The sequence below is a fragment of the Streptomyces sp. NBC_00271 genome (assembly GCF_036178845.1).
Taxonomy (GTDB): domain Bacteria; phylum Actinomycetota; class Actinomycetes; order Streptomycetales; family Streptomycetaceae; genus Streptomyces.
This window is the reverse complement of record NZ_CP108070.1, coordinates 3,897,172-4,819,917: the sequence shown is the minus strand read 5'-3', so window position 1 is coordinate 4,819,917 and position 922,746 is coordinate 3,897,172. Positions and strand designations below refer to the sequence as shown.

Here is a 922,746-nt window from a genome sequence, read left to right as displayed (position 1 = left end):
TCGCCCCGGCTGGACAACCAGATCTCCGTGCACGCGGGCGTCACCGCGCTGGTCTCCGCCGCCACCGCCGCCCAGCCGCCCGCCCACATTCCGGTGCTCGCCGCCTTCGACCACGAGGAGGTCGGCAGCGGCTCCCAGTCGGGCGCCCAGGGCCCCCTGCTGGAGCGGGTGCTCGGCCGGTCCGTCGCCGCGCGCGGCGGCAGCGCCGAGGACTTCAACCGGGCCCTCGCCGGCGCCTTCTGCGTCTCCGCCGACATGTCGCACGCCGTGCACCCCAACTACGCCGAACGCCACGACCCGGACCACCACCCCCTCCCCAACGGCGGCCCCGTCGTCAAGGTCAACGTCAACCAGCGGTACGCCACCGACGGCACCGGAGTAGCCGCCTTCGCCGCGGCCTGCGAGCGCGCCGAGGTGCCCTGGCAGCCGTTCGTCTCCCACAACGCCATGCCGTGCGGCACCTCGATCGGCCCGATCACCGCGGCCCGGCTGGGAGTCGCCACCGTCGACGTGGGCGTGCCGGGGCTGTCGATGCACTCCGCGCGGGAGCTGTGCGGGGCGCAGGACCCCGGCCTGCTGGCCCGGGTCCTGACCGAGTTCGTCACCACGGGCTGAGCCCCGGCCCCTTTGTATCCGGAACCGAGACTCGGGAGCGATGCCAGCAGTGGAAGAGACCCACCTCGTCTGTCTGCCCTTCGCCGGGGCGGGCGCGTCCTTCTTCAAGCCGTGGCAGGACCGGGCACCGGCGGGCCTGCGCGTCCTGCCGGTGCAACTCCCCGGCCGCGAGGAGCGGTTCGTGGAGGAGCCCCACACGGACGCGGTACGGGCGGCCGCCGAGGCGCACACCCAGGTGACCCGGCAGCTCCCGGAGGGCGCGCGGGTGGCGGTGTTCGGGCACAGCCTCGGCGCGGTGCTCGGCTTCGAGCTGGCACACCTGCTGGAGGCCGACCCCGGCGTCCGCCTCGATGCCCTCGTCGTCAGCGGGGCGCCGGGCCCGTGGAGCGGCCGCGCGGACCGGGCGAGCGGCCTGCCCGACGCGGAGTTCCTGGCCCGGGTGCGCACCTTCGCGGGGTACGCGCACCCGGCCCTGGAGCACCCGGAGATGCGTGAGCTGCTGCTCCCGCTGCTGCGGGCCGACGTACGGATGCACGAGACGTACCGGCCCGCCTCCGACCGCCCGCTCGGCGCCCCGGTCCTCGCCCTGCGCGGCCGCGACGACGAGCTGGTGAGCGCGGCCGAGGCCGCCGAGTGGTCCCGCGCCACCACCGGAAAGCTCACCACGGCGGAACCGGACGGCGGCCACATGTACCTGACGGAGAACCCGGGCGCCCTCCTGCGCCTGATCGGGGCCGAACTCCGCGCCGGGCGCGCGCGGTGAGCCGGGTGGATGGTTGGGGCCGGTGAGCCCGGTGAGCCCGGGCGGTCCGCGGCTCTCGGGCAAGGTCGCCCTCGTCACCGGGGCGGCCCGCGGCATCGGCCGGGCGACCGCCGTCGCGTTCGCCCGCGAGGGCGCCGATCTGATGCTCGTGGATATCGCGGCGGACCTGCCGGGTGTGCCGTATCCGCTGGGCTCCGAGAGCCAGTTGGCGCACACGGCGGAGCTCTGCCGGGAGACGGGCGCCGCCGTCCGTACGGCCCGGGTCGACGTACGGGACCTGGCCGCGGTGGAGACGGCGGTGAAGGAGACGACGGCCCGCTTCGGACGGCTCGACGTCCTCGTCAACAACGCCGGGATCGCCGCCCCCTCCGGCCGGGCCGCCCACGAGATCGAGGAGCACGAGTGGCAGCTGATGCTGGACGTGGACCTCTCCGGGGCCTGGCGCACGATCCGCGCGGCGGGCGCCCTGATGACCGCGCGGGGCGCCGGCTCGATCATCAACATCGCCTCCACGGCCGGTCTGGTCGGCTACCGCCACTTCGCCGGGTACGTCGCCGCCAAGCACGGCCTGATCGGCCTGACCAAGGCGGTCGCCCTCGACTACGCGCCCCGCCGGGTCCGCGTCAACGCCATCTGCCCCGGCTCGGTCCGCGACGACCCCCGTGTGGAGGGCCGGATGCTCGCCGAGATCGCCCGCGCCCTGGACGTGCCGGTCGCCGAGCACGAGCAGACCTTCGTCCAGGCCCAGCCCATGAACGCCCTCGTCGAACCGGACGACGTCGCCACCGCCGCCCTCTGGCTCGCCTCCGACGAGTCCCGCCAGGTGACCGGCACCGTCCTCACGGTCGACGGAGGCTTCTCGGCTCGCTAGCCCCACGGATGGAGACCGAACGTGACGTGTCACGCCCTCGCCGCGCGCCTTCCCGGCGCCGTCGATCCCGGGCCCCTCCTCGACGCGGCCGTACGCGGCTGGTGGCCCGAACTGCTTGAGCGGTGGCCGGTTTTGTGGAGTGAGTCCGTGCCCGCGCGGTTCGCCGCACACCGGCTGCGGAGCGAACTCCATCGGCCGCTCGACCCATCGGGCCCGGCGTTCCGCGCGGTCCTGCTGCGGTACGAGGACGGGGGTGCCCATCTGGTGCTGGTGGCCGACCACGCGGTGCTGACCCCGGCCGCGCTCCAGGACATCGCGCACGTCCTGCTCGGTCACCGTCCCGCCGCCGAAGTGACCGTTCCGCTCGGCGGCCACGAGCCGCCGAGCGGCCCGCATGGGCCCCGTGTCGACTGGGCGACGGGCGAGGAGGGGGCCGGTGACCGGACGGGCGTGGTCACCGTCCCGGTACCGGCCGGGGCCCCTGCCGCGGCCCTGGTCCTCGCCCGCTACGAGCATCGCGACCCGGGGGACGGACTACCCGCGTACGCCACGGTCCTCGACGAGGTGGGCCCGGTGGACCCCACCTTCAGTCACCGACTCCCGTTCCAGTCGGCCCCCTTCCCTCTCACCCTCGTCCCGCGCGGGAACACGGTCGAGCTGCACCACCAGCTCCGGCACATCGACGAAGCCTCCGCCCGGGCCTTCGCCCGCCACCTCACCCACGCGCACGGTCAGCTGGGCCACCGCCCCCTCGCGGAGATCGAACTGATCCCCCGCGAAGAGGCGGAGCGCCTGCTCCCGCCGCCCGCCGGCATACTCCGGTCCGCTGCTGCCTCCCGTATCGACACCGCCTTCGACGCCCGCGCCGATCGCCACCCCGACGCCCCCGCCCTCACCCACGACGGCACCACGACGACGTACGGGGCACTGCGCGAACGCGCCGAGCGGCTGGCCGCGGGACTGCGCGCCGCCGGGGTCCGCCCCGGTGACCGGGTCGGTGTCCGGCTGGAGCGGGGCGCCGACCTGGTGGCGACGATGCTCGCGGTGCTGAAGGCGGGCGCGGCGTACGTGCCGATGGATCCGGCGCACCCCGAGGAGCGCCTCGACCGTACGGCGCGCGACGCGGGCGTACGGCTGGTCGTCCGGGACACCGCGCCCTACCTGGGCGCCGCGCGGACCGACCGGCCGCGCAACCTCACCCCGCGGGACCTCTCCCCGGAGGATCCCGCCTACGTCATCCACACCTCCGGTTCGACCGGCCGCCCCAAGGGGGTCGTCGTCCCCCACGCCAATGTCCTCGCCCTCCTCGACGCCACCCGCGAGGACTTCGCCCTCACCGCCGCCGACACCTGGACGTTCTTCCACTCCGCCGCCTTCGACTTCTCGGTGTGGGAGATCTGGGGCGCCCTGCTGACCGGCGCCCGGCTGGTGGTCGTGGACCACTGGGTGGCGCGCTCGCCGGAGGACTTCCACGCGCTGCTCGTACGGGAGTCGGTGACCGTCCTCAGCCAGACCCCGTCGGCCTTCGGGCAGTTGCGGGCGGTGGACCGCGGCGCGAAGGAAGGGCTGTCGGTGCGGCTGGTGGTGCTGGGCGGGGAGGCGCTGGACACGCGGCCGCTGCTCGGCTGGTTCGACCGCCACCCGGAGGACCGCTGCCGCCTGGTGAACATGTACGGGATCACGGAGACCACCGTCCACGTCACCGCGGCGACCGTCACCCGGCGTGAGGCCCTGGCCGCCTCCCGCTCGGTGGGCCGCCCGCTGCCCGGCTGGTCGGTGTCGGTGCGCGACGAGCGGGGGCGCCCGCTGCCGACGGGCGCGGCGGGGGAGATCTGGGTGGGCGGGGCCGGACTCGCCCTCGGATACCTGGGGCGGCCCGAGCTGACGGCCGAGCGGTTCGTGAACGATCCGTACGGCCCCGGCCGGTGGTACCGCAGCGGTGACCTGGGGCGGCTGCGCGCCGACGGTTCACTGGAGCACCTGGGGCGGATCGACAGCCAGGTGAAGGTGCGCGGGTACCGGATCGAGCCGGACGAGATCCGGGCGGTGCTGCTGGAGGACCCGGTGGTCACGGCGGCGGCGGTGGTGCTGAGCGGGGACGCCTTCGAGGACGCGGCGGGGGTGCGGATCGACGCGTATGTCGTGGCCGACGGGGACACCGGCGACGTACGCCGGCGGGCCGCGCGGCTGCTGCCCGACCACATGCTGCCGACGACCGTCACCCGCGTCCCCGCGCTGCCGCTGACCCCGAACGGCAAGCTGGACCGCGACCGTCTGCCGGCGCCGGGGAAGCCGGTATCGGTGCCCGCGCCCACCGGAGACCTCGTGACGGCCCTCACCGGGGTGTGGGAGGAGATCCTCGGTGTTCCCGTCGGCCCGGACGACAACTTCTTCGAGCTCGGTGGGAACTCGCTCTACGCGATCCGTGTCGGCACCGCGCTGCGTGAGCGCGGGCTGCCCGCGCCTTCCATGCGGCTGCTCTACACGCATCCGACGGTCCACGCCCTGTCACTGGCCATGGCAGACGAATGAAGGCCCCTCACCATGGTGAAGGGCCTTCTCATGTGCGCCGCCAGGGACTCGAACCCCGGACCCGCTGATTAAGAGTCAGCTGCTCTAACCAACTGAGCTAGCGGCGCATGACTCTCGCCTCCCGCTTCCGCGGTCGGCGACAAAAGAAATACTACCTGGTCCGGACGGGTGCTTCCGACCACCCAGGGCCTGATCCAAAAGAGTGGGTCCTAGGGCCTGTCCGGCGGACAGGCCCTAGATGGCCAGGGAGAGCAGGACGGGGGTGGCGCCGCGGTTGAGGGTGTCCGCGGCGCGGCGCAGGCGGTGGGCGTGTTCGACCGGGAGGGAGAGGGCGAGGCAGCCGACCGAGGAGCCCGCGGTGATGGGGACGGCCGCGCAGACCGTGCCGATCGCGTACTCCTGGAGGTCGAGCACCGGCACCGTGGCGGGCTGGGCGTCGAGCCGGGACAGCAGCAGCCGCTCGTTGGTGATGGTCCGCGAGGTGAGGCGGGCCATCTTGTGGCGGGAGAGATGGTCGCGCCGGGCGTTCAGGTCGAGCTGGCCGAGGAGGCTCTTGCCGACCGCGCTGGCGTGGGCCGAGGAGCGGAAGTCCACCCATTCGTTGACCGCGGGGGTCGCGGGACCCTCGGCGCACTGGGTGACGTGCACCTCGCCGTCGATGTAGCGGCTGATGTAGATCGCGGCGCCGACCGAGTCGCGCAGCCGGTCGATGGTCTGCTGGAGTTTCTCGCGCAGCGCCTGGTCGCGGCCGTGGGCGGAGCCCAGCCGGCCGAGGGCGGCACCGGCGACGTACGCGCCGTCAACGACCTGCTCGACGTACCCCTCCCGGCGCAGCATCCGCAGCAGCGCGGTCAGGCGCTCCGTGCCGAGGCCCGTCTGGCGGGCCAGCTCGACGTCGGTGACGCCGCCGGAGTGCCGGGCCACCGTCTCCAGGACGCGCAGGGCGTCCTGGGCCGAGTGGTACGGCGCGGTCGGCTCGTTCATCAGCGCCACGGTTTCCCCCTGCGCTTTTTGGGCCATCGATCCGGACAGCTGAGCTTCTCCACGATAACTGTCAAACGCTTGGTGGGGAGGGGCTGTTGGCGAGAAAGTCGGTGCGCTCCGGTTCGCTCAGCAGGAGTGCGACACTCTGGCATATGCCAAGGTCATGGCTCAGCGGGCATGCCACGTGGTCCGGACCTCGCACCTTGTCGCGTTCACTTTTTGTAGTCAAAGGATCGCGCTGAGGAATTCCCGGGTCCTTTCGTGCTCCGGATCGGTGAAGATCCGGTCGGGCGAACCGGACTCGATGACATGGCCGGAATCGAACATCAGCACCTGGTCCGAGATGTCGCGGGCGAAATTCATCTCATGGGTCACACAGAGCATCGTGATGTCGGTGGTGTGGGCGATGTCACGGAGGACGTCGAGGACGCCCGTGACCAGCTCGGGGTCGAGCGCGGACGTCACCTCGTCCAGAAGCAGCACCTGGGGCCGCATCGCCAGCGCCCGGGCGATCGCCACCCGCTGCTGCTGTCCGCCGGACAACTGACTCGGGTAGGCGTCGCACTTGTCCGCGAGGCCCACCATCTCCAGCAGCTCCCGGGCCCGCGCCTCGGCCTCGTCCCCGGACAGCCCGAGGACGGTGACCGGCGCCTCGGTGATGTTGCGGAGCACCTTCATGTTCGGGAAGAGGTTGAACTGCTGGAAGACCATCCCGATCTTCTTGCGGACCTCCCGGATCTGCTTCTCGGGGGCCGGGTGGAGCCGCTCACCGGCGACCGTGATCGTGCCCTCGTCGGGCTTGGCCAGGGTCATCAGCAGCCGCAGGATGGTCGTCTTGCCGGAGCCGGACGGGCCGATCAGCGTGACGTGCTTGCCGGAGTCGACACGGAAGTCGAGGCCGTCGAGGACGGTGTTGTCCCCGAAGCGCTTGGTGACCTTGTCGAAACGGATCAGCTCGCCGCCGTCCACCGGCGGATTGGCCGTGTGGTCGGCCTTTTCCGCAGGGGCCGTGTCTGCAGGGGTTGTGGACGTGTCGAGGGGGGTGTCAGCGGACAAGACGTCGCTCCAGGGCTCGCAGAAGGAGGGAAGCCGGATAGGAAATGAGGATGAAGGCCACGCCGATGACCGTGAGCGGCTCGGTGAACTGGAAGTGCTCCTGCGAGTACAGCCGCGCCTCACCGAGCATCTCCAGCACGGTGATCGCCATCAGCATCGGGGTGTCCTTGAGCATCGAGATGACGTAGTTGCCGAGCGCGGGCACCACCCGGCGGATCGCCTGCGGCAGGATCACCGCGGTCCAGGTGCGCCGCAGCGGCAGGTTGAGCGCCGTGGCCGCTTCCCACTGGCCGGCCGGCACGCCCTCGATGCCGGCCCGGTAGACCTGCATCGTGTACGTCGAGTAGTGCAGCCCGATCGCGACGACACCGGTGGTCAGCGCGGAGAACGTGATGTTCCACTCGGGCAGCACGTAGAAGAGGAAGAACAGCTGCACCAGCAGCGGGGTGTTGCGGATGAACTCCGTGACGACCCCGACCGGCCAGCGCACCCAGCGGGTCGGCGTGCGCATCAGCAGCGCCCACACCAGACCCAGGGCGAAGGAGATCACCGAGCCGAGCGCCAGCGCCTGCAGGGTGACCAGCAGTCCGTCCCAGAAGTGCGGCATGAAGTCGCGCACCGCGCCCCAGTCCCAGTTCATGCGGCACCTCCCGTGGCACCGACGCCGGTGGCTTCCGCGCGCCGCGGTGTGGTCCTGGCGGGCCGGGGCGCCTTGCCGATCCCTGCCTTCAGCCGCCGCTCCAGTGCCCGCATCAGCCGGGTGATCACGAAGGCGATCGCGAAGTAGATCAGCAGGACGTACGCGTAGATCTCCGCGCTCTGCTGGAGCGCGAGCCGCACGAGGTTGCCGCTGAACGTCAGATCACCCATGCCCATGATCGACACCAGGGCCGTGCCCTTGAGCAGTTCGACCAGCAGGTTGCAGAAGGAGGGGATCATCTCGGGCACCGCCTGCGGCAGCAGGATCAGCCGCATCCGCTGCCAGGGCGTGAAGCTGAGCGCGATGCCGCCCTCGCGCTGGGCGGGGTCGACGGCGTTCAGGGCGCCGCGCACGATCTCACTGCCGTACGCCCCATAGGTCAGGCCCAGCGCCAGCGTGCCCGCCCACATCGGGACGAGCTGCCAGCCGAAGGCGAGCGGCAGCACGAAGTACACCCAGAAGATCATGATCAGGGCGGAGGTGCCGCGGAACACCTCGGTGTAGAGGCCCGCGAGGAAGCGGACGATCCACCGCCGCGAGGTGCGCGCGACACCGACGGCGAACGAGACGGCCCCGGCCACCAGCGAGCTGAGGAACAGCAACTGGACGGTGACCCAGACACCTTTGAGTACGAGTTCCCACAGTCCCGAGGTCATCCGCGGCAGAGCTCCTTCGCGGTCATGTCGGTCATCTCGGCCCGGGTGAACCCGAAGGGCCGCAGAATGCGGAACAACTCCCCGCTGGCCTTCAGCTTCTTCAGTTCCACGTTGAAGGCGTCGCGCAGCCGCGTCTCGGCGGAACGGAACGCAAAGCCGCCGCCGTCGACGTGCGGCTTGCCTTTGACCAGGGGTGTGAACGGCTTCGTGCTCTCCGCCTTGCGGGACTTCCTGGCCACCTCGCGCGTGGTCAGCGCGGTCCCGGCGAAGACGTCGACACGGCCCGCCTCGACCGCGTTCAGCCCGGCCACCTGATCGGGCACGATCAGGATGTCGCTCTCCTTGACCCCGGCCTCGACGGCGTGCTGGATCTCGGCGTATCCGGTGCCGGTCGCGAACTTGGCCTTCTTCGTCACGACGTCCTTGTAGTCGTGCAGGCCCAACGGATTGCCCTTGCGCACGACGAAGCCGTCCAGCATCTGGTAGTCCGGGTCGGCGAAGACGACCTGCTGACAGCGTTCCGGGTTGATGTACATCCCCGCGGACACGACGTCGAACTGCTGCGAGTTGAGCCCGGGAATGAGCGAGCCGAACTCGGTCGGCACGGGTTGCACCCGGTCGACGCCCAGCCGCCTGAAGATCACCTTGGCGAGTTCGGGTGCCTCGCCGGTCAGTTCACCGTTCTTGTCGATGTAGCCGAACGGGATCTCACCGGCTATGCCCAGCCGTACGACGCCCTGCGCCTTGAGCCGGTCGAGGAGATCACCGCCGTTGTCGGACGCGGTGGCGACCCGGGTGCAGCCGGCGGCGCCCAGCACGCCGACGGCGCCGAGCGCGGAGACACCCGTGAGCAGCGACCGCCGACTCGGACTTCGTTTCTCCGCGTCGGTCCCGTCCGTCCCGTCATTCCCGTCATTCCTGAGTGGTGGGGCCATGGCCGCGCGGCTACCCGAGAGCATGCGAAGTATTCGGATCGATTTCGGCCCCGTGCGACGTCGGGTGACGCTGAGGCGCCCTTGACTCCGGGGAGACCATGGAATGCATGGCTGATCGATTCATCGAGGTCTCGCTGGTCAAGCGCGAAATCCACTGCACCGCGAAGCTGCTCGACGACCGGGCGCCGGTCACCTGCGCGACGGTGTGGGACGCGCTTCCCCTGGGGGGCGACGTCTACCACGCGAAGTACGCACGCAATGAGATCTACGCCCTTTTCCCGCCTTTCGCGAAATCGGAGCCACCGCTGGAAAATCCGACAGTCACCCCCATTCCCGGAGACCTCTGCTATTTCGCCTTCGCGGGCACGGAACTGGGTACGAAGGCCTACGGCTACGACACCGACGTACGCCCCGGCACCACCGTCGTCGACCTCGCCCTCTTCTACGAACGCAACAACCTGCTGCTCAACGGGGACGTGGGCTGGGTCCCGGGCATCGTCTGGGGCCAGGTGACCGAGGGCCTGGAGGCGATGGCCGAGGCCTGCAACGACCTCTGGCGCTCGGGCGCCCAGGGGGAGACGCTCAGCTTCCGTAGGGCGTAGGGCTCGTGGGGCACATGCGGCATGTGGGGCGCCGGGCCGTCCCTAGAACCCCGGCGGCGGAGCCACCCCCGCGGTGCCCGTCTCGTAGAGGGCGTGTGCCGTGCGCAGGACGAGGTCGTCGCGGTGGCGGGCGGCGACGATCTGCAGGCCGACCGGGAGGCCGTCGCCGTCCGTGCCGACCGGGACGCTCGCGGCGGGCTGCTGGGTCATGTTGAAGGGGTACGTGAACGGGGTCCACCCCGTCCAGCGGCGGTGCCCGGAGCCCGGCGGCACCTCCACCCCCGCCGCGAACGCCGTCAGCGGCAGGGTCGGCGTCACCAGCACGTCGTACGACTCGTGGAAGCGTCCCATCCGCCGCCCGAGCTCCATCCGGACGTCCACCGCGGCCAGGTAGTCCAGCGCGCTGAACCGGGCGCCCCGCGCGCAGATCTCCCGCAGCCCCGGGTCCAGCGACTCCCGCTGCCGCGGCCCGAGCCGCTGGGCCACCCGGGCCGCACCGCCGAACCACAGGACGTGGAAGGCCTCCACCGGGTCGGTGAGATCGGGGTCGGCCTCGGTGACGTACGCGCCGAGCCCCGCGAGCCGCTCCACCGCCCGCCGCACCGCCGCCGCGACGGCCGGCTGGACCGCGACCTGACCGCCGAGGGACGGCGAGTACGCGACCCGCAGCCCCCGCACCCCACCCCCAAGGGCCTCCACGAAGGACCCGTCCACCGGCCCGAGCGCCGACCAGTCACGGGCGTCCGGTCCGCTGATCACGTCCATCATCAGCGCCGCGTCGGCCGCGTCCCGTGTCATCGGCCCCACGTGCGAGAGCGTCCCGAACGCGCTCGCGGGGTACAGCGGCACCCTCCCGTACGTCGGCTTCAGACCGAAGATCCCGCAGAACGCGGCCGGGATGCGCACACTGCCGCCCCCGTCCGTGCCCAGCGCCAGCGGCCCCGCCCCGAGCGCGACGGCCGCCGCGCTGCCGCCACTGGAGCCGCCCGCCGTGCGCGTGACGTCGTACGGATTGCGGGTGACCCCCGACAGCGGCGAATCCGTGACGCCCTTCCAGCCGAACTCGGGTGTCGTCGTCTTCCCGAGGAACACCGCCCCGTGCTCGCGCAGCCGGGCGACGGACGGCGCGTCCTCGTCCCAACGTCCCTGGGGATCAACGGTCTTGGAGCCGCGCAGGGTCGGTCCGCCGCGCAGCAGCAGGATGTCCTTGACGCAGACCGGTACCCCGTCAAGGAGCCCGACGGGCTCACCCCGCCGCCAGCGGTCCGCGGACTCGGTCGCCCGCGCGAGGGCCGCGTCCGTCTCGAGACGTACGAACGCGTTCACGGCCGGCTGGATCTCCACGGCCCTGCGCAACGCCGCTCGCGTGGCGTCCACGGGGCTGAACTCGCCCTTGCGGTAGCCGTCGAGGAGTTGTACCGCGGTCAGCTCGACGAGTTCCGACATCGGCCCCTCCAGAGGAAGTCTCAGTGCCCCGGTACGTATCCGCGCTTCTTGTCGACCACGTTCGGCAGCGTTCTGCCCGCCTCCCAGCGCTCGTACATCTCCACGAACTGCGCCCCGAGTTCGTCCCGCCAGCCGACCGTGTCCCCGCTCATGTGCGGCGACACGATCAGCCCGGGAACATCCCACAGCGGGCTGTCCGGGCCGAGCGGCTCGTCCCGGAAGACATCGAGGGCCGCGCCCGCGATCCACCGCTTCGACAGCGCCTCGGCGAGCGCGTCCTCGACGACCAACTGCCCCCGGCCGACGTTGATGAAGCGCGCCGAGGGCTGCATCATCCCGAAGCGCCGCGCGTCGAACATGCCGTACGTGGCCTCGGTGAGCGGCGCCGCCGACACCACCCAGTCGGCGCGCGCCATCAGCCGGTCGAGCTCCTCGGGCCCGTGGATCCCGGTGCGCGCGGTACGCCCCACCAGGGCCGTCGTCACCTCGAGCGCCTTGAGCGTCTTGACGATCGTCCGCCCGATCGGCCCGGAACCGACCACACACGCGCGTGTGCCCGCCACCCGCTGCGACTCCCGATGCCGCCACTCCCGCCGCCGCTGAAGCTCCCACGTCCTCGGCAGGTCCTTGGCCATCGCGAGGACCAGCGCGGCGACGTACTCGGCGATCGGCCGGTCGAAGATCCCGCGCGCGTTGGTCACCACCGTGTCGGACGCGGCGAGTTCGGGGCACATGAGGTGGTCGACGCCCGCGCTCGCCGTGTGCACCCAGCGCGGCCGGGGCCCCTCGCCGGGCCAGGCGCGGCGCACCGCGTGCGAGGTGAAGTCCCAGACCAGCAGCACGTCCGCGCGCGGGAGCCGCTCGGCCAGCGTCGACTCGTCGGCGTGCTCGATCCGCACCCGGCCGGTGAGTCTGCCGAGGCGGGGGAGCGGCTCGGCGTCCAGGACGAGGAGGGTGGTGCGCGATCCGGCACCGGACCCGGAGGCCGGGGCCGACGCGGATACGGGGCGGGGCGGGCGAGGGAAACCGTTTCGCAATGCGAGTCCGCTTTCCTGAGAGTTCCGAGGAGTCCTGGGAGTCTTGGGAGTCCTGAGAGTCCTGAGGGTTCCGAAGAGTCCCGAAGGGTTTCGGAGCCTTCCTGAGTTCCTGAGTTCTTGAGTTTCTGAGTTCCTGAGTTCTTGAGAGGACGAACCTGCGGGGTGGGCGGGGGCGGCCGGAGTCGTCTGAGATGCGCGGATTGACCACGCTCGCACCCGAACCTACCTTCGTCAACACGGACGTACACACGGTCCGTTGCCCCTTCGTCTCCCTTCGTGAGGCCGGTGCTGCCATGGACGTCTCCTTTCTCGGCGGCCCCCGCCCCCAGCGCGGGATCGGTGTCGTCGCCCCCTTCGACTTCGCCCTCGATCGCGAGCTGTGGCGCTGGGTCCCCGACGACGTCTCCCTGCATCTGACCCGCACCCCGTTCGTGCCGGTCGAGGTGAGCCTGGACCTGGCCCGCCTGGTCTCCGAGCACGAGACGCTCGGCGACGCGGTCCGCGCGCTGAACGCGGTCGCGCCCGAGGTCGTGGCGTACGCGTGCACCTCCGGCAGTTTCGTGGACGGGGTCGCGGGCGAGCGGGCGATGTGTGAGGCGATGACACGGGCGGGGGAGGTGGCGTCGCTGACCACCTCCGGCGCACTGCTGGAGGCGCTCACCGAGCTGGCCGCCCACCGCATCACTCTCGTCACCCCCTACACGGTCTCGGTGACCCAGTCCCTGGAGGAGTACCTCGCCGAGGCGGGCGTCCAGGTCACCGGGCGCGCCTTCATGGGTCTGACCAGGCACATCTGGAAAGTTCCGTACCGTGATGTGGTCGACATGGCCCGCCGCGCGGTGCGGGGGGAAGGGGCCGACGCCCTCTTCATCAGCTGCACCAACCTGCCGACGTACGACGTCATCCCCCAGCTGGAGGCGGAACTGCGCATACCGGTGATCTCGGCCAACCAGGTGACGATGTGGGCGGCACTGCGTCACCTGGGTACCCGGGCGGTGGGCCCCTATCAGCGGCTGATCGATCAGTCCGCCCGCGGGGGACCCGTACTGCCGGAAGAACAGGAAGGTTGGGCATGACCGCACTCGGATTCCTCTACCCGGGCCACTCGGCCGAGGACGACTACCCGCGCATCGAACAGCTCCTGGGCAGCGACGTCCGCCTCCAGCTGGTCCACACGGACATCGGGGAGGACGCCCACCGGGTCGACGCGTTGCGCGAGATGGGCTCGGCGGTCCGGCTCTCGGCGGGCGTCGAGGAGCTGCGGCTGTCCGGCGCGGAGGCCGTGGTCTGGGCGTGCACCAGCGGCAGCTTCGTGTACGGCTGGGAGGGCGCCCACGAGCAAGTACGCGCCCTGGCCCGGGCGGCCGGGCTGCCCGCCTCCTCCACGTCCTTCGCGTTCGCGCACGCCGTCCGGGAGGTCGGGGCTCGGAGGGTCGCGATCGCGGCGACCTATCCGCAGGACGTGGCGGACCTCTTCGCCGCGTTCCTTCGGGAGGCGGGGGTGGAGGTCGTGTCGAGCAGGGCCTCCGGGATCATCACGGCGACGGAGGTCGGGACCTGGGGCGAGGCGGAGGTCCTCGAGCTCGCCCGGGCCGGCGACCACGCTGACGCGGACGCCGTCCTGCTCCCCGACACGGCCCTCCACACGGCGGCGCACCTTTCGGCCCTGGAGAAGGACCTCTCCAAGCCGGTCCTCACCGCCAACCAGGTCACGGTCTGGGAGGCCCTACGCCTCGCCGACCGCAAGGTGAACGCCCCCACCCTCGGCACCCTCTTCACAAAGGAGCCCATCATCCAGGCGTGACGCGGCCCGGCCCGTGCACCTCGCCCGCGGCCGGGCGGGGCTGCGCGGAGGTCTTTCGTCCGCGGGCCGGTGGGGGCTGGTCGCGCAGTTCCTCGCGCCCCTGGGTCGGGGCCGCGCCCCGGGTCCGAGCCTGTGCGGAGGGTTTTCGTCTGCGGGCCGGTGGGGGTTGGCCGCGCAGTTCCCCGCGCCCCTAAAGACCCCGGTCGCCCGGCGTTCGAGGCTCGCCCCCACCCACCCTGGCCCGTATCACTCAGCCCGTCCGGCGTTTGAGGATGCCTCACCCACCCACCGGGTCTCCCCACCCACCCCGGCCCGCTTCTTTCAGCCCGTCCGGCGTTTGAGGACGAGCCCTTTGGGCGATGCGGGGGTTCGGGGGCGGAGCCCCTGGGATGGGACGGGTAGGGGCGGCGGGGGCGAGGAACCCTCGGGTGCCGGGAATAAACGGGGACTGTCTCCTGTTGGCGCCGTGAGGACAGCAACACGTACGCAACAGGAGGCACCCCGGTGGACGACACGGACGAGATCCGAGGCACCGCGCAAGGCACCGCGCCCGTACCCCTCTCCGTACTGGACCTGGTCACCGTAGGCGCCGGCCGCACCGCGACCGACGCCCTGCGCACCAGCGTCGCCATCTCCCGCCTCGCAGAGTCCCGCGGCTTCCACCGCTACTGGGTCGCCGAACACCACTCCATGCCGGGCGTGGCCTCCTCCTCACCCGCGGTGATCCTCGCCCACCTCGCCGCCCACACGACCCGCATCCGCCTGGGCTCGGGCGGCGTCATGCTCCCGAACCACGCCCCCCTGGTGATCGCGGAGCAGTTCGGCACGCTGGAAGCCATGGCCCCGGGCCGAGTGGACCTGGGCCTGGGCCGTGCCCCCGGCACGGACGGCGCAACCGCCGCCGCCCTCCGCCGCACCGAGCGCCTCCACGAGGGCGCCGACGACTTCCCCGAGCAGCTCGCGGAGCTGACCCGCTTCCTGGACGACGACTTCCCGGCCGGTCACCCCTACGCCCGCATCCACGCGGTCCCGGGCCCCGTCCAGTCGACCTCCCCGGGCGGCGTACAGTCCCCGCACCGCCCCCCGATCTGGCTCCTCGGCTCCTCCGGTTTCAGCGCCCGCCTGGCCGGCGTCCTCGGCCTCCCCTTCGCCTTCGCGCACCACTTCTCGGCCCAGAACACGATCCCGGCGCTGGACCTCTACCGCGAGTCCTTCCGGCCGAGCGCCGTGCTGGACGCCCCCTACGCCCTGATCGGCGTCTCCGCCCTCGCCACGGACGACGAGAAGGAGGCCCGCCGCCAGGTGAGGGCCGCGGCCCTGAACATGGTCCGGCTGCGCACCGGCCGCCCGGGTCTCGTCCCGACCCCCGAGGAGGCGGAGGCGTACGACTTCAGCCCGATGGAACGTGAGTTCGTCGACTCCTGGAACGCCAACGTCATCCACGGCACCGCGGACGAGGTCCGCGCCGGCCTCGACGACCTCCAGAAGCGCACCGGCGCCGACGAGCTGATGCTCACGGGCAACGCCCACGGCGGCGACGTACGCCTGCGCTCGTACGAACTGATCGCGGACGCGTACGGGCTGCCGAACGCGGACTAACGCCCCTTCGCCGTCAGGAACTTGCCGTCAGGAGCTCGCGGTCAGGAGTTCGCGGTCAAGAGGGCGGAGATACGATCCGGCGCCACCGGGCGGGAGTACAGCCAGCCCTGCCCGGTGTCGCAGCCGATCCCGCGCAGCCGGGTGGCCTGGGAGGCGGTCTCCACGCACTCGGCGGTGACCGTCAGGCCGAGCCGGTGCGCGAGTTGGATGAGGGCCTCGACGATGACCTCGTCCGCGGGGTTGGGGTGGGCGCCGCCGACACCGCCGTCGGGCCCCTCGTACTGGAAGCCGCGCACGAAGGACCCGTCCAGCTTCAGGACGGAGACCGGCAGGCGGCTGAGGTAGGCGAGGTTGGAGTACCCGGTGCCGAAGTCGTCGATGGCGATGCGGACGCCCATGTCGCTGAGGGCCTGAAGGGCCTGGAGTGGCCGCCCCGCCGAGCCCATCACCGCCGACTCCGTCAGCTCCAACTGGAGCAGATGCGGGGCGAGACCCGTCTCCGCGAGGATCTCCGCCACGTCCGCGACCAGGTCGGAGTCCCACACCTGCCGTACGGCGACGTTGACGCTGACGAAGATCGGCACCGCGTCGGGACGGTCCAGCTGCCAGCGGCGGGCCTGGCGGCAGGCCGTGGCCAGTACCCAACGGCCGAGCTGCACGATCGAACCGTCTTCCTCGGCCAATCCGATGAACCGATTCGGCGTCAGTGTGCCGAACTGCGGATGGTTCCAGCGGACCAGCGCCTCGACCCCGCGCACCCCGCCGTCCGCCATGCCCACCAAGGGCTGGTACTCCAGGGCGAATTCGTTCCGGTCGATCGCCGCCCGGAGGGTGGAGGAGAGCGCCTGACGGGTCATCCGGTGGGCGTTGCGCTCCGGGTCGAACAGCGTCCAGCGGCCCTTGCCGTCCGCCTTCGCCCAGTACAACGTGGTGTCCGCGGCCTGCATCAGATGGGTCGCGCTCGTCCCGGCGGCGCGCCGCTCGACGACCCCGATCGACGCGGAGACCGACAGCCGCTGCCCGGAGAGGTCGAAGGGCGCCTGCAGTGACTTCAGGACGGACTCGGCGAGGTCGGCCAACTGGTCCGTCCCGGTCGAGTCCTCGACCAGCAGCGCGAACTCGTCGCCGCCCAGCCGGGCGACCAGGGGAGTGGCCCCTCGGGCGTAACCCGCCTCGTCGGCGCAGCGCGTCAGCCGTTCGGCGACGGCCGCGAGCAGCCGGTCGCCGACCCGGTGGCCGAGGGTGTCGTTGACCGCCTTGAACCCGTCCAGGTCCAGGTAGCAGAGCCCGATCCGGCCGGTGCCGCCCTCCTCGTACGCCTCCGCCTCCAGGGCGGAGGAGAGCCGCTCGAAGAACAGCGTGCGGTTGGGCAGCCGGGTCACCGGGTCGTGCATCTGCAAGTGCCGCAGCCGCGCCTGGAGTTCACGGCGGGCGCTGATGTCCGCGATGGACAGCAGTACCGCCTCCTCCTGCGCGGGCAGCGGAGCGACCGTCACCTGCACCCAGAGCGAGTGCCCGTCGGGGTGCTTGATGCGGCGGGTGCAGCGCAGCCGGGCCTGTCGGCCACGCAGCACCTCGCGGTACGCGTGCCAGGTGCGGGCGTCGGAGGCCAGATCCACCAGATCGGCCGCGATCCGCCCGACGAGCGCGCCCGATCCGGTGCCGAGCAGCGCGTCGAGCGACTCGTTGGCGGTGACGACCAGACCCTCGCGGTCGACCACGGCCATCGGAAGGGGCGCGGCGCCGAAGGCCGCACGGAACGCGCCGGGAGACGTCGAGGTCCCGGCGGTCGGGATGAGCGCCACGCCGGGGACGGACTCGGAAACGCCAGGCATGGACTCGGGCGTGTCGCAGATGGACCCGGGCGTGTCGAGGGGGGACTCAGGCGTGTCGTGGGTGTCGAGGGGTGTTTCCGCCGGGGCGTACGTGCCGGGAGAGGCCCCGGCGCAAGGGGATGCGTCGGGGGGTGAAACGGCGGGGACGGATGCGCTGGGAGGCACCCCGGCGTACGTACGAGGAGACGTACGCGGAGATGTGTCGATGTGACGCTCTGTGACGGCCGACCGGATGAGATCTGCCGCGGGCGTCGGCCCTTCGGACGTTCCGCTCACCGCTCGCTCCCGCAGTGCACTCGTTCTTCGTATGGGTCTCTCGGGTGGTCGGCCGGTGCTGGACGGCCGAACAAGCCGTGTCCGTGCAGGAAAGTGTGCCGATCATAGAGGCTGGTTCCGGAGCCTTCCAGCCACAGTCCAGTGTCCCGGAACAACCACCGGTTCTGACAGATCGTTTCTGCCTGCATCTGGACCGGTTCCTGCGCCTGGCGATCGCATGTGACGTTCTGTGAGTGTTCGGGGTGTCGTTCGGGGTTGCGGCTGCTCATGGCCCCTCACTCTTCTGGTGCAGGCAAACAGGGCGAAATATCACTAAGTAACCCAGGCTGGGTGCGGTGTCCCGAAAACCGCATCCGGAGGTCGACGTGCCGCGTCAGCGCCCCCCGAGGGGTCTCGCCCGAGAGGCTCGGCGGCGTCGAACCCGTGACGTTTCGCGGGTTCCTGACGTCCTGACGGTTCTCGGCGTGCAGCGGGTCCTCGCTCGTCCGGGCACGCTGGGGGTCTCCGTCGGTCAGGGCGCGCAGCGCTGGCGCAGCACCGCGGCCGTGTTCACCTCCATGACGGCGCTGGCCGCGACCTCCCTGATCACGGGCCCCGCGCTCGCCGAACCCCTCTTCTCCCCCTGTGCCCTGAGGCGGACCGAGGCCCACCACTCGGAGGGCCTGGACACCTGGAACGCCGACTATCCGCGCCCCACCCGCCCCCTCGACGCGGTGCTCGTCTATCTGTCCTTCCCGGACTCCCGGCCCCACACCACGCCCGCCGAACTGGCCGCCGACTACTTCCCGGCCACCAGCCAGTTCTTCGAGCGCGCCTCGTACGGCAGGTTCACGCTGCGCCCGCATCCGCAGCGCGACTGGATCCGGATGCCGCACGCCTCCACCTCGTACGCCATAAAGCGCGACTGGAACGCCGCGCGGCGCGGCGCCTATCTGCGTGACGCGGTCGCCGCGGCCGACCGGCGGGTCGACTTCTCCCGCTACGACATCGTCTATTTCGTGGCCGACCCGGACGCGCCGGGTGTCGACTCCGACGCGACGAAGGTCGTCAACCTCGACACCCCCATCGAAGCCGACGGCAAGGACATCCGCCGCGTCGTCACGGTCTTCGAGAAGCACCCGCCGGACCGCCTCGTCCTCGCCCACGAGACGGGGCACGTCTTCGACCTGCCCGACCTCTACCATCGCCCCACCGACGGCAAGGGCGACTGGGACACCTATGTCGGAGACTGGGACCTCATGGGCAGCCAGTTCGGCCTTGCCCCCGATCTGTTCGGCTGGCACAAGTGGAAACTGGGCTGGCTGGAAACACGCCAGGTGGCCTGTCTGCGGGAGCACGGGACCACGAGGCTGACGTTGGAGCCGCTGGGGTCGGGTCCGGTGACGGGCGGCGCGGGGACGGCGGCATCGGGAGCGCCGGTTTCCGTCGCGAGCGCCGGCGCCCAGGCCGGTCCGGCACCGGCTCTGGGCTCCGGGGGGTCGACCTCGGACTCGGCGGGCTCCGCCTCAGGGTTCGGGGGGTCGATTCCCGGTCCCGGGACGCCCGGCTCGGGCTCCGTCTCCGGGGGGTCCGCCCCGGGCTCCCGGGCGCGGACCTCGGCCCTGCCTGCCCAGGCTCTGTCGGCCTCGGCCCCGTCCCTGTCGGCCTCGCGGGCGGTCCTTCCCACCTCGGCCCCAGGGTCGCGCATCTTCGGTTCCGGTCGCGGTACGAAGTTGGCGGTGGTCCGTACGGGTCCCGACAGCGCGCTGGCCTTCGAGGCGCGCACCTCGACGGGCAACGACGGTGCCACCTGTACCCAGGGCGTCCTGATCTACCGCATCCGCAGCGAGACCGACTCCGGCGGCGGCCCGGTCGAGGTCGTCGACGCCCACCCGCACTCCGAGTCCTGCTGGGGTGAATCGGTGTACCCGCCCCTGGCGGACGCGCCGGTCGGACTCGGGGAGAGTTTCACGGTCCCCGGCGAGAAGGCGCGTGTCGAGGTCGAGGACCGGACGGCGTCCGGGGCGTGGACGGTGAAGATCACGACAGGCTGAGCCCTTCGCCCGCGTGGGGCCGGACACGCAAGAAGCCCCTCGCTTTCGCGAGGGGCTTCTCACCGTCTGTGCGCCGCCAGGGACTCGAACCCCGGACCCGCTGATTAAGAGTCAGCTGCTCTAACCAACTGAGCTAGCGGCGCCTGCTGACGTCGTAGACCTTAGCATCCTGATCGGCGGGAGGAAAAATCGATATCCGCACCGCGGCGGAGGCGGCCGTGCGGGCCGCCCGGACGGCCGCCCACACCAGGATCTCGGGCCCCGGAAGCCACGGATGCCGGGTGTCGGGGGCCACCAGCCAGCGGGACGTGAGGTGGGCGACGGGGCTCAGGGCGGGCACGGTCACGGCGTCGCCGGCCCCGTGGCAGAGCAGCGGAGGAAGGGCGTCGACGCGCCCGGATCCCCCCGACTCGCCCGCCTCCCACGCCAGGAGCGACGGCAGGCGCTGTGCGGTGCCCGGCGCGCTGAACAGCAGCGTCCGCCCGCGGTGCACGGCCACCGGGCCCGAGCCCGGCCCCTCGTCCCACAGCCGGTCGAGCATCCGCCGGCCGAAGATCGCGGGCACGTTGACGATGTCGAAGGCGGTGCCGCAGGGCAGGACGACCGGGGCGGTCGGGCGTTCCTCCCAGAGGGTGAGGGTGCTGCGCGGATACGTTCCTGCCGAGGCGAGCCAGGCGGCTCCGTCCGGGGTGACGCCGCAGACGTCGAACCGGTCGGGCAACGGGGCGGCGGAGCTTGCCGGATTCCGTGTGCTGCTCATGGCTATGAGATCTACCGTCGGTAAGCATCCGCCCCCCGAGAGTTGCGAAAACCCGGGACAGAACGCCGGGGGAGGAGTACCTTGCCCCCGCGGCATATGCCAGGCCCTTAGGCCTTCAGGGGCGCGCGGAGCTGCGCGACCGGCCCAGGCGGCGGGGGCGAGAGAACCCCGCGGCTACACCGAAACGACCGGCTCACGCATGGTCGCCCACCCCATGCCCAAGCCCCCGCCCATCCCCTTCGGCCCCTCGCAACAGATCCCGCCCGAACTCGATCATCTTCTTCGCATAGTCCTCGGTCCACTCGGCCCGCTCGGCGATCGAAGCCGGCGTAAGCCGATCGAACCGCCGAGGATCGGCCAGCTGCGCGGCGGCGATCGCCTGGAACTCGAGCGCCCGATCGGCCGCGGCGCGAAACGCGAGCGTCAGCTCCGTGGCCCGCGCCAGCAGCGCCCGAGGATCGTCGATCGACTCGAGATCGAAGAAGTGCTCCGGATCACCGGCCGCCTCCGCGGGCTCGAAGAGCAGGGGCGCGGGGCGTAGCCGCGGTTCGTTCCGACGCGGCGTGGGCTCCGCCATGTCTTCTCCTCCTCGTACGGTTCAGGGGCCCGCTTCGTGGGTGGGCCAACGTCCATTCTCCCCCGTCCGCGCAAGTAGGCCCGCGTGCGCGGACCCGTACAACCGTGCCATCCGCACCCACGGCCGCCCCCTATGGATCCGCTGTGGATCCATGGGTGGATCTACGGTCGCCACAGCACCCGATGCTCCGCCACATGCGACAGCACCGAGGTGCCGTAAGGGCGGTCAGGGACGCCAGGTCACCCGGTGCTCGGACCAGTGGTCCCATGTGGACATCATCGCCTCCCAGCCGTCCGGAAACTTCACCGTGACCCCCAGCTGCACGGGCTCCGTCGACGGATGGTCGTCCAGCAGTTCCGTCACGCCCGCCCGGCACACCACGATGCACGCGTGCCGATGCCGCGAGGCGAGGACGCACAGCCGCCCCGTCTCCAAGTGGAACGCGGTCGCGTCGGGCCGCCCGGACAGCGGATGCAGCACCACGGTGACGTCGAACTCCCGCCCCTGAAGCCGATTCGCCGTGTCGACGGTGACGTCCGTGACCCCGAGGTCGGCGAGCGCCGCCCGTACGGCCGCCGCCTGGTCCCGGTGCGCCGTGCCGACGGCGATCCGGTCGGCGGTCAGCGGCAGCGGTTCGTCCGCCCGCTCCGAGGTGGCCGCACCGCCCCGGTCCAGCAGCCGTCGTACGACCTGGGCCACCGCCCGTACCGCCTCCGGGTCCGTACGCGGCGTGTGCCGGGCGGGCAGCTCCAGCAGCCCCCAACCGGCCTCCGCCGCCTCGTCGATGACCCGGTCGGGACCCGAACCGTCCGACGCCACAGCGAACTTCAGCCGCCGGTCACCATGGCCGGTGCCGCTGCGGAACGGCGTGTACGGGTAGAACGCGTCCGAGACGAGCGGCGCCGCGGAGGCAGGCAGCCGCCAGGACACCGGGAGGCGGTGCTGCGGCAGTTCGGGGTTGTGGGCCAGCAGTGTCGTCACCGCGGACGCCGACGGGTCGTACGACAGCCCCGCCCACTGCTCGGAGCCGACGATCGCGAACGGGTCCAACTGCCCGGGGTCGCCCACGAACAGCGCCCGCTCGAAGAGCCCCGCCACGGCCAGCAGCGCGTCCGACCGCATCTGGTAGGCCTCGTCGACGATCGCGTGCCGCCACGGCTCGACCCCCTTGACGTGGGCCCACTTGGCGGCGGTCGAGACGACCACGTCCAGGCCGGCCAGATCGCCGGCCTTGGTGGACTTGCGCACGTTCGGCAGGTCGTCCAGAGCCTTGTCGTAGGGGTCGGGATCGCTGCTGTGCAAGCGCCCCACCGGCAGCTCCCCGTTCTTCTCGGCGAGCCGCAGCACCAAGTCGTCGACCTGGGCGTTGGTCTGCGCGATGACCATCAACGGGCGCCCCGCTGAGGCGAGTTCGAGCGCCGCGCGGACGACGAGGGTGGATTTCCCGGCACCCGGGGGCGAGTCGACCACGACACCGCGGTGCGTGCCGTGCAGGGTGTCGTCCAGGATCGCGTCGGTGGCGCGGCCGGCCGCGGCTGCGGGATCGAAGACCGTGGTCACAGGACGTCCTCCTCCGTCACCGGGTCCGGCTGCGGTACCGCGTCGGGTTCGCCCGGCGGTCCGCCGTGCGTCCACGGGGTGTCCTCCGGGTCGGGCAGCTTCGCGCCGCCCCGCTGCTCGTGCTCGAAGAGCGTGAAGCAGAGGAGGTCCCCCTTCTCCGGCACGGACCCGGTCTCGGGTTCCTTGCCGCGCCCCATCTTGTCGACGATCCGCAGGACCACGAGACCGTCGCCCTCCGACGACTCCTCGTACCCGACGAACTCGGCCGCCTGCGGCTTCCCGCCCAGCGACCGGTACACCTTCGTCCGCTCCCCGAGGTGCGGCCGGTCCTCCGTGCGCACGGTCACCAGGGGGCGGGGGCTCGGCCTCTTGCTCTCGCTGTACGCCATGACGACGTCCGTGACCTCACCCGCGAAGGCCTCCCCGACCAGCCGCCGCCCGGCCATGACCAGCGGATCGTCGAGGGCTTCCTGCGCGTCCAGGCGGGCCTGTTCACGCTCGCGCGTGGCCAGCTTGTTCGCCGCGGTGACCGCGTCGTCACGGCGTGGCTGCGGGGGCTCGCCCGCGGTGATCCGGTCGCGGTGGCCGGTGAACGACCAGCGGTCGCGGGTCCACCGGTCGGCCGCGTGGGTGCCCTCGGGGAGCGTCCGCAGCAGGTCGAGGCCGCGCCACACCGCGTCCCAGGTGGGCCGGGTGACCTGCTCGACGAGGGCGCGGATCTCCCGCTCGGCGGCGGTGAGTTCACCGAGCCGGTCGTCCGCCTCCAAGCCGTCCTCGGCGGCGGCCAGGGCGGTCCGCGCGCGGTCGTAGCGCTCGATGGCGGGAGCGAGCAGTTTGTTGTCGAAGGCGGGGTCGGTGGCCGGGCCCGCGGGCGGGCACACGAGCTGCCCCCCGTCATCCCGCCGCAACTCGGCCCGCAGCGCGGCCGCCGCGCCCGACGCACCCTCCGGGGGGTCGATCCAGGCGAGCAGCGCCCCCAGGTGCTGGTCCTCCAGGCTGCTCTGGCCGGTCGCCCAGTGCCGGGACAGCACGTCGGTGAGGGCGAGCAGCAGGGCGGAGCCGGGCACCCGGGCCCGCTCCGCGAAGTGCGTCAGCCACCGCCCGAGCAACGGCACCCGGGGCGGCGCCGGATGGGGTGCCTCCGGCTCCTGCTCCGCGGTGCGCCGAAACCGCGTGGAGCGGCCGAGGAGCCGTACGAACTCCACGCCCGCGCGGCTCGGCACGATCAGCTGAGGGGCGTCCGCGCACAGTTCGACCTCGACCTTGACGCGCTTGCCGGTCTCGGGATCGGTCTCGCTGCGCTCGGCCGCCTCGACGTCGTCGGCGTAGGCGTCCACGTACGGCAGTACGACATCGGCCAGCTCCGCGAGGAACGCGAACCGCAGGTCGCGGTCCCGGGGTTGCGGCACGACCAGCAGGCGGGGCGCGTCCCGGTCCGTGCCCACCAGCGCCCCGAGCGGGGCCCCGGCCTCACCGGCGGTGGTCAGCGGTACGAACACCAGGGGCCGCTCGGTCAGGTGCCGGTGCCGCACGGTGGCGAGGGGCTGGGCCCGCCCGCTCTCGACGGCCTCCAGCCGGGCGAGGGTGGCGATCAGCGACAAGGGGCCACCTCCGGGAGGACTTCGCCGGCCGGCTCCGGCCGGCCGGTGGGAGGCGTCGCGCGCCCCCGCAGGGCCTCCGACCGCAGGGCCGCGGCCCTGCGCAGGGCCACGACCGCCGGGTCGTCGGGGTCCCCGGCCGCGCCGTGGGCCGCCGCCAGGACCTCACCGATCGTCGTCAGCCCGCCCAGTTCGGAGCGGAGCGACCGCCCCAGGGCCGTCACCACGCCTTCGGCGCGGGAGCGGTCGCGGCAGTGGAAGGCGAGCTCGCAGGCGGCCAGGCACTCGGGGGCGTACGTCGCGGGGACGGACTCGACGGCGGCCGTCAGATCGGCGGCCGGGAGGTCGGGGGCGAAGCAGGTGCCCTCGGGGAGGGCGTCCGCGATGTCCTCGACGCGTGTGAGGCGGGCCAGCTGGCGGCGGGTGACCGCGCGCTGCTTGCGGATGTCGACGGCGGACGCGGTGGGCAGGTTGGAGAAGTCCTTGGGGCAGACCAGCAGGACCCGGTGGCGAACGTCGGGGACGGTGCCGCCGTCCTGGGCACCACCCCCCTGCGGCCCCGCGCCGAGGCGCGCGGCCACCTCCTCCAGGGCGAGCACGTAGACCGCGGACTGGCGGGCGGCGGCGCCCACCTTCGCCGGGTCCGCGGAGCCGTCCAGCATCGGGAAGGACTTGATCTCGACGACCGTCCAGCTCCCGTCGGGGTGGACGACGACGGCGTCCGGCTCCAGGAAGGCGGGGGAGCCCGCGACGTCGAGGGCGAGCATGGGGTGGTCGAGCAGGGTCCAGACGGCGGCCGTGGTGGCCTCGCGCAGGGCGAGCGCCGTACGGGCCGCGCGCCCCTCGGGGCCGACCGCGCTCAGGTCGGGGACGACACCGGCCGCGGGCGGCTCGGCGCCCGGGTCCAGCTTCTCGTGCACCAGCCGCAGCAGCTCCGCGCCGCCGTCGGCCTTGACCCGCGCCTCGAACGCGTTCCCCCGCATGAAGGCGAACTGGGACTGGCCGAAGGCGGACGGCGAGCCCAGCGCGTCCGCCAGCTTCGCCTTGTCGACGCCCGCGCCGTCCAGCAGGGCGCGCCGATCACACCCTGGGTTCGCGGCGAGCGCCGCGAGGGCCCGCGCGTCCAGCGCCTTGGGCGGTACGGCGGAACCGCGCAGCTCAGCGAGCTGCTGCCGCAGCACCTTCCCCGGCATCCTTGGGGGAGGCACCCGGCTCGGCCTCGGGCCCGGTTCGGGACTCGCGCTGTCGGGGAATTCGCTCACCCGTGGAAGTCTGGCATCCGCCACTGACAATTGAGGAACGTGCGCCGCGCGAGGCGCCCGCGACCCACGGGATGCGGGCACTGAACAGCCCCCGCACACGGTCCGCGAGCCGCATCACGTACGGGGTCAGCAGCAGCCCGATCCCCATCACCGCGGCGCCCGCCGCCGCGTCGAGGAAGTAGTGATTGGCGGTGCCCATCACGACGATCGTGGTCAGCAGCGGATAGGCGATGCCCGCGAGCCGGACGACGGGGGTGCGGCCGTAGCGCCACAGCATCACTCCGCACCACAGCGACCAGCCCACGTGCAGGCTGGGCATCGCCGCGTACTGGTTGGTCATGCCGCCGAGGCCGCGCGGCGCGCTCGCCTCGCCGCCCCACCAGCCGTACGAGCTGTACTGGGCCATCGTGTCGACGAAGCCGTGACCCGCGGAGAGCAGCCGGGGCGGGCAGGTCGGCATCAGCGTGAAGCCGATCAGCCCGATCAGCGTGGATGTCATCAGCCAGGTCCGGGCGGCGCGGTAGCGCACGGCCCGGGAGCGGAAGAGCCAGATCAGGATCGCGGGCGTCACCAGGTAGTGCAGCGACGCGTACCAGAAGTCGGCGGGGACGCCGAGCCAGGCCTCGCGGGTGAACAGCCGGTTCAGCGGGTGCTCGGCGTTGAGGTGGAGGGCCTTCTCGACGCGCAGGATCTCCAGGCCGTGACCGACGGCGTCGTCGGTGTCGCCCCGGGCGAGCAGCCGGCCCGCCGAGTACGACGCGTACACCATCACGAGCAGCGGGAGCTCGGTCCACCAGCGCAGCCGGGTGTGCGATGCGGCGGTGCGCAGTTCGGTCCACCGGCGGAGCCGGGCGCGCGGTGCCGCCTCGGTTCGCCGTGCATCGGTCTGCGGCATCCGATCGCCTTCCCCATCTGCTTGCGTGACCTGTGGTTGTTGCCTACGTGACCAGCCGATTGCGCTCCGGTGACGCGGCCATCCGATTTTACGGTGTATGTGAACGGCTTAAGGAGGCGCCCCCCGGTCGTCAAAGACGCAGAGATCGCCCGACGGGTTGCCCGACGCGGGGGTGAGACATGATGGAACGACCCATCTCTCAGGTCCGCGTCACCTCCTCGTCCCGTACGTGCTGCACGCGCACCGGAAAGGCTTCTCTTCATGGCACCGCGCATCCTGCTGGCCCGGCACGGTCAGACGGAGTGGTCACTGTCCGGCAAGCACACCGGCAGGACCGACATCCCGCTCCTGGAAGAGGGCCGCCGCGGCGCCAAGGTGCTGGGGGAGCGACTGCACCGGGCGCCCTTCGACGGGCTCTCGGGGGTCGAGGTGCGCACCAGCCCGCTGGCGCGCGCGCGTGAGACGTGCGAACTGGCCGGCTTCGGTGAGCGTGCCACCACCTGGGACACGCTCATGGAGTGGGACTACGGCGCGTACGAGGGCATGACCCCGGCCGAGATCCAGGCGGTGCGCCCGGGCTGGTTCATCTGGCGCGACGGCGTCCCCGAGGGGGAGAGCCTGGAGCAGGTCACCGCGCGCGCGGACGAGGTCGTCGCCTGGGCTCGCGCGCAGGACCGGGATGTGCTGGTCTTCGCGCACGGGCACATCCTGCGCTCGATCGGCGCCCGCTGGCTCGGCCTCCCGCTCGACTTCGCGGCCCGTATCCGCCTCAACCCGACCTCGCTGTCGGTGCTCGGCTGGGCCTACGGAGAGCCCGCGATCGAGGCGTGGAACGACTGCGGGCACCTGACCGGGTAAGCACCGGCCTGCGGCCGGGATCATGTGATGCGCGGCAGACTCGCGTGGCGCTCGAGGAACGCCGACACACCCGACGCCCGGCGGTGCGGCAGCAGTACGCGCGCGGTGCCCGCCAGCATGGTCTGGATGCGCGACGACTGCACCTCGCCCAGCAGGTCGAGGACGCGCAGGCCCGCGAGGGCGGCCTCGTCGGGGCGGCCGCCGCGCGCGAGGTCGTCGGCGAGCTCGGCCGTGTAGAGGGCGATGTTGCGGGTGAAGTGCGGGTCCTGGAGGTGCGCGGCGCGCCGGGCGTGCCGGGCCGCGCGGGTCCAGTCGCCCAGCGTCGACCAGCACTGCGCCTCCAGACCCTCCAGTTCGGCCTCTCCGTAGAAGGTCATCCACTCGGGATCGGTCTCCGAGGGGCCGCGTTCGAAGAGCGTCTGCGCGCGGACGAGTGCCTGCTCGCACCCCGGTCGGTCGGCGAGTCCGGCCCAGCCGCCCGCCTCGCGCAGTGCGAGCAGGGAGAGCAGCCGCGGGGAGCCGAGGGGGCGTGCCGCGCGCTGCGCCGCCTGCGCCGCGCGCACCGCCTCGCGCGGGCGCCCCGCGTCGCGTGCCAGGAACGCCGTATTGCAGAAGGCGTGCGCCTCGAGGGCCGGGTCGCCGGACATCCGGGCGGTCGCCAGCGCCTCGGCGTAGTGCGAGCGCGCGTCCTCGAAGCGCCCGGAGTCGTGTGCCAACCAGCCCACCGAGATCGCCAGTTCGCCCGCCCCCGCGTACAGCCGGTCGGCGGTGGTCTGCCGGGTGGTGCCCGCGTCGAGCAGTTCGTAGGCCGTCCGCAGCGGCGCCGCGGCCCGCCGGTAGAGGCCGTCGGCCCCGTGCCGGTCGTCGAGCAGCCGGATCCGGCGGACGGCCTCTTCGAGGGCGCCCGCCTCGGACGTCCCCACCCGGTGGACCCGACGGTCCGCGGCCGCGGCCGGAGCGCCGAAGGTGATCCCGAAGGGGCCCAGTGAGGCCGCCGCCACGGTGGCGGTGCCTCCAGTCATGAATGCGCGACGCTGCACGTCGCTCTCCTCGTGGTTCTCGTGCGTGCCATACGGGTCCTGCGTGTCATACGTCTCGTACGTCTCCTCCGTCTCACCGGTGGTGTACGCCGGGCTTGTGGTGTGGGGAGGGGGCGCCTCGTCCGTGTCGCGCGCCCCTCGGCCGCGTACGGATGAACGGGGCGAGAAGCCCAGGTCGGTCAGCGTGCGGCCGGGGAACATGTGCAAGAACACCCGTTCGTACGCGTAGTTGGGGCAGCGGATCTCGCCTGCCTCGACCCGCCCGATGTAGCGCGCGTCACAGCTGACCCGCTCCTCGATCTCGCGCGCGGCCCTCCGTACCGCCGCGGCGAACTCGCCCGGCGAGCGCTGTCCGCGCAGCCGCCGGAAGGCGAGATTCGGCCGTGGTGGCCGGGGGGACTGGGACGAGGTCACCGCTGACGACGCCATGGCCGGGCCCTCTCTTGCGAACCGTCGAACCATGCCGGACGCAAGGCGAGTTTGTCCGTGTTGCGGCGTGTGTCGCCCTGTCCCGGCGGAGCAAGAACGTACCTGCTGTGACGGTGTCACCACGCTGGGTTTGGCTACAAAACGGATATCTCATGCACGATCTGCCATGAACTGCCATCCTTTGCGGCTGAGTTATGCCGTAGCCGTTGACGTTCTGACGCGTTGAACCCGGTGGACCGGGAGCACACCCGAACTCCCGACCCACTCGTGCAGGAGGAGGGGTTCCGTGTTGGAGGCCGGGATGGAGAGCACCGAGTTTCGTACGCCGCTGTCGACCGCCGAGCACCGGCCGTCCCCCGAGTGCGACGCCCCACCGGAGCCGGTCGCCGACTGCGACCTCGTGACCGTTCCGGCGCGCCAGGGGCTGGAGGCGGTCGACATCCTGCGCCGCGGCTCCTGCGACTCCGTCGGGCCCGTCCTGCTCGACGACGGCTGCGACACCCTCGGCTTCCTGGTGCCGCCCGGCACCGCGGACGCCTGGGACATGCCGGGCAGCACCTGCACCCAGACCAACGGCCGCGGCCTCAGCCTGGTGGCACCCGAGTCCCCGGTCGAGGGCTCGGACTGGCTGCTGCCGCCCGGCGACGCGGACCTCGCGACCGACCCGGCCGTGCTGCGGGCGGCGCTGGGCGAGGCGGCGCGGCTGATCGAGGCCGCGGACAACTGCAGCTGACCCCGGAAACACCGGGCGGTGCCCCCACGGGTTGCCGCTGCGCCGACCTCCCTGTACGCCCTGATAATGGCAGGATGGGAAGGTCGAGGAACAAGCGGTCCGACGACGCGCGGGGCGCGGCGCGTGACGCGTCGCGCGGTTCGCGCCGCGGGCAGGCGTCCGCCGACGCCGTCGTCGAGACGGTCGAGGGCGGCCTCGCCGAGCTGATACCCGACCGGGACCGCCCGCGCGCCTGGACCCTCCTCATCGACGGCGCCCCCCAGTCCCACGTCGACCTCGACGACCCCGCCCATCTGAGCTTCGAGTACCAGCGCCGCCTCGGCCATGTCATCGACCTCGTGGCCCCGCCCGGCAAGCCCGTGCACGCCGTCCACCTCGGCGGCGGCGCCTTCACCCTCGCCCGCTACACCGCCGCGACCCGCCCCCGCTCCACCCAGCAGGTCGTCGAACGCGACGGGGCGCTCGTCCAACTGGTCCGCCGCGAACTCCCCCTGGACCCGAACGCCCGCATCCGGGTGCGCTCCCTGGATGCCCGCGAGGGCCTCGCCAAGGTCCCCGACGGCTGGGCGGACCTGGTGATAGCGGACGTGTTCAGCGGCGCCCGCACCCCCGCGCACCTCACCTCGGTCGAGTTCCTCACCGACGTCCGCAGAACCGTCAAACCCGGTGGCCTGTACGCCGCCAACCTCGCCGACGGCCCCCCGCTGGCCCACCTGCGCGGCCAGATCGCCACCGCCGCGACCGTCTTCCCCGAGCTCGCCCTCATCGCCGACCCCACGGTCCTGCGCGGCAAACGCTTCGGCAACGCCGTCCTCGTGGCCTCCGGCCACCCCCTGCCCCTGGCCGAACTCACCCGCCGCGCCGCCTCGGACCCCCACCCGGCGAGACTCGAACACGGCAAACAACTCACCGACTTCACCGGGGGAGCGCTACCGGTGCTGGACGCGGCGGCGGTGGCATCCCCGGCCCCGCCGGCTTCTGTGTTCCGGTGAGTATGACGCGCCCCAAAGGGGCGCGGGGCTGTGAACATATGCGGCTCCGCCGCGTGGGCGCGACCAGCCACGGATCACCCGCACCCGACTCGCAAAGCCCGCGCAGCTAATACGTACCGATCTCCACCCGCGGCGGCCCGTCGTGCCACGTACAGAACACCGACACCCGATCCGCCCCCGAAGTGAACTCCACCCGAATCCACGACTCCGTCTTCCACACCTGCATCGACCACCCCGAACCCGGCGTCGCCGAGACGAGCGTCGCGGAGGTCGTGCCGAGATCGAAGACGGCCCGCCCCCCGTCGGTGTCGTAACTCTTGACCCGCCCCACCGGTCCGGAGGCGCTCGGACTCGGGTCGGCGGAGGGCGATGTCGAGGGCACCGGCGTCGCGCTCGGCCGCGGACTCGCCGTCGGCTTCGAGGCGGAGGGGCTCGGACTCGCCGACGGCCGACTCGTCGTCGAGGCAAGCGCCTTGGCCTCCTGCGTCGTCTTCCCGCCCACCATGATGGGCAGCGCGCGCGGCGGATCGTACGCCGTCCCCGTCATGACCGTGTGGACACCCCACCACGACAGCGTGACCGCCGCGCCCGTGGCGAGCGACCAAGCCAGTACGTGTACGAATCCTCTGAGCATCGCCAGTCATACTGCCTCACGCGCCCCATGGGTGTCTCCCGTGTCTCGGGACAGGGTGGCGGCCCGAGTTGTCCACAGGCACCGGACCGGCATCGCACAGATGGCGTACGGTGCGGCGCATGGCAAGTGTGCTCGTGGTCGAGGACGACCAGTTCGTACGCAGCGCTCTCATCCGGCATCTGACCGAAGCCGCGCACACGGTGCGCAGTGTCGGCACCGCCCTCGAGGCGCTGCGCGAGGTTGCCCATTTCTCCTTCGACGTCGTCATCCTGGACCTCGGCCTGCCCGATCTGGACGGGGCCGAGGCGCTGAAGATGCTGCGCGGAATCACCGACGTCCCGGTGATCATCGCCACCGCGCGGGACGACGAGACGGAGATCGTCCGCCTGCTGAACGACGGGGCGGACGACTATCTGACCAAGCCGTTCTCGGTCGAGCACCTGTCCGCGCGGATGGCCGCCGTCCTGCGCCGCTCGCGGTCGACGGGCGATACGCCCGCGTCGCCGGTCATCCGGGTCGGCGGCCTGTCCATCGACCCGCTGCGCCGCCAGGCCGAGCTGGACGGCGCCCGACTGGACCTCACCCGGCGCGAGTTCGACCTGCTCGCGTTTCTCGCCGGGCGGCCCGGTGTCGTCGTCGCGCGCAAGGAACTGCTCGCCGAGGTGTGGCAGCAGTCGTACGGGGACGACCAGACCATAGACGTCCATCTGTCGTGGCTGCGCCGGAAACTGGGCGAGACGGCGGCGAGGCCGCGCTATCTGCACACGCTCCGCGGGGTTGGCGTGAAGCTGGAACCACCGAGTTTGGAGCCGCCGCGATGAGGTGGGCACTGGTCAAGGTGTGCGTGGCGGTGACCACGATGGTCGTGGTGGCCTTCGCGGTCCCCTTGGGGCTCGTCATCAAGGAGATGGCCAGGGACCGCGCCTTCTCGAACGCCGAGCGGCAGGCCGCGGCCATCGCGCCCGCGCTGTCCATCACCACCGACCGGGACCAGTTGGAGCGGGTCGTCGCCTCCGCCGGCTCGGACGACGGGATGGCCGTGCACATACCGGCGAGCGACGGCGCCAAGGCGGTCGACATCGGACGGCAGCGCGCCGCCGCCAAGGACATCGCGACCACACGCAGCATCGGCCGGGCCTCCACCACCGAGGTCCCCGGCGGCTCCACCCTGCTCCAGCCCACCGCGCTGAGCTCCGGCGAGATCGCGGTCGTCGAGGTCTACGTCCCCGAGTCCGAGGTCAGCAACGGGGTCGGCACCGCCTGGGCGGTGCTCGCCGCGGTCGGGGTCGCGCTCATCATCGGCTCGGTCGCGGTCGCCGACCGGCTGGGGGTACGCATGGTGCAGCCGGCGCAGCGGCTCGTCGAGAGCGCGCACGAGCTGGGGGAGGGGAAGCTCGGCGCGAGGGTGCCCGAGGAGGGGCCGAACGAACTGCGGCTGGCGGCGGTGGCGTTCAACTCGATGGCGGATCAGGTCGTGCAACTCCTGGCGAACGAGCGGGAGTTGGCCGCTGATCTCTCGCACCGCCTGCGCACCCCGCTGACCGTGCTGCGGCTCAACACGGCCTCGCTCGGTGACGGGCCGGCCGCCGAGCAGACGCGGGCGGCGGTGGCGCAGTTGGAGCGGGAGGTCGACACGATCATCCGGACGGCCCGGGAGGCCAAGCCGCAGACGGCGGCGACCGTCATCGGCGCCGGGTGCGACGCGTCCGAGGTCGTCCGCGAGCGGATGGACTTCTGGTCGGCGCTCGCCGAGGACGAGGGGCGCAAGGTGCGGGTCGCGGGAGCGGACCGTCCCGTACGGATACCCGTCGCCCGGGCCGACCTCGTCGCCGCGCTCGACGCACTCCTCGGGAACGTGTTCCGGCACACCCCCGAGGGCACGGCCTTCGCGGTCGACGTGCACAACAGCGAGGACGCGGTGATCGTGCTGGTGTCGGACGCGGGCCCGGGCATCGTGGACCCGGAGGCGGCGATGGCGCGCGGGAAGGGTTCCGGGAGTGACGGTTCGACCGGCCTCGGCCTGGACATCGTGCGCCGGCTCGCGGAGTCGACGGGCGGGGACGTGCGGATCGGTTCGTCGGTGCTGGGAGGCACCGAGGTGCGCATATGGATCCAGCTGGACGGGCGGGCTCCGGTGCGGCGCGGGCACAGGGGGTCCGTGCGGCGTCGCAGGCGGGGCGTGGGCGCGAGCCGGGTGTGAGGCGAATTGGTCTCTACCTTTAACCGTCCCCGATGCCTTCCTTAAGCGCACCATAAGATCGCCAACGACTGTCCCGATCAGGAGTTTTGCCCGGTTTCGGATCGCTAGCGTGCTGCCGCACCCCCACCCCCCGTGAACGGCGAAGGCAGGCACCCGCGATGAGCACTACGCACCGACGCAAGGTCAGTGGCAGGAACAAGGCGATAGGCGGGATCGTCGCCGCGGCCGTGGTCGGTGGTGGCGCCTTCCTGTTCTCCGGGACCGCGCTGGCGGCCGGCGTCGGTGCCGCGTACACCAAGACCAGTGACTGGTCGACGGGGTACACCGCGCAGTACGTCATCACCAACGACACCGGCCAGGCGAAGGGGGACTGGACGCTGGAGTTCGACCTGCCGTCGGGTGCCGGACTCAGCTCGCTGTGGAACGGAACGTCGACGGTGAGCGGACAGCACGTCACCGTCAAGCCGCCGTCCTGGGACAAGGACGGGCTGGCGGCCGGCGAGTCGGTCACCGTCGGCTTCGTCGTGAACGGCACCGCGGACCCGAAGGGCTGTGTCATCGACGGCGCCAAGTGCTCCGTGGACGACGGCGCGACGCCGGAGCCGAGCGGCCGCCCGACCCAGTCACCGACCCCGACCCCGACCGCCAGCCGGCCCCCCACGTCGACCCCGACCCCTACGTCTACGCCCACCCCCACCCCCACCCCCACTCCCTCCGCCTCGCAGACCACCGGCAGTGGCACGACGACCGGCGCGGGCTTCGCGCCGTACGTCGACACCTCCCTCTACCCGGCCTTCGACCTGGTCGGCAGCGCCACGGCCACCGGCGTGAAGGACTACAACCTGGCCTTCATCACCGACGGCGGCGGCTGTACGCCGAAGTGGGGCGGGGTGACCGACCTCGCCAGTGACGGCGTGGCGTCGCAGATCGGCGCGCTGCGGGCGAAGGGCGGCGACGTCCGGGTGTCCTTCGGCGGCGCCTCGGGCTCGGAGCTGGCCACGACCTGCTCGTCGGCGGACGCGCTGGCGGCGGCGTACGGGAAGGCCGTGGACGCGTACAACCTGACCAAGGTCGACTTCGACGTCGAGGGTGGCGCGCTGCCGAACACGACCGCGAACACGAACCGGGCGAAGGCGATCGCGAAGCTCCAGCAGCAGCACCCGAACCTGGACGTGTCCTTCACCCTCCCGGTCATGCCCGAGGGCCTGACCCAGGACGGCGTGAACCTGGTCTCCGACGCCAAGTCGAACGGCGTGAGGATCTCCGCGGTCAACATCATGGCGATGGACTACGGCCCCTCGTACAACGGTGACATGGGCACCTACGCCGAGCAGGCCGCCACCGCCACCCAGGCCCAGGTGAAGAGTGTCCTCGGGCTGTCGGACAGCGCGGCGTGGAAGGCCGTCGCCGTCACCCCGATGATCGGGGTCAACGACGTCGCCGCCGAGACCTTCAAGGTCGACGACGCGACCCAACTGGTCGACTTCGCCAAGTCGAAGGGCCTCGGCTGGCTCTCCATGTGGTCCGCCACCCGCGACAAGCAGTGCCCGGGCGGTGCGAAGAACTCCGCCGACGCGACCTGCAGCTCGATCGTGCAGGACGCGGGCGCGTTCTCGAAGGCGTTCGGCGCGTACAAGTAGCCGCCCCCGCCAGGGGGTTACCTGTCGCGGCGGAACAGGGCCGTCCAGAGGAAGGGCTCGCCGAAGAGCCCGGACTCGGGCGGCTCGTCGCGCATGCGGCGCAGTTCGACCTCGGTCAGGTCGGAGAAGACCCAGCGCAGGGACTCCGGTGTGTAGGCGAGTCCGCCGTGCAGTGCGGACTGCTGATAGAAGGCCTCGTCGGGGAGTTCGGAACCCATCGCACCGGCGGCGAAGCAGGTGAGGGAGAGATGGCCTCCCGGGGCGAGGACGCGGTCGAGCAGGGCGAGGTAGCTGACGCGGCGGTGCGGCGGCAGATGGTGGAAGCAGCCCGAGTCGTGGACGAGGTCGTACGGGCCGCCCCAGTCGGGGTCGGTGAGCGCGAACGCGTCACCGCAGTGGAAGCGGATCTCGGCCCCGGCCTCGCGCGCACGCTCCTGCGCCCAGGCGATGGCCGTCGGGGAGAGGTCGACCGCGTCCACCTGGAAGCCCGCGGCGGCCAGTTGAAGGGCGTTGCGCCCCGGCCCGCAGCCCAGATCGAGGGCGCGGCCCGGGGCGATCAGGTTCTCGTCGAGGTATCCGACCAGGTTCTCGTCCGGTTTCGCGACGAAGAACGGTACGGGCTTGGAGCGGTCGGCGTAGAAGCCGTCCCACCAGCCGGCGCCACCCACCGTCCACCGATCGGCCCCCGGCGCGAACAGTCCGTCCAGCAGCTTCAGCACATCGTCGACGGTGCGTATGTTCCGGTCCATACGGTCCCCTTCCAGGATGGGGGGAACGGTAGGCCAGAAGGCCACGAAAGGCCAGGTCAGGGCGGCTTCCCGGAGAGGTGTGAAGGGGCTTTGCGGGGCCCGGGACGGGAGACCGCGCCCACCCCGTCGGAGGTGCGCCGCTCGGTCGCCCAGGCCCCCTTCGACAGGCGCGCCGGGGGCATTCCCGAAGGCGCCGAGGCCGCTTTCTGCCGGGCCGACCGGCGGAGCCCGTCGTCGTTCAGGATGTGGTGGGCAGTGGCTGTAGTGCCCCCAGTATCCAGGGCACGTTCTCCTTCTTCGTCACGATGAGTATCGGGGAGTCGCCGTCCCGGCACTCCACCACCAACGTGTCGGTGCCGTAGTCGCCGCCGTGCGGATCCGTCCAGTACGGCGGGCGTACTCGCTGGGGGACCACGGTGGCGGGTACGGTCCGGCGGGCGAACTTGCCGGTCGGGTCCGGGGTCGTCACCAGCAGACCGGGACCGGCCACCAGATAGCCACCCCCGCCGTAGGGCTTGTCGCCGCCTTCGCCCAGGACGCCACCCTGGAAGCACTGCTCCGTCTCCGGGACCTTCGGCGTCACCACGACGGTGTCGTCACCGCTCCTGTGCCGTTGCAGCAGCAGCAGGTAGGCCCCGGCGCATCCGACCAGGACGAGGACCGCGGCCGACGCGGCGACCAGCAGCGGGGCCCCGACCCCGTCGACGGCCAGGGGTGCCACGACACCGGCGCAGACGAGGACGAGCAGGCCCGTCGCGGCGGGCGTGATCTGCCAGGGGTAGCTCCGGGGAGAGACGGCGGACACCCGCGACCACCAGAACACGCTCAGGACGATCCCCACGCCGAAGAGGCCGAGACCAAGACCCCCGGCGTAGAAGAGCCGATAGATGTGGCGGGGGTCGGCCTGCGTGTAGCGGCGCTCGGCGGGGAAGTCGACGTACCGGATCTTCCCCCGCCACTGGGTGACCTGGAGCCGCACCCCGGACCAGGCTTTCGGGGACTTCGGACCGGAACCGCTGATCCGCGTGCGGTCGCTCCCGCCGTCGGCCTCGGTGACGTAGAGCCAGTACGACGCCGACCTGTTGCCCGTCACCACTTCGGTGTGGTCGATCCGCGCGCTCACGGTACGCAGACAGTCCTCGGGACCCGTCGAGTCCGTCTTCTCGGGACAGGCGACCGCGGCCCTGAAGTCCCGTTCCTCGTGCCGGGCCCCGAGCATGGGCCCCAGCAGCAGCCACACCCCGATCAGCACCAGGCAACAGCCGAACACGACGGGCGGCACAACCCCCGCGCGGCGCCCGCGTGCTGTCGGATCGTCGGGTCTCGGGGACGGCGGGGTGTCCTGAACTGGCGTCACCGTCCCATTCTGCTCAACCGCGTCGGGGGCGCGGCACCCCCCAGGTGCCGCGCCCCCTCCCCCGCTTCCCCCGGGACAAAGGAACCGAATGACCTACTCGGCGCCGGCCGACGCCGCCGGCGGCAGCGAACCCGTCCGCGCCACCTCCCCGTACCAGTGCGCGCTGGACTTGGGCGTACGGGCCAGGGTCGCGTAGTCGACGTACACCGCCCCGAAACGCTTGTCGTAGCCGTACGCCCACTCGAAGTTGTCCATCAGGGACCAGAGGTAGTAGCCCCGCACGTCCGCGCCGTCGGCGATCGCGCCGCGCACCGCCGCCAGATGGCCGTGCAGATACGCGATGCGCTCGGGGTCGTGGACGCGGCCCTCCGGGTCCGGCTTGTCGTCGTAGGCCGCGCCGTTCTCCGTGATGTACAGCGGCAGCCCCGGGGCCTCCCGCGAGTAGCGCATGATCAGGTCGTGCAGGCCGGTCGGGTCGATCGTCCAGCCCATCTCCGTACGCTCACCGGGGGTCTGGTGGAACGCGACACCGTCCGCACCCGGCCACGGCGAGTACGCACTCGCCCCGTGCCCGTCCGCGCGCGGCCCGTCCGCCGACTTCTCCGCCGCCGACACCAGCGCCGGGGTGTAGTAGTTCAGACCGAGCGCATCGAGCGGCTGCTTGATCACCGCGAGGTCGCCGTCCAGGACGTACGACCAGTCCGTGATCGAGGAGGTCTCCGCGAACAGGCCCTCCGGGTAGGCGCCGTGCAGCATCGGGCCGTGGAAGACGCCGTTGGCCAGGTTGTCGATGCGCCGGACCGCCGCCAGGTCCGCCGGGGACGAGGAAAGGGGCCTGACCACCGACGAGTTCAGGCTGACCGCGACCGTGTTGCGGGCCGGCATCGCGGACCTCAGCGCGGTGGTGCCCAGGCCGTGCGCCAGGTTCAGGTGGTGGGCGGCCCTGAGCGAGGCCGCCGCGTCCGTACGGCCCGGCGCGTGCACACCCGAGCCGTAGCCCAGGAACGCGCTGCACCACGGCTCGTTCAGGGTGATCCACTGCTCCACACGGTCGCCCAACGCCTCGCCCACGATCTGCGCGTACTCGGCGAAACGAAACGCCGTGTCGCGCTCCGGCCAGCCGCCCGCGTCCTCCAGCTCCTGCGGGAGGTCCCAGTGGTAGAGCGTGACGGCCGGCTTGATGCCGTGCGAGAGCAGCTCGTCGACGAGGTTGCGGTAGAAGTCCAGGCCGCGCTGGACCGCGGGACCGCGGCCCGTCGGCTGCACCCGGGACCAGGAGACCGAGAAGCGGTACGCGGACAGGCCCAGCTCCGCCATCAGCGCCACGTCGTCTCGGTAGCGGTGGTAGTGGTCGACAGCGATGTCACCGGTCTCACCACCGGCGGTCTTGCCGGGCGTGTGGCTGAAGGTGTCCCAGATGGAGGGCGTACGGCCGTCCTCCCGTACCGCACCCTCGATCTGGTACGCGGAGGTCGCCGCGCCCCAGAGGAAGGCGGGGGGAAAGGTCACGGGCGATGCGGACTCAGGCATGGAAGCGCTCCCATAGGAGGTCGTGGAGACCGACAGTAAGAAGAAGAGGGGGAGGGGCGAGGAGGAGAGAAGAGGGGGAGGAGGGGCCGGGGCGGCTCTGGCCCGGCTCCCCTTCTCCCACCGACGAACGAGGTCAGCCCTTGACGGCGCCCTGCATGATGCCGCCGACGATCTGCTTGCCGAACAGGGCGAAGACGAAGAGCAGCGGCAGCGTGCCGAGCAGCGCGCCCGCCATGATCAGGGACTGGTCGGGAGTGAAACCGCGGCCGAGTCCCGCGACCGCGACCTGCACGGTCGGGTTGCCGGTCTGGGTGAGCACCAGGAACGGCCACAGGAAGTCGTTCCACGTCTGCACGAACACGAGCATGCCGAGCACCGCCATGGCGGGCCGGGCGGCCGGGAACACCACGTGCCAGATCACCCGCCAGCTGCTCGCGCCGTCGACACGGGCCGCCTCGATCAGCTCGTCCGGCAGCGCCTGGATCAGGTACTGCCGCATGAAGAACACCCCGAACGCGCTCACCAGCGACGGGAAGATCACCGCCTGGAGCTGGTCCGTCCAGTCGAGCTTGGCGACCATCATGTAGAGCGGGATCACGCTGAGCTGCGGCGGCACCATCATCGTGCCGACGACGATCAGCATCAGGGCGCCCCGGCCCTTGAAGCGCAGCTTGGCGAAGGCGAACCCGGCGAGCGTCGACAGGAAGACGACGGTCACCGCGGAAACACCCGCCACGAACGTGGTGTTGACGAAGGCCTCGCCCAGGTTGGCCTCCGTCCAGGCGACGTCGAGATTGTGGAAGAGGTTCGAGCCGAACCAGAACGGCGGCGGGGACTGCGCCAGCCGGTTGGTGTCGCGGGAGGCGGCGATCGCGGTCCACACCAGCGGGCCCAGCGAGCCGATCGTGAACAGCGCGAGGATGACGTACGCGAGGGGCCCCGCGTGCATCTGCCCGCCCGCGCGCGCCGACTTGGGGCGCCGCAGACGCTTCGGCGGTTCGGGTACCGCGTCCGCCGGGGGTTTCGTCAGGGTCGTCGTCACGGCCGGTTCTCCTTAACTACTGGCGCGCAGCCGGCGCGAGATGACGTAATTGACGATCCCGATCACGATGAGGATCAGGAACATCGTCCAGGCGATCGCGGAGGCGCGGCCCAGGTGCTGGTTCACCCAGCCCTGCTCGTAGAGGTACAGGCCGAGCGTCTGGAACTGGTGCTCGGCGCCGCCGGAGGCACCCTTGTTGGCGTCGAACAGCAGCGGCTCGCCGAAGACCTGGCTCGCGCCGATGGTCGAGACGACGACGGTGAACAGGATCGTCGGCCGCAGCGACGGCAGGGTCACGTGGAAGAACTGCTGCCAGCGGTTGGCCCCGTCGAGGGCCGCCGACTCGTACAGGTCGTGCGGGATCGCCTGCATCGCCGCCAGGTAGATCAGCGCGTTGTAGCCGGTCCAGCGCCAGATGACGATCGTCGAGACGGCGATCTGCGAGGGCCACTTGTCGTTCTGCCAGTCGATCCTGTCGAAACCGATGGCGTGCAGCGCCCAGTTGATCATGCCGTAGTCGCGGCCGAACAGCAGCACGAACACGAGCGAGGCGGAGGCGATCGACGTCGCGTACGGCGCGAGCATCATGACCCGGTAGAAGATCGAGCCGCGCAGCCTGTAGTTGAGGATGTGGGCGAGGCCCATCGCCATCAGCAGCTGCGGGACGGTCGAGATGATCCCGATGGTCAGGGTGTTCTTCGCCGCGTTCCAGAAGAAGTCGTCGTCGAAGATACGGGTGTAGTTGCGCAGGCCCGCCCACTGCATGTCGGTGGGCGCCGTCAGCTCCACCGTGTGCAGCGAGGCCCAGCCCGTGTAGATCAGCGGGAACAGGCCGAACGCGAGGAACAGCAGGAAGAACGGGGAGACGAACGCGTACGGGCTCCACCGTATGTCCCGCTGCCAGCGGCGGGACAGCCGATTGCGGCGCCGCTGTTCCTTCTCGTCGGGTACGGCGGCGGGCGGACGGCCCGGGGCCGCGCCCCCCTCCTTGGTGGGGGGCGCGGCGGTGTCGTGCCGGGTGGCCATACCGGTCACTTCTCCAGGTTGTTGTCGATGGTCTTGGTGGCCGTCTTCCAGGCCTCCGCGGCCGACTTGCCCTTCGTGACGAGGATGACGCCGTTGTCGGTCAGACCCTGCTGGATGATCTGGTCCTTCGGGCCGATCACCTGGGTCGGGATGGCCTTGGCGGCCTCGGCGAAGACCGTGCCGATCGGGGTGTCACCGGTCATCGTGTTCTTCGCACCGGTCACCTGCGGCAGGCTGTAGGCACCGGGTGCGCTCGGGAAGCTGCCCTGCACGTTGAACAGCTTGGCCTGCTGGGCGGGCGCGGTCAGCCAGGTGACCAGCTTCTCGGCCTCCGTGACGTGCTTGCCGCTCTTGGGCACGGTCAGGAAGGTGCCGCCCCAGTTGCCGGACTTGGGCGCGGCGGCCACGTCCCACTTGCCCGCGGCGTCCGGCTTCGACTTGCCCTTGAGGTAGCCGAGCATCCACGGCGGGCAGGCGACCGCGGCGAACTTGCTGTTGGCGATCGTCGTGTCCCAGGCCGGCTGGAACTGCGTCTGGGCGCCGACCAGCCCCTCCGAGGCGGCCTTCGCGGTCAGGTCGAAGGCGCTCTTGATGGCCGGGTTCGTCTTGTAGATGACCTTGCCGGAGGAGTCGTAGAACTTCTCCTGTTCACTGCTGATGACCGCGTTGAGCAGACCACCGGGGGAGTCCATGAAGGTGGTGCCGCTGGGCGCCTTCTTCTTGTACGTCTCGCCGGCGGCGACGAGCTTGTTCCAGTCACCCGCCCACAGCTGCCCGACCTTGTCGCGGTCGGTGGGCAGGCCGGCCTGCTGGAAGAGGTCCTTGCGGTAGCAGATCGCCATCGGGCCGATGTCGGTGCCGAGTCCGATCGTCTGGCCGTCCTGGGTCGTGGCCTGCTGCCACTTCCAGTCCAGCCAGTTGGTCTTGCTCACGCCCGAGACCTTGGACAGGTCGACGAGCTTGCTCGCCTGGGTCCCCACGACCTCGGCGATGTTGCCGACTTCGACGGCCTGGACGTCCTGCAGGCCGCTGTTGGTGGTGAGGTGGTTGACGAGCGCCGGGTAGTAGTTCTCGTTGCGCTCGACGACGTTCTCGGCGATCTTGATGTTCGGGTTGAGCTTCTCGTACTCGGTGTAGAGACCGGCCTCCTTGAATCCCTGAGTGCCGAAGAGACCCAAGGTGATCGTGGTCTTGCCCTTGCCTCCGCCCGTGTCACTGCTGCTCCCACCGCTGCTTCCACCACTGTCGTCGGCGCAGCCGGCCAGCAGCCCTGTGGTCAGCGCGGCGACGGCCGCGAGGGCCCCCAGACTGCGGGACCGACGGGTGATCGTGCGCATTGCGTCCTCCTGTTGCCTGACGTGCCGACCCCCCGGCCAACTGCACTGTTGGGCCCGTTTTTTCTCGCTGCGGCTCGGGCGGGGAACGTGCGGGATGTGTATGTGTCAGGTACCGTGGGAGCGCTCCCACAGGTGATGTGTTGAAGAGTCGTCGGTTCGCGCGGGGGTGTCAAGGGAGTCGACGCGGAGAGATGCGTTCAGTTATCGGCCTGTTAGCTAACTCCGGGGGGCGGGCGGGAGAGGCATCGCGGACGGTTGAAGTGGCTCGTGTCAGTGGGGTGTTGGCCCCGGCGGGACGGTGGGTCGACGGTCTCTGGCCGGGATGGACGGAACCTCGTCCACGTACGGGTTGCCGAGGTCCGGGTGATGAACGGGACTGTTAGATTCCAGGCCAGTCGCGGAGCACGCGACGTCGACGGGAGGCGGACCATGGCAAGCCACGGAGCGCGGGGCCGGGGAGGCGGCCGGCCGACCTTGGAAGAGGTGGCGGCACGCGCGGGCGTGGGCCGCGGCACGGTGTCCCGGGTCATCAACGGCTCCCCGCGGGTCAGCGACGCGACCCGCGCGGCCGTCGAGGCGGCGGTCGCCGAACTCGGCTACGTCCCGAACACGGCGGCACGCGCCCTCGCCGCCAACCGCACCGACGCGATCGCCCTCGTCGTTCCCGAGCCGGAGACCCGCTTCTTCGCGGAACCGTACTTCTCGGACATGCTGCGCGGCGTCGGCGCGGAGCTCTCCGACACCGAGATGCAGCTGCTGCTGATCTTCGCGGGCAGCGACCGGGAGCGGCAGCGCCTCGCCCAGTACCTGGCCGCGCACCGCGTCGACGGCGTACTCCTCGTCTCCGTCCACGCCGACGACCCGCTGCCCGACCTCCTCTCCCAGCTGGAGATCCCGGCCGTGATCAGCGGTCGCCGCTCGGCGGACGAGACCCTGCCGTCCGTGGACTCCGACAACTACGGCGGCGGCCGCATGGCCGTCGAGCACCTGATCGCCCAAGGACGCCGGAGGATCGTCCATCTGGCGGGGCGCCTCGACGTCTTCGGCGCCCAGCGCCGTGTCGACGGCTACCGCGAGGGGTTGCGCGCAGCCGGACGCGAGGCGGAGGACCGGCTGATCATTCCGGGCGACTTCACCGAGGAGGGCGGCCGGCGCGCGATGACCGAGCTGCTGGCCCGCTGCCCGGACCTGGACGCGGTGTTCGCGGGCTCGGACGTGATGGCGGCGGGCGCCCGCCAGGTCCTGCGCGAGCTGGGCCGCCGCATACCTGACGACGTCGCCCTCGTCGGCTACGACGACTCCGCCATCGCCCGCCACATGGACCCGCCCCTGACGAGCGTGCGCCAGCCGATCGAGGAGATGGGCCGCGCCATGATCGACCTGCTGCTCGGGGAGATCGCCGACCGCCGCCCCGCGGTTTCGCGCGGTCTGGAGAAGCGGCAGGTCGTGCTGCCGTCCGAACTGGTGGTGCGGGCCTCGTCCTGACGCGCGGAAAGGCTTCGATAGGGCAATCTGATCGGTATGGTCCTCCACCCTTTGCTCGGAGTCGATGAAGTGCCCGCCATGGAGCCCTACCTGGCCAGGGTGGGGGAGGTGTTCCAAGCGTTCCCGGAACAGGACTCGGGGTGCGTGTCGTACGGTGTCCGGCTGCTCGACGGGGCGCGCTGGTTCGTGAAGGAGGCGGTGACCGACCACGGCCGGCACTCGCTCGAACGGGCCTGGTCCTTCCACCGGGCCGTACGGCACCGCGCGATCGTCCCGCAGGTCCACCGCATCGCCGTGGGGCGCGGCGGCGCGGCGGTGGTGATGCCCTGGCGGGAGGGCGAGGTGCTGTACCCGGCCATGGTGGGCGGACCGCGCGACCGTACGGGCCCTGGCAGCCCGATGGCCCGCTTCCGCGCCCTGCCGATCTCCAGCGTCCTCGCCGCCTTCGACCGCGTCCTCGACGCCCATCTCGCGGTGGAGGTCGCCGGGCATGTCGCGGTCGACTTCTACGACGGCGCGCTGCTGTACGACTTCGGGGGCGACGTCGTCCACCTGGTCGACCTCGACGAGTACCGGCCGGGCCCGTTCGTGGTCGAGGAGGAACGCCTGCCGGGTTCGCGCCGGTTCATGGCCCCCGAGGAGTTCGTGTGCGGGGCCGTGATCGACACCCGTACGACGGTCTTCACCCTGGGCCGCACCGCCAGGCTCCTGCTGGACGCGGGCGACGAGGAACGCGCCTGGCGGGGGACCCCGGCCCAGCAGGCGGTGATCGTCCGGGCGACCCGGTCCGACCCCGAGGAACGCTTCGAGGACGTCCACCGGTTCGCCGACGCGTGGCGGGCCGCCAATCGCCCGCACGGGGGCTGAGGTCACCGCCGTAGCGGCAGCTCCCACCGGACTTCGCCGTCCTGGTACCGGTCGGTCGGGCCCAGCCCGGCGGCCGCGGCGACGGCCGCGGAGGCCCGGTGGTCGGGGTGGACGTGCGCGACGACCGTACGGACGCCGGGCTCCTCGCCCAACCGGCCGACCAGCCCCCGCGCCGCCTCCCCGGCGAACCCCCGTCCCTGCCAGGGCGTGCCCACCACCCAGGCGATCTCCGCGACCTCCCCGGTGACCGTCGCCTGGACCGTACCGACGAGACACCCCTCCTCGCGCAGCCGCAGTACCCAGTTGCACCAGACGACGGCCGGGTCGGGGGAGCCCGCGACGAGGCGTTCATAGCGTGAACGCAAGGCCTCGGGAGTGGCGGGTGCGCCGCCGATGAACGTGTGCAGCGCCGGGTCGGACAGCACCTCGGCCATTTCCCCGGCGTGTTCGACACGCAGGGGAAGGAGATCGAGACGGGCGGTGCGCAGGGTGTGGGCGGGGAGGTGGGGTGGGGGCATTGGGTGAGCCTAGAGGGCGCGCCGGGCAGGCGCGGACCCGGCTGTACGGCCGCACGGCTCGCCGTACGACTGAGGCCCGGTCCGCTTGCGCGGACCGGGCCTCAGTCGATCAGGGTGAGTGACGGGACTTGAACCCGCGACATCCTGGACCACAACCAGGTGCTCTACCAGCTGAGCTACACCCACCACGACCGGTCTTGGTTTCCCTGACCGGCCGAGAAAAAGTGTACAGGGTCCGAAGGGGTGCTCGCGCCAGGCTTTCTCCGGGGTCCCTCGGGGCCCCGGACACCCGTCATTCGGCGGGCAGCACGTGCTTCGCCGCGATGGCGCGGGCGGTGTCCGAGTCGGGGCCGGGCTGCGGGACGAAGATCGCCTCGCGGTAGTAGCGGAGCTCCGCGATGGATTCGCGGATGTCGGCGAGGGCGCGATGGTTGCCGTTCTTCTCCGGGCTGTTGAAGTAGGCCCGGGGGTACCAGCGGCGGGCCAGCTCCTTCACCGAGGAGACGTCCACGATGCGGTAGTGGAGATAGTCCTCGAGGGCCGGCATGTCGCGCGACAGGAAGCCCCGGTCCGTGCCGACCGAGTTTCCGCACAGCGGGGCCTTACCCGGCTCCTTGACGTGCTCACGTACGTAGGCGAGGACCTGTGCCTCGGCGTCGGCCAGGGTCGTGCCCTCGGCCAGCTCGTCGAGGAGGCCGGAGGCCGTGTGCATCTGGCGCACCACGTCCGGCATCGTCTCCAGCGCCCGCTCCGGCGGGCGGATCACGATGTCCACCCCTTCGCCGAGCACGTTCAGTTCCGAGTCGGTGACCAGCGCGGCCACCTCGATGAGTGCGTCCTCCGACAGCGAGAGCCCGGTCATCTCGCAGTCGATCCACACCATGCGATCGTTCATGGCCCTAACCCTACGGCGCGCTCAGGCGCACGGGCAGATCCGGGACGGCGGTGACCTGCGTGGTGGCCTGGGACGGGGGCGGCCCGGGACCCTCGTCGGGTCCCGGGCCGCCCCGTCTCGCGTCATCGCCTCAGGGCGCGCTGCGCTGCCCCGGCAGGCGCCCGGCCGCGTACAGCTCGGTGCCCGTCTTGCCCGGCTCCGTCGACAGGGACGTCGACGGGCCCAGGGCGGTGGCGGCCGCCGTGCGGCGGGTCTGCAGCGGCACCGGGCTCTCCTGGTTCAGGACGGGCGACGGCCCGGCCTGGCCCGCGGAGCCGTCCACGTCCGACGGCCGTTCCGACTGCGGCCTGCGCGCGCGGTACGCCGCCCGGTACGCGGCCGGGGACGAGCCGAGCTGGCGCCGGAAGTGGCCCCGCAGCGCGACCGGCGAACGGAAGCCGCAGCGTCCGGCGACCTCGTCGACCGAGTAGTCGGAGGTCTCCAGCAGCCGCTGCGCCTGCAGTACGCGCTGAGTGATCAGCCACTGCAGGGGAGCGCTCCCCGTGAGCGAGCGGAACCGCCGGTCGAAGGTGCGGCGGCTCATGTACGCGCGTGCCGCCAGCGTCTCGACGTCGAACTGCTCGTGGAGGTGCTCCAGCGCCCAGGCGACGACCTCCGCGAGGGGGTCGGCGCCGATCTCCTCTGGTAAAGATCGATCGAGATAGCGCTCCTGACCGCCGCTCCGGCGCGGGGGCACGACAAGACGGCGGGCCAGCGCGCCGGCCGCCTCGTTGCCGTGGTCCGTCCGCACGATGTGGAGACAGAGATCGATTCCGGCCGCCGTACCCGCGGAGGTCAGTACGTCTCCGTCGTCCACGAAGAGTTCTCGCGGGTCGACGTGGACCGACGGGTAGCGCTTGGCCAGCGTCGGTGCGTACATCCAGTGGGTCGTCGCCGGTCGGCCGTCCAGCAGTCCGGCGGCGGCCAGCACGAAGGCGCCGGTGCACAGTCCGACTATGCGGGCTCCCTCCTCGTGCGCCCGGCGCAGCGCGTCGAGCGCTTCCTCCGGTGGCGGCGAGGTGATCGAACGCCAGGCCGGCACCACGACGGTGCCCGCCCGCGAGATCGCCTCCAGGCCATGCGGCGCGGTGAGTTCCAGGCCCCCTGTGGTCCGCAGCGGGCCTTCTTCGCCGCCGCACACCAGAAGTCGGTAGCGCGGCACGCCGGCGTCCTGGCGGTCAATCCCGAACACCGACAGCGGTATGGAACTCTCGAAGATGGGGCCGCCGCTGAACAGCAGCACCGCGACGATCTCCTTGCGGCGTCGCCCGGAAAGTTTCCGGGCCGCGGCTTCCGGCGCGGCAGTGGAGTCGTGGCTCATACTGCTAAGCCCCCCTCGGTGGTCGCGGCTCCTCGGTTGTGTCGCTCCTGCACGTTTCCCCTCGGTCCTGCACGAGTCCCCCGCCGTAAGACAGTCAAGATCGAATCTACTGTGTCCCGTGGCGCCAAGGTGACCAGTTCGGCAGTCGGCAGAATGTCGACATGGCAACTTGGCGTGAAGCATTCGATCACGAAGCGTTGCACTCGTGGGCCGTGCAGGGAAGTGCGCCTCGTGTCAGTGGCCAATCCCCATAGGGTGCGCGCGCCCTCCGGAGGGCTTTCGGTGCAGGTGGAACGCGGGTTGGGGGGTCGTTCGAGCAAGGGATGCGCGGGTGACCGAAGTTGGCTGAAAAGAAGCGGGGGCGTGCGCGCAAACCGGTCAGTCAACCGGCTTCATTCCCTCGCCGTGACGCCCGCCCCTGTGCGCCCCCGAGCCGCTGCTGCCCCGCAAGCCGTTCACCATGTGCGAGTCGGCCAAATCCTGCGTGCCGCGGTGCCGTGCGGGGCGCTCGAGCGGGACGCCGCCGCGAGGGGCGTCGGGCTGTGTGTCCTGGTCGCGCGTGTCCCGGCCCCGGGCGTCCCGGACGCGGGTGTCCGGATCCTGTGCGCCCCGGTTCCAGCCGCTCGGGTCCCACGTGATCAGGCTCTGCGGGACACGGTCCCAGGTGATCAGGTTCTCCGGGGGCCCGTCTCGTTCGGCCAGGTTGCCCGGGGGCCGGTCCCGTGCGGTCGGGTTCGCTGTGGCGTGGGCCTGTGCGCCGGGATCGCGTCCGTCCGGATCCTGGCCGTCCGGGTTCCGTGTGTCCTGGTTCCGGTCGTCCGGATTCCGTGTGTCCGGGTTCCGCGTGTCCCGGTCCCGTGCGTCCCGGTTCTGTGTGTCCCAGTCCCGTCCGTTCCGGTCCCCTCCGTTCCGGTCGCTCGCGTTCCGGTCCCGTGCTGCGTGGCTCTGGTCGCTCCGGGCCCCGGTGTCGGGGCTCCGTGCACCGGGGGTGGTCCCCTCGGCGCGGGCCGTCTCGCGGTGGGCCCCGCCACCGCCGTCCCGCGGGCCGCCTCCGCCTCCCCTCCCCGCACCGCCCGCTCTTCGGTGGCCCCCGGGCCCCCCGTCGCCGCGATCCCGGGTGCGGGGGTCTCCTTCCCCGCGGGGCGCCTCGGTGCGACCCCGGCGGCGACGCCCGGGGCGACCGTGGTGGTGGTGCGGGGCGCCGCCGTGGGGGCGGGTCCTGCTGTGCCGGGCCCGGGGCGGGGCCGGCACATCCGCACGGAGGCGGGCCGCGACGCGCTCGGACTGGCGCAGCAGGACCAGGCAGGCACCGGTCACGGCCGCCAGGCCCAGCGCCGCACCGGCCGCGCCGGCGAGGGAGGTGCCGAACCCGACGAGGACGACGGGGACCAGGACGCAGCTGAAGGCCGCCCACCGCACCACCTCGCTCGCCGTGTCCGGCCCGGGCGACGTGGCGGGCGTCGGGGAGGAGGGGTCGGACGCGGTCTCTGGTCCTGGCACGGTCTGCTCCCTGGTTCCCTGGTGCTCCAGTGCTCTCCATGACGGTGGCTCATCGGTTCAACGCGTGTTCGACCCGCCGGTCACCTACGAAAGGCCTCGAGCCTGGGTGAACCCTGTGCAAACCGCCTGTACGGGGCAGCAACCATTGCGTTAAGGGCGCCTCTCATGCATGCTCCGGGGAACGCCGCGCAGTGCGCGCGAGATCTGGGCAGAGGAGGCGTGCCGCCGTACCCTTGGGGGTATGGGGTTGGGAAGATGATTCCCGGACACAGCTCTGCTGCACGATGTCGTCCCCACCACGAGGATCTAAACGCCGAGATACCCATGGCCGGTCACGAATTCTTCGATCCCGCGAACCGCAAGCGCCCGCTCGCCGATCCCACGGCGGCCGAGCCCCTGGCGGCGGAAGAACCCCGCCAGTCCTGCGATCCCGCCTTCAAGCACGGCGTCGTCGTCGGTTTCGACGGCTCGACGTCCAGCGAGCGCGCCCTCGCCTACGCGATCGGCATGGCCCACCGCTCCGGCTCGGGCCTGATCATCGTGCATGTCGCGAACCGGCTGCCCACCACGGTGTGGGCGGGCTGTGAACCACCGGTCTTCGTCGACGTGCCCGACCATCGCACCGAGGTGCTCGGCCTCGAACTCGCGTGCGCCGAGTATCTGGCCGAGGTGCCCTGGATCCTCGTCGAGCGCGGCGGTGACATCTGTCACGAACTCGAAGAGGTCGGGCGGGAGTACGAGGCGGACGCGATCGTCGTCGGCTCCACGCACGGCATCGTCGGGCGCATCTTCGGCTCGGTGGCCGGACGGCTCGCGAAGCGTGCGCAGCGCCCGGTGATCGTCATCCCCTGACGCATCCTCCGACACTCCCCTGACCCGCCGTCAACTCCCTTTGACGGGTGCCTGAAACGGCATGAATCTACTCGCGCGTAGAGGTGGTTTGTGCCCTTGTGAAGGGTACATACCGGCCACCGGACCAACCGCACGGCCGGTACCACGCAGCACAACTGCACATGCATGAAGGGAGCCCGCCGTGGACAAAGACGTCTCCGCGGGAAGCATCACCTCGACTCTCGGCCACCTCGCGCTCGGCCTCACCCTGTTGCTCTTCGGCCTCGGTAACACCCAAGTGATCGACGGCGTGACCGCGGCCGACTCCGTCTCCCTCGCCACCTATGTCGGTGGCATCGCGCTCTTCGTAGCCGGGCTGTTCGCCTTCCGCGACCATGACGCCTTCACCGGTACGGCCTTCACGGCGCTCGGCGCGTTCTGGTTCACCTGGGGCGTCACGGCCGGCACGCAGATGTCCGCCAACGCGACCGGTCTCTTCCTGCTCCTGTTCGCGCTCGTCGCGCTCAGTCTGACCGCCGGCGCGAGCGGCGCGCCCCTTCTCACCCGAGGAACGTACGCGCTGCTCTTCGTCGCCCTTCTCCTGCTGGCCGTCGGGCAGTTCGGCGACAGCGGAGGTCTGGGGAAGGTCGGCGGCTGGTTCGCCGTCGCGGGTGGCGCGCTCGCCTGGTACGGGGCCACGGCGGCCATGGCTCACTGGCCCACCGCACTGCCCGGACGCGCCGCCGGCCGGGGGGTGACGGCCACCGGCTGATGTCGGCGCGGGCCGGGGCATGGGCGGCCCCGGCCCCCTGAAGGAACGGGTCCCTGTGCGCTGGTGGCGTGGCACAGGGACCCGTTCTCTTGGGTGTTTGGCTGCGGGTGGTGGGGGTTGCTCGCGCAGTTCCCCGCGCCCCTTACGGGGCGCTCTACTCCACCGTCACCGACTTGGCGAGGTTGCGGGGCTTGTCGATGTCGCGGCCCAGGGCCAACGCCGTGTGGTAGGCGAGGAGTTGGAGCGGGATGCCCATGAGGATCGGGTCCAGCTCGTCCTCGTTCTTCGGGACGACGATCGTCTGGTCGGCCTTCTCCTGCTCCTGGTGCGCCACCGCGAGGATCCGGCCGCTGCGGGCCTTGATCTCCTCCAGGGCGGCGCGGTTCTTCTCCAGGAGGTCGTCGTCGGGGACGATCGCGACCGTGGGCAGCGCGGGCTCGATGAGCGCCAGCGGGCCGTGCTTGAGCTCGGAGGCCGGGTAGGCCTCGGCGTGGATGTACGAGACCTCCTTGAGCTTCAGGGAGGCCTCACGGGCCACCGGGTAGCCCCGGACGCGACCGATGAAGAGCATCGAGCGGGCCTCGGCGTACTCCTCGGCCAGCTTCTTGATCTTGTCCTCCTGCTCCAGGATCTCGGAGATCTGCGCGGGCAGCCGGCGCAGGCCCTCGATGATCCGCTTGCCGTCGCGGACCGACAGGTCGCGGGTACGGCCGAGGTGCAGGGCGAGCAGCGCGAAGGCGACGGTCGTGTTGGTGAAGCACTTCGTCGAGACGACGCAGACCTCGGGGCCCGCGTGGACGTACATGCCGCCGTCCGCCTCGCGGGCGATCGCCGAGCCGACGACGTTGACCACACCGAGCACCCGCGCGCCCTTGCGCTTCAACTCCTGCACGGCGGCCAGTACGTCGTACGTCTCACCGGACTGGGACACGGCCACGTACAGGGTGTCGGGGTCGACGACCGCGTTGCGGTAACGGAACTCGGAGGCCGGCTCGGCGTCCGCGGGGATGCGGGCGAGCTCCTCGATCATCTGGGCGCCGATCATGCCCGCGTGGTACGAGGTGCCGCAGCCGAGGATCTTCACGCGGCGGATCTGGCGCGCCTCACGGGCGTCCAGGTTCAGGCCACCGAGGTGCACGGTGGAGAACCGGTCGTCGATGCGGCCGCGCAGCACCCGGTCCACGGCCTCGGCCTGCTCGTGGATCTCCTTGTGCATGTACGTGTCGTGGCCGCCCATGTCGTACGAGGCCGCCTCCCACTCCACGGTGGTCGGCTCGGCCGTCGTACGGGTGCCCTCGGTGGTGTACGTGCGGAAGTCGTCGGCCTTGAGGGTGGCCATCTCGCCGTCGTCCAGGGTCACTATCTGGCGGGTGTGGGTGACCAGGGCGGCGATGTCCGAGGCGACGAACATCTCCTTCTCGCCGATGCCGAGGACGACCGGGGAACCGTTGCGGGCCACCACGATGCGGTCGGGGAAGTCGGCGTGCAGAACCGCGATGCCGTACGTGCCCTCGATCACCCGGAGTGCGTCGCGGACCTTGTCCTCGAGCTTCTCGGCCTGGGAGCGGGCGATCAGGTGGGTGAGGACCTCGGTGTCGGTCTCCGAGAGGAACTCGACACCGTCCGCCTCGAGCTTCTTGCGCAGGTCGGAGGCGTTGTCGATGATGCCGTTGTGGACGACCGCGACCTTGTTGTCGGCGGACATGTGGGGGTGCGCGTTCACGTCGGAGGGGGCGCCGTGCGTGGCCCAGCGGGTGTGGGCGATGCCGGTGGTGCCCTTGAAGCGTGCGGGGACCTTGGCCTCCAGGTCACGGACCCGGCCCTTGGACTTGACCATCTTCAGACCGGTCGACTTCGGCGTCGTGACGACGATGCCCGCCGAGTCGTAGCCCCGGTACTCCAGGCGCTGGAGGCCTTCGAGCAGCAGCGGTGCCACGTCACGCCTGCCGATGTATCCGACGATTCCGCACATATATATGTATTCCTCAGCCGTAGACAATGCGGCGCAGCTGCCTGAGCGTGAGCTCCGGCGGTGCGACCGCGCGGTACTTCAGGTCCGCCTCGATCCGTTCGAAGATCGTCGCGTTGACCAGGCCCTGGGCCTGGAGCTCGCGGTGGCGGCGACGGACGTAGTCCTCGGTCGTCTCGTCGAAGTAGGCGAGCACGTCCTGGACCACCCGCAGTGCCTCGCCCCGGTTCAGGGGGGTGGAGCGCGTCAGGTGATCAACAAGTTCGTCGTGCACCCGTTGATCCTGAGGTACCAGGAGCCGATTCGCAAGAATCCTGCCCGATATCGGGCAAGTGGCTGTTGAAGGTCTTATGGGGGGCTGTTAGCAAGCTGTCCATCCTGCGTCTTGTGCCGCGTCGATTGCCGGGAGCAACTTCTGTGGCCATGGACACTCCACGCATGGGCGTACCGGAGAAGCTCGCCGAGCGCATGACCATGGCAGAGCAGCACGAGTATCTCCGCGCCAAGTTCTCCCGGCGCAACATGATCAGAGGCGGGGCCGTGACCCTCGGCGCCGTCGCGGGAGGCGCCTTCGTGCCCGGCGCCGTCGCACAGGCCGCTTCCCCGACGCAGGCCACCTCCTCCTCGACCGAGAAGGTCGACGGCGCCCTCGTCGCCCCCTTCGGCCGTCACCTCGCCTTCGGCAATGACCCCCGTACGGAGATCACGGTCTCCTGGCAGGTTCCGGCCGCGGTGAAGAAGCCGTTCATCCGCATCGGCGCCCACCCCTGGGACCTCTCCCGCAAGATCGAGGCCGAGGTCCGCACCCTCTACACCCCGGCGGGCGTCGGCGCGAGCGGCGACCACACGCAGTACTACCTGCACGCCAAGCTCACCCACCTGCGCCCCGGCAAGACGTACTACTACGGCGTCGGCCACGCGGGCTTCGACCCCTGCGCGCCCCACCTGCTGGGCACGCTCGGCACCTTCACCACCGCGCCCTCGCACGCCGAGCCGTTCACCTTCACGGCCTTCGGCGACGAGGGTGTCGGTTACCACGGCCTCGCCAACGACGCCCTGCTGCTCGGCCAGAACCCGTCCTTCCACCTGCACGCCGGTGACATCGCGTACGCGGACCCGGCCGGCGCGGGCAAGAAGGAGGACACCGGCTTCGACTCGCGCATCTGGGACCAGTTCCTCGCCCAGACCGAGACGGTCGCCAAGCAGGTCCCGTGGATGCCCGCGTACGGCAACCACGACATGGAGGCCTGGTACTCACCCAACGGCTACGGCGGCGAAGAGGCCCGCTGGACGCTTCCGGACAACGGGCCCGACAAGAAGAACCTGCCCGGCGTCTACTCCTTCGTCTACGGCAACACGGCGATCATCTCGCTGGACGCCAACGACATCTCCTTTGAGATCCCGGCGAACCTGGGCATCTCCGGAGGAACGCAGACGAAGTGGCTCGAGGGCCAGCTCAAGAAGTTCCGGGCGTCCAAGGACGTCGACTTCATCGTGATCTTCTTCCACCACTGCGCGTACTGCACCTCCACGGCGCACGCCTCGGAGGGGGGCGTGCGACAGGAGTGGGTGCCGCTGTTCGAGAAGTACACGGTGGACCTGGTCATCAACGGCCACAACCACCAGTACGAGCGCACGGACGTCATCAAGGGCAACGCGGTCACCAAGAAGCTGCCGATCGGCGGCACGGCGTACCCGGAGACCGACGGTGTCGTGTACGTGACGGCGGGCGCGGCGGGGCGCAGCCTGTACGCGTTCACCGCCCCGGAGTCGTACGAGGGTCACGAGAACGAGGTCGACTCCGTCGCCTCCTTCATCAACCTCAAGGACGGCAAGCAGAACGAGACGGTCGCCTGGTCCCGGGTGCGCTACCTCAACTACTCGTTCCTTCGGGTGGATGTCACGCCCGCGCACAAGGGGCGGCTGGCCACGTTGACGGTGCGGGGCATTGCCGAGACGGGTGCGGAGGTCGACCACTTCACGGTGGCCCGTCGAGCTCGTTAGGTGCGGGTGAGTGGGGGCTGGTCGCGCCCACGCGGCGGAGCCGCACATGTCACAGCCCCGCGCCCCTAAAGGCACGTGGTCGTACGCCTGGAAGGCGAGGTGTGACGACCTGGGCGGTCCTCAAGCAGCGTTTCTACATGCGCTTGAGGACCGCTTGCTTGGCCAGGGCGAACTCCTCGTCCGTCAGGACGCCGGACTTGTGGAGGTCGCCCAGTTCGCGCAGGCGGCGGAGCAGGGCGTCGTGGTCGTCCTCCGGGGCGATCGCGGTCGGCTGCTCCGTCGCCTGCGCGGCTTCCGGGGAGGCCGTGGGATGCGGGAGCCGGGCCTGTACCGCCGCCGCGACCAGGGCCATCAGCGGGTCCTTCTTGAAGCCCCACAGTTCGACGGAGTTGGGGTCGTACTTCGGTGGGGCCTTGGTCTCCGCGCCGCGGACGGTGAAGCGCAGGTAGCCGTTCTCCAGGCCGACCGCGGGGTGCCACTCGACGGTGGTGAGGTCGGTGAGGGCGAGCGAGCGGGCTCCGGCGGCGGACTTGGAGTCCTCGGTCTTCCAGTTCCACTCCAGGCGCACGCGCTCGCCGTCGAAGCTCGCGGTGCCGTCGCCGGCGGAGACGGACAGCGGCACGGAGGGGCCCGGGAGCAGATAGCTGTCGACCGGGTCGGCCGGCACCTGGTCCAGGAGCAGCGCGTCCCGGACCTCGTCCACGACGTACTCGGCGACGCCGTAGCGGTCGGACTCCACGGTGAGCTGGTAGGGGTCGTTCGGCTCGGCGAGCCTGCCGCCGGTCGCCTGGAGCAGCGGGTCGGCGCCGTCGCGCAGCCGGAGCCGCAACCGGCCGCTCTTCTTGCCCTGTTCGAAGGAAATCCCCGCCAACGCTCCCAGCGGGACAGTCAGTTCACCCAAGGTTCTGCGGAGCAGGCTCACGTTCTTGTCGCGCCCCGGAGTCAGCCGCAGCGCGTCGCCGTCGAAGGTCCACGTCCCGTCCTTCTGGATGATTTCCGCCATGAGGGGGATTGTTTCACCGGGTCTGCGGAAGAGTGGTCTACACCCATTCGCAATTCGTTTGCAGGGTCCTTCGAAGGGAGCGCATGTGAGACAGCACAGAACGCCCCGTCTTCTCGGTACGCTGCTGCTCGTGGCGGCCGCCGGTATCTCAGTCGCCGGTGCCGCACACTCCGAGTCGGGCCGCACCGCGACCCCGCTCGGGCAGGTGGTGCCGGCCCCCGCCTCGGTCCACGCGGGCGGATCCCCGTATCGCATCACCGACGGCACCCGTATCCGGGTCGAGGACTCGCCTCAGGCCCGCCAGGTCGGCGCTTATCTGGCCGACGTCCTGCGTCCCTCCACCGGGTACCGACTGCCCGTCACCACGCAGGGCACGGGCGGTATCCGGCTGCGGATCGCGGCGGGGTCCACGGGCGCCGAGGGCTATCGCCTGGACAGCGGGCAGAGCGGCGTCACCATCACGGCCGCCGCACCCGCCGGGCTCTTCCACGGCGTCCAGACGCTGCGCCAACTGCTGCCCGCCTCCGTCGAGAAGAACTCCGTGCAGCGCGGCCCCTGGCTCGTCGCGGGCGGCACCATCAAGGACAGCCCGCGCTACGGCTACCGCGGCGCGATGCTCGACGTCTCCCGGCACTTCTTCGGCGTCGCGCAAGTCAAGCGGTACATCGACGAGTTGGCCCTCTACAAGGTCAACAAACTGCATCTGCACCTGAGTGACGACCAGGGCTGGCGCATCGCGATCGACTCCTGGCCGCGGCTGGCCACGTACGGAGGGTCCACGCAGGTCGGCGGCGGGCACGGGGGTTACTACACCAAGGCCGACTACAAGGAGATCGTGCGGTACGCGTCCTCCCGCTATCTGGAGGTCGTCCCGGAGATCGACATGCCGGGTCACACCAACGCCGCGCTCGCCTCGTACGCCCAGCTGAACTGCAACGGGACCGCGCCCCCGCTCTACACCGGCACCGAGGTCGGGTTCAGCTCGCTGTGCGTGGCGAAGCCGGTGACGTACGACTTCGTGGACGACGTCGTGCGGGAGCTGGCGGCGCTCACGCCGGGCAAGTACCTCCACATCGGCGGGGACGAGGCCCACTCCACCAGCCACGCCGACTACGTCACCTTCATGGACAAGGTGCAGCCGGTCGTCGCCAAGTACGGGAAGACGGTGGTCGGCTGGCACCAGCTGACCGGGGCGCACCCGGTGAAGGGCGCGATCGCGCAGTACTGGGGGCTCGACGACACCAGTGCCACGGAGAAGGCGCAGGTCGCCGAGGCCGCGCGGAACGGGACGGGGCTCGTGCTGTCGCCCGCCGACCGGGTCTACCTCGACATGAAGTACACCGCCGACACCCCGCTCGGGCAGGACTGGGCGGGCCTGGTGGAGGTGAAACGGTCCTACGACTGGGATCCGGGCGCCTACCTTCCGGGAGCGCCGGCTTCGGCGATCCGGGGCGTCGAGGCGCCGCTGTGGACGGAGACCATCGTCACGGGGGCCGACATCGACTACATGACCTTCCCGCGGCTGCCCGGCGCGGCCGAGCTCGGCTGGTCGGCCGCGTCGACGCACGACTGGGACACCTACAAGGTGCGGCTCGCGGCGCAGGGGCCGCGCTGGGAGGCCCTGGGCATCGGCTACTACCGCTCGCCCCAGGTGCCCTGGCCCACGGCGTAAGCGGCGTTGACGGGAAAGATGGGGCTCAGGAGGACCGTACTCCTGAGCCCCACCGGTTTCAGAGGCCCGCGATCGGGTTCTTCAGGCTGCCGACCAGCTGGAGTGCGCCGGACGGATCGGCCAGGTCCACCATCTGCTTGTTGTTGCGCAGCTGGAGCCGGTTCAGGCAGGACAGCGCGAACTCGGGCGCGAACATGTCGTACTGCCGGAACTTGTCGGCGAGTTCGGGCGCCGACTTCTGGTACTCGCGTACGGACTCGGCGACCGTCCGCCAGAAGTCGTCCTCGTCGAGGATGCCCTCGTCGGCCAGGTCGGCCGCCAGGAAGCGGAAGAAGCAGTCGAAGACGTCCGTGAAGATGGACAGGAGTTTTTTGTCCTCGGGGACCTCGACGCGGATCCGCTCGACCACGGGCGGCAGCACCGCCTGCGGGTCCATGACGGCGATCTCCTCGGCGATGTCCTTGTAGATCGCGCGCTGCACGACGCCGTCCTTGAGGACGAGGATGACGTTCTCGCCATGCGGCATGTAGACCAGGTCGTAGGCGTAGAAGCTGTGCAGGAGGGGCGTGAAGTAGGCGCGCAGATAGCGGCGCAGCCACTCCACGGGGGACAGCCCGGACCGCTCGATCAGCGCGCCCGCGAAGGAGGCGCCCGTGTGGTCGACATGGACGAGGGAGGCCATGGTGGCCAGGCTCTCGCCCTCCTGGAGCGAGGGGACCGGGGTCTCCCGCCACAGGGCCGCGAGCATTTTGCGGTACGGGGAGTAGCGGTCGGTGGCGGCCTCGTACTCCAGGTGGCGGTAGCCGACGGCGGCGCGCTCGCGGATGACCGACAGGCCGGTGGACTTGAGCACCGGGTCGTTCTCGACGAGCTGGGCCAGCCAGTCGTTGATCGCCGGGGTCGCCTCCATGTAGGCGGCGGACAGACCGCGCATGAAGCCCATGTTGAGGACGCTCAGCGCCGTCTTCACGTAGTGCTTCTTGGGGCTGGTGGTGTTGAAGAAGGTCCGGATGGACTGCTGGGCCAGGTACTCGTCGTCGCCCTCGCCGAGGCAGACCAGGTGGCGCTGGGCGACCTCGGCCGCGAAGGTCACCGAGAGCTTGTTCCACCACTGCCAGGGGTGGACGGGGATGAGGAGGTAGTCCTCGGGGTCGAGACCCTGTTCGGTGAGGGTGGCGGCGAACCGCTCGACCGTCCTGGCGCCCAGCTCCTCGCGCACGAAGGACTCGTACTCGATGCCCACACCCGCGGTGAAGGCTGCCCGGGAGCGGTGCGCGGCCAGCCACACCAGCCGGATCGGGCTCGCGCTCTCGGGCGCGTACGAGAGGTACTCGTGCACGCCGAAGCCGAGCCGCCCGTTGTTGGCGACGAAGCAGGGGTGGCCCTCGGTCATGCCGGTCTCGATCTCCTGGAAGGAGGCCTTCGCGAGCTCGGCGGACGGGATCTGCGGCTTGGTGAGTTTGAAACAGGTGCCCGAGAGGGTGGAGGAGATCTCCTCCAGGTAGACCGGCAGCACCTCGTCGCTCAGGCCCAGTGACGTCTTCAGCTCGATGAAGAAGTCGAGTGCGGCGAGCGGCAGTTCGGCCCCGTCGCGGTGGCGGGTGATCGACTCGGGGTCGACCTGCCAGTGGTCGAGGGAGCGGCGGGTGGCGGTGAAGCGGTAGCGGGTCAGACCGTCGTCGCTGCGGACGACGTACCCGCCGTCTCCGTCTGGCTCCGGCGTGATGAGGCGCTCGTGCGCGAACTCGGCGAGGGCCTTGCGGACGAGAAGGCGGCTCGCGCGCTCCCAGCGCTCGGGGGAGAGGTGGGCCACGGCGTCGGCGAGGCTCATACGGTCACCCCCGCCGTCCGCTCGAACCGCTCCCGGGTGCAGAAGCTCAGCAACGCCCTTTTCTCCGGCTTCTCTATCTCGCGCTCGGGCACGAACCCGACGGCTTCGTTCAGCGCGTGCACGGCCGTGTTGCGCACGTCGGGCTCGACGACGACCCGCGCGGTCGTCGGGTCGGCGAACAGGTGCTCCATCACCGCGGTGATCACCGCGCGGGTGAACCCGTGCACCGGCGTCTCGGCCGGCGCGACCAGGAAGTGCATGCCGACATCTCCGGGCGCGGGCTCGTACAGACCGACCAGCTCCACGTGCGCCGGGTCGTACCGCTCCATCAGGAACACGGGTTCGCCGTCCAGCGACCCCAGGAACGCGTCGTGGTACTCGCTGGCCGCGATGGCCATGTACTCGCGCTCCACGTCGTGCAGCTTCGCCTCCTGCATCATCCAGAAGGCGGCCTTGGGATGCGTCACCCAGCCGTGCAGCAGCTCGGCGTCCTCGATGGGGTCGAGGGGGCGGATGGCGAAGGTGCCCACGTCGGTGGTCGTGCCGGTACGGCTCGTGGTGCTCATACGCTGAACTCCTGGAACGCGATCGTCTTCTCGACCGGGTAGTACTCGGTGCCGAGCAGCTCACGGATGATGGACGCGTTGCGGTACGGGCCCATGCCCAGGTCGGGGCTGGTGATGCTGTGGGTGTGGACGCCCGCGTTCTGGAGGAAGACGCCGCGGCCGGTGGTGTCGATGGCGTAGTTGCGGGCCACGTCGAAGTTGCCGCGGGTGTCGTAGCGCAGCCGGCCCTGGACCGGCTTCAGGAACGCGGGCTCGGCGTACTTGTAGCCGGTGGCCAGGATCAGGCCCTCGGAGCTCAGCTCGTAGTCCTTGCCCTGCTCCTCCTGGCGCAGGCCCAGGGTGTACGTGCCGTTCTCGTGAGCGGCTGTGTTCAGGGAGGAGTTGGTGAGCAGCCGCGTCGGGACGGGACCGCCGAGGTTCTTCTGGTAGAGCAGGTCGAAGATCGCGTCGATCAGCTCGCCGTCGATGCCCTTGAACAGGCCCTTCTGCTCCGTCTGGAGGCGGTAGCGCGTCGGCTCGGGCAGCGCGTGGAAGTAGTCGATGTACTCCGGGGAGGTCATCTCCAGCGTGAGTTTGGTGTACTCGAGCGGGAAGAAGCGCGGAGAGCGCGTGACCCAGTTCAGCCGGTAGCCGTGGACGTCGATCTCGCTGAGCAGGTCGTAGTAGATCTCGGCGGCGGACTGGCCGCTGCCGACGAGCGTGATCGACTTCTTCGCCTGGAGCTCCCGCTTGTGCTGGAGATAGCGGGAGTTGTGGATGAGGTCGCCGCCGAGGTCCGCGCAGGCCTCGGGGATGTACGGGGGTGTTCCGGTGCCCAGGACCAGGTGGCGGGCGCGGAACACCTCGCCGGCCGTCGTCCGTACGTGGTACAGATCGCCCTCGTACGTCACTTCCTCGACCGTCGTGCTGAAGCGGACGCTGCTCAGTTTCGAGGCGGCCCAGCGGCAGTAGTCGTCGTACTCGACCCGGAGCGGGTAGAAGTTCTCGCGGATGTAGAAGGAGTACAGCCGCCCGGACTCCTTGAGGTAGTTGAGGAAGGAGTACGGGGAGGTCGGGTCGGCGAGGGTCACCAGGTCCGACATGAACGGGGTCTGGAGGTGCGCGCCCTCCAGGAACATCCCGGAGTGCCACTCGAAGTCCGGCTTGGACTCCAGGAAGACGCCGTCCAGATCGGCGATCGGCTCGGTGAGGCAGGCGAGGCCGAGGTTGAAGGGCCCGAGCCCGATCCCCACGAAGTCGTGAGTCTTTCCAGTGGCTTCGACGGATTCAGGAAGCGCGGTCAAGGGACTCTCCCAGGTACTGCTCGGCGTGGCCGGCGATCAGATCGAGCACGGCGGCGATGTCGTCGACCGTGGTCTCGGGGTTGAGCAGGGTGAACTTCAGGTAGTGGCGGCCGCCGACCTTGGTGCCCGCGACGACGGCGTCACCGGAGGCGAACAGGGCCTTGCGGGCGTAGAGGTTGGCGCGGTCGATCTCGGCCGGGTCGGTGACGGCGGCCGGGATGAAGCGGAAGACGAGGGTGGACAAAGACGGCTCGACCACCACGTCGTAGCGGGGGTCGGCCACGAGCAGCTTCCAGCCCTCCTGGGCCAGTTCGCAGACCTCGTCGAAGAGTTCGCCGATGCCGTCGGCGCCCATCACGCGCAGCGTCATCCACAGCTTGAGGGCGTCGAAGCGGCGGGTGGTCTGGAGGGACTTGTCGACCTGGTTGGGGATGCGCTCCTGGACCATGCGGCGCGGGTTCAGGTACTCCGCGTGGTAGGTGGCGTGGCGCAGGGTGGCGGGGTCGCGGACCAGCACGGCGGACGAACTCACGGGCTGGAAGAAGGACTTGTGGTAGTCGACGGTGACGGAGTCGGCGCGCTCGATGCCCTCGAGGCGGTCCCGGTTCTTGAGGGAGGCGAGCAGTCCGCAGCCGTAGGCCGCGTCCACGTGCATCCAGGCGCCGAACCGGGAGCACAGCTCCGCGATCTCGGGCAGCGGGTCGATGGAGCCGAAGTCGGTGGTGCCGGCGGTGGCGACGACGGCCATCGGGATCAGGCCGTCGCGCTCGCAGCGCTCCAGCTCGTGGGCGAGGGCGAGCGTCTGCATGCGCTTGTCGTGGTCGACGGGGATCGTGACGACGGCGTCCGCGCCGAGGCCGAGGAGTTTGGCCGACTTCTTGACGCTGAAGTGGCTGACCTCGGAGGCGAAGATGCGGAGTCTGGCGGCGTTGTCGCCCGGTCCGCTCCCTGGCTTGGCCTCCTCGCGGGCCAGCAGCAGGGCCTGGAGGTTGGACTGGCTGCCGCCGCTGGTGAACACGCCGTCGGCGGCCGGGCCGAGGCCGATGCGCTCGTTGGTCCAGTCGATGAGCCGGCGCTCGATGAGGGTGCCGCCGGCCGACTGGTCCCAGGTGTCCAGGGAGGAGTTGACGGCGGACAGGACGGCCTCGCCGAGCACGGCGGGTATGACCACCGGGCAGTTGAGGTGCGCGAGGTAGCGCGGGTGGTGGAAGTAGATCGCGTCCCGGAGGTAGACCTCTTCGAGCTCGTCGAGGACGGCGCTGGTGTCGTGCAGCGGGCGGTCCAGGTCGATCTGCTCGATACGGGGAGCGAGGGCGTCGACCGTGACACCCGTGAACGGTCGGTCGGTGGTGGCGAGTTTGGCCGCCACCCGCTCGATTCCTTCGGTCACGGAGCGGCGGTACCGCTCCGCGGTCGTGTCATTGAGCAGGTGCGAGCGCATGTGGGGGTCCTCCGTGCGGGAGAGTCCGAGCGGGACGGGTGGGGCGAGGGCTGGGCCGGGACGAAAGAGGGGCGGGGCCGGCTCGACTTAGGTTAGCCTAACCTAAGTCGATCTGCGACCCCGCCCCACCTGTGCCTTTTCGTGAACGGTCACTCCTGCTCGCGCAGTTGCTCCTCGGTCAGCCCGCGCCGCCAGTAGCCGACGAAGGTGACCCGCCTGCGGTCGATGCCACGCTCGCGCACGAGATGGCGGCGCATCTCCTTCACGCACCCGGACTCGCCCGCGATCCAGGCGTACGGGCTCTCGGTGGCGGGAAGCCGGGCGGCCCGTACCGCGTCGACGGCCATGGGGGCCCCGTCGTCGCGCACGAGCCAGGTGATCTCCGCCTCGGCGGTGACCAGCAGGTCCTGGACGTCCTCGGCGTGCTGGACCTCCAGCCAGGCGCGGACGCGGGTGCCGGCGGGCAGGGACTCGAGGATCGCGGAGGCGGCGGGCAGCGCGGTCTCGTCCGCCCACAGGACGACCAGGTCGGTGTCGGCGGGCGGGCGGAAGCGGATCGCCCGGTTGTCCTCGACCGCCGGGCCGAGCAGTACGACGCGGTCGCCGGCCCCCGCACGGGAGGCCCACTGGGACGCCGGCCCCGCGGGGACCTCGGCGTCCGGCTCCACGCCGTGCAGGACGAAGTCGATGTCGATCTCGCTCGCACGGCCCCGGGCGTTCCGGCGCAGCGCCCGCAGCGTGTACGAGCGCATCACCGCCCGTACGTCGTCGGGGAGTTCGCGCCACCCCTGCCACCAGCCGTCGCCCAGCTCGTAGGGGACGGCCGGCTCGGTCTGGCCGGGGTGCGGCAGGAAGAGGGAGAGGCTCTGGTCCCGGCCGTGGGAGGCGAAGCCCGCCAGGTCGGCCCCGGCGAAGGTGATCCGGACCAGTGACGGGCCGAGCCGCCTCGTCCGTACGACCTGGAGGGAGAAGAAACGGAACGGGGCGGCTACGGCCGTCGTCATGGGTGCTCCTGAGTCATCGTCAGGTGATCACGGCAGGGGGTGTCAGGCGACCTTCTTGGCCTCCTCGATCGCCTCGGCGAGGTTGTCGAGAAGCGGGGTGCACTTGTCGTACGACACGATCGGCTCGGGGGAGCGGGCGATGACCTGGCCGGCCTTGACCGCGGGCAGCTTCTTCCAGGTGGCCTCGGTGATGTCGGCCGGCTGGATGGTCGCGCTGCGGTCGTCCATGACGATGATGTCCGCCGGGTACTTGTCGACGTTCTCCCAGCTCAGGTTCTCGAACCAGCCGCCGCTGGCCTTCAGGGCCTTGGCGGAGGGCTCGACGATGTTCACGCCGAGCGCCTTGAAGTACTCCAGGTCGATGGAGAGGTTCGAGCCGGAGACGTAGAAGATGTCCTGGCTCGCGGAACCGGCGAGCACCTTGATCTCGGGGCGGGCCTTGGCCGCGGTGCGCAGCCGCTCCGCGGCCGTCTCGAACTTCTTCTTGGCCTCGGCGATCTTGGCGGACTTCTCGTCGGCGCCCAGCGACACGGCGAGCGCGACCATGCGCTCCAACGACGCGGGCATCTGGCGGTCGTAGACGGAGACACCGACGCTCGGGGCGAGCTTGAGGATCTTCGCCTTGGACTCCTCGGGGACGTACCAGAGGGTGCCCGCGGAGTCGAACATGGTGGAGATCAGCACGTCGGGCGCGAGGGCCGCGTACTTCTCGATGTTGAACTGGCCCCACTCGTTGCCGAGGACGGTCAGCTTGCTGACGTCCATGTCGCCGGCCTGGACGTCGGCCTTGCCGTCCTTGGTCGTGGTCGGGCCGAAGACGCCCTTGACCTCGATGCCGTAGTCGTAGAGGGCGGCGGCGACACCGGTGAAGGCGACGATGTTCCCCGGGATCTTGTCCAGCTTCACCGTCGTGCCGCGGTCGTCCTTGAAGGTCCAGGGACCGGACTTGGCGGCGGCCTTCGTCGACTCCGAGCCACCGCTTTTGCCGTCGTCGTCGCCACAGGCGGCGAGGACGGCACCGAGACCGAGGGCGCCGCCGGCGGCGAGGATGCCGCGTCGGGTGAGGTGGGTGGCACGGGCGTTGGACATGTGTGTGGCTGCTTTCGGCACGGGGCGGTAGCGCCCGCCGGACGAGTTCGAAGGTAGGTTAGCCTAACCTCATCACTTGTCCAGGGGGCGGGTGCCCTCCGCCCGGACCTGTGGGCTGCCGGTATGTCGATCGGGCGGTCAGGCCTTTCCCTTGGACACCACCCACGTGCCGTGCACCCGGTTGCCGACGGTCTCGTAGCCGGGTTCTTGGCGACGTAGGGGAAGGGGTGGACGGGGCGGGTGTCGGTGGTGCTCCCGCCGCATCGTTCGTCACGAACTACGCTCCCACTTCAAGCGGTTGGTGCTATCTTCACTAGCACCATGCTGTTGAGGCTGAACACCGCGGACAGTAGCCCCCTGCACGAGCAGGTGGCCGGCGCGATCCGGCGCGCCATCGCCGAGGGCGAGTGCGGGCCGGGAGACCGCCTTCCCCCGGCACGGGAGCTTTCCCAGGCCCTGGATGTGAACGTCAACACGGTTCTACGGGGCCTTCGGGCGCTGCGCGACGAAGGGGTGTTGGAGTTCCGGCGGGGTCGGGGTGTGACGGTGGCCGACGGGGCGGACCAGCGCTCCGTTCTGCTGCACCGCGTACGCGACCTGGTGGCCGACGCGGCGCACCTCGGCTACAGCAAGAACGACCTCGTCGACATGATCAGGGGGATCTCGTGAGCGAGCAGGGGCGCAAGAGCGGAGCGGTGTGGGGCGCCGTCGGCTGGGGCGTCGGCGTTCTGGTCCTTTTGGTGGCGCTGCCGTTGGCCGCGAGCGGTCGGCTCCCGGACCGACTGGCGACCCACTGGGAAGCCGGCTCGGACAGGCCCGACGACTCCATGCCGCTCTGGGCCGCGGCCCTCTTCCCCGCGCTGATCTGGGGTGTGCTGGCGTTCGTCGTCGTGCTGACGCCGCGCCGGGCAGGGGCCGGTCGCGGCGTACCAGGGTGGGCGGCCGCGGGCCTCGGCTTCGGCGGTGTGACACTGCTCGGCGGGCAGGCATCGGTCGTACGGGCGAATCTGGACCGCGCGGACTGGCACGACGCGGGATCGGTGACGAGCGGGATCGTGGGCACGCTCGTGGTGGCGGCCGCAGCGGGCGCGGCCGGTCTGCTGGCCGCGCGCCGGGCGCCGGACGAACCCCGGCCCACGGCGGACGGCCCGACCCTGGACATTCCCGCCGGACAGCGGGTCGTATGGCTCGCCCGCACGTCGAACTCCTGGCTCCATGCGCTCGCCGCCCTGACCGGGCTGCTCGCGATCACCGTCGTCGTGTCGGCGCTCGCGGGTCTGACGGACCTTCCGTTCCTGCTGGCGGCCGCGCCGTTCGCCTTCGCGTCCCTTCTGGTCCTCGGCTGCTCCTCGGTGCGGGCGCGCGTCAGCGAGCGAGGTCTGGACGTCGCCTTCGGTCCCTTCGGCTGGCCGACACGACACTGGGCCGCCGAGGACATCGAGTCGGCACGCGTCGAGAACCGCACGCCCGCCCAGGTCGGCGGATGGGGCTACCGGCTGAGCGGGCGGGGAACCACCGTGATGCTGCGCGGTGGCGAGTGCCTGGTCATCCACCCTTCAAGGGGCAGGGAATTCGCCGTGAGTGTGGACGACGCCGAACGCGGAGCCGCCCTCCTGAACTCCCTGAGTGCCCGGCACGCAAGGTGAGGAACAGGTCCTGGCCGGCGCTTCCCCCGCATCGGCCAGGACCCAGCCACCAGGAACTACCCGTCCAGCTCAGCCCGTCAGCCCCAGCTCCCTCGCGATCAGCATCCGCTGTACCTCGCTCGTGCCCTCGCCGATCTCCAGGATCTTGGAGTCGCGCCACATGCGGGCCACCGGGTACTCGTTCATGAAGCCGTAGCCGCCGTGGACCTGGGTGGCGTCGCGGGCGTTGTCGACGGCGATGGTGGAGGAGTAGAGCTTGGCGACCGCCGCCTCCTTCTTGAAGGGCTCGCCCGCGACGAGGCGGGACGCGGCGTCGCGCCAGCCGACGCGGGCCATGTGGGCCTTCATCTCCATGTCGGCGATCTTGAACTGGATGGCCTGGTTCGCGCCGATCGGGCGTCCGAACGCGTGCCGCTCCTTGGCGTACTTCACCGACTCGTCGACGCAGCCCTGCGCGAGGCCCGTCGCCAGAGCCGCGATGGCGATACGGCCCTCGTCCAGGATGCGCAGGAACTGGGCGTAGCCGCGGCCCTCCTCGCCGAGCAGGTTCGCGGCCGGGACACGGACGTCGGCGAAGGACAGCTCACGGGTGTCGGAGGCGTTCCAGCCGACCTTCGAGTACGGGGCGGCGACCGTGAAACCGGGGGTGCCGGACGGGACGATGATCGCGGAGATCAGCGGCTTGCCGTCGGGCTTGCGTCCGGTGACGGCGGTGACCGTGACCAGGCCCGTGATGTCCGTGCCGGAGTTGGTGATGAAGCACTTGCTGCCGTTGATGACCCATTCGTTCGTGTCCGGGTCGAGACGGGCTGTCGTGCGGGTCGCGCCGGCGTCCGAGCCGCCGTCCGGCTCCGTCAGGCCGAAGGCGCCGAGGATCTCGCCGGAGCAGAGACGGGGAAGCCACTCCCGCTTCTGGGCCTCCGTGCCGAAGAGGTGGATCGGCATCGCGCCGAGCGAGACGCCCGCCTCCAGGGTGATGGCCACGGAGGAGTCCACCCGGGCGAGCTCCTCCAGGGCGATCCCGAGGGCGAGATAGTCGCCGCCCATGCCGCCGTACTCCTCGGGGAAGGGCAGTCCGAACAGGCCCATGCGGCCCATCTCCCGCACGATCTCGTACGGGAACTCGTGCCGCTCGTAGAAGTCGCCGATCTTCGGTGCCACGACGTCGTGCGCGAACTCCTCGACCGTACGGCGGAGTTCTTCGAGTTCGGGGGAGAGCCGGTGGTCCAGGGACATGGGGATCATTCCTTGTGGGAGAGGGCTTTGACCGTGCGGGACGGGCTGGGTCGGCCCAGTCGCTCGGCCATCCACACGCTGGTGGCGGTGAGGCGGGCGAGGTCGACACCGGTGTCGATGCCGAGGCCCTGGAGCATCCATACGAGGTCTTCGGTGGCGAGGTTGCCGGTGGCGGACTTGGCGTAGGGGCAGCCGCCGAGGCCGCCCGCGGAGGCGTCGACGGTGGTGACGCCGTGCTGGAGGGCCGCCAGGGTGTTGGCGAGCGCCTGGCCGTAGGTGTCGTGGAAGTGCACACCGAGCACGCTGGTCGGCACGCCCTCCTCGTTCAGCTCGGCGAGGAGGTTCTGCACGTGACCCGGTGTCGCCACGCCGATCGTGTCGCCGAGGCTCAGTTCGTCGCAGCCCATGTCCATCAGGGCCTTGCAGACGCGTACGACCTGATGGATGGGTACGGGCCCCTCCCAGGGGTCGCCGAAACACATCGAGATATAGCTGCGGACGTGCACCTTGTCCGCCTTGGCCCGGGACACCACCGGCTCGAACATGGCCAGGGACTCGTCGACGGTCCGGTTGAGATTCGCCTTCGCGAAGGACTCCGTCGCGCTGGCGAAGAGTGCGACATGGCGGGCGCCGAGGGCCAGCGCCCGGTCCAGACCCCGTTCGTTGGGCACGAGGACCGGGAGGTGCACCCCCGAGGACCTGCCCAGGTCGCTCACGAGCGGGAACAGCTGCTCCGCGTCCGCCAGTTGGGGCACCCACTTGGGGTGGACGAAGCTGGTGGCCTCGATGGTGGTCAGGCCCGAGTCCGCGAGGCGCCGGACGAACTCGGCCTTCACCTCCGTCGGCACGGTCGCCTTCTCGTTCTGCAGCCCGTCGCGCGCGCCGACCTCGTAGATCCGCACCCGGGCGGGCAGGTCCGGGGCCGCCACGGCCATGGGGAGGCCCAGTTCGGGGGTACTCATGTCGTCTCCTCGTACGGTGTCGTCTCCTCGTACGGCGTGATCACGGCCAGCACCTGGTCCATGGCGACCGTGGTGCCCGGCGTGACGTCCAGCTCGCTGACGGTCCCGGCGTGCGGGGCGGAGATGACGTGCTCCATCTTCATCGCCTCGACCACCAACAGGCTCTGTCCCGCGGTCACTTCGTCGCCCACGGCCACCTTCACGACGGTCACCGTGCCGGGCATGGGCGCGGTGAGCGAGTCCACCCCCGCGTGCGCGGCGCCGGTGAGGGAGGCGGCCACGGGGTCGTGGTCGCGCACGTGCCAGGCGTCACCCTCGCGGCCGAGCCAGGTGCCGTCCGGCAGGGCGGCGAAGGTGTGGGTGACGCCGTCGAGCCGGAAGGTGAACCGGGACGCGGTGGGCCCGCCGACGGGCACGGGAAGGGTTCCCCGGAGGGGCCGCTCCTCGCCGTCGAGCAGCAGCTCGACGCCGCCGTCCGCCGCGCGGCGCACGCGGACGGTCACCGGATCGTGCCCCGGCAGCCGCAGGTGGTGAGCCGTCCAGGCAGGCTCGCCGCCCAGGCGCCAGCCGTCCGGCACGGAGAACGGATCGACCCAGCCGGTGGCTTCGGAGGCCCCGAAGGCCACCGGGGCCCCGGAAGCCCGGGGGCCGAGGGCCGCCTGGCGCAGCAGCGCCGCCGACGCGTACACCTCCGCCGGGACCGGCCGCGCGGCGAGTTCGTCCGCCTCCCGCTCCACCAGCCCCGTGTCCAAGTCCCCCGCCACCACGGCCGGATGGGCCAGCAGCCGGCGCAGGAACCCGGCGTTGGTCTGCACGCCGAGCGTGACCGTCTCCGCGAGGGCGGCGCGCAGCTTCCGCAGCGCGGTCGCGCGGTCGGGCCCGTACGCGATGACCTTGGACAGCATCGGGTCGTAGAGCGAACCGATCTCCGTGCCCTCGCTCAGCCCCGAGTCGGTGCGCACTCCGTCGCCCTGCGGCTCGTGCAGGGCGAGCACCGTGCCGCCGGACGGCAGGAAGCCGCGCGCGGGGTCCTCGGCGCAGATGCGTGCCTCCACCGCGTGCCCGGTGAGGGTGATGTCCTGCTGCCCGTACGGCAGTCGCTCGCCGGCGGCGACCCGCAGCTGCCACTCCACCAGGTCGAGCCCCGTGACCAGCTCGGTGACCGGGTGCTCCACCTGGAGGCGGGTGTTCATCTCCATGAAGTAGTACGACGACGGGTCGGAGCCGGGAACGATGAACTCGACTGTGCCCGCGCCCTCGTACCCGCAGGAGCGGGCCGCCTGGACGGCCGCCTCGCCCATCGCGGCGCGGGTGCCGTCGTCGAGGAGCACGCTCGGCGCCTCTTCGATGATCTTCTGGTGGCGGCGCTGGAGGGAGCACTCGCGCTCGCCCAGGTGGACCACGTTCCCGTGGCCGTCCGCCAGGACCTGGATCTCGATGTGCCGGGGGCGGTCGACCCAGCGCTCGACGAGGAGGGTGTCGTCGCCGAAGGAGGCGCGGGCCTCGCGGCGGGCGGCGGCGATCTCCTCGCCCAGCGCCGACGCGTCCCGCACCAGCCGCATGCCCTTGCCGCCACCGCCCGCCGACGGCTTGAGCAGCACGGGCATGCCGATCTCCCGTGCGGCCTCGGCCAGCTGAGCGTCCGTGAGGCCGCTGCCGGACGAGCCGGGAACGACCGGGACCCCGGCCGCCTTCACCGTCTCCTTGGCGCGGATCTTGTCGCCCATCAGCGCGATCGCGTCCGCGGGCGGGCCGATGAAGACGAGTCCGGCCTCGGCGCACGCGCGCGCGAACGAGGCGTTCTCGGCGAGGAAGCCGTACCCGGGGTGCACCGCCTGGGCCCCGGTGCGAGCGGCGGCTTCGAGGAGCCGCTCCACCGACAGATAGCTCTCGGAGGCCGGCGCCGGACCGATCCGTACCGCCGTGTCCGCCTCACGCACATGCCGGGCGTCGGCGTCCGCGTCGGAGAAGACGGCGACCGAGCGGACGCCGAGCGCGCGCAGGGTGCGGATGACGCGTACGGCGATCTCGCCCCGGTTGGCCACAAGGACTGTGTCGAACATCTCGGGCACCCTCATCACATCCGGAAGACGCCGAACTGGGGGTCACCCAGTGGCGCGTTGGCGCAGGCGGTCAGTGCGAGCCCCAGCACCTGCCGGGTCTCCAGCGGGTCGATGACGCCGTCGTCCCAGAGACGGGCCGTCGCGTAGTAGGCGCTGCCCTGCCGCTCGTACTGGGCGCGGATCGGGGCCTTGAAGGCGTCCTCGTCCTCGACGGGCCAGGAGTCCCCACGCGCCTCCAGCTGGTCGCGCTTGACGGTCGCGAGGACGGACGCGGCCTGTTCGCCGCCCATCACGGAGATCTTGGCGCCGGGCCACATCCACAGGAAGCGCGGTGAGTACGCCCGGCCGCACATCGAGTAGTTGCCCGCGCCGTACGAACCGCCGATCACCACGGTCAGCTTGGGCACGCGGGTGCAGGCGACGGCCGTGACCATCTTGGCGCCGTGCTTGGCGATGCCACCGGCCTCGTACTGACGCCCCACCATGAAGCCCGAGATGTTCTGCAGGAACACCAGGGGGATGCCGCGCTGGTCGCACAGCTCGATGAAGTGGGCGCCCTTCTGGGCGGACTCGGAGAACAGGATGCCGTTGTTGGCGACGATCCCGACCGGGTGTCCGTGGATGCGCGCGAAGCCCGTGACCAGGGTCTGCCCGAACTCCGCCTTGAACTCGGCGAAGCGCGAACCGTCCACCACGCGCGCGATGACCTCGCGTACGTCGTAGGGGGTGCGGGAGTCGACGGGCACCGCGCCGTAGAGCCCGTACGGATCCACCTTGGGCTCGACGGACTGCTCGACCGCCCAGGGGAGGGGCCCGCGCGCGGGGAGCGTGGCCGCGATGTTCCGTACGATCCGCAGCGCGTGCGCGTCGTCCTCCGCGAGGTGGTCGGTGACGCCCGACACACGCGCGTGGACCTCGCCGCCGCCCAGCTCCTCGGCGGTGACGACCTCACCGGTGGCGGCCTTCACCAGTGGGGGCCCGCCGAGGAAGATCGTGCCCTGATTGCGCACGATCACGGCCTCGTCGCTCATCGCCGGCACATACGCGCCGCCGGCCGTGCACGACCCGAGGACGGCGGCGATCTGCGGGATCCCCGCCCCCGACATCCGCGCCTGGTTGTAGAAGATCCGCCCGAAGTGCTCGCGGTCCGGGAAGACCTCGTCCTGCATGGGCAGGAAGGCGCCTCCGGAGTCGACGAGATAGACACAGGGGAGGCGGTTCTCGAGCGCCACCTCCTGTGCCCGCAGGTGCTTCTTCACGGTCATCGGGTAGTACGTGCCGCCCTTGACGGTGGCGTCATTGGCGACGATCACGCACTCGCGGCCGCTGACCCTGCCGATCCCGGCGATCACCCCGGCGGCCGGGGCCTGCCCGTCGTACATCCCGTGGGCGGCCAGCGGGGCCAGCTCCAGGAAGGGCGAGCCCGGGTCGAGGAGCGTGTCCACGCGCTCGCGCGGGAGCAGCTTCCCGCGCGCGGTGTGGCGCTCCCGGGCCCGCTCACCGCCCCCGAGGCGTGCCTCGGCGAGCTTGGCGCGCAGCTCCTCGCCGAGGGCGCGATGGGCCGCCTCGTTGGCCCGCCAGGCCTCCGACGCGGGATCTGCCGCGCTCGTCAGCTCCGGTGCTTCGTGCATGTCCCGCGGTCCCCTCACCAGTGGTCCACCAGTTAATGAGCGTTAACGCATGTCGTCCAGGTTAACGACCGCTAACCGCCCTGTCTAGAATTGCTTCCATGGCCACGAGAACCGACGCCCCCACCCGACGCGAGCAGATCCTCCGGGAGGCTGCCCGGCTCTTCGCCGAGCGCGGCTTCCACGGCGTCGGGGTGGACGAGATAGGAGCGGCGGTCGGCATCAGCGGCCCCGGTCTGTACCGGCACTTCGCGGGCAAGGACGCGATGCTCGCCGAGCTGCTGGTGGGGATCAGCGGGCAGCTGCTCACCGGCGGCAAGCGTCGGGTGGCGGAGGCCGACGGGGGTGCGGAGGCGGTCCTCGACTCGCTCGTCGAGGGTCACATCGACTTCGCGCTCGACGACCGTCCCCTGATCACCCTGCACGACCGCGAGCTGGACCGCCTGCGGGACAGCGACCGCAAGCTCGTACGACAGTTGCAGCGGCAGTACGTCGAGCTGTGGGTGGAGGTCGTGCGCGAGGTGTATCCGGCCCTCACCGAACCCACCGCCCGCTCGGCGGTGCACTCGGTCTTCGGCCTCCTGAACTCGACACCCCACCTCGGCCGGCCGGGGGCGCTGCCGGGGCGCGGCGTGACGGCGGCCCTGCTGCACCGGATGGCGCGGGGCGCCTTCGCGGCGGCGGCGGCCGGAGACACCGTTCTTTGATACGGGCTTTTGTGCCTACGGGCTTTTGTGCGAGCGGCGGCTCTGTCCCCTGCGCCATGATGGCGGCCATGAACGGACACATGGCCATGAGCGAACAGGCTTCCGACTGGGTGACCCTCTTCCGCTTCGAGAACGTCCCCGGCTGCCCGCGGCCGGGGCGGCTGATGGCGGTTTGACTGCGTGACCGGGGCATCGACTGGGACCCCTTCACCGGGCGGGACGTAGGGATCGACCTCATGTGCGGGGTCCGGTCGGACGGTCACTGGCACGGCACGGTCGTCGTCCGCGTGCGCGCCGACACCCTGCGCCGACTGGGCCTCCATCCCGATCAGCCGACCTCGGCACCGGCCGACCCGATGCCGCCCAAGTGGTGGGGTCCATGGGTACGTTGATCCCTCATGAGTGACGACGAGGACTACCTGGAGAAGAGTCCGGCAGCCGCGCGGATGGGCAAGGCCGCCGAGTACCTGGTCGCGGCCTCGGCGATCCTCGCCACGGGCGGTGAGCTGAACGTCTCCACCTCGCTGGTGGACGACGAGGGGGTGGACCTCGTCTTCCACCGGCGCGGGAGCTCGGCGACCCTGGCGGTGCAGGTGAAGGCCAGGATGTCCACCGGGTCGCAGGTTCGCCAGGGCAAGCTGATGGTCTTCGTGCGTGCTCAGACCTTCCAGCCGCGGGCCGACCTGGACATGCTGTTCGTCGCCGTGGATGTCGAGCGGGGCACGATCATGACCGCCTGGCTGATACCGAGCGGCACGTTCGGCGAGATGGTCGCCGAGCCCAACAGCAGGGGGCGCTTCCGGTTCTCGGCGTCGATGAAGCCGGACTCCAACGACCGCTGGACTCCGTTCCGGCTGACCGCCGCGGAACTCCCGCAGCGCGTTCTCGCCCGGCTGGCGGAGCTGGAGCGGGCGTGACGAGCGTCATGGGGGCGGGCGGCCGATGACTCTGGACGGTCGTCGTGACCGACGGGTAACCTGACATCTGAGCAAGCGCTTAGATTTGGGACCGCAACCATCAATTGAGGAACCCAGACGGCGCGCAACCAGGTACGCGAGAGCGGCGCCGGCTTAGGCGCAAGGAAGGTGGCGGCGGTGCGCCGTACGGTGTTCAACGAGGACCACGAGGCGTTCCGGGAGACCCTGCGGGCCTTCATAGAGGCCGAGGTCGTTCCCGTCTACGACGAGTGGTTCGCCGCGGGCCAGGCGCCGCGCGACTTCTACTACAAGCTCGCCGAGCTCGGCGTCTTCGGCATCCGCGTGGACGAGGAGCACGGCGGCGCGGGCATCGACTCGTACAAGTTCGAGGCCGTCCTGTACGAGGAGACCGCCCGCGCGGGTGTCTCCTTCGGCGGCTCCGGTGTGCACGTGCTGCTCGGCCTGCCCTACATCAAGCTGCTCGCCACCGACGAGCAGAAGAAGCGCTTCCTGCCGAAGTTCGTCTCCGGCGAGGAGATGTGGGCCATCGCGATGACCGAGCCGGGCACCGGCTCCGACCTCGCGGGCATGAAGACCACCGCCAAGCTCTCCGAGGACGGTACGCACTACGTCCTCAACGGCGCCAAGACCTTCATCACGGGTGGCGTGCACGCCGACCGCATGATCGTCTGCGCTCGCACCTCCGCGCCCACCAAGGAGGACCGCCGTCACGGCATCTCCCTCTTCGTGGTGGACACCAAGGCCGAGGGCTACTCGGTGGGCCGCAAGCTCGACAAGCTCGGCCTGAAGACCTCGGACACCGCCGAGCTGGCGTTCGTCGACGTGAAGGTCCCGGTCGAGGACCTCCTCGGCGAAGAGAACAAGGGCTTCTACTACCTCGGCCACAACCTCGCCTCCGAGCGTTGGGGCATCGCCTTCGGCGCGTACGCGCAGGCCAAGGCCGCCGTCCGGTTCGCCAAGCAGTACGTGCAGGAGCGGGTCGTCTTCGGCCAGCCCGTCGCCGCCTTCCAGAACACCAAGTTCGAACTGGCCGCCTGCCAGGCCGAGGTGGACGCGGCCGAGGCCGTCGTCGACCGGGCCACCGAGGCCCTGGACGCCGGTGAGCTGACCCCCGCCGAGGCGGCCAGCGCCAAGCTGTTCGCCACCGAGGTCGCGCACCGCGTCATCGACCGCTGCCTCCAGCTGCACGGCGGCTACGGCTTCATGAACGAGTACCCGATCGCCCGCCTGTACGCGGACAACCGCGTCAACCGTATCTACGGCGGCACCAGCGAGATCATGAAGTCGATCATCGCGAAGGACATGGGCCTTTAGGGCCCGCGAAGATCACCGGAAACAAGCGCACGATACAACTGACGCATGAGTCAGGCACTTGAGTCCCTGCTCGATCTGCTCGACCTGGAGCGGATCGAGCAGGACATCTTCCGCGGCCAGTCCCGCTCCGCCGTCGTCCCGCGCGTCTTCGGCGGGCAGGTGGCGGCGCAGGCACTGGTGGCCGCCGGGCGCACGGTCCCCGAGGACCGGCACGCGCACTCCCTGCACGCGTACTTCCTGCGTCCGGGGGACCCCGGCGCGCCCATCGTGTACACGGTGGACCGCATCCGCGACGGGCGCTCCTTCACCACCCGCCGCGTCGTCGCCATCCAGCACGGGCAGCCGATCTTCCACCTCTCCGCGTCCTTCCAGACGTACGAGGAGGGCATGGAGCACCAGGCCGCGATGCCGCCCGCGCCCGACCCGGAGACGCTGCCCACGGCCGCCGAACTGCTGCCGCTGTACGCCGATGTCATCAAGGACCCGTTCGTCGTCGAACGGCTCCTCGAAGCGCGCGAGTCCGTCGACCTGCGCTATGTCGACGCGCCTCCGTACGGCACGGTCGGCGAGATACGCGAACCGCACTCCCAGGTGTGGTTCCGCACCAACGGCAAACTGGCCGACGATCCCCTCCTCCATGTCGTCCTCGCCACCTACGTCTCCGACATGACGCTCCTCGACTCGATCCTGCTCGCGCACGGGCGCGGCGGCTGGGTGACCGGGGACGTCGTCGGGGCCTCGCTGGACCACGCGATGTGGTTCCACCGCCCCTTCCGTGCCGACGAATGGCTGCTGTACGACCAGGAGTCGCCGTCCGCCTCCGGAGGGCGCGGCCTCGGCCAGGCCCGCATCTACACCCAGGACGGACGGCTCGCCATCTCGGTGATCCAGGAGGGCGTGGTCCGCATCCCCCGGTAGGACCGGGCCTGCCCGGTGAGACTGACGGCGGGCCGACCCGGTAAGACTGGGGCATGGCCATGACTGGAGCGGGAGCCGGACAGCAGGACGACGACGGCGGCGGCGAGAGCACCTTCACGGTGATCGTCGCCGCCCTCGCCAATCTCGGGATCGCGGTGGCCAAGGCGGTCGCGGGCGTCATCAGCGGATCGAGCGCGATGCTGTCCGAGGCCGCGCACTCGGTGGCCGACACGGTCACCGAGCTGCTGCTGCTCACCGCGCTGAAGCGCAGCGAGAAACCGGCCGACGAGGACCACCCGCTCGGCTACGGACCCGAGCGCTACATCTGGGCGATGCTCGCCGCCGTCGCCACCTTCGTCGGCGGCGCGGTGTTCTCCCTCTACGACGGCATCCACACCCTCGTCGCGGGCGAGGAGCTGGGCGACCCCCTCGTCTCGTACATCGTGCTCGCGGTCGCCTTCCTGCTGGAGAGCTACTCCTTGCGCACCGGCGTACGCCAGGCGCGCGGGGAGGCGGAGCGTGTGGGGGCGCCCTTCAAGCGCTACCTCCGGCACACCCCGGACACCGCCGTGAAGGCCGTGGTCCTGGAGGACTCGGCTGCCCTGATCGGCCTCGTCCTCGCGGCGGGCGGCCTGCTCGGCGGACAGCTCACCGGCTCCGGCGTCTGGGACGGCATCGCGTCCGTCTGCATCGGTCTCCTCCTGCTGTACGTCGCCTGGGTCCTCGGCCGCTCCAACGCCGAGCTGCTGATCGGCCGCCCCCTCCCCAAGCCGATGCGGGAGCGGATCCGGGCCGAACTGCTCGCCGTGGAGCACGTCGAGGCCGTACTGGAGCTCACGACCCTCGTACAGGGGCCGCGCGAGGCGCTGGTCGCGGCCAAGGTCGACTTCAGGGACGTCTCGACCGCCGCCCAGATCGAATGGGCCTGCGAACAGGCGGAGGCCCGACTGCGAGAGGCGTTCCCCGTGGTGAGCCGGGTGTACCTCGACCCGACACCGGGCTACGCCCAACGCCGCCACGAGGGCCTGAACCCTTGGCCGTGACGGTGCCCCGGGGCGCTCAGTCGCGGCGGATCAATTCCGGGTTCACGCGGCGGCCGATCAGCGGGAGCGTGCCGAGCGCGGCCACCGCCACCGCGCCCACGGCAACGAGAGCGAGCGGCGCGAGGCCGGCACCGTCCCAGAACACCGCACCGCCGCCGGTGACGAGATAGCTGGACTCGGCGAGCTTGCCCGCCACGAGCGCCAGGGCCAGGCCGATGCCCAGCGGCAGCACGACCTGGGCACACTGCACGGCCCGCAGGGTTCTCGCGCGGGCCCCGATCAGGGAGAGCGCGGTGATGTGCGCGCGGCGCTCCACGGCCCGGTCCGTCACGGAGACCAGGAACGCAGCGATGCCGATGACCAGGCCCATGACCATGCCGAGTGCCAGCAGCGTCTCGATGACGGCGATCTGCTGCAGCCCGTCGATGTTGACGCCGATCGGGTTGACGTCGGCGGTCGGCGCCACGGCTCCGATGCCGTCCAGCACGCGGCGGACGGTGTCGGGCTGCGAGCCGCTGGTCAGCACGTACTGCGCCGAGGCCGGGCGTGCGTCGGCCGGCAGCGCGGACGGCGGGACGAGGACGGCGGCACCTCCGACCGCCGAGGGGTCGTACGCGCGATAGGCGATCGCGGCGGACGGCAGGGTGATCGACAAGGTCTTCTGCCGGCCACCCTGCTGGAAGCGGTAGGGGAAGGCGACCCCGGCGCGCACGCCCGGGTCCGCGGCCGTGTCGGGATCGGTGAGCCGCAGCACCCGTCCGTCCACACAGCCCTCTGAGTGCCGTACCAGCTCCTTCAGTTGGGCGCAGGTGGCGACAAGGGCGGTCGCCCGTGACTGGACGGCGGAGCCGGAGTAGCGCGGGTCGGTCCAGGAGTCCATCGTCAGCGCGTGCGCGCGGACACCCGGCACCGAGGCGAGGTCGTGTCGCTGGCGGTCGGTGAGGCCGGACAGCGCGATCGAGTAGTCCTGCGCTGGGCTGTCCGGCCGGGTGACCTGGTTCTCCTCGATCAGGATGCCCTGGGCGAGGGAGGCGGCGTACACGAGCAGGACGAGGCCGGTGACGACCCGCATGGTGCTGCCGGGCTCCACCTCGTTGCGGCGCATCGCCAAGTTCAGGGTCAGGGAGCGGGTCCGGTCGGCGAGGCCCCGGGCGAGGGCGTACGTGAGGAGCGGCAGGGTCAGTACGAGGCCGGCGCCGGTCAGCAGGACGCCCGCCGGGACGAGCAGCGCGGAGGGGCCGTCGCTGGAGGCAGGGTGAGCGGTAAGGCCGGTCACGCAGTAGCCGCTGACGATGCCCAGGCCGGTGACGAGCAGCAGGCCGCCCCACTTCGACGGGGGGCGCGGGACGGCGGTGCGGCGTGCGGCCAGCGGGTTGGCGGCCGCGGTGCGCGCGCTCGCCCGGCCGACGAACCAGGCGAGTGCCGGGCAGCCGAGCAGACAGATGGCGATCGTGGACGCGGACAGGGCGCCGTCCGCCGGGTACCACTTCAGGTCGGGCAGCCCGGTCCTGGACATCACCTGGTTGAGGACCCAGTACTCGCCGAGCCCGAGCAGCGCGCCGAACAGGGCCGCCACGACGGTCTCCGCGGCGTTCACACGCTGGGTGCCCTTGGCACTCAGGCCCAGCAGCCGCAGGGCGGCGAGACGCCGGGTGCGGCTGGCGGCGGAGAGCCGGGCGCAGACGGAGAGGAAGACGCCCAGGGGGAGCAGGACCAGGGTGGCGAGGGCGAAGCGGAGGATGGTGAGGGTGGAGGGGTCGACGGCCGGGGTCGGCGCGTAGCCGAGGTCGAAGCCGGTCAACGCCCTGCCCTTGTGGGCCAGTTCGGCGCGGGTGGTGCCGACGTACGCGTACAGCTCGTCGGGGTCGGTGAGGCCCGCGCCGCCGATGAGGCCTTTCTCGGTGCCCGGGAGCAGACCTTTGAGGGCAGGTTCGGCATGCAGCAGGTCGTGGACGCGGGGGGAGACGAACACCTCGCCGGGGGCGGGGAGCCGGGGCAGCCCGGGAGGAGCCTCTGCCGCCGTGTCCTTCCCGGTGCCGGGAGCGACGAAGATGCGGGTGAACGCCTTGGAGCCGTGCGGGTCCGAGCGTTCCAGGACGAGGGGCGCGCTCGTCGTGCGGGCTGCGGAGGTCCGCAGGGCCCGGGCGGCGGCGCGTCCGTCGTGGGCGTCGAGGATCGCCGGGATGGTGAGGACCAGGGCCAGGCAGCACACGCCGAGGGAGCCGCCGGTCGCCATCAGCAGAAAACGTACGCGGTTGCCGCGACCGGCGCCGAGCAGCAGCCGCAGTCCGAGCAGGAACTCCCTCACGCGGCGCTCCGGGGGGTGAGGACGCCGTCGGACATCGTGTAGTGGCTGTCGGCCTGCGCCGCGACCGCGGGGTCGTGCGTCACCAGGACGACCGCGGTGCCCTGGGAGCGGGCCAGGTCGAGGAACTCCTTGAGGACGGCGGAGGCGTTGGCGCTGTCCAGGGAGCCGGTCGGCTCGTCGGCGAAGACGACGGCGGGGCGGTGGACCAGGGCCCGCGCGACGGCGACGCGCTGGCTCTGGCCGCCGGAGACCTGCGAGGGGCGGCGGCCGCGCAGCTCGCCGAGCCCGAGCCGTTCGAGGACGGCGCCCGCGGCGGCGAGGGCGGGCTGCTTGCGCTGGCCGGCGAGGCGAAGCGGCAGGGCGGTGTTCTCCTCGATGGTCAGCTCCGGCAGCAACTCGCCGTACTGGAAGACGAATCCGAAGCGTTCGCGGCGCAGCGCGCTGATCTCTTCGTCGCCGAGGTCACCGAGCGACCGTCCTTCGAAACGCACCTGCCCGCGCTGGGCGGGAAGCACCCCGGCCAGGCAGTACAGAAGCGAGGACTTGCCGGAACCGCTCTGTCCGGTGACGGCGGCGACCTCGCCGGGGGCGACGGAGAAGTGGGCGTCCCGGACGGCGAGCTGATTGCCGTAGGAGAGGTCGACTCCCGTGGCGGAGAGGATCGCTGACGTACTGAGGATCTCTGACGTACTGATGGCTTCCCCCAAGAAGCGATCGGGCCCAGGTGTGCAACCTGGGCCCGGGTCAAGCGAGTTCGCTACCTGGCCCGGCAGTGCCTGGTCTACCTGGCCAGTGCCGGGTCTACCGGCTGTAGTGCTTGGTCACGGAGCAGTTGTCCGGGTGCAGGGAGCCCCGGTCCCGGCACACGCGTATGTACGCGTCCTGCGTGTACAGCTCGTCACCGCTCCAGTTGACGTAGTCGAGCGGAACGGACTTCTTCTGGGTGCCGTTGTAGCGGTTCCAGTCGTAGCCCTCGATGCGCACCTGCATGTAGACGTTGTGGCCGTCGCCGTTATCGGCGTCCTTGAGGTTGCCCTTCCACTCGAAGCCACCGTGCTTCGTGCCCGAGGGCCAGAAGGTGTACTGGCCGGAGTTGAACTCCGCGCCACCGGTGGTGAGCCTGGGGATGGTGTGCCACGAGGCGGCGATCGCGGATCCTGCCCCCATGGCGAAAAGGCCCGCTGCGAGGGCGCCTACTGCCAGCTTCCGCACTGTGTTCTCCCGTTTTTGTGTTCTGTTGTGAGCCCTGGCTGGTCAGGTCAGGGGCCTGGTGGCCCGGGTGGTCATGCCAAGGCCGCGGCGAAACGTAGCAACGGTGAACCGGCGGATGTGGGTGGGGAGTTGGTGTTCTGTCACCTCTGTGGCGGTTTGGGGTGCGGGGTATTTGCGATGATCTTGCTGTCGCTTGGCGGTCGTTTGCCGATTTATTGCCGCTTATTTGACCTGGGCATGATCTCCGCGTGCTCGGAGTGGCTCAGGCCAGACCGGCGGAAGTCAGCAGATACGCCGTCAGCGGGTCGTAGAAGCGAGGGCTTGTGACGTGGTCGTCGAGGGGGACCGTCACCTGGAGCGTGCCCTCGGACTCGGCGAGGAAGAGGGCCGGGTCGTTGCAGTCGGCGTAGCCGACGGAGTCGATGCCGAGCTGGCCCGCGCAGCCGGCCCAGCCGTGGTCCGCGACGACCAGGTCGGGCAGGGGCTGGCCCGCACCCTCCAGGCCCTTGAGGATCGCACGCATCGGCTCGCCCGAGTGGGTGTGCCACAGCGTGGCCCCGTGCTCCAGCACCGCCACGTCCGCGAACTGCATGACGTACCCCTCGTCCGTCTGCAGCCCGTCCGGAATGACGACGATCTCGCAGCCGGCGCCGCGCAACGCGGCGGCGGTGGCACGGTGCACGTCGAGCAGACCGCCGGGGTGGCCGGTCGCGAACAGCACCCGCTGCTCACCGTCCGCCGCCTTGCGCAGCCGCGCCGCCATCCGGTCCAGGGCGTCGATGGTCAGCTCGGGGTCGATGGTGTCCTGGCCGTAGCGGTACTCCGGGTCGTCGTTCACACCGCACCGCTCCGCCATCACGGCGAGCACGTCCTGCTCGTCGGTCCAGCGGTCGCCGAGTTCCAGGCCGAGCCAGAAGTTGCGGTCGCCGTTGGCGAGCTTGCGGTAGTGGGAGAGGTTGTTCTCGCGGGGCGTGGCGACGTCGCCCGCGATACGGGTCTTCACGAGGTGGTCGACGAGCTCGGCGCGGCTGGGGGTCCCGGATATCGGCATGCCACCCATTGTGCCGGGGCGCTCCGCTGGGAGGGTGGTTGTCCTGAACCGTGGGATGTGGGTCACTCGGCGTGAGATCGAGAGGCCAGGGTTGGGGGCGCCTTCGGGGTTCTCAGCTTTCCCTCAGTGCGAACCACAACTCCATCCGTACGTCCGCGTCGTCGAGGTCCGCCTCCAGCAACGTCGCACACCGTGCGGTGCGTTGGCGGACGGTGTTGCGGTGGACGGAGAGGGCGACGGCCGTGCGGTCCCAACTGCCGTGCAGGGAGAGCCAGGTGCGGAGGGTCTCGGTGAGGGCGGGGGTGGCGGCGATGGGGGCGAGGAGGGTGCGCGCGTGGGCCGCGGCGTCGGCCGGGGGCACGAGATCCGCCAGGGCGGGGCGCTCGCCGTGGCGGACGAGGGGCGTGCGGGTCGCCCGGGCGCGGGCCAGGGCGCGGGCCGCCTGCCCGTCGGCGGACGCCCACTCGTGCGGGCCGACCGCCGCGCTGACCCCGCAGATCCAGCCCTGCTGCGCGGTCGGCTCGCGGTCGCCGGGGACGAGGACGCGTACGACGCTCCCACCGGTGTCGATGAGCGCGGAGCCCAGTGCCGCCCCCAGCGCGGACGCGGCGACGGCGTCCGGCGCCGGGCCGTCCGCCACGGGGCGGGCGTGCACGACGGTCCACCGGTCCCCGCCGAGCAGCGGGGCCACCTCCTCGGGCGCGGCGCCCAGCAGGAGTCGTACGAGCGCCGCCGAGCGCGCCGAGCCGCTCCCGCTCTGCTGCTCCCCGGTGAGGAGGGAGAGCAGGACGGCCGCGACGGAGGCGATGGTGTGGTCCCCGGGGTCCCGGCGCGGCGCCGCGACTCCGAGGACGAAGCCCCGCCCGCCGCCCAGGGCGTACGCGGCCAGGTGGGTGCCGCCCACGGTGTCGGTCGCGGAGGAGGGGGTGGGAGTGGGGGCGAGGGGCGGAATGGGGCCCTGGGGGACCGCGGGCGGGGTTGCGCCGGGGCGTACGACGGCGGCCAGGGTGCCGAGTGCGGCCACGGGGCCGTCCTCGGGTGTTCTTCCCGCGCGGGCCAGCTCCGCGCCCTCCGGGCCGTACAGCACCGCCCAGCCGCCCACCCGCTGGGCCAGCTGCCGCAGCACCGCCGCCACCGGGTCCGGGCGCGCGGCGGCCGCCGCCAGACTCTGCTGGGCCTCCGTGACCCGCCGCAGTTCCGCCAGCCGGGCCTGCGCCATCAGCTGCCACACCGCGCGGGCCACGCCCGAGAAGGTGGTCTGGGGCGGGACCTCCAGCAGGGGCAGGTCGTAGGTGTCGCAGGCCGCGACCAGGGCGCGCGGGACCGTGTCGTGCACCGGCGCCAGGCCGAAGCCGAGCGCCGCGCCGCCCGCCGCCACGATCCGGGAGACGTAGTCGTCGAAGTAGGTGCCCGAGCCCGCCGCCTCCGGGATGTGCACCCCGGCGGTCAGCAGCAGCTCACCGCCCAGCAGATACGGGTACGGGTCCGCCATCTCCGACGTGTGCGCCCAGTGGATCACCGTGTCCGGGTCGACGGGGCCCGCGATGTGGCGCAGACCGAGGTCCTCCCGGGCCAGGAGGGCGGACAGCGGGACCGGTGGGGTGGGTGGAACGGGTTGGACGGGTTGGACGGGCGGGACTGGTGTGGCGGGTGTGGTGGATGCGGCGGATGTGTCCGGCACGGTGGACGTTCCCTCCATCCGGATCGGCTGCGATGGATGAAACGTACACTTCAGAGTCATCTTCCGGCCACCTAAGGTCAGTGCCGTCGGCAGCGGCGGGTACGGGCGTATGTCCCCGCGATCAGCTGCCGGACTCACGGCCGGGTATCGCTCGCCCGGCCCGCGTCCCCACGTCCATCTGCACGACACGCCACCGATGAGTGCGCGAAGGAGGGCCCCTTATGGCCGTCGACTACACAGTGATCGTCGTCTATCTGGCCGGCATGCTGGCCATGGGCTGGTGGGGCATGCGCCGCGCCAAGTCGAAGAGTGAGTTCCTGGTGGCCGGACGGCGCCTGGGCCCCGCGATGTACTCCGGGACCATGGCCGCGATCGTCCTCGGCGGCGCGTCCACCATCGGCGGCGTCGGGCTCGGATACCAGTACGGGCTCTCCGGCGCCTGGATGGTGTTCACCATCGGCCTCGGACTCCTCGCCCTCTCCGTCTTCTTCTCCGCCCGCATCGCCCGCCTGAAGGTCTACACCGTCTCCGAGATGCTCGACCTCCGCTACGGCGGCCGGGCCGGTGTCATCTCCGGTGTCGTCATGTGGGCGTACACCCTGATGCTCGCGGTCACCTCGACCATCGCGTACGCCACCATCTTCGACGTCCTCTTCGACATGAACCGGACGCTCGCGATCATCATCGGCGGCTCGATCGTCGTCGCGTACTCCACGCTCGGCGGCATGTGGTCGATCACCCTCACCGACATGGTGCAGTTCGTCGTGAAGACCGTCGGCGTGCTGCTGCTCCTGCTCCCCATCGCGGTGGTCAAGGCCGGTGGGTTCAGCGAGATGAAGGCCAAGCTGCCCACGGAGTACTTCGACCCGCTGGGCATCGGCGGCGAGACGATCTTCACCTACGTGCTGATCTACACCTTCGGCATGCTCATCGGCCAGGACATCTGGCAGCGCGTGTTCACCGCCCGCAGCGACACGACCGCCAAGTGGGGCGGCACCGTCGCCGGCACCTACTGCCTGGTGTACGCCCTCGCCGGCGCCGTCATCGGCACGGCCGCCAAGGTGCTCTACCCGACCCTGCCCAGCGCCGACACCGCCTTCGCGACCATCGTCAAGGACGAGCTTCCGGTCGGCGTTCGGGGCCTGGTGCTCGCCGCCGCCCTCGCCGCCGTGATGTCCACGTCCTCCGGCGCCCTCATCGCCTGCGCCACCGTCGCCAACAACGACATCTGGGCCAAGCTGCGCGGGGCCGTACGGCCCCGGGGGGACGACCACGACGAGGTCAAGGGGAACCGGGTCTTCATTCTCGTCATGGGCATCGCCGTGATCTGTACCGCCATCGCGCTCAACAACGTCGTCGAGGCGCTGACCGTCGCGTACAACCTGCTCGTCGGCGGTCTGCTCGTCCCGATCCTCGGCGGACTGCTGTGGAAGCGCGGGACCGTGCACGGCGCGCTCGCCTCCGTCGTCGTTGGCGGGCTCGCGGTCGTCGGCCTGATGGCGACGTACGGCATCCTTGCGAACGAGCCCGTCTACTACGGGCTGCTGTCCTCGCTGGCCGCGTACGTGATCGTCTCCCTGGCCACACCCGCGACCGACCCGGCGGTCCTGGCCGCCTGGCGCGAGCGGCTGGCCGGGCGCGGCGCGGATGCCGAGGCCGAGGCCGAGCCGACGGCCGTGGTCGCCTAGCCGCCGTACCGCACCCCAGCCCCCGAAGAGTTTCGGCCCGGCCGCCGCACGGCGACCGGGCCGGGCGGCCCCCGGTCGGCGGGGTCCGCGACACTGGAAGACGCATCACCCGTACCCACGCATTACTCACCACTCGCACCACGCATCACCCGTACCACCTGGAGGAGTCCGACGATGAGCAGCACCGAGTTCCCGGCAGCAGGCGGCAGTGAGCCACGCGGCCCCGTCGACTCGTCCCGCGTCCCGCGGTACGCGGGCCCCGCGACCTTCGCCCGGCTGCCGCGCCTCGACGAGGTCGGCCGCGCCGACGTCGCCGTGGTCGGCGTGCCCTTCGACTCCGGGGTCTCCTACCGGCCCGGCGCCCGCTTCGGCGGCAACGCCATCCGCGAGGCCTCCCGCCTGCTGCGCCCGTACAACCCGGCGCAGGACGCCTCCCCCTTCGCCCTCGCCCAGGTCGCCGACGCCGGTGACATCGCGGCGAACCCGTTCAACATCAACGAGGCCGTGGAGACGGTCGAGGCCGCGGCCGACGAGCTGCTCGGCACGGGCGCCCGCCTGATGACGCTGGGCGGCGACCACACCATCGCCCTCCCGCTCCTGCGCTCCGTCGCCAAGAAGCACGGCCCGGTGGCCCTGCTCCACTTCGACGCGCACCTCGACACCTGGGACACCTACTTCGGCGCCGAGTACACGCACGGCACCCCGTTCCGCCGGGCGGTGGAGGAGGGGATCCTGGACACGGAGGCCCTCTCCCACGTCGGCACCCGCGGCCCGCTGTACGGCAAGCAGGACCTCACCGACGACGAGAAGATGGGCTTCGGCATCGTCACCTCGGCGGACATCTACCGCCGCGGCGCCGACGAGGTCGCCGACCAGCTGCGCCAGCGCATCGGTGACCGTCCGCTGTACATCTCCATCGACATCGACTGCCTCGACCCGGCGCACGCCCCCGGCACGGGCACGCCGGAGGCCGGCGGCATGACCTCCCGCGAGCTGCTGGAGATCCTGCGCGGACTGTCCTCCTGCAACCTGGTCTCCGCGGACGTGGTCGAGGTCGCGCCCGCGTACGACCACGCCGAGATCACGGCGGTGGCCGCGTCCCACACGGCGTACGAACTGACGACGATCATGTCCCGCCAGATCGCGGCGGCCAGGGCTCAGGAGGCCGGGAACAAGTGACTCACGACCACGACCTGGTGCTCCGTCCGTCGGCGGCGCAGACGGAGGCCGCGCTGAATCCGCCCCCCGGCCGCAACGGCGGAGACCTGGTCGTGGAGACCCTCTCCGGTCTCGGTGCCACGACCGTCTTCGGCCTGCCCGGCCAGCACGCGCTCGGCATGTTCGACGCCTTGCGCCGGTCCTCGTTGCGGTACATCGGGCTGCGGGTGGAGAACAACGCGGGGTTCGCGGCCGACGCGTACGGCCGCATCACGGGTGAGGCCGCGCCGCTGCTGCTCTCCACCGGCCCGGGTGCGCTGACCTCCCTGGCCGCGCTCCAGGAGGCCGCCGCGGCCTCCGCCCCGGTCCTAGCCATCAGCAGCCAGATCCCCACCGCGGGACTGGGCGGCGGACGCCACGGCTATCTGCACGAACTCCCCGACCAGTCGGCGTCGTTCAGGGGTGTCGTCAAGTCCGTCCACACGGTCCGTACGCAGTCGCAGATCCCCTCCGCGATCGCGGCGGCCTGGGAGTCGGCGCTGACCGTCCCGCACGGCCCGGTCTGGGTGGAGATCCCGCAGGACATCCTCCTCGCCGAGACCCACCTGCCGCAGGTCACGGCGATGGACGCGACCCCGGAGGACGTCGTCCCGCGCCCCGAACTGACGGCGCTGGCGGCGCACTTGCTGTCCTCGGCGGCCCGCCCCGCGATCATCGCGGGCGGCGGGGTCGTACGGTCGGACGCGTCCGGCAAGCTGAGGTCGCTGGCGGAAAAGCTGAACGCGCCGGTCGTCACCACCTTCGGCGGCAAGGGCGCCTTCCCCTGGACCCACCCGCTCTCGCTCCAGTCCTGGCTGGAGGACCGGCACACCACGGACTTCCTGGAGGACGCGGACGTCCTGCTGGTCGTCGGCTCCGGCCTCGGCGAACTGTCCTCGAACTACCACACGTTCAAGCCCCGCGGCCGGGTCGTCCAGATCGAGGCCGACCTCGGCAAGCTGGAGTCCAACCACCCGGCGATCGGCATCCACGCGGACGCCAGGCTCGCGCTCTCCGCGCTCCTGGAGACCGTCGAGGACCGCCCCGACCCGACGGCGGCGGACCGCGTCCGCACGCTGCTCGACCGGGTGGGGGAGCGCATCGCCGCCCAGGAACTCACCCTGGAACAGGAGGTGCTGGCGTCTGTGCGCCGGGCCCTCCCGGCCACCTCCCCGTCCTTCTGGGACATGACCATCCTGGCGTACTGGGCGTGGTCCGCCTTCGACCCGCGCGGAAAGAACACCATGCACTCCGCCCAGGGCGCGGGCGGCCTCGGCTACGGCTTCCCGGCGGCCCTCGGCGCGGCGGCGGCCGATCCCACCCGCCCGGTCCTCGCGGTCTCCGGCGACGGCGGCGCGTTGTATTCGATCGCCGAACTCGCCACGGCGAGGCAGTACGACCTGAACGTCACCTGGCTGATCGTCGACGACGGCGGCTACGGCATCCTGCGCGAGTACATGACCGACGCCTTCGGCCAGGCCACGGCCACGGAGCTGACCCGCCCCGACTACGTGGCGCTGGCCGAGTCCTTCGGCGTCCCGGGGGTCCGTACGACCCCCGAGACACTGGAGGAGGACCTGGCGAAGGCCCTCACAAGCCCCGGCCCGTCCGTGCTGCTGCTCCCGGCGGTGCTGCGGATGTTCGAGCCGACGCATCTCGGGAGCTGACGGCACGGTCGACCGGCTACGGCCCGGTGGCCCGGGCCGTAGCCGGTCGACCGCCGGCGCGTCCGTCTACCAGATCGCGTCGACCCACTCCGGGTGGTCGATGAACGGGTTGCGGTTGTGCTGGTAGCTGTCGTAGATGACCTGGTTGCGCTTCTCCTCGAAGGCGCTCGGCGGGTCCTCGTCGCTCCACTCCTTGAGCACGGAGAGCTTGCCGATATATGGGTTGCTTCCGTTGTTCACCTTCTCGTTGGGCTCGAGGTCGGCGAAGCCGTCGCCGCCGTCGTAGCGCACCGCCATGTAGAGGATCATGCGGGCCACGTCGCCCTTGTCCGCGTCACGCGGCTCGAACGAGTCGGAGTCGGTGAGGCTGCCGCCCCCGCCGCTGACCGTGCTGCCGCCGTTGTCGAAGTCCTTGTTGCCACGGATGCTGTTGACCTGGACGTCCGCGGGACGCAGGTGGTGCAGGTCCGTGCCGGGACCGGTCACCTCGCCGAAGTCGCCGTGGGACTTGGCCCACGTGTGCTCGCGGTTCCAGTCGCCGACGTCTCCGCCGTTGAGGGACTTGGCGCGCGAGACGCCGCTGTACAGCAGGATCACGTTGTTGCTGTTGTTCGGGTCCTGGTCGGTGACCATGAGCGCGTTCCAGACCGCGGAGTACGAGATCTTGGTCTGGCTGCTGATGATCGTGTGCAGCGAGGACTTCAGGCTGCTGCCGGTCTTGCCGACCGCGTTCTTGTAGTACGTGCTGTCGTACGCGGTCGTCGTGGCACTCGCGGGAGTGGCGGTCATCGTCGGCAGGGTGAGGCCTACCAGGACGGCTGAGGTGGTCAGCGCCAGCGTCTTCCAGCGGCGTATGTGCGTGGCGGGCATGGTGGGGGCGTCCGTTCTACGCGGGTTGATTGAGCGGGCAACCGGAGCGGCATGGACATGCGTTTCAGGGAATGAACGGAGCGTGTCGGTTGGGTGACGGAAACCGGCAAGTGGCTTGTTGTGCGCGCGATCTGACACGCCGGAAGGCCCCCGCTCATGGGTCGCATGGGCAGGGGCCTTTCGGCGCTTGAGGACCGGTCAGTTCACGTCGGACGGGTCCAGACGGTAGAGCGTCGAGGCCGACTGGGCCGACTGGCCGTTCTCCGACTCGGAGCCCGTGGCCGAACTCGACTCGGACGACGAGGTCTTGCTGTAGGCGCTCTCCTTCACCGCGGTGGCGTTCTTCTGCACCCAGGCGGTGACCGCGGAACTGGTGCTGTTGTTGCCGCCCATTCCGCCGCCCATGCCCGAGCCGCCGACCTGGATGTAGTGAAGCTCGCCCTTCTTCACCAGCTCCTTGAGCCTGGCGACCGTCATGCCCTTGTCGGTGCCGGTGAAGCCGTACATGGAGATGACGGGCTTGTGGGTGCTCAGGATCAGCTGTCCGGCGCTCTGCGAATTGGATACCGCGAGCAGCCACTTGGCGCCGTCCTGGTGCTTCTCCAGGTACGAGATCAGCTCGCTGCTGGTCTCGCCGCCCATGCCGCCACCGCCGCCGAAACCGCCGCGCTGACCGCCCGTGCCGCCCGGGGCCGTACCGTTCTCGCCACCGCCCTGGCCGCCCGGGAACTCGCCGTTCTGGCCGCCCGTGCCGCCGCCGGGGAAACCGCCGTTCTCGCCGCCCTGCGGGGCGCCGCCGGGCAGTTCGGCGGTTCCACCGCCGCCGGGCGCCTGGCCGCCCTCCTGGCCGGCCGCCTGGCCGCCCTGCTGGGTGCCGCCGGGCATCTCGCCGCCGCCCGGACCCCCCGCGTTGCCGCCGGGGCCACCCCGTCCGCCGCCGAAGCCGCCTTGGCCGGTGGACGGTCCGGCGGTCGGATTGGTGCCGCCCATGCCGCCGCCCGCGCCGCCTGCACTGGCCGGGACGGCGAACGAGTACGCCGCCGGGCCCGCGAGAGCCGCGACGACCGCCGCCGCCAGGGACGCGGCCAGCAGCCGTACGCGGTTGCCGGAGCGGAGGACGAACAGGCCGACGACGGCCAGCGCCATGACCACCGCGATGGCCGGCCACAGCCAGGTGTTCCAGTCGGTGGCCCGGCGCAACAGCACGACCGCCCAGATGCCGGTGACCGCGAGCCCGGCGGGCAGCACCCAGGACCAGCGGACGTCACCGCCGCGGAAGGCACGGAACAGCATGACGCCGCCGCCACCGCACAGGGCCGCGATGCCAGGGGCGACCGCGGTCGTGTAGTACGGGTGCATGGTGCCTTCGGCCGTGGCGAACGTCAGGTAGTGCAGCAGCAGCCAGCCGCCCCACAGCACCAGCGCCGCACGGGTCGGGTCGATGCGCGGGGCGCGCCCGCACAGCACGAGGCCGCCGGCGAGGGCGATGCCCGCGAAGGGGATCAGCCAGGAGATCTGGCCGCCCAGGATGTCGTTGAACAGCCGGCCGAGGCCCGCGGAACCGGAGAAGCCGCCGCCACCTCCTCCGCCACCGCCGTTGCCCTCGCCGCCGAGGACGCGGCCCAAGCCGTTGTAGCCGAAGATCAGGTTCCAGGCGGTGCCGTCCGTCGAACCGCCGATGTAGGGACGGTCGTCGGCGGGCACCAGCGAGACGGCCGTCGCCCACCAGAAGCTGGACACGGCCAGGGCCACGGCGGCCAGCAGCAGGTTGCGGATCCGCTTCGCCCAGCCGAGGTGCGACGCGTACAGATAGACCGCGAAGACGGCGGGCAGCGCGATGTAGCCCTGGAGCATCTTCGTGTTGAAGGCGAGCCCGAAGCAGACCGCCGAGCCGAGCAGCGGCAGCAGCCTGCCGTCGCGGGTCGCGCGCAGTCCGAGGGCCGCGCCCGACACCATCAGGAGGAGGAGCAGGGTGTCGGGGTTGTTGTCGCGGTTGATGGCGACGGTGATCGGGGTGAGCGCGAGCACGAGCGCGGCGAGCGCGGCGGCGGCGTGGCCGAACACCCGCTTCACGGAGGAGTGCAGGATCCAGATCGTGCCGAGGGCGGCCACGATCATCGGCAGCATCATCTGCCAGGTGCCGAAGCCGAAGATCCGGCACGACAGGCCCATGACCATGAGTGCGAGCGGCGGCTTGTCGACGGTCAGGAAGTTGCCCGCGTCGAGCGAGCCGAAGAACCACGCCTTCCAGCTCTGGGTTCCGCTGTAGATCGCGGAACTGTAGAAGCTGTTGAGGCCGGAGCCGGACAGGTTCCAGGAGTACAGCACCGTGGCCAGCGCCATGATCGCGATCAGGGCGGGGAGGGACCAGCGGGGCGCTTTCTCCGGCGGGCCGGACTGTGTCTCCGGTGGTCCGGACCGCGCGGAAGGCGGCGAGTCGGTGTCGGCCGCGAGGGGCGCGGAGGCGTGGGGATGCGGATCGGTGGCAGACGTCACCACTGCACCGTGCCGGGGCGTGATGGGTGCGCACTGTGGTCTGCCTGGGGGTCAGCTGTGGATCCGAACGAAGCTCACCCTGGTGGTCATGAAGATCAACAAGGGGACGGGTGGACACAAGGGGGCATGGGTGCTGTTCACTCTCAAGGCGTCCTGGTGCCTGTCGTCCGACTCCGTGCGGAACCCTGACCCCTGACCCCTGACGTCGTCGTGAACCTGGAGCGTTCGCCGTGCCCTCTGTGGAACAGCAGTTCTCGGGATTCCTGCTGCTTCTCGATCGTTTCCAGAAGCAGCTGGCCGAGTTCATGCTCGGCGCCTACCTGGCGTGCGACTTCGGCAGCGATCCCGGAGACGACGGCGATTCGGCACTCAGCCCGCAGGTACGGCTCGACGTCGTGGACGGCTCACCGCAGGTGACGCTCGACCATGCCATCACCTGGATGGACCTGACCCGCGACCAGGAGCTGAACGAATACCGTCTCGCAGTGACCCTCACCTTCACCGGGGTGGGGATCGCGGTGGAGGCGTTCGTCCGGCTCGACCTGGAGCGGGACATGGGCGAGTGGCCGGCCGGGGTCCACACCCCGTACCGGCAGCATGCCGACGGCCTCGGCCTCGACGAGGCGCTCGCCTTCGTCGAGGCCCGGGTCGAGGAGATGTGCCGCCGCTACGACGACGTGGCCAGGCTGGGCCTCACCTCACGGGAAGACAACTCCGAAGGGACCGTCCAGTGAAGCCCACGCTCGTCCTGCTCGTGCCGGGCTCGGAGCATCGAGAGTTCATGGCGGTGATCAGAGCACTGGGAGTGGTGAATCGTCCCGATCCGCAGTTCGACTTCCTTGAGCTTGAAGGTGAGAATTACCAATTCTCGTTCTCGGGGTGTGTGATCGAGGATTTTTCCCCGGAAGAGCTCGAAGAAGCTTCCCAGGTGGCGCCGGATCCGTTCGCGATCCTCATGGCATACGAGGATGCCAAGTCGGCGAAGGCTCTCCTGGGGAGGCTGATTCGCAACCGGACCGGGGTTGTCGACACCAACTACGGAGAGTTGATCGAGTTCTCTGAATTTGCGCGCCGCATGGACAGCGAGCCGGAGTGGGACTGGCGGTTCGGCGAATGACGCCCCCCAACGCCCCGGACCGGCTTACTCGCTTTGTGGAGCGCCTGGGCGCGATGGTCGGCGCGGAGCCGGACATCCAGGAGGTCCCGCCTCGCGAGCCTGGCGACGGCGAGGTGTTCGCCCTCGTCTTCGCGGACGTCCCGGAGCCCGGCTTCGTCACCGGGTTCACCTACGGGCTGTCACCGTGGCAGCGGGCGAACGGGCAGCCACCTGCCCGTGAACTCTGCATCACGATGCGTTCGGGCGATCAGGCATGGGCGAGGGTTCCTGCCCTCGCCGTTGCCGCCTTGCGCGGCTTCTGCCCGTTCTCGCCAGGCGGGGTGATCGGCTACATGAAGCCGTACGTGGCAGGTTCGGGCCTGAGCAGCCTGGTCCTGGCCGGCCCCGCGCCCGCCCTCGCGCTCCCCGAAGCGATCGACCTCGCGGACTCCGGCGCGACCCCGGAGGATCTGGTGCGGATCGTCGGGGCCTACCCGATTCACGCCTCGGAGCGGGAAGCCATCCGCTCCCGGGGCCCCGCAACGGTGTGGGACTCGAGATGGGACCCGTATGACCCCGGCCGTCCAGCGGTGGTCTGACACCGCGGGATCCGTCGTCCGAACAGACCACCGGCCGGGGCTTCGGCCCCGACCGGTTGCTCAGGCCGGGAACCTTCCGCGCTTGACCGCCGCGACGAACGACGACCAGTCCGCGGCCGAGAAGACCAGCGCGGGGCCGTGCGGGACCTTGGAGTCACGCACGGGGATGCCGGAGGGGTGGTGGTCCAGTACCTCGACGCAGCTGTTGGCTTCGGTTCCGCTGTAGGACGACTTGCGCCAACCGCTCAGTATGTCTGCGCGCGAGATGGTGTGCTCAGTCATGGTGCCCATAATCCTTCGCTGTCGCCCTCAACAGGGCAAGTGACTCTTGCAGCGGCAACGCGTCGCTCAGTGCGAGATGGTAGGCGCCCTGGAGTCGTTCGACGATGGCGGGGGAGTCGTGAACCTTGCCGAACTGCAGGCCTTCGGAATAGGCCACCGGAGGCTGGTCCTCGAACCACATCAACGTCAGCATGCTGTTCAGGATCTGGTACGCGCCCACGGTGTACGGAATCACATGTGTGCGTACACGCTTGGTCTCGGTCAGGCGGACGATGTGCATGAGCTGCTCCGCCATGACCTGCGGGCCACCGACCGGGCGTCGCAGGACTGCCTCGTCCAGTAGCGCCCACACTACGGGCACCACAGGGTCGGTGAGGATCCTTGAGCGCTCAAGCCGTGTGACAACGGCCCTGTCACATTCCTCTTCACTCGCAGGGGGGTATCCGACGCTCAGAAGGGAACGCGCGTACCTTTCCGTCTGCAGGATGCCAGGCACGAAGGTGGGCGCGAACTCACGGATCACCGTCGCCTGTTGTTCGAGATACCGGGCTGCCTCGAAGTAGTCCTCTACTGCCACGTTCTCCTGTGGCAGGAAACTACTCAACACATTCCCCGTGTTCAGAGCCCTGTCCAGCCGTCGCGCATCCTCCCGGGAGGGAATCCGGCGCCCCGCCTCGATGTGCGCGATGTGCGAACGGGTCATGACCGCCGCGTCGGCCAGCTGCTGTTGTGTCAGCCCCGCCGTCTCGCGCTGCTGCTTCAGCCAGTCACCGTACGTGCTGGTCATGGCCAACTCCCTTGTGACAAATGCCTGGTCACATCCCACCCCCTGGCGAGCCTAGCCCGACCCGTCTCACTCTGTAAGTGGACCGCTACGCAAAGCGATGTCCCTGCGCCTGAACCCAACGGAGTTGACGACATGAGTCACCGAGTCGCCCGCCTCTTCGAGCCGCTGTTGCGGCTGCTGTTCCCCGGCTCGGGGCGCCGCCGTCGCGCGGCCACCGTCACCGCTCCGGCGTACCGAGGTCCCACCCTCTTGTACGCCCCTGGTCGGACGACCCGCCGCGTTGGTTCTCGACCTCTGCGCGGCGAGGACCACGAGATCGTCCGCCCCTACCTCGTCGCCCATGAGCGGAGCGAGGAGGCGCGAAGGCAGCGGGCCCGGCGGCGCGCCCTGTGGCTGGCCGTGCACGGCGTCGACATCGGGCCGCGGCTCATCCACGGTGTGGAGGTGGCCCCGTGATCACCGGCGGGACGAAATCGGTGCGGCTGCTCCCGTGGTCCGGCGAGGGCGGCAAGCCCTGCTATCTCGTCGGCGACGGGACCGGCTACCTCTCCCGGGTCGCCGACGCCATCGAGGGCGTGCAGCTGGGGATGTCCGCCGCACTCCTCGACCATGCGGCCGACATGCTCGACGACCACAAGGTCACTGCCGCCCAACTCCGCTTCCTGGCAGCCCGCATGGCCGAGGCGCTGCGTGACGTACACCGCATCGCGGAGAGCAGGGGAGCCCGCCTTCCCCTGCCGGCCCCTGACGGCCCTGAAGGCCCTGACGGCCCTGAGGGCGAGGGCGAGGATGTGGGCGAGGATCTACGGGACCGGTGCCCACCGTCGGGTTTCGGGCTCGGATGAGGCGGCGCGCAGCCCGCCGCCCGTCACTCACCGGAATCCTCCAGATGCCCTCTGCCACCAGATCTCGAACTTCCCCACCTCGCACTTCCCTCCTGGGAACACGCGTACAACTTTCGGCTACCTGAACGAGTCATGAGAGGCGAGTGCGCCACAGGCGCGCTCGTATTGGTCGAAGGGGATGGGGAACCTCCATGACTCACCGGATATCCCGGCGTGCCCGTGTGCTCGCGGCGAGCCTCGGCGCCGGGGTGATCGTGCCGTTCGCGGCCGCCGCCGCGCCGGCCGCCGCCGCGGCACCGCAGGTCAGCTGTACGTCGAGCAAGGCGGGCCTGGCCGTCAAATTGCAGAAGGACATCACCACGGCGCTCAGAGGCCGCGCCGGCACCGTCGCCGTCGGTCTCTACGACCGTACGGCGAAGACCACCTGCACCCTGCGGAGCAGCACGGCGTACGACTCCGCCAGCGTCGTCAAGGCCACCGTGCTGGCCACGCTGCTGTGGGACGCCAAGAAGCACAACCGGTATCTGACCAGCCGCGAGCAGACCCTCGCCACGGCCATGATCACCAAGTCGGACAACAACGCCACCAGCACGCTGTGGAAGCAGCTCGGTGTGACCAAGGTGAAAGGTTTCCTCGCCGCCGCCGGGATGACCCAGACCAAGCCGGGTGCCAACAACTACTGGGGTCTCACCCAGATCACCGTCCGGGACGAGCAGAAGCTGCTCGCGCTGCTCACCGCCAAGAACTCCGTGCTGAGCGACAACGCCCGCGCCTACGAGCTGAAGTTGATGGGCAAGGTCATCTCCTCGCAGCGCTGGGGCACCCCGGCCGGAGCGCCCTCCTCGGTCGCCGTGCACGTCAAGAACGGCTGGCTGTCGCGTGCCACGCACGGCTGGCGCGTGCACAGCATCGGCACCTTCAACGGCGCGGGCCACGACTACATGATCACCGTGCTGACGCAGGACAACAGCACCATGCAGTACGGCGTCAACACCATCCAGGCCGTCGCCAAGGCCATCCACAAGGACCTGGTGCCGACCACCTCCACGACCAGCGCGAGCGTGCTGCGCTACGTGCCCACGGCCAACCCCCAGGAAGCGATCCCGGCGGTGCCGTCCGCGGGCTGACGCTTCACGAGGCGGTCTCCCGCGCGTCACCCGGCCGTCCTACCGTGACCGGCATGCGCATGAGATCCGTACTCGCCACCGTCACCGCCGGCCTGGCGGCGGCCACCTGTGTGACCGCCGCCGCTCCGGCCGACGCCCGCAGCGGCACAGCCCCGGGCGTCCACGCCTGTTCGCCCGCCGTCTCGATCACGAGCTACTCCGACGCGCTCGACAAGACGACGTACGACGGCACCTTCGTCGGCAACCTCTCCGCGCTCGCAGTCGACCGCGGCGGCCGGATAGCCGCGCTCTCCGACCGGTCCTCGCTCTTCACCCTGGACCGCGAGACGCTGAAGCCGACGAGCGTCGTGAACCTCGTCGACGAGAAGGGCGCCGCGCTCGACTCCGAGGGCCTGGCCGTGGACTACGACGGCACCCGTCTCGTCACCTCCGAGACCGAGCCCTCCGTACGCCGCTACGAGCGCGACGGCACCCTCGTCGGAAGCCTCCCCGTACCGGACGCGCTCAAGGTCGCTCCCGCGGGCCGCGCCACCTCCAACCTGACCTTCGAAGGGCTCACGCTCCTTCCCGGCGGCCACACCCTGCTCGCCGCCATGGAGGGGTCACTGAGCGGTGACACCGCCGGCATCGTGCGCTTCCAGACCTGGGAGCGAACGCGGCACGACTTCCGGCTCTCCGCCCAGTACGGCTACCGCACCGACACCGGCCTCGGCGTCTCCGAGGCGCAGGCCACCCCCGACGGCCGCCTCCTCGTCCTGGAGCGCGGCTTCACCGCGGGCGTCGGCAACACCGTCCGCCTCTACCTCGCCGACCTCCGCCACGCCACGGACACCCGCCGTGTCGACACCCTGACCGGCCAGGACGGCGTGCGGCTCGCCCGCAAGACACTCCTCGCCGACCTCGTGAACTGTCCTTCACTGGGCGCCCAGGCCAAGCAGCCCCAGCCCAACCCCCTCCTCGACAACATCGAGGGCCTGACGAACACCGGCCGCACCCCGGACGGCCGTCTCCAGCTCCTCCTGGTCAGCGACGACAACCAGAACGCCGTCCAGACCACCCGCCTGTACTCCCTGAGCGCCCGCCTGCCACACACGGTGAACGGCTGATTATTGCGGAGGGATGAAATCCGCTTGTTTCAGCGTTGGTGTCTTCCGGTGGAGTGAGATCTACGGAAGGCACCGGCGTGGCATTCGAGCAAGGGGACAAGGGCGGCTGGGCGCAGCGGCTCGCCGGGTACGCGTGGCGGTACCCGAAGTACGTCTTGCTCGCGCTCGGCTCCTCGCTCGGAGGCATGGCGGTCCTGGCGGTCGTCCCGCTGATCACCAAGGTGATCATCGATGACGTCATCGGGAACCACAGCAGGCCCATGGCGCCCTGGGCGGGCGGGCTCATAGGCGCCGCCGTCCTCGTCTACGTCTTCACCTACATCCGCCGCTACTACGGCGGCCGCCTCGCCCTCGACGTCCAGCACGACCTGCGGACCGAGATGTACGGGACGATCACCCGGCTCGACGGACGACGCCAGGACGAGCTGTCCACCGGCCAGGTCGTCGGCCGCGCCACCAGCGACCTCCAGCTGATCCAGGGCCTGCTCTTCATGCTCCCGATGACCATCGGGAACGTGCTGCTCTTCCTGATCTCCCTCGGGATCATGGCCTCGCTCTCCCTGCCCCTCACCCTGGTCGCGCTCGCCGTCGCCCCCGCTCTCTGGGTCGTCGCCAAGCGCAGCCGCTCCAAGCTGCACCCCGCCACCTGGTACGCGCAGGCGCAGGCCGCCGCCGTGGCGGGTGTGGTCGACGGCGCCGTCAGCGGCGTACGCGTGGTGAAGGGCTTCGGGCAGGAGGAGCAGGAGACCGGGAAGCTCCGGGACGTCGGGCGGCGGCTCTTCGCGGGGCGGCTGCGGACCATCCGGCTCAACGCCAAGTACACCCCGGCCCTCCAGGCCGTGCCCGCCCTCGGCCAGGTCGCGATGCTGGCGCTGGGCGGCTGGCTCGCCGTACGGGGACAGATCACGCTCGGCACCTTCGTCGCGTTCTCCTCGTACCTCTCCCAGCTCGTGGGACCCGTACGGATGCTCGCCGTGGTCCTCACCGTCGGGCAGCAGGCCCGCGCGGGCGCCGAGCGTGTCCTCGAGCTCATCGACACCGAGCCGTCGATCAAGGACGGCACCAAGACCCTCCCGGCCGACGCGCCCGCGACCGTCGAGTTCGACGACGTGTCCTTCGCCTACGAAGACGGGCGACCGGTGCTCGACGGGCTGAGCTTCGAGATCCGTCCCGGCGAGACCCTCGCCGTGGTCGGCTCCTCCGGTTCCGGCAAGTCGACGGTCTCGCTCCTGATGCCCCGCTTCTACGACGTGACGCACGGCGCCGTCCTCATCGGCGGGCACGATGTCCGCGAGCTGACGCAGGAGTCGCTGCGCGCCGCGATCGGCCTGGTCCCCGAGGACTCCTTCCTCTTCTCCGACACCGTGCGCGCCAACATCGCCTACGGCCGCCCGGACGCCACTCAGGAGGAGATCGAGACCGCGGCCCGCGCCGCCCAGGCGGACCGTTTCATCAACGAGCTGCCCGAGGGCTACGACACCAAGGTGGGCGAGCACGGCCTCACCCTCTCCGGCGGCCAGCGCCAGCGCGTCGCCCTCGCCCGCGCCATCCTCACCGACCCCCGCCTGCTCGTCCTGGACGACGCCACCTCCGCCGTGGACGCCCGCGTCGAGCACGAGATCCACGAGGCCCTCAAGGGGGTCATGGAGGGGCGTACCACCCTCCTCATCGCCCACCGCCGCTCCACCCTCAACCTCGCCGACCGCATCGCCGTCCTCGACGGCGGCCGCCTCGCCGAGATCGGCACCCACGAGGAACTCCAGCAGCGCTCCCCGCTGTATCGCCGGCTCCTGACCGACCCGGACGAGCTGGGCGGCGTCTCGCCCGGCCACGCCCAGCCCGCCGTGCCCCAGGAGGACACCTCCGTACGGGACGAGCTGGACGCCGAGTTCGACGCCGAGCGCGGGGTCACTCCCCATCTGTGGACCGGTGACCGGGAGCCCAAGGACAACGCCCTGTCCGGCATGCCCGCCACGCCGGAACTCCTCACCCTGGTCGAGGCGCTGCCCCCGGCCACCGACACCCCCGGCATCGACGAGGCGCGTGCGGTCAGGTCCGAGGAGTCCTACGGGCTGCGCAGGCTGCTGCGCGGCTTCGGTCTCCCGCTGCTCGTCAGCCTGGGTCTCGTGGCCGTGGACGCGGGCATGAGCCTGCTGCTGCCGGTATTGATCCGGCACGGCATCGACCAGGGCGTCACCCGGATGGCGATCGGCGCGGTGTGGGCCGCCGCCGCGCTGGCGCTGGTCACCGTGCTCGTCCAGTGGTCCGCGCAGATCGGCGAGACCCGGATGACGGGCCGGACCGGCGAGCGGGTCCTCTACTCCCTCCGCCTGAAGATCTTCGCGCAGCTCCAGCGCCTCGGGCTCGACTACTACGAGCGGGAGCTGACCGGCCGGATCATGACCCGGATGACGACGGACGTCGACGCGCTGTCGACGTTCCTCCAGACGGGCCTGGTCACCGCCTTCGTCTCGGTCGTCACCTTCTTCGGCATCATGGGCGCGCTGCTGGTGATCGACGTACAGCTCGCGCTGGTCGTCTTCGTCACCCTTCCGCCGCTGGTCATCGGCACGTTCTTCTTCCGCCGGGCGAGCGTGAAGGCGTACGAACTGGCCCGCGAGCGGGTGTCGGCGGTCAACGCCGACCTCCAGGAGTCGGTCTCCGGACTGCTGATCCTGCAGGCGTTCCGGCGCGAGCGCTCGGGCAGGCAGCGGTTCGCGGAGGGCAGCGACAGCTACCGCCAGGCGCGCATCCGCGGCCAGTGGCTGATATCGATCTACTTCCCCTTCGTGCAGCTGCTGTCGTCGGTCGCGTCGGCGGCCGTGCTGATCGTGGGCGCGCACCGGGTGGACGCCGGCACCCTCACGACGGGCGCGCTGGTCGCCTACCTCCTCTACATCGACCTGTTCTTCGCGCCCGTGCAGCAGCTCTCGCAGGTCTTCGACGGCTACCAGCAGGCCACGGTCTCGCTGGGCCGCATCCAGGAACTGCTCCAGGAGCCGACCTCGACGAAGGCCGCCGACGAACCGCTGGAGGTCCCCTCCCTGCGGGGCGACATCGCTTTCGAGGACGTCGACTTCGCTTACGGCGATGACGAGGAGGCGCTCAGCGCCGTCTCGCTGAGCATCCCGGCCGGACAGACCGTCGCCTTCGTCGGCGAGACCGGCGCGGGCAAGTCCACGCTGGTGAAGCTGGTCGCCCGGTTCTACGACCCGACGGGCGGGCGGGTGACGGTCGACGGCACGGATCTGCGCTCGCTCGACCTGACCTCGTACCGGCACCGTCTCGGCGTCGTCCCCCAGGAGGCCTACCTCTTCCAGGGGACCGTCCGGGACGCCATCGCCTACGGGCGTCCCGACGCGACCGACGCCGAGGTGGAGGCCGCGGCCCGCGCGGTCGGCGCCCACGACATGATCGCCACGCTCGACGGCGGCTACCTCCACGAGGTCGCCGAGCGCGGTCGCAACCTCTCCGCCGGTCAGCGTCAGCTGATGGCGCTGGCCCGCGCCGAACTCGTGGACCCGGACGTGCTGCTCCTCGACGAGGCGACGGCGGCGCTGGACCTGGCGACGGAGGCCCTGGTCAACCAGGCCACCGACCGCCTCGCCGGCCGCCGTACGACCCTCGTCGTCGCCCACCGTCTGACGACGGCCGCCCGCGCCGACCGGGTCGTGGTCATGGACCACGGCCGCGTCGCCGAGGACGGCACCCACGACGAACTCCTCCTGCGAGGCGGCCACTACGCGGAGTTGTGGAGGACGTTCGTCGGGGCCCCGGAGGAGGAAGAGCCGGTTCCCTCATCGGCCTGAGTTTTCAGCTCTTCGCCTTGATGTCGGAGATCTTCTTCGTGGCCAGGTCCGACTGCACGGTCAGATAGGTGTACGTGGGGTGCTGGGCGGAGCCCCAGGTGAGGCGCACCGTCGACCAGGTGTGGCCCGCGCCGCTGTCTCCCGCCGTCACCTTCCACGCCCGCGGCACGTCCTGCGCGCGCAGCACTCCGTCGGCGTGCTCGCGGCTCTCCCACTTCGCCAGGCGGGTGCGGAAGTCCTTGGTCAGGTAGAAGGTGCGCAGCTGGGATCCGAGGTGACCGCTTCCCTCGTCGGTGACCGCGTCGATGTAGGCGCCGTAGAAGTCGGCCACCCGGTCGTAGGCGGGACCGTTGGCGCCGCTGCGGGCGGGTGGGGGAGCGCTGGAGCCGGCGAACGCGGGCATGGAGGCACCCGCCGTGGCGAGGAGCGCCGCGGCGACGAGCGCGCCGACGGCCGTACGGGAACGTGACGTGCGGGACATGGATGAGTACCTTTCGTTCGGTTTTCCGACCAGTTGGACACCGAACAAAGGGGTGTGGTTGCCCCAAACACGGAAGAAAACCTCGCTCGGGTGAAGGCAACCATCCGATGTACGTCCTGCGTCCGTACACCAGTACGCTGAATGGCCGGGGGAGGACGACAGTGGACCGTGGTGGTGCGATACGCCGGCGCTTGGCGCTGGGCCTTGCGGTGTTGACCGCGGCAGGGCTGATGGCGTTGATGAGTCCGGGCAGCGCGCAGGCGGCCGACTCGTACTGCTCGGGGCGCAAGGTCAGAACGCTCAGCTTCTCGACCGGCTCCGTCCAGATCTACAAGCGCGACGGCTATGTCTGCGCGATGACCGTCCCGAAGAATCAGCAGTCCCGCAAACGGACGATGTCCGTCAGCGTGCAGGCGCGCGGCAGCCGACCCGTGGTCGACCGGGGCAGCTTCTCGCACCACGCGGGCCCGGTGACCGTCCACGCGGGCCACCGCTGCATCCGCGTCAAGGGCTCGGTCGGCTCGGGTTCGGTGAGCTCGAGCTGGATCCTCTGCTGAACCGGCCGAAGCACCGCCTTCCCATAGGGTTTTCCCCATCTCCCCTGGTGCGCCTGTGAGTTGCTCCGATAGCTTCCAGCGCACATCCGTTTCACAGGGGAGTGTGCATGCGCAAGGCGCTCAGATGGCTGCTGGCGCTCACGGTGCTCATAGGCACGTTGAGCACGGCCGGGGCGGCCACCGCCGCCCAGCCGGAGACGGCACCAGGCACCACAAGCACGGACACCGACATCAAGGACAGGCTGCTCGCGATACCGGGCATGAGCCTGATCGAGGAGAAGCCGTACACCGGCTACCGCTTCTTCGTTCTGAACTACACCCAGCCGATCGACCACCGGCACCCGTCCAAGGGCACGTTCCAGCAGCGGATCACCGTGTTGCACAAGGACGTCTCCCGCCCGACGGTCTTCTACACCGGCGGCTACAACGTCTCCACGAACCCGGGCCGCCGTGAGCCCACCCAGATCGTGGACGGCAACCAGGTCTCGATGGAGTACCGCTTCTTCACCCCGTCCCGGCCCGATCCGGCCGACTGGTCGAAGCTCGACATCTGGCAGGCGGCCAGCGACCAGCACCGCATCTTCGAGGCCCTCAAGCCGATCTACCGCCAGAAGTGGCTCTCCACGGGCGGCTCGAAGGGCGGCATGACCGCCACGTACTACGAGCGCTTCTACCCGCGTGACATGGATGGCGTCGTCGCCTACGTCGCCCCCAACGACGTGGTGAACGACGAGGACTCGGCCTACGACCGCTTCTTCAGGAACGTCGGCACCAAGGAGTGCCGCGACAAGCTGAACGCCGTGCAGCGCGAGGCGCTGGTGCGGCGCGCACCGCTGGAGAAGAAGTACGAGGCGTACGCCGCCGACAACGGCTACACCTTCACCACCATCGGAAGCCTCGACAAGGCGTACGAGGCGGTCGTGCTCGACTACGTGTGGGGCTTCTGGCAGTACAGCCTGCTCTCGGACTGCGCCTCGATCCCGGCCGACGCCGCCCACGCCACCGATGACGCGATCTGGGACTCCGTCGACACCATCTCCGGCTTCTCGGCCTACACCGACCAGGGCCTGAACACGTACACGCCGTACTACTACCAGGCGGGTACGCAGCTCGGCGCGCCCACGATCCACTTCCCGGCCATCGAGAAGAAGTACATCCGCTACGGCTACCAGCCGCCGCGGAACTTCGTGCCGCGCTCGATCCCGATGAGGTTCCAGCCTTGGGCCATGGCGGACGTGGACTCCTGGGTCCGCCACCACGCCGACCACATGCTCTTCGTCTACGGCCAGAACGACCCCTGGGGCGCGGAGCGCTTCCGGCTCGGCAAGGGCGCGCGTGACTCGTACGTCTTCACCGCTCCCGGCCTGAACCACGGTGCCAACGTCGCAGGCCTCGTCCCCGACGAGAAGGCCCTCGCGACGGCCCGCATCCTGGAGTGGGCGGGTGTCGCCTCGGCGACGGTCCAGGAGAACCCGTCGGCGGCCAGGCCCCTCGCGAAGTTCGACGCGAAGCTGGACCAGCGCGACATCGAGCGCGAGCCCGCGCTGCGACCGTAACCCGGTTCACCGGCCGCGACCCGGTTCACCGGCTGCGTCCGCCCCTCGGCTACACGGGGCGGGCGCAGCCCACCGGTCTGCTGCCGCCCAGCTGGACGTAGAGGGCCGTGGACGTCGGGCACTTGGCGCGGTCGACGACCGCCGACGTCACCTTGTAGTCCGGGGGCTTCTTGCCCTTGCCGTCGCACGCGGTCTCCCGCACCTGCCCGTCACCGGAGCTGTAGACGCAGTCGCCGACGATGGTGCGGGGCCCGCCGCCTCCGCCCGGATCGCCGGGGTGCGGGGCCTCCAGCTTGCGCATGCAGGCGTAACCCTGGGGCACGACCCCGTCGCCGTTCTCGTCGGAGGCGGGCCGGGTCTCGCTGATGTGCAGCACGAAGTCCGTGGTCGCGGGGCACAGCGGCCCGTCGGCCACCTTGCCGTCGTAACGGGCGATCACCCGCGCGGCGGCCCGTTCGCTGCTGCAGGCCACCTCGGTGAAGCTGGTCGTCCCGAAGGAACTGCACTCGTCGACCGCGAGGAACACCGCCCCGTAGCCCGAGGGCTGCGTCGACGTCGTCCCCGCGCCGGGCTCGGCGCTCCCCGAGTCCGACCAGCGGTCGCACCCCGCGAGCGCGGCGAGGACCAGCAGCAGCGCGCACACCCCCCCGACGCAACGCCGACCCGACGAGCTGGCTCGCATGGCTTCCCCCCGATACCCCCGCCCAGCGTGACCCGTCGCGACGGGCACACGCCAGACATCCGGGGTGCTTTGCGCCCTTTGGGGGTGGTGCGCCGGGTGTGCGGCGTAGGGCCTGTACGCCAATCCCCACCCGGGGCGATACGTCGGCCCATACCGGACCTAGTACGTCAATCCGTACCCGATCGGATACAGCGCCTTCGTCGGGTCGTCCGCCCGCTGCACCTCCACCGGCAGCTTCCCGCGGGGCCTCGCGCTGCCCGCGATCACTCGGGCGGCGGCGCGCAGCTCGACGTCCGTCCAGGAGTAGGTCGCCAAGTAGGCGTGCACGTCGGGGAGTTGAGCCACGTCGTACGGGTTGCGGATCGCGATCGCGACCACCGGGACGCCGGTGGCGACGAGTCGCTCGACGAGGGTCTTCTGCGACCCGGTCGCCGTCACGTTGTACGTGCCGACGACGACCGCGTCCACACCCCCGGCCGCCGCCACCGCGTTGTCGATGGTCGCCGCGGAGGGCGCCGTTCCGGTGGACAGTGCCGTCGCCGTGAAACCGAGCTCGGTGAGGGCGGCCGCGAGGACGGTCGTGGGCGGTCCGTCGGTACCGGACGGCGAGGCGGGATCGGCGCCGACGACGAGGACGCGCGGGGTGCTCCGGCGTGAGAGCGGGAGCAGGCGCTCCTTGTTGACCAGCAGTGTCGTCGTGCGCTCGGCGATACGGTCGGCCGCCCTGCGGTGCGCGGCGGTGCCGACGGTGTGGTCGACGCCGGAGTCGCTGACGTACGGGTTCTCCAGCAGGCCCAGTTTGGCCTTGAGGCGCAGGACGCGCAGGACGGACTCGTCGAGGCGGGCCTCGGTGAGCTCGCCGCCGTGCACGGCGTTCAGGACCGCGTTCCAGGCCACGTGGATGGACGGCGGGTTGAGGAGCTGGTCGACACCGGCCTTGAGCGCCAGTACGGGGACGCGGTCGTCGCCGTACTTCGTCCGGACGCCCTCCATGCCGAGCGAGTCGGTCACCACGAGCCCGTCGTAGCCGAGTTCCTCGCGCAGGATGCCGGTGAGGATCGGGTGGGAGAGCGTCGCGGGGTCCCCGGACGGGTCGAGGGCCGGGACCATGATGTGGGCGGTCATGACCGAGTCGATGCCGGCGCGGACGGCGGCGCGGAAGGGCACGGCGTCGAGGGACGACCACAGTTCGCGGCTGTGCGTGATGACGGGGAAGCCGAAGTGGCTGTCGACGGCGGTGTCCCCGTGCCCCGGGAAGTGCTTCGCCGTGGCCGCGACGCCGGCGCTCTGATAGCCCTTCACCTCGGCCGTCACCAGCCCGGCCACGGCGTCCGGATCGGCGCCGAAGGAACGTACGCCGATGACCGGGTTGGCCGGGTTGACGTTCACGTCGGCGACCGGCGAGTAGTCCTGTCGGATGCCGAGGGCGCGCAGTTCGGCGCCGCCGAGGCGCCCCACCGTACGGGCGTCCTCCCGCGAGCCGCCCGCGCCCAGCGCCATCGCGCCCGGGAACAGCGTCGCGGGCTTGCCCACCCGGGCCACCGCTCCGTACTCCTGGTCGGTGGAGATGAGGACGGGCAGCCCGCGCGGCTGGTCGAGGGAGACCTTCTGGATGCCGTTCGAGAGGGCGGCGATCTGGTGCGGGTCACGGGTGTTGTGCGCCCAGGTGAAGTAGATGATCCCGCCGACGCGGTACCTGGCGATCAGCTCGGCGGCCGTCCTGACGCCGAGCTCCTCGAGGTTGGTGTCGATGTCGGCCTGGTCGGGCGCGGTGGCCGAGTGCCCGTACACCCGCATCACGAAGAGCTGGCCGACCTTCTCCTCCAGCGTCATACGGGAGACGACCGCTCGGAGTGACGATTCGTCAGGGCGGTCCGCGGCGTCCTCGGCCGCCCGGACGGGGGTGGTGCTCAGGGCCAGGGCCGCGGTGGACCCGGCGGTGGCGGCGAGAACGGTACGTCTGGTTGGCCTGGAAGACCTCGATGGCCGCACGTGCGCTCCTCCCTCGTGAAGGAAACTTCCGAGGGGCCACGAATATCCGGGAAGTTTCTTCCAGTCAAGGGTGTGCACAGTATCCCGGTGAGGGGCCGTCACCGGCGCAGTTGGAGGGGGGCGCGCCGGTGACGGCGTGCTGCCGGCCGCAGGCGGCGGAGAGGGTGGTCAGCGTTCGCAGCCAGCAGCGAGGCCGACACCGCTCTGCGGAGACTCATCCGGCAGTATGCGGATTGGACGAACCGGTGCGGGTCGGGGTTCCCCGGTTTCCGCCGGTTCGGGGAATTGGTGCCGGTGGGGCGAATGGGTGGGACGGTTCGACACCGGGCTCGCGCAGACAGGTCCATTTGGCGGACGTTCCCGCGCCTGAGCGGTTCGGGGAGCCAGCATGAGGACATGGCCGTCGTCGACATCCCCGGTTCCAAGTCCATCACCGCGCGTGCGCTCTTCCTCGCGGCGGCGGCCGACGGGGTCACGACCCTCGTACGGCCGCTCCGGTCGGACGACACGGAAGGTTTCACGGAGGGCCTGACCCGGCTCGGCTACCGCGTCGGCCGCACCCCGCACGCCTGGCAGATCGACGGCCGCCCCCAGGGCCCGGCGGCCACCGACGCCGACGTGTACTGCCGCGACGGCGCGACCACCGCCCGCTTCCTGCCGACCCTCGCCGCCGCCGGACACGGCACCTACCGCTTCGACGCCTCCCCGCAGATGCGCCGCCGCCCGCTGCTCCCGCTCACCCGCGCCCTGCGCGACCTCGGCGTCGACCTGCGGCACGACGAGGCGGAGGGCCACCATCCGCTGCGGATCGCGGCGGCCGGCGTGGAGGGCGGTGACGTGACGCTCGACGCGGGCCAGTCTTCCCAGTACCTGACCGCCCTCCTGCTGCTCGGCCCGCTGACCCGCAAGGGCCTGCGCATCACCGTCACGGACCTGGTCTCGGCGCCGTACGTGGAGATCACGCTCGCGATGATGCGGACGTTCGGCGCGTCCGTGCGCCGGGAGGGCGAGGTGTTCGTGGTCTCGCCCGGCGGCTACCGCGCCACCACCTACGCCATCGAGCCCGACGCCTCCACCGCGAGCTACTTCTTCGCCGCGGCCGCCCTGACCGGCCGCGAGGTGACGGTCCCCGGCCTGGGTACCGGCGCGCTCCAGGGCGACCTGGGCTTCGTCGACGTACTGCGGCGGATGGGGGCGCGGGTGGAAGTCGGCTCCGGCGGGACGACGGTCGCGGGCACCGGCGAACTGCGCGGCCTCACGGTCAACATGCGGGACATCTCCGACACCATGCCGACGCTGGCCGCGATCGCGCCCTTCGCCTCGGGCCCGGTCCGCATCGAGGATGTCGCCAACACACGCGTGAAGGAGTGCGACCGCCTGGACGCCTGCGCGGAGAACCTCCGGCGGCTGGGCGTGCGGGTGGAGACCGGGGCCGACTGGATCGAGATCCACCCCGGTCCGCAGCTCGTGCCGGGCGCGGACATCAAGACGTACGGTGACCACCGCATCGTCATGTCCTTCGCGGTGGCCGGACTCCGCGCGCCGGGCGGCGTCTCGTTCGACGACCCCGGCTGCGTACGGAAGACGTTCCCCGCCTTCCACGAGACCTTCGCCGCCTGGGCTGGCCCGCTGGGGTGATCAGCGGGGTGATCAGTGGGGGATGCCGTCGATCAGTTCGCGGGCGCCCTGGCGCAGCAGGGCGACGGCGACCGACGTGCCGAGCGTCGCGGCGTCGAGGCGGCCCGCCCACTCGTGGGCGTTCAGTACGGTCTTGCCGTCCGGGGTGAACACGCAGGCACGCAGGGACAGCTCGCCACTGCGGTGGGCCTTCGCGAAACCGGCGATCGGGGAGTTGCAGTGGCCCTGGAGGACGTGCAGGAACATCCGCTCCGCCGTGGCCTCGCGGTGCGTGTTCGGGTCGCCGAGGTCGCTGATCGTCTCGATCACGTCGGTGTCGCCCTCACGGCACTGGAGGGCCAGGATGCCCGCCCCGATCGGCGGCATCATCGTCTCGGGCGACAGGATCTCCGTGATCACGTCCGCCCGGCCGATCCGCTCCAGCCCCGACACCGCCAGCAGCAGCGCGTCCGCCTCGCCCGCCGCCAGCTTCTCCAGCCGCCGGTTGGCGTTCCCCCGGAACGGCACGCATTCCACGTGCGGGTGCGAGGCGGCCAGCTGAGCGCTCCGCCGTACCGACGAGGTGCCGATCCGCGTCCCCTGCGGCAGCTCGTCCAGGGTGAGCCCGTCCGGGTGCACGAGAGCGTCCCGGATGTCGTCCCGTGCCAGGAACGCGGCGAACATCGTCCCCGCCGGGAGGGGACGGTCCGCGGGGATGTCCTTCACGCAGTGCACCGCGAGATCGGCCTCACCGGCCAGCAGCGCCGCGTCGACCTCCTTGGTGAACGCGCCCTTCCCCTCGACCTTGGCCAGGTCGCCCATCCACTTGTCACCGGTCGTCTTCACGGGCACGACCTCGGTACGGATGTGCGGATGGAGCGCGCCCAACTCGGCACGGACGCGCTCCACTTGGGCCAGGGCCATGGGTGAGTCGCGGGAGACGATACGGATCAGTTCCGGTGCCGACATGCGCTCCACGATAGCCCGTCGGCAAGCGGCGGCGAGCCGTTGGACGCCCGCCCGGGCGGGTGCGCGTGTCGCCGGAACCGGCCCTAGGCGGAGTCGTTCAGCAGGCGTCCGAGGTGCTCCTGACCCGGTCCCAGCAGCTCAGGAAGCGGCGCGGCCTCCTCGTACCACCGCTTCTCGTACTCCCAGCACAGCCAGCCGTCCCAGCCCTCCCGGGAGAGGAGTTCCACACAGTCGGCGAGCGGCAGGACGCCCGCGCCGAGGGGGAGCGGGGTGGTGTCCTCGGCGGAGGCGATGTCCTTGACCTGGAGGTAGCCGAGGTAGGTGCACAGGGCCGCGTACGTCTCCGCCGGCTCCTCGCCGCCGAGCCAGGTGTGCATGACGTCCCACAGCGAGCCCACGTGGTGGTGGCCGACCAGGCCCAGGATCCTGATCGCGTCCGCGCCGGTGCGGTGCGAGTCATGGGTCTCCAGCAGGATCCGTACGCCCAGGTCGGCGGCGTACTCCGCGGCCGTGCCGAGCCGCCGAGCCGCCGTCGCGTCCGCCTCCTCGACGCTCTGCTCGGAACTCGCGCCGGGGAAGACGCGTACGAACGGGGCGCCGAGGTCGTGGGCGAGGTCGAGGAGCTCCTTGATCTCGGCGACGACGGTGTCGTCGTCGCCCGGCGCCGCCACCCGCGGGTAGCCCGCGACGCCCAGGATCTCGATGCCGCCCGTCTTGAACGCGGCGACCACCTCGGCCCGCTCGGCCGCCCCGATCCCGGGGTGCACCGGCTCCTCGGGATGCGCGCGCAGCTCCACCCCGTGGTAGCCGTGCGCGGCGGCGAGTCGTACGACGTCGGGGATGGGGAGCCCGGGTACGCCGAGCGTGGAGAAGGCCAGCTTCATGTGCATGGACCCTACTCGCGTACCGATGTCGACCGTTGTCGGTCAAAAGGAGAGTCGAAAGGAAAATCGGTGGTGGGTGGTTCAGGAGGTCCTTTTCACAAACACTACGACGTGCCCCTTGTGTCGCTAAGATGCCGAAATCGCTGGCGTACGGGGGGGCAGCATGCGACTTGATATCGAAGTGCTCGAAGACGACGGAAGACAGCTTCGCGCATTGCGGCGCTGGCTGATGCGGGATCCGGACACGGCGGGGGCGAGCCTTTCCCTGCGGGACCGTCAGGAACGACCGGGCAAGATGGGCGACGGCCTGGAACTGATCAACGTGGTGCTCAGCAACGCCGTGGGCCTCGGCGGACTGCTCCTCGCCGTCGCCAACTGGCGTCAGTCGCGTGGGAACGGGCCCGAGGTACGGGTGGAGCACCGCGGTGTCACCGTGATCGTGAGCGGAGCCGACCCGCGGCACATCGAGCAGTTGGTGCGACAGCTGTCCGGGCCGGACTCCGGGGCCGGTGACGACGTACCGGACCATGGTCTGCTCGACCGACCCCGGACATGACCGAAACCACGACCGAAACCACGACCGAAACCACGACCGGGATCACGACCGGGATCACGACTGAGACATGACCGAACTCTCGAATCCGGCCCGCAGTCGGGCCCTGCTGATCGGTGCCCACTCCTTCACCGACCCGGATCTCGAACCGCTGCCCGCGGTCGCGCGCAACCTCGACCGGCTCGCCGAACTGTTGCGTGACCGGAGCGTGTGGGGCCTGGACGCCGGTCACCTGTCCGTGCTCGCGGAACCCGACCGGGACCAGGCGCTCGGCGAGGCCGGTCGCCTGGCCGACGAGGCCGAGGACACCCTGCTCGTCTACTACGCGGGGCACGGCTTCGTGCACGACCTGTCGAACGAGCTGTATCTCGCGCTGCCCCGCACCGACCCACGCCGCCTCTACACCGCCCTGCGCTATCAGGACATCCGTGAACTGCTCCTGGGCCCCCAGGTCCGGGCCCGCCGCAAGGTCGTGATCCTCGACTGCTGCTGGAGCGGCCTCGCCCTGCACGGCGCGATGTCGGCCACGGGACTCGGCGGGCTGTCGGACATCGGCGGCACGTTCGTGCTGACCGCGACCTCGGAGACCCGGACGGCGCTCGCACCGCCGGGGGAGACGTACACGGCGTTCACCGGCGAGCTGATCGGTGCCCTCGAAAAGGGGGTTCCGGAAGCGCCGCCGCTGCTGACCATGACGACGCTGTACCGCCACCTGTACGACGCCCTCGTCGCGAAGGGGCGCCCGACACCGCAGCAGCGCAACGGCAACACGGCGGGGGCGATCGCCGTCGCCCGCAACCGCCATCGGCCGCCCGTGCCGGGGCCGGGGCCGGAGGATGCGGTGACGTCGGCGACCGAGGAAGCGTCGGTCGATCCCCCGCCTGTCGATTCGCCTTCGGCGGAGGAGCCGCCGGCCGAGAAGCCGCCGGCCGAGAAGCCGTCGGACGAGGAGCCGTCGGACGAGGACTCGTCGGCCCGGGGGCCGCGGGTTCGGTTACCGGGCCGTCGGCGCCGGCGGACCGTCGTCATGGCATCCGCCCTGGTCGTCGCGGCACTGGGCTCGCTCCCGGCGGCGTTGAACCTCATCGGCGGAGACGGATCCGACGCCGACGCCGACGCGAAGGCCAAGGGCAACCTGACGGTCACGATCGGCGTGAGCGCTCCCCTGAGTGGCGACTTCGCCAGTCTCGGCCGGGGCATCAGGGACTCGGCCGATCTGGCGGTCAAGAAGGCCAACGCCGACAACGTCGCCCCCGGCGTCACCTTCAAGGTCAGGGCTCTGGACGACAAGGGCGACCCTGCCTCGGGACGTCGGAACGCCACCGAGCTCGTCGCCGACCGCAGCGTCGTGGGAGTGGTGGGACCCCTGAACACCAGCGTGGCCCAAGCGATGCAGAAGACGTTCCACGACGCCCACCTGACCCAGATCTCGCCGTCGAACTCCGATCCGGCACTCACCTTGGGGGACGGCTGGCAGCAGGGCACGTTCGCCAGGCCGTACAACACCTACTTCCGTACGGTGGCCAATGACACGGCGCAGGCGCCCGCCGCCGCCAGGTACCTGTACGTGAAGTCCAAGCGCCGCAAGGCGTTCGTCATCGACGACAAGCAGACCTACGGCGCCTCACTGGTCCAGTCGTTCAAAAAGGCGTTCGGTGAGGAGGGTGGAGCCATCGTGGGGGAGAGCCACGTGGACGCCGGCCGGCGCGACTTCTCGACGCAGGTCTCACAGGCCGTGAACGCGGGCGCGGACGTCGTGTACTACGGAGGTTTGTACGACGCGGCGGGTCCGCTGAGCAAGCAGCTCCACGCCGCGAGTTCCGGCGTCCTGCTCGCGGGAGGGGACGGCATCTTCTCGGACACCTACGCGACCGTGGCCGGCGACGGCGCCGACGGAGACATCTGCACCATGGGCGGCGCCGTTCCCGACTCACTCCCCTCGGCCGAGACCTTCATCAAGGACTACAAGGCGGCGGGCTACAACTCTTCGTACAGCTCGTACGGCGGATATTCCTACGACGCGACCTCGGCACTGATCCAGGCCTTCAAATCCCTCCATGTCGACCCCTCCGACACCGTGCCATCGGCGAAACGCGAGAGCCTGCGGGCGGCGGTCCAGAACGTCGACTTCGACGGAGTGATGGGAAAGGTCCGATTCGACGCCAACGGCGACGCCGTGTCCCAGACGGTGACCGTCTACCGGCTCAGCGGCGGCGCCTGGAAGGCGGTGCAAGCGTGACCGGTCACTCGTGAGCGCCGTGCAGATCCAACCGCCAGTCCTGGCCCAACAGGTCCGCTCCGAACGAGCGGTGCGGTTTCTCGGCGACGAGGACGAAACCGTGGCGCTGGTAGATGCGACGGGCGGCGGAGAGCACGTCGTTGGTCCACAGGACCAGGTCCCGGTAGCCACCGTCCCGCGCGAAGTCGACGACGGCCTCGACCAGCCGGTCGCCGATGCGCAGCCTGCGCGCGTCGGGCTCGACGAGGAGGAGGCGCAGGCGGGCGGTCCCGGGCGCGTCGTCGCGTACGCACATCACGCAGCCCACCGGTCGGCCGTCCAGTTCGGCGATCCACACCCGCTCCAGGTGCGGATCGTGGTCCTCGGCGAAGTCCGCCACGATCCGGGCGACCAGGCCCTCGTAGTCGGCGTTCCAGCCGTACTCGGCGGCGTACAGCGCGGCGTTGCGCTGCACGATCCAGCCGAGGTCGCCGGGCCCGGGGTCGCGCAGGACGACGTCCTCGCGGCGGGGTGGGCGCCCGGAGGAGAGCAGCGTGCGCACGGTCAGCATCGCCTCGGCGAGCCGGGGGCGGTCGTCGGCCGGCACGGTCGCCAGCAGCGCCCCCACCGATTCCCGTGAGCGCTCGTCCAGCAGGGCCGCTGTCTGCCTGCCCTGTGCCGTGAGCGTGATGCGGCGCCGCCGCGGATCCCGCGCCGAGGGCGTCCGCTCGATCAGGCCGTCCTGCTCGAACTTGTTCAGGATGCGGCTCAGGTAACCGGCGTCCAGGGACAGTTCGCCGCGGAGGTCGGCTGCGTCGGTGCGGGGGGAGTGGGCGAGCTCGTACAGCACACGGGACTCGGTGAGGGTGTAGGGGGCGTAGAGGTGGCGGCCGTAGTCGAGGGCCCCGATGACGTTCGTGTAGAAGCGGTTGAAGGAGCGGATGTCCTGGACGGTCATGATCACTCAACCCCGGATGGTCGGCGCTGGTTGTTCGGGTCCGGCTCAGCGGCCTTGGCTGCTCGGACCTGATAGTGGTTGCTCGGACCTGATAGTTGACTCAGTCAGAGGTATGTGTCGAGCCTACGGCCTCGGCCAAGCGGGGGCAACGGTCGGGTAACTCCCCGGCAACCCCGCTCATGACTTGACCAACCCCTTTCCGCACGTTGGCCACGAGTTCATCGCACGCCTCTGCCAACCCTCGGTCGCCCCTAGGAGAGTGAAGCGGCGGGCCCGCCCCCGTGCGGGCCGTCGTTCGACTCCGGAGAGCTGGCGAAGTCTCAAGAAGGGGCAACAATGGCCGAGTTGACACGTCGTAGACTCCTGGGTTCGGCCGCGGGCGCGCTGGGCGGCGCCGCGGCACTCTCCCTCCTCCCGCCGAGCGTCCAGAAGGCCGTCGCGGCCGGGCCGCCGAAGCACGGCTCGCTCCGCGACATCGAGCACGTCGTCATGCTGATGCAGGAGAACCGGTCCTTCGACCACTACTTCGGCACCCTGTCCGGCGTCCGCGGCTTCGCCGACCCGCACGCGCTGAAGCTCGACACCGGGCGGTCGGTGTTCTACCAGCCCGACGCCGTGAACCCGAAGGGCTATCTGCTCCCCTTCCACCTCGACACCCACACGTCCAGCGCCCAGGCGATCCCGTCCACCAGCCACGCGTGGGCGGTGCAGCACGACGCGTGGAACGGCGGGAAGATGGACCGCTGGCTGCCGGCGCACCGCAAGGCGGACGGGATCAACGGGCCGTACGTGATGGGCTACTACACGCGTGAGGACATCCCGTTCCAGTTCGCGCTGGCGGAGACCTTCACGATCTGCGACCACTACTTCTGCTCGGTGTTCGGGCCGACCTGGCCCAACCGGCTGTACTGGATGACCGGCACGATCGACCCCGGCGGCACGCGGGGCGGCCCGGTCCTCGTGAACAAGGCGCCGACGCCGTACCGGTGGACGACGTACGCGGAGCGGCTGCAGGCGGCCGGGGTCAGCTGGAAGGTGTACCAGCAGGACGACGACTACGGCTGCAACATGCTGGAGCAGTTCGCGAGCTTCCGCGCGGCGGCGCCGGGGTCCGACCTGTACGAGCGTGGGGTACGCCCGCAGCCGGAGGGCACGTTCGAGGACGACGCGCGCAACGACCGGCTGCCGGCCGTGTCGTGGATCATGCCGACGAGCTTCCAGTCCGAGCACCCGGACTACCTGCCCGCCGCGGGCGCCGATTTCGTCGCGTCGAAGATCGAGGCGATCGCCTCCAACCCGAAGGTGTGGCGGAAGACCGCGTTCATCCTGAACTACGACGAGAACGACGGCCTGTTCGACCACGTACCGCCGCCGACGCCTCCGGCGGGTACGCCGGACGAGTTCGTCCAGGGACTGCCGATCGGAGGCGGCTTCCGAGTCCCCGCGATCATCGTCTCGCCATGGACGGTAGGGGGTTGGGTGGCCTCGGAGGCCTTCGACCACACCTCGGCGCTGCAGTTCCTCGAGCGCTTCACGGGGGTCGAGGAGCCCAACGTCAGTGACTGGCGGCGGTCGACGTTCGGTGACTTCACGTCGGCGTTCCGCTTCTCGCAGGGGCGTCCGCGTCCGCCGCGGCTGCCGGACGACACGGCGGAGCAGCTGGAGAAGGCGAAGGAGGAGGTCGCGACCCTTCCGAAGCCGACGCTTCCCGGTGCCGACCAGTCGTTCCCCCGACAGGAGAAGGGCCACCGCCCGCACGTGTGATCGCGGGCCCCGGTGGGTGGGTCGGGGCCGTGCCGGTACGTCGAGCCCGTCGCCGCCGGATCAGACGTGGACCGGGCAAGCGACCCGCTGCTCGATCCGAACGTAAGCGACGCGCTTGCGACGCACCGCCACGCCCCCTCCCGTGCGCCCCCGGCTGCGGGTGAGTAGGGGGTGGGGGGCAGGGGCGCAGCCCCGCCCCCCACCAGGGGCGCGGGGAACTGCGCGCCCAGCCCCCACTCACCCGCACCCGAAGAACCCGCCCCGGGGGTCTGGGGGCGGAGCCCCCAGGTAGGAATGGGACGGGTAGGGGCGGCGGGGGCGAAAACCCCACGTTCAGACCCGCGGCACCCCCGTGGACCCCCGCACCATCAACTCCCCCCGCACCGTCGCGATCCCACCCGGCGGCGGCTCCTCACGCCCCATCGCGATACGCCCGGCCCGGGCCCCCGCCTCCGACAGCGGCAACCGCACCGTCGTGAGCGCGGGGACGGCATCGATACTGAAGGGAAGGTCGTCGAAGCCGACGACGGACACGTCGTCGGGGATACGCAGTCCCGCCTCCCGCAGCGCGGCACACGCACCGAGGGCGACGGTGTCGTTGGCGGCGACGACAGCCGTCAACGACGGGTCACGGCGCAGGAGTTCGAGGGTCGCCTCGTACCCGGCGCGACGGTCGTAGCGCCCGTGCACCGTGCGGCGCGGATCGTCCTCGATGTCGTGCGCGGCGAGCGCGGCGCGGTGCCCCTCGAGGCGGTGCCGGGTCGTCGTCCGCTCCTCAGGGCCCGCGATGTAGCCGAGCCTGCGGTGGCCGAGCCCGATCAGATGCTCGGTGAGCTGCTGTCCGCCGCCCCGGTTGTCGAAGGTGAGCGCGATCGCCTCGGGGGCGTCGGGCGCGGGCGGCCGTCCGCACAGGACCACCTGGGTCCCCGCGTCCCCGAGCTTGCGCAGCTTCGCCGCGACCGCCGCCGCGTGCGGCGCGTCCTCGACGGCGCCGCCCGTCAGGACGACCGCGGCGGCGCGCTGGCGCTGAAGGAGCGTGAGGTAGGTCAGCTCACGCTCCGGGGAGCCGCCGGTGTTGCACACGACCCCGAGCCGTTCGCCGCCCGCACGTCCACCGGGCCCGCCGATCTCCGACTGGATCGCGGCCGCCATGATTCCGAAGAAGGGGTCGGCGATGTCGTTCACCAGGATGCCGACCAGGTCGGAGGTGGCGGCGGCCAGCGAACTCGCGGGCCCGTTCAGTACGTAGTCCAGGTCGTCCACCGCGCGCAGCACCCGCTCGCGCGTGGACGCCGCGACGGGATAGTTCCCGTTCAGCACCCGGGACACGGTCGCGGGCGAGACCTGCGCACGCGCCGCCACGTCCGCCAGGGTCACGGTCATCTCGTCGTCCTCCGGTCACGCATCTCGTAGCACCTCATCGTGCTTCTCGTGCTCGCTGTGCTCTTTGGCCTGCCGTACCCGTCGTGCTCGTCGTACCTGTCGTGCTCGTATTGCGCGTATTGCTCGTAGTGCTCCATCCGACCGTGCCACGCCCCCTACGTCCAGCCGTCCGGACGGTCGAACATCTCGTCGTCCGTATGGTCTTGTCCAATCGGCTCGACAGAGGCTAACTTCTTCTTGTGTAGAAAGCGCTTGCTGTCACGTTCACCAGTGGGGCGTACGCGGCGCGGAACCCGCGTACGAAGGGAATCACGTGACACGCAAGACGGTGCGAATCGCCCTGAACGGCGTGACGGGGCGCATGGGCTACCGCCAGCACCTCGTCCGCTCGATTCTCGCCCTGCGCGACCAGGGCGGCCTCGACCTCGGCGACGGCACGGTGCTGTGGCCCGAGCCGGTCCTCCTCGGCCGTCGCGAGCACGCGCTGAAGGCGCTCGCCGAGCAGCACGGCCTGGAGCACTGGTCGACGGACGTGGACGAGGTCCTCGCCGACCCGACCGTGGAGATCTACTTCGACGCCCAGGTGACCTCCGCCCGGGAGGAGGCCATCAAGAAGGCCATCGCGGCGGGCAAGCACATCTACACCGAGAAGCCCACCGCCACCGGCCTCGACGGCGCCCTGGAGCTGGCCCGCCTCGCCCACGAGAAGGGCATCAAGCACGGGGTCGTGCAGGACAAGCTCTTCCTCCCGGGGCTGCTGAAACTCAAGCGGCTCATCGACGGGGGCTTCTTCGGGCGGATCCTGTCCATCCGCGGGGAGTTCGGGTACTGGGTCTTCGAGGGCGACTGGCAGAGCGCCCAGCGGCCCTCCTGGAACTATCGCGCGGAGGACGGCGGCGGCATCGTCGTCGACATGTTCCCGCACTGGGAGTACGTGCTCCACGAGCTGTTCGGCCGGGTCACCTCCGTCCAGGCGCTCACCGCCACCCACATCCCGCAGCGCTGGGACGAGCAGGACAAGCCGTACGACGCCACGGCCGACGACGCCGCGTACGGCGTCTTCGAACTGGAGGGCGGCGCCATCGCCCAGATCAACTCCTCCTGGGCGGTGCGCGTCAACCGCGACGAGCTGGTCGAGTTCCAGGTCGACGGGACGGAGGGGTCGGCCGTCGCCGGGCTGCGCAACTGCCGCGTCCAGCACCGCTCGGCGACCCCCAAGCCGGTCTGGAACCCGGACATCCCGGCCACCTACTCCTTCCGCGACCAGTGGCAGGAGATCCCCGACAACGCCGAGTTCGACAACGGTTTCAAGGCGCAGTGGGAGCTGTTCCTGCGGCATGTGTACGCCGACGCGCCCTATCACTGGGACCTCCTCGCCGGCGCCCGCGGCGTCCAGCTCGCCGAACTGGGGCTGAAGTCCTCGGCCGAGGGCCGCCGTCTCGACGTACCGGAGATCTCGCTGTGACCCTTCGGCTGCCCGACACGAACGGCGCGTTGAGGGCCTATGAGCCGCGTGCCGTCCCGCTCGCCCTCACCACCGGCGCGCCCTTCACCTCCCGTACGGTCTTCTCGGCCGCGCACGTCGTCGCCGACCCGTTCGCGGACGTCTCGCCCGACTCGGCCGCCGCCGTCGACTGGGACGCCACCCTCGCCTTCCGCCGCCATCTGTGGTCCCACGGGCTCGGCGTCGCCGAGGCGATGGACACCGCGCAGCGCGGGATGGGCCTGGACTGGGCGGGCGCGGCCGAACTCATCCGCCGGTCCGCGGCGGAGGCGAAGGCGGTCGGGGGCCGTATCGCGTGCGGTGTCGGTACCGATCAGCTCGCCGGTCCGGCATCCCTGGAAGAGGTGCGGACGGCGTACGAGGAGCAGCTCGCCCTCGTCGAGGAGTCGGGGGCGCAGGCCATCCTCATGGCCTCCCGGGCGCTGGCGGCGACCGCGAAGGGGCCCGAGGACTACCTGGAGGTCTACGGGCATCTGCTCCGCCAGGCGGCCGAGCCCGTGATCCTGCACTGGCTCGGCCCCATGTTCGACCCCGCCCTGGAGGGCTACTGGGGATCGGGCGACCTGGACGCGGCCACGGACGTGTTCCTGGAGGTCATCGCCGCCCACCCGGACAAGGTCGACGGCATCAAGGTCTCCCTCCTCGACGCCCAGCGCGAGGTCGCCCTGCGCCGCCGCCTGCCGCAGGGCGTCCGCTGCTACACGGGTGACGACTTCAACTACCCCGAGCTGATCGCGGGCGACGAGCAGGGCTTCAGCCACGCACTGCTCGGCATCTTCGATCCGCTGGGTCCGCTCGCGGCGGAGGCGGTGCGGGTGCTCGACACGGGCGACGCGAAGGGCTTTCGCGAACTCCTCGACCCCACCGTCGAGCTCTCCCGCCACCTCTTCCAGCCCCCGACCCGGTTCTACAAGACGGGCGTCGTCCTGCTGGCGTGGCTGGCCGGGCACCAGGAACACTTCACCATGGTCGGCGGGCTGCAGTCGGCCCGCTCGCTGCCGCACTTCGCGCGGGCGTACGAGCTGGCGGACACCCTGGGCCTGTTCCCGAACCCGGAGCTCGCCGAGACCCGGATGAAGACTCTGCTGGCCCTGTACGGAGTGACCTCATGACCGGCCTCGCCCGTTTCTCCATCAACCAGATGACGGTCAAGCAGCTGTCGATGCCCGAACTGGTCGAGTCCTGCCTCGAGCTGGGGATCCCGGGCGTCGGACTCTGGCGTGAACCCGTCCAGTCGTACGGCCTCGACGCCACCGCCAAACTCGTCCGCGACGCCGGTCTGGCGGTCACCACGCTCTGCCGTGGCGGCTTCTTCACGGCGATCGACCCGCGGGAGCGGGCCCGCGCCCTGGACGACAACCGCGCGGCCGTCGACGAGGCCGCGACCCTCGGCACCGACACCCTGGTCCTGGTCTCCGGGGGGCTGCCGGCCGGTTCGAAGGACCTGCACGGCGCGCGGGAGCGGATCGTTGACGCGCTGGGGGAGCTGGGCCCGTACGCCGCCGAGCGGGGCGTACGCCTGGCCATCGAGCCCCTCCACCCGATGTACGCCGCCGACCGCTGCGTCGTCTCCACCCTCGCCCAGGCCCTGGACCTCGCGGAACGCTTCCCCGCGGACCAGGTGGGCGTCACCGTCGACACGTACCACATCTGGTGGGACGACACCGCCCCCGCCCAGATCGCCCGCGCGGGCGCGGCGGGCCGCATCCACACCTTCCAACTCGCCGACTGGACCACCCCGCTGCCCGAGGGCGTCCTCAACGGTCGTGGCCAGATCGGCGACGGTTCGATCGACATGCGGGAGTGGCGCTCGTACGTCGAGGCGGCGGGCTACTCCGGCCCCATCGAGGTCGAACTGTTCAACGACGAGCTGTGGGCGCGAGACGGGCGCGAGGTGCTGGCGGAGACGGCGGCGCGATTCGTGGAGCACGCGGGGTAGCCCGTCGGCGGCCGCTGTCACCTCTTGGTCACTTCTTGCGTGCCGCCCGCTTGCTGAGGACCGTCAGTACGACCGGGACGAGCATCTCGATGACACGGGTGACCGTGGCCGCCGGGATGCCCGTCTTCTTGGCGACGGCGTTCGCGACCGGCTTGCTCACCTTGGCCAGCACCCCGGCCATCAGACCGCCGGTGGCGAACCCGCCCAGGGTGGACACGCCCTGGAGCGGGGCCTCCTCCTCGGGCGCCGCCGCGGCCTCCTCCTGTACGGGGCCGGCGAGTGCCGAGACCGTGGTTCCGACCACCTCCTGGGCGCCCGCCGTGTCGGTCCCCAGCAGCCCCGCGATCTCTTGGAGCCTGTCGTCGCCCAGTTCACCGAGCACGTCGTCCTCGAAGGAGGAAGCGGATTCACTCATGCCGGAAAGCATCCCGAAAGAATCTCGGAAGGCCGTGCAACCCTTCCCCCACCCCGCGTGTCGTACTTGGCATCAGGACTTCTGGAGGGGGATCTGGGGGGATCGCGGGGGTTCTGATGTTGGAGGGGAAATCCGAGGGGCCTGGTCGACGGACCGGGCCCCTCGAAGCATGTTGGGCACCGGGCCGAACCTGTCGCACACCGGGCTAGAAGAACACCCCGCACCGCAGCAGCACGTTCGCGTACGGCCGTGCCTCTCCCGTGCGGACGATCAGCTTCGCGCCCGCCGACAGTGACTTCAGTTCCTCGTGGGGGACCGTCGACAGGGTGGGGAAACGGGCGTCCAGCAGGGCCGTCGCCTCCGGGTTCGTCCCGCGGACCTCGTGCGCGGCCGTGGCGCCCTCCACCACGAGTTCCTCCAGCAGTCCGTCGAGCACCTCGGCGAAGGACGGCACCCCGGCCCGGAAGGCCAGGTCCACGACGCGCGGACCGGCGGGGATGGGCATCCCGGCATCGCAGACGAGCACCCCGTCCCCGTGGCCCAGCTCGGCCAGCGCGCCCGAGAGATGGCGGTTCAGGATTCCGGCCTTCTTCACAGCGACGCGACCTCCTCCGCCGTCGGGAAGGACTCCTGCGCGCCGGCGCGGGTGACCGCCACGGCACCGACGCGGGCGGCGTACGCGGCCGCCTCGGCGAGCGGCTCGTCGAGCCCGAGCCGCCACGCCAGCGCCGCCGTGAACGCGTCCCCCGCGCCCGTCGTGTCCACCGTCTCCACCTTCACCGACGGCACCCGCGCGGCGCCCTCGGCGGAGGCCACCAGCGCGCCCCGCGCGCCCAGCGTGATCACCACCGAGCGCGGGCCGAGGGCGAGCAGGGCGGACGCCCAGTCCTCCGGGGAGTCCCCGAGATCCGTGCCGACGATCACCCGCGCCTCGTGCTCGTTCACGATCAGCGGATCGCAGGCCGCGAGCACCTCGGCGGGCAGCGCGCGCGGCGGCGACGGGTTCAGTACGAAACGGCTGCCGGGAGCGAGATTCCGTACGACCTCCACGACCGTCTCCAACGGGATCTCCAGCTGCGCCGAGACCACACGGGAGGCCGCCAGGAGGTTTCCGGCGGACCGTACGTCCTCGGGCGTGAGGCGGCCGTTGGCACCGGGCGAGACCACGATGCTGTTGTCCCCGGAGGGATCCACCGTGATGAGCGCGACCCCGGTCGGCGCCCCGCCGACGAGCACGCCCGCCGTGTCGACCCCGGCCGCCCGCTGCGAGTCGAGCAGCAGCCGCCCGTGCGCGTCGTCGCCGACCCGGGCCAGCAGCGCCGTACGGGCTCCGAGGCGGCCGGCGGCGACCGCCTGGTTGGCGCCCTTGCCGCCCGGGTGGACGACGAGGTCGGAGCCGAGCACCGTCTCGCCGGCCGCGGGCCGCCGCTCGACGCCGATCACCAGGTCGGCGTTGGCCGAACCCACGACCAGCAGGTCGTAGTCGTACATGAACTTTCTCCCTATGAAGGTGAGTCGAAGCAACAGGGCGAGCCGCCCGGCGGCGCGCGGAGGTCGTCCGCGTCGCGCTGCCCGGGCGGCCCGCTCAGGTCATCCGCCGAAGCCGGCCACATTCTCCTTGGTGACCACCTTCACCGGCACCATCACCGTCTTCTCGACCTTCTTGCCCTCGGCGGCGTTCAGCGCGTTCTCCACCGCGATCCGGCCGAGCTCCTTCGGCTGCTGGGCCACGGACGCGTACATCGTGCCGTCCTTGACCGCCTTCAGGCCGTCCGGTTCGCCGTCGAAGCCGATGACCGAGACCGACGTGCCGGCCTTGGAGCCGAGCGCCTTGACCGCGCCGAGCGCCATCTCGTCGTTCTCGGCGAAGACGCCCTGGATGTCGGGGTGCGCCTGAAGCAGGTTCGTCATCACGTCGAGGCCCTTGGTGCGGTCGAAGTCCGCGGGCTGCCGGGCGACGACCTCGATGCCCGGGTAGGCCTTCAGACCCTCGGCGAAGCCCGCGCCGCGCTCACGGCTCGCGGACGTTCCGGCCAGGCCCTGCAGGATCACGATCTTGCCCTTGCCGCCCAGCTTCTCGGCCATCGCCTTGGCGCCGAGCTTGCCGCCCGCGATGTTGTCGGAGGCGACCAGCGCGGCCGTGTCGGCCTTGTTCACGCCCCGGTCCACGCCGACGACGGGGATGCCGGCCTTGTTCGCGGAGCGGACCGCCGGGCCCGCCGCGTCCGAGTCCACCGGGTTGACGATGATCGAACCGAGGCCCGAGCTGGTGAAGTTCTGCAACTGGTTGGCCTGCTGGGAGGCGTCGTTCTGCGCGTCCGTGACCGTCAGGTCCACGCCGAGCTTCTTCGCCTCCTGCTGGGCACCCGACTTGATCTGCACGAAGAAGGGGTTGTTCAGGGTGGAGAGGGACAGGCCCACCTTCTTCGTCGCCGACGAGGAGGAGCCGTTGTGCAGGAAGGACATCGCACCGACGATCGCCGCCGCGACCACGGCCGCGATGATGTACGTCGCCGCCTGCTTGCCCCTGCCGCCCGGCGCACCCGTCCCGGCGGCCACCGGAGTCGCCCCGGCCTTGCGCCGCAGCGTGTCCAACAGCACCGCCAGCGCGATCACGACACCGATGACGACCTGCTGCCAGAAGGCGGAGACGGAGAGCAGGTTCAGACCGTTGCGGAGCACCGCGAGGATCAGGGCGCCGATCAGCGTGCCGGACGCCTTGCCGGTGCCGCCCGCCAAGGAGGCGCCGCCGATGACGACCGCGGCGATCGCGTCCAGCTCGTAGCCCTGCGCGGCCTGCGGCTGCGCGGAGGAGAGCCGGGAGGCGAGCACGATGCCCGCGGCGGCAGCGAAGAGACCCGACAGGGCGTAGATCGCGAGCTTCTGCCTCTTCACCCGCAGACCCGAGAGGCGCGCGGCCTCCTCGTTGCCGCCGATCGCGTACATGGAGCGGCCGATGTAGGTACGGCCCAGGATCAGAGCGGTGATCAGACCCATGACGACCATCACCAGGACGGGGACCGGCAGCCAGCCGCCGAGGGTGTCACCGAGGTGTGAGACCGATTCGGGGAAGGCGATCGGCGAGCCCTGCGAGATCACCAGGGACAGACCGCGGCCCACCGACAGCATCGCGAGCGTCGCGATGAACGGCGGCAGCTTCCCGTAGGAGATCAGGACGCCGTTGACCAGGCCGCACGCCATGCCGGTCGCGACCGCGAGGATCACTGCTATCCAGACCGGGACGCCCTCCGATGTCGCCATCCAGGCGAGGACGGTGGCGGACAGCGCGGCGACCGAGCCGACCGACAGGTCGATGCCCGCCGAGACGATCACGAAGGTCACACCGAAGGCGAGGATGGCCGTCACGGCCGCCTGGACGCCGATGTTGAGCAGGTTGTCCGTCGTCAGGAAGTCGCCGGACAGCGCCGACATCGCGATGACGAGGGCGATGAGCGCGGTGAGCGCCCCGTTGTCGAGCAGAAGGCGGCGGACCGCCGAGGCGCCACTCGCGCCCGTAGTGCTCTTGAGCGTGTCAGTGGCCACGGGAGCCCTCCACAGCGGTAACAGAGTTGGTGGTCGGTGTGCTGACGGCGAGTGCCATCACGGAGTCCTGGGTCGCCTCGTCGGCGGACAGCTCGCCCGCGATCCGGCCCTGGGCCATCACCAGCACCCGGTCGCTCATGCCGAGCACCTCGGGCAGATCGCTGGAGATCATCAGGACGGCCGCGCCGGCGGCCGTCAGTTCGTTGACGAGCTGGTAGATCTCGACCTTGGCGCCGACGTCGATGCCACGGGTCGGCTCGTCGAGGATCAGTACCTTGGTGTCGGCCAGCAGCCACTTGCCGATGACGACCTTCTGCTGGTTGCCGCCGGAGAGCGTGCGCACCTGCTGGCCGAGACCGGCCATCCGGACGCCGAGCTGCTCGGCGATCCGCGCGGCGGCCGCCCGCTGGCCCTTGAGGTCGACGAGCCCGCCATGGGTCGCCGCCCGCATGGTGACCAGGCCGAGGTTCTCCTCGACGGAGGCGTCCAGGAGCAGCCCCTGGCCCTTGCGGTCCTCGGGGATGAGCCCGATCCCGGCCGCCATCGCCGCGTTCACGTCGTGCCGCCGCAGCGCGGAACCGGCGACCTTGACGGCCCCCTTGTCGTACGGATCGGCCCCGAAGACCGCTCGTACGACCTCCGTGCGCCCGGCCCCCACGAGCCCCGCGATCCCGACGACCTCACCGGCCCGCACCTCGAAACTCACGTCGTGGAAGACCCCGTCACGGGTCAGCCCCTCGACGGTCAGCAGGGTGGCTCCGGAGCCGTCGTCACCAGTGGCCCGCACGCGTGGATACTGCTGCTCGATCGACCGCCCCACCATGAGCCGTACGAGCTCGTCCTCGGTGGTGGAGGCCGGGACCTGCCCGACACTCTTGCCATCCCGGATGACGGTGACCCGGTCCCCCAGGGCGGCGATCTCCTCCAGGTGGTGCGTGATGAAGACGATGCCGACACCGTCCTCGCGCAGTCGGCGCACGATGGAGAAGAGTTTTTCGACCTCTTCGGAGGTGAGCACCGCGGTCGGCTCGTCCATGATCAGCACGCGGGCGTTCAGGCTCAGCGCCTTCGCGATCTCGACCATCTGGAGACGTGCGATACCGAGTTCACGCACCCGCGCGCGCGGGGAGACGCTGACACCCACCCGCTCCAGCAGTTCGGCGGCCTCGGCCTCCATCGTCTTCCGGTCGATCAGCCCGTAGCGGCGCGGCTGCCGCCCCAGGAAGATGTTCTCGGCGACCGTCAGATCGGGAACGAGGTTGAACTCCTGGTAGATGGTCGCGATCCCGAGGCGCTCGGAGTCCTGCGCGCCGTGGATGCGCACCTCCTCGCCGTCGACGAGGACACGCCCGGAGTCGGGCTGGTAGGCGCCCGAGAGCATCTTGATGAGCGTGCTCTTGCCGGCACCGTTCTCGCCGAGCAGCACATGCACCTCGCCGCGGCGCAGATCGAAGTCGACGCTGTCGAGCGCGACCACGCCGGGGAAGGTCTTTCGGATGCCCTCGATGCGCAGCAACTCTTCCTGGTTGCTCACGACTTGCTCCTGTTCGTTACGGGGGAGTGCGGGGTGGGGGCCGGTTCGCCGCACGAGCGGCGGACGACGAGACGGGCGGCGAGGGTGACCGACTGCGGGGGTCGCCCCTCGATCCGGTCGACGAGCGCGCGTACGGCGGCCCGCCCCAGCTCGCCGGTCGGCTGGGCCACCGCGGTGATCGGCGGATCGGTGTGCACGAACCACGGGATGTCGTCGAACGCCGCGAGCGCGATGTCCTCGGGAACCCGCAGCCCGCGCGCGCGGACCGCGTCCAGCGCGCCGAGCGCCATCAGGTTGTCGGCGGCGAAGACGACCTCGGGCGGCTCGGGCAGGTCGAGGAAGCCCTCGGTGACCCGCCGTCCGCTCTCGGCCTGGAAGTCGCCCTGGCCTATGTAGGCGTCCGGCAGGGGCAGCCCGTGCTCGGCCATGGCCTCCCGGAAGGCCTCGACGCGCTCGCTGCCGGTGGTGGTCGCCGCGGGCCCCGCGATGATCGCGAGCCGGCGGTGTCCGAGCCCGTGCAGATGCGCCACGAGATCCCGGACCGCCGTCCGGCCGTCGGCCCGTACGACGGGTACGTCCACGCCCGGGATCCAGCGGTCCACGAAGACCATCGGCGTCCCCGCACGCGCGGCGTCCAGCATTCCGGGGGAGCCGCCGTCGGCGGGGGAGACGAGCAGTCCGTCGATCCGCCGGTCCAGCAGGGTCCGTACGTGGTGGTCCTGGAGGTCCGGCCGTTCGTCGGCGTTGCCGATGATCACGCTGTAGCCGAGGGCGCGGGCCTCCTCCTCGACGGAGCGGGCCAGCTCGGTGAAGTACGGGTTGAGTACGTCGCTGATGACCAGGCCGAGGGTGCGGGTCTGGTCGGTGCGCAGAGAGCGGGCGACGGCGTTCGGGCGGTAGCCCAGGGTTTGTACGGCGGCCAGCACGCGGGTGCGTGCGTCTTCGCTGACCGACGGATGATCGTTCAGGACGCGCGAGACCGTGGCGACGGATACGCCGGCCTCGGCGGCAACGTCCTTGATGCTCGCCATCGCCGCTCCACCTCCTCGTGGAATCGATTACACGAAGGATTGGAATCGATTACACGAGCATTAATCAAGACCTCAACCACATGCCGAGACCGGATCGTGATGAATCGCGCTCGAATGAGCGGGGTGAGGTGAGGGCGGGGGAGGGGGGGTGGGGTGGGGGAGGGGGTGGAGCGGGGTGGGGCAGGGGGGTGGGGCAGGGGTGGAGCACCCGCCCCTTGCGGATCGCGGGTGCTCCTGTGGGGCTACTTCAGCCAGTCGGTGTAGTGCGTGGGGGCGATGCGGGCGCCCGTCTTGGTGGTGAGGACGTCGCCGTGGGCCGCGGCGAACATGCCGGCGGTGTCGTCGACGGTCACCGAGCGTTCGTCACCCTTGAAGTCGAGGGTGATCCGACCCAGTTCGTCCAGCGGATAGGTGTCGGGTCCGCCGACCTCGAGGGTGCCGCCCAGGGGCGATCCGGCCGCGACCTCGGCGACGGTCGCCGCGACGTCCGCCGCGGCGATCGGCTGGATGGGGGTGCGGGGCAGGCGGACGGTGTCGCCCTCGGTGGTCCAGGACATGACGGCGTCGACGAACTCCATGAACTGGGTGGCCCGGACGATGGAGTACGGGACGGGGCCGGCCTTGAGGATGTCTTCCTGGAGGGTCTTGGCGCGGTAGTAGTCGAGCTCCGGCACCTGGTCGGTGCCGACGATGGACAGGATGACGAAGTGTCCGACGCCCGCCCGCTGGGCCGCGGCCAGGAGGTGGTCCATCGAGGTCCGGAAGAACGCGGCGGAGGCGTCGTCGAAGGTGGGGGAGTTGGTCAGGTTGACGACCACGTCGGCGCCGGCCAGCGCCGCGTCCACGCCCTGACCGGTGAGGACGTCGACCCCGGTGGACAGCGAGTGCGGCACCGCCTCGTGTCCGGCCGCGTTCAGGTCCCGCACGACCTGTGACCCGATCAGCCCGGTCCCGCCGATGACTGCGAACTTCATGAGACGCCCTGCCCTTCAGCCGTTGACACTCGTCGATCATTGTCCGTTATGAACCTTATGTAACTGTGGGGCGCTGCTGTGTCGTGCTGACTTCGGTGGAAGAACCGGCGCCGGGCTCGTCCAGTCGGTCCAGGGCGAGGCGGGTGGCGCACTGGCCGGCATCAGTGGCCGGCTGAACGGCACCGAGGTGCAGCTCCGCCCGCCGCCGTCCGCTGCTCTCCGCCGCTGTCCGCAGCGGCGCCCCGGCTGTCAGTCGGCACGGGTACCTTCGGATCATGTCCAATCAGGCGGAGAACCGGCAGGTGCAACTGGCGGTTGTCGAGGGCGTGCTCGAGCGGATCACATACGCCAACGAGGAGAACGGGTACACGGTCGCGAGGGTGGACACCGGCCGCGGCGCCGGCGATCTGCTCACCGTCGTGGGCGCGCTCCTCGGCGCCCAGGTGGGCGAGTCGCTCCGGATGGAGGGCCGGTGGGGCTCCCACCCGCAGTACGGCAAGCAGTTCACGGTGGAGAACTACACGACCGTCCTGCCCGCCACCGTCCAGGGCATCCGCCGCTACCTCGGCTCCGGCCTGGTCAAGGGCATCGGCCCGATCTTCGCCGACCGCATCACCCGGCACTTCGGGCTGGACACGCTCCAGATCATCGAGGAGGAGCCGAAGCGCCTCATCGAGGTCCCCGGCCTCGGCCCCAAGCGCACCAAGAAGATCGCCGACGCCTGGGAGGAGCAGAAGGCGATCAAGGAGGTCATGCTTTTCCTCCAGACCGTCGAGGTGTCGACGTCGATCGCGGTGCGCATCTACAAGAAGTACGGCGACGCGTCGATCTCGGTCGTCAAGAACCAGCCCTACCGCCTGGCCGCCGACGTCTGGGGCATCGGCTTCCTCACCGCGGACAAGATCGCCCAGTCCGTCGGCATCCCGCACGACAGCCCCGAGCGCGTCAAGGCGGGCCTCCAGTACGCCCTGTCGCAGTCCGCCGACCAGGGCCACTGCTTCCTCCCCGAGGAGCAGCTGATCGCCGACGCGGTGAAGCTGCTCCAGGTGGACACGGGCCTGGTCATCGAATGCCTGGCGGAACTGGCGGAGCCGACCGAGGACGACGACGAGCCCGGTGGCGTACGGGAGCCGGGCGTCGTACGCGAGAAGGTCCCCGGTCCCGACGGCGGCCCGGACACGGTCACGGCCGTCTATCTGGTCCCCTTCCACCGCGCCGAACTCTCCCTCTCGGCCCAGCTGTTGCGCCTCCTGCGCACCACCGAGGACCGGATGCCCGGTTTCCACGACGTGGCCTGGGACAAGGCACTGACCTGGCTGAAGGGGCGTACGGGCGTGGAGTTGGCACCCGGGCAGGAGGAGGCCGTCCGGCTGGCGCTCACCAAGAAGGTCGCGGTGCTCACCGGGGGCCCCGGCTGCGGCAAGTCGTTCACGGTCCGCTCGATCGTGGAGCTGGCGCGCGCCAGGCGGGCGAAGGTGGTGCTCGCGGCGCCGACGGGCCGTGCCGCCAAGCGACTCGCCGAGCTGACCGGAGCGGACGCCTCCACCGTGCACCGGCTGCTGGAGCTCAAGCCGGGCGGGGACGCGGCGTACGACAAGGACCGGCCGCTGGACGCCGACCTGGTGGTCGTGGACGAGGCCTCCATGCTCGACCTCCTGCTCGCCAACAAGCTGGTCAAGGCGGTGCCGCCGGGCGCCCACCTGCTGTTCGTCGGGGACGTCGACCAACTCCCCAGCGTCGGCGCCGGCGAGGTCCTGCGCGACCTGCTCGTCGACCGCAGCCCCATCCCCTCCGTCCGTCTGACCCAGGTCTTCCGCCAGGCCCAGCAGTCCGGAGTGGTGACGAACGCGCACCGGATCAACTCCGGGCAGCACCCCGTCACCGACGGCATGAAGGACTTCTTCCTCTTCGTCGAGGACGAGACCGAGGAGGCAGGGCGGCTCACCGTGGATGTGGCGGCACGGCGGATTCCCGCCAAGTTCGGGCTCGACCCGCGCCGGGACATCCAGGTGCTGGCGCCCATGCACCGGGGCCCGGCGGGCGCGGGCACCCTCAACGGCCTGTTGCAGCAGGCGATCACGCCGGGCCGCCCCGACCTCCCCGAAAAGCGCTTCGGTGGCCGGGTCTTCCGGGTCGGCGACAAGGTGACCCAAATCCGCAACAACTACGAAAAAGGGGAGAACGGCGTCTTCAATGGCACCGTGGGCGTGGTCACTTCGCTCGACTCCGAGGAGCAGCGTCTGACGGTGCTGACGGACGAGGACGAGGAGGTTCCCTACGACTTCGACGAACTCGACGAGTTGGCCCACGCGTACGCGGTGACGATCCACCGCTCCCAGGGCAGTGAGTACCCCGCGGTGGTGATTCCGGTCACCACCGGCGCGTGGATGATGCTCCAGCGCAATCTGCTCTACACGGCGGTCACCCGGGCCAAGAAGCTCGTCGTCCTGGTCGGCTCCCGCAAGGCGATCGGCCAGGCGGTCCGCACGGTGTCGGCAGGCCGCCGCCACACATCCCTCGACCACCGCCTCACCACGTGAGGGCCCCGGGCCACCGCGAGGGGCAGCGCCCCTTCAGGGGCGCGGGGAACGGCGCGACCGGCCCCCACCCACCCGCAGTCGAATGAGGCTCCCCACGGGGTCCGGGGCGGAGCCCCGGGAGATGGGAATGGGTAGGGGCGGCGGGGGCGAGAGACCCTGCGCGGCACCGCTGAACGGCCACTGAGCGACCACGCCGCCCCACCCCCGCCCCAGGCATCACGAAAAATGATCGATCAAACGAGTCGCAAAGGTCACACAGCACTTCCGGAACCAGGGCGAAGGGGGGCAGGATGAGCAGGTTGGCGGCACTGAGTGCCGCCGATAGGCCCAATGGTCGACCCCGAGTGCACTCTCCAGGGCCAAATGGGGGATGGTAGAGACAGTCAGGGCACCTCGAAGAAGAGGCACAACGTCGGTGAGGGATGACGTGAGCGACAACTCTGTAGTACTGCGGTACGGCGATGGCGAGTACACCTACCCGGTGATCGACAGCACCGTCGGCGACAAGGGCTTCGACATCGGGAAGCTCCGCGCCCAGACCGGGCTGGTGACGCTGGACAGCGGGTACGGCAACACCGCCGCGTATAAATCCGCGATCACCTACCTCGACGGTGAGCAGGGCATCCTCCGGTACCGCGGCTACCCGATCGAGCAGCTGGCCGAGCGCTCCACCTTCCTTGAGGTGGCCTCTCTGCTGATCAACGGTGAGCTGCCGAACGTGGACGAGCTCTCCACCTTCAAGAACGAGATCACGCAGCACACCCTGCTGCACGAGGACGTCAAGCGCTTCTTCCAGGGCTTCCCGCGCGACGCCCACCCGATGGCGATGCTGTCGTCGGTGGTCAGTGCCCTGTCGACGTTCTACCAGGACAGCCACAACCCGTTCGACGAGAAGCAGCGTCACCTTTCGACGATCCGCCTTCTCGCCAAGCTTCCGACGATCGCGGCGTACGCCTACAAGAAGTCGATCGGTCACCCCTTCGTCTACCCGCGCAACGACCTCGGGTACGTCGAGAACTTCCTGCGCATGACCTTCTCGGTCCCCGCGCAGGACTACGAGCTCGACCCGGTCGTCGTCGCCGCGCTCGACAAGCTGCTCATCCTGCACGCCGACCACGAGCAGAACTGTTCGACCTCCACCGTGCGTCTGGTGGGCTCGTCGCAGGCGAACATGTTCGCGTCGATCTCCGCGGGCATCAGCGCGCTGTGGGGCCCCCTGCACGGTGGCGCCAACCAGTCCGTGCTGGAGATGCTGGAGGGCATCCAGGCCTCCGGCGGCGACGTCGACTCCTTCATCCGCAAGGTGAAGAACAAGGAGGACGGCGTCCGTCTGATGGGCTTCGGCCACCGCGTCTACAAGAACTTCGACCCCCGGGCGAAGATCATCAAGGCGGCGGCCCACGATGTCCTCTCGGCGCTCGGCAAGTCCGACGAGCTGCTGGACATCGCGCTCAAGCTGGAGGAGCACGCGCTCTCCGACGACTACTTCGTCTCGCGCAGCCTCTACCCGAACGTGGACTTCTACACCGGTCTGATCTACCGCGCCATGGGCTTCCCGACCGAGATGTTCACGGTCCTGTTCGCCCTCGGCCGCCTCCCGGGCTGGATCGCCCAGTGGCACGAGATGATCAAGGAGCCCGGCTCCCGCATCGGCCGCCCGCGCCAGATCTACACGGGCGAGGTCCTGCGCGACTTCGTCCCGGTCGAGGCCCGCTAGGCCCAGGTCACTCGCAAGAAAAACGGAAAGCGCCCTGCTACCGGTCCCCCCACGGGCCGGCAGTCAGGGCGCTTTCCTTGTCCCGGTGCGGATTCCCCCCACGGGATCCGGCCGGGCGTCTGTGGGACAGCGCCTGAATCGCTACGAGCGTGCTGACGCGTTGCTCCCGGCCGGCCGGGCTGACCGGACCGGCCGGGAGCAAAACGAGCAAAACTCTCTGTACTACTGCGGTGCTTATGTACTGCTGGGGTGCGGTCTGCCGGGACCCGTACCGACGGGAGGGCCGCTCAAAGCTCCCCGCTGCACGTGCCCCGGCAACGCAGTTCCGGGAACGTCCCCCAAGACATCCCCAGATGTCAGAGACGCCCCCCAAGACGTCTCCGGCATCGCCAACTTAGACTCACGAACCCCTTCGATGGTTACGTTCGCATCACTGTGATCTGCGTCTCTTGCGTATGTCCTGAAGATGCGCAAGAGACTGATATGGCAATTCGAGACCCAAGCGTAAGGAAGATGCGCGAGCCTTGTGAAGAGCTTATGTGAGGCTCCCGTTGGACTCTAGGGGGACTCCTACTCCGTCGTCATGAGAATGTCCTGAGTCGAAGGCTGTTCGTCACCACGAACACCGACGAGAAGGCCATCGCGGCCCCCGCGATCATCGGGTTGAGGAGTCCGGCCGCGGCGAGCGGCAGCGCCGCCACGTTGTATCCGAACGCCCACACCAGGTTCCCCTTGATCGTGGACAGGGTCTTGCGTGACAGCCGGATCGCGTCCGCCGCCACCCGCAGATCCCCCCGGACCAGCGTCAGGTCGCTCGCCTCGATCGCCGCGTCCGTGCCCGTCCCCATCGCGAGGCCGAGGTCGGCGGTGGCGAGGGCCGCCGCGTCGTTCACCCCGTCGCCGACCATCGCCACGGTCCGCCCCTCGCTCTGGAGGCGCTTGACGACGGCGACCTTGTCCTCGGGCAACACCTCGGCGATCACATCCCCGGGGTCGATGCCGACGGCATGCGCCACGGACCGGGCGACCGCCCGGTTGTCCCCGGTGAGCAGGACCGGTGTGAGCCCCAGGCCGCGCAGTGCGCGCACCGCCTCGGCGCTGGTCTCCTTGATCGCGTCGGCGACGGTGACGACACCGAGTGCCACCCCGTCCCGGGTGACCACGACGGCCGTACGTCCCTCCGTCTGCGCCTCGGCCTTGGCGCGGGCCAGCGCCTCCGGGAGCTCGCCTTCGTGGAGCCGTCCCACCTGGACGTCGTGACCTTCCACGCGCCCGCGTACGCCGAGCCCGGGGACGTTCTCGAAGTGCTCCACCGGAGGAAGGGCGCCAGTCCGCTCCTGGGCGCCCGCGGCGATCGCCCGGGCCACCGGATGCTCGGAGGCGTGCTCCAGGGCGCCTGCGAGCCGCAGGAGCTCCTTCTCGTCGGTGTCGGCGACGACGTACACCTCCCGCAGTGTCATCCGTCCCGTCGTCACCGTGCCGGTCTTGTCCAGGACGACCGTGTCGACGCGGCGCGTGGACTCCAGGACCTCGGGGCCCTTGATGAGGATGCCGAGTTGGGCGCCGCGGCCCGTGCCGACCATCAGGGCGGTCGGGGTCGCGAGGCCGAGGGCGCAGGGGCAGGCGATGATCAGCACCGCGACGGCCGCGGTGAAGGCGGCGACCGTGTCGCCGGTGACACCGAGCCACACCCCGAAGGTGCCGAGCGCGATCGCCAGCACCACCGGCACGAAGATCCCGGAGATCCGGTCGGCGAGGCGCTGCACCTCGGCCTTGCCGTTCTGCGCGTCCTCGACGAGTCGGGCCATCCGTGCGAGTTGGGTGTCGGCGCCGACCCGGGTCGCCTCGACGACGAGCCGTCCGCCGGCGTTCACGGTCGCGCCGGTGACGCCGGAACCCACCGTCACGTCCACCGGCACCGACTCGCCCGTCAGCATGGCGGCGTCGACGGCGGAGGAACCCTCCACCACCGTCCCGTCGGTGGCGATCTTCTCGCCGGGCCGTACGACGAAGCGGTCGCCCGTCGCCATCCGCGCGACCGGGATACGGACCTCACGGCCGTCCCGCAGCACCGCGACGTCCTTGGCACCCAGCTCCATCAGCGCCCGCAGCGCGGCTCCGGCCTGCCGCTTGGAGCGGGCCTCCAGATAGCGGCCCAGCAGGATGAACGCGACGACACCCGCGGCGACCTCCAGATAGATCGTCGACGACCCCTCCGTACGCGAGACGGTGAGGTCGAAGCCGTGCCGCATGCCCGGCATGCCCGCGTGCCCCCAGAACAGCGCCCACAGGGACCAGCCGAACGCTGCGAGCGTGCCGACGGAGACGAGGGTGTCCATGGTGGCCGCGCCGTGCCGCGCGTTGGTGAACGCGGCCCGGTGGAAGGGCAGCGCGCCCCAGACCACGACGGGTGCGGCGAGGGTCAGCGAGAGCCACTGCCAGTTGTCGAACTGCAGCGCCGGGACCATCGACATCAGGACGACGGGGAGGGCGAGCAGGGCCGACATGACGAGCCGTTGGCGCAGGGAGGCGAGTTCGGGGTCCTCGTCGGCGCCGGCGGCGTCGGTGGCCCGTTCCGGCGTTTCGAGGCGCGGCGGCGGGGGTTCCTCTGCCGTGTATCCCGTCTTCACGACGGTGGCGACGAGGTCGGCGACCTGTACCCCCACCGGGTACGAGACCTTCGCCTTCTCCGTCGCGAAGTTGACCGTGGCGGTGACGCCGTCCATGCGGTTGAGCTTCTTCTCGACGCGGGCCGCGCAGGAGGCGCAGGTCATTCCGCCGATGGTGAGCTCCACCTCCGACGGCGCGGCTGTCGCGGTGGCCGGGGTGGTCTGGGCCGTCTCGGCTATGGCCGGCTCGGGTGCTGCGGTGGTCATGGTCGGGCTCCAGGGAATGAGCCGGGCCGTACGGAGCCAGTATCAGCTGGTCGGTACGGCCCGGTGTGGAGAGCTGCGTGAAGTGCTGGGTGGTGCGGGGCGAACGGGTGGTACGGGTGATGGGCGTGATACGGGGAACTGGAAGGCGCGGGGGAGCGACTGCTGAGTGCGAGGCCGGTGACTCAGGCCTTGCCGGCGAGCTCGAAGCCCGCCTCGTCGACGGCGGCGCGCACGGCCTCCTCGTCGAGCGGCGCCGCGGAGACCACGGTCACCTCGCCGGTGGCGGCGACGGCCTTCACCGAGGTGACCCCGGGGATCTCGGAGATCTCGCCGGAGACGGAGCCCTCACAGTGCCCGCAGCTCATTCCGCTCACCTGGTAGACGGTCGTGACAGAACCCGGGATGTCGGTCTGCGTCGTCATGGCGTACTCCTCGTCGAGGCGTGTGGGGTTCGGGTGACTTGCTCAGGTGACCAACACTATACCCCTAGGGGGTATTTCTCCAAGCAAAGTCGCGGCGCGTCAGCGAACGCACCCAGCCGACCCCCGCGAGCGCCACGATGATCAGGCCACCCACCGAGAACAGCGTGAAGAGATGTTTCTGCTCGTCGGTGGGCCCCTGCAGATACCCCAGCCCGAACAGCGTCCGGTCGAGCCCCGTCGTGGTCAGCCGCGCGACCAGCCAGAGCGCGATGCCATGTGTCGAGTCCCACAGGGCGTGCAGCAGCGAAACGCCGACGTAGGTGCCCACCACCGGGCCGGCGTACTGGAAGCGCCCGTGTGGGTGGCGGTACGTGAGCAGCACCGCTCCCGTGATCGCCGTCCACAGGCCGTGCCCGAAGGGGGTGAGAACCCCGCGCAGGATCTCCGTCTCCAGCAGTGCGCGCAGATCCAGTCCCTTGAGGGAGACGGCGGCGTGGAACGCGTACCCCGCGCTCTCCAGCGCCGCGAAGCCGAAGCCGACGCTCGCGCCGAGCACGAGGCCGGCCCGCAGTCCCCGGAGCCGGGGGTGGCGGCGCAGGACGAACGTCAGCGCGGTCAGCTTCGCCGCCTCCTCGACCAGTCCGACGCCGACGCACCTCGACAGCGAGGGGTGGAGCAGGTGGTTCTCCATCACCGACGTGCCCAGCACCCCGAGGGTCCCGCCGGTCAGGAGGCAGCCGAGGATCACCTGGACGCCGAGGTCGCGGCCGTGGCGCTCGTACGCCCAGAGCGTGAAGACGACGGGCACCAGGAAACTGCCGAGCAGGATCAGGGTGGGCAGCAGCGTGCTGTTCCTCGTCGTGTACGTGACGATCGCAGTCAGCGTCCAGAGCGCGAGCCCGCCGCCCAGACAGCGTCGCCACAGTCCGGTGCGGATCTGGGGGTACGACGGCGGGGGCTGCTGGGGTCCGGGAATGCGGGCCCGGGGCGCGCCGGGCGGCTGATTCTGGGTCACGGCTTGCCCCTTGGGCTCGGTCTGATTTATCCGAACCTTATGGCACATGTCCGCTATGTCGCAGTATGGGGTACTCCGCCGCGACCGGGGCGCGAGCGGCCGCGCTCGACGGCCGGGTCGCCGTGTGTGGTCAGGGGGTTGGGGCCGTGAACTCCGCGGGCTCGCCGGTGAGGTTCGCCGGGGTGAGTGTCCTGTCGCGGATCAGCGGCTCCAGGTAGCGGAGCAGGACGTCCTTCAACTCTCGGATGTACGCCTCGCGCTCGGCTCCCTGGTTCGAGAGGACCAGCTCCAGGCCGGCCTTGTAGATGCCCAGGCACACGTGCGCGACGCGCGTGACCTCGGTGGTGGGCGCGTTGGGCATGAGGGAGGAGAGGAGCCCCTCTATCCGCGAGATCAGGGTCGCGTGCAGGGCGTCGTGCTCCTCGGCGATCCGGCCCGGGATGTCGGGGCCGTGCATCAGTGCGAAGAACACGGGGTGATCGCAGTTGAAGGCGATGAACCGGTCGACCGCGGCGCCCACGGCCTCCTCCAGTGGGGTCGTGGGGTCGACCGGGGCCAGTGCCTCGCCGTACGTGTCGCGCATCTCGTGCATGAGCCGGTCGCCCAGCTCGATCGCGATGGCCTCTTTGTTCGGGAAGAACTGGTACAGCGTGCCCGGTGAGACGCCCGCCTCACGGGCGATGGCGTTGGTGCTGGCGGCGGTGTAGCCCGTGGTGCAGAAGACGGAGGCGGCGGCCTCCAGCAGCTGGGCGATCCTGCGCTCGCCGCGGGCCTGCCGTCGGCGGGGCCGCTCGTCGGCGGTCTGTCTGTCGACGGTTTGCGCGTCGGCGGTCCGCTGCGTCTCGGGCTTGTCGGGCACGAGTTATCCCCAGCTCTCCGAACGTGATTGACAAACACGAGCGGTCGCTCGCATTCTAGTGAAACGCGAGCGATCTCTCGTGTTTGCCATTCTATGGCAATGGTCGACCCCTGCCACCTGCGCACACGACCGGATGGTTGGACGGACGCCGCCGCGCGGACAAGGGGTCACGGTGAAGGGGACACCGCACGATGACCGAAGTCAACAGCGCGGATGACGGCCACGGGAGCGGCGCGGGGCGCGGGAGGGGCGCGAGCGTCGACGCGAGCGCGGGCGACGAGCCGCAGGTGGGCGGAGGCCCGCCGGAGAGCGGAAGTCCGCCGGGGAAGAGCGGTCCGCGGGCGGGTGGCGGCCGAGGGGTGAGTAACGGCCGAGGAGTGAGTGACGGTCGACGGGTGGGCGGTGGCCCGCGAACCGGTCGCGGTGTCCGGGTCGGTGGCTGGACCCGGTTCGTGACCGCGCGCCCCCGGCTCTCCCTGTTCGTCGCGCTGCTGCTCACCGCGCTCGCCGTGGTCGCCGGCAGTGGGGTCGCCGACCGGCTGGGCAGCGGCGGCTGGCAGGACCCGACCGCCGAGTCGACGTACGCGACCAAGGCGCTGGAGCGGGAGTTCCCCGCCTCGCAGCCCAATCTGCTGCTCCTGGTCGACTCGGGGCGTGCCACGGTCGATGCTCCCTCGGTCGCGGCCGAGGCGAAGCGGCTCGCGGCACGGCTCGCCGGCGAGCGGGGCGTCACGGGGGTCGGTTCGTACTGGTCGTCGGGCGCACCGGCGCTGAAGGCGAAGGACGGCCACGAGGCGCTGATCGCCGCGCGGATCACGGGCGACGAGAAGACGACGAGCGAGACCCTGGACCGCCTGGCGCCCTCCTACCGAGGGAAGCACGGGCCCATCGAGGTCAGGGTCGGCGGCCCGGTCGCGGTGCAGCACGAGATGCAGACGACCATCCGCGAGGACCTGACCCGGGCCGAGATGATCGCCCTGCCGGTGACCCTCGTGCTGCTGGTGATGGTCTTCGGCAGCGCGATCGCGGCCCTGCTGCCGCTCGGCGTGGGCATCGTCGCGATCCTGGGCACGAACGCGGTACTGCGCGGCCTCACCGAGTTCACCGACGTCTCGGTCTTCGCGATGAACCTCACCACGGCCCTGGGACTCGGCCTCGCCATCGACTACGCCCTGTTCATCGTCCGCAGATTCCGCGAGGAACTGGCCAAGGGCGCGGCGCCTTCCCCGAGCTCTCCCGCGCGTTCGAGCAGGGAAGACGCCATTGCGGCCATCGCCACGACCCTGCGCACCGCGGGCCGCACGGTCCTGTTCTCCTCCCTCACGGTCGCCGTCTCCCTGGCCGCGATGCTGCTCTTCCCGCAGTACTTCCTGCGCTCCTTCGCCTACGCGGGCATCGCCGTGGTGCTGCTGGCCGCGGCTGCCGCCCTGGTCCTGCTCCCGGCGGCGCTGGTGCTGCTCGGCCACCGGGTGAACGCGCTGGATCTGCGCCGCCTGTTCCGGCGCGGACGGCCGCCGGCGAGCGCGGACGGGGCCGCCTGGGGACGCATGGCCTCCCTCGTCATGCGCAGGGCGCCGGTCTTCGCCGTCGCCACCACCGTCGGGCTGATCGTGCTCGGACTGCCCTTCCTGGGCGTGAAGTTCGGCACCGCGGACGACCGCCAGCTGCCCTCGGGCGCCGAGTCCCACGTCGTCCAGCAGCACATACGGGACGGCTTCCCGGGCAGCCCCGGTGGTGCCCTGGAGGTGCTCGCGGAGGGCCGGGCGACCGAGGCCCAGTACACGGCCTACAAGGACCGGATCGCCGCGCTGCCCGAGGTGCTGCGGGTGGACGGACCCCTGGCGCAGGGCGACTCGGCCTACTTCACGGTGCTGCCGAAGGGTGAGGCCGTCGGCGACGGAGCCCAGCGGCTGGTGCGCGAACTGCGAGCGACACAGGCCCCGTTCGACACGTCGGTGACCGGCACCGCGGCGGTCCTGGTCGACTCCAAGCACGCGATAGCCGACCGGCTCCCCTGGGCGGCGGCCTTCATAGCGATCGTCACCCTGCTCCTGGTCTTCCTCCTCACCGGCAGCGTGCTGATCCCGATCCAGGCGGTGCTGCTCAACGCGCTCAGCCTGACGGCGATGTTCGGCGCAGTGGTCTGGGTCTTCCAGGACGGCCATCTGTCGGGCCTGCTCGGCTTCACCAGCCCGGGATCGATAGAGACGACGCTCCCCGTCCTCATGTTCTGCGTCGCCTTCGGCCTCTCCATGGACTACGGAGTCTTCCTGCTCTCCCGAATAAAGGAGGAGTACGACCACACGGGCGACCACCGGGAGGCGGTCCGCTTCGGCCTCCAGCGCACCGGCGGACTCATCACCGCGGCCGCGGTCATCCTCGCCGTGGTGATGGTCGCGATCGGCACCTCACGTGTGACCAACACCAAGATGCTCGGCCTGGGCATCGCGCTCGCCGTGCTGATGGACGCGATGGTCGTCCGCAGCCTGCTGGTCCCGGCGGTCATGCGCCTCACGGGCCGCGCGACCTGGTGGGCACCGGGGCCGCTGCGGCGCTTCCACGACCGGTTCGGACTGAGCGAGGGCGAGGCGGAGCGGGACGGCACCCGACAGGCGGACGACCGGGAGCACGACAGGGACGACGATCGGGAGGACACCAAGGAGGACGACCGGGAGCGGGACAAGGTCGAGGCGCGCGGATAGCGTTCGCCCCGCAAGGGTGATCTTCGGGCGGAGGGGCGAGACGGATGCGGGCAGTGGTGTTCGAGCGGTACGAGGAGCCGGCCGAGGTGCGCGAGGTGGCGGACCCGGTGCCCGCGGAGCACGGGGTGGTGGTGCGGGTCGAGGCCACCGGGCTGTGCCGCAGCGACTGGCACGGCTGGATGGGGCACGACCCGGACATCACACTGCCGCATGTGCCGGGCCACGAACTCGCGGGGACCGTCGAGGCGGTCGGTGCGCGGGTGACCGGCTGGCGCCCCGGCGACCGGGTCACCGTCCCGTTCGTCTGCGCCTGCGGGACGTGTCCCTCCTGCGCGGCGGGTGACCAGCAGGTGTGCGAGCGGCAGACCCAGCCGGGCTTCACCCACTGGGGTTCCTTCGCCCAGTACGTGGCACTCGACCACGCCGAGGTGAACCTGGTGGCGGTGCCGGACGAGCTGTCCTTCGCTACGGCGGCGTCGCTGGGCTGCCGGTTCGCCACGGCGTTCCGCGCGGTGGTCGCGCAGGGCCGGGTGGCGGCGGGGGAGTGGGTCGCGGTGCACGGCTGCGGAGGCGTGGGACTGTCGGCGGTGATGATCGCGGTGGCGGCCGGGGCGCGGGTTGTGGCCGTGGACCTCTCACCCCAGGCCCTGGACCTGGCACGGAAGTTCGGCGCGGTGGAGGTCGTGGACGCCTCGCGGGTCGGGGACACGGCGGCGGCGGTCCGGGAGTTGACCGGCGGCGGTGCCCATCTCTCCCTCGACGCGCTCGGCTCCCCGGTCACCTGCGCGGCCTCGGTGAACGGTCTGCGCCGCCGGGGGCGCCACGTGCAGGTCGGTCTGCTGCCCGAGGACCCCGCGGTTCCGATGGCCCGGGTGATCGGCCTCGAACTCGAACTCCTGGGCAGCCACGGCATGCAGGCACACGCCTACCCCCGCATGCTCGAACTGGTCCGCGCCGGGGTGCTCCGCCCCGACCTCCTGGTCACCTCCACCATCCCGCTGGACGCGGTCCCTGCGGCCCTGGCGGCGATGGGGACGGCGCCGGGGGCGGGGGTGACGGTCATCGAGCCGTGGAGCTGAACCCGGACAGGGGCGGTGCCCCGCACCCGGGCGAGGGGCGGGGCACGGCGCGTGGGCACAGCGCGTGGGCACCGTGAGTGGGTGTGGCGAGCGGGGCGGGGCCCGTGGTCAGTCTCTTCGACCGCGGTTTCCGGGGCGGGAGGCGACCCAGGCGCGGACGGTGTCCGCGTACCAGTAGGGCTTCCCGCTCTCCACGTGGTCGGGCGGCGGCAGCAGTCCGTGCTTGCGGTACGACCGCACGGTGTCCGGCTGCACCTTGATGTGCGCCGCGATCTCCTTGTACGACCAGAGCCTACGGTCGGTCATGAGTGGCACCTCCCTGCGCGCGTCGCGGCGGCGGCCGGGGGGTGGCCGTCGGGGGAGCCGGGCGCTGCGCTGGCGATCACAAAGCCTGCGCTCGTTGAACGACACAGAGTGACCCCAGGGCAGGGCCTGTTGGCCAGGTGTGACGCAAGAACCGCGTACGCGCGACATGTGTGACAGGGCGGTGGTTTTTGTGACACGCGTGACGCATTTCGCGCCGAGGGGACCGTCGAGACGTATGCGCGACGGGGGCCGGTGGCAGGCCGGGTACGTCGTGCGTACGTGAGCGGTGGGCCGGACCCACTCCAGGTCCGGCCCACCAGCTCCCCGCATCCCCCTCGGAGGCCGTCCGCATCCCCCCGTCGGATCAGCCGCCGGAAGTTCATCCTGCAATCAACGGAGCCCACCGGTCTTGGAAAAAATCGCACCCCGGTCACTTTGATCGCTCCGGTCGGGGGAGAGCACCAGGCTGGTCGCCTCCCCGGCCATCCGGTCGGCCCCCGGCGGACCGGGCCGTGGAACCGGCTGAGCTCCGCGGGCCGCCGTGAACTCCCGCGGTGTGCATCCCGTCATCGCCCGGAACTCGCCGCTGAGGTGGGCCTGGTCGTAGAACCCGCAGGTCGCCGCCGTCTCCGCCTGTGAGCGTCCCGCGGCGAGCAGCCGGCGGGCCCGTTCCAGGCGCAGCACCCGGGCCGCCGCCTTGGGGCCGAGCCCGATCTGCTCCCGGAAACGATTCTCCAACTGCCGTACGCTCCAGCCGACGTCCTCGGCGAGCCGGGCCACCGGCATCGCACCCCAGGTCCGTTGCAGCTGCGCCCACGCCCGCACCACCCGTGCCGAACCGGGCGTCCCCGCCGAGCGCCAGCGCACGAGGACGTCGTCCAGCAGTTCGAAGCGTTCCGGCCATCCCGGCAACGCGGCCAGCGCGGCGGAGAGTTCACCGACGCTCCGCAGCCGACGCCCGCCCGGGCCCGCGTCCCGCGAGCCCAGTCCATGCGGGAGCTCGTCGGGATCCAGGGTCTGGTCGGCGAGTTCGTACTGCGGTGTGCCGAAGAGTGTGAACGCGGCCCAGGGGGCGAGCAGCACCTCGATGCCCGCCAGCCGTCCGTCGTGTTCGCCGACGGCCGCGGTGGTGGCCGGTCCCGAGAACACCGACCTGAGGGTGACGGGGGGACGGCCCACGCGTGAGATGCGCAGGGGCTGTTCGAAGCCCAGCAACAGGGTCGCCGCGCCGATCGGCGCCTCCAGCCTGCGGCGCGGCCGGTCGAGCGCGAGCCGGATCCCGCGGTAGCTGATCACCCCGGGCCGCAGTCGTGGATGCGGCCGTGCGAGGGCTGTCTCCCAGACACCGCCGGGACCGTGCCCCGCCCGCGAGACGATTCGTGTCACCATCGGCCCTCCCGCCGCCGCCCGCACCCGGGGAACACCCATGGTGCAACGCGGCACGACGACGCCGGAAGGCCCGCCGAGCCCCGGGCACTCGACGGGCCCCACGGGCCCCCGCGGAGGGTCAGGCTCCGCGGGACACTATGAAGCGGTCATGGTGAAGCGGTCATGTTGAAGCGGTCATGGTGAAGCGGTCGCGGTGAAGCGGTCACGCTCCGCAGGACCTCAGGAACGCCCGGGTGCGCTGGGCGATCGGCAGCGGCTTGTCCGGCGGGCACGGGTACATGTCCTGCTCGACGATGGCGAAGAGTTCGACGTCGAGCTTCTGGGCGGCGGCGAGGACGGGCTCGAGCGCCGGTACGCCGGACGGCGGCTCGCACATCACGCCCTTGGCCACCGCGGGCCCGAACGGGACCTCGTCCGCCCGCACTTCGGCCAGGACCAGCGGATCCACCTGCTTGAGGTGGAGGTAGCCGATGCGCTCCCCGTAGGTCTCGATGAGCTTGACGCTGTCGCCGCCGCAGTACGCGTAGTGGCCGGTGTCCAGGCACAGCGACACCAGGGAGGAGTCGGTCGCGTCGAGGAAACGGGTGACGTTCTCCTCGCTGTCGATGTGCGTGTCCGCGTGCGGGTGGACGACGATCTTCAGCCCGTAGCGCTCCCGCACCTCGTGGGCGAGCCGCTCGGTCTGAGCGGTCAGATTGCGCCACTGCGTCGGCGTCAGCGCGCTGTCCTCCAGCACCTCGCCCGTCTTGTCGTCCCGCCAGAACGCCGGGATGACGACGAGGTGCTCGGCGCCCATCGCCTGGGTGAGCGCGGCGATGTCCGAGACGTGCGCCCAGGTGGCGTCCCACACCTCGGGACCCCGGTGCAGCCCGGTGAAGACGGTGCCGGCCGACACGGTGAGCCCGCGCCGCGCGGTCTCCTCCTTGAGCACCGCCGGATCCGTGGGCAGATATCCGTAGGGGCCCAGCTCGATCCACTCGTACCCGGACTGGGAGACCTCGTCGAGGAAGCGCTGCCAGGGGATCTGCTGAGGGTCGTCGGGGAACCAGACGCCCCAGGAGTCCGGAGCCGAACCGATCCGGATGCGGGACAGTGAGGACTGAGGTGATGCCTGCGGTGACAACGACGTCATGGGCGTCAGCTTCGGGCGGCACGAGGGAGGTGTCAAGGCCTGGTCCGAATGTCCGGACAAACTGTTGACAGGGCTCCCCGCGCGGCGCTAGACCTTGGGGGAGCCGAAGCGAAGGGAACTCGATGGCGTACGACCTGATCACCATGGGGCGGATCGGTGTGGACCTCTACCCGTTGCAGACGGGGGTCCCGCTGGCGCAGGTGACGTCCTTCGGGAAGTTCCTGGGCGGCTCGGCGACGAACGTCGCGGTGGCCGCGTCCCGGCTCGGACGGCGTACGGCGGTGATCACGCGCACCGGTGACGACCCCTTCGGCGCGTACCTCCACGAGGCACTGCGCGGCTTCGGCGTGGACGACCGCTGGGTCACCCCGGTCACCGGGCTGCCCACCCCGGTGACGTTCTGCGAGATCTTCCCGCCCGACGACTTCCCGCTGTACTTCTACCGGCAGCCCAAGGCCCCGGACCTGGAGATCGACGCGCATGACCTCGACCTGGACGCCGTCCGTGAGGCGCGCATCTTCTGGGTGACCGGGACCGGCCTGAGCGAGGAGCCCAGCCGGACGGCGACGCTCGCCGCGCTCGCCCACCGCGCCAAGTCCGCCACGACGGTCTTCGACCTCGATTGGCGGCCCATGTTCTGGAAGGACCCTGAGTCCGCCCGCCCGTTCTACGCCGAGGCCCTGCGCCACACCACCGTCGCCGTCGGCAACCTCGACGAGGTCGAGATCGCCACCGGCGTCCGCGAACCGCACGCGGCGGCCGCGGCCCTCCTCGAGGCGGGCGTCGAACTCGCCGTCGTCAAACAGGGCCCCAAGGGCGTCCTCGCCGTCCACCGCGACGGCACGTCGGCCGAGGTCCCGCCGCTCCCGGTGACGGTCCTCAACGGCCTCGGCGCCGGTGACGCGTTCGGCGGTTCCCTCTGTCACGGCCTGCTCGCCGGCTGGGACCTGGAGCGGATCATGCGGCACGCCAACGCGGCCGGTGCCATCGTCGCCTCCCGGCTGGAGTGCTCCTCCGCGATGCCGACCCCCGAAGAGGTCGAGGACGCGCTCACGGCGGGAGCGGTCCGATGAGGGCGGGACGCGTGGGACACGAGGGGGGAGACCCCGTCCTGCCCCCGGCTCCCTCTCCGCTGCCCCGAACCGTCGACGCGGCGGAGCTCGTCCGGCTCCGCGCCCACCGCCCCGAAGCCGTCGCCGAGGCCGCCGCGCGCCGCCCCCGCCGCCCCCTCGTGGGCGACAACGGGCGGTTGATGATCATCGCCGCGGACCATCCGGCCCGCGGGGCGCTCGCCGTCGGCGACCGCAAGTTCGCCATGGCGAACCGCGCGGACCTGCTGGAACGGCTCTGCCTCGCGCTCTCCCGCCCCGGCGTCGACGGCGTCCTCGCGACCGCCGACATCCTCGACGACCTGCTGCTCCTGGGCGCCCTCGACCACAAGGTGGTCCTCGGCTCGATGAACCGCGGCGGCCTCCAGGGCGCCTCGTACGAGCTGGACGACCGTTTCACCGGCCACCGTCCGCAGGACATCGAACGGCTCGGCTTCGACGCGGGCAAGCTGCTGCTGCGCATCGACTACGACGATCCGGGCTCGCTCAACACCCTCGAGTCCACCGCCCGCGCGATCGACGAGATGGCGGAGCGCCACCTCCCGATCTTCGTCGAGCCGTTCCTCAGCCGCCGCACTCCCGGGGGCAGGCTGGTCAACGACCTGAGCGCCGAGGCCGTCATCAAGTCCATCGCCATCGCCAGTGGTCTGGGCGGCAGTTCGGCGTACACCTGGCTGAAGGTCCCCGTCACCGACAACCCGGACGACATGGCCCGGGTCATGGAGACCTCCACCCTGCCCGCCGTACTGCTCGGCGGGGATGTCGGCGAGGACCAGGAGAGCGCGTACGAGAAGTGGCGCGGCGCGCTCCAACTGCCCACCGTGCAGGGCCTGGTCGTCGGCCGCTCGCTGCTCTACCCGGCCGACGGGGACGTGACCGCCGCGGTGGACACCGCCGTAGGACTGCTGTGAGGACCCGATGACGGACGCCAGGACGCACTCGACGACGGACGTGCCCCGGAGCGACGGTTTGTACGTGCCCAAGGGCGCCACCGCCGGCGGGCTGTACGCCGTCGACATCGACCCCAAGTACGCCGGCTGGACCCACAGCAGCCTGCGCGTGGTCGACCTCGGCCCGGGCGGCACCCACACCTTCACCACCGGTGACAGCGAGTGGATCGTGCTTCCGCTGGGCGGCGCCTGTACGGTGCGCACAGAGGACGAAGAGTTCCAAATCCTGGGCAGGGAAAGCGTGTTCGCGGGGGTCTCCGACTTCGCGTACGTGCCCCGTGACGCCCGGGCCCAGATCGCCTCCGGCGCGGGAGGCCGCTTCGCCCTGGCAGGAGCGAAGTGCGAGCGCCGACTCCCCGCCCGCTACGGCCCCGCGCCGGAGGTCCCCGTCGAAGACCGAGGCAGTGGCGACTGCGCACGTCAGGTGCGCAATTTCGCCTCCGCCGACGCCTTCGAGTGCGACAAGCTCATCGCCGTCGAGGTCATCACCCCCGGCGGCAACTGGTCCTCGTATCCACCGCACAAGCACGACGAGCACCGGCCCGGTGTCGAGTCGCAGCTGGAGGAGATCTACTACTTCGAGATCGACGGCCCGAACGGATTCGGCTATCAGCGCGTATTCCCTTCGCGCGAGGGCGGATCCGACGTCCTCGCCGAGGTCCGCACCGGCGATGCCGTCCTCGTCCCCGACGGATGGCACGGCCCCTCCATCGCGCAGCCCGGCCACACCATGTACTACCTGAACGTGATGGCCGGACCGGGCGAGGAGAGGGAGTGGCGGATCTGCTTCCACCCGGGACATCTAGAGAGCACAGAGGGATACCGATGACCTCAACGACGAGGCTGACGGTCGCACAGGCGCTGGTGCGCTTCCTGGCAGCCCAGTACACGGAGCGGGACGGCGAGCGGCGGCGGCTGATCGGCGCCACCTGGGGCATTTTCGGTCACGGCAACGTCGCCGGACTCGGCCAGGCGCTGATCGAGTACGCCGACGAGATGCCCTACCACCAGGGCCGTAACGAGCAGTCGATGGTGCACGCGGCGGTCGGCTTCGCACGCCAGTCCAACCGGCTGTCGGCGCACGCCGTGACCACCTCCATCGGACCGGGCGCCACCAATCTCGTCACCGGCGCCGCGCTCGCGACGATCAACCACCTCCCGGTGCTCCTGCTGCCCGGCGACATCTTCGCGACCCGCCCCGCCGACCCGGTCCTCCAGCAGCTCGAAGTCCCCTACGCGGGCGATGTGTCGGTCAACGACTGTCTGCGCCCGGTGTCGAAGTACTTCGACCGCGTCACCCGGCCCGAGGCGCTGATCCCCGCCGCCCTGCAGGCCATGCGCGTGCTCACCGACCCGGTCGAGACCGGCGCCGTCACGCTCGCGCTGCCGCAGGACGTGCAGGCGGAGGCGTACGACTGGCCGGAGGAGTTCTTCCAGGAGCGGACCTGGACCGTGCGTCGTCCGGCGGCCGACGCCTCCGAGCTGGCCGCCGCCGTCACGGCGATCCGCGAGGCCCGGCGCCCGCTGATCGTCGCGGGCGGCGGGGTCCACCACAGCCGCGCCGAGGACGTGCTCGCCGAACTCGCCGCCACCACCCGCATCCCCGTCGCCTCCACACAGGCGGGCAAGGGATCACTGAAGTGGGACCACCCGCAGGACGTCGGCGGTGTCGGACACACCGGCACGGCGACCGCGAACGAGCTCGCCCGCACCGCCGACCTGGTGATCGGCGTCGGCACCCGCTACACCGACTTCACCACCGCCTCCGGCACCCTCTTCACCGCCTCGAACGTCCGCTTCCTGAACCTCAACATCGCGCCGTACGACGGTCACAAGCTGTCGGGGATCCCGCTGATCGCGGACGCGCGGGCCGGCCTCGAAGCCCTCACCGAGGCGCTGCTGCTGCACGGACACCGCGTGGAGCCCGCGTACGTCACCGAGTACACGGACGACAAGGAGCGCTGGGAGTACCGCGTCGACGCGGCGTACGAGGCCGAGGACATCGACATCCGGCCCACCCAGCCGCAGGTCCTCGGCGTCCTCGACGAACTCGTCACCGAGGACGACATCCTGATCAACGCGGCCGGCTCGCTCCCCGGTGACCTGCACAAACTGTGGCGGGCCCGGTCGCGCGACCAGTACCACGTCGAGTACGGCTACTCGTGCATGGGCTACGAGATCCCGGCCGCGATCGGCGTCCGGATGGCGGCCCCCGACCGGCCCGTGTGGGCGCTGGTCGGCGACGGCACCTACCTGATGATGCCGACCGAGATCGTCACCGCCGTGCAGGAGGGCGTCGCGATCAAGGTCCTCATACTCCAGAACCACGGGTACGCCTCCATCGGCGGCCTCTCCGAGTCCGTGGGCGCCGAGCGGTACGGCACCGCCTACCGCTACCGCTCCGAGGACCGTACGTACACGGGGGCGCCGCTGCCCGTCGATCTCGCCGCCAACGCGGCCAGCCTCGGTATGCGGGTGCTGCGCGCGAAGACCGTCCGTGACCTGCGGGCGGCCCTGGCCGAGGCGCGCGCCGCGGACACTCCCACATGTGTCTACGTGGAGACCGAAACGGCAGACACAGTGTCGGGCGCGCCCCCGGCCCAAGCCTGGTGGGATGTACCTGTGGCCGAGACCGCGACCCGATCGTCGGCGGTCAAGGCACGTGAGGAGTACGACCGGCACGTCGCCGCCCGACGCCGCCATCTGTGAAGGAGTTTTTGGCCATGACGAAGACCGTCAACCACTGGATCGGTGGCAAGACTGTCGAGGGTGCGTCGGGTACGTACGGGCCGGTCACCGACCCGGCGACCGGCGCCGTGACCACACAGGTCGCCTTCGCGACCGTCGACGAGGTGGACGCCGCGGTCGCCGCGGCCAAGGACGCGTACGCGACCTGGGGCCAGTCCTCGCTGGCCAAGCGGTCCACGATCCTCTTCAAGTTCCGGGCGCTGCTCGACGAGAACCGGGACGCGATCGCCGAGCTGATCACCGCCGAGCACGGCAAGGTGCACTCGGACGCGCTCGGCGAGGTGGCGCGCGGTCTGGAGATCGTCGACCTGGCGTGCGGGATCACCGTGCAGCTCAAGGGCGAGCTGTCGACCGAGGTGGCCTCCAAGGTCGACGTGGCGTCGATCCGGCAGCCGCTGGGCGTCGTCGCGGGCATCACGCCGTTCAACTTCCCGGCCATGGTGCCGATGTGGATGTTCCCGATCGCCATCGCGTGCGGCAACACCTTCGTGCTGAAGCCGTCCGAGAAGGACCCGTCGGCCGCCATGAAGGTCGCCGAGCTGCTCGCCGAGGCCGGTCTGCCCGACGGTGTCTTCAACGTCGTCCACGGTGACAAGGTGGCGGTCGACCGCCTCCTGGAGCACCCGGACGTCAAGGCGGTGTCCTTCGTCGGCTCGACCCCGATCGCCCGCTACATCCACACCACGGCCTCCGCGAACGGCAAGCGCGTGCAGGCCCTGGGCGGCGCCAAGAACCACATGCTGGTCCTCCCGGACGCCGACCTGGACGCGGCCGCGGACGCCGCCGTGTCGGCCGCCTACGGCTCCGCCGGCGAGCGCTGCATGGCGATCTCCGCCGTCGTCGCGGTCGGCTCGGTCGGCGACGCGCTGGTGGAGAAGATCCGCGAGCGCGCCGAGAAGATCAAGATCGGCCCCGGCAACGACCCGACCTCCGAGATGGGTCCGCTGATCACGGCCGTGCACCGCGACAAGGTGGCGTCCTACGTCAAGGGCGCGGCGGCGCAGGGCTCCGAGGTCGTCCTCGACGGCACCGGGTACACGGTCGAGGGGTACGAGGACGGCCACTGGATCGGCCTCTCGCTGCTCGACAGGGTGCCGGTGACCTCGGACGCGTACAAGGACGAGATCTTCGGCCCGGTGCTGTGCGTGCTGCGCGTGGACACCTACGAGGAGGGTGTCGCCCTCATCAACGCGTCGCCCTTCGGCAACGGCACCGCGATCTTCACCCGGGACGGCGGCGCCGCCCGCCGCTTCCAGCTGGAGGTCGAGGCGGGCATGGTCGGCGTGAACGTGCCGATCCCGGTGCCCGTCGGCTACCACTCCTTCGGCGGCTGGAAGGACTCCCTCTTCGGGGACCACCACATCTACGGCAACGACGGCACGCACTTCTACACCCGCGGCAAGGTCGTCACCACCCGCTGGCCCGACCCGGCCGACGCCCCGACAGGCGTGGACCTGGGCTTCCCGCGCAACCACTGAGTGACCCCCTGGTGCCCCGCCCTCCGTCTCGGGGGGCGGGGCACCGCCATGCTCGGCTCCCGTGTTCGCCGGGCATCCCGGAGTGCGGACCAATCCTGGTGAATTTCGAGGCCTCGACTGCGGTTCTCGTCATGAGGTGATGAAACGGATAGCTGAGGTGTTTTGCTGTCGCGGCCTGCGAAAGCAAGGTCACACTCCGATATGTCTTGATGATTGCAACACGTAGGCGTCAGGGCCTGGGAAAGTGATGTGACGTGCGTCGCTTTGGCAGTGCGGATTCCGTAGGTAAACGGCCATTGACGCAACGGTTTCCGTCAAGGTTCCATCAACGTCGGGAGCGGACGACGAGATGAACGACGCGAGCCGCCGGAGGCGATAGCGCTCCCGACCGAATCACCTGACGCACGAGCCGTCTTCTGACGCATAAGTCGATCGGAACCGCTTCATGACCGACACGCTTCGCCCTGTCGAGCAGGCCCTGCCGGACGCCGCCCCCACGGCCTCCGGGAGCCCCCAAAAGCTCAAGCGTTCCATCGGCATCGTCGGCGGCACCTTGCTGACGCTCTCGTGCGTGACGCCCGCCTCCACGCTCTTCGTGGTCGTGCCCGACCTGTTCTCGTCCCTCGGCACGGCGACCGCGCTCACCATCGCGATCGGCTCGCTGCTCTGTATCGCCGTGGCGTTCTGCTACTCGGAGCTGGGCACCCTCATCCCCAGCGCGGGCGGCGAGTACGCCATGGTGTCGACGATGGCCGGACGACTCGCGGGCTGGCTGGTCTTCGTGCTCTCCCTCCTCGTCGTGATGATCGTGCCGCCGGTGATCGCGATGGGCACCGCGGACTACCTGGCGCCGATCGTGCACCTCAACCCGTCGATGGCGGGCGCGGGCGTGATGCTCCTGGCCACCCTCGCGGGCCTGCTCGACCTGAGGGCCAACGCCTGGATCACCGGCGTCTTCCTCGTCCTTGAGGTCATCGCGGCGGCCGTCGTGGCGGTGCTGGGCTTCACGCACAGCCGGCGCGGCGTGGACAGCCTCACCTCGATGCAGGTGGCGGGCTCCGGCGGCCACACGGACACCGTGACGGCCATGCTGGTGGTCTCGGGGCTCGCGATCGCCCTCTTCATCACCCAGGGCTTCTCGACCGCGGTCTACCTCTCCGAGGAACTGGAGAACCCTCGCCGCAACGTCGCCCGTACGGTCCTGGCCACCCTCGCCATCTCGACCGTGATCATCCTGGTCCCGGTCGTCGCGATCACCATGGGCGCCTCGGACCTGTCCACCCTCACCGGCGGCGACATCAGCAGCATGGTCACGGCATGGTCCAACTCCGCCGTCGGCACCTTCGTCAGCCTCTGCGTCGCCCTCGCGATCATCAACGCGGGCATCGTCATGGTCATCCAGAACTCCCGGGTGCTGTTCGCCTCCGCCCGTGACAAGGCCTGGCCCGAGCCGGTCAACCAGAGCCTCTCGCGCCTCGGCCGCTTCGGCTCCCCGTGGGTCGCCACCCTCCTGGTGGGCGTCCCCGGTGCCCTCCTCTGCTTCGTCAACCTGGACACCCTGTACGGCGTCACGGGCGTCTCGGTGACGGCCATGTACCTGCTCGTCGCGGTCGCCGCCCTGCTCGCCCGGCGCGGCCAGCACCGCCACACCCCGGCCTGGCGCATGCCGCTGTGGCCCGCGATGCCGGTGCTCCTCATCGCGGTCCTCGCCTACATCCTGAGCCAGCAGGAGATGACGTACCTGCTGTGGACCGGCGGCATCACAGCCGTCGCCACTCTCTACTGGGCCTTCTACCTCCGCCCGCGCCGCGAGACCCGCTGGCTGGTGTCGATCCCGGAGGACGTCCAGGCCTGAGCCCTCCGGGGTGCACGCGAAGCCCCACGTCACCACCGCGCTCGTGAAGATGCCCGAGAGGGCTCGTACCACGGGCGCGGTATGCGGGAGGGGCCTCGTACGCCCGGAGGAGGGGTGCGGGTTCAGACCGGTGGCTGCCTTCGTTGTCGGTGGCGGCCCGTACCGTTGACACATGGATCTTCGACTGCCCCGACTGCGCGGGCCCGCACGGCGAGGACGCCGACGGTGGTTCGCCGCCGCGGCCGCCGTCGTCGTGCTCGCCGGCGCCGGTACGTGGACCGCTGTCGCCTCGGACGACGGGCCGGCCCTCCACCGCACCGACCGTGTGATGACCACGGGCGCCGGGGTCGACATCGACACGTCGTTCTTCACCGCGGGCTCCGGACGCCGCCCCGCCGTGCTCCTCGGGCACGGCTTCGGCGGCAGCAAGGACGACATGCGGCGGGAGGCGGAGCAACTGGCCCGCGACGGGTACGCGGTGATGACCTGGTCGGCGCGCGGCTTCGGCCGTTCCACCGGCAAGATCGGGCTGAACGATCCCAAGGGCGAGGTCGCCGACGTCTCCAAGCTCATCGACTGGCTGGCCAAGCGGCCCGAGGTCCGGCTCGACAAGAGCGGCGACCCGCGCGTGGGAGTCGCCGGAGGCTCGTACGGCGGAGCGATCTCCCTGCTGGCCGCCGGGTACGACAAGAGGGTCGACGCGATCGCCCCCTCGATCACGTACTGGAACCTGGCGGACGCCCTCTTCCCGAACGACGTGTTCAAGAAGCTCTGGGCCGGCATATTCATCAACTCCGGCGGCGGCTGCGACCGCTTCGAGGCGCAGCTGTGCGCGATGTACAACCGGGTGGCGGAGTCGGGGAAGCCGGACACCCAGGCGCGCGCCCTGCTGGAGCAACGCTCACCGTCCGCCGTCGGCGACCGCATCAAGGTGCCCACACTCATCCTGCAGGGCCAGACCGACTCCCTTTTCCCGCTCGGCCAGGCCGACGCGATGGCCAAGGCGATCCGGGCCAATGGCGCGCCCGTGGACGTCGACTGGATCGCCGGCGGGCACGACGGCGGCGACCCGGAGACGAGCCGTGTCGAGGCCCGTGTCGGCTCCTGGTTCGACCGCTATCTGAAGGACGACAAGAACACCGACACCGGTCCCGCCTTCCGCATCACCCGCACCGGCGGCATCGACTCCACCGACGGCGCCGCGCAGCTGCGGGGCGCGAGCGCGGACGTCTACCCCGGCCTGGAGAGCGGCGAGCACGCCATCGCGCTGAGCGAGGACCGACGCGAGCAGACCTTCCAGAACCCCGCGGGCGCGAGCCCGCCCGCGATCTCCGCCCTCCCCGGACTCGGCGGCACCGGCGGCCTGTCCCAGCTGTCCGCGCTCGGGCTCGGGGTGTCCCTCGACTTCCCGGGCCAGTACGCGCGGTTCGACTCCGCGGCGCTCCGCGGCGACCTGCGGATCACCGGGTCGCCGACCGTGACCGTCCACGTCCGGTCGAGCACCGACGACGCGGTCCTCTTCGGGAAGGTGTACGACGTCGGGCCGGGCGCCGGCCAGCCGGTACTGCCCTCGCAGCTGGTGGCGCCCGTGCGGGTGACCGGCGCCAAGGCGGGCAAGGACGTCACGATCGTGCTGCCCGCGATCGACCACGAGGTCCAGAAGGGCCACCGGCTGCGCCTGGTCCTCGCCTCGACGGACCTCGGCTACGCCTCACCTGCGGCCCCGGCGACGTACACCGTCTCCCTGAAGAGCGACCTGCACGTGCCCACCGCGCCCGGTGTGAAGACCGCCGCCGCCGCGCTGCCCTCCTGGGTGGGGTGGCTGCCCCTGGCCGGCGCGCTCGCCGCCGCCGCGCTCCTGCTGACCGGCCGTCGTCGTACGGCTCCGGTCGCGCCCGACCCCGAGCTCGCCGAAGTCCCGCTCCAGATCACCGACCTGAGCAAGCGGTACGCGAAGTCGGCGGACCGGTACGCGGTACGGGACCTGTCGTTCCGCGTGGAGAAGGGCCAGGTCCTGGGCCTGCTGGGGCCGAACGGCGCGGGCAAGACGACCACGCTGCGCATGCTGATGGGCCTCATCAAGCCCGACGGCGGCGAGATCCGCGTCTTCGGGCACGCGATCCGGCCCGGCGCCCCGGTGCTCTCCCGGGTCGGGGCGTTCGTCGAGGGCGCGGGCTTCCTGCCGCACCTCTCGGGCCGCGAGAACCTTGAGCTGTACTGGCGGGCGACGGGCCGTCCGGCCGAGGACGCCCACATGGAGGAGGCGCTGGAGATCGCGGGCCTGGGCGACGCGCTTGCCCGCGCGGTCCGCACCTACTCCCAGGGCATGCGCCAGCGCCTGGCCATCGCCCAGGCGATGCTGGGCCTCCCGGACCTCCTCATCCTCGACGAACCGACCAACGGTCTGGACCCGCCCCAGATCCGCGAGATGCGCGAGGTCATGATCCGCTACGCCGCCGCGGGCCGCACGGTCATCGTCTCCAGTCACCTGCTGGCCGAGGTCGAGCAGTCCTGCACCGACCTGGTGGTCATGGACCGCGGCCGGCTGATCCAGGCCGGCCCGGTGAGCGAGATCGTCGGCTCCGGCGACACCCTCCTCGTCGGTACGGGCGCGCCCGTGGAGGGGCCGGTCGTCGAGAAGATCGGCGCGCTGCCCGGCGTGGCCTCGGCCGTCGCCGCCGAGGGCGGGCTGCTGGTCCGCCTCGACGAGGACGGCAGCGCCGAACGCCTGCTCGTGGAACTCGTACGACTGGAAGTCCCCGTGCGGTCGGTGGGCCCCCACCGCCGGCTGGAGGACGCGTTCCTCACCCTGATCGGAGGTGCCGCATGAGCACGCTCGTCGAGCGGGCCGAGACGGCGGACGGCTACCGGGCGCGGCACACGCTGCCGCTCCGGGTCGAGCTGCTGCGGCAGTTGAAGCGGCGCCGCACGCTCGTCATGGGCGCGATCCTCGCGGTGCTGCCCTTCGTGCTCGTCGTCGCGTTCGCGATCGGCGGTGACCCGGGCTCGCGCAACGGGCAGGTCACCCTGATGGACACGGCGACCGCGTCGGGCGCCAACTTCGCCGCGGTGAACCTCTTCGTCTCCGCGGGATTCCTGCTGGTCATCCCCGTCGCGCTGTTCTGCGGGGACACGATCGCCTCCGAGGCGAGCTGGTCCTCGCTGCGCTATCTGCTCGCGGCCCCCGTGCCGCGGGCCCGGCTGCTGTGGTCCAAGCTCACCGTCGCGCTCGGCCTCAGCCTCGCCGCGATGGTGCTGCTGCCGATCGTCGCCCTCGCGGTGGGCACGGCGGCGTACGGCTGGGGGCCGCTGGAGATCCCCACCGGCGGCGCGCTCTCCGCGGGCACCGCGGCCCAGCGGCTCCTCGTGGTCATCGCGTACGTCTTCGTGTCCCAACTGGTCACGGCGGGGCTCGCGTTCTGGCTGTCCACCAAGACGGACGCACCCCTGGGCGCGGTCGGCGGCGCGGTCGGCCTGACGATCGTGGGGAACGTCCTGGACGCGGTCACCGCCCTCGGCCACTGGCGCGACTTCCTGCCCGCGCACTGGCAGTTCGCCTGGGCCGACGCCATACAGCCCAACCCGGAGTGGGGCGGCATGATCCAGGGCACCGCGATTTCGATAACGTACGCCCTCGTCCTGTTCGCCCTGGCCTTCCGGGGTTTCCGGCGCAAGGACATCGTGTCGTAGATCTCCGGAGCGTCACCTACCGGTCTCGACGACCGCCCTTCGTGGCCGCTTCGAGATCCATCCGCAACGCTCCGTAGCGCACATCCGGGCCCCCTCGGGCGTCACAGTCACAGACGTCGGCCCAACGACGTCGGCAGACAGTCGGCGAACAGGCGACTCACCGAGGGGGCACGGATGACACTGACGGGGAACGACGAACACACAGTGCGACCGCGGCGGCAGCCGAGGACAGGGCGACCGCGGCGACTGGCCGCCACCCTGATCGGCCTCACGCTCGCCGGCGGTCTGCTCCTCACCGGCTGCGGTGCGAGCGACAACGACGGATCCTCGACGGACGGTTCGAACAAGTCCGGCGGACGCGGGTTCCCGCAGCCCGCCCCGAACCGGACCTCCGGGACCTCCCAGGGCGAGCAGAAGGACACGCCGACGGGTGACGCGAGCCGCGAGTTCGCGCCGTCCCCCGACTACCTCTCCACCTTCGCCCTCGACGTCGACACCGCCTCCTACGGCTACGCCCGCCGCGCCCTTGCCGACGGCCGGCTGCCCGAGGCGTCGACGGTCCGCCCCGAGGAGTTCGTCAACAGCTTCCGGCAGGACTACCGGCGTCCCGACGGCAACGGCTTCTCGGTCACCGTCGACGGCGCCCGCACCCGGGAGAAGGACTGGTCGCTGGTCCGCGTCGGCCTCGCCACCCGCGACGCCGCCCAGAGCGGCAAGCGCCCGCCCGCCGCCCTCACCTTCGTCATCGACATATCCGGCTCCATGGGCGAGCCCGGCCGACTCGACCTCGCCCAGGACGCCCTCGGCGTGATGACGGACCGGCTGCGCGACGACGACTCGGTGGCCGTGGTCACCTTCAGCGACGAGGCCCGGACCGTGCTCCCGATGACCCGTGTCGGCCACCACCGCGACCGTATCTACGACGCGATCAGGGGACTGGAACCGACGGAGTCGACCAACCTCGGCGCGGGCGTGCGCACCGGGTACGCCACGGCCGTCAAGGGACTGCGCGAGGGCGCCACCAACCGCGTCGTGCTGATCTCCGACGCCCTCGCCAACACCGGCGAGACCGACGCGGACGCCATCCTCGAGAACATCTCCACCGCCCGCCGCGAACACGGCATCACCCTCTTCGGCGTCGGCGTGGGCAGCGAGTACGGCGACGCCCTCATGGAGCGCCTCGCCGACAAGGGCGACGGCCACACGACGTACGTCTCGACCATCGAGGAGGCCCGCAAGGTCTTCTGCGAGCAGCTCCCGCAGAACGTCGACCTCACGGCCCGCGACGCCAAGGCACAGGTCGCCTTCGACCCGCAGACCGTCAAGCAGTTCCGGCTCATCGGATACGACGACCGCCAGGTCGCCGACGAGGACTTCCGCAACGACCGCGTGGACGGCGGCGAGATCGGCCCCGGCCACACGGTCACCGCCCTCTACGCGGTCCGCACCAGGCCCGGCGCCTCCGGCCACCTCGCCACCGCGAGCGTCCGCTGGCTCGACCCCGACACCCGCGCCCCGCACGAGGAGTCCGGCCAACTGGAGACCGGCTCCCTCGACGAGGACCTGTGGACCTCCTCCACCCGCCTCCAGGTCGACGCCGTCGCCGCGTACTTCGCCGACGACCTGCGCACGGGCGACGACAAGGCGAACCCGCTCCCCGGCGCCCTCCCGCTGGGCGAACTCGCCGACCGCGCCCACCGGGTGGCCTCCGCCGCGGAGGACAAGGCGGTGGACGACCTGGCGGCCGCGGTGGAGCGGGCGAGCGGACTCATGGGATAGCGGCGGCGGTAAGGACTTGGCGACCGTACGCGGCGTAGTGAGCGGCGAAGGGTGGTTCGCCGAGTACGCCAAGAGGGCCACCGGGCACGCGAAGAGCGGGCCGCCGGGCACGCGAAGAGCGGGCCGCCGGGCACGCGAAGAGCGGGCCGCCGAGGTGCTCGGCGGCCCGCTCTCGCGGTGCTGGGATCAGCTGTTGTTCGTGCCGTTGCCCGACAGGACCGGGATGTCGTCCAGGATGTGCGACAGCGGTTCGTCGCCCTTGGCCTGGGTGGAGTTCTCGACACACTGCTGGTTCTGCGGGGACGACAGGACCGGGACGTCCTGGACGGCGATCGGGACGACGCCGACGAGCGAGCCCACGTTGGCCTTGGCCGGCAGGCCGACGCAGGGCTTGTTCAGCGAGCCCTGGATGAGCGCCATCTGCGGGCTCATGCTGCCGTAGGTCGCCGAGTTGCCGAACGACTGCGTGGCGCCGTAGCCGCTGACGGAGGTCGTGCCACCGTCGTCGCCGATCGCCAGAGCCTGGGGGGCGGCCGCGGCCGAGATACCGGCGACAGAAGCGGCGATAGCCGCGGTTGCCCACAGCTTCTTCATGTTCATTCCCTTCGAAAAGCGGACTCCTGTTGGGGAGCTGCATGATCATCAACTGGGCAGACCGCCCAAGGGTTGCGGGTAGTGCCCCATTTGGCCCAGCATGCGGGGCGTTCGGCCCGTCACCCGATATGCCAGTGGGCCTCTTCGACACGTGACTCGTGACGTGAATCGGCAAGTGAATGGTCACGTAAAGAAGGTGGGTCGGCGGGCCGCCGAGAGTTCTGCGGCCCGCCGACGGAAAGTGCTACTTGTTGCCGACACCGTTGCCGGACAGGACCGGGATCTGGTCCAGGACGTGCGACAGCGGTTCGTCGCCCTTGGCCTGGGTGGAGTTCTCGACGCACTGCTGGTTCTGCGGGGCAGACAGGACCGGGACGTCCTGGACGGCGATCGGGACGACGCCGACGAGCGAGCCCGCGTTGGCCTTCGCGGGCAGGCCGACGCAGGGCTTGTTCAGCGAGCCCTGGATGAGCCCCAGCTGCGGGCTCATGTTCCCCGTGGTCGCCGAGTTGCCGAACGACTGGGTGGCACCGACGCCGCTGACGGACGTCGTCCCACCGTCATTCCCGATCGCCAGCGCCTGCGGCGCGGCAGCAGCGGAAGCGCCGACGGCGCAAACGGTGACCGCGGCGGCGGTCATAACCTTCTTGATCACTGGCTGGATCCATTCTGAAGAAACCCCGTCCATCGGAGCGATGTGGTTCAACCGCCGCGGACGCCCGTGGTTGCTCCCATTCACCCTGATGGCCCAATGCGGCCGATCGGGTGAATCACCGAAACCAGTCCAGGATCGCCGGGTTGATGCGAGAGCAGGAATATATGTCTCTGCGCGGAAAGGAACGGCGCATGTTCAAGAAGGCGGTGGCCGCGGCGGTCGCAGCTTCCGTCGCCCGTGTGTCGGCGCGAACCGTTCCTTCCCGCATGGGTGTTCGTGTGCACCTCGGTGCCGATTCGAGCACAGGGCGATTCGAGTGAATTCCCAAGCGGCGCACTTTCTTTAGTTTCTTCGGACGGTCCTCCCTCGTTTACGGACTGCAGGTCGTGGTGCGAGCCGCTCAAGGTGTGCTCGCTCGGTTTCGGCCGTCATAGGGCCATGACCGCAGAGAAGGGAAATTACGTGAAGCACAAGAAGAGCGCTGTTGTTGTCGCCGGCGCGATCATGGCCCTGGGCATGGGCGCCCCGGCCTTCGCGGACGCCGGTGCCGAGGGTTCCGCCGTCGGCTCGCCGGGTGTCCTCTCGGGCAATGTGATTCAGGTCCCCATTCACGTCCCCGTCAACGTGTGCGGCAACACGGTCGACGTCATCGCCCTGCTGAACCCCGCGTTCGGCAACAGCTGCGCCAACGGCTGACGCGACAACACCAGCCTTCCCGGCTGTGTCATGGTCGGCCTTGGGTCGCTCTTTCGGCACCAAGGCCGGCTTTCCTCACTTCTTTCAAGCAGGAAGACAACGAGATTGCGACAGAACCTGAGTAGGGGAATGGTCGTGGCCGCGGCCGCGACGAGCATCCTGTCCCTGTACGGCACCCCCGTGTTCGCGGACTCGCACGCGGACGCCAGCGCTATGGACTCACCCGGCGTCGCGTCGGGCAACAGCGTTCAGGTTCCGGTGCACGTGCCGGTGAACGCCTGCGGCAACACCGTCAACGTGATCGGCGCGCTCAACCCGACCTTCGGGAACTCCTGCACCAACGGCTCGGGTTCGCAGGGCGGCTCGTCCGGCTCCACGGCGTCCGGCAGGACCCAGGGCTCGCCCGGCGTCCTGTCGGGCAACCATGCCCAGGCCCCGGTGGACGTTCCGGTGAACGCGTGCGGCAACACGGTCGACGTCGTCGCCCTGCTGAACCCGGCGTTCGGCAACAGGTGCGGGAACGGGCCTGGGGGCAACGTCAACACCCCGCCGGTGACCCCTCCGACCGTTCCGCCGGTGACACCTCCCAGCACGCCTCCGACCGTTCCGCCGGTGACGCCTCCGACGGTCCCGCCGGTGACACCTCCGACGGTCCCGCCGGTGACGCCTCCGACCGTTCCGCCGGTAACGCCTCCGACGGTCCCGCCGGTGACGCCTCCGACCGTTCCGCCGGTAACGCCTCCGACGGTCCCGCCGGTGACGCCCGTCACTCCCCCGCTGACCGTCCGGCAGCCGGTCCTGCCCGATTCTCCCTCCGAGAATCCGCCCACGCTGGCGCACACCGGCAGTGAGAGCGTGCTCGGGGCCTCGGCCGCCGGCGCCGCGCTGCTGATCGGCGGAGCCGTCCTGTACCGACGAGGTCGAGTCGCCTCCCGCCGGTAGTACGACGCTCTGGGTGCCGGACGCTTCGCCGCGCCCGGCACCCAATTGTGCTGTTCCCTTTGTCCTTCCGCTCCTTGGCACCGGCGCCTGGACGCGCATGGCCGCGTCCCGCCCGTGCCGGTCCGCGGGTGCTGGGGTCTCGGTCGGTCTCCAGGTGGCCCGGTGCAGTGCGCCAGTTCTTGCGCGGGGTCCAACTCCCGATGGATGGCCGAGGTCTGATTTCAGGTCGGTATTCCGAGCCTGATTCCGGCATCCCCCTTGGCAAGGAGCTGCGGGAGGTTTTCGGCGCCAGCCACTCACTGCGTTTGTCGGTTAAATCTCATGAATGTTTCGGAATGGTGGAGTTCGGTGACGGTGAGATCACTCCTTTGGAGCCGCAACTCGTGCGTGTCCTGCGCGTTGATTCCAGCACCGGGCATCTCGCCCGGACGTTGTGACGATTCCAAGGAGCACTTCTCCATGTCGCGTATCGCGAAGGGCCTGGCCCTGACCACCGTTGCCGCCGCTGCCATGGCGGGCACCGCCGGCATCGCTGCCGCCGACAGCGGCGCAACCGGCTCGGCGGCCCAATCCCCTGGCGTCCTGTCGGGCAACGTCCTGCAGGTGCCCATCCACGTTCCGGTCAACGCCTGCGGGAACACCGTGAACGTCATCGGTCTGCTGAACCCCGCGTTCGGCAACACCTGCGCCAACGGCTGACGTCAGCGCCAACCCTTTTGCCGGCCGCCTTCCCCAACGGGAGGGCGGCCGGCCCGCGTTGTCCCGATGCTCCTGGCACAGGTGACGTCGTGGGGCCGACAGCGGCGGCAACCTCGCCCCGGTCATTGACCTGCCGGGTCAGACGCTCGGGTGGGGTGCGGGAAACGTCTGCACAGGGTTTCCTTCGTGTCCGGGCCTCGTTAGTCAGTCCGGAAAAAGCGGAAATTCCCTCCGGTGGCACCTGTCACCGAAGAAAGGAACACGATGAAGTCCCTGAATGCTGCCGCTGTCGTTGCCGGGTCCATGGTCATCGCTGGTGCCGCCGCACCGGCCTTTGCCGTCGAGGCCTCCGACCTCACGCCCACCAGTCTCAACGGCGCGCTGGAGACCATCGGCAGCCCGCGCTCGCTCAGCCTGAAGGACGTGCAGCCCCTGCAGCATCAGTCGAACGCGCTCGACACCGAGAACAAGAGTTCGGTGCTCAACACCGTGAGCGGCACGACGAAGGCGCTCAACGCGGCCGGCGGCCCCGCGCGGCTCCTCGGCGGACTTCCCCTCCGGAGCTGATCGGTTCCCTCCGGAGCCAGTCGGTTCAGGGAAATGGATTCCCTTCATCGCGTGTCTTCCCGAAAGGCCTGCGGACTCATCCCTAGGCTGAAGAAAGTCACCAAGGAAGGACGGACGATGAACCTTGCCAAGAAGGCCGCTCTCATTTTCGCCACCGTCGGAATGGCCGCGGGTGCCGCCGCGGGCAGCGCCGTCGCCGATGCCGGCGCACAGGGCGCGGCGGCCAATTCTCCCGGTGTCGCCTCCGGCAACGTCATTCAGGTCCCCGTGGACATTCCGGTGAACGCCTGTGGCCTCAGCGTCAACGTCATCGGCGCGTTGAACCCGGCGTTTGGGAACGTGTGCGACAACAAGTGACGTCGCGCCCCCTCGATTGACGTCGCACGCGGACTGAAAGGGCTGATTCCGTACCCGCGGAGTCGGCCCTTCGCGTTGTTCGAGGAGCGTCCCCCATTCGTGTGGTCGCCCGTCGACCATCGGCCGTTCGGGTGAGAAATCGACCGGGCCCGTTCGGGTGCGTCGATAAGGTTCCGCGGTGACCTCAACCTCAAGCCAAGCGCGCCCTTTCCGGGCCGTCGATCTCGGCACGCTCGCCGTCATTGCCTTCAGCGGTGAAGTGCCCGACGGCGACATGCCCTATCTCCTCGCCTACTCCCTGGGGGACGGTGAAGGCGGCCCGGAGGCCGCCACGGCTGCCATCGAGCAGTTGCTGCGGAACAATGGTCTGCCCGTCGGCGACTCGCTCCTCGACGGGACCCGGCAGCCGAACCTGCCGCTCACCCTCCTTGTCGAGGCGGGCCAGGCCGTCGTCTCGATGCCGTACCTCAACGCTCAGTGCGTCGTGCCGCCCGAGTGGCTCGCTGCGGTCGGTGAACGGGGCTACGCCTACTTTCTGTTCGCCACCCGCGCCTGGCCCGAGGCCGAGCCCGGCAAGCCCGTCGAGCCGGAGAGCCTGGCAGCCTTCGCGGGTAACGAGGAGATCCTGCTCAGCGCGGCTCACGTACTCCTGCCCGCGCACAGTTTGCGCGGCTGATGACACGGACCGCGGGCGGCGCCGCGAGGGTGCGGACCGCGGGGGGCAGCCGCGCGTTCGCCCTGTTGCTGGTGATCACCGGCGCGGCCGGTCTGCTCGCCGCGTGGGTCATCACGATCGACAAGTTCAAGCTGCTGGAGAATCCGAACTTCGTGCCGGGGTGCAGCCTGAACCCGGTCGTCTCCTGCGGCAACATCATGAAGAGCAAGCAGGCCGCGGCCTTCGGGTTCCCCAACCCGATGCTCGGCCTGGTGGCGTACGGCATCGTGATCTGCGTCGGGATGAGCCTGCTCGCGCGGGCCACCTACCCGCGCTGGTACTGGCTGACCTTCAACGCCGGCACCCTCTTCGGTGTCGGATTCTGCACCTGGCTGCAGTTCCAGTCGCTGTACCGCATCAACGCGCTGTGCCTGTGGTGCTGTCTGGCCTGGGTCGCCACGATCATCATGTTCTGGTACGTGACGTCGTTCAACGTACGGCACGCATTTCTGCCCGCGCCCGACGGGTTGCGGGGATTCCTCGGAGAATTCACCTGGGTCCTGCCGGTCGTGCACATCGGGATCATCGGGATGCTGATCCTGACCCGCTGGTGGAATTTCTGGACGAGCTGACTATTGGGTCCGTCTGGGGAATCTTGAACTGAAGGCATTCTCAGGATCGTTACCCGGTATGGACGCAGATCCACCGAATCATGAAAGGGACCGTACCTGAGATGAAGTCGACCACTCGAGGAACTCTTGCCGCCGTCGTCACCGGCGTCGCGGCAGCGATGGGTGCCGCCGCCGTGACCCCGGCCGTCGCGGCCGAAAAGGTTCCCGTTCCGGTACCTCTGGACGGCGTGGGGCGCGCCCTCAACCTGCAGACGCCCAAGATCGCCGGGGAGCTTCCGGTGCCGACGCCGGGTGGACCCGAGGGACCGCGGTACGTCGAGGGCCGACTGCTCCCCGACCAGGCGGTGCCGCGACTGCCGGTCGGCGCCGGACTGCCCGGGGCGGGTTTGCACACGCCTCTTCCGAACATCGTCGGGCACGGCTTCGAACACCTCGGGGCGGACGCGCCCGCCGCCGATCTGACCACGTTGACGCCCGGGCTGGCCGTGGACACCCCGCTCAGCGCACCCAACCCCGACCACTACGGTCTGCCGGACCTGAAGCTCCCTCAGGCCGCCGTCCTCGGACCACTGCTGAAGACGGTGCCCGGGGCGAACGTCGGCATGGGAGAGGGCGCTTAGTACTCCGGTTGGCCCGTTGATGGCGCCGGATCGTGGCGCAGTCGCCGTAGTGCTCGGAGGCCGGGAAGGCCGGTCACACGGCAAAGGGCGACAGCGTGACAGCAGCGAGGCTGCTGTGGGGGAGGAGCGATGTCGAAGATAGTGGCGCGCCGTTGAGGGCGCTCACATCCGCGCTGCCGATCGCCTGGGTGATCGCTGATGCGGCCCAGGAGCATGGTGAGGCCCGGCGCGGTGGTCGGGTTCTCCAAGGTCGGCGGGGTTGCGGCGGTCAGGGGGTTGCCGGTCAGCCGACGGGCTCGCGACCTCCACGTCGTCCGCCACCGGCGACCTCGGTCGCTACGCCCTGATAGTCGTCGAGCACGACACGGCGAAGCGGTATGTCAGGTTCCTCCCTCACTCCCCGGCTCGACCGGCCCCTGCCCGAGCGGCGTTTCGAGGCCCCCGGACGGCCTCGGAGGAAGCAGCTGCTCGGGAAGCCGCGACGGCCGTTCGCCCGCCATGGCAGTATCTGGGCTCCATGAGTGCGTCCCCAGAGGTACGGAGCCTGCGCGCGGCGGTGTTCGCCGTGCTGTGCGTGCTGCTGGCCGCCGGGGGGCACGGGCTCGCCACCGGTCAGGCGCCGCCCCTGTGGGCGGACGGCGCCGGGCTCCTCGCCGTCTTCTCGGCCGGCTGGCTGCTGGGCGGACGCGAACGCTCGCTCGTCGGGATCGGCGGCGGGATGCTGGCCGCCCAGGCCGGGCTGCACCTCGCCTTCGAGGCGGCCGGCCCGCGGATGGCGATGGACATGCACGGCGCGCACATGGTGAACCCAGCAGGGCACGCCATGACACCGCACGCCACCGCCGCCCACGTGGTGGCCGCCCTCCTCGCGACCTGGTGGCTGCGGCGCGGTGAAGCCGCGTTCTGGTCCCTGCTGCGGCGGGCCGCGGTGCTCGTACCGGGGCTCGCCGCCTGGTGGCGGGTGCGCGCGGGGTGGTCCGCCGTACCGACCCGGCCGGCCGTCGTACGCCGGACCGCGCGGGAACCCCGGCCGCTTCGGCAACTGCTGCTGCGCCACGCGGTCTCCCGTCGGGGACCACCGGCAGGGCTTGCGTACACGCCCTGACCGCAACCCCACCAGTACGGAGTTCCCCTGATGTCCCCGATTCGCACCACCCTGCGCCGCGCCGGCGTTGTCGCCGCCCTCACCACCGCCGGTGTCCTGGCCGCCGCGGGCGCCGCCTTCGCGCATGTGACGGTCCACCCCGAGACCTACGCCAAGGGAGCCACGGACGGTGTTCTCACCTTCCGCGTCCCCAACGAGGAGGACACCGCGAGCACCACGAAGGTCCAGGTCTTCCTGCCGACGGATCACCCGGTCCTCGGCGTGCTCGTCACCCCTCAGGAGGGCTGGACGGCGCAGGTGACGACCACGAAGCTCAAGACCCCCGTCAAGACCGACGACGGCACCATCACCGAGGCCGTCTCGGAGATCACCTGGACCGGCGGCCGGATCCGGCACGGCCAGTACCAGGACTTCAACGTCGCTTTCGGCCAGCTGCCCGACGACACCGACCAGTTGAGCTTCAAGACCCTGCAGACCTACTCGGACGGCAACGTCGTCCGCTGGATCGAGGAGGAGCAGAAGGGCGGGGAAGAGCCGGAGAACCCGGCGCCGGTGCTCACCCTGACCACCGAGGACGCGGAGACGGGTTCCGACGGGACCTCGGACGCGGCGTCGGGCTCCGCCTCGTCCTCGTCGTCGAGCTCGGCGCCGGCCGTCGCGGCCGACTCGACGTCGAGCAGTGACTCCACGGCCCGTGGCCTGGGCATCGCCGGACTGGTCGTGGGCGTCCTGGGCCTGGCCGCGGCCGGCTACGCCCTCGCGCGCGGCCGGGGTGCCCGCTCCGAGTAGGCGAGGCCTCTCGGTTGCCGTCCCGCCGACCTCGTCCTCCGTCGGCGGGACGGCCCCCCACCAGCTCGCTCGTGAACACCGCGCGTCCGACGCGAGTTGAGCCCGCGCATGAGTGGGGGGTGAGAAATTTCCGTACCCTCCCATGAAGCCTGTTGCCCGGATGCGAGGATGAGCCCGCCATGACTGCTGGGTGGTGTTCTCGCACGGTACGGGCCGCGGTGTTCGCGGTCGTCTGTGTGCTGCTCGCCGCCCTGGGGCACGTGATGATGTCCGGCGGCACGGTGCCCTGGTGGGCGTTGGGCGCCTCGGGCGCGGTGGTCGGCGGCGCGGGCTGGTGTCTGGCCGGCCGGGAACGCGGACTGCCCCTGATCGTGTCCGCGGTGGTCGCGGCGCAGGCGGTACTCCACTCGGTGTTCTCGCTCGCGCAGTCGTCGGGCTCCCTGGGAGTGTGGGGCGCGGCGGCCTCGGTCTTCACCGGCCACGACATGAACTCCATGCCCACGGGTCCCATGTCCATGAGTTCTATGTCCCCGAACTCCGTGCCCATGGACTCGACACGCATGGACGCCATGGACATGGGCGCCATGGATCACCTGGGTCACGCGGCGGACGGCACGTCGTCCTCGCTCGGCATGCTCGCCGCCCACCTGCTGGCCGCCCTGCTCTGCGGCCTCTGGCTCGCGCACGGAGAGCGCGCCGTCTTCCGTGTCCTGCGGGCCCTCGCCGGCCTGTTGGCGGCCCCGCTGCGGCTGCCGCTCGCGCTGCCCGCGCCGGTGAGCCGCCCGCGTCCGCGCGTCCGCCGCGACCGCTCCGCCCGCGCGCCGCGCCGGCTCCTTCTCGTCCACGCGATCACTTCTCGGGGTCCGCCCGCCGGGACCGCTGTCGTCTGAAGACAGCCGGTTCCCCGAGGCCGCCCCTGTGCGCCCCGGGCCTCGGCCGTACGCCCTCGTGCGGCCGGTTTCGCTCACCGGACCCTCGGGCCGCCCTCGCGCGCCCGGTCCGGATCCCGGATGACCCGAGAAGGACACCAGGTGACCACTCCTGCCCTGCCCACCTCACGTGACGCGTCGCTGACGGCCTGGGCGCTGGCCGCCCGCGCCGGTGACCCCGACGCCGTCGACCAGTTCGTGCGCGCCCTGCACCGCGACGTACGCCGTTACGTCACCTATCTGGGCGCGGACCCGCAGACCGCCGACGACCTGGCCCAGGACACCTTCCTGCGCGCCCTCGGCAGCCTGCACCGTTTCGAGGGCCGCTCCTCGGCCCGTACCTGGCTGCTGGCCATCGCGCGCCGGGCCGTGATCGACAGCTTCCGTACCGCGGCGGCCCGGCCCCGACTGGCCGACTCCGACGACTGGCAGCTCGCCGCCGAACGCGCCCAGCCGTGCGGCCTGCCGGGCTTCGACGACGGCATCGCACTCGACGAACTGCTGGCCGAACTGCCCGAGGAGCGTCGCGAGGCCTTCGTGCTGACCCAGCTCCTCGGACTGCCGTACGCGGAGGCGGCCCTGGTCAGCGACTGCCCCATAGGTACGGTCCGCTCACGTGTGGCCCGTGCCCGCAGCGCCCTGATCGCCTCGTTGTCCGACGCCGAACGCTGTGGACTGCCCGAGCGGCGCGAGCTGGTCGGCGCGATGGCCTGACGGGCGCGGCCGGAAAGGGACGCGGCCCCGGTCGCCTGAGGGCGGGCCGGGGCCGCGGCTCACGGAGTCACCGTGCTGCGGTCACTCACTGTTGAGTTGCCAAGGTGCGGTGTCGCAAGGCTCAGTTCTGCGCCGGTGCCTTCTTCTTGCGGAGGAGGAATACTGCCGTGCCGCCGATCATGACCAGGGCGACGGCGATGCCCGCGATGATCGGGGTCGCGCCGGAGCCGCCGGTCTCGGCGAGGTTGGTGCCGCCGGTGGAGTCGGCGCTCGCCAGGGCCGGGCTCGGCTCACCGACGGTCTGGGTCGTGATGTCGCTCGCGCTGCCCTGTGTCTTGCAGTCGAGCATGCCGGTGAAGTGCTTCTCGAAACCGTTCGGACCCGTCAGCGTGAAGTCGTACGCCTGGTCCTCCTGCAGCGGGACCGTCACCGTCAGGGACTTGCCCGCGGCGACGGTGTGCTCGGCCCCCATCAGCTCGAAGGTGAACGGAGCGTCGCCCGTGACGGTCGCCGTGACGTCCACGCCGCCCTTGGCGCAGTTCGTCGTGGCGGACAGCGCCGGTATCGCGCCCTCCTTGGCCCAGTTCGCGGTCGCCGTCGCCGAGACCGTCGACTCGCTGGAGCCCGCGAGGATCTGTGTCTGGCTGCGGGTCCCCGAGGCGAAGGCCCGGCCGACCGGCACGGTCGTCGACGCCTGCACGGTCAGCGCCGCCGAGCCGTCCGTGGCGTCCTTCGGCACGTCGAAGTAGAGCCGGCTGCCGTCCGCCGCCGATGTGATCGCCTTGCCGTCCTTGCCGACGACCTTCACCCCACTGGCGGCGGCGTCCGCGGGCGGCGTCACCGTCACGCTGTCCGCGTCGGTGTGCACCGTGATCGGGCCGAGCCGCTCGCCGGCGTGACCGGAGACCGCGGGCGGGTCGAGGGTCAGCGAGGCCTTGGGCTCCGCCACGTTCCGCGCGTTCTTCTGCAGGTAGTCGGCGAGCTTCTCCGCCTGAGGGTCCAACGCGTCCACGTCGGCGCCGTCCGAGTACCGCCAGATGGCCACCTGGGTGCCGGCCGCCGCGTCCTGCTCGGTGAGTCCGTACGCACCGGCCATGTCGGCCAGCGCCGCGAGGTCGTTCACCTGTGGGTAGGAGTGCTGCAGGATCCAGCGGATCTTGCCGGCGTCCTTGTTGCCGTTCAGCGAGGTGCCGCTCCAGGAGGTCTCCTGGTACTGGGCGTCCCGCTGGGTCGGGTTGTGGAGGTCGATGCAGTACGTCTGCAGCATGCCGCCGCCGTCGACGGACATCTCGAACAGACCGGCGGACACCTGCTGGTCCACGCCGTGGTCGTGGACCACCGCGGCCCCGTACGTCTTCAGACCGCCGATGGTCGCGGTCGCGCCGCCCTGACTCTGCGGGGCATCGTCGGCGGCGGCCGCACCGGCGGTGGCCAGCGCCCCCGCGGCGACGAGCCCCGACACCAACGTCGCGGCGGCGAGGCGAGCGGCCCCTCGCCTGCGCGCGGACCACGCAGAGAACGAAGAAAACACAGAATTCCCCTTCGAGCAGGACCCGTTGACATGGGGGGACGGTCCCGCCAGCAGAATCAGAAGCCCCGTGAGCTATGCCCGGCATCCTAAGGACGTGGGCGCACCGCGCTTCCCGGTCCTGCCGTCGGATAACCGATCCGAATCGGAATCGTTATCGGTCGGCGAGCCTGTGAGCTGCGCTTATCGACAAATCAATGGGGACTGTCCGGTGCGGATTTGTCGATAAGCCGCAGTTCGGTCAGGTCGGCCGGCCAGGGCGATTCCGTACCTGACGTCAGGTCACCCCGGCGGGTTCCGGCTGCTGTTGGGAGACGTCCAGGGAACGACTCTCCGGCTCCGTCTCCCAGTTGGGCTCGGGCCGGGGGGACGCGGTCGTGTCCCCTTCCTTGTTCGGGCGGCGGAAGGCCGAGGTGCCGCGGGAGAGGTCGTGGCCGATGGCCACCGCGTCGATGTCCGCCGACGTCCAGCTCTGTCCTTCGCGTACCTCGGTACGCACCTTCAACCTGCCCTGCACGATGACGGGATCGCCCACCGACAGCGATGCCCCCACGTTGGTGGCGAGCGCGCGGTTCGCCCACACGGTGAAGAAATTGGTGTGCCCGTCCGTCCAGGCGCTCTTCTCGCGGTCCCAGTACCGCGCCGTCACCGCCAGGCGGAACCTCGCCGACGCGCCGTTCGCCAACTCTCGGTACACCGGCTGCGTCGCCACGTTCCCCACCGCGCACACCATCGTCTCGTTCATGCCCGACCCCTCTCCGTACGAATGCGTCTGTCGCGGCTTTCGCGTGCTCTGCGTTCACACGCTCTGCGTTCGCATGCGCTGCGATCGCCGCGAGTTCAGACTGCCTTCGTCGGGCCGGGCCCGCTGAGCCCTGTGTGCTACCGGCCGGTTGTGGACAACCGCGTCACCCGAAGGGGTGGAGGCACTTCAGCCCGTGGAGTTCTTCCTCGTCATCCGACCGGCGCAGACGCCCCCGTGACCCGCCCGTACTGCTCCCGTACCTCCCGATACCGCAGCAACTCCGCCGCCACCGGATCGAGTACCCGCGCCCTCCCGCACCCGGCGGCGGCCTCGCGCAGTCGCCGTTCCGCTTCTAGCCCGTACCGCCTGGCGGGTCCGCGCGCCGCCATCCTGCTGCCCCACTCGACGACCGGACCGCCGATGATGCCCGCCAACATCAGCAGCACCGGCAACCCGAGGTTCGGCGCCGTGAACCCGATGATCTGCGCCAGCAGCCACAGCCCGCCGATGATCTGAAGCATCGTCATCGAGACCTGCGCGAGCACGGCGGCGGGCCACCAGCCGGGCCGCGGTGGCCGCCCCACCGGAGTCGTGGCGCGCGTCGCCATCTCGTCCAGCGCCTCCGACAGCCCCTGCGCACCGCGCACGGCCGCCTCGCGCACCGCCTGCGCCCAGGGCGCGGGCAGCCCGCGGGCCGCCCGGTCCGCCACCGTACGCACCGCCTGTTCGACGCGCTGCCGGGCCGTGGCTTCCTCGTCCGCGGGTGCCCGTAGCGACAGCCGGCCCGTCATCGAGTCCCCCCCGCCCTGGACCCAGCGCCACAGCCGCAGCCAGGGGGTGCCGCACGCGCGGTTGGCGTTGCGGCGCCACGCGCGCTCGGCCGCCTGGCCGGCCGCCGTGGCGCCCACCGCGTCCGCGAGCCGGTCCGCGAACTCGTCGCGCGCCTCCTCGCTGAGCCCCGTGCGCCGCCCGGTCGAGTAGACGGGGCGCAGTCGCGCGGCGGCCGCGTCGAGATCGGCCGAAATTCGACGGGCGGCGGCGCCCCGCTCGGCCAGGAACTGGCCGAGCGACTCGCGCAGTTCGCCGATGCCGTCCCCGGTGAGCGCGGACAGCGCCATCACGGTGGCGCCCGGTTCGCCGTACTCGCCCAGTGCGATCCCGTCCTCGTCGAGCAGCCGGCGCAGATCGTCGAGGACCTGGTCGGCGGCCTCGCCGGGCAGCCGGTCCACCTGGTTGAGGACCACGAAGGTGACCTCCCCGTGGCCCGCCATGGGCCGCAGATATCGCTCGTGGAGCATGGCGTCCGCGTACTTCTCGGGGTCGACGACCCAGATGACCGCGTCGACGAGCGCCAGGATGCGGTCCACCTGCTCGCGGTGCTGGACGGCCGCGGAGTCGTGGTCGGGCAGGTCGACCAGGACGAGGCCACGCAGTTGCGCCTCCGCCTCCGGGCTCTGCAGTGGACGTCTGCGCAGTCGTCCCGGGATGCCGAGCCGGTCGATGAGGGTCGCCGCGCCGTCGCTCCAGCTGCACGCGATGGGCGCGGCGGTGGTGGGCCTGCGCACGCCCGTCTCCGAAATGGCCACCCCGGCGAGCGCGTTGAAGAGCTGCGACTTGCCGCTGCCGGTGGCCCCGGCGATGGCGACGACGGTGTGCTCACCGGACAGCTTGCGGCGCGCCGCCGCCTCGTCGAGGACCCGGCTCGCCTCGGCGAGCGTCCCGCTGTCCAGCCGGGTGCGCGACAACCCCACCAGCTCGCGGAGCGCGTCAAGGCGCGACTTCAGGGGTCCGTCGTACGCGAGCGGGGTCGGCGGGGCCTGTACGGCGGTCCTGGTCTCCAGGACCAGGGACGGGGCGAGTGCCTCCTGTCCGGGGGCCGTCTCGGACACGCGGCGGGCGATCAGCCCGTCGTCCCAGGCGGTCTCCGACTCGGCACGGGTACCGACATCGTCGTCCTTCACGCGTGTGTGCCCGGAGTCGTCCCGCACGCGTGTGTGCGCGCCGCCACGCGGGGCATCGAAGGTGACCTCCTGGGCCCTGTCGGTGTCCTCCGTCTCCGTCTCCGATTGTGTCTCCGCTTCTGTCTCCGCTTTTGTCTGCGTTTTTCTCTGTGCGTCCGCCTCGGCTTCCACCTCCGGCTTCGCCTTCGCCACGGACTCCATGGGAGCCTCCCCGGCGGCGGGCTCGCCGTCCGCGGCTTCCGTGGCGAAGGCCGCCGGGGAGTCGGTCTCGGAACGCAAGCCTTCAGGGCGGCCGTTTTCGGAACTTCCCTGGTCGGACGCGCCCCCGTGGTCGGACGCGTCGTGACCGGACATTCCGTGATCGGGCGTGCCGTCTTCGGGGGAATCGTCTCCGGTGTGGTCGGCGTGATCCGTGTGGTCTGTGACGGCAGTCACCGCGGTCACCTCTCCTTCTGCAGTACGGACAGCGCGGCGATGAGTTCGGCCTGGGGCTCTGGCTGCACGTCGAGGGCGTCGAGCGGGGCGAGACGGCGCTCGCGCTCGGTGTGCAGGGCCCTGTCGAGGTACTCGGCAAGGAGGCGCCCGCCCCTCTCGCGCAGCCGCAGGGCGCCGTGCGCGCCGAGCCGCTCGGCGAGCCCCTCGCCCGCGTTGCGTGCCCGGTGGCCGCCCAGGAGCGCGGTGGCCACCAGTGCAGCGACGACCTCGGCGTCCGGTGCCACGCTCTTGTCGAGGCGGCCGACCTCGTCCTCGGCGTACTCCTCCAGGACCCGCCGCCAACGTCGTACGGACATCCCGATCCGGTGCTCGGCGCTCTCCAGCGTCGGATCACGGCCCGTCAGCCCAGGGGCATCCGAAGCTGGTTCGCGCCGCCAGGCGTCGTCCACGCGCTCGTCGGCGGCCGTGACGGCGCACAGCAGGAGTGCGGCCAGGCTCTCGACGAGCGAGTCGAGCAGTTCACCCGCGGTGCAGTCGAGCGGGTAGGCGCGCCACCGCTTGAGCGCGTCCCCGGAGAGCACGGCACCGGTTTGCAGACGCCCCTTCACGCGCGCGTGCTCGCTGTCGTACGCCCCGTCGACGGCGGCGGTGAGCCGCAGCGCGGCAGCGTACTGCGCGGCGGCCGCACCGGCGAGCTCAGGCATCCGGGCCTTGAGCGAGTCGAGGAGTCCTTGGGCCGTACGGGCCATCGCCGCGTGCCGGGCTCCGGGATCCTGCGTCTGGTGGACGAGCCACGTGCGCAGCGGCGCGACGGCCGTGGCGGGCAGCAGGCCGCCGCCCCACGCGGACTCGGGCAGTTCCGGCACGGTGAAGCGGGGCACCTCGCCGAGCCCCGCCTTGGTGAGCAGGGCGCCGTACTGCCGCGACACCTCGGACACCACCTGGTGGGGCACCCGGTCGAGAACGGTCACCAGGGTCGCCCTGTGCTCCTTGGCGGTACGCAGCAGATGCCACGGCACGGCGTCGGCGTACCGCGCGGCCGTGGTCACCATGACCCAGATGTCGGCAGCGCAGATCAGCTCGGCGGCGAGTACGCGGTTGTCGGAGACCAGGGAGTCGATGTCGGGCGCGTCGAGCAGGGCGAGGCCCCGGGGGAGGGTGTCGGCGGTTTCGATACGCAGCACCCGTTCCCCGCGCTCCATGAGGGCCTGGAGGTCGTCACCGGGTTCCTGGTGGGGCACCCACGCACGCGTGAGGTCGGGCAGCACCCGCATTCCACTGAACCAGTGATGGTCCTCCGGATGGCACACCAGTACCGGCGTCCGGGTCGTCGGCCGCAAGACGCCGGCCTCGCTGACCCGGCGTCCGACGAGGGAGTTGACGAGAGTGGACTTCCCCGCTCCCGTCGACCCGCCGATCACGGCGAGAAGTGGTGCTTCGGGTTCCCTCAACCGGGGCACCAAATAGTCGTCTAGTTGTGCGAGCAGTTCGTCGCGGTTGGCACGCGCGCGTGGAGCCCCCGCCAGGGGCAGCGGGAAGCGTGCGGCGGCGACACGGTCGCGCAGGGCGGAAAGTGCGTCGAGCAGCTGAGGCCGTACGTCCAAGGTCACCACATGCGAAGAATGCCCAATTTTGGAGTCTTTCTGAAGCATATGACTATGTCTGCGCGCCGACAGGACACACGGGGCGGAAGGGACGACTGGGGCGCAGGCATAACGAGTGCACAACACCCGATGCGCGAGACGCCAAAAGCGGTGCACGATTCGTACCTGCCTGCGATTATCAGGACCGCTTCACTGAACCTCCACATTGAGCCACGGAGGCGAAGCGCCAGGGACAGGGACCCGGGAGCCCTATCCTTGTCCCCGGCAAGGTCACGGATCGGCCCACACCCGGGCACCACGAAACCGGCCACCACACCTGGCCCCCGTAGCTCAGTGGATAGAGCAGGCGCCTTCTAAGCGCTTGGCCGCAGGTTCGAGTCCTGCCGGGGGCGCCACTGAGAGCCCTCCCATCGGGAGGGCTTTTTTGCTGGTCAGGACGGGTGTCACTTGACACGGCGAAGCCCCGAACACCCCCCCGACGATCAAGGGGAGGTTCCGGGGCTGTCCGGCTGTCACCGGGTTTTCGCGGGTGGCCGTGTCGAATACGTGTCGAAGTTCTCGGCGAGAAGCCTCAGTCTGCGTCGGGCAACTCGGGGAGATCCCCCGCGGCCTCCAGGCGCCGTTTCAGGTCAGGCAGCTGCCCCTCGACGCACCGGGCGTAGGTGGCCAGCAGCACCGGCACGCTGTTCCCGGCCCATTCGGCCACCTGGGCGGGCGGGATCCCGTCGTTGAGCCACTTCGTGAGGCGCGTGTGCCGGTTGTCGTACACCCGCCTCCCCGTGGGCGACTCGAAGACGTGCGGGGGCAAGACGGCCATACGCGCACTGCGCCACGCTCGGCGGATGACCGAACCCGCGAGAATGCCGCCCGTCTCCCCCTGGAACAACAGATCCCCCGGCTTGAGCTGTTCGTCCTCGATGTGCTGCCGCAGGATGCGCGTCAGGGCGGGATGCCCCGGCGCGGCGCGCGTCTCGCCCTCGGCACGGCCCTTCAGGTCGCGTTCCTCGTGAATCTCTCCGGTGTCGGTCCACTGCTTGCCGACCTCCGGGGTCGCCGTGTGGATCAGCAGTTCACACCATTGGTCCCCATCGTCGGGGCCGGGAAGCGTCACGTCTTCCACTCGGATGGCTACGGCTTCCTCCGGTCGCAGACCGCAGTAGTACAGCGCGGCGAAGAACGCGTGCAGCCGCATTCCTCCACGGGGCCGGCGCCGGATCCAGTCGAGGAGTGCCGCCGCTTGGTCCGCATTCATCAAGGATCCCTTGTCCACGGCGTTGCTGGTCTTGGTGACGGCCGTTGACTCCTTCCCCTTGGGGAGGGGGTTGGTCCGCAGGACGCGCCGCCGGATCGCATGCTTCATGACGACGTTGAGGATCCGGCGGTGGCGCTTCCTGGACCAGGCCGCCGCCTGCTTACCGTCGAGGCGCGTGTCGACGGCTCGCAGGACCCCATCGACCCTCTCTGCCTCCTCCCAGGCCGAGACCGGCAGAGAGTTGCGCTCCACCCACCTGAGGATGGTCACCACGTCTCGCGGGGCGTCCACACGGCGGGTCGAGTTGAACGCCCATTCGCGCAGTGCGGTCCGCACGGCCACCGGGGCGAACTGGGTCGGCTGGACGCGCAGCAGTGCGATGGTGGCCGCCGTCAGGGTCTTGGCCGTGTTCTTACGGCTGTTGCCGCCGAGCTCCGGCCAACGGGCGTCTACGTACTGGACGGCGAACGTGTACCAGCTCATCGAAGCCGACTTGGAGCGGTGGGACACCGGCAGCCCAGTGGCAATAACGAAGGCCTCGCCCTTCCCCGTTGCCCGGATGAGTTCGGAGCGGAAGCCCTCAGCAAGCGCGACGGTGCCGAAGGGTTCACGCCAGCGTTTGCCCGCGACCACCCAACGCACCGTGTACGTGGTCTTCCGGGCGCCCTTGTACGTGAGGATCTTGTAGACCTTCACGTCGTACGTGGTCTCCATCAGGCGGCGTCCTCACGGTCGTCGAGCCAGTGATCGAGATCGCTCCGCCGGATCCTGAGGTCGCCGTTCGGGAGTTTGATGCAACGCGGCGCACGCCTCTTCGCCCGCCAGTCGTAGAAGGTCGAGCGCGAGACGCTCAGCTCCTCGCAGACCTCCGCGAGAGTGAGCATGTTGCGCGAACGGGTGGCGGTGATCACGCTGCGGCTCCTTCCATGGCCAGCTGGTCGCGTAGGGCTTCGCGGGCGGTTTCGCGGTTGTGTTGGAGGTCGCGGGCGATGGTGGCGGCGAGGGCGGACTCGCCGGGGGTGTGGCCGTGTCCGGCGTACTGCCAGTCGGCGAGAACGAGGACGGTGTCCGGCTCGCGGTCGTCCATGCCGAGGGCTTGGCGTTCCTGGGCGGCGCGGAAGTCGGCGCGGGCCTGGCGGAGTTCGCCGAGGGTGGTGGAGTAGCGGCGGGACTTGGAGGAGAAGTGGCCGCGGAAGCCGAGCATGTGCGCCCAGGCCCGCAGGCGCCGGTCCGGGTAGAGCGGATCGAGGAGCTTGCATGCCTCGATGAGGCGGCGGGTGTGGTCGGGGACTTGGTGGCGGTCGAGTTCGGAGAGTTCGCCGATGCGGCGGTCGAGGGTGCCGGTGTTTTCGGCTGCTTTGGTGGCGTACTTGGCGACGTAGGAGGCGACGGCCTGTTCGGTGATGTCGGAGCCGTCACCGAAGGCCTTGACGGTGCGGACGTCGAGCTGGGTGCCCCAGCGGAAGGTGCGGGCGGGCTGGTCGGCGGCGGCCGGGACGGAGACCGAGGTGTAGGAGTGCGCGGCGGCGGCGCGGATGGCGTCGGTGAGGAGGCCGACGCTGGCCCAGGACGGGGGCGGGGTATCGGGTCCTTCGGGGCCGTCGAGGCGGATGACGGCGTGGAAGTGGAGGGCGCCGCGCTTCTGGAACTCGGCGACCTTGCCGTAGGAGAGCCGGGCCGACTCCTTCAGCTCCCGTTGCGTGAGGCCTGCGCGGGCGGCGATCTCGCGGCGGAGGCGGTTGGTGAAGCGCTGCCACAGGTCGCCCGCGTGGTTGTTGAAGAGGACGGCGCCCGCGTAGTCGTACGTCTCCGGATCAAGCGCCGTACCGAGGGCCGGATCATCGGGGGCGTGGTGGGTGCCGCAGCGGCAGACGCCTCGGTCGGGCCGGTTGTGGACGGGGCCGAAGGACGGTGCGGTGAGGGTGGCGAAGACGCGGGGGTGATCGCGGACCGTGGACGGGATGTCGCGGCGGTCATCGCCCGCCAGGCCCGCGCGGATGAGGTGGTAGGTGTCGCCCGCGTAGGTGAAGGCGCAGGAGGGGCAGCGGGAGGCGCGACGGTTGCCGCAGGCGAGACGGAGGCGTCCGCCGGGCTCGGACTCGCCAGGGACCACGCCCGCTCCACGGTGTGTGGGTCGACGGCGGACGGGATGGGAGCGGGGGTGAGTGGCGGCTGAGGAAAAGCGGGCGGGTGCGGCTTTACGCACAAGACGAGCCGGGCCACCGTCTTCAATGCCCTCGACGAGAACGGGCTGAGATTCGACCCTCCTGGTCAGAGTCAGCGGGCCCACCCGTTCCACTGACGACGGCGGGCTTGGGCCGTCACCGATTGGCGTACAGCGCCTCCAGCTCCCCCGAGAGTGCGGCACGTACGTTGCGGGTGGCCTCGTCGACGAGCACTTCGGGTTCGTCATTGAGCAGCGCCGTCATCGTCTTGTCGGCCACCTCGGAAGCAAGGATCTTCGGGGAGTCGATATCCGCCGCCAAGTCGGTGTCCACATAGCCGGCATGCACGCCGACCACCAGCGTGCCCTGCTCCCGCAGCGCCAGTCGGAAGGCATTCGTCAGCGACCACTGAGCGGACTTGGATGCCGCGTAGCTCGGAAACTGCCTGTTGGCCACCCATGACGCCACGGACAGCATATTGACCAGCGCTCCGCCGCCATTGGCGGCCAGTACGGGCGCGAACGCACGCGAGACAGCCCAGGTGCCGAAGTAGTTGACCTCCATCTCGCGCCTGGCACCGTCGAATGCCCCCTCGAGAAGGGACGGGCCACCAGTGACCCCGGCGTTGTTGATGACGATGCTGACATCATCGGCGGCACGTGCTGCTGCAGCGACCTGCTCCTCGTCGGTGACGTCCAGTCGCAGCGAAACAAGCCCAGGGCCCCGGATGGTCTCCGGTTCCCGGACACCGGCGTAGACCTTGGCGGCGCCGTGAGCGAGCAGTGCCTGGGCGAAGGCCGACCCGATGCCACGGTTGGCTCCGGTGACAAGGGCTACCGAACCCTTGATGTCCATGATCACCCTCCTTGCCTGCGGATGCGGAGGACTCCTTTCTTCTGACGCTAGGCCCCGGACGGCGGCTGGTCCACCCGCAACCTGACTGCACCTGTGTCGGTGCCTTTGCACACTCGATGGCGGACCCGGCTGATCGGACCTCAGGGACGAAGAGGCTCTGTGCCTGCCGCGTGCCCGATCCAACGGGATGCGGCGGGGACCCACGGGGAACGACGGCCACACCGGCGCTCCGGCCCAGGTCAGATGCCTCCCAGGTCAGCCCACGTCCGTGTCACTCGTCTTCCAAGCTGGTGCTCTGCGGCACCGTCAGACACGGATGATTCCGCCGTTGACGGTGTGGATGGCGCGGGCGAGTAATCCGCGGGGCACGGCGGCCATGTGGGTTCGTGACCGGTTGGAAGAGCTGTTCACCGATGAGCACTTCGCCGACTGGTATCCGGTTTATGGGCGGCGGGGGTTGTCGCCGGCTCGGCTGGCGATGGTGTCGGTGCTGCAGTACGCGGAGAACCTCACTGACCGGCAGGCCGCCGAGGCGGTCCGCTGCCGGTTGGACTGGAAGTACTGTCTGGCCTTGAGCTGGATGATTCAGGCTTTGACTATTCCGTGCTCAGCGAATTCGGGACCGCATGGTCCAAGGTGATCTGGCGGATCGGCTGCTGGCCGTGATGGTCGACCACCTGGTGGCTGCGGGCCTGGTCAAGCGGCGTGGTGCGGTGCGCACGGATTCCTCGGCGAGGGCGTGGATGTCGTCGGGGCCGCAGGTCCAGATGATGACCAGCGTGGATGGACTTCTCGGCACGCTCGGTCCGATCCAAGATTCACGAGGCCAACGCGGATCAATCGACGATGGGATCGGCGTACGGTGCGCCGAAATAGGGGAACTCATCGAGGATGTTGGTCCTAGCAACAGTCACGCCGTTGTCGATAGGAGCGTTGGTCTGGAGCGAGAGCATCACGTTCATCACGTTGTCCGTCATAGCGCGACCGTTGAAGCCTGCGAAACCGAACGAGGCCGCCGAACCGAGGACATAAGGCAAAGTTGTCGGGAACAGGCGCTCCACCACACGCTGTGCGTAGGCGGCCGGGTCGTCGGTCGAGCCCGCCAACTGGATGATGCGCGGGAGGGCGTCCGCGACGATCTGAGAGAAACGCGGTACGTCCGCAGAGGGAAGGGACCGGTTGTAGTCGTCCTTCATCGCAGGATCCGTGATGAACATATGTGTCATCATCGGCAGGCCCCACCGGGACACTTGCACCTCGGGCGCGTGTCCGCACAGCGACACCGTGACCCACGCGCGCACCGTCGCGGCCGGGTCGCCGATCGACTGCGTGGGCACCTCAATCACGATGGCCGTGACGTTGCGGTCTTGGAAGTAGTTCGCGCCGTCGCGAAACGAGTCCGGTGCGAATTTCCCCGCGGCAAGTGCTTCTTGGAACGCGACCGTACCTGTCCGGTTCGCAGCGAACAGATCCGGGGCCAGGCCAGCGAAGATCCGCACACCCGAGTCGCCCGCGACAATCCGGCCGGTAGTGCCCGAAGCGATGGCCTCGCCCTCCGTGCCTTCTGCGGCATCCCTCCCGGTGGCCCGACGCACCTCGAGAGTTTGTACGTGCCGGCCTTCGGGCTCCGCGCCTTCGGTATGCCCAACCTCACCGAAGCGAATCTTGAACGTCACTTCCTCGTGAGCGTCATCGTTCACATCGAAACGGAACGCGTACAGACCCTCCTCGTGGAAGGTATCCGGCGCCTTGGTTCCTGCGTTCGGGTTTACCGTCATCGCCATGACCGTGGTACCCGACTGACCGCGGAAAAGATAGAAGTCAAGGATGTTGAGCCGCGGGTCTTCCCTGGCAATTGCGGTGTCGAAATGATGAGACATTAGTTAAAGGTGGCCTTTCATCTATTTCGCCTCAAGCGTGTTGCACCCGTAGTCCACGACAGAATATTGACAGGCCTGCGGACTATCGGCACGCCGACCCGTCGGACTGGCGCCCTCACTCGCAAGATGGGATACCGATCCTCGCTGAAGAGAGCCTTCGATACCGTTCGAACGAGTGTGACCGCTCTCCGTTGGGGACTTGATGGTGCCAAGCAGAGGGAGTACCTCATAAGAGGTGCTGCGTGGGATAGGTGCACAACACGTTAATTCTCCTGTCAGTTTGAAAAAGTCCGTGATCCGAAAATAGCAATCCAGTGGCTGTACGCGCCGATGCCTGTGTGGCGGTTCGGCGGTTTCCAGCCCCGTTGCCCAGTGCATCAGGGAGCTTGGTCGGCGTACGGCGTGGTTCAGCGCAAAGAGAGGGAAGCCAAGGCGAAGAAGCGCAAGATACGCAAGAAGCGCTAGCCCAGGCTGACATCCACAGGTGACATCAACGACGCCGGACGCCAGCGCACTTGCATCCCCGGACGTGGACTACGCCACCGTAGAACGCTGCGGCCGGACCGAGCCCTGATCGAACTTACAAGGCGGATGTCGGCGGTTCGAAGTCGTCCGCGGCCACCAACCCGAGGGCACGGCAAAGGCCCAGGTCGACCGGTGTGAATCCGGAAGGCTGGGCCTTCAGACCTCAACGACCCTCCGGCTGAGAGTTCGGCGCGAAGAGGTCGTGGGCTACAGGCCGTCGCGCTCGATCAGCGAGCCGTCGGGTCCTAGCGCGTAGAAGCGCGGCGGCCCCATGGTTTCCGTGATCCTTTTCAACTTCGCTTCTTCCTCGGCAGGGTCAGGCCCGTGAGGTTCCCGCACCCGAAATCCGTGGAGGTCGATGCCGTATGCGTCGATGTCGTCGGGTTCGGGGCGGCCCTCCTGGACGAAGCCGCAGAGTGCGCGCAGGGCGTCTTCGCCCAGGTCCAGAGGGTGGAAAGGCAGCGGGTACGGCTCTTCGTCCTCGTCGGGCCAGGGGGCGATGTCCGCGGGGCGGTCGCCGGCCCAGTAGGGCAGCTCGAAGGGGAGCGGTTCGCCGATGTTCTCGATGATGCCGCTGTCCGGCGACAGACTCAGGGAGCGGACCAGGTGCCCGTCCTCCCACACTGCGAACGCGAGCCAGTCGACGACACTGTGCATGGCATGTAGGACGAGCCGTCGGCCGACGCTTGCCGCGACGAGGTGCTCGGGAAGCTGGGACGGGAAGTCGATCATTACCCGTTGGTCGCAGACGATCTCCACGCCCGGTCGGCTGGCGGCGTACGCCGTGTCTTTCGGGGGATACACGCCGCCTCCCAGTGACGAGCCTGAGAGCTGTTCGATCTCCCAGCCCGGGTAAAGGCGCCGCATCATCTCGGACGTCCGCGACAGGTCTGCCGCCTTCACCTGTCGCAGCAGGCCCGGCACCTCGCCGTCGGCATAGATGAGCAGTCCCGTTTTGGCTCCCATGGCCCCTCCCCGATGAGTCGCGCTCGATGGTCGTCGCACCATAGCCACCGGTACTGACATCGCCAGGAAGGTCTGCCCGAGTGCCGCGCTGGGCCGTCCCTGGGCCGTGCGAGGCCGACCGAAGGTGACAGGGGACGCCCACGGGTGACCGCCCCCACCCCGCTCTGGCCTGGGCTGGCGGAGTTGATCTGCGGCACTGGAAGGGTTATGCCGAAGCCCGAAGAACTGGCATTTGTCAAGGCCGACGGTTGGAGCTGACACCAATGCCCGACACCAACAGCAGCGGTCAGCCGGGTGTGGCAGCGGACTGCGGATCGAGGCACGCGGCGGGTGGACCGAACTCGGAGACACCGCGTGATCGACCTGATAGGGATGAGGGCAGATCTCGAAATCTGCTTCCAGCGTCAGCGCTCCTGGGGTGAGCCGTGAGCCACTTGGAGGATCGCGCTAGCATCCCGCATGCCCATTCCGTGGAGATCCAGCGTGGACGTATTCGCGCGCATTTTGAGACAGCGTGCAGTCGAGCCCGAGTCTGTACGCGACGTCGACGCCGCCTGGGATGCCTTCGGTGAGTTCCTCCAGGTCGAGGTCGAAGGGATCGAGTGTCTTGAGAACGATGGTGACGGCTTCATCGTCGAATGGGGCAGGTGGGGCTGGAACGACGACCAGCCTTCGATGTCCTTTGGGCGACTGCTTGCGGTCACCGGTGCCGATGACCGTGATGCCCCCGAGCGGCAGCCGGAGTACTGGAAAGTCGAGCTGCAGCTCGTCTTCGGCGAGGACCCGGCATGGGCAGCGCTCGACAGCCTCGGGCATCAGGACACCGGGTTCGACTACGACGAGATCGGCATGCCCAGGACTGTCGCGCTGGGAGAGATGCGCCGGTTCATCGAGTCTTACCCCCAGCTGGCGGCCATGTGGCGAGCCGAGCCCATTCGCAGCAACCTGACCCTGGAGCAAGCGGGCTAGCTGCCGAGCCCGGTACAGCACGGAAGTACAGCAACCCCAGCAACCACCACCGGTCCAATCCTCTTCGCTAATTTAGGTCAGAATCTGACCTCTACGGCCCCTAGCGTCCTCCTTGCCCGGCGGAACACGAACCACGGAAGGCAGCGACCATGAGCGAGACCGTGACTGTCAACGAACTGGCGACCCACGACCCGGCCGATGAGCCGACCGCCACCGGCGAGCGCGCCGACTGGCTGGAGGTGCTGGCCGCGCATCGGCGCTTCCTGCGTTTCACCACCCGCGACCTCACCGACGAGCAGGCCGGGAGCCGGACCACCGCCAGCCAGCTGTGCCTGGGCGGCCTGATCAAGCATGTCGCTGCGGTCGAGCGGACCTGGGTGCAGTTCATCCTGGACGGCCCGTCGGCGATGCCCGACTTCACCAACATGACCGAGGCCGACTGGGCCCGGCGGGCCGACGATTTCCGGATGTTGCCCGGCGAGACGCTGGCCGGCGTGCTCGCCGACTACGCTGAGGTGGCCCGTCGGACCGACGAGTTGGTCGTCACCCTGCCCGACCTGGACGCCACGCAACCGCTGCCGAAGGCCCCGTGGTCCGAGTCGGGTGCGCGATGGTCGGCCCGCCGGGTGCTGATGCACATCGTCGCCGAGACCGCCCAGCACGCCGGCCACGCCGACATCATCCGCGAGTCCCTGGACGGCGCCAAGACCATGGGTTAGCGCCAGCGGCGCGGTAGGTCGTGTCGCCCCCACACAGTCGGGGGCGATGCGACCTTGGCCCCGCAAACGCCTTACCCCGTGATCCGCGGGTCAAGGGCGTCGGGCGAGGCAGCTGACATCTACGCCTGACATCAACGGGCGCGAACGTCGGCGTATCAGTGCAGTTGAGGGCGTACTCGCCAACGTCGGCACGAAGCCACTATGCAGGCCGAGAAGAGCTGCCGGATCGAACTTACAAGGCGGCACTCCAGTAAGGTGCGCGCATGCCGCCCTCTCCTGACGGCCGAGCGCCCACGCAGGTTGCTTCAGGACGAAGAAGTCTCGTCACCAAGGAGCGGTGGGAGGGGGGCGGTGCGCTGGCGCGACTGGAGTCCCGAGGCGAACCCGGGGACTTTTCAATTCCCGCCCCCCTTGGCCGCCATGCCCGTCAACGGGGACATCGAATCGGCCCATCGCCAGAAGCTAACATCCACCACTGACAACGTCTTGGCGTCGGCCAGCGCCACCCGCCCAGTCGTGCCAGAACCGTGCCACAATCGTGCCAGATGCAGGAGTCAGCCACGGTCAACGAGGGTGCCTTACGGTTGAACTGACGATCGCCTCACGAGGTATCGAAGTCGCAGGTCAGTCGCAGGATTCCCCAGCCTCTCTCCTAAAGCGGGTGTCGCAGGTTCGAATCCTGCCGGGGGCACCAGGGCAAAGGCCCCGGACCGATCATGGTCCGGGGCCTTTGGCTGCACCAATTAACGGCAGTGGCCGGTACAGGCTCACAACCCCACGTTTGGCGGTAGTACCCACGTGAACCTCGGTGGGTCCAAATGGCCAACTGGCGCATTGGTCGTCGATTACGTCAGTAACAGGCAACAGCGTGGCCCGCGCCGCTCGGCTGTATCAGCAGTTCGCGCTATAGCGGATGCACCCGGCTGGCGGGGCATGATCGTGATCCCACTGCTGCTGCACGTGCCCGAGCACCCCGGCGGCCAGGAGAGCCACCAGCAGGTGCGCGATCACCGTCCCGGGGGCACGGAAGAGTCCCGCGAGAACTGCCAGAATAAGTACGGTGACCAGCAGCACCCGCACCCTGCCCATGTACGCGAGGCTGGCCGTGTCGACTTGCGCTTGGTTGCCCTGCGCCGCCCATACCTCCATGCCGAGACCAAGCACCGAGTCCACCACCAGCCACGCGGTCTCCACCAGGAACAGCGGGATCGCGAGAGCAAGGTCCGGGCCCAGGGGTGTTCGGCGCGACCAGGGGCGTCGGCGTTCCGGCGCTAAAGCGGTCTTCGTCATGGCTGCATGGTGCCGAGACCGGTGGTGATGCGCATGAGTACGCGTACTCACCTCTCTTGCGGGGCGGAGGCCAGGCAGGTGCAGTGCCGGGAAGGCTCCCGGCCCGACGTCGGCCGGCGGGCAATGCTGACCGAGGAGGACGCACCCCGGGCCCTGTCGAATGCGTGTCGAGGTATGACCAACGGGGCGTCGCGGTGGGGGAGCGGTGCAGGTCAGAGGGAGTGCTCGGGGCGACGTACCGGGCGCCTTCTAAGCGCTTGGCCGCAGGTTCGAGTCCTGCCGGGGGCGCCACTGAGAGCCCTCCCATCGGGAGGGCTTTTTTGCTGGTCAGGGCAGGTTCTGCTCGACACGGCGAAGCCCCGAACACCCTCTCCGGATGATCAAGGGAAGGCGGCTCGGGGAGGTCCCTCGCGGCTTCGAGGCGTCGTTTCAGGTCAGGCGGCTGCCCCTCGACGCATCGGGCGTAGGTGGCCGGCAGCACCGGCACGCTGTTCCCGGCTCATTCGGCCACCTGGGTGGGCGGGATCCCGGCGTTGAGCCATTTGGTCACGGTTGTCGTACACCCGCTTCCCCGTGGGCGATTCGAAGACGTGCGGGGGCAGGACGGCCCGGCACACGCTGCACCATGCCTGACGGATGACCGAACGTCCGAGTCGGCAAGGCTGATCGCTGAGCCTCAGCCCGTCGTCGTCTCTTCCTTCGAAGGTGCGCGGCGAGGTGTCGCACCGTCCAAATGGACCGCCACGCTGGTGTAGAAGCGGTTCACCGCGTCGTCGACGCTGCGGATGAAGCCTGACTCGGCGTTCCCGCGGCTGCTTCCCATGCTCTTGAGGAGAGAGAGTCGGAAGCCGACGATCTGGGTGGCGGTCTCTTTGGGCAGCATGTCGGCCGGCTCGGGGCGGAGACGTTCCAGCGTTCCCCGTGGGCCACCCGTTTCCCCTTCGACGAGGGTTTCGATGTGAAGATCCGCCGGTGCCTCGGCCAGGCGCCGGACGAGTCGCTTCGCCCACGTCAGGGGGTAGCCCTGCTCGGGCGCCGGGATCTCGATGGACGTGCGGAGCTTGCCCGTACGCAGGTCTGCGCTGATCGCCAGGACGCCGGGCGTTCCCTCGATGCGCAGTTCCGATTGGAGTGTCCCGTCGAGACAGAGCTGATCTGCGAGGCGGGCACGGAGTGCTTTCGGATCGGTTCCGCGCTTGGCGCGGTGGACAGGCAGTACTTTCTGCCCCAGTTCGCCGCCCAGCCGTAGGCAGACCTGGCGGATGAGGCGCTCCCAGCTCTCGACGACCTCCAGCGCGCGCGGGTCTCCCTGGCACAGGGTTTCGTCGTCGATCCCGTTGCGTACCGGTACCCAGGCCGGTCCCATGTTCTGGAAGCCGTGGCAGCCGGAGTTCTCGTGCTGCAAGTAATGCAGCAGTTCCTGGAGGAGCCAGGCGTGCGCCGCATTGCCGACACCCTCGTGCCTGATCAACATCTGTGCTTGATGGGCGACTTCCGCCCATGACAGGTGCCAAAGGGCAACTTTGTGTTTGCGCCTCCCGTCGATCTTGACCTCGACGAGCGGGCTGCCCTCCAACGCAACGTCGTTCGACAGGGTGATCACGGCCTCGTAGCCACGGCGCGCGGCGATGTCCATGTACGCCTGTACCTGATCGGCCTTGAGCGCACTGCCGTTGGTCTTCGTCTCGACGAGTGCCGTCCACAACTTGCCGGCCCGTTCGACTCGGATCACTCCATCGGGGCGTCGCGGGGTGTCGCCGTGCGGCAGGGTGACCTCGGTGAAGGTCTCCATCCGACCGGCCGGCGCTCCGAACGCGGCGGTGAGTCTCCTGCCGAATTCAGGCACCTGGGCCATCACGGACAGGAGTACCGAGGTCGCACGCGTTTCACGCTCCCGGTCGCTCTTGAGCGCCGACGCGGGGAAGAGCCTTGCGTCTTTCCACGACTCGTTCTCCGCCAGCGTCTTCTTGGCCGCCTTGGGCAGAGTGACCTTCTTCTTGGCCGTACGAGGCCGCGCGGCCGACTTCCTCGGCTGGGCCTCGTCTTCAGGTTGACGGGGGGAGGGGACCGCCCTCAGCGTCTCTTGCCGCTTCGGTTCGTCGGCCCGCACCGTTGCCGTCGCGTCCGTCTGATTGTCGCCGGCGGCCCCGTCCAGCATCTCCTCGGCCGTCGCGTCGTCGTCGATGTCGACCCCGAAGTCCGTGGCCAGACCGGCGAGGCCCGCATCGTAGCCCTGGCCGACGGCGCGGAACTTCCACTCTTCCGCACGCCTGTACAACTCGCCGAAGATGATCGCGCTCACCGAATCGGCGTCGTCGATGGCGAAGCGGAGGAGTTCCTCACCTCCGCCGTCCGCCAACGCCAGCTTCACGCCTTCCAGTTCGCCGAAGCGAGCGCCTTCGTAACGGCTGGCAGCCAGGACGATGCGATCGACTTCGCAGGACACCGCGGTCAGGTCGAAGCTGATCCGGTCCTCGTTGCCGTCCGCCGTCGGTGTCTTGCCCAGAAGCTGCACGCTCCCGTCTGCGGCCACCGGGTTGTTGTAGAAGTAGAAGTCGGCGTCGCTGCGGACCTTGCCGTTCGCGTCCAGCAACAGGACGGACACGTCGGCATCCCCTTCGCCGGACGAGCTCCCCCAGCCCAGGCTGACGATCACCGAATCGATGTTCTCGCTCAAAGCCGCGAGAGATACATTCGACCCCTTGATCATTTCACGCATAAACCCCCCCAAACGGTGCAACTTGGGCGTGCTCGCGCCGCCACCCCGGCTGCCTGATGTTCGGCGTTATGTGGTGATCGGTGCGCAGGCGACTGTAGTGCCCACAAAGCATGTCTGTAGGAGTCGTGCGGAATCCGTGCGGGATTCGTGGAAAGATCCTTAGGCTGTCCACCCCGGTCAGCCTCAAGGCACGGATCGTCGGCCAAGACGTCGCCGCCGGCATCGTCGCGGTCCCTGCCGGGCATGGCCCCATCCTGGGAGCCGAGTTCATCGTCGCAGCCGGTGACCTGGGCACCTACGCCGGCGCAGGCCGCCTCGCCTTCGCCGCGTCTTCTACCTGTCCGCCAAGACCGGCATCATCCGCGAAGGCCCCAATCGCGACCACTACTTGAAGAAGCAGGCCGGGGGCTGCAAGCACGTCCAGGCCGTCATCGCCCTTGCTCGTCGACGCGTCGATGTTCGCTGGGCCTTCCTGGGAGGCAACCGGCGACACAGACACACTCCAGCAGTTCCTCAAGGACAACGGGGGCCACGGAGTGGAAGCCGTGTTCGTGCCCTGCTCGCCGAGGCCGTCGACAGCGACACCTGGCAGCACCAACGACCCAGCAGAAGCCCTTGACTCGTTCATCGAGACTCCACCAATCTCAACTGCCGAGGGTCACAGAGGCATCCAGTCGAAACGCCTGGGCAGCGTCGGGGCTCGACCCCACCACGTCCGTCGTCATGATGTAGCGCGCCCCAGTTCCTTTGGGTGTGATGGGCTCCCGGATGCGGCTGAGCGGTACCCACAAGACCTCGCCATCAGCAAGGCCCCCTACCAGCTTGATCCTCACCTGGATCGTGCTGGGGTCCATCAGGGGAGTCGCTTGTGGTGTCGTGGCCGCAGCGCCGGAGTGGCGCGAAAGCTGGGTGACAGGCTTTCGCGTCGAGCTACCGCACGCACTGAGTGCGACGAGTGCCGCGATGCAGACCTAGACCTGACGTGCATACATGGCCGAACTGTCTCAGCGCCGAGAGGCCCGTCCCAGGCCCTTGATGGTCTCGTGACAAGGCGAAGCTGTGCCGCTCTCGTGCCAACGGGCGGGGACTCGCACCATGTCATCATCGGGCGATGCTGACTGAGGAGGACGCGCGCCGACTGGTGCTTGCCGAGATCGAAGGCATACGGGGCTGCATCGAGTACGACCTTCGGATCTTGCGCGTAGAGGCCTTGCCGTTCGGGTGGATCTTCTACTGGGGAGCCGCCGGTGATGGACAGAGCGGACAGCGCCCTCGGTTGGGAGGCAACGCTCCTTTCTTGGTGGATCGTGAAAACGAGCGGTTGATCCGAACTGCCACCAGCGTCCCCGTGGCCCGTCAGATCGCCGACTACGACGCGAGGCTCACGCCCGGAACACGGCAGCGAAGCAAGCTGCACAGCAGCGCAGTTCCGCAACCGCAGCGGCTGCCCCTGTCCGCTGCCGTCCCTCCGGGGCCTCGAAGCGACCGGGATGACCGTCGCCGGCAGAATTGGCTGGCGACGGATCAGAACGTGCCCGAGCCCCCACCGTGTCTGATCGCCCGGTAACTGACGGGGAACCACGGTGATCGACGGGTAGCGCCCATGAGAACGCCCCCCGACCGATTTGCCTGGCCAGGGGCCGTTCATCTGCGGTGGGTGTGGGATTTGAACCCACGGTGACATCGCTGCCACGACGGTTTCAAGGCCGTCGCAGCATGACGGCGGCCCAATCTGCGTTCAACTGGATCGATGCCATAGCCGACCCAATTTTTGGGCGGGTTGGCCCAGAGTAGTGCCGAGCCTGTGGGACTGCTGCAAGTGGTGATCGTGTACGAGCGGCCCTCGGCGAACAGGGTGGTCTGTCACGCCCGCTGCATGAGTGTGGGGCGGAGCGTCTTCCCCGGCGATTCGGTGCTCCCGGTGAACAGCCCACCGGATGACCGGACTTCCCCGGCCAGGGTGGTCCGGATGCACCGACCGCCGAACGGGGAGTTCACCGAACTGACCCCCGGCTGGAGCGCCGCCGTCGATCTCGGGGGAACGGACCTGTCCCGGGTGCAGCTCGGTGCGAACCTTCGAGTGGTCCAGTCGACGGCCGGCACGGATCAGGAACAGCCGGGCTGAGCGCCGTCTTCGGCGGCAGCCGACCGGAACCCGCGCCGTGGTGATCGACCCGACACCAAGCAGCTCCAGGAGCTTGGTACCAGTCGGCGTACGAGGCCGTTCGCGAGTCTTCCGGCCTGGGTGCGCAATGTAAGTAGCACCTGCCATTACGATCCCGCTGGAATGCCCATCTGTGACCCATGCGTCGAGGGGCGCTCGTGCCACTGTCGTGCCGGAACGGGCGGTCAAGCACGGTCAACGACGGTTCTCCGCGGTCACGGTTTGCTGTTGACCAGGGCCGCCACTACGGCCACACCGACCTGGGCGTCATGCAACGCTGATCAGCAGCGGTTCCGTGCGAAGAGCCCGAATGTGGTGGCGGGAGCGAATCGTTCCCCCAGCGCCTGCAGTACTCCTGACTGCGTCGACCAGTAACGTTGCAGCTCCACATCGTGAAACGCCGGTGCCAGGAGTCCCTGTAGGGCCACCTCGTCCACTCCCTGGCGGACGACGTGGTACTCCGACATATCCGCCTCGTTCATCTCGTCGTAGATGCCGCGCAGGCGGCGCACCCTGGTGGCCAGGCCACGGCGCAGCTCGCCCTGGCCGAGCCTCCAAAGAAGATAAGCACCGTGATCCAAATTCATGGAAAGTCCCGACCTGCGCGGGTACCACAAGGGGTCCTGAATGCTGAAGAAAACACCGCCGGGACTAATGCGCTGAATGAGATGTTCGACGGCGCCCAGGTAGTCAGGGATGTGGTGAAGTACAGAGATGCACACCACGGCGTCGAGTGGCTCCGGGCGGAAGATTTCCTTTCCTTCAATGTCATGAATGACGGTGACGTTCGGATTGTTCCGGAAACGGTGCCGAAGAACCGCCGCGCTGGGGGCGCTCATCTCCGTCACCTCGACCTTCGCCCCGGCCGCGACCAGATGGTCGGTGAAGGTTCCATGTCCGGCGCCGACCTCGAGGACCCGGCACTGGCCATTCCGTTCGATGACCTTACCCACCAGGTCGTGCACCCCCGAGATCACTCGCTCACGGATGTGGTGATGCCGGATATGCGGAGAACCTTTCACATAATCATGACCATCGCCGTGGGCGCGTTCTTGAAGATGTCCAATTGTGGGCCAAGTCAAGGTTTTTGTCATGCGAGGACACTATTCCGGAGGCTGTCTTCACGGCCGGATCCACGGAGATCGGGAGGTGTGATTCACGCATCCGGCCGTAAGTATTCCGCACCAACCCTTTGAGGAATCTCCCGCAGTCTTTGGGGGATCTTCACGATCGCCGGCTCGGCCTGGCATGGCTTGTTGCCGTGAGCACGGCACGGCCGGCCGATGCCGGTGGCAGGCCGTCGGCTCTACGCCTCGCCCCCGCGGCCGGTCAACAGCCGCGCCCAGTACGCGGCGGTGAGGGCTACGAATCGGGTGTTGCCCACCGCGTAGCGCAGGAACATGCGGCGCGGCTCCTGGACCAGCCGGTGGAACCATTCAAGGCCGGCGCGCCGCATCCATCGCGGCGCCCTGCTGCGCAGTCCCGCCACCACGTCGAAGGATCCGCCGACACCGACCACCAGGGCACAGCCCAGGTCCTTCTGCCGGCGGGCGAGGAAGTACTCCTTGCGTGGACTCGGCACGGCGAGGAACAGGATGTCCGGGCGGGTCGCACGGACGGCCGCCACCACCCGCGCCTCCTCGCTCTCGTCCCAGTAGCCGTCCCGGTGTCCGACGACCTCGACGCCCTGCCCGGCGGCGATGCGCGCGGTCTCCTCGACCACCTTCGCCTCAGCACCCAGGAGGTACACGCGGTATGCGTTGCGCGCGGCGCTGCGCCACAGCGCCAGCATGAAGTCGATGCCCGCCACGCGCTCGGGCAGGGGGCTTCCGAGGAGGCGGCCGGCCCACACGACCGACTGCCCGTCCGGGTTGACGAGCGAGCACGAGCGGATGATGCGCGCCAGTTCCGGGTCGTCGTGCGCCTGGACGATCTTGGCGGCGTTCAGCACGACGTGCTGGTGGGGGCCGCCGTCCGCGATCAGCGCCTCGGCGGCCGCCACCGACTCCTCCAGGGTGAGCGGGTGGACGGGCAGCCCGCACACCGTCACGGGCGGGCGGGGGCCCGCCGGCCTTGTCGACCCGTCGTATTCCAGCAGTTCGGGTGTGGACACGCTGTCTCTCCGTTCGCCCCCCATACCACCACTCAGAAATTCGTGTCCCGCCAGATCCGTGAGAACGCTTCCCTGACCGTGTCCGGATCGTAGAGCGGGCGGAGTGCTTCCCAGGCCTTCTGTTGCCGATGCCGGACACCGTCGATGTCGGTCATGCACAGCGTCAGGAAATCGGTGACCGATTCGACAGCGCTGTCGATCTGCTCCACACAACCCCGGCTGAACAGTTCCGCGCTGCCGGGCGACCAAGTCGCGGCCACGGCGCAGCCCACCTGAAGGCCTTCGAGCAGCACGAAGGGAAGTCCCTCTGCCCATCGGGCGGGCAGGACGAAGACATCGACTCCGGACCAGAATGAATGAACCTTGTCCGGTGCCAGCACTCCGAGGTCCTCGTCCACGCACGACATGTGATGAGGTGGCACGTCACTGCGCATTCCCGCGATCGAGAACTCCACTGGGGCGCCTGTTCGTTTCAATCCGGCCACCGCATCGCAGAGGATGTCGAAACCTTTACTCCCGTGCATCGTCCCCAACCAGCCGACGCGCAAGGGTCCCCCGGAATCCGATTGACGGGGCGAGGTGACGCCCGTGGGCGCGGGATTTCTCATCACATGCACGGATGCGACTCGGCAGCCAGACGCTCTGATATCTTCCGCCACGTTCTCACTGAGTACCAGCCAATGACTGCCCCCAAGCGCCTTTCTCAGAAACGCGTTCGAGCGCAGTCGCGCGGGAAGCTGAGATCCGTGGAGATGCATGACCGGGGCGCAGTGGAATGCCCTGGCGAGCAGGGTAATGATGGTGTCGCGCAGGAGCGGCAGACCCCACTGGGAGATCGGGAGATAGATCGCGCTCGGTGACATCACCGTCAGCACACGGGCACAACGCACAACGGCGGCCACCGTCGCGGCCGCCCCGGCCGACCAGGTCGCCTTGAACTTCATGGATCCGGCGCGGTCCGCGGAAAGCGAGACGACCGCCACGACCGGGCAGCACGACTCCACGGCCGGTGTGAAGAATTCCGCGGCTCGCCCCATTCCACCCAGGCTCGCACTGTGCCTCAAAACCAGGACCCTCGGCCATGAAGTCGTGGAAGGACTTCTCTTGCGGATCGGGAACACTGCCCTTCTCCTGTGCATCAACAATGGCGCCTGCGGTGAAAAGCGGAGTTTCGGAATGATGACGCTCGCCCTCTGACCCTCGTGGTCATCCTGGCCGGAGGGCGGTTCTTCGGTAAAGGCCTCTCCATGAGATCACCCGTCCAATTAGGAGTCCAGGACGACACGGAGCTGCTGCACTGTCCATTTGTTCATAAAAATTACCGACCGAATCCGCTGGGGAATCGTGATCGCGATCCGCCGAGTTGGGACTGCCTGCGTGGTAGGACAGAGCGGGACGACGGAAGGAGATGTCATGGGCACGTTGTTGGGTGTGGACTCCGCACTGCTCGGGCTTTTGTTTTCTGCCGCCTGTGTCGGCGCCCTACTCCTCGTTTCCGTATTTCGGAGGGTGGCGGTCTGGTTGCTGTGGGGGGCAGCTCTGGCGCCTTTGTTCCTGTTCGGTAGGGACTATGCAACGGTGGGTCTCGATCCGGTCTACCTTCTGGATGTCCTGGTCGTACTCGCACTCCTTGCCGGTTCTCCGGTCTGGGCTTCACGAGCCCTTTCGGAGTCTCGCCTGCGCGGATACCGCATGTGTGCCATTCTGCTGGCCGTCGCCGCGGCCCAGGCGGTAGTCCGTGGTGTGTCACAGGGATATCCGGGCGCAATGAAAGGTTGCATCCTGGGGCTGTATCCCCTTTTCGCCTGGGCCGCCGCGGCATGGTTCCTCACACAGCCCGTCGACGAGTTCCTCCGGAGGAGATGGCTCCTGTACCTGCCGACCACGGGCGCGCTCCTGATGGTGGTACTGGGCCGGTCGGTCACGCCCGCCGCCGTGGGGCTGTACCTGGCGATCGCCGCAGCCTTCGGCATGGTCCTGCGCAAGAGAGGGGACAGCCGGCTGCTGCTGTGGACGCTGATCGGGTCCGCCTGCCTCACGGCGGCAGCCGACAAGCGCGGACCGCTGCTTGCGGTGGGTGCGGCGCTTGCCGCCACCACGCTGGCCAGCCGGGCGTGTCGCCGTAGAACGGTCCAATGGCCCGCGTTGACCTGGAGCTTCCTCATCATGGGGCTGGTGGCTGTGATCAGCGTGTCGGTGGTGTACCGGCAGCCTTCGGACCTGCCGGTCGTCGGTGGGCTGGTAAACCGGATGCAGGCAAGTGAGAACGATGCCGACAGCGAGGCGGCCAACAATGTGGAACTGCGCTACGTCATGTGGCGCACGGCACTTGATGTCGCACGGTCCGAGCCCCTCCTCGGCGCCGGAGCGGGCCGCCCGATCGAGGTCGTGTTCCAGGGTGCGGAGCTCGACAAGGCCGCGTCGGGCCCCCACAACTCCTTCGTCGGGTACATCTATTACCTGGGCTGGCTGGCGGGCACCGCATTCGCGCTGCTGATCGTGGCGACGTTGTGGCGCACGTGGCGGGCGCGCTCCCATCCTGTCGCGTCAGCCTGGTTCGGGGCGACGGTCGGTGTCTGCTGCATCGCCTTCACGAATGTCGCCTTCGAGACCACGTACATCGGTCTGCCGTCGTGGCTGGTCGTGGCGTGTGCCTTCGCCCTCGTCGGCGTTCCGCGTACCGCGGTGCCGGCCGGGGACACCGGCTCGGCGCCCCTCACACGGCAGAGTAGCCCGGACATCGCCCTTGCTCCGGCGCTCTCCGGTACCGGGCCGTCGGTCGCCACCGCCCGTCGGTCCTGGCGCCGGCGACCGGTGCTCGCCCCGGCGGCCGACCCGCCTCTGCCGCGCCCGGAGGTCTGTCCGCTCGGCCGTTGAGGAGTATTCGATGCACGCAACGCAAACCCAGGGCCTGAGGTCCGCCGGTCCGCCCGGGGCGCCGTCGAACACACTGGGACTCGGCTCGCCCCGCGAAGGCTTCTCTTTGGGGGCCCGCGTCGGGCGAGGGGGCCGGATCTGCCCCTCCCGTCCGGTCGTTCGTCCTCGTCCTCGTCCTCGTCCTCGTCCTCGGCTACGGAGCACTGCGCCACGTATGCGACGTCCGGCGGGCGCAGCGTGAGGTCCACGCCGGTCGCCCGGGACCGCGGTCGCGGGTGCGCATGGGCTCGGCGGCGCGTCAGGTCCCAGAGTCCGGACGGCCCATGACGCGGAGGGGGACGAAGGGCATCCCTGCGTCGCGAGTCCCGGCGTCGCTCCGCGGAGAGGCCTCGCTGGCCTTTCTCGGAGTGGTGGGCGGAGCGGTCACCGCGCTTCTGGGCTCACTTCTGGTGGCGCGGCTGCTCGCGCCGACCGAGCGGGGCCACTACGCGTCCATCGTGGTGTTCCTGACCCTTGCCTTGACGTGTCTCGAGATGGGCGGTGAGGTGGGGGTCCTCAGAGGCCTTGGGGAGACGCGGAAGGAAGGGACGTCGTTCTCCGCCGGATATCTCGCCTGGACGCTCCTGGCCTCCGCGTCGGTGGCCGCCGCCGCCCGAGCGGTGGGCGATTGGACGCCCCCTTGGTTGCAGCCGTTGTGGCTTCTTGCGCCCTGTGCCACCGCCGCCGTCTACGGGGGACTGGTGTTCAGGCTGACGACCGGGATGCTGGTGAGCAGCGGTCGGCTCCGTCGGTTGATCGTGACACGGACCCTTGGGAACTGCGGACCGGTCCTCGGCTGCCTGCTCTGCGTGCCCCTCGGGTTCACCTCGGCCCTGGAGGTGGCCACTGTGTCGTTCGTGGCACAGGCGGTGCTGAACTCCGTTCTCCTGTTCCGTCTCGAGCAGGCCAGGGGATCGCTGCTTCACCTCGCCCGGCATGGACGGGACAGGGCGGCGTGGCGCCGGAGCATGGCTCTCATCTGGTGCCAGGGCAACGTGGATCTCCATGTCCTCAACGGGTCCACGTACGTCCTGCAGCGTTCCGACCAGATGGGGCTCTCCGTGGTGGGGGCGGACAGGACCCTCGGGATCTACGCCATCGCCACCAATGTCTCGGAGGTCGTCAGCTACCTCCCCGCGGCCCTCTTTCCTCTCGTTTCGCGGGGGCGGCCGGGCCATCCGGTCGACTTGCGGAGGATTTTGCTGCTGCTCGCCCTTTGTGTCGGGGCCTGCACCCCGTTGGCCTACTTCGCGCTGCCCCTTGTCTACGGTGAGGCCTATCGGGCGGCTCAGCCCGCGATTCTCCTCCTGGTGCCGGCCACCGGTGTGCTGGCGGTGGGGCGGCTCTTCCAGGGGGTCGAGCTCCGTGACACCGGACGGCGCAGAACCTTGGCGGTGATTGCCGTAGCAGCCGCGGCGTTCGAGTTCACCGCCGTGTTCCTGTGCGGCGGGGCGGGGCCGGTTGCCGCCGCCCTCGCCTGCGCGGTGGGTTACACCGTCTTCACCGTGTGGATCATCTTGTCCCGCACGACGAGGCGGTCGCCGGCAGCACGGCCCGGCGTGGACGCCGTGCCGGTGCAGGGCGGTGCGTCGGCCCGGGACACCGCCGACGGTTGACGGGACCGAGCGCGGTGCCCCCCGCCGCCGACGACGGCGACCGGGACTCTCAGGGTCGGGGGCGGGCCAGGGACTCGACGAAGGGAGCATCTGGCCGACAGGCGGCGAAGTTGTACCCCCGGGTGGGATCGATCTTGAGCGCGGCGATCTCGCGGATCTCCAGGGGGCGGCGCCTGCCGGGTGACATGACCACCATGCCCATGTCCATCAGATGGCGGCTGACCTTGCAGGTGGGGTCCTGGCCGTGGTCCTCGAACAGGAAGACGACGTCTCGTTCGGAGAGGGTCTTCCTCGCGCCCTCGACGGCGGGGATCTCGGCGCCTTCCACGTCCAGCTTGACCACCACGGGTCCCGTCAGCCCCGCACAGTGTCGTTCTACGAGCGTGTCGAGGGTCAGTGATGCGACGTCGAAGGACCGCCAGCCGTTGCGGCCGATGTCGCCGTCCCTTTCACACACGGACGCCGCCGCATGGCACAGATGGTGGCCGACGATCGAGAGCGAGACATCGTCGTGACCCCACAGAGCCGCGTGGACGAGCGCGACGCCCCCGCCGTTCAGGGCGATGTTGTCCGTCAGCCGGTGGAAGGTCTCCGGGCTCGCTTCCACCGCCACGACGCGCCGGGCCCGATGGCGCGTCAGCACCGACCAGAAGCCGATGTTGGCGCCACAGTCCAGGAAGATCGCCTCGGATGTGAGCACCCTGTCGAGCATGTCCCCGATCTCCGGTTCATAGACGAAACCGGGATCCAGCAGCTTCGTCCAGTAGCCGTCGTCGAGGTGCACGTGCAGCCGTGATTCCTCGCCGATCCGGATGGTGACCCGGTTGTTCGTGTCGAAGTACTTCGACAGCATCCAGGTCAGGCGCTGGACACCCCGATGGCGGACTGGTCTGGCGGCTCGAGCGAGCAACTCCACGGCGACTGCCTGGAGATGGGGCCCGACGCCCCCGCGCACCGTGACCCTGCGGGACCTCTTGCGGTGCGCACGGTATTCCGTCACATTGCCTGCGTGGTTTTCGCGGTTTCCCACCTCGGTGCGACTCATAGGCGCAACGTATCCATGGGCAGGATCACGGTTACCGAAGTTGGCGGGCGGATAAAATCGATTCACGCATTCGGCGGAGTGGGAACGTGTGGAACAGCGGCCGATCGGTGACATGTCGGTCTTTCACATACCCCGGAGAGAAACCGTTCTGACACGATGACGAGCTGGATCGCCCACCGAAAGGAATTCCTTCAGGTGTTCTCCGCCGTCTGCGTCGTCGGCCTCGGCTACATCGGCCTTCCCACCGCTGCCGCCCTTGCCACCCATGGCATCGATGTCGTCGGTGTCGACGTCAACCCCGCCACCGTCGAACTCATCAACGCCGGCCGTGCCCCCTTCGTCGAACCGGATCTGGCGGTGGCCGTCAGCGGGGCTGTGGCCATGGGCCGACTGCGGGCGACCGGCGCGCCCGAGCCCGCCGATGCCTTCATCATCGCCGTCCCCACGCCGCTCCAGGAGGACCGTACGGCGGACCTGTCGTACGTGCGCGACGCGGTGGCGTCGGTGGCGACGGTGCTCAAGGCGGGTGACCTCGTCATCCTCGAGTCGACCTCACCGCCCGGCACCACCGTGGAGCTGTCCCGGTGGCTGGGCAAGCACCGCCCCGACCTGACCTTCCCCCACGAAGCGGGCGACGCGCCCGACGTACGGGTCGCCCACTGCCCGGAACGTGTCCTGCCGGGCCGGACGATGATCGAGATCGTGACCAACGACCGGGTCGTCGGAGGTGTGGGCGAGGGCTGCGCCGAGCGGGCGCGCACGCTCTACGAGGTGTTCGCCAAGGGGGAGTGCCTGCTCACCGACGCCACGACGGCGGAGATGGCCAAGCTCAGCGAGAACGCCTTCCGGGACGTCAACATCGCTTTCGCCAACGAACTGTCCATGGTCTGCGACCACGTCGGCATCGACGCGGGCGACGTCATCGCCCTGGCCAACCGTCACCCGCGGGTCGACATCCTGCGCCCGGGACCGGGTGTCGGCGGGCACTGCATCGCCATTGATCCCTGGTTCATCGTCGGCACCGCGCCCCGGCAGTCGCGTCTCATCCGGCTCGCCCGCGAGGTCAACGACGAGCGGCCCGACTATGTGCTCGGCGAGGTCGTCCGGACGGCCGGCCGGTTCAAGGACCCGGTGATCGCCTGCCTCGGTCTGGCCTTCAAGGCGAACATCGACGACCTCCGGGAGAGCCCCGCCCTGCACATCGTCACCCAACTGGCCGAGCGTCAGCTCGGCCGGCTGCTGGTCGCGGAGCCGCACATCAGGGAACTGCCGGACTCACTGGCGCACACGGGCGTGGCCGAACTCGTCGACGTCACCACCGCGGTCAGGGACGCCGATGTCGTCGTACTGCTCGTGGACCACGACGCCTTCCGCGGCGTCAAACGGACCGCACTGCGCGGCAAGGCCGTCTTCGACACCCGCGGCATCTGGAGCTGACGCGAAGTCACCTGCGGAGTCCGGCGCGTCGCCGAACTCCGCAGGGCGCCCGCACAGGCCCATCCAGTGCCCGATCGCCCGTACGGTCCGGTCCGCGGCGTGCCCGTCGCCGTACGGGTTCACCGCCTTCGCCATGGCCGCGTACGTCGCACGGTCGTGCAGCAGCAGGCGTACCTGCTTCACGATGTGCTCGCGGTCGGTTCCCACCAGGCGGCTCGTCCCGGCCCGCAGGGCCTCCGGGCGCTCCGTGGTGTCCCGTATGACCAGCACGGGCTTGCCGAGACCCGGCCCCTCCTCCTGGATGCCTCCGCTGTCGGTCAGGATGATGTGCGCACGGTTCATCAGCCGGGCGAACGCCCCGTAGGCCAGCGGTTCCGTCAGGCGGATGCTGCCGATGTGGGCGACCTGGGGCAGGATCGCCGCCCGTACGACCGGATTGGGGTGCAGCGGGAGCACGATGAGGAGGTCGGGCTCGGCACGCGCCAGATCGGCGAGGGCACTGCCGATGGACTCCATTCCGCCTCCCCACGACTCCCGGCGATGGGCCGTCACCAGCAGGACCCGGCGGGCGGTGTCGTCGAGGTCGGCCAGGGCCGGGTCCCCGTAGTGCGCCTGGCGCCCGACCGCCCAGAGCAGGGCGTCGATGACCGTGTTTCCGGTGACCACGACGGACGACGGGGGGACGCCGTCCCGCAGCAGGTTGTCCCGCGCGTGAGGGGTGGGCGCCAGATGCAGGGATGCCAGCTGGGTCGCGAGCCGGCGGTTGATCTCCTCGGGGAACGGCGAGTACCGGTCGCCGGTGCGCAGTCCCGCCTCCAGGTGGACCACCGGGACCTGGCTGTAGAAGGCGGCGAGGGCCCCGGCGAACGCGGTCGTGGTGTCCCCCTGGACCAGCACCGCCTCCGGGCGCTCGCGCCGTAGCAGCGGACACAGCCCGTCGAGGACACGCACGGTGATGTCGGCGAGGGACTGGCGCTCGCTGAGGATGTCGAGATCGTGGTCGGCTCGGATGCCGAACAACGAGTGGACCTGGTCGAGCAGTCCACGGTGCTGGGCGGTCACCGTCACCGTCGGCCGGAATATCGGGGACCGGTCGAGTGCCTCGATGACCGGGGCCATTTTGATGGCCTCCGGTCTCGTTCCGTAGACGACCATCAGTCGCTTCACCCGAATTCTCCTTCCGGGCGGGCACCGGACCGCTGCCGGGGTGGCACCCACCGGTGGCCGTAGTTCCCCGGAGCGAAAGAAGGGCTCGCCGGGCACCAGGGAATCGGCATTCCGCGACAACGCCCATCATGCCGGTGGCATGTTCACCCGGCCGTATGGAGATGTTCGTCCGTCTGGTCCGTTCCGCGGGAGAAGCGCATGTGCCGCTGATGTGCCCTCCCTACAGTGCGCTGGGCCGCGATCCCTCCCGTAAAGGCAGGAAATGAAAACAGTCCTCCTGTCCCCGCGCACCGGCGCCATCACGGTCGGAGAAATTCCCGCCCCCGAAGCAGCCGCCGGTGTGGTGGTGATCCGCAACGACTGGTCGCTCATCAGCGCGGGTACGGAACGGGCCACTGTCTCGACCGGCGCGCAGAGCCTGCTCGGCAAGGCGCGGCACCGGCCCGACCAGGTGGCGCAGGTGCTCGACAGCGTGAAGCGAACGGGCCTCGTCGAGACCTACCGGACGGTCCAGGACCGCCTGGACCGTCCGGTGCAGCTCGGGTACTCCTGCGCGGGCACGGTCCTGCGGACGGGCGAGGGGGTCGACGACATCCGCCCCGGGATGCGGGTGGCTGCCGCCGGAGCCCGCTACGCGTCGCACGCGGAGATCGTCGCCGTGCCCCGCAACCTTGTCGTCCCTGTGCCGGACGGCGTGGACACCCAATGGGCCGCCTTCGCCACGGTCGGCGCGATCGCACTTCAGGGCATCCACCAGGCCGAGGTGGTGTCGGGCTCACGGATCGCCGTCATCGGCCTCGGCCTGGTCGGCCAGATCACGCTCCAACTGCTGCGCGCCTACGGATACGACGGGGTGGGCATCGATCCCGACCCCGCCATGGTGGCGCTCGCCGAGTCGGCGGGCCTTGTGGCCTTCCCGCGGGAGGCGGTCGGCCTGCCCGGCGCCGTCTCCCGGCACTGGGCAGGCGCCGACGCGGACGCGGTGCTCATCACCGCCGCCACGTCCAGCTCCGACCCCGTCGAGTTCGCCGGCCTCCTCGCCCGTGACCGCGCCACCGTGGTGGTCGTCGGTGACGTCAACGTCGCACCGCCACGGTCGTCCTACTACCACAAGGAATTGACGATCCGTTATGCGCGGTCCTACGGCCCCGGCCGGTACGACGCCCGCTTCGAAGAGGACGGGCATCCGTACCCGGAGGGCTATGTCCCATGGACGGAACGGCGCAACCTCGCCGAGGTGCTGCGGCTCCTGGCGGCGGGCGCGGTGGACTTCGCCCGGCTCAAGCCGCGGGTCTTCGCCGTCGAGGACGCGGCCGGCGCGTACGAGGCGCTGAAGCCGTCGACCGCCGGACGCAGCGTCGCCCTGCTGCTGCGCTACTCCGCGACCGCGCAGCTCCCGTCCCGGCCGGCTTCGGAGGCGGGCTCCCGCACCTGGACCGCCCCCCGCGGCACCTTGCGGCTCGCGGCGATCGGCGCGGGCAACTTCGCCACGCGGATGCTCTTCCCCGAGCTGGAACGGGAACCCGGCGTCGCGTTCTCGTGGGTCGCCGGCGGACGGGGGCTGTCCGCCGCGCACCAGGGCCGACGGTGGGGTTTTCGTACCGTGGCCGAGAGCGTCGACACCGGCCTCGCCTCGGGCGACGCGGACTGCGTGATGGTGCTCAGCCGCCATGACAGCCACGGCCGGTATGCGGCGCGGGTGCTGCGCGGGGGTGCCGCCCTGTACTGCGAGAAGCCGCTGGGCCTGACGGAGACGGAGTTGGAGGAGGTCGCGGACGCCTGGCTGATCTCCGGCGCCCCGGCGATGGCGGGGTTCAACCGGCGGTTCGCCCCCTCGGTGCGGGACCTTCGCGCCGCGCTCCCCGCGGGCGCGCCCCTCCAGGTCGTCCACCGGGTGTTCGCGGGCCGGCTCCCGGCCGACCACTGGTACTTCGACCCCGGGCAGGGTGGCCGGCTGCTCGGCGAGGTGTGCCACTTCATCGACACCGCGGGCTTCCTGGTCCCCGGCAGGCCGGTCGGTGTACGGGCGGTCGGCGTGGATACGCGGGACCCCGCCGCCGCGCAGAGCCTCACCCTGCAGATCACCTACGACGACGGGTCGGCTGCCTCCATCGTGTACGGGGGGCTGACGCCGCCCGGCGCGCCCAAGGAACTCCTGGAAGTGGCCACCGACCGGGTGGCGGCCAGAATCGACGACTTCCGTTCGCTCACCGTGTGGAAGGGGGGCAGGGCGGTCACGACGAAGTACCGGGGCGGCCCGAAGGGACACGCGGCCGAGATGCACTCCCTCGTCCGCCTCGTCCGGGGCGAGCCCCTCGGCGCGGAGACCGCTGCCGCCGCCGACTTCGCCTCGGCGCTGTGGAGTTCCCTCGTCGCCTGCCGTGCGGTCCGCTCGCTCACGGAGGACGGCGTCGTGGGGACCGCCCCCCGCACACCGGCTCTGGCCAGGGCGCTGGGGTGTCCGCCGCCCGGTCCAGGCGCTGCGGGCGCCGTGCCGAAACCGGGTGGGCAGGCCGCGTACCCGGCCGGTGGTTCTTCCTCGACCACGGCGGCGCGCTGATGTGCGGTTTCGTCGTCCTGCTGAACCACACCGCGCGCCATCTGCCGCCGTCGCACGGGGACCCGTGCGGGGCGCTCGCGCACCGCGGCCCCGACGCGAGCGGACACCTGGACCTCCGCGGTGGCAATTGGCATGCGGCGCTGCACTTCCGCCGCCTGGCCGTCGTGGACCTCGATCCGAGGAGCGACCAGCCCTTCGGATCCCCGAAGCGGGGCGTGATGGTCTACAACGGCGAGATCTACAACGCCTTGTACCTGCGCGAGGTGCTGCGGAAGCGGCAGGTGACGTTCACGACCGAGGGCGACACCGAGGTCCTCTACGAACTGCTGCTGCAGCCGGACGCACCGCGGCTGCTCGACCAGGTGGACGGCATGTTCGCCTTCGCCCTCCTCCTGCCCGACGGCGAGCTTCGCTACGGGCGCGACCGGCTGGGCATCAAACCGCTGTACGCGGCGGTGGACGCGGCGGGCCGCACGGTCGCGCTCGCCAGCGAGATCGAACCGCTGCGGGCAGCCGGGCTGACCGGCGACGCCGACCCCGTCGCGGTGGCGCAGGGCGCCATGTTTCTGTGGACGCCGCCGCCGCGGACCGGCTGGCAGCGCGTTCGTGCCGTACCGGCCGGGACGGCGCTGTCCCGGCGCGCTCCCGGCTATGACGCGGCGTCACCCTGGTGGTGGGCCGGTGCCGCGATGCCCACCGAGGACATCGGTGCCGCGGTCCGGGCGTCGGTCGCCCGGCAGGTGCGCGCGGACGTGACGGTGGGGCTGTTGCTGAGCGGAGGGCTCGACAGCACCTGGCTGGGCGTGGAGATGAGCAGGCAGGGCTTTGCCGGACCCGCCTTCGCCGCCAGAGTGCGCACCACGGCGCCGACCGCGGAGCCGTTCGAGGACGACGCCCCCTACGCCGCCCGGGTCGCCCGATGGCTGGGCCTGCCGCTGACGTGGGTCGACCTGGACGTCGACGTACTGCGCCGGATCCCGGAGCTGGTCAGCGCCATGGAGCTCCCATTCGGGGACCCGGCCGCCATCACCCTCATGCAGCTCTCCCGCGCCGCCTGCGGGGAGGCGACCGTGCTGCTGTCGGGGCTCGGCGTCGAGGAACTCTTCCTCGGCTACGAGCGCTACCAGGCCGTGCTGCTGCTGCAACGGCTTCCCGCGTGGGCGCGCCCCGCCCTCGGCGCCACCACCGTGGTTCCCGGACCCCGGCGCTACCGGGGCCGTGCCGACAAGTTCGGGCGGCTGCTCCAGCTCGGCCCCCGCGACTGGTCGTGGGCGACTCAGGCGTACTACTCGGGGCGGGAGTGGGCGGCGCTGTCGCCGTTCGTCGACCTGGAGGCGGTCACCGAGCGGCATCGCGAGGTGGCGGGCGGCGTGTTGGACGCGGGCGGGACGCCCCTCGCGGCGCTGGCGGAGTGCGACCGGCGACTGTTCCTGCCTGGGCTGAACCTGCTGTACGGCGACCGCGCGTCGATGCGGGCGAGCGTCGAGCTGCGGGTGCCGTTCCTGGGGGAGCCGGTGGTGGCCGCCGCCCTCGGCGCCGTCGCGGAGGATCAGCTGCGGCTCGGCGACGGCAAGGCGCGCTTCCGCGCGGCGGCGGTGGCGTCCGGTGTGCCGGAGTTCGTCGCCAGGCGCTCCAAGACGGGGTTCGGGGCGCCGGTGCGGTCGCTGCTGCGCGCGCACGGTGACCGTCTGTGGGCCGAGGTACGGCGCTCCCCGCTGTTCGACGACGTCTTCGACCGGCGGACCGCCGACCGGCTCGTCGCCGAACACGTCCGGGGCCGGCGGGACCGGGGGCTCGCCGTGTTCGGGCTGTTCTGCGCGGCCGTGTGGTGGGAGCGAAACGCGACGGGAGGGGCGGGAGGCGCGGGGCGGACCGCGGACGTCCTGTCGGGCTACGAGGCGGCCGTCGTCGGCTGAGCGGCCGGGGTGGCGGGGTGTCGGCCGCCCGGCAGGACGGCGTGGAGGGCGGTCAGGGCGTCCAGCAGGGGAGCGGCGCTCCACCGGGGCGACTCCCACAGGGACCTGTTCCGCGGGGAGCCGCCGGCCCGTGTGTCCGCGCCGAGACCGGGGTAGCGGTCCACGACGGCGGCCAGCACGGCCCGGGGGAAGTCGGTCCGGACGAAACCGTGATGGGCCGCCCACGCCGCCATCCGTACCGCCGTCGCGTCGTTGTTCGGGTCCCGTCTGCTCCGGCCGTCCGCGAAGTAGCGGGGCAGGGGGCCGTCGAACAGGTGCCGCAGGTAGTGGTCCACTCCCCGTTCGAGGGGGCGCCGGACGTCAACGTCGAGCAGCGTTCCCGCCTGTTCGAGGCGCAGCAGCACGTACCCCGTGTGGAAGCCGTCCACCCAGCCCAGCCGCGGGCCCCGCCCGTAGGGCCATGAGCCGTCGGGGCGCTGAGCGTTCAGGCTCACCTCGACGGCACCGCGGGCGGCATCGACCAGGCGGTCCGCCAGTTCGCCGGGCAGCGTCCCGATGCATGCCAGGCGGCCGGCGAGCGCGGCACCCATGAGGTTGGCGTTGTGGACGAGGACGTCACTGGCGGGTGTGTAGGTGAAGAACGTGCCGTTGTGCAGGTGTTCCAGGAGCCCCTGAGCGAGGGTGCGCACCGACTCGTCGCCGAGCGTCCCGGTGTCCAGACAGCCGTCCGCGCAGAAGGTGGTGGCCACGAGGTTCGGGAGGGAGGCGGGGTAGTACGCCCAGCGGGTCTGCACATCGAACTCGTAACGCCACAGCCCGGCGTAGCGCCCGGACAACTGCTCGGCGGCCGCCGACCGGCCCAGTCGCAGGGCGCGCCTGCGCCACACGGGGGAGGCCGAGAGCCTGGCGCAGGCACCGGCCGCGGTTCCGGCGGCCGTCGCGGTGCGCAGCGGGTGAATGCCCAGGACAGGACGCAGGTCGATCCGGCTGCGTTTGACGGTCTGCAGGAGCACCTGCCGAAGCACAGGGTGCACGGCCAGCCGTCCCAGCGGGCCGGTCAGCCCGTCGTACGGGTCCGGACCCGCCCAGTCGCGGGCGTCGGCCCACCGGAAGAGCCGGTCCGCCAGGGCCAGTACGTCCATGGCCTCCAGCGGCGAGCCGAGGTGGTCCCCCGGGGCGTGGTGGTCAGGTCCGAAGCGGTCCCGGGGTGAGTGGTCGGTGGGGGATCCGGGCGGCATGAGCCCTCCAGGGGGATCGCCGGTGCTGGTGCCGGTGCTGGTGGATGCGGTGGACATCAGGGGATGTCGTCGGTGCTGTCGGGCGTGGTGGCGGGGTCGGGCGGTTGCTCAGTAGGCGCCCCTGCCCGCCACGACAGCGCCCACGGTCCGGCACAGCACCTCGAGGTCCCCCGACGGGGACCAGTTGTCCACGTACCTGAGGTCCAGGGCGACCGTCTCGTCCCAGGAGAGGTCCGAGCGGCCGCTGACCTGCCACAGACCGGTGAGTCCCGGCTTGACGGCCAGCCGGCGCCGCTCCACCTCGTCGTAACCGGCGGCCTCGTCGGGCAGCGGCGGTCGCGGACCGACCAGGGACATGTGTCCCCGCACCACGTTGAACAGCTGGGGCAGTTCGTCCAGGGAGGAGCGGCGCAGCACCCGGCCGACGCGGGTGATCCGCGGATCACGGCGGATCTTGAACATGCGGCCGTCCTGCTCGTTGGTCCCGGTCAGCTGATGCCTCAGCCGCTCCGCGTCGACGACCATGGTGCGGAACTTGGCCATGGTGAACGGTTTTCCGCCGCGTCCGACGCGCGTCTGCCGGTGCACGGCGGGGCCCGGGGAGTCCATCCGTACGGCGAGGGCCACCGCCGCGAACACCGGGGCGAGCAGCACGATCAGCAGCGCCGCGCCCAGCCGGTCCGTCACCGACTTGAGCAGCGTCGCAACCCCCCGCCTCAGGGGCGGGGCCACGGCCAGCATGGTGAGCCCGGCCACGGAGAGAACGCCCACCCGGCGCCCGGCGACCTCGGTCAGACCCGGTACGACCACGAGCGGGCACTCCTCGCCGTGCAGGGCCCACGACAGCCTCCGCAGGCGCGTTCCGTTCATGTACGGCCCCGGCACGACGAGGACCACGTCCGCGTGGAGCCGCCGGGCCGCATCCAGTACCGGGGCGGAGTCGGCCGACGGGCGAGGCGGTGCCTGCCGGCCGATACGGGTGGCGACCGGGGCCAGTGTGTGCGGGTCCTCGTCGCCGATCGGGCACACCCCGACGACGACGAACTCGTGGTCGGTCCGCTTCGCGAGGTGGCTCACCAGACCGTCGACAGCGTTGGCCTCCCCGATCACCAGGGCCCTGCGGACGGCCCGGCCGTCGCGGCGCCGGGCGACCAGATGACGGTGGATCAGATTCCGTACGGCGGCGCTCGTCGGGGCGCAGGGCACCAGGGCGGCCAGCGCAAGGAGGAACGGGGACTCCTCGCCCGTCGCAGCCCGTACCACCGCGAGCAGTCCGATCAGCACCAGCCAGTCCTGCACCGCGGGGCCGATGTTGTCGCACTCACCGAGACGGCGCTCGCCGTAGCGGTCCCGTGCGCCGCGCACGAGCAGCCATGCCGCGGCCGCCACCATCGCGTAGGCCGCGGCCTGCCTGCCGCCGGTCAGCGCGAAGGCCAGATACACCGGCACGGCGGCGCAGGTCACGTCGCCGATGACGGCGGCCGGCGCGTACCAGACGGGCTTGCCGACGCGGCGGCCGGTCGGCGGCTGCTCCCGGATGACCCGTGTCTGCGCAGGTCTTGCCACTGGTACGTGGGGCATCGTCTCCCCGAACAGCCACATTCGCCCTCCAAGCGCATCAAAAAAGGACTATCCGAGTGTGAACGGCTGCCCGGTGAACGGCGGGGTGCGACGCTGGGCCGCGGGCAACTCTCACCCGATGAGCAGAGCCGCATGCCTCGTGCATATGCAGACGGCTCGGGCCGGGAGGCGAGGGGGCCCAGGAGGGTAATGACAAGGTGTGCGGGGCGGCCCGTCCATCAGGCCGGGGCCAGCGCGACACGGAACATTCTGGGCCAGAACTTCCCGGTGATCAGGAACTGCCGGGTGCCGGGGACCGCCGCGATACCGTTCAGCGCGGCCCCCGGGACGAGTTCGTCGTCGCGCAGCAGGCCCGAGGCGTCGATGCTCGCTGTCACCGCTCCGGTGACGGGATCGATGCGCACGATCCGGTCGGTGAAGAGCACGTTCGCATACACGGCGGCACCGACGCACTCCAACTCGTTCAGCTCCGTCAGCGGCCGGCCTGCTTCGGTCACGGCGACCTCGCCCGTCTTCGCGAGCGACCTGGGGTCACGGAACGTCAGCCGTGACGATCCGTCGCTGGTCACCAGCCGGTGCCGGGCTCGCTCGAGGCACACGCCCCAGCCGTCGTCCTGGTACGGGACGCGACGCAGTTCCTTGAGTGTCCTGGCGTCGCGCTCGATGGCGGTCCGGTTCCGCCAGGTGAGCTGCCACAGGGTTCGGCCGAGCACGGTGATGCCCTCGCCGAACAAGGGCGCGGGGAGTGCCGTGCGGACCGCGGGCTTCTTGCCCAAAGGCCCTGCCCGTACCGAGGACCGGCCGGAGATGCCGGTGCCTTCGTAGAGCGTGTCGCCGGCCATCTCGAGTCCCTGGGTGAACGCCTGCGGGTCGTGCGGAAAGGTCTTGAGCACCTTGACCCGCAGGTGCTCGACCCGGTGCGCGGCGACCCGCCGCCCACCCGCGGCCCCGCCCGCCGGATCGTCCGGGGCGCGCTCTCCCGTGGCGCACGACGCGAGCAGCAGCACGCCCAGGAGCACCGCCCCGGTGCGGCGCGAGCGCTCAGACACGGCAGGCACCGCCCGGTTTCAGGGTGGCTCGCAGGGGCGTCACCAGGGACTGCCGCAGAAGGACCGGGGCGCGGTCCGCGTGCGGCTCCAGCAGGTGCAGCACCAGCGTGCGGCTGGAGTGGGCGGGCAGCTCCAGGTCCAGCGTGTACACGGAGTGGCCGCGTTCGACGCCGGGCGCGAGCTGTGCCGGGCGGCCGTCCAGGGTGGCGCCGGTCAGGGCGGCGCCGACGCCCGCGTAGTACGACACCAGGAGCCGGTTGTCACCCGGCCGGGTGCGGTAGGGCGGGGAGTCCTCCCGCAGGGTGACGTAACCGGGCAGCCCGGAGACGGGGGCCCGGTTGGTCAGGGTCACGGTCGCGGTGACCGGGCGCTCGCCGTGGGAGCAGCCGTTCGCTTCCCAGACCAGGCTCCGGTCGAGGTAGTAGTCCAGTTTGGAGCCGGCCGCGTTGTTCACCACCAGCCCCGCGAAGGGGCCGGGAGTCTCCGGGAGCGCGCCCGAGTAGGAGCGCGGCTCGATGAGACGTTGCTCCGCCGCATGCGCGCTCCACACCTTCAGCCGTCCGTCCCGCTGGGCGTCGTTCAGGGCGACGAGCAGAGCGGGCAGCCGGCGCATGTCGCCGGTCACGGAGATCAGGGGCCCGGCGGCGGCGCGGGCCGCCTCGACGAAGAACGCCTTGCGCCGAGCGACGTCGTCGTACATCGCGTAGCTGGCCCGTTCGGTGAGGTCCACGACGTTGTCGGCGGTGAGCTCGGTGCCGCCCGCCATGCGGGCCGGGCCGGTGACGCGCAGCAGACGGCTCAGCGTGGCGGGGTCGACGGCGAACACGCCGTCCACGCGCTCGCCGGTGTGTTCGTGCCACGCCGAGGCCCAGATGCGGGCCGCGTAGGGGAAGTGCGGGCTCATGTTGGAGTTGGCCCACACGCGGGTGGGCTCGCTGCCCTGGTAGCGGGCCGTGAAGTCGGCTCCCAGGTCGAGGTCCGTCTTCGCCGTGGCCATCTCGGTGTTGTTGCCGAAGCGTTCGAAGGACAGATGGCCCCGGTCGGCCGACAGCACGGCGAAAGCCCCCGGAACGCCCCCGGTACCGCGCGCCTCGGCGATGTTCTGGAACGCGAGGAAATAACGCCGTTCCCCTTGAGTGCCGAGCAGGGGCGGCAGGACGCGGGCCGCCAGGGAGGCGTCGGTCATCACCGGGCCGAGGCGGTCGACCTGCTGCGCGAGCCCGGCCCGGGCCCGGTCGGCCGCCGGCAACCAGGTGGACCGGGGCAGCTCGTGCACGTCGGCCTGCACCTCGGCCGCGGCCCGGGCGGCCCGGACGACTTCCGGCGCGTGCTTCTGCAAGGTCATGAGGGCCTCGGACATCCCGTCACCGCGGCTGTCCGGCGTGGCCGGTGGCAGGGCTCGCATCAGCGGGGACAGCACATCGCCGGTCAGTCGGTCGGCCGCGTGGGCGGCCCCGCGCACGGTCCTGACCGGGCCGCCGAGGAAGGGGAGCGCGGCTGCGGGGTACCAGGCGGGGCCGGTGGTGAGGCGATGCGCCCGAGCGGCGTGGGCGGCCGCGGAACGCAGCTCCCGTTCCCGCTCCTGGGCGGAGGTGGGCACGGCACCGGAGGCGGCACCGGGCACGGGTGCCACCGACTGCCGCAGCGCGTCGAGGTCCCGCTCGGCCGCGATCAACTCCGAACGGGCGAGCAGTCCGGTGACACCGATCCAGACGGCGCCGGCCAGGGGGAGCGCCGCGGCGGCAAGCAGGGTGTTCCTGAGGACGCGCCGGCGGCCCGATGCCCCCTCGCGGGAGCGGTCGGGCCTGCGCATGCGGAAGGCGTCTCGGCCGGGGCCGGGACGCCTTGGTTCCGCCGTGCCGATGTCCTGCTCCGTCATGAACTGCGGCGACGGCGCACGGCCAGCATCGTGCCCCCGCCCGCCGCGATCAGCCCCGCCGCGGTGCCGCCCAGTGCCAGGGCCTTTTCGCTGCCTGTTTCCGCGAGGTTCGCACGGTGATGGGGGTTCCCCGAGCCGCCGGGTTGACTGCCGGGCAGACCGAGCTTGCCCGGCAGGTTGATGCCGACGGAAAGCGTCAGATTGGGGTGGCGGGCGGTCAGTTTGAACGTGTGGCCGCCCAGCACGGTGCGACTGGGGATGGTCACCTTGCCTGTGACGACTCCTGTCCTGGTCGCCCTGTACCTGCCCAGGACGACTTCCTTCGAGAACAGCGACGCGGTGACCAGCTGCCTGGCGGCGAAGCCGGTGCCGACGAAGGTCAGTGCACCTCCGGCGGGCAGCGTGGTGCGGCTGAGGGTGAGGCTCGGGGGCGGTGGCGGGTACTGCGCATGGGCGGTCTGCGCCCCTACCAGCGGTGCCGCGACGAGCACGGCAGCGGATCCTGCCGATGCCAGAGCAACCCGCCATCTGGGCGATGCCGTCATCTTCTTCACTCTCCTCGACTTCAGTCCGGGCCAAGCCGCAGCGTCGGCCGTGAGCAAGATCTGGGTACCAACATCTAGATACATGGAATAAATGGGATATACAGTCGCCGACTGGCCTGATGCAGGGCAGAAGCCACCGGATGGTGGAGTGCTCGCTTCCCGATCGGCCCACGTTCGGCGGGCCGACACAGGGGTGGCTCCCCCTGTTGGCGCGCGCGAGTCCCTATCGTCGGATGCGTACATAGGGAACAGAGCGTTCTATTTCGGGCGGTTCCCTCGGTCCCATGAGGGGTGCAGCTTGGATCTCCACGGATTCCTGAAGGCTCTTGCCAGTCGCTGGCCGACCGTCGTGGTCTGTCTTCTTCTCGCGACCGGGGCGGCGCTCGCCGCGACGAGCTTGAGCACACCCGTCTACGAGGCGAGGACCCAGCTCTTCGTCGCCACCCGCACCGGCGACGACACCGCCCAGATGAACCAGGGGCAGAGCTTCTCGCAGGCGCGCGTTCAGTCGTACGCCGCGATCGTGACCACCCGTCAGGTGACCCGGCCCGTGGTGCAGGAGCTGCGACTGCGCACCACGCCGGAGGAACTGGCGTCGCGGATCACCGCCGTCGCCCCGCTCAACACCGTGCTCATCGACATCACCGTCCGGGACACCGAGCCCAAGCGTGCGGCGCGCATCGCCAACGCCGTGGCGCAGCGGTTCAGCGCGGTCGTCGAACGACTGGAGGCGCCCAAGCGCGCGCCCGGCTCGGAGCGGTCAGGACAGAGCCCCCGTACGGGCGACGGCACCTCGCCCGTCTCCCTGGGCGTCACCCAGGAAGCCGTCGCCCCCGTCGGCCCGGTCTCGCCCCGCCCGCTGCTGAACCTGGCCGCAGGAGTGCTCGGCGGCCTGCTGCTCGGTGCCGGACTCGTCGCCCTGCGCGAGACCCTCGACACCACGCTCAAGACCGGCGAGGCGCTGGGCGAGTTCACCGCGCTGCCGGGCCTCGGCACCATCCCGTACGACAGGAACGTCCCCAAGCAACCGCTCGTCAGCGCCGACGGGCACTCCCAGCGTGCCGAGGCCTTCCGCAAGCTGCGTACCAACCTGCAGTTCTCGCAGGTCGACGAGCCGCCCCGGATCATCGCGGTGACAAGTTCGGTGCCTGGTGAGGGCAAGACCAACACCGCGGTGAACCTCGCCCTCTCGCTCGCCGAGGCAGGTCTCTCCACCTGCCTCGTGGACGGCGACCTGCGCCGACCGTGCGTGGCCTCGACCTTCGGTCTCGTCCAGGACGCCGGTCTGACCACCGTGCTCATCGGACAGGCCCGTATCGAGGACGTGATGCAGCAGGCCGGCGGTCGGCTCTCGGTTCTCGCCAGCGGTGCCGTACCGCCGAATCCCACGGAGCTGCTCGCCTCGGCGCGCATGGGAGAGGTACTGCGCGAACTGGCGGACACCTACGAGGTCGTGATCGTCGACACCGCGCCGCTGCTGCCGGTCGCCGACACTCTCGGACTCGCCTCCTTCGCCCAGGGCGCACTGCTCGTCGTGCGCGCCGCGAAGACCAGCCGGGAACAGGTCCGCACCGCCGCGGAATCGCTGGACCGCGTGAGTGTCCGCATCCTCGGCACCGTCTTCAACATGGCTCTGGCGCCTCGGGGCAGTCGCTACGGCACCTACGGGTCGTACGGCGAGCTGCCCGCTCCTCGTGTGGCGGACCCCCGGAAGGAGGCCGCCGCGGCGGCACGTCTCGCGGGCGAGAAATGACCCAGGTCCTGTTCGTCTGCACGGGCAACGTGCACCGCTCGGTGCTCGCCGAACGGCTGCTGGCCGCGAGGCTTCCGCCCGGTTCGGCCGTCCGGTCGAAGAGCGCCGGAACGCAGGCCCGGCCCTGGTCCGGCATGGAGGCCTCCACCAGGTCGGTGCTGGAGGAACTGGGCGGTGACGGCTCCGACTTCGTGGCCCGCCCGCTCAGCGCACAGCTCGTCGCGGAAGCAGCGCTGGTCCTCGGGCTCGCGCACGAACACCGGGAGGCCGCCGTACGGCTCGTGCCGACGGCGCTGCGGCGCTGCTTCACCCTGAAGGAGTTCGTACGTCTCGCTGTGGGGGGAGTCGACACGGTGCGGGGCGGGGAAGGTGCGGCGACCACGCGTGGCGACGTATCGGATGGGCAGGTCCCGCCGGTCGTGGGCGGTTTCGACGTCGTGGTCGCGGCCGCCGCCGGCCGTCGGGGTGCCGTCGCCCCGGTCCCGGCGGCCGAGGACGACATCTCGGACCCGTGGGGGAGGCCCCACTCCGTGCTGTACGAGTGCGCCCGCGAGATCGACGGGACGGTGAGCACGCTCGCCCGGTTGCTGAGCGGCGGAGCGAGCCTCTGAGCGAAGAAGCGTGAACCGGGAAACAGCGGGCTCGAAGTGTCGTCGATCGGCCTCGGCCGCATGGGGCCGTCACGCGCGTAGATAGGCCAGGACCGCCAGCACCCTGCGATGGGTCGCGTCGGCCGGAGGGAGGTCCAACTTGGCGAGGATGCTGCCGATGTGTTTGCCCACGGCCGCCTCGGACACCACCAGTTCGCGGGCGATCGCGCCGTTCGACCTGCCCTCCGCGATCAGCGCCAGGACCTCATGCTCACGCGGGGTGAGCCGCTCCAGCGGGTCGCGGCGGCGGCGCAGCAGTTGGCGTACGACTTCGGGGTCGACGACCGTGCCGCCGTCCGCGACCTCGCACAGGGCGTCCACGAACTCCTCGACCTGCCCCACCCGGTCCTTCAGCAGATAGCCGATCCCCGATCCGTCGCCGGTGTCCAGCAGTTCCGAGGCGTACGTCCGCTGCACGTACTGGCTGAGCACCAGGACCGGCAGCGTGGGCCGCTTCTCGCGCAGTCGCACCGCCGCGTGCAGCCCCTCGTCCTCGAACGCGGGGGGCATGCGTACGTCCGTCACGACGATGTCGGGTGTGTGCTCCTCGACCGCGGCGACCAGAGCCGTGGCGTCCCCGACGGCCGCGACCACCTCGTGGCCGCAGCGGGTGAGCAGGCCGACGAGGCCCTCCCGCAGCAACACGCTGTCCTCGGCCAGAACTACGCGGAGGGATCGGTCCGTTCGCAAGGAAACTCCACACGCAACAGGGTCGGTCCGCCCCGCGGACTGGACAGGGAGAGTCTGCCATCCAGCACCGACACCCGGTCCGCGAGTCCGGTCAGCCCGCTGCCGGCCTCGGCGTCCGCGCCCCCACGGCCGTCGTCGCGCACCTGAAGGAACAGGCGCCCGTCGCGGTGTTCCCCGCTCACCGCCGCGCGGCTCGCCCCGCTGTGCCTGGCGACGTTGGCGAGGGCTTCGCAGACCACGAAGTACGCGGCGGCCTCGACCGCCCGGGGCAGCCGGCCGGGCAGTTCCAGGCCGTCGATGTCGACCGGGACCGTGGAGCGGTCCGCGGCGTCCGCGACCGCTGCCTGGAGGCCGTAGTCCGTGAGGACCTTGGGGTGGATGCCGTGGATGAGTTCGCGCAACTCCGCGAGTGCCCTGCCCGCCTCCTCGTGGGCCGTGGCGAGCTGGTCGGCGAGGGGCCCGGGCGGTGCGTCCAGACGGGCCAGGCCGAGCGTCATCGTCAGGGCCACCAGGCGCTGTTGAGCCCCGTCGTGCAGATCGCGCTCGATGCGCCGCCGCTCCGCCTCGAAGGCGTCCACCAACCGGACGCGTGAACGGGCCAGTTCCGCGACCTTCGCCCCCAGGTCGCCCTCGCGCGGCGCGATCAGCACACGCGTCAGTTCCGCCCGTGCGCCGGCCGTGACCCCCAGGACGTAGGCACCGAGCGCCAGGAGGACGAGCCCCAGCACGGCTGTGCCGAAGGCCGTCGGCCAGGTGGTGACCGTCCACTGCTTGAGCACCTTGGTCTCCCGGCCGTCGCCGGCCGTGGCCATCAGCAGCGGGGTCGTGGCCATGGACAGCGGGGCGAGCAGGGCGACCGTGATCGCAAGGGCGTCGACCGGCCACAGCAGCCCCGCGAAGAGCAGCGCGTACCCCAACTCCCGCCAGGTCACCGGCTCTCTCAGCCGCGTCGTCAGCCAGGACCGCAGACCTCCCGCCTCGGGCACCCGATGCCGGTCGGGGGCCGGGTCCCGGTCGATCAGACGCAGCCTGTGCCGCTCCACCCAGGTCACCGGGATACCGGAGAGTGCCGCCAGGAGCAGCAGCGGAAGCCCCACCAGCACGAGGGCGAGGACGCTGCCCGCGGCCACCGTGATCACGATTCCCACGAGGGTGGCAGCGCCGGTCAGGACGCCGGTGAGCAGGTATCCGGCCGAACGCCACGGCCACGACGACAGCAGGAAGTCCGACCGGGGCATGGCCTGCCAGACGTTCCGGGGGCGCGGAGGCGGAGGGTTCGCCGGACGGGGGTGCGCGGGCTGACGGTTCATGGACTGACGGTTCATGGGCCGGGGGTGCATGGGCGTCACCGTAGAAGGGCCGCCCCGGGCGGTGCCATCGGGGCAGGAGGCGGACCGGGGGTATGCCTGGCCCTACCCCAAGTCTCGTTTCCGCCACACTGCGCCGCGGTGCCCCCACCCGGTTTCGTGAAGCCATGAACATCGACGCGATCCGGTTGCACTCCGTCAGCAGGCGGTACGGGGCGGGCGACGGCGTGGTGACGGCACTCGACGAGGTCTCGCTCGCCCTCCCCAGGGGAACCTTCACCGCCGTCATGGGCCCTTCCGGCTCGGGCAAGTCGACCCTGCTGCAGTGCGCGGCCGGCCTTGACCGCCCCACGTCGGGTTCGGTCACCGTGGGCGGGACCGATCTGACGAAGCTGAGCGAGACCAGGCTGACCCTCTTGCGACGAGAACGCATCGGGTTCGTCTTCCAGGCGTTCAACCTGCTGCCTGCCCTGACCGCCGAGCAGAACGTGGCGCTGCCCCTGCGGCTCGCGGGCCGCCGCCCCGCCAGGGCCCGGGTGCGCGAGGTGCTCGAACAGGTCGGCCTGGGCGACCGGGCGCGGCACCGGCCGGCGGAGCTGTCCGGCGGTCAGCAGCAACGCGTCGCCCTGGCCCGCGCCCTGATCACCCGCCCCGAGGTGCTCTTCGGCGACGAGCCGACCGGCGCCCTCGACTCGCGGACCGGCCGAGAGGTAATGAGCCTGCTGCGCGCCATGGTCGACGACGAACGCCGGACGATCGTCATGGTCACCCACGACCCGGTGGCCGCCGCGTACGCCGACCGCGTGGTCTTCCTCGTCGACGGACGGGTCGACGGCGAGGTGGCCGGTGCCGGCGCCGAGGACATCGCCGCGCGCATGACCAAGCTGGAGGCCGCGCCGTGCTGAGCGTCGCCCTGCGCACCCTGCGCGCCCGCTGGGTCGTCTTCGTCGGCAGCTTCGTCGCGCTCGCGCTGGGCGTCGCGCTCATCGCGGTGATGGGCCTGTCCCTCGCCTCGTCGCTGAACGCGCCCGACGGGAAACCCGAGCGGTTCGCCGCCGCGCCGGTCGTGGTCAAAGGGGCCGACACCCTGCGCGTGCCCACCTCGATCGGCGTCCGGGTGCACCGGCTCGCCCAGCCGCGTGCGGTGCCCGCCGGGGCCGTCGCGCAGCTGAAGAAGCTCGGCACCGTCGTCGAGGACCGGTCGTTCGCCGTACGGGCCCGGGGCGGCCCCGGCGACCTGGTGGGCCACCCCTGGTCCACCGCCGCGTTCGCCCCGTACGAGATCGACGCGGGACGCGCGCCCCGGGCGGCCGACGAGGGTGGTCGTCAGCGGCGACTGGGCGAAGCCGGGGGAGCGCGTACGGACCGATCGCGGCACGGTACGGGTGGTCGGCACCGTACGGGTGGCCGGTACCGGACGGGGTGGCGCCACCGGGCGGACCGGCGCCACCGATCGGGTCGGCGCCACCGGACAAGTCGGCGGCGCAGTCGCCCGACACGGCTTCGAGAACGCCGTCTTCTACGTCGACGAGCGCGCCGCCGCACTGTCGCCCCGCAGTGTCCAGCTCGTCGTGGACGCCGACGCGGTGGCCGTGCGTGAGGCGGTGCGCGGCAGCACGGGTGTCCAGGTTCTCACCGGCGACGCGCGCCGCTACGCCGACGCGGACCCGGACCGGGACGGCGAGGCGCTCACCGCGATGAACGCCCTGTTCGGCACCGCCGGCGGTGTCACCGGGTTCGTGTCGGTCTTCGTGGTGGCCTCGACCTTCGCCTTCGCGGTCGCTCAGCGGCGCCGGGAGTTCGGGCTGCTGCGCACGGCCGGGGCGACCCCGGGACAGATCCGCCGGATGGTCCTCGCCGAGGCCCTGGTGGTGGGCGTGCTCGCCTCGGCCACGGGATGCGTGCTGGGCGCGTACGGTGCCCCACGGCTGGCCGCACGGATGGTCGACGGGGGGCTCGCGCCGGGCTGGTTCACCATCGGCGACGCCACCTGGCCGTACCACCTGGCCTTCTGGACGGGCCCGTGCGTCGCGCTGTGCGGTGTGGTGGCCGCCTCCTGGCGGGCGGGCCGCACGGCCCCCGTCCAGGCGCTGGGCGAGGCCTCGGTGGACACCGGGGCGATGACCCGGGGCCGACGGCTGTCCGGCCTGGCCCTGCTGGCGACCGCCGCCGTGACCCTGGTCCTGGCCCTGGTCGGCGACCCGGGCGAACTGCTGCACCGGAAGACCTATGTGAGCCGGCCGATGCTGCTGATCACCGCCTTCGCCCTGCTCGCGCCGGTCGTGATGCGCCCGCTGACCCGGCTGATCGCCTGGCTCCCGGCCCAACTCCCCGGCGCCGGCGGCATGCTGGTCCGGGAGAACGCCGCCGCCGGGGTGCGCCGCACCGCCGCGATCGCGGCGCCGGTCCTGGTCACCGTCGCCCTGGCCGGCTCGCTGCTGGGCGCGACCGCGACCCTGAACGAGGCGAAGGCCGACGAGACGCGCCGGCAGACGGCCGCCGACTTCGTCGTCACACCGGCGAGCGGCGCGGGCTTCGACGCGGCCACCTTGCGCGGGCTGCGCGAGGTGTCCGGCGCGGAGGTGTCCGCGACCGCGTCGAGCGCCGTCTATGTGCTGGAGGACGGCGTGTCACTGGCCAAGTCCGAGGCGCGCGCGGCGGATCCCGGACCGCTCGCCGCCACCACCCGGCTGCCGGTCGAGGCCGGCAGGACGAGCGACCTCGACGACGACTCCATCATCGTCAACCGGGAGTGGCAGCGTCATACGGTGGGGCAGCGGGTGCGGGTGTGGCTCGGCGACGGCACGAGGAAGTCGCTGCGGATCGCCGCGGTGATGACCACCGGCACCGGTGACAACGGCGTGTACGTCACTCCGCGCAACGCCCCGGGCGCGACCGTCGACCGGGTCGACGTCGCCCTCGCCGCCGGTGCGGACGCGCACGCCGTGGTTGCCGCACTGCGTGCGGCGGTGCACAGCTCGGGCGGGCAGGTCCTCACCAAGGACCAGTGGGTACGCGGGAGTCGTCCCGGGACGAACCGGACGACCCGGCTCGGCCTCCTGCTGGTCCTGGGCATCGCCCTCCTCTACACCGGCATCTCCCTGGCCGACACCATGGTCATGGCGACCTCCGACCGGGTGCGCGACCTGGCCGTGCTGCGTCTGGCCGGAGCCACCCGGTGGCAGGTGCTCCGGCTGGTGGGCGCCGAGGCGCTGACGGTCGTCACGGTCGGAGGGGTACTGGGACTCCTCGTCACGGGGCTCAACCTGCTGGGCATGTGGAGCGCCCTGGCTCTGCTGTCGGCCCCGACCACGGTCGAGATCCCCTGGACGGCCGCCGGTGCGGTCCTCGGCGCCTGCGCGGTGACGGCCGTCGTCTGGTCCGTCATCCCCGCCGCACTCGCGCTGCGGCGCCGGGCGGTGGAACTGGCGGGTGTCCGGGAGTGACGCCCGGTGCCCTCCCCATATCGCTACGCGGAGGGCCGCGCGGTGGTCGCGGCGATGGTTTCCAGCGAGCTGATGAGCAGGTCCCACAGGCGCTCGGTGTGCAGCTTCGTCGCCACGGAGGTGTTCGCCGGGCCGGAGCGGCCGCGGAAGTCGGTGACCGTCATGCCGTAGGTCGCCGTGCCCCGCAGCTCGACCTCGACATGGGCCGGCGTGACCTCCATCAGGCTCGGGTCGATGGCCCGGCCGACCGCGCACGCGTCGTGGATGGTGGCCATCGCGCCGTGCACCTTGCCGACGTTGGCGTTGTAGTGGTCGAGGAGGTCGACGACGAACCGGGACACTGGGGTGCCCAACGCCCCGATGCGGGAAAGCAGTTCAGGCGTGGCGGCGGCCTGTGCCGTCAGATCGAGGCCGACCATGGTCAGGGGCCAGCCCGCCGAGAAGACGATCGCGGCCGCCTCGGGGTCGGCGTGGATGTTGAACTCGGCCGCCGGTGTGATGTTGCCGCGGGTGTACGACCCGCCCATCAGGACGACCTCCTTGACCAGTTCGGCGATACGGGGCTCCCGGCGCAGTGCCAGCGCGATGTTGGTCAGGGGTGCGGTGGGGACGAGGGTGATCTCACCGGGGTGGGCGAGGACCGTCTCGATGATCAGATCGACGGCGTGCCGGGGGTCGGTCTCCATGGACGGAGGGATGAAGGCGGGGCCGTCCATTCCGGTGTCCCCGTGGATCTCGGCGGCGAGGGTCTGGTCCCGGACGAGGGGACCGCCGGCACCGGCCGCGACCGGTACGCCGCGCAGGCCCGCCAGGGTGCACACCTGCCGGGCGTTCAGGGTGACCTTCTCGATGGTCTGGTTGCCCGCGACGGTCGTGAGGGCGACGATCTCGACGTCGGGGTTCCCGGCGGCGAGCAGGATGGCGATGGCGTCGTCGAGCCCGGGGTCGCAGTCGATGATGATCTTCTTGGGCATGGGCGTCCTTCGGCGTGGGACGGGGATGCGGACCGGATCACTGAGAACAGCATGCGCCAGGCCCACCCTGCCCTGGCCGGCCACATGCCATCCCTGTCGGCCCCACCCCGCCCCTGTCGCGAAGGTTCACCTCAGCCGATGCGAGGTGGCTCACCTCAGCGGATGCGAGGTCCTTCCCGACGCCTCGTCGATCTCGTCGTGCGCCTTGGTCAACAGCTTCATCGCCAGTTCGTTGAGCGCCCGCGCGCCCGCGACCTCCTCGCCGACTCTCGGCTGGTTGGAGTCGGAGGGGTGGCGGCTGGCGTACCCGTGAGCGCGTACCTCGTTCCCGTCGGGGAGCCGGAGGAGAGCGGCGGCGCGGGTGCGGTGGTCGTCCTCCTCGAACTCGATCTCGACGTGCCAGCCGACAGCGGTCCGTGCCTGCGCGGCGGCCGGTTGCGACTGTGTCATCTGTGTCATTGCGATCACCTCCGAGGCGGGCCCCGGTCCCTGGTACGGGCCTCGGCCCCTACTACCAGAGTGTGCTTCTTCCCCCGACTCCGCACGGGATGACGCCCGATGGCGACAAGAAGTGACCGAACGACTACGAACCGCCCGTCAAGGGCGCGGTAGAACAATCAGGAGTCATCGCCTCTGGCGCTTCGCCGGTAAGGGCGGATGATCGCGAGCGTCGCGAAAATCAGGAGGACCAGAGCCGCCGATGCCCCGATGAGTCTCCAGTGCAGCGGGATTCCTTGATCAGGATGTGAAAGGACTGCCGCGGCCATGCCCGGCCCCTTCGGGAAGGTGATTCGAGCTCCGTGCGTCACCTCCAACAACCCGCTTTTCAACGTGAGGGAGACGTTCCACGGGCCGTCCGCGACCTGATCGGTCACGATGACGTCCACCGACGCGGACTGGCCGGGCGCCAAGCTCTTTCCGGAGTCGACCGGGTAGGGCCCGGCGCTGATGTTTCCGGACACCTGGGACATCTTCAGGGCGCCGGTGAGGTCCAGAGCGCGGCCACCGGTGTTGTGGACCTTGGCGTGTACGACGGCGCGCCCACTGGCATCACGCTCGGCCGTCATGTCGTCCACCGTGGATCGGGCACGCGGCGGATTGTTGCCGCCCACTGAGAGGTAGAGTCGGATTCCGGTGCGGCTGACCAAGGTGATGCCACTGCCCAGGTCGCGACCGCTGACCTGCGCCCATACGACGCCGTATCGTTCGCCGGGGGCGGCATCCTTCGGAATGGCGATGGTCACGGTGTCACGGGCTCTGGAGTGAGCGGGGATGTCCAGGCTCAGTCGACTGGGCTTGATCCAGGTGGTGAGCTCGTTACCGGTGCTTCCGGCGGCGCCGACGAAGGCACCCCGGCGGATATCGGCGGCGCCGGGGTAGACCGCGACATGCAAGGCGTCGGCCGACTTGTTCGACACCTCGATGCGCCGCTTCACGGTGACACCGGGTTTCAGGCTGTCGACGATGTACTGCCTTGCCCGTGGGTCTTTGACGAGGTCGGCGGGGACATCGACGAGCCGAATACCCACGGCGTCCGGGGGGTTCGGTCGCTGTACCGGATCCGATACGAGGGATGTGGCCGAAGCGGTGCCGGTGGCCACGGCAAGCGCCGTGGCCAATAGCACCGCAAGGGAAAAGAACCTGGGCACAGGGCTTTACGGTTTCCTTTTTTGCGATGAGGACGTACGAGGTCTCAGGCCACGGAGTGGGTGATCGTCGAGCTGTACGTTCCCGCCAGCGCGTTCGCGGGAACGGTGAGATGGATCGTCGGGTTCCAGGTGGCCGAGTTGATGCCGCTCACGCCGGTGGCCACCTGCACGGGGCCAGGGGGATAGAGCGGGTTCAAGTCGCTCGCGGTGACAGTGGCGGTGCCGCTGACCGAGGCCGACGGTGTGGTGTAACTGCTGGAGCCGGGAGCGGAGACGGAGATGTTCTGGGGGCCGCTGAAGTCGACCGCGCTTGCCGTGGCGGTCCAGCCCGCGGTACCGCCTCGGCCGTCTGTCACCGTGACGTTGCCCAGCAGGCTGGAGACCTGTTGCGGACTGCCGCTGACGGCGACGGTGCCGAGATTCACGGGCCCTGTCGGGACACTGATGTCGAGCGTCCCTGACGAGACCTGGACGGTGACCGGCGTATCCGCCGCCGAAGCCGGCATCGGGGATGCCAGTACTGCCACCACCGCTCCGGCGATCAAGGGGCTGATGGCGCTACGAATTCTCATGGGTGCGACCTCGCTTGGCGACCGGAGGGGATTGGGGTGGCACGGCAGGGGCCGATGCGCAATCGCACGCTAAGGGGAACATGATCAAGAAACGCACGGACTCCATTGCGTGGAGGGTCGATCCACTCGGACGGCGGAGTTTGCGGGGCGGCTGACGCGGCTGTGACCGCGATCACCACCAAGGACAGTCCCGACACCTGTCGCCGCCATCAACGCCCGCCCCATCGGACGGTCAACCGGGGCCAACACCGGTTCGCCGCAGTCGAGATGTGCCGTCGAGCCGGGGACTCTCCGGACCTGGAACGACCTGCGCGCTTTCGCCACCCCGCGCCGCCAGGCTCACAGGGTCCCCGGGTCGTGCGAGGTGGCTCGACAGTGACCGGTGACGACAACCAGTGACAGGACAGCTACCGAGGCGGTCGGTGAACGCCCAGGTCACGGGCCCCCGGCCGAACGGGTTTCCCCCCAGGGGTGGCGGTCAGGCAAGATGGGGTGTTACTTGCCGAACGAGGGCATGAAACAGCCCCTCACCAGCGGGTTTCCCGTCGATGAGGGGCCGTGTCAGGCGGCTTGGGCCGTCATGTGCCGAAGGCGCTGCGCGTAACGCCACAGCTGTCATTGGCCCTCTGGCGCGGCCAGGTCCAGGGCGCTCCTTGCTGAGGACAGGAACACTTTGATCGCTTCCTCCGCCTGGTCGCGAAATTCTCCCAACTGGCCCATATCTGTGGGGAACTCTTCGACCGGCCAGGCAAAGTGGAGTGCGTCGCGCAACTGGCTGGCTGGGGCAACCATCGACTCGGGCCCTTCCAGGAGCACTCGCGTGAGAAGCGGTTCGAGATCCTCAATGCGGCTCAAGGCTGAGCCTGCTAGGGCCTCCGGTGTGGCGAAATCGCCGATCTCGATAGCGGCCATCGAGTCGTTTGCCATCCGCAGCATGTCGGTCGCCAGCGCCAGGAGCGCTGCGTACGCCTGTACTCGGGGCTCCCGACGCTGTTGCAACTGCTCACTGTGTAGCTGCAGCCTTACCTGAGTCAGTTGTGCTTCGGCCTGTACGCGGGCTTGCTGCTCCGCCTTCCGCCCAGAGATGTACGCCGAGGCGGTTGCTCCCAGGCTGCCGACCGCAGCGCCGAGCACACCACCGAGAAGCCCTGCTAGTCCCGCGTCCATGGGGAGAGTCTGGCCGATCTTGGCGCCCGCTGTCCCTAGTCGTGGTCAGGCTGCTTGGGAATTTTCATGGTGATGGCCCGCTGCCTTGTACATGGCACTGATGGCTTTCCGGGTCCGGGTCTCGCTGCTCGGCATCAGGTGCGTGTACACGCGGAGCGTGAATCCCGGGTCGCTGTGACCGAGGTACAAGCTCAGCGCCTTGATGTTCTCCCCGGCGTCCAGGAGCACCGAGGCGTAGAAGTGCCGCAGGGCGTGCATGCCGTGCTCGCGGGCCGCCGCGTACCGCTGACCTTTCTCGGGAGCCGGGATGATTCCGGCGGACGCCAGCGCAGGTTTCCACGATTGATCGTTGAACCCGTTGCTCCACAGCGCAGCGCCGACACCGCTCGTGAAGACGAGCCGATGTGTGACCTTCGGCCCGGTCGGCGTCACCCAGGGCAAGGTCACTTCAACCGGCGGGAAACGCTCCATGTGCTCGGCCAATGCCGCCGACACCTCAGGGTCCAGCGGCACGTCACGGAGTTTGCCGCGCTTGGGCGGCGCGAAGACCAGCGACCCGCGGACCTTCTTGACCTGCTGCCGCACGTAGAGCCAGCCGAGATCACCGAGGTTGTCGACCGCCAGACCGAAGATCACTGAGCCCGTAAGCCACTAGTCCGACTCGTTGATATATGGGCGTGTTACCCCCGAACATGCCGAGTGATCCAGTGTGTGCAGTTCAAGCTCGCATCGGATGTAGGAGACATCCGAAACGCTTGAACAAGGAGCACACATGAGTCCTGACCACAGGACACCTACGCCGTCCGGGCCCCTACTGCGAGGCAAGCGCAGGAAGATTGGCGGGCTTGCCACAACCGCGCTGCTGGTGGCGATCGGACTGGTCACCCCCGCCGCGGCCATCGCACACACCGTGACTGGCCACGCGTCCGCCGACGGTAGGTGCGAGAAGCCTGGCATGGGAGCGCTGGACAAGTGTAGGGGGCCGAGGCCGCCGAAGCCGACCCCGACGCCGCCCCCGCCGCCAACGGGCTGCAACGACATCGACTCAGCAGTTCAAGGGATGACCAAGTACGTCTCGGTGGTTTGTAGCGGGCAGGTGCGGGTCCTGTCCGTCAATGAGGCTGGTCCGAATCCGCCGACCCCTGTTGCTAACGGAAGCGGCGTCTTCTGGCAGCTGGTGGGAGGCCCGACCAACGTATTCGACGCCACGCTGTCGGTATTCGATGATCGCCTCCTGGTCACCGAGCTGACTTCAACAGGAGAGGTGTGGCAGGGGGCGTGCACTTCAACGCTGCCGCTGACGGTGCCGTGCACCTTCACGCAGATGCCCACGCCACCGAACACGTAACGAACCTGCTCGCGGCGATCGTGCGGTCTGTCGGAAGCATGCGGCGGTCCGCTCACTACCGTGGCAACACCGGCCGGCTGGGCGACACCGTGCCCCTGGCGTGCCCGTTAGAGAGGCACGCCAGGGCGCCACGGGGAACACCGGAAACAGCTCGAGGTCGCTGCCCAGCCGCTTGAGTGACAGCCGAGGGCGGGCGCGACCTACGTCACGTCGGCGACGGGTGGGCAGTCTCCTGGGCCGTCCCTGGGCCGTCCGAGGTCGCTCGACAGTGACCGGTGACGACAACCAGTGACAGGACAGCTACCGAGGCGGTCGGTGAAAGGCCAGGTCACGGCCCCCCGGCCGAACGGGTTTCCCCCCAGGGGTGGCGGTCAGGCAAGATGGGGTGTATCTGCCCACTGCCGATTTCAAGCGTCCGGACGGTTTCTCTTGGCTGAGTTCATTTACACCATGCGCAAGACGCGCAAGGCGCACGGCGACAAGGTGATTCTCGACGACGTCACCTTGAGCTTCCTGCCGGGTGCGAAGATCGGTGTGGTCGGTCCGAACGGTGCTGGTAAGTCCACCGTTCTCAAGATCATGGCGGGGCTCGAGCAGCCCTCCAACGGTGACGCGTTCCTGTCGCCCGGGTACAGCGTCGGGATGCTGCTGCAGGAGCCCCCGCTCGACGAGTCCAAGACCGTTCTGGAGAACGTCCAGGACGGCGCCGCCGAGATCATGGGCAAGCTCAAGCGCTTCAACGAGGTCGCCGAGCTCATGGCGACCGACTACTCGGACGCGCTCATGGAGGAGATGGGCAAGCTCCAGGACGACCTGGACCACGCCAACGCGTGGGACCTGGACGCCCAGCTGGAGCAGGCCATGGACGCCCTGGGCTGCCCGCCCGGCGACTGGCCGGTCACCAACCTCTCCGGTGGTGAGAAGCGCCGCGTCGCGCTGTGCAAGCTGCTGATCGAGGCGCCCGACCTGCTGCTCCTCGACGAGCCCACCAACCACCTGGACGCCGAGTCCGTGCAGTGGCTGGAGCAGCACCTCGCGAAGTACGCGGGCACCGTCGTCGCCGTCACCCACGACCGGTACTTCCTCGACAACGTCGCCGAGTGGATCCTCGAGCTCGACCGTGGTCGCGCGCACCCCTACGAGGGCAACTACTCCACGTACCTCGACAAGAAGGCCTCCCGCCTCAAGGTCGAGGGCCAGAAGGACGCCAAGCGGGCGAAGCGGCTCAAGGAAGAGCTCGAGTGGGTGCGGTCCAACGCCAAGGGGCGTCAGGCCAAGTCCAAGGCGCGTCTGTCCCGCTACGAAGAGATGGCGGCCGAGGCCGACAAGATGCGGAAGCTGGACTTCGAGGAGATCCAGATTCCGCCGGGCCCGCGTCTGGGCTCCATCGTCGTCGAGGTCAACAACCTCTCCAAGGCCTTCGGGGAGAAGGTCCTCATCGACGACCTCTCCTTCACGCTGCCGCGTAACGGGATCGTCGGCGTCATCGGCCCGAACGGCGCCGGCAAGACCACGCTCTTCAAGATGATCCAGGGTCTGGAGACCCCGGACTCCGGCACGATCAAGGTCGGCGAGACCGTCAAGATCAGTTACGTCGACCAGAGCCGCGAGAACATCGACCCGAAGAAGTCGCTGTGGGCCGTCGTCTCGGACGAGCTGGACTACATCAATGTGGGCCAGGTCGAGATGCCGTCGCGCGCGTACGTCTCCGCCTTCGGCTTCAAGGGCCCCGACCAGCAGAAGCCGGCCGGTGTCCTGTCCGGCGGTGAGCGCAACCGGCTGAACCTCGCCCTCACCCTCAAGCAGGGCGGCAACCTGCTGCTCCTCGACGAGCCGACCAACGACCTCGACGTCGAGACGCTGTCCTCGCTCGAGAACGCGCTGCTGGAGTTCCCGGGTGCGGCCGTGGTCGTCTCCCACGACCGCTGGTTCCTTGACCGGGTCGCGACGCACATCCTCGCCTACGAGGGTGACTCGAAGTGGTTCTGGTTCGAGGGCAACTTCGAGTCGTACGAGAAGAACAAGATCGAGCGCCTCGGTGCGGACGCCGCCCGCCCGCACCGTGCCACCTACAAGAAGCTGACCCGGGGCTGATCGATCTTGCGGCACCTCTACCGCTGCCCGCTGCGCTGGGCGGACATGGACGCGTACGGCCACGTCAACAACGCGGTCTTCCTCCGCTACCTGGAGGAAGCACGTATCGACTTCCTGACCCGCCCGGACAAGCAGTTCAAGCAGGGGTCCGTGGTGGCGCGCCACGAGATCGACTACAAGCGGCAGCTCGTCCACCGGCGCGAGCCGGTGGACATCGAGCTGTGGATCACCCAGATAAGGGCCGCGTCGTTCACGATCACGTACGAGGTCAAGGACGCGGACCAGCTCTACGTCCGGGCCGCGACCGTGGTCGTGCCGTTCGACTTCGAGGCCCAGCGCCCGCGCCGCCTCACCGCCGAGGAGCGCGAGTTCCTGGCGGAGTACCGGGACGACCAGACTGAGGAGGCCGTCGCGGCATGACCGTGACCGCCCTGCACCTCACCGACGAAGGGGAGGCGGCGGACCTCGCCGCCTTCCTCGCCCGGCTGATCCACTACGACCGCGCCGCCGCCGTACGCCTCCAGGTGTCCGGCACCGCGCTCGCGGTCTTCGGCCGGCCGCCGTCGTTCGAGGTCCTCGCGATCCGTACGGCGCGGCTCGCCAAGCCGTACGAGAACGGTCTCGACGTCACCCTCGACGTGACTGTCTCCGCCGGTGAACTCCTGGAGTCCATCGACGAGTCGGCGGCCACCGTCAGCGTTCCCGGGGCCGTCACCGGGCCGCCGTGGGCCGGGGTCCTCCCGCCCCGCGGAGGCTGGCAGCCGGAGCCGGGACTGCCCGGGCCGGACGCCGTACGCGCGATGGTCGCCACCGCGGTCGCCGAATTCCGGTCCCGTACGCAGGAGTTGGCGACCGAGGCCCGTACGCGCGCCGAACTCGACCGCATAGGACGGGAGATCTGGTCCCGGCCGATCGGTGACACCGGCCTTCAGGTACGGGCCGTGCACGCGGCGCAGTCGCTCGGGTTCCTGCTGCCGGTGCGTCAGACCGACCCGGGCGAGAGCCCGTTGAGGCTGTACTCGTCCGGGGCGTGGCTGCGGCTGCGGACGCCCTACGGATCGATCGCCGTCCGCAGGGCGGGACTCGGGGCACTGGACGTCAGCGTCCGCTGATCCCCCCGGGGGGCGCTGTCAGCCGGCCGTGTTGATCATCGAAGCCGCCGCGTACGTCAGGTAGTTCCAGAGCGTGTGCTCGTGCTCCTCGGAGAGGCCGAGTTCGTCCACGGCCACCCGCATGTGCGCCAGCCAGGCATCGTGTGCCGCCTGGTCGACGGCGAACGGGGCGTGCCGCATCCGCAGCCGGGGGTGACCGCGGTTGTCGCTGTACGTCGTCGGGCCGCCCCAGTACTGGATCAGGAACAGCGTGAAGCGTTCCTCGGCCGGGCCCAGGTCCTCCTCGGGGTACATGGCTCGCAGCAGCGGGTCTTCGGCCACTCCCTCGTAGAAACGATGCACGAGGCGCCGGAAGGTCTCCTCGCCGCCGACCTGCTCGTAGAAGGTCTGCTCCTGAAGCGTGCCGCGCCGAATCTCTTTCACCTCACCATCGTCTCAGACCGGGTGACCGAGGACGCAAGGCTTAGGACCAGTGGCCCAGCGCCCCCCGGCGTCCCCGGCGTCCCCGGCGGCCCGGCGGCCCAGCGGGAGTGACACTCGCCTCGCGGCCCGTCCCGCCGCACAGTGGAGGTATGGGCGCGCACGCTCTCGACCACGACCACGATCACGACCACGACCTCGACAACCTCGCCACCCTGGCGCGGGCCGCCCTGGTGCGCGAGATCGACCGGAGCGGGGCCTGGGCCGCCGACCCGGTGTGGCGGGCGGCGTTCGAGGAGGTCCCGCGCCACCTCTTCGTGCCGTACTACTACGTCGGTGCCGTGGGCGGCTTCGAGCGGGTGTGGGGCGAGGACCCCGACCCGCGCAGCCGGGAGCACTGGGTGCGCGGCGCCTACGCGGACGCCCCGCTGGCCACCCGGGTGCGCGACGGCGAGCTGGTCTCCTCCAGCAGCCAGCCGTCGCTGATGGCGATGATGCTGACCGCGCTGGAGGTACGGGAGGGGGACGCCGTCCTCGAGATCGGCGCCGGCACCGGCTACAACGCGGCGCTGCTCGCCCACCGTCTCGGCGACCGCCTGGTGACCACGGTCGACCTCGATCCGGAGATCACCGAGTCCGCGCGCCGGCATCTGGCCACCGCCGGGTACCACCCGACCGTCGTCACCGCGGACGGCGCCCGCGGGGTCCCCGAGCGCGCCCCCTTCGACCGGATCATCGCCACCTGCACGCTGACCTCGATCCCGCGGCCGTGGCTCGCCCAGTGCCGTCCCGGCGCCCGCATCCTGGCGCCGCTGGCCACCGGCCTGATCGCGCTGAGCGTCCGGGACGCCGGGCATGCCGAGGGGCGCTTCCTGCACACGCCGGCCTACTTCGTGCCCCTGCGCGGCGAGAGCCGACCCGAGGAGCCGGAGCCGCAGGACCTGCGCGAGCTGCCGCACCGGGCCCGCGGCGACGAGCTGTTCCGGTTCCTGCTGACCCTGGCAGGGAGCGGCCTCGACCCGCACGAGGCGTACGAGCTGTGGGAGCGCGAGTGTCGGCCCGTGCGCGAGCGGTACGGGGTCACGGTCGACGGCGCGGACGCCTGGGCATGGCTGGACGACCCCGAGGGGCCGTACGCCTGGCCGCTGCCGTGACTCCTGCCGTGACTCGTGCCGCGATTCCTGTCGCGGCCTCCGCCGTCAGCCGCGCCTGATGGTGATCGTCGTCCAGGCGCCGACGTGCACCCGGTCGCCGTCCTGGAGCGGGACCGGCACGAAGGGCTGGATGGGCTCCTCGCCGCCGTTGACCGTGGTGCCGTTGGTCGAGTTCTGGTCGACGACCGCCCAGCTGCCGTCCGGCTGCTGGACCAGGACGGCGTGCTGGTGCGAGACGCCCGGGTCCTCCGGGGGCACCGAGAGGTCGATGTCGGGGGTGTCGCCGGTGGAGTGGCGACGGCGGCCGATCGTCATCTGGTTGCCGGTGAGCGGGCGCTGCTGCTCCGGTGAGTACGCGGGCAGGTTCAGGCCCGCGGCCTCGGGGCCGGAGCGCTGCATCATCGCCATGAAGTACTCGCGGTCGGGACCGATCGTCGCGCTCCAGGACAGCGGCTGGCGCTGCTGCTGGTAGTCGGGACCGGGGCCGGGCGGGGCCTGGGTCGCGCCGGGCTGCGGATAGCCGTAGCCGCCGCCCTGACCCATACCGGGACCGGGACCACCGGGACCACCGGGGCGTCCGCCGGGACCACCCGGTCCGCCGGGCGAATTGCCCGACGGCGGGGAGATCACCCAGTCGTCGTCACCGCCGCCGAAGGACGGGCCCCCGGACTGCGGACCGCCGGGCCCGGGCGGGCCCTGCTGCGGGAACGTGGGAGCGGCCGGCTGCTGGGTGAAGGCCTGCGGCGCGCCGGGGCCACCGGGACCGCCGGGCGTGGGCCCGGGCGGCGGCGGAACCGGACGGGACGGGTCCGCACCGAAGCCGCCGGGACCGGGACCAGGACCACCGAAGCCACCGGGACCACCGGGACCAGTACCAGGACCGCCGGGACCGCCCGGACGGGACGGGTCGCCGCGGAAGCCCGACGGATCCTGCCCGTAGGGCGGAATCGGTTCCGCGGGGCGGTTCATCTGCGAGGGCCGCGAGCCCTGGTAGTCGAACGGGTCGTGACCGGGACCGGTCGCGGGGCGGCCGGGACTGCCAGGCTGCCCCTGCGGGGGCTGCTGGAAGCGCAGCGCCGGATTGGGCATTCCGGGCGCGGGGGACTGCGGACGCGGCGCCGCCGGGGTGTACGAGGTCGCCGTGTTCGTCAGGAAGTTCCACCGGCACTCCTCGCAGAACGGCGCACCGCCCTCACGGGGCGTACGGCACTGCGGGCAGAGCTCCGGCTCGGGATTCGGCACGGCGGACTGGTGCGGTCGCCCACCGGGGGCGCCGGGTCCACCCGGGCCCCCGGGACCGGACGGCGGGGGCGAGCCGGGCGGCGGATAGCCGTAACCGGCGGCGGGCGGCGGCGGTGGAGGGGGCGGAGGCACGGCACCGGCCATGCGGTGACCGCAGACCTCGCACCAGTCGTCGGAACCCGACTGGTGTCCGTTCGGGCAGGTCGGCATGTCGGCGCTTCCCCCTCTCCTTTTCCGGCCGTTATGACCGGGTTTCTCCAGCTCCCAGCGGGAGCCGGGCTCGCTACTTCTTTACACGAACAGTCTTTGTGGACCGTGTCTCAAGGGTCATTTCGTCGGCCTCTTCGACCCTTGCCTTCAATCGCACAGTACCTGCCGCGGCGTCGACCACGTCCACCACCTTCGCAAGCAGTTTCGCAGTATCGGCGTTGCCCGACGCGCTCGCGAGCTGAACGGCCCGGCCCAGCTTGGCCGTTGCCCCGTCGACATCTCCTGATTTGCGAAGATCCAGACCCTGCTGGATGACTTGCGCCAGTTCCGCCTGACCTGTGTAGTGCGCGACCTGGGAGTTGATCCTCGTCGAGGCCACCATGTCGTCGGTCCACACCGCCTTGACGAGCCCCTGGGCGCCGAGGTTGTGCACGCCCCCGTCGCCCTGCGGCACGACGAGCGAGACCCGGGCGGCCAGCATCTCCTGGCCCACTCCGGCCGAGGGGACCTCGACGCACACGTGGTAGTCGCGGGACTCGTCGCCCCAGGACCCGGTGGGGTAGTCGCCGGCGCGCGGGCCCGCCTCGGTGCGGCGGTCGGTCAGCTCCTCGACCGTGGGGGCCACTTGCTTGACGAACTTGATCTCGGTGCCGACCGGCGTCCACAGGCGCAGCGCGACGTCCGCGACCTCCTTGCCCATGGCCGTCTCCATCATCTGCGTGAAGTCGGCGGACAGGGCGGCCGGGTCCGCGACGATGTCGGCCGTGCCGAGCAGGGCCGAGGCGATCCCGGTGACTTCCTTGACCTCCCAGTCCGTACCCACTCCACGCGCGTCACAGGTGAAACGTCCGGCACAGGAGTCGAGGGCGGCCTTGAGGTCCTGCGGCGACTCGTGTTCGTTGCGGCCGTCGGTGAGCAGGATGCCGTGCCGGATCGACACCTCGGCCGAGGACAGCAGTCGGTCGGCGAGGCGCAGCCAGGTGCCGATCGCCGTACCGCCGCCCGCGCTCAGCCTGCGCAGCGCCTCCTTGGCCTGGCCGCGGGTCGCCGCGTCGGCCACCGCGAGGCGACCGCCCGCGGGGTAGACCTCCTTGGCGACGTGCGTGCCGCCGATCACCGCGAAGTGCACGCCGTCGCGCAGGGTGTCGATCGCGGCGGCCGTGGCCTCACGGGCGTTGCGCATCTTGGTCGGCGGGTAGTCCATCGAGCCGGAACAGTCGACCATGATCGCCACGGCGGCGTCCGGGCCCTGGCCCGCCGCGTACTGGTGGGGCGCGCCGACCGCGCTCCCGACGGTGCCGCCGCCGGTGGCGCTCACCGTGACGATCGCGTTGACCTCGCGGCCGCCCTCGGGCAGGTACTCGTTCTGGTACACGTCGACCGAGAACTGCGGCACGTTCGACTTCGAGAAATTGGCCATGCCTTCTTTGTCCCCCTCAAGACCTCCGGTAGTTGGCGGAGGCGATGACTGTATGCGGACCGGTCCCCTCCGGTCCGAAGCCGTCCCCGTAGGCACGGATTGCGCCTTTTCGCGGCCTCAGGCCGATCCTGCCCCCTGTGGCGGGGCCGGGAACGGCACGACGGCCACTGTTACGTTGTCGTGGCCCCCGCCGTCCAGGGCGTGACCCACCAGGACCTGGGCGCTGTGCAGGGGCCTTTCGGCGGCGTCCAGCGGCACGACCTCGGCCATCTCCTCGGCCGCCTCCGCGTAGTTCCACAGTCCGTCGGTGCACACCACCACCACACCCGGCCGGTCCGGCTTGAAGGAAGCGGTGTGCGGCTCCAGTTCGTACGCGTCCGCGCCGAGCCAGCCCGTGATGGCGTGGGCGCGCTCGTCGGCGTACGCCTGTGCCTCGCTCATCAGGCCCGCGGCGACCATCTGCGCGGCCCAGGAGTCGTCCTCGGTGAGCCGGGCGGGGGGTGAACTCCGGTCGACGGGGACCCAGTAGGCGCGGCTGTCGCCGACCCAGCCGACGATCAGCAGGGCGGGGGTGACGACGGCGCCGACGAGGGTGCAGGCGGGCGCGTTCTGGTGCGGGGCGTGCTCCTCGTGCGCGGGGGGCGCCTCGGCCAGCGAGTTGACGGCCTCGGCGGCCGCGAGGATCGCCTCGTGCATGGCCTGCTGCGGGTGGGTGCCGAGCGGCAGCGCCGCCAGCAGCGCCTCGCCCGCCGCCCGGGACGCGGCGAGCGAGGCCTCGTCGGGGCGGGTCGCCGAGGAGACCCCGTCGCAGACGATCGCGACGACCGCGGGGGAGCCGTCCGGCAGCGCGGTCGAGGAGATCGCGAACGCGTCCTCGTTGCGGTGGTGGCGCAGGCCCCGGTCGCTGACCGCGGCCACCGCACCCAACTCCTGCTCCATGTGGTCCCGTTCGCGCGGCTGGGCGTGCCCGCAGTTCTCGCAGTAGCCGTCGCTGTCCACATGGCCCGAGCGGCAGGCGACGCACAGTTTGGTGCCCGCGGGGGGCGTGACGGGTGCGCCGAGGTCGGCGGTCCGTGGATCGACGACGGGCCCGGCGGGGGCTTCGGCCGGCGGGGCGAGCGGGTACTCGTCGGGCTCCGGGGGCCGGTCGAACCGTACGCCCGAAGGCTGCCCACCCGAACGCTGCACGCCCGAGGGGTGGTCGCCCGGCTGCTGGGCCGCCGCGGACTCCGTGTCCGGGTGGGGGAGCTCGGAGCCGCCCGAGTCCGTGCCCCGGATGTCGGTCGCCCGGTGCACCGGCGCGGGCGTGTCGGAGCTCGCCGGCTCCGGCGCGAGGGGCCAGTCCAGGGACGCGGCGGTCTCGGAGGGGCGTGTCGACGAGCCGTTCATGGCGATCGTGGGGTGGTCCTGGGGCGGTGCGGGCACCGCCGACAGGTCGTACCCGCACGCACCGCAGAAACGGTCACCCGCCTCCAGGGGCTCCTCGCAACTGGGGCACCGCGAAAGGGCCGTCGGCTGGGGCATCTGGGACATCAATCACACCCACGTCCGGGGGCGGTAACGGTTGGCACGTTCCACCAGGTCGATCCTCTCCTCGCCGCCCCGCGCGAGGCGGGCCAGCGTGCGGTACGAACGCTCCAGTGCGAAACGCAGACCGCGCTCGTCCACCTCACTGCCGAGCAGCACCGGTCCGCCGCCGGAGTGCTGGGCGGAACTCCGGCTACCGGAGAGTACCCAGTCCAGGGCGCAGCCTAGGACCTCCGTCGACAACTGCTCGCGTCGCACCGCGTCCAGACCGTATCCGTCAAGGGCCTCGACCTGTCCGGCCGCCGCTGTCAGATCGTCCAGGAACGCCGCTGCCGCCGCCTCCTCGGCCAGCCGCTGCCGCAGCCGCGCCCGCACCGCCGCGACCCGCGCCGCCGTGTAGTGGATCGACGACTCCGGTACGGACTCCAGCGTGCGTACGGAGCCGCGGCGGTCGCCCGCCGCGAGCTGCACGCGGGCCAGGCCGAACGCCGAGCTGACATAGCTGGGGTCGGTCGTCCACACCAGGCGGTAGTACTCGCCCGCGTTGTCCAGCTGCCCGAGCACCTCCGCGCACAGGCCGAGGGCCAGCTTCGGCGCGGGCTCGCCCGGGAAGGCGTCGTAGATCGCGTCGAAGGACAGCGCCGCGGTCTCGTGCTCCCCGGTCGCCAGGGCCGCGACGCCCCGGTACCAGACCACCCGCCAGTCGTCGGGGTGGTCCGCCTCCAGCGCCTCCAGTGCCCTGCCCGCACTGGCCAGTTCACCCATCTCCAGCCGGGCCCGCAGCTCGCGCAGGCGCAGCTCCAAAGAGCCGGTGGGCGCCGCGTGCAGCGCGGTGATCAGCTCCGCGGGAGCCGAGGCCATCAGGCCCGCGAGGAAACCGGCGTTGGGGTCCCCCGGGTCGACCAGGGGGACCGGCAGCGCGAGCGCGGTCGCCGCGGCGTTCAGCGGCTTGACCAGAGCGGCCGGGACCGGAGCGGGAGCCAGGGGGAGCGGCGGGGTCCCGTTCACCCCCGCTCCGTTGCTGCCGGGGGGCGGCGCGGGCGCGCGCTTTCTCCCCCGCGGGGGCACCTCGCGTGCCCCCAGCCGTGACACGTCCCCGTCCAGCTGTCCGAACAACTCCGTGTCCGTGACCTTCAGTTCCGGCCCGAACAGGGTGGACAGGGCCGGGCGCGCCCGCCCCGTCTGGAGGGACACGACCTCCCTGAGCACACCCGTCAGCTGCTCCGCCATCTCCTGCGCGGACGCGAACCGGCGCGCCGGATCAGGGTCGGTGGCGCGCACCAGGAGCCGGTAGAAGGACTCGTACGTCCGGAAGACCTCGATGTTGTCCGGGTCCGGCAGGGAGTCCACGAAGACGTTCGTGTACCCCTGGAAGTCGAAGGTCAGCACGGCCAGGGTGCGGGCGACCGTGTAGAGGTCACTCGCCACCGAGGGACCGACCTCGGCCACCTCCGGCGCCTGGTAGCCCACCGTGCCGTAGATGGCCGACTCGTCGTCGTCCATCCTGCGCACCGCGCCCATGTCGATCAGCTTGAGCTGGTCCTCGGTCTGGATCGCGTTGTCGACCTTGAAGTCGCAGTAGAGCAGATTGCGGCTGTGCAGATGGCCGAGCGCCTCCAGGGCCTCGATGCCGTACGCGCAGGCCTGCTCCACCGGCAGCGGATCGCGCTTGCCGTCCGCCGTACGACGGTCGTTGGCGATCTCCTTCAGCGACTTGCCGCCGACGTACTCCATGACGATGTACCCGTCCAGCGAACCCGTCCGCTGGTCCAGGTGCTCCACGAAGTTGTAGATCCGCACGATGTTGGCGTGCTCGATCTCCGCGAGGAAGCGCCGCTCGGAGATCGCCGCCGCCATCGCGTCCTGGTCGCCGGTGTCGAGCAGGCCCTTGAGGACCACCCAACGGTCGGAGACCGCGCGGTCGACGGCGAGGTAGACCCAGCCGAGCCCGCCGTGCGCGAGACAGCCCACCACCTCGTACTGGCCGTGCACGATGTCGCCCGTGTGCAGCTTCGGCACGAACGAGTACGGGTGACCGCACTTGGTGCAGAACCCCTCGGTGCGCCCCACCCGCTCACCGCGCGAACGGCCCACCGGCGCCCCGCAGTCGGAGCGCGAGCAGAACCGCTTCCGCTCGGGCACCTCCGGGTTCTCCAGCACCATCGCGCGCGGGTCGGGCCGCGGTACGTCCGGCACCTGCACCAGCCCGACGCCGAGCCGTCCGCGGCCACTGGAGGCGGCGGTCGAGCCCGAGCTGCGCACCGACACCGAGCGGGCGCTCGCGTTGCCGGACAGCGAGCGCGACAGGCGTCCGGAGACCGAGCGCCGCGACTGGGAGGAGCGCGAGGACGTACGGGAACTGGAGCTGCGCGAACTCGCCCGCGAACTGCTGCCGGAGCCGCGCGAGCCCTTGCCGCCCGCGGTGAGTCCGGTCGGGGGTGAGCCCACCGTGCCGTTCGCCGAGACGACGGGTGCCAGACCGCACGTGTCGCAGTACAGCTCGCCGCCGCCCACGTCCTCGTACGACCCCGGGCAACTGGGCCGCTGGCACTTCTGCTGCTCACTCACACTGCATCACCTTTAGTGTTCATGCGTGCGGCCCCCTACGGTCGGTGGGCCCGCCCTGTTCGGGCACCCGCGGGCTGAGCAGATCGACGGCGGCCCGCTGATAGCGCAGCACCGCCTCCTCCGCCACCCGCAGATCGCAGGGCGCGCTCCACAGCATGCGTCGGGCCGCGTCGTAGCGCTCGATGAGGAACGGGTCCTCCGCGAGGCCGTGCCGGGCCACCTTCGCCTTGTACGCGTCGAGGCGGCCGCGCAGCTCCGCGCGGACCGCGAGCGGCTGGGTGACCGCGGTCAACGACTCGCGGGCGCGCAGCAGCTCGTCCTCGGCCTTCTCCTCCAGCGCCTCCAGGAGGGGCGACAGACGGTGCCACTGGGCGTGTCTGCGGTACTCCGCGGCCGTCGCCAACTGCTCCTGCAGCACCGTCGGCGGCCCGCTGACGGCCGGCACCTCGGACGCGGCGATCTTCGCCAGTACCTCACCGCGGGCGCTCCTCGCCTCCGCGAGCGTGCGGTCGGCGCGACTGAGCACGTCCCGCAGCCGCACGAGGCGGGTCTCCGCGTCCTGGCGGACGGTGAGCACCGCGTCGATCTCCCGGCGCACGTCCTCCAGCGCGCGCGCCTCGCGGTCGTACGTCGTCGTGTCGGGACGTCCGCCGCCGGGCGCCGAACTGCCCTTCGCGGGCGCCCAGAAGGCCAGCGGGTCGGAGACGACCTGTTGACGCAGGGTGCTCAGCGTCCGGGTGATCCGCTCCAGGTCGTCGCCCGCCGGGTGCTCGCCGGGGCGTACGCCCACGGAGTGCGCGAGCTGGCGGGTGCGCTGGAGCTCCGCGGCCAGTAAATCGATCCGGGCGGGCAGCGCGGACCAGACGGCGTCCGCCGCGACGACCATGTCGAGCGAGGACGCGTACAGCTCGTTCATCCGCTCCACCAGTTCGACCAGCGAGAACCGCTCGCTGAGCCTGCCGGTGCCGGCGAGCGTCGGCGCGTTCGCCGCGGCGGTGGCCGAGCCGGCCACCGTGATGCCCGCGCCGCGCAGCAGCTCGGTCAGGTCGACCAGGTCCTCACGGCTCGACCAGCGGCGCCGGGAACGGATGTCGCGGGCGGAGCGCAGCGCGTCCGTGTACGCGTCGAAGTACGCCCACAGCAGCGTGATCGACGCGTCCGCGGTCGACCAGCGCTCCTTGGTCGTGCCCGTGAGCTCGGCGCCTTCGAGGAGTCTGCGGCCCGCGTGGTCCTGCAGGGCGAGGAGCGAGGTCTCGATGGCCTCGTGCTCCGCGCCGAGCCGCGCCAGCGCACGGTCCACCTCGTCCCGGTCCATCACCGGCTCGGGGGGTCCCGTGACGCCCATCGATCACCTCTCGCTCTCGGTCGTGCCCGTCGCTTGCGTTCCCGCCGGCCGCGTCGTCCGCGCCGGCGTCACCCGGTTTCCGTTACTTGTAGTGCGCCGTCGGCGGAGTCGCCGACGGGGAGTCCGCCTTCAGGGTCGCGGACAGCCACTTGGTGTACGAGGCCTGCCAGCCGCCGCTCTTGCGGTAGTCCACGAGCACCTGGTTGACCCGGCGTACCAGATCGTCGGCGCCCAACTTCATCGCCACGCCGTAGTAGTCGTCGGTGAAGGTCTTGCCCTTCAGTTCGACCGTCGGGTCCTGCGCCGCCTGGCTGGCGGCGAGCGCGCCGTCGGTCACCACGGCGTCGACCTGACCCAGCTGCAGCCGCACCAGGCAGTCGAGTTGGTTGGGCACGGTGGTGGTGATGTCGGCGGAGGAGGTGAGCGTGCCCGCCTTCTTGTCGGCCGACAGCTTGTCGTACGCCGTCGAGCCCGCCGCCGAGCAGATCCGCTTGCCCGCCAGCGTGTTGTCGTACCCCTTGATGCCCGAGGTCTTGGGGGCCAGGACCTGCTGCCCGGTCAGGAAGTAGGGGGCCGAGAAGGCCACGTCCTTGAGGCGGGAGCAGGTGATCGTCATGGTGCGCACCACCATGTCGACCTGACCGGACTTGATCGCGGGGATGCGCTGGTTGGTGGGGATGGCGTGGAAACGGACCGCGTTCGGGTCGCCGAGGATCTCCCTCGCGATCTCGTGCGCGAGATCGATGTCGAAGCCTTCCAGGTCGCTGCTCTTCGCCGTGTTGTTCGGATCGCGGTAGCCCCAGCGGTAGCTGTTCTGGTCGACACCGACCGACAGATAGCCGCGCTGCTTGATGGCCGTGATCGTCTTGCCGCTGTCGTCGGAGGACGGGGAGGGGCTCTGGTCCTGCGGGTCGGTGCACGTGTCGGCCCTGGCCTGGATGCCCTGGCCCACGCCCTGGCCGCCGGTGCCCGTGCTGCCGTCCCCGCGTGCGCTGCTCAGCGGCAGCAACAGGGCGAAGACCGCGGTGACGACCAGGGCGAGGGCCATCGCACCCACGCCGCCCCAGCCCCTCAGGCTCGCCCTCAGACGTCGTGCGGTCATCGCCATGCCCCCTTTCACCGCTCCCCCTCTCACCGGTACTCCGAAAGCCTGCGCCCGATGCCCAGCAGGGCGCCCGCCGCGGCCAGCACCGCGAGGACGGCCGCGCCCGCGGGGAGCCCGCTCATCGCGTCCCGGCCGTTGCCTGCCGCCTGCTTGAACTCACTCTCCTCGTGCGTCAGCGCCGCCGCGAGGTTGGTGTCCACGCCGTCGAAGCACTCACCGGTCGGCTTGTCGGCCGCCGAACCGATCACCTTGTTCAAAGCGCCCTGGTAGTCGCCCGAGTCGTCGGCCGTGCGGGCCTCCTGGTGGCGGGACTTCCAGACCTTCATGTTGGCCGTCGCGGCCTCGACGGGCTTCTTGCCCGCCGTGTCGTCGGCGATGCCCTCGGCCAGCGCCAGGCCCTTGGTGAGGGTCTTCATGTCCTGCTGGAAGTCGTAGTCGTAGAGGTCCATGACCTCCGTCGTGGACACCTGCTTGGTCTCCGCGCCCCGGCTGACCAGCGTGAGGTTCTCGTTGCCCCGCGCCTTCAGGGAGGCGATCCGGGCGTCGTGCAGCACGTTCAGTGAGCGGACCCCGTGGTCGTACGAGGAGCTCAGCCCGGCCCGGGCCACGCTGTGCCCGACCACCAGCCAGAGCAGCACCACCGCGGAGGCGGCCGTGGCGGCGACCAGTCCCTGGTTCAACACCCGGTTCGTACGGCGGTAATGGCGTCGCTGGGCCCAGAAGAGCCCGCCGAGCGCGAGGACGCCGAGACCGATCGCGGCCCACGGGTAGGGCTTCGCGTCGGCGTAGTCGGCGCTCAGCCGGGCGTTCTCCCGCTTGTAGAGCTCCTCGGCCGCGGGGAGCATCTGCTGCTGCATCTTCTCGTTCGCGTACCGCAGATACGCGCCGCCGAGCGGATAGCCCTGCCGGTTGTTGGCGCGGGCCCGCTCGATGAGGCCCTTGTACTCCGGCAGCAGCTTGTTGAGCTTGGCGATCGTGTCCGTGGACGGGGACCCCGGATCGGAGTTGGCGGCGGCGGTGATGAGCCCCTGCGCGGCCGTCCGGATGTCCTTCTCGTACCGGTCGCGGGTGTCCGCGCTCTCCTGGCCGCCCGCGAGGAAGCCGCTGGAGGCCGCGGTGTTGGCGTCCGCGAGTGAACGGTAGATGTCCGCGGCGCCGGCGCTCAGCGGCTGGCTGCTGTGCAGCACGTCGTCCGCCGCGCTCGAACGCTCCGTCATCTGCCAGGCGGTGACCGTGCCGAACGCGACGACCAGGAGGGCGAGGACGGCGCCGATGAGGCGCAGCCGGCCCGGTTCCGTCGTCGCCGCGGTGCGCAGGCGGTCCACGCCCTCGGCCCAGGCGGTGCGGCGTGCGGGGGCGGTGTCGGGCGTGGCGGGTCTGCCCGGTGGTGAGGGGGGCCCGGACCGCGGCGCCGTCGCCGGCGCGCCGTACTGGGCCGCTGTCGCGCCGGACTGCGGCGGGACGGCAGGCATCGTGGGCGTGGCCGACTGCCCCGGTGGCGCCGTGCCCTTCGGCGGCTGTGTCACTTGACCTCCCCCATGGTCATCCGTCGGTCACCTCCCCGCGTACGCGGGAGCACGAAGAGAGGTGCACGGCCGCAAGTATCGCCGCCGGGACTGACATCCGCACAGGCCTTGACTCGATCTTGTTCGGATTCCAGCCCACCCTTCGTACAACGGTGGCCCGTTCGGACGGCAGCGCGACCGCGGCGCTCCGCGCCACCCCCTTGACCATGAATACGCGGCCAGTGTGTGTTCGGTTCCCTTTCGAATGTGCCGGTATTGGGGTGTGTGCGAAGGGGAGCTTTCCGGGTGCGGGTGAGTGGGGGCTGGTCGCGCAGTTCCCCGCGCCCCTAAAAGCCGGGCCTGGGGCTCAGCCCCGGCCCCCCAGCGGCGCGGGGAACTGCGCGAACGGCCCGCACCGGCCCGCAGCCGGCGAACCCACCCGGGGGTCTGGGGGCGGAGCCCCCAGTGGGGTCGAAGGGGCGGAGCCCCTGGGGATGGGACGGGTAGGGGCGGCGGGGGCGGAGGAAGGGTTGCGCGAGCCTCCGTGCAGGCGGACGGGGCTGCTCAACCCCCCTCGTAAAAGGCCCGTACGCGGGTGTGGGACTCGGTGGGGGCGTGGACGTGGTCCAGGCCCAGGAGGGCGGCGCCCAGCACGGGGCGGGACGAGATCACCTGGGGGACCGCCTTGGGGGCCTGGGCCGACAGGAGTTCGCGGATCCGGTCGTCGAGTTGGGGATGGCGGGCGGCAAGGACACCGCCCCCCAGGAGGACGGGGGTCTCCTCGGCGAGGAGGTCGAGCCGGGTCAGAGCGACCGTGGCCATCGCGACGACCTCGTCCGCGAGCCGGTCCACGAGAGCGCGAGCGACCTCGTCACCCTCCGCAGCCGTCGCGAACAGCACCGGAGTCAGCTCATGCCGACGGTCGTGCTCGATGTGCTCCAGGTGCAGCGCCTCGATCAGGGCGTACATGGAGGACAGACCGAAGTGGGCCGGGAGGGTGCGGGACAGGTCCGTGGGCCCGCCCCGGCCGTCCTCCGCGCGGGCCGCGTACCACAGGGCCTCCTCCGCCAGGCCCCAACCACCGCCCCAGTCCCCGGAGATCCGGCCGAGCGCCGGGAAACGGGCGGTGCGGCCGTCGGGACGCATGCCGACGCAGTTGATCCCCGCGCCGCACACCACGGCGACCCCGCGCGGCTCCGCTATCCCCGCGCGCAGGATCGCGAACGTGTCGTTGCGCACCTCCACGCTCGTGCCCCACGCGCGCGCGTGCAGCGCGGCCGCCAACTGCTCCTCCTCCACGGGGAGATCGGCGTTGGCGAGGCAGGCCGAGACATGGGCCACGGAGTCGACGCCCGCCTCGGCGAAGGCGCGGGCGACGGCCTCGCCCACGGCGTCCACGGCCACGGCGACCCCGACCACCGGCGGCCGGAATCCCCCGCCGCGCGCGGCCCCGATCACCCGCCCGTCCACGGACACGACCGCGACGTCGGTCTTGCTGTTCCCCGCGTCGATGGCCAGGACCATGCCCTCGGGGTCGGATCCGGCGGCCGTCCCGGCGCCGGGTCCGGATGACGTCATGCCCACGCGAGGTGCTCCCGGTTGTGCGCGATCAGTTGGTCGGTGAGGGCGTCGGCGTACTCGTACTGGCCGATGAGGGGGTGGGCGAGGAGGGTCCGGAAGACCCGGTCGCGGCCGCCGCGCAGGGCGGCTTCCAGGGCCAGGTCCTCGTAGGACGTCACGGCCGCCATCAGCCCCGCGTACAGGGGGTCGACCGGCGGGACCGGCAGTGGCGTCGGGCCGTGCGGACCGACGGCCGCCTGCACCTCGATCACCGCGTCGTCCGGGAGGAAGGGCAAGGTGCCCTTGTTGTAGGTGTTGACCACCTGGTAGGGGCTGCCGCCCCCGCCGAGCAGCGCGGCGGCGAGGTCGACGGCCGCCTCGGAGTAGTACGCGCCGCCCCGCTTGGAGAGCAGCTCCGGCTTCTCGTCGAGCGCCGGATCGCCGTACATCTTCAGCAACTCCCGCTCCATCGCGGCGACCTCCGCCGCCCGTGACGGTTTCGTCCGCAGCTCTCGTACGACCTCGTCGTGCGCGTAGAAGTAGCGCAGGTAGTAGGAGGGGACCACGCCCAGGCGGTCCACGAGGGTGCGCGGCAGGCGCAGGTCGTCGGCGATCGTGTCGCCGTGTTCGGCCAGCAGCTTCGGCAGGACGTTCTCGCCCTCGGGGCCGCCGAGGCGCACCCCCGTCTCCCAGCTGAGGTGGTTGAGACCCACGTGGTCCAGATGGACGTCCACGGGGGCGACCCCGAGCATCCCGGCGAACTTCCGCTGGAAACCGATCGCCACGTTGCACAGCCCGACCGTCCTGTGGCCCGCCTGGAGCAGCGCGCGCGTCACGATCCCGACCGGGTTGGTGAAGTCGATGATCCAGGCGTCGGGGTTGGTACGGCGGACGCGCTCCGCGATGTCCAGCACCACCGGCACCGTGCGCAGCGCCTTCGCCAGACCGCCCGCGCCCGTCGTCTCCTGGCCGATGCAGCCGCACTCCAGCGGCCAGGTCTCGTCCTGCTCGCGGGCCGCCTGGCCGCCGACGCGCAGCTGGAGCAGGACCGCGTCGGCGCCCTCGACACCCGCGTCCAGGTCCGAGGTCGTGACGATCCGGCCGGGGTGCTCCTGCTTGGCGAAGATGCGTCGCGCCAGGCCGCCCACCAGCTCCAGGCGGTCGGCGGCCGGGTCGACGAGGACCAGTTCCTCGACGGGCAGGGTGTCCCGCAACCGGGCGAAGCCGTCGATGAGTTCGGGCGTGTAGGTCGACCCTCCGCCGACCACGGTGAGTTTCATGTGTGTCAACCCTTCACTCCGGTGAGCGTGACGCCTTCGACGAACGCCTTCTGTGCGAAGAAGAACACGAGGATCACGGGGGCCATGACCAGCACGGTCGCGGCCATGGTGAGGTTCCAGTCGGTGTGGTGCGCGCCCTTGAACGACTCCAGGCCGTAGGAAAGGGTCCAGGCGCCGGGGTTCTCGGAGGCGTAGATCTGCGGGCCGAAGTAGTCGTTCCAGGCGTAGAAGAACTGGAAGAGGCCCACGGCGGAGATCCCCGGCTTCGCCATCGGCAGGACGACCTTCAGCAGGGTCTTCAGGTCCCCGCAGCCGTCGACCTTCGCCGCGTCGAGGTACTCGTTCGGGATGGTCATCAGGAACTGGCGGAGCAGGAAGATGGAGAACGCGTCACCGAAGGCCATCGGGATGATCAGCGGCCACAGCGTGCCGGACAGGTCCAGCTGTTTCGCCCAAAAGAGGTACATCGGGATGATGACGACCTGCGGCGGCAGCATCATCATCGAGATGACCAGCATCAGTGACAGGTTCCGGCCCCGGAAGCGGAACTTGGCGAGGGCATAGGCGACGGGGATCGACGACACGACCGTCAGGACGGTGCCGGCACCGGCGTACAGCAGTGTGTTCTTCCACCAGGTGAGGAAGCCGGGGGTGTCGAAGACCTTGCGGTAGTTGCCCCACTCCCAGGTGTGCGGGATGAGGTCGCGGCTGAGTGCCTGCGAGTCGCTCATCAGCGAGGTCAGGAAGACGAAGACGAAGGGGAGGACGAAGAAGAGGCCGGCGGCGACGCCCAGGGCGTGGATCGCGACCCACTCCAGGAGCGCCTTGCGGCGGGCGGTGCGTTCGGCGGGCGAGACCGGGGCCCGCAACTCCACGGGCTTGTCGAGTACTTGTGTCATGGGTGTCAGTCACCTGCCTGGATGAGACCGCCCCGGCGCCGCATCAGGAACGCGGTGAACACCATGGACAGGGCGAAGAGCACGAGCGCGACCACACAGGCGGAGCCGTAGTCGAAGCGCTGGAAGCCGAGGTTGTAGACGAGCTGCGGCAGGGTGAGCGTCGACTTGTCGGGGTAGCCGGGCTCGAACTGCGTACCGGCGCCCTGGATGACGCCCGACGCGACCTTCCCGGCGATCAGTGGCTGGGTGTAGTACTGCATGGTCTGGATCACGCCGGTGACCACGGCGAACATCACGATCGGCGAGATGTTCGGCAGCGTGACGTACCGGAACCGCTGCCAGGCCGAGGCGCCGTCCAGCTCCGCCGCCTCGTACTGCTCCGTCGGTACGTCGAGCAGCGCGGCCATGAAGATGACCATCAGGTCGCCGATGCCCCACAGGGCCAGCAGGGTGAGGGCCGGCTTGGACCAGCTGGGGTCGTTGAACCAGCCGGGGGCCGGGATGCCGACCTTCTCCAGGATCGAGTTGACCGGTCCCGTACCGGGGTTGAGGAGGAAGGCGAAGGCCATCGTCGCGGCGACGGGCGGGGCGAGGTAGGGGAGGTAGAAGAGGGTGCGGAAGACGCCCGTGCCCGTCTTGATCTTCGTGATCAGCAGGCCCACGCCGAGTCCGAAGACGACCCGCAGGCTGACCATGACCAGCACCAGCCACAGGGTGTTGCGCAGCGCGGGCCAGAACAGCGGGTAGTGCTCGAAGACGTAGGTCCAGTTCTTCGTCCCGCTCCACGTCGGCGGTTTGAAGCCGTCGTAGTGCATGAACGAGAAGTAGACGGTCGAGAGCAGCGGATAGGCGAAGAAGACCGCGAAGCCGATCAGCCACGGCGACATGAAGGCGAGGGTGCGCAGCGCCGATCGGCGCCGCTTCGAAGCCAGTGTGACGGTGCTCATGTCCGTGCCCGTCTACTACTTCGCCTGCGCGATGTCCGTGTCGATCTGCGCGGCGGTCTTCTGCAGACCCGCCTTCAGATCCTTCGCCTTGCCGCTCTCGTAGTCGTATCCGAACTGCTGGATCGTCACGAGGTAGGTGCCGCCGTTGATGGACGCGGGAGTCGTCGTCGAGTTCGGGTTCGACGCGATGTCCAGGAACGTCTTGAAGCGCGGGTCGTACTTCAGCTTCGGCGACTTGAGCGCGGCCAGCGTAGAGGGCACGTTGTGAATGGCGTTGGCGAAGCCGACCACCGCGTCCGTGTCCGTGGTCATGTATTTGACCAGTTCCCAGGCCGCGTTCCGCTTCTTGCTGGTGGCCGCGATGCCCGCGATGGTGCCGGTGATGTAGCCCTTGCCGTACTGGTCGGCCCGGTCGTCGGGAACGGGCAGCGGGGCGACACCGATCTCGAAGTCCGGCTTGGCCTCCTCGGCCATGCCGAGCCGCCACTCGCCGTCCAGCTGCATGGCGACCTGGCCGGTGTGGAAGGGGTGCCTGGTGCCCCATTCGTCACCGAGCTTGGAGCGGTACTTCTCCAGCTTCTGATAGCCGCCGAGTTCGTCGACCAGCTTCTTCTGGAGGGTGAATCCGGCCGTGAAAGCGGGGTCCTTGGCGAGGTTCGACTTGCCGCTGCTGTCGAAGTACGTCGGGGAGAACTGCCCGAAGTAGTGCTCGGTCGTGGACTCCCAGCCGTGGTAGTTCGGCATGAAACCCAACTGGGAGTAGGAGTCGCCCTTGGAGACGGTGAGCTTCTTCGCGTCCGCCTCGAATTCGGACCAGGTCTTCGGGGGGCTGGAGATCCCGGCCTTCTTGAATGCGTCCTTGTTGTAGTAGAGGCCGTACGCGTCACCGAGCAGCGGAACCGAACAGCGGTTGCCGTCGAACTGGGTGTACTCGTTCATCGCCTTCGGGAAGGTCGTCGCCGGGTCGATTCCCGCCTTCTTGAAGAAGGGGTTGAGATCGACCAGGGCGCCGGAGGAGCAGAACTTGCCCACGTTGTTGGTGGTGAACGAGGAGATCACGTCGGGAGCCTTGTCGCCGCCGGAGCGCAGGGCCTGGTTGATCTTGTCGTCGGTCATGTTGGCGACGATGTTGACGTGGATGTTGGGGTGCGCCTTCTCGAAGCCCGCGACCAGGGCCTTCACGCCCGCGATCTCGCCGGGCGCGCTCCAGGCGTGCCAGAAGTTGATCGTCGTGTCCTTGGAGGCGTCGTCGCTCGGGCCCGAGGACGACTGGCCGGTACAGGCGGTGGTGAGGAGGGCGAGCGAGGCGGAAGCGGCGAGAGCAGTGGCGACTTTCCTGGATATTCCGGGCATGGCGGGGTCTCCCTACGGCAGGGCGGCGGCGGTGGTGGTGGTGTTCGCGGGACGGTTCGCGGGACGGGGAGTCGGTCGAGGGGTGGGACTCAGCGGGAGGTGTCGAAGACCTCGTCGCGGGTGGCCGCCAGCGCGCTCTCCAACGCGCCGCGCAGCACGGGGTGTTCGTGTACGTCGCCGACCACGAGGCGCGGTCGGGAGGCGGCCAGCTCCTCCAGCTCCGCCTGCACCAGGACGCGCAGCGGTTCGCCGCCGGCGGTGAGCGAGGCGCCGCTGAGCACGACGAGTTCGGGGTCGAGCACGGAGACGAGCGAGGCGAGACCGGTGGCGAGACCGGTCGCGTACGTCTCCAGGAGCCGCAGGTGCGGCCCCTCGTTGATGCGGGCGGCCTGTTCGACGAGGGCGGCGGCGACCTCGGCGTAGGGCCCGGTCGGCACCGGCTGGATGCCCAGCTCGCGGGCGAGCTTGGGAATGGCCTGGGAGCCGGCCAGCTCCTGGTAGCCACCGCTGTTCGCCTTCGTCACCTGGCGTACGAGGGGTGCGCCGGGCACGGGCAGGAAGCCGACCTCGCCCGCGCCGCCGGTCCAGCCGCGGTGCAGTCGACCGCCGAGGACGAGGGCGGCGCCGAGGCCGCCCTCGTTCCACAGCAGTACGAAGTCCTCGTGCCCGCGCGCCGCCCCGAGCCGCTGCTCGGCGATGGCCACCAGGTTGACGTCGTTCTCGTACTCGACGGGCATCGGCAGCGCGGCCGCGAGCTCGTCGAGGAGGCTGGGGGAGTGCCAGCCGGGCAGGTGGGAGGCGTACCGCAGCCGCCCGGTGTTGGGGTCGAAGGCGCCGGGCGTCCCGATGACGAGCCGCTGGACGTCGCCCCTGGCGAGCCCCGCCGCCTTCACCGCGCCGTCGAGGGCGTCGGTGACCTGGCGTACGACGGGCTGCGCGGGGTGCCGGCCCGGGGTGGGCAGCTCGTACTCGCCCACGGTGCGGCCGGTGACATCGGCGACGGCGGCGAGGATGCGCTCGGGCGTGACGTCCAGGCCCGCCGCGTGGGCGGCCCTCGGATTGACGGCGTACAGCTGGGCGTTGGGGCCCGGCCGCCCCTCGCTCGTGCCGGTGGCCAGCACGAGTCCGGCGGCCTCCAGTCGGGCGAGGAGCTGGGAGGCGGTGGGCTTGGACAGCCCGGTCAGCTTTCCGATCCTGGTCCGCGAGAGCGGTCCGTGCGCGAGCAGCAGATCGAGGGCGGCGCGGTCGTTCATGGCGCGCAGGACGCGCGGGGTGCCCGGCGTACCGGCGGATCCTGCCATGTTTGTCGACACCTGCCTTTCAACTGCCCAGTCGCTCAGCTTCCCAGGGTGGCCGTGGGGAAGTCCACTGCAAGATCATTGTTAGGAAAGTTTCCTATTGGTGGGAGGAAGGTAGGCCGCGGGCCGCGGAGGCGTCAAGAGAAAGCGCCCCCGAGGCAACCGAGTCGTTACCTACGGGGGCGGAGTCCGGGTCTTGTTCGCTCAGTCCAGCTGGGTGAGGGTCGCGTTGCCGCCCGGTGCTGCCGCGTCGGCCGGAGGAAGCGCGGTGGGGTAGAGGCGGACGTCGCTGAGGCGGCCGTCGGCGTATTCGCCGTACGCGCCCTGGTAGAGGCGGCGGCCGAACTGGACGGGGCCGACGGCGTTCCAGTCGGTGCCGGTGTAGGCCTTCGTGGCGGACAGACGGCCGTTCACGTACAGCAGGAGCTGACCGGCGTCCGCGTCGAAGACCCCGACGGGCTCCGGGGCGAAGGTCGACGTCAACACCTGCAGTTCGACCGCCACGGCACAGAAGTGGACGATCGGCACCGACGGCACGGTGAAGGCGGCCGGACTGTGCCTGGACACGGCGGGCAACGCCACCGCTTCCGGGACGGGCGTGGTGGTGGACACCTGCTCGACCGACGCCACCCAGAAGTGGCGGGTCACCGCGACCGGCACCCTGGTCAACGCGGCCAAGAACACGATGTGCCTGTCGGACCCGGCGGCCAGCGCCACCAAGGCCACTCAGCTGACGCTGACCGCATGCGGCGGCAAGGGCCAGAACTGGTCGACGATCGCTGCCGGCGTGCTGCCGCCGGGCCAGACGCAGACGTTCACGTACGACGCGGAGGGGCGTACGGCGACGGTGTCGACCCCGTCCGGGGCCACCGACCGCACCAGCAAGTACCTCTACGACGCCGACGGCAACCTGCTGGAGCAGACGGCGTCGGTGGGTGGCACGGACAAGACCCGCGTCCTGTATCTCTTCGGCGGCGTCGAGCAGCTCACGCTCGATGTGGCGGCGAAGACGTGCACGGCGCTGCGGTACTACGCGGGCCCGGACGGCACGAGGATCACGCGTTCGTCCTCCGGAGGCGTCACCTACCAGGTCGCCAACGCCCAGGGCACGGCGACGACGGCGGTCGACGCGTCGACTCTGGCTGCCACGCGTCGCTTCTACGACCCGTACGGCAATCCGCGCGGCACGGAGCCCCCGACCTGGGTCTCCGCCGACGAGAACCACGGCTTCCTCGGCATGCCGGGCGACCCGGCCACCGGCCTGGACCTGCTCGGCGCCCGGAACTACGACCCCGTCCTCGGCCGCTTCCTCACCCCCGACCCGATCTTCCAGGTGGGCGATCCCAACCAGATGGGCGGCTATACGTACGCGGCCGACAACCCGGCCACCGGCTCGGACCCGACGGGGTACGACGACTGGGCGCACTCCGACCTGAACACGTGCGCGCCCGGATTCGTCTGCGGCGGCCACACGCCCCAGAAAACATCCAGTCCTGCGCCGACCAACACATCCAGTGGTAACAGCGGTAACAGTGGCGGTGGTGGCGGTGGTGGCGGTTGCCACGGGTTCTTCGGCTGCACGGGCCACTACCTGAAGAAGGCCGCGCCGTATGTCGCGGTCGGCATGGTGGCCACTGTCGTCATCATCGGGGCGGGTTCCTGCACCCTCGAATCCGGTGGGCTCCTTGCCCCCGGCTGCATCGAAGGCGGTGCCGCCGGCTTCACCGCCGCCTGTGGCGCGTTCCTCGGTGACTGCGGTCCCGGCCCCGGCGGTGACCCCACAGCCGAGGACGCAGGCGAGGACACACCACGCACCGAGGATGCCAACGCCGCGGCCAAGGCGGGTGCGAGCACCGAGGCCGTCGACGAAGCGGCCGCCGACGCCAAGGACTTGGCGGACATGAAGCGCGCCAATGCACAGGCGCACGCCGAGGAAGCCGATGCGGCGGCGGCCCGGCCGAGCAACGCCCACACGGGAACATCCGGCACCGAGCCGGGGGGTGGCTCAGAAGGCAGCGCGGGGACCGGCAGCACGGATGCAGCCGATGAGGCGCTGAGAGGAGCTGTTCACCAGCGGTACAAGAAGATCACCACTCAAGGCAGCCCCGAGTACCAGTCCAACAATGCGAGGGGACCGGTACTCACGGGCGCCATGGACAACGTGACCGGCAAGGTGACGTTCGGTCAGAACACGGGCATCCCGAATAATCTCCATCCCGTACTTCAGGACCGCCTTGACGCATTCGTGGGCGAAGGTGAACCGTTCAAGGGCGTACCCGGAAGTCACTCCGAGATAAACGCATTGAACGAGGGGCTGTGGGCCCGTACCGGATCCACTCTCGAGGATTTCACGGTCTACAATGTGAGGCTCAAGGGAACCCTGAAGGGGCAGCGCATCGTCCGCTGCGCCAATTGCATGCAACTGACGGACGGAGTACGGGAAATTGAATGAGGTCCCCGAGGATGAAATCGATTTTGACGAAGACCTCATTTATACGTTCAGGGGTGTTCCGTTCACCGGGGTCGGGTACGAGGAAGCGGATGGCCGAAGGGTCTCGGCCGTCTGCTACCTGGATGGCAAGCAGGATGGGTACTCCAGAAGCTGGTACGACGACGGAAGCCTGCGGGAGGAATTTTGTTACCGGCAGAACTCTCTCCATGGAAAACACGTCCTCTATGACGCCGATGGGCGTCTGCGGTTGGAGGAGCTCTATGAATACGGAATCCTTCTCTCCAAGGTCGAGCGCAATGCTGAAGGAGAATTCTCGGTCATCTTTGAATTGAAGTCCACGGATCCGCAGTGGAAGACCCTGAATGAATTCAGGAACCATTTCCAATGGTGATGGGGGGATTGCCGAGCGGGGGCCTTATGGCTTTATGAACGACAGCTGCTTGATTCACGTTCGTGATGTTCTCGAGGCGAGTGGCACTCGGATGACTATGGAGGTAGTAGACAATCAGTCGGAGAGGTTTGCGTACTTCGACGCGAAGTTGATCAGTCGACTCAAGGAACATCGGAAAAGCTGCTGATTCGTCCGGCAGTTTGAGTGGGGCTGGGGGGAGCATGACGATGCAAATCACTGGTTTGCTGGCTGTGGCGGACAATAGTGGGGCACCTTCGGATCCTCTTTTGAGGTGGGCCGTTTACTTCCTGTTGTGCGGCATCGGCCTCGTGGTCCTGGGCCGAAGATGGAAGAAGAGATATCCGGCGACAGGCAAGGCTGGGCTGGGAAGCATGCCCTTCGCGGCGAAGGCCTACAGCGTGATCGGTTGGCTGTGTGTGGCCTTCGGAGGTGTATGCCTGGCCGCTGCAATCGTGTGATGTCGGCTGCGCGCGCCGACGTGGCTTGCTCGGCTGACGGTGCGTGAACGACGAAGGCCGCCGGGTGGATTCCTCCAGCGGCCTCGGCTGGGGGCGCCAGCGAGAGTGCGGGCTGGGCCTATGAGCCGAATGGCTAATACCCTCTGCTGTGCCACCACAGCGCATGCTTCTCGCGAAAAGTAGGCCTTTTATCGTGACCAGTTCCGTCAGTAAGGCGCCATGGCTTTCTGCCCGCCTCGCGCAGGGTGCGATAGCCACGGCAGCCGCCGCGGACGTGTTCCGGGGAGTGGTCCTCAGGGCTCATCGCCTGCACCCCACGGAGGCGTCGCTGAGCAGGTCGGGATTCGCGTCGATGGTGTTCGTGTACCTGATGACGGCGGCGGTCGTGCTCTTTCTCGTGTGGTTCAGCCGCTGTCGACGGAACGCGCAAGTGCTCACTCCCGGGCCCCCGGCCGGATCCGGCGTCTGGGCGGTCGTCGCCTGGCTCGTACCGGTGGTCAACCTGTGGGTTCCGCGACGACTCGTCCTTGACGTCCAGCGCGCGAGCAGCACCGGGGCGACAGAGGCGGAACGCGACGAGGTCCTGATGAACGCCTGGTGGGTGACCTGGGTTGGGCACGCGGTGATCACGGTGGGGTCTCAGGGCGGCCGGGGAACCTCGATACTCCTCCTCGTGGTGTCGCAAGCGTTCAACCTCGCCGCCGCGGTCCTTGCGATCTGTGTGGTCCAGCGCATCACCGCACTGCAAAGCGCGGCGCTCCACGCAAACCCACCTTTCGAACCGCTTACTCACGCTTGACCGTGACGACGCCGAAACATCGAAAGGTTCGCTGAAGAAGTCGTAAAGGGGCCCCCGCCGCGGACGAATTCGTCCGCGGCGGGGGCCCCTTGGGGTGAGCCGGGGGAGGACTCGTCCTCGTTTACTTCACGTCGACGTAGTCGCCCGTGGCGGTCGCGGCGCCCGTGGTGGTCGTGCCCGCGAAGCTGTAGCGGTACGAACCGTCGGCGGAGGCCTTGACCGTGGTGGTCAGGGCGCCCTTGGAGCCGGAGGTCACCGTCTTGACCGTCTTGTAGGCGGTGGCGCCCTTGGCCTTGAACTGGAGGGCGACCGACTGGCCCGCGTAGCCGGAGTACTTGGTGGTCTCCCAGTCGGCGCGGGTGAGCGCGCCCTTGACGGTGAGGGTCTTGCCCTTGTTCACCGGCTCGGGGGTGGCGTCGGCGGTGAGCTTGGCGGCGCGCTTGATCTGGGTGGTGCCGAGGCCGCCCCACATGTCGTAGCCGTAGTTGACGCTGATGTGGTTGCCGGAGTCGTCGGTGGTCGAGGTGCTGAGGCCGTAGAAGCCGGCCACCTTCCAGGTACCGGCGTCCGACGCGCCGAAGAAGTAGTCCCGCGGCTCGATGGCGATGACCTCGGTGCAGGAGTTGGTGACCGTGGTGGCGGTCGTGGAAGTCGTGGTGCAGCTGGGGAGGTCGTCCGACTCCATCTCGTTCTGCATCTTCGAGAGCGACGATCCGCGGTAGAGCGCGATGCCCGCGATGCCCGTCTTGTTGTCGATGACGAGGCCGACCGGGTGGGTCAGGGTGTACGTGATCGGGACCTTCACCGTGCTGGTGGTGCCGACAACGATCGCCTTGCCGTTGTTGACCACCACGTTGGAGAAGGTGAGGTCCGGCGTGGCGGCCGACGCGGACGGCACGACCAGGGCGGACAGAGCCAGGGCACCGGAAACGGCGGCGCCTATGGCGAACTTGCGCATGGATTCCCCACATTCGAAGCGGGCCCCTGGGCGTGGAGCTCCAGAACAAGGGCCCGCTGTTGAGGCGACAGTAGACGGCCTCCGGATGTGGCCGAAATACGGGGGGCATGTGAAGAGGGTTAATTCCGCGTCAGGGCGCGGGTGTGATGCCGGTGCGTCAGGAACGTTGCCGGTGCCGATCACGGCTTCGTTACGACCGGTCGGCGTGCGGGTGGGGCAAGGTGCATGCCTTTGTGGCGATGCGCCCCTCTGGGGCGGGCGGCGTCGCCGCGCAGGGTGACGGGACTGAGGTGCTCTGCCATCACCTTCACAGATTCCACTTCTTATGATCCGCCGCATGAAGGTGAACCGTTTGGTACGGGCTGGGGCGACTTGCCCGGTCGCGGCCTTCGCCGTGTCCTGTGGGGGCGGTGATGGCGAGAATCGTTCGGTCTCCGGGGAACGTTCCCGGGTGGCAGCCGCAGCATCCAGCGCATCGCCGTCCTGCTCGAAGGCGTCGATACGGTGGGGCAAGGTGACGGTGGGTACGAAGCTGATCGCCGTGTCGCAGTTGGTGACGGTGGAGGACGGCCAGGACGTCGGGTGGGTAAAGCTCTCGCCCCGCCACGTGCGGACCGTGACGTCACGTATCGAGGCGAGCGGCGGCAGAGTTCCGACGCGGCGCGTCTTCGCCTCCCTGGCCTCGATGAAGTGCGGGATCGTGCCGGAGCAGGGCAAGTGGTTCCGCGAGGCCTACGACCTGGTCTGCCCGGGGGCTCGCGCATGAAGCTCGTGAAGCTGCTGATGGCCTGCTGGCGCGCGGCCGCGGCCAGGTGCGTGCCGTTGGCGCTCACCGTGATGTTCATCGACCTTGTGAACGACGGTTTCACCTGGGATTTCGTGAGCGGGGAACTGGTCTTCATCCCTCTGACATGGGGGATCCTCACGTTCGCGACGGCGGCCGTCGGGGTCCGGTTGCTGCGGCGGCGCGCCGGTGCGGCCGGCATCCCGCTCTCCGTCGAGGCGCTGGACGACCGGCAGACGCACGTACTGCGCCCGGTGCCGGTCTCGGACGGATGGCAGGAGCGGGTCCGCGAAAAACTGGCGGCATCGGAGCGGGCGTTCCTCGTCGCCGAGAAGGGCCACGAGGAGGTCCACTTCCGGTGGCGTCCCGGGCGGGGGAAGCAGTCCGTCTGGGGATCGATGTCCTTCGAAGCGCCCTCGGGAGACGTCGTCCTCGACGTCCGGGACGGTGAGGGACTCCTGGGGGTGGCCGGGCTGGGCAAGGGGTCCTCGTTCGCTGCGGTGTGCCAGATAGCCGGGGCCACCGGGCTGGAGTCCGGGACCGGCCGTGGATGAGCGGTCGTGGTACGGGGTCCGGTGTGTCTTCCGCCATCGTGAACTGGGCGTCTACGAGGAGCGGGTGACGCTGTGGACCGCAGGCTCCCTGGACTAGGCCATCGGCTGTGCGGAGGCAGAGGCGGGTGAGTACTGCGCGGCGCTGGGGGAGGCCGAGTACACGGGCTTCGCCGAGGCGTTCCGGATGGACGGGGCGCCGGGCATGGGGGCGGAGGTCTTCTCGCTCATGCGGGAGAGTGACCTGCCTTCCGGCGCCTATGTGGGGAAGTTCTTCGCGACGGGGCGTGAGCGGACCGGCTGACGGCTGAGCGTGGGAGGTCGAGCGGCCGGTCGACGAGATCGCCGTACGTGAGTCGATGGCTGATGCCGGAGCTGTGGACCTGCTCTTACGTGCGAGGGGGCGGCACCCGGGTCTTCCGGGTGCCGCCCCCTCGCACGTACGGCCGGGGCCTACTTCGGTGCGCTCGACGAGGCCGGGGCCGAGGCGGGGGCCGGGATGGGGGCGGTCGCTTCCGACTGGGGGGAGGCCGGGTTGCCGAGGACCGACGGGGCCGCCACCGCGGCGCTCGGGTCGACGGGCACCTCCTCCGGGGGCACCGTGGGGCCGCCGACGATGCGGATGTCCGCGGCGTCGAAGGCGCGCTTGACGCGCCAGCGCAGTTCGCGTTCGACGGACAGGGACTTGCCGGGCATGGTCTTCGCCGAGAGGCGGACGACCATCGAGTCGAGCAGGACGCTGTCCAGGCCGAGGACCTCGATCGGGCCCCACAGGCGCTCGTTCCAGGGCTCTTCCTTGGTCATCGCCTCGGCGACCTCGTCGAGGGTGCGCTTCACCTTGTCCAGGTCCTCGTTCGAGCGGACCGTGACGTCGACGCCGGCCGTGGCCCAGCCCTGGGAGAGGTTGCCGATGCGCTTGACCTCGCCGTTGCGGACGTACCAGATCTCGCCGTTGTCGCCGCGCAGCTTCGTCACGCGCAGGCCCACCTCTATGACCTCACCGGAGGCGACCCCCGCGTCGATCGTGTCGCCGACGCCGTACTGGTCCTCAAGGATCATGAAGACGCCGGAGAGGAAGTCCGTGACCAGGTTGCGGGCGCCGAAACCGATCGCCACACCCGCGACACCGGCGGAGGCCAGCAGCGGGGCCAGGTTGATCTGGAACGTGCCCAGGATCATCAGCGCGGCGGTGCCCATGATCAGGAAGGACGCGACCGAGCGGAGGACCGAGCCGATGGCCTGCGAGCGCTGCCGGCGGCGCTCGACGTTCACCAGCAGGCCGCCCAGGGCCGTGCCGTCGACCGCCTGGACCGTGCGGGTCATGCGATCGATGAGCTTGGTGATCGCCCGCCGCACCACCACTCTCAGTATCCCCGCGATCACCAGGATCAACAGGACGCGCAGACCGATCGCCAGCCACGTGGACCAGTTCTGCTCGACCCAGCTGGCGGCGTTGGTCGCGCTCTCCTGGGCGTCCTGAAGCGTGGCGGTCGTCGGGTCCGTCGTCGCCGAGGGGGACGGCGACGGGGTGGGCCCCGAGGCCAACAGGGCGGTCAAGAACACGGCAGGTACCTCCAGGCGTAGCGGTCCGCCCGCGGCTCGGGGACATGTGAGGACAGCGGCGGGCAGAACCACCACACTAACGGGGCAACGCGCGAGGCTTGTTGCAATGTTCGAGGGAGAGACCCTACTCACCTGGGGATGAAAGAGGGTGTGGTCGAAAACACTCCCAGCCCGTTACCGGGACATGGTGGCGCTTCCACCAGGCAAGAGGGGAGACTGACTGCAGATCGTCCCGGCGCGAGCCACGCGCCGCCGGCGTACAAGGAGGCATCCGTGCCGCACGTCCTGGTCCTCAACGCGTCGTACGAGCCACTCGGCGTCGTACCGCTCCGCCGCGCGCTCGTCCTCGTCCTTGAGAACAAGGCCATCTGCCTCGAGGAATCCGGCGCCTTTATGCACAGCGCAACCGTTACTGTCCCCGCACCCAGCGTGGTCCGGCTGAAGAGGTTCGTACGGGTCCCTTACCGGGGGCCCGTTCCGCTGACCCGTCGGGCACTGTTCGCCCGCGACGGCGGCCGGTGCATGTACTGCGGTGGCGTCGCAACCAGCGTCGACCACGTCATCCCGCGCTCCCGCGGAGGTCAGCACGCCTGGGACAACGTGGTGGCGTCATGCCGCCGCTGCAACCACACCAAGGCCGACCGCCACCTGGTCGAGATCGGCTGGCGCCTGCGCCACAAACCCGCCCCGCCGACGGGGCTCGCCTGGCGCATCATCGGAACGGGGCATAGGGACCCGCGCTGGCTGCCCTACCTGCAGCCGTACGGCGCGGAGGATGCGATGGCCCGGATCGACGGCATTTCCGCCTGACGATCCGGGCCTTTGTGTTCCCTGCGGCTCTCCCGCCGTGTCCCTGTCGTGCCGTTCCGGCTCCCCAGGAGGACCCCCGAGCCTCCCGGGGAGCCGGTCGTGCCCGCAGGGCGGACGGTGTGCGGGTCACGCATTTCAGGTGCGGGGCGGTTCAGATGTGGCGCAGCCCTGGTGGAGCGTGGCTCAGGTGTAGCGCAGCTCCGCCGGGTGCACGGAGCGGCGCAGTAGCGGCAGTGACGTGGCCGCGGCGAGCAGACACGCCGCGTAGACGGCTACCGGTACCAGCAGCGGCATGAGCAGCGGTACGGATCCCACGCCCGCGGCGATCGACGCGTACCCGGCGCCGATGCCCAGGCCGCCGAGGCCCGCCAGCGCGACCGCCGGGGCCAACGGCAGGGCCGTCTCCAGGAGCAGCGCCCGGCCCAGTACGGCCGCCGGCACCCCGGCGGCGGCCTGCGCGGCCAGGCCGCGGCGGCGGGTGGCCAGGGACTCGGCGGTGCCCACGGCGAGGCCGGAGAGGGTGATCGCGAGGGCGATCAGGACGGCGGCGCCGGTCAGGTTGATGCCGGTGGTGTAGAAGGACATGCTCGCGGCGAGGGAGTCGGGCCCGCGTCCTTCGAGCTCCTGCAGCAGCACCTGGCGGATGCCGAGGAAGCCGGTTCCCACGACGGTCACCAGGAGGACGGCGGCGTGGTTGCGGGAGGCGGCCCACGGGTCGTCGCGCAGGCGTTCGGCGGCGATCAGTACCGCCGGGTTCCCGGTACGGGCCGGGAGCCGACGTCCGATGCGCCGGGCCGTGGCGCCGGCCAGCCAGACGGCCCCCATACCGGTGACGATCACCAGGGCGAGGGCCAGCAGCGGAGCCGTACTGAATCCGCCGAAGGTTGTTGGTGCCATCACGATTCCTACGGTCAGCAGGAACAGCGACGCCACCAGGAACGCGCCCCCCGGGCCCCGGCCCGTCCGTGGGTGCACCCGGCGCACCCAGCCCAGCGGCGAGGCGACCACACGGCGCAGGGCGAGCGTGCTCACCAGTGCGCCCAGCACGGGTACGGCGACCGTGATCAGCGCGAACCCGGCCCACACGACGGCGGGCGGACGCTGCCACTGGCTCAGCAGGAGCAGCGCGGAGAAGACCGCGGCGACCGCCGAGCCCACGAGAGCGGCGAGCCCCGCCTCCAGCGCGGCGATCCGCCGCACCTGAGGCGCGGAGGCCCCCGCCAGACGCAGCCCGGCCAGCCGTCGGTCGCGGTGCACGGCACCGATGCGGGCGCACTGCCCGAGGAAGCCCAGCACCGGGACCAGCAGGAGCAGCAGCGCGAGGACGATGCCCGAGCGCTCGCCGGGCTGGTCCAGCAGGCCGTTGCCGAGGCGCACGCTGTACTGCCCGTGGAGCGAGGCGACCGCGGCGGCGGCCAGGCCGAAGCCCGTGGCGAGCCCCGCGCCCACCGCCGTGAGCGTGACCCGCCACCACTCCCGCCGGTCGGAACCGCGGGTCAGCAGCAGCGCGAGCCGCAGTTCGGTCCTCATCGGGACACCTCCACGGAGGTCCCGGCGGCGAAGGCCCGCGCCGCGTCGTCGACCACGAGCCCGTCGCGCAGCGCCACCTCGCGGTCCGCGTACGCGGCGACCCGGGCGTCATGGGTGATCAGCAGGACGGCGGTGCCGGACTCGCGGGCGGTGTGGGTGAGGGCGGTCATGACCTGCTCACCGGCGAGCGAGTCGAGCGCGCCGGTCGGCTCGTCCGCGAAGACGATCCGCGGGCCGGTGACGAGCGCCCGCGCCAGCGACACCCGCTGGGCCTGGCCGCCGCTCATCTCGCCGGGCCGCAACGCCTCCTGCCCCCGAACGCCGAACCGCTCCAGCCACTCATCGGCCTGCTCCCGCGCCGCCGTACGCGCGGTACCCGCGAGGAGCAGGGGCAGCGCCACGTTGTCGAGGGCGGTCAGCTCCGGGATCAGCTGCCCGAACTGGAAGACCACCCCGAAGTCGGTACGGCGCAGCTCGCTGAGCCGGCTCTCGGGGAGCCGGTCGAGGCGTTCACCGGCGTAGTCCACGGTGCCCTCGTCGGGGCGGACGATCCCCGCCAGGCAGTGCAGCAGCGTGGACTTGCCGCTGCCGCTGGCCCCGGTGACGGCCAGGATCTCGCCGGTCCGCAGTTCCAGCGTGGCGCCGCGCAGTGCCGGGGTGGAGCCGTGCGTCTTGACGAGGCTTCGGGCCGTCAGCAGGGGAGTGCCCCGGTCACTGCTCGTACTGCTGCTCGTACCGCTGCTCGTACTGCTGCTCATGCTGCGTCGACCTCCGCGGTCAGAGTGGTGAGCCGGGCCGCTGTGGTGTCCATCCAGCGGAGATCGGCGTCGAGGTGGGTGAGGGCGTAGTCGGCGGAGAGCACGGTCGCGAGATCGGCGCCCGGGCTCGTCTTCACCGCGGTCAGCTCGCGCATCCGCGCCATGTGCGCGGCACGCTGCGCCCGCAGATAGCCGGCGGCGTCCGTCGAGGCGAGGATCCCGACGACGACCTTGGCGAAGATCTCGTTCGTCACGAAGGGCGCGGGCGGGGCGATCTCCGCGGCCCAGCGGGCCAGTTCACGGGCCCCGTCCTCGGTGGAGCGGTACATGGTGCGCTCCGGGCCGCCGTCCGAGTCGGTCCCGTCGAGCTCGGCGAGTCCGTCGCGGACCAGGCGCTGCAGGGTCGTGTAGACCTGCCCGTAGGCCAGCGGGCGGGCCTGCGGGAAGCGTTCGTCGTGCCGTCGCTTGAGGTCGTAGCCATGACTCGGGCCTCCGGCGAGCAGCCCCAACAGGATGTGACGGGTGCTCATACAGATCAGTATGCACTCGATATATGTACTGAGTGAATAGTGATCGTCGAAAGGTTCTCGGGGAACTCGGCAAGCTCGAGGGAGTCGGGCTCCACCCGAACAGAATGTGACCAGACGCACGTTGTCCGTCCGCATACGTCTGCCCCGGCGCCCGCTGGGTAGAGCTGCGATAACCCGCTTCCCGCCGTACGACGACAAGGAGACCCCCGTGGCCGCATCGGCACACCTTCTGCTCTCGGCCCTCTCCAAACGCCCGACGGAGCCCTCCGTCGAGCCCCACGTGTGCGTCTTCAGCGCCGAGGGCGCCTCCGCCGAACCCCCGCTGACCAGCGAACCTCCCCTCCCTGACGCCGAGCCGCTGACCAGCGAACCGCCGCTGGCCGACGCCGCGCACCTGACCAGCGAGCCCGTCTCCACCGGCGCCGCCACGGACATCTCGGGGGTATAGATGGCGCCTCGCCCGCCCGCGGACCCCTCGCCCGCCGGCTCCTCGCCGGCCGGCCCTCCCGACCCGCACGCACCGCTGGCGCGGCTCGCCGCACTGCACGGCGTCGCCACCTCCTACAGCCCCTCACCGGACCGTACGGTCGCGGCCACGGACACCGCGGTCGTCGCGGCCCTGGCGGCGCTCGGCGTCGACGTGAGCACCCCGGACGCCGTCCGCGCGGCCCTCGCCGCCCGGGAGGCCGAGACACGGGAGCGGCTGCTGCCGCCGACGGTGGTGTGCTGGGGCGGCAGCCCGCCCGCCGCGCTCGCCGGACTGCCGACCGGCACCCGGCTGCGCATCACCACCGAACAGGGCGAGACCCGCGCCGCCGCCGAGCAGCTCCCGCCCGGCGTCCACACCCTGCACGTCGCCGCCCCCGACGGCCGCACCGCCGAGGCCCACCTCGTCGCCGCCCCTGCCCGGCTGCCCGCGCCGCCCGGACGCACGTACGGACTCCTCGTCCAGCTCTACTCCCTCCTCTCCCGGCGCTCCTGGGGCATGGGCGACCTCGGTGACCTCGCCGAACTCACCGCCTGGGCCGGCCGGGCGCTCGGCGCCGGATTCGTGCAGGTCAACCCCCTGCACGCGGCCGTACCCGGCATCCCCACCGACCCCTCCCCGTACCGGCCCTCCTCCCGCCGCTTCCCCGACCCGGTCCATCTGCGGGTCGAGGACATCCCCGAGTTCGCTTACGTCGACGACCCGGGCCGGGTAGGGGTGCTGCTGGAGCGCGCCGAGCGACTGCGCGCATCCGTGCTCGACAAGGGCGCGTTGATCGACCGTGACGCCGTGTGGGAGCTCAAGCGCGAGGCGCTGGAACTGGTGTGCCAAGTGCCGCTCGGGCCCGGCCGACGCGCCGCCTACGTCGACTTCCTCGCCGAGGAGGGCGAGGCGCTGGAGGACCACGCCACCTGGTGCGCGCTCGCCGAGGCCTACGGCCCCGAGTGGCAGCGGTGGCCGGTGGGCCTGCGTGACCCGCGCTCACCCGAAACCACCCGCGCCCGCGGCGAGTTGATGGACCGCGTCGACTTCCACAGCCGCCTCGCCTGGCTCACCGACGCCCAGCTCGCCACCGCCCAGCGCTCCGCGCGCGACGCCGGGATGGCGGTGGGCCTCGTGCACGACCTCGCGGTCGGAGTGCATCCCGGCGGAGCCGACGCCTGGGCGCAGCAGGAGTACTTCGCGGCGGGCATGTCCGTCGGCGCGCCCCCGGACGCCTTCAACGCACGCGGCCAGGACTGGGGCCTGCCGCCCTGGCGCCCGGACCGCCTCGCCGCCTCGGGCTACGCCCCCTACCGCCGCCTCCTGCGCGCCCTCCTCCGGCACGCCGGCGCCCTGCGCATCGACCATGTGATGGGCCTGTTCCGGCTCTGGTGGGTGCCGCAGGGGCAGCCGCCCACCGAGGGCACGTACGTCCGCTACGACGCCGAGGCGATGCTCGCGATCCTGACCCTGGAGGCCTCGCGGGCCGGGGCCCTGGTGATCGGCGAGGACCTCGGCACGGTCGAGCCCGGCGTGCGCGAGACGCTGCACGAGCGCGGGGTGCTCGGCACCTCGGTGCTGTGGTTCGAACGGGACTGGGACGGCGACGGGAAGCCCCTGCCCCCCGAGCGCTGGCGCCCCGACTGCCTGGCCACCGCCACCACCCACGACCTGCCGCCCACCGCCTCCCGGCTCACCGGCGACCACGTCGAACTCCGCGACCGGCTCGGCCTGCTCACCGGCTCACTGGAGGACGAGCGGACCGCGGCCACGGCGGACACGGGGGAGTGGCTGGCGCTGCTCGCCCGCCTCGGGCTGCTGCACGGAGCGGGCGACGCGGGTTCGGCGGTGTCGGAGGAGGCCGAGATCCAGGCCGTGCACCGCTTCCTGCTGCGCACCCCGGCCCGCATGATCGGCGTATGGCTCCCGGACACGGTCGGGGACCGGCGACCGCAGAACCTGCCGGGCACGTGGGACCAGTACCCGAACTGGCGGCTGCCCATCGCCGACGCGGAAGGCCGCCCGGTGACCCTGGAGGAGCTCGCGGCCTCGCCCCGGCTGTACGCGCTGATCGACGTGCTGAGGGGACGGTCCGGGGATCGCGGCGGACGCGGCGGACGTGGTGGCCGCGGGAGCGACGACCGGGGTGACGGTGGGAGTGCGCGTGGGCGTGGCGGAGGCGGGTGAGCGGGCGTGAGCGGGGTGTCCCGGGTGTGTGAGCGGGGCGTCCGGGCGGGGGTGCGGCCTCCGTACGGCACCCCGGGCGCGCGACTCATTCAGGTGTTCGCTACGTTTGCACCGTGGACAAGAAGAACGCCCTGCGCGCCGGCGCCCTGGCTTCCGGTACGACGCTGATGATGCTGCTCATGTCGTCCCCCGCGCTCGCGCTGACCCGCGACGACGGTGACGACCCCGGCAAGGGCCTGAGCGTGATCGAGACGCTCGGCCTCTACGTCGTGACGCCGATCGTCCTGTTCCTGGTCATCGCGGGCCTCGTGATGGCCTTGGACAAGTCCGACAAGCAGCCGAAGCGGACCTGATTCCGGCTCGCTACCTGAAGCCCCGGCCGCGCGCCGAGGCCTGGATCCTTCTCGATCGAGGGAGTCCGCGCACCCACCGGGTGCGGGGACTCCCTCGATGTGTTTTCGAGTCCCTCGACGTGTTCTCGGGGGGACCGGCGAGGACCCACACGCCTTCAAGGCCGACTGGGTGGGGAAGAACAACGTGTCGCGTTCGACGCGATGCGTGACGGCGAGGGCAGGGTCGTCCTCGTGAGCAAGGACGGGAAGATCTTGGTTCCGACGCATTACAGGTACCGGCCGTGAGCGCGTTCCGGATCTACCTGAGGGTGGTCAGCGAGTCCCTGCAACCGGAGGAGATCTCCGCGCGGCTGGGGACCGGGCCCGACGAGGCGACCGCGATCGGCAGCCGTAGGCGCCCCCAGTCGCCGCCGCGCACGCATGCGACCTGGAGCCGGCACGTCTCGGCCGCGGGCGGGCCCGGGCGGCCGGAGGATCTCGAAGCGGTGGTCCTCGGCTGGGGGCCGGAGTTCGCCGCCACCCTGGGGCGGCTGGCCGCTTCCGGGGACGCCCACGTCTCCCTGGTGGTCGTCCAGGAGCTCACCGATCCCGAGGACCCGCGGCAGAAGGGCATCTTCCTGGGCGCGCCCCTGCTGGCCTGGCTGGCCGAGGCCGGGGCGTCGCTGGACATCGATCAGTACGTGTACTACGACTGCGACGACCAGCGGGGCGACGGCGACCCCGGCCAGTAGTGCTTCGTCAGGTTCTGCCTGTACTGGTCGGCACTGGTCGGCGTCTGGGCTTTCGGGTCGAGCCGCCCGACGCCGAGGACGGCGGCACGCGCCTAGATCTCAACCCGTGGGTTGAGGCGGAAACCCACCCTCGGCTCCACCCTGGAGCCGAGGTGGTTCCGCGTCGTGAAGCGCAAGCTCATGGGCATGACGACGACCGATTACGTGATCTCCGCGTCCCTCATCCTCCTCGTGATCCCGCAGATCCGAGGCGTCCGGCAGACGCTGCACAACACGCTGCTGCCGCTCGTGGCCGTCGCCGCCGCGGCCGCCTACTACCTCAAGTCCTTCCCGACCCAGGGGCACGACCTCGGACTCGACATCGCCGGTGTCGTCGCCGGCGCGGTCCTGGGCGTCGCCTGCGGCGCGGCCACCCGGCTGAGCCGCGCCTCGGACGGGATCGCGTTCGCCCGCGCCGAGGCACTCGCCGCGCTCCTGTGGATCGTCGGCATGGCCTCGCGCGCCGGATTCGAGTACTGGGCCACTCATGGCGGTTCCGGGAGCCTGGCGCGGTTCAGCCAGGACAACCTGATCACCGGTTCCGCCGCCTGGACCGCCGCGCTGCTGCTGATGGCACTGGCTCAGGTTCTGGGCCGGCTCGCCGTGATACGTGTCAGGTCGAGCCGGGTCGCCACGGCGGGCTGAGGCCCTCAGGGCCTGGTTCGGGGCCCAGCCGAGACCCTAGGCGCCGGTGCCCATCAGCAACTCACGCAACAGGGCGGCCAGTTGACCGGCTCGTTCCTCGTCGAGGTGGGCCAGGGCCTCCGTCTGGACGGCGAGCCCCGCGCCGACGGCCTCGTCGATGAGCCGCAGCCCCTTGTCCGTGAGCGTCACCTGGAGTCCGCGCCGGTCGTGCGGGTCGGGGGAGCGCCGTAGCAGCCCCGCGCGTTCCAGCTTGTCCAGGCGCCCGGTCATTCCGCCGGTCGTGAGCATAAGCGTCGCCGAGAGCTGCCGGGGCGAGAGGGTGTAAGGGTCGTCCGAGCGACGGAGGGTCGCGAGCACGTCGAACTCCCCGCGCGAGATCCCGTAGGGCGCGTACGCCTTCTCCATCCGGTCGCCCATCGTGCGGGCGAGCCGGAAGACGCGGCCGAAGACCTCCATCGCGGCGGTGTCGAGGTCCGGCCGGACGGTGGCCCACTGCTCGATGATCGCGTCGACGGAGTCCTGGGGCGTCTTCATGGGGGCGAGTATCCGCCGAGTGGTCGATTGCCCGCAAGAAAGTGGCTGACGAGGAAGTAGCTGGCGAGGGAGTTGCTGGCGAGGGAGTTGCTGGCGAGGGAGTTGCTGACGAGGGAGTTGCTTGGGGGTGAGTCGCTTGGAGGTGAGTTGGTCAGTGAAAAGTAGCTTGACCCAAAGTCGCTTAGAGCTAAGCTACTTTCCACTGACCTACTTTGGAATCGGGTGCCCCCATGGCCGCGAACGCGAACCGTCCCGCCCTCATAGCCCTGACCGCACTGGCCCCCATCTCCTGGGGCAGCACCTACGCCGTCACCACGGAGCTCCTCCCCGCCGACCGCCCCCTGTTCACCGGGGTGATGCGAGCCCTGCCCGCCGGGCTGCTGCTCCTCGCGCTGGCCCGGGTGCTGCCGCGCGGCGCCTGGTGGGGGAAGGTGGCGGTGCTGGGCGCGCTGAACATCGGCGCCTTCTTTCCGCTGCTGTTCCTCTCCGCGTATCGGCTGCCCGGCGGCATGGCGGCGGTCGTCGGCTCGGTCGGGCCGCTGTTCGTCGCGGGCCTCGCGGCGCTGCTGCTCGGTGACCGCCCGACCCTGCGGACGCTCCTCACCGGTATCGCCGCGGCCCTCGGCGTCAGCCTCGTCGTGCTGAAGGCGGCGGGCGCGCTGGACGCGGTGGGGGTCCTCGCGGCGCTCGCCGCGACGGCGTCGATGTCCACCGGCACGGTGCTCACCAAGCGGTGGGGTCGGCCGGACGGGGTCGGTCCGTTGGCGCTCACCGCCTGGCAGTTGACGGCGGGCGGGCTGCTGATCGTCCCGGTCGCCCTCCTGGTCGAGGGCGCGCCGCCCGCGCTGGACGGCCGGGCGGTCGGCGGATACCTGTACCTCGCGCTGGCGAACACGGCGGTGGCGTACTGGCTCTGGTTCCGGGGCATCGGCCGGCTCAGCGCCACCCAGGTCACCTTCCTCGGCCCGCTGTCGCCGCTGACCGCGGCCGTCATCGGCTGGGCGGCGCTGGGGCAGTCGCTGACGCCGGTGCAGGTGGCGGGGATGGTTCTGGCGTTCGGGGCGACGGTGTTCGGCCAGCTCGGGCCGCGTGGCGGGCGGCCGGCTCCCGCTGACCAATCTCGCCGAGCAAGATCTCGACCAGCGTCCAGACCCAGCCCTGTGGGTCCTCGATCTCGGCGCGGATGCCGTGGATGACGCTGCCGATGCGGACGTTGCCGTCGATCGTGCGGTACGGCCGGTGCTCGGGCTTGATCCGGGGCCTGCGGAGCGTGTCGACCGGCACCGTCACCAGGACCCCTTCCCGTTACAGGTACATGCCTTGACACTCTGGTCCCCCGAGTCGAGCCTTGACGAGACGCGGTCGGCGATCGCGCCCGCAACGCTCAACGTCCCTAATGACGAGAGGAGTTGGGGTGCCCACCACGATGGTGATCCGCCCGTTGGACAAGAAGGAGACCACGGGCGACAGCAGCGGAGGCAACGGCGGCTGAACCGTTTCGCCGGACAGGTACTCGGCCACCGCAGAGCCCACACAGAGAGGGGGCCACATGGCCGCCAAGATCGTGATCCGTCCGCTGGACAAGAAGGAGACCACCGGGGACAGCAACGCGAACGGCACCTGACCGGCGCCCGGCATGCGGGGAACTCCGTATCCCACCCTCGGTGAGCTGCTGCGACGCGCTCGCGCGACGGTGGCGGCACGACCCGGTGCACTGCGGTTGCGTGCCGTCGGGACCTCGCGTGCCGGCCGGCCGCTGTGGCTGCTGTCGGCCGGACACGGCCCCCGGCACATCCTCACGGTCGCTGGCGCGCACGCCAACGAACCGGTGGGCGGGGTCACCTCGCTCTTTCTGGCCGAGAGGTTCGCGCGGGAGCCCGCGCTGCTCCAGGAGTCCGGTTGCACCTGGAACTTCCTGCTCTGCCTCGACCCCGACGGCGCGAGCCTCGCGGGGCGCTGGCTGACCGGGCGGTCCGGCGAGCGGCCGCCCGGCGAGGGACCGGCGGCCGAGGCCTCGCCGACCCTCCGGGGCTACTACCGGCGCTTCTACCGGCCCGCCTTCGCCGCGCAGCCCGAGTTTCCGCCCGTCGCGAGTGACCCGCGTCCGGTGATGCCGGAGTCCGAGGCGCTGGTGCGGCTCATCGACGAACTGCGCCCGGTCGTGCAGTTCTCGCTCCACGGCGTCGAAGTGGGCGGATCCTTTCTGCAGTTGACTCGCGCGGTGCCGGGGGCGGCGGCCGCCTACCGTCGGATCGCGGCGGACCTCGGCATTCCGCTGGAACACCGGCCGTTCGACGGCATGGGATGGCTGGCCGAGAGCCCGGGCGTGCTCGTCCTGCCGGACAGCAGCCCCACCGAGGAACGGGACCCGTCCGGCTTCACCTCACAGGCGACCTGGCTGTACGCGATGCGGCACGGAACCGTGTCGGCGGTCGTCGAGGCGCCCTTCTGGAGCGTGGCGGGCGTCAGCGATCCACGACCCGTCGCCGAGCCCCGGCGCGAGGTCGCGGAGGCGAGCGAGATCCTGCTCGGCCGGGCCAAACAACTGGAGGCGGTGGTCGGGGAACTGGGGCCCAGGTCACCGGAGACCCCCGAAGAGATCGCCCACTTCACCGCCGCCCGCGAGCTCATGGACATCGGCCCCGGAGTCGTGGACACCTGGAACTCCGCCGAACTCGCCACCACCGTGGGCAACTCCGTCTCGCTCGGCGTCGCCGCCCGGCGCATCCCGCTGCGCGCGGCGGCCATGATGCGGCAGGCCCTGGGCGGCGCCCCCGCGCTGGACACCCTCGTGGAGACCTGGGCACGTGAGCTGGCGAGCACCTTCGACGCCCGCTGGGTTCCCGTGGCCGACCAGACCGAGCTCCAGATCCGCACGATGCTCGCACTCGCCCGCGCCCTGGTGTGACCCCGGGCCCCACACGCGCCCCCCACACGCCCCCACCCGCGCGCTCATGCGAAAGGGGGCTCCCGGCACGACGCCGGGAGCCCCCACTCACGTACGACGGACTACGCGGACGCCGCCGCCGCGTCCGCCGCCTGGGCCTTCAGCGCGCGCTCGACCCCGGAGCGGGACTCCGAGATCAGGCGCCGCAGGGCCGGGGTGGGCTCGGCCGAGGCCAGCCACGCGTCCGTCTTGGCGAGGGTCTCCTCGGAGACCTGGACGGACGGGTAGAGACCGACCACGATCTGCTGGGCGATCTCGTGCGAACGGGCGTCCCAGATGTCCTTCACCACGGAGAAGTACTTGTCCGTGTACGGGGCGAGCAGTTCGCGCTGGTCGGTCTGCGCGAAGCCGCCGATCACCGCTTCCTGCACGGCGTTCGGGAGCTTGTCGGACTCGACGACCGCGGCCCAGGCCTCCGCCTTCGCCTCCTCGGTGGGACGCGAGGCCCGGGCCGTCTCCGCGTGCCGCTCACCGGCCGCCGTCTTGTCGCGCTCCGCCTCGGCGCCGATCTCCGCCTCGTCGTAGCGTCCGACCGCCGCGAGCCGCTGGACGAACGCCCAGCGCAGCTCGGTGTCGACGGCGAGGCCCTCGATGCTCTCCCGGTCCTCCAGCAGGCCCTCCAGGAGGTCCAGCTGCTCCGGCGTACGGGCGGTCGTCGCGAAGGCACGCGCCCAGGCGAGCTGGTGGTCGCTGCCGGGCTCGGCGGCGCGCAGGTGCGCGAGCGTCGCGTCCGTCCAGCGGGTCAGCAGCGCCTCGCGGGCCGTCGGGTCGGCGTACAGCTCGATCGCCAGCTTCACCTGGCGCTGCAGCGACTGCACGACACCGATGTCGGACTCCTTGCCGATGCCCGACAGGACCAGGGACAGGTAGTCGCGGGTGGCGAGCTCACCGTCGCGGGTCATGTCCCAGGCCGAGGCCCAGCACAGGGCACGCGGCAGGGACGACTCGAAGTCGCCGAGGTGCTCGGTGACGAAGGCGAGCGAGTCCTCGTCGAGGCGGACCTTGGCGTACGACAGGTCGTCGTCGTTGAGCAGGAAGACCGCCGGGCGGCGCCCCCCGACCAGCTCCGGTACGGCCGTCAGCTCGCCGTCGACGTCCAGCTCGACGCGCTGGTCGCGCACCAGCTTGCCGCTGTCGTCGTCGAGGTTGTAGAGACCGATCGCGATGCGGTGCGGGCGGAGGGTCGGCTCACCCTTGGCACCCTCCGGGAGCGCCGGAGCCTCCTGACGGATCGCGAAGGAGGTGATGACCCCGTTCGCGTCGGTCTCGATCTCCGGCCGCAGGATGTTGATGCCCGCGGTCTGGAGCCACTTCTCCGACCAGGTCTTCAGGTCACGCCCGGAGGTCTCCTCCAGGGCGCCCAGCAGATCGCTCAGGCGCGTGTTGCCGTAGGCGTGCCGCTTGAAGTACGCCTGCACGCCCTTGAAGAACTCGTCCATGCCGACGTAGGCGACGAGCTGCTTCAAGACGCTCGCCCCCTTCGCGTACGTGATGCCGTCGAAGTTGACGAGGACGTCGTCCAGGTCGTTGATCTCGGCCATGATCGGGTGGGTGGAGGGCAGCTGGTCCTGCCGGTACGCCCACGTCTTCATGGAGTTGGCGAAGGTCGTCCAGGAGTGCGGCCAGCGCGACTGGGGGGCGTAGGCCTGGCAGGCCGCCTCGGCGTAGGTGGCGAACGACTCGTTCAGCCACAGGTCGTTCCACCACTCCATGGTGACCAGGTCGCCGAACCACATGTGGGCCAGCTCGTGCAGGATCGTGGCGGCCCGCACCTCGTACGCGGCGTCGGTCACCTTGGACCGGAACACGTACTGGTCGCGGATCGTCACCGCGCCCGCGTTCTCCATCGCGCCGGCGTTGAACTCCGGCACGAAGAGCTGGTCGTACTTCTTGAACGGGTACGCGTAGTCGAACTTCTCCTGGAACCACTCGAAGCCCTGCCGGGTGACCTCGAAGATCGCGTCCGAGTCGAGGAACTCGGCGAGCGAGGGCCGACAGTAGATGCCGAGCGGCACGCTCTGTCCGTCCTTCTCATACACGCTGTGCACGGAGTGGTACGGCCCGACGATCAGCGCGGTGATGTACGTGGAGATCCGCGGCGTCGGCTCGAAGACCCAGGTGTCGTCCTTGGGCTCGGGCGTCGGGGAGTTGGAGATCACGGTCCAGCCCGTGGGCGCCTTCACGGTGAACTGGAAGGTGGCCTTCAGGTCGGGCTGCTCGAAGCTCGCGAACACCCGGCGCGCGTCCGGGACCTCGAACTGGGTGTAGAGGTAGGCCTGCTGGTCGACGGGGTCGACGAAGCGGTGCAGACCCTCACCGGTGTTGGTGTACGCGCAGTCGGCCACGACACGCAGGACGTTGCGGCCCTCCAGGAGCCCCGGAAGCGCGATCCGCGAGTCCTTGAACACCTCGGCGGGATCGAGAGGGTCCCCGTTCAGGGTCACCTCGTGAACGGCGGGAGCCACCAGGTCGATGAAGGTCTCCGAACCGCTCTCCTCGACGTCGAAGCGCACCGTGGTAACGGACCGGTAGGTGCCGCCCTCCTGCGCGCCCGAGAGGTCGAGATCGATCTCGTACGAGTCAACGGTGAGCAGCTTCGCGCGCTGCTGCGCCTCTTCGCGGGTCAGGTTTGTGCCAGGCACGCGGTCATCTCCTCGTTATGTGACGGTTGCGCCATCCTTCCATGGGACCTGCACGGATGCGATGTCCGTTTCCCGCCGGTGCCAGGCAGGCGCGGGCGCGAGCCTGGAGACATGACGACGCACACGACCATGGACGCGACGACGTACACGGCACGTCCCATCGATCCGGCGGTCCTGAAGGATCTACGCACAGCTGACGATGCGGACCGTCCGATGGTTCCCTTCGCGGACGAGGAGGGCGGCGCGCCGCTGCGCTGCTGTCTGCGGCGCAGCGAACCGGGGGAGCGGATCGCCCTCGTCTCCTACGCGCCGCTGCGCCGCTGGGCCGCCGGGACGGGCGTCGACCCGGGCGCGTACGACGAACAGGGCCCGGTCTTCATCCACGCCGACGACTGCCCGGGCCCCGACCTGCGCGGCCACCCCTTCCCGGGCGCTCACCGCACGGTCCGCCGCTACTCCGCCGAGGGCCGCATCCTGGGCGGCCGTCTGGTCGGGAACCCCGAGGCCCTCGACGGCGCCTTCGACAAGGCCTTCGCGGAGGCCTTCGCCGACCCGGAGGTGGCGCTCGTCCACGTACGGGCCGTGGAGTACGGGTGCTTCCTCTACGAGGTGCGGCGGGCGTGAGAAGGGGCGGTCACCGTGCGGTGACCGCCCCCGGGGCGCGTTGTGCGGGTGTCAGCCCTTGAGCTCCGTCAGCCCTTGAGTTCCGCCGCCACCAGCTCCGCGATCTGGACCGCGTTCAGTGCGGCGCCCTTGCGGAGGTTGTCGTTGGAGACGAAGAGGGCGAGACCGTGCTCGGCCGTCTCGTCGGCGCGGATGCGGCCCACGTAGGACGCGTCCTGGCCGGCGGCCTCGAGCGGGTTCGGGATCTCGGAGAGGGTGACGCCCGGGGCGCCGGCCAGCAGCTCGGTCGCGCGCTCCACGCTCAGCGGACGCGCGAAGCGGGCGTTCACCTGGAGGGAGTGGCCGCTGAACACCGGGACGCGGACACAGGTGCCGGAGACCTTGAGGGCGGGGATCTCCAGGATCTTGCGGGACTCGTTGCGGAGCTTCTGCTCCTCGTCCGTCTCGTGCAGACCGTCGTCGACGATCGACCCCGCGAGCGGGAGCACGTTGAAGGCGATGGGGCGCTTGTAGATCCCCGGCTCGGGGAAGTCGACCGCGCCGCCGTCATGGGTCAGCTTGTCGGCGTCCGCGGCGACCTTCAGTACCTGCCCGTGCAGCTCGGCCACGCCCGCGAGGCCGGAACCGGACACCGCCTGGTACGTCGCGACGACCAGCGCCTCGAGGCCCGCCTCCTCGTGCAGCGGCTTCAGGACCGGCATCGCGGCCATCGTCGTGCAGTTCGGGTTGGCGATGATGCCCTTGGGGCGGTCGGCGATCGCGTGCGGGTTCACCTCGGAGACCACCAGGGGCACCTGCGGGTCCTTGCGCCACGCCGAGGAGTTGTCGATCACGACCGCGCCCTGCGCGGCGACCTTCTCGGCCAGCGCCTTGGAGGTCGCGCCGCCCGCGGAGAACAGCACGATGTCCAGGCCGGAGTAGTCCGCCGTCGCCGCGTCCTCCACCGTCACACCGTCGAGCACCGTCCCGGCCGAACGCGCCGAGGCGAACAGCCGCAGCTCCTCGACCGGGAACTTCCGCTCGACGAGGATCCTGCGCATGACTGTGCCGACCTGACCGGTGGCTCCGATGATTCCGACCCTCACGGCGACTCCCTTAGCGTGCGTTTTCCATGGTCCAGCGCTTCCATCATGCGTCTGACCGGTGCCCGCGTGTCCAATCCTTTGCCCGTGCCGCCCGAGGAATGGGACGTGTCCGCCGTACGGCATTGCTGCGGCATCCGAAAGAAAACCGTCCGTCGGCCGCCGGGGACCGCAAGCCGTACGGCGTGGGCGTCCTCACCGGCCCCGGCCCGGTGTGACGTACGACTCCTTCGCGTGCGGCCGAACGTTTTGGCCCGCACCGGCGTCGTAGAGGAAACGCGGGAGGGGAGGGGCGGAGTGCTGCGCAGAAAGCCACGCCGGGTCCAGGGGGCGGACGATCCCCTGGACGCGGCCCAGGAACGCCGGGTGCGGGCGGTGCTCGCGCTCGGTGGCGTACCGCAGGCGGACCTGCCGGACGGGGTGCAGCAGGTCCGCCTGCGGTTGCTGGAACGCACGGCGAAGGGGGACGAGGCGCCGCGTGACGTGTCCGCGTGGGCGGCGGTCGTCGCCTCGAACCTGGCGATGGACTGGCATCGGGCCAAGCGGCGCCAGGAGCGGCTCGGCGAGCGGCTGGCCTCGCTGCGGCAGCCCGCGGACGCCCGTGACGAGGACTCCAGCGTGCTCTCGCTCGCCGTGGCGCAGGGTCTGGACGAGCTGCCCGACGCCCAGCGCCAGGTCCTCGTCCTGCGCTTCTACGCCGATCTGTCCGTGCGCGGGATCGCCGAGGAGCTCGGTATCCCGGAGGGCACGGTCAAGAGCAGGCTGCACTCGGCGGTCCGCGCCCTGCGCGCCCGCCTGCACGAGGACGAGGTGGTGTGACGTGGCCGAGTATGAGGGAGTGGACGCGCTGTTGGCCGCGATCACTGACGAGGCTCTGCCCGAAGGGGCCGGCGACGACCCCGAGTTCATGGCCGAGCACCGGTCGGCGGTGGCCGATGTGGCGCTGCTGCGGGAGCAGTTGGCGGTCATCGGGGACGCGCTGGCGGACCGTGCGGAGGAAGCGAGGCCGGCCCCGGTACGAGCCCCCAGAAAGCGCACCCGCCGCCCCGAAGGCGCCCCCAGAAGCCGCGGGCGCCGTCCCCTAGCCCTCGTCGTGGGCACCCTCGTCGTGGCCACCGTGGCCGCGATGGTCGTCGGCATGGGCTGGATCCTCGCGCACAACGGGGGAGGCGCGATGAGCACGTCGGACAGCAGCGGGGCCAAGGCGGCCGACAGCGGGACCGCGGGCGGCAGTGCCTCGCTCAGCGCCCCCGGCTATCTGGCCTGCGCCCGGCTCGTCGCGGAGGGCACGGTCGCCCACGTCGAGCCGCTCCCCGGCACCACGGAGAACCGGATCACCCTCCACGTGGACCGCTACTACAAGCCGGAGAAGGGGAAGGCCGAGGTCGTCCTCGTCCTGGACGAGGAGGTGGCTTCCCGGCCACGCGAGGGCGAGCGAGTACTTGTCGCCCTCCAGCACGATCCGGCGACACCGACCGGCTGGACCACGGGGGAGAAGGCCATCGCCGACGAACGGGCGTGGATCGTGAAGGCGCTGCCCGCGTCCCGCACCCTGACGTGTCAGTGAAGAAGGCACGTGCCCGTGAAAAAGGCACGTGCCCATGAAGAAGGGCGGGCGCCCGTTTCCGGACGCCCGCCCCTCGTAGGTCAGCCGGTTGTTACGGCGTGACCTTCTCGATCTTCACGCTGCCGAGGCCGGCGGCCGTGCCGCGGGCGTTCACCAGCTGGACCCGGCCGAAGAACTCGCGTCCCTCGGGGGCCGGCGCGGCTGCGGTGACCTCGCCGGACACCGTCGCCGTACCGCCCGTGGCGAGCTTCACCGGCGTCGACTCGTCGACCTTGACCGAGCCGAGCGCGGAGGAGAAGAACACGTCACGGTAGTCGTACGCGGTCGAGCCCGACGGGACCGAGTAGCCCACGACCTCGATGGTGTACGTACCGGCGGCGGGGTTGGGGATGGAGACCGCCTCCTCCGAGTCGCCGTCCGCGGACTGCGCGACCTGCTTGCCCGCGGAGTCGTACACCGTCAGGTCCAGGTCGGCGGCCGTGTCCGAGACGTTGCCGATGGCGACGTCGAGCGACGCGGCGCCGGCCGGCACCTCGACCGTGCTGGTCTGGGTGGCGCCGCCCGCGATGGTCGGCCGGGCCGTCTTCGAGGAGCCGAGCGGGCCGCCCTTCAGGGTGCCGTCGAGCGCCGCGAAACCGTTCGTCACCTTCCAGGAGGCGGTGACCGGCGTGCCGACCTTGGCCTCGGGGACCGTCACCACGGCCGGGTCGAAGGCCGCGCCGAGCACGGTGGCCTCCAGCTTGTACGGGTTGTCGAGCAGCGGCGAGGTACGGCGCGCCTCGACCTCGACCTCCCAGACACCGGGCTGCGGGTCCGCGTACGCACGCACGTCGGGCTTGCAGCCGTTGGTGTTCGGGTAGTTGCTGTAGCAGTACGGCGTGCCGGTGTCCTCGACCGGGACACCGTAGGGGTGGATGGAGATGAACCGGGTCTGGCTCAGGTCCTTCAGCCCGCCGATCGCGACCTCCAGCGCCTTTGCGCCCTCGGGCACGGTCAGGAAGTACGACCGCGTGCTGTTGCGCTGCACCGAACTCGACGCGGAGTAGCTGTACTTGAGCGGCGTGGAGACCACGACCGTCGTCAGGATCTGCTTGTCGAGGCCCTCGGTGCGCGGGTCGTCGACATCGAGGATCGCGCTCTTGATGCCGGCCGAGGAGGCCTTCGCGGCGACCTTGACGGTGACCGGCTTGTTCAGTTCGAGCTTGACCTCGTCGGAGCCGACGATCCGGAAGGTGTCACCGGCGTTGTTCTCGAAGTGCAGCTCGTGGCGGATCGCCTTGTCCGGGCCGGACGTACGCGTGATGGTGATGTCGTACGACTTCTTCACGCCGACCTTGAGGCCGCCCTCGCGGTCGTAGAGGCCGGTGCCGAAGCCCGGCGTCTTCAGGGCGTAGTCGATCGCGGTGTCGACGGGGGCCTTGACGGTGTAGTCGTGGGCGGTCGCGTCGTCCTTGATCGACTTCCACGCGTCCACGATGTTGATGAGGCCCGCGCCCTCCTCGTACGCCTGCACACCCTTGATGTGGTCGGCGGTCGAGGTGAGGGCCGTGCGCAGCTTGGCGGGCGTCAGGGCGATGCCCTTCTGCTTGGCGGCGCTCAGCAGCAGCGCGGACGCGCCGGCGGCCTGCGGGGAGGCCATCGAGGTGCCCTGGAGCATCGAGTAGCCGGCCGGCAGGGAGTAGCCGGCCTGGGCGACCGGGGAGCCCGGCAGCCAGGTCTGCGTGGTGTTGATCGCGGCGCCGGGCGCGGTCAGCGTCGGCGTGAAGCCGCCGTCCTCACGCGGACCGCGCGAGGAGAACGGCATCATCGCGTACTTCTTCTCCACGACGGAGCCGTAGTTGGCGGCCCAGGTGTCCTTGGAGATGGACGCGCCGACCGAGATGACCTTGTCGGCCAGGCCGGGGTCGCCGATGGTGTTGGCGCCGGGGCCGGAGTTGCCCGCGGAGATCACCAGCTGGACGCCGTAGGTGTCGATGAGACGCGTGTAGAGCTCGGAGCGCGCGTTGTTGCCGTCGTTCAGCGCGGGCAGGCCGCCGATGGACATGTTCACGATGTCGACGCCGTGGTTGACGACGAGGTCGATCATGCCCTCGGTGAGCGCGACGTTGGTGCAGCTCGGGCCGAACACGCAGGCGCGCGACGAGACGATCTTCGCGCCGGGGGCGGCGCCGTTCATCTTGCCGCCGAACAGGCCGTTCGCGGAGGTGATGCCGGCGACGTGCGTGCCGTGTTCGCTCGCGATCAGACCGATGTTGACGAAGTCGGCTTTCTTGCCGACCCAGTCGCCCCCGTAGGGGTCCATCGGCACGTCCTTGCGGATCTGCACGACGAACGGCTGGCTCTCGACGACGTCGGTGGCCGGGTTGTCGGTCCCGAAGTGACCGATCTGGTAGCCGTCCTTGTACGGCTTCATGGCGGTGTCGTCGCTGAAGTCGTGGTTGTTGTTCACGTCGACGGTGACGGTGCCGGCCGCCGGGTCGTACAGGACGCCCCACGCGTCGGTGGTGTCGCCGTCACGGTTCACGTCGCCCGCGGCGTCGCCGCCCGCGGTCGCGGACTCCCGGAACGTGCTGATCTCGTACGAGCCCGCCGGGGACGTCCAGCTCTGGCCGCCGTAGGTGAAGGTGGGCCCGGAGACCGCGCTGACCATGGGCCGCCAGCTCAGGTCGTTGTCGAGGATCGGGTCGGTCGAGGTGACCCAGTCGACGATCTTGCGCTCGCCGGTGGTGGTCTTCTGCAGCGCCGGGTGGCTCAGGTCCACACCGGAGTCGAGGATGCCGATGGTGACGCCCCGGCCGTCCGCCTTCGGGTTCTTCTTCACGAAGTCGACGGCGCCCGTCTCGAAGGACGGGTTGTACGGGTTCTCGGCGGGGGTGTTCTTGTCGGGCGCGGCGTAGGTCTTCGTGGCCTTCGAAGAGGCGCCCTTGGCCGTGTCGGCGCTCGGCGTCGGGTCGTCGAGCGCGATGTCCTGGCGCAGGTCGATGCCGTGCACCGAGGTCAGCTTGGTGGCGGCGGCGATGGCCGCGTCGGCCTTGGCGGTCGGGACCGTGGCCCGGACGTAGCCGACCTTGTCGTACGTCTGGCCGACGGAGCCGCCCTTGACCGCGTCCATCTCCTTGGCGACCTGTTCGGTCTGCCCGGGAGCGGTGGCGATCATCATCGTGACGTTCTTGGCGCCGTCGGCCTTGGCGTCGGCGAGGAGGTCCGCGTCGTCCGAACCGAGCTTGGCGCTCGCGGACTTGGTGCCCGGATCGGGCGTGGCGGGTGCGTGGTCCGCGGAGAAGGCCATGGGTATCGGCCCGGCCGCGGAGAGCGCGGCCACCAGGCCTGCGGCCACGGCGATGCGGGCCACGCGTCTCGCGCCCGATATCGGTGCGCGCTGAGGATCGGTCATCAGCATCCCTTGTAGGTAAAGGAACGAGCGTGGAGTGACCGGTCCCGACGTTCCCCGGGACACGATCACATCAGTCCGGTATGTGGACCCGGATGACCGCTCAGCTTTACCTAAGGGGCAGTTGTTTGGGGAGAGTTGACCGTGGCGGGATGGAGCCATGGCGTACTTCCGCCATACGCCACGCCGGTCAAAACACGGTATGACGGGACATGGTCAACCAATCGGTGACTGCTCGCCGCCCGCCCGTCGCCCGCTCAGGCATCCCGCGTGCGCGCGTAGTGGCGGGACGCCTTCGCGCGGTTACCGCAGGTCGCCATCGAGCACCAGCGGCGGGTGCCGTTCCGCGAGGTGTCGAAGAAATGCAGGATGCAGGTGTCGTGGGCGCAGTGGCGGATGCGGTCGGGGGCGGTGGTGAGCAGTCCGAGGTAGTCGCGGGCGGCGAGCCAGGCGGGCCCCCAGGACGGGTCGCCGAACTCCGCCTCCTCGCCGGGTCCCTGGCCGGTCAGCGTCAGGCGGACACGGCCGTGCGCGAGGACGGCGTCGATCCGGGCGGCGGCTTCCTCCAGGGTGCCGTCGACGGCCGAGCGCAGGGCGTCACGGGCTTCCCATGCATGCAGCAGCACGGCGTCGTCGGCCGGGAAGTCCAGCCCGTTCGCCGCCAGCCACACCGCCAGGCCCTCGGTGTCCGTGAGCAGGTCCTGCGTCACTCCCTCGCGGTTCCAGCGGGTGTTGAGCAGGTCGAGCGAGACCGGCTCCCCGGTGAGTGGGCGGGGATCGGCGGTGGTGGACATGGGGGGGCTCCCTTCAGCGCTAACCGCTCAAGAGTAAGTCACTGGTTGACGCTCCCCACTCTAACCTTTAACCTCGATGATGAGGGTTAGCCCTTCCGTGGGGCGGCCAACGACAGACGGGACCGTCATGACCTTGCGCACCGGCCACATCGGCCTGAACGTCACCGACCTCGACCGCTCGCTCGCCTTCTACCGCGACGTCCTCGGCTTCGGAGTGATCGCCGAGGGCAAGGAGGAGGAGCGGCGGTACGCGTTCCTCGGCTCCCTCGCCGGAGACGGCCGCCCGGTGCTCACCCTCTGGCAGCAGGCGCAGGGGTCGTACGACAAGGCCCGCGCCGGCCTGCACCACCTCGCCCTCGAAGTGGACTCGGTCGACCGGGTCAGGGAGTATGAGGCGGCCCTGCGGGACTACGGCGTCGACTTCGCGTACGAGGGCGTGGTCGCCCACCGTGAGGGCTCGGCGTCCGGCGGCATCTTCTTCCACGACCCCGACGGCACCCGCCTCGAGATCTACGCGCCGAGCGGGGCGGAGGGGGCCCCGGTGCCGTCCGCCACCGCCCCCACCTGCGGTTTCTTCTAGGAGCTGTGGAGAGCGGGGCGTGTCATGACGTACCACTTCGGCTCACGGGCCGTACAGGAGCGGGTGGGTGTGCGCGAGCTCGCCGACCATGTGGGGCGGTCCGTCGGACAGGACATCCGACCCGTGGCCGCCGCCTTCCTCGAACTCCAGCCGATGCTGGTGCTGGGCGCGGCCGACCCGGTGGGCGGAGCGGTGTGGGCCTCGCTGCTCACCGGCGAGCCCGGGTTCGTACGGGCGACGGGTGTCCGGCAGATCTCGGTCACGGGCGGCGGTCTGCGCGAGAACGACCCCCTGGCGCGGGCGCTCGCCACCCCGGGCACCTCCGTCGGCACGATCGCGCTCGACCCGCGCACCCGCCGCCGTATGCGCCTCAACGGCCGGGCCCGCCCGACCCCCCGCGGCTTCGCCGTCGAGGCCGACCAGGTCTTCTCCAACTGCCCGAAATACCTGCAGAAGAGGGAGTCGTACGAGAAGGCCGAGCGTCCGCCCGGCGCCCCCCGCCGGTCCGCCGCACTCTCCCCCGGGCAGCGGCGGTTCGTCGAGTCCGCCGACACCTTCTTCCTGGCCACCGTCCACGCGCACGGCGCCGACGCCAGCCACCGGGGCGGCAACCCCGGTTTCGTCCACGTCACCTCGCCGCACGAGCTGCATTGGCGCGACTACCCCGGCAACTCCATGTTCCTGACCCTCGGCAACCTGGAGACGGACCCGCGGGCGGGGCTGCTTTTCCTGGACTGGGCGGCGGGGACGGTGCTGCAACTGACGGGCACGGCGCGCACGGAGTACGCGGCCGACGGGGAGCGCACGGTCGGCTTCACCGTCACCGAGGTCGTACAGACACCTGCCGCCAGCCCGATCCGCTGGTCGCCGCCGGAGTACTCGCCGGCCAACCCGTCCCTGCCGTAGGCGACTTGCCGAACCCTCGTGTCGTAACGTCTGGGCATGCCGAAGCAGTTGAGGGTGGCGGCCTACGCCGTATGCGTGCGGGACGGGCGGATGCTGCTGGCCCGCTGGGTCGCGGGTGACGGAAGCAGGCGGTGGACCCTGCCCGGCGGCGGCATGGACCACGGCGAGGACCCCTACGACACCGTCATCCGCGAGGCCGAGGAGGAGACGGGCTACGCCGTCGAGCCCCTCGCGCTGCTCGGCGTCGACTCCGTACTGCGTTCGCACCCGCGCCGACTCGGCTCGCCCAACGACTTCCACGCCCTGCGGATCGTCTACGAGGCCCGCGTCACCGGTGGCGAACTGCGCCACGAGACGAACGGCTCCACCGACATGGCGGCCTGGCACCCGCTCGGCGAGGTACCCGCCCTCGACCGGGTCGCGCTGGTCGACGTGGGACTGCGGCTGTGGCGGGAGCGACCGGCCCTCGGTCGCGTCGGCTCCGAAGAAGCGGGGGGGTAGCCGCAGGGGAGAGCAGTGGCGGCGAACTCGTCCCCTACCCCGGAAAATGAACACGGAGTGACCGCGTCCCGGCCGTTCGGAGAGGGGTCGTGGACGCGCAGGATGTCCCAAGATCCACGTACGGTGATCGGCGTCGGCCGTTGCCGCCTCGTTAACGTCCAGGTCACCCCCGGTGCCAACGATCCAGTATGAGCGGGGAGTTACCGCAACGAGCCCCCCGCGACCACTGCCGACGCGTTCGCACTCGGGGAGATCGCGCCATGTCGCGCATACGCTCTGTCGCCACCTCCGCCGCCATGAACCGCCGTACCCTGCTCGCCGCCACCGGGGCGGTGACCCTCTCCGCGGGCATCGGCTACGCCCTGCCGCCCGACTCCGAGGCGCACGCCGCCACCACCGACACCGGTGAGTCCGCCGTCGCCGTGTCCCTCCCCCACTCTCGGCTTCGCTCGAGCGGCGGGACCCCCATGGCGCCCGCCGCACCCCTCGCTCCCTACGAGCGCGGCACCACCCTGGAGAGCGTGGCCGCGCCGCGCTCCGGCTCGGGCGACTACCGGCGGCTCGGTGACGGCCCCGCCTGGAAGCGGGTCGTTCGCGGCGACCTGGCCGCGGCCAAGTCGGGCCGGGCCGACCGGCGCACCGCACTCGCCGCGTTCGTGCAGTTCACCGACCTGCACCTGATCGACGTCCAGCACCCGCTGCGGCTCGAATACCTGCGCACCGCCGCGGCGGGTACCTGGCGTCCGCACGAGTCGCTGACCGTCGCCGGCGCCGTCTCGCTCGTCGAGCGGGTCAACGCGCTGCGGGGCGCCCCCGTCACCGGCTCCCCGCTGCACTTCGTCATGACCACCGGGGACAACACGGACAACAACTCCAAGACGGAGCTGGACTGGTTCCTGAAGGTCATGAGCGGCGGCCGCATCCGCCCCAACAGCGGCGACCCGCGCCACTACGAGGGCGTCCAGAACAGCGGCCTCAAGCTGTACTGGCAGCCGGACGCCGCCCTGCGCGACGCCGACAAGCAGCGCGGCTTCCCGCACCTGCACGGCTTCCTCGCGGCCGCCATCCGCGAGCTGCGCAGCCCCGGCCTCGGCCTGCCCTGGTACTCCACGGTCGGCAACCACGACGCGCTGCCGCTGGGCTGCTACCGGCACGGCGACTCCTTCCTCGCCGAGTTCGCCGTCGGCGGCAAGAAGCTGATGACGCTGCCCGCCCCGGCGAGCGTCGCCCTGCGCGCCGCCATCAAGAACGACAAGGACCCCAAGGGCACCCAGCTCAGGGACCTCCTCAAGACGCACGCGCGGCAGCTGCGCTCGGTCACCCCGGACGAGTCGCGCGCCCCCTTCACACCCGCCCAGTACCTCAAGGCGCACCTCGACCCCGCGCACACCGGCCCCGGCCCGATCGGCCACGGCTACTCACAGGCCAACCTCGCCGCGGGCACCCAGTACTACGCCTTCCGCATCTCCGACGACATCATCGGCATCAGCATCGACACCACCGACCCGGGCGGCCACTACATGGGCTCCATCGGGACGACCCAGCTGCGCTGGCTGGACAAGACGCTGAGCGACAACAAGGACTCGTACGCCATCGTCTTCAGCCACCACACCAGCAAGTCGATGACCAACCGCCGCACCGACCCCGCGCACCCGAGCGACAAGCACCACGGCGGCGAGGACGTGGTCGCCACGCTCGCCAAGCACCGCAACGTGCTGGCGTGGGTCAACGGCCACACCCACAAGAACGAGATCATCGCGCACTCCGCGCCGAACCACGGCTCCTTCTGGGAGATCAACACCGCCTCCCACGTCGACTTCCCGCACCTCGCCCGCATCATCGAGGTCGTCGACAACAAGGACGGCACACTCTCCCTCTTCACCACCCTCATCGAGTCCGCGGCCCCGCACCGCACGGACTTCTCCGACCTCAGCCAGACCGGCCTCGCGGCCCTCTACCGCGAGCTCGCCTTCAACGCCCCCGGCCGCAACACCGAACTGGCCGGCGCCTCGCGGGACCGCAACACGGAGCTCGTACTGAAGAAGGCCTGAGGAAGCCCGAAGAACGGCCGAAATCCACTCAACTGACATATGGGCGGGCAACCTTCACATCGGTCCGCCGAGTCCCTCCCCCCGACCAGGGGTCTCCGGTGAAGGGAGAACGACATGTCAGTGCGTACGGGACTGGTGGCGGCGACGGCGGTGGCGCTCGCCGCTCTGGCGGGGCCCGCGGTGGCGGCTCCCGCCGGGGTCGGTCATCACGGCGCGACCCGCGCCGCCATGGACGCCGCGGTGAAGGCCGGGGTGCCGGGCGTGACGGCGACGGCGCGGGACGCCGGCGGCACGTGGTCGGCCACGGCGGGCGTGGGCGACGTGCGGACGCACACGCCGCGCGGCACGGCCGACCACTACCGGGTGGGCAGCATCACGAAGACGTTCGTGTCGACGGTGCTGTTGCAGCTGGAGGCGGAGCGGCGGCTGTCGCTGGACGACAGGGTGGAGAAGTGGCTCCCGGGCGTGGTCCGGGGCCACGGCCACGACGGACGCCGGATCACCGTCCGTCAGCTCCTCAACCACACCAGCGGCGTCTTCAACTACACGGCGGACGACGACTTCGCCCGCACGTACTTCCTGAAGGACGGCTTCCTCGAACACCGCTACGACACGAAGACACCCGAGCAGCTCGTGGCGATCGCGATGACCCACGCACCGCTCTTCGCGCCGGGCACGTCCTGGAGCTACTCCAACACCAACTACGTGCTGGCCGGCATGGTGATCGAGAAGGTCACCGGCCACTCCTACGCCACGGAGATCCGCCGCCGCGTCATCGAACCGCTCGGCCTGCGCGCCACGTCCGTCCCCGGCACCAGGACGACGCTCCCACGGCCCAGCAGCCACGCGTACTCGAAACTGTCCCGGGCGACGACGGGTCCGACGTACGACGTCACGCGGCTCAACCCCTCCCTGGCCTCCTCCGCCGGGGAGATGATCTCCGACTCCGCCGACCTGAACCGCTTCTACACGGCCCTGCTGGGCGGCCGGCTCCTTCCCCCGAAGCAGCTGAAGGAGATGAAGACCACGGTGAAGGCCGACGAGATCCCGGGCGCCCGCTACGGCCTGGGTCTCATCGACCGCAAGCTCGGCTGCGGGGTCCATGTATGGGGCCACGACGGCGGCATCCACGGCTCGATGTCCTCCGCCGTGACGACGGCGGACGGCCGCCACTCCCTGGCCTTCAACTTCAACGGGGACTGGTCGGGGGACAGCGATGCGGTGATCGAGGGAGAGTTCTGCGGCGAGTAGGCCCCTGAACGGCCTTCTTGACGCAGGTCCGAGCCCGAGGTTCCCCACGGGTACCCGCACGAGGAGGGGCCGTCGGATCGCCGACGGCCCCTCCGCTCCCCTCCTGGTACCGCCCCGGTCCGTCACTACCGGGGCAGGACCACGACATACGCCGCCGGATCCCGGTCGTTCGCCGCCATCAGCGCGGTGCGGACCACCGTCGCCTGCTGATCCATCGCTTCCCGCAGCTTTCTCGGAGTGATGTGGACGACCGTGATGCCCAGCCGCTCCAGGTGCTCGCGCTTACGGGCGTACTCCGACCAGAGCGCGTCGTCCTGCCGATCGCCTTGCCGGGGCGCCCGGGTGTCCAGCTCGACGGCCACCGCCTGCTCGGGCCAGTACGCGTCGAGGCCGCCCAGGTGGGGCCCGCCCGGCAGGCGCAGGTCGACGTTCCAGACCGGGTCGGGCAGACCGTACTCCCGCACCATCCGGTAGAGGCGGTCCTCCGCGATCGCCCGGCCCGCCGCCAGTAGCGAGTCCACCGCGTCCACCACGTGCGGCCGGCTCAGCAGCCGCGCCTGCGTCAACTCCCGCACCACCACCGGCGGGTCACAGTGCCCGGCGCGCACCGCCTCCGTCAGTAGCCGCCGTACCGCGCCCGCGTCCGACAACTCCGCCACCGCGTCGGCGAGAGCACGCGGCACCGGGGCGACCGGGACACCCGTGAGGTACGAGGGCGCGGGCAGCGACGGCGTACGGACGATGCGGGCGCAGCCGTGCGAGCGCAGCCGGCGCAGCCGGGGGACCAGGACGTCGATCTTGTCGAGGGAAGTCAGCGGAGGCGCCGAGGTGAAGCCGTGCAGGGTGAGTGCGGCCAGGCCCGTGATCAGCGCGTCCGAGTACGGCTGCGGGGCGTGCGGTTCCTCGGCGCCCGGCTGGACGGGGATGCCCGGCGTCAGCCGGTGCGCGGGGGTGCGGCCCGCGAACAGCAGGACCGCGTGCAGGCGTTCCTCGGAGGTGGGCGGTCCCGGGTGGAGGAGGAAGACGCCCGGGAGGATCTGCTGCCAGGGGCCGCCCGGCCGGCACTGCTCGGTGGTGTCGGCGGCCGTGACGCCGTGGGTACGCAGCTGAGCGGCGGTCAGGACCCGCCGCTGCGTGTGGGACAGGTGACGGAGGGGGCGGGGGGACAGTGGGGTGTTGTGGTTCATGACCGGGGGTTTTCCGCGCCCGATCCGTCCCCTAACCGCTGTTACACACCCGTCGACAAATCCGGACAAGCTCGTCCTAAAGTACGGGCGTTCGACTGCCGAAAGACGCTGGTCCGGATCGGGGTTACGGGGCCCGGTGCGCGGGTTCCGTAACGGGGCTCCGGGCGGCCGCATGGGCGGCCCGGAGCCCCGTCACTTCCCGGCCTTCGTCGCTACGAGCCCGCCGCCGTGTCGCACGCCTGCCCCCGCAGGGTGCGCGCCAGGTCGTCCCGCGCCTCCAGGACCAGACGGCGCAGGGCCGGTGCCGCGTCCTCGTGGGCGGTGAGCCAGGCGTCCGTCGCGTCCAGGGTCTCCTGGGAGTCCCGCAGGGACGGGAACAGGCCCTTGACCACGTCCATGGCGATCTGGATGGACCGCTCGGCCCAGACGCGCTCGATGGCCGCGAAGTACTTCGCGGCGTAAGGAGCCAGCAGCTCCCGCTGGGCGGGCTGCGCGAAGCCCGCGATGGTCGCCTCGACCAGCGCGTTGGACAGCGCGTCCGACTCGACGACCTGCGCCCAGGCCTGGGCCTTGACCGCCGCCGAGGGGCGGGCGGCGAGGCAGCGGACCTGGTGGCGCTTGCCGGAGGCCGTGTCGTCGCGGGCCAGTTCGGCCGCGAGGAGGGACTCGTCGGCGACGCCGTGTGCGGCCAGCGGCTCCAGGAACGCCCAGCGCAGCTCCTGGTCGACGTCCAGGCCGTCGACCTTGGCGGTGCCCTCGATGAGGTGCAGCAGCAGTTGCAGATCGGCCTGGTCGGAGGCGACCGTCGCGAAGAAACGGGCCCAGGTCAGCTGGTGCTGGCTGCCGGGCTCGGCGAGCCGCAGCTCCTTCAGGGCGCCCTGGGCGAGCAGCCGGCCGCCCTCCGCACGCCAGTCGGGGGCCGCGTAGTGGACGAGCGCCGAGTGCGCCCAGGCGTGCAGCATCTGCAGGACGCCGATGTCGGACTCGCGGCCCGCGAAGCGCAGCACCAGTCCCACGAAGTCCCGGGCCGGCATCAGCGCGTCCCGGGTGAGGTTCCACAGCGCCGACCAGCACAGCGCGCGGGCGAGCGGGTCGGTGATGTCGCCGAGCCTCTCGCGCAGCGTGGCCAGCGAGTTCTCGTCGAAGCGGATCTTGCAGTACGTGAGGTCGTCGTCGTTGACGAGGACCAGCTCGGGGGCGTCCGCGCCGACCAGCTCCTCGACCACCGTACGGGGGCCGACGACGTCGACCTCGGCACGCGCGTACCGCACCAGGGAGCCGTCGGCGCCCTCACGCCGGTACAGGCCCACCGCGACGCGGTGCGGGCGCAGTTCGGGGTGCGACTCGGGGGCCTCCTGGAGCACGGCCAGCTCCGTGATGCGGCCCTCGGCGCTCAGGATCACCTGCGGGGTGAGGGAGTTCACCCCGGCCGTCTGGAGCCAAGCCCGCGACCAGGTGGCCAGATCGCGCCCGCTGGTCTCCTCCAGCGCCGACAGCAGATCGCCGAGGCGCGTGTTGCCGTACGCGTTCCGCTTGAAGTAGCGGCGCGCGCCCTCCAGGAACGCGTCCTGGCCGACGTACGCGACGAGCTGCTTGAGCACGCTCGCCCCCTTCGCGTACGTGATCCCGTCGAAGTTGAGCTTGGCGTCCTGGAGGTCGCGGATGTCGGCCGTGATGGGGTGGGTGGAGGGCAGCTGGTCGGCGCGGTACGCCCAGGCCTTGCGGCGGTTGGCGAAGGTGATCCAGCCGTTCTCGAAGCGGGTCGCCCCGACCAGCGCGAACGCACCCATGAAGTCGGCGAAGGACTCCTTGAGCCACAGGTCGTCCCACCACTCCATGGTGACGAGGTCGCCGAACCACATGTGCGCCATCTCGTGCAGGATGACGTTGGCCCGGCCCTCGTACGACGCCTGCGTCACCTTGCCGCGGAAGATGAACTCCTCGCGGAAGGTGACGAGCCCTGGGTTCTCCATCGCGCCGAGGTTGTACTCGGGCACGAACGCCTGGTCGTACTTCCCGAACGGGTAGGGGAAGTCGAAGTGGTCGTGGAAGAAGTCGAGCCCCTGCTTGGTCACCAGGAACACGTCGTCGGAGTCGAAGTGGGGCGCAAGCCCCTTGCGGCACATCGCGCCGAGCGGGATCTCCAGCGTCGTACCGTCGTCGAAGGTGCGCGTGTAGCTGTCCGTGACGTAGTGGTACGGGCCCGCCGCGAACGCGGTGATGTACGTGGAGATCGGCTTGGTCTCGGCGAACTTCCACACACCGTCGACGAGTTCACCGACGCCGTTGCTCCAGACCGTCCACCCCTCCGGGGCCCGCACCTCGGAGCGGAAGGGGGCCTTGAGGTCCGGCTGCTCGAAGTTCGCGAAGACGCGCCGGGAGTCGGCGGGCTCGTACTGGGTGTAGAGGTAGACCTCGCCGTCCTCCGGGTCGACGAAGCGGTGCATGCCCTCGCCGGTGCGGGAGTAGGCGCACTGCGCGTCGACGACCAGTTCGTTGTCGGCCCGGAGGTCATCGAGGCGGATGCGGGAGCCGTCGAAGACCTCGCCGGGGTCCAGATCCTTGCCGTTGAGCGACACGGCGGTGACGCTCGGTGCGAGCAGGTCGGCGAAGCTCGTGGCGCCCGGCTCCGCGCAGCGGAAGCGGATCGTGGTCACCGAGCGGAACGTGCGCGGCTCGGCCTCGATGTCGCCCAGGGCGGAGCGCAGGTCGAGGGAGACCTCGTACCCGTCCACGGACAGCAGCGCTGCCCGCTCCTGGGCCTCGTCGCGGGTCAGATTCTCACCGGGCACGGGCGGCACTCCCTCGGGGCGTCACGGAATGGACATGGGTACTGCGGAACGGACAGGAGCGATCCTGCCATGTGCCCCTGACGCGGGACACCCGGGAATCAGGCGTGACACCCGGGAATGAGGCGAGCGGCCTCCGGTGTTGCTGCGGGAAACACCGCATTCCGAGGAGAACCATGCCCGAGACCGTCTCCACCAAGACCCCCGTCGACTTCTGGTTCGACCCGCTGTGCCCCTGGGCCTGGATGACCTCGCGCTGGGTGCTGGAAGTGGAGAAGGTCCGGGACATCGAGGTCCGCTGGCACATCATGAGCCTCGCGGTCCTCAACGAGGACAAGCTGGACCAGCTGCCCGAGGAGTACCGGGACATGCTCGCCACCAAGGCCTGGAAGCCGATCCGGGTGGTCACCGCCGCCTGGCAGAAGCACGGCGAGGACGTCCTCGGCCCGCTCTACACCGCGCTCGGCACCCGTATCCACAACCAGGGCGAGGGCCCGACCATCGAGGCGATCGCGGGCGCGCTCGAGGACGTCGGCCTCCCGGCCTCCCTGCTCGACTACGCCGACCAGGAGAACTTCGAGTTCGACGCCGAGCTGCGCGCCTCCCACAAGGAGGGCATCGACAAGGTCGGCCAGGAGGTCGGCACCCCGGTGATCGCGCTCCCCGGCGACGACGGCGAGCAGATCGCCTTCTTCGGCCCGGTAGTCACGCCCACCCCGCAGGGCGAGGCCGCGGCCAGGCTGTGGGACGGCACGCTGCTGGTCGCCTCGACCCCCGGGTTCTACGAGATCAAGCGGACCCGCACGAAGGGCCCGGACTTCAGCAACCTGTAGGGGGCATAGGGGGCACCAGGAGTCATTCCGGGTTGGGCATCTTCTGGGGCGGGTCGAACGGCTTGACCCTCGACGCCGTGCGGATGTTGCGGCAGTCGAAGTCGGTTCGCCCGCAGATCCAGTAGTCGTCCACATACGCGTTCGGCTTCTGGAGGTTCGCCAGCTTGCGGATGATGTCCCGCTCCCGGTCGTCCCGGGGCTGGCGGTGCGGCTGGTAGGACCCACACGTGTAGCAGGGGTACGTCATTTCCCTCGGCATCCCGCAACGATGCCCCGGAAGCCCGCATACCGTAAGGCCCCGTGAGGCTCCTTTTCGCTCCTCACGGGGCCTTCGTCGTACTGCCGAACAGACCCGGAGGGTGGGCTTCCGCCGGAGCGCACACGTGGGCGCGCCCCGACCGGAATACTGGCCGGTCATGAGTACGACGAGCATGACCCACAGCGCCGTGAGTCCCGCAGCCTCAGTGAGCACGACCCTGCTGCTCGCCCGGCACGGCCGGACCGTCTGGCATGCCGAGAACCGCTACGCCGGAGTGAGCGACGTCCCCCTCGCCGACGAGGGCCGCGCCCAGGCCGAGGCTCTGGGCCGCTGGGCCGCCGCGCACCCCGTGGACGCCGTCTGGACGTCGACCCTCTCGCGCGCCGTCGCCACGGCCGAGCCCGCCTGCCGCGCCCTCGGTCTCACCGCGCACCGCGAACCCGCCCTGCGCGAATGCGACTTCGGGGTGGTGGAGGGTCATACCCTCGCCGAGTTCGAGGCCGAGAACCCGGCCCGGGCGAAGGCGTTCCGGGTCGACCCGGTGTCGTACCCCTTCCCGGAGGCGGAGGACCCGCGCACCGCGGCGGCCCGCGGGGCGGCCGTCCTGCGCCGGATCGAGGCCGCGCACCAAGGCGAACGCGTCCTGGTCGTCGCCCACAACACGCTGCTCCGGCTGGTGCTCTGCTCGCTGCTGTCCATCCCCCTGGGCGAGTACCGCAGGGTCCTGCCGCGGCTGCGCAACGCCGCGATCACCGAACTGCGCATGACGGACGGGGCCGCCGCGCTGCTGTCGCTCAACGTGCCCTGCGCGTGACGCGGGCCGTGTACACAGGAGGGCCCCCGCGAGTCACGTCCTCGCGGGGGCCCTCCGTTTCTCCGCCTGCCACGTGAAAGGTGAGAAGACGATCACGAGCAGGACGTTTCATACCTGCCTCAGGGGGTCGGCAGCAAGACGTTCGCGCGGGACCTGGCCGCCTCGTGACGCCGGGCCACGTCCTGCCAGTCGACGACCTGCCACATCGCGTCGATGAAGTCGACCTTCTGGTTCTTGTACTGGAGGTAGAAGGCGTGCTCCCAGGCGTCGAACACCAGGATCGGCACCGAGCCCTGCCCCACGTTGCCCTGGTGGTCGTAGATCTGCTCGACGACGAGGCGACCGCTGAGCGGCTCGTAGGCGAGGACGCCCCAGCCGGAGCCCTGGGTGGTCGCGGCGGCCTTCGTCAGCTGCGCCTTGAACCCGGCGTAGGAGCCGAACGACTCGGTGATCGCGTCCGCGAGCTCGCCCAGACCGTCCACGGCCAGGGGCTCACCGCCGCCGTTCCCGGTCATGTTCGTCCAGTAGATGCTGTGCAGGATGTGGCCGGAGAGATGGAAGGCCAGGTTCTTCTCCAGGCCGTTGACCGCTCCCCACGACTCCTTGTCACGCGCCTCCGCGAGCTGCTCCAGCGTGTCGTTGGCCCCCTTCACATACGCCGCGTGGTGCTTGTCGTGGTGCAGCTCGATGATCTCGGGGCTGATCACGGGTGCGAGCGCGGCGTAGTCGTAGGGCAGCTCAGGGAGCGTGTAGACGGGCATGGCGGGGTCCCCTCCGGCCTCGTAAGACCTTATTGCACATGGCTTGCAAGTGCACGTTAGCAACAAAAAGACCCTCGTGCGGGTCGCACGAGGGTCTTTCGAGGAGCGGAACGGGTCGGCGGGCCGGGGAGCGGAAACGGTCAGCGGCGCGCGCGTGCCCGCTGCCAGGCGTATCCGACGGCCGCCAGGAACAGCGTCATCCCGCCCGTCGAGTACAGCTGCACCCGGGTGTCCGGCTGCCGGGCCATCAGGACGAAGATCGCGGCCATGCCGGCCAGCGCCACCCAGGTCAGCGCCGGGAACAGCCACATCCGCACGACCAGCTTCTCCGGTGCCTCGCGCTCCACCCGGCGCCGCAGCAGCAGCTGCGAGACCGCGATGAAGATCCACACGACCAGGATCACCGCGCCGATCATGTTCAGCAGCCACGGAAAGACGTCGTCCGGCCGCCAGTAGCTCAGCAGCACGCACACGAAGCCGAAGACGCAGGAGACGAGCACCGCGACGCGCGGGACCCCGGCGGAGACCCTGCCGAGGGCCTTCGGGCCCTGACCGCGCTCCACCAGCGAGTAGGCGATGCGCGAGGAGCCGTAGATGTTGGCGTTCATCGCCGAGAGCAGCGCGACGAACACGACCACGTTCATCAGCTGACCGGCGCCGGGGATGCCCAGGTGGTCGAGGGCGGCGACGTACGGGCCCTTCTCGACGACCTCCTTCGAGTCCCAGGGGACCAGCGTGACGATGACCGCCATGGAGCCGATGTAGAAGAGCGCGATGCGCCACATCGCCGTACGGACGGCGCGCGCGACGCCCTGGACCGGGTTCTGCGACTCGGCCGCCGCGATGGTGACCGTCTCCATGCCGCCGTACGCGAAGACCGACGCGAGCAGGCCGATGACGAGTCCCTCGCCGCCGTGCGGGAGGAAGCCGCCCTGGCCGGTGAGGTTCGAGGTGCCGGGGGAGTCCGTGCCGGGCAGGACGCCCGCGACGGCCAGCACGCCAAGGACCAGGAACAGGCCGATCGCGCCGACCTTCAGTGCGGCGAACCAGAACTCGAACTCGCCGAAGTTCTTCACGGCGGCGAGGTTCGCGACACAGAAGACCACCATGAACAGGGCGACCCAGGCCCACTCGGGCGTGCCGGGCAGCCAGCCGGTGACGATCTTCGCCGCCCCGATCCCCTCCAGTCCGACGGCCGTGCAGAGCAGCACCCAGAAGGACCACCCCGCGGTGAAGCCCGCCCACGGTCCGATCGCCCGCTCGGCGTGCGCCGAGAACGAGCCCGAGGACGGATACGCGGCAGACATCTCGCCGAGCATCCGCATCACCAGCATGACCAGCAGACCGGAGACCGCGTACGCGATCACGATCGAGGGTCCGGCGGCGGCGATCCCCGCGCCGGACCCCACGAACAGACCGGCGCCGATCACACCGCCGAGGGCGATCATCGACAGATGGCGCTGCTTGAGGCCGTGGGACAGCGGGGCGTGTGCGTCGGGAGCGGTGGGTGGGGTGTCGAGGGTGGTGCGGGACATGAGAGCGGGTGGTCCCTTACGTGCGAGTGGGTAAAAACGCCCACAGTCTGGGCAGCCTCTCCGCTCAGGGGGAGAGGCTGCCCACTATGCGGACACCCGCGGTACGGAGCGTGAGATTTCCTTTACTCGGCCACGGGCGTGCGGTGTGTTACCCGGCCACGGACGTGTAGTGCGAGGCGTCGCCCTCGATCGAGTAGCTCTCCTTGCCCTCGATGCCGACCGGCACGTCACCGGCGACGGTCACCCGGTGCAGGCGGCGCGGCCGGCCGTCGTAGTTGTCGATCGCGTAGTGCTGGGTGATCCGGTTGTCGAACAGGACCAGCTGGTTCGGGGACCAGCGCCAGCGCAGGATGTTCTCCGGCCGGGTGACGTACGACTGGAACAGGTCGAGCAGCTTGCGGGACTCGCCCACCGACAGCCCGACGATCCGCTGCGCGAACCCGCCGATGAACAGCCCGCGCTCACCGGTCAGCGGGTGGACCCGGACGACGGGATGGGCGGTACGGAACTTGATGGACGTGAACTGGGCGCGCTGGGCGGCCTGTTCCTCGTCGATCTGCTCGTCGGGCACCGCGTAGTCGTAGTCGTTGGTGTGCTCGGCCCACAGGGTGTCGGCGAGCGCGCGCAGCGGGGCGGGCAGGTCCCGGTAGGCGGCCGCCGAACTGGCGATCAGGGTCTCGCCGCCGTACGGCGGGACCGTGATGCTGCGCAGGGTGCTGGCCTGGGGCGGGTTGAGGACGAAGGTCACGTCGGTGTGCCAGTGGTTGGCGCGCCCGCGCTCGCTGTCGACGGGGAGCACGTTCGGGGCGCCGTCGACGGCGGCCACCGTCGGGTGGGCGGTGGTGAGGTCGCCGAAGTGGCGGGCGAAGGCCTGCTGGCCCTCGTCGTCGAGGTGCACGTCGTCGAAGGCCAGGGCCTTGTGGACGTTGAGAGCCTCGCGGATCGCGGTGACCTGTTCCTCGTCGAGCGGCTTGGAGATGTCTACGCCGGAGACCCGGGCGCCTATGTTCGCGGTGACCTTGCTGATCTCGATGGACATGCGGGGTTGTCCTTTCAGACCGTGGCGAGTGCGGGAGTGAGGTACTGGTTGGCGGGGCGGGGGAGGCCGTAGCGCTCCCGGAGGGTCCGGCGCAGTCCGTACTCCGTGCGGAGCAGGCCGCGGGCACGCAGGATCGGGACGACGTGGTCGACGAACAGACCGAGGCCGGAGGGAAGTACGGCGGGCATGATGTTGAAGCCGTCGGCGGCGCCGCGCGTGAACCACTCCTCGATCGCGTCGGCGACCTGCTCCGGCGTGCCGGCGAAGGTGAGGTGCCCGCGTCCGCCGCCCAGCCGTCCGATCAGCTGCCGTACGGTGAGCCGTTCGCGGCGGGCGAGTTCGACGACGAGCGTGTAGCGGCTCTTGGCGCCCTCGATGACGTCCTCGGGCGGCAGGTCCGCGGGGAGCTGGGCGTCCAACTCCAGCGTTCCGGCATCCAGTTGCAGCAGGTGCTCCAGACGGGCCACGCCGTGCGTGTACACGATGTGGTCCTCCAGGACCTGTTCGTTCGCCCGCGCCTCGGCCTCCGTCGAGCCGAGCACCGGGACGATGCCGGGCAGCACCTTGATGTGCTCGGGGTCCCGACCGGCCGCCGCCGTCCGGGACTTGAGGTCCGCGTAGAAGGCCTGGGCGTCGGCGAGGGTCTGCTGCGCGGTGAACACCGCCTCCGCGTAGCGCGCCGCGAACGTCTTGCCGTCCTCGCTCGACCCCGCCTGTACGAGCAGCGGGTACCCCTGCGGCGAGCGGGGCACGTTCAGGGCGCCCTCGACACTGAAGTACGTGCCCTGGTGGCGCGGCGGGTGGATCTTGGCGTCGTCGCCCCACACGCCGGCCGCCTTGTCGGCGACGATCGCGTCGTCCTCCCAGCTGTCCCAGAGCTTGAGCGAGACGTCCAGGAACTCGGCGGCGCGCGCGTACCGTTCGGCGTGCGCGGGCTCGGCGTCGAGGCCGAAGTTGCGGGCGGCCTCCGCACCGGCCGTGGTGACGATGTTCCAGCCCGCCCGACCGCCGCTGATGATGTCGAGAGAGGCGAACTTGCGGGCCAGGTTGTAGGGGGAGTTGTAGGACGTGGACGCCGTGGCGATCAGGCCGATGTGCTCGGTGGCCGTCGCCAGTGCGGTGAGCAGGGTGAGCGGTTCCAGTGCGCCGGCCGGGCGTTGGGCCAGGTTGCTCCACAACTGGGGTCCGTCGGCCAGGAAGAGGGAGTCGAAGGTGCCGCGCTCGGCGATCCGGGCCAGCTCGACGTAGTGGGCGAGTTCGACGTGGGCGTACGGGTCGCTCTCCGGCAGCCGCCACGACGCCTCGTGATGGCCGGTGTTCATCAGGAAGGCGTTGAGGTGGAGTCGGCGGGTCATGCGTGGTCCTCCGTCACACCGAGGGCGGCGAGAAGGCGCTCCCGGTATTCACTCAGTACCGGCTCCCGGTAGGAGCGCGGGTGGGGGCGGTCGATGGTCAGGTCGAGACCGATCCGGCCCCGGTCGAGCACGAGCACCCGGTCGGCGAGCACGATCGCCTCGTCCACGTCGTGGGTGACGAGCAGCACGGAGGGCCGGTGGCGCTCCCACAGCTCGCGCAGCAGGACGTGCATCCGGATCCGGGTCAGGGCGTCCAGCGCGCCGAACGGCTCGTCGGCCAGCAGGAGTTCGGGCTCACGGACGAGCGAGCGGGCCAGGGCGGCGCGCTGGGCCTCGCCGCCGGACAACTCGTTGGGCCAGGCGCGTTCGCGGCCTTTCAGGCCCACTTCGGCGAGGGCTTCGCGGCCCTTCTCGGCCGCCTCCTTGCCGTTCGTACCGAGCAGCACGTTGTCGAGGACCCGCCGCCAGGGCAGCAGCCGGGAGTCCTGGAAGACGACCGACACCCGCTCCGGAGCGGTGAGCCGGCCGCTTCCGGCGACCTCGTGGTCCAGGCCCGCGATGGCCCGAAGCAGCGTGCTCTTGCCGGAACCGCTGTGCCCGAGCAGGGCCGTGAACTGTCCGGCGGGCAGGTCGAGGTCGATGTCGTCGAGGACCGTGCGGCCGTCGAACGACCGCGTAAGACCCCGGAGTTGGACGGCGGGCGCGGTGGTCAGCTGCTGAGTGTGCGGCGCCATGACAGCACCCTCCGTTCGACGAGACGGACCGCGCTGTCGGAGAGCAGGCCGAAGACGCCGTAGATCAGCAGGCCGACCAGGATGACGTCCGACTGGCCGTAGTTCTGGGCCTGGAACATCATGTAGCCGAGTCCGCTGGTGGCGTTGATCTGCTCCAGGACCACCAGGCTCAGCCAGGAGCCGGTCACCCCGAGGCGCAGCCCAACGAAGAAGCCGGGCAGTGCCCCGGGGATGACGATCTGGCGGACGAACTGGAGCCTCGACAGGCCCTGGACCTCGGCGAGTTCGACGTAGCGGTGGTCGATGCCGGACAGCGCGGCGTGCAGGTTGAGGTAGATCGGGATGTAGACGACGATCGCGATGATGGCGATCTTGAAGGTCTCGCCGATGCCCAGCCAGAGGATGAACAGCGGGATCAGGCCCAGGGTCGGGATCGCCCGGTTGAGCTGCACGGTCCCGTCGATCAGCGCCTCGCCGATCCGGCTGAGCCCGGCCGCCAGCGCGAGGACCACACCGGCGGTCAGGCCCAGCGCGAAGCCGTATCCCGCGCGTTCCAGGGAGGTGCGGACGTCGGTGGGGAGCGTGCCGTCGGTCCACAGGTGACCGGCGGTCTTCAGGACCGTCCAGGGCGCCGGGATCGCACCCGGGTCCAGCTGCCCGGCGGCGGAGGCGACCGCCCACAGGGCGAGGAAGAGGGCGGGGCCGATGAGCCGGGAGGCGGGCAGGCGCTTGCCGGGAGCGAGGCCGCGGCGCCGCCTGCGCCGTACGGCAGGCGTGTCCTCGGCGGCGGTCACCGGCACGGTGGTCGTGGTGGTCGTCATGGCCGTCACTTCCGGTACTCCGCCGGGACGGCCTTCGCCGCGATGCCCTCGAAGCGCCGGTCGAAGAGCGAGCCGACCTTGAAAGCCTTCACGAAGCCGCCCTCGGCCAGCAGATCGGCGGTCTCCTGCTCCCACTTCACCGCCTCGTCCCAGCTCGGCGGGAACAGCGGCTTGTTGGCGAGCTCCGTGATCGACCGGGCCTGTGCGAGCGTGAGGTTCTGCGTCTTGACGTAGAACTCCTCGTTCCAGGCGTCCGGGTGCTCGTACGCCCACACCTGCCCCTGCGCCCAGCGAGGGATGTACGCGGCGACGGCCGCAGCCTTCGCCGGGTCGGCCAGCACGGAGGTGGGCGCCCACAGCAGGTTGAGCAGGTCCACGACATCGGTGGTGATGGTGTGGGCGCCCTTGGACCCGTACTGCTTGAGGTAGGCCGGGGCCTGCTGGTTGGCGAGCGGGGCGATGTCCACCTGGCCCGCCTGGAGCGCGGTGAGGAACTGGTTGCTGGTCAGCGGCACCAGGTCGACGTCGTCGTACTTGATCCCGGCCTGCTTCAGGGCGCGCAGCAGTACGACCCCCTGCGCCTGCCCCTGGGAGAACGCCAGCTTCTTGCCCTTGAAGTCCGCGACGGTGCGGATGTCGCTGCCGGGCTTGGTCGCGAAGAGGTAGTTGGGCTTGCGGGTGACGTTGATCGCGACGATCTTGGCGTCGTAGCCCTGGTAGTGCGCCTGGATGGGCGGGATGCCCGCGTTGTTGGCGAGGTCGAGGGACTTGGCGCGGAAGGCGTTGATGACATCGGGGCCGGCGCCGATGTTCACCCAGCTGGAGACGGTGAACGGCAGGTCGGTGAGGCCCGCGAGCTTGAACTGGAGCTGCTGGACGTTCTGGTACGAGGCGATCTTGAGGCTCGTACCGGAGGGGACCTTGGCGGACAGCGGGGCGGACAGGGACCCCTTGGACTTGCTGTCGGCGGCACTGGCCCCCGCGCAACCGCTCAGTCCGGCCGCGGCGGCCACGCCGAGCAGGGAGGACAGGAACAGCCGCCGGTCCACACCGGACGCGGAAGGGGACGACGAAGGAGACAGTGGTGGCATGGGAGGACTCCGGGGATCCAAGTGACGGGAATGCGCGCGGAATTCCGGGCAGGGGGAATTCACCAAGGGAAGGAAGTGAAAGCAGCGAAATACGCGCGCATGAGGAGACGGGAGGCGCACGCCGAGGGCGTGGCAGAAGAAACCGGGTGATCGTCTACGCGTCGATGCGTCAACGCGTCAGCAGGTCAAGGCGCCGACGCGGCAGTGACCCGGCGTCAGCAACAACGCGTGCGTGCGACCCGCATAAGGTCGACGACGCGGCACTTGGTCAGCGGAACCTGCACCCGCGAGCTGCTCATGGGAAGGATGCTCCTGTCCTCGGACGACCGCTGTCAACATTCCGAGTTTCTGAATTAATTCGTCCCCGGTGACAGGCTCAGCGGATCCCGGTACACCACGTCGAGTGCCACCGATCCACCCGCCACGGCGAGGACGGATTCCGGGAAACTGGTCGGCAGGACGGAAGCCGCCCGGTCCGCACCCACCTCCGCGCGCAGCGCCCCGAGGCAGTCCTCCCGATGCACGGTCCCGACCTCCGCGACGACGACCGTGTCCGGGTTGAGCACGTCCAGCAGCAGCCGGGCCGCCCGCCCGACCGTCCGGGCCCGCTCCAGCAGCAGACGTACGGCGACGGGGTTCCCGTCGGCCGCGGCGCCGACCACGTGCATCGGGTCGGCGGTGGTGATGACCCCCGCCTCCCGTGCCCGCCGGCACAGTGTCCGCTCGCTCAACTCGGCCTGAAGGCAGCCGGTCCGGCCGCAGTCGCAGTGCTCCGAGCCGCCCGGCAACGGCAGATGGGCGATCGCCCCGGCCTGGGAGCGGGGGCCGTGGTGCACCTCGTCGTGGGTGGCGAAGGCGGCGTCCACCACGTTGCCGACGAACAGGTGCAGCACGCTGCGGCTGCCGCGCGCCCGCCCGAACAGCCGCTCTCCGTTGACCAACGCCCGCGCGTGCCCGTCCACATGGACCGGCAGCCCGCTCCGCGTGCCCAGCGCGCCCCGGACATCGACGTCATGCCAGCCGAGCAGCGCGTGTTCCACGATCGTCCCGGAGTCGCGGTCCACCCAGCCGCCGGCCGCGACGCCGACGCCGAGGGGGGTGCGGCCGGGGTGGTCGGTGAGCAGGGCGGCCAGCCCGGCGGCGGCGTTCGCGAGTACGCGGTCGGGCTCCGTGCCGTCGTCGTGGGCGAGTCGTCGCTCCGTGACGACCCGGCCGCGCAGGTCGAGCAGGGCGACGGTGGTGTACGGGACGGCCACGTGGACCCCGCCGACCACGAACCGGGAGTCGTCCAGGTGGACGGGGACGTGGGGACGTCCGACGCCGTTCGACTGCCGGGGCGCCGGAGCCTCCCGAATCAGGCCGAGCGCGGTGAACCGGGCGCAGTAGTCGGTCACCGAGGCAGGGGAGAGGCCGGTCAGCCGGGCGACGGTGCTGCGGGCGACCGGGCCGTGTTCCAGCACGGAGCGCAGGATGACGCTGGCGCTGGTGCGACGGCGGTCGCCTGCGGTGGCGCGGTGCGGTGTCGTGGGCGGGGAGGGGGCGAGAGAGGCAAGGGAGGTACGAGGCATGGCGCTTCCTAGGGAGCGTGTCCGAAACGGTCGCGTCTCGGCGAGCCGGATGCGCTCCGCCCGCCCTACCCGGGGCGACAGGTGGCGGTGCCCTGGCGTCGCAGGTCGACATAGCGACGCGACGCGAAGTTCTCAGCCTGGGCAACCATGCCCTGAAGGGTAGGTCTTACCCCCGATTCCGGCCAGAGGCGCCGTCCTTCGCCCGCCGGCCGACCCGGGGCTTTCAGGGGCGCGGGGAACTGCGCGAACGGCCCCCACCGGGCCGCAGCCGACGAAGACGCCCGATGGGGTCCGGGGCGGAGCCCCGGAGGGATGGGACGGGTAGGGGCGGCGGGGGCGAATTGGTGGGACCCTACAGAGCGCACTCGAAGCTCCCTCGGGACAAAACCATCCCACCTCAGTGACCAGCATCACGCCCCGATAGGTGTACGCGGCCTCCTTTGTAAGGGCTCCACCAAGTCCCGGATCCCCGCTTTGTCGATCGCGCACGGTGATCCGCCCGCCCCCCTGGGATAGCGTCACCGTGTCCCGCCCCCCCGTCACCCGCCGGAGTCCCCATGAGCACCGCTGCCGCCACCCCCCGCCAAGGCATCCGCCCCGGCGAGGTCCTCGCCGACCTGCTCCCGGCCTCCCGCGTCAGGGACATCACCCTCGTACTCGGCGGAGCCGCCCTCACCGGCCTGGCCGCCCAGATATCCCTGCCCGTGCCGGGCTCCCCGGTCCCGGTGACCGGCCAGACCTTCGCCGCCCTCCTCGTCGGCACGGCCCTCGGCGCGGGCCGCGGCTTCCTCTCGCTCGCGCTCTACGCCCTCGTCGGCATGGCCGGCATGCCGTGGTTCGCCGACGGCGGCTCCGGCACCGCCGCTCCGTCCCTCGGCTACATCCTCGGCATGATGTTCGCCTCCGCCGCCGTGGGCGCCCTCGCCCGCCGCGGCGCCGACCGCTCGTTCCTGCGCACCGCGGGCGCGATGCTGCTGGGCGAGGCGATCATCTACGCGGTCGGCCTTCCGTACCTGGCCGCCGCCACCGGCATGTCGCTGAGCGCGACCCTCGCGGCGGGGTTCACCCCGTTCCTGATCGGCGACGCCCTGAAGGCGGCGCTGGCGATGGGCGTCCTGCCGACCGCCTGGAAGTTCCTCAACCGCTGAGGCCGTAGTCCCCTCGCAAGAGGTTCGCAGTCCCCTCGCAAGAGGCTCGCCGGGTCGTACTCCGACTTCGAACCGGCGAGCCTCTTCCGCGTTTTGGGGAAGGTGGGCCGGGACACCGCGCACACGGCGTCCCGGCCCACCCGGTCACGACTGCGGCTGCCGACGGGGCCGCCGCTGGGCCCACCACATTCCCGCCACCCCGACGGAGACGAGCGCCGCCCCCGCCGCGCCGAGCGGCAGCAGGTCACTCCCGGCGCCGGTCTTGGGCAACTGGTCGCCGCCGGGTGTCACCGGCTTGTTCTCGGTGTCGAGCAGCAGCGGAGTGGCCGGGGCGTTCGGCGACGGGTTCGTCGTACCGAACGGCACCGGGCCCTGCTGCCAGAACGTCTTCTTTCCGTCGCTGTCCTGCACCGGCAGGCAGATCTTTCCGGTCTTGCTCAGATCGAAGGTCGCGGCGACGTCGTACGACTGAGACTTTCCGGCCGCGAGATTGCCGACATCGCACACGAATCCACTGTTCGAACCCTTGGGCAGATCCTTGTCCGCCATGGCGGAACAACCCTTGACACTCTTGACCTGTAGGCCGTCGAATCCGACCACCAGTAGCCGGATCTTTCCGCTGTCCTTGGTCCCCTCATTCTTTACCGTGGCGGTCAGCGCCGTTTCGTGCGAGCTGTTGTCCACTGAGATCTTCTCGGGCAGCAACGTGGTCAGCTTCACCCCCGTCGGCGCCGGGTCCATGGCCTTTCCCCCCTTGCTGCTCCCCGGTCCCTGGTCGTCCGCGACGGCGGTGAAGGAAAGGATCATCACGGCCGAGAAAGATGCCGTGAGCAGCGATCCTGCGATGGTCGTCGTGTGACGAGAACTCATGTTCGCCCCCCTTGGCTGCGCCTGAATTCGCAGTACTTGAAGAGGTACCACAAGATTTCTCCGCACTATGCTGGTACGGCATGAAGTGTGACCATTGTGTTTCTGCTGTGGCGGACGATTGTGGCGGGTGTTGAGGGGGTGCAGGGGATTGACGGGGAATACGAGTGGCGGTGTTCCGGGATTATTGGTGACGGGTCGATATCGGCTGGCCGAGAGTATTGGCCAGGGGGGAATGGGACGGGTGTGGCGAGCCACCGACGAAATGCTCGACCGGCAGGTCGCCGTCAAGGAAATGCGGATCGACGGACTCGACCCGGAGGACACCCGAACCCGCCGCGAACGCACCCTGCGCGAAGCCAGGGCCACGGCCCGGATCGACCATCCCAATGTCGTGCGCATCTACGACGTCGTGGACCAGGGCGAGCGGCTGTGGATCGTCATGGAACTCGTCGCCGGCCGCTCTCTCGAGCAACTCGTGGTCGAGGACGGACCGCTCGACCCGCCCACCGCGGCCCGTATCGGGCTCGAACTGGTCGCGGCCCTGCGCCAGGTGCACGCCGGGGGAGTACTCCACCGGGACATCAAGCCGGGCAACGTCCTGGTCGAACGGCGCGGACACCGTGTCGTCCTCACCGACTTCGGCATCGCCGCGCTCCAGGACGCGGAGGCGCTCACCATGGTCGGGATGCTGGTCGGCTCCCCTGACTACATGGCACCCGAGCGTGTCTCCGGACGCCCCCAGGGCCCGCCGTCCGACGTCTGGTCGCTGGGGGCGACGCTCTGTGCGGCCCTCGGCGGCCGCTCTCCGTTCTCCCGTTCGACCACGCTGGCGACGTTGCACGCGGTTCTGTACGAGGAGCCCGAACTTCCTTCCGCGGCAGGTGACTTGGGGGAGATCCTGGCCGCCCTGCTGGAGAAGGAGCCGTCGACCCGACCGGGTCTGGCGGAGCTCGAGACGGCGTTGCGCCCGATCGCCTTCCCCCGACCGGAGGAGACCGAATCCCCGGAAGCGGGGCTCGTCCCCGCACCAGCGGCGGAATCACCGGAATCACCGGAGACACGACAACCATCGGAAGCGGCAGAGGCACGGGAGATATCGGAGGCACCGGAGGCATCCAAGACGGCAGAGGCATCCAAGACGTCAGAGGTGGGAGGGACGGCTGAGGCTCTGGATGCACCGGGGACACCGGGGACACCGGAGTCACCGGAATCCGCGCCGCCCCCCGTCCCCCCTTTCCACCAGGAGTCGCCCACGCGCGCGCTCCTGGACGTGAGCCTCATACGCGCGGCGCAACACCTCCCGCCCCAGCGGGCCCCCGAGCCGACCCCCGCACCGGACTCCGAGCCGGACCCCGTACAGGACGCCATCCCGGAGCCCGCCCCCCTACCCGATCCAACCCCCGACCCCCCACCCCCACCAGCGCCCACCCCGGCCCCCGAACCCACACCCACACCCACCCCCGCCCCCAAACCAGCCCCCGAGCCCATCGCACCCCCGCCGCTTCCCGAACCCCCCTCCCTCGCCACGCACACCACGGTCTCCCGCGCGGTGGTCATGCCGCCGGGCGAACTCCCCGGCCCCGCCGTGCCCTCCGTCCCACGGCGGGGCCGGCGCCGGATGGGCCTGGCCGCCGCCGGTGGCGTGGTGATCGTGGGAACCGTCGTCGGGCTCGTCATGACGCAGACGGGCGGCTCCTCCCACGACACGACCGGCGCGTCCACCTCGACTTCGACTTCGACCTCGCCATCGGCCTCGTCGACGTCGCCGAACTCCGCGCAGACCTCCTCCACCGACCCCTCCTCCCCACCCCCCACCGTCGACGGCACATCACGCCCGCCGAGCCTGCCGGCGGGCGCCCGGAAGGAGGCCGGACTGTACGCGTGGGTGCCGCCGCAGGGCTGGCAGCGGGTGGCGCAGAGCGGTTCCGAGGTGCACTACACCTCGCCCGACCGTGCGCAGGAGATCGTGGCCAACGCGACCCCGGCCCGTGGTGACCTGCTGGCGCAGTGGCAGCAGGCGGAGGTGGGCACCAGCAAGGGCCTGAACTACCGCCGGATCCGCCTGGAGCGCACCACGTTCCGCGGCGCGCCCGCGGTCGTCTGGGAGTACACCGTCACAGCCAGGGGGCGGCTCTGGCACGTCCGACTGCTCGGCTTCCGCTCCGGCGGCACGTCGTACGAGATCAGCACCTGGTATCACCCCGACATCGAGGCGACCGCGCTCCCCGTCTACGACGCGGTCAAGAAGAGCTTCACGCCCCTGTGAACGGGGAGGGGCCCGGCGGCAGCTGCCGCCGGGCCCCTCCCCGTTACCGATTCCGCCGGAATCCGCGTCCGTGTGCTCAGGCCTCCGACGTGGCGTCGACAGGCTCCTTGGCGCCCACCGGCGCGTCGACGTCCGCGGGCTCGGTCGCCGCGGAGCCGCCGAGCTTCTGCTTCACGAAGGCGATCACGAGCACGACCGCGGCGACGAGCAGCGACAGCAGCACGGTCTCGCGTCCGTCGTGTTCCGTGTCGGTCAGCATGTAGCCGAGGACGAAGACGATCAGCGCGGCCGTCGCCCAGGTCAGGTAGGGGTACAGCCACATCTTCACGACCAGCTTCTCCGGCGCCTCGCGCTGGATGATCTTCCGCATCCGCAGCTGCGAGAAACAGATGACCAGCCAGACGAACAGGGCGACCGCGCCGGAGGAGTTGACGAGGAAGAGGAAGACCGAGTCCGGGAACTTGTAGTTGAAGAAGACGGCGACGAAGCCGAAGACGACCGAGACGACGATCGCGGCCATCGGGACACCGCGCGAGGTGGTCTTCGCGAACACCTTGGGCGCGTCGCCGCGCTCGCCGAGCGAGAACGCCATCCGGGAGGCCGTGTAGAGCCCGGAGTTCAGGCACGACAGCACGGAGGTCAGCACGATGAAGTTCATGATCTCACCGGCGTGCGCGATGCCGAGGGAGTCGAGGGCCGCGACGTAGGAGCCCTTGTCCTTGATGGAGGGGTCGTTCCACGGCAGCAGGGACACGACGACGAGGATCGAGCCCAGGTAGAAGACGCCGATGCGCCAGATGATGCTGTTGGTGGACTTGGTGACGGCCCGCTGCGGGTCCTCGGACTCACCGGCGGCGAGGGTCGCGATCTCGCTGCCCATGAAGGAGAAGACGACCAGGAGCACACCGGTGAGGATCGCGCCGGGCCCGTGCGGCAGGAAGCCGCCGTGCTCGGTCAGATTCCCCAGGCCGGCCTTCGGGGCGTCGACACCCGGCAGCACGCCGAAGATCGCGAGGCCGCCGACGATGATGAACGCGCCGATCGCCACGACCTTGATCCCGGCGAACCAGAACTCGAACTCACCGTACGAGCCGACGGAGACCAGGTTGGTCGCGGTGAGCACGATCATCACGATGAGCGCCCAGCCCCACTGCGGTACGCCGGGCATCCACCCTTCGAGGATCTTGGCTCCCGCGGTCGCCTCGACGGCCAGCACGACCACCCAGAAGAACCAGTACAGCCAGCCGATCGAGAAGCCGGCCCAGCGCCCGAGGGCGCGGTCCGCGTGCGCGGAGAACGAACCGGAGGTCGGGTTCGCGGCGGACATCTCGCCCAGCATCCGCATCACCAGCACCACGAGCGTGCCGACGAGAGCGTAGGAGAGGAGGATTCCGGGGCCCGCGGTGGCGATACCGGAGCTGGAGCCCACGAAGAGGCCGGCTCCGATGACGCCACCAATGGCGATCATGGTCAGATGACGGTTCTTGAGTCCGGCCTGGAGGCCCGAACCGGGTTCTCCGGGGCCTCCGGGGCCGCTTGCGGCCTTTGTGGGGGTCGGCTGCGAGGTCATAGAGGGGGATTCCTTTGCGCCGGGTGAGCAGATTCCCGTACGAGCGGTGTACGGACCCGAGCGGGCCCTTGTAGGGACCCTGTAACGAGCCGGTCCAGTGAATCGGAGGCAAAGGAATTCGTGAACCTTTGAATCCAGATCGTTACTTGAGGTTTCCTTGAGGTTTGTAGCCTTGCTCACAGTTTTCGCCGGTGACACCCGGCGAGGTCGATCCGAAACGGCCGTGTCACACTCGGACCATGCGCGTGTATCTCGGCTCCGATCATGCCGGTTTCGAACTCAAGAACCACCTCGTCGAGTGGCTCAAGGCCGCCGGGCACGAGCCCGTCGATTGCGGGCCCCTCATCTACGACGCCCAGGACGACTACCCGCCGTTCTGCCTCCGCGCGGCGGAGCGTACGGCGGCCGATCCCGAGGCCCTCGGCATCGTGATCGGCGGCTCCGGCAACGGGGAGCAGATCGCGGCGAACAAGGTGGCCGGGGTTCGTGCCGCGCTCGCCTGGAGCGAGGAGACGGCGTCGCTGGGGCGGCAGCACAACAACGCCAACGTGGTGGCGGTGGGTGCGCGGATGCACTCCGAGGAGGAGGCGACGAAGTTCGTGGAGGTCTTCCTCTCCACGCCCTTCTCCGGTGACGAGCGCCACATTCGCCGCATCGACATGCTGTCGGCCTACGAAAAGACCGGCGACCTCCCGCCCGTCCCGCCCCACCACCCCCAGCAGGCCTGAGCCTTCAGCCGCGGGCGGATGGGGGTTGCCCAGGGGGACGGGGCTGCGCCCCGGATCCCCGTCCGCGCGGAGTTCTTCGACCGCGGGTGGGTGGGGGTTGCTCGCGCAGTTCCCCGCGCCCCTTGAGGGATCGGGGCTGCGCCCCGGATCCCCCGTCCGCCTTCGTCCGCGGGCCGGTGGGGGCTGGTCGCGCAGTTCCCCGCGCCCCTGAAGACCCCACCCCGGCCCAAGTCTCCAGCCCGTCCGGCGCCAGAGGACAAGCCCACCCACCCCGGCCCGCACCTCCAGCCCGTCCGGCGTTTGAGGACGAGGCCGTGCAGGCCGATGCGGGAGGTCCGGGGCGCAGCCCCGCAGGGGTCCAGGGGGCGGCAGCCCCCGGCGGGGTGCAGGGGCGGAGCCCCACGGGGGGTTCGGGGGCGTGCCCCTGGCGGGGTGCAGGGGCTATGCCCCGCGGAGGTTCGGGGCGGAGCCCCGTGGGGTTTGGGGGCGTGCCCCCGGCGGGGTGCAGGGGCGGAGCCCCGTGGAGGTTCGGGGGCGGAGCCCTCGGTGGGGTTGAAGGGGCGGAGCCCCTGGGGATGGGACGGGTAGGGGCGGCGGGGGCGAGACAACCTCCGAGCCGTCGGCGCCGTAGAAGACACTGCTGCACGAGGAGGACCCCGTGCCCGAGGGGCACACGATTCACCGGCTGGCCGAGGACTACGCGGCCAGGTTCGCAGGCGGGCCCACCCGCGTCACCAGCCCCCAGGGCAAGTTCACCGACGCCGCCACCCTCCTCGACGGCACCCCCCTCGAACACGCCGACGCCCACGGCAAACACCTCTTCCTCGCCTTCCGCACCGCCGACTGGATCCACATCCACCTCGGCCTCTTCGGCAAGGTGAACTTCGGCGACGCCCCCGCCCCACCCCCCACCGACACGGTCCGCCTCCGCCTCGCGAACGCCACGTCGTACGTCGACCTCCGCGGCCCCACCACCTGCGCCCTGATCACGGACGACGAGAAGCAGGCGATACACGCCCGCCTCGGCCCGGACCCCCTCCGCGCGGACGCGGACCCGTCGGCGGCGTACCACCGCGTCTCCCGCAGCCGTACGACGATCGCCGCCCTCCTCATGGACCAGAAGATCATCGCGGGCGTGGGGAACGTCTACCGCGCAGAAGTCCTCTTCCGTCACGGCATCGATCCGTACCGCACGGGGAAGGACGTCACCCCGACGCAGTGGGACGCGATCTGGACGGACCTGGTGGCACTCATGCGCGAGGGCGTCCGCAACAACCGCATCGACACCGTCCGCCCGGAACACACCCCGGACGCCATGGGCCGCCCACCGCGCGTGGACGACCACGGCGGCGAGGTGTACGTGTACCGCAGGGCCAACCTGCCCTGCCACATCTGTGGCGGCGAGATCCGCACCGCCGATCTCGCCGCCCGCAACCTCTTCTGGTGCCCGACCTGCCAGAACCGCTGAACCGGGTTCGGCCCCCCGGGGGGCTAGAACCCGTGCGGCAACCAGGGTGCGACCGCAGACGAGAAGCCCACCGAGGCCTCCGCGAGCGCGCCCTGCCGCAACTCCCGCACCCGCCCCGCCGCCGCGAGCGAGGCCAGGGACACCCCGCCGAGATACGCCGCCCCCAACTCCCGTACGGACAGCGCGAGATCGGCGGCGTCCGACGTACGCACACAGGTCGCGCCCTTGGCGTCCCCGGTGAGCCGCCAACGCCCCTCGTTCCAGGGGCAGAACACGTCCTCCACCTCGAACACCACGTCCACCGGCGCCTGATACGTCCGCGCCTCCAGCGCGGCACCGACGTCCACGAGCCGCACATGCAGCGCGTCCCGCATCCGCACCGCGCAGCGGCGGATGTCGGACACCATGTGCTGCCACGCCTCGTCGACGGGGCGACCGCGGGCGTGCAGCGTGGACGTCAGGTCGATCTCGAAGAGGAACCGCCACAGCGCCGCGTGCGACGCCGGGTCGAGCGCCTCCAGTTGGTCGAGGCGGACGGTGAACCCGGCCCCGCGGTGGTCGCCGTCCTGCTTGATCCGGTACCGGGCGTAGCCCACGATCTCGTCGTCCCGCTCGGCGACCACGCACTGCAACGGCGACGCCCCGTCCCGCTCGCTCTCCGGGTCGAGCAGCATCGCCCGGTCCCAGCCGGGCCGCCGCGCCAGCATCCCGGGCCGGCCCGGGACCAGCCGCGCGTACACCGCCTCGCAAGCGTCGAGTACGTCCGCAGGCGTGGCGTACCGCAGACGTACGTCATCGGTGCCGGGCGGTACGGACAGCCGTACCCGGGTCGTGTCGATCTCGACGTTGTACTGGTGGGTCGCGATGCCGTAGCCGAACCGGCCGTAGATCACCGGCTCCGACGCGGTCAGCACGGCGAGCGGTTCGCCCCATGAGCGGATGTCGTCCAGCTGCCGCCGCATCATCGACGTCAGCAGCCCGCGCCGCCGGTGGGTGGCCGCGACGCTCACCATCGTGATGCCCGCGGCCGGTACGGAGGTGCCGCCGGGGACGGTGACCCGGAAGGAGAACGCCCCCGCGGTGCCCACACACTGGTCGCCGTCCCAGATCCCCAGGAAACGGTCGTACTCTGTGAGCGCGTTCATCACCTCGCGCTCCTCGGACGACTCCGGTACGCCCCCGAACGCGCGGAGCAGGTTGTCGTACCACGTGTTCCACTCGGGCTGCCGCAGCACCCGCAAGTCAGTCGTCATACGCCATGCCTACCAGGGCAATGCGGTACGAGCGAGGGAATTTCCCCCACCTCCGGAGGCGCCGTTCACTGTGATGTTGAGCGCTCGGACGGGGGACAAGTGGGACCTCCCGTGCCAAGCACCTGGTCCGATGGATAGGGTCCCGAACTAATGGCAGCAGGACGAGAGCGGCGCGCGGAAGCCGAGACGTTCACGGCCCGGTTGAAGAAGCAGTGGCACCGGGCCCGCACCGGCGTGCGCAGATCCGCCGTCGACTACTTCCGCGGCGACGGTTCGGACTGGATCGCACTGGCCGGTCTGCTGCTGACCATCCCCGTGATCGCGGCCACGACGCTGATGAACTCGGTCTGGTGCTCCCCGGCCGCGCTGGTCCTGCCGATCGTCGCGGGCGGCCTTCTGCTGCGCCCCGCCAGCCTGCTCGGCCTGTACGCGGCCGCCGCCACCGCGCTGATAGTGGAGTCGGTGAAGCTGGGCCCGTACACCGAGGGCCCCTCCCGGGTCACCCCGGGCGTGGTCCTGGTCGTCGCGGCCTGCGGCTTCTTCGGCCTGCTGATCGCCCAGTTCCGCAGCCGGGTCGGCGTGCCCTGGCGGCGCGGCGGCACCATGCTCTTCGACCTGCGCGAACGCATCCGGGTGCAGAGCAAGCTGCCGGGCCTGCCGCTGGGCTGGCACCGGGAGATGGCGTTGCGCCCGGCGGGCGGTCAGTCGTTCTCGGGGGACTTCGTCGTGGCCGCACGTACGAACAGCGGCCGAACGCTCGAAGTCGTCCTGACCGATGTGTCCGGAAAAGGTATGGATGCGGGGTCGCGCGCCCTGCTCCTCTCCGGAGCCTTCGGCGGCTTGTTGGGATCGCTCCCACCCCACGCCTTCCTGCCCGCCGCGAACGGCTACCTCCTGCGCCAGGACTGGGACGAGGGCTTCGCCACGTCGATCCACCTGGTCCTGGACCTGGACTCCGGCGACTACGAACTCTTCTCCGCCGGGCACCCGCCGGGCCTTCAGCTCAGCGCGGGCAGCGGGCGCTGGGAGGAGAAGGCCGCGGAGGGTCCGCTCCTCGGGGTGTACGACGGTGCCCAGTTCGACCCCGTCAAGGGTTCGCTGCGGCCCGGGGACGTCCTGATGCTCTTCACGGACGGTCTGGTGGAAACCTCCGACCGTGACATCGTCGAGGGCATCGACCGCCTCACCGGCGAGGCCGACCGCTATGTCGCGGGCGGTTTCCACGGCGCCGCGTGGCACCTCATCGAGGCGGTCGCCAAGGACGTCAACGACGACCGAGCCCTCCTCCTGATCTGCCGGGACGGCGCCACGGCAACCCGCTGACGACGGCGCCGGGTCCGGCCGCCGAGGTGGGCGGCCGGCTCGCGCTCCGCCTGTCCGACGGCACCAAGGTGACTCGCGAACGTGATCTGGGGCAGCCCAAGGCCCCGGCCGTACGTCGCCACGCGCATCCGGGATGGTGTGCTCGGCGCGGTCGCGGACCGTGCCGAGCCCGGAGAGGCTGATCGGCTCCCCCCGTCGCCGGTGCGCATGATCCGTTGGGAGGCCCCGCTGGTCGCCCCGGCCGGCATCGTCCTCGGCACGGCCATCGCGCTCGCCACGCTGATGCTGATGATGAAGGGGCCGACCGGGCAGGGACCGTACATCCCGCCCCTTTTGTACGGGTCCTTCGCCGGGGCGGTTGTCATGCTCGGTCTCACGGCGGTCACCGACCCCGCCCGCGCGGCGCTGCGGCGGGAGACACTGGAGGGGTGACGCAGACTCTCCTGACCCTGGCCGAAATAGAGACCCTCGCCCGTACGGCGCATGCCGCCCAGACCGACAAGGCGGGGCGGCCGTACACCGAGCACCTGCAGGCCGTCGCGGACGGGGTCCGTGAGCGCGGGGGCGACGACGAGCAGATCGCGGCGGCCTGGCTGCACGACGCCGTCGAGGACGACGTGCTCTCCGAGGACTGGCTGCGCGAGGCCGCGCTGACCGGGCGTACGAAGGACATCGTGCTGGCGCTGACCAAACGCGAGGGAGAGCCCCCGGAGTCGTACGCGAAACGCATTCGTACGACTCCGGGAGCTCTCGTGGTCAAGGCCTCGGACCTGGCACACAACGCCGATCCGGCCCGGCTCGCGGTCCTCGACGAGCACACCCGCGCGCGGCTGACCAAGAAGTACGCCGCGATGCGGGCGCTGCTCGGACTGCCGCCGGGCTGACGGTGACTGTGTCAGGTTGACGGTGACCATGTCGGGTTGACGCTCGTCGCACAGAGTTGACAGTGGTTGCGTCAGGTCAAGGGTGATTGCGCCTGTTGACGGTGGTTACGCCGGGGTCTTGGCCCGTTCGCGGGCCAGCTCCGTGGAGTCCCGCTTGAACGCCCACTCCATGCTGGGCTCCATCGCGAAGCGGAAGACCCGCCGGACCGGCGCCGTGCACAGCAGGGTGACGGCCACGCCCGCGACGAGGGTCACGAAGATCTCGCCGAGCGGCCGGTGCAGCCACTCGTGGTCGAACCAGCCCCAGTAGTCGCCGCCCTTGACCAGGAAACCGTGCAGCAGATAGCCGTACAACGTGCCCGCGCCGAGCGCCGTGAACCACATCCTGCGGCGCGGCACCCAGGCGAAGAAGCACGCGGTGAGCACCAGCGAGCAGCCGAGGAGGGCGAGCACCATCACGGGGCCGACCCACCAGGGGACACCCAGCTCCTGGGCGCTGTCGCGGTGGTAGAACCAGCCGGGGTTCATCCGCGGAACCGCCCACCAGCTCACGACCAGCGCGGCGGCGAACACCGGCACCGACAGGATGCGCACCTCGCGGCGGCGCACCAGCTGGAAGTGCTCGGGCTTCATGCACAGGCCCAGCACGAAGAACGGCAGGAACTGGAGCGTCCGCTGCAGATCCAGGTCGTCACCGATGGACGGCGAGGTGGTCGCGAGCATGGCCACGAGGAGCGCGAGCGGAAGCGGCCGGCGGACCAGCTTCCACAGCGGCGTCGTCAGCCGCCAGATGAACAGCGCACACAGGAACCAGGTGAGGAACCAGGGGTCGAGCAGGCTGACCGGCAGCGACGGATCGTCGTCGGCCCAGCGCTTGAAGAGGACGTACGCCACTTCGAAGACGACGTACGGCACGGCGACGCCGGTGACCAGCCGCTTCAGCCGGTCCGCGCGCATGTCGAAACTGCGGGAGAAGTAGCCGGAGATGATGATGAAGGCCGGCATGTGGAAGGCGTACACGACCATGTACGCGGCTTCGAGGACGCGGCTTTGACCCTTCAGGGGCTCCCACGCATGGCCCATGGCCACGAGCACGATCGCCAGGTACTTGGCGTTGTCGAAGAAGGCGTCACGCGGCTTGCCGGGGTGGGTGGCGGTGGCGGCCGTGGGGGCGCTGGTGGCCGTGACGCCGGCCGACTTCGAAGCCCGGTCGGGCGGCAGGCTCGGGGCCGAGCGCGGGGTCGGCACCCCCTCCACCGACCGCTCCGCCGGGGGGAGCGGCGTTCGACGGGGACCGTTCGGGTGGAGCGAGTTCGTCACGAAGCCTCCCGCCAGGAACCGCGGGGAGCGGAGGGAGCGGGGGAGACGATCCAGGACCTTGCTGCTCTTGCGGGGGACGAGGCGGCGTGGAACATCTGAGGCACCCTAGCGTTGTCCGTGTGTCGTCGTAAAACTCCTGGCGCTATTCCTGCGTATCACGTGTGAGTTTGTCCGTGAGTAACGTTTCGAGCGCCCCGGATTTGACGATTTCCCCTTACCGCATGCGACAGTTGTGGCGCCGTTCTGTCCTCATTCGTCACGACTAATTGGTGCATAACACTCGCGGGCGACTCTGGTGAAATGTCCAGTCTTCGGTGCCTTCGGAGCCATCTTCCGGGCGCCCTCCGGGGTTTCTTCGCCGCGCCCGTGGCAACAATTGGAAATTCCTGCGAACGGGATGTGTGGACACGGCAACGATCCCCCGGAATTTCCCATGCGGGCGCACGGTCGAATTGCGTACGGGGCCGGACAGTTGGCCCGTCACGGGAGGGTGGGGGAGTGCGGTTCCCGGGCGGTCCCGGCCGACGATGTGTCACCTGCGGCATACGGGGGCCGCGTTGGTGGCACGATGGTTCTGGCGGGGGTGTGCGGGGCTGCACCCCCGGGCCGGGAGAGCGGACCGACCGTAGGGTGTGATCAGTTGTGGCCATTTCGCTGTCAGTGGTACTGCTGTTGGCGATCATCCTCGTGGTGCTGATCCGAGGGGGATCGATCAAGGCGGGGCCCGCCATCGTCGCGGTGCTCTTCGGCTTCTTCCTCGCGTCGACCGGAATGGCTCCGTCCATCCAGCGGTTCCTGGACTCGATAGCGCAGACGATCAACTCGATCAGTTTCTGATCCCCGGTTCTGATCTCCGGGCGGGACGGGCCGGCGCCTTCACCGCCCCATTCATGGACGCGGACCCGACGGCCGCGCCCCGGGCCGACCGCGCTCTCCATACCGACTCGATCAGCGATCCGACCGACCGACCGGGGAAATCCATCGGCGATCCGACCGACCGACAAAACGACCGGCGATCCGAACGACCGGCAAAACGATCAGGGCCGGGCCGGAGGAGTGATCCTCCGGCCCGGCCCTGAGCCGTATGGAGCGGGCGACGGGAATCGAACCCGCGTAGCTAGTTTGGAAGACTAGGGCTCTACCATTGAGCTACGCCCGCACAGAGAGCACCGCAGGTCAGTGACCCCGGCACAGGAGGCATCGTAGCGGGTCGCACCCCGTCCCCGCACACCCCGTTCCGCGACCCCGCGGACGCTCGTGAAATGCGGCAGCCGCGCTGTCTCCGGGCATGTACCCTACGTGTCGCACCGACGGGGTGTGGCGCAGCTTGGTAGCGCGTCCGCTTTGGGAGCGGAAGGCCGTGGGTTCAAATCCCGCCACCCCGACCACCAGCCGGTTCCGGCGACACGTCAGGCGACGGATCAGGCGAGAGAACAGACGCCCGACGGCCGATGGCCGGGATCGCAAGATCGCCTTTTGGGGCGTGTACCGCCTGCGGTTACTATGCAGGTTGCGCGCCCGTGTGTCTGCACTGTTACGTCTCTCAAGGGCCGCGAATCCGCTGAGGCTCTGCCTGATCTCGGCAGAAAACAAACAGCAGAACCCCGCAGCAGTACCCCCAAGAAGTCAGCCACAAGGAGACCGAACCGTGAAGAGCGCCGTGGAGAACCTGAACCCGACTCGGGTTCGGCTCACTGTTGAGGTGCCCTTCGAGGAGCTCAAGGACAGCCTCGACGCGGCGTACAAGAAGATCAACCAGCAGGTCACGGTGAAGGGCTTCCGGAAGGGCAAGATCCCGGCGCGCGTCATCGACCAGCGGTTCGGTCGCGGCGCCGTGCTCGAAGAGGCCGTCAACGACGCGCTCCCGAAGTTCTACACCGAAGCGGTCAACGAGGCTGAGCTGAATGTCCTCGGCCAGCCCGAGGTCGACATCACGGAGCTGAAGGACGGCGAAACGCTGAACTTCACCGCCGAGGTCGACGTCCGCCCGACCATCGAGATCCCGGACTACTCCGGCATCGAGGTCGAGGTCGACGCAGTCGAGGTCGCCGACGAGGACGTCGAGAAGGCCGTCGAGGAGCTCCGTGAGCGCTTCGCGTCCACCTCGCCGGTCGAGCGCGCCGCCCAGGACGGCGACGTCGTCACGATCGACCTGGAGGCCAAGGTCGACGGAGAGGTGCTGGAGGACGGCGTCGCTTCCGACGTCTCCTACACCATCGGCTCCGGCGAGCTGCTGGACGGCATCGACGAGGCCGTGAAGGGCCTGGAGGCCGGTGGCGAGGCCACCTTCGCCTCCGAGCTCAAGGGCGGCTCGGCGGCCGGCAAGGAGGCCGAGGTCACCGTCAAGGTCACCCAGGTCGCCGCGCGCGAACTGCCCGAGCTCGACGACGACTTCGCGCAGCTCGCCTCCGAGTTCGACACCCTCGACGAGCTCAAGGCGGACAGCCGCAAGCGCCTCGAGAACATGAAGCAGTACGACCAGGCCACGCAGGCCCAGGAGCGTGTCCTGGAGAAGCTGCTCGAGCTGGTCGAGGTCCCGGTCCCCGAGAAGCTGCTCGAGGACGAGATCAACACCCGTAAGCACAACCTCGAGCACCACCAGCTCGGCCAGATGGGCCTCGACCTCGAGAAGTACCTCGAGATCCAGGGCAAGACGGTCGAGGAGTTCGACGCCGAGACCAAGGAAGCCGCGGTCAAGGGCATCAAGACGCAGTTCGTCCTTGACGAGCTCGTCAACAAGGAGAAGCTGAACGTCAACCAGGAGGAGCTCACCGAGCACCTCATGCGGCGTGCGGCCTCCTCCGGCATGTCCCCCGACCAGTTCGCCCAGGCGGTCGTCGAAGGCGGCCAGGTCCCGATGCTGGTCGGCGAGGTCGCCCGCGGCAAGGCCCTCGCGGTCGTCGTCGAGGCCGCCACGGTCAAGGACACCAACGGCGAGGTCGTCGACCTCGACGACGAGGAGGACGAGACCGAGTCGGCCACCGAGGTCGTCGCCGAGGTCACCGACGGTGACGAGGCCTCCACCGAGGCTCCCGAGGAGAAGCCCGAGGCGTAAGCCCACGGCGCTTCAGCAGCTGTACGACGGGCCCCCGGGGACTTCTTGTCCCCGGGGGCCCGTCGGCCTTTGGGGGCGCGAGGAACTGCGCGAGCAACCCACGACAAGCCGCACTCGCCGTTGGACCACCCGTGGCAGACGCGACCGCGGCTTTGCGGGGGCGGATCGCACAGTTCCCCGCGCCCCCGACGGGGCGCAGCCCCGCCGAACCCCCCTGTCCGACCCAGCGGAGCGCATGCGCTCACAGCGAACAGTTCCTTCTGCGGGATTCCCCGGAGGGACCCGCGCGTTAGGGTCCATGAATACGAGGGCAGGGGAGTCCCCGAAGCCGCCCCGGGCGGTTGTCGCACCGGGGTCCCACGCCCCCAGCAGAAGACGTGAGACGGCCCGGCGCCGTCGTAAGACGAGCAGGTGGATACGTGACGAATCTGATGCCCACAGCTGCCGGCGAACCCTTCGGTGGTGGCCTCGGCGACCAGGTCTACAACCGACTGCTCGGCGAGCGGATCATCTTCCTCGGCCAGGCGGTCGACGATGACATCGCCAACAAGATCACGGCGCAGCTGCTGCTCCTTGCCGCCGACCCGGACAAGGACATCTACCTCTACATCAACAGCCCCGGCGGATCGATCACGGCCGGCATGGCGATCTACGACACCATGCAGTTCATCAAGAACGACGTGGTGACGATCGCCATGGGCATGGCTGCCTCGATGGGTCAGTTCCTGCTCAGCGCGGGCACCCCCGGCAAGCGCTTCGCCCTGCCGAACGCCGAGATCCTGATCCACCAGCCCTCGGCCGGCCTGGCGGGCTCCGCGTCGGACATCAAGATCCACGCCGAGCGGCTGCTGCACACCAAGAAGCGGATGGCCGAGCTGACCTCCTTCCACACCGGTCAGACGGTCGAGCAGATCACTCGTGACTCGGACCGCGACCGTTGGTTCGACCCGATCGAGGCCAAGGAGTACGGCCTCATCGACGACATCGTGCCCACCGCTGCTGGTATGCCGGGCGGTGGCGGCACCGGGGCGTCGTAAGCCCCTCAGTGCCCCCCAGGGCGGCGCGTGGCCCCTCTGCCGCTCTCCGGGCGCACCCAGTGCCCCGGAGCGGCGCAGACGGCCCTCCAGCGCCCCCAGCCGACCGCCCCAGGCTCTTACAGGCTCTTCAGGAGACACAGTGAACGACTTCCCCGGCAGCGGCATCTACGCCCGCACGCAGGCCGAGTACACCGGTCCTCGTGCGGAGTCCCGCTACGTCATCCCGCGCTTCGTCGAGCGCACCTCGCAGGGCGTGCGTGAGTACGACCCGTACGCGAAGCTGTTCGAGGAGCGCGTGATCTTCCTCGGCGTGCAGATCGACGACGCCTCCGCCAACGACGTCATGGCGCAGCTGCTGTGCCTGGAGTCGATGGACCCCGACCGTGACATCTCGGTCTACATCAACAGCCCCGGTGGCTCGTTTACGGCCCTCACGGCCATCTACGACACGATGCAGTTCGTGAAGCCCGACATCCAGACGGTCTGCATGGGTCAGGCGGCCTCGGCCGCCGCGATCCTGCTGGCCGCCGGCACGCCGGGCAAGCGCATGGCGCTTCCGAACGCCCGCGTGCTGATCCACCAGCCGTACAGCGAGACCGGCCGCGGCCAGGTCTCGGACCTCGAAATCGCGGCGAACGAGATCCTCCGGATGCGCGCGCAGCTGGAAGACATGCTGGCCAAGCACTCGACCACGCCGATCGAGAAGATCCGCGAGGACATCGAGCGCGACAAGATCCTCACCGCTGAGGACGCGCTGGCGTACGGCCTGATCGACCAGATCATCTCCACCCGCAAGATGAACAGTTCCGCGATCGTCTGACGTATCGCTGTATCGTCTGCCGCTCGTCTGTCGCCCGTTGGCGCGGTTCACGACAAAGTGAACCGTGCCAAGGGGGGCCCGAACGGGGGGCTCGGCAAGGTACCGTCGGACATAAGGCAGCACCAGGAGCCGCTGGACCTAGGCGTCTCCCAGGCGAAGGGGAAGCACACCGTGGCACGCATCGGTGACGGCGGCGATCTGCTCAAGTGCTCGTTCTGTGGCAAGAGCCAGAAGCAGGTCAAGAAGCTCATCGCAGGCCCCGGTGTGTACATCTGCGACGAGTGCATCGATCTCTGCAACGAGATCATCGAAGAAGAACTCGCGGAAACGAGCGAGGTCCGCTGGGAGGAGCTCCCGAAGCCCCGCGAGATCTACGAGTTCCTCGAGGGGTACGTGGTCGGCCAGGAGTCGGCCAAGAAAGCCCTCTCGGTCGCGGTGTACAACCACTACAAGCGGGTCCAGGCCGGTGAGAACGGCGGCGGTCAGAGCCGGGACGACGCCATCGAGTTGGCGAAGTCCAACATCCTCCTGCTGGGCCCCACGGGCTCCGGCAAGACTCTGCTCGCCCAGACGCTCGCGCGCATGCTCAACGTCCCGTTCGCCATCGCCGACGCGACGGCGCTGACGGAGGCGGGGTACGTCGGCGAGGACGTCGAGAACATCCTGCTGAAGCTCATCCAGGCGGCCGACTACGACGTCAAGAAGGCCGAGACGGGCATCATCTACATCGACGAGATCGACAAGGTGGCCCGTAAGAGCGAAAACCCGTCGATCACGCGAGACGTGTCCGGCGAGGGCGTCCAGCAGGCGCTGCTCAAGATCCTGGAGGGCACGACGGCCTCCGTTCCGCCCCAGGGCGGACGCAAGCACCCCCACCAGGAGTTCATCCAGATCGACACGACGAACGTCCTGTTCATCGTGGGCGGCGCCTTCGCGGGCCTGGAGAAGCTCATCGAGTCGAGGGCGGGTGCCAAGGGCATCGGCTTCGGTGCGACGATCCGCTCCAAGCGCGAGCTCGAGTCCAAGGACCAGTTCGAGGCGGTCATGCCCGAGGACCTGGTGAAGTTCGGCATGATCCCCGAGTTCATCGGCCGGCTGCCCGTCATCACCTCGGTCCACAACCTCGACCGGCCGGCGCTCCTCCAGATCCTCGTCGAGCCGCGCAACGCGCTCGTGAAGCAGTACCAGCGCCTGTTCGAACTCGACGGCGTGGAGCTGGACTTCGAGCGCGAGGCCCTGGAAGCCATCGCCGACCAGGCGATCCTCCGCCAGACCGGCGCGCGCGGCCTGCGCGCCATCATGGAGGAGGTCCTCCAGGCGGTGATGTACGAGGTTCCCTCGCGCAAGGACGTGGCGAGGGTGGTCATCACGGCGGACGTCGTCCTGTCCAACGTGAACCCGACGCTGATCCCGCGCGACGCCCGCGGGCGCGGCCCGGGCGAGCAGAAGACGGCGTAACCGCCACCGCACGCACGTACGGCGAAGGGGCCCCGGTCAACCGACCGGGGCCCCTTCGCCGTTGCTGTGCTCGCGGTTGACGCGTGCGCTCAGATCTTGACGTTGACGGTCAGATCTTGACGCGGACGTCGTTGCGGAGCTTGGCGGCGAGGGCCGCCGTGTCCTCCATGGTGGCGCTCTTGCCGGTGAGGAAGGCGGCGATGTCGATCGAGGTGACGGAGGCGACCGTGCTGTGGTCGCCCCAGATGCACAGGGGCACCTTCACGGTCTTGGGGGCGCCGGCCGCGGAGGTCGACGAGTCGGTGTTCGTGATCTCGGCCTCTTGGCACTTCAGGATGCCGTTGCTGAAGCCCGAGGGCTTGAACTCCTGCGGGCTGCCGAGCAGCTTGCCCTTGCTGCTGTCCTTGCTCTGGTCCTTCTCGGACTCCGTCTTCACCTTGGCGAACATGGCGTCCACGACGGCCGCCGGGTCGTCGATGGTGCCGTACACCCCGCTGTAGGACAGGTTCTTCGCGGTCATGCCGGTGCCGTTCACGTAGCCCGCGCCGGCGTCCTTGGCGTTCTTGACGCCCCACTTCTCGAAGTCCTTGATGTCGCTGTCGGAGTTCGAGGGGGTGTCGCTGGAGCTGTTGGACTTCTTGTAGGTGCCGTTGACGACCGTCGCGGGCGCCGTCAGCTTGTGCGGGCCGTCGTCCGCGACCGAACCGCTGCTGCTGCTGCCACCGATGACGAGATACGCCCCCACGGCGATCGCGGCGACGACCGCGACCGAGCCGATGACGATCGCCGTCTTCTTCTTGCCACCGCCGGGCGCGGGCGGCTGCGGGGGGCCGTAGGGCTGCTGGCCGTAGGGAGGCTGCTGCCCGTAAGGGGGCTGCTGGCCGTACGCGGGCTGCTGACCGTACGGGGGAGTCTGCGGCGGGACACCCTGGGGAGCCTGCTGGGGGTAGCCGTAGCCGGGCTGCGGAGGAGCCTGCTGCGGGTAGCCGTAACCGGGCTGGGGAGCCTGCGGCGGCTGGCCGTAGGGGCCCTGCTGCCCCGGCTGACCGTACGGTCCGGGCTGCTGGGGCGGCCCGCCGTACGGGCCCGGCTGGTTGTAGCTCATCTCTGGGTTCCCCTCCAGATGCTTATGTGTTCCTGACATCCTGGCGTAACCCCTGGGGTGCCACGGCAGTGGGGGGCGGACCGTTACGAAAGAATCGTGTTTCGGGACAGGGCGGTGACGCCCCTAAACTGACCCCGTGACCGAGAACTCTCAGCAGCCGCAATCAGAGCCCACTCCCGAACTGCCGACCCAGTACGCGCCGGCCGACGTAGAGGGGACGCTGTACGAGCGCTGGGTAGAACGTGGTTACTTCGAGGCGGACGCGAAGAGCGACAAGCCGCCCTACACCGTCGTCATCCCGCCGCCGAACGTCACGGGCAGCCTGCACCTCGGCCACGCCTTCGAGCACACCCTCATCGACGCCCTCACCCGCCGCAAGCGCATGCAGGGCTACGAGACGCTGTGGCAGCCCGGCATGGACCACGCCGGCATCGCCACGCAGAACGTCGTCGAGCGGGAGCTGGGCAAGGAGGGCAAGTCCCGGCACGACCTGGGCCGGGAGGCCTTCGTCGAGCGCGTCTGGCAGTGGAAGGCCGAGTCCGGCGGGCAGATCTCCGGCCAGATGCGCCGCCTCGGTGACGGCGTCGCCTGGTCCCGTGAGCGCTTCACCATGGACGAGGGTCTGTCCCAGGCCGTCCAGACCATCTTCAAGAAGCTCTACGACGACGAGCTGATCTACCGCGCCGAGCGCATCATCAACTGGTGCCCGCGCTGCCTCACGGCCATCTCGGACATCGAGGTCGAGTACCAGGACGACGACGGCGAGCTGGTCTCCATGAAGTACGGGGAGGGGGACGACACGATCGTCGTCGCCACCACCCGTGCCGAGACGATGCTCGGTGACACCGCCGTCGCCGTGCACCCCGACGACGAGCGCTACAAGCACCTCGTCGGCAAGAACATCCGCCTCCCGCTCACCGAGCGTTTCATCCCGGTCGTCGCGGACACCCACGTCGATCCGGAGTTCGGCACGGGCGCGGTCAAGGTCACCCCGGCCCACGACCCGAACGACTTCGAGATCGGCCAGCGCCACAACCTGCCGAACATCGCCGTGATGGACGAGCACGCGGTCATCACGGTCCCGGGTCCGTTCCAGGGCCTGGACCGGCTGGAGGCCCGCTCCGCCATCGTCGCCGCGCTGCGCGCCGACGGCCGGATCGTCGCCGAGAAGCGGCCGTACGTCCACTCGGTCGGCCACTGCTCGCGCTGCAAGACCACCATCGAGCCGCGGCTGTCCATGCAGTGGTGGGTCAAGGTCGGCCCGCTGGCCAAGGCCGCCGGTGACGCGGTCCGCGACGGCCGGGTCAAGATTCACCCGCAGGAGATGGAGAAGCGGTACTTCGACTGGGTCGACAACCTCCACGACTGGTGCATCTCGCGGCAGTTGTGGTGGGGTCACCGCATTCCGGTCTGGTACGGCCCGAACGGCGAGGTCGTCTGTGTCGGCCCCGACGACGAGGCCCCGACCGGCGAGGGCTGGCACCAGGACACCGACGTCCTCGACACCTGGTTCTCCTCCGGCCTCTGGCCCTTCTCGACCCTCGGCTGGCCCGAACAGACCGAGTCGCTCGCGAAGTTCTACCCGAACTCCGTCCTGGTCACCGGCTACGACATCCTCTTCTTCTGGGTCGCCCGGATGATGATGTTCGGCCTCTACGCGATGGACGGCACCCCGCCGTTCCACACCATCGCCTTGCACGGCATGGTCCGCGACCAGTTCGGCAAGAAGATGTCGAAGTCCTTCGGCAACGCGGTCAACCCGCTGGACTGGATGGACAAGTACGGCTCGGACGCGCTCCGGTTCACGCTTGCGCGCGGCGCCAACCCCGGCGTCGACGTCCCGATCGGTGAGGACTGGGTCCAGGGCTCGCGCAACTTCGCCAACAAGATCTGGAACGCCACGCGCTTCGCGCTGATGAACGGCGCGACGGTGGAGGGCCCGCTGCCGGACGCCTCGGAGATGTCGGCGACCGACCGCTGGATCCTCTCCCGTCTCAACGCGACGGTCGCCGAAGTCGACGCGCTCTACGACGACTTCCAGTTCGCCAAGCTCTCGGACGTCCTGTTCCACTTCGCGTGGGACGAGGTCTTCGACTGGTACGTCGAGCTGTCCAAGACGACGTTCATGGCGGGCGGCGAGCCGGCGAAGGTCTCCGGGCGTGTCCTGGGCGAGGTCCTCGACGTCACCCTGCGCCTCCTCCACCCGATCGTCCCCTTCGTCACCGAGACGCTGTGGACGACGCTGACCGGCGGCGAGTCGGTCGTCATCGCCGAGTGGCCGACCGACTCCGGCTTCCGTGACGCGGGCGCCGAGCGTGAGATCGGGACGCTTCAGCAGGTCATCACGGAGGTCCGCCGCTTCCGTGCCGACCAGGGTCTCCAGCCCGGCCAGCGTGTTCCGGCCCGCCTCACGCTGGACGGCACCGCCCTCGCCCCGCACGAGGCGGCCATCCGTCAGCTGCTGCGGCTGCAGCCGGAGGGCGAGGCCTTCGCGGCGACGGCGACGCTTCCCGTCGCCGGGGCCACGGTGGCGCTCGACCTCTCCGGCACGATCGATGTCGCGGCCGAGCGCAAGCGGCTCGCCAAGGACCTCGCCGCCGCCGAGAAGGAGAAGGCCCAGGCGAACGCCAAGCTCGGCAACGAGGCGTTCCTCGCCAAGGCGCCGGACCAGGTCGTGGACAAGATCCGTACGCGGCTCGCCAAGGCGGACGAGGACATCGCCCGCATCCAGGCCCAACTGGAGCGCCTCCCGGAGGCGTAACGGCTCTGTCGTAGGGGAACGAAGGCCCCCGGGACCATGTGGTCCCGGGGGCCTTCGACGTCTGTGGTCTGCGGGTGGGTGGGGGCCGGCCGCGCAGTTCCCCGCGCCCCTGAGGCGGGCTTCGCCCCGCATCCCCCGCCCACCCGGATTTGTTCGACTGCGGGCCGGTGGGGGCTTGGCGCGCAGTTCCCCGCGCCCCTGGGGCACGGGGCTGCGCCCCAGTGCCCCAGCTTTTAGGGGCGCGGGGAACTGCGCGACCGGCCCCCACCGGCCCGCAGCCGAAGAACTCACCCGGGGGCTGGGGGCGGAGCCCCGGGGATGGGACGGGTAGGGGCGGCGGGGGCGAGAGACCCGGGGCGGGCTCGGCTCCGTAGACTGGCAGCGTGAGTGAGCTCCCCCCGCACGACAGCAGCGAGCCGGACGAGCCGGACCCCAGCGACCCGCACGGTCTCTTCGACGAGATCATCGCGGCCGAGACCGACCGCGACCCCGACCTCGCGGTGATCGAGGCCGGCAGCCGCACCCTGCGCACCCAGGGCGCCGACGCGGGCCGCCAGGCCGACGTACCCGCGCGCCCGGCCGACCCCGAGGTTGACAAGGCGCTGCGCGAGGTGGAGGCCGAGCTCGCCAGCCGCTGGGGCGAGACCAAGCTGGAGCCCTCCGTCAGCCGGATCGCCGCGCTGATGGACGTCCTGGGCGAGCCCCAGCGCGCGTACCCCTCGATCCACATCACGGGCACGAACGGCAAGACCTCCACCGCCCGCATGATCGAGTCCCTCCTCGGCGCCTTCGACCTGCGCACCGGCCGGTACACCAGCCCCCACGTCCAGTCGATCACCGAGCGGATCAGCCTCGACGGCGCCCCGATCTCCGCCGAGCGGTTCATCGAGACGTACAACGACATCAAGCCGTACATCGAGATGGTCGACGGCCAGCAGGAGTACCGGCTGTCGTTCTTCGAGGTGCTCACCGGCATGGCGTACGCCGCCTTCGCGGACAGCCCCGTCGACGTCGCCGTCGTCGAGGTCGGCATGGGCGGCAGCTGGGACGCCACCAACGTGATCGACGGGGACGTCGCCGTCGTCACCCCCATCGACCTCGACCACACCGACCGGCTCGGCGAGACGCCCGGCGAGATCGCCACCGAGAAGGCCGGCATCATCAAGCAGGACGCGACGGTGATCCTGGCGCAGCAGCCGGTGGACGCCGCTCAGGTGCTGCTGAAGAAGGCCGTGGACGTCGACGCGACCGTGGCCCGGGAGGGCCTGGAGTTCGGGGTCGTCGCCCGGCAGGTGGCCGTCGGCGGGCAGCTCGTCACACTGCGCGGGCTCGGCGGGGAGTACGAGGAGATCTTCCTGCCGCTGCACGGCCCCTACCAGGCGCACAACGCCGCCGTGGCGCTCGCCGCGGTCGAGGCGTTCTTCGGCGTCGGCGCGACGCACGCCCAGCGGCTCGACATCGACACCGTGCGGAAGGCCTTCGCCTCCGTCACCTCGCCGGGCCGCCTCGAGGTCGTACGGCGCTCGCCGACCGTCGTCCTGGACGCCGCGCACAACCCGGCGGGCGCCCGTGCCACCGCCGAGGCCGTGGGCGAGGCCTTCGACTTCAGCCGGCTGATCGGGGTCGTCGGTGCGAGCGGCGACAAGAACGTACAGGGGCTGCTCGAGGCCTTCGAGCCGATCTTCGCCGAGGTCGTGATCACCCAGAACTCCAGCCATCGCGCGATGGACGCCGACGAGCTCGCCGGGATCGCCGTCGAGATCTTCGGCGACGAGCGGGTGCAGGTGGAGCCGCGGCTCGACGACGCGATCGAGGCGGCGATCACGCTGGCCGAGGAGGAGGGCGAGTACGCGGGCGGCGGCGTTCTCGTGACCGGCTCCGTCATCACCGTCGGCGAGGCCCGACTGCTCCTGAGGAGGGGCTGACCGCTGTGCGTACGCTCTGTGCTTCCACCCTGATCGGCGAGTTCTTCGTCATCGGCTTCGCCGGGCTCGTCGCCATGAAGGATCCCGATCTGTCCATGGCCACGGTGTGGACGGTCAGCGGGATCTTCATGGCGGTGAGTGTGCTGCTCTGCGGGATGATCACCCGGCCCGGAGGTGTCCAGCTCGGCTGGGCCCTGCAGATCGCGCTGATCGCCAGCGGGTTCGTCGTGGGGTCGATGTTCTTCCTGGGGGCGATCTTCGCCGCGCTGTGGTGGGCCTCGGTGCACTACGGGCGGAAGATCGACGAGGCCAAGGCGAGGTTCGCTGCGCAGGCGGAGACGGGCGGGAACCCGGCGTAGGGTTTTTCGCCCCCGCAGCCCCTACCCGTCCCGTCCCAGGGGCTGCGCCCCCGGTTTTCAGGGGCGCGAGGAACTGCGCGAGCAACCCCCACCGGGCCCGCAGCCGAGTGATCCGGGGCGTAGCCCCGGTCTTGGGGGCGCGGGGAACTGCGCGGTCAGCCCCCGCTCGCCCGCAGTCGAAGAACCCCGGACGCCCCCGTCCACCTGACTCTGCGTAACACCCACCCAGACACGCCCTGTAGCCTCGGTCACCCGCACACTTGTGACCCGAAGGAGCCACCACCGTGAGCCAGCGCACCCTCGTCCTCCTCAAGCCCGACGCCGTCCGTCGCGGCCTGACCGGCGAGATCATCAGCCGTATCGAGCGCAAGGCCGGCTGGCAGATCACCGCGCTGGAGCTGCGCACACTGGACCAGGACACGCTGGAACAGCACTACGGCGAGCACAAGGGCAAGCCGTTCTACGAGCCGCTGGTGGAGTTCATGGCGTCCGGCCCCGTCGTGGCGCTGGTCGTCGAGGGCGAGCGGGTCATCGAGGGCGTGCGCGCGCTCGCCGGCCCCACCGACCCCATCGCCGCCGCCCCCGGTTCCATCCGCGGCGACTACGGTGTGATCGTCCGCGAGAACCTGATCCACGCCTCCGACTCCGAGGAGTCCGCCGAGCGCGAGTTGAAGATCTTCTTCCCCGGCCGCGTCTGACCCCTCCTCGTAGTCGCGTCCGAGCTGCGCCCAAGTCGCCGCCGAGCCGCCTCCAAGTCGCCTCCGAGTCAGGTCCCAGTCAGTTGCACGTCAGGTCCAAGTCGCGTCCAGGTCGCGGCAGACCCGCACAGACATCACGATTCCAAGATGTTCTGATAACGGCTTGCAAAGGCTTGTAAAGGACTTGCGTCCCCAGCCTGATGTCCGACCAGGGACGGCCGTGGAAATTCCGGCCGTCCCGCGGCATATGCGTGCCGATCGGGGGAACGCGTGCCCCCGTTGGGTCGTCTCCACAAGCGGGGCGACGCCACGCATGCTGACAATGGCGAAGACCCTCGCGCAGTGTTCGTGCAGGCGCGTCTACGATGGAGACCTTCACGTCACTGCACCCACCTCGCCGTTCCTAAAAAGCCGTCAAAGCTCCACTTGGGAAGGCCAGACGAATCCTGATGGGGAACTCAATGTCGTTCATCGGCCGTGACATGGCTGTCGACCTCGGGACCGCCAACACGCTGGTGTACGTCAGGGGTCGCGGGATCGTACTCAACGAGCCGTCCGTCGTCGCGATCAACACCAACACCGGTGGCATCCTCGCGGTCGGCGCGGAGGCGAAGAAGATGATCGGGCGGACCCCCGGCAACATCGTTGCCGTGCGCCCGCTGAAGGACGGTGTCATCGCCGACTTCGAGATCACCGAGCGCATGCTCCGCTACTTCATCCTGAAGATCCACAAGCGGCGTTATCTCGCCCGTCCCCGTGTCGTCGTCTGCGTGCCCTCGGGCATCACGGGTGTCGAGCGCCGTGCCGTCATCGAGGCGTCGTCCCAGGCCGGCGCCCGCCAGGTGCACATCATCGAGGAGCCCATGGCCGCGGCCATCGGCTCCGGCCTGCCGGTCCACGAGGCCACGGGCAACATGGTGGTGGACATCGGCGGCGGCACCACGGAGGTCGCGGTCATCTCGCTCGGCGGCATCGTCACCGCCCAGTCCATCCGCGTCGCGGGCGACGAGTTGGACAACGCGATCATCCAACACATCAAGAAGGAGTACAGCCTCCTCCTCGGTGAGCGCACCGCCGAACAGATCAAGATCACGATCGGTTCGGCGTACGACCTGGACAACGACGAGCACACCGAAATCCGGGGCCGGGACCTCGTTTCCGGGCTGCCCAAGACCGTTGTCATCTCCGCGGCCGAGGTCCGCAAGGCGATCGAGGAACCGGTCAACGCGATCGTCGACGCCGTGAAGACGACGCTCGACAAGTGCCCGCCGGAGCTGTCGGGTGACGTGATGGACCGCGGAATCGTTCTGACGGGCGGCGGGGCGCTGCTGCGCGGGCTCGACGAACGCCTGCGTCGCGAGACCGGTATGCCGATCCACATCGCCGAGGATCCGCTGGACAGCGTGGCGCTCGGATCCGGCAAGTGCGTCGAGGAATTCGAGGCGCTCCAGCAGGTTCTTGACGCCCAGCCGCGCAGATGAGGCAACTCTTCGATTCCGCCGTACGGGATGATCGCCTCTCGTACGGCGGATCGTTGATATCGAGGCATAAGCTCCCCCATAACACCCTTGGGCGTCAGCACTCGCTCGGGGTGCGTTCCTGTTGACACCGACGAGGAAGGCACGGCCGCCGCACGTGAGGGACACACGAGAGAGCCGGCTGCTCCTGGTGCTGCTGATCGCCATCGCGTTCGCTTTGATCACGGTGGACATCCGTGGTGGACAGGACTCACCGGTCCAGGGTGCCCGCCAAGCCGCCGCGACGGTCTTCGGCCCGATCGAGAACGGGGTGTCCTCCGCGGTCGACCCCGTCGGCAACGCGATCGCCGCGGTCCGCGACTCGGACAGCCGACACGATCGCATCGCCCAACTCGAGCACGACAACACGGCGCTGAAGGCCAAGCTCGGCAGTGACGACCGCAATCGCAGCCGTCTGAACCAGCTCGACAAGATGCTGAAGACGGCCGGCGCCGGGCAGTACGGCATCAAGGGCGCCGAGGTCATCGCCATAGGAGCCGCCCAGGGCTTCTCCTGGACCGTGACCATCGACGTCGGCAGCAACGACGGCATCCAGCGCGACATGACGGTCCTGAACGGCGACGGACTCGTCGGCCGCGTGACCACCGTCGGTCCGGACACCGCCACCGTGCTGCTCGCCAACGACCCCGATTTCACCGTCGGTACGCGGATGGAGTCCAGCGACGAGCTCGGCTTCGCCTCCGGTCAGGGCGACCGCCCGCTGCGGGTGGAGATGCTCAACGGCAAGGCGAAGATCAAGAAGGGGGACCGGCTGGTCACCTTCGGCTCGCAGGCCGACAAGCCCTTCGTGCCCGGCGTCCCGGTCGGCGTGGTCTCCCGTGTCGACCCGTCGGGCGGCGACCTGACCCGCACGATCTACGTCACGCCGTACGTCGCGTTCTCGAAGCTCGACATCGTCGGCGTCGTCGTAGAGGCCCCCCGCAAGGACCCTCGCGACACGGTGCTGCCGGCCAAGCCCAAACCGACGCCCACGCCGACCGTGACCGTGACGGTCACCCCCTCGGCGTCCGAGCCCGTCACCGGCCAGACGCCGTAGGAGCTGAATCCCCATGCGTTTCAATCGGATGCTGATCTCCGCCACCCTGGTGGTGGTGGCCCTGGTGATCCAGGTGAGTGTCCTCGCCCGTCTTCATCTCCCGGGTGCCGTCCCGGACCTCGTCCTGCTCACCGTGCTGGCCCTCGCCATGGTCTACGGCCATGTCGGCGGCGCCCTCATCGGCTTCGCCGCCGGCCTGCTCGCCGACCTCGCCCCGCCCGCCGACCACGCCGCCGGGCGCTACGCCCTCGTGCTGTGCGTCATCGGCTATCTCGCGGGGCTGGCGAAGCCGGAGAACGGCCAGCTCAAGTCGGCGACCGGGCCGATGGCCGTGGTCGTCGCCGCCGCGGTCGGCTCCACCCTGCTGTACGCCGGTGTCGGCGCCCTCGTCGGTGACACCGCCGCCCGCCATGTGGGCCTGGGCAGCCTGCTGTTCACGGCCGCCCTGTACGACCTGCTGCTCGCGCCGTTCGTGGTCCCGGGACTGATGGCCCTGGCCCGGCGCTCCGAGGGCAATCCGCTCGGCGATTCCAACAGCCCCAAGGCCGCCAACGTCTCCTCGGGCTGGCTGGCCTCCGGCACCGGCCTGCGCATCGGCAGCCAGCGCGGCCACCGGGTCAAGGCCGCCCGGGCGCGCGTCGCCCGCGCGGGGCGCATCAAGGGGGTCAAGCGTCTGTGAGCACACGCCAGTTGCCCGACCCCGGGGTCAAGGCCCCCAGGTTCGCCGTGTACTCGTATGACTCGTATGACTCGCACGCATGTGGCGCCCCGTACGCACACGGCTCGCGCGCCCGTGTCCCGTACCCACTCTGAGAGGGGGAGGCAGCACCAGTGACCAACATTCCCGAGACCGGCAGGACCCCACGGGTACAGATCCGACTCGTCGTCATCCAGATCCTCGTCCTCTCCCTCCTCGGCACCCTCGGCGGCCGCCTCTGGTACCTCCAGATCCGCAACGGCCAGGAGTACGCCAAGGAAGCCTCCGGCAACCACGTCCAGCAGGTCGTCCAGCCCGCCGTACGCGGCTCGATCCTCGACGCGCGTGGGGTGCCGATCGCCGACAACGAGACCCGGCTCGTGGTCTCCGCCTCGCGCACCGACCTGATGAAGATGAAGGACGACGGCAAGGCGGTTCTGACGAAGCTGGCCGGCGTGCTGGACATGAAGCCCGAGGACGTCATCCAGAAGGTCCGGCTGTGTGACGCGAAGACGCCGCAGCCCTGCTGGAACGGCTCCCCGTACCAGCCCATCCCCATCACCGACGAGGCCACCGCCAAGCAGGCCCTGCAGATCCGTGAGCGCTCCGAGGACTTTCCCGGCATCAGCGCCGAGCCCGAGGCCGTACGCCGCTACGCCGCCCCCGGCAAGGCCAACACCGCTCAGGTCCTCGGCTATCTCTCGCCCGTCACGGACGCCGAGATCACCCAGGCCAAGGACAGCAGCTCGCCCTACCTCCGTTCCGACCAGGTCGGCCGCTCCGGCCTAGAGCGCCAGTACGACAAGGAGTTGCGCGGCAAGGCCGGCGTCACCCGTTACGAGGTCGACAACCTCGGCCGCGTGATCGGCAAGGCCAAGAGCGACGCGGCCCAGTCCGGCTCCAACCTCGTCACCAGCATCGACTCCCGCGTCCAGCGGGTCGCCGAGTACGAGCTGGACACGGCGATGAAGACCGCCCGCCAGCAGTTCGACAAGATCACCGGCGAGAACTACAAGGCCGACTCGGGCGCCGTCGTGGTGATGGAGGCCAAGACCGGCCGGATCGTCTCCATGGCGTCCGCCCCGACATACGACCCGAACGCCTGGGTCGGCGGCATCTCCGCCAAGGACTACAAGGCCCTCACCGGAAAGAACTCCGACTACCCGCTGCTCAACAGGGCCATACAGGGTCAGTCCGCGCCCGGTTCGACCTTCAAGGTGGTCTCCACGGCCGCCGCGGTCGAGGCCGGCTACGAGTGGGACGGCGGCTACCCCTGCACCAGTTCGTATTCGGTGGGCGGCCAGGTCTTCAAGAACTTCGAGGGCGAGAACTTCGGCCCCATCTCGCTCGGCCGGGCCCTGGAGGTCTCCTGCGACACCGTCTTCTACGGCCTCGCGGACAACGAGTGGAAGAAGGACGGCGGCATCAACCCCAAGAAGGGGGAGCCGAAGGACTACTTCTTCAAGGCCGCCCACCAGTTCGGCCTCGGCAAGGAGACCGGCGTCGACCTGCCCAACGAGGTCACCGGCCGCGTCCCGGACCGCCAGTGGAAGCAGAGCTACTGGAAGGCCAACAAGGACGTCTGGTGCAAGACCGGTAAGAAGGACGGCGACTACGTCCAGAAGATCGCGTACGAGAACTGCCTCGAGGGCAACAAGATGCGCGAGGGTGACGAGATCAACTACTCCATCGGTCAGGGCGACACCCTCGTCACCCCGATCCAGGAGGCCATGATCTACGGGGCGCTCGCCAACGGCGGCACCATCCACACGCCGACCATCGGCAAGGCGATCGTCAGCGCCGACGGCAAGACCGTCCAGGAGATCAAGCCCAAGGTCAAGGGCAAGCTGCCGATCAGCAAGGCCACGCTCAAGGGCATGGACTCGGCCCTCGAAGGCGTCGTCACCCGTGGTACCGCCGCCTGGAAGTTCGGCGGCTGGCCGCAGGACAAGATCGCGCTGCACGCCAAGACCGGTACCGCCGAGGTCTACGGCAAGCAGACCACGTCCTGGTTCGCCACGTACACCAAGGACTACACGGTCGTCATGACCATCGCCCAGGCCGGTACGGGTTCCGGCGCCTCCGGTGAGGCCGTGCGCAACATCTACAACGCGCTGTACGGCGTCCAGGCCGACGGTTCCATCGACAAGTCGAAGGCGCTCCTCCCCACCCCCCAGAAGGGTCTTCCGAAGATCCAGACGGACGGTTCGATCGACACCCCGGAGATCTCCAAGGACCCGGTCAAGGACCTCCAGGCCAGCGAGTCGCCCTCGCCCGGGGCCACCGACCAGCAGCTGCCCGCGGGCACCACGCCGTCCCCGACGGCCAGTAACCGCAACACCCGAAGGCGTACGGACCGTCCGAAGAAGCGGCGGGGGACGAGGATCCTGACATGACCGGAGCGAACAACTTCTCCGTCTCCGGCTACGGCCCCGCCCGCGGCGGGCTGTCACGGCTGCTCGCCCGTGACTCCCTGGCCCGCCGCCTCGACTGGCCGATACTGCTCTCGGCCCTCGCGCTGTCCCTGATCGGCTCGGCCCTCGTCTACTCGGCGACCCGCAACCGCACCGAGATCAACCAGGGCGACCCCTACTACTTCCTCATCCGCCACCTCATGAACACCGGCATCGGGTTCGGCCTGATGGTCGGCACGATCTGGCTGGGTCACCGCACCCTGCGCACGGCGGTCCCGATCCTGTACGGCCTCTCGGTCTTCATGATCCTGCTGGTGCTGACCCCGCTCGGCGCGACGATCAACGGCCAGCGCAACTGGCTCGTCGCGGGCGGTCTGTCGCTCCAGCCCGCCGAGTTCACCAAGATCACGATCATTCTGGGCATGGCGATGCTGCTGGCCACCCGGGTGGACGCGGGCGACAAGCAGTACCCCGACCACCGCACGGTGCTGCAGGCGTTGGGCCTCGCGGCCGTCCCGATGATGATCGTGCTGCTCATGCCCGACCTGGGCACGATCATGGTCGCGGTCATCATCGTGCTCGGCGTGCTGCTCGCCTCCGGCGCCTCCAACCGCTGGGTGTTCGGTCTGCTCGGTGCCGGTGCGCTGGGCGCGGTGGCGATCTGGCAGCTCAAGATCCTCGACGAGTACCAGATCAACCGCTTCGCCGCCTTCGCCAACCCCGACCTCGACCCGGCGGGCGTCGGCTACAACACCAACCAGGCCCGTATCGCCATCGGCTCCGGCGGCCTCTTCGGCACGGGCCTGGGCCACGGCTCCCAGACCACGGGCCAGTTCGTCCCGGAACAACAGACAGACTTCGTCTTCACGGTCGCGGGCGAGGAACTGGGCTTCGTGGGCGCGGGCCTGATCCTGCTCCTGCTGGGCGTCGTGCTGTGGCGGGCCTGCCGCATCGCCCGCGAGACCACCGAGCTGTACGGCACGATCGTCGCCGCCGGCATCATCGCCTGGTTCGCCTTCCAGGCCTTCGAGAACATCGGCATGACCCTGGGCATCATGCCGGTCGCGGGCCTCCCCCTGCCCTTCGTCTCCTACGGTGGCTCGTCGATGTTCGCGGTGTGGGTGGCGGTGGGGTTGTTGCAGTCGATCAGAGTCCAACGCCCCATGTCGGCGTAGGCCTCCGGCGGTTGGGCGGGAGGGGGTGCGTCTTCGGGTGCGGTCTGGTGGGGGCTGGTCGCGCAGTTCCTCGCGCCCCTGAGCCGGGGCTTCGCCCCTGGCCCCGGTTGGTTTTTCGGGTGCGGTCCGGTGGGGGCTGGTCGCGCAGTTCCTCGCGCCCCTAAAAGCCTTGGGCGTCCGGTGTTCGGAAGGGCGTGCCCGATTCAGTCCCGCCCTCAGCTCACCTCGCGCGTCCGGCGTTTGAGGACGAGGCGGCCGTCTCTCCACCCACAAGGCCGTGCCCCCCACGTCCTACCCACTCACCCCGGCGCGCATCTTTCAGCCCGTTCGGCGTTTGAGGACGAGGCCGTTCAGGCCGTGCCCTACTTACCCCGCCCCGCCCCGTCCCGCCCATCCCACCCGCCCGGGCAGGGGTCTGGGGCGCAGCCCCGGCGGGGGTCGGGGCCGCAGGCCCGTCGGGGTCCAACGGCGGAGCCCTGCGGGGGTGTAGGGGGCGGCAGCCCCCAGTGGGGCGCTAGGGCAGAGCCCTGCGGGATCTCAGGGGGGCAGCAGCCCCCGATGAGGCGCGGGGCAGAGCCCTGTCGGGGGGAGGTAGGGGGCAGCGGCCCCCGGTGGGGTGCAGGGGCGGAGGCCTGCGGGGTCCAAGGGGTGCAGCCCATGGCGGGGTGCAGGGGCGGCAGCCCCGTGGGGGTTCAGGGGGCGTAGCCCCCGGTGGGGTTGAAGGGGCGGAGCCCCTGGGGATGGGACGGGTAGGGGCGGCGGGGGCGAGATCCGGTCGTTCCCGGAGGTCCTGGATGGGGCTGGTACTGCCATCCCGGCTCGACAGCCACTAGATTCAGTTCATGGCGGACACCAAGCGCGAAATCGAGCGAAAGTACGAGGGTCCCCCGGCCGGCAGCGACGCGCCACTCCCGGACCTGACCGACGTCCCGGGAGTCTCGGGCGTCATCGACAAGGGCGTGGCCGAACTGGACGCCACCTACTACGACACGGCCGACCAGCGGCTCGCCACCGCCTCCCTCACCCTCCGCCGCCGCACCGGCGGCGACGACGCGGGCTGGCACCTCAAACTCCCCGTCTCCGAGGGCGTCCGCGACGAAATCCGCGCCCCGCTCTCCGACACCGTCCCCGAAGACCTGACCGCCCTCGTCCGCTCCCGCATCCGCGACGCCGAACTGGTCCCCGTCGTACGTCTCCTGTCGGCCCGCGACATCCGCCACCTCGTCGACGCCTCCGGCACCCTCCTCGCCGAGGTCAGCGTCGACCGCGTCCGCGCGGAGCGCCTCAGCGGCGGCGCGGGCAGCGCGGAATGGACCGAGATCGAGGTCGAACTCGCCGACGACGGCGATCCGGCCTTCCTCGACAAGGTCGAGAAGAAGCTCCGCAAGGCGGGCATCAAACGCTCCGCCTCCGCGTCCAAACTGGCCAAGGCACTCGACGACACGGCCCCCCGCAAGCCGGCGAAGGCAGGCAAGTCGGAGAAGGCAGGCAAGGAGGGGAAGGCAGACAAGGTCGCTGACGTGTCGAAGACGACGACGACGGCCGCGAAGCCCGAACCCCCCGATTCGCCCCCGCACACCGCCGGCGACCACATCCTCACCTACGTCCGCGAGCAGCGCGACGCGATCGTCGAGCTGGACCCCGCCGTCCGCCGCGACGTGCCCGACTCCGTGCACCGTATGCGCGTCGCCACCCGCCGCCTCCGCAGCACCTTCCGCTCGTACGGCAAGATCCTCGACCGCACCGTCACCGACCCGATCGGCATCGAGCTGAAGTGGCTCGCCGCCGAGCTGGGTGTCGACCGCGACCAGGAGGTCCTCACCGAGCACCTGACGGCGGCGCTCGACGACCTCCCGTCCGACCTGGTCACGGGCCCCGTCCAGGCCCGCCTGGACACCTGGTCGGGAGCCCGCCGCTCCGGCTCCCGGCAGCACCTGATCGCCGTACTGGACGGCAAGCGCTACCTGGACCTGCTGACGACGCTGGACACCCTGGTGGCCAGGCCGCCCCTGCAGGAGGCGGCCTCGAAGAAGCCCGAGAAGGTGATCGCCAAGGCCGTACGGAAGGACTTCAAGAAGGTCGCCGACCTGGTCGGCGAGGCCCTGGAACTGCCGCCCGGCTCCGAGCGCGACCTCGCGATGCACGACGCCCGCAAGAAGGCCAAGCGCACGCGCTACGCGGCCGAGGCGGCCACCCCCGCCCTCGGTGAACCCGCCGCCGACCTGGTCAAGTCGATGAAGTCCCTGCAGACGCTGCTGGGCGACCACCAGGACAGCGTGATGGTCCGCGAGGCCCTGCGGGAGCTGGCGACCGAGGCGCACGAGGCGGGCGAGAACGCGTTCACGTACGGGGTGCTGTACGGCCGCGCGGAGCAGCGCGCGGCGGCGGTGGAGGCGACGCTGCCGGGGGAGTGGGAGGCGATCGAGGGCCAGGGTGCCGTCTGAGGCGTACGGGGGCCGGCTCCGGCCGCGTTACGCTGGATGGTCAACCCTGTCAGTACCTCCCAGCTCACGAAGGTTCGCGAGATGCCTGCCGAAGCCGCTGTATCGGTGTTTTCACAGCTCGAAGCTCTGCTCCCGCATGTGCAGAAGCCGATCCAGTACGTCGGCGGAGAGCTCAACTCCACGGTCAAGCCCTGGGACGCCTGTGACGTCCGCTGGGCGCTGATGTACCCGGACGCGTACGAGGTCGGGCTGCCCAACCAGGGCGTCATGATCCTTTACGAGGTACTGAACGAGCGTGAGGGCGTCCTCGCCGAGCGCACGTACAGCGTCTGGCCGGACCTGGAGGAGCTGATGCGCGAGCACCGGGTCCCCCAGTTCACGGTGGACAGTCACCGCCCGGTGAAGGCCTTCGACGTCTTCGGTCTGTCCTTCTCCACGGAGCTGGGCTACACGAACATGCTGACGGCCCTGGACCTGGCCGGGATCCCGCTGGAGTCCAAGGACCGTACGCTCGACGACCCGATCGTCCTGGCCGGCGGCCACGCGGCCTTCAACCCCGAGCCGATCGCCGACTTCATCGACGCGGCGATCATCGGCGACGGCGAGCAGGCCGTGCTGGACATGACCGACATCATCCGGGCCTGGAAGGCGGAGGGCCGGCCGGGCGGCCGCGAGGAGGTCCTCTTCCGCCTCGCGAAGACGGGCAACGTCTACATCCCGGCCTTCTACGACGTCGAGTACCTCCCCGACGGCCGTATCGCCCGAGTCGTCCCGAACAAGTCGGGCGTCCCGTGGCGGGTCAGCAAGCACACGGTCATGGACCTCGACGAGTGGCCGTACCCCAAGCAGCCGCTGGTGCCGCTGGCGGAGACGGTCCACGAGCGCATGTCGGTCGAGATCTTCCGCGGCTGCACGCGCGGCTGCCGCTTCTGCCAGGCGGGCATGATCACCCGCCCGGTGCGCGAGCGCTCGATCACGGGCATCGGCGAGATGGTGGAGAAGGGCCTGAAGGCGACGGGCTTCGAGGAGGTCGGCCTGCTGTCCCTCTCCTCCGCCGACCACTCCGAGATCGGCGACATCGCCAAGGGCCTGGCGGACCGCTACGAGGAGGACAAGATCGGTCTGTCCCTCCCCTCGACCCGTGTGGACGCCTTCAACGTCGACCTGGCGAACGAGCTGACGAGGAACGGCCGGCGCTCCGGTCTGACCTTCGCGCCGGAGGGCGGCTCCGAGCGCATGCGCAAGGTCATCAACAAGATGGTCTCGGAGGAGGACCTCATCCGGACCGTCTCCACGGCGTACGGCAACGGCTGGCGCCAGGTGAAGCTGTACTTCATGTGCGGCCTGCCGACGGAGACGGACGAGGACGTCCTGCAGATCGCCGACATGGCGATGAACGTGATCGCCGAGGGCCGCAAGGTCTCCGGCCAGAACGACATCCGCTGCACGGTGTCGATCGGCGGCTTCGTCCCCAAGCCGCACACCCCCTTCCAGTGGGCGCCCCAGCTCTCCGCCGAGGAGACGGACGCCCGCCTGGAGAAGCTCCGCGACAAGATCCGCGGCGACAAGAAGTACGGCCGCTCCATCGGCTTCCGCTACCACGACGGCAAGCCCGGCATCGTCGAGGGCCTGCTCTCCCGCGGTGACCGCCGCATCGGCGCCGTCATCCGCGCGGTTTACGAGGACGGTGGCCGCTTCGACGGCTGGCGCGAGCACTTCTCGTACGACCGCTGGATGGCCTGCGCCGAGAAGACCCTCCCCGCCTTCGGTGTGGACGTCGACTGGTACACGACCCGTGAGAAGACCTACGAGGAGGTCCTTCCCTGGGACCACCTCGACTCCGGCCTCGACAAGGACTGGCTCTGGGAGGACTGGCAGGACGCCCTCGACGAGACGGAGGTCGAGGACTGCCGCTGGACCCCGTGCTTCGATTGCGGCGTCTGCCCGCAGATGGATACGAGTATCCAGATCGGCCCGACGGGCAAGAAGCTGCTGCCGCTGACGGTCAAGAACGCCGCCCCGGCCCCCGCAGAGACCGGTCACGCGCACTGAGGTGAGCGAGGCTCTCGATCGGGTGATTGAGGCCCTGGTGGGAGTGGGTCTGAGGCCAGGTCCACGCTTCGATGTGACTGAGTGACCAGTTGGGCCCCCTTCCATGAACGGGAGGGGGCTACGGATCAGAATGTTGCAGGTTCGAATCCTGCCGAGTGCGCAGCACGTCAGAGGCCCTGTGGATCACTCCACAGGGCCTCTGGCATTTGCGTTGACGACAGGGTTTGACGGCAATCGTCCACGAGCTCGGGGAGCGTGCGGCCGTAGCCCGCACGGCGGCTGCCTTGACCAGTCAAAGGTGGTGCAGCGTCTCGATGATCTTGGCGGTGACTGCCTTGGTGGAGTAGGGGTTCTGTCCCGTCACGAGCCTGCCGTCAGCGGTGGCGTAGGGGGTCATGGGGATGGTGTTCCTGACATAGTGCGCGCCTCTCCTGTGTGCTGCGGAGTTGGCCACGGGCTTGGTGTTCAGGCCTGCTCGGTGGGGCGTACGAGCAGCTCGGCGACGGCCACGTGCCGGGGGCGGGTGACGATGTAGCCGACGGTGTCGGCGATGTCCTGGCTCTGTAGCCGCTCGATGTCGCCCAGGGCGGCGACGATGTGCTGCTGGATGACGTCGGGGTTGTGCGTACGCAGTTCGGTGTCGACGCTTCCCGGCTCGATGACGGACACGCGGACGTGCTGGCGTGCCAGTTCCTGACGCAGTGCCTCGCTGAAGGCACCGACGCCGAACTTGGTGGCGCTGTACACGGCGGACATGGCGTAGGCGTTGCGGCCGGCGAGCGAGCCGATGTTGACGATGTCGGCGACCTGACGCGGCTCCTCGGCGGCGGCCTTGACCAGGTGGGGGACGGCTGCGTGGGCGGTGTACATCAGGCCCATGAGGTTGATGTCGATCATGCGCCGCCAGTCGTTCAGGTCTGCGCTGGGGGCGGGTCCGAGCAGCATGAGGCCGGCGTTGTTGACGAGCGTGTCCAGACGGCCCAGGCCCTCGACGGTCCGCTCGACCGCTTCCGCGGCGGCCTGGGCGGTGGCGATGTCGGCGGGCACGACCAGGGCCTTTCCACCCGCGCCGGTGATTTCCGCGGCGAGGTCGGTGAGCCGGTCTTCGCGTCGACCGACCAGGGCCACGGAGGCGCCCTCGCGGGCAAGCTCCAACGCGGTGGCATGGCCGATACCGCTGGATGCTCCGGTGACCAGGGCGACGGTTCCTTCAAGACGACGATTCATGGGTTCAAGCCTTTCGATGAACGGCCACGCTGCTGCGGGCCGTACGGGATAGGGGGAGGACGGCCCCATGGGTGGGGGCCGTTCGGGGGTAGAGGCCGCTCGAGGCAGGGCCGAGGGCACAATGGGGCAGTGAGCAGCACTGGGCAGAAGAGCACCGACAGCACGCGCCGCGAGACCAAGACCGAGGGAGAACTACCGCCTCGCGAACGCCTGGTCCGGGCCGCGTCGCGGCTGTTCTACTACGAGGGCGTCCGCGCGATCGGCGTGGAGCGGCTGATCGCCGAGGCCGGGGTGACGAAGGCGACCTTCTACCGGCACTTCGCCTCTAAGGACGACCTGGTCGTGGCCTACCTGCTGACCAAGGACGCCTACTACCGTGAGGTGGCCGAACCACTGGCCGCCGGGCACCCGCCCGCCGAGGCGATCGACCTGATCTTCGAGGCCATCGCCGAGCACGCCCGCGAGCGCGACTTTCGCGGATCGCCGTTCATGAACGCGGCCGCCGAGTACCCGGACGCCGACCATCCTGTCCGTGGCTTGGTGACGTCCCACCGGAACTGGATCCGCACCCTCTTCCAGGACCTGCTCACGCGGCTCGGCCACGCCGACGCGGAGTCGGCCGCCGGTGCGCTGCTGATGCTGTACGACGGCGCGATGGCCGCCGGCTACCTGGACGACTCGACGGCCGCCCACAAGACCCTGCTGAACGCGGTCCGGCTCATCCGATCGGACGGCTGATCCCAGTGGGGCCGCGCGAAGCGGTGGCCCTCTGCGGGGCCCCAGGCAGGCCGGGGCACGGGTTGCTTTCATGGAACTCTTTGATCTCTCTTCGACGTGCACCAGGGCCCACCAGCAGTTCTCTGCATGAAGGCAGCCCCGCCCGGAAGGCCGAGGGGCCATCCCCTCAGAGGTAGGAAGACCGGTCGTTCTCCCTGTCGACGTTAGCCCCCTCGACGCTCGCGCGCCACTGGCCGACCTCATTTGTGGCATCCCTCACCGGTCCGCAGCCGGCTCACGCTGCGGGCTCAGGGGGCCATCCATGACGCACAGGTCACGGGCGCGCCACGGCGGTCGCCGTACAGCAGCGGAGTACAGCAGTGGTGGTGCGCGGGCCAACGTTGGCTGGAGGTGGCTTCGAGGACACGAACCTTAGTGCTGTGACTGCATAGGTTCGCTGAGTTGATGGTTGGGGCACCGAGTGACGAGTTTCGCGGCTGAGGGCTGTGGCAGGATGCCGCGATGATCTCCGGCTCAGGCATACCAGCAGTCGTTCCGGCGGGGCAGATGGCCCAGATGGACCAGCCGGTGCTCGGCCTTCCATGCGGCCTGGAGCTGCGACCCTGGCGTCTCTCCGACGCCGACGTCTTGGTGGCCGCCAGTCAGGATCCCGGGGTTTGCCAGTGGAATCGCCTGCTGGTGGAGACGTCAGAAGACGCGCGCCGCAGGATTGAACGCATGCACGAGCGGTGGCGGGCTGAGCTGAGTGCGATCTGGGCCATCGCGCGACCGGATGGCGAGGCCGTGGGACTGATCGGGTGGGGCGACATCGACCTCCGCGCCGGCAGCGCCGAGATCCTCTACTGGATCCTCCCCGCGGCGCGTGGGGGCGGTGTGGTGGTCGAGGCCACGAAGCGCGTCAGCGAGTGGGCTCTGCACGACCTTGGCCTGCATCGTCTGCGGCTGTGTCACTCGGTGGCCAACCCGGCATCCTGCCGTGTTGCGGACAAGGCCGGATACTCCCTCGAAGGCACCATGCGCAGTGCGCTGCTGCACGCGGACGGATGGCATGACGAGCATCTGCATGCCCTCGTCCAGGGCGATATCTGATCGTTCGGCAGGTCAGGTCGCGGCGGTGAGTGGGCGTCCGCCCGCAGATGGATACGAGTATCCAGATCGGCCCGACGGGCAAGAAGCTGCTGCCGCTGACGGTCAAGAACGCCGCACCGGCCCCCGCAGGGACCGGTCACGCGCACTGAGGTGAGCGAGGTACTCGAAATCACGGCCGCCACCTCGTCCTCACTCGGCCGCGGTGGGCGCTTCGCCCCCTCGCCCGTCGGCGCCGTCGGTGTCCTCTCGGACGCCCCTGCCGGGTCCTGGGAGTGCCTTGCACATCGTCTCCGAGGTGGAGTGGATCTGAGGGCCCGTTCCAGGCTTGTGCGAGGCTGTGTGGCCTTTGAGCCCCTCCCCGTCCGGGAGGGGCTCTCGGCGTGGCGGTCGGCCGCACGACGACGGCGCAGGTGCGGAACGCGGTGGGTCAGGCCGGGGTGACGGCGTCCTGCGTGGAGGCCGCGAACGCCTCGGGGCCCTGCTCCGCCGCCGCCGGGTCCATCCACATGACCTGCCAGCCGTGGCCGTCGAGGTCGAAGAAGCTGCGTGAGTACATGAAACCGTAGTCCTCGGCGCCATCCGCCTCGGAGCCGCCCGCCGCGAGCGCGGTGGCGCTGACCGTGTCGACCTCATCGCGGGACGACACGCTGAAGCAGTACAACGCCAGCGTGTGCGTGGTGGGATCGGCCATCGGCAGTTTCGCGAACTCCGCGAACTTCTCGCGGCTGAGCAGCATGACGAAGGCGTGCTCGCCGACCAGCATGCAGGCGGCGGTCTCGTCGGTGAACTTCGGATTGAAGCTGAACCCGAGCTTGGCGAAGAACTCCTTGCTGCGATCGAGGTCGGCTACGGGGATGTTCACGAACAGCATGCGGCCGGGGTGTGCGGGATTGGTCATGGTGGGTCTCCAGTCGGTGGCTCGATGGCGTACGTCCCGGTAGACCGGCGCAGCAGGCGGAACTCATCGGTGGATCGCGGCAAGGTCGCAGTCGCAGCGTTGATCAAGTCCACAGCCGCAGCTCAGAAGCTTCTGCCACTGACGGTCGAGAACGCCGCACCGGCCCCCGCAGGGAGCGGTCACGCGCACTGAGGTGGGCGCGGGACTCGATCGGGTGATCGAGGCCTTGGCGGTGTTCAGACGTGCCCCGGACATCCGCCCGGAGGTGCCTCGGACATCCGCCCGGAGGTGCCTCGGACATCCGCTCAGTGGTGGACTTCCACTCACTGGTGGAGTGGGTCCGAGTCCGATTCGGGCCTTTCTGCTGCCCCTGCGCTGTTGCGGAGGGGAGTGGCCCGGCGTTGGAATCAAGTGTGAGGCACTTTGGCGGCGCCGAGTCTGCAAGCCGCCCCGCTCCCGGTACGGGGTCCGGCCGGAAAGGGCTCAAGAACGACGCCCTGGGCATGTTCTCCTCGGTGGCCATGGGCCTGGCCTCCGCCGGCCCGGCATACAGTCTTGCCGCCACGCTGGGCATCATCGTGGCCGGGGTCGGACTGCAGGCCCCGATCGTCACCATGCTGGCGTTCATCCCGATGCTGCTGGTCGCGTACGCCTACCGGGAGCTCAACGCGAGCAACGCCGACTGCGGGACCACCTTCACCTGGGCCACCCGCGCCTTCGGACCGCGCACCGGCTGGATGGGCGGCTGGGGCCTCATCGTCGCCAACATCATCGTCATGGCGAGCCTCGCCGAGATCGCCGCCGCCTACGGCTTCCGGCTGGTGGGCCTGGACGGACTGGCGGAGAGCCGACTGTGGACCACCGTGGCGGGCATCGCCTGGATCGTCGTGCTGACCGCGATCTGTTACGTCGGCATCGAGTTCTCGGCGGCTGTCCAGCGCTGGCTGCTGTGCCTGGAAGTGGCGATGCTGGTCCTGTTCGCCGTCGCCGCACTGGTCAAGGTCTACACCGACCCTCCCCCGACGGCGATCCACGTCTCCGCCTCCTGGTTCAACCCGTTCGAGGTGCCCTCGGCAAGGGCGCTGACCTCGGGCATCCTCGCGGGTGTCTTCATCTACTGGGGCTGGGACACCGCGTTCACGGTCAACGAGGAAACCGTCGACAGCAGGTGCGTCCCGGGGCGCGCCGCGGTCATGTCCACTGTGCTGCTCCTGATCATCTACGGGCTGGTGTCCACTTCGTCGCAGGCGTTCGCGGGAGTCGGCACCTCGGGCATCGGGCTCGGCAACGCGCACAACGCGAACGATGTGTTCTCCGGACTGGGCGACGCCGTGTTCGGGGGCGACGGCACGGGGCTGCTTCTGTCGAGACTGTTGATCCTGATGGTGCTGACCTCGGCGTTGGCTTCCGCGGAGACCACCATCCTGCCCCTGGCCAGGACCGTCTTCTCCATGGCGGTCCACAAGGCCGTCCCCGCCCGGTTCGCCCGGGTCCACCGCAGATTTCTCACCCCGACCTGGGGAACCATCGGCATGGGCGCGGTGTCGATCGCCGTGCTGGTCCTGCTGTCGTCGTTCAGCCAGAACGTCCTGGCCGACTCGATCGACTCGGTCGGTCTCGCGATCGCGTTCCAGTACGGACTGACCGGCTTCGCCTGCGTCTGGTACCACCGCAAGGTCCTCACCCGCAGCGCCAGAGACCTGATCTTCAAGGGCGTGTTGCCGGGGCTCGGCGGGCTGATGATGCTCCTGTTGTTCCTCTACGCCACCTTCGTCGTCTACGCGAAGGCCGAATACGGCAGGACCAGCGTCGACCTGCCGCTGATCGGAAGGACGGGCGGGGTCACCGTCCTGGGCCTGGGCGCCCTGCTGCTCGGTCTCCTGCTGATGCCGCTGGTCACCCGTGGCCACGCCGTGGCCCTCAAACTCCAGCGGAGCCTGCTGCCGGGCCGCCTGCCGCCGCACGCCGCCGTCGACGCGGCGAGCCGCTACCTGCCCGCCGACAGCGGGTCCGGGGTGGGCGGCGACTGGTACGACCTCATCCCCCTGTCGGGCACCCGGGTCGGCCTGGTCGTCGGGGACGTGCTCGGTCACGGCCTGCGCGCCGCGGCCACCATGGGCCGCTTGCGCACGGGTGTACGCGTGCTGGCCCGGCTGGACCTGAGCCCGGACGAGCTCCTGTCCCGCCTGGACGACCTGGTCGAGCAGACCGCGCACGAGCGCGGAGCCGGCCAAGGCCCGGGCCACCTGAGACCGAAGGCCGACGAGGCCCTGGGCGTGACCTGCCTGTACGCGGTGTACGACCCCGTCTCGGGGAAGTGCAGTCTGGCGCGGGCCGGGGAGTCGGTGCTGTTGGTCGTCGAGCCGCACACGGGTGTCGTCGACCATCCGGAGCTGCCCCCCGGACCGCCGCTGGGAATCGGTGGCCTGCCCTACCAGAGCACGGATCTGGAGCTCCCGCCGGGCAGTCTCGTCGCCCTCTTCACGGGCGGCCTCCTCCAGGCGGCCGACAGCCGTGACGCCGGACTCGCGCAGCTGTCCCGGATCATCGCCGACCACCGAGCGTCCCTCGAAGAGCTGTGCGACCGAGCGGTGAACACCCTGCTGCCCGGGGCCGTGGACGAGGACGCCACGCTGCTCGTCGCCCGCACACGCCTGCTCGACCGGAACCAGTTCACCCAGTGGGAGCTGCCCCCGGACCCGGCGGCGGTGGCCACCATCCGCACCGCCGTCGGCAAGCAGCTCCGCGACTGGGGGCTGGACGACCTGACGTTCGCCAGCGAGCTCATCGTCAGCGAACTGGTCACCAACGTCATCCGCTACGTCGGCGGCCCGATCCAGGTACGCCTGATCCGCGACCGGACCCTGATCTGCGAAGTCTCCGACACCGGCCACACCACGCCCAATCTGCGGCACGCCGCGAACGACGACGAGGGAGGCCGGGGTCTGTTCATCATCGCCCAGATGACCCACCACTGGGGCACGCGCTACACACCCACCGGCAAGACGATCTGGACCGAGCAGGACCTGCCGCCGACGGACGGCCACTAGCACCTCCCGAGGTCCGAACAGGTCGAGCCGGTTTCCTGTCGGTCACAGAGACTGCCACGCTGATCCGAGTCGGCCGTAACGGTAAGGGCAAGATCGCGCGTGGCGTGATCAACTTGCCTACGCTGCCTGGCATGGGCGGGATCGATGTGGCCAACGGAGTCGTGGGCGCCGTACTCGGGATGCTGTGTGCGGTGCTGTTCCAGCAACCGTTGCAGGACGGCTGGTTCAGGCTGCGTACTCGCTCCACCCGCGCGGTGCGCGGCCTGAGCCAGCGGGAGAAGTCCAGTCCCGCGTGGAGGACCTTCTCCATGGGCCCTCTGCATACGTCCGCCCTGATCGTCGAAGGGGACGGCGAGTCGCCCGTACCCGCCGAAGCGGTCCACGTCCGAGTGCTCGACGCGGAGATCGAGCTGCCCGCGGACATGGACGGCTGGCGGGCCGAGATCGAGGCGGAGAGCGAGCGTCTGCGGGCGGAGGGGCGGACTCCGTTGTGGAACGGCCCTCGCTACGCGGTCGAGTCGTTCGACGTCTCGCGCACCGCTCTCGAAGAGCAACCCGTGGTCCACCTGAGGCTTCGCCCGACGGACTACTACACCTTTCTCGCCGCTCAGCAGCTCGACCGACGACTGGCCGACGGGACGACCCCTCGTTCCCGGTATCTCACGCCGGACGATCCGCTGCGGGCACCCGCGTTTCTGCAGTGCAGCTTCGCTGCGAATGTGGCGGTGGTGACCGCCGACGACCTGCTGGTCGTCAGTCAGCGCAGTGACCGGGTCCGTATGGCCCCGGGTGTCTGGAACTCCTCTGTCAACGAAGGCATGTCACGGCACATCGACTCGTCCGGCAGGAGCGCCCCCGACGTGCATGCGGTGGCCCGGCGCGGCATGCGGGAGGAGCTGTCCCTCGAACCCCACGAGTACGCACTCGAGTTGCTCGCCTTCGTGCTGGACGTCGACAAGCGCCACTGGAGCGCCCACTTCTTTGCCAGGCTGAAGGACTTGACCGGAGAAGGCCTGCAAGCGCGCATGAGCCGAGGGGTCGCGGATCGATGGGAGCATCAGACCATCGATTACGTGCCTTTCCGCCCCGCGGCAGTGGTCACGTACATGCTGCGCGCGGATCGGATCCACCGCTGGGCCCCTCTTGCGCCCGCCCTGTTCCATCTCGCCCTGGTCCATGTCTACGGCCGCACGCCCGTCGAGAGGGCGGAGGCGCGGGCCGTTCGGCGTATGTAGTACCCGGGGTTTCCGGGGTACCCGGAGTCCTACAGGTACCCCGGGTACCCCGTTCTACCTACTGATGGCGGACTACTTGCTGACGGCGAAGCGCATCAGGGCGTGCTCGTCACCCTGCTTGATCTTCCCCGTCACATTGATGACCTCGAGCTTCCAGCTGCCGTCGACCCGAACGGCCTTGGCCACGGCGCACCCGTTGTCCTGGGTGAGCAGGCTCGGCCAGATGTCGGCGACCTGCTGAGTGGTGCCGCCGGTCGCGTCGTACACCTTGAAGCTGATGTTGCGGGCCTTCTGGAAGGAACTGCCCTTCTTGAAGGCGGCGGCGATGAACACGATCGCCGTGATGTTGGGCGGTATGCGGGCGAACTCGACCGTCAACGTCTCGTCGTCACCCTCCCCGCGCCCGGTCTGGTTGTCACCGCTGTGGACCAGGGAGCCGTTGCCCATGGGGTCGAGCGAGTCGAGGCCCGCCAGGCGCACCGGGTCCGTGCCCTGCATCGCGATGGCTATCAGGTCCAGGTCGGTGCCGGTCTTGCGGCGGAGTACGCCCATCACTCCACCGCTGCTGCCCGCGGTGGGATCCCAGGACACTCCGATGGACAGATGGGTGACTCCGTCCAGATCCGCCGGGCCGTCTTCTTTGGTGAGCGTAATCATGCGTGGATCATCCTCTTGGAGACGGGACTGCGACAGGCAAAGTGTGCCCGGAGTTCCTGGCGCTTCCCTGGCGGGGGTTGGGAGCTGCTCCTGGCGGGGCGGAACAGCAGCCGGAAGTTCCACCGGGAGTGCAACCGGCCTCCAGGCGTGCATCCAGATGCGGCACTGACGCGTCTACAACGGTATGGACCTGGAAAAGTCGCCTGCTGAGCGACCCGCAGTACCGGCCGAGGGGTGCCTCACGGTCGCGATCCGCCTGCCCGTGCGGATCGTCGTCCTCGTGCTCGTCGTGCCGGTGCGCATGCTGTGGGACGCCCTGGTGGTCGGCGGAAGGTTTCTGCGGGACACCGTGCTGCGCCCCGTGGGGCGGGTGTTCCAGTGGGTTGCCTGGGCGGTGTTCGTCTGGCCGTGGGTGACGCTGTGGCGGTACGCCGTGGTGCCGGTCGGGAAGGCGCTGGCGTGGCTCGGGTACGTGCTGCTCGTCGTGCCCGCCGTGTGGATGTACGAGACGGTGCTCACGCCGGTCGGACACGCGATCGCCTGGGTGGCGCGGGGCATCGGCGCCGGGCTCATGTGGGTCCTCCGCGGTCTCGGCGCCGGGTTCGCCTGGGTGCTCCGTGGCATCGGCGCCGTACTCGCCTGGGTGTACGCCCGGGTGCTGACCCCCGTCGGGCGGGCCGTCGCCTGGCTGCTCAGGGGCCTGGGGATCGGGGTCGCGGCGGTCGCGCTCGGGGCGTACCGGGTCGTGGCCTGGCTGGTCCGTCATCTGATCGTGGTACCGGCGCTGTGGCTGTACGAGTGGATCCTCGCCCCCGTCGGACGGGCGATCGCGTGGGCGGCGCGCGGACTCGGGTGGCTCGTACGGATGATCTTCACCGGGATCGGCGCCGCGCTCTACTGGACCCTGCGCATCCTGCTCGTGCTGCCCGCGCTCGCCCTGTGGCGCTGGGTGATCGTGCCGGTCGGACGGGTCCTCGCCGTCGTCGCGCGGGAGGTCGGGGACGCACTCGGACACGCCTGGCGGGTGGCCGGACACCTTTCGCTCGCCGTCGGCCGGTTCCTCGGACGACTCTTCCGGTGGATCTTCGTGGAGCCCGTGCGCTGGGTGTACCGCAGCGTGCTGACACCGGTCGGACACGTCGTCCGGGACACGGTCCTGCGGCCCGCCGCCGAGGCCGCGCGCGGCGTGGGCCGCGTGGCACGGCAGGCCCTGGCCACCGCCCGCGAGTCGGCACGGCAGACCCGCGCGGACATCCGCCGCATGCTCTTCGGTACACCCCGGGAGCCCGAGCGGGTGCCCCTGGCGAAGCACCAGCGGGAACCGGGAGCCGCCGCTACACGTACTCTAGGTAGCAGTACGACCGCTCTCACGAAGGACTGAACGACACTGGGCAAGCGACAGCCCGAAGGCCCGCCGCCCGCACCCGCGGTGCAGCGCATCCGACTGCGCTACACCAAGCGCGGCCGCCTCCGGTTCACCAGCCACCGTGACTTCCAGCGCGCCTTCGAGCGTGCGTTGCGCCGTGCCGAGGTGCCGATGGCGTACTCGGCGGGGTTCACACCGCATCCGAAGGTGTCGTACGCCAATGCCGCACCCACCGGCACAGGCAGCGAGGCGGAGTACCTGGAGATCGCGCTCACCCAGACGCGAGACCCTCAGAAGTTGCGTGAACTCCTCGACGAGTCGATGCCCGTGGGGCTCGACATCATCGAGGCGGTCGAGGCCCGCACCTCGGGTCTCGCCGACCGGCTCACCGCGTCCGTGTGGGAGCTGCGCCTCGACGGCGTGGCGCCCGAGGACGCGGAGCGCGCGGTCGACGCCTTCAAGGCGGCCGACACGGTGGAAGTCCAGCGCAGGACCAAGAACGGGATGCGCACCTTCGACGCCCGCGGTGCCGTGGCGAGCCTCGAGGCGCACAGTCCGCAGGCTGATAGGCCGACCGACCAGCCCTGTGCGATACTGCGCCTGGTTGTTCGGCACGTGACGCCTGCCGTACGACCCGACGACGTCCTGTCCGGTCTTCGCGCCGTGGCCGACCTGGCGCCGCCGGTCGCCGCAGCGGTGACCAGGCTGGCGCAGGGGCTGTTCGATGAAGAGACCGGCACGGTGACCGACCCGCTCGCGCCCGACCGCGAGGCAGTCATGGCCGCCCCAGCCGATCGCACAGGGGCCGCCGAAACTGCCGCCGCGAAGGCGTCGGCGTAAGGAAGGTCCCGCGTAAGGACGGACGTCGTAGCGCCGCCCTCGGATCCGGGAGCCACCTGGGTCGGGCAGCGCACCGACCAGAAGACTTTCGCCAGGCCGTACGCACACATGGCGTACGGAACCGGCGAGACAGGACACAGAGAGCTCCCGTGCGGCGCCCGCGCCCCGGACGGCGGCACCGCGCATCGCGCGAGCCGCGGACGTCACCGGCACTGCCGGACCAGGCGCGGCGCCCGGGAGCCTGACGGGAGATCCACCCGCATGCTCGAGCCGACCGAACCCACTGAGGGTTCCGACAACAACAACACTCCGAGCGACACCCTGCCGCCGCGGCGCCGCCGCCGTGCGGCGTCGCGTCCGGCCGGCCCGCCCACGGGCGCGGCCGAGTCCCAGTCCGTGGCCGAGACCACGGCTCCGGCCATACCGCCGGTGGCATCCGCCGAGGCCATGGCCGCCGCCGAGGTCATCGAGGCCCCCGAGGCTCTCGAGACCGAAGAGACCGAAGCGACGGTGGAGGAGGCGGTGGCTCAGGCCGCTGCCGCCGAGCCGGTGGAGCCCGTCGAGGACACCGCTCCCCGCCGTACGCGTCGCCGCGCCACCCGCCGGGTGTCCGCGCCCGCCGGTGCGCCGGTGACGGCAGAGGCGGCCCAGGCCGCGGAGACCGTGGTGCCCGCGGCCGCCGAGACCGAGGCCGAGGCCCAGGTCGAAGAGGCCCCCGCTGCCGAAGCGGCCCCCGCCGTCGAGGAGGAGGCGGCGCCCGCCGCCCGTCCGCGTCGACGTGCGACCCGTCGTGCCTCCGCACCGACCGGTGCGCCCAAGGCGGCCGAGGCCGCTGGGACCACCGAGACCGCTCGGACCCCTGAGGTCTCTGAGGCCCCTGAGGCCGCTGAGACCCCTGAGGTCGTCAGGGAGCCCGTCGAGGCGCAGGCCGAAGAGGCCCCCGCCGCCGAGGACGCCGCACCCCGCCGCACCACCCGTCGTCGCGCCACCCGGCGCGTCTCCGCGCCCGCCGGTGCGCCCGAGGGCGACGCCGCCGACGAGCGTGTGGAGGCGCCCGTGACCAGCGAGACCAGCCCCAGCGAGAGCAAGCCCGCGGCCGAGGCCGAGAGTAAGCCCGCCGCGGAGGCGGAGACCACGGCCGAGGCCGAGACCGCCGAGGACGGCGCCCCGCGCCGGACCCGCCGCCGTGCCACGCGCAAGGCCGCTGTCGGTTTCTCCGCCCCCGCGCCGAAGGAGGCCGAGTCCGCGCGACGGCCCGCGCGTCCGGCCGTCGCCGTGTTCCAGGCGCCCGTGTTCACCGAGCCGATGTTCCAGACGCCGGAGCGGGCCGCCGCCGCGGCCGCCGCCGAGGCGGCGGAAGTGGCCGCCGAGACCGCCGAGGCCCCCCAGGCCGAAAAGGTCGTCGAGGCACCCGTGGCCGTCGAGGAGGAGACCGGCGGACGCCGTCGCCGTCGCCGCCGGGCCGTCGAGGAGGCGCCCGCGGCACCGGCCCCGGAGCCCGTCGAGGAGGTGGAGGAGCCCGACGAGTCCGCCGAGGACGTCGAGGACGGCGTCGAGGACGACGAGTCCGAGGAGGAGTCCGCGGGCTCGCGCCGCCGTCGCCGTCGTGGTGGCCGTCGCCGTCGCCGCGGCGAGTCCGCCGAGGCGGACGGTGAGGCCGGTGACGACGAGTACGCCGCCGAGCAGGCCGCGCAGGACGCCGAGGACACCGCCGAGCAGGCCGAGGAGGACGCCGAGGAGGCGGACGAGCGCGACGAGCCGGGCGGTTCCGGCTCCAGCAGCAGCCGTCGCCGCCGTCGGCGCCGTCGTCGCGCCGGTGACTCCGGCCCCGAGGCCGAGCCCGGCGAGAACGACCCCGAGCGCACGGTCGTCAAGGTCCGCGAGCCGCGCGGCAAGAAGGACGAGCACCCGTCCGACGAGGTCCAGTCCATCAAGGGCTCGACCCGCCTGGAGGCGAAGAAGCAGCGCCGTCGTGAAGGGCGCGAGCAGGGCCGTCGTCGCGTTCCGATCATCACCGAGGCCGAGTTCCTGGCCCGCCGTGAGGCCGTCGAGCGCGTGATGGTCGTCCGCCAGAGCGGCGAGCGCACCCAGATCGGCGTCCTCGAGGACAACGTGCTCGTCGAGCACTACGTCAACAAGGAGCAGTCGACCTCGTACGTCGGCAACGTCTACCTGGGCAAGGTCCAGAACGTGCTGCCGTCGATGGAGGCCGCCTTCATCGACATCGGCAAGGGCCGCAACGCCGTGCTCTACGCCGGTGAGGTCAACTTCGAGGCGCTCGGCATGGCCAACGGGCCGCGCCGCATCGAGAGCGCGCTGAAGTCCGGCCAGTCGGTCCTCGTTCAGGTCACCAAGGACCCGATCGGCCACAAGGGCGCCCGCCTCACCAGCCAGGTCTCCCTGCCCGGCCGCTACCTGGTCTACGTGCCCGAGGGCTCGATGACCGGCATCAGCCGCAAGCTGCCCGACACCGAGCGCGCGCGCCTGAAGACCATCCTCAAGAAGATCGTCCCCGAGGACGCGGGCGTCATCGTCCGCACCGCCGCCGAGGGCGCGAGCGAGGACGAGCTGAGCCGCGACGTCGAGCGACTGCAGGCGCAGTGGGAGGACATCCAGAAGAAGGCGAAGAACGGCGGCAGCTCGAACGCGCCGTCCCTGCTGTACGGCGAGCCGGACATGACCGTCCGCGTCGTCCGCGACATCTTCAACGAGGACTTCACCAAGGTCATCGTCAGCGGCGACGAGGCGTGGGAGACCATCCACGGGTACGTGTCCCACGTCGCGCCCGACCTGGCCGACCGCCTCTCGAAGTGGACCTCCGAGGTCGACGTCTTCGCGACGTACCGCATCGACGAGCAGCTGATGAAGGCCCTGGACCGCAAGGTCTGGCTGCCCAGCGGTGGTTCGCTGGTGATCGACAAGACCGAGGCCATGGTCGTGGTCGACGTCAACACCGGCAAGTTCACCGGTCAGGGCGGCAACCTCGAAGAGACCGTGACCAGGAACAACCTGGAGGCGGCCGAGGAGATCGTGCGCCAGCTGCGGCTGCGCGACCTGGGCGGCATCGTCGTCATCGACTTCATCGACATGGTCCTGGAGTCCAACCGGGACCTGGTGCTGCGGCGCCTTCTGGAGTGCCTGGGACGCGACCGTACGAAGCACCAGGTCGCCGAGGTGACCTCGCTGGGCCTGGTGCAGATGACGCGCAAGCGTGTCGGCCAGGGTCTGCTGGAGTCCTTCTCGGAGACCTGCGTCCACTGCAACGGCCGTGGCGTGATCGTGCACATGGAGCAGCCGACCTCCGTCGGAGGCGGCGGCAAGCGCAAGAAGCGCGGCCGTGGCGGTGCCGAGCAGGTCCACGAGCACGACCACGAGCTCGAGCACACGCACGAGATCGCGGAGGAGCCGGAGACGGTCGAGAGCGAGGCCGAGGTGGCCGCCGAGGTCGCCGCGCCCGTCGCTCTGGTCGAGCAGGAGTTCCAGCCGGACGAGGAGCTGTACAGCAGCGCCGCCGAGGCGGAGGCCGCGGCTTCCCGTGGCGGCCGTTCGCGGCGCCGGGCGACCCGGCGCGCGTCGGCTCCCGCGGGTGCGCCGAAGGCCGAGGAGCGTGCTCCCCGGGGCCGCCGCGAGGAGCGGGCCGAGCGGACCGAGCGGGCTCTGACGTCCCACGAGGCCGCCCAGTCCGAGCCGGTCGCGGTCGAGGACCCGGTCGTCGAGGCGCCGGTCGCCGAGGCCCCCGAGGTCACGCAGGTTGCCGAGGCCGCTCCGGCCCCCGTGGTCGCCGTACCGGAGGACGAGGCCGCTCCCAAGGGCCGTACGCGTCGTCGCGCCACCCGCAAGGTGTCGGCTCCGGCCGGTTCCCCGAAGGCGGCGGAAGAGGCCGCGGTGACGGTCACGGAACCGGTCGCGGCGCCCGTGCCGGAGGCCGCCGCCGAGGTCGTCGAGCCGCAGCCCGAGGCGCCCGCCGAGAGCGCCGCGCCGGCCCGCCCGCGTCGTCGCGCCGTCCGCAAGGCCACCGCGCCCACCGCGTCCGAGGAGGCGGCCGTCATGGTCGTCCCGTCGGCCTCGGCGGAGCCGGCCGAGGCCCCCGCGGCCGTCGAGACGGCGGCCGAGACCGCGGTCGAGACGGACGCCGAGGCCCCGGCCCCGGCCAAGAAGACGGCCGCCCGCAAGACGGCCAAGAAGGCGACGGCGAAGAAGGCCGCCACCAAGAAGACCGCTGCCAAGAAGACGGTCGCCAAGAAGGCCACGGCCAAGAAGGCGACCGCGAAGAAGACGGCCGCCAAGACCACCGCGAAGAAGACCGCGGCGGCCGAGCAGCAGGACCGTTCGTCCGTCTCGGCGACCACCGAGGACTGACGCGGAACCGGCGGAGGGCTGACGGAAGTCGGTCCCTCCGCTGCTCCGACCGCATGACGGTGGCCCGGTTTGACCCCTCAAGCCGGGCCCCGTAACCTAGACCGTCGGCGTGTCCCCTGACGCGCCGCACCCCCGTAAACCTCTTCCTCCCGGAATTCTGCGTGTCGTGCGTGTTCGCATGCCGTGCGCTTCGGGAGAGGCCGCTCGCGCAGCGCGTGGCTGGACTGCGGGGTTCCGTTCCGAGCGAGAGAGAGATCCGCGTGTACGCCATCGTGCGCAGCGGTGGTCGCCAGCACAAGGTTGCTGTCGGCGACATCGTTGAGGTTGACAAGATTTCCACTGCCAAGGTTGGCGACACGGTCGAGCTCTCGACCCTGCTCGTTGTCGACGGCGACGCCGTGACCAGCGACCCGTGGGTCCTTGCCGGCATCAAGGTCCAGGCCGAGATCGTGGACCACCACAAGGGCGTCAAGATCGACATCCTTCGCTACAAGAACAAGACCGGTTACCGCCGTCGTCAGGGCCACCGCCAGCAGTACACGGCGATCAAGGTCACTGAGATCCCCGCGGCTGCGAAGTAAGGGACTGAGGAGAGATGGCACACAAGAAGGGCGCATCGTCCACTCGGAACGGTCGCGACTCCAATGCTCAGCGGCTCGGCGTGAAGCGCTTCGGCGGTCAGGTCGTCAACGCCGGTGAGATCCTGGTCCGCCAGCGCGGCACCCACTTCCACCCGGGCAACGGCGTCGGCCGTGGCAAGGACGACACGCTGTTCGCCCTTGACGCCGGTGCGGTGGAGTTCGGTACCCACCGTGGCCGCAAGGTCGTGAACATCGTTCCGGTCGCCTGACCGGTTCTTTCGCGAGGCGGACCTCACTTCCCGTTCGGGAAGCGGGTCCGCCTTTCGCGTGTTTTCCATAGAAGCGGCTCTGTGGCATACAGGGCTGTGCAGGATTTTCGTACGTAACTGGAGGCACATCCCATGACCACCTTCGTGGACCGCGTCGAGCTGCACGTCGCCGCGGGTAGCGGAGGCCACGGCTGTGCCTCCGTACACCGGGAGAAGTTCAAGCCGCTCGGCGGCCCGGACGGCGGCAACGGCGGCCGGGGCGGTGACGTGATGCTGGTCGTCGACCAGTCCGTGACCACGCTGCTCGACTACCACCACAAGCCGCACCGCAGCGCCACCAACGGCAAGCCCGGCGAGGGCGGCAACCGCTCGGGCAAGGACGGCCAGGACCTGATCCTGCCGGTGCCGGACGGCACGGTCGTGCTCGACAAGGCGGGCAACGTCCTCGCGGACCTCGTCGGCCACGGCACGTCGTACGTCGCCGCGCAGGGCGGTCGCGGTGGCCTCGGCAACGCGGCGCTGGCCTCGGCCCGCCGCAAGGCGCCCGGCTTCGCGCTGCTCGGTGTCCCCGGTGACTTCCAGGACATCGTCCTGGAGCTGAAGACCGTCGCGGACGTGGCCCTCGTCGGCTACCCGAGCGCCGGCAAGTCGTCCCTCATCTCCGTCCTGTCGGCCGCCAAGCCGAAGATCGCGGACTACCCCTTCACGACCCTCGTCCCCAACCTGGGCGTGGTGACGGCGGGCGAGACGGTCTACACGATCGCGGACGTGCCCGGTCTCATCCCCGGCGCCAGCCAGGGCAAGGGCCTCGGCCTCGAGTTCCTCCGCCACGTCGAGCGCTGCAGCGTGCTGGTCCACGTGCTGGACACGGCGACCCTGGAGTCCGAGCGCGACCCGGTCACCGACCTCGACATCATCGAGGAAGAGCTGAAGCAGTACGGCGGCCTCGGCAACCGTCCGCGCATCGTCGTCCTCAACAAGATCGACGTGCCGGACGGCAAGGACCTCGCCGAGATGGTCCGCCCCGACCTGGAGGGCCGCGGCTACCGCGTCTTCGAGGTGTCGGCGGTTGCGCACATGGGCCTGAAGGAGCTGTCCTTCGCGCTCGCCGAGATCGTCGGCACGGCGCGCGCCGCCAAGCCCAAGGAGGAGGCGACCCGGATCGTCATCCGCCCGAAGGCGGTCGACGACGCCGGCTTCACCGTGGTCCAGGAGGAGGACGGCCTCTACCGCGTGCGCGGAGAGAAGCCCGAACGCTGGGTCCGCCAGACCGACTTCAACAACGACGAGGCCGTCGGCTACCTCGCCGACCGTCTCAACCGCCTCGGCGTCGAGGCGGAGCTGATGAAGGCGGGTGCCCGCTCGGGTGACGGCGTCGCCATCGGCCCCGAGGAGAACGCGGTCGTCTTCGACTGGGAGCCCACCGTCATGGCCGGCGCGGAGATGCTCGGCCGCCGTGGTGAGGACCACCGCCTCGAAGCTCCGCGGCCCGCCGCGCAGCGCCGCCGCGACAAGCAGGCGGAGCGGGACGAGGCGGACAAGGCGTTCGACGAATTCGAAGCGTTCTAGAGGGGCCGGTCGAGCCCGGCGTCCGGGACGGACGGGCCCGTCCGTCCCGGACGCCGGGGCTCTAGGCCCGTCCAACTGCACGGTGTCACGCAGTTGGCGGGCGGTGTTCGCCGCATCGAGCAGGCTGTCACGTTGCGAGGTGACCAGTGCGCGGACACCGCCTCCTCGCCTCCGCCGAGTAGAAGGCGGACACCTCCGTGACGGTCTCGCGGCCGGGATCCGGGGCCGTGGCGATGGGCGGGACGTAGTCCGGCCGGTTCTTCTCCAGGGCCGCGCCGCGGAGGGGGAGGCGGCCAGCACCACCGCCGCGGCCACGCCGAGGGACGCGCACAGGGCACGCTTTCGCGAGAGCGTGCGAGGTGGCGCCTGGTCGGTGTGGTGAGTGGACAACCCTGGCCCATCCCTTGGATCCGGCCGTACGCCTATCAGACGCCCGGCCGGGTCGGAGAGTTGTACGAGGCCTGTCCAGGTACGGCGAAGGGCCCGCCGCCTCCCCTGGGGGAGCGGGGCGGGCCCTTCGCCGTACCCGGTGTCCCGCCCGGGATCAGGCGACCGGTGCGGGTTGCGTGTCGCGGTCGGTGGAGGAGGAGTCCTCCGACTTGTGGGACGGGCCGGAGGCCTGGGAATCGGCGCCACTCCGCCTGCCGAACCGCGGTTTCGCGGCGATCAGCGGCAACGTCAGGATGCCCAGGACCATCGGCGCGAACATGTACCGCGCCAGCGGGGCCGGGTTCGCCGCCACCACCGTCAGCTGGAGCGACAGTGTGACCGCCATCAGACCCACCGGCGCCCAGGACCGTTGCCGGCGCGAGAACGCAAGGACGACGGCGTAGGCCGCGTAGCACCAGGTGGCGCCCCGGAACAGCAGCCACTGCAGCTGCGGCGTCTTGCTCGCCTTCCACACGAAGTACATCGCGTTGTGCAGATGGTCGTTGAGCGGACGGATCTTCAGCTCCGGGCGATACGGGCTGTCCCGCATCTCGGGGTTCCAGTCAGCCCAGCCGAACATGTCCTTCGGCACCGACGGCGAGCTGATCAGCGTGTTGCCCATCAGGCCGGCCGGGCCCGGGAACGGCGACCAGGCGATCTGCGAGCGGCACAGCCGCGCCCCGATCATCTTGTCCGGCGTCCGCTTCAAAACCCGCATCCACAGGTCAACGAGCTGGGTGTTGTACTCCGCGGCCTTCTGGCGGTTCATCGGCTTCTGCATCGCCCAGTCGGCGTTGTAGCAGTTGGCCGCCCGGCCGCTCCAGTGCGACAGCGGCGCCACCTTCGCCATGAGCTTCTTGTCGGCCTTGGTGAAGGTCTGCGGGGCCTCGCCGTAGACCACCGCGATGTCCGCGTAGTTCATCGCGTACACCTGGTCCTTCGTCGGCGTGATCACTCCCATCGCGGGATAGACGACCACGTTCAGCAGGCCCGAGATCAGCACCGGGATCACCGTCGCGACCAGCAGCGCCCTGCGCATCCGCGGCAGCACGAGCAGCAGCACCGGCGCGGCGAGGACCGCGACGAGCAGGCCGTTGTTGCGGAACAGGCCCATGGCCAGGAAGCCGAGGAACAAGGCCGCGACCTCGTTCCGGAACGCCTTGTCCCGCACGGACTGCATTCCGCGCATGCGGCGCGCGACGAGCCGCCCGGCGGCTCCGAACGCCAGGACCGCGCCGATGACGAACGGCACGTCCTTCCATACGAAGATCGTGAACGAGCCGATCGACGGCAGCACCGCGCACGCGATCGCGGCCGTCGCGCTCCACTTGCCCGGCACGCCGAACTGCCGCAGCGTCACCGTCACATAGGCCAGCGCCGCCGCCATGGCGACGGTCTGAGCGAACGTCAGGATCGCCAGGTCGCCGGTGGTCTGGAGCGAGAGCCAGACCAGTCCGTCGTAGGCCACCGAGTGGTTGGACATCCAGTGGTTGGTGGTGACGTGCCACACGTACGAGATGGAGTCGTAGCTCATCCCGCCCGGGTAGAAGGCCGCCCACCAGATCAGGAAGATCACCTGCGTGGTGGCGTAGACGGCCAGCGGCAGCCGGCGCTGCGCCGGGATGCGTTCCAGACGCTCTCTCAGACGTGCTGTGTCGAAGGGAATCGTGGGTGCTTTCAACGCTGCTCCGCAGGCTCAAGAGGGGGGCGGTCGGGGTGCGCGAGCTCCAGCATCCGGGTGATCACCCGTTCGGCGGCATGCCCGTCGTCGAGGTCGCAGAACACGTCCTTGAACTTGCGATAGGCATCCGTGTACGAGGCGCTGATCCCCTCGATGTCGGCGAGTGCGGCGATGAGTTCGTCCGAGGTCTGCAGGAGCGGGCCGGGGGCCCGCTCCTCGAAGTCGAAGTAGAAGCCACGCAGCTGGTCGCGGTAGTACTCCAGGTCGTACGTGAAGAACAGCATCGGGCGGCCGGTGTTCGCGAAGTCGAACATGAGCGACGAGTAGTCCGTGACCAGCACGTCGGTGATCAGGAACAGCTCGGCGATGTCCGGGTAGCTGGACACGTCGAAGACGAAGCCGTCGCCGGCGCCGGGCACCGCGTCGACGATGTTCGAGTGCTTGCGGATGAGGAGAACGTGGTCGTCGCCGAGGCGCTCGGCCGCCTCCTTCACGTCGAGCCGCAGATCGAACTTGTAGTTGCCCGCCTGGTAGAACTGGTCGTCCCGCCAGGTCGGCGCGTACAGCACGACCTTCTTGCCCTCCGGCAGGCCGATGCGCTCGCGCACGGTCCGCGCCAGGTCCTCCGTCTTCTCGGAGAGGAGGACGTCGTTGCGCGGGTAGCCGGACTCCAGGATCTCGCCGTCGTACTGGAACGCCCGCTTCATGATCGGCGTTGAGAACCGGTTCGGCGACACGAGGAAGCTCCAGCTCGGCGTCTCCTCCGCGACCTTCGACAGGTACTTGCGGTCGGCGAACTGGACGCTGTCGATGTCGTGACCGATCCGCTTGAGCGGAGTGCCGTGCCAGGTCTGCACGATGACCTGGCCCTCGCGGCGCCGGATCCAGTGCGGCAGGTGCGTGTTGGTGACGATGTACCGGCTGCGACCGAGCGCCTCGTACCACTCGCGGCTCCACCGCCTTATGACCTTGACGCCCTTGGGGATCTCGGCGCGGCGGTCCTCCACCACCCAGATGTGCTCCAGGTCGGCGCCCTGGCGCAACAACTCCTCGTAGACCGCGCGCGGCGAGTCCGAGAACTGGCGGCCGGAGAAGGCGGCGTACAGGACTGTGTCCCGCAGCGGGGCCGTGCGCGCCTGCGCGTACAGGCTGGTGCGCATGTCGCGCTGGCGGTACCAGCCGAACTCCTCGGGGCCCAGGTCGGGCGCCGCCTCGATCAGGAGCCGGTCGAAGAAGCGGTGGGTGAGCGTGTAGTCCCGGTCGCGGAGGGAGAAGCGCAGGGGCAGGCCCGCGAGCGCCGACGGCACGCCTCGGACCGGCACCTCCACACGGCTCCGGGTGGTGCGGGCGAACAGGTACCAGCGCCCCTGGCGCAGTGGCACCTCGCTGAGGCTGTCGGGCACGGGCAGGAACTCGGCCCGGAAGGCGCCGTCGGCGACGGTGGCCGGGTGAGCGTGCTCCTCGGCGTGCCGACTGTGCCGCAGCACGATCTCGACCGGCTCGTCCACGGACGCGGGCAGCGAGCCCGTCAGGACGATCCGGCCCTCGGCGGTGACGGAGAGTCCGCCGATCAAGGGCTGGACGGGCTGGGTGCGCAGCGCCAGGCGGCCCGCGCCGTCGTCGGTGACGGCCGTGACGCGCCCGCCCCACGCGGCGGTCGGTCTGCCGTCGAGCGAGTGCTGCGGGTTCAGGTCGTTCTGGCCGGTGTCGACGGCCACGGAGAACCCGCGCTTGGAGCCGCCGATCACCAGCTCGGCCGTCCACTTGTCCGTGTTCTCCAGGTTCACGGAGTCGCGGCCCTCGACGTCCAGGTCGGCGAGCGGAACCCGGAAAGAGAACCCTTGGCCGACGGTGCGCTCCACCGGGTGCTCCAGCGTCGCCGCCGTCGAGCCGTGCTTGAGACGCAGGGCGAGCGGCGCGTCACCGACGGCGGCCTCGTGACCGAGGACACCGGTCAGCTCCAGGACCCCGTCCACGGCCCGGTGGCCGGTCAGCCTGGCGCGGACCCGCTCGACACGCACGTACAGGTGGGCGTCGTTGATGAAGGGGACCACCCGCACGTCCTTCTCCACCCAGAACGGGGCCGGGCTCTCGGCGCTGCCGCTCTCGCCGGCCTTGAGCCGGGTGTGGCGGACGATGCCCTGCTGGACGGTGGCGAGGGTGACCCGCCACACGGCGTCGCGCCAGCCACCCCGGGCCTTGAGCTTGGCCGGGTCCAGATCGAGGGAGAAGCCCGACCAGTCGTAGTTGTGCAGCGACTGGCCCGAGGTCTGGGTGGCGCGCGAGGCCTGGGTCCGGCTGGGCCGCACCAGGACCGTGCGCCGACTGCCGGTCTCGCGCAGCATCAGCACGCGCAGGGCGGTCGGCTGCGGCCGGGCGGCGGCCAGGTTGCGGATGTAGGCGTGGCCGTCGATGTGCAGGCGGCCGCCGCGCCAGACGATCTCCTCGGCGCGGGCGCGGGCGGAGAAGTCGGAGTCCACGCGCAGCACCGAGTGGGGCACCGCACGCTTCTTGTCGATCACCGGATAGTCGGCGAAGTGGCGCAGGCCCTGTCGGACCACCGGGACGGCCCGGCCGGTCTCGCGCTCGTAGGCGATCAGCTCCATGAGCTCGTCGAGACGGCTTTCACGGATCAGGTGGCACTTCAGGCGCAGCGAGACCGGCAGCCGGGGCATGACCCGCGGGTCGACCCGGCTGAGGAAGTCGGCGGCGCCGGCCATGAACAGCTCGCGGAACTCGTCGCCTGCCTGGTCGAGGACGCCCATGAAGAGCGGCAGTTCATCGGTGATGAAGATCTCGTCGTACCAGCGCTTGTGCTGGGAGTACGCCTCGCCCGGCTGGGAGGCCAGGAACCGGCTCACGGAGTCGCACGACCTTATGCGGTCACGGACGTTGACCGGCTCGGTGCGGCGCTGGGTGATGGAGGGGGCGCCGCCGGTGCGCTGGCGCCACAGGTAGATCGGCTCGCTGAGCACGTCGACGGCCAAGGCCATGAAGTGCGCGGGCAGGGTGACGGGGGCGTCCTCGTAGAGGATGCCGGGGAACTCGAAGGCGTGCTTGTCCCAGAACGCCCGGCGGAAGACCTTGTTCCAGGCCGTGCGGTCGTAGACGAGGTCCTTGTCGCGGCTGATGTGGGTCCGCATCCGGTCGGTGCGCAGTCGCTTCGCGTGCAGCGGGGAGATCAGGATCTCGCCTGCCTTGAGCAGGTTGACGTTGCCGCTGACGAAGTCCGAGCCGGACTCCTCCAGAGTGGTGATGCACCGCTGGTACGCGTCGGGCAGCACGATGTCGTCGCTGTCGACGAAGGCGAGGAACTCGGTGCCCTCGGTCAGATGGGCGACACCGGTGTTCCGGGCCGGTCCCAGGCCCTTGTTCTCCTGCACGACGACGCGGAACCGGTCGTCCTTCGCCGCCCACCGCTCGGCGATCGCCAGGCTGCCGTCCGTGGAGCCGTCGTCCACGACGATCGCCTCCCAGTCGGTGAACGTCTGGTCCGCGATCGACTGCAGACACTCGTCGAGGAAGAGTTCCACGTTGTAGGCGGGAACGACTATTGACAGACGGGGAGGCATCTGGGGTACTGCGCCTTTCTCAAGGTGTCGATCATGACCGCTCCCGCGGCCGTGACGGCGACCGGACTCGCCGGACACGGTAGGTCTAGCCTCGCACGGGACGGATCGGACGCTCGGGCGGGAGTGCCACCGGGGGTACGTCCTCCTGGTCCAGGAAGACGCGGCGTACGACGCGTTCCGCGGCGCGGCCGTCGTCGTACTCGCAGAACCGCCTGCGGAATTCCGTGCGGACCTTGGCGGAGGTGTCGTCGGACCAGCGTCCCGAGAGGAAGACGTCGATCAGGTCCTCCTTGGTTGCCACCACCGGCCCGGGTGACTCGACGTGGATGTCGAAGTACGTGCCGCGGGTGGCGCGGTAGACCTCCCAGTCGTTGGCGTATATCACGACGGGGCGGTCCAGGAGGGCGTAGTCGAACATCAGCGACGAGTAGTCGGTGAGCAGGCAGTCCGCCGCCAGGTACAGCTCCTCGACGCTCGGGTGGCCGCTGACGTCGATGATGCCGTCGGTGGTGCCGTGCCGGGTGCCGAGGTTGAAGTAGTGGGCGCGGACCAGGACGGTGAAGCCGTCGCCGAGGCTGTCCGCGAAGTGCTCGACGTCCAGGAGGGGCTGCGGCACCGACTGGTAGTCGCGGTGGGTCGGGGCGTACAGGACGACCTTGGCGTCGGGGGCGAGGCCGAGCTTCTCGCGGGCGGCGGTCCGGTCGGCGTCGGTGGCGTTGACCAGGACGTCGTTGCGCGGGTAGCCGTAGTCGAGGGAGCTGTACGAGGTCGACGGGTAGGCGCGGTCCCAGGTGGCGGTGGTGAAACTGTTGGAGGAGATGCTGTAGTCCCAGTGGTCGACCCGATGCATCAGCAGTTCCATGTCCATCTGGGCGGCGCCCAGCGGGAATTCGACCTGGTCGACGCCCATCCGCTTGAGCGGCGTGCCGTGGTGGGTCTGGACGAAGACCTGACCCGGACGCTTGACCACGCGTGTCGGGAAGTTGACGTTGTTGACGAAGTACTTGCTGCGGGCCATCGCGCGCCAGAACCCGAAGGAGCCGGGATGGACGGTGGTGGTGCCGGCCGGGGGCCGGTTGCGCGGGTCGGGCCTGAGCACCCACGTGGGCTTCACATGGGGCGCCAGCTCGCGCAGCTTCTGGTCGATGGCCGCCGGGTTGCAGGCGTAGTCGGCGTTCCAGTACGCGGCGAAGACGGCCGTGTCCTTCTTCACCGGCAGCATCCGCTGGGCGCGGTAGTAGGCCATGAGGACGGCCGTGCGCACCGGCTTCTTCAGCTTGGCGGCCGCCCGGTACGCCTTGCGGGCGGGGCGGCGCAGACGGTTCGGGAGGCGGTTCGCGGCCCGCCGTACGCCCGACTTCTTCGGCTTGGTCTTCGGGTCGCGGTAGCCCGCCGGGCGGTGGGTGCGCTCGGCCTCCAGGCGGCGGGCACGGAACTCGGCGCGGGCGCCGGCCGGGAGGCGGCCGGGCATGCGCTCGATCACGCCGAGGTGGAAGGCCATGCGCTCGAACAGCGGGCCGCGCCAGCGCTCGAACTCGGGGTGCGCGGCGAGGAAGCTCATGACCAGGTCGTACTGGTCGAAGACGTCGAAGTGCTTGCGGCTGGCGGAGGACAGGATGCTGCCCTGGCGGCGCTGGCGGTAGTGGACGCAGATCCGGTCGAGGACGGCGATCGTCTCGGCGGCGACCAGAACCGGGTAGGTCCAGGGGGTGTCCTCGTAGTAGCCGGTGGGGTAAACGAAGCCCCAGCGCTCTATGAAGTCGCGGCGGTACGCCTTGTTCCAGGCGACCTGGAGCAGCCCGAGCAGTTCGGGGTTGTCGTCCAGGCGGAAGGTCCCGCGCGGGCTCTGGGTGAGCACCGAGCGCTTGGCGTTCGGGGTGATCCGGCCGTCCCAGTAGGTGCGGGAGTAGTCGAAGACCAGCAGGTCCGGGTCGTCGTTCTCGTCCAGGCGGCGGGCGATCGCCCGCAGGGACCCCGGCAGCAGCGTGTCGTCGCTGTCGAGGAAGATCAGGTAGGCGCCTCGGGCGCGGGTCAGTCCCACGTTCCTTGCCTGGCCCAGCCCCACGTTCTGTTCCAGCTGCACCGTCACCACGCGCCGGTCCGCCGCCGCGTACTCGTCCATGATCTCGCCGCAGGCGTCGGGCGAGGCGTCGTTGACCGCGATGACTTCGAAGTCCTCGAACGACTGGCTCAGCACGGAGTCGAGGCAGTCGCGCAGATACGCCTCGACGCCGTACGCCGGCACGATGATGCTGAACCGAGGGTCGGTGGACGTCTCTGCGTCTTGCGTGGGAGTCATGTGGGCTTGGCTTTCGAAGGGGTTTCGGCGGGCGAGGAGTCCGCGGGGCGGGCACCCGCCCCGCGCGTGACGATCACTCGGATCTGGTCAGGGCATACCCGAGTAGGCGGCGTACGACGTCCGACCGGCGGTGGCGCAGCGCCCCGGGAAGCATGGTCAGCGCGTGCAGCCGCATGGACAGGTGCCGCCGGGCGGACCGGGCGGCCCTGGGCCAGCCGTGCCGGTCGAGGTCGTCGGCTACTTCGTTGAAGAACCGTATGGCCTCGCCGAAACGGGCGCCCGTCGCGGCCTCGGCCGAGGAGAGGCTGCTCGAGTGGCGCCGGTAGCGGAAGGCCGGCGCCGGGTCGACGACCAGCTCCTCGCCGCGCCGGATCAGCTCGATGATCAGCGCCAGGTCCTGGATGACGGACAGGTTCTCACGGAAGCCGACCGCCTTGACGGCGTCCGTGCGCCAGCAGATCGACGGGAAGTACAGCCAGTTGCCGCCCAGCAGGTTCGCCGCCAGCGGCTCGCCGGAGAGGACGAGGCGCTTGCCGTCGTTGGTCTTCGGCGCGTAGAGGCGTCGCTTGACCTCGTCGCCCAGGGTGGTGACCGGGTTGCCGTGCTCGTCGATGACTTCGACGCCGGGCTGGTAGATCGCCGCGCCGGGCTCGGCCTCGATCGCCGCGCGGAGCGTCTCGACGTAGGTCGGCATCATCAGGTCGTCGCTGCCGAGCATGGTGAAGTGGGTGGACTCCACCAGGTCCACGCACTTCTGGAAGTTGCGGGTGATGCCGAGGTTCTGCTCGTTGCGCAGGTAGCGGACGCGCTCGTCGCCGAGGGACGCGAACCACTCCGGTACGCCCTCCTCGCGGCCGTCGTCGACGACCGTGAGGCGCCAGTCCTTGTCGGTCTGGTCCAGCACGCTCTGTACAGCGGCCTGCATCAACGCCGTGTCGCCGTAGTGCGGCAGCATGATGTCGAGGGTGTCCACCTGTGTCACTTGACCTTCCGCGCCGGGTTGAGCGAGGAACGGCGGCTGAAGGCGAGCAGCAGGATCATGCCTATCCGGCCGAGGTAGAGGGTGGCCCGCCACGGGGACTGGCTCGGGGTGCCGGTGGTGCGCGGGCGCATCGCGACGGGGACCTGCTCGACCCGGTAGCCGGCCCGGACCACGGCGATCGTGGACTCCACGGTGTCACCCAGGTACTCGACCGGGTACCAGCGGGCGAACGCGTTGATCAGATCGCGGTCGCAGGCCCGGAAGCCGGAGGTGACGTCGGTGAGCTTGGCGCGCGCCATGCGCGACAGCCAGAACGCGAGGACCAGCATCGCCCAGCGGCGCGGACCGCGCGCCTCGTACTCGCCGGTGCCCGCAAACCGCGCGCCCATCACCAGGTCGGCGCCGGCGTCCAGGCGCTCCAGCAGCTCGGGCACGTTGCGCGGGTCGTGTTGGCCGTCGGCGTCGACCTGGATGGCCACGTCGTAGCCCCGGTCGTGCGCGAACTTGTAGCCGGCCCGCATCGCGCCGCCCACACCGAGGTTGTACGGCAGCTTCAGCACGGTCGCGCCGGCCGCGCGGGCGACGGCGGCCGTGTTGTCGGCGGACCCGTCGTCCACGACGAGGACGTCCACACCGGGAACCGTGGTGTAGACCTCCTTGATGACGTCGGCGACGCCGTCGGCCTCGTTCCACGCGGGCATGATGATCAGTACACGCTTGCTGTCGATCACTTCAGGTTCCCCCTGTCGGCACCCACAGTCGTCGGAGCCTGCCGCTCCTGGTCGGCGAGTTGCCCCCGCAGTTCCTGGACGTCGACACGGAGCAGCGCGACCTCTTCGGAGAGCGTCCGGCCCTCCTCCTCCAGGTGGCCGACCTCCCAGCTCAGCTGGAGGCACACGATGAAGAGGAAGGCCACACTCAGGAACAGGATGAGGCTGACGCCCGAGGCGACTCCGACCGCGCGGGCCACCGAGTCCAGACCTGTGGGGAAGAAGCCGAGCGGGATGATCACCAGGCCGGTGATCACCCACAGAAAGGCGTACTTCTCCTTGAGTTTGCGGCGGCGCAGCAGCTCGACGATGCACAGGACGAGAATGACTCCGGTGACCGAGGTCAGCATCCACAACTTCATGCCGCACTCCGGTGTATCGGACGACTCATGGAAAGGGCCTGTCTACTCTTCCAGGGAATTCCGGGGAGGACGGCCGCAGAAGGAGGCCGCCGGACTGCAGTCCACTGTCCGTCGCATTTCGGCGCAATACTTACGGAGAGTGACAAGAATGATGATCATTCTTATGTGCGCAATGAACGATAGCCTACACGAGCGTGAACAACGACAGTCATGAAGGCGACCACCACGAACGACCCCGCCGTGTACGCCACCTCGACCCGGGTTCGCAGCGGAAGTGAACTGAGCGTGACCGCCACCAGTACCGCCGTTCCTGTGATCCACGCCATGAGTTGCATGCGCGCACCGCCGCTCGTCAGCAGCGCCTGACCCAGCACCATGGCCAGCATGTACAGCGTCGTGCCGAGCGAGAGCCAGGCGAAGTCGATCGCATTCAGCACGTCCGGCGCCCCGAACACCGCCGGCAGCAGAGCCGGTCCCAGCGCCACCGCGCCGATGCCCCCGGCCACGCCGAGTCCCCCCGTGGCCGACACGGCCCGCAGCAGTAGCTGTCGATACCCCTGGGTGTCTCCCTCGGCCGCGGCCGACGACAGACCCGCGAGCAGCGACACCTGGAAGGCGCCGAAGACGAACAGCGGCACCCGGGCCAGGACCAGGGCGGACAGCAGCGCCGCGACCAGCGCGTCGTTGTCTGTCGAGATCAGCTTCGTGCTGATCACCGCGATGTTGACCAGCAGCTGGGCCAGGAGCGTGGACCCGACGAGCAGCCCCAGGTGCTCGATCAGGTCCCGCCAGTGTGCCGGCGGCCCCTGTCGCGAGCCCTGGAACACCGGCCCGATCGTGGCGAGCACGGCCAGCAGCGGAGCCACCGTGAGCACCGCCGCGAAGGCGAACGCCGAGTGCACCCCGGCCACCGCGAGCCCTCCCGACAGCACGACCCGCAGCAGGCCGTCCAGACCGAGCTGTGTCCCGTAAGCCTGGAAACGGCCCAGCCCGGCGAGGACGCCCCGCGTCACATACGCGATGGCCAGCGCCGTGAACGCCCCGCCGAGCGCGAGGACCAGGCTCGTGTTCCCGTGGAAGAACACATCGGCGAGCCGATGCGCGAACAGGGCGAGAGGTATGAGCACCACCGCGAGCAGCCCGAGGGAGAGCAGCGCGCCGCGCCGCAACACCGGCAGCGCCCCGTCGCCGCGCACCGCACGGCCGGCCACGATCCGGGTGATCTCCTGCTCCACCGGGAAGAACAGCCCCAGGCCGATGGAGAAGACCACGGTCCACAGGACCGAGAAACTCGCCATGTCGTCGACGGCGAGCGAGTGGCCCGCCGCCGCGAGATGGACGTAACTGGCGACCCCGAGCACCGCCGTCCCGGCGCCCACGAACGCGGTGCCCTGAGGCAGTGCCGTGGTGATGCGGTCGAGTAGGCTCACGCGCTGGTCCGCTCGCCTGGAACGATCATTTTCAGGGCCTCGCTGAGTTGATCGCGCCAGTGCGGCTGAATCGCCACGCCCGCCTCGGCCCAGCGGTCGTGCGCGAGCACGCTGTACGCGGGGCGAGGGGCCGGCCGCACGAACTTCTCCGAGGTCGTCGGACGCACCCGCTCCGGGTCGAGACCGGTCAGTTCGAACGCGGCCCGCGCCAGGTCGAACCAGGTGCCCGTGCCGGACGCGGTGCCGTGGTACACGCCCGCCGGAGCCCCGCCCGCCATGGCCGCCTCGCCCAGCTCCGCGATCTGGCGGGCGAGTGCGACGGTCCAGGTCGGCTGGCCGCGTTGGTCGTCGACCACGTCCACGGTCTCGCGCCGGCCGGCCAGGTTCAGCATGGTCGCGACGAAGTTGCGCCCGTGGGCGCCGTACAGCCACGCCGTGCGCACCACGTAGCCGCGCTCGGGCAGCAACTCGGTCACCGCCCGTTCGCCGACGAGCTTGCCGCGTCCGTAGGCGTTCACCGGCGAGGCCGGGGCGTCGTGCGGGTACGGCTCGGCGGCGTTTCCGGGGAAGACGTAGTCGGTGGAGACCTGGATCAGGACGGCTGCGCTGTCCGCGCACACCTCGGCGAGCACCCGCGGACCCTCGCCGTTGATCCGGGTGGCCGCGGCCTCCTCGGATTCGGCGCCGTCCACGTCGGTCCACGCGGCCGCGTTCACCACGACGTCGTGACCCGCCACTGCGGCGCGGACCGCGGCGGCGTCGGTGATGTCCAGCTTCTGGCGGGTCAGCGCGGTGACGGTACCCGCCCCGCGTACCGAGAGCACCTCGGCGAGGTCGCGGCCGAGCATGCCGCCCGCGCCGGTGATCAACCAACGGGTCATGCCGGAAGCGCCGCCTTCGCCTTGAGCGGTTCCCACCAGGCGCGGTTCTCGCGGTACCACTGGACGGTGTCGGCCAGGCCCTGTTCGAAGGTGACGAGCGGCGTGTAGCCGAGCTCCTCCTGGATCTTGGCGATCGACAGGGAGTAGCGAAGGTCGTGGCCCTTGCGGTCGGCGACGTGCTCGACCATGTCCCAGCCCGCCCCGCACGCCGCGAGGAGCATGCCGGTGAGCTCCTTGTTGGTGACCTCGGTGCCGCCGCCGATGTGGTATGTCTCACCGGCCCGGCCGCCGCGCAGCACCGCCTCGATGCCCCGGCAGTGGTCGGAGACGTGCAGCCAGTCGCGCACGTTCAGACCCTCGCCGTACAGGGGCACCTTCCTGCCGTCCAGCAGGTTCGTGGTGAACAGCGGGATCATCTTCTCCGGGAAGTGATACTGCCCGTAGTTGTTGGAGCACCGGGTGACCACGACGTCCATGCCGTGCGTGCGGTGGTACGACAGCGCCAGCAGGTCCGATCCGGCCTTCGAGGCCGAGTACGGCGAGTTCGGCGCCAGCGGCCAGTCCTCGGTCCACGAGCCTTCGGCGATCGAGCCGTACACCTCGTCCGTGGACACGTGCACGAACCGGCCCACGCCATGGCGCTTCGCGGCGTCGAGCAGCACCTGGGTGCCCAGCACGTTGGTGGTCACGAAGGGAGAGGAGTCCGCGATCGAGCGGTCCACGTGGGATTCGGCGGCGAAGTGCACCACCGCGTCCTGGCCGCGCATCACGTCGTCGACCGTCGCGAAGTCCCGGATGTCGCCGTGGACGAACGTGTAACCGGCCTTGCCGGCGACCGGGGCGAGGTTCTCCTCGTTGCCGGAGTAGGTCAGGTTGTCCAGGACCGTGACCTGGGCGCCCTCGCCCGAGGGTAGCTCGCCGAGAAGCAGTGCCCGCACGAACTGTGAACCGATGAACCCGGCACCGCCGGTGACAAGAATTTTCATAACAGTCAATTATTCTATAGGGCGCGGTTCACCGGCCCTTCTCGCGGCAGGGGTGGCGGGAGGAGTCTGCGCACTGCCGTAGGCTGCGGGCCCATGCGTGGAATTCTGCTCGCCGGTGGTACCGGTTCCCGACTGTGGCCGATCACCCGTGCCGTGTCGAAGCAACTGATGCCGGTCTTCGACAAGCCGATGATCTATTATCCGTTGTCCACTCTGGTGATGGCCGGGCTGCGGGACATCCTGATCATCACGGGCCCGGCCGAGCGCCCCCAGTTCGAGCGGCTACTGGGCGACGGGTCCGACGTCGGGCTGAACATCCGGTTCGCCACGCAGGAGCACCCCAACGGAATCGCCGAGGCATTCGTCATCGGTGAGGGATTCATCGGCGACGATTCCGTGGCGCTGATCCTCGGCGACAACATCTTCCACGGCGCAGGCCTCGGCCGGCAGCTCGCCCGCTACCGCGAACCCCAGGGCGGCGTGGTCTTCGCCCACGCAGTCTCCGACCCGACCGCGTACGGCGTCGTCGACTTCGACGAGCAGGGCCGGGCCCGCTCGATCGAGGAGAAGCCGCAGAACCCCAAGTCCCGCTACGCGGTGCCGGGCCTGTACTTCTACGACAACCGGGTCGTCGAGATCGCCAAGGGCCTCAAGCCGAGCGGCCGCGGCGAGCTGGAGATCACCGACGTCAACAAGTACTACCTCGACCGCGGCGAACTCCAGGTCTCGGTCCTCGACCGTGGCACCGTCTGGCTCGACACGGGCACGTTCCAGTCCCTCGTCCAGGCGTCCGAGTACGTGCGTGTGGTCGAGGAGCGTCAGGGCATGAAGATCGGCTGCCTCGAAGAGGCCGCCTGGCGCGCCGGGTTCATCGACGACGCTCGGCTGCGTGCACTGGCCGAGCCGCTGACCAAGAGTGGGTACGGCGACTACCTGCTCGACCTGCTCGCGTACGAGGCTTGAGAGAGGACGGGAACGGTTCCATGAAGGTGAACCCCCTTGGCATCGAGGGCGCCTGGGAGTTCGTCCCCCAGCAGCACGGGGACGCCCGCGGCCTCTTCCTGGAGTGGTACAAGGCCGAGCACATGGCCGAGGCCGTCGGCCACCCGCTCGATCTGAAGCAGGCCAACCTCTCCGTGTCCGCCGCCGGTGTCGTGCGCGGCATCCACTTCGCCGACGTGCCGCCCGGCCAGGCCAAGTACGTGACCTGCGTGCGCGGCGCTGTACTCGACGTGATCGTCGACGTCCGGGTCGGCTCGCCGACCTTCGGCCGCTGGGAGGCGGTGCGCCTCGACGACCACGAGCGCAAGGCCGTCTACCTCTCCGAGGGCCTCGGCCACGGCTTCTGCGCGCTGACCGACGACGCCACCGTCACTTACCTCTGCTCCGAGGGGTACGCTCCCCAGCGCGAGCAGACCGTGCACCCGCTCGACCCGGCGATCGGCGTCGAGTGGCCGGTCGCGGGCGAACCCGAACTGTCCGCCAAGGACGCCCAGGGCCCCACGCTGGCCGAGGCCCGCGAGGCGGGGATCCTGCCGGTGTACGAGGAGTGCGTGGCCTTCCGCGCCGCGCTGGCGAACCGGGATTGAGCCCTCTCCAGCAGAGGCCCGGCTGACCCTCAGAAGCAGCCGGGCCTCTGCTTTCGGGGCGCTCGCTTCCTCTTCTCCTCCCCAGAGTTCCTGTCCGACCGGCAAAACAGGAGGGCGGCGTCGCCCGACGCTCGCGTAGCCTGCGAGGCAGCGCCGTCGCGGGGGAGCACGCGGCGTGAGGGACCGCCGAGTGAGGACGACGCAGGTGACAGTGGCAAGGCAGCGCGTGGCGGAAGCCCGCAGGATCGTCGTCAAAGTGGGCTCCTCGTCGCTGACCACGGCCTCGGGCGGCCTGGACGCCGACCGGGTCGACGCGCTCGTCGACGTCCTCGCCAAGAGCCGCAGCGGGGGAGAGAAGGAGATCGTCCTCGTCTCCTCCGGAGCCATCGCCGCCGGTCTCGCCCCGCTGGGCCTGCGCCGCCGCCCCAAGGACCTGGCCCGCCAGCAGGCCGCCGCGAGCGTCGGCCAGGGGCTGCTCGTGGCCCGCTACACCGCCTCCCTCGCCCGCTACGGCGTCCGCGTCGGCCAGGTGCTACTGACCAGCGACGACATGAGCCGCCGTGCCCATCACCGCAATGCCTCCCGCACCCTCGACAAGCTCCTCGCGATGGGCGCCCTGCCGGTCGTCAACGAGAACGACACCGTCGCCACGGACGAGATCCGCTTCGGCGACAACGACCGGCTCGCCGCGCTCGTCGCCCACCTCGTACGGGCCGACCTGCTGGTCCTGCTCTCCGACGTGGACGGCGTGTACGACGGCGACCCCAGCAAGCCCGGCACCTCGCGGATGGCGGAGGTCCGCGGACCGGAGGACCTCGCGCACGTCGACATCGGCACCGCGGGCAAGGCGGGCGTCGGCACTGGCGGCATGGTCACCAAGGTCGAGGCGGCCCGGATCGCGGCGGCCGCGGGCATCCCCGTGGTGCTCACCTCCGCCGTGCACGCCGCCGAGGCCCTCGCGGGCGGCGACACCGGCACGTACTTCCACCCCACCGGCAAGCGCTCCGCCGACCGGCTGCTGTGGCTGCAGCACGCCTCGACCCCGCAGGGTGCGCTCGTCCTGGACGACGGTGCCGTGCGCGCGGTCGTCGACCGGCGCACCTCGCTGCTGCCGGCGGGGATCGCGGCCGTCGAGGGCGACTTCACCGCGGGCGACCCCGTCGAGCTGCGCGACAGCACGGGGCGGGCGGTCGCACGGGGTCTGGTGAACTTCGACGCCAAGGAGATCCCCCAGCTCATCGGGCGCTCGACCCGCGAGCTGGCCCGCGAGCTGGGCCCGGAGTACGAACGCGAGGTCGTACACAGGGACGACCTCGTGCTCCTGCATCCGTAAGACGCCTGTTCCGCACCACCTCTGAAACAGCTGTCCAGTACACCCGTAAAAGGCCGATTCTGAGGCCCCCGCCGGGGGACGTTGTGTAAAAGCGCCACACGGCGGCTGCCCACCTGCTCAACTTTGTTGCGGGGAGACCCCGATGCAGCCCGATGCAGTACGACGATCACGGACCATTGCGGACCATTGCGAAAAGGAGGCCGTCGTGAGACGAGTGCGCCCTGGGGCGGCGGCGTCCCGCGGCGGTGCAGCCTCCCGGGCGGGTGGTCCGGCTTCCCGCGCGGCGGGCGAGGAACGGGCCCTGACGAGCGTCGCGGCCGGTGACACCTACGAGGGCGAGAGGCCGGCCGACCAGCCCCGGCTGTGGCACGTCACGCTGAGCGTCTCGGGTGGCGAGGCCCCGCTGAAGGAGGTCAGGCGTGCCCTCGAACAGCTGGCCCACGACCACCCGTTCCTGCTGACCAGCCGCTACGCCAACGACCACGCGGAGATCCGCTACTGGGAAGAGGCCCGCGACCTGCACGACGCGGCGGCCGTCGCCCTGCGCCTGTGGGGCGAACACCGCCAGACCGCCAAGCTCCCACCCTGGGAGATCGTCGGCCTTGAGGTCATCGACCGCGAGACGTACCACCAGCGGATAGCGGAGGGGTATGGGCCACTTCCGGCCACTCCGGTCGGAGTCCATCCCTTTTGACCCTGTCTCGGGGTGTGGGACAGCCGCTGGACGGGTCCGTCCGGCGCACTACCCTTCCGATATGACCACGCTCTCGCCGTACGACTCGATGTCCCCGGTCACGCAGGCCGCCTACCGCGCCAAGGCCGCCGCCGCCGATCTCGCACCCCTGCCGCGGGCCGAGAAGGACGACGCGCTGCTCGCGATCGCGGACGCGCTGGAGGTCCGTACGAGCGAGATCGTCGCGGCCAACGCCAAGGACATCGCGCGCGCCCGCGAGGCAGGCACCAGCGAGACCGTCATCGACCGGCTCACGCTCACGCCCGAGCGCGTGCGTGCGATCGCCTCGGACGTGCGGGACGTCGTCTCGCTGCCCGATCCGGTCGGCGAGGTCGTGCGCGGCTCGACCCTCCCGAACGGCATCGACCTGCGCCAGGTCCGCGTCCCGCTCGGTGTCGTCGGGATCATCTACGAGGCCCGCCCGAACGTCACGGTCGACGCCGCCGCCCTCTGCCTGAAGTCCGGCAACGCCGTCCTGCTGCGCGGCTCCTCCTCGGCCTTCGAGTCGAACACGGCCCTGGTCCGGGTGCTGCGCGACGCCGTGGGCGGCGCCGGACTGCCCGCCGACGCCATCCAGCTGGTGCCCGGCGAGGGCCGCGAGTCGGTGCGCGAGCTGATGCGCGCCCGCGGTCTGGTCGACGTCCTCATCCCGCGCGGCGGCGCCTCGCTGATCCGCACGGTCGTCCAGGAGTCCACCGTCCCCGTCATCGAGACCGGCACGGGCAACTGCCACGTGTACGTCGACGCCAACGCCGACCTCGACATGGCGATCGACATCCTGATCAACTCCAAGGCGCAGCGGCCCAGCGTGTGCAACTCCGCCGAGACGCTCCTCGTGCACCAGGACATCGCACCCGAGTTCCTGCCGCGCGCCCTGGACGCCCTCGCGGACGCCGGGGTCACCGTGCACGCCGACGAGCGCGTCCTCGCCTACGCCAAGGACTCCAAGGCCACCGTCGTCGAGGCCACGCCCGAGGACTGGGAGACCGAGTACCTCTCGTACGACATCGCCGCCGCCGTCGTCGACTCGCTCGACCGGGCCGTCGAACACATCCGGCTGTGGACCTCGGGCCACACCGAGGCCATCGTCACCACCTCGCAGCAGGCCGCCCGCCGCTTCACCCAGTTGGTGGACTCCACCACGGTCGCCGTGAACGCCTCGACCCGCTTCACCGACGGCGGCCAGTTCGGCTTCGGAGCCGAGATCGGCATCTCCACGCAGAAGCTGCACGCGCGGGGACCGATGGGGCTGCCGGAGCTGACGAGCACCAAGTACATCGTCACGGGCGACGGACACATCCGGCGCTGAGCCCGCGCTCCGCGTGAGCCGCGTCTCGTCAGGCGGATGAATTTCCATACCGTCTGCCCAAAATGACCCCCCAGGTCTACTCTGGATCCGTGCCGGAGGACGTGGGGGGCACGCCGTTCCCTGACGGCTGGGAGCCCGACGACGACCGCGACCGCGGGGGTGCGGACGAAGAGTTCGCCTCCGTGGTCTTCGACGAGGACTTCGTACGTGCGGCGGTGATCCATGAGCCGACCGCCGTCGAACGCCTCCTAGCAGCCGCGCAGGCCCGCGCGGAGGCCTCAGAGGCCGAGGCGCGCCGGGCGCACTCCCGGGGTGCCCGCGGCGACGACGAGCGCTACGAGGACGGGTTCGGGCCCGACGGCCCTGGCGATTTCGGTCATGACCCGGACCTGGACGACCTCGACGACACCGAGATCCTCGAAGGCCGCTACGGAGCGCCGGGCCCGTACCGCAGATACGGCAGGGCTTACGGAAAACAGGCCCGCTGGCACCGCCCCGTTGCCTGGGTGCTCGCCCTTGTGATGGGCGTCGGCATGGTCGCCCTGGCCTTCACGGCGGTCTACCGGGGGGCCTCCTCGGGCCGCCAGGACCAGGTCCCGCCACCCGCCTCCACGGGCCTCGAACAAGGCCAGGACAAGGTCACCGGCACCGGCCCCTCCGCTTCGGCCGAGTACTCCCATTCGGCCGTGTCCGCGGTTCCCCGAACGCCCTGACGCCCATGGCGCCCGCGCCGCCCGTGACGGCCCTTCGAACATTCTGGCGATCGCGACAGGCCTTGGCGATCCTGGTGAGAACCTGTCAGAAGTTGTCGTGTACCACGGCGTTTACCTGAGCTCCCAGAGACCTACCCTGAAGGTATGGGCGGGCCTGGAGACCCACCTGAGGGGACACCCGAGGGCGCTCCCGCTGGTGGAGAGGACGAATACCGATCCGTCGTCTTCGACGAGTCGTTCGTCCGTGCTGCCCGCCTCCAGGAGTTCTCCGCGCAGGAGCGGATGGCCGACCACGCCCCGGCTGTACGCCGCCGTCCCACCCTCCAGCGCGGTCTGCCCCGGCAGGCGCTGATCCTGGTCCTGCTGATCGCCGTCGCCTTCGGCACCGCGATCTACATGGGCGTGCGGCACCCGTACCAGACCCCGGCCGCCCAGCCCCCCGAACCGCTGCGGATGACCGTCATACCCCTCGCGCCCCAGACCGCCGTACCGGGGGCCACGAGCGCCGAGGAGCTGTACGCGCACAGCCCGGCCGCCCAGTTCGCCGTCGGCGCCGACGGCATCGCGCTGCCCGCCTACCGGCGCACCGCGCACTTCTCCGACAGCCAGGTCGTGGCCGCCCTGACCACCGCCAAGGACTACCTCGTGAAGTCCTCGCTCGACCCGGAGGTACTCACGGGCGTCACCAACCGGCCCGTGCGGATCCTGCTCGCCCCCCAGCAGCTCGACCAGTTCGACCAGAGCTTCGACCACCCGGCCGCCGACGGTCGGCACGCGCCCACCGGCTGGCTGGTCCGCTTCGACCCCACCCGCGCCCAGCTCGCCGACTCCAGGATCAGGGTGCAGGGCACCCTTCAGGCCGCCGAGTTCGACTCCAGCACCCTTGAGGTCGTCGCCGACCACACTTTCGTGTACGCCTTGAAGCCGGCCGGCTCGGACCCCAACGCGAAGGCCTCGCTGTTCACCGTCCGGCGCGAGCTGCAGTTCCGCTTCGACCGCGACGACCTGCGCATGCACCAGGCCGAGGTGGTCGTCTCCTACGTCCAGGCCGGACCGCTCGCCTGCTCCGAGGACTCGGCGACCCATCTGCATCCGCTGCTCGCGGGCCAGACGGCGAAGGCGGGCGGCCCGGCCGGCACCGACCCGTACGCGACGGGCAGCGCGACGGCACTGTGCGGCTCACTGGCGACGAGCTCGCAGCCGAGGGTCTGACGGGTCGTCCCCGGCTCCCGTGCGTGTCAGTCGTCGTCCTCGGGGGTGCTGTCCCGGGGCGGCTGGTCCTTCGGCGAGGTCCGGTCCTCGGCGGCGGTCTGGTCCTTCGGGGTGCCGCCGGCGAAGCCTCCGAACCCGCGTCGCACCCGCCCGCCGAGGTCGCCCGCGCCCCCCGCGATGTCGCTGACCAGCTTCATCAGCGGGTCCTTGGAGTTCTTGACGTCCGTGGCGTAGCTCGCCGCCGACTGCCGGAAGGAGTCGGAGACCGAGGTCTCATTGTCCTCGGTGCGCCGCGGATAGTGACCGTCCATGATCCGCTGGTAGTCGCGGGACTCGGCCCACTTCTTCAGCTCGGCGGCGCGCACGGTGGTGAAGGGGTGTGTGCGGGGGAGGGTGTTGAGGATCTTGAGTACGGAGTCGCGCAGATCGCCCCCGGCCTCGTACTCCTCGGCTTGCTCGAGGAACGCGTCCACGTTCATCTCGTGCAGGTGATTTCCTCCCGCGAGCTTCATCAGGCCGCGCATCGAGGCCTTCAGGTCCTGCCCGACGAGGAGCCCCGCCCGGTCGGCCGACAGCTCCGACTTGCGGAACCACTCGCGCAGCGCGGTCACGATCGCCATGATCGCGATGTTGCCCAGCGGGATCCAGGCCACCCGGAGCGCGAGATTGGTCAGGAAGAGCAGGATCGTGCGGTAGACGGCGTGCCCGGAGAGCGCGTGGCCGACCTCGTGCCCGACGACGGCCCGCATCTCCTCCTCGTCCAGCAGTTCGACGAGCCCGGTCGTCACGACGATGATCGGCTCGTCCAGGCCGATGCACATCGCGTTCGGCTGCGGGTCCTGGGTGACGTACATCGGCGGGACCTTCTCCAGGTCCAGGATGTGGCAGGCGTCCCGCAGCATCGTGTTGAGGTGCGCGAACTGGGCGTCCGAGACGCGCACCGAGTCGGACAGGAACAGCAGCCGCAGGCTGCGCTCGGGCAGCAGGCCGCTCAGGACCTTGAAGACCGTGTCGAAGCCGCTGAGCTTGCGCAGGGCCACGAGAGCCGAGCGGTCCGCCGGGTGCTCGTAGGTGCGCGAGGAGATCCCCTCGAAGCGCCTGCGCTGCCTGCTCGGCACGTTCTCGTGCCCGTTCTGCTGGTGGCCGTTGTCGGACATGTGTTCCCCCATGTGCGTCTGAGTGCCCTATGCGCCCCCAAGGCACGGCCCAGCCTAGGCGGAGATAACGTGGACGGGCAGTACAGAGAAGGAGTCCATCGCCATGGAGCACATCCCCGCAGCCGCCTGGCTCACCGAGGCCGCGAACGCGGCAGACAAGCAAGGCCCGGGCAATCTGCTCCGTGTCGTGCTGATCGTGATGATCGTCGGGGTGGGCCTGACCGCCTGGTTCCTGCTGCGCGGGTACAAGCGGGACGACTGACGCGGGTACACGTGGGACGGCTGACGCGAGTACTCGCGGGACGGCTGAGGCGCAAGCGGGACGGCTGACGCGGGGACGAGCCGGACGACCGAGGTTGTGTCGCCCGGGGAGGCCGGAGCAACCGGCGTCCCCAACGGCGGAGTCGGCGTGATCGCGACCGAGCCCCCCGCATACGATGGGACGACGTCTTTATCCCGCCCACACCGGATAGGTCCTGCCGAGATGAGCTTCCACAGCACCGCTGCACAGTTGGTCACCGTTGCCGCCGAGGGCGAGCAGGGGGGCAACCACGAGAGCCTCAACCCGTTCCTGACCGGCGGTGGCGCGCTGTTCGTGCTGCTCCTGCTGCTGTGGATCACCACGCGTTTCAACCGCGACCGCTGAGCCTTTTCGGCCGTTCGGAGCCGTCACGGGGACCCCTGTCGGGCGGAGCCCCTCGACCGGGCCGGTAGGGTCTGCACGCATGGGAGAGCAGGACATGCCTACCGGTCCGGCGAGTGACACGGAGGGCGGCGCCGTCGGCGGCGCCGCGGGTGACGCGCTCGGCGGCCCAGTGAGAGGCGGGGCGAGCCGGCTGACGACCGGCCCCAGGAACGGCCCCTCGAATCCGGGCAAGCGCCGGCTCGGCGTCATGGGCGGAACGTTCGACCCGATCCACCACGGGCACCTCGTGGCGGCCAGTGAGGTCGCCGCGCAGTTCCACCTCGACGAGGTGGTGTTCGTGCCGACCGGGCAGCCGTGGCAGAAGTCCGACCGGAAGGTCTCACCGGCCGAGGACCGCTACTTGATGACGGTCATCGCCACCGCCGAGAACCCGCAGTTCTCGGTGAGCCGCATCGACATCGACCGCGGCGGCCCGACCTACACCACGGACACCCTGCGCGATCTGCGCGCCCTCAACCCCGACACCGATCTGTTCTTCATCACCGGTGCCGACGCGCTCGGTCAGATCCTCACCTGGCGGTACGCGGAAGAGCTGTTCTCCCTCGCGCACTTCATCGGAGTCACCCGGCCCGGTCACACTCTGACCGACCCGGGCCTCCCCGAGGGCGGCGTCTCGCTGGTCGAGGTTCCCGCGCTGGCCATCTCCTCCACAGACTGCCGTGCGAGAGTCGCCAAGGGCGACCCCGTCTGGTATCTGGTGCCGGACGGTGTGGTGCGCTACATCGACAAGCGTGAGCTGTACCGCGGCGAGTGAGGCGAGTGAGCCGAGAGGGGCACCGGTGAACGACCGATACGACGGATACGCGGGCGGCGACCAGTACGAGCTCGTCGGCTACGACGAGTTCGGGCAGCCTGTGTACCAACAGGTGCCGCCCCAGCAGCCCCCACAGGGCTACGACCCGTACGCACAGCCGCAACAGCCCCAACAGCACCAGGGCTACGGCTACGACCCCTACGCGACCGGCGCGGGGGGCTATGACACCGGTCAGCAGCAGCCCGTGTCCTCGTACGACACCGGTCAGCAGACCGCGGTCCCCGCCTACGACCCGTACGGAGCCGGCACGTCCGGCGCCGCCGGGACGACGCCGTCGTACGACCCCTACGGGCAGACGGTGCACACGGGGCAGGCCGGTCAGGCCGGGCAGACGGGGCGGGCCGGTCAGGCGGGTCAGTCCCGGAGCGGGACCGGCGCCGCGAGCAGGAGCACCGGGCAGCAGCCCCGGGTCGCCGAGCAGACCGCCTACATCCCGCAGCAGGCGCGCCCCGCGGAGGAGAACGAGCCCCGGGCCGACCGGGACTACCGCACCGAGCAGTTCGCCTTCGTCGAGGAGCAGGAAGCCGAGCCCGAAGACGTCATCGACTGGCTCAACTTCACCGAGAACCGTACGGAGCGCCGTGAGGAGGCCAAGCGCCGCGCCCGCAGCAGGGTCGTCGCCCTGGGCGTGGTGCTCGCCCTGGTCGTGGTCGGCGGCGTCGGCTACCTCTGGTACGCGGGGAAGCTGCCCGGCACCTCCTCCGGCGGCAAGTCCGCCGCGACGACGGCCACGGGTGCCCAGAACCGCGATGTGATCGTCGTCCACCTGCACAACACGAAGGGCGGCGGCACCTCCACGGCGCTGCTCGTCGACAACACCACCACCAAGCAGGGCACCACCGTCCTGCTGCCCAACTCCCTTGCCCTGACGGACGACAGCGGCTCGACGACCACGCTCGCCAAGTCCGTCGGCGACGACGGCTCCTCCGGGACCCGGGACGCGATCGACACGGTGCTGGGGACCAATATCCAGGGCACCTGGCGCCTCGACACTCCCTACCTCAACAACCTCGTCGACCTCGTCGGCAACATCGACCTCACTACCAACGCCGATGTCCCGGACCCCGACGCGAAGAAGAAGGGCGAGGCGCCCCTCGTGAAGAAGGGCGAGAACCAGACCCTCAGCGGCAAGATGGCCGTCGCCTACGCCACCTACCGGGCCTCCGGCGAAGCCCAGAACGCGCAGTTGGAGCGGTTCGGACAGGTCATGCAGGGCGTGCTGCGCAAGCTGTCCTCGGACAAGCAGGCCGCGACCACCACCGTGCAGACCCTGGCGCAGATCCTCGACCCCTCCCTGACCGACCAGGACCTCGGGGCCTTCCTCGCCAAGCTCGCCGACCTCGCCAAGGGCGGCGACTACAAAACGGCGCTGCTGCCCGTACAGCAGGACGGCACCCTGAGCGAGAGCGCCACCAACAGCGTGGTCAAGGACGTCCTCGGCGGCACCGCCAAGAGTCCCGACGCCGGTGCCGCCGTCCGTGTCGGCATCAAGAACGCCACCGGGAACAAGGACGCCACCGAGAAGGCCCGCGTCGTCCTGGTCAACGGCGGCTACACCTTCCTGGACTCCGGCACCTCCGCCACCGCCCAGAGCGTGTCCCAGATCACGTACACCGACGCCGCCAGGAAGGACGACGCCATCGAGGTCGCGAAGACCCTCGGCCTGCCCACCAGCACCGTGAAGAAGGGCAGTGGCTCGTCCAACGCGGACGTCTCGGTGGTCCTCGGCCAGGACTACAAGGTGACCACCTCCACCGGGTGATCACGGTGACCACTCCACTGGACGATCGCGAGGAGTGGTCGCGGGTGACCCTCCGGAGCGGTCGGCGCCACGTCCCGGGGTCCCCGGGACGTGGCCACGGAAACGCGTGGGGCGCCGTCGGCGGTCCGTGAGACCCTTGAGTCATTACTGACCGCCGACGGAAAGCCGCGTAGTGACCGCCACGGACCGCTCCATCGAGCTCATCACCACCGCCGCGCAGGCGGCCGCAGACAAGCTCGCGCACGACATCATCGCCTACGACGTCAGCGACGTTCTCTCGATCACCGACGCCTTCCTGCTGGCGTCCGCCCCCAACGACCGCCAGGTCAAGTCGATCGTCGACGAGATCGAGGAGCGGCTGAACAAGGAGCTCGGAGTCAAGCCGGTGCGCCGCGAGGGCGACCGCGAGGCCCGCTGGGTACTGCTCGACTACGTCGACATCGTGGTGCACGTGCAGCACAGCGAGGAGCGTGTCTTCTACGCTCTGGAGCGGCTGTGGAAGGACTGCCCGGAGCTTGACCTGCCCGCCGACGCCAAGGCCACCCGCGGCAAGGCCGCCGAGCACGCCAAGCTGCAGGCCGAGGAGGACTCCGTCGAATACGGGGAGCTGCGGTGACCGCGGCGGGCGCCGAGGCGGCCAGGGCATCCGCCACGGGTGACGACCAGGCGCAGCGACAGCCGACCGTCGCGGGCGTCGAGGCCGGGGAGAAGCCAGGTCGCGGTCGCCGCGTCATCCTGTGGCGGCACGGCCAGACCTCCTGGAACGTGGATCGCCGCTTCCAGGGCACCACGGACGTCGAGCTCACCGAGACGGGCATCGGCCAGGCCCGCCGTGCCGCCCGGCTGCTCGCCTCGCTGAAGCCCGACGTGATCGTCGCCTCGGACCTCCAGCGCGCCGCGAACACGGCCGCCGAGCTGTCCACGCTCACCGGCATCGGCGTCATCCACGACGAGGGCCTCCGCGAGACCTACGCGGGCGTCTGGCAGGGCCTGACGCACGAGGAGATCATCACCCAGTACGGCGACGAGTACGCCGCCTGGAAGCGTGGTGAGCCGGTGCGCCGCGGCGGCGGCGAACTGGAGACCGAGGTCGCCGACCGCGCCGCCCCCGTGGTGCTGCGCCACGCCGACAAGCTCCCCGAGGACGGCACCCTCGTGGTCGTCAGCCACGGCGGCACCATCCGCACCACCATCGGGCGCCTGCTCGGCCTGGAGTCCCGGCACTGGGAGAGCCTGGGCGGCCTCTCCAACTGCTGCTGGTCCGTCCTCGGAGAGGGCGCACGGGGCTGGCGGCTGCTCGAGCACAACGCCGGCACACTGCCGGAGCCGGTGCTCGGCGACGACGACTGAGCGGCCCCCTGTCCGGCCCCGGGGGCCGGGCGGGACCGGATTTCACTTTCTGGCAGGTCGCAGGCTAAAGTTCTTCTTGTTCGCCCCGCCGGGCGGGAAGAACACAAGGGGCTATAGCTCAGTTGGTAGAGCGCCTGCATGGCATGCAGGAGGTCAGGAGTTCAATTCTCCTTAGCTCCACAGATCAACTCTCTTGAGTTGTCAAAGATCAGCACAGATCAGTGATGAGAATCCCGTTCCTTTCGAGGGGCGGGATTTTTTCATGTCCCCCAGGTTGTCGGTGACATGGGCGACATCGGTCCCAGGGATGCCGTGGCGGCCGCGAGTGACGGTGGCCACAACCGCTCCCGTCGCTCGCGCAGAACCGCCAGCCCCTTGCGCGCCCTCTCGTCGTCCGGGGTGTAGGCGACGATCCGGCACTCCGGCATCCCGTCGATGGACAGCGACACCGAGGTCATCCGCAGTTCGCCCACCGCCTCATGGCGGAACGTCTTCACACGCGGTCCCGGCGGGAGGACGTCCCCGCCCGCCCACAACTCCGCGAAGCGCGGGCTGGCGGCCGACAGCCCGCGTATGTAGTCCTCCCAGGCGGGCTCGCCGACATGTCTGCCGTACGCGGAGCGCAGCGTCGCCACCATCAACGGCAGTTCGCTGTCCCGGAACACCACGGGGCAGCCGGGCTCGGGCACGGTGAACAGGGTCCACAGCACGTTGGGAACGCCGATGTCGAGCGTCTGCGGCACGAAGAACAGGTCGCGGTAAGGGGGGTTGGCGGCCAGGATGTCGTACCGCGAGTTGTAGACCGCCGCAGGGCGCGGATCGAGGGCGTCGATGATGCCCTGGATCTCCGCGCTCACGGTCTGCGCGGGGAGCTCCGGCTCGGACTCGTAGGGCACTTCGGCCAGGTGGTACAGGTGCTCCCGCTCGGTCTGATCCAGGCGCAGGGTGCGTGCCACCGCATCCAGGACCTGAGGAGAGGCGTTGATGGGGCGGCCCTGCTCCAGCCATGTGTACCAGGTCACACCGACCCCGGAGAGCTGCGCGACCTCTTCGCGGCGCAGACCCGGCGTGCGGCGTCGCAAGCCCGGGGGCATCCCGACGTCGGCGGGTGTCACCCGTGCCCGCCGGCCGCGCAGAAAGCCGGCCAGCTCCGGCCTGCGACGCTGTGTCGTGTTCATCGGCTTCACTTCCCCCGTCTTCCATCGTGCGCGCCGAACCCGTCCGCTGCCAGGTGCTGTCAGTACCAGCATCGGCGGGCTCTCGGCACCCGTATCCGGCCGCCGCCAGGCTCGGAGCCATGACGACGACAACCCCCGCGGGCCCAGGTCCCGCAGCGGATTCAAGTCCTGCGACCAGTAAAGCCCCCGGCACTGACAATCGCCCCGGACGGCTGCTCGCGGTCGTGCTCACAGCCCAGTTCATGGCACTGCTCGACGTTTTCATCGTGAACGTCGCCGTGCCCACGATCGGTTCCGAACTCCACGCGACCGGCGCTGGAATGCAGTTGGTGGTCGCCGGATACTCCATCGCGTACGCCGTACTGCTGATCACCGGCGCGCGCCTCGGCGACCTGCTCGGCCACCGCCGTGTCCACCTCGCCGGGCTCGCGCTGTTCACCGCGTCCTCGCTGGCATGCGGACTCGCCCGGGGAACCGGGGAGTTGATCGCCTTCCGGCTGGTGCAGGGCGCCGGTGCGGCCGTGATGATCCCGCAGGTGCTCAGCCTGATCCAGCGCCACTTCACCGGCGAGGCCCGGGCCCGTGCCCTCGGCGCGTACTCCGCCGTCGTCGCGACGGGAGCCGCGGCCGGACAGGTGCTGGGTGGCGTCCTGATCAGCGCCGACCTGTTCGGCACCGGCTGGCGGCCGGTGTTCCTGGTCAACGTGCCCGTGGGCCTCGTACTCCTGGCCGTCGGCCACCGCGTCCTGCCCCGGGACGTCCCCGGAGCCGTGGAGCGCTCACGCGGCCTCGACCTGCCGGGCCTCGTCCTGCTCGGCGCCGCCGTGTCGCTGCTCACCGTGCCGCTCGTGCTCGGTCAGGAGGAGGGCTGGCCGCTGTGGTCCTGGCTGTCGCTCGGCGCGGCCGCGATCCTCTTCACCCTTTTCTGTCTGTACGAGTCCCGGCTCGCCCGGCGGGGTGGAGCACCGCTGATTTCACCCCGGGTGCTGCGCCACCCCGGCATGGGCCTCGCGGTCTTCCGCCTGCTCGCGGTGATGGCGGTCAACGCGGGTTTCCTGTTCACTCTGACCCTGCACGTTCAGGGCGGCCTCGGGTACAGCGCGCTGCGCGCCGGGCTCACCGTCGCGCCGACCGCGGTGGTGTTCGGCCTGGTCGGTCTGACCTGGCGCGACTGGCCGGCCGCTCTGCGAGGTGTCCTGATCCCGGTTGGCTTCGCCATCGCCGCCGTTTCAGTGGCCGGCGTCGGAGCCGTGCTGAAGGGCGGGGGCGACGGCGGTTTCTGGCTGTACGTGGCGTTCGCGGGCATGGGGACCGGTCTGGCGCTGGGCTTCAGCCCCACGCTGACCAGGGCTCTGGCCACGGTGCGGCCCGAGGACGCGGCGGACGCCAGTGGACTGCTCGCGACGGTCGCCCAGCTCGGTCAGCTGATCGGTGTCGCGGCCTTCGGCACACTCTTCTTGAACCGACTTGAGTCACTTGGGGCTCCGGGGGCGTATACCTCTGCGGACGCGCTCCTCATGTGCACGTATGCGCTGGCCGCGACGGCCACGTCGGGTGCTGTGTCCGGACTGGTACGAAGGCGTCGCTGACCGTATTGCTCCGGCCGTGGCAGAATCAAACGGCCGGAAGGGGGCGCGGCCCGACGGGAGGGAGAAGCGATGCCTGCGAGCATCCTCGAGGAGGTCGACGATCTCCTCGATGTGGCACAGACACGTAGAAGAGCCACTCTCCTCGGCTGTCCTTCCTGCGGATCGGTCCACGTCGCCCAGGTCCTCGGCGACAACGGCGGGATCTCCTACGTGTGCACGGCCTGCGGCCACAGCTGGAGCTGATCGATGGGTGCACACAGGCGGAAGTGCGATTGGTGCGGCAGTGGTACGCCGATCGTCCGCGACATGGAGCCGGTCAACCACGACTACCAGTACTGGTGCGAGGAGTGCGCGCGGGCGCTGATCATAAAAGGCGACCCGATCGAGACGTACCGCGAGCTGGAGGGCGAGCCGATCTACGGCCGGCTCCTCGACGAGCACTGCACGCTCAAACGGTTCTACACGTTCGCCACAGCCTGACCCCGATCAGGGTCAGGAAGACGAGACCGGCTCCTTCGTAGAGGGCCGACAAGGTCAACTGGGCGCCCGTCTGTTGCAGTTCGAGCCGTCCCGGGCCGTGTGGCACCCACCACAGCGCGTACGAGCAGAAGACCAGCGACGTACCCGCGGCGGTCACCAGTGCCGTACTGACGGCGGTCACCTGTGCCGAGCCGACGGTGGCCGCCCTGCCGCGCGTGCCGAGGATCAGCACCATCGGCACGCACCACACCCAGTGGTGCGACCACGACACCGGACTGATCAGCAGCGCCGTGACCGCGCAGGCGGCCACCGCCCAGGCGCGCCGCCCGCGCAGCTCCGCCGCCACGGCGACACCGAGGCCCAGGGAGCCTGCCACGGCCGCCGCGGCGACCCACCAGAGGCCTGGCTGGGTGGTGTGCAGCAGCCGGGCCAGTACCCCGCGCAGCGACTGGTTCGCGGTGTCCTCCACGAGCCCGACCCGACCCGTCTCGAAGACCATGCGGCTCCAGAAGCGCCATGAGTCGTAGGGCAGGGCGGAGGCCGCCAGCAGGGTTGCCCCGGCGAACGCGACGGCCGCCCCGCGCGCGTGCCGCAGCCAGGGGCCTGCGGAGCCCCGCCGTGCGTAGGCCGCGACACCGGTGACCAGCAGGAACACCGCGAAGAGCGCCGGTGTCAGCTTGATCGCCGCCGCGAGCCCGATGCCCACTCCGGCCCACCGGTGCCAGGGCCGCCGCGTCAGGTCCCACAGCACCAGCACGCCGAGCAGCAGATTGATCTGCCCGTACCGCACGGTCGTCCACACCGGCTCGCACCACACGGCCGCCGCGGACGCCCACCAGACACCCTCCACGCGCGCGTGGTCGACGAGCCGTAGCGAGAGGGCCACGAACACCACAAGAAGGGCCAGATTTCCGGCCGTCGCGAGAGCCCGCATGGTCGACGCGTCCAGCAGCGTCAGCGGCGTGAACAGCAGCGCCGCGAACGGCGGGTAGGTGGTCGGCAGATGGGCCTCGGTCGTACGCAGCGCGTAGAGGTCGCCGCCCGCGCGGACGGTCTCACCCTCCGCCCGGTACACCATCAGGTCGATCATCGACACGTGCGCGGCCCGCTGTGCCCACCAGAAGGCGGCGAAGGACAACAGGCACGCCCCCAGGGCGACGGGCGCACGGCGGCGGACACGGGGGAGCGCGATCACGGTCACGAAGGCCGACACTATCCCTCATGTCCGCATTGTCCGCACGGCGCGGAATCGATTTGGTGGTCCACGGGGAGGACCGTGTAATGTTGGCGTCGCCGCCGGGGAAACCGGGCGACACGGTCGATATGCGGCTTCGCCGCATGGCCACAAGGGGCTATAGCTCAGTTGGTAGAGCGCCTGCATGGCATGCAGGAGGTCAGGAGTTCAATTCTCCTTAGCTCCACACATATTGAAGGCGGGTCACCCAATCAGGGTGACCCGCCTTCGTCGTGTTCAGCGGCCGCTGCCGAGCGCCCGACGACCACGGCGCTGGGAGAGGACCGGAAGGTTGTTGCGTGCCGGGGCGGAGGAGCGGGTGTCCTCCTCGATGCGCAGGGCGAGCGCCGGGCAGCGGCGTACGGCCCGCAGCGCCTTCGCCTCCGCGTACCGGGGCACCTGGGCCTGCGCGACGGTGGGGAAGCCGTCGGCGCCCAGTTCGAAGACCTCGGGCAGGATGTCCGCGCACAGGCCGTGACCGCGGCACAGTGTCCAGTCGACGTAGATCTTCTGGCGGCTGGGGCCGGCCTCCTCGACCGCCTGGCCGCCGGGGATGCCGGTGGGCAGCTGGCCGCCCTCGAAGAGCGGCAGAACGCCCTCCACGGGCCTTCCGCAGCCATTGCCGAGGACATGGGCGGCCAGGTCGTCCGTGAAGGCCTTGATGGTCGACTCGATGAACATTGCCGAGCCGTCGGGGTGCGAGCAGGCGCCGCGTCTCTTCACGGCCTTGGCGACCTGCTTCACGGCCTCCAGGGCGGCCGGTCCGCCGCCGTTGAGGATGTCCTCCAGGCCGCGCGCCGCGGCGGGCAGGCCGAGGTAGCAGGGACCGCACTGTCCCGCGCTCTCCTCCGCCAGCCACTGGGCCACCCGGAGGGACTCGCCCAGCGGGCAGGTCTCCTGGGTGATCGGGAGGATCGCGCCGGCGCCGAGCGCGCCGCCCACCGCGTCCAGGGAGTTGCGCGAGACGATCGCCTCGTTGACCGTCGCCGCGTCCAGCCACTTGCCGTGGTAGCCGCCGGTCAGTACGCCCTGCGGCATCGGCGGGGCGCCGGCCAGCTGGAGCACGTAACGCAGCGGCACGCCGGTGGGGACCTCGATCACCATGGGGCGGGCGACCGCCCCGGAGATGGTGAGCATGACGGTGCCGGGCTCGTCGTACAGACCGGTGTTGCGGTAGCGGTCGGGGCCGATACGGGCGGCGATGGCCAGCTGCGCGTACGTCTCGGCGTTCGACAGCAGGGTGGGCGCGCCGCCGACACCGCTCTGCGACGCGCTGATCTTGCGGCCCGGCGGGATGGCCGGGCCGCCGTCGATGGAGCGGATGAGCGAAGCGGCCGCTCCGGTCACCATCCGCACCGGATTGCGCTGCACGCGCGCGCGGAGCGGCGATCCGCGCCGGTCGCTGAGGCCGCGCTCGGCCAGCGCGGCCTCCATGGACCGCTGGGTCGACTCGCGGGTCACCCCGATGACCAGGGTGCGGGCACCCATGGCCTCCGCGGCGAGCAGGGCGCCGTCCAGGATGAGGTGTGGGGCACGGTTGATGAGCACCGTGTCCTTGCGGCAGGCCGGTTCGTCCTCACTTCCATTGACGACCACGACGGGTCGGATGCCCTTGCTGATGGCCGACTCGGCGACCGAGCGCAGTTTCTTGGCGAAGGGGAAGCCCGCGCCGCCGCGGCCCTTCAGACCGATCGCCTCGGCGAGGCCCGCGAGCTGTTCACCGCCCATCGGCTCGAGCGGCCCGTGCACCTTGAGGTGCATGGGCAGATCGAGCCGCTCAACCAGGTCGAAGCCCGACGTGAGCTGCGGAAGCCCGACGACGCGGACCTCCGGGACGTCGGGCAGGGCCTCGTTCACTTAAAGCCTCCGGAAGGGGCGTTCCATGGTTCACCGGAGCCAGGAGCGTCGAAGGCGCCCGGCAGTACGTCAGTCGTGGGACCGCTGTCGTACGTGTCGTTGGTGTTGTACGTACCGAAGGCGGGGTTCGTCTCACCGTTGTTGTACACATCACTCGTGCCGTACCCACCGGTGGCCGAATTGTCATAGACGGGGATGTTGTATCCCGTGTCGGCGAGCGGGTCGTACGCGGAGCGGGGCGCCTCGCCGACCGGCGGCGGCGAGGGGATGGGCCAGCTGCCCGACGTGCTGCCACCGGCGTCGGCGCGGGGGAACGTCTCCGTCGGCTGCATGTTCATGGGCATCTGGACGCGCTCGGTCGGGGCCGCGCCGGCGGGGTTCGCGCCGGGCGTGCCCGAGACGGCCCGGTAGGCGGCCGCGAAACCGGACGTGGCGTCCGCGGCGGCGGCGGGGTCGGCCGGGGTCTGGTACAGCGACTGCTCGGGGGACGGCGTGCGCTGCGGGGGTACGAAGGGGGCGCCCGAGGACTGCTGCGCGGAGCGCGGGGCGAAGCCCTGCAGGGAGTTCTCCGACAGGGCGGCACGGGATGCCGTCAGGTCCTCGCGGGCCATGCGGCCACCGGCGCCGCCGCCCTCGCCGAGGATCGCCAGGATGCGGTCGGCGACCTTGCGCTTGAAGGGGTGGGGAGCCGCACGCAGGGCGAGGGCCCCGCCGACCGCGACCAGGCACAGCTCGTACGACACCATGAAGAACGGCTTCGCCGCCCGTCCTGCGAAGAGACCATGGATCAGCGCCGCGCACAGGGCCGGGTACGCCAGCATGTGCATCGCGCGCCAGCGTGCCGCGACCGGGGCCGGGGCCGCGAACTGGTTGCGCAGTGCGCCGGTGATACCCACGAAGATCATGAGCAGGCCGGCCAGGGAGCCGAGGCCGATGAGTCCGGCGCTGCCCTTGACGCCCAGGCTGAAGGGGATCAGCGCGGCGATCAGGACGGTGTGGTCCAGTGCCAGTTTGATGGTGATGTGCACCAAGAGGAACGCGATCGAGCCGACGGCCGTCACCCGGTGGACGCCCTGTGCCACGATCCGCTGACGCGTGTTGAGGATGAGCCGGTCCTGGGCGATGAGGCCCCAGATGACTGAGCAGGTGAGGGAGACGAGCGACAGGACGCCCGCACCGAAGTTGAGGAAGTCCTGGACTTGGTTGCCTCCGGCCAGCACGACCACGGGTATGAGCAGCAGGACGGCAGCCGTCGCCATCCCGTAGACCGAGCGGCCCGGTCGGGGAAGCGTGCTGCCACTGCGACGAGGGTTCATAGGGGGTTACTCCCAACGGTTCGGGGAAGCGGTCCCGAAGCCGAACTCTAAGTCGAGCCATACCGATGGGTACGAGGTTTGAGTTATTGCGTTGTTACCAAAGTGCGGCCAGGTCCTTGTGTTGTCCCGTAGCGTCCCCTTACGCGAAGTAATATTTGAATATTGTTCAGTTTTTTTGACGTGATTGTGACGAGCGGCACGGCGTGTCCGGCCCCGTCCAAAGCTCGTCGCGGCGCGCGCGGGGGCTGCGGTACCCTGACGCCATGCGTGCCGTACGCCTTCTGCTTAGTGAGCCGCGCTGATCAGTCCCGACCACTGACGACCCGTGGTCGGCATCGGCGCGGCGTCCCCTCCTGTGCGAGGGGATTTTTCATTTCCAAGCCGCTGGCAGAGACGATCGATGGAGCTTTGAGGATCATGAGCGAGACGAACCCCGCTGCCGCCTCCGAGGTGGCAGCGCCGCACCGCTACACGGCCGCGATGGCCGCTGAGATCGAGGCACGCTGGCAGGACTTCTGGGACGCCGAGGGCACGTACGAGGCGCCGAACCCCAGCGGTGACCTGGCGGGCGATCCCGAGTTGGCCGCCAAGCCCAAGAAGTTCATCATGGACATGTTCCCGTACCCCTCGGGAGCGGGTCTGCACGTCGGCCACCCCCTGGGCTACATCGCCACCGATGTATTCGCCCGGTTCCAGCGCATGACGGGCCACAACGTCCTGCACACCCTGGGCTTTGACGCCTTCGGTCTGCCCGCCGAGCAGTACGCCGTGCAGACGGGCACCCACCCGCGCGTGTCCACCGAGGCCAACATCGAGAACATGAAGGCCCAGCTGCGCGCGCTGGGCCTGGGTCACGACAAGCGCCGGTCGTTCGCCACGATCGACCCGGGGTACTACAAGTGGACCCAGTGGATCTTCCTGCAGATCTTCAACTCCTGGTACGACGACGAGGCGGACAAGGCCCGTCCGATCTCCGTGCTGATCGCCCAGTTCGAGAGCGGCGAGCGCGCCGTACCGAGCGTTGACGGCGCCACGCGCGCGTGGAACGAGCTGACCGCCACCGAGCGCGCCGACGTCCTGAGCGAGTACCGGCTGGCGTACGCCTCCGACGCGCCCGTCAACTGGTCCCCCGGGCTGGGCACGGTGCTGGCCAACGAGGAGGTCACCGCCGACGGCCGCTCCGAGCGCGGGAACTTCCCCGTCTTCAAGGCCAAGCTGCGCCAGTGGAACATGCGCATCACGGCGTACGCCGACCGGCTGCTGGACGACCTGGAGGCGCTGGACTGGCCCGAGGCGATCAAGCTGCAGCAGCGCAACTGGATCGGCCGCTCCGAGGGTGCCCGCGTCGACTTCCCGATCGACGGCGAAGCCATCACGGTCTTCACCACGCGCCCGGACACTCTGTTCGGCGCCACCTACATGGTGCTGGCGCCCGAGCACCCGCTGGTCGACAAGTTCGTCCCCGAAGCCTGGCCCGAGGGCAGCCACGAGGCGTGGACCGGCGGTCACGCCACGCCCGCCGAGGCCGTCGCCGCCTACCGCGTGCAGGCCGCCTCGAAGTCCGACGTCGAACGGCAGGCCGAGGCCAAGGACAAGACCGGTGTCTTCACCGGCGCCTACGCGACCAACCCGGTCAACGGCGAGCAGGTCCCGGTCTTCATCGCCGACTACGTCCTGATGGGCTACGGCACCGGCGCGATCATGGCCGTCCCGGCGGGCGACCAGCGCGACTTCGAGTTCGCGCGCGCCTTCGAGCTGCCGATCCGCTGCATCGTCGAGCCGACCGACGGCCGCGGCACCGACACGTCGACGTGGGAGAGCGCCTTCGGGGCGTACGACGCGAAGATCATCAACTCTTCCAACGACGACATCTCGCTGGACGGCCTGGCGGTGGCCGAGGCGAAGGAGCGCATCACCGAGTGGCTGGCACGCAAGGGCATCGGTGAGGGCACCGTCAACTTCCGTCTGCGCGACTGGCTGTTCAGCCGCCAGCGCTACTGGGGCGAGCCCTTCCCGATCGTCTACGACGAGGACGGCGTCGCGCACGCGCTGCCCGAGTCGATGCTGCCCCTGGAGCTGCCGGAGGTCGAGGACTACTCGCCGCGCACCTTCGACCCGGACGACGCGAACACCTCTCCCGAGACGCCGCTGTCCCGCAACGAGGACTGGGTCAACGTCACCCTGGACCTGGGCGACGGCCGCGGCCCGCAGAAGTACCGCCGCGAGACCAACACCATGCCCAACTGGGCCGGTTCCTGCTGGTACGAGCTGCGCTACCTGGACCCGCACAACGACCAGAAGCTGGTCGACCCGGCCATCGAGCAGTACTGGATGGGCCCGCGCGAGGGCCAGCCGCACGGTGGCGTCGACCTGTACGTCGGCGGCGCCGAGCACGCCGTGCTGCACCTGCTGTACGCGCGCTTCTGGTCGAAGGTGCTGTACGACCTGGGGTATGTCTCCTCGGTCGAGCCGTTCCACAAGCTGTTCAACCAGGGCATGATCCAGGCCTTCGTGTACCGCGACAGCCGTGGCATCGCCGTGCCGGCCGCCGAGGTGGAGGAGCGCGACGGCGCGTACTACTACCAGGGCGAGAGGGTCTCCCGACTGCTGGGCAAGATGGGCAAGTCCCTGAAGAACGCGGTCACTCCGGACGAGATCTGCGCCGAGTACGGCGCGGACACCCTGCGCCTGTACGAGATGGCGATGGGTCCCCTGGACGTGTCGCGGCCGTGGGACACGCGCGCGGTGGTGGGCCAGTACCGGCTGCTGCAGCGGCTGTGGCGCAACGTCGTCGACGAGACCACGGGCGAGGTCACGGTCGTCGACACCCCGGCCGACGAGGACACCCTGCGGGCACTGCACAAGGCGATCGACGGCGTGCGCCAGGACCTGGAGGGCCTGCGCTTCAACACCGCCATCGCCAAGGTCACCGAGCTGAACAACCACCTGACCAAGGTCGGCGGCCCCGTGTCGCGCACGGTCGCCGAGCCCCTGGTGCTGCTGGTCGCGCCGCTGGCCCCGCACATCGCCGAGGAACTGTGGCGCAAGCTGGGCCACACCGACTCGATCGTCCACCAGGACTTCCCGGTGGCCGACCCGGCGTACGTCGTGGACGAGGCCGTGACCTGCGTCGTGCAGATCAAGGGCAAGGTCAAGGCACGCCTGGAGGTCTCCCCGTCGATCTCCGACGCGGACCTGGAGAAGATCGCGCTGGCCGACGAGAAGGTCGTCGCCGCGCTGGACGGCGCGGGCATCCGCAAGGTGATCGTGCGGGCGCCGAAGCTGGTGAACATCGTCACGGCGTAGCCGCTTGCCCCGGTCCGGCACGGATGGGTGGCTTGGCTAGGGGTAGTCCCCTACGGGCAGGTTCGGGGTTCTTCTGGAACTCCGGACCTGCCCGTTGCGTTTACCGTTGAAGAGCGACGCGGCGGCTGCCGCGGCCGTCCGAGGAGGAGGAGCGTGGTGGAAGTCGTGATCACAGTGATCGCCCTGCTCTTCCTGCTGTTCGCGGTGCTGGGCGCATACGCCACCGTGAAGGTGGTCGGCGCCGCCAAGCGCGGTGTGGACCGCACGATCTCCCAGGCCCGCCGCACGGTCGAGGACACCACCCTGCGTGCCAAGACCTTCGCTCAGCCGGGCCCGGCGGGGCAGATCGCCCAGCTGAGGCTGACGCTGCGCACCTCGATGCGGGCCACGCAGGACGCGCTGCACTCGGGCGTGGCCGAGGACGAGTCCCTGAAGGAGTCCCTGGGGCTGTTCGAGCGGCTCAGCGTGCACGGGCGCGAGCTGGACGACGAGCTGAGGCGCCTGGAGAGCGAACCGGACAAGAGGACGCTCTCCACGCGGCTGCCCGAGCTGCGCGAGCGCACCGAACGGATCACGCAGTCCGCGGACTCGCTGCGCTGGGCCGCGCGCGACCGGGCCCGCAGGTTCGCCTCCGACGACCTGGATTCGCTGAGTGAGCAGATCGACGTGGAGGCGGGCGCCCTGCGGCACTGGACGACCGAGCCGGGACCCACCGCCTCCTGGCCCGAGGCACCGGCACCGGACACGGCCACTTCCAGCGGCCAGACCTGGCCGGAGCCCCCGCGGTCCCGCCCGGCCGACGAGCCGCCGCGCTCCGCGATCACCCCGCCGGTACAACGACCCACCTACCCCTGGCAGAAGAAACCCCGTCCCGAGAGCACGACTTGACCCGACCTAGACCGCAGGTGAAAGGGGCCGGGCTGCCGTCCGCGCTCCCCGGCAGGTAACCTCCAGCTCATGTCCCGCCATGTCGCGATCGTCACCGATTCCACGGCCTACTTGCCGCCCCGGACGATGGAGCGCCACGGCATCACCGCGGTGCCCCTGACCGTCGTTCTCGGCAATGAGGCGCTCGAAGAGGGCACCGAGATCTCGGCCCGCTCCCTGGCGCAGGCACTTCAGAAGCGGCGCTCCGTCACCACGTCCCGGCCCAGCCCCGAGGTCTTCGCCGCGGCCTACCGCAGGGTCGCCGAGTCGGGCGCGACCGACATCGTCTCGCTCCACCTGTCCGCCGAGCTCTCCGGCACCTACGACGCCGCCGTCCTCGCGGCCCGTGAGGCCCCGGTCCCCGTGCGGGTGGTGGACACCGGGATGATCGCGATGGCCCTCGGGTTCTGCGCACTGGCCGCGGCCGAGTCCGCGGAGGCGGGGGGCACCGTCGACGAGGCGGTCACGGCCGCGGAGAAGCGGGCCGCCGGCACCTATGCGTACTTCTACGTCGACACGCTCGACTATCTGCGTCGCGGCGGCCGGATCGGTGCCGCACAGGCGCTGTTGGGCTCCGCGCTCGCGGTGAAGCCGCTGCTCCAGCTCGACGGAGGGCGGATCGAACTCCTGGAGAAGGTACGGACGGCGTCCAAGGCGATCGCCCGGCTCGAGGAGATCGTGGCCGAACGGGCGGGCAGTGCCCAGGTCGACATCGCCGTCCACCATCTCGCCGCTCCCGAGCGGGCGTCCGCTCTCGCGGACCGGTTGCGGGCGCGGGTGCCGGGCGTTGTCGATCTGCATGTGAGCGAGGTCGGTGCGGTGATCGGGGCGCACACGGGTCCCGGGCTGCTGGGAGCGGTCGTCTCGCCTCGATGAGGCTGAGGAGTCCGGTGGTGGCGGGGCGGGGGCGCCTGCGTCTGGTGGGACTACTGCGTCTGCTGGGCCTGGTGTGACTCGTGTGGGTGACGGAGTTATCCACAACTGGGTAGTTTTCCCCGGGATTTGAGCAAGATCATCGCGAGAGCTGCGAGTTGCCCGATCCTCGACGCATGGCACTTCGATCACGCTCACGCACCGCCACACCGACCAGCGGCCCGGGCCGCGGCCCCGTCTCCGACGGCCGCACCCGCCATCGCCGCCATCGCTCGCCAAGCCGCGCAGGAGCAGGAGTTGGTACCAGCGCAGGTACAGGTACAGGTACAGGTACAGGTACAGACACAGACACAGATACAGGCGCCCGCGCCCGACGCCGCGATGCCTCGGCCGAGGCGCTCCGCCTGCGCGCGCAGGCACTCTTCTCCGAAAGGCCCAGCGCACGAGGAGAGTTGAGGGACGGGTCGCCGGGCGTGGACCGGGATGTGGGAGGCCCGAGGGGGAGCACCTCGGTGGGGGTCGGGGCCGCCGTCGTTCGGGGAAGTGGCGGCTCTGCGCCCACCGGGGTCCTGGACCGTGACGAACCGGGCCCGAGCCCAGGTGTGCCGGCGCGTGCGGGCGACCATGCCGAGCATGGCGCTCCCGCTCCCGGGGCATCGGCGGCATGGCGAGAGCGGGCCGGGCTTGCCGTGAGGGAGCGGATGCCGCTGTGGCTGCAGTCGAGGTGCGGTCTGGAGCGCAGGAGCGTGACCGCACTCGGTGTGCTGCTCGTTGTCGCCGTGGTCTTCGCCGTGCAGCAGTTCTGGGGTGGCCGGACGCAGTCGGTGCGGGCTCCCGAGGTGGTGCGGGCAACGGCGCCGTACGGCGGGCAGAGTGGCGTGGTGGAGCGGAAGTCGGCGGAGCCGGGAGGCGCAGCCGGGGCGCCGCCGAGCCCGGCTGGTTCGGCCGGTTCGACCGGGCCCGCGATCGTGGTGGACGTCAGCGGCAAGGTGCGCAGTCCTGGGCTGCAACGACTGCCGGCCGGGTCGCGGGTCGAGGACGCGCTGCGGGCCGCGGGTGGGGTGCGGCCGGGTGCGAACACCGAGGGGCTCAACCGGGCCCGCCTCCTGGTGGACGGCGAACAGGTCCTGGTGGGCGTCCCCGTCGCCGTGACTGGACCGGTCATGGGCGGCGGCTCCAGTGCCACAGGGATCGGCGGGTCCGCTTCAGGAGCGGCTCCTTCGGCTCCCGTCTCCCTCAACACGGCCACCGTGGACCAGCTCGACACCCTGCCGGGCGTCGGTCCCGTTCTCGCCCAGCACATCATCGACTACCGCTCCCAGCACGGCGGCTTCCGCTCGGTCGACGAGCTCCGCGAGGTCAATGGCATCGGCGATCCGAGATGTCAATGCTAATCTACGAACATGACTCCAAGCCGCGCCGTACTCCTCCTGCGCATCAGCTACCGCAAGGCCGAAGAAGAGGCTGAAGATGATGGCGACGAGACCGCGATCGAGCGCGTACACAAGATCTCCAAAGGGATCGGCCGCCAGGAAGAGGACGGCCGCGCCCTCGCCAAGCGCCTCGGCTGGACGATCGTCAAGGTGATCCCCGAGGACGACACCTCCGCCTTCAAGAGGCGACAGATCAAACTTCCCGACGGGACCACAGCCCTGCGCACCCTCCGGCCGGGATTCCGTGCAGCCCTCGAAGGCCTCGCCTCCGGTGAGTTCGACGGCCTGATTGCCGACGACCTTGACCGCGTCGCCCGCGACCCCCGCGACCTCGAGGACCTCATCGACGTCGTCGAGTCCCGCCGGCCGCGTATCCCTGTGGAGTCCGTCACCGGCTCGCTGCGCCTGGCCAACGACGCAGACGTCACGATGGCCCGGGTCATGGTCGCCGTCGCCAACAAGTCCAGTCGCGATACCGCACGTCGCGTCGCCCGCAAGCACGAGGAGTTGGCTTCCGAGGGCAAGCCGGGAGGCGGCGGGTTCCGTGGGTACGGCTTCACGAGGGAAGGCCACCAGGTCGTCGAGGACGAGGCCCGCATCCTGCGCGAGATCGGCGCTCGGATCCTCGGCGACTGGGACGGCTGGACCGGGGAGCAGAGGGCGGACATCGACCCGGAGATGGGGGAGTCCCTCTACTCGATCACCGCCGATTTGGAGCGGCGCAAGATCCCGACCGCGACGGGTGTCCCGTGGACTCCTCGCAGCGTGGGCTCGGTCGTCTCGAAGGCCTCCGTGGCAGGCCTGCGCTCCCACAAGGGCGAGGTCATCGGCAAGGCTGTGTGGGACGCGATCATCCCGGAGGAGCGCTGGAAGCTGATCTCTGAGCGGCTGGCCATGCGCGCGGGCGACACGGACCTCACGCTGCAGCGGTGGCTCAACGGCGTACTGTGCTGCTCCAAGTGCGGACACCTGATGACCGGAAGCCACGGCAACGGCGGCCCCCGCTACTGGTGCGAGCCCAAGAGCGGCGGCTGCGGGAAGATGGCTGTGAAGGCCTCGTTCGTGGAGGACGAGGTGGAGCGCCAGGTCCTCGAGCTGCTGGGCAAGCCGCGCATCCTGGAGCAGCTGCGGACGGTCGCCGACACTGAGACGTCGGACGAGGCGCGCGCCGAGCTGGCCGCGGATGAGGCGCAGTTGAAGGAGATGGCCGGCGCGTACGCCCGCCGGGAGGTGACGTTCCCGGAGTACAAGGAAGCGCGCGGGATCATCGAGAAGCGGATCAAGGAGTCGCGGGCGCTGCTGGTTTCGCGGGCGCCGCGGGTGCTGCGGAAGCTTCTCGCTGGCGATGTGGCAGCGGGCTGGGAGGCTCTGGCTCCGGTGGACAAGCGTGAGGTGATCCTCGCTCTGGTGCCGGGGTACGACGTGCTGCCGCATGACCGGTCCAAGGGGAACAAGTTCGACCCCGGGCGACTGGTGCCGAGGGCCTGATCTCGATGCATGGGACGGCACCAAAGATGAGGGGCAGACACCCGTAAGAGTGTCTGCCCCTTCCTACTGTCCAGGGTCCGCGTCCGCCTGTTTCAGGCGTCCGGCGGGACCTTCCTGCTCGATGCGGTACAGCACAAGCCGCGGGCCAGGCTCGGCGCCAGCTCGCCCTTTCGCGCCCGGGCCGAGCCATCCATCCTTGCGGGCCCGAGTGACCCACGTGCGGAGCGTCTCCTCGGGCCTCCCGAAGCGTTCCGCCATGCGTTTCATGGCGCCAGCTGGCGTACCGGGTGCGGTCTCTTCCAGGTATGCCGTCGCGACTTGCCGCAGTAGATCAGAAGTAATCGGCGCCCTTCCGCCTCGTCGCGGCGCCTTCTCGTCACTCTCGCCGAATAGACCCTTCGCGGGCTCCTCGCCCAGGATCGCCCTCGTGCCCTCCCTGCGGGCTGTCTCCCATGCAGCATTCAAGCGGACGGCGGCGAGTACCTCGCCGATCGGAACCTTGCGGAGCAAGCCACCCGTGACGCCGCTGGAAGTGGCCCCGGGTGTGATCTCCAGTCGCGAGATAACCAGGCCCTGAGAGCCTCGGGTGACATCGCCGAAAGCTGACCAGTCTTCGCCCTCGGGGGCGTAGCTGAAGTGTGCGACCACCTCGGCGGGCGCGTCGTCCGCGGGGTGGTACAGCCGCACGGGCAGGGCCTGCGAAGCCGCGTCGAGAGTCGCTTCGATGCGGCGCAGCGCTTCGGTCTGCTGCTTGCTGGCGAAGCCGCCAGCTGGCCGTGAGGGCTTGGGTGTCTCGGGGGTGGTCACTTGATGAGCATCCCAACCAGCGCAATTGCTAGTCAACATGCCAGCCCGGCAGGTGGCTCAAAACAAGCGACCAACCATCTTGCCGAGGTGGCTTGACGAGCAATACACCAACCGTGCAGGATGGCTACATGCCCGAAACGGTTGCGGAGAAAATCCGCTCTCGCCTGCGAGTTCGCCTCGAACTCCCTCAGCCCGACGAACGTCGGGCGCTGCGTGAGGCCGCCGGACTGACCCAGGAAGACATCGCTGAAGCCCTCGGTGTCACCCGCGCGGCCGTCGGCCATTGGGAGACCGGGGCGCGGTCGCCTCGGGGTCGTCTGCTGACTGAGTACGTCGACGTCATCCGGGTCCTGCGGGAGTCCGCATGAGCGACCACCGAACCCTCAGCGACGTCTACAGCGATCGGCCGCTGACGAACGCCCAATGCCGCCGCATTGTCGCCCTGCTCGGCCTCGCCACAGTGCGCCAGCCCCGCAACGACGACAGCGCCGCGGGGGCAACCGCAGCGCCGTCTGTCGAGAGCCGCCCCTACCAGCACGCGAGCTGAAAACGCGAACGGCCGGGGGGCAACCCGGCCGACGCAGAAACGGAGTCTCACATGAAGCGTACGACCCTTTCCCAGCCCAGCACCAGCGCGGTCGCCGTACCCGCCATCGACTTCGCGCCGACCGGGAAGACCGCCTTCGCGGCCGAGCCGCACCACCGCGCCGACGAGCCCGGCGAGACCGCCCGCGAGCACAATGACCTCAAGGCCGTCACCGTCAAGATCGGATACGCCGAGCTCGACGACGGCAAGGGCCTGCGCGCCATCTGGTGGCCCGTCTCCGGCGTCGAGCACCGCATCGAAGCCGCGTACGACCCCCAGCACATCACCCTCGCGGACGCTGAGACCCGGCTCCGTGCCCAGCTCGCCGAGCGCGGCATGCGCGTGACCAAGTTCCTGAGCGAGGACGACGAGCAGCCCGAAATCGACCCGAAGGTGACCCACGCCCTCGCGCAGCTGGAGGTCAACAAGCAGGCCGCCCGCGACGCCGGCCGCTGGTCCCCCGACTGCGAGCGGGTCCTGACCGTCCTCGGCGAGATGTTCGTCGAGCAGAACGACGTCGACTCCGTCCTCGAAGCTGCCTTCCAGGGGCTCGTCAACGACCTCGCGGCGAAGAACAACCTGCGGCTGGTGCGGGTGAACGAGAGCGCCAACGACCAGCTGGCCGGCGAGATCGCCGTCTGGCGGGACTACGGGCTCGTCCTCGTGCCCCACAGCATGAAGGCGTCCGGCGTGCTGGACCAGCTCCGCGCCGCCCTCGATGAGTCCCGCGGATGACTGCCCGTGCCTGCTACGACCGTACTCATCTGGTCGCTGCGGCGGCCGGCCTGGGACGCCCGCACGGGCGCCGCTTCTACGGCAGACGACCTGCGTAGCCCCTACCGAATCCGCGGGAGCACCCCCAGTGCTCAACCCTCGCCGCCCGCGCGATTGGACAGAACGTTGACCGCAACACGGAGCAGGCCCCCGGAGACGGGCCCGGACGCCGGCAACCGCAGACCCGGCCAGTGGCCTGCGGAGCTGGACCGATACCGCGAGCAGTGGGCCCGCGAGCAAGGCCGCCGCGCCCTCGTCATCGACAGCATCCGAGCGCACCTCGCCGAACAGCCGAGCCCGCGCGCCATCCGGGCCGCGGCACGCAGATGGTGCACGCAGATCACCAACCTCGCCGACGACCTCGTCAAGGCCCAGAACAGCACGGAGAGCACCGAGTGACCGCCGAGCAACCGCCGCTGACCGCAGACCCGGAGACCATCCGGGCGTGGCTCACACGCCTCTACGCGGACAGCCCCGGCTACCTCAGCATGTGCTCCGATGCCGACAAGTTCGCCGGCCGCCGCTTCACCACCGACTCCGCGGGCATCGCCGCAGCCACCAGCTACGCCGTAACCCTCGACCGGCGCCGCCCCAAGGGCGTCTACGCGCAGGTGACGACCCTGGGGGAGAAGCCTGCCGAGGGGCGCGGGGGCGAGGGTCTGGCCTTCGGGCTCACTCACCTGTGGGCCGACGGTGACTTCGGCACGATCGGGCATAAGCCCGGCCCGGATGACCTGCCCGCACCTCCAGACCCGGAGTCCGTGGAGAAGGTCGTCACCGAGTCCGGTCTGCCGACGCCGTCCGGATGGGCCCACACCGGGGGCGGCTACAACCCTGTGTGGCTGCTCGCCAAGACCCTTCTTCTTCACACCGATGAGGACAGGGCCGCCGCGAAGGAGATCACGACGGGGTTGCAGGCTGTCCTCGCCGCGCAGGCGTACCGGTGCGGATGGTCGTGGGACAGCGAGGTCGGCAACCTCGATCGCCTCATGAAGATCCCCGGCACCGTCAACCGGAAGGAAGGGCTTGAGCGGGTGACCGCCATCGGGCCCGGCCACGGTGAGGTGTTCGACCTCGCGGACCTCCGGGCGGTCGTCACGGATCTCGTACCGGAAGCCCGGCAGACGCTGGCTCAGGCGGCGCGGGAGAAGCAGCAGCGGAAGGCACAGCGGACCGGCGTCGCACTGCCGCCGCCTCGCCGGGAGCGCGCTCCGCGGCCTCGGTCTGGTGATGGTCCGCTCGATGTCCTCGCCGACGTCTGGGAGTTCCGCGACGTCCTGGAGCCCGCCGGCTTCACGTACGTCGGGCAGAGCGGCGACGGCCGAGAGAAGTGGCTCCGGCCCACCTCTGGGGGCGACGCGCCCAGCAGCGAGTACAGCCTTCTCTGCGATGGCCACGTGGCCGTGAACTGGTCGGAGCGTTCAGACCTCCCGGTCGGCGCCCGGGCGGCCGGGCAGAAGCTCACCATCGGCACCCTGTACGCCCACCTCAGCTACGGCGGCGACGTAAGCGAGGCCGCGCGAGACATCATGCGGGCAGCCAGTGGGCGCACCGCTCACGGCCCGGCAGGACGGTTGCCCGCGCCCGTCCTCGCCGAGGTGAAGCGCCGGTGCTTGAAGGGCGACCAGGGTGCACGGGCGCCGCTCGCAGACAGCCCGTGGGACGGCCCTCAGGATGAACCCCCGGAGGACACCGGCGAGGAAACCACCGAGCCCGCAGACCGGCTTCCCGAAACGTTCTGGAACGCCACGGCCGTACTCCAGCAGATTCGACAGATGGCCCGTGCGCGCCGCGCCTCGCCCGACGCTGTCCTTCACGCGGTCCTCGCCCGCACTGCGGCTATGGCGGAGCCCACCGTCCGCGTGGACGGCGGCATTCAGCAGCCCGCGACCATCGGTTGGTACTGCGGGCTGTTCGGCCCGTCCGGAAGTGGCAAGGGCAACGCCGAGAACACCGCCGAGGAACTCACTCCCTTTCCCGCCGTCGACCTCGCATACATCGACATCTCCACCGGGCAGGGCCTGATCGCCGCGTACCTGGACCTCGACATCGACCCCGACGACCCCGACGGGAAGAAGAAGATCACCGTGCAGAAGAGGACCCGCGGCTACGCCCTCGCCACCGAGGGCAGCGTCCTCGACGCCATGGCGCAGATGTCCGCCGCCGCCACCCTGAACGGCGTTCTCTGCAAGGCGTGGATGAGTGAACGTCAGGGCACATCCAACGCCGAGATCGAGCGCCGCCGCGCCCTCCCCAAAGGCCGATACACGCTGTCCATGTCGCTCGGCGTACAGGAAGAGCCCGCGGCGAGGCTGCTGGAGATGGGGTCCATCGGCCTCCCGCAGCGCCTCGCGTGGGCTCACGCCACCCTGGGCCCCGACACCCCGGAGAAGAGGCCGGCCACCACCGGGCCGGTCACCGTCACTAAGCGGAACGGCGAGGATGTCCCCGTCACGACATGGGTGTCCGGGCTCCGCAACACCACCATTCCGGTACCCGAGCACGTCACGGACGAGCTTGACCAGCTGGCCTTGGCAATCTCGTTTGGCCGCGGCGCCGAAGCTCCGTTGGACACGCACGAGCCTCTGTGGCGAGTGAAGTGTGCCGCGCTGCTCGCCCTCTTGCACGGGCGCACCAAGGTCAAGACCGAGGACTGGGACATGGCCACCGTGATGTGGCAGACGTCCAGGAAGGTCCGCGACCGCGTCCAGGCCTCCGCTCAGAGGCGCACGCAGGCCGAGTTGGACGCGCGCCGTGCGGAGGCTGTCCTGACGGCCGCAGAGTCACAGGCGGCGGTGTACGAGGTCGTGAACGGAGTGCACCCGTCCGTCGTGAACGTCGCCAAACGCGCCCACCGCTACCTCACGCGTCACGACGGTGAGATCCCGGTGCGTGACGTGAACCGGAACTGCATCAAGAAGCCGGACCGCGACAAGTACCGGGCGTCCGGGGCGACGGACTCTCTTTGGTCGGCGGCGCTCCAGTACGGGTGCGAACAGGGCTGGCTGGCGCTACTGGCCGACGGCGCTCTTCTGTCCGCCGGTTCAGTCGCTCCGGAGCAGTCGTGACTACGGGGGGTGCTGTCGGACCGTCGGACCTGTCGGACCCAAAGGTCCGACAGCCCCTCTCACTAAACCCGGACATTAATAGACAAGTTGCTCTAGTTGAAAATCGCGGTACACGCGAACCCCCAGGTCACCCCGCGCCCAACTGTCGGACCTTCAGGGTCCGACGTTCAAAGGTCCGACACGACGCAGAGTCACGGACAGCGGAGCCTCGAAGCCTGACCCCCGCCACCACAAACCCCCTGCGCCGACCCGTGCAGTGACTACTGACTCGCCATTCAGTAACAGGCCCCGATGAGGACGATCCGACAGGAAGGAACCCAGGCCATGAACGTCGACGACGTGATCCGCGAACGCATCGAGGCCGCCCGTCGGAAGGCCGAGGCGGACAAGCAGCGCCGCGAGGAACTCGCCGCAGCCCGGACCGCCGGCCTCCCACACCGCCACGCCCGAAAGCTCTACAACCTCGCCCGCTCCGCAGCGAACGGAGACCCCATGCCCCGCACCCCTCGCGCCCTCTTCCGCGCCGCCGTCTGCCCCTCATGCCGCACCCAGCGAAACGCCAAGCGCGTCGCGACCGTCACCGTCGGCGGCACCGAGATGGACGTCGTCCGCTGCCCCATCAAGTCGTGCGAACTGACCTGGTGCCTCCACCCCGAACGGCCCCGTACAGCGGCCGCATAACCCCCTGGAACCCCCGTGACCACAACCATCCCCGAGGTAGCCGCGGCCGAGCTCATCACCGCCGGACAGACCCAGCTCCTCGTCATCGACTGCCCGCGCTGCAGCTGCACGCACCGCCACCTCGCCGCCGGCGAACGACGGGCCCCCTGCGGCGCCCGTTACAACCTCATCGACCGAAACCCCACGGAGCGAACCTCATGAGCATCGACGCCCCCACCACCCCCGACGACTACCGCGCCATCCACGAACGCGACCTCGGCATCTACCGCGACGTCCTCGACGACCTGCGCCACACCCTCAAAGGCGGCCTCGAAGGCATCGAGACCCTCGCGCAGACCCTCGCCCGCATCGTCCCCATGGCCGAGGAAACCCAGCGCAACCTGCGCCTACAGGGCGACTCGATCAACACGCACCTCCGGCAGCACGACGAGCCGGCCGTCGACACCCCCGACTGCCTCGCCGCACTCCTGGACTCCCTCAGCGACCGCGAGCGCCGCGTCTACGACGAAGCCCGCCTCGGAGCCACCCAGGCCGCGCGCGCCCTCGGCCGCCACGCCCAGCCCTGACACCCCGCACGACAGGAGAACACCATGCGCCCCGACGACCGCCCCTACGACCCGTCCACGGCCGCCGCGAACACCCTGCGCGATCTCGGCTACGTTCCCGGACCGCAGCCGATTCGGCAGCTGCGCCGGGTCGGCGGGGAGACCCTCGCAGACATCCGTCTGTCCACAGCTACCGAACCCGAAGCCAGCGACGCGACCGCCGAGGCGCATACGCGGCTCATCGAGGCCGCCGTCGCCGCGCTCGGCGTGCTCACCGAATCCGACCTCGACGAGATGGAGCAGCAGCACCTCGCCGCCGCGTTCGGCCTGAACGGGACGGGTGAGGCTTCATGACCATCTCGGGAAAGGCCACCCCTCATGACCTTCCGCGATGCGGTGCGCGGAAGCGGCAGGGGGAGGGGGTCTGTGCGAAGTCGGCGGGGTGGGGGACGTCTCACCCTGGTGAGGGTCGGTGTCGGCTGCATGGTGGCAGTACGAGGACTCAGACGGTTGCTGCTGAGCGGCAGCAGGTGGAGCGGCAGGCGCGCCAGTTGCTGGAGGAGTTGGGGGCGGCGAAGCCGGTGACGGATCCGGCTGGGGAGTTGCAGCGGGTGGCGGGCGAGATCGTCGCCATGAAGGACGCTGCTGCTCGGCTGGTGCAGGGCCTCACGTCGATGCGGTACGTCGGTGCCACCGGCGCAGAGCAGCTGCGGGCCGAGGTGGCCGTCTACGAACGGGCTTTGGACCGTGCGGCCAAGGTGTTGGCCGAGATGGTCAAGCTCGGGCTGGAGGCGCGGCAGGTGGGCCTTGCCGAGGCTCAGGGTGCTCTGATCGCTCAGGCGATTCGGGCGATCCTCGGTGAGTTGCGGCTGACTCCGGAGCAGCAGGCGCTCGTGCCTGACGTTGTGCCGCGGCACCTGCGGGCGCTGTCGGCGGCGGATGGCGGGGAGCGGGAGGCTGGGGCGTGACGGTGGTGTGCAGGCGGTGCAGGCGTCCGCTGTCGTCTCGGGAGGCGGTGGCGGCGGGGATCGGTGCGCGGTGTGCGCTGCGCGCCTTCGCGGAGGCTCTCGGCGGGCGCTGTGGTGGTGGGGGTGTGCCGTCGGCGGCACAGACGGCGGTGGCTCTGGTGACGGCCTTCCACGAGCGCGAGGACGCCACGGTCCGCGATCTGCTGGACGAGGCGGATCTGCGGGACGTGGCGGGTCTGCTCGCTGCGGCAACGGCGTTGTACCTGCAGGCGCAGCCGGACGGGCCGGAGTGGTTGCGCCGGGCCGGCCTCGCCGCGGCGGAGGGGGCGCGCTGATGGCTGTGGCGGTGCACGGGAACGCGCTGGTCCTGGACGGCGCGGATTGTCTGTACCTGGTGGGACCGCTCGCCCGCTACATCAAGGAGCAGGCCCGGCGGGACGGCGGTGTTCCGCCACGGTTGCGGGCGATTGCCGAGAACGTCGCGATCACGGCACGTGCCTACCAGGAAGGGACTTTGCAGGGTTCCGATGCCGGAACCGATGCGTTCCGGGATGAGGTTTCTGGCGCACCGTGTGCCGCGTCAGTCACATGGCTGACCGTCGAGCAAACAGCACACCTGCTGGGCTGCTCCACCGGACTCGTGCGGAGACTGCTGCGCCAGAGGGAACTGATCGGTTCCAGAGCGGGCGGTAAAGGCGCGTGGCGTGTGGACGGCGCATCGGTTGTGGAACGGCTCGGCGAACGACGGACGGAAGCCGCATGAGCCATGGTTGCCGCAGTTCCTCAGCAGATGGCCGAGAAGTACGGCCAGTGGGCTGACAAGATCCCGGCCGATGTTCTGGCCGACCTCACCGAGGCGCAGGTCCACGGTCGTCTGCGTAAGGCGCAGGCCCGTTGGGAGACCGCAGCTGGTGAGGGCGGCGACGGGAACCTGACGAAGGCGCTCACGGAGGCGGGCGAGATCCTCGCCGCGCCGGCGCCTGGCGCGAAGGCTAAGACTCCGTCCGCCCTGAAGTCCGTGGGTGTCACGGGCGAGGACATGGCGCGGCTCGGCCCCTGGGTCTCTCGCATCCCCGACGACGTCCTGCTCAAGATGGACCGCCCGTCGGTCGTGGAGCGCGCCGAGGTGGCCGCCGCCGAGTACGCCCGTACTGCCGATATGGCGGCCGCGGACCGGATCCTGTCTGCTCCGGCGCACGTCGTGGCCAGTGCGCCGATGACGAAGGCCGCCCGCGCCGCGTCGGTGCGTGGCGTGCGGGAAGACCTGGCGCGTGAGTACGGCGAGTGGATCGCGAAGGTACCGGACGAGGTCCTCGTGAAGCTGGATGCGGCGGAGCTGGTGGACCGCTGCGAGTACGCGCGGGGCCTCGAGGCGCGCGGCAAGGCGGACCCGACTCCGGGCATGATCCACGGCTACTACGACCGGGCGCGGATGGTGCTGAAGTCGCTGCCGCGGGCCGAGGTTGAGGCGGAGGCGGCGCGGCTGGAGAAGTCGGCGCGGATCGCCGACGAGCCGCAGTTGGCCCGCGGGTACGCGGACCGTGCTCGGCATCTGCGTGACGACAACCCGCAGGCACCTGCCGTGGCGCGCCCGGCGTGGCTGGGCAAGGCGGTGCAGCCACCGGAGCCCGTAGCGGTTCCTCGGGTCCTGCACAAGGCGCAGGGCGCCGCGAAGGCCCCCAAGCCCGTCCAGAAGCCGCCCGTGAAGCGGCGCCAGGCCTCGATGTCGAAGGCGGACGCGACGCGGGTCGGTGCGGGGCTCGGTGCCCTTGAGGCGGCCCTGCTGCTGCTCCGGAAGCACCCCGACCTGAACAAGGCGGACGACCGGACTCAGAACGTCGTCGACGAGCTGCTTGACGCGGCCGGCGACCTTCTCTGACCTCTCAGCTCCGGCCGGCGTGATGGCCCGGCCGGTGCCCGACCAATGCGCGCCCTGGTCCTCCAGTCCCGGGGCCTCGTACGTCGGGCAGCCCGGGGCCGGTGGGTCCGTTCCCTGCCGGCCCCGGGCCTCAATCCATCGACTGACTTCCTGCCCCGCCGTCACCCGCTGGTCGACGGGCCTGCGGTGGGGCGCTGCCCGTTCGGAGCCGGGCTTCCGTGACTGCCAGAAACGAGTTCAGCCCATGGCAACGATCGTTCGAGGGGCGGCACTTGTAGCCGTGACCTGCGGCGTTATCCAGCCGAGCATCCTGACGGTACGGGGGGTGTGCCGTGGCTGAGGGTGCGCTGCTGCCGCCCGTGATCGTGCGCCTGATGGGCGACATGACGCAGCTGCGCGGGACGCTGCGCGAGGCCCGGGGGCAGATGGCTGGCACTGCGGGGAGTATGCGCCAGGCCGGGGCGACCGCGTTCGCCGGGGCGGCGAAGATGGGCCGCTCGGTATCGTTGATCGGCGTAGGGGTGGCGGCCGCGTCGGTGAAGATGGCCGGCGACTTCCAGGCGCAGACGATGGTGCTGCACACGGCAGCAGGGGAGTCCCTGAGGGGCCTGGAAACGGTCCGCAAGGGCATTCTCAACATTTCTGCAGGCACCGGCACGGGCATCCAGAACCTGACCGACGGCATGTACCAGATCGAGAAGGCCGGGTACCGAGGGGCCGACGGCCTGAAAGTACTGCAGGCGGCCGCGCAAGGCGCGAAGGAAGAGAACGCGTCGCTGGACTCGGTCACCAACGCGATGACCAGCGTCATGGCGTCGTATCACCTCAAGGCCAGCGACTCCGTTCGTGTCATGAACGGCATGAAGACGGCTGCTGGTGAAGGCAAGATGACCATGGAGCAGTTCGCTTCATCGCTGTCGACGGTCCTGCCGATCGCGTCCGCCAACAAGATCTCCTTCGAGGAAGTCGGCGGCGCGCTCGCCACGCTCACCCAGCACGGCACCAGCGCCCGCGAGGGCACCCAGGAACTCGCCTCCACTATCCGCTCCCTTGCCGCGCCGAACAACGTCGCCATCCAGGAGATGCAGCGCCTCGGCCTGTCCTCCACGGACGTGTCGACCCACCTTGGCAAGCGAGGCCTGACCGGCACCCTCGACCTGCTCTCCCAGACGGTCCTGACGAAGATGGGGCACTCGGGAACCGTCCTGCTCAGCGCGTTCAACAACACCAAGCAGGCATCGGCGAACGCCAACCAGATGCTCGGCCTGATGGACCCACAGGTACGGAAGGTCGCGCAGTCGTACGCCAAGGGCTCCATCAGCCTCGGGGACTGGCGGAAGGCGATGAAGGGAATGCCGGCGGACCAGGCGAATCTCGCCGGTCAGTTCGGCACGTTCATCAACAAGACCCACGGGTTCAGCGACGCCCTGAAGAAGGGCGGCCCGGCGGCCCAGACCTATACCGACGCGATCAAGAAGATGGCCGGTGGCGCCATCGGGCTGAACACAACGCTCCAGCTCACGGGCGAGAACACGGACGGTTTCAAGGAGCGGGTCAAGAAGGTCGGGGACTCGTTCCACCACTCCAGCAAGGATGTTGAGGGCTGGAAGGAGACTTCCAAGCAGCTCAACACCCAGATCGCGCAGGCCAAGGCGAAGGTCCACGTCTTGGCGATCGAGATCGGCTCCAAGCTGATCCCGGTCGTATCTGCCGTGATCGGCTTCTTCGCGAAGCACAAGGACGTGACCGTCGCCCTCGCCTCGGTCATCGGCGGGGTGCTCGCCCTCTCGGTCGTGGCCTACGCAGCCAAGCTGACCATGAGCGCGGGCAAGGCTGTTCTGGGGTTCGGGAAGATGGGTGTCGGTGCCGCGAAAGCGGCCGGCCGCGTTGTGCAGGGCTTCCGTTCCGCGCAGGTCGCCGGGTCGGCGTTCTCCGGGAAAGCGGGCTCGTTCGGGGGAGCCCTGCGCAAGGGCTTCGACGGAGCAGTGAAGGCCGCGAAGACGGCCGGCGGCGCGGTAGGGGATTTCGCCAAGTCGGTGGGCAAGGTGTCGACGGCCGCGGGCAAGACGGCGTGGACGACTCTCGTCAAGGGCATCAAGGGTGTCGGCGGGGCGATGAAGACGGCCGCGTTGAACGCGGCGGGGCTGGTGCGGTCGATGGCTGCGGCAACGCTGGCTGCGGCGCGTTCCGCTATCGCGTGGACGGCAGAGAAGCTGGCCCTGATCGGCAGTGCCATCGCGGAGAAGGCCGCTGCGATCGGGCAGTGGGCCCTGAACGTCGCGATGGACGCCAACCCGATCATGATCGTGGTGCTGGCGGTCGTTGCGCTCGTCGGCGCCGTGATCTACGCCTACAACCACTTCGCGTGGTTCCGCAACGGCGTGAAGGCTGCCTGGTCCGCGATCGTGGGCGCGGCGAAGGCCGCGTGGGACTGGCTGAAGCGAGCCTTCTCGAGCATCGTCGACGGCCTCGTCTGGGCCTATCACGGCATGGTCAACACGGGAAAGTCCGTGTTCAGTTGGGTGAGGGCGCTCCCGGGGCGGATCATCAGCTTCTTGGCGGGGCTCGGGGGGAAGCTGGCCTCGCAGGCCAGTAAGGCTTGGTCGTCGTTCAAGTCGTCTGTCGTCTCGAAAGCCTCCGAGGCGATCACCTGGGTCAAGGGTGTTCCCGGCAAGGTGAAGGGCGCCCTGGGGAATTTGGGCAGTTTGCTGCTCAGCGCGGGCAAGTCGCTGATCTCCGGGTTCATCTCTGGCATCAAGGCAAAGGTCGGCGAGGCGTACGACGCGGCCAAGGGTGTCGTCTCGAAGATCGCCGGACTGTTCCCGCACAGCCCCGCGAAAGAGGGCCCGTTCTCCGGCCGCGGGTGGACGCTGCACTCCGGCCACGCCCTCATGGACGGCCTCGCGGAAGGCATCACAGCGGGCGCACCGCGCGCGGTGACCACGATGCGGGGTGCCGCGCAAGCGACCGCCGACGCGTTCGCGAAGACGCTCGGTATCTCGTCGCCCTCGAAGGTGTTCAGGTCGCTGGGCATCTACGTCAACGAGGGCCTGGTCGACGGCCTCACGGCGTCGACGGCTCGGGTGAAGGCGGCGACGCGCAGGATCGAGACCCTCCTCATCCAGACCTACAACAAGGTCGCGGACCTCAAGGGGTCGAAGGGCGTCTCCAACAAGTGGGTCAAGAGCCACGAGGCGACGATCAAGCATCTGGAGGCGTATGCGAAGCGCGAGGACAAGGCGCTCCGCAGCCTCGCGGCAAAGCGTGACTCCGTCGCGACGAAGCTGAAGGCCGCGCAGAAGAACCTCGCCGCGTTGCAGAAGTCCTGGTCCGACGAGGTCAAGTCCGTGGCGCAGGGCGTCATGCAGGGTTTCTCCATCGTCACCGAGGCACCCCAGGAGGGCTTCGCGCTGAGCGCGCAGGACGTCGTCAACAAGATGCGCGACCAGATGGCCAAGGCGGTCCAGTTCGCGGCCCAGCTGCGCGCATTGCAGAAGAAGGGGCTCAGCTCGGACCTGATCGCTCAGATCGCCGCCGCGGGCGTCGACCAGGGCGGGGCGACAGCGACCGCTTTGGCCGGGGCGTCGAAGGGCCAGATCGCAGAGATCAACAAGCTGCAGAAGACGACGCAGGGCGCAGCGAACAGCGCGGGCAAAGCGGTCGCGGACTCGATGTACGGGGCCGGGATCAAGTCCGCACAAGGCCTGGTCAAGGGCCTGCAGTCGCAGCAAAAGGCGATCGAGAAGCAGATGATGAAGATCGCCACGGCCATGCAGAAGGCCATCAAACGCGCGCTCGGGATCAAGAGCCCGTCGACGGTGTTCGCGGCGATCGGCCAGTGGATTCCCCGCGGTCTCGCCGCAGGTGTTGCTGGCGGCGCGCACCACGCCACCACGGCCGTAAATCGGCTGGCCACTTCGGTGGCAGGCGCGGGCGAGTTCAGCGGCTCCGGACTCGCTCTCGCGGGCGGCGGGGGCCCCGTAGTGCATCAGCAGAACACGCTGCACGTCACGGTGGAGGGCCAGGTGCTGACTGAGCGGAAGCTGCGGGATGTGGTCGAGAGGTCGATGCTGCAGCTCGGCATGCGTAACCCGCAGACGTACCAGCAGTACAAGCGCTGACGGACCGTAGGAACGAGGGCGCCGCGGGGGACAGGGGTAGCGGCGCCGCAGCCGAGAGAAGAGACCCAGCATGACCATGTACGTCTACACCGCAGGTTTCGAGACGGTCTACACCAGCATCCCGCTCACCGCAGGCCCCCAGCGCGGCGCAGGCGGCACGCCCACAGTGTGGGACTGGCCCACCGCTCCGGCCGACGGGCGTTGGGTAGCCACCGCCTCGGCGGTCAACCAGACCGCCGACAATGGCGGTATCCCTGGCCCGGTCTCGTCCACGCTCGTTGCCACGGGCGACGCGATCCTGTCCGGACACGGCGACCCGCCAGTCAAGTTGGGGCGGGACGGCGAGTACTGGCTCGACATCGACAGCGAAACTCTGTGGGGGCCGCGGCTGAACGGGCAGTGGCCCTCAACCGGCGTCCCCCTCGCGAGCAGCGTGTCCACGTCGGGCGGGACCGTCACAGGCAGCCTCGTCGTCGACCGTTACGGCGCTCCCGCCGGCTATCCCATCGGCGTTGCCGGTGCTGGCCAAAGCTTCAGCGTGCTGAGCAGCTATGCGGGAGGTGACGACGACGGCACGGGCACCGATTCGACGGGCCGTATCAACCTGTACTCGTATCAGCGTGCGAACGTCGGGTCTTTTGGCGAGAACATCCGTAACTTCGCGATGCGAAGCGACGCAAAGACGATGCAGGCGTTCTACATACCGGTCCAGACCTCCACCAAGAAAAGCGGCTACGACGCGGGCACGCGCGACCCGCTCGCTTCGGGCGTCGGCTGGAAGCCGGTGGTGTGGCAGGGCGCCCACTTCGAGGCCAACGATCACGGCTCGATCCACGGACATTGGGAACTGGAGATCGCCGACTCCAGCGGCGCCCTCCAGGGCCGACTGGAGATCCCGTTCATCGACCAGGCCGTGGACGGGACCAAGGCCGTCGACAATGCCCCCATCGGCGTCGACTGGACGAACATCCGCACCAACCTGGCCGACTTCTCGGTACGGGCCCAGAACATCACCAGCGGCACCTACTCGGGCCAGAACACCGCACTCCGCGTCGGTGGCAACAACGCAGTGAACAAGGACATCCTGCTGTCAATCAGCTCGGACATGTCCAACTCCGGCCGCCGCTGGGGCATCCGAGCCAACAGCACGACGGAGAGCGGATCGAACGCCGGCACAGACTTCCAGGTGCGCCGCTACGACGACACCGGCACCTTGCTGGACACTTCGATCCACATCGAACGATCCACCGGCCGGATCGGCATGGGCGGCGTCACCACGCCGACCGCCGGGCTGCATCTCCAGCGCGCTACCGGGCAGGTTCTGTACCTCGATGCCCAGGCCACCACGCAGTCGGCCGTCCTCGTCAACGGTGTGGATACCACCGTCAAGGCGCTGCAGGTCCAAGTCACCGGCGACACCCAGAAGCGGTTCCAGGTCCTCGTCGACGGCACCATGTCCTGGTCCACCGGCGCGCTCGCCTCGGACACCAACTTCTACCGGGCCGCCGCCGGCCGCCTGAAGACCGACACCGCGCTCCACGCCGGCACGAACGTCCTCGTGAACACCACCTCGACCGGGGGCGGCGTCGGCGTCCTCGGCGTGGCCAACGTGACCACGCTGCCCACCGGCACCCCGTCCGCTGGGGGCGTCGTGTACGTCGAGGCGGGCGCGCTGAAGTACAAGGGCTCGTCCGGCACCGTCACCGTCCTCGCACCGGCCTGAGAGGGGCTCGCATGCACAGCCACACCACTGACGAGGGCGCGCCGTCCGCGTCCGCTCTGGAAGATCCGCTCGCAGCCGCCCGGGCTCTGATCGCGCATGAGCAGCAGGCCCGCATGGAGGCCTGCGCGGCCGAGTTGCAGCAGGTCTTGGAGAAGCACGGGATGCGGCTCGATGTCGCCCAGCCGCAGATCAGCATCGTCCCTGCGTAACAGCGCCCCCAACGTGGTCGTGCTGCACCAACTTGGCACGGCTCACGAGCGCTCGCGGTCCTGCTCCGTGATCTCGTCGAGTAGGTGGAGGACGCTGTGGAGGCGACTGCGGAGCCGCTCGACGAGCAGGATCAGGCTGGCATCGTCCATCGCAGCGAGATCCTCCCTGCGGGCCTTCTGCAGGTCTTGGCGGGCGAAGTCGACGACGGCCCGCTGCCAGTCCGTGAGACCGGGCAGCGGGCCGTGCGGGCGGCCGTCGGTCACGGGACCACCTTCGAGGGTCAGCGTCAGTGTATGGGGCGCCTCTGGTCGTGACCGGAGGCGCCGGGCCCTCCCCGGAGCCTGGGGGGTGAGGGGAGGGCCGATCCGGGACCCGCCCGCCCTCTGTTGAGCTTGGGGTGCGAGGACGGGCGGGCGTTCGTGCGGCGGCCGCCCCTTGTGGGGACGTAGGGCGGCCGCCCCTTCTCGCTGCCGGACAGGGGAGCCGACGGCGAGAGCTAGAGTCGCGTTCCTACCGCGATCGTGTCGTTGCCTGCCAGCCGTGCGATCGCTCGCAGCATGATGGCCAGGCGGCGTTCGTCGAGCTCGGCTACTGCCGCCAGGGGTGTGCTGCCGATGCTCAGCATCGAGAGGGTCAGCCCGAGGAACGTCCTCTGTTCGTCGTCCAGGCCGAGGCTGTAGACGCGTCCCATCAGCCCTTCCCACCCGACCTTGCTCTTGCTGGGCGTGTCCAGGAGACCGAGCGCGCCCTGCACGCTGCTGTGGGCGAGGATCGTCTCTTCCTCGACGAGGGCCTGCGCGGCAGCCCGCTCCCGGCCGGACGTCGCCGACTCGATCAGCCTCTTCCCGCGCCGCTCGAGCATGAAGCCGTCCGTGGTCTCGGCTGAGGTGAGGGTCATCCGAATGCCTCCGCAGAAAGTCGAGGTCCGCCGGCGGGGCCGAGCGCGGCACCGAGGAGGACAGGGTCGGTCAGCCGGCCGGAGCCATCCGGCCGTTCGATCCACACGCGGCCGCGCACCGGATACAGCACGGGCGGACACCGAAGCACCCAGCCCCGAGGCCGGACGGTGATCGTGCGCACGTCGTCCAGTTCGTCGCCGAGGGTCGGCGGCACCAGCCACCACGCAATCCCCTGGGTCACGTCCGACAGGACCGGGCCGCGCCGCGAGGGGTCGATGCGCTTCAGCGCGTCCATGGACGGTGCGAGCGCAGCTTCGGCCACCATCCAGTGGCCGCCGCTCGGGAATTCGCCCAGCTCGTCAGCGTCCCACCGGGTCCGTATCTCGGCGGGAGTGTCGGCGCAGGAGAGGAGCCAGTCCTGTCCTGCCTGCCGGGCGTATGGGGCGGGGTGTAGAGCCATGAGCAGGACGGTAGGCAGTCCGATTGCGCGCGTGTGCGCTGATTGCGCGGGATTGCGCACGGAGCTAGGACGGTTGCTGCCGATTGCTCACGTCAGGGTGAGCTGCGCCCTCGCACGGGAGATCAGGCGGTGCGCCTGGTGGTCGTAGACCGCGGATTCCCGCATCAGGTCCCAGAGCTTGCGGTAGAACGCGACGTCGTCCGGCGAGTCGAGTGAGAGCTCCGCGTTCCACGTGTCGGCGACGACGAGCCGTTCGTCAATGATCCAGAACCCATGCTTCGGGGAGAACGGCGTCCGCGCGCCAAACGGGATGATGCCGAGGGTGACCGTGTCGAGGCCGATGAACCCGGACAACCGGTTGAGCTGCGCGGCCATGGCCTCCGGGGAGCACCGTACGACGTGCAGAGCCGCTTCCCAGATCAGCACGTGGAAATGGTGCCCCGGCTCGTACACGGTCTTCTGCCGCTTCATGCGGGCCCGCACACCTTCCTCGATGTCGCGGGGCACCCCGAGGCGGTTGGACACGTCTGTGAGGACGCCGCGGGCGTAGTCCGGGGTCTGGAAGATGCCGGGGATGATGCCGCCCTCGAAGATGTGGACGGTCTCCGCCTGCGCTTCCTGAACGCCGTGTTCTTCCTGCATCGCGCGGTGGCCGGCCGATAGCTGACGCTTCCAGCTCCGGTACGCGGTCTCCAGGCTGCGGACCCGGCCCTTCAACTCGCTGGCGGCATCAGGAGCCCCGGAGGCCTGCGCCCACGCCTCGACGTCGGCCGCGGATGCGGTCTGCTTGCCGTTCTCCAGCCGCGAGACCTTGGAGCGCTGCCATCCGGTCCGGGCAGCGAACTCCTTGCCGTTGAGTCCGGCCTCGGTGCGCAGCTCACGTAGCCGCGCACCGAGGGCCTCTCTGGCGGTCTGGAAGTCGGTCACACCTCCGAAGCTACCTGCGCCGCGAAGTCTGCGCGCCGGATCGCGCGAGGCCAGGTGGCATCCCGGATCTGGCGGAACTCCGCGATACGCGCAGGGTCTTCGATGAGTTCGGCGCCAAGGTACTCGTCGGCGTCGTCGAAGTGGAGCACCAGGGCGCGGCGGTTGTCGAAGAGCCAGAAGTCGACCGCAGGCAGTGCCAGACGTTCCGCGTCCGCACGCCACAGGTTGCGGATGTCCTCGCCCACCGCCTCGTTGCTCGGTGCCCGCGCGAGGAGGAACAGCTGTCCATCGGTCGGTGGGTCGTCGACCAGGCGGATGCGCTCGAATCGCTTCCCCGCGGCCGTCTGCCGCTGGATGTTCTCCCGCCATGCACTGGACGGGTCGTGGCTGACGTCCTCGCCGGCCTTCCAGCGTGTCCAGTTGGGGCTGTTGCGGTCGGAGGCGTAGCCGCGGCGGGTCTCCAGGCGCCACGCGGTCTGTTCGAACGTCTCGAAGTACGTGCTGAACGTCGAGTCGTTGATGAACTGCGGCACGCGGTCTACTCCTTGGGGGCGAAGCGGGTCAGCAGGTCGCGGGGGACGACAACGAACGATTCGCCGTCGAGGACGTTCTGCAGCTGGGCGATGTCGTTGGTGTCGGTGACGGTGTAGCCCTGCACGATGATGTCGCCGGTGTCGACGTCCTCGTAGAGTGTCGGGCATTTGCCCTCGTCGCTGGTGGTGCCGAGCATGCGGAGCTTTCGGGCCATGGCCTGTCTCCTTCTCGTGTCGGTGGGCGAGTCCTCAGAATGCTGCGGATGACGGGCTGACGCCGGGGGATTGCGCAGAATTGCCCGCCGGGCGTCTTCTTCGCGGCCGGTTGCGCGCAACACGACTGCCCTGCAGGTTCAGCGGGTGCCATCGTCGTACGTACGGCACCACGCCTTGTGCGCCGGTTGCACTCGGCCCGGACTACTAGGACTCAGCGCCGCTCTGATCTTGGAGCGGGCCGTACACGATGTCGAGGTCGTGGCTGATCCATGCCATCAGCCCGTCGTAGATGCTTCGGATCTCGTCGATCATTTCGACGAGCTGGTCCCCAGAGACGGCGTGCGAGACGAGAGCGCTCTGTCCTCGCTTTCCCCGAAGTGCAATCAGAGAGCCGTCGAGGTCCTTCGCCCATCCGCCGTGCACGTAGGCGTTGCGGAGCTTGGATAGGGCGGTTACCCGGTCCAGGAGCTTGTCCAGCGAGGCCAGCTGCGAGTCGTCGACTCGCGGGACCTGTCGAGCAGTCTCCCGGCACGTACGCACGAGGGATGACAGCGGCTGCCCCCGCACCCCGGAAGCCTGCGGGTCATGGCTGGCCACGAGGTGGCCGGTGAGCGCTTCGACTGTGATCTCCATGTGGGCAGCGTCACGGACCATCGTCCCCAGGTAGAGGAGCAGCTCAACTTCCTCCGGGTTCACCGGTATTTCGCTCATGCTCCGATGGTCGCAGGGCGGGACATCGGTAGTCACACCATTTCGTCCCTGCCCCACTCGGTGTGCCCAGCCCGTGGTCCCGCTTCCACGCTTACCCCGTGCGGTGGGCGATTGGCGGTCGGACGAGCGCGCCTGACGGGCTCAGCACGGGCGCTTCCTTCGGTCTACGCCTTGGGTACTGCCCATTCGACGGTGTCGCGGCCTGCTGAGCCGTAGACGATGCGGTTGGGACGGGTGCCTCGTTCGACCGAGTATGTGATCTTGCCTCGGAGGCAGCTTCCGGCGTTCACGGTGGCGCCGTTGCTGGCGTACTCGGGCTTGGGCACGCCGGAGCCGCTGATGTTGGGGGAGTCGAGGCGGGTGTCGTCGGGGAAGCCGAGGGCCCAGGGGCCTTGGGAGACGGTCACGGGGCTGCTCTTGGCGGCGATGCACACCTTGACTTCGAGGACGGACCACACGGGGTGGGCGAAGTCTGAGGCTTCCTTCGTGAGGTCGACGTCCTTGGCGGGCTGGGTGTAGCTGAGGACGGTCGTCGTGCCGCTGATGGGCTTGCCGTCGTCGTCCTTGTCGGACCAGCGCCAGTTGGAGCCGAACTTCAGTGGGCCAGGCGCCGGCGTTGTCGTGGCTGGGGCCTTGCTGGTGGCGGCCTTGCTGGGCTTGCTCTGCGCCTTGTCGTCGGCGCCGTTGCTGCTACAGGCGGTGGCGGTGGCTGCGACGAGCAGGGCAGTTACGGCGGCTCTACGGGCGTGCATGGTCCCCCTAAGGACGTGCTGTTGCTGAGGGGGCATCATGCGCTGTGCGGGGCTCGCGTGTACGCGGTGTGGCTGTCTCGTGACACGTGGGGGTGATGTCCGCTGCCTGGTCGCGGCGCAGCGAGGCTGAGCACCCCGGACGTGCGAAGGCCCCCTGCGCGGTCGTAATGGCCGCGCAGGGGGCGCATTTCGGTTCAGGGTACGAGCCGGGTCTGACAGCGGGCGCGGGAGAAGGCAGGGTGCAGTCAGAACCCGCGCGGCACCTCCCGGTTGAGGTGCTCAGAGATGGGCGCCCAACCGCCCTCCGGCATCATGCCGAGGTTGTCCAGCTCGGCGCCGAACGCGTCGATGACTGCCCCGTGCGTGATCCGGCCGGCGCCGCCGGGGACGGGTCGCCCACGAAGAACGGCGCACACGGTGCCCACCACCTCGGTCGCCTCGCCCTGGCGCCCGTTCTCCCACAGCCACGCGACTACCTTGCACGTCGAGGTACTCGGCCGCAGGCCGTCGCCCCTCGCCTCGATCTGTGCTGCCTCGTACTGGCCGAGTCCGTACAGGGCACTGGCCAAGAGGTCGGCGGGCAACGCCACGTGGCCGTAGGGGATGGCGGGATTCTGGGGCATGCGGTTCTCCGTTTCGTCGGATGCTGCTCACAGGGGATCAGGTGGAGTGCAGTCAGCGGGCGCCTTCGCTGTAAGTGCGCCGCCACGCGTTGTGCGCCCGTCGGCCGATCCGCAGCCGGAGCTTGTGGCCGCGGCAGCGCGGGCAGGTGCGCACCTTCCGGAAGCGCTCGATCTGCCCCGCACCCCGGCACTTCCGGCACAGGGCGAACGGCTTGACCGCGCACAACACTGCGTAACAGCCGAGCGCGAGGACGAGCAGCGCGCAAGCAGCGAGCATGAGGGCGGGTTTCCTCTCTGAGGTGGGTGTTTCCCGTTTCCCAGCCCCGTCCTGCTAGGCGCTAGGTAACAGGTCAAGGGCATGTTTTGGTGCTAGCGGGGGTGCTAGGCCTAGCAGGGGGTGGTGCTAGGCCTAGCGGCCGTCCGTGGGCTACGCGGCGACCCGATCGGCGTCACGGCGAGTGACAGCGGCGGTGACGTCGGCGCGCTTGATGCCGCGCTTCGTGGTGCCCTTGCCGTCGTCTCCGGTGGCCCACACGTCGGCCGTGCCCACGCCCCACGGCTTCAGCGACGGGGCGACGCTGGCAGTGGTCCACTCGCCGTACACGTCCGGCCAGCACTCCGCGAGACGGGCCGCGATCCGCTCGCACCAGAGCTGCTCCTCGTCGGGCCGGAACACCTTCAGCACGTCGCCGAGGACGTCCATCCCACGGGACTCGGACGGGCCTTCACCGAGAGCGTGGCCGGTGATGTTGCCGTACTCCTCGCGCATCACCCGGGCCCGGGCAACGACCAGCTCGGCGGCCGGCCCGTCGACGAACGCCGAGGCGGCGATGAGCGGGTCGTCGCCCTCGCCGGACATCCAGCAAATGCCGCGGTCGGAGCGGCTGAACATGGTGGCGCGGATGCCAGCCTTGTACGCGCCGGTGCCGAGGACCATGTCGTTCGCGGTGTGGGTCATCACCTTGAGGCAGAAGCGCAGGATGGCGTTCGCGCTGATCCCGGTGGGCAGCGACTTGGAGTCGGGCCGCTGGGTGGCGAACATGCCGACGATACCGAGGGCCGGGCCGCGCTTGGCGATGTCCGTGCAGATCGACTCCAGCTCAGGCCCGTATTTCTCGTGCTCGAAGGGGACCTGGCACTCGTCGAACCCGACCACGATCGGGTGCAGGCCGAGGCTCTTGTCGTTGGCCAGGGCCGGGGTCACCTTCGACTCGGGGCAGCGGGAGCGCGGCAGGTTGCGGATGACCTTCGCCCGGCGGCGCAGTTCCTCCTTGAGCTCCCGCAGGGCGTGCAGGACGTACAGGATGTCCTCGTCGTCCTCGCCCGACCGGTACCGGTGCAGGACGGGCTCCAACGGGCCGAGGTCGCCGGTGCCCTTGAAGTCGAACCCGTACAACTCGGCGCGCGGATCCAAGGCGGCGATCAGGAGCAGCAGGCGCAGCAGGAACGTCTTCCCCATCCTGGGGACGGAGCCGATCACGATCGAGGCGAACATCAAGGTCACAACGATGTCCCGCATCCGCTGGTCATTGCCGAACACGACGGGCTTGAACAGGTCGACCTGCCCCTCCTTCAGGAGCGGCCACGGGGGCTTCGTGGTCTCGTTCATCGGCTTGTCGCCCACCCACAGGATCAGGCGGCCCTCGTGCTCGTCAGGGTCACCGGTGGGCCAGACGCAGCCGAGCTTGCGGCGCAGCCCGGAGGCGAGGGCCTGGCGCTCCTCCATCACGTCCTCGGGCACCACGCCGTAAGGGAGATCGAGGTCGGCCCGGTAGCCAGGCCCGTCGCGGGTGATCTCGCTGGTGAAGCGCATACCGTTCATGTCGCCGCCCTTCTTCACGGCGGCGGAGATCTTCGCATTGCCGATCGCGTCGAGGGCGCGCACCACGATCGATCCGGTGAGCTTCTGCAACTCGGTACGCATGACCGCGGGCCCGATGACCGGGGCGTCGGGCTGCTGACCGAAGTAGCCGAGGGTCAGCACCCCACCGGCGGCGAACAGGTACAGGTACTCGGGCGCCATGACGTACAGCCAGATCGCGAAGCTGAGGCCGAACACCGCGGCGACCACGGTCACAAAGCCACGCAGGCGGACGCGTCCGGCCCGCAGGCGGGCGAGGCGCATGTACTCCTCGACGTCCTCCTGACGGACGGCGTAGTCGCGCAGGGGTGCGGCCTCGCGGTCCCACACCCACCGGTTCGTGGACGTGACGAACCGGGCCGCACCGCGCGGGGACATCATGCCGAGCTGCATCCCGTACCAGGGGAGACGGAGCCCGTGGTACATCGTGGCGTACCCGGCATGGCCGGACGCGCGAGCCACGGTGGCCTTGAAGTCGCTGCGGGAGCGCAGCCACGGGGCGACGATCGGGCGCCGCTTCTCAGTCCGTACCCCGGGCTCGGGGAGCGCCGGATTGTCGACGGGTACGGGCGTACCCGGCGCGCCCTCAGGGGCGTATCCCGTGTTGCTCGCGGCGGTCGACGGGGGCGTCTCGGAGGACGGCGCAGGGGCGGGTGTACCCGGCGCTCCGGGTACGGGCGGGGTGGGGGTACCTGCGGGGGCGGGTACAGCGGGTACGGGTGTACCCGTGCCCGAGTCTTGGGCGGGTACGGCGACTTGCGTCATGCTGATCTTCCCTGGGTCTCGATGGGGCTTTGGGAGCACGGGGCGGCCGAATCTGCTGGCAGGCGAGGCGGACGCCCCGTGGCGGAGCTACTTCTTCTTGGCGGCCCTCTTGCGGGCCTGCTCGCGGACGCGCTCTGCGCGGCGGTCGATGTCGGGCTGGTCCTCAATGCCGGCGGCGGCACGCTTCACGCCCTGCGCCTCGATGCCGAAGAGGCGGGCCCGCTCCCAGAGCGTGAGCTTCAGCTTCGGCTCAGACATTGGTGTCCTCCGGGGCGTCCTGGTCGGTCTCGGGCAGGGCCTGGGCGATGGCGGCGGCGGAGCGGGCGATGTCCGCATGTACGGCGGCCGCGGCGGCGTAGTCGCTGCTCTTGTGCCGGTTGTTGGGGGCGTGGGCGAGGTCCTCGGCGTATCCGGCCAGGTGGACGGCCTTGGCGAGGTGACGGCTGGCCGCGGCGAAGTACTCCTCGCGGGTCTTCGGTTCGGGCATGGTCGGTCCTCTCGGGCTGCGGGTCGGGTGGCGGTCGTGGGGGTCAGCGGCGGCGGCTGACCGTGTTCCGCTTCGGGGTGTGGCGGAGGGCGTCGGACTCGGCGGCGGCGCGATCCGCGGACGGGCTGGACGCGCGCCGTCCGCACGAACAGGACCAGTCGAACTGAGCGGCCAGCCCGGGGCGGCGGGAGATCCACGGGGTGACATGGATGGTGTGGTTCATGCGGGGTTCCTCTCTACTGACGGAGGGTGGGAGGGCTGTCAGCTGCCGTACCTGGGGGTCCAGGTGCCGTTGTTGAGGTCGTTGAGCTCGTCGAGGTGCTCGTCGGTGGCCTGCCGCATCTGTTCGGCTCGCCCGTTGTGGCCGGCCTGCTGCAGGCTCTGCTGGGCTCCCCGGGCGGTGGCGATGTCGTCGGTGATGTCGGCCTTGAGCTCGTCGTTCGAGAGGGTGCCGGGCTTGAAGAAGTGGCGTGCTGCGGGCATGAGGTGCTCCTCGGGTTGTGGGCCTGCTCCGGGTTGGCCGGCCCCACCGCACCCCCGCAGGTGTTCCATTTGAAACACCTGGCGGAGGACGGAAGGGCAGGTCAGCCCTTGCGGGACTCGGTCCACATCGACTTCAGGACCAGGACGCAGATCGTGAGGGCGACGACGACCAGGCCGAGGACGGCCGCGAGGATCGCGAACCCGAACACCACGAACATGACGAGGACGACGACGAGCGTCAGGGCGAGCAGGCCGAGGCAGCCACCCGCGATGTACGCGCCCCACGGGTGCGCCTTGATCGGCTGCAACGGCTGCTGCTGGACGGGCTGCTGCACGTACTGGACGGGCGCGGCGTACATGGGGTTACCGGCGAGGTCGTAGCCGATCTGCTGCCGCTGTACGGGCTCGGTCATCGCGCCCACCTCCTCGCCTTGCGGGCGAGGTACGGGCGGGCGGCCAGGCCGAGTGCGAAGGTCACGGCCACGGGCTTGCTGGCCACGGCCGCGACGACGAGGATCGCCAGCAGGGGCGGGAAGACGAGCAGCAAGCCCAGCAGGGCACCGAGGAGAAGCCACCTCATGCCCGCACCCCCATCAGCTCGTCGCGGATGCGCTGCGCGCGGGCCTGGCCGATGCCGTACGTGTCCTTCAGCCGCCGTACCCCGGGCACGTCGTCGGGGAAGTCGGCCCGTACCTGGGAGATGAGCGGGTCCGGGTACCCCTGGTCGTCGTCCGGCTCCTCGGGCTCCTCGTCGACCTTGTCGCCGGTGCCGTTCGGGTCGGGGTACTCGGTCGGGTCGATGGTGTACCAGGGGTGCTCCTGCGCCCCGGGTACGCGTACCTCCGGCTCCGGCGACGGCTCCTCGGCGACCGGCTCGGGGACGACCGGAGCGGGCTCGGGCCGGGCGACGATCGGCAGCAGCCGAACCCCCGCGGGCACCGCCACGGGTACGGCAGGTACGTGTACCTCGATCGCCGGGTACGCCTCGGGTACCTCAGGTACACGGTGTACCTCGATGGCCACCTCAGGCACTTCCGGCTCGAACGGCGACCGGAGTTCGACCGAGGCGAGAGTGCCGGCGCCACGGCGGGCGGCGAGCATCCGCATCATCACGTCCAGCTGCTCGGGGTCCGTGCCGACCCCGGAGCGGGCCACCGCCGCGGCGAGGCGGCTGCTTCCCCAGCGTCGGAGCTTCGGCCGGGAGGCGAGCTGTACGGCGCGGGCGGTTGCCCGGTCCCGGGTGATCTGCTCGGCGGTGCGGTCGCGGGTGGCGAGGCCGAGCCGGGACAGCAGCCGCTCGCGCAGCTCCCGGGCGATGACCGCGGGCAGGGACTGCGAGCCCGTCCCAGGCTTCGCGTGCCGCAGCTCGATCCCCATCGCCAGGTGCCACAGCACCGCGGCGAGGACCGGGCCGACGAACGCCCGGACGGTGCCGCCGACGAGGCCGGACTCCGAGTAGGCGGGGATGACCTGCACGCCCGTGATGACCCACACCAGGACGCCTGGGGTGCCGGGCGCGCCCTGCGTGCGCAGGTTCTGCCTGGCCATCAGGGCGACTGCGAACAGCGCCAGTTCAGCGGCGGCGAACATCGCGGCCCGCTCGGCGTCCGACGTCATGTCGAGGCGGTGGGCGGCGAACCGCCAGCTGGTGTCCGCGCTGTACGCGGTGCACGCCATCGCGGCGAGCGAGGCGACCAGCACGGCCGCCGGGGTGCGGCTCGTCCGGAGCAGCGTCACCAGGACGGCGAGCAGCAGCGTGGCGGCGGCGCCCGTTGGCAGCGGGTTGGCCTGAGACCAGATCAGAAGGGTGTTCATTCGCCCACCTCCGGGGCGGCGGCGCGCACCGCGCGGTGCGCGCACAGGATCACGGCCTCCCCGTCACGACGGTCCTTCGCGTCGATCAGGGCAGCCATCAGGGCAGGAACAGAGGGGAGCGGCCGTGCCGACCGGCTGGCCGCGCGGATGGCGGCGTGCTCGGTCGGGCGGGAGATGTGGTTGCGGGAGCGGCTCATGCGGCCACCGCCAGCTGCGCGCGGGTGAGCCACGGGCGCAGGGCGAGCAGCAGGCCGAGGGGCAGCGTGTCGCCCTTGGCGTGGTTGCAGCCCTGGCAGGCGAGGACGAGGTTGCAGTGCACGTTCGTGGGCCACAGCGCGTACGGCAGGTAGTGGTCGAAGGTCGCCTCGGTGGCCGGGTCGGTGAACGGGGTGCGGCAGTAGAAGCAGCGGGCGCCGTCACGCCTGGCGAGGTCGAGGCGCTTGCGGCGGCCTTTGGCGCCGCGCATGTGGCCGGTGCGGTGGCGGCGGCTCACTGGTCACCGCCGGAGAGGAGCGTGTCGAGCTGGTCGGCGAGGTCGCGGATGTGGTCGGCGTAGGTGTCGAGGGCGGCGGCCAGTTCGTACAGGCCGACCGGGTCGAGGGTTTCGCCGAGCGGGTGGACCGAGACGCCGGGGGTCCGTCCGCCGAGCCCGGGGGTGGCGTCCTCGCTGGCGTGCGGGGACTGGACCAGGTTCGCGGTGAGCAGGGTGGTGTACCGGAAGGTGACGATGGTTTCCGGGCCGCTGTGGATGATGTCGGCGTATTCGGTCTCGGGGTCGTGGTGGGCGTGCCCTGCACACCAGGCGGGGCACGGGATCGTCACGTCGCCGCGGTCGATGGTGGCGAGGGTGACGGTGCGGGGCTCGGTGCTCACCGGCGCTCACCCCGCTCGGCGTCCAGGGCCGTGACCAGGGCGTGCAGCCGCATCCGCAGGGCCACGGCGGACCGGATCATGTCCGTGTCGCTGTGGATGTCGGCGGTGGCGGTCTCGTCGAGGGTCTCGGCAGCCATCCGGAGTTCGGCGGACACACTCGCGGGTGCCGGGTCGCTGTCGTCGTAGGCGCTGAGGGGGGTGGCGTTCATACTCACGCGCGCTCACCCCTGTCGACCCAGGCGAAGGGCCGGATGGTGCCAGCGGCCTTGAACACGCGGATGGCGGCGCCGGCCGGGGCGTCGGGCAGGGCGTAGACGCGGCCGCCGTCGAGGGAGGCGAGGAGCCGGGCCGCGTGGTGCTCGCACCCGTCGGCGCCCGCGTTGGCCGCGTCGAGGACGGTGACGACGGTCGGGCCGTCGCACGGGGTCGGGTCGTCGTGGTGGGCGGCTGGGCAGCGGGAGACCGACGTGGCCTTTTTTTCGGTGGTCTCCCCAGGAAGACCACCGACGCGCTCAGCGCCGACGGCGCGCAGCAGGATCCGGAGGGCTTCGGCGAGGCCGCCGTGGGCCTGGGCGTAGGCGAAGATGTCGCCGTCGTCGACGGTGCCGTAGGCGGCGAGCATGCGCTGCCCGACGCGGACGGCGACGGCGAGTTCGCCGGGCTCGGCGGGGTTATCCACAGTGTGGATGGAGGTGTGGATCATCGGGTCACCTGCTTGGCGATGACTCCCGTGGCGCCGGCCTGGGTGACGCGGACGGTGATGGTGCGGTCGGGGGTCCGGCGGATGATGCCCGCGGCGACGATGCGTCGGCCGGGGGCGGCCCGCTCGGGGCGGGCCGCCTTCGTGGTCTCGGCCATCAGGCAGCCACCCCCGCCAGGGCCTCGTCGGCGACCGGGGCGGACTCGACGAGCTCGACCTTGAGGGACGGGGTGCAGGGCTTCATCGGGACCGGGCCGAGGTTGTTGGCCTTGAAGATCGCGGTGATGGCGGCGAGGTCGGGGGTCTGCCGGGAGGACGGGGTCCGGAAGACGCGCCACGTGCCGTAGATGCCCGCGGGCAGCTTGTCGAGGACCTTCTTCGCGGCGCGCTTGCCGCGGTCGGCGCGGCGGGCCTGGTCGGCGGCGCGCTCGTACTCGCGGGCGGCGGCCTCAATGGTCTCGACGGCGGGGAGTTCGTCGGCGGCGAGGACGTCGACCGGGTCCAGGACGGTCTCGACGGCCGACGCTTCGACGAGCGACACGGGAGCGATGACCGAGCGGACGGCATCGGCAACGGTGCCGATCAGGCCGCGAACCGTACGGGCCGTACGGGGAGACGTGAGAAGGTGGATCACAGCGGTTCTCCTGGTCTAGTCAGGTAGGTCCGTCAGGCCCTCGGCTGGTGCTACCAACACCGCCGGGGGCCGTTTCTTTGCTCTTTGCTAGATCCCCATCTAACTATCGGAGACCGCCGGTTTTCCGATCTGCAGAAACTCGTCCGGCCGTGAGCGGGCCCACCGGGCCCTTGGCGGCTTCCGCAACCTCTTCGCCCCCTTCACTTCCTTCATCTCCATCACCTCTTTCGCCCCTTTCACCCCACGCGACCTCCGCACCGACGGATGCCACGCGGAGCACCCGGTACTCCCGGAGCCGCCGCGCCGTGCACGCCGCCTCGGGAAAGCGGCTCGGTAGCGCCCACCCCCGGGAGGAAGGGCCGACGGATCTGCGGCTCGTACCGCCCGCGCTCGCGGTCTGGGTGACGGCGGCGGTGACGGTGGGGGCACCGTCCGGACGGGTCACGGCCGTGGTGGTGGGCTGCCTGGTCCTGGCCGGCGCGTTGTTGGCGTTGGGGCGGACCGCGGCGCGCAGGGTGACGCAGGACGGCGCAGGGCGGTCCCGTGCGTGGCCGCGGGTCTCCGTCGCCGCCTCGCTGCTCTGTGTCGCGGCGGCCGCCGCCTCCGCGGGGCTGCACGGGGCGGACGTGCGTCGCGGCCCGATCCCGGCCCTGGCACGGCAGCACGCCCAGGTGACCGCCGAGGTGGAGATCACCTCCGACCCACGGCTCACCCGGCCTCGGATCAAGGGGGATCACGCGGCTCCCACGGCTGTGCTGCTCGACGCGGAGGTCCGGCAGGTGACGCGGGCGGGTGGGGACGGGGCCGTGGTGGCGACACGTACGCCGGTGCTGGTGATCGTCGACGCGAGTTCGCCGAGGGGCTCACCCCGGCTGCCCGGCGGGCGCTCGCCCTGGCTGTCACTGCTGCCGTCCACACGGTTGCGGGTGGCCGCGCGGCTCGCCCCCGCGCTGTCGGGCGGGGACCGGATCGCGGCCGTGCTGCGCGTGCGGGGGAGCGGGCCGCCGGAGGTGGTGGGGCAGCCGTCCGGGCCGCAGCGGTTCGCCGGCCGGTTGCGCGAGGGCCTGCGGAAGGCGACCGACGGGCTGGAGGCGGACGCGCGGGCGCTGCTGCCGGGGCTGGTCGTGGGAGACACCTCACGGGTCACACCGGAGCTGGACGAGGCGTTCAAGGCGACGGATCTCACACACCTGCTGGCGGTCAGCGGCGGCAACTTCACGATCTTGCTCGCCCTGTTCGTCGGACCGCCAGGTCTCGCCCAGCGTGCCGAGCGGCGTGGCCTCGCACCGCGGCTCGGTATCCCGCTGCGGGCCACCGCCCTGCTTGGTGGCGCGGTCACGCTCGGCTTCGTGATCGTGTGCCGGCCCGACCCGAGCGTGCTGCGGGCCGCGGCCTGCGGATCGATCGCGCTGCTCGCCCTCGCGACCGGCCGCCGCAGATCGCTGATTCCCGCCCTTGCCACGGCCGTACTGCTGCTGGTGCTGTACGACCCGTGGCTGTCACGGAGTTACGGCTTCCTGCTGTCCGTGCTGGCGACCGGCGCCCTGCTCACGCTCGCCCCGCGGTGGAGTGCCGCGCTCCAGAGACGTCGGATGCTGCCGCGCCTGGCCGAGGCACTGGCCGCCGCGGGTGCCGCACAGGCCCTGTGCGCGCCGGTCGTCGCGGTTCTGTCGGCCCGGGTGAGCCTGGTGGCGGTGCCGTGCAATCTGCTCGCGGAGTTCGCCGTCGCTCCGGCCACGGTGCTGGGGTTCGCAGCGCTGGCGACGGCGCCGGTGGTGCTGCCCGTGGCCAAGGGGCTCGCGTGGTGCGCGAGTTGGCCGGCCCGGTGGATCGCCGACATCGCACGGACCGGAGCCGCGCTGCCCGGCGGGGGAGTGGACTGGCCCGCGAGCTGGCCGGGGGCGCTGCTCCTCGCCCTGGTCACGGCGGTCGTCGTGCTCGCCGGCCGACGGCTCCTGAAACACCCTTGGTTGAGCGGTGCCTGTGTCGTGGTGTTCCTGCTGGTCGTGGTGCAGCCGGCGCCGCTCACCAGGGTGATCACGGGATGGCCGCCGCCCGGCTGGCGGTTCGCGATGTGCGACGTGGGACAGGGCGACGCGACGGTGCTCGCGGCGGGCGACGGCACCGCGGTGGTGGTGGACGCGGGCCCCGATCCGGCGCTGGTCGACCACTGTCTGACCACGCTCGGCATCACCCGGATCCCGCTCGTCGTGCTGACGCACTTCCACGCCGACCATGTGGCGGGGCTGCCGGGCGTGCTGCGCGGGCGTGCGGTGGGGGCGATCGAGACGACGGACTTCGCGGAGCCGCCCGATCAGGCCGAGTTCGTACGGAGGGAGGCGGCCGCTCGCCGCATCTCGGTGACGTCGGCCGTGGCGGGTGAACGGCGGCGCATCGGCAGTCTCGACTGGCAGGTGCTGTGGCCGCCACCGAGCCCGGCGCCCACCCCGGACGGGCCGAACGACGCCAGCGTCGCCCTCGTCGTGCGGTCGGCGGGGCTGCGGCTGCTGTTGCTCGGCGACCTCGAACCGCCGGCGCAGCAGGCGCTGCTGCGATCGCCGACGGCCGGGGAGCTGACGGCCGTGGACGTGCTCAAGGTCGCCCACCACGGCTCGGCCTACCAGGACCCGGAGCTCATACGGAGGGTGGCCCCGCGGCTGGCCCTGATCTCATGCGGCAGGGACAACCCTTACGGGCATCCCGCGCCCAGCACGGTCGCGGCGCTGCGTGCCGGGGGTGCCGTGGTGCTGCGGACGGACAAGGACGGGGCGCTGGCCGTCGTCGGTGGGAGCGGAGGGTTGAGCGTGGCGAGAGACTGAGGGCATGAATTCCGCACAGGCCGATGCCTACCTCCGCCGGATCGGCGCCCATCACCCCGCGTGGCCCACTTCAGGTGTGCTGCGTGACCTGCACCTGCGCCATCTGAAGGCGGTGCCGTTCGAGAACCTGTCGATCCATCTGGGTGAGGAGATCGTGCTGGAGGAGAAGCGGCTGCTGGACAAGGTGGTGGGCGGGCGCAGGGGTGGCTTCTGCTACGAACTGAACGGGGCGTTCGGGGCGTTGCTCGGGGCGCTGGGCTTCGACGTCACGCTGCTCGCGGGGCGGGTGTACGGGGAGGAGGGGCGGCTCGGGATCCCGTACGACCATCTCGCGCTGCGGGTGCGGACGGTGGACGGGGGCGACTGGCTGGCGGACGTCGGGTTCGGGGCGCACAGTCACTATCCGCTGGCCTTCGGGGCGCGGACCGAACAGGTGGACCCGGGCGGCACGTTCAGGGTGCTCGAGGCGGGGCCGGACGCGGCGGGGGTGCGGGGCGTCGGCGGGCGGCGGGAGGCCGAGGACCTGGACGTCATCCGGGACGGCGGCCCGCAGTACCGCCTGGAGGTGCGGCCGCGGGTGCTGGGGGACTTCGCCGCCGGGGCCTGGTGGAACAGCACGTCGCCGAAGTCACATTTCACGCGGTCGCTTGTCTGTTCGCGGGTGACGGAGGCCGGAGGGCGGATCACGCTCAGCGGTCGGAACCTGACGGCGACGGCGCCGGACGGGACGAAGGAGGTGTCGGAACTGGCAACGGACGAGGAGGTGCTGGCGCTGTACCGGGAGCGCTTCGGGATCGAGCTGGACCGGGTGCCGGAGGTGCGGAAGGGCTGATTCCTGCGTTCAGAAGGGCCGACCCCGGCGTCGGTCGTGTCCGGCGTGGCGGAAAATGTTCTCGTGAGCGATGTGAGACATGTGCTGGTGCTGCCCGACCGCGATGCCGCGGAAGAGGCGGCGGAGCTGATCGGTGACCGGTTCGGGCTCGACGAGGAGCCGCAGCTCGTCAGGGACGCGCTGGCCGGTGAGGACGATGCCGAGGACGCGCAGTGGCTACTGGTCCTGACGGATCCCGGGGAGCGGCTCGATTCGAAGGAGCTGGACGAGTTCGCGGGGGAGTGGGACGGCTGGCGCGAGGAGCCGTAGCGCTCCGCCGGGGCTGGGCGTGCGGGTTCCCGTGCGGGGCGGGTTGTCAGTGGCGCGTGGGATGCTTTCGGTGATGGCCAAGAAGACCGCTCAAGACGACCCTCTCGCCCCCGTCACACTTGCCGTGGGCCAGGAGGACCTCCTGCTCGACCGTGCCGTGCAGGAGGTGGTGGCCGCCGCCAGGGCCGCCGACGCCGACACGGACGTACGGGACCTCGCTCCGGACCAGCTGCAGCCCGGCACGCTGGCCGAGCTCACGAGTCCCTCGCTCTTCTCCGAGCGCAAGGTCGTGATCGTGCGCAATGCGCAGGATCTGTCGGCCGACACCGTCAAGGACGTGAAGGCGTACCTGGACATGCCGGCCGAGGAGATCACCCTCGTGCTGCTGCACGCCGGTGGGGCCAAGGGCAAGGGGCTCCTCGACGCCGCGCGCAAGGTGGGGGCGCGGGAGGTGGCGTGCCCCAAGATGACGAAGCCCGCGGACCGGCTGGCGTTCGTGCGTGGCGAGTTCCGGGCGCTCGGGAGATCGGCCACGCCCGAGGCGTGCCAGGCGCTGGTCGACTCGATCGGGAGTGATCTGCGGGAGCTGGCGTCCGCGGTGTCGCAGCTGACCGCGGATGTCGAGGGGACGATCGACGAGGCCATTGTCGGGCGGTACTACACCGGGCGGGCCGAGGCGTCGAGCTTCACCGTGGCCGACCGGGCCGTGGAGGGGCGGGCCGCGGAGGCGTTGGAGGCGTTGCGGTGGTCTTTGTCGACCGGGGTCGCGCCTGTCTTGATCACCAGTGCGTTGGCTCAGGGGGTGCGGGCGATCGGGAAGCTGTCCTCCGCGCGGGGGGGCCGGCCGGCCGATCTTGCCCGTGAGCTGGGGATGCCGCCGTGGAAGATCGATCGGGTGCGGCAGCAGATGCGGGGGTGGACGCCGGACGGGGTCGCGGTTGCCCTGCGGGCGGTCGCCGATGCCGATGCCGGGGTCAAGGGCGGGGGAGATGATCCCGAGTACGCGCTGGAGAAGGCGGTCGTGGTGATTGCTCGGGCGGCTCGGTCTCGACGGGGGTAACGCCCGGCTGGGCTGAGCCGGGTTCTTTCGCCCCCGCCGCCCCTACCCGTCCCCTCCCCGGGGGCTCCGCCCCCGGACCCCCCGGGTGGGGTTGTCGGGTGCGGGTCGGTGGGGGTTGTTCGCGCAGTTCCCCGCGCCCCTGGGACGGGGCTTCGCCCCGGTTTCCCCTGCCTGCGTGCCTGACGGCGCGCACCCCCTCATGCCAAAGGCCCCGTCCGTCTCCTGGGGAAGGAGGGGAACGGGGCCTTCGGATCACGATGGTGGATCCACGCCCGCGTGGCGAACGCAGGCCGCGCGTGGGTCCGGGGGTGCCGGTCAGGAGCGGAAGAGAGGGCCCGCTGGGTCCTTTCCGGCGGTCAAGTCAGGGGTTGAGCCCGATAGGGCCCAGCCGACTCAGCCCTTGAGGGAAGAGACCTTCGAAGCAAGCGCCGACTTCTTGTTGGCGGCCTGGTTCTTGTGGATGACGCCCTTCGAGACGGCCTTGTCGAGCTGGCGCGACGCAGCGCGCGTGTACTCGGTGGCCTTCTCGACGTCACCCGCGGCAGCAGCCTCGCGGGCCTTGCGGATCGCGGTCTTCAGGGAGGACTTGACCGACTTGTTGCGCAGCCGAGCCTTCTCGTTGGTCTTGATCCGCTTGATCTGGGACTTGATGTTCGCCACGAATGAGCCTTTACAGGTTCAGGCGCGCGAGACAGCACGTCTCGCTCGCCGTTTGATTTCCTTGGGGTGTGCCTCCTGCAGAGAGGGCACGAGACACAGCCACCCAGGCTACCAGTAGCCGCACGACCGGCCCAAACCGGTCGCAGCTCCCCACCCGTGGGACCATGGAGCCTACGTATCGATCCGACCCGAGGCGACAGGCGCCTCAAGAGACAGGACCCTGCGTGCCCGCGACCCCTAACAATGTGCCCGAGCCGAGCCGTACCGCCCCGGCTCTGATCCGCAATTTCTGCATCATCGCGCACATCGACCACGGCAAGTCCACGCTCGCCGACCGCATGCTCCAGCTGACCGGGGTGGTCGAGCAGCGGCAGATGCGTGCTCAGTACCTCGACCGTATGGACATCGAGCGCGAGCGCGGCATCACGATCAAGTCCCAGGCGGTCCGGCTGCCCTGGGCCCCGACGGAGGATCCGGGTAACACCCACATCCTCAACATGATCGACACCCCCGGGCACGTGGACTTCACGTACGAGGTGTCCCGGTCGCTGGCCGCCTGCGAGGGGACCGTCCTCCTCGTCGACGCCGCCCAGGGCATCGAGGCGCAGACCCTCGCCAACCTCTACCTGGCGATGGAGAACGACCTCAAGATCATCCCCGTACTCAACAAGATCGACCTGCCGGCCGCCCAGCCGGAGAAGTTCTCCGAGGAGCTCGCCAACCTCATCGGCTGCGACCCCGATGACGTGCTGAAGGTCTCCGCCAAGACGGGGCTGGGTGTCGAGGCCCTGCTCGACAAGGTGGTCGCCGAGATCCCCGCCCCGATCGGCGTCCAGGATGCCCCCGCTCGCGCGATGATCTTCGACTCCGTCTACGACTCCTACCGCGGTGTCGTGACGTATGTGCGTGTCATCGACGGGCAGCTCAACAAGCGTGAGCGGATCCGGATGATGTCCACCGGAGCGACCCATGAGCTGTTGGAGATCGGCGTCTCGTCCCCCGAGATGACGCCGGCCGACGGGCTGGGCGTCGGTGAGGTGGGCTACATCATCACCGGTGTGAAGGACGTCCGGCAGTCCAAGGTCGGTGACACCATCACCACCCTCAACAAGGGGGCGACCGAGGCGCTCGGCGGGTACAAGGACCCCAAGCCCATGGTCTTCTCCGGGCTCTATCCGCTGGACGGGTCCGACTACCCCGAGCTGCGCGACGCCCTCGACAAGCTGCAGCTCAACGACGCCGCGCTCGTCTACGAGCCGGAGACCTCCGCCGCGCTCGGCTTCGGTTTCCGCGTCGGTTTCCTCGGGCTGCTGCACCTCGACGTGATCCGTGAGCGGCTCGAGCGCGAGTTCGGGCTCGACCTGATCGCGACCGCGCCGAACGTGGTCTACCGGGTCGTCATGGAGGACCGCAGCGAGCACATCGTCACCAACCCGAGCGAGTTCCCCGAGGGCAAGATCGACGAGGTGTACGAGCCCGTCGTGCGCGCCACGATCCTCGCGCCCTCCGAATTCATCGGCTCGATCATGGAGCTGTGCCAGACCCGGCGCGGCACCCTGCTCGGCATGGACTACCTGTCCGAGGACCGGGTCGAGATCCGGTACACGCTGCCGCTCGCCGAGATCGTCTTCGACTTCTTCGACCAGTTGAAGTCGAAGACCCGGGGTTACGCCTCGCTCGACTACGAGCCCACCGGCGAGCAGACTTCCAGCCTGGTCAAGGTCGACATCCTGCTGCACGGCGACAAGGTGGACGCCTTCTCGGCGATCACCCACAAGGACGCGGCGTACGCGTACGGTGTGCGGCTCGTCGCGAAGCTGCGTGAGCTGATCCCGAGGCAGGCCTTCGAGGTGCCCATCCAGGCCGCCATCGGCTCGCGCGTCATCGCGCGCGAGACCATCCGCGCCATCCGCAAGGACGTCCTCGCCAAGTGCTACGGCGGTGACATCTCCCGTAAGCGGAAGCTGCTGGAGAAGCAGAAGGAAGGCAAGAAGCGGATGAAGATGGTGGGCTCTGTGGAGGTTCCGCAAGAGGCCTTCATCGCCGTGCTGTCCAGCGACGACAGCGGCGGTTCGGCGAAGGGCAAGAAGTAGTCACCTGTTACCCCCGGAAACTCGGGCACAATGCGGGCTCGTCGCGCTTCGGCGCGGCGAGCCCGTACGCGTGCGTAGGGTCGCTCTCTGTAGGAAGTGACAGGCCGCCGCCCCTTACGCACTGGCCGGACGCGCCTTACTCTGATCTCTGCTCGATGGTTACTCGCGAGTTAAACAACAGCCGAACCAGCCAGCCGCAACAGCAACAGTCAGCAGTCGGTCGAGCCAGACGCACGCACTGTCGCGGGCCCCGGAGGATGTCGTGAGCGACACACAGACCCTGATCGAGAACCGTCCGCCGTCCGTGGCGGCCCTCTTCCTGGAGCGCGTGGCCGCCACGCCCAACGCCGAGGCCTACCGCTACCCGATCCCCCCTGTCTCAGGTGAGGGCCCGGACGAGTGGAAGTCGCTGAGCTGGGCGCAGGCCGCCGAGCGGGTCTACGCCATCGCGGCCGGACTGATCGAGCTGGGCGTACAGCCGGAGCAGCGCGTCGCGCTCGCCTCCTCCACCCGGGTCGAGTGGATCCTCGCCGACCTCGGCATCCTGTGCGCGGGCGCGGCGACGACGACGATCTACCCGCAGACGAACGCCGAGGAGTCGGCGTTCATCCTCTCCGACTCCGACAGCAAGGTCCTGATCGCGGAGAACGCGGCCCAGCTCGCCAAGGCCCGTCAGAAGCGCGCCGAGCTGCCCGAACTCAGCCACATCGTCGTCATCGACCCGGCGGGCGTCGAGACCGGCGACGGGGTGCTCACCCTCGCCGAACTGGAGACGCGCGGTGCCGCGTACCTGGAGAAGAACCCCGAGCTGATCAAGGAGCGCGTCGGCGCGATCACCGCCGACCAGCTCGCGACCCTCATCTACACCTCCGGTACCACCGGCCGCCCCAAGGGCGTGCGCCTCCCGCACGACAACTGGTCGTACATGGCGAAGGCCATCGCCTCGACCGGACTGCTCGGCCCCGACGACGTGCAGTACCTGTGGCTGCCGCTCGCCCACGTCTTCGGCAAGGTGCTCACCTCCGGCCAGATCGAGGTCGGGCACGTCACCGCCGTCGACGGCCGCGTCGACAAGATCATCGAGAATCTGCCGATCGTGCAGCCGACGTACATGGCGGCCGTTCCGCGCATCTTCGAGAAGGTCTACAACGGGGTCGCGGCCAAGGCGCGGGCCGGCGGCGGCGCCAAGTACAAGATCTTCCAGTGGGCCGCCGAGGTCTCCCGCGCGTACGCGAAGGCCAGCCAGGACAACTTCCGCCGCACCGGCACCGCCTCCGTGCCCTTCGGGCTGGGCGCCAAGCACAAGGTCGCGGACGCGCTCGTCTTCGCCAAGATCCGCGAGGCCTTCGGCGGCCGGCTGCGCGCCTGCGTCTCCGGCTCCGCCGCGCTCGCCCCCGAGATCGGCTACTTCTTCGCGGGCGCCGGCATCCACATCCTCGAGGGGTACGGCCTCACGGAGTCCTCCGCCGCCTCCTTCGTGAACCCCGGCGAGGCGTACCGCACCGGCACGGTCGGCAAGCCGCTGCCCGGCACGGAGGTGCGCATCGCGGACGACGGCGAGATCCTGCTGCGCAGCCCCGGCATCATGGAGGGCTACCACGGGCTGCCCGAGAAGACCGCCGAGGTCCTGGAATCCGACGGCTGGTTCCACACCGGCGACATCGGCGAGCTGTCGCCCGACGGGTACCTCCGGATCACCGACCGCAAGAAGGACCTCATCAAGACCTCGGGCGGCAAGTACATCGCGCCCGCCGAGGTCGAGGGCCAGTTCAAGGCCGTCTGCCCGTACGTCTCCAACATCCTCGTGCACGGTGCCGACCGGAACTTCTGCACCGCCCTCATCGCCCTGGACGAACCGTCCATCCTGGAGTGGGCGAAGGAGAACGGGCTGGAGGGCAAGTCGTACGCCGAGGTCGTCGCGGCCCCTGTGACGGTCGCCCTCGTCGAGGGGTACGTCAAGGAACTCAACGAGGGGCTCCAGCGGTGGCAGACCATCAAGAAGTTCCGGTTGCTGCCGCGGGATCTTGATGTGGAGCACGGGGAGATCACGCCGAGCCTGAAGTTGAAGCGGCCGGTGGTGGAGCGGGAGTACAAGGGGCTGATCGAGGAGATGTACGCCGGTTCCAGGGAAGCGTGAGGTTGTCTTTCGGCTGCGGAGGGTGGGGCTGGTCGCGCCCACGCGGCGGAGCCGCATATGTCGCGGCCCCGCGCCCCTAAAGGGCACGGTTGCCGCTCAGCCCCGCTACCAGGCTCTGCAGTTCTCGGACCTGCCTCCGTAGGTCGGAAAGGTCCGGGGGGTCCTCGGACGACAAGCGCTTCTCCAAGGCCGCGAGCCGTGTGCTGATCTGGGCCGCGTGGGTGTGTTCCTGGGTCAGGAGGCGTTCCAGCTGCTGGTTCTTGCGGTGGAGGTCCAGGAAGACCGTGACCTTGGCGCGCAGGACCCAGGGGTCGAAGGGCTTGGTCAGGTAGTCGGCGGCGCCGGTGGCGTAGCCGCGGAAGGCGTAACCCGCGTCGGCGTCGGTGCCGGTCAGGAAGATGATCGGGACGTCCTTGGTCTGGTCGAGCCGCTTGATGTTGGCGGCTGTCTCGAAGCCGTCCATGCCGGGCATGCGGATGTCGAGGAGGACGACGGCGAAGCGTTGCCTGAGCAGCGCCTTCATCGCCTCCTCGCCCGAACGCGCACGTACGAGCGGCTCGTTGAGGGACCCCAGGACGGCCTCCAGCGCGATCAGGTTGTCCTCCATGTCGTCGACCAGGAGGATGCTGGCGCGCTCGTAGGTCGTTTCCTCAGCGCTCATGGTGACTGTCCTCATTCGGTCGTCGGCGGGGCCGCGGCCTCCTCGGACGATGTGCTCGGCCCCGGAACAACGGATCCTTCGGAGTCGTCCTGCTCCGCGTCGTGCACGCTCTCCGGGTCGAGGAGGGCGCAGACGACCGTGAGCAGCTGATCGACGTCCACCGGCTTGGGTACGTAGTCGTTGGCACCGCGTGCGATGGACTTCTCGCGGTCTCCCGGCATCGCCTTCGCGGTGAGCGCGACGATCGGCAGGCCTGTCCAGCGGGGGGTGCGGCGGATGGCGGAGATCGTCTCGTAGCCGTCCATCTCCGGCATCATGATGTCCATCAGGACGAGTTCCACGTCGGGGTTGCGCTCCAGGGTCTCGATGCCCTCGCGGCCGTTCTCCGCGTACAGCACGGGCATGCCGACGCGGCCCAGGACATGGGTGAGCGCGAAGACGTTGCGGATGTCGTCGTCCACGATCAGCACCCGTCGCCCCGGCAGGACCTGACCCGCCCGGCCGGCCTTCCACTCCTCCAGCTTGGTGGGGGTGGGCCAGGAGTCGTCGGTGTCGTGGGAGGTGTACGGCTCGGTGGACAGCTGCTCGGGCACGAGCGGCCGGAGGTCCTCCGGGGCGGCGCCGGTCGCCGTGTGGCCGGGGCTGATGACAGGGACGTACAGCGTGAAGGTGGAGCCCTTGCCGGGGGCGCTCTCCGCGATGATGCGGCCGCCGAGCAGCCCGGCGATCTCCCGGCTGATGGACAGGCCGAGGCCGGTGCCGCCGTACTTGCGGTTGGTGGTGCCGTCGGCCTGCTGGAACGCCTCGAAGATCACCGGGAGTTTCTCCGCGGCGATCCCGATGCCGGTGTCGGAGACGGCGAAGGCGATCACGTCGTCGCTGTTCTCCCGGGTGAAGGCGTGGTCGGGGTCCTTGAGGCGGCTGACGCGCAGTTCGACCCGGCCGGTCGCGGTGAACTTGATCGCGTTGGAGAGCAGGTTGCGCAGGATCTGCTGGAGCCGCTGCTCGTCCGAGTACATCTCCCGCGGTACGTCCTCCCCGACCGTCACCTCGAAGGCGAGACCCCGGTCGAGGGTGAGCGGGCGGAACGTGGCGTGGACGTAGTCGAGGAGTTTGATCAGGGGGAGCTTCTTCGGGCGTACGTCCATACGGCCCGCCTCGATCTTCGACAGGTCGAGGATGTCGTTGATGAGCTGGAGGAGGTCCGATCCCGAGCGGTGGATCGTCGTCGCGAACTGCACCTCCTGGTCGGAGAGATGGCCGTCCGGGTTGTCCGACAGCAGCCGGGCCAGGATCAGCAGCGAGTTCAGCGGGGTGCGCAGCTCGTGCGACATGTTCGCCAGGAACTCCGACTTGTACTGCGAGCTCGTCGCCAGGAGCGCCGCCTTTTCCTCCAGCTCGGCGTTCGAGCGTTGCAGCTCCGCCTGCTGCGACTGGAGTTCGTCCGAGCGGTCCTGGAGCTGGATGGCGAGGCGCTGGGACTCGCCGAGCAGGGACTCCGTGCGGGAGTTGGCGATGATCGTGTTGATGGCCACGCCGATGGTGTTCACGAACTGGTCGAAGAAGGCCAGATGGACGTCGGAGAAGCGGGAGAAGGAGGCGAGCTCGATCACGCCGAGGAGTTTGTCCTCGAAGAGGATCGGGATGATGACGACGCTGGCGGGGGCGGCTTCCCCCAGACCGCTGTTGATCTTGATGTAGTCCGGTGGGGCCTCCTCGACGAGGATCCGCTTCTTCTCGCGGGCCGCCTGCCGGACCAGGCCGTGCACCGGCATGCCGCCCGTGTCGACCGTGGCGCCCTGGGCCGAGCCGTATCCGGCGATGAAGGCGAGTCCCTTGGCGGGGACGGCGGTGTGGAGGGAGGCCCCGTCCTCCTCCGGGTCGGCCAGGAAGAAAGCGCCGTACTGCGCGTTCACCAGCGGGGTCAGCTCGCGCAGGATCAGGTCGGCGACCTCCATCAGGTCGCGGTGGCCCTGCATCAGCGCGGCGAGGCGGGCGAGGTTGGACTCCAGCCAGTCCTTGGCGCGGGTGGTCTCACGCAGGTTGGCCACCATCAGGTTGATGTTGTCCTTCAGCTCGGCGACCTCGCCCTGCGTCTCCACGGTGATGGAGCGGGACATGTCGCCCTGTGCCACCGCGGAGGCCACCTCGGCGATCGCGCGGACCTGGGTGGTGAGGTTGGAGGCGAGTTCGTTGACGTTGGTCGTGAGGCGTTTCCAGGTGCCGTACACGCCCTCGACCCGTGCCTGACCGCCGAGTTGGCCCTCCGAACCCACCTCGCGGGCCACCCGGGTCACCTCGGAGGAGAAGGAGGAGAGCGTGTCGACCATCGTGTTGATGGTCGTCTTCAGTTCCAGGATCTCGCCGCGGGCATCCACGTCGATCTTCTTCGACAGGTCGCCCTGCGCCACGGCCGTCGCGACCTGCGCGATGTTCCGCACCTGTGAAGTGAGGTTGTCGGCCATGTAGTTGACGTTGTCGGTCAGATCCCGCCAGACGCCGGAGACGCCGAGCACCTGGGCTCGTCCGCCGAGCCGCCCGTCGGTGCCGACCTCGCGGGCCACCCGGGTCACCTCGTCGGCGAAGGCCCGCAGCTGCTCCACCATCGTGTTGACGGTGTCCTTCAGTTCCAGGATCTCGCCGCGGGCGTCGACCGTGATCTTCTTCGACAGGTCGCCGTTCGCGACGGCCGTCGTCACCTGGGCGATGTTGCGGACCTGGGAGGTCAGGTTCAGCGCCATGAAGTTGACGTTGTCGGTGAGGTCTTTCCAGACGCCGGAGACGCCTCTGACCTGGGCCTGGCCGCCGAGGTTGCCTTCGGTGCCGACCTCGCGGGCCACGCGTGTGACCTCGTCGGCGAAGGCGGAGAGCTGGTCGACCATGGTGTTGATGGTCGACTTGAGTTCGAGGATCTCGCCCTTCGCCTCGACCGTGATCTTCTTGCCGAGGTCGCCCTGCGCGACGGCCGTGGAGACGAGGGCGATGTTGCGGACCTGCGAGGTCAGGTTGTCCGCCATGAAGTTGACGTTGTCGGTGAGGTCTTTCCAGACGCCGGAGACGCCCCTGACCTGGGCCCGCCCACCGAGGTTTCCCTCGGTGCCGACCTCGCGGGCCACGCGTGTGACCTCGTCGGCGAAGGCGGAGAGCTGGTCGACCATGGTGTTGATGGTCGACTTGAGTTCGAGGATCTCGCCCTTCGCGTCCACCGTGATCTTCTGGCTGAGGTCGCCGTTGGCCACGGCCGTGGTGACCTGGGCGATGTTGCGGACCTGGGACGTCAGGTTCGAGGCCATGAAGTTGACGTTGTCGGTGAGGTCCTTCCAGACTCCCGAGACGCCTCTGACCTGGGCGCGGCCACCCAGTTGCCCTTCGGTGCCGACCTCGCGGGCCACCCGCGTGACCTCGTCGGCGAAGGCGGAGAGCTGGTCGACCATCGTGTTCACGGTGAGCTTCAGTTCGAGCAGCTCACCGGTCGCCTCGACCGTCACCGTACGGGTCAGGTCGCCGCGCGCCACCGCCGTGGTCACCAGGGCGATGTCACGGACCTGGGCCGTCAGCCGGGACGCCATCGTGTTGACCGCCTCGGTCACATCGCGCCAACTGCCCGACAGGCCCTGCACCTTGGCGCGCCCGCCGAGACGGCCCTCGGTGCCGACCTCGCGCGCGACCCGGGTCACCTCGCCCGTGAAGAGGGAGAGCTGATCGACCATCTTGTTGACGGCGCGCCCCAACCTCCTCAGATCTCCTCTGAGTTGACGGTTGCCGTCGTGCAGGTCGACCCGCTGGGTGAGGTCGCCGCCGGCCACCGCGTCCAGGACGCGCGTCGCGTTCGCGGCGGGCGCCACCAGGGCGTCGAGCAACTGGTTCACTTCATTGACGCGGGTCGTCCAACTTCCCTGGCCCGGGCTCGCCGACAGCCGCTCATCGAGCCGTCCGTGCCGGACCAGCTCCCGTCGTACCCGCTGCACTTCCGTGTTGAAGTGGGTGCTGCGGTCGATGATCTGGTTGAACGCCGCGCTCAGGTCGGCCACCAGGCCGTGCCCCGTCTCCGGCACCTTGGTGAAGTCACCGTCCCGCGCGGCGGTCATCGCGGCGAGCAGCGGACGCAGATCGGACGCCGGGATCCGGCCGTCGTCGAATGCCCGAATCTGTCCGTCTTCGAGCACACGCGTAGCACTGTTCTCACTCATGGCGGCCCACTTCGGTAACTCGGCGCTTATGGGCGTGGCCAGTCTGTCACTCTGTCCGTGTCGCCTGAGGCGTATTCGTCCGAACTGCTCAGGGAGCCGCACAGTGGGGGCCATTCCGACGCAACGGGAGTCGCAACCGGACTCCACGGCGCTCGCCCCTGGTACGCCCGCGCACTACCGCGTGGGTCAGGAAGCCATGGCGCGCGCCGCGCTGCCGGGCACCCCGCTCGCGCCCGGCGCCGCCCGCCGCATGGTTCGCGAGACGCTCGCCGACTGGGGGGAACTGGCCCTGCCCGGCGCCGAGATCGTCCGCGAGCGCCTCGCCGAGGACGCCGTCCTGGTCGTCAGCGAACTCGTCACCAACGCCGTCGTGCACGCGGGCACCGACGTCGAACTGCTGTGTCGGCTGGAGATCACCGACGGCGGTGCGGTGGGCGCGGTGGTCATCGAGGTCTCCGACCACCATCCCTCGCGGGCAGTACGCGAGGAGTCGGCCGAACGGGCATACGGCACACCGGAGTACGGGCGGGGGCTGCGGTTGGTCGCCTCCCTGTCGGAGGCGTGGGGGATCACGTATCGGACCGGGGTCAAGACCGTGTGGGCGCGGCTGCCGGTGGATGGGGGGCTGGGGGTCGAGGAGGGGTTGGGTGTTCAGGGTGGGCTGGGTGTCGAGGGTGAGTTGGGTGTTGAAGGCGGGCTGAGTGTTGAAGGTGCGTTGGGTGTTGGTGGTGGGTTGGGCGTTGAGCGTGGGCTGAGTGTGGGTGGTGGGTTCGGTGCCGATGGGGGGATGGGTGTCGGGCCCGGAATGACGGACGCCATGGGACTGTCCGCGGGACTGTCCGCCGGTTCGGGGTTGGCCGACGGAATCGGACTGCCGGGCGGAATCGGACTGCCGGGTGGGACGGGACTGCCGGACAGGACGGGACTGGTTGGAGAGACGGGACTGGTTGGAGAGACGGGACCGGTCGGAGAGACGGGACCGGTCGGCGGGACGTTCGCTGCCGAACAGCGACAAAGGCCGCGGCAGGACGGCGACTGGCTCAACCGCGGCGCTCTCTCCTTCCTCGCCGAGGCCTCCGACCTGCTCGCCGGGCAGCTCGACGAGGACCTCGTCGCCGCGCTCGCCGGGCAGCTGCTCGTGCCGCGGCTCGCCGACTGGTGTGCCGTATGGCTGGAGGACGAGGCCACCGACCGGGCGGGTGGGCTCGGGCTGGCCCTGGGACCCCGGCTCGCCCGCGTCTGGCACGGCAGTGAGAACCGGATCGAGGAGCTGCGGCGGGCCCTGGAGAAGGATCCGCCACGGTTGCCGGACTCGGTGCGGTCCCGGGCGGTGCCGGTGCCCTGGCCGGGGGAGGCATTAGGCACGGGGCAGGGGCAGGGGCAGGGGCAGGGGCAAGGGCAAGGGCAAGGACAAGGTGGCGTGGGGGGCGCGGGCGGGATGAGCGGGGCGGCGCTCGCGTACCGGCTGATCGCCGGCGGCCGGCCGCTCGGCACCCTCGTCATCGGCCGGGCCGGACTGAGCGCCTTCCCCGACGAGATCACCGGGCTCGTCGAGGACCTCAGCCGGCGGATCGCCCTCGCCATCGGCGCGGCCCGCCAGTACGCGCGCCAGGCCACCATCAGCCGGGTCCTGCAGCGCGGCCTGCTGCCCGGCGCGGTCGCCGAGATCCCCGGGGTACGCAGCGCCCTCGTGTACGAGCCGCTCGACAAGGGCGGACCCAGCGGCGACTTCTACGACCTGTTCCCCGCGGGCGACGGACGCTGGTGCTTCGTCCTCGGCGACGTCCAGGGCAAGGGGCCCGAGGCCGCCGTCGTGATCGGCCTCGCCCGGCCCTGGGTGCGACTGCTGGCTCGCGAGGGCTACCACGTCGCGGACGTCCTCGACCGCCTCAACCAGCTCCTTCTCGACGACGCGACCGAGGCGGCGGACGCGGCGGCCCGTGCGCTGGTGGCGGCGGGCGGGCCGGGTCTGGGCCCCGACGAGGGTCCGCAGACCCGTTTCCTCTCCATGCTGTACGGCGAGCTGGTGCCCTTCGAGGGCGGCGTGCGCTGCACCCTCGCCTCCGCCGGGCACCCGCTGCCGCTGATCCTCGGCCCGGACGGCGACGTACGGGAAGTGGCCGAGCCGCAGACCCTCCTCGGGGTCTTCGAGGACGCGACCTACGTCTCCGAGACCTTCGATCTGTACCCGGGTGACACCGTCCTGTGCGTCACCGACGGGGTGACGGAGCGCCGCAGCGGGCCCCGCCAGTTCGATGACGACGAAGGGCTCGAGGAGGCCCTCGCGGGCTGTACGGGGCTGAGCGCGGAGCTCGTCGCGGAACGGATCCGGCGGCTCGTGCATGAGTTCGGCAGCAAGCCGCCGGAGGACGACCTGGCGTTGTTGGTGCTGCAGGCGGAGTGGACGGAGTAGGGCGGAGTCGGGGGAGCGGGGAGAGTGGGGGGAGTGGGAGAGCGGGGGAGAGAGAAACCGCAGGTGAGGGGCTGGAAAGGGGTATGCGGCCGGGTACGGGACAATGGAAGGCATGCCTTCCGCACTTCCCGACGGTGAGCCCGTCCCCGACGACGGGGCGCTGCCCGCGCACGCCCTGGCCGGCGCCGCCGAGCGACCTCTCGGCTTCTACCTCCACGTGCCGTACTGCGCGACCCGCTGCGGCTACTGCGACTTCAACACCTACACGGCGACCGAGCTGCGGGGCACCGGAGGCGTGCTCGCCTCCCGCGACAACTACGCGGACACGCTGATCGACGAGGTCCGGCTCGCCCGCAAGGTCCTCGGCGACGACCCGCGACCCGTCCGTACGGTGTTCGTCGGCGGCGGTACGCCCACGCTGCTGGCCGCCGACGACCTCGTACGGATGCTGGGGGCGATCCGGGACGAGTTCGGGCTCGCGGACGACGCGGAGATCACGACCGAGGCGAACCCGGAGTCGGTTGATCCGCGGTATCTGGAGACGCTCAGGGCCGGAGGGTTCAACCGGATCTCGTTCGGCATGCAGAGTGCCCGCCAGCACGTCCTCAAGGTGCTCGACCGTACGCATACCCCGGGTCGGCCCGAGGCGTGTGTCGCGGAGGCGCGAGCGGTCGGGTTCGAGCATGTGAACCTCGACCTGATCTACGGCACGCCCGGTGAGTCCGACGACGACTGGCGGGCCTCGCTCGACGCCGCGCTCGGTGCCGGGCCCGACCATGTCTCCGCGTACGCGCTGATCGTCGAGGAGGGGACGCAGCTCGCCCGTCGTATCCGGCGGGGCGAGGTGCCGATGACGGACGACGATGTGCATGCGGACCGGTATCTGATCGCCGACGAGGTGCTGTCCGGGGCGGGGTTCGACTGGTACGAGGTGTCCAACTGGGCCACTTCCGCCGCCGGGCGGTGCCTTCACAACGAGCTGTACTGGCGGGGTGCCGACTGGTGGGGGGCCGGGCCCGGGGCCCACAGCCATGTGGGCGGGGTGCGGTGGTGGAACGTGAAGCATCCCGGGGCGTATGCGGGGGCGTTGGCCGCGGGGCGGTCTCCGGGGGCGGGGCGGGAGCTGCTCTCGGAGGAGGATCGGCGGGTGGAGCGGATTCTGCTGGAGCTGCGGCTTCGGGAGGGGTGTCCGTTGTCGTTGCTGCGGGTGGAGGGGCTTGCGGCGGCGGGGCGTGCGTTGGCGGAGGGGTTGCTCGAATCCGGGCCGTATGGGGAGGGGCGGGCGGTTCTTACGTTGCGGGGGCGGTTGCTGGCGGACGCGGTCGTACGAGACCTGGTGGACTGAGGGGGCTGCGTCCCCAGGCCCCGGCTGTGTTCTTCGGCCGCGGGTCGGTGGGGGCTGGTCGCGCAGTTCCCCGCGCCCCTGAAGGATCGGGGCTGCGCCCCGGATCCCCCGGTCGCGGGGGGTTCTTCGGCTGCGGGTCGGTGGGGGTTGGTCGCGCAGTTCCCCGCGCCCCTGAAGGATCGGGGGTGCGCCCCGGATCCCCCGGTCGCGGGGGGTTCTTCGGCTGCGGGTCGGTGGGGGCTGGGCGCGCAGTTCCCCGCGCCCCTAAGGCCGGGGACCGCACCCCGCCCACCCCGGTCCACGCCCTTCAGTTCGTGCGGTGAGCGTGTGTCAGTGGGGGGCTGTGACGAAGTCGATGAGTTCTTCTACTCGGCCCAGGAGTTCTGGCTGCAGGTCCTTGTAGGAGTGGACGTGGGACAGGATGTGCTGCCAGGCGGCGCCGGTGTTGTCGGGCCAGCCGAGGGCGCGGCAGACGCCGGTTTTCCAGTCCTGGCCGTGGGGGACCCGGGGCCAGGACGGGATGCCTACGGAGGACGGCTTCACGGCTTCCCAGATGTCGATGTAGGGGTGGCCGAGGACCAGGGCGTGGTCGCTCGTGACCGAGGCCGCGATACGGGACTCCTTGCTGCCGGGCACGAGGTGGTCGACGAGGACGCCGAGGCGGGCGTCCGGGCCGGGTGAGAAGTCCGCCACGATCGCGGGCAGGTCGTCGACGCCCTCCAGGTACTCGACCACGACGCCCTCGATGCGCAGATCGTCGCCCCAGACCCGTTCGACCAGCTCGGCGTCGTGGCGGCCCTCCACGTAGATCCGCCCGGCACGGGCGACCCGGGCCCGCGCGCCAGGGACGGCCACCGAACCGGAGGCCGTGCGGGTGGGACGGATGGGGGTGGTGGAGGAGGGGCGGGTGAGAGTGACCACCTGGCCCTCCAGGAGGAAGCCGCGCGGTTCCAGGGGGAACACGCGGTGCTTGCCGAAGCGGTCCTCCAGCGTCACCGTGCCCGCCTCGCAGCGGATCACCGCACCGCAGAAACCGGTACCCGGCTCCTCGACCACCAGGCCCGGCTCCGCCGGAACCTCCGGCACGGGCTTGGGCTTCTTCCACGGCGGAGTCAGGTCCGGAGAGTACTGGCGCATTCGGATGACGATAGGAGAAGCCCGGCGGCGCTCAACGCGACACGCCGAAATCCGACGCCTCGAAACCCGGCGTGGCGAGACCCGGCCCGCCGATACCCGACACGCCGAAACGCGCGGCCAGCGCGTCCCGCTGGGACCGTACGAACCCGGCGTCCACGACCGCTCCGTGACCGGGCACGTACAGCGCGTCCTCGCCCCCGAGTTCGAGCAACCTGTCGAGAGCCCCGGGCCAACGCGACGGTACGGCGTCGGGGCCCGCCTGGGGCTCGCCGGACTCCTCGACCAGGTCGCCGCAGAACACCACCGTCGGCTCGCCCGGCACCACGACCACGAGGTCGTGGGCGGTGTGGCCCTCGCCCGTCCGCACCAGCAGGACCTCGACGCCGCCGGTCAGCTCGAGATGTCGGGTGCCCCACACGTAGTGCCGGGGACGCACCAGGGTGTCCGCCGCGTTCTCCGCCGCCCGCGCGTCCAGCCCGCCCCGTACCGCGTCCGTGTACAGCTCCTCGCGCCCGTGCTCGTACACCTCGGCCGAGCCGCCCGCGACGAGCACCTCCGCGCCCGCGAACGCCGCCGCGCCGAGGACATGGTCGAAGTGGGGGTGGGTGAGCGCGAGGAAGGTCACACGGCGGCCGGCGAGCGCCTGCGCCTCCTCGCGCAACCGTGCGCCCTCCGCGAGGCTCGACCCCGGGTCGATGATCAGCGCCCCGCCCTCGCCCACGACCAGCCCGACCGTGCAGTCCCAGACCGGAAGCCGCCGCCGCCCCACCCGCGGTGTCAGCTGCTCCCACCCCGCCTCTTCCCAAGTCACCTTCATACGCCGACGCTAGCGGTGAGAGCGTGGACGGTACGACATCAGGGGCTGGGACGGTGTGACATCACGGGACACGTCGGTGTACGTCCGTGCACCTTGCACAAGATCGCGGGGCCGCCCTTGCCGGGGCCGTACCCACCGGCCGTACACTGGGCCGGGGAATGCTGGCACTCGCACACGCTGAGTGCCAAGCGAGGCGCCGAGGGGTCGAGAGCTGGAGGTGTGCGCGATGCTCAGTGAACGCAGGCTCGAAGTGCTGCGCGCCATCGTCCAGGACTATGTCGGCACCGACGAGCCGGTCGCGGTCGGTTCCAAGGCGCTGACCGAGCGGCACCGGCTGGGAGTCTCCCCGGCCACCGTCCGCAACGACATGGCGGCCCTGGAGGACGAGGGGTACATCGCCCAGCCGCACACCAGTGCCGGGCGGATCCCCACCGACAAGGGCTATCGGCTCTTCGTCGACAAGCTCGCCGGCGTCAAGCCGATGACCGCGCCCGAGCGGCGGGCCATTCAGAACTTCCTGGATGGTGCCGTTGATCTCGACGATGTCGTCGGGCGGACCGTGCGGCTGCTCGCGCAGCTGACCCGGCAGGTCGCCGTCGTGCAGTATCCGTCGCTGACGAGATCGACCGTGCGGCATGTGGAGCTGCTGTCCCTCGCCCCCGCCCGTGTGATGCTCGTGCTGATCACGGACACCGGGCGGGTCGAGCAGCGCATGATCGACTGCCCGGCCCCGTTCGGAGAAACGTCTCTCGCGGATCTGCGGGCCCGGCTCAACAGCAGGGTCGCGGGCCGTCGCTTCGCGGACGTCCCGCAGCTCGTGCAGGACCTCCCGGACGCGTTCGAGGCGGAGGACCGAGGTACGGTCGCGACGGTGCTCTCCACTCTTTTGGAGACGCTCGTCGAGGAGACCGAGGAGCGGCTGATGATCGGCGGAACCGCCAATCTGACGCGCTTCGGACATGACTTCCCTCTCACCATCCGGCCGGTGCTCGAAGCGCTGGAGGAGCAGGTTGTGCTTCTCAAGTTGCTTGGTGAGGCCGGGGATTCGAGCATGACCGTGCGAATCGGTCACGAGAACGCGTATGAGGGACTCAACTCCACGTCCGTGGTCTCGGTCGGCTACGGTTCGGGCGACGAGGCAGTAGCGAAACTCGGCGTGGTCGGACCGACCCGCATGGATTACCCCGGCACGATGGGAGCGGTACGAGCGGTGGCACGGTACGTCGGACAGATCCTGGCGGAGTCTTAAGTGGCCACGGACTACTACGCCGTACTCGGCGTGCGCCGCGACGCGTCCCAGGACGAGATCAAGAAGGCCTTCCGGCGGCTCGCACGCGAGCTGCACCCGGACGTCAATCCCGATCCGAAGACGCAGGAGCGGTTCAAGGAGATCAACGCCGCGTACGAGGTGTTGTCGGACCCGCAGAAGAAGCAGGTCTACGACCTCGGCGGCGACCCGCTGTCCCAGTCGGGCGGCGGCGGTGCGGGCGGCTTCGGCGCCGGTGGGTTCGGGAACTTCTCGGACATCATGGACGCCTTCTTCGGTACGGCGTCGCAGCGCGGTCCGCGGTCGCGTACGCGGCGTGGCCAGGACGCCATGATCCGGCTCGAGATCGAGCTGGACGAGGCGGCCTTCGGCACGACGAAGGACATCCAGGTCGACACGGCCGTCGTCTGCGCCACCTGCAACGGTGAGGGCGCGGCGCCGGGTACCTCGGCCCAGACCTGTGACATGTGTCGCGGGCGGGGTGAGGTGTCCCAGGTCACGCGGTCCTTCCTCGGGCAGGTCATGACCTCCCGGCCGTGTCCGCAGTGCCAGGGCTTCGGGACCGTCGTCCCGACTCCCTGCCCCGAGTGCGCCGGTGACGGACGGGTCCGGTCGCGTCGCACGCTGACCGTCAAGATCCCCGCCGGTGTCGACAACGGCACGCGGATCCAGCTCGCGGGCGAGGGCGAGGTCGGGCCCGGTGGCGGTCCCGCCGGTGACCTCTACGTCGAGATCCACGAGCTGCCGCACTCCACGTTCCAGCGGCGCGGGGACGATCTGCACTGCACGGTGACCATTCCGATGACCGCGGCCTCGCTCGGCACCAAGGTGCCGCTGGAGACCCTCGACGGTCTCGAGGAGGTCGACATCCGTCCGGGCACGCAGTCCGGGCAGTCGATCCCGCTGCACGGGCGGGGTGTCACGCATCTGCGGGGCGGTGGCCGCGGTGACCTCATCGTGCACGTCGAGGTGACCACGCCCACGAAGCTCGATCCCGAGCAGGAGCGGTTGCTGCGGGAGCTGGCGATACTGCGGGGCGAGGAGCGGCCCACGGGGCAGTTCCAGCCCGGGCAGCAGGGGTTGTTCTCGCGGCTGAAGGACGCGTTCAACGGTCGCTGACGGGTGTTCCCGGGGGCTCCGCCCCCGGGCGCTCGACCGTCCATCCCGGTGGCCTATGCCAGGCGGAAGGCCCGATTCGGACTTGTTCGGAGGACGTGACAACATGCCGTCATGTCCACCGCACTGACCGATCTCTTCCCTCACCCGATCGTGCAGGCCCCCATGGCGGGCGGCGTCTCCGTCCCGGATCTCGCGGCCGCCGTGTCCGAGGCCGGCGGGCTCGGGTTCCTTGCCGCCGGGTACAAGACCGCCGACGGCATGTACCAGGAGATCAAGCAGTTGCGCGGGCTCACGGGCTGCCCCTTCGGGGTCAATCTGTTCATGCCGCAGCCCGAGTACGCGGACCCCGCCGCGGTCGAGGTCTACGCCCACCAGCTCGCGGGCGAGTCCTCCTGGTACGAGACCGAACTCGGTGAACCGGACAGTGGCCGTGACGACGGCTACGACGCCAAGCTCGCCGTCCTCCACGACAACCCGGTGCCGGTGGTCTCGTTCCACTTCGGCATCCCGAGCACCGACGTCCTGGACTCCCTGCGCCGCGCCGGAACCCTCACCGTGATCACCGCGACCACGGCCGAGGAGGCCCTCGCCGTCCAGCGGGCCGGCGCCGACGCGGTCATCGTGCAGGGCGTGGAGGCGGGCGGCCACCAGGGCACCCACCGCGACAACCCGGAGACGGACGGCACGGGTATCGGGCTGCTGTCGCTGATCGCGCAGGTCCGCGAGACCGTGGACATCCCGATCATCGCCGCCGGCGGCATCATGCGCGGCAGCCAGATCGCCGCGGTGCTCGCCGCGGGCGCGAACGCGGCGCAGCTCGGCACCGCGTTCCTCGCCACCCCGGAGTCCGGCGCCAACGCCGTGCACAAGCAGGCGCTGACCAACCCGCTGTTCGTACGGACGGAACTGACGCGCGCGTTCTCCGGCCGGCCGGCGCGCGGCCTGGTGAACCGCTTCCTGCGCGAGCACGGCCCGTACGCGCCCGCCGCGTACCCCGAGGTCCACCACCTCACCTCCCCGCTGCGCAAGGCGGCGGCCAAGGCGGGCGACGCGCAGGGCATGGCGCTGTGGGCGGGGCAGGGGCACCGCATGGCGCGCGAGCTGCCCGCCGGGCAGCTGGTGGAGGTGCTGAGCGCGGAGCTCGAGGAGGCCAGGACAGCGTTGTCGGCCGCCGGGGAAGCGGGGGGTGAGGTTCGATGACGGCACCGGTGTTCGTGGTCGAGCACTTCGAGGCGGGCAGCGGCGGACGGTACGTGCTCGACGGCCCGGAGGGGCGCCACGCCGTCTCCGTGAAGCGGCTGAACCCTGGTGAGGACGTCGTCCTCACGGACGGCGCCGGACGGTGGGCCGAGTGCGTGGTCGTCGCCACCGAGGGCAAGGACCGGCTGATCGTCCAGATGGACTCGTACAGCGAGGAGCCCGCGGAGGAGCCCCGTATCACCGTCGTCCAGGCGCTCCCCAAGGGCGACCGGGGCGAGGTGGCCGTGGAGACGATGACCGAGACCGGCGTCGACGCGATCGTCCCCTGGGCCGCCTCCCGCTGCATCACCCAGTGGAAGGGCGACCGGGGTCTGAAGGCGCTCGCCAAGTGGCGGGCCACGGCCCGGGAGGCCGGCAAGCAGTCGCGCCGGGTGCGCTTCCCGGAGGTCGCGGACGCGGCGACGACCAAACAGGTTGCCGCACTTTTGGCCAATGCCGACTTCGCGGCGGTGCTGCACGAGGACACGGAGGTCGGCACCGAGCCGTTCGTGACGGCCGCACTCCCCACCTCGGGCGAGATCGTGCTGGTGGTCGGCCCCGAGGGCGGGATCTCCCCCGAGGAGATCAAGCTGTTCACCGGGGCGGGCGCGAAGACGTGCCACCTGGGGCGTACCGTGCTGCGTACATCGACCGCCGGGACGGTGGCGACCGCGCTGCTGATGGCGCGCACCGGCCGCTGGTCCTGACCTCGCGCGCACGGGGGACGCCTTGGAACTCGCCCAAGTACGGCTGCTCGTCTCGGACTTCCCGGTCTGCTACCACTTCTACGCCGAGGTCCTCGGCCTCAAGCCCCAGTCGGGCGCGACCGAAGGACCGTACGAGAAGTTCAGTCCCACCGTCGGTTCGGCGGGCATCGCGCTCCAGGACCGCGCGATGATGGCCCGGATACTCGGTGAACTGGGCGACTCGGCGAGCGGCCACCGCTCGCTGGTGGTCCTGCGCGTCGACGACCTCGACTCCTACTGCGAGGCCATCACCTCGCGCGGCGCCGTCCTCGTGCATGGGCCGGACTTCATGACGGACCGGATGCGGGTCGCCCATCTCAAGGACCCCGAGGGCAATCTGGTGGAACTTCAGGAGTGGCTCCTCCTGCGGACCTGACAGAGTTTCACGCATACGCGTTCGACGGGGGCGCCCGAGGGTGTGTAGTGGCCGTATGGGGTCTACCGCGACGCCCGTGACAGTGGCACTCTGCCGTCTATGGGGGCATTGATGCGTATTCGACGATTGGTGGGGCGACTGGTGACGGGCCGTCGGGGACCGATGGTCGCCGGGCTCGCCGTGGTGAGCGCCTTCGGGGTGGCCGCGTGTGAACCGGTCGGCGGGCTGAGCGCCTCCGCGGTGGCGTACACGACCGACCGGGCAGGGACCGCGGAGCTGCAGCGGCGGCACGTCGACGTGCAGTACCTGAGCTGCACCGGGTCCTACGGCGGCGGGAACAAGGCCTACACCCCGGGACGCACACCGTCGGCCTCGAGCTCCACGCCCTCCGTCGTGGAGGTGGACTGCCGGGGGCAGACCAAGGACCGGCGGGAGATCACCATCACCGGGAAGGTCACCCGCGAGGTCGAGGGCAAGTGCGTCCGCGGGGACCTGACGGCCAAGGTGGGCGGCAAGAAGTGGTTCCACGTGAACGTACTGGGCAACTGCAACGCCCCCAGCACGCCCTCGTACACGCCCCCCACCTACGGCGCGCCCACCTACCACCGTCCGGGCCCCACCACCACCGTCACGGTGACGAAGACCATGTGGTGCAAGGGCGATCCCACCTGCTGGCCCTCCCAGGGCAAGTGATCCAAACCCCTGTCGGGCCGAGCTGTCCCTGCATAGGGTGATCGGGTGACTCAGTCTGCATCGTCCGCGTCGTCGGTATCGCCCGCGTATCTCCGATTTCCGCATCTGCACGGCGAGCTGGTCGCCTTCACCGCCGAGGACGACGTCTGGGTCGCCCCCCTCGACGGCGGCGGTCGCGCCTGGCGGGTCAGCGCCGACAACATGCCGGTGAACCATCCCCGCATCTCCCCGGACGGTACGACCGTCGCCTGGACGTCGACCCGCGACGGAGCGCCCGAGGTGCACGCCGCACCCCTGGAGGGCGGACCGTCCACGCGGCTGACGTACTGGGGGAGTTCGAAGACCCAGGTGCGCGGCTGGACCCCGGACGGCCAGGTGCTCGCGCTCAGCACCCAGGGCCAGGCCAGCCTGCGCCGCAGCTGGGCCCGGGCCGTCCCGCTCGACGGGGGCCCCGCGACCACCCTCCCGTACGGGCCGGTCGGCGATGTGGTCCACGGCGGTCCGGGTGTGCTGCTGCTGTCCGCTCCGATGGGGCGCGAGGCCGCCTGGTGGAAGCGGTACCGGGGCGGCACGGCGGGCAAGTTGTGGATCGACAGGGCCGGCGGCGACGGGGTGGTGGCCGGCGAGTTCGTACGGCTGCACGAGGACCTGGACGGGAACCTCGAATACCCCCTGTGGGTGGGGGAGCGCGTCGCCTTCCTGTCCGACCACGAGGGTGTCGGAGCGCTCTACTCCTCCCTCGCCGACGGCTCCGATCTGCGCCGTCACACGCCGATCGACGGCTTCTACGCCCGGCACGCGGCGACCGACGGCGCCCGGGTCGTGTACGCGTCCGCCGGTGAACTGTGGCTCCTGGACGACCTGGACGGCGCCGAGCCGCGCCGACTCGACCTGCGGCTCGGCGGGCAGCGCGTCGACCAGCAGCCGCACCTCGTGAGCGCCTCCCGCTGGTTCTCGGCCGCCGCCCCCGACCACACCGGACGCGGCAGCGCGGTCTCCGTGCGCGGCGCCGTCCACTGGGTCACCCACCGCTCGGGACCGGCCCGCGCGCTCGCCGCCCGGCCCGGTGTGCGCGCCCGGCTGCCCCGCGCCTTCCGGGTGGAGGGCGAGGAGTACGTGGTGTGGGTGACGGACGCGGCGGGCGACGACGCGCTGGAGTTCGCCCCGGCGACCGGTCTCGCGCCCGGAGCGACCCCGCGTCGGCTCGCCGCCGGACAGCTGGGGCGGGTCCTCGGGCTCTCCATGGCCCCCGACGGCAGCCGCGCCGCCGTCGCCTCGCACGACGGACGGGTGCTGCTCGTCGAGCGGGAGACCGGAGAGGTACGGGAGGTCGACCGGAGCGAGGACGGCGAGGTCTCCGGGCTGGTCTTCTCGCCGGACTCCGCCTGGCTCGCCTGGTCGCACCCCGGCCCGCGCCCGCTGCGCCAGCTCAAGCTGGCCAACACCGCCGACCTGTCGGTGACCGAGGCGACCCCGCTCCGCTTCCGCGACTACGCACCCGCGTTCACCCTCGACGGCAAGCACCTCGCCTTCCTCTCGGCCCGCTCCTTCGACCCCGTCTACGACGAACACGTCTTCGACCTCGCGTTCGTCGGGGGCTCCCGGCCGCATCTGATCACCCTGGCCGCGACCACCCCGTCCCCCTTCGGACCGCAGCGCCACGGCCGCCCCTTCGAGGCACCCGACAAGGACGAGACACCCGACAGCGAGGGCGCCCCCACCACCCGGATCGACCTCGACGGACTCGCCGACCGGATCGTCCCGTTCCCCGTCGAGGCGGCCCGCTACTCGACCCTGCGCGCCGCCAAGGACGGGCTGCTGTGGCTGCGCCACCCGGTCGTCGGAGTCCTCGGCGCCTCCCGCGCCACCCCGAACGACCCGGACCCGAAGACCGAACTGGAGCGGTACGACCTCGCCCAGCAGCGCGTCGAGCACCTCGCCGTGGACGCCGACCACTTCGCCGTCAGCGGCGACGGCAAACGCGTCCTGCTGTGGACCGACGGCAAGCTCAAGGTCGTCCCCAGCGACCGCCGCGCCTCGAACGACGACGAGAGCGACACGAACATCACCGTCGACCTGTCCCGGGTCCGCCAGACCGTCGACCCGGCCGCCGAGTGGCGGCAGATGTACGACGAGACCGGCCGCCTCATGCGCGACAACTTCTGGCGGCCCGACCTGGGCGGGGTCGACTGGGAAGGCGTACTGGACCGCTACCGGCCGGTGCTCGAACGGGTCGCCACCCACGACGACCTCGTCGACCTGCTGTGGGAGGTGCAGGGCGAGCTCGGCACCTCCCACGCGTACGTGACCCCGCGCGGCGGCTGGGGCGGCGGCGACCGGGCGCAGGGACTGCTCGGGGCGGACATCTCCCGTCACGAGGACGGCAGTTGGCGCATCGACCGGATCCTCCCCTCGGAGACCTCCGACCCGGACGCGCGGGCGCCGCTCGCCGCGCCCGGCGTCGCGGTGCGCGCGGGGGACGCGATCGTCGCGGTCGCCGGGCAGCCGGTGGACCCGGTGGCCGGACCCGGGCCGCTGCTCGTGGGCACCGCGGGCAAGCCGGTCGAGCTGACCGTCTCCCCGTCGGGCGGCGGCGATCCGCGGCACGCGGTCGTCGTCCCGCTCGCCGACGAGGAGCCGCTGCGCTACCACGCCTGGGTCGCGGACCGGCGCGCCTACGTCCACGAGAAGTCCGGCGGACGGCTCGGCTATCTCCATGTGCCCGACATGCAGGCGCCCGGCTGGGCCCAGATCCACCGCGACCTGCGGGTCGAGGTGGCCAGGGAAGGTCTGGTCGTGGACGTCCGGGAGAACCGCGGCGGCCACACCTCCCAGTTGGTCGTGGAGAAGCTCGCGCGGCGGATCGTGGGCTGGGACCTGCCGCGCGGGATGCGGCCGTACAGCTATCCGGAGGACGCGCCGCGCGGACCGGTCGTCGCCGTCGCCAACGAGTTCTCCGGCTCGGACGGCGACATCGTCAACGCGGCGATCAAGGCGCTGGGCATCGGGCCGGTCGTCGGGACACGGACGTGGGGCGGGGTCGTCGGCATCGACAGCCGGTACCGGCTCGTCGACGGCACCCTCGTCACCCAGCCCAAGTACGCGTTCTGGCTGGACGGTTACGGGTGGGGCGTGGAGAACCACGGTGTCGACCCGGACGTCGAGGTCGTCCAGACGCCGCAGGACTACGCGGCCGGGCGCGACGCGCAGCTCGACGAGGCGATCCGGATCGCGCTGGCCGCGCTCGCGGAGAACCCCGCCAAGGCGGCACCGACGCTCCCGGAGCTCTGATCCGGACACCCACCCGCACCTATCGAGGCCGATACGATGCACGACGTAATGATCAGACGGCGTGAGGAGGCACACGCATGTCGGGAGAAGCGCAGGACGGCTGTCTGTTCTGCAAGATCGTCGAGGGGCACGTTCCCGCGAACGTCGTCCGGGAGACCGACACGACCGTCGCCTTCCGCGACATAAACCCCCAGGCGCCCACGCACATCCTGGTCATCCCCAAGGTGCACCACCCGGACGTGGCCTCCCTCGCCGCCGCCGAGCCCGCCATCGCCGCGGACTTGCTGCGCGAGGCCGGCGAGGTGGCGTCCGAGGAGAAGCTGGAGAGCTACCGCATCGTGTTCAACACGGGCAGCGGCGCGGGCCAGACCGTCTTCCACGCGCACGCCCACCTCCTGGGCGGCCGTGGCATGCAGTGGCCGCCGGGGTAACCGACCTTGTCCGTACGTGAACTGGTGGTCCTCGGCACCGCCAGCCAGGTCCCCACCCGGCACCGCAACCACAACGGCTATCTGCTGCGCTGGGACGGGGAGGGCCTGCTCTTCGACCCCGGTGAGGGCACCCAGCGGCAGATGCTGCGAGCCGGGGTCGCCGCGCACGACCTGCACCGGATCTGCGTCACCCACTTCCACGGCGACCACTCCCTCGGCCTCGCCGGGGTGATCCAGCGCATCAACCTCGACCGTGTCCCGCACGAGGTGACCGCGCACTACCCGCGCTCCGGGCAGCGCTTCTTCGACCGGCTGCGGTACGCGACGGCCTACCGCGAGACCGTCGAGCTGACCGAGGCACCGGTCGAGGCGGACGGGGTGCTCGCGACCACCCCCTCGTACACCCTGGAGGCCCGCAGGCTCTCCCACCCCGTGGAGTCCTTCGGCTACCGGCTGGTCGAGCCGGACGGCCGGCGGATGCTGCCCGAGCTGCTCGCGGAGCACGGGATCAAGGGGCCGGACGTGGGCCGGATCCAGCGCGAGGGCGCGCTCGGCGGGGTCTCGCTCGACGACGTGAGCGAGGTGCGGCGCGGACAGCGGTTCGCGTTCGTCATGGACACGCGGCTGTGCGAGGGCGTGGACGCCCTCGCCGAGGGCTGCGACCTCCTCGTCATCGAGTCGACGTTCCTGGACGGGGATCACCAGCTCGCCGTCGACCACGGTCACCTGACGGCCGGTCAGGCGGGCCGGGTGGCGCGGGACGCGGGCGTACGGCATCTCGTGCTCACGCACTTCAGCCAGCGGTACTCGGAGCCTGAGGGAGAGTTCGAGCGGCAGGCCCGGGCCGCCGGGTTCGAGGGGGAGCTGACCGTGGCGCACGATCTGGTGCGGGTGCCGCTGCCGAAGCGGCGATGAGCCGTCGTCGTACGAGTCGACGAGGCGTCATCGCACGAGATCGTCGGTACACGCCCGTACGATATTTCGATGCCCCTCCCCAAAGCAGAACTGCACCTCCACATCGAAGGCACCCTCGAACCCGAGCTGGCCTTCGAGCTCGCCGCGCGCAACGGCGTCACGCTCCCTTACGCGGACACCGAGGAGCTGCGCAAGGCGTATCTCTTCGACGACCTCCAGTCGTTCCTGAACCTGTACTACGAGCTCATGGCCGTCCTGCGGACCGAGCAGGACTTCGCCGACCTCGCCGACGCCTACCTCGCACGGGCCGCCGCGCAGGGTGTGCGGCACGCGGAGATCTTCTTCGACCCGCAGGCCCACATCGCCCGGGGCGTCGGCATGGGGACGGTCGTCGAGGGGCTGCACCGCGCGCTGTCCCGCAGCGAGGAGACGCACGGCGTCTCCACCCAGCTGATCATGTGCTTCCTGCGCGACGAGTCCGCCGAGTCGGCGCTCGCGACCCTGGAGGCCGCGAAGCCCTACCTCGACCGGATCGTCGGCATCGGCCTCGACTCCGCCGAGGTCGGGCACCCGCCGGTCAAGTTCCGCGAGGTCTACGAGGCCGCCGCCGCGCTCGGCCTGCGGCGCGTCGCCCACGCGGGCGAGGAGGGGCCGCCGGCGTACATCACCGAGGCGCTGGACGTGCTCGGCGTCGAGCGCATCGACCACGGGCTGCGCTGCATGGAGGACCCCGAGCTGGTCGAGCGGCTCGTACGGGACCGGGTGCCGCTGACGCTCTGCCCGCTGTCGAACGTACGGCTGCGCGCCGTGGACGTCCTGGAGGGCCACCCGCTGCCCGCGATGCTGGACGCCGGGCTGCTGTGCACGGTCAACTCCGACGACCCCGCGTACTTCGGCGGGTACATCGGCGACACCTTCCACGCCGTGCGCGAGGCGCTGGGGCTGGACCGGGAGCGGATGCGGGAGCTGGCGCGCAACTCGTTCGTGGCGTCCTTCCTCGAGCACGACGAGGAGCGGCGGGCGCGCTACCTCGCCGAGGTCGAGGCGTACGAGTTCGGATAGACCGCGGCGGGACTACCTGCTTCCGGGCCCCGGTCCGGCCGCCGCACCCGCGGTCGCCTGCCGGGGCCCTGCCGTGTCGTACGCCGTCCGGGGCGCCGGGACGGCGTCGAGCGGGATCTCGACGACCGGGATCTCCATGACCGGGATCTCCACGACCGGGTGCTCTTGCGGGAGCGGCGCTGCGCGCCGGGTGCGCAGGGCCACGGCCGTCATCGGACCGGTGATCAGGAGCAGGCCGAGGGCCAGGATCACGCCCATCGCCGGGTATCCGACCCGCGCGGAGAGCAGACTGCCCGCGAGCGGACCGCACGCCGTGCCGAGCGAGGAGGCGGAGCCGACGAGGACCGCCCACCGGCCGCGCCGGTCCAGGGACGCGGCGAGGCCGATGACGTAGGAGAGCACCACCGGGTAGACCGTGTTCCAGGCGATCTCGCCCGTCGCGAACGACGTCAGGTCGGTGGCCGCCGCGCTGAGCGCGATGCATCCGGCGATCAGGGCCGTGCCCGCGCCGATGGGCAGTGCACGGCCCAGGCGCTGGCCGAGTGCGCCCGCGCCGATCACCCCGAGCAGCCCCGCGCCGAGCGCCACCGCGAAGACCGCGCCGACGGTCACCTCCGTCAACCCCGCCTGCTGCAGACCGATCCGGCCGCTGACACCCCAGAGTGAATTCTGGGCGAGGGACCAGCAGAGCATCGCGGCGGCCAGGACGAGTCCGGCGCGGCGGTGGGGGAGGGGAGTGGCGGGGGTGTGGAGCGTGCGGGCGGCGGGGGTGTGGAGGGTCTCGGGGGCCCCGGCGGCGGGGAGGCGGCGGGTCACGGGCAGTACGAGCAGCGCGGTGACGGCGATCGCGGCGAGGGGCTGGCCGTGGCCCGGGCCCAGGTGGGGGATCGTCAGATACAGCGCGCCCGCGAGGGCGGAGACGCCCAGCAGGCCCAGGGTGGTGGTGCGGTGGGGGTCGCGCTGGCCGGCGATCCCGGTGGCGGCGACGCTGGTGATCGTGCCGGAACCGAGGCCGCCGACGATCGCGCCCAGGACGACCAGGGGGACGGTCGTCGTGAGGGCGGCGGTGCCATAGCCGGCGGCGGCCAGGAGCAGGCCGCCGCGGGCGAGTCCGCGGGGGCCGAAGCGCTCCACCCGGGACGCGAGCAGGAAGCCCGCCGTCGCCGAACTCAGCAGCAGGGCGCTGCCGATGGAACCGGCCTCGGTGGCGGAGAGGGGGAGGCCCGCGCTCAGCCGGCCGACGGTGGTCGGGAGCAGGTACGGGGCGAGGTACCCGGCCGTGAAAAGGGCGACGAGGGGCCAGGGCGTGGTGGTGCGGGCGGACACGGGCGTTCCCAGGGCATGCGAAAGAGCGGCTCGATAAGGGGGGTTGGGCGGCTGTCGACGGACAGGAACGCGCGGGCAATTTGTATCAAGCGGGTGGGGGTGCGACGTAGGTGGGGAGGTGTGATCCGGGTCACGTTCTGTTTACGGGGGGAAGGATGGGGTAGACAGGGGGATTTCACCCGGCCGCCGTTCATCGGTCCGCTCCGGCCTCGACCGGCGCCGTGCCGTGTGCCGTTTGGTGCACACTGGCCTGAATCCGCACCACCTCAGGGAGCGCACCGTGATCGAGACCAACGGAGAGCGACCGTACTGTCACGCTCACGTCGACCCGCTCGCCGGTCTGCGCACCCCTCAGGACCCGCCCTGGGACGTCTACCTCACCGGCACCGTCTTCCTCGACATCATCTTCACCGGGCTCGACACCGCTCCGGTGCGCGGCACCGAGTCCTGGGCGCGCGGCATGGGGTCGAGCCCCGGCGGCGTCGCCAACATGGCGACCGCGCTCGCCCGCCTCGGCCTCAAGACCTCCCTGGCGGCGGCCTTCGGGGACGACCACTACGGGGAGTACTGCTGGGACGCCCTGGAGCAGGGCGAGGGCATCGACCTCGCCCCGTCGCGCACCGTGCCCGACTGGCATTCGCCGGTCACCGTCTCGATGGCGTACGAGGGCGAGCGGACGATGGTCAGCCACGGGCACGAGCCGCCGCCGGAGGAGCCGGCGCCGGAACACGCGCCCCGCGCGCGTGCCGCCGTCGCCTCGCTGACGCCCGGCACGCGCGCGCACTGGATCGCCGAGTCCGCGCGTGCGGGCACCCGGATCTTCGCGGACGTCGGCTGGGACGACACCGGGCGCTGGGACCTGGCCGGGCTCGCGGACCTGGAGCACTGCGAGGCGTTCCTGCCGAACGCGGACGAGGCGATGCGGTACACGGGGGCGGACTGTCCGCGGGCCGCCGCGCACGCGCTGACCGAGTATGTGCCACTGGCCGTCGTCACCCTCGGTGCCGAGGGCGCGTACGCCGTGGACGGCCGTACCGGGGAGACCGCCGAGGTCCCCGCGATCGCCGTGGAGGCCCTGGATCCCACCGGTGCCGGTGACGTCTTCGTCGCCGGGTTCGTGATGGGCACCCTCGCCGACTGGCCGCTCGCCGATCGGCTCGCCTTCGCCGGGCTGACCGCCGCGCTCTCCGTCCAGGAGTTCGGCGGCTCCCTCTCGGCGCCCGGCTGGGCCGAGATCGCGGCGTGGTGGCGCCGGGTCCAGTCCGTCGAGGACCAGGAACCGGCCGCGCTGCGCCGGTACGCCTTCCTGGAGAGCCTGCTTCCGGAGGTGACCCGCCCGTGGCCGCTGCGGCGGGCGGTCCCGACCATCGGCTTCCGCCGGTCGGCCTGACGCTCCCCGCCCCGCGCGACCGGTTCCGCGTGTCCCTGGGTGCGGGGCCCCGCCCCGGCCCCCGAACCCGCGCCGAAAAGCCCTACGGCACTGTCACCCCACCGTCGTACCCTTGGAACCGCAAGGCTGCCCCCGTGGCAAGCGTGCCGATCAAGGAGGAAAAGCAGGCCTTCAGAGCCGGCCCATGACTCAGACACCCACAGCTCACAGCCCCGCTTCGGGGCAGGCACGAGCGCATTTCACCGTCCCGGCCAAGCACCCCATGGTGACCGTGCTGGGTTCCGGAGACGCGCTGCTTCGCGTGATCGAGAAGGCCTTCCCGGCGGCCGACATCCACGTCCGGGGCAATGAGATCAGTGCGGTCGGCGACGCCGGTGAAGTCGCTCTCGTCCAGCGCCTGTTCGACGAGATGATGCTGGTGCTCCGCACGGGGCAGCCGATGACGGAGGACGCAGTGGAACGCTCGATCGCCATGCTCAGGGCGAGCGAGAACGGGGAGGGCGACGGTCAGGAAACCCCTGCCGAAGTGCTCACGCAGAACATCCTGTCCTCGCGCGGCCGCACCATCCGACCCAAGACGCTCAACCAGAAGCGGTACGTCGACGCCATCGACAAGCACACCATCGTCTTCGGCATCGGCCCCGCCGGTACCGGCAAGACGTACCTCGCCATGGCGAAGGCCGTACAGGCGCTGCAGTCCAAGCAGGTCAACCGGATCATCCTCACCCGCCCGGCGGTGGAGGCGGGCGAGCGGCTCGGCTTCCTGCCCGGCACGCTCTACGAGAAGATCGATCCCTACCTGCGGCCCCTCTACGACGCGCTGCACGACATGCTCGACCCCGATTCCATCCCGCGGCTCATGGCGGCGGGGACCATCGAGGTCGCGCCGCTCGCCTACATGCGAGGCCGCACGCTGAACGACGCCTTCATCATTCTGGACGAGGCCCAGAACACGAGCGCCGAGCAGATGAAGATGTTCCTCACCCGTCTCGGCTTCGAGTCGAAGATCGTGGTCACGGGCGACGTGACACAGGTCGACCTCCCGAACGGGACGAAGTCGGGTCTGCGCCAGGTCCAGGACATCCTGGAGGGCCTCGACGACGTCCACTTCTCGCGGCTCACGTCCCACGATGTCGTACGGCACAAGCTGGTCGGCCGTATCGTCGACGCGTACGAGAAGTACGACAGCGAGAACGGCACCGAGAACGGCTCCCACAAGAGCCGCGGCAAAGCCGGCCACAAGGGGAAGTAGACAAGCGAGCACCATGTCGATCGACGTCAACAACGAGTCCGGAACCGAGGTCGACGAGCAGGCGATCCTCGACATCGCCCGCTACGCACTCGCGCGGATGCGCATCCACCCGCTCTCCGAACTCTCGGTGATCGTCGTGGACGCCGACGCCATGGAGCAGCTCCACATCCAGTGGATGGACCTTCCGGGGCCCACCGACGTGATGTCGTTCCCCATGGACGAGCTGCGGCCGCCGTCCAAGGACGACGACGAGCCCCCGCAGGGACTCCTCGGTGACATCGTCCTGTGCCCGGAGGTCGCCGAGCGGCAGGGCAAGGAAGCTCCCACACAGCACTCCATGGACGAGGAACTGCACCTCCTCACCGTCCATGGAGTGCTGCACCTGCTCGGCTACGACCACGAGGAGGCGGACGAGAAGGCCGAGATGTTCGGTCTGCAGGCCGCCATCGTGGACGGCTGGCGCGCGGAGAAGGGCATGACGGGCCCCTCGCCGGCCCCGACCGTTTCATGAGTCCGCAGCTCGTCATCGGTGCCATCGCGCTGGTCGTGGTCGCCTGGCTCGCCGCCTGCGCGGAGGCGGGCCTCGCGCGTGTCTCCAGCTTCCGCGCGGAGGAGGCCGTACGGTCCGGGCGGCGCGGCAGTGCCAAGCTCGCCCAGGTCGCCGCCGACCCGACCCGCTATCTGAACGTGGCCCTGCTGGTGCGCGTGGCCTGCGAGATGGCCGCCGCCGCGCTCGTCACGTACGCCTGCCTGAAGGAGTTCGACGAGACCTGGGAGGCCCTCGTCGTCGCCATCGGGGTCATGGTCCTCGTCTCGTACGTCGCCGTGGGCGTCTCGCCCCGCACCATCGGTCGCCAGCACCCGCTGAACACGGCGACGGCGGCCTCGTACGTCCTGCTGCCGCTGGCCAGGATCATGGGCCCGATCCCGCCCCTCCTCATCCTCATCGGCAACGCGCTGACGCCCGGCAAGGGCTTCAGGCGCGGTCCGTTCGCCTCCGAGGCCGAGCTGCGCGCGCTGGTCGACCTCGCCGAGAAGGAGTCTTTGATCGAGGACGAGGAGCGCCGCATGGTGCACTCCGTCTTCGAGCTGGGCGACACCCTCGTACGAGAGGTGATGGTGCCGAGGACCGACCTCGTCGTCATCGAGCGGTACAAGACCATCCGCCAGGCCCTCACCCTGGCGTTGAGGTCCGGCTTCTCGCGCATCCCCGTCACGGGGGAGAGCGAGGACGACGTCGTCGGGATCGTGTACCTGAAGGACCTGGCCCGCAAGACGCACATCAGCCGCGAGGCCGAGTCCGAGCTCGTGTCCACGGCCATGCGGCCCGCGACCTTCGTGCCCGACACCAAGAACGCGGGCGACCTGCTGCGCGAGATGCAGCAGGAGCGCAACCACGTCGCCGTCGTCATCGACGAGTACGGCGGCACGGCCGGCATCGTCACCATCGAGGACATCCTCGAGGAGATCGTCGGCGAGATCACCGACGAGTACGACCGCGAGCTGCCGCCCGTGCAGGAGCTCGGCGACGACAGCTACCGGGTGACCGCCCGTCTCGACATCGGCGACCTCGGCGAGCTGTACGGCTTCGAGGCGTACGACGACGAGGACGTGGAGACGGTCGGTGGACTGCTGGCGAAGGCACTCGGGCGGGTTCCGATCGCCGGTGCCTCCTCGGTGGTCGAACTGCCCGACGGGCGCGAGCTGCGGCTGACCGCCGAGGCCGCGGCCGGACGCCGGAACAAGATCGTCACGGTGCTCGTCGAGCCGGTCGGCCCGGTGGAAGCGGAGCCGTCCGAGGAGGAGAAGACGTCCGAGTGATGCCGTCGGAGAAGGGGACGTGGGCGAAGGCGATGTGGGCGAAGGAGACGTGGGAGTGAAACCGCAGCAGCTGCGTGCGTTCTGTCTGTCCTTCAACGCGACGGTCGAGGAATTCCCCTTCGCCCCGGACATCTCCGTCTTCAAGGTGCTCGGCAAGCTCTTCGCGCTGACACGACTGGACGCGCGCCCGCTCACGGTCAACCTCAAGTGCGACCCGGAGGACGCGGTCCGGCTGCGCGGCGAGCACCCGGGGCTGATCATCCCGGGCTATCACATGAACAAGCGGCACTGGAACACGGTGACGGTCGACGGCGAGCTCCCGGACCGTCTGGTCCGGGAGCTCGTCGAGGATTCCTACGATCTCGTCGTCGCCGGCCTACCGAAGGCCGAGCGCCTCCGCCTCGACCGGGCGTGAGCGGTCGCGGCCCAGCCCGGCCGCGACCAGCACCGCCGCCGCCAGGACGATCACCGCGTCCAGGACAAGGACCGTGTGGACACCGGCCAGCAGGTCGCTCGACGTCGTCGCCAGGACACCCAGCAGCGGGATGCCGATCGTGATGCCGACCTGCTGGGTGGAGGTCACCAGGCCCGTGGCCAGCCCCTGCTCCTCGTCGGGAACGCCCGAGGTCACCGTCAGGCCGTACGAGATGATCGCGCCCAGGTGGCACATGCTGGCCAGCGAGACCGCGGCGGTGGCGAGCCAGACCGACCAGGTGTGGGCGTTCAGCAGCACCAGCCCCGCCACGAACAGGCCCTGACCGGCGAGCGAGCCGACCAGCGTACGGCGGGCGCCGAAGCGGCCGATGACCTTCGGGGCGTACACCCCGGCGACGGCGGACATGACGCCCTGGACCCCGAAGACCAGCCCCGTCTCGAACGCGGACAGGCCGAGGGTCTCCTGGAGGTACAGCGTCAGCGCGAACACGACCGTCGACATCATCGAGAAGGTGACCAGACCGCCCAGGTTCCCCCACGCCACCGTGCGGCGGCGCAGCATGGGGAGGCTGACGAGCGGGGCGTGGGCGCGGGACTCGACGTACACGAAGGCGGCGAGCAGGAGCACACCCGCGGCGAGGGTCGCGATGACGTCCGCGCCGCCGAAACCGCGCTCGGCGGCCGTCGACAGGGCGTAGATCAGGGCCAGCAGACCGCCGGTGACGGTGACCGCGCCGGGGATGTCCAGGCGCGGGCGGTCGGGGGTGCGGGACTCGGGCAGCAGGCCTGGGGCCAGTGGCAGCACGATCAGTGCGAAGACCGACAGCAGGCCCATCGTCGAGCGCCAGCTCAGTACGTCGGTCAGGACGCCGCCGGCCACCATGCCGACCGTGAAGCCGAGGGACAGGAGCGTGCCGGAGATGCCGAGCGCACGGTCGCGCGCCGGGCCCTCGGGGAACGTCGTCGTCAGCAGCGACATGCCCGTCGGCACGATCGCCGCCGCGCCGAGGCCCTGCAACGCCCGGCCCGTCAGGAACGACGCCGGGTCCCAGGCGAAGGTCGCCAGCAGCGAGGCCGTACCGAAGAGGGCGAGGCCGGTCAGGAAGAGCCTGCGGCGGCCGTACAGGTCACCGATGCGGCCGAAGAGGAGCAGGAAGCCGCCGGACGGCAGGGCGAAGGCGGTGACCGCCCACTGCAGCGCGGACTGGCTCATGCCCAGGTCCCTGCCGAGCACGGGCAGTGCCACGTTCAGTACGGAGAAGTCGAGCGCGACCATGAACTGCGCGGCGCACAGCACGAAAAGGACGAGTTTGTCGCGGGTCGACAGCCGGGTGCCGAGCGGGGGGTGGGCAGTTGGGGAAGCGGATGTGGTTTCGGTGGTGTCGATCGCCATGGCAAGAGCGTGCGGCCGTCGGAATATCCGTGGGGAGCGGGAACTTATGCTGGTGGTCGCACCACCAGTCACCAACAGGGGGATTCACGCGTGACGGAGGACGTGCTCAGGACCCAACGACGGCGTGAGCTGCGGGACTTCCTGATGAGCCGCCGGGCGAGGGTGTCACCGGCCCAGGCCGGTCTGCCGGACGGCGGGGCCCGCCGCCGCACGCCCGGATTGCGCCGCGAGGAGGTGGCCGTGCTCGCGGGCGTCGGCGCGTCCTGGTACCAGTGGCTGGAGCAGGGGCGGGACATCTCCGTCTCGCCCCAGGTACTCGACGCGGTCGCCCGCGTGCTGCGGCTCAGCAACGCCGAACGACGCCATCTGTACCTGCTCGCCGGGCTGAACCCGCCCGCGCCGGAGGTCGCGCCCGAGGTCCGGGACATGTGCGACGGGCTGCGGCGGCTGATCGACACGTGGATGCCGTATCCGGCGCACATCATGGACCCCTACTACAACTGCGTCATGTACAACGACGCCGCCGGGATGGTTCTCGGGATGCGGCCCGACAACACGCAGAACTGCATCATCGACTTCTTCACCGACCCGCTGTACCGGGGGCAGTCCCGGACCTGGGAGAAGAACGCGCGCACGGTCGTCGCCCAGTTCCGCGCGTCGTGCGCGGCGGCGCCGGACGACGAGGGGTACCAGGAGGTACTGGATCAACTCCGGGATGCCTCACCGGAGTTCGCGACGCTGTGGGAAGAGCGGGACATCGAGGACGCCGGGCAGATCCGCAAGGAGCTCGACCACCCGCTCGTCGGGCTGCTCGCCGTCGAGTCCACCGCGATGAAGGTGCCCGCGCGGCCCGATCTCACGATCGTGCTGCACACGCCGCTGCCGGAGGCGAACACGGCGGCGAAGCTGGAGTGGCTGGCCTCGCCGGAGGGCCGACGGGGCTCGATGTATCCCGTGGCCGGTTAGGTCTGTGTTGCCGGGTCTGCGCGGGTGGGTGTGTGCGGGTAGGTGTGTGCGTGCGGCTCCCGATCCCTTCGTATGCTCTGAACATGACCGACAGCAGCGCGCTTGACCCCGAGGACCGCAAGATCGTCACCCTGGCCCGTTCCGCGCGGGCGCGCAACGGGGTGCCGGAGGGGGCGGCCGTCCGTGATGAGACCGGCCGTACGTATGTCGCGGGGACGGTGGATCTTCCCTCCCTGCGGTTGAGCGCGTTGCGTACCGCGGTGGCGATGGCGGTGGCGTCCGGGGCGAAGTCTCTTGAGGCGGCGGTGGTGGTGTCCGAGGCGGGGGAGGTGTCTTCGGAGGACCGGGCGGCGGTTCGGGACCTCGGTGGGGCGGCGACGCCTGTGCTGCTGGCGGGCCCCGACGGCACGGTCCACCTGACGACACCCGCGGGCTGAGCCCGCCTTTTTCGCCCCCGCCGCCCCTACCCGACCCATCCCTGGGGGCTCCGCCCCAGACCCCGGCCCCGTCCGTCAGCTACGGGCGGGTGGGGGCCGTTCGCGCAGTTCCCCGCGCCCCTGGTGCCGGGGCTGCGCCCCGGATCTCCCGCGCGCCCGATTCGTTTGGCCGCGGGCCGGTGGGGGCTGGTCGCGCAGTTCCCCGCGCCCCTAAAAGCTTCTGATCGTCCGGCGTTCGAGGACGAGGCCGGAGGCCGATGCTTCACCCACCCCGGTCACCCGCCCACCCCGGTCCGCACTCTTCAGCCTGTCCGGCGTTTGAGGACGAGGCCGTTCAGGCCGATGCGGGGGTTTGGGGGCGGAGCCCCCAGGGATGGGACGGGTAGGGGCGGCGGGGGCGAGGGAAAGGGTCAGAAGCCGAGTTTGCGGAGTTGGCGTGGGTCCCGTTGCCAGTCCTTCGCGACCTTCACATGGAGGTCGAGGAAGACCGGCGTACCCAGCAGCGCCTCGATCTGCTTGCGGGACTTGATGCCGACCTCCTTCAGGCGCTTGCCCTTGGGACCGATGATGATGCCCTTCTGGCTGGGGCGCTCGATGTAGACGAAGGCGTGGATGTCGAGGAGGGGCTTGTCAGCGGGGCGGTCCTCGCGGGGAAGCATCTCCTCGACGACGACAGCGATGGAGTGGGGGAGCTCGTCGCGCACACCCTCCAGCGCCGCCTCGCGGATCAGCTCCGCGATCATGACCTGCTCGGGCTCGTCGGTGAGGTCGCCCTCCGGGTAGAGCGCCGGGCCCTCGGGAAGGAGCGGGACGATCAGATCGGCCAGCAGGTCCACCTGCTTGTCCCCGACCGCCGACACCGGCACGATCTCCGCCCACTCGAACCCCAGCTCCCGCCCGAGCTGATCGATCGCGATGAGCTGCTCGGCGAGCGTCTTGCTGTCGACGAGGTCGGTCTTCGTGACGATCGCGATCTTCGGCGTCTTCTTGATGGACGCCAGTTCCTTCGCGATGAAACGGTCACCCGGACCGAGCTTCTCGTTCGCCGGCAGGCAGAAGCCGATGACATCGACCTCGGCCCACGTCGTGCGCACGATGTCGTTCAGGCGCTCCCCCAGCAGCGTGCGCGGCTTGTGCAGACCAGGGGTGTCGACCAGGATCAGCTGGGCGTCGGGGCGGTGCACGATGCCCCGTACCGTGTGCCGCGTGGTCTGCGGCTGGTTCGCGGTGATCGCCACCTTCTGGCCGACCAGAGCATTCGTGAGGGTGGACTTGCCCGCGTTGGGGCGGCCCACGAAGCAGGCGAAGCCGGCGCGGTGGGGTGCCTCGGACGGCTCGGATGACTGGGTACGAACGCTCATGGCGCCCATTGTCCCTGATCCACAGGCCCGCGCCGTACGCCATATGCCTTTGACCGCTCCCGCGCGGCCCCGTGAGGTTTCGGAAACCCCCACGCAATACGAAACACGCCGGAAACGCACACGTGCACAACCGGAAACGCGAGCCCGTGACTCTCTGACGACGCCCCCGCACCCAGGAGAACCGAGGAGAGCCGTCCGTGCAGTTCGTGCAGACCGTGGAGACCCTGGACAGCGTCGACCTGGCCGCCGCACCCCACCTCGACACCGGCGACACCGCCTGGCTGCTCGCCGCCACCGCCCTCGTTCTCCTGATGACACCGGGCCTGGCCCTCTTCTACGGCGGCATGGTCCGCACGAAGAGCGTCCTCAACATGCTGATGATGAGTTTTGTGTCGATCGCCCTGGTCACCGTCGTATGGCTGGCGGGCGGTTACTCGCTCGCCTTCGGGGACGACGCCTTCGGGGGGCTCGTCGGCGGGCTGCAGCACGTCGGCATGAGCGGTATCGGGCCGGACAGCGTGCACGGGACCGTGCCCACCCTGCTCTTCGCCACCTTCCAGCTCACCTTCGCGATCATCACCGCCGCGCTGATCAGCGGGGCGATCGCCGACCGCGCGAAGTTCGCGGCGTGGCTGGTGTTCGTGCCTGTCTGGGCGCTGCTCGTATACGTTCCCGTCGCGCACTGGGTGTGGGGTCCGGGGGGCTGGGTCCAGGCGAAACTGGGGGCGCTGGACTTCGCGGGCGGGCTGCCGGTCGAGATCACCTCCGGTGCCTCCGGCCTGGCTCTCTGTCTCGTCCTCGGCCCCCGTCTCGGCTTCAAGAAGGACGCCATGCGGCCGCACAACCTGCCGATGGTGATGCTGGGCGCGGGGCTGTTGTGGTTCGGCTGGTTCGGCTTCAACGCCGGGTCCGCGCTGGGCGCCAACGGACTCGCCGCCGCCGCTTTCCTCAACACCCTCGCCGCCGGCTGCACCGGTCTGCTCGGCTGGCTCTTCGTCGAGCAGAAGCGCGACGGCCACCCCACCACCCTCGGCGCCGCCTCGGGCGCGGTCGCGGGCCTGGTGGCCATCACCCCGTCGTGCGGGTCCGTGTCGCTGCTGGGCGCGCTGGTCGTCGGTCTCGCCGCCGGCGTCGTCTGCTCGTACGCCGTGGGCTGGAAGTTCAGGCTGAACTACGACGACTCGCTGGACGTCGTCGGCGTTCACCTGGTCGGCGGCATCATCGGCACCGTCCTCATCGGTGTCTTCGCCGACGCGACGATGACCGGTGGCGCCGAGGGACTGCTGTACGGCGGTGGGTTCGGACAGCTCGGCAAGCAGCTGGTGGCGGTCGTGGCCGTGGGGGCGTACGCCTTCACCGTCACGTACGGCATCGGGAAGGTGCTCGACAAGGTCGTGGGGCTGCGGGCGGACGAGGAGCACGAGCACACCGGCCTGGACCTTACAGTGCACGCCGAGACCGCTTACGATCACGGGGTCCTGGGCCACGGCGCCCCGGTCTCGTCATCCCTCCCCACCGCTCAGAAGGCCAAGGCCCAGGCATGAAGCTCATCACCGCCATCGTCAAGCCGTACCGCCTCGACGAGGTCAAGACCGCTCTCCAGGAGCTCGGTGTGCACGGGCTCACCGTCACCGAGGCCAGCGGGTACGGGCGCCAGCGCGGCCACACGGAGGTCTACCGCGGCGCCGAGTACCAGGTCGACCTGGTCCCCAAGGTCCGTATCGAGGTCGTCGTCGAGGACGCGGACGCGGAGGCCGCGATCGACGCGATCGTCAAGGCCGCGCAGACGGGGAAGATCGGCGACGGGAAGGTGTGGTCCGTACCGGTCGAGACGCTCGTACGGGTACGGACGGGCGAGCGCGGCCCCGACGCACTCTGAGCCACCATCGGCGGGTACCGCCCCTGCGCGCTCCGAGCGGCCACGGGCGGTTACCGCCCCTGCGCGCCCTGATCACCACCACGGCGGCGGCGATCCCCGCGCCCGCCACCACGGCCATCAGCCACGGGAGCGCGAAGAACGACGTGCTCGCCGACTCCCGGGTGCCGGGCGCGCTGGCCGTCAACGTCACGTGGCCCCAGTCGAGTTGGGGTGCCCCGTGCCACGGCTCGGTCATCCGGACCCGTTGCCCCGGCAGCAGCTCCGAGGGGATCTTCGCGAGCTCCCTGGACAGCAACGTACGCCCGAAGAGGCCCTCGGCCCTGAGCCGCACCTTCGGGTTCAGGGTCACGTTCCCGGTGTTGTGCAGGGTGTACGAGACGGTGGCGCCGCTCTCGCCGAGGCCGGGGACCAGGGGCTGGTGGTGGCTGATGCGGACCTTCTCGACGGCGAGGGCGGGGACGGTGGGTCCGCCGACCCGGAGGTAGATCCGGGCGCCGACCGCCCGTTGCACCGCCACCGAGGAGGTCGCCGCGTCCCCGGACTCGAGGCGCTCGTCGAGTGCGACCAGCGCGCCCGGATGGTCGCCGGGTTCGGCCTTCTCGGGCACCCGGAGGGTGAACGGCACGGTCACCGAACCGTGCGCGGGCACCGTCACCCGGGAGCGGGCGGGGTGCGCCCACGCGCCGACCCCGAGCTGCTTCTCCTTCACCGTCCGCACCGCGAATCCGCCGTCGCGCGCGGTGTTGTACGCGTCGGCGGCGTACAGCCGGAAGGTCAGCGGGCCGCCGGTCTTGTTGGCGACGGTGACCTTGTCCCGGAGGGTCTGTCCGGGGTCGGCGGAGAGGTAGAAGTACGGGCGGGCCGCGATCTGCGTGGAGACGGGGTAGACGGACCAGCTGCCGTTGTCGGCGGCGTACGAGGCGGGCGTGGTGAGCGCGAGAAGGAACACGGACAGGATGAGGACGTACAGCTTGCGCATGGGTGCGGACCCCCGCGGATGTGGGTGGACAGGCCCTGGGTGGACGGGCGGGTGCGCGCCCGGCCACCGCGGTGCGGAGGGGTGGATCAGGTGAGCGTCAGCGTGAGCACGCCGGAGTAGGAACCCGGCGGGGTGAACGCCGGTACGTCCAGCGACAGCCCGGCGTCGACGGTGAACTCACCACCGGTGAGCGCCCCGTTGGGGGTGGACGCCAGCGTCGCTCCCGCACCGCCCACCGCGCCGGACGAACCGGCCTGGCAGGTGCTCGGGCTGCCCGCCTTGGTCGCGCAGACGGGGGTCCAGCTCAGCTTCCCGGCGTCGATCTTGGCGCCGGGACCGGTGAAGTCGGTGACCTTGCCGGTCAGGGACCAGCCCGCGGGGCCGCCGCGGAAGTCCTTGACGGTCACCGTCTGCAGGGCACCGGTCGAGGCCCCGCCCTTGCCGAAGTCCACCGCCGACAGCTGGACGGCGTCCCCGGCCTGGGACATCGAAAGGGTTCCCGCCTTCACCGTGGTGGTGAGTTTCTGGGAGCCCGCGGGGATCGGGGTGTCGTCGACGACGACGTACGCCGCCGGCCCCGCGCCCTTGGTGTCGCTCCAGCTCGCGCCCTCGTACGCCACCACACCGGTCGTCGTCTTGTCGTTGACGGCCAGCGTGCCGTTGATCGAGCCCTGTGCGTCGGCGGTCGTGGTGGCGGTGTCGGCGGTCTGGGTGGCCCCCGACCGTCCGGCGAGGGTCACGCTCGCGCCCGGGGTGAAGTTGCTGCCGGTGACGGTCACGCTGTCACCGGGCTTCCCGGAGGCCGAACCGAGCGAGATGGCACGGTTGTTGGTCTGGGTTCCGTCCGTCGCGGTGATCGTCCCGGAGACCGGGGCGGGCGGGTTGGTGACCGTGCAGGGGGTGTCCAGCTCCAGGATGTAGCTGGTGTGGATGTTGTAGTCGCCGGGCGCGAGGGTGATGGCGCCCGGGCTGGTGACGGTGAAGGTGCCCGTCATGCTGAACCCCGGGAAGGGCGCGTTGCCCGCCACCGGGTCGTTCTTCCTGGGGCCCGCGACCGTGACGTCTCCCGTCTGCGCGCCGCCGAGGGCGACCTTGCCGGTGGGCGTCATGATGTCGGCGGGCAGGGCGAGGGCGGTCGGGTTGTTCGCGGCGGGCGTGACCACCTTGTACGTCACGGTGACGGTGTCACCGACCTTGGGACTGGGGTTGTCCACTGTGATGATCGCGGTGGTGGTGCCGTCGATCGGCGGGATGCCCGCGATCGCCGGCGGGATGCAGTGCGTGGCGAAGTCCACGTTCTGGGAGTCCGCGGCCGCGGCGCCCGCCGGGGCCGCCAGCGCGCCTCCCGCGGTGACCGCCAGCGCGGTCACCCCGAGCAGTGCCGCCCAGCGGCGTCTTCGGGCGTGCGAACCCCTGGTTCCCCTGTGCGTTGCCATGTGCCCCCTCCTGAGGGATGCGGGCGCAGCGGCTCGTCTGCGCCGACAGGGGGCCATTGATGTGCGGGTTGTGTGAGAAGTCAATGGAGGGCCCGGACGACAACTGATGGGCCATCAGGTCTTGTCAATATCGTCGTTGTCATCAACTGGGCACCCCCGTAGGCCAGTTGGCTGTGACCAGACAGTACGAGGACCGGTGCCGCCGCGCGCCGGCGACACCGGTCTTCACGTAGGTGCTGTGGCGGGGCTCAGCTGAAGACGAACGGGCCCGGTGCCTGCGCCGCACTCGCGGTGCATGTGATGGTGATGCCGAAGACGACCATCTTCAGCGAGCCCCCGTACGCGTCGAGGCTGTCGCCGGAGGCGACGGTGCCGCTGAGCGGGCCCACCGTGACCCCGCCGCCCAGCGGGATGGCGGGATTCTTCGTGCCGGTGAACGCGACGGTGCCGCCGCCGGTCTTCGCCATCGTCAGGGTGGAGGCGATGGAGTCCTGCGCCAGCGGGAGCGGCGCCGTGATCGAGGTGGAGCTGAGGGTGATGGTCGCGGCCGTGCCGTCCTGGGTGGCGGTGAGAGTGGCCGCGCCACCGCCGCCGATCGTGCAGGTCGCGTTGATGGTGGCGGTGAGCGGGGTGACGGCCGCGGCGGTCGGCGCGAGGGCCAGTCCGGTCGCGGCCAGGGTGCCGGCGGCTAACGCCGCGGCGATTCCGAGTTGCTTGCGTCTCATCGGGTTCCCTTCCCTTGTGGGGGAATTGCCATGTGGGGATGGAGGGACGGAACCGTCTGCTCAGAGGCCGGGGCCGGGCCGGGCACACGGACGCGTCACCGGTGAACGCCGGTGCGGGTGCGGAGAGATGTGTACACGGACCGTCCGCGAGCGGGGTGCGGGACGCCGGCGGAGGCGTTTCTGACGGTCCGTCGGAACTAGCGGTTCCATTGATGCGCGAGCGGCTTGGGATTGCAAGGCATGCCGGGGGGTTTCTTCAGGGGTTGTCTAAAGTGGCCGAAGTTCGTCCCTGCCCCCTGATCGGCCCGCTACTCGTGATCGGCCCGCTACTCGGCGAGTTCCGCGATCAGCGCCGTCGCCACCGTCCGGAACCCCAGACGGCCGTACATCCGCGCCACGTCCTCGTCCCCGGCCGACAGGAACAGCGTCTCGACGCCCCGCTCACGCGCGTCGGCCACGAGGGCGGCCGTGACGCCGTACGCCAGCCCGCGGCGCCGTTCGGCGGGCAGGGTGCCGACGCCCGCGATCTCGCTCACGCGGCCCACGGGCAGGTGCATCCCGGAGCAGACCACGACGCCGTTCTCGACCGCCGCGGCCAGTACCGTGCGGCCCACGCGGATGCGGTCCGCGGCGGCGGGCACCTCGGCGGCGCGGGCGGTGATCTCGGTGGCCAGTTCGCCCGTTCCGGCCTCCCCCACCGCCGTGCCCGGTTCCGCGAACGCCACATGCGGCACCGCCAACGCGCCCGCCAGGAAGGGGTCTTCGGGATCCAGGACGCGGACCAGGGGATGCGGGTCGGGCAGCGGCGCGTCCTCGTCGCGGATCATCAGGGGATGCGCGTGCACCCGTAGCCCCGTCGCCTCGACCGCCTCCCGCAGGCCCGGCGTCACCTCCGCCACCCACTCGAAGGCCTCCGGCACACACAGCTCCCGCTGCCGCGCCCGCACCCGTTCGACGTCCTCGGCGGTGGCCGCCGGGCCCGTCCACTTCAGGGTGGGGCGCGCGTAGTACGGCCAGCCCGTGGCCTCCCGGACGAAGAGGGTGAGCGGTCCGAAGTCCTCGGCCCGTGCGGCGGCGCGCGGTACCGAGTCGTAGTAGCGCTCAAGACGGTCGAGGGACGCGTTCACAGTCGTCATGCCGCCATCCAAGAGCAACACCGATGCCGTTGGCACCCGAATTCAGTCGACGCCCCTGATCCGCCCCACCAGCAGCGCCCCCGCCAGTCCGATCACCGCCGCCACCAGGTACAGCACCCGGTAGCCGCCCAGATACGTCACGATCGGCGCCGCCAGGGCGGGGGCGGCGACCTGGGGGAGGGCGTTGGCGACGTTGATGACGCCGAGGTCCTTGCCGCGGTCCAGGGCCTTGGGCAGGACGTCCGTCATCAGCGCGAAGTCGACGGAGGTGAAGACGCCGAAGCCGATGCCGAGGACCGCCGCCGCGACGATCGCGCCCGGCCAGGTCTGCCACCCGGAGAGGACCGCCGTCGCCACCGCCATGAGGACGCCCGACCAGATCACGAACGGCTTGCGGCGGCCCACCCGGTCCGACCACACCCCGCCGACCACGACCGTGGCGAGAAGGGTGACGCCGTTGACCGCCGTGAGGATCAGTACACCGTTCTCGGGGTCGTCGTAGTGGAGCCGGTCGCGGAGGTAGTACAGGAGGTAGAGCAGGACCAGGGCGTTGCTCAGGTTGATCAGGAAGCGGGTCAGCCAGGCCCAGGCCAGGTCCGGGTGGCGGCGCGGACTCAGCCAGAAGGAGGCCGTGAACGTGCGCCAGGACCAGGCGGGCCGGGCCGAGGCCGGCAGCCGCAGGTCCTGGTAGCGCAGTACGTACGGCCCCACGCCCACCAGCGTGAACACCGCGCACGCCGCGTAGCCGCCGCCCACACCCCCCGCCGCCGTCGCGAGGCCCGTTCCGGCCACCACGCCCAGGATCTGCGCCGCGCCCAGCCAGCCGCCCACGGAACCCCGCTGGAGCCGGGGCACCCGGTCGGGGACCGCCGCGGTGATCGCGGCGAAGGCGGCGTTCAGGGTGAGCTGGACCAGGCACCAGCCGGCCGCCATCGTCCAGACCCCGCCCGCGCCCGCCAGGAGCAGCAGGGAGAGGGCGCCGCCCGCCGAACCCGCCACGATCCACGGCGTACGGCGGCCCCAGCGCGCCGTCGTCCGGTCGGACAGCGCGCCGAAGAGCGGGTTGGCGACCAGCGACACCACCGCGCCCGCGCCCGTGACCCACGCCAGCATCGTCTCCTTCGACATGCCGGTGCCGGGCGCGAAGTCCTCCGCCTGGGAGGCCAGCAGGATCTGCAGCGGGCCGTACCAGCCCACCCAGATCGCCCCGTTGGCGAGCGAGAGCGCCGAAGTCCAGCCCCGGCCGACCCGCTCGACGGGCTCGGCGAGCGCCCCCACGTCCGCGACGGGGTCCGCCGCCGTCATCCCCGCGCCCGCAGCGCGTCGCGCAGCCAGGTGTACGACGCCTTCGGGGTGCGCTTCAGCGTGTCGTAGTCGACGTGGACCAGTCCGAAGCGCCGCGCGTACCCCTCGGCCCACTCGAAGTTGTCCAGCAACGACCACACGAAATAGCCGCGAACGTCCACGCCCTGGTCCAACGCCCGGTGCAGCGCCCGGACATGGCCGTCGAGGAACGTGATCCGCTCCTGGTCGTCGATGCCCTCGTAACTGCAGCCGTTCTCGGTGATGACCACCGGCGGGAGGCGGTCCCCGTAGCGCTCGCGGAAGCCCACGAGCAGCTCGGTCAGCGCCTCGGGGACCACCGGCCAGCCGAAGTCGGTGACCGGGTAGCCCTCCAGTTCCCGTACGGAGAAGGGAAGTTCGGCGGGCAGGGTCAGTCCGCTGAACTCGATCTCCGCGCCCTGGGGGGCGCCCACCTTGGTCGGCTGGTAGTAGTTGATCCCGTACCAGTCGATCGGCTCCGCGATGACCTTCAGATCCGCCTCGACGTCGCCCGGCATCAACTCCCCGATGCCGTCCGGGTATTGGCCCAGCAGCAGCGGGTCCGCGAACAGGCGGTTGAGGAGGAGGTCGTAGAAGTCGGCGGCCTCCACGTCCTCGGGGTGCTCGGAGGCCGACCAGGTCGGGCCGTGCGAGTTGGCGATGCCGATGTCCGTGACGCCGGCCGCGCGCAGGGACCGGACGGCGAGGCCGTGAGCCAGCAGTTGGTGGTGGGCGACCGGCAGCGAGTCGAACAGGAGCTGTTTGCCCGGGGCGTGGGCGCCGAGCGCGTGGCCGAGCAGGGTGTGTTCGGCGGGCTCGTTGAGGGTGATCCACTTCTTGACGCGGTCGCCGAGGCGGGCGGCGACGACACCGGCGTACTCGGCGAAGCGCTCCGCGGTGTCCCGGTTCAGCCAGCCCCCGGTCTCCTCCAGCTTCAGCGGGAGGTCCCAGTGGAAGAGGGTGGGTACGGGGCGGATGCCCGCCGCGACCAGGGCGTCCACCAGGCGGTCGTAGAAGTCGAGGCCGCCGGGGGAGTTCACGCGGGGCCAGGAGATCGAGAAGCGGTACGCGTCCACGCCGAGGTCGGCGAGGAGGGCCACGTCCTCGGGGTAGCGGTGGTAGTGGTCGCAGGCCACGTCCGCCGTCGAGCCGTCCTTGATGTGGCCGGGCTCGGCCGTGAACGCGTCCCATACCGACGGGTCGCGTTCGGTCGCGGCTCCCTCGATCTGGTGGGCCGAGGTGGACACGCCCCAGAGGAAGCCGGGCGGGAACTGCGGTAGGGGGTTCGTCGCCATGCGCGCGATCATCCTTACCGACAGTAAGGGAAGTCAACGGGTTGGTGTGAACTGGGAGTTGCGGCTTCTTGGGGCGCCTGCACGGAGGGGTGGCGCGGTCCTTTTGCGGCTGCGGCCCGGTGGGGGCTGGTCGCGCAGTTCCCCGCGCCCCTAAAGGTCGCTACGCGCCCTCCTTCAGGACCCGCGTGATCAATTGGCGCTGTACCTCCGTCAGTCTCGGGTCGGCGGCGTAGACCGTCTTCCCGTTCACCGTGATCTCGTAGCTGAAGCCGTCGGGGACCCCGGCGGGGCGCGTGCCCTGGCCGGAGGCGATCGCCCGCTCGGCCAGGGCATGCCACTCGGGGGCGTCGGAGCGCCCCGAGGTGTCCACCTCGGCACGGCGCTCGATGCCCGCGAATCCGCCCGTGCGCCTTACCTGAATACGCATGGGTCCTGTCTAGTACGAGTCGGGCGCCGAAGCTACGACGTCGGCACCCCGACCTGTTCCCAGGCCTTCGTGACGGACTGGAGCTCCTCGCCCTCGCCGTACTGGCTCCTGGCCTGGGCGACCGTCAGCTTGGCGAAGTCGGAGAAGCTCGCCTGGGACTGGAGCTCGCCGCCGGTGAGGACGTCGTACCAGATCTGCCCGGCGCGCTCCCAGGCGTGCCCGCCGAGGGACTGGGCGACCAGGTAGAAGGCGTGGTTGGGGATGCCGGAGTTGATGTGGACACCGCCGTTGTCGCGGCCGGTCTTCACATAGCCGTCCATCGTCGCGGGCTGCGGGTCCTTGCCGAGCACGTCGTCGTCGTAGGCCGTGCCGGGCTCCTTCATGGAGCGCAGCGCCTTGCCGGTGACGCGCGGGGCGAGCAGGCCCGCGCCGATCAGCCAGTCGGCGTCTGCGGCGGTCTGGCCGAGCGTGTACTGCTTGATCAGCGAGCCGAAGACGTCCGACATGGACTCGTTCAGGGCGCCCGGCTGGCCGAAGTAGGTGAGGTTCGCCGTGTACTGGGTGACGCCGTGGGTCAGCTCGTGGCCGATGACGTCGACCGGGATGGTGAAGTCGAGGAAGATCTCGCCGTCGCCGTCGCCGAACACCATCTGCTCGCCGTTCCAGAAGGCGTTGTTGTAGTCGACGTCGAAGTGGACGCTCGCGGTGAGCGGCAGGCCCTCGCCGTTGATCGAGTTGCGGGCGTAGGCGTTCAGGTAGAGGTCGAAGGTGGCGCCGAGTCCGGCGTAGGCGCGGTTGACCGTGGCGTCCTTGCCGGGCTTGTCGGCCTCGCCGCGGACCTTCTTGCCCGGCAGGTCCTGCTGGTGCCTGGCGTCGTAGATGGTGCGCTGCGGCTTGTCCGCGGGCGCGCCCTGGGGCGGGGCCACGGTGGGCGCGCCGATGACCGTGGTCAGCCGGCGGTGGGTGCGCTCGAAGGCGTCGCGCTCCAGGGTGCGGCGCGCGGGCCCGGCGAGCGCGGGGTCCTCGTGCTGGGCCAGCGTGTCGAGGACGTGGGGCGGCACGATGGTGCAGAAGACAGGCTCGAAGCCTGCCGGGTTCGCGGTCATGCTCGGCACCATTGCACTGAGTTACTCCGCTGTCACTACCGGCGACCAAGATTGCGTGAAATGCGGCGATAAGGAGCCCATCGGTCCGCTCTTCAGTGGTATGAGGGCTCACTCTGAGTGGTGCGCCACACTTTTTGTCCGTTTTCTTCCTTATGTGGTCACGATCCCGCATACTGATACAGCCCTCCGGAGAGAGTGAGGCTCGGCTAGGCTGCGGAGCATCATGCGTATCGGGCTGCTTCTCCTTAGCTGCCGCGGCGAGGGCCTGTAGTCGAGGCCGACCCCCTCCCCGCGGAGTTCGGCGTTGCGCCGTCGGCCGTCCTTCCGGACACCCTCTGAGGAGCCCACGCATCATGCCGAACTTCCAGCAGTCCACCGCCATGCCGGTTCACAAGTACGGCAAGTACGAGCAGGTGGACATTCCTGACCGCACCTGGCCGGACAAGCGTGTCACCGTCGCCCCCCGCTGGCTGTCGACGGACCTGCGGGACGGCAACCAGGCGCTGATCGACCCGATGTCCCCGGCCCGCAAGCGCGAGATGTTCGACCTGCTCGTGAAGATGGGCTACAAGGAGATCGAGGTCGGATTCCCGGCCTCCGGGCAGACCGACTTCGACTTCGTCCGTTCGATCATCGAGGACGAGACCGCGATCCCGGACGACGTCACGATCTCCGTACTGACCCAGGCCCGCGAGGACCTGATCGAGCGCACGGTGGAGTCCCTGGTCGGCGCCAAGCGCGCCACGGTCCACCTGTACAACGCGACGGCCCCGGTCTTCCGCCGGGTCGTCTTCCGCGGCTCCAAGGACCAGATCAAGCAGATCGCCGTCGACGGCACGCGGCTGGTCATGGAGTACGCCGAGAAGCTGCTCGACGAGCGGACGGCGTTCGGCTACCAGTACAGCCCCGAGATCTTCACCGACACCGAGCTGGACTTCGCCCTGGAGGTCTGCGAGGCGGTGATGGACGTCTACCAGCCCGGCCCGGGCCGCGAGATCATCCTCAACCTGCCTGCCACGGTGGAGCGTTCGACGCCGTCCACGCACGCGGACCGCTTCGAATGGATGTCGCGCAACCTGTCCCGCCGCGAGTTCGTCTGCCTGTCCGTGCACCCGCACAACGACCGGGGTACGGCCGTCGCCGCCGCCGAGCTGGCCCTGATGGCCGGCGCCGACCGCATCGAGGGCTGTCTGTTCGGCCAGGGCGAGCGCACCGGCAACGTCGACCTGGTCACCCTGGGCATGAACCTGTTCTCGCAGGGCGTCGACCCGCAGATCGACTTCTCGAACATCGACGAGGTCCGCCGCACCGCCGAGTACTGCAACCAGATGGAGGTCCACGCCCGTCACCCGTACGTCGGCGACCTCGTCTACACCTCCTTCTCCGGCTCCCACCAGGACGCCATCAAGAAGGGCTTCGACGCCATGGAGGCGGACGCCGCCGCGAAGGGCGTCACCGTCGACGACATCGAGTGGGCCGTCCCGTACCTGCCGATCGACCCGAAGGACGTCGGCCGTTCGTACGAAGCGGTGATCCGCGTCAACTCGCAGTCCGGCAAGGGCGGGATCGCCTACGTCCTGAAGAACGACCACAAGCTGGACCTGCCGCGCCGGATGCAGATCGAGTTCTCGAAGATCATCCAGGCGAAGACGGACGCCGAGGGCGGCGAGGTCACCCCGAAGGACATCTGGGCGATCTTCCAGGACGAGTACCTGCCGAACCCCGACAACGCGTGGGGCCGCATCCAGGTCAGGGCCGGCCAGACCACGACCGACCGCGACGGCATCGACTCGCTGACCGTCGAGGCCTCGGTGGACGGCGTCGACACGGTCCTGACCGGTACCGGCAACGGTCCGATCTCCGCGTTCTTCGACGCCCTGCAGTCCGTCGGCATCGACGCACGCCTCCTGGACTACCAGGAGCACACGATGAGCGAGGGCGCCTCCGCGCAGGCCGCCTCGTACATCGAGTGCGCGATCGACGACAAGGTCCTGTGGGGAATCGGCATCGACGCGAATACGACACGCGCGTCGCTGAAGGCCGTGGTCTCCGCGGTCAATCGCGCGGCCCGCTGAGGACTTTGACCGGCACTTTCGGGGCCCCGTCCGCCTTTCGAGGCGGGCGGGGCCCCGTCGTATACCGGCCAATCGCCGTGGAGATCACGGAAAGGTCTCGTCCAAGGTACTGACTCCGCCTCAACAATGTGGCTAACATCACGCCAGCGCGGCGATGTTGCCGCGGCGTTACGGAGGTGTGCGAGCGTGCTGCCAGGATGGGGACGAAACGGTCGTGCAGTGCAGATTTCCCGCATCCTAGGCACCCGTACCGCGTGGACCACCATGGGGGACGGCGAGTTCTTCTGCCCGGGCTGCGGGGGCGACCGCAACTACCAGCGGCTCACCGGCCGACGCCGCTTCACCCTCCTCGGCGTCCCGGTCCTGCCGCGCGGTGACACGGGGCCCGTCGTCGAGTGCGCCGCCTGCGGCTGCCACTACGGCGCGGACGTCCTCGACCACCCGACCACCACCCGCTTCTCGGCGATGCTCCGCGACGCCGTCCACACCGTCGCGCTCGCCGTGCTGGCCGCCGGCGGCGCCTGCTCCCGTACGTCCCTGGAGATCGCGGCGACCGCGGTGCGCTCGGCCGGCTTCGACGACTGCACGGAGGACCAGCTCGGCGCCCTCGTCGAGGCGCTCGCCGCGGACACGGGCCGGATCTTCGGGGAGCCGTGCGGGGCGGGCCTCGCCATAGAGCTGCACGAGGCCCTGGACCCGCTGGCACCGCATCTCGCCGCGACGGGACGCGAGTCGATCCTGCTCCAGGGCGCCCGGATCGCCCTGGCGGACGGGCCCTACACCCCCGCCGAACGGGACGTCCTCGCCACCGTGGGCGCGGCGCTGACGATCTGTGCGGACGACGTGACGCGACTGCTGGCGGCGGCGCGCACGCCCTCGTAGCGAGGGGGTGGGAGTGACGATCGGTGACTCAAGGTACGGTATGAGCGACACACCGTAACCGGATCCTCGTGTTGCGCGGGGGAGAGCGGGGACCACCCTGAGCCGCAGCCTCGTCGCCGCCCTGGCCGTCGGCCTGCTCGCCTCCGGCGTCGGCGTCGGCGTCGCGGCGGCCGCCGCTCCCCGTACCGACTGCGCCTCCTCCGTCCCGTACACCGCGGGCGAGGGCGGCTACGACACCTACCGCATCCCGGCGGTCGTCACCACCCGCGCGGGCACGGTGCTCGCCTTCGCCGAGGGGCGGCACCACGGCGGGGGCGACAGCGGCCGCATCGACGTCGTCCTCAGACGCTCCTTCGACGGCGGCTGTACGTGGGGTTCGCTGCGAGTCGTCGCGGCGGGGGCCGGGGACACCCGGGGCAACCCGGCGCCCGTCGTGGACCCGCGCACCGGCCGGATCGTCCTGGTCACCTCCTACAACAGCGGCGCGGTGACCGAGGCGCGCATCATGCGGGGCGAGGTCACGGCGCGCCAGGGCCGCCGCGTCTTCGTCCAGACGAGCCGCGACGACGGTGTGCGCTTCTCCGCTCCCCGGGACATCACGGCCGAGGTGAAACCGCCGGGCTGGCGCTGGTACGCGACGGGCCCCGGCCATGCGATCGCCCTCCGCCACGGCCCGCACGCCGGCCGTCTGGTCGTCCCCGCCAACCACTCCGCCGCCCCGCCCGCGGGCTCGACCGACACCGGCCGGGAAGCCAAGTACTACGGGGGGCACGCGATCTACTCCGACGACGGCGGCCGTACCTGGCACCTGGGCTTCACCGACCGCACCTACGACGGCCGGGTCGACGCCAACGAGAGCAGCGCGGCCGAACTCCCCGACGGACGCCTGTACTTCAGCGCCCGCGACGAGGGCGGCACCACCCCCGGCAACCGCCTGGACACCTACTCCAGTGACGGCGGCCAGACCCTGGACCGCCCCTACGCGATCCAGCCCACCCTGGGCGACGTCCCCGTCGTCCAGGGCAGCATCCTCCAACTCCAGGGCGCCCACGCCCCCTTGCTCTTCTCGGCTCCCTCCGTGCCCACCGCCCGCCGCGCGATGACACTCTGGCGCAGCACGGACGACGGCACCACCTTCACCAGGGCGACGACCCTCTCCTCCGCACCCGCCGCCTACTCGGACCTGGTGGACCTCGGGCACGACCGGGTCGGGATCCTCTACGAGACGGGCTCGACACGGCCGTACGACAGGATCGAGTTCCGCCGTCTGCGCCGGCCGGGTCCGCCCGTCAGGTGAACGCGGGCAGGACCTCGCGCTCGAACAGGCGCAGGCTCGACCAGGCCAGCTCCTAGGGCTTGTTCCCTTTCAGGGCTTGTTCTAGAGCAGGCCCGCTCCCGCCAGGTACTTCCCGACCCGCTCGACCTCCGCCTCCGACAGCGGCACCTGCGGCTCCGCCGTGGCCGGGCAGGCGATGACGCCCCGCAGGTGCAGGGCCGCCTTGAACGCCCCGAGCGCCGACGAACCCCCGCCCATCCGGGCCGGGTCCCCCACCCCGACCATCCCGAACAGCCCGCACAGCCGCTCCTGTTCGGCCCGCGCCCGCTCCCAGTCACCCCCTCGGCAGAGCCGGTCGAGCCGTACGTACCCGTGCGGGTCGACGTTGGCGAGACCCGGCACGGCCCCGTCCGCCCCGAGGGCGAGCGCGGAGTCGACGACGAGTTCGGACCCGGTGAGAGTGGTGAAGCCGGTGATGTCGGGCTGGGTGCGGGCGCCCGTGACGACGGCACGGAAGGCGGCGAGGTCGCCGCTGGAGTCCTTGAGTCCGCTCAGCACGCCCTCCGCGGCGAGGGACAGGACCAGCTCCGGGTCCAGCTTGGTGTGGACGGACACCGGGATGTCGTAGGCGAAGACGGGCACGGACGAACGGGCTGCGAGCAGGCGGAAGTGGCGCGCGATCTCCGCCGGATGGGTGCGGGCGTAGAAGGGCGCGGTCGCCACGATCGCGTCCGCGCCCGCCGCCGTCACATATGCCACATGGTCCAGCACCCTCGGCGTGGTCATGTCGATCACCCCGGCCAGCACGGGGAGCCGGCCGGCCACATGGGCGACCACCGTCTCCACCACCAGCCGCCGTTGGGTGTCCGTCAGGAACGCCGCCTCCGAGGACGAGCCAAGGACGAACAGGCCGTCGACGCCCCCCTCCACCAGGTGGTCCACGAGCCTGATGAGCGAGGGGACGTCCACCTCGCGGTCCGGTGTCAGGGGCGTGCAGACGGGCGGAACGACACCGGTCAGCGGGGTGGGGATCGGCATGAAGACTCCCTCGGGACGATCAAGGCTGCTGCTGGGCGGGGATGTCGGCCACGGCGGGCGCCGCGGACACGGCCTGGGCCACCAGGTCGCGCGTCGACTGGTCCTCCTCCACAGGATGGTGGCACCGGAAGCGGTGGTCCGGCGTCGACGCGGCCGTGAAGTCCGGCATCACGCTCATGCACTCCTCGTCGGCCTTCCAGCAGCGGGTACGGAACGGGCAGCCGCTCGGCGGGTGCGTGGCCGAGGGCACCGGGCCCACCAGCGGGATCGGGTCGATCGGGTCCAGGAGGCCGGGCGTGGCGGAGAAGAGGGCCCGGGTGTACGGGTGCCGGGCGCGGTCGGTGACCCGGGCCGCCGGGGACTCCTCCACGATCCGGCCCAGGTACATCGTGATCACCCGGTCGCTCATCCTTCGTACCGTCTGGATGTCGTGCGAGACGAAGACCAGGGCCAGGTCCAGGCGCTCCTTCAGGTCCAGCAGGAGGTTGAGGATCTGGGCGCGGACCGAGACGTCCAGCGCGCTCGTCGGTTCGTCCGCCACCACCAGGTCCGGGTCCAGGGCCAGGGCGCGCGCGATGGCCACCCGCTGGCGCTGGCCGCCGGACAGCTGGCCGGGCAGGGCGTCCGCCAGGGCGCGGGGGAGGCCCACCAGGGACATCAGCTCCCGCACCCGGTCGTCCCGTTCCCGAGCCGTGCCGCGCCGGTGCACGTCGAGGGGGTCCCGCAGGATCCGGCGTACGGGCAGGCGGCGGTTCAGGGCCGTCGACGGGTCCTGGAAGACCATGCCCGTGCTGCCGCCGACGGACGCTCGTCGCTCGGCGGGCTTCATCGCCCACAGGTCACGGTCACGGAAGCGCACGGTGCCGGACGTCGGCCGCTGGACGCCCACCAGCACCTTCGCCAGCGTCGACTTCCCGCACCCGGACTCGCCGACGACGCCGACCGTCTCGCCGGGCGCGATGGTGAGGTCGGCGCCGGTCAGGGCGTACACCCGGTCGCGGGTGAACAGGCCGCCGGAGCGGGCCTTGTGGACGACATGGGCGTCGGAGAGGGTGATGAGCGCGTTCACTGGACGGCCTCGCTCTCCGTGGTGATCAGATCGACCGCGGGGTGATGGCACGCGGCCGTGTGCGTCCGGGTGCCCAGCAGGTCGGGCGCCGTCGTCCGGCACACCTCGCTCGCCAGCGGACAGCGGTCGGCGAACCGGCAGCCCGCCGGGAAGTCGGCGGGTGCGGGCACGACCCCCTTGATCTGCGTCATCCGTTCGGCCGCCGACTCCAGGGACAGGACGCTGCCGAGCAGGCCGCGCGTGTAGTGGTGGGCCGGAGCCTCCACCAGGTCCGCCGTCACGCCCGTCTCCACGATCTGCCCGCCGTACATCACCACCACCCGGTCCGTGACGTCCGCGACGAGTGCCAGGTCGTGCGAGACGAGGATCAGCGCGAAGCCCAGCTCTTCCCGCAGCTTCAGCAGCAGGGTGATGATCTGCGCCTGGACCGTCACGTCCAGAGCCGTGGTCGGCTCGTCCGCCACGATCAGCTTCGGGCCCCGGGACAGGGCCATCGCGATCAGGACACGCTGACGCTGGCCGCCGGAGAGCTCGTGGGGGTAGCTGCGCAGGGTGCGCTCGGGGTCGAGACCGACCAGAGCGAGCAGCTCCGCGGGGGTCTGCCTCCCGCCCCGCCGCACCAGCTGCTTCAGCTGCGCCCTGATCGTCATCGCCGGATTCAGGGACGACAGCGCGTCCTGGTAGACCATCGCCATCTCGTGGCCCAGCAGACGCCGTCGTACGCGCATCGGCTCGCCCACCAACTGACGCTGGCCGAACCGGACATGGCCCCGGACCCGGGCCCCCTTCGGTTCCAGGCCCATCACCGCGAGCGCCGTCAGCGACTTGCCGCAGCCCGACTCGCCGACCAGGCCCAGGACCTCACCGGGGTGCACGTCGAAGCCGATGCCGTCGACGATGTCCACCCCGCCGTGCCGGGCGTCGAAGCCGATGGCGAGGTTCTCCACGGAGAGGACCGGCCGGCCGGTGGGCAGGGGGCGGGCCCGGGAGCGCAGGCGCGCGGCGGCCTCCGTCAGACCGGGCAGTTCGAGGACCTCTCCGCTGCCGGGCTCGGGCGCCTCCAGCCGGTCACCGGCCGCCGTCGCCGCCACCTCCCGCGCCACGGGCGCCGCCCACGCGTCCGAGACTCCCTCGGAGAGGATGTTCAACGACAGTACGGTGATCAGCATCAGCAGACCCGGGAAGACCGTCGCCCACCAACCGCCGGTCAGCACCATGTTCTTGCCGTCCGCGATGACACTGCCCCAGGACGGGTCGGGCGGGCGGACGCCCGCGCCGATGAAGGACAGCGACGCCTCGAAGACGATGGCCTCGGCGACCTGGACCGTGCAGAACACCAGCACCGGGGCGGCGCAGTTGACGGCCACGTGGCGCAGCACGATGTGCGGGGTGCGGGCGCCGATCACCCGTTCCGCCGTCACGTAGTCCTCGCCGTACTGGTCGAGGACGTTCGCGCGGACGACCCTGGCCACCGACGGGGTGAACAGGAACGCGATGGCGCAGATCAGCACCGTGATGCCGCCGCCGAAGACGGCGACCAGGACGGCGGCCAGCGCGATGCCGGGGAACGCCATCACGACGTCCAGGCAGCGCATCAGCGTCTCGTCGACGGCCCCCCGGGAGGTCGCGGCGATCGCGCCGAGGAGCGCGCCGACGACGAGGGCGAGCGAGGTGGCGCCCAGGCCGATCGCGAGGGACCAGCGGGCGCCGTACATCAGCCGGCTCAGGATGTCCCGGCCGAGGCTGTCCTGCCCCATCCAGTGACTGCCGGAAGGGGCGCCGGTGCCGTCGACCTGCGGTTGCTGGTCGAGCGGGTCGTGCGGGGCGAGCAGGGGCGCGAACACGGCCAGCAGGACCACGAGCGTGAGGAAGCCGAGGGCGATCCGGGAGAGGACGGGCAGGCGTCGCAGCCGGATGCCGGGCCGGGCGAGGACCTCGGTGAGACGTCGGCGGGAGAGCGGGGGGATCGTCACGTGGCATCCCTCAGTCGCGGATTGACCAGCAGATACAGGATGTCGATGGCGAGGTTCACGACCACGAACCCGGTGGCCGTGGTCAGGACGACGCCCTGGACGACCGCCGGGTCGCCGTTCTTCACGGCGTCGATCATCAGCTTGCCCATGCCGGGGAGCGAGAAGATCGTCTCGATGACGACCGCGCCGCCGAGCAGATAGCCGACGCGCAGACCGAGCACGGTCAGCGGGTTGATCAGCGCGTTGCGGAGCACATTGCGGCCGACCACGACCACCGGCGGCAGTCCGCTGCCGATCGCCGTCCGGACGTAGTCCTTGTCCAGTTCCTCGACCACGGCCGTGCGCACGATCCGGGTGAGCTGGGCGGCGACCGGGAGGGAGAGCGCGAAGGCGGGGAGCGTCATCGTCTTCAGCCAGCCGATCGGCGAGTCACCGGGGTTGATGTATCCGCCGGTCGGGAACCAGCCCCGGTCCACGGCCAGGTACTGGATCATCAGCAGCGCCAGCCAGAAGCCGGGCGCCGCGACCCCGGTCAGCGACACGACCCGGATGACCTGGTCGGGCAGCCGGTCGCGGTGGATCGCGGCGGTGACCCCGCCGAGCAGCGCGAGCACGACCGCGATGGCGAGGCCGAGGAAGGTGAGCTGGAGGGTGAGCGGCAGCGCGGTGGTGACCTGGTCGACGACCGGCGCCCGGGTCAGCGCGCTGGTGCCCAGGTCGCCGTGGAGCAGATCGCCGATGAAGTGGACGTAGCGCACCGGGAGGGGGTCGAGCAGGCCGTTCTGCTGCCGGAAGTCGTGCAGTTGCCGCGGAGTGGGGTTGGCGCCCTGGAAGAACGCGGACGCCGGGTCGACGTCCGAGAACCGCATCACCAGGAACACGAACAGCACGATGCCGAGCATCAGCGGCACGAGCAGGGCGACACGGCGGGCCAGGATGCGGACGATGGCCGTCATCTACGTCAGGCCCACTTGGCCTGGAGGAGGTTGATGCCCGGATAGGGCTGGGCCCTGATCCCCGTGAGCTTCCTGGGGTCCCAGGCCGTCATCAGCTCGTTGTGCACGACCGGGTAGAGCACGGCCTGTTCGGCGACGACGTCGATGTAGTCCTGGATCATCGTCTTCTTCTTGTCGGCGTCCGGCTCCCGCGTCGCCCGGTCCATGTCCTTGAAGAGCTGCTTCGCGACCGGGTCGCCCGCCCAGCGGGCGTACTGCATCCACAGGTTCTCGGGGCCGTAGTTGTAGTGCATGATCAGATCGGCGTCCAGGCCGAACTGGTTGGGGTTCGAGGCGGCGGCCACCACCTGGTAGTCCTGCTTCTGGTCCATCTTCGTGAAGACGGCCGTCGTCTCCTGCGGCGAGAGCGTGGTCTCGACCCCGATCGCGTCCCAGGACGCCTTGATGGTCGGCAGGCAGTCGACGATCCAACTGACGTTCACCGACAGGATCTCGATCTTCAGCCCGGAGACCCCGGCGGCCTTCAGGAGCTGCTTGGCCTTCTGCGGGTCGTAGCCGTACACGGTCTTCGCCGGCCGGTAGGCCGGGTTCCCCTCGTTGAGGAACGAGCTCGACGGCTTGCCGTGTCCGTGGAGGGCGACCTCGACCATCTTGCCGGTGTCGATGGCGTAGTGCAGGGCCTGGCGCACCCGTACGTCGTCGAAGGGCTTGTGCTTGGTGTTGAACATCAGGAAGAGGTTGTTCATCCCCGCGCCGCCCTCGACGGTCATGCCGCCCTTCTTCAGCTGCTCGATGTTGGCGTACGGGATGTTGTCGGCGATCTGGGCCCCGGCGCTCGCGCCCGAGATCTTCGCGACGCGCGGCGCCGCGTCCACGATCGTCAGCCAGTTCATCTTCTTGAAGGCCGGCTTGCGCGGGCCGTTGTAGGCGGCGAACGCCTCGAAGGTGGTGTTCGACTTGGGGTGGTGGGCGGTCTGCCGGTACGGCCCCGAGCCCACCGCCTTCCCCTTGATCGCGTCGTCCCAGGCACCCGGCTGGGAGAACACGTGCTTGGGCATGATCTTCGCGAGGGTGAGCCGCGCGATGCCTTCGGGGAAGGGGAACTTCAGCACCAGTTCGACGTTCGACGCGTCGATCTTCCGGACCTCCTTCAGCCAGCTCGCGAAGAAGCCCTTGCCGAGGGTCTGCGTCTTCGGGTCGAGGATCCGGTCGAAGACGAAGACCACGTCGTCGGCGGTGACGGGCTTCCCGTCGTGGAAGGTGGCCCCGGCGCGCAGCGTGAACTTCCAGGACGTACCGCTGAGATCGCCCGGCACCTGGGTCGCGAGCGCCGCGTACGGCTCGCGCGAGATCGGGTCCGTGTCCAGCAGCCCCTCGTAGATGTGGTTGTTGGCCGCCATGGCGAAGGCGGACGCGGTCTGCGTCGGGTCCCAGCTGCCGTCGTTCCCGTAGCCGATGACGGCCGTGAGCGTCGCGTCCTTGCCGCCCTTCCCGCCGGTGTCATTGGTGGACTGCGGCCCGGACGAACAGGCCGCCAGCGAGGAGGAGAGGGCGGCGGCCGCGCCGAGGGCGCCGGAGTACTTCAGGAAACGTCGGCGGTGCAGCGCCGAGTGGTCGGTCACGTCGCGCACGGTTCCTCCAGGGAGAGGCGGGAGATGCGACGTCCTACGTCATGGTGGGCAGCGTGACCATAAGAGGGCCCGTGAGGGCGGTCAAGGGATCGCACACGAATGGCGTATCTTCCAGAGGTGCGACCAATGAAGCCCTGAAACACGGGTAGTTGGTGCTGAATCCGCCCGGAGGTGGGACGTCGGATGTCCAGTGAGCGTACGATGCGGCGCATGTCTGAGGAGACCGGAAACCGGCGCGGGCCCGAGCGCAGGTCCGAGCGCCGGGTGAGCAGTCAGATCCAGAGCGAGGTCATGCAACTGATCCTCGACCGCAGGCTCCAGGCGGGCGCCCCGCTGCCGACCGAGACCGAGCTGATGCAGGACCTCGGCGTCAGCCGCAACTCCGTCCGCGAGGCCCTCAAGGCCCTGCAGGCCCTCGACATAGTCGACATCCGGCACGGCTACGGCACTTACGTGGGCGAGGCCTCCCTGACCCCCTTCGTCGACGGCCTCACCTTCCGCACGCTCGCCCAGCCCGACGACAAGAACGAGACCGGGGCGCTGGCGGAGATCCTCCAGGTACGGGAGGTGCTGGAGGAGGGGCTGATACGCCGGGTCGCGGCCGTGCTCACCGAGCCGGAGCTCGACCGCCTCGAAGCCGTCGTGGCCGAGATGGAGGAGGCGGGCCGTTCAGGGCGCCCCTTCCCGGAACTCGACCGCGAGTTCCACGAGTTGCTGTACGCCTCGCTCGGCAACGCGCTCGTGCCACAGCTCCTGGGCGCCTTCTGGACCGTCTTCAGCCGGGTCGCCGGCATACGCGGCTGGACCGACGACCCGTCTCCCGAACTGACCGTCCGCCGCCACCGCGACATCGTCACCGCCCTGCGCGCCCGCGACGTGGAGGCCGCCCAACGCGCGATGGCCGACCACTTCCGCGGCATCGAGGCGAGGGCGGCCCAGGAGTCCAGGGGAGTGGGCTGAGCACGGGGTCCTGTCCGGTCCCGGGTCTCCTGTCCGGTCCCGGGACCTGTTCGCCTCTAGACGTCGGCCAGGCGCCACATCTGGAGTTCCTTCGTGTCCTCGGCGATCGTGTACCAGCTGCCGTCGCCCAGGGTGCCCGGCACGCCGGATGTCGGGAAGGGGTAGGTGACCTCGCCGAGCAGCCGCATGTCCCGCACGTCGACCAGCCAGTGCCGCCCCGCCCCGTACTCCTCGTCGGCCTCGCTCGTGCCCGCGATGACGGTGTGTTCGTCGAGGAAGCCACCGTAGTAGTCCCAGCGCACCTCGGGCTCGTCGTTGTCCGGGTGCAGTGCGGGGTGATCGGGTATGACCTCCTCCGCGTCCAGCTCCGAGACCACCGAGCCGTCCTCGACCCGGTGCAGGGCCAGGGCCTCCTGGTAGTGGGTCACCGTCAGGAAGTGCTCGCCGGACGGGCTCACCGCCATCAGGCAGCGGTCGTCGTCGCCGATCCGGTCGACCGTGAGCCGCTCGCCGTTCCAGCGCCCCCACAGCAGCGGCACCCCGTCCTGCCCCTCGCCGACGCTCAGCCCCATCTGACCGGGGTCCGGATGCGACACGTGCTCCGAACCGGCGGCCACGGTCTGCGCATCGGCCTTCCCGAGCACCGTCCCGTCGGCGGCGTCGAGCACCAGCCACTCGTCGACCACGTCCGGGTCGTCGTCGATCTCCGCCAGTGGCCCGCGGACATGGGCCCACACGAGCTTGCCGTCCGCGGAGAAGACCGCCGAGCCGCTGTCGGCGTAGCGGTGGCTCCGGCCGACTGTGTTCTCGACGTTCCCGCCGTTCTCGACGTTCCCGACGTATTCGTCGGCCGACGCGTGCAGCTCCCGGCAGCTCCCCTCCCAGCAGCCGTGCCGTACCTCCCACAGGGTGGCGCCCCGCCGGTCCACCGCCCGCACCGCGTGCACGCCGGCGAAGACGGCGACATCCAGCCCCGGTGCCACCGTGTGCGTCCCGAAACGGCGCGGCCACGGCGCCGGGAAGCGCGCCACCGACACCTCCCCACCTGCCAGCGCCTCGGCCAGGTCGTACGCGACGAGCTCGGTGTCGTCGCTCTGCAGGACCAGCGTCCGGTCCGGCAGGCACAGCACCTCCGGGACGGTGGCCGTGGCCGGATCCAGTACTGCGGCGAGCGTGGTGACGAGACGGGCGCTCGCGGACATGGTTCCTCCAGTGCGCGTGATGCCGTACGGCGTTGTGTGCGTGGGGTGCACAGTACGGCCGCCCACTGACAATCCCGTACGCGGCCGTCCCGTACGACCCCTCACACGTCCCGGCGGTCCACCGCCACCACGACGATCACCGCCGACACCACCGCCCACGCCCCCAGTACCACCCAACTGCCCGTCACCGTCGCCCCGTAGCGGGGGAGCCGGGTGAAGGGATCGTGGCCGTAGGCGATGTCGGTCAGCCGCGTCCAGGCGTTGACGGGCATGGCGTGCCGCACGGCGGCCGTCCAGCGGTAGCGGTCGGTGATGAAGCTGGGGACGAGGAGCAGGACGGCGGTGACGGCGACCATCGTGCTCGCGCTGTGCCGGATCAGGGCCCCCAAGGCCATGCCCGCCAGCGCGCAGACCGGGGCGAGCAGCGCGGAGGCGACGACCACGCGCAGGGCACCGAAGTGGGTGATCGACACGGCGGCGTGACGGCTGGTGAGGATCGCCTGCGTCGAGGCGAAGGAGGCACTCGCGACGCACGCGCCGTACAGCGTCATGACCGCCGTCACCACCACGACCTTCGCCGCCATCAGGGCACGCCGGTCCGGGACGGCGGCGAGGGTCGTACGGATCAGGCCCGTCGAGTACTCCCCGACGACCGTGATCGCGCCGATGCTCGCCGCCGCGAGGACCAGGATCAGTGCCGATCCGTCGGTGAAGGCGTCACGCAAGGCCAACTTCCATGCGACGGAGCGTATTTGGGGGTTGAAGCGCGGATAGTCGTGCGCGTGCACCCGTGCCGCGTTGGCGTTGAAGCCGACGACGACGAGGGCGCCCGCGCCGAGCGCCCAGTAGGTCGAGCGCAGGGAACGGAGTTTGATCCACTCGGCGGCGAGAAGATCGGTGAACCGCGCGGCGGGGTGTGCGGGAGCGGGGGTGAGGGCGAGAGTGGTCATCGGGCGTCTCCGGCGAGGAACTCGGTGCTCTCGGCGGTCAGTTCCATGAAGGCGGCCTCCAGGGACGCGGCCTGCGGGGACAGTTCCTCGAGCAGGATCCGGTGGTGGAGGGCGAGTTCACCGATGCGTGCCGCGCTCGGGCCCGTCACCTTGAGGGTCCGGTCGTCGTACGGCGCCACCGCCGCGCCCTCCTCGGACAGCACGGCCGTGAGCTTCGCGAGGTCCGGCGTCCGCACGGTCACCGTCGGCCGGGTGCCGCGCGCCGCGAACGCGGTCACGCTCTCCGCGGCGATCAGCTCACCCCGGCCGATGACGATCAGCTCGTCCGCGGTGTGCTCCATCTCGGACATCAGATGGCTGGAGACGAAGACGGTACGCCCCTCGGCGGCGAGCCCGCGAAACAGCTTCCGTACCCACAACACACCTTCCGGATCGAGCCCGTTGAGGGGTTCGTCGAAGAGCAGCACCGGAGGTTCGCCGAGCAGCGCGGTGGCGATGCCGAGCCGCTGCCGCATGCCCAGCGAGAACCCGTCGACCCGGCGCCGCGCCGCCGCCCCCGCGAGCCCCACCTCCTCCAGCACCTCGTCCACCCGGCTCCGGGGGATGCGATTGCTCCGCGCCAGCGCCTCCAGATGGGCCCGCGCGCCGCGCCCGCCGTGCACGTCGCCCGCGTCGAGCAGCGCGCCCACGTGCCGCAACCCGCGCCGATGACGCCGGAACGGCTGCCCGTCGATCGTCGCGCTCCCGCCGGTCGGGCCGATCAGCCCGAGGAGCATGCGCAGCGTCGTGGTCTTGCCCGCGCCGTTCGGGCCGAGGAACCCGGTGACGTGCCCCGGGCGCACCTGGAACGTCAGATTTCGTACGGCGCTGGTGTCGCCGTACCGTTTGGTCAGTTCGTTGACTTCGATCACACCGACCACCGTCTCGTCGGCGCCCCGCCCCGCGGTATCGCCCCGTGGCCGACACTCTCCCCGGCCGGTGTCGACCAGGGGTGTACGTCCCCGGACCGATGCCCCTTCACGGCCCGCGTGCCTACGATCGCCGCATGCATGCCATGCCGCTCCCGCCCCGCCTCAAGCTCGTGCCGCCCGGTGCCTGGGTGGCCCTGGCCTGGAGCGCGAGCACGGCGTTCACCTTCCTCGCCCGCGTACGACTCCCCGGTGAGGAGGCAGCCAACGAGCTTGCCGCCACCCAGTTCTACCGCTGGGACGGTCTGGTGGTCCTGACCATCGCCTGCGCCCTGGCGCTGCTCGGCAGCATGTGGTTGCACCGACGGCCGCTCGGGGCCCTCGCCCTGCTCCTGACGGCCGCCGCCTTCCTCACCACCAACCTGGCCGCGGTGGCGATCCAACTGGCCCAGTTCCTCGCCGTCGACCTCGCCCTCTACTTCATCGCGGCCGGCCGCCCCCGCCGCACCGGAGTCGCCGCCCTCTGCACGGCGCTCGCCGTCCTGGTGGGCTGGGAGTCCCTACGGCTGCTGCGCGGGTGGGGCATCGGCACGCTGGAAGAGCTGACCGTGGCGCTGACGGCCGTCGTCGCCTGGCTCCTCGGCGACGCCTCGCACCGCACCCGCGAGTACGGCGAGACGCTTCGCGCCCGGGCCGCCACCCAGGCGGTCACCGACGAACGCCTGCGCATCGCCCGCGAGATGCACGACATGGTCGCCCACAGCATCGGCATCATCGCCCTGCAGGCCGGGGCGGCGGCCCGCGTCGTCCACACCCAGCCGGATGCCGCCCGCGAGGCGATGACGGCGGTGGAGACGGCCGGACGGGAGACCCTGTCGGGGCTGCGCCGGATGCTGGTCGCCCTGCGCCATGCGGACCAGGACCGGCACCGGGCCCGGGCCGCCGCCGAGGCCGACCGGTTGCACCCGGCCGAGGGCCTTGCGGACCTCGACCGCCTGGCCGCCGCGACAACGGCGGCGGGCGTCCGGGTCGACGTCCACTGGAAGGGCGCGCGCCGCCAACTCCCCCCGGACATCGACCTCTCCGTCTTCCGGATCGTCCAGGAGTCGATCACGAACGTCGTACGCCACGCGGCGACGCCCGCCTGCCGGGTGACGGTCGACTACCTGGAGGAGCACGTGGCCGTCGAGGTCACTGATGACGGCCGGGGCCGGGGTGGCACCACCGACACCGGTTTCGGCCTGGTCGGGATGCGTGAGCGCGTGGCCCTGCTGCACGGCGAGTTCACGGCGGGCCCCCGTCCCGAGGGCGGCTTCCGGGTGACGGCCCGCCTGCCGGTCCCGGGGACCGCGGCGACGGTGACCGCGGCGACGGTGGCCGCGTGATGCCGATCCGTGTCGTCCTCGCCGACGACCAGCAGCTGATCCGCACGGCCCTGCGGATGGTCATCGCCGACATCGAGGACGTGGAGGTGGTGGGGGAGGCCGCGGACGGCGAGGAGGCGGTGACCCGCGCCGAGGAACTCCGGCCCGACGTCGTGGTGATGGACATCCGCATGCCCGGCGTGGACGGCATCGAGGCGACCCGCCGGATCACGACGGGCGCGGGCGAGTCGAGGGTCGTGGTCCTGACCACCTTTGACGACGACGACTACGTGTACGGGGCTTTGCGCGCGGGCGCGTCGGGGTTCCTGGTCAAGGACATGGCCATGGACGACATCATCGGTGCCATACGGGTCGTGGCGGCCGGCGACGCCCTCATCGCCCCCAGCGTCACCCGCCGCCTGATCCAGGACTTCACCTCCGCGCGCTCCTTCGAGCCCGCGCGGCCACGCCGCGACCTGACCGCGATCACGGACCGCGAGCGCGAGGTCCTCACCCTGGTCGGCACGGGCCTGTCCAACGCCGAGATAGCCGAACGGCTCTTCATCAGCGTCGCCACGGCGAAGACGTACCTGACCCGCCTGCTGTCCAAGCTGGACGCACGGGACCGGGTCCAGCTGGTCATCATCGCGTACGAGGCGGGGTTGGTGTCCGTGACCCGGTGAACCGGCGAAGCGGTCGGCCGACGACGTGGGTCACTTCCCGGTCGCGGCCGGCTTCGGTGTGGCCTTGGGGCGGTCCGGGCGTACGGAGAAGGCCGTGTCGCCCGCCACGGCCACGATCGCGTCCTTCACGAGCAGCAGGCTCGGGACCGTGGTCTCCGGCGAGTTCCCCGGGTTGTCCAGCTTGTCCGTGTTGCACCGCGCGGCGCCGGTCGCGCGGTCGAGCGCGAGCAGTCGGCCGTAGCGGTTGGCGAGGAAGAGGTCGTCGTACGTCGTCGACAGCACCGGCTTCGACAGATTCTCGATCTGCGTCTCACGCTGCCAGAGCCGGGCGCCGTCGGTCACCCTGACCGCGGTGACGGTCCCGTCGGGCCGGACGAAGTACACGACGCCGTCGAGGAGGGTGACCGAGCCGCGCGGGGGGCCCGCCAGGGGGATCCGGACGAGGGCGCCGCTGGTCGGGTTCACCCTCAGCAGGCTCGAGTACGGGGTGTCCGCGTTGTCGGCGAACTCGTCCTCCGCCGCATTCCGTGGCACCGCGAACAGCGGCTGCCCGCCCGTGGTGCCCAGCGGCACCACCCCGTGGGGCAGCTTGGCGAGGTCGTGCGCCGTGCCGTCGGCCGGGTCGAGGCGCACCAGGCCGGTCGGGCCCGTGTCGGAGTTCTGCTGCGTGCACAGGCCGTAGGGGATGCCGCCCAGGGCCAGCGGGGAGCAGGAGTTGGTCACCGACGACCTCGCCGGTGTCCGCCACAGATCCTTGCCCGTCCGGGCGTCGAAGGCGACGAACTCCGTCCCGTCCTCCCCGTCGTCCGACTTCGCGAGGATGCCGCCGTCGAACAGGACGGCGGGCCGGACCTCGTTGATCGGGCGGTACCAGAGCCGTTTTCCGGTGCCGGCGGAGAGGGCGACCAGTCGCCAGGTCTCGCGCACGTTCAGGCCCGGCTTCTCGTAGGTGTACACGATCCCGTCCCGGACGCCGAGCGGCAGCGTGGTCTGCGGGGTGTGGCCGGCCCGCCACTCGACGCGGCCGGAGGCGGCGTCGAGCTTGGCGACCGTGAAGCCGGACCCCGCGCAGTACAGGGAGGAGCCGCCGGACAGGCAGCCGGACTCCGAGCCGCTGACGGAGATGTCCGCGTACGCCTTGTCCGGGGCCTGGGTGAGGTTCGCGCGCCAGGGCTTCCAGCCGGCGGGGAGCGCCGCGGCGGGAGAAGCGGCGGCGCGGGACGCGGTCGTCCGCCCGCCGGGGGTGCCCTCGGTGCTCTTCGGGCGCGCCACCAGGTAGTACACCGACGCGGTCACCGCCGTGACGGCCAGGGCCGCGCCGAGAGCGACGAGGAGGCGTACCCGGCGACCGCGGCGGCCGGAGCCGGTCGAGGTCGTCGTGTCACCGTGCCTCCGGGCGGCCCTGCGGCCTCCCACGACGGTCGAGGGGCCCGACGGCGCCGGAGTGGCAGGGGCGGTCGCCACGTCCGGCAGGTCCCTGAACAGTCGGTGCAGCTCGGTGAGGTCGGGCCGGGCGGTCGCGTCCTTGTCCAGGCAGCGTTCGGCGATGCTCCTGAGAGGCTCCGGTACGCCGTCCAGGGTCGGCTGCTCGTGCACCACCTGATAGCCCGTCATGTACGGGCTGCCGCCGTCGAAGGGACGGTTGCCGGTGGCCGCGTACACCAGCAGCGAGCCCAGCGAGAACACGTCCGAGGCGGCGGTGACGTCCCGGGGCGAGGCGAACTGCTCCGGGGACATGAAGGGCGGGGTACCGATCAGCCGCCCCGTCACGGTGAGGGCCTGGTTGTCGGCGGCGCGCGAGATACCGAAGTCGATGACGCGCGGACCGTCCTCGGCCAGCAGGACGTTGCTCGGCTTCAGATCCCGGTGCACCACACCGGCCTGGTGGATGTCCCGCAGCGCCTCGACGAGCCCCAACGCCAGTGTGCGCAGCGCGTGCCCGCTCAACGGGCCCTCCTTCGCCACGATTTCGGACAGCGTCCGGCCCGGCACGTACAGCGTCGCCATCCACGGCACTTCGGCGTCCGGATCGGCGTCCACCACGGGAGCGGTGAACGCTCCGCTCACCCGGCGGGCCGCCGAGATCTCCTGCCGGAAGCGGACGCGGAACTCCTCGTCCTGCGCGTACTGCGCGTGTACGACCTTGACCGCGACCTGCCGTCCCGAGGCGGAACGTCCCAGGTAGACGACGCCCATGCCACCGCTGCCGAGCCGGTCGACGAGCGTGTAGCCGCCTATCGACCCGATGGACTCCGATTCCCCGGTGCTCAGCGGCATGGCCGGTCACCTTTCCCAAATCCCCTGTGTCGCACGCCTGTTCTGCGGCATCACACTAGTGCCTGCGTCACTCGAACACCGGCGAGGTCGGCTGACCTGGGGTGGGGGGAGCGCACCTACGGCGCGCCGAACTTGTAGGGACGGACTCCTGCCGAGTGTAGATGCGGAGCGTCACTTTGGAGATGCGAAGAGTGAAACTCGGCAGGTCGGGGGAGCAGGGTGAAGGCACTGCACGCGGCGCTCTGCGTCGAAGAGGCGGAGGTAACGGTGAAGGAATTACGGGCGGCACTGGAGAGGGCCGGAATTACGTCGCCGTCGCTCCGGATCGATCCGGCGAGTTCGGCGCGCGAGGCATCTTGTCCGCGTGTCGAACGGGGCGGCTGCTCCATCGAGGTCGCGACCCGGCACGCGGTGGCGCCGTGGTGAGGCCGCCGACGGAGCCGCCGATCGGCTCGTTCGTCGTCGACACGCACACAGGGAGGGTGGGCATGGTGATGGGACACGAGGGACCGTACGTACAGCTGAGACCGCTGGGTGGGGGCAAGGAGTGGGACTGCGCGCCGGACGCCGTTCGGCGGGCCACCGCGGCGGAGCGGCTCAGCGCGGCCACGGCGTGTGCGAACGCACGCAGCCGCGGTGAGGTTCCGTGAGCGCTGGTTCGGCCGGCGTCAGTGCAACGGAGCGACCTCGGCACGCTTGCCCGCGGGACCGAGTCGGTCCAGGAGGTGCTGGATGTCTCCGGGGTCCGACGTGACAATCACGCCACCGAGGTCCGCCGCCAGCACCGCGACGGTGCCGTCGACCGGGTCCGACGTGGCGGCCTGTCCCAAGAGCGCCCCCACCCTCCTGGCGAGTGCGTGATCGAGTACGGGGACCTCGCAGCCGTTGAGGATCCGGGCCAACTGGGCCTGGCGGGCGCCATCCCGCCAGGCCTGCGCCACGACCGGTGCGGGTGCCAGGGGCAGGCCGCCCGCGGTGAGGTAGGAGCGGTGGGCTCGCCAGAAAGCGGCGTGGTTCCGTTCCGCGGCGATCAGTGCCCCGGCGTCATAGACCACGGGCCTGAGCACGTTCACGCGGCACCCTGCGACTGCTCGGCCGTGGGCGTGGGCTGAGTCACGCGGTTCATGAAATCGTCGACCCATGCCTGCTCGTCCGGCGTGGGTGGATCGACGTATGCCATGGCCTCCTCCGCCGCGGCCAGCCCGGCTTCGATCTTCGCCGCGTGTTCGGCGGCACGCGAAAGCCAGGCGGAGACACTCAGGCCTTCGCGCTCGGCGGCCGACTTGACCGCGTCGAGCGTCTCGCTCGGGATGGTGATGGTGACTCGCTCCAGGCTCATACCGAGAGTCTTACCGACGTGAGCGGTCGGCCGCCAGGCGAGTCGGCCATCTTCACCGGCAAGAAGTACGGCACCCGCCGGTGCACGCCCTTGCGTACGCGAGAATGGCCCCATGAGTCTGTTCCGCGACGACGGCATCGTGCTGCGCACCCAGAAGCTGGGTGAGGCGGACCGGATCATCACGCTGCTCACCCGCGGTCACGGCCGCGTACGGGCCGTGGCCCGTGGTGTACGGCGGACCAAGTCGAAGTTCGGGGCGCGGCTCGAACCCTTCTCACACGTGGACGTGCAGTTCTTCGCGCGGGGGAGCGAGCTGATCGGGCGCGGCCTTCCGCTGTGCACGCAGAGCGAGACGATCGCTCCGTACGGCGGCGGGATCGTGACGGACTACGCGCGCTACACCGCCGGTACGGCCATGCTCGAAACCGCCGAGCGGTTCACCGATCACGAGGGGGAGCCCGCCGTGCAGCAGTATCTGCTGCTCGTCGGCGGGCTGCGCACCCTCGCCCGGGGCGAGCACGAGCCGCACCTCGTCCTCGACGCCTTCCTGCTGCGCTCCCTCGCCGTGAACGGCTACGCGCCCAGCTTCAGCGCCTGCGCGAAGTGCGGGATGCCGGGACCGAATCGGTTCTTCTCGGTCGCGGCGGGAGGTTCCGTCTGCGTGGACTGCCGGGTGCCCGGCAGCGTCGTACCCTCGGCGGGGGCCCTCGAACTGCTCGGCGCGCTGCTGACGGGAGACTGGGAGACCGCGGACGCGTGCGAGCCGCGGTATGTCCGGGAGGGCAGCGGGCTGGTGTCGGCCTATCTGCACTGGCATCTGGAGCGCGGGCTGCGCTCACTCCGGTACGTGGAAAAGTAAGACTGAGGGAGACGAGAAGCACATGGTCGTACGCGGGATCCTGGGACGCCAGCGCCGCGAGTACAGGACGCCGGAACCGCACCCGTCCGGAGCCGTCGCGCCCAAGCTCCCCGGTGAGCTGATCCCGAACCACGTGGCGATCGTGATGGACGGGAACGGGCGCTGGGCGAAGGAGCGCGGGCTGCCGCGTACCGAGGGGCACAAGGTCGGCGCCGAGCGCGTCCTCGACGTGCTGCAGGGCGCGATCGAGATGGGGGTCGGCGCCATCTCGCTGTACGCCTTCTCCACCGAGAACTGGAAGCGCTCGCCCGACGAGGTGCGCTTCCTGATGAACTTCAACCGCGACTTCATCCGCAAGACCCGCGACCAGCTCGACGAACTCGGCATCCGGGTCCGCTGGGTGGGCCGGATGCCCAAGCTGTGGAAGTCGGTGGCCAAGGAGCTCCAGATCGCCCAGGAGCAGACCAAGGACAACAACCGGCTGACGTTGTACTTCTGCATGAACTACGGCGGTCGCGCCGAAATCACCGACGCCGCGCAGGCCTTGGCTCAGGACATCAAGGACGGCCGGCTCGACCCGTCGAAGGTCACCGAGAAGACCTTCGCGAAGTACCTCTACTACCCGGACATGCCCGACGTGGACCTGTTCCTGCGGCCGAGCGGCGAGCAGCGCACCTCCAACTACCTGCTCTGGCAGAGCGCCTACGCCGAGATGGTCTTCCAGAACGTGCTGTGGCCGGACTTCGACCGGCGCGACCTGTGGCGGGCGTGCGTCGAGTTCGCCCAGCGCGACCGCCGCTTCGGCGGCGCCGTCCCGAACGAGCAACTGCTCGCGATGGAGCAGGGCATGCGGGGCGACGGCTCGTAGCACCTGCTGCCTGGGGCGTTGTCCGAACCTGACGTTACGATCACGGCTCATCACCACCGCACTGGGGAGGGGCCGTGGTCGAGGACCAGGGTGCTGCGCAGCAGCAGGAATTGCAGGGGCAGGGGTACGGGGCGGATGCCGTCGAGCTGGAGTACCGGCCGGCCGTCGGGGAGTACACCTCGGCGCTGAGCGCGCGAAGACGTGTCAGCCGGGCGAGCCGGATCCAGCTCGGGTTGGTCGGCGTCGTGGCCGTCTTCGTCGCCCTGGAGGGTGTGGTCGCGCTGGCCGGCGGCGAGGTGCCGGTGTTCCTGCTGGTCTGGATGGTCTTCAGCGCGCTCCTGATCGGGTTCACGCCCTGGCTCCAGGCCCGTCACGTGTACCGCATCTCGGAGCGGCACGGCACCTTCCGGGTGAGGGTGACGGACGCCGGGGTGTCGGTGACCACCGACAACACGACGGCGTCGGTCAACTGGGCCGCCCAGCCCCGCTACCGCGAGAAGCCGGACATCTTCGTCCTGTTCAGCGCCGACAAGAACGCCGCCTGCTTCACCGTGCTGCCCAAGCGCGCCGCCCGGACCCCCGCGGACGTGGAGAGGTTGCGGGCGATCCTCGACCGCAACCTGACACGCGTCTGACGCGCTCGGGGTTCAGCCCTTCGCCGCCGCGCACTGCGCGCAGTCCGCGCAGGTGCCGAAGATCTCCACCGTGTGCGCGACGTTCACATAGCCGTACTCCACCGCGATCGCCTCCGCCCACTTCTCGACGGCCGGGCCCTCGACCTCGACCGCCTTGCCGCAGACGCGGCAGACGAGGTGGTGGTGGTGCTCGCCGGTGGAGCAGCGGCGGTAGACGGACTCGCCGTCGGAGGTACGCAGTACGTCGACCTCGCCGGCGTCGGCGAGGGACTGCAGCGTGCGGTACACGGTGGTGAGTCCGACGGAGTCACCCTTGTGCTTGAGCATGTCGTGGAGCTCCTGCGCACTGCGGAACTCGTCCACCTCGTCGAGTGCCGCCGCCACGGCGGCACGCTGCCGGGTGGAACGGCCCCGAACGGGCGATCCAGCGGTTGTCACCGTTGCCTCCTCACGTCTGCCCTTGCCCGGCCATTGTGCCAGCCCGGACTGTGCGTGGTCAGACGCCGACCTTGCGTTCCGGGCCGCGGGTGGCCGGAATTGCGCACTCCGCGGGGTCTCCGGCCCCCTGCGCGGCGGCCAGGGCCCGGGCACGGCGCCGGGCCAGCGGGGTCGCCAGCGCGGTGAGCACGATGAACGCGCCGATGGTCAGCAACACGATCGTCGCACCGGGCGGCACGTCCTGGTAGTACGACGTCACGGTGCCGCCGATCGTCACGCTCACCCCGATGGCCACCGCGATCGCGAAGGTGGCGGCGAAGCTGCGGCTGAGCTGCTGGGCCGCGGCCACCGGGACCACCATCAGCGCGCTGACCAGGAGCAGGCCGACCACCCGCATCGCGACCGTCACGGTGACGGCGGCGGTGACGGCGGTGAGCAGGTTCAGGGCACGCACCGGCAGGCCCGTCACCCGCGCGAACTCCTCGTCCTGGCTGACCGCGAACAGCTGTCGGCGCAGGCCCAGGGTGACCAGGACCACGAAGGCCGCGAGTACGCAGATCGCCGTCACGTCGGACTCGGAGACCGTGGACAGGGAGCCGAAGAGGTACGAGGTCAGGTTGGCGTTGGACCCGCCCGGCGCGAGGTTGATGAACATCACGCCGCCCGCCATACCGCCGTAGAAGAGCATGGCGAGCGCGATGTCGCCGCGCGTCTTGCCGTACCAGCGGATCAGCTCCATGATCACGGCGCCGAGGACCGAGACGGCCGTCGCCATCCACACCGGGTTGGTGGAGAGCAGGAAGCCGAGGCCGACACCGGTCATCGCCACATGGCCGATGCCGTCGCCCATCAGGGCCTGGCGGCGCTGGACGAGGTAGATGCCGACAGCGGGCGCGGTGATGCCCACCAGGACGGCGGCGAGCAGCGCCCGCTGCATGAAGTCGTAGTTCAGGATGTCCATCAGCTCTGCGGTCCCATCAGCTCAGCAGTCCCGTCCGGATCGGTTCGGCGTCGTGAGCCGCGTGCGGGTGTACGTGGTCGTGGCCGGGCAGCGCGTGCTGGCCGACCGCCCGCGGGGGCGGGCCGTCGTGCAGGACGCAGCCGTCGCGCAGGACGACCGCGCGGTCGATCAGTGGCTCCAGGGGGCCCAGCTCGTGCAGGACGAGCAGGACGGTGGTGCCCGCCGCGACCTGCTCGCGCAGGGTCCGGGCCAGCACCTCCTGGCTCGCGAGGTCGACGCCCGCCATCGGCTCGTCCATGATCAGCAGCTCGGGTTCGGAGGCGAGGGCGCGGGCGATCAGGACGCGCTGGTGCTGGCCGCCCGACAGGGCGTTCACCGAGTCCTTGGCGCGGTCCGCCATGCCGACGAGCTCCAGGGCGTGCCGTACGGCCTCGTGGTCGGCCTTGCGCAGCACGCCGAAGCGGGCACGGGAGAGCCGGCCGGAGGCGACGATCTCGGTCACCGTGGCGGGCACGCCGCCCGCGGCGGTCGTGCGCTGCGGCACGTACCCCACCCGCTTCCAGTCGCGGAAGCGGCGCCGCGGGGTGCCGAAGATCTCTATCTCGCCGCCGCTGACCGGGACCTGGCCGATGACGCTGCGGATGGCCGTCGACTTGCCGGAGCCGTTGGCGCCGAGCAGCGCGACGACCTCACCGCGGTGCACGGTGAGGTCGATGCCGCGCAGGACGGGGCGCGAACCCAGCTCGGCGGTCACGCCGCGCAGGGATATGACGGGCTCGCTCACGCTCTCCTCCTGGAACTCGGACTGGGTGTCACTTGGCGCCCAACGCCGTTCGCAGCGCCTTCAGGTTCGACTCCATGACCTGGAAGTAGTCGCTGCCCCTGGACTTGCCGGTGATGCCCTCGATCGGGTCGAGGACGTCCGTCTTCAGGTTCGCGTCGCCGGCGATGGTCTTGGCGGTCTTGTCGCTGACGAGCGTCTCGTAGAAGACCGTCGAGACGCCGTCGGCCTTCGCCATCTTCTCAAGGTCCTTCACGCGGTTCGCGCTGGGCTCCGACTCCGGGTCCAGACCGTTGATGGCCTCCTCGGTGAGGCCGTAGCGCTCGGCGAGGTAGCCGAAGGCGGCGTGCGTGGTGATGAAGACCTTGGTCCTGGTGTTCGTCAGCCCGGTCTTGTACTGGGTGTCGAGATCGGCGAACTTCTTCCGCAGCGCCGCCATGTTCCTGTCGTAGTCCGCGGCGTGCTTCGGGTCGGCCTTCTTGAGCGCCTTGGCGACCCCTTCGGCGACCTGGCCGTACCTCACCGGGTCGAGCCAGATGTGCGGGTCGGCGGAGCCGCTCTCCTCGCCCTTGGAGGTGTCGTGCGAGGCCGCGTGCCCGCCGACCTCGTTGCCGTGCTTCTCCAGGGTCGTCAGCGACGCGGCGTCGATCTTGGTCTTGACCTCGGACTGCGCCACGGCGTCGTCGACGGCCGGCTGCAGGTTCTTGAGGTAGACGACGGCGTCCGCCGACTGGAGCTGCGCGGTCTGCCGGGCGCTGATCTCCAGGTCGTGCGGCTCCTGACCGGGCTGGGTCAGGCTCGTGACGTGCACGTGCGTCCCGCCGATCTGCTCGGCGAGGTACTGCATGGGGTAGAACGACGCCACGATGTCGAGCTTCCCGTCGCTCCTGCCGTCGGCCGCCGTGGAAGCCGAGCAGCCGGTGAGGGCGCCGAGGCCGACGGCGGTGGCTGCCAGGACCGCGGGCCCGGCAGTGCTTATTCGAGAAGCGGCGAGGCGCCGTCGTACGTTCATGACAGTCATTTTCAACAAACCTGGAAACGATTGTCAACAAGCCCTCGGTAAGCCCTAGGTAAACGAGGCGGCGAATGAGCCGGTACGGGGCACGATGGGGCGAGGTGTCCCCGAACCGATTTGATACGAGGGTGGGCGGCGCCGGTAACCTGAATCATTCGCTGCCGTCCGTTCGTAATGAAGAGAGCACCGTGGCCGCCGACAAGATCGACACCATCGTCAGCCTGAGCAAGCGCCGTGGCTTCGTTTTCCCCAGTAGTGAGATCTACGGCGGACAGCGTGCCGCCTGGGACTACGGCCCGCTCGGCGTCGAGCTCAAGGAGAACATCAAGCGTCAGTGGTGGCGCTACATGGTCACCTCCCGCGAGGACGTCGTCGGTATCGACTCGTCGGTGATCCTGGCGACCGAGGTCTGGGTCGCGTCGGGGCATGTCGCCACCTTCACCGACCCGCTCACCGAGTGCACCTCCTGCCACAAGCGCTACCGCGCCGACCACCTGGAGGAGGCCTACGAGGCGAAGCACGGCCGCCTCCCGGAGAACGGCCTCGCCGACCTCAACTGCCCCAACTGCGGCAACAAGGGCACGTTCACCGAGCCCAAGCAGTTCTCGGGCCTGCTCACCACCCACCTCGGCCCCACGCAGGACAGCGGCTCCGTCGCCTACCTGCGCCCCGAGACGGCCCAGGGCATCTTCACCAACTTCGCCCAGGTCCAGCAGACCTCGCGCCGCAAGCCGCCCTTCGGCATCGCGCAGATGGGCAAGTCCTTCCGCAACGAGATCACGCCCGGCAACTTCATCTTCCGCACCCGCGAGTTCGAGCAGATGGAGATGGAGTTCTTCGTCAAGCCGGGCGAGGACGAGAAGTGGCAGGAGTACTGGATGCAGGAGCGCTGGAACTGGTACACCGGCCTCGGTCTGCGCGAAGAGAACATGCGCTGGTTCGAGCACCCCAAGGAGAAGCTCTCCCACTACTCCAAGCGCACCGCCGACATCGAGTACCGCTTCAGCTTCGGCGGCAACGAGTGGGGTGAGCTGGAGGGCGTCGCCAACCGCACCGACTACGACCTCGGCGCGCACTCCAAGGCCTCCGGCCAGGACCTCTCCTACTTCGACCAGGAGGCCGGCGAGCGCTGGACTCCGTACGTCATCGAGCCCGCCGCCGGTGTCGGCCGCGCGATGCTGGCGTTCCTCCTGGACGCCTACGTCGAGGACGAGGCCCCCAACGCCAAGGGCAAGATGGAGAAGCGCACGGTGCTGCGCCTCGACCCGCGCCTCGCGCCGGTCAAGGTCGCCGTCCTCCCGCTCTCCCGCAACCCCGAGCTGTCCCCGAAGGCCAAGGGCCTCGCCACGGCCCTGCGCCAGCACTGGAACATCGACTTCGACGACGCGGGCGCCATCGGCCGCCGCTACCGTCGCCAGGACGAGATCGGCACCCCGTTCTGCGTCACGGTCGACTTCGACACCCTCGACGACAACGCCGTCACGGTGCGCGAGCGCGACTCGATGAAGCAGGAGCGCGTCTCCCTCGACCAGATCGAGGGCTACCTGGCCGCGCGCCTGATCGGCTGCTGACCTGGCTTGTCCGTGAAAGGCCCCCGGTTCCCGTGATGCGGGAACCGGGGGCCTTTTCGGATCGCCGGACACTCCGCGCCACCTCGGCACCGGCCTCGGCCTCGGCACCGGCCCCGGGCTGATCCGAAAGCCCGGCCCTGGCGGCCGGACAGGTCCCAGTGGTTTGAGTCCAAGGAATCCCTGGCCCAGGTCACTGGCCGGTGATCAGCACGTCCCAGGACCGGGGGCGGGTGAACTCCTGCCACTCGTCCCGGAGCAGGGCCAGCACCGCGACGTCGTATCGGCGGCCCCGGTGCAGGCAGGCGGAGCGGCGCACCCCCTCCTGAACGAACCCTGCCCTGGCCAGGACGCCGAGGGCCCCTGTATTGGTGGTGTGGGTGACCGCCTGGACGCGGTGCATGGGTAGTTCACCGAAGGCGAGGTCGACCAGCGCGTCAACGGCGTCCGTGCCATGACCCCGGCCCCGGTGATCGGGGTCCAGAAGCAGCATGATCTCGGCTGTGCCGTCAACCATGTCCTGGTCCGTCAGGGCGATGTGGCCGATCGGCGTGCCGTCGGGGAGCAGGACGAGGAAGTCGTCGCGGTCGTGCTCGTCGCGGTCGCGCTCGATGCGCTCGCGCACGGCAGAAAGGGAACGCGGCCATATGCCGATTTCATGGGCGGCCACGGGGTCGGAACGCCACACATGGATCAGCTCCGCGTCGTCGACGTCGAGCGGCGCGAAGGCGACGCCCCTACCCCGCCAGCAAACCTCCCGAGGCGATGCCGCCTCCCCGCTCTCCCCTTGCTCCCCGGCGACGCGCCCGTCCACAACCCCTGCCCCGTCCTCGATCATGGCCGGAGGCTACCGACCACAGGGACCGGTGGACCAGTCATTTCAGTCCCCGGCCGGCCTGCTGCGGGTGGAGAGAACCACCGAGGAGTCTCTGACCCGGGCAGTGGTCGGACAGGTCCTAGTGGCGAGCGCCGGTCGGGGTGCCCATGGCGCGGGCGACGAGCGCGTCGTAGGCGCGGTCGGGCAGGGCGCGGCGCAGGAAGATGAGAGGCCTGGCCCCGAAACCGACGGCGTAACGGGTCCTGGGGCGGCGAGCCGTGACGGCCTTGGCGACGGTGTCGGCGATGACCGAGGGCGGGGAGCTGCGCCGGGCGGTGCTCTCGGAGCCCAGGGACTCGGCCATCGCGTCGGCCTGCACGGCGTACGCGGTGTCGCCGGAGGTCTTGCGCAGGTTGTCCGCGGCGATACCGCCCCACTCCGTCCTGATGGCTCCGGGCTCGACGATGACCACGTCGACGCCGAACGGCTTGAGCTCCATGCGCAGGCAGTCGCTGAGCCCTTCGAGGGCGAACTTCGTTCCGTGGTACCAACCGCCCAGCGGGGTGTGGATCTTGCCGCCCATGGACGAGATGTTGACGATCGTGCCGCTCCGCTGCGCCCGCATGTGCGGCAGTACGAGCTGGATCAGACGGGCGGCGCCGAAGATGTTGACCTCGAACTGGGCCCGCGCCTCATCCAGCGGTACGTCCTCGATGGCCCCGTAGGACCCGTACCCCGCGTTGTTCACCAGGACGTCGATACGACCCGATTCGGCGATGATCCCGTCGACACCCGCCTGCATCGAGGCGGTGTCGGTGACGTCCATGGGCAGGACGTGGACGCCTGCCTCGGCGAGCCGGGACATCCGTTCCACCCGGCGGGCAGCGCCGTACACGGTGTATCCGAGCTCCTGGAGCTTGAGTGCGGTGACTTCACCGATACCGGAGGAGGCACCGGTGACCAGGGCGACCTTGCTGGACATGGGGCAAACCTTTGAGTCGGCCCCTCGCGGGGCGGGGAACGCCAGGTAAAGATGAACCATGGCTCACCTTCATCATGAACCATGGTTCACTTTCCTGCAAACGAACCGCATAGGCTTGACCCCTCGATGAGACTGGAGGGCACGATGACCCAGGCCCGGCCGCTGCGCGCCGACGCGGTCCGCAACCGCAAGAAGATCCTCGACGCGGCGCATCTGCTGATCACGCGGCACGGCCCCGAGGTGCCCATGGACGCGATCGCCGAGGCTGCCGGGGTGGCGGTGGGCACGCTCTACCGGCACTACCCCACGAAGACCGATCTCGTCGGCGCGGTCCTGTCCCGGCATGTCGAGCGGATGACCCTCGTCGTGGAGGAGGCGGCGGATCGCGTACGGGCGGGGGAGCACGCCATGACCGAGCTCACCGCGCTCGTCTCCCGCGTCATCGAGGCCGCGGCCCAGGACCACGCGGTGAAGGCCGCCGCGCAGGGAGTCGGCGCCTCGTACGCGCCCGAGAACGACACGCGTGCGGCCGCCGCACTGACCGAGCTCATCACCGCCGGCCAGGCGGACGGTGACCTCCACGCGGACGTCACCGTCGCCGACTTCTACCTCCTGCTGGCCACCGCTCCCCTCGAGCAGCCACGCGAGGTCCGCGAGCGCTGGCTCACCCTCATCCTTCCGGGCTTCACTGCGGGGGCGCGCTGAGAACCGCGACGGCGCGCTGAGAACTGCTGCGGTGGCGCGTGGGAAGTGGACTGCTCAGTGGACTGCTCCCCGGGCCGTCCCGGTTCTCAACGGCCCTGCAGCGCCTTGACGTTGTCGCCGAAGGTCCAGTTCTTCGAGCCGTCCCAGTTGATCGACCAGGTCATCAGGCCCTTGAGGCCGGTGCCGTAGTGCCGCCACGCCTGGGAGACCAGGCTCGGTGACATGTAGCCGCCGCCGGCGCCCGACTGGGCGGGCAGACCCGGGACCTGCTTGTCATAGGGCACCTTGATGGTGGTGCCCTGCACGACCAGCCCCTTGTTCAGGCAGTCGGTCTGCGCGGTGAAGCCCTGAACGGTGCCCGCGGAGTAGGAGTCGCCGGAGCATCCGTACATGCTGCCGTTGTAGTACTGCATGTTCAGCCACCACAGGCGCCCGTTGTCCGCGTACTTCTTGACGATCGGCAGATACGCGCCCCAGATCGAGGCGTACGTGACGCTGCCGCCCGTGACGTACGCGGTCTCCGGCGCCATGGTCAGCCCGAAGTTGGCCGGCATCTGCGACAGCACGCCGTCGATGATCCGGGTCAGGTTGGCCTGGGACGTGGAGAGTTGGCCGATGCTGCCACTGCCGACCAGGCCCGTCTCGATGTCGATGTCGATACCGTCGAAGTTGTACTTCTTCAGGATCGGCACGATCGTCGCGACGAACCTGTCCGCGACGGCGGAGGAACTGAGGTCGATGCCCGCCGCCGCCCCGCCGATCGACAGCAGGATCGTCTGCCCGGACGCCTTGGCCGCGCACATCTCCGCCGGCGTCGCGACCTTCACACCGGTGTCCATCCCGTCCTCCCACAGCGCCGTGCCGTCGGAGCGGATGACCGGGAACGCCGCGTTGATCACGTTGTAGCCGTGCGCGGCGATACGGGAGTCGGTGATCGGCGTCCATCCGAACGGCGGGTGCACTCCGTTGGAAGAGCCGTCCCAGTTCTCCCAGTAGCCCTGGAGAACCTTCCCGGACGGGCGGGACTTCACGGCGCAGGTGTCGGCGGCGGATGCGGTGGGGGCGGTGGCGACCGACAGTGGGGCGAGGACGGCTGCGGTGAGTGCGAGGACGAACAGGCGCAGCTTCCGACGGATCATGCGAGGCCTCCCGGTGGGGGGTGCGGTGAGGTGTCGTAGGCATGACAGTGCCCGCGGTCCAGACCTGTCGTCAATAGGTCTGGACCAAAGTGGGGTGGGAGGTGGCGGGTGACGGATGTCGGCTGACAGATGCCGGGTGACAGGTGACAGGTGACAGGTGACAGGTATCGGATGACAGATATCAGATAACAGATGACAGATATTGAAATCTGTCATCTGTCATGCCATCGTGAAAGGGCACCAATCCTCCAAGGGACACCAGGGAGTCCTCATGCAAACCCGCCCCCTCGGAACCACCGGCCCCCAGGTCTCCGCCCTCGGCCTCGGCTGCATGGGCATGTCCGCGCTGTACGGCGAGGCGGACCGGGCCGAGTCCATCGCGACCATCCACGCCGCCCTCGAGGCAGGCGTGACGCTCCTCGACACCGGCGACTTCTACGCCATGGGCCACAACGAGATGCTGATCGGCGAGGCCCTGCGCGCGGCTCCGGCGGCCCTGCGCGCGCAGGCGCTGACCAGCGTCAAGTTCGGCGCCCTGCGCGACCCGGACGGCGGCTGGTCCGGATACGACGGCCGGCCCGCCGCGGTGCGGAACTTCGCTGCGTACTCGCTGCAGCGCCTGGGCGTCGATCACATCGACGTGTACCGGATCGCGCGGCTCGACCCGAACGTCCCGATCGAGGAGACGGTCGGCGCGATCGCCGAGCTCGTGGAGAAGGGGCACGTCAGGCACATCGGCCTGAGCGAGGTCGGCGCCGAAACCATCCGCCGCGCCGCCGCCACCGCCCCCATCGCCGACCTCCAGATCGAGTACTCGCTGATCTCGCGCGGCATCGAGGACGAGGTCCTGCCGACCACCCGTGAGCTGGGCATCGGGATCACCGCGTACGGCGTGCTGTCCCGCGGACTGATCTCCGGCCACTTCACGGCCGACCGGCAGCTGGCCCCGACCGACTTCCGCTCCATGAGCCCCCGCTTCCAGGGCGAGAACCTCCAGCACAACCTCTCCCTCGTCGAGGCGCTGCGGAAGATCGCCGAGCAGAAGGGCGTCAGCGTGGCGCAGATCGCGATCGCGTGGGTGCTGTCGCGGGGCGAGGACATCGTGCCGCTGGTCGGCGCGCGGACCCGGGAGCGGCTGACGGAGGCGCTCGGCGCGCTGGACGTCACGCTCGACGACGCCGACCTCGCCGCGATCGAGCAGGCCGTGCCGGCGGACGCCGCCGCGGGCGACCGCTACCCGGCGGCGCAGATGTCGCATCTCGGCACCGACCGCTGACAGTGCCGCCAGGTACGGTTTTCGACATGGCACCGACCAGCGAAGCACTGACCGCCGAGCGCATCCTCGAGGCGACCGAGGAGGCGCTGCGCCGCCACGGCCCCGCGAAGGCCACCGTGGTGGACGTGGCCCGCGCGCTCGGCGTCAGCCACGGCAGCGTCTACCGTCACTTCCGTACGAAGGCGGCGCTGCGGGAGGCGGTCACGAAGCGCTGGCTGGACCGTACGTCGCAGATACTCGCGGAGATCGCCAGGCCGTCGTCCGCGCCACCCCCTGAGGTGCTCGAACACTGGCTGGCGACGCTGTTCACCGCCAAGCGGCACAAGGCGGGCGACGATCCCGAGCTGTTCGCCACGTACTCGGTGCTGCTGGACGAGGCGAGCGCGGTGGTCGAGGAGCACGTCGCCGAGCTGGTCGACCAGCTCTCGGAGATCATTCATCGCGGCGTGATGGAGGGCGACTTCATGACCGTGGACGGCGACTCCGTCGCGACGGCCCGCGCCGTCTTCCACGCCACGAACCGCTTCCACGACCCCGCTTACGCCCACGAGTGGGAACAGCCTGGCATCGAGGCCGAGTTCTCGACGGTCGTCACCCTCATCCTGCGCGGACTGCGCCGCCGAATCGACTGAATTCACGACCCCGACGGACTGGTGGTCCCGGCGGACTGGTGGTTCCGGCGAACCGGTGGTCCCGGTGGAGGGCTATCCCTCCGTCGGGTCCACCGTCGCCTGATGCGCCTCGGCGAGGTGCTCCTCCGCCTTCAGCCACGGCAGGAACTGCGCGCCCTTGCGCCAGCCGCAGGTGTCGCATCTGATCGTGCGCTGTACACCGGCGCGCTGGACATGGACGACGTGCTCGCGGCCGTGCTGGTCCCAGCGGCTTACCTTGCTCGTGTTGATCTGCAGCATGACACCTCCAGGTGTTACCGCTCCGCTTGCCCGGCAAGGCGTTGGCGGCAAGCCTTTCGCAGCAAGGAGTGTGCAGCATCGGGAAGATCAACGGGGGTTCTTCGGCCGCGAGTTCACCGCGTGGTCGTACGCGATCACGGTCCGTCGCCACCCGCCCACCCTCCGCGCTGCCGCACCCCCCGATCTAGACTCCGCTCATGACGACCGGAACTCCCGCCATCGCCAAGGACCTCGCGCCCCACGGCACCCTGCGGGCCTCGATCAACCTGGGCAATCCGGTGCTGGCTCAGGGCACACCGGCGGCTCCGGCCGGCATCACCGTCGACCTCGCGCGGGAGATCGCCGCCCGTCTCGACGTCCCCGTGGAACTCCTCTGCTTCGACGCGGCCCGCAAGTCGTACGAGGCGATGGCGGACGGCCGTGCCGACCTGTGCTTCCTGGCCGTCGAGCCCGCACGGGAGGCCGAGGTCGCGTTCACGGCGCCGTACGTCGTGATCGAGGGCGTGTACGCCGTCCCCCGCGACTCGGACCTCACGACCGTCGCCGAGGTCGACCGTCCCGGCGTTCGGATCGGTGTGAAGCGCGGGTCCGCCTACGACCTCTTCCTCTCCCGCACGCTTCGGCACGCGAGCGTGGTGCGCGGGGAGGACGGGGTCGAGGCGTTTCGGGCCGAGGGGCTGGAGGTCGCGGCCGGGATCAGGCAGCCGATGACCGAGTTCGTCGCGGCACACCCCGAACTCCGCCTGATCGAGGATCGGTTCATGCAGATCCGCCAAGCGGTCGGCACGACGAGGACCCGCCACCCCGAGACCGTCCGCTTCCTCCACGACCTCGTCGAGGAACTGAAGGCGAACGGTTTCGTCACGAACGCCCTACGCCGCGCCCACCAGTCGGAGATCCTGGCAGCCCCACCGACCCGCCCGGGGAGCTGACCTAGGATCGGCGCGTGATCGCCGAACTGCAGTGCGTGGTGCTGGACTGTCCCGAGCCGCTCCGACTCGCCGAGTTCTACGAGGCCTTGCTCGGCGGCAGCGTCAACCGGCCCGACCCGCGCTGGGCGCTCGGCGAGGCCTGGTCGACGCTGCACACCCCGTCCGGTCTCGTGCTCGCCTTCCAGCGAGTGCCGGCCACGGAGTACCGGCCTCCGCAGTGGCCCGATCCCGCCCACCCCCAGCAGTTCCACCTGGACTTCGGCGTCCCCGACCTGGATGGGGCGCGGGAACAGGTCCTGGCTCTGGGTGCGACACCGCTCGACGTCTCCGACGGCCGGACCTGGCACATCTACGCCGATCCGGCAGGACATCCCTTCTGCCTGGTCCGTCACTTTCGTCCGTGAGGAGTCGTATTCATGACGCGTGGGACAGCCGAGCTCGAGGAGCTGTTGCGGCGGGCGGGGCTGGAAGTCGTCGGGGAGCGGCGGGTTCAGGAGGTGCCGTCGCCCCGGTTCGCGTGGCGCGTGGCCGTTCCGGGTGACGCCGAGCGGGTGCTGCGCTTGGCCGGTGACCGGGCGGACCCGATCGGCGAGTTCAACGCGCAGTGGCACCGGCTGGCGGTCGCGGACGGGGTCCTCGACGAGGATGGTGTCTTCCTCATCGACGTCGCAGGCCACCGCTGGGGCAGCGCGCCCTGGGACTGGACGCCGGTCCGGCTCACCGACCGGTGGGACCTCGCCGGAGTGCTGGGCGAACGGCCCGGCGAGCCGAAGTTCGTCGCGCTCTCCACGGACGGTGACAGCCTGCTGGGGACGGCACCCGAGGGCGACGGGATCCGGCTGGTCGCCGTGGCCGGGATGAAGGAGCGGCGGGAGGCGGCCGCGCGGGTGACGGCTCGGGAGACCGCTGAGGAACGCGCCGCTGTCTGGGAGTCGGCGTTCGAGGGGTTGGACCCTTCGGAGGGGCTCCCCACGTCGTGGGCGGACGGGCTGGCGCTCAACCCGGCCACCCCCGACGACCTGCGTGCCGGTCTGCTGGGCCGGTCCACCTACCTCATGTACGGCGCGATGCCGACGGCGGTCGTGGAGGCCGCCATGGTTCACCCGGACTGGCAGATACGGGCGCGGTTGGCCGAGGTCCAGCAGAACATCACGGCCGATCAATGGACCCGCCTGATCCTCGCCGAGCAGAACGAGCGGCACCGGTGGATCCTCACCCTGCTCGCGGCGGAGCGGCGTGCCGAGCTCACCGGACCTGCGCACGAGCGGCTCGCCGTGGATCCCTCCGCCCGGATCCGTGCGGAGACCGCCCGCCTGTCCGGGCTGTCCACGCACCTGCTGACCGTGCTGGCCGCCGACCCCGAGTGGACGGTACGGGCCGCGGCCTGCCCACGGGCCTGGCCCCACCTCCCGAGCGGGACCCGGCACAAGCTGCTCGGTGACCCCAGCGGCAAGGTCCGTGCGGAGGCCCTGCTCCGGCACCACCAGGATCATCCGATGCCCCGGTCCGTCTTCCTCACCGCCGACTTCGCCTCCGACACCGCCTACGGGGGGGTTCCAGGACCGTGCCGTGAAGACCTGCCGTCTGGAGCGCGACCTCGCCGAACACCTGGCCCACCACGGCGATCCCACCCTGCGTCGTTCCCTCGCGGGCAGCCCGGGCCTCGACCCGGACCTGGTGGCCCTCCTCGACCGGGATGAGGACGAGTCCGTCCGCTTCGCGGTCTCCACGCGACCCGACCTCACCGAGGAACAACGGGCCGACATCGACATCGAGTTCGATCCGCGCCTGCGCCACTACCCACTCGACTGGGTCCTGGACCTGCACGACGACCCCGCCGCCCTGCGCCGCCTGGCCGCCTCCGCCCACCCCCTCGTACGCCGCAGCGTCGCCCTCGCCAAGCGCCTCCCGCCGGACGTCGTGGAACTCCTCGCCCGGGACGAGGACCGCGTCGTGCAGCTCTTCCTCGCCGAGTCCTGCGACGACGCGCCCGCCGACATGCTGCTGCGGGTGTGGCAGTGGTGGACCGGCAGCCTCAGCACCCCCGACCGCCCGCACGGACACCCGAACTTCCCCCGCCACGACCTCCTACGCCACGCCGACGACCCGAACCCGCGGATGCGCCAACTGGCCCTGGACGACCCGGAGTCGACGCCCGAACTGGTGGAGCGGTTCAGCCGGGACCCGGACGACGAGGTCAGACACCGGGCCGCGATGGACCCGCGGCTGACGGCGGCATCGGCGGTACGGCTGTTGGACGACCCGTACGACTACATACGCCAAGCGGCCTTCTGGCACGCGCGGTTGCCCGCTCGGGTCGTCGTCCGGCTGCTGCGCGACCCCGACACCGCGGAGCCCGCGGCCCGGCACCCGTCCTTGCCCGTCCCCGTCATGAAACGGATGCTCGAACTGCTCCAACCGCACCCGCAGCTCAGCTGATCGTGCGCGGCAGTCGCAGGCTCAGGGCCGTCGTCAGGACCACGCCCGCCAGTTGGACCAGGAGCGTGGTGACGAGGGCGTCCCGCATGCCGTCGCTCGCGGCGAGGGACAGGAAGAGGGTGCCCAGGGTGGCGACGCCGACGGCGAGGGCCGACTGCTGGGTGGTGGCCATGACGCCACTGCCGACGCCGGCCCGCGCGGACGGCACCTCGGAGAGGATGATCCGGATCAGGACGGGGAGCTGGAGCGCCTGGCCCGCGCCCGCGACCGCCGCGCCCGGCAGCAGCTGCCACACGCCCAGGTCCGGCCAGGACCGCCACGCCGCCAGCGCGATGAGGGCCACGCCCACCGCCTGGATCAGCCCGCCTGCCGTGACGATCCGGGTGCCGTAGCGGGCGATCAGCCGGGGGCCGCAGAGGGAGACGACGAAGAAGACCGCGGCCATCGGCGCCAGGGCCAGGCCCGCCGGGACCGGACCGAGGCCCGCACCACGCTGCAGCGCCACCGCGATGACGAACATGAAGCCGCTGAAGCCGATCGAGAACGGCACGATCATGATCAGGCCCCGGCGGAGCGAGGTCAGCGCGAACAGGCTCGGCGGCACCAGGGGCGTACGGCCCTGGCGGTCCTCCCGGCGCTCGACGAAGTAGAACGCCGCCGCCGCGACGGGGAACAGCGCGAGCGACAGCCAGGTCCACAGGGGCCAGCCCGCCGCCCTGCCCTCGGTGAGCGGGGCGAGGAGCGCGAGCAGGGACACGGCGAGCAGCACCGTGCCGGGGGTGTCGATCGGCTCCGGGTGCTGCGAGCGCGTCTCGGGGACGGCGCGCGTGGCCAGGATCAGGCCGAGGATCACGACGGGCACGTTCACGAGGAACACCGCGCGCCAGCCGGTGCCCGCGATGTCCGCCGCGACGAGGAGGCCGCCGAGTATCTGCCCGGCCACCATGGACAGACCGGCCGTGGCCCCGTACAGGCCCATGGCCTTGGCGCGGCGCGGGCCCGCCGTCGCCGCCTGGATGGTGGCGAGCACCTGCGGCAGCATCGCCGCGGACGCCGCGCCCTGTGCGACGCGCGCCGCCACCAGCGTCCAGGCGCTGGGCGCGAGCCCGCACGCCAGGGAGGTCAGGCCGAAGGCCGCCATGCCGCCGAGGAAGAACTGGCGTCGCCCGAAGAGGTCGCCGAGGCGGCCGCCCAGGACGAGCAGGACGGCGTACGCGACTCCGTACCCGGCGACGACGAGTTCGAGGACGGCTTCGCTCGCGTTCAGGTCCCGGCCGATGGTCGGGAGGGCTACGTTGACGATGAAGAAGTCGATGAGGGGCAGTGCCGCTCCGAGCAGCACGGTGAAGAGGCCGAGGCCGCTGAGCACGGGTGCTGCGGAGGGCGAGCGGACTGGAGTCCTGAGAGTTCCGGTTTCGGTCACGTCCTCCAGACTTCTCCTGACCTCAGACTGGTACCAGAGTGTCCTTATCCTGGTAGAAGCACTACCTGGCAACAGGTTCCGGTGAACGGCAGGCTGGAGGCATGACGACGATGACGCAGGAGAGCACCGCTCCCCGGCCGGTGGCGGCCATCGACCCCGTTCAGCGGGCGGTGTCCGTGACGTCCCCCCGGCCGGTGGACCCCGAGCCGCACGGCTCCGCCGCCCCCCGCGGCAGCGAGATCCGGCGGCACGAGCTCGCCGCCTTCCTGCGCAACCGCCGTGAGCGCATCACACCGGAGCAGGTCGGACTGCCCCGCGGCCGCCGCCGGCGCACGCCGGGCCTGCGCCGCGAGGAGGTCGCGCAGCTCTCCGCCGTCGGCGTCACCTGGTACACCTGGCTCGAACAGGCCCGCGACATCCAGGTCTCCGAACAGGTCCTCGACGCCCTGGCCCGCACCCTGCTGCTCGACTCCAGCGAGCGCGCCCACCTCTTCCGGCTGGCCGGAGCCGTCGACCCCACGCCCGCCGCGCGGTGCCCGACCATCACCCCGGCCCTGCTCGAGATGCTGTCCCAGCTGGAGCCGGTCCCGGCCTGCATCCAGAACAGCCGCTACGACATCCTGGCGTACAACCGCACGTACGCCAGGCTGATGATGCGCGACCTCAACGCCGTACCGCCCGAGGACCGCAACTGCATGGTCCTCGTCTACACCCACCCGGAGTGGCGCGAGTCGATCGTGCTCCTGGACGAGACCATGCGCACGATGGCGGCCAAGCTGCGCGGCTCGATGGCCGGCCATCTCGGCGAGCCCGCCTGGAAGATGCTCGTCAAGCGGCTGCGGACGGAGTCGGCGGAGTTCCGTGAGATCTGGGAGCGCTACGAGGTGTTCGGCGGCGTGCCCAGCAAGACCAAGCAGTTCCTGAACCCGTACGTCGGGCCGCTCACCCTCGACCACATCGACCTGTGGCTGGCCCCCGACATGGGCGCGCGCATGGTGACGTACGCCCCCATGGACGAGCAGAACCGCGAGCGCCTGAGGAAGCTGCACGAGATCGCGCTGACGGCGGAGACGGAAGCCGCCTAGGCCGACAGGGCCTGGAGCAAGCACGCCTGGGCCTACAGGGCCTGGGGCACGCCTAGGGCCTGTCCGGCGGATCATGCCGCAGACGCGGGGCTTGGCACGCCCTCCCCCAAGCTCTTCGAGCAGGGGGTGCCCCCAGCGGCGTTGTCGTCGGTCGCCATGGCTCCGCCATGACTCCCTCCTCCGCCTTGCAGCTGCACGCACCAAGCCCCGCTCACCAGCGTTGATGAGGCACGGTCCGTTTCCTGCGACTTGATCCGCCGGACAGGCCCTAGGCCAGCCCTAGGCCCGGACGCCCACCGAGTCCCGGACCTCCGCCGACTCCAGCTGCCGCGCCGTCCGCTCGGCCGTCCCGCGTGCCCAGCGTCCGCTGGTCAGCGCGCCCAGGACGAGCACGGCGAGACCGCAGCCGGCCAGGATCCACCAGCCGGGGCGGGCGGCCGACACGAACGTCTCCCGGTACGCCGAGGCCTGGATGCCGGAGGCGAGGACCGCGCCGACCACGGCGACACCGAGGGTGCCGCCGATCTGGCGGCTGGTGGAGGCGACGGCGGCCGCGACCCCGGCCTGGGTGCGGGGCATGCCGGAGACGGCGGTGTTGGTGATGGGGGCGTTCACGAAGCCGAAGCCGAGGCCGAAGAGGACGTACCCGATGACGAGCGTGACGTTCGACGTCTCGCCTTCGAACGCGGCGAAGAGAATCCCGCTCGCGGTCATCGAGACCCCCGCGATCAGCAGGGGCAGCCGCGGCCCCCGGTTGCCGACCAGCCGCCCCGAGATCGGCGCGCACACGAAGCACATGACCGCCATGGGCAGCATCCACAGGCCCGCGTGCAGCGCGTCCAGACCGCGCACGTTCTGCAGATAGAGCGTCGAGAGGAACAGGAACCCGCTGAGCGCGGCGAACGCGCTGATGGCGACGACCGTGGCCCCGCTGAACGGCGCCGAACGGAAGAAGCGCAGGTCGATGAGGGGTTCGGCGCGCCGGGGCTCGTACCACAGCAGGCCGAGCAGCGCGGCGACGGCGATCGCGCCGAAGGCGAGGGTCTGGGGGGCGCCGGAGTTGGGCGCCTCGATGATCGCGTACGTCAGGGAGCCGAGCAGCGCGATGACGAGGAGCTGCCCGACCGGGTCGGGGCGGCGGGCCTTGGGGGCGCGGGACTCGGGGACGTAACGCCAGGTGAGCAGGAGCGCGGCGAGGCCGACCGGGAGGTTGATCCAGAAGATCGACCGCCAGCCGACCGAGTCCACGAGCAGGCCGCCGACGATCGGACCCGCGGCCATCGATATGCCGACCACACCACCCCAGACGCCGATCGCGCGGGCGCGCTCGCGCGGGTCCGTGAAGGTGTTGGTGATGATCGACATCGCGACCGGGTTCAGCATCGAGCCGCCGACCGCCTGCACCATGCGGAAGGCGACGAGCGAGTCCAGGTTCGGAGCGACGGAGCACAGGACCGAGCCGAGGGTGAAGATCACCAGGCCCGCTTTGAAGACCCGGCGGCGGCCGATGCGGTCGGCGGTCGAGCCCGCGAGCATCAACAGTGACGCCAGGACCAGCGTGTACGCGTCGATGGTCCACTGGAGGCCCGCCACGCTCGCGTGCAGTTCCTTCTGCATCGAGGGGAGAGCGACGTTCAGGACCGTGTTGTCGAGGCTCACGATCAGCAGGCTCATGCAGCAGATCGCGAGGACGAGAAGCCGGTGGCGGGGACTGAGCTCGGGCATTCCTACAGCCTACGCCCGTGTCGATAGTGTGTCTAACTAATGACCATCCCCTGACCCTCCCTGACTCTCCCCTCACCCTCCCCTGCCCCTCCCTGACCTTCCTCTGTTGCGCACCGCACTCATCCATGACCGGCACCACAGTCATCGCACCCGTCCGCGTACGCGACAATGGGGGAATGTCCACGACCGCCCTCGCCCCCGCCACCCCGCTGTCGATCGGCCCCCACACCGTCCAGCCGCCCGTCGTCCTCGCCCCCATGGCCGGGATCACGAACGCGCCGTTCCGCACGCTGTGCCGCGAGTTCAGCGGCGGCAAGGGCCTGTTCGTCAGCGAGATGATCACCACGCGGGCGCTGGTCGAGCGCAACGAGAAGACCATGCAGCTGATCCACTTCGACGCGACCGAGAAGCCGCGCTCGATCCAGCTGTACGGCGTGGACCCGGCGACCGTCGGCAAGGCCGTCCGCATGATCGCGGAGGAGGGCCTCGCCGACCACATCGACCTGAACTTCGGCTGCCCGGTCCCGAAGGTCACCCGCAAGGGCGGCGGCTCCGCCCTCCCGTACAAGCGCAACCTCCTGCGGGCGATCCTGCGCGAGGCCGTCAGCGGGGCGGGCGACCTCCCGGTGACGATGAAGATGCGCAAGGGCATCGACGACGACCACGTGACGTTCCTCGACGCCGGACGGATCGCCGTCGAGGAGGGCGTCACCGCCATCGCCCTGCACGGCCGCACCGCCGCCCAGCACTACGGCGGCACGGCCGACTGGGACGCCATCGCACGCCTCAAGGAGCACGTGCCGGAGATCCCCGTCCTCGGCAACGGCGACATCTGGTCGGCGGAGGACGCGCTGCGGATGGTGCGCGAGACCGGCTGCGACGGGGTCGTGGTCGGGCGCGGCTGCCTCGGCAGGCCGTGGCTGTTCGGCGACCTGGTGGCCGCCTTCGAGGGGCGCCAGGACGCCTACGCCCGCCCGACCCTGCGCGAGGTCGCGGCCGTCATGGTCCGCCACGCCACCCTGCTCGGCGAGTGGATCGGCGACGAGGCGCGCGGCGTCATCGACTTCCGCAAGCACGTGGCCTGGTACCTGAAGGGCTTCGCGGTCGGCTCCGAAATGCGCAAGCGGCTCGCGATCACGTCGTCCCTCGCCGAACTCTCCGACGGCCTCGCCGAGCTGGACCTCGACCAGCCCTGGCCGACGGGCGCGGACGGCCCGCGCGGCCGCACGTCCGGCAACAACCGGGTCGTCCTGCCGGACGGCTGGCTCAAGGACCCGTACGACTGCGCGGGCATCGGCGAGGACGCGGAACTGGACACGTCCGGGGGCTGACTCTCCTGTCGGGGGCCGGGGGCTCCCTCAAGCGCCCCGAAAGGGGCGCGGGGAACTGCGCGACCAGCCCCCAAGAACCCGCACCCGACTTCCGGCCTCAAGCGCCCCCGACCGCCGTGAGCAACGCGAGTGGTGCCGCCGCCGAACGGGACTCCCGTACGCACGCATGCGGATAAGGCACCGGCTCCCCGTGTGTCTCGCGGCCGTACCCCGCGAGGACCTCCGGCAGCCGGTGGCCGGCGACCGTGGCGGCGTCGACGAGCGCGTGGGCGACCGTCCGGGCCTCGTCGTGCAGGCCGTAGCGGGACAGCCCCAGCGTGATCAACGCGTTGTCGTGCGGCCAGACCGAACCGCGGTGGTACGACAACGGGTGGTACGCCGGCTGGCCGGCGGCCAGGGTGCGCACACCCCAGCCGGAGAAGAAGTCCGGCTCCAGCAGGCGGCGGCCGACCAGTTCGCCGTACTCCTTGTCGAGCAGCCCCGACCACAGCAGGTGCCCGGCGTCCGAGGCGAGGGCGTCGACCTGACGGCCGTCACCGTCCAACGCCAGCGCGGGGAAGGCGTGTTCACTCATCCAGAAGTCCCGCTGGAAACGGTCACGGAGGTCGCCCGCCGCCTGTTCGAGCAGAGCGGCGTAGACCTCGTCGCCCCAGACCGTACGGGCCAGGTGGGCGGTGCGGCGCAGCGCGTCGTACGCGTATCCCTGCGCGCCCGCGGCCATCACCGGCCCACTGGGACGGCTCCCGTCGGCGGAACAGATCGCGCCGGGGGAGTCCTTCCAGTTCTGGTTGGCGAGGCCGCCGCCGTCCGCGCGGTAGACGAGATAGCCGACGGAGGTCAGACCGCCGTGGTCCAGCATCCAGCCGATCGCCGCCCGGGCGTTCGCCTCCAGCCGCCGGGCCAGAGCCGGGTCACCCGTCTGCTCGGTGTACGCGCCGAGCAGCACCAGGAACAGCGGCGTCGCGTCCACCGATCCGTAGTACCGCCCGTACGGCACCTGCCCGAAGTGCGCCAGCTCACCGTGCCGCACCTCGTGCACGATCTTGCCGGGCTGGGCCACCGCACCCGCTCCCACCTCGACCGCCTGCGTCGCGGCGAGCGCGGGCAGCGTGGCGGCGGCGAGCTCGGGGCGGTAGGGGAGCGCGAACAGGGAGGTCAGCAGGGCGTCGCGGCCCAGGAGCGTGAGGAACCACGGCACTCCGGCCGCCGGCACCCGCAGCTCCTCCCCGTCCGGGCCCGTCGCCGGGACCTGGAGCACCGCGAGATCGGACAGCCCGCGCGCACAGGCCGCGGCCAGCTCCGGCCAGCCGGTCGGGAAGGGCACGCCGTCCGCGAACTCGCCCTCCAGCGCGAGGAGTCGTTCATTCGCCGCGGAGGGTGAGGCGGGCACCTCCGGGTCCTTCAGCGCCCCGTGCGGGCGGGCCGCCACGCGCAGTGCCAGCTCCGCCGAGGCGTGCGGTTCGAGGTCCAGGGTCCATACGAGGCGACGGGCGCCGGTGCCGGTCTCCTCGACCCCGTCCGGCGGCGGCTCGGAGGTGACCGTCGTACAGGACCGCCACTCCCCGCGCTGGTAGCTGAACTCCACCCCGTCATCGAGGACCTGACGCCCTCGCACGGCGCCGATCTTGGCGTACGTACGGTAGTCGGAGCGCAGCTCGAACTGGTCCGTGAAGTCGGCGTCCACGGTGAGCGCGATGCGCACGGTCGTGGGCGACGGGCGGTTGCTGGTGACGCGCAGCGCCTCCACGAACGCGCCGTCGGTGACGGCCTGTTCACGGAAGAGCGTGTACGCGGGCGGTTCGTTGCGCCCGCCGCGCGGGACGAGGACGCAGCGCGCCGTGTCGCCGTCCGCGACCGGCGTCAGCGCCTCGGGCACCGCGCCGTCGACAGTCAGCTGCCAGCGGCTGAGGTGCCGGGCGTCCCGTACGAATAACCCGTCCGGGGAGCTGCCGCTGCGCACCCCGCTGATGTCCCCGCCGTCGCCCACGGCGGCGAACGTCCCACCGTGCACGAGCAGATGATGCCGGTCCGTCATCCCCGGTCCCCTCCCTTGGCGCCCGTCTCGAATGAACTGTGTGGCGTGTGTGGCGTATGTGTCGTGTGTGATGCGTGCGATGTGTGTGGCGGCGTGCCGTGCACGCTGTCGAACGCGCGGTACCCCGGATGGGACACGACGTGCGTCGACTGATCCACCCGATCCACCCGATCCGCCCGCTCCGCCTGGTCGGCTCGCGCGGGCTCGTGCAGCAGGTCCAGCGTCAGCGCGGCCGTCCAGCTGAAGCCGAGCGCGCCGCAGGCCTCGCCGGTGTACGGATCCACGTACTCCGCGAACCCGGACGTGTCGGCCGTCTCCAGCAGCGCCGCCCGCAACTCCTCCGCGCGCCCGTGCTCCCCGTGCAGCCGCAGCCCGCGCTCCAGCAGCCAGTTCGTGTTGAACCACGCCGGGCCGCGCCAGTAGCGGTGCGGGTCGAAGGCGTGCCCGGTCAGGTCGTAGCTCGGCGCCAGCCGGGCGACCCCGCCGAGCCCGAAGTGCGGCCCGCCCGCCGTGCGGACCAGGGTGGCGGCGATGTCGCGGGGGAGTGCGGGGACGATGAGCGGGAGCAGCCCGGCCACGCTGCGCTCGGGGATGAGCGCTCCGGTGCGAGAGCGCTGCTCCGAAGTGTGAGCACCGCTCTGGCGGGAGCGCCGATCCGAAGCGTGAGCACTGCTCTCGGTGGAGCGCTGCTCCGGCGCGAGAGCACCGCTCCGAGAGCCCCGCTCCGACCCGTGAGCACCGCTCTCGGAAGAGCGCCGCTCCGAACCGAGAGCACCGCTCTCGACCCGGTCGCCCCCATCCCCGCCATACACATCCCGGCAGAAGAACATCCCCTCCGCCGGGTCCCACAGGCGTTCCACCAGTGCCGCAGTCAACCGTTCCGCGCGCGCGTGCCGCGCCGTCCCCGCCGCGCCCAGTTCCTGCGCGATCGCGGCGAGCGCGTGCTCGGAGGCGATCAGCAGCGCGTTGAACGCCGGGTCCTCGACGGCGAACTCGCCGGCGCCGTCGGCGTACCCGCCGTCCCGGTAGTCCGTCGCGAGTCGCACGTACCGGCCGTAGTCGAGGTCCGTCGGCCGGTCCTCCGCGGACCCGTGGTCGAGGTCGGCGCGGCGGAAGGAGCGCGGCGCGGCCGGGGTGACGCGGCTGAGCGGGGCGTCCCAGCACGGGCTGTTGTCCATGCCCTGCTCCCACGGGTGGACCACGGAGGCGAGCCCGCCGCCGCCCAGGTCCCGCCGGTGCAGCAGATAGCGGTGCCAGGCGGCCAGCCGGGGATACATCCGGGAGAGGAAGGAACGCGACCGGGACAGACCCGGGTCGGCCTGGTGCACCAGCCAGGCGGCGAGCGCGTGCACCGGTGGCTGCACGATGCCCGACGTCTGTACGGTGCGCGGGGCGCCCGCAGCGCGCCCCGCGGTCGAGGAGCGCCAGAAGTCGGGGCTCGGGAAGTAGGCGTCGAGCGGGACGGAGGGGTTGAACACGATGTGCGGGATCCGGCCGTCACCCCATTGGGCGCCGAGCAGCGTCTCCAGTTCCGTCTGCGCCCTCAAGGGGGACAGGTGGCGCAGGCCGATCGCGATGAAGGCGGAGTCCCAGGACCACTGGTGCGGATACAGGCCGTGCGAGGGAACCGTGGACGTTCCCGTCCAGTTGCCTTCGAGCACCCGGGCGGCCCTGAGGTGCAGCGACCCGGTCGGCCGGTCGGGATCGTATACGTGCGCACCGGAGTGGGTGATCTCGTGCGAACCGGGCGGAGCGGGGGAACCCGAGGTGCGCGCGGGGGCGGTGGTCCCCGTGCGGCGGATGGTGAGTTGGGTTGTGCGGTCCACTCAGGTCTCCCCGAAGACGTCCGGCCGATCGGTTCGGCACTAGCTACCGTAGGGTTACGTCTATTTAACACGCAAAACTCAATATGTAATGCAGAGTTGGTGAGCGCAAGGGGTTGGGCATGACAGACATGGCGGGGACGGCGGGAAGGGCGGCGAAGGCCATGAGGGCCGGGCATCAGGCAAGCGCCGGGGAACTGCTCGAACTGGTGCGCAGCGGGCGTGCCACGACGCGCGGCGCGCTGCAGCAGGCCACCGGTCTGTCGCGGGCCACGGTCGGCCAGCGCCTCGACCGGCTCTTCCGCGCGGGCTGGCTGCGCGAGGGCGCGGGCGGCCGGGTGGACTCCCCCCAGGGCGGTCGGCCCTCGATCACCCTCGAGTTCGACGACGAACACGCCGTCGTCCTCGCCGCCGATCTCGACACCCGGCACGGCCGGGCCGCCGTCGTCTCGCTGAGCGGCGAGATCCAGGCCGAGCACCACGGAAGCCTGCGCATCGAGGACGGCCCGGACGCCGTACTGGGCGAACTCGGTCGTTGGTTCGCCGAGTTGCTGGAGAAGGCCGGGCAACGCGCGGACGCGGTGTGCGGGATCGGGATCGCGGTGCCGGGCCCGGTCGACACCGACACCGGCAAGGTGGTGCAGCCGCCGATCATGCCCGGCTGGGACGGCTACGACATACGCGGGCGTCTGGGACGTGCCTTCGCCGAGCATGCCGGCATCAAGAGCGCCGGTGGTGCCGGTAGCGCGGGTGGTGCGGGTGGTGCCACGGGCGCCGGGGTCACCCGGAGCGGCGCCCGGATCCCCGTACTCGTCGACAACGACGCCAACCTCATGGCGTACGGGGAACAGCGCACCGGTTATCCGGACTGTTCGGCGTTCGCCCTGGTCAAGGTCTCCACCGGTATCGGTGCGGGCATGGTCGTCGGCGGCGCCATCTACCGGGGCGTCGACGGGGGCGCCGGGGACATCGGGCACATCCGGGTGGGCGCGGACGCGCTGTGCCGGTGCGGTTCGTACGGCTGTCTGGCCGCCGTCGCGAGCGGTGGCGCGGTGGCGCGCAGGCTCGCCGAGTCCGGTGTCCCGGCCACCTCCGGCTCGGATGTGCGCGACCTGCTGACGGCCGGGCACCCGGAGGCGATGGCGCTCGCGCGGGAGGCGGGGCGCCAGGTCGGGGACGTACTCGCGACCGTGGTGACCCTGCTCAACCCGGGTGTGCTGATGATCGCCGGGGATTTGGCCGGAACCCCGTTCCTCACGGGTGTGCGCGAGCTGCTGTACCAGCGGGCGCTGCCGCGTTCGACCGCTCATCTGGACGTGGTGACCTCGCGGCTCGGGGAGCGGGCGGGGCTGGTGGGGGCCGGTGCGCTGGTCGTGGAGTACCTGTACGCGCCGGAGCGGGTGGAGGAACGGCTGGCGGCGCTGGGTGTGTGACGCCTGTGTGACGCACACGGGTGGCGGGGCGTGTGACATCCGTGTGTCGCGTCCGCGTCGCGTCCACATCGTGGTCCGCATGATGAAATTCGGGCCGTCTTCACTGCGTGATTCTCGCCACCCTTGATAGGAGTGGCGCTCAGATGAGCGGATCTTGGGCGACTGCACTTCCCTAAGGGGTGGCACTCAGTGCCACCCGTTGATCGTTCATCGATTAAACTCAGACGTGTCAGCTACCGCTCATCTGAGCGTATACTTCCCTCTGAGGGCGTCGATTCGTTCAAGAAGTGAAAACATCTCCCCGTGGCCGCTTGCCAAGGCTTGACTTTCAATCGAGTGGCGGACGGGTGGTTACAGGCGTATGACGTGCAAGTAGACGTACCCAGGCGCCTTCGATCTGGGTATGTTCCTCGCCGTCAGGGCAGCCACCGCGACGTCGAGGAGTCGAGACTCGTGTCGGAAAACAAAGATCCCCATGTAGCCGAGAGCGGCGACAGCGGCGTTGAGGGTACGAAGTTCGTTTACGACTTCACCGAAGGCAACAGGGACCTCAAGGACCTCCTCGGCGGCAAGGGTGCGAACCTCGCCGAGATGACCAACCTGGGCCTTCCCGTCCCTCCGGGCTTCACCATCACCACCGAGGCGTGCAAGACCTACCTCGGCAGTGGCGAGGAGCCGGCGGCACTGCGTGACGAGGTGAGCGCGCACCTCGAGGCCCTCGAAGCGACGATGGGCAAGAAGCTCGGCCAGGCCGACGACCCCCTCCTCGTATCCGTCCGTTCCGGGGCGAAGTTCTCCATGCCGGGCATGATGGACACCGTGCTGAACATCGGCCTCTCCGACAAGTCGGTCCAGGGCCTCGCCAAGCAGGCAGGCGACGACCGCTTCGCGTGGGACTCGTACCGCCGCCTCATCCAGATGTTCGGCAAGACGGTCCTCGGCGTCGACGGCGAGCTCTTCGAGGACGCGCTGGACGCGGCGAAGACGGCCAAGAAGGTCACGGTCGACACGGAGCTGGAGGCCGCGGACCTCAAGAAGCTGGTCACCAAGTTCAAGAGGATCGTCAAGGCCGAGGCCGGCCGGGACTTCCCGCAGGACCCACGCGAGCAGATGGACCTCGCGATCCACGCGGTCTTCGACTCCTGGAACACCGACCGCGCCAAGCTCTACCGCCGCCAGGAGCGCATCCCGCACGACCTCGGCACCGCGGTCAACGTCTGTTCGATGGTCTTCGGCAACCTAGGCCCCGACTCGGGCACGGGTGTGGCGTTCACGCGCGACCCCGCATCCGGCCACCAGGGCGTGTACGGCGACTACCTCCAGAACGCCCAGGGTGAGGACGTGGTCGCGGGCATCCGCAACACGGTCCCGCTCGCCGAGCTGGAGTCGATCGACAAGAAGTCGTACGACCAGCTGATGCAGATCATGGAGACCCTGGAGAACCACTACAAGGATCTCTGCGACATCGAGTTCACCATCGAGCGCGGCCAGCTGTGGATGCTCCAGACCCGCGTCGGCAAGCGCACCGCCGGTGCGGCCTTCCGTATCGCCACGCAGCTGGTGGACCAGGGCCTGATCGACGAGGCGGAGGCACTCCAGCGTGTGACGGGCGCCCAGCTCGCGCAGCTGATGTTCCCGCGCTTCGACGACCAGGCGAAGGTCGACCAGATCGGCCGGGGCATCGCGGCGTCGCCGGGCGCGGCGGTCGGCAAGGCGGTCTTCGACTCGTACACCGCGATCAAGTGGTCGCGTTCGGGCGAGAAGGTCATCCTGATCCGCCGTGAGACCAACCCCGACGACCTGGACGGCATGATCGCGGCCGAGGGCATCCTGACCTCGCGTGGCGGCAAGACCTCGCACGCCGCCGTCGTGGCGCGCGGCATGGGCAAGACGTGCGTGTGCGGCGCCGAGGAGCTCGAGGTCGACACCAAGCGGCGCCGGATGACGGCCCCGGGCGGAGTGGTCATCGAGGAGGGTGACGTCGTCTCGATCGACGGCTCGACGGGCAAGGTCTACCTGGGCGAGGTCCCGGTCGTGCCCTCCCCGGTCGTCGAGTACTTCGAGGGCCGGATGCACGCGGGCGCCGACGACGCGGACGAGCTGGTCGCGGCCGTCCACCGGATCATGGCGTACGCGGACCGGGTCCGCCGCCTGCGCGTCCGCGCCAACGCGGACAACGCGGAGGACGCCCTCCGTGCCCGCCGCTTCGGCGCGCAGGGCATCGGCCTGTGCCGCACCGAGCACATGTTCCTCGGCGACCGGCGCGAACTGGTCGAGCGCCTGATCCTGGCCGACACGGAGGCGGAGCGCGAGGACTCCCTCAAGGAGCTCCTGCCCCTCCAGAAGCGGGACTTCGTCGAACTCTTCGAGGCGATGGACGGCCTCCCGGTGACGATCCGCCTCCTGGACCCGCCGCTGCACGAGTTCCTGCCGGACGTGACCGAACTGTCCGTACGGGTGGCCCTGGCCGAGTCGCGCGGCGACGCCAACGAGAACGACCTGCGCCTGCTCCAGGCCGTGCACCGCCTGCACGAGCAGAACCCGATGCTGGGTCTGCGCGGCGTACGCCTCGGCTTGGTCATCCCCGGCCTGTTCACCATGCAGGTACGGGCGATCGCGGAGGCGGCGGCCGAGCGCAAGAACGCCAAGGGCGACCCGCGGGCCGAGATCATGATCCCCCTCGTCGGTACGGTCCAGGAGCTGGAGATCGTCCGCGAGGAGGCCGACCAGGTCATCTCGGAGGTACAGGCGGCTGCCGGCACGAACCTCAGGCTCGCCATCGGCACGATGATCGAACTCCCGCGGGCCGCCCTGACCGCCGGTCAGATCGCCGAGGCCGCCGAGTTCTTCTCCTTCGGTACGAACGACCTCACGCAGACCGTCTGGGGCTTCTCCCGGGACGACGTGGAGGCGAGCTTCTTCACCGCGTACCTGGAGAAGGGGATCTTCGGCGTCTCCCCCTTCGAGACCATCGACAAGGACGGTGTGGGTTCCCTGGTGAAGTCGGCCGTGCAGGCCGGCCGCGCCACCCGCCCCGACCTGAAGCTCGGCGTCTGCGGCGAACACGGCGGCGACCCCGAGTCCGTCCACTTCTTCCACGAGGTGGGACTGGACTACGTGTCCTGCTCCCCCTTCCGGATCCCGGTGGCACGCCTGGAGGCGGGCCGCGCGGCGTCGACGGCGAAGGGCAGCGACCACCGCTAGCCCGCCGGAACTCCGGAGCCGCCGACGGTCAACCCCGACCCTCACCGACGGCCGACGGCTCCGGCGCACGAAAGAAACGGGGCGGCACCTTGTGCGGAGGTGCCGCCCCGTCGTGCATCATCTGCGGAGACTGTCAACCTACGCCGCTGACCAGGCAAGTTGGCGTTTGCCGGCGTTGCACTGGAACAGCAACGGGCCTACTCGGGCGGAGAGTTGATCGACAACCTCGTCTCTGCCAAGAGGCCCGTTCACCATCGAACACGCTCCCGTTCACCAGGTTGGGGTCACGGCATCCAGGAAGCGCATCCGCGAGCGGCACGCCCGATCCGCGGCCTCGGATGGCGACGGGGCAGGGCCGATGGCAGCCTGGATGACGACACCGTTCGTGTTCGCAGGAGGTGGAGTATCCGTGCAAAGCCACATGTCGCGCACCGGAAAACTGCTGAGCACTGCCGCGGCTGCCGCCCTGTCGGCCACGCTCTTCCCTGTCGTGGCGGCTCCGCCCGCGGCGGCCCTGACCTGCGACTCGGCCGCCGCCAACCGGGCCCCGACTGCCGGGACGGTCACCCAGGCGAGGGCTGCCGTGATGTGCCTGATCAACGCGCAGCGCACACAGCGCGGGCTGCCTTCCCTCACCATTAGCCAGGCCCTGACGAACGCGGCCCAGCAGCATGCTGTCGCGGCCGTCCAGCTGAAGTGGTGGGGACCGGGCAAGGACCCGCACCGCAACCCCCGAACCGGCTCGACACCGCAGAGCCGCATCCAGGCGGCCGGATACTGTCCCAACCCCCGCTCGTGGGAGTTCAACGAGATCACGTACACCGGGTGGGGCGGATCGGGAACGCCGCAGGCCGCCGTCAACTGGTGGATGAACAGCCCAGCCCACCGCGCCATCATCCTCAAGCCGTCGCTGCGCGAGATAGGCCCGTGGGCCCAGCCCGGCTCGGCGGACCGGGCCGGGGCCTCGTCGCCCGGCGCCGGCACCTACGTCGTGACGTTCGGACGCTGCCAGCGGTGAATCCCCCATCGAGGCGGCATTCGCCACGGAGGTGCCGCCCCGTGGTGCATCATCTGCGGAGACTGTCAATCTACGTCGCTGTCCAGGCAGGTTGACGTTTGCTGGCGTTGGTTGCCGTTGAACCCGCGCGAAGCTGTTGTGCCCTCCGGGTGTGGCTGGGTCCCGTCACGCGTCGTCAAACAGAGACCGTCGCCTTGATTCGGCACCCTTCCAGGGCGGTCTCCGCGCTTTGCTAGTTGCGCTGGCGGCTGACCCATCTGGATCACGCCTGCCGCGACCAGGTCGAGGAGTTCACTGCGCGGCGGGGGCGGAGTTGCTGATGCCGGGTTGGGGAACGCGTCGACGGCGGACATGGCCCGGGCCGGGGCGGCCCCGGAGCCCTTCGTCCGCGAGGAATCCCGCACCGCAACACTGCCCCGTCGCCCTGCCTCCCTCGCCCCCGCGGAGGACCGGGCCCACGCCGAGGCGTCGTCGACTCCGATGCCGGGCCCCACCGCCGAATGGTTCTACCTCGACACCCAGCCCTTTTCGAACGACTACGCAACGCCTTGACGCCGGCCGACGAGCTCGGCACCTGCTCGCGCTTCTCGTGCTTCTGGATCACCTGATGGGATGGCGATTCGTAGGCCAAAGGATTCAGCACGTTACTGATCCATTACCTTCTGTAACTCCTGGGGGCCGGTGGGGTCGTTGGGAGGCAGAGAGGTGAGAGATGAAGACGGCGATGGTTGGCGTGGTGGCGGCGGGGGTGTTTCTGGCGGGAGCTGGGACGGCGATGGCGGGGTCTTGGCATGACCTGCCGCAAATGACTCCGACTGGCGTGACCTTCGACAGGGGGCAGTACAGGTTTAATGCGGCCGGTCAGAATCGTGGTGCCTTCGAATGGACTGGGCACCTCAGGGATGCCTCGGCCAGTGACGGTCACAACGTCTATATGCAGGTTCGCGTCGAAGGGCATGACTGGGTTCGCTACAACGGCAAGCAGCGGCAGACGGTGTTCATGCACCACCTGAACTGGGACGGGGCCCAGCAGTACACCGACGACGCAGATCTGCGCGCCTGTCGTGATCGAGGATCCCTCCGACCGGACAACTGCTCATTCACAAACCACTTCAAGCCGTAGGCGGATTGTCCGATGCCCAGGACCCGGGCGTAGGCCCGGGTCCGTTCCTTCCCGCCTTACTTGGAGGCTCACATCAGTACGTCAGAAGTCCTGTCGGCCAGAGCGATCGATCTCTTCTACGGGCAGTCGCACGCTGTCAGGGGCGCTTCCATTGCGCTCAGCCAGGGCGAGGTTGTGGCTATCAGCGGGCAGAGCGGTTCGGGCAAATCCTCCCTCCTGTACTGCCTGGCAGGAGTGTTGCCCGTCGTGGGCGGCGAAGTCCGCTTCGAAGGACAACCATTGGGCACACTCGGAGACGACGAACTCAGTGCCCTGCGCCGTGACCGCTTCGGATTCGTCTTCCAGCACGGTGAGTTGCTGCCCGAACTGACCGTGGAGGAGAACGCCGCCTTGCCGCTTCGGCTGGCCGGGCAGCGCAAGGCCAAGGCCCTCGCCGCCGCAGGAGAGGTGCTGGGACGGCTGGGGCTTGCCGAACTGCGGGAGCGGCGCCCCTCACAGGTGTCGGGCGGTCAGAACCAGCGGGTCGCCGTAGCACGCGCCCTCGTGCATCGGCCCACCGTGGTATTCGCCGACGAGCCGACCGGATCGCTCGACAGCGCCAATGCCGCCACCGTGCTGCAGGAATTCCTCACCCTCGCAAGATCGCAGGGTACGGCGGTGGTCCTCGTTACCCACGACCCGAAGGTGGCGGCTCGTGCGGACAGCCGCTACACGATGTCCGACGGTGTGCTTGCCCGAGAACAGGACATGGCGTGAAGGAACTCCTCTTGGGGCTGCGGTTGTTGCTCGGCAGCGGGCGTGGCAACCGTACGCGATTCGTGCTCATGGCGGTGGGTGGATCGCTCGGTGTGTGCTGTCTGGCCATCGTGCTCGCCATTCCCGGAATCATCGCGGCGCAGGACGGGCGCATCGCAGGCCGGCAGCCCGTCGTCCCGCGGGATCGGTCCGGCCAGTCGATTCGCGATGGTTTTCCGCTGACTCTCAGCCGCACCGACCCCTATGGCGCAGCCCCTCTCACCCGGATCTTCATCGCACGTGGGACGAAGTCCATCGAACCGCCGCCCGGCCTGAAGTCGATCCCACGAGATGGCCAGGTGATCGTCTCTCCCCGTCTGCATCGACTGCTGCGAGACGAACCGGCGTTGGCGCAGCGATTTCCGGGCAAAGAGGCTGGGCTGATCGGAGCTCAAGGGCTGGCTCGTTCGGATGAAATCGTCGCATACGTGGGCATGGCCCGTGCCGAACTGCCAGATGGCTACCCCGTGAAGCAGTGGGGCACAGACTATGCGCCGGACCCCACTGTGGAGGCCTCCACTCTCGACATCGTCCGTTTCACGATGGCCGCAGTCGTGCTGCTCCCCCTCGCAGTCTTCCTCTCCGTGTGCGCACGTCTCTCTGCGGCCGAACGGACACGTCGACTGGCCGCCCTCCGCCTGTTGGGGCTGAGCGTGAAGGGTACTCAACGGGTGAACGCCGCCGAGACAGTCGCGGCGGCGGGCGTGGGTGCTGTTCTGGGTCTTGGCGAGTACGAGGTCGTGAACCAACTCGTCTCGCGGATCGGTCTGCCCGGGTTCAAGTGGTACCCGGCCGATGGGGCCTTGTCCGCCTCGACGCTTCTGGTGTGCCTCGTGGGCTGTCCAGCGCTCGCCTGGTTTGTAGGCCGCGCCAGCGCACGTAAGGCAGCAGCAAACCCGCTGGCTGTCCGGCGCAGCGCGGTGGAGAAGCCGCCGTCGAGGTGGGGATTTCTTCCGTTGACCGCGGGCATGGGCATTCTGACGGGCTATTGCATCGCCGGAGCCACCGGGCATGCACCCACGAGCACGGCACTGTCCTCGGTGCTCGTGCCATCGGCGGTGATTCTGGTCGGTGCGGGGCTCGCGCTGTCACTTCCCGCGCTGTCCCGGTACCTGGCTCGACGGACGGCGCGCTCAACGCAGTCGCTGTCCCTCAGCCTCGCGATGCGGCGTAACGAGGCCGAGCCGGGTGGCGCGCTTCGGGTGGCGACGGGTCTCGTTCTGCTGGTCTTCGTGGCTTCGCTTGCACAAGGTGTGCTCATCGAGCTGAACCAGGTCTCCAAGAACACCTCGCCCGTCCAGCGGTACGACGTGCTGCTTGAGCAGACTGACGCGTCCCAGCAACAGGCACTCGAAAACCTGCCAGACCTGCGGGCGCACATCGTTGCCATGCAGTCCGAGCGCGGCGACGATGCGGTGACGGCGCCGAGAGCCAACGCGGTGGTGGCTACTTGCAGTCAACTGCGCAGGGCGGTGCGGGCGGTCGAAGGGTGCGTGGACGGTCGGCCTCTGTGGCTGTGGGATTCCACGCAGGTTCAGGAGAGCATCCGGGCAGGAGACGCTGTCTCTTACGCCATGCGGGGCGGGCGGCACACCCGTGACCTGAAGCTCACCGTGCCGCATCAGAAGGTTCGCTTCCACGACCCCGTGGACACCCAGGTGATCAGCACCGGAGCGATCCTGGTGCCGCCGTCGATGCTGCCGCGGGCCACTCGCCCGGAGAGTGCCACTCTCACCCTGATCAGCGACTCTGACTTCCAGACTGTAGGCCGTGTCCTCGACGGCATCGCCGCCGCCGCCCCCACTGCGATCGTCCTGCCTCAGGGATTGCAGGTCCTCGCCCTCCAACAGATCACCGTCGTAAAAACCCTCCTGGCCGTAGGCATGATCCTCGGCCTGATCATCGGTGTGGCCGCCTACCTCGTCGCTGCCACCGACCGGGCCGTCGAGCGGCGGCCGCAGGTTACTGCGTTGGCCCTGCTGGGGGCGCGGGCGCGGACCTTGCGGGCTGTGCAGGTGGTGCAGGTGGTGTTGCCGTTGGCTGTGGGGTTGGTGTTGGCGGTGGTGGTGGGGAAGATGGCCGAGTCGAGTTATCTGGTCACCGGGGGTGGGGCCGTCTTCTGGGACGGGGGTGGGGTTCCGTTGCTGCTCGCGTGTGCGGTCGGGGTGCTGGTCGTCGCCGCCGTGGGCGCGTTGCCGCTTGTGGGGCGGAGGATTGATCCCGAGTTGATCCGGCGAGACTGAGCGTACGGTGAGTGACGAGCAGTGGTGGAGAGGGGTCTGGGCATGGCCGGGTGGAATGTGAGTGACATCCCTGATCAGCGTGGCCGTACGGCCGTCGTCACCGGGGCCAACAGCGGGATCGGGTTCGTCACGGCGCGTGAGCTGGCGCGGCGCGGGGCGCGGGTCGTACTCGCCTGCCGGAGCGAGGCGCGGGGGAGTGAGGCCGGGGACCGGATCGCCTCCGAAGTACCCGGCGCGGACGTCGAGTTCGTACGGCTGGACCTCGGGGATCTCGATTCCGTGGCGGAGTTCGCGGCGATGTTCGACCTCGTCTACGGCGAGCGGCTCGACGTGCTGGTCAACAACGCCGGGGTCATGGCCCTGCCGTTCGCGCGCACCTCTGATGGGTTCGAGACTCAGTTCGGGGTCAATCATCTGGGGCACTTCGCCCTCACCGGGCTGCTGCTTCCCGCGCTGCTCGCCACCCCGGGCGCCCGCGTCGTGACCGTGTCGAGCATGTTCCACGTGCTCGCCAATATCGACATCCGCGACCTCGACAGCAAGCGCGGCGGGTATCGGCGCTGGGTCGCCTACGGGCGGTCCAAGAGCGCCAATCTTCTGTTCACCCACGAGCTGGCGCGCCGGCTGGCCGGTGTCGGGTCCGATGTCGTCGCTGCCGCCGCCCACCCCGGGTACGCCTCCACCAACCTCCAGACCGCCGGGCCGAAACTCGCGGGGCGCAAGGGCGCCGAGCGGGTCATGGAGATCGGGAACCGGCTCCTCGCGCAGAGCCCGGACGCCGGGGCCCTGCCCACGCTGTACGCCGCCACCGCGCCCGGTGTACGGCCCGACTCCTTCACCGGACCCTCGTTCGCGATGTGGCGCGGCGCGCCCGCGAGCTCCTGGCGGGCCGGGTGGACGCGCAGCGACGCCGTCGGCGAGCGCCTCTGGAGCGCCTCCGAGCAGCTCACCGGCGTGACGTATGAGGCTCTCGCGCTGAAGTGAGCTGAGGCCCGGCCCGTGTCCGTCCCACGTCAGGCCCGCGTCAGAGGGTGCCTCCGCTGTCCACCACCAGGTCCGTGCCCACGATCGACGCCGCGTCGTCCGACGCCAGGTAGAGGACGGCCGCCGCCACTTCCTCGGTCTTCGACACACGGCCCAACGGCAGTTCGTGACGTGCCCGCTCCACCCGCTCGGCCTCCGACTCGCCCGGCCGCAGTGACATCGTGGTGGCGGCGGCGCCGGGGCTGACGACGTTGATCCTGACTCCGTCGCCGATGTGGTCGAGGGCCGCGGCGCGGGACAGCGCGGTGACGGCGGCCTTGGCGGCGGCGTAGGCGGCGACGCCCGGGCGGCGGGTGTGCAGGCCGATGGTGGAGGCGAGATTGACGATCGCGCCGCCGGACGGCTGCGTCCGCATCTGCCGGATCTCCGCCTGAAGGGCGAGGAACACGCCGGTGACGTTGATGTCCAGTTCGGCGTGCCAGTCGGCCTCCGGGAGGTCGGCCAGCGGTGTTCCGCCGTGGAAGACGGCCGCGTTGTTCACCGCCACGTCCAGGGAGCCGAAACGGTCGACGGCCGCCTCGACGAGGGCGTGCACCTCGTCCGAGCGTGACACGTCCGCGGTCACTGCCAGCGCCTTTCCAGCCCGGGCCTCGATCAGCGCGACCGTCTCGTCGAGCGATGCGGCGGTGCGGCCGGCGACGACCACCTGCGCGCCCTCCGCGGCGAACGCCAGGGCGGTGGTCCGGCCTATGCCGGATCCGGCGCCCGTGACGAGGGCGGTCTTTCCCGAGAAGCGTGTGGTCATTCCGGATCCCCTTATTTGACCGATCGGTTCAGTATGAAGGCGCGCGCGGGCCTTGGAATGTGGTCTTCAGTCGAGCAGCGTCAGTGCCTGTTCCGCCGCGTCCTGGACCCGGGCCGGGTCCGCGGACGCCTTGCCCACCACCCGTAGGCCCTGCATCAGGACCAGCAGCATGCGGGCGAGGGCGAGCGGGTCGCGGTCGGCGGGCAGTTCGTCCTGGGCCTGCGCGCGGACCAGGGCCGAGTGCAGCAGGGTCTCGAGGTGGTCCCAGTTGCGCTCGACGCGGCGGGCCGCGGCCGTGTCGTGGGGTGCCAGTTCGGCGGCCGTGTTGGTGACGAAACAGCCGCTCAGGCGCCTTCCCTCGGTCGTCGCCTCGGTCGCGAAGCGGCGTACCACCGCTCGTACGGCGGGCAGTGCGGGACCCGGCTGGGAGAGCTCCCGCAGGAGCTGCGGATTGCGCGCCTGCTGGTAGCGGTCCAGTGCCTTCAGATACAGCTCGTGCTTGTTGCCGAAGGTCGCGTAGATGCTGGCCCGGCCGACGCCCAGGTGCTCGACGAGGTGCGTCATGGATGTCGCCTCGTAGCCGCGCCGCCAGAACAGCTCCAGGGCCGACTGCAGCGCGGCGTCCGGGTCGAACTCCTTGGTCCTGGCCATGGGGCGACCGTAGGGCAATCGAGAATGATCGGTCAAGTAAGACCGGGGTGACCGGCGGGCGTGAGGAGGTCCCGGTCACCCCGGCCGTCAGGAAGTGGCGGTCAGGAAGCGGCCTTTCAGGAAACGGCCGTCAGGAAACGGCCGTCAGGTGATTCGGACCTCGTACGTCGTCACCCGTACCGTCTCGTCGTCCAGGCACCGGCCCGACTCCAGGTCGAACCGCTGCTTCAGCAGGGGCGAGGCCACGAACGGGCGGCCCTGGTGGGAGCCGATCAGGCCGCGGGAGAGGACCGCCGCGCCGCTGAACGGATCGCGGTTGTCGATGGCGTACATCCGGCCCGCGCGGTCGAGGAAGACGGCCGCCTGGCCGCCGTCGGGGAGCAGGGCGGCGACTCCGCGGCCCGGCGTCAGCGCGGACAGGTCGCAGAGTGCCAACCAGGAGTCCGTCAGGCGCAGTTGGACGGTGAGGGCGGTCGTTTCGGGTGCCAGGGTCATCGCTGGGCGCTTCCTTCCAGGGCTTCCGAGGGGCGGCGGCCGATGCTCAGCAGCGGCAGGTCCGGCTTGATCTGGTCGCGCTCGGGGACGAAGCCGACGACCGGGTCGGGGGTGTCCGGGGCGTTCACGAAGGACACGAACCGGGCCAGCTTCTCGGGGTCGTTGATGGTCTCGGCCCACTCGTCGCGGTAGGCGGCGACATGCGCGGCCATCAGTGACTCCAGTTCCTCGCAGATGCCGAGCGAGTCCGCCACGACCACCTCGCGTACGTGGTCCAGGCCGCCCGGAATCCGCTCCAGCCAGGTCGACGTGCGCTCCAGGCGGTCCGCCGTGCGGATGTAGAACATCAGGAACCGGTCGATCAGGCGGACGAGTTCGGCGTCCGAGAGGTCCTGTGCGAGCAGGTCCGCGTGGCGCGGGGTGGCGCCGCCGTTGCCGCCGACGTAGAGGTTCCAGCCGCCCGCGGTGGCGATCACGCCGAAGTCCTTGGACTGGGCCTCGGCGCACTCGCGGGCGCACCCGGAGACCGCCGACTTGAGCTTGTGCGGGGAGCGCAGCCCCCGGTAGCGCAGCTCCAGGTCGATCGCCATGCGGACGGAGTCCTGGACGCCGTAGCGGCACCAGGTCTGGCCGACGCAGGATTTGACCGTGCGCAGGGCCTTTCCGTACGCGTGCCCGGACTCGAAGCCCGCGTCCACCAACCTGGCCCAGATGAGGGGGAGTTGCTCGACCCGCGCGCCGAACAGGTCGATGCGCTGGCCGCCCGTGATCTTCGTGTAGAGGCCGAAGTCCCGGGCCACCTCACCGATCACGATCAGCTTCTCCGGGGTGATCTCGCCGCCGGGGACACGCGGCACGATCGAATACGAGCCGTTCTTCTGGAGGTTGGCGAGGAAGTGGTCGTTGGTGTCCTGGAGAGCCGCCTGCTCGCCGTCCAGGACATAGCCGCTGGCGCCGATGGTCGGGGCGAGGGAGGCGATGATCGAGGCGACGGCCGGCTTGCAGACCTCGCAGCCCTCGCCGCCCCGGGCGCCCTCATGGCCGTAGCGGTCCAGCAGGACCTGGAAGGAGGGGATGCGCAGCGCGAGGGCGATCTCGTACAGCTCCTCGCGGGTCTGGGAGAAGCAGCCGCACAGGCCGTGGTCGACCTCGACCCCGCTCGCCTCCAGTTCCTCGTTGACGAGCTGGCCGAGGACCTTGAGGCAACTCCCACAGCCGGTACCGGCCTTGGTGCATTTCTTGACCTCGGGCACGGTGGTGCAGGAGTGCTCGGTGACCGCGCCGCGGATCGTGCCCTTGGTGACGTTGTGGCAGGAGCAGATGACCGCGGAGTCGGGGAGCGCGGAGGGGCCGAGCGCGACCGGGGCGCCCGCGCTCGCCGGGAGCACCAGTTGCTCGGGGGCGATCGGCGGCACGGAGCCGGTGAAGGCCCGCAGGGTGCCGTACGCCTCCGCGTCGCCGACCAGGATGCCGCCGAGCAGTTCGCCGCCGCGGCCGATGACCAGCTTCTTGTACGTGCCCGAGCGCGAGTCGGAGTAGACGACGTCGAGGCAGTCGGAGGTGGCGCCGTGCGCGTCGCCGAAGGACGCGACGTCGACGCCGAGCAGCTTCAACTTCGTGGACAGGTCGGCGCCCGTGAAGCTGGCCTCGTCCGCGGCGATCGTCGCGGCGGCCGTCTCGGCCATCTCGTAGCCGGGCGCGACCAGACCGTACACCCGGCCGTCCGAGGCGAGGGCGCACTCGCCGATCGCGAACACCTGCGGGTCCGAAGTGCGGCACTGGTCGTCGACCGTGATGCCGCCGCGCTCGCCGACCGTGAGCCCGGTGTCTCGGGCGAGCTGGTCGCGCGGGCGGACGCCGGCCGAGAACACCACGAGATCCGTGGGGAGTTCGGAGCCGTCGGAGAGCTTCATCCCGGTCACGGCGCCGTCGTCGCCGGTGACGATCTCCTGGGTGCCCGTGCCCGTGTGCACGCTCAGGCCCATGTCCTGGATGGTGCGCAGGAGCGCCGCGCCGCCGCCCTCGTCGACCTGCACGGGCATCAGACGCGGAGCGAACTCCACGATGTGCGTGGTCAGTCCGAGCCCCTTCAGCGCGCCCGCGGCTTCGAGCCCGAGCAGGCCGCCGCCGACCACCGCACCGGTCGTCGCCCGTGCCTTCGCGTACTCCTCGATGGCGAGCAGGTCCTCGATGGTGCGGTACACGAAGCAGCCCTCGGCGTCCTTGCCGGGCACCGGCGGGACGAAGGGGTACGAGCCGGTGGCGAGGACCAGGGTGTCGTATGCGATGACCAGACCCGAGCGCGCGGTGACCTGCCTGGCCTCCCGGTCGATCGTCTCCGCCGGGTCGCCGAGGTGCAGTTCGATGCCGTGCGTGGTGATGAACTCGGCGTCGGTGAGGGAAAGTTCCTCCGGAGTTCGGCCCGAGAAGTACGAGGTGAGCTGGACGCGGTCGTACGCCGGGCGCGGCTCCTCGCACAGCACGACCACACGGTGCGTGGCGGTCAGGCCGCGTTCGGCGAGCGCTTCGAGGAAGCGCTGGCCGACCATGCCATGGCCGACGAGCACGATGGTGTGCGCGTTGCCGTCGGTGGCGTTCGCCGCCGTCGTCATCGTCGTGTCCGTGGACATTCAGGAGCCTCCGTCATGGGTGAGCAGGTGGAGCAGCGGGGCGCTGTCCGCGGGGGAGCGGTGCGGTTCCCTCCCGGGCAAGGGCAAGGGCAAGGGCAAGGGCAACGGTGAGGGGGAGGGCGGGCCGGGTCAGGGAGCGGGCGCATTCGAGGTCATGCACCGCAGCCTGCGACGTCGGTGTTACCCGGTCGCATCACGGCTGTTTCCCGGGAGGAACGCTGCCCTCAGCGGGAGCGGCACCCGGTTGTGAGGGTGTGGTGGGGTCGACCGAACCCCCGGTCCTCGTGCGGGCACGATCGATCGCGGCGCCCCGGCACGGAAGCCTTGAGCCATCGGGATCCACCCGCCTACGAAGAGCGGGATCCACCCGCTCACGAACAGCGGGCTCCGCCGGCTCGCGAACAGGGGGACACAAACATGGCCATCTCCGAGAAGCCGGAGCAGAGGCCCCAGCAGAGGCCCCAGCAGAACCAGAAGTCGCCGCTCCCACCGCCCCGCGACGACTCCGCCGTCCGGGCCTGGCTGTTCGTCCGTGAAGCGTTCACCGCGGGCACCTGGCGCCGGGTCGCGTACGCGCTGCTTGCGTTCCCCATGGGGGTGCTCTGCGTTCCGCTGGCGCTGCTGGGCGCCCCGACGGGGCGGTGGCAGCGGGGGCTCGTCCGGCGTCTCCTGGGCCGGGAGCTGTCCGGGTCCTCGCGGGGACTGGCCCACGCCATGGCCGCCGTACCCCTCAATCTCCTGGTGCTGGCCGTCACCGTCTACGGCTGGTCCCTGGTGCCGATGAACCTGGGCTGGCCGCTGCGCGCCGCCGGTTCCGACTACTCCGACGCGTGGGGAGGGCCGACCTTCGCGGGGGCCTGGGCGTTCCACGCGATCGTCGGCGGGTTCGGCTTCCTGCTGCTCATGCCGTGGCTCGGCCGGGCCCTGGCGGCCGTCCAGCTCCGCCTCGCCGCGGCGCTCCTCTCCTAGGTTGACGTCATGCACCCCCTCCGCAACCGCCTTCGCGCACTCGCGGCCTTCCCCTTCGGGCGGAAGGCCCTCGCGGCGCTCCTCTACGGGGTGATCGCCTTCCCCCTCGCCCTGGTCGGGTTCGTCCTCACCTTCGTGGGGCTGCTGGTGGGTGGCGTGCTGTCCGTGACCACGCTGGGACTGTGGCTGGTCGCCGTCACCGTGCGCGGGGCGCTGGCGCTCGGCAGGCTCCAACGCGCCCTCGCACGCGGCCTGTTGGGGCTGGAGATCGATGAGCCTGAGCGCCGCGAAGGTGCCGGGATCCTGGGCTGGCGGCGGGCGCTGCTGGGTGAACGGAGCGGGTGGCGCGCCGTCGCCTGCGCGCTGGCCACCCCCTTCACCGCCGTCTTCGGGTACACCGCCGTCGTCATCGGCTACGTCTACGGCGTCCTGCTCATACTCCACCCGCTCCTCAAGCGGTGGAACTACGACACCCGGCGTGCGAGCGACGGCACGACGCACCGGGTGTCGCTGGAGTTCTTCGGATTCCAGGTCGACTCCTGGCCACGTTGGCTGATCCCGCTGGCCCTCGGGCTGCTGCTCCTCACCACCGCGTCCTGGCTGCTGCGCCAAGCCCTCGCCCCGCACCGGGCGCTGCTCACCGCGCTGCTCGGCCCCGACCCCGCCGAGCGCCGCATCCGCACCCTGGAGGAGACCCGCGCCCAGGCCGTGGACGACGCGGCGGCGACCCTGCGCCGTATCGAACGCGACCTGCACGACGGGACGCAGGCCCGGCTCGTCGGCCTCGCGATGCACCTCACGGTGATCAGGGAGCTGATCGGCGCGGGGGCTTCCCCCGACCGGCTCCTCGCCGTCGTCGACACCGCGCGGGGCAACGCGACCCAGGCCATCGCCGACCTGCGTCATCTGGTGAAGGGCATCCACCCTCCCGTGCTGGACCAGGGCCTGGACACCGCCCTGGCCACCCTCGCCGCCGACAGCGCCCTGCCCGTCGAGGTCGCCGCCGACATCACGGACCGCCCGAGCCCGGCGGTCGAGTCGATCGCGTACTTCTGCGCCGCCGAACTCCTCGCCAACGCCACCAAACACAGCGGGGCGAGCGGCGTCGCGGTGAGCGTGACCGCCCGGGACGGACTGCTGCGGCTGAGCGTGCGCGACGACGGATGCGGGGGAGCGGTGATCGGCGCGGGCTCGGGCCTGACCGGGCTGCTGGCCCGCGCCCGGACCGTCGACGGCACACTCACCTGCGACAGCCCGCCGGGAGGCCCTACGGTGGTCACGGTCGAGCTTCCCTGCTGACCGAGTTTCCTCCTGTCCGAGCCTCCCTCCTGTCCGAGTTGCCCTACTGACGATCACGGGGATCACATGCGCGTCGTCATCGCCGAGGACTCCGCCCTCCTGCGTGACGGGCTGGTCCAGCTGCTGCGGCTGCGGGACGTGGAGGTCGCGGCGGCCGTCGGGGACGCCGAGACGCTGCTCGCCGCTGTGGCCGAGCACCGTCCGGACGTGGCCGTCGTCGACATCAGGCTGCCGCCCACGCAGACCGACGAGGGCGTACGGGCGGCCGTGCGGCTGCGCGAGGACCACCCCGGCACCGGGGTGCTGATCCTCTCGCAGTACGTGGAGACGACGTACGCCCGGCAACTGCTCGCCGACCCGGCCGGGATCGGCTATCTGCTGAAGGAACGGGTCGTCGACATCGGCGAGTTCGTGGATGCCATGGAGCGGGTCGCCGGAGGCGGCACCGCCCTCGATCCCGAGGTCGTCGCGCAGCTCTTCGGTGCGAGTCGGCGCGCCACCGCCCTCGACAGGCTCACACCGCGCGAGCGCGAGGTGCTCGCCCTGATGGCCGAGGGCCGGACGAACCAGTCGATCGCCGGCGCCTTCACCGTCTCGGAACGCGCCGTCGAGAAGCACATCGCCAACATCTTCACCAAGCTCGACCTGCCGCCGTCGGGCAGCGGGCACCGACGGGTGCTGGCGGTCCTGCGCTACCTGGGCTCGGTGACCGTCACATAGGGTCGCGATCATGCCCGACATATCGCTGACCATCGTCGTTGTGCTCTGCCTCGCCTCCCTTGCGGCGGGCTGGATCGACGCCGTGGTGGGCGGTGGCGGGCTGCTTCTGCTCCCCGCGATGCTGCTCGGGCTGCCGGGCGGTACACCGGCGGCGTACGCGCTCGGGACGAACAAGGCGGTCGCGATCGTCGGGACGACCGGCGCGGCGGTGACGTACGCGCGCAAGGCACCGGTGGATGTGCGGCTGGCCGTGCGGATCGGGCTCGCGGCGCTGGCCGGCTCCACGGCCGGTGCCTTCGTGGCCGCCGGGATGAGTACGGACGTGCTGAAGCCGGTGGTCATGGTGGTGCTGCTGGGCGTCGGGACCTTCGTCATGCTGCGGCCCGCCTTCGGTACGGCGCCCTCGACCGAGCCCGTGTCCGCCCGGCGCATGCTGGCCGCGATCGGGCTCGCGGGCCTCGGGATCGGCTTCTACGACGGGCTCATCGGACCCGGCACGGGTACGTTCCTCGTCCTGGCGCTGACCGCGCTGCTCCACTTCGACCTGGTGACCGCCTCCGCCACCGCGAAGATCGTCAACTGCTGCACCAACGCGGGCGCCCTCGCGACCTTCGCGTGGAAGGGCACGGTGTACTGGCAACTGGCCGCGCTGATGGCCGTGTTCAACCTGGTGGGCGGCATGGTGGGGGCGCACACGGCGCTCAAGAAGGGCAGCGGGTTCGTCCGGGTGGTGCTGCTGACGGTGGTGTTCGCGCTGGTGGCGAATCTGGCGTACCAGCAGTGGGTCGCGTAGGCGCCGCGGATGCCGGTCAGCGGCTGCCGGTGAGGTGGGCGAAGACGACCACGTTCCCCTGGTACCCGGTGGCCTTCGAGTAGTCGCCGCCGCAGGTGATGACGCGCAGTTCGGGGCGGGACGTGGCGCCGTACACCTTCTCGTCCGGGAAGTCGCGGGCCGCGTACACCTCGACGGCGTCGACGGTGAACAGCGCGGTGCCGCCGTCGCGGCGCGCCACCTCGATGGCGCTGCCCTTCTTGAGGGCGCCGAGTTTGTAGAAGACGGCGGGGCCCTTGGCATTGTCGACGTGGCCCGCGACGATCGCGGTGCCTCGCTCGCCGGGGGTGGTGCCGGCCTGGTACCAGCCCGCGAGGTTCTTCTGCCCGGCGGGCGGGACGTCGAGGCTGCCTTGCGGGGTGAGGCCGAGGCCCATCAGCGGGGCGTTCACGCCGATGGAGGGGATGCGGATGCGCTCGGGCGGGGAGTGGCGGAGCGCGGGGGCGCCCTGCCGGAGGGCGTCGCCGGTGCCGGCCTGGGCGGCGGAGGGCTGGGGCGGCGGGTGGACCTGGGTGCCGTTGTGGAGCAGCCAGGTTCCTGAGCAGAGGGCGACCACGGTGACGGAGGCTATGGCGGTGTTGCTGACCCGGCGCATGTGAGCCTCCTCTCGGGTCAGGGGTTGTGCGGTTGTGGTCGTGGTGGGTCCCCTTCCCCCTCCGGGCCGCGAGGGGCGTCGGGCCACGGAGGGGGAGGGGACGGCGGTACCGGCGGACGGACAGCGGAGGGTGTCCGTCAGATCCCGTCGCCTCTCGCCCGGCGATGCAGGAGCCAGGTACCGCCCGCGGCGGCGACGGCCAGGGCCGCCACTCCCGCCGCGGTCTGCACGGGGTCGGGGCCGAGTGCGCCGCCGACCCCCGTGTTCACATGCCCACGCGGCAGATGGATCTGTTCGCGTGTGGCGGTCAGGTTCACGATCAGGTCGCCGGTGACCTGTCGGCCTTGGGAGCACTTCGCGACGATCTCGTACGTCCCCGGCTGGGCGCTCGGCGGCACCTTGAACTGGCCGATCGCGTCCTGTTCGTGGGCGCTGGCGGCGAGGATGAAGATGCCCGCGCCGACCGCGCTGGCATCACCCGTGGCGGTGCCGTCCGCGCCGCACGCCGCCGTGTTGACGGTGACGTCGGCCCCCGGCACGACGGTGGAGGGGAAGACCTCCAGACTCTCCGTGGACCCGCCGTACGCGGGCGCGGTGGCGAGGCCCACCGCGGCGACGGCGAGCGCGGTACCGGTCAGCAGACGGGCTGTGCGTCGCATGGCTGTGCTCCTCCGAGGGGGCGCGGCCGGCGGCACCCCCAAGTGTCGCTGTGTCGGTCGTGCCCCTGCCCTTCCGAGGTAAGTGGCAGTCGGCCGGGTTCGCTTCCTGAAGGAGCGTCATAAATGCGGGGAAAGGGTGCCGGACGGGGGTGTCCGAGGGGCCGGAACGATGGCGTTCCAGCAGGTCACCGGCGTACGGGCTGGTGTGTCGCGGCAAGGAGCCCGAAGAGCACAGGGAGGGGGTGCGAACGGGTGAGGGGGTCGGAGGGGAGGCGCCTTGACCTCAAGGATGGTCGAGGTGACGGCCTGTGCGCCATGAAAGCAATCACGAGGGCCGGTGGGGACGGCCCGGGACCCGATGCGAGACAACGGGCCCCGGGCCGTCCCCGTACAGCCGACGGTTCAGCTCACGGACACCGCGGACCAGGCCGCCGCCACCGCGTTGTACTCCGTGCTTCCGGCCCCGTACAGGTCCTTCGCCGCGTTCAGCGTCGCCGTCCGCGCGCCCGCGTAGTTGGTCGAGGACGTCATGTAGACCGTCAGCGCGCGGTACCAGATCGCGCCGAGCTTGTCCCGGCCGATGCCGGTGACCGTAGAGTTGTTGCAGGTGGGGGAGTTGTAGCTGACCCCGTTGATGGTCTTCGCGCCGCTGCCCTCGGCGAGCAGGTACGCGAAGTGGTTCGCGACGCCGGACGAGTAGTGGACGTCGAGATTGCCGACCGAGGAGCTCCAGCAGTTCGCCGAGTTGCCGTCCTTGGAGGGCTGGTCCATGAACCGCAGGGCCGCCTTGCCGAAGCCGGCGCGGACGATCTTCTCGCCGATCAGATAGTCGCCGCGGTCGGTGGAGTTGTTCGCGTAGAACTCCACCAGCGTGCCGAAGATGTCGGAGGTCGCCTCGTTCAGACCGCCGGACTCGCCCGAGTACGTCAGCGCCGCCGTCTTCGACGTGACACCGTGGGACATCTCGTGGCCGGCCACGTCGAGCGCGACCAGCGGCCCGAGCGTCGTCCCGTCACCGTCCCCGTACGTCATGCAGAAGCAACTGTCGTCCCAGAACGCGTTGTTGTAGTTGCTGCCGTAGTGGACGCGGTTGTACGAGCCCTTGCCGTCGCCCGCGATGCCGGTGCGGCCGTGGACGTTCTTGTAGTAGTCCCAGGTCTCGTTCGTGCCGTACTGGGCGTCGACCGCGGCCGAGGAACGGTCCGAAGCCGCCCCGGTCCCCCAGTGGTTGTCGGCGTCCGTGAAGAGGGTCGCCGGAGCGCGGCTGACGCAGATCCCGAAGATGCACAGGTCCGTCTTGTTCGCCGCGTCGCCCGTGTACGTGTTCCCGCGCGTCGGGTCCTTGAGCTGGTACGTCGATCCGGAGAGCGTGGTCTCCAGCGGGACCGTGCCGCTGTAGAGGGACTGGCCGTCACCCGTCGCCGTCTCGATGCTGTCCCACGCGTCGATCTGCCGGCCGGTGCGGGCGTCGGTCAGCACCGTGCGGGCGACCGGGTTGCCCAGCGAGTCCTGGCCCACCACATTGGTGCGCCAGGCCAGCCGGGGCGCGCCGTGCAGGGCGTCCACGACGAGCTGGGGCTTGGCCGTCACCTTCTTCAGCGTCTCGCCGAGGTGCGCGGCGCGCAGCGCGGCGGTGGCCAGGTCGGCGGCCTCGGGGGCGGCGAGCGCGGGCGTGGTGGTGGGGACGGAGAGGTCGCGGGAGGTGGCCCGGTTCGCGCCGCGGTAGGAGCCGTCGGGGGCGAGGTGGACGATGAAGTCGCCGCCCAGGACCGGCAGTTTCCGGTACGTGCGGTCGTAGCGCACATGCTGGCCGCCGTTGGCGTCGACGACCACGTCGCGGACGCTGGTGCCCTCGGCGGAGGTCAGGCCCAGCCGGGCGGCCTCCTTCACCAGGGCCGCGGCGGCGTTGTCGATCGCGGTGGCGCGGCCGGGCCGGCCGGCGGCGCCCGCGGTGGGGGTCAGTGCGGCCGCCAGCAGGGCGGTGGCGGCCGCGGCCACACCGGCCGCGGCCAGGCGGGGGCCTCGGGTGTGCGGTCGGGCACCTCGGGTCTGCCGTATTCGGATCCGACTCATCGGTCTCCTCGGGGAGGGGCGCTCAGACGCGTGGGGGCGCTGATGTCGAGTGAGAGTTAAAGGTCCATGACATGTCATGTCCATAGCGCGTGCGTGATGTGCGCGAGGTGCGGCGAGAATCGTTTCTGCACCGTCACGAAAGGAGACGATCATGGAGATGGCCGCCGGGGCGGGCACCGGAGCGGGCATCGGGACGGCTGCTGGGACGGCCGCCGGGACGACTGCCTGGCTGACCGTGCTGACCACGACCGACGCCCCCGAGAAGGCGGAGGCGCTCGCGCGCGGCGCGGTCGAGGCGCGGGCCGCGGCCTGCGCGCAGATCTCCGGGCCGGTGACCTCCGTGTACCGGTGGAAGGAGGTGGTGGAGACCGCGAGCGAGTGGCAGGTGCTGTTCAAGACGACGGGTGCGCGGTACGACGCGCTGGAGGCGTATCTCCTCGCGGCGCACGACTACGACACCCCCGAGATCATCGCGACGCCCGTCGTCCGGGGGAGCGCGGACTATCTGCGCTGGGTCGAGGAGGAGACCGTGGAGGGGGAGACCGGCGAGTGACCGTCCCCTTCTTCGTCTACGGCACCCTGCGCCCCGGCGGGCACAACCACGACCTGTTCCTCCGCGGCCGTACGGAGTCGGAGGAGCCCGGCCGGATGTGGGGAGCCGTGCTGTACGAAGGGCCCGGATATCCGTACGCCGTCGAGGAGCCCGGAGGTGTCGTGCGCGGGGAGTTGGTCACCGCGCTCCCGGAGGCGTACGGGCAGTTGCTCGGCGCGCTGGACCGGCTGGAGGAGTACGTGCCGGGCGACCCGCGCAACCTGTACGAGCGGGTGGCGCGGGAGGTGACCCGCGCGGACGGCACGGCCGTACGGGCCTGGGTGTACGTGGCCGCCCCCGCTGTCGCCGCGCGGTTGCGGGCCGGCGGCACGCTCGTCGAGGGCGGGGAGTGGCACGTCCGTCGTTGAGGGCACGGGCGCACCTGTCATGGCCGAGCCCACTCGTGCGGGTGGCGAGTCCGCGTGACTCCGCGCGCCCCCACCGGTCGCGCCCCGGGCCGCCCCTAGGGTCCCGCCATGACCGACAGCGACATCACCCGGCGTCGTCTCCTCGCGCTGGGCGGCGCGAGTGCGGGGGCCGCTCTGGGGCTCGGGATCAACTCGTGCTCGTCGAACACCTCGAAACCCCCGAACACCTCGAAACCCCCGAACACTTCGAAACCCCCGAACACCTCGAACATTCCGAAACCACCGAACACTTCGTCCGCTACACGGTGAGCCGTGTCAGCAGCACCGACGGAGCCTCCGGCAGCGTCACCCGCAGCGCCGATCCGTCCCACACCACCGGCCCCGCCGACCCGTGCAGTACGTCGACCCGTACCTCCCGGCCCGCCAAGTGCGCCACGGGCAGGGCGACTTCGGGATCATCGCCCGCCCTGCGCCACACCAGCGCATACGTGGTGTCGAGGAACGGCACCCGCATCCCCAGCGCCACCCACGCGTCCCGCCACCCGGGCAGCCCCAGCGGCCAGAACGGCACCGACCGGCACAGATCGCCCCGGATGGCCTTGTATGTCACCAACGCCTCCTGGACGAGGCCGAGTTGGTGCGGTGTCATGCGGTCCAGATGACCGGAGAGATGAACCCGCCCCAGCAGCGCCGAGCCGAGGGTGAAGGCGATCTCCTCGTCCGTGAACTCCGGTTGCGGGTACGCCCACACGGCCCCCTGCTCCGGCGGGGCCGCGGTGGGCGCGGCGGCCGCGATGGGCGGGTAGCGCAGGGGGTCCTGCTGGTCGGAGGTGGACTGGAGCTGGGCCACGGCCAGCGACGCGCCGTCCATGCGCAGCCCGCCCGAACCGCAGTTCTCGACGACCAGACCCGGGTGGCGGTCCAGGACGGCCGACAGCCAGGACAGCCAGGCGCGCGTGTGGTCGAGGAGCCCGGGCGCGGAGGTGGTGATGTTGTAGTCGAGCTTGAGATAGCCCACGCCCCACTCGCCGACGAGCCGGTCGACCGTCCGGTCGAGGTGCGCACGGGCGGCCGGATGCGTCAGGTCCAGCTGGTGGCGGCCCTGTTCGGTGGCGCGCACCCCGCCCTCGTGGCGCAGGAAGGCCTCGTCCGGCAGCTCGGTGGCGAGCGGACTGCGGACGCCGACCACCTCCGGCTCCAGCCACAGCCCTGGCACCATCCCGCGCTCCCGGATCCGGCCGAGCACGGCGTGAAGACCGTCGGGGCCGGGGAAGCGCCGCGCCGACGGCAGCCAGGCGCCGACACTGTCCCACCAGCCCCCGCCGCCGTCCCCGTCCGTGTCTCCGCCCCTGCCCCCGCCCGTGTCCCCCTCCGCATCCCCGTCCCCGCCCTCGTCGTCGTACCACCCGGCGTCGACGCAGAAGTACTCCGCGCCCGCCTCGGCCGCCGCGTCGATCAGCGGCAGCAGTTTCTCGGTGGTCGGGTCGCCCATGAGGGTGTTCATGTAGTCGTTGAAGACGACGGGGAGCCGGTCGTGGTCGGGGTGCGGGCGGCGGATCCGGCGGCGGTAGTCGGTCAGCGCGGTGAGCGCCCCGTCGAAGCCGTCGCCGAGCGCGAGGGCCGCGTACTCGGAGACGAACTCCGCTCCCGGGGACAGGACTTGACGCCACTGGTGGTCGTCCGCGGTCGGACCGCTCAGGGAGAGGTACGTGTGGTGGTCCGCCTCGCCCGCCTCCCACAGCCAGCTCGCGGCGGACTCGATCTGCCAGAGCCAGCAGCGCCCGTCGGTTTGGTCGGTGAGCGCGCCCATCGCCAGATGCCCGTCGGTGGGCCAGCTCCCGCGCCCGGCGAGCCGCACCCCGGCCCGCCCGTCGTGCCCGTGGAACGCCCGGCCGACGTCGGGCACGGACTCCCGCAACTCCTCGGCGTACCAACGGCATTCGGCGAGCCAGTCGTTGCGTGCCCGGTGCACGTCGAGCACGTCGGGCGAGGGCAGCGCGCCCAGCAGCAGACTGCTCACGGAGCGCACGGTGACGGGCGTGTCGCCGTCGTTGCGGAGCCGGACGCGGGCGCGCAGCACCGGTACCGCGTCCGGTGAGGAGTACTCGACGAAGACGGTCAGACCGCCCCGCCTGTCCTGGAGTTGGACGGTGAGGTGGTGCCAGCCGTCGCCGTACGCCGCGTGGTGGGCGCGATGGGTCAGGCGCTGCCCGAGCGCCGTACCGGTGAAGCGCGGCCCGGACCAGCCGGTGCCCTGTCCGAGGAGGGTCACGTCGACGAGCGGCAGCGCGGCGCCGGCGGCCTCGGCGGCGCATTTGGGCTCCGGTTCACCGGGCACGGTCAGCCGGACCAGGCGGGGTGTGCGGCCGTCCAGATCGAAATCGGCGGTGAGTGCGGAATGGCCCCAGCGATAGCTGAACTCCTGCGTCACGCGGCCATGCTAGTGCCAGGGGCACCTGCCAACAGGCGTGTTCCCAGGAGCCGTTCACCGTTTCGAGTCATGGCGCGCCTACTGGTTACTGGCGGTTCAGGGAGCGTGTGACGCCCGCCGCGATCGTCGTGGCCAGGATCCAGCCGACGGCGATCAGCAGATAGGAGAGCCACTGGTACCAGCCGCGCGGCGCGAAGGCCGTCTCCTGACCGAAGTCGACGAGGGGCAGCAGAAGGTCGAGGGTGTAGAACACCGGGTTGAAGCCGGGTGCCTCGGCGGGCTTCAGTGCGGGCGGATGGTGCAGCGTGAAGGCGGTGGCACCGGTGCACAGCAGCAACAGCAGCCAGCCCGCCGCGCGCATCGGCCGGTAGCCGTAGCCGACGGCCACGTCCTGCAGCCGGCCCCAGAACCTGGCGTAGCGGGGGAGGGTGCGGCGGTGCCGGCGGAGTTTGGCCAGCTGGACGGTGCGCGCGGCGGCGTCGTCGCCCGCCGTGCGGTACGCGGCGGCCAACTGCTCGTAGGCGTGGGGAAGATAGCCGCCCTCCTCGCGTTCCAGCAGCGGTAGCCGCTGCTCGGCGGGCAGATGCGGGGCGAGGGCGCGGTAGCCGAGGCCGTCGATCCGGACGCGGTCGGGCCACACCCCCGGAGGCACGTGCAGAAGGTCCAGCTGGGAGCGGCGCAGGTTCACGGTGCCCACGATCGGCGCGGCCTCGCGCAGCCATAGCTCGCCGATGACACAGCTGCTGGCGCGCAGGGCCGGACCCCCGGGGTTGGACAGCCGGGCGTAGGCCAGATTCAGCTGGTGGGGAATCCTCGACCCGCTCAGGTTGACCCGGCCCCGCGCGCGCAGCCGCACGGCCCGCAGGTCGGTGCCGACCGACAGGGTCTCGGCGTGCAGGGCGGTCTCGCCCGCCGGTACGCGCAGATCGGCGTCGTCGAGGTTCACCTGACCGCCGACCGTGGCTCCGTTCAGCCGTACCTGGCCGTGCGCGACGAGTCCGACGGCCCACAGATCGGTGCCGATGGCCGCGTGGTTGAGCTGGAGAACCGGTCCCTCGGCCCCTTCCCGGTCCGAGGCGTCCGCGGCGGCCGGGGTGTCCGGTGCCGCCGGGCGGCCCAGCCGCGCCCCGTTGACGAACACGGCGCCGGAGATCTTCGCGCCCTGGAGCCGTATCGGCCCGCTGACCCGGCAGCAGCTGAGCCGCAGCACCCCGTCGACGCGCAGGTTCCCCGCACTGAGCCCGGGGAGCACCGAGTCGCTCAGCACCAGGGCGCGCAGTTGCGCCCCGTACAGCTTCAGAGGCTGCTCGAAGTGGCAGAACCGCAGCTGCACGGCCTGTTCGACGGTCCCGTACCGGAGATCCAGCTGTCCGGTGACGCGCGCGCCGGTGAGCTTCAGGCCGGCTATCTCGCCGTCGTGCGCCGGTCCGTCGATCAGCAGCGCCCGCAGCACCTCGGCGCGCACGGTCCGCTCGGGGCCCCAGGAGGCGCCGGCCGCGGGGTCGTCGGCGGGGTTCCCGCCGGAGTCGGCGGAGGAGGCGGAGGCGGGGTCCTCGCGGAAGTCGACGCCCTCGCCGAGCGGAAAGGCCTCCCAGACACGGCGTTCCGCGGGCGTCAGACCGGCGGGATCGATGACCGTCCTCACTTCCGCGCCGCCGCGAGGGCCCGCGCCACCCCCGGCTCCTTCGGCCCCAGGAACTGCGGATCGGGCTTGAACACCGCGTCCAGCAGGGCCTTCCCCGCCGCGAACACCTCGCGGGTGCCCCCGTAGTACCAGGTGACGTCGTGGGTGGCGTCGACCCCGACGCCGTACGACCGCACGCCCGCCGCCCGGCACAGCGCGACGGCCCGCCGGATGTGGAAGTTCTGGCTGATCAGCACGGCCTCGTGGACGCCGAAGATCTTCCGGGCTCGCACACAGGAGTCCCAGGTGTCGAACCCGGCGTAGTCGCTGACGATCCGCCGGTCCGGCACCCCACGCTTCGTCAGATAGGCCCGCATCGCGTCCGGTTCGTCGTAGTCCTTGCGGCTGTTGTCCCCGGTGACGAGCACGGCCTCGATCCGCCCGGCCCGGTAGAGCTTCGCCGCCGCGTCCAGCCGGTGCGCGAGGTACGGGGACGGCTCGCCGTTCCACAATCCGGCCCCGAACACCACCGCGACCTCGGTGCGCGGCGCGTCGGCCGTGGTGCGCAGTCCGCCGGCCGTGCTCACGTACAGCCAGGTCACCGGAAGCAGCGCCAGCACGCACAGCAGCATGACCGTCTGCACGGCCCGCCGCTGCCCGGCGCGGGTGCGCGGCAGGCGGGGCAGCCGCGGTCTGAGGATCCTCGGGTGCGGCAGGCGCGGCATGGTTGTTCGTCCCCCCGGTGGCGTCCGATCACGTCGGTGTTCGACAGATGGGGACGCAGCGTAAGTCCGTTCGGTTCGCCCGGGTACCGTGACCGGGCTCACCCGGCGCCGCGGAACCGCAGGTGGGAGGTGCTCACACCGCCACCGCACCGCGCCGTGAACCCCCGGAAAACACCTGACACGCCCGTGCAACCGCGCTGCAACCTCGTACCGTCACCATCGGTCCATGACGGCGTCGAACCCCTCTCACGACGAGTCCAGGACCCTCTCCCACTCTCGGTTTCGCCCGAGCGGGGGGACCTCCATCGGCGGGCAGCCGCTCGGTGGCGCCCACCTCGACAGTACGGCGCAACTCATGAACGCGATCACCAGCCAGCTCGGCAGTCAGCTCAGCCTCGTGTCGCTGAACGGGGCCCGCCGCCCCGCGCCGCCGCCGCTCGTCCTCGTCGCGCACGGCAGCCGCGACCCGCGCGCGCTGAGCACCGTACGCACCCTGATCGAGCGTGTCCGCGAGCTGCGCCCGCACCTGTCCGTGCACCTCGGCCACATCGAGCTGAACGAACCGCTGCTGGCCGACACACTCGCCTCCCTCGACGCCGAGGACGGCGCCGACGGGGCCGTTCTCGTGCCGCTGCTGCTCAGCCGCGGCTACCACGTCAAGCGGGACATCCCCGAGGCCGCGGCCGCCGTACCGGGACTGCGGGCCCGTATCGCCGCCCCGCTCGGCCCGCACCCCCTGCTCGTCGAGACGCTGTACGCGCGGCTCGTCGAGGCCGGCTGGCGGACCGGGATGAGCGACGCGGACCGGCGCGCCGGCGGGGTCGTGCTCGCCGCCGCGGGCTCGCGCGACCCGGAGTCGATCACCGACACCCGCCGCACCGCCCAGCTGCTGGCCGAACGCCTCGGCGTGCCCGTCGTCCCCGCGTACGCCTCCGCCGCGCCCACCGTCGCCGCCGCCGTGCGCGCCCTGGCCGCGCGTGGCCGCCACCGCATCGCCGTCGCCTCCTACTTCACCGCGCCCGGCCGCTTCGCCACCGAGTGCGCCGCGGCCGCCCCCTGGATCGCCGCCGCCCCGCTGGGCAGCCACGCCGCGATGGCCCGCCTGATCCTGCACCGCTACGACCAGACCGTGGCGACCCCCGAACCGGCACCGGAACGCGAGCTGGCCTCGGCCTGATCCACGCCTCCTGGCGGTAGCCCACGCCCCGTTTGTCACCGCCTGCGTTTACTGTCGGGTACATGGACGGCACTGCGAAGGCACCGACGGCATACGACGACCCCGCCACGTCGGGCGCGTACGACACGTACGACGAGTCGTCCGTCGAGCGCTGGGCCGTAGAGCCCGACAAACGTCCCGGCCGCACCGCCTTCCAGCGCGACCGCGCACGCGTGTTGCACTCCTCGGCGCTGCGCCGCCTCGCGGGCAAGACCCAGGTCGTCACCCCCGGCACCCGCAGCCAGGCCTGGGACGCCAGCGCCCGCACCCGCCTCACCCACTCCCTGGAGTGCGCCCAGGTCGGCCGCGAGCTCGGCGCCGCCCTCGGCTGCGACCCCGACCTCGTCGAGGCGGCCTGCCTCTCCCACGACCTCGGCCACCCGCCCTTCGGGCACAACGGCGAACAGGCGCTGAACGAGTTCGCGGAGGACTGCGGCGGCTTCGAGGGCAACGCGCAGTCGCTGCGCCTGCTCACCAGGATCGAGCCCAAGCGCTTCGTCCACTCGGACGAGACGGGCGAACTCGTCAGCGTGGGACTGAACCTCACCCGCGCCGCCCTCGACGCCGCCACCAAGTACCCCTGGCCGCGCGGCGCCCACCCCACCGACCCCGCCTCCCCGAAGTTCGGGGCCTACGAGGACGACCGGCCGGTCTTCGACTGGGTCCGCAAGGGCGCCCCCGGCACCCGTACGTGCTTCGAGGCCCAGGTCATGGACTGGTCCGACGACGTGGCGTACTCGGTGCACGACGTCGAGGACGGTCTGCACGCCGGCCACATCGACCCCAACTGCCTGCACGCCGAGCCGGAACGCGAGGAGATCTTCAAGGTCGCCATCGGCCGGTACGTGCCCGCCGACACCGACCCGGCCGAGCTCTCCGAGGCCCTCGACCGGCTCCTGGAACAGGAGTGGTGGCCGCACGGGTACGACGGATCGGCCGTCGCGCAGGCCCGGTTGAAGGACGCCACCAGCCAGCTCATCGGCCGCTTCTGCCTGGCCGCCGAGGGCGCCACCCGCACGCGGTACGGCACCGGCCGGCTCACCCGGTACGCGGCGGAGCTGGTCGTCCCGCGCGCCGCCCGCCACGAGTGCGCCGTCCTCAAGGCCGTCGCCGACCGGTACGTCATGCAGCGCGCCGAGCAGGAGCGGCTGCGCGCCGATCAGCGGATCGTCGTCGCCGAGCTGGCCGAGGCGCTCACCGCCCGCGCCCCGGACGGTCTTGACCCGCAGTTCCGGGCGCTGTTCGACGAAGCAGGGGACGATCGTGCGCGCAAGCGGGTGATCGTCGACCAGATTGCCTCGCTCACCGACGCCTCGGCACGTTCACTGCACCTCAGGCTCACCACCCGCCCCACAGGCGGCGGCGGAGTGTGACCCTGCGTGGCCTGATCGGGCCACACCCTCTTCCCGCATCACGCTGCGTGCGGGACGCTCGCCTGGCGACAACGTTACGAGGAGGCATCAAGTGGTCGACGCGGATCAGACATTCGTCATCGTCGGAGGAGGCCTGGCCGGCGCCAAGGCGGCCGAGACGCTCCGAGCGGAGGGTTTCACCGGCCGCGTGATACTGATCTGCGACGAACGTGACCACCCCTATGAGCGCCCGCCGCTCTCCAAGGGCTATCTGCTCGGCAAGGAGGAGCGGGACAGCGTCTTCGTGCACGAACCCGCCTGGTACGCGCAGAACGACGTGGAGCTGCACCTCGGCCAGACCGTCGACGCCATCGACCGCACGGCGAAGACCGTCCGCTTCGGCGACGACGGCACCCTCGTCCACTACGACAAGCTGCTCCTCGCGACCGGCGCCGAGCCGCGCCGCCTCGACATCCCCGGGACGGATCTCGCGGGCGTCCACCACCTGCGCCGCCTCGCCCACGCCGAACGCCTCAAGGGCGTCCTGGCCGCGCTCGGCCGTGACAACGGCCACATCGTGATCGCGGGCGGGGGCTGGATCGGCCTGGAGGTCGCGGCGGCGGCCCGCGAGTACGGCGCCGAGGTCACCGTCGTCGAGCACAACCAGACCCCGCTGCACGCGGTCCTCGGCCCCGAGCTGGGCAACCTCTTCGCCGAGCTGCACCGCGAGCACGGCGTCCGCTTCCACTTCGGGGCCCGGCTCACCGAGATCGTCGGCCAGGACGGCATGGTGCTGGCCGCCCGCACGGACGACGGCGAGGAGCACCCGGCCCACGACGTACTTGCGGCCATCGGGGCGGCGCCGCGCATCGGTCTCGCCGAGGCTGCGGGCCTGGAGATCGCCGACCGCGCGCACGGCGGCGGTATCGCGGTCGACGACCGCCTGCGCACCTCCGATCCCGACATCTACGCCGCCGGTGACGTCGCCTCCTTCCCGCACGCCCTCTTCGACACCCGGCTGCGCGTCGAACACTGGGCCAACGCCCTCAACGGCGGACCGGCGGCGGCCCGCGCGATGCTGGGCCGCGAGACGACGTACGACCGTGTGCCCTATTTCTTCTCCGACCAGTACGACGTGGGGCTCGAGTACTCGGGCTGGGCGCCCCCGGGGACGTACGACGAAGTGGTGATCCGGGGCGACGCGGGCAAGCGCCAGTTCATCGCCTTCTGGATGAAGGACGGGCGGGTGCTGGCCGGGATGAACGTGAATGTGTGGGACGTCACGGAACCCATCCAGCGGCTCATCCGGTCCCGGGCCCAGGTGGACACCGAGGCACTCGCCGACCCGCACGTCCCGCTGGACAGCCTGGTCCCCTGACACCGGGGCGTTCGCCTCGCCCCAGGAGTGTCGGTCCGGCCCCGTAGAATCACCTCGTGGCTGGAAGGATCAACGACGAGGACGTGAAGGCGGTTCGGGACGCGGTCCCGATCGACGCCGTCGTGTCCGAGTACCTCCAGCTGCGCAACGCGGGCGGCGGAAACCTCAAGGGTCTGTGCCCCTTCCACGACGAGAAGTCCCCGTCCTTCCAGGTCAGCCCGAGCAAGGGTCTCTTCCACTGCTTCGGCTGCCAGGAAGGCGGCGACACCATCACGTTCGTGATGAAGGTCGACCACCTCACCTTCTCCGAGGCCGTCGAGCGCCTCGCCGGGCAGGCCGGCATCACCCTGCGCTACGAGGAGGGCGGGTACAACCCCTCCCACCAGCGCGGCGAGCGGATCCGCCTGGTCGAGGCGCACAAGATCGCCGCTCAGTACTACGTGGAGCAGCTCGACATCAGCCCCGAGGCCGACGCGGGCCGCAAGTTCCTCGCCGAGCGCGGTTTCGACCAGGCCGCCGCCGCGCACTTCGGCGTCGGCTACAGCCCGCAGGGCTGGGACCACCTCACCCGCCACCTGCGCGGCAAGGGCTTCACCGACAAGGAGCTGCTCCTCTCCGGCCTCTCCCAGGAGGGCCGCCGGGGCCCCATCGACCGCTTCCGCGGGCGCCTGATGTGGCCGATCCGCGACATCGGCGGCGAGGTCGTCGGTTTCGGCGCGCGCAAGCTGTACGAGGCGGACAACGGCCCGAAGTACCTGAACACGCCCGACACCGCGATCTACCGGAAGTCCCAGGTCCTCTACGGCATCGACCTCGCCAAGAAGGACATCGCCAAGGCCAGCCGCGCGGTCGTCGTCGAGGGCTACACCGACGTCATGGCCTGCCACCTGGCCGGCATCACCACCGCGATCGCGACCTGCGGCACGGCGTTCGGCAGCGACCACATCAAGATCCTCAGACGCCTCCTGATGGACAACGGCTCGGCCCGCGTGATCTTCACCTTCGACGGCGACTCGGCGGGCCAGAAGGCCGCCCTGCGCGCCTTCGAGGACGACCAGAAGTTCGCCGCCGAGACGTACATCGCCATCGCGCCGGACGGCATGGACCCCTGCGACCTGCGCCTCGCCAAGGGCGACGAGGCGGTCGCGGACCTCGTCGAACCCCGCACGCCCCTCTTCGAGTTCGCCCTGCGCCAGATCATCCTGCGCTACGACCTGGAGACCCCGGCGGGGCGCGCGGCGGCCCTGGACGAGGCGGCGCCCATCGTCGCCCGCATCAAGAACAGCGGCGCCCAGCACGAGGTCGCCGTGCAGCTCGCCGGCATGCTCGGCATCCTGGACACCCAGTTCGTGGTCAAGCGGGTGGCCCAGCTGGCCCGTTGGGCCCGCGACCGCGGCGGCAAGGGCCCGGCCCCCGCGGGCGGCCAGCGCCCCCAGCAGGGGTACGCCGCCGTCCGGACGTCCGCGGGCGGCCCGGCGCTCAACCTCCGCAACCCCGTCTACGCCACCGAGCGCGAGCTGCTCAAGCTCGCCCTCCAGCGGCCCGAGCTGGTCTCCCCGGCCTTCGACGCCTACGGGATCGACGAGTTCACCGCCGCGCCCTACGCCGCCGTACGCCTGGCGATCATGGAGTCGGGCGGCGCCGAGTTCGGCACGCAGGACCCCCAGGAGTATCTGGTCCGGGTCCGCGAGGCCGCCCCGGACGACGTGGTCCGTTCCATGGTCACCGAGCTGGCCGTCGAGGCGATCATGCGCAAGACCGTCGACGAGACCTACGCGGGCGACCAGCTCGTCATGGTCCGCCGCCGCGCCGTCGAGCGCCGCGTCGTGGACGTCCAGGGCGCCCTGTCCCGCGCGAGCGCCCACGGCGACCCGGCCCAGCTGGCGGCCGTGCAGAACGAGTTGTGGGTGCTCCAGCAGTACGGACAGGCGCTGCGCGAGCGGGGCGCGGAGGCGCTCTGAGGCCGCCCTGCCCGGTCCGAGGCCCGGGCGGCCCGGATGGGCCCGGCGCACATGCCAATCCCGTACGCCGTTCAATCGGTTTCGCGCGTGCTGAGCTGCGCACTCGAAGGGCACGGTAACCACCGGGTCACGGACCGGACGCAAAAAGTCACCGCACGCCCCTCGTGGCGGCGATGTGTCGTACTCCACACTGGGTTGCGGTGCCTGAGTCCTCGGAGCGCGGCCGACCCGCACGCGACGGGTTTCCGATTCCCGCGGTTCCGCCAAACGACTACGGGATGGACAGCGGCGAGGCCGTCGACCCCATCCCCGACGTACCGCTGCCGCACGCCTCAGCAGCGACATTCCTGGAGGTCGCCCCCGTGCAGACCCAGACCCTCACACAGACCGACAACCTCACGGACGCGGATACGGACGCCGAGCCCGACGTCGTCACGGCGGTGCCCCCGCAGCGGGGTGCCGCGCACCACCCCGAGACGGAGCCGGACGGGCCGGCGGCGGACGCCGTCGAGGCCGAGGCCGAGGCCGAGCCCGTGGAGGTCGAAACCGAGGCCGAGGTCCCGGAGCCCGTCGAACTGCCCCGGGGACGCGGTACGGACACCGGAGGCCCCTCCTCGGACCTGTTCCGCCAGTACCTGCGCGAGATCGGCCGCATTCCGCTGCTCACCGCGGCGGAGGAGGTCGAACTCGCCCGTCGCGTCGAGGCCGGACTCTTCGCCGAGGAGAAGCTCCGCCTCGCCCCCGACCTGGACAGTCAGCTCGCCCTCGACCTCGACAAACTCGTCGTGATGGGCCGCATGGCCAAGCGCCGCCTCATCGAGGCGAACCTGCGCCTCGTCGTCTCGGTCGCGAAACGCTATGTCGGCCGCGGGCTCACCATGCTCGACCTGGTCCAGGAGGGGAACCTCGGTCTGATCAGGGCGGTGGAGAAGTTCGACTACGCCCGTGGGTACAAGTTCTCGACGTACGCGACCTGGTGGATCCGGCAGGCCATGTCGCGGGCGCTGGCCGATCAGGCCCGTACGATCCGGGTCCCCGTCCACGTGGTCGAGTTGATCAACCGGGTCGTGCGGGTCCAGCGGCGGATGCTGCAGGAGCGGGGCTACGAACCGACGCCGGACGAGGTCGCCGCGCACCTCGACCTTCCCGGCGAGCGGGTGACTGAGGTGCTGCGCCTTGCCCAGGAGCCGGTGTCGTTGCACGCGCCGGTGGGGGAGGAGGACGACGTGGCGCTCGGCGACCTGATCGAGGACGGTGACGCGACGTCGCCGGTGGAGTCCGCCGCGTTCCTGCTCCTGCGGGAACACCTGGAAGCGGTGCTCTCCACGCTCGGCGAGCGTGAACGCAAGGTCGTCCAGCTCCGGTACGGGCTCGCGGACGGGCGCCCCCGCACGCTCGAGGAAATAGGCCGCATCTTCGGCGTCACCCGCGAGCGCATCCGCCAGATCGAGTCCAAGACCCTGAACAAACTGAGGGACCACGCCTTCGCGGACCAACTCCGCGGCTACCTGGACTGACCCGACGTCTCTCGCCCCCGCCGCCCCCAGACCCCCTATCGGCCTGAACGGCCTCGTCCTCAAACGCCGGACAGGCTGAAAGATGCGCGCCAGCGCTCTCAAGGGGCGCGGGGAACTGCGCGACCAGCCCCCACCGGCCCGCAGTCGAAAGACCACCCTCCGGGGTCTGGGGCGGAGCCCCAGGAGGATGGGACGGGTAGGGGCGGCGGGGGCGAGGAAACGCACCTCCCCGCACCCCTACCCACCCCCACCCGCTAGTCGACCTCGGCCACCGCCTGGGCGAACTGGGCCTTGTAGAGGCGCGCGTACGCCCCGTCCGCCGCCAACAGCTCCGCATGCGCGCCCTGCTCGACGATCGACCCGTTCTCCATCACGAGGATGGTGTCCGCGTCCCGGATCGTGGAGAGCCGGTGGGCGATCACGAACGACGTCCGCCCGTGCGCGAGCTTCGCCATCGCCTTCTGGATCAGCACCTCCGTACGGGTGTCGACGGAACTCGTCGCCTCGTCGAGGACGAGGATCACCGGGTCGGACAGGAACGCCCGCGCGATGGTGATCAGCTGCTTCTCGCCCGCGCTGACCCCCGTGCCCTCGTCGTCGATGACGGTGTCGTAGCCATCCGGGAGCGTACGGATGAAACGGTCCGCGTGCGCGGCCCGCGCCGCCTCCTCGATCTCCCCGCGTGTGACCTCACGCGAGGCCCCGTACGCGATGTTCTCCGCGATCGTGCCGCCGAACAGCCAGGTGTCCTGGAGCACCATCCCGATCCCGGCCCGGAGTTCGTCCCGGGACATGGACGCGATGTCGACCCCGTCGAGGGTGATCCGGCCGCCGGTGACGTCGTAGAACCGCATCAGGAGGTTCACCAGCGTGGTCTTGCCGGCACCGGTCGGGCCGACGATCGCCACCGTGTGGCCCGGCTCCACCTTCAGCGACAGGTCCTCGATGAGCGGCTTCTCGGGGTCGTAGCGGAAGGACACGTTCTCCAACGCCACCCGCCCGCGCAGCTCGTCGGGGCGCGCCGCCGGCATCGGGTCGGCCTCCTGCTCCTCCGCGTCGAGGAGTTCGAAGATGCGCTCCGCCGACGCGACACCGGACTGCACGAGGTTCGCCATCGAGGCGACCTGCGTCAGCGGCATCGAGAACTGGCGGGAGTACTGGATGAAGGCCTGGACGTCGCCGATCGACAGCGAGCCGGACGCGACGCGCAGACCGCCGACCACCGCCACCAGCACATAGTTCAGGTTCGACACGAACATCATCAGCGGCTGCATGACCCCGCTGTTGAACTGCGCCTTGAACCCGGCCTCGTACAACTTCTCGTTCTGCTCGGCGAACTGCGCCGCCGACTCCTCCTGCCGCCCGAACACCTTCACCAGCGTGTGCCCGGTGTACATCTCCTCGATGTGGGCGTTGAGCTTGCCGGTGGTGCGCCACTGCTGCACGAAGTGCGGCTGCGAGCGCTTGCCGATGCGCGTGGCGACGACGAAGGAGAGCGGGACCGTGACGAGCGCGACCAGCGCGAGCAGCCACGACACCCAGAACATCATCGCGAGCACGCCGACGATGGTCAGCAGGGAGTTCACCAGCTGGCCCATCGACTGCTGCAGGGTCTGCTGGATGTTGTCGATGTCGTTCGTGGCGCGGCTGAGCACCTCACCGCGCTGGCGCTTGTCGAAGTACGACAGCGGCAGCCGCGAGAGCTTCGCCTGCAGGTCCTCGCGCATGTGGTAGACGGTCTTGTTGACGGCCCGGTTCACCAGGCGCGTCGCCACCGCCATCAGCAGACCGGCCAGCAGGAACGTACAGAGCGCGAGCAGCAGTACGTTTCCGACGGCATCGAAGTCGATGCCCTTGCCGGGGGTGAAGTCCGTCCCGGCGAGCATGTCGGCCATGCCGCCCTCACCGCGCCCCCGCATGGAGGCGAGGACCTCGGCCTTGGTCGCGCCGGCCGGCATCTGCCGCCCGATGATGCCCGCGAAGACCAGGTCGGTGGCCTTGCCGAGGATCTTCGGCCCGACCACCGAGAGCCCCACGCTCAGGACGACGGCGACCAGCATCCCGTACATGGTGACGCGCTCGGGTTTGAACTGCGCCAGGAGCCTCTTCCCGGACACCTTGAAATCCATCGAGCGCTGATCGGGGCCGCCCCCGGCCATCATGCGTCCCATGGGCCCGGCCATCAGGCGGCCTCCGCTTCCGTCAGCTGGGAGAGCACGATCTCCCGATAGGTCTCGTTGTCGGCCATGAGCTCGTGGTGACGCCCCGTACCCACCACCCGGCCCTCGTCGAGGACCACGATCCGGTCGGCGTCCCGAATGGTCGACACCCGCTGGGCGACGATCACCACGGTCGCCTCGGCGGTCTCCTGGGAGAGCGCCGCGCGCAGCGCCGCGTCCGTCGCGTAGTCGAGCGCGGAGAAGGAGTCGTCGAAGAGGTAGATCTCGGGGCGCTGGACGAGGGTGCGGGCGATGGCGAGGCGCTGGCGCTGACCGCCGGAGACGTTGGTGCCGCCCTGGGCGATCGGCGAGTCCAGGCCGTTCTCCAGCCGCTCCACGAAGCCCTTGGCCTGCGCCACCTCCAGCGCGTGCCACAGTTCCTCGTCGGTCGCGTCCGGATTGCCGTACCGGAGGTTGGTGGCGACCGTCCCCGCGAACAGGTACGGCTTCTGGGGGACGAGCCCGACCGTCCTGGCGAGTAGCTTCGGCTCGACGGTCGACACGTCCACGCCGTCGACGAGGACTTCTCCGTCGGTGGCGTCGAAGAGCCGGGGCACGAGTCCGAGCAGCGTCGACTTGCCGCTGCCCGTCGACCCGATCACGGCGGTCGTCTCACCCGGCCGCGCCACCAGTTCGATGGACTTCAGGACGGGCTCCTCGGCACCCGGGTAGCGGAACCCGGCGCCGCGGATCTCCAGGTGGCCGTGGCGGCGCAGCTCCACGACGGGCGCGCTCGGCGGCACGACGCTCGACGAGGTGTCCAGGACCTCTTCGATGCGCTCGGCGCAGACCTCCGCGCGCGGCACCATCATGAACATGAAGGTGGCCATCATCACGGACATCACGATCTGCATGAGGTAGGCGAGGAACGCGGTCAGGTCGCCGATCTGCATGCCGCCGCTGGCGATGCGGTGGGCGCCGAACCAGACCACGGCGATCGACGAGAGGTTCACGACGGTCATGACCATCGGGAACATCAGGGCGAGCATCCGGCCGGTACCGAGGGACACCTCGGTCAGCTGGGCGTTGGCGGACTCGAAGCGGTCCTTCTCGTAGTCGTCGCGGACGAAGGCGCGGATGACGCGGTTGCCGGTGATCTGCTCGCGCAGCACCCGGTTCACGGTGTCCAGGCGCACCTGCATGGTCCTGAACAGCGGGCGCAGCCGGCGCACGATCAGGGTCACTCCGATGCCGAGCACCGGCACCACGGCGACCAGGACCGCGGAGAGCGGCACGTCCAGGCCGAGGGCCAGCACGATGCCGCCCACACACATGATCGGCGCCGACACCAGCAGGGTGAACGTCATCAGGGCGAGCATCTGCACCTGCTGGACGTCATTGGTGGTGCGGGTGATCAGGGAGGGGGCCCCGAAGTGGCCCACCTCGCGTGCGGAGAAGGACTGCACCCGGTCGAAGACGGCGGCCCGGATGTCCCGGCCGACGGAGGACGCCGTACGGGCGCCGTAGTAGACGGCGCCGATGTTGCAGACGACCTGGACCAGCGAGATCCCGATCATCAGAGCACCGAAGGACAGGATGTAACCCGTGTCTCCCTTGACGACACCGTTGTCAATGATGTGTGCGTTCAGGGTCGGCAGGTACAGGGTCGCGCAGGTCTGCAGGAACTGCAGCAGCACGAGGAGAGCGATGGGTTTTTTGTACGGACTGAGGTAGGTCCGAAGCAGTCGTATGAGCACGCGGCTTCTCTCGGAGTCGTCGACGGCAGTGCGGTCGGTGGTGCACCACCCCCTATCGTCGGACACTCCACCCGCGTTACCTCAACCGATTAATCCAAGAGCGGACCAAGAGCGGACCGGAACCGGACCTTGAGACGTACGTCATAGGGCCCATGTCGGCCTCTACGCCCACCGGGACACCTCTTCGCACCCCTCTGTGCCCCTATGACCGGAACGCACCCGGATGCGTCTGTTCCCGTACGGACACGTACTGCTGCCGTACGGCCTGACCCACGGCCAGTTCCTCACCGGGCTCCAGGATCTGGGCGACCGCGCCCTGCCAGACGGGTGGCAGCTGGGGATCGAGCGTGCCCTGCGAGACACCGAGGGCCCAGGCCGCCTGACGGGCCGCGCCCAGCGCCGCGTAGTCCGCCGGCTGGGGGACGACGACCTGCGCGCCGAACAGCGCGGGCGCCGCGGCCTGCACGGCCGGCAGCTCGGCGGCCGCCCCGAGCAGGAACACCCGCCGTACGTCCACGCCGCGTCCGCGCAGTACGTCGAGCGCGTCCGCGAGCCCGCACAGCATGCCCTCGAAGGCGGCCCGCGCCAGGTGTTCGGGCCGCATCGACTCGCGCCGCAGTCCCGCGAGCGTCCCGGCGGTGTGCGGCAGGTTCGGGGTCCGCTCGCCCTCCAGGTACGGCAGCAGGACCAGTCCGTGGGAGCCCGGCGTGGACTTCATCGCCAGCTCGGACAGGCTCTCCAGGTCGGGCAGGCCGAGCAGTTCGACGGCGCCGCGCAGGGTCCGTACGGCGTTGAGGGTGGTCACCACCGGCAGATGCATGCCGGTCGCGTCCGCCAGTGAGGTGATCATGCCGGAGGAGTCGACCAGCGCCTCGGGGTGTACGGCCATCACGGACCCGGAGGCGCCGAGGGACACGACCGCGTCCCCGAGCCCGATACCGAGCCCGAAGGCCGCCGCCATGGTCTCTCCGGTGCCCGCGGAGATCAACAGTCCCTCGGGTGTCGTCCCCGCCGCCTCGGACGGGCCCAGCACGTCGGGCAGCGTGGCCTGGTGGCCGAGCGCGAGCTCGACGAGATCCGGCCGATAGCCGCCGGTCGCCGCCGACCAGTAGCCGGTCCCGGAGGCCCCGCCCCGATCGGTGGTCCGCCGCATCGGCCGCCCGAGCAGCTGCCACACCAGCCAGTCGTGCGCCTGCAGCAGCACGGCGGTGCGCAGCGCGGCGTCGGGCTCGGTCTTGTTCAGCCAGCGCAGCTTGGTCACCGGCTGGGCGGCCTGCGGTACGTGGCCCACGGCCTGCGCCCATGCCTCGCGCCCGCCGAGCGCGTCGACGAGATCGGCGGCGGCGACCTGTGCGCGCTTGTCACCGCCGACCATGGCCGGCCGCACCGTGTTGCCCTGTGTGTCCAGCGGAACGAGCGCGTTCTGCTGCGCGGAGACGCCGATGGCCTGCACGCCTTCGAGGAGCCCGCCGCCGGCCGCCTCGCCCAGGGACAGCAGCCAGGCCTGCGGATCGACATCGGAAGGACGGCCGCCGCCCTCGGTGGTTTCCACCGGATGCGGGGCATATCCCTGCCTGAGCACGGCTCCCGTGTCCGTGTCGCAGACGACGATACGAGTGAAATCGGGCGAACTGTCCAACCCGGCGACTATCCCCATGGCGGAAATTCTGCCGTACGGCGGGGGATGGGCGCGCCGGGCCGGGCGGTAGTGACCGGCTCACGGGGTGCCCGCAGGGCAGGGGCGCAGGTCGGACGGGGTGGCGCGTTCGCCTACCCCGTCAGGGATCCCTCGCCCCGCCGACCGGGAGTCGTTCGACTTTCGGCCGGTGGGGGCTGATCGGGTGGTTCCCCGCGCCGCTCGCGGGGTCCTACGTGTTGCTGGTGCCCCAGTCGTCCTCGCGGGTGCCGTTGGTGTTGCGTTCGCGCAGCGAACGGACGCGGGCGGTGACCGAGGCGGGGACGTGGTCGCCCACCTTCTCGCCGACCGTGTGGAACGCCTTGCCCGCGATCTCGCGCCCCTGCTGGGCGGCGGTCTCGGCGGTGTTGCGCACCGCGGGGTTCTGCGCGACCTGACGCGCGGACTTCTTCAGCTGTTCGTAGCGCTCGCGCCCGGCGCGCGTGCCGAGCACGTAACCCAGAGCCAGTCCGGCGACGAATGTGAGCCGGTAGCGCATGGCGGCCACCCTTCCCTTGCGTCGGCATCGGTGCGGGGGGAACCGATTGGCGGAGCACCCCCCTGCTTGCGCTAATGTATGTGTCGCAGCGAGCACACGCCCCCTGGCGAATACCCGGGAAGGTGCGTTCGATGCAACGAGGCAATCCTCCGTAGCTCAATTGGCAGAGCAGCCGGCTGTTAACCGGCAGGTTACTGGTTCGAGTCCAGTCGGGGGAGCTCGATCTCCTGTAGCTCAATTGGCAGAGCAGCCGGCTGTTAACCGGCAGGTTACTGGTTCGAGTCCAGTCGGGAGAGCAACGGAAGAGGACCCCTCAGGGGTCCTTTTTCATGTCCGGCGGAACCGCGCAGGCCACGCCGAAGTCCTCATGGTCATGCGTTGCCGACCATCCGAAGCAGGAGATCGTATGAGCGGCTATGCTGCGGCAGACGGCGCGCACAAATGTGCGCGACGCGCCGTAAGGGGCGGTAGCTCAGCCGGTTAGAGCAGCGGACTCATAATCCGTCGGCCGTGGGTTCGAGTCCCACCCGCCCCACTCCGCGCTACGCGTGAAGAAACGATGCCGCCCGCGCACTCGTGGTTTGCCAGCAACAAGGTTGCGGCCCCTGGAGCTGATCCGGGGGCCGCAGTCGTGCGTTTCGCGTTCTTTGCACTCGTCCGGGGGAACGGCCGGGGAATCGCCGTTCCCTGGTGCGACGTCAGTTCGAGCCGGGGCCGGAGTTTCTGGCGGCGGGTGCCTCTGGCGGTGGTGAGCAGTCGCTGGGACGCGGCCGCGCCGCCAAGCCGACCACAGCGACCCCGCCGACCCCGACCTCGCCGGCGTCACCGACCGCGAGCGCGACGTTCTCGCCCTGCGTGAGCAGTGGCAGGCCCGGTCAGGCGGGGCAGCCGGAGTCGGCGATCACGTAGTAGCCGATGGCGGTCTCCTCGAGGGTGTGGGTGGTGAAGGTGTTGTACAGGCCCATCTTCTGGTTGGAGCCGTTCGCGTAGGTGTAGCCGCCGCTCTGGTGGGCGCGGCCCGCGGCGACCTGGTCGTAGTTGTTCGCGGTGAAGCACTGTGGCGGAAAACCGGTGGTGGTCGCCGTCACGGCCGCGGCGGCGGCGCCGGCCTTGCCCGATGAGTCGACGGCGGCGACGGTGTAGCTGTATCCGGTGCCGGAGGCCAGTCCGGTGTCCGTGTACGAAGTGGAGGTCGTCGAGCCCGTCCTCGTACCGCCGCGGTAGATGGTGTACGAAGCGGCGCCGCTGACGGCGTTCCAGGAAAGTGAGGCGCTGGTGTCCGTGGTGCCGGTTACCGTCAGCCCGGTGGGCGCGGGCAGGGCACCGGTGCCGCCGCCGGAGGTGCCGTCCAGGCCCCAGAACTTCGCCGTGTAGTAGCTGGAGCAGATGTAGTTGAGGTAGTACGTGCCGGTCGTGCCGCACTGGTCGGTCCCGGAGCCGGGGTTCACGGCGAGGCCATGTGCCATGCCGGAGACGGTGAAGGTCTCGACGGCAGGATCGCCGTTGGCATCGTTGTAGACGTCCTGGGTGGTGCCGCCGGTGAGCGTGGTGGTCGATGACGGGGTCTGGCCGATGCCCCGGACGTTCGTCCACTGGTCGCGGGACTCGGTGGCGTTGGCGGGGTTGACGGTCGAGTCGCCGGAACCCTGCCAGACGGCCACCCGCGGCCAGGGTCCGCTCCAGCCGCCCGATGCGCCGCGTACCAGGTCGCCCCACTGTCGCGGGGTCTTGCTGACCGGGTTGTACTCGCAGGTGAGGCCGCTGCTGAGATCGGTGGCGCAGCCCGCCGGGATGCCGGAGTCGATGGAGCCGCCCGCGAAGACATCGGGGTAGTCGGCGAGCATCACGGAGGTCATGGCGCCGCCGGCGGACAGCCCCGTCACATACACGCGGCTGGGGTCGCTGCCGTACTGCGTCTTGGCGTAGTCGACCATCTGTTTGATGGACAGGGCTTCGCCCTGGCCCCGGGTGTAGTCCCCGGACTGGTACCAGTTGAAGCACGAGTTGGCGTTGTTGGCGCTGGAGGTCTGCGGGAAGACCAGCGCGAAGCCGTACAGGTCGGCGTACTTGGGCCAGCCGGAGTGGCTGTAGTAGTCGCTCGCGCTCTGGGTGCAGCCGTGCAGGGCCACGACCACCGGGGCGCCGGAGGGCAGGTTGTCGGGGACGTACGTGTACATCGACAGGCTGCCGGGGTTGGAGCCGAAGCCGGTCACCTGGGTGAGCGAGGCGGCCGACGCGCTCTGCGGCACGGTGAACAGGGCGAGCGGCAGGGCCAGCAGCGCGGCCCAGCAGGTTCTACGGACGCGGTCACGAACCGACATGCAGTCCTCCCGTGGTCCAGGGGGGTGAGTGGGCGCACCGCCGCGCCGGTGTCCCTCCGGAGCGGGCGGTGCGCTGCACCGTAGAACCGCAGCGGACGCCCGACAGCGGAGGCGGACCACACTTCTCGATCGCCTCGGGTGTCGGCAGACTCCACTGCCTACGGCAGACTCCACTGCCTACGAGGTCAACCTCAGCGCAGCGCACACGAGTTGACCAGGTCTCCCGAGGTGGGCCTGGGCACCGTGCCGCTCGCCGGCGGGGCGGCCCGATGCTCGACCCAGTCGGTCAGAGCGTGGAACGCCGAGCGATAGCAGGGCAGGATCGGCCGGAGCCGGTCCGGATAGGTGTCGTACAGGCCGTCGACGTGGGTGCCGCCCGCGATCGTGTAGTAGCGGTGCGAACCGCCGCGGTGGCTGTCGGAGACCATGCGCGCGTACACGTCCGAGTCGGTGGCGATCGGCAGCAGTGCGTCGAGCGAGCCGTGCAGTGTGATCATGGGTTTGCCGATCCTGCCGGTGAGCGAGATCCGCTCGACCGCCCGGTGCACGGAGCCCGGCCGCGCCGCATAGTCGTACGAAGCATCCGACGCGCAGGGCGCGAGAATCTCCGGAAGCGTCGAACCGGCGGACTCACCCGGACACCTGGGGTCGTAGGAGGGGTCGACCTCCGCGCGGTACACCTTCTGCGTCAGGCCCCAGTAGGCAGCCTCGTGGTACGGCCACAGGAACTCGGTGCCGGGAGCGAATCCGGCGGCGAGCATGTCGGCGTGGGTGGCCCGGCCCGCCTGGTACGCGACCGCGGTCGGCAGATAGGTGAACAGGTTCGGCCCGTCCTCGGTCCACAGCGCGCCCTCCCAGTCCACTCCGCCGTCGTACAGCTCGGGGTGGTTCTCGAGCTGCCAACGGGTCAGGTAGCCGCCGTTGGAGATGCCGGTCATGTAGGTGCGGCGTGGGGCGTGCCCGTACGCCTGCCGGACGACGGTCTTCGTGGCGAGGGCCAGCTCGGTGGTGCGCCGGTTCCATTCGGCGATCGCGTCGCCGGGCCGCTTGCCGTCGGTGTAGAAGTCGGGGCCGCTGTTGCCCTTGTCGATGGAGGCGAAGGCGTAGCCCTGGGCGATGACCCAGTCGGAGATCAGGGGGTCCAGGGAGTACTGCTTGCGCGTCCCGGGCGCACCGGTCACCACGAGGCCGCCGTTCCAGCGCTCGGGCAGCCGGATGACGAACTGGGAGTCGTGCTTCCAGCCGTGGGTCTTGTTGAGGTGCGAGGAGTCGGGGAAGTAGCCGTCGATCTGGATGCCGGGGACGCCGGTGGGGTTCTTGGTCCCCTTGGCGGTGAGTGAGGCCCAGTCCGCGGAGTCGGTGTAGGCGGTACCGGCGGTCGCGGCCGTGGTCATGTCGGGCAGACAGGCCAGGGTCTGGAATGCCGCGCCGGGTACGGTGATCCGGCTCTGGCCGGCGCAGCCTGGTGCCGATCGAGCCGTGGCGCTCGCCGACACTCCCGCCGTCGACAGGAGTACGGCGGACAACAAGGTGACCGTGCGTCTCAGATGCATGGTTCGCCCTCCGGGCGGTGAAGGTGAAGGGAGCGGTGAGTCAGGAGTCGAAGCGGGCACGCAACGCCTTCTTGTCGAACTTGCCGACTCCGGTGCGCGGGATGGCCTCCACGACCTCGATACGGTCCGGGAGCTGCCAACGCGCGAAGCCTCCGGCCTCCAGGTGCGCCCGTACGCGTTCGAGGGTCACGGTGGAGCCCGGGCGCGGGGCGACGCAGATCAGCGGACGCTCCTGCCACTTGTCGTCGGGAACGGCGATGACCGCGGCCTCGGCGACCTCCGGCAGCGCCATGACGGCCGACTCCATGTCCACCGAGGAGATCCATTCACCGCCGGACTTGATGAGATCCTTCGCACGGTCGGCGATGACGACATAGCCGTCCGGGGAGCCGATGGCGATGTCCCCGGTACGGAACCAGCCGTCCTTCGTGAACTGGGCGGCGCCTTCACCGCCGAGGTAGGAATCGGCGATCCATGGCCCGCGTACGAGCAGTTCGCCCATCGACGTTCCGTCCCACGCAAGGGACTTGCCCGCCTCGTCGCGAATGTCCATCTGCACCCCGGGCAGTGGAAGACCGGCCCGGGTGCGCACCGCGTCGGTGATCCGGTCCTCCTCCCAGTCGCGCATCCGCTCCTTCGGCCACGCCACGCTGGCCAGCGGCGAGGTCTCGGTCATGCCCCACACCTGCACCAGAGGGATGCCGAAGTCGCGCCGGTAGCGTTCGATCAGGGCGCGGGGCGGGCGGGCGCCGCCGCACAGCAGATGCCGTAGCGACGGCAACCCGCCGCGGGCGGTGATCTCGTCGGCGACCGCCATCCAGATGGTGGGCACGCCCGCGGCGACCGTGACCCGCTCGGCGGCCATCAGCTCGACCAGGGCCACGGGATCAAGCGAGCCACTGAGGAACACCTGCTTGGCGCCGTACGGAGTGGCGGTGTAGGGGACGCCCCAGGCGTTGGCGTGGAACATGGGCACGACCGGCAGTACGCAGTCACCTGGGCCGATGGCCATGGCGGACTGCGAGGACGCGGCGATGGCGTGCAGCACGGTCGAACGGTGGGTGTAGAGCACGCCCTTGGGGCGGCCGGTGGTGCCGGAGGTGTAACACAGGCCGAGCGGCGACCGTTCGTCGATGTCGCGGGGGGCGTACGCATCCGGCAGACCGGCGATCAGCTGTTCGTACGCCACCACCCCCGGCAGCGCGGTGTCGGGCACCTCGTCGCCGAGCACGATGACATGCCGCACGCCGGCGAGGCCGCCCCGCGCGTGCACCTTCTCCAGAAGTGGCAGCAGATCGGGATCGGCCAGGATGGCGCGGTCGTCCGCGTGGCCGACGATGTACGCCAGGTCCTCGGGGGAGAGCCTCAGGTTCAGGGTGTGCAGGACGCGCCCGGTGCAGGGCACGGCCCAGTAGGCCTCCAGGTGCCGGTATCCGTTCCAGGCGAGGGTGGCCACCCGGTCGTCCGGCGCCAGGCCGAGAGCGTCCAGGGCGTGCATCAACTGCTGGGCACGGCGGGCGAACGCGGCGTACGTGTAACGGTGCACACGGCCGTCGGGAAGTCGCGTGACCACCTCGGTGTCGGGAAAGTAGCGCGGGGCGTGTCCGAACAGCAGCCACGTGTTGAGCGGGGTCTCCATCATCGCCATGGCGCACATCGTCACCGCGGTGCGGGACCCGGGCGACGGAGGAAGACTCCGGAACGTCCCCCGCCTCAGTGGAGCAAGTACCCACACCGGCGACGGGCGGAGCGGCGCGGGGAGGGAGAAGACCCACACCCGTGCGGGGGCGTCTTGTGGAGATTCTCTCCGTAGCCGCTGCTCATGGCCGAACTTAACGTCTGCCCCACATCGGCATCCGCCGGTGCATCCCCTGCGCATCCGAGGCGTCATGAGACAACCGCGCGCCATCCTGGTCACGCAAGGCCTGTCCAAGGAGTTCCAGGGATTCCGCGCCGTCAGCGCGGTGGACCTGAGGGTCACCGAGGGCACGGTCCACGCGCTCGTAGGCCCCAACGGGGCAGGAAAGACGACGCTGTTCAACCTGCTGACCGGATTTCTCAGGCCGTCCGGCGGGCGTATCACCTTCTCCGGACACGACATCACCGGACAGCCTCCGGAGCGCATCGCCGGCCTCGGCGTCGCCCGCTCCTTCCAGGTCACCAGCCTCTTTCCGCAGATGACGGCCCGGGAGCACGTCGAGCTCGCCCTCCAGTCGGGCACCGGTCTCGGCCGCCGGTTCTGGCGCACGGACAAACTGATGCGCCGCTTCTCCGGCCGGGCCCTCGAACTCCTCGGTGACGTCGGACTCGAGCATCTCGCCGACCGGCCCGCCGGAAACCTTCCGTACGGGCAGAAGCGCGCGCTGGAACTGGCCCTCGCCCTCGCCCTGGACCCGGCGTTGCTGCTGCTCGACGAGCCGACAGCCGGCATGGGTCTGGAGGACGTCGACCGCACCGTGGCGCTCATCGACAGGATCCGCGAGGGACACACCGTGGTGATGGTCGAGCACAACATGAGCGTCGTCGGCTCGCTCGCCGACACCGTCACGGTCCTGCAGCGCGGCGAAGTGCTCGTGGAGGGCCCCTACGACCGGGTCAGGACCGATCCACGGGTCGTCGAGGCGTACCTGGGGGCCGACGTTGCTTGAGATCAAGGGCGTCAGCGCCCGGTACGGCGAGGCCACGGCCCTGGACGAGGTGTCCCTGCGGGTCGGCGAGGGCGAGGTCGTCACCCTCGTCGGCCGCAACGGCGCGGGAAAGTCCACCCTGCTGCGCTGCGCCATGGGGCTGCACCGTGAGATGACCGGCCGGGTCGCGCTGGCGGGCAAGGACATCACCGCGGCACCGCCGCATCGCAGGGCCCGGCTCGGCCTCGGATACGTTCCCGACGACCGAGGCATCTACGCGGGCCTGTCCGTCGAGGAGAACCTGACCTTGCCGCCGGCCTCGCCGGGCTCCGCGTGGCCGCTGCCCCGCATCTACGACGCCTTCCCGGTGCTCGCCGCGCGCCGCCGCTTCCCCGGCGGCAAGCTCTCCGGCGGTGAACAGCAGATGCTCGCCCTCGCCCGGGTCCTGCGCGCCGGCGCGCGCGTGCTGCTGTGCGACGAGCCGACCGAGGGCCTCGCCCCGGTCATCGTGCAGCAGATCGGCGAGATCCTGCGCGGGGCCAAGGAACACGGAGTGTCGGTGCTGCTGGTGGAGCAGAACCTGCGCTTCGCCGCGACCATCGCCGACCGCCACTACCTCCTCGCGCAGGGCCGGATCGTGGAGGCGCTCGACAACGCCGACGTACGGCAGCGCGAGGGCGAACTCCTCGCCTATCTCGGACTGTGACACTCCGTCACCTCCGCTCATTCGGGACGTACGCATCAGGAGGAAGCAATGAAACACAGGCTGTCGACGGTCGTGGCCACGGCCGCGGTGGGGGCACTGCTCGCGGGCTGCGGCGGCGGCGGACCGAGCTCGGGCGGCGGGAAGGTCAGCGACGACAAGATCGTGCTCGGTGTGCTCACCGACCTGTCCGGCGTCTACGCGGACATCGCGGGACCGAACTCGGTGAAGGCCGTGCAGATGGCCGTCGACGACTTCAAGAAGAAGTACGGCGACAAGGCGATCACCCGGAACATCGAGGTCATCAAGGCCGACCACCAGAACAAGCCGGAGATCGCCAACACCCAGGCTCGGGAGATGTACGACCGCAAGAAGGCCGACGCGCTCTTCGACGTGCCGACCTCGTCGGCGGCCCTCGCGGTGCAGACCGTCGCCGGCCAGGCCAAGAAGCTGTACTTCAACACCGGCGCCGCCACCACGGAACTCGCGGGCAAGACCTGCAATCCGTACACCTATGAATGGGCCTACGACACCTACATGCTGGCGCACGGCACCGGCGCCGCGGTCACCCGAGCGGGAGGCAAGAACTGGTACACGATCTATCCGGACTACGCCTTCGGGCAGGACATGCAGAAGAAGTTCGAGACGGCCATCGAGGGCGCGGGCGGCAAGGTCGTCGCCAAGGACCCCACGCCGTTCCCCAGCGACAACTACTCCACCTTCCTGCTCAAGGCACCGGGCCTGAAGCCGAAGCCGCAGGTGCTCGGGGCCCTGCAGGCGGGGGGTGACCTGGCCAACGTCGTCAAGCAGTACCAGCAGTTCAAACTGAAGGACAAGGGCATCGAGCTGGCCATCGGCCTGCTCTTCGACACCGACATCAAAGCCATCGGCGCGGACAAGCTTGCCGGAACCATGTTCACCACGGCCTGGTTCTGGAACGTCGACGCCAAGGCCCAGGCCTGGGCCGACCGGTTCAAGGAGCGCACAGGACAGCGGCCCACCTTCGACCAGGCGGCCGACTACTCGGCGGCGACGCACTATCTGGAGGCCGCGCAGAAGGCGGGCAGCGACCGGGCGGCCGACGTCTCGAAGGAGCTGGACGGCACCAAGTTCAGCGACTTCTTCGCCCACAACGCCACCATCCGCGCCGAGGACCACCGGGTCGTCCACGACGCGTACCTGGCCAAGGTCAAGGACCCGGCCAAGGCGAGCGAGGCCGGTGACTACACCGAGCCGGTCAAGACCATCCCCGCCCCCGAGGCATTCGACCAGCCTTCGCCCGACTGCCATCTCACCTGACCACCGGGGTCCGGCGGCCCGCACGACGGGCAGGCCGCCGGCCGACGACGGGACCCACTCATGACCTCGTTTCTCCAACAGGCCTTCAACGGGCTGGTCAGCGGCAGCTTCTACGCCCTCCTCGCCCTCGGCCTCGCCGTCATCTTCGGCATGCTGCGCGTGGTGAACTTCGCCCACGGCGCGCTCTACATGCTCGGCGCGTTCGGCGCGGTCGCCCTCGGCGACAGCGCGGGGCTCGGCTTCTGGTGGGCCCTGCTGCTCGTGCCCCTCGCACTCGCCGTCGCCGGCACCCTCCTCGAACGGTTGCTGATCCGCCGCCTGACGGCCCTCGACCCGCTCTACAACTTCCTGCTCACCTTCGGCATCGCGCTGGTCTGCCAGGACCTGCTTCGCATGAAGTACGGAGCGCAGTCGCAGCCCTACGAGCGCGGTCCCTTCCCCGGCTCCATGGATCTGGGCCTGTTCGACTTCCCGCGCTACCAGGTGTTCGTACTCGCCGTCTCGGTCGCTCTCTGCCTGGCCGTGTGGCTGCTGCTCACCCGCACCCGAATCGGGACCATCGTGCGCGCGGCCACCGAACGCCCCGAACTCACCAGGGCGTTCGGCATCGACACGGGGCGCTGGGTCACGCCCGTCTTCGGCTTCGGCGTCGGGCTCGCGGCCCTGGCCGGCGTGCTCGCCGCACCCATGCGGGCGGTCAACTCCGGTATGGGCAGCGACCTGATCATCACGGTGTTCGCGGTCGTCGTCATCGGCGGCCTCGGCTCCGTCTTCGGCTCCGTGCTGGCCGGGTTCACCATCGGCATGATCCAGGCCCTCGGCAACCTCTACGTCCCCGTCCTGTCCCAGACCTCGGTCTACCTGCTGATGGCCGTCGTGCTGCTCGTCCGGCCCGCCGGACTGTTCGGCAAGGAGGAACACGCATGATCCTCGGCCTCCTCGAGAAGCTGCACAGCCGCCCCGCCCGGATCCGGTGGGGCCTGCTCACCGCAGGGCTGCTCGTGGCCTTCGGTCTGCCCTGGGGCCTGTATCCGCCGGTCGCCACGGACATCCTCTGCTGGGGCCTGTTCGCCGTCGCCTTCGATCTGCTGCTCGGTCACGCCGGGCTGCTGTCCTTCGGACACGCGGCGTTCTGGGGCAGCTCGGCGTACGTCACCGGGCTGATCGCCATCCACAGCGGACTGCCGTTCTACGTCGCCGTGCTGGGCGGGGCGGCGGCCGCCGCGCTGCTCGCCCTGCCCATCGGGTTCTTCGCGGTCCGGCGCAGCGGCATCTACTTCGCCATGGTCACCCTGGCCTTCGCGCAGATGGTGTACTTCATCGCCAACCAGTGGGGCGATGTCACGGGCGGCGAGAACGGTCTGCAGGGAATTCCCCGCGACCTGCCGGGCATCGACCTGTCGGACTCGTTCGTCTTCTACTACGCGGCCCTGCCGGTGGTGCTGCTCGGCCTCGCCGCGGCCTGGCGGATCGTGCACTCCCCGTTCGGCCGGGTGATCGCCGCCGTGCGCGACAACTCCGCACGTGCCCGCGCCCTGGGATATGCCGCCGACCGCTACAAGCTCGTCGTCTTCACCGTGTCCGCGTTCCTGTCCGGCCTCGCGGGCGGACTGTACGCGGTCAACCACGGTTTCGCCTCCCTGCAGGAGGTGTACTGGACGACGTCGGGCAAGGTCGTCGTCATGACGGTCCTCGGCGGCATCGGCACCCTCTGGGGCAGCCTGCTGGGTGCCGGCGCCATCGTCCGCCTGGAGGACTGGCTGTCCACGTCCGGTTTCGAGGAGACCGGCCTGGTCACCGGCGGCGTCTTCATCGTCGTCGTCCTGCTCTTCCGCCGAGGAGTGTGGGGCACACTCACGCACACCCTGCGCTCCCGTACGCAGTCCACGGCCCCCGACCCGGAACCACACGTGGAGCACGACCACGACGACGCGTCGCAACCGGTCTCGTCGTAGATCTGTGCAGACGGAGCCGGGGCGGTGAACATCGCAGGCGGGAACGCGTACCGGAACACTCAGGAGGCATCCGTGGACTCGACGACCACACACAGTCGGGCCGATGTGGAGCCCGCGGCGCGGCTGCTGCGCCTGCTGCGCGAAGACGCCGCGCAGAGTGAGTACGACGCCCTCCTCGACCGATGCCCTTCCGAGGACCGGCCCCGGCTCGCCCTGCTCGTCGACGACGCCCTGCAGGTACGGGCGCGCCTGGAGGAGCGTCGCCGTCGGGAGGCCGAGCTCGCCGCGCTCTACGAGACAGCGGGGGACCTGTCCTCACTGCGTGATCTGGAGGCCGTGCTCCAGGCCATCGTCCGCCGGGCTCGCAGCCTGCTCGGCACCGACGTGGCCTACCTGATGCTCAACGACGCTCAACGCGGCGACACCTATATGCGGGTGACCGACGGGATACGTACCGACGCGTTCAAACAGGCACGGCTTGCCATGGGCGCAGGCCTCGGCGGTCTTGTGGCCAAGACGGCGGTTCCGTACAACACCTCCGACTACTTCGCCGACCTGCGCTTCGAGCACTGCATCGACGACGTCGTGGGCGGCGAGGGGCTGATCTCCATCGAGGGAGTGCCTCTCAAACTCGGCGAGAACGTCATTGGCGTCCTGTTCGCGGCCAACCGCCGGGTCCGCCCCTTCTCCGAGCACGAAGTGGCCCTGCTCGTCTCGCTCGCCAACCACGCCGCCATCGCCATCGAGAACGCGACCCTCTTCCAGGACGTACGCAGAGCAGTCGACGAACTCACCGAAGCCAACGGCGTCATCCGCGCCCACAGCGAATCCATCGAACGCGCCGCCGCCCTGCACGAGCGCCTCACCACCATCGTTCTCGACGGCGGCGGCATGGCCGACGTCGCGCAGACCCTCGCCGACGTCCTCGGCGGGAGCATCCTCGTCCTTGACCCCCGCGGCCGCACCATGGCCGCCGCCGGTGACGACCCTCTCGTCGAACAGGCCCGCGCCGAAGGAGCGCTCCCGGATCCGTGCCCCGCCGCCCATGCGGTCCGCGACGCCCGGGTGCTGAGCACGGACGCCCGCCGCACCCGCCGTATCCCGGCCGGCGCCGACGGATCCGCCGCCTGTGCCACTCCCATCGTGGCCGGCAGCGAACTCCTGGGCGTTCTGCTGCTCGTCCGCGACCACCTGGACGCCTCAGGAGTACGTTCCCTCGAGCGTGCCGCGCTCGTCACCGCGCTGATGCTGCTCAGCGAGCGCACCGTCGCCGAGGCCGAGCACCGGCTGCGCGGCGAGATCCTCGAGGACCTGCTCGGCTCCCCGCACCGGGATCCGGAGGGCCTGCGGCGCCGGGCCACCCTGGTGGGCCTCGACCTCCACCGCCCGCACACGGTGTTCGCCGCCCGCTGCCGTGACAGCGCCCATCGGCGACGCATCGCCGATGCCGCGGCCTCGTACGCCGCCCATGCCCGGGGTCTCGCGGGCGAATACCGGGGCGACACCGTCGTCCTCCTGCCGCAGGATCCGGACCCGGACGAGGCCGCCCGCACCCTGGCCGACCACTTGTCGCGGGTCGTGGACAACCTGGTCACCGTCGGCGCCGCGACGGCCGTGCCCGGCATCGACGCCATCGTCGAGGCACACCACGACGCGGTCCGCTGCCTGGACGTCCTGCTCGCGCTCGACCGCGACGGAGAAGGGGCGTCCCCCGGCGAACTGGGCGTCTACGGGCTGCTGTTCCATCAGGCGGGCCGCGAGGAGCTGCACCGCTTCGTGCGCCGCACCATCGGCCCCGTCCTCGACTACGACACCCAGCGCGGCGGCGAGCTCACCCGCACCCTGCTCGCCTTCTTCGCCTGCGACACCGGCCTCGGCCGCACCGCCGCCGAGCTCTACATCCACGTCAACACGCTCTACCAGCGCATCGACCGCATCACCTCGCTGCTCGGCCCGCAGTGGCGCCACGGCGACCAGGTGCTGCAGGTGCATCTCGCCCTCAAGGTCCACCTGGTCCTGTCCGCCGCGTGATCACCGGCCGACGCGACCACCTGACGCGCGAGGCCGCCCGGCTCAACGCCCGCGTGTGTCGCTGACGGCCGTCCTCGGCTCTGCCCGCGGCGAGGTTGCGGCCCCTGGAGCTGATCCAGGGGCCGCGGTTGTACGTTTCGCGCGCTTCGCGCTCGTCCGGGGTGATCGCCGGGGAACGGCGGTTCCTTGGCGAAGTCAGTTCGAACGAGGAGCGGATCCAGCGGCCCCGCGCGCGCGGGCCGGGCCGGGGGGCCGGCTCAGGGCTGGACGGGCTTTCCGCGGCCCCAGGCCCAGGCGAGGCGGTCGGCGCCGGACTGGTTGGTGGTGGCGAGCCATGGGCGGGCGGGGTCGCCGGTCAGGGTCTGCAAGGAGTACGTGTCGTCGGTGCGCAGGCCGGGCCAGTAGACGGAGCCCATCTTCAACTGGCGGAAGGTGTCGGTGACGGCCTGGACGTAGTTGACGTAGTTGTTGGAGGCGTCCGGCTTGTTGTAGTCGAGGCCGGTGGTCATCGGGGCGCCGAACTCGTCGGCGACGGTACGGCTCGCGCAGTCACCGATGCGCTCCTTGAGGTCGGACACCCACTGGTCGTAGGTGGCGTAGTCCTTCCAGAACCCGTAGTGGTGCAGGGAGAGGTAGGTGCCCTTCAGGCGCGGGTCGGCGCAGACGGAGGTGACGTGGTCGTTGTAGCCGGCGCCGCTGACGAACACCCGGTCGCGCGGGACGGAGGGGTAGGTGGCCAGCCACTTCGCCGCGATGTCGGCCCACTCGGTGTCGGTGTAGCCGTGGGGCTCGTTCATCGGCTCGAAGTAGACCTGCTTGTCGTTCTTGTAGGTCTTGACCACCGTGTTCCACATGGGCCAGAAGGTGGCGGGGTCGTCGATGAAGCCGTCCTTGCGGGCGCCCGTGCCCTCCCAGTAGGAGACGATGACCTTGAAGCCCTTGTCCGACGCGGCGTCGATGACCCCGCGGTAGGACTTCCAGTACGAGCCGTTGACCGTGTACGGGTTGATGGGCAGCCGGACGGTGTTGGCGCCGAGGTTCGCGCGGAACGCCGAGATGATCCGGCTCGCCTTGGCATAGGTCCGGGCGTAGCTGTCGGAGGTCGACAGGCCGGACAGTACGACGGGGTCGTCGGCGAAGTTGTCACGCGGGTCGGCCCAGTTCACGCCCTTGAACTGGGTCGTGTCCTTGCTCGGCGCGGCGTGGGCGGAGCCGCCGGCGACGGCCGTGCCGCCGGTCGCGGCGACGGCCGTGCCGCTGGTGCCGGCGATCAGGAGCGCCACGCAGGCGGCGCGCAGGCGGGGCGAGAGGCGGGTTCTGGCGGGGGTAGTGCGCATCGACTTGCCCTTTCAGGTGACTGCGGCTCAGCGCCCGGCGGAGCCTGCGCGGGGCTGGGTGGCCGTCGGAAGGTTCGCCGGGCCGGACGGGACGCGGGGTGCGTCGGCTCGCCGTCGTGGGCCCGGTGACGACCGGTGCTGTATCGGTGGTGCGGTGGTGCTTCACCGGTGGTGCTTCACCGGTGTGGGGGAGGGTGATGTGTGGGGGCGTGCGGGGCGGTCCTGTCGCCCGCGCGGGTGGGCCCCGGTGTACTCAAGGCAGGTGCGAGGCGCGGTTCCTGCGCCGTCTCGACCTCGACGGCCTCCGGGCGCCGTGAACACTCGCCTGCGGCGCTGAGCCCATCCGTCCGCTCCTCCCTGATCCACCGACCGGAACGCTGTGTTTACGTAAACATCGGCCGGCGTGGCGAGGCCTGAACTCATGGCCGGGGCTGGGTCGGTGGCGATGTTTACGTAAACATGGCGGCGCCGGAATCGTGGCACCCGGGACAGTGATCGTCAAGGTTTCCCGCACGTAACGTCGTTGGGCCCCTGTAGTGGATTCCCGGCGCCGGGGCGAGAGAGGTGAGAGGTGGTGAAGCGACGGAACTGGACGTCAGTCCTGGTCGTCGGGTGTGTGGAGGTGGGCGAGGACCCCCTCCAGGGGGAGGTCGAAGCGGTCCTTGTCGGCGGTCCAGTGGCGCAGAACCGTGGCGCCGGCCTCGGCCAGGTCGGGCGGGAGGCCGGTGGAGCGGAGGGTGGCGGCGATCTCCTCCATCTCGGGGGCCCAACGCCAGGCGCGGGCCGCGACGCTGGGCAGGTAGTCCACTTCGGCGAGAATCCTGGAGGTGATCGACTCGGCCTCCAGGGTCAGTTCGGCATCCACGCCGTGACGCGCGGCGAGCGCGTGCGAGACGGCGGCCAGGGTCTGTCCGGCGGATCAAGTCGCAGGAAACGGGCGGTGCCTCGTGAACGCTGGTGAGCGGGGCTTGGTGCGTGCAGCTGCAAGGCGGAGGAGGGCGTCGACGCGGAGCGTCGGCAACCGACGACAACGCCGCAGATGGGCGTGCCAAGCCCCGCGTCTGCGGCATGGTCCGCCGGACAGGCCCTAGGACGCGGGCGGACTTTTGGAAGGAGGCGAAGGCCATCTTCAGTGCCGACGCGGCACCGACCCCGGCGTCGAGCGGTCGGGCGAGTACGGCGGTGCCCTCGAACACCGCGGCCACCCGGCCGACAGCCTCCTGGTCGCCGCTCAGGTAGAGCCGCGGGGCGCTGCCCGGTCCGGGGGGAGCGCCGATGATCGAGCCGTCGACCATGGCGACGCCGCGTTCGCGACAGGCCGCGTCGATACGGAGGGCCCGATCGGGGCTGATGGCGTTCGCCTCCACGTAGACACCGGTGAAGGTGTGCTCGAGGACCTCGCGCGCGACGTCCTCCGCCGCGTGCGGTGGGCAGATCGACAGGACCAGGTCGCTGACGGCCAGGGCGGACCCGAGTGACTCGGCCGCCTCCAGGCCGGCCTTCCGGGCCCGCTCCACGCTGGCCGAACCACGGCCGGTGGGGACGTGGAGCACCCGGGTCCCGGCGCGGTGTGCCTGGGCGCCGACCTCCGGGCCCATGGCGCCGGGGTGCAGGAGTGTCACGGTCGTCATGAACGGTCCTTGTGGAGTCGGGGGAGATGGATGAGGGAGGAGGCAGGCGACGGGATAGATGGGTGAGGCGGCGGTGGACGACGGGAGAGAGCTCTACGTTACGAGGAAGATCCACCGGCGCGAGGTGTCGCGGCCCGACCCCGCTCCGTGACACCCGCTTCCTCCTGACCCGTCATTCAGCTGACGGCATGCCACATATCGACGCACGTAACCCTCCCGTGGCCCAAGCATCATTCACACGTTCCCCTTTGGGGGGCCGGTGTTCGCTGTGATTTATCTGTGGGACGTTTACGCTTTACCGTCCTTTGGGCGTTGGATCCCCACTGTGCAGCCTGTCGTGATCAGGGTGTGCGCACCTTCTGTCCCCCCGTGTACGCAGCACTTCTCCTATACCTGCGAGGGTCAAAGAGCCATGCGAGCGCTACTCACCACCAAGACCGCCAGGCGCGCCCTGCGTCCGATCGCCGATCTCATCGATCAGCGCATCGACCGCCGGATCCGCCGCGCCATCGGGGACGGATCCGAAGGCGGACTCCAGCGCGAGCTGGCGACACTGCGTAATCGTCAGCGTCCCCTCGAGTTGCTGATCGACGGGACGGGCCGCGGCGTGTCGCGCATGCCGGCCCAGATCCATCTCGACCGCGCCATCGAGGAGTTGGCGCAGGTGAGCGGAGACAGGAGCGGGGCGGAGCGGAACATCTCCCAGGCGTTCCGGCTGCTCATCGCCCTGGAAGCGCTCGGGGTCGGCCGGATCGCCGGCGGCACCATGAACATCTGCGGCAAGCTCTCCGCCGTCCCGCTGCTCGACCCGCCGAACGACGAGATCCTCGAGATCGGCACCCTGTACGGGATGTTCGGCGCGGCCCTGATCCGGATGATGGAGCGCGCGGGACGCGACCCGCGTCTGACGATCGTCGACCCGCTCGCGGGCCTCCAGTTGCAGCCCGGCACCACCGAGGGGGCCGACCCGACGGGCACTCCCGTGCGCGGCGCCGCGGTGCGTGCCAATCTGGCCCTGGTCGGCGCGGCCGGTGCCGCGGCCCGTGTCCAGCAGGGCTTCTCCGAGGACCCCGAGGTGCGTGCCCTGGTCTCCGACCGTTCCTACGGGGTGATCATCGTCGACGGTGACCACTCCGCCGCCGGTGTCGCCGCGGACCTGGAGTGGGCCGAGCAGATCGTCGCGCCCGGCGGGATCGTCGTACTCGACGACTTCGGACACCCCAAGTGGCCCGGTATCAAGGAGGCCTTCGACAAGCACATGGCGACGGACACCCGGCTGACGTTCCTCGGGCAGGTCGCGAACTCGGGGTATCTGCGCGCGAGCGCGTAGCCATGAGTGTGCAGCTCGCGAGTGGCGCGCAGCTTGCGAGTGACAGGCGTTGCAGGGGGTCTGCCCATCGGCCCCGACTTGTGATAGAAGCGGCGGAAGGGGATTGTCGGATACTGAGAATGAGGTTCTGACATGAAGGCTGTCGTGGTCGGGGCGTCGAGTGGACTGGGCCGGTGCATCGGGGTCGACCTGGGGCGCCGCGGCGAAGGAGGCGGGCCCGGACACGTTCGCCGTCGCCTGTGACGTGACCGACGAGTCGTCCTGCCGGGCGGCGGTCGAGGAGGCCGCCGCCGGGCTGGGCGGCATCGACGCGCTCGTCTACGCCACCGGCATCGGCCCCCTCGCCCCGGTCGAGAAGCTCGACGCCGACGCCTGGCGCCGCGCCATGGACACCAATGTGATCGGTGCGGCGCTGGTCACGAGCGCCGCGCTCCCGCATCTGACGAAGTCGGGCGGGGAAGGGGACTCCAGGACCGGGTTCAACGACGGCTGGGACCGGGAGTACGCGGCCCAGGTCTACCCAGTCTGGCGGCAGCGCGGCTATCTGACGGGTTCCCTGCTCGACGTGGAGGAGTTCCTCCGCGTCCTCGACGTCGTACTGCGCTGCGGCGGCACCATCCCGGAAGTGACCGTGACGCCGCGCCCGCCCGTCCGGGCGTCCCAGGCCTGATGCACAAGACAGGCCCTAACGGCCCAGCGCCGCGCCCCCGTTGATGTGCAGCAGCTGCCCCGTCAGGTACGCCGCCTCCGGTGACGCCACGTACCGGACGGCGGCGGCGATCTCGGAGGGGTGACCCGGCTTGCCGGTCAGGGTCTGGCCGACCCGGGAGGCGATGAACTCCGGTGTCGCGCGGGCGCCGAAGAACTCCGTGTCGCCGACGAAACCGGGGGCGACCGCGTTCACGGTGATGCCCTCGGGGCCGACGCGCTGCGCGAGGGCGTAGGTGTATGTGTTCACCCAGGCCTTGGAGCCACCGTACGAGCCGGGCCCGCGCAGCGAGGCGATGGAGGAGAGCTGCACGATACGCCCGCCGGGGCGGCGCATGTGGGGGAGCAGGGCCTCGGTGAGCAGGACCGCGGTCAGCACATTGGCGTCGAAGTTGTCGCGGTAGCTGTCCGCGATGGAGGCGAGCGTGCCGTCGGGCTCACGGGCCACGTTGCCGCCCGCGTTGGCCACCAGCACGTCCACCGGGGTCTCGTCCGCCGTGATGAACTCCCTCGCCCGACCGACCTGTTCGGGGTCGGCGAGGTCCGCCGCGCACCAGCTCGCCGTCGACTCGCCGTACTGGCCGTTCAAGGTGTCGGCCGCCTTGCGCAATACGTCCTCGCGGCGGCCGAGGAGCACCACCCGGTCCCCGTCGGCGGCGAACGCCTCCGCCGTCGCCAGGCCGATCCCGGTACCGCCGCCGGACACCACCACACGTCGCTGAGTCATGGCCATCCCGTCCTCGGATGTGAATATTGGTCATGTGGGCGTACGGGCTGCGACGCTACGGAGGCCCTGAGGGGACGTCAAGTGAGTTGCGGACGCGGCTCACAGGGGCGACCGCCAGGTGACCGTCGTACCCGCGCCGCCGTCGTCGAAGACCGTCAGGCGGACCCCGGGGCGTCCGTCGGGGAGAGGCGCCGTCACGTCGACCGTGATCTCGACGCGGGAGACACCGGCGCGGCGGGAGGCGGCGGCCAGGGCGCGGCGCAGTGCGGTGAGCAGCCGCCCGGCTACGGGCTCCGCGAGACGGTTCTCCACCGGGCCGGTGAACCGGGTGGACGGCTGGAATCCCAGCACGGCGGCCGCGCCCGCCGCCTCGCGCAGGACCTTGCCGCGGAAGGTGGTGGGGGCGTCGGCCGGCGGCTGCTGGAGCGCGAAGATCGCCGTGCGGACCTCCTGGACGGTGGACTGGAGTTCGTCGACGGCACGGCCGAGCATCGCGTGCACATCCTTGTCCGTATCGCCCGTTCCGGTGCTCCTGCGCTGGGTGGACTCCAGCATCATGCCGGTCGCGAACAGCCGTTGGACGACGAGGTCGTGCAGGTCGCGGGCGATCCGGTCGCGGTCCTCGTAGACCGCGAGCCGCTCCCTGCTGTGCTGGGCCTCGGCGTGCACCAGCGCCAGCGCGGCCTGTGAGGCGAACTGGGTGGCGAGCAGCCGCTCCACCGCGGTGTACGGACGGCCGCCGCGCCGACGGGGGAGGGCGAGCGTGCCGAGGAGACGGCCGCCCGCCTGGAGCGGCAGCATCATGTTCGGCCCGAACCGATGCCGTACGTGCGTGGTCATCCGGGGGTCGGTCGCCGAGTCGTCGATGAACACCGGTTCACCGCCGAGGAGTTGTTCGAGGACGGGGCTGCCCGGCTCGATCACGGTGCCGACGATGTCACCGGGGTCGTCGAGCGTGGAGGCGGTCACGATCTCCATGCCGCCGTCCTCGGTGGGCTGGAGGATGACACCGGCCGAGGCCTCGGCCAGGCGCCGGGCCCGTTCGGCGACCGTCATCAGCGCGTCGGCGGCGCTCTCGCCGCTGAGCAGCGCGGTGGTGACGGCTGCCGCGCCCTCGATCCAGCGCTCGCGCTGCCGCGCCGTCTCGTACAGCCGGGCGTTGCCGATCGCGATACCGGCCTGGGTCGCCAGGACCCGTACCAGTTGCTCGTCCTCGTCCGTGAACGGGCCGGCGCGCTTTCCGGCGAGGCGCAGGTCGCCGAACACCTCGTCGTCGACGTGGATCGGCACGATCAGCTCCGGCGGCTCCGGCGGCTCCGGCGACTCCGGCGGCTCGGGCCGTGCGGGTGGCTCGGGTGGCTCGGGCCGTTGCGCCGTACGGATCCTCCTGAGCCCGTCCCGTCCCGGATCGGTCATGTCCAGCGTCGCGTACCGCGCCTCCGTGAGCTCGGCGGCGGCGTCCACGATGTGCTGGAGCGTGGCCCGCAGTTCGAGGTCGGTGCCGACGCTGAGGACGGCTTCCAGGAGCGACGGCAGGCGCGGGACCGGATCGTGCATACCGGGGCCTTGTTCCGGGGCCCGGCCGTCAGAGCGCCAGAGGGTCCAGCGTCAGCGGCTCGATCTTGCCCTCCAGCATGTAGCCCAGGCCCTGCACCGCGCACACGTCGGGACGCTCGGCGATGTGCACCGGCATGCCCGTCGCCTGCCGCAGCATCTGGTCGAGGCCCGGCAGCAGCGCGCTGCCGCCGACCATCATGATGCCGCGGTCGGCGAGGTCGGCCACCAGGTCGGGCGGGCAGGCCCGCAGCACCTTCCCGATCCCGTCCAGTACGGCGGTCAGCGGGGTCTGGATGGCGTCGCGTACGGCGGCGGTGTCGACCTGTACGGAACGGGCGAGGCCGGTCGCCACGTCCCGCCCGTGGATCTCCGTGGACGCCGGGCCGTGCGGGGTGAGCCCGTTGCCGGAGAGGGCGAGCTGCAGGGGCCGTACCGACTGCGAAGGAAGCATCAGCTCGTGCTGGTGGCGCAGGTGCTGCACGATCGCGCGGTCGACGGCCTCGCCGCCCACCGGAATGCGCTCGGCGGTCACGATGGACCCCAGGCACAGCACGGCGACCTGGGTGGTGGCCGCCCCGCACACCATGATCATGGTGGCTTCCGGCTGTTCGACGGGCAGTCCGCACCCGACGGCGGCGGCGATCAGCGTGTCGACCAGCTCGACCCGCCGCGCCCCGAGGCCGACCAGCGTCTCGATCGCGGCGCGCTGCGCCAGCGGGTCCGCGTCGTGCGGGGTGCACGCCGCGGCGCGCAGCCGGGGCCTGCGACGCAGGGAGCGGCGGACCTTGTCGCCGAGCAGCTGGCGCAGCATGCGCTGGGCCATCTCGATGTCGACGACCGTGCCGCCGGACACCGGCCGCATGACCCGGATGTAGTCGGGGGTGCGGCCCGTCATCTTCTCCGCGAATTCGCCGACCGCGAGCAGCGCGCCGGTCCTGGTGTTGATCGCGGCGACACTAGGCTGATCGACGACCAGCCCCGCGCCCTTCACATACACCCGGGTCCGGGCCGCGCCCAGGTCGACGGCGAAGTGACAGCGGCGCAACCGCTCGAGACTCGCGGTCATGACAGGTCCTCCCGAGAGCAGACCGTGGGGCTCCGCCAGGTGGCGGTCCTTCCTCACATCGTGGACGGGCGCCGGACCAGGCGCCTTTCGTGGGGGGCCGGGCGGGGTGCCGCTGGATGGGTGGTCCTCTCCGGATGCCGGATGGGTGGTCTTGTCCGGATGGGTGATCCCGGCGCCCTGGCGGAAACCCGCCAGGGCAGTTTCTCGCCAGGTTCCGTCAACTCCCGCGCACCACCGGCTCCCCGAAACTCTTCGCAGCACCGGTGCCACCACGTGCCGACGAGGAGAGGTCATCCATGACCAGAGGACCAGTCAGACGGGGGGCGGCTCTGCTGTCCGCCGGGCTCGTGCTCGCCGTACTGCCCATGGGGCCGGCGGGCGCGGCCGAGGCAGCCGCCCCGGCCCCGACGCGCACCGCCTCCGCCACCCACACCGTCACGCTCGTCACCGGCGACAAGGTGACCGTCACCGACCTCGGCGCGGGCAGGAAGACGGTCGCGGTCGAGCGGCCCCGGGGGGCCACGGGGGCGGTCCGCACCCAGGTGACGAACGGGGCCGTGAGCGTCGTACCGGACGAGGCACTGCCCTATCTGCGGGCGGGCACCCTCGACCGGCGGCTGTTCGACGTGAGCGAGCTGATACGTCAGGGGCTCACCGACCGGAAGACGGCCGAGCTGCCGTTGATCCTGACGTACGGCAAGGGGGCGCGCGCGGCCACCCTGCGCGGGGCCGAGCAGAAGCGCGCGCTGCCCAGCATCCGGGGCGCCGCCGTCGCCGCCGACAAGGGGCGCACCTTCTGGCAGTCCCTCACCCGGCAGGGCGGGACGGTCGACAAGGTCTGGCTCGACGGGCGCGTGCACGCCGACCTGGCCGAGAGCAACGCCCAGATCGGTACGCCGCAGGCCTGGGAGGCAGGGCTCACCGGGAAGGGCGTCACGGTCGCCGTGCTCGACACGGGCGTGGACGCCGGCCATCCCGACCTGGCCGGACGGGTCTCCGTCAGCAAGAGCTTCATCGACGGGCAGGAGGTCGCCGACCGCAACGGGCACGGTACGCACACGACGTCCACGGTCGGCGGCAGCGGTGCCGCCTCCGACGGCAAGGAGCGGGGTGTCGCGCCCGACGCGACGCTCGCCGTCGGCAAGGTACTCAGCGACGAGGGCTCGGGCAGCGACTCGGAGATCATCGCGGGCATGGAGTGGGCCGCGCGGGACGTGCACGCCAAGGTGATCTCCATGAGCCTCGGCTCGACCGAGGCGAGTGACGGTACGGATCCCATGGCGCAGGCGGTGAACACGCTGTCCAAGGAGACCGGCGCCCTCTTCGTCGTCGCCGCGGGCAACACCGGCGCCCCCTCCTCCATCGGCTCGCCCGGCGCCGCCGACGCCGCGCTGACCGTCGGCGCGGTGGACTCCGCCGACCAGGCCGCCTACTTCACCAGCGCAGGACCGCGCTACGGCGACAACGCCCTCAAGCCCGACCTGTCCGCGCCCGGCGTCGACATCCTGGCGGCTCGCTCCCAGCTCGTCGCCGGCAGTGGTTACTACACCTCCATGAGCGGTACGTCGATGGCGACGCCGCATGTCGCCGGTGTGGCCGCCCTGCTCGCCGAGAAGCACCCCGACTGGACCGGCGCCCAGCTCAAGGACGCCCTGATGTCGACGTCGAGGCAACTCGACGCGTCCGCCTATGTGCTGGGCTCGGGCCGGGTGAGTGTGCCGGACGCGATCGACGCGAAGGTCACCGCCACCGGGAGCGCCGATCTCGGGTTCTACAGTTGGCCGTACGAGGCGAACCAGCCCGTCACGAAGACCGTGACCTACACCAACTCCTCGGACTCCTCCGTCGAGTTGAGCCTCGCCGTGCGGGGCGCCGCCGACGGGGTGGCCACCCTCGCCGACTCCACGCTCACCGTGCCCGCGCACGGCACCGCGTCGACGACCGTGACGGGCGACGGCTCGAAGGCGCCCGTGGGCGACACCTCCGGGCAGATCGTCGCGTCCGTCGGCGGCACGCCCGTCGCGCACACCGTGTTCGGGCTGGTGAAGGAGGAGGAGCGGTACACGCTCACCGTCCACGTCAAGGACCGCGCGGGCGAGCCGACCGCCGCCTACCTCGCGGTGCAGCAACTCGCCGCGGGCGTGGACCCGTTCCCGGCCTCGGTCGACGACTCCGGCACCCTGAAACTCCGGCTCGGGCCGGGGGCGTACAGCCTGACCTCCTTCCTCGACGTGCACGGCAGTCACGGCGCCGACTCGCTCGGGCTCGGCTTCCTCGCCGCGCCCGAGATCACCCTCGACCGGGACCGCGAGGTCACCCTCGACGGACGGCAGCTCCGGGAGATCCGGGCCGAGGTGGAGCGGCGGACCGAGACCCGGCAGCTGCTCATGGAGTACGACCGGAACGCGGGCGGCTCCGACCAGTTCGGCGCCGTCCAGGTGCCCGTGAAGTACGACAGCGTCTTCGCCGCGCCGACCGCGAAGGTCTCCCGGGGCACCTTCGAGTACCGGACCGTGTGGCGGCTGGGGAAGCCGTTGCTGGAGGTGAAGGGCGTCGGCGAGGCCGTCGTCCAGCCGGGCGGGACCCTGATCGAGGGCCGGAGCAGGCTGCCGCTGGTGGACGTCGGGACCGGACCGTTCACCGGGGTGAGCGGCAAGGCCGTGCTCGCGACACTCGCCGACGGTGTCGAGCCCGCCGCCCTCGCCCAGGCGGCCCAGGACGCGGGCGCCAAGGCGCTGTTCGTCACCGACGGCGCGGCCGGGCGGCTCAACGCCTGGTTCGGCACGGACGACGGCGCGGACCGGCCGCTGCAGATCGCCACGGTGAACGCGGCGGACGCGGCACGGCTGCGGGCTGCTGGACATCTCGACATGACCGGGACGCGCAACACGCCGTACGTCTACGACCTCTCGGAAGGGCACGAGGGGGCCATTCCGCGCGGCGACCTGACGTACGAACCGGGTGCGCGTGAACTCGCCGTGCTGGACACCAGGTTCCACGCGGCCAAGCCCGTCTCCGGCAGCGAGTTCCGCTACTCGGTCACGGACGCCTTCCCCATCGGGATCGGCTTCCAGGAGCGGATCGACTACCCCGCCGAGCGGACCGACTACGTCTCCACGGGCACGGGACAGACGTGGATGGAGTCCGTGAACCTCGGGGCGGGCGCGCTGGAGGAGCGCAGTGGGCTCGTCCACTACCGCGGGGGCACGCACGCGACGCTGAACTGGTTCAAGCCGGTCTGGCACGCGTGGCTCGGCACCGGGCTCGGCTGGGGACAGGAGCGCGCGGGCAACCAGATCCAGTTCAACACGCCCGGCTGGGGCGACTCCGGGCCCGACCACACGGGCTTCGGCGACGTGTGGAGCGACGACACCGGGATGACCCAGTTCACGTCCGTGTACCAGGACGGCACCCTGGTCGACCGGCGCAAGAGCTCCGGAGCGTACGTGTGGGACGCGCCCGCCGACGAACACACCTACAAGGTCGTCACGGACACCACCCTCGACCCCGACCGCTGGACGCTGTCCACCCAGGGGCACTCCGAGTGGACCCTCCGCTCGGCGGCCACGCCCGCGGACCGCTGGACGTTCCTGCCGCTCATCAACCTCGGCTACGACATCGACACCGACCTCGCGGGCGCGGTGCGCGGCGGCGGCCGGGTGCCGGTGGGGATCCACGCCGAGTACGTGAAGGGCGCGCCCGGCACCGGAACCATCGGGGGCGGGAAGCTGGAGGTGTCCTACGACGACGGGAAGTCGTGGCGGGCGGTCCCGCTGTCGGGCGGTGGCGGCGCGGCGTCCTGGAAGGGGACGTTGAGCGTGCCGCGCGGCGCGGAGTTCATCTCCCTGCGGGCCTCCGCACGGGACGACCGGGGCGGCTCGGTGAGCCAGGAGGTCATCCGGGCGGTGGGGGTGCGATAGCCCGCGGTCCCCTCTGGACGGGCGGCGCCGGTTCCCCTTGGGAGGGGGGAACCGGCGCCGCCGCGGCGTCACTGCCTGGGTGGGGGCACGCTCAGCGCTCCGCGTGCTCCACGATGCCCCGGATCACACCCAGCTCCACCAAGTCCTGTGGCCGGATGCGGAGTTGGTCCGCCGTGTCGTGCACCTCGCTCGCCGGGCGCTTGAGGATCGCGGCCGCGAGCTCCGGCGCGATGACGGAGAAGTAACTGTCCGGCGTGGCCCAGGTGTTGCCGGGCGCGGCGAGCGCGAGCGCGCCGCCCGAGCCGCCCTCGCCGATCACCAGGGTGGTGACGGGCGTACGCGCGGTGGCCACCGCGGCGAACAGGTCCGCGATCGCCGAGCCCGCGCCCTGCCGCTCGGCCTGCGCGTCGTTGGCGGCGCCCGGGGTGTCCACCAGCGTCAGTACGGGGAAGCCGAGCCGGCCGGCGAGCCGGATCAGCCGGGCGGCGGTGCGGTATCCGGCGGGGCGGGTCGCGCTCCCGCACTGGGCGGCGTACGCCACGGTCCGCCCCGCGGGTCCGGAACCGAACCCGCACAGCATGCCGTCGTCGCTGCCGCCGCAACGGTCGCCGCTGATCGCGGCGCGGCGCGTGAAGTAGGCGTCCAGGTAGGCGGCGGCCCGGGGGCGCTCGGGGGACCGGGCGTGCCGGACGGCGTCCCAGCCGGTGGCGGGGAGGTCGTGGGCACCGAGGGCGGCCGGGGGAGGGACGGGCTCGACCTCGGGCCTGGGCTTGGCCCCGGCCCCGGCCTCGGGCTTGGCCCCGGCCTCGGACTCGGGCTCGGCCTCGGCCTCGGGCCTAGGCTTGGCCTCGGGCCTGGCCCCGGCCTGCGGCCCGGGCTCGGCCTCCTGCCCGGTCCTGGCCTGCGGCCCGGTCCCGGCCTTGGCTTCGGCCTGCGGCTCGGTTCCGGCCTTGGGCTCGGCCTTGGCTCCGGCCTGCGGCCCGGCCCCGGTCTCCGGCCCGGGCTTGGCTCCGGGGGCGGCCTCGGCCCCGGGGTCGGGCGTGGGGGCGGTCAGTAGGGTCAGCCACAGCGTCAGGGTCTCCCGGAGTTCCTCCTCCCGTACGACGGCGTCCACCGCGCCCGCCGTCACCTGGGCCTCGGCCGTGTACGCCGCCGGGTCCGCGTCGGGCGGGCGGACCCGGGAGCCGGCGAAGCCGACCTGGGCGCCGGGCAACGCCAGGGTCACGTCGGCGCCCGCACCCAGCGTCGCCCAGCCGCCGCCCGTCGTCGGATCCCGCAGCACGGCGATCTGCGGCAGCCCCGCCTCCCGGGCGAGCGCGGACTGCCGTGCCACGCGCTGGAGTTGGGTGAGGGCGAGCATGCCCTCCTGCATCCGGCTGCCGCCCGTCGCGACGAGCGAGACGACGGGCAGGCGATGCGCACGGGCGTGGGTGTAGGCGGCCTCGACGCGGTCGCCGGTGCGTTCGCCGAGCGAGCCGCCGAGGAAGCCGAACTCGAAGGCGATCAGTACGACGCGGGTGGAGCCGATGACCGCGGTGCCGCAGACGACGGACTCGTCCTCGCCGGTACGGGCGAGGGCGCGGCGGCGCGAGTCGTCGTACCCCTGCCAGGACAAGGGACCGTCCGGCTTGAACTCCCTCATGGGAACGGAGAGTTCGCGGAAATCATCGCCGGCCAGGGCGATGGCCTCGCGGGCGGAGAAACGCTCAGTCATGCTCAGGGGCCTTTGCGACGGCGTCGGGGAGGGCTCGCTTGAGAATCTTGCCCATGTCGTTGCGCGGGAGCGACGTGAGGAAGCGCACGGTCCGCGGGCGTTTGTGCGGGGCGAGGCGGCGGGCCACGTGGTCGGCCAGCTCCCCGGCGGCGGGCGGGTCCTCGGGGTCGGCGGGGACGATCCAGGCCACGATCCGCTCACCCAGGTCCTCGTCGGGCTCACCGGTGACCGCGGCCTCGCGCACCGACGGATGCTCGAGCAGCGCGTTCTCGATCTCCCCGGCGCCGATCTTGTAGCCGCCGCTCTTGATCAGGTCGGTGGCCTTGCGGCCGACGATGCGTACCGAGCCGTCGGGTTCGACGACCGCCATGTCGCCGGTGCGGAACCAGCCGTCCTCGGTGAACGCGGCGGTGGTCGCGTCGGGCCGGTTCAGGTACTCGGTGAAGAGGTTCGGCCCCCGGACCTGGATCTCGCCGACGGTCTCGCCGTCGGGCGTACCGGTGGGAGTGCCGTCGGCGTCGTACGAGGCGATCGTCGTCCCGTCCTCCTCGACGAGCCGTACGTCGACGCCGGGCAGCGGCACTCCGACGGTGCCGGGCCGGGGTTCCCCGTCCACCCGCACGCTGGTGTTCATGAGGGTCTCGGTCATGCCGTACCGCTCGACGACCCGGCGTCCGGTCGCGGCCGTGATCCGCTCGTGGTCGTGCACCGGCAGTGCGGCGGAACCGGACACGAGTAGCCGCGCCCCGCCGAGCGCCTTGGCCAGTTCGGTGTCCTCGACCAGCGCCTCGGCGAGCCGGTGGTACATCGTCGGCACCCCGAACAGCATCGTCGCGCCCGCGCTCAGCTCGCGCGCCACGCCCTGTGCGCTGAACCTGCCCAGATGCCGCACCGCCGCGCCGCGCCGCAGCGGGCCGAGGATGCCCAGGATCAGCCCGTGCACATGGAAGAGCGGCAGCCCGTGCACGAGCACGTCGTCACCGGTCCACTGCCAGGCGTCGGCCAGCGCGTCCAGGGTCGAGGCGATGGCGCGCCGCGGGATGACGGCGCCCTTGGGCGGACCGGTGGTGCCGGAGGTGTAGACGATGAGGGCGGGGGCGGCGGGGTCGTCCGGTTCGGTGCCGGGGCTCGTCGCGGGCGTGGAGGGGGCGTCGGGGCTCACGGCGACGTCCTGACCGGCCACGCCCACCTGGACGTCGACGCGCTCCAAGTCGCCCACAGGCGGGGGAAGTTCGACGCCCGGCTCGACCAGTACCAGCGAGGGCGCGCTGTCGCCCAGAATGTGCCCCAGTTCGCCCTCCCCCGACTTGGGGTTGAGCGGCACGGCGGGCACCCCGGCGAGCAGCGCGGCGACGACCCCGACGGCGGTCTCCAGGGACGGCGTCGCCCACACGGCGACCCTCTCCCGGCCGTCGAGCCGCGCGGCCAGCTCACCCGCCGAGGCGGCGAGCTCCGCGTACGTCAGGGACCGGTCGCCGAAACGCAGGGCGGGCCGCCGTGCGGTCGAACCGCTGACCAGGGCGGGAAAGAGGGAGGACACGCGGGGTACTCCTTGCCGTAGGGACCTGCTGGCGGACGTGCTGTCGATGACAGTCACCACCGTTCCTACACCAGCGCGCGGCAAACCCGCCGTCGCGCTCACTCCGATGACGAGCTCAGCCCCGTCGGGGCGAGCCGTCGCCGCGTGCCCACCAGCGTGGCGAGGTCCTCGGCGAGGCGGAGTTCGATCGTGTGCAGGGCGACATGCTCCAGCCAGTGCAGCCGGGCCCGGTCGGGGGCGCCTTCGTGCAGGGGCGGCCATCCGGTGGCTGGGGTGAAGTCGTCGACCACCACCGCGCCGCCCGGAGTCAGCAGGCGGGCGGGGTCGGCCGGGTCGTCGCCCGGCGTCTTGCCGGTGCCGCCGCCGTCCAGGACCAGCAGGTCGTACGGGCCGTGCTCCTCGATCCGCCGCCAGTCGCCGTGGATCACCTCGACCTCGGGCCGGTCGGCGAAGACCTCGGCCGCGACCCGGGCCCGCTCGGCGTCGCGCTCCACGCTGAACAGCCGTACGCCCTCGCGCGCCCCGGACGCCAGCCACGCGAGCCCCACCCCGCACCCCGTACCCGTCTCCCCGATCCGCTCCCGGGCGCCGCCCGCCAACGCGTACAGCAGACGGCCCTGCTCCGGACGGCACGCGTACGCGAAGCCGTGACGACGCGCGGCGGCCAGAGCCCGTCGGACGAGTGGGGGAAGGGTGGCGGGGTCCGCGGTGGCGTGGGCATCCGTTCCTGAGATCGACATGGAGGAGATCATGGTCGCCCGGACGGGTCGGCCGGGGGTGGTTACGCTGGTCCGTCGCGAGCGAACGAGGTGGCGGCATGAGCCAGGACTACGACATGGGTGACGAGACGCTGTGGAACCCCTCCAACGGGGCGTCCCGGTTGTTTCTTCGTCAAGTGGCTCTTTTTGAAGCGGAGTTGGCACTCCCGTCGGGTATCGGGCCGATGGTGAACGACGAGACCCGGATCGACCGGGACGCCTTCGCGGTCTTCGTCGACGCGCTGCTGGCGTGGCATCGAAGAACGAGTCACGCCGTCATGCTGGCCCTCTCCGAAGGCTTCGCCGCCACGGTGCTGGTTCTCGCGGAGCGCGGCGGGGTCGCGGTGGACTGGGCACGGCTCGGTGCCGCTCCGGACGGCCCGTCGGAGAATGTGCAGATCTCGGCTCTCACCGGGATGTCCGCCCCGCCGGAGGGCGGCACCTGGGAGTCGCGGCTGCGGGAGAGGTCGCGGGAATTGGGTCGCTTCATGCCCCGTTAGCCGGGGCGATTCCGGCTGTCCCGCTCCGCGGGAGCGATCGTTCTTGAACTGGGAACGATCGTTCGGAAAGCATGGCGCGGGCCCCGTCGGGGACCGTAGTCTCGGCCCACAGCGTGAGAATTTGACGGATCAACTGCCGGGAGTGCATGGGTGAGTGCGTCGCCGACTCCTCTTCGCGAGACACTCGCGCGCCTCGACGCGCACCTCGCCGAGAAGGGCCTCGATCGCGAGGAGGCCCTCGACGTGGGGGAGTTGTCGAGAAGAACGGCCCTGGCCGAGGGAGAGGTCCGGGCCCTCCTCGACGGGTCGGGGGTCCTCGACGACAAGGTCGACGACCGCATCCGCGGACGTGTCCGCGCGCTGTACGAGGCGTATCTCGACGAGAGCGGGAAGCGGCCCGCCGACGTGTGCCGGGACGTCGCCGGGCGGCTCGGGATCAGTGACAAGTGGGCCCGCAGTCTGCTCAACGGCGACAAGATGCCGAACGTGCCCGACCTCACCCGGCTCGCGGAGTTCTTCCGCATCGAGGAGGGCACGAAGTTCTTCACCGATCCGGCCCCCGCCGTCCTGAACGGCGCACTTCAGCGCGTCGTCGGTGAGCTGGACGGCGGAGCCGAGGACGGACCGCTGCTCAGGTTCACGCTCAAGCACGGAGTCGTCACGCTCGCCCTGCGGGGCAGACGGCTGACACCCCGCAAGCAGGAAGCGCTCACGCTCATGCTCGAGGGTCTGCTGAGCAGCGAGAGCGAGGAGGCGGAACGGTGAAGCCCTTCCTCAAGATGCGGCCGGTCCGTCGCGCGTGGAAGCGCGCCGCCGTTCTCCTCTCGCGCCGGGCCGACTCCGAGATGCACGGCCTCGCCGTCGAGCTCACCCGCGCGCTGAAGAAACGACTCGACGCGCCCGTGGACGTACGGGAGTTGGCCGAAGCCCTCTGCCAGGAGATGAGCCGGCGCCGCGACGACCGCCCCATCCAGCTCCGCTTCGAGCGCTTCCCGGACGAGATCGAAGTCACCGGGCTGTGGATGGAGTTCCACGACTTCGACCTCGTCATCGTTGAGGAACGCGCCGAGACGGTGCAACAACTCGTCATCCTCGGACATGAGTTGTGGCACATGATGGCGGGGCACTCCCACTCCCCCCACCACTACGCGGGTGCGGCCGCCGCCAGCGCGCTGTCGGACGACCCCGGCTGGCGGGAGATCGCGCTCACCGTCGCCGCCCGCAACGGCTCGCACGAGGCCGACGAGGCCGAGGCGGAGGACTTCGGCCTGCACCTCGCCAGCGTCTTCCGCTCCTGGGTGACCGGCCCGCGTACGAAGGGCCCCGTCGACCCGGTCGGACAGGCCATCCAGGCGTCCCTGGGCTACCGCGGACCCCAGGACTGACCGGCGATGAATCCTTCCCGCTTCTTCGCCGGGTTCTACATCTCCTTCTGGATCCCGACGGCGGTCCTCACCGCCGCGCTGGCGATCAAACTGCCCAGCATCGTCAAGCTGTGGAAGGACCCGCTGCTGCGTGCCGTCGGCGGCCTGCTCGTGCTCGCCTGCGGCGTCTTCGTCTTCGCGGCACCGGCGACCATCGCCTGGACCAACCGCGTCACCGGCGTACCGAACATCGCGGCCCCCCTGGTCTACAGCCTCATCACCGCGTTCTGCGGCGCCTGCCTGCTGCTGATCACCGCGTGGCGCAACGGCATCTCCGCCCGCTCCGGCGTCACCCGCCGCGCCACCCGCTGGGTGGTCACCGTCTACGCGAGCGTGATCGTCGCACTGTGGGTGCTGTTCGCGCTCGCCGACGTCCCCGTCGAGCGGATACGGGACCTCGACACGTACTACGCCAACACCCCCTTCATGCGCGAAGAGATCGTGCTCTACCTGCTCGCGCACACCGTGGCCGCCCTGATCACGTCGAAGCTGATCTGGAACTGGATCCGCGCGGGCGGACTCGACGTCTGGCTGCGCGGCGGTCTGAAGTTCCTCGGCGTCGGCTATGTGATGAACCTGCTCTACGACAGCTCCAAGTTCTGCGCCGTCGTCGCCCGCTGGACCGGCCACGACCTCGACTGGCTGAGCACCGGGTTCGCCCCGCCGGTCGCCTGCCTCTCCGCCATCCTCATCGCGGTCGGCTTCATCCTTCCGCACACCGGCCAGTATCTGCACCGCCGCGTTCGCACCCGGCTCGGCCACTGGCACCTGCGCCCCCTGTACCGCCTGATGGGGAGCGCCACGGGCGGCGGACGCGTCCCCTTCAGACTCCGTGCCACCCCCGAACTGCGTCTGACGCGCCGGGAGACGTTCATCCGGGACGCGCTGCTGCACCTGTCCCGGTTCATCGACGAGGATCTCCGGCGGAAGGCCTACGACGCCGCCCTCGGCCTCGGCTTCGGGGCCGGCCGGGCGGGGGCCCTCGCCCACGCCGTGACCATCCAGGACGCCATCGAGACCAGGAAGCGCACCCGCCAGGACGACGCTGCGCCCCTCAACACCCCGGACATCAATACCCCGGACACGGAGAACCTGCTGGCGGAGATCGATGCCGTGTCCCGGGCCCTGCGCCACCCCGCCGACATCAGGGCGGTACGCGAGGCCGCGGCCGGCTCGGCGCAGAGCGTGCCGGGCCCCACCCTGAGTCAGCCGAGCCGCTGATCCCCGCCGGCCTCTACCACGTCGGCCACCACACAGCTCACGTTGTCGGGCCCGCCGCCGTCGATCGCGGCTTCGACGAGGGACCGTACCGCCGCGTCGGGAGCCGGGGCCGAGCCCAGCAGCCGCCGGAGCTCCTCGTCCGCCACGACGGTGGAGAGCCCGTCCGAGCAGAGCAGGTAGCGGTCCCCGGGCAGGGCGTCGCACAACCGCAGATCGGGTACGACGGAGTCGGCGCCGCCGGTGAGTGCCTTCAGGAGCAGGGCACGTTGGGGATGGACGACGGCCTCCTCCGGCGTGAGCCGGCCCTCGTCGATCATCGACTGGACCATGGTGTGGTCGTGCGTGATCCGGAACAGCTCGCCGTCGCGCAGCAGATAGGCGCGGGAGTCGCCGATGTGGACCAGCCCGAGCTGGGATCCGGTCCACACCATGGCGGTGAGGGTGGTGCCGTCCTCCTTGCCCGGTGCGGCGTCCCGGACGGCCCGCGCGGCCCCCTACACCGCGTCCTCCAGAAGGTTGAGGACGCTCCCGCCCGGAAGGGGTTCCCCGTCCAGGGACTTCAGGGCCTGCACGGCCGCGGTACTGGCAGGCGCGCCGCCCGTGCCGAAGCCGTCGGCCACGGCGAGGACGCGGGCGCCCGCGTGGGCGGTGTCCTGGTTGGCCGGGCGGACCAGACCGGTGTCGGAGAGTGCGGAGTAGCGGAGTTCGAGCATGGTGGTGTCCTTCCTCGACGTGTACGAGAGGTGATCCACGAGAAACGCCACGAGCTCCCGCCGACCGACGGTCTCGGCCTCGACCCGCGCCCAGTAGGCGCGGATCTCCCGGGCGGCGGACGCGTCGTCCAGAGCGCACACCTGCCGGATCCGGGCCAGCGGCATCCCGATCCGGTGCAGCCACGCCACCAGCCGTGCCCGCTCCAGTTGCGCGACGGCGTAGTACCGGTACCCGGTCTCCGGGTCGACCCGGGCGGGTCGCAGCAGCTCCAGCTCGTCGTAGAGCCGCAGCGCCTTCGGCGACAGCCGGCACGCCTTCGCGAAGGCCCCGATCGTCAGCATCTCCATGCGCCCACCTGTGGTCGTGTCGTGCCCGTCATGCGTTCCTCGTTCCGCCACCGATGCTGCGGCTTCACCGAAGGTGAAGGTCAATTGGGTTGCCGGAGTTCCCTCGGTGGTTGTTAGCCTCCCCGGGGATCAGCCGTTACCAGGATGGAGTCCGCAGTGGCCCGCACCGCCGCCGTCCGCGCACGTATCGCGCTCGCCACCTATCGGCCCGAGGAGGGCGCGGAGAGCCTGGACCGGGATCTGCCTGTGCTGAGGGCGGCTCTGGAGGGCGCCGGGGCGGAGGCCGTCGTCGGGTACTGGGACGATCCGGACGTCGACTGGGCGGCCTTCGACCTCGTGGTGATCCGGTCCACGTGGGACTACAGCTGGCGGGTGGCGGAGTTCGTGGCGTGGGCCGAGCGGTGCGGGAAGCTGACGCGGCTCGCGAACCCGGCGCCGGTGGTGCGGTGGAACACCGACAAGCGGTACATCGGCGATCTCGCGGAGGCGGGGGTGCCCACCGTGCCGACCCGGTACCTCGCGCCGGGTGAGCCCGCGGAGTTCCCCGACGACCGCGAGTACGTCGTGAAGCCCACCTCCGGCGCGGGTGCGCGGCTCGCCGCCCGGTACCGCCCCGAGGAGCGGGAGACGGCCCTGCGACAGCTGGAGCGGATGCACGAGCGGGGGCTGACCGCCATGGTCCAGCCGTATCTGACCAGCATCGACACCGCCGGTGAACGCGCGCTCCAGTTCTACGGCGGCCGCTTCCTGCACGCCAGCCGCAAGGGCGCCGTCCTCGAACCCGGCACGGCCTACGACGCGGACAAGGTCGCGCACCCCCGCCTGGAGCCCTGGCAGCCGACCCCGGCCGAACTCGCCGTCGCGGAGCGCGCGTTGGGAGCCGTACCGCAAAGGACGGGCGGCTCGGAGCTGCTCTACGCCCGTGTCGACCTCGTCGACGGCGACGACGGGAACCCGTGTGTCATGGAGCTGGAGCTCGTCGAGCCGAACCTGTTCCTGTGGCTGCACCCGGAGTCGGTGCCCGTGGTCGCGGAGGCCGTCGTCAAGGCCGCTCTCCGCTGACGGCCACGCGCTGCAGCAACCCCCACGTGAACTCCGCCGCGCACTCCCGCGGCACTCCGGACGCGTCCGGGGCCGTGAACGCCAGGCCCCAGCGGGTCGGGGCCGTGCCCTCCAGGGGGCGGGCCGGAGCGAAGGCGCGGGCGACCTCGTCGACCGTGCAGGACCAGGGGGTGAGGTCGTCGAGGGTCTCCAGCCGGGGGCTCGGGGCGCCGGGGGCGCGGACCAGCCACTCGTTCCAGGCGACGCCGTTCGGGGCGACGAGGACCTCGAAGCGGAGGTCGGGCCAGAGGGGGACGGGCCAGAGCAGCGCCTCGCAGGCCAGGTCGCCGATCTGGCGAGGGGTGACGGACTCGGGGGCGCCGAGGATCGAGCGGTAGCGCGACACCGCCGCCCGGGAGCGCGGGGCGTGCAGCATGGCCTGCCAGCGGCGGTTGGCCTCGCGCATGTCGGCGATGGAGACGCCCAGCTCGTGGCGGGCGTCCTCGACGAGGTCGGGGTTGTGGTCGGCCATGCGGCGCAGCAGGACCAGTTGGAAGTCGAGCGGGGTGAAGGGGCTAGCGGGTCGCTTGGCGGGCATGGGCTCCATGGTCGCGCATCGGGAGGGAGCCCGGTCGGCAGCCGACCGGGAGGAACAGGACCGAGTTGACGTAGCGGGGGCCGCGCGGGGGCAGGACGCGGCGCAGCAGGCCCTGGGCGGCCACGTGGGAGGTGCGTGCCTGGTGGGCCTCCAGGGGGAAGGACGCCAGGGGCAGCCAGGTGGCGGCGGGCAGGACCCAGCCCGTGTAGCCGCGCTGGGTGAGATGGTCGACCACGGGGGCGATCGGCTGGATTCGGGACTCGAGTTCGATGAAGAGGGCCGGGCGGTCACGGGTCAGGAGGGCCTCCGCGCCGCGCAGGACCGCGAGTTCGTTGCCGTCCACGTCGATCTTGACGAAGTCGACGTCGTGGAGGCCCAGGCCGTCGAGGGTCACGCACGGGACCTCGACCGCGTGGGAGTGGATGTCCCGGCGGATCAACGACGACACGCCCCGGTCGCCCGCGTCGTCCGGCGGGAACCAGAGCCGCGCCGTGCCCGGACGGTCGGAGGCGGCGGCGCGGATCACGCGGACGTGGGAGGGGGTGGTGGCGGAGAGGAGTCTGGCCAGGTGCGGGACCGGTTCGACGGTCACCACACGGTGGGCCAGGCCCGAAAGACGGTGGGTCCAGGGGCCGTACCAGCCGCCCACGTCCACCGCCGTGCCGCAGCCCGGCGGGCAGAGGTCCGCGAGGCGGCCCAGTTCGGGTTCGAAGCGCGGGTAGACCAGCCGGGCGCTCGCCGCGACGAGGCGGGTGGGGAGGTGCGGAGCGAGCCGGGCGGCCCAGGTCCTCGAGGCCCTCGTCGTCCTCGTCATGGCACCATCCGCTTCAGGAGTTCCTCGTGCTCGTCCTCCGTGACCTGCTCCCCGGAGGACGGCAGCAGCTGTGGGATGCCGTCGACGATCGGGTAGCGGCGGTGCAGGCGCGGGTTGTACAGCGCCTCCTCCTCGCTCAGGGCCTCGTCCGATGCGAGCAGGTGCAGTGGGCCCTTGTCCAGGGGGCAGGCCAGGATCTTCAACAGCGGGTCGTCGGGGTTCACGGTGGCGTCAGCTCCTTGGCCACGATGGGGGGTTGGGGTGCCGCGTCGTGCTTGGGCATGACCAGCAGCACGGACACCGCGAGGGCGGTGCCCGCCAGGCGCAGCGTCAGCCGCACCGGGTCGTGCGGCAACGCCTCGCCGAACGCGAGCGTGCCGAGCACCGCCGTGAACAGGCTGGTCACCGTCGTACAGACCGGCACGATCAGCGAGGCCCGGCAGCGCTGCAGCGCCGCCTGGGACATGACCAGGCCGAACGCGCCGGTGAAGAGCAGGAGATAGGGGTACGGGGAGCGGAGCACGTCGATCACCGCCCCCGCCAGATCACTGGTCGTCAGATAGCTCGACACGCCCTTGATGGCCAGCGAGCTCACCCCGTACAGCAGGCCCACCGCCACGCCGTACTCGACCCCCGTCGTCGGCATCCGGTGCCGGTGCCGCGCCCGGCGCTCGGCGGCCCCGTACAGCCACAGGCCCGCCGCCAGCGAGGGCAGACAGACGGTCAGGATCAGCGGCGCGGGGGCACTGCGGCTGACCCGGTCCGAGCCCTCGCGCAGGGAGAGGACCACCATCAGCAGGGCCAGCAGGATCGCGCCGAGCGCGTACCGCTCGCGGCCCGACGTCTCCTCGCCGAGCAGCCGGGCGGAGAGCAGCACCAGCAGCACGAGCCCGGAGACGAAGATGCCCTGGGCGGCGGCGATCGGCAGGGTGCGGTAGACGGCGAGCTGGGCGCCGAAGCCGGAGGCCAGCGCCAGCGAACCGCCGATCCACAGCGGGCTGCCGAGCACCAGCCGCAGCAGCCGGGCGGGGCGGCGGATGTCGACCTCGGGCAGTGCGGCGAGCGCGCGCTTCTCCAGGACGAATCCGGTGCTGTACAGGACGTTCGCCAGCAGGGCCGCGGCCACTCCCCACCACATGGGCTACGTCCTTCGGGCGTGCAGGAGCAGGATGGAGGAGAGGGCCGGCGCCGCGCAGGCCAGTCGGTCCAGGGGGCGCAGCGGACGCGGTACGCCGTGGAAGGGCGCCCCGCTCAGCCGTACGACCTCGAAGCCCGCCGCGGTCACGAACTCCCGCAGCGCGCGGGCCGTGTAGAGCCGCAGATGGCCCACGACCTCCCGCCCCGGGCGGCCGTGGATCGCGCGCAGGCTCACCTCCGAGAAGACGGGCTGGACACCGGCGAGCAGCAGGGCGCGGTTGTACCAGGCGCCGAGGTTCGGGGTGGAGAGCATCAGGTGGCCGCCGGGGCGCAGGACCCTGCGGATCTCGTCCAGGGCGCTGTCGGGGTCCACGAGGTGCTCGATCACCTCGCTGAACAGGACGGCGTCGGCCGCGGCGTCGGCGAACGGGAGCCCGCCGTCGGTGAGTTCGCCGCGGATCGCGTACGGCAGCCGGGCGTGGGCGCGTCTGAGGGCGTCCTGCGACCAGTCGACGCCGACGAGTCGGTGTCCGGCGAGCAGGGGCGCGGCGGTCGCGGCGGCGGTGCCGTCGCCGCAGCCGATGTCCAGCACGGTCCGCGCGCCGGCCGTGGCGGGGCCGAGCGCGGCGGCCAGTATCCGGGCCTGGCGGAGGCTGCGGGGGGTGCCGGAGGCGACGGGGACGCTCGGATCCTCGTAGAAGTCGCGAAGTCCCTGCCGGGCGGCGGCCGTTGCCGAGCCGGCGGAAGGGGCGGGGGTAGGGGTCGAGGTCGTGGGCGTCATCGGCTGCGGTCCTCCTCCGTCGCGTGTAGATAGTGCTCGAAGAGGTCGCGGAGGTGGGCGCCGTCGCCGTGGCTGAGCAGGGTGCGCGACCAGCGCAGGGCGACGTGCAGACGGCCCGCGGTGGACGCCGTGGTGACGGTCAGGCCGCGGGGCGTCCGGGCGGGCGCCGAGAACCACACCGCGTGCGTGCGGCCCGCCTCCGCGCCGAAGTCCAGCGCGTACGGGATGCGGCCGATGTTGCTCAGCAGTGCGGTCGACGTCCAGGGGCCGGCCGCGCGGCGCAGGCCCCGGGTGAGGGCGGCGCGCCAGGCGACCGGGACCACGGGGGCGGTCAGGAGGGTGGCGCCGTGGCCGAGTTGGGGCCGGGGCAGCGACTTGAGCGCGCGGGTGCGTTCCGCCGTACGGCGCAGCAGCTCGCCCATCTGCCCGGCGTCCACCTCCTCGACGGTGAAGGGGACTTCGACGAGTCGTGTCCCGTTGCCGATGGGCATGTCCGTGCCGCGGGGGCGGTCGTCGACCGGCATCGTGATGCGCAGGGGGCGCGGTCGGGCGCCGTGTTCCCTGTTCCAGTGCGTGATCATCAGGGCGGTGGCCGCCATGAGCTGGTCGTTCACGGTGTACGGGGAGCCCTTGGGGCGGTGCGGGACGCCGAGTTCGGTGACGAGGAGGCCGTTTCCGGGCGAGGGCTCCGGGGTGCCGTGGGCCACGCGCGCGGGCGGGGTCCAGGTGGACGGGGTGTCGACCTGCACGGCCTTCGCCTCCGCCTCGGGCGGCCGTACGGGGGGTGCGGTCGGGGAGTTGTCCTTGCCTCCGTACAGCTCCGCGGCGGTGGCGAGGACGCGGAGGCAGGCGGGGCCGTCGAGGGCGGTGTGGTTGACGGTGAGGAAGAGGACGGTGCCCTTGGGGCGGGGGCCGCTGTGGGTACGCGGCGCCGTGCCCACCGCACGCGGCGCCGTACCTACCGCGTCCGTCGCCTCGCTGCCGACCGGCGGCCCCGCGCCGTCGACCACCTCCAGGCGGATGGGCGGCGAGGCGGTCAGCGGCGGGGCGGTCAGCAGGGCGCGGGTCCGTGCGCGCTGGAGGGCTCCCGGGCCCGGTGGCGGGAAGGAGACGACCTCCAGGTCCGGATCGGGGGTGAGTTCCCACTCGTAGCGGCGGCGGTACCAGGGGCCCGCCGCCTCGCGCATCAGGATGCGGGGGTGACGGTGCAGGGCCTCGGTGAACGCCGTGGTGAGGCGGGCGGGGTCGAGCCGGCCGGGGAGGTGGACCTCGATGTGGACGGTCTCGGGTTCCTCCTCCTGGACACAGTGCCGGGAGACCTCGTCCACGACGGGGAACGGCACGCGGGCGGGGCGCCGGGACGGTCCGTCGGTACCGTCCCGTGCCGGGTGCTCCAGCGCGGTCATCGGGGTTCGCCCCTTCCCGTGTCGTCGTCCGCCGGGTTCCCCGTTTTACGGAAGGCGATCCGGGCGGTGGGCGGATCGGCCTCGTGCGAGACCGCCTCGCCCGCACCCGGGTGACCCGCGCCCGCCTCGCGCGGGGCGTAACCCGGGCCGCGTGCGGAGATGGTCGGGCTGGAGGCACGGTCGGGCCCGGGGGCCGGTGCGGGGTGCTCGGCTCCGGTCGGCTCGGACGACCCGGGTGCGCCGCCCGGCGCCTCCTCGACCGTTCCGGCCTCCGTGTCCGGTGCGGCCCCGGGGCCGCCGTTCTCGCCGCGGCGGCGTCGGGGGAGTGGTGCCGTCGGGGCCTGGGAGCCCGGGGGCGGGCCGAGCGGGGGGACCGGGCGGGAGCCCCGGGGTGCCGCGCCGGGCGGCTCTTGGACGCTCACCAGTCCGGCGAACAACCCGATCAGGGCCAGCAACTGTGCCGCGGGTCCGAACGCGCCCTCGCTCGCGCCCGGTGGCGACCCGGCGCCGGTGGCGGCCGCGATCCCCGCCCCGGTGAGCGCGAGGAACGCGATCGGTACGAGGAGCGCGTGTCGTTTCCACGCGAGCAGCGCCAGCGCGGGGACCAGCAGCGCGAACGGTCCCGCGATGACCACGCCCACCAGGGTGAGCGCCACCGTGCCGAGCCAGAGCCCGGCGTCCGGCGCCGTCGGCTGCGGCTCGTCGGGGTTGGCCTCGCGGCGACGCCACAGCACGAGGCCCGCGAGAGCCGCCACGCCGACCCCGCCGCCGATCAGCCCGGCCTCGTACGTCGTCGAGGGCTCGTACGACAACGTGACCGTGCCGCCCGCGCCGGCCGGGATCCGCCAGCCCTGCTGCCAGCCGTCGAGCCGCAGGGGCGTCAGTTTCTTGCCGCCCAGCGTGGCCTGCCAGCCGTCGTTGTAGTTCTCGTACGTCGTGAGGTACGAGGCGGCGCCGGAGCCGACCTTCACCTCGCGACGGTCGCCCAGCCAGTCCACGATCCGCAGCTCGCGCCCGGCACCGGCGACGGCCTCGACGGTTCCCCGGGTGAGGGTGACGTCCGTGACCGCGAGGGGCCCGGCGTCGCCCGCCTCGACCCGGTGCGAACCGGATCCGAGGTCCAACGCTGCGTTCGAGGAGCCCTCTTGGCACAGCGTCAGCTGAACCGGCCGCCGTTCGGCGAGATCCCCCACCGTCCCCTTCGCGCTCGTCGCGTACAGCTTCCCGTCGACCGCGAGCGTGGGCCCCTTCCCGCACGGGAGCGAGAACTCCTGTGTCTCCACGGCCTGTGTGGTGCGGTACTCGGCGAGGTCAGGGAGATACAACTCCGTCAGCCCGACCGGCAGTTGCAGATCGGCGCCCGCGACCGGGTTGTGGAGCGTCAGGGGCGCGGTCTCGGTGATGGTGATGTCGAGGTGGTTCGTGGTGATCGGGTCGAAGCGGGCCCAGCCGTTCTCGTCGACGCCGGCCACGGTGTCCCCGTCCGGGGAGCGGATCTCGATCTTCGTCGGGCGGGTGGAGAGGCCGCCGGCCGCGGCCAGGACCATGGACGAGACGGGTTTCTTGTCGGGCCAGCTCAGATGGATCGTCGGCCTGTCCCCGGCGATCCAGGCCGTGGTCAGGTTGCCGTCCGTGAGATTGCGCGCGTCGAGGCCGGGGCCGAGGGCCGACGTGGAGTCGGCCGTCGCGACGATCCGGTTCGGCTGTTGGGGCGAGACGTCGTACAGCAGCTTGTCGAGTGCGTCGCCGGTGATCGCGACGGCGCTCGCGTTCACCTCGTACGATCCCGCCGTCGAGGTGGCGAAGGTGCGGTGCAGGCCCGCCTCCGTGCCCGTGGGGGCGAGGCCGGTGGGGTCGGTGGTGCGGTGCAGGGAGACGATCTCGGCGGAGGCGTCCGATCCTGCGGCGTCGGTCGGGAGCTTCAGCAGGCGGGTGACCTGGACCTCCGGGAGGGCGATCTCGGAGAAGCCCGCGCCGGTCAGGCCGGCGCGCTGCGCGGTGGAGTCGGTGATCGTCAGCTTCATCCAACTCGTCGACCCGGCAGGTGCCTTGACGGTCTGGGTCGTGCCGTCGGGTTCGAGATAGCTGGTGGCGGAGCCCTTCTCCGTCTCCACCCGGACCCGGGTCGCCGCGGACCGCATGCCGTCCTGCGGCAGCGGGGTGACCTTGAAGGACTTCGGCATGTCCAGGGACCCCTCGAAGCTGATCCGCAGCCACTGTCCGTTCGCGGAACCGGACGCGCCCTCCGCCCACGCGGTGTCGGGGTTGCCGTCGAAGGCGTTCACGGGGTCGTACTGGGGGAGGTGGAACAGCCAGTTGCCGGTGGAGGACGCGGTCACCGAGCGGGCGCCGCGCAGCTCGGCCACCGTCTGGTGCCGGATGCCCTTGGTCGGCAGGATCTGGTGCGGCTTCTTGCCGGCGTCCTGGGCGCTGTCGCTGTCGTTGCGCTGGTCGGGCGTGTACGTGTACGAGGTGTTGGAGTTGACCAGGCCGAAGCGGGTGTCGGCGCGTCGCAGCCCGTCGCCGACCACCTGGACCGCGGCGGTGCCGAGGCCGGGATGGTTGTCGCCGGTCAGGACGGCGGGGCGGCCGCGCATCGCGGGGTCGGCGGCCAGCGGCAGCAGCGCCTCGGGGCCGCCGGAGACGACGGCGGTGTCCGCGATGGCGCTCAGCCCGGCCTGCCCGGGGCGCGGTGCGCCGTTGCTCGCCGGTTCGTAGATCTCGACGGCGCGCTCGCGCGGGTAGAGGCCCTCGACCTGGAGCGGGGCGTGGTGGGCGATCCGGCCGCCGGTCACGACCGGTCCGAAGCCGGTGACGCGCTCGTAGCCCGACTGTTCCAGGGTCCGCTTCACGGTCTGGGTCGGGACGTAACCGACCTGGTCGGGGTCGAGGTCGTTGCGGACGACGACGTAGTAGAGCCCGGCGCGGCTCAGGTAGTCGCCGAGGCCGGGGACGTCACCGCCGGTCATGAGCGCTTGCTCGACGGCGTCCATGGCGCGCCGGTTGCCGGGGGTGCCGAAGGGGACGTAGTCCCGCTCGGCCCAGCGGGAGTCGGCGAGCACGTCGAGGGGCTCGTCGATGGGGGAGCCCCAGGTGTAGAGGCCGTGCGCGGTGGCGGGGACGACGAGGGCACGGGAGTCGGGGGAGTACTTCTTCAGCCAGTCGGCGGTGGTCTGCCAGTACTTGGGGAGCTGCTGGAAGGAACCCGGGTTGAGGATCGACCCGTTGAGGTACGGCCAGGCGAGACCCGGGAGGATCAGCACGGCCGCGACGAGGGGCGCGTAGCGGCGTCCGTGTACGGGACGGGCTCCGCGTGGCTCGGCGGCGACCCCGACGAGATGCGCGAGGCCGAACACCAGCGCCAGGGCGAGGCCCGTCTGGAACTTGTAGATGTTGCGGAAGGGGACCAGCCAGCCGTTCAGCCAGTCCTGGACGACGCCGTGGAAGGGCGCGCCGAACGCGCCGCCGTACCCCGCGAGGGTGAGGAGCGCGACCGACAGCACGGTCAGCACCAGCCAGCGGCGCTCGGGCATGTCACGTCTGGCGAGCCCGGCGAGACCCAGCCCCGCCGCGAGCGCCGAGCAGACGATCACGATCACCGAGGCGGCGACGGTCCAGCCGGCCGGCAGCCAGGCCTCGCCGAAGTGGAGGTACGCGACCCAGTTCCCGGCGCCGCGCAGGGACTCCGTGGCCGACATGGTGGCGGTCGTGGTCCCCGAGGTCTCCACGTACGGGAGGAAGTTCTCGCCGTAGACGCCGAGCATCAGCAGCGGGATCACCCACCAGGCCGTCGCCAGGATCACGCCCGGTACCCACCAGGTGATCAGTCTCCGCTGCCGGGGTCCACGTGGACGGGACAGCAGATACAGCCCGACGGGGAGCAGCGAGGCGAGGGTGGCCGCCGCGTTCACGCCGCCCATGAAGGGGACGACGAGTGCCGAGCGGAGGGCGGCGACGCGGGCGCTGTAGCGCTCGTCGGTGAGGGGGAGCAGGACCCAGGGGAGGAGGGCGCCGGGGAGCGCGGCGGCGGACGTCGAGCCGACGACGATCGTGAAGACCGGCCAGAGCGCGTACGCGACGGCGGCGAGCAGCCGGGAGGAACCGTTCCCGATCCGCAGCCGTTCGGCCAGCCGCAGGGCGCCCCAGAAGGCGACGGACACGACGATCGACAGCCACAGCCGTTCCGCCAGCCACACCGGGAGGTGGATCAGCTTGCACAGGCCGTAGAACGGCAGCATCGGCCAGACGTACCCCACGTACTGGTCCTGGATGCCGCCGAAACCGCCCCGGTCGTGCCACAACTGACCCAGGTCGGACAGGAACTGCCACGGGTCGAGCACGACACCGAGCTTGGTGTCGAACGTCATGCGTCCGGGGTGCACGGCCAGGAACAGCACGAACACCACGGCCCAGAACCCCAGCAGCCAGCGCCTGGACCGTGGCCCGTGCGGGGGGCCGGACGTGGTCGAGACGGGGCGGACGGCCGCCGGGGGAGGAGCCTGGACCGTGGTCGTCATGGTGGACACCGCCGGAGGATGAGGAGGAGGTTCCAGGTGGCGAACTCCCGCAGCCCCGGCGCCCTGGTGACGGCGGAGGCGAGGAGGGGCCAGTAGCGGGAGCGCGCCGAGACGACCGTGACGTCGTCGCGGGCGCGCACCTGCCGCAGGGTGGGGCCGATGTGCACGGCGAAGAGGTTCTCGCCGAGGGTGTGCTTGGCGGGCTTTCCGGTACGGCGGTGATAGTGGGCGCGCGCCCGCTCCGCGCCGAGGTAGTGCCAGGGCGCCCACTCGTGACCGCCCCACGGGGAGAGCCAGTTGGTGAACGAGACGTAGATCAGCCCGTCGGGCCGGGTGACGCGCACCAGTTCGCTCAGGAACGTCTGCGGGTCGGCCACGTGTTCGAGGACGTTGGAGGAGAAGGTGACGTCGGCGACCCCGTCCGCGAGCGGCAGCAGATACCCGTCGGCGACGACCGCCGAGCCGTCGGGCTTCGCCCCCAGCTCCCGTACGTCCGGCTCGAAGAGATACGCCTGCGCTCCGCGCCGCCGGAACTCCGCGGTGAAGTACCCGCCGCCGCCTCCGACGTCCACGACGGTACGTCCCTCGATGCCGCCGTACGCCTCGACCTGGTCGGCGGCGTCACGGGCTAGCAACGAGTAGCAGCCCTCGGGATCGTCCTGCTCCCGCATAAAGGCCCGAAACAGCGCGAACGAACGACGGAAGGAGGGGTCCTTCCAGGCCCGGGGTGCGTTTTTGGTGCGGGCTCGGCGGGGTATTTCGGGGTCGCCGTCCATGGGCGTCACCTCCGCCAGGAGGTGGCCGCCTCCGTGGCCACCGCCCTGAACTGGCGCACGGTGTTGTTCCAGCGGTACTGGGCCGCACGGTCGCGGGCGGACTTGCCCATGAGGGTGCGGCGGTGGGTGGACAGGGCGAGGGTGCACCAGGCCGCCGCGAACGAGGACTCACCGCGCGCCAGCACACCCGTCTCGCCGTCGACCACGGAGTCGCGCAGTCCGGGCACGTCGAAGGCGATCGCCGGGGTCTCGCGCGCGGCCGCCTCCGTGACCACCAGCCCCCAGCCCTCCACGGCGGAGGGATGCAGCAGCAGCCACGCGGCGCACAGCAGCCGGTGCTTCTCGGCCTCCGAGACCCGGCCCGCGAACTCCACACCCGCTCCTGCCAGGTGGTGGAGTCTCTCCCGCTCGGGACCGTCGCCGACGATCACCAGCCGGCCGCCGGTGACCGGGCGGACCCGTTCCCACAGCCGCAGCAGCAGATCGATCCGCTTGTACTCGACCAGCCGTCCCATCGCCACGAACAGCGGCTCCGGCGAGCGCTCGGCACGTGGGCCCGGCTCCTCGACCCCGTTGTGCACGACCCGGATGCGCTCCCGCTGCACCCCGATCGCGCGCAGCGCGTGGGCCGTCGACGGCGAGACGGCGACCAGCAGATTGCCGCGCTGCGCGCCCGCCAGTGCCCAGTGTTCGAGTCTTCGGCCGATCCGGGCGGCGGGCGCCAGCGGTCCGCCGAACCGCATCCGCCACAGGTCCGTGTGGACGTGGTTGACCAGGCACAGGGTGGGGCCGTGGTGCCAGAGCGGCGCCAGGTACGGCATGCCGTTGCAGACCTCGACCAGCAGGTCGCAGCCGCCGACCTGACGGTGGAAGGCGGAGCGGGCGCGCAGGAAGTGGCCCAGGTCGCCGCCCGCCGAGACGACCCGGTAGTCGTGGTAGGCCGCGGGCCCGCCGCACACCAGGGTGACCTGGTGGCCGAGCGAGGTCAGTCCCTCGGCGAGCCGGTCGACGAGGATCTCGGATCCGCCCGCGGACCGGTTTCCCAGGTCCCGGTGGGCGAGGAAGACGATGCGGCGCGGCGGTGGGGGAAGCGCCGGGAGGGACTGCGCGTCGCGCGGGACCGCGGCGCGCAGCGGGGAGGGCACGTGCTGGGGCATGGGTGCTCCAACTCGTCTCAGGGTGCGGAACTCAGCGTGGGGGGTGGGGCGTAGGGCGGGTCGGTCTCTTCGAGGGTGAATGCGCCGATCTGATGGGGGTGAATCTGCCGATCTGTGGGGGATGCGGGTACCGGCTGTCACGGGAGTGTGGGCGGGCTGTGCTCGGGTGGGGGTGGATAGTTTTCGCCCGGCGCTGGGAAGCTGCTACTCACCGAGGTGACAAATTCCGGGCTTTGTGGAGCTGACAGCCCATCACATCGTGAGTGCTGAAGGGGAGTTACCGGGCGAACCGGGATCCCGTCGCCCTCGTACCACCAAAACGCCCCCCACGGCGGCGAGGACGAACCCGAGCACACCGGCATCTATCGGCAACGTCTGCCCCAGCAGACGCAGTTGACCGCTCTCCTTCTTCGCCTGCTTCACCTGGTCCTTCTGGGTGGCCGTGGTGAAGGCCAGCTTGTCGGCATCCAGGAGCAGCGTCGAGTCGTACGTGGAACCCGGGGCGCGCAACGTCCTGCGCGGACCGACCTGGGCGTAGAGCACCCGGCCGGTGCGCTGGTCGACGACCAGCTCGATGCCGTGGTTGGAGTACCACTCCTCGGCCAGCACCTGGGGGCGACCGGGCTGGTCGACGATGCTGCCGGGCACCAGCCGGGTGCCGATCTTCGTCGGGGGGACCGTGCCGGTGAAGCGGTAACCCGTGTAGCCCTGGATCTTCTTGGTGCCCCGGTAGGCCAGCGTGATGGGTTCGCCGAGGGAGTTGTCCCACCAGCGGTACGCGTGTTTCTGCACGTCGAAGGGGAACTTGAGGTAGGCGTCGCCCTCGAAGCGCGGGCTCTCCTGGCAGCAGTGCACCGGCTGGTTGGTCTTCCGGTCGGTGACCCAGCGGTTCGGGAAGAACTCCAGCGCGTCGTACGGGTCGGCCGCGGGCAGCGACTTGTCCGTGTCGACCGTCGTCGTCACGTCCCAGACGGCGCGCCCGCTGTGCTCACTGTCGGCGACATCGCCTCTGACCTGCTGGGTGATGGTGATCCGCTTGTCGAACAGGGTCTGGATCTGGGCGGTGTCGAAATAGGCGCCCGTGCCGGTGTAGACGGCGGTCGTGTCGATGTCGACGGGGTTCACGGCGGCCCGCGGTTCCACGTACCACGCGAGCATCGGGGCCAGTACGAGCAGAAACGTGCCGAGGCCGAGCAGGACCAGTGCGAAGGGTGAGGGTTTCCGGCGCATCCGGGCACTCCAGGGGCGTGAGGAGGCTCGACGCACGAGTGATCACGGCTGATCGCGGCTGATCACGGCCGGTCACGGGTGATGCGGGTGATACGGGTGGAACGCGGTGATACGGGTGCGTCGACACCAGGAGGGAAAGTGCACGTGCGGTATGGGCCGGGAACCGTACGGGCACCCTTGACGGAGTGTCAATGCATTGTCGAGACTGAGGACTTGCCGGACGGGACCGGCGAAACGGGCTGCGCGGATCACGGAAACGGGTGGGGACGACCTCCGACAGAGAGGCTCACCCTGCGATGTCCAGACTGTTGGCCGCCGTACTCACCGTCGCTGCCGCCGCCGCGCTCGCCGTGGGTGCCGCACTCGGCATCGTCGCGCTGCTCGACGCGACCCCCGATCAGCCGAACACCCCCCTGATCACATACGAACATGCCGACCAGGAGCACTGACCGTGCCGCGGGGCGCGCCGGAGGCGGACCGGAAGGTGCAGGCCGGCCACGGGACCGTCGCCATACGCTCGGCCTGGCATGACGTTCCCCGTGCCCAGGTGCGGCAGTTCGCGGCGATCGCCCTCGCCGAGGCGCCGGATCTCGCCGAGGAGATCCTCCGGGAGATCCGCCGCGAGTACCCGAACCTGCCCCTCGTCCTCGACGACTCCGGAGAGCCGATGGCCCTCGTCGGCATCCGCCGGGCCATCGAGGTCTTCGTGCAGCACCTGGAGACGGCGGAGGGCAGACCCCGCGTCCACCCCGAGGTCTTCCAGGAGTTCGGCCGCGGCGAGGGACTGCACGGCCGCAGCCTCGACTCACTGCAGGCGATCTACCGGCTGGGCGTCCGCCTCGCCTGGCGCCGGTTCGCGGAGATCGGGCAGCGGGTCGAGATCCCGCCACCGGCGATGTACGAGCTCGTCGACGCGGGATACGAGTACCTGGACGGTCTGGTGGACCAGTCCGTACGGGGTTACGCCGAGGCCGCGGCCCGGCAGGCGGGGGAGCGCCTCCGTCTCCAGCGGCGCCTGATGGAGCTGCTGCTCGCCGAGCACCACCACCGGGGCGACCCCGCCGAGGCGCTCGTCGAGCGGGCCGCGCGGATCGGCTGGCCACTGCCGGACAAGGTCGCCGTCGGGGTGCTGCTGCGGCCGGCGCGGGAGGCCGTGGCGCCCGCCGTCGGGCAGGGGGTGCTGCTCGACATGGAGTACGAGCAGCCGCGGATGGTGGTGCCCGAGCCGGACGCCGCCGGGCGGCCGGAGCTGCTGCACCGGGCGCTGACCGGGTGGTCCGGGGCGATCGGGCCGCCGGTGCCGCTGGCCGACGCGGCGAAGTCGCTGCGCTGGGCGGATGCGGCGGTACGGCTGATGGAGCGGCGGCTGCTGCCCGGCGGGGAGGTGCTGCACTGCACCGAGCACACCGAGGCCCTGGTGCTCCTCCAGCCCGAGGAGCTGATCGACGACCTCGCCCTGCGCTGCCTGGCGCCGCTCGCGCACTGCGGGCCGACGCACGGGCGACGTCTCGCGGAGACGTTGCTGGCGTGGCTGGAGACGCGCGGAGGCGCGCCGGAGGTGGCCGCGCGGCTCGGTGTCCACCCCCAGACCGTCCGCTACCGCCTCCGCCAGATCAGGGAGCTGTGGGGGGACGAGATCGACGATCCGGACCGGCGGTTCGAGCTGGAGCTGGTACTCCGCGCGCAGCGTCTCCGAGGTGAGCTGGGTGATCCCCACCCCCGCCGCTGAGCTCCCGTCGCGCGCGGCCGACTCCGCCTGCTCACCAGTGCACTGTCACCCCTCGCACCTCACCGTCACCCACCCATTGCCCGTGCAAGAGCACTATGAGTAGCCTGTGTTCGTCATGCCGATCGGCTGTTGAAATTTCGAACATAGGGAGGGGGCCGGTTGTGGGACGCCTCGTACCTGCCGTGACCCGAGCTCTCGACATACTCGAGCTCTTCCTCGACGGGGACGGGACGCTCTCCGCCCCCGACATCGTGCGCAAGCTCCAGCTTCCCCGGACGACGGTGCACGAGCTGGTCACCACGCTCGCCGCCCGCTCGTACATCGTGCAGGTTCCCGGCCAGCCGGGACGCTACCGCCTCGGTGTGCGCCCGTACCAGCTCGGGAGCAGGTACGCCGAGCAGCTGGACCTCGCCGCCGAGGGCCAGCAGGTCGCCCGGTCCGTCGCCGAGACCTGTGACGAGACCGTCCACGTGGCGATCCTGGAGGGCACGGACGTCATCTACATCGCGAAGGTCGACTCCACGCACGCCGTGCGCATGGTGTCCGCGGCGGGCCGGCGCCTGCCCGCCCACTGCACCTCCGTCGGCAAGATGCTGCTCGCCTCGCTCCCCGACGTCGAGCTGACCTCCCGTATCCCGGACAACGCGGACCTGGTCGCGATGACGCCCAACAGCATCACCGAGCCGGGCGCCCTGCGCGAGGCCCTCGCCGAGATCCGCCGCCGCGGCGTCGCCGTGGAGAGCCGCGAGTCGAACCCGGACGTCAGCTGCGTCGCCGCCCCGGTGCGCGACCGTACGGGCCAGGTCGTCGCCGCGCTCTCCATCTCCGTACCGATGATCCGCTGGAGCGACGAGCGCCGCGTGGAGCTGGAGCAGCTCGCCGCGAAGGGCGCCGTCGAGCTGTCCGAGCGGCTCGGCCACCGGAGCGTGGTGGGGTGACCGGGGCGAGCGGGACGGGCGGCACGGCCTTCGACGTCGCGGTGCGCGCCGAGGCGGCCCTCGGTGAGGGCCCGACCTGGGATCCGGACGCGCAGCGGCTCATCTGGGTGGACATCCTCGGTTCCCGGGTCCACACCTACGACCCCGTCTCCGGGCGCCGCACGGTCATGGTCACCGAGCAGCACGTGGGCGCCGCCAAGCCCCGCGCGGGCGGCGGCCTGGTCGTCAATCTCCGGGACGGCGTGGCGACGTACGGCGGCGCCGAGGGCTTTCGGTGGCTGCACCGCGACCCCGTCCCCGGCCGCCGCGCGAACGACGCCGCGGTCGCCCCGGACGGCTCGCTGCTCTTCGGCACCATGCGCTACGACGAGGCCCCGGGCGGTGGCACCCTGTCCCGGATCGCCGCGGACGGCACGGTCACCCCGCTCCTCGGCGACGTCGCCGTCAGCAACGGAACGGGCTGGAGCCCGGACGGCCGGCTGCTGTACTACATCGACTCCCCGACCCGCCGCGTCGACGTCTTCGACGTAGGTGACGTGGGTGACGGCCAACCACCCCTCAACAGGCGCCCGTTGGCCGTGATCGAAGAGGGCGCGGGGTGGCCCGACGGGCTCACCGTCGACGCCGAGGGCTGTGTGTGGGTGGCCCTCTGGGACGGCGGAGCGGTCCGCCGCTACACACCGGACGGCGAGCTCGACCGGGTCGTGGAACTTCCCGTTCCGCGCCCCACCGCCTGCGCCTTCGGCGGCGTGGACCTGACCGACCTGTACATCACCACGGCGCGTACGGGCCTGGAGGCGCCGCATCCGCTCTCCGGCTCGGTGCTCGTCGTCCCCGGCGCGGGGAAGGGCCTGCCGCAGCCGCCGTTCGCCGGCTGACAGTTTCCCCCTCGAAGGTCCCCGTCCGGTCGTCGACCACCGGACGGGGACCTTCGATTTTTGTGCAAACCATTGACGAGAAAGCGCTTCCTATCTACGGTCCCGTTCGAAGTTACGAGCGATCACCGAAATCTCGAACAGTGAATCTCGAACAGTGAGGGCAGGGCATGGGACGACCTGACCTGAACGACGGGTATCCGAATCGTGGGAACCTGAACCGCAGGAACGTTTTGGCCGCGCTCGGCGGCCTGACCGTCGCCGGCAGCCTCGGCTTCGCCGCGCTCGGCACCGGCGCGGACGCGCTCGCCTCCAGCGCGCGCACCCGGGTCCGCTACTGGAACCTCTTCCAGGGCGGCGACGGCACCAACCAGGTCGCGATGGTGGACGCCTTCCGCAAGGAACATCCGGACATCGCGGTCAAGGACTCCACCCTGACCTGGGGCGGCCCGTACTACACCAAGCTCGCCATGGCCGCGGCCGGCAACCGCGCACCGGACCTCGCCGTCATGCACCAGGGCCGCGTCCCCGGGTTCGCGCCCGGCCGCCTCCTGGACCCCTGGGACATCGACCTTCTGGCCAAGTACGGCGTGCGGGAGGCCGACTTCAACCCCGTGCTGTGGAAGCGCGGCATCGTCGGCGGCAAGCTCTACGCCCTGCCCCTCGACATCCACGTCCAGCTCTGCTTCTACCGCAAGGACGTCTGCAAGAAGGCCGGGCTGCTCGACGCCGACGGCCGGCTGCCGGCCGCCGGTTCCACCGACGAGTGGTTCGCCCTCCTCAAGGCGGCCAAGAAGCAGCTGAAGAGCGGGCAGCAGACCCTCGGCCTGCACGCCAACGACCAGAACTTCGCCTGGTGGTTCTTCGTCGCCTTCTACCAGCAGCTCGGCGGCGGCTACTTCAACGACGACCAGACCGACGTCACCTTCGACACCGACAAGGCCACCGAGGTCCTGGAGTTCTTCCGCAAGCACGTGACCGACGGCTATGTCACCGTCGGCGAGGCCGACGGCGAGGCGTTCCTCGCCGGGTCGCCGTTCACCTGGGAGGGCAACTGGTCGGTGCCGTACTTCAACGGGGAGAAGCTCGACTTCGGCGCCCAGCCGCTGCCCCCGGTGTTCGGGAGACGGGCCACCCACGCCGAGTCGCACTCCTTCATCCTGCCCCACCAGTCCGGCCGCGGCGGCGCCGCCGACGAGGGCGCCTACCGGCTCGCCGCCTACATGGTCACCCACGCCACCACCTGGGCCATCGGCGGCCATGTGCCCGCCTATCTGCCCACCTTCAAGGATCCCGCCTACCTCAAGCTCAGCCCGCAGAACGAGTACTCCGGGCCCGCCATGGAGCACCCGGCCACCGAACCGCACATCTGGTTCGCCGGCTCCACCGGCGTCCTTGCGCAACGTGTCGGCCCGGTCGTCGCCTCCTCCAACCTCGGCTCCGCGAAGCCGGCCGCGGCGGCCCGCCGTATGAAGTCCGTCCTGGAGCGACTGCTCGCCATGAAGAACCCCATGGACGGCAGGACGGCCGCCCAGGAGCTGAAGGGAGCAGGCGCATGAGCAGCGCCACGAGCACGGTCGCCGCCACCACCCTGCGTCCTCGCGCGACCACGGCCGCCGACTCCGCCCGCGTGCGCTGGGGCCGTCGCTTCCAGCACGGCGGCTGGTTCGTCGCCCCGTTCTTCGTCCTGTACGGACTCTTCGTGCTGCTGCCGGTCGTCCGCGGCCTCTACCTCAGTTTCACCGACGCCAACATCTCCGGCGACCACACCGACTTCGTCGGCCTCGACAACTACCGCGAGGCCCTCAAGGACGACCTCGTGTGGAACTCGCTGTGGCACAGCGTCCAGTTCACCCTGTACGTCGTCCCGTGCATCGTCGTCGTGGCCCTGCTGATGGCGCTGATCGCCCACCACACCGTGCACTTCAAGTGGCTGTGGCGGCTGTGCTTCTTCGCGCCGTTCCTGCTGCCCTCGGCCGTCATCGGCAACCTGTGGTGGTGGCTGTTCCAGCCCACCAACGGCATGGTCAACCACGTACTCGGCCTCACCACCCCCTGGCTCACCCAGAAGTCCACGGCCCTGCTCGCCGTCGTCGTCGCGACCCTGTGGTGGACGGTCGGATTCTCCTTCCTGCTCTTCCTCGCCGCTCTCCAGAACATCCCCCAACACCTCTACGAGGCGGCCGAGCTGGACGGCGCGAACGCCTTCCGGCGCATGCTCCACATCACCGTGCCGAACCTGCGCAACATCACCGGCCTCGTCATCGCGCTGCAGATCCTGGCCTCGCTCCAGGTCTTCGACCAGGCGGTGGTCATGTACCAGTTCGGCCCGGGGCCGGAGGAATCGACCCGCACCTTCGTCCAGTACACCCTCGAACAGGGCTTCACCAGCTACCGCGTGGGCTACGCCTCCGCGATCTCCTTCGTCCTGTTCCTCATCATCGCGGCCGTCGCCCTCGGGCGGATGTGGCTGCTCCGCAGCCGAGAGGAGGGCATCTCCCGATGACCACGCCGTCACCCACCCTCCGTAAACCCCGCAGCACCTGGACGCCCGCGCAGATCGCCCTGACGGTCGTCGCCCTCGCCCTGTCCGTGATCTGGATGGCGCCGCTGGTGTGGGCCCTGTCCACGTCGCTCAAGACCCCGGCGGAATCGGTGGCCTCGCCGCACTGGATCCCCAAGGACCTCACCCTCGACTCCTGGCGGAAGGTCTTCGAGGCCGGCAACATCCCCAACTGGTTCGTGAACTCGCTGGTCGTGTCGGTCTGCGTCACCTTCGTCGTGCTGCTGGTCGCCTCCCTCGCCGGATACGGTTTCGCCCGCACCGAGTTCCGCGGCAAGTCCGTCCTGATGGCCGTGACGATGGCGGGCCTGATGTTCTCCCCGGCGATCCTCGGCGTCCCGCTCTTCACCACCGTGCAGTCGCTCGGCATGGTCGACACCTACTGGGGCATGATCCTGCCGCAGTGCGCCCCCGCCGCGATGGTCTACATCCTCTACAAGTTCTTCCAGTCGCTGCCCCGCGAGCTGGAGGAGGCGGCGTTCATCGACGGCGCGGGCCGCTGGCGGATCTTCTTCACCCTCGTCCTGCCGCTCTCGAAGCCCTCGCTGTCGGCCGTCGGGATCTTCACCTTCATCGCCTCGTGGAACAACTTCCTGTGGCCCTACATGGTGACCAACAACCCCGACCTGATGACCATGCCCAACGGCATCGCCACCGTGCAGAACGCCTTCGGCATCGTCTGGCCACAGCTCATGGCGGGCGGCCTGATCGCGGGACTCCCGCTGATCGTCGTGTTCGTCTTCTTCCAGAGCCAGATCGTGCGGGGTGTCGCCCACACGGGTCTGGCCGGCCAGTAACAGCCCAGAGGAGTGTGAGTTGAAGCGCTTGAGACTCGCCGCGCTGCTCGCCGCGGCCACCATCGCCCTGCTCCCGACCACCGCGTCGGCCGACGTCACCTACCCCGACCCCCTCCCCCTCACCGGCCAGCAGATCATCCACGACCCCACGGTCACCCACCTCAGGAACGGCCGCTACGTCGCCTACTCCACCGGCGGCGTCCTCGGCGCCCGCCTCTCCACCGACCTCCACCACTGGGACGACGCGGGCAACGCCTTCACCACGCCCCCGAGTTGGTGGTACGACTACAACTCCACCGCCGACCCCTGGGCCCCCGACCTCTCCTACCGAGACGGCCGCTACTGGCTCTACTACGCCGTCTCCTCCTGGGGCACCAACCACTCGGCGATCGGCGTGGCCACGTCGAAGACCGGCATGCCCGGCACCTGGACCGACCACGGCCCGGCCTTCACCTCTCGGACCACTGACGCCTGGAACGCCATCGACCCGGCGGTGATCCGGGCCGACGGCAAGCTGTGGATGGCGTTCGGCTCGTACTGGACGGGCATCCGCATGGTCGAACTGGACCCGAGCACCGGCAAGGCGATCGCGGACACACCCGTGGAGCACCTGGCCACCCGCCCGGACGCCCCGTACGCGGTCGAGGGCCCGTACATCGTCAAACACGGCCGCTACTACTACCTCTTCGCCTCCTACGACGCCTGCTGCGCGGGCGTGAACTCCACCTACAAGATCCGGGTCGGCAGATCGGCATCGGTGACCGGCCCCTACGTGGACAGCACGGGCAAGCCGATGCTGGAGGGCGGCGGCGACCTGTTCCTCGCTTCCCACGGTCGCTATGTCGGCCCCGGCGGTGAGTCGGTCTTCCGTGCCCATGGGGAGGACTGGATCGCCTATCACTACTACGACGGCAACGACTCAGGCACCCCCAAGCTGGGCCTGAACAGGCTGAACTGGACGAGGAACGGTTGGCCCGTCGCCGGTTAGGGGCGCGGGGAACTGCGCGACCAGCCCCCCCGAACCCGCAGACAAAACCGAACCCCCGGAAGGAAAAGAATGCGTACCGCCCGCTTCGCCCTGGACCCCGCCTTCACCATCGGCGAGGTCAACCCCCGCCTCTTCGGCTCCTTCGTCGAACACCTCGGCCGCTGCGTCTACACCGGCATCTACGAACCCGACCACCCCTCCGCCGACGCCGAAGGCCTCCGCACCGACGTACTGGACCTGGTCCGCGAACTGGGCGTCACCACCATCCGCTACCCCGGCGGCAACTTCGTCTCCGCCTACAACTGGGAGGACGGCGTGGGCCCCGCGGAGGAACGGCCCCGCCGCCTCGACCTCGCCTGGCGCTCCACCGAGACCAACCGCTTCGGCCTGTCCGAGTACATCGCCTTCCTGAGGAAGATCGGCCCCCAGGCCGAGCCGATGATGGCGATCAACCTCGGCACGCGTGGGGTCGCCGAGGCCCTGGAGCTCCAGGAGTACGCCAACCACCCCGGCGGGACGGCCCGTTCGGACCTGCGGGTGGCGCACGGCGACAAGGAGCCGTTCGGCATCGGCCTGTGGTGTCTGGGCAACGAGATGGACGGCCCCTGGCAGACCGGCCACAAGACGGCGGAGGAGTACGGCCGTCTCGCCGCCGAGACCGCCCGCGCGATGCGCCAGATCGAGCCGGACCTCGAACTCGTCGCGTGCGGATCGTCGGGGCAGAACATGGAGACGTTCGCCGCGTGGGAGGCGACCGTGCTGGCGGAGACGTACGACCTCGTCGACTACATCTCCCTGCACGCCTACTACGAGGAGACCGAAGGCGACCGCGACTCCTTCCTCGCCTCCGCCGTCGACACCGAGTCCTTCATCGAGAACGTGGTGGCGACCTGCGACCACGTGGGCGCCCGGCTGAAGTCCAAGAAGAAGATCAACCTCTCCTTCGACGAGTGGAACGTCTGGTACCAGAGCCGGCCGAACCCGCATCCGGTCGAGGACTGGCAGGAGGCCCCGCGCATCCTGGAGGACGTCTACAGCGTCACGGACGCCGTCGTCTTCGGCTCCCTGCTGATCGCGCTGCTGCGGCACGCGGACCGGGTGACCGTCGCCTGTCTCGCCCAGCTCGTCAACGTCATCGCGCCGATCATGACGGAGCCGGGCGGCGCGGCCTGGCGGCAGACGACGTTCTTCCCGTTCGCGCAGGCGGCGAAGTACGGGCGCGGGGAGGTCCTCGACGTCCGCGCGGTGTCGCCGACGTACGAGACGAAGAAGTACGGGGAGGTCGACCTGCTGCACGCCACCGCCGTGCGCGCCGAGGACGGCTCGGTCACCGTCTTCGCGGTCAACCGCAGCCAGACCGAGCCGCTGCCGCTCGAAGTCGCCCTAAACCGGCTGGGGTTGACGACGGTCGTCGAGCACAGCGCGGTCGCCGACGCGGACCCCGACGCCCGCAACACCCTTCAGGACCAGGAACGGGTCACCCCGCACCCCGTCGAGGACACCACCCTCCAGGACGACGGCACCCTGACCGCCGTCCTGGAGCCGCTGTCCTGGAACGTGATCCGGCTCAGTTAGAGGGTGTGCGCGCGGCCGGGGGAGTCCACCGGTGTCACCGGTACCCCTCCGGCCGCGCTGCCCATCAGCGTCAGTTTCACCTCGCCGGGACCGGCCGGGGTGGTGCCGTCGGACAGTACGGCGAGGGCCAGGGTGTTGGCGCCCCGGGTGCGCAGGATGCCGCCCGGCAGGACGAAGGTGTGCTGGGGGCCGACGTCGTTGATGTACTGGCCCATGTTCCAGCCGTTCAGGAAGATCTGGACGCGGTAGGCGCGGGCAGGGTCGTCGGTGAGGGTGAGCCCGATCGAGGCGTCCACGCCCGGATCGATCGCGAGCCGGAACCCGGTGCGGTACCAGGCGACTCCCTGCCCGCGCGCCGTCCGCGGGAAGTCCACGACCTTCCAGCCGCCGTCGGCGAACTCCGGCAGATGCCAGCCCTGCCGTTCCCCGTACAGCCCGCCGTGGTTGAGCGGCCCCCGCACCGGGTCGGGCGCTGCCCCGCCCTGGATCCGCCAGGTGAGGGCCGGGCTCGCCCCCGCGAACGTCACCGCCGTGAGCCCCCGTGCGGCCTTGTGCGTGTCCTTCGCCGCGCCGTCCATGTCGTGCTGCATCCGGCGGACGAGGACGGACAGGACGTGCGGTCCGTTCGTGTACCGCACGGGGAAGGTGGCCGTGGCGGACCATGTGCCCTTCCGCACCGTCGACTTGTCCGGCACCGGCATCCGGTGCGTGCCGAGCGGCTTTCCGTCCAGCCACGCCATCAGCAGCCCCTGTGTGCCCGTGACGTACGAGAGGGACACCGACTCGGCGGCGCCCACGTCCGTGAAGCGCCCCCGGTACCAGACGTCTCCGTAGTGGAAGCCGTAGTCGTCGGCGAAAAGGACGGGCTGCCCGGCCGGTACGGGGGTGGTGCTGTACGAGGAGGTCCTGTCCGCGACCTTCCAGGCGGAGTCGTCGAACGCGGCGGCCGACTCGGGGTTCTCGGCGTGGAAGCGCCAGTTGCCCAGCGCGGGAAGGTGGACGGCCGGGACTCCCGGCAGCCGCCGCTCGGCCCGCAGGCTCCCGGAGGTGGTCGCCCGGGCCTTCAACGTGTCCTGGTTCCACACCACTTCACTCATCCCGCGCGGCCCCCACACCTCCAGGTCGGCCTCCTCGACGGTGTCCCCGGTGAGATGGACGGTCGTGTCGCGCAGGGCTGCGGTGCGCAGGAGCGCCGGGCCGTATACGAGCACGGGCCCCGACGGGGTGTCGTAGCGCCACAGCCGTACGGACGTCTCGTCGTCGGCGAGCAGCAGGAGGAGGGGGGTGTCCGTGCCGCCGCCCTCCACCAACACCCGTGTCAGACCGCCGAGTTCGGCGTCGACGCGCAGCGCGCCGGACGCGTACGCGTGGTGGGCCTTCCCCTCCAGCACGGTGACCGTGGGCTCGCTCGCGCATTCGACGGCCGTCCGCGTCGCCTCCCCCTTGCGCCCCGTGAACACGGCGATGTCCTGCCGTCCGGCGGTGAGCCACAGCATCGGCTGGGCGCTGGAGTACCTCAGCGTCCTTCGCCCGAGCCGGAGTCCGGTGGCGAGCAGCCGGGCGTCGAGGCCGGGGACCGGCACCGGTAGCGGAACGTTCACTCCGGCGAGGGGGACGGCGGCCAGGACGTCGTCGGTCCGGTCGTTGCGCAGGATGTGGAAGTGCGCCTTGGTGTCCGGGTTGACCAGGTGGTACGCCGTGATCCCGGCGTCCGCCCCCGACGCGCCGCCCCTCGCGCCGACCTGGACGTCGGCCGCCCGGTCCAGCTTGGCGAGGTCGGGCACGGAGTGCAGGAGCTGCCCGAGCTGGTGCATCGGGACCAGCTTGGGGGTGGGTCTGCGGGCCTCGTCGAGGGCGGCGCCGTAGTCGTACGAGGTGTAGACGACCGGCGCGGGCAGCCAGCCCCAGGAGGTCCCCCCGAACGTCATGTAGACGTTGTGGACCTTGATGCCGTTGGCGAGGTTGGTGAGGTAGAAGCGCCGCTCGTACGCCGCGTCGCGCGTCCGCGCCGACTCCGCGTACCCCTTCCCGTCGAACTCCACCCCGCCCCACGGGTCGAACCAGCCACCCCCGAACTCGGCCAGCAGCCCCGGGGTTTCGGGACTCGCCGTCGAGCCGCCCTTCGTACCGCCGATGCCGAAGTAGCCCCAGTCGGGCGGCGTCGCGACGGGCGAGGGATAGCCGTCGAAGCCGTACAGATAACGGCCGCTCTCGCCGCCCGTGTCGAACGTTCCCGGCGCCCAGTACCCGTTGCGCCCCTTGTCGTTGTGGAAGAGCGGCACGTCGATGCCGTCGGCACGGACCTTGGCGTAGAGGTGGGCCATGTAGTCGCGCCCGCGGGGGCTGGTGACGTGGTTCGCGTACTCGTTCTCCAGCTGGTAGAGGACGATCGTGCCGCCGCCGTGGGTGTAGAGGTGCCGGGCCGCGATCCGGTTCACGGCGGTCAGCCACTCGTCGACGTACGACAGATAGGTCGGGTCGGAGGTGCGGGCGGTGCCCCGGGTGGCGGTCAGCCAGCCGGGGAAGCCGCCCGCGTCGACCTCGGCGTTGATGTACGGGCCGGGCCGCAGGATCACATACAGGCCGGTCTCGGCGGCCGTGCGCAGGAACAGGTCGAGGTCGCGGACGCCGGTGAAGTCGTACTGTCCGGGCGCGGGGGAGTGGTAGTTCCAGGAGACGTAGACGCTGATGGTGTTGTACCCGTGGGCGCGCAGCTTCTCCAGGACGTCCCGCCAGAGGGAGGGGCTCGGCAGCCGGAAGGGGTGGACCTCGCCGGACCACAGGACGACCCGCCTGCCGTCGACCAGCATCGAGTACTTGTCGAAGCCCACGGTGTGGCGGTTCCCGTCGGCGCCGGGCGGTTCCGGTGCCGGGCCGGTGGGGGCGGTCGCGCGGGCGAAGGCGCCGTCGCTCCCGCTGAGCGTGAGGCCGAGCGCGGTGGTGCCGGCGAGTGCACTGAAGGTACGTCTGCTCAACACCATGCGGGGCCTTTCGGGGACAAGGGCGTAGGTGCGGCCATTGTCCACAGCTGTGCGTCTCCCCAGGGCCGTATGAGGGGCTCGGCGCGGGCGGATTACGCGGTACGGCCGGTACGCGCACGCTGATACCGCTCGCCCTCGCCTTTCTCCTCGGCGGCCTGGTCGGCGCGCCCGTCGCCGCCCGGCCGGTCCGCCTGCCGCCGCCGCGCGTGCTGGGCACCGCGGTCGGCGGCGGCATCTCTGAGACAAGGGCCGGGCAGGTGGGTCAGGAGGGCTTGGCCGCCGAGAGGGCGGTGACCGTCACCTTGTCGTCGCACTCGGCGATGACACCGTCCGTCAGCGCGACCTGGTGCGCCCCGGCCCCCGGGACGCCCACCACCAGGGTCGGGTAGCTCGCGGGCGTGGCTCCGGACTTGCAGTAGCCGTCGGCCTCACCCTGGACCTGCACGAACGTCAGCTTCGTCCACGCCTTCCCGCCCGCCGCGATCTTCACCGTGGACACGCCCCCGGTCGTGGTCGCCTTGAGCGGACGGTTCTTCTCGGGGGAACCGTTGCCCGCCCCCGCCACGGTCGGATACCCCTGGACGGTGCACGCCTTGCCGGACACGTTGGTGAACTCGACGATCGCCGCGCCGGTCCCGGTACCGTCCGGCCGCACCGAGGCCTGGTACATGGACGCCTTGAGATCCGACAGACCGCAGGCCTTCGCACCGGTGGGCGGCGTCGCGGTGTGCGTCGGCGAGCCGGACGTGGCGGATGCGGCGGGGGTGGAGGGCGTGGCGGGGGAAGCGGAGCCGGAGGTGGAAGTGGACGCCGCCGGCTTGACCGGAGCGCCCGACGACGAAGAGCCCGCCCCCGCCGGGCTCCCGCCCGGCTGACACGCGGTCATGAGCAGGGTGGCCGCCGACGCGGTCACCATGGCCGTCGCGACTCTGCGGATACCGATGCCGTACATGAAGTCCCCCGAAGTGGTTCAGGCGCCGGTCTCTTACCGACACTCGTCGCTTCAGAGCGCGCCATCGGCTTGTGGGGTTCACCTGGCGGGCTGTCTGTGACATGACGGTGACACAGCAGGCCGCACCGCGCATTTCGGGACAGCTCGACCGACTCGCCGATCGGGATACGGGTGTACGGGGTCCTGCCGCCCGGCTCGCCCTCCACCCATGAGCGGCCGGCGGACGCCCAACGAGACCCGATTATTCGGTGCTCTCCCCCCAACTCCACATGAATCAGGGGTAGTTGGGCGCTCAATCGCCCAGCGCATTCACAGCCGCACATCAAGGATTTCCTCAGATTCGCCCTTAACTTCCTTACCCATGACTGGAAACCACGAGCAACACCAGCAGCGGATCGCGGGCCAGGAGCCCGCCAAGCACCGTCGGGACAAAAGTGTCCAGCGGCGCCGGGTCCTCATCGGCGGCGGCACCGTCGCCGTCGCCGGTGGCCTCGCGGTCGCCGGGCTCGCCTCGGCCGACCCGCTCTCCACCCAGCAGTCCACCCCGAAGGCCGCCACGTCGGGCACGGCCTCCGCCTCCGCCTCGGCGACCGCGACCACCACCGTCTGCACCCTCACCGCCGAGGTCACCGAGGGTCCGTACTCCCTCGACGGCGCCCTCGTCCGCAAGGACATCAGGGAGGACAAAGAAGGAGTCGAGGTCCAGTACACCTTCACGGTCGTCGACACCGCGAACGACTGCGCACCGCTCGCCGACGCCCTGGTCGAGATCTGGCACTGCGATTCGCTCGGTGAGTACTCGGGCTACGTCGGCGGCAACGGCCACGACGAGGAGGACGACGGCACCTTCCTGCGCGGCGGGCAGACGACCGACGAGAACGGTCAGTGCTCGATCACCTCGATCTGGCCCGGCCACTACGTGTCGCGCGCCGTCCACGTCCATATGCGGGTGCACACGGACGTGACGCTCACCGACGACTCCTACACCGGCGGCGAGGTCATCCACACCGGCCAGCTCTTCTTCGACGCGGACATCAACGCGGAGATCCAGGCCGTCTCGCCGTACTCGGACAACACCACCACGGAGACCCTGCTCAAGGACGACAGCATCTACGACGACGCCGGCGCGTCCTCGGGCCTGCTGACCCTCACCGCACTCGGCACCAGCGTCTCCGACGGCTACACGGCGACCCTCACGGTCGGCGTCGACAGCACCGGCTGACCGGCCGGCGTTCGCTGGGCCTGGGTCTGGCCGTACCTGGTCGGACCCAGGCCGATCAATTCAACGGCAGGGGGCCGGTCCACAGGAGGTCGCGGGTCAGTTCGAGGACGCTCGGTGTGCCGGTCAGGCTCATCGCCTCGACGAGTTCATCGGTGAGGTCGTCGATCAGGCGGGTCACACCGGCGGCGCCGCGGACGGTCAGCGCCCACAGGACGGGCCGCCCGATGAATACCGCGCGGGCACCGAGGGCGAGGGCGGCGAGGATGTGGGTGCCGCGACGCAGCCCGCCGTCGGCGTAGACCTCGGCGCCGGTTCCCGCCACCGCGTCGACGACCTCCGGCAGGGCCCAGGCGGTGGGCACCAGCCCGTCCAGTTGCCGCCCGCCGTGGTTGGAGACGATGAGGCCGGACGCCCCCGCGGCCACCAGTTCCCGGGCGTCGTCGCCGCGCAGCACCCCCTTGACGACGATGGGAAGGCCGCGGGCCCGTTCGCGCAGCCAGCCGATGACGTCGAGCGTCAGATCGGGTGCGCGCTCGGCCGCCTCGGGCGAGGGAATCCCGGTGACGTTGCCGTACAGGTCCTCCGGTCCGATGAAGTCGTCGACCTGCGCGCCACGATTGCCGCGCGCCCCGCTGACCGGCGTGTCGGCGGTCAGGACGACCGCCCGCGCCCCGGCGGCGAGGGCCCGCTCCAGCGTCTCGATGGTCAGTACGGGGTCCCGGGCCACGTACACCTGCACCCACCACGGCGCCCGGCTCGGCACCAGGTCCGCGAACGGCACCGCGGTGTTCGAGGTCACCGCCAGCAGTGATCCCGCCGCCGCGACGCCCCGCGCGGTGGCGGCCTCCCCGTCCGGGTGGGCCCTGCGCTGCAGGGTGCTGGGCGCGACGAGTACGGGCGTACGAACGGGCGTGCCGAGCACGGTCGTGGAGGCGTCGCACGTCGAGACGTCCCGCAACAGCCGTGCCCGGAAGCGGAACTGGTCCCAGGCCGAGGTCGCCTCCGCGACGCTCAAGCCGCGGCCGGCGCCGCGCCGGAAGTACGCGTAGACGTCCTCCGGCAGCACCTCGGCGGCGCGGTCCTGCAGACCGTCCATCCAGCGACCGATGTCTGTCACCTGACATCCCTTCGTCGTACGGTACGACGAAGCAAGGGTGCCCCAGGCACCCGCCTCGGCGGTCTAATTCGCTCGACACCGAGGAGCGGGACCGTGATGCTGCACCCCTATGACGCGAACCGATACACCCACCGCCTGGGACGAACGCACCCAGCTGGCCACCTTCCTCGACTACGCCCGTGCCACCGCCCGCGCCAAGTGCGAGGGGGTCTCGCCGGAGGGCGCGCGGCAGGCCCCGCTCCCCGGATCCCCGCTGATGACGCTGTGCGGGCTGATCAGCCACCTGCGCTGGGTCGAGCACTACTGGTTCCACGTGATGTTCCTCGGCGAGGAGGACGACGGGCCGATCGCGGCCGCGACGGAGGAGGATCCCGATCCGGAGATGCGGATCGCCGTCGACGTGCCGTTGCCCCAACTCCTCGACGAGTACGAGGAGCAGAGCGCCCGGTACCGTCTTCTGGTCGCCGAGCACGACCTGGACGCCAGGGCCAAGCGTCCGTTCCGCGACGGCCGGTACATGGACCTCCGCTGGATCGTGCTCCACCTGATCGAGGAGACCGCTCGGCACAACGGCCACCTGGACATCGTCCGGGAACTGGTCGACGGCGAGAAGGGAGCCTGAAGCCATGGGCGAGTCGCCGGGGCTGAACCCGACCATCCGCACCCTCACCTTCGACTGCACCGGTGATCCGTACGATCTCGGCCTGTTCTGGAGCGAGTTGCTCGGCCGTCCGCTGGACGAGGACGACAAGCCGGGCGACCCGGAGGCGTTGCTGCGCGACCCGTCCGGCGGCCCGACGCTGCTTTTCGTGCGCGTCCCCGAGGGCAAGTCGGCCAAGAACCGCATCCACTTCGACCTTCAGCCGCAGGGCCGCACCCGCGCCCAGGAGGTCGTCCGCGCCCTCTCCCTCGGCGCCCGCCAGATCGCCGACCACACCCGCCCGGACGGCGGCGGCTGGATCACCCTCACCGACCCCGAGGGCAACGAGTTCTGCGTGGAACGGGGCGAGTTGGGCTGAGCGCGCGATAGCGCTACGCGCCCGTCACCCCGTTCAACGGCACCCGCCGCGCGTCCACCCTCCGCCGCGCGGGGCCTTCCGTGTGCGTACGGTCGCCTGTGGCGTGAGGTGTGACGGGCGTCACGTTCTCGGGTTCGAACTTTCGCGCTTGCCGTGCATCTGGTCGGTGTCAGGTCACTGGGTGGCTTCGGAACAGCACATCTCCGGAGCCGTCCATTCCATTTCACCGAGGAACTTTCATGGGTTATCTGCGCGGATTCATCCCCTGGATCGTCGCCGGAGTCGTCTCGTCCTTCGACTGGCGCTGGGGCGCGATCGCGGGCCTTGTGTCGGGGCTGCTGCTCCTGCTGCAGGACCGCTTTCGCGGGGTCGGCCTCGACGCGCTGATCCTGGAGATCAGCACCGTCGCGTACTTCGTCGTGGTCGGTGCCGTGGCCGTCGCCGACCCGGGCTCGGCGCTGGCGGACCACACGGACGTCATCTCCTTCGGCTGGCTGGCCGCCACCGCCTGGGGGACCCTGGCGATCCGGCGCCCCTTCACGTTGGGCATCGCCAAGCGTCAGACTCCCCCCGAGTACTGGGACATGCCGGAGTTCGTCCGGGTCAACAACCACATCACCAGTGCCTGGGGTGCCGGCTTCACGTTCATCGGCGTCAGCCTGGCCGTCTGCGGCGCGGTGGACGCCCCGGCCTGGGTGGGCATCGCCGCCCACGTCGCCGGTCTCGTCGGCCCCGCCGTCTTCACGAAGGTCTATCCCGCCCGGGCCCAGGCGCGTCTGCTGGCCGCCGCAGGAGCGACCGCGTGACGAACGAGACAGCTCTTCCCCTGTATCTCCGGGGCCGCTTCGCCCCGGTCCCCAAGGAGCACAGCGCGGCCGACCTCACCGTGCGGGGCTCCCTGCCGCCCGACCTGGACGGCCGCTATCTGCGCAACGGCCCCAACCCGCTGCCCGGCCAGGACAAGGGGCACTGGTTCACCGGTCCGGGCATGCTCCACGGCATCCGGCTGCGCAACGGGCGTGCCGAGTGGTACCGCAACCGGTGGATCCGCACCCGGCAGCTGGACGGGCACCCGTTCATCCGCGCCGACTTCACCGTCGACCTGGCCGCGACGCCCGCCAACACACACGTGATCCGGCACGCCGACACCGTGCTGGCCCTGTGCGAGGTCGGTCTTCCCTACTGGGTCACCTCCGAGTTGGAGACCGTGGGACCGTACGACTTCGGCGGGCGGCTGACCACCGCGATGACGGCCCACCCCAAGGAAGACCCGGTCACGGGCGAACTGCACCTGTTCGGGGCCGGGTTCGCCCCGCCGTACCTCACCTATCACCGGGTCACCGCGGACGGACAGCTGCTCGACAGCCGGCCGGTCGAGGTGCCGGGTCCGACGATGATGCACGACTTCGCCATCACCGAGCACCACATCGTGTGGATGGACCTTCCCGTCGTCTTCGACCCCGCCCTGGCCGGGCCCGGCGGCGCAATGCCCTACCGGTGGGACGAGGAGTACGGCGCGCGGCTCGGGGTCATGTCCCGTACGCCCGGAAGCACCGACGTGCGGTGGTACGACGTCGATCCCTGCTACGTCTTCCATGTGGGCAACGCCTACGAAGACACGCGGGGGCGCATCGTGCTGGACGCGGTGCGCTACGACCGCGCCGGCTTCCAGCACACCTGGTCGGACATCGGCGGTTCCACGGGGGCGAGCGGCCCGGTCGGGGTGAGGGAGCCGGGCCACTCCCAGGCCTCCTCCGTCCTGCACCGCTGGACCCTGGACCCGGTCACCGGCCGAGCCTGCGAGTCCCCACTGGACGACCGTGACGCCGAGTTCCCCACGCACAACGAGACCCTCACCGGGCGCGCGAACCGCTACCTCTACACCGTCTCCGGTGACGGCATCGCCAAACACGACCTCACGCGCCACACCAGTCACGCCTACGAGACGCCCGGCAGTCGCTACGCGGGCGAGGCGGTCTTCGTACCGGCGGACGCCACCGGCGAGGACGAGGGGTGGCTCCTGTCGCTCGTCTCGAACGACGACGGCGAGGCCGGGGAACTGCTCGTCCTCGACGCCACGGAGATGACCGTCCAGGCAGTGGTGGAACTGCCCCACCCCGTCCCGGCGGGATTCCACGGAAGCTGGCTGCCGGAGCCCGTCCAGCGGCCCTGATCGGCCGGACAGGACCTAGGGCTCCCACAACCCCAAGTGCAAGATCTATCCTGCGCGCATCGCCATCGCGACGGAGGCGTTCGGACATGATGCCCCTCACCTCACCCACGGATGAGGAACTCACCCGCCGGGCGCAAGCCGGCGAGACCGGAGCCCTCGGGCTGCTGCTGGCTCGCCATCAGGCGCCGATGCGCGCGGTGGCGATGAGCCTGCTCGGCTACGGCCCCGACGCGGAGGACGTGGTGCAGGACGCCGCGCTGACCGCGCTGCGACGCATCGGGGACGTACGGGATCCCGCGGCCGTGGGAGCCTGGCTGAGGGCGGTCGTGCGCAACGCCGCCCGTATGCGGCTGCGTGTCACCCGGGAGACGCCAGGGCTGGACGGCCTCGACCACCTGCGCCCGTGTGATCACGGGCCGTCGCACCCGGAGCGGGTCGTCGAGCAGCACGCGATGCGGGACTGGATCTGGGACGCGGTGGAGGAACTGCCCGAGCCGCTGCGGCTGGTGCTGATGCTGCGGCACTTCAGCGGCATCACCTCGTACCAGGAGATCGCCGCCGCCTGTGAGATACCGGTCGGCACGGTGCGCAGCCGACTCAACCAGGCCAGGGCGAAGCTGGCCCAGGTGCTGTTGTCGACCGCCACCCAGGCGCACGACGACACTTCCGCTCTCACCGAGGACAGCAGGCAGGAGGCCCTGGTGACCCTGCAGGGTGCCGCGCGCGGCAATCTGCCCCGGGAGATGGCCGAGCTGTGGCCGGCCGAGACCGAACTGGTCGGTGCGCTCAGCCGAACGGGTGAGCGCACCCACCCCTTCCCGGCCATGCGGCAGAACCGGGAATCCGGGGTGCGCCAGCACCTGCGCCATGTGGTGGCCAGCCGGGACATCACCATCTGGGAGATGGACGTCATCAGCCCCGCGGACGCGGTCAGACCCTGCCCGCCGACCCTCGCCTGGCTCATGTTCCGGCGGGACAGAAGAGTTCAACGACTACGGGTGGTCTTCCCCGAACCTCCACGGTGAGCGTTGTTCCGGCGGGGACGGCCGTGACGATCAAGGTCTTGGCTGCTTGGGCCGCCTCATGGTCTGGCAGGCGTGCCGAGGTCCGTGGTGGGGCGAGATCTGGCCGACGAGTTCCCGGAAGCAGATCAGGGCGGTGATGGGGGGGATTCCGACGACCACCATCGCCAGCAGGGAGCGCGGAGACTGGCCGACACAGAGGGCGACCGCCGTGGCGGAGGCGATCAGCATCACGGACCAGGACCGTCTGGCGCTCCGGTGCTGAACGGACGCGCGAAGAATGGACAAACCTGCCACGAGCCACGGTCCGTACACCATCAGCGGCCACCATCGTGCCAACTTCGCCGATACGACCAGTAGTGAAATGCCACGCAGCTGGTTGTATGAATAAGAGACGGACCATCCCAACATCATCACCGCGGATACAATGATCATTACGACCAGGAAAACAACCGTGATGATCCTGTGTTTTGCGGCAATGGCATGGAATCCCGGCCGGGGCCTGCGCCGGTTGACCGGGCGGCGCGGCAGGGCATGGCTGTGCGGCGGGGCCGGAGCGGTGGGCGTCACGCTCGACGTCGTGTACAGCATCTGCGCCAGCTCTTCGTCCGGATCCCACGCGTCCGGCTCGATCGCGGGCTCGGGGACGTGCCAGAAGTGTTGCGTCCCGAGCGGATCGGCGCCGGTGAACGGTGGGTTCAGCGGATCGTAGGCGGTGGCTCGCGGATCGAGCTGAATGTCGCGGAGGGTGGGATCGTCCTGAGTCCAGTCCATCTGTCTGCGGCTCCTTTGCGCCCTGGCTCAGCGGGATCCGTCTGCGGTGTGTCCGTCCCACGTGGCCCGCAGGTATTCGCTCTCCATGCGGGTCATGGCCTTGAGGAACTCCTCGAGCAGATCCGCGCAGTGCTCCAGGCGCGCCCTCCCGTCGGCGGTATCGAGCCAGTCGTTTGCGTGCATATCTTTTGTCGTCACGGCTGAATAACGAGCACCATAGGGCGTAAGGCATTCGGTCATTCAGGGGAATGTACGTCCATAGATCCACAGATCAATTGAGATGATCGTGGTGTTATCGAGGCGAGGGCCCCGCCGGTTTCCGGCGGGGCCCGTTGTGGGGATCCGTGGGGCGGACGTCAGCTCGTTTCGACGCCGACCGTCAGCGTGCCCGTGTAGCCCGAGGCGGCCGTGCTGCCCAGGGCCGTCAGGGTGAGGAGGCCGGACGCGGCGCCTCCGTCGTCGTAGATCGAGTCCTGGGCGAGGGTGGTGCGGGTGACCGTGTTCGTGGAGTACGCGGAGATCTTGGCCACCGCTGTGGTGATCGTCTCGTTGAAGAAGAGCTGGCCGGTGTGGAGTTCCCGGCCGCCGGTGAAGCTGCCGTCCGAGGTGAGCGTGACTCCCGTGTGCACCTTGAGGTGGATGTGGATGCAGCGGCCCCGGTACCAGCCGGGGTAGATCGTGGTGAGGTTCGCGACGCCGCTGGAGTTGGTGAGGACGCCGCCCCGCAGGAACGAGCCGTCGTCCGGTTCGCTGTGGCCGTTGTTGCCGACGAAGCCGGAGTACTCGCCCAGCGCGTCGCAGTGCCAGATCTCCACGAGGGCGCCGGAGAGCGGGGCGCAGGTGTCGTCGTCGACGACGGTGAGCGCGAGCTTGAGCGGGACGCCCGGCTTGCTCTCGGTGATGTCGGCGCGGACCAGGGCGCCGTCCAGGTAGTAGGGGCCTTCGGTCATCTCCTTGGTGAGGGTGCAGACGGCCGCCGCGGCGACGGGGGCCGAGTGCCCCGCGTTCGCCTTGTCGGCTGTGGGGGCTTCCGGTGCGGCGGCGCCCACGGCCAGGGTGGCGGCCGTGGCGCCGGTGGCGATGAGCACCGTACGGCGCCCGATCGGGTGTGCTGCTCCTGAAGTGTCTGTCATGGACACGGCAGATTAGGGAGGGATGCTGTTGGTCAGCTGTCAGTACGGAAAAGTGATGATCCGTCAAGTTCGTTGTAAGACACGTGAACCGGGTCTGGGTCGGGTTGGCTCAGACGGTCGCTTCGAGGATCACGTCGATGTTCCCCCGGGTGGCGTCGGAGTAGGGGCAGACCTGGTGCGTGGTCTGTACGAGCCGGTCGGCGGTCGCCTGCTCCACGCCGGGCAGGTGGACCGACAGCTTCACGGCCAGGGTGAAGCCCCCGTCCTCCTTGCTGAGCAGGCTCACGGTCGACGTGACGGTGGAACCGGGCACCTTCACCTCCTGCTGGGCCGCGATCAGCCGCAGTCCGTTGTGGAAGCAGGCCGCGTAGCCCGCGGCGAAGAGCTGCTCGGGGTTGGTCCTGTCGCCGCCGGGGCCGCCCATCTCCTTCGGTACGGCGAGGACCTCGTCGAGGACTCCGTCGAGGCTACGGACCTCTCCGTTGCGGCCGTCGCCGGTCGAGAGGGCCTCGGTGGTGTAGAGCGTGGTGGTGGACATGGTGTCTCCTTCTGGCTGTAGTTGGGCAGGTTTGAGTAGGCATGCGTGGGCATGCCGAAGAGAGGGGTGAGGGTCACCCCGGCTACTGGACGGAAACGGAATCCGTGTCGACGGCGGTCCGCGTGCGTGGGGCGGTGACCTGGGCGAGCAGGGTCAGTGCGGCCTGCGAGGAGGAACCCGCCGCCGCGGTGACCGCGACGATGCGCTGCCCGGGCTCGTTCGGGACCGGCATCGCCTGCTGGGCGACGTCCATCGGGCCGACCAGTGGATGCCGCATCCGGTGGGTCGCGATGTCCCAGGCGCGAACGCGGTGTTCGGACCACAAAGACGTGAACTCGCGGCTCTTCATCGTCAGTTGACCGATCAGCTCGGCCAGCTCCGGATCGTCGGGGTGTTCGCCGACCGCGAGCCGCAGCTTGCCCACCGCGTCCCTGGCCTTGCGCGGCCAGTCCTCGTACAGATCACGTGTGTGCGGATCCAGGAAGACGAGCCGTGCGGTGTTGGGGCGCCGGGCCGGCTGCTCGGGACTGTCCGGATCGAGATGTCCGGCGAACAGTGCGTGCCCGGTGCGGTTCCATGCCAGGACGTCGCTCCGGCGGCCGAGCACGATCACCGGGGTGTCCCCGAAGGCGGCGATCAGCTGCCTCGTCGCCTCGGAGACGCGCTCGGGGGCGGGGCGGCGGGGCCGACTCCTGCCGCTCTTGCGCACCACCCCGGCGAGGTCGTGCAGGTGGCGGTGTTCGGTCTCGTCCAGGCGCAGCGCCCGGGCGATCGCGTCCAGTACCTCCACGGAGGCGTTGAGGGACAGTCCCTGCTCCAGCCGCGTGTAGTAGGACTGGCTCACCCCCGCCAGCTGGGCCAGCTCGTCGCGCCGCAGCCCGGGCACGCGCCGGCGCTCCCCGAACGTCGAGAGCCCGACGTCGGAGGGCCGCAGCTGCGCGCGACGCGTACGGAGGAATCGACCGAGCTGGTCCTTGCTGTTCATGGACTCGAGTATGGGCGGGCCCGGCGTGGGCAGCCTGCCCCTCCCAGTGACACGTTGCGGGGCGACTCCGTCGGTTCAGATGGCTGTCCCTGGTCAGGAGGTCGAGCGTGTCGCCTTCCCGATCGACGACAGCACCGCCTCCGGATCCCCGCCCGGACCCACCGACTTGCCGATCTGCGCCCTGATCGACGCCGCCACCTGGGACCAGTTGGTCTCGGAGAGGGGGTAGAGCTCCATGTTGTCCAGGGCGTCCAGGCCGTTCCAGAGCTTGCTGTACTGCTTGTCCTCGCGCATGGCGGCGCTCGCCGCGGTGGTGACCGGCAGGAGCTGGTACTCGGCGGCCTGCTGGGTGACGTACTTGTCGCCGTAGAGGAAGTCGAGGAACTCGCCCGTCTGCTCGCGGTGGCCGGCCGAGCGGAAGGCGATCGTCCAGTCGGCCGTGCCCATGGTCGACACGGTCCGGCCGGTGCGGCTCGGGAGCGTGACGGTGCCGTAGGGGACGCTCAGGGTCGAGTCCTCGATCTGGCGCATCAGCGAGAGTGGGGCGTTGACCATGGCCGCCTTGCCGTCCATGAAGGCCTGGAGGGCGGCGCCACGGTTGAGCTTGCCGGGGAGGGTCGGGCCCGTGAGACCTTCGGCGACGAGGGAGGAGCGCAGCCACTCCAGCGTGGAGACGTTCTCCTTGGAGGTGAGGGCGTAGCTGCCGCTGTTGTCGGTGTAGCCGCCGCCCCCGGCCAGCAGCCAGGTCAGGGTCTCCGCCTCCGCCTCCTCCGGGCCGAGGGGCAGCGCGATCGGGTACGTCACGCCCATGGTCTTCAACACGCGGGCGTCCACGAGCAGTTGCTGCCAGGTGGTGGGGGGCTTCAGGCCCGCCCGGGAGAAGAGGTCCTTGTTGTAGTACAGGAGGCGGGTGCTCGCCGTGAACGGCAGGCCGTACTGGACGCGGCGCACCTGCCCGGCCTCCGCGAGGCTCGGTACGAAGCTGCCCTGGGCGGAGATCGACAGCAGTTCGTCCGCGCGGTAGAGCAGGCCCTTGGCCGCGTACTCGGCGTAGCTGTCGGTCTGGACGACGTCCGGTGCCTTCCCCTGTTTGACGAGTGCGGCGACCTTCGCGTCGACCTCGTCGGCCGGGTAGACCTTCGTCTCCACCCGGATGTCGGGATGGGCGGCCTGGAAAGCGAGACTGACGCGGTCCCAGAAGCCGATGGAGTTCTTGTGGACGCTGTCGCCGTAGTTCGTGGCGACGACGGTGAGGGTCGTGGTCTTCGGCCCCGACCCGGAGTCCGTGCCGCAACCGCTCACGCCCACCGTGAGGCCCAACGCGGCCGTCATCGTCATCATGATCCGGGCTCTGCGACGCACGGCACCCACCCCTCCTGGACGAGCGTTGATCGTAGGCCGGGACAGGCGCTGGCCACAGGGCCGCCGCCGTTGCGTTTTGGTTCCGGTGGTGTGACGGAACAGGTGATCTCATGGGCGCCGTCAACGACTCACAAGGAGACAGACCGTTGGTTGCCAGCAATCTTGTTCTTCTCTCCAACGCCGGTGACGTGGGCCGCACGGTCCTCGACCAGCTGCGCGCGCAGGACGTGCCCGTGCGGGTGATGGTCCGCCGCGACGACGCGCGTGCGGCCGAGCTGCGTGTGCTCGGCGCGGAGGTCGTCATCGGAGACCTGACCCGGCCCGAGACCGTCGCCGCCGCGCTGGAGGGTGTCGGGCGGATGTACTTCGCGATGCCCGTGTCGCCGGACCAGCTGCTGGCGGCGACCGTGGTGGCCAGCGTGGCGCGCGAGCACGGGGAGCTGGACGGGCTGGTCGACATGTCCCAGATGACGGTGTCGCAGATGACCGCCACCAGCACCGGGGAGTCGGACCAGCAGCGGCTGCACTGGCTGTCTGAGCAGGTGTTCGACTGGTCGGGCCTGCCGGTGGTGCACGTCCGGCCGACGGCGTTCCTGGACAATCCGCTGTTCACCACGCTGGCGGCGCGATCGATCCGGGACAACGGCACGATCGCGCTGCCGTTCGGCACCGGACGCACCTCGCCGATCGCCGTGGACGACGTCGCCCGGGTCGTCGCCACCGTGCTCCGCGACCCGGCCCCGCACATCGGGCACGTCTACGAGCTGACCGGGCCACGCACGGTCGACATGACCGAGATGGCCGAGGAGTTCTCACGGGCGCTCGGGCGTCCGGTGTCCTATGTCGACGTGCCGCTGGACCGGTGGCGGAGCGAGGTGCTCGCCAAGGCGGGCCTGCCGCCGCACACCGAACAGCACATCGCCACCATGGCCCGGCTGCACCGGGAGAACCGCTACAACCGCACGTCCGACGACGTCGAACGCGTCACGGGCGTGCCTGCCCAGACGATCGAGGCGTTCGTGGCCGCGCGCAGGGACTTCTACTTGGGCTGAACCCCGCGCACGCCGTGACGGACAGGTCCTCGGACAGGGCCTGAGCGGGCCCGGCGAAGTCCGCTGCGGTTCGGCAGCGCCCTGAAGGGGCGCGGGGAACTGCGCGACCAGCCACGACGGACTCGCAGGTGGCGTACCGCACTTTCAGCGGAGCGCTTAGCCGACCTGGTTGTACATCGCGCCCGCCGCCGGCCAGCCCGTGGGCTGGGGTGCCGGTTCCGGCTCGGTGCGGCCCCGTACCTGGGCGGCGGTCAGGCCCCGGTTGCGCAGGCCCGGCATGCCGGTCTGGCCCAGCCCGGCGGCCGGGGCGGGGGCCATGGCGGGCATCGCCGGTGCCTGCGGCGGCGGCTGCATCGACCGTGCCTGCGCCTGGGCCGCCGGTGACGGGGCCTGGGCGACGGCGGGGATCGGCGCCTGCTGTCGTTGTGCCTGAGCCTGTGCGGTCTGGGCCATCTGCGCCATCTGGGCGACCGCGGACATCGGCGGCGCCTGCGGCATCATCTGGGCGGCCGGTTGCATCTGGGGGGCGGGCTGCATCTGGGCCACCCCCGGCATCTGTGCGACGCCGGGCATCTGGGCGACCGCGGGCATGGGCTGCTGCTGCGGCGGGGCAGGCGCGGGCATGCGTGCCGCGGGCTGCTGCTGCGGCGGCATCATCGCGGCGGCCGGAGCCGGGGCGGGGACCAGGCCCGGCATCCCGGTGGGGGCCTGCGCCGGGGCCGGGCCCGGCCAGGTCTGGGCGGGCGGCAGGCTCGGCATCGCGGCGGCCTGCGCGGCCAGCGGCATGCCGACCCCGTTCGTCTCGCTGATCAGACGGTCCACCGCCGCCGTACCCGAGCTGTAGCTGGTCCCTGTGCCCAGCTCGGGTACGGCGGCTCCCCTCCTGGACCCGTAGAGCACCTGTTCCATGCCGGACACCAGGCGACGCACGTCCGTCTCGGGGCGCACCACGAGTCTCAGGAAGCGACTGGACGAGCCGATCTTGTTGCCGCACTCACGGACCAGGATCCGGTGCTCGCTCAGCAGTCGGTCGCGCACGACGGTGCCCTCGGCGCCCACGGGAAGCCGTACGAAGAGGAAGTTGCCCTGCGAGGGGTAGACCGTCAGGCCGGGGAGTGCCGAGAGCTGGCGGGCCATGTCGAGGCGGTCGCGGCGCACCAGGTGCAGGCTCTCCATGTACTCGGCGCCGTGCTCCTTGAGCATGAACACCACGGTCTCCGCGAAGGAGTTGAGGTTCCACTTGGGCAGCATGGAGCGGATCTTGCCCGCGAGCGCGGGGTTGGCCACGAGGTAGCCGAAGCGGATGCCGTGCAGGCCGAAGTTCTTGCCGAGGCTGCGCAGGACGATGACGTTGGGCCGCAGGACGGCCTCTTCCACGACGCTCGGGTCGCTCTCGGCGTCGGCGAACTCCAAGAACGACTCGTCGATGACGATCAGGTCCAGGTCCTGGAGCTGGTCCATGAAGTTGACGACCGCACGGCGGCTGAGGAAGCCGCCGTCGGGGTTGTTCGGGTTGCAGATGACGGCGACACGGGTGCCGCGGGCGCGGATGAACTCGATGTACTGGGCCGGGTCCAGAGCGAAGCCGTTGGACTCCATGAGCGGGAACATGTCGACCCGCTTGCCGGTCTCCATGGGCTGGTCGGTCCAGCGACCGAAGGTGGGGACGGGGATGGCGAGGGACTCGCGCACGAGCAGGTGGTCGATCCAGGTGATCAGTTCCGTGGAACCGTTGCCCATCGCGACGCAGCTCGGCGGGAGTTGGAGCAGCGCGCACAGCTCGGCCGTGATCGTGTCGGCGCTGCTCGGGTAGTACGTGATGATCTCGCGCAACCGCCCGGCCAGTTCGTCGAACATGCCAGGGGTGGGGAAGTACGGGTTGCACGGGATGCAGAAGTCGATCGGGCCGACTCCATCGCTCTCGCGGGCCAGCGCAGCCATCGAGGGGCTGTGCGCCGCAGTACCGCGGAACAGCGAGGCGACGTTGTCGGCCATGGAACCTCCGGTCTCTGGGTGGCCCGTGCGGGGGAGCACGGGCCGCCCTTTCATACGGAGGCGGAGGGGGTGCCGTTCAACTCGTGGGGATTGAGTAAGGGTTGACTTTTCCAGGCAACCGAAAGGGCCCCGGTGGCGTCACCCACCGAGGCCCCGATGTCACGCGGCGGTGTCAGGCGGACCTCAGACGCACGTCAGACGCACGTCACGCGCTGAACGAGTGGACCGTCGTCGTGCGGTACGTCTGCCCAGGTCGCAGCACCGTCGAGGGGAACGACGGGTGGTTCGGCGAGTCCGGGAAGTGCTGGGTCTCCAGGCACATGCCGTCGCCCTGCCGGTAGGTGTGACCGGAGGGGCCGACCAGGGTGCCGTCCAGGAAGTTGCCCGAGTAGAACTGCACGCCCGGCTGGTCCGTCGCGATCTTCAGGGTGCGGCCGGACTTCGGGTCGCGCAGGGTCGCGATGTGCTCGGGCCTGGCGGTGACGCCCTTGTCGAGGACCCAGTTGTGGTCGAAGCCCTTGGCGGTGACCAGCTGGGGGTGGCCGACGCGGATGTCCCGGCCGATCGGCTTGGCCTTGCGGAAGTCGAAGGGGGTGCCCCCGACCTTGGCCAGCTCACCGGTGGGGATCAGCCCCGAGTCGGTGGGCGTGTAGCGGCCCGCGGCCAGGTGCAGCTCGTGGTCGTAGATGCCGCCGCTGCCCTCACCGGCGAGGTTGTAGTACGTGTGGTTGGTGAGGTTGACGACCGTGGCCTTGTCGGTGGTGGCCCGGTAGTCGATGCGCCAGTCGCCGTGCCGGGTGAGGGTGTACGTGACCCGCACCTTCAGCGTGCCCGGGTAGCCCATCTCGCCGTCGACGCTGGTGTAGTGCAGGTGCAGGCCGACGTCGGAGCCCGAGGTGAAGCCCTCGATGTCCCACACCTTGGTGTTGAAGCCCTTGGCGCCGCCGTGCAGGCTGTTCACGCCGTCGTTGACGGAGAGCTGGTAGGCCTTGCCGTCCAGGGTGAACCGGCCCTTGGCGATACGGTTGCCGTAGCGGCCGATCGTCGCCCCGAAGAACGTCGTGCCGGCGACGTACGAGGCGAGGTTGTCGTAGCCGAGGGAGACGTTGGTGTAGCGGCCGTGCCGGTCGGGGATCTCCAGGGACTGGACGATGCCGCCGTAGGAGATGACCTTCAGGCGCGTGCCGCCGTTCTCCAGCGACCAGCGGTAGACCTTGGTGCCGTCGGCGAGCTTGCCGAAGAGCTCCTTCACCGGCTTCCTGCCTCCTGTGCTGGCGTGGGCGGTGCCGACCGTGCCGGCGGCGAGTCCCGCGGCCGCGGCCGCGGCGATGACCGTACGTCTGCTCGTTTCCATTGCGGCTCCTGCAATAGGTACGGGGGCCCGTGAGGACCCCCGTACGACCGAACTTACGAACCGACCTTGCGCTTGTTCCACACGTCGAAGCCGACCGCGGCCAGCAGTACCAGTCCCTTGATGACCTGCTGCCAGTCGGAGCCGATGCCGACGAGGTTCATACCGTTGTTCAGCACGCCCAGGACGAGACCACCGATGATCGCGCCGAGGACCGTGCCCACGCCGCCGCTCATCGACGCGCCGCCGATGAACGAGGCCGCGATCGCCTCGAGTTCGAAGTTCAGACCGGCCTTGGGCGAGGCCGCGTTGAAGCGGGCGGCGAAGACCAGACCCGCCAGGGCCGCGAGCATGCCCATGTTCAGGAAGACCAGGAAGGTGACCTTCTTGTCCTTCACACCCGACAGCTTGGCCGCCGGGAGGTTGCCGCCGATCGCGTAGATGTGCCGGCCGATGACCGCGTTGCGCATCAGGTAGCCGAAGCCGGCGACCAGGACGCCGAGGATCAGCAGGACCACCGGGGCGCCCTTGTAGCTGGCGAGCAGCATGGTGACGGTGGCGACGGCGGCGATCAGCGCGACGAGCTTGAGGAGGAAGAGGTTCCGCGGCAGGATGTCGAGGGAGAACTCCTGCTGCCGGTTGCGGTCGCGGACCTCCTTGACCACCACGAACGCGATCAGCCCGATGCCCAGGAGCAGGGTCAGGTTGTGGTAGTTCGTGTTGGGGCCGACCTCGGGCAGGAAGCTGTTGGCGACCTTCTGCAGACCCTCGGGGAACGGGCCGATCGTCTGGCCCTTGAGGAAGATCTCGGTCAGACCGCGGAAGGTCAGCATGCCCGCCAGGGTCACGATGAACGACGGTATGCCGAGATACGCGATGAGGAACCCTTGCGCGGCACCCGCGGCGGCGCCCATGGCCAGACACAGCACCAGGGCGATGGGCCAGGAGATGTCGTGGTTGACCATCAGCACGGCGCCCACCGCGCCCACGAACGCCGTCAACGAGCCGACCGACAGGTCGATGTGGCCCGCGATGATGACGAGCATCATGCCGATCGCGAGGATCAGGATGTAGCTGTTCTGCAGCACCAGGTTGGAGACGTTGCGCGGCAGCAGCAGGTCGCCGTTGGTCCACACGGCGAACAGCACCACGATCAGACCGAGGGCGAACAGCATGCCGTACTGCCGCATGTTGCGGCGCATGCCGTCCAGCATCAGCTGAAGCAGGCTCTCGCCCGTGGCCGAGCCGCTCTTGCCGGGCGGCGCCGGGGCCGGCGTCTTGGCGGTCACATCCGTGCTCATCGGGTTACCTCTTTGTCCTTCGTCATCTGGCGCATCAGCGTTTCCTGCGAGGCCTCCGCCCGCGAGAACTCACCCGTCAGCCGTCCTGCGGCCATCGTGTAGATGCGGTCGCACATTCCGAGCAGTTCCGGGAGCTCGGAGGAGATGAAGACGACCGCCTTGCCCTCGGCCGCCAGCTTGTCGATGACCGTGTAGATCTCGAACTTGGCGCCCACGTCGATCCCGCGGGTCGGCTCGTCGAGGATCAGCACCTCGGGGCCCGCGAAGATCCACTTGCTGAGGACGACCTTCTGCTGGTTGCCGCCCGACAGCTTGCCCACCGGCTCGAAGACGGTCGGCGCCTTGATGTTCATGGACTTGCGGTAGCCCTCGGAGACCTGCCGCTCCTCGTGCTCGTCGACGATCCCGCGCTTCGACACCTTGCCCAGGGCACTGAGCGTGATGTTGCGGTTGATGGTGTCGATGAGGTTGAGGCCGTAGTGCTTGCGGTCCTCGGTGACGTACGCGATGCCGTGGCCGACCGCTTCGGAGACGGTCTTGGTACGGATCTCCTTGCCGTCCCGGAGCGCCGTGCCGCCCGCGTACCGGCCGTAGGTGCGTCCGAAGACGTTCATCGCCAGTTCGGTGCGTCCGGCGCCCATGAGCCCCGCGATCCCGACGATCTCGCCGCGCCGCACGGAAATCGACACGTCGTCAACTACCTTGCGCTGCTGGTCGATCGGGTGGAACACGGTCCAGTCGCGGATCTCCAGGGCGGGCGCGGCGCCCTCCTCCGGGTGGTGCGGCGTCCGCTCCGGGAAGCGGTGTTCGAGGTCGCGGCCCACCATGCCGCTGATGATCCGGTCCTCGGTGGTCTCCGGGGCCTTCACATCGAGGGTCTCGATGGTCCGCCCGTCGCGCAGGATGGTCACCGAGTCCGCGACCCGCTCGATCTCGTTCAGCTTGTGGGAAATGATGATCGAGGTGATGCCCTGGTTCTTCAACTCCAGGATGAGATCGAGGAGTTTGCCGCTGTCCTCGTCGTTCAGGGCGGCCGTCGGCTCATCCAGGATGAGCAGCTTCACCTGCTTCGACAGCGCCTTCGCGATCTCCACGAGCTGCTGCTTGCCCACGCCGATGTCGGCGACGCGGGTCTGCGGGTTCTCGTCGAGCCCGACCCGCCGCAGCAGCTCGGAGGCGTGCCGCAGCGTCTCGGTCCAGCTGATGAGCCCGCGGGTGGCGTGCTCGTTGCCGAGGAAGATGTTCTCCGCGATGGAGAGGTAGGGCACCAGGGCCAGTTCCTGGTGGATGATCACGATGCCGCGGTGCTCACTGGCCCTGATGTCCTTGAACGAGCAGACCTCACCCTCGAAGAGGATGTCCCCCTCGTAACTCCCGTGCGGGTGAACGCCGGAGAGGACCTTCATCAAGGTCGACTTGCCGGCGCCGTTCTCCCCGCAGATGGCATGGACCTCGCCCTGCTGGACGGTCAGTGTGACGTCCGACAGCGCCTTGACGCCGGGAAAGGTCTTGACGATCGAGCGCATTTCCAGGACGGGTCCCGCCATGGTCGTGCCTTCCAATCACTAGGGGGTGGCGGTTACTTGAGGTCGCTGTCCTTGTAGTAGCCGGTGGCGACGAGTTCCTTCTCGTAGTTGGTCTTGTCGACGCTGACCGGCTGCAGCAGGTAGGCGGGGACGACCTTGGTGCCGTTGTCGTACGTCTTGTCGTCGTTGATCTCGGGCTTCTTGTTGTTGAGAGCCGCGTCGACCATGTCCGTGGCCACCTGCGCCAGCTTGCGGATGTCCTTGTAGACGGTCTGCGTCTGCTCACCCGAGATGATCGACTTCACCGAGGCCAGCTCGGCGTCCTGACCGGTGACGACCGGCAGCGGCTTGTTCTTGGAGCCGTAGTCGTCCGACTTCAGCGAGGAGAGGATGCCGATGGAGATGCCGTCGTAGGGCGAGAGCACGGCGTCGACCCGGGCGCTCTTGTACGACGAGGTCAGGATGTCGTCCATGCGCTTCTGGGCGGTGCCGCCGTCCCAGCGCAGGGTGGTGACCTGGTTCAGCGCGGTCTGGCCGGACTTGACGACGAGCTGCTTCTTGTCGATGTACGGCTGCAGAGCCTTCATCGCGCCGCCGAAGAAGTACTTCGTGTTGTTGTCGTCGTTCGAGCCGGCGAAGAGCTCGATGTTGAACGGGCCCTTCTTGGAGCCGTCCGCGAGACCGAGCTTCTGCAGGATGTAGGTGCCCTGGAGCGTGCCGACCTTCTCGTTGTCGAAGGACGCGTAGTAGTCGACGTTCTTCGTGCCGAGGATCAGACGGTCGTAGGAGATCACCGGGATCTTGGCGTCGGCGGCCTGCTGGAGCACGTTGTTCATCGACTTGTTGTCGATGGCCGCGATGATCAGGGCCTTCACGCCCTGCGTGATCATGTTCTCGATCTGCGAGACCTGCGTGTCCGGGTCGTCCTCGCCGTAGGCCAGCTTGGTCTTGTAGCCCTTCGCCTCAAGGTCCTTGACCACGTTCTTGCCGTCGGCGATCCAGCGCTCGGAGGACTTGGTCGGCATCGAGATGCCGATCGTGCCGCCCTTGGAGCTGGTGGAGGAGTCCTTGCTGCCGCCGTCGCCGCTCTGGCCGCAGGCGGTCAGGGTGAGGGCGAGGGAGGCCGCGCCGGCGATGGCGGTGAGAGCGGCTCTGCGGTTGCGCATGATCATCATCCTTGATGTCTTGGACCGGCTCGGTCTCGTGTTACGGGGATGCTCCGAGAGCGTTGCGAGGGAAGACCGAGTAGAGGTGTGTGGGATTGTGCGCGGCTGTGTCGTCTTGTGTGAAGGGGTTTTGTGCGAACGTTATGAGGTGGTGTTGAAGCGCGTGAGAGTTCCGGGCAGCCGGGATCCGAGCGGCGCCATGTCGCCGTCCGCTCCGTGCCGCGCGAGCAGGTCCAGGGCGAGCCTGCCGCGACGCACCCGTTCCTTGGCGGTGTTCAGGGTCAGGTCCCGCAAGTGGTGCCCGTACGGGTAGATTCCGGGGGCTTTGGACAGGCCGAACTTGAGGTACAGCGGTGCGCCGCGCCGGATCAGCTCGGCGACCTCGTACATCCGCACATAGCCGCCGAGGTCGTCGGGAGCCTCGATGTACATGTCCATCGGAGCGGCTGAAACTCGCCGTATCTCGGTGAGATGATCGAGCGTCAGATCGCTCGGCACGTTGATGGAGTCCGCGCCGAGTTTCTCGTACACCGCGTATGAGGCCGGGTTGACCGGGCCCACCAGTGCCGAGAGCTTGAGGGTCGTGTCGGCCGGGATGATCCCCGCCGCGCGCGCCCGGTGCAGGGTCCACAAGACGCCCTCGTCGGCGACGAGAAGGCACTTGACGCCCAACTCCGTTGCGCGGAGGGCATCTTCGACGCAGCCGGCCACCGCGTCGTGGCCACGGGCCCGCAGGCCGCCGCCGCGCGAGTCCGAGCGCACCGAACCGCCGATGTCCCAGGTGCCGCGCGGCCCGGTGAACAGGCAGAGCTCGATGTCTCGTTCACCGGTGGCCTCGACCATCTCGGTGATCTCGGCGTCGGTCAGCATCCAGACACCGCTGCCCTGGCTGATCCGGTGGATCGGTACGTCGAGCCGCGAGGACTCCTTGAGGACCACGGCCAGGGCCTCGGGCCCCTCCACGGAGGGAACCTCGGTGCGCCAGCGGCCGCCCCCCGGGAAGGTGTGCGGCGAGGCGTCGGCGGGGGAGAGGGCGGGTGCGCCCAGGCCGAGCGCGGCGAGCGCCTGCTCACCGGGTCGACGGGCTGCCGTAGGGGCGGCGTCGGTCACTGGCTGTCCTTCGTGTTCGAGGGTGGCGCGTACAGATGTGGTGCGCGTACAGATGCGGTGCGCATGCGGATGTGGTGTGCGTGCGGACGGGTGGTGCGGGTGCCGGCGCGTGGTGCACGTACTGATGCCGATATGTTCGATATTTCGAACGAAGTTCGCGACCTTGGGTGTGCGGCGCTTGGGTGGTACGCCGGTACGGAGCCGTCAGGTAACTCCGTACCGGCGTACGGCTCGGGGGACTACGGCTTCAGCAGGACCTTTCCGACCTTGGGATCGCCGGACCCCACCAACTCGATGGCCTGCGGGAACTCGGCGAGCGGCAACTCGTGCGTGACCAGCGGCAACGGGCTGAGCAGCCCGGCCCCGAAGACCCGCACGGTGTGCGCCCAGGCCGCCGGCGGCGCACCGAACACGGTGTGCACCTCCAGCTGCCGTACGACGAGATCGGTGGGGTCGAGCCCCTCGGCGCCCGGCGCCGGGATCCCCGTGAGGACCAGGCGTCCGCCGCGCCTCAGCAGGGAGGCGGCGGTGCGCGCGGCGGACGCGGACCCGGCGGTCTCGATGACGACGTCGAAGTCGTCGGGGAGTTCCTGGTCCTTCGTACGGAAGTCGGTGGCGCCGAAGTCCTTGGACAGCGCCGCCCGGTCCGGCCGGGTCCCGACCACGAGCAGCTCCGCGGGAGAGTTCGCCTTCAGGAACTGGATCGCGAACATCCCGAGCGTGCCGGTCCCGACCACCGCGACCCGCTCACCGGGCCGGGCGTTCGCCTTCAGCGCGGCGGCCGCGATGCAGGCGGCGGGCTCCAGGAGGGCCGCCGCCGTCAGGTCGGCGTCGTCCGGCAGCACGTGCAGCAGCCGCGCCGGGAGGGTCAGCGTGGTCGCCATCGCGCCCGGCTGGGTGAACCCGGTCTCCTCGTACCCCGCCGTGCACAACGTTGTCTCGCCCGCGTGGCAGCGGTCGCAGACCTGGCAGTTGCGGAAGCCCTCGCCGACGACCTTGCGCCCGACGATCGACTCCGGAACCCCGGCCCCGACCGCCTCGACGGTCCCCGACCACTCGTGGCCGGGCGTGAGCGGGTAACGGACGTACCCGTCAGGACGGTTGCCCTGGTAGACCTCGCGGTCGCTGCCGCAAATGCCCACGGCGTGCACCCGCACCAGCGCCTCACCGGCGCCCGGCCGCACCGGCTCGTGCTCGATCAGCCGGTGCTCGCCCGGCGCCTCGACGACGACCGCGGTGCTCACTGCGACCCCTTGGGCTTGCGCTGCTCCCAGCCGTCGGCCCACAGGTCGAAACGGGCCTGCTGCTGCGGGAACTCGGCCGCCGCGTCGACGTCCAGCTCGACGCCGAGACCTGGCTCGTGGGACAGCTCGAAGTAGCCGTCGACGACCTGCGGGGCGCCCTTCACGACCTTCTTGATCTCCGCGTCCGCGAAGTCGTTGAAGTGTTCGAGGATCTTGAAGTTGGGGGAGGTGAAGCCGACTTGGAGGGAGGCGGCGGTGAGGACGGGGCCACCGACGTTGTGGGGCGCGACGAGGACGTAGTGCGCCTCGGCGGTGGCGGCCAGCTTCCGGGTCTCCCAGATGCCGCCGATGTGACCGACGTCGGGCTGGATGATGTCCACGGCCTGGCTCTCGAAGAGCTCGCGGAACTCGATGCGGTCGTGGATGCGCTCACCGGTCGCGACCGGGATGTCCACCTTGGCGGCGACCTTCTCCAGGGCCTTCAGGTTCTCCGGCGGGACCGGCTCCTCCAGCCACGCGGGCTTGAAGGGCGCGAGCTCGCGGGCGAGCCGGACGGCGGTGGAAGGGGAGAACCGGCCGTGCATCTCCAGCATCAACTCGGCCTCGGGGCCGATCGCGTCGCGCACGGCCTCGATCAGCGAGACGGAGTAGAGCGTCGCCTCGTGGTCGAGCTCGAAGTGCCCGGTCCCGAAGGGGTCGATCTTCAGCGCCTTGTACCCGCGCGCCACGACCTCCTGGGCGGCCTTGTGATAGGCCTCCGGAGTTCGCTCGGTCGTGTACCACCCATTGGCGTAGGCCTTGACCCTGTCGGTGACCTTGCCACCGAGCAGCTGCCACACAGGGACGCCGAGCGCCTTGCCCTTGATGTCCCAGCAGGCCATCTCGATGACCGCGATGCCGGACATCACGATCTCGCCGGCGCGCCCGTAGTCGCCGTACTTCATCCGTCGGACGAGGTCCTCGACAGCGAACGGGTCGGAGCCGAGAATGTGATTGGCCTCGGCCTCCCGCAGATAGCCGATCAGTGCGTCGGTGTGGCCCAGCATGCGGGTCTCGCCGACTCCGGTCAGGCCCTCGTCGGTGTGCACCTGGACGTAGGTCAGGTTGCGCCAGGGCGTCCCGACCACGTGTGTGCTGATTCCCGTGATGCGCACGGCAGTTGCCCCCTGTGCTCTTGCGGCTCTGTTCGAAATTTCGTCACACGTTCGAAATGCTGGCGTGACAGTAAGGACGTGGCCCCGGAGGTGTCAATGGGTCGAACGGAACGATCGGCGGCGGATTTTGCCGGTATGCCTCGGCTCGTCGCGCGCGCGATGCTGTGAACGGGGAGCGCGGCGCGCCGGAACAGGCAGTTCCCTACATAACTTTCACAGCTGTGACTATGCACGTTACCTGTGAGGAACTTAGTCTTCCGGCGTCATGGACTACTGCGACCCGTGCCGACGGCACCTCAACGGCGCCCTTGCCTGCCCGGGGTGCGGCACCTCAGCCGAACAGCTCCGCACGCATGCGGAGCAGACCGACAAGCGTGCCGGAACGGGCGCGGGGGCGGTCGATGTCGGTGGCGACTCGTTGTACGAGGGCGACAACGACGACGATGAAGATCCCGACGACGACGAAGACGAGGACGGCGAGGACGGCGAGGACGAGGACGGCGAGGGGGAGCCGTCCGGACGGGCCGCTGCCCGGCGGCGCGGCCGTGGGCGCGGGAGAGGCCGGGGCCGGGACTCGGAGGGGCCCGGCGGTGCGAGCCGGCGGGACCGGAAGGCCGCGGCGCATCGTCGTCGGCGGCGTCGGGTGCTGCTCATCGCCGCGGGGTTCGTGCTGGCGGCGGGTGGGCTGAGCCTCGCCGAGCTCGGCATAGACGGGCCGGGGCTGTTGCCGAAGCCTGCCGCGGCCGGGGGTGAGTCGGCGGACGGGTCGGCGTCCTCGGACGCCGGGACGGCGCGGCCGAGCACCGACGCGGGGGGTTCGTCCGGTGCTACGTCCACCGCGTCGCCCTCTCCGGACGCGTCGGCGTCTCCCTCCGCTTCCCAGTCCGCCAAGGACGACAAGTCCAAGGACGACAAGAAGGACACGCAGGAGCAGTCGGCGACGACGGGTACCGGTGTGGTGCCGTCCTCGACGTCCGGCCCCGTGTCCTCGACTCCGCCGAAGTCGTCCCCCAGGCCGACGGCCGCGCCCACCTCGGCCGCGCCGTCGCCCTCGCCTTCACCTTCGCATTGCAACCGTTTCCTGTGGTGGTGCACGTAGGGGGTTCCCTGGTTTTGTCGGCTGCGGGTGGGTGGGGGCTGGCCGCGCAGTTCCCCGCGCCCCTGAGACGGGGCTTCGCCCCGAGCTTTTAGGGGCGCGTAGAACTGCGCGAGCAACCCCCACTCACCCGCAGCCGAAAACTACGGTGTGAGCATTCTCTGCAGGAGGTCCCGGAGGGACAGGCGCTCCTCGGTGGAGAGGCCCGCCAGGGGCTCGCGGGCGAAGTTGAGGGCGTCGCGGAGGGAGCGCGCGACACGCCGGCCCTCCTGCGTCGCCGCGGCCAGCTTCACGCGGCGGTCGGACGGGTCGGGGCGCCGCTCGACCAGGCCCCGCGCCTCCAGCCGGTCCACGATCCCGGTCACGTTCGACGGCTCGCACTTCAGCTTCTGGGCGAGCCGCCGCATCGGCAGCGGCTCCAGGGACAGCAGGCTCAGAAGTCGCGCCTGCGCCCCGGTCAGCGCATGCTCGGCGGCAGCGTCCTCGTACTCCTCGTGATAGCGGGCCACGACCGTGCCGATGAGGTCCACGACCTCGAGGGTCAGCGGGTCGGTACGGGTTGTTCTTTGCGTGGCCATGGGCTCCAGGCTACCCCGTTACTTGACATCATGAAATATTGAGGAGCATGGTTGTTTCAGGTACTGAAGTATTAGAGCCGTAGTCGCACGTACCCGTGCATGCACGTAGGAAAGGCACCCCCTCATGACCGAGACCCAGCTCCCCGCCGTCAACCGCGAATGGCACCTGGTCAGCCGCCCGGTCGGCTGGCCGAAGACCGAGGACTTCGCCCTGGTCGAGGCCGAGGTCCCGCAGCCGGGGGAGGGCCAGGTCCTCGTACGGAACGCGTACGTGTCCGTCGACCCGTACATGCGCGGCAGGATGTCGGCGGCCAAGTCCTACGTCGCCCCCTACGAGCTGGGCAAGGTCATGCAGGGCGGTGCGGTCGGTGAGGTCGTCGCCTCCAACGCCGAGGGCATCGAGGTCGGCGACCACCTCCTGCACTTCTTGGGCTGGCGCGAATTCGCCGTCGTGGACGCCAAGCAGGCCGTCAAGGTGGACCCGCAGGCCGCGCCGCTGTCGACGTACCTCGGCGTCCTCGGCATGACCGGCCTCACCGCCTACGCGGGCCTCCTGCGCACCGCCTCCTTCAAGGAGGGCGACTCCGTCTTCGTCTCCGGCGCCGCCGGTGCCGTCGGCAGCCAGGTCGGCCAGATCGCCAAGCTCAAGGGCGCCTCGCGCGTCATCGGCTCCGCCGGCTCCGACGAGAAGGTCAAGCTGCTCGTCGAGGAGTACGGCTTCGACGCCGCCTTCAACTACAAGAACGGCCCGGTCAGCGAGCAGCTGCGCGCCGCCGCCCCCGACGGCGTCGACGTCTACTTCGACAACGTCGGCGGTGACCACCTGGAGGCGGCCATCGGCTCCCTCAACCGGGACGGCCGCATCGCCATCTGCGGCGCGATCTCCGTCTACAACAGCACCGAGCCCGTCTCCGGCCCGAAGAACCTCGCCCGCCTCATCCAGACCCGCGGTCGCATCGAGGGCTTCCTGGTCGGCGACCACTACGACCTGCAGGCGCAGTTCGTGCAGGAGGTCGGCGCCTGGGTCCGCTCCGGCGAGCTCAAGTACAGCGAGACGGTCGTCGAGGGCATCGAGAACAACCTGGAGGCGTTCTTCGGCGTCCTGCGCGGCGACAACGTCGGCAAGATGATCGTCAAGCTCTGACCCTCCGGCCTTCGGGACGGCTGTCGCCAGGCTTCCGGCATACGGTAACTTCTTTCCGAAACCGTCGCGATCGTGGGCGCGAGTCGCGGCGGACCAAGGAGGAACGCACCGTATGTCCATCCAGCAGACCGATGTCCTCTACACCGCCGTCGCCACCGCCGAGAACGGTCGCGACGGCCGGGTCGCCACCGACGACGGCAGGCTCGACGTCGTCGTGAACCCGCCCGAGGAGATGGGTGGAAGCGGCGCCGGGACCAACCCGGAGCAGCTCTTCGCCGCCGGGTACAGCGCCTGCTTCCAGGGTGCCCTCGGCGTCGTCGCCCGCCAGGAGAACGCCGACGTCTCCGGCTCGACCTTCCCCAAGCTCTCAACTTCGTTCGAGCAGGGGAGACCCCAATCGCGAAGGTCGGCATCGGCAAGAACGAGGACGGGTTCGGGATCATCGTGGAGATCTCCGCGACGATCCCGAACGTCGACGGGGCCACCGCACGGGACCTCCTCGAATGGGCCCACCAGGTCTGCCCCTACTCGAAGGCGACCCGCGGCAACATCACCGTGACGCTCGTCTGACGGCGCTCGTTGTACACGGCGGAGGCCGCACCCTAGGACGTGGGGTGCGGCCTTCGCCCTGTCGTGGGAGACGGTCGGCGGTGTCCTACGAGACGGTCAACAGCGCCCTTCCCACCTGCGGGAACTCCCCCTTCAGATGGTCACGGAAGAGCGGCTCCGTACCGAAGAGCACGGCGTGCGGACCGCTGACGACAGCGGCCTGACCGCCGGCGGCCAGGGGCCCTCCCGTCCCGTCGGCCAGCGGGCGCCAGTGCCCGGAGACGAGCGGATCGCCCGGCGCGTACGCCTGCTCGACACGCACCCCGGGGCCGAGATCGGTGAACCAGACGGGCGCGTAGACGAAGCTGTGGTCGGGCGCGTCCGCGGTGAGCGGTCCGCCCGAATTCACCACCCGCACCACACCGTTGGCGTCACCGTTGCCCTCCACCGGCCGTACCGCCAGCAGCCCGGCCGCCGAGTTGAGCGCGGCTCCGACGGCTCCGCGGCCGACGAGACCGTGGGTGTGGAGGAAGGCGTCCAGCGCCGCCTGCGCGCCCGCGTTCAAACCGGCGTGGTCGAGCCCCGACGACACGAACAGCACGTCCACCGCGGACCAGTCGAAGCCCGCGTTCAGGGCGGCCGTCGACACCGGCACCACGTCGAAGTTCATCTCCCGCAGCGCGAAGAGCTCACCCGGCGTGACGGCCGCGGCGACGCGGACGCGGTGCAGGGGTGTCCCTGGGCTGCCTCCGGCCGTCCTGGTCCGGCTGGTCGCCTCGAAGGCCACGTCGTACGTACGGGCGAGAGCGGCGGCCCGCGCCCGCGCCGATCCCGGCACGACGGCACTGCCGTCCGCGAGCTGCCGTACCGAAACCCCCTGCGCGAGAAGGGAGTTGAGGGCGACGATCTCCTGCGGAGTGTCGAGACGCAGACGCAGATCGCCACGCGGGGCGACGTACCCGACCCGCGCGGCGGCTTCGACCCGGCGGGCGGCCGCGGCCGACAGCTCCCCGCTCCGTACGGGCACGACCGTCGCACCCCACAACCGCCCCAGACTCCAGCCCGAGATGTCGTACATCACCGACACCTTGTCACTGATGTCCCGCCCGTCGGCCAGCATCACATTGGCCAGACCGCGTTTGGGCTGGTGCAGGTCGACGACGTACGAGCCCTTCGCGTACGACCGTCCGGCCAGCCGGAAGTCGCGGGTCGCGCGCGTGACGCGGACGTCGTTGGCCAGGAGATGGTCGACGAGGCGGGCGGTGGCCGTCGCCGAACGCTGGGCGCCGCCCGCCGGGATCACGTAGGCACGCGGGAAGTCCGTCGTGTAGACGTCCTCGGGACCGATGCCCGGCACCCCCGGCACCGTTTCCGCCGAGACCGGCACCTGGGCCGCGCCCGTCGCGCCGCGCCGGAAGACCTCGATCTGGTCGGCGATGATCGAGGCGCGGTGGGTCCGGGCGTAGGCGAGGGTCGCGCGCATGGCCGCGCCGGCCACGTCCACGTTGATGGCGGACCTGCGCCTCAGTTCGGCCACGGGCAGGGTGTCGTACTCCGAGTTGTTCACCGCCAGCGGGATCTCCACGGTGTGCGCGGCGACCGTGCCGTGGAAGGCCTGGTACTGGGGCGTGAAGATCGGCGGCCAGTCGTCCCAGCCCTCCTGCTGGTCGCGGAAGGGGATCTGGACGGGCTCGACACCGTCCTTCGCGGGGGTGTAGCCGAGGCCGTTGACGGCGGCCTCCATGCCGAGGGCGTTGGCGTAGGTGTTCTTGAGGAAGAGGTCGTACTCGTAGTTCTCGCCGTGCGGCGGGGTCGTCGGCTCGATCAGGGTGCCGTTGACGTACCCGTGCAGGTCGAGCATCACGGCCGGCTGCTTGTCGATGGCGATCTGGCGGATCGCGCGCGCCTCGGGCTGCGAGGCGGTGATGAAGTCCCGGTTCAGATCGAAGCCGTTGGCGTTGGCGCGGGTGCCCGCGATCCGGCCGTCCGGGTTCGCCGTGATGTTGAAGTAGAGACGGCTGTGGGCGAGCAGGTCGGTCGTCTGCGCGTCCTTCGCGCTCGCGAGCCGCTCGATGAGCTCGAGGGCGGCGTCGGTGCCCTCCCACTCGTTGCCGTGGATGTTGTTGTCGAAGAAGACCGGCGTCTTGTACGACGACTTGACGGCCGGGTCCTTCGCCGCCGCCTGCGGCGCGTTCTCGATCAGCTCGCGCATCCGCTCCTGGTCGAGAGACTCGCCGGCGGACTCCGGGGCGGTGACGGTGACCAGATAGAGCCGGTGACCGCCGGCCGAGCGGCCCGCGACCTCCACGCTGACCCGGTCGCCGAGCCGTTGGAGGGTGTTCAGCTTCGGGGCGATGGCGTGGTACGGGGTGAGGCCCAGCTTGATGGACTTGTCCGCCGGGTTCTCCGGGTCGGGGGAGAGGACCTGCTCGCGCGGATAGCCACGGCGGGGGGCGGCGAGGCCGGAGTCGGACAGGTGGGTGACGGGGCTGGTGAGGGCGTTGCGGGCGGCGTTCGCCGGGGCCCCGGCGGCACCCGGGGACTGGTCCGTCCCTTCACGGCCCGCCCCTTCACGGACAGGGGGTTCGCGGTCCGCGGTGGCGCTGTGCGGGGCGAGGAGAAGCGATCCGGTCGCGGCGGTGAGGACAGTGGCGATCAGGACGGGTCTCGGTAGGCGCACGCGTCGTACCTCCGGTGGGGGGCCTGAGATCGGTACGGGTGGGTGGGGCACGGTTCGGTAGGGCGTACAGGTCGGTAGGGCGAGGTGTACCTGTTCGACTCTTCCTCAACAAGAGGGCCTGGGTGCCACGGTGGCCCCCCTGAACGCCATGGATGCCACGGATGGGGCATCGCCGACGGGCCGGAGGGGGCATGCTGAGGCCATAAGACGCCGTAGGGGGCCAGCGGACGGGTCCATGTGGCGAGGTGCCGTGCGTGGCGAGGAGGGCTCATGTCCCCGATTCCGTCGCTCCCCAGCATCCCCAGCAGGGATGACGTGCTGCGTATGGCGCGCAGCACGACCGACATCACCGGCCAACTCCTCGACACGGCCGGGAACATCACCAGAATCGCCCTCAACACCTTCGACCCCCGGGACGGGTCGGGGGCGGAGGCGCTGCGTGTGCTCCGGGAGACGACGGCGGAGCTGGCGGAGGCGAGTGCGTCTCCGCAGGCGCAGGAGGCGTTCTACCGGATCGTGGACACGCTGACGCGGCTCGGGACGACCGGGGCGCCGCTCGCGGTGCATCCCGTGAGCCGGCCTGCGCAGGCGTTGCTGGCGGCGCTGGGGGACAGTCTGCTGCCGATCCTCGACGCGGTGGAGCCCGCGGTGCAGGAGGCGGCGGACGCGTTGGGGGACTTGCTGGAGGCGGGGTCGCCGTTGCTGCCCACGGTGGCCGGGGTGGCGGCGGGGGCGTTGCTCGCCTTGACGCCGGTGATAGGGGCGGCGGCGGACGTGTTGCGCGACTCGTCGCCCGAACTCCGGCGTATCGCCGACGCGTTGACTTCGGCGCTGGCTCCGTTGCTGCCGCTTCAGGTGGCGCTGGCCGAGCGGGCGGCCGCGGCGGGGGTGGGGGTGGTGCGGGCCGCGCTGCCGCCGCTCGCCGACCTCACGGAGGCGGCGGCGGCCACGACGAACGCGGTGCGGCCGGTGCTGATCGCGGGCGAGGAGTTCCTTGTCTCCGGCCTCGAACACCTGCAGCCCCTGCTCCTGGCGTCGGCGTCACGGACGGGGCGGGTGGCTCGGGAGGTGGCGGTACGGGTGTCCGCGGCGGTGTCGCCCACGGCGGAGCGGGGGCTTGTGGTGGCGGTGACGCCGACCTAGCCACGTCTCCGCCTTCGGCTGCGGGGCCGGATTCGTTCGCCTGCGGGGCGGTGGGGGCTTGTCGCGCCGTTCCCCGCGCCCCTGGGGCGGGGCTGCGCCCCGGATCCCCCGCCGACCCCAGTCGCTCGTCCACCGGCCGGTGGGGGCTGGCCGCGCAGTTCCCCGCGCCCCTGAAAGCCTCGGCCCGGTCCGCATCATTCAGCCCGTCCGGCGTTTGAGGACGAGGCCGTTCAGGCCGATGCGGGGGTCCGGGGGCGGAGCCCCCGGGGATGGGACGGGTAGGGGCGGCGGGGGCGAGGGAAAAGGGGGCGAGCCCCGGTAAAGTTCGGGTCATGCGTGATCTCGGGGCGGGGTTCGGTTATCTCATACAGGGCCAGCGATGGGTGGCACGGCACGGGAAGCAGTACGGTTTCGGACTGCTGCCGGGCCTGATCACCCTCGTGCTGTACGCCGCAGCGCTCATCACCCTCGCCCTGTACGGCGAGGACTTCGTCACCTGGTCCACCCCCTTCGCCGACGACTGGTCCAGCCCCTGGCTGGGCCTCTTCCGCGGCTTCCTCACCGCCGTACTCTTCGCCCTCGCCCTCCTCCTCGCCGTCCTCACCTTCACCGCCGTCACCCTCCTCATCGGCCAGCCCTTCTACGAGTCCCTCTCGGAGAAGGTCGACAGGGACGTCTCCCCGGACGGCACGGCCCCGGAGTCCGGCCTCCCGCTCTGGCGCGAGCTGTGGATCTCCGCGCGAGACAGCCTCCGCGTCCTCGTGCGGGCCGCAGTCTGGGGCGTCCTCCTCTTCGCCCTCGGCTTCCTCCCGTTCGTCGGCCAGACCGTCGTCCCCGTGATCGGCTTCTTCGTCACCGGCTTCTTCCTCACGGAGGAACTGACCGCGGTCGCCCTCCAGCGCCGAGGCGTCGACCTCCGCGACCGCCTCACCCTGCTCCGCTCCCGCAAGACGCTGGTCTGGGGCTTCGGCACCCCGCTGGGCCTCGCCTTCCTGGTCCCGTTCGTCGCCGTCTTCCTGATGCCGGGCGCGGTCGCGGGCGCCACACTGATGGCCCGCGACCTGCTGGCCGAGGAAACGGGCGAGCCGGACGACGACCGCGGCAACCACGACACCGCGGCCGTCATCACGGTCCCCGCCGTTATCGCCCCGCCCCGCTGACGGCCACCGTCACGATCGCCCGCACCTGGGCGATGATGTCCAGCCGGTTCTGCACGAACTCGGGGTCCGTGACCGTCCCCGTCGCCGGGTCCGTGTTGCCCGTGCCGAACTGCAGTACGGGCGTGTGGACATGCCCGCCGGGCAGACTGTCGTGCAGACCGAGACGGTCGCGCAGCAGCGTCGCGCGATAGGCGATCTCGTTGGAGAGGTAGTCCCCGCCGCCCCCGGCGCGCGCCGTCGAACCCGGGGTCGGCCCGTCGGGGCGTACGACCGGATCGGTGCCGCCCGCCGGGATCTCGGTCACCGAGGTGTGGTCGTACACGGGGAAGCGGCCCGTGGCCGCGGCCACGATCCGCGCGTACGGCAGCGTTGTCGACGTCCATTGCGGCTGCGAGGCCGGGTCGGTGACGGGGATCGTCTCGGTGCGGGAGACGTTCTCGTTGTCCGGGAAGCCGCCCCGCCAGGCCCCGTTGGTCCGCTCCACGTCGAAACGGCCGACGCGGCCCTGGCTCACCGTGGTGAACAGATCCACGCGCGGGAGCTGGCGGCGCAGCGTCCGCTCCACCGTGCCCTGGGCGAAGTCCTGCCAGCGGACCGGGAACACGGCGGTCTCGATGCGCGCCGGGCCGTCCGCGGTCTGGATCGTCGTGCCGTCCAGGGCGAGGGCGGTGGCCCCGGACGGGTTGGAGATCCGGACGTCACGGTCCAGCGTGAACGGGTCGAACCCGGTGAGCAGGATCCGCTTCACGCCCTTGGCGTGCGGATAGCGGATGGCGTTCTCGCCGCGCGAGTTCTCCTCCAACTCGGCGAGCAGGCTCGCGCGTTGCGTGTCCGTGAGACCGAACTCCGGCTCCCACTGCCGCACTTCGCGCGTCATCCCCAGCCGCGCCCAGTACAGCGGCCGGTCGTCGTCCCGGCTCAGGTCGCCGCCCGCCGGGCCCCGCCCCTGCGCCCGGTCGACGGCCCGCTGCCACAGCCGCGCCCCCTGCCCCGCGACGACACGCTCGGCCTGTCCGAACGAGCCCGCCCGCTCCAGCGCCCGCGCGAACCCGGTGGCCACCGTGTCGAATCCGGAGCGCCGCAGGATCTCCTGGGGAGCGGTCTGGTCGAGGCGCTGTTCCTCGACGGTGACGGGGGCCGCCGCTGCCGCCGACGCGGTGGGTGCCGCGGCCAGGCCGCCCACCAGGGCCAGTCCGAGTACGCCCGCTCCGAGCCGAACGCGTATGTAAGTCAAGGGAGTTCATGCCTTCCGTCGCCGTGGGGTGCTGCCGGACGGCCGCAGTATCGCGTGACGGAGGGGACGTACGCCATGAGGTGTGGCACCGGCAGCCGAAGCGGCCGGGGTGGCGCGGGCGGCGGGTGGCTCAGGTGGGCAGGTGGGTCGCGGCCTCCCGCAGTGCCCCCAGGAACGCCTGCGCCGCCGGTCCCAGTGACCGGCCCCGCACCGTCGCCGCGTACACCGCCCGCGCGGGCGCCTCCTCGTCGCGCACCGCGAGCAGCGCGATGTCCGGGCGTACGGACTCGGCGGCGAGCGCCGGGACCAGGGTCACCCCGAGCCCGGCGGCGACGTACCCCTGCTTGGCCGTCCACTCGGCCACGACATGCGCGACGCACGGCCGGAAGCCGTGCCGCAGGGCCGCGTCCAGCAGGGTGCCCTCGGGGTGGGCGGAGCCGGATATCCAGTCGGCGTCGGCGAGTTGGGAGAGGCGGACGGAGGACTCGGCGGCGAGCGGATGGCCGGCGGGGACGGCGACGTACAGGGACTCGTCGAGGAGGTGGTGCAGGGTGTACGGGTCCAGCGGGGCGCGGCCCGTCGTGGAGACGATCGCCAGGTCGAGGCCGCCCGCGGAGAGCCGCTCCAGGAGCACGGGCGTCAGGCCCTCCTCGCGGGTGATCCGCACCCCCGGATGGCGCACACGGAACGCGGCGATGGCGCGGGGTACGAGCGCGGCGTCGGCCGTGGCGAACGCGCCGAAGCGCAGCCGGCCGCCCGCGAGCCGCCGCAGCGCGGCCAGTTCGCGGTTCGCGTCGTGCAGCCGCTCGACCACCGCCTCGGCGTGCGGCACGAGGACCCGCCCGGCCTCCGTCAGCCGTACACCCCGGGGCAGCCGGTCGAAGAGCGGGGCTCCGCCGAGCGCCGACTCCAGCGAGGCGATCTGCCGGGACACCGCGGACTGCGTCCAGCCGAGGGTCCGCGCGGCCACCGTGAACGAACCGTGCCGGGCGACCTCCAGGAAGACCCGCAGCCAGGTGCTGGAGAGGTCGGGTGCGGCATGCGGGTTGAGCATGAGAGCCATGCTAGACATTCGCTTGTCGCATCGCGTGGGCCCGCCTAGCGTCGACGACATGGAAAAGATCGCATTCCTCGGGCTCGGGCACATGGGCGCCGCGATGGCGCGCCGACTTCTCGCCGCGGGATTCCCGATGACCGTCTGGAACCGCACCGCCGAGAAGGCCGAGCCGCTCGTCGCCGAGGGCGCCACCCTCGCCGCGTCCCCGGCCGAGGCCGTGAGGGACGCGGACGTGGTGATCACCATGCTCGCCAACCCGGCCGCGCTCGACGCGGTCGCGGACGCCATCGTGCCGCAGCTGCGCCCGGGTACCACCTGGGTGGAGATGTCGACCGTCGGGCCTGACGTGGTCAAGGAACTCGCCGCCCGGCTCGGGGAGGGCGTGACGTTCGTCGACGCGCCCGTGGCGGGCAGCACGGACAAGGCGGCCGCCGGGCAGCTCGGCATCCTCGCGGGCGGCGAGCTGACGGGCGTCGGGCACGTGCTCGTCCATATGGGCACCGTCACCCGCACCGGCCCGGTGGGCTCCGGCGCCGCGCTCAAGCTCATCGTCAACACGGCCCTGCTCGGCGGGGTCGCCCTCGTCGCCGAGACCATGGCCCTCGCGGACAAGCTCGGCATCGACGAGAAGGTGGCGCGCACGGCGCTCGCGAACGGCCCGCTCGGTGGTGCCGTCGGCCGCGCCTTCGCCGAGGACGTGCACTTCGCCACCGCGCTCGCCGCCAAGGATGTCGCCCTCGCCACGAAGGTCGCCGAACTCCCCGTACTCGAAGCGGTGTTGGAGCACTACAAGCGTGCCGCCGCCGATCCCGCCGTCGCCGACGCGGACATCGCGAAGGCCGTCGAACACATCCGCCGCTCCGCCTGAGAGGGCCTCCCATGCAGATCACGCTCGACAACCCGCCCTCGGCGCCGGGGCCCGCCAACGGCTACTACTCCCAGGTCGCCCGGGTCGAACTGCCGGGCGCGGGATCCCTGTTGTACCTCTCCGGACAGGTCGCGGACGGCGCCGACCTCACCGAGCAGAGCCGCGGGGTCTTCGAGACCATCGACGCCCTGCTCGGGGCGCACGGGGCGGGCCTGGCGGACATCATCAACATCCGTACGTATCTGACGGACATCACCCAACTCCCCGCCTACGGTGCCGTACGCGCCCAGTACCTCACCGGTGCCCCGCCCACCAGCATGACCTTCGAGGTCTCCCGTCTCTTCAAGCCGGAGGCCCTGATCGAGATCGAGGTCGTGGCCGCCGTACCGGCCCCGCGGTAGCGCAGGCGGGGGCAGAGGCAGAGGTAGAGGCAGAGGTTGAGACAGAGGTAAGGCAGAACAGTGGCGGTCGGGGTCAGTCCTCGCCGAGCAGCGCGAGGAAGTCCCGGAACGCGCCCGGCATGTCCACCGACTCCGGGTCCAGGAGCCACTGGAACTGGAGGCCGTCCATCACCGCCACCAGCAGCGGAGCGGTGCGCTCGGGCGTGAGCCCGTTCGGCAGCCGCTCCCCGTACTCGGCGCGCAGCACCGCCGCCATGCTCGCGCGCACCCGCGCGTACCGCTCGGTGAAGTACTCGCGCGCCGGGTGCCCCTCGGTGACGCTCTCGCCGAGCAGCGCCGAGAACGTCTGGATGATCCCGGGCCGCATGGCGTTGTACTCGACCAGTGAGGCGAGCAGGTCGACCCGCCACTGGGTGTCGGGCACGGCGTCCCACTGGTCCCGCTCCTTGAGCACCGCGACGAGCAGCGCGTCCTTCGTCGGGAAGTAGTGCAGCAGCCCCTGCTGGGTCAGCCCCACGCGTTCCGCGACCGACGCCATGCTCGCGCCCCGGTAGCCGCGCTCGGCGATCACCTCCAGGGCCGCCCGGACGATCTCGGCGCGCCGCTCCTCGCTTCTGGCCCTGGTGCTCATGGCGTCACCGTACGGCATGCGTACGCATGGAATGTAACGAAGAAATAACGAAACCTACTGCTCTACAGGTATCGGATGCAGGATGGACGCGCAGAACGGATTCACAGATTCACGGACTCAATGAGGAGGCACCGCGATGGCGGGAACGCGCACACCGGCCGACGAGGCCCGCGAGGCGGTCGTCGAGGCGGCCCTCGGCAAGCTGGACCCGGACGCGAAGACGAGGCTGCTCGCCGGGCAGGACATGTGGTCGCTGCCCGCGCTGCCCGAGATCGGCCTCAAGTCCCTCGTCATGTCCGACGGCCCGATCGGCGTACGCGGTGTCCACTGGACCGCCGACGACCCGTCGATCGCGCTCCCCTCACCGACCGCGCTCGCCGCCACCTGGGACCCGGCCCTCGCCCGCCGGGCCGGCACCCTGCTCGCCCAGGAGGCCCGCCGCAAGCACGTCCACGTCCTCCTCGCGCCCACCGTCAACCTGCACCGCTCCCCGCTCGGCGGCCGCCACTTCGAGGCGTACAGCGAGGACCCGTACCTGACCGGCGAGATCGGTTCCGGCTATGTCCAGGGCGTCCAGTCGGGCGGCGTCGGCACCACCGTCAAGCACTTCGTCGCCAACGACGCCGAGACCGACCGCTTCACGGTGAACAACCTGCTCTCCGAACGTGCCCTGCGCGAGCTGTACCTGGCCCCCTTCGAGGCCATCGTCGCCAACGCCCACCCCTGGGGCATCATGACCGCCTACAACTCGGTCAACGGCACCACGATGACCGAGCACCACCACCTCGTGAACGAGATCCTGCGCGGCGAGTGGGGCTTCGACGGCTTCAACGTCTCCGACTGGACCGCCGCCCGCGCCACGGTCGGCGCCATCGAGGGCGGTCTCGACGTCGCCATGCCCGGCCCCCGGACCGTGTACGGGGAGGCGCTCGCCGCCGCCGTCCGCGCGGGCGAGGTCGAGGAGGCCAAGGTGGACGAGGCCGTCCGCAACGTCCTGCGGCTCGCCGCCCGCGTCGGCATCCTGGAGGGCGCCGAGCCGGTCGTCACCGAACCGCCCGCGACGGTGGACGGCGAGGCCCTGGCCCGCGAGATCGCCCGCCGCTCCTTCGTCCTCGTGCGCAACCAAGGGGCTCTTCCGCTCGGGGAAGGGCGCGGCGAGGGGCGCAAGGTCGCCCTGATCGGCGCCGCCGCCCGCGACGCCCGCGTCCTCGGCGGCGGCTCCGCCACCGTCTTCCCCTCCCGGGTCGTCACGCCCCTCGACGGCCTCACCGCCGCCCTCCCCGAGGGCAGCCTCGCATACGCCGTCGGCGCCGACCCGAACGAGGAACTCGCCGTCGCCGACAGGGGGTTCACCCTGCGGGCCGTCTGCCGCGACCGGGCCGGCACGGTCATCGGCACCGGCTCGGCACCCAACGGCCAGATCCAGTGGATGGGCGAGGACCTCCCCGAGGGCGTCACCCACGCCACCCTCCACAGCGTCGAACTGACCGGCACCTTCACCCCGCGCGAGAGCGGCACCCACACCCTCGGCGTCAAGGGTCTCGGCGCGTTCACGCTCACCGTCGACGGCACCGTCCACTTCGACGACGTCCAGCGCGGCACCAAGGACGACCCCTTCGAGGCGTTCTTCGGCGCCCCCGTCGAGCGTGCCCAGGTGGACCTCGTCGCCGGTGAGACGTACGAGGTGGCGCTGCGGCACGTCATCGTCGTCCCCGAGGGCGCACCGCTGAAGGTGATCGGCTTCGCGCTCGCCCACCAGGACCCGCGCCGCGACCCCGACGAACTCATCGCCGAGGCCGTCGAAGCCGCCCGCGCCGCCGACACCGCCGTCGTCGTGGTCGCCACCACCGACCGCGTCGAGTCCGAGGGCTTCGATCGCAAGGACCTCCGGCTGCCCGGCCGTCAGGACGAGTTGGTGCACGCCGTCGCCGCCGCCAACCCGAACACCGTCGTGGTCGTCAACGCCGGCTCCCCGGTCGAGCTGCCGTGGCGCGAGGAGGTCGCGGCCGTACTGCTCAGCTGGTTCCCCGGCCAGGAGGGCGGCGCCGCCCTCGCCGACGTCCTCACGGGCGCCCACGAGCCCGGCGGCCGGCTGCCCACCACCTGGGGCTCCCGCACGGCCGCCCCCGTCACCCAGGTGGTCCCGGCCGACGGCGAACTCCCGTACACCGAGGGCGTGTTCATCGGCTACCGCGCCTGGGAGAAGGAGGGCAGGACCCCCTCGTACGCCTTCGGACACGGTCTCGGCTACACCGACTGGACGTACGAGTCGATCGAGCTCGGCGGCGACGGCGGTTCCGGTGCCGGTTCGGGTTCGGGTTCGGGTACGACGGTCACGGTCCGCGTCCGCAACTCCGGTGCGCGGGCCGGGCGCGAGGTCGTCCAGGTCTATCTGGCGCCCGTCGAGGCCGACGCCGGGCGTCCGGCCCGGTGGCTCGCCGCGTTCGCGGGCGTCGAGGCGGGCCCCGGCGAGAGCGTCGACGTCGTCCTCGTACTCCCGCGCCGGGCCTTCGAGGTCTGGGACGAGAGCACCGGAGCCTGGGTGTTTGTGAAGGGTTCGTACGAGGTTGCTGCGGGCCGCTCGATCGTCGACCGTCGGGTCGCGGCGACGATTAACGTCTGACGCGGGACGAGTCCACCCCGAGCAGCCCCGGTCCGGAACCTGACATCCGGATCGGGGCTCGTCGGTTCCCGGCCACCACCGTCGATGCGCGGCGAGAGCGTCTGGCGGCCGGTCGCCGGCTACCGGTCGTCGGCTACTGGTCGCGGACGCCGAACCCGTACACGGTCTCCGACCGGTACACCCCGCCCGGCCGCAGTTCCGTGCTCGGGAACTCGGGGCGGTTGGGGGAGTCGGGGAAGTGCTGGGTCTCCAGCGCGACGCCGTCCCCGGGGGCGAAGGGGTCGCTCAGGTGCTCCGCGGTGTACAGCTGGAGCCCGGGCTCGGTGGTCGCGACCGTCAGCGTCCGCCCGGAGGACGGGTCGTGCAGCTCGGCGACCTCGACGGCGGTCTTCGTGAGCCCCTTGTCGAGCACGAAGTTGTGGTCGTAGCCGGCGCCGACCTTCCGCGCCGTACGGAAGTCGAACCGCGTCCCGTCGACCGCGTCCAGCGCCCCGGTGGGGATCAGATCGGCGTCCACCGGCGTCAACCGCGAGGCGTCCAGCCGGAGTTCGTGGCCGCCGGCGTTGCCCGTACCGGCCAGGTTCCAGTACGTGTGGTTCGTCAGGTTCACCACGGTCGGCGCGTCCGTGACCGCCTCGTAGGCGATCCCCAGCGCGCCCGCCTCGTCCAGCGTGTACGTCGCCGAGACCTCCAGACGGCCCGGGAAGCCCTCCTCGCCGTGCGGGGAGACCCGGGTCAGGCGCAGCCCGTGATCGACCGGCTCCGCGTCCCACACCCGCTTGTCGAAGCCGCGCTCCCCGCCGTGCAGCGAGTTGGGCGGGTTGTTCTGCGCCAGGTGACAGGTGAGGCCGTCGAGGAGGAAGCGGCCCCCGGCGATCCGGTTCGCGTACCGTCCGACCAGTGCCCCGAAGTACGGGCCCGTGTGCGTCAGATAGCCGTCGAGTTCGGAGAACCCCAGCACCACGTCCGCGCGCCCCCCGTCCCGGTCCGGGACCTCGACCGACTGGACGATCCCGCCGTACGTCAGGATCCGCACCCGCACTCCGGCGCGCTCCAGCGTCCAGCGGTGGACCGGGGTGCCGTCGGGAAGAGTGCCGAAGAATTCGCAGTGCATGATCGAAAGCCTAGGCCAAGGATCCGAACGGCAGGGTCTAGGGCCTGCCGTTCGGATCAGGTCGTTTCAGGAGACGGCGCTTGATCAGCGCCGGAGTGCGTGCCAGACCCCGCGGCCCAGGCCTGATCCGAACGGCAGGCCCTAGCTCACCGGCTTCGTCGCCGTCACCACCCGATAGGCCATCTCCGCGAGCCGCGCCTGCCCGTCCCTGCTCGGGTGGAACCAGTCCCAGTGGCTCAGCTGGTCCGTGCCGAAGCGGTAGTCGAAGACCGCGCCCCCGTCGAAGCGGCAGTGCTGGTCCTTGGCGCACACCTCCTTCAGGACCTGGTTGTACGCCTCCACCCGGTCCTGCACCGTCGTGCGCCGCCGCATCGCCGACGTGGTCAGGGAGTCCGCGTCGCCCAGCATCGAGGGGCAGATACCCAGCTTCCAGATCTGCTTGCCCAGCGGGTTGCCTCGCCCCTCGGACCACAGCCGCTTCAGATCCGGCACGCTCGACACGTACACCTGGGTCTTGGGCAGCGCGTCGCGCAGTGCCTCCATGGCGTCCTCGAACTCGGAGCGGAACTGGGCGACGGGGGTCATCGCCGACACCGACGAGCGGCAGGCGTCGTTCGCACCCGCCATCACGGTCACCAGCTCCGGCTTGTTCGTGACGGCCTGTGCCATCTGGTCGGGGAGATCCGCCATCCGGGCACCGGTCACCGCGTAGTTCCAGCTGCGCTCGGCGGCCCCGGCCTGCCCGAGCAGCCGTACGGCGAGGCTCTTGACCTTCGTGTCGCTGCCGGTCGCCCAGGACACCTCCGGACAGTCGGACAGCACGGTGCACGCGTCGAAGCCACGGGTGATGGAGTCCCCGACGGCGGCCATCGACGTCGGGCTGCGGTCCCAGGTGGGGGTCGGCTTCGGGAGCGCCTTGGCCGTCGTGCCCCGGGGCGCCGGGGAGTTGTCACCGACGGCGTCGCAGCCGGCGACGGCGACGCCCAGGAGAGCCGCCGACGCGATGGCGAGGGCGGCCCGAGAACGGTGACTCCTGTGACGCATCCCTGATCCCCTCGTTCGTCAAGCGCGATTGCTCAGCACGATTGCTCAGCACCCATGCGACACGGTTGGCCGACACCCCGCGGTACACGACCGGTCGCACCGCGTCCCCTTGGGTGAAACCTCAATGTTTCTGGGCGCTGGGACCGACGGTACGTCACACTCCTTGCGCCGCCGCACGGTAGCCTCGCCACGTGGCCGCCCTGCCACTGCCTTTCCGCTAAGTTACAAGATGTCTCGCTCTGTCCGGAGGCCCCAGTGACGACACGTGGAGTTCTCTACGTGCACTCCGCGCCCCGCGCGCTGTGCCCGCACGTCGAGTGGGCGGTCGCGGGCGTGCTCGGTACCCGCGTCAACCTCGACTGGATCCGGCAGCCCGCCGCGCCGGGCACCTGGAGATCCGAGTTCTCCTGGAAGGGCGAGGTGGGCACCGCCTCCAAGCTGGCCTCCGCGCTGCGCGGCTGGCAGATGCTGCGCTTCGAGGTCACCGCCGAGCCCTGCCCCACGGCCGAGGGCGAGCGCTACAGCTGCACCCCCGAACTGGGCATCTTCCACGCCGTCACCGGAATCCACGGCGACATCCTGATCCCCGAGGACCGCCTGCGCGCCGCCCTCCTGCGCTCCCAGCGCGGCGAGAGCGACCTGGAGTCCGACCTCGCCAAACTCCTGGGCAAGCCCTGGGACGACGAACTGGAACCCTTCCGCTACGCGGGAGAGGGCGCCCCGGTCCGCTGGCTCCACCAGGTGGTCTGACTCTTAGTCGCCTTCAGGGGCAGCGCCCTGTTTTTAGGGGCGCGGGGAACTGCGCGACCAGCCCCCACCGCCCCGCACCCGACGAACAAGCAAATGTGGCCCGGACTCCGACAGGGAGTCCGGGCCACACGCCGGTTCAGTACACCTACGGCCGCATTCAGATCGTACGGAACGCCAGCACCACGTTGTGCCCACCGAACCCGAACGAGTCGTTCAGGGCAGCGATGCGGCCCTCGACAGGCAGCTTGCGAGCCTCTCCGCGCACGATGTCGGCGTTCGCCTCGGCCTCGGGGTCGAGGTTCTCGACGTTGATGGTCGGCGGAGCGATCCGGTTGTACAGCGCCAGCACCGACGCCACCGACTCCACGCCCCCCGCGCCACCGAGGAGATGACCGGTCATCGACTTGGTCGCGGAGACCGCCATGTGGTCGGCGTCGTCGCCGAAGACCTTGCGCAGCGCCTTCAGTTCCGCCACGTCACCGGCGGGCGTCGAGGTCGCGTGCGCGTTCACGTGCACGATCTCGGCCGGGTCCAGGTCGGTGTTGTCGAGCAGGTTCTGCAGGGCGTGGGAGATGCCACGCCCCTCCGGCTCCGGCTGCACGATGTCGTGGCCGTCGGCGGAGATGCCCTGGCCGACCGCCTCCGCGTACACCCGGGCTCCGCGCTTGGCGGCGTGCTCGGCGGACTCCAGGACGAGGACGCCGGCGCCCTCACCGAGGACGAAGCCGTCACGGGCGACGTCGTAGGGGCGCGAGGCGCCCTGCGGGTCGTCGTTGTTCTTGGACATCGCCATCATGTTGCCGAACGCGGCGATGGGCAGCGGGTGGATCGCCGCCTCCGTACCACCGGCGACGACGACGTCGGCGCGCCCGGTGCGGATCATCTCGATGGCGTAGCCGATGGCCTCGGCGCCCGAGGCGCAGGCGGAGACGGGGGTGTGCACGCCGGCGCGGGCGCCGACGAGCAGGCCCACGTTGGCGGACGGGCCGTTCGGCATGAGCATGGGAACGGTGTGCGGGGAGACGCGGCGGACGCCCTTCTCCTTCAGCACGTCGTACTGGTCGAGCAGCGTCGTCACGCCACCGATGCCGGAGGCGATGACGGTGCCGAGCCGGTCCGGGTCGACGGAGGTGTCGTCGCCGGCCTTGTCGGTGAAACCGGCGTCGGCCCAGGCTTCCTTGGCGGCGATCAGGGCGAACTGCGCCGAGCGGTCGAGACGGCGGGCCTGCGGGCGGGGGATGACCTCGCCCGGCTCCACGGCGATCTGCGCCGCGATACGGACCGCCTGGTCGGCGGCCCAGTCCTGCTCCAGGGCGCGGACACCGGACTTGCCGGCGACCAGGCCCTCCCAGGTAGAGGCTGCGTCGCCACCCAGCGGTGTGGTTGCGCCGATACCGGTGACGACCACGGTGCGATTGGTCGAGCTCACGGGAATTCTTTCTCCAAATACGAGGATTCAGCGGCGCCACCGCCGGGTGGCGGGGCAACGGACTGATCGGTGGACCGGGCCGGGCGAACCGGGCCCGATCGCTGGATCAGGCCTGGTGCTTGAGGATGTAGTCGGTCGCGTCGCCGACGGTCTTGAGGTTCTTGACGTCGTCGTCCGGGATCTTGACGTCGAAGCGCTCTTCGGCGGCGACGACGACCTCGACCATGGACAGCGAGTCGACGTCCAGGTCGTCGGTGAAGGACTTGTCCAGCTGGACGTCCTCGGTGGGGATCCCGGCGATCTCGTTCACGATCTCGGCGAGACCTTCGACGATCTCTTCCTGAGTGGCGGCCATGTCAGGCGCTCCTTCGGTGTGTATCCAGAGAGGGTTGGCGGTAGTCCGTACGGACCGGATGATCCGGTACGGAGTGCCTAGGGGAGGGTAACGACCGTCGCGGCGTACACGAGACCCGCCCCGAAGCCGATGACGAGCGCGGTGTCGCCGCTCTTCGCCTCGCCGGTCGCCAGAAGCCGCTCCATCGCGAGCGGGATCGAGGCGGCCGAGGTGTTGCCGGTGGTGCGTACGTCACGCGCGACCGTGACGTGCTGCGGCAGTTTCAACGTCTTCACCATCGAGTCGATGATCCGCTCGTTGGCCTGGTGGGGAATGAAGACGTCCAGGTCGTCCGCGGTGATTCCGGCCGCGTCCAGCGCCTGCTGGGCGACCTTCGCCATCTCGAACACGGCCCAGCGGAACACCGCCTGGCCCTCCTGCGTGATCGCAGGGAACTTGACCTCGCCCTTGGAGTCGAGCGGAAGCTCCGACACGTCGCCGATGCGGAAACGGTCCCACGGCACGGTCTGCTTGATCGTGCCGGCCTTGTCGCCCTCGCTGCCCCACACGGTCGGGCCGATGTGCGGCTCCTCGGAGGGGCCCACGACGACCGCGCCCGCGCCGTCACCGAACAGGAAGGCCGTCGCACGGTCCTCCAGGTCGGTCAGGTCGGACAGCCGCTCCACGCCGATGACGAGGACGTACTCCGCCGAACCCTCGACGATGATGCCCTTGGCGAGCGTGAGGCCGTAGCCGAAGCCCGCGCAGCCGGCCGAGATGTCGAAGGCGGCGGCCTTCTGCGTGCCGAGCTTGTCGGCGATCTCCGTCGCGACGGCCGGAGTCTGGCTGAAGTGCGAGACGGTCGAGACGACCACGGCGCCGATCTGGTCGGCGTTGATCCCGGCATCGGCGATGGCCTTGCCGGACGCCTCGATCGACATCGCGGCGACGGTCTCCTCGTCGGAGGCCCAGTGCCGGGTCTCGATGCCGGAGCGCGAGCGGATCCACTCGTCGGAGGAGTCGATCGTCTCGAGGATCACCTCGTTCGGCACGACCCGGACAGGACGGTAGCCGCCCACACCCAGGATCCGCGCGTACGGGGCGCCCTTGCTGGGCCTGATCTTCGACATGCTCTGTCGGCTCCTTAGGCGGAGGCGTGCTCGGCGATGAGCTCGCGAGCCGCGTCGAGGTCGTCGGGGGTCTTCAGCGCCAGGGTCTTCACACCCGGCAGCGCGCGCTTGGCGAGTCCGGTGAGGGTGCCGCCCGGGCAGACCTCGATCAGCGCGGTCGCGCCGAGCTCCTGGAAGGTCTCCATGCACAGGTCCCAGCGAACCGGGTTCGCGACCTGGCCGACCAGTCGCTGCACGACCTCGGCGCCGGTCGTGACGGCCTTGCCGTCCTTGTTCGAGACGTACGCGATCTTCGGGTCCACGGGGCTCAGGGCCTCGGCGGCTCGTGCCAGCGTCTCGACCGCGGGTGCCATGTGGTGCGTGTGGAACGCGCCGGCGACCTTCAGGGCCACCACGCGGCGGACGCCCTCGGGCTTGTCCGCCTCCAGGGCGGCCAGCTGCTCCAGCGTGCCGGCGGCCACGATCTGGCCCCCGCCGTTCACGTTCGCCGGGGTCAGGCCGAGCTTCTCCAGGTGCGGGACCGTGGTCTCGGGGTCCCCGCCGAGCAGCGCCGACATACCGGTCTCGGTGATCGCGGCGGCCTCGGCCATCGCCAGACCCCGGGTGCGCACGAGCTTCAGCGCGGCCGTGGCGTCGAGCACGCCCGCGAACGCGGCGGCGGTGATCTCACCGACGCTGTGACCGGCGACGGCACCGGGGCCGAGCTCGGCGACGTCACCGAGCGCGGCGGCGGAGAGGAGACCGGCGGCGACCAGGAGCGGCTGCGCGACAGCCGTGTTCCGGATCTCGTCCGCGTCTGCCTGGGTGCCGTAGCGGGCAAGGTCGAGCCCGATGGCGTCCGACCACGCGGCGAGGCGGTCGGCGGCACCGGGGAGATCGAGCCAAGGGGTCAGGAAGCCAGGCGTCTGAGCGCCCTGGCCGGGAGCGACGAGTACGAGCACTCTCACACTCTCTCTTGTGGACGGCCACGGCCGCCCGTGGGGACAGGGACGAAGAACACGAAGGGGAATTGTAGAGCCCCGACAAAAGCCTAGGCTTGAGGATCCCCATCAGCTAGACGCCCCAGGATCAGCGCGATCCGCAGTGTGAACGCGGATCGTACATCCGATGGCGACCAACCGGTGACGTCAGTCACACGTCGGAGCCGGTAGCGCACGGTGTTGGGGTGAACGAAGAGCATCCGGGCCGCGCCTTCGAGACTGCTCGCCTGTTCCAGATAGACACTGAGCGTTTCCAGCAGTGCGGAGCCGGCTTCCTCAAGCGGTCTGTAGATCTCCTCCACCAGTTGCTCGCGCGCCGAGGGGTCCGAGGCGATCGCGCGCTCCGGCAGCAGATCGTCCGCCAGAACCGGGCGCGGGGCGTCCTGCCAGGCGAAACACGCCTTCAGCCCGGCGGCGGCGGCCTGCGCGGAGCGGGTCGCGGCGAGCAGATCGGGCACGATCGGCCCCGCGACGACGGGCCCGGCGGCGTACGGCCCGATCAACGACTTCGCGACCCCGAGCGGATTGTTGTTACCCCCCGCGATGACCACGAGCCGGTCCCCGAGCACACCGGTGAGCACCTGCAGCTTGGCGTGCCGGGCCGCCCGCCGGATCGCCTCGACCGTCAGCTCGCTGTCACCGTCGGGCGCCGTACCCAGCACCACGCAGACATGTTCGGGCGAGTTCCACCCGAGGGCGGCGGCCCGGCTGACGGCACCTTCGTCGGCCTCGCCGGAGAGCACGGCGTTCACGACGAGCGATTCGAGGCGGGCGTCCCAGGCGCCCCGGGCCTCGGCGGCCTGCGCGTACACCTGGGCGGTGGCGAAGGCGATCTCCCGGGCGTACACGAGCAGCGCCTCACGCAGTACGGACTCGTCGCCCGGGGCGGCGACCTCGTCGATCGCGCTCTCCATGACCTCGATGGTCGTCCGCACCATCTCCACGGTCTGCCGCAGGGTGATCGCCCTGGTCAGCTCGCGTGGCGCGGTCCCGAACACATCGGTGGAGATGGCCTGCGGGGCGTTCGGGCGCCGGAACCACTCGGTGAAGGCCGCGATACCGGCCTGTGCGACGAGCCCGATCCAGGAACGGTTCTCCGGTGGCATGGCCCGGTACCACGGCAGCGTCTCGTCCATCCGCGCGATGGCCTGGGCGGCGAGACTGCCGGAGGACTTCTCCAGCCGCTTCAGGGTCGCGGAGTGCGCGTGGATGTCGTGCGCTGGGCGCTCGGTGTTGCTGGATTCGGGTTCGGGCACGGGACAAGACTGCCTTATCAGGACGGAGGCGTGCGGCGGCGGGTCGTAAGTAGGCGGGGGGAGGGCCTGGGGCGGGGCTACGGTGTCCGTTGTGACGGACGTACGGCGACGACGGCGGAACGAGCGGATCTGATGGACGTACGGCGCGCGGACGAGCGCTACCACGGAGGCGACCCGGACGCCGGGATCACCTCCTTCCACGCCTTCTCCTTCGGACCGCACTACGACCCCGACAACCTCCGCTTCGGTGCGGTGATCGCCTGCAACGAGGAGTGGCTCGCGCCCGGCGCCGGCTTCGACGAGCACCCGCACAGTCACACCGAGATCGTCACGTGGGTGGTGGAGGGGGAGCTGACCCACCGCGACTCGACGGGCCACGAGTCGGTGGTCCGCCCCGGGGACGTCCAGCGCCTCAGCTCCGCGGGTGGCGTCCGCCACGTGGAACGCAACGACGGCGAGGTCCCCCTCGTCTTCGTCCAGATGTGGCTGGCCCCGCTGTCACCCGGCGGCGAACCGTCCTACGAGGTCGTCCACGGCATCGCCGACTCCACGCCGTACGCCGTTCCCGAGGCCGGGGCGATGCTTCATGTGCGGAGGCTGGCGGCGGGGGAGCGGACGGCGGTGCCGGACGCCGGGTTCGTGTACGTCCATGTCGTCCACGGCGAAGTGCTCCTGAACGGCGAGGAGTTGGGCCCCGGCGACGCGGCCCGCATCACCGACTCCAAGGACCTGGAAGCGGTAGCGGGAGCCCCCGCGGAACTACTCCTGTGGGAAATGACCCCCACGATCTGACCCCGGGCATTTCTCGGGGCTGCGGGCGGGTGGGGGCTGCTCGCGCAGTTCCCCGCGCCCCTGAGGCGGGGGCTTCGCCCCGCGTCCCCTGCCCGCCCGATTCGCTCGGCTGCGGGCCGTGGGGGCTGGTCGCGCAGTTCCCCGCGCCCCTAAAAGCCTCGGCTCGCCCTCGTTTTCAGCCCGTCCGGCGTTTGAGGACGAGGCCGTTCAGGCCGATAGCGGGGGTCTGGGGGCGGCAGCCCTCAGGGATGATGGGGGTCCCCCCTGCTCGAGCGAAGCTCGAGAGCTTGGGGGAGGGTAGGGGCGGCGGGGGCGAGGGAAACGGTGGGGTCAGGGGCGTAGGGCCGTCAGTACGGTGTCCGTGAACGGGGTCCACGTTTCCGCTGCCCAGGGGCCGAACGCACGGTCCGTGAGAGCGACGCACGCCGCACCCGCCACCGGGTCGATCCACAGGAACGTACCGGATTGCCCGAAGTGACCGAAGGTCCGGGGCGAGGAGGAAACCCCCGTCCAGTGGGGGGACTTGGAGTCGCGGATCTCGAAGCCGAGCCCCCAGTCGTTGGGGTTCTGGTGGCCGTACCCCGGCAGCACCCCCTTCGTACCGGGGTACTGGACGGTCATGGCCTCCAGGACCGTACGCGGATCGAGCAACCGCGGCGCCTGCACCTCGGCCGCGAACCGCACCAGGTCCGCCACCGTCGACACCCCGTCCCTCGCGGGTGAGCCGTCCAGCGACGTCCTCGTCATCCCCAGCGGCTCCAGCACCGCCTGCCGCAGATACTCCCCGAAGGGGATGTCGGTCGCCTTGGCGACATGGTCCCCGAGCACCTCGAAACCGGCGTTGGAGTACAACCGCCGCTCCCCGGGCGCGGACGTCACCCGGTGTTCGTCGAACGCGAGCCCGGAGGTGTGCGCGAGGAGATGACGAACCGTCGACCCGGCCGGCCCGGCAGGCTCGTCGAGCTCGATCGCCCCCTCCTCGTACGCGACGAGCGCGGCGTACGCGGCCAGCGGCTTGGTGACCGAGGCGAGGGCGAAACGGTGATCGGCGGGACCGTGCGACCCGAGCACCACCCCGTCCGCGCGGACGACGGCCGCGGCCGCCGTGGGAACGGGCCAGTTCTCGATCGACGCCAGGCTGCTCTGCAAAGACATGCCTACGAGCCTAAGCGGCTCACAGCTGCAGCCGCATCGACGGGTCGGGCTTGCGGACGAATCCGAGCGAGGCGTACAGCGGCTCGGCCTCGGCGGACGCGTTGAGATCGACCTGGAGCACGTTCCGTTCGCGGAACCAGTCGAGGAGCGTCTCCATGCACGCCCGCGCATACCCCCGCCGCCGCGCGTCCGGATCGGTCGCGACGCTGAAGACGTGCCCGACCGCGCCGTGCGGATTGCCCGCGCGCCCGATCCGGTACTCGATCGTCCCCGCGACGAGCGCCGCGAGAGCGCCGGGTCGGTCGGGGCGGTCCGGGTGGTCCACGACGAAGGCCACGAAGGCCCCGTCGGGGTCGGCGAGCCTGCCGCGTACGGTCGGCAGGGACTGGGCGTGCCACTCGGTGGACGAGGGGCCGGCGGAGGCGAAGACCGAGTCGATCATCACCTGGCGCAGGCGCAGCACTTCCTCGGCGTCCTCGGGCACGGCGCGGCGTACGAGACTCATGATCCGCACGGTAGTCGGGGTGCCCCGGGCTCGTCGTCGTATTTTCGGCGGGCGTCCGTCGGACGGTGCCGGACGGGTTCTCTTCCGAATCCGCTTGCTTCGAGTGCACTCGAAGGTTTTAGCGTGGAGGTCATGACGGTGATGGAGACCACGGCCGAGGCCGCCGAGACCGGCACCAGTACGCGTACCGGGGACTGCGCCGCCCCGCCCCACCGGCACCGGCGCCCGGACGGCCAGGACAACTACACGATCAGCGAGGTCGTCGCCTTCACCGGCCTCACCGCGCACACCCTGCGCTGGTACGAGCGGATCGGGCTGATGCCGCACATCGACCGTTCGCACACCGGCCAGCGCCGCTACAGCAACCGCGACCTGGACTGGCTCGACCTCGTCGGCAAGCTCCGACTGACCGGGATGCCGGTCGCCGACATGGTCCGGTACGCGGAGCTGGTGCGCGAGGGGGACGACACCTACATCGCGCGCTTCGAGCTCCTGGAGGCGACCCGCCGCGACGTCAAGGCGCGGATCGCCGAGCTCCAGGGCACCTTGGCGGTTCTCGACCACAAGATCAGTTTCTATGCGGACGCCGGGCGTGCCCTGGCGTCGGAGAGGTCCCGATGACGGACAGCAGGATCGCGAACGTGGAACTGGGCACCGGCGGCCCCGAGGTCGGCGTACAGGGCCTCGGCTGCATGGGCATGAGTTTCGCGTACGGGCCCACGGACGCCGACGAGGCCCGGGCCACCCTGGAACGGGCGCTGGAACTCGGCGTCACGCTCTTCGACACTGCCGACGTGTACGGCATGGGGGAGAACGAGAAGTTCATCTCGCCCTTCGTCAAGGCGCACCGCGACGAAGTCGTCCTCGCCACGAAGTTCGGCATCTTCCGTGATCCCGCCGAGCCGACGAAGCGGATCATCCGCAACGACACGTCGTACATCCGCCAGGCTGTTGAGGGGAGCCTGCGGCGGCTGGACGTCGAGGTGATCGACCTCTACTACATGCACCGTCGTGACGTGAACATACCCATCGAGGAGACCGTCGGCACGATGGCGGAGCTGGTGCGCGAGGGCAAGGTCAAGCACCTCGGGCTGAGCGAGGTCACCGGCGGGGAGCTGCGCGCCGCGCACGCCGTGCACCCGATTACGGCCGTGCAGTCGGAGTGGTCGCTGTTCAGCCGGGACATCGAGGCGGGCGTGGTGCCGGCGGTCCGTGAGCTGGGCATCGCTCTGGTGCCGTACTCGCCGCTCGGGCGTGGTTTCCTCACCGGTTCGTTCGTCAACGCCGACCAGGATCTGACCTCGGACGACTTCCGCCGTACGATGCCGCGTTTCACCGGCGACAACGCGGCCGCCAACGCCGCGCTGCTGGAGCCGGTGCGCGCGGTCGCCGAGGCGCACGGGGCGTCGCCGGGGCAGATCGCGCTGGCCTGGGTGCAGCAGCAGGCGTCGTTGCTCGGGTTGCCGGTGGTGCCGATTCCGGGCACGCGTAAGCGCACGCGTGTCGAGGAGAACACGGCGGCCACGCGGATTGTCCTGACGGAGGACGAGTTGGCGGTGCTGGAGCCGATCGCCTCGAAGGTGGCCGGGGATCGGTACGCGGACATGTCGTTCTCGTCGGCGGGGCGGGAGTAGAGCCGCGCCCCGCGCCCTACAGCTCGGCCAGCAGTTCGGCCTTCTTCGTCGTGAACTCCTCGTCCGTGACCAGGCCCGCCTGGTGGAGTTCGCCGAGGTGGCGGATGCGGTCGGCGATGTCGGCCGGGTCGCGGCGGGGAGCCGCGGTCACCGGGGTGGGACCTGAGGCCCGTACGGCCGCGAGGACCGAGGCGGCGAACGGCAGGGACTCGTGGACGGGGCCGTAACCGAGGCCGAAGACGACCGCCGCCGGGTCCTGGTCCGCCTGGGCGGGCTGTGCGGTGGCGGGCTCGCGCCGCAGGAGCCGCAGATGGCCCTCGAAGACCTCGGGGGAGCGCCACTCGACCCCGCTGAGGCCGGTGACCGGGAAGCTCTGGTCGCCGGCCTTCCACTTGGCGGAGGACGCGCCCGTCCAGAACCAGCGGAAGGACACCGCCTTGCCGTCGAAGGAGGCCTTCCCGTCGTACGCCTTGAAGTGGAGCGGCGCCTCGGGCGGCGCGACGAGGTAGCGCTCGGGCGGTTCGGCGTCCTCGGTGAGCGCGGCACGCAGCTCGTCCGCGTAGTACTCGGCGAGGGTCTCCCGGTCGGCCGGCAGCACCAGCCGGTAGGGGTCGCCCCCTTCCTTCAGCTGTCCCGCGGCCGCCTCCATCAGCGGATCGGCGCCCGCTCGCGGCACGGCGTGCAGGACGACCGTTCCGCGCTTGCCCGGCGTCAGTGTGACCCCCGCTATCGCCTCCAGGGGGATACGCCGTTCGCCGAGCGCCTGGAACAGCTTCGGCGTACGGATCCCCCGTTCGAAGCGGATGAGCACGGAGTCGGACTCGAACTCCCAGGCGGCATGAAATCCGGCCAGTACGTCACCCATGCGGGCCATCGTAAGCGGCTCGCACGTCTGCGTCGCCTCCCTGGACGAACCGCAGTTTTTCGTCCTCTACGCGCGTCCCGCCGCCGGGGTGTCGGACAAACCCTGTCGGCACGCGTCATCCTCGTGTGCGCACTGCACCGCCTCGTACGCGCCAATGCCGATCTCGGCGAAGTTGCGCAGGCTCTCGGTGCCCGGCTCGAAATAGCCTCCGTGGCCGTTCGCGCCCCGCGCGGACAGCACCCGGGCCCCGAACGCCTTCGACACCGGGTCGGCGCCGTGTCCGAGCCCGCCGAATTCGAGGTAGGGCACGTCCTGGATCCAGTCGCCGGAGTCCCGCATCGCCCAGACCCGGGCGGTGGTGTGCAGCGAGGACGCCTTCCGGGCCCGCATGCCGGGGCTGCCGGCGACCGCTATGTCGGAGACCCGGGAGGGCAGGGTGTGGGCGGCGAGGCCGCACAGCACGGAGCCGTAGCTGTGGCAGTAGAGCGCGACGGGCGCACGGCCGGGCAGGGCGCGCAGCAGCGCGTTCAGCCGGATCGCGCCCTCCTCGGCGCGGCTGCCGGTGGCGGCGTCCATGCCGAGTCCGTTGGGCGTGGTGTAGTCGGCCCAGGCGATCACGGCCGTACGGGCCTGGGGGGCGGCGGCGTGCTCGGCCCCGTACAGGGCCTGCGCCATGCCGACCGGCGCCGAGTACTTCTTGTTGGTGCGCTGGAACGTGAGCAGATCGGTGTCGACGCCCGGCACCACGATGGAGATCCGCTCGGCCCGGTCGAGGCTTCCGAAGACCTCGGCGACCCGGCCCGAACCCATGGGGTCGAAGGCGAGGAAGTCGCGCCCCTTCTGCAGCATCGCCTCGTAGCGGTGCATACGGCGCCCGGCCTGCTGCTGTCCCAGGGACGAGAGCCGGTTGTCGTGCATGCGCTTCTTCTCGACCTTGCGCTGCTGGTCGATGGCGACGCGGTTGGCCTCGTAGCGCAGGGTCACGGGCGCGCCGTTCATGTTGCCGACCGCGAGCGGATAGCGGTGGGCGAGACGGGTGCGCTCGTGGACGTCGAGGGACGCGAAGAAGCGGGCGAGGCGGCTCGGCGTGGTGTCCGGGTCAGGCAGTCGCTGTCCGGCGACGCTGCCGTGCTCCCACGCGGAGCGGGACGCCTGGAGAGGGGTTGCCCCTCGATGGCCCTGGAGCGCGGTCCAGCCACTGGTGGCCAGCATCACGAACACCACGGCCAGCGCGAGCAGTGCGCGCCAGACGTTCAGTTGGGGGGATGAGTCGAAGGAAGTCACTGAGAGGACACCCTAGGAGAAGGTTGGCGCCTCCCGTTAAACGAGTGACTGGTATCACGTTTCTCGCAGGGTAATTGGGGCAAACCGGGTTCAGTTTCAGATAAATGGTGACGCTGTGTGCCCGGAGTTGATCGTTCCGTTCGTCATTCCGTGCGCCATTTCTCCGCCAACGCGGGCCCCACCTGGTCGAGGTAAGCGGTGGTCAACTCGCGGATCGCCGGGATGCTGTGGTCGGCCCCCTCGCTCCACAGACGGCCCGTGATGCGCATCACTCCGCCGAACACGGCCACCGCGACGCGCGGTCGCGGGTCCGCGTCCACGTCGAGTCCCTCGCGCTCGGCGATGACCCGCGCGATTTCCTCCTCCAGTTCCGCCGAGCGGCGCAGATAGGCGGCGAGGAGGGCGGGTGTCGACTCGATCAACTGGTAGGCGCGCATGTGCAGTTCGAGCGGCACGACGGACTCGACGGCCTCGCCGATGGTGTCCCAGCCCTCCAGGACGGCGCGGCGCAGCGCCTCCAACGGGGCTTCCTGGGGCGGGCGTTCGCGCACCGCGGCGAGGAAGCGCGCCTCCGCGACCCCCTGCGTGAACAGGGCGACTTCCTCCTTGCCCGCGAAGTACCGGAAGAAGGTGCGCTGCGAGACGTCGACGGCCTCAGCGATCTCGTCGACGGTCGTCCGCTCGTAACCCTGGGTGGTGAACAGTTCGAGGGCGGCCCGCAGCAGTGCCTCCCGGGTGCGCTGCTTCTTGCGCTCGCGCAGGCTCGCCCGGGGTGACGTCTGGGCGGCTGTCGTCTCCATGAGGTCCTCTTCTGTTCTTTCAGCCCAGCTCAGCGTACTGGCGGGTGACGTGACAGTTACCGACTTGTGAATTGGTTTGTCAACTGTCAGTGGCTGTCACTAGCCTCGAAGGTATGACTAGTCAGACCACCATCGACACGACGGGTTCGGGGGACAAGGCTCCGGTCACTCCGTCGGACAAGGCGCCGTCCGACGGACTGCGCGGCCATCCGTGGTTCACCCTGTTCACCGTTGCCGTCGGCGTCATGATGGTCGCCCTGGACGGCACCATCGTGGCCATCGCCAACCCGGCCATCCAGAAGGACCTGGACGCGAGCTTCGCCGACGTCCAGTGGATCACCAACGGCTACTTCCTCGCGCTCGCGGTCACCCTGATCACCGCGGGCAAGCTCGGCGACCGCTTCGGCCACCGCCAGACCTTCCTCATAGGCGTGGTCGGTTTCGCCGCGGCCTCCGGCGCGATCGGCTTCTCCAGCAGCATCGCCCTCGTCGTCACCTTCCGCGTCTTCCAGGGCCTGTTCGGCGCGCTGCTGATGCCGGCCGCGCTCGGCCTGCTTCGGGCCACCTTCCCGGCCGAGAAGCTGAACATGGCGATCGGCATCTGGGGCATGGTCATTGGCGCCTCCACCGCGGGCGGCCCGATCCTCGGCGGTCTGCTGGTCCAGCACGTCAGCTGGCAGTCGGTGTTCTTCATCAACGTGCCGGTGGGCATCATCGCGCTGGTCCTCGGCCTGATGATCCTCCTCGACCACCGCGCCGAGAACGCCCCGCGCTCCTTCGACGTCCTGGGTATCGCGCTGCTCTCCGGCGCCATGTTCTGCCTGGTCTGGGCGCTCATCAAGGCCCCGACTTGGGGCTGGGGCGACGGCCTGACCTGGACGTTCCTGGGTGCCTCGGTGCTCGGCTTCGTGCTCTTCGCCCTGTGGGAGAAGCGGGTCCAGGAGCCGCTGATCCCGCTGGGGCTGTTCCGCTCCGTACCGCTGTCGGCCGGTGTGGTCCTCATGGTGCTGATGGCCATCGCCTTCCTGGGCGGCCTGTTCTTCGTCACGTTCTACTTGCAGAACGTGCACGGTATGAGCCCGGTCGACGCCGGTCTGCATCTCCTTCCGCTCACCGGAATGATGATCGTGGGCTCACCGCTGGCCGGTGCCCTGATCACCAAGACGGGCCCGCGCATCCCGCTGGCGGGCGGCATGGCCCTCACCGCGATCTCCATGTACGGCATGTCCACGCTGGACACGGGCACCAGCGGCGCCGTCATGTCGCTCTGGTTCGCCGGTCTCGGTCTCGGCCTCGCGCCGGTCATGGTCGGCGCCACCGAGGTCATCGTGGGCAACGCGCCGATGGAGCTCTCGGGTGTGGCCGGCGGCCTCCAGCAGGCCGCGATGCAGATCGGCGGCAGCCTCGGTACGGCCGTGCTGGGCGCCGTGATGGCCTCCAAGGTCGACGGGGACCTCGCGGGCAACTGGGCCGACGCCAAGCTGCCGCCGCTCACCCCGGCCCAGCTCGACCAGGCCTCCGAGGCCGTCCAGGTCGGCGCCGCACCAATCGCCCCGGGCACCCCGGCCGCACTCGCCGAGAAGATCACGACCGTCGCCCACGACACGTTCATCTCCGGCATGAGCCTGGCCTGCCTGGTGGCCGCCGGGGTCGCCGTCGTGGCGGTCTTCGTCGCGCTCCTCACCAAGCGGGGCGACAACGCCGAGGCGGCGGGGGCGGGCGCCGGCCATATCTGAGTCCGCGCGTCTGACCAGCCCTGTTTCGCGCAGGTTTCACCTATCCGGGTGACACCGTTGAAGATCCCTCCCACCCGGCAGCCGTCGCACCTCACAGTGGGTCAAGTCCTCCGCACGACATGGGAGGACCACCGGAACTGCGGCGCGCTGCCGGAGGGGGGCGGCGCGCCCGCAGTCCGGAAGCGGGCGGGACCGCCCCGGCAGGGGCGCCCGTCAGGGGCGCGGGGAACTGCGCGACCAGCCACAACGTACCCGCACCCGACAGTGAGCCCCCCGCGCGCTAGCGCGAACGCTCCTCGGCACCCTCCGGCACCGGGTGCCGAACCCCACCAGCCAGCGCAGCCACTTCGGCCCGGAGCGCCCGCACTTCCTCCGTGAGCGACTCGATCGCCGCCGTCTGCCGCCGCTCCTCCACGTCGTCCTTCTCGAACCGCGAGATGAACCACGCGGCGATGTTCGCGGTCACGACACCGAGCAGCGCGATCCCGGAGAGCATCAGCCCGACCGCGATCATCCGCCCGAGCCCGGTGGTCGGCGCGTGATCCCCGTACCCCACCGTCGTCATCGTGGTGAACGACCACCACACGGCGTCACCCAGCGTCTTGATGTTCCCGTTCGGCGACTCCCGCTCCACCGACAGCACCGCGAGTGAGCCGAACATCAGCAGTCCGACGACCGCGCCCCCGACGTAGGTCGTCAGCCGGATCTGCTGATCCATCCGGGCCCGCCGCCCGACCAGCGTGAGCGTCGCGACGAGCCGCAGCAGTCGCAGCGGCTGGAGAATCGGCAGGATCACCGCGCACAGGTCCATCCAGTGCGTACGGACGAAGTCCTTGCGGTCCGGGACGAGTGTGAGGCGCACGAGGTAGTCGGCGGCGAACGCGCCCCAGACCGTCCACTCCACGGCCGTGCACGCGCCCGTCAGGCCACGGCTCGCGTCGCTGTCCACGATCGGCACGGCATAGGCGACGGCGAAGGCCACCGCGAGCCCCAGCAGGGGCCGCTGCGTGCGCTGCTCCCAACGGACTTGCGCCGATTGCTCGTTCATGTCCGCATCGTAGGTGCACACAGCACACGTAAGAGGCACGGGAACCCGGCTGACCAGCTCCCCGCGCCTCTAAGCGCTGTCGTTTGTCTCCCCGGCGCTCGCGCGCAGCGCCTACGCGTCGCCGCCCGCGGCTCCCGGGTCGGCCGATGCCACGTCGAGCAGCTGGTAGCGGTCGATCGCCTGCTTCAGCACCGACCGGTCGACCTTGCCCTCACGGGCCAGCTCGGTCAGCACCGCGACCACGATCGACTGCGCGTCGATGTGGAAGAAGCGCCGGGCCGCGCCGCGCGTGTCCGCGAAGCCGAAGCCGTCCGCACCCAGCGACTGGTACGTGCCCGGCACCCACCGCGAGATCTGGTCCGGAACCGATCGCATCCAGTCGGAGACGGCCACGAACGGACCCTCGGCGCCGCTCAGCTTCTGCGTCACGTACGGGACGCGCTGCTCCTCCTCGGGGTGCAGGAGATTGTGCCGCTCCACGTCGACGGCCTCGCGCCGCAGCTCGTTCCAGGAGGTCGCCGACCAGACGTCGGCGCGCACGTTCCACTCCTCGGCGAGGATCCGCTGCGCCTCGACCGCCCACGGCACGGCGACACCGGACGCCAGGATCTGCGCCGGGACGGAACCCGAAGTTCCCTCCGAGTAGCGGTGGATGCCCTTGAGGATGCCGTCCACGTCGACGTCCGTGGGCTCGGCCGGGTGCTGGATCGGCTCGTTGTAGACGGTGAGGTAGTAGAAGACGTCCTCGCCGTGCGGGTGTTCGTCGGACGAGCCGTACATCCGGCGCAGACCGTCCTTGACGATGTGCGCGATCTCGAACCCGAACGCCGGGTCGTACGCGACACAGCCCGGGTTGGTCGAGGCGAGCAGCTGCGAGTGGCCGTCCGCGTGCTGAAGGCCCTCACCGGTCAGAGTCGTACGCCCGGCGGTCGCGCCCAGGACGAAACCGCGCGCCAACTGGTCGGCCATCTGCCAGAACTGGTCACCGGTGCGCTGGAAACCGAACATCGAGTAGAAGACGTAGACCGGGATCAGCGGCTCGCCGTGCGTGGCGTACGCCGAACCCGCGGCGATCAGCGAGGCCGTGCAGCCCGCCTCGGAGATGCCGTCGTGCAGCATCTGACCGGTCGGCGACTCCTTGTATGCGAGGAGCAGATCGCGGTCCACGGACTCGTACTGCTGACCGAGCGGGTTGTAGATCTTCGCGCTCGGGAAGAACGAGTCCATACCGAACGTGCGGTACTCGTCCGGCGCGATCAGCACGAACCGCTTGCCGATCTCCTTGTCCCGCATGAGGTCCTTCAGCAGTCGCACGAACGCCATGGTCGTGGCGATCGACTGCTGACCGGAGCCCTTCTTCACACTCGCGTACGCCTTGTCGTCCGGCAGGGCCAGCGGCTGCGACCGTACGACGCGCGTGGGGACGTATCCGCCGAGTCCCTTGCGGCGGTCGTGCATGTACTGGATCTCTTCGGAGTTCCGGCCCGGGTGGTAGTACGGCGGCGCGCCGGACTCCAGCTCCTTGTCGGAGATCGGCAGGTGCAGACGGTCCCGGAAGCCCTTGAGGTCGGCGACCGTCAGCTTCTTCATCTGGTGCGTGGCGTTGCGGCCCTCGAAGTTCGGGCCGAGCGTCCAGCCCTTGACCGTCTGCGCCAGGATCACCGTCGGCTGTCCTGCGTGCGCCTTGGCCGCCGAGAACGCCGCGAAGATCTTCTTGTGGTCGTGACCGCCGCGTCCCAGGTGCAGGATCTGGTCGTCGGTCATGTTCTCGACCATCGCCCGCAGCCGGTGGTCGTCACCGAAGAAGTGCCGGCGGATGTAGTCGCCCGTCTCGGTGGCGTACGTCTGGAACTGGCCGTCCGGGGTGGTGTTCAGCTTGTTGACCAGCACCCCGTCGCGGTCCTGCGCGAGCAGCGGGTCCCAGGTGCGGTCCCAGACCAGCTTGATGACGTTCCAGCCGGCGCCTCGGAACTGGGACTCCAGCTCCTGGATGATCTTTCCGTTGCCGCGTACCGGGCCGTCGAGGCGCTGGAGGTTGCAGTTGACGACGAAGGTCAGGTTGTCCAGGCCCTCTCGAGCGGCGATGGACAGCTGTCCGAGCGATTCCGGCTCGTCCATCTCGCCGTCCCCGAGGAACGCCCAGACGTGTGACTTGGAGGTGTCCGCGATGCCGCGCGCCTCCATGTAGCGGTTCATCCGCGCCTGGAAGATCGCGCCGAGCGGACCGAGGCCCATGGAGACGGTCGGGAACTCCCAGAAGCCCGGCATCAGGCGGGGGTGCGGGTACGAGGACAGACCGTAGGGAGCCTTCGACTTCTCCTGCCGGAACGCGTCGAGCTGCTGCTCGGAGAGCCGGTCGAGGAGGAAGGCGCGGGCGTAGATACCGGGGGAGGCGTGCCCCTGGAAGAAGATCTGGTCGCCGCCGTCGCCCTCGTCCTTGCCACGGAAGAAGTGGTTGAAGCCGACGTCGTAGAGCGAGGCGGAGGAGGCGAAGGTGGCGATGTGACCGCCGACGCCGATGCCGGGACGCTGGGCGCGCGAGACCATCACGGCGGCGTTCCAGCGGGTGGCGTTGAGGACCTTGCGCTCGATCTCCTCGTTGCCGGGGAAGAAGGGCTCGTCCTTGGTGGCGATCGTGTTGACGTAGTCCGTGCTGCGCATCTCGGGCACGGCCACGCGCTTCTCGCGGGCCCTTTCGATCAGCCGCAGCATCAGATAGCGGGCGCGCTCACGGCCGCGCTCGTCGACAGCGGCGTCGAGGGAGTCGAGCCACTCCTGGGTCTCTTCGGGGTCGAAGTCCGGGACCTGACTGGGAAGGCCGCCAATGATGATCGGATTGCGATCGGATCCGGAAACCACGCTGTTCCTTCACTGTCAGAGGGGCGTGTGAGGGCTGCCCGAGGGGTTGTCTGGGACGCTGTCTGGGGCGGTTTTTCGGTCTGTCTGCACCGTTCCCCATCGTGTACCTCGGGAACGGAATCGTCATCTCTACCGAGAGGTAACCAACACATTCCTGCAGTTCGTTGGGACGTGCCCGACCAAAACGCAACGATACGCTCACTCCGTGACGCGTTCCGCAAAGTCGTTCGGGTCTCGTACGCTCCAAGGGTTCCGAAATTCATAAATGGGGCAGAAGGGTGTGGTGTGCGTCACTTGTGGCCTTGAACCCACGCCTGGGGTTGCGCCGACACCGCCGGGATCGTCACCGTTTCGGCGGTCTTGACGGCCGGGTACTTGCGCGATCCGTCCCGCCCGTGTGGACTACGGCCAATGCTTCGCGTACGCGCGTGGCTGAGACATCTACCGAAACATGATCAGGAGGCAAGCCGTGAGCGCGACCGCGGACCACGCGGAGGAGCGGACCAACCCGGCCGGCAGGCTGGGGTTCGAGCCCGGACAGGTGGTCCAGGAGATCGGCTTCGACGACGACGTTGACCACGAGCTCCGTGAAGGTATCGAATCGTTGATCGGCCAGGACCTGGTCGATGAGGACTACGACGACGTCGCTGACGTCGTGTTGCTGTGGTTCCGCGACGAGGACGGCGACCTTACGGACGCTCTGGTGGACGCCATCGGTCTCCTTGAGGACGGCGGCATGATCTGGCTGCTGACCCCGAAGACCGGCCGGGACGGCTACGTCGAGCCCAGCGACATCAGTGACGCCGCCCAGACTGCCGGCCTCTCCCAGACGAAGAGCATCTCGGTCGGGAAGGAGTGGTCGGGCACGCGTCTGGCCACGCCCAAGTCGAAGCGCTGAGCTCTCGCTCCGTCTGCCGCACCAAACCACCCAAGAGGCCCCCGTCGGCGTCCCCGCCGTCGGGGGCCTCCCCCATGCCCCGGCGTTCCCATGCGGCCGTCGGGGGCTCCGCGACCGGGCCTGTGGGGCCCCACCCACACCGGACCACCTCAGCGCCGGGGGCCCACCCGGACCCCGAGCCGAAACGGCGGACTCCGACGCGAGTCCCCACCCGGATGGCGGCAACACCCGCGAGACGTTGCACCCCGACCGGGCGCCGCGACGGAACGACGAGGTTCCGCGCTTGGCCCCACGCCGGGGCGCCGGGGGCGCCCGGGTCGGGCGGTGCCCGCATGGCGGGGTGCGGCCGGTGGGGTGGGGGGTGCTGCGTAGGGTGGGGTTCACCCGAACAGGCCCTTGGAAGGGGAGCGAGTGACTATGGCGATCGAGGTCGGCACCGAGGCACCGGACTTCGAGCTCAAGGACAACCACGGCGCCACCGTGAAGCTGTCCGACTTCCGCGGCGAGAAGAACGTGGTGCTGCTCTTCTACCCGTTCGCCTTCACCGGCGTGTGCACCGGCGAGCTGTGTGCCCTGCGCGACGAACTGCCGAAGTTCGTCAACGACGACGTCCAGCTGCTGGCCGTCTCCAACGACTCCATCCACACCCTGCGCGTCTTCGGCGAGCAGGAGGGCCTGGAGTACCCGCTGCTCTCCGATTTCTGGCCGCATGGCAACACTTCGCGCGCCTACGGCGTCTTCGACGAGGACAAGGGTTGTGCCGTGCGGGGCACCTTCATCATCGACAAGGCGGGCGTCGTCCGCTGGACCGTCGTCAACGGTCTGCCGGACGCGCGTGACCTGAACGAGTACGTGAAGGCGCTCGACACTCTGTGAGCCCGACACCCTGTGATTGTTCGGTCGCAGGGCCTGCAGGGTGCGGGAACCCGTCACTAGGATCGACACGTTGATCCGATACCAACGCAGGACGGGGCTCCCCGCCCCTGGACACCATTGGGAGGACTCGTGGGAGTCAGCCTCAGCAAGGGCGGCAACGTATCGCTGACCAAGGAGGCCCCGGGACTGACCGCGGTCATCGTCGGTCTGGGATGGGACGCCCGAACCACCACCGGCGTCGACTTCGACCTCGACGCCAGCGCCATTCTCACGAACGCGGACGGCAAGGTGAGCACCGACCAGAACTTCGTGTTCTTCAACAACCTGAAGAGCCCGGACGGTTCGGTCGAGCACACCGGGGACAACATCACCGGTGAGGGCGAGGGCGACGACGAGCAGATCAAGGTCAACCTCGCCGCCGTGCCCGCCGACGTCCAGAAGATCGTGTTCCCGGTCTCCATCTACGACGCCGAGAACCGCCAGCAGTCCTTCGGCCAGGTCCGCAACGCGTTCATCCGTGTGGTGAACCAGGCCGGCGAGGCGGAGATCGCGCGCTACGACCTCTCCGAGGACGCCTCGACGGAGACCGCCATGGTCTTCGGCGAGCTGTACCGCAACGGCCCGGAGTGGAAGTTCCGCGCCATCGGCCAGGGCTACGCCTCGGGCCTGCGCGGCATCGCGCAGGACTTCGGCGTCAACGTCTGACACGACGGTCTGACACGACCGTCGGACGGGCCCGCGTCGGACGCGAACGTCTGATCGGAACGTTTGACGCGACCGTCCGACGTGAACGTCTGAGCCGTACGGCCTTCGGCTCCAGGCCCGGCGCCGCACGCTTCATGTGCGGCGCCGGACCCGCTGGACCACCGCGCGCAGGCCGCGCGGTACAACTGAAAGTTTGACCTCGGGGAGGACCAGCATCATGGGCGTCACGCTCGCCAAGGGAGGCAATGTCTCCCTCTCCAAGGCCGCACCCAACCTCACGCACGTGATGATCGGGCTCGGCTGGGACGCGCGCTCCACCACCGGAGCCGATTTCGACCTCGACGCCAGCGCCCTGCTGTGCAATTCCGGCCGGGTGCTCGGCGACGAGTGGTTCATCTTCTACAACCAGCTCAAGAGCCCGGACGGCTCCGTGGAGCACACCGGTGACAACCTCACGGGTGAGGGCGAGGGCGACGACGAGTCGATCCTGATCGACCTCTCCAAGGTGCCGGCCAACGTCGACAAGATCGTCTTCCCGGTCTCCATCCACGACGCCGACAACCGCGGTCAGACCTTCGGCCAGGTCAGCAACGCGTTCATCCGCGTGGTGAACCAGGCCGACGGCCAGGAGCTCGCGCGCTACGACCTCTCCGAGGACGCCTCGACGGAAACAGCGATGATCTTCGGCGAGGTCTACCGCTACAACCAGGAGTGGAAGTTCCGAGCGGTCGGACAGGGGTACGCGTCCGGTCTGCGCGGCATCGCGCTCGACTTCGGAGTCAATGTTTCCTAGGGCCCGCCCGAGTCAGCCGAAGGGGCGGCCCTCTAGACTTCGTGGTCAACAGTAGGTAAAGCCGAGTACGGCGCGGGGGAGACCCGTACATACACGATGATTGGGTAGCCAGTGCTTCTGAAAACCTTCGGCTGGTCGTTTGCGGTCACCGCGCTCGGCTTGGTCGCAGCGGTGATCTACGGGGGGTGGACCGCCTTTGGCATCGTGGCGATCCTGGCCATCCTGGAGATCTCGCTGTCCTTCGACAACGCGGTGGTCAACGCCGGGATCCTGAAGAAGATGAATGCCTTCTGGCAGAAGATCTTCCTCACGGTGGGTGTGCTGATCGCCGTCTTCGGTATGCGACTGGTCTTCCCCGTCGTGATCGTGGCGGTCACGGCCAAGAAGGGTCCGATCGAGGCGGTCAACCTCGCGCTGACCGACAAGGACCAGTACCAGCAGCTGGTCACGGACGCCCACCCGGCGATCGCCGCCTTCGGTGGCATGTTCCTTCTGATGATCTTCCTCGACTTCATCTTCGAGGACCGGGACATCCAGTGGCTGCGCTGGATCGAGCGCCCGCTCGCCAAGCTCGGCAAGGTCGACATGCTGTCGGTCTGCATCGCCCTGGTCGTGCTGCTGGTCTCCTCCATGACCTTCGCGGTCCACGCCCACCAGCACGGCGGCGCGCACATCGACAAGGCGCAGACGGTACTGATCGCCGGCATCGCGGGCCTGATCACGTACATGGTCGTCGGCGGACTCTCCGGCTACTTCGAGGACAAGCTCGAGGAAGAGGAGGAGCGCGAGCACGAGGAAGAGGAGCAGGCCGCACGGACCGGCAAGAAGAAGCCGGCCGTCGTCCTCGCAGGTCAGGCCGCGTTCTTCATGTTCCTCTACCTCGAGGTCCTGGACGCGTCCTTCTCCTTCGACGGTGTCATCGGCGCCTTCGCCATCACCAACGACATCGTGCTGATGGCGCTCGGCCTCGGCATCGGCGCCATGTACGTCCGTTCGCTCACGGTCTACCTGGTCCGCCAGGGCACCCTCGACGACTACGTCTACCTGGAGCACGGCGCGCACTACGCCATCGGCGCCCTCGCCGTGATCCTCCTGGTCACCATCCAGTACCAGATCCACGAGGTCATCACCGGTCTCGTGGGTGTCCTCCTGATCGCCTGGTCCTTCTGGTCCTCGGTGCGTCGCAACAAGGCGCTCGCGGCGGCCGAGGGAAAAGCGACGGCCTCGGACGACAAGACTGAGGTCTCGTCCGGGGTGTGAGTCCGGGAGTGTGATTCCGGGAACGCTCTGAGCGGGGCGGCCGTCGAGGACGAGTCCTCGTGGCCGCCCCGTCGCATATCCAGGCAACGTGGGGGCGGGACAAGGCAATGGGCTTCTGGGACGACCTGTGGCGCGGACGCTCGACGGACTTCGACTCCGGCAGTGCCGCCACCAACTCCATAGAACTGACCAAGCGGAACCACACGGTCTCGCTCACCAAACAGGGCGCGGCCACCGGCAACCTGCGCATCAACCTGTCCTGGCGCATGCGTACGTCGGACATCGGGGGCGGCCAGCAGCGGGGCAGCCTGCTGCGGCACCCCTTCAAGACCTTCAAGCCGGACGTGGTCCAGGCGCACACCCAGAGCATGGTGAACGTCGACCTCGACCTGGGCGTCATGTACGAGCTCGCGGACGGCTCCAAGGGCGTGGTGCAGCCCCTGGGCAACTTCCTCGGCGACATCAACGACCCGCCGTACGTGAAGCTCAGCGGTGACGACCGGTTCGGTTCGGCGTCCGGCGAGACGGCCTACGTCAACCTCGACCACCGCGACGACATCAAGCGGCTCCTGGTCTTCGTGTACATCTACGACCAGACGCCCGCCTTCGACCGTACGCACGCCATCATCACGCTCTACCCGAGCAACGGGCCCCGGATCGAGATCGGCCTCGACGAGCGGCATCCGCAGGCCCGCTCCTGCGCGGTGGTGATGATCGAGAACAACAAGGGCGAGATCACCGTGCGGCGTGAGGTGAAGTTCGTGTACGGATTCCAGGCGGAGCTGGACCGGTTGTACGGGTGGGGCTTGCAGTGGGGGCGGGGGTACAAGTCCAAGGCCGACCGTTGACGTTGCCTCAGCGTCCGATGAACTGTGGCCCCTGTGGCGGCAGCCTGAAGTCCGGGTCGGGGAGGGAGCCGACCGCCTGCGGGAAGCCGTAGGCCGGCTGGACGGCCGGGGCCGTCTGAGGCTGGGGGTAGCCGTAGGCGGGCTGGCTGGTCGGCTGGGGGTAGCCGTACGCGGGCTGGGCGGGGGCCGTCTGCGCGGGCCCCGGATAGCCGTACGCGGGCTGCTGGGGCACCGGGGCGGTCTGCTCGGGCGGGAGGGGCACCGAGGCCTCCGGGGACGCCGCGGGGTCCGCCCAGGCGGTGGTGTCGGGCACGGGCGCGACGGCCTCGGGCTCGGACTCGTCCACCGTGATCCCGAAGTCGGAGGCGAGCCCCTCCAGACCGTTCGGATAGCCCTCGCCGAGCGCCCGGAACTTCCAGCCCTGACCGCGCCGGTACAGCTCGCCGCAGATCAGCGCGGTCTCCGTACCGGTCTCCGGCTTGATGTCGAAGTAGGCCAGCGGCTCACCGTCCGAGCCGGCCGTGCCGGTCGTTCCTGTCGTGGCGGACGCGTCGTACAGCAGGATGCGTAGGGCGCGTACCTGGTCGAAGGTGACGCCGTCCGCCGATGCGACCAGCAGAATCTGTCCGACGCCGGACTCGACACCCGCCAGATCCGTCTGGATGGTGTCGGTGAGGCCCTCGGCGACGCGTTTCTTGCCAAGTCGCCACACCTTGCCCGAGGGATGGCGTGGCTGGTTGTAGAAGACGAAGTCCTCGTCGGATCGCACACGACCGTCGGGACCGAGGAGCAGCGCCGAGACATCGACATCGGGGACACCCTGCCCGGGCGTCCAGCGCAGCACGGCACGTACCGCTGTGGCGTCCAGCGGGACGTTAGACCCCTTCAGCATCGCGTGCGTCATGCGGTCATCCTGCCCTCTCGGTCCTGGTCACGACAACGTGGGGGTAAGGATTCCCGGTCGGGATGTGCGGGCAACCGACATGGCCGAGTTACCTGAACTTCACGCCTGGTGGGAACGACTGACATGGATTTGTACGTACTATTACCGGCCACCTCACATAGGTCCATCTAGCCGTCACGGGGGAGCTCCATGCGCCATTTCGGACATATCGCCCCTGAGGGGCGGCAGCGACTCTTCTACCGGGAGCCGTGCGTCTTCACCGCCGACTCGCCCGCCCGCGTGCTCGCGGCGGCCCTCGGTGCCACCCTCTACAGCCCCGCGACCAGACCCCACCTCGCCGACGACGTCGTCAAGCAGGCCGGACGCGGCGTGGTCTCCATGGTCCTGTGCCTGGAGGACTCGATCGACGACGCCGAGGTCGTGGGCGCCGAGGAGAACCTGGTCCGGCAGTTCGCCGACCTCGCCGGACGGCCGGAGGGCGACGGGCTCCCGCTGCTGTTCGTACGGGTCCGTGAGCCCCAGCAGATCCCGGACCTCGTCCGGCGGCTCGGCGCGTCCGTGCGGCTGCTGTCCGGGTTCGTCCTGCCGAAGTTCACCGAGGAGCGGGGCGTCCCGTTCATGGAGGCGCTCGCCGCGGCCGAGTCCGCGAGCGGCCGGCGGCTGTTCGCGATGCCTGTCCTGGAATCGCCCGGGCTGCTGTACCTGGAGAGCCGCCGGGAGACCCTGGAGGGCATCTCCCGGGTCGTCGACAAGTACCGCGACCGCGTCCTCGCGCTGCGCCTGGGCGTCACCGACTTCTGCTCGGCGTACGGGCTGCGCAGGGCGCCCGACATGACCGCCTACGACGTCCAGATCGTCGCCTCCGTGATCGCGGACGTGGTGAACATGCTGGGGCGCTCGGACGGCACCGGGTTCACGGTCACCGGGCCCGTGTGGGAGTACTTCCGGGTCCAGGAGCGCATGTTCAAGCCGCAGCTGCGCCGCAGCCCCTTCCAGGAGGGTGAGGTCGAGGAGCTGCGCCAGGCGCTGATCGAGCACGACCTGGACGGGCTGCTGCGCGAGATCGCCCTCGACCGGGCCAACGGCCTGCTCGGCAAGACCTGCATCCACCCCTCGCACGTCCCGGCGGTGCACGCGCTGTCCGTGGTCAGCCACGAGGAGTACAGCGACGCGCAGGACATCCTCAGGCCCGAGCGGGGCGGCGGGGGTGTGCTGCGGTCGGCGTATACGAACAAAATGAATGAAGTGAAGCCGCACCGCGCCTGGGCCGAGCGCACCCTCCAGCGCGCCCAGGTGTTCGGTGTGGCGAACGAGGACATCGGCTTCGTGGAACTGCTCGCGGCCGCCCTGCCTGCGTGAACCGCGCCGGCCCGACCGACCGACCAACCGACCAACAAGGAATCGATGAAGAACGTGGTGTGGACGGGGACCTGGGTCGCCGAGCGACTGGGTGTCGAGCTCGTCGGTGACGAGAAGCTGAGCGACCTGCTGGGGCTCGCGCTGCGGCGCAACCCCCGCCGGGCGCATCTGCTCGTGTCGAACGTGCTCGGCAAGCACGTCCCGCAGTCGCCGTCCGTGGTGTACGGACACGGCTTCGCGCTCGGCCGGCGGGTACGGGAGCTGCTCGGCGCCGAGGGCGCCCGCGCGGCCGTCGTCCTCGGGTACGCGGAGACGGCCACCGGCCTCGGTCACTGCGTCGCCGACGGCGTGGGCCTCGCGCCCTACCTCCACTCGACCCGCCGCCCCGTCCCCGGCGTCGACACGGCGGGCGGCTTCGAGGAGTCCCACTCCCACGCCACCTCCCACCTCCTGCTGCCGGAGAACCCCGCTCTGCTGGCGGGCGCGGGCCCCCTGGTCCTCGTCGACGACGAGTTCTCCACCGGCAACACGGTCCTCAACACCATCCGTGACCTCCACGCCCGCTATCCGCGCGACCGCTATGTGGTCGTGGCCCTGGTCGACATGCGCTCGGCCGCGGACCTGGGCCGTCTGGCGGAGTTCGCGACGGAGATCGGCGCACGGGTGGACCTGGTCGCCGCGGCGAGGGGCACCGTGAACCTCCCGGAGGGCGTCCTGGAGAAGGGCAAGGCGCTGGTGGCGGAACACGAGACCACCGAAAGCACCGAGACCGCCGACAGCCGCCGTCCCTGGCACCCCGGTGCCGCCCGTGTCGAGCTCGGCTGGCCCCGGGGTCTGCCCGACGGGGGGCGGCACGGCTTCACGCCCGGGCATCGAATACGGCTGGACGCGGCGCTGCCCGCGATGGCCGCGCGGGTCGCCGACGCGCTGCCGGAGGGCGCGCGGCGCGTCCTCGTACTCGGCTTCGAGGAGCTGATGTACGCGCCGCTCAAGCTGGCCAGGGAGCTGGAGCAGGTGGTGTCCGCCGAGGTGCGGTACTCCACGACCACCCGCTCCCCGGTGCTCGCCCTCGACGACCCCGGTTACGCCATACGGACGCGGCTCGTCTTCCCGGCCCACGACGACCCCGACGACGGACCGGGTGAGCGGTACGCCTACAACGTCGCGGGTGCCGGTTTCGACGCGGTCGTGGCCGTGGTCGACTCCGCCGCCGACACGCCCGCCCTGCACGCCCCCGACGGCCTGCTGGCCCAGCTCGCGGAGCACACGCCGAGCGTCCTGCTCGCCGTCGTTCCGTCGTACGTCCCCGCACGGCCGTCCACCGAAAGGTCCTCCATGCTCCCCGAGCCCCTCCGAGGCCCCGCCTTCTCCTCGTACGCGCCCGACGAGGTCGGCTGGCTGCTGCAGGACCTCTCGGACGTGACGCTGGAGGCGCCGACCGAGGAGCGCGAGGAGGCGATCCAGAGCGGCGGCGCCCACTACGCGGAGTCACTGCCGGTCGAGTACCAGCCGAGCCCCCAGTACCAGGAGCTGTTCCACACGGCCCTCGGCACCTCGGCCGCCCGGATAGCCCAGGCCGTCGGCGCCGTCACCGAGCTGGTGCTCGCCGAGCGCTCTCCGCACCCCGTACTCGTCTCGCTGGCCCGCGCGGGCACCCCCGTCGGCGTCCTGATGCGCCGCTGGGCCAAGCACCGGCACGGCCTCGACCTGCCGCACTACGCCGTCTCCATCGTCCGTGGCCGCGGCATCGACGCCAACGCGCTGCGCTGGCTGGCCGCCCACCACGACCCGGCCGACGTCGTGTTCGTCGACGGCTGGACCGGCAAGGGCGCCATCACCCGCGAACTCACCGAGGCCATCAGGGAGTTCGAGTCCGCCGAGGGCATCACCGGCTTCGACCCGGAGATCGCGGTCCTCGCCGACCCGGGCTCGTGCGTACGGACGTACGGCACCCGCGAGGACTTCCTCATCCCCTCCGCCTGCCTCAACTCGACGGTCTCAGGGCTGATTTCGCGCACGGTGCTGCGCTCGGACCTGGTCGGCGAGTACGACTTCCACGGCGCGAAGTTCTACCGCGAGCTCGCCGGCTCCGACGTCTCCGTCGACTTCCTGGGCGCCGTCGCCGCTCACTTCCCCGACGTCGCCGACGCGGCCGTCGCCCAGGCCAAGGAGCTCCTCGCCACCGACCGCACCCCCACCTGGGAGGGCTGGGCGGCCGTCGAGCGGATCAGCGAGGAGTACGAGATCCACGACGTGAACCTCGTCAAGCCGGGCGTCGGCGAGACCACCCGCGTGCTGCTGCGCCGCGTCCCCTGGAAGATCCTGGCGCGCGCCGGAGCGGGCACCGACCTCGACCACGTACGCCTGCTCGCCCAGCAGCGCGGGGTACCCGTCGAGGAGGTCGACGAACTCCCGTACACCTGCGTGGGGTTGATCCACCCGAAGTACACGCGCGGCGCGACCGGCGCCGACGGCAAGGCGGTGACGGTCTGATGTCCGCGCCCAAGGTGCTCGTCGCCAGCGATCTCGACCGTACGCTGATCTACTCCTCCGCCGCCCTCGCGCTGACCATGCCCGACGCGCGGGCGCCGCGGCTGCTCTGCGTCGAGGTGCACGAGGCCAGGCCGCTGTCGTACATGACCGAGACGGCCGCCGCGCTGCTCACCGCGCTCGGCGACACGGCCCACTTCGTGCCCACCACGACCCGCACCCGCAAGCAGTACCAGCGCATCAACCTGCCGGGCCCCGCGCCCGAGTACGCGATCTGCGCCAACGGCGGGCATCTGCTCGTCGACGGTGTCTCCGACCCCGACTGGCACGCGGCCGTGACCGCGCGGCTCGCCGACGAGTGCGCGCCGCTGGCCGAGGTGCGGGACCACCTCGAGGCCACCGCCGATCCGGTCTGGGTCCGCAAGCACCGGGTCGCCGAGGACCTGTTCGCCTATCTGGTGGTGGAGCGCGAGCTGCTGCCCGAGGAGTGGGTGAAGGAGCTCGCCGTCTGGGCGGAGAGCCGCGGCTGGACGGTGTCGCTGCAGGGCCGCAAGATCTACGCCGTGCCGAAGCCGCTCACCAAGAGCGCGGCCGTCCGCGAGGTGGCCCGCCGCACCGGCGCCCTCCTCACGCTCGCCGCCGGTGACTCCCTTCTCGACGCCGATCTGCTGCTCGCCGCCGACCGCGGCTGGCGGCCCGGCCACGGGGAACTGGCCGAGGCCGACTGGACGGCGCCGGCGATCACCGCCCTCCCGGAGCGGGGGGTCGCGGCGGGGGAGCGGATCCTGCGGGAGTTCACGCACGCCTGTGGCCGACCGGGCGCGGCCTGAGCGGGGGCCGGGCGCGATCTGAGGGGGAGTCGGGCGCGGCCTGTGGGCGAGCCGGGCGCGGTCTCAGCGGGAGCCGTGCCCGGCCTGTGCGGGGGCCACGTACGGCCTGAGAGCGCGACACGCCCGGGCCGCACGGAGGATTCGGGCGAAGAAAAGCTGAAGACTTCCTGAAAAATCCTGGTCGGTCAGCCGCAGCAACCGCCGCCGCAGCACCCGCCTCCGCCCCCTCCGGACGGGCCCGGGGCGGTCGCGGAGGACGATCCGCCGGTGGCGACCGCGACGGTCGACAGGAGTTTCACCGTGTCGTCGTGCCCGGCGGGGCAGTCCGCCGGAGCGGCGGATTCCGCCATCGGGCGGCTCAGTTCGAAGGTGTCGCCGCAGGTCCGGCAGCGGTACTCGTAGCGAGGCATACGCACAGGTTAGCGGCCGGGAGCCGACGATCGAAGCCTTCCGCGGCCCGGTCGCGCACCGGGTGGCGCCGTGATCCGGAACCCGGACCTCCTCGATTCCTCCCCGATTCCCGCCCGGTGCCTTCAGAGGGCCGACTTGACCTGCTGAACATTTCTGTCTGGTTCCTGGGCGAGGAGATCGTATTAGGCGCTGATAATTTAAGAGGGCCGCGACGAGCCGCAAGGTCGGGGAGGGGGGCTCGCAGCCGCATGTGCGGCAGCTGCATCTACCCGCGCGCGCAATTCCGAAGTGCGGAGGGAGACGCAGTCGTGACCGAGGCATGGCATCGAACAGATGCCCCGCATGCTCTGGGCCGTCCACGCGCCGGAGCCCGCCGTGGCTAGCGGGGAGGGCGACGACCGCCAAAATCGCCGCGGGCCAGGTCCGCAACGGCCCGCGAGCCGTCGCACGGAAGACCCTGCGAGCCGTCGTGCGGATGACTCCGCGAGCCGTCGTGCGGAAGACACGGAGAACGAGACCCCCGCCGAGCGAACCACTCAGCTTCGCCTCCCGCCCGGCATGGATGAGACCACTCAGCTTCGCCTTCCGCCCCGCGCCGAGGAGACCACGCAGCTCCGCCTCCCGCCCGGCGCCGAACGTCCCGCCGAGAAGACCACTCAGCTTCGCGTACCGACTCCTGCCGAGATCGAGGCGCACTCAGGTGCGGAGGACCCCTCACAACGCGCCGATCGAGGGACGACTTCCGGCCATCGTGGCACCCGCCGCAAACCGGCCAAGCCCTCCGCGTTCGCCGGGCGCTGGGCGCGCGTCGCCCGCCGTCTGAAACCGGCGTACCCGCGCCCCGGTCGCACCGGCTGGCGACGCTGGATGCCCTCCTGGCGTCAGTGGCTGGGAGGCTGGGGCCTGGCCATCGGGCTGAGCGGAACGTTTCTGGTGATCGCCTACGCCGCGACAGACATACCCCAGAACCTCAACACGTACGCCACCCAGCAGGACAACGTCTACTTCTGGTCCGACGGGACACCCATGGCCCGTACGGGGTGGGTGCGGCGGCAGGCGATGCCGCTGAAGGACATACCCCAGGACGTGCGCTGGGCGGTGCTGGCCGCGGAGAACCAGAGCTTCTACTCCGACCCGGGCATCTCCTTCAAGGGCATCAGCCGTGCCCTGGTGCGCACGATCGGCGAGGGCAACACCGAAGGTGGCTCGACGATCACCCAGCAGTACGTCAAGAACGTCTACCTGAACCAGAACCGCTCGGTGAGCCGCAAGTTCACCGAGGCGATGATCTCCCTCAAGCTCGACCAGAAGATGAGCAAGGACAAGATCCTCGAGGGCTACCTCAACACCAGCTGGTTCGGCCGCGGCACGTACGGCATCCAGCGCGCCGCCCAGGCGTACTACGGCAAGGACGTCGGCGAACTCAACGCCAGCGAGGCCGCGATGCTCGCGTCCCTGCTGAAGGGCGCGGGCCTGTACGACCCCACCCTGAGCCAGGCGAACCACAAGCGCGCCGTGGAGCGCTGGTCCTGGATCCTCGACCGCATGGTCAAGATCGGCAAGCTGTCGCCGGCCGAGCGGGCCAAGTACACGAAGTTCCCCGAGCCGACCACGCAGTCCCAGACCTTCGACACCGGCAAGCAGAGCGACTACCTGGTGGAGCTCGCGACCCAGTACGCCAAGAAGGCCGGGCACATCTCGGACCAGCAGTTCGACCTCGGCGGCTACCAGATCTACACGACCTTCGACCGGAAGCGGGAGACGGCGCTCGCCGACGCCGTGACCAAGGCCCGCAACAAGGCCCTGAAGGACGACCCCAAGACGGCGAAGGCCGCCCACTACGGGGCCTCCTCGGTGGCCGCCGACGGCAAGATCCTCGCCGTCTACGGCGGCCCCGACCACCGTACGCAGGGCTTCAACGAGTCCAACGCGACCACGGTCCCGGCCGGTTCGTCGTTCCTGCCGTTCGTCTACGCGGCCGGGCTGGAACACGGCGTCCACAAGACCCGCGACAGTACGGCGACACCGGTCACGCCGGAGACGCTCTACAACGGTGACGACAACATCCCCGTCACCACACCCGAAGGGCCCTACTGGGACCGCGCCAACAAGAAGGTTGCCGCCCACAACGACGGCAACAAGTCCTGGGGGCAGATCAGCCTGCGCAAGGCGCTCGCCGAGTCCGTGAACGTGCCGTTCATGCAGCTCGGCATGGACACGGGCCTGGACAAGGTGCGGCAGACCGCCGAAGCGGCCGGGTTGCTCTCGTCGACCATGGGTCCCCAGGTGCCCGCGCTGTCCCTGGGCAACTCCACGCCCAGCGCGATCCGGATGGCCAACGCCTACGCCACCTTCGCCGCGGGCGGGTCGCACACCGAGCCGTACTCCGTGCGACGCATCACCCGCAACGGCTCCCAGGTCGCCCTGGACACCCCCCGCCCCAAGCGCGCGGTGAGCGCCGAGGTGGCCCGCGAGGTCACCGAGGGGCTCACGGACGCCTTCGGCACAGCGCACCCCACCGCGGCTCTGAGCGCACCGGAGACGGCGGGGAAGGCCGGCACCACGGCGGACGACACCGCCGCCTGGTACGTCGGTACGAACCGTTCCGTGTCGACCGCGGTCGTCCTCTACCGCATCGACCTGACCAAGAGCCTCGAACCACTGCCGCTCAAGGGGCTCGCCGGCACGTCCGCCGACGACGTCCCGTACGGCATCTGGGCCGGCGCCATGAGTCCGCTCGGCTGACCGCGACGGCCACGAGGCCGCCCACCCCGACGGCCGAGAGGCCACCGCGCATCCCGACGGCCGAAAGGCCCCCGCCCGCTCCTTCCACCCCCCTCGCAGAATGTGCCCCGTATGAACTCGAAGCACAGCGGTCACCGCCGCCGCGAACCCGCGCCCGCTCCCGGTTCCGCCCGCCAGGGTTTCGTGGCCATGGCGGCCTTCCTCGTCGTGACGTCGACGACCGCCACCTACCTGGCCCTGAACCACTCGGACAACACCACACCGGCCGCCTCGGCCGGCGGTCCCCGCTCCGGGGCCGGCGCCACCAAGACGACCAAGGAACCCCCGTGGGACGGCAAGACGAAGGTGCTCGGAGACGGCTCCACGTCCTACACCGGGCCGCAGAAGGGCCAGTTGAAGCCCGTCCCCCTCAAGCCCGGTGAGAAGCCGCCCCAGTTCGTCGTCTTCTCCTGGGACGGCGCCCTCCAGGGCGACGACAAACTCTTCACGCACTACCAGGAGTTGGCGGAGCAGTACAACGCCCACATGACGTTCTTCCTGACCGGCATCTATCTGCTGCCCAAGGACAAGAAGACGCTCTACAAACCGCCGATGCACGCGCCGGGCGCCGCGGCGATCAGCTACGCCACCGACGAGCACATCCGCGACACGCTGGAGGAGCTCGGCAAGGCCTACAAGGCGGGCAACGAGATCGGCACCCACTTCAACGGTCACTTCTGCGAGGACAAGGGCGGCGGGGACTGGAGCGTGGCGGAGTGGGAGAGCGAGATCAACCAGTTCTTCTCGTTCGTCGAGAAGTGGAAGACCAACACCGGCTACACCGACCTGCCGGCCCTGCCGTTCGACCCCACGAAGGAGGTCAACGGCGGGCGCGCGCCCTGCCTGGAGGGCCAGAAGAACCTGCTCAAGGCCATGAAGGCGACCGCCAAGGACTACGACTGGCGCTACGACGCGAGCTCCTCGGGCAACCTCCAGATATGGCCCAACAAGAAGGAGGGCGTCTGGGACTTCCCGCTGCAGCTGCTCCCCTACGAGGGCGGCAAGTTCCAAGGCCTGTCCATGGACTTCAACTTCCTCGCCAACCAGTCCGGCGACTCGACCGAGGGCGACCCGGCCAAGTACCCCGAGTGGGAGCAGGAGACCGTCGCGTCGTACATGGACGGTTTCAACCGCGTGTACTACGGCAGTCGCGCACCGCTGTTCATCGGCAACCACTTCGAGAACTGGAACGGTGGCATCTACATGAAGTCCATCGACCAGGTCGTCAAGAACGTGTGCACGAAGAAGGGCGTTCGCTGTGTGTCCTTCCGTGAACTGGCCGACTGGCTCGACGTGCAGAAGCCCGAGACCCTGGAGCGCCTGCGCAGTCTGGATCCCGCGCAGTCCCCGGACTGGTCGACGGTGGTGAAGTAGCCGTGAACGGCGTCCTGACTTTCGGTGCGTCAACTTACTCTTTTCTCAAGGGAGTTGACCTGGGCGTGCATGAAATCCACCCGGGTTCACCACAGTTGAGGAGGACGTGTAAAGATTCCCTCCCCGGCATCTGATCGGGTGTAAGGAGAGTCCTCAGTGAGATCGAAGACGTTGAGCCGATGCTCGACCCTGACGGCGATCGCCGTCTCCGCAGTGCTGCTGCCCCTTTCCTCCGCCCACGCGGCGACCGCGTCCGTCACCGTGAACCGGGCGACGGCCGACGCGTTCGGCCGGATGGCGGACGCCGTGCTCACCGACCGCACGGCGGCCCTCCTCGACAAGAGCGGGCCGGCACCCCGCACGGCCCTCGCGTCGAAGTCGACGGGAGGCATCAAGCTGACCGCCGCGCTGACGAAGACGGAGGACACCGCGGTGACCTCCCTGCGCGGCACCCGCTCCCGCCTCGCGGCGCTGGGTGAGGCCTACACCGCCGCCGACACCAAGGTCACCGTCGACAGGACGCGCAGGTGGGGCAAGGTGGCCACCGCCTGGGTCACCGAGACCACCGTCCTCACGTACAAGAAGATCCGCGGCGACGAACCCGACACCACGGGGTTCGACGCGCACCACGTCCTGACCTTCGCCGCCCAGCCGGACGGCACCTGGAAGCTCTCGGGCCTGCGTACGACCGACACGGGCGCCCACCAGGTCAACGAACCCGTCACCGCCGCCCCCGCGCGCAGGACCCCGATGGCCGTTGTCGACGCCCCCCCGGCAGCGACCACGTATCCCGCGCCCGCCAACCCCAAGAAGCTCACCGGAGGCGCGTACGACTACGCGGCGATGGCGACCTACGCCGAGAAGTACTGGAAGAACTACAACGCGGCCTACCGCAAGTTCAACGGGGTCGGCGGCGACTGCACCAACTTCGTGAGCCAGAGTCTGCTGGCGGGCGGCTGGCAGCCGATCAGCACCGTGACTCCGGAGGAGTACGACACCTGGTACTACGTCGCCAACGGCCAGTCCGACTCCTGGGCGGGCGTGAACGAGTGGTCCTGGTTCACCCAGACCGCCAAGCGCACCGCGCCGCTGGCGAACGTCTACCAGATGGACGTCGGTGACGTCCTGCAGGTGGACTTCGACAAGGACGGGTCCAAGGACCACACCATGGTCACGTCCTACCGCAGCTCCAGCGGCATGCCGTACCTGACGTACCACGACGCCGACACCTACCGCCGGTCGCTGTCGAGCATCCTCGCGTCGTACCCGACCTCGGCGTACTACGCGTACCGCACCTGATCACCTGGTCACCTGAGGTGACCTAGGGGTCCGTGGTCCTGGGCGGCTCGGCGGCCTTGGTCTCCGCTGCCTCGGTCTCCGATGCCCTGGATTCCGCTGCCTTGGATTCCGACGCTTTGGATTCCGACGCTTCGGTGGTTTCCGATGCCTTGGTTTCCGTGCCGCCCACGGCCTTGGGCGTCGGCGCGGCCCTGTGCGACTGCTGCAGGGCCGTTGCCGAGGCCGACTCCCGCAGCGCCCCGATCCGCTCCGTCCGCTCGGCCTCCTCGGGGTGACGGGCTTTGTAGTACGGGTTGTCGTGCGGCAGGGCCGAGCCGACCCTCCCGTACATCCCGAAGAACATCAGCAGGACGCCGACCACAAAGCTGAACAGCACGTTCTGGATGCGGAAGGCGAGGAAGTTGTAGCGGCCGTCCAGCAGCGCCAGGTTCAGGAATCCGTTGAGGATGAACAGGACGCCGAAGACCATGTTGAGCGTCGAGGCGAAGTTCCCGCCGATCACCATGCCCACGAACAGCAGCAGCCCCACGCAGATGGACAGCACGCTGAGCGAGCCGTTGGTGTTCAGCCCTATGACCCTGTCCCCGTGGGTGGTGAAGAAGCCGACGTTGTTGGTCAGGCCCAGGATGCCGAAGGCGAGCAGGAAGAGGCCCATCAGGCCCGCGCCGATCCGATAGAACGTGTTCAGCCGGTGATCGACCGGCAGATGGTCGTCGAAGGCGATGCGTCGTCGGGTTCCGGGACGAAGTACGTGCGTGGCCATGTCCGCCTCCCTCTCCAGCTAGCGGAGGCCGTACGTACATCCCAGCATCCGCCCGGAGGCCCGGGACCGCCAACACAGGGGACCGGGATCGGCGGTACCGGAGAAGCTCAGACCGGGCCGCCGCGCTCCTCGCGGATCTGAGAGACCACCCGGGCGGCCGTCGCCCGTACCGCCTCCGTCTCGGTCAGGAAGTGCCAGTAGTCAGGGTGGCGCCCCTCCAGCGCGGCGACGGCACGATCCAGCCGGGCGACGGAGTCGTCGAGCGGGCGGGCGTGCCGCGGATCCGGGGTGTTGCGGCCCGCCATGGCCAGGCGCTGGGCGTCCCGGATGGCGAAGCGGGTGCGGTCGATCTCCTGCTGGGGGTCCTTGGACACGGCGTTCAGCCGTCGCAGCCGGTCGCCGGCCGCCGACACGGCCTCGTCGGTACCGTTCAGCAGCGCGCGCACCGTGGACAGCAGCGAGGTGGCGTCCGGCCAGCGCTGCGCGTCGCGCGCGGCCTGCGCCTCCTTCAGCTTGAGCTCGGCCTGCCGTACGTTCTCGGTGGCCTGCTCCGGTACGTGTTGCAGGTCCTGCCAGCAGGCGGCCGAGAACCGGCGCCGCAGCTCGCTCAGCACCGGCTCCACCTGCCCGGCGCGGGTGGTCAGCGCCTGGGCGCGGGTGCGCAGCGACACCAACCGGTGGTCGATCTCCGCGGCCCGCTCCGGCAGCCGCTCGGCCTCCGCGCGCACCGCCCCGGCCTCCCGTGAGACCCGCTCGGCGCGCTCCAGCGTCTCCGGTACGCCGTGCGCTCCGGCCCCCTGGTTGAGCTTGGTCAGCTCGGGCCCGAGCGCGGCGAGCCGGCCGGCCAGATCATCGGCTCTGAGGCCTGTCTTGCGTACGTCATCGAGGGCGTTCGAGGCGGCGAGCAGGGCCTGGCGGGCGCGCTCGACGGCGGGCGCGAGCCGGGCGAGCTGCGTCTCGGCCTTCCCGAGCAGCGGCGCGAGTCCCTGGCCGAACCGGTCCAGATCCTGTTTGACCCGCCCCAGTTGGTCCTTGGCTGCGGTGAGTTCGGCGCGGGCGCGGGTGGCGACCGACGCCTCCAGCTCGTCCCGGTCGAGGTCGTGGGCGTCGACGGCCTCGATGTACTTTCCACTGGCCTCGTCGATGCGCCGGCCCAGCGCCTCGAAGTCGGAGACGGCGCGGCGGGCCGCGGGGGAGTCGTCGACGGCGATGATGGTCTCGATCGAGATCCGCAGATCGCGCTGGGCGGTGTCCAGCTCGTAGAACGCGGCCGCAGCGGCGTCCTTCGCGGCCTGCGCCTCGGCCCGCTGACTCTCGGAGCGCCCGCCGAACCAGCGCCGGGTGCCGCCCCCGGCGAAGGCCGCGGGCAGGACGAGGGCGGCGAGGAGCGGGAGGGTGACGAGGGTCAGCACGTCACGGCATCGATGGGGCTGACGGCGTACCGACTGCGCGCGTGGCGCAAACGGCGTGTACGGCTCTGAAGGTGTCGCCGTCACATCCCTCTCCCGTGCTGTCATCCGCCTTGCCCGGTGTCATTCTCCCACCGGTTAAGGACGAACACACGGGCCGGTTAGTTCGCGGTTCGTACTGTGATGCTTCCGTCGTTCGCGCGGGCGGACACCACGTGCGAACTGGCCGGGTCCCGGGGCACGGACACCCGTACGGATCCGTCCCCGCTCTCGGCCGTCACCCGGTAGGTGTCGCGGGGCAGCCCGATGGTGAGCGAACCGTCCTGGCTGCGGGCCTCGACCAGGTCGGGTACGACGCCGAGTTCGAGCCGTACGGACCCGTCGGAGGTCTGGGCGCGCACGTGGCGCGAGTCGATGCCGAGGGCGCGGATCGAGCCGTCGGCGGTACGCAGGTCCAGCGCGCCGGAGGAGTTCGTCACGCGGACACTCCCGTCCGACGTACGGATCCCGAGCGCCTCCTTGAACCCTTCCGCCCGTACGCTCCCGTCCCCGTCCACGACCTTCACCGCGACACCGCGCGGCACGACGATCCGGTGCTTGGCGCTGCAGTCGGCGACCGCGCCGGAGCACTTCATCCGCAGCGTCAGCCGGTCGTCCTTCATCGCCCAGGTCACGCGCGGATCCCCACCGACGAGGATGTGGCCCTGGAACCACCGGGTGACCTCGACCTTGTCCGCCTCGGCCGACTCGGCGACCACGAACTCCAGCGCGGAGTCGTCCGAGTCCACGGTGAGCGTACGACCGTGCAGCGCGAACGCCCGATGCTCCGGATGCTTGTCGTCCCCGGCATTCGCCCCGCAGCCCGCGGCGGTCGCGACGAGAGCGACGACGGCACCGGCGACCGCCGCGGTCCGCCCAGCTGTCCGTGTCCGAGTCCGAGCCATGAAGATCTCCCCCTGGAATGAAACGCCGACGCGCTCCGATGCCCTTCGACGCCTTTCGACCGTACGGTTCCGGGGTCCGCCGCGGGATCCGGGCCGCTCCCGGACCGGAGGTGGGGTTAACCCCCGGATACGGGTTTGCGGGGCATCCCCCCGGGCAATGTAGGCTGTCGACTCGTCCTGGGCGCGTAGCTCAGCGGTAGAGCGCCGCCCTTACAAGGCGGATGTCGGCGGTTCGAAACCGTCCGCGCCCACCAGGCAAAAGACCCCCAGCCGATCATGGCTGGGGGTCTTTGACATCCGGATCTGACATCAGCGCCGGGACTACTCGCGCTGTAGGCGCCTCGTGAGCAGCCGGTCCATGTGGCTCGCCTCGCGCTGCGTGTCCTGGACCACGTGGGCGTAGACGTTCATCGTGACGGCGATCTGGCTGTGCCCCAGGATCTCCATCACGACGCGTGGCGCCACCCCGGCGGCGATCGGTCGGCCCGTTCGCGTGGTGAAGACGTGGCCACTCTCTTCCCAGCGATCACCCGCACGCTCACGCATCGCCACGACGAAGGCCGAGCGCGATGGAGAGCACGAAAGGGGGATCGGCCAGCACCGGGATGGAGGGGGCGCCGTTCGCGACTGCGGGTCCGCGGTGGCGTGCGCGGGGGAGCTCCCATCCCGTCCACCATCGACCCAGGCAGAAGTGCTGGGTTCACCGACCGCCCCTGGTCTCGATATGGACCCTCGTCAGCGCAAACAGGATCAGGAGGTCGAGTGTCATCGCAGGGATGGCCCACAACGGGTAGTACGGAACGAACATGAACTGGGTGATCAGGCTGATCCCTGCCACCACTACACCGGCCCCGCGCCCCCAGCTCTTGTCTGTCAGGACTCCCAGGCCGGTAATGACAAGTGCCACTCCGATCACAAGGTGAATCCAGCCCCAAGCGGTCAGGTCGAACCGGTAGGCGTACCGGGACGCGGCGAACAGGGTGTCCTGTGCGATGCCGGACGCGCCCATAAGAATGCTGAGGGGCCCGCTGAGCAGCATCATGATCCCGGCGAACGAGGAGGCCTCGTTGATCGTTTCGCCGCTGCCGGGCTTTCCGGGGACTCTCCGTGTCCTGTCCGGCACCGTTGTCATGGCAGCACCCTTCCTGTACAGCGCGGTCACCGACGCACACTGCCCGTGCGAGGCCGGCCACGCTCCCCCTGACAGCATCACCGCAATCCTTCGGCACCGCGACTGCAACCCTCGTCGCCATCACGGCATTGCCGGAGGTGCCGCGAAGGGTGCCGCTGGCTCCGCCTGGCCCAGCACTGGACCCAGCTGATCACCACCGCGTTCGCCCGACTCCAGGCACTGCCGAATCCCGGCTGACCAGCAACAACGCCCCGCCCCAGCGAACCGTTCCACGACCGGAGCAGTGGAACCCGGCGCCCACCCGACGCGACAGGCGGGCCGCGACCATGCCCGCCACCCGCCTGAGCAGCCGAAACGGCCCACTGGATGAACCAACGGGCCGTCACGAAACATCGAGGCCAGTGGCCCATGATTCCCCGGCGCCGAACAGAAGTAGTTGATACAGCCATCGATCTGCTGCATACCAACTGCTCAGTTTGGCCAGAGTCTGGCGCTGGTCCATACCTGCTGGGTAGCGTGCGCCCACCCCCCGCTTCCCTTCGGTCCCGTATGGGTCCATGAGTCGCATGAGGAGAAACGGGATGCCAGATCCGTTCCCTTATCCCGAATACCAGCCGCACCGGTCAGGAGCGCCGTACCGCCCCGCGCCTCATTTCTCCTCTTCCGATGTCATCTACGCGTGGCAGCAGCATCAGGAGTTCGACAGCGGGATGACGTCGCCTCATACGGGGCTCGGTCACCACAGCGACCTACGTGTGTTGCGCCGCGCCTACCGCACCCAGCGGCGCGTGGCGACGTTCACGGCGCTCGGATACTTCACGCTCTTTCTTGTGCTGTCCGCGTTCGCACCGTCGTTGATGACGGGCACTGTCTCGGGCGGCCTGTCCACGGGGCTGCTTCTCGGGCTGCTCCAGGTACCCGTCACCTGTCTGGCGGTCGGGCTGTACGAGCACGCCGCACGCCGCAGGGTCGACCCGATTGCGGACCGCATTCGCAAGCAGGCCGAGCTGGACGTGAAGCGGGGAGTGGCTCAGTGAGCGGTTTCAGCAGTTCCACGCAAGCGATGTCTTTGGTGGCATTCACGGCGGTCGCTACGATCATCCTGCTGCTGTGCGTGATGACAGGACCTGATGGTGACGACCTCGACGAGTTCTACACCGGGTACGGGTCGCTGTCGCCGATGCGCAACGGCCTTGCCATCGCCGGGGATTACATTTCCGCGGCGACGGTCCTGTCCACAGGCGGGGTGATCGCGCTCGACGGGTACGACGGCGTCGTCCTGGCGTTGAGCATCGCCCTCTCCCTCATGCTGCTGATGTTCCTGCTGGCCGAACCGTTGCGCAACGCTGGCCGGTTCACCATGGGCGACGTGCTTGCGCGGCGGATGCCCGGCCGCAAGGTGCGCATCGCCGCGTGTGTGACGACGATCGCGGCCCTGCTGCCGATGATGCTCATCCAGCTCGCCGGCACCGGTGATCTGCTGGCGTTCATCCTTGGCTTTTCCAGTGACTCGCTGAAGACCGGATGCATCGTCGGGATCGGCGCACTGATGATCACTTACGCGGTGATCGGCGGGATGAAGGGCACAGCCCTCATCCAGGTCTTGAAGATCGTGATGCTGTTCGGCTCCGGCGCGGTCGTGGCCGCGCTGATTCTGCGGCAGTTCGACTGGGACCTGGGCAAGCTGTTCTCCGCCGCGGCAGCGCACAGCGGCGTGGGGTCGGCCTTCCTGCGCTCCGGTCTCCAGTTCGCCGGTGGCCCCAGCCCCCGGCTCGACATGATCAGCTCGGAGCTCACCGTCATCCTCGGCGGCGCCTGCCTGCCGCACGTCACCATGCGCATGTACACCGCGACCAGTGCCCGTCAGGTGCGCCGGTCGATGTCCTGGGCTGTGTCGTGCGTCGCACTGTTCATGCTGATCTGCACGGTCGTCAGCATCGGGGCAACGGCGCTGATCGGGCGCACGACGATCGCCGGTGCCGACCCGACGGGCAGGACCGCGTATCTGCTGGGCTCACGGGCCGCGCTCGGAACGTACGTTTCGACGTCCGAAACGTTCCTGTTCACCATGGTCACAACGGCGCTTTTCCTCACCCTGCTCGCATCGGTCGCCAGCATGATCCTGGCCTGTGCCAACACCCTCGCGCACGACCTGCTCGCGCACCGTGAGACGACTCCCCGCCGCGAGATGACCATCGCCCGGGTCTCCGCCCTGGCGGTGGGCGCCCCCACCATCCTGCTGGCCACCCTCGTCCAGCACCACAATCTGCAGCCGTTGGCTCTGCTGTCGGCCTCCATCGGTGCATCCGCACTCGCACCGGCACTGGTCTACAGCCTCTTCTGGCGCCGCTACACCCGCACGGGTCTGCTGTGGACCCTGATCGGCGGCACACTCGCCACCCTCGTCCTCATGACCGGCACCAACCTCGTCTCCGGTTCCCCCTTCTCCGCCTTCCCGCACTCCGACTTCAACTGGTTCCCGTTCACCACCACCGGCCTTGTCTCCATACCCCTGGGCTTCGCTCTCGGCTGGGCAGGGACAAAGATCTCCGGGCGGCAAAAGGCGGAGGAACAGCGCCAGCAGTACGAGGCGGTCGAAGCATGGATTCTGGCGGGGGCGGCGAGACGAGGAAGCTGAATTGCGCCGAAAGCACCGCCCAGGCCGGACTGCTGCGGTACCGGCTCCAGCAGTACCTGTGAACCCGCGCGCAGGTCACCCCGCCTCTCTCCCAGAGTGACTCATGGACCTGCACGCCCTGCGCTACGCCCACGCGGGCTGAGTGTTGTCAGTGGTCGTGGCGATCGCAATGGTCATGTCGCCCGTCGTGGCCGTCGTGCCCGTCGCCGTCGTGCCCGTGGTGCTCGTGGTGCTCGTGGTGCTCGATCGTGGTGGTGTCGGTGGCGGTGTGAGTGGTGGTGTCACCGCCTCCAGTGACGGTGGCGGTGTTGGTGACCCGTGCACGGGCGTCGCAGGAGACGTCGACCTTCAGGGTGACGGGCGGGTAGCTGTGCCCGGCAGGCAAGACGTCGCTGCGGGTACAGGTGAGGGTGGCCAGAATGCAGTGCCATCCCCTGCCGGTGATCCTGTCGGCCCGAAGACCTGTGGGGAGGATGTCGTGGACGGTGACCGTGGTGCCATTGGTCGGGCCGGCTGCGGTGACGTTACCCACAGTGATGGTGTAAACGCCGTCCTCGCCCCGGGTGAAGGTGTCCGCGTGACTCTTGGCGATGGTCAGGGAGGGTTGGTCGACTGGGATGACCGTAAATGTGAGGCCGGTACTGCCGGTACTGCCGGTGCTGTCGGTGCCACTGGGGTCAGTGGTGGCGGTGCCACTGGGTTTGGTGAGGCCGGTGGTGGTGAAGGTGTCGTTCACCGGCACCGTCCCGTCGTTGACCTGGGCGACGTAGGCGCGCTGAACCGCGGCGGTCCAGGCTGTGGCCAGGACGATCGCCAGGACGACCAGCCCGACTGTCACGACCGCCCCCGTCTTGCGGGGCCACACCCTCAGCCACAGTCGAAACATGCCGCCCGTACCTCCCGTGCCGCGGCTTGCTTCAGCCCGCCCTCTCCCATGCCTGAACACCGACATCTCCGCTTCCAAACCGTCGATAACTAGCCATAGATACTCATCGTGACATTAATATCACTTAACGTGTGGGCGAGTGTGTACCGAGGACAGAGCGCCCGCGAGGATGGTGCTGCGCAAAAAAAGGAGCGGTGACGCGCTCGATGACGACCGTCATGCGTCGCCCACGGAGCAGACCAGCAGGCTGCGGGGCTCCGTCGGAGTGGTCACCGGCGGCGCCGGAGGAACTTGGAGAGCAGAAGGCACAGAGCGGTGAGGACGAGGGCTGAAAGCCCGGCGACCACAGGGGTGGGGAAGTGCCCTTGCTGGGCGACCGACGCGGCGACCGCTCCGACGCTACCGAGAGTCGTCGGGAAGGTGATGGTGGCGCGCGTGGCGCGCTCGACCAGGCCGCTTTTGAGCGTGAGCTTCACGGTCCACGGGCCGTCCGGCAGCCGTGCGTCCAGCGGGACGACCGCCTCCGCAAGGCCGCCCGGAGCCAGTGTGGTGCCCGTCTTGGCCGAGAACGGTCCAGCGCGCAGTCCGCCCGGCCCGTCGAAGAGGGAGAGTGCCCCGCTGATGTCCAGGGCACGGCCCCCCGTGTTGTGGATCCGGGCGCGAACCTCCCCCCGCCCGTCGCGGGCTCGGGTTGGATAGAGCCGCTCGATCTTGAAGTCCGAGGGTGGCTCACCACCGGGACCGACGTCGATGTACATGCGGACGCCCACCCGGCCCAGCATCGCCACATTGTGCGAGCGGTCCGTGGGTGTGCCCGTCTGCGCCCAGATGACGCCGTATCGTTCCCCGGCGGCGGCGTCCCTGGGCACCCGGATGGTGGTGCGTACTCGCGCCGTTTCGGAGGCCGCCAGGTCAAGGTCCGCCGTATCGAGTGATGTCCAGCCGGTCAGCTCGTTGGAGGTGCGCTCCGGCGCGAAGGTGAACTCACCCTTCGCGATGGTGGCCGCCGCGGCGTAGACGTTGACGTGCATCGGTGTGGACGACTCGTTGGTGACCTCCACCCGCCGCTCGATGGTCGAGCCGGGCGCGACGTGGTCGACGATGTAGGCCTGCGCCCTGGGATCGGCACGGCGGCTTTCCGGAGCGTCGAGCAGCTTGATACTGATGATCCTGCCCGCAGCCGGGTGCTGGGGGGAGGACACCCCGGGCGCCCCGTGCCCCGCCGCCGGCATCACCCCGGCCGCCTGTACGAAGGCCAGCACCAGCGGCAGAACCCAGTACCGGCGCGCACCCTTCATTCCGTCAGGCAACGGATTGGGTCAGCGTTCCGGTGTAGGCCCCGCCGACGGCGCCGGCCGGCACGCTAACGGCGACTGTCGGGTTCCAGGTCGCGGTGTTGTCTCCGACACCGGCGCTCCCGGTGACTACCGTCTGCCCGGAGTTGCTCAGCGTCACGGGCGTTCCGGTGGCGGTAATGGTACCGGTCGTCGTGATCGACCCGGGATCGTAGTCAGCGCTGGTGGCGGGGATCGTCGACCCGCCGCTCGTGAAGTCCGTCTCCGCCGCGGTCACCGTCCAGGAGGCCGAGAGGAGGGCGCGATCGTCGGTGACGGTCACGGGGCCGATCGGCGCGCTGATCGTGGTGCCGGGCGCTCCCGAGCCGAGGGCGGCGCTGGCCGGTACCGACAGCGTCAATGCGCCGGACGTGACGGTGTACGTGACTGTGGTGCTCGGGTCGTCCGCCGCGACGGCGAGGCCAGGCTGGATCAGGACGAGAGCAGCGGCTGCGGCCGCGACAGATAGGCTTCGTGCGCGCACGGTAACTCCCGAAGTAGCCGCCCGCCAGCGGACATCCTGGCTGACAGCGGACATGCTGGCTGACGTGACGCAGACAATCGGGCGCGGCCTGTTCGCACAAGCCGACGCGCGCCGCACTCCACCACACGAATGACCATGTTTCAGCCGGAGCAAGGTGACCTGCGGCGTTGAACGCCAAGCTGAGCGACTAACGGGCTGTGACGTGCCGATGGCAGCGAGGCGGCCGCAGCCCCGCACGTGGGCACGCCTCTGCCTCGCAGCGCTCGTAGCCCCACGGCACAGGTATGGAGTCATAGGCAGGCCGCTGCCTGTGCCCGGCCCGCCCGAGAGATTTCCGCGGACGGGCCACCGGCCGACGATGGCGGTACAGCAGCGAAGTACAGCAACCCAGCAACCAGCAGGGATCCGCACCGGCCCTCATGGGCGTGGCGGCAGCCTGGATGACCTTCAACGACCGAGCTACGGATCGGAAGGCCTCTGACATCCACGGCTGACATCAACGACGTTCAGGGACTTGATCCCCTCAAACTGAACCCTCTGTCGCGACCAACGCCGTTGAGGACGTGCCGATGGTCAGCGCGGCGCGAGGAGCGCTGTGGCGGAGTTACCCCTCAACGGATCGGAGATCGTGACTCTGAAAGAAGTGAACGTGCAGGCGGCTTGTGGGGAACCCGTACTGCACGTCTGTGAGCATGCGGACGAGGAACTCACCCAGACCGCAGTCGAATCGCTCCCAGTCACCGAACAGGCCCACGAGGACCGGCCAGTCATCCGGATCGGCCGTCCCGGTCTGCCAGACGAAGTCGAATTCTTGCTCTGACGCACCCCACCGCAGGAGCCCCCGCGGCGCTGGGTAGCTGGCGTAGGGCTCCCACAGATCGGTGGCATCACCATCGCTCTTGGCCCAGCCCACGAGGTCCATGCCCAAGGCTCCGGGGACAAGGAGGTCCACGTACTCGTCGAAGCCACCCGGACCGAAGAGGTCGACGATCTCCTTGTAATCGCTCGGGAGCGAGGTGGCCAGATCGGCCTCGACGGCAGGCCAGTTGACGGCCGGCTGCGGCACCGGGTCCCAGTCGGTGAGGATACGCAGCTTCTCGGCCCAGGAGGCGCCCTCGGGGAACCCGGTAACCGCGGGGTCCTCCCGTTTGCCTGTGACGCTGACCGCAGGGTCCTCACGTTTGGCTATGACTACGACCGTGCGCTCTCGACGTGAGGTGACCACGCGACCGCAACCGATCCAGTGAGACCCGTAGGCCCAGCCCCGCATCTCCAACAGTTCGTCCCCGAACGGCTCGACGAGCGGCAGTCCAGTGCGCTCAGTGAGTGACGGGTCGGTGAAGCCGTCCGCGGCAAGGTTGCGGGGCCTGCCTGCCCGTCGGCCTACTTCGGCGAGCAGTTCTGTCAGACTTGTGCCCTCTGGCGCCTCAAGAATGACAGGCGGGCCGCTCTCAACGGATGAGTCGATGATCTTCCAGATGGCGGCAACCACTTCCGAATCCTCCATGGGACTCAGTGAACATCACGTCATTGACATCCTGGCTTGCGCTGCAGACATCGAGTAACGAACCAAGGACTCCGCCCTTACAAGGCGGATGTCGGCGGTTCGAAACCGTCCGCGCCCACCAGTCTCAGGACACGAGAAAGGCCCAGATCAGCGGGTGGGTACCCGAGGATCTGGGCCTTGATCTTTGGTGGCGGGTCGGGGCGGTAGGTCTGGCTGGGCCGGTTGACGCCGTTCTCCCATCGAGAGATCTGCACCGTGGGAGCTCTTGCCCGCACGGTCTTGGCCTGTGGCCGGCCACGATGGGCCGCGTCCTCTTGCCTCGGGCTCGACCCTTGACGGCTTAATGGGCCGTGCCCGGCGGCTCTTTGCCGCTCCAACTCGGTGGCGATGCGTGCGTGTTCTGCGCCGGGTTCCAGTCGAGCAGCTGGGTATTCGGCCCAGTCTTCACTATTCGAAGTGGAGAGGAGCGTAGTCATGGGGTTCGTGAGGTGGAAAGGCCGTGACTTTCCCTTGTTCGGCGACTGCGAAATGCGCACCCACTGACCCAGGCCGCGTGTTGGCTTCAATGACTCTGGCCGTGTGTGGTTATATCGCGACAGCGAAGGTGATGACGACGGCAACCAGTCGGTGCACCCACCGTCATCGGCTATCTGGCGGCGCTGCGCACTCACCTGGCCCTCGCCTTTCATTTCAACCCTGACCCCTCCCGTGCGCATTTCGATGCCGGGTGATGGCGGACATCTACTCCACAGTGGCGGAATACGTTTCATGACAGATGGCAACGAAAATGAGGGTGCGGGACGATCACGCGGGAACTTGAGTAGGCGACGCCTTCTTCAAGGGACAGCGGTCACCTTCGGTGCCGCTCTGGCATCCGCCGGCATCTATGAGATGATCGACGGCATTGCAAAACCACCGGATCGGGCCGCTGTCGCCGACAGCCCGCCCGTGCAGGAGCAATATATCCTGCAGGGCGAGCAGGTGGTCATGGTCAATGGCACTGGCGTGAAGAGCAGCAATGGCACGATTGCCGTCCGGGTGCCGGCCCTGCACGATCATGTCATTACCGCAAGGCTGAATGTGCCGGCGAAAGCCAAGGCGTTGCAGGAGGCGCAGCATCACCTCGAGTCCGCCCTCCTGGATCTGGAACGCCGATTCCCGCCCACTCCCACAGGAGTGGCCACCACGGTAGCCTGGGGACTTCCCTACTTCCACCACTACATCCCGACCCTGGGCAAGACGTCAGGCTTCTTCAAGGCGGGAACACGCTACCCAACGTATCTGCCGGTCGATTTGATGACGTCCAAGGCGGATGGGCACACCGTATATGCGCTGCAGGAAGCCAGGACGTTCCCCAGTGACCAGCCCCCGCCTGGCTTCGGGCCGGTCCGCTTGGAACAGAATGATGTGGCCGTGCTGCTCCGCAGCGACTCGCTCGCCAATATCAAGGAAGCCCAAAAATTCCTGTTCGGGCCTGGAAACAACCAGGCGGGCAGCTTGTTCAAGGTGACGAGTATCCGCCAGGGTTTCTCCGGGGGCGGTTTCTACGGGCAACAGGGCCTGCCGAGCAAGCTGGCGCTGGCAGCCGATATCCCCGGTGCACAGTCGATTCCTCGACAGGCGCAGGGATTCCTCGGCTTCGCCACCACCCTGGACTCGAATATGGGCCCCGGCAACATCGCCAATCTGGAGACCCTGCCCGGCATCACCAACCAGTGGCCCAATGGTTACTTCAAACAGGGGACCACCATGCATCTCTCGCACCTGTTTCAGGATCTGGTGACCTGGTACGAACGGAACTTCCCTCAGTACGCGGATCGTGTCCAGGCGATGCTCCAGCCCGGCCTCTCGCCCGCACCCGCGCCGGGTACGCTCGCCCTCCAGCCGCCAGGTCAAAGTGAGGCCGAAGTGGCGCAAGGGGTCCAGCGGTACCACGCCTACGGACACACTGGGAGCATGTCGAAGGTGGACAGCACCGCGTCACCTACGACCAGCAATTACGGGAAGGCCTACCCGGCGGGGACGACCATTCCGGTGCGCGGCGATTTCGACACGCTGGACAATCCATTCCACTACACATCCGATCCGACGGCAGATCACTACAGCAAGAAGCCGGCGGCCGGGTTGCACTTCATTTCGTTCCAGCCGACGATTGCCATGTTCAATCTCGTTCGGCTCTCGATGGACGGCCACTATCCCGATATGACACTCCCTGTCGCACCGCGCAGCCCCCACGCCGGCATCAACTCGGTCCTGCAGACGACCCACCGGCAGAACTATCTGGTTCCACCACGTCGCCATCGCTCCTTCCCGCTCGCCGAGTTCCTTGTCTGACCACCTCTACTGGGACTTCGACCCAGAACCGACCGCTGAGAAGATCGCCGTCGGGTCCGTGCGAGCTAGGCAGCTGTGACCATCTCCACGACGGCGTCGAAGTACTGCCATCCGTCTACTTCGATCACCTGGTCGGACGCAAAAAGGGCCGAGGTCGGCGCAACGGCGTCCAGGAGGCGGCGGACCGTTCCTGGCTCGTACAGGTTGAGACAGCTGTGGTCCGGGAGACGCACCACGGTTCCGGACAGGAAATAGCAGTTCGAGATGATCCGGTCCGAATCTGGGCGAAAGATCAGGGCCAGTCGGCGTCGCGTGCCCTCGGGGTAGAGGGAGAGCGTCAGACGGCAGTCCTCGTAGGCGGGCTTCACCCGCTGCTGGACCGTCCAGTACCAAGTGGTGTCGTCCACGACGAGGCGGCGGAGGCGTCGGTCGTTCTTCACCAAGACACCGTAAGCGGCCGACCCGGTGTGAGCATGGTGATTTACGCCGGACCAGGCGATCTCCCAGCGGCGACCAGGTGAGGGTGCCGTCATGCGCGTCGGACGACCAGCACGGCCACGTCGTCGAGGTGGTCCACCGCGACCGCGGCGTCGAGGACGCGGTCGGCGGTCTCCTCGGCGTTCAGTCCGTCACGGAGGGCCGCGCCGGCCAGCGCTCCGGCTCGCTCCAGTCCGGCGTCCAACGTGAGGCCCGGTCCTTCGACCACACCGTCTGTGACCATCACCAGCACGCTGTCCTCGTCCAGGGTGAAGGTCTCCTCGCCGTACACGGTGTCGGGCACGACTCCCAGGACCGGGCCGCCCGGCAGCTCGCGGACGCTGTGGCTGCCGTCCTTGCGTGCGCACAGCAACGGCACGTGGCCGGCGCTGGTGCCGATGACCTGCCCGTCGCGCGGGTCGAGATGCAGCATGGTGCAGCTGGCGAATCGTGGGGGAACCATCGTGGTCAGCAGCTCGTTGGTGCGCATCAGCACGGTCCCCGGATCCCGTTCCTGGGCGGCGATCGCGCGCATGGACAAGCGGACCTGTCCCATGAGGGCGGCGGCGTCCACGTCATGCCCTTGAACATCGCCGATCTCCAGGGCGACCGCCCCGTCGGGCATCTCGAAGGCGTCGTACCAGTCGCCGCCGATGTCCAGCCCGTCCCGGCTCGGCCGGTAGCGGGCGGCGACCTCCAGGCCCGCGAGATGCTCGGGCAGCCGGGGGAGCATGGTCTTCTGCAGTGCCGTGGCCAGCTCGACCCGTGCCTGCTGCAACCTGATGCGCCGCAGTGCCTGGCCCGCCAGGTCGGCCAGCGTACCCACGAGGGTCCGCTCGTCCAAGGACGGTTGGTGTCCGCTGGCGTAGGTCACCAGCCATCCCCCGAGCGGTTGGTTGCCGGCCTCGACGAGGGGCATGATCGAGACGGCGTAGTCGGAGCCGAGTCGGCCGAGCCGCGGAAATTCGGCCCCGTGTGGCCAACGGCGCATGTAATCCTCCCGGTTGGGGATGAACTGCGGCTTGCCGGTGCGGATCGCCTCGGGCAGGGCGCTCGGATGGTCCAGCGGCAGGCCCTGCATGACACCGGCCTCCCACATGGCTATCCCGGCATCGGTGGAGACACGCAGGCGGCCTTCGTCGACGAGTGCGAGCAGGGCGCCGCTGGCGCCGAAGGTCGCGGCGAGCCGGGTCAGGACGACCTGCTGCAGCTCCTGCTCCGTGCCCGCGGTGATCAAGGCGGAAGAGAAGTCGGCGATGTCCTTGGCGCGCTGTCGCTCGGCAGTCAGCGCGGCCTGCACCTCTTCCTTGCGCTTCTCCTGCTTGGTGTCGTCGCGGATCAGCCCGAAGATCCGCTCGGGGCCGTCATATCCCAACTGGATCCGACGGGTCTGGGCGGCCAGTTGATGCCAGCCCTCGTGCTGGGGGAGGTACCGCACCCTCACCCAGGGGGACTGCTGGGTGGAGGCCGAGCGCAGGAGCTGCCGCAAGGCCTCCTGGTCGTCAGGGTGCACGGCCGACATCACTCTGGAAAGCGACGTAGTGGGATCCGGGAAGAGCGCGGCCACGGCCGGTGCGCCACCGAGCCACTCCAACTGGTGGTCATGGGGTGAATACATCCACAGGCCGAGGTGGGCGGCCGTGGTGGCCATCCGGAACGGGATCAACAGGCTGGTCAGGTCGTTCCGAGCGTCCAGTGCGTGCACCCAGACCAGCTGCTCGTCACTGGCGGGATCCTTCACCGGCCGCGCCTCGATCAAGCTGGCAACGGGTGCTCCGCCTCGCGCGGGGAAGTCCAGCACCCGCATCGCGACCGCCTTCGTCTTGGCGGCGTGGGCCACGAGACTCTCGGCCGACATCCGCTGGCTTGTGGGCCACAGATCGCCGAAGTCACGTCCCAGGCACTGCGCCGCCGACTTGCCCAGCGCCGTGGCCATCGCGGCGTTGAGGCTGCGGATGACACCGTCCAGCGTCAAGAGAGCCGCTGGGCCGGCCGTGTCGAGGAGTTCGTCCGAGGTATCCATCTGCGGCTCCCTGGCCCATTCCAAAACAGCCCCTTCGCATCCCCTTCATCCATAATCGCGCATTTTGTCGCGCCGTTGGGCCCCATGCCGTAGCGTCCGGCCTCGTCATTCCTCGGCGAAGACCAGGTCCTCGATCGGGTGGGTCATGCGTACCGTCCCGCCGTTGACCGCGACCACGTGGTGCAGGCCGGTGAGGGTCTTGGCGGTGGGGCCCTGGGAGAGGACGCGGAATCGGTCGGCGCCGCCGAAGAGGTAGCTGGGGAAGCAGTCCAGCGAGGAGTCGGGCGCGAAGCGCAGGTGGTCCGCGAGGCGGCGGAAGAGCTTCGGGAGCAGCACCAGGTCGTCCGTGAGGGAGGACAGGCCGGTGATCGCGGCCCCGGTGGTCGTCATGTCCTTGGCCCATACGCCCAGGCCCGCCGACCTCGCCTGCTGGGACACCGCGGTCAGCTCGGTGCGCAGGTCGGGGAAGAGGTTCGCGTAGAAGGTCGGGAAGGCCAGGCCGAGCGTGAGCAGGTGGTGGTTGGCGGTGGTGCGCAGCAGCGGTACGTCCACGGTGATCCAGTCGCCGCTCTTCTTGCCCGCGGGGGGTGCGCCGCGACCGGCCAGCGCGACGCAGCGGCTGTGTACGTCGATCGCGCTCGCCAGGATGAAACCGGGCACGCTCTCGGGAGTACTGGCGGTGACCTTCTCACCCGCGTGCTGGACGGTGGTGAAACCGAGCCAGCTCAGCAGCTCGTCCCGGGCGGCGTGGGCGCCGAGGTCCAGCGGCTGGTGCACCTCGTGCGGGCCCGTGCCCAGATAGTGGGTCTCCAGCGCGTCGATCGCGTCGAGCCGCAGGTTGGCGCCGCCACGGCTGTTCCGGTGTGTCTTGTCGATCTTGTGCGTGCCGGGGATGTCGTACCAGAAGGCCGCGTCGTGCGGGTCGAAGCGGACGGTGTCGCCGTCCGGTTTCGCGTTCAGGATCCGGTAGTCGCCTTCGATGAGGAGCATGGGCATGAGTACCTCCGCGTCAACGCCGGTGACTCATTGTTGCCGCGCGGAGGCTCCCTCGTACCCGGAGTGACGCGGATTTACGACGTTTGTGGCGGGCCCTCGTGGGCGTGCTTCAGCTTCGCGCGGGCGTCCACCGTGTCCGGCGGGGCGACCTCCGACCAGAAGCGGTGGCAGGTGACGAAGACGGCGAGTTCTCGTTCACGTTGGCGGAGCTTCTCGACCTCGGCCTGTTCGTCGGGTGTCCAGCCGGGGGAGGCGGGGCGTTCCACCTTGCGCCAGCCCTTGTCGTCGCTGAAGCCGTCCAGGGGCTCCACCGACCAGGGGAGCTTCTTGAGCAGGGCCAGGAGCTCCGCCCGGACCTGATGCAGCTCCTCCTGGCCTGCCAGGAGGTCACTCGGGAAGTCATAGGTCGCAGCCACGCGGCAATGGTACGCCTGTTCGAATTTGAGGTGCGAGTTCCTTCGGGGACTTCACGCGAACGGGTGGGGCGTCCACGGCGGACGGCTTCCTGTCGTGGCGGCCCGAACGGTCAGGCGTCGTCGGCGAGTTCGCGGCTGCGCGCGTTGGCCCGGTCCACCTCGACCATGTGTTCCTCGGCCCAGGCCCTGACCATGGCCAGCGGAACCTCCAGTGACAGGCCGAGCGGAGTGAGCCGGTAGTACACGCGCGGCGGCACCGACGGCTCCACCCTGCGGTCGACCAGGCCGTCGCGGGTCATGCCTTGGAGGGTGACCGACAGCATCTTCTGTGAGATCCCGGGCATCCTGCGCTGCAGTTCCGCGAAGCGCACCTCCTCCGGGGACGCCTCCGCCAGCACTTTGACGGCCATCGACATCCACTTCGTACCGATCCGGTCGAGCAGGCGACGGGTCGGGCACCGCGGATCGAACAGATCCCCGCGAGTCCCGTCGCGGGGCTGTGGCGGAGAAGGGGTCATGAGGGGGTCACCTGGGGCTCACTACCTGTCGTGGAAGTACGGTCTTGGCTTCTCCAGGTTAGTTACCTAGCGTTTGGTTGTCACCATTGGTAAGCCCCCCGCACCTGGAGGTCTCATGTCCGTCGCACTCCGGCAGGTCAAAGCCAACGGCGTCGAACTCAACGTGGCCCTGGCCGGCGAGGGCCCGGCCGTTCTGCTGCTCCACGGCTTCCCGCACACCTGGCAGCTGTGGACCCACGTCCTGGACGGGCTCGCCGGGCGGTACCGAGTCATCGCACCGGACCTGCGCGGATGCGGCGCGAGCGCGCGCACGGCGGGCGGCTACGACGCCGGTACGCTCGCGGCCGACGCCGAAGCCCTCCTCGACGCCCTCGGAGAGACCTCGGCCGCCGTGGTCGGCATCGACGCGGGCACCCCGCCGGCCTTCCTGCTCGCCATGCGCCGCCCCGACCTCGTCCGGCGACTCGTCGTCATGGAGTCGCTGGTGGGCAGGCTGCCGGGCGCCGAGGAGTTCCTCGCCCACAGCGCGCCGTGGTGGTTCGGCTTCCACTCGGCACCCGGCCTCGCGGAATCCGTCCTGACCGGGCACGAGGACCGGTACATCGAATGGTTCCTCGACGCGGGCACCCTCGGGCAGGGCGTGGATCCCGCCGTCCGTGACGCCTTCGTCCACGCGTACACCGGGACCGAGGCCCTGCGCTGCGCCTTCTCGTACTACCGGGCCCTGCCCGAAAGTTCCCGGCAGATCCAGGAAGCCGTCCGCACGGCCCGGCTGACCGTACCCACCATGGCCATCGGCGCCCACCCCGTGGGCAGCGCGCTCGAACAACAACTGCGGCCGGTGACCGACCACTTGAGCGGCCACGTCATCGAGAACTGCGGACACATCATCCCGCTGCACCGCCCGGACCGGCTCCTCGCCCTGCTGGAGCCGTTCCTCGCCCCGGCGGGATCAACGGGATCAAGGGGTCAGCTTCAGCATCATGGCCGACGGCAGTGACGGGTTGGCCGCGGCCGCCTCCGCCACGCGCCCCTCGGCGTCGCTGAGCAGTTCGACGATGACCGGTACGGGCAGGGACGGGTGGGCGGCGGCCAGCGGTCGCGCCCGTCGGTCGGTCAGGCAGGCGAGCAGGGACGTCGCCGTCGCGTTGCGGTGGCGGGCCACCTCGCGGAACGCCTTCTGGACCGGTGGGTCGTGTCTCGTCACGTGCTCCAGGAGGGACGGCGACGCGTCCGGGTTCGTCGCCACCTTGGCCAGCACCCGCACTCCGTGATGGTCGATCATGTCGCGCAGTCGGGCCTCGGAGAGGCCGGGGTGCGGGGCGATGGACTTGAGCACCTTCGCGTCGGTGTCGGCGGCCAGCGCGTCGCGTATTCCTGGAGGCAGATCTCGTCGTGCGGCCAGGAGCATCCGTACGGCCGGATCGGGAGACGTGGCCAGGCTCTCGACCTCGGCAGGGGAGGCGACGGCGATCCGTGGCAGCAGGGTCGCGCCGATCTTGACGGTGCCCGCCAAGGAGGTGAGCAGGTCCAGTGGCACCCGGGGATTGTGGGCCAGGCTGCGTCGTACGTCGGGGCTCACGTCGGTGGCCAGCGCGCGCAGGTGGGTGGCGTCGACCGCGGGGTTCTCGGCGAGGTCGGCCCGTGTGCCGGGCAGCGGGTCGTCGGCCAGCCGCCCCCATACCTCCGGGGGCAGATCGGGGCGGGCGGCGAGCGACCAGCGCAGCAGTGCCGAGGAATGGCCGGCGAAGCCGGCGGCGGCCCGGGCGGGAGTGGCCGGGTTGCTCAGTGCCTGCCGCCACATGTCGTGCACCGTGGACTCGTGGGAACCGGTACAGAACGCGCCCGGCGGCAGGTCGTCGGCCGGGTGCGGGTGCGGGTGCGGGTGCGCGGTTGGAGTCCGCTCTCGGTCGCAGACCAGGCAGCGCAGCGCCGGAGGCAGCCCGTCCCCGGTCAGCAGCATCTCCAGTACGGCCGGTGGTGTCGTCTCGTTGGCCGCCACCGCGCGGCGGACCTCCGCATGCGGGTGTCGCGCGAGCCGGGCGGCCATGTCCGGGGTGGTCCACAGCGCGAGCTCGGCCACCACCGCGATCTCGGAGTCGGCGGCGAGCGTGTCCGTCACATCGGGGGGAAGGTCCGGGCAGGCGGCCAGCTTCTCGCGGCGCTCGATGACCGGATCCGTCGCGAAGCGGCGCGCCCACTCCGGGAGGCCGGCCCCCGCGTCGAGCAGGGCGAGCGCGGCTTGCGGCTGGGCCACGGGATCGATGTCGGCGGACGTCAGCCGTCCCTCGTACGCGAGGTGTACGGCGGTGCCCTCGCCGAGGGCGGCCAGGGCGAGTGCCTGCGCGTGGCTCAGGTCCGGGCGGGCGGCGAGTTCCGTGGCGATCTCGTCGTCCGCGACCGTGATCAGCCGGTCGACCAGCTCGGAGGGCAGGGCCGGGTTGGCGGCGAGTCCGCACAGGATGTGGTTCACGGGGGGACATCCTGCCCGGGGGCGGGCGGGAAGCGCCCGTGGATTTCCTTCCGGCTCCGTCGGCTCCCCGTATCAACTCGACTGGATTGCTCAGCTCAGACTGCACAGTTTGAACTGGACAGTCTGGGCTGAAGATTCTAGCGTGGGGGCATGGACGACAGTAGGGACGGCGCCGAAGGCGCGGACGGTGTCGACGGGATCTCCGGGTCCGCCGCCCGTGCCGCGCGGGATCTGCGGGTCGCGTTCAACCGGCTGCGGCGGCGGATCCGGGAGGTCGCCGAGACGGAGGGGGAGGCGCAGGACCTCACGCCCTCCCAGGTGTCCGCGCTCACGCTGGTGAGCAAGAGCGGCGCCGCGACGGCCAGTGGACTCGCGGCCTCCGAGGGGGTGCGCCCGCAGTCGATGGCCGCCACGCTCGCCGCGCTCGACCAGTACGGGTTGATCGAGCGCAACCCCGACCCCGGGGACGGCCGGCGGCAGCTCGTCACGCTCACCGACGCGGGGCGCGAGCGCATCGAGGGCACCCGGCAGGCCCGTGCGGAGTGGCTGGCCCGGGCCTTCGAGGACCGCTGCACGGAGGCCGAGCGGCAGACCGTCATCGAGGCCATGGCCGTACTGGACCGGCTCACCCGGCCGTGATGCCCAAGATATCCGGACTCGCTCGCTCCGACCGGCGCTCGCGCCCCCGCCCCGCGGACTCCTTCGACCGGCGGCTGATCGCCCCGATGGTCCTCGGATCCGTACTGAATCCCATCAACTCCGCGATGATCGCGGTGGCGTTGGTGCCGATCGGGGCCGCGCTCGGGGCACCGCCCGCGCAGACGGCCTGGCTGGTCACGGGGCTCTACCTGGCCACCGCCGTGGGGCAGCCCGTCATCGGACGGCTCGTGGACACGTACGGACCTCGTCGTCTCTATCTCATCGGGACGGCCCTCGTCGGGATCGCCGGGCTGCTCGGCGCCCTCGCTCCGAGCCTCGGCGCGCTGGTCGCCGCCCGGGTGCTGCTCGGAGTGGGCACCTCCGCCGCGTACCCCGCCTCGATGAGCCTCACCCGCAGTGAGGCCGAGCGCACCGGGCGGGACAGCCCGGCCGGAGTACTGACCGCGCTCGCCGTCTCCGCCCAGACCGTCTCCGTCGTCGGCCCCACCCTGGGCGGACTGCTGATCGGTGTGGGCGGCTGGCGCACCATCTTCCTCGTCAACGTGCCGCTGTCGGGGGCCTGTCTGGTCCTCGGTGTGTTGCGGCTGCCGAAGAGCCCGGGCGGGCGGCGGGAGAGGCGGAGCGTCGATCCGCTCGGTATGGCGCTGTTCGCCGTCCTGCTCGCCGCCCTCATGTTCTTCCTGATGAAACCGCGGGCCGACCACTGGTGGCTGCTCGTCCTCGCCGTCGGCGCGGCAACGGCCTTCGCCCTGCGGGAGGTTCGCGTCGCGGAGCCGTTCATCGATCTGCGGGTGCTCGGCGGCAACATCCCCATGCTGGCGACCTTCCTGCGTCAATTCCTCAGCTTCACGACGGCGTACGCGTTCCTGTACGGCTTCACGCAGTGGCTGGAGGAGGGACGGGAGCTGTCCGCCGCCACCGCCGGACTCGTACTGCTGCCCCTGTCGCTCAGCGCGCTGGCCGTCTCCGCCGTCACCGGGCGCCGCGAGGCGATCCGGGGCAAGCTCGTCGTGGGCAGTCTGGTGCAGATCGCCGGGTGTGCCGCGCTGTTGGGCGCGAACGCGGGCAGCGCGATCTGGCTGCTCGGCGCCGTCGGGATCGTCATGGGCATCCCGCAGGGCCTCAACGGCCTCGCCAACCAGAACGCCCTCTACCGGCAGGCCGACCCCGCCCGCATGGGCTCCGCGGCCGGCCTCCTGCGCACCTTCATGTACCTCGGCGCGATGGTCGCCTCCGCCGCCGACGCGGCCGTCTTCCCCCATGGCGCCGACACCGGGGGCCTGCACGACCTGGCCCTCTTCATGCTCGCCGGAGCCACGCTGCTCCTGGCGGTGACCCTGCTCGACCGATCCCTGCGCACCCCCGCGCACTCCACCCCCCGAAAGGCCTGATCATGGCTGTCACCACGCTCGACCCGAAGACGGCGCTCGTCGTCATCGACCTGCAGAACGGCATCGCCGGCAACCCGGGCCTCGCCCCGCACCCGGCCGCCGAGGTCGTGGAGCGGTCGGCCCGGCTCGCGGACGCGTTCCGCGAGCAGAGCCTCCCCGTCGTCCTCGTCCGGGTCACCGCCGCCGCCGACGGCGCGGACGGCGTCCCCGGGCGCATCGACGGCCCCGCCCGCGCCCCGCGTGTCTGGCCGGAGGGCTGGGACGTCCTCGTCGACGAGCTCGCCGGTCACCCGGAGGACATCGTCGTCACCAAGCGGAACTGGGGCGCGTTCTACGGCACCGACCTCGACCTGCAGCTGCGTCGCCGCGGGATCACCCAGATCGTGCTGGTCGGCATCGCCACCAGCATCGGCGTCGAGTCCAGCGCCCGCGCCGCCCACGAGCACGGCTACCACGTCACCCTGGCCACCGACGCGATGTCCGACATCGACGCCGAGACCCACCGCAACAGCGTCGAGCGGATCTTCCCGCGTCTCGGTGAGACGGGCACGACGGACGAGATCCTGGAAGTGCTGGCCAAGACCCACGCCTGAGCCACGCGTCGGGTGAACCGTAGTCGGGGTGAGCCCTGGTCGGAGCGAGCCGTAGCTGGGGTCAGTGGCGGCGGTCGCCCTTCAGTTCCTCCCGCCCCTCCAACTCCCGCACCAGTCCCCGCGCCACCGGCACGGCCACCCCGTGCCGGTCCGCGGCCCGCAGCAACGCGCCGCCGATCGCGTCCAGTTCGAGCGGACGGCCCGCCTCGGCGTCGCGCTGCATGGAGGACTTGGTGTCCGGCGGGAAGGCGTCGTAGCGGGCGAGGGCCACGGCCGGGTCCGCCGGGCCGCCGCACGCCCGGCTGACGGCGGCCGTCTCCGCCACCAGGGCCGTCAACTCCTCGCGGTGGCGTGTACGGACCTCGCCCAGCGGCACCCCGTAACGGGTCGTCAGCAGCGCGAACGGCGCGAGGAACGACATCTTCGCCCACAGCGTCGCCGTCTCGTCGTCCATCACGCGGACGGTGGGGCCGGCCGCCGCCAACACCCCGGCGAGCGCGTCCAGTCGGCCGCGCGGCACGCTCGCGCCGGTCAGGTCGATCTCGGCGAAGGGGCTGCCGTGTGCGATGACCCCGGGTGCGGTCCGGGTCGACTCGACGCGGATGACGGCGGGGGCGACACGGGCGGCGCCGTAGCGGGCGCGCAGCGTCGCGGGGTGTTCGACACCGTTCAGGAACGGGACCAGCAGTCCGTCGCCGAGCACCTCCGGCCGTACCCGCTCCAGGGCCGCGTCCAGCGCCGTGTGCTTGACGGTGATCAGGCAGGCGTCGACCGGTTCGCGCAGTTCGGTGTCGGCCTCCACGGCCGCCGTGAAGTCCCCGAACCGGCCGCTGCGGACGCGGATGCCGTCCGTGCACAGCGCCCGCGCCGTCTCGTCCCCGGCCAGGCAGATCACCCGGTGTCCGGCCCGCGCCACCAGCGCCGCCAGCAGTCCGCCGACGCCGCCCGGGCCCAGTACCGCCACGGTCGACCGTTCCTGAGACCGTTCGTCGGCCCGTTCCTTCGACTGGTCCTTGGTCATTGGCTGTTAGATCCTCTCGTCGGTCGGCCCCGGAAGGTGGCCGCCTCGACGTAGATCATCCCGCTACGACAGCCGGACCGACACCCCGGGCTCCCACAGGTGTGCGCGAGACTGGACGCATGTGCCGCAGCATCAAGACACTCCGCCCGCCCGTGCTCCCCGAAGAGGCCACCGAGGAGGAGATCCGGGCCGCCGCCCTCCAGTACGTCCGCAAGGTGTCCGGATTCCGTGCCCCGGCCGCCCACAACCGTGAGGTGTTCGACCGCGCGGTCGAGGCGATCGCCGCCGCCACGGCCGAACTGCTGGACGGCCTGGAGGTACGCGGGGCCGCCCAGCCCCAGCGCGCCGCCGGGTAGCGCCTCACGTGTTCAGGGGTCCGCGGGTCCGCGGCTTCGTGGCTTCGTGGGTCAGGCGCCGGGGCCCGACTCCTGGGGTTCGGGACGGCGCATCAGGTACGCCGCGCCCGCCCCCGCGCCGAACAGCGCCAGGAACGACACCCCGGTCGCGAACCAGCTCGCGCCCAGCCACTGGCCGCCGAAGTAGCCGAGGGCGACGCTGTAGGCGGCCCAGGCCAGGCCCGCCACGATCGACCAGGGCAGGAACTCGCGGACCCGGCGGTGGGCCGCGCCCGCGCCGAGTGAGACGACCGAGCGTCCGGCGGGCGCGAAGCGGGCGAGGACGACCAGCGCGCCCCGGGCGCCGCCGCCGCGCGCGAGGACCGCGCCGAGACGTTCCTGCGCGCTGGACAGCCGGCGCGAGCGGGCTATGGCCCGGTCCAGGCGTTCGCCGCCGCGCCAGGCCAGCCGGTAGGCCACCAGGTCGCCGAGGACCGAGGCGGTGGCCGCGGAGATGATGAGCGCCATGGTGTTGGGCACCGCCTGCCCGACGGCGGCCCCCGCGGAGCCCGCCGCCGCTGCCGTGGCCGCCGTGATGACGAGGACGCCGCTCGGCAGGACCGGAAGGAAGACGTCCAGCAGGACCGAGACGGCCACCGCCGCGTAGATCCATGGGCTGCCCGTCAGCGGCCCCACACTCTCCAACACCGAAACTCCCCTGTACTCCCCCGTTGGCACGACCTCGCCGCTACGTCGCGGGGGAGCGGCAGGCGGCCTGTGACAGCCATACAGCGTACGCGGCGGGTGTGACAGGAGGGTCACTGGGGGTTCATGTGCTCCGCACGGCGGGAGCGAGTAGGGGAGGGGCGAAGTCAGGGCGGGGACGAGTGTCGGAGGAGTGGGACAACGATGGTGGCAGGGATGATCGCCGGCGCTCTGGCGTCGGCCGTACTGACGGTGGGCGGCGGCGCGGGAGCGGGCGGCTACTGGATGACGACGGACGCGCGGTTCGCGCCGCCCGGCGCCTTCGTTCCGTCGGCGGCGCTGACGTACGACATGCAGGTCGTGCCGGCGGCCGGCGGGATCGAGGTGAGTCAGCTGATGGACGAGCGGGGCGCCACGACCGTACGGCTGCGGGTGACCGGAGTGAAGGCGGGCCACGTGTTCGGGGCGCGGGTGCACCAGAAGTCCTGCGCCGCCGATCCGGCCGCGGCGGGCGGGGTCTACCAGCACCGCGAGGACCCGGCTCACACCGACCCGGACAACGAGGTGTGGCTGGACTTCACCGCCGACGAGAACGGGACGGGTGAGGCGAGGACCCGGCACGACTGGGGCTTCAGGCAGGGCGGGGCCGCTTCGGTCGTGCTGTACGACGGGCCGGGCGCGAGAGGCGCGCGGCTGGCGTGCTTCACCGTCCCGTTCGGCTGGGTCGCAGGGACCGCCTGAGCGAGGGCGGGTCGCCGGGCAGGCCCCAGGGCGGTACGGGACGGCGCCCACCTCCGGGTGAGGTGGGCGCCGTGCCGGGTGGCGGCCGGGTGGCGGCCGGGTCAGGCCGCGACGGGCTCCGAGGCCCGCTCGTCCGCACGGGACGCGGCCGTGCGCCCGGCGAAGAGCCGGTCGAGGCCGAGCGCGCCGGAGCCGGTGAAGACCAGCAGCAGCATGGTCCAGCAGAACAGCACGGAGAGCTCGCCGCCGTTCTGGATCGGCCACAGGGCCGCCGACTGGTGCACGTCGAAGTACGCGTACGCCATCGAGCCCGAGGCGATGAACGCCGCGCCGCGGGTGCCGAGGCCCAGCAGCACCAGGGCGCCGCCGACGAGCTGGATCACGGCCGCGTACCAGCCCGGCCAGGTGCCGGACGGGATGGAGCCGCCGTCGGTGCCGGCCGCGCCGCCGAGGACACCGAAGAGCGAGGCGGCGCCGTGCACGGCGAAGAGCAGGCCGATGACGATGCGGAACAGGCCGATGGCGTACGGCTGAGCGCTGTTGAGGCGGTCGGTCATGTGGGGGACTCCTTCGGTCTGGTCCGGTTCGTGGGGGAACCGGATCCTGGGGGCGGAACCGAGTGAGTCACCAACGTTAGGTGAACCTAATCAATGCTTGCAAGTTCAACATTTAGCCATGCTCCGGGTTCCGCTTGGGCTTCCGTTTCCGCTGTCGCCGCACGTAGCGCGGCCCGCGCCACCGCGTCGGCGTCCGAAAGCGTGACCGAATCCACACCCGGCCGGGCCCCGGCCGCGGTCACCCAGTGCACGCCCTCCGTGGGCACCCCGAAGGCGAACCGCCTTGCGTGCGCGTGACCTTGACGGTCAATCAGACGATAGGGGCGCGGTGTTACGTCCAGCCCTCCGGTTTCGTAACCGTCGCTCGTGTGCGGACGGCACCCGCCCGTCCTCAGCAGCCGGGTGAGCAGCTCGTCGCCCGTCCGCCTGAGGTCCGGTTCCGGCAGCCGCGCCTCTATCAGCGTCGTCGCGCGCACGGTCGAGCCCGGCACGTCGGGGGAGTGCGCGACCCATGCCCCGTCCTCGGCCCGCACCTCCAGCCGGGGGCCCAGGACGTCCAGGACACCCGCCTCGATCAGCGCGGCCATCTCCTCGACGCGGCGGCGGGGCGGCCCGATGGAGAGGAAGGCGTTGAGCGGTGTGTACCAGCGGTCCAGGTGTTCACGCCGCGAGCCGCCCGGCAGGCCCCCGTGGTCCACGATCCGCCGCACCTCGTTGCGCAGGTCGCGCAGTACGTCCAGGGCGGCCTTCAGGGGGCCGTCGACGTTCCCGAGCGCGGCCTGCTCGGCGTCCTCGCGCAGATGCGCCAGGAGCCAGGAGCGCCAGGCGCCGGGCGTGGCGAAGTCACGGCCGGCGTATGGGCGCGAGACGCGGTCCCAGCACCAGCGCTCGCCCTCCGGGACGCCGAACTCGTCCAGGACGCGGGCCTCTTGAGGGCTCCGGTGCGGGGCGGCGAGGAAACGGTCCCTGAACTCCAGCAGCCTCGGACGCTCCCACCGCCCGGCGCGCACCCCCTCGTAGTAGACCGTCTCCACCTCCTTCGCGATCAACGGCCATATCTCGCCCAGGAAGTCCGGCGCCTCACCGGAGTCGGCGCGCTTGCGGAAGCCGGCGATGACCTCGTCGGTCAGGACGAGGGGGAGGTGGCGGCCGTAGGGGCCCTTCGCGTTGTCGCCGCGGGCCTGGTACGGGACACCGCGGCGCGAGCCCGCGTACAGCCGGGGCTCGCGGCCGGAGGGGAGGTAGCGCAGGCCCTCGGCGGTGCGGGTGAAGCGGCCGCCGCGGCCCGTCGTGAGCAGGGCCATGTGGTCGAAGAAGTTGAGACCGAGGCCGCGCAGCAGGACCGGTTCGCGGGGAGCGGGTGCGGCTGCGGCTGCGGAGAGGTCGACGTCCGCCGGGTTGGCGGGCGGGATGTGGCGCAGGCCGTGCCGTTCGGCGTACGCCGTGAGGTCGCGTTGGGCGCGGTCCGGGGCCGTCGGCAGATGGCCCTGGGCGAGGACGACCGCGGACAGCTCCGGCAGGGCGCGCCCGTTGTCGAGGGCGAGGGTCTGGCGGCCGTCGGGGTCGTCGTCGAGCCGTACCGCGCGCGCCGGGTGCACCTCGACGCGCACTCCGGGTGGCGCTGTGCGGACCACCTCGGCGAACACCCATTCCAGGTAGCGGCCGTAGTGCGCGCGGGTCGGGTAGTCGTCCGGGCCCAGCTCGCCGCCCGCCCAGGTGTGCAGGCTCGGCCCGGGGCGGACCGGGCCCGAGCAGTCCACGCTGTCGTCGGTGAAGAGGGTCACCTGCGAGGCCACGGTGTTCATCAGCAGATACGGCGACTGCGCGGTGCGCCAGACGCGGCCGGGGCCGGGCGGCGACGGGTCGACCATGTGGACCGTCAGCCGTGTTCCGGGCGGGAGCAGCTCCGGCGCGGAGGCGCACAGGCGTTCAAGGACGCTGGTGCCCCGTGGTCCCGCGCCGACGACGGCGAGGGACACATCGACGGCAGGGGTGGTCCCGGAGGGCGCGGCGCTCACTGCAGACAAAGGTGTGACTCCCGGGCATGGAGGGCGCATGACGGCGAACCGCCTGCTGGGAGCTCCACGGGAAGGCTCCCTGGAAGCGGACGGTCCGCCTCATCATGCCGTCGGCGCGAACCCGAACCGAGCCCCGGGCGGGAGGATCGCCGCCCGCTGTGGGATGCGTCACGGGTACCTCACGCGGCCCTCACGCACCTCTCGCACAGCTATCACGCTTGCTTCACAAGCGTGTTGTGAACGACAGAGGATGACAGTGAGACGACAGCGGACGACAGTGCACGACCGCGGACGTTCACGAAGCGATCTCGGACTCCATGACCGTCCGCAGTCGGGCGGCGCCCCCGCCCTTCCCCGCGCGGGCCTGCTCCAGTCGGAGCCGGGCCGAACGTCCGTGCAGGGTCAGGGTCATGAGCTGGTTGCCGAACCAAGGGCCGCCCGTTTTGCGCCAGTCGACGGGCGGCCGGTCGCACGTGCCGTGCCGGGCGAACCGACGCCCGATCGCCCGGCCGACCGCGCTCCACCCGAAGCGGAAGCCGAGCCGTATGGAGAGGGGGATGGAGTTGTGGACGGGGGAGCAGGTCAGCTGGAGGACGCGGGCGTCGGGGGAGCGGGGGGAGTCGGGCGCCCCCGGGGTCCCGGAAGGCCACCGGGGCTCGGCGATGTAGGCATGGTGGACGTCTCCGGACAGCACGGACACCGTCGCCGGGGCGTCCGGTCCGGAACCGGCCTCGGCGATCAGCTCCGCGAGCGCGGCGAAGGACGCGGGGAAGGCAGCCCAGTGCTCGAGGTCGGCCCGGCGGCGCAGCCTCTCCCCGAACCGGGCCCAGCGCGCGCCCCGTTCACCCCGGCACAGGGCGGCGTCCCATGCCTCGGCGTCGTGCACGAGGTGGGGGAGCAGCCAGGGCAGTGAGGTGCCGATCAGGAGGTGGTCGCAGGAGCCCGGCGCGTCCAGCGCCTGCTCGCGCAGCCACCGCTCCTCGCCCGCGTCCAGCATCGCCCGCCGGTCCTCGGCCAGCACGCGGGCCGCCCGGGTGTCCACCATCAGCAGCCGTACGCGGCCGAAGTCGCGGCGGTAGCTCCAGCGGACGGAGGCCGGGTCGGCGTCGGACTGGGCGGCGAAGGCGCTCAGCACGTCGGTTCCGTCGGGGGTCTCGCGGACGGCGGCGTACAGGGCGTCCTCGGCGAGTTCACGCGGTGAGAGGTTGCCGAGGTGCTGGTGGACCCAGTACGACATCAGACCGCTCAGCAGCCGCTCGCGCCACCACGCCGTGGCCCGCATGTCGGCGAGCCAGGAGGCGCTGGTGTTCCAGTCGTCGATGACGTCGTGATCGTCGAAGATCATGCAGCTCGGCACGGTCGACAGCAGCCAGCGCACTTCCGGGTCGAGCCAGGATTCGTAGTAGAGGCGGGTGTACTCCTCGTAGTCCGCGACCTGGTCGCCCGGGGGGTCGGCGAGGTTGCGGCGGGCGGCGAGCCAGCGCTGGGTGGCCTTCGAGGTCTCGTCCGCGTACACCTGGTCGCCCAACAGGAGCAGGACGTCCGGCCGTTCGCTCTCGGGCTCGCCCGCGATACGGGCCGCCAGTGTGTCCAGCGCGTCGGGTCCGACCGGGTCCTTCTCGTCCGCGGGCGGCGCGGCCCAGCGGCAGGAGCCGAAGGTGACTCGGACGGCGTCCTCCTCGCCCCGGGTGCGGACGACGGAGGGCGGGAAGGGGGAGCCGGGCAGCGGCCAGACACCGGCGCCGTCCAGCAGCACCTCGTAGGCGGTGTCCGCGCCCGGGGTCAGGCCGCTCACCGGCACCAACGCGTAGTGGTGACCTGCGACTTGGAAGGTGCGGGCCGAGCCGCGGGCGCCGTCGGCGCAGCGCACCTCGGCGGTGCACGGACGGCTCGCCTCGACCCAGAAGGTCGCGGACGAGCCGTCGACGTACCTCAACAGCGGTCCCAGGCGCAGCTCCGCCAAGGTGATCACCCCTCTCCGTCGCCCCGTACGGTACGGAACGACGGAGAGGAGCGGGGAGGTTCCGGGAACTGCGCCGGTTTCCGTGGGGGGAGGGGACCGGTGGGGACCCGTGGGGGGAGAGGTGTGGGGATCGGTGCGGGGATCAGCAGCCGCTGAGGACCGAGCTGAGCTTGCTCTTCTCCGCCGAGTCGACCTTGAGGTTGTAGTAGTACTTCACCTGGACCCAGGCGCGGACGTAGGTGCAGGCGTAGGAGCTGAGCGGGGGCATCCACTCGGCCGGGTCCTGGTCGCTCTTCTGTTGGTTCACGTTGTCCGTGACGGCGATGAGCTGCGGACGGGTCACGTCGTTGGCGAAGGCCTGGCGCTGGGCGGTGGTCCAGGCGCTGGCGCCGGAGTCCCAGGCCTCGGCGAGCGGGACGAGGTGGTCGATGTCGAGGTCGGAGGCGGCGGTCCAGGTGGCGCCGTCGTAGACCGAGTACCAGCTGCCGCTGGTGGCGGTGCAGGCGGAGTTGGTGACGACGTTCGAACCGTCGCGCTTGAGGACGTACTCACGGGTGTTGCAGGTGCCGCTGATGGTGATCCAGGTGGGGAAGAGATCACGGTCGTAGCCGGTGCGGCTCTCCGTCGCCACGGTGAGCGAGGCGAGGTAGGTGCGCGCGGTGGCGGCGCTGACCGGCGTGGGGAGCGCGGCGGAGGCGGTCGGGCCGTTGAAAATCCCGACCATGGCTATCAGGCCGGTGAAGGCTGCGAGTATGCTCAGCCGTCGACGCGCGTAGACCTTTGGCATGCGAACTCCCTTGAGGTGGGGGGACGTTGGGGCGAGCGGGCCCATGCTCGCGGTGCCGCATTTCCGGAAGGTGTGAGGCAGGTAAGAAGCTAGTGACGTGCGCATGACATGCCAAGGGGTTCGGGGCAACCGGTTTCTGTGAATCTGGGGGCGCGGGCTCCGAGGGTGCCCCGGTGTGGCCGGTCCGAGGGGCCCGGGACCTATGGCCCTGTCCGGCCCGTTTCGTCATCCCGTACGATGGATGGCGCAGAAGGGGAGTAGCTCTTCGCCGGACCGTCGACATACTGCTCAGCTCGTCTGAGCCGGCGCCCGGAGGCAGACCGTCACGGTCGGCCAGCGAGACCTTCGGCAGAGCAGTGCACTGTCCGTGCGTACGTCCTCGTGCGGGCGCCGATGTGTGCTGCCGTGCCGAGGTGTCGCGTAGCAGTCACAGCACTCTCGGTGGGGCAGCCCCGACCGATTGAGGGATTTTGATCAGCATCACCGTGATGGCGCTCGTCTTCGGCGTCGTCTTCCTCGCCGAGCTGCCGGACAAGACCGCGCTCGCCGGGCTCGTCCTCGGTACCCGTTACCGCGCCTCGTACGTCTTCGCCGGCGTCGCCGCCGCCTTCGCCGTGCACGTCGCGCTCGCCGTCGCCGCGGGTAGTGTGCTGACCCTGCTGCCGCAGCAGATCGTGCACGCGATCACGGGTGTGCTGTTCCTCGCCGGTGCCGCCGTGCTGCTCCTGAAGAAGGGCGAGGACGAGGAGGAGGTCCGCGATCCCGCGAACCAGAGCTTCTGGAAGGTCTCGGGGGCGGGCTTCATGCTCATCCTGGTGGCCGAGTTCGGTGACCTCACGCAGATCATGACGGCGAACCTCGCGGCCCGGTACGACGACCCGCTCTCGGTCGGCCTCGGTGCGGTGCTCGCGCTGTGGGCGGTGGCCGGACTCGGCATCGTCGGCGGCAAGGCGCTGATGAAGCGGGTTCCGCTGGAGCTCATCACCAAGGTCGCGGCCATGCTGATGCTGGCGCTGGGTGTCTGGAGTCTGTACGAGGCGGTGGCGGCCTGAGTCGACGGGGCCCCGCTTGTCGGGGTGTCGTCCTGGTCGGAGGTGGTGGCGCCGGTCCCTCTCGTTTTGTATCGTAGAGAAACAAAGTGGCTCCCGTCCGCACTCCCTGACCGGCGGGCGGGGCCGCCTTGTCCCCGGGGGACCCGGTGCTGATCCAATGGACGCCCCCGGCCCCTTCCCCCATGCTCTGGAGCCTGCCGATGACGGCCACCACCGTTCTGACCGCCCGCGCCCTCCTGCTCGACATGGACGGCACCCTCGTCAACTCGGACGCCGTGGTCGAGCGCTGCTGGCGTCGCTGGGCCGAGCGGCACGGGTTGGACGGGGACGAGGTCATGAAGGTCGTCCACGGGCGGCAGGGGTACGCGTCGATGGCGGTGCTGCTGCCGAACCGGCCCATGGAGCAGAACTACGCCGACAACGCGCGCATGCTCGCCGAGGAGACCGCGGACATGGACGGGGTCGTCGCGATTCCGGGTGCCGCGGAGTTTCTTGCCTCGCTGGAGGGGGTGCCGCATGCCCTTGTCACCTCCGCGGATGTGGGGTTGTCCACGGCGCGGATGGCTGCCGCCGGGCTGGGGTTGCCGGATGTGCGGGTCACCGCGGAGTCCGTCGGTGCGAGCAAGCCTGATCCCGAGGGTTTTCTGAAGGGGGCTGCCGAGTTGGGTGTGGCGCCTGAGGAGTGTGTGGTCTTCGAGGATTCGGGGGCCGGGATTGCTGCTGGGCGGGGGGCCGGGATGCGGGTGGTCGGGGTGGGGCCCCGGGCCGGCTTTCATCGGCCGGATGTCGTTGTGCGTGATCTGACGCAGGTGCGGGTGGAGGTTGTCGGGGGCGGGACGATACGCCTGCACATCGCCTGACCCTCGGTTTCCTCGCCCCCGCCGCCCCTACCCGTCCCATCCCCAGGGGCTCCGCCCCTTCGACCCCACTGGGGGCTCCGCCCCCAGACCCCCATCGGCCTGAACGGCCTCGTCCTCAAACGCCGGACGGGCTGAACACGTGAACCGGCGCTGAATAGAGCGCCCCGTCAGGGGCGCGGGGAACTGCGCGAGCAACCCCCACCGGCCCGCAGCCGAGCAGATCCGGGTGGGCGGGGGATCCGGGGCGAAGCCCCGGTCTCAGGGGGCGCGGGGAACTGCGCGATCAGCCCCCGCGGGTCGCAGTCGAAGAACCCGTCGAACCCCTACGGCGTCCGCGTCTCGCCCTCGAGGCTCGCCCGTGTCGCCGTCCCGTACACCCCGGACTTGTCGCCCGTGATGCCACGGGCCCACTGGTAGCGGCGTACCGCGTCCTCGACCTGGCGGGAGTACGTGCCGTCGGACTGGCCCGTGTAGAGGGACAACTGGCGCAGGCGCAGTTGGAGTTCGGTGACCTCGGAGCCCCGGTCGCCGCGGCGCAGGGTCTGGGCGGGCTGATCGCCCGTGGAGTCCTGGCCCGGCGCCAACGAGGCAGCCGCGGTGGGCGTGGGTGTGGGTGTGGCTGACGGTGAGGACGTGGGCGGCTGCGATCGCGTCGCCGACGCCGAGGGGGACGGACTGCCGCTGGGTGATGGGGATGGCGCCGTCGTTGTCTTTGTCGTTGTCGTGGAGGGTGCGGCGCTTTCGGGGGCCGACCCCGACCCCGAGCCCGGTCGCGGCGACGGCGACGTCGGCGTCGGTGACGGGTCCGGGACGCTCGCCCGTACGTCGTCCGGCAGCGCCCGCTCCCGCGCGGGGGCGTCGTACGAGAACAGCCCGCTCGCGAACCCCGCCGCCGCCACGACCGCCACCGCGGCCCCGGTCACGGCCAGCAGGGCCGTACGCCGTCGGCGCCGGGGAGGTTCCTCCGGAAAGGAGGCCGGCGGTGGGTACGGGGGCTCGTTCGCGGAGTTCGCGGAGTCGACGTGTTGTACGGCGCTGAGGGCCTCCGACGGCACCGTACGCAGGCGCACGGTGGCAGGGCCGGACTCGTTCGCCGTCAGGTCCACGTACGGGCGGATGCGCAGGGGATCGAAGTCCTCCGCCGCTGCCGCCTCCGCCGTGCGCGCGTCGCGCAGGGCGTCGGACGCGCGCCGGGTGCAGGCGCAGGACGGGGTGCCGTCCGGCGTCCGGGGCGCGGCGCACTCGGGGCAGACATGCCCGTTCGGTTCAGTCACGCGTTGGGTCCCTCCCCCTGAGACTCGCCCCCTCGGAACTCCCGAGGTTAGTCACATCCACCACACCTTCTCCCAGGGGCCCCCGGAATCCCTCCTTCCGCAGCCGTTACAAGCTTCAACAGGCCATAACCCGCCATACCGACCACCATGGAGGGTGACCGAGACCCCAGGGGCTCATGGGAGGTCCGCATGACGGGCGAGACACCCGGTGATGTGCACGACCCGGACGCGCCGCCGCACGACCCCCCGTACGGCGTGAACGAGTCGGCCGAGCGGAGGCGCTCGGCGGCCGCCGTCGACGCCAAGGAGGCGCCGGTGCACGGCAGCGTCGCCGTCTCGATCGGCGCGCTGCTGCTCGGCATGCTGCTGGCGGCCCTCGACCAGACGATCGTGTCGACCGCGCTGCCCACCATCGTCAGCGACCTGGGCGGGCTCGAACACCTGTCGTGGGTGGTCACCGCGTATCTGCTCGCGTCGACCGCGGCCACTCCCCTGTGGGGCAAACTCGGCGACCAGTATGGCCGGAAGAAGCTGTTCCAGGCCGCGATCGTGATCTTCCTCGTCGGGTCCGCATTGTGCGGAATGGCGCAGAACATGGGCGAGTTGATCGGCTTCCGGGCCCTTCAGGGCCTCGGTGGCGGTGGGCTCATCGTGCTGTCCATGGCGATCGTCGGCGACATCGTCTCGCCGCGCGAACGGGGCAAGTACCAGGGGCTGTTCGGGGCAGTCTTCGGTGCGACGAGCGTGCTCGGGCCGCTGCTCGGCGGGCTGTTCACCGAGCACCTCAGCTGGCGCTGGGTCTTCTACGTCAACCTGCCCGTCGGCGTGGTCGCGCTCATCGTGATCGCGGCGGTCCTGCACATCCCGAGGAAGTCCGCCAAGCACGTCATCGACTACCTCGGCACGTTCCTCATCGCCGCGGTCGCCACCTGTCTCGTTCTCGTGGCCTCGCTCGGCGGCACCACCTGGGGGTGGAGCTCGCCGCAGACCATCGGTCTCGCGGTGCTCGGTGTCCTGCTCGCCGTGGCCTTCGTGGCGGTGGAGCAGCGGGCGGCCGAACCCGTCCTGCCCCTGAGGCTCTTCCGCGTCCGCACCTTCTCCCTCTGCGCCGTCATCAGCTTCATCGTCGGTTTCGCGATGTTCGGCGCGATGACCTATCTGCCGACCTTCCTCCAGGTCGTCCGGGGCGTGAGCCCCACCCTGTCCGGCGTGTACATGCTGCCCATGGTGTTCGGGCTGCTGCTGTCCTCGACCGTCTCCGGGCAGATCGTCAGCCGTACCGGACGCTGGAAGGTCTTCCCCATCGCGGGCACCGGTGTCACGGCGATCGGTCTGCTCCTGCTCCACAAGCTCGACGAGCACAGCGGCACCGGCGAGATGAGCGTGTACTTCCTCGTCTTCGGCCTGGGCCTCGGCCTGGTCATGCAGGTCCTGGTCCTGATCGTGCAGAACGCGGTCTCGTACGAGGATCTGGGCGTCGCCACCTCCGGCGCCACCTTCTTCCGCTCCATCGGCGCCTCGTTCGGCGTGGCCATCTTCGGCACCGTCTTCGCGAGCCGCCTCGGCGACAACCTGGTGGCCGTGCTGAGCGGAAGGCAACTGCCCGCCGGCATCACGCCGAACAGCCTCAAGGCCGACCCGAAGGGCATCGCCGACCTGCCGTCCGTGCTCCGCCAGCCCGTCCTGCACGCGTACGCCTCGTCGATCACCGACGTCTTCCTGTACGCCGCCCCGGTCGCCGTGCTCGGCTTCGTCCTGGCCTGGTTCCTGCGCGAGGACAAGCTGCGGGGTTCGGTCACGGCACCCGACATCACCGAGACGCTCGCCACCAATCCGGTGGAGCGGTCGTCGTACGACGAGGTGTGCCGCGCGCTGTCCGTGCTCGGCACCCGGGAGGGGCAGCGGGAGATCTACGAGAAGATCACCGAGCGGGCCGGGTACGACCTGCTGCCCGCCGCGAGCTGGCTGCTGCTGAGGATCAAGAAGTACGGCTGGGCGGAGCCCGCGCTGCTGGCCGAGCGCAGCACCGTACCGCTGCCCGTCGTACTGGCCGCGGCCCGGCAGTTGGAGGAGCGCCGCCTCGCCGTCCGCGGAGGGCTCGACCTCGTCCTCACGGACGAAGGCCGCGAGGTCGCCGGGAAGCTGGCCAAGGCCCGTGAGGAGTCCCTGGCGGAGCTGCTCGGCGACTGGTGGGGCCCGGACCGCCCGACCGATCTGACCAAGCTGGTCAAGGAGCTGAACGGCGAGCTGTGCGGGTCCGACGCGGAGCGGCCGCACGACAGGACGGCGCCGCGTACGCATCCGCGCGGGACACCGGCGTGAGCCCGGACACCGGCGTGAGTCCTGCGTCGGGCCTCAGGGCGTCAGCTTCTTCAGCTCTTTCGTGTTCTTCAGCTCTTTCGTGAACCAGTGGTCGGCGTAGGTCTCGTCGTTGTGCGGCTCGGTCTCCTCGTAGCCGTGCCGCGCGTACAGGGCGCGTGCTTCCACCAGGTCGCCCCGGGTGTCGAGGATCAGCCGCTCGGCGCCGAGGCCGCGCGCCGCCTCCTCGGCCGCCGTGAGCAGCAGCGCCGCGCCGCCTGTGCCGCGCAACCGCTCGCGCACGAAGACGCGCTTCAGCTCACCCGTCGTGGCGTCGAGCATCCGCACCCCGGCCATGCCGCCGGGGTCGCCGCCGTACCGCGCGACCAGCAGCACCCCGCCGGGTGCCTGGAACTCGGCACCCGGGGTCGCCGCGATCTCCCGCTCCAGTTCCTCGGGGTCGGTCGGGTGCCCCTCGTGCAGCAGGTACCAGCGGTCGCTGACCTCCGTGTAGTACGCGCGCCACAGTGCGGCGGCGACGGACGAGTCGAAGGGCTCGGGGGCGATGATCCAGGTCATGGCCGTCATTGTCGGGAGGCGCGGCCCCCCTGCCGCAAGCGGATTTCGGCGGGGCGCCGGTGCGGGGTTCGTTTGAGTGCGGGGTTCCGGGCAACCCGGTCCTCGAACCGGCCCGTCGGGTCGAGAACCCCGGAAGGCACCCATGTCCACAGGCCTCATCATCGCTTTGATCGTGATCGTGGCGGTCGCCGTCGTCGCGGCCGCGCTGATCCTTTTGGCCCGCAGGCCGCAGGGCGGGAGCACACTGCGGCGGCGCTTCGGGCCCGAGTACGACCGGGCCGTCGCCCAGCACGACGGCGACGCCAAGGCCGCCGAGCGTGACCTCGCCGAGCGGGTGAAGCGACACGGCTCGCTGCGTGAGCGGCCGCTGGAGCCCGCGGCCCGCGACGAGTACGCGGCCCGCTGGGGGGTTGTTCAGGAACGCTTCGTCGACTCGCCCCAGGAGGCGGTGGCCGAGGCGGACCGGCTGGTCGGCGAGCTGGCCGGCGCACGCGGCTTCCCCGACGGCGAGCGCTACGAGGAACAGCTCGACGCGCTCTCCGTCCACCACGGACACCATCTGCACGGCTACCGGCGCGTCCACCAGGCCACGTACGCCCCCACCGCGGGCGCCGACGGCAGCACGGAGGAGCTCCGCGCGTCCATGGTGGAGGCCCGCGCCCTGTTCGAAGAGCTGCTGGCCCCGGTTCGCGACGACGCCCGCCAGGACACCGCCCCCGCCGCGGCATCCGTCCCGGACGGGCGTTCCCACCGAGCCCATGTTCCGTCGGTACTGACCAGGCGTCACGCGAAGGGGAGTTGAGGAAGTGAAGAAGATGGCTTCGGACAACGGCAATGAGAACACTCCGCGTCGTGAGGCGATGACGGGTCGCGGCGACGTCGACCCCCTCGTCCACCGGCACGCCCAGGACGCCCAGGTCGCTCCGTCGGCCGGATCCGGCACCCCCGCCGACCCGGCCGTCCGCGACCCCGGCGAAGCCCCCGGCGGTATGGAGTCCCGCGAGACCGCGAACCCGTCCCGCTCGACGGCCGGCGGCACGCGGAGCATGCCCGCCGACGACCGCGACACCCGCTCCGGACAGGGCGCCGACACGCGGGCCGGGCAGCGGGAAACCATGCGCGCCATGCAGCCGGATTCCGCCCGCGCCGGGCAGGGCGGTGACCCCACCCGCGCCGGGCAGCCGGAATCCAGGCGCGCCGAGGAAGCGGAGTTCGCCCGCGGTGCGCAGGGTGAACCCACTCGTGCCGGGCAGAGCGGTCCCACCCCCGCGGAGCAGCGCGGTAGCGGTGCGCAGGGAGACGGCGACGGTGCGTTGCTGTCGCACGACGAGTGCGACAAGTACTCGTTGCGGATGCAGCACGCCGTCGGTGGGTTCGTGGACGGCCCGCGGGCGTCCGTCGAGGAGGCGGACCACGTCCTGGAGGAGCTGACCACCGAGTTCACGGACGCCATGACCCGGCGGCGCCGCAACCTGCGGACGACCTGGCAGGCAGCCGGTGAGAGCGACACGGCCGACACCGAGAAGCTGCGGCTCGCCCTGCGCGACTACCGCGAGGTGACCGAGCGACTCCTGCACCTGTAGGTGACCGAGCGACTCCTGCACCGGTCAGGAGGCCGAACCGTCGAAGTACCACGTCGAAGTACCACCCTGAGGCCGCGTCCCGGACCATGTTCCGGGACGCGGCCTCACCCGTCGACGGGGTCATCCGGCCCGGCGCTCGCGCCACTCCCGGACGATCTCGTCCACGTCGTACGGCTTGAGGCCGAGGGGAGGTCCCGGCGGCGGCTTGAACATGACCTCGCGGATCTTGGCGTTGATGTCCTCGACGATCCGGCGCACGACGCGCTCCGAGGGCGCCACCGAGGCCGCCGCGAGCGCGTCCTCGGCCTCCTTGCGCAGGGCCAGCGTCGGCGGCAGCACCGACAGCCCCTCGCGGGCCATCTTCCGCTTGATCCACCACAGTTCGTCGTACGGCGTGTCGGTCACGGCGGGCATGGGCTTGCCCGCGCCGGGCAGGTCCGCGAACTCGCCGCGGGCCTCCGCCTCACGGATCTGGCGGTCGACCCAGGTCTCGAAGCTGACCCCGGGTGGCTTCCGTTCGGTCATGCGTCCATTGTGCCGTACGACACACGATCGGACGATCGGGCGAATTATCATGCGGCGGCGGCGCGTCAACCACACTCGGTACCAGGGGGGTTGAAGCGCCGCGGACCGGATTAACGCTGGAACTCGAAGGAGCGCACGTGCTCGAACTCACCATGGCCTCGGTCACCGGGGCGGACGCTGGTGCGACGGCCGGAATGCTGATGGCCGACGCGCCGAGCGACCCCGGAGCCGTGCTGCGGGTGGGCCGGGACCGGGCCGTGTGCCGGCTCGCGACCCCCGACGACTGGCTGTTCGTCTCCCGGGTCCACCTGGAGTTCCTGTGCGGCCCGGACGGTACCTGGCAGGTCACCTGGCTGCACGGGTCACGCCCTGAGCCCTCCGCCGAGGTACGGCTGACGCTGGCCGGACTGCCGACGCAGGCCGTCCCGTACGGCGGGACGGCGAAGCTCCCCGCGGGCGGTTCGGGGGAGATCGTCATCCTCGACCGCACAGGACCGCACAGCGTGAACGTGGGTTTCTACCACGAGACCTGAGCCCCCCGGAGCGCGAGCCTGCGCGCCCCGGAGAAGCAGGCGTCAGGCCAGCACGCGCGCCAGCGCGAACCCGTCGTACCCCTTGCTGCCCACCGTCTGGATCGCCGTACCGCTCAACTTCGGGTGGGCGGCGATCAGTTCGAGGGCGGCCCGGGTGCCCCGCACGCTCGGTTCGGCGCTGCCCGCCTCGGTGACCCGCCCGCTGCGTACGACGTTGTCGACGACGATCAGGCTGCCGGGGCGGGTGAGCTTGAGGGCCCACTCGACGTAGTGCGGGTTGTTCACCTTGTCGGCGTCGATGAACACGAAGTCGAACGGCTCCGGGTTCTCCTCGGCCAGCTTCGGCAGCGACTCCAGCGCGGGTCCGACCCGCACCTCGGCGATCTTGTCGAGGCCCGCGCGGGCGAGGTTGCGGCGGGCGACCTCGGCGTGCGTGGCGTCGTACTCGAAGGTGATCAGCCGGCCGTCGGCCGGGAGTGCGCGGCCCAGCCAGATGGTGCTGTAGCCGCCGAGGGTGCCGATCTCCAGGATGCGGCGGGCGCCCTGGATCTCGGCGAGCAGCTGGAGCAGCTTGCCCTGGTTCGGCGCGACGGCGATCTGCGGCAGCCCCGCGGCGTCGCTGTCGCGCAGGGCCGCCGTCAGTGTCTCGTCGGCGGGGGCGAGGAGGGTGGTGAAGTAGTCGTCGACGTCGTTCCAGAGCTGCGACTCGCTCATGAACCATGCCTTTCGTATGCCTAGTTAGATGTCCTAACTAGTCCCACGGCCCAACCTACACGGCGGGCGCGGAGCCCGGCAGCGGGCGACCCGCGGACTCGGTCATGAACCACACCGCCACGCCACCGACGACGGCCGCGGCCATCATGTAGTAGGCGGGCATCATCATGTTCCCGGTCGCCCCGATGAGCGCCGTGGTGACCAGCGGGGTCGTACCGCCGAAGAGCGAGACGGAGACGTTGAAGCCGATGGACAGCGAGCCGTAGCGGACCTTCGTCGGGAAGAGCGCCGGGAGCGCGGCGGGCATCGCGGAGGTGAAGCAGACCAGCAGCAGGCCCAGCGCGCCCATGCCGAGCGCGACCGCGAGCAGACTGCCCTGGCGGATCAGCAGGAGCGCCGGTACGGACAGGGCGAGGAAGCCGACGCAGCCCGCGGCGATCACCGGGCGGCGGCCGATGCGGTCGGTCAGCGCGCCCGCGAAGGGCTGGACGATCATCATCAGCGCCATCACGCCGAGGACGACCAGCAGGCCGTGCGTCTCGTCGTACTTCAGCTCGCTCGTCAGATAGCTCGGCATGTACGACAGCAGCATGTAGTCGGTGACGTTGAAGACCAGCACCAGGCCGACGCAGAGCAGCAGCGCGCGCCACTGGCCCGCGACCATCTCGCGCAGCCGCACCTTGGGGCGGTCCGCCTCCTTCTTCGAGGCCTTGGCCAGTTCCGCCGCGAACGCCGGGGTCTCCTCCAGGCGCATCCGCAGATACAGGCCGATGATCCCCATCGGGCCCGCGATCAGGAACGGCACGCGCCAGCCCCAGGACAGCAGGTCCTCGGTGGACAGGAAGGCGGTCATGAGGGTGACCAGGCCGGCGCCGCCGATGTATCCGGCGAGCGTGCCGAATTCCAGCCAGCTCCCGAAGAAGCCGCGCTTCTTGTCGGGCGCGTACTCGGCGATGAAGGTGGAGGCGCCCGCGTACTCGCCGCCGGTGGAGAAGCCCTGGACGAGCCGGGCCGCGAGCAGCAGCAGGGGAGCGCCGACGCCGATCGTGGCGTACGAGGGGATCAGGCCGATCGCGAAGGTGCCCGCCGCCATCATGATCATGGTGAGGGCGAGGACCTTCTGGCGGCCGACGCGGTCGCCGAGCGGGCCGAAGACCATGCCGCCGAGCGGGCGGACGAGGAAGGCCGCGGCGAAGGCGCCGAAGGTGGACAGCAACTGCGCTGTGGGGTTGCCGGAGGGGAAGAAGACCTTGCCCAGCGTCACCGCGATGTAGCTGTAGACACCGAAGTCGAACCACTCCATCGCGTTGCCGAGGGCCGCCGCCTTGACGGCCCGCTTGACCAGGACCGGATCGGTGACGTAGGCCTCGGGCGGCGGCGTGGGGGTCCGGGGTCGGGGTACGGCGGGGGTGACTGCTGTGGCGGACGGCAAGGGCATGCCCTTCGTAGGGGACGGGGACGCGGCTCACCCGGAAGTAGGCCGAAAAGCGACCATAGGGGCACTCGTCCGCATCACGTGCCGTAGGCAACTCGATGCATAGTGCAAGTAAATGCGCCGTACGCAGGGGTGCAGGCCTGATCGCGCGCCGCTTTTCCGGGGCTCCTTTGTGAGCTAAGTCGCGAACGAAGCGGGGAACCGGAACCATGCGCGCACTATCGTCATCCGGACGAAAGGCGGGAGGCCGTCAGGTGAAGAGGGGGTTGCCTGCGTCTCTCAATCGGGGCGTGCGAGCCTCGTAAGGTCCGGGCCGGGTCCGGACGCACGGGGCACGCGGGGCGAACGGGACGGACAGGGCGGACGGGGCGGGAGGGTCGGCGGGGCGTGGCGAACGTTGAGCACGGCGGGACAGCGGGCAATGCCTTCGGGGCGGGGGCGGCGGAATCGGCGAGAGCGAGACTGCGCGCGATCCGGATCGGGCTGTGGTTGATCGCCGCGGTCCTCGCGATACGGCAGGTCACCGTCGTGCTGAGCACCCCGAAAGGGGAACGGCTGACGGACCTGGAGACCTGGGTCGGACCCAACGGCGTCCTGCATGTGAAGGGATCGCTGTACGACTCGACGCAGTTCACCGGCACCCCCTTCGGAGGATTCGTCCTCAAACCCCTCACCCGCGCCGCCGAACAGACGCTCGGCTGGGGCTGGACCTTCGGCAGTCTCTCGCTGGTCGTCGTCCTCGGCCTGGTCGTCGCACGCGCCCTGCCCCAGCCGGTGAGCCGGCGCACCGCCCTGCTCGCCGCGCCCGTCGCGATCAGCCTGCTGATGCTGTCGCTGCCGGTGCGCAACGCCCTCTACCTCGGCCAGACCAGCATCATCCCGGTCCTGCTCGTCCTGCTCGGCTGCTTCGCCGTCCGGGGCGAGCGTGCCAGCGGCCTGCTGATCGGTGTCGCCGCCGCCCTGCAGCCCACCCTGCTGGTCTTCGCGCCGCTGCTCTGGTTCACCGGGCGCCGCCGCGCCGTCGAGTCCACCGCGATCACCTTCGCCGGCCTCGGCGCGCTCGCCTGGGCCGTGATGCCGCACGACTCCACCACCTACTGGGTGCACCACCTGGCGGGCGTCGGCCTCGGCGGGGACGCCGACGACCTCTCCAACCAGTCGCTGCACGGCGCGCTGCTGCGGCTCGGCCTCAACGGCCCGCTGGAGATCACCCTGTTCCTGCTGCTGGGCGCCGCGGTCGCCGCCCTCGGCTTGCGCCGCGCCATCCGCTACGCACGGGACGGGCAGCTGCTGCTGGCCGTGGCGATCACCGGCTGTGTCGCCGTCGTCGTCTCGCCCACGTCCTGGCAGCACCAGCTGCTGTGGGTGCTGCTCGCGCTGGTCGGCAGGGTCGGCAAGAAGACCTCGGACCGCCCCATGTGGCCCGTCGCCGTCATCCTCGTCATGACGCTGCCCGCGAAGATGATGCTGCCGAACAAGGCGGCGCTCTTCCCGCTGCGCGACAACGTGGTGCTGCTCGCCGCGCTCGCCGCCGCCACGATCGTGCCGTTCCTCTCCCGCACCTCGGAGTACTACCGGGCGCCGATCCCCACCGACTACGCCCAGTCCGTGCCCACGCTCCCCCAGAGCCCCAAAGGCCTGGGAGGTACCCCCAGGAAGCGGGTGCCGCTGCTCCCCTTCCTGGGCCGCGTGTTCACCCGCCCGAACCTGCTGCTCGAACTGCTCCTGATCCGCGTCGGCTACTCCGCCTACCAACAGGTCAGGCTCGCCGCGACGGGCGGCACCAACGCGGGCGGCCGGACCACCGCCGAACACCACGGCGACCAGATCCTCTCCATCGAGCGGTTCCTGCACATCGACATCGAGCACTGGGTCAACCACGCCGTGTTCAAGGTCGGGTGGCTGCGGGACTTCTTCGCCTTCTATTACGAGTCGTTCCACTTCGTCGTCCCGCTCACCGTCCTCGCCGTGCTCTACGTCCGCCGCCCCGGCGACTACCGCTGGGCGCGCTCGGCGCTCGGCTTCGCCACCCTGATGGCGCTCCTCGGCTTCTGGCTCTTCCCGCTCGCCCCGCCGCGCCTGATGCCGGGCCTCGGCGTCATGGACACCGTGCACGGCGTGCAGGACTTCTCCAAGCCGGACTACGGCACGCTGACCGCGCTGACCAACCAGTACGCCGCGATGCCCTCGCTGCACTTCGGCTGGTCCCTGTGGTGCGGAGTCGTCATCGCGGTCCTGGCGCCCAAGTGGTGGATGAAGGCGCTCGGCCTGCTGCACCCGTTGCTCACGGTCTCCGCGATCGTGGCGACCGGCAACCACTGGGTGCTGGACGCGGTGGGCGGCGCGGCCGTCGTCGGCGCGGGCTTCGGCCTGACCCACCTCCTCCAGGGGCCTCGGCCGAGGCCCCTGATGAAGCCCGTGGAGGTCAGCAGGAAGGATCCGGTCCCGGCGACGGGCCGTACCCCGAGCTGATCCGGTACTCACCCGGCTCGGTCACCGTCAGCCGCGTGAACTCGCCGTCCCGCGTCAGGCAGCCGCCCGGCGCGCGCAGCCACGGCGAGTACGCGACCCGCACGGTCACCGGGCCGGCCACCGGCACCCGTACGTCCACCTCGGCGCTCGTCGTGCGCAGCACGGAACCGGGCGCCGACACCAGCGGCACGGCGTCGCGCACCCGCAGCACCTGCCAGTTGGCGTCGCTCCACACCGGCTCCAGCCACGCGGGCCGATTCCTCACCAGCTGCGCCTCCGCCTCGGCGTACCCGTCCGGCTTCGCCGCGGGCAGCACGACGAATCCCACCGCCCAGCGGTCCAGCCAGGCCCGGTAGGTCGTCTCCGAGAACGTGCCGTCGTAGAAGAGCCGCCCCCGCTCCATGTCCAGCTGACGGTTCCAGCCGCGCGCCAGGTTCACATGCGGGGCGAGCGTGGAGGCCTCGCGGTGGTTGCGGGCCGGGACCACCTCGACACGGCCGCGGCCGGCGCCGAGCCGCTCCAGTGTCTGTACGACGCCGTGCGTGTCGGCGGCCCAGGCGGGCACGGTCGTGGACACCACCAGGTCGGCCACGGTCTTGTGCCCGACCCAGGCGACGGAGAGCACGAGCGTCACCACCAGCGCGACGCGCCGCACCAGGTGCAGCCCCCTGGGCGCGCTGAGCAGCGCGGCAAGGAGCGCGGCGGGCGCGAACAGCTCCGCGAACCGCTCCACGTTCGTCCCCACCGGGGAGGCGATCAGATACGTCAGCACGGTCCCGACCGCGTACACGACCCCGCACCAGCGGGCCACCCGCCAGCCGCGCGGGGCCAGCGTGGCAACGGTCAGCCCGAACAGCACGGGCGGCCAGATCCGGTCCAAGGACATCAACTGCTGTCCGGTGAAGGGGAACAGCAGCGTGGTCGCCCCGACGACGACCACCGGCGGCACCAGCAGCGCCCCGGCCCGCACCCGGTCCCGTACGGCGAGATGTCCGGCGCCCACCACCACCAGGAACAGTCCGGCCACCGGGCTCGCCATGGTCGCCAGTGCCGCGTACGCCGCCGCCGACAGCGTCCGCCGCTCGCCCGTCAGCAGCACACAGGCGGCGAGACCGAGGGCGACGCCCAGCGCGAACGTGGTGCGCCCCGAGGCGACGTTGCACCACAGCGCGAGCGAGGCCAGCAGCGCGGGGCCCACCGGCCGCGGTATCCCCGTGCGGGCGATCAGCACGGCGGCCAGCCAGGTGGCGGCGAGCCCGGAGACCACCGTCACCGGGCGCACGCCCAGCCCGGCCATCAGATACGGCGAGATCAGGCTGTAGTTGGCGGTGTGCATCCCGCCGTACCAGAAGAGGTTGTACGCCGATCCGCCGTGCCGCGCCACGAACTCCGCCCACGCCACCTGGGCCGCGAGATCACCACCGCCGGTCGCGAGGAAGGCCCACCACACCGCGTACAGCGGCAGCACGGGGAGGGTGACGAGGAGGGGGAGACGGTGGCGGCGCCAGAACGCGTGAAGCGGGCGTCTTCGGCGTACGGCCGGGTGGTCGGGCCGGACGGGAGTCAGCTCGGCAGAGACCACAGTGCACCGGTTCCGTTCGAAGTGTCGGTTGTCTTCGGAGTGGGGGGAGGGCTGAGCCACCGGTGAAGACGTGAAACGGAACGGAGACGTTCATCGGAAGTTCGGATGATCGGAGGTTCATCTCGGGGGAGGCAGGGGCGGGGCGTAGGGGGGATGCCCCTGCCTCCCGCGGGACGGGCCGACGGACACCGGGAGTCCGTCGGCCCGAGCGTGCGGTGCGGTCAGCCGGCGTCGACCTGGAGTTCCTTGACGCCGTTGATCCAGGCGGAGCGCAGTCGGCGTGGGTCGCCGACCAGGGTCAGGTTCGGCATCGCGTCGGCGATCGCGTTGAAGATGAGGTCGATCTCGAGGACGGCCAGGGACTTGCCGAGGCAATAGTGGGGGCCACCGCCGCCGAAGCCCAGGTGGGGGTTGGGGTCGCGGGTGATGTCGAAGGTGTCCGGGTTCTCGAAGACCTCGGGGTCGTGGTTGGCGGAGGCATAGAAGATGCCGACGCGGTCGCCCTTCTTGATCTGTTTGCCGCCGAGTTCGGTGTCCTGGGTGGCGGTGCGCTGGAAGGAGACCACCGGGGTCGCCCACCGCACGATCTCCTCGGCCGTGGTCGCCGGGCGGGTGCTCTTGTACAGCTCCCACTGCTCGGGGTGGCTGAGGAAGGCGTGCATGCCGTGGGTGATGGCGTTACGGGTGGTCTCGTTGCCGGCGACCGACAGCATCAGCACGAAGAAGCCGAACTCGTCGGAACCGAGGTTGCCCTCGTCCTCGGCCGCCACCAGGGTGCTGACGATGTCCTTGGCCGGGCACTGCTTGCGGTCGGCGGCCATGTTCATGGCGTACGAGATCAGCTCGGCGGCCGACTCGGCGCCGACCTCCTCGGTGATGGCGTACTCCGGGTCGTCGTACGCGATCATCTTGTTGGACCACTCGAAGATCTTGATGCGGTCGTCCTGGGGGACGCCGATCAGCTCGGCTATCGCCTGGAGGGGCAGTTCGCAGGCGACCTCGGTGACGAAGTCGAAGGGTCCCGAGTGGGCGCGGGCGCCCTCGACGATCGCGAGGGCGCGGGAGCGGAGCCGTTCCTCCAGCGCCCGGATGGCCCTTGGCGTGAAACCGCGTTGCACGATCTGGCGGACGCGGGTGTGCTCGGGCGGGTCCATGTTGAGCAGGATCAGCCGCTGGGCGTCGATCGCGTCGCGCTGCATGTGCTCGTGGAAGCGGATGATCGCGGTGTTGAGGGAGGAGGAGTAGATCTCCGGGTGCGTGGAGACGTACTTGACGTCCGCGTGCCGGGTCACCGCCCAGTAGCCCTCGTCCTGGAAGCCGGCCAGACCGGCCGGCTGGGGGATCCAGCGGACGGGTTCGGCCCGGCGCAGTTCGGCGAACTCCGGCAGGGGCACGCGGTGGTGCAGCACATCGGGGTCGGTGAAGTCGAACCCGTCGGGCAGCGCGGGACAGGGCATCGGCGACCACCCACCATTCTGACGGTCCATCAGGAATCCGGAATTGCCGTGAAGGTAGTAACGGGTTCTACAAGTCGCAAGAGGTACGGCGCCCCGAATTCCGTGGGGAGTTCGTGCAGATCGCGACTTCGAGCGCTGCACGACCCTTGCGGCGCGGGGGCTCCGATCCGCAGACTGCACACAGAACTGGTACGCGTTCTAGTTCTGCGCGGTGGGTGGGCCGGGACGCCCCGCGCTGCGCGGGTCAGCAGGGCCTGGCCGCCGGACAGGCCTGAGGAGAGGACGAGCCCCCATGGCCGCGGAACCCGTGATCGTCGAAGCCGTACGCACCCCCATCGGCAAGCGAGGTGGCGCCCTCGCCAACCTCCACCCCGCCTATCTCCTGGGCGAGACCTACCGTGAACTCCTCGGCCGCACCGGCATCCACGCCGACTGCGTCGAGCAGATCGTCGGCGGCACGGTGACGCACGCCGGTGAGCAGTCCATGAACCCCGCGCGCACGGCCTGGCTCGCCATGGGCCTGCCGTACGAGACGGCGGCGACGACCGTCGACTGCCAGTGCGGCTCCTCGCAGCAGGCCTCCCACATGGTGGCCAACATGGTCGCGGCGGGCGTCATCGACGTCGGCATCTCGTGCGGCGTCGAGGCGATGTCGAGGGTGCCGCTGGGCTCCGGCTCCAAGCACGGCCCCGGGAAGCCGTTCCCGGACGAGTGGAACGTGGACCTGCCCAATCAGTTCGAGGCCGCCGAGCGCATCGCCCGTAATCGTGGCCTGACGCGCGAGAACGTCGACTCGCTCGGGCTCGTCTCCCAGGAGCGCGCCGCGAACGCCTGGGCGGAGGAACGCTTCAAGCGCGAGACCTTCGCCGTCCAGGTGCCCACCACCGAGGACGAGCAGCGGGCCGGACAGGGCATGTGGCGCCTCGTCGACCGCGACGAGGGACTCCGCGACACGTCCATGGAGGCGCTGGCCGGCCTCAAGCCGGTGATGCCGACCGCCGTCCACACGGCGGGCAACTCCTCGCAGATCTCGGACGGTGCGGCGGCGATCCTCTGGGCGTCCAAGCGGATGGCTCGGGCGCTGAAGCTGCGCCCGAGGGCGCGGATCGTGGCCCAGGCGCTGGTGGGTTCGGACCCGCACTTCCATCTGGACGGCCCGATCGACGCGACGCGCGCGGTGCTGGGCAAGGCGGGGATGTCTTTGAAGGACATCGACCTCGTGGAGATCAACGAGGCGTTCGCTTCAGTGGTGCTGAGCTGGGCGCAGGTCTTCGAACAGGACCTGGAGAAGGTCAACGTGAACGGCGGTGCGATCGCGCTCGGGCATCCCGTCGGGGCGACGGGTGCCCGGCTGATCACTACCGCCCTGCACGAACTGGAGCGACGGGACAAGGAGTTCGCGCTGATCACGATGTGCGCGGGCGGTGGACTGGCCACCGGGACGATCATCCAGCGGTTGTAGTCCACGAGACGAAGGTGGCGAAGGCGGCGGGGGCGATCGTGAGGATCGGGCCGGTGGGGATCTTTGAGTCTCGTACGGCGACGGTGGCGTCCAGGGTTTCGGCGATCTCTATGCACTCGCCGCCCTGGTCGCTGCTGTAGCTGGACTTACGCCACCGGATCCCCGTCGGAATCGCGTTGCTCTCCATAGCGTTCCTCCATTACGCACCGGATCAGGTCCGCCGAGTCCCTGAGGGAGAGCGCGGCGGCTTGCAGATGATCGTAACGGAGCGAGCAGTTCTTGACGGTGGCCCGGTTGGCGCTCGGATGCCCGCTGCCGTAGCCCTCGGTGTAGACGATGTCCGGGTCCTTCTCGAAGCGGTAGAGGGTGAACGAGCCTGTCAGTCCCGCGTGCGCTCCGGCCGAGAACGGCAGGATCTGGATGTTGATCCGGGCGTCACCCTCGAACGACAACAAGTGCGCGAGTTGCTCCCGCATGACCTCCGGTCCGCCGATCTCCTGGTACAGGGCGGCCTGGCTCAGGACCATCCAGAAGACCGGCGGCTCCTCCTTGTTGAAGATGCGCTGACGGGCCAGTCGCACGGCGGTCCGATCGTCGAGGTCCGTGTCGTCCAGTGCGCCGAGCACGGCACGGACGTACGCCTCGGTCTGGAGGAGACCATGGACCATGTTCATCTGATAGGTGCTGATTTCCGTGGCCCGGGCCTCCAGTTCCGCCACCCGCTGGAACCAGGCCGGGAGTTGAGTTCGCATCACCATCATGGTCAGCCGGGACAGCAGCCCATCCGTCCCCAGCGCCGCGTCCACCCGCTCGCTGAACTCCGGCGTCGGCAGCTTCCTCGCCGTCTCGATCTGGCCGACCAGCGAACCGGTGTAGTTGACGATGTCGCCGAGCTGCCGCTGTGTCAGGCCCGCGGATTCACGATGGCGTCGCAACTCGAACCCGTAGTAATCGAGTGGGGACGCGCCCGGGTCGAGGATGTTGATATGGGTCACGTACGGCCCCTCTCGCGCGCAACTCGGTCCACTCCGGGACCCGTTGTATTCGTTCTGTAGCCGAGCGTAGTCGCGCGAGGTCAGTCTCGTAGCGTGAACGAACACATTCCCCCCACCCTCCTGGGCCCTCGCCCCGCCCAGTACGCGATGCGGATCACCGTCGGCGCCCACTCGGCCCGGCACATCCGGCGGATCGTCAGGTCGCTGCTGGAGGAGTGGGACTTGGCCGAGCTGGCCGACTCCGTGGAGCTGGCCGTGACCGAGCTGGTCGCCAACGTCGTACGCCATGTCCCGGACCGGCGCTGCGCGTTGCTGGTGCTGCGGCAGACGGCAGGTGTGCGGGTGGAGGTCGCGGACGGCTCCCCGCAACCACCTCGCGTGCCCACCGAGTCGTCGCCGGAGGCGGAGGGTGGGCGCGGGCTCGTGCTGCTCGACGCGGTGGTCGACAAGTGGGGTGTGGGGCCCGGGCCCGAGGGCGGCAAGACGGTCTGGTTCGAGTGTCGACCGGCTCGGCCGCCGGCCCAAACCCGTGGGGCTGGGAATCACTCATGGTGATGATGATCGTGCGAGGGAACCCGAACATCCGTTTTTGTCCCCTGATGATGAGCCTCACATCCAAGTCGCACGACCCCGGGGACGAAGGTCCCCGGGGTCTTCGTGCGGCCCGAAGGAAGGGGATCGACCGCAGTGAGCAATGAGAAGGCGGCCCGCGAGCAGCAGTACGTCGGTTCGATCGGGCTGATGGCCCCGCTGGACCAGCCGAAGCCGCCACCGGCCCCGGCGCCGGACGAGACGTGGCACTTCGGACGGCACCTGAACGCCGACGAGGAGGGCCAGGAAGGCTACGTGCCGGTCTACGACGGCACCGCCTGGGTGTACTACGGCAAGGGCCACAGCGGTGTGCAGCGGCCGGTGCTGATGTCGGACGGCTTCAACATGGGGCCGAGCAGTCTGGACGAGCTCTACCACGGCTTCGAGCGGGGCGAGTACCCGCTGATCAGCCAGTTGCGCGAGCGCGGCCGGGACGCGGTCATCTTCGGCTACGGGGAGCGCTCCGCGTCGATCCTCGACAACGCCGGGTACGTGATCGAGGCGATCACGAGGCTGATCGACGAGCGCACGGGCAACGAACCGCTGGTGGTCGGCGGGTTCAGCATGGGTGGTCTGGTCACGCGCTATGCCCTGGCGCGGATGGAGACCCAGAAGATGGACCACCAGACCGGGATGTACTTCTCCTACGACAGCCCCCACCGCGGCGCGTGGGTGCCCATCGGTCTGCAGGCGTTCGCGCACTACATCAAGCGCGGCAACCCGGCCAACAGCGCACTGTCGGACCAGATCAACAGCCCGGCCTCGCGCGAGCTGATGTGGCGGCACATCGAGACGGTGGACGGCACTCCCGGGCAGGACAAGGCCCGCTCCGACTTCCTCGCCGCCTTGGAGCGCGTCGGCAACTGGCCGAGGCGGCCGCGGAAGATCGGTGTCGCCAACGGCACCGGGAACGGCCGGGGCACGGGGATCGCGCCCGGCGCGGAGGCGTTCCGCGCCACCGGGGTGCTGTTCCCCGGCACCACGATCTACACCCAGTCCGAGGGTGACGACGCCGTGGTCGCCCAACTGAAGGCGACCTTCGGGAAGAACGAGACGATCACCACCGACGGGTTCCCGGAGATCGACGGCGCTCCCGGCGGCACCCTGGCGACCTTCGGCATCGCCGCCGCCACGCTCAACAAGCTGGTCCCCGGCAGTGCCGTGGCCCCGGTCCCCGAGATCTGTTTCGTGCCCTCGGTCAGCGCGGTGGCCGTCCGCGACGTGGACACCACCGCCCTGCTGCACACCAACATCAATGACCTCCCGCCCAGCGAGAGCGAACTCGACGCCTTCCTGTGCGCCTCCCGGAACGAGGAGCACACCAAGATCACCGAAGAGCTGTGCACCTGGCTCCTCGCCGAACTCGACCAGCGGTAGCCCCGCCCGGATCAGTAACCGTCACAGCCGCCCGGCCGCGGCAGCACGCTGGTGCTGCCGCGGCCGGTTTCGCGTCACTCCCGCCCCGAAGTAGCGACCGCCAATACTCCTGCCAGGACTGCCGCGAGCAGCAGGGGGATGCCCAGGCCGTGGTTGATCACCAGCCATGCGCCGAGCGTGGCGCCCGCCATCATGGCGATGACGGCCGCCGCGCGGCGAGGGGAGCGGCGGACCGAGCCGTCGCCGATCGCGGACTCGGAGGCGAGGCCGGTCAGGGTCATCGTCAGGACGGTGGTCGTGAGGTCCGGTACACGGAGTTTGCGGACCGTCGCGTTGCGCAGGCCCATGGCGAAGGCCGTGAGGGCGATCAGGGCGTAGGTGGTACCGGTGGCGCCCGGCGCGACGAAGGCGACCACCGCGGACGCGCCCACGAACACCGCCTCCGCGGTGAGCGTGACCTGGGCCCAGGTCCTGCGTGAACCGCCGCCGAACCGCCCCGCGATCCGGCCCCCGACCGCGGCGCCCACCAGGAAGCAGGCCAGCGAGGTCGAGGTGTGCGGGATCGAGAAGCCGGGGGCGCCGGCCGCGGCGAAGCCGAGCACCACCACGTTGCCGGTCATGTTCGCCGTGAAGACGTGCCCGAGTCCGAGATAGCTCACCGCGTCGATCAGCCCGCTGACCACGGTCAGCGACAGCAGCACCACCACCAGACGCACTCCGCGCGCCTCCGGGTCGGCGGGCCGTGGCCCGGTGTTCCCGGCGCCCTCTGCGCCGCCCTCTGCGCTCTGTTCGCTCATGCGGGCTCCGGGGGAGGTGGCGGGCACGGTGGTGCTCAAGTCCACCACGTACGCGAGGGGACTCCCCGGACACCGGGGCGCCCTGCGTGTCCGTCCGGTGCGCCGCGCCCCCGGGGGCAGCCGTGCCCGTGAGGTCCTCCGCGGTGCCCCTGGTGTCCTTCCGTCCGGGTGTGCCCCGGAGTCACCATGGCTCCTTATACCTCTGGGGACAACGGAAGCGGGCGCTCAGGCGTACGGCGGGAGCCCGGTGGATGAAGAGGTGGGTGGAGGGGCGTATGGACAGGCGGCAGTACGGCGAGGGCGGGCGCTCACGGGCGGGATCACCAGTACGTACCGCGCCCCTGCCACGCCCGGCCTCCCCGGGCCCCCACCAGGCCCGGACCGGGTCGGACGCCACGCCCAGGACGCCCGCCGAGATGGCGGCGATCCAGCGCACGGCCGGCAACCGGGCGGCGTCCGTGTCCGTGCAGCGGGTGGGGGAGTCGAGCACGAGCGCGCCTCCCACCGCCGAGGAGTCCGGCCGGGAGGACCAGGGCGCGGCCGTGATCACGCGGCTGAGCCGGTCGATCGAGGGCCATGTCGTCGTGGCGAAGATGAAGGTGAACCCCCTGGCGCCGGGCACGTGGTGGCCGGAGCACTGGATGCCGGACGGGCCCGCGCGCCTGAAGCGCACCCTGGAGCGGCGGGTGATCAGCGGCGAGCTGTTCGGCGCCCAGGACCTGGAGGACATCAAGACGCTCTCCCAGGTGAACCCCCAGTGGCTCGCGAAGGTGGGAATCGGCACCTTCAAGGAGTCCGAGGACTACATCAAGGGCGACCACAAGGACTGGCTGCGGAACCTTCCGGGCAAGCGCATCCTCGCCGCGACCCTGGCCTTCCAGCAACACGCGCCGGGCACGCGTCCGGCGGGCGCGCCCACCCCGATCGCCCCGGACTACACCCTCGGCCGTTTCATGACCACCAAGGCTCCCGGGGTCTCGGACGTGGAGAAGCAGCCCCTGCTGGCCGAGCGGGACGAGCAGATACGGCAGACCGCCGTCGACACCCTGCACCCGGCCGGACTCCCGTCCGAACGCCTCCACCCCGACGCGGACAAGGCCGGGACGGTGAAGCACGCGGCGAAGGACGCGAAGGCCCGTGACGTCTTCACCTCCGTCCTGCTCCTGCTCCAGCACGGACTGAAGACCTACGACCCGGGGGCGGGCGTGGCCGCGCATGTCGACTACCGCGAGGGTGACGTCGTACGGGCGCTCGCCCACGGCGGCCGGGTCAACATCCGCATCCCCGCCCTGCGCGGGGGCGAGTCGCCCCAGTCGTTGACGGACTTCCTGGGCGTCACGGACGGGGGCCGACGCGCGGGGTTCGTCGACAAGCGCGATTTCGCCACGCACCGCACCGCCATCGAGAAGAACAAGAAGGGGGGCGAGCCGGGCAAGTTCCAGGAGAAGGGCGGTATCGGCGCGTCCGTCGCGAACTTTCTGACGCCGGCCGTGCCCCATGTCGGGCCCGAGCGTCCGCAGCTCATGGGCATGGACATCTCCGGCGGCGGGTTCGGCTCGCGGGACTGGAACGGCGACGTGGTCCTGCCGAACGGCTCGTACGGCCACATGCTGCTGATTCTCACCCCGCCCACCGCCGCCAAGGACGGCTCCCTGCTGGTCGGCATCGAGACGATCAAACCCCATGCCGAGAGCCCAGTCGGCTATGTGCACAACGCCCGGTCCACCGAGGCCACGGCCAACCCCGAGTCGGTCCTGCACGGTCACAAGGGGGACAAGGTCGGCACCGGCGGGCTGAAGCACAACGAGCGCCTTGTGGAGCTGCGGGAGCTGGGGAAGGCACAGGGAAGCGGGGACTGGCGCGCGTTCCTGGACCAGATCAAGCGGGAGTGGCTCGACGAGCTGGAGAAGAACAAGGACGACGTCGCCGAGCAGCGGAAGATGTACGAGCGGCTCGTCGGCCGGCGGCAGCACTTCTACGAGCAGACCGAGCAGACCGAGCAGGCTGAGTAGGCCGAGTAGGCCGATTCGTTCGACGTTCGGTGGCATGGCGAAGGCGGCGGCCCCGGGGATCGGGGGGCCGCCGCCTTCGCGTATACGGGTGCCGTGTGGCGCCGGGGGTCACCGGTGGGCCACTCAGTACCAGTTGTGGGCCTGCCAGAAGTTCCAGGCGGCGGCCGGGCTGCCGTAGCGGGAGTTCATGTAGTCCAGCCCCCACTTGATCTGGGTGGCCGGGTTCGTCTTCCAGTCGGAACCGGCGGCCGACATCTTCGAACCGGGCAGGGCCTGGACCAGGCCGTAGGCGCCGGAGGCGGAGTTCGTGGCGCTGGGGTTCCAGCCGCTCTCGTGCTCGACGATCTTGCTGAAGGCACTGAACTGCGCGGCGTCCGGGATCATCTTGTGCGCGATCGCCTGGGCGGAGGAGGCCTGGCCGGTGGCGGCCTGAGCGGGCGCCGCGGCGAGAACCATGCCGGTGGCGGCGGCGGCCACGGCGGCGGTGGTGAGGACCTTCTTCGGGGAAGCGGCGATGTTGCGGATGAAGGAGACGGACACGCGGAGAACCTCTCTTCGGGAACAGGGCGGTCGCGGTGCGCCCTGTCCCACACGACGTGTGGTGGAGGCGTACATCGGCGCCGCGACCCGGGAGGGGTTCGTGGCGCCTGGCGACTGCTTCAGAGAAACAGGCTCAGGGGGGTGTCCGCAATGACCCCTTTTACTAGTGGTGGTCGCATCCAGGGGAAACGTCCCTTGTGTGACCTGGGTCTCAATCCCCAGGTCAGAGGGGTTGACGACGCGTGCATGCCAGGCCTTCGGGGCTACTAGCCCGCTTCGTATGTGACGTGGGTCCTATGGGCTGCTTCACGTCGCGACTGGCGGAAGGTGTGCGGGTGACTACGGGGCGCGTCCGTGTGGTGTGACCTGGGTCGCACGTCACCGGGGTTCGAAGGTGACCGGGGTCTCAAAGGCGGCCCGCCGCGTCGCCCGGCGCAGCGCCTTGAGGAGGGTCGCGCCGAGCGCGAGGGTCAGGACGACGGTGACGACGGCCCGGCCCAGGTCCCAGCCGAGGGAGGTGGCCAGGCAGTAGGCGAGGAAACGGGCCAGGTTGGCGGTCACGTCGGCATGCGGGTCGAAGGCGACGTTCGAGGCCAGCGCGCCCATGAAGGGCCAGCCGGCCAGGTTCATGACCGTGCCGTACGCGAACGCGGCGCAGAACCCGTACGCCGCGAGCAGGGCGAGTTCCCCGCGCCCGCGCAGCCGGTCGGGGCCCGGCAACAGCCCGGCGCCCATCGTGAACCAGCCCATCGCGAGCATCTGGAACGGCAGCCACGGACCCACCCCGCCCGTGAGCAGCGCGGAGGAGAACATGGTCACGGACCCGAGCACGAACCCGAACCCCGGTCCGAGCACCCGGCCGCTCAGCACCATCAGGAAGAACATCGGCTCGATCCCGGCCGTCCCGGCGCCGATCGGCCGCAGCGCGGCGCCGGTCGCGGCCAGCACTCCGAGCATGGCCACCGCCTTAGGGCCGAGCCCGGACTCGGAGATCGTCGCCATGACGACGGCGACGAGCAGCACCAGCAGCCCCGCGAACAGCCAGGGCGCGTCCTGCGCGTGCGCGGCGACCTGCGAGCTGGGATCGGCGAAGAGCGGCCAGCCGAACCCGGCGACCCCGACGGCGCTCACGAGGCAGAGGGCGGCGAGGGAGCGAGGGCCGAGGCGGACGGCTCTGGTCCGGGGCCGGCCTTCCATCGGCGTCATGCGAGGGCCTCCCTGACCTGGGTGACCGTGAGCCACGGCTGCGGCGCGAGCACCTTCGTGACCTGCGGGGCGAAGGACGGGGAGGCGACGACCACCTCGGCCGTGGGGCCGTCGGCGACGATCTCGCCGTCCGCGAGGACGACGACACGGTGCGCGAGTTCGGCGGCGAGTTCCACGTCGTGGGTGGCCAGGACGATCGCGTGATCCTCGGCGGCCAGGCCGCGCAGGACCGTGACCAGACGGGCCTTCGCCGCGTAGTCCAGGCCGCGGGTCGGTTCGTCGAGGAGCAGGAGCGGGGGGCGGGCCGTCAGGACGACGGCCAGCGCGAGCGCCAGCCGCTGCCCCTCCGACAGGTCACGGGGGTGGGTGTCGTCCCCGATGTCCGGCAGCAGCTCGGACACCAGGGCCCGGCAGGTACCGGGCTCGGCCCCCGCGTCCTCGTCGGCCGCCGCGCACTCGGCGGCGACCGTGTCGGCGTACAGCAGGTCGCGCGGTTCCTGCGGTACGAGACCCACCCGGCGTACGAGGTCCCGTGGTGCCGTCCGGTGCGGGACCGCGCCCCCGACCAGGACCGAACCGGCCGCCGGTGCGACCAGCCCGACCAGCGTGCCGAGCAGGGTGGACTTCCCGACCCCGTTGCGGCCCATCAGCGCGATGATCTCGCCGGGGGCGGTGGTGAGGTCGACGCGCCGGAGCGCCTCGACGCGGCCGTGGCGGACGGCGAGCGCTTCGATCGAGGCCGGGGCCGTCGCCTGTGGAACCGACGCCCGCGGGGTCCTCGGCTCGGGGACGAGTTCCGTGAGCCGCTCCCGCAGGACCCCCGCCCTGCGCCGCGCGTCGCGCACCGTGAGGGGGAGCGGGGACCAGTCGGCCAGTCGGCCCAGGTCCACCACCGGCGGGTACACCGGGGAGACGGCCATGATCTCGGACGGGGTACCGAGTATCGGCGCGGCGCCCGGGGACGGGAGCAGGGCGACCTGGTCGGCGTACTGGATGACGCGTTCGAGGCGGTGTTCGGCCATGAGGACGGTCGTGCCGAGGTCGTGGACGAGGCGTTGCAGGACGGCGAGGACCTCCTCGGCGGCGGCCGGGTCCAGGGCCGAGGTGGGCTCGTCGAGGACCAGGACCCGTGGGTGGGGGGTCAGGACCGAGCCGATGGCGACGCGCTGCTGCTGGCCGCCGGAGAGCGTGGCGATCGGGCGGTCGCGGAGGTCCGCCAGGCCCAGCAGGTCCAGGGTCTCCTCGACGCGGCGGCGCATCACGGCCGGAGCGAGGCCCAACGACTCCATGCCGTAGGCGAGTTCGTCCTCGACCGTGTCCGTCACGAAGTGGGACAGCGGGTCCTGGCCCACCGTGCCGACCACGTCCGCGAGCTCACGCGGTTTGTGGGTGCGGGTGTCCCGTCCGGCGACCGTGACCCGGCCGCGCAGGGTGCCGCCCGTGAAGTGCGGCACGAGACCGGACACCGCGCCGAGCACGGTCGACTTGCCGACGCCCGAGGGCCCCACCAGCAGGACGAGTTCACCCTCCGGGACCTCGAAGTCCACGCCCTGGACGGTGGGTTCGACAGCTCCGTCGTACGTCACGGAGACATCCTCGAAGCGGATCATGAGGGGTCCTTGAGGGTGGAGGGTTCCCGCGAGTGAGGTGTCGGGGCGACGAAGGCGGGGAGCAGGCCGAGCAGGATCGCCGCCGCGGGCCAGAGGGGCAGGGCGGGGGCGGTCAGCGGGAGGACACCGGGGCTCAGCGCCGCGGCGTCGTACGCGGCGGAGACGATCAGTCCGGCGGCGACCGCGACTCCGGAGCCCGTCACCAGCCAGGCCCGAACGCCCCACACGTCCGGGCGGTAGCGCGTGCGGACCGAGCGGCGCCCGCCCAGCCACAGCCCGCCGAGCGCCGCGGCCACTCCGGCGAGCAGCACGGGCAGGCCGTAGGTACCGCCCTCGGCGGTCAGCACTCCGTACGTGCCCGCGCAGACGCCGAGCAGACCGCCCAGCGTCAGAACGGTGGTCGTACGGCGGACGGCGGGCGCCACCTCGGCGGTGCGGCCGTAGCCGCGGGCGTCCATCGCCGCCGCGAGGGCGACCGAACGCTCCAACGCGCCCTCCAGGACCGGGAGCCCGACGTGCAGCAGGCCGCGCAGCCCACGGTCGGGGCGGCCGCGCAGACGGCGGGCGGCGCGCAGCCGCCGGCCGTCCGCGATCAGGTTCGGCGCGAAGGTGAGCGCGACGACCACCGCGACGCCCGCCTCGTACAGGGCGCCCGGGAGCGACTTCAGCAGCCGTGCAGGGTTCGCGAGGGCGTTCGCCGCGCCGACGCAGATGAGGAGCGTGGCCAGTTTCAGGCCGTCGTACAGCGCGAAGAGCAGGCCCTCGGCGGTGACCCGGCCGCCGACTCGGATGCCCTGGGCCCAGTGGGGGAGGGGGAGTTCGGGGAGGGTGACGAGGAGGTGGGTGCCGGGGATGGGGGAGCCGAGGAAGACGGCGAACGCCAGCCGGATGCCGAGGACGGCGATGCCGAGTTTGACGAACGCGGTGTAGGAGCGGGCCCAGGGGGCGTCGGTCCGGCGGGCGGCCACCACGTAACCGGCCACGGCTATGAGGAGGGCGAGCAGGAGGGGGTTGGTGGTGCGGGAGGCGGCGGTGCCCAGGCCCAGGGCCCAGATCCACCAGGCTCCTGGGGGGAGGGCGTTGGAACGGTGTGCCTTCGGTGCGCGGGTCATCGTCGGTCGCCGTACTCAGGGCCGGCGGCGGCGGGTCTGCCAGACTGCCGCCCCGCCGAGCGCGGCGACCGCGACGACTCCCGCGAGCAGGCCCAGCGACGGGCCGTGCCGGGCCGGCTCGGACGTGGCGTCGGCGTTGTCCTTGCCGTTGCCCTTGGCGTCGGCGTCGGCTTTCGCGGTGGGGGGAGGCGCGGTGCGCGACGTCGCGACCTGCTCGCCGCAGCCCGTCCCGGGGTAGCCCGCGATGGCGCACAGGAGGGCGTTGGTGTCGTAGCGGAGAGGTTTGGCGACCGTCGCGAGGGCCTCGGCCGTGGTCGCGTCGGCGGGGACGCGGGCGCAGACCGTCCGTGGTGCGGGCGGAGTCTCGCCGCCCGGGGCGTCCGCGGTCGTGCCGGAGTCGATGACGAGGGCCACCCGCTTGTGGCCCGCCTGGGCGGGCGTCTTCGCGCAGATGGACGCGAAGTCGGCGTGGCCGCGCGGCTTGGAGGCGTCCTGCGAGTCCGCGCTCACCGCGAAACGGAAGCCCTGTACGTCGCCGTCGGACGGTCGCGCGGTCGACGGGCCCTGTGTCGCGTACGTCCACTTCCCGCCGGTCAGGTCCCAGAACGACCAGTAGCGGTAGCCGACGGCCCGGGCCTGTCCCGCGCCGCCGAGTACGAGCAGGAGCAGGGACAGGACCAGCGCGCACGTCCGACGGCGGCTCACGGCTGCTGCTTCTTGTTGCGGGCGCTGATCAGGAAGCCGATGCCGATGCCGCCGACGAGACCGACGCCGATGATCCACCAGACGCTGACGCCGCTGTCGTCCTTCTTCGCGGCTTCCTCGGCGGACGCGGACGCGGAGGCCTTGGGCTCGGCCGGGAGGGACGCGGGCGCGGGGCCGGTGGCGTTGAGCTGCTTGACGAGGTCCTGGCCGCCGAAGTCGCGCGGGTCGAACGTCGCCGCGTCGGCGGCGAGGACGAGCTGCGCGTACGCGGCGGGGCCGGCCTGCGCGGCCCACTGCGCGGAGTGGGTCTCCAGCCAGCGCATCGCGTCGGCCGCCTTGTCGCCGTGCCCGGCGGTCGCGAGCGCGACGACCGCGTCCGCCGTGTTGCCGTAGTCGGGCTGGTTCTTGGCGCCGGGCATCACCGAGGTGAGGTGCTGGTCCTTGGCGAGCGCCTTGACGAGGTACGCGGCACCGTTCTGGGCCGCCTGCTCGGGCCTGTCGGCGGCCTTGCAGGAGAGGGGGTCGGCCACGGGCTTCAGGGGCTCACCGGCGAGGCCCTTGCCCAGGGCTCCGACCACGGCCGCCGCCGTCGCGTCCGCGTTGGCCGCGAGCTTGCCCTTCTTGTCCGGCTGGTAGGCGAACGCGCCCCCGTCGGCCCCGCCGCACGGGATCGACAGCTTCACGAGGGCGTCGTACGGCGACTTGCCGTCCTTGGAGACGTCCGCCGGTTTGGTGCCCACCGCCGCCAGCGCCCCGATCACCACGGACGTGGAGTTCGCGTCGCTCGCGCCGCCCGCCGTGTAGCCCCAGCCGCCGTCCTTGTTCTGCGCGGACTTCAGCCAGGCGACGGCCTTGCCCGTCTCGCCGTCGTGGCCGCCGAGCGCGGCGAGGGCCTGCACGGCCGCCGAGGTGCTGTTGGTGTCGACCATCGTCTTGGCGTCGCACTTCGCCGACGCGTCGGCACGGTACGCCGCGAACGCCCCGTTCGCGCACTGCTGCCCGGCCAGCCAGTCCACGGCCTTCGTCGCGGGCTTCACACCGACGGTGTGCTGGGCGAGCAGCGCGAGGGACTGCCGCCAGACGCCGTCGTAGGTGGGGTCGGAGGTGCCGTAGAGGCCGGAGGGTATCGCCGGGGCGGGCGAGGGCGAGGCGCCCTCGGCCACGGCGGCCGGGGCCAGGGCCGTACCGATCACTACGGTGGCGGCCAGTACCGCGGCGCTGCGGCGAACAATCATGACTCTCCCTGCGGAAGCCGGGCAGCACCGGGCGCAGGCTTGGCCCCGAGCGGCTCCGGCCCCGTATCCCTCGACGGTGCCGGCCACCGGCGGGCTGCCGGCGGCACGAGCCGGTCACGTCCCGCACGAGGCGATCCGGCTCGCCACCCCTGCGGGTGGCTCACGGTTGCGGGTCAGCGCCGGAATTGCACCGGCTTCTCCGCGTACGGGTGTGATGACGACCTGCTCACTGTACCGGCCCGTAGCAATCGCCTGAGGAGCGGCTGTGAGCGCCCCCTCGCGGGCCTATGCTGCGCTCGCGATGTGCTCCGTTCGAACACGTCGGAATTCGCCGGTCCCCGGGGGGACTTGGAGTCCAGGGGGGACACGAAGATGCGCGGCACTGTGGACGAGAGAGCTCAGTCGTGCCCGGAATGCAGCACTGAGGTGCGCACCGACCCGCGATTCACGGCGTGGTGTGCGGCCTGCGGATGGAACGTGGATCCCGGCGAGCCGGAAGAGAGACCGGGGCGGCTGGAGGGGCTGCGGCGGTCGCTGGCCCGGCAGCACGGGGAGGCACTGCTGGCCGAGGTGTCGGCCGACGGCGCGCCGCGTCCGCGCCGCGATACGGCCGGTGTCCTGGCGTACGCCGTCGCGCTGGCCATCCACGGTGCCACGATCGCCCTGCTCGGCACGGGCATCCTGCTGGTGACACTCGGCTGGGGAACCGCTCTGCCGGTGGTGGGAGTGATCCTTCTCCTGCTGGCCTGGCTCCTTCGGCCCCGCTTCGGACGGCTGCCGGACGACGCGCCCGTGCTGCACCGGGCCGAGGCGCCCGAGCTGTTCGCCCTGGTCGACGAGATCGCCTCCGTCGTCGGTACGACCGGGGTCCACGCCATCGCCCTGACGACCGACGTCAACGCGAGCGTGACCACCTACGGAGTGCGCCGACGCCGCCTGCTGACCATCGGGCTCGGGCTCTGGGAGATCACCACCCCGCAACAGCGGATCGCGCTGCTCGGACACGAACTCGGTCACTACGCCAACGGGGACACCCGGCACGGACTGATCATCGCCAACGCGCTCCAGTCCCTCGCCACGTGGCGCTATCTGATGCGCCCGATCTCTCACCCCACCGTCCCCGAGATGGCGCTCAACGTGCTCTATCTGCTGCCCTACGGAGCCGCCCAGGGCCTGCTGATGCTGCTCGACCAGCTGACGATGCGCGCGACACAACGCGCCGAGTACCTGGCCGACGCCGCCGCGGCCCGCGCCGGTTCCACCGAAGCCGCCGTGGCACTCATGGACCGCCTCCTGGTGACCGACTCGGCGGAGACCCTGCTCCTGCGCATGTCCAACGCAGGCCAGGTGATCCGGACCCAGGACGCGGAGCGTCGCGAGCCGTGGCGCGATCTGTGGGACCAGCTGGCCGCTCACGTGGACTCGATCCCCGCGCACGAGTACGAGCGCCAGCGCCGGGCCGGAATCCTGCGCGGACACAGCGTCGACTCGACCCACCCACCGACCCACCTGCGCCGGGCCTGCCTGCTCGCCAGGCCCGCCGTGGCCGCCGCGGTGGTCACGGACGACGAGCGACAGCACACCCTCGACACCGAACTGGCCCCGTCCCGAGCCCGCCTCGCCCGCCAGGTACTCGCCCGGTAGGAGATGCGTCCGTCACGGCACGGGCGCCGGAACCGTTGCCTCCGTGGGCTGGCACAGGACCAGGGCGAGATCGTCGGCGAGGGCGGTGCCGGTGTGGGCGAGCAGGCGGGTGTGCAGGGCTCGCAGGGCATCGTCGGGGAGCGCCTCGCGCAGGGCGAGCGCCGCCTCGCCGAGGAGGGGGAACGGGGCGCCCTCCGCGTCACGGGCCTCGGTGAGGCCGTCGGTGTAGAGGAGCAGCCGGTCGCCGGGCTGGAGCCGTACGCGGTACTGGCGCGGATCGGGACCGAGGCCCAACGGCGGCGTGGGGACGAGGGGTTCGAGGAGTTCGATGCGCCGGCCGGAGCGCAGCGGGGGCGGATGGCCGCAGTTGACGAGCCGCACCTCGCCGGGCGCGAACTCGGCGAGCACCGCGGTGACGAAGTCCTCGGGGCCCAGTTCGGGGGTGAGGAGGGCGTCGAGTTCGGCGGTGAGGGTCGTCAGGTCGGGCGAGGTGTAGGCGAGTTCACGGAAGGCCGTGAGGGTGTCGGCGCTCAGCCGGAGTGCCTCGACGCCGTGGCCCCGTACGTCGCCGACGAGGACCCGCAGGCCGTACGGCGTCACCGCGACGTCGTACAGATCGCCGCCGACGGCCGATTCGTGGGAGGCGCTGTGGTACCGGGTACAGACCCGGGTGCCGTCGAAGGTACGGGAGATGGGCCGCAGGATCGCCGTCTGGGTGACCCGGGCCACCTCGTGGGCGCGCGCCAGCCGGTCGTGGAGGCGGTCGCGCTGCCGGGCCGCGTACACGGTGAGCGCGCAGCCGACGAGGAGTCCGCCCCAGCGGATGCCGAAGCCGGTGCTCGGCACCGCGTCGTTCCCGATCCCCATGGCCAGGCCCAGGACCGCCGACCAGCAGCACACCAGCACGGTGTGCCGGACGCCGAGCCGGGCGCAGGCCAGCAGCGGGCCGATGAGCAGCAGGGTGATGAGCGGCGGTACCCGGTCGAAGAGCAGATCCGGCACGGCGATCAGCAGACAGGTGACGAGCGGCGCGAGCAGCATCCGGCGTTCCCGCCGCTCCGGCCGATCCCGCTGTTCTTGATGTCCTCGGTGTCCTTGGTGTTCTTGATGGCCTTGATGTTCTTGGAGTTCTCGGCGATCTCGCTGCCCCTGCTCTCTCGTGCCCATCACCCGACGATCTCCGAACAGCGACCTCCGCACCCTCACCAACAGGGAGTTGATCGCATCTCGTCGAAAGGTGCCCGGAACTGTCGAGGTGCCGACGCTCTTCTGTCCGAGTCGTCGGACAGCCGCCGGAGCCGGTGGTGATCCGTCCAGACTGGTCGTCGTGTCCGACAAGACGACCGAGCCGACGCATCCGACCGGCGGCGGCGCCGGCAATCTGCCGCCCGAGACGCACAGCTTCGTCGGACGGCGGGAGGAACTCCGCTGGCTGGAGACGGAGTTGAACCCCTCGGTGGGCATACACCGGCTCCTGAGCGTCGTCGGCGTCGGCGGAGTCGGCAAGACCCGGCTCGCCCTGCGCGCCCTGGGCCGGGTCCAGGAGGCCTATCCCGACGGCGTCTGGCTGGTGGAACTCTCCCCCCTGCACACCGCGGGCCTGGTCGGCCTCGCCGTCGTGGAGGCGCTGCGGCTCACCGACCAGTCCACCGGCCCCGTCACCGAGGTGGTGGCCGCATGGGCCGACGGCAAACGGCTGTTGCTCGTGCTCGACTCCTGCGAACACGTCCTCGCGGACTGCACCGCACTCGTCGAGACCCTGCTGCCCGCCCTCCCCGGCCTGCGTGTCCTCGTCACCAGCCGCGAACCGCTCGGACTGCCCGGCGAACTCGTACTGCCCCTGGACCCGCTGCCGGTCGCCGACGACGCGGTCACCCTGTTCGCCGACCGCGCCGCCCTCACCGGGTTCACCCTCGACGACACCAACCGCCCCACCGTGGAGGCCGTCTGCCGCCGCCTCGACGGCATCCCGCTCGCCCTCGAACTCGCCGCCGCCCGCCTCTTCGAACTGTCCCTGGCCCAGCTCCACGGCCGACTCGGCGAACGCCTGCCGTCCCGGCTCGACCTGCTCAGCGCCCCGCGCGACGGCGCCGGACCGCCACGCCACCAGACACTGCGCACGGCGATCGGCTGGAGCCACGAACTGTGCGCACCGCTGGAGCGGCTGCTGTGGGCCCGGCTCTCGGTGTTCGCGGGCGGCTTCTGCGTGGGCGCCGCCGAGGAGATCTGCGCGGGCGGCCCGCTGCCCGCCGGGCGGATCGCCGCACTGCTCGCCCGGCTCGTCGAGCAGTCCATCGTGCAGCGCCACCGCACCGACCCGGCCCGCTTCCGACTCCTCGACACCGTCCAGGAGTTCGGCGCCGACTGGCTGCGCGCCCTCGGCGAGGAACACGCCGTACGGCTGCGCCACCGCGACCACTTCCGGCGGCTGGTCCGCCAGGGATGGACCGAGTGGAACACCGGACGGCAGGTCGCCTGGTGCGAACGCACCCTCACCGAACACGCCAACCTGCGCGCCGCGATGGACTGCGCGCTCACCGACCCCGACCGCCGGATCGCCCTGGGGATGGCGGCCGACCTCGGCTTCCTGTGGCGGCACTGCGGCTCTCTGCGTGACGCCCAGCACTGTCTGGACCTCGCGCTCGCCGCCGACCCGCCGCCCGGACCCGACCGCACCCGCGCCTTGTGGGCACGCGGCGCGGTGGCGCTGCTCCAGGGCGACCTGGAGGTCGCGGCGGAGTGGGCGGAGCGGTGCACGGACGCGGCGGACACCCAGGCCGACCCGGTGGCCGTGGTGGCCGCCGCGTATCTCACCGGGGGTCAGCTCGCGCTGAGCGGCCGGCTGGGCGAAGCGATCGACGTCCTGTCCGCCACGCCCCGACTGCCCATCAGGCAGGACGGGTTCGGGGCCGCCCAGCTCCAGGTCCGGGTGGCGCTGTCCTTCTCGCACCTGCTGCGCGGCGACCACGACCGGGCGCGGACGGTGGCCGAGGAGGTGCGCGAGGCCAGCGTGGAGTGCGGGGAGTCGTGGGCGGGCGCCTTCGCCGACGGGATCGTCGCCCAGACGGACCTGGCCCGCGGTGAGGTCCGCGCCGCCGTCGACAACGCCCGCACCGCGCTCGCCGGGCACGGCCTGCTGCACAACACCGTCGGCGCGGCCATGGCCCTGGACGTCCTGGCCGCCGCGGTCGTCGCGGCCGGCGACGGCCTGCGTGCCGCCCGCCTCCTCGGCATCGGCGCACGCGTCTGGGAACTCACCGGCCGGGCCCAGATGGACTCGCCCGACCTCCTCGCCACCCGCCGTTCCCACGAACTGCGCATCCGCGCCGAGATCGGCGACAGCGCCTACCGCACGGCGTACGAGGAGGGTTTCGGGATGCCGTACGAGGAGGGGCTCGACTATGCGGCGGAGGGGCGCTGACGGGGGGTGGGGCCGCCGAAGGGCAGGAACAGGGTGCGGGTCGAGAGCAGCCATGTCCCGTCGACCCTGCGGAAGGTGTCCTCGTAGTGGCCGATCTGCACGGGAGGTCCGGCCGGGACCATGCCGCCGGTGTGGCCGTCGACCCGGTAGGTGGTGAAGTACGAGGTGGCCCGCGCCTCGGTCGGTGAGTCCACGGTGACCAGGACGTTCGCCATCATGCGGCGCGAGAGCCGGTCCGCGGGTCGCGCGCCGAAGTACGCGCGCAGGGCCCCACGCCCCTCGACGTGCCGATCACCCTCCGGCCACCGCCAGACGCCGTCCTCGGTGAACAGCTCGGCGACGGAGGCGGGTTCACCGAGGTCGAGACGGTGCACGAAGTCGAGGACGAGACGCTCGCAGGCGCGCTCGGCGAGAAGTCGGTCGAGAGGGTTCATAGCTGTTGCTATCAGCTCCGGGCTTGCCGTCTCCAACGTATTACAACGCCACGTACGTCACCGGATCGCTCCCCGTCACCGCCTCCGCCCGGCCCAGTTTCACCAGGCGGCGCACATGGGCCTCGGCCTCCGACACCGCGATGTTGCGGGAGGCGAAGGGGATCTGGTCCCACGGGCGGTTCCACTCCATGCGCTCGGCGAGCTGCCAGGAGGTGAGCGGGGTCGACAGGAGGGCGAGCAGGCCGGTGAGCCGGTCCTCGTGGTGTGCGAGCAACTCCCGTACGCGGCCGGGCGCGTCGGTGAAGGCGTGCTGGTGGGCCGGAAGCACCTCGGCCGGGTTCAGCCGGCCGACGCGCTCCAGGGCGTCCAGATAGTCGCCGAGGGGATCGGCGACGGTGGCGTCGTCGGGATCCTCGTACAGACCGATGTGCGGGGTGATCCTCGGGAGCAGGTGGTCGCCGGAGAAGAGGCGGCCGTTGCCGGGGAGAGCGGCCGGGTGGGTCTCCTCCAGGTGGAGGCAGACGTGGCCGGGCGTGTGGCCCGGGGTCCAGATCGCGCGCAGGCGGCGGCCCGCCAGGTCGAGGAGCTCGCCGGGCACGATCTCACGGTCGGGGAGCGCGGGGGCGAAGGCGGGCAGACCGGTGGAGAGCCGGGCCGTGCGGGCCGCGCGCAGCAGGGCCACGTGCTCCTCGGGGGCGCCGGAGGACGCCAACTTGTCCGCCATGTAGGAGAACCAGCGATCGGGCCGGTTCTCCCGGGTCCGCCGCACGATCGCGGTGTCCAGCGCGTGCATCGCGATCCACGCCCCGGAGGCCTCCCGCACCTTGCCCGACAGACCGTGGTGGTCGGGGTGGTGGTGGGTGATGACCACGCCGTGCACCTCGGCGACGGAGACGCCGCAGGCGGTGAGCCCGGCGGCGAGGGCGTCCCAGGAGGCCGGGTCGTCCCAGCCGGTGTCGATCAGCACGGGGCCCAGGTCGGTGTCGACGAGATGGACCAGCGTCGTGCCGAGCGGGTTGTCCGGGATGGGGACCCTGATCGACCGTACGCCCCCGCCGTGATCGGTCACCTGCGTCATCGGTTCCCACCAATCGCCGTGTTCTCGCCACTATAACTAGAACCGATTCCATTGGGTGCTCGAACCAACCGTTCTCGCATGGGTCCGGCCCGTGGACTCCGCCGACCGGAGCTGGTATCAGTTCTCATATCTGATGAAGCGTCAGAAACCAGGGAGGCGGTCGGTCATGACCGAGCTCGTGGAGCACGGACAGCTGTTCATAGGCGGGGAGTTGACGGACCCCCTGGGCAAGGACGTCATCGAGGTGATCTCGCCGCACACCGAGGAGGTCATCGGACGCGTCCCGCACGCGTCGACCGAGGACGTGGACCGGGCGGTCGCCGTCGCGCGCCGGGCCTTCGACGAAGGACCCTGGCCCCGGATGAGCCTCGACGAGCGGATCGAGGTCATCACCCGGATCAAGGACGGGATCGCGGTACGGCACGAGGAGATCGCCCGGGTCATCTCCTCCGAGAACGGCTCCCCGTACTCCTGGAGCGTCCTCGCGCAGGCCCTCGGCGCGATGATGGTGTGGGACGCGGCGCTCACGGTCGCGCGGAACTTCACGTACGAGGAGACACGCGACGGCGTCCTCGGGCGGATCCTCGTACGCCGCGAGCCGGTGGGCGTGGTCGCGGCCGTGGTGCCGTGGAACGTGCCGCAGTTCGTGGCGGCCGCCAAGCTCGCGCCCGCGCTGCTGACCGGCTGCACGGTCGTACTGAAGCCGTCGCCCGAATCGCCGCTGGACGCCTATCTGCTGGGCGAGATCGCGAAGGAGGCCGGGCTGCCGGAGGGTGTCCTGTCGATCCTGCCCGCCGACCGCGAGGTCAGCGAGTACCTGGTCGGGCACCCCGGCATCGACAAGGTCTCCTTCACCGGATCGGTCGCGGCGGGCCGGCGCGTGATGGAGGTCGCCTCGCGCAACCTCACCCGGGTGACGCTGGAACTGGGCGGGAAGTCGGCGGCCGTGGTCCTGCCGGACGCGGACCTCGCCACCGCCGTCCCCGGAATCGTCTCGGCGGCCTGGATGAACAACGGGCAGGCGTGCGTCGCGCAGACCCGGATCCTGCTGCCGCGCTCGCGCTACGACGAGTTCGCGGACGCCTTCGCCGCCGCGGCGGGCGCGCTGGTCGTCGGGGACCCGCTGGACCCGGCCACCCAGGTCGGCCCGCTGGTCGCAAGGCGCCAGCAGCAGCGCAACCTCGACTACATCCGCATCGGCCAGGAGGAAGGCGCCAAGATCCTCACGGGTGGTGGCCGTCCGCACGGGCTCGACCGGGGCTGGTACGTCGAGCCGACCCTCTTCGGAGACGTCGACAACTCCATGCGGATCGCCCGGGAGGAGATCTTCGGGCCGGTGATCTGCCTCCTCCCGTACGGCGACGAGGACGAGGCCGTGAAGATCGCCAACGACTCCGACTACGGGCTGAGCGGCAGCGTCTGGACGGCGGACGTTGCGCACGGCATCGACGTCGCGCGGCAGGTCCGTACCGGCACGTACTCCGTGAACACCTTCAGCCTCGACATGCTCGGCCCCTTCGGCGGCTACAAGAACTCGGGGCTGGGGCGGGAGTTCGGGCCCGAGGGGTACGGCGAGTTCCTTGAGCACAAGATGATCCACCTGCCGGCCGGCTGGGAGGCCTGAGGATGGGCGACCGCTGGGGGGTCGAGGTCGACCGCTCCGTCTGCATCGGCTCCGCCCAGTGCGTCCACCGCGCCCCGGAGGCCTTCCGGCTCGACACCGCCATGCAGTCGCATCCGGCCGAGGCCGAGACCGACGCCAACGAGAAGATCCTGGAGGCGGCGGAGAGCTGTCCGGTGGAGGCCATCATGATCACACTGCTGGGCAGCGGGGAGCCGGTGTTTCCACCGGAGGACTGAGGTCGGGTGCGATCTCGACGCGATCTCGAAAAAAGTACCTCTTTGGGTGGTTTCATTCCGCTGTAGGCGTTCTATGCTGGTAGTGGCCTACGAGGCGAGTGAGGGAGTTCAACCGGAGTAGCCGACTTTGGCGAGAGGCAGCAACTTCCGCCGGGGCCGACGTCGACGGTCGGGCTGAGAGGCCTGAAGGTAGTAGTCGGACCGGAAGGCGACCTCCATTACCTGATCCGGACCATGCCGGCGAAGGGAACCCGTCTCGTAGGTTTTCACGTGCCTTCGTGCGCCGACAGCATGCCTAGGGCTTCTCGGTCGGCTCCGTCAGGTCGATCAGGCGGCACACCGTCTCGATGTCGATCTTGACCTGGGCGATGGAGGCACGGCCGGAGAGCCAGGTGATCAGGGCCGAGTGCCAGGTGTGCTCGATGACCCGGACCGCGGAGAGCTGGGCGGGGCTCGGATCGTCCAGCCCCATCGCGTCCAGGATGATCACCGTCGTCTGCCGGGACACCTGGTCGACCTCGGGGCTCACACTGCGGTCCGCGAAGGTCAGCGCGCGGACCATGGCGTCGGCGAGGTGCGGCTCGCGCTGCAGGGCGCGGAAGGCCCGCATCAGCGTCTCCGCCACCCGCTCCGCCGCCGTGTCCCCGGCCGGCGGCTTCTTGCGGAGGGTGCCGTGCATGTGCTCCAACTGGTCCTGCATGGTGGCGACCAGCAGATGCACCTTCGAGGGGAAGTAGCGGTACAGCGTGCCGAGGGCGACCTGCGAGGACTCCGCGACCTCGCGCATCTGCACCGCGTCGAAGCCGCCCCGGCTGGCCAACTGCGCGCTCGCGTGCAGGATCCGGCGGCGGCGTGCTTCCTGCCGCTCGGTGAGTGGGGGAGAGGCCGGCTGCGCGGCGGGTCGCGCGGACTTGGCTTCCACCTTGACTTCCGCAGGCATGGGTCCCGTTCCGTGGTTCAGCTGGAGGAGCGACGAGACAGCATGGCAGACACTTCCGTGGGTCAGAACACATCCGTCATGTCATCCGCTCCGACGCTTCCGTCGTGGCGCGGATCACCTGATCCACTGCTCACAGAGACGCTACCTGCCGGTAGATTCAGTGCTCCTCGAACGATCAAGTCTGAAACTTGTTCTAGATTAGCGTCCCGGCGTAATCTCGCGGGAAAGTGCAGGGAGAAGGGGGCCGTAAGTGACCGCTGAGGCCATGGAGGCGGGCCCCGGAGCGGGCGCGGCCACCAACGGTGACGGACCGTTGCGCATCGCGCTCCTGACGTACAAGGGGAACCCGTTCTGCGGTGGTCAGGGCGTGTACGTACGGCACCTCTCGCGCGAACTGGCCCGACTCGGCCACCGGGTCGAGGTCATCGGATCCCAGCCGTATCCCGTGCTGGACGAGAACCTCCCCGAGCTCAGCCACAACCTCACCCTCACGGAACTGCCCAGTCTCGACCTGTACCGCCAGCCGGACCCCTTTCGCACCCCGAGGCGTGAGGAGTTCCGCGACTGGATCGACGCGGTCGAGGTCGGCACGATGTGGACCGGTGGCTTTCCCGAACCCCTGACCTTCTCCCTGCGCGCCCGCCGCCATCTGCGTGCCCGGCGCGGGGACTTCGACGTCGTGCACGACAACCAGACGCTCGGGTACGGGCTGCTGGGTGACGTCGGCGCGCCGCTGGTCACCACCATCCACCACCCCATCACCGTCGACCGCCAGTTGGAGCTCGACGCCGCCGAGGGGCGCCGGCGCCGCGCGTCCGTGCGCCGCTGGTACGCCTTCACGCGCATGCAGAAGCGGGTCGCGCGCCGTCTGCCGTCCGTGCTCACCGTCTCCGGCAGCTCGCAGCAGGAGATCGTCGACCACCTGGGCGTCGCCCGGGACCGGGTCCACGTCGTGCACATCGGCGCGGACACCGACCTCTTCTCGCCCGATCCGTCCGTGCCGCAGGTGCCGGGCCGGATCGTCACCACGTCCAGCGCGGACGTGCCCCTCAAGGGGCTCATCCACCTCGTCGAGGCGCTCGCCAAGGTGCGCACCGAGCACCCCGGCGCGCATCTCGTCGTCGTCGGCAAGCGTGCCGAGGACGGGCCGGTCGCCCAGGCCATAGAGCGGTACGGCCTCGAGCGCGCCGTCGAGTTCGTCAAGGGCATCTCGGACGCGGAGCTCGTCGACCTCGTACGGTCCGCCGAGGTCGCCTGCGTGCCGTCCCTGTACGAGGGGTTCTCCCTGCCCGCCGCCGAGGCGATGGCCACGGGGACGCCGCTGGTGGCCACCACCGGCGGGGCGATCCCGGAGGTCGCCGGACCCGACGGCGAGACCTGCCTCGCGGTTCCGCCCGGCGACTCGGGGGCGCTGGCCGCCGCGCTGAGCCGGGTGCTGAGCGACCCGGAACTCGGGGCACGGCTCGGCACCGCCGGACGCGCGCGGGTCCTGGACCGCTTCACCTGGGCCCGCGCGGCCGAGGGCACGGTGGCCCACTACCGCGAGGCGATGGCCCTCTCCGACGCTCGGCTTCGCCCCCGCGCGGGGACCCCCGTCGCGCCCCGCACGCCCGTCCGTTCCGCTCCCGCCGAGACCACGGCCGACCAGATCGTCACCCTGGCTGCCGCGACCCCGGCCGTCGTCGCCACGGCGGAGCCCACCCCCGGCCCCGTAGGTACCCACGGCCCCGTAGATTTCGGCCCGGCGACGGGCGTCACCCCCACCTCCGATCGTGAAAGCAGGGCCACGTGCTGACCGTCGACTTCTCCCGGTTCCCGCTCGCCCCGGGCGACCGCGTACTGGACCTCGGATGCGGTGCCGGCCGGCACGCGTTCGAGTGCTACCGGCGCGGCGCCCAGGTCGTCGCGCTGGACCAGAACGGCGAGGAGATCCGCGAGGTCGCCAAGTGGTTCGCGGCGATGAAGGAGGCGGGCGAGGCCCCGGCCGGCGCCACCGCGACCGCGATGGAGGGCGATGCGCTCGCGCTGCCCTTCCCCGACGCGTCCTTCGACGTCGTGATCATCTCCGAGGTCATGGAGCACATCCCGGACGACAAGGGCGTCCTCGCCGAGATGGTGCGCGTGCTGAAGCCGGGCGGCCGCATAGCGATCACCGTGCCGCGCTACGGCCCGGAGAAGGTGTGCTGGACCCTGTCCGACGCGTACCACGAGGTCGAGGGCGGCCACATCCGCATCTACAAGGCGGACGAACTGCTGGGCAAGATGAAGGAGGCCGGGCTCAAGCCGTACGGCACCCATCACGCCCACGCCCTGCACAGCCCCTACTGGTGGCTGAAGTGCGCGTTCGGCGTCGACAACGACAAGGCGCTGCCCGTGCGGGCGTACCACAAGCTGCTGGTCTGGGACATCATGAAGAAGCCCCTGGCCACCCGGGTCGCCGAGAACGCGCTGAACCCGCTGATCGGCAAGAGCTTCGTGGCGTACGCGACCAAGCCCCACCTGCCCCTCGACTCCGCCGCGGTGGACGCTTCGTGACGACTCCACGCACGCCCCGGACGGAACACCTCGTCCTGCCCGGGGTCCTCACCGCGCAGGAGGCCGCCGCCACGGTGCGGGCCGTCCTCGGGGTGCAGCGACCCGACGGCGCCATACCGTGGTTCCGTGGGCACCACCTCGACCCGTGGGACCACACCGAGGCGGCCATGGCACTGGACGCGGCGGGGGAGCACGAGGCGGCCGAGCGGGCGTACGAGTGGCTGGCCCGGCACCAGAACCAGGACGGTTCCTGGTACGCGGCGTACGCCGACGGGGACGCGGACGACGTCACCGACCGCGGCCGGGAGACCAACTTCTGCGCCTACATCGCGGTCGGCGTCTGGCACCACTACCTGGCCACCGGCGACGACGCCTTCCTCGACCGGATGTGGCCCGCGGTCTACGCGGCCGTGGAGTTCGTGCTGCGCCTCCAGCAGCCCGGCGGGCAGATCGGCTGGAAGCGCGAGGACGACGGCACGGCGGTCGAGGACGGCCTGCTGACCGGGAGTTCGTCCATCCACCACGCGCTGCGCTGCGCGCTCGCCATCGCCGAGCAGCGTGAAGAGCCGCAGCCCGACTGGGAGTTGGCGGTCGGCGCGCTGCGGCACGCGATCCGCAGGCACCCCGAGCGGTTCCTCGACAAGGACCGCTACTCGATGGACTGGTACTACCCGGTGCTCGGCGGCGCGTTGACCGGCGCCGAGGCCAAGGCCCGGATAGCGGAGGGCTGGGACCGGTTCGTGGTCCCCGGGCTCGGCGTCCGCTGTGTCGTCCCCAACCCGTGGGTGACCGGCGGCGAGTCGGCCGAACTCGCCCTGGCGCTGTGGGCCGTGGGCGAGTCCGACCGTGCCCTGGAGATCCTCCAGTCCATCCAGCACCTGCGCGACCCGAAGACGGGCCTCTACTGGACGGGCTACGTCTTCGACGCCCGGACGATCTGGCCCGAGGAGCTCACCAGCTGGACGGCCGGCTCGCTGCTCCTCGCCGTCGCCGCGCTCGGCGGCGACGAGGCGACCTGCGCGGTCTTCAGCGGCGAGCGCCTGCCGCTGGGCCTCGACGCGGAGTGCTGCTAGGTCCTGTCGGCGGCCCGGCGGGGTCGGCTCAGTGCCGGTGCATGCGGTTGGCGATGGCGTGGCCGACGAAGAGGTACACGACGGCGGCCAGGCCGTAACCCGCGACCACGCGTGCCCACGCCCGGTCGAAGGTGAACAGGTCGCGGGACCAGCCGGCCAGCCAGCTCGCCACGTTGTGGACGAACTGGACCAGGTCGTTGGCCCGGTTCGCGTCCAGGAGGTACATCAGGATCCAGAGGCCGAGGATGACGGCCATCACGTCGGCGACGATCGCGATGACCGTGCCCGCTTGGTTGGAACCGTTGCGATATCGAGGGGACATGACCTCCGGGTTGCCGCGTATCCGTGGATGAAACCCGTGGGGGACGGAACCCGAACGCCTCGCTCGAGTGGCGGGGCGGCCGTGTTCGGGTGAGCCTGCTGGAAGAGCCGTGTCTCCCGGAATCCGGGAGAACCGTTCCCTTCCCCGGAGGACCCCGTGCCCGTACCGATACGGCGCCTCGTCGTGGCGCTCACCGTCTGTTGCGCCCTGCTCGCCGGCGCCACGGCCTGCGGCAGTGGCAGCAGCGCCACCAAGGACAACGCCGCCGTCGTGGCGGCCGCCACCCCGTCCAGCAGCACCCCGTCCAGCAGCAGCACCGTGGAGAAACAGAAGCTCTCCAAGACCCGCTTCGTGGCGAACGCGGGCCTGGCCGCCGGAGCCACCTACCAGTGGATCGTGAAGCCCTGGAAGGCCGGCAAGTTCAAGAAGGGCGCCAAGGGCCGCAAACTCGCCCTGGTCAAGGCGGCCCTCGCCGGCACGTTCGCGTACAACCGGCTCAAGGCCGCGAAGAGGAACGCCGAGGGCGACCCCACTCTCTCCAAGGCTCTCGCCCCGCTCAGCGCCGGCATCGAGTCCCTCAAGAACCTGCCGTCCAAGCTCCGCAAGGGCGACTCGACGGACGCGACCGCGGGTTCCTTCGAGGACATCATCAACAAGGTGAAGGACGCGGGCAAGAGCGCGGGCGCCCCGGTCACCGACAAGGTGCCGTCGACCTCGCAGCTGTCCGGCGGCTGAGCTCCGCCCGTCCTGTGAGCCCCGGCCTGTCCGGTGCGGCACCACTGCCGCACCGGACAGGCCATTCAAGAGCCTGCGGGAGGGGCCCGAGCCCGGGAAGGCGCCGCTGAGCGCGGTCATGTCGGAGTTCGTCTCCGCCACCGGCCGTTTCACCGCGCACCGTACGGACAGCGGTGACGTGGTGCTGCGCGCCCGGTACGGGAGCGGGGAACCGTCCGCGCATGTGAAGATCACCTGCGCCGGGTCCGAGGGGCGCGGGGAGTTCCGCAACGAGGACTACTACACCGGGGAGTTCCAGGCCCGGTGCCTGGGCAAGGTGCGCACCTGGATCAGCGGGACGGGGGAACTGACCCTGGACCCGATCGCCATCTTCCGCTGAACACCGCTCCCTAGGAGTTGAGCTCGGCGAGAACCCGTAGCGTGTGCGGGTCCGGTGACAGGGCCAGCAGGTCCGTCACCGGGCCCTTGCGCCACAACTCCAGCCGCTCGGCGATGCGTTCACGCGGTCCGACGAGGGAGATCTCGTCGGCGAACGCGTCCGGGACGGCGAGCACCGCTTCCTGGCGGCGTCCCGCGAGGAACAGCTCCTGGATGAGCCGGGCCTCCTCCTCGTACCCCATCCGTGCCATCAGATCGGCGTGGAAGTTGCGCGCCGCGTGCCCCATCCCGCCGATGTAGAAGCCGAGCATCGCCTTCACGGGCAGCAGCCCTTCGGCGACGTCGTCGCAGACGCGGACATGGGCCATGGGCGCGACGAGGAAGCCTGCGGGCAGATCGCTCAGCGCGGCCTCGTAGGCTCCTGGGCGGCTCGGCGACCAGTACAGCGGCAGCCAGCCGTCCGCGATCCGGGTCGTCTGCGCGATGTTCTTCGGCCCCTCGGCGCCGAGCAGGATCGGCAGGTCGGCGCGGAGCGGATGCGTGATCGGCTTCAGCGGCTTGCCGAGCCCGGTGCCGTCCTCGCCGCGGTAGGGGTGCTGGTGGAAGCGGCCGTCGAGCTCGACGGGCCCTTCGCGCCTGAGGACTTGGCGTACGACATCGACGTACTCACGGGTCGCGGTCAGCGGCGACTTCGGGAACGGACGGCCGTACCAGCCCTCCACGACCTGTGGTCCCGACAGCCCGAGGCCGAGCATCATGCGCCCGCCCGAGAGGTGGTCGAGGGTGAGCGCGTGCATCGCGGTGGTGGTGGGGGAGCGGGCGGCCATCTGCGCGACGGCCGTGCCGAGCCGGATACGGGTCGTGTGCGCGGCGATCCAGGTCAGCGGGGTGAAGACGTCCGAGCCCCAGGACTCGGCGGTCCACACGGAGTGATAGCCGAGCCGCTCCGCCTCCTGGGCGAGCGGCAAATGGTCCGCGGAGGGGCCGCGCCCCCAGTAGCCGAGTGCGAGGCCGAGCCGCATGAACCCTCCAGGTGTGTGGTTCTGACGGTACGTCAGTCACGTGCGGGCCAGCCGACTGTACGACAACGGCCCCCCGCCCGGAAGGACGAGGGGCCGCAGAAGGCCGTACGGGAGCGGACGCGGCAGGTCAGCCCCGCTGGATCCCGGAGGTGTCCTGCAGCACGCCGCGACGGCCGTCCTGCGTCTGCGCCACCAGGTTCGCGCCGCGCTGCTCCACGGCCAGGTACCAGGTACCCGGCGCGAGTTCGGCGATCGGCGCCTGCGAGCCGTCCTCCGCGAACAGCGGACGCGGCACCGGCACGGCGAACCAGAACGGCGAGAAGTCACCGGCGGGCGGTTGCGGTTGCGGGGTCGGCGCCTGCTGCGGCTGGCTGGGCTGAGCGCCGAACGCCTGCGCCTGCTGCGGCTGACCGCCGAAGGCCTGACCCGGCTGCTGGGCACCGGGGTAGCCGTAACCCCCGGGCGGCTGGGCGCCGTAGGGCTGGGGGGCGGCGGGCTTGGGGGCGGGGACGAGCGCGGCCTGCAGGGCCGGGACGAGCGGGGTGGCGATCGCGGCGCCGGCCATGATCAGCGTCGCGATGAAGGCGAGGATCAGGCCGGTGCCGGCGCTGATGGCACTGTCGTCGCTGCCGGCGATCGGGTCGACCACGTTCCCGAGCGCACTCCATGCGGCGAAGACCGTGAAGGCGACGCCGAACTGGCCGAGGTCGAGCCCGACGATCTTGGGCACCTGCGGCAGGCCGTGGGAGACGATGACCAGCGCGGCCCCGATGATGCCGGCCAGGACCACGCTCAGCAGGACCGGTCCGCTCGACCAGGCGCTGGGGATGCTGGCACTGCTGGAGACCCCGTCGATGGAAAAAAGGTCGAGGAACGACGCGATGAACAGCAATACCGCTGCTCCGATCACCACGCCGTCGCCTCGAGTGAGGGAGCGGATATTCACTTCAGGTCCTTCGTCAGTCGTCTCGTCGTCGGTGGAGGCGTCGCTGACACCATGCCGCCATAAGGCCCTGGTGTGAAGCGCGGGGGTGGCCCCTCATCGTAGGGATGACACTATCTCCCGTCCGATCAGGGTGTCCGTCGGGTTCGATCCGCCGACCACTACCCGCGCAGGAAACTCACGATTCCCTCAGAGATCCCACGCGCCGCCTTCTGCCGCCATGCGCCGCTGGTCAGCAACGCGGCGTCCTTGCTATCGCGCATGTTGCCGCACTCGATGAACACCTTCGGAACCGTTGACAGATTGAGACCGCCGAGATCACTGCGGACGTCGAGTCCGGTGCCGCCGCCGATGTAGTTGGAGGGCGCGCTGCCGGTGTCGCGGACGAAGTTGCCCGCGATGCGCTCGCCGAGATCGCGCGAGGGGGCGACGATCGCGCGGGTGTCGGCGCCGCCGGAGTGCACGGACGCGGGGAGGATGACGTGGAAGCCGCGGTTGCCGGCCGCGGAGCCGTCCGCGTGGATGGAGACGACCGCGTCGGCGTGCGCGTCGTTGCCGATGCGGGCCCGCTCGTCGACGCACGGGCCCCAGGAACGGTCGCCGTCCTGGGTGAACTTCACCGTGGCGCCCTCCTGTTGCAGGAGCGTACGCAGCCGGCGGGCGACGTCGAGCGTGAACCGGGCTTCCGTGTAACCCGCGTTGGTCGACGTGCCGGTCGTGTCGCACTCCTTCCAGTTCGTGCCGATGTTCACCTTGCGGTTGATGTCGGCCGCGTGCTGGAAGTTGCCGGGGTTGTGGCCCGGGTCGATGACGACGACCTTGCCCTTGAGGGGTCCCGCGGCGGCGGGCAGGTCCGAGGCCGCGGGAGTGGCGGGGCCGGAGAAGGTCGAGCTCGGCGGCTTCCCGTCGTCCGTCCCGGACGCGGTCGGTGTCCGCGCCGCGGCGGAGGCGGATCCGGGTGCCGCGGAGGAAGCCCCGGGTGCGCCGGCCGAGGTCGTCGAGGTGGCGGACGTACTGCCCCCGCCGCCCGAGTCACCCACGGCCTGCCACACCAGCCACCCCACCAGCGCCCCCGGCACCAGCGCGGCGACCGCCACCGTCATCGGCCCGCGCCGGGAGCGGCGGGGGCCGGGAGGATCGAAGTCAGGACCTACGTACGACACGTCAGCGACTCTAACCGGGCTCTCAGATCCCCGCTCCCGTTCGCCGCAGGACGCGCAGTGAGTCGGTCGCCGAGACCTCGGTGAACGCGCCGGACTCCAGGGCCCGGAGGTAGACGCGGTAGGGGGCCTGGCCGGTGAACTCGTCGGCCGGGTCGGGGAACACGTCGTGGATGAGGAGGAGGCCGCCCTCGGCGACGTGCGGCGCCCAGCCCTCGTAGTCGCCGGAGGCGTGCTCGTCCGTGTGGCCGCCGTCGATGAAGACGAGAGCGAGGGGCGTGCGCCAGAAGGCGGCAATCTGCGGCGAACGGCCGACCATCGCGACGACCTGGTCCTCCAGACCCGCCTGGTGGAGGGTGCGGCGGAAGGTGGGAAGGGTGTCCATCCGGCCGATCTCGGGGTCGACCGTGGCCGGGTCGTGGTACTCCCACCCGGGCTGCTGCTCCTCGCTGCCCCGGTGGTGGTCGACGGTGATCGCCGTCACCCCGGCCGCGCGCGCCGCGTCCGCGAGCAGGATCGTGGAGCGCCCGCAGTACGTGCCGACCTCCAGCAGGGGCAGTCCGAGCCGGCCCGCCTCGACCGCGGCCTCGTACAGCGCGAGCCCCTCACGGAGCGGCATGAACCCCTTCGCGGCCTCGAAGGCGGCCAGGATCTCCGGCTTGGGTGCCGCGGGCATGGGGTCCTGCATCGGGGGTCCTCCATCGGGTGCGAACGGCAGCGTCGCACGTCCGCCTGTGCGGGTCCGGGTGCACGTGCCTGGTGTACGTGCCTGTGAGCGCCCCATGGTGCACCACACCCCCGCCGCAGCGGCGACGGGGGTGTGGTGCGCAGGGGCCGGGCCCCAGGGCCCGTCGTTCGGATCAGGCCCTTCGGATCAGGCCTGGGCCGGAACGGTCTCGCTCGGCAGCGCGAGGTCCAGCTCGACGGGGCGGTCGTCGCCGGAGTGGGTCGCCGAGGAGGCGAGCGGGCCGTGGCCCGGTGCCCTGGCGGCGAGGACGTACGCGCCCTCGGCGGGCACGGCGAGCACGTAGCTGCCGTCCGCCTCGGAGAGCGTGGCGCCCGCCTGGCGGCCGCGCCGGTCGATCAGGGTGACCTTGGCACGGGCGACCGTGCCGCCGTCGGCGTCCAGCACCCGGCCGCGGAAGCCGCGGAGCACCTCTTGGGCGCGCTCCAGGGCCGCGTCCTCCTCGCTGCTCGCGCGCAGCTGCGGCTTGGTCGCCGGGCGCCGGCCCGGCAGCAGCAGGGCGAAGAGCAGACCGATGGCGACCGCGCCGGTGGCGATCAGGAAGGAGACCCGGAAGCCGTGCATGGTGGGGATCTCGAGGCCGCCGACGTTGTTCGCGGTGTTGGCGAGGACCATGCCGATGACGGCGCTGGAGACCGAGGTGCCGATCGAGCGCATCAGGGTGTTGAGGCCGTTGGCCGCGCCCGTCTCCGAGGCCGGGACGGAGCCGACGATCAGCGCGGGCAGCGAGGAGTAGGCGAGGCCGATGCCCGCGCCCAGGACCACCGAGATCACGATGGTCTGCCAGGCGGCGCTCATCAGACCGAGGCCGGCGCCGTAGCCGATCGCGATGATCAGCATGCCGAGGATCAGGGTGACCTTGGGGCCGTACTTGGCGGAGATCCGGGCGTAGACCGGCGCGGTGAACATCATCGTCAGGCCGAGCGGCGCCACGCACAGACCCGCGACCACCATCGACTGGCCGAGGCCGTAGCCGGTGGCCTTCGGCAGCTGGAGCAGCTGCGGCAGGACGAGCGAGACGACGTAGAAGGAGACGCCGACCATGATCGAGGCGAGGTTGGTGAAGAGCACCGAGCGGCGGGCGGTGGTGCGCAGGTCGACCAGCGGCGCCTTCACGCGCAGTTCCATCACGCCCCACAGGAGCAGGACGACGGCCGACGCGGCGAACAGGCCGAGCGTGGTGGTCGAGGTCCAGCCCCAGTCGCTGCCCTTGGTGATCGGCAGCAGGAAGAGGACGAGGCCCGCGGACAGGCCCGCCGCGCCCAGACCGTCGAAGGTGCCCTCGGCCCGCATCGGGGACTCCGGTACGGCGACGAGGGTCAGAATGATCGCGACGGCGCCGAGACCGGCGGCGAGGAAGAAGAGGGCGTGCCAGTCGGCGTGCTGCGCGACCAGGGCCGCGACCGGCAGCGCGAGTCCGCCGCCGACGCCGATGGAGGAGCTCATGAGGGCCATCGCCTCGCCGAGCTTCTCCCGGGGCAGCATGTCGCGCATCAGGCCGATGCCGAGCGGGATCGCGCCCATGGCGAAGCCCTGCAGGGCGCGTCCGACGATCATCACCAGCAGTGCGCTGGTGAAACCGGCTATGAGCGAGCCGACGACCATCACGGACAGGCTCGCGAGCAGCATCCGCCGCTTGCCGTAGAGGTCACCGAGCCGACCCATGATCGGCGTGGCCACGGCTCCCGCGAGCAGCGTCGAGGTCATCACCCAGGTGGCGTTGCTGGGTGCGGTGCCCAGCAGCTCCGGCAGGTCCTTGATGACCGGAACGAGCAGGGTCTGCATCACCGCGACAACGATGCCCGCGAAGGCCAGTACCGGCACGATCGCGCCGCCGGGCCTCCGGGTGGGCTGGTCGGTCGTCGTGTGCGTCATTGCGTGAGGCCTCCAGGCCAAAAGAGAGAGGGAGGAAGAAGGAGGAGAAGAGCGGTGGGCGATCCGTGCGGGAGCGCGTGCGGGATACGTGCATGTCGAACCCGGTGCGCCCAGGCAACTATTCCGATGCTTCGGCGTACTAACAAAATCTTGACCTTCCCATGAAGAACTGACCCGGCATCAGACCTGGTGGGTAAATGAAACGTGTTCTAGTCTGCGCGCCATGAAGGCCTACGTCGCCGGGGTCGGGATGACCAGGTTCGAGAAGCCCGAGACCCGTGAATGGCAGTACTGGGACATGGCACGGGAGGCGGGGAGTGCCGCTCTCGCGGACGCCGGGATCACGTACGCCGAGGTGGAACAGGTTCCTGTCGGCTACTGCTTCCAGCCCTCGACCGCCGGCCAGCGCGCCGCGTACGAACTCGGCCTCACCGGCGTCCCCGTCTACAACGTCAACAACAACTGCGCCACCGGATCGAGCGCGCTGATGCTGGCCCGGCAGTTCGTCGAGGGCGGGGTCGCGGACTGCGTTCTCGCGCTGGGCTTCGAGAAGATGAAGCGCGGGGCGCTGGGGGGCGGTGCGGACGGGGGAGACTTCTCGACGTCCCCGGTGGCCCGCCACTACGGCGTCATGGCCGCCCGGCACGGCTTCGAGATGTCCCCGCCCACCGCGCAGATCTTCGGCGACGCGGCGCGCGAGCACATGGAGAAGTACGGCACCACCGAGGCGCAGCTCGCCGCCGTCGGGGCCAAGAACCACCGCCACTCGGCGAACAATCCGTACGCCCAGTTCCAGGACGTGTACGGGGTCGACGAGATCCTCGCCAGCCGGGTCGTGCACCGGCCGCTGACGAAACTCCAGTGCTCGCCCACCTCGGACGGGGCCGCCGCCGCGGTCGTGGTGTCCGAACGGTTCCTGGAGCGGCACGCGCCGGCGCGCCAGGCCGTCGAGATCGTCGCGCAGGCCATGACCACCGACACCGAGGAGTCCTTCGCGTCCGGCTCCTGCGTCGACGTCGTCGGACAGCCGATGTCGCGGGAGGCCGCGCGCCAGGTGTACGAGCGGTCGGGACTCGGCATCGACGACGTGGACGTCGTGGAACTGCACGACTGCTTCTCCATCAACGAGCTGCTGACGTACGAGGCGCTCGGGATGTGCGAGGAGGGGGAGTCCGGCAAGCTCGTCGAGTCGAGGGCCACGACGTACGGCGGGCGGTGGGTCGTGAACCCGTCCGGCGGGCTGATCTCCAAGGGGCATCCGCTGGGGGCGACCGGGATCGCCCAAGTGGCCGAGCTGGTGTGGCAGTTGAGGGGCGAGGCGGGACCCCGGCAGGTACCGGGCGCACGGGTCGGGCTCGCCCACAACATCGGGCTGGGCGGGGCGGCGGTGGTCACGCTGCTACGGGCGGCGGGCTGAGCCACCGCCCGACCGACGCGGCCGGGCCTAGGTCCAGTGGCCCAGGGTGGCCTAGGTCCCGTGGCCCAGGGCGAGTGCGGCGAAATCCCGATGCAAGGACCGTAGGGCGGTTGAGAGCATGACACTCATGCTTCGAGCCGCGGAACACACCCGAATATCCGCTCGCGTCGCGCCGCCCACCTGGCTGGTGGTGGCGCTCGCCTGCGCCGGACAGTTCCTCGTGGTGCTCGACGTGTCCGTCGTGAACGTGGCGCTGCCGTCCATGCGGACCGACCTGGGGCTGAGCGCGCCGGGGCTGCAGTGGGTGGTCAACGCGTACGCGATCGCCTTCGCCGGGTTCATGCTGCTCGGCGGGCGGGCCGGTGACCTGTACGGGCGCAAGCGGATGTTCCTGGTCGGGCTCGCGCTGTTCACGGTGGCCTCGCTGGGCGGCGGGCTCGCCCAGGCGGGCTGGCAGCTGCTGGTCGCGAGGGCCGCGCAGGGGCTCGGAGCGGCGGTGCTCGCGCCCTCGACGCTGACGATCCTCACCTCGGCGGTCCCGGAGGGTGCCGCCCGCGCACGGGCCATCGCGACCTGGACGGCGGTCGGCGCCGGGGGCGGGGCGGCCGGCGGTCTGGTCGGCGGGCTGCTGGTGGACGGGCTGTCGTGGCGGTGGGTGCTGCTGATCAACGTGCCGGTGGGCGCGGTGGTGCTGGCGGGCGCCGCACGGTGGCTCGTGGAGAGCCGGGCCGGGGACGGGCGGCGGCTCGATCTGCCGGGCGCGCTGCTGGTGACGGCGGGGCTCGCGACCCTCGCGTACGGGATCGTGCAGACCGAGGCGGAGGGGTGGGCGGCGGCCGCGACGCTCGTACCGCTGTGTGCCGGGCTCGCGCTGATCGGCCTGTTCCTCCTGGTCGAGGCGCGGACGCGGGTGCCGCTGATGCCGCTGCGCCTGCTCGGTGTGCGGGCGGTGGCGTCGGCGAACGCGGCCATGTTCGTGTGCGGCTCCGCGATGTTCTGCATGTGGTTCTTCATGACGCTGTACGCGCAGAACGTGCTCGGCTACTCGCCGCTGGGCGCCGGGCTGGCGCTGGTGCCGAGCTCGCTCGCGGTGGTCCTCGGCTCGAAGCTCGCACCGCGGCTCATGCCGGTGGTCGGGGCGCGCAACGTGGCCGTCATCGGTTCGCTGGTCGCCGCGGCGGGCTTCGGCTGGCAGTCGACGATGACGGCCGACGGCTCCTACCTGACGGCGATCATGTTCCCCGGGATCCTGATGATGGCGGGCGCGGGGCTGGCCGCCACCCCGCTCGCCTCGCTCGCGACCTCGGGCGCGGCGCCGGGGGACGCCGGTCTGGTGTCCGGGCTGGTCAACACCTCGCGCACGATGGGCGGTTCACTCGGACTCGCCGTCATGTCGACCATCGCGGCCTCGCGTACGGGGAGCGGCTCGTCGGCCCAGGCGCTGACGGAGGGATACGCGCTGGTCTTCCGTACGGGCGGGTACGTACTGCTCGGCGGGGCGGTGCTGATGCTGCTGTGGCTGCCCTCGAGGATCTCCGCCCGCTGAGGCCGCCGAAGATCTCCTGCCGTCGAGGCAACGAAATCCGGTCCTCGTGGACTCCTTTGTACATCTAGGAGGTGCCCATGGGGGATCGGAAGCAGGCTCGGGACGAGGAGTTCCAGCGCTTTGTCATCGGCCGCTGGCCGCGGTTGATGCGTACGGCATTTCTCCTTACGGGGGAGCAGCACGCCGCCGAGGACCTGGTCCAGACGACGCTGGAGCAGGTCTATGTGGCCTGGCGCAGGGTCGGCGCGGCCGACGATCCGGAGGCCTACGTACGGCGCGTGATGATCAACGCGCATGCCCGGAAACACCGCAGAAGGCTCAAGGAGTTCCTGGCGCCGAAGGACGACTCGGGGCTCACGCACGAGCTGCCCGACCAAGGTGACCGGATCGCCCAGGCCGACGACCGCAGCGCCCTGCTGACGGCGCTCGTCCAACTGCCGCCGCGCCAGCGCGAGGCGGTGGTCCTGCGGTACTGGGAGGACCTGAGCGAGAGCCAGGCGGCGGAGGCGATGGGCTGTTCGGTGGGCGCGGTGAAGAGCAACGCGGCGAAGGGGATCTCGAAGCTGCGCGCCATACCGGGCCTGGCGGACATGGTGACGCACGGAGGGCGGAAGTGATGAGCGCGGACCGGGAGACGAACCACGACATGACACACAGGGACATCGCCTTCCTGCTGGCCGAGGCCGCGGACGAGGCGGAGATCGGCATAGCCCCCTACCAGGCGGTGGTCCGCGGTGGCCGCCGCCGCAAGGCCCGCCGCTGGGCACTGGCGGCAGCGGCGGCGCTGGTGATCGCCGGTTCGACGGGGACGTTGGCACTGGCCGGGGTGACGGGCGGCGACGCGCAGAAGGTCGCGCCGGCGGCGACGCGGCCGCCGGTGAGCGACGAGCGGCATCTGTACGAGCCGCAGCGCAGCGACCTGGCGAGGGGAACCGAGCACGGCAAGAAGTGGAAGGTCGTCATCGACGTCTGGGGAGCGCCCCGGAACAAGGCGGAGGCGCAGGGGCAACTGGACGCGATGACCGAGTCCGGGCTCGGCAAGCCGTGGGTGAACGTGCGCAATGCCTCCGAGCTCATCGGCAAGAGCTCGTACTTCGTCCGCCTGACCTTGGACGACAAGACGTCGATCAAGTTGCTGGGGGCGTTCGAGAAGGGAGACACCATGGCGGGCACGGACCTCAAGTCCGGCGCGATGCCCTTGGATACCAGCAGGACGGCGACGAGCGGGACCGACCAGCGGCTCGTGGTCGGTCAGATCGCCACGACCGCCCAGGAGGTCACCTGCACCTGGGACGACGGCACGACGACCGCGGCGTCGAGGCCCGCCCCGGGCACGGGCATCGTCGGGGACTTCGAGGATGCGATCCGCCCGGCGGACGGTTCCCGGTCCGACTGGTTCGTGTGCCTGGGACCGGAGGGAAGGACCTTCAAGGCGGTGGCGGTGACGAAGTAGGAGATTCGCGCGCGGTGAGCCGGGCGGCCGGCGGTCACAGCCAGCCCTGTTGGCGGGCCTCCCGCATCGCCTCCATGCGGTTGCGGGTGCTCGTCTTGCCGATCGCGGAGGAAAGGTAGTTGCGGACGGTCGACTCGGAGAGGTGGAGCTTGGAGGCGATGTCGGCGACGGTGGCGCCGTCCACCGAGGCCTTCAGGACGTCGCACTCACGGGCGGTGAGCGGATTGGGCCCGGCGCTCAACGCGGCGGCGGCGAGCGCCGGGTCGATGACCGTCTCGCCGGTCAGCACTCGCCGGATCGCCTCGGCGAGGTCCTCCACGGGGCCGTCCTTGACCAGGAACCCGGCGGCGCCCGCCTCCATCGCGCGCCGCAGATACCCGGGCCGACCGAAGGTGGTGAGGATCAACACCCGGCAGTCGGGCGCCTCTTCGCGCAGTACGGCGGCGGCGTCCAGGCCGCTCATCCCGGGCAGCTCGATGTCCAGCAGGGCCACGTCCGGGCGGTGCGTCAGCGCCGCGTCCACGATGGCGTCGCCCGCCGCGACCTGGGCGACGACCTCGATGTCCGGCTCCATCCCCAGCAACAGGGCGAGCGCGCCCCGCATCATTCCCTGATCCTCGGCAAGCAGGACACGCACGGACTTCGTGGGCCGGTGGTCCCGGGGCATCTCGTTCACGGGGCCCAGCGTAAGGCGGGGGAAGGCATGTGACCCGTCGTGGTGCGCACTTCGCCGGTCGTTAAAAACTCTCCATGGTTCGACTCCGCGCGTCTTGACGGCCCTTGACTCCGGGCAAACAATCGCCTCGACATTCCGCGATCGCCTTTGCCGTTCCTGTGTCGAGTCGATATTCGCAAACGTTCGGCATTTCGACCGGGAATGGTTCGGTATTTCGATCGAACAATGTCCGGTATTTCGACCGGGCACCCGCACTGTCCTACCAGGAACGGAAGAGGTGCATGGTGTTACCAAGATCGTCGCGCCCGAGAAGCGCCGTATTGGCCGTGCTGTCGGTGCTGGCGGCCGTCGTCGCGCTCGCCGTCGGCACCCCGGCGGCCACCGCCGCGGGATCGCTGCCCTGTGACGTCTACGCCGCCGCGGGCACACCCTGTGTCGCCGCGCACAGCCTCGTCAGAGCGCTCTACTCGTCGTACAACGGCTCGCTCTACCAGGTGCAGCGCGCCTCCGACAGCGCCACCGCGAACATCGGTCTCCTGGCGGCCGGCGGGTACGCGAACGCGGCGGCACAGGACTCCTTCTGCTCCGGCACCACCTGCATCATCACCAAGATCTACGACCAGTCCGCGCGCCACAACGACCTCACCGTCGAGGGCGCGGGCGGGGCGGGCGCGGCCGATGTCGGGGCGCCCGCGGACGCGCTGCCGGTGACCGTCGGCGGCCACCAGGTCTACGGCCTGGAGATCTCGGCCGGCATGGGCTACCGGGACAACTCCACCTCGGGCGTGGCCACCAACGGGGCGGCCGAGGGGATGTACATGGTGACCTCCGGCACCCATGTGAACGGCAGCTGCTGCTTCGACTACGGCAACGCCGAGACCAACAACCAGGACACCGGCAACGGCCACATGGACGCGATCAACTTCGGCACCGAGTGCTGGTTCTCGCCCTGTTACGGCCAGGGCCCCTGGGTGCAGGCCGATCTGGAGAACGGACTGTTCCAGTCGGACTCCGGCTACAGCAAGAACACGTCGAACACCGGCACCGGGTCGATGCCGTTCGTGACCGCTTTGCTGAAGAACAACGGTCAGAACCATTTCGCGCTGAAATACGGCAACGCCCAATCGGGCGGTCTCACGACCACTTATTCCGGGGGTGAACCCACCACCAGTGGTTACTCGCCCATGCATCAGGAGGGCGCGATCGTCCTGGGCACCGGCGGCGACAACAGCAACGGCTCCATCGGGTCCTTCTTCGAGGGCGTCATGACCTCGGGCATTCCGACGGACGCCGCCGACGACTCCGTCCAGGCCGACATCGTCTCCGTCGGCTACGGCGGTGCGACCGGCAGCACCGGCTCGCTGACGGCCGGGTCCGAGATCTCGCTGCGCGCGACCACCTCGTGCTGCACGGCCGACTACATCCGCCACCAGAACAACGCGGCGGTCATCTCGGCCATCACGTCGAGCAGTTCGTCGCTCGACAAGGGCGACGCCACCTGGATCGTCCGCAGGGGCCTCGCCGACAGCTCCTGCTACTCCTTCGAGTCACGGAACTACCCGGGCGACTTCCTGCGGCACTACAACTACCAGCTCTACCGACAACCCATGGTCGGCACCACGCAGTTCAGACAGGACGCCACGTTCTGCGCCGGGACCGGCAAGAGCGGGACGGGGACCTCGTTCGCTTCGTACAACTACCCGACGAGATACCTCCGGCACTACAACTACAACGTCTACATAGCGAGTGACGGCGGCTCGAACGCCTTCGACAGCGCCACCTCGTGGACGGACGACGTGAGCTGGGCGGTCACGGCTCCCTGGGCGCCGTAGCCACCGAAGAGGACGCCAAGTCCGCCGCGGACGCCAAGTCTGCCGCCTCCACCGGGAGTTCGGCGGTGACCGTGAAGCCGCCGCGTGGTGACGGGCCGGCCCTGAGCGACCCGCCCGCCGCCGCGAGGCGTTCCGTCAGGCCCTTCAGACCGGTGCCACCGATGCCCTCGGCAAGGCCGGTCGCGGAGGCGCCCGTGCCGGTGCCGTCGTCCGTGACGGTCAGGCGGACCTGACCGTTCGGTACGCCCTCGACGGTGATCTCGCAGCGGGTCGCGCCGCTGTGCCGTACGACGTTGGTCACCGCCTCCCGGACCACCCAGCCCAGCAGGGCCTCGTTCTGCGGGGTCAGCGGGGCGCCGGACTGGCGGACCACGGGGTCGACGCTCGCCGCGGACAGGGCGGAGCGGGCCCGGTCCAGTTCCGTGGTGAGGCTGCCCTCGCGGTAGCCGGTCACCGCCTCGCGGATCTCGGTCAGCGCCTGCCGGCCCACGGACTCGATGTCCGTGATCTGGGTGAGGGCCGCGTCCAGGTCGCGCGGGGCCAGCCGGCGGGCCGCCTCCGACTTCACCACGATGACGGAGAGCGTGTGGCCGAGCAGGTCGTGCAGGTCGCGGGAGAAGCGCAGGCGTTCCTTCTCGACGGCGCGGCGGGCCAGCTCCTCGCGGGCGGCGCGCAGTTCCCGTACCGCTTCGGAGAGGGAGAGGATCGCCGCCGTCACCATGGTGGACAGGAAGGTGCCGTACGCGACGTTCACCGCGTCCCAGCCCGCGCGGAAGAAGGAGACCGCCGCCGCGAGCGCGGTCAGACCGAGGCCGATCTGACCGACCCGCGGGCCCCGCAGCGCCGCGCCGGTGGCCAGGCCCAGCAGCGGGAAGAAGTACAGCCAGCTGCCGCCGTACCCCAGGGCCAGCCCACAGGTGACCAGGCCCATCAGGACGAGCGCCACCTTGGTGGAGCGGGCCTCGCGGGCCTCTTTCACGAAGGAGCGGAACGTCACATAGATGTAGAGGGAGTTGAAGGTGAACAGACCCAGGCCGCCGATCCAGGGGTTGGGGGTCTCGCCCTGGAGGAGGTTGGAGAAGGAGCCCATCCCCATCAGCAGCCACGGCAGCAGCGCGAAGCCGGTGGGCGGCGGGCCCGGGTTCTCGGGCCACTTCCCACCCTTGCGGGCGGCCCGCTGCTCGACCTTGAAGCGTTCCATGTCGGCCCGCCAGCGCGCCCGCGCCACCCGCCACCCCTTCACCTGACAGGTGACCTCTCGTATCCAGGACATGTCCCCGCTCCCCCTTCGGACGGCCTGCTTCAGGTCTGCTTCAGATGGTCCGCGCGGCCCTGCGGTACGAGACCACAGCGTACGAACCGAAGGCCAGTAGCCAAGCCGTGAGAACCGCCACCGCACCGAGCGCCGGTGCGGCGCCGTCGGCGACGGACGCGCCGAGCTGGGCGATGCGGTTCGTGGGCGTGAAGCCGGACAGGGACCGGAGCCAGCCCGGGAAGAGCGTCAGCGGGAACCACAGACCGCCGACCACCGAGAGCCCCAGGTTGCACACCATGTTCGCGACACCGGTCGTCTGCGCGGTGAGCCGGTAGCCGTTGCCGAGGCCGAGCAGGGTGAAGGGTGTCGAGCCGAGCCACAGCAGCACCGCGACCGCGGCCCACTGCCAGACCTCCAGCCGTACGCCGTTGACCAGGCCGCCCGCCGCCAGCACCGCGGCGATCGCGGGCAGCACGGTCACCGAGCCGGTCAGCGTCCGCCCGAGCACCACCTCGCGCGGGGTCATCGGGGTCACCCGCAGCTGGCGCAGCCAGCCGATCCCCTTGTCCTCGGCGACACCGCCGCCGGTGTTCAGGGCCGAGCCCACCGCCCCGTACGCGGCCATGCCGATCATCGAACCGGTCTTCCAGCCGCCGTCACTGGCGTCACCGAGGTTGGTGAACAAGAGGTACATCATCACGGGCATCGCGATGCCGCCGATGACGAAGCCGGCGTCGCGCAGCGTCCGGCGCACTTCGAGGCGCAGATAGTCCAGCATCACACCGTCTCCAGAACATGCGAGGTGAGCGCCAAGAACGCGTCGTCCAGGGACGCGGGGACGACCTCCAGGCCGCGGATCGCGCCGAGCTCGGCCAGCGCGAGCACCGTCGCGTCCGAGTCGTCCGTGCGCAGCAGGGCCCGGTCCCCGCGCACCTCCACCGACACCACACCGGGCAGCAGGGTCAGCCCCTCGGTGCCCCGGCCCGCGAGGTCGAAGGAGACCAGGTTGCCGCCCACCGCCCGCTTGAGCTGCTCGCCGGTCCCGTCGGCGACGAGCCGGCCGTGGTCGATGACGAGGATCCGGTCGGCGTGCGCGTCGGCCTCCTCCAGGTAGTGCGTGGAGAACAGGACGGTGTGGCCACGCCGCGCATAGGACCGCATCGAGTCCCAGAACGCGCGCCGCGCCTCCACGTCCAGCGTGGCGGTCGGCTCGTCGAGCACGATCAGGTCGGGGTTCCCGGCGAGCGCCATCGCGAACCGCACCCGCTGCGCCTGCCCGCCGGAGAGCCGGTCGACGCGTCGCCCCGCCAGATCCGCGATCCCCGCGAGCTCCAGCGCGTCGGCGACCGGGAGCGGCGCGGGATAGCGGCCCGCGACGAAGGAGACCAGCTCACGGACGGTCGCGCGGGGCACCGGCCGGGTCTCCTGAAGCATCGCGCCGACCCGCCCGGCGTGCACCGCCGCCTCCGGGGGGCCGCCGAAGAGCGCGACCGTCCCCTCGTCCGGCTCGTTCAGGCCGAGCAGCAGGGAGATCGTGGTCGACTTCCCCGCGCCGTTGCGCCCCAGCAGCGCCACCGTCTCGCCGCGGCCGATCTCCAGATCCACCCCGTCCACGGCGCGCACCGTGCCGAACGCCTTGACCGCCCCCGTGAAGGACACGGCACGCTCCGTCCCACCTGTCTGTGTCATGTCTGAGACGGTACGAATCCGCGGCCCTCGCCCGGCAGATGCGCTTGTACGGACTCCGGCAGGACAAATGTCACGGCCGGGCGAACGGACCGTTGACCTGACAGGGCGTCAGGAGCCTTCACAACTGCCGAGTGCTGGGCTATACAAGGGTCGCCGGACTGGAACGCGTTCTAGATCGGCCAGTGTCGACCTCGGTGCGGCCGACGGTGCGGACGGCCGCACCGAGGTCTTTCGCGCTACTGATCAGGAGCCCCATGCCCATCGACGCCGCCAAGGCCCTCGCCGCCGAACCCCGCAGCGGTGAGATCACCTGGGACCGCAAGGACGTCCAGCTCTACCACCTCGGCCTCGGAGCGGGCGTCCCGGCGACGGATCCCGACGAGCTGCGCTACACCCTCGAATCGAAGCTGCACGTCCTGCCGAGCTTCGCCACCGTCGCGGGCGCCGGTTCCCCCGGGGTGATCAGCGGCCTGTCCATGCCCGGCGTCGACGTCGACCTCGCCCGCGTCCTGCACGGCGGCCAGACCATCGAAGTGCACCGCCCGATCCCCATCGAGGGCAAGGCCCTGGCCACCGGGCGGATCGCCGCCGTGTACGACAAGGGCAAGGCGGCCGTCCTGGTCATGCGCACCGAGGTCGCCGACGCCGAGGGACCGTTGTGGACGAACGACGCCCAGATCTTCGTACGAGGAGAGGGCGGCTGGGGCGGCGACCGCGGCCCCTCCACCCGCCTCGAGGAGTTCGCCGGTGCGCCGGACCGGACCGTCGAGCGCCCGATCCGCGAGGAGCAGGCGCTGCTCTACCGCCTCTCCGGCGACTGGAACCCGCTGCACGCCGACCCCGAGTTCGCCAAGCTCGCCGGGTTCGACCGGCCGATCCTGCACGGGCTGTGCACGTACGGGATGACCCTCAAGGCGGTCGTCGACACGCTGCTCGGCGGGGACGTGGCGCGCGTCCGCTCGTACACCACGCGCTTCGCCGGGGTCGTGTATCCGGGGGAGACCCTGCGCATCCGTATGTGGCGGCAGGAAGGCAGCGTCCGGGTGGCCGTGAGCGCCCTCGAGCGGGACGACGCGCCGGTCCTCGCCGACACCGTCGTCACGCACTCCTGAGCTCAGCCCGTCAGTGATCAGCCCGTTGTCGAGGGGAGCCGCACCATGCGCGCAGCCGTACAGCACGAGATAGGCCAGGACAAGCTGGAAGTCCTCGACGACATCGAGGCGGTGGGCTTCGGGCCGGGCAAGGTGCGGATCCGGGTACGGGCCACCGGCCTGTGCCACTCCGACCTGTCCGCGATGAGCGGCGTACTGCCGCAGCCCGCGCCGTTCGTACCCGGCCACGAAGGCGCCGGGGAGATCGTCGAGGTCGGCGAGGGCGTCACCCACCTCAAGCCCGGCGACCGGGTCGTCGTCTGCTGGCTGCCCGCCTGCGGCGTCTGTCCCGCCTGCAAGCGCGGCCAGAGCCAGCTGTGCCTGGCCGGGTTCATGAACGCCGGCACGCCCAACTTCAGGCGCCCCGGCCAAGACGTCTTCGGCTTCGCCGGGACCGGCACCTTCACCGAGGAGGTCGTGGTCGACGCGGGCTGCGCCGTGCCGATCCCGGACGACGTGCCCTTCGACATCGCGGCCCTCATCGGCTGCGGAGTGACGACCGGCCTCGGCGCCGCCCTCAACACCGCGGACGTGGCGGCCGGTTCCTCGGTCGCCGTGATCGGCTGCGGGGGCGTCGGCATCTCCGCGATCCAGGGCGCGCGCCTCAAGGGCGCCGCCGAGATCGTCGCCGTCGACCCGGTCGCCTCGCGCCGGGAGGCCGCGCTGCGGTTCGGCGCGACGAAGGCGGTCTCGCCCGACGAACTCCCGGGCGCGAAGCAGTCGGTGACCGGCGGCGAGGGCTTCGACTACGTCTTCGAGGTCGTCGGCCGCTCCGCCACCGCCCGCACCGCCTACGAGAACACCCGCCGCGGCGGCACCCTCGTCATCGTCGGCGCGGGCGCCATGGACGACTTCCTGCAGCTCAACATGTTCGAGCTGTTCTTCGACGAGAAGCGGATCCTGCCGTCCATGTACGGCGGCGGAGACGTCCTGCGGTCGTACGAGCGGACGGTCGCCCTGTGGCGCGCGGGCCGCATCGACCTGGAGAGCCTGATCACCCACCGGGTGCCGCTGTCAGGGATCAACGAGGCGCTGGACCGGATGCGGACGGGAACCGCGCTGCGTACGTGCATCGAGATCTGACCCTCACGGCTGCTGCCACCTGACCCCCACGATTGCCCCCACGACCGCCTCCACGACTGCTGAGGACTTCGATGTCACTGCCACTTGAAGGGCTCGCCGCGATCGTCACCGGCGCGGGGCGTGGGCTCGGCCGGACCGAAGCGCTGGAACTGGCCCGCCTGGGTGCCGCCGTCGTCGTCAACGACTACGGGCAGCCCGGGCGGGACGGCTCCGGCGCGGCCTCGGCCACCCCCGCCGAGGAGGTCGCCGCCGAGATCCGCGCCGCGGGCGGCCACGCCCTCGCCCACACCGGGGACGTCTCCGACCACGAACGGGCCCGTGAGCTGGTCGACCTGGCGATCGGCGAGTTCGGGAAGCTGGACATCCTCGTCAACAACGCGGGCATCCTGCGCGACCGGATGGTCTTCTCGATGTCGGAGGACGAGTGGGACTCCGTCATCCGCGTGCATCTGAAGGGGCACTTCAACACCACCCACTTCGCGTCCGTGCACTGGCGGGCGCGGTCCAAGGCGGCGGACGGGCCGGTGTACGGGCGGATCGTGAACACCTCCTCGGAGGCGTTCCTCGCGGGCTCGGCGGGACAGCCCAACTACGCGGCGGCCAAGGGCGGCATCGTCGGACTGACGACCTCGACCGCGCTGGCGCTCGCGAAGTACGGCGTCACGGCCAACGTCATCTGCCCGCGCGCCCGGACCCGGATGACCGAGGACGTGTTCCACGGGTTCGAGGTCCCCGACCAGGGCCTCGATCCCCTCGCCCCCGAGCATGTCGCGCCCCTCGTCGGCTACTTGGCCTCACCCGCCGCCGCGCACGTCAACGGACAGCTGCTCGTCGTGCACGGCGGGATGGTCGCGGTCGTCGATAGGCCGCGGGTGGCCGCCAAGTTCGACACCAAGCAGGACGCCTTCACCTACGACGAACTCGAGGCACTGCTCGGCCCGTACTACGCGCAGCGGCCACCGGGGGAGACGTTCGCGGCGGCGGAGGTACTGGGACTCAAGCACACCTAGCTCGCCCGACAGGGGCGGGTGTGCCGGCTGGGGCAGGGAGCGCCACACGGAACGGCCCCGCTCGCGCCGAGCGCGAGCGGGGCCGTATCGCTGGTTCCGCTTACCGTCAGGCCGATGTGTTCTGCTGGTCGGACGGCTTGCGGTGGCGGCCGTGGGGGGTCGCCTCGTCGTCCCGGCCGGAGACCGGGCCACGGTGCTTGCCGTGGCCTTCGTCCTGGACCGTCGCCTCGTGGGCGTCGGTGGCCGGCGGTTCCATGGTGCTGGTTTCGCTCATGTGGAAGTGTTCACCCCGTCAACAAGATCCTTCTTTGCAGCCGGAGGATTGTAACCGGTCGCTCACGCGGGAACGGGGGCGGGGGACCTGTTCTCGCCCCCGGACCCCCCTTCGGCCCGGAAGACCTCGTCCTCGGGCGCAGGACGGACGGAAAGGGGCCGCCTTCTCACGGGGGACTGCCCGCCCAGCGGTGCCTGTTGGAGGGGGACCGGGCGCGCCGTGGGCCGTTCCGGCGGAGGGGGTGCCTCCGCCGTCACCGCGACGGCGGGCGCCGTCACCTTCGTCACCCCGCACGGCACCGACCCCGTCGCGTACGGCAGTTGGAGGACCCCCTCCCTGGTCCACAGGCCCGCGCCCGCCAACCAGCCCTCCGGGGCCGCGAGATGGTGGACCTGGCGTTCGACCGGTCGCCACACGCCCACCCAACTGCCGGCCGGTCCGTCGATGCGCAGGGCCACCGCGCAGCGCTCCGGCGTCAGTACCTGCCCCGGCTGGATCGCGAACGGCGTCACCGCGCAGTCGGTGGCCTGCAGACAGTCGGGGAAGCGGATCGGCAGGGTGCTGCCGAGGACGCCCCAGCCGAGGCGGTCGAGGCCCGGGGACGGCGCGTCGGAGCGGATCAGCAGCAGTCCGCTGTCGGCGTCCGCGAGCAGCAGCCGGTCGTCGCTGTCCTCGGCGATCTGCAGCAGTGGCGTTACTTCACCGCCGCGCCCCAGGTCGACGACCACCGTCTTGGTGCGGCCGTCCAGGCGGCGGTCCAGGGCCAGCAGGCGCCCCGCGCCGTCCAGCCAGGCCCCGCCCGAACAGCGGCCCGGCACCTCGGCCAGGTGCTCCGGCCCGAACGCGCCGCCCGCCACCAGCCACACCGCCGTGGAGTCACGGCCCGTGGCGAGGGCGTACGCATGCTCCCCGTCCGGCGCGGGCGGCAGCAGCCACAGCCGGGCGTCCTCGTCGTGGCACTCCACCGCGCCGAGGAGCAGCTCCCCGGTGCCTGGCTCGGTCGGGTACAGCAGCGAGAACGTGTGCCGCCCGTCCGCGACGCGGTGGATCAGCACCCGCCCGTCGGACATCGGCAGCACCTCGGTGCCGGGCTCCTCCGGCTGGTGGGAGGGCAGCGGTACGGCGTAGGGCTCGGGGCCGTCCAGCGTCCAGCGCTCCGGGAACCAGCACTCGCCGTCGAGGGCGAGGCGGGCCGCGTAGGTTCCGTCCGCGGCGATCACACAGGTGGGGCGGGCGATCACATCCATGGGGCAGGCGGTCGCATCCGCGGGGTGGGCGGTCGTATCCGTGGGGCGAGTGGCCCGCTCGTCCCCGGGTTCCGCCGCAGGCTCGGTGGCACAGGCCGTCATCGTTCGGTCACCTCCGGCGACGAAGCTAGTTTTCGCACGCACAGACGTGGGACCGGCGGGCGGGCGCTTCACACATAAGGGTGGCCGTGCCGCGATTCGCCTGAGGGAACGTGGACGCGTGTGCTGAACGGTGCGGGGAGAAGGGGGTGGGGCCCCGATCACCGAGGGCCGCCCGCCGCCGGGACCCCTGGTCGCGCACCCCGGGACCGGCCCGAGACCGGTGGGGCACCGGCCCGAGCCAGGTAGCCTTTCCCCGTGCCCCGTCTGTCTGAAGTCATCGCCGCGCTCGACACCCTCTGGCCCCCCGAGAGGGCCGAGGGATGGGACGCGGTCGGCACCGTGTGCGGCGAGCCGGACCAGGAGATCACCCGCGTCCTGTTCGCCGTCGATCCCGTTCGGGAAATCGTCGACGAAGCGGTGAAGCTGGGCGCGAACCTGCTGGTCACCCACCATCCGCTCTATCTGCGTGGGACGACGACGGTCGCGGCCGACACCTTCAAGGGCCGGGTCGTGCACACCCTCATCAAGAACGACATCGCGCTGCACGTCGCCCACACCAACGCCGACCGCGCCGACCCGGGAGTCAGCGACGCCCTCGCCGGGGCACTCGACCTGCGGGTCGTACGGCCGCTCGTGCCGGACCCCACCGACCCCGAGGGCCGCCGCGGCCTCGGCCGCGTCTGTGAGCTGGACCACCCGCTGACCGTCCGTGAACTCGCCGCGCGCGCCGCCGGGCGACTGCCCGCCACCGCGCAGGGCATCCGCGTCGCCGGCGACCCCGAGGCGGTCGTACGGACCGTCGCGGTCAGCGGCGGCTCCGGCGACAGCCTCTTCGACGACGTGCGCGCCGCCGGCGTCGACGCCTTCCTCACCGCGGACCTGCGCCACCACCCGGCGTCGGAGGCCCGCGCCCACAGTCCTCTCGCGCTGCTCGACGCGGCGCACTGGGCCACCGAGTGGCCCTGGTGCGAGCTGGCCGCCGCCCAGCTCGACGAGATCTCCGACCGCAAGGGATGGGGCCTGCGGGTCCACGTCTCCAAGACGGTCACCGACCCCTGGACCGCCCACGCGGCGTCCACCGAAACACCTAACGCAATGGGAGCCCCCAACTGAACGCCGCGCCTGCCGACCAGATCCGACTTCTCGACGTCCAGGCCCTCGACGTACGCCTGCAGCAGCTCGCGCACAAGCGGAGGTCCCTTCCCGAGCACGCCGAGATCGAGTCGCTGAACAAGGACCTCACGCAGCTGCGCGACCTGCTCGTCGCCGCGCAGACCGAGGAGAGCGACTGCGCCCGCGAGCAGACCAAGGCCGAGCAGGACGTGGACCAGGTGCGCCAGCGCGCCACCCGCGACCAGCAGCGCCTGGACTCCGGTGCCGTCACCTCCCCCAAGGACCTGGAGAACCTCCAGCGCGAGATCACCTCCCTCGCCAAGCGGCAGGGCGACCTGGAGGACGTCGTCCTCGAGGTCATGGAGCGTCGCGAGTCCGCGCAGGAGCGGGTCGCCGAGCTGACCGAGCGGACCTCCTCCGTGCAGTCGAAGATCGACGACGCGACCGGCCGCCGGGACGCCGCCTTCGAGTCCTTCGACGGCGAGACCGCCTCGGTGACGAAGGAGCGCGAGGTCGTCTCGGCCTCCGTCCCCGCCGACCTGCTGAAGCTCTACGACAAGCTGCGCCAGCAGCAGGGCGGCGTCGGCGCCGCGCGGCTCTACCAGCGCCGTTGCGAGGGCTGCCGTCTGGAGCTCAACATCACCGAGGTCAACGACGTGAAGGCGGCCTCCCCGGACACCGTGCTGCGCTGCGAGAACTGCCGCCGCATCCTGGTGCGTACGTCCGAGTCCGGTCTGTAAGGGGCGCGGGGCGTGCGGGAGTTCATCGTCGAGGCCGACGGCGGTTCCCGGGGCAACCCGGGACCCGCGGGGTACGGCGCCGTGGTCATCGACGCGGCCACCGGGGAGACACTGGCGGAGCGTGCCGAGTACATCGGCATCGCCACCAACAACGTCGCCGAGTACCGGGGCCTGGTGGCGGGCCTGCGCGCCGCCCACGAACTGGACCCGGCCGCGCGCGTCCGGGTCCGGATGGACTCCAAGCTCGTCGTCGAGCAGTTGTCCGGCCGCTGGAAGATCAAGCACCCGGACATGAAGCCCCTGGCCGCGGAGGCGGCCCGCATCTTCCCGCCCGACCGGATCACCTACGAGTGGATGCCGCGCGAACAGAACAAGCACGCGGACCGACTGGCCAACGAGGCGATGGACGCCGGGCGGCGCGGCGAACCGTGGTCCCCGTCGGCGCCCCGTGAGGGGCGCGGGGAACTGCGCGACCAGCCCCCACAGACCCGCACTCGGACGACTCCCGGTGGCGAAGCCGCGAAGGCCGACGCCGACGCACGGGCCGCGCACAACGTGGCCACCCCGGCGCCGTCGACCGGCTGGGGCGCGGCCCCCGACATGGGCGCCCCCACCACCTTCGTGCTCCTGCGCCACGGCGAGACCCTCCTCACCCCCCAGAAGCGTTTCTCCGGCAGCGGCGGCACCGACCCGTCGCTCTCGGACGTGGGCCGGGAGCAGGCCGAGCGCGTCGCCGCCGCGCTGGCCGCACGCGGCACCGTCCAGGCGATCGTGGCGTCGCCACTCACCCGTACCCGCCAGACCGCCGCCGCCGTCGCCGCCCGCCTGGGACTGGAGGTCGCCATCGAGGACGGCCTGCGCGAGACGGACTTCGGCGCCTGGGAAGGCCTCACTTTCGCCGAGGTGCAGGAGCGGTACCCCGAGGACCTGAAGACCTGGCTCGCCTCCCCGAAGGCGGAACCGACCGGCGGCGGCGAGAGCTTCGCGGCGACCGCCCGCCGTATCGCGACCACCCGCGACAAGCTCATCGCCTCCTACGCGGGCCGCACCGTCCTCCTCGTCAGCCATGTCACCCCGATCAAGAGCCTCGTACGGCTCGCGATCGGTGCCCCGCCGGAGTCCCTGTACCGGATGGAGCTGTCCGCGGCCTCCCTGTCGGCGGTGGCCTACTACGCGGACGGCAACGCCAGCCTGCGCCTCTTCAACGACACCTCTCACCTGCGCTGAGCGCCCTGGACCCGGAGGTCACCTGCGCTGAGCGCCCTGGGCCCGGAGGTCACCCGCGCCGAGCGCCCTGGGCCCGGAGGTCACCCGCGCCGAGCGGCCCGGGCCCGCAGGATCTCGGCGGTCTCCCGGTCCGCCGGTAGGAACGCCTCCAGGTGGAGCTCGGCGAGCGTCACGTCGACCGCGGTCGCGAACGACGTCAGCGTGGTGAGCAGTCTCAACTCGCCCTCCGGGCACCGCAGTCGCAGCGGCACGGCGAAGCCGAGATAGTCGGCGCCGGGCTCACTCGCCGGTACGTAGTCCGCCAACTCCTCGGCCAGGGAGGCGAGTCGGGGATCGGGGCTGCGCACGGCACGGGCCCGCAGGTTCTCCACGATGTGCTGCCCCCACGCGTCCAGGTTCACCACCCTCGAGCCCATCCCGCGCGGATGCAGCGCGAGCCGCAGCACATTGACGGGCGGCGCGAGCAGCGCGGGGTCCGCGCCCTCGGTGAGCACGTCGAACGCCTCGTTCGCCGCCACGAGTTCACCCCGCGGCCCCGCCACCACCGCCGGATACGGCAGATGCCCTTCGAGAATGCTGTCCAACGCCTCCCGTACGGGCTTCAACGCGACCGCGTCGAGCGGTGACTCCGCGAACGCGGGCGCGTAACCGGCCGCCAGCAGCAGCGAGTTGCGCTCCCGCAGCGTCAGGCCGAGCGACTCGGCGAGCCGGATCACGATCTCCCTGCCGGGCACCGACCGCCCGCGCTCGATGAAACTGACGTACCGCTGGGTCGTCCCCGCCCGCGAGGCGAGCTCCAGCTGACTGACCCGGCGCGCGGTGCGCCAGCGCAGCAGCTCCCGGGCGAAGGGTGGGGGTTCGGTCACCGAGGCGGCCGTGCTGATGGTCATGGCTCAGTTGTACGTCACGGGTACGACAGTCCGGCCATACCTCACGGGGAATTGAGCGGCGTACCCCGTCCGAGCAGCATGGACGCATCCACGGAGCACACCCCAGGGAGCCGACATGCGCGCCTACCACCTCGAAACGCCCGGCACCGTCGACGGCATCGCCCCGCGCGAGACGGACCGCCCCGAGCCAGGCCCCCGCGACATCCTCGTCCGCGTCCGCGCCGTCTCCCTCAACAAGCGCGATCTGCTGATCCTGAACGGTACCTATCCGCTGAAGGCCGTGCCGGACGTGATCCCGCTGAGTGACGGAGCGGGCGAAGTCGTCGCGGTGGGCGCGGAGGTGACCCGGTTCGCGGTCGGGGACCGGGTGGCGAGCACGTACTTCCCGAAGTGGATCGACGGCAGGATCACGCCCGCGCTGATCGACCAGCCCGGCGCCACCCTGCCCGGCATGCTCACCGAGTACGCGCGCCTCGACGAGGACGCGGCGGTGCGGGTGCCCGACCACCTCGGCTGGGAGGAGGCCGCCTGCCTGCCCTGCGCGGGCGTCACGGCCTGGCACGCGCTGACGGGCGGTGAGGCGTTGGTCCCCGGCGAGACGGTGCTGACACTCGGCACGGGCGCGCTCTCGCTGTTCGCCGTGCAGTTCGCGAAGATGCTGGGCGCCGAGGTCGTCGCCACGACATCGAGCCCGGAGAAGGCCGAGCGACTCAAGGCCCTGGGCGCCGACCACGTCGTGCGGTACGCCGACCACCCCGCGTGGGGACAGACGGTCCGCGACCTCACGGGCGGGCGCGGCGTGGACCTCGTCGTCGAGACCGTGGGCCCGGAGACGATCGAGCAGTCGGTCCGCGCCTCGGCGCTCTACGGCAGGATCGTCCTGGTCAGTGCCAACAGCCCGCGCAAGGCCTCGCTGGAGATCACGACGGACGCGCTCGCGTCGAGTCTGGTGACGATGCGGCGGCTCTTCGTCGGCAGCCGGACCCACTTCGAGTCCATGAACCGAGCCCTCGCCCTGCACGGCACCCGCCCGGTCATCGACCGGGTCTTCGGCTTCGACGAGGTCCACGAGGCGTTCCGCCACTACGAGTCCGGCGTGGCCTTCGGCAAGGTCGTCATCCGCGTGGCCTGAGCGCGGCCGCCTCGCGCGCCAGGCTCTCCACACGCGCCCAGTCCTTCGCGGCGATCGCGTCCTCGGGAAGCATCCATGTCCCGCCCACGCAGCCGACGTTGGGGAGGGCGAGGTAGTCCGGCGCGTAGGTGGGGCCGATACCGCCCGTCGGGCAGAACCTGGCCTGCGGCAGCGGTCCGGCGAGCGACCTGAGGTACGCCGTGCCGCCCGCAGCCTGCGCCGGGAAGAACTTCATCTCCCGCACCCCGCGCTCCAGCAGCGCCACCACCTCCGAGGTCGTGGACACCCCCGGCAGGAACGGCACCCCGGACGCCTTCATGGCATCGAGCAGTACGTCGGTCCAGCCGGGACTGACCAGGAACCGGGCGCCCGCGGCCACGCACTCCGTCACCTGCGCCGACGTGATGACGGTGCCCGCGCCGACCACCGCGCCCGGCACCCCGTCCGCGATCGCCCGGATGGCGTCGAGCGCGCACGGCGTCCGCAGGGTCACCTCTATCGCGGGCAGCCCACCCGCGACGAGTGCCGTGGCCAGGGGTACGGCGTCCGCGATCTCGTTCACCACGACGACGGGAACCACGGGGGCGAGATCCAGCACGGAGACGGCGGGAACCGAGGGCAGCGGTGAGCTCATGGGCTCATCGTGCCCTCGCCGTGCAGCATGCGCAAAGAGCGTTGCGTATGTTGCAACGGCATCTCTGGTGCGCCTCTAGCGCACTTCTAATGCACCTCGTTCACCAGCACATCCAGCGCCCAGGCCGTCCCCGCCCGCGCGGGCGCCTGCACCTCCACCTCGTACCCCAGGTCCCGCAAGGTCTCCACCAGCTCCGCCGGATCGGCGGGCGCGGCGCCCGCCGCCAGCAGACTCCGTACGATCCGCCCCTTCGTCGCCTTGTTGAAGTGGCTGACCACCTTCCGGGTGGGCGCGTGCAGGACCCGGACCGTCGCCGTCCGCCCGGCCACCTCGCCCTTCGGCTTCCACGCACCCGTGTATGCCGAGGACCGCAGGTCGAGCACCAGCCCGTCGCCGGCCGCCTCGGGGAGCGCGGCGGCCATCGGCGTACGCCAGTGCGCGCCCAGCGCTCCGAGCCCCGGCAGCCTCACCCCCATCGAGCAGCGGTACGACGGGATCCGGTCCGTCACCCGGACCGCGCCCCACAGCCCGGAGAAGACCAGCAGCGAGCGGCCCGCGCGCCGCTTGGCCGCCGTGTCCAGCGAGGCCAGGTCCAGGGCGTCGTACAGCACCCCCGTGTAGATCTCCCCGGCCGGGCGCGCGCCCGCGCTGCGCAGCTGCGTGTTCTTGGCGATCTCGCCGCGCAGGCCCTCGCTCAGTCCGAGCACCTCGCGGGCCTTCTCCTCGTCGCCGGCGCACAGCTCGGCCAGCTCGTCGAGGACCGCCCGACGCGCCTCGGTGAGCCCGGGCAGGGACAGCGACTCCAGCTTCAGCGCGGTTCCCCGGCCGGAGGGTGCCTTGCCCTCGGAAGGCGGCAGCAGCACGAGCACGGTGGTGTTCTCCTAACGGTGGGTGTGGCCCGGCGCCAGCCTAAGGGGTGCGGTCGGGGTGCCCGCCGCGTGCGCGCGACCTACGCTCGACGCATGCCGTGCCGCCACATCCGCGCCACCTGCGTACCGGGGGCTCCTCTGCAGGCCGCCCTGTCCGCCCTGCGGACCGGTCTCGGTGTGCCCGGGAGCTTCCCGCCCGGCGTACTGGAGGAGGCCGCCCGGCCACCCCGCCTGCCCCCCTACGACGCGACGGACATCCCCTTCCTCACCATCGACCCGCCGACGTCCACCGACCTCGATCAGGCGATGCACCTGTCCCGCCGAGAGAACGGCCGCGGCTACCGCGTCCGGTACGCGATCGCCGACGTCGCCGCCTTCGTCGCTCCCGGGGGCGCCCTGGACGCCGAGGCACACCGCCGCGTGACGACCCTCTACTTCCCGGACGAGAAGGTCCCCCTCCATCCGACCCGGCTCTCCGAAGGCACCGCGAGCCTCCTGCCCGACCAGACCCGCCCGGCCGTGCTCTGGACGATCGACCTGGACGCGGACGGCCGCACGGAGGGTGTCGGCGTGCGCCGGGCCCTCGTCCGCAGCCGCGCCAAGCTCGACTACGCGCACGTACAGAAGTGGATCGACGAGGGCACGGCGGAGGAGCCGCTCGCCCTCCTCAAGGAGATCGGGACGCTGCGCGAGCGTCTGGAGGTGGAGCGCGGCGGGATCTCCCTCAACGTCCCCGAGCAGGAGATCATCGAGAAGGACGGGACGTACGAACTCGTCTACCGCGCCCCGCTCCCCGCCGACGCCTGGAACGCGCAGATCTCCCTGCTCACCGGGATGGCGGCGGCCGACCTGATGCTCGCGTACGGCACCGGCGTGCTGCGCACGCTGCCCGCCGCCCCCGACGGCGCGGTCGGCCGCCTTCGCCGCACGGCCAGGGCCCTGCACATCGACTGGCCGCACCACGTCTCGTACGCGCGGCTCGTCCGCTCCCTCGACCCCCACCTGCCGCGCCACGCGGCCTTCCTCCAGGAGTGCACGACGCTGCTGCGCGGCGCGGGCTACACGGTGTTCCGGGGCGGCGCCCTCCCGGACGTCACCTCGCACGCCGCCGTGGCCGCGCCCTACGCCCACTGCACGGCCCCCCTGCGCCGTCTCGTCGACCGCTACGCCTCGGAACTCTGCCTGGCCGCCGCCGCGGACGAACCACCCCCCGACTGGGTCCTCACCGCCCTCGACACGCTCCCCAAGGAGATGGCCGAGGGCTCCCGACGCGCGGGCACCGTGGAACGCGAGTGCGTCGACATCGTCGAGGCCGCGCTCCTCAAGGACCGGGTCGGGGACATCTTCGACGGATGTGTCGTGGACGTGATGGAGCGTCAACCCACCGTCGGAACCGTCCAGTTGGAATCCCCCGCGGTCGTCGCCCGCATCGAGGGCGGCACCGGGACGCTGCCGCTGGGGGAGCGGTTGCGGGTCCGCCTCACCCAGGCCGACCTGGTGACGGCGAAGGTACGGTTCGCGCCCGCGTGAGGGCCCGCGCGAGTTCGTCGGGGTCGTCCGCGTGCAGCCGTACGAGACGGATGTGACGTTCCCGGCCCAGGAAGGTGAAGTGCGGTACAGGGGTTGCCAGTTCGAGGGTCACGTCGGTCTGGGCGCCCACGGCGAGGTTCAGTTCGCCCTCGGCGCGCTCGTGCGTGGTGCGCAGCTCGCGGCGCACCACCGCGATGTCCGCCAGGGGTATCCGCAGATCCACGTGCGCGCGGTTGCGGACGCGCACGTGCGTGGAGTCGAGGATGTGCGGCCGCGTCACACAGGCCGCGTGCACGCCGACGACCATCAGCACGGTGTAGACGTCGAGGACGAGAACGACCGCGTGGACGGCCGGCCATCCGCGCAGCAGCACCGCCATCCCGGCCGTCTCGACGACGCACACGAAGGCGAGCCCCCACATCATGGCGCCCTGGCCCCGCGCGTAACCGAAGGGGCGGCCGTCGCCCGTGCCGTGCGTCCGCCGGGTCACCCACAGCGACAGGCTCGCGAACAGGCGCAGTTCATGCCGTACGAGGGCGCGCGCGATCCTCATCGCCCACGCTCCGTGAACATCCGCATCGCCCGCCGGATCGCCTCCGCCTGGGCCGGGGCGACGTCGGCGTAGAGGGCGCGCAGAAAGCTGTCGTCGAGGCCGGGCGCGAGGTCGGTCTCCGGGAGCAGGGAATCGGGCAGGCAGTCGGCGAGTGCCCGGGCCGCCTCGTCCACGCGCGGGTCGTCGGCGTCGGCGTCGTCGAGGTCGGCGTCGGCGAGCGCGTCGAGGAGCGCGTACACCTCGTGCGCCCGTGCCACGGCGGCGGGCGTCTCGAAGGCGCTGCCCAGCGCCGCCATCAGCCGCTGCCGGCTCTCGGGCGAGGCCACGGTGTCGATCAGAGCGAGCACCTCGCGGTCCCTGGCGGCCATGGGGGACTCGGGACCGTGCGCCATCCCCGTGAGCAGCGCGGCCAGTTCGGGAGAGACGGGGCCCTCGGCGGGCAGGTCCCCCTCCCGGTCCAGCAGGGCGCGCAGCCGGTCCCGCCGCTCCCGGATCGCCGCCTCCTGCCGGGCGAGATCGGCGTCGAGCTCCTCGAGCACCTCGGCGAGATCGCGCCCCGCGTCGTCCGCGAGCACGTCCCGCACCTCGGTGAGCCCCAGTCCCAGCTCGGTCAGCCGCCGGATCCGGGCGAGCACGACGGCGTGCCGCAGCGTGTAGTCCCGGTAGCCGTTGGGGCGCCGCTCGGGCTCCGGCAACAGCCCGAGATGGTGGTAATGCCGTACCGTCCGCGTGGTGACACCGACGGTGACGGCGAGTTCTCCGATCCTCATGCCCTCAGTAGAAACGTTGACGTTGCGGCAAGGTCAAGCGAGGAGGTCCTCGGCGGCATGAAAACGCGGGCCGCCGGCGTTGCACCCCTGACGAGACGACCGGGGAGGCGGCCATGGGGGCACGACGTGAAGAGGCTCACTGGACCCGGGCCACTCTCGGCCATGACGGTCCGCCCCTCGACCTGCTGACCGCACACTTCGACCAGCACCGCTACGCACCGCACGCCCACGACGAGTTCACCATCGGAGTCTGCGTCGGCGGCTCCGAGATCATCGACTACCGGGGCGGCCGCATCCGCACCGGCCCCGGCTCGATCGTCGTCCTGGCCCCGGGCGAGATGCACACCGGCGGCCCCGCCGCTTGCGACGGCTACGCCTACCGGGCCCTGTACGCCGAGCCTTCCCTGCTCACCGAGGGAATCCTGGGCAGCCCCCCGCACTTCCGGGACCCCGTCCTCGACGACCCCGAACTGGCCGCCGCCCTGCGCACCGCCCACACGGACCTGAGCGCCTGCCCCGACCCCCTGGAGGCCGAGTCCCGCCTCCCCTGGCTGCTGGCCGCCCTCGCCCGTCGCCACTCCACGGCCCGCCCGGCGTGCGACACGGTCCCGGGAGCGGCCCACATAGCCCACGCCGTACGCGACCGCCTCGCCGACGAACTCCAGGCACCCCCGTCACTCGCCTCCCTCGCCACCGACCTGGGCCTCTCCCGCTACCAGCTCCTGCGCGCCTTCCGTACGACGATGGGCATACCGCCGTACGCCTGGCTGGCCCAGTACCGGGTGAACCGGGCCCGCGCCCTGCTGGAGAGCGGCCTGCGCCCCGCCGAGGTCGCCCCGCTCGTCGGCTTCGCGGACCAGGCGCACCTGACGCGCTGGTTCCGCAGGGTGCTCGGGGTGACACCGGCGGCGTACCGGACGAGCGTGTCGCCGACGGCGTAGCGCAACAGCGTTCAAGACACCTGACCCCGCGGCAGCCGAAACTCCCCCCATGACTGCACGCGGCTGGTTCCTGTTCTCCCTGATGGGAGTGGTCTGGGGCATCCCCTACCTGATGATCAAAGTGGCGGTGGACGGTGTGTCCCCGTCGACGGTGGTGTTCACGCGCTGCGCGGTGGGCGCGGCGTTGCTGCTCCCCTTCGCGATCCGCCAAGGGGGCCTTACTCGGACGGTACGAACGTACTGGCGTCCGATGCTGGCCTTCGCGTGCATCGAGATAATGATCCCTTGGTGGACCCTCACGGACGCCGAGCGCCACCTGTCCAGCTCCACGGCGGGCCTGCTGATCGCGGGCGTACCGATCGTGGGTGTGGCCTCGGCCCGCCTCTTCGGCGACACGGAACGCCTGGGCGCCCGCCGCGTGGCGGGCCTGGCCCTCGGCCTGTCCGGCGTCGCGGTCCTCACCGTCCCGCACCTGACCGGCGGCGACGCCCGCTCACTCGCCGAGGTACTGCTGACGGTGATCGGCTACGCGACCGCCCCCGTCATAGTCGCCCGCCACCTCAAGAACGTCCCCTCGCTCCACCTCACGGCCGCCTGCCTGACCCTGGCAGCCCTGGTCTACGCCCCCGCGGCAGCCGCCACCCGCCCCTCCGGGCTCCCTTCCCCGCAGATCCTGGCCGCCCTCGCCGGCCTCGGCGTCATCTGCACCGCGGTCGCCTTCGTGGCCTTCCTGGAACTGATCAAGGAGGCGGGCCCGACACGGGCGACGGTGATCACGTACGTCAACCCGGCGGTCGCCGTCGCCGCGGGCGCCGCCTTCCTGGACGAGAGCCTGACCCCCGGCGTCCTCGCCGCGTTCGCTCTCATCCTGGCCGGCTCTGTGCTCGCCACGGCTGGCCCGAGGCGCACCCCACGCCCGGTACCATGGTCCACACGGCAGACGAGCCGGGCGGACGGCCGCGTGGAGGTCCTTGTGGACCTTCCCGAGGAACGTCCGGGCTCCACAGGGCAAGGTGGTGGCTAACGGCCACCCGGGGTGACCCGCGGGACAGTGCCACAGAAAACAGACCGCCGGGGACCTCGGTCCTCGGTAAGGGTGAAACGGTGGTGTAAGAGACCACCAGCGCCTGAGGTGACTCAGGCGGCTAGGTAAACCCCACCTGGAGCAAGGTCAAAAGGAAACACCTCGGTGTTTCTGCGCGGACGATCGAGGGCTGCCCGCCCGAGTCCGCGGGTAGACCGCACGAGGCCGGTGGCAACACCGGCCCTAGATGGATGGCCGTCTCCCCGGCCGCCGCGAGGCGCCCGGGCGACAGAACCCGGCGTACAGCCCGACTCGTCTGCTGTCTTTATTTTCGCACTGGAGGGGCAGTCCGGAGTCTCACCGATCCCGGAACGGTTCAGGGACCCTGTCGGTCTCGCGCACAGCGATGGCCGGATCTGACCCGGAGTAGTCCGGCAGGCGCGCATCCAGGAGTTGCGGCCGAGTGCCGGGAGCGATGCGTGGATGTCAGCCCGTCCCACGACCAGCACACCAGTCGGAATACATGAACTAGTGGGCCAGGAAGGGGAGTTCGTTCGTAGGATGTGCCGCGAATGATCCTCGCCCCGGTTGAAGGACGTACACGAATCATGAGCGACCCTGTGACGACGCCCGAGCCGGCGGAGCAGCAGAAGATCGACACGTCGGTGCCGCACTCCGCCCGTATCTGGAACTACTGGCTGGGCGGCAAGGACAACTACCCCGTCGACGAGGCGGCCGGTGACGCGTACACCGAGGTCTTTCCCGGGATCGTCACCATCGCCCGCTCCAGCCGCGCCTTCCTGCGTCGCAACATCGCGTATCTCGTCTCCGAGGCGGGTATCCGGCAGTTCCTGGACGTCGGCACCGGCCTTCCGACCGCGCAGAACACCCACGAGGTCGCCCAGGGGCTCGCTCCCGAGGCGCGGATCGTCTACGTCGACAACGATCCGATGGTGCTCGCCCACGCCCGCGCCCTGCTGTACTCCACCGAGGAGGGCGCGACCGCCTACATCGACGCCAACGTGACGGACCCGGACCGCATTCTTGAAGTCGCCGCCAAGACGCTGGACTTCGGTCGTCCTACCGCGCTCATCCTCAGCAACATCCTGGGCCATGTCGCCGACTACGATCAGGCCCGTTCCATCGTCACCCGGCTGATGGAAGCCCTGCCCTCGGGGAGTTACCTCTCCATCAATGACGGGTCGCGCGGCATCGACCCGGTCTTCGAGCAGGCCCAGGACGCCTACAACAACAGCGGCGCCGTTCCGTACAACCTGCGTTCCATTGATGAGATCACCGCGTTCTTCGACGGTCTGGAGCTTGTCGAGCCCGGTGTCGTCTCGGTGACGGAGTGGCGTCCGGAGCCCGGTTCGGACGTCCCGGAGGTCATCGCCGAGCACGGTGGACTTGCGCGTAAGCCGTAACGACAGGAGTGGCGCGGCGGTCAGGCCGACGGTAACGGGGCGGCCTTGCCGGAGGCGTCAGGCTGCGGTGCACGCGGAAAGCGCTGTGGTCTCGCGGGGCAGTTGGTGCTGGAAGGGCCCCTGCGCCGCAATGGGCTACTCCACTGTGCACAACCTTCCGGAAGGCCGCCGGTCTGAACAGACACACACCTACGCGAGCTACCGGGGGGTAGTCATGCGACGGATAGGTACTGCACTGGCCGCGATGATGCTGGCGGGCGGCGGTCTGTTGGCCGGCACGGTTCCGGCGGTGGCCGCGCCGACGGCCGTGGACTGCGCCGTGACGTGGGGGAGCCTGGACAAGACCGGTGACTCCGTTGCCTCCAGGCGACTGGTCGACGTGAGGGCCGGACAGCACGAGTGCTTCGACCGTCTGGTCTTCGACGCCCAGGGGACGGCGGCCGACCCGATCGGCTACACGGTCCGCTACGTCGACGTACTGCACCAGGACCCGAGCGACGTCGTGGTTCCGATCAAGGGCGGAGCCATTCTGGAGATCTCGCTGTTCTCCCCGCGCTACGACCCGGCGACCGGACAGCCCTACCCGCCGCTTCCGTCCGTCAACGTCACCGGGTACCGGACCTTCCGGGAGTTCAAGTTCACAGGTGGCTCCGAGGGCTACACCCAGGCCGGACTGGGCGTGCGCGCCCGGCTGCCGTTCCGGGTCTTCCAGACGGCCAACCATCTCGTAGTGGACGTGGCGCACACCTGGTGATCCCGTACGGCCGGGGGTACGCCCGCCTCTTGTCGAGCGGTACGTCGAATGCGTCGATGCCCGCGCCTACGCCGACCAGGCCGGGCAGGCGGTGTCCGCGATCGGGGCCTTCCAGCCCCCGGAAGGGGCAGATGTCAGAGCGCGTCGACCCCGCTCACCCTCCAGCCGTCGGACGTAAGGGCCACCGTCATCCGCACCCGGTTCAGGTCCACGCGGGAGCCCGAGACCTGGGTGCTCGTGGTCACCTGGTTGACGAAGAGGAGGACCACGGCCCGGTCGGCCGAGGCCGAGATCACGGAGGCCGCCGGGGAGCCGCCGGTGGGCTGCGCCACCGTGGCCTTCACCACCCCGTGGTACTTCCTGGCCGTCGGCCCGACCACCGTCGTGGTGGTCTTCCGGTACTCGTCGCGGAAGTGCCCGGTGAGCCGGGCGCGGGCCGCGGCGAAGTCGCGGTCCAGGTGCCTGTAGTCGTACGACAGCACGACTGGCGCCGCCTGGCGTGCGGCCGCGAGTGCCTGACCGCGTGCCTGTTCGGCCCGCACGCCCTCCCGGTAGCGCCACCCGAGCACGGTGGCCGCGATCAGGCCCGCCAGGAGCAGGACACACAGGGCGGCGGTGAGCAGCCGCCGCCGACCGTGCCGCGTAGCCGTACCGGGGCCGGGCTCGCCCTCCTCCTGCGGTGAGTCCTCCTCGAAGCACTCCGGTGAGGGCTCGGGCGGGTCGTTCCAGCCGTCCTCATCGGGGGCCTCGATGAGCACGGTGCGGCCGGCGGTCGGTGCTTCGGGCCGTCCCGGGGCCACCTCGTCGGTGGACGCCGGGTCCGGTTCGAGGTGGCCGCGCTCCGCGCGCTTGGCCGCCGCGCGGGCGGCCGCGGTCATGGTGTGCCGGGTGCCGGATCCGGATCCGGAGCCGCGGCTTCGGGTGGTCGTCTTCGCCACGGTCTTACTCCTCATGTCCTCATGGGTCGTATGGCGGGGAGGGAGCGGTCAGCCGACGAACTCGACGTCGGAGGTCAGCCAGCGGCCGTTTCGGTGCACCAGGTCGAGCTGTAGGCGGTAGGTGCGCGACTCACCCTTGGGGGCGGCGGTGTTGGTCACCTTGCTGTCGGCGACCACCAGGACGCGGGCCGAGTGCTCGTCGGAGCGGACGATGCCCGCGTCGAGGATCTGGCCCTCGGACACGGACTCGTTCGCGGCGACGAGCTTGGTCAGCTGCTCGGTCTGCGCGGCGAACTGCTTCTTGAAGTCGCCGGTGGCGCCCTGGAGGACGTTCGCGCTGTCCCTGTCGTAGTGCCGGTAGTCGAGCGAGGTGAAGTTCAGCGCCGACTGGCGGGCCGCGGTCAGGATGTCCTGGCGCCGCTGCGCCCTGTCGTGCTGGTCGTAGAGCCCAAGGCTCAGCCAGATCGTCAGCGCCGTCGTGAGGACGGTCGCCACGGCGAGCCCCACCGACCACGTCCTGCCCGACCACGCCCTGCCCGACCCCGACCCCGACACGGCCACGCTCATGGTCCTGTTCATGGTCCCGCTCATGCCATCGGCTCGACTAGCAGCCATTGCCACGACTCCCTTCCGAACACCGCCTGTTGGCCGCCCGTCGAGCCGATCTCGACGGGCCTTCCGTCCGGGCCGGTCGCGGTGCCGGTCTCCGGGTCGTAAGGCGTGATGTACGGCGTCACGTACGCCGTTTGGTTCGCGCCGCCGGACGTGGTCGACGCGCCGGGGGCGTTCTGCGCGCCCCGTACCGACGTCTTGCTTCCGCGCGGGGCCGTGCAGCGCGCGTCGGTGTTCGCCTCGCGCGTGCTGGTGTCCGAGGGGTCGCGCCGCGTTGTCCCGTATCCCTGGGTGCACGGCGGCGGGTCGTCGGCGTTCACCACCAGGCCGAAGTGGGTGGTGCCGTCGCCCGGGACGACCGTGTAGCTGCCCGCGACCAGTGCCGGGAAGGTGACCAGGGACTGTTCCACGCCGGGCAGGTTGGCCAGCGTGACCTGGCCGCCGCTGATCAGATTGGCCAGCAGGACCGACAGTCGCGGTGAGATGTTCTTCAGCAGCGAGTTCACCTGCTGCGCGGCCGGTGTCGCGTTGCCGATCAGCTTGCGCAGGTCTCCGTCGCTCGACTTCAGCTGTGCCGTGAGAGCCGCCAGGTCGTGGGCGAACGACTTGATGGACGAGCCCTGGTCGGACTGCGTCTTGAGCACCTTTCGCGAGTCATCGATCAGCGAGATCGTCTGGGGGAGTGACTCGGAGGCCGACTCCACGAGCGCGTTGCCCGAGTCCACCAGTCGGCTCAGATTCGGGCCGGTGCCCGAGAAGGCCTTGCCCAACTCGTCCACGGTGACCCGTAGATCGTCCTTGCCGACCGAGTTCACCAGCCGGTCCAGGCTCAGGACCAGGTCCGTCGTGGGCAGCGGCACGCGGGTGCTGCCGCGCGGGATGGCGCTGCCGTCGAGGAGGTACGGGCCATGCGAAGTACGTGGCTGTAGATCTACGTACTGCTCGCCCACCGCCGAACGGTTCGCCACCACGGCGAGGGTGTCCGCCGGGATGCGTGGCGCGCCGTCCTTGATGTCGAGAGCGACCGAGACGCCGTCGGAGCCGGTCAGCCGCAGCGCGCCGACGCGACCCACCGGCACACCGCGGTAGGTGACCTCGGCGCCGGGGAAGATGCCCCCGGAGTCGGCGAAGTCCGCTTGCACGGTGTAGCCGCGGCCCAGGACGTCGTCCACCAGGCCCGTGTACTCGGCGCCGACGTACGACACCCCGACGGCGGTGATGGTGGCGAAGGCGAGCAACTGGGCCTTGACCGTACGGGTGATCACGGCTGAACCCCCTTCAGCATCAGCTCCGCGAGCGCGAGGTTTATCCCCTCGGGCAGCCCGCCTTGGGTGGTGTAGCTACTGGTGCACACCGGCGGGCACAGCGGCCCGCCCCCGCCCGACGGGCCCGACGGCACCGAGGGGGACGACGGCAGGCTCGGTGCGCTCGGCAGCGCCGTGGGCGTCGGCACGCTCGGCAGATCGGGGAGACCGGGGAGATCGGGGAGATCCGGTACGTCGGGAGTGCCGGGCTTCTGGGAATCGCCCTTGCCCCGGCCGGAGTTGCCGTCCGTCAGGTTTCCGTAGAGGTCCGACAGATCGAGGTCGGCCGTGATGTCGAGGTTGACGTAGTCCCCCTTGACGGCGTCCACCGCGTTGCGCGGGAACGGGTAAGTGGTCAGCAGTTCAAGGGAGTTGGGCAGATCGTCGCCCGCCTTGTTCAGCTGCTGCAGGATCGGCCGCAGCTGTTCGAGGTTCGCGACCGTGTCGTCGTGCGAGGCGTTGACCACCTTGGTGCCCGTCTTGCCCAGCTTCGACAGGGCGGTGAGCATCCTCGTCAGATCGCGCCGCTGGTCGGCCAGGACCTTCAGGGCAGGTGGCATCGTGTCCACGGCCTGGGCGATCGTCTTCTTCTCTTTGCCGAGCCGCCCCGCGAGCCGGTCTACGGCCTCGAGGGCGTGGACGATGTCCTTCCGCTGGTCGTCCAGGCCGCCGATGAAGGTGTTCAGCTCCTTGAGCAGCGATCTGACCCGGTTCTCCCGGCCGTCCAGGGCCTTGTTCAGTTCCACGGTGATCGTCTTGAGCTGGGCCACCCCGCCGCCGTTGAGGAGCGCGGAGAGCGCGGAGAGCACCTCCTCGATCTCCGGGTTGCGGCCGCTGCGGGACAGCGGGACGCGGTCGCCGTCGCCGAGCCGGCCCGTGGGGGCCGTGCCGGTCGGGGCGGAGAGCGCGACGTACTTCTCGCCGAGCATGCTGGTCTGCCGCAGCTCGGCGACCGCGTTGGCGGGCAGCTTCACCGAGTCGGCGACCCGCAGCCGTACGCGCGCGTGCCAGCCGTCCAGTTCGACCTTCTCGACCGCGCCCACGGTGACGTTGTTGACCTTCACCGCCGACTGCGGCACCAGGTCGAGGACGTCGCGGAACTCGACGGTGACGTGGTATGCGTGGCCGTCGGCGGCGGCTCCGCCGGGCAGCTGGACGTCGTACCAGCCGTTGAACTCGCAGCCGGACAGCAGCAGCGAGCCGACCGCGGCCCACGCGACCGCCCCGACCTTGCGCAGTGCGCTCATGCGCTCGCCCCCAGAATTCCGCCGAGCGTCCGGTCGACCGTTCCCGTCACCGCGGAGCCCTGAGGCACCTTCGGCAGGGAGTCGAAGAGGTCTTTGAGCTCCTTGCAGTCGGGGTTCTTGCCGCCTTCGTCGCCGGTCGTCCTCAGTACGGAGCACAGCAGCGAGGCCGGATCCTGTGCCTGCTGCGCGTTGTTGCGGGTGTCGAGGGTGCCCGAGGACGGGTTGTAGGCGTCGTTCAGGTTCGACAGACCCGTGGGAGCGACCTGCAACAGCTCGGCCAGCGCGGCCCGTTGGGTGACGAGCACCTTGGTCACCTTGCTGAGGCCCTGCACGTTCGAGGTCAGCGACTTCTTGTTCTTCTTCACGAAGGCGGACACGTCGCCGAGCGCCGTCCCCAGGTTCTTGAGTGCGTCCGCGAGGTCCTTGCGCTCGCCCGCGAGCTGTCCTGCGACCTCGGCGAGGCTGGTGTTGAAGGACCGCACGCTCTTGTCGTCGGCGGCCAGCGCAGCCGTGAACACCTGCAGGTTCCGTACCGTGCCGAACAGGTCCGTGCGGCCGTCGGACAGCGTGGTGACGGCCTTCGAGAGGTCCTCGACCGTCTGGTTGAGGTTCTCGCCCTGGCCGTCGAGGTTGTCCGCGCTCACCCCGAGCAGCCGCGACAGCGAGCCGTCCTTGTTGGCGCCCTGGGGACCGAGCGCGTCGGCCGTCGTGTGCAGGCTGTCGAAGACGCGGTCCAGTTCGACCGGTACGGCCGTCCGCGTCTCGGGGATGACGGCGCCGTTCCGCAGTACCGGGCCCGTTCGGTACACCGGCAGCAGTTGTACGTAACGGTCGCTGACCACCGAGGAGTTGATGACGGCGGCCTTGGCGTCCGCCGGCACCTTGCGGCCTTCGTCGTACTTCAGCTCCACCCGCACCCGGTCGCCCTCCGGCGTGATCTTCTCGACCTCGCCGATCCGGACGCCGAGGACGCGGACGTCCGAGCCGGGGTAGATGCCGACGGTGCGCGGGAAGTACGCGGTGACGTGCACGGACTCGGAGCGCGGCCACAGCACGTAGGTGAGCGCGGCGACGAGGGCGAGTGCGGTGACCACGGCCACGCGCTTCTTCAGGTTCTTCACCGGGTGCCTCCCGTGCGCGGCACCACTGGAGCGGCGACCAGGTTCTGGACGTAGCTGTCGAACCAGCGGCCGTTGCCGAGGGCGTTGCTGAAGACCCGGACGTAGGGCGCGAGCAGCTTGACGCTCCGGTCGAGGCTGGATTGGTTCCGTTCGAGCATCCGCACCACGGTGTTCAGGCCCTTGAGCGCGGGCCCGATCTCCTTGTCGTTGTCCTCGACCAGGCCGGAGAGCTCGATGCCGAGCGCGGCGGAGGTCTTCAGCAGTTTGTGGATCGCCTCGCGCCGCTTGCTGATCTCCTTGAACAGCTGATCGCCGTCCTTGACCAGCGCGGCGAAGTCCTCGGAGTGCTCGGCCAGTACGCCCGTGACACCGTTCGCGTGGTCGAGGAGTTCGCCCAGCGCCTTGTCGCGCGAGGCGACCGTACGGGAGATCTTCGACAGGCCCTTGATGGATGCCCGTACCTCGGCGGGCGAGTCCTGGAACGTGGTGGAGATGGTGTCCAGGGCCTTCGCCAACTGGTCGGTGTCGACCTTCTCCGTCGTGGTGGTGAGGTCGCTGAACGCCTGCACGACGTCGTACGCCGGAACCGTCCTCTTCAGCGGTATCTCGCTGCCGGGCTTCAGCTGTCCCGGTCCCTTGGGATGCAGCGCGAGGTACTTCGCGCCGAGGATCGTCTTGACCCGGATCGAGGCACCGGTCTCGGTGCCGAACCCCGGATCGCCCTTGATCTTGAAGGTGACCTTGACGTGGTCACCGTCCAGATCGACGTCCTCGACCTTGCCGACCTTGACGCCGGCGATCCGCACCTCGTCGCCGGGCTTGAGGCCGCCCGCTTCCGAGAAGGCCGCGCTGTACGTCTCGCCGCCGCCGATCAGCGGCAGGCTGTCGGCGTTGAACGCGGCCACGGTCAGCAGCGCGAGGAAGGTGAGACCGACGGCTCCGATCACCACGGGGTTTCGCTCACGGAACGGGGTGAGGCGCGGGCGGCGTATCCGTATGCGGGGCAGCTTGGGCGGGTCGATGCGGACTTTCACCAGGGGTTCCGGGCGGCGGGGGCGGGGTGCCCGGCGCGGAAGCAGCCGAATCTTCGGGAGCTTGGGCGGGTCGATGCGGACCTTGACCAGGGGTTCCGGGCGGCGGGGGCGAGGTGCCCGGCGCGGAAGCAGCCGTATTGTCGGCAGCTTCGGTGGGTCGATACGGACCTTGACCAGCGGCTCCGGGCGGCGCTTACGGGTCCCGCGCGGAAGGAAGTGCTGTGTCATGCGCCGCACCTCGCCCTCGCCACGTGCAGCTCGGGAGTGAGTACCTGCTTCGTCTTCGGCAGCACGATCCGGCCGTCGAAGTCGCAGAGGTAGAAGTTGAACCACGAGCCGTAGGACGCCGTCCCCGTCAGTGCGTTGAGCTTGTTCGGCAGCCGCTTCAGGACGCCCTCCACGGTGTTCTCGTTCTTGTTCAGCGTTCCGGTGAGATCGGTCAGCTCGGCGATGTCGTCCTTCAGGGGCGGACGCGCGTCCTTGAGCAGCCCCGAGGTGGCGTCCGTCAGATCGCCGATCCCCACCAGGGACTGCCCGATGGGCTTGCGGTCGGCGGACAGCCCCGAGATCACCCGACGCAGCTGCTTGAGCAGCCCGGAGAAACGGGCGCCGCGCTTGTCCAGCGTCTCCAGCACGGTGTTCAGGTTGTCGATCACCGAGCCGATCAGCTTGTCGCGGCCGGCCAGCGTCGTGGTGAGCGAAGCCGTGTGCGCGAGCAGGCTGTTGACGGTGCCGCCCTCGCCCTGGAGGGTCCGGATGATCTCGGTGGCGAGCTGGTTGACGTCCTGCGGGCTGAGCGCCGCGAACAGTGGCTTGAAGCCGTTCAGCAGCGCGTTGAGGTCCAGCGCGGGCTGGGTGCGCGACAGCGGAATCGTGGCGCCGGGCTTCAGCCGGGTGCCGTCTCCCGCGCCCTCGGTCAGGGCGACGTAACGCTGTCCGACCAGGTTCCGGTAGCGGATGACCGCGCCGGTGCTGTTCAGCAGCGGCCGGTCCTCACCGACAGTGAAGGTGACCTCCGCCAGCGTCCGGTCCTTGATCCGGATGCCCTCGACCTGACCGACCCGCACCCCGGCCACCCGGATGTCGTCGCCCTTCTCCAGGCCCGTCACGTCGCTGAACACCGCTCGGTACGTGTGTTCGGGGGTGAAGGAGATGTTGACGATGGTGGCGGCGAGCAGGGCCGTCGCCAGGATCGTCACCAGGGCGAAGAGGCTGAACTTGATCAGCGGGGCGGCGGCCTGCCGGGCTCCTGACGTCCTCGTGGACCTCGTAGTCCTCGCGGTCTTCGCGGTCTTCATGATCCTCGTGATCCTCATGCGACGCTCACCGCCGTCCCGCGCGCCATCGGTCCGAACAGCAGCGTCGCGACCGGCGGTACCTCGTCGGCGGGCACGCCCATGACGGGCGCGACGAGCGAGCCGACGGCGCGCTGCTCGGTCCGGGTGGCGGAGACGCCGGCCGGGCCGGACGAACCGCCCTTCGCCGAACCGTCGTCGAGGTGGACCCCGGGCGCGGGCACCGGCGGATGGGGCAGGTCGCGGCAGTTGGGGCCCGACCGATCCCCGTAGCGCGGATACTCGCCGGGTTCGTACGCCCCCTGCTGGCGGACGACTTCGAGCGTGATGTGCATCTTGCCGCCCCGGAAAGCCTGCTCGGATGCCTGCTCCTCGCGCACCAGGCCGGCAAAGAGGCACGGGTACTCGGGTGAGTAGCGGGCGAAGAGGTCGAGCGTGGGGCGGGAGACCCGGCCCAGGGTGATCAGCCGGTCGCCGTTCGCGTCGAGGAAGCCGTCCGCGGTGCCCGCGGCGGTGGCCGTCGTGGTGAGCGCGGACGCGAGCCGGTCCCGCTGCTCGACCAGGGTGCGGCTGGTGGTGACGGTGTTGCGCAGGATCTCCATCAGGTCGGGAGCCGCGTCGCCGTACACCTTGGCGACGTCGGCCAGCCGCGCGAAGTCCTCGGTGAGGGACGGCAGGTGCGGATTGAGCCGGTGCAGATAGTCCTCCACACGCGTGAGGTTGTCGCCGATCCGGTCGCCGCGCCCCTCGAGGGCGGTGGCGAACGCGGAGAGCGTGGCGTTGAGCTTGCCGGGCTGCACGGTCCGCAGCAGCGGCAGCAGGTCGTTCATCAGCTGCTGGAGCTCGATGCCGACGCGGGTGCGGTCCTGGGTGATGACATCCCCGGCGCGGATGGGCCGAGCTGATGAATGCGCAGAGCGCGCGGGCGCGACCAGGTCGACGTACTTCTCGCCGAACAGGGTCTTGGGCAGCAGGCGTGCGTGCACGTCGGACGGGATGGACGCGACGTACTCCGGCTTGAGCGCGATGTCGAGCGTCGCCTTCGTCCCGTCGGCGTGAACCGCGCGCACCTCGCCGACCAGCAGCCCGCGCAGCTTGACGTCGGCGCGGGGATCGAGCTGGTTGCCGATGCTGTCCGCTTCCAGCTCGATCCGTACGGCCGGGGTGAACACCTGCTGGTACACGGCGACGGACAGGGACAGCAGCAGCGCGAGCACGGCGAGGAACACGACGCCGTACAACCGCAGTCTCAGCACTCTCATACGGCTCACCCCGCAATCCGTACGGTCGTGTTGGCGCCCCAGATCGCGAGCGACAGGAAGAAGTCCAGGACGTTGATCGCGACGATCGAGGTGCGCACGGCGCGGCCCACGGCGATGCCGACGCCGGCCGGGCCGCCGCTCGCGTAGTAGCCGTAGAAGCAGTGCACGAGGATGATCAGGACGGCGAAGACGAGCACCTTCCCGAAGGACCACAGCACGTCGACCGGTGGCAGGTACTGCTGGAAGTAGTGGTCGTAGGTGCCCGCCGACTGCCCGTAGTAGCCGGTGGTGATGGTGCGGGCGGCAAAGTACGAGGAGAGCAGCCCGACCACGTACAGCGGGATCACCGCGACGAAACCGGCGATCATCCGGGTGGTCACCAGGAACGGCAGCGAGGGCACGCCCATGACTTCGAGGGCGTCCGTCTCCTCGCTGATCCGCATCGCGCCCAGCTGCGCCGTGAACCCGGCGCCCACCGTCGCGGACAGCGCGAGCCCCGCCACCAGTGGCGCGATCTCCCGGGTGTTGAAGTACGCAGAGAGGAACGCCACGAAGTTCGAGGTGCCGAGCTGGTTGAGCGCGGCGTAGCCCTGGAGGCCCACCTCCGTGCCGGTGAAGAACGACAGGAAGGCGATGACGCCGACCGTGCCGCCCACGACGGCGAGGGCGCCGCGTCCGAAGCTCACCTCGGCGAGCAGCCGCAGGATCTCCTTCTTGTAGCGGCGTACGGTGCGGCCCGTCCACGCCAACGAGCGGCCGTAGAAGGACAGCTGGCTGCCCAGTTCCTCCAGACGGTTCAGCAGCGCCATGACTCAGCCCCTCTGCGGAACGACTTGGAAGTACACGGCGGTCATCACGAAGTTCGTCACGAACAGCAACATGAAGGTGATCACCACCGACTGGTTCACCGCGTCGCCCACGCCCTTCGGGCCGCCCTTCGCGTTGAGTCCCTTGTACGAGGCGACGATCGCGGCGATCGCCCCGAACACCAGCGCCTTGATCTCGGCCGCCCACAGGTCGGAGAGCTGGGCGAGCGTGGTGAAGGAAGCGAGATACGCGCCCGGCGTGCCGTTCTGCAGGACGACGTTGAAGAAGTAGCCGCCCGCGACGCCCACCACCGACACCAGGCCGTTGAGCAGCACAGCCACCACCATCGACGCCAGGACCCGCGGGACGACCAGCCGGTGGATGGGGTCGATGCCCAGCACCTGCATCGCGTCGATCTCCTCGCGGATCTTCCGCGCCCCGAGATCCGCGCAGATCGCCGTGCCGCCGGCGCCCGCGATCAGCAGCGCGGTGACGATCGGCGAGGCCTCCCGCAGCACCGCGAGGACCGAGGCGGCCCCGGAGAAGGACTGGGCGCCGAGTTGCCGGGTCAGGCTGCCGATCTGCAGCGCGATGACCGCGCCGAAGGGGATGGACACCAGGGCCGTCGGCAGGATGGTGACGCTCGCGACGAACCAGGCCTGCTGGATGAACTCCCGGGCCTGGAAGGGCCGTCGGGGGATGGTCCGGACGACGTCCAGTGCCATCGCGAAGAGGTTCCCCGAGTGCCTCAGCGCCCCGGTGGGTGACAGTCTCATGCGCTGGTCACCGCCTTCCGGTGCAGCTCGGCCTCGCGTCTCGCGATCGCCTCCCAGCGGGGCGGACGGGCGATGCCGGGGCCCGGCATCAGGCGTGGCGTCATGTCGTTGCCGACGTGGCGGGGTTTCCGGTCCGCGTCGCCGAGCCGCGCCAGCTCCTGTTCGACCTGCGCGGCGTCCTTCTCCTCCGCCATCCCGATCGGCCCCTGCATCCGGCCGTTCAGAAACTGCCGTACGACGGGCTCGTCGCTGGTCAGCAGCTCCTCACGGGGCCCGAACATGACCAGCTCACGGCGGAACAACAGCCCGATGTTGTCCGGCACCTGGCGGGCCGAGGCGATGTCGTGCGTGACGATCAGGAATGTCGCGTTGATCTGCGCGTTGAGGTCGACGATGAGCTGGTTGAGGTACGCGACGCGCACCGGGTCAAGGCCCGAGTCCGGTTCGTCGAACAGGATGATCTCCGGATCGAGGACCAGCGCTCGTGCCAGCCCGGCCCGTTTGCGCATCCCACCGGAGATCTCGCCGGGCAGCTTCCCCTCCGAGCCGATCAGCCCGACCATGTCCATCTTCTCCAGCACGATGCGCCGGATCTGGCTCTCGGACTTGCGGGTGTGCTCGCGCAGCGGGAAAGCGATGTTGTCGTACAGGCTCATCGAGCCGAACAGCGCGCCGTCCTGGAACAGCACCCCGAACAGCTTCCGCACCTCGTACAACTCGTGCTCGCGCAGCTTGGTGATGTCCCGGCCCGCGACCTTCACGGAACCCCGGTCCGGCTTCAGCAGTCCGACGAGCGTCTTGAGGAACACCGACTTGCCCGTGCCCGAGGGGCCGAGCATGACCGAGACCTCCCCGGCGGGCAGCGTCAGCGAGACGTCCTGCCAGATGACCTGGTGACCGAAGGACTTGGTCAGCCCTTCCACACAGATCTCGACACCCATCCGGTCCACCCTTCGGCCGTGGAGCAGCTCCGACATCTGCTCTACGGGGAGGGGCCGGGCGTCCGTCGCGACGGAGGCGGATTTTTTTCGGGGGTCTTGCGGCCGTGTTTCCGGCGGCTCGACGGCCGCGTTGTTTCCGCTGGTTCTACGGCAGTTTTTTCCGGCGGTTCTACGACAGCTTTCCGGCGGTTCTACGGCAGCGCGGTCGGGGTCGGTACGTCGACCGGGGCTGAGGACGTGGAGGGAGCCTCCGGGAGGGCCGGAGGCGTCGTCGGGACCGTGGACGTGGCCGACAGATCGGGGAGGCCGGGCACGCTCGGCAGGTCCGAGACGCCGGGGACGTCGGGGACGGACGGCACTGGTGACAGCGAGGCGTCCGGCAGCGGTGGCACCGACAGAGGCAGCAACGACCGGTCGTCATCGCCGGGCGGCACCGCCGGCGTCGCCGCGTGGGACGCCGAGGCGGCCGACAGACCACGGGCGTTCGGGGCGGCCACCCGGTCGACGCCGTCGGGCCGGACGGTCGGCGTGGTCGTCTGGGCCATGCGGGACACGGAGGGTCGGGGAGCCGTGCCCTGCCCGTCCCCGTCGTGGACGTACGGCAACACGAACCCCGCCACCACCAGGGTCGCGGCCGTCGAGGTCACCGCCACGGCCTGCGCGTGTCCGCCCGCGCGCAGCTTGCCGCGCCCCCACAGGAACAGGGCGAGGCCCAGCGTTCCGGCCAGCGAGTTGCGCAGCGTGCGCCGGGCCCGGGCGAGCAGCGACTCGACGGTGCGATAGCTCAGCCCCATGCGCACGGCGACCTGTCCGACGTCGAGGCCCTCGGACTTCAGCCGGAGCGCCTCGGCCTGGCGCCCGGGCAGCTCCCCGCTGCGCACGGCCAGCCACCTGGCCTCGGCCCGGTCGCACACCGCCTCCTCGACGGGCACCGGACCCGGCGCGGTGAGCGTGGGGCTGCGGTGTACCTCGGCCTCACGGTTGACCTGGCGATATCGATCGACGCACAGCCGCATGGTCACGGTCGTCAGCCAGCCGCCGAGGCGCTCGTCGTCCAGGTCGGGGCGCTCCGCGGCGCGCAGCATGGCCTCGTGCACCGCGTCCTCGGCGTCCTCCGGGCTCATCGACCTGCGCCGGGCCACCTTGAGCAGTTGCTCGCGGTGGCTCCACATGCGCTGCCAACGGTCGTGGGCCGCCTGTATCTCCGCAGGCATGTCCGGCATGTCCGGCATGTCCGTCGCCATGAGGGCCCCTTTGCGCTCACCCGCCGGTCCCGTGCCGTCCGGCGGGTGGTGACATTACCGCCCGGTAGTCGCGGTTGTGGAGGGGGCGGAGGCCGTCGAGTCCCCGCTGTTACTGGTCAGCGGACCGCCGCTGGGCAGCAGGTCGTCGCCGGGCAGTTCGATGTCCGCGCCGGGCGGGGGGAGTTGGGGCTTCTCCGGCGGAGTGGCCCCGTCCGCCGGACCGGACGTGCCGGGGGTCGGCGAGGGATGTGCGGACGGTGTCGGGGAGGGGACGGCGCTCGGACGGGCGGACGGTGTCGCCGAGGGCTTCGGCGTGGACGGCGGCCGCGACGGTTCCGGGTGCGCCGGGGACTTCGCGGAGCTGTCCGGCGCCACTCGGTACCCATCCAGGAAGTACGCGTACCAGGCCCTGACCGTGCGCAGATACGCCTCCGAGTGGTTGTAGCCGAGGACCGCCCGGTCCAGCTCGGCCGGGTCGGAGAGGTCCCGTCCGCCCGCACACAGGTAGCGCCCGGCGGCGAGCGCCGCGTCGAAGACGTTGTCCGGGTCGGCCCGCCCGTCGCCGTTGCCGTCCGTGCCCCAGCGGGCCCAGGTCGACGGGATGAACTGCATCGGTCCGACCGCCCGGTCGTAGGTCGCGTCCCCGTCGTACGCGCCGCCGTCGGTGTCCCGCATGACGGCGAAGGCGCCGCCGTCCAGCCGCGGCCCGAGGATGGGGGCCACGGTCGTACCGTCCGCCGTCACCCGACCGCCGCGCGCCTGCCCGGACTCCACCTGGCCGATAGCGGCCAGCAACTGCCACCGCAGCCGGCAGCCGGGCGCGGTGTGTGCGAGTTCCGCCTCGGCGTGCCGGTAGGCGGCGAACACGCTCGCCGGCAGCGCGGCGCCCGCCACCGACGCCTGGCCCTTGCGTTCCTGGGTCCGCAGCGGCGGGAGGTCGGTGCGGTACCGGGTGTCGCCCGACACGCTCGGCCCCTGCTCCTCGGGCGCCTGCCGCGGGGGTACGGAGGCCCGTGCCGGGACCGCCCCCGGCGCCTGTGACGCGGTCAGCGCCGCCATGGCCACCGCCGCGATCGCCGTACCCCTGGCGCCTCTGACTCTGTGCCCTGCCACGTCGCGTTCCCCTCCCTGTGAGCTGATGTCGTCTGCTCTACGGGGCGGGGCGGCGGGTCCGTCGCACGGAGAGGGGCGATTTCGGGAAACGGGGTCCGCACGCGCGTCCGTCAAGATCTCCCCGAGCGGCCGGGGCGATGCGGTCTCGAGGACTCGGCGGACGCGCGGGTACCGACGCGAGGGCTTCGCGGTGTCAGGCCAGTGGTTGCGCGGCCCGGCCGAGGGCTTGACCCGGAAGGCCGATCTCCGCCCACACGACCTTGCCGGACGGCGGCCATGGCTCAGTGCCCCACCGGGCCGTCAGCGCGTCGACGAGGAGCAACCCGCGCCCCGTCTCGTCGGTGGAACTCGCGGTACGACGGGCCAGGGGCCGCCGATCGCCTCGCGGGTCGGCCACTTCGATACGGAGCGTGTCCGGCGCCTCGACGGTGAGCGTGAGCCGGAAGCCGCGCCCCTTCACCTGCCCGTGCGTGACCGCGTTCGCCGCCAACTCGGCGACGACCAGCGCGGCGGACTCGCTCACCTCGCAGCTGGGCGGCCATCCCCACTCGTCGAGTTGCCGCACAGCCAGCAGCCGCGCCAGGCGGGCGCCGCGAGGCGTGGCGCTGAGCAGTTGGGTGAAATGCCGGGTGGAGATTTCTGACTTCATGTCACTGAGCGTGGCCGCCTCGCTCTACCCTGACCAGGGAATCCTTCGGTACGCAGAGTGCGCGTACGGGTACGGAAGGTGTCCGGTACGGGCTGTCGGCCGTGACCTGGTGGGGTGCGGGATCGCAGGGCGGGTGTTGGGATGACGATGACGGAGCCGCAGGAGACGTACGACGAGGGTGAGCAGGCCGGCGACCTGAACCGCGCGATCGGCAAGCAGGTCAAGGTACTTCGGGAGCGGGCCGGGCTCACGCAGAAGGAACTGGGGGACCGGCTCGGATACAGCGAGGATCTGGTCTCGTCGCTGGAGCGGGGGAGGCGGACGCCGCAGCGGGAGTTCCTGGAGACTGCGGATGAACTGCTGGATGCCGGGGGGCTGTTGACGGCCACGATCGAGGACGTGGAGGCCGCCAAAGCGAAGGCGAGGGTTCGGCATCCGGCCTGGTTCAGGGACTATGCGCGGCTGGAGGCGAGCGCGGTTGAGATCAACTTCTTCAGTACCCTCGCGCCGCCTGGGTTGTTGCAGACCGAGGACTTCGTCCGGACCCCGCTGAACGGTCGACAGCCGCTGTTGTCCGAGGAGACCATCGAACAGCGGGTGGTCTCTCGGCTCGCGCGCCAGGAGATCCTGACGCGGTGGCCGCTGCCCATGGTGACGGCCGTCATCGACGAATCTGTACTGCGGCGCAAGCTCGGCGGATGCAAGGTGCGACAAGGTCAGTTGGAGCACCTGCTGAAGTCTGGCTGTCTGCGCAACATCACCCTGCAAGTGCTGCCGTTGGACTGCGAGGAGAACTCCGGGGTGGACGGACCGTTCGTGCTGCTGACGCCCAAGGGGAAGCAGCAGGTTGCCTACCTGGAGGTGCAGGGCGTCGGCCAGTTGATCACGGACCCGGAGCAAGTGCGTATCCTGGCGGCGCGCTACGGAAGCATTCGTGGGCAGGCCCTTACCCCGCGTGAGTCCCTCGCCTTGATGCAGGAACTGTTGGGAGAGCCATGAGTACTGACGAAACCTCGCCCGAACTCGCCTGGTTCAAGAGCAGCTACAGCGGCGCGGAGGGCGGCGAGTGCCTGGAGATCGCCGCAGCTTCCCGCATCGTCCACGTCCGCGATTCCAAGGAACCGGCCCGGGCTCAACTCGCCTTCCTTCCCTCGGAGTGGGCCGCGTTCGTGGACTTCGCGGCAGGGCGCTGACGCACCACTAGGGGCTACGAACGAGCTCTGGCGGGGGATCGGCCGGCACCGGGATGGAGGGGGCGCCGTTCCCGACTGCGGGTCCGTAGTGGCGTGCGCGCGGTGCTCCCATCCCGTACGCCATCAACCCAGGCGGAGCCCAGCAGACGCGGCCCATGGCGTCCAGGTCGTTCGTACAGTGGCGCGCTCCACCTGGACGCCATGAACCACGCCCGCTCCACGGTGTGTGGGCCGACGGCAGACGGGATGGGAGCTGGGGAGAGTGGTGGATTGAGAGATATGCCGGGTGCACGAGAAGCCGGCGCGGGAGAGTTGGGCGGTATCCGGAGAGGGAGAGGGAACGGCCGATCGGTCCGTCGCAGTGAGTAGAGCAACCCTGGGCTGCGCGGTCACGTCTATGACAACTGACCAACGATCACCAGGCACGACGCGACAGCGAAGGGGGCGCATAGGCCGTGTCGGACAGCGCAGTTGAGAAGAACAAGCCGGAAAAGGTGCCGTTCACCGCGTACTTCTCGGCGACTGTGGTGACGGGCGGCGGCGCCTTCGCGCTGACGGTCCTCAATAACTCGGGCTGGCGCCACTATGTGCATCTGCTCGCGTTCCTGGGCGGCTTGATCGGGGTGCTCGAGTGCGTGAAGAAGGCGCGTGAGGCACGGCGCGCAGGGCTGCCCCAGCCTTGGCTTCCGTCGGCGCTTCTGGTGATGTACGCGGTGACTCTAGTGGTGCTGGTCGTTGTGGCACCTGCGTGACGCTAGGGCTTCCTTTACGTCGCAGCGCCAGGGCTCTGCGTAGGCGGGAGAAGTCCACACGTGCCCAACCAGCCAGCGCTCCGCTCGCAGAGGGCTCGTGGTCCTGCCCATCTCTAAGCCGACGGCACATCAAGTACGTAACCTGGGCAGGGTGGATGGAACTAGGCGCAGCCTCACCGAGGCGAACCTCAAAACGCTGGCCGGCGGCCGTTCCTTCGAGCGCGGGCTCGGGTACCTCGACGCGGTGTCCGGGGTCGAGGTCGGTGACGGCTGGGTTACCGCGACCGTCCATGGCACGGAGCGGTACGAGGTGGAGCTGAGCTTGGATGGGCCGGACGGGCTCGGTGGTGAGTGTGACTGCCCGTACGGTCTGGAGGGTCACTTCTGCAAGCATCTGGTCGCTCTCGGTCTGACCGTGATCGCCCAGTCGGCGAGCCTGCCGCGGCAGCGCGAGGCGGCCCGGACCCGTGTGCGGGACCTTGACCTCTGGCTGTCCGGCCTCTCCAAGGACGAGTTGCTTGCCCTGGTGCGGGAACAGGTCGATGAGGACCGGCAGTTGCGGCGTCGGCTGGAGCTGCGGGCCGTGAGTATGCGCGGGGACCTCGTCGCGGTCCGGGAGCGCATCCGTGAGTTGTTCGACGTCGGCCCGTTCGCGCGGTACGGGTATGTCGAGTACAGCGATGCCCGCGCCTACGCCGACCAGGCCGGGCAGGCGGTGTCCGCGGTCGGGGCGCTCACCGGGTCGGGGCGGGCCGCAGATGCGATCACGCTGGCGCGGGAGGCGATGCGGCTGCTGGGCGAGGCGGTGGAGAGCGTCGACGACTCCGACGGAGGGCTCGGGCAGGTCGGTGCGGCCCTCGCCGACGCCCATCTCGACGCGTGCCGTGTGGCGCGCCCCGACCCGGAGGAGCTGGCCCGCTGGCTGGTCGGCCACGTGCTGGGCGACGTTGACGGCATCACCGATATCGATCCGCTCGACTACGCGGATGTCCTCGGCGATGGAGGTATGAACGTCCTGCGAGAGGTGGCGACCCGGGCGTGGCGGCGCAAGCGCACCGGCTGGGCGGAGAAGTACCTCATGGAGCGCCTGGCCAAGGCGGGAGGCGATGTCGACGCGGTGATCGCCGTGCACGCGGCCGACCTCGCGGCGAACGGCCACACGCATCTGGTCATCGCCCGCGAGCTGGACACGGCGGGACGCTCCGACGAGGCGCTGCTCTGGGTGGAACGCGGCATCCGGGAAGCCCGGGATCTCGGCGCCGTCGACACCGCCCTCGTCGACGATCTCTGTGAGCGCTACGCGCGGGCGGCCCGGCTCTCCGACGCCGTCAGCCTGCGCCGCGACCACTTCGGCGCCCGGCGCTCCCTGCTCGCTTACCAGCAACTGCGCGCCGTCGGGCGGGCCGTTGACTGCTGGCCAGCCGAACGCGTGGGTGCGCTGGCGCTGTTGAGCGAGGATGCGGGGCGGCGGCACGGGGGCTGGTACGGCGGGCCCGTCCTGGTTGACGCCCTGCTCGACGACAAGGATGTCGACGCCGCTTGGCAGGCCGCCACCGAAGCAGGTGCTCATGACCGACAGTGGCTCACACTCGCCGACCAGGCCTGTGCAGCCCGTCCCGCCGACGCGCTCGGCGTCTACCTGCGCCTGGCCGAGCCGCTTACGCGGCAGACCGGCAACGCGGTCTACGAGCAGCTCGTCAGCCTGCTGCTCGGCATCCGCGACTGCCACCGCCGCCTGGGCACACCGGACGAGTTCAACGCGTATGTCGCCGCCCTGCGCACCACCCAGAAACGCAAGCGGAACCTCATGCGCCTGATGGAACAACACGGCCTGTGAGCAGGGACGGCGGCAGCCACACGCCCCAGCTCACCCGTCAGGCCCTGGGTGGCTTCAACCCGAGGTGCCCCGGTCGGCCTCCTGGCCCCCCGCCGCCCAGGACGCGAGGAACCGCAGCCCCTCCTGCGTGGGCGTGCCCGGGGTGGCGGTCCAGATGATGAGTTGTTGGTCGGGGTCGGTGCTGGCGGTGAGGGTGTCCCATTCGAGGACGAGGGTGCCGGCGATCGGATGGTTGAGGGTCTTGGTGCCGGTGGTGCGGGCGGCCACGTGGTGGGCGGACCACCAGCGGCGGAAGTCGGGGTCCTGCTCGGAGAGGTCGTTCACGAGGGTGGTGAGGCGGGGGGAGCCGGCGTTGTGGGCGGCCTCCATGCGGAGTTGGGCGACCGTTGTGCGGGCCGTGGTCTCCCAGTCCGCGTACAGCTTGCGCATGGCGGGGGAGAAGACCATTCGGGCGTAGTTGCGTATCTCTTCCGGGATCTGGGCGAAGTCGCCCACCAGGGCGGCGGCCAGGGGGTTCCAGGCCAGTACGTCCATCTGGCGGCCCAGGACCATGGCGGGGATGGAGACGAGGTCGTCGAGCACCCGCCGTAACTGTGGCTGGACCTTCTGGACGCCTTGCGGGCGCGGGCGTGCGGGCTCCTTGCCGGCCAGTTCGAACACGTACGCGCGCTGGTCCTCGTCCAGGTCCAGGACGCGGGTGATGGCGTCCAGGACGGGCTCGGACGCCTGGATGCGGCCCTGTTCCAGGCGGGTGTAGTGGTCGGTGCTGATCGCGGCCAGCATGGCCACTTCCTCCCGGCGCAGGCCCGGCACCCGCCGGACGGTCCCGCCGGGCAGCCCCACGGAACGGGGGGTGAGCTCCGCGCGCCGGGCCCTGAGGAATTCGCCCAGTTCGGTGGATGCGTTGCGCGTCATGGCCCCTATTTTCGCAACTTTCGCAGGAGCCTGGGTGGTTCACCCCGGAGGGGCGTCAGGAGTGGTGTCAGGAGAGTGCGTGTGCTGCCGTGGTCAGGAAGGCGTTCACGTGTCCGTCGCGGCGGCCTTCGAGTACGGCTAGGCAGATCTCGGTCGGTGGGACGTCGGTCACCGGGCGGTTCACGAGGTCGGGGCGTGAGTAGGAGCGGGCGACGCTGCGTGGCAGAAGTGCTATGCCGCGTCCGGCCGCGACCAGTTCGAGTTTCTCCTCCACCGTCGCGGTGCGGCGTGCCTGGAAGTCCAGGATCGTCTCGCCTTCGAGGGCGGCCAGGGTCAGGCGGCGGCGGGACGCCAGGGGGTGGGTGGTGGGGAGGCATACGACCTTCGGTTCGCTGCCCACCGGGATGGTGTGGATCCCCTCCGCGTCGAAGGGGTGGCGCAGGAAGCCGACGTCGGCCCGGCCGTCCCGGAGCGCCTCGCCCTTCTCGTACCAGTTCAGGTGGAGCAGTTCGACCTCGACGTCGGGGTGGGTCCGGGTGAACGCGCGGACCGCGGGTGAGACGCTCAGACCGGGGGCGAAGCCGACGACCAGACGGTCCTCGCGGGCGGCGCCGTGCACCCGGCGGGTGGCGGCCTGCGCCGCGGCGAGTACGCCCGGCGCGTCTTCGTAGAGTTGCCGGCCGGCCGGGGTCAGACGCACGCTGCGGGTCGTACGTACCAGCAGCGCGCAGCCCAACTCCTGTTCCAGCGCGCGAATCTGACGGCTCAGTACGGGCTGTGCGATGTGCAGTTGCGCGGCGGCGCGGCCGAAGTGCTCGTGCTGCGCGACGGCCGTGAAGTACCGCAGTTTGCGCAGGTCCAGATCCATGCCCTGAGGGTATCAATGTGCCCGAAGAGGTATTGGACGCGTGATGTGCGGCGCGCGCAGAGTGACCGGGTGTGGTGTTCGGGCAGCCCGTGCGCCGTTCCTCAGGAGGTTCCTTTTCGTGATCGTCATCACTACGCCCACCGGGCAGATCGGCCGCCAGGTTCTCGACATCGTCCTGGGTGACGTCCTCGACGGCGGGGAGTCGGTCCGGGTGATCGCGCGCGATCCCTCCCGGCTCTCCCCGGAGGTGCGCGAGCGGGTCGAGGTCGTGGTCGGCTCGCACGGCGACCCCGACGTCGTCGACGCGGCGTTCGCCGGAGCGGACAGCGTCTTTTGGCTGGCGCCGCCGAATCCGCGGGCCGCGCGGGTCGAGGACGTCTACGTGGACTTCAGCAGGCCCGCTTGCGACGCCTTCAAGAGGCGGGGGGTTCAGCGGGTCGTGGGGATCTCGGCCTTGGGGCGCGGGGTGCCCGGCAATGCTGGGCTGGTGTCGGCGTCCCTGGCGATGGACGACCTGATCGCGGGTACGGGGGTGGGCTATCGGGCGCTGACTCTGCCCTCGTTCATGGACAACCTGCTGCGCCAGGTCGAGGCGATCAGGAGCGAGGGCGTGTTCTTCCAGCCCGTCGCCGGCGATCTCAAGGCGCCGACCTGTGCCACCCGCGACATCGCCGCCGTCGCAGCCGGGCTGCTGCTCGACCACTCCTGGAGCGGGCAGGGCGAGGTCCCGGTGCTCGGGCCCGAGGACCTGTCCTTCGAGGACATGGCGCGGATCATGTCCGAGGTGCTGGGGAGGCCGGTGCGGTTCCAGTACGTTCCCGTCGAGTCGTTCAGGGACACGCTGAGGCAGCGGGGGATGTCCGAGGCGATGGCGCAGGGCATGGTGGACATGGCGACGGCCAAGGACCGTGGCCTCGACAACGCCGAGCCGCGCACCCCCGCGGCCAGCACCCCCACCACGTTCCGCCAGTGGTGCGAGGAGATCCTCAAGCCGGCCGTTCTGGCCTGACGGCCGCGACGCACGAGGGCCGGACGGTGCGATCGATTCCTCGGTCGCGCCGCCCAGCCCTGTGTGGAGGCCGCCCAGTCCTGTGCGGAGAGGGTCAGGCCTCGCGTACCTCCTCCAGGCGTACGGGACGGTGCTCGGCCAGCGACAGGGCGCACGCCTCGGCGATCCAGCCGGCCTCGATGGCGTCCGCGACCGTGCACGGCGACGTGGCGCGGCCCGCGACGACCTCCGTGAAGGCGGTGAGTTCGGCGCGGTAGGCGGGGGCGAACCGGTCCATGAAGAAGTCGTGCGGCGGGCCCGCCGGGAAGGTGGCGCCCGGCTCGACGGAACGCAGCGGTAGCTTGTCCTCCAGGCCCACGGCGATGCTGTCGCGCATGCCGTGCAGTTCCAGGCGGACGTCGTAACCCCGCGCGTTGTGGCGGGAGTTGGAGACCAGGGCGATGGTGCCGTCGTCGAGGGTGAGGATCGCGGACGCGGTGTCGACGTCACCCGCCTCGGCGATGTACTCGGCACCCCGGTTGCCACCGGCCGCGTACACCTCGACCACCTCGCGGCCCGTGACCCAGCGCACGATGTCGAAGTCGTGCACGCTGCAGTCGCGGAAGATGCCCCCGGAGACCGCGACGTACGCGGCGGGCGGCGGCGCCGGGTCCAGCGTGGTGGACCGTACGGTGTGCAGCTTGCCGAGTTCGCCGCTCACCACGGCCTTGCGGGCGGCCACACAGCCCGCGTCGAAACGCCGGTTGTAGCCGATCTGCACCTCGACACCGCTGTCCCGGACGCTTTCCAGCACGTCGAGGCTCTCCTCGACGGTCCGCGCCACCGGCTTCTCGCAGAACACCGGGATGCCCGCCTTGACCGCGGCGAGGATGAGCGCGGGGTGCGCGTCGGTGGCGGCCGCGATGACGATGCCGTCGACCCCGGCGGCGAGCACCGCCTCGGGGGAGTCCACCGCCGTCGCCCCGAACCGCTCCACCGCCGCCGCGGTGGCCGCCGCCACCGGGTCGCTGACGACCAGGGTGTCCACCGCGTCGAGGCCGGCGAGGGTCGCCGCGTGGAAGGCGCCGATCCGGCCCAGTCCCAGGATGCCGATACGCATGAGATTGCTCCTAAAGCCAGTGAGGGTGTGCCCGCCGAGGGAGGGGCGAGGGGGAGGAGGTGGGGAGAGGGGGGAGTGCGGTGAGGGACAGGGGGTCAGTCGAGGCCGCCGAAGACGATCTGGTCCCAGTCGATGACCGAGCCCGTGACCACGCCACTGCGGTCGGAGAGCAGGAAGACGACGAAGTCGGCGATCTCGTCGACCTGGCCCAGCTTGCCCATCGGCTGGGTCTTCGCCGCCTCCTCCCGCCAGTCGTCGCCCGCGCCGTGGAAGGTGCGCTGGATCTCCTCCTCGCCCTCGGTGTCCGTCCAGCCGATGTTGAGGCCGTTGATCCGGACCCGGTCCCAGCGGTGCGCGTGGGCGGCGTTGCGGGTGAGGCCCATGAGCCCGGACTTGGCGGCGACGTACGGGGCGAGGAAGGACTGCCCGCCGTGGGCCGAGGACGTGATGATGTTGACGACGGTGCCCGGCGCCCCGCGGTCCACCAGGTGCTGGACGGCGGCCTGCATCGCGAAGAACGGCGCGCGCAGATTGATCGCCACATGCGCGTCGAACAGTTCCGGCGTGGTGCCCAGGAGCGTGCCGCGTGACGTCAGCCCGGCCGCGTTCACCAGGCAGTCGATCCGGCCGTGGGCGGCCGCGACCTGCTCGACACTGCCACGCGCCTGCGCGGGATCGGTCAGATCGGCCCGTACGAACGTGGCACCGGTCTCAGCGGCGAACTTCTCGCCGAGCTCGGTGCGGCGCCCGGTGAAGGCGACCGTGGCGCCCTCGCGCAGCGCCGCGCGCACGATGCCCGCGCCGACGCCCTGACTGCCGCCGTTCACGAGGACGACCTTGTCCTCGAGCAGTTGGTTCATGAGTGTGCTGCCGCCTTCCGGCGCGGTGACATTTCTGCCAGTCTCATGAGGTCGGGACCGTCAATCAATCCGCAGAGAACCATCAAAAACCCCTCATTGATCTCCTCGATCTTGATCTCCTCGATCACGGGACGCAGCGAAGGAACCCATGGGACATCCGTATACGATCCGCGAGATCGCCCGGCAGGCCGGCCTGAGCGAGGCGACGGTCGACCGGGTCCTCAACCATCGCGGCGGCGTGCGCGAGAGCACGGCGCGGGAGGTGCAGCAGGCCATCAAGGACCTGGACCGGCAGCGCACCCAGGTCCGCATCGGCGGCCGCACCTTCATGATCGACATCGTGATGCAGACCCCGGAGCGGTTCTCCTCGGCGGTACGCGACGCCCTGGAGGCCGAACTGCCGTCCCTGCACCCGGCGGTCGTCCGCTCACGGTTCCACTTCCGCGAGACGGACCCCGCGGCGGAGCTGGTGAAGGACCTGGACAGGATCGCGGCGCGCGGTTCTCAGGGAGTGATCCTCAAGGCCCCGGAGGTCCCCGAGGTCACCGCCGCGGTCGGCCGGCTGGTGGCGGCCGGTATCCCGGTGGTCACGCTGGTGACGGATCTGCCCAGCAGCCCGCGGCTGGCGTACGTCGGCATCGACAACCGGGCCGCCGGAGCCACCGCCGCCTACCTGATACGCCAGTGGCTCGCCGACCGTCCGGGCCATGTGCTCGTCACGATCAGCCGGGGGTCCTTCCGCAACGAGGAGGAGCGCGAGATGGGTTTCCGCAGCGGGATGCGCGACGGCGGGCCCCTGCGCCGACTGGTCGAGGTCACGGACAGCGACGGGCTGGACTCCACCCAGCGGGCTCTGGTCCTGGCGGCTCTGGAGCGGGATCCGGAGATCAACGCCGTCTACTCCATCGGCGGTGGCAACACCGCGACCATCGACGCCTTCGCGGCGCTCGGCCGGGGCGTGCTGGCCTTCGTCGCGCACGACCTGGACCACGACAACACCCGGCTGCTGGCGGAGGGGAAGCTGTCCGCGGTGCTCCACCACGACCTGCGCCAGGACATGCGGCGCGCCTGCCAGACCATCATGCGGGCCCAGCAGGCGCTGCCGGACGAGGGTCCGTTCCTGCCGTCGGCGATCCAGGTGGTGACGCCGTACAACATGCCGCCGTACAACGTGAACGTGCCGTCGGTGTGAGAATCCCGTTCCCGCGGGGGACGGATCCCGTACCCGCGGGGGACAGGCAGACGTCTACGCGGTCGGGCCCAACGGCTGTCCCGCGGGGCCGCTCTCCCGCGCGTGCGCCGCGCCGCCGATGTCCGTGCCCGCCCAGGACAGCGCCGTCCAGCCCTCCTCGGGGGAGCCTTCCAGGATCACGATGTCGGTGTTGTCCAGCCGGTGGGCGGCCGCGAAGGACATGTCGACGTTGTGCGCCCGGGCCGCCGTCCACACCCGGATCGCGGCGCCGTGGCTGACCATGGCGACGCTGCCGGCGCCGGTCGCGGCGGCCTCCGCGACCACCGCGTCGAACCGGCCCAGCGCCTCGGTGCCGTTCTCCCCGCCCGGCATCCGCAGCTCGGTGTCCCCGGCCACCCAGGCGAACGCCGTCGTGAAGTACGCCCTGGCCGCCTCGGTGTCGCCGCGCATCATCTCGAGATCCCCGGCCTCCAGCTCACGGATGCCGTCCCGTACGACCACCTCGAGACCGCGGGCGGCCGCCAGCGGCGCGGCCGTCAGCTGGGTGCGGGTCAGCGTGGAGACGTACAGCAGGTCGATGTCCACGTCCGCGAGCGTCTGGGGCAGCGCGGCGGCCTGCTTCTCGCCGAGGTCGGTCAGACCCGGTCCGGGGACGGCGGTGTCCAGGAGGAACGCCACGTTGGACGGGGTCTGGCCATGGCGGATGAGGATCAGGCGCATACGGTCACCTTCTCAGACGGTGGTACGACGGCTGCGGCGCAGGTCGGTTCTGACGGTGACCCGCAGGCCGCGGCCCGGGCGTCGCGACCGGCGCCCGTCTCATCCCAGCCCCATGAAGGTGAGCGCGAGCATCCCACCGGCAACGGCAACCACCTTGCGGCCACGGGGGAGAACGTAGTCCTGCACGGGGACCGTTCCTAAGGACCGAGCGGGAGTGAGTCCTGTTGCCAGAACCCAGGCTCAGCCGAACGCCCCGAACGGTGTTGGGCGTTCTGGTCCCCCGAGTTCGCTCCGCGTCCGGGCGGCACGGATCGTGTCCGTGGTCCGGGAACGCGGGGGAGGGTGTCCCCGGGCGGGCCTTCCGATCGCCACGGTTGCCGCGTCGTGGCGGGTCGTTTTGCGCTTGCTGCTGGTGAGGGGCTTTTGCCGGTGCTGGGCGCCCCACCGGGAGGTGTAGGCGGGATCGACCGCGGTGATCGCAATGCCCGTCTGATCGGCCATGGAGGTCAGCCGGGCGCGGAGCCTCCCGGTGGGTACTTCGGCCACCGTCTCGCGCGCCTCGGGCAGCCGCGCCAGCGTGCTTTCCGCCGCGTCAAGCGCGGCCCGCACCCGCTCAGCCTCCTCCCGTAGCCGGGCCACCTCTTCCCGGACCTTCTTCTCCCGGGCCTCCAACAGACCGAGCACCGACGGCGCCGGCCACCCCCACGAGCGAGACGGACAGACCAACCACGCTCATCTCTCCGGCCGCGAACCGGAGTTCATGCTCATCCACCCCGAACCCACCGATCACGTTCGGGAAAGCGGAAGCTTTCTGGAGTCGGTCTCCGCGCAACGCGGCACCGCTCACCGCGCATTCAGGTACCGGGCGTGGTCCCTGGGGCAACCAGAAGCGCGAGCATCGATCATCCGGGCACAAGTGCACAGCCTCACCCGAGTGGTCGCGGTGAACACCTGCGGGATGGATCCCGCGAGCACTCGTGCTCCCACGGACCGAACCAGCCTGCGCCAGCAGACCAGTGCGAACTGGCCATTGCCGCGGAGGTGTTGGGCGTGCATCGCCTCGATGCCTGTGTGTCCGGTGTGATTAACTGCGCGCCATGAAACAAGTGTTCGAGCGCATACGGCGCCTTCTGCTTCCCGCAGCCGCAGCGGCGCTGACCGCCAGCCTGCTGCTGCCCGTCCATTCCGCCCAGGCGACCACCGGACTGGACCCCTTTGATGCCCAGTTCACCCTGACCCGCGTCGACGGGGACAAGAAGAATTTGATCTCCTCGGCCGAGTCGGCCGGTGTGGCCACGGCGTCCGTCACCGACGTACTGAACTCGCGCACCGGCCGCGCGAACCTGTGCCACGGCACGGGGCTCAACGGCACATTGAAGTACGACGGCTTCTGCTGGGACCCCGACGACGACCGCACCGGCTACACGGACGCCGGCGGCGGCTGGATGCCGCAGGGCTTCACCGGCTCGCACGACGCCTATTCGGGCGGCCTGTACGCTGGCCGGCACCTGTACATCGCGTCCTGGTACTACGGGAAGTATGCCGACAACGATCCGCACGAGGAGTACACGCGCATATCGATCGCCCAGTCGGACGGCGAGCAGGTGACCTACGGTCATGTGGCCCTCGTGGAGCCGGTGAACGGCAACTTCAAGGAGCTGGCCAACAAGTCGCACGCGGACGGCGTCGCCTGGTACGGCAACCGGCTGTTCGTGGCCAACGGCGTGGAATTGCAGGTGTACGACCTCACGCACCTGTGGAGCATGAACGACACCAGCAACTCCGCCACCGGCCTGAACGGGGGGCGCACCTCCGCCCGTTACCACCGCTGGGCCCTGCCGCTGTTGGCGCGCTACACCACGAAGTCCGGGGTCGTCCCCGACACGGACCCCCAGCCGTTCCCGGGGGGAGACCCGCGTTCCTGCGGTCCCAAAAACGGGGTGCTGTGTCTGAGCAGCCTGAGCGTCGACCGCTCGACGTCCAGCTTGATCTCGGTGGAGAGCGTCGGCGAGGAAGACTCCCGCATCGTCCGCTGGCCGCTGGCGGAGCTCGGCGCGGGGTTGCCCACCCAGGTGAAGTCGGCGCCCGAGGGGTACATCACGTCTTTGTGGCAAGTGCAGGGCGCCGCCACCGACGGCAAGAACTTCTACATCAGCGCCGAATGCCCGAAGTCCTGGCCGTCGGGCTACTCCTGTGTCCACGTGGCCGCGAAGAACGAAGCGACCCGTGTGATCACGCAGGCGCCCGCGCTGACCGAGAGCCTGTCGTGGGACCCGAACGCCGGACGTTTGTGGGGCCTGAACGAAGCCCTGGAGGACGCGACGGTCGGCCCCAAACGCGTGGTGTTCTCCATCAACCCCAGCGCCGGCGCAGCGGTCGACGGCTGGGGCTGGATGTCCAATTTCAAAAAGCCGGGCTTCACCTGCGCCACACCCAAGGGTGATGGCACCGCCAACGGAACCATCGTCACGGTCTGGCACTGCATCGGGTCCGAGAGCCAGCGCTGGTCCTTCCAGGACGGCCGCCTGGTCAACAAGGCGAGCGGCAAGTGCCTGACCCCGCAGGGCGATGCGGAAGACACCAACGGCGCCGTGCTGACTCTGTGGACCTGCAACAGCAATTCCTCGCAGCTGTTCGGGCAGGACGGCGGCGCGATCACCAACAACCTCGGCAAGGCCGTCACACCCAAGGGCGACTCGCTGACCGACGGCACCTATCTGACGCTGTGGTCGAAGACCGGTGGGGACTCGCAGGAGTGGAGGGTGAAGGGCTTCTAGAGATCTTCAAGGGGGCGGGTCACGTGGGGTCGTGACCGCTGTCGTGGGCAGGGCTGATGCGTTCTCGGTCGGCGAGATGAGCTGATCGCCTGCGTACGCGCCGCCGTGGGTGGTTCGCCCGGTTCGGCAACGAGAGACGCGACCCCTGATGATCAAGGTTGTCGAAGCCTTTGATCACGAACAGGGGTCGCGTTCGCGTGCCATCCGCCCTGATCGGTGTCCCGCAGCGCCACTGCGAGGACGTCGGCTCCGCCTGCCCGGATCCGGAACCGCCGCAACTCACTTCCCTGGCCGAGGCCTTGGGTCGGATACCCGATCCCCGCCGGGTCCGGGGCCGCCGCTACCGCCTGGGCTCCCTGCTGGGGCTGTGCCTGGTCGCCGTCCTCGGTGGAGCCATGTCCCTGGCCGCCATCGCCCGCTGTCCGAGACGTCACCTACAGAGAGGACGCTTCGCGGATGGGTCTGTACGGTCTTCGGTGGCCCCCACGTCCGCTGCACCCTCGACGAGAACCATTTGAGTTTCTGATCAATACACCGGCCCTGCCTACCGGTGCATGTCCTCCCCCAACCAAGCACTCGGGGAGCACAGACGGGACTATGTCATGATCATGTCATGACATCTCTGTCTCTTGGCTTCGCAGGAAAATTGGGCCCTTGGTTCGACTGGCCACGGTCTGCATGCTGTTCCTTGCCGGCATGTATGTGGTCACGGGTACGGCGCAGGCAGCGAGTGGTCTCACCCCGATTTCGGCGAGTGGTTTCACGCTGTCCCTGGACAGCGATTCCACTTCTGAGGTCAGCGATGGTGCGGCAGCCAACCCTCAACTCAGCAGGGTCGGGCTGACGACCCTTGCCGGAACAGGCGTATCGGGAGCGGACGGTCTGTGCTACCCGGCTCCCTTCAACCCGGGTGTCGATGCCCGCGGTTACTGCTGGGACAACGCTGGAGATGACAGTGGCACGAACGGCTGGAGCCCGCAGGGGCTTTCCGTACCGCACAATGGCACGGCCGACGGCACGTGGGGCAACCAGCGGTGGGACGCCGTCACATGGCACAGTCAGGACAACACGCTGGCGAAACTGCGCTTTGTGAGCCGCGACGCAGCCACCCCCCGGTACACCGACGTCCTCCTGACGACCCTGAGCGCCGGCGGTACTGTGAGCCCGCTCGCCTCCCACGCCGACAGCGTCGTCTGGTACAAGGACAACCTTCTGATAGGCAACGGCCGGTACCTGCACGTCTTCCGCTTGAGCGACCTGATGCGTGCCTCCAACCGGCCATCCGGCTTCGACTATGTCCTGCCCAGGGCATACCTCTACCGGACGACGCCGACCGGCAGTTCGTCCTGCACGGCGATCACGGGGAACGCTCCCTGCCTTACATCCCTCAGCTTCGACCGCTCCACCGGCACCCTGCTGTCCAGTGAATACGTCCAGAGCGGGGCCGGCGGCCGTCTCGTGGAGTGGCCGCTCGATCTGGCGAAGGGCCTGCCGAAGACGGGTAGCGGCAACACCGTCACCGCCTCCGCTGCCTGGACCTCGCCCGTCTGGGGCATGCAAGGCGCGGTCTTCGCGCAGGGCTCCTTCTTCATGAGCGGGTTGTGCCCGTCGTCGTTCGCCAACGGCTACCGGGAAAGCGCCTGCGTTCACAAGGCTGAGCCCGGTGGGGCCCCGCACGTCCTGACGGCTGTTCCGGACATGACGCAGAACCTGGACTGGGACGCGTCCACCGGGCGCGTGCGCGGCGTCAACGAGGTGGCCCAGGCGGACCGAGTGCTCCCGCAGCGTCTGGTCTTCGACTTCGCGCCTACGGCGCGCCCCATTGAGACCGTCCGCTCCCGGAACGTCAGCAGCGGCAAGTGCCTGCTCCCGTACGGCGGCAGCCTCAACGACGGCGCACAAGTGGTCCAGTGGGACTGCAACGGCACGAGCGCCCAGGTACTGGGACGGATCCCGGATCCGCAATTTCCAGAGCGACCGCTGCCTGACCGTCTACGGCGGTAGCACCGCCAACGGAGCCGAGATGACGCAGTGGCGCTGCAACGGCAGTCACGCGCAGGATTGGTCACGGGCCACAGGAACTGCCGGCGGATCTCTTCTCGTCAACGGCGGCAGCAACCTCTGCCTCACCACCTACGGAGGCAGCAGCTCTAACGGCGCCGTCTCCGAACAGTGGTCCTGCCAGGCGGACAACGCCGCGCACAACTGGACCGGCGCCAGTGCCTGACGTTGTGGTCGGGCACGTAGTGAGCCTGACGCAGGCCTTGTTTCGCGGGCTGCGCAACCAGTGAGCAAGGTACGGCGGACTCGGTAGTGCCGCTGCTCTCGGACGAGTAAGGCCGAGGTCGTCACCTCGGTGGGGACCTCGGGCGGTATTGCGGCAGCTGCCACCGGTGCGCGGCCCAGCGTCGTATCGCACAGTGGAGCCGGGCCGTAGTTCAGGCCCGGCTCCACAGTGTCACCCTGCCACACGCGACGCTGGGGGTGAGCCGACCGCGTTGCTGCGCACCATCGACTCGGTGAGCGCGCAGGCGGTCGATGGATTCCCAGACGTCGTCATCAGCCATGGGACCAGCTTCCCCGCGGGCCGCGTGCCCGACGCCTCCCGGTCGAGTCGGCTACTCGTCGAACAGCGTCTCCTGCTCGCCCTCGACCGCCCGCCGCACCCTCTTGTTCCGCGCCCCCACCACGGCCAGCGTGGCCGCCGCCGTGACGCCGAGCGCCACCGGGACCATCCAGCCCCGGTTCACGGCGTGGCGGAGCGCATGGTCCAGGGAGAGGCGGCCGGGGCCCGCCACCGCGAGGCCCGCCGCCGTCAGGGCCAGCTGCGCCGCGTGCTCGTAGCCGCCGTTCATCGCGAAGAACCCGTTGGGCAGATGCACCGCGGCCGCGCCCACCATCCCCCCGGCCGCCGCCGCACCCGCCGCGGGGGTCGCGAGGCCCAGCGCCAGCAGGGTGCCTCCGCCGGCCTCGGCCAGCCCCGCCGCCACCGCGCTCGCCTTGCCGGGCGTGTAGCCCATGGCCTCCATGGCGGTCCCGGTCCCCTCGAGGCCGCCCCCGCCGAACCAGCCGAACAGCTTTTGCGTCCCGTGCGCGGCCAGCACTCCGCCCGTGCCCAGACGGAGCAACAGCAGTCCCAGATCACTTCGGTCGTAACAGGTCACGGTGGCTCCCAGAACAGACGGACGGCGGCAACGGTCAACGGTCCCTCCCGTGTCCCCACCGTCGCACCGATGACGCGTGACCGACGTGTTCGGGGTGTCGTTCGGGTGGCGGGCGCCCGGGACCGGTGTGAGGGTGACTCCCATGACGATTCAGGTAGCGAAACTCAGCGACCCGGCCGTCCGGGCCTTCGTCACCGCTGTGAACGCCCATGACCGTGACGCCTTCCAGGCCGTCCTCGCACCCGACGCGACCATGTCCGACGACGGTGCCGACCGCGACCTCGCCGACTGGACCGATCGGGAGATCTTCTCCTCCCGCGGCCACATGGAGGTCGACAACGAGTCGAACGGCGGCCGTGCCCTCATCGCCCGCTACAACAACGACACTTGGGGCGAGATGAAGACGAGGTGGAGCTTCACCGTCGACGACGGCGGCAGGATCACCCGCTTCGAGACCGGCCAGGCGTAGCCGAACCGTCCCGATCCCCGGCTCCCCCCGGTCGCCCGGGCCGAGGAGAACACGGGCGCGATCGACCGGGGGCCGCGCGACTACTGCGGGGCGTACTGCTGGGACACGGCGCTCCGCGCACCCTGCTCGGTGAGTGTGATCTGCCCTGCCTTGATGGTCGCCAGGCGCGGCGCCCGGCGGGCGATCGACGAGTCGTGGGTGACCATGATGAAGGTCAGCCCGTACTCGTGCCAGAGCCCTTCCAGCAGGCCCATGATGTCGTCGCGGGTGCCCTCGTCGAGGTTGCCGGTCGGCTCGTCCGCGAGGAGCACCTTCGGCTTCTTGACCAGGGCGCGCGCGATGGCGACACGCTGCTGCTGACCGCCGGACAGCTCGCTCGGCGCATGGCCGACGCGGTCGCCGAGGCCGACCGAGCCCAGGGCCTCGGCGGCCCGCCTGCGCCGCTCCGCGGGCTTCACCCCGAGCGGTACGAGCGCGGTCTCGACGTTCTCCTGCGCGGTCAGCGTCGGGATGAGGTTGAACGACTGGAAGATGATGCCGATCTTCTCGGCACGCAGCCGGGTCAGCTTGGCCTCGCTGATGGAGGCGAGGTCGACGCCGTCCAGCTCGACGCTGCCGGCGGAGGGACGGTCCAGGCCGCCGATCATCTGGAGCAGGGTGGACTTGCCGCCGCCCGTGGGGCCCTGGATGACGAGCTGGTCGCCGTCCTCGATGGTGAGGTCGATGCCACGCAGCGCCTCCACCGTCTCCTTGCCCCGCGTGTAGCGCTTGGTGACGCCGGTGAGCTTGTACATGAGGTTCTCCGAGGATGCAGAAGATGAAGATGCGGAAGAGGTACTCCCGGAAGGGGTCAGGAGACGCTGCGCAGCGCGTCCGCCGGACGCATCCGCGAGGCGCGCCAGCCGCCCATCGCACCGGCGATCAGACCGCCCGCGATGGCCAGGCCCGCGGCGAGCGCGATGGTGGTCACCGAGACCGGCGCGGAGAGCGCGATCTCCATGGTGTTCTTGACCGCCTGCTGCCCGGGACCGCCACCGCCGGGGCCGCCGCCCATGCCGCCACCGCCGCCACCACCGGTGTTGCCGAGCTCCGCGGTCAGCTTCGGGCTGATCGCCGTCACCGCGTACGCCGCGCCGAGGCCGATGGCGATGCCGAGCGCGCCGCCGATCAGACCGTTCACGATGGACTCGCCGACGACCTGCCGGGTGACCTTGCGGGAGGGCCAGCCGAGCGCCTTGAGGGTGCCGAACTCACGCACCCGGCGGGACACGGCGGAGGAGGTCAGCAGCGCCGCCACCAGGAACGCGGCCACGAGCACCGCGATGGACAGCCACTTGCCGACGCTGGTCGCCAGGTTCGAGGCGGTCGACAGGGAGCCGGAGACGGTGGAGGCGAGGTCGGCGGAGGTGGTGACCGTCGTACCCGAGATGTTCTTCTGGATGGTCGTCTTGACCGTGGTGATCTGCTTGGAGTCGGTCGCCTTGACGTAGATCGTGGTGACCTTGTTCTTCGCGTCGCCCAGCGTCTGCGCCTGCTTCAGCGGCAGGTAGACGTCGACCGTCGACTCGCTGCTGTCCGGCGTCGCGATACCGATGATCGTGTACTTGGTGCCGGAGATCGTGAGGGTCTTGCCGACCGTGTACTTGTTCTCCTTGGCGTACGACTTGCTGAGCACCGCGACCTTCGCGTCGGTCTGCGCCGCGGTGAAGGTCTTGCCCGTGGTGATCTTCGAGGTGGCCAGCGGGCCGAGGTCCTGGTTGGTGACGTCGACGCCCGAGACGGAGTAGGAGTTCACGTCGAAGGAGGCGCCGCCGCCCTGCACCTGGGGAGCGCCCGTGCTGCCGCCGCCCTGCCCGCCGCCGGGGCCGCCCTGCCGGGAGGAGCCGCCGGACGTCGAGGACTTCGCGGTGCCCTGGGTGAAGGAGCCGTCGACCTTGGTGACGTTCAGGCTCAGCGCGCCCACCGCGCTCGCCACGCCCTTTTGCGCGGAGACCTTGGTGACCAGGGAGGAGGCCAGGGACTGCCCGCCCTGCGTCATCACGCGGTCCGAGCTCTGCTTGGTGGAGCTGCTCGACTTGGCGTCGAAGTCGAACTTCGGTCTGCCGGACGAGTTGCTCGAAGGCGCCGCCTGGGCCTTGGTCACCGTCATGTCGGTGCCGAGCCCGTACAGCGACTTCAGGACCTTGTCCTGTGCCTGCTGCATGCCGGCCGACACCGAGTTGACGGTGATGACCAGCGCGATACCGAGCGCCAGACCCATGGCGATCACCAGGGCCGCCTTCTTGCGCCGGCTCAGCTCACGCTTGAGATAGATGCCAAACATCCCGTTCCCCAAAGGTTCTTGGCGCCCGCTGTGGGCGCGGCCACAAGCTATGGAGAAACCTTTGAGCGGGGCTGAGTAAGAGATGTGTGAGAGCTGAGAAAGTAGGGCCCGGAATCAATATTCCGTAAGACAGCTGATTCCTAAGGTCCGGAGGGGCTATTGCCAGGAAACCCCTGTTGGGTGGGGTGCTGAGGGCAGGAGTCGGCCGGACGTACGGGCAGGGGCGTTCCCTCGCCCTGCCTTTGGGTGCGCTGTGGCCTTTCTTTGGGACCCCGACGCGTGGCGACTTCGCGACCCCGGCGTACGGACCCGTGAACTTCTTTTGTACGGTCCCGGGATGCGCGATTCCTCTCCCGTCCCCCCGCGTGCCGCCCAACTGTCCCGCCGTGCCGCCCTCGGCCTCGCCGCGGCGCTCCCGCTGGCCGCGGCCTCTCCGGCGTCGGCCGCCACGCCCGTGATCGGCGGTGAGCGGCTCGCCCGCGCCGACGTCCAGGTGCGCGGCGCCACGGGACTGCCCAAGCGGCTCACCGCCCGCTCCTGGCTCGTCGCCGACCACCAGAGCGGCGAGGTGCTCGCCTCGTACCACGCGCACACGCACCTGGCGCCCGCCTCCACGCTGAAGATGCTCTTCGCGGACACCGTGCTGAAGAACTTCGAGCGGACCGAGCGGCACCGGGTGACCGACGCCGACCTCGCCGACATCCCCGCGGGCTCCAGCATGGTCGGCGTCAAGCCCGGCATCACCTACACCGTCGAGCAGTTGTGGCTCGGCGTCTTCCTGCGCTCAGGCAACGACGCGGTGCACGTCCTCAGCCACATGAACGGCGGCCTCGCCAGGACGATCGCCCAGATGCAGGCCAAGGCGCAGGACCTGCAGGCCCTGGACACCCATGTGGTAAGCCCCGACGGCTTCGACCACAAGGGGCAGGTGTCGTCCGCGTACGACCTGACGCTCTTCGCCCGCCACGGCCTCGCGGACGCCGACTTCCGCGCCTACTGCCACACGAAGACCGCGAACTTCCCGGCGGGCGGCAAGAAGACCTTCCAGATCCAGAACACCGACCGCCTGCTGACGGGGGCGTGGGGTGTGCCGACGTACGACGGACTCATCGGCGTGAAGAACGGCTACACCAGCAACGCCGGCAACACCTTCACCGGCGCCGCGACCCGCGGCGGGCGGACCCTCCTCGTCACCGTGATGCACCCCAAGAGCGGCGGCAGCGGCGTCTACGAGGAGACGGCCGCGCTGCTCGACTGGGGGTTCAAGGAGGGCGCGAAGGCCCGGTCCGTGGGCACCCTCGTCGATCCGCTCAGCGAGGGCGGCGCCTCCGCGGCTCCCACCGGGAAGGCGGCCAAGGCGGCGGCCGGAGCTCCCGCGACGGCCGCGGGCGACGGCGGCTCGTCGTCGTGGGGGCTGGTCGGCGGGGCCGGGGGAGCGGTCGCGCTGCTCGCGGGCGGGGCGTACGCGTGGCGCAGGCGGCGGCGTGCGGTGGGGGACGAGGTCGAGGCCCCGGAGGGACGCCAGGAACGTCAGGACGGTCAGGACGACGGTCAGCAACGTCACCAGGGTTGACCGTGGCGGCCGTCGGGGGTCGGCCGTTATTGGGACAGCCGTTCCGAGGCCCGGAGCTCACCTCACGGTCCCACGCGAGGTCCGCCCCCACCCGGGCCGCGGAACGGCTGCCACCACCCCCCTCGGTGTGGACCGTGGTCGTACCGAAGTCCTCCACTCCAAGTGTGAAGCTCTGGTGGAGAAGCCACGAGCATAAGCCCGCCACCGGCCCGTACGGTACGGAGGTTCAGCTTCCGTTTGTGTAGGTTGAGCCGTTGACAAGCCGTTGACGAGCCGTCGACGAGCTGTCCGGGGCCCGTCAGCCGCGCCCGACGTACGGCATCGCGGTGGCCAGTACCGTCGCGAACTGCACATTCGCCTCCAGCGGCAGCTCGGCCATGTGCCGCACCGTGCGTGCCACGTCCGCCACGTCCATCACCGGCTCGACCGCCGTTTCCCCGTTGGCCTGCAACGCTCCCGTCCGCATGCGCTCGGTCATGTCGGTCGCCGCGTTGCCGATGTCGATCTGACCGCAGGCGATCCGGTACGGACGCCCGTCCAGGGACAGTGACTTGGTCAGCCCCGTCAGCGCGTGCTTGGTCGCCGTGTACGCCACCGACAGCGGGCGGGGCGTGTGCGCCGAGATCGAGCCGTTGTTGATGATCCGGCCGCCCTGCGGGTCCTGCTCCTTCATCCGCCGGTACGCGGCCTGTGCGCACAGGAACGCGCCGTTGAGGTTCGTGTTCACGACGTGCTGCCATGCCTCGTACGGCAGTTCCTCGACCGGGACACCGCCGGGCCCGAACGTCCCCGCGTTGTTGAAGAGCAGGTCCAGCCGCCCGAAGCGCTCGCGCGTGGCGTCGAACAGGGCCGCCACGTCGTCGGGACGCGAGACGTCGGTGCGTACGACGAGGGAGGGCGCCTCGGGGACGAGGGCGGCCGTCTCCTCCAGCGTCTCCGGTTTGCGTCCGGCGAGCGCCACCGACCAGCCGGTGCGCAGCAGTTCGACGGCCACCGCACGGCCGATGCCGGAGCCCGCGCCGGTCACCACCGCGATCTTCGCCTGCGAGGCGGGCAGGGCGTTCGAGTCGTTGAGGGCATTCATGGGCCCGCAGCGTAATCGGGAGGGGCTGCCGTGCGGTGTCGGCGCCCTGGTCGGACCGTCCTGGTCGGACCGTCCTATTTGGGCCGTCCTAGTCGGTCTCTCCGGGGTAGCGGACGCCGATCTGGGCGCGGATCGTGTCGAGCGTCCGCATCACGGCGAGGCTGCCGTCCAGGGGGACGAGCCGTGACTCCTTCTCGCCGGCCCGCAGGGCGCGCATCACCTCGGCGGCCTCGTGCTTGAGGCTGGTGCGCGGGCCGTGCGTCGGGTCGGCCGTGAACTCCTCGGGGTCGCGGCCGTCGCGGTGCAGCACGAGCCGGTCCGGGAAGAAGAAACCGCCCGGGATGTCGATGCGGCCCTGGGAACCGGTGACGGAGGCGGAGACGGGGGTGCCGCCGTTGACGGAGCAGTGCACCGAAGCAAGAGCGCCGCTCTCCCAGGTGAGCAGTGCTCCGGTCTGGAGATCGACGCCCTCGTCGGAGAGCACCGCTCTCGCGGTGATGCCCGAGGGCTCCCCCAGCAACAACTGCGCGAACGACACCGGATACACGCCGAGATCGAGCAGCGCGCCACCGCCCTGCGCGGGGTCCCGCAGCCGGTGCGACGGCGGGAACGGGCCATTGATCCCGAAGTCGGCCTGAATCGTGCGGACTTCACCGATCACACCGTCGTCGACGAGGTCCTTGAGCCGCCGGACCAGCGGATTGCAGTACATCCACATGGCCTCCATCAGGAAGCGGTCGTGCTCCTTGGCGAGCGCGACCAGTTCCTGCGCCTCGCGCACGTTCAGCGTGAACGCCTTCTCGCACAGCACATGGCGCCCCGCCTCCAGACACATCCCGGCGGCGACCCGGTGCGCCGAGTGCGGAGTGGCGACGTACACGACGTCGACGTCCTCGTCCGCCGCGAGCGAGGCCCAGTCCCCGTACGCCCTCGGTATCCCGAACCGCTCGGCGAACGCCTTCGCCGAGGCGTCCGTCCGCGAGGCCACGGCCACGACCTCGGCGTCCGGCATGTCCACCAGATCCGCCGTGAAGGCCGCCGCGATCCCGCCGGTCGCCAGAATCCCCCACCGCACCCGTTCGCCCACGCCCGTCATTTCCGGCCCTTCGCTCTGCCACTCGCTCTGCCACGTGAAGTTCTGTGACCCCGAACACCCCGTTCGAACTGAGAGCATAGGTGGCGGATTACTCGAAGAGGGAGGGGCTCATGCCCGAGCGCGGGCACACCAGGCGGGACCCGAAGGGCACGGAGGCCCCGGAGGGGCACATACCGAACACGGCGGTGGCCGACGCACCGGCGGTGGCCGACGCACCGGCGGCGCCCGAAGCGCCGGACCCCGGTGCCCTCCGCCGCACCGGACTCCTCGTCACCCTGATCCTCGGCGGACTCACCGCCACACCCCCGCTGTCGATGGACATGTACCTCCCGGCCCTGCCGGAGGTCACCCGCGCACTGCACGCCCCCGCCGCCACCGTCCAGCTCACGCTGACCGCCTGCCTCGCCGGGATGGCGCTCGGCCAGCTCGTCGTCGGACCGATGAGCGACAAGTGGGGCCGCAGACGCCCGCTCCTCGTCGGCCTGATCGTCTACGTCCTCGCCACCGCCCTGTGCGCCCTCGCCCCGAACGTCGAACTCCTCGTCGCCTTCCGCCTCGCCCAGGGCCTCGCGGGCGCGGCCGGCATCGTGATCGCGCGAGCCGTCGTACGCGACCTGTACGACGGCATGGCGATGGCCCGCTTCTTCTCCACCCTCATGCTGATCTCCGGCGTCGCCCCCGTCGTCGCGCCCCTCATCGGCGGCCAGATCCTGCGCGCCACCGACTGGCGGGGCGTGTTCGTCCTCCTCACCGCGGTCGGCATCGCACTCACCGCGCTCGTCTGGACGAAGCTCCCCGAGACCCTCGCGCCCGCGCAGCGCCACGGCGGCGGCGTCGGCGAGGCGCTGCGCGCCATGCGCGGACTGCTCGCCGACCGCGTCTTCACCGGCTACACGCTGGCGGGCGGCTTCGCCTTCGCGGCACTGTTCGCCTACATCAGCGCCTCTCCTTTCGTGATCCAGGAGATCTACGGCGCGTCCCCGCAGACCTTCAGCCTGCTCTTCGGGATCAACTCCGTCGGCCTGGTGATCGTCGGCCAGATCAACGGCAAGATCCTCGTCGGCCGGGTCAGCCTCGACAAGGTCCTCGCGGTCGGCCTCGCCCTCATCGCCCTCGCCGCGACGGCGCTGCTCCTGCTGTCCACGGGCGTCTTCGGCAGGGCAGGCCTCGTCCCGGTGGCCGCTGCCCTCTTCGTCCTGATGTCCGCCATGGGCTTCGCCATGCCCAACACCCAGGCGTTGGCCCTGATGCGGGTACGGCACGCGGCCGGTTCCGCGTCCGCGCTGCTCGGCACCTCCTCCTTCCTCATCGGCGCCATCGCCTCCCCGCTCGTCGGCATCGCCGGTGAGCACACCGCGGTCCCGATGGCCGTCGTCCAACTGGTGGCGGTACTGGTGGCCATCGCCTTCTTCGTGGGACTGTGCCGTCCCTGGCAGACGGGACACACCGTGGACGGAAAGGCGGCGGGCAGCTGAGCGCACCGAGACTGCGCGTGGACACCCCGGAACGGGCCGGACTCGACCCGACGGAACTGCGCCACCTCGTACGAGACGTCCGCACCCTCACCCGTGGGCCGCGCCCCTGGACGGCGGGCCTCGTGCTGGTCGCAGGGCGCGGCCCGGTCATCGCCGTCGAGGAAGCGGCGGGCTGGGCCGTGCGCTACTCCTCGTACGACGAGAAGACCGACACCGGGGTCGAACTGCCGCCCGGGGACCGGCGGCCGATGACCGTCCACACCCCCTTCGACCTGGCCTCCCTCACCAAGCTGTTCACGGCGGTCGCCGCGGTGCAGCAGCTGGAGCGGGGCACGCTGGGGATCGACGCGCGGGTGGGGGCGTATCTGCCGGAGTTCCGCGCGGCCTCCGCCCACGACATCACCGTACGACAGCTGCTCATGCACACCTCCGGGCTGCGCCCCGAACTCCCGCTGTACGACTGCCCGGACGACGCGGCGCGCCTCGCCCTGCTGCGGGCCGAGGCCCCGTCGTCCCCGCCGGGCGAGTACGTCTACTCCGACCTGAACCTGCTCCTCCTCCAACACGTCCTGGAACGCGTCACCGGCCGCACGCTCGACGTCCTCGTCCGCGACGGGATCACCCGGCCGCTCGGGATGACCGCCACGTCCTTCGGGCCGTGCGCGGGGGCGGCGGCGACCGAGGACCAGCGACGGCCGTGGGCCAAGGCGGACCGGGGGATGCTGCGGGGGGTCGTGCACGACGAGAACGCGTGGGCGCTCGGTGGGGTGGCCGGGCATGCGGGGCTCTTCTCCACGGCTCACGACCTGGCGATCTTCTGCCGGACCCTCCTCGCGGGCGGCTCCTACGGCCCCGCCCGCATCCTCGGCCCCGACCTCGTCGAGCTGATGCTCACCCCGCCGGGCCTCGGCTTCGCCGTCGACCAGCCGTGGTTCATGGGTGCGCTGGCCGGGCGGGGCGCCGCGGGGCACACCGGTTTCACCGGTACGTCCCTTGTACTGGACCCCGCGACGGACACGTTCCTGGTGCTCCTCGCGAACACGGTGCATCCCCGCCGACGCGCGCCGGACAGCGCGCCCCGGGCGGAGGCGGCGACGCGGCTCGCACGGGCGGTACGGGGAGCGTGAGCCGGGGCTCTGTTCGCCTGCGGGTGCGTGGTGGCGGGTCGGTAGTCGTTCGGCTGCGGGACGGTGGGGGCTGGGCGCGCAGTTCCCCGCGCCCCTAAAAGCCCTGGGTCGTCCGGCGTTCCAGGGCGAGGCCGGTGACCGCACCCCACCCACCCCGGCCCGCATCACTCAGCCCGTCCGGCGTTTGAGGACGAGGCCGTTCAGGCCGATCGGGGGTTTGGGGGCGGAGCCCCCAAGTGGGGAGGGCGAGGGACCCGTTGTGGCGACCGTAGAATCGGTGGGTGAACGTCCCCGTACATCCCGCCGAGACCCTGCGTACCGCCCTCGCCGGACTCCTCGACGGCCTCCCGCCGAAGGCGGCCACACAGGCGGTCGACCGGCTGATCGCGAACTACCGGGGAACGACCCCCACCCACACCCCGGTCCTCCGCGACCGCTCGGACGTGGTCGCGTACGCCGCCTACCGCATGCCGGCGACATTCGAGGCGGTGCGATCGGCGCTGGAGGCGTTCGCGGACGCGGTCCCGCAGTGGACGCCGGCGAGCCACGTGGACGTCGGCGGCGGCACGGGCGCCGCGACCTGGGCGGTGAACGCGACCTGGGAGGGCGCCCGCCCCGTGACCGTGCTCGACTGGGCCGAGCCCGCCCTCGCGCTGGGCCGCGAGATCGCCGCGGCGAACCCGGAGCTGAAGTCCGCCGCATGGCACCGCTCTCGTATCGGATCGGCGCTCACCATCGAGAGCACTGATCTCGTCACCGTCTCCTACGTCCTCGGCGAGCTCACCGACGCCGACCGCGCCTCCGTCGTGACCGCCGCCGCGACCTCCGCCCAGGCCGTCGTGATCATCGAGCCCGGTACGCCCGACGGCTACGCGCGTGTCATCGAGGCGCGGGACCGTCTGATCTCCGCCGGGTTCCACGTCGCCGCCCCCTGCCCGCACAGCGCGGCCTGCCCGATCGTCCCCGGCGAGGACTGGTGCCACTTCTCTGCCCGGGTCGCGCGTTCCTCCCTGCACCGTCAGGTCAAGGGCGGCTCCCTGCCCTACGAGGACGAGAAGTTCAGCTACGTCGCCGCCACCCGCTTCCCGCCGACCCCGGCCCCCTCCCGCGTCGTACGCAAGCCGCAGATCCGCAAGGGCCAGGTACTCCTGGACCTGTGCGGCCCCGACGAGGCCCTGCACCGCGAGACGGTGACCAAGCGTCACGGGCCGCTGTACCGGGCGGCCCGGGACGCGGACTGGGGCGACGCCTGGCCACCGCCGCCCACGGAGGACTAGCAGCCGGGGCTCAGCTCCTCGGCAGCTCCGCTCCTCAACACCTCAGCTCCTGTGTGCAGCACTTCACGCTGCCGCCGCCCTTGAGGAGCTCGCTCAGGTCGATGCCGACGGGCTCGAAGCCACGTTCCCGCAGCGGACCCAGGAGCCCCGTCGCGGCCTGCGGCAGCAGCACGTGCAGGCCGTCCGAGACCGCGTTGAGGCCGAACACGGCGGCATCCTCGGCACCGGCGATCAGCGCGTCGGGGAACAGTCGCCGCAGCACCTCTCGGCTGCCGGGGGAGAAGGCGGGCGGGTAGTACATGACCTCGTCCGTCGCGTCGTCGAGGACGGCGAGGGCGGTGTCGAGGTGGTAGTAGCGGGGGTCGACCAGGTCGAGCCCGATCACCGGTCGCGCGAAGAACTCCTGGGCCTCGCCGTGCGAGAGGGGGCTCGCGCGAAAGCCGCGGCCGGCGAGTACGTAGGAGGCGGTGACCGTGAAGTCGCCCTCGCCCTCGTTGACGTGGACCGGCTCGTGGACGTGCGGGAAGCCGTGCGCGCGGAACCACTCCAGGTGGGCCGCCGCCTCCGGTTCGCGCTCGCGGTGCGCGAAGCGGGCGCCCAGTACCCGGCCGTCGACGACCGTCGCCCCGTTCGCGGCGAAGACCATGTCCGGCAGGCCGGGGCGCGGGGTGAGTTCCTCGACCGTGTGGCCGAGCGCGAGGTATCGGCTGCGCAGGTCCTCCCACTGGGCGACGGCGAGCGGCACGTCGACCGGCTTGGCGGGGTTCATCCACGGGTTGATGGCGTAGGTGACGTCGAAGTGTGCGGGTGGGCACATCAGGTAGCGCCGGGGTGTGGCGCGGCGGGGAGGCTGCAAGGAGGGCTCCTCACGTACCGCAGGGGCAGGTGATGCCCATGGTGCGGTCCGCGGGGCCCGTCGGCCCCTTGGCGAACGGGTGGACTTCGCAGGGCCACGACGGTTCTCGCCCCCGCCGCCCCTACCCGTCCCATCCACACCTGGGGGCTCCGCCCCCAGACCCCCATCGGCCTGAACGGCCTCGTCCTCAAACGCCGGACGGGCTGAAAGATGCGCGCCAGCGCCCTTGAGGGGCGCGGGGAACTGCGCGACCAGCCCCCACCCACCCGCAGCCGGTCGCGAGACGTCCCGTCTTGTCAGCCTGTTAAATTCGCCCCATGGCCCACACGCCCCGCCCCTCCGCCGAACCCATCCCCGCCAAACCCACCCCCGACTCCAGTCGCCGCAGCGAGAAGTCCCGTCGTGCGATCTTCGACGCCGCTCTCGCCCTCGTCGGCGAGGTCGGCTACCCCAAGACCACGATCGAGGGCATCGCCGCCCGCGCGGGCGTCGGCAAGCAGACGATCTACCGGTGGTGGCCCTCGAAGGCCGCGGTGCTCCTGGAGGCCTTCATGGACCTCGGCGAGCGGACCGCTCGTGAGGCGGGCCATGAGTCGTATGACATCCCCGACACCGGCGATCTCGCGGCCGACCTCAAGCAGGTCCTGCGCGCCACCGTCGACGAACTGCTGGACCCCAGGTTCGAGATCCCCGCCCGCGCCCTGGCCGCCGAAGGCCTCGTCAACGAACCGCTCGGCGCCGAGTTCGTGGCGGGGCTCCTCGAACCCCAGCTCCAGCTCTACGTGAAGCGGCTGCGGTCCGCCCAGGACAAGGGCGACCTGCGCCCCGACATCGACCCCCGCATCGCCCTGGAACTCTTCGTCTCCCCGCTCGCGCAGCGCTGGCTCCAGCACACCGGCCCCATCTCGTACGCGTATACGGACACCCTCGTCGACTACGCGCTGTACGGCCTCGCTCCACGGGGATGAATCATGCCAAAGCGCCCCGGATGGGGGGCTCTGTCCATTCGGGGCGCGGGAGGGTGGGACCATAGAGGTTGTTGAAGGCGTCCGTCGGCACGATTGACTGACGTGAGCGTGAATGACGTGAACGTAAATGACGTGAACGTGATGGACGTGGACGCCGCGACACGACCGCTGTCGGCACAACTGCTTGGCGAGGGGATTGATGAGCGCAGAGTTCGGCCGCCGCTCCGGTGCGCAGGGCAGGATCTCCCAGTGGCTGCGTGGTCGCCGTCCGAAGGGTGCGACAGAGATCGCTGCCGACGGCGGGCGCGAGGCCCTGCTGATCGCCGCTGCCGCCGCGGGGCTGCCGCTCGCGCAGGCCGCGTACCCCTCCGGCTACCGCTGTTCCTGTGACCGCGTCGGCTGTCCCACCCCCGCGCGCCACCCCGTCTCCTTCGCCTGGCAGACCCAGTCCACGACCGACCGCGCCCAGATCGAGCGGTGGGTCCGGCATCAGCCGCAGGCCAACTTCATCACCGCGACCGGCATGGTGCACGACGTCCTCGACGTGCCCGTGGACGCGGGCCGCGAGGCGCTGGAGCGGCTGCTCGCCTCCGGTGTGGAGGTGGGGCCCGTCGCGCAGAGCGGCGACGGCCGCATGTTCTTCTTCACACTCACCCGCGGTACGCCCGAGGACGAGGACGAGTGGTGGCCGTGCGAGCTGGACTCGCACCCCGAGACGACGGACGAGCACCCCGGTCTGCGCTGGCACTGCCGAGGCTCGTACGTCCTCGTGCCGCCGGCCCAGCTCCCCGGCGGCCTGACGGTCGACTGGGTACGGGGCCCGGAACACCCCCTCCCCGACCCCCTGAGCCTGCTCGAGGCCCTGACGGACGCCTGCGCCCGTTACGTGGGCGAGAACGAGTCGGACGACCAGCTGGCAGCCTGGCCCCACCGCAACTAGCCGGCTATCCGCCCTTCGCCCCCGTCAGCCCCTCGATCCGCCCCAGCACCGCCACCTGTTGCTTCTGCGTGCTCTTCCCGGGGTCCAGGACCGCCTGGTTGGAGACGAACTCCAGGGTGAGGGACTGCTTGATGTCACCGGTGGTCAGGGCCTTGACGTCCGCACTGGGGGCCGGGATCTCGGTGCCCAGCGCGGCGGTCTGCTTCTCGAAGCGGCGGATGGTGAAGAAGACCAGCGCGCCGCCGCCCGCGGTGCGCAGCCCCACCGGGGCGTAGTCGCCGGAGGTCAGCGGCTCGTCGATGTACTGCCGGGCGAGACCGGGCTTGGTGGCGTTCTTGGCGCGCTGGGTCCGCCACTGCGAGGTGTGCAGGCCCGGTGCGAAGGTGTCGCCGCCGTTCTTCAGATACGTGGTGTACGACTGGCTCAGCCTGTTCGGCTCGACGGCGAGAGCCGTGTCGTCCCCGGTGACGGGCTGCGCCCAACCGTCCTTGTCCTGCTGGAACTTCGGTACGTCGGCGGCGGCGAGGACGGTCAGATACGAGGCCTGCCACACGTCGTTCGCGCTGCCCCGGGTGAAGACGAGCAGCCAACGGTAGCCCGCCACGCCCTTGTTGGCCGCGGCGTCGGCCACGAACCAGCGCGGCCAGCCCGCCTTCGCCGGTATCGAGAACTTCGCGTCGGTCAGCGACAGCGGTGAATAGGACGGGTTGCCGCCCGGATTGTTCTTCTGCCCGGCCGTCAGCTTCGCCCCGTCGATGGCGCCCAGGGCGCCGGTGACGCGGTCCGCGTCCAGGGAACTGTCGTTGGCCTTGTCCGCCTTGTTGTAGGCGGCGGTGAAGTCCTTGAGCGCACGGGTGGCCTCGGTCCGGGTCGCCGTCGGTACGACTTCCCGCTCCCCGTGCACCACCACGCAGCCGCTCGCCGTCAAGGACAGAACGGTCACCGCCCCCGTTGTCAGGGCGAACCGGTTGAGACTACGAAGCCTTCGTGGGCTGCGACCCGCGCGATCCCTGCTCATCAGGTACCTTCACCTTCCCCTTCCCGGAGGCGAACCCTACCGGGGCGAGGAAGATCGCGAGTGTCGGGACCAGGTACAGCGCCCACACCGTGACCTGAAGGACCGTCGGGTCGGGCTGGAAGTTCAACACGCCCTTGAGGAGCGTGCCGTACCAGCTGTCCGGCGGGATCGTGCCACTGATGTCGAAGGCGAGATTCCGCAGCCCCGGGATCCAGTCGGCCTCCTGCAGGTCGTGGACGCCGTACGCGAGCACACCCGCCGCGACCACGACCAGCATGCCGCCGGTCCAGGTGAAGAACTTCGCGAGGTTGATCTTCAGGGCGCCCCGGTAGAACAGCCAGCCGAGGAGGACCGCGGTGGCCAGGCCCAGGGCGACACCGATCAGCGGGCGCGGGGTGCCGTCGCTCGCCGCGTGCACCGACGCCCACACGAACAGCGCCGTCTCCAGGCCCTCCCGGCCGACGGCCAGGAACGCGGTCGCGACCAGCGCGCCCGTGCCCATCGCCAGCGCCGCGTCCAGCCTGCCGTGCAGTTCGGACTTCAGATGCCGGGCGGTGCGCCGCATCCAGAAGACCATCCATGTCACCAGGCCGACCGCCACGATCGACAGCGAACCGCCGAGCGCCTCCTGCGCCTCGAACGTCAGCTCCTGGGAGCCGAACTCGAGCGCGCAGCCGAAGCCGAGCGCGAGGGCGATCGCGACGCCGATGCCCATCCAGATGGGCTTCAGGGCGTCCTTGCGGTCGGTCTTCACCAGGTAGGCGATGAGGATGCAGACGACGAGACTGGCTTCCAGCCCCTCGCGCAGGCCGATCAGATAGTTGCCGAACATCGACTACGCCTCCTTGGAGAACAGCGCGCGCCCCCACCAGTCGTCCTTGTCGAGGACGCCGGGCGGGACGGCGAAGACCGCCGAACTCACGTGCTGGATGTACTCGTTGAGCGCGTCGGAGCGCGCGAGGCTGCGCTGCACCGGGATGAACCCCTTGCGCACGTCACGCTGGTAGGCGAGGAAGAACAGCCCGGCCTCCAGCCTGCCGAGGCCGTCCGTGCCGTCCGTGAAGGAGTAGCCGCGGCGCAGCAGGGTGACCCCGTCGTTGGAGTCGGGATGCGCGAGCCGTACGTGCGCGTCGGGCTTCATCGCCTTCAGGAACGGCTCGTCGCGCTCCTTGGCCTTGCCGACCGGCGCGCCCTCGCCCTTGTCCCGGCCGAAGACGTCCTCCTGCTCCTGCAGCGAGGTCCGGTCCCAGGTCTCGATGTTCATCCGGATGCGGCGCGCCACGAGGTACGAGCCGCCGGTCATCCAGGCGGGACCCTCGCCCTCGCCCACCCATACGAACTTCTTCAGCCGGTCCGGCTCGGTGCCCGCGATGTTGCGGGTGCCGTCCTTGAACCCCATGAGGTTGCGGGGGGTCTGGGCGTCGGGGGTCGTCGAGGAGGTCTTGCCGAAGCCGAGCTGCGACCAGCGGACGGCGACCTTGCCGAAGCCGATCCGGGCCAGGTTTCGGATCGCGTGCACCGCGACCTGCGGGTCGTCCGCGCAGGCCTGGACGCACAGGTCGCCGTCGCTGCGCGTCTTCTCCAGGTTGTCACCGGGGAACGGCGGCAGGTCGACGAGGGCCTCCGGCCGCTGCCCCGTCAGCCCGAACTTCTCGCCGTACTTCTCGAACAGCGAGGGCCCGAAACCGATGGTCAGCGTCAGCCGGGACGGCTTGAGGCCCAGGGCCTCGCCGGTGTCGTCCGGCGGTGCCTCGGCCAGTCCGCCGTACGCGCCGTCACCGACCGCGTGTCCCGCGGTCATCCGGCGCGCGGCGGCCGTCCAGTCCTTCAGCATCTGGACGAACTCGGCGCGGTCGTCCGTCTTCACGTCGAACGAGGCGAAGTGGAGCCTGTCCTGCACCGGCGTCGCGATGCCCGCCTGGTGCGCGCCGTGGAAGGCGACCGCGGCGCCGGTCTCGGCACCCGCCGGGTCCACGTCGTTGCCGGTACGGGTCATCGCCACCGCGCCGCCGGCCGCGGCGGCCCCGAGCGCGAGCCCGGCACCGCCCCAGCCGATCAGCGAACGCCGGGAGGGCGAAGGTCCGCCCGCTGCTTGCGTGGTGTCGTTCGTCATGATGTGTTCCGCCTACTTCACAACAGCCGCGGCGAGCTTGGACAGCGGCTCGGCGAGCGCGTTGACCGCGTCCGAGAGCTCCTTGCGCTGGTCCTTCGTGACCTTGTCGTACGACACGAAGCCGTCAGAGGTCTTGTCCGTGCGGTACTTCTCGAGCAGCGCGTTCAGCGCCGAGAACTGCTTGTCGAGTTCGGTGGTCAGCGCCTTGTCGTTCTGCTGTGCGACCGGCTTGAGCAGCTCGTACGACTTCTGCGCGCCCTCGACGTTGCCCTTGAAGTCGCTGAGGTCGGTGTGCGAGTAGCGGTCCTCCTCGCCGGTGACCTTGCCGGTGGCGACCTCGTCGAGCAGTTCCTTGGCGCCGTTGGCCATGGAGGTCGGGGTGATCTCAGCCTTGCCGACCCGCTTCTGCCAGTCCTTCAGGTCGGTGACCAGCTCATCGGCGAGGGTCTTCTGCTCGGCGCCGACCTTCTTGTCCGCCCAGAGGGCCTTCTCCAGCGCGTGCCAACCGGTCCACTTCTGGCCCTTCTCCAGGTCGTTGACGCGGGTGTCGGTCTTGGGGTCGATGTCCCCGAAGGACTCGGCGATCGGCTCGGTGCTCTCCCAGCCGAAGCGGGAGGAGGCATAGGCCTTCTTGGCGGCCTCGATGTCGCCCGCCTTGATGGCGTTGGCGAACGTCTCCACCTTCGGGATCGTCGCGTCGGCCTGCTCCTGCGCGTACTCGCGGTAGGCGGCCACGGCCTTGTCGAGGCGCGGGTCGCGCTTGGCGACCGTGCCACCGGTCACGGCGAGCTTCTGCCGGACGCCGAGGCCCTTCATGCCGGGGCGGCAGGCTATCTCGTACGAACCGGCCTTGACCTCGGCGGTCAGCGTGTACTTGGTGCCCGGGCCGATGTTCTCCTTCTCGGAGACGATCCGGTCGTCCGGGAAGAGGATCTCGACCTCGGTGGCCTTCGAGCCCTTGTTCTCGATGTTCAGGGTGACCTGGCCGGCCGGGACGGACTTCGTGGAGGTCTCGCACTTGGAGTCGGCGGCGGTCACCCGGATCGCGTCACCGGACCCAGCGTCGCTCTTCTCGGTGCAGCCCGTGACGGCGGCCAGAGCGGCCGCGGTCGCGGCGGCGGTGACAACTGAGAGTCGGACGGCTCGCATTCAGGCTCCAAGAGAACGACGGACAAACCAGGCGGAAGATCCCCGCTGGCATGGTGAGGCTGGCCTAACTTACCTGAGGCTTACCTCACTCCTACCCACCCCTACGGTGATTCAGCTCTCACAGTTGACGCATAGACACGGCCTGATCACGGTGGCCAAAAGTAGACACCATGGAACAGTCAAGCGTTGGTCAATCGTCCCGTCGTCGGGCAACAGTCCTGGATTGGCCGGTGATCGCCTTCGGGCATTCGTGTACGGAATGGATCACTTGTTTGTCAGTCGTTGCCATGTGCCCCGGTGGGTGAGGCGACGGCGTTAGTTTCGGCTGGTCGAGATCATCACGCATGGGCCAGGGGTGTACGGCATGGGGAAGCGCGTGAGCTGCGTTCCTTCCGCGCGCTGGCCGCCCCGTTCGAGGTTGCCCCGCCTTCCGGGTGTCGGATCCGGACGCGGCTGGGCAGGCGGGCGTTGAACGCCTGAATCGGGTCCCTGTGCCGGGCGATCGGTGCGATCGAGGCCCGCCTCGCCGTCCCGCCAGGTACTTGGGTGCCCCGGTGCGCTACGGCATCACCTACGACCCCGTACGGAGGCGCTGGTACCTCGACGCCTCCTGGTCCTCGGTGAAGAAGGGGCGACAGGTTCAGCAACCCCGTCGGCGCGCCCCGCACCCTCCCTCTGGAACTGGCGGGCCTTCCCGCCACGACCCGGGATGCCCGGTTGCGCGAGGCCATCTCACAGCTCATCCATCTTGCCCAAGTCCATGACTGTGCGGCGCTGGTGGTCGAGAATCTGAACTGCCGCACGGTGGCCGGGATCCCGACCGCGAAGTTCCGCGACCGGCTCGCCGGGATGGCACGCCGTGCCGGACTCGCGGTAATCGCGGTGGATCCGGCGACCGGAGGATTGCGCCGGGCCAGCCGTCCCCGAAACGCCGAGTCGCCGCACCCCGGGCCGTACGGAGCGGACAGCTCCGGCCAGGACGACGCGCAGCACCACACTCATGGTGCGTCAGACGCGAGCGCGCCCGCCCGGAAAGCACCCGCCGCACGGTCCCACCACCGTTCGGGGGCCCAGCGTTCCAGACCAGCAACTCACGCTGTTCGGGATGCCTGATAGGCCAACACCGGCCGATTAACATAGGGACGGTGACTGATTTCGACGTACTGCGCGTCTTCTGCGGGCCCGGTGGTGAACATGGCAACGAGCTCGGTGTGGTGCGCGAGGGTTCGGTGATGCCGGATCCGGAGGAACGGCAGGCGTTCGCCGCGAAGCTCGGTTTCAGCGAGACCGTGTTCGTCGACGACCCCGAGCGCGGGGTCGTCGACATCTACACCCCGACCCTGCGGCTGCCGTTCGCCGGGCATCCCTGTGTCGGGGTGGGGTGGCTGCTCGACATACCCGAACTGGTCACGCCCGCCGGGGTGGTGGGGGTGCGGCTGGACGGGGAGTTCAGCTGGATCGAGGCGCGGGCGGAGTGGGCGCCGGGGCGTACGTTGCGGCAGTACGGGTCCGCCGACGAGGTCGACGCGCTGGCCGTGCCGGAGCCGGGGGAGTGGGTGTATGCCTGGGCCTGGGAGGACGAGTCGGCCGGGCGTGTGCGGGCCCGAGGCTTTCCCGGACGGGACGACGGCATCGTGGAGGACGAGGCGACGGGGGCGGCGGCGCTGCTGCTCACCGACCGGCTGGGCCGGGCCCTGAACATCGTCCAGGGCGCCGGCTCCCAGATCCTCACCGCGCCGCAGCCGGGTGGGTGGGTGGAGGTGGGCGGCCGCGTACGACTGCTCCGAGCCTGAACGTCCCCCTCCCGGTGCGGTTGTCGGCTGCGGGCCGGTGGGGGCTGGCCGCGCAGTTCCCCGCGCCCCTAAGGGCCTCAGCCCGTCCGGCGTTTGAGGACGAGGCCGTTCAGGCCGATGGGGGTCTGGGGGCGGAGCCCCCAGGGATGGGACGGGTAGGGGCGGCGGGGGCGGAAGAAGTCGTCGGGTGCCGGGTCAGGCGGTGAGGGGGAACTCCTCGCCCAGGGCGTGGAAGACCGCCGTGTTGAGGGCGAACGCCCGCCTGCACTCGGCAACGATCCGCTGCCGCTCCAACTCGTTCGCCCGCACCCCGTCCAGCAACTCGCGATACCCCCGCTTGAACGCGGCCGGATTCCCGATGTCCTCGAAGACATAGAAGCGGACGCCGTCACCCTTCCGAGCGAAGCCCCAGGTCTGTTCCGCCTTGCCCCGGATGATCTGACCGCCGGAGAGGTCGCCGAGGTAGCGGGTGTAGTGGTGGGCGACGTACCCGCCGGGCCACTCACGCGCACACTCGGCGACCCGCGCCGCGTACGCCTCGGTGGCGGGCAGCGCGCTGAGCGTCGCCCGCCAGTCCGCACCCCGCAGATGCGTGAGGTCACGCTCCAGCGCACCGCGACGCAGCAACTCCGGCCGGATGAACGGCCCGGCCACCGGATCGGACGCCAACCGCTCGGCGCCCGCCTCCAGCGCCTCGTACACGAACCACAACTGCTCGGTGTAGCGCGCGTACGCCTCGACACCGAGCCTGCCGCCGAGCAGGTCGCTCATGAACGTCGAGGTCTCAGCCTCCATGTGCTGCTCGTGCGACGCGGTGCGGATCAGCGTCGAGAACGCCGTATTCATGGGACCTCCGGTGCCGAAGAGGACGAGAACCGGTCAGGATTTTGTATGGTTAGGCTTACCTAAGTCGATGGGTTCTCGATAGGTTCCCGACATCCTGTCGGTAAAAACGTACCCCGCCGGGCGACAAAAAATGCCCGCCCTGTGACCAGGGCGGGCGAGGTGTGACAAGCGATGAATCACGAGCTACGGGCTATGAGCTACGTGCACGCGGCTACGGCAGCGTGAGGATCTCCGTACCGCTCTCCGTGACGACCAGCGTGTGCTCGAACTGCGCCGTCCGCCTGCGGTCCTTCGTCACGACGGTCCACCCGTCGTCCCACATGTCGTAGTCGTGCGTACCGAGCGTGAGCATCGGCTCGATCGTGAAGGTCATCCCGGGCTGGATGACGGTCGTCGCGTGCGGACTGTCGTAGTGCGGGATGATCAGTCCTGAGTGGAACGAGGAGTTGATCCCGTGCCCCGTGAAGTCCCGCACGACCCCGTATCCGAACCGCTTGGCGTACGACTCGATCACGCGCCCGATGACGTTGATCTGGCGGCCCGGCTTGACCGCCTTGATCGCGCGGTCGAGGGATTCACGGGTCCGCTCGACGAGGAGCCTCGACTCGTCGTCCACGTCCCCGACCAGGTACGTCGCGTTGTTGTCGCCGTGGACGCCACCGATGTACGCCGTCACGTCGAGGTTGATGATGTCGCCGTCCCGCAGCACCGTGGAGTCGGGGATGCCGTGGCAGATGACCTCGTTGACCGAGGTGCACAGGGACTTGGGGAAGCCGCGGTAACCGAGGGTGGACGGATAGGCGCCGTGGTCGCACATGTACGCGTGCGCGACCCGGTCCAGCTCGTCCGTCGTCACGCCCGGCGCGATGAGCTTCGCCGCCTCGGCCATCGCCCGCGCGGCGATCCGCCCGGCGATCCGCATCGCCTCGATGGTCTCGGGGGTCTGTACCTCCGGACCGGTGTACGGCGTGGGGGCGGGCTTGCCCACGTACTCGGGGCGCCTGATGTTTCCCGGAACGGGACGGGTGGGAGAGAGCTCTCCTGGTACGAGCAGCGACTGGCCAGACATGCCAGGGAGTCTAACCAGCGGGCATGGGGGCACTATGTCCGTGGCGAAAGGAGCAGGTCATGGCCCTCTTCAAGAAGCGGACCGTAGGAAAGCCGGGCGAGTGGTACTACTGCCTCGTCCACCAGAAGGTGGAAGAGGGCCCCGAGTGCCCCGCGAAGGACCGCTTCGGCCCGTACACCAGCCGTGAGGAGGCCGAACACGCGATGGAGATCGCCCAGGAGCGCAACCTCGAGTGGGAAACGGACCCCAAGTGGCACGACGCAACGGGCCCGACCCCAGAAGACGACTGACCAGACCTGCGACACGGGCCACCGAGCCGCGCGGGGCACCGAGGCGCCAGGTGAGCCACCGGGACTCCGAGACGGCGTGAGGCCGCTGAGCCATGTCGTGGCGCGCGGACCCGCGGGCGCCGACGGTGGCCGGCCCCCGCGGGCGACCCGCACCACCCGAGCGACCGTCACGGGTGGTGCGGGTGGGAAAGCGCAGCCTGGGCCCGAGCGGAGCGCATCCGTACCGCGTGCTCATTCGTCCGTACGTCGTACCTCATCAGCTGCGGCAGGCAGCACGCCAACACCCCCACCGCTCCCACGCAGATCACACCCCCGGCCCAGATCGACGCCCGTACCCCCGTCCAGGCCGCCATCCCGCCCGCCCGTACCTGCCCCAGCTGGGGCCCGACGGAGTACGAGAGCAGCTCGATCCCGGCGAGTCGCCCCCGTAGCTCGTCCGGAATCGTCTGGTCCCACATCGCGCCCCGGAAGATCCCGCTCACCATGTCGCAACAGCCGCCGAGGACGAGGAAGAGCAGCACCAGCCACACGTGGTGCACCGCACCCGCCCCCACCATCGCGAGCCCCCAGCACGCCGCCGCGAACGCCACCATCCGCCCGTGCCGGTGCACGCGCGAGGTCCACCCGCTGGTCAGCGTCACCAGCATCGCCCCGGCGGGCAGCGCGGCGTACATCAGCCCGAGCGACCACGCGGCGTGGAGCTCGTCGGCGAGGAACGGCAGCACCGCGAGCGGCATCGCGAAGAACATCGCGGCCAGGTCGATCACGTACGTGCCGAGGAGTTCCTTGCGGTTCCACGCGTACCGCGCGCCCTGGGCGATGGAGGCGAGCGACGGCTTCGCGGCCTCGTGCGCGGCCGGTGACGCGGCGAGTCCGACGATCAGTACGACCGACACCACGAAGGTCACCAGGTCCACGGCGTACGCCCAGCCGAGCCCGGCGTACGCCACCACGACGCCCGCGAGCGCCGGCCCCGCGACCCCGCCGACCGACCAGCGCAGGGAGTTGAGGGAGGCCGCGGCGGGCAGGTGCTCGTGCGCCACGATCCGGGGGACGAGTGAGTCGAGCGCGGGCCGCTGCACCGACCCGAGCGCGGAGGACAGCGCGGCGACCACGTACAGCGGCCACACCGCCGGACGCGGCATCATCGCGTTGACGAGCAGTCCGCCGCACAGCAGCCCCTGCCCGGCCTCCGTGTAGAGGATCAGCTTCCGTTTGTCGAGGGCGTCGGCGAGTGCCCCGCCGTACAGCCCGAACACGATCAGCGGTACGAGTTCCACGGCCCCGATCGCCCCCACGGCCACCGCGGACCCGGTCAGCACCTTCATCTGCACCGGCAGCGCGACGAAGGTCAGGAAGCTGCCGAAGTTGGTGATCAGCCCGGCCAGCCACAGCCGCCGGAAGTCGGCCGACGCCCGCCAGGGCGCGAGATCGGGCAACAGCGACCGCAGTCGCGCACCGGCACCGGCCTCGACACCGGCACCGGCGGGTTCGGCGTGCGCGGGCAGCGCGGCGGGGGACACGGGGGCGTCGTCGGTCACGACGGCTCATGCTGAGCGGCCGCCCACCACGGCGGCAACTGCTTTTCAGCCGCCCAGCCGCACGCTGTGTCCTGCCGGCGCCCCCGCCCGCCGTGTCCTGCCGCCGCCCGGCGGGCTCGTCGGCCGCCCTCGTCCTTCCCGTCAGGTCATCGCCCGCCGCGGTCTACCACCGCGCCGCGGGCGGAGCCGTCAGCTGGTCCGCGAGGCGGGAGAGCCGGTCGCGGAACCGGCGCCGCCCCCGCGGTGAGGGCAGGGAGTTCTCCCCGGCCGCCGCGCTGACGAGGTGCTGCACGGTGTCGAGGTCGAGTTCCTGATCTGGCGGCACGGTCAGCGACTCGTGCGCCATCGCCCCCAGCTCCCGGTCACCGGCGTCGAGCGCGAGCACGGTCGCCCCGGCCCGCCGCGCGTCGTGGACCCGCTCCAGGAGCGGCGCCCCGGGTGCGGCGGGCGACACCACGAGCAGCGTCTCGCCCCGCCGCGCCGCCTCGATACGGCCGAGGCCCACGGCGAGATGGGCCGGATCCGAGGCCCGCGCCCCGTGCCGCACCAGCGTCGGCGACAGCTCCGGCGTCCCCGACCAGGCCGCCTCGTCCACCAGATGTGCGGCCAGGTGCCACGGCTCGTACTCCGCCGTGCCCACGAGGAGCAGCCCGCCCCCGTACGACACCACGGACCCCCGCAGGCCCTCCGCGAACCGTCGTGTGGCACCCAACCACTCGGTCCCGGCGAGGACTTCGCGCAGCAACGCGACCCGTACGGCATCCATGCGCACGCATCCTGCCGCAATCGACAACTGATCAGGCGGAGTTCACCATGAATTCGCCCAAGTGGGGCAGATCCCGGCGCATGACGGAAACAACCGGAACCACCACGGCAACAACCGCGGTCACCAGCACCCCCTTCCACGCGGGCCGCGAAGGCTACGCGAGCTTCCGCATCCCCGCTGTCGTCACCACCCGTACACCCACCCTGCTCGCCTTCTGCGAGGGCCGGGTCGACTCCGCCGCCGACCACGGCCACATCGACATCGTCCTGAAGCGGTCGACGGACGGCGGCCGCACCTGGGGCCCGCTCCAGGCCGTCGCCCGGAACGGGAACGACCTCGCGGGCAACCCCGCCCCCGTGGTCCTCGACACCGGCCGGATCCTGCTCGTGCACGTCCGCGCCGCCGCCGGCGCGACCGAGGACGCCATCCTGCGCGGCAGGGTGAAGCCCGCCGACGGGCGCCGCGTCTGGGTGCAGCACAGCGACGACGACGGCGTCACCTGGTCCGCCCCGAAGGAGATCACCGGGCAGGTGAAGAAGGCGGACTGGCGGTGGTACGCGACCACGCCCGGGCACGCCGTCCAGCTCGGCACCGGCCGGGTCGTCGTCCCCGGCAACCACACCCTGCCGCCCACCGGTACGGACACCGGCACCGAGGCGAAGTACAACAGCGGCCACTGCCTGCTCAGCGACGACCGCGGCGAGACCTGGTCCCTCGGGTACGTCGACGAGAACACCGACGGATACGTCAACGCCAATGAGACGACCGCCGCCGAACTCCCCGACGGGCGCGTCTACTTCAACACCCGCAACGACTCCCCGTCCCCCGGCAACCGCGCGGACGCCCACTCCACGGACGGCGGCAGGACCCTGGTCAAACCCTTCCGGCCGCAGGCGGGCCTGGTCACCCCCGTCGTCCAGGGCAGCCTGCTCCAGCTCCGCGACCCCGACCTGCTGCTGTACTCGGGGCCCGCCGACCCCGCCGCCCGCGCCCTCATGACCGTCCGGGCCTCCGCCGACGGCGGCACCACCTGGCGGCCCGCGCACACGGTCGACGGACTGCCCGCCGCCTACTCCGACCTCGTCCGCGTCGACGGGGCGACCGTGGGGCTCCTCTACGAGACGGGCGACTTCGGGCCGTACGAGACGATCACCTTCCGCCGAATCCCCGTGACGGCCCTCACCTGAGCCCCCGAAGCCCCCGAGGCGGGAACCGCGCCACGTAAAGTCGGCCCATGACCTCTACTGACAGTGCACAGAAGGCCCCCGCCAAGGACCCCTGGGACCTTCCCGACGTGTCCGGGCTCGTCGTCGGCGTGCTCGGCGGCACCGGCCCCCAGGGCAAGGGCCTGGCCTACCGGCTCGCCAGGGCCGGCCAGAAGGTGATCATCGGCTCGCGTGCCGCGGAACGCGCGCAGAGCGCCGCCGAGGAGCTGGGCCACGGTGTCGAGGGCGCCGACAACGCCGAGTGCGCGCGGCGCAGCGACATCGTGATCGTCGCCGTACCGTGGGAGGGGCACGGCAAGACTCTGGAATCGCTGCGCGAGGAGCTGGCGGGCAAGCTCGTCGTCGACTGTGTCAACCCGCTCGGCTTCGACAAGAAGGGCGCCTACGCCCTGAAGCCGGAGGAGGGCAGCGCCGCCGAGCAGGCCGCCGCCCTGCTGCCGGACTCCCGGGTCGCGGCCGCCTTCCACCACCTGTCGGCCGTCCTCCTCCAGGACCCGGAGGTCGACGAGATCGACACCGACGTGATGGTCCTCGGCGAGGAGCGCGCGGACGTCGAGATCGTGCAGGCGCTGGCCGGCCGCATCCCCGGCATGCGCGGTGTCTTCTCCGGCCGGCTGCGCAACGCCCACCAGGTCGAGGCACTGGTCGCGAACCTGATCTCGGTGAACCGCCGCTACAAGGCTCACGCCGGCCTCCGGGTGACGGACGTATAGCGGGCGTACGGGCATGGGGGACATGAGGGACACTGGACGCCGTACGACGTCGTAGATCTCGTACGACGTCGTTGACCTCGTACGACCTCGTCCGAACCCGTCCCGACAGGAGCCGACCCCCATGCCCCTCTTGCCCCCACCCGACCCAACCCGGCGACTCGCCCTCTACGCCCTCGCCGTCTGCGTCCTCTCCGTCGCCGCGGCCGTCGTCTCCTTCGTCCAGGGCAGCTGGCTGGGGATCGTGTGGGTGCTGCTGGCCGGACTGTCGTCCAACATGACCTGGTACTACGCGCGGCGCGACAGGTCCGTCAGCTGACCGAGCAGAACTCGTTGGTGCCCTGCCAGAAGCGATAGAACTCCTGACCGCAGTACGTCTGGATCTCGTTGATCCCCAGGCTGTCCAGGATCGAGTGGATCACGTCGAAGAAAGCCGTGTTCACCGACGGGATCCACAGCACCGCGAACACGAACAGCAGGCCGAACGGGGCGAACGGCTCCACCTGGCGCTTGACGTTGTACGACAGCCAGGGCTCGATCACGCCGTAACCGTCCAGGCCCGGGACCGGCAGGAAGTTCAGCAGCGCGGCCGTGACCTGGAGCAGCGCGAGGAACGCCAGCGCGAACTGGAAGTCCCGCGGCACGCCGTCCAGGGCGTGCAGCCAGAACGGCGCCGTGCACACGACGGCGAACAGCACGTTCGTCAGCGGACCCGCCGCCGAGATCAGACTGTGCTTCCAGCGGCCCTGGATCCTGTTCCGCTCGATGAAGACCGCCCCGCCCGGCAGACCGATCCCGCCCATGATCACGAAGATCACCGGCAGCACGATGCTCAGCAGCGCATGCGTGTACTTCAGCGGGTTGAGCGTCAGATAGCCCTTCGCGCCGATCGAGATGTCGCCGCTGTGCAGGGCGGTGCGCGCGTGCGCGTACTCGTGCAGGCACAGGGATACGATCCAGGCGGCCGTCACGAAGAGGAACACGGCCACACCGGGCTGCTCGGCGAACCCGGTCCATGTCGCCCACCCGGTCACCGCCATCACGGCCACGATCCCGACGAAGACGGGGCTGGTCCTCCGGTCGCTGCTGCGACGGGAAGCGGCGGTGGTCATGGGGCTCCTCGGACTGGTACGCATGGTGCTTGGCCTGCCCGACCGTACCGGGCGCACGGGGAAAACGTCTCGCGATCGGTCATTGGTTCCGGAGAGGGTGGGGCCTGAGACAGTCATGCCACCGGAGACAATGGACCCCGTGCGCTACCGCATCCTCGGCACCACCCAGGCACTCCGCCCCGACGGCACGCCCGTCGTGCTCGGCGGGGCGCGGCTGCGCGCCCTCCTGACCGTGCTCGCGCTGCGGCCCGGACGGACCGTGCCCGCGGCCGTTCTGGTGGACGAGGTGTGGGACGGCGATCCGCCCGCCGACGCACCGGGCGCGCTCCAGGCCCTGGTGGGACGGCTGCGCAGGGCGCTCGGGCCGCAGGCGGTGGACTCCGGGGACGGCGGCTACCGGCTGGCCGCGGGCGCCGACGACATCGACCTGCACCGTTTCGAGCGGCTCGCGGGGGAGGGCGTACGCGCGCTCGCCGACGGCGACTCCACGAAGGCGGCCGAGGCCCTCGACGACGCCCTCGCCCTGTGGCGCGGGCCGGCCCTCGCGGACCTCCCGGACCGGGCCGCCGAGTCGGCCCGCTGGGAGACCCGCCGTCTCGACGTACGGCGTGCCCGGTTCGCGGCGGCCCTCGCCCTCGGCCATGCCGAACAGTCCCTGCCCGAGCTCACCGCCCTGTGTGACCTCCATCCCCTGGACGAGCCCCTGCACGTCCTGCGGCTGCGTGCCCTGCGCGACGCCGGCCGGCCCGCCGAGGCCCTCGCCGCCTACGAGTCCGTACGGGAGCTGCTGGCCGACCGCCTCGGTTCCGACCCCGGCCCCGAACTGCGCGCCCTGCACGAGGAGTTGCTCCGCCCGGCCGACGACGGCGGTAGGACGCACGTCCAGCGCCCGCGACCCCGCTCCGCGGATCGGACCGAGAGCCGGTCCGCACCGACCGGGCGTGGCCGCCCTGCATCCCCGCCCCCCGGCAACCTCCGCGCCCGGCTGACCTCCTTCGTCGGGCGGGCGGCGGACATCGACACGATCCGGGGGGATCTGGCGGCGGCACGCCTCGTGACCTTGCTCGGGCCCGGAGGGGCCGGCAAGACACGGCTGTCGCAGGAGGCCGCGGAGACCATGGCGGACACCGCGCCGGACGGGGTGTGGCTGGCCGAACTCGCGCCGGTCGACGACCCGACGGCCGTGCCCGAGGCCGTGCTCACCGCCGTCGGAGCCCGCGAGACCGTGCTGCGCGGCGCCGGTGCCGAGGAGATGCGGGCCGCCGCCGACCGGCACGACGACCTCCATCGGCTCGCCGAGCACTGCGCCAAGCGCCGCATGCTGATCGTCCTCGACAACTGCGAGCACGTCGTGGACGCCGCCGCGCGTCTCGTCGAGGAGCTGCTGGAGCGGTGCCCGGGTCTGACGGTGCTGGCCACCAGTCGCGAACCCCTCGGCGTACCGGGGGAGTTGCTGCGCCCCGTGGAGCCGCTGCCGGAGCCGTTCGCGCTGCGGCTGCTGGCCGACCGGGGGGCCGCCGCCCGCCCGGGATTCCGGGTCGAGGACGACCCCGCTGCCACCGCCGAGATCTGCCGCCGCCTCGACGGACTGCCCCTCGCCATCGAACTCGCCGCCGCCCGGCTGCGGATGCTCACCCCGCGTCAGATCGCCGACCGGCTCGACGACCGGTTCCGCCTGCTGACCTCCGGCAGCCGTACCGTCCTGCCGCGCCAGCAGACCCTGCGCGCCGTCGTCGACTGGTCCTGGGACCTCCTCGACGAGGACGAACGGGACGTGCTGCGGCGGCTGTCCGTCTTCGCGGGCGGCTGCGACCTCGCCGCCGCCGAGGCCGTCTGCGGACCGGCCGCCCTGGAAGCGCTCGGCTCACTCGTCGACAAGTCCCTCGTCGTGGCCGCCCCTTGGGGGGACGGCGAGATGCGCTACCGGCTCCTGGAGACCGTCGGCGAGTACGCGGGCGAGCGGCTCGACGAGTCGGGGCAGCGCCCCGCCGCCGAGCGCGCCCACCTCACGCACTACCGCGAAGTGGCCCGCACCACCGATCCCCGGCTGCGCGGCCCGGGCCAGCGCGCCGCCATCGCACTGCTGGAGACCGAGTCGGAGAACATCCGCGCCGCCCTCCAGCACGCCGTCGCCGCCCGCGACGAGCAGGAGGCGCTCTGCCTGGTCCTCTCCCTGGCCTGGTACTGGCAGATGCGCGATCTGCGGCAGATGGCCCGCCACTGGTCCCGCGAGGTCATGGCCCTCGGCCCGGACCCCTTCGCCGAGCCCGCGCGGCCGGCCGCCCCGCTGCTGGAGGGCTGCACCGACGCCCCGCCGCCGATGCGCCCCGAGGTCCTCGAAGAGGCCCGCCGCGGTGTCCACCTCGTCCATCTCTCCTGCATGGACATGGACATGGCTGCCTGGGACTCCCCGCAGGCGAAGCGGAAACTGCAGGTCATCAGCGAGACCTACCGCCCGGGCCAGCCGCAGACCTGCCGCAGCCCCGGCAACCTCTGGTTCTACGCCGTGATCCTGACCGGTGCCATCGAGCGGATGCGCTCCGTCATCGACGCGACCGTCCAGACCTGCCGCGAACTCGGCTACGAGTGGGAACTCGCCGTCGCCCTCCAGATGCGTGCCAACATCCTCGCCAACCGGGCCACCTGGGCGGGTGACGCGACCCGGGACGCCGACGAGGCACTGGAACTCTTCACCCGGCTCGGGGACGCCTGGGGCGCCGCCGAGGCGCTGTCCGCACGCGGTGAGGCCCACGAGCGCCAGGGCGAGTTCACGCTCGCCGCCGCGGACTACACGGAGGCCATGACCCACGCCGAAGGGCTCGGCGCACACGCCCAGACGGCCGTCCTGAGCACCCGGCTCGGCGGTGTGCTCATCGAGTCCGGCGACACCGAACGCGGCGAGCAGATGCTGCTGGAGGTCCTGGAGCGCGGCGACGGCGTCTACAACGAGGCCATGCCCGCCTCCCGGCTGTTCCTGGCGATGTGGCTGGCCCGCAGCGGCCGGGTCGCCGAGGCACGCGAACACATGCGGATACTGCGCGAGAACTTCGAAGCGGTCACCTTCGTGGTCTTCGACGGGTTCGTGGTGGGTGTCGAGGCCTGGCTGGACGCGCTCGAGGGGCTGTACGAGTCCGCCCTGGAGAAGGTGCGGCAGGCGCTGGTGCGGGCGGGCGACCCGTTGTCGCAGATCATCGCCCCGCACATGCCCTCCGCGCATCTGACCACCGCCGCCATCGCCCTCACCGGCCTGGACGGCGGCCGCCGCGTCCGCGACGCCGCCGTGCTGCTCGGGGCCGCCGACCACATGCTGCCGCCCGGCCACTTCGTGGGCCCGATGGAGGACCAGGTGCGCGCACAGGCGGAGGCCGACGTACGGGCCGTACTGGACGACGCGACGTACGAGGCCGCGTACGCCGAGGGCGGCGGGCTCTCCCTGGAGGAGGCCGCCGCCCTCGTATGACGCGGACCGGGGGTTTCCGTGTCCTGTGGACGAACGTCAGCTCTTGGTGCGGAACTTGTGGATCGCGATGGGCGCCATGACCAAGGTGAGTCCTGCCGTCCAGGCGAGGGTCACCCACAGGTTGTGCGTGACCGGGCCGCCCACCATCAGGCCGCGTGTGGTGTCCGCGAGCGCGGACAGCGGGTTGTAGTCGGTGAAGGCCTGCAGCCAGCCGGGCATGGTTCCGGTCGGCGAGTAGATGGACGAGCCGAACTGCAGGGGCATCAGCACCAGGAAGCCCATCGCCTGCACGGACTGCGCGTTCTTCATCGTCACCCCGAGGACCAGGAAGATCCACATCAGGGACGAGCCGAAGAGGATGGAGAGCCCCACGGAGGCGAACAGACCCGGCCAGTTCGTGATGTCGAAGCCGACCAGCACGCCGACGATCACGAGGATCGTCGTCGCGACGAACATCCGCATCAGCTCCACCACGATCTTGGCGAAGAGCACCGAGCCCTGGCCGATCGGCAGGGTGCGGAAGCGGTCCATCACTCCCTTCTGGAAGTCCTCGTTGAAGCCGGTGCCGACGGCCGTCGCGATGTTCATGGCCGTCATGGCCATCAGACCGGGCACCACGTACTGGACGTACGCGTCCTGTCCGCCGCCCAGCGCCTGCCCGATGGAGCCGCCGAAGACGTACACGAACAGCAGGGTGAAGATGACCGGCATCAGGACGGCGTCGAACATCGACTCCGGGTCCTGACGGATCCACAGCAGGTTGCGGCGGACGAGCGCGCCGATGTGGCGCGCGTGCGCGCGGGGCGAGATGCGGGGGTCGCCCTTCGCGGCGAGGGGGGCTTCGACAACGGCGGTACTCATGCGGAGACCTCCTCGTAGACACGGGCGGGGGTCTCGTCCTGCGGGGCACTGGCCTTGTGGCCGGTGAGGGACAGGAACACCTCGTCCAGACTGGGCAGTTCGGTGGAGATGGAGCCGATCGTGATGCCGCGCGCGGTGACCGCGCCGACCACGGCGGTGAGCTGTTCGTCGCTGAGGATCGGGACCAGCACGGTGCCGGTGTCGGTGTCCACGACCGAGGCGGCGAGACCGGTGAGCCCCAGCTCGTCGAAGAGGGAGGCCAGCGGGCGCAGCTCCAGCGGGTCCACCGGGCGGATGCGCAGCGTACGGCCGCCGACCCGGGCTTTCAGCTCGTCGATCCGGCCGCTGGCGATGACCTTGCCGCGGTCGATGACCGTCAGCTCGGAGGCCAGCTGCTCGGCCTCCTCCATGTACTGGGTGGTGAGCAGCACGGTGGCGCCGTCCGCGACCATCCGCTTGACCTCCTTCCACACCTCGTTGCGGGTGCGTGGGTCGAGCCCGGTGGTCGGTTCGTCCAGATAGAGGACGGACGGGTGGCCGATCATGGAGGCGGCGAGGTCGAGACGGCGGCGCATACCGCCGGAGTACGTCGACGCCGGGCGCTTGGCCGCCTCGGTGAGCGAGAAGCGCTCCAGGAGCTCGTCGGCGCGCCGGCGGGCGTCCTTGCGGGGCAGGTCGAGCAGCCGCCCGATCATGTACAGGTTCTCCCAGCCGGGGAGCTTCTCGTCGACCGAGGCGTACTGACCGGTCAGGCCTATTACGCGGCGCAGCTGGCGGGGCTGCGTGAGGACGTCGTAGCCGGCGACGGTGGCCCGGCCGGCGTCGGGGGTGATGAGGGTGGACAGGATACGGACGAGGGTGGTCTTGCCGGCACCGTTGGGACCGAGCACCCCGAGGACGGTTCCCTCGCGGACGTCCAGGTCCACGCCGTCCAGAGCCTTGGTCTCGCCGTAGTGCTTGACCAGCCCCCGCACGGAGACGGCGCTGCGGGCGCCGCTGTCGGGGTTCTTGTCGATTCGCGTCATGCCCATCAAGGTGCCAGCGCCCACCGACAAACCACCTACAGCTCGCCTACAGCGCCGTACGCTCGCCGATATATCGCCGACAGTGGTGGGTCTTTACGGGGGTCTGGGGGCGGAGCCCCCGAGTGGGGATGATGGGGGTCCCCCCTGCTCGAGCGAAGCCGAGAGCTTGGGGGAGGGTAGGGGCGGCGGGGGCGAAAACAAACGGGCGCAGCCCGCCGACGGGGGAAATCGGCGGGCTGCTTGGTGCCGCAGTGGTTCAGTGGGCCTCAGGTGTTCATGAGCCTCAGGTCCAGGTGCTCAGTGGACCGAGTGCTCCTCAAGAGGGAACGTTCCGCCGACGACGTCGTCCGCGAACGCGCGCACCGCGTTGCCCATGACCTCGCGCAGATCGGCGTACTTCTTCACGAACTTCGGCACCTTGCCGCCGGTGAGGCCGAGCATGTCGGTCCACACCAGGACCTGCGCGTCGGTCTCCGGACCCGCGCCGATGCCGACGGTCGGGATGTGCAGGGTGCGCGTGACCTCGGCGGCGAGCTCCGCCGGGACCAGCTCCAGGACGACCGCGAACGCGCCCGCGTCCTGGACCGCCTTGGCGTCGCGCAGCAGCTGCTGGGCGGCCTCCTCGCCGCGGCCCTGGACGCGGTAGCCCATGGAGTTCACGGACTGCGGGGTCAGGCCGATGTGCGCCATCACGGGGATGCCGGACTCCACGAGCAGCTCGATCTGGCGGTGCGAGCGCTCGCCGCCCTCCAGCTTGACCGCGCCGACCCCGGCCTCCTTGACCAGGCGGGTGGCGGAGCGCAGGGCCTGGACGGGGCCCTCCTGGTACGACCCGAAGGGCAGGTCGCCGACGATCAGGGCGCGGCTGGTGCCGCGCACGACCGCGGCGGACAGCATCGTCATCTCCTCGAGGGTGACGGGGACGGTCGTCTCGTACCCCAGGTGGCAGTTGCCCGCCGAGTCGCCGACGAGCATGACCGGGATGCCGGCCTCGTCGAAGACGGACGCGGTCATCGCGTCGTAGGCGGTGAGCATCGGCCACTTCTCGCCGCGCTCCTTGGCTGTGGTGATGTCGCGGACCGTGATGCGGCGGGTGCTCTTGCCTCCGTACAGCGCCTTGCTGCTGTCGGTGGTCGCCCGCGCACCCTCCGCGGGCTGCTTCGGGGCAGCCGAAAGCTGCGTCATCGCAACGGCTCCTTCTGTCATCTCGAGGCGCCCTGACGGCGTCCCCGGACCCCCTACATGGTGGCACCTCGTGCCACCGGGGGCCAGACCGGGGCGAGCGATGCATGTCTCGGATGGACCCGCGACGTACGTCCAGGGTGGGCCGTAGACCCATCTCTTCGTAAGGTCTCTGTAAAGGATTTACGATACGAGACGGTCCCGTATCGGAAATCGATAGGCTCCGGCCCATGACAACTCCCGCAGCCCACGTCGAACGGCGCGTGCCCGAAGCGGTCCATCGGCGCCGCTGGGCCATTCTCGGCGTGCTCATGCTCAGCCTGTTGATAGTGGTGCTGGACAACTCCATCCTCAACGTCGCGATCAAGACGATCTCGACGCCGGCGCCCACCGGACTCGGCGCCACCCAGAGCGAGCTGGAGTGGGCCATCAACGCCTACACGCTCGTCTTCGCGGGGCTGCTGTTCACCGCGGGTCTCCTCGGCGACCGGCTCGGCCGCAAGAAGGTCCTGCTCGCCGGACTCGCCGTCTTCGGCACCGGCTCCGCGCTGGCCGCGGAGGCCGGCTCGCCCGTCCAGCTCATCGTCTTCCGCGCGCTGATGGGCTTCGGCGCCGCCTTCGTGATGCCCGCCACCCTCGCCGTCCTCATGAACGTCTTCGAGCGCGAGGAGCAGCCCAAGGCCATCGGCATCTGGGCCGGCGGTGTCGGCATCGCCATCGCCATCGGCCCGATCACCGGCGGCGTGCTCCTCGCCCACTTCTGGTGGGGCTCGGTCTTCCTGATCAACGTGCCGATCGTGCTGCTCGCGCTCGGCCTGATGTTCTGGCTGGTCCCGGACTCCCGCGACCCGAGCCCCGGCCGCATCGACCTCGTCGGTGTCGTCCTGTCGGTCATAGGGCTCGTCCTGCTCGTTTACGGCATCATCAAGGGCGGCCAGCTCGCCTCCTTCACCGACGCGAAGGTCCTCGCGACCATCGGCGCCGGAATCGCCGTCATCGTCTGCTTCGTCGTCTACGAGAAGCGCAGCGACCATCCGTCCATCGACATCTCCTACTTCAAGAACAAGGTTTTCTCGGCCGCCATCACCGCCATCGCGCTCGTGTTCTTCGCGATGATGGGTGTGACCTTCTTCTCCGTCTTCTACACCCAGAGCGTGCGGGGCTACTCGCCGCTGAAGACCGGTGTGCTGCTGCTGCCGCTCGCCGCCGCCCAGCTCTTCTTCGCGCCGCGCGCCCGCCTCGTCGTCGACCGCTTCGGCAACCGGGCCACGTGCACCGCGGGCCTGCTGCTGCTCGGTGCGATGCTCGGCGCCTTCGCGACCCTGGACGCGGACACGCCGATCTGGCTCCTCGAGGTCATCTTCTTCCTCATGGGCACCGGCATGGCGCACATCATGACCCCGACCAGCGTCGTCATCATGCAGGCCCTGCCGCGCGAGAAGGCCGGCTCCGCCTCCGCCCTGAGCAACGTCTTCCGTCAGGTCGGCGGCGCCCTCGGCATCGCGGTCCTCGGCTCGGTCCTCTCCTCGGCCTACCGCAACGGCATCGAGGACAAGCTCACCCTCCTCCCGGCCGGCCTGCGGCATACCGCGGGGGAGTCCATCGAGGCCACCCTCGGCGTCGCCGCCAAGCTCGGCCCCCGGGGCGACGCCCTCATCACCCCGGCCAACGACGCCTTCCTGCACGCCATGCACGTCACCGCCTTGTGCGGTGCGGGCATCGCGCTGGTCGGTGCCGTGATCGTGGCCCTGTTCCTGCCGGGCCGCAGTTCGACCCCGCAACAGGGCAAGGAGGAGACGGAGTTGGTGGCCGCCGAGCACTGACAGGGCGCAGCAGGGAGAATTGCGCCAGTACCACCAAGGAAAGGAGCGACACGTGAGCCTCGCGGACAGCCCAGCCAGGCAAGAGGGGTCCCCCCGGGGGCGTCCCCGCAGCGAGGCCGTCGAGCGCTCCATCATCGAGGGCGCGATAAAACTCCTGGAGGACGGCGTCCCCCTCGCGGAGATCTCCATCGAACGCCTGGCCAGGACCGCGGGCGTCGGCAAGGCGACCATCTACCGCCGTTGGAGCGGCAAGGAGGAACTCTTCGTCGACGTCATGCGCGCCACCGAGCCTCCGGACACCGAACTCCCGGGCACCTCGATGCGCGACGACCTGATAGCCCTTCTGGAGCCGCTGCGCCAGCGGGGCCTGGCCAGCCGCTCCTCGGCGCTCCTGCACAACGTCTACGCCCAGATCAAGTCCAGCCCCAAGATCTGGGCCGCGTACCAGGCGATCGTCATCGAACCGCGGCGCCTGACCACCTTCGAGGTCCTGCGCCGCGGACAGCGGGACGGCGAGCTCCGCGACGACGTGGACATCGAGGTCATCAACGACCTCTTCGTCGGCCCCATGCTGGTACGCGCCGTCATGCGCCCGGACGCCGAACTCCCCGAGGACCTGGCCGAACAGATCGTCGACACGGTACTCGCGGGACTGCGTCCCGACCGCCCCTAGTTCGTCCTCTCGTTCCTCTCATTCATCCTCGCATTCATCCTCTCGGCCGATGCGCCGAATGTGCGCGTTTCGTCACAGAGGCCGCGCTCCGCCCCGTATTCGGAACTCCGAACGCCGAGTTGTTCGTCCTCGTGCCCGTACGGCCGTCCCCGGACGGCGAGATCGACGCCGATCATCCCCTAGGGTCGTATCCGAGGGGCTGACGGTGTGCACGGCAGGTTGTGAGGCGAAGGTATGGCGCAGGCGTACGTGACGGAGACGGGCAGCGACGGCTCGGGACCCGAGCGTCGAGGTCCCCGGCTTCGGCGCCTGCTGGACAAGCTCCGGCGCTCGCTGGGCTCCTGGCGCGGCGACCGCGGCATCTGGCGCCGCGGACTGGTCCTGGCCGCGCTCGCCCTGATCCTCGCCCTGGTGATGCTGCTGCACGCGCAGATCCCCAACAGGATCGGCAACCTCGGCAGTCTCACCGAGACGTTCCTGCCGTGGCTCGGCGTCTTCATCCCCGTCCTGCTGGTCCTCGGCCTCGTACGGAAGTCCGCGAGCGCCCTGATCGCCGTCGTGCTGCCCGCGATCGTCTGGCTGAACCTGTTCGGCGGACTGCTCACCGATCGGACCGGTGCCGGCGGCGAACTGACCGTCGCCACGCACAACGTCAACGCGGAGAACCCGGACCCTTCCCGTACCGCCCGTGACGTGGCCGCGTCCGGCGCCGACGTGGTGGCCCTGGAGGAGCTGAAGGCCACGGCCGTCCCCACGTACGAGAAGGCACTCGCCCCGACGTACAAGTACCACTCCGTGGAGGGCACCGTCGGGCTGTGGAGCAAGTACCCGATGACCGGCACCAAGCCCGTCGACATCAAGCTCGGCTGGACGCGCGCGATGCGCGCCACGGTGACGACCCCGAACGGCCAGGTCGCGGTGTACGTCGCCCATCTGCCCTCGGTCCGGGTGAAGCTGCAGGCCGGGTTCACCGCCCGCCAGCGCGACCGGAGCGCCGACGCGCTCGGTGAGGCGATCGCCGACGAGGCACTGCAGAAGGTCGTCCTGCTCGGCGACCTCAACGGCACGATGAACGACCGCGCGCTGAACGCCGTCACCTCGCAGATGCGCTCCACCCAGGGCGCGGCGGGCAGCGGCTTCGGGTTCAGCTGGCCCGCGTCGTTCCCGATGGCCCGGATCGACCAGATCATGGTCAAGGGCATCGAGCCGGTGACCTCCTGGACCCTGCCCAGGACCGGCAGCGACCACCTCCCGATCGCCGCCCGGGTCAAGCTCGCGGCAACCGGGTCTTAACCTCCTGGAATACTGGGCCTGCGAGACTTTGTTCCACAGGTGAACTTAGAGAGCCCGTGCACACCGGTGTGCACGGGCGCGTCCGTGTGTTCATGCGCCCCCGGCCACTGGGGCGCACACCCACGAACCCGGGCTCGTCCCCGCCCGTCCTGTTCTCCGCTTTGCACTCCGCTCCTCTGAAAGGCCCCTCATGCCTCTGGCCCTGCTCGCCCTAGCCGTGGGCGCCTTCGGCATCGGTACCACCGAGTTCGTGATGATGGGCCTGCTGCCCGACGTCGCGGACGACCTCCACATATCCATCCCCAGCGCCGGACACCTCGTCTCGGCCTACGCCCTCGGCGTGGTGATCGGCGCCCCGCTGCTCGCCGCGGCCACCGCCCGGATGTCCCGCCGCAAGGTCCTCATCGCCCTGATGGGGCTCTTCGTGGCCGGCAACGCGCTCTCCGCCTTCGCCCCCGACTACCACTGGCTGCTCGCCGCCCGCTTCGTCAGCGGTCTGCCGCACGGCGCCTTCTTCGGCGTCGGCGCCGTCGTCGCCACCAACCTCGTCGCCCCCGAGCGCAAGGCGCGCTCCGTCTCGCTGATGTTCCTCGGCCTGACCGTCGCGAACATCGCGGGCGTCCCCGTCGCCACCTTCATCGGCCAGCACTTCGGCTGGCGGGCCACCTTCCTCGGCGTGAGCGCGATCGGTCTGGCGGCGATAGCCTCGCTCGCGTTCCTCATCCCGCGCGACCACACGCACGGCCCCACGGGCGGCCTGCGCGGCGAACTGGCCGCCCTGCGTTCGCTCCCCGTCTGGCTGGCCCTCGGTACGACGGTCGCGGGCTTCGGCGCCCTCTTCTCCGCGTACAGCTACATCACGCCGATGCTCACGGACTCCGCCGGGTACGCCGACTCCAGCGTCACGCTGCTGCTCGCGCTGTTCGGCGTCGGAGCGACGGTCGGCAACCTCGTGGGCGGCCGCCTCGCGGACCACTCCCTGCGCGGCACCCTCTTCGGCGGGCTCGTCTCGCTGGTCACGGTCCTCGCCCTCTTCCCCGTCCTCATGAGCGCACAGTGGAGTGCGGCCGTCGCGGTCACCCTCCTCGGCGCCGCCGCCTTCATCACCGGCTCGCCCCTCCAGCTGATGGTCATGGAGAAGGCCTCCGCCGCGCCGTCCCTGGCGTCCTCCGCCAACCAGGCCGCGTTCAACCTCGCGAACGCCGGCGGTGCGTGGATCGGCGGCATCGCGCTGGCCGCGGGCTTCGGTACGACGTCGCCCGCGCTGGCGGGTGCTCTGCTCGCCGTCCTCGGCCTCGCGGTCGCCGCGACGGCGTACACCGTGGACCGCCGCCGCGCCGAGGTCCCCGCCCCCACGCCGGGCCGCCTGGTCGCGACCCACGTCCCCCCACACCCGGAACACGCGAATCACTGACGCAAGGACCCGCGCCCAAGGGGCGCGGGGAACTGCGCGCCCAGCCCCCACAGGCCCGCAGCCAAAGAACTCACCCGGGGGGTCTGGGGGCGGAGCCCCAGGGATGGGACGGGTAGGGGCGGCGGGGGCGAAACACCCCCCCCGCCCCCGACGGCGTCACGCGTGCTCGCGCCACCGATTGGTGATCGGAAGCCGCCGGTCCTTCCCGAACCCCTTGGCGGAGATCTTCGTGCCCGGCGGATACTGCCGGCGCTTGTACTCCGCCGTGTCCACCATCCGCAGCGTCTTCACCACCAGCTCCCGGTCGAACCCCGCCGCGACGATCCCGTCCGCCCCCTCGTCCCGGTCCACATACCGCTCGAGGATCGCGTCCAGCACGGGATAGTCGGGGAGGGAGTCCGTGTCGACCTGGTCGGGACGCAGCTCCGCGCTCGGCGGCTTGGTGATCGAGTTCTCGGGGATCGGCGGGGTCTGCCCCCGCTCGGCCGCCGCCCGGTTCCGCCACTCCGCCAGCCGGAAGATCGACGTCTTGTACACGTCCTTGATGGGCCCGTACGCGCCCACGGAGTCGCCGTACAGCGTCGAATACCCCACCGCCAGCTCGGACTTGTTCCCCGGCGCCAGCACGATGTGCCCCTCCTGGTTGGAGATGGCCATCAGCATCGTGCCTCGCAGGCGCGACTGGAGGTTCTCCTCCGCCAGCCCGGTCAGCCCCAGCGACGACATATACGCGTCGAACATCGGCTCGATCGCCACCGTCCGGAAGTTCAGCCCCGTCCGCCGCGCCAGCTCCGCCGCGTCCCCCTTGGAGTGGTCGGAGGAGTACTTCGACGGCATCGACACCCCGTACACGTTCTGCGCACCCAGCGCGTCGCACGCGATCGCCGCGACCAGCGCCGAGTCGATGCCGCCGGACAGTCCGATCAGCACGGACCGGAACCCGTTCTTCGCGACGTACGCCCGCAGGCCGACGACCAGCGCCGAGTAGACCTCCTCGTCGGCGTCGAGCCGCTCCGCGTACCCGCCGGCGAGCTCCGCCTCGTACGCGGGCAGCGGTTCCCCCGACAGCACCAGCCGCTCGATCCGCAGCCCGTCGTCGACGACGCCCGTCACCGGCTCGGCGGCACCCGCCGGCAGCTCCAGGTCCAGTACGACGCACCCCTCCGCGAACTGCGGCGCGCGTGCGACGACCTCCCCGTCCCGGTCGACCACGATGGAGTCGCCGTCGAAGACCAGCTCGTCCTGCCCGCCGATCATGGCGAGGTAGGCGGTGGTGCAGCCGGCCTCCTGGGCCCGCTTGCGCACCAGTTCGAGGCGGGTGTCGTCCTTGTCGCGCTCGTACGGCGAGGCGTTGATGGAGAGCAGCAGCCCGGCCCCGGCGGACCGGGCGGCCGGCACGCGCCCGCCGTCCTGCCAGAGGTCCTCGCAGATGGCGAGGGCCACGTCGATCCCGTGCACCCGCACGACCGGCATGGTGTCGCCGGGCACGAAGTAGCGGAACTCGTCGAACACGCCGTAGTTCGGAAGGTGGTGCTTGGCGAAGGTCAGCGCCACCCGGCCCCCGTGGAGCACGGCGGCGGCGTTCTGCGGGGCGCCGGCCGGCTGCCCGTACTTCGGCTGGGCGGTCTCGGACCGGTCGAGGTAGCCGACGATCACCGGTAGCTCTCCGAAGCCCTCGTCGGCCAGCCGCGCGGCCAGCGCGCGCAGCGCCGCGCGGGAGGCCTCGACGAAGGACGACCGCAGGGCCAGGTCCTCGACGGGATACCCGGTCAGCACCATCTCGGGGAACGCCACCAGATGCGCTCCCTGCTCGGCGGAGTGCCGGGTCCAACGGACGATCGCCTCGGCGTTGGCGGTGAGATCGCCGACGGTCGAGTCGATCTGATTCAGGGCGAGGCGTAGTTGAGGCACGGGCCCAGTGTAATCGTCAGAGCGACACAATGGGGTGTGGGGCGCCCCACGTGGAGACGCCCGGGCCTCCGGCGCGGCAGTGCGGTGCGGTGCGGTGAACGGCGTCGGCCGTCCCCACCGTGCCGGACTCCTCGTCGGCCCGCCCGCGGATTACCCCCACGGGGTATGTGGCGCCGCTGGGCTGTCCGTCCGTCCGCCGCCCGGAAACGCGGACGCCCGCCCCTCGATGAGGGGCGGGCGCAGCGGAGAGGTGACGGAGGACCGTCAGTGACCGTGCTTGGAGCGGTACGACTCGACGTAGCCCGAGGTGGGCGTGCCCACACCGGTGACGTCGTCGTAGCCGCGCACGGCCTTCAGGGAGCTGTCCTTGCCGAGGCTGCGGACGGAGGTGAGCAGACCGCCCGAGGCGTCGATGGAGTTGGCGAAGTCCACGCGCGCCACGGCGAGTTCGGAGCCCGTGGGGGTGTCCGTCACGTCGTGGTACGCCTTGGAGCCGTACTTCGCGTAGATCGACGGGTTGGCGAAACCGATCGCCTTGCCGCCGCGCGCCTCCTGGGCCAGGGCCTGGACGGCCGCGATCACCGGCGCGGCGAGCGAGGTGCCGCCGATCCGGTACTCGCTGTACTGCTGGGACCCGTCCGGGAAGGTCTGCGTCTGGCCGACCTTGAAACCGGTGTTGGGGTCGGCGACCGCCGCGATGTCCGGCACGGTGCGCATGGCCGTCGTGCCGTTGGCCTTGGCGAGCGCGCCGGGCACGACAGCCTTCTGGTAGAAGGGCTGCGCCACGGTCTTGCTGGTGCCGCCGCCCGCGCCCGAGGTGAACGCGCCCGGGAAGCCGGTCCAGCTCTTGCCGTCGGCCGCGAGCGAGGCCTTCTCGGTGCCCCAGCCGGTCTCGAACTGGTACTTGTCGCCCTTGCCGACCGCCAGCGACGTACCGCCGACCGCCGTCACCCACGCCGAGTTGGCCGGGGTGTCGACCTGCTTCGTGCCGGTGTTGGCGACCTCGTCACCGTTGTCACCGGAGGAGAAGTAGAAGCCGATGCCCTCGACCGCGCCGAACTGGAAGGTCTGGTCGTAGGCGGCCGCGAGGTCCGGCGTCTGGTTGGCCTCGATGTCGCCCCACGAGTTGGAGACGATGTCGGCCAGGTGGTTGTCGACGATCTTGTTCAGCGAGTCGAGCAGATCGTTGTCGAAGCAGGACGCGGCACCCACGTAGGTGATGCTCGCGTCCGGCGCGACGGCGTGCACGGCCTCGACGTCGAGGGTCTCCTCGCCGTACCAGCCGGCCGCACCGCACGCCTCGGTCTGCGTGTAGGTGCCGGGCAGCACCTGACGCAGCTGGCTGCTGCTGTACGCCGAGTCACCGTGCTTCTTGGCGTACGTGGCCGCGTCGAACGCGATGGTCGGCGAGGCGTACGCGTCGGTGATGGCGACCCGCACACCCTTGCCGGTGCGCTTGCCCGCGCCGTAGGCGGCGCGCAGCTGCTTGCCCGTGTAACCCTCGATCGCGTACGGGATCTTCTTGCCGTACGCGTTCGGCAGGGTGCTCGCGGTGTTCGAGCCGTAGTACGAGGAGAACGGCCCGGAGTTCTTGAAGACCGCGTCCGGGGGCGGCAGCGTGTCGTCGTGCGTCGCCTTGTGCGGGGCGTTGTCCAGGCCGGTGACGGTCAGGACGGCGCCGTTGAGGGCGGCCGGCGCGGAGGCCGTCTTCGACGGCGCGCGGTAGGTCTTGTTGCCCTTGGCGTAGTTGTGCAGCTGGGTGCCGAACGCCTTCTCGGCGGCGGCCACGTCACCGGTGACGGAGACGTAGTGCTGCGTGGTGCCGGTGACCTTCAGGCCCGCCGACTTCAGCCACGAGGTCACCGCGGCGACCTGCGCCTTGGTGGCACCGAAACGGGTCTGCGTCTGCTTGGCGCTGAGGTACTTGCCGTACGAGGCCGAGTTCGGGTCGGACACGGCCTTGGCGTACGCGGCCAGACCGGCAGCGTTCCGGCCGGCCAGGTAGACCCGGGCGAAGACCTGGGAGTTGTCGGACGAGGCCCCCTTGTCCGCCTTCGCCGTGGCCCACGCGGGCTTGGTGCCCGTGAGGGTGTCCCGGCTGGGACCGTCCGCGGCGTTGGCCGTGGGTATACCGAGCGCCAGCGCGCCGGCGAGCAGCGGCAGTGTTGCTGCCATGCTCACCCCGGCGCGCATGGTGGCGCGATTGGATCTCATAAAACCCCCTGCGATGCGGTTCGTCGCATGTGTGGTCGTTCGTGATGTGCGAGACCGTGTGCCGGAATTGAGGACGCACGGAATGGATCACGCTGGGGTCACTCTGGCGATGAACCGTTCATGCCAGGGGAATGAGAAGGCCAAGGAAACACCAAGTGGCCGCGAATGATTGGTATTTGGGACGGTATGACGTCACCCTCGCCCCGGATGTAGGGATATCCCTCGTTTTCCTGTAAAGGGGTTCCCGGCTTCTGTGAGCGTATTGCGACATCGGCGGGTTCGTGGTTCGCCCCGGCGACGGTAAGCGCTTCGCGGCCCGGGGCGTGCAGGGGCTTTGGGGCGGCTGGAGTCCGAAGAGTCTCACCGGTGCAGTCACGGGGAGGTGCCTGGGGTCGATCGCGTCATGAGGGACGGGTCGACGCCTGACGAGGGCGGCCGGGGTGGCAGGGACGGGGGGTGACGGCGACGGGTCCGGGATTCGACACCCCGGACCCGTTCACGCACAGCCGTTCACACGCAGCCGTTCACATCCAGCCGTCCTCGGCCTAGTCGCGGGCCTTCGCGCCCCGCTCCTTGAGCATGTCCGCCATCAGCTGGATCTCCGACTGCTGCGCGTCGACCATGCCCTGCGCGAGCTTCTTCTCCACGCCGACGGTGCACTTGGCGACGCAGCCCTCGGTCATGTGGATGCCGCCCTTGTGGTGGTCGGTCATCAACTGCAGGTAGAAGACCTCCGCCTGCTTGCCGTTGAGCGTGTTCAGCTTCTTCATCTCGGTGTTGGTCGCCATGCCGGGCATCAGCGCGCCGTCCTTGCCGGACGCCATGTCGCCCATGCCCATCCATGTCATGGGCCCGTCCGCCGACACCTTCGGCAGCTCCCACAGGTCGAGCCAGCCCAGCAGCATGCCGCGCTGATTGGCCTGCGTCTGCGCGATGTCGTACGCGAGCCGCCGTACCTCCACGTTGTCCGTACGGTCGCGCACGATGTACGACATCTCGACGGCCTGCTGGTGATGGACCGCCATGTCCCGCGCGAAACCCGCGTCCGCCGAGTCGGCCGACGGCACCTTCGTCCCCGAGGACCCCGAACCGTCGCTCTCGGCGACCGCGTACGTGATCGCCCCGGCGGCCACCAGCACCGCCGCCGTGGTCCCCGCGATCCAGCCCACCTGGCGCATCTGGCTCACTGCGACAGGCCGTTGGTGCAGGCGGCGCCCGGCTCGGGCGTCTGCTTGCCCTGCACGAACTCCGAGAAGAACTTGTCGACGTTCGGGTCGCTCGCGCTCGTCACCGTGCGCTGCTTGCCCCACGCGCTCAGCATGATCGGGTCCTTCTGGTCCTCGACAGGGCTCATCAGGGTGTACGGCGTCTTCTTGACCTTCGCTTCGAGTGCCTTCACATCGGCGTCGGAGGCCTTGCTGTTGTATGTCACCCACACCGCGCCGTGCTCCAGCGAGTGCACGGCGTTCATGTTGTTGATCGCCTTGCCGTAGACGTCGCCGTTGCAGTTCATCCACACCGGGTTGTGGTTGCCGCCGACCGGGGGCTCCATCGGGTACTTGACGGTCTTGGTGACGTGGTTGCGGGACAGCGTCCCCGACCAGGTCTCCACGCCGTCCTTGCCCGTGACGAAGTGCCCCGAGCCGCCCTTCGAGTCGCTCGCCGAGGTGCTGCTGTCGTCGGACTGCGACCTGACCAGGACGACACCGCCGACGACGAGACCAGCGACTATGACCGTGCTGGCCGTGATCGTGAGGATCCGGTTACGACGCTCCCGGGCACGCTCGGCCTTGCGCATCTCTTCTATGCGCGCCTTGCGCTGCGCGGAGGTGGTGTTCTTGGCGGAACCCATGGCGAGTCCTTATGGGGATGGGACGGTCGGGTCCGCTGATCGTAATGGGGCGAGGGTGTCCAGTACGAAGGGAGGGCACAGAATGTCCAAAGGAGACACCCTGTGGCGCAGCCCCGCAAAGGTGGGAGGCGGCCCTGCTCGGATGATCCGTGGATAATTTGAGCGGCAGATGCGTATTAACTACGCTGGTGGTATGAGGCTGCTGCGCTCCACCGACCTGGCCCTGCGTGTCCTGATGCGGCTCGCCGTCGCCGACGGGTCGACTCCCACCACCCGCGAGGTCGCCGCGGACATGGATGTCCCCTATACCCATGCCGCGAAGGTCGTCGCCGAGCTCCAGCACCTGGGACTGCTCGCGGCTCGCCGCGGCCGCGGCGGCGGCCTCGGCCTCACCGAAGCGGGGCGTACGGCATCGGTCGGCGCGATCGTCCGCTCCTTCGAGGGCGACGGTGACGTGGTTGACTGCGAGGGGGCCGCGCCCTGCCCGCTCCACACCGGCTGCCGGCTGCGGGGTGCGCTGCGGCGGGCTCAGGAGGCGTTCTTCGCCTCGCTGGACCCACTCACGGTGGCGGACATGGTCGCCGCGCCTACGGGGCCGCTGCTGCTGGGGATCTCCGGCAGGCCGACCTCGGCTTTGACATCCGATGACGACTGACACCTAGTGAAATCTGTCATCTGTCATCCGTCATCTGACGTCTGATATCTGACATCTGGCGCCTGGCGCCTGATATCTGACAGCTGAAGTCCGCCGCCTGCTATCTGCCGCCTGCCACCAGCCGTCAGTCATCCGCCTCAGCCCTGCGCAAGCCAGAGATCCGGCCCGAACACCTCGTAGTGAATGTCGGCCGGAGCCACCCCCTTGTCGATGAGCTGCCCCCGCACCGCCCGCATGAAGGGCAGCGGCCCGCACAGGTACGCGCGCGTGCCCGACGCGACGGCCACGGAGGAGAAGTCCGCGCGTCCGGGGCGCCCGGCGCCCTCGGCGTTCTGCTCGTACCAGAAGTGGACGGCGGCGTCCGCGAGCTTCGCCGCGTACGCCTCGTGGTCGGCGCGCAGCGCGTGGTCGGCGGGGGAGCGGTCGGCGTGGACGACCGTGACGGGGGCGCGGTGTCCGGTGAGCGCGAGCTGTTCCAGCATGGCGATCACGGGGGTGACGCCGATGCCGGCGGAGGCGAGCAGCACCGGCGCGTCCGTGTCGTCGAGCACCAGATCGCCGTACGGCGCGGAGAGCTCGATCGTGCTGCCGACGTGCACACGCGTGTGGAGGTGGTTGGACACCTCGCCGTCGGGGCCCGAGGCCTCGCCGTGCACCCGCTTGACGCCGATCTGCCGTACGGGGGAGCCGGGGGCGCAGGAGAGGCTGTACTGGCGTATCTGGTGGGCGCCGTCCGGCAGCTCGACGCGTACGGACACGTACTGGCCCGCCCGGAAGTCCGGCAGCGGCCCCCCGTCGGCCGGGCGCAGCCGGAAGGTGGCGACGTCGGCGGTCTCCTCGACGCGTTCCACGACCTCCCAGACCCGCCACCCACCCCTCCCGTCGCCGTGCTGTGCGTACAGCCGCCGCTCGATGGCGATGAGGGCGTTCGCCATCAGCCAGTAGACCTCGTCCCAGGCGGCCTCGACCTCGGGCGTGACCGCGTCGCCGAGGACCTCGGCGATCGCCGCGAAGAGGTGCTCGCGCACGGTCGCGTACTGCTCGGGGGCGATCCCCAGGGAGGCGTGTTTGTGCGCGATGCGGTTCAGCAGCACGTCGGGTCGCTCGTCCGGCCGCTCGACGAGGTGGGTGGCGAAGGCGGCGATGGATCCCGCGAGGGCCCGGCGCTGGGTGCCGGAGGCCTGGTTGCCGCGGTTGAAGAGGTCGCGGAGCAGTTCCGGGTGGGCGGCGAAAAGCCTTTCGTAGAAGCGGTCGGCGATATCGCCGATGGCGGCGCCGACGGCGGGGAGGGTGGCGTGCACCGTGGCGGCGGACTGCTCGGACAGCATGGGGGCTCCTCAAGTGGCTGGGGCGGACGGGGGGTTGCGGTCCCCGTTTCTGCCCTGCACGGTAATAAAACTTGCATCTAAGATGCAAATTAAAGCTCACGAGGAGGGAGTCTGGGGGTCGGCCATTACAGACAGGCGGATGAGCAGGCAGTATGGGCACCAGAGCAGGACACCTGCCGTACGCGAGGCGTTCAGACCGCGGTCGCCCGGGCGATCATGGTCCGCAACGCGCATGAAATGGTGTTGTGGTGGGATGCTCAGGTGCCCCGACCGTCCCCGAGGCGTGGGAGCAGGCGGCCTGACCAGCAAGGATGGGTGGAAGCGGAAGATGGACAAGCAGCAGGAGTTCGTGCTCCGGACACTGGAGGAGCGGGACATCCGGTTCGTTCGGCTGTGGTTCACCGACGTGCTGGGCTTCCTCAAGTCGGTGGCCGTGGCTCCGGCCGAGCTGGAGCAGGCCTTCGACGAGGGCATCGGCTTCGACGGCTCGGCCATCGAGGGTTTCGCCCGTGTGTACGAGTCCGACATGATCGCCAAGCCGGACCCGTCGACGTTCCAGGTGCTGCCGTGGCGCGCGGAGGCCCCCGGCACGGCCCGCATGTTCTGCGACATCCTGATGCCGGACGGCTCCCCGTCCTTCGCGGACCCGCGCTACGTCCTCAAGCGCGCCCTCGCGAAGACCTCCGACCTGGGCTTCACCTTCTACACCCACCCGGAGATCGAGTTCTTCCTGCTGAAGGACCGCCCGCTGGACGGCTCGCGCCCGACCCCGGCCGACAACTCCGGCTACTTCGACCACACCCCGCAGAACGTCGGCATGGACTTCCGCCGCCAGGCGATCACCATGCTGGAGTCGATGGGCATCTCGGTCGAGTTTTCCCACCACGAGGGCGCCCCCGGCCAGCAGGAGATCGACCTGCGCTACGCCGACGCGCTCTCCACGGCCGACAACATCATGACGTTCCGCCTGGTCATGAAGCAGGTCGCGCTGGAGCAGGGCGTCCAGGCGACGTTCATGCCCAAGCCCTTCTCCGAGCACCCCGGCTCCGGCATGCACACGCACCTCTCCCTCTTCGAGGGCGACCGCAACGCGTTCTACGAGTCGGGCTCGGAGTACCAGCTGTCGAAGGTCGGCCGCTCCTTCATCGCGGGCCTGCTCAAGCACGCGGCGGAGATCTCCGCCGTCACCAACCAGTGGGTCAACTCCTACAAGCGCATCTGGGGCGGCTCGGAGCGCACCGCGGGCGCCGGCGGCGAGGCCCCCTCGTACATCTGCTGGGGCCACAACAACCGCTCCGCGCTCGTCCGCGTCCCGATGTACAAGCCCGGCAAGACCGGCTCCGCACGCGTCGAGGTCCGCTCCATCGACTCGGGCGCGAACCCGTACCTGGCCTACGCCCTGCTCCTGGCCGCCGGTCTGAAGGGCATCGAGGAGGGCTACGAGCTCCCGCCCGGCGCCGACGACGACGTCTGGGCCCTCTCCGACGCCGAGCGCCGCGCGATGGGCATCGAGCCCCTGCCCCAGAACCTCGGCGAGGCCCTCACCCTCATGCAGCGCAGCGAACTGGTCGCCGAGACCCTCGGCGAACACGTCTTCGACTTCTTCCTCCGCAACAAGAAGTCGGAGTGGGAGGAGTACCGCTCCGAGGTCACCGCCTTCGAGCTCCGCAAGAACCTGCCGGTGCTGTAGGCGCAGGTCTGCAACAGTTTTCGGTGCGCGCACGTAGGGCCGACGGTCAGGAACCGTCGGCCCTACGGCGTTCAGGGCAGGGATCGACTCGGGCGCGGCCCCCGCCGGGGACTCGGGCAGGCGGGCTGACCATGCCGGCGCGTGGTGTGCTTCTGGACGAGTCCGTGCTCGCCCGCGTAGTCCTGCAGCAGTTGCCGCAGGTGGTGCCGGGCCCGGTAGATGCGGGAGCCGACGGTGTTCGTGGTCACGCCCGTGAAGTCGGCGGTCTCCTGATAGGTGAAGCCCTCGACGTCACAGAGGTAGATGGTCACCCGTTGCTCGGGGGAAAGGGCGCGCAGGGCTGCCCGGACGTTCGGGTCGCCGAGGCGGTCCAGTACCTCGGCCTCGGCCGAACGCAGTCCCGGCGGAAGGTGGGACTCGGCGTGGACCTGCTGCCAGTCCTCGATCTCGTCGGTGCGGCTGCGCGCCGGCTCGCGCCGTGCCTTGCGGTTGTTGTTGAGGAAGGTGTTGGTCAGGATGCGGTCGAGCCAGGCTCTGAGGTTGGTGCCCTGCTGGAACTGGTCGAAGTGCGCGTACGCCCGACCCAGGGTGACCGCAGCGGCAAGGCCGGGACGGCGGAGACAACCTGGCCCAACTCGTCATCCCCATGCTGCTCCTGACGAACTGTTACCAGTACTTCTCTTTTTCGAGCGGATTCGCCAACCGTGTCATCGGACGATTCCCGGGGGGCCTGCGCTCCCTCGGTGTCCCATTGCACAATCTCGGTGTGGCCGCGATTGCCGTACAGATGTGTCTCGTGTACGTAGTGAGCGGCCTGTACAAGGTGCAGGGAGAGGTGTGGCAGGACGGCACCGCACTCTTCTACATCATGCGCGTTCCCGAGTTCGAGCTGCCAGGGCTCTCCAACCTCGTCTACAACAGCGACGTCCTTGTCTTCCTCGGCACCTACAGCACCACCCTGTTCCTCGTGTACTTCCCCATGCGGATCCTGGTGCCTAGAATGCGCCCGTGGACGGCAATTGCCTCCATTGCATTCCATGTCTCCATCGGCGTTTTCATGGGACTCACCGGGTTCGCCCTGACGATGGTCGCCTGTGACCTCATTTTCCTCTCCTCCGCCCTGTCCCGCGCACGTCAGATGGCACGAACTGTCGGCGAACGCTGGAGCCGGAAGCATCCCGGGAGCCCGCGCACAATGGCCGTCGAGCAGAGCACGCCACCAGAGAGCGACAGCCCAGTCGGCGCGCCCGTTCCCCAAGCAGCAAAGTCATGACCCTGCGCCGCGTCCCCAGTTGCATCATCGGCAGCTCCCACACAGCTCCGATCGTCACCGGCAACCATGACGCCGCCAAGTACGTGGAGGCGGGCTCCTTCACCAAAGTCATCACCGCAACCATCCTGCAGCAGCTGGCACAGCAAGGTGTACTCACGCTTGACGATCCCGTCGAACGATGGCTCGGCGTCCCTGCGGGGACCGGCATCACCCTGCGGCACCTCGCCGAGCACACCTCCGGCCTGCCGCGCCTTCCCCCCGGCACTGCCCGCCTCGACCCGTACAAGAAGTTCACCGGCGACCGGCTGAACGAACTGCTCAGCAGTCTCGACCGACTCGTCACCGTCCCGGCCGGAGAGCACGAGGAGTACTCCAACCTCGGCTACGCGGTGCTCGGGGCCGCACTCACCGCCGCAACGGGAGAGACGTACGACGATCTAGTCGCCGCGCATGTGCTGGCCCCCCCTCGGCCTGCCGCGCGACGCGATGCATAGCCAACCGCCGCAGCACAGCCGATTGCTGCCGACCACGGTGCTCGGCCGCAGTATGAAACCGTGGACCATGACGGGAGCCATCTTGCCCGCAGGCGGCCTGTGGGCAAGTCCACGCACACTGTCACGGCTGCTCACCGGTCTCTTGCTCGACCGCTCCCTCGGGGAACCTTCTCTCGGTTGGCAGCGTACGGGGCCGCTGCCATTGATCTGGCACAACGGAGCAACTCGCACGGCATCTGTCTTCGCCGGCGCTCTACCTGACGGCCGTTGGACGGTGGTCCACCGTCTGAGCAGCTCGTACACCGTGACGGATCGCGCAGGACTGGACTACCTGCGCGCCGCGCGTAGTGGGGATGGAGTGCAAGTGGAGGAGTGAGCGAGGAAACGAGACTCAGCGGCAGGTGCGGGTGCTCGTCGAGGAGCGCGGTCACGTTCCCGCACGCGCGGGGGGTAGCTCGGCCGGCGTCGAGCGCTCGGCGATGGTCATGAAGTCGTCTCCGCATCGAAACCGAGGCCGATCCACAAGTCATGAGCCATTGCTCGCCACGGTCAACGGGAGCTGCACCGCTCGTTCCAGGCCCATGCCGTTCCATACTCACCCCTGCCGGGATCCCGCTGTACAGCGGCGGAGTTTCGGTGCCACGGAGTTCAGCGCAGAGCCGCCCGCTCGTCCACACGACGGGTCGGTGTACCCAGAAACACATCGGGCGCTGCAGAGCCAAAAGAGATGACTGCTCGATCATCCGGCATGACTCCGCACCGCTGCCACAGAGTTATGTGCCGTGCCAGACCCGCGCCAGATCGAGCGGGGAGCAGCGTGGACGAGCGAGGCGTGGCCGCCGCCGTCGGTGAGGGTCGGCTCAGGCCACGGACTTGGCGGTGACCCGGGCGCGCAAGGCATCGCGGACGGTGGGCCATTCGTCGGCGAGCAGGCTGTAGTACAGGGAGTCGCGGCGGGTGCCGTCCGGGCGGCGCATATGGCTGCGCAGGGTTCCTTCGTGGACCAGGCCGAGGCGGGCCAGGGCCTGCTGGGAACGCACGTTGAGGTTGTCGGTGCGCAGGGCCAGCCGGGCCAGGCGCAGGTCTTCGAAGGCGTGGGTGAACAGCAGCAGTTTGGACTCGACGTTGTAGGGGCCGCCCCAGCAGGAACGGTCGAACCAGGTCGCGCCGATCTCGGTGCGGCTCTCGGCCAGGTCGAGGTCGTACATGCTGGTCGAACCGATCACGGTGCCGTCGTCACGGCGCTGCACCGCGAAGCAGCGTCGCGTCGGATCGGCGGTCATCTCGCCGAGCCACTCGCGCAGTTGGACCACGGTCTCGGGTCGTGCCCGGGGCATCCACCGCCAGACCTCGGGGTCGGACGCCGACGGGAAGAGGGCCTCGGCATGGTCGGGAGACAGGCGGACGAGGCGGACGACAGTGCCCTCAAGCGGCTGGTTGGTCACCGGAGCAGAATAATCCGGTGGCCGGTGGCGATCTCCTTCTCGCGGGCCTTCTCGCAGGCCTCCCCATGGGACTCCTCACGGGCCTCCTCGTTGGAGCGCGACAGGGGCCGTACGGCGTCACGCCGTCACCTTCGTGAGGAACGCCGCCAGGTTCGTCACCGTTCGTTGGATCTTTTCCTCCAGCGTGAGTGACTCGTGGAGGCGGGCGCCGGCGCCCGCGTCCTTCTTGCCTCGTACGTACAGGGAGCAGGAGAGGTCGCTGCATATGTAGGCGCCGACCGAGTTGCCCTGCTGGCCGGCCTTGCCCGCCTTCGGGGCGACCATCAGGGAGACGCCGCCGGTGTGGGTGGTCAGGCACATCGAGCACATGCTGCGCCGGGTCTGCCAGGAGGTGGGGCTGGGGCTGCGCAGGACCAGGGCCTTCGGGTGGCCGTCGTTCAGCTCGAGGACGAGGTAGGCGCGTTCGGGGGACTGGGGGTCTCGCCAGCCGAGATAGTCCAGGTCGTCCCAGGGGTGGTCGGCCAGGTCGCGTGGGACGGACAGGCGCTTCGCCTCGCCCTTGGTGCAGTTCACGAACGCGGCGCGGATCTCTTGTTCGGTCAGCGGCTTCATGAGATGCATGGTAAATTGCCTAAAGGTGTTAGGCAAATGTGTATGTTGTTGTGGTGAATGAGGGGAAGGTTATGGCGCGCGTCGGGCTGACCACGGAACGTCTGGTCCTCGCGGGCGCGGAGCTGGCCGACGAGGTCGGCTTCGATCAGGTGACCGTCTCGGAGCTCGCCAGGCGCTTCGACGTGAAGGTCGCGAGCCTGTACTCGCACGTGAAGAACTCCCAGGACCTCAAGACCCGGATCGCCCTGCTCGCCCTGGAGGAACTCGCCGACCGGGGCGCCGCCGCGCTGGCGGGACGGGCCGGCAAGGACGCCCTGGCCGCTCTCGCGAACGTCTACCGCGACTACGCCCGGGAGCATCCAGGCCGCTATGCCGCCGCCCAGTTCAGGCTCGATCCGGCGACGGCCGCCGCCAGCGCCGGTGGGCGGCACGCGCAGATGACGCGGGCGATCCTGCGTGGCTACGCGCTGACGGAGCCGGACCAGACACACGCCGTTCGGCTGCTGGGCAGCTTCTTCCACGGCTACGTCAGCCTGGAGATGGGGGGAGGGTTCAGCCACAGCGCCCCCGACACGCAGGAGACCTGGGTGCGGATGCTGGACGCCCTCGACGCGCTGCTGTGCAACTGGCCCGCGAACGCAGCGGCGACAAAGCGACAGCAGTGAAAGCAGTGAGAGCAGCGACAGCGGTGACAGCAGCGACTGCAACCGGGCCCGCATCCGCCCCCCTGATCGTCCCGTCGGAATCGTCCTGCCGGAATCGTTTCTCCGGTCGATTCCGGTACCCGAGAGTTTTGATGGAGACACCGAAGCCATGACCGCCGACCATGACTGGATCACCACACCCATCACCGCCGACCTCCTGCGCGGTGCCCTCGACCTGGAGCCCACCGAACGCGGTGTCCTCCCGCACCGGCTGCCCGCCCGGGCCCGCAGGCAGATCCCCGACGGACAGCTCGCCATGGCCGAGGCCCAGCCCTCCGGCGTACGGCTGGTCTTCCGTACCCGGGCCACCGCCGTCGAGCTGGACACGTTGCCCACCAAGCTCGCCTACGTGGGTGCGCCGCCCCGTCCGGACGGGGTGTACGAGTGGGTCGTCGACGGCCGGCCGACGGGGCGGGCGAGCGTGACCGGCGGCAATGCGATGACCATCGACATGGCCACCGGAGCGGCCTCGACCCGGCCGGGAGCGGTCGGTACCCTCCGTTTCGACGGTCTGTCCGACGGCGTCAAGGACGTCGAGATCTGGCTGCCGCACAACGAGACCACCGAACTCGTCGCCCTGCGCACCGACGCCCCCGTCGAGCCCGCGCCGGACCGGGGACGCAAGGTGTGGCTGCATCACGGCAGCTCCATCAGTCACGGTTCCGACGCCGCCGGGCCCACCTCCACCTGGCCCGCGCTCGCCGCCACCCTCGCCGGGGTGGAACTGATCAATCTGGGGCTGAGCGGGAGCGCTCTGCTCGATCCGTTCACCGCGCGGGCCATGGGGGACACCGCCGCCGACCTGATCAGCGTCAAGATCGGGATCAACCTGGTCAACACCGACGCGATGCGGATGCGTGCCTTCGGCCCGGCGGTGCACGGCTTTCTCGACACCGTCCGTGACGGGCATCCCACCACGCCGCTGTTGGTCGTCTCGCCCCTTCTCTGTCCCATCCATGAGGACACGCCCGGGCCCACCGCCCCGGACCTCTCCGATCTCGGTGCGGGGCGGCTGCGGTTCCTGGCCATGGGAGATCCGGCGGAGCGCGCGAACGGGAAACTGACCTTGCGTGTCATCCGCGACGAGCTGGCCCGGATCGTGGAGCAGCGGGCGGCCGAGGATCCGAACCTGTACCACCTGGACGGCCTGGACCTCTACGGCGAGGCCGACTTCGCCGAGTTGCCGCTGCCCGACCAGGTCCACCCGGACGCCGCCACCCACCGCCGTATCGGCGAACGCTTCGCCGAGCTGGCCTTCACCGCCCAGGGTGCCTTCGCCTAGTTCACGTACGCCTTCGCCTGGTTCCCGTACGCCGTCGGCTAGTTCACGTACGCGGGAGACACCGCCGCGGTGCTGATGCGGCGCGGCTTTCCCGTGCCGTCGGACGGGACGGTGTAGAGGTCGGCTCCGTAGTCGCCGGGGAGGGCGTAGACGATCGTGCGGTCGTCGCGCCAGACCGCCTGGTCGTCGACGCTGCGGGACTCGGCGAGCGGGGTTTCGCGCATCGTGCGCAGGTCGAGGACGTACAGGTGCCAGGGGGCGTCCTTCGACAGGCCCGGCACGCGCTTCTTGTAGGCGACGCGCGTGCCGTCGGGGGAGAGGGACGGGCATTCGACGTTGGTGTGGAGGGTCGTGAGGGTGCGGGCCCGGAGGTCTCCTCGGACCAGGTACGTCCTGCCCTTCGTCGCCAGCGTCGCGTAGAACGTGCGGTCGTCGGCCGCGAACGTGACGCCCCAGAAGTTGACGTCCGCCGCGTGGTACGTCCTGCCGTCCTTCACGACGCGGAACGCCTCCAAGGAGGGGGTCAGTTTCCCCGTTCTCGTGTCCACGATCGCCGCGCGCGTGGAGAAGTTCGTCCCCGCGTACGAGTCGCCGCCGACGAAGGCCGTCCACGCGGCGTAGCGGCCGCTGGGGGAGACACGGGCGCGGGACGGGATGCCGGGGACGTCGTAGCGGGCCGTCTCGCGCAGGCGCGTGTCGAGGATGACGGCCCGGTAGGTGTCCTGGACCGGGCCGTGCACCGACTGGAGACAGACGCCGGTGCCCGCGGCCGCGTAGAAGCGGAGGCATTTGACCTTCGACGCGGTGCGGGGCCCCGAGGGGCTCGACGCCGGGACCGTCGTCAGTTCGTCGCGGTGCGGGCCCCAGGCCATGTTCCGGAAGATCATGTGGCTCCCGGACCGGGTGGCGAGCGCGACCGTGCCCGCGGTGATCCTCGGGCCGCCGGGCTGGGTCCGGTTCTTGCGGTCCGCGCGGGCCGAGGCGTGCAGGACGGAGGCCGTGGCCACGCCCGCCAGGACGACCAGCGCCGAGATCAGGACCAGGATGCGGGTACGCAGGGTCATGCGAGGCCTTCTGAGGGGGCGGAGGGGGTGGGACGGCGGAGTGTGAGCGCGAACAGGGCGCACAGTGCCAGCGCCACCGTCGACGCCGTGAGCGCCGTACGGTCGCCCCAAGCCGTCCACGCCGCGCCGAAGCCGAGCGAGCAGACGAATCGGGCCAGGGCCTGGCCCGTCTGGACGAGGGCGAGACCGGACGAGCGCAGTTCCTCGGGCACGCTCTCCGAGGCCACCGCCATCAGTACGCCGTCGGTGGCGGCGTAGAAGCAGCCGTGCAGGAGCAGGACGGCGTACGGCAGTGCCGCTCCGTGCCAGGAGGTGAGCAGGAGGGCGTACGCGAGGAGCAGGGCGCCGTGGCCGGCCAGGAACACCCGCCAGCGGCCGACCCGGTCCGCGAGGCGGCCGAGCGGGACGGCCAGGAGCAGGAACGCCGCCGCCGTGCCGAGGGGCAGCAGCGCGAACCAGCGGTCCGGTACGCCCAGACGCCGCTGGAGGAGCAGGTAGACGAAGGAGTCGCTGACCGTCGCGAGGCCCAGGAGGAGCGCGCAGAGGGTGACGCGGCGCAGGTCGGGGCGGGCGAGGAGGGCGAGGGCCGCGCGCAGGGTGGGGCGGGATGCGGTGTCCCCGGAGGTCTTCTGCGGTGCCGTCTGTGTTCCTGCCCTTGCCGCTGTCGTACGCGCACCGTTCGGCACGAACAGCACCAGGACCAGTACGCCCACCACCGCCACGCAGAAGCTCACCGTGAACACCGCGTCGTACCCGTCGACCGTGGCCCGCAGGATCAGGAAGGCCACGAGGGGACCGAACAGCGCGCCCGCCGTGTCCATCGCCCGGTGCACGCCGAACGCGCGCCCCCGTGTCTCCGGCGTGCTCGACAGCGAGATCAGCGCGTCGCGCGGGGCCGTGCGCAGGCCCTTGCCGGTGCGGTCGGCGGCCAGGATCAGGCCGATCGGGGTGAGCGTGTGGGCCAGGAGCAGCAGGGGCTTGCAGGCCGCCGAGAGGGCGTATCCGAAGCCCGCCACCCACTTGTGCCGGCCACCGCCGCGGTCGGCCAGGTGGCCCCCGATCAGCCGGACGAGTGCCGAGAAGCCGTTGTAGATGCCGTCCAGGAGGCCGAAGCCCAGCGGGGACAGGCCGAGGCCCGTCACCAGGTACAGGGGCAGTACCGCCGTGACCATCTCCGAGGAGACGTCGGTGATGAGACTGACCGTGCCGAGCGCCAGCACCGTGGGCGCGACCGCGGCACGGCGCCGTCCGGCACGAGGCCGGACGGCGCCTTCCGCGGACGCCGCACTCGTGGAGGCGCGGCTGTCCGCCACGTACATCTCAGGACGTCCAGATGCCGGTGATGTCCTTGCCGGAGGCGGCGTTGCCCGCGTGTGTCGACAGGCCCTGCGAGTCCTCCAGGGTGCGCAGCAGGTCGTAGTGGTTGTAGGTGGTCGAGCTGGTGGATCCCGCGGTCACCTGCTGGCCGTAGAACACGGTCGGGATCTTGTTGCCGCTGAGCCGGTTGTCCTCGTCGAAGGTGACGACGAGCAGGCTGTTGTGGGTCTTGGCCCAGGTCGCGTACGCGCCCAGCTTGTTCTTCAGCCAGGTGTCACCGGTCGACACCGAGCAGTCGTGCATGTCGCTGCACAGGTTGGGGACCACGAAGGAGACCTGCGGAAGCGTCGTGTAGTCCGTCGGGAACTGGGTGAAGGTCTTCGCGGACGACGTCGGTACGTTGCTGAAGCCGAACCACGGGTTGTGCTTCTGCGCGTAGTTGCCGCTGCTGCACGTCGTGGACCCCTGGCTGGGCAGCGTCTCGTTGTAGCTGGCCCAGGTTCTGCCCGCCGCGATCACCTCGGAGGCGAGGTTCGCGGCGGAGGAGAAGCCGGGGGTGACACAGCTGTCGTCCGTGACGCCCTGGGTGGAGCCGGAGAAGAGGGCGTAGTAGTTGGGCTGGCTCGGGTGCGTCAAGGCGTACGACGAGGTGAGGTTGGCGCCGCCGGTCTTGAGCGAGTTGATGTACGGGGCGCTGGAGGAGCCGATCACCTGGCTGTACGCGTGGTTCTCGAAGACCACGACGACCACGTGGTCCGGGGTCGGTACCCCGGCCGCGGCGTGCGCGGTCGTGGAGCCGCCGAGGCCGGTCCACAGGCCCACCGCGGCTGCGGTGAAGGCGAGGGCGGACGCCACGACGGCACGACTGCGGCGGTACACGTTTCTGCCGGACACTTCAGACCTCCGGTGGGGGAAGACGACGGTGGCGGTGCGGACAGAGCATGCACACGCCAACATTCCCCTGCGCCAAGGCACCCAACCGGCGGGGTGAAGACCTGATGAACTGCTCACCTCCCGGCCTGCGCGGTCGTCGCCACCCCGCGCGCCTTCCTCCTTTTCCTACCCTCCTCCCCTCCTCCTTCTCCTACCCTCCTCGCCACTCGCACGGGCCACATTCGAGGACACCTCCCACGGAAGCCGATTCCGGTGCGGGGCGCCACCGTGGGGACCGGGGTTAGGCTCGGGCTCGTACGACCTTGATCGGACCGGTCGTGCGACCTGATCCGACGGGAGGGCCCAGGATGATGGCGCCGGGGCGCAGGAGCAGTACCTTCACGCGGCTGCTGCGACACGGCTTCACCGATCCGTCGGCCGCCGAGCGGCTCCTGGACGGCGCGGAGCTCGAGCCCGTACGGTCCGATCCGGTGCTCCTCGACGCGCTCGGCGCCACCGCCGATCCCGATCTCGCACTGCTCGGGCTCGTCCGGCTCGTCGAGGCGCAGGACGGTCACATCGCCGAGCGGGAACTCCTCGACACCCTGATCGCGGCCAAGCCGCTGCGCGACCGGCTGCTCGGCGTCCTCGGTGCCTCCGCCGCCCTCGCCGACCACCTCGCCCGGCACCCGCGCGACTGGCAGGAGCTCGTGACGTACGAGCCGCAGGACCTCCACCCCGGGGTACGGGAGTTCGAGCGGGGGCTGGCGCAGGCGACCGACCCCGTCGCCCTGCGCGTCGCCTACCGGCGCTGCCTGCTGTCCATCGCCGCACGTGACGTGTGCGGCACCACCGACCTCGCCCAGACCGCCGCCGAACTCGCCGACCTCGCCACGGCCACCCTGCGCGCCGCGCTCGCCATCGCCGGCCGCGCCGCGCCCGACGACGCCGCGCTGTGCCGGCTCGCGGTGGTCGCGATGGGGAAGTGCGGGGGGCACGAGCTGAACTACGTGTCCGACGTCGATGTCATCTTCGTGGGGGAGGCGGTGGACGGGGCTGACGAGCGCAAGGCGCTGCAGGCCGCCACCCGGCTCGCCTCCCACATGATGCGGATCTGTTCCGAGACCACCGTCGAGGGCAGCATCTGGCCCGTCGACGCGAATCTGCGGCCCGAGGGGCGGAACGGGCCGCTGGTACGGACCCTGAGCAGTCACCTCGCCTACTACCAGCGGTGGGCCAAGACCTGGGAGTTCCAGGCGCTGTTGAAGGCGCGGCCCGTGGCCGGGGACCTTGGACTCGGCGAGGAGTACGTGGCCACGCTGGCGCCCCTGGTGTGGCACGCCGCCGAGCGGGAGAACTTCGTCGCCGACGTACAGAAGATGCGGCGGCGGGTCGTGGAGAACATCCCCGTCGCCGAGATCGAGCGCGAGCTGAAACTCGGGCCCGGGGGACTGCGCGATGTCGAATTCGCCGTGCAGCTCCTCCAGTTGGTGCACGGGCGGGCCGACACCTCGCTGCGCAGCGGGACCACGCTGGACGCGTTGAAGGCGCTCGCGGCCGGTGGGTATGTCGGGCGGGCCGACGCCGTGCAGCTCGACGAGGCCTATCGGTTCCTGCGGTCCATGGAGCACCGGATACAGCTCTACCGGCTGCGGCGGACCCATCTGGTGCCCGAGGACGATGCCGATCTGCGGCGCATCGGGCGGTCGCTCGGGCTTCGGGCCGATCCCGTCGTCGAGCTGAACCGTGAGTGGAAGCGGCACGCGGCTGTCGTACGGCGGCTGCACGAGAAGTTGTTCTACCGGCCGCTGCTGGACGCCGTGGCCCAACTCGCCCCGGGCGAGAGCCGGCTGAGTCCGAACGCGGCGCGGGAGCGGCTCGTCGCCCTCGGGTACGCCGATCCGGCCGCGGCGTTGCGCCACTTGGAGGCGCTGGCTTCCGGGGTCTCGCGGAAGGCCGCGATCCAGCGGACCCTGCTGCCCGTGCTGTTGGGGTGGTTCGCGGATTCCGCCGAACCCGACGCCGGGTTGCTGAACTTCCGCAAGGTGTCGGACGCCCTGGGCAAGACCCCCTGGTATCTACGGCTGTTGAGGGACGAAGGGGCCGCGGCGGAGAACCTGGCGCGGGTGCTGTCGGCCGGGCGGCTCGCCCCGGACCTGCTGATGCGGGCGCCGGAGGCCGTCGCGCTGCTCGGCGACGGGGACGGGGGCGGGCTCGAACCGCGCAGCCGTGCCCATCTGGAGCAGGAGATCCTCGCCGCGGTGAGGCGGGCCGACGGGGGCGAGCAGGCGGTGACCGCCGCGCGTGGTGTGCGGCGGCGGGAGCTGTTCCGTACGGCCGCCGCGGACATCGTCGCCTCGTACGGCACCGAGGAGATGCCGGCCGTCGCCGATCAGGGCGCGCTGGTGGATCAGGTGGGCGGGGCCGTGTCCGACCTGACGGCGGCGACGCTGGCGGGGACCCTGCGGGCCGTGGTGCGGGACAGGTGGGGGGACACGCTGCCCACGCGGTTCGCCGTCATCGGGATGGGGCGGTTCGGGGGGCACGAGCTCGGTTACGGGTCCGACGCGGATGTGCTGTTCGTGCATGAGCCCCGGGAGGGTGTCGACGAGCAGGAGGCATCCCGGGCGGCCAACGCGGTCGTCTCGGAGATGCGGCGGTTGCTTCAGGTCTCCAGCGCGGATCCGCCCTTGCTGATCGACGCCGATCTGCGGCCCGAGGGGAAGTCCGGGCCTATGGTGCGGACGCTGAACTCCTATGAGGCCTACTACCGGCGGTGGTCGTTGGTGTGGGAGTCGCAGGCCCTCTTGCGGGCCGAGGTCGTCGCGGGGGACGAGGACCTGGGGCGGCGGTTCATCGAGCTGGTCGATCCGTTGCGGTACCCCGCGGAGGGGCTCGGTGACGACGCCGTACGGGAGATCCGGCGGCTGAAGGCCCGGATGGAGTCGGAGCGGATGCCCCGCGGGGCCGATCCGACGCTGCACACCAAGCTGGGGCGGGGCGGGCTGTCCGACGTGGAGTGGACCGTGCAGCTGTTCCAGTTGCAGCACGGGTGGGTGGAGCCGGGGCTGCGGACCACTCGGACACGGGAGGCGCTGGGCGCGGCGTGCGCGGCGGGGCTGGTGTCCGGAGAGGACGCGGCCATCCTGGACGAGGCGTGGGTGCTGGCCACGCGGGTGCGCAACGCGGTGATGCTGGTGCGGGGGCGGGCCGGGGACACGTTTCCCTCCGACGGGCGTGAACTCGCCGCGGTCGGGCGGTACTTGGGGTACGGGTCCGGTCATGTCGGCGACATGATCGAGGACTACCGGCGGATCACTCGGCGGGCTCGGGCCGTGGTGGAGGTGCTGTTCTACGGGGCGTGAGCCAAGGGGCCCTGCCGCGCGGTGGGTGGGTCGGGGCCGTGCCGGTACGTCAGCCCGTCGTCGCCGGATCAGGCGTTGCCCTGTGGGGAGCCGCTTCCAGGCCCGGACGTAAGCGACGGGCTTTGACGTACCGGCACGGCCCCTTTCGTTCGGGGGCGGGTGCGGGTGGCTGCCACTCCGGCCAGGACCACCGCCATGCCCGCCAGGGTGCGGGGGCCGAGCGTCTCGTTCAGGACCAGGGCGCCGAGTGTCACGGACACGACGGGGAGCAGGTAGCCGACCGTGGCCGCGCTGGTGGGGCCCTCTTCGGCGATCATGCGGTAATTGAGGTAGAAGGTCAGGCCGGTGGAGAAGACGCCGAGGACGGTGACGGCCAGCAGGGCCGTGCTGTCGGGGTGGGTGGGGGCCGCCGTGGGGAGGGCCAGGGTCGTCCACGCCGTGGCCATGAGGAGTTGGGCCGCCGATACGGCCAGGGGGGCGCCGCGCGGGGTGAGGTGGCGGGCCATGTAGGTGAAGGCGATCGCATAGCTGGCCGCGGCGGCCAGGAGGGCTCCGGCGCCCCAGCCGGCCAGGCCGCCGTGCTGCCAGGGGGCGAAGATCAGCAGGACGCCCGCGAAGCCGAGGAACAGGCCGGTCAGGCGGAGGGGGTGGAGGGCGCGGTCCGTGCCGAGAACCGCGCCCAGGAGGAGCGACCAGAGGGGAGTGGTCGCGTTCATGACGCCCGCGATCCCCGAGTCGACCGTCTGCTCGCCGAGCGCGAAGAGGGCGAAGGGGATCGCGTTGCAGAACAGCGCCGCGACGGTCACATGGAGCCAGAGGGCGCGGGAACGGGGGAGGCGCTGGCGCGCCCCGCGGGCCAGGAGCAGGAGGACCGCCGTGCCCAGGGCGCAGCGCGTGACGGTGAGGTGGGCGGGGGACAGGCCGTGGTCCAGGGCCACCTTGATCCAGAGGAAGCCGGAGCCCCAGAGGAGCGCCAGGGTGGCCATGCGGAGAGAGGACCGGAGAGAGGAATGGGGAGAGGAACGGAGGGGGGAGGCGGCTGGGGGGCTTGGCATGCGTCCTACCGTCCGTGGTTTTTGGGTTGAGGACAAGTGAAGTGTTTTGCATGCACTGTTAAGGTGTGCTTCATGCTTGATGTGCGGCGTATGCAGGTGCTGCGGGCTGTGGTCAGCAGCGGGTCGGTGACGGCGGCCGCGGCGGATCTGGGGTACACGCCGTCCGCCGTCAGTCAGCAGATCGGGGCGCTGGAGAAGCAGGCGGGGACCGAGCTGCTGGAGCGGGTCGGGCGCGGGGTGCGGCCCACCGCGGCGGGGCTGCTGCTGACCGAGTACGCGGACGCCATCGGGCGGCAGGTCGCCGAGGCGGAGACCGCCCTCGCGGATCTGCGGGCGGGGCGGACGGGGCGGCTCGCGGTGCGGTACTTCGCCACGGCCGGGGCCGCACTGGTCGCTCCCGCCGTCGCGCGGTTTCGGCGTGAGCATCCCGGCGTACGGGTGGAGTTGAAGCTGATCGATGTGGAGGATCCGCTGCCCGACGTGAAGGAGGGGCGGGCCGATCTGGCCCTGGTGGTGCGGGCCGACGGTACCGGTCCCGAGGGCATACGGCTCGTACGTCTGCTCGATGATCCGTACCGGGTCGTGCTGCCCAGGGGGCATCGGCTCGCGGGGCGGCGGCTGCTCGAACTGGCGGAGCTGGCCGATGAGCCGTGGGTCGGGAGCGAGTGGCCGGGGCCCTGTCTCGACGCCCAGTTGGACGCCTGTGCGACCGCCGGGTTCCGGCCCTCGTTCGCGGTGCAGAGCGAGGACTACGCCACCGCTCAGGGATTCGTGGCGGCCGGGCTCGGAGTGAGTCTGATTCCCCGGCTCGGGCTGGGGAGCCGGCACCCTGGTGTGGTGGTGCGGAAGGTGCGCGCCCCTGAGCCGGTGCGGGTCCTTTACGCGGCGGTACGGGAGACGGGTCCCGGCGCGGCCGAGCGGCCGGCACTGCGCGGACTGCTGGACGCGCTCCGGGGCGCGGCCCACCCCGAGCGGTGACGGCTCACGCCGAGCCGAGCGGTAGCGGGTTCGCGCGGCTCCAGGCGCTGGAGGGCCGCGAGACGGGACGTATCGCTCCACCGGACGGCGAACGGGCCCGTCGGTCACCGACGGGCCCGTTCGACGACAGCTCCGGGTGTCAGGTCTCCAGCGGCACCAGGGGCGCGCCACGCGTCCCGGGAACCCAGCGGGGCAGGGCGTACGGCAGAGCGTCGTACCAGAGACGGGCGACCGTGAAGCCGAAGGTCAGGCACAGCATGCCGCCCACCGCGTCCAGCCAGAAGTGGTTGGCGGTGGAGACGATGACCAGCAGCGTGGCCGCCGGGTAGAGCAGGCCCAGGACGCGCACCCACGGCACCGAGGCCAGGGCGAAGATGGTCAGACCGCACCACAGGGACCAGCCGATGTGCATCGACGGCATCGCGGCGTACTGGTTCGACATGTGCTTGAGGTCCCCGGAGGCCATGGAACCCCACGTGTGGTGGACGACCACCGTGTCGACGAAGTCGCCGCCGTTCATCAGGCGGGGCGGGGCCAGCGGGAAGAAGTAGTAGCCGAGCAGGGCCACCGCCGTGGTGGCGAAGAGCGCGAGGCGCGCCGCCGCGTACCGGCCGGGGTGGCTGCGATAGAGCCACACCAGGACACCGAGCGTCACGACGAAGTGTAGCGTCGCGTAGTAGTAGTTCATCCCGATGATCAGCCATGTCGCCGAGTTCACGGCGTGGTTGACCGACTGCTCGACGGCGATCCCGAGATGGTGCTCCATGCGCCACAGCCAGTCGGCGTTGCGCAGGGCCTCCTGCTTCTGCTCGGGCACGGCGTTACGGATCAGTGAGTACGTCCAGTAACTCACGGCGATGAGCAGGATCTCGAACCAGAAGCGGGGGCGACGCGGGGTGCGCAGCCGGCGCACGAACGCCTTCCCCGCGTTCTCCTCCGCGACGGGGCGTGGAGCGGCCCGGTCCTGGCCTTCCAGTGTCGTCACGGTCGTCTCACCCATAGGCACAAAGTCTGCCAGAAAAGCGTTCCGCGACCGATCATCCCTTGGTTGGGTCCTGGCCGCACGTTCTACGACGGGAGGAGTCCTACCCGCAACGTATGCGCTCCTCCTTAGGGACGATTCCGGTCCCCAGCGGCCGAAGCGGTCGAACCGCGCACCACCAGCTCCGGCATGAACACGAATTCACTGTGCGGCGCCGGAGTTCCACCGATCTCCTCCAGCAACGTCCGCACGGCAGCCTGCCCCATGGCCGGGACCGGCTTGCGTATCGTCGTCAGAGGTGGGTCGGTGAAGGCGATCAGAGGGGAGTCGTCGAAGCCGACGACCGATATGTCCTTCGGCACCTCCAGGCCCCGCTGTCGAGCCGCCCTTATCGCACCGAGGGCCATCATGTCGCTCGCGCAGACCACCGCCGTGCACGCCCGGTCCATGAGGGCGGTGGCCGCGGCCTGACCGCCCTCCAGGGTGTACAACGAGTGCTGGACCAGTCGCTCCTCGATGTCGGCCGGGCTCAGCCCCAACTGCTCCTGCATCGTGCGCACGAAGCCCTCGATCTTCCGCTGCACGGGCACGAACCGCTTCGGACCCAGGGCGAGTCCGATGTTGGTGTGCCCGAGCGAGACGAGGTGCGTGACCGCGAGGGCCATCGCCGCGCGGTCGTCCGGGGAGATGAAGGGCGCCTGGACCTTCGGCGAGAAACCGTCGACCAGGACGAACGGGACGCCCTGGGCGCGCAGCTGCTCGTAGCGCTGCATGTCCGCCGAGGTGTCGGCGTGCAGACCGGAGACGAAGATGATGCCGGCGACGCCCCGGTCCACCAGCATCTCCGTCAGCTCGTCCTCGGTGGAGCCGCCCGGTGTCTGGGTGGCGAGGACCGGGGTGTAGCCCTGACGGGTCAGGGCCTGGCCGATGACTTGCGCCAGGGCCGGAAATATGGGGTTCTCCAGCTCCGGGGTGATCAGGCCCACCAGGCCTTCGCTGCGCTGCCGCAGCCGGACCGGGCGCTCATAGCCCAGGACGTCGAGCGCGGCCAGGACGGACTGGCGGGTGGTCGCGGCGACGCCCGGCTTCCCGTTCAGGACGCGGCTGACAGTCGCCTCGCTGACCCCCGCCTGGGCTGCGATGTCGGCAAGCCGTGTGGTCACAGGATTGGACTGTACCGGTCGCATCTCAGACTGCCCACCAGACCGTTGAATCTGCGGGCAGTTCGGTCGTTTCGGTACCCGGCTCGACGTCCGCGCTGGCGAGCAGCAGGGTGCCAGGGGTGGGCAGCGGGAGAGGGGCCGCGGTGAGGTTCACCGTGCAGACGAAGGAGCCTTCGGCGGTGTCCCGGCGGAAGGCGAGGACCCCGTCGGACGTCGGCAGCCAGGTCACCTGGCGGCCCGCGCCGAGCGCCGGGTGCTCGCGGCGCACGGCGAGCGCGCTGCGGTAGAACTCCAGCGTCGAGGTGGGGTCGCCCTCCTGCGCCTCGACCGTGAGGTTCTTCCAGGAGGCCGGCTGCGGCAGCCAGCTCGGGCCGCCCTCGACCGGGCCGAAGCCGAACGGCGCGGCCTCGCCGGACCACGGCAGCGGCACCCGGCAGCCGTCGCGGGTGCCGTCCTGGCCCGCGCTGCGGAAGAACGCCGGGTCCTGGCGGACCTCGTCGGGCAGGTCGACGACCTCGGGCAGCCCGAGCTCCTCGCCCTGGTAGAGGTACGCCGAGCCGGGCAGCGCCAGCATGAGCAGGGTCGCCGCCCGGGCCCGGCGCAGACCACGCGCCTCGTCCCCTTCCGCGAGACGCGTGGAGTGCCGTACCACGTCGTGGTTGGAGAGGACCCAGGTCGCGGGCGCGTGCACGGCGTTCATGGCGCCGAGCGAGCGGTCGATGACCTCGTGCAGGTCCGCCGCGTTCCAACCGGTGGTCAGATAGGAGAAGTTGAAGGCCTGGTGCAGCTCGTCCGGGCGCAGGTACAGCGCGCTGCGCTCGACGGTCGGCGTCCACGCCTCGGCCACCGCGATGCGCTCACCCGTGTACTCGTCGAGGATCCGCCGCCAACTGCGGTAGATCTCGTGCACGCCGTCCTGGTCGAAGTACGGCACGGCCTCGGTGCCCAGCAGCTTGACCTGCTCGTCGTGGCCGATGTCGGGCAGACCCGCCGCCTTGACGAGGCCGTGGGCGACGTCGATGCGGAAGCCGTCGATGCCGAGGTCCAGCCAGAAGCGCAGGATGGAGCGGAACTCGTCGTGGACGGCAGGGTGGTCCCAGTTGAAGTCGGGCTGCTCGGGCGCGAACAGGTGCAGGTACCACTCGCCGTCCTCGACGCGGGTCCAGGCCGGCCCGCCGAAGATGGACTCCCAGTCGTTGGGAGGCAGTTCGCCGTTGTCGCCCTTGCCGGGACGGAAGTGGAAGCGCTCCCGGATCGGCGAACCCGGGCCCTCGCGCAGCGCCTGCTTGAACCACTCGTGCTGGTCCGAGCAGTGGTTGGGCACCAGGTCGACGATCACCCGCAGCCCCAGCCCGTGCGCGTCCCGCACCAGGTCGTCGGCGTCCGTGAGGTTGCCGAACATCGGGTCCACCGCGCGGTAGTCGGCCACGTCGTAGCCCGCGTCCGCCTGCGGGGAGGCGTAGAAGGGGGACAGCCACACCGCGTCGACGCCGAGTTCCTTCAGGTACGGGAGCCGGGCCCGGACGCCGGGCAGGTCACCCATGCCGTCGCCGTTGCCGTCCGCGAAGCTGCGCGGATAGACCTGGTAGATGACCGCGTCGCGCCACCACTCCCGGCGCCCGGAGGCGGCGGAGGAGGCGTCGGTGGGGAGTGCGTCGGTGACGTGCTGGGTCATGGATTCCCTTAGGGGTGCGGGGGGAACGACGGAGGCGCTTGCTGCGTACGAGGGGTCCGCTAAGTGCGGGCGGGCCGTCAGGATTTCGTGCCTCCGGCCGTCAGACCGGAGACCAGGCTGCGCTGCACCAGCATGAAGACGAGGGCCGCCGGAAGGGTGATGATGATCGCCGTGGCCGAGGTCCACGCCCAGTCGGGCCGCTGGTCCTGCGCGAAGGTGCGGATGCCGACGGCGAGCGTGTAGTGGTCGGACTGCATGAACTGCGTGGCGTACGCGACCTCGCCCCAGGCGGTGAGGAAGCTGTAGAACGCGGTCACGGCGAGGCCCGGCTTGGCCAGCGGCACGATCAGCCGCCAGAACGTGCCGAACGGGGTGAGCCCGTCGACCCGGCCCGCCTCGTCTATCTCCTTGGGGATGGTGTCGAAGTACCCCTTCATCATCCAGGCGCAGAACGGCACCGCCGTCGTCGCGTACGCCAGGATCAGACCGAGGTAGTTGTCCAGCAGGTTCAGCTCGGACATAAGGAGATAAAGCGGCACGATCAGCACGATACTGGGGAACATCTGCGTGACCAGGAAGGTCCACATCAGCTGCCTGCTGCCGGGGAACTTCATCCGGGACACCGCGTATCCGGCGGTCGCCGCGAGGAAGACGCCGAGCACGGTGGTGCCGCCCGCCACGACGACGGTGTTCAGGAACCACTTCGGCAGGTCCGTCTGGGACAGCACATCGCTGTAGTTGTGCAGGCTGAGGTGCGAGAACACCTCGCTCGGCTGCTGCCAGGCGTTCTTCGGGCCGAGCGAGATGAACAGGATCCACATCACGGGGAAGGCCGCGATCACCGTGGCGACGATCAGCGTGCCGTGCAGGGCGATCGAGGAGCCGAGGCTGCGTTCCTCGCGGCCGCGCACCTTGCGGGGGGTGGCCACGGCGGACCGGTCGGCGGTGGCGGTCGCGGAGGACTCGTGGGTTGCTGCGGTCATGGCGAGGGCTCCTTACGCCTGCTCGGACTTCAGGGTGCTGCGGCGGTAGAAGGTCGAGAAGGCCAGCAGGAGGGCGAGGATGATGATCCCGTACGTCGCCGCGCCCGCGTAGTCCGAGATGCCGGTGAACGCCTTGCGGAAGGCGAAGGTGACGAGGATGTCGGCGTCGCCGCTCGTGTTGTTGCCCAGCAGCAGATAGATGACGTTGAACATGTTGAACGTCCAGATGCAGCCGAGCAGGATCACCGTGTTCGACACCGGGCGCAGACCGGGCAGCGTCACGTTGACGAAGCGCTGCCAGGGGGAGGCGCCGTCCATCTCGGCGGCCTCGTAGAGCTCCTTGGGGATGGACTGGAGTCCGCCGAGCACCGCGACCATGTTGAAGGGGATGCCGATCCAGACGTTCACCATGATGACGGCGATCTTCTGGGCGAGCGGGGTGCCGAGCCAGTCCTGGGCCGGCAGGCCGAACGCGGTGATGATCTCGTTGAAGACGCCGTACTGGGAGTTGAGCATCAGCCGCCAGGCGAAGACGCCGATGAACGAGGGGACGGCCCAGGGCAGGATCAGCATGGCGCGGTAGAAACCGCGGAAGCGGACCTTGCGGTTGAGCAGCACCGCGAGGCCCATGCCGATGCCGACCTGGAGGGTCACGCAGGACACCGTCCAGATGACCGTCCACAGCAGGCGGGGGTAGAAGTCGCTGTCCGCGCCCGACAGCACGTGCCAGTAGTTGTCGAGGCCGACGAACTTGTAGGTGGCCGGGCGGTGGAAGGCGCCGATGGTGGACGCCACGTTCGACTCGTTGGCGTCGGTCAGCGACTGGTAGATGCCGTACCCGAGCGGGTACAGGACGAGGACGGCGAGGACGATGGCGACCGGGGTCACCATGGCCCAGGCGTACCAGTACTTGTCCCAGGACCGCCGGAGCGCCGAAACGCGTGGGGGGCGCGCGGCGTTCTTGCCGGGCGCTGGCTGGTCGGTCTTCTCGGTGCTCGCTGCGGTCGTCATCCTCATCGGCTCTTTCGCGGCGGAAATGCGGAGGTCTGGGGCTCGGGAGATCTGGTGACCCGGGGTCCGGTGGGCCCGTGGCCCCGTGGCCCCGGGGGGCTGGTGGGCCCAGGGTCCGGGGATCCGGTGGGCCCGGGGTCCGGTGGATCCGGGGTCCGGGGAGCCGGTGGATCCGGGTTCCGGTGGGTCGGGTGGTCTGGTGGATCCGCGGTCTTGGGGCTGGTGGGCCCGGATCCAGGGATCCGGTGGGCCCGGGGTCCAGAGGCCCGGGGGCCAGGGTCCGGTGGATCCGGGATCCGGGACCCGGGGTCTGGTCACCCCCTGGTGCCAGTGCCCCAGGGGCCTGGTGGGCCCGGGATCTGGGGATCCGGGGGCCCGAGGTCTGGGGATCCGGGGGTCCGGGGTCCTGGTGGACCCCGGGATCAGGTGGGCGCCGAGATCCTGAGGGAACCGGTGACCGCAGCCCCGGGGGAGCCCCGTTCGGGGCGGCAGCGGGGAAAACGTTCCCCGGGGCTGCGCGTTCTTCGGTTACCGGTGGATCAGGGGTTGCCCGGTCAGCCGATGGTGTAGCCGGGCAGGAGCTTCTGGAACTCCTTCGCGGTGGCGTCGAGACCGGCCTTGACGTCCTCGCTGCCCTGCAGGATCTTCACGTAGTTCTGCGCGAGCGGCGTGAAGAGCGAGCCGACCTGCGGCAGCGCGACGCGCGGACGGGCGGTCTGCTCCAGGATCGGCTTGAAGCCGGCGATCTTGGCGTCGGACGTGACCTCGGCCGTGTACGCCGACTTGCGGGTCGGCAGCGTGCCGGTGCCCTTGGCGATCTCGACCTGGCTGTCCGTCGAGGTCATGAACTGGGTGAAGAGGTACCCGGCGTCCAGGTTCTTGGAGCCCTGGTAGACCGCGAGGTTGTGACCGCCGGTCGGCGCCTGGGCCTTGCCACCGGGGCCGGCCGGGACGGGCGCGTAGCCGAGGTTGGTCTCCTTGCCCTTGAAGGCGCTGCCGCTCAGGTCCTCGCTGACCGACCAGGGGCCCTGGACCAGCATGGCGACCTTGCCGGTCTTGAACGCCGTCTGCATGTTCTGGTAGGCGTTGGCGTAGTCGACCTTCATCGACGCCTCGTCCTGGATCTTCTTCGCCGTGGTGATCGCGGTGACCGCGTTGGCGTCGGAGATGGTGATCTTCTTGGCCGAGGTGTCGGCCATGTCCGCGTTGTTGCTGTAGAGCAGCGGGAGCAGGAAGTACGAGTCCGGGTTGAGGTAGGTGCCGTACGCCCCGGTCTTCTTCTTGATGGTCTTCGAGTCGGTGATGAACTCGTCCCACGTGGTCGGCGGCTGCGCGATGCCGGCCTTCTTCAGGAGGTCCTTGTTGTAGAGGAGACCCAGGGTGTCGGTGACCGAGGGGACGCCGTACGTCTTGCCGTTGTACTTGGCGGTGTTCAGCGGGCCCGAGTTGAAGTCCGAGGTGTCCTTCAGCGCGATCGTGCCGTCGAGGGGAGCGATGTAACCGAGCGAGGCGTACTCGGCCATCAGGCCGACGTCGGTGCGGACGACGTCCGGGGCGCCCTTGCCACTCTTCGCCGCCGACTTGAACTTCTGCTCGACGTCGCTGAACGGGACGCTCTGGTAGTTCACCTTGATCTTCGGGTACTTGGCCTCGAACTTCTTGATGAGAGCCTTGTACGTCGGGGCTTCGGTCGCCGCGTCCGATGTGTCCCAGTACGTGATCGTCCCGGAAATGTCGCCGACGGCCTTCGGCTTGCTCGACGAGTCGTCGTCGGAACCACCACAGGCGGTCGCGCTCAGCGCGATGACGGTCACCGCGGCGGCGATCGATATGCCACGTCGCATATGAACTCCTAGAAGAGGGTTTGCCCGGATCTTCCCTTGGGAGGACCGCGGGTGCCGTCTGTCCCATCGACGGCCGCCGGGCTGGGGAGGAAACTAACAGCGCTGCAAGTCCTTGCGAAAGACGTTGCAAGGAAATTTCCGCAAGATCCCGCAAGCGTGACGTTCCCGTTACCGCAAGGTGTCCCAAAGAGGTCGCAGAGAGGAAAGCGCCGTATCGGGTATGTCCGATACGGCGCTTTCGGTACGGGCTCCCGCGGGGGGTCCCACGGGCTCCGTACGGCCTTCCGTACAGGCTTCCGCGCGGCTCGCGGAGGCCGGCTCAGCAGCTGGTCTTGCCCGCGTAGAGCGCCAGCGCCGTGTTCGTGCCGAGCGTCGCCGTGAACTGCCCGGAGCTGTTCACCGTGACGCTGGTGTTGTTCTGGACATTGCAGTACGTCCCCGCCGCGAGGGATGTCTGATAGGTCCGGGTCAGCGAGCCCGACTCGTGGTTGATGGCCACATACCCCTTGGCGCCGCGGCCGAAGGCGATCGCGTCGTTGCCGTCGTCCCACCAGTCGGTGACCGACTGGCCCCGGGTGGCGTTGCGGAAGGCGACCATCGACTTGATCTCCGGCCAGGCGTGCTGGCACTTCCAGCCGTCCTGCCAGCAGGCGGTGACCGTGCCGCCGTTCGGTGGGCCGGCGTCCACGTCCGACCACTCGTAGCCGGAGTTGATGTCCGGGGCGCCGTACGGGTAGGCCAGCATGAAGACGTTGGCGAGGGTGTAGTTTGCCCCGTCCTTGTAGTTGAGCGTCGAGCCGTTGCGCTCGGTGTCGTGGTTGTCGACGAAGACCCCCGCGACGGAGCTGCTCATATAGCCCCAGCCCTCGCCGTAGTTCTTGAGGTAGGCGAGGTTCTCGTTGTTGAAGACCCGCTTGAGGTCGTAGGCGTACCGGAACTCCTGGACGTCGCCGTTGCCGGTGTACTCGGTCGGCTGGACCGCCTCCCCGGCGCCGTAGATGACCTCCTGCTTCCAGTACACCGACGGATTGGTCAGCCGCGACTTGATGTTGGCGAGGTCGGCCGCCGGGATGTGCTTGGCCGCGTCGATGCGGAAGCCGTCCACGCCGTACCCGAGCAGGCTGTTCATGTATCCGGCGATGGTCTTGCGGACGTACTCCTCGCCGGTGTCCAGGTCGGCGAGCCCGACGAGCTCGCAGTTCTGGACGTTGGTGCGGTTGGTGTAGTCGCTGACCGTCGCCGTGCAGTCGTCCATGTCGTACGAGGAGTACAGGCCCGGATAGTTGTACTTCGTGTACGAAGATCCGCCGGTACCGGTGCCGGAACCCGCCGCCATGTGGTTGACGACCGTGTCCGCCACGACCTTCACGCCGGCCGCGTGACAGGTGTTGATCATGTTCTGGAAGGCGGTCGCGTCACCGAGCCGCCCGGCGATCCGGTAACTCACGGGCTGGTACGAGGTCCACCACTGCGAGCCCTGTATGTGCTCGGCGGGTGGAGAGACCTGGACGTAGCCGTAACCGGCCGGGCCCAGCGTGTTGGTGCATTCCTTGGCGACCGAGTCGAATTTCCACTCGAACAGAACGGCGGTGACGTCCTTCGTGCCGGGCGGGGAAGCCGCCGCGACACCCGGGGGGAGGGCCACCGAGACCGCCAGGCCCGCCGCGAGGGCGAACGAGGCGGCAAGTGTCTTCCGGGCCATGTTTCTTGCCATGTGGGTGCTCCTGCACTTCGTCGTGCGGGTGGGGGGAACGGAAGCTATCCGTTGGTTCGGGTTTCAGCAAGATGTCGAAAGAACTTCCAACACGTGTATTGACGGGGTCCCTTGACCGCGCCCACTCTCGCAGCGCGGTCAACTTGCCTCCCCAGCAACCCAGTTGACGGCGTTCCCGCACCTCCGTCCCCCGCAAGGAGTTGCCGTCATGCGCTGGATCAGATCACGGGCGTTACCCCTGGCCGCAGCCGGACTGCTGGCCCTCGGCGCAGCCGCCGCGCTGCCCGCCCCGGCCGCCCACGCCGCCGTCTCCGACACCGGCATCCCCAACGGCGATGTGATCGCCAACCTGTGGGAGTGGAACTGGAAGTCGGTCGCCGCCGAGTGCACGAACGTCCTCGACCCGGCCGGCTACGGGGCGGTCCAGGTCGCCCCGCCCGCGGAGTCGTTGAAGCAGACGAACTACTACTGGTGGGACGTCTACCAGCCCTACGCCTACAACCTGAACAGCCGCTTCGGCACCGCGGCCCAGTTCAAGGCCATGGTCGACACGTGTCACGCGGCCGGCATCAAGGTCTACACGGACGCCGTGATCAACCACACCGCCGCCCAGACCGGCACCGGCTACAACGGCACGGTCGTCACCAACAAATACGACACTCCCGACTACGACCCCGCAGACAGCGACGACTGCACGAAGACCATCTCCAACTGGTCCGACCGGTACGAGGTCCAGCACTGCGAACTGCTCGGCCTGCCCGACCTGGACACCGCCGAGGGCGGCGTCCGCACGAAGATCATCGGCTTTCTCAACCAGCAGATCGACCTGGGTGTCGACGGCTTCCGTGTCGACGCGGCCAAGCACATCGACGCCGCCGACCTGAGCGCCGTCGTCGCTGGACTGCACACCACGACCTCCGGCGCGGCGCCGTACATCACCCAGGAGATCTACCCCGGCACCCCGCCCGCGCAGGACGAGTACTACGGCACCGGTGACGTCCTCGACTTCACCTTCGCCGCGCAGATGAAGTCCCAGTTCCAGGGCGACATCGCCAACCTGTCGAGCTTCGGCAGCAGCTGGGGCCTGACGGCCGAGGCGAACTCCAACACCTTCGTCACCAACCACGACACCGAGCGCAACGGCTACTCGCTCAGCTACAAGGACGGCGACACCGCGGTCCTCGCCAACGTCTTCCAGCTGGCCCGGGGCTACGGCCGTCCGTCCGTCTACTCCGGCTGGACCTTCAGCCAGAGCGACGAGGCCCCGCCGAACTCCGCCGGATTCGTCACCGACACCGACTGCGCGAGCGGCTGGTACTGCCTCGACCGCCACACCGCGGTCTCCGGCATGATCGGCTGGCACAATGCGGCGAGCGGCTACGCGGTCGCCAACTGGCAGTCCCCGTCCTCGAACGTCATCGGCTTCGGCAGGGGCGGCGCGGGCTTCGTCGCCATCAACAACAGCTCCGGCGCCAACACGTACACGTACACGACGGGCCTGGCCGACGGGACGTACCCGAACGTGATCGACGGTGGCGCGACCACCGTCACCGTCACGGGTGGCAAGGCCTCCCTGACCGTGCCCGCGAAGTCGGCGGTCGCCTTCTACGACCCGAACTACATCTGCACGGTGAACTGCGGCGGAGGCAGTGGGGGTGGAGGCGGCGGTGGTTCCACCAGCGTCACCGCGACCTTCGACGAGTACGCCTCGACCACCACCGGCACCGATGTGTACGTGGTCGGCTCGGTCGCGGCGCTCGGCAGCTGGAACACGGCGAACGCGGTGAAGCTGTCGTCGTCGGGCTACCCGATCTGGAAGGCCGACGTCTCCGTTCCGGCGAGCACGAGCATCGAATACAAGTACATAAAGAAGGATTCATCCGGAAACGTCACCTGGGAGTCCAACGCCAACAGGACACTCACCACCGGTACTTCGGCGGTCGAGGTCAACAACTCCTGGAACGTGGCCAGTGCCGACGCCACGGACGTGACCTTCGGAGTGAACGCCACCACCGACTACGGCACCAACGTGTACGTCGTCGGCTCCATCCCCTCCCTCGGCTCCTGGAACACCGCCGACGCGATCCCGCTGTCCTCGGCGTCGTACCCGTACTGGGGCCGACTGGTCATCGTGCCCAAGTCGACGTCGTTCGCGTACAAGTACGTCAAGAAGGACTCCTCCGGAAACGTGACGTGGGAGTCCGGCAGCAACCGTTCGTACAGCACCGGTTCGGGAACGGGCTACAGCGTCAGCGACACCTGGCGCTGAAAGTTCTTGCTCAGAGTTTCAAGACTCTTGCTGTAAAGCTTGCGTGGGCGATACCGTCGCGCCGGTCGCCCGGCATCGAGGCCGTGTCTCGGTCAAGCCGGTCCCAAACGAGCCGTTTTGAGCCGTATTCACTAGGAGTTCACGCCTGTGGCCCTGATACCGAGATGGCCGGCGCCCGGGGCGCGCCGCCGCCGCACCCCACCCCAGCGAAGAATCGCGGCCGTCGCCGTGGCCGCCCTCGCGGCAGCGTTCCTTCAGCCGATCGCGGCGCGGGCTCAGACCCCGCCCGCGCCGCCCTCGGACGCCAAGCTCGCCGCCGAACCGGCCCGGCACGACGACACGCGCGAGCAGTTCTACTTCGTGATGCCGGATCGTTTCGCCAATGGCGACACGTCCAACGACCGGGGCGGGTTGACCGGTTCGCGCCTCGCCACCGGGTACGACCCCACGGACAAGGGCTTCTACCAGGGCGGCGACCTGAAGGGGCTGACCGGCAAGCTCGACTACATCAAGAAGCTCGGCACCACCGCCATCTGGATGGCGCCGATCTTCAAGAACCAGCCCGTGCAGGGCGAGGGCGGCAACGCCTCGGCCGGGTACCACGGTTACTGGATCACGGACTTCACCCAGGTCGACCCGCACTTCGGCACCAACAAGGACCTCGCCACCCTCATCTCCAAGGCGCACGCCAAGGGCATGAAGGTCTTCTTCGACGTCATCACCAACCACACCGCCGACGTCGTCGACTACGAGGGCAAGTCCTACGACTACCTCTCCAAGGGGGCCTTCCCGTATCTGACCAAGGACGGGAAGCCCTTCGACGACGCCGACTACGCGGACGGGAAGAAGACCTTCCCCGCCGTCACCACCGCGTCCTTCCCGAAGACCCCGACCGTCCCCGCCGACAAGGCGAACGTGAAGGTCCCGTCCTGGCTCAACGACCCGACGATGTACCACGATCGCGGCGACTCGACCTACGCGGGTGAGAACGCCACCTACGGCGACTTCTCCGGCCTCGACGACCTGTGGACCGAGCGTCCCGAGGTCGTCAGCGGCATGGAGAAGATCTACGAGAAATGGGTCAGGGACTTCGGCGTCGACGGCTTCCGGATCGACACCGTGAAGCACGTGGACATGGAGTTCTGGACGCAGTGGGCCACCGCGCTCGACAGGTACGCGGCCGAGCGGGGCAGGAAGAACTTCTTCATGTTCGGCGAGGTCTACTCCGCCGACACGTCGATCACTTCCCCGTACGTCACCCAGGGCCGGCTGGACGCCACCCTCGACTTCCCCTTCCAGGACGCGGCACGCTCGTACGCCTCCCAGGGCGGCAGCGCCAAGAAGCTCGCCTCGGTCTTCGGTGACGACTACAAGTACACGACCGACAAGGCCAACGCGTACGAGCAGGTCACCTTCCTCGGCAACCACGACATGGGCCGCATCGGGTACTTCCTGAACCAGGACAACCCGAAGGCCACCGACGCCGAGCTGGTGAAGAAGGACGAGCTCGCCAACGCACTGATGTTCCTCAGCCGCGGCAACCCGGTCGTCTACTACGGCGACGAGCAGGGCTTCACCGGCGCGGGCGGCGACAAGGACGCCCGCCAGACGATGTTCGCCTCCAAGGTCGCCGACTACCTCGACGACGACGAGCTCGGCACCGACCGCACGCACGCGAGCGACGCCTACGACACGAGTGCACCGCTCTACAAGGAGATCGCCGCTCTCTCGAAGCTCCGCAAGGACAACCCGGCCCTCGCGGACGGGGTGCAGAGCGAGCGGTACGCGGCCGACGGGGCGGGTATCTACGCCTTCTCCCGTACGGGCGGCAACGGGACCGAGTACCTCGTCGCCCTCAACAACGCGGGCGAGGCGAAGACGGCGACCTTCGCGACCGGCTCCGCCGACATGACCTTCCAGGGGATCTACGGGACCTCGTCCCGACTGACGAGCGACGCCGACAAGAACGTCACCGTCACCGTCCCGGCGGGTTCCGCCGTCGTCCTCAAGGCGGCCCGCCCCCTCGGCGCCCCCGCCGCGAAGTCCTCGCTCACCCTGAAGGCGCCGGACGCGGGCGCGACCGGCACCGTCGAGCTCGGCGCCGACGTCACCGGCGGTCAGCTCGACCGTGTCGTCTTCGCCGCCCAGGTCGGCAACGGGAAGTGGCGGACGCTCGGCTCCGCCGACCACGCCCCGTACAAGGTCACCCAGGTCATCGGCGAGGACGTACCCGCCGGTACCGCCCTGCGCTACAAGGCGGTGGTCGTCGACTCGGCCGGGCGGACCGCGAGTGCGACGGCCACGAGCACCACCGGAACCCCGCCCGCCCCCGAAGTCCCCACCGCCTCCTCGCGCGACTACGCGATCGTCCACTACAAGCGCACCGACGGCGACTACACCGACTGGCGGCTGTACGCCTGGGGCGACCTGGCCGACGGCGAGTCGACGACCTGGCCCGCGGGCCACGACTTCATCGGCCGGGACGCCTACGGGGCCTTCGCCTACGTGAAGTTGAAGCCCGGCGCCTCCAGTGTCGGCTTCCTCGTCATCGACAAGGACGGCAACAAGGACGTCGCCACCGACCGCACGATCGACGTCACCAAGACCGGCGAGGTCTGGGTCGAGCAGGGCAAGGAGGCCGTACAGACCCAGCGGCCCGACTACCCGGCGCAGGACACGACCAAGGCCGTACTGCACTACCACCGTGCCGACGGCGACTACACCGGCTGGGGACTGCACGTCTGGACCGGGGCCGCGACGCCCACGGACTGGTCCAAGCCCCTGGAGCCGGTGAAGACCGACGCCTATGGCGCCGTCTTCGAGGTGCCGCTCGCCGCGGGTGCCACCAGCCTCAGCTACATCCTCCACAAGGGCGACGAGAAGGACCTCCCGACCGACCAGTCGCTCGACCTCACCGCGAACGGCCACGAGGTGTGGCTGGTGAACGGGCAGGAGAAGTACCTGCTCCCGCAGCCCGCGGGCAGCGCGGCCGCGCTCGACCCGGCCACCTCCAAGGCGGTCTGGATCGACCGGAACACGGTCGCCTGGAACGGCTCCGAGGCCGCGGCCTCCACCCAGTTGCTGTACTCCCACGACGGGTCGATCGCCGTCAAGGACGGGACGCTGACCAGCGACGACGAGCGCTGGCTCCGGCTGTCGAAGACCACCCTCAGCGACGCCCAGAAGGCCGCCTTCCCGCATCTCAAGGACTACACCGCCTGGTCCGTCGACCCGCGCGACCGGAGCCGGGTGAAGGAGGCCCTGAACGGTCAGGTCGTCGCCTCGCAACGGGCCGCGAACGGCGCCGTGCTCGCCGCGACCGGCGTCCAGATCGCCGGCGTACTGGACGATCTGTACGACGCGACCAAGGCACAGCTGGGTCCGACGTTCCGCGACGGGCGTCCCACGCTGGCCGTGTGGGCGCCGACCGCGCAGAGCGTGGCACTTGAGCTCGACGGCTCCACGGTCGCCATGAAGAGGAACGACACCACCGGCGTCTGGTCCGTCACCGGCGCGAAGTCCTGGCGGAACAAGCCCTACCGGTACGTCGTGAAGGTGTGGGCGCCCACCGTCCGCAAGGTCGTCACCAACAAGGTCACCGACCCCTACTCGCTCGCCCTCACCGCCGACTCCGAGCGCAGTCTCGTCGTCGACCTGAAGGACAAGTCCCTCGCCCCGAGCGGCTGGTCCTCCCTGAAGAAGCCCAAGGCCGTGCCGCTGCGGGACGCCCAGATCCAGGAGCTGCACATCCGGGACTTCTCGGTGGCGGACAAGACCGTCCCGGCGAAGGACCAGGGCACCTACCTCGCCTTCACCGACAAGAACAGCGACGGCTCCAGGCACCTTCGGGCCCTCGCCGCGTCGGGCACCTCGTACGTCCACCTCCTGCCCGCCTTCGACATCGCCACCGTCCCCGAGAAGAAGTCCGAGCAGGCGACCACCAACTGTGACCTCGCCTCCTACCCCGCCGACTCCCAGAAGCAGCAGGAGTGCGTCGCCGCGATCGCCGCGAAGGACGCCTACAACTGGGGCTACGACCCGTACCACTACACGGTCCCGGAGGGCTCGTACGCGAGCGACCCGGACGGCACCGGCCGGACGGTCGAGTTCCGCCGGATGGTCAAGTCGCTGAACGAGGACGGCCTGCGGGTCGTCATGGACGTGGTCTACAACCACACGGCCGCCAGTGGTCAGGCGGACACCTCCGTGCTCGACAGGATCGTGCCCGGCTACTACCAGCGGCTCCTCGCCGACGGGTCCGTCGCCACCTCCACCTGCTGCGCGGGCACGGCCACCGAGAACGACATGATGGGCAAGCTGGTGGTGGACTCGATCGTCACCTGGGCCAAGGAGTACAAGGTCGACGGCTTCCGCTTCGACCTCATGGGGCACCACCCCAAGGCCAACATCCTGGCGGTCCGCAAGGCCCTCGACGCGCTGACCCCGGCGAAGGACGGGGTCGACGGAAAGAAGATCATCCTGTACGGGGAGGGCTGGAACTTCGGGGAGGTCGCCGACGACGCCCGTTTCGAACAGGCCACCCAGAAGAACATGGCGGGGACCGGCATCGCGACCTTCTCCGACCGGGCGCGCGACGCCGTGCGCGGCGGGAGCCCCTTCGACTCCGACCCCGGCGTCCAGGGCTTCGCCTCGGGGCTGTACACCGACCCCAACTCCTCGACCGCCAACGGTACTTCGGCCGAGCGGAAGGCCCGGCTGCTGCACTACCAGGACCTCATCAAGATCGGGCTCAGCGGCAACCTCGCCACCTACCGCTTCACCGACACCGACGGCAAGGAGGTCAAGGGCTCCGAGGTCGACTACAACGGCCAGCCGGCCGGATACGCGGCGGCACCGGGTGACGCCCTCGCGTACGCCGACGCGCACGACAACGAGTCCCTGTACGACGCCCTCACCTACAAGCTGCCCGCCACGACCAGCGCGGACGACCGGGCGCGGATGCAGGTCCTCGCCATGGCGACCGCCGCCCTCTCCCAGGGCCCGTCGCTCTCCCAGGCGGGCTCCGACCTGCTGCGCTCCAAGTCCCTCGACCGCAACTCGTTCGACAGCGGCGACTGGTTCAACGCCATCCACTGGGACTGCCGGGACGGCAACGGCTTCGGACGCGGACTGCCGATGGCGGCCGACAACGCGTCCAAGTGGCCCTACGCCACACCCCTGTTGAGCACCGTCAAGGTGGGATGCCCGCAGATCGAGGGCAGCTCTGCCGCGTACCAGGACCTGGAGCGGATCCGTACGACCGAGAACGTCTTCTCGCTGTCCACCGCCGGGCAGGTGCAGTCGAAGCTCTCCTTCCCGCTGTCCGGCAAGGACGAGACGCCCGGCGTGATCACGATGGAGCTCGGCGACCTCGTCGTCGTCTTCAACGCGACACCGAAGGCACAGGAGCAGACGGTCGGCGCCCTGGCCGGGACGGCGTACGCGCTGCACCCGGTGCAGGCGGCGGGCGCCGACCCTATCGTCAAATCCTCCTCTTACGAGGCGAAAACGGGCACGTTCGCCGTTCCGGGGCGCACTGTGGCGGTATTCTCCCGGACCTCCTGAAAGGGCATTACCTTGGTGGGGCAGACCTCGATCCCGGTCTGCCCCACCGGCGTGTCCAGAGGCTGGCAGATGGACGTCAACGGCAAGCGGACAGACACGACCGTGCTGGTCGTGGACGATGTGGCGGCCAGTCGGTACGCCATGAGCGCCGTGCTGCGCCGCGCCGGCCACCAGGTCGTCCCGGTCGCCAGCGGCTCCGAGGCGCTCGTCGAACTCGACGTACGGCTGCGCAAGGGCACCCTGCCCGACGTGGCGCTCGTCGATGTGGACCTGCCGGACATGAGCGGCTTCGAACTGTGCCGCCGGCTCAAGGCCCGGCCCCACATGGCCGGCCTGCCCGTCGTGCACTTCTCGGCCGCCGCCGTGGACGCGGGGGATCGCTGCCGAGGCCTCGACGTGGGCGGCGAGGCGTATCTGACGGTGCCCGCCGAGCCCGAGGAGATCGACGCGGTGGTCCGGGCCGCGGTGCGCACCGCCCGTCTCAGGGCCGGCGACCAGGCGCTGGCACGGCGGCTGACCCGGCTGGCGGAGACGGTCGTCGCCATCCAGACGGCGCGCTCCCCGCAGGAACTCGCCGACGCCGCCGCCGACGGCGCCGCGCGGCTCACCGGCTCGCCCGCCGCCGTCTTCGTCCTCGGCCCGGACGACGAGCTGTACCGCGGCACCTCACGGGACCGCACCTCGCTCGCGATGCCCGACGAGGGCGCCCACCGGGCCGTCGCCGGACTGCTCCGACGGCTCACCCGGGGGCAGTCGGGCGTCCAGATCACCACGGTGCCCGCGCCGCTGTGGCCGGCCGGGTTCTTCCGGCCGGGCGTGCAGCACGACGCCCGCCTGGCGCTGATCCCCATCCAGGAGGGCCGGGCCTCGGTGTGCCTCGCCACGCCCACCCGCGGGGTGCGCCGGGTCAGTCCCGAGGACGAGGCCCTGCTGGCCCGGCTCGCCGAGGCCACCGCGCTCGCCGCCGAACCGCTGCTCATGTACCAGGTCGAACGGCACGTCGCCCTCACCCTCCAGCACAGCTTCCTGCCCCAGCCACACCGGCTGCCCGAACTGCCGGGCGTCGACGTCGTGGTCCGGTACGTGCCCGCCTCCGCGGAGACCGAGATCGGCGGCGACTTCTACGCGGCCCTGCGCACCGGCGAGGGCGTGCTCACCGCGGTCGGCGACGTCGTCGGGCACTCGCTGGAGGCGGCCACCGTCATGGTCGAGATCAGGCACGCGCTGCGCGCCTACTGTGTCGAGGAGAGCGACCCGGCCGTGCTGGCCGAGCGCCTCGACCGGATGCTCCAGCGCTACCACCCGGGCATCACCACGACCGTGTGCCTGGTCCTGGTCGACCCCGCCACCGGACGCACCCGCATCGCCAACGCCGGCCACATCCCGCCGCTGATCATCCGGGACAACGGGGGCGCCGACTACTCCAAGGCCGCAGGGCCGCTGCTCGGTGTGGGTCTGCCCCACCCGCCGCCCACGGAGCTGTTCCTCGAACCCACCGACCGGCTCCTCATGGTCACCGACGGCCTGATCGAGACCCGGGGCACCGATCTGGCGGTCTCGATGGAGCACCTCCGCGCCGCCGCCAGCGGCGCCCTGCCCGGCCTGGACGCCCTCTGCGACACCCTGCTCGACTGCTTCGGCCGGGACCGCGAGGACGACATCGCACTGCTGGCGCTGCGGCTAGGGTGACCGGGAAACCCTAGAACAGGAGTGCCCATGCCGCAGATCACCGTCGACTACTCCTACTCGCTCGACGACGCCTTCGACCAGCGCGGCTTCGCGCTCGCGCTGCACCCGGTGGTCGTCGAGACGGCGGCCGCGCGCATCGAGGCGTGCAAGACGCGGTTCCGGTGCACCGATGAAGAGGTGGTGGGGGCGGGGGAGGACGGACACGCCATCGTGCACATCACGCTCGCCCTGCTCCCGGGCCGCACCGACGAGACCAAGGCCAAGCTCACCGAAGCCGTACTGGAGCTGCTGCGCAAGCACATCGAGCCCACCGACGGGGTCTCGACGGTGCACGCGTCCGCCGAGGTACGTGACCTCGACCCGTCGTACCGGAAGTACGAGGAGTAGAGGCCGCCGGGCCTACGAGGCCGGGGGTGAGGCCAGCGCGATCAACCGGACGGCGAGGTCGGTGAACGGCCCGTCGCCCGGGTCGCCCTTGAGCGCCCGGCGCAGCAGCGCGCCGAGTTCCTCGTCGTGCGTGGCGCTCACCGCGGCCAGCGCCGCGAAGTCCTGCACGAGCTGCACCTCCAGCTCGCCGCGCGGAATCCGCCGCCCGTCCAGCCAGATCAGCGCCGTCGACTCGACGAGCGAGATCCAGGAGCGGATCACCAGTTCCAGGCGGGCGGGCGGGTCCTCGACCTTCAGATGCGACAGGATCTGGACGTAGGCGGCCTGCCGCACGGCGTCGACGAGCGCGTTGGTCTTCGAGGAGCCGACCGCGGGACCGCCGCGCATCAACGCCGAGAAACCGGGCCCGTGGTCGTCCACGAAGTCGAAGAATCGGCGCATGACCCGCAGCAGCCGCGAGCCCAGCGGGCCCTCGTGCGGCTCCACGAAGCGACTCGCGAGTTCGTCCGAGGCACGCTGCAACGCCGCCTCGTACAGGCTGAGTTTGCCGGGGAAGTAGTGGTAGACCAACGGCCGTGAGATACCCGCGGCCGAGGCTATCTCGTCGATGGAGACCTCGTCGGGTGAGCGTCGGCTGAAGAGGTCGAGGGCGACGCCGATCAACTGCTGTCGCCGCTCCTCGACACCCATCCTGCGGCGTACCCCGATTGTCATACGAACACCTTACCGATCGGATCCGGCCCCGAACGGGCCGGTCCGGCCATGGTCGTTCACATGTCCAACACGATGCGATCACCGAGCGCCCGCGAAACACAGATCAGCATCGAGTCACCACGCTCCGTGTCGGTGAGCAGTTCGTCGCGGTGCTCGATCTCCCCTTCCAGCACCCGCTGTCGGCAGGTTCCGCAGAATCCCTGCTCGCAGGAGTAGGCGGTGTCGGGCAGTTCGGCGCGTACGGCGGCGAGCACGGTGGTGTCGGCGGCGACGCTCACCGTACGTCCGCTGCGGCGCAGTTCGACCTCGAAGGCACCGTTGCCCTCGGCGGAGGTGCTCGGCGTGAACCGCTCCAGGTGCAGCGCCGCACCGTCGGGCAGCCGGCGTCCGACCGCCTCCATCAGCCCCTCGGGGCCACAGCAGTGGACGGCCGCGCCCGCCGGCACGTCCGCGAACAGCGCGTCGAGATCGGGCCGTCCGTCCTCGTCCTCGGCCACGACGGTGACCCGGCCGCCGCGCAGCTTCCCGATCTCCTCCAGGAACGGCATCGACGCGCGCGTCCGGCCGCCGTACAGCAGCCGCCACTCCGCGCGGTCCTGGACCACCCGCAGCATCGGCAGGATCGGTGTGATCCCGATGCCGCCCGCGACGAAGACGTACGCGGGCGCAGGCGCGAGGGGGAACCGGTTGCGCGGCCCCCGCACCTCGACCTCCATGCCCTCCCGGAGCTGTTCGTGGACCTCGCGCGACCCGCCCCGCCCGTCCTCGACCAGCCGGGTTGCGACGGTGTACGACGAGGTGTCCTCCGGGTCCCCGCACAGCGAGTACTGCCGTACGAGCCCCGAGGGCAGGACGAGGTCGAGGTGGGCGCCGGGCTCCCAGCGCGGCAGGTCGTGCCCCTCCAGACGCAGTTGTACGACCCCGTCGGCGACGCGCTCGTGCCGGGTGACCGGCAGCCGCAGCGTCCGGGAGCGCGGCCGGCCGGAGATCGGCTCCTCCAGGGCGGGCAGCGGCCACAGCGGCGAGACCTCGATCCGGCGGCGCAGCGCCCGCCGGGCGAGCAGGGCCGCACCGGCGACGGCGGCGACGGTCCGCAGCCGGGGCGTCATTCGGCTCTCCTCTCGGCAGCCGTCGCCGCCGGTGACGAGGCGAGATAGGCGACCGCCTGCTCGGTCGAACCCTCCTGGGAGGGGTGGTAGGTGCGGCTGAGATAGCGGGGAATGGACTTGAGCATGTCGCCGGTCGACGGCAGCACGCCCCGCTTCCCGCTCAGGTAGAACTCCTTGAAGCTCGCCCTGCCCGCCGTGAGGGTCGGGTCGTTCTCCATGAAGAACCGCGCCCCGCGCTGCCAGAGGAAGACCAGGGCGGTGAAGGCCGTGGCCCAGGTCCGGGCGCGGCGCCGGTAGCTCCCGTCGACGTGGAGGAAGAGTTCGAAGGCCACGGACCGGTGCTCGACCTCCTCCGCGCCGTGCCAGCGCATCAGGTCCAGCATGGTGGGATCGGCGCCGCGCCGGTCCAACTCCTCGGCGTTCAGGATCCAGTCGCCGAGGAAGGCGGTGTAGTGCTCGATCGCCGCGATGATCGCGACGCGCTCCATCAGCCACCATTTGCGGGCCCTGCCCGGCGGCAGGGTGCGGTCGCCGAGCAGCTTCTCGAAGAACCAGTCGACCTGGGCGGTGTACGGCGTCGGATCGAGCCCGAGTTCCCTGAGGTGGGGGAGGACCTCGTCGTGGGCCTGCGAGTGCATCGCCTCCTGCCCGATGAACCCGATGACGTCCGCGCGCAGCCGCTCGTCCCGGATGTAGGGCAGTACCTGCTTGTACACGTGCACGAACCAGCGCTCACCGGCAGGCAGCAGCAGGTGCAGCACGTTCATGGTGTGCGTGGCGAACGGCTCCCCCGGCACCCAGTGCAGCGGTGTGTCCTCCCAGGAGAACGACACCTTCCGGGCCTTGAGCGGTATCCGCTCGGACTCGACCGGCCGGGGCAGCCGGGCGGCATGCTTGTTAGACATGCCGTCAATGTACTGACGGGTAAGTGCGGGGAGAACCCCCGTGCGCCCCACTTGTTGACGCGAGGGTCGGCTGTGACACCCCGAGGATCGGCCGGGCAGGCCCTACCGCAGTCCGTCGACCGCTCGTCCGTCCGTCAGGGTGCCCTTCAGCCCGGCCTGATCCCCCTGCTTCGTCCGTACGGCGAGCAGCGCGCCCCGGGCCGACCCGCTCACCCCGCCCGACGTGCTGATCGAGGCGGTGTCCTTGCTGCCCGCCGCGAGGAGGTACCAGTCGCCCGCGCCCGACTTCCACAGCACGCCCGCCAGCACATGGGGGTCACGGCGGCCGCACGCGGGCGAGTTCTCGGCCTTCGCCGCGATGGCGCCGTACGCCCCGCCCGGGGTGTGGAACTGGGCCAGGATCCGGGTGCCGTCACCCCGCCAGGTGTCGGCCCGGGTGCACACCCAGGCGGCCTGCCCGCTCGCGTCGGGCAGCGGCTGCTGCGCGTACTGCCAGGCGTTCACGGACCGCACGCCCTGGGAGCGCACGGCGGCCAGGGAGCAGGCGAACGGCGCCCAGTTCCGCAGCGCCGCGGGGCCCGCGACCTCGTGGGGTGCCGCGGGCGGCCCCGAGGTGAGATGGGCCGGGATCAGCTCGCCGAGGTCGGCCAGCAGGTGCGGGCCCGAGGTGTCGGTCACCTCCATGACGTTCCACGAGGTGCAGGTGCCGGTCGGGGCAGGGCCGGCCAGCGGCGTGCTGACACCCTCGGCCGAGAGGGTGAGGGGCGTCGGGCCCGCGGTCGGCTTCAGCA

General features: G+C 70.4%; 801 protein-coding genes, 12 tRNA genes, 1 other RNA gene and 12 pseudogenes (2 of these 826 cut by a window edge). 402 read left to right on the top strand and 424 right to left on the bottom strand.

Features of this window, described 5'->3' with window-relative positions; genetic code table 11:
• The 4 genes in view from OG798_RS22265 to OG798_RS22250 are tightly spaced (at most 40 nt apart) and all read left to right on the top strand, a layout consistent with a single transcriptional unit that may run on beyond the window.
• Positions 1 to 615 carry the end of a M18 family aminopeptidase gene (locus OG798_RS22265; protein WP_095854468.1) on the top strand. 678 nt of this gene lie to the left of the window's left edge, so only the last 615 of its 1,293 coding nucleotides appear in the window; its start codon lies beyond the left edge, outside the window; it ends in the stop codon at positions 613 to 615.
• 40 nt (positions 616 to 655) lie between these two features.
• Positions 656 to 1,378: a thioesterase II family protein gene (locus OG798_RS22260; RefSeq protein WP_097225763.1), complete on the top strand. Its 723-nt coding sequence runs from the start codon at positions 656 to 658 to the stop codon at positions 1,376 to 1,378.
• Between the two features lie 22 nt (positions 1,379 to 1,400).
• Entirely contained in the window at positions 1,401 to 2,249 is an 849-nt protein-coding gene (locus tag OG798_RS22255) for a mycofactocin-coupled SDR family oxidoreductase (protein WP_179436851.1), read from the top strand.
• 21 nt (positions 2,250 to 2,270) lie between these two features.
• Entirely contained in the window at positions 2,271 to 4,781 is a 2,511-nt protein-coding gene (locus OG798_RS22250) for an amino acid adenylation domain-containing protein (RefSeq protein WP_328757579.1), read from the top strand.
• Between the two features lie 33 nt (positions 4,782 to 4,814).
• On the opposite strand, the gene OG798_RS22245 is transcribed toward OG798_RS22250, so the two are convergent.
• The 6 genes from OG798_RS22245 to ehuB form a co-directional block, all read right to left on the bottom strand.
• Positions 4,815 to 4,888 (bottom strand) — tRNA-Lys (locus tag OG798_RS22245).
• A 127-nt stretch (positions 4,889 to 5,015) separates the two neighbouring features.
• The gene (locus tag OG798_RS22240; protein WP_054235545.1) at positions 5,016 to 5,774 is read right to left on the bottom strand and encodes an IclR family transcriptional regulator; all 759 of its coding nucleotides are present in this window, start codon (positions 5,772 to 5,774) and stop codon (positions 5,016 to 5,018) included.
• A gap of 216 nt (positions 5,775 to 5,990) precedes the next feature.
• The gene (ehuA, locus tag OG798_RS22235; protein ID WP_054235582.1) at positions 5,991 to 6,734 is read right to left on the bottom strand and encodes an ectoine/hydroxyectoine ABC transporter ATP-binding protein EhuA; all 744 of its coding nucleotides are present in this window, start codon (positions 6,732 to 6,734) and stop codon (positions 5,991 to 5,993) included.
• Positions 6,735 to 6,810: 76 nt separating this feature from the next.
• A complete protein-coding gene (gene ehuD, locus OG798_RS22230) occupies positions 6,811 to 7,461 on the bottom strand; it encodes an ectoine/hydroxyectoine ABC transporter permease subunit EhuD (protein WP_060898408.1) in 651 nt (216 codons plus the stop codon).
• Positions 7,458 to 8,177, bottom strand: a complete 720-nt coding sequence (gene ehuC / locus OG798_RS22225) for an ectoine/hydroxyectoine ABC transporter permease subunit EhuC (RefSeq protein ID WP_121416031.1) — start codon at positions 8,175 to 8,177, stop codon at positions 7,458 to 7,460. The genes ehuD and ehuC overlap by 4 nt, the downstream gene beginning before the upstream one ends.
• On the bottom strand, positions 8,174 to 9,112 hold the full coding sequence (gene ehuB / locus OG798_RS22220) for an ectoine/hydroxyectoine ABC transporter substrate-binding protein EhuB (RefSeq protein ID WP_121418476.1): 939 nt from the start codon (positions 9,110 to 9,112) through the stop codon (positions 8,174 to 8,176). Before ehuB ends, ehuC begins: the two co-directional genes overlap by 4 nt.
• 107 nt (positions 9,113 to 9,219) lie before the next feature.
• Here ehuB and OG798_RS22215 point away from each other — a divergent pair, with 107 nt between their 5' ends.
• Positions 9,220 to 9,714 (top strand): DUF3830 family protein, encoded by a 495-nt coding sequence (locus OG798_RS22215; RefSeq protein ID WP_328757577.1) that lies wholly within the window; start codon positions 9,220 to 9,222, stop codon positions 9,712 to 9,714.
• Positions 9,715 to 9,756: 42 nt separating this feature from the next.
• On the opposite strand, the gene OG798_RS22210 is transcribed toward OG798_RS22215, so the two are convergent.
• Positions 9,757 to 11,160, bottom strand: a complete 1,404-nt coding sequence (locus OG798_RS22210) for an amidase (RefSeq protein WP_121416032.1) — start codon at positions 11,158 to 11,160, stop codon at positions 9,757 to 9,759.
• A gap of 20 nt (positions 11,161 to 11,180) precedes the next feature.
• Positions 11,181 to 12,104, bottom strand: a complete 924-nt coding sequence (locus OG798_RS22205) for a D-2-hydroxyacid dehydrogenase (protein ID WP_257039684.1) — start codon at positions 12,102 to 12,104, stop codon at positions 11,181 to 11,183.
• 386 nt (positions 12,105 to 12,490) lie between these two features.
• Here OG798_RS22205 and OG798_RS22200 point away from each other — a divergent pair, with 386 nt between their 5' ends.
• From OG798_RS22200 to OG798_RS22190, 3 genes are all read left to right on the top strand, one after another.
• Entirely contained in the window at positions 12,491 to 13,273 is a 783-nt protein-coding gene (locus tag OG798_RS22200; RefSeq protein ID WP_328760063.1) for a maleate cis-trans isomerase family protein, read from the top strand.
• Positions 13,270 to 14,001 (top strand): maleate cis-trans isomerase family protein, encoded by a 732-nt coding sequence (locus OG798_RS22195; protein WP_095854476.1) that lies wholly within the window; start codon positions 13,270 to 13,272, stop codon positions 13,999 to 14,001. The genes OG798_RS22200 and OG798_RS22195 overlap by 4 nt, the downstream gene beginning before the upstream one ends.
• A 504-nt stretch (positions 14,002 to 14,505) precedes the next feature.
• The gene (locus OG798_RS22190; protein WP_075029169.1) at positions 14,506 to 15,600 is read left to right on the top strand and encodes an LLM class flavin-dependent oxidoreductase; all 1,095 of its coding nucleotides are present in this window, start codon (positions 14,506 to 14,508) and stop codon (positions 15,598 to 15,600) included.
• Positions 15,601 to 15,641: 41 nt separating this feature from the next.
• Here OG798_RS22190 and OG798_RS22185 read toward each other — a convergent pair whose 3' ends face one another.
• A complete protein-coding gene (locus OG798_RS22185) occupies positions 15,642 to 17,711 on the bottom strand; it encodes an EAL domain-containing protein (protein WP_435864052.1) in 2,070 nt (689 codons plus the stop codon).
• Between the two features lie 557 nt (positions 17,712 to 18,268).
• Between OG798_RS22185 and OG798_RS22180 the strand changes: the two genes are divergently transcribed.
• A complete protein-coding gene (locus OG798_RS22180) occupies positions 18,269 to 19,744 on the top strand; it encodes a M6 family metalloprotease domain-containing protein (RefSeq protein ID WP_328760062.1) in 1,476 nt (491 codons plus the stop codon).
• Between the two features lie 69 nt (positions 19,745 to 19,813).
• Here the strand turns inward: OG798_RS22180 and OG798_RS22175 are convergent.
• From OG798_RS22175 to OG798_RS22145, 7 genes are all read right to left on the bottom strand, one after another.
• Positions 19,814 to 19,887, bottom strand: a tRNA-Lys gene (locus tag OG798_RS22175).
• On the bottom strand, positions 19,878 to 20,504 hold the full coding sequence (locus OG798_RS22170) for a bifunctional DNA primase/polymerase (protein ID WP_095854477.1): 627 nt from the start codon (positions 20,502 to 20,504) through the stop codon (positions 19,878 to 19,880). Before OG798_RS22170 ends, OG798_RS22175 begins: the two co-directional genes overlap by 10 nt.
• A 193-nt stretch (positions 20,505 to 20,697) precedes the next feature.
• Entirely contained in the window at positions 20,698 to 21,081 is a 384-nt protein-coding gene (locus OG798_RS22165; RefSeq protein WP_054232844.1) for a hypothetical protein, read from the bottom strand.
• A 225-nt stretch (positions 21,082 to 21,306) separates the two neighbouring features.
• Positions 21,307 to 22,641: an AAA domain-containing protein gene (locus OG798_RS22160; protein WP_097225771.1), complete on the bottom strand. Its 1,335-nt coding sequence runs from the start codon at positions 22,639 to 22,641 to the stop codon at positions 21,307 to 21,309.
• The gene (locus tag OG798_RS22155; protein WP_097225772.1) at positions 22,638 to 24,242 is read right to left on the bottom strand and encodes a hypothetical protein; all 1,605 of its coding nucleotides are present in this window, start codon (positions 24,240 to 24,242) and stop codon (positions 22,638 to 22,640) included. Before OG798_RS22155 ends, OG798_RS22160 begins: the two co-directional genes overlap by 4 nt.
• A complete protein-coding gene (locus OG798_RS22150; protein ID WP_257016786.1) occupies positions 24,233 to 25,447 on the bottom strand; it encodes a hypothetical protein in 1,215 nt (404 codons plus the stop codon). The genes OG798_RS22155 and OG798_RS22150 overlap by 10 nt, the downstream gene beginning before the upstream one ends.
• Positions 25,398 to 26,396, bottom strand: a complete 999-nt coding sequence (locus tag OG798_RS22145; RefSeq protein WP_095854479.1) for a phosphatase PAP2 family protein — start codon at positions 26,394 to 26,396, stop codon at positions 25,398 to 25,400. Before OG798_RS22145 ends, OG798_RS22150 begins: the two co-directional genes overlap by 50 nt.
• 261 nt (positions 26,397 to 26,657) lie before the next feature.
• Here OG798_RS22145 and OG798_RS22140 point away from each other — a divergent pair, with 261 nt between their 5' ends.
• Positions 26,658 to 27,254, top strand: a complete 597-nt coding sequence (locus OG798_RS22140; protein WP_095854480.1) for a histidine phosphatase family protein — start codon at positions 26,658 to 26,660, stop codon at positions 27,252 to 27,254.
• 20 nt (positions 27,255 to 27,274) lie between these two features.
• Here the strand turns inward: OG798_RS22140 and OG798_RS22135 are convergent, their stop codons facing one another.
• The gene (locus OG798_RS22135; RefSeq protein ID WP_097225773.1) at positions 27,275 to 28,723 is read right to left on the bottom strand and encodes a hypothetical protein; all 1,449 of its coding nucleotides are present in this window, start codon (positions 28,721 to 28,723) and stop codon (positions 27,275 to 27,277) included.
• 301 nt (positions 28,724 to 29,024) lie between these two features.
• Here OG798_RS22135 and OG798_RS22130 point away from each other — a divergent pair, with 301 nt between their 5' ends.
• The gene (locus tag OG798_RS22130) at positions 29,025 to 29,456 is read left to right on the top strand and encodes a hypothetical protein (RefSeq protein WP_257016787.1); all 432 of its coding nucleotides are present in this window, start codon (positions 29,025 to 29,027) and stop codon (positions 29,454 to 29,456) included.
• Positions 29,457 to 29,530: 74 nt separating this feature from the next.
• The gene (locus OG798_RS22125; protein WP_121416038.1) at positions 29,531 to 30,448 is read left to right on the top strand and encodes a spermidine synthase; all 918 of its coding nucleotides are present in this window, start codon (positions 29,531 to 29,533) and stop codon (positions 30,446 to 30,448) included.
• A 106-nt stretch (positions 30,449 to 30,554) separates the two neighbouring features.
• Here OG798_RS22125 and OG798_RS22120 read toward each other — a convergent pair whose 3' ends face one another.
• Entirely contained in the window at positions 30,555 to 31,082 is a 528-nt protein-coding gene (locus tag OG798_RS22120; protein WP_121416039.1) for a hypothetical protein, read from the bottom strand.
• A 119-nt stretch (positions 31,083 to 31,201) separates the two neighbouring features.
• Here OG798_RS22120 and OG798_RS22115 point away from each other — a divergent pair, with 119 nt between their 5' ends.
• From OG798_RS22115 to OG798_RS22105, 3 genes are all read left to right on the top strand, one after another.
• Positions 31,202 to 31,903 (top strand): response regulator transcription factor, encoded by a 702-nt coding sequence (locus OG798_RS22115; protein ID WP_095854484.1) that lies wholly within the window; start codon positions 31,202 to 31,204, stop codon positions 31,901 to 31,903.
• The gene (locus tag OG798_RS22110) at positions 31,900 to 33,282 is read left to right on the top strand and encodes a sensor histidine kinase (protein ID WP_328757576.1); all 1,383 of its coding nucleotides are present in this window, start codon (positions 31,900 to 31,902) and stop codon (positions 33,280 to 33,282) included. Before OG798_RS22115 ends, OG798_RS22110 begins: the two co-directional genes overlap by 4 nt.
• A 158-nt stretch (positions 33,283 to 33,440) precedes the next feature.
• On the top strand, positions 33,441 to 34,922 hold the full coding sequence (locus OG798_RS22105) for a glycoside hydrolase family 18 protein (RefSeq protein ID WP_267061897.1): 1,482 nt from the start codon (positions 33,441 to 33,443) through the stop codon (positions 34,920 to 34,922).
• 17 nt (positions 34,923 to 34,939) lie between these two features.
• Here the strand turns inward: OG798_RS22105 and OG798_RS22100 are convergent, their stop codons facing one another.
• From OG798_RS22100 to OG798_RS22075, 6 genes are all read right to left on the bottom strand, one after another.
• Positions 34,940 to 35,671: a class I SAM-dependent methyltransferase gene (locus tag OG798_RS22100; RefSeq protein ID WP_328757575.1), complete on the bottom strand. Its 732-nt coding sequence runs from the start codon at positions 35,669 to 35,671 to the stop codon at positions 34,940 to 34,942.
• Positions 35,672 to 35,909: 238 nt separating this feature from the next.
• On the bottom strand, positions 35,910 to 37,028 hold the full coding sequence (locus tag OG798_RS22095) for a hypothetical protein (RefSeq protein WP_328757574.1): 1,119 nt from the start codon (positions 37,026 to 37,028) through the stop codon (positions 35,910 to 35,912).
• 93 nt (positions 37,029 to 37,121) lie between these two features.
• Positions 37,122 to 38,558: a GH1 family beta-glucosidase gene (locus tag OG798_RS22090; RefSeq protein WP_121416043.1), complete on the bottom strand. Its 1,437-nt coding sequence runs from the start codon at positions 38,556 to 38,558 to the stop codon at positions 37,122 to 37,124.
• 133 nt (positions 38,559 to 38,691) lie between these two features.
• Positions 38,692 to 39,600 carry a carbohydrate ABC transporter permease gene (locus OG798_RS22085; protein ID WP_067380947.1) on the bottom strand — a complete coding sequence of 303 codons (909 nt, stop codon included), beginning with the start codon at positions 39,598 to 39,600 and terminating at the stop codon, positions 38,692 to 38,694.
• Between the two features lie 12 nt (positions 39,601 to 39,612).
• Positions 39,613 to 40,626, bottom strand: a complete 1,014-nt coding sequence (locus OG798_RS22080; protein WP_328760061.1) for a carbohydrate ABC transporter permease — start codon at positions 40,624 to 40,626, stop codon at positions 39,613 to 39,615.
• Between the two features lie 5 nt (positions 40,627 to 40,631).
• A complete protein-coding gene (locus OG798_RS22075) occupies positions 40,632 to 41,963 on the bottom strand; it encodes an ABC transporter substrate-binding protein (protein ID WP_121416044.1) in 1,332 nt (443 codons plus the stop codon).
• 429 nt (positions 41,964 to 42,392) lie between these two features.
• Between OG798_RS22075 and OG798_RS22070 the strand changes: the two genes are divergently transcribed.
• Together OG798_RS22070 and OG798_RS22065 are read left to right on the top strand one after the other, a co-directional pair.
• The gene (locus tag OG798_RS22070; protein WP_267061894.1) at positions 42,393 to 43,448 is read left to right on the top strand and encodes a LacI family DNA-binding transcriptional regulator; all 1,056 of its coding nucleotides are present in this window, start codon (positions 42,393 to 42,395) and stop codon (positions 43,446 to 43,448) included.
• Positions 43,449 to 43,484: 36 nt separating this feature from the next.
• On the top strand, positions 43,485 to 44,315 hold the full coding sequence (locus OG798_RS22065) for a serine/threonine protein kinase (RefSeq protein ID WP_095854493.1): 831 nt from the start codon (positions 43,485 to 43,487) through the stop codon (positions 44,313 to 44,315).
• Positions 44,316 to 44,317: 2 nt separating this feature from the next.
• Here the strand turns inward: OG798_RS22065 and OG798_RS22060 are convergent, their stop codons facing one another.
• The 5 genes from OG798_RS22060 to OG798_RS22040 form a co-directional block, all read right to left on the bottom strand.
• Complete coding sequence (locus tag OG798_RS22060; protein ID WP_121416045.1) at positions 44,318 to 44,833, bottom strand: GNAT family N-acetyltransferase; 516 nt, start codon at positions 44,831 to 44,833, stop codon at positions 44,318 to 44,320.
• A gap of 113 nt (positions 44,834 to 44,946) precedes the next feature.
• Positions 44,947 to 45,019: transfer RNA gene (locus OG798_RS22055), tRNA-His, on the bottom strand.
• 106 nt (positions 45,020 to 45,125) lie between these two features.
• A complete protein-coding gene (orn, locus tag OG798_RS22050) occupies positions 45,126 to 45,728 on the bottom strand; it encodes an oligoribonuclease (RefSeq protein WP_095854495.1) in 603 nt (200 codons plus the stop codon).
• Between the two features lie 130 nt (positions 45,729 to 45,858).
• Positions 45,859 to 47,088 carry a helix-turn-helix domain-containing protein gene (locus tag OG798_RS22045; RefSeq protein WP_075029202.1) on the bottom strand — a complete coding sequence of 410 codons (1,230 nt, stop codon included), beginning with the start codon at positions 47,086 to 47,088 and terminating at the stop codon, positions 45,859 to 45,861.
• A 378-nt stretch (positions 47,089 to 47,466) separates the two neighbouring features.
• Positions 47,467 to 48,588 (bottom strand): hypothetical protein, encoded by a 1,122-nt coding sequence (locus OG798_RS22040; RefSeq protein ID WP_328760230.1) that lies wholly within the window; start codon positions 48,586 to 48,588, stop codon positions 47,467 to 47,469.
• 324 nt (positions 48,589 to 48,912) lie between these two features.
• Here OG798_RS22040 and OG798_RS22035 point away from each other — a divergent pair, with 324 nt between their 5' ends.
• Both OG798_RS22035 and OG798_RS22030 read left to right on the top strand, forming a co-directional pair.
• Positions 48,913 to 49,440: a universal stress protein gene (locus OG798_RS22035; RefSeq protein ID WP_028803506.1), complete on the top strand. Its 528-nt coding sequence runs from the start codon at positions 48,913 to 48,915 to the stop codon at positions 49,438 to 49,440.
• Between the two features lie 181 nt (positions 49,441 to 49,621).
• A complete protein-coding gene (locus tag OG798_RS22030) occupies positions 49,622 to 50,191 on the top strand; it encodes an acetate uptake transporter (protein ID WP_054232866.1) in 570 nt (189 codons plus the stop codon).
• Between the two features lie 154 nt (positions 50,192 to 50,345).
• Here the strand turns inward: OG798_RS22030 and glmS are convergent, their stop codons facing one another.
• Together glmS and OG798_RS22020 are read right to left on the bottom strand one after the other, a co-directional pair.
• The gene (glmS, locus tag OG798_RS22025; RefSeq protein ID WP_095854496.1) at positions 50,346 to 52,163 is read right to left on the bottom strand and encodes a glutamine--fructose-6-phosphate transaminase (isomerizing); all 1,818 of its coding nucleotides are present in this window, start codon (positions 52,161 to 52,163) and stop codon (positions 50,346 to 50,348) included.
• 13 nt (positions 52,164 to 52,176) lie between these two features.
• Complete coding sequence (locus OG798_RS22020; RefSeq protein ID WP_075029205.1) at positions 52,177 to 52,434, bottom strand: hypothetical protein; 258 nt, start codon at positions 52,432 to 52,434, stop codon at positions 52,177 to 52,179.
• Between the two features lie 164 nt (positions 52,435 to 52,598).
• Between OG798_RS22020 and OG798_RS22015 the strand changes: the two genes are divergently transcribed.
• Positions 52,599 to 54,164: a purple acid phosphatase family protein gene (locus OG798_RS22015; RefSeq protein ID WP_095854497.1), complete on the top strand. Its 1,566-nt coding sequence runs from the start codon at positions 52,599 to 52,601 to the stop codon at positions 54,162 to 54,164.
• A 133-nt stretch (positions 54,165 to 54,297) separates the two neighbouring features.
• Here the strand turns inward: OG798_RS22015 and OG798_RS22010 are convergent, their stop codons facing one another.
• On the bottom strand, positions 54,298 to 55,167 hold the full coding sequence (locus tag OG798_RS22010) for a DUF4429 domain-containing protein (protein WP_328757573.1): 870 nt from the start codon (positions 55,165 to 55,167) through the stop codon (positions 54,298 to 54,300).
• A gap of 85 nt (positions 55,168 to 55,252) precedes the next feature.
• On the opposite strand from OG798_RS22010, the gene OG798_RS22005 reads away from it, so the two are divergent.
• Complete coding sequence (locus tag OG798_RS22005) at positions 55,253 to 56,839, top strand: beta-N-acetylhexosaminidase (RefSeq protein WP_257016789.1); 1,587 nt, start codon at positions 55,253 to 55,255, stop codon at positions 56,837 to 56,839.
• Positions 56,840 to 56,897: 58 nt separating this feature from the next.
• Here OG798_RS22005 and OG798_RS22000 read toward each other — a convergent pair whose 3' ends face one another.
• The 6 genes from OG798_RS22000 to OG798_RS21975 form a co-directional block, all read right to left on the bottom strand.
• Positions 56,898 to 58,670 carry an IucA/IucC family protein gene (locus OG798_RS22000; protein WP_328757572.1) on the bottom strand — a complete coding sequence of 591 codons (1,773 nt, stop codon included), beginning with the start codon at positions 58,668 to 58,670 and terminating at the stop codon, positions 56,898 to 56,900.
• The gene (locus OG798_RS21995; protein WP_121416050.1) at positions 58,667 to 59,236 is read right to left on the bottom strand and encodes a GNAT family N-acetyltransferase; all 570 of its coding nucleotides are present in this window, start codon (positions 59,234 to 59,236) and stop codon (positions 58,667 to 58,669) included. The genes OG798_RS22000 and OG798_RS21995 overlap by 4 nt, the downstream gene beginning before the upstream one ends.
• Positions 59,233 to 60,519, bottom strand: coding sequence for a lysine N(6)-hydroxylase/L-ornithine N(5)-oxygenase family protein (locus tag OG798_RS21990; RefSeq protein ID WP_328757571.1), 1,287 nt, complete (start codon positions 60,517 to 60,519; stop codon positions 59,233 to 59,235). The genes OG798_RS21995 and OG798_RS21990 overlap by 4 nt, the downstream gene beginning before the upstream one ends.
• Entirely contained in the window at positions 60,503 to 61,960 is a 1,458-nt protein-coding gene (gene desA, locus OG798_RS21985; protein ID WP_328757570.1) for a lysine decarboxylase DesA, read from the bottom strand. Before desA ends, OG798_RS21990 begins: the two co-directional genes overlap by 17 nt.
• A gap of 149 nt (positions 61,961 to 62,109) precedes the next feature.
• Entirely contained in the window at positions 62,110 to 62,964 is an 855-nt protein-coding gene (locus tag OG798_RS21980) for a siderophore-interacting protein (RefSeq protein WP_328757569.1), read from the bottom strand.
• A gap of 42 nt (positions 62,965 to 63,006) precedes the next feature.
• The gene (locus tag OG798_RS21975; RefSeq protein ID WP_328757568.1) at positions 63,007 to 64,053 is read right to left on the bottom strand and encodes an ABC transporter substrate-binding protein; all 1,047 of its coding nucleotides are present in this window, start codon (positions 64,051 to 64,053) and stop codon (positions 63,007 to 63,009) included.
• A gap of 321 nt (positions 64,054 to 64,374) precedes the next feature.
• Here OG798_RS21975 and OG798_RS21970 point away from each other — a divergent pair, with 321 nt between their 5' ends.
• Positions 64,375 to 64,722: a GntR family transcriptional regulator gene (locus tag OG798_RS21970; protein WP_267061885.1), complete on the top strand. Its 348-nt coding sequence runs from the start codon at positions 64,375 to 64,377 to the stop codon at positions 64,720 to 64,722.
• Positions 64,719 to 65,699: a DUF1648 domain-containing protein gene (locus OG798_RS21965; RefSeq protein ID WP_267061884.1), complete on the top strand. Its 981-nt coding sequence runs from the start codon at positions 64,719 to 64,721 to the stop codon at positions 65,697 to 65,699. The genes OG798_RS21970 and OG798_RS21965 overlap by 4 nt, the downstream gene beginning before the upstream one ends.
• A 69-nt stretch (positions 65,700 to 65,768) precedes the next feature.
• Here the strand turns inward: OG798_RS21965 and OG798_RS21960 are convergent, their stop codons facing one another.
• From OG798_RS21960 to OG798_RS21945, 4 genes are read right to left on the bottom strand one after another with little or no spacing between them, the layout of a single operon-like run.
• On the bottom strand, positions 65,769 to 66,929 hold the full coding sequence (locus tag OG798_RS21960) for an acyl-CoA dehydrogenase family protein (RefSeq protein WP_067381127.1): 1,161 nt from the start codon (positions 66,927 to 66,929) through the stop codon (positions 65,769 to 65,771).
• An 11-nt stretch (positions 66,930 to 66,940) separates the two neighbouring features.
• On the bottom strand, positions 66,941 to 67,897 hold the full coding sequence (locus OG798_RS21955) for a hydroxymethylglutaryl-CoA lyase (protein ID WP_267061883.1): 957 nt from the start codon (positions 67,895 to 67,897) through the stop codon (positions 66,941 to 66,943).
• Positions 67,894 to 69,960: an acetyl-CoA carboxylase biotin carboxylase subunit gene (locus OG798_RS21950; RefSeq protein WP_267061882.1), complete on the bottom strand. Its 2,067-nt coding sequence runs from the start codon at positions 69,958 to 69,960 to the stop codon at positions 67,894 to 67,896. Before OG798_RS21950 ends, OG798_RS21955 begins: the two co-directional genes overlap by 4 nt.
• A gap of 14 nt (positions 69,961 to 69,974) precedes the next feature.
• Positions 69,975 to 71,591, bottom strand: a complete 1,617-nt coding sequence (locus OG798_RS21945) for a carboxyl transferase domain-containing protein (protein WP_095854508.1) — start codon at positions 71,589 to 71,591, stop codon at positions 69,975 to 69,977.
• A 98-nt stretch (positions 71,592 to 71,689) separates the two neighbouring features.
• Between OG798_RS21945 and OG798_RS21940 the strand changes: the two genes are divergently transcribed.
• The 6 genes from OG798_RS21940 to OG798_RS21915 all read left to right on the top strand — a co-directional run bounded on the left by OG798_RS21940 (position 71,690) and on the right by OG798_RS21915 (position 76,508).
• Complete coding sequence (locus OG798_RS21940; protein WP_267061881.1) at positions 71,690 to 72,295, top strand: SACE_7040 family transcriptional regulator; 606 nt, start codon at positions 71,690 to 71,692, stop codon at positions 72,293 to 72,295.
• Positions 72,296 to 72,531: 236 nt separating this feature from the next.
• Positions 72,532 to 72,687, top strand: coding sequence for a hypothetical protein (locus OG798_RS21935; protein WP_179857129.1), 156 nt, complete (start codon positions 72,532 to 72,534; stop codon positions 72,685 to 72,687).
• A 6-nt stretch (positions 72,688 to 72,693) separates the two neighbouring features.
• On the top strand, positions 72,694 to 73,212 hold the full coding sequence (locus tag OG798_RS21930) for a hypothetical protein (RefSeq protein ID WP_121416058.1): 519 nt from the start codon (positions 72,694 to 72,696) through the stop codon (positions 73,210 to 73,212).
• Positions 73,213 to 73,389: 177 nt separating this feature from the next.
• Positions 73,390 to 74,547 carry an acyl-CoA dehydrogenase family protein gene (locus tag OG798_RS21925; RefSeq protein WP_054232884.1) on the top strand — a complete coding sequence of 386 codons (1,158 nt, stop codon included), beginning with the start codon at positions 73,390 to 73,392 and terminating at the stop codon, positions 74,545 to 74,547.
• Positions 74,548 to 74,592: 45 nt separating this feature from the next.
• A complete protein-coding gene (tesB, locus tag OG798_RS21920; protein ID WP_095854511.1) occupies positions 74,593 to 75,465 on the top strand; it encodes an acyl-CoA thioesterase II in 873 nt (290 codons plus the stop codon).
• A 53-nt stretch (positions 75,466 to 75,518) separates the two neighbouring features.
• Positions 75,519 to 76,508 carry a cation diffusion facilitator family transporter gene (locus tag OG798_RS21915; protein WP_257039438.1) on the top strand — a complete coding sequence of 330 codons (990 nt, stop codon included), beginning with the start codon at positions 75,519 to 75,521 and terminating at the stop codon, positions 76,506 to 76,508.
• Between the two features lie 16 nt (positions 76,509 to 76,524).
• Here OG798_RS21915 and OG798_RS21910 read toward each other — a convergent pair whose 3' ends face one another.
• The 5 genes from OG798_RS21910 to OG798_RS21890 form a co-directional block, all read right to left on the bottom strand.
• Entirely contained in the window at positions 76,525 to 78,816 is a 2,292-nt protein-coding gene (locus OG798_RS21910) for an FtsX-like permease family protein (protein ID WP_328757566.1), read from the bottom strand.
• Positions 78,813 to 79,523: an ABC transporter ATP-binding protein gene (locus tag OG798_RS21905; protein ID WP_229888821.1), complete on the bottom strand. Its 711-nt coding sequence runs from the start codon at positions 79,521 to 79,523 to the stop codon at positions 78,813 to 78,815. Before OG798_RS21905 ends, OG798_RS21910 begins: the two co-directional genes overlap by 4 nt.
• A 94-nt stretch (positions 79,524 to 79,617) precedes the next feature.
• Positions 79,618 to 79,983, bottom strand: a complete 366-nt coding sequence (locus tag OG798_RS21900; protein ID WP_075029295.1) for a hypothetical protein — start codon at positions 79,981 to 79,983, stop codon at positions 79,618 to 79,620.
• A 307-nt stretch (positions 79,984 to 80,290) separates the two neighbouring features.
• Entirely contained in the window at positions 80,291 to 81,079 is a 789-nt protein-coding gene (locus tag OG798_RS21895) for a phosphatase (RefSeq protein ID WP_095858054.1), read from the bottom strand.
• A 112-nt stretch (positions 81,080 to 81,191) separates the two neighbouring features.
• Positions 81,192 to 82,778 carry a PucR family transcriptional regulator ligand-binding domain-containing protein gene (locus tag OG798_RS21890; RefSeq protein WP_328757563.1) on the bottom strand — a complete coding sequence of 529 codons (1,587 nt, stop codon included), beginning with the start codon at positions 82,776 to 82,778 and terminating at the stop codon, positions 81,192 to 81,194.
• A 203-nt stretch (positions 82,779 to 82,981) separates the two neighbouring features.
• On the opposite strand from OG798_RS21890, the gene OG798_RS21885 reads away from it, so the two are divergent.
• The 3 genes from OG798_RS21885 to OG798_RS21875 all read left to right on the top strand — a co-directional run bounded on the left by OG798_RS21885 (position 82,982) and on the right by OG798_RS21875 (position 87,312).
• A complete protein-coding gene (locus OG798_RS21885; RefSeq protein ID WP_328757562.1) occupies positions 82,982 to 84,448 on the top strand; it encodes a sodium:solute symporter in 1,467 nt (488 codons plus the stop codon).
• Between the two features lie 174 nt (positions 84,449 to 84,622).
• Positions 84,623 to 85,627 (top strand): agmatinase, encoded by a 1,005-nt coding sequence (gene speB / locus OG798_RS21880; protein WP_095854515.1) that lies wholly within the window; start codon positions 84,623 to 84,625, stop codon positions 85,625 to 85,627.
• Positions 85,624 to 87,312: a thiamine pyrophosphate-binding protein gene (locus tag OG798_RS21875; protein WP_095854516.1), complete on the top strand. Its 1,689-nt coding sequence runs from the start codon at positions 85,624 to 85,626 to the stop codon at positions 87,310 to 87,312. Before speB ends, OG798_RS21875 begins: the two co-directional genes overlap by 4 nt.
• A gap of 66 nt (positions 87,313 to 87,378) precedes the next feature.
• Here the strand turns inward: OG798_RS21875 and OG798_RS21870 are convergent, their stop codons facing one another.
• Together OG798_RS21870 and OG798_RS21865 are read right to left on the bottom strand one after the other, a co-directional pair.
• Entirely contained in the window at positions 87,379 to 88,182 is an 804-nt protein-coding gene (locus OG798_RS21870; RefSeq protein ID WP_095854517.1) for an endonuclease I family protein, read from the bottom strand.
• Positions 88,183 to 88,380: 198 nt separating this feature from the next.
• On the bottom strand, positions 88,381 to 90,678 hold the full coding sequence (locus OG798_RS21865) for a glycosyltransferase family 39 protein (RefSeq protein ID WP_443053814.1): 2,298 nt from the start codon (positions 90,676 to 90,678) through the stop codon (positions 88,381 to 88,383).
• Positions 90,679 to 90,908: 230 nt separating this feature from the next.
• Between OG798_RS21865 and OG798_RS21860 the strand changes: the two genes are divergently transcribed.
• Genes OG798_RS21860 through OG798_RS21850 form a run of 3 tightly spaced genes read left to right on the top strand, consistent with a single transcriptional unit; the run spans position 90,909 to position 92,373 of the window.
• A complete protein-coding gene (locus tag OG798_RS21860; protein WP_147474202.1) occupies positions 90,909 to 91,412 on the top strand; it encodes a hypothetical protein in 504 nt (167 codons plus the stop codon).
• The gene (locus tag OG798_RS21855; RefSeq protein ID WP_267061874.1) at positions 91,409 to 91,795 is read left to right on the top strand and encodes a hypothetical protein; all 387 of its coding nucleotides are present in this window, start codon (positions 91,409 to 91,411) and stop codon (positions 91,793 to 91,795) included. The genes OG798_RS21860 and OG798_RS21855 overlap by 4 nt, the downstream gene beginning before the upstream one ends.
• Positions 91,796 to 91,830: 35 nt before the next feature.
• Positions 91,831 to 92,373 carry a suppressor of fused domain protein gene (locus OG798_RS21850; RefSeq protein WP_328757561.1) on the top strand — a complete coding sequence of 181 codons (543 nt, stop codon included), beginning with the start codon at positions 91,831 to 91,833 and terminating at the stop codon, positions 92,371 to 92,373.
• Between the two features lie 60 nt (positions 92,374 to 92,433).
• Here the strand turns inward: OG798_RS21850 and OG798_RS21845 are convergent, their stop codons facing one another.
• Both OG798_RS21845 and OG798_RS21840 read right to left on the bottom strand, forming a co-directional pair.
• The gene (locus tag OG798_RS21845; protein ID WP_328757560.1) at positions 92,434 to 92,655 is read right to left on the bottom strand and encodes a DUF397 domain-containing protein; all 222 of its coding nucleotides are present in this window, start codon (positions 92,653 to 92,655) and stop codon (positions 92,434 to 92,436) included.
• Positions 92,648 to 93,442 carry a helix-turn-helix domain-containing protein gene (locus OG798_RS21840; RefSeq protein WP_328757559.1) on the bottom strand — a complete coding sequence of 265 codons (795 nt, stop codon included), beginning with the start codon at positions 93,440 to 93,442 and terminating at the stop codon, positions 92,648 to 92,650. Before OG798_RS21840 ends, OG798_RS21845 begins: the two co-directional genes overlap by 8 nt.
• A gap of 132 nt (positions 93,443 to 93,574) precedes the next feature.
• Between OG798_RS21840 and OG798_RS21835 the strand changes: the two genes are divergently transcribed.
• From OG798_RS21835 to OG798_RS21815, 5 genes are all read left to right on the top strand, one after another.
• A complete protein-coding gene (locus OG798_RS21835) occupies positions 93,575 to 93,898 on the top strand; it encodes a hypothetical protein (RefSeq protein ID WP_095854522.1) in 324 nt (107 codons plus the stop codon).
• Positions 93,895 to 94,287, top strand: a complete 393-nt coding sequence (locus tag OG798_RS21830) for a hypothetical protein (protein ID WP_328757558.1) — start codon at positions 93,895 to 93,897, stop codon at positions 94,285 to 94,287. Before OG798_RS21835 ends, OG798_RS21830 begins: the two co-directional genes overlap by 4 nt.
• Before the next feature lie 191 nt (positions 94,288 to 94,478).
• On the top strand, positions 94,479 to 95,414 hold the full coding sequence (locus OG798_RS21825) for a serine hydrolase (RefSeq protein WP_095854524.1): 936 nt from the start codon (positions 94,479 to 94,481) through the stop codon (positions 95,412 to 95,414).
• 53 nt (positions 95,415 to 95,467) lie between these two features.
• Positions 95,468 to 96,520: an esterase-like activity of phytase family protein gene (locus tag OG798_RS21820; RefSeq protein ID WP_328757557.1), complete on the top strand. Its 1,053-nt coding sequence runs from the start codon at positions 95,468 to 95,470 to the stop codon at positions 96,518 to 96,520.
• 77 nt (positions 96,521 to 96,597) lie between these two features.
• The gene (locus tag OG798_RS21815; protein ID WP_328757556.1) at positions 96,598 to 100,329 is read left to right on the top strand and encodes an ABC transporter ATP-binding protein; all 3,732 of its coding nucleotides are present in this window, start codon (positions 96,598 to 96,600) and stop codon (positions 100,327 to 100,329) included.
• 4 nt (positions 100,330 to 100,333) lie between these two features.
• Here OG798_RS21815 and OG798_RS21810 read toward each other — a convergent pair whose 3' ends face one another.
• Positions 100,334 to 100,810, bottom strand: coding sequence for a hypothetical protein (locus OG798_RS21810; protein WP_121416066.1), 477 nt, complete (start codon positions 100,808 to 100,810; stop codon positions 100,334 to 100,336).
• 230 nt (positions 100,811 to 101,040) lie between these two features.
• Between OG798_RS21810 and OG798_RS21805 the strand changes: the two genes are divergently transcribed.
• Positions 101,041 to 101,367, top strand: a complete 327-nt coding sequence (locus OG798_RS21805; protein WP_373559075.1) for a hypothetical protein — start codon at positions 101,041 to 101,043, stop codon at positions 101,365 to 101,367.
• A gap of 107 nt (positions 101,368 to 101,474) precedes the next feature.
• Positions 101,475 to 102,923, top strand: coding sequence for a S28 family serine protease (locus tag OG798_RS21800; protein ID WP_121416067.1), 1,449 nt, complete (start codon positions 101,475 to 101,477; stop codon positions 102,921 to 102,923).
• Between the two features lie 49 nt (positions 102,924 to 102,972).
• On the opposite strand, the gene OG798_RS21795 is transcribed toward OG798_RS21800, so the two are convergent.
• Together OG798_RS21795 and OG798_RS21790 are read right to left on the bottom strand one after the other, a co-directional pair.
• Complete coding sequence (locus OG798_RS21795) at positions 102,973 to 103,605, bottom strand: hypothetical protein (protein ID WP_095854528.1); 633 nt, start codon at positions 103,603 to 103,605, stop codon at positions 102,973 to 102,975.
• A 159-nt stretch (positions 103,606 to 103,764) separates the two neighbouring features.
• On the bottom strand, positions 103,765 to 105,597 hold the full coding sequence (locus OG798_RS21790) for a glycoside hydrolase family 3 protein (RefSeq protein WP_097225811.1): 1,833 nt from the start codon (positions 105,595 to 105,597) through the stop codon (positions 103,765 to 103,767).
• A 396-nt stretch (positions 105,598 to 105,993) separates the two neighbouring features.
• Here OG798_RS21790 and aroA point away from each other — a divergent pair, with 396 nt between their 5' ends.
• Positions 105,994 to 107,235, top strand: coding sequence for a 3-phosphoshikimate 1-carboxyvinyltransferase (gene aroA, locus OG798_RS21785; protein ID WP_097225812.1), 1,242 nt, complete (start codon positions 105,994 to 105,996; stop codon positions 107,233 to 107,235).
• A 12-nt stretch (positions 107,236 to 107,247) separates the two neighbouring features.
• On the opposite strand, the gene hemC is transcribed toward aroA, so the two are convergent.
• Both hemC and OG798_RS21775 read right to left on the bottom strand, forming a co-directional pair.
• Positions 107,248 to 108,183, bottom strand: coding sequence for a hydroxymethylbilane synthase (gene hemC, locus OG798_RS21780; RefSeq protein WP_267061866.1), 936 nt, complete (start codon positions 108,181 to 108,183; stop codon positions 107,248 to 107,250).
• 83 nt (positions 108,184 to 108,266) lie between these two features.
• Positions 108,267 to 109,067: a sugar phosphate isomerase/epimerase family protein gene (locus OG798_RS21775; RefSeq protein WP_328760059.1), complete on the bottom strand. Its 801-nt coding sequence runs from the start codon at positions 109,065 to 109,067 to the stop codon at positions 108,267 to 108,269.
• A gap of 163 nt (positions 109,068 to 109,230) precedes the next feature.
• On the opposite strand from OG798_RS21775, the gene OG798_RS21770 reads away from it, so the two are divergent.
• On the top strand, positions 109,231 to 109,623 hold the full coding sequence (locus OG798_RS21770; RefSeq protein ID WP_328757554.1) for an effector-associated constant component EACC1: 393 nt from the start codon (positions 109,231 to 109,233) through the stop codon (positions 109,621 to 109,623).
• A 67-nt stretch (positions 109,624 to 109,690) separates the two neighbouring features.
• Complete coding sequence (locus tag OG798_RS21765; protein WP_328757553.1) at positions 109,691 to 111,859, top strand: caspase, EACC1-associated type; 2,169 nt, start codon at positions 109,691 to 109,693, stop codon at positions 111,857 to 111,859.
• A 4-nt stretch (positions 111,860 to 111,863) separates the two neighbouring features.
• Here OG798_RS21765 and OG798_RS21760 read toward each other — a convergent pair whose 3' ends face one another.
• A complete protein-coding gene (locus tag OG798_RS21760; protein WP_328757552.1) occupies positions 111,864 to 112,796 on the bottom strand; it encodes a bifunctional helix-turn-helix transcriptional regulator/GNAT family N-acetyltransferase in 933 nt (310 codons plus the stop codon).
• A gap of 336 nt (positions 112,797 to 113,132) precedes the next feature.
• On the opposite strand from OG798_RS21760, the gene OG798_RS21755 reads away from it, so the two are divergent.
• Positions 113,133 to 114,560 carry an alkaline phosphatase family protein gene (locus OG798_RS21755; protein WP_328757551.1) on the top strand — a complete coding sequence of 476 codons (1,428 nt, stop codon included), beginning with the start codon at positions 113,133 to 113,135 and terminating at the stop codon, positions 114,558 to 114,560.
• 333 nt (positions 114,561 to 114,893) lie between these two features.
• Here OG798_RS21755 and OG798_RS21750 read toward each other — a convergent pair whose 3' ends face one another.
• On the bottom strand, positions 114,894 to 115,943 hold the full coding sequence (locus OG798_RS21750; protein WP_099922543.1) for a LacI family DNA-binding transcriptional regulator: 1,050 nt from the start codon (positions 115,941 to 115,943) through the stop codon (positions 114,894 to 114,896).
• Positions 115,944 to 116,256: 313 nt separating this feature from the next.
• Between OG798_RS21750 and OG798_RS21745 the strand changes: the two genes are divergently transcribed.
• The 3 genes from OG798_RS21745 to OG798_RS21735 are packed head-to-tail and all read left to right on the top strand — an operon-like array spanning position 116,257 to position 119,386.
• On the top strand, positions 116,257 to 117,408 hold the full coding sequence (locus OG798_RS21745) for a Gfo/Idh/MocA family protein (RefSeq protein ID WP_095854537.1): 1,152 nt from the start codon (positions 116,257 to 116,259) through the stop codon (positions 117,406 to 117,408).
• Positions 117,405 to 118,559, top strand: coding sequence for a dihydrodipicolinate synthase family protein (locus OG798_RS21740; RefSeq protein WP_121416074.1), 1,155 nt, complete (start codon positions 117,405 to 117,407; stop codon positions 118,557 to 118,559). The genes OG798_RS21745 and OG798_RS21740 overlap by 4 nt, the downstream gene beginning before the upstream one ends.
• Positions 118,556 to 119,386 carry a sugar phosphate isomerase/epimerase family protein gene (locus OG798_RS21735; RefSeq protein WP_267061860.1) on the top strand — a complete coding sequence of 277 codons (831 nt, stop codon included), beginning with the start codon at positions 118,556 to 118,558 and terminating at the stop codon, positions 119,384 to 119,386. The genes OG798_RS21740 and OG798_RS21735 overlap by 4 nt, the downstream gene beginning before the upstream one ends.
• 28 nt (positions 119,387 to 119,414) lie before the next feature.
• Here OG798_RS21735 and OG798_RS21730 read toward each other — a convergent pair whose 3' ends face one another.
• From OG798_RS21730 to OG798_RS21700, 7 genes are all read right to left on the bottom strand, one after another.
• Positions 119,415 to 119,801 (bottom strand): DUF937 domain-containing protein, encoded by a 387-nt coding sequence (locus OG798_RS21730; RefSeq protein ID WP_095858058.1) that lies wholly within the window; start codon positions 119,799 to 119,801, stop codon positions 119,415 to 119,417.
• Positions 119,802 to 120,006: 205 nt separating this feature from the next.
• Complete coding sequence (rbsD, locus tag OG798_RS21725) at positions 120,007 to 120,396, bottom strand: D-ribose pyranase (protein WP_095854540.1); 390 nt, start codon at positions 120,394 to 120,396, stop codon at positions 120,007 to 120,009.
• The gene (locus OG798_RS21720) at positions 120,393 to 121,292 is read right to left on the bottom strand and encodes a ribokinase (RefSeq protein ID WP_267061858.1); all 900 of its coding nucleotides are present in this window, start codon (positions 121,290 to 121,292) and stop codon (positions 120,393 to 120,395) included. The genes rbsD and OG798_RS21720 overlap by 4 nt, the downstream gene beginning before the upstream one ends.
• Positions 121,293 to 121,391: 99 nt before the next feature.
• Positions 121,392 to 123,344: an ABC transporter permease/substrate-binding protein gene (locus tag OG798_RS21715; protein WP_097225820.1), complete on the bottom strand. Its 1,953-nt coding sequence runs from the start codon at positions 123,342 to 123,344 to the stop codon at positions 121,392 to 121,394.
• A complete protein-coding gene (locus OG798_RS21710; protein WP_328757550.1) occupies positions 123,334 to 124,878 on the bottom strand; it encodes a sugar ABC transporter ATP-binding protein in 1,545 nt (514 codons plus the stop codon). The genes OG798_RS21715 and OG798_RS21710 overlap by 11 nt, the downstream gene beginning before the upstream one ends.
• Entirely contained in the window at positions 124,875 to 125,909 is a 1,035-nt protein-coding gene (locus tag OG798_RS21705) for a LacI family DNA-binding transcriptional regulator (RefSeq protein ID WP_060901924.1), read from the bottom strand. Before OG798_RS21705 ends, OG798_RS21710 begins: the two co-directional genes overlap by 4 nt.
• Positions 125,910 to 126,151: 242 nt before the next feature.
• A complete protein-coding gene (locus OG798_RS21700) occupies positions 126,152 to 126,883 on the bottom strand; it encodes an SDR family oxidoreductase (RefSeq protein ID WP_121416077.1) in 732 nt (243 codons plus the stop codon).
• Between the two features lie 275 nt (positions 126,884 to 127,158).
• On the opposite strand from OG798_RS21700, the gene recD2 reads away from it, so the two are divergent.
• Positions 127,159 to 129,423: an SF1B family DNA helicase RecD2 gene (gene recD2 / locus OG798_RS21695; RefSeq protein WP_328757549.1), complete on the top strand. Its 2,265-nt coding sequence runs from the start codon at positions 127,159 to 127,161 to the stop codon at positions 129,421 to 129,423.
• Positions 129,424 to 129,850: 427 nt separating this feature from the next.
• The gene (locus OG798_RS21690; protein WP_067370471.1) at positions 129,851 to 131,140 is read left to right on the top strand and encodes a citrate synthase; all 1,290 of its coding nucleotides are present in this window, start codon (positions 129,851 to 129,853) and stop codon (positions 131,138 to 131,140) included.
• A gap of 581 nt (positions 131,141 to 131,721) precedes the next feature.
• On the opposite strand, the gene OG798_RS21685 is transcribed toward OG798_RS21690, so the two are convergent.
• The 4 genes from OG798_RS21685 to OG798_RS21670 all read right to left on the bottom strand — a co-directional run bounded on the left by OG798_RS21685 (position 131,722) and on the right by OG798_RS21670 (position 136,312).
• Positions 131,722 to 134,016 (bottom strand): heavy metal translocating P-type ATPase, encoded by a 2,295-nt coding sequence (locus OG798_RS21685; RefSeq protein ID WP_328757548.1) that lies wholly within the window; start codon positions 134,014 to 134,016, stop codon positions 131,722 to 131,724.
• A 182-nt stretch (positions 134,017 to 134,198) separates the two neighbouring features.
• On the bottom strand, positions 134,199 to 134,438 hold the full coding sequence (locus OG798_RS21680) for a heavy-metal-associated domain-containing protein (RefSeq protein WP_095854548.1): 240 nt from the start codon (positions 134,436 to 134,438) through the stop codon (positions 134,199 to 134,201).
• 64 nt (positions 134,439 to 134,502) lie between these two features.
• Positions 134,503 to 135,453 carry a PrsW family intramembrane metalloprotease gene (locus tag OG798_RS21675; protein ID WP_267061855.1) on the bottom strand — a complete coding sequence of 317 codons (951 nt, stop codon included), beginning with the start codon at positions 135,451 to 135,453 and terminating at the stop codon, positions 134,503 to 134,505.
• Between the two features lie 130 nt (positions 135,454 to 135,583).
• Positions 135,584 to 136,312 carry a TetR/AcrR family transcriptional regulator gene (locus OG798_RS21670; RefSeq protein ID WP_095854550.1) on the bottom strand — a complete coding sequence of 243 codons (729 nt, stop codon included), beginning with the start codon at positions 136,310 to 136,312 and terminating at the stop codon, positions 135,584 to 135,586.
• A gap of 452 nt (positions 136,313 to 136,764) precedes the next feature.
• On the opposite strand from OG798_RS21670, the gene OG798_RS21665 reads away from it, so the two are divergent.
• Positions 136,765 to 139,014 (top strand): MMPL family transporter, encoded by a 2,250-nt coding sequence (locus OG798_RS21665; protein WP_328757547.1) that lies wholly within the window; start codon positions 136,765 to 136,767, stop codon positions 139,012 to 139,014.
• A 44-nt stretch (positions 139,015 to 139,058) separates the two neighbouring features.
• On the top strand, positions 139,059 to 140,093 hold the full coding sequence (locus OG798_RS21660; RefSeq protein WP_095854552.1) for a zinc-dependent alcohol dehydrogenase family protein: 1,035 nt from the start codon (positions 139,059 to 139,061) through the stop codon (positions 140,091 to 140,093).
• Between the two features lie 108 nt (positions 140,094 to 140,201).
• On the opposite strand, the gene OG798_RS21655 is transcribed toward OG798_RS21660, so the two are convergent.
• The 3 genes from OG798_RS21655 to OG798_RS21645 all read right to left on the bottom strand — a co-directional run bounded on the left by OG798_RS21655 (position 140,202) and on the right by OG798_RS21645 (position 142,920).
• Positions 140,202 to 140,399, bottom strand: a complete 198-nt coding sequence (locus OG798_RS21655) for a helix-turn-helix transcriptional regulator (protein WP_054231835.1) — start codon at positions 140,397 to 140,399, stop codon at positions 140,202 to 140,204.
• A 390-nt stretch (positions 140,400 to 140,789) separates the two neighbouring features.
• On the bottom strand, positions 140,790 to 141,788 hold the full coding sequence (locus OG798_RS21650) for a helix-turn-helix domain-containing protein (RefSeq protein WP_328757546.1): 999 nt from the start codon (positions 141,786 to 141,788) through the stop codon (positions 140,790 to 140,792).
• Between the two features lie 202 nt (positions 141,789 to 141,990).
• On the bottom strand, positions 141,991 to 142,920 hold the full coding sequence (locus OG798_RS21645) for a sugar phosphate isomerase/epimerase family protein (protein WP_328757545.1): 930 nt from the start codon (positions 142,918 to 142,920) through the stop codon (positions 141,991 to 141,993).
• A gap of 122 nt (positions 142,921 to 143,042) precedes the next feature.
• On the opposite strand from OG798_RS21645, the gene iolC reads away from it, so the two are divergent.
• The 9 genes from iolC to OG798_RS21600 all read left to right on the top strand — a co-directional run bounded on the left by iolC (position 143,043) and on the right by OG798_RS21600 (position 156,529).
• Entirely contained in the window at positions 143,043 to 143,993 is a 951-nt protein-coding gene (gene iolC / locus OG798_RS21640; RefSeq protein ID WP_328757544.1) for a 5-dehydro-2-deoxygluconokinase, read from the top strand.
• 59 nt (positions 143,994 to 144,052) lie between these two features.
• Positions 144,053 to 144,940 carry a Cgl0159 family (beta/alpha)8-fold protein gene (locus OG798_RS21635; protein WP_097227608.1) on the top strand — a complete coding sequence of 296 codons (888 nt, stop codon included), beginning with the start codon at positions 144,053 to 144,055 and terminating at the stop codon, positions 144,938 to 144,940.
• Between the two features lie 7 nt (positions 144,941 to 144,947).
• Positions 144,948 to 145,808 (top strand): 5-deoxy-glucuronate isomerase, encoded by an 861-nt coding sequence (gene iolB / locus OG798_RS21630; protein ID WP_095854556.1) that lies wholly within the window; start codon positions 144,948 to 144,950, stop codon positions 145,806 to 145,808.
• The gene (gene iolD / locus OG798_RS21625) at positions 145,805 to 147,688 is read left to right on the top strand and encodes a 3D-(3,5/4)-trihydroxycyclohexane-1,2-dione acylhydrolase (decyclizing) (protein ID WP_097225836.1); all 1,884 of its coding nucleotides are present in this window, start codon (positions 145,805 to 145,807) and stop codon (positions 147,686 to 147,688) included. The genes iolB and iolD overlap by 4 nt, the downstream gene beginning before the upstream one ends.
• 14 nt (positions 147,689 to 147,702) lie before the next feature.
• The gene (gene mmsA, locus OG798_RS21620) at positions 147,703 to 149,205 is read left to right on the top strand and encodes a CoA-acylating methylmalonate-semialdehyde dehydrogenase (protein ID WP_328757543.1); all 1,503 of its coding nucleotides are present in this window, start codon (positions 147,703 to 147,705) and stop codon (positions 149,203 to 149,205) included.
• 445 nt (positions 149,206 to 149,650) lie between these two features.
• On the top strand, positions 149,651 to 151,060 hold the full coding sequence (locus OG798_RS21615; RefSeq protein ID WP_097225837.1) for an APC family permease: 1,410 nt from the start codon (positions 149,651 to 149,653) through the stop codon (positions 151,058 to 151,060).
• 172 nt (positions 151,061 to 151,232) lie between these two features.
• Entirely contained in the window at positions 151,233 to 153,890 is a 2,658-nt protein-coding gene (locus tag OG798_RS21610; protein WP_328757542.1) for an alpha/beta fold hydrolase, read from the top strand.
• Positions 153,887 to 154,750: an ABC transporter permease gene (locus OG798_RS21605; RefSeq protein WP_095854561.1), complete on the top strand. Its 864-nt coding sequence runs from the start codon at positions 153,887 to 153,889 to the stop codon at positions 154,748 to 154,750. Before OG798_RS21610 ends, OG798_RS21605 begins: the two co-directional genes overlap by 4 nt.
• 174 nt (positions 154,751 to 154,924) lie before the next feature.
• Positions 154,925 to 156,529 (top strand): vWA domain-containing protein, encoded by a 1,605-nt coding sequence (locus OG798_RS21600; protein WP_267061849.1) that lies wholly within the window; start codon positions 154,925 to 154,927, stop codon positions 156,527 to 156,529.
• 186 nt (positions 156,530 to 156,715) lie between these two features.
• Here the strand turns inward: OG798_RS21600 and OG798_RS21595 are convergent, their stop codons facing one another.
• Positions 156,716 to 157,123, bottom strand: a complete 408-nt coding sequence (locus tag OG798_RS21595; protein ID WP_095858060.1) for a rodlin — start codon at positions 157,121 to 157,123, stop codon at positions 156,716 to 156,718.
• A 244-nt stretch (positions 157,124 to 157,367) separates the two neighbouring features.
• Positions 157,368 to 157,778: a rodlin gene (locus tag OG798_RS21590; RefSeq protein ID WP_095854563.1), complete on the bottom strand. Its 411-nt coding sequence runs from the start codon at positions 157,776 to 157,778 to the stop codon at positions 157,368 to 157,370.
• 438 nt (positions 157,779 to 158,216) lie between these two features.
• Between OG798_RS21590 and OG798_RS21585 the strand changes: the two genes are divergently transcribed.
• From OG798_RS21585 to OG798_RS21530, 12 genes are all read left to right on the top strand, one after another.
• Complete coding sequence (locus OG798_RS21585; protein WP_095854564.1) at positions 158,217 to 158,474, top strand: chaplin; 258 nt, start codon at positions 158,217 to 158,219, stop codon at positions 158,472 to 158,474.
• Between the two features lie 129 nt (positions 158,475 to 158,603).
• Positions 158,604 to 159,416 carry a chaplin gene (locus OG798_RS21580; protein ID WP_095854565.1) on the top strand — a complete coding sequence of 271 codons (813 nt, stop codon included), beginning with the start codon at positions 158,604 to 158,606 and terminating at the stop codon, positions 159,414 to 159,416.
• 459 nt (positions 159,417 to 159,875) lie between these two features.
• A complete protein-coding gene (locus OG798_RS21575; protein WP_095854566.1) occupies positions 159,876 to 160,115 on the top strand; it encodes a chaplin in 240 nt (79 codons plus the stop codon).
• A gap of 264 nt (positions 160,116 to 160,379) precedes the next feature.
• Entirely contained in the window at positions 160,380 to 160,682 is a 303-nt protein-coding gene (locus OG798_RS21570) for a hypothetical protein (RefSeq protein ID WP_267061847.1), read from the top strand.
• A gap of 117 nt (positions 160,683 to 160,799) precedes the next feature.
• Positions 160,800 to 161,039: a chaplin gene (locus OG798_RS21565; RefSeq protein ID WP_095854568.1), complete on the top strand. Its 240-nt coding sequence runs from the start codon at positions 160,800 to 160,802 to the stop codon at positions 161,037 to 161,039.
• A 178-nt stretch (positions 161,040 to 161,217) separates the two neighbouring features.
• Positions 161,218 to 161,715: a DUF5949 family protein gene (locus tag OG798_RS21560; protein ID WP_095854569.1), complete on the top strand. Its 498-nt coding sequence runs from the start codon at positions 161,218 to 161,220 to the stop codon at positions 161,713 to 161,715.
• A complete protein-coding gene (locus OG798_RS21555) occupies positions 161,715 to 162,326 on the top strand; it encodes a vitamin K epoxide reductase family protein (protein ID WP_097225844.1) in 612 nt (203 codons plus the stop codon). The genes OG798_RS21560 and OG798_RS21555 overlap by 1 nt, the downstream gene beginning before the upstream one ends.
• Before the next feature lie 101 nt (positions 162,327 to 162,427).
• Positions 162,428 to 162,946 carry a hypothetical protein gene (locus OG798_RS21550; RefSeq protein ID WP_267061846.1) on the top strand — a complete coding sequence of 173 codons (519 nt, stop codon included), beginning with the start codon at positions 162,428 to 162,430 and terminating at the stop codon, positions 162,944 to 162,946.
• A 517-nt stretch (positions 162,947 to 163,463) separates the two neighbouring features.
• On the top strand, positions 163,464 to 164,051 hold the full coding sequence (locus tag OG798_RS21545; protein WP_267061845.1) for a hypothetical protein: 588 nt from the start codon (positions 163,464 to 163,466) through the stop codon (positions 164,049 to 164,051).
• 30 nt (positions 164,052 to 164,081) lie between these two features.
• A complete protein-coding gene (locus tag OG798_RS21540; protein ID WP_267061844.1) occupies positions 164,082 to 164,840 on the top strand; it encodes a YcnI family protein in 759 nt (252 codons plus the stop codon).
• Between the two features lie 179 nt (positions 164,841 to 165,019).
• A complete protein-coding gene (locus OG798_RS21535) occupies positions 165,020 to 165,730 on the top strand; it encodes a hypothetical protein (RefSeq protein WP_095854574.1) in 711 nt (236 codons plus the stop codon).
• Between the two features lie 120 nt (positions 165,731 to 165,850).
• Entirely contained in the window at positions 165,851 to 166,483 is a 633-nt protein-coding gene (locus tag OG798_RS21530) for a sigma-70 family RNA polymerase sigma factor (protein WP_095854575.1), read from the top strand.
• Positions 166,484 to 166,604: 121 nt separating this feature from the next.
• Here the strand turns inward: OG798_RS21530 and OG798_RS21525 are convergent, their stop codons facing one another.
• The 4 genes from OG798_RS21525 to OG798_RS21510 form a co-directional block, all read right to left on the bottom strand.
• On the bottom strand, positions 166,605 to 168,014 hold the full coding sequence (locus OG798_RS21525; RefSeq protein WP_267061841.1) for a Cys-Gln thioester bond-forming surface protein: 1,410 nt from the start codon (positions 168,012 to 168,014) through the stop codon (positions 166,605 to 166,607).
• 274 nt (positions 168,015 to 168,288) lie between these two features.
• The gene (locus tag OG798_RS21520; RefSeq protein WP_075033828.1) at positions 168,289 to 168,756 is read right to left on the bottom strand and encodes a single-stranded DNA-binding protein; all 468 of its coding nucleotides are present in this window, start codon (positions 168,754 to 168,756) and stop codon (positions 168,289 to 168,291) included.
• Positions 168,757 to 168,965: 209 nt separating this feature from the next.
• Positions 168,966 to 170,996 carry a GTPase gene (locus tag OG798_RS21515; protein WP_443053806.1) on the bottom strand — a complete coding sequence of 677 codons (2,031 nt, stop codon included), beginning with the start codon at positions 170,994 to 170,996 and terminating at the stop codon, positions 168,966 to 168,968.
• Between the two features lie 161 nt (positions 170,997 to 171,157).
• Positions 171,158 to 172,765: a dynamin family protein gene (locus tag OG798_RS21510; protein ID WP_095854578.1), complete on the bottom strand. Its 1,608-nt coding sequence runs from the start codon at positions 172,763 to 172,765 to the stop codon at positions 171,158 to 171,160.
• Positions 172,766 to 173,075: 310 nt separating this feature from the next.
• On the opposite strand from OG798_RS21510, the gene OG798_RS21505 reads away from it, so the two are divergent.
• Positions 173,076 to 173,151 (top strand) — tRNA-Arg (locus tag OG798_RS21505).
• 176 nt (positions 173,152 to 173,327) lie between these two features.
• Here the strand turns inward: OG798_RS21505 and OG798_RS21500 are convergent.
• The 4 genes and pseudogenes from OG798_RS21500 to OG798_RS21485 form a co-directional block, all read right to left on the bottom strand.
• Positions 173,328 to 174,722 (bottom strand): tyrosine-type recombinase/integrase, encoded by a 1,395-nt coding sequence (locus OG798_RS21500; RefSeq protein WP_328757539.1) that lies wholly within the window; start codon positions 174,720 to 174,722, stop codon positions 173,328 to 173,330.
• Entirely contained in the window at positions 174,722 to 174,919 is a 198-nt protein-coding gene (locus OG798_RS21495; protein WP_267061838.1) for a helix-turn-helix transcriptional regulator, read from the bottom strand. Before OG798_RS21495 ends, OG798_RS21500 begins: the two co-directional genes overlap by 1 nt.
• Positions 174,916 to 176,205 (bottom strand): annotated as a pseudogene (gene repSA / locus OG798_RS21490) (replication initiator protein RepSA); the annotation flags it as partial. The gene OG798_RS21495 and the pseudogene repSA, both read right to left, overlap by 4 nt.
• A gap of 124 nt (positions 176,206 to 176,329) precedes the next feature.
• Positions 176,330 to 177,028, bottom strand: a complete 699-nt coding sequence (locus OG798_RS21485; protein WP_217567438.1) for an SDR family oxidoreductase — start codon at positions 177,026 to 177,028, stop codon at positions 176,330 to 176,332.
• A 451-nt stretch (positions 177,029 to 177,479) separates the two neighbouring features.
• On the opposite strand from OG798_RS21485, the pseudogene OG798_RS56580 reads away from it, so the two are divergent.
• A pseudogene (locus tag OG798_RS56580) lies at positions 177,480 to 177,655 on the top strand (transposase); the annotation flags it as partial.
• A gap of 209 nt (positions 177,656 to 177,864) precedes the next feature.
• On the opposite strand, the gene OG798_RS21475 reads toward OG798_RS56580, so the two are convergent.
• Positions 177,865 to 178,908, bottom strand: a complete 1,044-nt coding sequence (locus OG798_RS21475) for a DUF4331 family protein (RefSeq protein WP_328757535.1) — start codon at positions 178,906 to 178,908, stop codon at positions 177,865 to 177,867.
• Positions 178,909 to 179,640: 732 nt separating this feature from the next.
• Positions 179,641 to 180,399: a DUF6928 family protein gene (locus OG798_RS21470; protein WP_267061836.1), complete on the bottom strand. Its 759-nt coding sequence runs from the start codon at positions 180,397 to 180,399 to the stop codon at positions 179,641 to 179,643.
• 483 nt (positions 180,400 to 180,882) lie between these two features.
• On the opposite strand from OG798_RS21470, the gene OG798_RS21465 reads away from it, so the two are divergent.
• Positions 180,883 to 181,368: a hypothetical protein gene (locus OG798_RS21465; RefSeq protein ID WP_328757534.1), complete on the top strand. Its 486-nt coding sequence runs from the start codon at positions 180,883 to 180,885 to the stop codon at positions 181,366 to 181,368.
• Positions 181,369 to 181,517: 149 nt separating this feature from the next.
• Complete coding sequence (locus OG798_RS21460; protein WP_328757533.1) at positions 181,518 to 182,087, top strand: DinB family protein; 570 nt, start codon at positions 181,518 to 181,520, stop codon at positions 182,085 to 182,087.
• A gap of 891 nt (positions 182,088 to 182,978) precedes the next feature.
• Here OG798_RS21460 and OG798_RS21455 read toward each other — a convergent pair.
• Both OG798_RS21455 and OG798_RS21450 read right to left on the bottom strand, forming a co-directional pair.
• The gene (locus OG798_RS21455; RefSeq protein WP_267061833.1) at positions 182,979 to 183,377 is read right to left on the bottom strand and encodes a DUF6234 family protein; all 399 of its coding nucleotides are present in this window, start codon (positions 183,375 to 183,377) and stop codon (positions 182,979 to 182,981) included.
• Positions 183,378 to 184,053: 676 nt separating this feature from the next.
• The gene (locus tag OG798_RS21450; protein ID WP_121416095.1) at positions 184,054 to 186,096 is read right to left on the bottom strand and encodes a TerD family protein; all 2,043 of its coding nucleotides are present in this window, start codon (positions 186,094 to 186,096) and stop codon (positions 184,054 to 184,056) included.
• 215 nt (positions 186,097 to 186,311) lie between these two features.
• Between OG798_RS21450 and OG798_RS21445 the strand changes: the two are divergent.
• A pseudogene (locus tag OG798_RS21445) lies at positions 186,312 to 186,583 on the top strand (IS110 family transposase); the annotation flags it as partial.
• Positions 186,584 to 188,065: 1,482 nt separating this feature from the next.
• Positions 188,066 to 188,221 carry a hypothetical protein gene (locus tag OG798_RS21440; RefSeq protein ID WP_267061832.1) on the top strand — a complete coding sequence of 52 codons (156 nt, stop codon included), beginning with the start codon at positions 188,066 to 188,068 and terminating at the stop codon, positions 188,219 to 188,221.
• A gap of 320 nt (positions 188,222 to 188,541) precedes the next feature.
• Here OG798_RS21440 and OG798_RS21435 read toward each other — a convergent pair whose 3' ends face one another.
• From OG798_RS21435 to OG798_RS21425, 3 genes are all read right to left on the bottom strand, one after another.
• Positions 188,542 to 189,354, bottom strand: a complete 813-nt coding sequence (locus tag OG798_RS21435) for a class I SAM-dependent methyltransferase (RefSeq protein ID WP_267061831.1) — start codon at positions 189,352 to 189,354, stop codon at positions 188,542 to 188,544.
• Positions 189,355 to 189,566: 212 nt separating this feature from the next.
• Positions 189,567 to 190,373, bottom strand: coding sequence for a WecB/TagA/CpsF family glycosyltransferase (locus OG798_RS21430; RefSeq protein WP_267061830.1), 807 nt, complete (start codon positions 190,371 to 190,373; stop codon positions 189,567 to 189,569).
• A 32-nt stretch (positions 190,374 to 190,405) separates the two neighbouring features.
• On the bottom strand, positions 190,406 to 191,410 hold the full coding sequence (locus OG798_RS21425; protein WP_328757532.1) for a glycosyltransferase family 4 protein: 1,005 nt from the start codon (positions 191,408 to 191,410) through the stop codon (positions 190,406 to 190,408).
• A gap of 376 nt (positions 191,411 to 191,786) precedes the next feature.
• Here OG798_RS21425 and OG798_RS21420 point away from each other — a divergent pair, with 376 nt between their 5' ends.
• Positions 191,787 to 193,250 (top strand): O-antigen ligase family protein, encoded by a 1,464-nt coding sequence (locus tag OG798_RS21420; protein ID WP_267061828.1) that lies wholly within the window; start codon positions 191,787 to 191,789, stop codon positions 193,248 to 193,250.
• Between the two features lie 410 nt (positions 193,251 to 193,660).
• Positions 193,661 to 194,905, top strand: a complete 1,245-nt coding sequence (locus tag OG798_RS21415) for a lipopolysaccharide biosynthesis protein (RefSeq protein ID WP_267061827.1) — start codon at positions 193,661 to 193,663, stop codon at positions 194,903 to 194,905.
• Positions 194,906 to 194,954: 49 nt separating this feature from the next.
• Here OG798_RS21415 and OG798_RS21410 read toward each other — a convergent pair whose 3' ends face one another.
• On the bottom strand, positions 194,955 to 195,905 hold the full coding sequence (locus OG798_RS21410; protein WP_267061826.1) for an FkbM family methyltransferase: 951 nt from the start codon (positions 195,903 to 195,905) through the stop codon (positions 194,955 to 194,957).
• A gap of 201 nt (positions 195,906 to 196,106) precedes the next feature.
• Here OG798_RS21410 and wecC point away from each other — a divergent pair.
• Positions 196,107 to 197,324, top strand: a pseudogene (gene wecC, locus OG798_RS21405) (UDP-N-acetyl-D-mannosamine dehydrogenase); the annotation flags it as partial.
• On the opposite strand, the gene wecB reads toward wecC, so the two are convergent.
• On the bottom strand, positions 197,226 to 198,554 hold the full coding sequence (gene wecB, locus OG798_RS21400) for a non-hydrolyzing UDP-N-acetylglucosamine 2-epimerase (protein ID WP_438948385.1): 1,329 nt from the start codon (positions 198,552 to 198,554) through the stop codon (positions 197,226 to 197,228). The pseudogene wecC and the gene wecB sit on opposite strands and share 99 nt — an antisense overlap.
• 262 nt (positions 198,555 to 198,816) lie before the next feature.
• Here wecB and OG798_RS21395 point away from each other — a divergent pair, with 262 nt between their 5' ends.
• Both OG798_RS21395 and OG798_RS21390 read left to right on the top strand, forming a co-directional pair.
• On the top strand, positions 198,817 to 201,114 hold the full coding sequence (locus OG798_RS21395) for a bi-domain-containing oxidoreductase (protein WP_267061825.1): 2,298 nt from the start codon (positions 198,817 to 198,819) through the stop codon (positions 201,112 to 201,114).
• On the top strand, positions 201,114 to 203,030 hold the full coding sequence (locus OG798_RS21390; protein ID WP_328757531.1) for an asparagine synthetase B family protein: 1,917 nt from the start codon (positions 201,114 to 201,116) through the stop codon (positions 203,028 to 203,030). Before OG798_RS21395 ends, OG798_RS21390 begins: the two co-directional genes overlap by 1 nt.
• On the opposite strand, the gene OG798_RS21385 is transcribed toward OG798_RS21390, so the two are convergent.
• The 5 genes from OG798_RS21385 to OG798_RS21365 form a co-directional block, all read right to left on the bottom strand.
• Entirely contained in the window at positions 203,006 to 204,325 is a 1,320-nt protein-coding gene (locus OG798_RS21385) for a hypothetical protein (protein ID WP_328757530.1), read from the bottom strand. The two genes, OG798_RS21390 and OG798_RS21385, sit on opposite strands and share 25 nt — an antisense overlap.
• A gap of 51 nt (positions 204,326 to 204,376) precedes the next feature.
• Positions 204,377 to 205,849: a sugar transferase gene (locus tag OG798_RS21380; protein ID WP_121418483.1), complete on the bottom strand. Its 1,473-nt coding sequence runs from the start codon at positions 205,847 to 205,849 to the stop codon at positions 204,377 to 204,379.
• A gap of 218 nt (positions 205,850 to 206,067) precedes the next feature.
• Complete coding sequence (locus OG798_RS21375; RefSeq protein ID WP_267061821.1) at positions 206,068 to 206,898, bottom strand: glutaminyl-peptide cyclotransferase; 831 nt, start codon at positions 206,896 to 206,898, stop codon at positions 206,068 to 206,070.
• The gene (locus OG798_RS21370; protein WP_328757529.1) at positions 206,891 to 208,777 is read right to left on the bottom strand and encodes a DUF4012 domain-containing protein; all 1,887 of its coding nucleotides are present in this window, start codon (positions 208,775 to 208,777) and stop codon (positions 206,891 to 206,893) included. Before OG798_RS21370 ends, OG798_RS21375 begins: the two co-directional genes overlap by 8 nt.
• On the bottom strand, positions 208,774 to 209,268 hold the full coding sequence (locus tag OG798_RS21365; protein ID WP_121416112.1) for a hypothetical protein: 495 nt from the start codon (positions 209,266 to 209,268) through the stop codon (positions 208,774 to 208,776). The genes OG798_RS21370 and OG798_RS21365 overlap by 4 nt, the downstream gene beginning before the upstream one ends.
• Positions 209,269 to 209,620: 352 nt before the next feature.
• Here OG798_RS21365 and OG798_RS21360 point away from each other — a divergent pair, with 352 nt between their 5' ends.
• Together OG798_RS21360 and OG798_RS21355 are read left to right on the top strand one after the other, a co-directional pair.
• Entirely contained in the window at positions 209,621 to 211,075 is a 1,455-nt protein-coding gene (locus OG798_RS21360; protein WP_183127333.1) for a polysaccharide biosynthesis tyrosine autokinase, read from the top strand.
• Complete coding sequence (locus OG798_RS21355) at positions 211,072 to 211,686, top strand: arsenate reductase/protein-tyrosine-phosphatase family protein (RefSeq protein WP_183127335.1); 615 nt, start codon at positions 211,072 to 211,074, stop codon at positions 211,684 to 211,686. The genes OG798_RS21360 and OG798_RS21355 overlap by 4 nt, the downstream gene beginning before the upstream one ends.
• A 69-nt stretch (positions 211,687 to 211,755) precedes the next feature.
• Here OG798_RS21355 and OG798_RS21350 read toward each other — a convergent pair whose 3' ends face one another.
• Positions 211,756 to 212,415: a response regulator transcription factor gene (locus tag OG798_RS21350; protein ID WP_328757528.1), complete on the bottom strand. Its 660-nt coding sequence runs from the start codon at positions 212,413 to 212,415 to the stop codon at positions 211,756 to 211,758.
• The gene (locus tag OG798_RS21345) at positions 212,388 to 213,653 is read right to left on the bottom strand and encodes a sensor histidine kinase (RefSeq protein ID WP_121416114.1); all 1,266 of its coding nucleotides are present in this window, start codon (positions 213,651 to 213,653) and stop codon (positions 212,388 to 212,390) included. The genes OG798_RS21350 and OG798_RS21345 overlap by 28 nt, the downstream gene beginning before the upstream one ends.
• Before the next feature lie 236 nt (positions 213,654 to 213,889).
• Between OG798_RS21345 and OG798_RS21340 the strand changes: the two genes are divergently transcribed.
• Both OG798_RS21340 and OG798_RS21335 read left to right on the top strand, forming a co-directional pair.
• Positions 213,890 to 214,627, top strand: coding sequence for an ABC transporter ATP-binding protein (locus OG798_RS21340; protein ID WP_121416115.1), 738 nt, complete (start codon positions 213,890 to 213,892; stop codon positions 214,625 to 214,627).
• Positions 214,621 to 217,168 (top strand): annotated as a pseudogene (locus OG798_RS21335) (FtsX-like permease family protein). Before OG798_RS21340 ends, OG798_RS21335 begins: the two are co-directional and overlap by 7 nt.
• Positions 217,169 to 217,191: 23 nt before the next feature.
• On the opposite strand, the gene OG798_RS21330 reads toward OG798_RS21335, so the two are convergent.
• The 6 genes and pseudogenes from OG798_RS21330 to OG798_RS21305 form a co-directional block, all read right to left on the bottom strand.
• Positions 217,192 to 218,142 carry a nucleoside hydrolase gene (locus OG798_RS21330; protein WP_267061817.1) on the bottom strand — a complete coding sequence of 317 codons (951 nt, stop codon included), beginning with the start codon at positions 218,140 to 218,142 and terminating at the stop codon, positions 217,192 to 217,194.
• Positions 218,143 to 218,292: 150 nt separating this feature from the next.
• A complete protein-coding gene (locus OG798_RS21325) occupies positions 218,293 to 218,601 on the bottom strand; it encodes a DUF1876 domain-containing protein (protein WP_225900309.1) in 309 nt (102 codons plus the stop codon).
• A gap of 158 nt (positions 218,602 to 218,759) precedes the next feature.
• Complete coding sequence (locus OG798_RS21320) at positions 218,760 to 219,743, bottom strand: hypothetical protein (RefSeq protein WP_328757527.1); 984 nt, start codon at positions 219,741 to 219,743, stop codon at positions 218,760 to 218,762.
• 92 nt (positions 219,744 to 219,835) lie between these two features.
• Positions 219,836 to 220,363 (bottom strand): hypothetical protein, encoded by a 528-nt coding sequence (locus tag OG798_RS21315; RefSeq protein WP_328757526.1) that lies wholly within the window; start codon positions 220,361 to 220,363, stop codon positions 219,836 to 219,838.
• A gap of 615 nt (positions 220,364 to 220,978) precedes the next feature.
• The gene (locus tag OG798_RS21310) at positions 220,979 to 221,530 is read right to left on the bottom strand and encodes a hypothetical protein (RefSeq protein ID WP_143608135.1); all 552 of its coding nucleotides are present in this window, start codon (positions 221,528 to 221,530) and stop codon (positions 220,979 to 220,981) included.
• 45 nt (positions 221,531 to 221,575) lie between these two features.
• Positions 221,576 to 222,163, bottom strand: a pseudogene (locus OG798_RS21305) (tyrosine-type recombinase/integrase); the annotation flags it as partial.
• 427 nt (positions 222,164 to 222,590) lie between these two features.
• Here OG798_RS21305 and OG798_RS21300 point away from each other — a divergent pair.
• The 4 genes from OG798_RS21300 (at position 222,591) to OG798_RS21285 (ending at position 226,084) form a co-directional block, all read left to right on the top strand.
• The gene (locus OG798_RS21300; protein WP_143670801.1) at positions 222,591 to 222,878 is read left to right on the top strand and encodes a hypothetical protein; all 288 of its coding nucleotides are present in this window, start codon (positions 222,591 to 222,593) and stop codon (positions 222,876 to 222,878) included.
• Between the two features lie 429 nt (positions 222,879 to 223,307).
• Positions 223,308 to 224,972: an energy-dependent translational throttle protein EttA gene (ettA, locus tag OG798_RS21295; protein ID WP_082417016.1), complete on the top strand. Its 1,665-nt coding sequence runs from the start codon at positions 223,308 to 223,310 to the stop codon at positions 224,970 to 224,972.
• A gap of 6 nt (positions 224,973 to 224,978) precedes the next feature.
• On the top strand, positions 224,979 to 225,392 hold the full coding sequence (locus OG798_RS21290; protein ID WP_095854626.1) for an acyl-CoA thioesterase: 414 nt from the start codon (positions 224,979 to 224,981) through the stop codon (positions 225,390 to 225,392).
• A gap of 2 nt (positions 225,393 to 225,394) precedes the next feature.
• Positions 225,395 to 226,084 carry a hypothetical protein gene (locus tag OG798_RS21285; RefSeq protein ID WP_267063832.1) on the top strand — a complete coding sequence of 230 codons (690 nt, stop codon included), beginning with the start codon at positions 225,395 to 225,397 and terminating at the stop codon, positions 226,082 to 226,084.
• A gap of 18 nt (positions 226,085 to 226,102) precedes the next feature.
• Here the strand turns inward: OG798_RS21285 and OG798_RS21280 are convergent, their stop codons facing one another.
• A complete protein-coding gene (locus OG798_RS21280) occupies positions 226,103 to 226,507 on the bottom strand; it encodes a globin (RefSeq protein WP_054231791.1) in 405 nt (134 codons plus the stop codon).
• A gap of 149 nt (positions 226,508 to 226,656) precedes the next feature.
• On the opposite strand from OG798_RS21280, the gene OG798_RS21275 reads away from it, so the two are divergent.
• On the top strand, positions 226,657 to 227,658 hold the full coding sequence (locus OG798_RS21275; RefSeq protein ID WP_095854627.1) for a methyltransferase domain-containing protein: 1,002 nt from the start codon (positions 226,657 to 226,659) through the stop codon (positions 227,656 to 227,658).
• A 45-nt stretch (positions 227,659 to 227,703) separates the two neighbouring features.
• Here the strand turns inward: OG798_RS21275 and OG798_RS21270 are convergent, their stop codons facing one another.
• The 14 genes from OG798_RS21270 to OG798_RS21205 form a co-directional block, all read right to left on the bottom strand.
• Positions 227,704 to 229,110, bottom strand: coding sequence for an FHA domain-containing protein (locus tag OG798_RS21270; protein WP_328757524.1), 1,407 nt, complete (start codon positions 229,108 to 229,110; stop codon positions 227,704 to 227,706).
• 73 nt (positions 229,111 to 229,183) lie between these two features.
• Positions 229,184 to 230,530, bottom strand: a complete 1,347-nt coding sequence (locus OG798_RS21265) for a vWA domain-containing protein (protein ID WP_095854629.1) — start codon at positions 230,528 to 230,530, stop codon at positions 229,184 to 229,186.
• Between the two features lie 117 nt (positions 230,531 to 230,647).
• Complete coding sequence (locus tag OG798_RS21260) at positions 230,648 to 232,066, bottom strand: PP2C family serine/threonine-protein phosphatase (protein ID WP_095854630.1); 1,419 nt, start codon at positions 232,064 to 232,066, stop codon at positions 230,648 to 230,650.
• Entirely contained in the window at positions 232,067 to 234,625 is a 2,559-nt protein-coding gene (locus OG798_RS21255) for a serine/threonine-protein kinase (RefSeq protein ID WP_328757523.1), read from the bottom strand. It lies immediately after the preceding gene.
• Positions 234,626 to 234,644: 19 nt separating this feature from the next.
• Complete coding sequence (locus OG798_RS21250) at positions 234,645 to 235,970, bottom strand: hypothetical protein (protein ID WP_121416122.1); 1,326 nt, start codon at positions 235,968 to 235,970, stop codon at positions 234,645 to 234,647.
• Between the two features lie 82 nt (positions 235,971 to 236,052).
• Positions 236,053 to 237,072, bottom strand: a complete 1,020-nt coding sequence (locus OG798_RS21245) for a glutamate ABC transporter substrate-binding protein (RefSeq protein ID WP_095858068.1) — start codon at positions 237,070 to 237,072, stop codon at positions 236,053 to 236,055.
• A gap of 29 nt (positions 237,073 to 237,101) precedes the next feature.
• Positions 237,102 to 238,547: a hypothetical protein gene (locus OG798_RS21240; protein WP_267063831.1), complete on the bottom strand. Its 1,446-nt coding sequence runs from the start codon at positions 238,545 to 238,547 to the stop codon at positions 237,102 to 237,104.
• Positions 238,548 to 239,144: 597 nt separating this feature from the next.
• Positions 239,145 to 240,158, bottom strand: a complete 1,014-nt coding sequence (locus OG798_RS21235) for an N-acetylglucosamine kinase (protein WP_267061804.1) — start codon at positions 240,156 to 240,158, stop codon at positions 239,145 to 239,147.
• On the bottom strand, positions 240,155 to 241,420 hold the full coding sequence (locus tag OG798_RS21230; RefSeq protein WP_097225906.1) for a 6-phospho-beta-glucosidase: 1,266 nt from the start codon (positions 241,418 to 241,420) through the stop codon (positions 240,155 to 240,157). The genes OG798_RS21235 and OG798_RS21230 overlap by 4 nt, the downstream gene beginning before the upstream one ends.
• 5 nt (positions 241,421 to 241,425) lie before the next feature.
• A complete protein-coding gene (locus OG798_RS21225) occupies positions 241,426 to 242,319 on the bottom strand; it encodes a carbohydrate ABC transporter permease (RefSeq protein WP_267061803.1) in 894 nt (297 codons plus the stop codon).
• A gap of 5 nt (positions 242,320 to 242,324) precedes the next feature.
• Positions 242,325 to 243,266: a carbohydrate ABC transporter permease gene (locus OG798_RS21220; RefSeq protein ID WP_067370321.1), complete on the bottom strand. Its 942-nt coding sequence runs from the start codon at positions 243,264 to 243,266 to the stop codon at positions 242,325 to 242,327.
• 15 nt (positions 243,267 to 243,281) lie between these two features.
• Positions 243,282 to 244,619: an ABC transporter substrate-binding protein gene (locus tag OG798_RS21215; RefSeq protein ID WP_267061802.1), complete on the bottom strand. Its 1,338-nt coding sequence runs from the start codon at positions 244,617 to 244,619 to the stop codon at positions 243,282 to 243,284.
• A gap of 89 nt (positions 244,620 to 244,708) precedes the next feature.
• Entirely contained in the window at positions 244,709 to 245,920 is a 1,212-nt protein-coding gene (locus OG798_RS21210; RefSeq protein ID WP_095854637.1) for an ROK family transcriptional regulator, read from the bottom strand.
• A gap of 201 nt (positions 245,921 to 246,121) precedes the next feature.
• Complete coding sequence (locus tag OG798_RS21205) at positions 246,122 to 246,403, bottom strand: LamG-like jellyroll fold domain-containing protein (protein ID WP_261684861.1); 282 nt, start codon at positions 246,401 to 246,403, stop codon at positions 246,122 to 246,124.
• A 31-nt stretch (positions 246,404 to 246,434) separates the two neighbouring features.
• Between OG798_RS21205 and OG798_RS21200 the strand changes: the two are divergent.
• The 4 genes and pseudogenes from OG798_RS21200 to OG798_RS21185 all read left to right on the top strand — a co-directional run.
• A pseudogene (locus tag OG798_RS21200) lies at positions 246,435 to 246,626 on the top strand (ricin-type beta-trefoil lectin domain protein); the annotation flags it as partial.
• Complete coding sequence (locus OG798_RS21195; protein WP_267063830.1) at positions 246,603 to 248,369, top strand: RHS repeat-associated core domain-containing protein; 1,767 nt, start codon at positions 246,603 to 246,605, stop codon at positions 248,367 to 248,369. The pseudogene OG798_RS21200 and the gene OG798_RS21195, both read left to right, overlap by 24 nt.
• Positions 248,362 to 248,760 carry a toxin-antitoxin system YwqK family antitoxin gene (locus OG798_RS21190; RefSeq protein WP_267061801.1) on the top strand — a complete coding sequence of 133 codons (399 nt, stop codon included), beginning with the start codon at positions 248,362 to 248,364 and terminating at the stop codon, positions 248,758 to 248,760. The genes OG798_RS21195 and OG798_RS21190 overlap by 8 nt, the downstream gene beginning before the upstream one ends.
• A 642-nt stretch (positions 248,761 to 249,402) precedes the next feature.
• Positions 249,403 to 250,038: a DUF4328 domain-containing protein gene (locus OG798_RS21185; protein ID WP_328757521.1), complete on the top strand. Its 636-nt coding sequence runs from the start codon at positions 249,403 to 249,405 to the stop codon at positions 250,036 to 250,038.
• Between the two features lie 121 nt (positions 250,039 to 250,159).
• On the opposite strand, the gene OG798_RS21180 is transcribed toward OG798_RS21185, so the two are convergent.
• The gene (locus OG798_RS21180; RefSeq protein WP_267061799.1) at positions 250,160 to 250,996 is read right to left on the bottom strand and encodes a hypothetical protein; all 837 of its coding nucleotides are present in this window, start codon (positions 250,994 to 250,996) and stop codon (positions 250,160 to 250,162) included.
• Between the two features lie 451 nt (positions 250,997 to 251,447).
• Here OG798_RS21180 and OG798_RS21175 point away from each other — a divergent pair, with 451 nt between their 5' ends.
• Both OG798_RS21175 and OG798_RS21170 read left to right on the top strand, forming a co-directional pair.
• Positions 251,448 to 251,762, top strand: coding sequence for a hypothetical protein (locus OG798_RS21175; protein WP_267061798.1), 315 nt, complete (start codon positions 251,448 to 251,450; stop codon positions 251,760 to 251,762).
• Positions 251,759 to 252,334, top strand: coding sequence for a hypothetical protein (locus OG798_RS21170; protein ID WP_267061797.1), 576 nt, complete (start codon positions 251,759 to 251,761; stop codon positions 252,332 to 252,334). Before OG798_RS21175 ends, OG798_RS21170 begins: the two co-directional genes overlap by 4 nt.
• Positions 252,335 to 252,427: 93 nt before the next feature.
• On the opposite strand, the gene OG798_RS21165 is transcribed toward OG798_RS21170, so the two are convergent.
• Positions 252,428 to 252,562 (bottom strand): hypothetical protein, encoded by a 135-nt coding sequence (locus tag OG798_RS21165; protein WP_267061796.1) that lies wholly within the window; start codon positions 252,560 to 252,562, stop codon positions 252,428 to 252,430.
• A gap of 222 nt (positions 252,563 to 252,784) precedes the next feature.
• Positions 252,785 to 253,909: a mechanosensitive ion channel family protein gene (locus OG798_RS21160; RefSeq protein WP_095858071.1), complete on the bottom strand. Its 1,125-nt coding sequence runs from the start codon at positions 253,907 to 253,909 to the stop codon at positions 252,785 to 252,787.
• Positions 253,910 to 254,167: 258 nt separating this feature from the next.
• Between OG798_RS21160 and OG798_RS21155 the strand changes: the two genes are divergently transcribed.
• A complete protein-coding gene (locus OG798_RS21155) occupies positions 254,168 to 254,704 on the top strand; it encodes an HNH endonuclease (RefSeq protein ID WP_067370302.1) in 537 nt (178 codons plus the stop codon).
• Positions 254,705 to 254,887: 183 nt separating this feature from the next.
• Here the strand turns inward: OG798_RS21155 and OG798_RS21150 are convergent, their stop codons facing one another.
• The 3 genes from OG798_RS21150 to OG798_RS21140 are packed head-to-tail and all read right to left on the bottom strand — an operon-like array spanning position 254,888 to position 257,522.
• On the bottom strand, positions 254,888 to 256,234 hold the full coding sequence (locus OG798_RS21150) for an ABC transporter permease (RefSeq protein WP_267061795.1): 1,347 nt from the start codon (positions 256,232 to 256,234) through the stop codon (positions 254,888 to 254,890).
• Positions 256,231 to 256,992: an ABC transporter ATP-binding protein gene (locus OG798_RS21145; RefSeq protein ID WP_097225920.1), complete on the bottom strand. Its 762-nt coding sequence runs from the start codon at positions 256,990 to 256,992 to the stop codon at positions 256,231 to 256,233. The genes OG798_RS21150 and OG798_RS21145 overlap by 4 nt, the downstream gene beginning before the upstream one ends.
• Positions 256,989 to 257,522: a PadR family transcriptional regulator gene (locus tag OG798_RS21140; RefSeq protein ID WP_267061793.1), complete on the bottom strand. Its 534-nt coding sequence runs from the start codon at positions 257,520 to 257,522 to the stop codon at positions 256,989 to 256,991. Before OG798_RS21140 ends, OG798_RS21145 begins: the two co-directional genes overlap by 4 nt.
• A gap of 208 nt (positions 257,523 to 257,730) precedes the next feature.
• Here OG798_RS21140 and OG798_RS21135 point away from each other — a divergent pair, with 208 nt between their 5' ends.
• The 5 genes from OG798_RS21135 (at position 257,731) to OG798_RS21115 (ending at position 261,946) form a co-directional block, all read left to right on the top strand.
• Entirely contained in the window at positions 257,731 to 257,970 is a 240-nt protein-coding gene (locus OG798_RS21135) for a hypothetical protein (protein WP_095854647.1), read from the top strand.
• Positions 257,971 to 260,178: a 4-alpha-glucanotransferase gene (malQ, locus tag OG798_RS21130; RefSeq protein WP_328757520.1), complete on the top strand. Its 2,208-nt coding sequence runs from the start codon at positions 257,971 to 257,973 to the stop codon at positions 260,176 to 260,178.
• 113 nt (positions 260,179 to 260,291) lie between these two features.
• Positions 260,292 to 260,531 (top strand): hypothetical protein, encoded by a 240-nt coding sequence (locus OG798_RS21125; protein ID WP_267061791.1) that lies wholly within the window; start codon positions 260,292 to 260,294, stop codon positions 260,529 to 260,531.
• Positions 260,532 to 260,812: 281 nt separating this feature from the next.
• Positions 260,813 to 261,262, top strand: coding sequence for a DUF4279 domain-containing protein (locus tag OG798_RS21120; RefSeq protein WP_328757518.1), 450 nt, complete (start codon positions 260,813 to 260,815; stop codon positions 261,260 to 261,262).
• Positions 261,263 to 261,448: 186 nt separating this feature from the next.
• A complete protein-coding gene (locus OG798_RS21115; RefSeq protein ID WP_121418487.1) occupies positions 261,449 to 261,946 on the top strand; it encodes a hypothetical protein in 498 nt (165 codons plus the stop codon).
• Positions 261,947 to 261,982: 36 nt separating this feature from the next.
• Here OG798_RS21115 and OG798_RS21110 read toward each other — a convergent pair whose 3' ends face one another.
• Positions 261,983 to 262,480: a MarR family winged helix-turn-helix transcriptional regulator gene (locus OG798_RS21110; protein ID WP_121416136.1), complete on the bottom strand. Its 498-nt coding sequence runs from the start codon at positions 262,478 to 262,480 to the stop codon at positions 261,983 to 261,985.
• Between the two features lie 230 nt (positions 262,481 to 262,710).
• Between OG798_RS21110 and OG798_RS21105 the strand changes: the two genes are divergently transcribed.
• On the top strand, positions 262,711 to 263,676 hold the full coding sequence (locus tag OG798_RS21105; RefSeq protein WP_328757517.1) for an EamA family transporter: 966 nt from the start codon (positions 262,711 to 262,713) through the stop codon (positions 263,674 to 263,676).
• Between the two features lie 440 nt (positions 263,677 to 264,116).
• Positions 264,117 to 265,388 (top strand): M14 family zinc carboxypeptidase, encoded by a 1,272-nt coding sequence (locus OG798_RS21100; protein ID WP_121416137.1) that lies wholly within the window; start codon positions 264,117 to 264,119, stop codon positions 265,386 to 265,388.
• Between the two features lie 101 nt (positions 265,389 to 265,489).
• Here OG798_RS21100 and pepN (OG798_RS21095) read toward each other — a convergent pair whose 3' ends face one another.
• Complete coding sequence (gene pepN / locus OG798_RS21095; protein ID WP_097225930.1) at positions 265,490 to 268,069, bottom strand: aminopeptidase N; 2,580 nt, start codon at positions 268,067 to 268,069, stop codon at positions 265,490 to 265,492.
• 111 nt (positions 268,070 to 268,180) lie between these two features.
• Here pepN (OG798_RS21095) and OG798_RS21090 point away from each other — a divergent pair, with 111 nt between their 5' ends.
• Positions 268,181 to 268,693 (top strand): DUF1203 domain-containing protein, encoded by a 513-nt coding sequence (locus OG798_RS21090; RefSeq protein ID WP_095854654.1) that lies wholly within the window; start codon positions 268,181 to 268,183, stop codon positions 268,691 to 268,693.
• Between the two features lie 68 nt (positions 268,694 to 268,761).
• Here the strand turns inward: OG798_RS21090 and OG798_RS21085 are convergent, their stop codons facing one another.
• A complete protein-coding gene (locus OG798_RS21085) occupies positions 268,762 to 269,778 on the bottom strand; it encodes an aspartate-semialdehyde dehydrogenase (protein ID WP_097225932.1) in 1,017 nt (338 codons plus the stop codon).
• A 294-nt stretch (positions 269,779 to 270,072) separates the two neighbouring features.
• Here OG798_RS21085 and OG798_RS21080 point away from each other — a divergent pair, with 294 nt between their 5' ends.
• Both OG798_RS21080 and OG798_RS21075 read left to right on the top strand, forming a co-directional pair.
• The gene (locus OG798_RS21080) at positions 270,073 to 270,594 is read left to right on the top strand and encodes a sigma-70 family RNA polymerase sigma factor (protein WP_095854656.1); all 522 of its coding nucleotides are present in this window, start codon (positions 270,073 to 270,075) and stop codon (positions 270,592 to 270,594) included.
• 1 nt (position 270,595) lies between these two features.
• The gene (locus OG798_RS21075) at positions 270,596 to 271,342 is read left to right on the top strand and encodes a hypothetical protein (RefSeq protein ID WP_328757515.1); all 747 of its coding nucleotides are present in this window, start codon (positions 270,596 to 270,598) and stop codon (positions 271,340 to 271,342) included.
• Positions 271,343 to 271,433: 91 nt separating this feature from the next.
• Here OG798_RS21075 and OG798_RS21070 read toward each other — a convergent pair whose 3' ends face one another.
• Together OG798_RS21070 and OG798_RS21065 are read right to left on the bottom strand one after the other, a co-directional pair.
• The gene (locus OG798_RS21070; RefSeq protein WP_267061783.1) at positions 271,434 to 274,736 is read right to left on the bottom strand and encodes a S8 family serine peptidase; all 3,303 of its coding nucleotides are present in this window, start codon (positions 274,734 to 274,736) and stop codon (positions 271,434 to 271,436) included.
• A 254-nt stretch (positions 274,737 to 274,990) separates the two neighbouring features.
• Positions 274,991 to 275,527 carry a CGNR zinc finger domain-containing protein gene (locus OG798_RS21065; RefSeq protein WP_328757514.1) on the bottom strand — a complete coding sequence of 179 codons (537 nt, stop codon included), beginning with the start codon at positions 275,525 to 275,527 and terminating at the stop codon, positions 274,991 to 274,993.
• A gap of 127 nt (positions 275,528 to 275,654) precedes the next feature.
• On the opposite strand from OG798_RS21065, the gene OG798_RS21060 reads away from it, so the two are divergent.
• From OG798_RS21060 to OG798_RS21040, 5 genes are all read left to right on the top strand, one after another.
• A complete protein-coding gene (locus OG798_RS21060) occupies positions 275,655 to 276,107 on the top strand; it encodes a VOC family protein (protein ID WP_328757512.1) in 453 nt (150 codons plus the stop codon).
• Positions 276,108 to 276,131: 24 nt separating this feature from the next.
• On the top strand, positions 276,132 to 277,013 hold the full coding sequence (locus OG798_RS21055; RefSeq protein WP_261684687.1) for a pyridoxamine 5'-phosphate oxidase family protein: 882 nt from the start codon (positions 276,132 to 276,134) through the stop codon (positions 277,011 to 277,013).
• Positions 277,014 to 277,049: 36 nt separating this feature from the next.
• Positions 277,050 to 277,514, top strand: coding sequence for an NUDIX hydrolase (locus tag OG798_RS21050; protein ID WP_328757511.1), 465 nt, complete (start codon positions 277,050 to 277,052; stop codon positions 277,512 to 277,514).
• Between the two features lie 260 nt (positions 277,515 to 277,774).
• Positions 277,775 to 279,565: a TIGR03767 family metallophosphoesterase gene (locus OG798_RS21045; RefSeq protein WP_328757510.1), complete on the top strand. Its 1,791-nt coding sequence runs from the start codon at positions 277,775 to 277,777 to the stop codon at positions 279,563 to 279,565.
• Between the two features lie 114 nt (positions 279,566 to 279,679).
• Positions 279,680 to 280,816, top strand: coding sequence for a serine hydrolase domain-containing protein (locus OG798_RS21040; RefSeq protein WP_328757509.1), 1,137 nt, complete (start codon positions 279,680 to 279,682; stop codon positions 280,814 to 280,816).
• A gap of 125 nt (positions 280,817 to 280,941) precedes the next feature.
• Here the strand turns inward: OG798_RS21040 and OG798_RS21035 are convergent, their stop codons facing one another.
• Both OG798_RS21035 and pepN (OG798_RS21030) read right to left on the bottom strand, forming a co-directional pair.
• The gene (locus tag OG798_RS21035; RefSeq protein WP_328757508.1) at positions 280,942 to 282,003 is read right to left on the bottom strand and encodes a hypothetical protein; all 1,062 of its coding nucleotides are present in this window, start codon (positions 282,001 to 282,003) and stop codon (positions 280,942 to 280,944) included.
• Positions 282,004 to 282,215: 212 nt separating this feature from the next.
• Positions 282,216 to 284,795: an aminopeptidase N gene (gene pepN, locus OG798_RS21030; RefSeq protein ID WP_095854664.1), complete on the bottom strand. Its 2,580-nt coding sequence runs from the start codon at positions 284,793 to 284,795 to the stop codon at positions 282,216 to 282,218.
• A gap of 173 nt (positions 284,796 to 284,968) precedes the next feature.
• Here pepN (OG798_RS21030) and OG798_RS21025 point away from each other — a divergent pair, with 173 nt between their 5' ends.
• On the top strand, positions 284,969 to 285,625 hold the full coding sequence (locus tag OG798_RS21025) for a mycothiol-dependent nitroreductase Rv2466c family protein (protein ID WP_095854665.1): 657 nt from the start codon (positions 284,969 to 284,971) through the stop codon (positions 285,623 to 285,625).
• Positions 285,626 to 285,647: 22 nt separating this feature from the next.
• Here OG798_RS21025 and OG798_RS21020 read toward each other — a convergent pair whose 3' ends face one another.
• Positions 285,648 to 285,884 (bottom strand): hypothetical protein, encoded by a 237-nt coding sequence (locus tag OG798_RS21020; RefSeq protein WP_143669736.1) that lies wholly within the window; start codon positions 285,882 to 285,884, stop codon positions 285,648 to 285,650.
• 157 nt (positions 285,885 to 286,041) lie between these two features.
• Between OG798_RS21020 and OG798_RS21015 the strand changes: the two genes are divergently transcribed.
• Positions 286,042 to 286,698, top strand: coding sequence for a histidine phosphatase family protein (locus OG798_RS21015; protein WP_257016806.1), 657 nt, complete (start codon positions 286,042 to 286,044; stop codon positions 286,696 to 286,698).
• A gap of 119 nt (positions 286,699 to 286,817) precedes the next feature.
• On the opposite strand, the gene OG798_RS21010 is transcribed toward OG798_RS21015, so the two are convergent.
• From OG798_RS21010 to OG798_RS20975, 8 genes are all read right to left on the bottom strand, one after another.
• Complete coding sequence (locus OG798_RS21010) at positions 286,818 to 287,459, bottom strand: superoxide dismutase (RefSeq protein WP_095854668.1); 642 nt, start codon at positions 287,457 to 287,459, stop codon at positions 286,818 to 286,820.
• A 140-nt stretch (positions 287,460 to 287,599) separates the two neighbouring features.
• Complete coding sequence (locus OG798_RS21005; RefSeq protein WP_095854669.1) at positions 287,600 to 288,994, bottom strand: amino acid permease; 1,395 nt, start codon at positions 288,992 to 288,994, stop codon at positions 287,600 to 287,602.
• 148 nt (positions 288,995 to 289,142) lie between these two features.
• A complete protein-coding gene (locus tag OG798_RS21000) occupies positions 289,143 to 290,033 on the bottom strand; it encodes a TauD/TfdA dioxygenase family protein (protein WP_095854670.1) in 891 nt (296 codons plus the stop codon).
• Between the two features lie 14 nt (positions 290,034 to 290,047).
• Complete coding sequence (locus OG798_RS20995; protein ID WP_267061778.1) at positions 290,048 to 291,388, bottom strand: LLM class flavin-dependent oxidoreductase; 1,341 nt, start codon at positions 291,386 to 291,388, stop codon at positions 290,048 to 290,050.
• On the bottom strand, positions 291,385 to 292,122 hold the full coding sequence (locus tag OG798_RS20990; protein WP_095854672.1) for an ABC transporter ATP-binding protein: 738 nt from the start codon (positions 292,120 to 292,122) through the stop codon (positions 291,385 to 291,387). The genes OG798_RS20995 and OG798_RS20990 overlap by 4 nt, the downstream gene beginning before the upstream one ends.
• The gene (locus OG798_RS20985) at positions 292,098 to 292,943 is read right to left on the bottom strand and encodes an ABC transporter permease (protein WP_267061777.1); all 846 of its coding nucleotides are present in this window, start codon (positions 292,941 to 292,943) and stop codon (positions 292,098 to 292,100) included. Before OG798_RS20985 ends, OG798_RS20990 begins: the two co-directional genes overlap by 25 nt.
• A gap of 5 nt (positions 292,944 to 292,948) precedes the next feature.
• Positions 292,949 to 294,034, bottom strand: coding sequence for an ABC transporter substrate-binding protein (locus OG798_RS20980; RefSeq protein ID WP_121416147.1), 1,086 nt, complete (start codon positions 294,032 to 294,034; stop codon positions 292,949 to 292,951).
• A gap of 353 nt (positions 294,035 to 294,387) precedes the next feature.
• Positions 294,388 to 295,602, bottom strand: a complete 1,215-nt coding sequence (locus tag OG798_RS20975) for an ROK family transcriptional regulator (RefSeq protein WP_267061775.1) — start codon at positions 295,600 to 295,602, stop codon at positions 294,388 to 294,390.
• 557 nt (positions 295,603 to 296,159) lie between these two features.
• Here OG798_RS20975 and OG798_RS20970 point away from each other — a divergent pair.
• On the top strand, positions 296,160 to 296,750 hold the full coding sequence (locus OG798_RS20970; RefSeq protein ID WP_267061774.1) for a biotin transporter BioY: 591 nt from the start codon (positions 296,160 to 296,162) through the stop codon (positions 296,748 to 296,750).
• 144 nt (positions 296,751 to 296,894) lie between these two features.
• Here the strand turns inward: OG798_RS20970 and OG798_RS20965 are convergent, their stop codons facing one another.
• On the bottom strand, positions 296,895 to 297,620 hold the full coding sequence (locus OG798_RS20965; RefSeq protein ID WP_267061773.1) for an LPXTG cell wall anchor domain-containing protein: 726 nt from the start codon (positions 297,618 to 297,620) through the stop codon (positions 296,895 to 296,897).
• 232 nt (positions 297,621 to 297,852) lie between these two features.
• On the opposite strand from OG798_RS20965, the gene OG798_RS20960 reads away from it, so the two are divergent.
• Positions 297,853 to 299,886, top strand: coding sequence for a protein kinase domain-containing protein (locus OG798_RS20960; RefSeq protein ID WP_443053804.1), 2,034 nt, complete (start codon positions 297,853 to 297,855; stop codon positions 299,884 to 299,886).
• A gap of 76 nt (positions 299,887 to 299,962) precedes the next feature.
• On the opposite strand, the gene OG798_RS20955 is transcribed toward OG798_RS20960, so the two are convergent.
• Positions 299,963 to 301,456: an amino acid permease gene (locus OG798_RS20955; protein WP_267061771.1), complete on the bottom strand. Its 1,494-nt coding sequence runs from the start codon at positions 301,454 to 301,456 to the stop codon at positions 299,963 to 299,965.
• Between the two features lie 239 nt (positions 301,457 to 301,695).
• Between OG798_RS20955 and OG798_RS20950 the strand changes: the two genes are divergently transcribed.
• On the top strand, positions 301,696 to 302,184 hold the full coding sequence (locus tag OG798_RS20950; RefSeq protein WP_095854679.1) for a ribose-5-phosphate isomerase: 489 nt from the start codon (positions 301,696 to 301,698) through the stop codon (positions 302,182 to 302,184).
• A 658-nt stretch (positions 302,185 to 302,842) separates the two neighbouring features.
• Positions 302,843 to 303,652: an Fpg/Nei family DNA glycosylase gene (locus tag OG798_RS20945; protein ID WP_267061770.1), complete on the top strand. Its 810-nt coding sequence runs from the start codon at positions 302,843 to 302,845 to the stop codon at positions 303,650 to 303,652.
• A 23-nt stretch (positions 303,653 to 303,675) separates the two neighbouring features.
• On the opposite strand, the gene OG798_RS20940 is transcribed toward OG798_RS20945, so the two are convergent.
• Positions 303,676 to 304,905, bottom strand: a complete 1,230-nt coding sequence (locus OG798_RS20940) for a GNAT family N-acetyltransferase (protein WP_267061769.1) — start codon at positions 304,903 to 304,905, stop codon at positions 303,676 to 303,678.
• A gap of 150 nt (positions 304,906 to 305,055) precedes the next feature.
• Between OG798_RS20940 and OG798_RS20935 the strand changes: the two genes are divergently transcribed.
• The 3 genes from OG798_RS20935 to OG798_RS20925 all read left to right on the top strand — a co-directional run bounded on the left by OG798_RS20935 (position 305,056) and on the right by OG798_RS20925 (position 307,112).
• Positions 305,056 to 306,228, top strand: coding sequence for a PP2C family protein-serine/threonine phosphatase (locus tag OG798_RS20935; RefSeq protein WP_095854682.1), 1,173 nt, complete (start codon positions 305,056 to 305,058; stop codon positions 306,226 to 306,228).
• 81 nt (positions 306,229 to 306,309) lie between these two features.
• On the top strand, positions 306,310 to 306,660 hold the full coding sequence (locus OG798_RS20930) for a hypothetical protein (RefSeq protein ID WP_323138717.1): 351 nt from the start codon (positions 306,310 to 306,312) through the stop codon (positions 306,658 to 306,660).
• Positions 306,657 to 307,112 carry an HD domain-containing protein gene (locus OG798_RS20925; protein ID WP_095854683.1) on the top strand — a complete coding sequence of 152 codons (456 nt, stop codon included), beginning with the start codon at positions 306,657 to 306,659 and terminating at the stop codon, positions 307,110 to 307,112. The genes OG798_RS20930 and OG798_RS20925 overlap by 4 nt, the downstream gene beginning before the upstream one ends.
• A gap of 105 nt (positions 307,113 to 307,217) precedes the next feature.
• Here the strand turns inward: OG798_RS20925 and OG798_RS20920 are convergent, their stop codons facing one another.
• Entirely contained in the window at positions 307,218 to 308,432 is a 1,215-nt protein-coding gene (locus OG798_RS20920; RefSeq protein ID WP_097225950.1) for an acyltransferase family protein, read from the bottom strand.
• 642 nt (positions 308,433 to 309,074) lie between these two features.
• Between OG798_RS20920 and OG798_RS20915 the strand changes: the two genes are divergently transcribed.
• Positions 309,075 to 309,269 carry a hypothetical protein gene (locus OG798_RS20915; RefSeq protein WP_054231893.1) on the top strand — a complete coding sequence of 65 codons (195 nt, stop codon included), beginning with the start codon at positions 309,075 to 309,077 and terminating at the stop codon, positions 309,267 to 309,269.
• A 248-nt stretch (positions 309,270 to 309,517) separates the two neighbouring features.
• Here OG798_RS20915 and OG798_RS20910 read toward each other — a convergent pair.
• Positions 309,518 to 309,591: transfer RNA gene (locus OG798_RS20910), tRNA-Gly, on the bottom strand.
• A gap of 152 nt (positions 309,592 to 309,743) precedes the next feature.
• Between OG798_RS20910 and OG798_RS20905 the strand changes: the two genes are divergently transcribed.
• The 5 genes from OG798_RS20905 to clpX all read left to right on the top strand — a co-directional run bounded on the left by OG798_RS20905 (position 309,744) and on the right by clpX (position 314,802).
• Positions 309,744 to 309,820 (top strand) — tRNA-Pro (locus tag OG798_RS20905).
• 260 nt (positions 309,821 to 310,080) lie between these two features.
• Positions 310,081 to 311,487 carry a trigger factor gene (gene tig / locus OG798_RS20900; protein WP_095854685.1) on the top strand — a complete coding sequence of 469 codons (1,407 nt, stop codon included), beginning with the start codon at positions 310,081 to 310,083 and terminating at the stop codon, positions 311,485 to 311,487.
• Between the two features lie 431 nt (positions 311,488 to 311,918).
• A complete protein-coding gene (locus tag OG798_RS20895; RefSeq protein WP_054231895.1) occupies positions 311,919 to 312,524 on the top strand; it encodes an ATP-dependent Clp protease proteolytic subunit in 606 nt (201 codons plus the stop codon).
• Positions 312,525 to 312,663: 139 nt separating this feature from the next.
• Positions 312,664 to 313,344 carry an ATP-dependent Clp protease proteolytic subunit gene (locus OG798_RS20890; protein ID WP_060897739.1) on the top strand — a complete coding sequence of 227 codons (681 nt, stop codon included), beginning with the start codon at positions 312,664 to 312,666 and terminating at the stop codon, positions 313,342 to 313,344.
• 171 nt (positions 313,345 to 313,515) lie between these two features.
• Positions 313,516 to 314,802: an ATP-dependent Clp protease ATP-binding subunit ClpX gene (gene clpX, locus OG798_RS20885; protein WP_067370615.1), complete on the top strand. Its 1,287-nt coding sequence runs from the start codon at positions 313,516 to 313,518 to the stop codon at positions 314,800 to 314,802.
• A 109-nt stretch (positions 314,803 to 314,911) separates the two neighbouring features.
• Here the strand turns inward: clpX and OG798_RS20880 are convergent, their stop codons facing one another.
• On the bottom strand, positions 314,912 to 315,907 hold the full coding sequence (locus tag OG798_RS20880) for a hypothetical protein (protein ID WP_095854687.1): 996 nt from the start codon (positions 315,905 to 315,907) through the stop codon (positions 314,912 to 314,914).
• 136 nt (positions 315,908 to 316,043) lie between these two features.
• Here OG798_RS20880 and OG798_RS20875 point away from each other — a divergent pair, with 136 nt between their 5' ends.
• From OG798_RS20875 to OG798_RS20825, 11 genes are all read left to right on the top strand, one after another.
• Complete coding sequence (locus OG798_RS20875; protein WP_095854688.1) at positions 316,044 to 318,668, top strand: valine--tRNA ligase; 2,625 nt, start codon at positions 316,044 to 316,046, stop codon at positions 318,666 to 318,668.
• 383 nt (positions 318,669 to 319,051) lie between these two features.
• On the top strand, positions 319,052 to 320,593 hold the full coding sequence (folC, locus tag OG798_RS20870) for a bifunctional tetrahydrofolate synthase/dihydrofolate synthase (RefSeq protein WP_097225952.1): 1,542 nt from the start codon (positions 319,052 to 319,054) through the stop codon (positions 320,591 to 320,593).
• A 5-nt stretch (positions 320,594 to 320,598) separates the two neighbouring features.
• Positions 320,599 to 320,952, top strand: a complete 354-nt coding sequence (locus tag OG798_RS20865; RefSeq protein WP_095854690.1) for a DUF4233 domain-containing protein — start codon at positions 320,599 to 320,601, stop codon at positions 320,950 to 320,952.
• 284 nt (positions 320,953 to 321,236) lie between these two features.
• Positions 321,237 to 321,650: a nucleoside-diphosphate kinase gene (gene ndk, locus OG798_RS20860; RefSeq protein ID WP_054231901.1), complete on the top strand. Its 414-nt coding sequence runs from the start codon at positions 321,237 to 321,239 to the stop codon at positions 321,648 to 321,650.
• 461 nt (positions 321,651 to 322,111) lie between these two features.
• On the top strand, positions 322,112 to 323,131 hold the full coding sequence (locus OG798_RS20855; RefSeq protein WP_037747701.1) for a rod shape-determining protein: 1,020 nt from the start codon (positions 322,112 to 322,114) through the stop codon (positions 323,129 to 323,131).
• A 154-nt stretch (positions 323,132 to 323,285) separates the two neighbouring features.
• Complete coding sequence (gene mreC / locus OG798_RS20850; protein ID WP_095854691.1) at positions 323,286 to 324,224, top strand: rod shape-determining protein MreC; 939 nt, start codon at positions 323,286 to 323,288, stop codon at positions 324,222 to 324,224.
• A gap of 13 nt (positions 324,225 to 324,237) precedes the next feature.
• The gene (mreD, locus tag OG798_RS20845) at positions 324,238 to 324,903 is read left to right on the top strand and encodes a rod shape-determining protein MreD (RefSeq protein ID WP_095854692.1); all 666 of its coding nucleotides are present in this window, start codon (positions 324,238 to 324,240) and stop codon (positions 324,901 to 324,903) included.
• 152 nt (positions 324,904 to 325,055) lie between these two features.
• Entirely contained in the window at positions 325,056 to 327,317 is a 2,262-nt protein-coding gene (gene mrdA / locus OG798_RS20840; RefSeq protein ID WP_097225953.1) for a penicillin-binding protein 2, read from the top strand.
• Positions 327,314 to 328,510 (top strand): rod shape-determining protein RodA, encoded by a 1,197-nt coding sequence (rodA, locus tag OG798_RS20835; RefSeq protein WP_095854694.1) that lies wholly within the window; start codon positions 327,314 to 327,316, stop codon positions 328,508 to 328,510. Before mrdA ends, rodA begins: the two co-directional genes overlap by 4 nt.
• Positions 328,511 to 329,352: 842 nt before the next feature.
• Positions 329,353 to 330,954, top strand: a complete 1,602-nt coding sequence (locus tag OG798_RS20830) for a CYTH and CHAD domain-containing protein (protein WP_328757504.1) — start codon at positions 329,353 to 329,355, stop codon at positions 330,952 to 330,954.
• Positions 330,955 to 331,035: 81 nt separating this feature from the next.
• Positions 331,036 to 333,006, top strand: coding sequence for a TIGR03960 family B12-binding radical SAM protein (locus OG798_RS20825; RefSeq protein ID WP_328757503.1), 1,971 nt, complete (start codon positions 331,036 to 331,038; stop codon positions 333,004 to 333,006).
• 465 nt (positions 333,007 to 333,471) lie between these two features.
• On the opposite strand, the gene OG798_RS20820 is transcribed toward OG798_RS20825, so the two are convergent.
• The gene (locus tag OG798_RS20820; protein ID WP_097225955.1) at positions 333,472 to 334,233 is read right to left on the bottom strand and encodes an SDR family NAD(P)-dependent oxidoreductase; all 762 of its coding nucleotides are present in this window, start codon (positions 334,231 to 334,233) and stop codon (positions 333,472 to 333,474) included.
• A gap of 129 nt (positions 334,234 to 334,362) precedes the next feature.
• Here OG798_RS20820 and OG798_RS20815 point away from each other — a divergent pair, with 129 nt between their 5' ends.
• Both OG798_RS20815 and OG798_RS20810 read left to right on the top strand, forming a co-directional pair.
• The gene (locus OG798_RS20815; RefSeq protein WP_257016813.1) at positions 334,363 to 334,971 is read left to right on the top strand and encodes a TetR/AcrR family transcriptional regulator; all 609 of its coding nucleotides are present in this window, start codon (positions 334,363 to 334,365) and stop codon (positions 334,969 to 334,971) included.
• Between the two features lie 501 nt (positions 334,972 to 335,472).
• A complete protein-coding gene (locus OG798_RS20810) occupies positions 335,473 to 336,060 on the top strand; it encodes a GNAT family N-acetyltransferase (protein WP_267061766.1) in 588 nt (195 codons plus the stop codon).
• 427 nt (positions 336,061 to 336,487) lie between these two features.
• Here the strand turns inward: OG798_RS20810 and OG798_RS20805 are convergent, their stop codons facing one another.
• A complete protein-coding gene (locus tag OG798_RS20805) occupies positions 336,488 to 336,958 on the bottom strand; it encodes a VOC family protein (RefSeq protein WP_267061765.1) in 471 nt (156 codons plus the stop codon).
• A gap of 503 nt (positions 336,959 to 337,461) precedes the next feature.
• Between OG798_RS20805 and OG798_RS20800 the strand changes: the two genes are divergently transcribed.
• On the top strand, positions 337,462 to 340,008 hold the full coding sequence (locus tag OG798_RS20800) for an amino acid permease (protein ID WP_257016815.1): 2,547 nt from the start codon (positions 337,462 to 337,464) through the stop codon (positions 340,006 to 340,008).
• Between the two features lie 131 nt (positions 340,009 to 340,139).
• A complete protein-coding gene (locus OG798_RS20795) occupies positions 340,140 to 341,243 on the top strand; it encodes a hypothetical protein (RefSeq protein ID WP_121418490.1) in 1,104 nt (367 codons plus the stop codon).
• Positions 341,244 to 341,315: 72 nt separating this feature from the next.
• Here the strand turns inward: OG798_RS20795 and OG798_RS20790 are convergent, their stop codons facing one another.
• Positions 341,316 to 341,900: a TerD family protein gene (locus OG798_RS20790; protein WP_067370074.1), complete on the bottom strand. Its 585-nt coding sequence runs from the start codon at positions 341,898 to 341,900 to the stop codon at positions 341,316 to 341,318.
• Between the two features lie 184 nt (positions 341,901 to 342,084).
• Here OG798_RS20790 and OG798_RS20785 point away from each other — a divergent pair, with 184 nt between their 5' ends.
• From OG798_RS20785 to obgE, 6 genes are all read left to right on the top strand, one after another.
• Positions 342,085 to 343,281: a hypothetical protein gene (locus tag OG798_RS20785; protein ID WP_328757502.1), complete on the top strand. Its 1,197-nt coding sequence runs from the start codon at positions 342,085 to 342,087 to the stop codon at positions 343,279 to 343,281.
• 48 nt (positions 343,282 to 343,329) lie between these two features.
• Positions 343,330 to 344,106, top strand: a complete 777-nt coding sequence (locus tag OG798_RS20780; protein WP_095854700.1) for a TIGR03936 family radical SAM-associated protein — start codon at positions 343,330 to 343,332, stop codon at positions 344,104 to 344,106.
• Between the two features lie 261 nt (positions 344,107 to 344,367).
• Complete coding sequence (locus OG798_RS20775) at positions 344,368 to 348,465, top strand: Rne/Rng family ribonuclease (RefSeq protein ID WP_328757501.1); 4,098 nt, start codon at positions 344,368 to 344,370, stop codon at positions 348,463 to 348,465.
• Between the two features lie 260 nt (positions 348,466 to 348,725).
• Positions 348,726 to 349,046, top strand: coding sequence for a 50S ribosomal protein L21 (gene rplU / locus OG798_RS20770; protein ID WP_006374708.1), 321 nt, complete (start codon positions 348,726 to 348,728; stop codon positions 349,044 to 349,046).
• A 14-nt stretch (positions 349,047 to 349,060) separates the two neighbouring features.
• A complete protein-coding gene (gene rpmA, locus OG798_RS20765) occupies positions 349,061 to 349,315 on the top strand; it encodes a 50S ribosomal protein L27 (RefSeq protein WP_028802588.1) in 255 nt (84 codons plus the stop codon).
• Between the two features lie 132 nt (positions 349,316 to 349,447).
• The gene (gene obgE / locus OG798_RS20760; RefSeq protein ID WP_267061759.1) at positions 349,448 to 350,884 is read left to right on the top strand and encodes a GTPase ObgE; all 1,437 of its coding nucleotides are present in this window, start codon (positions 349,448 to 349,450) and stop codon (positions 350,882 to 350,884) included.
• A 544-nt stretch (positions 350,885 to 351,428) separates the two neighbouring features.
• Here obgE and OG798_RS20755 read toward each other — a convergent pair.
• From OG798_RS20755 to rfbB, 9 genes are all read right to left on the bottom strand, one after another.
• Positions 351,429 to 352,994 (bottom strand): DUF6020 family protein, encoded by a 1,566-nt coding sequence (locus OG798_RS20755; protein WP_267061758.1) that lies wholly within the window; start codon positions 352,992 to 352,994, stop codon positions 351,429 to 351,431.
• Complete coding sequence (locus OG798_RS20750) at positions 352,991 to 356,566, bottom strand: bifunctional glycosyltransferase/CDP-glycerol:glycerophosphate glycerophosphotransferase (RefSeq protein WP_328757500.1); 3,576 nt, start codon at positions 356,564 to 356,566, stop codon at positions 352,991 to 352,993. The genes OG798_RS20755 and OG798_RS20750 overlap by 4 nt, the downstream gene beginning before the upstream one ends.
• Positions 356,567 to 356,651: 85 nt before the next feature.
• Positions 356,652 to 358,865, bottom strand: coding sequence for a bifunctional glycosyltransferase/CDP-glycerol:glycerophosphate glycerophosphotransferase (locus tag OG798_RS20745; RefSeq protein ID WP_267061756.1), 2,214 nt, complete (start codon positions 358,863 to 358,865; stop codon positions 356,652 to 356,654).
• Positions 358,866 to 358,938: 73 nt separating this feature from the next.
• Positions 358,939 to 359,847, bottom strand: a complete 909-nt coding sequence (locus tag OG798_RS20740; protein WP_267061755.1) for a glycosyltransferase family 2 protein — start codon at positions 359,845 to 359,847, stop codon at positions 358,939 to 358,941.
• Positions 359,844 to 360,578 (bottom strand): glycosyltransferase family 2 protein, encoded by a 735-nt coding sequence (locus OG798_RS20735; protein ID WP_267061754.1) that lies wholly within the window; start codon positions 360,576 to 360,578, stop codon positions 359,844 to 359,846. The genes OG798_RS20740 and OG798_RS20735 overlap by 4 nt, the downstream gene beginning before the upstream one ends.
• On the bottom strand, positions 360,575 to 360,979 hold the full coding sequence (locus tag OG798_RS20730; protein ID WP_267061753.1) for a DUF2304 domain-containing protein: 405 nt from the start codon (positions 360,977 to 360,979) through the stop codon (positions 360,575 to 360,577). Before OG798_RS20730 ends, OG798_RS20735 begins: the two co-directional genes overlap by 4 nt.
• Before the next feature lie 161 nt (positions 360,980 to 361,140).
• Entirely contained in the window at positions 361,141 to 362,409 is a 1,269-nt protein-coding gene (locus OG798_RS20725) for a hypothetical protein (RefSeq protein WP_267061752.1), read from the bottom strand.
• Positions 362,406 to 363,290 carry a dTDP-4-dehydrorhamnose reductase gene (gene rfbD, locus OG798_RS20720; protein WP_267061750.1) on the bottom strand — a complete coding sequence of 295 codons (885 nt, stop codon included), beginning with the start codon at positions 363,288 to 363,290 and terminating at the stop codon, positions 362,406 to 362,408. The genes OG798_RS20725 and rfbD overlap by 4 nt, the downstream gene beginning before the upstream one ends.
• Positions 363,287 to 364,276, bottom strand: coding sequence for a dTDP-glucose 4,6-dehydratase (gene rfbB, locus OG798_RS20715; protein ID WP_267061749.1), 990 nt, complete (start codon positions 364,274 to 364,276; stop codon positions 363,287 to 363,289). Before rfbB ends, rfbD begins: the two co-directional genes overlap by 4 nt.
• A 93-nt stretch (positions 364,277 to 364,369) precedes the next feature.
• On the opposite strand from rfbB, the gene rfbA reads away from it, so the two are divergent.
• From rfbA to OG798_RS20680, 7 genes are all read left to right on the top strand, one after another.
• Positions 364,370 to 365,239: a glucose-1-phosphate thymidylyltransferase RfbA gene (rfbA, locus tag OG798_RS20710; protein ID WP_267061748.1), complete on the top strand. Its 870-nt coding sequence runs from the start codon at positions 364,370 to 364,372 to the stop codon at positions 365,237 to 365,239.
• 20 nt (positions 365,240 to 365,259) lie between these two features.
• On the top strand, positions 365,260 to 365,865 hold the full coding sequence (gene rfbC / locus OG798_RS20705; protein ID WP_382136989.1) for a dTDP-4-dehydrorhamnose 3,5-epimerase: 606 nt from the start codon (positions 365,260 to 365,262) through the stop codon (positions 365,863 to 365,865).
• Between the two features lie 226 nt (positions 365,866 to 366,091).
• Positions 366,092 to 367,198: a glutamate 5-kinase gene (gene proB, locus OG798_RS20700; protein WP_267063828.1), complete on the top strand. Its 1,107-nt coding sequence runs from the start codon at positions 366,092 to 366,094 to the stop codon at positions 367,196 to 367,198.
• Positions 367,199 to 367,412: 214 nt separating this feature from the next.
• On the top strand, positions 367,413 to 367,892 hold the full coding sequence (locus OG798_RS20695) for a hypothetical protein (protein WP_095854711.1): 480 nt from the start codon (positions 367,413 to 367,415) through the stop codon (positions 367,890 to 367,892).
• A 61-nt stretch (positions 367,893 to 367,953) separates the two neighbouring features.
• The gene (locus OG798_RS20690; RefSeq protein ID WP_095854712.1) at positions 367,954 to 369,240 is read left to right on the top strand and encodes a glutamate-5-semialdehyde dehydrogenase; all 1,287 of its coding nucleotides are present in this window, start codon (positions 367,954 to 367,956) and stop codon (positions 369,238 to 369,240) included.
• Between the two features lie 89 nt (positions 369,241 to 369,329).
• Positions 369,330 to 369,953 carry an SCO2584 family spore wall biosynthesis protein gene (locus OG798_RS20685; RefSeq protein WP_438948384.1) on the top strand — a complete coding sequence of 208 codons (624 nt, stop codon included), beginning with the start codon at positions 369,330 to 369,332 and terminating at the stop codon, positions 369,951 to 369,953.
• 144 nt (positions 369,954 to 370,097) lie between these two features.
• Entirely contained in the window at positions 370,098 to 371,165 is a 1,068-nt protein-coding gene (locus OG798_RS20680; protein WP_097225964.1) for an SCO2583 family membrane protein, read from the top strand.
• 26 nt (positions 371,166 to 371,191) lie between these two features.
• Here OG798_RS20680 and OG798_RS20675 read toward each other — a convergent pair whose 3' ends face one another.
• Entirely contained in the window at positions 371,192 to 372,322 is a 1,131-nt protein-coding gene (locus OG798_RS20675; RefSeq protein WP_328757498.1) for a M48 family metallopeptidase, read from the bottom strand.
• 103 nt (positions 372,323 to 372,425) lie between these two features.
• Between OG798_RS20675 and OG798_RS20670 the strand changes: the two genes are divergently transcribed.
• From OG798_RS20670 to OG798_RS20640, 7 genes are all read left to right on the top strand, one after another.
• Entirely contained in the window at positions 372,426 to 372,584 is a 159-nt protein-coding gene (locus tag OG798_RS20670) for a hypothetical protein (RefSeq protein ID WP_095854716.1), read from the top strand.
• Positions 372,585 to 372,806: 222 nt separating this feature from the next.
• A complete protein-coding gene (locus OG798_RS20665) occupies positions 372,807 to 372,968 on the top strand; it encodes a hypothetical protein (protein ID WP_095854717.1) in 162 nt (53 codons plus the stop codon).
• Positions 372,969 to 373,215: 247 nt separating this feature from the next.
• Positions 373,216 to 373,782 (top strand): nicotinate-nucleotide adenylyltransferase, encoded by a 567-nt coding sequence (gene nadD / locus OG798_RS20660; protein WP_248297702.1) that lies wholly within the window; start codon positions 373,216 to 373,218, stop codon positions 373,780 to 373,782.
• Between the two features lie 25 nt (positions 373,783 to 373,807).
• Positions 373,808 to 375,604, top strand: a complete 1,797-nt coding sequence (locus OG798_RS20655; protein WP_328757497.1) for an LCP family protein — start codon at positions 373,808 to 373,810, stop codon at positions 375,602 to 375,604.
• Positions 375,605 to 375,776: 172 nt separating this feature from the next.
• Positions 375,777 to 376,220 carry a ribosome silencing factor gene (gene rsfS / locus OG798_RS20650; protein ID WP_095854720.1) on the top strand — a complete coding sequence of 148 codons (444 nt, stop codon included), beginning with the start codon at positions 375,777 to 375,779 and terminating at the stop codon, positions 376,218 to 376,220.
• 116 nt (positions 376,221 to 376,336) lie between these two features.
• Positions 376,337 to 376,954 (top strand): histidine phosphatase family protein, encoded by a 618-nt coding sequence (locus OG798_RS20645; protein ID WP_328760058.1) that lies wholly within the window; start codon positions 376,337 to 376,339, stop codon positions 376,952 to 376,954.
• A 107-nt stretch (positions 376,955 to 377,061) separates the two neighbouring features.
• Positions 377,062 to 377,134: transfer RNA gene (locus OG798_RS20640), tRNA-Ala, on the top strand.
• An 80-nt stretch (positions 377,135 to 377,214) separates the two neighbouring features.
• Here the strand turns inward: OG798_RS20640 and OG798_RS20635 are convergent.
• A complete protein-coding gene (locus OG798_RS20635; RefSeq protein WP_095858079.1) occupies positions 377,215 to 378,132 on the bottom strand; it encodes a helix-turn-helix transcriptional regulator in 918 nt (305 codons plus the stop codon).
• A 119-nt stretch (positions 378,133 to 378,251) separates the two neighbouring features.
• Between OG798_RS20635 and OG798_RS20630 the strand changes: the two genes are divergently transcribed.
• The 3 genes from OG798_RS20630 to OG798_RS20620 all read left to right on the top strand — a co-directional run bounded on the left by OG798_RS20630 (position 378,252) and on the right by OG798_RS20620 (position 380,201).
• A complete protein-coding gene (locus tag OG798_RS20630) occupies positions 378,252 to 379,721 on the top strand; it encodes an MFS transporter (protein ID WP_443053800.1) in 1,470 nt (489 codons plus the stop codon).
• Between the two features lie 69 nt (positions 379,722 to 379,790).
• Entirely contained in the window at positions 379,791 to 379,964 is a 174-nt protein-coding gene (locus tag OG798_RS20625; RefSeq protein ID WP_101896762.1) for a hypothetical protein, read from the top strand.
• A gap of 3 nt (positions 379,965 to 379,967) precedes the next feature.
• Complete coding sequence (locus OG798_RS20620; RefSeq protein ID WP_054231942.1) at positions 379,968 to 380,201, top strand: hypothetical protein; 234 nt, start codon at positions 379,968 to 379,970, stop codon at positions 380,199 to 380,201.
• On the opposite strand, the gene OG798_RS20615 is transcribed toward OG798_RS20620, so the two are convergent.
• Positions 380,170 to 381,402, bottom strand: coding sequence for a glycosyltransferase 87 family protein (locus tag OG798_RS20615; protein ID WP_267061744.1), 1,233 nt, complete (start codon positions 381,400 to 381,402; stop codon positions 380,170 to 380,172). The genes OG798_RS20620 and OG798_RS20615 overlap by 32 nt on opposite strands.
• Before the next feature lie 147 nt (positions 381,403 to 381,549).
• Between OG798_RS20615 and OG798_RS20610 the strand changes: the two genes are divergently transcribed.
• Positions 381,550 to 381,622: transfer RNA gene (locus tag OG798_RS20610), tRNA-Ala, on the top strand.
• Between the two features lie 50 nt (positions 381,623 to 381,672).
• Here OG798_RS20610 and OG798_RS20605 read toward each other — a convergent pair.
• Positions 381,673 to 383,292, bottom strand: coding sequence for an NADH-quinone oxidoreductase subunit NuoF family protein (locus tag OG798_RS20605; protein WP_067370006.1), 1,620 nt, complete (start codon positions 383,290 to 383,292; stop codon positions 381,673 to 381,675).
• Entirely contained in the window at positions 383,289 to 384,608 is a 1,320-nt protein-coding gene (locus tag OG798_RS20600) for a cytochrome b/b6 domain-containing protein (RefSeq protein WP_267061743.1), read from the bottom strand. The genes OG798_RS20605 and OG798_RS20600 overlap by 4 nt, the downstream gene beginning before the upstream one ends.
• A gap of 417 nt (positions 384,609 to 385,025) precedes the next feature.
• Here OG798_RS20600 and leuS point away from each other — a divergent pair, with 417 nt between their 5' ends.
• The 5 genes from leuS to OG798_RS20575 all read left to right on the top strand — a co-directional run bounded on the left by leuS (position 385,026) and on the right by OG798_RS20575 (position 392,635).
• A complete protein-coding gene (gene leuS, locus OG798_RS20595; RefSeq protein WP_121416166.1) occupies positions 385,026 to 387,914 on the top strand; it encodes a leucine--tRNA ligase in 2,889 nt (962 codons plus the stop codon).
• A 156-nt stretch (positions 387,915 to 388,070) separates the two neighbouring features.
• Entirely contained in the window at positions 388,071 to 388,802 is a 732-nt protein-coding gene (locus tag OG798_RS20590; RefSeq protein ID WP_267063826.1) for a hypothetical protein, read from the top strand.
• Between the two features lie 69 nt (positions 388,803 to 388,871).
• Positions 388,872 to 389,717 (top strand): DegV family protein, encoded by an 846-nt coding sequence (locus tag OG798_RS20585; protein WP_095854724.1) that lies wholly within the window; start codon positions 388,872 to 388,874, stop codon positions 389,715 to 389,717.
• Positions 389,718 to 390,460: 743 nt separating this feature from the next.
• Entirely contained in the window at positions 390,461 to 391,108 is a 648-nt protein-coding gene (locus tag OG798_RS56575) for a helix-hairpin-helix domain-containing protein (protein WP_443053798.1), read from the top strand.
• Between the two features lie 9 nt (positions 391,109 to 391,117).
• Positions 391,118 to 392,635: a recombinase family protein gene (locus tag OG798_RS20575; RefSeq protein ID WP_328757493.1), complete on the top strand. Its 1,518-nt coding sequence runs from the start codon at positions 391,118 to 391,120 to the stop codon at positions 392,633 to 392,635.
• A 63-nt stretch (positions 392,636 to 392,698) separates the two neighbouring features.
• Here the strand turns inward: OG798_RS20575 and OG798_RS20570 are convergent, their stop codons facing one another.
• Positions 392,699 to 393,442: a hypothetical protein gene (locus tag OG798_RS20570; protein WP_328757492.1), complete on the bottom strand. Its 744-nt coding sequence runs from the start codon at positions 393,440 to 393,442 to the stop codon at positions 392,699 to 392,701.
• A 92-nt stretch (positions 393,443 to 393,534) separates the two neighbouring features.
• On the opposite strand from OG798_RS20570, the gene OG798_RS20565 reads away from it, so the two are divergent.
• The 16 genes from OG798_RS20565 (at position 393,535) to OG798_RS20490 (ending at position 407,996) form a co-directional block, all read left to right on the top strand.
• Positions 393,535 to 393,810: a helix-turn-helix transcriptional regulator gene (locus OG798_RS20565; RefSeq protein WP_328757491.1), complete on the top strand. Its 276-nt coding sequence runs from the start codon at positions 393,535 to 393,537 to the stop codon at positions 393,808 to 393,810.
• A complete protein-coding gene (locus OG798_RS20560) occupies positions 393,807 to 393,989 on the top strand; it encodes a hypothetical protein (RefSeq protein WP_328757490.1) in 183 nt (60 codons plus the stop codon). Before OG798_RS20565 ends, OG798_RS20560 begins: the two co-directional genes overlap by 4 nt.
• Before the next feature lie 51 nt (positions 393,990 to 394,040).
• Complete coding sequence (locus OG798_RS20555; RefSeq protein ID WP_328757489.1) at positions 394,041 to 394,763, top strand: hypothetical protein; 723 nt, start codon at positions 394,041 to 394,043, stop codon at positions 394,761 to 394,763.
• Positions 394,764 to 394,928: 165 nt separating this feature from the next.
• On the top strand, positions 394,929 to 395,201 hold the full coding sequence (locus OG798_RS20550) for a hypothetical protein (RefSeq protein ID WP_328757488.1): 273 nt from the start codon (positions 394,929 to 394,931) through the stop codon (positions 395,199 to 395,201).
• Positions 395,198 to 397,870: a hypothetical protein gene (locus OG798_RS20545; protein WP_328757486.1), complete on the top strand. Its 2,673-nt coding sequence runs from the start codon at positions 395,198 to 395,200 to the stop codon at positions 397,868 to 397,870. The genes OG798_RS20550 and OG798_RS20545 overlap by 4 nt, the downstream gene beginning before the upstream one ends.
• A 324-nt stretch (positions 397,871 to 398,194) precedes the next feature.
• A complete protein-coding gene (locus OG798_RS20540; protein ID WP_328757485.1) occupies positions 398,195 to 398,551 on the top strand; it encodes a hypothetical protein in 357 nt (118 codons plus the stop codon).
• Positions 398,552 to 398,566: 15 nt separating this feature from the next.
• On the top strand, positions 398,567 to 398,752 hold the full coding sequence (locus OG798_RS20535) for a hypothetical protein (RefSeq protein ID WP_328757484.1): 186 nt from the start codon (positions 398,567 to 398,569) through the stop codon (positions 398,750 to 398,752).
• Positions 398,749 to 399,117 (top strand): hypothetical protein, encoded by a 369-nt coding sequence (locus OG798_RS20530; protein ID WP_328757483.1) that lies wholly within the window; start codon positions 398,749 to 398,751, stop codon positions 399,115 to 399,117. Before OG798_RS20535 ends, OG798_RS20530 begins: the two co-directional genes overlap by 4 nt.
• 24 nt (positions 399,118 to 399,141) lie before the next feature.
• Positions 399,142 to 399,450 carry a hypothetical protein gene (locus tag OG798_RS20525; RefSeq protein WP_328757482.1) on the top strand — a complete coding sequence of 103 codons (309 nt, stop codon included), beginning with the start codon at positions 399,142 to 399,144 and terminating at the stop codon, positions 399,448 to 399,450.
• 176 nt (positions 399,451 to 399,626) lie between these two features.
• Positions 399,627 to 400,064 (top strand): hypothetical protein, encoded by a 438-nt coding sequence (locus OG798_RS20520; protein ID WP_328757480.1) that lies wholly within the window; start codon positions 399,627 to 399,629, stop codon positions 400,062 to 400,064.
• Positions 400,065 to 400,111: 47 nt separating this feature from the next.
• Positions 400,112 to 400,399: a hypothetical protein gene (locus tag OG798_RS20515; protein WP_328757479.1), complete on the top strand. Its 288-nt coding sequence runs from the start codon at positions 400,112 to 400,114 to the stop codon at positions 400,397 to 400,399.
• Positions 400,399 to 400,827: a helix-turn-helix domain-containing protein gene (locus tag OG798_RS20510; protein WP_328757478.1), complete on the top strand. Its 429-nt coding sequence runs from the start codon at positions 400,399 to 400,401 to the stop codon at positions 400,825 to 400,827. Before OG798_RS20515 ends, OG798_RS20510 begins: the two co-directional genes overlap by 1 nt.
• A 3-nt stretch (positions 400,828 to 400,830) precedes the next feature.
• Positions 400,831 to 401,943 carry a hypothetical protein gene (locus tag OG798_RS20505; protein ID WP_328757476.1) on the top strand — a complete coding sequence of 371 codons (1,113 nt, stop codon included), beginning with the start codon at positions 400,831 to 400,833 and terminating at the stop codon, positions 401,941 to 401,943.
• 332 nt (positions 401,944 to 402,275) lie between these two features.
• Positions 402,276 to 406,064, top strand: coding sequence for a phage tail tape measure protein (locus OG798_RS20500; RefSeq protein WP_328757474.1), 3,789 nt, complete (start codon positions 402,276 to 402,278; stop codon positions 406,062 to 406,064).
• 70 nt (positions 406,065 to 406,134) lie between these two features.
• Complete coding sequence (locus OG798_RS20495; RefSeq protein ID WP_328757472.1) at positions 406,135 to 407,787, top strand: hypothetical protein; 1,653 nt, start codon at positions 406,135 to 406,137, stop codon at positions 407,785 to 407,787.
• 11 nt (positions 407,788 to 407,798) lie between these two features.
• Positions 407,799 to 407,996, top strand: a complete 198-nt coding sequence (locus tag OG798_RS20490; protein ID WP_328757471.1) for a hypothetical protein — start codon at positions 407,799 to 407,801, stop codon at positions 407,994 to 407,996.
• A 42-nt stretch (positions 407,997 to 408,038) separates the two neighbouring features.
• Here OG798_RS20490 and OG798_RS20485 read toward each other — a convergent pair whose 3' ends face one another.
• The 25 genes from OG798_RS20485 to OG798_RS20365 all read right to left on the bottom strand — a co-directional run bounded on the left by OG798_RS20485 (position 408,039) and on the right by OG798_RS20365 (position 420,736).
• Complete coding sequence (locus OG798_RS20485) at positions 408,039 to 408,260, bottom strand: hypothetical protein (protein WP_328757470.1); 222 nt, start codon at positions 408,258 to 408,260, stop codon at positions 408,039 to 408,041.
• 233 nt (positions 408,261 to 408,493) lie between these two features.
• On the bottom strand, positions 408,494 to 408,895 hold the full coding sequence (locus OG798_RS20480; RefSeq protein WP_328757468.1) for a hypothetical protein: 402 nt from the start codon (positions 408,893 to 408,895) through the stop codon (positions 408,494 to 408,496).
• Positions 408,892 to 409,356, bottom strand: a complete 465-nt coding sequence (locus OG798_RS20475; protein WP_328757466.1) for a hypothetical protein — start codon at positions 409,354 to 409,356, stop codon at positions 408,892 to 408,894. The genes OG798_RS20480 and OG798_RS20475 overlap by 4 nt, the downstream gene beginning before the upstream one ends.
• Before the next feature lie 87 nt (positions 409,357 to 409,443).
• Positions 409,444 to 410,283, bottom strand: a complete 840-nt coding sequence (locus OG798_RS20470; protein ID WP_328757465.1) for a helix-turn-helix domain-containing protein — start codon at positions 410,281 to 410,283, stop codon at positions 409,444 to 409,446.
• Positions 410,280 to 410,816: a DUF6879 family protein gene (locus tag OG798_RS20465; protein WP_328757464.1), complete on the bottom strand. Its 537-nt coding sequence runs from the start codon at positions 410,814 to 410,816 to the stop codon at positions 410,280 to 410,282. The genes OG798_RS20470 and OG798_RS20465 overlap by 4 nt, the downstream gene beginning before the upstream one ends.
• 5 nt (positions 410,817 to 410,821) lie before the next feature.
• Positions 410,822 to 411,031, bottom strand: coding sequence for a hypothetical protein (locus OG798_RS20460; protein ID WP_328757463.1), 210 nt, complete (start codon positions 411,029 to 411,031; stop codon positions 410,822 to 410,824).
• Positions 411,032 to 411,236: 205 nt separating this feature from the next.
• Positions 411,237 to 411,743 carry a hypothetical protein gene (locus tag OG798_RS20455; RefSeq protein WP_328757462.1) on the bottom strand — a complete coding sequence of 169 codons (507 nt, stop codon included), beginning with the start codon at positions 411,741 to 411,743 and terminating at the stop codon, positions 411,237 to 411,239.
• Positions 411,744 to 411,907: 164 nt separating this feature from the next.
• Complete coding sequence (locus OG798_RS20450) at positions 411,908 to 412,495, bottom strand: hypothetical protein (RefSeq protein ID WP_328757461.1); 588 nt, start codon at positions 412,493 to 412,495, stop codon at positions 411,908 to 411,910.
• Between the two features lie 245 nt (positions 412,496 to 412,740).
• The gene (locus OG798_RS20445; RefSeq protein WP_328757460.1) at positions 412,741 to 413,118 is read right to left on the bottom strand and encodes a hypothetical protein; all 378 of its coding nucleotides are present in this window, start codon (positions 413,116 to 413,118) and stop codon (positions 412,741 to 412,743) included.
• Positions 413,119 to 413,170: 52 nt separating this feature from the next.
• Positions 413,171 to 413,395, bottom strand: coding sequence for a hypothetical protein (locus tag OG798_RS20440; protein WP_328757459.1), 225 nt, complete (start codon positions 413,393 to 413,395; stop codon positions 413,171 to 413,173).
• A gap of 150 nt (positions 413,396 to 413,545) precedes the next feature.
• Positions 413,546 to 415,744, bottom strand: coding sequence for a cell division protein FtsK (locus tag OG798_RS20435; RefSeq protein ID WP_328757458.1), 2,199 nt, complete (start codon positions 415,742 to 415,744; stop codon positions 413,546 to 413,548).
• Between the two features lie 87 nt (positions 415,745 to 415,831).
• Positions 415,832 to 416,002, bottom strand: coding sequence for a DUF6257 family protein (locus OG798_RS20430; protein ID WP_328757457.1), 171 nt, complete (start codon positions 416,000 to 416,002; stop codon positions 415,832 to 415,834).
• Positions 415,995 to 416,231 carry a hypothetical protein gene (locus OG798_RS20425; protein ID WP_328757456.1) on the bottom strand — a complete coding sequence of 79 codons (237 nt, stop codon included), beginning with the start codon at positions 416,229 to 416,231 and terminating at the stop codon, positions 415,995 to 415,997. Before OG798_RS20425 ends, OG798_RS20430 begins: the two co-directional genes overlap by 8 nt.
• Before the next feature lie 43 nt (positions 416,232 to 416,274).
• Entirely contained in the window at positions 416,275 to 416,454 is a 180-nt protein-coding gene (locus OG798_RS20420; RefSeq protein ID WP_328757454.1) for a hypothetical protein, read from the bottom strand.
• A gap of 38 nt (positions 416,455 to 416,492) precedes the next feature.
• Entirely contained in the window at positions 416,493 to 416,714 is a 222-nt protein-coding gene (locus tag OG798_RS20415) for a hypothetical protein (protein ID WP_328757453.1), read from the bottom strand.
• A 101-nt stretch (positions 416,715 to 416,815) separates the two neighbouring features.
• Positions 416,816 to 417,127 (bottom strand): hypothetical protein, encoded by a 312-nt coding sequence (locus OG798_RS20410; protein WP_328757451.1) that lies wholly within the window; start codon positions 417,125 to 417,127, stop codon positions 416,816 to 416,818.
• Complete coding sequence (locus tag OG798_RS20405) at positions 417,124 to 417,294, bottom strand: hypothetical protein (protein ID WP_328757450.1); 171 nt, start codon at positions 417,292 to 417,294, stop codon at positions 417,124 to 417,126. Before OG798_RS20405 ends, OG798_RS20410 begins: the two co-directional genes overlap by 4 nt.
• Positions 417,291 to 418,529, bottom strand: coding sequence for a hypothetical protein (locus tag OG798_RS20400; RefSeq protein ID WP_328757449.1), 1,239 nt, complete (start codon positions 418,527 to 418,529; stop codon positions 417,291 to 417,293). Before OG798_RS20400 ends, OG798_RS20405 begins: the two co-directional genes overlap by 4 nt.
• Positions 418,526 to 418,726: a hypothetical protein gene (locus tag OG798_RS20395; RefSeq protein ID WP_328757448.1), complete on the bottom strand. Its 201-nt coding sequence runs from the start codon at positions 418,724 to 418,726 to the stop codon at positions 418,526 to 418,528. The genes OG798_RS20400 and OG798_RS20395 overlap by 4 nt, the downstream gene beginning before the upstream one ends.
• Positions 418,723 to 419,022: an HNH endonuclease gene (locus OG798_RS20390; RefSeq protein WP_328757447.1), complete on the bottom strand. Its 300-nt coding sequence runs from the start codon at positions 419,020 to 419,022 to the stop codon at positions 418,723 to 418,725. Before OG798_RS20390 ends, OG798_RS20395 begins: the two co-directional genes overlap by 4 nt.
• The gene (locus tag OG798_RS20385; protein ID WP_328757446.1) at positions 419,019 to 419,402 is read right to left on the bottom strand and encodes a DUF6907 domain-containing protein; all 384 of its coding nucleotides are present in this window, start codon (positions 419,400 to 419,402) and stop codon (positions 419,019 to 419,021) included. The genes OG798_RS20390 and OG798_RS20385 overlap by 4 nt, the downstream gene beginning before the upstream one ends.
• The gene (locus OG798_RS20380; RefSeq protein ID WP_328757445.1) at positions 419,399 to 419,617 is read right to left on the bottom strand and encodes a hypothetical protein; all 219 of its coding nucleotides are present in this window, start codon (positions 419,615 to 419,617) and stop codon (positions 419,399 to 419,401) included. Before OG798_RS20380 ends, OG798_RS20385 begins: the two co-directional genes overlap by 4 nt.
• Positions 419,614 to 420,105 carry a hypothetical protein gene (locus OG798_RS20375; protein WP_328757444.1) on the bottom strand — a complete coding sequence of 164 codons (492 nt, stop codon included), beginning with the start codon at positions 420,103 to 420,105 and terminating at the stop codon, positions 419,614 to 419,616. The genes OG798_RS20380 and OG798_RS20375 overlap by 4 nt, the downstream gene beginning before the upstream one ends.
• Positions 420,102 to 420,260, bottom strand: coding sequence for a hypothetical protein (locus OG798_RS20370; protein WP_328757443.1), 159 nt, complete (start codon positions 420,258 to 420,260; stop codon positions 420,102 to 420,104). Before OG798_RS20370 ends, OG798_RS20375 begins: the two co-directional genes overlap by 4 nt.
• Positions 420,260 to 420,736, bottom strand: coding sequence for a hypothetical protein (locus OG798_RS20365; protein ID WP_328757442.1), 477 nt, complete (start codon positions 420,734 to 420,736; stop codon positions 420,260 to 420,262). Before OG798_RS20365 ends, OG798_RS20370 begins: the two co-directional genes overlap by 1 nt.
• A gap of 305 nt (positions 420,737 to 421,041) precedes the next feature.
• Here OG798_RS20365 and OG798_RS20360 point away from each other — a divergent pair, with 305 nt between their 5' ends.
• The 4 genes from OG798_RS20360 (at position 421,042) to holA (ending at position 425,756) form a co-directional block, all read left to right on the top strand.
• Positions 421,042 to 423,555, top strand: coding sequence for a ComEC/Rec2 family competence protein (locus OG798_RS20360; protein ID WP_267061741.1), 2,514 nt, complete (start codon positions 421,042 to 421,044; stop codon positions 423,553 to 423,555).
• Between the two features lie 4 nt (positions 423,556 to 423,559).
• Positions 423,560 to 424,387 carry an arylamine N-acetyltransferase family protein gene (locus OG798_RS20355; protein ID WP_095854727.1) on the top strand — a complete coding sequence of 276 codons (828 nt, stop codon included), beginning with the start codon at positions 423,560 to 423,562 and terminating at the stop codon, positions 424,385 to 424,387.
• A 63-nt stretch (positions 424,388 to 424,450) separates the two neighbouring features.
• Positions 424,451 to 424,696 carry a hypothetical protein gene (locus OG798_RS20350; protein WP_095854728.1) on the top strand — a complete coding sequence of 82 codons (246 nt, stop codon included), beginning with the start codon at positions 424,451 to 424,453 and terminating at the stop codon, positions 424,694 to 424,696.
• 73 nt (positions 424,697 to 424,769) lie between these two features.
• Entirely contained in the window at positions 424,770 to 425,756 is a 987-nt protein-coding gene (gene holA / locus OG798_RS20345; protein WP_183127343.1) for a DNA polymerase III subunit delta, read from the top strand.
• Positions 425,757 to 426,149: 393 nt separating this feature from the next.
• Here the strand turns inward: holA and rpsT are convergent, their stop codons facing one another.
• On the bottom strand, positions 426,150 to 426,416 hold the full coding sequence (gene rpsT / locus OG798_RS20340; protein ID WP_054231951.1) for a 30S ribosomal protein S20: 267 nt from the start codon (positions 426,414 to 426,416) through the stop codon (positions 426,150 to 426,152).
• 224 nt (positions 426,417 to 426,640) lie between these two features.
• Here rpsT and lepA point away from each other — a divergent pair, with 224 nt between their 5' ends.
• A complete protein-coding gene (lepA, locus tag OG798_RS20335; protein ID WP_054231952.1) occupies positions 426,641 to 428,509 on the top strand; it encodes a translation elongation factor 4 in 1,869 nt (622 codons plus the stop codon).
• A 262-nt stretch (positions 428,510 to 428,771) separates the two neighbouring features.
• Complete coding sequence (locus OG798_RS20330) at positions 428,772 to 430,646, top strand: AMP-dependent synthetase/ligase (RefSeq protein ID WP_328757440.1); 1,875 nt, start codon at positions 428,772 to 428,774, stop codon at positions 430,644 to 430,646.
• Between the two features lie 76 nt (positions 430,647 to 430,722).
• Here OG798_RS20330 and OG798_RS20325 read toward each other — a convergent pair whose 3' ends face one another.
• A complete protein-coding gene (locus OG798_RS20325) occupies positions 430,723 to 431,307 on the bottom strand; it encodes a response regulator (protein WP_067369969.1) in 585 nt (194 codons plus the stop codon).
• A gap of 11 nt (positions 431,308 to 431,318) precedes the next feature.
• Positions 431,319 to 435,395 carry a HAMP domain-containing protein gene (locus OG798_RS20320; protein WP_121418495.1) on the bottom strand — a complete coding sequence of 1,359 codons (4,077 nt, stop codon included), beginning with the start codon at positions 435,393 to 435,395 and terminating at the stop codon, positions 431,319 to 431,321.
• A 205-nt stretch (positions 435,396 to 435,600) separates the two neighbouring features.
• On the opposite strand from OG798_RS20320, the gene OG798_RS20315 reads away from it, so the two are divergent.
• Both OG798_RS20315 and hemW read left to right on the top strand, forming a co-directional pair.
• Positions 435,601 to 437,910, top strand: a complete 2,310-nt coding sequence (locus tag OG798_RS20315; protein WP_328757439.1) for an ATP-binding SpoIIE family protein phosphatase — start codon at positions 435,601 to 435,603, stop codon at positions 437,908 to 437,910.
• A 112-nt stretch (positions 437,911 to 438,022) separates the two neighbouring features.
• A complete protein-coding gene (gene hemW / locus OG798_RS20310) occupies positions 438,023 to 439,255 on the top strand; it encodes a radical SAM family heme chaperone HemW (protein WP_267061739.1) in 1,233 nt (410 codons plus the stop codon).
• 330 nt (positions 439,256 to 439,585) lie between these two features.
• Here the strand turns inward: hemW and OG798_RS20305 are convergent, their stop codons facing one another.
• Together OG798_RS20305 and OG798_RS20300 are read right to left on the bottom strand one after the other, a co-directional pair.
• On the bottom strand, positions 439,586 to 440,392 hold the full coding sequence (locus OG798_RS20305; RefSeq protein ID WP_095854732.1) for a DUF3097 domain-containing protein: 807 nt from the start codon (positions 440,390 to 440,392) through the stop codon (positions 439,586 to 439,588).
• 31 nt (positions 440,393 to 440,423) lie between these two features.
• Positions 440,424 to 441,209: an MBL fold metallo-hydrolase gene (locus tag OG798_RS20300; protein ID WP_328757437.1), complete on the bottom strand. Its 786-nt coding sequence runs from the start codon at positions 441,207 to 441,209 to the stop codon at positions 440,424 to 440,426.
• Positions 441,210 to 441,435: 226 nt separating this feature from the next.
• Between OG798_RS20300 and hrcA the strand changes: the two genes are divergently transcribed.
• The 10 genes from hrcA (at position 441,436) to OG798_RS20250 (ending at position 452,348) form a co-directional block, all read left to right on the top strand.
• Complete coding sequence (gene hrcA, locus OG798_RS20295; protein ID WP_067369957.1) at positions 441,436 to 442,458, top strand: heat-inducible transcriptional repressor HrcA; 1,023 nt, start codon at positions 441,436 to 441,438, stop codon at positions 442,456 to 442,458.
• Complete coding sequence (gene dnaJ, locus OG798_RS20290; protein WP_067369954.1) at positions 442,459 to 443,595, top strand: molecular chaperone DnaJ; 1,137 nt, start codon at positions 442,459 to 442,461, stop codon at positions 443,593 to 443,595.
• 111 nt (positions 443,596 to 443,706) lie between these two features.
• Entirely contained in the window at positions 443,707 to 444,795 is a 1,089-nt protein-coding gene (locus OG798_RS20285) for a nitronate monooxygenase (protein WP_095854734.1), read from the top strand.
• Positions 444,792 to 445,541: a 16S rRNA (uracil(1498)-N(3))-methyltransferase gene (locus OG798_RS20280; protein WP_095854735.1), complete on the top strand. Its 750-nt coding sequence runs from the start codon at positions 444,792 to 444,794 to the stop codon at positions 445,539 to 445,541. The genes OG798_RS20285 and OG798_RS20280 overlap by 4 nt, the downstream gene beginning before the upstream one ends.
• 22 nt (positions 445,542 to 445,563) lie before the next feature.
• Positions 445,564 to 445,956, top strand: coding sequence for a VOC family protein (locus tag OG798_RS20275; protein WP_095854736.1), 393 nt, complete (start codon positions 445,564 to 445,566; stop codon positions 445,954 to 445,956).
• 111 nt (positions 445,957 to 446,067) lie between these two features.
• Positions 446,068 to 446,649, top strand: coding sequence for a hypothetical protein (locus OG798_RS20270; RefSeq protein WP_257039460.1), 582 nt, complete (start codon positions 446,068 to 446,070; stop codon positions 446,647 to 446,649).
• Positions 446,650 to 446,694: 45 nt separating this feature from the next.
• Positions 446,695 to 449,940 carry a S41 family peptidase gene (locus OG798_RS20265; protein ID WP_095854738.1) on the top strand — a complete coding sequence of 1,082 codons (3,246 nt, stop codon included), beginning with the start codon at positions 446,695 to 446,697 and terminating at the stop codon, positions 449,938 to 449,940.
• Between the two features lie 77 nt (positions 449,941 to 450,017).
• Positions 450,018 to 450,371, top strand: a complete 354-nt coding sequence (locus OG798_RS20260; RefSeq protein WP_121416174.1) for a histidine triad nucleotide-binding protein — start codon at positions 450,018 to 450,020, stop codon at positions 450,369 to 450,371.
• 6 nt (positions 450,372 to 450,377) lie between these two features.
• Entirely contained in the window at positions 450,378 to 451,286 is a 909-nt protein-coding gene (locus OG798_RS20255) for a ribonuclease Z (protein ID WP_095854740.1), read from the top strand.
• 69 nt (positions 451,287 to 451,355) lie between these two features.
• Positions 451,356 to 452,348: an adenosine deaminase gene (locus tag OG798_RS20250; protein ID WP_121416175.1), complete on the top strand. Its 993-nt coding sequence runs from the start codon at positions 451,356 to 451,358 to the stop codon at positions 452,346 to 452,348.
• Positions 452,349 to 452,360: 12 nt separating this feature from the next.
• On the opposite strand, the gene OG798_RS20245 is transcribed toward OG798_RS20250, so the two are convergent.
• Positions 452,361 to 453,674, bottom strand: coding sequence for an MFS transporter (locus OG798_RS20245; RefSeq protein WP_097225977.1), 1,314 nt, complete (start codon positions 453,672 to 453,674; stop codon positions 452,361 to 452,363).
• Positions 453,675 to 453,954: 280 nt separating this feature from the next.
• Between OG798_RS20245 and OG798_RS20240 the strand changes: the two genes are divergently transcribed.
• The 5 genes from OG798_RS20240 (at position 453,955) to OG798_RS20220 (ending at position 458,552) form a co-directional block, all read left to right on the top strand.
• Positions 453,955 to 455,064, top strand: coding sequence for a carbohydrate kinase family protein (locus OG798_RS20240; protein WP_179436578.1), 1,110 nt, complete (start codon positions 453,955 to 453,957; stop codon positions 455,062 to 455,064).
• A gap of 184 nt (positions 455,065 to 455,248) precedes the next feature.
• Complete coding sequence (locus OG798_RS20235; RefSeq protein ID WP_060896461.1) at positions 455,249 to 456,316, top strand: PhoH family protein; 1,068 nt, start codon at positions 455,249 to 455,251, stop codon at positions 456,314 to 456,316.
• Between the two features lie 13 nt (positions 456,317 to 456,329).
• Positions 456,330 to 456,827: an rRNA maturation RNase YbeY gene (gene ybeY, locus OG798_RS20230; RefSeq protein ID WP_054235448.1), complete on the top strand. Its 498-nt coding sequence runs from the start codon at positions 456,330 to 456,332 to the stop codon at positions 456,825 to 456,827.
• Complete coding sequence (locus tag OG798_RS20225; protein WP_095854744.1) at positions 456,824 to 458,137, top strand: hemolysin family protein; 1,314 nt, start codon at positions 456,824 to 456,826, stop codon at positions 458,135 to 458,137. The genes ybeY and OG798_RS20225 overlap by 4 nt, the downstream gene beginning before the upstream one ends.
• 55 nt (positions 458,138 to 458,192) lie before the next feature.
• On the top strand, positions 458,193 to 458,552 hold the full coding sequence (locus OG798_RS20220; protein WP_095854745.1) for an MmcQ/YjbR family DNA-binding protein: 360 nt from the start codon (positions 458,193 to 458,195) through the stop codon (positions 458,550 to 458,552).
• Here OG798_RS20220 and OG798_RS20215 read toward each other — a convergent pair.
• Positions 458,514 to 459,965, bottom strand: a complete 1,452-nt coding sequence (locus tag OG798_RS20215; protein WP_121416177.1) for an MFS transporter — start codon at positions 459,963 to 459,965, stop codon at positions 458,514 to 458,516. The genes OG798_RS20220 and OG798_RS20215 overlap by 39 nt on opposite strands.
• 144 nt (positions 459,966 to 460,109) lie before the next feature.
• Here OG798_RS20215 and OG798_RS20210 point away from each other — a divergent pair, with 144 nt between their 5' ends.
• Both OG798_RS20210 and OG798_RS20205 read left to right on the top strand, forming a co-directional pair.
• Positions 460,110 to 460,931 (top strand): helix-turn-helix transcriptional regulator, encoded by an 822-nt coding sequence (locus OG798_RS20210; protein ID WP_095858085.1) that lies wholly within the window; start codon positions 460,110 to 460,112, stop codon positions 460,929 to 460,931.
• Between the two features lie 83 nt (positions 460,932 to 461,014).
• Entirely contained in the window at positions 461,015 to 461,368 is a 354-nt protein-coding gene (locus OG798_RS20205; protein WP_095854747.1) for a cytidine deaminase, read from the top strand.
• Positions 461,369 to 461,778: 410 nt separating this feature from the next.
• Here the strand turns inward: OG798_RS20205 and era are convergent, their stop codons facing one another.
• Complete coding sequence (gene era / locus OG798_RS20200; RefSeq protein ID WP_179436579.1) at positions 461,779 to 462,738, bottom strand: GTPase Era; 960 nt, start codon at positions 462,736 to 462,738, stop codon at positions 461,779 to 461,781.
• 188 nt (positions 462,739 to 462,926) lie between these two features.
• Between era and OG798_RS20195 the strand changes: the two genes are divergently transcribed.
• Positions 462,927 to 464,273, top strand: a complete 1,347-nt coding sequence (locus tag OG798_RS20195) for an ammonium transporter (protein WP_323138716.1) — start codon at positions 462,927 to 462,929, stop codon at positions 464,271 to 464,273.
• On the top strand, positions 464,270 to 464,608 hold the full coding sequence (locus OG798_RS20190; RefSeq protein ID WP_054235454.1) for a P-II family nitrogen regulator: 339 nt from the start codon (positions 464,270 to 464,272) through the stop codon (positions 464,606 to 464,608). The genes OG798_RS20195 and OG798_RS20190 overlap by 4 nt, the downstream gene beginning before the upstream one ends.
• Here OG798_RS20190 and OG798_RS20185 read toward each other — a convergent pair.
• The 8 genes from OG798_RS20185 to OG798_RS20150 form a co-directional block, all read right to left on the bottom strand.
• Entirely contained in the window at positions 464,502 to 465,587 is a 1,086-nt protein-coding gene (locus tag OG798_RS20185) for a WxL protein peptidoglycan domain-containing protein (protein WP_267061736.1), read from the bottom strand. The genes OG798_RS20190 and OG798_RS20185 overlap by 107 nt on opposite strands.
• Positions 465,588 to 465,673: 86 nt before the next feature.
• A complete protein-coding gene (locus OG798_RS20180; RefSeq protein WP_328757436.1) occupies positions 465,674 to 467,023 on the bottom strand; it encodes a beta-xylosidase in 1,350 nt (449 codons plus the stop codon).
• Positions 467,024 to 467,271: 248 nt separating this feature from the next.
• On the bottom strand, positions 467,272 to 467,748 hold the full coding sequence (locus tag OG798_RS20175) for a hypothetical protein (RefSeq protein ID WP_095854750.1): 477 nt from the start codon (positions 467,746 to 467,748) through the stop codon (positions 467,272 to 467,274).
• 326 nt (positions 467,749 to 468,074) lie between these two features.
• Entirely contained in the window at positions 468,075 to 468,884 is an 810-nt protein-coding gene (locus OG798_RS20170; RefSeq protein WP_095854751.1) for a GNAT family N-acetyltransferase, read from the bottom strand.
• Positions 468,885 to 468,926: 42 nt separating this feature from the next.
• Entirely contained in the window at positions 468,927 to 470,189 is a 1,263-nt protein-coding gene (locus tag OG798_RS20165; RefSeq protein WP_267061734.1) for an MFS transporter, read from the bottom strand.
• Positions 470,186 to 471,514, bottom strand: a complete 1,329-nt coding sequence (locus OG798_RS20160) for a GH1 family beta-glucosidase (RefSeq protein ID WP_267061733.1) — start codon at positions 471,512 to 471,514, stop codon at positions 470,186 to 470,188. Before OG798_RS20160 ends, OG798_RS20165 begins: the two co-directional genes overlap by 4 nt.
• 148 nt (positions 471,515 to 471,662) lie before the next feature.
• Positions 471,663 to 471,929, bottom strand: a complete 267-nt coding sequence (locus OG798_RS20155; protein WP_095854753.1) for a protealysin inhibitor emfourin — start codon at positions 471,927 to 471,929, stop codon at positions 471,663 to 471,665.
• 32 nt (positions 471,930 to 471,961) lie between these two features.
• Positions 471,962 to 473,035, bottom strand: coding sequence for a M4 family metallopeptidase (locus tag OG798_RS20150; protein WP_267061732.1), 1,074 nt, complete (start codon positions 473,033 to 473,035; stop codon positions 471,962 to 471,964).
• Positions 473,036 to 473,388: 353 nt separating this feature from the next.
• Between OG798_RS20150 and leuA the strand changes: the two genes are divergently transcribed.
• The 3 genes from leuA to OG798_RS20135 all read left to right on the top strand — a co-directional run bounded on the left by leuA (position 473,389) and on the right by OG798_RS20135 (position 477,289).
• Positions 473,389 to 475,110 (top strand): 2-isopropylmalate synthase, encoded by a 1,722-nt coding sequence (gene leuA / locus OG798_RS20145; protein WP_095854754.1) that lies wholly within the window; start codon positions 473,389 to 473,391, stop codon positions 475,108 to 475,110.
• Between the two features lie 186 nt (positions 475,111 to 475,296).
• A complete protein-coding gene (locus OG798_RS20140) occupies positions 475,297 to 475,992 on the top strand; it encodes a tellurite resistance TerB family protein (RefSeq protein WP_095854755.1) in 696 nt (231 codons plus the stop codon).
• Positions 475,993 to 476,125: 133 nt separating this feature from the next.
• Positions 476,126 to 477,289, top strand: coding sequence for a sialidase family protein (locus tag OG798_RS20135; RefSeq protein ID WP_328760057.1), 1,164 nt, complete (start codon positions 476,126 to 476,128; stop codon positions 477,287 to 477,289).
• Between the two features lie 81 nt (positions 477,290 to 477,370).
• On the opposite strand, the gene OG798_RS20130 is transcribed toward OG798_RS20135, so the two are convergent.
• The 5 genes from OG798_RS20130 to OG798_RS20110 are packed head-to-tail and all read right to left on the bottom strand — an operon-like array spanning position 477,371 to position 483,935.
• Positions 477,371 to 478,306, bottom strand: coding sequence for a dihydrodipicolinate synthase family protein (locus OG798_RS20130; RefSeq protein WP_328757435.1), 936 nt, complete (start codon positions 478,304 to 478,306; stop codon positions 477,371 to 477,373).
• 19 nt (positions 478,307 to 478,325) lie between these two features.
• Positions 478,326 to 479,375 (bottom strand): oligopeptide/dipeptide ABC transporter ATP-binding protein, encoded by a 1,050-nt coding sequence (locus tag OG798_RS20125; RefSeq protein WP_267061730.1) that lies wholly within the window; start codon positions 479,373 to 479,375, stop codon positions 478,326 to 478,328.
• Positions 479,372 to 481,348, bottom strand: a complete 1,977-nt coding sequence (locus OG798_RS20120) for a dipeptide/oligopeptide/nickel ABC transporter permease/ATP-binding protein (protein ID WP_328757434.1) — start codon at positions 481,346 to 481,348, stop codon at positions 479,372 to 479,374. Before OG798_RS20120 ends, OG798_RS20125 begins: the two co-directional genes overlap by 4 nt.
• Positions 481,345 to 482,304, bottom strand: a complete 960-nt coding sequence (locus OG798_RS20115; RefSeq protein WP_095854760.1) for an ABC transporter permease — start codon at positions 482,302 to 482,304, stop codon at positions 481,345 to 481,347. Before OG798_RS20115 ends, OG798_RS20120 begins: the two co-directional genes overlap by 4 nt.
• A 5-nt stretch (positions 482,305 to 482,309) precedes the next feature.
• Positions 482,310 to 483,935 (bottom strand): ABC transporter substrate-binding protein, encoded by a 1,626-nt coding sequence (locus OG798_RS20110; protein ID WP_267061729.1) that lies wholly within the window; start codon positions 483,933 to 483,935, stop codon positions 482,310 to 482,312.
• Between the two features lie 210 nt (positions 483,936 to 484,145).
• On the opposite strand from OG798_RS20110, the gene OG798_RS20105 reads away from it, so the two are divergent.
• On the top strand, positions 484,146 to 484,895 hold the full coding sequence (locus OG798_RS20105) for a FadR/GntR family transcriptional regulator (protein ID WP_257016827.1): 750 nt from the start codon (positions 484,146 to 484,148) through the stop codon (positions 484,893 to 484,895).
• A gap of 56 nt (positions 484,896 to 484,951) precedes the next feature.
• On the opposite strand, the gene OG798_RS20100 is transcribed toward OG798_RS20105, so the two are convergent.
• From OG798_RS20100 to OG798_RS20090, 3 genes are all read right to left on the bottom strand, one after another.
• Positions 484,952 to 486,097: a hypothetical protein gene (locus tag OG798_RS20100; protein ID WP_267061727.1), complete on the bottom strand. Its 1,146-nt coding sequence runs from the start codon at positions 486,095 to 486,097 to the stop codon at positions 484,952 to 484,954.
• Between the two features lie 101 nt (positions 486,098 to 486,198).
• Positions 486,199 to 487,047, bottom strand: a complete 849-nt coding sequence (locus tag OG798_RS20095; protein WP_328757433.1) for an ABC transporter permease — start codon at positions 487,045 to 487,047, stop codon at positions 486,199 to 486,201.
• Positions 487,044 to 487,958 (bottom strand): ATP-binding cassette domain-containing protein, encoded by a 915-nt coding sequence (locus OG798_RS20090; protein ID WP_328757432.1) that lies wholly within the window; start codon positions 487,956 to 487,958, stop codon positions 487,044 to 487,046. The genes OG798_RS20095 and OG798_RS20090 overlap by 4 nt, the downstream gene beginning before the upstream one ends.
• 134 nt (positions 487,959 to 488,092) lie before the next feature.
• On the opposite strand from OG798_RS20090, the gene OG798_RS20085 reads away from it, so the two are divergent.
• A complete protein-coding gene (locus OG798_RS20085) occupies positions 488,093 to 489,340 on the top strand; it encodes a sensor histidine kinase (RefSeq protein WP_328757431.1) in 1,248 nt (415 codons plus the stop codon).
• Positions 489,340 to 490,002, top strand: a complete 663-nt coding sequence (locus tag OG798_RS20080) for a response regulator (protein WP_097225988.1) — start codon at positions 489,340 to 489,342, stop codon at positions 490,000 to 490,002. The genes OG798_RS20085 and OG798_RS20080 overlap by 1 nt, the downstream gene beginning before the upstream one ends.
• Before the next feature lie 30 nt (positions 490,003 to 490,032).
• Here the strand turns inward: OG798_RS20080 and OG798_RS20075 are convergent, their stop codons facing one another.
• Positions 490,033 to 492,279, bottom strand: a complete 2,247-nt coding sequence (locus OG798_RS20075) for a protein kinase domain-containing protein (RefSeq protein WP_328757430.1) — start codon at positions 492,277 to 492,279, stop codon at positions 490,033 to 490,035.
• Positions 492,280 to 492,701: 422 nt separating this feature from the next.
• Between OG798_RS20075 and OG798_RS20070 the strand changes: the two genes are divergently transcribed.
• A complete protein-coding gene (locus tag OG798_RS20070; RefSeq protein WP_261684592.1) occupies positions 492,702 to 492,929 on the top strand; it encodes a hypothetical protein in 228 nt (75 codons plus the stop codon).
• A gap of 18 nt (positions 492,930 to 492,947) precedes the next feature.
• Here OG798_RS20070 and OG798_RS20065 read toward each other — a convergent pair whose 3' ends face one another.
• On the bottom strand, positions 492,948 to 493,352 hold the full coding sequence (locus tag OG798_RS20065; protein WP_220788872.1) for a twitching motility protein PilT: 405 nt from the start codon (positions 493,350 to 493,352) through the stop codon (positions 492,948 to 492,950).
• On the bottom strand, positions 493,349 to 493,618 hold the full coding sequence (locus tag OG798_RS20060) for a CopG family transcriptional regulator (protein ID WP_095854769.1): 270 nt from the start codon (positions 493,616 to 493,618) through the stop codon (positions 493,349 to 493,351). Before OG798_RS20060 ends, OG798_RS20065 begins: the two co-directional genes overlap by 4 nt.
• 112 nt (positions 493,619 to 493,730) lie before the next feature.
• Here OG798_RS20060 and recO point away from each other — a divergent pair, with 112 nt between their 5' ends.
• From recO to OG798_RS20045, 3 genes are all read left to right on the top strand, one after another.
• The gene (recO, locus tag OG798_RS20055; protein ID WP_054235479.1) at positions 493,731 to 494,477 is read left to right on the top strand and encodes a DNA repair protein RecO; all 747 of its coding nucleotides are present in this window, start codon (positions 493,731 to 493,733) and stop codon (positions 494,475 to 494,477) included.
• 22 nt (positions 494,478 to 494,499) lie between these two features.
• Positions 494,500 to 495,345 (top strand): isoprenyl transferase, encoded by an 846-nt coding sequence (locus tag OG798_RS20050; protein WP_095854770.1) that lies wholly within the window; start codon positions 494,500 to 494,502, stop codon positions 495,343 to 495,345.
• Positions 495,346 to 495,419: 74 nt separating this feature from the next.
• A complete protein-coding gene (locus OG798_RS20045) occupies positions 495,420 to 495,980 on the top strand; it encodes a YcxB family protein (RefSeq protein ID WP_328757428.1) in 561 nt (186 codons plus the stop codon).
• 12 nt (positions 495,981 to 495,992) lie between these two features.
• Here OG798_RS20045 and OG798_RS20040 read toward each other — a convergent pair whose 3' ends face one another.
• Genes OG798_RS20040 through OG798_RS20025 form a run of 4 tightly spaced genes read right to left on the bottom strand, consistent with a single transcriptional unit; the run spans position 495,993 to position 499,172 of the window.
• Positions 495,993 to 496,418 (bottom strand): Fur family transcriptional regulator, encoded by a 426-nt coding sequence (locus tag OG798_RS20040; RefSeq protein ID WP_095854772.1) that lies wholly within the window; start codon positions 496,416 to 496,418, stop codon positions 495,993 to 495,995.
• 58 nt (positions 496,419 to 496,476) lie between these two features.
• Entirely contained in the window at positions 496,477 to 497,379 is a 903-nt protein-coding gene (locus OG798_RS20035; RefSeq protein ID WP_067369819.1) for a metal ABC transporter permease, read from the bottom strand.
• A 16-nt stretch (positions 497,380 to 497,395) separates the two neighbouring features.
• Entirely contained in the window at positions 497,396 to 498,163 is a 768-nt protein-coding gene (locus OG798_RS20030; protein ID WP_054235483.1) for a metal ABC transporter ATP-binding protein, read from the bottom strand.
• Positions 498,164 to 498,191: 28 nt separating this feature from the next.
• The gene (locus OG798_RS20025; RefSeq protein WP_095854773.1) at positions 498,192 to 499,172 is read right to left on the bottom strand and encodes a metal ABC transporter substrate-binding protein; all 981 of its coding nucleotides are present in this window, start codon (positions 499,170 to 499,172) and stop codon (positions 498,192 to 498,194) included.
• A gap of 191 nt (positions 499,173 to 499,363) precedes the next feature.
• Between OG798_RS20025 and OG798_RS20020 the strand changes: the two genes are divergently transcribed.
• Positions 499,364 to 500,746, top strand: coding sequence for a glycine--tRNA ligase (locus OG798_RS20020; protein ID WP_060901977.1), 1,383 nt, complete (start codon positions 499,364 to 499,366; stop codon positions 500,744 to 500,746).
• A gap of 190 nt (positions 500,747 to 500,936) precedes the next feature.
• Here the strand turns inward: OG798_RS20020 and OG798_RS20015 are convergent, their stop codons facing one another.
• A complete protein-coding gene (locus tag OG798_RS20015) occupies positions 500,937 to 501,581 on the bottom strand; it encodes a GNAT family N-acetyltransferase (protein WP_095854774.1) in 645 nt (214 codons plus the stop codon).
• Positions 501,582 to 501,699: 118 nt separating this feature from the next.
• Positions 501,700 to 502,542 (bottom strand): oxidoreductase, encoded by an 843-nt coding sequence (locus tag OG798_RS20010; RefSeq protein ID WP_095854775.1) that lies wholly within the window; start codon positions 502,540 to 502,542, stop codon positions 501,700 to 501,702.
• A gap of 126 nt (positions 502,543 to 502,668) precedes the next feature.
• Between OG798_RS20010 and OG798_RS20005 the strand changes: the two genes are divergently transcribed.
• Positions 502,669 to 503,247 carry a TetR/AcrR family transcriptional regulator gene (locus tag OG798_RS20005; RefSeq protein ID WP_257039461.1) on the top strand — a complete coding sequence of 193 codons (579 nt, stop codon included), beginning with the start codon at positions 502,669 to 502,671 and terminating at the stop codon, positions 503,245 to 503,247.
• An 86-nt stretch (positions 503,248 to 503,333) separates the two neighbouring features.
• On the opposite strand, the gene OG798_RS20000 is transcribed toward OG798_RS20005, so the two are convergent.
• Complete coding sequence (locus OG798_RS20000; protein ID WP_328757426.1) at positions 503,334 to 504,386, bottom strand: chitinase; 1,053 nt, start codon at positions 504,384 to 504,386, stop codon at positions 503,334 to 503,336.
• Between the two features lie 271 nt (positions 504,387 to 504,657).
• On the opposite strand from OG798_RS20000, the gene OG798_RS19995 reads away from it, so the two are divergent.
• Positions 504,658 to 505,662: an aldo/keto reductase gene (locus OG798_RS19995; RefSeq protein WP_267061719.1), complete on the top strand. Its 1,005-nt coding sequence runs from the start codon at positions 504,658 to 504,660 to the stop codon at positions 505,660 to 505,662.
• Positions 505,663 to 505,688: 26 nt separating this feature from the next.
• Entirely contained in the window at positions 505,689 to 506,294 is a 606-nt protein-coding gene (locus OG798_RS19990; protein ID WP_095854779.1) for a TetR/AcrR family transcriptional regulator, read from the top strand.
• 72 nt (positions 506,295 to 506,366) lie between these two features.
• On the opposite strand, the gene OG798_RS19985 is transcribed toward OG798_RS19990, so the two are convergent.
• Positions 506,367 to 506,573: a hypothetical protein gene (locus OG798_RS19985; RefSeq protein WP_054235491.1), complete on the bottom strand. Its 207-nt coding sequence runs from the start codon at positions 506,571 to 506,573 to the stop codon at positions 506,367 to 506,369.
• Between the two features lie 197 nt (positions 506,574 to 506,770).
• On the opposite strand from OG798_RS19985, the gene OG798_RS19980 reads away from it, so the two are divergent.
• From OG798_RS19980 to OG798_RS19970, 3 genes are read left to right on the top strand one after another with little or no spacing between them, the layout of a single operon-like run.
• Positions 506,771 to 507,505: a transporter substrate-binding domain-containing protein gene (locus OG798_RS19980; RefSeq protein WP_121416194.1), complete on the top strand. Its 735-nt coding sequence runs from the start codon at positions 506,771 to 506,773 to the stop codon at positions 507,503 to 507,505.
• A gap of 14 nt (positions 507,506 to 507,519) precedes the next feature.
• Positions 507,520 to 507,909, top strand: coding sequence for a VOC family protein (locus OG798_RS19975; RefSeq protein WP_095854781.1), 390 nt, complete (start codon positions 507,520 to 507,522; stop codon positions 507,907 to 507,909).
• Between the two features lie 12 nt (positions 507,910 to 507,921).
• Complete coding sequence (locus OG798_RS19970) at positions 507,922 to 509,205, top strand: hypothetical protein (RefSeq protein ID WP_328757425.1); 1,284 nt, start codon at positions 507,922 to 507,924, stop codon at positions 509,203 to 509,205.
• 731 nt (positions 509,206 to 509,936) lie between these two features.
• Here the strand turns inward: OG798_RS19970 and OG798_RS19965 are convergent.
• Positions 509,937 to 511,367, bottom strand: coding sequence for an MFS transporter (locus OG798_RS19965; protein WP_095854783.1), 1,431 nt, complete (start codon positions 511,365 to 511,367; stop codon positions 509,937 to 509,939).
• Between the two features lie 101 nt (positions 511,368 to 511,468).
• Here OG798_RS19965 and OG798_RS19960 point away from each other — a divergent pair, with 101 nt between their 5' ends.
• On the top strand, positions 511,469 to 512,452 hold the full coding sequence (locus tag OG798_RS19960; protein ID WP_267061717.1) for a helix-turn-helix transcriptional regulator: 984 nt from the start codon (positions 511,469 to 511,471) through the stop codon (positions 512,450 to 512,452).
• A gap of 279 nt (positions 512,453 to 512,731) precedes the next feature.
• On the opposite strand, the gene OG798_RS19955 is transcribed toward OG798_RS19960, so the two are convergent.
• Positions 512,732 to 514,177 carry an MFS transporter gene (locus OG798_RS19955; RefSeq protein WP_267061716.1) on the bottom strand — a complete coding sequence of 482 codons (1,446 nt, stop codon included), beginning with the start codon at positions 514,175 to 514,177 and terminating at the stop codon, positions 512,732 to 512,734.
• Between the two features lie 176 nt (positions 514,178 to 514,353).
• On the opposite strand from OG798_RS19955, the gene dusB reads away from it, so the two are divergent.
• Positions 514,354 to 515,508, top strand: a complete 1,155-nt coding sequence (gene dusB / locus OG798_RS19950) for a tRNA dihydrouridine synthase DusB (RefSeq protein ID WP_328757423.1) — start codon at positions 514,354 to 514,356, stop codon at positions 515,506 to 515,508.
• Between the two features lie 97 nt (positions 515,509 to 515,605).
• Here the strand turns inward: dusB and OG798_RS19945 are convergent, their stop codons facing one another.
• Complete coding sequence (locus OG798_RS19945) at positions 515,606 to 517,543, bottom strand: amylo-alpha-1,6-glucosidase (protein WP_095854787.1); 1,938 nt, start codon at positions 517,541 to 517,543, stop codon at positions 515,606 to 515,608.
• Positions 517,540 to 519,276, bottom strand: a complete 1,737-nt coding sequence (locus tag OG798_RS19940; RefSeq protein ID WP_328760056.1) for an MGH1-like glycoside hydrolase domain-containing protein — start codon at positions 519,274 to 519,276, stop codon at positions 517,540 to 517,542. Before OG798_RS19940 ends, OG798_RS19945 begins: the two co-directional genes overlap by 4 nt.
• A 221-nt stretch (positions 519,277 to 519,497) precedes the next feature.
• On the opposite strand from OG798_RS19940, the gene OG798_RS19935 reads away from it, so the two are divergent.
• The 8 genes from OG798_RS19935 to OG798_RS19900 all read left to right on the top strand — a co-directional run bounded on the left by OG798_RS19935 (position 519,498) and on the right by OG798_RS19900 (position 530,166).
• Positions 519,498 to 520,799: an ROK family transcriptional regulator gene (locus OG798_RS19935; RefSeq protein ID WP_328760055.1), complete on the top strand. Its 1,302-nt coding sequence runs from the start codon at positions 519,498 to 519,500 to the stop codon at positions 520,797 to 520,799.
• A 453-nt stretch (positions 520,800 to 521,252) separates the two neighbouring features.
• The gene (gene ppdK, locus OG798_RS19930) at positions 521,253 to 524,003 is read left to right on the top strand and encodes a pyruvate, phosphate dikinase (protein WP_267061714.1); all 2,751 of its coding nucleotides are present in this window, start codon (positions 521,253 to 521,255) and stop codon (positions 524,001 to 524,003) included.
• Between the two features lie 409 nt (positions 524,004 to 524,412).
• Positions 524,413 to 525,021 (top strand): CAP domain-containing protein, encoded by a 609-nt coding sequence (locus OG798_RS19925; protein ID WP_267061713.1) that lies wholly within the window; start codon positions 524,413 to 524,415, stop codon positions 525,019 to 525,021.
• 327 nt (positions 525,022 to 525,348) lie between these two features.
• Positions 525,349 to 525,573, top strand: coding sequence for a hypothetical protein (locus tag OG798_RS19920; RefSeq protein ID WP_328757421.1), 225 nt, complete (start codon positions 525,349 to 525,351; stop codon positions 525,571 to 525,573).
• A 160-nt stretch (positions 525,574 to 525,733) separates the two neighbouring features.
• The gene (locus tag OG798_RS19915; protein WP_328757420.1) at positions 525,734 to 526,144 is read left to right on the top strand and encodes a hypothetical protein; all 411 of its coding nucleotides are present in this window, start codon (positions 525,734 to 525,736) and stop codon (positions 526,142 to 526,144) included.
• A 105-nt stretch (positions 526,145 to 526,249) separates the two neighbouring features.
• Positions 526,250 to 526,900 (top strand): ABC transporter ATP-binding protein, encoded by a 651-nt coding sequence (locus OG798_RS19910; RefSeq protein ID WP_328760054.1) that lies wholly within the window; start codon positions 526,250 to 526,252, stop codon positions 526,898 to 526,900.
• Complete coding sequence (locus tag OG798_RS19905; RefSeq protein ID WP_328757418.1) at positions 526,897 to 529,182, top strand: ABC transporter permease; 2,286 nt, start codon at positions 526,897 to 526,899, stop codon at positions 529,180 to 529,182. The genes OG798_RS19910 and OG798_RS19905 overlap by 4 nt, the downstream gene beginning before the upstream one ends.
• A 42-nt stretch (positions 529,183 to 529,224) precedes the next feature.
• Positions 529,225 to 530,166, top strand: a complete 942-nt coding sequence (locus tag OG798_RS19900; RefSeq protein ID WP_095854794.1) for an oxidoreductase — start codon at positions 529,225 to 529,227, stop codon at positions 530,164 to 530,166.
• A 40-nt stretch (positions 530,167 to 530,206) separates the two neighbouring features.
• Here the strand turns inward: OG798_RS19900 and OG798_RS19895 are convergent, their stop codons facing one another.
• The 4 genes from OG798_RS19895 to nirB all read right to left on the bottom strand — a co-directional run bounded on the left by OG798_RS19895 (position 530,207) and on the right by nirB (position 534,747).
• A complete protein-coding gene (locus OG798_RS19895) occupies positions 530,207 to 530,971 on the bottom strand; it encodes an SDR family NAD(P)-dependent oxidoreductase (protein ID WP_121416207.1) in 765 nt (254 codons plus the stop codon).
• Between the two features lie 66 nt (positions 530,972 to 531,037).
• The gene (locus OG798_RS19890; RefSeq protein ID WP_328757417.1) at positions 531,038 to 531,622 is read right to left on the bottom strand and encodes a TetR/AcrR family transcriptional regulator; all 585 of its coding nucleotides are present in this window, start codon (positions 531,620 to 531,622) and stop codon (positions 531,038 to 531,040) included.
• Between the two features lie 144 nt (positions 531,623 to 531,766).
• The gene (gene nirD, locus OG798_RS19885; RefSeq protein WP_097226003.1) at positions 531,767 to 532,117 is read right to left on the bottom strand and encodes a nitrite reductase small subunit NirD; all 351 of its coding nucleotides are present in this window, start codon (positions 532,115 to 532,117) and stop codon (positions 531,767 to 531,769) included.
• Positions 532,114 to 534,747: a nitrite reductase large subunit NirB gene (gene nirB / locus OG798_RS19880; protein ID WP_328757416.1), complete on the bottom strand. Its 2,634-nt coding sequence runs from the start codon at positions 534,745 to 534,747 to the stop codon at positions 532,114 to 532,116. The genes nirD and nirB overlap by 4 nt, the downstream gene beginning before the upstream one ends.
• Before the next feature lie 417 nt (positions 534,748 to 535,164).
• On the opposite strand from nirB, the gene OG798_RS19875 reads away from it, so the two are divergent.
• The 4 genes from OG798_RS19875 (at position 535,165) to OG798_RS19860 (ending at position 538,528) form a co-directional block, all read left to right on the top strand.
• Complete coding sequence (locus OG798_RS19875; protein WP_328757415.1) at positions 535,165 to 535,716, top strand: hypothetical protein; 552 nt, start codon at positions 535,165 to 535,167, stop codon at positions 535,714 to 535,716.
• Between the two features lie 9 nt (positions 535,717 to 535,725).
• Positions 535,726 to 537,015, top strand: coding sequence for a sensor histidine kinase (locus tag OG798_RS19870; RefSeq protein ID WP_328757414.1), 1,290 nt, complete (start codon positions 535,726 to 535,728; stop codon positions 537,013 to 537,015).
• Positions 537,016 to 537,081: 66 nt separating this feature from the next.
• Positions 537,082 to 537,735: a response regulator transcription factor gene (locus tag OG798_RS19865; protein ID WP_121416210.1), complete on the top strand. Its 654-nt coding sequence runs from the start codon at positions 537,082 to 537,084 to the stop codon at positions 537,733 to 537,735.
• A gap of 10 nt (positions 537,736 to 537,745) precedes the next feature.
• On the top strand, positions 537,746 to 538,528 hold the full coding sequence (locus tag OG798_RS19860; RefSeq protein WP_095854799.1) for a sulfite exporter TauE/SafE family protein: 783 nt from the start codon (positions 537,746 to 537,748) through the stop codon (positions 538,526 to 538,528).
• Between the two features lie 16 nt (positions 538,529 to 538,544).
• On the opposite strand, the gene OG798_RS19855 is transcribed toward OG798_RS19860, so the two are convergent.
• The 3 genes from OG798_RS19855 to OG798_RS19845 all read right to left on the bottom strand — a co-directional run bounded on the left by OG798_RS19855 (position 538,545) and on the right by OG798_RS19845 (position 541,894).
• Positions 538,545 to 539,162, bottom strand: coding sequence for a class F sortase (locus OG798_RS19855; RefSeq protein WP_267061704.1), 618 nt, complete (start codon positions 539,160 to 539,162; stop codon positions 538,545 to 538,547).
• Positions 539,163 to 539,299: 137 nt separating this feature from the next.
• Positions 539,300 to 539,821, bottom strand: coding sequence for a hypothetical protein (locus OG798_RS19850; RefSeq protein WP_095854801.1), 522 nt, complete (start codon positions 539,819 to 539,821; stop codon positions 539,300 to 539,302).
• Between the two features lie 402 nt (positions 539,822 to 540,223).
• Positions 540,224 to 541,894, bottom strand: coding sequence for a M4 family metallopeptidase (locus OG798_RS19845; protein ID WP_328757413.1), 1,671 nt, complete (start codon positions 541,892 to 541,894; stop codon positions 540,224 to 540,226).
• Between the two features lie 151 nt (positions 541,895 to 542,045).
• On the opposite strand from OG798_RS19845, the gene cutA reads away from it, so the two are divergent.
• Together cutA and OG798_RS19835 are read left to right on the top strand one after the other, a co-directional pair.
• A complete protein-coding gene (cutA, locus tag OG798_RS19840; protein WP_373558991.1) occupies positions 542,046 to 542,447 on the top strand; it encodes a divalent-cation tolerance protein CutA in 402 nt (133 codons plus the stop codon).
• A complete protein-coding gene (locus tag OG798_RS19835; protein ID WP_267061703.1) occupies positions 542,444 to 542,854 on the top strand; it encodes a gamma-glutamylcyclotransferase family protein in 411 nt (136 codons plus the stop codon). The genes cutA and OG798_RS19835 overlap by 4 nt, the downstream gene beginning before the upstream one ends.
• A gap of 298 nt (positions 542,855 to 543,152) precedes the next feature.
• Here the strand turns inward: OG798_RS19835 and OG798_RS19830 are convergent, their stop codons facing one another.
• From OG798_RS19830 to OG798_RS19820, 3 genes are all read right to left on the bottom strand, one after another.
• On the bottom strand, positions 543,153 to 545,285 hold the full coding sequence (locus tag OG798_RS19830; protein WP_267061702.1) for an alpha-galactosidase: 2,133 nt from the start codon (positions 545,283 to 545,285) through the stop codon (positions 543,153 to 543,155).
• Positions 545,286 to 545,370: 85 nt separating this feature from the next.
• A complete protein-coding gene (locus OG798_RS19825; RefSeq protein ID WP_121418500.1) occupies positions 545,371 to 546,918 on the bottom strand; it encodes a membrane-associated oxidoreductase in 1,548 nt (515 codons plus the stop codon).
• 8 nt (positions 546,919 to 546,926) lie between these two features.
• On the bottom strand, positions 546,927 to 547,634 hold the full coding sequence (locus tag OG798_RS19820; protein WP_095854806.1) for a SanA/YdcF family protein: 708 nt from the start codon (positions 547,632 to 547,634) through the stop codon (positions 546,927 to 546,929).
• A gap of 355 nt (positions 547,635 to 547,989) precedes the next feature.
• Here OG798_RS19820 and OG798_RS19815 point away from each other — a divergent pair, with 355 nt between their 5' ends.
• The 5 genes from OG798_RS19815 (at position 547,990) to OG798_RS19795 (ending at position 555,058) form a co-directional block, all read left to right on the top strand.
• Positions 547,990 to 548,811 carry a sirohydrochlorin chelatase gene (locus OG798_RS19815; protein WP_257016838.1) on the top strand — a complete coding sequence of 274 codons (822 nt, stop codon included), beginning with the start codon at positions 547,990 to 547,992 and terminating at the stop codon, positions 548,809 to 548,811.
• Positions 548,812 to 548,873: 62 nt separating this feature from the next.
• Positions 548,874 to 550,223 carry a deoxyguanosinetriphosphate triphosphohydrolase gene (locus OG798_RS19810; protein WP_095854808.1) on the top strand — a complete coding sequence of 450 codons (1,350 nt, stop codon included), beginning with the start codon at positions 548,874 to 548,876 and terminating at the stop codon, positions 550,221 to 550,223.
• A gap of 91 nt (positions 550,224 to 550,314) precedes the next feature.
• On the top strand, positions 550,315 to 551,580 hold the full coding sequence (locus OG798_RS19805) for an NAD(P)/FAD-dependent oxidoreductase (RefSeq protein ID WP_095854809.1): 1,266 nt from the start codon (positions 550,315 to 550,317) through the stop codon (positions 551,578 to 551,580).
• Between the two features lie 56 nt (positions 551,581 to 551,636).
• Positions 551,637 to 553,541 carry a DNA primase gene (gene dnaG / locus OG798_RS19800; RefSeq protein ID WP_095854810.1) on the top strand — a complete coding sequence of 635 codons (1,905 nt, stop codon included), beginning with the start codon at positions 551,637 to 551,639 and terminating at the stop codon, positions 553,539 to 553,541.
• Positions 553,542 to 553,741: 200 nt separating this feature from the next.
• Positions 553,742 to 555,058: an RNA polymerase sigma factor gene (locus OG798_RS19795; protein ID WP_095854811.1), complete on the top strand. Its 1,317-nt coding sequence runs from the start codon at positions 553,742 to 553,744 to the stop codon at positions 555,056 to 555,058.
• Positions 555,059 to 555,312: 254 nt separating this feature from the next.
• Here OG798_RS19795 and OG798_RS19790 read toward each other — a convergent pair whose 3' ends face one another.
• The 4 genes from OG798_RS19790 to OG798_RS19775 all read right to left on the bottom strand — a co-directional run bounded on the left by OG798_RS19790 (position 555,313) and on the right by OG798_RS19775 (position 561,148).
• Entirely contained in the window at positions 555,313 to 557,241 is a 1,929-nt protein-coding gene (locus OG798_RS19790; protein WP_121416217.1) for an ABC transporter ATP-binding protein, read from the bottom strand.
• Positions 557,241 to 558,974, bottom strand: a complete 1,734-nt coding sequence (locus OG798_RS19785; protein ID WP_095854813.1) for an ABC transporter ATP-binding protein — start codon at positions 558,972 to 558,974, stop codon at positions 557,241 to 557,243. The genes OG798_RS19790 and OG798_RS19785 overlap by 1 nt, the downstream gene beginning before the upstream one ends.
• 202 nt (positions 558,975 to 559,176) lie before the next feature.
• Positions 559,177 to 560,631 (bottom strand): FGGY family carbohydrate kinase, encoded by a 1,455-nt coding sequence (locus OG798_RS19780; RefSeq protein ID WP_267061699.1) that lies wholly within the window; start codon positions 560,629 to 560,631, stop codon positions 559,177 to 559,179.
• A 211-nt stretch (positions 560,632 to 560,842) separates the two neighbouring features.
• Positions 560,843 to 561,148, bottom strand: a complete 306-nt coding sequence (locus tag OG798_RS19775; RefSeq protein WP_095854815.1) for a hypothetical protein — start codon at positions 561,146 to 561,148, stop codon at positions 560,843 to 560,845.
• 145 nt (positions 561,149 to 561,293) lie between these two features.
• On the opposite strand from OG798_RS19775, the gene OG798_RS19770 reads away from it, so the two are divergent.
• From OG798_RS19770 to OG798_RS19760, 3 genes are all read left to right on the top strand, one after another.
• A tRNA-Asn gene (locus OG798_RS19770) sits at positions 561,294 to 561,366 on the top strand.
• 5 nt (positions 561,367 to 561,371) lie between these two features.
• Positions 561,372 to 561,444, top strand: a tRNA-Asn gene (locus tag OG798_RS19765).
• A gap of 165 nt (positions 561,445 to 561,609) precedes the next feature.
• Positions 561,610 to 561,683: transfer RNA gene (locus OG798_RS19760), tRNA-Ile, on the top strand.
• Between the two features lie 340 nt (positions 561,684 to 562,023).
• Here OG798_RS19760 and OG798_RS19755 read toward each other — a convergent pair.
• The 3 genes from OG798_RS19755 to OG798_RS19745 form a co-directional block, all read right to left on the bottom strand.
• Positions 562,024 to 563,469: an extracellular catalytic domain type 1 short-chain-length polyhydroxyalkanoate depolymerase gene (locus tag OG798_RS19755; protein WP_095854816.1), complete on the bottom strand. Its 1,446-nt coding sequence runs from the start codon at positions 563,467 to 563,469 to the stop codon at positions 562,024 to 562,026.
• Between the two features lie 191 nt (positions 563,470 to 563,660).
• On the bottom strand, positions 563,661 to 565,022 hold the full coding sequence (locus OG798_RS19750; RefSeq protein ID WP_095854817.1) for a tannase/feruloyl esterase family alpha/beta hydrolase: 1,362 nt from the start codon (positions 565,020 to 565,022) through the stop codon (positions 563,661 to 563,663).
• A gap of 40 nt (positions 565,023 to 565,062) precedes the next feature.
• The gene (locus OG798_RS19745; RefSeq protein WP_267061698.1) at positions 565,063 to 566,670 is read right to left on the bottom strand and encodes a long-chain fatty acid--CoA ligase; all 1,608 of its coding nucleotides are present in this window, start codon (positions 566,668 to 566,670) and stop codon (positions 565,063 to 565,065) included.
• Positions 566,671 to 566,911: 241 nt separating this feature from the next.
• Between OG798_RS19745 and OG798_RS19740 the strand changes: the two genes are divergently transcribed.
• From OG798_RS19740 to OG798_RS19715, 6 genes are all read left to right on the top strand, one after another.
• Positions 566,912 to 567,670, top strand: coding sequence for an ABC transporter ATP-binding protein (locus OG798_RS19740; RefSeq protein WP_095858096.1), 759 nt, complete (start codon positions 566,912 to 566,914; stop codon positions 567,668 to 567,670).
• The gene (locus OG798_RS19735; protein ID WP_054233554.1) at positions 567,663 to 568,355 is read left to right on the top strand and encodes an ABC transporter ATP-binding protein; all 693 of its coding nucleotides are present in this window, start codon (positions 567,663 to 567,665) and stop codon (positions 568,353 to 568,355) included. Before OG798_RS19740 ends, OG798_RS19735 begins: the two co-directional genes overlap by 8 nt.
• Before the next feature lie 48 nt (positions 568,356 to 568,403).
• Complete coding sequence (locus tag OG798_RS19730) at positions 568,404 to 569,651, top strand: ABC transporter substrate-binding protein (protein WP_095854819.1); 1,248 nt, start codon at positions 568,404 to 568,406, stop codon at positions 569,649 to 569,651.
• 60 nt (positions 569,652 to 569,711) lie between these two features.
• Positions 569,712 to 570,578, top strand: coding sequence for a branched-chain amino acid ABC transporter permease (locus OG798_RS19725; protein ID WP_054233556.1), 867 nt, complete (start codon positions 569,712 to 569,714; stop codon positions 570,576 to 570,578).
• On the top strand, positions 570,575 to 571,606 hold the full coding sequence (locus OG798_RS19720; RefSeq protein ID WP_095854821.1) for a branched-chain amino acid ABC transporter permease: 1,032 nt from the start codon (positions 570,575 to 570,577) through the stop codon (positions 571,604 to 571,606). The genes OG798_RS19725 and OG798_RS19720 overlap by 4 nt, the downstream gene beginning before the upstream one ends.
• Before the next feature lie 72 nt (positions 571,607 to 571,678).
• Positions 571,679 to 573,637: a GAF domain-containing protein gene (locus OG798_RS19715; protein ID WP_095858097.1), complete on the top strand. Its 1,959-nt coding sequence runs from the start codon at positions 571,679 to 571,681 to the stop codon at positions 573,635 to 573,637.
• A gap of 257 nt (positions 573,638 to 573,894) precedes the next feature.
• On the opposite strand, the gene OG798_RS19710 is transcribed toward OG798_RS19715, so the two are convergent.
• The 3 genes and pseudogenes from OG798_RS19710 to OG798_RS19700 all read right to left on the bottom strand — a co-directional run.
• Entirely contained in the window at positions 573,895 to 574,974 is a 1,080-nt protein-coding gene (locus tag OG798_RS19710) for a glycoside hydrolase family 5 protein (RefSeq protein ID WP_328757409.1), read from the bottom strand.
• Between the two features lie 595 nt (positions 574,975 to 575,569).
• On the bottom strand, positions 575,570 to 575,878 hold the full coding sequence (locus OG798_RS19705) for a DUF1932 domain-containing protein (protein ID WP_323138798.1): 309 nt from the start codon (positions 575,876 to 575,878) through the stop codon (positions 575,570 to 575,572).
• 286 nt (positions 575,879 to 576,164) lie between these two features.
• Positions 576,165 to 576,572 (bottom strand): annotated as a pseudogene (locus OG798_RS19700) (NAD(P)-binding domain-containing protein); the annotation flags it as partial.
• 445 nt (positions 576,573 to 577,017) lie between these two features.
• On the opposite strand from OG798_RS19700, the gene OG798_RS19695 reads away from it, so the two are divergent.
• On the top strand, positions 577,018 to 577,935 hold the full coding sequence (locus OG798_RS19695) for a class I SAM-dependent methyltransferase (protein WP_097226016.1): 918 nt from the start codon (positions 577,018 to 577,020) through the stop codon (positions 577,933 to 577,935).
• A gap of 160 nt (positions 577,936 to 578,095) precedes the next feature.
• Complete coding sequence (locus tag OG798_RS19690) at positions 578,096 to 578,605, top strand: SDR family oxidoreductase (RefSeq protein ID WP_267061695.1); 510 nt, start codon at positions 578,096 to 578,098, stop codon at positions 578,603 to 578,605.
• Positions 578,606 to 578,620: 15 nt separating this feature from the next.
• Here OG798_RS19690 and OG798_RS19685 read toward each other — a convergent pair whose 3' ends face one another.
• The 3 genes from OG798_RS19685 to OG798_RS19675 all read right to left on the bottom strand — a co-directional run bounded on the left by OG798_RS19685 (position 578,621) and on the right by OG798_RS19675 (position 581,993).
• Positions 578,621 to 579,370 (bottom strand): SDR family NAD(P)-dependent oxidoreductase, encoded by a 750-nt coding sequence (locus tag OG798_RS19685; protein WP_095858098.1) that lies wholly within the window; start codon positions 579,368 to 579,370, stop codon positions 578,621 to 578,623.
• Positions 579,371 to 579,469: 99 nt separating this feature from the next.
• Positions 579,470 to 580,927: a GAF domain-containing protein gene (locus tag OG798_RS19680; protein ID WP_328757408.1), complete on the bottom strand. Its 1,458-nt coding sequence runs from the start codon at positions 580,925 to 580,927 to the stop codon at positions 579,470 to 579,472.
• 28 nt (positions 580,928 to 580,955) lie between these two features.
• A complete protein-coding gene (locus OG798_RS19675) occupies positions 580,956 to 581,993 on the bottom strand; it encodes a rod shape-determining protein (protein WP_095854827.1) in 1,038 nt (345 codons plus the stop codon).
• A gap of 296 nt (positions 581,994 to 582,289) precedes the next feature.
• Between OG798_RS19675 and OG798_RS19670 the strand changes: the two genes are divergently transcribed.
• Entirely contained in the window at positions 582,290 to 585,913 is a 3,624-nt protein-coding gene (locus OG798_RS19670) for a S8 family serine peptidase (RefSeq protein ID WP_328757407.1), read from the top strand.
• A 91-nt stretch (positions 585,914 to 586,004) separates the two neighbouring features.
• Here OG798_RS19670 and OG798_RS19665 read toward each other — a convergent pair whose 3' ends face one another.
• The 3 genes from OG798_RS19665 to OG798_RS19655 all read right to left on the bottom strand — a co-directional run bounded on the left by OG798_RS19665 (position 586,005) and on the right by OG798_RS19655 (position 589,907).
• Complete coding sequence (locus OG798_RS19665; protein WP_328757406.1) at positions 586,005 to 587,627, bottom strand: carboxyl transferase domain-containing protein; 1,623 nt, start codon at positions 587,625 to 587,627, stop codon at positions 586,005 to 586,007.
• Positions 587,620 to 589,167, bottom strand: a complete 1,548-nt coding sequence (locus OG798_RS19660; RefSeq protein ID WP_328757404.1) for an acyl-CoA synthetase — start codon at positions 589,165 to 589,167, stop codon at positions 587,620 to 587,622. The genes OG798_RS19665 and OG798_RS19660 overlap by 8 nt, the downstream gene beginning before the upstream one ends.
• 98 nt (positions 589,168 to 589,265) lie before the next feature.
• A complete protein-coding gene (locus OG798_RS19655) occupies positions 589,266 to 589,907 on the bottom strand; it encodes an O-methyltransferase (RefSeq protein WP_267061690.1) in 642 nt (213 codons plus the stop codon).
• Between the two features lie 77 nt (positions 589,908 to 589,984).
• On the opposite strand from OG798_RS19655, the gene OG798_RS19650 reads away from it, so the two are divergent.
• From OG798_RS19650 to OG798_RS19635, 4 genes are all read left to right on the top strand, one after another.
• Complete coding sequence (locus OG798_RS19650) at positions 589,985 to 590,425, top strand: DUF6086 family protein (RefSeq protein WP_328757402.1); 441 nt, start codon at positions 589,985 to 589,987, stop codon at positions 590,423 to 590,425.
• A gap of 150 nt (positions 590,426 to 590,575) precedes the next feature.
• Positions 590,576 to 591,190, top strand: coding sequence for a transcriptional regulator (locus OG798_RS19645; protein ID WP_095854833.1), 615 nt, complete (start codon positions 590,576 to 590,578; stop codon positions 591,188 to 591,190).
• Positions 591,191 to 591,204: 14 nt separating this feature from the next.
• Complete coding sequence (locus tag OG798_RS19640) at positions 591,205 to 591,810, top strand: toxin-antitoxin system, toxin component family protein (protein WP_121418502.1); 606 nt, start codon at positions 591,205 to 591,207, stop codon at positions 591,808 to 591,810.
• A 6-nt stretch (positions 591,811 to 591,816) separates the two neighbouring features.
• Entirely contained in the window at positions 591,817 to 593,070 is a 1,254-nt protein-coding gene (locus OG798_RS19635; RefSeq protein WP_328757401.1) for an MAB_1171c family putative transporter, read from the top strand.
• Here the strand turns inward: OG798_RS19635 and OG798_RS19630 are convergent.
• A pseudogene (locus OG798_RS19630) lies at positions 593,055 to 594,131 on the bottom strand (MerR family transcriptional regulator). The gene OG798_RS19635 and the pseudogene OG798_RS19630 overlap by 16 nt on opposite strands.
• A gap of 144 nt (positions 594,132 to 594,275) precedes the next feature.
• Between OG798_RS19630 and OG798_RS19625 the strand changes: the two are divergent.
• Positions 594,276 to 595,193: an ATP-grasp domain-containing protein gene (locus OG798_RS19625; protein WP_121416227.1), complete on the top strand. Its 918-nt coding sequence runs from the start codon at positions 594,276 to 594,278 to the stop codon at positions 595,191 to 595,193.
• Here the strand turns inward: OG798_RS19625 and OG798_RS19620 are convergent.
• The 10 genes from OG798_RS19620 to OG798_RS19575 form a co-directional block, all read right to left on the bottom strand.
• Positions 595,174 to 595,779: a hypothetical protein gene (locus OG798_RS19620; protein ID WP_121416228.1), complete on the bottom strand. Its 606-nt coding sequence runs from the start codon at positions 595,777 to 595,779 to the stop codon at positions 595,174 to 595,176. The genes OG798_RS19625 and OG798_RS19620 overlap by 20 nt on opposite strands.
• Positions 595,748 to 596,584, bottom strand: a complete 837-nt coding sequence (locus OG798_RS19615; RefSeq protein WP_328757400.1) for an FkbM family methyltransferase — start codon at positions 596,582 to 596,584, stop codon at positions 595,748 to 595,750. The genes OG798_RS19620 and OG798_RS19615 overlap by 32 nt, the downstream gene beginning before the upstream one ends.
• Positions 596,581 to 596,808 (bottom strand): Trm112 family protein, encoded by a 228-nt coding sequence (locus OG798_RS19610; RefSeq protein WP_095854839.1) that lies wholly within the window; start codon positions 596,806 to 596,808, stop codon positions 596,581 to 596,583. The genes OG798_RS19615 and OG798_RS19610 overlap by 4 nt, the downstream gene beginning before the upstream one ends.
• Positions 596,805 to 597,710, bottom strand: a complete 906-nt coding sequence (locus tag OG798_RS19605) for a hypothetical protein (protein WP_054233622.1) — start codon at positions 597,708 to 597,710, stop codon at positions 596,805 to 596,807. The genes OG798_RS19610 and OG798_RS19605 overlap by 4 nt, the downstream gene beginning before the upstream one ends.
• A 15-nt stretch (positions 597,711 to 597,725) precedes the next feature.
• Positions 597,726 to 598,502 (bottom strand): class I SAM-dependent methyltransferase, encoded by a 777-nt coding sequence (locus tag OG798_RS19600; protein WP_328757399.1) that lies wholly within the window; start codon positions 598,500 to 598,502, stop codon positions 597,726 to 597,728.
• Positions 598,499 to 599,908, bottom strand: a complete 1,410-nt coding sequence (locus OG798_RS19595; RefSeq protein WP_121416231.1) for a condensation protein — start codon at positions 599,906 to 599,908, stop codon at positions 598,499 to 598,501. The genes OG798_RS19600 and OG798_RS19595 overlap by 4 nt, the downstream gene beginning before the upstream one ends.
• Positions 599,905 to 604,425, bottom strand: a complete 4,521-nt coding sequence (locus OG798_RS19590; protein ID WP_328760053.1) for an alpha-(1->3)-arabinofuranosyltransferase — start codon at positions 604,423 to 604,425, stop codon at positions 599,905 to 599,907. The genes OG798_RS19595 and OG798_RS19590 overlap by 4 nt, the downstream gene beginning before the upstream one ends.
• Positions 604,422 to 605,201: a class I SAM-dependent methyltransferase gene (locus OG798_RS19585; protein WP_328757398.1), complete on the bottom strand. Its 780-nt coding sequence runs from the start codon at positions 605,199 to 605,201 to the stop codon at positions 604,422 to 604,424. Before OG798_RS19585 ends, OG798_RS19590 begins: the two co-directional genes overlap by 4 nt.
• A gap of 5 nt (positions 605,202 to 605,206) precedes the next feature.
• Positions 605,207 to 606,358: a glycosyltransferase family 4 protein gene (locus OG798_RS19580; RefSeq protein WP_095854844.1), complete on the bottom strand. Its 1,152-nt coding sequence runs from the start codon at positions 606,356 to 606,358 to the stop codon at positions 605,207 to 605,209.
• 252 nt (positions 606,359 to 606,610) lie between these two features.
• Positions 606,611 to 607,588, bottom strand: a complete 978-nt coding sequence (locus OG798_RS19575) for a DUF3068 domain-containing protein (protein ID WP_328757397.1) — start codon at positions 607,586 to 607,588, stop codon at positions 606,611 to 606,613.
• Positions 607,589 to 607,884: 296 nt separating this feature from the next.
• Between OG798_RS19575 and OG798_RS19570 the strand changes: the two genes are divergently transcribed.
• The 9 genes from OG798_RS19570 to arfA all read left to right on the top strand — a co-directional run bounded on the left by OG798_RS19570 (position 607,885) and on the right by arfA (position 617,053).
• Complete coding sequence (locus tag OG798_RS19570) at positions 607,885 to 608,037, top strand: hypothetical protein (RefSeq protein WP_167552120.1); 153 nt, start codon at positions 607,885 to 607,887, stop codon at positions 608,035 to 608,037.
• A 35-nt stretch (positions 608,038 to 608,072) separates the two neighbouring features.
• Entirely contained in the window at positions 608,073 to 609,317 is a 1,245-nt protein-coding gene (locus OG798_RS19565; protein ID WP_067370541.1) for a helix-turn-helix domain-containing protein, read from the top strand.
• 161 nt (positions 609,318 to 609,478) lie between these two features.
• The gene (locus OG798_RS19560) at positions 609,479 to 610,255 is read left to right on the top strand and encodes an IclR family transcriptional regulator (protein WP_075026703.1); all 777 of its coding nucleotides are present in this window, start codon (positions 609,479 to 609,481) and stop codon (positions 610,253 to 610,255) included.
• Entirely contained in the window at positions 610,252 to 611,133 is an 882-nt protein-coding gene (locus tag OG798_RS19555; protein WP_328757396.1) for an SMP-30/gluconolactonase/LRE family protein, read from the top strand. The genes OG798_RS19560 and OG798_RS19555 overlap by 4 nt, the downstream gene beginning before the upstream one ends.
• Before the next feature lie 167 nt (positions 611,134 to 611,300).
• Entirely contained in the window at positions 611,301 to 612,689 is a 1,389-nt protein-coding gene (locus tag OG798_RS19550; protein ID WP_328757395.1) for an extracellular solute-binding protein, read from the top strand.
• Positions 612,686 to 613,636 carry a carbohydrate ABC transporter permease gene (locus tag OG798_RS19545; protein WP_067369604.1) on the top strand — a complete coding sequence of 317 codons (951 nt, stop codon included), beginning with the start codon at positions 612,686 to 612,688 and terminating at the stop codon, positions 613,634 to 613,636. Before OG798_RS19550 ends, OG798_RS19545 begins: the two co-directional genes overlap by 4 nt.
• The gene (locus OG798_RS19540; protein WP_095854848.1) at positions 613,633 to 614,490 is read left to right on the top strand and encodes a carbohydrate ABC transporter permease; all 858 of its coding nucleotides are present in this window, start codon (positions 613,633 to 613,635) and stop codon (positions 614,488 to 614,490) included. Before OG798_RS19545 ends, OG798_RS19540 begins: the two co-directional genes overlap by 4 nt.
• Before the next feature lie 19 nt (positions 614,491 to 614,509).
• Positions 614,510 to 615,478 (top strand): arabinan endo-1,5-alpha-L-arabinosidase, encoded by a 969-nt coding sequence (locus tag OG798_RS19535; RefSeq protein ID WP_121416238.1) that lies wholly within the window; start codon positions 614,510 to 614,512, stop codon positions 615,476 to 615,478.
• Positions 615,479 to 615,547: 69 nt separating this feature from the next.
• Positions 615,548 to 617,053 carry an arabinosylfuranosidase ArfA gene (gene arfA, locus OG798_RS19530; RefSeq protein WP_328757393.1) on the top strand — a complete coding sequence of 502 codons (1,506 nt, stop codon included), beginning with the start codon at positions 615,548 to 615,550 and terminating at the stop codon, positions 617,051 to 617,053.
• Here arfA and OG798_RS19525 read toward each other — a convergent pair.
• Both OG798_RS19525 and OG798_RS19520 read right to left on the bottom strand, forming a co-directional pair.
• Positions 617,050 to 620,034 (bottom strand): beta-galactosidase, encoded by a 2,985-nt coding sequence (locus tag OG798_RS19525; RefSeq protein ID WP_328757392.1) that lies wholly within the window; start codon positions 620,032 to 620,034, stop codon positions 617,050 to 617,052. The two genes, arfA and OG798_RS19525, sit on opposite strands and share 4 nt — an antisense overlap.
• A gap of 262 nt (positions 620,035 to 620,296) precedes the next feature.
• Entirely contained in the window at positions 620,297 to 620,986 is a 690-nt protein-coding gene (locus OG798_RS19520) for a DUF4232 domain-containing protein (RefSeq protein ID WP_267061674.1), read from the bottom strand.
• Positions 620,987 to 621,347: 361 nt separating this feature from the next.
• Here OG798_RS19520 and OG798_RS19515 point away from each other — a divergent pair, with 361 nt between their 5' ends.
• Positions 621,348 to 622,208: an intradiol ring-cleavage dioxygenase gene (locus tag OG798_RS19515; protein ID WP_267061673.1), complete on the top strand. Its 861-nt coding sequence runs from the start codon at positions 621,348 to 621,350 to the stop codon at positions 622,206 to 622,208.
• A 55-nt stretch (positions 622,209 to 622,263) separates the two neighbouring features.
• Here OG798_RS19515 and OG798_RS19510 read toward each other — a convergent pair whose 3' ends face one another.
• Positions 622,264 to 623,325 (bottom strand): alpha-hydroxy acid oxidase, encoded by a 1,062-nt coding sequence (locus OG798_RS19510; RefSeq protein ID WP_121416243.1) that lies wholly within the window; start codon positions 623,323 to 623,325, stop codon positions 622,264 to 622,266.
• Between the two features lie 109 nt (positions 623,326 to 623,434).
• On the opposite strand from OG798_RS19510, the gene OG798_RS19505 reads away from it, so the two are divergent.
• From OG798_RS19505 to OG798_RS19485, 5 genes are all read left to right on the top strand, one after another.
• Positions 623,435 to 623,947 carry a DinB family protein gene (locus OG798_RS19505; RefSeq protein ID WP_095854855.1) on the top strand — a complete coding sequence of 171 codons (513 nt, stop codon included), beginning with the start codon at positions 623,435 to 623,437 and terminating at the stop codon, positions 623,945 to 623,947.
• Between the two features lie 4 nt (positions 623,948 to 623,951).
• On the top strand, positions 623,952 to 624,344 hold the full coding sequence (locus tag OG798_RS19500) for a VOC family protein (RefSeq protein WP_328757391.1): 393 nt from the start codon (positions 623,952 to 623,954) through the stop codon (positions 624,342 to 624,344).
• Between the two features lie 239 nt (positions 624,345 to 624,583).
• Entirely contained in the window at positions 624,584 to 625,150 is a 567-nt protein-coding gene (locus OG798_RS19495) for a hypothetical protein (RefSeq protein ID WP_095854857.1), read from the top strand.
• A complete protein-coding gene (locus tag OG798_RS19490; protein WP_328757390.1) occupies positions 625,147 to 626,517 on the top strand; it encodes a carotenoid oxygenase family protein in 1,371 nt (456 codons plus the stop codon). Before OG798_RS19495 ends, OG798_RS19490 begins: the two co-directional genes overlap by 4 nt.
• An 86-nt stretch (positions 626,518 to 626,603) precedes the next feature.
• Positions 626,604 to 627,542, top strand: a complete 939-nt coding sequence (locus OG798_RS19485) for an RNA polymerase sigma factor (RefSeq protein ID WP_328757389.1) — start codon at positions 626,604 to 626,606, stop codon at positions 627,540 to 627,542.
• A 30-nt stretch (positions 627,543 to 627,572) separates the two neighbouring features.
• Here the strand turns inward: OG798_RS19485 and OG798_RS19480 are convergent, their stop codons facing one another.
• The 6 genes from OG798_RS19480 to OG798_RS19455 all read right to left on the bottom strand — a co-directional run bounded on the left by OG798_RS19480 (position 627,573) and on the right by OG798_RS19455 (position 632,331).
• Entirely contained in the window at positions 627,573 to 628,313 is a 741-nt protein-coding gene (locus OG798_RS19480; RefSeq protein ID WP_095854860.1) for a DUF2637 domain-containing protein, read from the bottom strand.
• A gap of 27 nt (positions 628,314 to 628,340) precedes the next feature.
• Positions 628,341 to 628,496, bottom strand: a complete 156-nt coding sequence (locus OG798_RS19475; RefSeq protein ID WP_159055304.1) for a hypothetical protein — start codon at positions 628,494 to 628,496, stop codon at positions 628,341 to 628,343.
• Positions 628,497 to 628,669: 173 nt separating this feature from the next.
• A complete protein-coding gene (locus tag OG798_RS19470; RefSeq protein ID WP_328757388.1) occupies positions 628,670 to 629,446 on the bottom strand; it encodes an intradiol ring-cleavage dioxygenase in 777 nt (258 codons plus the stop codon).
• 109 nt (positions 629,447 to 629,555) lie between these two features.
• Positions 629,556 to 629,984, bottom strand: a complete 429-nt coding sequence (locus OG798_RS19465) for an organic hydroperoxide resistance protein (RefSeq protein ID WP_121416245.1) — start codon at positions 629,982 to 629,984, stop codon at positions 629,556 to 629,558.
• Between the two features lie 82 nt (positions 629,985 to 630,066).
• Positions 630,067 to 630,969, bottom strand: coding sequence for a helix-turn-helix domain-containing protein (locus OG798_RS19460; RefSeq protein ID WP_095854863.1), 903 nt, complete (start codon positions 630,967 to 630,969; stop codon positions 630,067 to 630,069).
• Positions 630,970 to 631,062: 93 nt separating this feature from the next.
• A complete protein-coding gene (locus tag OG798_RS19455) occupies positions 631,063 to 632,331 on the bottom strand; it encodes an extracellular solute-binding protein (protein ID WP_328757387.1) in 1,269 nt (422 codons plus the stop codon).
• A gap of 146 nt (positions 632,332 to 632,477) precedes the next feature.
• Between OG798_RS19455 and OG798_RS19450 the strand changes: the two genes are divergently transcribed.
• Positions 632,478 to 633,383: an NmrA family NAD(P)-binding protein gene (locus tag OG798_RS19450; RefSeq protein ID WP_267061667.1), complete on the top strand. Its 906-nt coding sequence runs from the start codon at positions 632,478 to 632,480 to the stop codon at positions 633,381 to 633,383.
• A gap of 156 nt (positions 633,384 to 633,539) precedes the next feature.
• Here OG798_RS19450 and OG798_RS19445 read toward each other — a convergent pair whose 3' ends face one another.
• The 8 genes from OG798_RS19445 to OG798_RS19410 form a co-directional block, all read right to left on the bottom strand.
• Positions 633,540 to 635,378, bottom strand: coding sequence for a pyridoxal phosphate-dependent aminotransferase (locus tag OG798_RS19445; RefSeq protein WP_095854865.1), 1,839 nt, complete (start codon positions 635,376 to 635,378; stop codon positions 633,540 to 633,542).
• Between the two features lie 205 nt (positions 635,379 to 635,583).
• Positions 635,584 to 636,732: an aldose epimerase family protein gene (locus OG798_RS19440; protein ID WP_095854866.1), complete on the bottom strand. Its 1,149-nt coding sequence runs from the start codon at positions 636,730 to 636,732 to the stop codon at positions 635,584 to 635,586.
• A 53-nt stretch (positions 636,733 to 636,785) separates the two neighbouring features.
• The gene (gene mmsB, locus OG798_RS19435; protein WP_095854867.1) at positions 636,786 to 638,030 is read right to left on the bottom strand and encodes a multiple monosaccharide ABC transporter permease; all 1,245 of its coding nucleotides are present in this window, start codon (positions 638,028 to 638,030) and stop codon (positions 636,786 to 636,788) included.
• Positions 638,027 to 639,577 (bottom strand): multiple monosaccharide ABC transporter ATP-binding protein, encoded by a 1,551-nt coding sequence (gene mmsA, locus OG798_RS19430; protein WP_267061666.1) that lies wholly within the window; start codon positions 639,575 to 639,577, stop codon positions 638,027 to 638,029. Before mmsA (OG798_RS19430) ends, mmsB begins: the two co-directional genes overlap by 4 nt.
• 32 nt (positions 639,578 to 639,609) lie before the next feature.
• A complete protein-coding gene (chvE, locus tag OG798_RS19425) occupies positions 639,610 to 640,722 on the bottom strand; it encodes a multiple monosaccharide ABC transporter substrate-binding protein (RefSeq protein WP_353962272.1) in 1,113 nt (370 codons plus the stop codon).
• A 141-nt stretch (positions 640,723 to 640,863) separates the two neighbouring features.
• Complete coding sequence (locus tag OG798_RS19420; protein WP_095854868.1) at positions 640,864 to 641,832, bottom strand: hypothetical protein; 969 nt, start codon at positions 641,830 to 641,832, stop codon at positions 640,864 to 640,866.
• 239 nt (positions 641,833 to 642,071) lie between these two features.
• Positions 642,072 to 643,076, bottom strand: a complete 1,005-nt coding sequence (locus OG798_RS19415; protein ID WP_097226043.1) for a zinc-dependent alcohol dehydrogenase — start codon at positions 643,074 to 643,076, stop codon at positions 642,072 to 642,074.
• Positions 643,073 to 644,230, bottom strand: a complete 1,158-nt coding sequence (locus tag OG798_RS19410; protein ID WP_054233607.1) for a mandelate racemase/muconate lactonizing enzyme family protein — start codon at positions 644,228 to 644,230, stop codon at positions 643,073 to 643,075. The genes OG798_RS19415 and OG798_RS19410 overlap by 4 nt, the downstream gene beginning before the upstream one ends.
• 265 nt (positions 644,231 to 644,495) lie before the next feature.
• Between OG798_RS19410 and OG798_RS19405 the strand changes: the two genes are divergently transcribed.
• Positions 644,496 to 645,329 carry an SCO2400 family protein gene (locus OG798_RS19405; RefSeq protein WP_328757385.1) on the top strand — a complete coding sequence of 278 codons (834 nt, stop codon included), beginning with the start codon at positions 644,496 to 644,498 and terminating at the stop codon, positions 645,327 to 645,329.
• 140 nt (positions 645,330 to 645,469) lie between these two features.
• On the opposite strand, the gene OG798_RS19400 is transcribed toward OG798_RS19405, so the two are convergent.
• On the bottom strand, positions 645,470 to 645,904 hold the full coding sequence (locus tag OG798_RS19400; RefSeq protein WP_095854871.1) for a MarR family winged helix-turn-helix transcriptional regulator: 435 nt from the start codon (positions 645,902 to 645,904) through the stop codon (positions 645,470 to 645,472).
• Positions 645,905 to 646,028: 124 nt separating this feature from the next.
• Here OG798_RS19400 and OG798_RS19395 point away from each other — a divergent pair, with 124 nt between their 5' ends.
• Positions 646,029 to 647,048 carry an NADP-dependent oxidoreductase gene (locus OG798_RS19395; RefSeq protein WP_067369522.1) on the top strand — a complete coding sequence of 340 codons (1,020 nt, stop codon included), beginning with the start codon at positions 646,029 to 646,031 and terminating at the stop codon, positions 647,046 to 647,048.
• Between the two features lie 112 nt (positions 647,049 to 647,160).
• Positions 647,161 to 647,618, top strand: a pseudogene (locus OG798_RS19390) (organic hydroperoxide resistance protein).
• 85 nt (positions 647,619 to 647,703) lie between these two features.
• Here OG798_RS19390 and OG798_RS19385 read toward each other — a convergent pair.
• Positions 647,704 to 650,277 carry a M14 family zinc carboxypeptidase gene (locus tag OG798_RS19385; protein WP_328757383.1) on the bottom strand — a complete coding sequence of 858 codons (2,574 nt, stop codon included), beginning with the start codon at positions 650,275 to 650,277 and terminating at the stop codon, positions 647,704 to 647,706.
• A gap of 270 nt (positions 650,278 to 650,547) precedes the next feature.
• Here OG798_RS19385 and OG798_RS19380 point away from each other — a divergent pair, with 270 nt between their 5' ends.
• Both OG798_RS19380 and OG798_RS19375 read left to right on the top strand, forming a co-directional pair.
• Positions 650,548 to 651,420, top strand: a complete 873-nt coding sequence (locus OG798_RS19380; protein ID WP_328757382.1) for a hypothetical protein — start codon at positions 650,548 to 650,550, stop codon at positions 651,418 to 651,420.
• 332 nt (positions 651,421 to 651,752) lie between these two features.
• A complete protein-coding gene (locus OG798_RS19375; RefSeq protein ID WP_121416252.1) occupies positions 651,753 to 652,580 on the top strand; it encodes an EI24 domain-containing protein in 828 nt (275 codons plus the stop codon).
• Here the strand turns inward: OG798_RS19375 and OG798_RS19370 are convergent.
• Together OG798_RS19370 and OG798_RS19365 are read right to left on the bottom strand one after the other, a co-directional pair.
• Positions 652,561 to 653,814, bottom strand: coding sequence for a pyroglutamyl-peptidase I family protein (locus OG798_RS19370; RefSeq protein ID WP_267061662.1), 1,254 nt, complete (start codon positions 653,812 to 653,814; stop codon positions 652,561 to 652,563). The two genes, OG798_RS19375 and OG798_RS19370, sit on opposite strands and share 20 nt — an antisense overlap.
• A 130-nt stretch (positions 653,815 to 653,944) precedes the next feature.
• Entirely contained in the window at positions 653,945 to 654,877 is a 933-nt protein-coding gene (locus OG798_RS19365; RefSeq protein ID WP_267061661.1) for a LysR family transcriptional regulator, read from the bottom strand.
• Between the two features lie 49 nt (positions 654,878 to 654,926).
• On the opposite strand from OG798_RS19365, the gene OG798_RS19360 reads away from it, so the two are divergent.
• Together OG798_RS19360 and OG798_RS19355 are read left to right on the top strand one after the other, a co-directional pair.
• Positions 654,927 to 655,739, top strand: coding sequence for an NAD(P)-dependent oxidoreductase (locus OG798_RS19360; protein ID WP_121416255.1), 813 nt, complete (start codon positions 654,927 to 654,929; stop codon positions 655,737 to 655,739).
• An 11-nt stretch (positions 655,740 to 655,750) separates the two neighbouring features.
• Complete coding sequence (locus OG798_RS19355; RefSeq protein WP_267061660.1) at positions 655,751 to 656,140, top strand: RidA family protein; 390 nt, start codon at positions 655,751 to 655,753, stop codon at positions 656,138 to 656,140.
• 73 nt (positions 656,141 to 656,213) lie between these two features.
• Here the strand turns inward: OG798_RS19355 and OG798_RS19350 are convergent, their stop codons facing one another.
• Positions 656,214 to 656,789 carry a TetR/AcrR family transcriptional regulator gene (locus tag OG798_RS19350; protein ID WP_095854879.1) on the bottom strand — a complete coding sequence of 192 codons (576 nt, stop codon included), beginning with the start codon at positions 656,787 to 656,789 and terminating at the stop codon, positions 656,214 to 656,216.
• A 118-nt stretch (positions 656,790 to 656,907) separates the two neighbouring features.
• On the opposite strand from OG798_RS19350, the gene OG798_RS19345 reads away from it, so the two are divergent.
• A complete protein-coding gene (locus OG798_RS19345) occupies positions 656,908 to 659,394 on the top strand; it encodes a glycoside hydrolase family 3 protein (RefSeq protein ID WP_328757380.1) in 2,487 nt (828 codons plus the stop codon).
• Positions 659,395 to 659,527: 133 nt separating this feature from the next.
• On the opposite strand, the gene OG798_RS19340 is transcribed toward OG798_RS19345, so the two are convergent.
• Together OG798_RS19340 and OG798_RS19335 are read right to left on the bottom strand one after the other, a co-directional pair.
• A complete protein-coding gene (locus OG798_RS19340; protein ID WP_095854881.1) occupies positions 659,528 to 660,508 on the bottom strand; it encodes an aldose epimerase family protein in 981 nt (326 codons plus the stop codon).
• Positions 660,509 to 660,649: 141 nt separating this feature from the next.
• Entirely contained in the window at positions 660,650 to 661,552 is a 903-nt protein-coding gene (locus OG798_RS19335) for an SGNH/GDSL hydrolase family protein (protein ID WP_328757378.1), read from the bottom strand.
• 255 nt (positions 661,553 to 661,807) lie between these two features.
• On the opposite strand from OG798_RS19335, the gene OG798_RS19330 reads away from it, so the two are divergent.
• Positions 661,808 to 662,302 (top strand): DUF3145 domain-containing protein, encoded by a 495-nt coding sequence (locus tag OG798_RS19330; RefSeq protein WP_067369479.1) that lies wholly within the window; start codon positions 661,808 to 661,810, stop codon positions 662,300 to 662,302.
• 157 nt (positions 662,303 to 662,459) lie between these two features.
• Here the strand turns inward: OG798_RS19330 and fabF are convergent, their stop codons facing one another.
• From fabF to fasR, 5 genes are all read right to left on the bottom strand, one after another.
• Entirely contained in the window at positions 662,460 to 663,731 is a 1,272-nt protein-coding gene (gene fabF / locus OG798_RS19325) for a beta-ketoacyl-ACP synthase II (protein WP_095854883.1), read from the bottom strand.
• Positions 663,732 to 663,837: 106 nt separating this feature from the next.
• Positions 663,838 to 664,086, bottom strand: coding sequence for an acyl carrier protein (locus tag OG798_RS19320; RefSeq protein WP_028800941.1), 249 nt, complete (start codon positions 664,084 to 664,086; stop codon positions 663,838 to 663,840).
• Positions 664,087 to 664,163: 77 nt separating this feature from the next.
• Positions 664,164 to 665,195, bottom strand: coding sequence for a ketoacyl-ACP synthase III (locus OG798_RS19315; protein ID WP_267061658.1), 1,032 nt, complete (start codon positions 665,193 to 665,195; stop codon positions 664,164 to 664,166).
• Between the two features lie 14 nt (positions 665,196 to 665,209).
• On the bottom strand, positions 665,210 to 666,136 hold the full coding sequence (locus OG798_RS19310; RefSeq protein WP_267061657.1) for an ACP S-malonyltransferase: 927 nt from the start codon (positions 666,134 to 666,136) through the stop codon (positions 665,210 to 665,212).
• A gap of 89 nt (positions 666,137 to 666,225) precedes the next feature.
• Positions 666,226 to 667,431 carry a fatty acid biosynthesis transcriptional regulator FasR gene (gene fasR, locus OG798_RS19305; protein ID WP_095854885.1) on the bottom strand — a complete coding sequence of 402 codons (1,206 nt, stop codon included), beginning with the start codon at positions 667,429 to 667,431 and terminating at the stop codon, positions 666,226 to 666,228.
• Between the two features lie 132 nt (positions 667,432 to 667,563).
• Between fasR and OG798_RS19300 the strand changes: the two genes are divergently transcribed.
• Positions 667,564 to 668,223 (top strand): pirin family protein, encoded by a 660-nt coding sequence (locus OG798_RS19300; RefSeq protein ID WP_095854886.1) that lies wholly within the window; start codon positions 667,564 to 667,566, stop codon positions 668,221 to 668,223.
• 330 nt (positions 668,224 to 668,553) lie between these two features.
• On the opposite strand, the gene OG798_RS19295 is transcribed toward OG798_RS19300, so the two are convergent.
• Both OG798_RS19295 and OG798_RS19290 read right to left on the bottom strand, forming a co-directional pair.
• Positions 668,554 to 669,378 (bottom strand): serine hydrolase domain-containing protein, encoded by an 825-nt coding sequence (locus OG798_RS19295; protein ID WP_095854887.1) that lies wholly within the window; start codon positions 669,376 to 669,378, stop codon positions 668,554 to 668,556.
• Positions 669,379 to 669,397: 19 nt separating this feature from the next.
• Positions 669,398 to 669,883, bottom strand: coding sequence for a GNAT family N-acetyltransferase (locus tag OG798_RS19290; RefSeq protein WP_095858103.1), 486 nt, complete (start codon positions 669,881 to 669,883; stop codon positions 669,398 to 669,400).
• Positions 669,884 to 670,015: 132 nt separating this feature from the next.
• On the opposite strand from OG798_RS19290, the gene OG798_RS19285 reads away from it, so the two are divergent.
• Positions 670,016 to 670,504, top strand: a complete 489-nt coding sequence (locus OG798_RS19285; RefSeq protein WP_121418505.1) for a MerR family transcriptional regulator — start codon at positions 670,016 to 670,018, stop codon at positions 670,502 to 670,504.
• On the top strand, positions 670,501 to 671,517 hold the full coding sequence (locus tag OG798_RS19280; RefSeq protein WP_267061656.1) for an aldo/keto reductase: 1,017 nt from the start codon (positions 670,501 to 670,503) through the stop codon (positions 671,515 to 671,517). The genes OG798_RS19285 and OG798_RS19280 overlap by 4 nt, the downstream gene beginning before the upstream one ends.
• A 16-nt stretch (positions 671,518 to 671,533) precedes the next feature.
• Here OG798_RS19280 and OG798_RS19275 read toward each other — a convergent pair whose 3' ends face one another.
• From OG798_RS19275 to OG798_RS19265, 3 genes are all read right to left on the bottom strand, one after another.
• The gene (locus OG798_RS19275) at positions 671,534 to 672,382 is read right to left on the bottom strand and encodes a DUF4429 domain-containing protein (protein WP_067370512.1); all 849 of its coding nucleotides are present in this window, start codon (positions 672,380 to 672,382) and stop codon (positions 671,534 to 671,536) included.
• Between the two features lie 66 nt (positions 672,383 to 672,448).
• Positions 672,449 to 673,666, bottom strand: a complete 1,218-nt coding sequence (locus OG798_RS19270) for an alpha/beta hydrolase (RefSeq protein WP_095854889.1) — start codon at positions 673,664 to 673,666, stop codon at positions 672,449 to 672,451.
• 143 nt (positions 673,667 to 673,809) lie between these two features.
• Positions 673,810 to 674,466 (bottom strand): TetR family transcriptional regulator, encoded by a 657-nt coding sequence (locus tag OG798_RS19265; protein WP_095854890.1) that lies wholly within the window; start codon positions 674,464 to 674,466, stop codon positions 673,810 to 673,812.
• Between the two features lie 113 nt (positions 674,467 to 674,579).
• Between OG798_RS19265 and OG798_RS19260 the strand changes: the two genes are divergently transcribed.
• Positions 674,580 to 676,202, top strand: a complete 1,623-nt coding sequence (locus OG798_RS19260) for an MFS transporter (protein WP_095854891.1) — start codon at positions 674,580 to 674,582, stop codon at positions 676,200 to 676,202.
• A 280-nt stretch (positions 676,203 to 676,482) separates the two neighbouring features.
• Here OG798_RS19260 and OG798_RS19255 read toward each other — a convergent pair whose 3' ends face one another.
• Together OG798_RS19255 and aceE are read right to left on the bottom strand one after the other, a co-directional pair.
• Positions 676,483 to 677,250 carry a potassium channel family protein gene (locus OG798_RS19255; RefSeq protein ID WP_095854892.1) on the bottom strand — a complete coding sequence of 256 codons (768 nt, stop codon included), beginning with the start codon at positions 677,248 to 677,250 and terminating at the stop codon, positions 676,483 to 676,485.
• Between the two features lie 111 nt (positions 677,251 to 677,361).
• Entirely contained in the window at positions 677,362 to 680,109 is a 2,748-nt protein-coding gene (aceE, locus tag OG798_RS19250) for a pyruvate dehydrogenase (acetyl-transferring), homodimeric type (RefSeq protein WP_095854893.1), read from the bottom strand.
• A 469-nt stretch (positions 680,110 to 680,578) separates the two neighbouring features.
• Here aceE and OG798_RS19245 point away from each other — a divergent pair, with 469 nt between their 5' ends.
• The 6 genes from OG798_RS19245 to OG798_RS19220 all read left to right on the top strand — a co-directional run bounded on the left by OG798_RS19245 (position 680,579) and on the right by OG798_RS19220 (position 685,489).
• Complete coding sequence (locus OG798_RS19245; protein WP_054231000.1) at positions 680,579 to 681,007, top strand: DUF3052 domain-containing protein; 429 nt, start codon at positions 680,579 to 680,581, stop codon at positions 681,005 to 681,007.
• A 417-nt stretch (positions 681,008 to 681,424) separates the two neighbouring features.
• Positions 681,425 to 681,883 carry a peroxiredoxin gene (locus OG798_RS19240; RefSeq protein ID WP_067369436.1) on the top strand — a complete coding sequence of 153 codons (459 nt, stop codon included), beginning with the start codon at positions 681,425 to 681,427 and terminating at the stop codon, positions 681,881 to 681,883.
• A gap of 129 nt (positions 681,884 to 682,012) precedes the next feature.
• Positions 682,013 to 682,588 carry a TerD family protein gene (locus OG798_RS19235; RefSeq protein ID WP_054230998.1) on the top strand — a complete coding sequence of 192 codons (576 nt, stop codon included), beginning with the start codon at positions 682,013 to 682,015 and terminating at the stop codon, positions 682,586 to 682,588.
• Between the two features lie 217 nt (positions 682,589 to 682,805).
• Positions 682,806 to 683,381 (top strand): TerD family protein, encoded by a 576-nt coding sequence (locus OG798_RS19230; RefSeq protein WP_054230997.1) that lies wholly within the window; start codon positions 682,806 to 682,808, stop codon positions 683,379 to 683,381.
• A gap of 111 nt (positions 683,382 to 683,492) precedes the next feature.
• Positions 683,493 to 684,641, top strand: coding sequence for a DUF475 domain-containing protein (locus OG798_RS19225; RefSeq protein WP_095854894.1), 1,149 nt, complete (start codon positions 683,493 to 683,495; stop codon positions 684,639 to 684,641).
• 107 nt (positions 684,642 to 684,748) lie between these two features.
• Complete coding sequence (locus tag OG798_RS19220; RefSeq protein WP_060896039.1) at positions 684,749 to 685,489, top strand: TerD family protein; 741 nt, start codon at positions 684,749 to 684,751, stop codon at positions 685,487 to 685,489.
• A gap of 7 nt (positions 685,490 to 685,496) precedes the next feature.
• Here the strand turns inward: OG798_RS19220 and OG798_RS19215 are convergent, their stop codons facing one another.
• On the bottom strand, positions 685,497 to 686,393 hold the full coding sequence (locus OG798_RS19215; RefSeq protein ID WP_121416261.1) for a TerD family protein: 897 nt from the start codon (positions 686,391 to 686,393) through the stop codon (positions 685,497 to 685,499).
• Between the two features lie 189 nt (positions 686,394 to 686,582).
• Between OG798_RS19215 and OG798_RS19210 the strand changes: the two genes are divergently transcribed.
• From OG798_RS19210 to OG798_RS19200, 3 genes are read left to right on the top strand one after another with little or no spacing between them, the layout of a single operon-like run.
• Positions 686,583 to 687,752, top strand: coding sequence for an HpcH/HpaI aldolase/citrate lyase family protein (locus tag OG798_RS19210; RefSeq protein ID WP_095854896.1), 1,170 nt, complete (start codon positions 686,583 to 686,585; stop codon positions 687,750 to 687,752).
• Positions 687,753 to 687,797: 45 nt separating this feature from the next.
• Positions 687,798 to 690,245, top strand: a complete 2,448-nt coding sequence (locus OG798_RS19205; protein WP_328757376.1) for a phosphoribosyltransferase — start codon at positions 687,798 to 687,800, stop codon at positions 690,243 to 690,245.
• Positions 690,245 to 691,072: an HAD family hydrolase gene (locus OG798_RS19200; RefSeq protein ID WP_095854898.1), complete on the top strand. Its 828-nt coding sequence runs from the start codon at positions 690,245 to 690,247 to the stop codon at positions 691,070 to 691,072. Before OG798_RS19205 ends, OG798_RS19200 begins: the two co-directional genes overlap by 1 nt.
• Positions 691,073 to 691,257: 185 nt before the next feature.
• On the opposite strand, the gene OG798_RS19195 is transcribed toward OG798_RS19200, so the two are convergent.
• Positions 691,258 to 691,482, bottom strand: a complete 225-nt coding sequence (locus tag OG798_RS19195) for an FmdB family zinc ribbon protein (protein ID WP_095858106.1) — start codon at positions 691,480 to 691,482, stop codon at positions 691,258 to 691,260.
• A 559-nt stretch (positions 691,483 to 692,041) separates the two neighbouring features.
• Between OG798_RS19195 and OG798_RS19190 the strand changes: the two genes are divergently transcribed.
• The 3 genes from OG798_RS19190 to OG798_RS19180 all read left to right on the top strand — a co-directional run bounded on the left by OG798_RS19190 (position 692,042) and on the right by OG798_RS19180 (position 696,940).
• The gene (locus OG798_RS19190; RefSeq protein WP_328757375.1) at positions 692,042 to 694,228 is read left to right on the top strand and encodes a transglycosylase domain-containing protein; all 2,187 of its coding nucleotides are present in this window, start codon (positions 692,042 to 692,044) and stop codon (positions 694,226 to 694,228) included.
• A gap of 111 nt (positions 694,229 to 694,339) precedes the next feature.
• Positions 694,340 to 695,641: a hypothetical protein gene (locus tag OG798_RS19185; protein WP_095854899.1), complete on the top strand. Its 1,302-nt coding sequence runs from the start codon at positions 694,340 to 694,342 to the stop codon at positions 695,639 to 695,641.
• Between the two features lie 156 nt (positions 695,642 to 695,797).
• A complete protein-coding gene (locus OG798_RS19180; RefSeq protein ID WP_267061650.1) occupies positions 695,798 to 696,940 on the top strand; it encodes an amidase domain-containing protein in 1,143 nt (380 codons plus the stop codon).
• A 22-nt stretch (positions 696,941 to 696,962) separates the two neighbouring features.
• Here the strand turns inward: OG798_RS19180 and OG798_RS19175 are convergent, their stop codons facing one another.
• The 3 genes from OG798_RS19175 to OG798_RS19165 all read right to left on the bottom strand — a co-directional run bounded on the left by OG798_RS19175 (position 696,963) and on the right by OG798_RS19165 (position 700,056).
• A complete protein-coding gene (locus OG798_RS19175) occupies positions 696,963 to 697,703 on the bottom strand; it encodes a DUF4383 domain-containing protein (RefSeq protein ID WP_328757374.1) in 741 nt (246 codons plus the stop codon).
• Positions 697,704 to 697,810: 107 nt separating this feature from the next.
• Entirely contained in the window at positions 697,811 to 699,199 is a 1,389-nt protein-coding gene (locus OG798_RS19170; protein ID WP_095854902.1) for a hypothetical protein, read from the bottom strand.
• 74 nt (positions 699,200 to 699,273) lie between these two features.
• Positions 699,274 to 700,056: a DUF4097 family beta strand repeat-containing protein gene (locus OG798_RS19165; protein WP_095854903.1), complete on the bottom strand. Its 783-nt coding sequence runs from the start codon at positions 700,054 to 700,056 to the stop codon at positions 699,274 to 699,276.
• 179 nt (positions 700,057 to 700,235) lie between these two features.
• Here OG798_RS19165 and OG798_RS19160 point away from each other — a divergent pair.
• Positions 700,236 to 700,310 (top strand) — tRNA-Val (locus OG798_RS19160).
• A gap of 67 nt (positions 700,311 to 700,377) precedes the next feature.
• On the opposite strand, the pseudogene OG798_RS19155 reads toward OG798_RS19160, so the two are convergent.
• Together OG798_RS19155 and OG798_RS19150 are read right to left on the bottom strand one after the other, a co-directional pair.
• Positions 700,378 to 700,692 (bottom strand): annotated as a pseudogene (locus OG798_RS19155) (site-specific integrase); the annotation flags it as partial.
• A gap of 64 nt (positions 700,693 to 700,756) precedes the next feature.
• Positions 700,757 to 701,218 (bottom strand): DUF7144 family membrane protein, encoded by a 462-nt coding sequence (locus OG798_RS19150; protein WP_267061647.1) that lies wholly within the window; start codon positions 701,216 to 701,218, stop codon positions 700,757 to 700,759.
• A 551-nt stretch (positions 701,219 to 701,769) separates the two neighbouring features.
• On the opposite strand from OG798_RS19150, the gene OG798_RS19145 reads away from it, so the two are divergent.
• Both OG798_RS19145 and OG798_RS19140 read left to right on the top strand, forming a co-directional pair.
• Positions 701,770 to 702,225: a DUF485 domain-containing protein gene (locus tag OG798_RS19145; protein WP_328757373.1), complete on the top strand. Its 456-nt coding sequence runs from the start codon at positions 701,770 to 701,772 to the stop codon at positions 702,223 to 702,225.
• A 26-nt stretch (positions 702,226 to 702,251) separates the two neighbouring features.
• Positions 702,252 to 703,826: a sodium/solute symporter gene (locus OG798_RS19140; RefSeq protein ID WP_328757372.1), complete on the top strand. Its 1,575-nt coding sequence runs from the start codon at positions 702,252 to 702,254 to the stop codon at positions 703,824 to 703,826.
• Between the two features lie 148 nt (positions 703,827 to 703,974).
• Here OG798_RS19140 and OG798_RS19135 read toward each other — a convergent pair whose 3' ends face one another.
• The 4 genes from OG798_RS19135 to OG798_RS19120 all read right to left on the bottom strand — a co-directional run bounded on the left by OG798_RS19135 (position 703,975) and on the right by OG798_RS19120 (position 708,037).
• On the bottom strand, positions 703,975 to 704,664 hold the full coding sequence (locus OG798_RS19135) for a hypothetical protein (RefSeq protein WP_267061645.1): 690 nt from the start codon (positions 704,662 to 704,664) through the stop codon (positions 703,975 to 703,977).
• A 317-nt stretch (positions 704,665 to 704,981) separates the two neighbouring features.
• Positions 704,982 to 706,010, bottom strand: coding sequence for a COG1470 family protein (locus OG798_RS19130; RefSeq protein WP_267061644.1), 1,029 nt, complete (start codon positions 706,008 to 706,010; stop codon positions 704,982 to 704,984).
• A 4-nt stretch (positions 706,011 to 706,014) separates the two neighbouring features.
• Complete coding sequence (locus tag OG798_RS19125) at positions 706,015 to 706,530, bottom strand: hypothetical protein (protein WP_267061643.1); 516 nt, start codon at positions 706,528 to 706,530, stop codon at positions 706,015 to 706,017.
• A 604-nt stretch (positions 706,531 to 707,134) separates the two neighbouring features.
• Positions 707,135 to 708,037: a hypothetical protein gene (locus OG798_RS19120; RefSeq protein ID WP_267061642.1), complete on the bottom strand. Its 903-nt coding sequence runs from the start codon at positions 708,035 to 708,037 to the stop codon at positions 707,135 to 707,137.
• Positions 708,038 to 708,928: 891 nt separating this feature from the next.
• Here OG798_RS19120 and OG798_RS19115 point away from each other — a divergent pair.
• Positions 708,929 to 710,371, top strand: coding sequence for a DUF7405 family protein (locus OG798_RS19115; RefSeq protein WP_220788885.1), 1,443 nt, complete (start codon positions 708,929 to 708,931; stop codon positions 710,369 to 710,371).
• A gap of 65 nt (positions 710,372 to 710,436) precedes the next feature.
• Here OG798_RS19115 and OG798_RS19110 read toward each other — a convergent pair whose 3' ends face one another.
• The 5 genes from OG798_RS19110 to OG798_RS19090 form a co-directional block, all read right to left on the bottom strand.
• The gene (locus OG798_RS19110; RefSeq protein ID WP_328757370.1) at positions 710,437 to 710,811 is read right to left on the bottom strand and encodes a hypothetical protein; all 375 of its coding nucleotides are present in this window, start codon (positions 710,809 to 710,811) and stop codon (positions 710,437 to 710,439) included.
• A gap of 89 nt (positions 710,812 to 710,900) precedes the next feature.
• A complete protein-coding gene (locus OG798_RS19105) occupies positions 710,901 to 712,871 on the bottom strand; it encodes a SpoIIE family protein phosphatase (RefSeq protein WP_267061640.1) in 1,971 nt (656 codons plus the stop codon).
• Positions 712,872 to 712,976: 105 nt separating this feature from the next.
• On the bottom strand, positions 712,977 to 713,867 hold the full coding sequence (locus tag OG798_RS19100) for a nuclease (protein ID WP_121416267.1): 891 nt from the start codon (positions 713,865 to 713,867) through the stop codon (positions 712,977 to 712,979).
• A 74-nt stretch (positions 713,868 to 713,941) separates the two neighbouring features.
• Complete coding sequence (locus OG798_RS19095; RefSeq protein WP_121416268.1) at positions 713,942 to 714,283, bottom strand: hypothetical protein; 342 nt, start codon at positions 714,281 to 714,283, stop codon at positions 713,942 to 713,944.
• Between the two features lie 110 nt (positions 714,284 to 714,393).
• A complete protein-coding gene (locus OG798_RS19090) occupies positions 714,394 to 714,801 on the bottom strand; it encodes a winged helix-turn-helix transcriptional regulator (RefSeq protein ID WP_121416269.1) in 408 nt (135 codons plus the stop codon).
• Between the two features lie 115 nt (positions 714,802 to 714,916).
• On the opposite strand from OG798_RS19090, the gene OG798_RS19085 reads away from it, so the two are divergent.
• Positions 714,917 to 715,801 carry an alpha/beta fold hydrolase gene (locus OG798_RS19085; RefSeq protein ID WP_328757369.1) on the top strand — a complete coding sequence of 295 codons (885 nt, stop codon included), beginning with the start codon at positions 714,917 to 714,919 and terminating at the stop codon, positions 715,799 to 715,801.
• Here OG798_RS19085 and OG798_RS19080 read toward each other — a convergent pair.
• Entirely contained in the window at positions 715,763 to 717,274 is a 1,512-nt protein-coding gene (locus OG798_RS19080; protein ID WP_328757368.1) for a hypothetical protein, read from the bottom strand. The genes OG798_RS19085 and OG798_RS19080 overlap by 39 nt on opposite strands.
• Before the next feature lie 150 nt (positions 717,275 to 717,424).
• Between OG798_RS19080 and OG798_RS19075 the strand changes: the two genes are divergently transcribed.
• Genes OG798_RS19075 through OG798_RS19065 form a run of 3 tightly spaced genes read left to right on the top strand, consistent with a single transcriptional unit; the run spans position 717,425 to position 719,918 of the window.
• Positions 717,425 to 717,913, top strand: a complete 489-nt coding sequence (locus tag OG798_RS19075; protein WP_067362995.1) for a MarR family winged helix-turn-helix transcriptional regulator — start codon at positions 717,425 to 717,427, stop codon at positions 717,911 to 717,913.
• On the top strand, positions 717,913 to 719,325 hold the full coding sequence (locus OG798_RS19070) for an MFS transporter (protein WP_328757367.1): 1,413 nt from the start codon (positions 717,913 to 717,915) through the stop codon (positions 719,323 to 719,325). The genes OG798_RS19075 and OG798_RS19070 overlap by 1 nt, the downstream gene beginning before the upstream one ends.
• 2 nt (positions 719,326 to 719,327) lie before the next feature.
• Positions 719,328 to 719,918 (top strand): hydrolase, encoded by a 591-nt coding sequence (locus tag OG798_RS19065; protein ID WP_067363001.1) that lies wholly within the window; start codon positions 719,328 to 719,330, stop codon positions 719,916 to 719,918.
• Positions 719,919 to 719,979: 61 nt separating this feature from the next.
• On the opposite strand, the gene OG798_RS19060 is transcribed toward OG798_RS19065, so the two are convergent.
• Positions 719,980 to 720,939 (bottom strand): ketopantoate reductase family protein, encoded by a 960-nt coding sequence (locus OG798_RS19060; RefSeq protein ID WP_328757365.1) that lies wholly within the window; start codon positions 720,937 to 720,939, stop codon positions 719,980 to 719,982.
• A gap of 119 nt (positions 720,940 to 721,058) precedes the next feature.
• Between OG798_RS19060 and OG798_RS19055 the strand changes: the two genes are divergently transcribed.
• Positions 721,059 to 721,295: a DUF2277 domain-containing protein gene (locus OG798_RS19055; RefSeq protein ID WP_095854920.1), complete on the top strand. Its 237-nt coding sequence runs from the start codon at positions 721,059 to 721,061 to the stop codon at positions 721,293 to 721,295.
• Positions 721,296 to 721,346: 51 nt separating this feature from the next.
• Here the strand turns inward: OG798_RS19055 and OG798_RS19050 are convergent, their stop codons facing one another.
• Positions 721,347 to 721,982 (bottom strand): DedA family protein, encoded by a 636-nt coding sequence (locus tag OG798_RS19050; RefSeq protein ID WP_095854921.1) that lies wholly within the window; start codon positions 721,980 to 721,982, stop codon positions 721,347 to 721,349.
• Positions 721,983 to 722,183: 201 nt separating this feature from the next.
• On the opposite strand from OG798_RS19050, the gene OG798_RS19045 reads away from it, so the two are divergent.
• Positions 722,184 to 722,720 (top strand): superoxide dismutase, encoded by a 537-nt coding sequence (locus OG798_RS19045; protein WP_095854922.1) that lies wholly within the window; start codon positions 722,184 to 722,186, stop codon positions 722,718 to 722,720.
• Between the two features lie 101 nt (positions 722,721 to 722,821).
• Here the strand turns inward: OG798_RS19045 and OG798_RS19040 are convergent, their stop codons facing one another.
• From OG798_RS19040 to OG798_RS19025, 4 genes are all read right to left on the bottom strand, one after another.
• Positions 722,822 to 723,277 (bottom strand): DoxX family protein, encoded by a 456-nt coding sequence (locus tag OG798_RS19040; protein WP_095854923.1) that lies wholly within the window; start codon positions 723,275 to 723,277, stop codon positions 722,822 to 722,824.
• A gap of 86 nt (positions 723,278 to 723,363) precedes the next feature.
• Positions 723,364 to 725,334 carry an FAD/NAD(P)-binding protein gene (locus tag OG798_RS19035; RefSeq protein ID WP_121416274.1) on the bottom strand — a complete coding sequence of 657 codons (1,971 nt, stop codon included), beginning with the start codon at positions 725,332 to 725,334 and terminating at the stop codon, positions 723,364 to 723,366.
• 256 nt (positions 725,335 to 725,590) lie between these two features.
• A complete protein-coding gene (locus OG798_RS19030) occupies positions 725,591 to 727,258 on the bottom strand; it encodes an alkaline phosphatase D family protein (RefSeq protein WP_121418507.1) in 1,668 nt (555 codons plus the stop codon).
• Between the two features lie 142 nt (positions 727,259 to 727,400).
• Positions 727,401 to 728,045 (bottom strand): HNH endonuclease family protein, encoded by a 645-nt coding sequence (locus tag OG798_RS19025; protein WP_121416275.1) that lies wholly within the window; start codon positions 728,043 to 728,045, stop codon positions 727,401 to 727,403.
• A gap of 470 nt (positions 728,046 to 728,515) precedes the next feature.
• Here OG798_RS19025 and OG798_RS19020 point away from each other — a divergent pair, with 470 nt between their 5' ends.
• Both OG798_RS19020 and OG798_RS19015 read left to right on the top strand, forming a co-directional pair.
• The gene (locus OG798_RS19020; RefSeq protein WP_067363025.1) at positions 728,516 to 729,097 is read left to right on the top strand and encodes a TMEM165/GDT1 family protein; all 582 of its coding nucleotides are present in this window, start codon (positions 728,516 to 728,518) and stop codon (positions 729,095 to 729,097) included.
• A 200-nt stretch (positions 729,098 to 729,297) separates the two neighbouring features.
• On the top strand, positions 729,298 to 729,957 hold the full coding sequence (locus tag OG798_RS19015; RefSeq protein WP_328757364.1) for an HAD-IA family hydrolase: 660 nt from the start codon (positions 729,298 to 729,300) through the stop codon (positions 729,955 to 729,957).
• Positions 729,958 to 730,280: 323 nt separating this feature from the next.
• Here OG798_RS19015 and OG798_RS19010 read toward each other — a convergent pair whose 3' ends face one another.
• Positions 730,281 to 731,231, bottom strand: a complete 951-nt coding sequence (locus tag OG798_RS19010) for a peptidoglycan-binding domain-containing protein (RefSeq protein WP_328757363.1) — start codon at positions 731,229 to 731,231, stop codon at positions 730,281 to 730,283.
• A gap of 360 nt (positions 731,232 to 731,591) precedes the next feature.
• Between OG798_RS19010 and OG798_RS19005 the strand changes: the two genes are divergently transcribed.
• Complete coding sequence (locus tag OG798_RS19005; RefSeq protein WP_443054190.1) at positions 731,592 to 733,553, top strand: MDR family MFS transporter; 1,962 nt, start codon at positions 731,592 to 731,594, stop codon at positions 733,551 to 733,553.
• Positions 733,554 to 733,586: 33 nt separating this feature from the next.
• Here the strand turns inward: OG798_RS19005 and OG798_RS19000 are convergent, their stop codons facing one another.
• Positions 733,587 to 734,108, bottom strand: coding sequence for a GNAT family N-acetyltransferase (locus tag OG798_RS19000; RefSeq protein ID WP_328757361.1), 522 nt, complete (start codon positions 734,106 to 734,108; stop codon positions 733,587 to 733,589).
• A 142-nt stretch (positions 734,109 to 734,250) separates the two neighbouring features.
• Between OG798_RS19000 and OG798_RS18995 the strand changes: the two genes are divergently transcribed.
• Together OG798_RS18995 and OG798_RS18990 are read left to right on the top strand one after the other, a co-directional pair.
• On the top strand, positions 734,251 to 734,910 hold the full coding sequence (locus tag OG798_RS18995; protein WP_097226068.1) for a hypothetical protein: 660 nt from the start codon (positions 734,251 to 734,253) through the stop codon (positions 734,908 to 734,910).
• A gap of 13 nt (positions 734,911 to 734,923) precedes the next feature.
• A complete protein-coding gene (locus OG798_RS18990) occupies positions 734,924 to 735,691 on the top strand; it encodes a hypothetical protein (protein ID WP_413253646.1) in 768 nt (255 codons plus the stop codon).
• Between the two features lie 120 nt (positions 735,692 to 735,811).
• Here OG798_RS18990 and OG798_RS18985 read toward each other — a convergent pair whose 3' ends face one another.
• Positions 735,812 to 736,216 (bottom strand): J-domain-containing protein, encoded by a 405-nt coding sequence (locus tag OG798_RS18985; RefSeq protein ID WP_095854930.1) that lies wholly within the window; start codon positions 736,214 to 736,216, stop codon positions 735,812 to 735,814.
• A 137-nt stretch (positions 736,217 to 736,353) separates the two neighbouring features.
• Between OG798_RS18985 and OG798_RS18980 the strand changes: the two genes are divergently transcribed.
• Positions 736,354 to 736,749, top strand: coding sequence for an FHA domain-containing protein (locus tag OG798_RS18980; protein WP_054230963.1), 396 nt, complete (start codon positions 736,354 to 736,356; stop codon positions 736,747 to 736,749).
• Positions 736,750 to 736,791: 42 nt separating this feature from the next.
• On the opposite strand, the gene OG798_RS18975 is transcribed toward OG798_RS18980, so the two are convergent.
• Positions 736,792 to 737,463 (bottom strand): O-methyltransferase, encoded by a 672-nt coding sequence (locus OG798_RS18975; RefSeq protein ID WP_095854931.1) that lies wholly within the window; start codon positions 737,461 to 737,463, stop codon positions 736,792 to 736,794.
• A gap of 55 nt (positions 737,464 to 737,518) precedes the next feature.
• On the bottom strand, positions 737,519 to 738,901 hold the full coding sequence (proP, locus tag OG798_RS18970; protein WP_328757359.1) for a glycine betaine/L-proline transporter ProP: 1,383 nt from the start codon (positions 738,899 to 738,901) through the stop codon (positions 737,519 to 737,521).
• A gap of 384 nt (positions 738,902 to 739,285) precedes the next feature.
• Here proP and OG798_RS18965 point away from each other — a divergent pair, with 384 nt between their 5' ends.
• Positions 739,286 to 741,370, top strand: coding sequence for a bifunctional glycosyltransferase 87/phosphatase PAP2 family protein (locus tag OG798_RS18965; RefSeq protein ID WP_267061629.1), 2,085 nt, complete (start codon positions 739,286 to 739,288; stop codon positions 741,368 to 741,370).
• On the opposite strand, the gene OG798_RS18960 is transcribed toward OG798_RS18965, so the two are convergent.
• Positions 741,324 to 742,952 (bottom strand): hypothetical protein, encoded by a 1,629-nt coding sequence (locus OG798_RS18960; protein ID WP_328757358.1) that lies wholly within the window; start codon positions 742,950 to 742,952, stop codon positions 741,324 to 741,326. The genes OG798_RS18965 and OG798_RS18960 overlap by 47 nt on opposite strands.
• A 221-nt stretch (positions 742,953 to 743,173) precedes the next feature.
• Positions 743,174 to 744,409: a cytochrome P450 gene (locus OG798_RS18955; RefSeq protein WP_097226070.1), complete on the bottom strand. Its 1,236-nt coding sequence runs from the start codon at positions 744,407 to 744,409 to the stop codon at positions 743,174 to 743,176.
• Between the two features lie 292 nt (positions 744,410 to 744,701).
• Between OG798_RS18955 and OG798_RS18950 the strand changes: the two genes are divergently transcribed.
• Positions 744,702 to 745,871, top strand: a complete 1,170-nt coding sequence (locus tag OG798_RS18950) for a steroid 3-ketoacyl-CoA thiolase (protein WP_075026617.1) — start codon at positions 744,702 to 744,704, stop codon at positions 745,869 to 745,871.
• On the opposite strand, the gene OG798_RS18945 is transcribed toward OG798_RS18950, so the two are convergent.
• Together OG798_RS18945 and OG798_RS18940 are read right to left on the bottom strand one after the other, a co-directional pair.
• Complete coding sequence (locus tag OG798_RS18945) at positions 745,855 to 746,058, bottom strand: DUF397 domain-containing protein (protein ID WP_328757357.1); 204 nt, start codon at positions 746,056 to 746,058, stop codon at positions 745,855 to 745,857. The genes OG798_RS18950 and OG798_RS18945 overlap by 17 nt on opposite strands.
• Positions 746,018 to 746,866, bottom strand: a complete 849-nt coding sequence (locus tag OG798_RS18940; RefSeq protein WP_328757356.1) for a helix-turn-helix domain-containing protein — start codon at positions 746,864 to 746,866, stop codon at positions 746,018 to 746,020. The genes OG798_RS18945 and OG798_RS18940 overlap by 41 nt, the downstream gene beginning before the upstream one ends.
• Positions 746,867 to 746,959: 93 nt before the next feature.
• On the opposite strand from OG798_RS18940, the gene OG798_RS18935 reads away from it, so the two are divergent.
• Together OG798_RS18935 and OG798_RS18930 are read left to right on the top strand one after the other, a co-directional pair.
• A complete protein-coding gene (locus OG798_RS18935) occupies positions 746,960 to 747,421 on the top strand; it encodes an ATP-binding protein (RefSeq protein WP_267061627.1) in 462 nt (153 codons plus the stop codon).
• Positions 747,422 to 747,553: 132 nt separating this feature from the next.
• Positions 747,554 to 748,834: an esterase/lipase family protein gene (locus OG798_RS18930; RefSeq protein ID WP_095854937.1), complete on the top strand. Its 1,281-nt coding sequence runs from the start codon at positions 747,554 to 747,556 to the stop codon at positions 748,832 to 748,834.
• Positions 748,835 to 748,908: 74 nt separating this feature from the next.
• Here the strand turns inward: OG798_RS18930 and OG798_RS18925 are convergent, their stop codons facing one another.
• Positions 748,909 to 749,631 carry a YoaK family protein gene (locus tag OG798_RS18925; RefSeq protein WP_267061625.1) on the bottom strand — a complete coding sequence of 241 codons (723 nt, stop codon included), beginning with the start codon at positions 749,629 to 749,631 and terminating at the stop codon, positions 748,909 to 748,911.
• 275 nt (positions 749,632 to 749,906) lie between these two features.
• Between OG798_RS18925 and OG798_RS18920 the strand changes: the two genes are divergently transcribed.
• On the top strand, positions 749,907 to 751,643 hold the full coding sequence (locus tag OG798_RS18920) for a PE-PGRS family protein (protein ID WP_328757355.1): 1,737 nt from the start codon (positions 749,907 to 749,909) through the stop codon (positions 751,641 to 751,643).
• A 123-nt stretch (positions 751,644 to 751,766) separates the two neighbouring features.
• Here OG798_RS18920 and OG798_RS18915 read toward each other — a convergent pair whose 3' ends face one another.
• The 6 genes from OG798_RS18915 to OG798_RS18890 all read right to left on the bottom strand — a co-directional run bounded on the left by OG798_RS18915 (position 751,767) and on the right by OG798_RS18890 (position 758,051).
• The gene (locus OG798_RS18915) at positions 751,767 to 752,183 is read right to left on the bottom strand and encodes a transglycosylase SLT domain-containing protein (protein ID WP_097226073.1); all 417 of its coding nucleotides are present in this window, start codon (positions 752,181 to 752,183) and stop codon (positions 751,767 to 751,769) included.
• 378 nt (positions 752,184 to 752,561) lie between these two features.
• The gene (locus OG798_RS18910) at positions 752,562 to 753,389 is read right to left on the bottom strand and encodes an ECF transporter S component (protein ID WP_435864062.1); all 828 of its coding nucleotides are present in this window, start codon (positions 753,387 to 753,389) and stop codon (positions 752,562 to 752,564) included.
• Positions 753,386 to 754,999, bottom strand: a complete 1,614-nt coding sequence (locus OG798_RS18905; protein ID WP_328757354.1) for an ABC transporter ATP-binding protein — start codon at positions 754,997 to 754,999, stop codon at positions 753,386 to 753,388. The genes OG798_RS18910 and OG798_RS18905 overlap by 4 nt, the downstream gene beginning before the upstream one ends.
• Entirely contained in the window at positions 754,996 to 756,111 is a 1,116-nt protein-coding gene (locus tag OG798_RS18900) for a CbiQ family ECF transporter T component (RefSeq protein WP_121416286.1), read from the bottom strand. The genes OG798_RS18905 and OG798_RS18900 overlap by 4 nt, the downstream gene beginning before the upstream one ends.
• Before the next feature lie 15 nt (positions 756,112 to 756,126).
• Positions 756,127 to 756,816, bottom strand: a complete 690-nt coding sequence (locus OG798_RS18895; protein ID WP_095854943.1) for an SCO2322 family protein — start codon at positions 756,814 to 756,816, stop codon at positions 756,127 to 756,129.
• The gene (locus OG798_RS18890) at positions 756,813 to 758,051 is read right to left on the bottom strand and encodes a prenyltransferase/squalene oxidase repeat-containing protein (RefSeq protein WP_328757353.1); all 1,239 of its coding nucleotides are present in this window, start codon (positions 758,049 to 758,051) and stop codon (positions 756,813 to 756,815) included. Before OG798_RS18890 ends, OG798_RS18895 begins: the two co-directional genes overlap by 4 nt.
• A 477-nt stretch (positions 758,052 to 758,528) precedes the next feature.
• Between OG798_RS18890 and OG798_RS18885 the strand changes: the two genes are divergently transcribed.
• On the top strand, positions 758,529 to 759,695 hold the full coding sequence (locus tag OG798_RS18885) for a M48 family metallopeptidase (RefSeq protein ID WP_328757352.1): 1,167 nt from the start codon (positions 758,529 to 758,531) through the stop codon (positions 759,693 to 759,695).
• A 12-nt stretch (positions 759,696 to 759,707) separates the two neighbouring features.
• On the opposite strand, the gene OG798_RS18880 is transcribed toward OG798_RS18885, so the two are convergent.
• Positions 759,708 to 760,736 (bottom strand): PP2C family protein-serine/threonine phosphatase, encoded by a 1,029-nt coding sequence (locus tag OG798_RS18880; protein ID WP_267061620.1) that lies wholly within the window; start codon positions 760,734 to 760,736, stop codon positions 759,708 to 759,710.
• A 286-nt stretch (positions 760,737 to 761,022) separates the two neighbouring features.
• Here OG798_RS18880 and OG798_RS18875 point away from each other — a divergent pair, with 286 nt between their 5' ends.
• Complete coding sequence (locus OG798_RS18875) at positions 761,023 to 763,116, top strand: ATP-binding protein (RefSeq protein WP_328757351.1); 2,094 nt, start codon at positions 761,023 to 761,025, stop codon at positions 763,114 to 763,116.
• On the opposite strand, the gene OG798_RS18870 is transcribed toward OG798_RS18875, so the two are convergent.
• Positions 763,095 to 763,550: a nuclear transport factor 2 family protein gene (locus tag OG798_RS18870; RefSeq protein WP_267061617.1), complete on the bottom strand. Its 456-nt coding sequence runs from the start codon at positions 763,548 to 763,550 to the stop codon at positions 763,095 to 763,097. The two genes, OG798_RS18875 and OG798_RS18870, sit on opposite strands and share 22 nt — an antisense overlap.
• 40 nt (positions 763,551 to 763,590) lie before the next feature.
• Positions 763,591 to 764,628, bottom strand: a complete 1,038-nt coding sequence (locus OG798_RS18865; protein WP_267061616.1) for an MBL fold metallo-hydrolase — start codon at positions 764,626 to 764,628, stop codon at positions 763,591 to 763,593.
• 166 nt (positions 764,629 to 764,794) lie between these two features.
• Here OG798_RS18865 and OG798_RS18860 point away from each other — a divergent pair, with 166 nt between their 5' ends.
• Together OG798_RS18860 and OG798_RS18855 are read left to right on the top strand one after the other, a co-directional pair.
• Positions 764,795 to 766,252: an aldehyde dehydrogenase gene (locus OG798_RS18860; protein ID WP_097226081.1), complete on the top strand. Its 1,458-nt coding sequence runs from the start codon at positions 764,795 to 764,797 to the stop codon at positions 766,250 to 766,252.
• A gap of 2 nt (positions 766,253 to 766,254) precedes the next feature.
• The gene (locus OG798_RS18855; protein WP_054230941.1) at positions 766,255 to 766,488 is read left to right on the top strand and encodes a ferredoxin; all 234 of its coding nucleotides are present in this window, start codon (positions 766,255 to 766,257) and stop codon (positions 766,486 to 766,488) included.
• A gap of 295 nt (positions 766,489 to 766,783) precedes the next feature.
• Here the strand turns inward: OG798_RS18855 and OG798_RS18850 are convergent, their stop codons facing one another.
• Entirely contained in the window at positions 766,784 to 767,428 is a 645-nt protein-coding gene (locus OG798_RS18850; protein WP_095854951.1) for a TetR family transcriptional regulator, read from the bottom strand.
• A gap of 250 nt (positions 767,429 to 767,678) precedes the next feature.
• On the opposite strand from OG798_RS18850, the gene OG798_RS18845 reads away from it, so the two are divergent.
• The 3 genes from OG798_RS18845 to OG798_RS18835 are packed head-to-tail and all read left to right on the top strand — an operon-like array spanning position 767,679 to position 771,036.
• Positions 767,679 to 769,223, top strand: a complete 1,545-nt coding sequence (locus tag OG798_RS18845) for a glycosyltransferase family 4 protein (RefSeq protein WP_267061615.1) — start codon at positions 767,679 to 767,681, stop codon at positions 769,221 to 769,223.
• On the top strand, positions 769,217 to 769,963 hold the full coding sequence (locus OG798_RS18840; RefSeq protein WP_075026596.1) for a class I SAM-dependent methyltransferase: 747 nt from the start codon (positions 769,217 to 769,219) through the stop codon (positions 769,961 to 769,963). Before OG798_RS18845 ends, OG798_RS18840 begins: the two co-directional genes overlap by 7 nt.
• Entirely contained in the window at positions 769,960 to 771,036 is a 1,077-nt protein-coding gene (locus OG798_RS18835) for a prenyltransferase (RefSeq protein ID WP_095854952.1), read from the top strand. The genes OG798_RS18840 and OG798_RS18835 overlap by 4 nt, the downstream gene beginning before the upstream one ends.
• Before the next feature lie 28 nt (positions 771,037 to 771,064).
• On the opposite strand, the gene OG798_RS18830 is transcribed toward OG798_RS18835, so the two are convergent.
• Positions 771,065 to 771,358 carry a hypothetical protein gene (locus tag OG798_RS18830; protein WP_075026594.1) on the bottom strand — a complete coding sequence of 98 codons (294 nt, stop codon included), beginning with the start codon at positions 771,356 to 771,358 and terminating at the stop codon, positions 771,065 to 771,067.
• Between the two features lie 156 nt (positions 771,359 to 771,514).
• On the opposite strand from OG798_RS18830, the gene OG798_RS18825 reads away from it, so the two are divergent.
• On the top strand, positions 771,515 to 772,093 hold the full coding sequence (locus tag OG798_RS18825) for a hypothetical protein (RefSeq protein ID WP_261684425.1): 579 nt from the start codon (positions 771,515 to 771,517) through the stop codon (positions 772,091 to 772,093).
• Between the two features lie 118 nt (positions 772,094 to 772,211).
• A complete protein-coding gene (locus OG798_RS18820) occupies positions 772,212 to 772,472 on the top strand; it encodes a hypothetical protein (protein ID WP_328757350.1) in 261 nt (86 codons plus the stop codon).
• Positions 772,473 to 772,482: 10 nt separating this feature from the next.
• Here OG798_RS18820 and OG798_RS18815 read toward each other — a convergent pair whose 3' ends face one another.
• The 5 genes from OG798_RS18815 to OG798_RS18795 all read right to left on the bottom strand — a co-directional run bounded on the left by OG798_RS18815 (position 772,483) and on the right by OG798_RS18795 (position 778,216).
• Positions 772,483 to 773,493 (bottom strand): LLM class F420-dependent oxidoreductase, encoded by a 1,011-nt coding sequence (locus tag OG798_RS18815; protein ID WP_097226083.1) that lies wholly within the window; start codon positions 773,491 to 773,493, stop codon positions 772,483 to 772,485.
• Between the two features lie 127 nt (positions 773,494 to 773,620).
• Positions 773,621 to 774,439, bottom strand: a complete 819-nt coding sequence (locus OG798_RS18810; RefSeq protein WP_097226084.1) for a hypothetical protein — start codon at positions 774,437 to 774,439, stop codon at positions 773,621 to 773,623.
• A 158-nt stretch (positions 774,440 to 774,597) separates the two neighbouring features.
• Positions 774,598 to 775,599, bottom strand: coding sequence for an N-acetylmuramoyl-L-alanine amidase (locus OG798_RS18805; RefSeq protein WP_121416295.1), 1,002 nt, complete (start codon positions 775,597 to 775,599; stop codon positions 774,598 to 774,600).
• A 22-nt stretch (positions 775,600 to 775,621) separates the two neighbouring features.
• Positions 775,622 to 776,272 carry a class I SAM-dependent methyltransferase gene (locus tag OG798_RS18800; RefSeq protein ID WP_121418512.1) on the bottom strand — a complete coding sequence of 217 codons (651 nt, stop codon included), beginning with the start codon at positions 776,270 to 776,272 and terminating at the stop codon, positions 775,622 to 775,624.
• 198 nt (positions 776,273 to 776,470) lie between these two features.
• Complete coding sequence (locus OG798_RS18795; RefSeq protein WP_328757349.1) at positions 776,471 to 778,216, bottom strand: MFS transporter; 1,746 nt, start codon at positions 778,214 to 778,216, stop codon at positions 776,471 to 776,473.
• 223 nt (positions 778,217 to 778,439) lie between these two features.
• On the opposite strand from OG798_RS18795, the gene OG798_RS18790 reads away from it, so the two are divergent.
• From OG798_RS18790 to OG798_RS18775, 4 genes are all read left to right on the top strand, one after another.
• Positions 778,440 to 779,633 (top strand): lipid-transfer protein, encoded by a 1,194-nt coding sequence (locus tag OG798_RS18790; protein WP_328757348.1) that lies wholly within the window; start codon positions 778,440 to 778,442, stop codon positions 779,631 to 779,633.
• Between the two features lie 118 nt (positions 779,634 to 779,751).
• Positions 779,752 to 781,179, top strand: coding sequence for an MFS transporter (locus tag OG798_RS18785; protein ID WP_413253538.1), 1,428 nt, complete (start codon positions 779,752 to 779,754; stop codon positions 781,177 to 781,179).
• A 77-nt stretch (positions 781,180 to 781,256) separates the two neighbouring features.
• Positions 781,257 to 781,796: a SigE family RNA polymerase sigma factor gene (locus OG798_RS18780; protein ID WP_328757347.1), complete on the top strand. Its 540-nt coding sequence runs from the start codon at positions 781,257 to 781,259 to the stop codon at positions 781,794 to 781,796.
• Positions 781,796 to 782,632, top strand: coding sequence for a hypothetical protein (locus OG798_RS18775; protein ID WP_267061609.1), 837 nt, complete (start codon positions 781,796 to 781,798; stop codon positions 782,630 to 782,632). The genes OG798_RS18780 and OG798_RS18775 overlap by 1 nt, the downstream gene beginning before the upstream one ends.
• A 34-nt stretch (positions 782,633 to 782,666) precedes the next feature.
• On the opposite strand, the gene OG798_RS18770 is transcribed toward OG798_RS18775, so the two are convergent.
• On the bottom strand, positions 782,667 to 783,299 hold the full coding sequence (locus tag OG798_RS18770) for a response regulator transcription factor (RefSeq protein ID WP_067363136.1): 633 nt from the start codon (positions 783,297 to 783,299) through the stop codon (positions 782,667 to 782,669).
• A gap of 290 nt (positions 783,300 to 783,589) precedes the next feature.
• Here OG798_RS18770 and OG798_RS18765 point away from each other — a divergent pair, with 290 nt between their 5' ends.
• Positions 783,590 to 785,140, top strand: a complete 1,551-nt coding sequence (locus tag OG798_RS18765; RefSeq protein WP_328757346.1) for an alpha-L-arabinofuranosidase B — start codon at positions 783,590 to 783,592, stop codon at positions 785,138 to 785,140.
• Here the strand turns inward: OG798_RS18765 and OG798_RS18760 are convergent.
• Genes OG798_RS18760 through OG798_RS18750 form a run of 3 tightly spaced genes read right to left on the bottom strand, consistent with a single transcriptional unit; the run spans position 785,118 to position 788,084 of the window.
• Complete coding sequence (locus OG798_RS18760; RefSeq protein WP_328757345.1) at positions 785,118 to 786,413, bottom strand: sensor histidine kinase; 1,296 nt, start codon at positions 786,411 to 786,413, stop codon at positions 785,118 to 785,120. The genes OG798_RS18765 and OG798_RS18760 overlap by 23 nt on opposite strands.
• 40 nt (positions 786,414 to 786,453) lie before the next feature.
• Positions 786,454 to 787,173 (bottom strand): ABC transporter permease, encoded by a 720-nt coding sequence (locus tag OG798_RS18755; protein ID WP_097226087.1) that lies wholly within the window; start codon positions 787,171 to 787,173, stop codon positions 786,454 to 786,456.
• Entirely contained in the window at positions 787,173 to 788,084 is a 912-nt protein-coding gene (locus OG798_RS18750; protein WP_328757344.1) for an ABC transporter ATP-binding protein, read from the bottom strand. The genes OG798_RS18755 and OG798_RS18750 overlap by 1 nt, the downstream gene beginning before the upstream one ends.
• A gap of 254 nt (positions 788,085 to 788,338) precedes the next feature.
• Between OG798_RS18750 and OG798_RS18745 the strand changes: the two genes are divergently transcribed.
• The 3 genes from OG798_RS18745 (at position 788,339) to OG798_RS18735 (ending at position 791,328) form a co-directional block, all read left to right on the top strand.
• Positions 788,339 to 789,196: a MaoC/PaaZ C-terminal domain-containing protein gene (locus tag OG798_RS18745; RefSeq protein WP_267061607.1), complete on the top strand. Its 858-nt coding sequence runs from the start codon at positions 788,339 to 788,341 to the stop codon at positions 789,194 to 789,196.
• Positions 789,197 to 789,241: 45 nt separating this feature from the next.
• Positions 789,242 to 790,318 carry a Zn-dependent alcohol dehydrogenase gene (locus OG798_RS18740; protein ID WP_328757343.1) on the top strand — a complete coding sequence of 359 codons (1,077 nt, stop codon included), beginning with the start codon at positions 789,242 to 789,244 and terminating at the stop codon, positions 790,316 to 790,318.
• Positions 790,319 to 790,389: 71 nt separating this feature from the next.
• Entirely contained in the window at positions 790,390 to 791,328 is a 939-nt protein-coding gene (locus OG798_RS18735; protein WP_328757342.1) for a 3-oxoacyl-ACP reductase, read from the top strand.
• Positions 791,329 to 791,434: 106 nt separating this feature from the next.
• Here the strand turns inward: OG798_RS18735 and OG798_RS18730 are convergent, their stop codons facing one another.
• Both OG798_RS18730 and OG798_RS18725 read right to left on the bottom strand, forming a co-directional pair.
• Positions 791,435 to 791,602, bottom strand: coding sequence for a hypothetical protein (locus OG798_RS18730; protein ID WP_165854109.1), 168 nt, complete (start codon positions 791,600 to 791,602; stop codon positions 791,435 to 791,437).
• A 62-nt stretch (positions 791,603 to 791,664) separates the two neighbouring features.
• The gene (locus OG798_RS18725; protein WP_257016858.1) at positions 791,665 to 792,951 is read right to left on the bottom strand and encodes a hypothetical protein; all 1,287 of its coding nucleotides are present in this window, start codon (positions 792,949 to 792,951) and stop codon (positions 791,665 to 791,667) included.
• A gap of 255 nt (positions 792,952 to 793,206) precedes the next feature.
• Between OG798_RS18725 and OG798_RS18720 the strand changes: the two genes are divergently transcribed.
• Genes OG798_RS18720 through OG798_RS18710 form a run of 3 tightly spaced genes read left to right on the top strand, consistent with a single transcriptional unit; the run spans position 793,207 to position 796,031 of the window.
• Positions 793,207 to 794,064: a Nif3-like dinuclear metal center hexameric protein gene (locus OG798_RS18720; RefSeq protein ID WP_060899938.1), complete on the top strand. Its 858-nt coding sequence runs from the start codon at positions 793,207 to 793,209 to the stop codon at positions 794,062 to 794,064.
• Positions 794,061 to 794,804: a zinc ribbon domain-containing protein gene (locus OG798_RS18715; RefSeq protein WP_121416303.1), complete on the top strand. Its 744-nt coding sequence runs from the start codon at positions 794,061 to 794,063 to the stop codon at positions 794,802 to 794,804. The genes OG798_RS18720 and OG798_RS18715 overlap by 4 nt, the downstream gene beginning before the upstream one ends.
• Positions 794,805 to 794,816: 12 nt before the next feature.
• Entirely contained in the window at positions 794,817 to 796,031 is a 1,215-nt protein-coding gene (locus OG798_RS18710) for a bifunctional RNase H/acid phosphatase (protein ID WP_097226093.1), read from the top strand.
• Between the two features lie 80 nt (positions 796,032 to 796,111).
• Here the strand turns inward: OG798_RS18710 and OG798_RS18705 are convergent, their stop codons facing one another.
• Positions 796,112 to 796,921: a helix-turn-helix domain-containing protein gene (locus OG798_RS18705; protein WP_328757341.1), complete on the bottom strand. Its 810-nt coding sequence runs from the start codon at positions 796,919 to 796,921 to the stop codon at positions 796,112 to 796,114.
• 115 nt (positions 796,922 to 797,036) lie between these two features.
• On the opposite strand from OG798_RS18705, the gene OG798_RS18700 reads away from it, so the two are divergent.
• Complete coding sequence (locus OG798_RS18700; protein WP_267061603.1) at positions 797,037 to 798,053, top strand: zinc-dependent alcohol dehydrogenase family protein; 1,017 nt, start codon at positions 797,037 to 797,039, stop codon at positions 798,051 to 798,053.
• On the opposite strand, the gene eda is transcribed toward OG798_RS18700, so the two are convergent.
• Together eda and yaaA are read right to left on the bottom strand one after the other, a co-directional pair.
• Complete coding sequence (gene eda / locus OG798_RS18695; protein ID WP_095854973.1) at positions 798,037 to 798,687, bottom strand: bifunctional 4-hydroxy-2-oxoglutarate aldolase/2-dehydro-3-deoxy-phosphogluconate aldolase; 651 nt, start codon at positions 798,685 to 798,687, stop codon at positions 798,037 to 798,039. The two genes, OG798_RS18700 and eda, sit on opposite strands and share 17 nt — an antisense overlap.
• An 86-nt stretch (positions 798,688 to 798,773) precedes the next feature.
• Positions 798,774 to 799,556, bottom strand: a complete 783-nt coding sequence (gene yaaA, locus OG798_RS18690; protein WP_121416307.1) for a peroxide stress protein YaaA — start codon at positions 799,554 to 799,556, stop codon at positions 798,774 to 798,776.
• Between the two features lie 93 nt (positions 799,557 to 799,649).
• Between yaaA and OG798_RS18685 the strand changes: the two genes are divergently transcribed.
• Complete coding sequence (locus OG798_RS18685; RefSeq protein ID WP_095854975.1) at positions 799,650 to 801,086, top strand: RNB domain-containing ribonuclease; 1,437 nt, start codon at positions 799,650 to 799,652, stop codon at positions 801,084 to 801,086.
• Here OG798_RS18685 and OG798_RS18680 read toward each other — a convergent pair.
• Together OG798_RS18680 and OG798_RS18675 are read right to left on the bottom strand one after the other, a co-directional pair.
• Positions 801,037 to 801,639 carry a hypothetical protein gene (locus OG798_RS18680; protein WP_328757340.1) on the bottom strand — a complete coding sequence of 201 codons (603 nt, stop codon included), beginning with the start codon at positions 801,637 to 801,639 and terminating at the stop codon, positions 801,037 to 801,039. The genes OG798_RS18685 and OG798_RS18680 overlap by 50 nt on opposite strands.
• Positions 801,636 to 802,409, bottom strand: a complete 774-nt coding sequence (locus tag OG798_RS18675; protein WP_095854977.1) for a MerR family transcriptional regulator — start codon at positions 802,407 to 802,409, stop codon at positions 801,636 to 801,638. The genes OG798_RS18680 and OG798_RS18675 overlap by 4 nt, the downstream gene beginning before the upstream one ends.
• A gap of 113 nt (positions 802,410 to 802,522) precedes the next feature.
• Between OG798_RS18675 and OG798_RS18670 the strand changes: the two genes are divergently transcribed.
• The 5 genes and pseudogenes from OG798_RS18670 to OG798_RS18655 all read left to right on the top strand — a co-directional run bounded on the left by OG798_RS18670 (position 802,523) and on the right by OG798_RS18655 (position 806,552).
• Positions 802,523 to 803,350 carry an AraC family transcriptional regulator gene (locus OG798_RS18670; RefSeq protein ID WP_267061600.1) on the top strand — a complete coding sequence of 276 codons (828 nt, stop codon included), beginning with the start codon at positions 802,523 to 802,525 and terminating at the stop codon, positions 803,348 to 803,350.
• A gap of 49 nt (positions 803,351 to 803,399) precedes the next feature.
• A pseudogene (locus OG798_RS56570) lies at positions 803,400 to 804,227 on the top strand (DMT family transporter); the annotation flags it as partial.
• Between the two features lie 64 nt (positions 804,228 to 804,291).
• An RNA gene (gene rnpB, locus OG798_RS18665) (RNase P RNA component class A) lies at positions 804,292 to 804,693 on the top strand.
• 289 nt (positions 804,694 to 804,982) lie between these two features.
• Complete coding sequence (locus OG798_RS18660; protein ID WP_328757339.1) at positions 804,983 to 805,798, top strand: SAM-dependent methyltransferase; 816 nt, start codon at positions 804,983 to 804,985, stop codon at positions 805,796 to 805,798.
• A 214-nt stretch (positions 805,799 to 806,012) separates the two neighbouring features.
• Positions 806,013 to 806,552, top strand: coding sequence for an AMIN-like domain-containing (lipo)protein (locus OG798_RS18655; RefSeq protein ID WP_328757338.1), 540 nt, complete (start codon positions 806,013 to 806,015; stop codon positions 806,550 to 806,552).
• 134 nt (positions 806,553 to 806,686) lie between these two features.
• Here OG798_RS18655 and OG798_RS18650 read toward each other — a convergent pair whose 3' ends face one another.
• The 14 genes from OG798_RS18650 to OG798_RS18585 form a co-directional block, all read right to left on the bottom strand.
• Entirely contained in the window at positions 806,687 to 807,490 is an 804-nt protein-coding gene (locus OG798_RS18650; protein ID WP_413253645.1) for a hypothetical protein, read from the bottom strand.
• 48 nt (positions 807,491 to 807,538) lie between these two features.
• Positions 807,539 to 808,057 carry a hypothetical protein gene (locus tag OG798_RS18645; protein ID WP_267063814.1) on the bottom strand — a complete coding sequence of 173 codons (519 nt, stop codon included), beginning with the start codon at positions 808,055 to 808,057 and terminating at the stop codon, positions 807,539 to 807,541.
• Positions 808,058 to 808,077: 20 nt separating this feature from the next.
• Positions 808,078 to 809,367 carry an MlaD family protein gene (locus OG798_RS18640; protein WP_328757337.1) on the bottom strand — a complete coding sequence of 430 codons (1,290 nt, stop codon included), beginning with the start codon at positions 809,365 to 809,367 and terminating at the stop codon, positions 808,078 to 808,080.
• Entirely contained in the window at positions 809,364 to 810,653 is a 1,290-nt protein-coding gene (locus OG798_RS18635; protein WP_328757336.1) for an MCE family protein, read from the bottom strand. The genes OG798_RS18640 and OG798_RS18635 overlap by 4 nt, the downstream gene beginning before the upstream one ends.
• Entirely contained in the window at positions 810,650 to 811,774 is a 1,125-nt protein-coding gene (locus OG798_RS18630; RefSeq protein ID WP_328757335.1) for an MCE family protein, read from the bottom strand. The genes OG798_RS18635 and OG798_RS18630 overlap by 4 nt, the downstream gene beginning before the upstream one ends.
• On the bottom strand, positions 811,771 to 812,808 hold the full coding sequence (locus OG798_RS18625; RefSeq protein WP_443054188.1) for an MCE family protein: 1,038 nt from the start codon (positions 812,806 to 812,808) through the stop codon (positions 811,771 to 811,773). The genes OG798_RS18630 and OG798_RS18625 overlap by 4 nt, the downstream gene beginning before the upstream one ends.
• A 224-nt stretch (positions 812,809 to 813,032) precedes the next feature.
• On the bottom strand, positions 813,033 to 814,106 hold the full coding sequence (locus tag OG798_RS18620; protein ID WP_328757334.1) for an MlaD family protein: 1,074 nt from the start codon (positions 814,104 to 814,106) through the stop codon (positions 813,033 to 813,035).
• A gap of 14 nt (positions 814,107 to 814,120) precedes the next feature.
• Positions 814,121 to 815,365 (bottom strand): MCE family protein, encoded by a 1,245-nt coding sequence (locus tag OG798_RS18615; protein WP_095854985.1) that lies wholly within the window; start codon positions 815,363 to 815,365, stop codon positions 814,121 to 814,123.
• Between the two features lie 5 nt (positions 815,366 to 815,370).
• Positions 815,371 to 816,174 (bottom strand): MlaE family ABC transporter permease, encoded by an 804-nt coding sequence (locus tag OG798_RS18610; protein WP_121416332.1) that lies wholly within the window; start codon positions 816,172 to 816,174, stop codon positions 815,371 to 815,373.
• 3 nt (positions 816,175 to 816,177) lie between these two features.
• A complete protein-coding gene (locus OG798_RS18605; RefSeq protein ID WP_097226103.1) occupies positions 816,178 to 816,948 on the bottom strand; it encodes an MlaE family ABC transporter permease in 771 nt (256 codons plus the stop codon).
• Complete coding sequence (locus OG798_RS18600) at positions 816,945 to 817,889, bottom strand: ABC transporter ATP-binding protein (RefSeq protein WP_328760049.1); 945 nt, start codon at positions 817,887 to 817,889, stop codon at positions 816,945 to 816,947. Before OG798_RS18600 ends, OG798_RS18605 begins: the two co-directional genes overlap by 4 nt.
• 191 nt (positions 817,890 to 818,080) lie before the next feature.
• Positions 818,081 to 819,133, bottom strand: a complete 1,053-nt coding sequence (locus OG798_RS18595; protein ID WP_328757333.1) for an RNA polymerase sigma factor — start codon at positions 819,131 to 819,133, stop codon at positions 818,081 to 818,083.
• 54 nt (positions 819,134 to 819,187) lie between these two features.
• Positions 819,188 to 820,246 (bottom strand): lytic murein transglycosylase, encoded by a 1,059-nt coding sequence (locus tag OG798_RS18590; protein WP_443053787.1) that lies wholly within the window; start codon positions 820,244 to 820,246, stop codon positions 819,188 to 819,190.
• Between the two features lie 193 nt (positions 820,247 to 820,439).
• Complete coding sequence (locus OG798_RS18585) at positions 820,440 to 820,895, bottom strand: ATP-binding protein (protein ID WP_328757332.1); 456 nt, start codon at positions 820,893 to 820,895, stop codon at positions 820,440 to 820,442.
• 141 nt (positions 820,896 to 821,036) lie between these two features.
• On the opposite strand from OG798_RS18585, the gene OG798_RS18580 reads away from it, so the two are divergent.
• The 4 genes from OG798_RS18580 to OG798_RS18565 all read left to right on the top strand — a co-directional run bounded on the left by OG798_RS18580 (position 821,037) and on the right by OG798_RS18565 (position 824,677).
• Complete coding sequence (locus OG798_RS18580; RefSeq protein ID WP_328757331.1) at positions 821,037 to 821,894, top strand: helix-turn-helix domain-containing protein; 858 nt, start codon at positions 821,037 to 821,039, stop codon at positions 821,892 to 821,894.
• Positions 821,891 to 822,088: a DUF397 domain-containing protein gene (locus OG798_RS18575; protein WP_097226106.1), complete on the top strand. Its 198-nt coding sequence runs from the start codon at positions 821,891 to 821,893 to the stop codon at positions 822,086 to 822,088. The genes OG798_RS18580 and OG798_RS18575 overlap by 4 nt, the downstream gene beginning before the upstream one ends.
• Positions 822,089 to 822,543: 455 nt before the next feature.
• Complete coding sequence (locus OG798_RS18570) at positions 822,544 to 822,840, top strand: hypothetical protein (RefSeq protein ID WP_328757330.1); 297 nt, start codon at positions 822,544 to 822,546, stop codon at positions 822,838 to 822,840.
• A 151-nt stretch (positions 822,841 to 822,991) separates the two neighbouring features.
• The gene (locus OG798_RS18565; protein WP_328757328.1) at positions 822,992 to 824,677 is read left to right on the top strand and encodes an SWIM zinc finger family protein; all 1,686 of its coding nucleotides are present in this window, start codon (positions 822,992 to 822,994) and stop codon (positions 824,675 to 824,677) included.
• Positions 824,678 to 824,731: 54 nt separating this feature from the next.
• On the opposite strand, the gene OG798_RS18560 is transcribed toward OG798_RS18565, so the two are convergent.
• Positions 824,732 to 825,592, bottom strand: coding sequence for a helix-turn-helix transcriptional regulator (locus tag OG798_RS18560; protein WP_267061581.1), 861 nt, complete (start codon positions 825,590 to 825,592; stop codon positions 824,732 to 824,734).
• Between the two features lie 67 nt (positions 825,593 to 825,659).
• A complete protein-coding gene (locus tag OG798_RS18555) occupies positions 825,660 to 826,460 on the bottom strand; it encodes a LysR family transcriptional regulator (RefSeq protein WP_267061580.1) in 801 nt (266 codons plus the stop codon).
• 118 nt (positions 826,461 to 826,578) lie between these two features.
• Between OG798_RS18555 and OG798_RS18550 the strand changes: the two genes are divergently transcribed.
• Complete coding sequence (locus OG798_RS18550; protein WP_328757327.1) at positions 826,579 to 827,469, top strand: NmrA family NAD(P)-binding protein; 891 nt, start codon at positions 826,579 to 826,581, stop codon at positions 827,467 to 827,469.
• Between the two features lie 94 nt (positions 827,470 to 827,563).
• Here OG798_RS18550 and OG798_RS18545 read toward each other — a convergent pair whose 3' ends face one another.
• The 3 genes from OG798_RS18545 to OG798_RS18535 all read right to left on the bottom strand — a co-directional run bounded on the left by OG798_RS18545 (position 827,564) and on the right by OG798_RS18535 (position 829,556).
• Complete coding sequence (locus OG798_RS18545) at positions 827,564 to 828,568, bottom strand: Gfo/Idh/MocA family protein (protein WP_060897193.1); 1,005 nt, start codon at positions 828,566 to 828,568, stop codon at positions 827,564 to 827,566.
• Positions 828,569 to 828,663: 95 nt separating this feature from the next.
• The gene (locus OG798_RS18540; RefSeq protein ID WP_328757326.1) at positions 828,664 to 829,428 is read right to left on the bottom strand and encodes an SDR family oxidoreductase; all 765 of its coding nucleotides are present in this window, start codon (positions 829,426 to 829,428) and stop codon (positions 828,664 to 828,666) included.
• Positions 829,425 to 829,556 carry a hypothetical protein gene (locus tag OG798_RS18535; RefSeq protein ID WP_257016865.1) on the bottom strand — a complete coding sequence of 44 codons (132 nt, stop codon included), beginning with the start codon at positions 829,554 to 829,556 and terminating at the stop codon, positions 829,425 to 829,427. The genes OG798_RS18540 and OG798_RS18535 overlap by 4 nt, the downstream gene beginning before the upstream one ends.
• Before the next feature lie 20 nt (positions 829,557 to 829,576).
• On the opposite strand from OG798_RS18535, the gene OG798_RS18530 reads away from it, so the two are divergent.
• Positions 829,577 to 830,620, top strand: a complete 1,044-nt coding sequence (locus tag OG798_RS18530; RefSeq protein ID WP_095854996.1) for a LacI family DNA-binding transcriptional regulator — start codon at positions 829,577 to 829,579, stop codon at positions 830,618 to 830,620.
• Between the two features lie 54 nt (positions 830,621 to 830,674).
• Here the strand turns inward: OG798_RS18530 and OG798_RS18525 are convergent, their stop codons facing one another.
• Both OG798_RS18525 and OG798_RS18520 read right to left on the bottom strand, forming a co-directional pair.
• Positions 830,675 to 831,340, bottom strand: a complete 666-nt coding sequence (locus tag OG798_RS18525; RefSeq protein WP_267061575.1) for a histidine phosphatase family protein — start codon at positions 831,338 to 831,340, stop codon at positions 830,675 to 830,677.
• A 240-nt stretch (positions 831,341 to 831,580) separates the two neighbouring features.
• Positions 831,581 to 832,024, bottom strand: coding sequence for a hypothetical protein (locus OG798_RS18520; protein ID WP_382142093.1), 444 nt, complete (start codon positions 832,022 to 832,024; stop codon positions 831,581 to 831,583).
• A gap of 413 nt (positions 832,025 to 832,437) precedes the next feature.
• On the opposite strand from OG798_RS18520, the gene OG798_RS18515 reads away from it, so the two are divergent.
• From OG798_RS18515 to OG798_RS18505, 4 genes are all read left to right on the top strand, one after another.
• Positions 832,438 to 834,117: an RICIN domain-containing protein gene (locus OG798_RS18515; RefSeq protein WP_328757325.1), complete on the top strand. Its 1,680-nt coding sequence runs from the start codon at positions 832,438 to 832,440 to the stop codon at positions 834,115 to 834,117.
• Positions 834,118 to 834,314: 197 nt separating this feature from the next.
• Positions 834,315 to 834,635 carry a transposase family protein gene (locus OG798_RS56565; RefSeq protein ID WP_443053785.1) on the top strand — a complete coding sequence of 107 codons (321 nt, stop codon included), beginning with the start codon at positions 834,315 to 834,317 and terminating at the stop codon, positions 834,633 to 834,635.
• Positions 834,636 to 834,771: 136 nt separating this feature from the next.
• Entirely contained in the window at positions 834,772 to 836,121 is a 1,350-nt protein-coding gene (locus OG798_RS18510) for an RICIN domain-containing protein (protein WP_328760229.1), read from the top strand.
• Positions 836,075 to 836,344, top strand: a complete 270-nt coding sequence (locus OG798_RS18505) for an RICIN domain-containing protein (protein WP_267063811.1) — start codon at positions 836,075 to 836,077, stop codon at positions 836,342 to 836,344. Before OG798_RS18510 ends, OG798_RS18505 begins: the two co-directional genes overlap by 47 nt.
• A 391-nt stretch (positions 836,345 to 836,735) precedes the next feature.
• Here OG798_RS18505 and OG798_RS18500 read toward each other — a convergent pair whose 3' ends face one another.
• Positions 836,736 to 837,281, bottom strand: coding sequence for a DoxX family protein (locus OG798_RS18500; protein WP_267061573.1), 546 nt, complete (start codon positions 837,279 to 837,281; stop codon positions 836,736 to 836,738).
• Between the two features lie 142 nt (positions 837,282 to 837,423).
• Here OG798_RS18500 and OG798_RS18495 point away from each other — a divergent pair, with 142 nt between their 5' ends.
• Positions 837,424 to 837,750 (top strand): nuclear transport factor 2 family protein, encoded by a 327-nt coding sequence (locus OG798_RS18495; RefSeq protein ID WP_095858120.1) that lies wholly within the window; start codon positions 837,424 to 837,426, stop codon positions 837,748 to 837,750.
• Positions 837,751 to 837,830: 80 nt separating this feature from the next.
• Here the strand turns inward: OG798_RS18495 and OG798_RS18490 are convergent, their stop codons facing one another.
• Together OG798_RS18490 and OG798_RS18485 are read right to left on the bottom strand one after the other, a co-directional pair.
• Positions 837,831 to 838,544, bottom strand: coding sequence for an ABC transporter ATP-binding protein (locus OG798_RS18490; RefSeq protein ID WP_095855001.1), 714 nt, complete (start codon positions 838,542 to 838,544; stop codon positions 837,831 to 837,833).
• 56 nt (positions 838,545 to 838,600) lie between these two features.
• The gene (locus tag OG798_RS18485; protein WP_097226114.1) at positions 838,601 to 840,073 is read right to left on the bottom strand and encodes an ABC transporter permease; all 1,473 of its coding nucleotides are present in this window, start codon (positions 840,071 to 840,073) and stop codon (positions 838,601 to 838,603) included.
• Between the two features lie 337 nt (positions 840,074 to 840,410).
• Between OG798_RS18485 and OG798_RS18480 the strand changes: the two genes are divergently transcribed.
• Positions 840,411 to 841,646 carry a D-alanyl-D-alanine carboxypeptidase family protein gene (locus tag OG798_RS18480; RefSeq protein ID WP_267061571.1) on the top strand — a complete coding sequence of 412 codons (1,236 nt, stop codon included), beginning with the start codon at positions 840,411 to 840,413 and terminating at the stop codon, positions 841,644 to 841,646.
• Between the two features lie 298 nt (positions 841,647 to 841,944).
• Here OG798_RS18480 and OG798_RS18475 read toward each other — a convergent pair whose 3' ends face one another.
• Together OG798_RS18475 and OG798_RS18470 are read right to left on the bottom strand one after the other, a co-directional pair.
• Positions 841,945 to 842,730, bottom strand: a complete 786-nt coding sequence (locus tag OG798_RS18475; RefSeq protein WP_121416342.1) for an SDR family oxidoreductase — start codon at positions 842,728 to 842,730, stop codon at positions 841,945 to 841,947.
• A gap of 88 nt (positions 842,731 to 842,818) precedes the next feature.
• The gene (locus OG798_RS18470) at positions 842,819 to 843,826 is read right to left on the bottom strand and encodes a Gfo/Idh/MocA family protein (RefSeq protein ID WP_121416343.1); all 1,008 of its coding nucleotides are present in this window, start codon (positions 843,824 to 843,826) and stop codon (positions 842,819 to 842,821) included.
• Positions 843,827 to 843,936: 110 nt separating this feature from the next.
• Between OG798_RS18470 and OG798_RS18465 the strand changes: the two genes are divergently transcribed.
• The 3 genes from OG798_RS18465 to OG798_RS18455 all read left to right on the top strand — a co-directional run bounded on the left by OG798_RS18465 (position 843,937) and on the right by OG798_RS18455 (position 847,705).
• Positions 843,937 to 845,301, top strand: a complete 1,365-nt coding sequence (locus OG798_RS18465; RefSeq protein WP_328757324.1) for a multidrug effflux MFS transporter — start codon at positions 843,937 to 843,939, stop codon at positions 845,299 to 845,301.
• A gap of 17 nt (positions 845,302 to 845,318) precedes the next feature.
• Complete coding sequence (locus OG798_RS18460) at positions 845,319 to 846,428, top strand: serine hydrolase domain-containing protein (protein WP_382121434.1); 1,110 nt, start codon at positions 845,319 to 845,321, stop codon at positions 846,426 to 846,428.
• Positions 846,429 to 846,709: 281 nt separating this feature from the next.
• The gene (locus tag OG798_RS18455) at positions 846,710 to 847,705 is read left to right on the top strand and encodes a small ribosomal subunit Rsm22 family protein (protein ID WP_095855008.1); all 996 of its coding nucleotides are present in this window, start codon (positions 846,710 to 846,712) and stop codon (positions 847,703 to 847,705) included.
• A 34-nt stretch (positions 847,706 to 847,739) separates the two neighbouring features.
• On the opposite strand, the gene ddaH is transcribed toward OG798_RS18455, so the two are convergent.
• A complete protein-coding gene (gene ddaH, locus OG798_RS18450) occupies positions 847,740 to 848,561 on the bottom strand; it encodes a dimethylargininase (RefSeq protein ID WP_353962271.1) in 822 nt (273 codons plus the stop codon).
• A gap of 317 nt (positions 848,562 to 848,878) precedes the next feature.
• On the opposite strand from ddaH, the gene OG798_RS18445 reads away from it, so the two are divergent.
• On the top strand, positions 848,879 to 849,529 hold the full coding sequence (locus tag OG798_RS18445; RefSeq protein ID WP_095855009.1) for a TetR/AcrR family transcriptional regulator: 651 nt from the start codon (positions 848,879 to 848,881) through the stop codon (positions 849,527 to 849,529).
• Between the two features lie 199 nt (positions 849,530 to 849,728).
• Positions 849,729 to 850,469, top strand: coding sequence for a bifunctional DNA primase/polymerase (locus tag OG798_RS18440; RefSeq protein ID WP_095855010.1), 741 nt, complete (start codon positions 849,729 to 849,731; stop codon positions 850,467 to 850,469).
• Between the two features lie 4 nt (positions 850,470 to 850,473).
• On the opposite strand, the gene OG798_RS18435 is transcribed toward OG798_RS18440, so the two are convergent.
• Genes OG798_RS18435 through efeO form a run of 4 tightly spaced genes read right to left on the bottom strand, consistent with a single transcriptional unit; the run spans position 850,474 to position 854,749 of the window.
• Positions 850,474 to 851,487: a hypothetical protein gene (locus tag OG798_RS18435; RefSeq protein WP_328757323.1), complete on the bottom strand. Its 1,014-nt coding sequence runs from the start codon at positions 851,485 to 851,487 to the stop codon at positions 850,474 to 850,476.
• Positions 851,444 to 852,319, bottom strand: a complete 876-nt coding sequence (gene efeU, locus OG798_RS18430) for an iron uptake transporter permease EfeU (RefSeq protein WP_067363275.1) — start codon at positions 852,317 to 852,319, stop codon at positions 851,444 to 851,446. The genes OG798_RS18435 and efeU overlap by 44 nt, the downstream gene beginning before the upstream one ends.
• A 3-nt stretch (positions 852,320 to 852,322) precedes the next feature.
• Positions 852,323 to 853,600, bottom strand: a complete 1,278-nt coding sequence (efeB, locus tag OG798_RS18425) for an iron uptake transporter deferrochelatase/peroxidase subunit (RefSeq protein WP_267061565.1) — start codon at positions 853,598 to 853,600, stop codon at positions 852,323 to 852,325.
• 12 nt (positions 853,601 to 853,612) lie between these two features.
• A complete protein-coding gene (gene efeO / locus OG798_RS18420; RefSeq protein ID WP_328757322.1) occupies positions 853,613 to 854,749 on the bottom strand; it encodes an iron uptake system protein EfeO in 1,137 nt (378 codons plus the stop codon).
• A gap of 1,145 nt (positions 854,750 to 855,894) precedes the next feature.
• Here efeO and OG798_RS18415 point away from each other — a divergent pair.
• On the top strand, positions 855,895 to 856,542 hold the full coding sequence (locus OG798_RS18415; protein ID WP_095855013.1) for a PhzF family phenazine biosynthesis protein: 648 nt from the start codon (positions 855,895 to 855,897) through the stop codon (positions 856,540 to 856,542).
• A gap of 195 nt (positions 856,543 to 856,737) precedes the next feature.
• Here OG798_RS18415 and OG798_RS18410 read toward each other — a convergent pair whose 3' ends face one another.
• The gene (locus tag OG798_RS18410; RefSeq protein ID WP_267061563.1) at positions 856,738 to 857,388 is read right to left on the bottom strand and encodes a biliverdin-producing heme oxygenase; all 651 of its coding nucleotides are present in this window, start codon (positions 857,386 to 857,388) and stop codon (positions 856,738 to 856,740) included.
• Positions 857,389 to 857,599: 211 nt separating this feature from the next.
• The gene (gene map, locus OG798_RS18405; protein WP_095855015.1) at positions 857,600 to 858,457 is read right to left on the bottom strand and encodes a type I methionyl aminopeptidase; all 858 of its coding nucleotides are present in this window, start codon (positions 858,455 to 858,457) and stop codon (positions 857,600 to 857,602) included.
• 59 nt (positions 858,458 to 858,516) lie between these two features.
• On the opposite strand from map, the gene OG798_RS18400 reads away from it, so the two are divergent.
• Complete coding sequence (locus tag OG798_RS18400) at positions 858,517 to 858,747, top strand: hypothetical protein (RefSeq protein WP_097226122.1); 231 nt, start codon at positions 858,517 to 858,519, stop codon at positions 858,745 to 858,747.
• Between the two features lie 167 nt (positions 858,748 to 858,914).
• Here OG798_RS18400 and OG798_RS18395 read toward each other — a convergent pair whose 3' ends face one another.
• Both OG798_RS18395 and OG798_RS18390 read right to left on the bottom strand, forming a co-directional pair.
• Entirely contained in the window at positions 858,915 to 860,255 is a 1,341-nt protein-coding gene (locus OG798_RS18395) for an MFS transporter (RefSeq protein ID WP_413253644.1), read from the bottom strand.
• A 196-nt stretch (positions 860,256 to 860,451) separates the two neighbouring features.
• Complete coding sequence (locus OG798_RS18390) at positions 860,452 to 861,054, bottom strand: hypothetical protein (protein ID WP_067363306.1); 603 nt, start codon at positions 861,052 to 861,054, stop codon at positions 860,452 to 860,454.
• 80 nt (positions 861,055 to 861,134) lie between these two features.
• On the opposite strand from OG798_RS18390, the gene OG798_RS18385 reads away from it, so the two are divergent.
• The 3 genes from OG798_RS18385 to OG798_RS18375 all read left to right on the top strand — a co-directional run bounded on the left by OG798_RS18385 (position 861,135) and on the right by OG798_RS18375 (position 863,309).
• Positions 861,135 to 862,241, top strand: coding sequence for a sialidase family protein (locus OG798_RS18385; protein WP_267061562.1), 1,107 nt, complete (start codon positions 861,135 to 861,137; stop codon positions 862,239 to 862,241).
• 47 nt (positions 862,242 to 862,288) lie between these two features.
• On the top strand, positions 862,289 to 862,993 hold the full coding sequence (gene npdG / locus OG798_RS18380) for an NADPH-dependent F420 reductase (protein ID WP_097226123.1): 705 nt from the start codon (positions 862,289 to 862,291) through the stop codon (positions 862,991 to 862,993).
• 121 nt (positions 862,994 to 863,114) lie between these two features.
• Entirely contained in the window at positions 863,115 to 863,309 is a 195-nt protein-coding gene (locus tag OG798_RS18375) for a hypothetical protein (protein WP_267061561.1), read from the top strand.
• On the opposite strand, the gene OG798_RS18370 is transcribed toward OG798_RS18375, so the two are convergent.
• Positions 863,302 to 864,102, bottom strand: a complete 801-nt coding sequence (locus OG798_RS18370; RefSeq protein WP_328757321.1) for a site-2 protease family protein — start codon at positions 864,100 to 864,102, stop codon at positions 863,302 to 863,304. The genes OG798_RS18375 and OG798_RS18370 overlap by 8 nt on opposite strands.
• Positions 864,103 to 864,232: 130 nt before the next feature.
• On the opposite strand from OG798_RS18370, the gene OG798_RS18365 reads away from it, so the two are divergent.
• Complete coding sequence (locus OG798_RS18365) at positions 864,233 to 867,562, top strand: AfsR/SARP family transcriptional regulator (protein WP_328760047.1); 3,330 nt, start codon at positions 864,233 to 864,235, stop codon at positions 867,560 to 867,562.
• 36 nt (positions 867,563 to 867,598) lie between these two features.
• Here the strand turns inward: OG798_RS18365 and OG798_RS18360 are convergent, their stop codons facing one another.
• From OG798_RS18360 to panB, 3 genes are all read right to left on the bottom strand, one after another.
• Positions 867,599 to 868,423, bottom strand: a complete 825-nt coding sequence (locus tag OG798_RS18360) for an ABC transporter permease (RefSeq protein ID WP_095855021.1) — start codon at positions 868,421 to 868,423, stop codon at positions 867,599 to 867,601.
• Positions 868,420 to 869,448, bottom strand: a complete 1,029-nt coding sequence (locus OG798_RS18355) for an ATP-binding cassette domain-containing protein (protein ID WP_095855022.1) — start codon at positions 869,446 to 869,448, stop codon at positions 868,420 to 868,422. The genes OG798_RS18360 and OG798_RS18355 overlap by 4 nt, the downstream gene beginning before the upstream one ends.
• A 297-nt stretch (positions 869,449 to 869,745) precedes the next feature.
• A complete protein-coding gene (gene panB / locus OG798_RS18350) occupies positions 869,746 to 870,633 on the bottom strand; it encodes a 3-methyl-2-oxobutanoate hydroxymethyltransferase (RefSeq protein WP_328757320.1) in 888 nt (295 codons plus the stop codon).
• Positions 870,634 to 870,860: 227 nt separating this feature from the next.
• Here panB and OG798_RS18345 point away from each other — a divergent pair, with 227 nt between their 5' ends.
• The 4 genes from OG798_RS18345 to OG798_RS18330 all read left to right on the top strand — a co-directional run bounded on the left by OG798_RS18345 (position 870,861) and on the right by OG798_RS18330 (position 875,833).
• Positions 870,861 to 872,453 (top strand): MFS transporter, encoded by a 1,593-nt coding sequence (locus OG798_RS18345; RefSeq protein WP_095855024.1) that lies wholly within the window; start codon positions 870,861 to 870,863, stop codon positions 872,451 to 872,453.
• Between the two features lie 52 nt (positions 872,454 to 872,505).
• The gene (locus OG798_RS18340) at positions 872,506 to 873,126 is read left to right on the top strand and encodes a TetR/AcrR family transcriptional regulator (protein WP_075026511.1); all 621 of its coding nucleotides are present in this window, start codon (positions 872,506 to 872,508) and stop codon (positions 873,124 to 873,126) included.
• 234 nt (positions 873,127 to 873,360) lie between these two features.
• Complete coding sequence (locus OG798_RS18335; protein ID WP_328757319.1) at positions 873,361 to 874,419, top strand: endonuclease/exonuclease/phosphatase family protein; 1,059 nt, start codon at positions 873,361 to 873,363, stop codon at positions 874,417 to 874,419.
• Between the two features lie 190 nt (positions 874,420 to 874,609).
• A complete protein-coding gene (locus tag OG798_RS18330; protein WP_095855027.1) occupies positions 874,610 to 875,833 on the top strand; it encodes an MFS transporter in 1,224 nt (407 codons plus the stop codon).
• Positions 875,834 to 875,989: 156 nt separating this feature from the next.
• On the opposite strand, the gene OG798_RS18325 is transcribed toward OG798_RS18330, so the two are convergent.
• From OG798_RS18325 to OG798_RS18310, 4 genes are all read right to left on the bottom strand, one after another.
• Positions 875,990 to 877,744, bottom strand: coding sequence for an NAD+ synthase (locus OG798_RS18325; protein WP_328757318.1), 1,755 nt, complete (start codon positions 877,742 to 877,744; stop codon positions 875,990 to 875,992).
• Positions 877,745 to 878,008: 264 nt separating this feature from the next.
• The gene (locus tag OG798_RS18320; RefSeq protein WP_328757317.1) at positions 878,009 to 879,958 is read right to left on the bottom strand and encodes a S53 family peptidase; all 1,950 of its coding nucleotides are present in this window, start codon (positions 879,956 to 879,958) and stop codon (positions 878,009 to 878,011) included.
• A 545-nt stretch (positions 879,959 to 880,503) separates the two neighbouring features.
• Positions 880,504 to 881,136, bottom strand: coding sequence for a DUF305 domain-containing protein (locus OG798_RS18315; RefSeq protein WP_328760046.1), 633 nt, complete (start codon positions 881,134 to 881,136; stop codon positions 880,504 to 880,506).
• 5 nt (positions 881,137 to 881,141) lie between these two features.
• Complete coding sequence (locus tag OG798_RS18310; RefSeq protein ID WP_095855031.1) at positions 881,142 to 881,810, bottom strand: DUF3105 domain-containing protein; 669 nt, start codon at positions 881,808 to 881,810, stop codon at positions 881,142 to 881,144.
• A gap of 193 nt (positions 881,811 to 882,003) precedes the next feature.
• Between OG798_RS18310 and OG798_RS18305 the strand changes: the two genes are divergently transcribed.
• Entirely contained in the window at positions 882,004 to 882,465 is a 462-nt protein-coding gene (locus tag OG798_RS18305) for an Rrf2 family transcriptional regulator (protein ID WP_121416355.1), read from the top strand.
• 137 nt (positions 882,466 to 882,602) lie between these two features.
• On the opposite strand, the gene OG798_RS18300 is transcribed toward OG798_RS18305, so the two are convergent.
• Positions 882,603 to 883,793, bottom strand: a complete 1,191-nt coding sequence (locus tag OG798_RS18300; protein WP_328757316.1) for a globin domain-containing protein — start codon at positions 883,791 to 883,793, stop codon at positions 882,603 to 882,605.
• 328 nt (positions 883,794 to 884,121) lie between these two features.
• On the opposite strand from OG798_RS18300, the gene glnA reads away from it, so the two are divergent.
• The gene (gene glnA, locus OG798_RS18295) at positions 884,122 to 885,483 is read left to right on the top strand and encodes a type I glutamate--ammonia ligase (protein WP_054230834.1); all 1,362 of its coding nucleotides are present in this window, start codon (positions 884,122 to 884,124) and stop codon (positions 885,481 to 885,483) included.
• Between the two features lie 71 nt (positions 885,484 to 885,554).
• On the opposite strand, the gene OG798_RS18290 is transcribed toward glnA, so the two are convergent.
• Complete coding sequence (locus OG798_RS18290; RefSeq protein WP_328760045.1) at positions 885,555 to 886,001, bottom strand: sigma factor-like helix-turn-helix DNA-binding protein; 447 nt, start codon at positions 885,999 to 886,001, stop codon at positions 885,555 to 885,557.
• On the opposite strand from OG798_RS18290, the gene OG798_RS18285 reads away from it, so the two are divergent.
• The 3 genes from OG798_RS18285 to OG798_RS18275 all read left to right on the top strand — a co-directional run bounded on the left by OG798_RS18285 (position 885,906) and on the right by OG798_RS18275 (position 887,250).
• The gene (locus OG798_RS18285; protein WP_328757315.1) at positions 885,906 to 886,142 is read left to right on the top strand and encodes a hypothetical protein; all 237 of its coding nucleotides are present in this window, start codon (positions 885,906 to 885,908) and stop codon (positions 886,140 to 886,142) included. The genes OG798_RS18290 and OG798_RS18285 overlap by 96 nt on opposite strands.
• A gap of 107 nt (positions 886,143 to 886,249) precedes the next feature.
• Entirely contained in the window at positions 886,250 to 886,756 is a 507-nt protein-coding gene (locus tag OG798_RS18280) for a hypothetical protein (RefSeq protein WP_413253536.1), read from the top strand.
• Positions 886,753 to 887,250, top strand: a complete 498-nt coding sequence (locus OG798_RS18275) for a serine hydrolase domain-containing protein (protein WP_328757314.1) — start codon at positions 886,753 to 886,755, stop codon at positions 887,248 to 887,250. The genes OG798_RS18280 and OG798_RS18275 overlap by 4 nt, the downstream gene beginning before the upstream one ends.
• A gap of 860 nt (positions 887,251 to 888,110) precedes the next feature.
• Here the strand turns inward: OG798_RS18275 and OG798_RS18270 are convergent.
• A complete protein-coding gene (locus OG798_RS18270; RefSeq protein ID WP_328757313.1) occupies positions 888,111 to 888,695 on the bottom strand; it encodes a GNAT family N-acetyltransferase in 585 nt (194 codons plus the stop codon).
• Positions 888,696 to 888,812: 117 nt separating this feature from the next.
• Positions 888,813 to 889,307, bottom strand: coding sequence for an FBP domain-containing protein (locus tag OG798_RS18265; RefSeq protein ID WP_267061553.1), 495 nt, complete (start codon positions 889,305 to 889,307; stop codon positions 888,813 to 888,815).
• A gap of 71 nt (positions 889,308 to 889,378) precedes the next feature.
• On the opposite strand from OG798_RS18265, the gene OG798_RS18260 reads away from it, so the two are divergent.
• Both OG798_RS18260 and OG798_RS18255 read left to right on the top strand, forming a co-directional pair.
• Positions 889,379 to 889,972 carry a TetR/AcrR family transcriptional regulator gene (locus OG798_RS18260; RefSeq protein WP_095855043.1) on the top strand — a complete coding sequence of 198 codons (594 nt, stop codon included), beginning with the start codon at positions 889,379 to 889,381 and terminating at the stop codon, positions 889,970 to 889,972.
• 148 nt (positions 889,973 to 890,120) lie between these two features.
• Positions 890,121 to 891,293, top strand: coding sequence for a GDSL-type esterase/lipase family protein (locus OG798_RS18255; RefSeq protein ID WP_328757312.1), 1,173 nt, complete (start codon positions 890,121 to 890,123; stop codon positions 891,291 to 891,293).
• Positions 891,294 to 891,331: 38 nt separating this feature from the next.
• Here OG798_RS18255 and OG798_RS18250 read toward each other — a convergent pair whose 3' ends face one another.
• The 3 genes from OG798_RS18250 to OG798_RS18240 are packed head-to-tail and all read right to left on the bottom strand — an operon-like array spanning position 891,332 to position 894,568.
• Entirely contained in the window at positions 891,332 to 892,357 is a 1,026-nt protein-coding gene (locus OG798_RS18250) for a TolB family protein (protein WP_328757311.1), read from the bottom strand.
• Entirely contained in the window at positions 892,354 to 893,676 is a 1,323-nt protein-coding gene (locus OG798_RS18245; protein ID WP_328757310.1) for an MFS transporter, read from the bottom strand. The genes OG798_RS18250 and OG798_RS18245 overlap by 4 nt, the downstream gene beginning before the upstream one ends.
• 1 nt (position 893,677) lies before the next feature.
• The gene (locus OG798_RS18240; protein ID WP_095855046.1) at positions 893,678 to 894,568 is read right to left on the bottom strand and encodes an alkaline phosphatase family protein; all 891 of its coding nucleotides are present in this window, start codon (positions 894,566 to 894,568) and stop codon (positions 893,678 to 893,680) included.
• 347 nt (positions 894,569 to 894,915) lie between these two features.
• On the opposite strand from OG798_RS18240, the gene OG798_RS18235 reads away from it, so the two are divergent.
• Positions 894,916 to 897,912: a bifunctional [glutamine synthetase] adenylyltransferase/[glutamine synthetase]-adenylyl-L-tyrosine phosphorylase gene (locus OG798_RS18235; protein WP_097226142.1), complete on the top strand. Its 2,997-nt coding sequence runs from the start codon at positions 894,916 to 894,918 to the stop codon at positions 897,910 to 897,912.
• A 68-nt stretch (positions 897,913 to 897,980) separates the two neighbouring features.
• On the opposite strand, the gene OG798_RS18230 is transcribed toward OG798_RS18235, so the two are convergent.
• Positions 897,981 to 898,898, bottom strand: coding sequence for a DMT family transporter (locus OG798_RS18230; protein WP_121416381.1), 918 nt, complete (start codon positions 898,896 to 898,898; stop codon positions 897,981 to 897,983).
• Between the two features lie 141 nt (positions 898,899 to 899,039).
• On the opposite strand from OG798_RS18230, the gene OG798_RS18225 reads away from it, so the two are divergent.
• Positions 899,040 to 899,945: a LysR family transcriptional regulator gene (locus OG798_RS18225; RefSeq protein ID WP_328757309.1), complete on the top strand. Its 906-nt coding sequence runs from the start codon at positions 899,040 to 899,042 to the stop codon at positions 899,943 to 899,945.
• 139 nt (positions 899,946 to 900,084) lie between these two features.
• Here OG798_RS18225 and OG798_RS18220 read toward each other — a convergent pair whose 3' ends face one another.
• The 7 genes from OG798_RS18220 to OG798_RS18190 form a co-directional block, all read right to left on the bottom strand.
• The gene (locus tag OG798_RS18220; RefSeq protein ID WP_267061547.1) at positions 900,085 to 900,945 is read right to left on the bottom strand and encodes a phosphatase PAP2 family protein; all 861 of its coding nucleotides are present in this window, start codon (positions 900,943 to 900,945) and stop codon (positions 900,085 to 900,087) included.
• A 110-nt stretch (positions 900,946 to 901,055) separates the two neighbouring features.
• The gene (locus tag OG798_RS18215; RefSeq protein ID WP_121418523.1) at positions 901,056 to 902,090 is read right to left on the bottom strand and encodes a LacI family DNA-binding transcriptional regulator; all 1,035 of its coding nucleotides are present in this window, start codon (positions 902,088 to 902,090) and stop codon (positions 901,056 to 901,058) included.
• Positions 902,091 to 902,115: 25 nt separating this feature from the next.
• Positions 902,116 to 903,765, bottom strand: a complete 1,650-nt coding sequence (locus OG798_RS18210; RefSeq protein ID WP_328757308.1) for a glycoside hydrolase family 13 protein — start codon at positions 903,763 to 903,765, stop codon at positions 902,116 to 902,118.
• A 77-nt stretch (positions 903,766 to 903,842) separates the two neighbouring features.
• Positions 903,843 to 904,748, bottom strand: a complete 906-nt coding sequence (locus OG798_RS18205) for a sugar ABC transporter permease (protein ID WP_095855052.1) — start codon at positions 904,746 to 904,748, stop codon at positions 903,843 to 903,845.
• Between the two features lie 12 nt (positions 904,749 to 904,760).
• A complete protein-coding gene (locus OG798_RS18200; protein ID WP_095855053.1) occupies positions 904,761 to 905,759 on the bottom strand; it encodes a carbohydrate ABC transporter permease in 999 nt (332 codons plus the stop codon).
• A 554-nt stretch (positions 905,760 to 906,313) separates the two neighbouring features.
• Positions 906,314 to 907,603 carry an extracellular solute-binding protein gene (locus OG798_RS18195; protein WP_095855054.1) on the bottom strand — a complete coding sequence of 430 codons (1,290 nt, stop codon included), beginning with the start codon at positions 907,601 to 907,603 and terminating at the stop codon, positions 906,314 to 906,316.
• 319 nt (positions 907,604 to 907,922) lie between these two features.
• Entirely contained in the window at positions 907,923 to 909,305 is a 1,383-nt protein-coding gene (locus OG798_RS18190) for an alpha-amylase (protein ID WP_121416384.1), read from the bottom strand.
• A gap of 220 nt (positions 909,306 to 909,525) precedes the next feature.
• Between OG798_RS18190 and OG798_RS18185 the strand changes: the two genes are divergently transcribed.
• From OG798_RS18185 to OG798_RS18170, 4 genes are all read left to right on the top strand, one after another.
• On the top strand, positions 909,526 to 911,586 hold the full coding sequence (locus tag OG798_RS18185) for a carbohydrate-binding module family 20 domain-containing protein (protein ID WP_328757307.1): 2,061 nt from the start codon (positions 909,526 to 909,528) through the stop codon (positions 911,584 to 911,586).
• A gap of 153 nt (positions 911,587 to 911,739) precedes the next feature.
• A complete protein-coding gene (pulA, locus tag OG798_RS18180; protein WP_328760044.1) occupies positions 911,740 to 917,151 on the top strand; it encodes a pullulanase-type alpha-1,6-glucosidase in 5,412 nt (1,803 codons plus the stop codon).
• A gap of 69 nt (positions 917,152 to 917,220) precedes the next feature.
• Positions 917,221 to 918,840, top strand: coding sequence for a fused response regulator/phosphatase (locus OG798_RS18175; RefSeq protein ID WP_328760043.1), 1,620 nt, complete (start codon positions 917,221 to 917,223; stop codon positions 918,838 to 918,840).
• 27 nt (positions 918,841 to 918,867) lie between these two features.
• Positions 918,868 to 919,227: a 5-carboxymethyl-2-hydroxymuconate Delta-isomerase gene (locus OG798_RS18170; protein ID WP_067363410.1), complete on the top strand. Its 360-nt coding sequence runs from the start codon at positions 918,868 to 918,870 to the stop codon at positions 919,225 to 919,227.
• Between the two features lie 12 nt (positions 919,228 to 919,239).
• On the opposite strand, the gene OG798_RS18165 is transcribed toward OG798_RS18170, so the two are convergent.
• From OG798_RS18165 to OG798_RS18150, 4 genes are all read right to left on the bottom strand, one after another.
• Positions 919,240 to 919,941, bottom strand: coding sequence for a TetR/AcrR family transcriptional regulator (locus OG798_RS18165; protein ID WP_121416386.1), 702 nt, complete (start codon positions 919,939 to 919,941; stop codon positions 919,240 to 919,242).
• Between the two features lie 56 nt (positions 919,942 to 919,997).
• A complete protein-coding gene (locus tag OG798_RS18160) occupies positions 919,998 to 921,050 on the bottom strand; it encodes a PDR/VanB family oxidoreductase (protein WP_328757306.1) in 1,053 nt (350 codons plus the stop codon).
• Positions 921,047 to 921,955 carry a metal-dependent hydrolase gene (locus tag OG798_RS18155; RefSeq protein WP_095855059.1) on the bottom strand — a complete coding sequence of 303 codons (909 nt, stop codon included), beginning with the start codon at positions 921,953 to 921,955 and terminating at the stop codon, positions 921,047 to 921,049. The genes OG798_RS18160 and OG798_RS18155 overlap by 4 nt, the downstream gene beginning before the upstream one ends.
• Positions 921,956 to 922,057: 102 nt before the next feature.
• Positions 922,058 to 922,746: the 3' portion of a hypothetical protein gene (locus OG798_RS18150; protein WP_121418526.1), read on the bottom strand. Its footprint extends 1,228 nt past the window's final position; the window shows 689 of its 1,917 coding nt (coding positions 1,229-1,917); its start codon lies off the right edge, out of view — the gene reads right to left on this strand; it ends in the stop codon at positions 922,058 to 922,060.

Coding starts and splice junctions, on each gene's coding strand:
- OG798_RS22260 (WP_097225763.1), top strand. CDS start 656: ATGCCAGCAGTGGAAGAGACCCACCTCGTCTGTCTGCCCTTCGCCGGG.
- ehuD (WP_060898408.1), bottom strand. CDS start 7,461: ATGAACTGGGACTGGGGCGCGGTGCGCGACTTCATGCCGCACTTCTGG.
- ehuC (WP_121416031.1), bottom strand. CDS start 8,177: ATGACCTCGGGACTGTGGGAACTCGTACTCAAAGGTGTCTGGGTCACC.
- ehuB (WP_121418476.1), bottom strand. CDS start 9,112: ATGGCCCCACCACTCAGGAATGACGGGAATGACGGGACGGACGGGACC.
- OG798_RS22215 (WP_328757577.1), top strand. CDS start 9,220: ATGGCTGATCGATTCATCGAGGTCTCGCTGGTCAAGCGCGAAATCCAC.
- OG798_RS22210 (WP_121416032.1), bottom strand. CDS start 11,160: ATGTCGGAACTCGTCGAGCTGACCGCGGTACAACTCCTCGACGGCTAC.
- OG798_RS22200 (WP_328760063.1), top strand. CDS start 12,491: ATGGACGTCTCCTTTCTCGGCGGCCCCCGCCCCCAGCGCGGGATCGGT.
- OG798_RS22195 (WP_095854476.1), top strand. CDS start 13,270: ATGACCGCACTCGGATTCCTCTACCCGGGCCACTCGGCCGAGGACGAC.
- OG798_RS22180 (WP_328760062.1), top strand. CDS start 18,269: ATGACGGCGCTGGCCGCGACCTCCCTGATCACGGGCCCCGCGCTCGCC.
- OG798_RS22170 (WP_095854477.1), bottom strand. CDS start 20,504: ATGAGCAGCACACGGAATCCGGCAAGCTCCGCCGCCCCGTTGCCCGAC.
- OG798_RS22165 (WP_054232844.1), bottom strand. CDS start 21,081: ATGGCGGAGCCCACGCCGCGTCGGAACGAACCGCGGCTACGCCCCGCG.
- OG798_RS22145 (WP_095854479.1), bottom strand. CDS start 26,396: ATGCCGCAGACCGATGCACGGCGAACCGAGGCGGCACCGCGCGCCCGG.
- OG798_RS22140 (WP_095854480.1), top strand. CDS start 26,658: ATGGCACCGCGCATCCTGCTGGCCCGGCACGGTCAGACGGAGTGGTCA.
- OG798_RS22135 (WP_097225773.1), bottom strand. CDS start 28,723: ATGGCGTCGTCAGCGGTGACCTCGTCCCAGTCCCCCCGGCCACCACGG.
- OG798_RS22130 (WP_257016787.1), top strand. CDS start 29,025: ATGGAGAGCACCGAGTTTCGTACGCCGCTGTCGACCGCCGAGCACCGG.
- OG798_RS22125 (WP_121416038.1), top strand. CDS start 29,531: ATGGGAAGGTCGAGGAACAAGCGGTCCGACGACGCGCGGGGCGCGGCG.
- OG798_RS22120 (WP_121416039.1), bottom strand. CDS start 31,082: ATGCTCAGAGGATTCGTACACGTACTGGCTTGGTCGCTCGCCACGGGC.
- OG798_RS22115 (WP_095854484.1), top strand. CDS start 31,202: ATGGCAAGTGTGCTCGTGGTCGAGGACGACCAGTTCGTACGCAGCGCT.
- OG798_RS22110 (WP_328757576.1), top strand. CDS start 31,900: ATGAGGTGGGCACTGGTCAAGGTGTGCGTGGCGGTGACCACGATGGTC.
- OG798_RS22105 (WP_267061897.1), top strand. CDS start 33,441: ATGAGCACTACGCACCGACGCAAGGTCAGTGGCAGGAACAAGGCGATA.
- OG798_RS22100 (WP_328757575.1), bottom strand. CDS start 35,671: ATGGACCGGAACATACGCACCGTCGACGATGTGCTGAAGCTGCTGGAC.
- OG798_RS22090 (WP_121416043.1), bottom strand. CDS start 38,558: ATGCCTGAGTCCGCATCGCCCGTGACCTTTCCCCCCGCCTTCCTCTGG.
- OG798_RS22080 (WP_328760061.1), bottom strand. CDS start 40,626: ATGGCCACCCGGCACGACACCGCCGCGCCCCCCACCAAGGAGGGGGGC.
- OG798_RS22075 (WP_121416044.1), bottom strand. CDS start 41,963: ATGCGCACGATCACCCGTCGGTCCCGCAGTCTGGGGGCCCTCGCGGCC.
- OG798_RS22070 (WP_267061894.1), top strand. CDS start 42,393: ATGGCAAGCCACGGAGCGCGGGGCCGGGGAGGCGGCCGGCCGACCTTG.
- OG798_RS22065 (WP_095854493.1), top strand. CDS start 43,485: ATGGTCCTCCACCCTTTGCTCGGAGTCGATGAAGTGCCCGCCATGGAG.
- OG798_RS22060 (WP_121416045.1), bottom strand. CDS start 44,833: ATGCCCCCACCCCACCTCCCCGCCCACACCCTGCGCACCGCCCGTCTC.
- orn (WP_095854495.1), bottom strand. CDS start 45,728: ATGAACGATCGCATGGTGTGGATCGACTGCGAGATGACCGGGCTCTCG.
- OG798_RS22045 (WP_075029202.1), bottom strand. CDS start 47,088: ATGAGCCACGACTCCACTGCCGCGCCGGAAGCCGCGGCCCGGAAACTT.
- OG798_RS22035 (WP_028803506.1), top strand. CDS start 48,913: ATGGCCGGTCACGAATTCTTCGATCCCGCGAACCGCAAGCGCCCGCTC.
- glmS (WP_095854496.1), bottom strand. CDS start 52,163: ATGTGCGGAATCGTCGGATACATCGGCAGGCGTGACGTGGCACCGCTG.
- OG798_RS22015 (WP_095854497.1), top strand. CDS start 52,599: ATGGGCGTACCGGAGAAGCTCGCCGAGCGCATGACCATGGCAGAGCAG.
- OG798_RS22010 (WP_328757573.1), bottom strand. CDS start 55,167: ATGGCGGAAATCATCCAGAAGGACGGGACGTGGACCTTCGACGGCGAC.
- OG798_RS22000 (WP_328757572.1), bottom strand. CDS start 58,670: ATGAGCCTCGCCGACGCCGTGGCCCACCTCTCCCCCGAGCGCTGGGAG.
- OG798_RS21995 (WP_121416050.1), bottom strand. CDS start 59,236: ATGAGCACCACGAGCCGTACCGGCACGACCACCGACGTGGGCACCTTC.
- desA (WP_328757570.1), bottom strand. CDS start 61,960: ATGCGCTCGCACCTGCTCAATGACACGACCGCGGAGCGGTACCGCCGC.
- OG798_RS21980 (WP_328757569.1), bottom strand. CDS start 62,964: ATGACGACGGCCGTAGCCGCCCCGTTCCGTTTCTTCTCCCTCCAGGTC.
- OG798_RS21975 (WP_328757568.1), bottom strand. CDS start 64,053: ATGTCCAACGCCCGTGCCACCCACCTCACCCGACGCGGCATCCTCGCC.
- OG798_RS21970 (WP_267061885.1), top strand. CDS start 64,375: ATGCTGTTGAGGCTGAACACCGCGGACAGTAGCCCCCTGCACGAGCAG.
- OG798_RS21955 (WP_267061883.1), bottom strand. CDS start 67,897: ATGAGTACCCCCGAACTGGGCCTCCCCATGGCCGTGGCGGCCCCGGAC.
- OG798_RS21950 (WP_267061882.1), bottom strand. CDS start 69,960: ATGTTCGACACAGTCCTTGTGGCCAACCGGGGCGAGATCGCCGTACGC.
- OG798_RS21945 (WP_095854508.1), bottom strand. CDS start 71,591: ATGCACGAAGCACCGGAGCTGACGAGCGCGGCAGATCCCGCGTCGGAG.
- OG798_RS21940 (WP_267061881.1), top strand. CDS start 71,690: ATGGCCACGAGAACCGACGCCCCCACCCGACGCGAGCAGATCCTCCGG.
- OG798_RS21935 (WP_179857129.1), top strand. CDS start 72,532: ATGTGCGGGGTCCGGTCGGACGGTCACTGGCACGGCACGGTCGTCGTC.
- OG798_RS21930 (WP_121416058.1), top strand. CDS start 72,694: ATGAGTGACGACGAGGACTACCTGGAGAAGAGTCCGGCAGCCGCGCGG.
- tesB (WP_095854511.1), top strand. CDS start 74,593: ATGAGTCAGGCACTTGAGTCCCTGCTCGATCTGCTCGACCTGGAGCGG.
- OG798_RS21915 (WP_257039438.1), top strand. CDS start 75,519: ATGGCCATGACTGGAGCGGGAGCCGGACAGCAGGACGACGACGGCGGC.
- OG798_RS21900 (WP_075029295.1), bottom strand. CDS start 79,983: ATGGGGGCAGGATCCGCGATCGCCGCCTCGTGGCACACCATCCCCAGG.
- OG798_RS21895 (WP_095858054.1), bottom strand. CDS start 81,079: ATGCCGATATCCGGGACCCCCAGCCGCGCCGAGCTCGTCGACCACCTC.
- OG798_RS21890 (WP_328757563.1), bottom strand. CDS start 82,778: ATGGAGGGAACGTCCACCGTGCCGGACACATCCGCCGCATCCACCACA.
- OG798_RS21885 (WP_328757562.1), top strand. CDS start 82,982: ATGGCCGTCGACTACACAGTGATCGTCGTCTATCTGGCCGGCATGCTG.
- speB (WP_095854515.1), top strand. CDS start 84,623: ATGAGCAGCACCGAGTTCCCGGCAGCAGGCGGCAGTGAGCCACGCGGC.
- OG798_RS21870 (WP_095854517.1), bottom strand. CDS start 88,182: ATGCCCGCCACGCACATACGCCGCTGGAAGACGCTGGCGCTGACCACC.
- OG798_RS21845 (WP_328757560.1), bottom strand. CDS start 92,655: ATGACTGAGCACACCATCTCGCGCGCAGACATACTGAGCGGTTGGCGC.
- OG798_RS21840 (WP_328757559.1), bottom strand. CDS start 93,442: ATGACCAGCACGTACGGTGACTGGCTGAAGCAGCAGCGCGAGACGGCG.
- OG798_RS21835 (WP_095854522.1), top strand. CDS start 93,575: ATGAGTCACCGAGTCGCCCGCCTCTTCGAGCCGCTGTTGCGGCTGCTG.
- OG798_RS21825 (WP_095854524.1), top strand. CDS start 94,479: ATGACTCACCGGATATCCCGGCGTGCCCGTGTGCTCGCGGCGAGCCTC.
- OG798_RS21820 (WP_328757557.1), top strand. CDS start 95,468: ATGCGCATGAGATCCGTACTCGCCACCGTCACCGCCGGCCTGGCGGCG.
- OG798_RS21810 (WP_121416066.1), bottom strand. CDS start 100,810: ATGTCCCGCACGTCACGTTCCCGTACGGCCGTCGGCGCGCTCGTCGCC.
- OG798_RS21805 (WP_373559075.1), top strand. CDS start 101,041: ATGGCGTTGATGAGTCCGGGCAGCGCGCAGGCGGCCGACTCGTACTGC.
- OG798_RS21800 (WP_121416067.1), top strand. CDS start 101,475: ATGCGCAAGGCGCTCAGATGGCTGCTGGCGCTCACGGTGCTCATAGGC.
- OG798_RS21795 (WP_095854528.1), bottom strand. CDS start 103,605: ATGCGAGCCAGCTCGTCGGGTCGGCGTTGCGTCGGGGGGGTGTGCGCG.
- aroA (WP_097225812.1), top strand. CDS start 105,994: ATGGCCGTCGTCGACATCCCCGGTTCCAAGTCCATCACCGCGCGTGCG.
- hemC (WP_267061866.1), bottom strand. CDS start 108,183: ATGTCGGCACCGGAACTGATCCGTATCGTCTCCCGCGACTCACCCATG.
- OG798_RS21775 (WP_328760059.1), bottom strand. CDS start 109,067: ATGAAGCTGGCCTTCTCCACGCTCGGCGTACCCGGGCTCCCCATCCCC.
- OG798_RS21770 (WP_328757554.1), top strand. CDS start 109,231: ATGCGACTTGATATCGAAGTGCTCGAAGACGACGGAAGACAGCTTCGC.
- OG798_RS21765 (WP_328757553.1), top strand. CDS start 109,691: ATGACCGAACTCTCGAATCCGGCCCGCAGTCGGGCCCTGCTGATCGGT.
- OG798_RS21760 (WP_328757552.1), bottom strand. CDS start 112,796: ATGACCGTCCAGGACATCCGCTCCTTCAACCGCTTCTACACGAACGTC.
- OG798_RS21755 (WP_328757551.1), top strand. CDS start 113,133: ATGGCCGAGTTGACACGTCGTAGACTCCTGGGTTCGGCCGCGGGCGCG.
- OG798_RS21750 (WP_099922543.1), bottom strand. CDS start 115,943: ATGACCGTGACCCTGGCGGACGTGGCGGCGCGTGCGCAGGTCTCGCCC.
- OG798_RS21735 (WP_267061860.1), top strand. CDS start 118,556: ATGACCGGCCTCGCCCGTTTCTCCATCAACCAGATGACGGTCAAGCAG.
- OG798_RS21730 (WP_095858058.1), bottom strand. CDS start 119,801: ATGAGTGAATCCGCTTCCTCCTTCGAGGACGACGTGCTCGGTGAACTG.
- OG798_RS21720 (WP_267061858.1), bottom strand. CDS start 121,292: ATGTACGACTACGACCTGCTGGTCGTGGGTTCGGCCAACGCCGACCTG.
- OG798_RS21705 (WP_060901924.1), bottom strand. CDS start 125,909: ATGGCGAGCATCAAGGACGTTGCCGCCGAGGCCGGCGTATCCGTCGCC.
- OG798_RS21700 (WP_121416077.1), bottom strand. CDS start 126,883: ATGAAGTTCGCAGTCATCGGCGGGACCGGGCTGATCGGGTCACAGGTC.
- recD2 (WP_328757549.1), top strand. CDS start 127,159: ATGTCCAATCAGGCGGAGAACCGGCAGGTGCAACTGGCGGTTGTCGAG.
- OG798_RS21685 (WP_328757548.1), bottom strand. CDS start 134,016: ATGACCACCGCAGCACCCGAGCCGGCCATAGCCGAGACGGCCCAGACC.
- OG798_RS21680 (WP_095854548.1), bottom strand. CDS start 134,438: ATGACGACGCAGACCGACATCCCGGGTTCTGTCACGACCGTCTACCAG.
- OG798_RS21660 (WP_095854552.1), top strand. CDS start 139,059: ATGCGGGCAGTGGTGTTCGAGCGGTACGAGGAGCCGGCCGAGGTGCGC.
- OG798_RS21655 (WP_054231835.1), bottom strand. CDS start 140,399: ATGACCGACCGTAGGCTCTGGTCGTACAAGGAGATCGCGGCGCACATC.
- OG798_RS21650 (WP_328757546.1), bottom strand. CDS start 141,788: ATGGTGACACGAATCGTCTCGCGGGCGGGGCACGGTCCCGGCGGTGTC.
- OG798_RS21645 (WP_328757545.1), bottom strand. CDS start 142,920: ATGACGTCGTTGTCACCGCAGGCATCACCTCAGTCCTCACTGTCCCGC.
- iolC (WP_328757544.1), top strand. CDS start 143,043: ATGGCGTACGACCTGATCACCATGGGGCGGATCGGTGTGGACCTCTAC.
- iolB (WP_095854556.1), top strand. CDS start 144,948: ATGACGGACGCCAGGACGCACTCGACGACGGACGTGCCCCGGAGCGAC.
- iolD (WP_097225836.1), top strand. CDS start 145,805: ATGACCTCAACGACGAGGCTGACGGTCGCACAGGCGCTGGTGCGCTTC.
- mmsA (WP_328757543.1), top strand. CDS start 147,703: ATGACGAAGACCGTCAACCACTGGATCGGTGGCAAGACTGTCGAGGGT.
- OG798_RS21615 (WP_097225837.1), top strand. CDS start 149,651: ATGACCGACACGCTTCGCCCTGTCGAGCAGGCCCTGCCGGACGCCGCC.
- OG798_RS21610 (WP_328757542.1), top strand. CDS start 151,233: ATGGATCTTCGACTGCCCCGACTGCGCGGGCCCGCACGGCGAGGACGC.
- OG798_RS21605 (WP_095854561.1), top strand. CDS start 153,887: ATGAGCACGCTCGTCGAGCGGGCCGAGACGGCGGACGGCTACCGGGCG.
- OG798_RS21600 (WP_267061849.1), top strand. CDS start 154,925: ATGACACTGACGGGGAACGACGAACACACAGTGCGACCGCGGCGGCAG.
- OG798_RS21595 (WP_095858060.1), bottom strand. CDS start 157,123: ATGAAGAAGCTGTGGGCAACCGCGGCTATCGCCGCTTCTGTCGCCGGT.
- OG798_RS21585 (WP_095854564.1), top strand. CDS start 158,217: ATGACCGCAGAGAAGGGAAATTACGTGAAGCACAAGAAGAGCGCTGTT.
- OG798_RS21580 (WP_095854565.1), top strand. CDS start 158,604: ATGGTCGTGGCCGCGGCCGCGACGAGCATCCTGTCCCTGTACGGCACC.
- OG798_RS21575 (WP_095854566.1), top strand. CDS start 159,876: ATGTCGCGTATCGCGAAGGGCCTGGCCCTGACCACCGTTGCCGCCGCT.
- OG798_RS21570 (WP_267061847.1), top strand. CDS start 160,380: ATGAAGTCCCTGAATGCTGCCGCTGTCGTTGCCGGGTCCATGGTCATC.
- OG798_RS21565 (WP_095854568.1), top strand. CDS start 160,800: ATGAACCTTGCCAAGAAGGCCGCTCTCATTTTCGCCACCGTCGGAATG.
- OG798_RS21555 (WP_097225844.1), top strand. CDS start 161,715: ATGACACGGACCGCGGGCGGCGCCGCGAGGGTGCGGACCGCGGGGGGC.
- OG798_RS21550 (WP_267061846.1), top strand. CDS start 162,428: ATGAAGTCGACCACTCGAGGAACTCTTGCCGCCGTCGTCACCGGCGTC.
- OG798_RS21545 (WP_267061845.1), top strand. CDS start 163,464: ATGAGTGCGTCCCCAGAGGTACGGAGCCTGCGCGCGGCGGTGTTCGCC.
- OG798_RS21540 (WP_267061844.1), top strand. CDS start 164,082: ATGTCCCCGATTCGCACCACCCTGCGCCGCGCCGGCGTTGTCGCCGCC.
- OG798_RS21535 (WP_095854574.1), top strand. CDS start 165,020: ATGACTGCTGGGTGGTGTTCTCGCACGGTACGGGCCGCGGTGTTCGCG.
- OG798_RS21530 (WP_095854575.1), top strand. CDS start 165,851: ATGACCCGAGAAGGACACCAGGTGACCACTCCTGCCCTGCCCACCTCA.
- OG798_RS21520 (WP_075033828.1), bottom strand. CDS start 168,756: ATGAACGAGACGATGGTGTGCGCGGTGGGGAACGTGGCGACGCAGCCG.
- OG798_RS21500 (WP_328757539.1), bottom strand. CDS start 174,722: ATGGAGACCACGTACGACGTGAAGGTCTACAAGATCCTCACGTACAAG.
- OG798_RS21485 (WP_217567438.1), bottom strand. CDS start 177,028: ATGGACATCAAGGGTTCGGTAGCCCTTGTCACCGGAGCCAACCGTGGC.
- OG798_RS21475 (WP_328757535.1), bottom strand. CDS start 178,908: ATGTCTCATCATTTCGACACCGCAATTGCCAGGGAAGACCCGCGGCTC.
- OG798_RS21470 (WP_267061836.1), bottom strand. CDS start 180,399: ATGGGAGCCAAAACGGGACTGCTCATCTATGCCGACGGCGAGGTGCCG.
- OG798_RS21460 (WP_328757533.1), top strand. CDS start 181,518: ATGAGCGAGACCGTGACTGTCAACGAACTGGCGACCCACGACCCGGCC.
- OG798_RS21455 (WP_267061833.1), bottom strand. CDS start 183,377: ATGACGAAGACCGCTTTAGCGCCGGAACGCCGACGCCCCTGGTCGCGC.
- OG798_RS21450 (WP_121416095.1), bottom strand. CDS start 186,096: ATGCGTGAAATGATCAAGGGGTCGAATGTATCTCTCGCGGCTTTGAGC.
- OG798_RS21440 (WP_267061832.1), top strand. CDS start 188,066: ATGCACCGACCGCCGAACGGGGAGTTCACCGAACTGACCCCCGGCTGG.
- OG798_RS21435 (WP_267061831.1), bottom strand. CDS start 189,354: ATGACAAAAACCTTGACTTGGCCCACAATTGGACATCTTCAAGAACGC.
- OG798_RS21425 (WP_328757532.1), bottom strand. CDS start 191,410: ATGGGGCGAGCCGCGGAATTCTTCACACCGGCCGTGGAGTCGTGCTGC.
- OG798_RS21420 (WP_267061828.1), top strand. CDS start 191,787: ATGGGCACGTTGTTGGGTGTGGACTCCGCACTGCTCGGGCTTTTGTTT.
- OG798_RS21395 (WP_267061825.1), top strand. CDS start 198,817: ATGAAAACAGTCCTCCTGTCCCCGCGCACCGGCGCCATCACGGTCGGA.
- OG798_RS21390 (WP_328757531.1), top strand. CDS start 201,114: ATGTGCGGTTTCGTCGTCCTGCTGAACCACACCGCGCGCCATCTGCCG.
- OG798_RS21385 (WP_328757530.1), bottom strand. CDS start 204,325: ATGTCCACCGCATCCACCAGCACCGGCACCAGCACCGGCGATCCCCCT.
- OG798_RS21380 (WP_121418483.1), bottom strand. CDS start 205,849: ATGCCCCACGTACCAGTGGCAAGACCTGCGCAGACACGGGTCATCCGG.
- OG798_RS21370 (WP_328757529.1), bottom strand. CDS start 208,777: ATGACGGAGCAGGACATCGGCACGGCGGAACCAAGGCGTCCCGGCCCC.
- OG798_RS21355 (WP_183127335.1), top strand. CDS start 211,072: ATGACCCAGGTCCTGTTCGTCTGCACGGGCAACGTGCACCGCTCGGTG.
- OG798_RS21345 (WP_121416114.1), bottom strand. CDS start 213,653: ATGCCCCGGTCGGACTTCCTGCTGTCGTCGTGGCCGTGGCGTTCGGCC.
- OG798_RS21340 (WP_121416115.1), top strand. CDS start 213,890: ATGAACATCGACGCGATCCGGTTGCACTCCGTCAGCAGGCGGTACGGG.
- OG798_RS21330 (WP_267061817.1), bottom strand. CDS start 218,142: ATGCCCAAGAAGATCATCATCGACTGCGACCCCGGGCTCGACGACGCC.
- OG798_RS21325 (WP_225900309.1), bottom strand. CDS start 218,601: ATGACACAGATGACACAGTCGCAACCGGCCGCCGCGCAGGCACGGACC.
- OG798_RS21315 (WP_328757526.1), bottom strand. CDS start 220,363: ATGAGAATTCGTAGCGCCATCAGCCCCTTGATCGCCGGAGCGGTGGTG.
- OG798_RS21310 (WP_143608135.1), bottom strand. CDS start 221,530: ATGGACGCGGGACTAGCAGGGCTTCTCGGTGGTGTGCTCGGCGCTGCG.
- OG798_RS21300 (WP_143670801.1), top strand. CDS start 222,591: ATGACCAAGTACGTCTCGGTGGTTTGTAGCGGGCAGGTGCGGGTCCTG.
- OG798_RS21275 (WP_095854627.1), top strand. CDS start 226,657: ATGGGCGCGCACGCTCTCGACCACGACCACGATCACGACCACGACCTC.
- OG798_RS21270 (WP_328757524.1), bottom strand. CDS start 229,110: ATGCCGACCTGCCCGAACGGACACCAGTCGGGTTCCGACGACTGGTGC.
- OG798_RS21265 (WP_095854629.1), bottom strand. CDS start 230,530: ATGGCCAATTTCTCGAAGTCGAACGTGCCGCAGTTCTCGGTCGACGTG.
- OG798_RS21250 (WP_121416122.1), bottom strand. CDS start 235,970: ATGGGCGTCACGGGACCCCCCGAGCCGGTGATGGACCGGGACGAGGTG.
- OG798_RS21245 (WP_095858068.1), bottom strand. CDS start 237,072: ATGACCGCACGACGTCTGAGGGCGAGCCTGAGGGGCTGGGGCGGCGTG.
- OG798_RS21240 (WP_267063831.1), bottom strand. CDS start 238,547: ATGCCTGCCGTCCCGCCGCAGTCCGGCGCGACAGCGGCCCAGTACGGC.
- OG798_RS21235 (WP_267061804.1), bottom strand. CDS start 240,158: ATGACGTCATCCGGACCCGGCGCCGGGACGGCCGCCGGATCCGACCCC.
- OG798_RS21230 (WP_097225906.1), bottom strand. CDS start 241,420: ATGAAACTCACCGTGGTCGGCGGAGGGTCGACCTACACGCCCGAACTC.
- OG798_RS21225 (WP_267061803.1), bottom strand. CDS start 242,319: ATGACACAAGTACTCGACAAGCCCGTGGAGTTGCGGGCCCCGGTCTCG.
- OG798_RS21220 (WP_067370321.1), bottom strand. CDS start 243,266: ATGAGCACCGTCACACTGGCTTCGAAGCGGCGCCGATCGGCGCTGCGC.
- OG798_RS21215 (WP_267061802.1), bottom strand. CDS start 244,619: ATGCCCGGAATATCCAGGAAAGTCGCCACTGCTCTCGCCGCTTCCGCC.
- OG798_RS21210 (WP_095854637.1), bottom strand. CDS start 245,920: ATGGCAGGATCCGCCGGTACGCCGGGCACCCCGCGCGTCCTGCGCGCC.
- OG798_RS21195 (WP_267063830.1), top strand. CDS start 246,603: ATGTGCCTGTCGGACCCGGCGGCCAGCGCCACCAAGGCCACTCAGCTG.
- OG798_RS21185 (WP_328757521.1), top strand. CDS start 249,403: ATGCTTCTCGCGAAAAGTAGGCCTTTTATCGTGACCAGTTCCGTCAGT.
- OG798_RS21180 (WP_267061799.1), bottom strand. CDS start 250,996: ATGCGCAAGTTCGCCATAGGCGCCGCCGTTTCCGGTGCCCTGGCTCTG.
- OG798_RS21170 (WP_267061797.1), top strand. CDS start 251,759: ATGAAGCTCGTGAAGCTGCTGATGGCCTGCTGGCGCGCGGCCGCGGCC.
- OG798_RS21165 (WP_267061796.1), bottom strand. CDS start 252,562: ATGAGCGAGAAGACCTCCGCCCCCATGCCCGGCGCCCCGTCCATCCGG.
- OG798_RS21150 (WP_267061795.1), bottom strand. CDS start 256,234: ATGAGGACCGAACTGCGGCTCGCGCTGCTGCTGACCCGCGGTTCCGAC.
- OG798_RS21145 (WP_097225920.1), bottom strand. CDS start 256,992: ATGAGCAGCAGTACGAGCAGCGGTACGAGCAGCAGTACGAGCAGTGAC.
- OG798_RS21140 (WP_267061793.1), bottom strand. CDS start 257,522: ATGAGCACCCGTCACATCCTGTTGGGGCTGCTCGCCGGAGGCCCGAGT.
- malQ (WP_328757520.1), top strand. CDS start 257,971: ATGGCGCCTCGCCCGCCCGCGGACCCCTCGCCCGCCGGCTCCTCGCCG.
- OG798_RS21115 (WP_121418487.1), top strand. CDS start 261,449: ATGACGACGACCGATTACGTGATCTCCGCGTCCCTCATCCTCCTCGTG.
- OG798_RS21110 (WP_121416136.1), bottom strand. CDS start 262,480: ATGAAGACGCCCCAGGACTCCGTCGACGCGATCATCGAGCAGTGGGCC.
- OG798_RS21105 (WP_328757517.1), top strand. CDS start 262,711: ATGGCCGCGAACGCGAACCGTCCCGCCCTCATAGCCCTGACCGCACTG.
- OG798_RS21100 (WP_121416137.1), top strand. CDS start 264,117: ATGCGGGGAACTCCGTATCCCACCCTCGGTGAGCTGCTGCGACGCGCT.
- OG798_RS21090 (WP_095854654.1), top strand. CDS start 268,181: ATGACGACGCACACGACCATGGACGCGACGACGTACACGGCACGTCCC.
- OG798_RS21070 (WP_267061783.1), bottom strand. CDS start 274,736: ATGACCGATCCTCAGCGCGCACCGATATCGGGCGCGAGACGCGTGGCC.
- OG798_RS21065 (WP_328757514.1), bottom strand. CDS start 275,527: ATGTCCACCACCGCCGATCCCCGCCCACTCACCGGGGAGCCGGTCTCG.
- OG798_RS21060 (WP_328757512.1), top strand. CDS start 275,655: ATGACCTTGCGCACCGGCCACATCGGCCTGAACGTCACCGACCTCGAC.
- OG798_RS21055 (WP_261684687.1), top strand. CDS start 276,132: ATGACGTACCACTTCGGCTCACGGGCCGTACAGGAGCGGGTGGGTGTG.
- OG798_RS21050 (WP_328757511.1), top strand. CDS start 277,050: ATGCCGAAGCAGTTGAGGGTGGCGGCCTACGCCGTATGCGTGCGGGAC.
- OG798_RS21045 (WP_328757510.1), top strand. CDS start 277,775: ATGTCGCGCATACGCTCTGTCGCCACCTCCGCCGCCATGAACCGCCGT.
- OG798_RS21040 (WP_328757509.1), top strand. CDS start 279,680: ATGTCAGTGCGTACGGGACTGGTGGCGGCGACGGCGGTGGCGCTCGCC.
- OG798_RS21035 (WP_328757508.1), bottom strand. CDS start 282,003: ATGAACCACAACACCCCACTGTCCCCCCGCCCCCTCCGTCACCTGTCC.
- OG798_RS21025 (WP_095854665.1), top strand. CDS start 284,969: ATGCCCGAGACCGTCTCCACCAAGACCCCCGTCGACTTCTGGTTCGAC.
- OG798_RS21020 (WP_143669736.1), bottom strand. CDS start 285,884: ATGCCGAGGGAAATGACGTACCCCTGCTACACGTGTGGGTCCTACCAG.
- OG798_RS21015 (WP_257016806.1), top strand. CDS start 286,042: ATGAGTACGACGAGCATGACCCACAGCGCCGTGAGTCCCGCAGCCTCA.
- OG798_RS21010 (WP_095854668.1), bottom strand. CDS start 287,459: ATGCCCGTCTACACGCTCCCTGAGCTGCCCTACGACTACGCCGCGCTC.
- OG798_RS21005 (WP_095854669.1), bottom strand. CDS start 288,994: ATGTCCCGCACCACCCTCGACACCCCACCCACCGCTCCCGACGCACAC.
- OG798_RS21000 (WP_095854670.1), bottom strand. CDS start 290,033: ATGTCCATCGAGATCAGCAAGGTCACCGCGAACATAGGCGCCCGGGTC.
- OG798_RS20995 (WP_267061778.1), bottom strand. CDS start 291,388: ATGACCCGCCGACTCCACCTCAACGCCTTCCTGATGAACACCGGCCAT.
- OG798_RS20990 (WP_095854672.1), bottom strand. CDS start 292,122: ATGGCGCCGCACACTCAGCAGCTGACCACCGCGCCCGCCGTCCAACTC.
- OG798_RS20985 (WP_267061777.1), bottom strand. CDS start 292,943: ATGACGACCACCACGACCACCGTGCCGGTGACCGCCGCCGAGGACACG.
- OG798_RS20980 (WP_121416147.1), bottom strand. CDS start 294,034: ATGCCACCACTGTCTCCTTCGTCGTCCCCTTCCGCGTCCGGTGTGGAC.
- OG798_RS20975 (WP_267061775.1), bottom strand. CDS start 295,602: ATGCCTCGTACCTCCCTTGCCTCTCTCGCCCCCTCCCCGCCCACGACA.
- OG798_RS20970 (WP_267061774.1), top strand. CDS start 296,160: ATGAGCACCGCTGCCGCCACCCCCCGCCAAGGCATCCGCCCCGGCGAG.
- OG798_RS20965 (WP_267061773.1), bottom strand. CDS start 297,620: ATGAGTTCTCGTCACACGACGACCATCGCAGGATCGCTGCTCACGGCA.
- OG798_RS20960 (WP_443053804.1), top strand. CDS start 297,853: ATGGGACGGGTGTGGCGAGCCACCGACGAAATGCTCGACCGGCAGGTC.
- OG798_RS20955 (WP_267061771.1), bottom strand. CDS start 301,456: ATGACCTCGCAGCCGACCCCCACAAAGGCCGCAAGCGGCCCCGGAGGC.
- OG798_RS20950 (WP_095854679.1), top strand. CDS start 301,696: ATGCGCGTGTATCTCGGCTCCGATCATGCCGGTTTCGAACTCAAGAAC.
- OG798_RS20940 (WP_267061769.1), bottom strand. CDS start 304,905: ATGACGACTGACTTGCGGGTGCTGCGGCAGCCCGAGTGGAACACGTGG.
- OG798_RS20935 (WP_095854682.1), top strand. CDS start 305,056: ATGGCAGCAGGACGAGAGCGGCGCGCGGAAGCCGAGACGTTCACGGCC.
- OG798_RS20895 (WP_054231895.1), top strand. CDS start 311,919: ATGCCCACAGCTGCCGGCGAACCCTTCGGTGGTGGCCTCGGCGACCAG.
- OG798_RS20880 (WP_095854687.1), bottom strand. CDS start 315,907: ATGAGCTACAACCAGCCGGGCCCGTACGGCGGGCCGCCCCAGCAGCCC.
- OG798_RS20855 (WP_037747701.1), top strand. CDS start 322,112: ATGTCGTTCATCGGCCGTGACATGGCTGTCGACCTCGGGACCGCCAAC.
- mreD (WP_095854692.1), top strand. CDS start 324,238: ATGCGTTTCAATCGGATGCTGATCTCCGCCACCCTGGTGGTGGTGGCC.
- rodA (WP_095854694.1), top strand. CDS start 327,314: ATGACCGGAGCGAACAACTTCTCCGTCTCCGGCTACGGCCCCGCCCGC.
- OG798_RS20830 (WP_328757504.1), top strand. CDS start 329,353: ATGGCGGACACCAAGCGCGAAATCGAGCGAAAGTACGAGGGTCCCCCG.
- OG798_RS20825 (WP_328757503.1), top strand. CDS start 331,036: ATGCCTGCCGAAGCCGCTGTATCGGTGTTTTCACAGCTCGAAGCTCTG.
- OG798_RS20820 (WP_097225955.1), bottom strand. CDS start 334,233: ATGAATCGTCGTCTTGAAGGAACCGTCGCCCTGGTCACCGGAGCATCC.
- OG798_RS20810 (WP_267061766.1), top strand. CDS start 335,473: ATGATCTCCGGCTCAGGCATACCAGCAGTCGTTCCGGCGGGGCAGATG.
- OG798_RS20805 (WP_267061765.1), bottom strand. CDS start 336,958: ATGACCAATCCCGCACACCCCGGCCGCATGCTGTTCGTGAACATCCCC.
- OG798_RS20800 (WP_257016815.1), top strand. CDS start 337,462: ATGTTCTCCTCGGTGGCCATGGGCCTGGCCTCCGCCGGCCCGGCATAC.
- OG798_RS20795 (WP_121418490.1), top strand. CDS start 340,140: ATGGGCGGGATCGATGTGGCCAACGGAGTCGTGGGCGCCGTACTCGGG.
- OG798_RS20790 (WP_067370074.1), bottom strand. CDS start 341,900: ATGATTACGCTCACCAAAGAAGACGGCCCGGCGGATCTGGACGGAGTC.
- OG798_RS20785 (WP_328757502.1), top strand. CDS start 342,085: ATGGACCTGGAAAAGTCGCCTGCTGAGCGACCCGCAGTACCGGCCGAG.
- OG798_RS20775 (WP_328757501.1), top strand. CDS start 344,368: ATGCTCGAGCCGACCGAACCCACTGAGGGTTCCGACAACAACAACACT.
- rpmA (WP_028802588.1), top strand. CDS start 349,061: ATGGCACACAAGAAGGGCGCATCGTCCACTCGGAACGGTCGCGACTCC.
- obgE (WP_267061759.1), top strand. CDS start 349,448: ATGACCACCTTCGTGGACCGCGTCGAGCTGCACGTCGCCGCGGGTAGC.
- OG798_RS20750 (WP_328757500.1), bottom strand. CDS start 356,566: ATGCCTCCCCGTCTGTCAATAGTCGTTCCCGCCTACAACGTGGAACTC.
- OG798_RS20745 (WP_267061756.1), bottom strand. CDS start 358,865: ATGACTCCCACGCAAGACGCAGAGACGTCCACCGACCCTCGGTTCAGC.
- OG798_RS20730 (WP_267061753.1), bottom strand. CDS start 360,979: ATGAAGTTGTGGATGCTGACCTCGGTCACCGGAGTCATTCTCGTCCTG.
- rfbD (WP_267061750.1), bottom strand. CDS start 363,290: ATGACCCGTTGGTTGATCACCGGCGCGGGCGGCATGCTCGGCCGCGAC.
- rfbB (WP_267061749.1), bottom strand. CDS start 364,276: ATGAAAATTCTTGTCACCGGCGGTGCCGGGTTCATCGGTTCACAGTTC.
- rfbA (WP_267061748.1), top strand. CDS start 364,370: ATGCGTGGAATTCTGCTCGCCGGTGGTACCGGTTCCCGACTGTGGCCG.
- rfbC (WP_382136989.1), top strand. CDS start 365,260: ATGAAGGTGAACCCCCTTGGCATCGAGGGCGCCTGGGAGTTCGTCCCC.
- OG798_RS20690 (WP_095854712.1), top strand. CDS start 367,954: ATGACCACGCTCTCGCCGTACGACTCGATGTCCCCGGTCACGCAGGCC.
- OG798_RS20680 (WP_097225964.1), top strand. CDS start 370,098: ATGGGCGGGCCTGGAGACCCACCTGAGGGGACACCCGAGGGCGCTCCC.
- OG798_RS20675 (WP_328757498.1), bottom strand. CDS start 372,322: ATGTCCGACAACGGCCACCAGCAGAACGGGCACGAGAACGTGCCGAGC.
- OG798_RS20670 (WP_095854716.1), top strand. CDS start 372,426: ATGGAGCACATCCCCGCAGCCGCCTGGCTCACCGAGGCCGCGAACGCG.
- OG798_RS20665 (WP_095854717.1), top strand. CDS start 372,807: ATGAGCTTCCACAGCACCGCTGCACAGTTGGTCACCGTTGCCGCCGAG.
- nadD (WP_248297702.1), top strand. CDS start 373,216: ATGGGCGGAACGTTCGACCCGATCCACCACGGGCACCTCGTGGCGGCC.
- OG798_RS20635 (WP_095858079.1), bottom strand. CDS start 378,132: ATGAACACGACACAGCGTCGCAGGCCGGAGCTGGCCGGCTTTCTGCGC.
- OG798_RS20630 (WP_443053800.1), top strand. CDS start 378,252: ATGACGACGACAACCCCCGCGGGCCCAGGTCCCGCAGCGGATTCAAGT.
- OG798_RS20625 (WP_101896762.1), top strand. CDS start 379,791: ATGCCTGCGAGCATCCTCGAGGAGGTCGACGATCTCCTCGATGTGGCA.
- OG798_RS20620 (WP_054231942.1), top strand. CDS start 379,968: ATGGGTGCACACAGGCGGAAGTGCGATTGGTGCGGCAGTGGTACGCCG.
- OG798_RS20600 (WP_267061743.1), bottom strand. CDS start 384,608: ATGAACCCTCGTCGCAGTGGCAGCACGCTTCCCCGACCGGGCCGCTCG.
- leuS (WP_121416166.1), top strand. CDS start 385,026: ATGAGCGAGACGAACCCCGCTGCCGCCTCCGAGGTGGCAGCGCCGCAC.
- OG798_RS20585 (WP_095854724.1), top strand. CDS start 388,872: ATGTCCCGCCATGTCGCGATCGTCACCGATTCCACGGCCTACTTGCCG.
- OG798_RS20575 (WP_328757493.1), top strand. CDS start 391,118: ATGACTCCAAGCCGCGCCGTACTCCTCCTGCGCATCAGCTACCGCAAG.
- OG798_RS20560 (WP_328757490.1), top strand. CDS start 393,807: ATGAGCGACCACCGAACCCTCAGCGACGTCTACAGCGATCGGCCGCTG.
- OG798_RS20555 (WP_328757489.1), top strand. CDS start 394,041: ATGAAGCGTACGACCCTTTCCCAGCCCAGCACCAGCGCGGTCGCCGTA.
- OG798_RS20540 (WP_328757485.1), top strand. CDS start 398,195: ATGAACGTCGACGACGTGATCCGCGAACGCATCGAGGCCGCCCGTCGG.
- OG798_RS20530 (WP_328757483.1), top strand. CDS start 398,749: ATGAGCATCGACGCCCCCACCACCCCCGACGACTACCGCGCCATCCAC.
- OG798_RS20525 (WP_328757482.1), top strand. CDS start 399,142: ATGCGCCCCGACGACCGCCCCTACGACCCGTCCACGGCCGCCGCGAAC.
- OG798_RS20510 (WP_328757478.1), top strand. CDS start 400,399: ATGGCTGTGGCGGTGCACGGGAACGCGCTGGTCCTGGACGGCGCGGAT.
- OG798_RS20505 (WP_328757476.1), top strand. CDS start 400,831: ATGGTTGCCGCAGTTCCTCAGCAGATGGCCGAGAAGTACGGCCAGTGG.
- OG798_RS20495 (WP_328757472.1), top strand. CDS start 406,135: ATGACCATGTACGTCTACACCGCAGGTTTCGAGACGGTCTACACCAGC.
- OG798_RS20490 (WP_328757471.1), top strand. CDS start 407,799: ATGCACAGCCACACCACTGACGAGGGCGCGCCGTCCGCGTCCGCTCTG.
- OG798_RS20480 (WP_328757468.1), bottom strand. CDS start 408,895: ATGACCCTCACCTCAGCCGAGACCACGGACGGCTTCATGCTCGAGCGG.
- OG798_RS20475 (WP_328757466.1), bottom strand. CDS start 409,356: ATGGCTCTACACCCCGCCCCATACGCCCGGCAGGCAGGACAGGACTGG.
- OG798_RS20460 (WP_328757463.1), bottom strand. CDS start 411,031: ATGGCCCGAAAGCTCCGCATGCTCGGCACCACCAGCGACGAGGGCAAA.
- OG798_RS20455 (WP_328757462.1), bottom strand. CDS start 411,743: ATGAGCGAAATACCGGTGAACCCGGAGGAAGTTGAGCTGCTCCTCTAC.
- OG798_RS20450 (WP_328757461.1), bottom strand. CDS start 412,495: ATGCACGCCCGTAGAGCCGCCGTAACTGCCCTGCTCGTCGCAGCCACC.
- OG798_RS20445 (WP_328757460.1), bottom strand. CDS start 413,118: ATGCCCCAGAATCCCGCCATCCCCTACGGCCACGTGGCGTTGCCCGCC.
- OG798_RS20440 (WP_328757459.1), bottom strand. CDS start 413,395: ATGCTCGCTGCTTGCGCGCTGCTCGTCCTCGCGCTCGGCTGTTACGCA.
- OG798_RS20435 (WP_328757458.1), bottom strand. CDS start 415,744: ATGACGCAAGTCGCCGTACCCGCCCAAGACTCGGGCACGGGTACACCC.
- OG798_RS20430 (WP_328757457.1), bottom strand. CDS start 416,002: ATGTCTGAGCCGAAGCTGAAGCTCACGCTCTGGGAGCGGGCCCGCCTC.
- OG798_RS20425 (WP_328757456.1), bottom strand. CDS start 416,231: ATGCCCGAACCGAAGACCCGCGAGGAGTACTTCGCCGCGGCCAGCCGT.
- OG798_RS20420 (WP_328757454.1), bottom strand. CDS start 416,454: ATGAACCACACCATCCATGTCACCCCGTGGATCTCCCGCCGCCCCGGG.
- OG798_RS20415 (WP_328757453.1), bottom strand. CDS start 416,714: ATGCCCGCAGCACGCCACTTCTTCAAGCCCGGCACCCTCTCGAACGAC.
- OG798_RS20410 (WP_328757451.1), bottom strand. CDS start 417,127: ATGACCGAGCCCGTACAGCGGCAGCAGATCGGCTACGACCTCGCCGGT.
- OG798_RS20405 (WP_328757450.1), bottom strand. CDS start 417,294: ATGAGGTGGCTTCTCCTCGGTGCCCTGCTGGGCTTGCTGCTCGTCTTC.
- OG798_RS20400 (WP_328757449.1), bottom strand. CDS start 418,529: ATGAACACCCTTCTGATCTGGTCTCAGGCCAACCCGCTGCCAACGGGC.
- OG798_RS20395 (WP_328757448.1), bottom strand. CDS start 418,726: ATGAGCCGCTCCCGCAACCACATCTCCCGCCCGACCGAGCACGCCGCC.
- OG798_RS20375 (WP_328757444.1), bottom strand. CDS start 420,105: ATGATCCACACCTCCATCCACACTGTGGATAACCCCGCCGAGCCCGGC.
- OG798_RS20370 (WP_328757443.1), bottom strand. CDS start 420,260: ATGGCCGAGACCACGAAGGCGGCCCGCCCCGAGCGGGCCGCCCCCGGC.
- OG798_RS20355 (WP_095854727.1), top strand. CDS start 423,560: ATGAATTCCGCACAGGCCGATGCCTACCTCCGCCGGATCGGCGCCCAT.
- holA (WP_183127343.1), top strand. CDS start 424,770: ATGGCCAAGAAGACCGCTCAAGACGACCCTCTCGCCCCCGTCACACTT.
- OG798_RS20325 (WP_067369969.1), bottom strand. CDS start 431,307: ATGAGCGCTGAGGAAACGACCTACGAGCGCGCCAGCATCCTCCTGGTC.
- OG798_RS20320 (WP_121418495.1), bottom strand. CDS start 435,395: ATGACCGCCGCGCGGGACGGTGACTTCACCAAGGTGCCGGAGACGGGG.
- hemW (WP_267061739.1), top strand. CDS start 438,023: ATGCCTTCCGCACTTCCCGACGGTGAGCCCGTCCCCGACGACGGGGCG.
- OG798_RS20305 (WP_095854732.1), bottom strand. CDS start 440,392: ATGCGCCAGTACTCTCCGGACCTGACTCCGCCGTGGAAGAAGCCCAAG.
- OG798_RS20300 (WP_328757437.1), bottom strand. CDS start 441,209: ATGAAGGTGACTTGGGAAGAGGCGGGGTGGGAGCAGCTGACACCGCGG.
- hrcA (WP_067369957.1), top strand. CDS start 441,436: ATGCTCAGTGAACGCAGGCTCGAAGTGCTGCGCGCCATCGTCCAGGAC.
- OG798_RS20285 (WP_095854734.1), top strand. CDS start 443,707: ATGTCCACCGCACTGACCGATCTCTTCCCTCACCCGATCGTGCAGGCC.
- OG798_RS20280 (WP_095854735.1), top strand. CDS start 444,792: ATGACGGCACCGGTGTTCGTGGTCGAGCACTTCGAGGCGGGCAGCGGC.
- OG798_RS20270 (WP_257039460.1), top strand. CDS start 446,068: ATGCGTATTCGACGATTGGTGGGGCGACTGGTGACGGGCCGTCGGGGA.
- OG798_RS20260 (WP_121416174.1), top strand. CDS start 450,018: ATGTCGGGAGAAGCGCAGGACGGCTGTCTGTTCTGCAAGATCGTCGAG.
- OG798_RS20250 (WP_121416175.1), top strand. CDS start 451,356: ATGCCCCTCCCCAAAGCAGAACTGCACCTCCACATCGAAGGCACCCTC.
- OG798_RS20235 (WP_060896461.1), top strand. CDS start 455,249: ATGACTCAGACACCCACAGCTCACAGCCCCGCTTCGGGGCAGGCACGA.
- ybeY (WP_054235448.1), top strand. CDS start 456,330: ATGTCGATCGACGTCAACAACGAGTCCGGAACCGAGGTCGACGAGCAG.
- OG798_RS20225 (WP_095854744.1), top strand. CDS start 456,824: ATGAGTCCGCAGCTCGTCATCGGTGCCATCGCGCTGGTCGTGGTCGCC.
- OG798_RS20215 (WP_121416177.1), bottom strand. CDS start 459,965: ATGGCGATCGACACCACCGAAACCACATCCGCTTCCCCAACTGCCCAC.
- OG798_RS20210 (WP_095858085.1), top strand. CDS start 460,110: ATGAGCCGCCGGGCGAGGGTGTCACCGGCCCAGGCCGGTCTGCCGGAC.
- OG798_RS20205 (WP_095854747.1), top strand. CDS start 461,015: ATGACCGACAGCAGCGCGCTTGACCCCGAGGACCGCAAGATCGTCACC.
- era (WP_179436579.1), bottom strand. CDS start 462,738: ATGGGCGCCATGAGCGTTCGTACCCAGTCATCCGAGCCGTCCGAGGCA.
- OG798_RS20190 (WP_054235454.1), top strand. CDS start 464,270: ATGAAGCTCATCACCGCCATCGTCAAGCCGTACCGCCTCGACGAGGTC.
- OG798_RS20185 (WP_267061736.1), bottom strand. CDS start 465,587: ATGCGCAAGCTGTACGTCCTCATCCTGTCCGTGTTCCTTCTCGCGCTC.
- OG798_RS20180 (WP_328757436.1), bottom strand. CDS start 467,023: ATGGCAACGCACAGGGGAACCAGGGGTTCGCACGCCCGAAGACGCCGC.
- OG798_RS20175 (WP_095854750.1), bottom strand. CDS start 467,748: ATGAGACGCAAGCAACTCGGAATCGCCGCGGCGTTAGCCGCCGGCACC.
- OG798_RS20170 (WP_095854751.1), bottom strand. CDS start 468,884: ATGACGACTGTGAACGCGTCCCTCGACCGTCTTGAGCGCTACTACGAC.
- OG798_RS20165 (WP_267061734.1), bottom strand. CDS start 470,189: ATGACGGCGGCGGACCCCGTCGCGGACGTGGGGGCGCTCGCCGAGCCC.
- OG798_RS20160 (WP_267061733.1), bottom strand. CDS start 471,514: ATGATCGCGCGCATGGCGACGAACCCCCTACCGCAGTTCCCGCCCGGC.
- OG798_RS20155 (WP_095854753.1), bottom strand. CDS start 471,929: ATGCGTATTCAGGTAAGGCGCACGGGCGGATTCGCGGGCATCGAGCGC.
- OG798_RS20150 (WP_267061732.1), bottom strand. CDS start 473,035: ATGACCGCGAACCCGGCAGGCTTCGAGCCTGTCTTCTGCACCATCGTG.
- leuA (WP_095854754.1), top strand. CDS start 473,389: ATGCCGAACTTCCAGCAGTCCACCGCCATGCCGGTTCACAAGTACGGC.
- OG798_RS20130 (WP_328757435.1), bottom strand. CDS start 478,306: ATGCCGATCCCCACCCCGCTGACCGGTGTCGTTCCGCCCGTCTGCACG.
- OG798_RS20115 (WP_095854760.1), bottom strand. CDS start 482,304: ATGACGGCCATCGTCCGCATCCTGGCCCGCCGTGTCGCCCTGCTCGTG.
- OG798_RS20105 (WP_257016827.1), top strand. CDS start 484,146: ATGTCTGAGGAGACCGGAAACCGGCGCGGGCCCGAGCGCAGGTCCGAG.
- OG798_RS20100 (WP_267061727.1), bottom strand. CDS start 486,097: ATGTCCGCGAGCGCCCGTCTCGTCACCACGCTCGCCGCAGTACTGGAT.
- OG798_RS20095 (WP_328757433.1), bottom strand. CDS start 487,047: ATGACCACTCTCGCCCTCACCCCCGCTCCCGCACACCCCGCCGCGCGG.
- OG798_RS20085 (WP_328757431.1), top strand. CDS start 488,093: ATGCATGCCATGCCGCTCCCGCCCCGCCTCAAGCTCGTGCCGCCCGGT.
- OG798_RS20080 (WP_097225988.1), top strand. CDS start 489,340: ATGCCGATCCGTGTCGTCCTCGCCGACGACCAGCAGCTGATCCGCACG.
- OG798_RS20075 (WP_328757430.1), bottom strand. CDS start 492,279: ATGCCGCTGAGCACCGGGGAATCGGAGTCCATCGGGTCGATAGGCGGC.
- OG798_RS20060 (WP_095854769.1), bottom strand. CDS start 493,618: ATGAGCCTGGAGCGAGTCACCATCACCATCCCGAGCGAGACGCTCGAC.
- recO (WP_054235479.1), top strand. CDS start 493,731: ATGAGTCTGTTCCGCGACGACGGCATCGTGCTGCGCACCCAGAAGCTG.
- OG798_RS20050 (WP_095854770.1), top strand. CDS start 494,500: ATGGTCGTACGCGGGATCCTGGGACGCCAGCGCCGCGAGTACAGGACG.
- OG798_RS20035 (WP_067369819.1), bottom strand. CDS start 497,379: ATGGACATCCTGAACTACGACTTCATGCAGCGGGCGCTGCTCGCCGCC.
- OG798_RS20025 (WP_095854773.1), bottom strand. CDS start 499,172: ATGAACGTACGACGGCGCCTCGCCGCTTCTCGAATAAGCACTGCCGGG.
- OG798_RS20015 (WP_095854774.1), bottom strand. CDS start 501,581: ATGATCGAGGACGGGGCAGGGGTTGTGGACGGGCGCGTCGCCGGGGAG.
- OG798_RS20010 (WP_095854775.1), bottom strand. CDS start 502,542: ATGTCCAGCAAGGTCGCCCTGGTCACCGGTGCCTCCTCCGGTATCGGT.
- OG798_RS20005 (WP_257039461.1), top strand. CDS start 502,669: ATGAGACTGGAGGGCACGATGACCCAGGCCCGGCCGCTGCGCGCCGAC.
- OG798_RS20000 (WP_328757426.1), bottom strand. CDS start 504,386: ATGATCCGTCGGAAGCTGCGCCTGTTCGTCCTCGCACTCACCGCAGCC.
- OG798_RS19995 (WP_267061719.1), top strand. CDS start 504,658: ATGCAAACCCGCCCCCTCGGAACCACCGGCCCCCAGGTCTCCGCCCTC.
- OG798_RS19990 (WP_095854779.1), top strand. CDS start 505,689: ATGGCACCGACCAGCGAAGCACTGACCGCCGAGCGCATCCTCGAGGCG.
- OG798_RS19985 (WP_054235491.1), bottom strand. CDS start 506,573: ATGCTGCAGATCAACACGAGCAAGGTAAGCCGCTGGGACCAGCACGGC.
- OG798_RS19980 (WP_121416194.1), top strand. CDS start 506,771: ATGACGACCGGAACTCCCGCCATCGCCAAGGACCTCGCGCCCCACGGC.
- OG798_RS19970 (WP_328757425.1), top strand. CDS start 507,922: ATGACGCGTGGGACAGCCGAGCTCGAGGAGCTGTTGCGGCGGGCGGGG.
- OG798_RS19960 (WP_267061717.1), top strand. CDS start 511,469: ATGACGACGATGACGCAGGAGAGCACCGCTCCCCGGCCGGTGGCGGCC.
- OG798_RS19955 (WP_267061716.1), bottom strand. CDS start 514,177: ATGCCCGAGCTCAGTCCCCGCCACCGGCTTCTCGTCCTCGCGATCTGC.
- dusB (WP_328757423.1), top strand. CDS start 514,354: ATGTCCACGACCGCCCTCGCCCCCGCCACCCCGCTGTCGATCGGCCCC.
- OG798_RS19945 (WP_095854787.1), bottom strand. CDS start 517,543: ATGACGGACCGGCATCATCTGCTCGTGCACGGTGGGACGTTCGCCGCC.
- OG798_RS19935 (WP_328760055.1), top strand. CDS start 519,498: ATGGCGGGGACGGCGGGAAGGGCGGCGAAGGCCATGAGGGCCGGGCAT.
- OG798_RS19915 (WP_328757420.1), top strand. CDS start 525,734: ATGAAGACGGCGATGGTTGGCGTGGTGGCGGCGGGGGTGTTTCTGGCG.
- OG798_RS19900 (WP_095854794.1), top strand. CDS start 529,225: ATGGCCGGGTGGAATGTGAGTGACATCCCTGATCAGCGTGGCCGTACG.
- OG798_RS19895 (WP_121416207.1), bottom strand. CDS start 530,971: ATGACCACACGCTTCTCGGGAAAGACCGCCCTCGTCACGGGCGCCGGA.
- OG798_RS19890 (WP_328757417.1), bottom strand. CDS start 531,622: ATGGCCAGGACCAAGGAGTTCGACCCGGACGCCGCGCTGCAGTCGGCC.
- nirD (WP_097226003.1), bottom strand. CDS start 532,117: ATGACCCTGGCACCCGAAACGACCGCCCTCACCGTCCAACTGCGCCTG.
- nirB (WP_328757416.1), bottom strand. CDS start 534,747: ATGTCCACGGACACGACGATGACGACGGCGGCGAACGCCACCGACGGC.
- OG798_RS19875 (WP_328757415.1), top strand. CDS start 535,165: ATGGCCATCTCCGAGAAGCCGGAGCAGAGGCCCCAGCAGAGGCCCCAG.
- OG798_RS19870 (WP_328757414.1), top strand. CDS start 535,726: ATGCACCCCCTCCGCAACCGCCTTCGCGCACTCGCGGCCTTCCCCTTC.
- OG798_RS19865 (WP_121416210.1), top strand. CDS start 537,082: ATGCGCGTCGTCATCGCCGAGGACTCCGCCCTCCTGCGTGACGGGCTG.
- OG798_RS19860 (WP_095854799.1), top strand. CDS start 537,746: ATGCCCGACATATCGCTGACCATCGTCGTTGTGCTCTGCCTCGCCTCC.
- OG798_RS19855 (WP_267061704.1), bottom strand. CDS start 539,162: ATGCGCCGGGTCAGCAACACCGCCATAGCCTCCGTCACCGTGGTCGCC.
- OG798_RS19850 (WP_095854801.1), bottom strand. CDS start 539,821: ATGCGACGCACAGCCCGTCTGCTGACCGGTACCGCGCTCGCCGTCGCC.
- OG798_RS19845 (WP_328757413.1), bottom strand. CDS start 541,894: ATGAGTCGGATCCGAATACGGCAGACCCGAGGTGCCCGACCGCACACC.
- cutA (WP_373558991.1), top strand. CDS start 542,046: ATGGAGATGGCCGCCGGGGCGGGCACCGGAGCGGGCATCGGGACGGCT.
- OG798_RS19820 (WP_095854806.1), bottom strand. CDS start 547,634: ATGCCGCGCCTGCCGCACCCGAGGATCCTCAGACCGCGGCTGCCCCGC.
- OG798_RS19815 (WP_257016838.1), top strand. CDS start 547,990: ATGAACGCGATCACCAGCCAGCTCGGCAGTCAGCTCAGCCTCGTGTCG.
- OG798_RS19810 (WP_095854808.1), top strand. CDS start 548,874: ATGGACGGCACTGCGAAGGCACCGACGGCATACGACGACCCCGCCACG.
- OG798_RS19790 (WP_121416217.1), bottom strand. CDS start 557,241: ATGGCCGGGCCCATGGGACGCATGATGGCCGGGGGCGGCCCCGATCAG.
- OG798_RS19780 (WP_267061699.1), bottom strand. CDS start 560,631: ATGGGGATAGTCGCCGGGTTGGACAGTTCGCCCGATTTCACTCGTATC.
- OG798_RS19775 (WP_095854815.1), bottom strand. CDS start 561,148: ATGCGCTACCGGCTCACATTCGTCGCCGGACTGGCTCTGGGTTACGTG.
- OG798_RS19755 (WP_095854816.1), bottom strand. CDS start 563,469: ATGTCGGTTCGTGACCGCGTCCGTAGAACCTGCTGGGCCGCGCTGCTG.
- OG798_RS19750 (WP_095854817.1), bottom strand. CDS start 565,022: ATGCATCTGAGACGCACGGTCACCTTGTTGTCCGCCGTACTCCTGTCG.
- OG798_RS19745 (WP_267061698.1), bottom strand. CDS start 566,670: ATGGCGATGATGGAGACCCCGCTCAACACGTGGCTGCTGTTCGGACAC.
- OG798_RS19740 (WP_095858096.1), top strand. CDS start 566,912: ATGAGACAACCGCGCGCCATCCTGGTCACGCAAGGCCTGTCCAAGGAG.
- OG798_RS19730 (WP_095854819.1), top strand. CDS start 568,404: ATGAAACACAGGCTGTCGACGGTCGTGGCCACGGCCGCGGTGGGGGCA.
- OG798_RS19725 (WP_054233556.1), top strand. CDS start 569,712: ATGACCTCGTTTCTCCAACAGGCCTTCAACGGGCTGGTCAGCGGCAGC.
- OG798_RS19720 (WP_095854821.1), top strand. CDS start 570,575: ATGATCCTCGGCCTCCTCGAGAAGCTGCACAGCCGCCCCGCCCGGATC.
- OG798_RS19710 (WP_328757409.1), bottom strand. CDS start 574,974: ATGCGCACTACCCCCGCCAGAACCCGCCTCTCGCCCCGCCTGCGCGCC.
- OG798_RS19695 (WP_097226016.1), top strand. CDS start 577,018: ATGCGAGCGCTACTCACCACCAAGACCGCCAGGCGCGCCCTGCGTCCG.
- OG798_RS19685 (WP_095858098.1), bottom strand. CDS start 579,370: ATGACTCAGCGACGTGTGGTGGTGTCCGGCGGCGGTACCGGGATCGGC.
- OG798_RS19680 (WP_328757408.1), bottom strand. CDS start 580,927: ATGCACGATCCGGTCCCGCGCCTGCCGTCGCTCCTGGAAGCCGTCCTC.
- OG798_RS19675 (WP_095854827.1), bottom strand. CDS start 581,993: ATGACCGCGAGTCTCGAGCGGTTGCGCCGCTGTCACTTCGCCGTCGAC.
- OG798_RS19670 (WP_328757407.1), top strand. CDS start 582,290: ATGACCAGAGGACCAGTCAGACGGGGGGCGGCTCTGCTGTCCGCCGGG.
- OG798_RS19665 (WP_328757406.1), bottom strand. CDS start 587,627: ATGACTGAGCGTTTCTCCGCCCGCGAGGCCATCGCCCTGGCCGGCGAT.
- OG798_RS19655 (WP_267061690.1), bottom strand. CDS start 589,907: ATGTCGATCTCAGGAACGGATGCCCACGCCACCGCGGACCCCGCCACC.
- OG798_RS19650 (WP_328757402.1), top strand. CDS start 589,985: ATGAGCCAGGACTACGACATGGGTGACGAGACGCTGTGGAACCCCTCC.
- OG798_RS19640 (WP_121418502.1), top strand. CDS start 591,205: ATGCGGCCGGTCCGTCGCGCGTGGAAGCGCGCCGCCGTTCTCCTCTCG.
- OG798_RS19635 (WP_328757401.1), top strand. CDS start 591,817: ATGAATCCTTCCCGCTTCTTCGCCGGGTTCTACATCTCCTTCTGGATC.
- OG798_RS19625 (WP_121416227.1), top strand. CDS start 594,276: ATGGAGTCCGCAGTGGCCCGCACCGCCGCCGTCCGCGCACGTATCGCG.
- OG798_RS19620 (WP_121416228.1), bottom strand. CDS start 595,779: ATGGAGCCCATGCCCGCCAAGCGACCCGCTAGCCCCTTCACCCCGCTC.
- OG798_RS19615 (WP_328757400.1), bottom strand. CDS start 596,584: ATGACGAGGACGACGAGGGCCTCGAGGACCTGGGCCGCCCGGCTCGCT.
- OG798_RS19600 (WP_328757399.1), bottom strand. CDS start 598,502: ATGACGCCCACGACCTCGACCCCTACCCCCGCCCCTTCCGCCGGCTCG.
- OG798_RS19595 (WP_121416231.1), bottom strand. CDS start 599,908: ATGACCGCGCTGGAGCACCCGGCACGGGACGGTACCGACGGACCGTCC.
- OG798_RS19590 (WP_328760053.1), bottom strand. CDS start 604,425: ATGACGACCACGGTCCAGGCTCCTCCCCCGGCGGCCGTCCGCCCCGTC.
- OG798_RS19585 (WP_328757398.1), bottom strand. CDS start 605,201: ATGGACGGCGACCCCGAAATACCCCGCCGAGCCCGCACCAAAAACGCA.
- OG798_RS19580 (WP_095854844.1), bottom strand. CDS start 606,358: ATGCCCCAGCACGTGCCCTCCCCGCTGCGCGCCGCGGTCCCGCGCGAC.
- OG798_RS19575 (WP_328757397.1), bottom strand. CDS start 607,588: ATGCGCCGGAAACCCTCACCCTTCGCACTGGTCCTGCTCGGCCTCGGC.
- OG798_RS19570 (WP_167552120.1), top strand. CDS start 607,885: ATGTCCAGACTGTTGGCCGCCGTACTCACCGTCGCTGCCGCCGCCGCG.
- OG798_RS19550 (WP_328757395.1), top strand. CDS start 611,301: ATGGGACGACCTGACCTGAACGACGGGTATCCGAATCGTGGGAACCTG.
- OG798_RS19545 (WP_067369604.1), top strand. CDS start 612,686: ATGAGCAGCGCCACGAGCACGGTCGCCGCCACCACCCTGCGTCCTCGC.
- OG798_RS19540 (WP_095854848.1), top strand. CDS start 613,633: ATGACCACGCCGTCACCCACCCTCCGTAAACCCCGCAGCACCTGGACG.
- arfA (WP_328757393.1), top strand. CDS start 615,548: ATGCGTACCGCCCGCTTCGCCCTGGACCCCGCCTTCACCATCGGCGAG.
- OG798_RS19525 (WP_328757392.1), bottom strand. CDS start 620,034: ATGGTGTTGAGCAGACGTACCTTCAGTGCACTCGCCGGCACCACCGCG.
- OG798_RS19520 (WP_267061674.1), bottom strand. CDS start 620,986: ATGTACGGCATCGGTATCCGCAGAGTCGCGACGGCCATGGTGACCGCG.
- OG798_RS19515 (WP_267061673.1), top strand. CDS start 621,348: ATGACTGGAAACCACGAGCAACACCAGCAGCGGATCGCGGGCCAGGAG.
- OG798_RS19505 (WP_095854855.1), top strand. CDS start 623,435: ATGACGCGAACCGATACACCCACCGCCTGGGACGAACGCACCCAGCTG.
- OG798_RS19500 (WP_328757391.1), top strand. CDS start 623,952: ATGGGCGAGTCGCCGGGGCTGAACCCGACCATCCGCACCCTCACCTTC.
- OG798_RS19495 (WP_095854857.1), top strand. CDS start 624,584: ATGGGTTATCTGCGCGGATTCATCCCCTGGATCGTCGCCGGAGTCGTC.
- OG798_RS19485 (WP_328757389.1), top strand. CDS start 626,604: ATGATGCCCCTCACCTCACCCACGGATGAGGAACTCACCCGCCGGGCG.
- OG798_RS19480 (WP_095854860.1), bottom strand. CDS start 628,313: ATGGACTGGACTCAGGACGATCCCACCCTCCGCGACATTCAGCTCGAT.
- OG798_RS19475 (WP_159055304.1), bottom strand. CDS start 628,496: ATGCACGCAAACGACTGGCTCGATACCGCCGACGGGAGGGCGCGCCTG.
- OG798_RS19470 (WP_328757388.1), bottom strand. CDS start 629,446: ATGACAGACACTTCAGGAGCAGCACACCCGATCGGGCGCCGTACGGTG.
- OG798_RS19465 (WP_121416245.1), bottom strand. CDS start 629,984: ATGTCCACCACCACGCTCTACACCACCGAGGCCCTCTCGACCGGCGAC.
- OG798_RS19460 (WP_095854863.1), bottom strand. CDS start 630,969: ATGAACAGCAAGGACCAGCTCGGTCGATTCCTCCGTACGCGTCGCGCG.
- OG798_RS19445 (WP_095854865.1), bottom strand. CDS start 635,378: ATGGCCGACAACGTCGCCTCGCTGTTCCGCGGTACTGCGGCGCACAGC.
- OG798_RS19440 (WP_095854866.1), bottom strand. CDS start 636,732: ATGGAAACGAGCAGACGTACGGTCATCGCCGCGGCCGCGGCCGCGGGA.
- mmsB (WP_095854867.1), bottom strand. CDS start 638,030: ATGAGCACGGATGTGACCGCCAAGACGCCGGCCCCGGCGCCGCCCGGC.
- mmsA (WP_267061666.1), bottom strand. CDS start 639,577: ATGGCGGGACCCGTCCTGGAAATGCGCTCGATCGTCAAGACCTTTCCC.
- chvE (WP_353962272.1), bottom strand. CDS start 640,722: ATGCGCAACCGCAGAGCCGCTCTCACCGCCATCGCCGGCGCGGCCTCC.
- OG798_RS19405 (WP_328757385.1), top strand. CDS start 644,496: ATGGACTACTGCGACCCGTGCCGACGGCACCTCAACGGCGCCCTTGCC.
- OG798_RS19400 (WP_095854871.1), bottom strand. CDS start 645,904: ATGGCCACGCAAAGAACAACCCGTACCGACCCGCTGACCCTCGAGGTC.
- OG798_RS19395 (WP_067369522.1), top strand. CDS start 646,029: ATGACCGAGACCCAGCTCCCCGCCGTCAACCGCGAATGGCACCTGGTC.
- OG798_RS19380 (WP_328757382.1), top strand. CDS start 650,548: ATGTCCCCGATTCCGTCGCTCCCCAGCATCCCCAGCAGGGATGACGTG.
- OG798_RS19375 (WP_121416252.1), top strand. CDS start 651,753: ATGCGTGATCTCGGGGCGGGGTTCGGTTATCTCATACAGGGCCAGCGA.
- OG798_RS19365 (WP_267061661.1), bottom strand. CDS start 654,877: ATGGCTCTCATGCTCAACCCGCATGCCGCACCCGACCTCTCCAGCACC.
- OG798_RS19360 (WP_121416255.1), top strand. CDS start 654,927: ATGGAAAAGATCGCATTCCTCGGGCTCGGGCACATGGGCGCCGCGATG.
- OG798_RS19355 (WP_267061660.1), top strand. CDS start 655,751: ATGCAGATCACGCTCGACAACCCGCCCTCGGCGCCGGGGCCCGCCAAC.
- OG798_RS19350 (WP_095854879.1), bottom strand. CDS start 656,789: ATGCCGTACGGTGACGCCATGAGCACCAGGGCCAGAAGCGAGGAGCGG.
- OG798_RS19345 (WP_328757380.1), top strand. CDS start 656,908: ATGGCGGGAACGCGCACACCGGCCGACGAGGCCCGCGAGGCGGTCGTC.
- OG798_RS19340 (WP_095854881.1), bottom strand. CDS start 660,508: ATGCACTGCGAATTCTTCGGCACTCTTCCCGACGGCACCCCGGTCCAC.
- OG798_RS19335 (WP_328757378.1), bottom strand. CDS start 661,552: ATGCGTCACAGGAGTCACCGTTCTCGGGCCGCCCTCGCCATCGCGTCG.
- OG798_RS19320 (WP_028800941.1), bottom strand. CDS start 664,086: ATGGCCGCCACTCAGGAAGAGATCGTCGAAGGTCTCGCCGAGATCGTG.
- OG798_RS19315 (WP_267061658.1), bottom strand. CDS start 665,195: ATGTCGAAGATCAGGCCCAGCAAGGGCGCCCCGTACGCGCGGATCCTG.
- OG798_RS19300 (WP_095854886.1), top strand. CDS start 667,564: ATGGACGTACGGCGCGCGGACGAGCGCTACCACGGAGGCGACCCGGAC.
- OG798_RS19295 (WP_095854887.1), bottom strand. CDS start 669,378: ATGTCTTTGCAGAGCAGCCTGGCGTCGATCGAGAACTGGCCCGTTCCC.
- OG798_RS19290 (WP_095858103.1), bottom strand. CDS start 669,883: ATGAGTCTCGTACGCCGCGCCGTGCCCGAGGACGCCGAGGAAGTGCTG.
- OG798_RS19285 (WP_121418505.1), top strand. CDS start 670,016: ATGACGGTGATGGAGACCACGGCCGAGGCCGCCGAGACCGGCACCAGT.
- OG798_RS19280 (WP_267061656.1), top strand. CDS start 670,501: ATGACGGACAGCAGGATCGCGAACGTGGAACTGGGCACCGGCGGCCCC.
- OG798_RS19275 (WP_067370512.1), bottom strand. CDS start 672,382: ATGGGTGACGTACTGGCCGGATTTCATGCCGCCTGGGAGTTCGAGTCC.
- OG798_RS19265 (WP_095854890.1), bottom strand. CDS start 674,466: ATGGAGACGACAGCCGCCCAGACGTCACCCCGGGCGAGCCTGCGCGAG.
- OG798_RS19260 (WP_095854891.1), top strand. CDS start 674,580: ATGACTAGTCAGACCACCATCGACACGACGGGTTCGGGGGACAAGGCT.
- OG798_RS19255 (WP_095854892.1), bottom strand. CDS start 677,250: ATGAACGAGCAATCGGCGCAAGTCCGTTGGGAGCAGCGCACGCAGCGG.
- OG798_RS19240 (WP_067369436.1), top strand. CDS start 681,425: ATGGCGATCGAGGTCGGCACCGAGGCACCGGACTTCGAGCTCAAGGAC.
- OG798_RS19230 (WP_054230997.1), top strand. CDS start 682,806: ATGGGCGTCACGCTCGCCAAGGGAGGCAATGTCTCCCTCTCCAAGGCC.
- OG798_RS19220 (WP_060896039.1), top strand. CDS start 684,749: ATGGGCTTCTGGGACGACCTGTGGCGCGGACGCTCGACGGACTTCGAC.
- OG798_RS19215 (WP_121416261.1), bottom strand. CDS start 686,393: ATGACGCACGCGATGCTGAAGGGGTCTAACGTCCCGCTGGACGCCACA.
- OG798_RS19210 (WP_095854896.1), top strand. CDS start 686,583: ATGCGCCATTTCGGACATATCGCCCCTGAGGGGCGGCAGCGACTCTTC.
- OG798_RS19205 (WP_328757376.1), top strand. CDS start 687,798: ATGAAGAACGTGGTGTGGACGGGGACCTGGGTCGCCGAGCGACTGGGT.
- OG798_RS19200 (WP_095854898.1), top strand. CDS start 690,245: ATGTCCGCGCCCAAGGTGCTCGTCGCCAGCGATCTCGACCGTACGCTG.
- OG798_RS19195 (WP_095858106.1), bottom strand. CDS start 691,482: ATGCCTCGCTACGAGTACCGCTGCCGGACCTGCGGCGACACCTTCGAA.
- OG798_RS19190 (WP_328757375.1), top strand. CDS start 692,042: ATGGATGAGACCACTCAGCTTCGCCTTCCGCCCCGCGCCGAGGAGACC.
- OG798_RS19185 (WP_095854899.1), top strand. CDS start 694,340: ATGAACTCGAAGCACAGCGGTCACCGCCGCCGCGAACCCGCGCCCGCT.
- OG798_RS19175 (WP_328757374.1), bottom strand. CDS start 697,703: ATGGCCACGCACGTACTTCGTCCCGGAACCCGACGACGCATCGCCTTC.
- OG798_RS19165 (WP_095854903.1), bottom strand. CDS start 700,056: ATGGCTCGGACTCGGACACGGACAGCTGGGCGGACCGCGGCGGTCGCC.
- OG798_RS19145 (WP_328757373.1), top strand. CDS start 701,770: ATGCCAGATCCGTTCCCTTATCCCGAATACCAGCCGCACCGGTCAGGA.
- OG798_RS19140 (WP_328757372.1), top strand. CDS start 702,252: ATGTCTTTGGTGGCATTCACGGCGGTCGCTACGATCATCCTGCTGCTG.
- OG798_RS19130 (WP_267061644.1), bottom strand. CDS start 706,010: ATGAAGGGTGCGCGCCGGTACTGGGTTCTGCCGCTGGTGCTGGCCTTC.
- OG798_RS19120 (WP_267061642.1), bottom strand. CDS start 708,037: ATGGAGGATTCGGAAGTGGTTGCCGCCATCTGGAAGATCATCGACTCA.
- OG798_RS19115 (WP_220788885.1), top strand. CDS start 708,929: ATGATCGACGGCATTGCAAAACCACCGGATCGGGCCGCTGTCGCCGAC.
- OG798_RS19105 (WP_267061640.1), bottom strand. CDS start 712,871: ATGGATACCTCGGACGAACTCCTCGACACGGCCGGCCCAGCGGCTCTC.
- OG798_RS19100 (WP_121416267.1), bottom strand. CDS start 713,867: ATGCCCATGCTCCTCATCGAAGGCGACTACCGGATCCTGAACGCGAAA.
- OG798_RS19090 (WP_121416269.1), bottom strand. CDS start 714,801: ATGACCCCTTCTCCGCCACAGCCCCGCGACGGGACTCGCGGGGATCTG.
- OG798_RS19085 (WP_328757369.1), top strand. CDS start 714,917: ATGTCCGTCGCACTCCGGCAGGTCAAAGCCAACGGCGTCGAACTCAAC.
- OG798_RS19075 (WP_067362995.1), top strand. CDS start 717,425: ATGGACGACAGTAGGGACGGCGCCGAAGGCGCGGACGGTGTCGACGGG.
- OG798_RS19070 (WP_328757367.1), top strand. CDS start 717,913: ATGCCCAAGATATCCGGACTCGCTCGCTCCGACCGGCGCTCGCGCCCC.
- OG798_RS19065 (WP_067363001.1), top strand. CDS start 719,328: ATGGCTGTCACCACGCTCGACCCGAAGACGGCGCTCGTCGTCATCGAC.
- OG798_RS19060 (WP_328757365.1), bottom strand. CDS start 720,939: ATGACCAAGGACCAGTCGAAGGAACGGGCCGACGAACGGTCTCAGGAA.
- OG798_RS19055 (WP_095854920.1), top strand. CDS start 721,059: ATGTGCCGCAGCATCAAGACACTCCGCCCGCCCGTGCTCCCCGAAGAG.
- OG798_RS19045 (WP_095854922.1), top strand. CDS start 722,184: ATGGTGGCAGGGATGATCGCCGGCGCTCTGGCGTCGGCCGTACTGACG.
- OG798_RS19040 (WP_095854923.1), bottom strand. CDS start 723,277: ATGACCGACCGCCTCAACAGCGCTCAGCCGTACGCCATCGGCCTGTTC.
- OG798_RS19035 (WP_121416274.1), bottom strand. CDS start 725,334: ATGCGCCCTCCATGCCCGGGAGTCACACCTTTGTCTGCAGTGAGCGCC.
- OG798_RS19025 (WP_121416275.1), bottom strand. CDS start 728,045: ATGCCAAAGGTCTACGCGCGTCGACGGCTGAGCATACTCGCAGCCTTC.
- OG798_RS19015 (WP_328757364.1), top strand. CDS start 729,298: ATGACGGCCACCACCGTTCTGACCGCCCGCGCCCTCCTGCTCGACATG.
- OG798_RS19005 (WP_443054190.1), top strand. CDS start 731,592: ATGCTGCTGGCGGCCCTCGACCAGACGATCGTGTCGACCGCGCTGCCC.
- OG798_RS19000 (WP_328757361.1), bottom strand. CDS start 734,108: ATGACCTGGATCATCGCCCCCGAGCCCTTCGACTCGTCCGTCGCCGCC.
- OG798_RS18995 (WP_097226068.1), top strand. CDS start 734,251: ATGTCCACAGGCCTCATCATCGCTTTGATCGTGATCGTGGCGGTCGCC.
- OG798_RS18990 (WP_413253646.1), top strand. CDS start 734,924: ATGGCTTCGGACAACGGCAATGAGAACACTCCGCGTCGTGAGGCGATG.
- OG798_RS18985 (WP_095854930.1), bottom strand. CDS start 736,216: ATGACCGAACGGAAGCCACCCGGGGTCAGCTTCGAGACCTGGGTCGAC.
- OG798_RS18975 (WP_095854931.1), bottom strand. CDS start 737,463: ATGAGCGAGTCGCAGCTCTGGAACGACGTCGACGACTACTTCACCACC.
- proP (WP_328757359.1), bottom strand. CDS start 738,901: ATGCCCTTGCCGTCCGCCACAGCAGTCACCCCCGCCGTACCCCGACCC.
- OG798_RS18955 (WP_097226070.1), bottom strand. CDS start 744,409: ATGCCCTGTCCCGCGCTGCCCGACGGGTTCGACTTCACCGACCCCGAT.
- OG798_RS18950 (WP_075026617.1), top strand. CDS start 744,702: ATGGCCGCGGAACCCGTGATCGTCGAAGCCGTACGCACCCCCATCGGC.
- OG798_RS18945 (WP_328757357.1), bottom strand. CDS start 746,058: ATGGAGAGCAACGCGATTCCGACGGGGATCCGGTGGCGTAAGTCCAGC.
- OG798_RS18925 (WP_267061625.1), bottom strand. CDS start 749,631: ATGAGCGAACAGAGCGCAGAGGGCGGCGCAGAGGGCGCCGGGAACACC.
- OG798_RS18920 (WP_328757355.1), top strand. CDS start 749,907: ATGGACAGGCGGCAGTACGGCGAGGGCGGGCGCTCACGGGCGGGATCA.
- OG798_RS18910 (WP_435864062.1), bottom strand. CDS start 753,389: ATGACGCCGATGGAAGGCCGGCCCCGGACCAGAGCCGTCCGCCTCGGC.
- OG798_RS18905 (WP_328757354.1), bottom strand. CDS start 754,999: ATGATCCGCTTCGAGGATGTCTCCGTGACGTACGACGGAGCTGTCGAA.
- OG798_RS18900 (WP_121416286.1), bottom strand. CDS start 756,111: ATGACCCGCGCACCGAAGGCACACCGTTCCAACGCCCTCCCCCCAGGA.
- OG798_RS18890 (WP_328757353.1), bottom strand. CDS start 758,051: ATGATTGTTCGCCGCAGCGCCGCGGTACTGGCCGCCACCGTAGTGATC.
- OG798_RS18880 (WP_267061620.1), bottom strand. CDS start 760,736: ATGCTGCTCGCGCCGCTCGTCACCTGTCTGCTGATCGCCGTGCCGGAT.
- OG798_RS18870 (WP_267061617.1), bottom strand. CDS start 763,550: ATGAACCCTCTCGACCGACTTCTCGCCGAGCGCGCCTGCGAGCGTCTC.
- OG798_RS18865 (WP_267061616.1), bottom strand. CDS start 764,628: ATGACGCAGGTGACCGATCACGGCGGGGGCGTACGGTCGATCAGGGTC.
- OG798_RS18860 (WP_097226081.1), top strand. CDS start 764,795: ATGACCGAGCTCGTGGAGCACGGACAGCTGTTCATAGGCGGGGAGTTG.
- OG798_RS18855 (WP_054230941.1), top strand. CDS start 766,255: ATGGGCGACCGCTGGGGGGTCGAGGTCGACCGCTCCGTCTGCATCGGC.
- OG798_RS18850 (WP_095854951.1), bottom strand. CDS start 767,428: ATGCCTGCGGAAGTCAAGGTGGAAGCCAAGTCCGCGCGACCCGCCGCG.
- OG798_RS18830 (WP_075026594.1), bottom strand. CDS start 771,358: ATGTCCCCTCGATATCGCAACGGTTCCAACCAAGCGGGCACGGTCATC.
- OG798_RS18820 (WP_328757350.1), top strand. CDS start 772,212: ATGTCGGAGTTCGTCTCCGCCACCGGCCGTTTCACCGCGCACCGTACG.
- OG798_RS18815 (WP_097226083.1), bottom strand. CDS start 773,493: ATGCGGCTCGGCCTCGCACTCGGCTACTGGGGGCGCGGCCCCTCCGCG.
- OG798_RS18800 (WP_121418512.1), bottom strand. CDS start 776,272: ATGCCCGCGGCACCCAAGCCGGAGATCCTGGCCGCCTTCGAGGCCGCG.
- OG798_RS18795 (WP_328757349.1), bottom strand. CDS start 778,216: ATGACGCACACGACGACCGACCAGCCCACCCGGAGGCCCGGCGGCGCG.
- OG798_RS18790 (WP_328757348.1), top strand. CDS start 778,440: ATGAAGGCCTACGTCGCCGGGGTCGGGATGACCAGGTTCGAGAAGCCC.
- OG798_RS18785 (WP_413253538.1), top strand. CDS start 779,752: ATGACACTCATGCTTCGAGCCGCGGAACACACCCGAATATCCGCTCGC.
- OG798_RS18780 (WP_328757347.1), top strand. CDS start 781,257: ATGGGGGATCGGAAGCAGGCTCGGGACGAGGAGTTCCAGCGCTTTGTC.
- OG798_RS18775 (WP_267061609.1), top strand. CDS start 781,796: ATGAGCGCGGACCGGGAGACGAACCACGACATGACACACAGGGACATC.
- OG798_RS18770 (WP_067363136.1), bottom strand. CDS start 783,299: ATGCCCCGGGACCACCGGCCCACGAAGTCCGTGCGTGTCCTGCTTGCC.
- OG798_RS18765 (WP_328757346.1), top strand. CDS start 783,590: ATGGTGTTACCAAGATCGTCGCGCCCGAGAAGCGCCGTATTGGCCGTG.
- OG798_RS18760 (WP_328757345.1), bottom strand. CDS start 786,413: ATGTCCTGGATACGAGAGGTCACCTGTCAGGTGAAGGGGTGGCGGGTG.
- OG798_RS18755 (WP_097226087.1), bottom strand. CDS start 787,173: ATGCTGGACTATCTGCGCCTCGAAGTGCGCCGGACGCTGCGCGACGCC.
- OG798_RS18750 (WP_328757344.1), bottom strand. CDS start 788,084: ATGACACAGACAGGTGGGACGGAGCGTGCCGTGTCCTTCACGGGGGCG.
- OG798_RS18745 (WP_267061607.1), top strand. CDS start 788,339: ATGCCCATCGACGCCGCCAAGGCCCTCGCCGCCGAACCCCGCAGCGGT.
- OG798_RS18740 (WP_328757343.1), top strand. CDS start 789,242: ATGCGCGCAGCCGTACAGCACGAGATAGGCCAGGACAAGCTGGAAGTC.
- OG798_RS18735 (WP_328757342.1), top strand. CDS start 790,390: ATGTCACTGCCACTTGAAGGGCTCGCCGCGATCGTCACCGGCGCGGGG.
- OG798_RS18730 (WP_165854109.1), bottom strand. CDS start 791,602: ATGAGCGAAACCAGCACCATGGAACCGCCGGCCACCGACGCCCACGAG.
- OG798_RS18725 (WP_257016858.1), bottom strand. CDS start 792,951: ATGACGGCCTGTGCCACCGAGCCTGCGGCGGAACCCGGGGACGAGCGG.
- OG798_RS18705 (WP_328757341.1), bottom strand. CDS start 796,921: ATGACCATCAGCACGGCCGCCTCGGTGACCGAACCCCCACCCTTCGCC.
- OG798_RS18700 (WP_267061603.1), top strand. CDS start 797,037: ATGCGCGCCTACCACCTCGAAACGCCCGGCACCGTCGACGGCATCGCC.
- eda (WP_095854973.1), bottom strand. CDS start 798,687: ATGAGCTCACCGCTGCCCTCGGTTCCCGCCGTCTCCGTGCTGGATCTC.
- OG798_RS18685 (WP_095854975.1), top strand. CDS start 799,650: ATGCCGTGCCGCCACATCCGCGCCACCTGCGTACCGGGGGCTCCTCTG.
- OG798_RS18680 (WP_328757340.1), bottom strand. CDS start 801,639: ATGAGGATCGCGCGCGCCCTCGTACGGCATGAACTGCGCCTGTTCGCG.
- OG798_RS18675 (WP_095854977.1), bottom strand. CDS start 802,409: ATGAGGATCGGAGAACTCGCCGTCACCGTCGGTGTCACCACGCGGACG.
- OG798_RS18670 (WP_267061600.1), top strand. CDS start 802,523: ATGGGGGCACGACGTGAAGAGGCTCACTGGACCCGGGCCACTCTCGGC.
- OG798_RS18660 (WP_328757339.1), top strand. CDS start 804,983: ATGAGCGACCCTGTGACGACGCCCGAGCCGGCGGAGCAGCAGAAGATC.
- OG798_RS18655 (WP_328757338.1), top strand. CDS start 806,013: ATGCGACGGATAGGTACTGCACTGGCCGCGATGATGCTGGCGGGCGGC.
- OG798_RS18645 (WP_267063814.1), bottom strand. CDS start 808,057: ATGAGCGTGGCCGTGTCGGGGTCGGGGTCGGGCAGGGCGTGGTCGGGC.
- OG798_RS18635 (WP_328757336.1), bottom strand. CDS start 810,653: ATGAGCGCACTGCGCAAGGTCGGGGCGGTCGCGTGGGCCGCGGTCGGC.
- OG798_RS18620 (WP_328757334.1), bottom strand. CDS start 814,106: ATGAAGACCGCGAAGACCGCGAGGACTACGAGGTCCACGAGGACGTCA.
- OG798_RS18615 (WP_095854985.1), bottom strand. CDS start 815,365: ATGAGAGTGCTGAGACTGCGGTTGTACGGCGTCGTGTTCCTCGCCGTG.
- OG798_RS18610 (WP_121416332.1), bottom strand. CDS start 816,174: ATGGCGCTGCTGAACCGTCTGGAGGAACTGGGCAGCCAGCTGTCCTTC.
- OG798_RS18605 (WP_097226103.1), bottom strand. CDS start 816,948: ATGAGACTGTCACCCACCGGGGCGCTGAGGCACTCGGGGAACCTCTTC.
- OG798_RS18600 (WP_328760049.1), bottom strand. CDS start 817,889: ATGGGTGTCGAGATCTGTGTGGAAGGGCTGACCAAGTCCTTCGGTCAC.
- OG798_RS18595 (WP_328757333.1), bottom strand. CDS start 819,133: ATGGCGACGGACATGCCGGACATGCCGGACATGCCTGCGGAGATACAG.
- OG798_RS18585 (WP_328757332.1), bottom strand. CDS start 820,895: ATGAAGTCAGAAATCTCCACCCGGCATTTCACCCAACTGCTCAGCGCC.
- OG798_RS18580 (WP_328757331.1), top strand. CDS start 821,037: ATGACGATGACGGAGCCGCAGGAGACGTACGACGAGGGTGAGCAGGCC.
- OG798_RS18575 (WP_097226106.1), top strand. CDS start 821,891: ATGAGTACTGACGAAACCTCGCCCGAACTCGCCTGGTTCAAGAGCAGC.
- OG798_RS18560 (WP_267061581.1), bottom strand. CDS start 825,592: ATGACGCGCAACGCATCCACCGAACTGGGCGAATTCCTCAGGGCCCGG.
- OG798_RS18555 (WP_267061580.1), bottom strand. CDS start 826,460: ATGGATCTGGACCTGCGCAAACTGCGGTACTTCACGGCCGTCGCGCAG.
- OG798_RS18545 (WP_060897193.1), bottom strand. CDS start 828,568: ATGCGTATCGGCATCCTGGGACTGGGCCGGATCGGCGCCTTCCACGCG.
- OG798_RS18540 (WP_328757326.1), bottom strand. CDS start 829,428: ATGAACCAACTGCTCGAGGACAAGGTCGTCCTCGTGAACGGCGGCAGT.
- OG798_RS18530 (WP_095854996.1), top strand. CDS start 829,577: ATGGGACATCCGTATACGATCCGCGAGATCGCCCGGCAGGCCGGCCTG.
- OG798_RS18525 (WP_267061575.1), bottom strand. CDS start 831,340: ATGCGCCTGATCCTCATCCGCCATGGCCAGACCCCGTCCAACGTGGCG.
- OG798_RS18515 (WP_328757325.1), top strand. CDS start 832,438: ATGAAACAAGTGTTCGAGCGCATACGGCGCCTTCTGCTTCCCGCAGCC.
- OG798_RS18495 (WP_095858120.1), top strand. CDS start 837,424: ATGACGATTCAGGTAGCGAAACTCAGCGACCCGGCCGTCCGGGCCTTC.
- OG798_RS18490 (WP_095855001.1), bottom strand. CDS start 838,544: ATGTACAAGCTCACCGGCGTCACCAAGCGCTACACGCGGGGCAAGGAG.
- OG798_RS18485 (WP_097226114.1), bottom strand. CDS start 840,073: ATGTTTGGCATCTATCTCAAGCGTGAGCTGAGCCGGCGCAAGAAGGCG.
- OG798_RS18480 (WP_267061571.1), top strand. CDS start 840,411: ATGCGCGATTCCTCTCCCGTCCCCCCGCGTGCCGCCCAACTGTCCCGC.
- OG798_RS18475 (WP_121416342.1), bottom strand. CDS start 842,730: ATGAATGCCCTCAACGACTCGAACGCCCTGCCCGCCTCGCAGGCGAAG.
- OG798_RS18470 (WP_121416343.1), bottom strand. CDS start 843,826: ATGACGGGCGTGGGCGAACGGGTGCGGTGGGGGATTCTGGCGACCGGC.
- OG798_RS18465 (WP_328757324.1), top strand. CDS start 843,937: ATGCCCGAGCGCGGGCACACCAGGCGGGACCCGAAGGGCACGGAGGCC.
- OG798_RS18445 (WP_095855009.1), top strand. CDS start 848,879: ATGGCCCACACGCCCCGCCCCTCCGCCGAACCCATCCCCGCCAAACCC.
- OG798_RS18440 (WP_095855010.1), top strand. CDS start 849,729: ATGAGCGCAGAGTTCGGCCGCCGCTCCGGTGCGCAGGGCAGGATCTCC.
- OG798_RS18435 (WP_328757323.1), bottom strand. CDS start 851,487: ATGAGCAGGGATCGCGCGGGTCGCAGCCCACGAAGGCTTCGTAGTCTC.
- efeU (WP_067363275.1), bottom strand. CDS start 852,319: ATGTTCGGCAACTATCTGATCGGCCTGCGCGAGGGGCTGGAAGCCAGT.
- efeB (WP_267061565.1), bottom strand. CDS start 853,600: ATGACGAACGACACCACGCAAGCAGCGGGCGGACCTTCGCCCTCCCGG.
- efeO (WP_328757322.1), bottom strand. CDS start 854,749: ATGCGAGCCGTCCGACTCTCAGTTGTCACCGCCGCCGCGACCGCGGCC.
- OG798_RS18410 (WP_267061563.1), bottom strand. CDS start 857,388: ATGAATACGGCGTTCTCGACGCTGATCCGCACCGCGTCGCACGAGCAG.
- map (WP_095855015.1), bottom strand. CDS start 858,457: ATGTCTGGCCAGTCGCTGCTCGTACCAGGAGAGCTCTCTCCCACCCGT.
- OG798_RS18400 (WP_097226122.1), top strand. CDS start 858,517: ATGGCCCTCTTCAAGAAGCGGACCGTAGGAAAGCCGGGCGAGTGGTAC.
- OG798_RS18390 (WP_067363306.1), bottom strand. CDS start 861,054: ATGGATGCCGTACGGGTCGCGTTGCTGCGCGAAGTCCTCGCCGGGACC.
- OG798_RS18385 (WP_267061562.1), top strand. CDS start 861,135: ATGACGGAAACAACCGGAACCACCACGGCAACAACCGCGGTCACCAGC.
- npdG (WP_097226123.1), top strand. CDS start 862,289: ATGACCTCTACTGACAGTGCACAGAAGGCCCCCGCCAAGGACCCCTGG.
- OG798_RS18375 (WP_267061561.1), top strand. CDS start 863,115: ATGCCCCTCTTGCCCCCACCCGACCCAACCCGGCGACTCGCCCTCTAC.
- OG798_RS18370 (WP_328757321.1), bottom strand. CDS start 864,102: ATGACCACCGCCGCTTCCCGTCGCAGCAGCGACCGGAGGACCAGCCCC.
- OG798_RS18365 (WP_328760047.1), top strand. CDS start 864,233: ATGGACCCCGTGCGCTACCGCATCCTCGGCACCACCCAGGCACTCCGC.
- OG798_RS18360 (WP_095855021.1), bottom strand. CDS start 868,423: ATGAGTACCGCCGTTGTCGAAGCCCCCCTCGCCGCGAAGGGCGACCCC.
- OG798_RS18355 (WP_095855022.1), bottom strand. CDS start 869,448: ATGACGCGAATCGACAAGAACCCCGACAGCGGCGCCCGCAGCGCCGTC.
- panB (WP_328757320.1), bottom strand. CDS start 870,633: ATGACGCAGCTTTCGGCTGCCCCGAAGCAGCCCGCGGAGGGTGCGCGG.
- OG798_RS18345 (WP_095855024.1), top strand. CDS start 870,861: ATGACAACTCCCGCAGCCCACGTCGAACGGCGCGTGCCCGAAGCGGTC.
- OG798_RS18335 (WP_328757319.1), top strand. CDS start 873,361: ATGGCGCAGGCGTACGTGACGGAGACGGGCAGCGACGGCTCGGGACCC.
- OG798_RS18330 (WP_095855027.1), top strand. CDS start 874,610: ATGCCTCTGGCCCTGCTCGCCCTAGCCGTGGGCGCCTTCGGCATCGGT.
- OG798_RS18320 (WP_328757317.1), bottom strand. CDS start 879,958: ATGAGATCCAATCGCGCCACCATGCGCGCCGGGGTGAGCATGGCAGCA.
- OG798_RS18315 (WP_328760046.1), bottom strand. CDS start 881,136: ATGCGCCAGGTGGGCTGGATCGCGGGGACCACGGCGGCGGTGCTGGTG.
- OG798_RS18310 (WP_095855031.1), bottom strand. CDS start 881,810: ATGGGTTCCGCCAAGAACACCACCTCCGCGCAGCGCAAGGCGCGCATA.
- OG798_RS18305 (WP_121416355.1), top strand. CDS start 882,004: ATGAGGCTGCTGCGCTCCACCGACCTGGCCCTGCGTGTCCTGATGCGG.
- OG798_RS18300 (WP_328757316.1), bottom strand. CDS start 883,793: ATGCTGTCCGAGCAGTCCGCCGCCACGGTGCACGCCACCCTCCCCGCC.
- glnA (WP_054230834.1), top strand. CDS start 884,122: ATGGACAAGCAGCAGGAGTTCGTGCTCCGGACACTGGAGGAGCGGGAC.
- OG798_RS18275 (WP_328757314.1), top strand. CDS start 886,753: ATGACCCTGCGCCGCGTCCCCAGTTGCATCATCGGCAGCTCCCACACA.
- OG798_RS18265 (WP_267061553.1), bottom strand. CDS start 889,307: ATGAAGCCGCTGACCGAACAAGAGATCCGCGCCGCGTTCGTGAACTGC.
- OG798_RS18260 (WP_095855043.1), top strand. CDS start 889,379: ATGGCGCGCGTCGGGCTGACCACGGAACGTCTGGTCCTCGCGGGCGCG.
- OG798_RS18255 (WP_328757312.1), top strand. CDS start 890,121: ATGACCGCCGACCATGACTGGATCACCACACCCATCACCGCCGACCTC.
- OG798_RS18250 (WP_328757311.1), bottom strand. CDS start 892,357: ATGACCCTGCGTACCCGCATCCTGGTCCTGATCTCGGCGCTGGTCGTC.
- OG798_RS18245 (WP_328757310.1), bottom strand. CDS start 893,676: ATGTACGTGGCGGACAGCCGCGCCTCCACGAGTGCGGCGTCCGCGGAA.
- OG798_RS18235 (WP_097226142.1), top strand. CDS start 894,916: ATGATGGCGCCGGGGCGCAGGAGCAGTACCTTCACGCGGCTGCTGCGA.
- OG798_RS18230 (WP_121416381.1), bottom strand. CDS start 898,898: ATGGCCACCCTGGCGCTCCTCTGGGGCTCCGGCTTCCTCTGGATCAAG.
- OG798_RS18225 (WP_328757309.1), top strand. CDS start 899,040: ATGCTTGATGTGCGGCGTATGCAGGTGCTGCGGGCTGTGGTCAGCAGC.
- OG798_RS18220 (WP_267061547.1), bottom strand. CDS start 900,945: ATGGGTGAGACGACCGTGACGACACTGGAAGGCCAGGACCGGGCCGCT.
- OG798_RS18210 (WP_328757308.1), bottom strand. CDS start 903,765: ATGACCCAGCACGTCACCGACGCACTCCCCACCGACGCCTCCTCCGCC.
- OG798_RS18205 (WP_095855052.1), bottom strand. CDS start 904,748: ATGACCGCAGCAACCCACGAGTCCTCCGCGACCGCCACCGCCGACCGG.
- OG798_RS18200 (WP_095855053.1), bottom strand. CDS start 905,759: ATGACGACCGCAGCGAGCACCGAGAAGACCGACCAGCCAGCGCCCGGC.
- OG798_RS18195 (WP_095855054.1), bottom strand. CDS start 907,603: ATGCGACGTGGCATATCGATCGCCGCCGCGGTGACCGTCATCGCGCTG.
- OG798_RS18190 (WP_121416384.1), bottom strand. CDS start 909,305: ATGGCCCGGAAGACACTTGCCGCCTCGTTCGCCCTCGCGGCGGGCCTG.
- OG798_RS18185 (WP_328757307.1), top strand. CDS start 909,526: ATGCGCTGGATCAGATCACGGGCGTTACCCCTGGCCGCAGCCGGACTG.
- OG798_RS18175 (WP_328760043.1), top strand. CDS start 917,221: ATGGACGTCAACGGCAAGCGGACAGACACGACCGTGCTGGTCGTGGAC.
- OG798_RS18170 (WP_067363410.1), top strand. CDS start 918,868: ATGCCGCAGATCACCGTCGACTACTCCTACTCGCTCGACGACGCCTTC.
- OG798_RS18165 (WP_121416386.1), bottom strand. CDS start 919,941: ATGACAATCGGGGTACGCCGCAGGATGGGTGTCGAGGAGCGGCGACAG.
- OG798_RS18160 (WP_328757306.1), bottom strand. CDS start 921,050: ATGACGCCCCGGCTGCGGACCGTCGCCGCCGTCGCCGGTGCGGCCCTG.
- OG798_RS18155 (WP_095855059.1), bottom strand. CDS start 921,955: ATGTCTAACAAGCATGCCGCCCGGCTGCCCCGGCCGGTCGAGTCCGAG.